The sequence below is a fragment of the Mycobacterium paraintracellulare genome, from assembly GCF_000276825.1.
Taxonomy (GTDB): domain Bacteria; phylum Actinomycetota; class Actinomycetes; order Mycobacteriales; family Mycobacteriaceae; genus Mycobacterium; species Mycobacterium intracellulare.
This window is the reverse complement of the sequence record NC_016948.1, coordinates 4,109,449-5,011,165: the sequence shown is the minus strand read 5'-3', so window position 1 is coordinate 5,011,165 and position 901,717 is coordinate 4,109,449. Positions and strand designations below refer to the sequence as shown.

Genomic DNA, 901,717 nt, shown 5'->3' with positions numbered 1-901,717 from the left:
CGCCGCGCGGGGGGCAATCTCGCCGGGGTGGCTGACGATGCGTACGAAGGACGAGGGAATACGAGCATGAGCACAGAGCGCGGACACTCCTACGCGGGCGACATCTCGCCCCTGGAGGCATGGAAACTGCTCAGCGACAATCCGAACGCCGTGCTGGTCGACGTGCGCACCGACGCCGAATGGCGATTCGTCGGGGTGCCCGATCTGTCCAGCCTCGGCCGCGAGGTGCTGTTCCTCGAGTGGAATTCCTCCGACGGCAGGCCCAACGCGAACTTCGCCGACCAGCTGCGCGAGCAGGTGGCGCCGGCCGAAACCGACGCGGATCGCCCGGTGCTGTTTTTGTGTCGCTCCGGAAACCGCTCCATCGGCGCCGCCGAGGTGGCGACCCAGCTGGGCATCACGCCGGCCTACAACATCCTGGACGGCTTCGAGGGCCAGCTGGACGCCAACGGTCATCGCGGCGAGTCGGGCTGGCGGGCGATCGGATTGCCTTGGAAGCAAGGTTGATCCGGGCATGACGCCCGCCGATCACGACTCGGTTCGCACTCCCGCACCGTTGCCCGAAGGCGTCAGCCAGGCGACCATCGGCGTGCGCGGTGGGCTGCTGCGCTCGGGGTTCGACGAGACCGCCGAGGCGCTGTACCTGACGTCGGGCTACGTCTACGAAACCGCGGCGGTCGCCGAGCAGTCGTTCACCGGCGAGGTCGACCGCTTCGTCTACTCGCGGTACGGCAACCCGACCGTGACGATGTTCGAGGAGCGGCTGCGCCTGCTCGAAGGCGCACCGGCGGCGTTTGCCACCGCGAGCGGCATGGCGGCGGTGTTCACGTCACTGGGCGCGCTGCTGGGCGCGGGGGACCGGTTGGTCGCGTCGCGCAGCCTGTTCGGCTCGTGTTTCGTGGTGTGCAACGAGATCCTGCCGCGCTGGGGTGTCGAAACCGTCTTCGTCGACGGCGACGACCTGTCCCAGTGGGAACAGGCGTTGTCGGTGCCCACCACGGCGGTGTTCTTCGAAACCCCGTCGAATCCGATGCAGTCGCTGGTGGACATCGCCGCGGTGACCGAGCTGGCCCACGCCGCGGGCGCAAAGGTGGTGCTGGACAACGTTTTCGCCACACCGCTGCTGCAGCAGGGCGTCCCGCTCGGCGTCGACGTGGTGGTGTACTCGGGCACCAAGCACATCGACGGCCAGGGCCGGGTGCTTGGCGGGGCCATCCTCGGCGACAAGGAGTACATCGACGGCCCGGTGCAGAAACTGATGCGGCACACCGGCCCGGCGATGAGCGCGTTCAACGCCTGGGTGTTGCTGAAAGGCCTTGAGACGATGGCCATCCGGGTCGAGCACAGCAATTCCTCGGCGTACCGGATCGCCGAATTCCTCGAGACCCATCCGGCGGTGAGCTGGGTGCGCTACCCCTATCTGTCCTCACACCCGCAATACGACCTGGCCAAGCGCCAGATGTCGGGCGGCGGAACGGTGATCACCTTCGCGCTCGACTGCCCGGACAGCAGGGCCAAACAGCGGGCCTTCGAGGTGCTGGACAAGTTGACGCTGATCGACATCTCCAACAACCTCGGCGACGCCAAATCCCTTGTCACACATCCCGCGACCACCACTCACCGGGCGATGGGCCCGGAGGGCCGCGCGGCGATCGGGCTCGGCGACGGCGTGGTCCGCATCTCCGTCGGCCTGGAAGGCACCGACGACCTGATCGCCGACATCGATCGGGCCCTGAGCTAGCCGGCCGCCTTCTGCTCGGCCGTCTCGGCGCGCTCGGCGGCCGCGAGCGTGCCTTCGGCGGCCTGCTGCTCCACCCAGTTCACCAGCGGCCGGGCGTAGATCATCTGGCTGGTGATGGCCATCTGGCCGCGGGTGCGGCCCAGGAACGAGATCCCCCAGGCGAACATGGCGGCCAGTCGGTTCCGGTGGCCGATGAGGTAGTACAGGTGCAGCACCAGCCACGCCAGCCAGGCGAAGAACCCGGCGAATTCCACCTTGCCGACCTGCGCGACGGCACTGTAGCGGGAGATGAGCGCCATGCTGCCCTTGTTCACGTACCGGAAGGGCTTGCGGTCGGCGGGATTGTCCTCACCCTTGAGCGCGTGCTTGATGACGGTGGCGGCGTATTTCGCGCCCTGGATCGCGCCCTGCGCCATCCCGGGCACGCCGGGCACCGACATCAGGTCGCCGACGACGAACACGTACGGGTGCCCTTTGACGGTGAGGTCGGGTTCGACGATCACCCTTCCGGCGCGGTCGGTTTCGGTTCCGTCGGACTGTTCGGCGAGCATCGCGCCCAGCGAGCTGGCCTGCACGCCGGCCGCCCACACCTTGCACGCGCATTCGATGCGGCGCTCGCCGCCGTCCTTCTCCTTGATCGTGATGCCCATGTAGTCGACCGCGGTCACCATCGCGTTGAGCTGGACCTCGACGTCCATCTTTTCCAGCCGCCGCTGGGCCTTGAGGCCCAGCTTGGTGCCCATCGGCGGCAACACCGCGGGCGCCGCGTCGAGCAGGATGACCCGGCATTCGCTGGGGGTGATCGTCCGGAACGCGCCGGCCAGGGTGCGCTCGGCCAGCTGGACGATCTCGCCGGCCAGCTCGACGCCGGTGGGCCCGGCGCCGACCACCACGAAGGTCAGGCGGCGTTTGCGCTCGGCCGGGTCGGTGGCGACCTCCGCGGCCTCGAAGGCGCCGAGGATGCGGCCGCGCAGCTCCAGGGCGTCGTCGATGCTCTTCATCCCGGGCGCGAAGGCGGCGTACTCGTCGTGGCCGAAGTAGGACTGCTGTGCGCCGGCGGCCACGATCAGGCTGTCGTAGGGCGTCACCGTCTCCATGCCCATCAGGTGCGATGTGACCGTCTTGGCGGTGAGGTCGATGGCGGAGACTTCGCCCCACAGCACCCGGACGTTGCGCTGCCGGCGCAGGATCAGTCTGGTGGTCGGCGCGATGTCGCCTTCGGACAGGATGCCTGTGGCCACCTGATACAGCAGCGGCTGGAAGAGGTGCGTTGTCGTCTTCGAGATCACGGTGACCTCGACTTCGGTGCCCTTGGGGGCGCGTTTGAGCGCCTTTGCCGCGGTCAACCCGCCAAAACCGCTTCCGATGATGACCACACGATGGCGCGACATGCCTCCACCGTACGACGCCGCACCCACGAAAGGCGAGGCCGACGTGCGCGCGGATGCGCGGCGCGTCGGAGTCACCGGGCTAGCAGAAGGAGCCGCAGAGGCCGAAAATGCGTGCGGCCAAGCCGATCTCGACGCCTCTGGGGACGCCATAACCCGAAATGGCGTGTGTGGTAACGGATCCCGGCCGGGGCCGCGGCGCGCATCAGGGCATGCTGTGGCCCCGGCCGATCACCTTGTGCTCTTCGCTACGCGAAGCGTGATGTGAGTGAACGGGCCCCAATTGAGCTCGGGGCCCGTTCGGTTACCGCTATCCGGTGCAGGTCAAACCGGGTCCACAGTCGATAACGAGCGGAATCGTGCATGCCGAGGTCATTGGCGCTGCGAAAGCCAGCACCACGGCGATGACGATTTTGCTAGTACGACGTGACATTAGAACCCCCTACGTCTGGGAGACGACATTCTAAGGCCCGATGTCGGCGAGCTTACGTTGTCAATCGCTCGCAGATAAGCGATTTCGCGAATATTTCCGACCAATTCGTCAAACGGATGACCGACGAACCCAGCTCGGATGCGACCGCCTGGCCGCGAACGGAATTCAGCAAAATCCGGTGGCTCGGTGAATGGGAATTATCCTGCGCGGGGCCTATGTCGCGGCTATATTGGATCGCTATTTACCCGCCGCTCGCCGGCGCGGCTGCGCAAATTGGATATGAATTCAAATAGGTCCCGAGCTCGCGCCGCCCGACGCGCGGCGAAACCGTCGGGATGGCAATTTGTTTCAGCGACGGGTGGGAGGGCATCGCTGCCGCTCAGAACGGCCACGCGCTGGCGTCGCTCTTGTACTTGGCGTTGAGATCGCTGCAGAAGTCGGCGGCGGTGCCCGCGAGCAGGATGTAATAGGTCTCGCCGCGGCGGCTGTCGTAGGACGTCGGCGTGGTCCAGCCGTTGTTGCACATGGCGGTTTCGCCCCCCGCGGCGGTCCTTCGCCAATTGGTCTTCACGCAGCCCACCAGGCCGTCGAGGCTCGGCGTCGCGCTCTTGGCCGCAACCAGCATCGCTCCGCCCCACTGCCCGTCGCTGCGCCGATAGGCGCGCGCCCCGAATCCCGAATTGTCGGTCTGGCACGCCAACGCCCGGCGCAGCAGCGAGAAGGGCCCCGCGAGTTGCGGGTTGGCGGCTCCCGCCGCGGACGTGATGAACTGCGCCGCGTCCGAGCCGTCGACCTCCTGCACGACGTTAGGATTGCCAAAGCTGAAGAGCTGCTGGGCGATTCCCTGCGCCGCCGCGGAGCCCCCGCCGATGATCGGCCCGCTGCCGCTGGACGCCATCGGGGGCAGCGCCGCGGCCGGATCGGCGCCCGCCACGGGCAGGCCGGCGGCGGCTCCCAGGGCCAACAAGGCGATCGTGCCGCGGACGCGGCGTGCGGTGACTCCCATGCCCCTCATTCCAGCACGTGCGCGTAGTCGACGCGGCGGTCGTCGGCGATCAATCCGCCCAGCACGTGGCCGATCTGCAACGCGATGTATTCGTCGAGGGTGTAGGTCGGCCCGAAGTGCCAGTGCTTGAGCGCCCAGCCATGGGCGAGCAGCATGATGTCGAACACGGTGAGGTCGACGTCGACCCCGCGGAAGACGCCCTGGGCGACGCCGGCCTCGATCACCGCGCGCAGCGGTGCGGCCGTGGCGATTTCGAGGTCCTTGATCTGGGTGCGGCCGGGCGCCCCGAGGGTTCGGCTCTCCCGGTAGGTCAGGACCACGCCGTCGAGGTTCTCGTCGACGATCTGGATGTAGCGTCGGACCCCCGCGGTCAGCTGGTCCACGACGTCGTCGCCGGCGGCGGCGATGACCGGCGCCAGCTGATCGCGGAACGCGTCGAGGATGCGCACGATCGTGGCGAGCAGCAGGTCTTCCTTGCCGCCGAAGTATTTGTAGAGCAGGCCGACGCTGACCTCGGCCTCGGTGGCCAGGTCCTGCATGGACATCTGGTGAAACCCGGTCCTGCCCATGACTTTGACCGCGGCATCGAGCACCTGGCGGCGCCGCGAGCTGACGCGGGCGGCGCGCACCGCCTCCTCGGCGGGAAGGGCGCTGTAGTCGGCGACGTCGGTGGCCATCGGCTGTCCCTACAGGCCCAGGTCCTTGGCGATGATCGTCTTCATGATCTCGTTGGTGCCGCCGTAGATGGTTTGGATGCGGGCGTCGACGAACGCGCGCGCCACGCTGTACTCGCGCATGTAGCCGTACCCGCCGTGCAACTGCAGGCAGCGGTCGGCGGTGCGCACCTGCAGGTCGGTGGTCCACCATTTCAGCCGGGCGGCCCGGGCGGCCGTCAGCTCGCCCTCGAGGTGCTCGGCGAGGCAGTCGTCGAGATACGTTCGCGCGACGTCGATTTCGGTGGCCAACTCGGCGAGCACGAATTGGCTGTGCTGGAAGCTGGCGATCGGTGATCCAAAGGCCGTGCGATCGCGGACGTAGTCGAGGGTTGCGGCCAGGATCGTTTCCGCGGCGGCCACCGCCCCGACACCGAGCGCGAGCCGCTCCTGGGGCAGGTTCTTCATCAACTGATAGAAGCCGCGGCCCTCTGATTCGAGCAGGTTGTCCTTCGGCACCCGCATATCGGTGAAGGTGAGCTCGCTGGTGTCCTGGGCGTGCAGGCCGATCTTCTCCAGGTTGCGGCCGCGGGAAAAGCCCGGGGTGTCGGCGTCGACCACCAGAAGCGACAGTCCCTGATGGCGATCCGGCGAGGTGCGCGCGGCGATGACGAACAGGTCCCCGACCTGACCGTTGGAGATGAACGTCTTGGCGCCGTTGACGACGTAGTCGTCGCCGTCTCGCACCGCGGTCGTGCGGATCCCGGCCAGATCGCTGCCGGTGCCGGGCTCGGTCATCCCGATGCCGAGCACGGTCTCGCCGGTGACCACGCCGGGCAGCCAGCGCTGTTGCTGCTCCGGGGTCGTCAAGTCGGTGAGATAGGGCAGCACCACGTCGTTTTGCAGCGTGAAGGCGATGGCCTCCGCGGCCGCCCCGGCCCGCTGCAACTCGTCGATCACGATCGCGTTGTAGCGGAAGTCGTCCACCCCCGGGCCGCCGAGATGCTCGGGCACCGAAAAGCCCAGCAGCCCAAGCTTGCCCGCCTCGATGAACAGCGAGCGGTCCCACTGGCCGTCGCGTTCCCAGCTCTCGTGGTTGGGCGCGACCGTCTGCCGCACGAAATCCCGTACCAGTTCCCGGAACTGGTGATGCTCGTGCGTGTAGGTCAGCCGGCTCATCAGCGGAAGGCGTCGCTGCCGGTGAACGCCTGGCCGAGGACCAGCTGATGCATCTCCGGTGTGCCCTCGTAGGTCAGCACCGATTCCAGGTTGACCATGTGCCGGATCACGGGATACTCCAGCGATATCCCGTTGCCGCCCAGTATCGTTCGGGCGGTCCGGCAGATCTCGATCGCCTCCCGGGTGTTGTTCAGCTTGCCGAAGCTCACCTGCTCGGGACGCAGGCCCACACTGTCCTTGAGGCGGCCGAGGTGCAGCGACAGCAGCTGGCCCTTGTGCAGTTCGACGGCCATGTCGACGAGTTTGGCCTGGGTCAACTGGAATCCGGCGATCGGGCGGCCGAACTGGGTGCGCTGCGTGGCGTAGTCGAGGGCCGCCTGCCAGGCCGAGCGCGCGGCTCCCATGGAGCCCCAGATGATTCCGTACCGGGCCTCGGACAGGCACGACAGCGGCCCGCGCAACCCCTGGGCCTCGGGCAGCATCGCCTCGGCGGGCAGCCGCACGTCGTCGAGCACCAGCTCGCTGGTGATCGAGGCCCGCAACGACAGCTTGTGGTGAATGGTGTTGGCGCTGAAGCCCGCCGTCTTGGTGGGCACGATGAAACCGCGGACCCCGTCGTCGGTGTTGGCCCACACGACCGCGACGTCGGCGACCGAGCCGTTGGTGATCCACAACTTGCGGCCGTTGAGCACCCAGTCCGAACCATCCCGTCGCGCACGGGTTTTCATCGCGGCGGGGTCGGATCCGACGTCGGGCTCGGTCAGCCCGAAGCAGCCGAGCAGCTCGCCGGTGGCCATGCCCGGCAACCATTCCTGCTTCTGCTCCTCGGACCCGAAATTCCAGATCGCGAACATCGCCAGCGAGCCCTGCACCGAGACCATCGACCGAATGCCGGAGTCGGCGGCCTCGAGCTCGACGCAGGCCAGCCCGTAGTGCACGGCGGAGGCCCCGCCGCAGCCGTACCCGTCCAGGTGCATGCCCAGCAGACCCAGCTGGCCGAACCCCTTGGCGAGTTCGCGGACCGGGAGGTCGCCGATCTCGAACCACTCCGCGACGTGGGGCAGGACGTGCTCGGCGCAGAATTCCCGGACGGTCTCGCGCACGGCGCGTTCGTCGTCGGACAGGGAGGCGTCCAGGCCGAGCGGGTCGTAGCGGTCGAAGGCGGGCGGCGTCTTGGTGCTCATAGGAGTCAGCCTGCCACTAGCCGGCCATCGTCAAACCGCCGCTGACGCTGATCACCTGTCCGGTGATGAACGAGGCGGCCTCCGACGCGAAGAACAACACCGGCGCGGCGACCTCGTCGGGCCGGGCCAGGCGGCGGAACGGGATCGCCTTGACCAGTGCCTCCTTCAGCTTCTCGGGCTGCGCGTGAAACAGCGGCGTGTCGGTCGGTCCGGGGCACACGCAGTTCACCGTGATCTGGTGACGCGCCATCTCGCGGGCCAGCGACTTGGTCAGGGCGATCACCCCGCCCTTGGCGCCGGCGTAGATGCTCTCGCCCGCGCTGCCCACCCGGCCGGCGTCACTGGCCAGGTTGACCACGCGCCCGCCGCCGTGCGTCTCGATCATCCCCGGCAGGAACGCCGAGCAGACGTGCACGGGCCCCAGGTAGTTGATCGCGACCACCTTCTGCGCGAATTCCGCCGTGGCGTTGAGGAATTGGTCAGTGCGGTCCCATCCGGCGGCGTTGACGACGATGTTGGGCACCCCGAGGTCGGCGTTGATGCGATCCCGCAGCGCGTTGACTTGATCCGGGTCGGCCACGTCCACCGGCAGCGCGGTGATCTTGTCGGGGTGTTCCCCGGCGGTGGCCGAGGCCGCCGCCTCGTCGAGGTCCGCGGCCACCACGTGGTCGCCGCGGGCGGCGAGTCCGAGCGCGATCGCCCTGCCGATGCCGGAACCGGCGCCGGTCACCACCGCGAGGCCATCAGGTGAATGGGTATTCATCGCCGACGAATCTAGGTTCACTGCGACCGCCGGGTCAAGGATCGAGGCCCTGCCCCGGTAGTCTCGCTGCATGCTTAGGCTCCGGTGGCTGGGCTGGCTGGCCGTGGACGTCGTCGGCGTGCTGGTGTTCTGCGCCCTGGGGCGCCGCAGTCATGACGAAGGGCTCAACCTCACCGGCATCGCCACGACGGCGTGGCCGTTTCTCAGCGGCACCGCCGTCGGTTGGCTGGCCGCACGCGGCTGGCGGCGGCCCACCGCCGTGGCGCCCACCGGGGTCGTCGTCTGGTTGTCCACCGTCGTCGTCGGCATGGTGCTGCGCAAGGCGACGTCTGCGGGCGTGGCCGCCAGTTTCGTCGTGGTGGCGACGGCGGTCACCGCGTTGTTGTTGCTGGGCTGGCGAGTGGCCGTGGGGCTTACCCTGCGGCGCCGCTCCGACGTCTGAGCGCGCGATGGCACCGACGGCCGATGTGGAGGTGACCGCGACGTTCGGGGCCGCCGCGCGGGCCGTGGCCACCGACAAGGGCCTGCTGAACGACCCGTTCGCCGAACCGTTGTTGTGCGCGGTCGGGATCGACTACCTCACCCGGGCGATCAAGGACCACGCGTTCGCGGCCGACGACGGCGACGACGCGGCGATGACGGCGCTGATGGACGCGCTGGCGGCGCACACCCGCTTCGTCGACGAATTTTTGGCCGACGCGGGCCGGGCGGGCATTCGCCAGGTGGTGATCCTGGCGTCGGGCCTGGACAGCCGGGCCTACCGGCTGTGGTGGCCGCGGGGGACGACCGTCTACGAGATCGATCGGCCGCAGGTCCTCGACTTCAAGTCCGACGTGCTTCGGGGGCTGGACGCCACTTTGGCCACCAACCGATGCGCGGTCGGCATCGACCTGCGCGACGATTGGCCGGCGGCGTTGCGGCGGGTGGGTTTTGACGCCGCCCAGCCCACGGTGTGGGTCGCCGAGCAGTTGCTCGTCGGGTATCTGCCGCCCCAGGAGCAGAGCCGGTTGCTGCGCGGCGTCACCGCGGCGAGCGCCCTCGGCAGCCGGTTGGCCGCCGATCACATGCCCACCTGGAATCCGTTGCAGCTGGGGGCCGAACGCGCCTTCGTCGACGGTTGGCGGCGGCGCGGCCTCGACGTCGATCTGGCCAGCCTGACCTATCCGGGCGAATACCACTATGTCCCTGAGTATTTGGCGGCCCACGGCTGGGAAACGCGCGGGCGTGACATCGCCGACTTGCTGCGCACCATGGGGCTGGGCAAGCGGCGGCGCACCGGGCGCGGCGACGCGGAGTTCATCCCGGAATATGTCACCGCGACACGCGTTTGAGTTTTCGATGATGCCGGAATCCATTCCGCCAGACGGCCGGTTGCGGTTCGTCTCGGCGACCCATGACGATCCGCTGGCCCAACCGCTGTTGGCCGAGTTGGCCGTCGAGTACGCGGAGCGCTACGGCGGCACGCCGAGCACGCATCTGTCCTGGCTGCCCGTGCCGGAGGCCGAGCTGGCGCCGCCGGACGGCGGGTTGTTGATCGGCGTGGTGGGCGGCGTGCCGGTGACCGGCGGCGCGTTTCGCCGCTACGACGCCCACACCGCCGAACTCAAGCGGATCTGGACCGACGCCGCCCATCGGCGCCGCGGCTATGCGCGGGCATTGCTGGCCGCGCTCGAGGCCGAGACCCTGGCGCGCGGGTACCGGCGGCTCTACCTGATCACCGGCAACCGGCAGCCCGAGGCCGAGGCGCTCTACGACGCGACGGGCTATACCCGGGTGGCGCCGGACCCGCTGCCGTCCTGGGGGCCGTTCATCCCGATCGCCTTCGAGAAGTGGCTGGCATAGCCGGCGCCGACGCCCAGACCGGGGCAATCGAGTTGACAACCGTCACAACGGATCTCAGGGCAATCAGGACCTTCACGGGCCGGTGTGGTCTCCGTGGCGATGATCTGGCCCGAGGCCATCAACCGCCGGCCAGCGAGATGGCCCGGGCCGTCGCCTCGCGGATCGGGCCGCGCCACACGTCGCCGTGCCCCGGCAGCAACACCTCGGTGTCGAGCAGGGCCAACGCGTCCAGGCTACGCAGCGAATTCTGCTGGCTGTGGCTGAACACCTCCGGCAGCAGCTGCGGCCCGTCGTGCTTGAGCAGGGGGTGGCCGGTGATCAGGGCGTCGCCGCTGACCAGGACCCCGTCGACCACGTACGAGCAGTGCCCGCTGGTGTGCCCCGGGGTGAAAACGGCCATCGGATGCCCGGGCAAGCCTGCGGCCACGTCGGCGGTCAGCGGCCGCGTCGACGGGATGCCGTCGCGGATCAGGCCGCCGCTGCGCACCACGTGCAACCCCCACGCCGCCCAGCGCGGCCGCCAAATGCGAACGGCGACATCGAAAACCGAGGCCTGCTCCAGGTATTCGCGCTTGGCGTGCCCCACCTCGTCGGCGTGGCAATACACGTCGGTGCCGTATTCGTTGGCGAACCAGATCGCCGAGCCCAGGTGGTCGATGTGGGCGTGGGTAAGCAGGATGGCACGCACGTCTCCGGCGTCGAAGCCCAGCTCGCGCAGCGACGCCAGCACGTCGGGGCGGTCCCCCGGATAGCCGGCGTCGATCAGCATCACGCCGGTGTCGTCGGCAACGATCGTCCAGTTGACGGCGTCGCCCCGGGCGAGGTGCACCGTGTCGGTGGCTTGAACAAGAGTTGGCGCCGGTCCCATGCCCGCGAGTGTAGGTCTGAGGCGCGGCGTAGCCGGGCGCGGCGGGTCGCGACCGTCAGCACAGGAGCGATCGCAAGCGCGGCGTAGCCGGGCGCGGCGGGTCGCGACCGTCAGCACAGGAGCGATCGCAAGCGCGGCGTTTCGCCGGGCGCGGCGGGTCGCGACCATCAGCACAGGAGTAGAAAGAACTCGTGGCTGAACTGAAACTCGGATACAAAGCGTCCGCCGAACAATTTGCACCGCGCGAGCTCGTCGAGCTTGCCGTCGCCGCCGAAGGTCACGGCATGGACAGCGCAACGGTCAGTGACCATTTCCAGCCGTGGCGGCACGAGGGCGGGCACGCGCCGTTCTCGCTGGCCTGGATGACCGCGGTCGGCGAACGCACGAAGCGGATCACGCTGGGCACCTCCGTGCTCACCCCGACCTTCCGCTACAACCCCGCCGTCATCGCGCAGGCCTTCGCCACCATGGCCTGCCTGTACCCGGACCGCATCTTCCTCGGGGTCGGTACCGGCGAGGCGCTGAACGAGATCGCCACGGGATACGAGGGCGACTGGCCAGAGTTCAAGGAGCGGTTCGCCAGGCTGCGCGAGTCGGTGCGGTTGATGCGCGAGCTGTGGCGCGGCGACCGCGTCGACTTCGACGGCGAGTACTACCGGCTCAAGGGCGCCTCGATCTACGACGTGCCCGAGGGCGGGGTCCCGATCTACGTCGCGGCCGGGGGCCCCGCGGTCGCCAAGTACGCGGGGCGCGCCGGCGACGGCTTCATCTGCACCTCCGGCAAGGGCGAGGAGCTCTACAAGGACAAGCTGATCCCCGCCGTCAAGGAGGGCGCCGCGATCAACGACCGCAACGTCGACGACATCGACAAGATGATCGAGATCAAGATCTCCTATGACCCCGATCCCAAACTGGCGCTGGAGAACACCCGGTTCTGGGCGCCCCTGTCGCTGACCGCCGAACAGAAGCACAGCATCGACGACCCGATCGAGATGGAGAAGGCCGCCGACGCGCTGCCGATCGAGCAGGTCGCCAAGCGCTGGATCGTGGCATCCGATCCCGACGAGGCGGTCGAAAAGGTCGGCCAGTACGTGAAGTGGGGCCTCAACCACCTGGTGTTCCACGCGCCCGGTCACGACCAGCGCCGGTTCCTGGACCTCTTCGAGAAGGACCTGGCGCCGCGGCTGCGGCGGCTGGCCTGAGGGGCGGACGAGTGGTCTCGGGCGCCGCAACGGCAATCTACATCGCCGCGCCCGAGCCGGAGACCGGAAAGTCGACGATCGCGCTGGGCCTGCTGCACCGGCTGACCGCGACGGTCGCGAAAGTCGGTGTGTTCCGGCCCATTACGCGTTCAGATGGCGGCGATCGCCAACGCGGCGAAGCCGGGCGCAGCGGGTCGCCGCAGGACCTGGAAAATCGCGACTACATCCTGGAACTGCTGCTGTCGCGCACCACGGCGGGCCTGTCGTACGAGCAATGCGTCGGCGTCACCTACCAGCAGCTGCACGCGGACGGCGACGCGGCGATCGCCGCCATCGTCGACGCCTACCACGCCGTCGCCGAGAAGTGCGACGTCGTGGTGATCGTCGGCAGCGATTATTCCGAACTCGGACAGGCGATTCGACCCGCGGAGCTTTCCACCAACGCGCGCATCGCGGTCAACCTCGGCGCGCCGCTGCTGCTGACGGTCAGCGGCAAGGGCCGCACCGCCGGTGAGGTGGCCGACGTCGTCAAGGTGTGCCTGGCCGAGCTGGACGCTCAGCACGCCCACACCGCGGCGGTGGTGGCCAACCGCTGCGAACCGGCCGAGCTGGACGCCATCCGGAAGAAGTTGGACGAGGCGCTGCGGCCATCGTCCCTGCGCAGCTACGTCCTGCCCGACGAACCGCTGTTGTCGGCGCCGACGGTGGCCGAGCTTCAGAGCGCGGTGCGCGGGACGCCGGTCAGCGGCGAAGAGTCGCTGCGCGAACGCGAGGTCACCGGTGTGATGGTGGCCGGGATGACCGCCGACCACGTCCTGGAACGGCTGCGCGACGGAATGGCGGTCATCACCCCCGGCGACCGCTCGGACGTGGTGCTCGCCGTCGCGAGCGCCCATGCCGCGGAAGGGTTTCCGTCCCTGTCGTGCATCGTCCTCAACGGCGGCTTCGAGCTGCACCCGTCCATCGCGGCCCTGGTCGCCGGGCTGCGGCTGCGGCTGCCGATCGTCGCCACCGCGCTGGGCACCTACGACACCGCCAGCGCGGCGGCCACCGCCCGGGGCAGGGTCACGGCGGCGTCGCAACGCAAGATCGACACCGCGGTCGAGCTGATGGACGGCCACGTCGACATCACCGATCTGCTGGCGCAGCTTGCCATTCCGATCCCCACCGTGACCACGCCGCAGATGTTCATCCATCAGCTGACGCTGCAGGCGCGTTCGGATCGCAGGCACATCGTGCTGCCCGAGGGCGACGACGACCGCATCCTGCGCTCGGCCGGGCGGGTGCTGCAACGCCGTGTCGCCGACCTGACCATCCTGGGCGACGAGGCCCAAATCCGCCAGCGCGCGGGCGAACTCGGGGTGGACCTGGCCGACGTAACGGTGATCGATCCGCGCGCCAGCCGGTTGCGCGACGAGTTCGCCGACCAGTATGCGCAGTTGCGCAAGGCGAAGGGGGTCACCGTCGAGCAGGCCCGCGAGATCATGCGCGACACAACGTACTTCGGCACCATGATGGTGCACAACGGGATGGTCGACGGCATGGTGTCCGGCGCCGCCCACACCACCGCGCACACCGTGCGGCCCGCGTTCGAGATCATCAAGACCGTCCCGGACGTGTCCACCGTGTCCAGCATCTTCCTGATGTGCCTACCCGATCGTGTCCTGGCCTACGGCGATTGCGCGATCATCCCCAATCCGACACCGGAGCAGCTGGCCGACATCGCAATCTCCTCGGCGCGCACCGCCGCACAATTCGGCATCGAACCGCGGGTCGCGATGCTGTCCTACTCGACCGGCGACTCCGGCTCCGGTGCCGACGTCGACAAGGTCAGAACGGCAACGCAATTGGTGCGTGAGCGCAACCCCGACCTGCCGGTGGAGGGCCCCATCCAGTACGACGCGGCGATCGAACCGTCGGTCGCGGCCACCAAGCTGCGCGACTCGCCGGTGGCCGGGCGCGCCACGGTGCTGATCTTCCCCGACCTCAACACCGGCAACAACACCTACAAGGCGGTCCAGCGCAGCGCCGGAGCCCTCGCCATCGGACCCGTGCTGCAGGGTCTGCGCAAGCCGGTGAACGACCTGTCGCGGGGCGCGCTGGTCGAGGACATCGTGAACACCGTTGCCATCACCGCGATTCAGGCACAAGGCGGCCCCGATGGGAAGTAGCAGCGCGCGCCTGGTGCTGGTGATCAACTCCGGCTCGTCGTCGGTGAAGTTTCAGCTGGTCGATCCCGATTCGGGCACGGCGCTCTCGACCGGCCTCGTGGAACGCATCGGCGAGGAGGGGTCTCCCGTCCCCGACCATGACGCCGCGCTGCGCCGCGCGTTCGACACGCTGGCCGACGACGGCATCGACCTCAAGACATGCGGCGTCGTCGCGGTCGGCCATCGAGTGGTGCACGGCGGCAACGCCTTCTACGAGCCCACCCCGCTGGACGACGCGGTGATCGCCCGGCTCGGCGAACTGTCGGACCTGGCGCCGCTGCACAACCCTCCCTCGCTCAAGGGAATCGAGGTCGCCCGGCGGCTGCTGCCCGACATTCCGCACATCGCGGTCTTCGACACCGGGTTCTTCCACGACCTGCCGCCCGCTGCCGCGACCTACGCCATCGACCGCGACCTGGCGCAGCGGCATCAGATCCGCCGGTACGGGTTTCACGGCACCTCGCACCGCTACGTCAGCGAGCAGGCCGCCGCCTTCCTGGACAGGCCGCCCGGCGACCTGAAACAGATTGTGCTGCACCTGGGTAACGGCTGCTCGGCCTCGGCGATCGCCGGCACCCGGCCGATCGACACCTCGATGGGCCTCACACCGCTGGAGGGGCTGGTGATGGGCACCCGCAGCGGGGACATCGATCCCAGCGTCGTCAGCTACCTGTCCCACACCGCCGGGATGGGCGTCGACGACGTCGAGACCATGCTCAACAAGCGATCCGGGGTGCTGGGCCTGTCCGGTGAGCGCGACTTCCGCCGGCTGCGAAGGATGATCGAATCCGGTGACGAGTCAGCGCAATTGGCCTATAGCGTGTTCACGCATCGGCTGCGCAAGTACGTCGGCGCCTACCTGGCGGTGCTGGGGCACACCGACGTCATCAGCTTTACCGCGGGGATCGGCGAGAACGACGCGGCGGTGCGCCGCGACGCGGTCGCGGGCATGGAGGAGCTGGGCATCGTGCTCGACGAGCGCCGCAACCTCGGTGGCGGCAAGGGTGCGCGGCAGATCTCCGCCGACGATTCGCCGATCGCCGTCCTGGTGATCCCGACCAACGAAGAGCTCGCCATCGCCCGCGACTGCGTAAACGTGCTGGCGGGCTCCTAGCGGGCGTCGAGTGTGCATCCTGGGCTTTGATCGTGAACCGTCGGCGGCGACACGCCGATAATCGACGCCGTAGGTTCACACCGAAAGCCCCAGGTTCACACTCGATTTCGCGAGCGCCTCGCGCACCCGGCGCAGGATGCTGGCCGGGCGATCCTCGGCGACCACCCGGACTATGGTCCAGCCCATCTCCTCGAGCATCTCCATGCGCCGGAGGTCTTTGACGAATTGGCGCCGGTCGGTGCGGTGGTGATCGCCGTCGTACTCGACAGCCACCAGCGATTCCTCCCAGCCCAGATCCAGGTAGGCGAACGGTAGGCCGTCGGCGCCCAGCACCGGGATCTGCGTCTGCGGCCGGGCCAGGCCGGCGTCGATGAGGAGCAGTCGCAGATAGCTCTCCCTGGGGGACTGAGCGCCGGGGTCGACCAGGTCGAGCGCGACCTCCAATCGCCGCACGCCGGGTGCGCGAGGATGCGCCGCCGCAACATCCAGCACGTCGTCGACCTTGAAACCCGTTGCCCGGGCGAGCGCGTCCAGCCTCACCACGGCCGAGCGCACCGCGCCGCGCCGTCCGATGTCGAAAGCGGTCCGCTCCGGAGTGGTGACGGCGAGCCCGTCGCGGATCTGGGTCTCGCCGGCGCACAGCGTTTCCCGGCGTGTCAGCACGCCGCGGGGAGGATGAGTGTTGGTGTGTATCAGCTCGACCGGGACGTTGTCGGGGATCCACTGGGCGCCATGCAGCGCGGCCGCGGCGGCTCCGCCGATGACCGCCCTCCGCCCCGACCACAGCCAGGCCGCCCGAATGCGCAATTCGAGCGGCACCTCGGCATGCGTCGGCACGTAGACGTTCGGAAACACCGCTCGGTAGGACATCCGCAGCTGGTGGCGGCTGAGACTTCCCGACGCCAACTCCTCGCTGCCGATGAACGGCACTCGTCTCATGCCGCGAACGATTGCACGTCAACCACGGTCGGCGAGTGCGTCTGTGCACAGGGCGGGCCACGCGACGGCAAGCCGCCGGACGGGCTGACGCCGGGTCCGCGAGGCCCCGGCTAAATCGACTGTGAATCACCGACTTTGAGTGTGAACTCACGGCTTTCAGTGTGAACCCACGTCGGGGTTTGTCGGCGTGTCGCCGCCCAGGGTTCACACTGAACGCCCAGGATTCACACTCGACGGCGAAGGGCCGACGCGGGAAAGGCCGACGCGGGAAAGACCGACGCGCGAAAGGCCGACGCGCGAAGGGCCGACACGGGAAAACCGCCAGGCGGCGCAAACCGGCAAACCCGCAAATACCTCAGAACGTGCTCGTGGGCCGCACCCGGTTGGCCATGTCCACCAGCTCGTAGCGATGCCGCTGCGTGGGGGCGACGCGGGCCAGATTGCGCAGCGCCGCCTCGACGCCCAGCCGCAGCCCGTGCTCGGTGAACGGAAAGCCCAGGATGTGATTCGTGCTGGCCTTGTTGTCCTCCAACCAGTCCATCGCACAGCCCAGCACCAGCGCCCGGATCTGCAACACGCGTGGTTCGGTGGGCGGCAGCGCCTCCACCCGTCGCGCCGCGTCCCGGATGTCCTCCTCGGTGATCTCGCTCTTGGACCGGCCGGACAGCAGCGTCACCGCGCTCGTCAGGCGCGCGGTGGTGAAGTGCCGGGAGGTGGCCGGCACCTCGTCCAGCGTGCGCACCGCGGCGGCCCGATCACCTTCCGCGGACAGCGATCTGGCCAACCCGAAGGCCGCCGAGATCACGCCGTCGTTGGTCTTCCACACCGTCTCGTAATGCTTGTGCTCGTCGACGTCGCCGGCGAGCTCGGCGGTGGCGGCCAGCGCCAGCTTCGGTGCGAGCTCACCCGGGAACGTGTCCAGCACCTCGGTGAAATGTGTTGTGGCCGAATCGTAATCACCGGTGAGCAGGTCGGCCACCGCCTTGTACCAGACCAGCCGCCACTGCCAACCCACCCGCTCGGCCAGGTCCTCGAGCTTGCGGGTGGCCTTGGCGACGTCGCCGAGATCCAGCAGCGCGCGCACCTCCATCAGCGGTAGCTCGACCGACTCGGACAGCTCGGCGCCGTCGGCGTCCAGCGTCCCGTGCCGGGCCGCGCGCAACGAGTCCAGCGTCTGCACCGGCTGCGACAACACCGTCGCCTGCAGCACCGACGCGGCGACGTCGGCCGGATTGACCAGCGGCACTTGCAGTGCGGTGACGATTTCGCGGGCGGTCAGCTTCTCCGAATGGACCTGCCCGTCCAGGTACACGTCGGTGTGCGCGACCAGCAGATCCACCCCGAACGTGGAGCGGCTGGGGGAGAAGATCGTCGACAGGCCGGGCCGCGGCACCCCGGTGTCGTGGGCGACCACCTCACGCAGCACGCCGATCAACTGCGCCGACATCTCCTCGGTGCTGGCGAACCGGCGACGCGGGTCGGGATCGGTGGCGCGGCGCAGCAACCGGTGGAACGAGTCGTAGGTGCTCAGCACCGGGTCGTGCTCGGGCAGGCCGTCGACGTAACGGCCGTTGCGGGTGCGCAGGTTGAGCGTGAGCGCCGCCAGCGTGCGGCCCACCGTATAGATGTCGGTGGCGACCGTCGGGCCGGTGCGCACAATCTCCGGCGCCTGGAAACCCGGTGTGCCGTAAAGGTATCCGAACGAATTGATCCGCGACACCGCGCCCAGGTCGATGAGCTTGAGCTGCTCCTCGGTGAGCATGATGTTCTCCGGCTTCAGGTCGTTGTAGACCAGGCCGATGGAGTGCAGATAGCTCAGCGCGGGCAGGATTTCCAGCAGGTAGGCGATGGCCTCGGCGACCGGAAGCTTCTCGCCCTTCCCGTGCTTGAGCGACTGCCCGCCGACGTACTCCATGACGATGTAGCCGACCGGATTGCCGTGCTGGTCCTTGTGTTCGACGAAGTTGAAGATCTGCACGATCTGCGGGTGGACCACCTCGGCCAGGAACTGCCGTTCGGCCATCGCGATCGCCTGCGCCTCCGCGTCGCCGGAGTGGACGAGACCTTTGAGCACGACCGGCCGGTCGTTGACGTTTTTGTCGACGGCCAGATACACCCAGCCCAGCCCGCCGTGCGCGATGCACCCCTTGACCTCGTACTGGCCGGCGACGATGTCGCCGGGATTGAGTTGCGGCAGAAACGAATACGGGCTGCCGCAGGCCGGGCACCAACCCTCCGACGTGCCCTTGCTCTTCTTGCTGGACCGGCCCACCGGCTTCCCGCAGTTCCAGCAGAAGCGCTTGGACTCGGGGACCACCGGGTTGGTCATCAGCGCTTCGCGGGGGTCGATGTCGCGTCCCCGCGGGATCTCGACGAGTCCACCGCCGAGCTGTCGGACCGCGGGCAGCGCCCGCGTCGCCACCGTCATGCGGTCGCCGGTGTCGGTGTCAAGGGCGCCCAGCGCGATGTGCGGAAAGTCGTCGTCGTCATCGTCGAAGTCGGGCCGAAACAGCGCCTGCGTGGCCTGCAGCCGCCCCGTCGAGGCGCCGGTCTGGACCTCCGCCGGCTGGGTGCCGGGATTCACGTCTTCCACCGCTTCCGGGCCCGATTCCGGCTTCTCGGATTGCTTGTCCGGCTCGGCCATCAGTCCAGATACCTCGGTGTGGGCGGGGCCGGCGCGGGGCCCAGCACGGTCAACCACTTGCGGTACAACGTGTTCCACGTGCCGTCGCGGCGGATCCTTTCCAGGGTCCCGTTGACGAACCGCACCAGGGGAGTGTTGTTCAGGTTGATGCCGATGCCGTAGGGCTGCGTGGCCATGTTGGGGCCGACGATGTGCAGGTAAGGGTCCTCTTCGACCAGCCCGGCCAGGATCGAGTCGTCGGTGCTCACGGCGTCGATCTCGCGCTGCTGCATCGCGACCAGGCAGTCGGCCCAGTTGACCACCGACACGATGACCGGCGGCGGGTCGATCTGCCGGATGCGGTGCAGCGAGGTGGTGCCCTTGGCCACGCACACGCGTTTGCCCGACAGGTCGCTCACCTTGACGATCGACGAGTCGCGCGGGGCGAGGATGCGCTGGTTGGCGTCGAGGTAGACGGTGGAGAAGTTCACCAGCTTGCGCCGGTCGCAGGTGATGGTCATGGTCTTGACCACGATGTCGACCTCGCCGCGTTGCAGCGCGGTGACCCGCTCGTCCGACGACAGGATCCGGTACTCGACGTGGGACGGCGCGCCGAAGATGTCGCGGGCGATCTCGCCGGCGAGGTCGACGTCGAATCCGGTGATCTCGCCGGTGATCGGGTCGCGGAAGCTGAACAGGTTGCTGCCGATGTCGAGCCCGACGATCAGCCTGCCGCGCGCGCGGATGTCGGCGACCGCGGCGTCGGCCTCGGCCTTGGTGGGGAAGGGGCGCAGGCTGGCCGTCAGGTCGCAGTCCTGATTGGGGCCGTCGGGCGGCAGCGGCGGCTGCGGCGGCAACTGTTCCATGCCGACCGGGGTGGGCGGCGGCAACGTCGGGACGCTGGCCACATGCAGCGATTCCGTGTGCCCGCAACCCGCCAGCACGCAAACCGTGGCGGCCACGGTGCACGCCCGGCGCAGCAGGGGCAGGCGGATCATTATCGATACTCTTTCAGCCGCGGCCACAGGCCCAGCGCCACCGCGATGGCCGCCCCGAGGCTGAGCACCACGCCGCCCACCTGGGCGCCGGAGAGCCCGCTGCGCGCGTTGATGACGTCGTTGCGCAGGTGGATGCGGCCCTGGTCCATGGCCTTGACCAGCTCGTCTTCCAGCTTGTCGAACGCCGGCGTGGAATCCTCCTCGCTGCTGCCCAGCGCGACCTGGGTGGCGGCGCGGTAGTTCCCCACCGAGATGTACGAGCTGATCCGGTCATTGGCCTGACGCCAGCGCAGCAGCAGCTGGTCGGCGCCCTCGAGGTCCGGTTTGTCCACGGCGTCGCTGCGGGACATGTACTGGTCGAGCTGGCGGTGCATCGAGTCGATCCGCTGATAGAACGACTGCTTGCGCTTCTCCTCGTCCCCGCGGCGGATCAGCGACAGCGTCTCGTCGGCGCGCGCCTGCTGGGCGGTGATCGCGACGTTGGTGACGGTCTTGAGGGACTCCGCGGCGGTGTCCTTCGCGCTACGACTTGCCGTCGTAGAGATGGTTAGCGCAGTCCCGACCCACACCACCATGACGAGGATAGCGAGAGCGCCCACGACCAGGCCCGGGTTGATGCGGCGCCGGGTGCGCCGGGCCAGCCAGCGATGCGAGAAGGCGCCGAAGACGACGGTGGTGCCGACGACCATGATGACCGGCGCCGGAATCTGGGTCGACGCCGTGGTTTCCACGTCCACCCGCTCCGAGGTGGCCCGGTACAGCCGCGCCGCGTCGGGCAGGATCGTCGACTGCATCAGCCCCGATGCCTCTGACAGGTACGACGAACCGACCGGGTTGCCCGCCCGGTTGTTGGTTCGGGCGATCTCGATCAGTCCGGTATAGACGGCCAGCTGGGCGTTGATCCGGCCCAGCAGCTGCACCTGCGGTTCGTCGGTGAGCCCGCTGGAGGCCCTGGTCACGGCCACGGCCGCGTCGGTGATGGCCTGTTCGTAGCGCTGCCGCACGGGCGGCGGTTCGGCTTCGGCGATGAACGCCGTGGCCGCGGCGGCGTCGGCCACCGACAGCGTGGTGTAGAGCCGCCCGGCCGCGAACGACAGCGGCTCGGTGTGGTTGAGCACCGTGGTGAGCACCTGTTGCCGGTGGTTGATGGTGGTCGAGGTGGCGAAGGCGCTGATCCCGCCGAGGGCCGCCAGCACGATGCCGATGGTCAGGATGCGGCCCGGCGTCGTGGAGATGAACCACCAGCGGGGATGGGCTGGTTCGGCCGGTGACCGCGATCCCTGCGGCTCGGTCGACGGGTGCGCCAGCTCAACCGTCACGTCTGATCAGCCCTCATCTCTTGGCCACTGGATTTCGCTGCACGGACCTCTATAAGCGAAGTCTAAGAGCATGTTCGGGTGGATGGGTGGAGGCCGACGCAATTGCCGACGCGCCGAAGACCGCCAAGAACCAAGTCTGCCTATCCTTGATCCGTGCAGGGCGACGGCGACGGTTGGGTGATCTCGGAGCGCGGCGCCCATTACTGGGGTCGGTACGGCGCCGCCGGTCTTTTGCTGCGCGCCCCGCAAGCCGACGGCACGCCCGCGGTGCTGCTGCAACATCGGGCGGTGTGGAGCCATCAGGGCGGGACCTGGGGGCTGCCGGGCGGGGCCCGGGACAGCCACGAGACGCCCGAGCAGACGGCGGTCCGCGAGGCGAACGAGGAGGCCGGGCTGCTCGTCGACCGGCTCGCCGTGCGCGCGACGCTGGTCACCGCCGAGGTCGCCGGGATCGGCGGCACGCGGTGGAGCTACACGACCGTCGTCGCCGACGCCGACGAGTTGTTGCACACCGTCCCGAACCGGGAAAGCGCGGAAATGCGGTGGGTGGCCGAGGACGAGGTGGCCGACCTGCCGCTGCATCCGGGCTTCGCGGCCAGCTGGCAACGGCTGCGCACCGCGCCGGCGCTGTTGCCGCTGGGCCACGGCGACGAACGCCGGCAGTATCTGCCCCGCACGATCGAGGTCGAGGCCGGCGTCTTCGTGTGGTGCATGCCGGGTGACGCCGACGAGGTTCCGTCGCAGCTGAGCCGACGGATCAGCTCGCTGCTGCCAGCGCCGAACTGAGCCGCCGGGCGGCCGCCCGCGGGTCGGACGCCGCGGTGATCGCTCGCACCACCACCACGCGGCGGGCGCCGGAGTCGAGCACCTCGGGCAGTCGCTGCGCGTCGATGCCGCCGATCGCGAACCACGGTTTGTCGGTCCCGAGCCCGGCGGCGGCGCGGACGAGTCCCAGGCCCGGCGCCGCGCGGTCCGGCTTGGTGGGCGTCGGCCAGCAGGGGCCGACGCAGAAGTAGTCCGCTTCGCTGACGGCCGCGGCGCCGGCCTGGTCGGCGCTGTGGCTGGAGAGCCCGAGCAGCACGTCCGGACCGACGATGTCGCGCGCGACGTCCAGCGGCAGGTCCCCCTGCCCGAGGTGCAGCACGTCGGCGCCCGCCGCGCGGGCGATGTCGGCGCGGTCGTTGACCGCGAACAGGGCGCCGTGCCGGCGGGCGGCGTCGGCCAGGATCTCGCAGGCGGCCAGTTCCTCGCGCGCCTCCAGCGGCCCGAACCGCTGCTCGCCGGCCGACCCCTTGTCGCGCAGCTGGATGATGTCCACGCCGCCGGCCAGGGCGGCGTCGGCGAACTCGGCCAGGTCGCCGCGCTCGCGGCGCGCGTCGGTGCACAGATACAGCCGCGCGGTGGCCAGGACGGAGAGTCGTCTATCCATGGGACGCTGCACACCGAGACGCTAGCGCGCTAGCGTGGAGCGCAGAGAATTACCAGACACGGGAGTCCCGGGAGCGGGGCTGAGAGTGGGCACAGCCGCGAGGACCTGCCCTTACCGTCACACCTGATCCGGATCATGCCGGCGAAGGGAGGCTCGACAATGACCGGGATGCCTTCGGGCCCACCGCTGGGGTCGCTGGCCGTCATCGGCGGCGGCGTCATCGGGCTGGCGGTGGCGCGCCGCGCCGCCCAGGCCGGCTGGTCGGTGCGGGTGCACCGCAGCGGGGAGCGGGGCGCATCCTGGGTCGCCGGCGGCATGCTGGCCCCGCACAGCGAGGGCTGGCCGGGAGAAGAGCGATTGCTGCGGCTGGGCCTGGAATCCCTGCGGTTGTGGCGCGACGGCGGTTTCCTCGACGGCCTGCCGGCCGGAGTGGTCACCGCCCGCGAGTCGCTGGTGGTGGCCGTCGACCGCGCCGACGCCGCCGACCTGCGCACCGTGGCGGACTGGCTGTCCGCTCAGGGACACCCCGTGGTCTGGGAGTCGGCCGCCCGCGACGTGGAACCCCTACTCGCGCAGGGCATCCGGCACGGCTTTCGGGCGCCCACGGAGCTGGCCGTGGACAACCGGGCGGTGCTCGACGCGCTCGAGGCGGAGTGCGAGCGTCTCGGGGTGCGGTGGGCGCCGCCGGTGCACGACCTGTCGGCGGTCGAGGCCGACGCGGTGGTGATCGCCAACGGCATCGACGCGCCGGCGTTGTGGCCCGGGCTGCCGGTGCGCCCGGTCAAGGGCGAGGTGCTGCGACTGCGGTGGCGCAAAGGCTGTATGCCGTTGCCGCGGCGGGTGATTCGCGCCCGGGTGCACGGCCGGCAGGTCTACCTGGTGCCGCGCGCGGACGGCGTGGTGGTCGGCGCGACCCAATACGAGCACGGGCGCGACACCGCCCCGGTCGTCTCGGGGGTGCGTGACCTCCTCGACGACGCCTGCGCGGTGCTGCCGGCGCTCGGTGAATACGAGCTAGCCGAGTGCGGGGCCGGGCTGCGCCCGATGACACCCGACAATCTGCCGTTGGTGCATCGCCTGGACGCGCGCACGCTGGTCGCCGCCGGCCACGGCCGGTCGGGGTTCCTGCTGGCGCCCTGGACGGCAGAACAGATCGTTTCCGAACTGGCACCGGTGGGAGCACACTAATGATCATCCTGGTGAACGAGAAAGAGGTCGACGTCGACGCGCACACCACGGTGTCGGCGCTGCTCGATTCCCTGGGCTTCCCGGACCGCGGCGTCGCCGTGGCGATGGACGACGCGGTGCTGCCGCGATCACGATGGGCGACAGAGCTTTCGGAGCTTCCCGGCGCTCCCGTGCGTCTCGAAGTGGTGACGGCGGTGCAAGGTGGCTGACTCGAAACTGACCATCGCGGACCGCAGCTTCGCCTCGCGGCTCATCATGGGGACCGGGGGAGCGAGCAACCTGGCGGTGCTGGAAGAGGCGCTCGTCGCGTCGGGCACGGAACTGACCACCGTCGCGATTCGCCGGGTCGACGCCGAGGGCGGCACCGGGTTGCTCGATCTGCTCAACCGGCTCGGAATCACGCCGCTGCCCAACACCGCGGGATGCCGCGGCGCCGCCGAGGCGGTGCTCACCGCGCAGCTGGCGCGCGAGGCGTTGAACACCAACTGGATCAAGCTCGAGGTGATCGCCGACGAGCGCACGCTGCTGCCCGACGCGGTCGAATTGGTGCGCGCGGCAGAGCAATTGGTCGACGACGGGTTCGTCGTGCTGCCCTACACCAACGATGATCCCGTGCTTGCGCGCCGGCTGGAGGACGCCGGATGCGCGGCCGTCATGCCGCTGGGATCGCCGATCGGGACCGGGCTGGGCATCACCAATCCGCACAACATCGAGATGATCGTCGCCGGGGCCCACGTCCCGGTGGTGCTCGACGCCGGCATCGGCACCGCCAGCGACGCCGCGCTGGCCATGGAATTGGGTTGCGACGCCGTGCTGTTGGCCTCCGCGGTGACCCGGGCCGCCGACCCCCCCGCGATGGCCGCCGCGATGTCGGCCGCCGTCACCGCCGGCTATCTGGCCCGGCGCGCCGGGCGGATCCCGAAGAGGTTCTGGGCGCAGGCCTCGAGCCCCCAACGATGAAACGCTATGTCGCGCTGGGCAGTTCGATGGCCGCCGGTCCCGGTATCCGGCCGCGCGCCGCGGGTGCCCCGCGCTGGTCGGGCCGATCCGCCCGCAACTATGCCCACCTGATCGCCCGGCGATACGGCTACGACCTTGTCGACGTCACCTTTTCCGGTGCGACCACCGCGAACGTGCTCGCCGAGCGTCAACGCGGCGCGCCGGCGCAAGTCGACGCCCTGGACGGTTCGGAGGGTCTGGTCACCATCACCATCGGCGGCAACGACGTCGGCTACGTACCGCTGTTGATGGCGGCCGCACTGCCGCGCCCGCTGCGGCGCGTGCCGCTGTTGGGCGACCGCATCCGCGAACTGCTCGATCCCGACGCGCGAGATCAGGCCCTCGACGCGGTGTTCGAATCGCTGTGCGCGGTGGGCCGCGCGGTGCGTCAACGATCCGCAGGGGCGCGGATCTTCTTCGTCGACTACCTGACGATGCTGCCGCCCGCGGGCACGCCTGCCCCACCGCTGTCGCCCGCGGACGCCGACCTGGGCCGGCACGTGGCCGCCACGCTGGAAAGGATGACTGCCGACGCCGCCGCGGCGGCCGGCTGCGGAATCGTCCACGCCGCCGCGGCCAGCCGCGAGCACCACGCCTGGTCGGCGGAGCCGTGGACGACGCTGCCGGCGCGCTACGGTGTTCCGCTACCGGGTCGCCCCGCACCGTTGCACCCGAATCCCGCCGGGATGTGCGCGGTAGCGGATTTGATTGCGGCTCAGCTGTAAACGTCAGCCGTTCGTGCGCCACCACTGGTAGAGCGCGTTGACGTCGGCGTTGGCCGCGGTCAGGTGACCCAGCACGTTCTTGGCGTCGGTGGTCCAGGTCAACGTCGCGTAGTTCTTGTAGGTGCCGCAGGCGATCTGGCCGCCGGTCTGGCCGTTCTGCTTCCACGTTCCCGGCGACTGCCCGGCGTCCCCGCACGCGGCCAGCGACACATCCTTGATGGTGGAACTGAAGGCAGAGCCCAGGTTCGTGCTGTTGGAGAAGAGCGCGTAGACGCCGGAGCCGGGTCCGCCGGAGTCGGGGCTCTGCCCGCAAAGCAGTTCGGCCAGTTCGCCGGTTTCGGTCAGCTCCTGCGGCTTGCAGTTGTTCAGGCCGTAGCCCTTCGACAGCGAAGCCGCCAGCGTGTTCATGTCCGTGGCGCTACCGGTGTTGGGTTCGGCGACCGCGGTGGCGCTGCCCGCGAGGACCAAACCGCCCGTGAAAGCTGCGGCCGACGCGACGCGCAGCGCGGTGATCAGATGTGACATTTTGACTCCCTGCGGTTGTGGGTGGTTGATGCAGAAACCCCTTGCCCCCCAAGAAGATTGTCAACCGTTGGCGCGCCACCACTGGTAGAGCGCGTTGACGTCGGTGTTGGACGCACGCAGGTAGCTCAGCGTGTTTTTCGCGTCCGTCGTCCAGATGATCTCGGCGGCGTTTTGGTACGTGCCGCACGCCGCCTGCCCGGCGTTGGCGGCCGAACCGTCCTTGTGCCAACTGGACGGCGACTGGTTGGCGTCCCCGCACGGCGTCAGGACGTCCTCCTTGATGGTGGCCCGAAACTCGGTGGCCAGGTTCTCGGCGGTGGTGAACAGGACGTACTTGGCCTGTGCCGGTCCTTTCGGATCGGGGCTTTGTCCGCACGTGAGTACGGCCAGTTGCCTGCCGCGGTCGATGTTCTGGGCGGTGCAGTTGTTCAAGCCGTAGCCCTTCGAGAGCGTGGCCGCGAGCGTGTTGATGTCCGACGAGTTGCCGGTGCCGGCGGGGTCGGCGGCCGCCGTGACGCCGCCCGCTAACGCGAAACCGGCCGTGAGCGCCATTGCCATCGCCGTCTTCAGCGCGTTGCTGAAATCAGACATGAATGGCTCCTTAACGGCCGTTGCTAACACGGATAGTAGGGCTATGTCGTGGTAATGCAACACGTTCCGGCGGCAATTGTCTGTGTGGGCATTAGTTCGGGGCGTCGCCCGCAAAGCCCCAGGGCAACGGACCGCAGGGGCAATTCGATGCGTCGAATATCGAATGACGTTGAGGCCGGGCGACAATCGGGTCTTCGGGCCGATGCGCCGACGCCGCCGATGCGCCGCGGCCGTCGTTGCGCGGATCGGATTTTTTCATTGCTAGTGCCGACGCCACGCCGAGCGGGTATGGTTAGCACCGCTTTACGCCAGCTAACTTCTCTGAGTGGAGAATCCATGACACAACCGCCGCCCCCGCCGCCGCCTCCCGGTTACCCGCCGCAGCAGCCGGCCGCCCAAGCGCCGAACAACTATCTGGTGTGGTCGATTCTGGTGACCCTGTTCTGCTGCCTTCCGTTCGGGATCGTGGCGATCGTCAAATCCAGCCAGGTCAACGGGTTGTGGGCGCAGGGCCGCTACGCCGAGGCGCAGGCATCGGCCGAGAGCGCCAAGAAATGGGCGATCTGGTCGGCGGCCATCGGCGTCGTCGTCGGCATCATCTACGTCATCTTGATGTCGGTCGGCGCGCTGAACACGAACACGAACGCGGCGCTCGCCGCGATGTTCTAAGCCCGGATCTCGATGTTGGTGACCCGCCGGGGGGCGGCGCACGCGGGCCTGGGTGCACCACTAGTGGTGGCCGCATCCACGACGTTGATGTGCGCCGCCATCTGGGCGGGTGACCCGACCACCCCGAACGGCCCGCTGCCGGTATGCCCCACCAAGGCGTTGTTGGGGATCGACTGTCCCGGTTGCGGCAGCCTGCGCATGCTGTATTCCCTCATGCACGGCAATGTGTTGGCGGCCGCCAGGTTCAACGCTCTGGGCCTGGCGGCGGTCGTGCTGCTGGTGTGGGCGTACCTGGCCTGGACCTACGGACACGTAGTGGGCCGGCGGGTCCGCAGTTGGCAACACCGCCGCTGGGCCGCCGCCGTGACACTGTCATTGGTGCTGGCGTGGTTCGTGGTGCGCAACATTCCCTTCGCCCCCTTCACTGCGCTGTATGTCTGATCCCGACGTGTCCTGATCCCGCCCGCTCGGACCGCGGTCTAACCTGGGCGCGATGGTGAACAAACTCGCGACGTTGCCGGCGGCGCTCGCCGTGATCGCCCTGACCGCATTCTCGACCGGTTGCTCCCACCGGTCCGGCTCGGAGCAAACGACGGGTGCGGCCGAGTTCGCGTCCGCGCTGAAGGGCAAGGTGACGACCGACGCCATGATGGCCCACCTGTCCAAGCTGCAAGACATCGCCAACGCAAACAACGGCACCAGGGCGGTGGGGACCCCCGGCTATGAAGCCAGTGTGGACTATGTGGTTAATACCTTGCGAGACAGCGGTTTTGACGTGCAGACGCCCGAGTTCTCGGCGCGAGTGTTCCATGCCGAGAAGCCGGAGCTGACCGTCGGCGGCAGGCCGGTGGAGGCGCGCGCGCTGGACTTCAGCCTGGGAACCCCCCCGGGCGGGGTGAGCGGGCCGCTGGTCGCCGCGCCGGCGAACAGCTTGGGCTGTGCGGCCGCCGACTACGGCGATCTCCCGGTGCGGGGCGCGGTGGTGCTCGTCGATCGCGGCACCTGCCCGTTCGCTCAGAAGGAAGACGCCGCGGCGCAGCGCGGGGCCGTGGCGATGATCATCGCCGACAACGTCGACGAAGAACAGATGGGCGGCACGCTCGGGCCGACCACCGAGGTGAAGATCCCGGTGCTCAGCGTGACGAAATCCACCGGGGTGCAGCTGCGCGGCCAGCCGGGGCCCACCACGATCAAGCTCGATGCCAGCGCGCAAAGCTTCAAGGCCCGCAACGTGATCGCACAGACCAAGACCGGTTCGGACGCCAACGTGGTGATGGCGGGGGCGCACCTGGACAGCGTGCCCGAGGGGCCCGGGATCAACGACAACGGATCGGGAGTGGCGGCGGTGCTGGAAACCGCTGTGCGGCTGGGCAGTTCGCCGCCGGTGCACAACAAGCTGCGATTCGGCTTCTGGGGTGCGGAGGAACTCGGGCTCATCGGGTCGCGGAACTACGTCGAGTCGCTGGACCTGGCCGCGCTCAAAAACATTGCGCTCTACCTCAACTTCGACATGCTGGCATCGCCGAACCCCGGCTATTTCACCTACGACGGGGACCAATCGCTGCCCATGGACGCCCGCGGCAAGCCGGTGGTCCCCGAAGGCTCGGCCGGCATTGAGCGCACGCTGGTCGCTTACCTGAAGTCGGCCGGCAAGACCGCGCAGGACACCTCCTTCGACGGCCGGTCCGACTACGACGGATTCACCCTGGCGGGCATCCCCGCCGGCGGCCTGTTCTCCGGCGCCGAGGGGAAGATGTCCGCGGACCAGGCCAAGCTGTGGGGCGGGACGGCCGACCAACCTTTCGACCCCAACTACCACCAAAAAGGCGACACCCTCGACCACATCGACCGCACCGCGCTGGGAATCAACGGCGGCGGGGTGGCCTACGCGCTCGGGTTCTACGCACAGGACCTCAGCGGACACAACGGGGTCCCGGCGATGGAAGACCGCGTCCGGCACGTCCTCGCCAAGTCATGAATCCCCGCTGGGGTGCAACGCTGTTGCTGATCGCGGCGCTCGTGGCCGGGTGTTCGTCGACGCGGCCCGCCCCGCACGCCGCGACACCCGACCTCGGGCACGGCCTCGCCAAAAAGATCACCGTCGAGGGCATGGTCACCCATCTGCGCGCCCTGCAGGACATCGCCAACGCCAACGGCGGCAACCGCGCGGACGGCACGCCGGGCTTCAACGCCAGCGTGGACTACGTCGCCAAAGCGCTGCGCGACAAGGGGTTTGACGTGCAGACGCCGCAGTTCGACCGGTTGTACACCGTGTCGATGGGTAAGCCGTCGCTGACCGTCGCGGGCCGCACCTATCCCGTCGACCAGGCCTCGCTGCTGGTGCAAACGCCGCCCGGCGGCCTGACGGGGCAACCGATCCGGCCGGCACAGCCATCGGGTTGCGCCGCCCACGACTACCCGGCCGCGATGCCCAAGGGCGCGATCGCCGTCGTCGACGACACCCGCTGCTCGGTCGTTGACAAGCAGAACGCCGCGCTGGCCAAGGGGGCGAGCGGGCTCATCGTGCTGAGCGCCCCCACCGGGCGAGGGGCGCCGCCCACGTTGTTCAGTCCCGGTTATTTCAAGCAGCTGACCGTGCCGGTTGCCGTCGTCAACCCGTACGGCGCCTCCGCGCTGACCGGTGTGACCGCACCGATCCGCCTGGTGCTCGACGCCGTCAACACCAAGATCACCTCCCGAAATGTCGTGGCACAGACCAAGACCGGTTCTCCGCACGACGTCGTCGTGGTGGGTGCGCAGCTCGACGGTTCACGCGCCGGACCCGGCATCAACGACGACGGCTCCGGGGTCGCCGCGGTGCTCGAGACGGCGCGTCAACTGGGACCGCTGGCCCCGGTGAACAACGCCGTGCGGTTCGTGTTCTGGGGTGCCGAAGCCGAGGGGCTGAACGGGGTCATGGATTACGTGTTCGGCATGGACCGTGATCAGCTCAACGACATCGCGCTCTATCTGAACTTCACCATGCTGGGCTCGCCCAACGCGGGTTTCTTCACCGACGACGGCGATCAATCCGGCCCGCCCGGACCCGGAGTCTTCGCCGCGGACGTCCCCGAAGGCTCGGCGGGCATCGAGCGCACGCTGGCCGGCTATCTGAACCTGGCCGGCAAGCGTCCCGCGGACATGCCGCTGAATTCCCGGGCCGACTACCACCCCTTCATGGTCGCGGGCGTGCCGATCGGCGGACTGACGACCGGTTCCTCCCAGACGAAGACCACCGTGCAGGCGCGCTTGTGGGGCGGCCAGGCCGGCGTGCCGTTCGATCCGAACTTCCAGAGCCCGCGCGACACCGTCGACAACATCAACCGGGAAGCCTTGGGGATCATGGGTTCTGGCGTCGGTTTCGCGGTCGGCAGCTACGCCGAGTCCATCGGCGGGGTCAACGGCGTGCCGTCACACGACAAGAGGCATCGCACCCGAATGCCGTAGGGGCGTTTTGTCGGACACTGCAAAATAATGCGCTGCGCCAAGCGCTATATCGCTCGCGGGAGTTTAGCAGGCGTCCGCGATCCCAGCAGCAGAATCATCGAACTCCTTTCCTGGGAACACAAGAGCTTTCACTATCAAGCCGGATCGCCCACCGAGCCCGCGCGTATCGATTAAGCTCTCGCCCTACCAGTAGCAGGCGAGGGACGAACCAGATGGAAATACTTGTCACGGGGGGCGCAGGCTTTCAGGGAAGTCATCTATGCGAGTCGCTACTGGCCGACGGGCATTGGGTCACCGTCCTGAATACGTCGTCGAAGAGCGCGAACCGAAACACCAATGACTTTCGTTCGCACCCGCGAGCGGCCTTTATCTCCGGCTCGGTGACCGACGGCGAAACTGTCCATCGCGCGGTGCGGGAGCACCACGTCGTTTTTCATCTGGCCGCCAATATCAACGTGGACCAGTCTTTGGGTGATCCAGAGAGCTTTCTCGAAACCAACGTCATGGGTACCTACCGCGTGCTCGAGGCGGTAAGGCGCTATAAGAACCGGTTGATCTACGTGTCAACCTGCGAAGTGTACGGCGACGGACACAATCTGCGGGACGGCGAGCTTCTCGACGAGACAGCTGAGCTCAAACCGAACAGCCCCTACGGCGCCTCCAAGGCGGCGGCGGATCGGTTGTGCTACTCCTACTACCGCTCCTATGGGCTTGACGTCACGATCGTTCGGCCATTCAACATCTTCGGGGTGCGCCAGAAAACCGGGCGCTTCGGTGCGCTGATTCCACGACTCGTCCGGCAGGCCATCAACGGCGAAAACCTGACGATCTTCGGCGACGGTTCGGCAACGCGCGACTACCTGTACGTCAGCGATATCGTGCGCGCATACAACCTGGTATTGGAAAACAGCGCGCTTCGTGGGCGGGCGATCAATTTCGCGAGCGGCATAAACACACGGGTGAAAGACATCGTCGAATATGTCGCCGGAAAGTTCGACGCCAAAATCGAACGTCGCGAAGCACGCGCCGGCGAAGTCGCTCGTTTCCCCGCCAACATCGACTTCGCGAAAAGCCTCGGATTCAAGCCCGAAGTCGGTATCTGGGAAGGCATCGACCGCTACATCCAATGGGCCAAGGATCAGCCACAATACTCCTACCAACAAGACGGGGTCAGCGGCGTCTTGTCGCCCCTATGAGTCCGGCGATTACCGATCTTTCAAAAAGTGCATCTTGCCCAGCACATCGCCGTTAGGCTGGTGAAAGCTTCCATCCCACAAATGGCTCGGTGTTACGTGTTCGCGGAGCAAGGACCTTGAAGTGAACAGTCCGGCTGAAGTGTCGATGCGTGGCGGCGAGTTTGATGGTGAGTTTTTGACGTCGCTGCGCCAGGAGGTCGACGCGTGGAGTGCGCATGACGCGCTGGCGCAGCTGGTTGCGATGTTCGGCGGAGTTTTCCCGCGGCACGCCAACCTGGCAGCCCGGTTGGCCGCCCTGGACGAGTTCAGTGAGGTATGGGATTACCGGGGCCGTGCGAGGGCGCGTCGGGGCGGAGAGCAGGTGCGGTGCCAAGACGCCGACGGCGGGGCGCGGTGGATGATCCCGCGCCTGGACCTGCCGGACCGGCAACTCGACACGATCACGACGCTGGCGCAACAGCTTGGCCTTACCGACGAATCACGGCGCACTGACGCAACGTTCGACTACATGCTGGTGATCGGCACCGGACGCTACTCGAACATGCTTCGGGCCCGGTGGGCGCGGAATCTGGCCGCCGAGAATCGCGTCGGTCATATCGTGCTGGCCGCCGCTTCTCGGCAGCTATTGCCGTCCGAACACGACGCGGCCGCGTCCTGCGCGCCGGGCGCGCGTACCGAATTCGAGTTGTTGGCGGCCGCTGCGACCGACGCGTTCGGGGTGGATACCCGCGAAGCGGTACGGCATGGGCGGCAGCGAGTCGGCGACCCGCATCGGGGCCAGATGGTCTGGCGCTTCAGCGAAGACAGCAACGACGTCGGGCTACCCATCACACTGCTCGAGGCGCCGTCGCCGGACCCCAACAACCGCCGCGCCACCTCCGCGGATACCTTCACCTTTACCGCGCGGAGCCTGGATATGCAGCGATCGAGTTGCCTACTGGTGACCGGTCAGCCGTTCGTCCCCTATCAGAACTTTGACGCGCTGCGAACTCTGACCCTGCCGTTCGGAATTGGCATCGAGACGGTGGGCTTCGGCATCGACCGCTACGAAGGACTGCACGACATGGACCTGCAGCATCCCGCCAAACTGCTGCAGGAGGTCCGCTCGACGATCCGGGCCGGCCGCAGCCTGCTGGAACGCGTCGAGGCCGCCCAACTCACCGCTACCCGTCGGCGGTGATTGTGCACGGTGTGGCGGGCGGGTAGTTGCCCGATACCGCGCGCAGCCGCCCCGGTGGCGGCCAGGGCCGCAGGCCCATGTTGCCCAGAAGGCGCAGCGGATTGACGTGTGCGCCCCGAACCCGCGTCTCGAAATGCAGGTAGCCGTCGGCTGATTGACCTTCCGCGCCGATGCTGCCGATTTGGGTTCCCGCATTGATTCGATCACCGACCGCGATGTGCGTGGCGTCACCTGGCCGAAACACGTAGCGGATTTCGGAGTCGCCGTCCGAGATGGTCACCGAGCAAAGGTGATCGACTTCGCCTGTGCGGCAAACAGTTCCGGATATGACTGCGTAGATCGGGCTACCGGGGTCAGCGGCGAAGTCGACCCCGGGATGGAAACCGTCCGCGCGGGGTCCGTATCCGCGCCCGATCGCGCGTGGCTCCGCCTCGATCGGCAGGCGCGCCCCCGGCTCGGTCCGGTCGAAGTCGCCACGCACCCGCCGCCGGTAGTCCGCTTTGAGGAGGTCGACCTCGTCGAGTGCGTAGCCGAACAGCAGGGATCGGTCATAGGCCACACCGAAGTTGTGCCGAAAATCGGGATCCAGCCGCATGTAGTGCCTGACGCGTGCGATCCGTTCCTCCAGCGTCGACCAGCCGTTGTGCGTCAAGCGGATTCCGTCCAGCCGCCCTATCCGGCCGTGGTCGGTGATGTTGGCCGGCCAGTGCGAATTGTGCATCAACTTGGAGCCCGCATACAGGCCCGGGTACCAACGCCAAAACGGCCCGCGCAGCGCCTCGGCGGTGCCCATCACCGGCACCATGTCCGGGTAGTCGGGATCATCCCAGCGGGAAACCATCGGACACATCAGCGCCGCCACGTCCTGCGGTGTCCGGGCAAGCACTTCACGGATGTCGACGTCGATCTGGAAAACCCAGTCGGCGTCGACCATCACCATCCAGTCCGGGCGACAGAAATCGGCCATCCGGTAGAGCAGATCCAGGCCGGTGGACTCGGGGATCAACCATGGCGTGGACGGTAGATCCGCCCGGGCGCGAACAACATTGGTGACCGCGGGATGGTTCGCGAGAATCGCGGCGGTGTCGTCGGTGCTGCGGTCGTCGATCGCGTAGATCTCGTCACTGAAGGCGGCCAGCGAGTCCAAGGTATCGGCCAAGGTTTCCCCGGCATTGTGCGCGCGCGTTACCGCCAGAATCCGCATCCTGCTGTCCTCTACATCGCGTCTATCACGCGAGAACCGAAATGTAGTAGCTGGGCTTGTCGGAAGGCGGGCGGTGATTGCCGGGCATCGCGGGCAGGCCGTGATCGGCCAGCAGCTGCGCGGCCGTGGTCCCCACCGAGCGCCAACCGTGGTTGTCGAGGTAGTCGGAAACGTCGCTGCGGGCCCCGGAATAGTTCAGCGACCAGATGTCGAGATGGAATCCATGGTCGCGCCAGCTGCGAGTCGCACCGCGGATGATCTCTTCGACCCGCTGGGAGTCCAGATCCGACGATCCCACGAACGTCTCCATGGCCATCTGGCTTTCCGACGCGCTGAGATGGGTGACGTTGTCCAGCAGGCGATCCTGGGCTTCCGGGGGCAGATAACCGAACAGTCCTTCGGCGATCCAGGCGGTCGGTTGCGCCGGGTCGAATCCGCTACGCAGCAGCGCGGCCGGCCAGTCGTGGCGCAGGTCGGCCTGCACCATCCGCAGATGTGCCGTCGGCTCGGCGCCCAGCTGTGCCAGGGTTTCGGCCTTGAATGCCAGCACATCCGGTTGATCGATCTCGTACACCGTCATCCCGGGCGGCCACGACAGTCGGTAGCCGCGCGTGTCCAGGCCGGACGCCAGGATCACCGCCTGTCGGATTCCGGTGGCAGTGGCGTCGGCGAGGAACTGATCGAAGTAGCGGGTGCGGGCCACCAACTCGGTTGTCATTCGCTGTAGACCCCACGCCGCCTCGGGATCGTCGACGTCGGACGCGCGGAGCTCTCCGGTGGCCCATCTGATGAGGAATTCGATACCCACCGCGCGGACCAACGGTTCGGCGAACGGGTCCTCGATCAACGGCTCGGCCGAATTGGTGGCTCTGGCACGGCCTGCGGCCACCAGCGTTGCGGTTGCGCCGACATGGCTGGTCAGATCCCAGCTATCGTCGTCTCTCCGCACCGCCAATCCTCCCTTTTCGCTCGCGCCGCCACCCCCGGGAATTCGTCGACCAATCCGAACCTTTTCCTCCGCCGTTCCGCACCACTCTGGCCAAAGAATCGCATACAAACGAGGTGTTGGGTGGCGCTATTCGCCCGAAACTCAATGAGCCGAGGGCGACTGGACCGATTGGCAAGGGGCGCCGCCCTGCTCGCGAACCTCCGGGATATGTGGGATCCCGGATATCGGGAGTCTGCAATCGCGCCAACGCGAACCGGCGCCAACAAACGCAGGTCGACAACCACCACATTGGCGCGCACGCAGACCGTGGATGCTGATGAGGTGCACGACGAGCTAGGCGGCCGAGTGATGTGAACGAATCCCGTTATGCCCCAGCGTGTTTGATCGACAGCACTGACCGGGCTAGTTGTTTGTCGGTGGTGGTTGGGGTTGGAAGGGGTCATACCACCACCAGTGGGCGCGTTCCCCGGTAGGACCGGGGCAGGGCGGTACCGCGGGCGGGGGCCCGGTGGGTGGGTGTGCCAGTGATCCCGGGCTGAGGATTCGGCCGGCCTCGCCGGTGATCACGAGAGCGTCTGCGGGTCCGGTGATGGTGATCAGGCCACGGTGGTGCAACCGGTGGTGATACGGGCAGACCAGCACCAGGTTGGCCAACTCGGTGGGGCCGCCGTCTTCCCAGTGCCGGATGTGGTGGGCGTGCAAACCACGGGTGGCACCACAACCGGGCACCGCGCACATGGTGTCACGGTGCTCGAGCGCGCGGCGCAGCCGCCGATTGATCACCCGCGTGGTCCGGCCGGCACCGATGACCTCGCCGTGGCGTTCGAACCAGACCTCACAGGTGGCATCACAGGTCAGGTAGCGGCGTTCGGCATCGGGCAGCAGCGGACCCAGATGCAGCGCGGCGACGCGCTGCTCGATGTCGAGGTGTGCCACCACGGTGGTGTGCTGGCCATGCGGGCGGCGGGTGGCCTCGGCGTCCCAGCCCGCCTCGACCAGGCGCATAAACGCGTCGGCGGTGGTAGGCAACGGCGGCACCTGAGCACCGGCGTGCTCGCCATTGTCGTGATCGCGCTTCCACTCGGCGATCAGCGCATCACGATGAGACGCCAACGCCGCGTGGAACTTCGCCGCGTCGTGGTGCGGAAGTCTGATCCGGTAACAGCTGCCCGCCTCGTCGGTGGTCGTGGTGATCGAACGCTCGGGCCCAGGATCGGGGCGAGGTTCGGGTTGCGGTCGCGGTTCCAGCTTGACCGCGGTACGCAACTGGTTCACCGTGGCGACCGCGGCCAGCTGCGCGTAATGCTCATCAGATCCCTCGCCTGCGTGTGCGGCGATCACCCCGACCTGATCGGCCGACAGGCGACCCTCTCGCATGCCGGCGGTGCAGCGGGGAAACTCCTCGAGCCGGGCCGCGATCGCGGCCAGCGTGTGCGCGTTGGCCGACGAACACCCCAACTTCCAGGCCACCAACGCCGGCACCGAGCGCGCCCCGGTCACACCGCACAATTGGTCGCGGTCGATCTCGGCCACGATCTCCACAATGCGCCCGTCGATCGCATTGCGCTGACCACTCAACTCCGCCAACTCCTCGAACAACACCTCAAGGCGGTCACTCGCAGTGACCACCACGGCCTCAGCGGACGCGATCGACGACATGACCACATCATCACAGCCACCACCGACAAAACCGGGCCGCCAATCCCGATACGTGAGCCAAGTCAGGCCAGAGCGCCGCTGATGAAGAGGGTGTCGTCGTCGTCTGGAGCGGGCGCATCGAGGCCGCTGCGCCGGAACAGTTCTGCCAGCGGCACACCTTCGAGCTGCCAGCCCTTGGCGCCGAGGTAGTCGAGGGCGTGGTTGCGCTGGCCGGTGTAGACCAAGGAAGCCAGGTCGATGTCGACGCCATGGTCGCGGAACGGGTTGGAGATCGTCCGCGCTCGCTCGGCGTCGAAATCCACGATGCTGGTGACGAATTCGGTGGCTACCCTGCTTCCTGACGCGCTGAGTGCCGTGATGTTGTCGAACAGCCGGTCCTGGTCTTCTGGCCTCAGATACATCAGTAACCCCTCGGCCAGCCACGCCGTCGGTGCCGCCGAGTCAAGGCCGGCGGCGCGCACCGCCGTCGGCCAATCCGCGCGCAAGTCGACGGACACGGCGCGCAGCGTCGTCAACGATCGGGCGCCGAGGCGGGCCAAGGTCGTCGCCTTGAACTCCATCACTTGTGGTTGGTCGATCTCGTACACCACCGTCCCGGTCGGCCACGGCAGACGGTAGGCCCGGGTGTCCAACCCGGACGCGAGGATCACCACCTGTCGAATCCCGCGGCCGGTGGCGTTGAGGGCGTAGTCGTCAAAGTACTTCGTGCGGACCGCGTTTCCGTCGACCATCGCCCGGGCCACGGCCGGTGAGACGTCGGCGATCGCCGACATGTCGAGCTCGCCGTCCATCATCTTGGTGAACAGATCCAATCCCACCGCACGGACCAGAGGTTCGGCGAACGGATCGTTGATCAAACCGCGCGGATCCTTGGTGGCCATCGCGCGCCCGGCCGCGACAATCGTCGCGGTGACGCCGACGCTCGACGCCAGATCCCAGCTGTCGTCGTCGGTGCGCGGCATCAGGCCACCTTAGCCGCGGCCTCGTCGTCGGCTGTCCGCGTTGGGTGGATTCATCGGTGCGGTGCTATTGGCGTCGGAACAGGCGCCCATGCAGGGTGCAGAACCAGGCGATGTTGCCGTCCGCTCCGCGGACGAAGTTGGACCGACTGCCGGTGGGTTTGCCGTCGGGTCCGATGTCGATCCCGTAATCGGGCCGGTAAAAGGCGAGCCCCAATTCGGCGGTATCCGGGCCGTCCGGGTTGGCATCAGTCAGGGTTCCGGCGAGCTGGCCGTCCCTCGCCCGGAATTCGATGACCGTATGCTCGAGACTGCCATTTTGCGAGACTTGCCCGGCGACGTACCGGCCCTCGTAGGGTGCCAGGTCGGCGGGGCCGAGGCGTTGCGGTGCGGCGGGCAGGTTGCTGATTCCTGCGAATCTTCGCAACGCCCAGTCGCGGGCGAAAAGATCGTTGATCAGATGAAATCCGCCGTCGGAGTTGGTGAGTACGGTCATGGCGAAGTCGCGATCGGGCACCATGAAGAAACCGGAACGTTGCCCCTTCCAGGTACCGCCGTGCTCGACGATGGTCACATTCTCCGCGGACGGCCGCAGCATCCAGGTCACCCCCATCCCGGTCAGCTCGACCCAAAGCGTTCCGCCCGCGCCCGGGTTCGAGCGCATTGCCTCCAGCGACCGTCGGCTCAGAATCTGCTCGCCGTTCGGCGCGCTGCCGTCGCCGAGGTGGAACCGCGCGTAGCGCAGCTGATCTCGCGCCGTGGACATCAACCCACCGGTGGGATTGCAGCTGCGTGGAAAAGCCCAAAACTCGCTTTCGACAATGGGTCTTCCGCCGACCACGGCGTGCGGCGCCGCCACATTCAGACCGATGATCTGGTCGGAGAAGTAGTGGGTGTGGGCCAGCTGCAGCGGATCAAGTACCAGCTTCTGCACGGCGGACTCGTAGGTTGTTCCCGTGACAAGCTCGATGATGCGCCCCGCCACCACGAGACCCGAATTGTTGTACGCGAACGCGGTTCCCGGAGCCGTCAGCTGCGGTAAGTGTGTCATCGCGTCGACGTAGCGCGCCACCGCGTCATCGCCACGCCCAAAGTCCTGGCCGTTGCGGCCATCCCAGCCCCCGGTGTGATTGAGCAGCTGACGGACGGTCACCGTGGCGCCGACCGACTCGTCGGTCACCGCGAAGTCGTGGATGTAGCGGCGCACGGGTGAATCCAGGTCTACCTTGCCCTGCTCGACCAGGCGCATCATCGCGGTTCCTGTGAAAGTCTTTGTGGTGGAACCGATTCGGAAGACCGTGTCGCCGTTGACGGGCAACGGATGGTCGACATTGGTGACCCCGTAGCCCTTGACGAATTCTTGGCCGTCGACCCAGATAGCAACCGCGACGCCCGGAATCGCGTAGGCGTCCATGCCGGCGTTGATCTTGGCATCGAGTTCGTCGAACGCCACGCCAAGGTCCGCGCGCTGAGCGGTTTCAACCACTGCAGCGGCGATTTCGCGCGGCGGTCGATCCGAATGGCTTTGTGGTGTCTTTGGCCTTCAGTGGCACCGTCCACATGACCGTCAATATAGCCGGGCTTACGTAACCATCGCGAGGCCTTCGACACGCCGAGCCGTCAGCCGAAGGCGACGGCGAGCCACCGCCTTTCTAGCGCAGCCGCGTCCTGCCGGGGTTTGCTGGGTCTCTCGATTTCGCCCGCCGCGGACAGTCGGCACCTCTAGAATGAGTCCCCTTGGTGCTGCCGTGTCGCCGGTCGGGATGAGGTTGGTCATGAATAGCCATGCGCTCAGGTCGGCACTGGTCTGGGCGGCGGCGGTGCTGGTGGTGGCCGGCTGCACGACATTCGTCGACGGGCGCGCGCTGTCGATGCTCAACGACCCGTTCCTGGTGGGCGGGCTGCCCGCGACCAACGGGCCCAGCGGGATCCGCTCGAACGCACCCAGCCCCACCGGCAAGGTTCTCAACACCGACAACGGACCCATCGACAGGTTGGCGTTGCTCTCGGTCAACGACATCGAGGACTACTGGCAGTCGGCGTACAGCCGATCGCTCAAGGGCACCTTCGCTCCCGTCAGCAAGATGGTGTCCTACGACTCCAACGACCCGAGCAGCCCGATCGTGTGCCACAACGACACCTACAAGCTCGTCAACGCCTTCTACACGTCGCGCTGCAACCTGATCGCCTGGGACCGCGGCGTGTTCATGCCCGTCGCGCAAAAGTACTTCGGCGACATGTCCGTCACCGGCGTGCTCGCCCACGAATTCGGGCACGCGTTGCAGCAGATGGCGAAGCTGGTGACCAGACGGGACCCGACCATCGTCCACGAACAGCAGGCCGACTGCTTCGCCGGTGTCTATCTGTTCTGGGTCGCCGACGGCAAGTCGCCGCGCTTCACGCTGAGCACCGCCGACGGCCTCGACCACGTGCTGGCCGGAATCATCACCACGCGCGACCCGGTGATGGACAGCGAGACCGAGAACGACGACGCACACGGCTCGGCCCTGGACCGGATCAGCGCCTTCCAAATGGGTTTCCTCACCGGCGCCTCGGCGTGCGCGGCGATCGACCGCAGGGAGATCGAGCAGCGCCGCGGCGATCTGCCGAACGCCCTGCGGGTCGACTTCAGCACCGGAACGCCGGAGACCGGCGAGGTCCCGATCAACCAGGACACCCTGTCGACCCTGATGGAACTGCTGGGCAAGATCTTCGCCCCGGCCAATCCGCCGGTGCTGTCCTACCAGCCCGCCAATTGCCCGGACGCCAAACCCACCCCACCGGCGTCCTACTGTCCGGGCACCAACACCATCGCGGTCGACCTGCCCAAGCTCGCCGTCATGGGCAGGGTCGCCGACGAGAGCGAACAGTCCCTGCCGCAAGGCGACGACACGGCCCTGTCCCTCGTGATGTCGAGATACGCACTGGCGGTGCAGCATGAGCGCGGCCTGCCGATGCAGAGCCCGTGGACCGCGCTGCGCACCGCATGCCTGACCGGCGTCGCGCACCGCAAGATGGCCGAACCCATCGAGCTGCCCTCGCACAACCAATTGCAGCTCACCGCCGGCGATCTCGACGAAGCGGTCGCCGGGCTACTCACCAATCACCTGGTGGCCAGCGACGCGGACGGCACCAGCGTGCCCGCCGGCTTCACCCGCATTGCCGCGTTCCGTGGTGGCGTGACCGGCAACGCGGACGCGTGTTACTCCCGTTATCCGGGATAACGAAAGACTCCGCGGATCAGCCTATTTCGGCGAGCCGGGGAATCACCTCGTCACCCAGGCGGCGGACGAACCCGACCGGGTCCGGGTTGCCCGGCAGCGGGCCGACATTGATCATGTCCACACCGAGCCTGGCGTAGCGTTCCGCGGTCTTCAGGTACTCGTCGATGTTCTCGAACGGGTCCGTCGTCGCGAGACCGCCGGACGTCTTGCGAATGTCGGCGGGGTTCCTGCCCACCGCGTCGCAGTGCCGGTGCAACACGTCGATCTTGTGCTCGAGCTCCTCGACGTCATTCGACATGCTGTTCCAGATGTCGGCATACTGCGCGACCAGGCGCAGCGTCTTCTTCTCGCCATCCCCGCCGATCAGGATCGGGGGACGCCGAATCGGTTGCGGCACACAGATCGTCTCGGCCAGCCGATAGTGCGCGCCTTCATACGGGCCGTCGTCGTCACTCCACATCTGCCGGCAGATCTGCAACGTCTCCTCGAGCATTTCGAAGCGCGCGCTCAGCGGCGGATACGGAATGCCCAGCGCGGTGTGCTCACGCTCGTACCAGGCCGCACCCAGCCCCAGCATCGATCGGCCTTGCGACAACACGTCCAGGGTGGTGACCGTTTTGGCCAACACGCCCGGGTGGCGGTAGGTCACCCCGGTGACCAGCAGGGTCAGGTCGATCGTGGCGGTCTGGGCGGCCAAGAACCCCAGCGACGTGTAGCCCTCGAGGAACGGGTCCTGGGCCGGGCCAAGCTCTTCCATTTGGAAGAAGTGATCGGCCAGGGTGAACAACGTGGCGCCGCCCTGCTCGGCGGCCTTGGCCGCGTCGGCCAGCGTCGGGCCCAGTCGCGCCGGGTCTCCGGGTAGAAAGTCGATGAAGTGCAATCCCAATTCCATTGCGATGACGCCCCTTTCTCAGTGTTCGGTCAAGCGCTCGAGTAGCGACAGCGCGTCGACGATGACGCGCCGCTCCGCCTCGGTGTAGCGCTCCTGGATGGTCCGGGCCAGCCATTCCTCCCGGGCCCGACGGTCGCTCTCGGCGCGCTTTCTCCCCGCCGGGGTCAGCGAGACCACCTGTCGCCGACCATCGTTCGGGTCCGGGGAGCGTTCGATGAGCCCCCGCTGCCCCAATCCGGCCAGGATGGTGGCCATCGACTGGGGACGCACCTGTTCCGCGCCGGCCAATGCGCTGGCCGACGACGGCCCCTCCTTCCAAAGCCGCGTGAGCACCGCCGTCTGCGACGGTGTCAAACCGTCGACCGCGATGTCCTTCAATCGGCGCCGCAGCCGGCTGAACACCACCCGGATATCGCGTGCCGCCGCTGCCGCGGAGTCGCTGATGCCATCCACGGCACCACTCTAAATTAGACAGCCAAAACTGTCCAGTTCGGACTGTCTATTCCCGGCCGAGCAGCTGTAGCGCGGCATCCACGGCCAGGGCCGGGACGTTCAGCGTCTTGGACCGCAGATCGTGTCGGGCGCTGGCGATCTCGACGACGGCGGTCGTTCCGCCGATCAGCGCGGCCGCGGTGCGCAGCTCGTCGGGCGTGCCGAAGGGATCCGAGGTTCCGTGGGTGAACACCGTCGGCACCGTGATGTCGGGCAGATGCTCGGTGCGCAGGCGCTCCGGCTTGCCCGGCGGGTGCAGCGGGTAGGAGAACAGCGTCAGCACGTCCACCGGGGCCTCGCCGGCGGCAACCACCATGGATGTCTGCCGGCCGCCGTAGGAATGCCCGCCGGCGATCAGCGGCCCGGGGGCGAGGTCGCGGCACACCGTGATCGCCTCGACGATGCCGGCGCGATCGGTGGCGGCCGACCCGGATGGCGGGCCGGTGGGGCGCCGGCGCCGGTAGGGCAGGTTATAGCGCACCGCCAGCCAGCCCCGTTGGGCCCATTCGTCGCAAACCTGTTGCAGCAGTGAAGAATCCCGGTTACCACCGGCGCCGTGGGTTAGAACCACGACCCCTTCTGGGCGACTTGCATCGTCCGGTTCGTGCGCGATGCCCGCGATCTGATCGAGGGGGCGAGCCATCATGACAGCCTAAACAACGGCGAGACGGGGCCGTGGCCGTGGCCCAGGGGATAGGAGGCACGCAGAGATTCGGTGACCCACCGCTTCCCGAAACCGACCGCTTCCGGCACGGTGAAGCCGTGCGCGAGCGCGCAAGCCGCCGCGCTGGCCAGGGTGTCCCCGCCGCCGTGGTCGTTGCCGGTCGCGATCCGCTCCGCGTCGAACTCGTGGTAGGAGGTGCCGTCATAGAGCAGGTCACAGCTGCGGTCCGACGAGCGCAGGTGGCCGCCCTTGACCAACACCCACCGCGGGCCGAGCGCATGCAGGGCCTTGGCCGCCGCCCGCTGCGACGCCGGGTCCACGACGTCGATGTCCACCAGCAGCCTTACCTCGTCAAGGTTCGGCGTCACCAGCGTGGCCAACGGAAACAATTGATTCCGAAGCGAATCCAGGGCCGCCGGCGCCATGAGCGCGTCGCCGTGCATGGAGGCCGCCACCGGGTCGACGACGAGCGGGACGGTCAGTCCGAGCCGGCGCCACGTGGTGGCGACGGTGTCGATGATGCGTGGCGACGCGAGCATCCCGGTCTTGGCGGCCTGGATGCCGATGTCGCCGACCACCGCCTCGATCTGGCCGGCGACTACGTCATCGGGAATCTCGTGAAAGCTCTTGACTCCCACGGTGTTCTGCACGGTCACCGCGGTCACGGCGACGCACCCATGCACACCCAACAGCGCCATGGTGCGCATATCGGCTTGGATGCCCGCGCCGCCCCCGGAGTCCGACCCGGCGATCGACAACACCCGCAGGGGTGTCGTGCCCGGCGCGGGCAGCGGCAGGAAACTCACTGTTCTGGATGGCGGCGACCCGCTGCGCCCGGCTGTGCCAGTTGGTGGCGACCCGCTGCGCCCGGCTGTGCCAGTTGGTGGCGACCCGCTGCGCCCGGCTGTGCCAGTTGGTGGCGACCCGCTGCGCCCGGCTTCGCCGCGCTTGCGATCGCCACAGTCGCGCTTGCGATCGCCACAGCCGCGCTTGCGGTCACCGCAGCCGCGCTTGCGGTCACTGCTGTGCCAGCGGCAGATACACCCGATTGCCGTGCTCGGCGAACTCGCGAGACTTCTCCGCCATGCCCTCGGACATGACCGCCTCGATCGCTTCCTCGCTGTCCAGGCCGTGTTCCGCCGCGTACGCCCGCACATCTGCGGTGATGCGCATCGAGCAGAACTTCGGCCCGCACATCGAGCAGAAGTGCGCGGTCTTGGCGGGTTCGGCGGGCAGCGTCTCGTCGTGGTACTCCCGCGCGGTGTCGGGATCCAGCGACAGGGCGAACTGGTCGTTCCAGCGAAATTCGAAGCGCGCCTGGCTCAATGCGTTGTCGCGCTCCTGGGCGTGCGGATGCCCCTTGGCCAGGTCGCCGGCGTGCGCGGCGATCTTGTAGGCGATCACCCCGTCCTTGACGTCCTTGCGGTCCGGCAGCCCCAGGTGCTCCTTGGGCGTCACATAGCACAGCATCGCGGTGCCGGCCTGGGCGATGATCGCCGCGCCGATCGCCGAGGTGATGTGGTCATACGCCGGGGCGATATCGGTGGCCAGCGGGCCCAGCGTGTAGAACGGGGCCTCCTCGCACCACTCCTCTTCCAGCCGCACGTTCTCGACGATCTTGTGCATCGGGACGTGGCCCGGGCCCTCGATCATGACCTGCACGCCATGGGATTTCGCGATCTTGGTCAGCTCACCGAGAGTGCGCAGCTCGGCGAACTGCGCGGCGTCGTTGGCATCGGCGATCGAGCCCGGCCGCAGCCCGTCACCGAGGGAGAAGGTGACGTCGTAGCGGGCGAAGATCTCGCAGAGTTCCTCGAAGTTGGTGTACAGGAACGACTCCCGGTGATGCGCCAGGCACCAGGCGGCCATGATCGAGCCGCCGCGCGACACGATGCCGGTGACGCGCTTGGCGGTCAGCGGCACGTAGCGCAGCAGCACACCGGCGTGCACCGTCATGTAGTCCACGCCCTGCTCGCACTGCTCGATCACGGTGTCGCGGTAGATCTCCCACGTCAGCTCGGTCGGGTCGCCCTTGACCTTTTCCAGCGCCTGGTAGATCGGCACGGTCCCGACCGGCACCGGTGAGTTGCGCATGATCCACTCGCGGGTTTCGTGGATGTTCTTGCCGGTGGACAGGTCCATGATGGTGTCCGCACCCCACCGGGTGGCCCACACCATCTTGTCGACCTCCTCGGCGATCGAGGACGTCACCGCCGAGTTGCCGATGTTCGCGTTGACCTTGGTCGCAAACGCCTTGCCGATGATCATCGGCTCGATCTCGGGGTGGTTGTGATTGGCGGGGATCACCGCGCGCCCGCGGGCGACCTCGTCGCGCACCAACTCGGCGGGCATGCCCTCGCGCGCGGCGATGAACGCCATCTCCGCGGTGATCTCGCCCGCGCGGGCGCGCTGCAACTGAGTGCCGCGGTCGCGAACCACACCCGGCCGCGCCGGCAGCCCGGCCGCCAGGTCGATCGTCGCGTCCGGATCGGTGTAGGGGCCCGAAGTGTCGTAAAGATCGAAGTGATCGCCATTGGACAGGTCGACCCGGCGGAACGGAACCCGTCCGCCGGCAACATCGCGATAGATCTTGTGGCTGCCCGCAATCGGGCCGGTGGTCACGGAGGGTGCAGCGGTTCCCGATAGGGTCTCGGTCATTTTTCATCTCCCTACGCCGGCATTACCCGGTCAGGTTCGTACGGTCGACGGCCCCGAGCCGTCCTCTCAGCGCACTCGGCATGCGCTCCCGCGTTGATGGATGGGTCCGCACGCGACGTTACCCCCACGCCGGAACACATGGCAGGGCGACGGCCCATCTTCCGGGGCGGTAGCCGAGGACGTCCCCCGAGTGGAAAGATGCAAACGTGCAAGCTGGCGACCCGTCCACGAACGGCGATGGCGCGCGGTCCCGTGGGCCGTCCGAATACCTGAACATCGGCACCTTCCGCTTCTGGTTCGGGGGACAACGCTGGGAATGGTCCGACGAGGTCGCCAGGATGCACGGCTACGAACCCAACGACGTGGAGCCGACGACCCAACTGCTGTTGTCGCACAAGCATCCCGACGACCGCGCGCACGTCCAGGAGTTGCTGGACTACGCGCTGCAGTCGGAGGGATCGTTCTCGAGCCGGCACCGATTCCTCGACACCGCGGGCACGGTGCACGACGCGATCGTCGTCGCCGACCGCATGCTGGACGAGTCGGGCGCCGTGCTGGGCACCGAGGGCTATTACATCGACCTCACCGACACCCTCGACGAGACCCGCCAGGAGGTGCTCGACGAGGCGCTGCCGGATCTGGTTGAGAGCCGCGCGGCCATCGAACAGGCCAAGGGTGTGCTGATGTCCGTCTACCGGGTCAGCGCACAACAGGCCTTCCGCGTGCTCCAGTGGCGCTCGCAGGAGACCAACGTGAAACTGCGTGCGCTGGCCAAGCAGCTGCTCGACGAAATGGCCAACCTGCCGGCGCCGTCGACGGCCGTGCAAAGCCAGTTCGACCATTTGCTGCTGACCGTGCACGAACGGATTTCGTCCGAGCCCGCCGACTAGGATCTCGACGTCGGCTGCGGCGACAGGCCCGACGCTATCGGTGGCGCTACGAGGTCAGACCTCCTCCATCGCCTCGCCGAGTTCCTCGAGAAGCTTGTTGTGGTGGTTGCTCGCCAGCAGGTGTCCGGCGGCGATCACGACGGCCACCGGCCAGTCGATGAGTTCGAACGCCGCCAGGGCGGCCAACCCCCCGAAGTAGGCCAGCTGCTCGGGCCGGGGAATCTGCACCTGGCCGATCGCCGGCAGGTTCACCACAAACGTTTCGCCCTCGCGGATCTTCTCCACCGCATCGCGCTGGGACGTCTGGCGCCGCGACTTCTTTTCCGCCATCATTTGCCTTTCGGTAATGAAGGGTTTCCCGCCTCGCTGGGTCACGCGTACAACGTCGGACCTATGTCGACGATGACAGGCACCGGGGGCGATCCGCTAGTTTCGTCGATTGCTTCGGTGCTCAGGGTGCCGTTACTGGAACTCTATGCGCTGTTGTGGCGCGCCGGGGTGGTCGAGATTCGGAACTCGGAGCGGGAGGCTCGGCGGGATCCGGCGGCGGCTCCGGGTTTGATTTGTCCCGACCCGTCAGCGCACGTGACAGCACGCCGGTCGCGACCGTCGCCGCCGCGGCGGCGCCCAGGCCCTGGGCCCAGCCGAACGGTCCGAGTGGCGTACAGCCGAGCAGCTGGCTGACGCCCGGCGTGCTGATCAGGACCCCCACCAGGCCGAGTGAACCCAGCGCGGTGAGCACCACCAGCGGGGCCTGAGACTCCACCAGCGTCTGGCCCAGTTCGGTCCCCACCAGCGCGACCAGCGCGACGGTCGAGGCGCGTTGCGGACTACTCAGCGGACCGGACAGGCCCGCCATCGCCCACGCCGCCGTCGTCGCCGCCGCCGTGGTGACGCCGCGGATGGTGACCGCCTGCCACAGCGCGGCCTGATCCGCGCCGCGCAGCCGCGGGTCGATCGGGCCGCTGGGCTTGCTGACCGCGAGCGCGGCGGCCGGCAGGGCGTCGGTCATCGTGTTGACCAGCAGCAGCTGGCGCGTGTTCAGGGGCGACGTGCCGGTGATCGCGCTGCCGATGATCGCGAAGATCACCTCGCCGGCGTTGCCGCCGAGCAGCACCGACACCGCCGACTGCACCCGCCGCCACAGCTGGTGTCCTTCCCGGATGGCCTCCATGAGCGCGTCGATCCTGCCGTCGACCAGCACCACGTCGGCCACCAGGTGCGCCGGGTCGCTGCCATGGGCGACCACACCGATGCCGACCGTGGCGGACCGGATGGCGGCGGCGTCGTTGGCGCCGTCGCCGACCATCGCCGTCCGCACGTCCGCGTTCTCCAGCGCCTGGACAACCTGGACCTTGTTCTCCGGTGTCATGCGGGCGAAGATCACCCGCTCCGCCGCGACGCGCTCCTGGTCCTTGCGCGACAAGGCCTCCCATTCGGCGCCGCTGATGACCTGATCGGCGGTCACGTTGAGCCCCAGCTCGGCGGCGATGGCTTTGGCGGTGATCGGATGGTCGCCGGTGATCAGCTTCACGCCCACCCCGAGGCCGCCGAGGTCGGCGAGCAATTTCGCGGCCTCGGCGCGCGGGGTGTCGGACAGGCCGAGGAAGCCGGTCAACGTCAGCCCGCCGGTGCAGTACTCGGCGATGTCATCGGGGTTTTCCGCGATCGCCCGGGCCTGTTGGGCGGTCAGCTCGCGGCGCGCCACCGCGATGACGCGCAGGCCGCCGGCGGCGAGTTCGGCGACCGTGCCTTCCATCGCGCCGGTGTCCCCGCTGGCGGCCAGGACCACTTCGGGCGCGCCCTTGACGGTCAGCTCGGTGCCGGTCACCGAGGCGGAGAAGGACCTGCCGGAGCGGAACGGCAGGTGCGCGGTCGGCGGTGCGGACGCCGAGCCGTCAACGGCCGAACCGGCCTCGACGATGGCGACATCGGTGGCGTGCACCTGGGTGCCGCCGTTGGTCACCGGCGCGGCGTGCACGGCGCAGCGCAGCACCTCCTCGCGCGAGTACCCGGGCGCGGGATGGACCTGCGAGACGCGCAGGCGGTTTTCGCTGAGCGTTCCGGTCTTGTCGAAGCACACCACCTCGATGCGGCCGAGCGCCTCGACCGAGCGCGGAACTCGCACCAGCGCACCGAACTTCGTGAGCCGTCGCGCCGACGACGCCTGGGCCAGCGTGGCCACCAGCGGCATTCCCTCGGGGACGGCGGCGACCGCGATGGCGATGGCGCTGCCGACCGCGTGCTGCAGGGGGAGGCGGCGCAGCAGCCCGAGCGCGCCGACCAGCGCGCCGCCGGTGATGCTCACCGGGAGCGCCTTGGTGGTCAGCTGGCCGAGCTGGTGCTGCAGACCGATGTCGGAGGACAGCTCGCCGGAGATGAGGTCGGCGGCGCGGCGCTGCTGGGTGTCGGGCCCGACCGCGGTCACCAGGGCCAGCGCGGTGCCGGCCACCACGGTGGTACCGGCGAACACCATGCAGCGACGCTCGGCGAGCGGCGCGCCGGGCGTCGCCTCGACCTGCTTCTCGACCGACAGCGATTCGCCGGTGAGCGCCGATTCGTCGACCTCGACGTCGACCTCTTCGATGACGCGGGCGTCGGCGGGCACCACCTCGTGCGTGCGCACCTCGATGACGTCGCCCGGCCGCAGCTGCGCGGCGTCGACGAGCGTGTACGTGCGCGCGCCGTCCGGGCCGACGATGACCTTCCGGGCGGGCGGAGTCTGTTGGGCCAGTAGATAACTCAACCGCTTCTCGGCGCGCAGCCGCTGCGCGGCGGCCAGGATCGAGTTGCCGGTGAGCACGGTGCCGACCAACATCGCGTCGACGGGCGAACCGAGCACGGCGCTGGCGGCCGAGCCGAGCGCCATCACCGGGGTCAGCGGGTCGGACAATTCGGCGCGCACCGCCTTGGCGAGCTGCCACACCGCCTGCGCGGGCGTCTCCGCCAGCCGCAGGGCCGCGGGGGTGCCTCGCTCCGTCGGGACGGGCGCCGCGGAATCCTGCTCGGGCAACGCCTTACGGACCTGCTCGACCGACATCGCGTGCCATTCGTGCATGGCCGCCGGGCGCGGGGTGTCCGCGCCCAGGACCCCGCGGGCGAGCAGGTACCCCGAGAGCAGACCGGCCGCCGCGCCGACGTTCACCGTTTCGGCTCCGAGGTTGCCCCGCACGCCCGGGATCATGAACAGCGACCCCATCGCGGTGGCGCCGGCCGAAATCCCGATGCCGCGCTGGGTCGCGGCGGCGGCCGCGGGCAGCGCGTGCAGCACCCGCCAGGCGGCCTGAAGATCCGGCAACAGCAGGTCGGCGTTCCACAGCGGGGCACCCACGCCGTCCTGCGGCAACACGCCGAGCGCCAAGTGCGCCGACGAAATGGCTTGTGCGGCAGTCGACGACAGCACGGCCACGGTGCGGCCGGCCTCCTGCAGGTCGTCCACCGCGGCGGCCAGCGCGTCGTCGATGGACTTGTCGGTCCCGCTCTTCAGCGGCCGGACCTCGTCGAACGCCGGCCGCAACTCGTCGAGCGACTCGTGGTCGACCGTCACCAGTTGCGCCCCGGCGCGGTTGGCCTCGCCGACGACGGCGGAGGCCAGCGGATCGTGGGCGGGCAGGAACAGCGCCTCGACCTGGGCACCGGACCGGCCGCTCGATATGCCGGACACCTTGCGCCAGCCGGCGCGCAGGCCGCTGTTCTCCAGCATGAGCTGGGCGCGATTCCAGGCCGCGGGTAGCTCGCTGTCGTCCGCGCCGCGGATGCGGGACACCCGCAACGTGTCGGTACACAACACGCGGGGGTCGATGACGATGGTGTCGACCTTGTTCAGCCGGCGCAGGCTTTCGGGCCGCAACGGCAACACCGAATGTCGCTCGGCCAGGCCGCGGCCCAGCGTCGCGGCGAACGCCTCGGGGGTGGTCCGGTTGGCCTTGGGGGTGGTCACCTGCACCGCGGTGGCGGCCATGTTCAGGTTGCGGGTGCCGGCGCCGATCGCGCCGGCGCTGAGCGCCTGAAGGAGGGCGAAGCGACCGGGCGCGCGCTCCATGCCCCTCGACGGCTGCGGCCGCGGCGAGCGGTGGGTCAGCGGTTGGTCGGCGTGGCGCGCCAGCTCGGGCTCATGCTGCTCCCAGGCTCGTGCCTCGGCGCGGCACTCGGCGACCTTCAGCGACTGCATCGTCAGCCCCAGCGACAGCGACGTCGGCGACTGCGAGAGCGTCTGGCTGGTCGCCTGCACCAGCGTCATCACCGTGTCGGTGGCGGGGCCGCCGATGCGGTCTTCGAGCCGACGGCGCAGCCAGGGCTGGTAGTCGAAGAACGTGATGCCCGCGGCGATGGTGACCGGCAGCCGGGGTAGCCGCGTGGCCCGGCCGAAGAGCGCGACGCCCAGCCCGGCCGCATTGGCGGCCACGGTGACCGCCCTGGTCGCCAGCACCAGGCCGTCGCCCGGCAGGCTCGCCGACACCGGTTGGCCGGCATCTTGCGTTGGCGGGCAACGGTTTTCGGCTTCCTCGACGACGCGGCAGAGGTCGCTCAGCGAGGTGGCCGGGTCGTCGAGGTCCACGACCACCCGGGACAGGGGACGATTCAGCTTTGCTGACGCCACGCCGGGATGGGCCAGGATCGCCTCGAGCACGGTTGAACTGAGTGGGCCGTCGGCCGCGTCCGCCAGCCCGCGCACCTCGATCCACGCGCGGCCGTTGCCACGCCAGCAATGCCGGCGCAACGTGGCGCGGGAGAGTTCGCCGGACAGCGCCTTGGCCCCCTCGCGCAGGGGGATCGTCGCGACGTCGATACCGGTTTCGATCCCGGCTCGCGCCAGCTCGGTTGTCGCCTGTAGGCCCGCAGAAATCAGTCGCGACGGCAGCGACCGTCGCAGAGACGTTGTGATACTCAAGGGTTCAGTAAGGATTCCGTGTCAGTTGGTGCTGCGCAGCGCGGCGCTGCCGGCGCGGCGGCCGGTGGCCTTCTTGGCCGGTTTACTGGCGGCCGCCCGCTTGGTGGGGGCCTTTTGCGGCGGCGATTTGCGCGTCTGGGGCTCGGGTTCGGGCTTGGTCGGCACCGTCGTCAGCTTTGCCCTGGACGGCGGGGCCGACTCCTTCTGCTGGCGGGCGATCCGCTGCAACACCAGCGCCCCGCCGCCGACCGCGAGCAGCACCGGCCACTCGATCAGGCCGATGGCGCCGAGCGCTCCCAGGCCCACCGCGGCGGCCGTCGTCGATTTGCTGCCCTTGCTGATGCCCTGCTGAATGCCGTCCGCGGCGCCCTTGATGCCGCCGACGACACCGTTCACCGCCGCTCCGCCGACCGCGCCGGCAGTGGAGGTGGTGACCGATGCCGCACGATTCAGTGTTCGCCCCACGCTGCGAACCGCTCCGTCGACGACACCCATGTTGACTCCCTGGCCCAATTTCGTATTCATGCAATTCGCGTTCGCTGTTTTCATGTATACCGTGGATCGCACAGTTGAGGGGATCTACGGAATTGCGCTGCCAGTTAGCCTACGCCGGGTCGCGGCGTCAGTCGACGCGCAGATCGACGAGCACGGGCGCGTGATCGCTGGCGGCCTTGCCTTTGCGTTCCTCGCGGTCGATCCGCGCGTCGGTCACGCGACTCGCCAATGCCGGTGAGCCCAGGATGAAGTCGATGCGCATGCCCTGCCGCTTCGGGAACCGCAGCCGGGTGTAGTCCCAGTACGTGTAGACGCCGGGCCCCGGTGCGAAAGGCCGTACCAGGTCGGTGAATTGCGCCTCGACGATCGCGTTGAACGCGCGGCGCTCCGGTGCGGAGACGTGCGTGGCGCCGGCAAAGAACTCCATGCTCCACACGTCGTCGTCCTGTGGAGCGATATTCCAGTCGCCGGCCAGCGCGATCGCGGCGCCGGGGTCGTCGCGCAACCATCCTTCCGCCGAATCACGCAGCGCGGCAAGCCAATCGAGCTTGTACGCGTAGTGCGGGTCGCCCAGCGCGCGGCCGTTGGGAACGTAGAGGCTCCACAACCGCACGCCGCCGCAGGTGGCGGCCAGCGCGCGGGCCTCCGCGACGGCGGCGACCTCCGGCTTGCCGCTCCAGGTCGGCTGGCCGTCGAATCCGATCTGCACGTCGTCGAGGCCGACGCGGGACGCGATCGCCACGCCGTTCCACTGGTTGAAACCGACATGGGCGACCTCGTAGCCGAGTTCGAAGAACGGCAGGGTCGGGAATTGGCTGTCGGAACACTTGGTCTCCTGCATGGCCAGCACGTCGACGTCCGTGCGGGCCAGCCAGTCGAGGACGCGCGGCAGCCGGGAGCGGATGGAATTGACGTTCCAGGTGGCGATCCGCATTTCAGGCGCCCTGCCGGACCGGGAAGTAGCGGCGGTGGTGGTGCAGGCGGAAGCCCAGCCACCCGGTGTCGGCCTCGGCGTCGGGGACGGCGACGTAGCCGCGCGTCGCGCCGCGACCGGCGCCCCACGCCAACAACGCTTCGCACAAGGCCGTCGCGGCCCGGTCGTCGCCGCGGATCGCCGACAGCCCGATCCAGCGCGCGCCGTCGGGGGCGTCGGTCACCGCGGCACGCGCGACCGCCGCGCCGCCCAGTGTCCCGAACATGAGCTCGCCGTTGCCCACCGCGGTGAGCACGTCGACGTCGACCTCGGGCCCGAAAATCGACAGCCAGGCATCGTCGGGGCGCGCAGAGAGACCGGCGGACGGGTCGGGTTCGCGCGCGGCCATTTCCGACACGTCGCGCACCAGCACGCTTTCGGGCTGTTCACCCGTCGAACCGGTCGGCACCGACAACAACCGATCGGGTATGGCCAGCCGCGTTGTCAGGCCGCGGCGCTCGTACCAGTCCACGATCGCCGGTACGGTACCCAGGCGAGCCGAAAGATCCAGCGGCACCGCTGAATTCGCGGGCAGCTCGGTGTCCCTGTTGTTTGGGGAGCCGGCCCGCAGCAGCCAGCCCTCAAGCCAGGCGTGTTCGACGCCGGGCCAGGCCATGGCCGCCGCGTGCTCGAGCGCGCGGATGTCGGAGGTGCGCACCGGGGCGAAGGTCAGCACCCGCAGCATCACCACATCGGCGGGCGAACATTCGACGACCGCGCCCGTTTTGGTCTGCAGCCGCACCACCGGGTCGACCGACAGCAGGTGTCCCACCGCGTCGGTCAACGGCGGTATTGATCCTTCGGCGAGCCGGTAACGAATCATCACCCGCGTTCCCAGGGCCGGCCACGAGATCATCAGTGACCGAACGGGTCCGGTCCCTCGCCGGGCATCCAGGAGAGGCCGGGGACGCCCCAGTTGTGGGATTTGACGGCGCGTTTCGCGCTGCGGGCATGCCGGCCGACGAGGCGATCCAGATACAGGAAGCCGTCGAGGTGTCCGGTCTCGTGCTGCAGCATGCGGGCGAACAGGTCGTTGCCCTCGAGGGCGACCGGGTTGCCGTCGGCGTCCAGCCCGGTGACCCGGGCCCACTTCGCCCGGCCGGTGGGGAACGACTCGCCGGGGACGGACAGGCAGCCCTCGTCGTCGTTGTCCGGGTCGGGCATGGTCTCGGGTACTTCGGAGGTCTCCAGCACCGGATTGACCACGACGCCGCGCCGGCGCTCGGTGCGCCCGCGTTCGTCGGCGCAGTCGTAGACGAAGACCCGCAAGCCGACCCCGATCTGGTTGGCCGCCAGCCCGACCCCGTGCGCGGCGTCCATGGTGTCGTACAGGTCGGCGATCAACGCCGGCAGCTCCGCGGGCAGCGAACCGTCGGCAGCGACGGGCACCGGCTTCGTCGGGGTATGCAGGACGGGATCTCCCACAATGCGGATCGGAACGACTGCCATGGTCGGCTAAGCTACCGCACGCCCGTGGGCTGCTCAGCCGCCGATCTTCGGGGTGGGCAATTGGGCCAATCGGCCGACTCGCGGGTCTGGATGACGGCTTGAGGGTTTGGGGCGTGTTTCAATATTCGCCGAAACACGCCCTTAGCTAAGTCAAGTCATTCGAGCAGTTCGGAATTCGCCGAAAGGGTCCAGGGGAAGCAATATGGACAGCGCCATGGCGCGGGCAAATCGATCGGGGGACGATTCTGAGGTCGCCGATGGCCTTACCCGCCGCGAACACGACATCCTGGCCTTCGAACGCCAGTGGTGGAAGTTCGCCGGTGTGAAGGAAGACGCAATCAAGGAGTTGTTCTCGATGTCGGCGACGCGGTACTACCAGGTGCTCAACGCGCTCGTTGACCGGCCTGAGGCGCTGGCGGCCGATCCGATGCTGGTGAAACGGTTGCGCCGGCTGCGCGCCAGCAGGCAGAAGGCACGGGCGGCGCGGCGTCTCGGCTTCGAGGTGACCTGACTCGTTACAGTAGGGCTCGATGAAAGAACGAGTTCCCGACTCCACTGGGCTGCCCCTGCGGGCCATGGTGATGGTGCTGTTGTTCCTCGGCGTCATCTTCCTGCTGCTCGGCTGGCAGGCGCTGGGCACCTCCGGAAGCTCTGACGACGATTCGGCGTCGCCGGTACCGAGCGCGACCGCCACCGCGTCGGCCACGTCGACGAGCAACAAGCCGGCCGCCACCCAGGCCGAGGTGCAGGTGTACAACATCTCCACCAAAGAGGGCGTCGCCGCGCGCACCGGAGACCAGCTGACGTCCGCCGGCTTCAAGGTCATTAAGGTCGACAACATGACCGTGCCCGACGTCTCGTCCACCACGGTCTACTACACCGACGCCGACGACGAACACGCCACCGCCGACGCGATCGGCAAGAAGCTGGGCGCCCCCGTCGAACCGCGCATTCCCGCCCTGAGCGGGGAGCCGCCAGGTGTCATCGTCCTCGTCGCCGGCTAGATAAGCGCCGGGTTTGATTGCCCGCCTCCTCAGCGAGCCGTTCCGGCTCGCATCGTCACCGGGCACGGTTCGATTGCCCGCCTCCTCAGCGAGCCGTTCCGGCTCGCATCGTCACCGGGCACGGTTCGATTGCCCGCCTCCTCAGCGAGCCGTTCCGGCTCGCATCGTCACCGGGCACGGTTCGATTGCCCGCCTCCTCAGCGAGCCGTTCCGGCTCGCATCGTCACCGGGCTAGGCTGCTGGCTATGGCTAAGCTGCCCCCCTCCCTGGTTCTGGCCGGTTGCGCCGCGCTGCTGGGCGCCTGCTCGACGCCGCAGTACGCGTCGTCCGTCCCGGGCACCACGCCCGCGATCTGGACGGGATCGCCGTCGCCATCGGGCGCCAAGGCCGCGGAGGCGGGGCCGGCGGAGGTGCCCACCGTCACCACGCACCTGAAGGCACCGGACGGCACCCAGGTCGCGATCGCCAAGTTCGAATTCAACAACGGCTACGCGACGGTCACCATCGAGACGACCGCCAACGGCGTACTCGCGCCCGGCTTTCACGGCGTCCACATCCACAAGGTGGGCAAGTGCGAGCCCAACTCGGTCGCCCCGAACGGCGGTGCGCCCGGCGACTTCCTGTCCGCCGGTGGGCACTTCCAGGTGCCCGGACACGCCACCGAACCCGCCAGCGGGGACCTGACCTCCCTGCAGGTGCGCAAGGACGGTTCCGGGACGTTGGTGACCACCACCGACGCGTTCGCCATGGAGGACCTGCTCACCGGGCAGAAGACCGCGATCATCATTCACGCCGACGCGGACAACTTCGCCAACATCCCCGCCGAGCGCTACAACCAGACCAACGGCACGCCGGGCCCCGACGAGACGACGAAGAGCACCGGTGACGCCGGCAAGCGGGTGGCATGCGGTGTCATCGGTGCCGGCTAAAAGGCGTGACGCGCGCATCGATTTCGCCCGTTCGTCACGGCCGACCATCGGGGTGGAGTGGGAGTTCGCGCTCGTCGACGCGCAGACCCGCGACCTGAGCAACGAAGCCACCGCGGTGATCGCCGAGATCGGCGAAAACCCGCGTGTGCACAAGGAATTGCTGCGCAACACCGTCGAGGTCGTCACCGGCATCTGCCAAACCGCGGGCGAAGCGATGGAGGACCTGCGGCAGACCCTGGGCCCGGCGCGGCGCATCGTGCGGGATCGGGGCATGGAGCTCTTCTGCGCCGGCGCACATCCGTTCGCGCAGTGGACCACCCAGAAGCTCACCGCCGGCGCGCGCTACGCCGAGCTGATCAAGCGCACCCAGTGGTGGGGACGGCAGATGCTGATCTGGGGTGTGCACGTGCACGTCGGGATCTCGTCGCCGAACAAAGTGATGCCGATCATGACGTCGCTGCTGAACTACTACCCGCACCTGTTGGCGCTGTCGGCGTCCTCACCGTGGTGGACCGGCGTGGACACCGGGTACGCCAGCAACCGGGCGATGATGTTTCAGCAGCTGCCCACCGCCGGGCTGCCGTTTCAGTTCCAGACCTGGTCGGAGTTCGAGGGGTTCGTCTACGACCAGAAGAAGACCGGCATCATCGACCACGTCGACGAAGTCCGTTGGGACATCAGGCCTTCCCCGCACCTGGGCACGCTCGAGATGCGGATCTGCGACGGTGTGTCCAACCTGCGGGAGCTGGGCGCGCTGGTCGCGCTCACGCATTGCCTGGTGGTCGATTTGGACCGCAGGCTCGAAGCCGACGAGTCGTTGCCCAGCATGCCGCCGTGGCACAACCAGGAGAACAAATGGCGCGCGGCGCGCTACGGCCTGGACGCGGTGATCATCCTGGACGCCGACAGCAACGAGCGATTGGTCACCGAGGATCTCGACGACGTGCTGAACCGGCTGGAGCCGGTCGCGAAAAAGTTGAACTGCGTCGACGAGCTCGCCGCGGTGGCCGAGATACCCCGGCAGGGCGCGTCCTACCAGCGCCAGCGCCGGGTGGCCGAGGAACATGACGGCGACCTGCGCGCGGTCGTCGACGCCCTGGTGTCCGAGCTGGAAATCTGATGATGGAATCCCTTGAGCTGGCGATGTTTCCGCTCGAGTCGGCGCTGCTGCCCGACCAGGACCTGCCGCTGCGGATCTTCGAGCCCCGTTACGGGGCGCTGGTGCGGCACTGCGTGGACACGGGCGACCCATTCGGGGTGGTGCTGATCTCGCGGGGGCGCGAGGTGGGCGGCGGTGAGGAGCGTTGCGACGTCGGCGTGCTGTCGCGGATCACCGAATGCGTCGACCAGGGCGCCGGCCGGTACGCGCTGCGCTGCCGGACCGGGGAACGGATCCGGGTGCGCGAATGGCTGCCCGACGATCCCTATCCGCGCGCGCGGATCACGTTATGGCCCGACGAGCCGGGACCCGAGGTCTCGCCGGCCCAGTTGCTCGACGTCGAAGACCGCGCGGTGGCCCTGTTCGAGCGGATCGCGCAGGCGCGCGGGATCACCCTGCCCGGCCGCGAGGTGCTGTTGGGTCACGACCCCCAGGCCCCGGCGGGGGAGCGCCTGTTCGCGTTGGCCTCGCGCATCCCGATCGGCACGGCCGACCGCTACACGGTGCTGGCGGCCCCGACGGCCGCCGAGCGCCTCGCCGCGCTGAGCGAAGCCGTGAACGCGGTCGCCGAGGTAGTCGAGTTTCAGCTCTCCGAATAGAACTGCGCGACAGGAGCTTACGATGAAGGTTCACCTGCAGGTGGACGGTTCACCGGCGGGTGCGGCGGCCAGCGCCGCCGACATCGCCGCCACGGGCGCGGATGGCCTGTTCACGTTCGAAGGCCAGCACGACGTCTTCTTCCCGCTGCTCCTCGCCGCCGGCACGACCGGCCTGGACCTCATGACGAACGTGGCGATCGCGCCGCCGCGCAGCCCGTTGCACCTGGCGCACTCGGCCTACGACCTGCAGTGCTACAGCGGCGGGCGGTTCCGCCTCGGCCTCGGCTCCCAGATCAAGGTGCACATCGAAAAGCGTTATGGCAGTAAATGGGACAAGCCCGCGGCCCGCATGGCCGAGGCCATCGCCGCGATCAAGGCGATCTTCGCCGCGTGGGAAAACCAGGGCCGCTTGGACTTTCGCGGCGAGTTCTACACGCACACCGTGATGGCGCCCAACTTCAACCCCGGGCCCAACCCGTTCGGGCCGCCGCCGGTGCTGCTGGGCGCGCTGGGACCGGTGATGACCCGTACCGCCGCCGAGGTCGCCGACGGATTGTTGGTGATGCCGTTCAACAGCGCCCGCCATTTCGCCGAACGCACCGTGCCCGCGATCGCCGAGGGGCTGCGCCGTTCGGGCCGGGCGTTCGGTGAGTTCACCGTCATCGCCCAGGCCATGGTTGCCGTCGGCCGCGACGAGGCGGATCTGGCGGCCGCGGTCAACGGCGTGGCGTCCCTCATCGCGTTTTACGGCTCGACGCCGGCCTACCTGCCGGTGCTGCAGGTCGAGGGCTGGGACGATGTCCAGCCCGAGCTCAACGCCCTGTCCAAGCAGGGCCGCTTCGCCGAGATGCGCCGGCTGGTCAGCGACGAGATGGTGGCCCGGATCGGGATCGTCGGAACGCCCGAGGAATGCGCGCGGCAGATCGCCGGCCGGTTCGGCGAGCACGCGGGGGAGGTGTGCTGTTACTTCCCCGGCTACACGCCGCGCGACGCCGACATCGCCGACCTGATCGGCGCCCTGCACCGGGCGCCGGCCCTGCCATGAGCGATGACCTGACGGTCGAAATCGACTCCGGCGTCGCGGTACTCACGCTCAACCGCCCCGAACAGCTCAACGCCTACACCGCCGAGATGGGCGCCCTGCTGAGCCGCGCGTACCGGGAGTGCGACGAGGACGACGACGTGCGGGCCATCGTGGTGACCGGGGCGGGACGCGCCTTTTGCGCCGGCGCCGACTTCTCCGGTGGCGCAAGCCCGTTCGATGCGCCCGCCGCCGACGGCACGTTCTCGGCGTCGCCGATCACCCCGGCGGCCTTCGAATTGCGCAAACCGGTGATCGCCGCGGTCAACGGCCACGCCATCGGAATCGGCCTCACGATCGCGTTACAGGCGGACATCCGGATCCTGGCCGAGGACGCCAAATACGGTGTGGTGCAGGTACGGCGGGGCGTGATCCCCGACTGCATGGCGCACTGGACGCTGACCCAGTTGACCACCCTGGGGGTGGCCGCCGACATCCTGCTCACCGGCCGGACGTTCGGCGGGGCCGAGGCCGTGACGCTCGGGATCGCCAATCGGGCCCTGCCCGGCGAGCGGGTCCTCGACGACGCGCTGACGGCGGCCCGCGACATCGCGGTCAACGTGGCCCCGATGTCGGTCGCGCTGTGTAAACGCCTGCTGTGGGACAGCGCGATCCATCACTACACACCGCGGCAGGTCGCCGCGCTGGAGACCCGGTTGCACGAGCGGGTGATGGGCGGCGCCGACGCCGCTGAGGGCGTCGCCGCCTTCCTGGACCGCCGCCCGCCGAATTTCACCGCGCGGCTGTCGCAAGATTGGACACCGCTTCCCGAACCGTGACCGAATCAGTGCGCGGCGCAAAGCCTTTCGGAGAGCTCCCACAGTTGCGCCGCGCGCCGCTCGTCGCGAGCGTGCGGCGCTGCCTCACCGATCCCGCAGTCCTGCAGGTAGAGGCCGCCGCGGCCGGCGAGGTCGGGGCTTACCGCGGCCCATACCTGCGTTGCCGCACCGTGTTCGGGCATGACGAAATCGAGGAAGCCGTCGGAGGGCTCGCGGCTGTTTTCGGCGACGAGGCTGCGCAGCGCGGAGAAGTCCGAGCGCGACATGTACCGCGCGAGCGCGGTCGCCACGGTGCCCGGATGCACGGCGTAGGCGCGAATTCCCGCGTCGCGCAGGCGCCGGTCGGCTTCGATCGCATGCAGGACGTTCGCCGTCTTGGAGGCGCCGTAGGCGGCGAACTTGTCGTATTCGCGACGCTCCCAGTTGGGGTCGTCGACGTCGACGTCACCCATCACGTGGCCACCGGACGACAGGATCACCACCCGGGCGGCGCCGGCGGCGGTGAGCTGGGGGATCAGCAGCCGGGTGAGCTCGAAATGCCCGAAATGGTTTGTCCCGATTTGCAGTTCGAAGCCGTCCCGGGTCCGGCCAAAGGGTGTGAACATCACGCCGGCGTTGTTCATCAACACGTCGACGACCGGCGTGATGCCGGCGACCGCGCTCGCCGCCGCGCGCACGCTGGACAGGTCGGTGAGGTCGAGCGATACCGTCGACGTCCGGGCAGCCGGAACCTCGGACGCGATCCACCGGGCCGTCTCCGCCAGCGCTTCGGGGTTGCGTGCGGCCAGGATGACGTGCGCGCCCCCGGCGGCCAGCGCCCGGGCCGACTCGCGGCCCAGTCCCGACGACGCGCCGGTGATCACACATGTCTTGCCGGACAAATCGATTCCCTCGACGATCTGAAGTGCCGTTGGATGCTCGGTCATGCGGTCCAACCTATCGACGCGGCTGGTTCGCGGCTGCGAAGTCCTTACCGCCGGTGACTGGCGGCGCGGGCTCGGGAGCCGGAGACTGGCATGACGAAAAGGAGTGCACATGTCTGACGGCCCAGATCAACCCGCCGACGCGGCCGATCCGGTTGCGCGCGCCGACACGGAATGGCGCTCGGCGCTTGCCACATTCGGGCCCCATCACGAGTCAACCTTGACCGCGCTGCTCGCGCTGGCGTCCGCGCGCTGGACCGCCGGGGACAGCCTCGGTGCCGTCCACGATGCCGGCCAGGTGCTGGCCGTCAGGCGCGAAACACTCGGAGACGAACATCCCTCCACCCTTGGCGTGGCGGGGCTGGTCGCGATTTGGCGCTACCACCGCGGCGACGAGGGCAGCGTCGATGAGCTGCGCGAGCTCGTCCCGGTGATGACCCGGGTACTCGGCGCCGAGCAAGCGGACACGTTGTGGGTCACCCACACTTTGGCCGCCGCCGAGGATGCCGGCGGTGATCCCGCCGCCCGGCTGCTGCGCTGGGTGCAGTTGTGCGGCGCCGAGACTCGGGTCTTCGGCCCCCGTAACGAATTGACCTTGGCGGCCGCCTTCGGGGTGGCACAAGCACGCCACGACCTCGGAGACCCCTTCGGCGCCAGCACCGACGCGTTGATCGTCGTCGGCTACCGCCGGCGTCTGCTCGGCGAGCATCATCCCCACACGCTGGCCGCGCAACTGTCGCGGCTGACGTGGCTGGGGGAGGCCGAGGGTATCAATGATCACACCCTCAACGAGTTCGACGAGCTGATCGTGGCCCTGCAGAACACGCTCGGCCACGACCACGAGCACACGCTGATCGCGCGCTACAACCGCGCTGTCTGGACACCGGAGACTGCCGACGAGGTCGAGCGAGTTTCCGAATGGGAGGTCCTGGCCGAGGATCTCGCGCGCGTTCTCGGCGAGCAGCATCCCGTGACGGTCGAGGCTGCCCAGAGACTCGGCGCCGCCCGCGCCGAATGGGAGGACAGCGTCAACGAGACCCGCAACATTGCTTTCGATCTCTTCGTCGACGCCGAATCCGAAGACCGCGAGATCGATGTCATGCCCGGGCGGGACTGGATGGACCCGGGCAATCTCGACGACGACGCCGTGGCCAAAGTCGCCGAAGACGCCGACGAACAACGCTCCGAGCGCGTGGATCTCATGGAACACGCGGTGGAGGTGAAAAGGGCGCTCGCCCGCTGCGCCCGCACGCTGGGCAACGATCACATCGAAACGTTGCAATGGAGGTACTACCTCGCCTGGTGGCTATGGAACGGCCACGAATTCGACCCGGCCGCGGCGCGCACCCGAAAGCTCATCGATGACGGTGGTCGTGTGCTCGGTGAAGATCACCCACTCATCGATGCGACGCGGACCCTCGACCACCACATCACCAACCGGGTCTGGGGTGGGTTGAGCCCGTTCTGGGATGGGAGCGCGCTGGTGTGAGAGCTGGAATCCGACGGTGGCCGGCTTCGGTCTCGGCCAATGACTTCAGCGTGAGCAACTGCTTGCGCATCATCAGCAGGTCCCCCAGCGCCAGGGCCTGAGCGAGGAGCCGGGGCCCGGCGAACAACACGCGCGCATGCAGCCGCGAGCCCTCCCCTTCGGGGCGGATCGCATACGTGACGGCCACACCCTTGGACCGCAACGTGATCTGCCGACCGTCGAGAAACGACCGCAAGACGAAGATGGTCATGAATCGCTGCCCGACCGCAAGTCGCGTCAGCTCGGGGTCGCGCCGGCGGGGGCTGCGGCGCCCGAGGTTATCGAGGCTGTCGTAGCTGTAAGGCGCCACGCGCAACTGGCACAGCCAACCGAACACGATCGACGGGGGCGCGGCGATGCTGATCGCGCGGTCGGCCCGGACGCCGGCCGAGGGCAGGACGCCGTCGCAGGGCAGCGGTGTCGTTCGCTCCCAGGGCCTGACCCCCCACGTCAGGCCCGGCGTCACGGAACCGGCGTACTACGTGAATGAACCCTTGCCGCAACGCGTTTCAGCGTCCACCTTACGGCGACGCGGTGCGCGCCGGTGCCGATGACGAGCGCCCGATACGCCTTCCCGTGGATGCCCGGGAACGCGGCCCAGGTCGCCGCGCGCAGCCGGGTGCGGGCGGTGCCGTCGAGTTCGTCGAGCTCGAACACCCACCGGTAGATCGCGAACCAGTGGCGGCCCTTCAGCGCGAACCGCGCCGGTGCGCGCGCTTCGTCCAGGACGAAGCCGACCGGCACCGTCGTCGCGTCATGCGGGTCGCGGCACATCACCCGCAGCAGCGCCGACCACGTGTCTGCGCGGTTCGCGTCGAGGGTTATGGCATGCTCGTCGATATAGGGTAATCGTTCCATATAGAAGGACTGTACTAGATCATGGCGCCTCCGCGGAAGCATGAAACCGATGTGATCCTCGACGCCGCCCGGGCGCTGGTGCTCGACGGCGGACCGCGCGCGGCCAGCGTCGCCGCCATCGCGAAAACCAGTGGAGCACCGGCGGGCACGCTGTATCACCGCTTCGGCAACCGCGACGGCGTCCTGACGGCGGCGTGGCTGCGGGCGCTGGAACGCTTCCAGGCGCGGGCGCTGGCAGCCGACGGGGACACGCCGGCGGACACGGCCGTGGCGATGGCGGTGGCGGCCGTCGGCTTCGCGCGCGCCCTGCCCGAGGACGCCCGGCTGTTATTGACGATCCGCCCGGGCGACCTGCTCGACGAGGAGCCCGACGCGGCATTCCGGCAGACGCTCACCGCGATGAACGCCCCGCTGACCGAGCGGATCGCGGTGTTGGCCCGGCAGCTGTACGGGAACGCCAGGCCGCGCTCCGTCGACGCCGTCGCGCGCGCGGTCGCCGACCTGCCCTACGCGGTGGTGCGCCGCCACGCCCACGACGACCCGATGCCGTCCTGGCTCGAAAAGGACGTCGCCGCCTCGGCGCTGGCCGTGCTAAACAGCTTTGGCGAACGCCCGTAGGGACTCGACCTGCGCGGGATCCAATGAGGGGCGGACGGTTTCGCGCGCCGCCGCGAGATCGGCGGCCGTCACGTCGGTGGCATCGAGGGATCGGCGCATGGCCGTGAGGGCGGCCTCCCGCAGCAGCGCCACGCAGTCGGCGGCGCTGTAGCCGTCGAGCCCGGCGGCCACCTCGTCGAGGTCGACGTCGGCACTCAGCGGAACCGATTTGCCTGCGGTGCGCAGGATGTCGCGGCGGGCGGCGGCATCGGGGGGTTCGACGAAGACCAGCCGCTCCAGCCGGCCGGGACGCAGCAGCGCCGGGTCGATGAGATCCGGGCGGTTGGTGGCGCCCAGGACGACGACGTCGCGCAGCGGATCGACGCCGTCGAGCTCGGTCAGCAGCGCGGCCACCACCCGGTCGGTGACGCCCGAGTCGAAGCTCTGCCCGCGCCGCGGCGCGAGCGCGTCGACCTCGTCGAGGAAGACCAGCGAGGGCGCCGAATCCCGGGCGCGCCGAAACAGTTCGCGCACCGCCTTTTCCGAACTGCCCACCCACTTGTCCATCAGCTCGGAGCCCTTGACCGCGTGCACGGACAGCTGCCCGGTGCTGGCCAGCGCGCGCACGACGAATGTCTTGCCGCAGCCGGGCGGGCCGTACAGCAACACGCCGCGCGGCGGGTCGACGCCCAGCCGGGCGAAGGTGTCGGGATGCTGCAGCGGCCACAACACGGCCTCGGTCAGCGCTTGGCGGGCCTCGGCCATGTCGCCGACGTCCTCGAGGGTGATGTCGCCGACGCTGACTTCTTCACTGGCCGAACGGGACAGCGGCCTGATGACGCTCAGCGCGCCGACCAGGTCCTCCTGGTTCAGCTCGGGGGGCCGGCCGTCGGCGCTGGCCCGCGACGCCGCCCGCAGCGCAGCCTCGCGCACCAGCGCGGCCAGGTCGGCGACGACGAAACCCGGTGTGCGTGAGGCGATCTCGTCGAGATCCAGCCCGCCGGCGGGGACGTTCTTGAGCAGCGACTCCAGTAGCGCTTTGCGGGTGGCGGCGTCGGGCAGCGGCAGGCCCAGCTCGCGGTCACACAGGTCGGGCGCCCGCAGGCGGGCGTCGAGCTGGTCGGGTCGCGCGGAGGTGGCGATCAGCGCGACGCCGTCGCTGGCCACCGCGGTGCGCAGCTCGCCCAGAATCAGCGAGGCCACCGGGTCGGCGGCGGCCGGCAGCAGGGCGTCGACGTCGGTGATCAGCAGCACGCCACCGCCGTCGCGCACCGTCTGCACCGCCGAGGCCACCGCCTTGAGGCGGTCTTCGGCGGCCAGCGCGCCGACCTCCGGGCCGTCCAGCGTGACCAGCCGGCGATCGCCACAGACCGCGCGGACCAGCGTCACCTTGCCCACCCCGGCCGGGCCGGACACCAGCACCCCGAGGTTGGTGCCGGCGCCCAGGGTCTTGAGCAGGTGCGGTTCGTCGAGCGCGAGCTTGAGCCATTCGACGAGCTTGGCGGCCTGCGGCTGGGTGCCCTTGAGCTCCTCGACGACCATCTCCGGCCGGGCGACCTCGACCGAGATCCGCGACGGCGTCGCGGCGCCGGACGCGACATCGCCGGTGCCCCAGGTGACCAGCGAGTTGGGCTGCACGCTGACCGGCCCCACGGGGTCGACACCGGTGACGGTCAACAGCTCCGAGGTCCAGCTGATGCCCACCGCCGTGGCCAGCGCCCGGGTGGCGGCCGAGGTGGACGTGCCGGGTCCCAGGTCGCGGGGCAGCAGCGACACGGCGTCGCCCACCATGAGCACCTTGCCGAGCAGGGCCTGGCGCAGCGTGTCCGGCGTGATCGACTGGGTGGCCAGCGTCGAGCCGGACAGCGTCACCGACCGCGCGCCGTAGACCGTGACCGCGCCGACGACCACCGCGGACCCCTCCCGCAGCCCCGCGTTCGACAGCGTCACGTCGTCGAGCAACACGGTGCCGACCGGCGTGCCCGGGCCGGCCAGGCCCGCGACCGCCGCCGTGGTCCGCGACCCGATCAGCGACACCGCGTCCCACTCCCGAATCCCCAGGGCGGCAACGGCGCTCGGATGCAATCTGATGACGCCGCGGCGGGAGTCGACGGCCGAGGTGTTCAGCCGAGCCGTCAAGGTGAGCTGACGGGACGCGGGATTGATGGCTCCGCTCCTCAGCGGCCCGGAGCGGCCCGCATCGTCGCCGGACCCGCCGGCCGTCACGGCACGCGCCTGCCCGGCTTTCGCAGGCCCAGCCGCGCGACCGATCGACGGTTGGGCTGCGCCCGGCGGATCGCGCGGCGGGTGGCGCGACGCTGCTTGGGTTCGTCGTCCCACGCCTCGGGGTGGGCGGCCAGCCAGCGCTGGTTGCGGATGGCGAACGGCACGTGGCACAGGTAGGCGATGATGATCACCCAGATCAAAACGTAGGGCGCCAGCACCGCCGCGGCCGCGCAGATCGCGAGGATCGCCAGCAGCGGGGCGGCCCAACTCGGCGGCACCGCGACCGCGTGCATCTTGCGCATCGGGATCTTGCTGACCATCAGGATCGAGGTCCCGGTGATCCAGATGCACAGGAACAGCGGCGAGGTCCACCAGCCGTCACCGAACTGCAGCTTGAGCCCGATCAGGCCGATCATCGAGATCGCCCCGGCCGGCGCGGGCATGCCGACGAAGAATTCGTGCGTGTAGGCGGGCTGGCTGCCGTCGTCCTGCAACGCGTTGAACCGCGCCAGCCGCAACACGACGCAGACGGCGTAGAGCAGGATCACCACCCAGCCCGCCGGCGAGTTGGTCAGCAGCGTCACGTAGAGCACGATCGCCGGCGTCACGCCGAAGTTCACCGCGTCGGCCAGCGAGTCGATCTCCTCGCCCATCCGCGACTGGGCGTCCAGGATGCGCGCCACCCGCCCGTCCAGACCGTCGAGGATGGCCGCCGCCGCGATCAACGCCATCGCGGCCTTGGGCTGGTGTTCGAGGGCGAACCGGATCGAGGTCAAGCCCGCGCACACCGAGAGCACCGTCATCGCGCTGGGCAGGATCTGCAGGTTGACCGCCCGGCCGCGCGGCTTGCTGATCATGGCAGCTCGGCCAGCACGGTCTCGCCGGCGATCGCGCGCTGGCCGACTTTCACCAGCGGTTCGCAGCCGGCCGGCAGGTAGGTATCGAGCCGGGAGCCGAACCGGATCAGCCCATAGGTGTCGCCGATCGACAGCTTGTCCCCGACGTGCGCGTCGCAGATGATCCGCCGCGCCAGCAGCCCCGCGACCTGCACCGCGACCACGTCGGCACCGCCCGGGGTGCTGATGACCAGGCTGGTCCGCTCGTTCTCGGTGCTGGCGGCGGCCAGGTCGGCCGACCCGAAGCGGCCCGGCCGGTGCTGCACGGCGATCACCTCGCCGCTGACCGGTGCGCGCTGCACATGGGCGTCCAGCAGCGACAGGAAGATGCTGACCCGCGGCAGCGCCGCGTCGCCCATGCTCAATTCGGCGGGCGGGGTGGCGAAGTCGATCACGCAGATCTCGCCGTCGGCGGGGGCGACGACGGCCCCGGGCCGGGTGGGCGGCACCCGTGGGGGATGCCGGAAGAACCCCGCGCAGGCCCCCGCGGCCAGCAGGCCCGCCCGTCGCACCCAGCGGTGACGGCGGCCGGCCAGGGCCAGCGCCAGCCCGGCGCCGATGAACGGCCGCCCGGCCGGGTGCACCGGCGGGACGGCGGAGCGCACCAGCTCCAGCGCGTGTTGGGGGCTGAAGCCCGGGTCCGAAGCCGTGGGGCCGATAGTGCGGGGGCGTCGTGCCACGCGGCCATCTTACGGAGCCCGCGATTGATTCGTGGACGCCCGCAGAGGGAACGTTCACCTTCGACATGCAACCGCACAGTGCTGATCGGCGGGCGACACCGGTGCGTCGGGCGAAACGCGGTGTCACGGCCGCATTCATCGCCCACGGTCTGGTGTTTTCGTCGTGGGCCGCCCACATTCCGCGGGTCAAGGACGAGCTGGGCCTCTCCGACGCGGCGTTGGGAACGGCGCTGTTCGGCGCCCCGCTGGGATCGGTGGTGGCCACGCTGGCAAGCCACTGGGCGCTGCGCCGCTGGGGCAGCCACCGCCTGATCCCGGTCATGGTCGCCGGCTATGCGGTCGCGGGGACGACGGTGGGGCTGGCCAAATCCGGGGCCGCCCTCTTCGGCGCGCTGGCGTTGTGGGGGACGTTCCAGGGCGCGCTGGACGTCGCGATGAACACCCAGGCCGCGACCGTCGAGCGGGCCGCCCGGGCGCCGATCATGGCGCGGTTCCACGGCATGTGGAGCGTCGGGACGCTGGTGGGGGCCGTCATCGGCGCGGCGTGCGTCGGCGCGGGCATCGGGCTGACCGCCCAGCTGACGGTCCTCGGGGCGGTCGTGCTGATCGTGGTGGGAACGCTCACCCGTCGCCTGATCCCCGATGCGGCAGATGACTCCGACGCGTCTTCGGGACCCACCCCCCAAGGCCGGCGGGCCTGGATGACGCCGACGGTGGCGATCCTGGCCGCGGTCTCGTTCGCGTCGTTTCTGTGCGAGGGCGCGGCCACCGACTGGTCGGCCAACTACCTGCGCAACGTCGTGGGCGCCGGCCCGAGCGTCTCGGCGTTGAGCTACGCGGCCTACACGCTGACGATGGTGATCACCCGGTTCGGAGCGCCCCGGCTGCACGCGCGGGTTCCCAGTCGCCGGCTGCTGCCGGCCCTGGCGGTGGTGGCTGTGGCGGGCATGAGCGTGACGCTGGCGACCGCCAACGCGGCCGTCGGCGTGCTCGGTTTCGCCGCACTGGGCGTCGGCGTGGCGCTGCTGGTGCCCACCGCGTTCAGCGCGGCCTACGGCGCGAGCGAAGCGGGATCGGCGATCGCCATCGTGGCGGCGACGGGCTGGCTGGGCTACCTGCTCGGCCCGCCGCTGATCGGTCACCTGTCCGGCTGGGTGGGGCTGTCGGCGGCGCTGGCCACCATCCCGGTGATGATGTCGATCGTCGGCATCGCGATCCGCTACAACCCGGCCTTCGACAAGGCCGACGAATTCCACCGGGACGTGGCCACGCCCGCGGGCTAGGTCACCAACGTCCCCGGTCAGTACAGCTAGCGCAGATCCCAGACCTGCAGCCGCGTTCCCTCGGGCACCTCGACGACGTCTTCGGGGATGTCGAGCAGCCCGTTCGCCGACGCCAGCCAGCGCAGGTGGTGCGAGGCCGGCGGCCCGTAGCTGGTGACCGAGCTCGCGTCGTCGCTGAGCACCGCGCGCCGGAACTGCCGCTTGCCCCGCGGCGAGGTCAGCGACTCGGCGAGCACGGCGGACCGGTGCGGGCGTTCGGGGTCGGGCAGGCCCATCGCCGTGCGCAGCGCCGGCCGGATGAACACCTCGAAGGACACCAGCGCGCTGACCGGGTTGCCGGGCAGCGTGACGATCGTCGCGCCCGCCACCCGGCCCACGCCCTGCGGCATCCCGGGCTGCATCGCAACCTTGACGAATTCCACGCCCTGATCGCCCTCGCGCCCGAAGGCGTCCTTGACCACCTCGTAGGCGCCGGCGCTGACACCGCCGCTGGTGATGATCAAATCGGAGTCGGCCGCGTACCGGTCGATGATCGAACTGAATTGGGCCACATCGTCTTCCGCGGTCGCGACGGCGACCAGATCGGCGCCCGCATCCCGGACCGCCCCGGCCAGCATGATCGAGTTGGACTCGTAGATCTGCCCCGGCCGCAGCGGGACGCCCGGGGTCACCAGCTCCGATCCGGTCGAGATCACCAGCACCCGCTGGCGCGGGATCACCGGCAGCTCGGCGATCCCCAGCGCGGCGGCCAAGCCGAGCACCGCCGGCGTCACGACCTGGCCGCGGCGCAACACGGTGGTGCCGGGGGCGACGTCCTCACCCGCGCGCCGGATGTGCTTGCCGGCCTCGCGGGGCTCGCGGATCGACACGACGTCCACCCCGCCGTCGGTGGCCTCGACCGGAACGATCGCCGTCGCCCCCGCCGGCAGCGGGGCGCCCGTCATGATCCGGTGCGCCGTACCGGGTTGCAGCGTCAGCTCGTCGGTGCGCCCGGCCGGAATGTCCTCGGCGACCGGCAACACCACCGGGTTTTCCGGCGTCGCGGACGCCGTGTCCTCGGCGCGCACCGCGTAGCCGTCCATCGCGGAGTTGTCGAAGACCGGCAGGGCCAGCTGTGCGATGACGTCCTCGGCCAGCACCAGGCCCTGGGCGTCGGTCAGCGCGACCGAAACCGGCGGCCGCGGACGAATCAAATCGGTGACGACGCGCTGATGTTCCGCGACTGATCGCATCGGGGCCATTATCCGCGCGTCAGACCGGGAAGCGGACGCCGGTGAGCTCTTCGGAGACGGCCCACAGCCGGCGTTGCAGTTCCGCGTCGTGGGACTGGGCGCTGGACTTGACGAGCTTCGGGTGGCCACGCTGCTCGAGGAATCCGTCCGGGCCGAAGTACTGCCCGCCCTGGACGTCCGGATCGGTGGCGGCCCGCAACGTCGGCAGCGCACCCATGGCCGCGCTCTGGAACAGCACCGGGCCCAGCGCCGCGGCGGCGGGCCGGAAGATCGCCGGCAGGTTGCGGGTCAGCTCGGTGTTGGAGCCGCCGGGGTGCGCGGCCACGGCGATCGTCTTCGCGTCGGGCGTGGCCGCCAGCCGGCGCTGCAGCTCGTAGGTGAACAGGAGGTTGGCCAGCTTGGATTGCCCGTAGGCGGCGATCCGGTCGTACCGGTGTTCCCATTGCAGGTCGTCGAAGTGGATCGCGGCGCGCAGCCGGTGGCCGAGGCTGCTGATGGTCACCACCCGCGAATCCCGCACGCGGAGCAGGTGGTCGAGCAGCAACCCGGTCAGCGCGAAGTGGCCCAGATGGTTGGTGCCGAACTGCAATTCGAATCCGTCCGCGGTGACCTGCTTGGGCGTCCACATCACCCCGGCGTTGTTGATCAGCAGGTCGATGCGCGGGTAGGCCGCGCGCAGCGCGTCGGCGGCCGACCGGACCGCGTCCAGCGAGGTCAGATCCAGCTGCTGCAGCGTGACGTCTACTTCTCGGGACCCTTGCCCCCCGGCGGCGACGATGCGCGACAGCGCCGCGTTGCCCTTCTCGAGGTTGCGCACCGCGAGCACGACGTGGGCGCCGCGGTGGGCCAGCACGGCGGCCGCCTCATACCCGATGCCGGTGTTCGCGCCGGTGATGACGACGACGCGCCCGCTCTGATCCGGGACGTCACTCTCCGACCAGGCGCGGGTTTCTTTGTCGTTGGAAGCCATGGCCCAAAACATACTCACCCCGGCCGGATGTTGCCGGGCGCGTCATCGCTCGGTTGTCATCTGCGCGCGCAGCCAGGCGATGACCCGCGGCACCACCTCGGGCGCCTTGCTCATGGCGACATGGCCGGTGCCCTCGATGAGGTGCACCTCGGTGTCGGGGCGGCCCTGGAAGACGAGCGTGTCGGACTGCGGGACGAAGTAGTCGTCGGCGCCATTGATCACCAACATTTCCGAATTGCCTTGCCGGGCAAGCAGATCCCGTCGGTTGAGTCGGCTGAGGCCGACGCTGAGCTCCTCGAGGGTGGGGGAGTGATCCCAGTGCATGGCGTTGCCCACGATGTCGCGCATGCCGTAGGGCAGCTTTGCGATGTTCTCGACGGCGAACGCGTCGACCACCGGGCCGCCGAGTTCGATTGCGGCGTCGACGATTCCGGTGAGCCCGGACATCGCGGCGAAGTTCCCGCCGAATGACGCGCCGAAGTGGGCGACCCGGCCGTCGCCCAGCGTCCGGGCGTAGCCGATGAGGCCGCGGATCACCTCGTCGGCGTGTTCATCGAGCGGGATGTCCGTCTCGCCGGTGCCGGGATGGTCGAAGGCCAGCGTGGTCACGCCCGCGCCCTGGGTGAATGCGACCCACCACGGGTGGATGTCCATCTTCCAGGTGTCCACACCGCCGCTGGCGATCAGCACCGCCCGGTCCACGTATCGGCCGTCGGCCGAATACAGGTGCACCGGCACCTCGACCGATCCGCCGCGGTACCCGACGGCGACGATGCGGCGCTCGAAGTGCACCGGAAAGCCGTTGGCCGCCAACTGAAATTGCTCGAGCTGGTGCTGCAGCGCCTTGACCCGGGCGGCGTCCGTCAGGCAGGGGAACTTGGCGCACCCATACACCAGGGACGCCATCCGGTGGTCCCCGCGCTCGGCGTAATCCCTTGCCACCCGCGACCATTCGTAGACCCAGCCGCCCGGCGCGTCGTCCCACATGTCGTCGACGGCGGAGCGGACCCGCTCGATGTCCTCGAGCGGAACGCCGAACTTCGCGAACTGGTCGGTGCGGTCGTCGAACATGGCCGCGGCATCGATGTCGTAGGTGTACATGGGACCGCTCCTCAAGATTTTCACGGACCGTTGAGACTAGTCTCACGCTACGATGAAATTAGTTTCAACGCAAGGAGAAATTCACGCTACGATGAAACTCGTGGCGAAGACGGCGACGACGCCTGGACCCCGGGACAAACGGGGGGTGCTCGCCGCGCGGATCGCCGCGGCGGCGCGCGACGAATTCGCCGTGCACGGCTGGGCCGGCACCACGATCCGGGCGGTCGCGCGGCGGGCCGACGTCGACCCGGCGCTGGTCTACCACTACTTCGGGTCGAAGGAAGGGCTGCTCGACGCCGCGACCAACCCGCCCCAGCAGTGGCTGGACCGCGTGGCCGAGGTGTGGGCCACCCCGGTCGAGCGGCTCGGCGCCGCGCTGCTGCAGCTGCTGCTGGCCAGCTGGGCCGACGACGAGATCGGGCCGACGCTGCGGGCCATCCTGCAGACCGCGGCGCACGACCCCGTCACCCGCGACAAACTCCGTCGAGTGGTCGAGGGCAGCCTGATGGGGGTCTCGGGGCTCGGCAGCGACGACCGGGACCGCTTGATCCGCAGCGGCCTCATCTCGTCACAGATGATGGGGTTCGCGCTGATGCGCTACGTGTGGAAGATCGAGCCCGTCGCCTCGATGACCGACGACGAGGCCATCGCCGCGATCGCCCCCAACCTGCAGCGCTACGTCGACGGCGACCTGGGCGGTCAGACCCAGTAGTTGTCGTGGCGGACGAACCACTCCCGGCGTTCCTCGTCGGTCATGTCGGCCAGCGCCGCGAAGCCTTCGAAGTAGGCCTCGCGGGGGGCGCCCGGCGCGAACAGCATCAGGATCGACGCCGGCTCGTCGGCCTCGTTGCGGAAGCCGTGGACGCCGCCCGGGGGGACATAGAGGAAATCGCCCTGGTGCCCGTCGGCCCACTCGGTGCCGTCGTAGAGCTTCATCGTCCCGGAGAGCACGAAGAAGGCCTCCGACATGGCCCGGTGGAAGTGAGCCGGGGGACCGCCGCCGGCCGGGGCGATGTCGACGCGATAGAGGCCGTAGTCGCCGGCGGTGTCCTGTTGGTTGGCCAGGTAGTGGTATTTGACGCCGGAGGTCTCGTAGTCCGGGGGCTGGTCGGCCCGCTTGAGCCAGGCGTTGATCTCCGGCTCTTCGGCGGTGTAGCGGGCCGGCGGGTAGGGCGGCACGACGAGGGACATGGCTCCAGTGTGCGCATAACATCGCGTGGATGGAGGCCGCGGAGGAACTGCGCGTGGAACGGCTGCTGGACGCCGAACGCAAAGCGGCGCAACTGTTCGACGAGATCGAGCGGCGGGCCATGATTCGGCCCGGGGTCGGGGAGAAGGAGCTCTCCGATGAGATCCACGATCTGGCCGGCGAAATGTTCGGCGTGACCCGGCACTGGCATCGGCGGATCGTGCGCGCCGGGGAGAACACGCTGCAACCGTTCCACGAGCGCCCGCCGGACCGGCTGATCGTCGACGACGACATCGTCTTCCTGGATCTGGGGCCGATCTTCGAGGAGTGGGAGGCCGACTTCGGCCGGACCTTCCTGTTGGGCGACGACCCACACAAGAGGGCCGTCCGCGACGCGCTGCCCCGCGTGTGGCAGGCCGGCCGCGACTACTTCGCCGGCAATCCCGACGTCACCGGCGCCGAGCTGTTCGACTTCGTCGTCGGGGCGGCCCACGCGGAGGGCTTCGCGTGGGCCAGCCGGATCGCCGGGCACCTGGTGGGGGAGTTCCCGCACAAGAAGATCGCCGGCCCCGGCATCGAGTGGTACATCATGCCCGGCTCGGACAAGCCGATGCGCCGCACCGACCCGCGCGGGCGCATCTGCCACTGGATCCTCGAGATCCATCTGGTCGACCGCCCGCGCGGCTTCGGCGGCTTCTACGAGCAGCTGCTCGACCTGCCCTGAGCCCCACTACTTCTTGCACTCGGCATAGGCGAGTGCTAAGAATGACTTGGCACTCGCGACCAGTGAGTGCTAGGTCGGGACGGTGAGACCAGGTCCAACGACAGCCCGGTCGTCCGTCGCGGGCACTGCACCCGGCCAGAACGTGTCATCCCCAATCCGGAGGAATCACTTCGCAATGGCCAAGACAATTGCGTACGACGAAGAGGCCCGTCGCGGCCTCGAGCGGGGGCTGAACGCCCTCGCCGACGCGGTAAAGGTGACGTTGGGTCCCAAGGGCCGCAACGTCGTCCTGGAGAAGAAGTGGGGCGCCCCCACGATCACCAACGATGGTGTGTCCATCGCCAAGGAGATCGAGCTGGAGGACCCTTACGAGAAGATCGGCGCCGAGCTGGTCAAGGAAGTCGCCAAGAAGACCGACGACGTTGCCGGTGACGGCACGACGACGGCCACGGTTCTGGCCCAGGCGTTGGTCCGCGAGGGCCTGCGTAACGTCGCCGCCGGCGCCAACCCGCTGGGTCTCAAGCGCGGCATCGAGAAGGCCGTCGAGAAGGTCACCGAGACCCTGCTCAAGTCGGCCAAGGAGGTCGAGACCAAGGACCAGATCGCTGCCACCGCGGCGATTTCGGCGGGCGACCAGTCGATCGGTGACCTCATCGCCGAGGCGATGGACAAGGTCGGCAACGAGGGCGTCATCACCGTCGAGGAGTCCAACACCTTCGGCCTGCAGCTCGAGCTCACCGAGGGCATGCGGTTCGACAAGGGCTACATCTCGGGCTACTTCGTCACCGACGCCGAGCGTCAGGAAGCGGTCCTCGAGGACCCCTTCATCCTGCTGGTCAGCTCCAAGGTGTCGACGGTCAAGGACCTGCTGCCGCTGCTGGAGAAGGTCATCCAGGCCGGCAAGCCGCTGCTGATCATCGCCGAGGACGTCGAGGGTGAGGCTCTGAGCACCCTGGTCGTCAACAAGATCCGCGGCACCTTCAAGTCGGTGGCCGTCAAGGCCCCCGGCTTCGGTGACCGCCGCAAGGCGATGCTGCAGGACATGGCCATCCTCACCGGTGGTCAGGTCATCAGCGAAGAGGTCGGCCTGTCGCTCGAGAGCGCCGATGTCGCCCTGCTGGGTAAGGCCCGCAAGGTCGTCGTCACCAAGGACGAGACCACCATCGTCGAGGGCGCCGGTGACTCGGACGCCATCGCCGGCCGGGTGGCCCAGATCCGCAGCGAGATCGAGAACAGCGACTCCGACTACGACCGCGAGAAGCTGCAGGAGCGCCTGGCCAAGCTGGCCGGCGGTGTTGCGGTGATCAAGGCCGGGGCCGCGACCGAGGTCGAGCTCAAGGAGCGCAAGCACCGCATCGAGGACGCGGTGCGCAACGCCAAGGCGGCCGTGGAGGAGGGCATCGTCGCCGGTGGTGGCGTGGCCCTGCTGCACGCCACCCCGTCGCTGGACGAGCTGAAGCTCACCGGTGACGAGGCGACCGGCGCCAACATCGTCCGCGTCGCGCTCGAGGCTCCGCTGAAGCAGATCGCCTTCAACGGTGGTCTGGAGCCCGGCGTGGTGGCCGAGAAGGTCCGCAACTCGCCCGCCGGTACCGGCTTGAACGCCGCCACCGGTGAGTACGAGGACCTGCTCAAGGCCGGCGTCGCCGACCCGGTGAAGGTGACCCGTTCGGCGCTGCAGAACGCCGCGTCGATCGCGGGCCTGTTCCTGACGACCGAGGCCGTCGTCGCTGACAAGCCGGAGAAGGCCGCCGCTCCCGTCGGCGACCCGACCGGTGGCATGGGCGGCATGGACTTCTAAAAAGTCGCCAACGAAAAAACCCGGCCCTCACAAGGGGCCGGGTTTTTTCGTGGCGATGGCGCCGAGCGTGAGCTCACGGCGGGCTTTTCGCGATTCTCCCGCCCTGGTTTCACGTTCGGCGGGTACGCCGCCGCGGCGCGCATCGAGTGTGAGCTCAGGGCTTTGGGTGTGAGCTCACGGCGAGCTTTTCGCGATTTTCCCGCCCTGGTTTCACTCGCGAAGCCCTGGCCTCACACTCGACGCCCAGAGTGCACACTCGAGGCGCCTGGCCGGCCTTGTACGTTTGAACGCGTGGCGCTTCCCGCTCCCTCACCCACCAGCACCGCCGTCGTGACGGGCGCGTCGTCGGGCATCGGCGCCGACATCGCCCGCGAGTTGGCCGACCGCGGCCACGGCGTGACGCTCGTCGCCCGCCGCGAAGACCGGCTGCGCGATCTGGCCGACGAACTCGCCGGCCGAGTGCGCGTCGAGGTGATCGCCTGCGACGTCGCGGATTCCGCCGCCCGCGCCGGCCTGTTCGACGAGGTCGAGCGCCGCGGCCTGACGGCCGACATCCTGGTCAACAACGCCGGCATCGGCACCATGGGCTCGGTGACGAAAATTCCCGTGGCCGACGAGATCGCGCAGGTGCGGGTCAACGTCGAGGCCGTCATCGACCTGAGCACCCGCGCGGTCCAGCGGATGGTGCCGCGCGGCCGCGGCGCGATCCTCAACGTCGGCTCAACCGCCGGCTACCAACCCTTCCCCGGGCAGGTCGGGTACGCGGCCACCAAGGCGTTCGTCAACAACTACACCCAAGGGCTGCGCGGTGAACTCGCCGGCACCGGCGTCACCGTCGTGCTGCTGTGTCCCGGCCCGGTGCGCACCGAGTTCGTGAAGAGCGCCGGCATGGACGAGCGCGACTTCGCCGACGCGTTCCCGAAGTTCATGTGGAAGCCGTCGCGTGAGGTGGCGCGCGCCGGGGTCGACGCGCTCGAGAGCGACCGCCCAACCGTGATCCCCGGCCTGCCTAGCCAGATCAGCACCCGCCTGTTCCAGTTCATGCCGCGACGAGTGCTGCTGCCGCTGTTGAAGAGTCAGCATCCGAGCCTGCGCAGGGACCGGTCAGCCGGCTGACCCCGGCCAGGGCCGCATCCAGCCCTCCACCGGAAGCGCGAGCGCGTTGCACAGCGTGCAGATCGTGCGGTACCAACCGACGGCCGTGAGCAATTCGATGCGCTGTTCGTCGTCCAGAAAGTCGCCGAGCGCTTCCCATGTCGCCTCCGACCACGAGCCGATGCGCTCGCACTCGTCGACCGCCGCGATCAGCGTCCGCTCGGCCGGGCCCCACCGCGGGTCGTCGGCCCCCGCCAACACTAGCGCGTCGCACTCGTCGTCGCTGACGCCGGCGATCGGGCCCCAGAAGGCGGCCTGCCCGCCCCACTCGTAGGCGCAGCGCAGCAGCGCGCAGATGCGAAGGATGGCGATGGTCCGCGTCCGGGGCGGCAAAAGCGCTGCGGTGTAAAGGGATTCGCCGAGTTTGCGCAGCCGGGAGGCCAGCACCGGATGGCGCTGCAGGCAACGCACCAACAGCAGCGGCTCGTAGGTGCGGTCCGGGTGGCCCCAGCTGTTGATGCCGGCGGCATCCTCTTCGCTCCACGGCGGGGCGAGGGGCGCGATGCGGCTCACGGATGAGACTGTACGGCCCTAGGCCGATGGCGGCGACCCGCTGCGCCCGGCTAGGCCGATGGCGGCGATCGCTGCTAGGCCGGCAGCGAGAACACCACACAGTCGTGCAGGCAGCCCCGGGCCGCATCGGGGGAGTCGGCGTCGCGGTGCAGCAGCGCGCGGGTGGGCGTCACCGTGAGCCGCACCGCGTCACCGGCTCCGCCTTCGGGCGACACCTCGGCCGCGCCGTCGACGATCAGCGAGTAGCCGCCCGGTTCGGCCGGGGGCCACAGCAGGGTGACGTCGCGGCGCCGGGCCAGGTTCTGCTGCGTGCGGCCGCCGATGAGACCGACCTCGAGGGTCTGTCCGCGCAACTCGGGTTCGACCGTCACGGTGTGCGAGCGGTATTCGTCGTCGACGGTGATCAGGTACGCGTACGGGTAATCGACGAGCGCGTCGGCGAGCGCCGCGAAATCGACTTTCTTCTTGCTGCGCATGATGTCCCAGGATAGGCGCGAACCGATGCGGCCCCGCGCTACTGCGGCGCCGGGGGCGTGAGGAACCCGGCGATGCGCGACGTGTAGCCGCGGGCGACGGCGCCGGAACTGGCGGGCCGCGTGACCGCGGTGGTGGTGTTGGAGAACCCGAGGTTTTGCAGTACCTCGTTCCAGGGCGGCAACTTCGCCACGGCCGCCGACGCGTCGGCGTGATACCCGAACATCGCCGCCACGTCCGAGGCCCACATCTGGTCGTAGGCCGCCTCGATGTCGGCGATCGCCGGGGTGTTCTGGCCCAGATGATTGTTGGCCGCCAACGCCCGCACCAGGGCCCGGTTGGCCGCCACCACCGCGGGCTGCACCGTGGCCGCCAGCGCCACCTCGAACGCGGTCGCGATGGCCGAGGCCTGGTGGGACACCTCTTCCGCCTGCGCGGCCGCCGCGGAAAGCCAACTCACGTATTGGCTGGCGACCGTCATCATGGCCGCCGACGACGCGCCCTGCCACGACCCGCTGGCCAGATCCGACGTCACCGAAGAAAAGGACGACGCCGACGACGCCAACTCCCCGGCGAGCCCGTCCCACGCCGCCGCGGCAGCAAGCAGCGGCCCGGGACCAGGACCGGAGAAAATTAGTGCCGAGTTGACTTCCGGCGGCAACCACGCAAAATGCGGGTTCGTCACGGGACCCAACTTAGCTGGTATATGCCACTTTTGGTGGCGTTATTGCAAGGGCGCCGGAGCGGGCTGACGGCCCCGCACCAACTTGCCCGGACGGGCGGCGGTGGGGACGCCATATTCAGCGATGATTTCCCCGGACACGATCGTGGCGACATACCCGTCCGCCGTCTGGTCCAGGCGTCGCCCGCCGGCGGGCAGGTCGTAGGTGATGACCGGCTTGTGCAGGCGCAGGGCGGCGTGGTCGATGACGTTGAGATCGGCCTTGTAGCCCACGGCGATACGGCCGCGATCGCTCAGCCCGGCGATGCGCGCCGGCACCGAGGTGAGCTCGCGAACCGCCTCGGGCACCGTGAACCGTCCGGCCTTGCGGTCCCGCGCCCAGTGCGTCAGGAAGTACGTCGAGTAGCTGGCGTCGCAGATCATGCCGTAGTGCGCGCCGCCGTCGCCGAGGCCGAGCACCACGTCGTCGCGGTGCAACAGCTCCCCGACGGTGTCCAGCGAGTTGCCCTGCAGGTTGCTGGTCGCGACCAGCAGCATGGCTTTGCCGTCGTCGTCGAGCAGCCTGTCGTAGGCCTCCTCCATCGGCTCCACGCCCTTGGCGCGGGCGCGGGCACCGATGCTGGTCGACGGGTCGGGCTCGTAGTCGGGGTCCTCGCCCAGCGGGTAGATCCAGTCCCACATCTGGGCCACGTACAGGATCGGGTGGCCCTGCCCCGGCTTGTCGGCCAGGATGCGGGCGCGGACCTCGGGCTTGCGCATCTCGGCGACCCGCTCGGCCAGCGGCAGGTGCGCGATTTCGCGGTAGCTGGGGTAGAGCACGAAGGGGTTCGCCGACAGCTGCAGCCCGATGATCAACCCGATGGGCCGCGGCAACAGCTGCGCGGTGATGTCCCCGCCCGCGGCGTTGGCCTTCTCGATCATGGTGATGGCGTCCGGCCACGACGGGTCACCCGAATTGGCGACGACGAGGGTGAAGGTCAGCGGCAGCCCGACGTCCTCGGCAACGTCGAACACCGTCTGCAGCACGGGCTGGTAGCCGCCGGCCGGGATGTCGGGGACGAACTGCAGCAGGCCGCCGCCGCCGTCCACGACGCCGCGGGCGATCTGCTCGATCTCCTCGCGGGCGGCGTCGTAACTCGGTATGGGCGAACCACTTTCGGTCTTGTGGATGGTCAACCGCGACGAGGCGAAGCCCAGCGCGCCGGCCTCGATCGCCTCCTTGGCCAACGCCCGCATCTTCGCCAGGTCGTCCTCGGTGGCCGGCTCGCGGTCGGCGCCGCGCTGCCCCATCACGTACACGCGCAGCGGCGAGTGCGGCAGGTACGCGGCCACATCGATGTCACGCTTGCCGGCATCGAGGGCGTCCATGTATTCGGGGAAGGTTTCCCACGTCCACGGCAGGCCGTCGGTCATCACGACGCCCGGGATGTCTTCGACGCCGGCCATCACGTCGACCAGGACGTCGTGGTCGGACTGGCGGCACGGCGCGAAGCCGACCCCGCAGTTGCCCATCACCACCGTCGTCACCCCGTGCGCCGACGACGGCGTCAGGCGCTCCGACCAGATGGACTGGCCGTCGTAGTGGGTGTGCAGGTCGACGAAGCCGGGCGTGACCAACAGCCCGGTGGCGTCGATCTCGCGGTTCGCCGCGGCGCCGTTCACGTCGCCGACCGCCTTGATGACGTTGTCGGCCACCGCCACGTCACCGACGTACGGCTCACCCCCCAGCCCGTCGACGATGGTGCCGTTGCGGATGATGAGGTCGTAAGTCATCCAAACAATCTACGACCGTGGCGGCGGCTCGTGCCAGGATCTTCTCCGTGATCGACCACGTGGGCATCAACTGCGCCGACTACGCAAAGTCCCAGCGGTTCTACGACGCGGTGCTGGAGACGCTGGGCTTCTCCCGGCAGCTGGATGTGGGCCCCGCCATCGGGTATGGCCGTGGGGGCAAGCCGACCTTCTGGATCTCAGGCGCGCTGGCCGGACCCAATCGCGAGGTTCACCTGGCGTTCGAGGCGCCCGACGAGGACGCCGTGCGCGCCTTCTATCGGGTGGCCGTGGAGTTGGGCGCCGAACCGCTGCACGAGCCGAGGCTCTGGCCGGAATACCACCCCGGCTACTTCGGCGCGTTCGTGCGCGACCCCGACGGCAACAACGTCGAGGCTGTCTTCCACGGCGCGCTCCCGTAGTGTCGCGAGTATGGCCCGCACCGACGATGCCGCCGTAATCCAAGACCTCCTGCGCGACGCCTTCACCCGGTTGATCGAACACGTCGACGAGATCACCGAGGGATTGACCGAGGAGGTGTCGTCCTATCGGCCGACCCCGGACGCCAACAGCATCGCGTGGCTGCTCTGGCACAGCGCGCGGGTGCAGGACCTCCAGCTGGCCGACGTGGCCGGGGTCGAGCAGGTCTGGCTGCGCGACGGGTGGGTGGACCGGTTCGGACTGGACCTGCCACAGGGCGACATGGGCTACGGGCATTCGCCCGACGACGTCGCCAAGGTGAAGGCGCCCGCGGACCTGCTGTCCGGCTACTACCACGCGGTGCACGAGCTCACCCTCGAATACCTCAGCGGGATCACCGCCGAGGAGCTAGCCCGCGTCGTGGACACCAACTGGGATCCGCCGGTGACGGCCAGCGCCCGGTTGGTCAGCATCATCGACGACTGCGCCCAGCACCTCGGGCAGGCCGCGTACGTGCGGGGGATTGCGTAGATTCGCAGGCGTGCGATTCGCGGCGAGCGTGCTGTTGTGGCTCATCACCACGCTGGCGCTGGCGGTGGCCATCCCCGCGGCGTGGACGCAGCTGCACGTCGTCGACGCCGACGGCTACGCGGCGCTGGCGCGCGGGGCGGCGGCCGACCCGGACCTGCAGTCCGCCATGGCGGCCGAACTGACCACGCGGGCAATGGCTCTCATCGCCGAACACGGCGGGGGCCGTTATCCCGTCGACAGCTCCGACGTGCACGATGCCGCCAGCGCTTTCACCGCCGGGCCAACCTTCCCGCCGCTGTTCGCCCAGGCCAACCGCGCGGCGCACGGCTGGCTGTTCGGTGACCCGGGGGGCGGCGAGAACGGCGATCAGTGGGCGGTCGACGTCGCCCCGATGCTGGGCGACGACTCGATCCGGCCGCTGCTCAGCCGTTACAACGTGACGGTTCCCGCGAAACTGGCTGTCCCGCTGACGGTTTCGATGCCACAAGCGATGCGTCAGGGGCGGCTGAGCCGGCTATCCACCTGGGGGCCGTGGGTGAGCGTGGGGGCGGCGGCGTTGTGCGGGGTCTGCGCGCTGCTCACGCTGGCCGCCGCGCGCCGGCGCGGCAAGGCGCTCAGCAGCCTGGGGGTGTCCGCCCTGCTCGTCGGCGCGGCCGGGTGGGCCGGCCTCGAGGTCGCCGGCCGCTACGTCGACAAGGCGCTCAACCGCACCACCGGCGACATCCGGCGCGTCGCCGAGGCGATGGTCGGACACGCCGAAGCCGGTCTGCACCAATGGCTCAACGTCACGCTGCTGGCCGGCGCCGCCCTGGTGGGACTCGGCGTGGTCGTCGCGATGGTCGGCAGTCTGTGGAAGAAGTCGTGAGCCGCCCCGCTACCCGAACGTGAACGAGAAGACCTGCAGGCCCTTGCTGACCCGCATGTCCAGCTGGTCGCGGTGCGCGGAGTCGTCGGCGACGATCCGGTGCAACGTGGGCGCCCCGCCGATCGGTGTGGTGGTGGTCGTGCCGTCCCGGGTCACGGTGAGCGTGCCGGTGCCGCCGATGACGGCGTAGACGTCCTTCGCGGTGTAGTTCAGCCGGACGGTGGCGTCGTCGCCCTCGGCGGTGGCGCCCTGATCGTCCAGGGTCCAGCGCCCGCGCAGGGCGAACTTGTCGTCGGCCAGGGTCGGCGGAAAGCTCAGCGTGACGGTGCCCGACGTGTAATCGCCGGTGCCGCCGTAGTTTCCGGACCTTTCGACACCGAGGTAGGTTTCGGGCGTGAGCCGGGTCTGCGGGGTGGTGTCGGCCGAACTCGTCGGCGCGGGCAGCGGCGCGCCGGGGTGGGCGTCCGCGAGCAGTTGGCGGATCAGTTTTTCGGTGCCGTCGTAGTCGCCTTCCCCGAACTTCGTGTGCCGCACTTGCCCGTTCGCGTCGATCAGGTATTCGGCCGGCCAGTACAGGTTGTGGAAGTTGTTCCACGTCGCGTAGTCGTTGTCCAGGGCGATGGGGTAGGGGATGTGCAGGTCGGCGGCGCCGCTGGCCACGTTCTCGGGGACCCGCTCGAACGCGTACTCCGGCGTATGCACCCCGATGACGACGAATCCGGCGTCGTGATACCTGTTGTACCAATCGATTACGTGCGGGATCGCGCGTTGGCAGTTGATGCACGAGTAGGCCCAGAAGTCGATCAACACGACCTTGCCGCGCACCTCGGCGGGGTCCAGCGGCTTGCCGTCCGGGGTGTTGAGCCACCCGGTGACGCCGGTCAGGGCGGGCGCGGGCCCGCACTGTTGCAGCTCGTCCGAACCGCTGGAGCAGTCGCTGAGCGCCCCCTCGACGGTGACGCTGGGCGGGCTCAGCGCCAGCCCGGTGCCGCGGTTCGGCTGCTGCGCGGGGGTGGGGTTTAGGCTGTGCCCGATGTCGTTGGCGCCCAGCTTGTTCTGCATCGCCGTCGTGTAGTCGGGGACGGCCCGCTGCAGCATCGCCGGCAGGTTGAACACCAGCGCCACGGCCAGCACGATCATCGCGATCCCGCCGGCGATCTGAATCGCACGCTGCCGTCGGCGGAACGCGGCGACGCGCTCGGCGACGCGGCGCCCGGCCAGCGCGAAGGCCAACAGCGGCACGGCATTTCCGAGGGCGAAGGTCGCGGTCAACACCAGCGCGCCCGGACCGATCGACGAGGTTCCGCCGGCGACCACGATCGCCGCGAGCACCGGACCGGCGCACGGCACGTAGAGCGCGCCCAACGTCAGACCGAGACCGAAACCGTCTGCGTTGGCGCCGATTTGGCGCTGCGGGAGGTAGGCGAACGGCCGTTCGATCAGGTGCTGCACCGGCGGGAAGATCAGCCCCAGGCCGATGAGGGTCAACACCACCAGGGCGGCCCACCGGATCGCGTCCTGCGGCAGGTGCAGCGCCGTCAGCAGCGCGGAGCCGAGCAGGGTGGCCAGGCTGAAGCTGCACACCAGCCCCGCGATCACCAGATACGGGCGGGACACCGAACTCACGCGGCGGGAGTCGGCTCGGGTACCGCCCGCACCGGACAGCAGGATCACCGGGAGCACCGGCAGGATGCACGGCGAGATGCCGGTGATCAGCCCGCCGAGAAACCCGATCAGGGCGATGGTCTGCACGCGCTATTTCCAAGGACGCGACGGGAGCATGGTTCCACCTTTACCCGTTCGCGCCGCCGACGAGAGTGACCTCGCACAAATCACGCAACGTGCGTTATACAAATCACACGACGTGCGTTACGCTCTTCCGGTGGCGCAACTGACATTCCAGCGTGCCCGCACCGAGGAAAAGAAGCGCCAACGTGCGGAGGCCCTCGTGGAAGCCGCACGCTCGCTGGCGATGGAGACGGGCGTCGCGTCGGTCACCCTGACCGCGGTGGCGAGCCGCGCCGGAATTCACTATTCGGCGGTGCGCCGCTACTTCACCTCGCACAAGGAAGTGCTGCTGCGCCTGTCCGCCGAGGGGTGGGTGCGGTGGTCGAACACCGTGTCGGACAAGCTGGCCGAGCCCGGCGCCAAATCGCCGTCGCGCATCGCCGGGACGCTGGCCGAGGCGCTGGCCGACGATCCGCTGTTCTGCGACCTGCTGGCCAACCTGCACCTGCACCTGGAGCACGAGGTGGACGCGGAGCGGGTCATCGAGGTCAGGCGCATCAGCACCGCCGCCACGCGCTCGCTCGCCGATGCCATCGAGAGGGCGCTGCCCGAGCTCGGGCGGTCGGGGTCGCTCGACATCCTGCTGGCCGCGTACTCGCTGGCGGCCACCCTGTGGCAGGTCGCGAACCCGCCGGCGGATCTCACTGACGTCTACGCCGAGGAGCCGGAAGTGGCTCCGCCGGAGTGGAATCTGGACTTCGCGACCGCGCTGACGCGCCTGCTGACTGCCACGTGCATCGGGCTCATCGCGGAAGCCGCATGAACTCAGGGAGGGAGGCCGGTAACGCTGTGGCTTGGCGATCTTCAACCGGTGAACACGGGAAGGGACTTGGAGCGCCCATGACGACGACTGAGCCAAGGACCGAGCCGCTGCAGCAGCAGGGCTCCGCCGGCGGGGAGGGCGAAAAGGCCGCTCCGCAGCGCGCCAAGAAAAAGGGGGTTTTGGGGCGTTTCTGGCTGGTGCTCACGATCGCGGCTGTCGTCGCGCTGTCGGGTTTCGTCGTGTACCGGTTGCACGGCGTCTTCGGCGTTCACCGCGGTTCGTTCGGTGGTGGCACCTCGGGAGAGGTCCTCGACGAGTTCAACGCCAAGACGATCACGCTCCAGGTCTGGGGCCCGCCGGGCAGCACGGCGACCATCAACTACCTCGACGAAAACTCCCATCCGCAGCAGGCCCTCAACGTGCCCTTGCCCTGGAGCAAAGTATTGAGTTCAACGAAGCCCGGCATCCCGGCAAACCTGGTGGCGCAAGGCGACGGCAGTTGGATCGCCTGCCAGTTCGTGGTGAACAAGCACGACGGAAGCGGTGACGTCATCAAGACGCCGAATCGCTCGGATCCCAACCAAACCGTGAACGCCTTCGTCTATTGCCTGGACAAGTCCGCATGAGCGAGCCGGGCGAGGTTCCGCCGCGCGTCGATCAGCCGCTGATCCCGCCGTTCCTGCCGCGGATGATCCACAAGCTGGCCCTGCCGATCGTCCTGGTGTGGTTGGGCATCGTGTTCGTCACCAACACCGTGGCCCCGCAGCTGGAGGTCGTCGCCAAAACCCACTCGGTGTCGATGAGTCCGACCGACGCGGCGTCCTTCCAGTCGATGATGAAGGTCGGGTCGACGTTCAAAGAGTTCAACTCCGACAACTCGGCCATGATCCTGCTGGAGGGCGACAAGCCACTCGGGGCCGAAGCGCACCGCTACTACGACGAGATCGTCAGGCGCGTCGAGCAAGACAAGAAACACGTCCAGCACGTCCAGGATTTCTGGAGCGATCCGCTCACGGCGGCGGGTTCCCAGAGCCACGACCAAAAGGCCGCGTACGTCCAGGTTTACCTCGCCGGCAACATGGGCGGCGGCCTGGCGAACGAGTCCGCCGCGGCCGTCCGCAAGATCGTGGACTCGGTACCCGCGCCGCCGGGAATCAAGGCATACGTCACCGGCGCGGGTCCGCTGTTCGCCGATCAATCCCACGCGGGTGAGAAGGGCGTAGCGAAGGTCACGCTCGTCACGTTCTTGGTGATCATCTTGATGCTGCTGTTCGTCTATCGGTCGGCGATCACCATGCTGATCATGCTCGTCATGGTGTTCATCGAACTGGCGGCGGCCCGTGGCGTCGTCGCGGTCCTGGGAAACTACGGGATCATCGGGCTTTCCACCTTCGCCAACAACATGCTGGTGCTGATGGCGATCGCTGCCGGGACCGACTACGCGATCTTCGTGGTCGGCCGCTACCACGAGGCCCGTGGTCTGGGCGAATCGCGCGAAAAAGCGTTCTACACCATGTTCCACAGCACCGCGCATGTCGTGCTCGGGTCGGGATTGACCATCGCCGGCGCGATGTACTGCCTGAGCTTCTGCCGGCTGCCGTACTTCCAGACGCTGGGCGTGCCGTGCGCGGTCGGCATGCTGGTGGCGGTTCTAGCGGCGTTGACGCTGGGCCCGGCGGTGTTGACGGTGGCGTCGTTCTTCAAGCTCATGGACCCGAAGCGCAAGCTGCAGACCCGGGGCTGGCGTCGCATGGGCACCGCGGTGGTCCGCTGGCCCGCACCCGTTCTCGCGGTGACCATCGCGGTCGCGTTGGTCGGTCTGCTCGCCCTGCCCGGTTACAAGACGGACTACGACAACCGCCACTTCCTGCCGGCGGACACCCCGGCCAATGTCGGTTATGCCGCCGCGGATCGGCACTTCGACCAGGCTCGGCTCAATCCCGAGCTGTTGATGATCGAGACCGATCACGACCTGCGTAACCCGGCCGACTTCCTGGTCTTGGACAAGGTCGCCAAGGCGGTGTTCCACATCCCGGGTATCGGCCGGGTGCAGACCATCACCCGGCCGTTGGGCACGCCGCTCGACCACAGCACCCTCGGGTTTCAGATGGGCGCGCAAGCCGCGGGGCGGATCCAGACCCAGCACTACCAAGAGGAGCAGGCGAACAATCTGCTCAAGCAGGCCGACGAGCTGCACAAGACGATGGCAACGCTGCACGAGCAGATGCAGGTGACCCAGGATCTGAGCAACACCACGCACGAAACCACCAGGCTCACCAAGGAAACCGTGCAGATCACCGAGAGGTTGCGCGACGACATCGCCAACTTCGACGACTTCCTCCGGCCGATCCGCAGCTACTTCTACTGGGAGAAGCACTGCTACGACATCCCGGCCTGCTGGGCACTCCGGTCGGTCTTCAACGCGCTCGACGGCATCGACCAGGTGGCCGAGAACATCGTGAACCTGAGCGCGAACCTGGACAAGCTGGATCGGATCCAGCCCAAGCTGGTGGCGCTGATCCCCCCGCAGATCGAGAGCCAGCAGCGCAACCTCGACACCATCATGTCGAATTACGCGATCACACAGGGACTTAACGAACAGGCGAAAGCGCAGGCCGACAACGCCACCGCGCAGGGCGATGCCTTCGACAAGGCGAAGAACGACGACACGTTCTACCTTCCGCCGGAGGCGTTCAAGAGCCCGGATTTCGCGCGGGGTCTCAAGCAGTTCATATCGCCGAACGGGCACGCCGTCCGGCTGATCATCTCCCACGAAGGCGACCCGGCGACCCCCGAAGGCATCAACCACATCGAGCCGATCAAGCAGGCCGTGCACGAGGCGATCAAGGGCACCCCCTGGGAGGGCGCCAAGGTCTACCTCGGCGGCACCGCGGCGACGTACAAGGACATGCACGACGGCTCCGACATCGACCTGATCATCGCCGGAATCGCCGCGGCCACTTTGATTTTCGTCATCATGCTGGTGATCACCCGAAGCGTCGTGGCGGCCGTCGTGATCGTCGGCACGGTGTTGCTGTCGCTGGGCGCCTCGTTCGGACTCTCCGTGCTCTTATGGCAGTACATCCTGGGTTTGAAGTTGCACTGGATGGTGCTGGCGATGGCGGTTATCCTGCTGCTGGCGGTCGGCTCGGACTACAACCTGCTGCTGATATCGCGGTTCAAAGAGGAAATCCACGCCGGGCTCAAGACCGGGACGATCCGCGCGATGGCCGGTTCGGGCTCGGTGGTCACCTCCGCCGGTCTGGTGTTCGCCGCGACGATGGCCACGTTCATGTTCAGCCCGCTGCTGGTGATGGCCCAGGTGGGTACGACGATCGCGCTGGGTCTGCTGTTCGACACCTTGATCGTGCGGTCGTTCATGACACCGTCGCTGGCCACCTTGCTCGGGCGCTGGTTCTGGTGGCCGCAGCACGTGCGGCCACGGCCGGCCAGCACCATGCTGCGACCGTACGGACCGCGTCCCGCGGTGCGCGAGCTGATCCTCAACGACGTCGAGGAGCACCCGCCGGGCGGATTGGTACAGCCGCGCTGATCCTACGAAGCGTGAGCAGCCCGCTGCGGGTGGTCAGAAGTCCCAGTCCGCGTCCTCGGTGGCCTGGTGGGAGCCGATGACATAGGAGCTGCCCGACCCGGAGAAGAAGTCATGGTTCTCGCCGGCGCCGGGATCGAGCGCCGAGAGCACCGCTGGGTTCACCCGGCAGTCCGAGGGCCCGAACATCGGCTCGTACCCGAGGTTGGCCAGGGCCCGGTTCGCGTTGAACCGCATGTAGGGCAGTACGTCGTCGGTCCAGCCCAGGCCGTCGTACAGATCGTGGGCATAATCAATCTCGTTGGTGTACAACGCATTCAGCAGCTCGTAGGTGTACTCGCGGTGGCCGGACCGCTCTGATTCCGAAAGCTCGGCGAGTCCGCACTGACACTTGTAGCCGATGTAGAAGCCGTGCACGGCTTCGTCGCGGATGATTAGCCGGATGATGTCGGCGGTGTTGGTGAGCTTGCCGCGCGAGGACCAGTACATCGGCAGGTAGAAACCGGAGTAGAACAGAAACGATTCCAGCATGACCGACGCCGCCTTGCGTTTGAGGGCGTCGTCCCCGCGGTAATAGTCGACGACGATCTGAGCCTTGCGCTGCAGGTGCGGATTGCGCTCGGACCAGTCGAAGGCGTCGTCGATCTGGCGGGTGGAGCACAGCGTCGAAAAGATCGAACTGTAGCTCTTGGCGTGGACCGATTCCATGAACGCGATGTTGGTCAGCACCGCCTCCTCGTGGGGCGTGACCGCATCGGCGATCATCGACACCGCGCCGACGGTGGCCTGCGTCGTATCGAGCAACGTGAGCCCGGTGAACACTCGCACGGTCGTCTGCTGCTCCTGCGCGGTCAGCGTCTGCCATGACGCCGAGTCGTTGGACAGCGGCACCTTCTCCGGCAGCCAGAAGTTGCCCGTCAGCCGATCCCATACCTGCGCGTCCTTGGGGTCGGGCAGGCGATTCCAGTTGACCGCCCGCATTCGATCCACCGATCGGATGCTCATCGCGCGCCGCCGATCTCGTCGCTGCTGTGTAGCCCGGACAGGTCGCCGCGGCGAGCGGCCTCGAAGCGGACGGCGACGTCGGCCCAATTCACGATGGACCACAGCCTGTCGACGTAGTCGGCCTTGACGTTGCGGTACTGCAGGTAGAACGCGTGCTCCCAGGCGTCGAACACCAGCAGCGGAGTGCTGGTGATCGCCACGCTGACGTGGTGATCGTGAATCTGGTGCACGACCAGACGACGCCCGATCGGGTCCCACGCCAGCGCACCCCACCCCGAACCCTGCACGCTGGAGGTGGCCCCGGTCATCTCGGCGCGGAACGCCTCGAATCCGCCGAAGAACTCGTCGATGGCGGCGGCCAGTTCCCCCTCGGGCCTTTCGGCGGCCTCCGGCGAGAGATTCGTCCAAAAGATCGAGTGCAAGGCATGGCCGGCGAGGTGAAACGCCAGCGTCCGCTCCAGGCCCGGCAAGTGGGCGAGGTTGCGCTCGGCACGCGCCTCGGCGAGCTGGTCGACGGTCGAGTTGGCGCCCTTGACGTAGGCGGCGTGATGCGCGTCGTGGTGCAGCTGCATGATCTCGCCGCTGATCGCGGGCTCGAGCGCACCGTAGTCATAGGTCAGGTCGGGCAGGACGTAGTGGGGCATGGCTCTCCCTCGTCGGTGTGGGCTGTCGTCCGAACATACCGCGAGATTTCGGGTAGCCAAATAATTTGTTCCGAGGTACCGTAATTCGTGTCGGTGGGTGTACCGACAGCCACGCGGCCCGCACCGGTTCTCCGGTGCGGGCCGTACCTTTCAGTGGTGAAACGGCAGCAGGGCACACCAAAAGACTCAGCGCCCAGGAGGAGATTCCTGGGCGCTGGGTGGGTGAATACCGCTTATGCCGTGAGGATTACGACCAGTTCCACACCGACATGTCGCCGGGCGGGTAGGTGTTGCAGATGTCGGTGGCCTTGGCGACCACGCCCTTGTTGTTCCAGAAGATCTTCATGTGGTTGGGCCAGGCCAACCACAGCGGATCGGCCTGTGGCGCATAGAAGTTCTCGGAGTAGTTCCGGCGGTCGGCCGGCGACAACGCATAGAACCAGTGGGCCTTGTCGATGGCGGCCTGGTTCACGTTGGGGTGGTTGTTGAAGTCGATCATGTAGCGCTGGTAGTACACCGGGCTGGTGTCCCGGGTTGCCGCCAGGATCTGCTCAGCATCACATGTGGTGTTGATCATCCGGCGGGGGATCGGGAAGTCCTCCGTGGAGTCGGCTACCGCGGTCGACGGGAAGATCGCAGCGGTAACACCCAGAGCAAGGAACACAGCGCCTGCACGCAGGCCGGTACTCAGCCGAGACATAGCAGTTACGGTAGCACTTTTTGGCCGGACGCGGATATTTCCCAGCTGACTGCCAGGGGATCTCTAGCCTGTCTCAGTATCAGTCCCGATCAGGGACGATGACGTGTGACGGGTCCGGCCGCAGCTCCGGCGGGGCCTGGCTGTAGTCCCCGAACGGGCCGTCGCGGCGCTCGACGGCGGCGCGCACGCCCTCGTCCTCCGCGATCTTGATGAAGCCCAGGGCGTCGGGCGTATTGCGCATCAGGCCGTCGAGGATGCCGCCCAGCGTCTGGGTGGAGGCCAGGCCCATGTTCTCGTAGGCCTGGTTAACGATCAGCTTTTGCGCCTGCAACTGCGACAAGGGGATCTGCGCCAGTTCGGCCGCGATCTCGGCCACCCGCGCTTCGAGGCGCTCGAAGGGCACCGCCTCGTTGATCAGCTCGATCTCCGCGGCCTGCACGCCGGTCAGGGGACGCCCGGTCAGCGAGTGCCACTTCACCTTGGCCAGGCTCAGCCGGTAGAGCCACATCCCGGTCAGGTACGCGCCCCACATCCTGCTGTAGGGGGTGCCGATCACGGCGTCCTCGCTGGCGATGACGAGATCGGCGCACAGCGCGTAGTCGCTGGCACCGCCCACGCACCAGCCGTGCACCTGGGCGATCACCGGTTTGGACGCCCGCCAGATGGCCATGAACTTTTGCGTCGGCCCGGTCTCGCGGGCGCTGACCATCGCGAAGTCCTTGCCGGGATCCCACTTTCCGTCGCTCATCATGGATTCGCCCCAGTGCTGGAAACCGCCGCCGAAGTCGTAGCCGCCGGAGAACGCCCGGCCCGCCCCGCGCAGCACGATGACCTTGACGGCCGGGTCGCGCTCGGCCAGGCCGACCGCGGCCTCGATCTCGTCGGGCATGGGCGGCACGATCGTGTTCAGCTGCTCGGGCCGGTTCAGCGTGATGGTGGCCACCGGGCCGGCCGTGCGGTAGAGCAGGGTCTGGAAGTCGCTGCTTGGCATGGCGTCCTTAAGGGTCGGGCTGCCGGTTTTCCGGTGACGAGGCGTAGATCCGCCCGGCGATCTTCAGATACGGCGTGGTGAGGTAGGCCGAGAAGGCGACGATGGCCGAAAAGATCGCCGCCACGACGACCCCGTTGGGCCACAGCTGGCCGGTCCCCACCGCGAAGCAGGCGATGCCGATGATCGCAGTCGCCCAGTAGAACCGCCGGCCCGCGCGACGGTCGTTGATGAAGCGGTACCGTGCCTGGGCCGCCGACGCCAGGATGAAGATCAGCCCGGTCGCCAACAGGGTGAGTTCGATGCGCTGCGCCGCTGACACGTCGTTGATCCTATGACTGCGTGCGCCCGCCCAGCATCTGCCATAGGAACGAGTAGGTCAGCGCCGACTTGAAGGCGACCTGCTCGTTGTCGGCCGCGCCGGCGTGGCCGCCCTCGATGTTCTCGTAGTAGAACACCGGGTGGCCGGCGGCCTCGAGGGCCGCGGTCATCTTGCGGGCGTGCCCCGGATGCACCCGGTCGTCGCGGGTGGACGTGGTCATCAGCACCGGCGGGTACCGGCGCGTCGCCGAAATGTTTTGGTAGGGCGAGTATTCGGCGATGAATTTCCAATCGTCGGGGTTGTCCGGGTCACCGTACTCGGCCACCCACGACGCGCCGGCCAGCAGCAGGTGGTAGCGCTTCATGTCCAGCAGCGGGACGCTGCACACCAGCGCGCCGAATTTCTCCGGGTACTGGGTCAGCATGATGCCCATCAGCAGGCCGCCGTTGCTGCCGCCCTGCGCGCCGAGCTGCTCGACGCGTGTGATGCCGCGGTCCACCAAATCGGTTGCCACGGCGGCGAAGTCCTCGGCGACCTTGTGCCGGCCCTCGCGTATCGCCTGGGTGTGCCACTCGGGGCCGTATTCGCCGCCGCCGCGGATGTTGGCCAACACGTACGTGCCGCCGCGGGCCAGCCACAGCCGCCCCAGCACGCCGCTGTAACCGGGCGTGTTCGACGATTCGAATCCGCCGTAGCCGTAGAGCAGGGTGGGCGCCGGTCCGTCGGACGCCGGGCCGGCGGGCCGCACCACGAAGTAGGGGATCGGCGTGCCGTCCTTCGACTTCACGAAGTTCTGTGTCACGGAGATGTTTTCGGCATCGAAGAACGCCGGGGCGGACTTGAGCTGTTCGAGGGCCCCGTCGTCGGTGCCCCGCATCAGCCGGGACGGTGTGTCGAATCCACTGGAATCCAGGAAGAACTCGTCGCCGGTGTCGTCGGCGGAGACGACGACGGTGTTGGTGGCGGCCGGGATCCCGGCCACGGGTTCGCGGCGCCAGGATGCCCGTGACGATCGCAAGCGCGGCGGAGCCGGGCGCAGCGGGTCGTCACCCGATGCCCGTGACGATCGCAAGCGCGGCGGAGCCGGGCGCAGCGGGTCGTCACCCGATGGCCGTGACGGCGTGACGATCTCGACGCGACTGGCCACGTCCACCAGCGAGACGATCACCAGCCGGTCGCGGGTCCACGCGTAGTGGTTGAGCGCCGTGTGTTCGTCGGGTTCGAAGACCACCTGCAATTGCGCTGTGCCGCCGAGGAATTCCTCGTAGTCGGCGGCCAGCAGCGACCCGGCGCCATAGGTAGTGCCGCCGAAGAACCAATCGCTGCGCAGCTCGACCAGCAGCCATTCGCGGTGCAGGCTCACGCTGGCGTCGGTGGGGGTGTCGATGCGGATGAGTTCCGGCCCGCGCAGCTCGTAGAGTTCTTCGTTCCAGAAGTCCAGCGCCCGCCCGATCAGGGTGCGCTCGTACCCGGGGATCCGGCTGGCGCTGGCCGCCACGTTCACGTCGGAACGGGCGCCCTCGAAGACGGTCTCGGCCTCGGCCAGGGGTGTGCCCCGGCGCCACCGCTTGACCACCCGCGGGTAGCCCGAATCGGTGAGCGTGTCGGGCCCGAAGTCGGTGCCGACCAGGACGGTGTCGGGGTCTTCCCAGCTGACCTGCGACTTGGCTTCCGGAAGTTCGAATCCGTCGGTGACGAATTCCCTTGTCAGCATGTCGAATTCGCGCACGATCGAGGCGTCCGAGCCGCCGCGGGAGAGGCTGACCAGCGCGCGGGTGTACTCGGGGTAGATGACGGCGGCGCCGGCCCACACCCATTTCTCGCCGTCGGCCCGGCCCAGTTCGTCGACGTCGATCAGCACGTCCCACTCGGGGGTATCGGTGCGGTAGCTGTCCAGCGTGGTGCGCCGCCACAGCCCGCGGGGGTTGGCCGCGTCACGCCAGAAGTTGTAGAGGTATTCGCCGCGGCGTACCACGTAGGGGATGCGGGCGTCGGTGTCGAGCACCTCGAGCGCCTCGGTGCGCATCCGCTCGAAATCGGTGTCGCGGAAGCGCGCCAGCGTCGGCTCGTTGCGCGCCCGCACCCAATCCAGCGCCTCGTCGCCGGTGACGTCCTCGAGCCAGAGGTAGGGGTCTTCGCTGTCCTGAGGGTCGGTGCGCGCGTGCGGCGTCGTGGAAGCGTTGGAAGCCATGGAAGCCATTGTGGCCACGGCGGTACTGTGAGGTGTATTACACAGCCGAACGAGGAGTGAGAGCAGTGACCGTTTTCGCACGTCCAGGTGCCGCCGGGGCGTTGATGTCGTATGAGTCTCGCTACGAGAACTTCATCGGGGGGCAGTGGGTTCCGCCGGCGCGGGGGCGCTACTTCGAGAACCCGACACCGGTCACCGGCCAGACGTTCTGCGAGGTGGCCCGTTCGGATGAGGCCGACGTCGACAAGGCGCTCGACGCCGCCCACGCGGCCGCGCCGGCGTGGGGTAAGACGGCGCCGGCCGAGCGCGCCGCGATCCTGAACAAGATCGCCGACCGCATCGACGAACACACCGCCGCGCTGGCGGTGGCCGAGGTCTGGGACAACGGCAAGCCGATCCGCGAGGCGCTGGCCGCCGACATCCCCTTGGCGGCCGACCACTTCCGGTACTTCGCCGCGGCGCTGCGCGCCCAGGAGGGCTCGCTGAGCCAGATCGACGACGACACCGTCGCCTACCACTTCCACGAGCCGCTCGGCGTGGTCGGGCAGATCATCCCGTGGAACTTCCCCATCCTGATGGGCGCCTGGAAGCTGGCGCCCGCGTTGGCCGCCGGCAACGCGGTGGTGCTCAAACCCGCTGAGCAGACGCCGGTTTCGGTGCTCTACCTGATGTCGCTGATCGGCGATCTGCTGCCGCCCGGGGTGATCAACGTCGTCAGTGGGTTCGGCGCCGAGGCCGGTAAGCCGCTGGCATCGAGCAACCGGATCGCCAAGATCGCGTTCACCGGCGAGACCACCACGGGGCGACTGATCATGCAGTACGCGTCGCAGAACCTGATCCCGGTCACCCTCGAACTCGGGGGCAAGAGCCCCAACATCTTCTTCTCCGATGTGATGGCCAAGGCCGACGACTATCAGGACAAGGCTCTGGAGGGCTTCACGATGTTCGCCCTCAACCAGGGCGAGGTGTGCACCTGCCCGTCGCGCAGCCTGGTCCAGGCCGACATCTACGACGAGTTCCTGGAGCTGGCCGCGATCCGCACCAAGGCGGTCCGGCAGGGCGACCCGCTGGACTCCGAGACCATGCTGGGGTCGCAGGCGTCCAACGACCAGCTGGAAAAGGTGTTGTCCTACATCGAAATCGGCAAGGACGAGGGCGCCAAGGTGATCACCGGAGGCGAACGCGCCGAGCTCGGCGGCGACCTGTCCGGCGGCTTCTACATGCAGCCCACCATCCTGGGCGGCGACAACTCGATGCGGGTCTTCCAGGAGGAGATCTTCGGGCCGGTGGTGGCGGTGACGTCGTTCTCCGATTACGACGACGCCATGTCGATCGCCAACGACACCCTCTACGGCCTGGGGGCGGGGGTGTGGAGCCGCGACGGCAACACCGCCTACCGGGCCGGGCGCGACATCCAGGCCGGCCGGGTGTGGGTGAACTGCTACCACGTCTATCCCGCCCACGCGGCGTTCGGCGGCTACAAGCAGTCCGGCATCGGCCGGGAGAACCACAAGATGATGCTGGACCACTATCAGCAGACCAAGAACATGCTGGTGTCCTACTCCGAGAAGGCGCAAGGGTTCTTCTGACGCGCCGGCGACGATGCAGAGCGAAGCGATGAGTGGAAGCGGCGCGAGGGGTCTCGCGCCCGCCGGAGTGGCCATCACCGCCCCGGCCGCCGAGGTACTGACGCGGCTGCAGGCGGCGCACGGCCCGGTGATGTTCCACCAGTCCGGCGGCTGCTGCGACGGCTCGTCGCCGATGTGCTACCCGCTCGGCGACTTCCTGGTCGGCGATCGCGACGTCCTGCTCGGCGTGCTCGACGTCGGACCCGACGGCGTGCCGGTGTGGATTTCGGGCCCGCAGTACGCGGCCCACTATCGCGACAAGCACACCCAGTTGGTGATCGACGTGGTGCCCGGCCGCGGCGGCGGGTTCAGCCTGGAGGCACCCGACGGCGTCCGGTTCCTGTCCCGCGGCCGCGTCTTCACCGCCGAAGAACAGGCGTCTTTGGCCGGCGCGCCGGTCATCACGGGCGCCGGTTACGAGCGGGGTGAACGGCCCGCGACACGCGGTCCGGTGGTGGCCGGCGCGGGCGCGCAGACATGCCCTGCGCCTCGGTGACCGCAGTACAGTCGAGAAAGTGATTCCCCTGCCCCGTCCCTGGTTACTGGCCGGCGCCATGCTGATCGGAAGCGCGGTCGGGGCCCTGGCGTGCGTGGCGTACACCGTCGTGGTCCACGCCAGCGTCCGCCCGGACATCGCGATCGCGTCGGTGGTTGGCATCCCCAGCGTCGTCGGGCTGACGATGATCCTGTTCTCCGGGCGCCGCTGGGTCACCGCGCTGGGCGCGTTCATCCTGGCGGCGGCGCCGGGCTGGTTCGGTGTGCTCGTCGCGTTGCGGGTGACCGCCGGTGCCTGACGACAAGGACGCCGCGAGCCCAGGGACCGAGGCCTTCGTGCCGGACTTCTCCGACGATGAACGCGAGACCGAGGACACCGGGACCCAGTCCTGGGTCCCCGATTTCGACGACGACTCCGACTCCGAGATCGCGGACACCGGCGAGCGGCCGGCGGCCACCGAGCCCGAACCCGGCGAGCCAGAACCGGAGGCCGCCACCGGATCCGCCGTCCCGGTGCAGTCGGTCACCGTCCCCGGTCGCTACTTCTACGTCAAGTGGTGGAAGTTGGCCCTGATGCTGCTGGGCGTGTGGGCCGCCGCGGCCGTGGTCGGGCTGGGTTTGTTCTCGTGGTGGTACGGCTCGATCGACAAGACTCCGGCGCTGTTCGCGGTGCTGGTCTACGTGGCGGTGTGCGTGGTCGGCGGCGTGATGCTCGCGATGGTGCACGGCAGGCCGCTGGTTTCCGCGCTGTCGGTGGCGCTGATGTCGGGGCCGTTCGCCGCCGTGGCCGGCGCGGCACCCCTGTACGGCTATTACTACTGCGAGCGAGTGGGCCACTGCCTGGTCGGCGTCATTCCGTATTGACCTGATTCCGAGGCGCCCCGCGAGTGTGGGGGTGAGGGACGAATTTCCGGCGTTTCCGGTACGTAGCGCCCACCCTCGGCGCGTTGGAAGCGGCGCGACTCACGGCGTTGTCCGCTGCGAGCCGGCGCCCACTAGGGTGGGCACGTGACTTCTCACTATGACGTCGTCGTCCTCGGGGCCGGCCCCGGCGGATATGTCGCGGCCATTCGCGCCGCACAACTCGGCCTTTCCACCGCGGTCGTCGAGCCGAAGTACTGGGGCGGGGTTTGCCTCAACGTCGGCTGCATTCCGTCCAAGGCGCTGCTGCGCAACGCCGAACTCGCGCACATCTTCACCAAAGAGGCTAAGACCTTTGGCATCAGCGGAGAGGCGACCTTCGACTACGGCGTCGCCTTCGACCGCAGCCGCAAGGTGGCAGAGGGCCGCGTCGCGGGCGTGCACTTCCTGATGAAGAAGAACAAGATCACCGAGATCCACGGCTACGGCCGGTTCACCGACGCGAACACCATCTCGGTCGAACTCAACGACGGCGGGACCGAGACGGTCACGTTCGACAACGCCATCATCGCCACCGGCAGCAGCACCCGGCTGGTTCCGGGCACCTCGCTGTCGGCCAACGTGGTCACCTACGAGGAACTGATCCTGTCCCGCGAGCTGCCTGAGTCGATCATCATCGCCGGTTGCGGAGCGATCGGCATGGAGTTCGGCTACGTGCTGCGCAACTACGGGGTCGACGTGACCGTCGTGGAGTTCTTGGCGCGCGCGCTGCCCAACGAGGACGCCGAGGTGTCCAAGGAGGTTGAGAGGCAGTTCAAGAAGCTGGGCGTCAAAATCCTCACCGGTACCAAGGTCGAGTCGATCTCCGACAACGGTGCCGAGGTGACTGTGGCCGTCAGCAAGGACGGCAACACCCAGGAGCTCAAGGCCGCGAAAGTGTTGCAGGCCATCGGTTTTGCGCCCAACGTCGAGGGCTACGGCCTCGAGGCCGCCGGGGTCGCGCTGACCGACCGCAAGGCCATCGGCATCACCGACTACATGCGCACCAACATCGAGCACATCTACGCCATCGGCGATGTCACCGGGAAGCTGCAGCTCGCCCACGTCGCCGAGGCCCAGGGCGTCGTGGCGGCCGAAACCATCGCCGGCGCAGAGACTTTGGCGCTCGGTGACTACCGGATGATGCCGCGCGCGACCTTCTGCCAGCCTCAGGTGGCCAGCTTCGGCCTCACCGAGGAGCAGGCCCGCGAGGAAGGCCACGACGTGGTGGTGGCGAAGTTCCCGTTCACCGCGAACGGCAAGGCCCACGGTGTCGGCGACCCGAGCGGGTTCGTCAAGCTGATCGCCGACTCGAAATACGGTGAGCTGCTGGGCGGTCACCTGGTGGGGCACGATGTCTCGGAGCTGCTTCCGGAGCTGACGCTGGCGCAGAAGTGGGATCTGACCGCCACCGAGCTGGCCCGCAACGTGCACACCCACCCGACCATGTCCGAGGCGCTGCAGGAATGCTTCCACGGGCTGACCGGACACATGATCAATTTCTGAGCCGCGCATGATTCGCACCGTCACGCCCCAGACGATCGCGGGCGCCGTCGCCGGCCTGGCGACCGGTTATGTCGTGTGGCTGCTCGGCATTTCGACCGGGGACAACGCGACGGCGGGCCAGTGGGGTCCGCTGGTCTTGCTGGCCTCGGTGGTGCTGGGAATCGGCGCCGCGATCTGGGGTGCCTGGCAGCGACGACGCGGGAAGCTGGGCTGGGCGGCGTTCGCCTTCGGCCTGCCGGTACTTCCCGTGGTCCTGACGCTGGCCATTTTGGCCGACGTCTACCTATAGCTGCTGCGGGTTGTCCAGCGGAATCTCGAGCGTCGCCATCGTCGCGGCCAGCCCATCGTATTGGCTTGCCAGCAAGCAGAATTCGATCAGCTGCCGCCGGTCCAGGTGAGTCGCCAGCTCGCGCCAGGTGGCGTCGGTGACGGTGCGGTCGTTGACGAACTCGTCGGTCGCCGCCAGCAGCGCCTGCTGACGCACAGTCAGGCGCCCCTCGACCGGGTCCAGCCGTTCCGGCCACGCGAAGATCGCGGCCTGCGCGTCGGCGTCGAGCCCGGCCTTGCGCGCCATCCGGCGATGGTGCTGCAGTTCGTATTCGCATGCCCGTAGGTGTCCGACCCGCAGGATCACCAGCTCGGTGTCGATGGTCGGCAGCTTCCCGCGCAGCAGCCGGCCCCCGTAGGCCAGCCACGTCCAAAACAGCAACTGGCGCTGGCCCAGGATGGTGAACAGGTGCATCTCCGGTGCGCGCACGGTGCGCGCGCCCAGCTTCGCGATCACCCAATTGATCGGTCCCAGTTGGCGGAATCGCCCCGGCGGGATGCGGCCGTCGGGACTCACGGTTGCGTCACCAGGTACGGGGACACCGTGCTGCGATGCTCGTCGAGATCGAGCGCGCGCCCGAGCGCCGGGAAGGCGCGCTGCGGACAGTTGTCGCGCTCACAGACCCGGCATCCCGCGCCGATCGGTGTGGAGATTTCCCCCGACAAGTCGAGTCCTTCCGAGTAGACGAGCCGGTGCGCGTGGCGAAGCTCGCACCCCAGGCCGATCGCGAAGGTCTTACCGGGCTGACCATACCGGGCCGCGCGTCGTTCCACGGTGCGGGCCACCCACATGTAGTTGCGGCCGTCGGGCATCTGCGCGATCTGGACCAGGATCTTGCCCGGGTTGGCGAAGGTTTCGTAGACGTTCCACAGCGGGCAGGTGCCTCCGCTGGAGGAGAAATGAAAACCGGTGGCGGACTGGCGTTTTGACATGTTGCCGGCGCGGTCGACCCGGACGAAGGAGAACGGCACCCCGCGCATCGACGGGCGCTGCATCGTCGAGAGCCGGTGCGCGATGGTCTCGTAGCTGATCGAGTAGAAGGAAGACAACCGTTCGACGTCGTAGCGGAAATTCTCTGCGACGTCGTGGAATTGGCGGTAGGGGAGCACGGCGGCCGCGGCGAAGTAGTTGGCCAGACCGAGCCGGGCCAGCGTATGCGACTCGTCGCTGGTGAACTTGCCCTGCGCGACCAGGTCATCGATCAGATCCCCGAACTCGAGGTAGGCCAGTTCGGCGGCCATCTTGAACACCTGCTGCCCCAGCGAGAGGTGATTGCTGATCTCCAGCGTCTTGGTGGCGGGGTCGTAGCGGTGCAGCACGGTGTCGCCGAGATCGATGCGGCGGTTGATGTGCACCCCGTGCACCTCGGTGAGCCGGCGCGTCAACTCCCGGGCCAGATCGCCGTGGTGCAACCGCATCTTGATGGTGAGCTCCTCGGCGGCGGTGTCCAGCTCGTGCAGGTAGTTCTGCCGTTGGTAGAAGTAGTCGCGCACCTCCTCGTGCGGCATGGTGATCGATCCGCTGCCGCTGCCGTCGGAGAACCGCTCCTCGGTGGCGGCCGCCAGCTGCGCGGTGGTGATCCGGTAACGGCGGTGCAGGTTGACCACCGCCCGCGCCAACCCGGGATGAGCGCTGACCATTTCGGCGACCTCGGTCGGGTCGACGTCGATGTCGAGGTCGCGGTCCAGGGTGACCTCGCGCAGCTCGGCGACCAGCCGGGTGTCGTCCTGTGAGGAGAAGAACGTGGCGTCCACCCCGAACACCTCGGTGATGCGCAGCAGCACGGCCACCGTCAGGGGGCGAACGTCGTGCTCGATCTGGTTGAGGTAGCTCGGGGAGATTTCCAGCATCTGAGCCAGCGCGGCCTGGGAAAACCCGCGCTCGTTGCGCAGCTGGCGGACCCGCGAGCCGACGAACGTCTTGGACACCTCACCGAGGTTACCGGCCTTGCGAAGCTTTGGTTCGCAGAGTTGGCAGCGGGTCTCGCGCGTCGCGATTGGTGTTCGATGGCCCTCGTTGGCATTATTCGACCGGGGCCTCGGGCCTTAACCTGGGGTAACCGCGAGGAGGAAACGGGGAGCGCACCGTGAGCCTGGATAAACAACTGATGCCGGTGCCCGACGGTCACCCGGACGTTTTCGACCGCCAGTGGCCGTTGCGGGTCGGGGATATCGACCGCACGGGCCGGCTGCGACTGGACGCCGCGTGCCGGCACATCCAGGACATCGGCCAGGACCAGCTACGCGAGATGGGTTTCGAGGAGACCCATCCGCTGTGGATCGTCCGGCGCACGATGATCGACCTGATCCGACCGGTCGAATTCAGCGACATGCTGCGGATGCGCAGATGGTGCTCGGGCACCTCCAATCGCTGGTGCGAGATGCGGGTCCGCATCGACGGCAAGCGCAAGGGCGGGCTCATCGAGTCCGAGGCCTTCTGGATCAACATCAACCGGGAGACCCAGATGCCCTCGCGCATCGCCGACGACTTCCTGGCGGGCCTGCACAAGACCACGTCGGTCGACCGGCTGCGATGGAAGTCTTATCTGAAGCCGGGCAGCCGGGACGACGCGGTCGAGATCCACGAGTTTCCCGTCCGGGTCACCGACATCGACCTGTTCGACCACATGAACAACTCCGTGTACTGGAGCGTGGTCGAGGACTACCTGGCCTCGCACACCGAGCTGATGCAGGCGCCGTTGCGCATCACGATCGAGCACGAGGCGCCGGTGGCGCTGGGGGACAAGCTGGAGATCATCTCGCACATCCACCCCGCCGGATCGACCGAGCAATTCGGTCCCGACCTGGCCGATCGCACTGTTACAACGCTCACATACGCCGTCGGCGACGAGACGAAAGCCGTCGCGTCGATCTTTGCTAGGTAACAGGACAAGCGTCCCGGTTAAATTGCCCTCTGACCTGCTGCTTTGGGGTTACTGACGGGTAGCTTCTGAAACGGTCAAGCAAGTTAGCAACTTAACAAGATTCGCAAATTTGCCCGTTCCCGTTGCTGAAATTGGCAATTGAAACGGGTGGACCGGCCCCCCTGAGCTGTGCCATCTTCGAGTTAGCACACCAGTGAAGTTGAGCCGCTAGCTACCGCCGGTGAGGCGTTCAGCAACCCAGTAGTGAAGATCGTGAAGGAGCATGCCCATGTCTGTTGTTGGCACCCCCAAGAGCGCCGAACAGATTCAGAAGGACTGGGACACCAACCCGCGGTGGAAGGACGTCACCCGCACCTACAGCGCCAAGGACGTCGTCGCCCTGCAGGGCACCGTCGTCGAGGAGGCCACCCTGGCCCGCCGCGGCGCCGAGGTGCTGTGGGAGCAGCTCCACGACCTCGAGTACATCAACGCGCTCGGCGCGCTGACCGGGAACATGGCCGTCCAGCAGGTGCGCGCCGGCCTCAAGGCCATCTACCTGTCCGGGTGGCAGGTCGCCGGGGACGCGAACCTGTCCGGGCACACCTACCCCGACCAGAGCCTCTACCCGGCCAACTCGGTGCCCCAGGTGGTCCGCCGGATCAACAACGCGCTGCTGCGCGCCGACGAGATCGCCAAGGTCGAGGGCGACACCTCGGTGAAGAACTGGCTGGCCCCCATCGTCGCCGACGGTGAGGCCGGTTTCGGTGGCGCGCTCAACGTCTACGAGCTGCAGAAGGCCATGATCGCGGCCGGTGTGGCGGGCTCGCACTGGGAGGACCAGCTGGCTTCGGAGAAGAAGTGTGGTCACCTGGGCGGCAAGGTGCTGATCCCGACCCAGCAGCACATCCGCACCCTGACCTCGGCCCGGCTGGCGGCCGACGTTTGCGACGTGCCGACCGTCGTCATCGCCCGGACCGACGCCGAGGCGGCCACCCTGATCACCTCGGACGTCGACGAGCGTGACCAGCCGTTCATCACCGGTGAGCGCACCAAGGAGGGCTTCTACCGGGTCCGCAACGGCCTGGAGCCCTGCATCGCCCGGGCCAAGGCGTACGCGCCGTACTCCGACCTGATCTGGATGGAGACCGGCACTCCGGACCTCGAGCTCGCCGCGAAGTTCGCCGAGGGCGTCAAGTCCGAGTTCCCCGACCAGATGCTGGCCTACAACTGCTCGCCGTCGTTCAACTGGAAGAAGCACCTTGACGACTCCACCATCGCGAAGTTCCAAAAGGAGCTCGGCGCAATGGGATTCAAGTTCCAGTTCATCACCCTGGCCGGCTTCCACGCCCTGAACTACTCGATGTTCGACCTGGCCTACGGCTACGCCCGCAACCAGATGAGCGCCTACGTCGAGCTGCAGGAGCGCGAGTTCGCCGCCGAGGAGCGTGGCTACACCGCCACCAAGCACCAGCGTGAGGTGGGTGCCGGTTACTTCGACCGCATCGCCACCACGGTCGACCCGAGCTCGTCGACCACCGCGCTGACCGGCTCCACCGAAGAGGGGCAGTTTCACTGAGCCCGAGCGGCGCAGGCCGCGAGGACGAAGTGCAACCGACGGCTTGAGTCACTGAGCCCGAGCGGCGCATGCCGCGAGGACGAAGTGAAACCGACGGCTTGAGTCACTGAGCCCGAGCGGCGCAGGCCGCGAGGACGAAGTGCAACCGACGGCTTGAGTCACTGAGCCCGAGCGGTGCTTGCCGCGAGCGGCGCATGCCGCAAGCGCGCCGAGCGTGCATCGGTGGCGAGAATTCGGCCGAACTTTCGCCCTGAGTACACGCTCGTCGCACCGAAAATGAGATGAAGTAGCGTAGGCCCCGCCCAGGCCAACCCTGGGCGGGGCCTATTGCGGTGCAAGACGATACGGTCACCGCAGAGAACCGGAGAGAATTGAAGTGAGTGACGCAGCGATTCAGCGAGTAGGCGTGGTCGGGGCCGGCCAGATGGGATCCGGCATCGCCGAGGTCTCGGTCCGCGCCGACGTCGACGTGACGGTGTTCGAGACCACCGAGGCCCTCATCGCGGCGGGACGCAACCGCATCGTCAAGTCGCTGGAGCGCGGCGTCAGCGCGGGCAAGGTCACCGAGCGCGAACGCGACCGCGCGCTGAGCAAGCTCACCTTCACCACGGACCTGAACGACCTCGCCGACCGCCAACTGGTCATCGAGGCGATCATCGAGGACGACGCCGTCAAGGCGCAGGTCTTCGCCGAACTCGACCGGGTGATCACCGATCCCGACGCGGTGCTGGCGTCCAACACCTCCAGCATCCCGATCATGAAGATCGCCGCGGCCACCAAGAACCCGCAACGCGTGCTGGGTCTGCACTTCTTCAACCCGGTGCCGGTGTTGCCGCTGGTCGAGTTGGTCAGCACGCTGGTCACCGACGAGGCCGCCGCCGCGCGCACCGAGGAGTTCGCGAGCGCGGTCCTGGGCAAGCAGGTAGTGCGCTGCTCGGACCGGTCCGGCTTCGTGGTGAACGCGTTGCTGGTGCCCTACCTGCTCTCGGCGATCCGCATGGTGGAGGCCGGATTTGCCACGGTCGAGGATGTGGACAAGGCTGTGGTGGCCGGGCTGTCGCACCCGATGGGCCCGCTGCGCCTGTCCGACCTGGTCGGCCTGGACACCTTGAAGTTGATCGCGGACAAGATGTTCGAGGAGTTCAAGGAGCCGCAGTACGGGCCGCCGCCGTTGCTGCTGCGCATGGTGGAGGCCGGCCGGCTCGGCAAGAAGACCGGCCAGGGCTTCTACAAGTACTGACCACTCGCGGGTGACATACCGCGGGGCGCATGACACGCTGGCCGCTATGCCGTCGGCTAGTATGCGTGCGTTTAATACGACGAAAGGTATGTACCGCGGATGACGAGGCTTGAGCCGTATTACGAGGAGTCGCAGTCCATCTACGACGTCTCGGACGAATTCTTCGCATTGTTTCTCGACCCGACGATGGCCTACACGTGCGCCTATTTCGAGCGCGACGACATGACCCTCGAAGAGGCCCAGTATGCGAAATTCGACCTGGCGCTGGGAAAGCTGAACCTCGAGCCGGGGATGACCCTGCTGGACATCGGCTGCGGCTGGGGCGGCGCGCTCAAACGGGCCGTCGAGCGCTACGACGTCAACGTCATCGGAATCACGCTGAGCCGCAACCAATTCGAGTACAGCAAGAAGATGCTGGCCGGATTGCCGACGGACCGCAACATCGAAGTGCGCCTGCAGGGCTGGGAAGAGTTCGAGGACAAGGTCGACCGGATCGTGACGATCGGCGCCTTCGAGGCCTTCAAGATGGAGCGCTATCCCGCATTTTTCGATCTCGCCTATGACATCCTTCCCGACGACGGCCGGATGCTTTTGCACACCATTTTGATGTATCAGTGGCAGGAATATCCCGCTCTCGGCGTCACATTGACGATGAGCGATATCCGGTTCGCGCGATTCATCGGCCAGGAGATTTTCCCGGGTGGCCAACTGCCGGCGCAGGAGGACATTTTCAAGTTCGGCGAGGCCGCCGGATTCTCGGTCGAGCGGGTGCAGTTGCTGCAGGAGCATTACGCGCGGACCCTCAACATCTGGGCGGCGAATCTGGAAGCCAATAAGGAAAAGGCGATCGCCGTCCAATCCCAAGAGGTCTACGACAAGTACATGCACTATCTGACCGGGTGCGAGAATTTCTTCCGCAAGGGCATCAGCAACGTGGGGCAATTCACGTTGGTCAAATAGCCCAGTCGAGTCAGCCCCGAACGGTGATCCGTTCGGGGCTGATTGTTTCCGTGGAGGGGGTTACTTCTTCTCCATCGTGAACTGGTTGACGTCGGTGTACCCATCCCGGAACAGCTCGGCGCAGCCGGTCAGGTACTTCATGTACCGGTCGTAGACCTCTTGGGACTGGATGGCGAGGGCCTCCTCGCGGTTGGCTTCGAGCGCCTCCGCCCACAGGTCCAGCGTCCTCGCGTAGTGCAGCCGCAGCGACTGGACGCGGGTGAGCTCGAAGCCCACCGTGACCCCGTACTCGCCGACGGTCTGGGGCGTCGGAAGCCAGCCACCCGGGAAGATCTCGGCCAGGATGAATTTCGAGAACTCGACGATCTCGTGGGTCAGGCTCAGGCCCTTGGCCCGGGCGTCCTTGAACGACGGCCGAACGATGGTGTGCAGCAACATGATTCCGCCGGGCGGAAGCGCGTTGTAGGCCATCTTGAAGAAGCGCCCGTAGCGCTGGCGGCCGAAGTGCTCGAACGCGCCGATCGAGACGATGCGGTCCACCGGTTCGTGGAACTTCTCCCAGCCCTCCAGCAGCACCCGGCGGGTGCGGGTGGTGTCCATCTGGTCGAAGGATTTCTGCACGTGCTCGGCCTGATTCTCCGACAGCGTCAGGCCCACGACGTTGACGTCGTAGCGCTCGATGGCTCGCCGCATGGTGGCACCCCAGCCGCAACCGATGTCCAGCAGCGTCATTCCCGGCTCGAGCTTGAGTTTCCCCAGCGCCAAATCGATCTTGGCGAGCTGCGCCTGTTCCAGGGTCATGTCGTCGCGCTCGAAGTAGGCGCAGCTGTAGGTCTGGGTGGGGTCCAGGAACAGCCGGAAGAAGTCGTCAGACAAGTCGTAATGGGCTTGCACGTTTCCGAAATGCGGCGTGAGCTGCACAGACATGTCGACACGAGCCTTTCTTTTCGCGGAGGGGCAGGGGCGCACAGCCGAACAAGAACCCCGCTATGTCCCCCGACGCTTCCTGCATGCTAATCCCTGAGGCAGGTGAAGTCGTCCTACCCAGGGGTTGCGTCCCAGCCTCACATGAGACCGACAGGATTCCAAAAGCGCCGGCCGGGCCGTCTCAGCCGGCGGCCGCGTCGTCGTCGTCCCGGGGCGGGACGATCGGCGACGGGTGCGGCTCCTCGCGGAATTTCTCCAGCGACCCGCCGACCTCGACGATCCCCTTCAGCGCGTTCCAGCTCAGCATCGTCAGGTAGTCGATCAACTCGTCGCGAGTCATCCGCGGATAGGACATCCAGGAGTGGGTGGCCAGCTGCACGCCGCCGACGATCAGGTACGCCCACGGCTCCGCGCCCCCGGTGTCCATGCCCGCCTGTTGCATGCGCCGGCGCATCAGCACCGCGAGCATGCGGGCGATGATCCGCTCGGAGTCGGCGATGACCTTGCTCTTGCTGGCGGAACTGTTGGCCATCACGAAGCGATAGGGCTCGGGTTCGTTCGCGACCGTTTCGACGTATACCCGGATGACCTCGCGGGTCAGGTCGAAGCCGTCGAGGTTAGACGTCAGCGCCGCAGCCATATTCGGGATCAGCGTGGTCTGGGTGAACCGCATCATCACGGCGGTGGTGAGGTCGTTCTTGTCGACGAAATAGCGGTAGAGCACCGTCTTCGAGACGCCGATCTCGGCGGCGATCTCATCCATGCTCAGGGCGCCGCCGAGGCGGCGAATCGCGTCGATCGTGCCGTCAACGAGTTCGTTACGACGCTCCACCTTGTGCTGATGCCAGCGCCGCTTGCGCCCATCCATTTTGACGCGCACAACCGTGATTTGTTCTGTCACTGTCGCCGAGTTCCCATTCCCTAGACGCCCTCGATACTACGGCGTGGACAGGTCGGTTTGTGGCGCTGGCCGGGCATGTAGCGGCGTTTGAGGGGCTCGGCAACCAGTGTCGTCACACCAATCGCCGGGAACATAGATGATGAAGTGGTGGCACACAGAGCCTCGGTGCGAGGCGACGCATCCGGCCCGCCGACGGCGAGGCCGAGTTCGGCGACGCCGTTGACGGCCGCGGGCCGGGGACGCACCTCGTTGGCCGAGTCCTTCGCGGGCGCCGATCGTGAGGCTGACGCGCAGCGACGGGTGGCGCTGCGCCGGATGAAGATGGTCGCGCTGAGCTTTTTGATCGGTGCCACCGGCGTGTTCCTCGCCTGCCGGTGGGCCCAGGCGCATGCCGGCGCGGGCGTCTGGGTGGGTTATGTCGGTGCCGCCGCGGAGGCCGGGATGGTGGGCGCCCTGGCGGACTGGTTCGCCGTGACCGCGCTGTTCAGGCACCCGCTGGGCATACCGATCCCGCACACCGCGATCATCAAACGCAAGAAAGACCAGCTGGGCGAGGGCCTGGGCGCGTTCGTGCGGGAGAACTTCCTGTCGCCGGAGGTCGTGGAAACCAAGCTGCGCGACGCCGAGGTGTCCGGCCGGCTCGGGAAATGGCTGTCGGAGGCCGCGCACGCCGAGCGGGTGGCGAGCGAGACGGCCACGGTGCTGCGGGTGCTCGTCGAGCTGCTGCGCGACGAGGACGTCCAGCAGGTGATCGACCGGATGATCGTGCGCCGCATCGCCGAGCCGCAATGGGGACCGCCCGTCGGCCGGGTGCTGGCGACGCTGCTGGCCGAGAACCGACAGGAGGCGCTGATCCAGTTGCTGGCCGACCGGGCCTTCCAGTGGTCGCTGAACGCCGGCGAGGTCATCCAGCGGGTGGTCGAGCGCGACTCGCCGACCTGGTCGCCGCGGTTCGTCGACCATCTGGTCGGCGATCGCATCCACCGCGAGCTGATGGACTTCACCGACAAGGTGCGCCGCAACCCCGACCACGAGCTGCGCCGGTCGGCGACCCGCTTCCTGTTCGAATTCGCCGACGACCTGCAGCACGACCCGGACACCATCGCGCGGGCCGACGCCATCAAAGAGCAGCTCATGGCGCGCGACGAGATCGCCAACGCCGCCGCGACGGCGTGGACGACGCTCAAACGCCTGGTGCTCGAGGGCGTGGACGACCCGTCCAGCACGCTGCGCACGCGGATCGCCGACACGGTCGTGCGCATCGGGGAGTCGCTGCGCGACGACGTCGACCTGCGGGACAAGGTCGACAACTGGCTCGTGCGGGCGGCCCAGCACCTGGTCTCGCAATATGGGGTGGAGATCACAGCGATCATCACCGACACCATCGAACGCTGGGATGCCGAGGAGGCCAGCCGGCGCATCGAACTCCACGTGGGCCGTGACCTGCAATTCATCAGGATCAACGGAACGGTGGTCGGCTCGTTGGCCGGCCTGGTGATCTACGCCGTCGCGCAGCTGCTTTTCTAGTAGTGCTAACAAGTGCTTGCAATAGCAAGCACTTGTTGTACCCTGGTGGCGTCAAGATCAACCGCCCGACCCAGGAGCACGCATGGCACCCGAGGAGAAGCTCTCCGCCAAGGTGTCCAACGCTGCCTCCGACATGGCCTCCGACATCGGCAGCTTCATCCGCAGCCAGCGTGAACTCGCGCAGGTTTCGGTGCGGCAACTCGCCGAGAAGTCCGGGGTCAGCAATCCATATTTGAGCCAGGTGGAGCGTGGATTGCGCAAACCCTCCGCCGACGTCTTGAACCAGATCGCGAAGGCCCTCCGGGTTTCCGCCGAGGTTCTCTATGTGCGCGCCGGGATTCTCGAGCCCACCGACAAGAGTCAGGTGCGAGACGCGATCGTCACCGACACTGCGATCACCGAGCGCCAAAAGCAGATCCTGCTCGACATCTACGCATCGTTCACCCAACAAAACGAATCCACCGATGAGGAGTGTTCGACCCAATCCGACACCGAGTGAACAGTCGCTCTCGGGTCGGTGATGTATAGACGACCGGCCGCCGGGGTTACCCCACAAAGAGGGATTTACCGATTCCAGCTCACGTGCTGGGCGAACTACCCCGGGTTCTGGCGGCCCCAGTTGCGAAGGAGACGTTTGCACCTAACTTCCCGACCAGACACCTGACAACGGAAAACACCAAATGCCAAACCACACCATGAAAGGAAAAACCATGGCGGAAAACTCGAACATCGAAGACTTGCGGGCTCCTTTGCTCGCGGCCCTGGGCGCGGCCGACCTGGCCCTGGCCACGGTTAACGACCTGATCGCCAGCCTGCGCGAGCGCGCCGAAGAGACCCGCGTCGAAACCCGCACCCGGGTGGAAGAGCGCCGCGCGCGCCTGACCAAGCTGCAGGAGGACCTGCCCGAGCAGTTCACCGAGCTGCGCGACCGGTTCACCGCCGACGAGCTGCGCAAGGCCGCCGAGGGCTACCTGGAGGCGGCGACCAGCCGGTACAACGAGCTCGTCGAGCGCGGCGAGGCGGCCCTGCAGCGGCTGCGCAGCCAGACGGCGTTCGAGGACGCCTCCGCGCGTGCGGAGGGCTACGTCGACCAGGCCGTCGAGCTGACCCAGGAGGCGCTGGGCACCGTCGCGTCGCAGACCCGCGCGGTCGGCGAGCGCGCCGCGAAGCTGGTCGGCATCGAGCTGCCCGGCAAGACCGAAGCGACCGCCAAGAAGGCCCAGAAGGCCGTCGGCAAGGCGCCCGCGAAGAAGGCGCCTGCCAAGAAGGCTCCGGCCAAGAAGGCTCCCGCCAAGAAGGCGGCGGCCAAGAAGGTCACCCAGAAGTAGTACGACGCTCACACGACGTTCGGCTCCGAGTCGCCCCCGGGTGACTCGGAGTCGACGTTTTGGAGGGTGCCCGCCTACGCTTGAGGCGTGAACCACCTCGTGGGTACCGTCATGCTGGTTTTGCAGATCGCCGTCTTGGTCACGACGATCTACGCATTCGTGCACGCCGCGCTGCAGCGACCCGACGCCTACACCGCCGCCGACAAGCTGACCAAGCCCGTGTGGTTGCTGATTCTGGCCGGGGCCGTGGCCCTGACATCCATCCTGGGCTTCGTCTTCGGGGTGCTGGGCATGGCGATCGCGGCCTGCGCGGCCGGCGTGTACCTGGTCGACGTGCGGCCCAAACTCCTGGAAATTCAGGGCAAGTCGCGCTAGCGGGATGAGGCTGCTGCTGACGGCGCCGGCCGCCGCGCTCGTCGCGCTGTGCTGCCCGCCCCCGCATGCGATCGCCGCCCCCGAACCCTTGGTCGACCACACCGAATGGGCGCAGTGGCAGGGCCGTAGCAGCCTGCGGGTCTTCCCGACGCCGGCCGGCCGGACCGCCTCCCGCACGCCCACGAGCATGGCCTGGGGCGACGAGGCCTGGTCCGAGGTGCTCGCCCTGGCGCCCGACGCCGACACCCCCGGGATGCGTGCGCAGTTCCTGTGCCACTGGCAGTTCGCCGAACTGGCGCGGCCCGGCAAGACCAGCTGGAACCTCGAGCCTTGGCGGCCGGTCGTCGACGACGCCGAAATGGTTGCCTCCGACTGCAATCCGGGCGGTGGGGAAGAATCGTTCGGATGACCGGCCACCCCACCCGGGCGGAGTTGGCGGCGTTCGTCGACCACACCCTGCTCAAACCCGAAGCCAGCGCCGCCGACGTGACCGCCCTGGTCGCCGAAGCGGCCGAACTGGGCGTGTACGCGGTCTGCGTCTCGCCCTCGATGGTTCCCGTCGCCGTGCACGCCGGCGCCGGGGTGCGGGTGGCCAGCGTCGCGGGATTCCCGTCGGGCAAGCATGTTTCGGCGGTCAAGGCGCACGAGGCCGCGCTGGCCGTGGCGTCCGGCGCCTGCGAGGTCGACATGGTCATCGACGTCGGCGCGGCGCTGGCGGGCGACGTCGATGCGGTGCGCTCCGACATTCAGGCCGTGCGCGACGCCGTCGGCGGCGCGGTGCTCAAGGTGATCGTGGAATCCTCAGCGCTGCTGGCGCTGGCCGACGAGCGCACGCTGGCGCGGGTGTGCCGCGCGGCCGAAGACGCCGGCGCCGACTTCGTCAAGACCTCGACCGGGTTTCATCCGACCGGCGGCGCGTCCGCGCGGGCCGTCGCGCTGATGGCCGAGACGGTCGGTGGCCGGCTGGGCGTGAAGGCCAGCGGCGGCATCCGCACCGCCGCGGACGCGCTCGCGATGCTGGATGCCGGCGCGACCCGGCTGGGCCTCTCGGGAACCCGGGGAGTGCTCGACGGGCTCGGCTGAAACCGCCCGAGCCCGGCCATCAGAGGTTGGCGAAGCAGGGGTTGTTGTTGTCGCCGGCGGGAATGCTGGCGTTGCGTGTCGAGAAGTGGCTGGTCACACCCTTGTCGGTGACCTGCACGCTGTCGGCGTGAATGCCCAGCGGGTAGTTCTTGGTCAGGTTCGAGGTGAAGTCGTCCAGGGTCGACTGCACGGATTCCTTGGGCATCGTGAAGCCGAGCGCGTTGAAGCTGACGATCTGCAGCTTCAGCCCGGTGCCCTCCACCACCGGCTTGGCGGTGATGTTGTCCAACATGCCCTTGAGCTCGATCGTGCCGTCGGCGGGATGCGTGGTCACGGTGTTGGTGACGAAGGGCCCCAGCACCGGGATCGCGTTCTGCACCGATTCCTTGATGCCGTCACTCGTCCAGCTGATGGTCGCGTCCAGCGAGCCGATGGTGCCCTTCGAGTTGGCCGTGTCCTTGATCCGGACGTCGTTGATGTTGAGCGAGAGCTTCATGCCCTTGGCGTCGCGGATGTTGTTGCCGGCAGTCTGCACCGAGATGTTGGTGTAGTGCTTGGTCGCCTGCTGCCACAGCATCAGGGGCGTCACCCCGAAGGACGCGGTGGCCTGGTCCTTGACCTCGCAGGCCACTGCCTCGGCGACCTTGGTGTCCGCGACGTGGCGCACGTACAGCTCGGCCCCGATGAGCCCGGCGATGATCAGCGCGAAAACGATGATGAAGATCAGCAGGACCGAGACCGGATCACGACCGAAGCGGCGCTTCTTCTTCCCCGGCGTTGCGTCATCGCCGGGCGCAGTGGCCAGCCGCTCGGTCGGGCCGGCGGGCGGGGTGGTCGGCGGCGGGTAGCCGCGCTGCTGCATGTTGGGCTGGGGCGTCCCGAACCGCTCCGTCTGGCCCGGCGGGGGACCCTGAGCGGGCGGCGGTGGCGGTGCCGGCGGGGGCACGTGACCTGGGCCGCCTGTGCTGATCCGCTCGGTTGGCCGTTCCGTGGGAGGCTGCCCGAACGGTCCCTGGTTGGAGGGACGGGCCCACTTCGACGGGTCCTGGTTCGGGGGTCCTTGTGGGTTCGTCACCGTACCGATTCTGCCCTATCCACCTGAGCAAAGGCCGAGCGGTTGCTGAGGACTGCGATGGCTTTGCGCGCCTCGGCGACCCTGTCGACGTCGACGTCGGCGACCACGAGCTGCGGCTCCGCACCGGCCGACGCGACGACCTCGCCCAGCGGCGAAACGACCAGACTGCCGCCGACCCCGGTGGGTGCGCCCGATCCGGATTCCGCCTGCGCGGCACCGGGGTCCGCCTGACCGGCGGCGGCGACGTAGCTCATCGAGTCGAGCGCGCGGGCGCGGGCCAGCAGCGTCCACTGGTCGAGTTTGCCCGGGCCCGCTCCCCAGGACGCGCACACGGCGATCACCTGGGCGCCGCGGCGGGCCAGCTCGGTGTAGAGCTCCGGGAAACGGATGTCGTAGCAAACGGTCAACCCGACGCCGACGCCGTCGACCGTGATCACCACGGGTTCGTGTCCCGGCGCGACCGTCCGCGATTCGGTGAAGCCGAACGCGTCGTAGAGGTGGATCTTGTCGTAGTGGGCGCCCGACTGATCGGGTGCCGCCGCGAGCAGCGTGTTTTTCACCCGCCCGTCGCCGGCCGGGGTGAACATGCCCGCGACGACGGTGATCTTCGATTCGGCCGCGACGCTGCGCACCCCGTCGGCCCAGGGGCCGTCGAGCGGCTGCGCGACCGGGCCGAGCGGGACGCCGAACCGGCACATGGTGGCCTCCGGGAACACCACCAGCTTCGCGCCCGCATCGGCGGCCCGGCGGCTGTATTCGCGCACCAGCTGCAAATTTGCTGCGGGATCGGTGCCGCTGAGGATCTGCGCCAGGGCGATTCGCATGAAGGCCAGCTTAGAGCGAAGTCGCGGTGAGGGCTCAGGCCGTTTTGGCGATCCACTCCGTGGTGAAGCGCTGTTCGGCGGCGATCAGCTCGGCCAGGCGCGCGCCGATGATGTTCTCCAACTTGCCGCCGATGATCGGGACGCGCACGTGGACGGTGGCCCGGAACGTCAGCCGGGAGCCCTCGGCCCGTCCGATCGGTTCCAGCACCGCGGTGCCCTCCAGGCTCACGGGCGCACCCACGATCGAGCCCACGACCGACCCCGCCGCGGCCCCATCGGTCACCGGCCCCCACGTCTCCTCGCGCCGGATGCGCAGGTCGCCGCTGTGCAACTGCGTGACCATCCCGGGCAGCTTGTCGCTGCTGATCACCTGCAGGGTGACGACCTCGACGGTGTCGTCGTCGCCGGACTGCCCGCCGACCCGCATCGACTCCAGCGTGGCGACGTCGGCCCCGGATTCGGCCAGCCTGGCTCGCCAGTAGTTCGCATCGGTGAAGGCCCGGTGCACCTCGTCAACACTGCCGTCGTAGTCGGCCGACAAGTCGAATGAACGCGGCATAGCAGGTCAGGCTACCGTTACGGGCCATGAAATCCAGCGGTGCCGGTTCGGTGTTCGCCGGTGCGTCGGTGGCCGACTCGGCGCCACTGGCGCCGCTGACGACCCTGCGGATCGGGCCGATCGCACGGCGCCTCGTCACGTGCACCAACCGCGACCAGGTCGTCGCCGCGCTGGGGCACCTGGACGCGGAATCGCGTGCGGGACAAGGCGGCCCGGTGCTGGTGTTCGCCGGCGGCTCCAACCTGGTGATCTCCGACACGTGCGCCGACCTGACCGCCGTGAAGCTGGCCAACGACGGCATCACGGTCGACGGCAACCTGATCCGCGCCCAGGCGGGCGCGGTATGGGACGACGTCGTGCTCGCCGCCATCGAGCACGGCCTCGGCGGGCTGGAATGCCTGTCCGGCATCCCCGGCTCGGCCGGGGCCACCCCGGTGCAGAACGTGGGCGCCTACGGCGCGGAGGTGTCCGACACCATCACGCGGGTAAAGGTGCTCGACCGCGGCACCGGCGAGGTGCGCTGGGTGCCGGGCGGCGAGCTGGGCTTCGGCTACCGCACCAGCGTGTTCAAACGCGGTGGCGCCGGCGGCTTCGAAATCCCTTCCGTCGTACTGGAAGTGGAGTTCGCGCTGGACGCATCGGGGCGCAGCGCGCCACTGCGCTACGCGGAGTTGGCGGCGGCGCTGAACGTCGACGTCGGGGAGCGCGCCGAGCCGCGGGCGGTCCGCGAAGCCGTGCTGGCCCTGCGGGCGCGCAAGGGCATGGTGCTCGACCCGGCCGACCACGACACCTGGAGCGTGGGCTCGTTCTTCACCAACCCGGTCGTCGCCCCCGAGGTCTACGAGCGGCTGGCGGCGACCGTCGACGGGCCCGTCCCGAACTACCCGGCGCCCGACGGCGTGAAGCTGGCCGCCGGCTGGCTGGTGGAGCGGGCCGGCTTCGCCAAGGGCTATCCGGAGCCGGGACCGGGCGGACGCGAAGCGCCCTGCCGGCTGTCCACCAAGCACGCGTTGGCGCTGACCAACCGCGGGGGCGCCCGCGCCGACGACGTGATCGCACTGGCCCGCGCCGTCCGCGACGGCGTCGCGGACGTGTTTGGTGTCACACTGATCCCCGAGCCCGTCCTGCTGGGGTGCAGGCTGTAGCCGCAAAATTTGCCGACGCGGGCCAGACCCCGATTTGTCGCGGGCGGGTCGGCGGATTTTCCCCGGTATCTTTGATTTTCGTGACCCCGTCCCGCGCCCCGCGGCCGTTCAACCGGCGCGTTGCTTTGGCGACCCTCGGGCTCGGCGTGCTCGCCCCCAATGCGCTGGCCGCATGCGGTGGCACGTCCGCGAAACAAGCCGAGAAGAAGGAGCAGCCGGCGCTGCAGCTGAAGTACCAGCCCGCCGACGCCACCCAGAACGTGGTGCCGATCGCCCCGGTCAGCGTCCAGGTGAGCGACGGGTGGTTCCAGCACGTCACGCTGTCGAATTCGTCGGGCAAGGCCGTCGCCGGAACGTTCAACCAGGACCGGACCGTCTACACGACCTCCGAACCCCTGGGCTACGACATGACCTACACGTGGAGCGGCTCGGCCGTCGGGCACGACGGCAAGGCGGTCCCGGTTGCGGGGAAGTTCACCACGGTCTCGCCCAGCAAGAAGATTGGCGGGGCGTTCCAGCTGGCCGACGGCCAGACCGTCGGCGTCGCGGCGCCGATCATCCTGCAGTTCGACGCCCCGATCACCGACAAGGCCGCCGTCGAAAAGGCGCTGACCGTCACGACGAACCCGCCCGTCGAGGGCAGCTGGGCCTGGCTGCCCGACGAGGCGCAGGGCGCCCGCGCGCACTGGCGCACCCGCGAGTACTACCCGGCGGGCACCACCGTCAGCGTCGAGGCCAAGCTGTACGGCCTGCCCTTCGGCGACAGCGCGTACGGCGCCGAGGACATCTCGCTGAACATCCAGATCGGCCGCCGGCAGGTGGTCAAGGCCGAAGTCTCGTCGCACCGCATCCAGGTGGTCCGCGACGAGGGCGTCGTCATGGACTTCCCGTGCAGCTACGGCGAGGCCGACAAAGCGCGCAACGTCACCCGCAACGGCATCCACGTGGTCAGCGAGAAGTACGCCGACTTCTACATGTCCAACCCGGCGGCCGGCTACAACCACATCCACGAACGCTGGGCGGTGCGGATCTCCAACAACGGCGAGTTCATCCACGCCAACCCGGCGAGCGCCGGCGCGCAGGGCAACACCAACGTCACCAACGGCTGCATCAACCTGTCCACGGGTGACGCCGAGCAGTACTACCAGTCGGCGATGTACGGCGACCCGGTCGAAGTGACCGGGAGCTCGATCCAGCTGTCCTACTCGGATGGCGACATCTGGGACTGGGCCGTGGACTGGGACACCTGGGTGGCGATGTCGGCGCTGCCGCCGCCCACCGCGCACCCGCCGTCGACGCAGATCCCGGTCACCGCGCCCGTCACGCCGTCCAACGCGCCGACCCTGTCGGGCACCCCGACCACGACGACGCCCGCCACCACCGGTCCGGCTACCCCCGGCGGTTAAAGCGACTGGCCGACGCCTGGTCGCGCGGCTTCATCACGATCAGGTCCAGATCGACGTGGGCGGGGCGCGAGGCGACGAATCCGATCACCTCGGCCACGTCGGCCGCCACCAACGGGGTGATGCCGGTGTAGACGGCATCCGCGCGCTGTTGGTCGCCGTCGAAGCGCACCAGCGAGAATTCCGTTTCGACGGCCCCCGGGGCGATCTCGGTCAGCCGCACCGGTTTGCCCAGTAGCTCGCCCCGCAGCGTGCGGTGCAGCGCGCCCTGGCCGTGTTTGGCCGCCGTATAGCCGGCGCCGCCGTCGTAAACCTCAAGTGCCGCAACGGAAGTGACGGTGACGATCAGCCCGTCACCGGACTCGATCAGCTTGGGCAGCAACGCGCGGGTGACCCGCAGCGTGCCGATCACGTTGGTCTCCCACATCCACCGCCAGTGGTCGAGTTCGGCATCGGCGACGGGTTCCAGTCCGCGGGCGCCGCCGGCGTTGTTGACCAGCACGTCGACGCGGCTCAGTTTGCTCGCCAGCGCGTCGACGGACGCATCGTCTGTGACATCGGCCACAATCGCGGTGCCGCCGATCTCCTCGGCCAGGTCGCGGATCCGGTCGGCGCGGCGCGCCACCGCGACGATGTGAAAGCCCTGCGCAGCCAGGGTTCGAGCGGTCGCCGCGCCGATTCCGGAGCTGGCTCCCGTGATCACCGCGACGCGTTCATTCCTGCCAGTTTCAACCATCGAAACAACCTTAGTGAACGTGCTAAATTTTCCGTGTGCTTCACAGCGCCCTGTCCGACATCACCACCGCCGCGTGTCTGTGCGCGGCGGGTGCGTGTTGTTGCTGCGCACTTTGCCGCTCCTGACCCCATGCCAGGTGTGGCCAAGATGGCCAGCAAAATTCGGACAAAAGGACGCTCGTGCCCACCAATACCCTCACCCATACCCATCTTTCGGCCGGCCGCGTCGTCGGCTATTCCGGCCAGAAGGGCCACCGCTCGGTGCGCCGGCAGATCGTGCCGCCGGCCTTGCACATCCCCGACTCCGCGGCGGCCTCCGTCTTCCGGGCCGTCCGGCTGCGCGGTCCCGTCGGCCGTGACGTCATCGCCGGCGTCACCTCGCTGAGCATCGCGACGGTCAACCGTCAGGTCATCGCCCTGCTGGAGGCGGGCCTGCTGCGCGAGCGCGCCGACCTGGCCGTCTCGGGCGCGATCGGCCGCCCGCGCGTGCCGGTCGAGGTCAACCACGAGCCGTTCGTGACGCTGGGCATCCACATCGGTGCGCGCACCACCAGCATCGTGGCCACCGACCTGTTCGGCCGCACCCTCGACACCGTCGAGACCCCGACGCCGCGCAACCCGGCCGGGCCCGCGCTGGCGTCGCTGGCCGACAGCGCCCGGCGATACCTGCGGCGTTGGCATCGGCGGCGGCCGCTGTGGGTCGGCGTCGCCATCGGTGGCACCGTCGACGGCGCCACCGGCCAGGTGGACCACCCGCGACTGGGCTGGCGGCAGGCGCCGGTCGGCCAGGTGCTGGCCGACGCGCTGGGCCTGCCGGTTTCGGTGGCCTCGCACGTCGACGCCATGGCCGGAGCCGAGCTGCTGCTGGGCATGCGCCGGTTCCTGCCCAGCTCGCCGACCAGCCTGTACGTCTACGCCCGCGAGACCGTGGGCTACGCGCTGGTGATCGGCGGGCGGGTGCACTGCCCGTCCAGCGGGCCGGGCACCATCGCGAGCCTGCCGGCCCAGTCCGAGCTGCTCGGCGGCACCGGTCAGCTGGAATCCACCGTCAGTGACGAGGCCGTGGTGGCCGTCGCCCGCCAGCAGCGCATCCTGCCGTTCGCCCCGGCGAACCGCGCCAACGGGCCCGCCACCGGCATCGCCGACCTGTTGCGGGTGGCGCGCGCCGGCAACCAGCAGGCCAAGGATCTGCTCGCCGAGCGGGGCCGGGTGCTCGGGGAGGCGGTGGCGTTGCTGCGCGACATGCTCAACCCCGACGAACTGGTCGTCGGCGGCCAGGCGTTCACCGAATACCCCGAGGCGATGGAGCAGGTGGAGGCGGCGTTCGCCGCACGCTCGGTGCTGGGGCCGCGCGACATCCGCCTCACCGCGTTCGGCAACCGGGTGCAGGAGGCCGGCGCGGGGACCGTGTCGCTGTCCGGGCTGTACGCCGACCCGCTGGGCGCGATGCGGCGGGCGGGGGCGCTCGACGCCCGGCTGCACGAGGTCACCCGGGACGAGTCGTCCGCCTGAGCCGTCCTGTAAAGATGACAGGGTGCGCCACGATGACGTTTTCCGGCTGAACGAACCGCGCCGGGTCGCAGTGTTGGCGGTCCACACCTCCCCGCTGGCCCAGCCCGGCACCGGCGACGCAGGCGGCATGAACGTCTACGTGCTGCAGACCGCGTTGCATCTGGCGCGCCGGGGCATCGAGGTGGAGATCTTCACCCGGGCGACCGCGTCCGCCGACCCGCCGGTCGCGCGGGTGGCGCCGGGAGTGCTGGTCCGCAACGTGGTGGCGGGGCCGTTCGAAGGGCTGGACAAATACGATCTGCCCACCCAGCTGTGCGCGTTCGCGGCCGGCGTATTGCGCGCCGAGGCATCCCACGAGCCCGGTTACTACGACATCGTGCACTCGCATTATTGGCTGTCCGGGCAGGTGGGGTGGCTGGCGCGTGACCGCTGGGCGGTGCCGTTGGTGCACACCGCACACACCCTCGCCGCGGTCAAGAACGCGGCGCTGGCCGAGGGGGACTCGCCCGAGCCGCCGCTGCGCACGGTGGGGGAGCAGCAGGTGGTCGACGAGGCCGACCGGCTGATCGTCAACACCGACGACGAGGCCAGGCAGCTGATCACGATTCACCACGCCGACCCGGCGCGGATCGACGTCGTCCATCCCGGCGTGGACCTCGACGTGTTCCGGCCCGGCGATCGTCGGGCCGCCCGGGCCGCGCTGGGCCTGCCACCCGACGAACCCATCGTGGCGTTCGTCGGCCGGATCCAGCCGCTGAAGGCCCCCGACATCGTGTTGCGTGCCGCGGCGAAACTGCCCGGGGTGCGGATCGTCGTGGCGGGCGGACCGTCGGGCAGCGGCCTGGCTTCCCCGGACGGATTGGCCCGCCTGGCCGACGAGCTGGGCATCACCGCGCGGGTGACTTTTTTGCCCCCGCAGTCGCGGTCGAACCTGGCCACCTTGTTCCAGGCCGCCAATGTCGTTGCGGTGCCGAGTTATTCGGAGTCCTTCGGCCTGGTCGCCCTCGAGGCGCAGGCCTGCGGCACCCCGGTGGCGGCGGCCGCGGTCGGCGGGCTGCCGGTGGCCGTGCGCGACGGGGTCACCGGCACGCTGGTCGCCGGGCACGACGTCGATCGATGGGCGGCCGCCCTGGACGGGCTGCTGCGCAGGCCGGCGCCGGCGGCCGGGGAGATGGGCCGCGCGGCCGCCGCCCACGCGGCGACCTTCTCCTGGGATCACACCACCGATGCGCTGCTGGCCAGCTATAGCCGCGCGATCCGCGAGTACACCGCCGAGCGCCGCGAGGTGGGCGCATGAGTTCCTCTACCGATGTGTCACGGGTGATCGAGGATGCCCTGCGGGCAAGCGGGCTGAACTACTCGAAACACGCTGGCGCGCATGGCGGTCCGTCGGGGTTGGTGGTGGAACTGCCCGGTGAGCGCAAGCTCAAGACCAACACCATCCTGAGCGTGGGCGAGCATTCGGTGCGGGTCGAGGCGTTCGTGTGCCGCAAGCCGGACGAGAACCACGAGGGCGTGTACCGGTTCCTGCTCAAGCGCAATCGCCGGCTCTACGGCGTGGCCTACACGCTGGACAACGTCGGCGACATCTACCTGGTGGGCCGCATGTCGCTGCCGTCGGTGGACGCCGACGAGATCGACCGGGTGCTCGGCCAGGTGCTCGAAGCGGTGGACTCGGACTTTAATACGTTGCTGGAGTTGGGTTTTCGCTCGTCGATCCAGAAAGAGTGGGAGTGGCGCGTATCGCGCGGCGAGTCGCTGAAGAACCTGCAGGCGTTCGCCCACCTGATCGACGAAGACGACGATGCAGAGCGCGAAGCGCGATGAGGAGGAGTCGAGCTTTGAGCCGCGAAGACGACGATGCAGAGCGCGAAGCGCGATGAGGAGGAGTCGAGCTTTGAGCCGCGAAGACGACGATGCGGACGACGACGACCGCTGAATGAGCGCGTGAGAGACTAACCGGCATGGGTGACTCCGCCACGCTGATCCTGCTCCGCCACGGTGAAAGCGAATGGAATTCGCTGAACCTGTTCACCGGTTGGGTGGACGTCGGGCTGACCGACAAGGGCCGCACCGAGGCGGTGCGCAGCGGCGAGCTGCTGGCCGAACACAATCTGTTGCCCGACGTCCTCTACACGTCGCTGCTGCGCCGGGCCATCTCCACCGCGCACCTGGCGCTGGACGCCGCCGACCGGCTGTGGATCCCGGTGCGGCGCACCTGGCGGCTCAACGAACGCCATTACGGGGCGCTGCAGGGCCTGGACAAGGCCGAGACCAAGGCGCGCTACGGCGACGACCAGTTCATGGCCTGGCGACGCAGCTACGACACGCCGCCCCCGCCGATCGAGAAGGGCAGCACCTACAGCCAGGACACCGATCCCCGCTACGCCGACATCGGCGGCGGGCCGCTGACCGAGTGCCTCGCCGACGTGGTCGTCCGTTTCCTGCCGTATTTCACCGACGTCATCGTCCCGGACCTGCGCAGCGGCAAGACGGTGCTGATCGTCGCGCACGGCAACTCGCTGCGGGCCCTGGTCAAGCACCTCGATCGGATGTCCGACGACGACATCGTGGGCCTGAACATCCCGACCGGCATCCCGCTGCGCTACGACCTGGACGCCGACCTGCGCCCGGTGGTGCCCGGCGGCACCTATCTGGACCCCGAGGCGGCCGCCGCCGGTGCCGCCGCGGTCGCCGGCCAGGGCCGCCGCTGACGTTTGCGCCCGGCGCAATCCGTCGCGCGAACGCCCCGTTAGCCAAACATCACGTGAACGGGAGCGGAACACCTGTGACGCAAGGTGTGACTTGTCCGATTTTGGCCTCGTTCTGCTAGGGCAGCGTTCAGGAAGATTTGTAGGATTTGCTATGTGACTGTGTTCTCGGCGCTGTTGCTGGCCGGGGTGTTGTCCGTGCTGGCGCTGGCCGCAGGAGTGGCGGTCGGGGTCCGACTGTCGCCGCGCGCGATGCAGCGCCGGCAGCGGGTGAGCACCGAATGGACCGGGATCACCGTCGGGCAGATGCTGGAATGCATCGTGGCGCTGATGCCGGTGGGCGCGGCGGTGGTGGACGTCCACCGCGACGTCGTCTACCTCAACGACCGGGCCAAGGAGCTCGGCCTGGTGCGCGATCGTCAGCTCGATGACCAGGCCTGGGAGGCGGCGCAGCAGGCGCTGACCGGTGTCGATGTCGAGTTCGACCTGCAGCCCTCGAAACGGACGGGCGCCCGGTCCGGGCTATCGGTGCACGGGCAGGCCCGGTTGCTCAGCGAAGAGGACCGCCGGTTCGCCGTGGTCTTCGCCCACGACCAGTCCGACTACGCGCGGATGGAAGCGACCCGGCGCGACTTCGTCGCCAACGTCAGCCACGAGCTCAAGACCCCGGTGGGTGCGATGGCCCTGCTCGCCGAGGCCCTGCTGGCGTCGGCCGACGACTCCGAAACCGTGCGGCGGTTCGCCGAGAAGGTGCTCGTCGAAGCCAACCGTTTGGGGGACATGGTCGCCGAGCTGATCGAGCTGTCCCGGCTGCAGGGCGCCGAACCGCTGCCCAACGTCGTCGACGTCGACGTCGATAAGGTTGTGAGCGAAGCGATTTCGCGTCACAAGGTGGCCGCCGAGAACACCAAGATTGCGGTCCGCACCGACGCCCCCAGCGGGTTGCGGGTGCTCGGCGACGAAACGCTGTTGACCACCGCGCTGGCCAACCTGGTCTCCAACGCGATCGCCTATTCGCCGCCGGGTTCGCCGGTGTCGATCAGCCGTCGCCGCCGCGGCGAGAACGTCGAGATCGCCGTCACGGATCGCGGGATCGGGATCGCCCTGGAAGACCAGGAGCGGGTCTTCGAGCGTTTCTTCCGGGGCGACAAGGCGCGTTCGCGGGCCACCGGCGGCAGCGGGCTGGGCCTGGCCATCGTCAAACACGTCGCGGCTAACCACAACGGCACCATCGGCGTGTGGAGCAAGCCGGGAACCGGATCGACATTCACGCTGTCCATTCCCGCGGCCAAGCCGTCTCCTCGAGACGAGGGCGAATCCGAGCAAGCGCAGGGTCGCGACGTGCGGCCCGACCGGTCCCAACGAGAGGAAGAACTAAGTCGATGACCCGCGCGTACGACGATGCCGAGGAGGAATCGCGCTCATGACCCGCGCGTATGACGATGCAGAGCGTAGCGATGAGGAGGAATCGCGCTGATGACCAGTGTGCTGATCGTGGAGGACGAGGAGTCGCTGGCCGATCCGCTGGCGTTCCTGCTCCGCAAGGAAGGCTTTGAGGCCACCGTGGTGACCGACGGGTCGGCGGCGCTCGCCGAGTTTGACCGCGCCGGCGCCGACATCGTCCTACTTGACCTGATGCTGCCCGGAATGTCTGGCACCGACGTCTGCAAGCAACTGCGGGCGCGTTCCAGCGTGCCGGTGATCATGGTGACCGCCCGCGATAGCGAGATCGACAAGGTCGTGGGTCTCGAGCTGGGCGCGGATGACTATGTGACCAAGCCCTATTCGGCGCGCGAGCTGATCGCGCGGATCCGGGCGGTGTTGCGCCGCGGCGGCGAGGACGACTCCGAGATCAGCGATGGCGTGCTCGAGTCGGGCCCGGTGCGGATGGACGTCGAACGCCACGTCGTGTCGGTCAACGGCGACACGATCACCTTGCCGCTCAAGGAATTCGACCTGCTCGAGTACCTGATGCGCAACAGTGGCCGGGTGCTGACCCGCGGGCAGCTGATCGACCGGGTATGGGGCGCGGACTACGTCGGCGACACCAAGACGCTCGACGTCCACGTCAAGCGCCTGCGGTCCAAGATCGAAGCCGACCCGGCCAACCCGGTGCACCTGGTGACGGTGCGGGGCCTGGGCTACAAGCTGGAGGGCTAGCGGCTACTCGGCGATGCGAGTCGCCGGGTGCACCGCGATGAGTCCTAACTTGCTGCGGCGCTTGCACATTGCGGCCAGCTCCGCGTAGGCCTTGCCGCCCAGCAGTTCGGTGAGTTCGTCGGCCAGGCTTTCCCACACCTGCTTGGCGCCGACGTGGGCGGCCGGGTCGCCGGTGCAGTACCAGTGCAGGTCGGCGCCCCCGGAACCCCAGCCGCGGCGGTCGTATTCGGTGACCCAGGTCTTGAGGATCTCGGTGCCGTCGGGCCGGGTCACCCACTCCTGGCTGCGACGGATCGGCAACTGCCAGCAGACATCCGGCTTCATGGTCAGCGGCGGCACACCGAGCTTGAGGGCCTTGCTGTGCAGCGCGCAGCCGACGCCGCCCGCGAAGCCGGGCCGGTTGAGGAAAATGCACGCGTCCTTGTGCTTGCGGGTGCGGTACTGGGGCTGGCCCTCATGCTCGTCGAGCTCCAGATATCCCTTGCGGCCCAAGCCTTTTTCGCGATACTGCCAGTCGGCGGCGGTCAGCTTTTTCACCGCGTCGTCGAGGCGGGCGCGGTCGTCGTCGTCGGACAAGAACGCGCCGTGTGAGCAACATCCGTCGTCGGGGCGGCCCTCCACCGTGCCCTGGCAGGCGGGCGTGCCGAACACACACGTCCACCGCGAGAGCAGCCAGGTCAGGTCGGCGGCGATCAGGTGCTCGGGGTTGTCGGGGTCGTAGAACTCCACCCATTCGCGGGCGAAATCCAGTTCGACCTCGTGGCCCGGCTGTCCGGGTTCTGGGTGCGAATTCGCCACGGAGTCCACGTTAGACCACATTTCGGCGCGGCCGCGCCGCTGACACTCGTGGCCCGTATGGCCGTGATCACGGTGGGTTAACCGGGTCGCGCAAAAGCCTGCCGGCGACGCCCCGTTAGGTTGTCTACGTGCGATTGGGCGTTCTCGACGTGGGCAGCAACACGGTGCATCTCCTGGTGGTCGATGCCCACCGGGGCGGTCATCCGACGCCGATGAGTTCGACGAAGGCCACCCTGCGGCTGGCCGAGGCCACCGACAGCGCCGGCAAGATCACCAAACGTGGTGCCGAGAAGCTGATCTCCACAATCGACGAATTCGCTAAGATCGCCGACAGTTCGGGCTGCGAGGAGCTGATGGCCTTCGCCACCTCGGCGGTCCGTGATGCCGGCAACTCCGACGACGTGCTAAGCCGGGTGCGCAAGGAGACCGGCGTCGAGTTGCGGGTGCTGACCGGAGTCGACGAGTCGCGGCTGACCTTTCTGGCGGTGCGCCGCTGGTACGGGTGGAGCGCGGGGCGGATCATCAACCTCGACATCGGTGGCGGCTCGCTGGAGATGTCCAGCGGCCTGGACGAGGAGCCCGAAGTCGCGATGTCGCTGCCGCTGGGCGCCGGCCGGCTGACCCGCGAGTGGTTGCCCGACGATCCGCCCGGGCGGCGCCGGGTGGCGATGCTGCGGGATTGGCTGGACGCCGAACTCGCCGAGGCCAGCGCGAAGATCCTCGACGCCGGCAGTCCCGACCTGGCGGTGGCGTCGTCGAAGACGTTCCGCTCGCTGGCGCGGCTCACCGGCGCGGCCCCGTCGGGCGCCGGACCGCGGGTCAAGAGGACGCTGACAGCAAACGGCCTCAGGCAACTCATATCTTTCATCTCTAGGATGACGACCGCTGACCGGGCGGAACTGGAAGGAGTGAGCGCCGAGCGCGCCCCGCAGATCGTGGCGGGTGCGCTGGTGGCGGAGGCGAGCATGCGAGCGCTGTCGATCGAAGTGGTGGATATTTGCCCGTGGGCATTACGGGAAGGTCTCATTCTGCGCAAACTCGACAGTGAAGCCGACGGAACCGCCCTCATGGGCCCGTCGGTGCGTAATGCTGGAGGTCAGGTAGTTGATCGGAATCAGCACCGATCGAGAGGCGACAAACCATGACCGGACCGCACTCCGAGACCGAGAGCCCGGGCACTCGGCCGATCTCGGTGGCCGAATTGCTGGCCAGAAACGGAACCATCGGTGCCCCGGCGGTCACCCGGCGGCGCCGCCGTCGCCGCGGTGACAGCGACGCGGTGACCGTCGCCGAGCTCACCGGCGAAATCCCGGTGGTCCGCGACGACGACGACGCCGAACACGGCGCTACCGACACCATCGAGGCCGTCAAACCCGCCGATTCGCCCGCCGAGGACGTCGCCGCCGAGCCGGTGACCGAAGACAAGCCCAAGACCGCCTACTGGTCCGAGCCCGAGCCGCGCTGGCCCAAGTCGCCGCCGCAGCCCAAGCGGGTGCCGGGCCTCTTGCGCAGCGCCTACCCGCGGCCCTTGGCCAACGGGACCGCCCGGCCCGAGGAGCCCTCCGGCGCCGAGGACATGAGCCCTGATCCGATGGACCATTACGCCGACATCCCCGTCGACGTGATGGATTCCGACGTGCGTGAAGCCGAACCCGCGCTGGAGGACTCCGCCTACGTGCGCTCCTACCTGCGGTCCTCGGGCTCGCTGGACGAGGATCTGGACGAGGACGGGGACGCCGCGCGCGCGGGGTCGCTCGACACCGGACTGCTCGGCCTCGAGGACGAGGACGCTCATGCGGAGGGCGCCGACGCTCACCCGGCGGAGGGCAGGCTCGACGCGCTGTGGCGCGGCGCCGTGGTTGTGCTGCAGTCGATCCTGGCGGTCGCGTTCGGCGGCGGGCTGTTCGTGGCCTTCGACCAACTGTGGCGCTGGAACAGCATCGTGGCGCTGGTGCTCTCGGTGCTGGTCATCCTCGGCCTGGTGGTCGGGGTTCGGGTGGTCCGCAAAACCGAGGACATCGCCAGCACGTTGATCGCGGTCGCGGTGGGTGCGTTGATCACCCTGGGGCCCCTGGCGCTGTCGTTGCAGTCGGGCTAGCGGCGCCCACATCCAGTGCGCCCAGCCATCAAAGTCGGCCTCTCCACGGCTTCGGTGTACCCGTTGCGGGCCGAGGCCGCCTTCGAGTACGCGGCCCGGCTCGGCTACGACGGCGTCGAGCTGATGGTCTGGGCCGAATCGGCGAGTCAGGACGTCGCGGCGGTCAAGAAGCTGTCCAGGCGCTATCGCGTGCCGGTGCTGTCGGTGCACGCGCCGTGCCTGCTGATCTCGCAACGGGTGTGGGGCCCCAACCCGATCCCCAAGCTGGACCGCAGCGTGCGCGTCGCCGAACAGCTGGGCGCGCAGACCGTCGTCGTGCATCCGCCGTTTCGCTGGCAGCGGCGTTACGCCGAGGGGTTCAGCGAGCAGGTGGCGAAGCTGGAATCGTCGAGCGACGTGATGGTCGCGGTGGAGAACATGTTCCCGTTCCGGGCGGACCGGCTCTTCGGGGCCGGCCAGTCGCTGGAACGGATGCGCCGGCGGGGCGGCGGCCCCGGCCCGGCGATTTCGGCGTTCGCGCCCTCCTACGACCCGCTCGACGGCAACCACGCGCACTACACGCTGGACCTGTCCCACACCGCGACGGCGGGAACCGACTCGCTGGACATGGCGCAGCGGATGGGTGCCGGCCTGGTCCACCTGCACCTGTGCGACGGCAATGGTCTGCCCGCCGACGAGCACCTGGTGCCCGGACGCGGCACCCAACCCACCGCCGAGGTGTGCCAGATGCTGGCCGGCGGCCAGTTCGCCGGGCACGTCATCCTGGAGGTGTCGACGTCCAGCGCGCGCTCAGCCAATGAGCGCGAAGCCATGCTCGCCGAGTCGCTGCAGTTCGCCCGCACGCATCTGCTGCGCTGATGATTCAGGAGACCCGCAAAAGTCCATGAACGCGTTATTCACCACCGCAATGTCGTTGCGGGAGGCCGGTTCCGGCGTTTACGAAGGAGAGCTCGACAAGCGCTGGACCATCGGTCCCAAGGTGCACGGCGGCGCGATGCTGGCCCTGTGCGCCAACGCCGCGCGCACCGCCTGCGGCGGACAGCCGGCCGGACCGGACCTGCAACCGGTCGCCGTGTCCGCGAGCTTCCTGTGGGCGCCCGATCCGGGGCCGGTGCAGTTGGTCACGTCGATCCGTAAGCGCGGCCGCCGGATCAGTGTCGTGGACGTCGAGCTCACCCAGGGTGACCGCACCGCGGTGCACGCCGTGGTCAACCTCGGCGAGCCCGAGCATTACCCGGTCGACGATGCGGGCCGTGAAGCGGCCCGAGGAGGAGCCGGGTCATCGAGCAGGCCGGTCGACGGCGCGGTGAAGCCGTTGCTGTCGGCCAACCCGGTGGCCGACCTGATGACGCCCGAACCACCCGACGACATCGAGCCGATCGGCCCCGGGCATCCGCTGGCCGGCCTGGTGCACCTGGGCGAGGGTTGCGACGTGCGGCCGGTGTTGTCGACGATGCAGGTCCGCGACGACGGGCGCCCGCCGGTGATCCAGATGTGGGCACGCCCCCGCGGCGTGGCCCCGGACGCGCTGTTCGCGCTCATGTGCGGCGACCTGTCGGCGCCGGTGACCTTCGCCGTGGACCGCACCGGTTGGGCACCCACCATCCAGCTCACCGCCTTCCTGCGGGGGTTGCCCGCCGACGGCTGGCTGCGCATCATCGCGACCTGCACCGAGATCGGGCACAACTGGTTCGACGAGGACCACACGGTCGTCGACAGCCTCGGGCGCCTGGTGGTGCAGGCCCGCCAGCTGGCGTTGGTCCCTGCCGCTCGCTAGCCGGCGGTGTCTGCGATGCTGTCCGGCATGGCAAGAATCGCGATCATCGGTGGCGGCAGCATCGGGGAGGCACTGCTGTCGGGTCTGCTGCGCGCGGGCCGGCAGGTCAAGGACCTGGTGGTGGTCGAGCGGGTGCCCGAGCGCGCCAAGTATCTGGCCGACACCTATTCGGTGCTGATCACCTCGGTGGCCGAGGCGGTGGAAAACGCGTCGTTCGTCGTGGTCGCGGTGAAGCCCGCCGACGTGGAGTCGGTGATGTCGGAGGTCGCCCGGGCGGCCGCCGCGGCGGAGAGCGATACCGCCGAGCAGGTCTTCGTCACGGTCGCGGCCGGCGTCACCATCGCCTACTTCGAAGCCAAACTTCCGGCCGGGACGCCGGTGGTGCGGGCAATGCCCAACACCGCGGCGCTGGTCGGCGCGGGCGTCACGGCCCTGGCCAAGGGCAGGTTCGTCACCCCGCCGCAGCTGGAGGGCGTCTCGGCCCTGTTCGATTCCGTCGGCGGGGTGCTGAGCGTCCCCGAGGGCCAAATGGACGCCGTCACCGCGCTGTCGGGCTCGGGTCCCGCGTATTTCTTCCTGATGGTCGAGGCGCTCATCGACGCCGGCGTTGCGGCGGGGCTGAGCCGCGAGGTGGCGGGCGATCTGACCGCGCAGACCATGGCAGGCGCGGCGGCGATGCTGCTGGAACGGATGGACGCCGATCGCCGGCTTTCCGAGGCCGAGGCGCCCGGGATGCGGGTGGACGCCACCGCGACGCAGCTGCGGGCGACCGTGACGTCCCCCGGCGGCACCACCGCGGCGGCCCTGCGTGAGCTGGAACGGGGAGGCCTGCGAGCGGCCGTGGATGCGGCGGTTCAGGCCGCCAAAATGCGCTCTGAGCAGCTAAGAATTACATCAGAGTAATCCAAGATTTTTGAACTGATTGTCCCCCACCAGTACCAGTAACCCCATCAGTCCCGCTATTCTCCTCTTTGTAAGCACGTGTCGGTGCCAGCGGAGGGGAAGCCGCTGGCATGCGCGTGCCTGACACGATTGGGTAGCGATGACGTCTACGAATGGGCCATCAACGCGAGATTCTGCAGGTAAGCCGCGGGACACCGGTTCCGTCGATGGCCAGCAGGGCAGGACGCAATTTCTCACCGTCGCCGAGGTGGCCGCGTTGATGCGGGTCTCCAAGATGACGGTCTACCGGTTGGTGCACAACGGCGAACTACCCGCGGTCCGGGTGGGTCGGTCCTTCCGGGTGCACGCCAAGGCCGTCCACGACATGCTGGAGACGTCCTACTTCGACGCGGGCTGACCCGAACCGGTGGCCGCTCGCGGGCGGCACCTGGCTTCGCGGCTCGGCGGCGATCACGCGACGCGGTTTGGCGTTGGGTGCGTCCGGCTGGGTAAAGTGTCCGGGTCCAATCTTTGAAGCAGGTCTCGGTCTAGATAGCGGAGTTCATGGGTTCAGTAATCAAGAAGCGGCGCAAGCGTATGTCGAAGAAGAAGCACCGCAAGCTGCTGCGTCGCACCCGGGTGCAGCGCAGAAAACTCGGCAAGTAACTCCCGCGGCGGCCTTCCTAAGGCCGCCATAAGGTCACCGTAAAAAGGCCCTAACTGGTCGCTTCGCGCCATAGTGCCGCCGTCCCGCCGACCGCTAGGCTGACCGGGTGGATGGGTCGAATGGGGAGAACACCGGGCCGGACGACACCGCCGGCAACGCGGCGCATTACCCCAAAATCGTGCTGGTCACCGGTGCCTGCCGGTTTCTGGGCGGCTACCTGACGGCTCGGCTCGCGCAGAACCCGATGATCAAAGGGGTCATCGCGGTGGACGCGATCGCCCCCAGCAAGGACATGCTGCGCCGGATGGGGCGCGCCGAGTTCGTCCGCGCCGACATCCGTAACCCCTTCATTGCCAAGGTGATTCGCAACGGCGACGTCGACACGGTGGTGCACGCGGCGGCCGCGTCGTACGCTCCGCGGTCCGGCGGCACCGCGGCGTTGAAAGAAATCAACGTGATGGGCGCGATGCAGCTGTTCGCGGCCTGTCAAAAGGCGCCCTCGGTGCGCCGCGTGGTGCTCAAGTCGACGTCGGAGGTGTACGGCTCGAGCGCCCACGATCCGGTGATGTTCACCGAGGACAGCACCAGCCGTCGTCTGTTCCGCGACGGTTTCGCCAAGGACAGCCTCGACATCGAGGCCTATGCGCGCGGATTGGGGCGGCGCCGGCCCGACATCGCCGTGACGATCTTGCGGCTGGCCAACATGATCGGCCCGGCGATGGACACCACGCTGTCGCGTTATCTCGCCGGGCCTTTGGTGCCGACGATGTTCGGCCGCGACGCCCGGCTGCAGTTGTTGCACGAGCAGGACGCCCTCGGCGCGCTGGAGCGCGCGGCCATGGCCGGCAAGGCGGGAACCTTCAACATCGGCGCCGACGGGATCATCATGCTGTCGCAGGCGATCCGTCGGGCGGGCCGAATCCCTTTGCCCGTACCGGGTTTCGGCGTCTGGGCCCTGGACTCGTTGCGCCGCGCCAATCGCTACAACGAGATCAGTCGCGATCAGTTCGATTATTTGAGTTACGGCCGCGTCATGGACACGAGCCGGATGCGCTCGGAACTCAACTACCAGCCGAAATGGACGACGGCGGAGGCCTTTGACGACTATGTTCGCGGCCGAGGCCTGACTCCCATAATCGACCCATATCGGGTACGCTCCTTGGAGAGTCGCGCCATATCTCTAGCCCAGCGCTGGGGTAGCCGAAATCCAATTCCGTGGGGTGGGGTCAGGTAGGTATCGTGGCGGGTGAAACCAGAGCGAATGTCATTCCACTGCATACGAATCGGGGCCGTGTCGCAGCGCGTCGGAGAGCCGACCAGAGGGCAGAGTCGGCCCGCCAGCACCCCTCGTTACTGACCGATCCGCGCGGCCGCGCCTCGGCGGAGCAGATCGCCGCGGTGGTTCGCGAAATCGACGAGCACCGCCGTGCCACGGGGGCATCGCCCGGCGAGGCGCCGCTGAATGAGCTGGCGCAGCGCGTCGCGTCGGTGGCCGCATTCCTCCGCCAGCGGCTGACGGGTGACTACAGCGTCGACGAGTTCGGTTTCGATCCGCACTTCAACAGCGCGATCGTCCGGCCGTTGTTGCGGGTGTTCTTCCGGTCGTGGTTCCGGGTCGAGGTGAGCGGGATCGAGAACCTGCCCGCTGACGGCGCCGCGCTGGTGGTCGCCAATCACGCCGGGGTGCTGCCGTTCGACGGGCTGATGCTGTCGGTGGCCGTGCACGACGAGCACCCCGCGCACCGCGAGCTGCGACTGCTCGCCGCCGACATGGTGTTCGACCTGCCCGTGGTGGGCGAAGCGGCCCGCAAGGCCGGCCACACCATGGCCTGCACGACGGACGCGCACCGGCTGCTCGCCGCCGGCGAGCTCACCGCCGTGTTCCCCGAGGGCTACAAGGGGCTGGGGAAGCGCTTCGAGGACCGCTACCGGCTGCAGCGGTTCGGCCGCGGCGGATTCGTCACCGCCGCGCTGCGGACCAAGGCGCCGATCATCCCCTGCTCGATCATCGGTTCCGAAGAGATCTACCCGATGCTGACCGACGTCAAGTTGCTGGCACGGCTGTTCGGGCTGCCGTACTTCCCGATCACTCCGCTGTTCCCGTTGGCCGGGCCCATGGGCCTGGTGCCGCTGCCGTCGAAATGGCACATCGCCTTCGGTGAGCCGATCTACACCGACGACTACGCGGCCTCCGACGCCGACGACCCGATGGTCACTTTTGAGCTGACCGATCAGGTGCGCGAGACGATCCAGCAGACGCTCTACCGGTTGCTGGCCGGCCGTCGCAACATCTTCTTCGGCTGAGCGGCGCGCCCAAAAGGAAACGCCACCACGGAAACCCGTGGCGGCGTTGACCTTTGAAGTAGTCGACTACTTCACCATGGTGAACTGGCAGACGTTGGTGTAGCCGTCGCGGAACAGATCCGAGCAGCCCCTCAGGTACTTCAGGTAGATGTCGTAGGTCTCCTGCCCCTTGAGGGCGATCGCCTCTTCCTTGTGCGCTTCGAGCGCATCGCCCCAGGCGGTCAGGGTCGGCACGTAGTTCTTGCCGATGAAGTGGTGTCGCTCGATCTTGAAACCCGCGTCCGTCGCGTACTTGTCAACCAGGTCGACCTGGGGCAGCTTTCCGCCGGGGTAGATCTCCTTCAGGATGAAGCTGATGAACCGCAGCAGGGTCATGTTGACCTTCAGGCCCATCGCGTTGCCCTCTTCGCGGGTGGGGACCACGATCGAGTGCAGCAGCATGCGGCCGTCGTCGGGCAGCAGGTCGTAGTACTTCTTGAAGAAGGTGGCGTAGCGCTCGTACCCGGCGTCACCGGCGCCGTCGGCGAAGTGCTCGAACGCGCCCAGCGACACGATCCGGTCGATCGGCACGTCGCCGGGGAATTCCTCCCAGCCCTGGATCCGCACCTCTTTACGGCGGGGGCTGTCCATCTTGTCGAACTCGGCCACGCAGTGGGCGTACTGGTTCTCGCTCAGCGTCAACCCGATCACGTTGACGTCGTACTCCGCCACCGCGTGCCGCATCGTCGAGCCCCAGCCGCTGCCGATGTCGAGCAGCGTCATGCCGGGCTCGAGGTTCAGTTTGTCCAGCGCGAGCTTGCGCTTGGCGTACTGCGCCTCTTCCAGCGTCTTGGTCAGATTCTGTGGGTCCGGGTTTTCGTCGAAGTAACCGCAGCTGTAGGTCATCGACGGGTCAAGCCACAGCTTGAAGAACTCGTTCGACTTGTCGTAGTGCGATCGCACCGCCTCGACCGGCGGGTGCAGCTGCGTTCCGGTTTCCCCCTGTAGTGACATTTACAACGCCCCTAACTTTCCTGCGGATATTGATGCGACCGCCGCAGCGGTTGCCTCGGTCTCGGCTTGGCTTGCGGCTTCCCCCAGCATTGTGACAACGCTGGTGACGATCGGCTTTCCATCGGCATCGGTCACTTCGCTGCGGATTTCCGCCAGCACGGTGCCGTGGGACTCGATCACCGAGTCTAGGTAGGTGTCGAAGAAAAGCCTATCGTGAGCCAGGATCGGGCGGTGGAACTTGAACTTCTGGTCACGGTGAATGACCCTGGCGATGTTGATGGGGATGCTGAACTTCGTGAAGATCTCCAACTGAACGCGGCGCCCGGCGATCGCGAGGAACGTCAACGGCGCCACCATGTCGGTATACCCGGCCCTCCGGGATTCATTCTCGTCGAAATGCGCCGGGTGGTCGTCTTTGATCGCCAGGGCGAACTCACGGATCTTTTCGCGCCCGACCTCGAAGTAGTCCGGTGCGCGGTAATGGCTGCCGATGAGTCCTTCGGCTTCTTTGGGGACTGTCATGCCGCTGTGCTCTCCGCTCGAATATGTCTGCGCGGCGCAGCCTATCAGCGTGATTGCCGTCGAGAGGCCACCGCGGCCAGCGCACCGCCGGCCGCGCCCAGCGCCAATGCCGACGGCACCCCGATCCGGGCCGCTTTGCGGGCGGTGCGGAAGTCGCGAATCTCCCATCCGCGCTCCCGTGCCAGCGCGCGCAGGCGGGCGTCGGGATTGATGGCGACCGCGGTCCCCACCAGCGACAGCATGGGCACGTCGTTGTAGCTATCGGAGTAGGCGGTGCAGCGTTTCAGGTTGAGCCCCTCGCGGATTGCCAGCGACCGCACCGCGTGCGCCTTGCCGGTGCCGTGCAGGATGTCGCCGACCAGCCTGCCGGTGAAGACGCCGTCGACCGATTCCGCGACGGTGCCCAGCGCGCCGGTCAGGCCGAGCCGTCGCGCAATGGTCGCGGCGAGCTCGTAGGGCGTGGCGGTGATCAGCCACACCTGCTGGCCGGCGTCCAGATGCATTTGAGTCAGCTCGCGAGTGCCGGGCCAGATCTTGTCGGCGATGATCTCGTCGTAGATCTCCTCGCCCAGGGCCACCAGCTGCTCGACCGACCGGCCTTCGATGAAGGCGAGCGCCTTGCGCCGGCCCGCGGCGACGTCGTTGCTGTTTTCCTTGCCGAGGACCTGAAACTTGGCCTGGGCGTAAATGAATCCGATCACATCGCGATAGGTGAAGTAGTTGCGCGTGGCCAGCCCACGACCGAAATGCACCGCCGAGGAGCCCTGCACCAAGGTGTTGTCGACGTCGAAGAAGGCGGCGGCGGTGAGGTCGACCGGGGGTTGCGGACGGTCCGGGGCGGCGGCGGCTTCCTCCTGCATGCCCTCGATCGCGCGGGCCGCGCTGGCGTCCGCGCCCAGCGACTCCAAGTCAACGTAACCGGTGTGGTCTGCGTTGACCGGGTCAGAGGAAGTCATCGCCCAACCTCCTAGATCGCTGTGGTGCCTGGTGACCCGGCGGGTGCCCGATATCCAACCCTATCGGGCAGTTGGCGTGGGGGCGGGTATGGCTGCCGGGCTGATGCCCCGGGCTGCCGAGCTGCCGGGCTGCCGGGCTGCCGAGCTGATGCCCCGGCTGCCGAGCTGCCGGGCTGCCGGGCTGATGCCTCGGGCCGCCGAGTGTGACGCTGGCGTCACGTTCGACGCCGAGTGTGACTGCAGCGTCACACTCGTGGCTGGGCAGGCCAGGTTGGTCGGGCGCGATGACCGCGTAGGGAAGCCCTACTGTCGCCAGCGCGTAACCTGCGAGGTGATGCTGTCCGGCATGTCCTCGAGCAGAGCTGCGGTTAGCTCATCGAATGACAATGCAAGAACTTCCATATTAGTTTGTTCGGCGGGCACCGCGAATCCGTATGAGCCAGGATCGTCCCTCAGCGTGTAACGCTTGAGATGTTGTGCGGTGTCTCTGTTGAGGGCAGGGATTTCGTTGGCCAATAAATCGATCACCCCTGAGTCGGCTGGCTCGACTGCTAATCGCGGGTTGAGACCCCGGTCGTCCCACCTGATAAATAGTGTCTCCAGCCTGAGATGACTGCGTAGGCTATCTCCCATTTGCAATATTATGTATTTCCCGGCGTCCACCGAGCGGGAAAACACGGCCTCTATACTTTCGGATCGCTGCGAAGCGCGTTCGTGCTTTAGGGAACGCAAGACGCAAAAGTACCCATTGGAAGTGGGAGCGATAATCCAAGCGGCCCAGTCGCCAAGCCTGGCCCATTCCGGCCATTCTCTCAGTTTTTCTCGATAATCAGAGCGGAAATATAACCGGCCAGCTTCCCAGTCGGCTTCTTCGTATGGCCCGCTGGCAGCAGAGTTAGCAAGCTTGCGCCACAGGTTGTAATAGCGGATCACCGCTGAGAAGCCACTATCGACGACTGGGCCGCCAGCATCCGTACTCATAGGTCGATATTCCTCCCTTACCTGCCCCTAAGACCGGCGCAGATAACCGCGTCTAAGCAAAGTCTCAATCAGCACTGTCTTTTTCTCGACGGTGTCAAATACTACCCACTGAGTTCCTCCGCCGGGCCAACCAAACGCTTCACCGACCTTTCCGAATCTAACTTCCCAACCCTGCGGCAATTGCTTTCCTGTACCTTGAAAAGCATGGTAGTCGCCAGATGTTCCGGGGGCCAGTCCACGGTGGGAATATGGGTCGCCGACGTTCCCCATAAAATCCCCACTCTTGGCGCTCACCTCTCCGATCCTATCTAGCCAAACATTTGGAGAGATGCTCCGTGCTGTTTCCCATTTCCCGTCCGCGAAGCCGTTAACTTTTGGCCAGTCCCATGTGCCTTCTTTGGGGTCCCAAAATCTGTCCAAGATATCCTGCGCCGTCATTCCCGAATATGGGCTATGCAAAGCGGATTTGGCGATATCCGGAGGGCATCCGTGATCTATGAGATCTTGCATGAGCTGCTCGGGCGACTGCGCGAGCGCTAATTGCGCTTGCCGCCAGGGCGGCAAGTCTGACGGGTCCGTGTGTCCGGGAAGGTCCGCGTCGGACCCGTCGTCCGACAGCGGTGTGTGGTCGTGCGGCTGATGGGACCCCGGCGGTTCGTTGCCATCGCCAGGGGGACGCGGGCCACCGCCATCGCCCGGCGGATGCGGGCCACCGCCATCGCCGGGCGGATGTGGTCCGCCACCATCCCCGGGTGGGTGGGGGCCGCCGTCACTGGGATGAGGCGGCCCGGGCGGATGGGCAGGAGGTTCTCCGCTATGTGGCACCTCGCCGAGGCCGGGAGGCGCTTCGGCGGGGAGGCCGCCCGCCGGGACAGAGGGAAGCGACGGCGGCTCCGGCATCGACGGCATCGAAGGAGCCGAGGCCGCCGGCATCGAAGCAGCGGGCGCCGAAGCGGCGGGCGCGACCGCTGCCGGCTCCGCAGGTGGGACCCGCGTGGGGGCAGGCTCGTGCGGCGGCGGGTGGGGTGGTGGTGTGCCTTCTGCGGGGGCCGATACCGGTGGCTTGCCGCCCGATTCTGGTGGGATCGCAATTGGTTTCGGCTCGCCGCTGTGAGGTGTCCCGCCGATTGGCGGCTTGGATTCGGTAGGACTGTGCGGCAGTGGACCATCAGCGGGACCTGGCGCCGGTTGGCCCGATCCTGGCGGCTTCGGAGCCGCCGGGGGTGATTCTGCCGGAGGCTTAACGGCCGGGGTTTTGGGAAGTCCGGGCTTTTTGACGTCTTTCAGCGCATCGGCGGCGGCGCGACTCACCTTTCCGAGTTTGGAAAGCGGCCCGCCGGGGATGGGTAACGTCAGCACATCAAAAGCTGTTCGTCCGAGTGCGTCAAGCGGGTCTTTACTCCACTCGTCCCAGTGGGTGACTTCTTTGCCAAGCGCCATCCATGACTCTTGCCAGCCGGGGCCACCGTCGGGTCCCAATCCCACGAGCGGCGCAGCGCCTTGGGCCATGCCAGCGAGCTCTTTGCCATAACCGATCGGATCGAGCACGGCGCGGACCTGGCTGATGCTGTACAGGCCTTTCAGAACTCCCCAGCCCTCTTTGCCCACCCCACCAAGGATCTTGCCCACTCGGTGGAGGGTTGCCTTGTTCAAGGCGACGAAGTGGTCCCACTCCTTACCCGCCCAGTGGGCCATATCTTCTGCCGCGGTGGCCGCCGCCGACATGGTGGCCTCGATCTGGCCGCCCAGCGTTTCGGCTTCCCGGGAAAAGCTGTCGACCACCGTTTTGATGTCGTCGGCGATCCTTTTGATCTCGTCTTCGTCTTCGTCGGTCAGGAGGTCCCACACTTCTTTGATCCCGGTCATCGGGTCGCAGATGCGGGACAACAAATCGAGGATCGCCGCGTGGACCTTGTCGATCTGGGCCGCGTAACTGTTGAGTTGCGCGGCAATCGTTTGGCATTGCTGCGCAACGCTGGCCGTGGCTCCAGACGCATCGGCCAACGCTTTGTTGATGGCCGCGGCCTCGGGAATCTGCTGCGCGGCAATGGCGGCCATGCTCCCGCCGCCGGCCGCGATCTCGGTCGTCATGAAGTTGACGCCCGCCGTCGTCCACGCCGCCGCGGCGGCACGCAACTTCGCCGAATCGCCAGTGGGCCAGATCATTCCGATATACGGCGCAACCCAGCTCCACCCCGCCGGGGCACCGCTGCCGGCGCCCACCGCCGACGGCGGATGCGACGGCGCGGTCAATGGCGCGGTCACTGGCGGTGTCGGCAAGCCTTCGGCGCGGCCCGTCACATCCGACATCGCCTCGGCGTGCGCATAGTTGTGTGCCGACATCCGCACGCCGTCGCCGATGCTGCAGAGTCCGTTGCGGGTACTGGTCATCGCCACGATGACCTTTGCCGCTGCGCCGTTGTACGTGCGGCCCAGCGCCGCACCGACGGGATCGTCACCGGCCATGCCCGCGCTGCCCGCGAGCGACGTGGTCAGGGCCGAGATCACCGATCCCAGCGACTCGCCGGTGGACAGTACCGTGGCGCCGGCGCGATCTAGGGCAGTCGGGTCACACGCCAGCGGCGCCATGTATTCACGACCACATACCGAGATTCGTCGACATCGCGCCGGTGTAGTTGCCGTGCGCTGTCGTGGCCACCTTCTCCAGTTGCCCCAGCGCCTCGCGCATCATCGCCTCGCCGCGCACCCAGTGCTGATGCGCCTCGGCGTGGGCCGCCGCGGCCTCACCCGTCCACGTCCCATGCAAACGCGTTACGCGAGAATCGATTTCGGCAATCATGTCTTCGGCGTAGCGCTGAAACGCCGCCATCCGCTGCACCGCGTCGGCCAACGCCTGCGGATCAACCCGAAACGCCTCAGGCATCGCGCACTGCCCGCTCGGCCTGGGCGGACGCTGCCTCGTTGCTGTGATACGCGCCGCCGGCCTCGCCGACCAGATGCGCCAGGATCGACAACCCGAGCTCGACCTCCCGGGCGCCCTTGTGCCACAGCTCCCATGCCGAGGCATAGGCACCCCCGGCCGCCCCCTGCCAACCACCCAGCATCTGACCCACCTGATCGTCGAGCTGGGACAGCTGAGCCGAAAGATGCTCGGCCGCACCGCTCAGCGAGACGGCGGCGCCCTGCATCACCACCGGATCGACCCGCACCGTGTTGTCGGCCATAGCCGGAACATAACTCCTGGTAGACGCCCCCACAAGTCGCTGATGACACACTGATTCCCATGACCCGAGCGACCGGCCGCCCGCATGTGGAGTTGTTGACCCGCGACGGGTGCACCATCTGCGAGCGCATCCACGCCCGGCTGGTCGTTTTGGCCGGTGAGCTGGGCTTCGATTTGTCGACGACCGACGTCGACGCCGCGGCCGCGGACGGCAACCCCGCGCTGCGCGCCGAGTTCGGCGACCGGCTGCCGGTGGTCCTGCTCGACGGGCGCGAACACAGCTACTGGGAGCTCGACGAGCCCCGGCTGCGCGCGGATCTCGCCCGCTGACGAGGCGGCCGGGTGGCCGTGGGGCAATTATTTGGTAGCCCAGCTGATAAACGTTTACCGTGGACAGCAGTTCAGTTACTGGAGGATGCAAGGGAGCTGGCCAGGTGATGCTGCCGTGAGCGTCTTGCTCTTCGGGGTTTCGCACCGCAGTGCGCCGGTCTCCGTCCTGGAACAACTCAGCATCGACGAGTCCGATCAAGGCAAGATCGTCGACCGGGTGCTGCAGTCGCCGCTGGTGACCGAGGCGATGGTGCTGTCGACATGCAACCGGGTCGAGGTCTACGCGGTGGTGGACGCGTTCCACGGCGGGCTCGCGGTGATCGGACAGGTGCTCTCGGAGCATTCCGGGATGTCGATGACCGACCTCACCAAATACGCCTACGTCCGGTACAGCGAGGCCGCCGTCGAGCATCTGTTCGCGGTAGCCAGCGGCCTGGATTCGGCGGTGATCGGAGAGCAGCAGGTGCTCGGTCAGGTGCGCCGCGCGTACGCCACCGCCGAGACCAATCGCACCGTCGGCCGCGTCCTGCACGAGCTGGCCCAACGCGCGCTCTCGGTCGGCAAGCGGGTGCATTCCGAGACCGCCATCGACGCCGCCGGCGCCTCCGTGGTGTCGGTTGCCCTGAACATGGCCGAACGCCGGCTGGGCGGGCTGTCGGGCCGGACCGCCGTGCTGGTCGGCGCCGGGGCGATGGGCGCCCTGGCCGCGGCGCATCTGTCTCGCGCCGGCATCGCCCAGGTTCACGTGCTCAACCGGTCGCTGTCCCGGGCGCAGCGCCTGGTCCGCAAGATCCGCGAAACCGGTGTGCGGGCCGACGCGCTGCCATTGGAGCAGCTGACCGACGTCCTGGCGGGTGCCGACGTGGTGGTGAGCTGCACCGGGGCGGTGAGCCCGGTGGTCTCGCTGGCCGACGTGCACCACGCGCTCGCGGCCGCGAACCGCTCGATCGTCGATGAGACCACCGACCCCTTGGTGATCTGCGACCTGGGCATGCCGCGCGACGTGGACCCGGCGGTGGCCGGCCTGCCCGGCGTGTGGGTCGTCGACGTGGACCGCGTGCAGCACGAGCCCTCGGCCCACGCCGCGGCCGCCGACGTCGACGCGGCCCGCACCATCGTGGCCACCGAAGTTGCCGCCTACCTGGCCGGCCAGCGGATGGCCGAGGTCACCCCGACGGTGACGGCGCTGCGCCAGCGCGCCGCCGATGTGGTCGAAGCCGAGCTGCTGCGCCTGGACAACCGGCTCCCCGGGCTCGCCAGCGCGCAGCGCGAAGAGGTCGCCCGCACCGTGCGGCGTGTAGTGGACAAGCTGCTGCACGCCCCTACTGTGCGCATCAAGCAGCTCGCCAGCGCCCCCGGCGGCGACAGCTACGCCGAGGCGTTGCGCGAGCTTTTCGAACTCGACCAGACCGCCGTCGACGCCGTGGCCGCGGGCGAATTGCCAGTCATAGCAAACGGTTTCGACGCGGGCACCCCGCAGCAACCTGCCGAGTAGCCGATTGGCGAACGTGATCCGGATAGGCACGCGGGGCAGCCTGCTGGCCACCACCCAGGCCGGCGTCGTCAGAGACGCCCTCATCGCGCTGGGTCACCCGGCAGAGCTGGTGACCATCACCACGGCCGGGGACCGGTCGTCGGGACCCATCGAATCCTTGGGGGTGGGTGTCTTCACCACCGCGCTGCGCGAGGCCATGGAAGAGGGCCGCGTGGACGCCGCGGTGCACTCCCACAAGGACCTGCCGACGGCCGACGACCCGAGGTTTGCTGTGGCCGCCATACCCGTGCGCAACGACCCGCGTGACGCGGTGGTAGCCCGGGACGGACTGGTGCTGGGGGAGTTGCCACCGGGTTCGCTGGTGGGTACCTCCTCGCCGCGGCGGGCCGCGCAGCTTAGAGCATTGGGTCTCGGTTTGGAAATCCGCCCCCTACGAGGCAACCTAGATACCAGGTTGAACAGGGTAAGCAGTGGTGATCTTGACGCGATCGTGGTGGCCCGGGCCGGCCTGGCCCGACTCGGTCGCCTCGATGACGTCACCGAGACGCTAGAGCCGGTGCAGATGTTGCCAGCACCGGCTCAGGGCGCGCTCGCCGTCGAATGCCGTGCCGGTGACACCCGGTTGGCGGCGGTGCTGGCGGAGCTGGACGACGCGGACACGCGCGCGTCGGTCACCGCGGAGCGAACTCTGTTGGCCGAACTGGAGGCCGGCTGCTCCGCACCGGTGGGCGCGATCGCTGAAGTGGTCGAGTCCATCGATGAGGAAGGCCGGATCTTTGAAGAGCTGTCGCTGCGTGGCTGCGTGGCGGCGCTGGACGGGTCCGACGTGATCCGCGCGTCGGGCATCGGCACTCCCGGTCGAGCACGAGAGCTTGGGCTTTCGGTTGCCGCGGAGCTGTTCGAACTTGGCGCCCGGGAGCTGATGCGCGGAGCGCGGCAAGACCCGACGCGAGGAAATTAAGTGCGAGTTACGTGGGAGCGACAATGACGACGCGAGGGCGTAAGCCGACACCCGGCCGCATCACGTACGTGGGCTCCGGCCCCGGTGACCCGGGACTGTTGACGACCCGGGCCGCGACGGTGCTGACGAACGCCGCTCTGGTGTTCACCGACCCTGACGTGCCCGAGCCGGTGCTGGCGCTGATCGGCAAAGACCTGCCGCCGGTTTCCGGCCCGGCCCCGGCCGACCCGGCCGCCTCCAGCGGCGACGGCGCCGACCAGGGCCAGACGCAGCCCGCGGTGATCTCCGGTGGCCCGGACATCCGCCCGGCGCTGGGTGACCCCGCCGAGGTGGCCAAGACCCTGACCCACGAGGCGCGGACGGGCGTCGACGTGGTCCGCCTGGTGGCCGGTGACCCGCTGACGGTCGACGCCGTCATCACCGAGGTCAACGCCATCGCGCGGAGCCACCTGCACATCGAGATCGTGCCGGGGCTGGCGCCCACCAACGCCGTCCCGACGTACGCGGGGCTGCCGCTGGGCTCCTCGCACACGGTGGCCGACGTGCGCGGCGACGTGGACTGGGAGGCGCTGGCCGCGGCGCCGGGACCGCTGATCCTGCAGGCCACGTCGTCGCATCTGGCCGACGCGGCGCGCACCCTGATCGAACACGAGCTCGCCGAGAACACGCCGTGCGTGGTGACCGCGCAGGGCACCACCTGCCAGCAGCGTTCCATCGAGACGACGCTGCACGGCCTGACCGACTCGGCCGTGCTGGGCGGCACCGACCCGGCGGGCCCCCTGACGGGTCCGCTGGTGGTGACCATCGGCAAGACGGTGTCGAGCCGGGCGAAGCTGAACTGGTGGGAGAGCCGCGCCCTGTACGGCTGGACCGTGCTGGTGCCCCGCACCAAGGACCAGGCCGGCGAGATGAGCGAGCGGCTGACGTCCTACGGCGCGCTGCCGATCGAGGTGCCGACCATCGCCGTCGAGCCGCCACGCAGCCCCGCGCAGATGGAACGGGCCGTCAAGGGATTGGTCGACGGCCGCTTCCAGTGGGTGGTGTTCACCTCCACCAACGCGGTGCGCGCGGTGTGGGAGAAGTTCGGCGAGTTCGGGCTGGACGCGCGCGCGTTCTCCGGGGTGAAGATCGCCTGCGTGGGCGAGTCGACCGCCGACCGGGTCCGGGCGTTCGGGATCAGCCCCGAGCTGGTGCCGGCCGGTGAGCAGTCCTCGCTGGGTCTGCTCGACGACTTCCCGCCCTACGACAGCGTTTTCGATCCGGTAAACCGGGTCTTGCTGCCGCGGGCCGACATCGCCACCGAGACGCTGGCCGAGGGCCTGCGCGAACGTGGTTGGGAGATCGAGGATGTCACCGCCTACCGGACGGTGCGGGCCGCGCCGCCGCCGGCGGAGACGCGGGAGATGATCAAGACCGGCGGGTTCGACGCGGTGTGCTTCACGTCCAGCTCGACGGTGCGCAACCTGGTCGGTATCGCCGGCAAGCCGCACGCGCGGACGATCATCGCCTGCATCGGCCCCAAGACCGCCGAGACCGCCGCCGAGTTCGGTCTGCGGGTCGATGTCCAGCCCGAGACCGCCGCGGTTGGTCCGCTGGTCGACGCTTTGGCCGAACACGCCGCGCGGTTGCGCGCCGAGGGCGCGCTGCCACCGCCGCGCAAAAAGAGCCGCAGGCGCTAGTGGCGATCGCCAGCGCGGCGGAGCCGGGCGCAGCGGGTCGCCACGATGAGCGGTAGCGCCTACCCGCGGCAGCGTCCGCGTCGGCTCCGCTCAACCCCGGCGTTGCGCCGTTTGGTCGCGCAAACGTCGCTGGAGCCAAGGCATTTGGTGCTGCCGATGTTCGTCGCCGACGGCATCGACGAGCCCCGGCCGATCGCCTCGATGCCGGGGGTGGTCCAACACACCCGCGATTCGTTGCGCGCCGCCGCCGCCAGCGCCGTCGCCGCCGGGGTGGGCGGGCTAATGCTGTTCGGTGTGCCGCGTGATGAGGACAAGGACGCGGTGGGGTCGGCCGGCACCGATCCCGACGGCATCCTCAACGTCGCCCTGCGCGACCTGGCCAAGGACCTCGGCGAGGCCACCGTGCTGATGGCCGACACCTGCCTGGACGAGTTCACCGACCACGGCCACTGCGGCGTCCTCGACGACCGCGGTCGGGTCGACAACGACGCGACCGTAGCCCGATATGTGAAACTCGCTGTGGCGCAAGCGGAATCGGGCGCGCACGTGGTAGGTCCGAGTGGGATGATGGACGGTCAGGTGGGCGCGATTCGCGACGGGCTGGACACGGCCGGCCATACCGACGTGGCGATCCTCGCCTACGCCGCCAAGTTCGCATCGGCGTTCTACGGTCCGTTCCGCGAAGCGGTCAGTTCCAGCCTCTCCGGCGACCGGCGCACCTATCAGCAGGAGGCGGGCAATTCCCGCGAGGCGCTCCGCGAGATCCAGCTCGATCTGGACGAGGGCGCCGACATTGTGATGGTGAAGCCGGCGATGGGTTATCTGGACGTGGTGTCGGCGGCGGCCTCGATTTCGCCGGTGCCGGTGGCCGCCTATCAGGTGTCGGGGGAGTACGCGATGATTTGCGCTGCGGCCGCGAACAATTGGATCGACAAGCGCGCGGCGGCCCTGGAATCATTGACGAGCATCCGGCGGGCCGGAGCCGATATCGTTCTCACCTATTGGGCCGCGGACGCGGCAGGGTGGCTTTCGTGAGACGGGGCTTGCGTTGACGTCAGAGACGACCAGAAGCGATACCCAACCGAAGCCGTTGTTCTACGAACCCGGCGCCACCTGGTGGTGGGTGGCGTGCGGCCCGGCCTCGGCGGCGGCCATGGTCCTGATCGAAATCTGGAGCGGTGCCAAGGTGTCGTTCGTGGTCCCCGCGATCTTCTTCGTCCTGGTGTCGGCGTTCGTGGGGTTGCAGGTGAAGGCGGCGCGGATCCACGTCTCGGTCGAGCTGACCGAAGACGCCCTGCGCCAAGGCACCGAGACCATCCTGGTCCGCGAGATCGTCAGGGTTTATCCCGAGCCCGAGAACCACGAAGCCTCCGGCAAGGAGCTGGCGCGCTGGCAGTCGGCGCGGGCGCTCGGCGAGTTGGTCGGGGTGCCGCGCGGACGGATCGGCATCGGCCTCAAGCTCACCAACGGCCGCACCGCCCAGGCGTGGGCGCGCCGTCATCGCCAGCTGCGGGCGGCCCTGACCCCGCTGGTCCAAGAGCGGGTGGAGCCCACCGGGACCGACGTCATCGACGGCGATCCGGACGACCCCACCGGCGATCAGGCCGGGCCCGCGCAATGATCGCCAGCTACCGGGCGCTGGTCGAGCTCGCCGTGGCGGTTGCCGCCCTGGCGGGCTCGGGATATAGCTGGACGCGCTCGCATCACACGGTGGCCGTCGCGCCCATCGCGGAGGGTCAGCCCTTTACGACGTCGGTGGTCTATGACCCGCAGCTGTTGCTTCTGACACTCGTGCTGTTGACGAGCGCCGGCGTGCTGGTGGTCGTCGGCGCGGCCAGGCTGCGGCGTGCCCGCTCCGGCGCTACGACGTCTTCCTGACCAGCGGCAACGCCATCGTGCGGCGGACCCTGATGGCGTCGGCCCGGTCGCGCAGTGCCTCCTGAACCGAGCGCATCAGCGGGAAATTGGTGTCATGACCGGTGTCCTCGAGCACCGCGATGACCGCCGAGCTGGCCACCAGCGTCCAATCCACACCGGCGGCCCGACAATCGGCATCGAACGCATACAAGAGCGAAATACCGGCCTCAGCAAATTGACCGACATCGGCGACATCGAGCACCACAGGGTTTTCGCCGAGCGTGAAACGCCGAATGTGGCGACTGACGCGGTCGACATTGGCGCCGTCGATTTCGCCGCGGATATGCACCACTGTCGCCAAGTGGCGGTAGTGCGCCCGCACCTGAGCGCCATCGCACTCAAAGACGCAGTTGTCGTGGCGACTCCCGGTGCCTGCGATCGTCATGAGGACCCCTCACTCTCCGTGTCGCTCGCGCGCGGCCTTGGGGCGCGCCTCCCCGCTCACCAAAGCTGCCTTAAACGCTAGGCCGCAAGCCTAAGGACACCGGTAGCCGCGCCTAACGCTTTGCTAAGAAGCAAAATGCGATTTCGCGGCGAGCAAACCTCCGTAATCGGCGTCGCGCATTCCGGGCGGCCCTGAAGGCCGTGTGCCACACCACAACCGTCCCCGCATGTCGGCGATTGCGCTGCTAGGCTGCCATGGCTGCCGGTTGCTAGTCGGGGGGCTTGCGAAATGGCGAGATCGCCCGCTCAGCCGATAGCAGGAGAACGGAACGGCAGGATCCAGACGGGAAGAGCAGCGTGCGGGGCGGAGAGATCCGGGGCGAAATCAAGGCCCTGACGGGACTCCGTATAGTCGCCGCGCTCTGGGTGGTGCTGTTTCACTTCCGGCCGATGCTCGGGGATGCCTCGCCCGATTTCCGCGACGCGCTGGCCCCCGTCCTCAACTGTGGCGCCCAGGGCGTCGACCTCTTTTTCATCCTCAGCGGCTTCGTGCTGACGTACAACTACCTCGACCGGATGGGCCGGTCCTGGTCGACCCGCGCCACCCTGCACTTCCTGTGGCTGCGGCTGGCCCGGGTATGGCCGGTGTACCTGGTCACATTGCACCTCGCCGCCCTGTGGGTGATCTTCACCCTGCACGTGGGCCACGTGCCGTCGCCGGACGCCGCCTCGCTCACCGCGGTCAGCTACGTGCGGCAGATCCTGTTGGTGCAGTTGTGGTTTGTGCCGTTCTTCGACGACTCGAGCTGGGACGGGCCGGCCTGGTCGATCAGCGCCGAATGGCTGGCGTACGTGCTTTTCGCCCTGCTGGTGTTGGTGTTGTTGCGGATGAAGCAGGCGACGCGGGCGCGCAGCCTCATGGTGCTGGCATTCGCGGCGTCGTTGCCGCCGGTGGTGATGCTGCTGGCCAGCGGCCACTTCTACACGCCGTGGAGCTGGCTGCCGCGGATCGTCACACAGTTCACCGCCGGGGCGCTGGCCTGTGCCGCCGTGCGCAGACTGCGGCTGACCGACCGCGGCCGCCGCGTCGCGGGGTACATCTCGCTGCTTCTGTTGGCCGCGATGGTGGGCGTCCTGTATTGGTTTGGCGCACACCCGATATCCGGGGTGGTGGAAAACGACAGCGGCGGCGTCGTCGACGTGTTGTTCGTTCCGCTGGTGATCTCGCTGGCCGTCGGCCTGGGGAGCCTGCCCAGGATGTTGTCGACGCGGGTGATGGTGTACGGCGGTCAGATCTCGTTCTGCCTGTACATGGTTCACGAGCTGGTGCACACGTCCTGGGGTTGGGCCGTGGAACAATTCGAGCTCGCAACGCAGGACAATCCGTGGAAATGGAACGTCATCGGCCTGCTCGCGATTGCCGTGGTCCTTTCGATCGCGTTGTATCACGCCGTCGAAGAGCCCGCCCGCCGCTGGATGCGCAAGATGGTCGACGTCCGGGCCGTGAACGCGAGGAGTGATCCCGGCGAGTCCACGAACGGCAAGCCGCATCCGATCGACCGTCCGCTGGAAGCGATTTCGGTCCGCGCGGTGTGATGGCTGCTTTTGCGCCCGGCCGCGAGTCACGGGCAATATTCGATGAGAACACGGCGGCACCCGACCATGCCGTTGACAGTGGAGGTATGAGTGAGTCGTCTGGCCACCTTTCTCATTGGGTTGAGTTTTCTGGGGGGCGTGGGCATCGCATACCCACCGCAGGTGCGCACTTACGCGACGTTGACGCTGGACTTCCGGCTCAATCACCTGGCGGTCATCGGGGATTCGTACACCACCGGTACCGATGAGGGCGGCCTCGGCGCGCGGTCATGGCCGTCGCGCGCGTGGCAGGCGCTCGGTGCGCGGGGCTCGCGGGTTTCGGCCGATGTGGCGGCCGAGGGCCGCGCCGGTTACGCCGCGCCCGGTGACCACGGCAGCACCTTCGAGGACCTGACCGCCAGGGCCGTCCACCCCGATGACGCGCTGGTGGTGTTCTTCGGCTCCCGCAACGACCAGGGTATCGATCCCCTGCTGTTGACCGAAAAGACCCACGCCGCTTTGGATCTGGCGCGCCGGTTTGCGCCGGCCGCGCGCTTGCTGGTGATCGGCCCGCCGTGGCCGACCGCCGATGTTCCGCCATCGATGTTCCTGATTCGCGACGTCCTGGGCGGCGCGGCGGGGGCCGCCGGGGCGACGTTCATCGACCCGATCGCCGAACACTGGTTCGTCGGCAGGCCCGACCTGATCGGCCCCGACGGCGTGCACCCGAACGACGCGGGGCACCAGTACATGGCCGACAAGATCGCGCCGCTGATCCGTACTCAGCTCTCGACGTGACGGGCCGCCTAGTCCTCCGCGTGGCGCTCGTAGTCCCACCGCTCCAGGCGATCTTGCAGGTGTAGCAGGCCGACTCCGGCGAAGGGTGCGGCGACCGCGATGCAGACCAGCAGCAGTGGAGACATGAGCTAAACCCTCCAAAAACCCTTCACTGATCTGACGTTCGTCCGCCGCGAGAAGTTCATCGCCGTTCACCCGTCCGCCACGGCGCGGTCCACCAGCACACCCATCACCGGCGCCAGCAGCCGCGCGTACTGCGTCGTCACATGGTTGTCGTCGCGGAACACCAGGGTGTTGCCGACGATCAGCGGGCAGCGGTCGGGGGCGCAGAACAGGTCGGTCAGGTCCGCGTAATGCCCGCCGTTGCCGACGGTCGCGGCGCGCTCGGCGGCGATCCCATCGTCGTTGACGGCCGCGGAACGCGTTGGCGCACAAGCGGTTGCGTCGTCGAGGTGGGCGGACAGGCAGGTCGGGGCGGGCGAGTGCGGATCGGCGGCGGGCCCCAGCACCAGGACGGTGGCGCCGGTGGCGCGCAATTGCGCCACGGTGCGTCCCAGGGTGTCGATCCACGCCGGATCGTAGGAGGTGAAGCCGAAGTCCCCGCCGTAACGCCGGCTCATGTCCAGCACGACCAGGCGCGGGTGTTCGGCGTTCATCCGGCCCATGATGTCGGCGCGCCACTGCTCGCATTCGGTGTACTCGCGGCCCAGATACGGGCTCACGATGTGCAGGTCCTGCAGCGGGCATGTCACCTTGGCCAGGGTCTCCAGCCGCCAGTGCCGCTGCTCGGCGAGCTGCTCGAACGCCGGGTTCCACATGGCGGCGTGCGAGTCGCCGATCAGGGCCACGGTGGTCGGCGAGGCGGTATCGCCGGTCGCGCATTCGCTTTGGCCGACGTCGCGCCAGGACCGCACGCAGCCGTTGACGAACACGGCGGCCTTGTCGGCCGGCGCCTTGTCCAGCGGGGGGTCGAGGTTCGACGGGACGGCGCGCAGGCCGGCCGCCCCCGCGAGCACGACGCGCGCCTGGTCGAAGGCCTGACGGACCGCCGCTTCCTGCGGGCTGACGGCGGCGACGCCGGCCGGGGGCGCCGCGACGATATTGGCCCGCGGCGCCGCGACGCCGTGGCCCACCGGCGCGGGGATCACGTTCAGCAGCAGCATGCATGCACACGCCGTGGCGGCGCTGGCCCCGCCCGCCACGGCCAGGCTGACCTTCGCCGAGCGGCGCAGGGCCGCGGCGAAGCGGCCCGGGTTTTCCACCAGATGCAGCGTGATGACGGCCAGCCCGGCGGACACGGCCGTCGCGCTCAGACGGGCCGGCAGCCCGGCGGGCTCGCCGAGCAGCGCCGGCATCAGCAGCAGCACCGGCCAGTGCCACAGGTACCAGGAGTAGGAGATGCGGCCGATGGCGCGCATCGCCGGGCGGCACAGCAGCCGGCCGGGCCCGAGCCCGCCGGTGACGGCTCCGCCGCCGACGATCAGCGCGGTGCCCAGCACGGGCAGCAGCGCCTCGACGCCGGGGTAGGGGGTGTGGGCGCCCAGCTGGGTGCAGGTCAGCAGGATCAACACCAGGCCGCCCCACCCGGCGATCGACGCGGTCAGCAGCGACAGGCGCCGCCACTGCTGGAGCGACAGGGCCACCAGGCCGCCGGCCGCCAGTTCCCAGGCCCGGCTCGGCAGCGAGAAGAACGCCCACGACGGCGACGTCCGGGTCCACAGCGCTCCCGCCGTCAACGACGCGACGGCGACCACCGCGAGGACCGCCGCGTACGGCGCCGCCCGCTTAGCGGCGCCGCGCAGGAGCGGGACGCGCTGGACCAACCACGCGATGGCGATGATCAGCACCGGCCACACGAGGTAGAACTGCTCCTCGACGCCCAGCGACCAGTAGTGCTGGAACGGCGACGGCGCGTCGGTGGTCAGGTAGTCGGTGCCGCGCAGGGCGAACCGATAGTTACCGACGTACAGCGCGCTGGCAATGCCGTCGAGGAACACGCTGCGGGCCTGTAGCGGCGGCAGCACCGCGGCGGCGGCGATGGCGGTGACGGTGCCGACGATGGCCGCGGCCGGCAGCAGCCGCCGGGCTCGCGCGCCGTAAAAGCGGCCCAGCGCAACGGTATTCGTGGCGGCCGCCTCCCGGAAGAGCAGCCCGGTGATGAGGAAGCCGGAGATGACGAAGAAGACGTCCACCCCGATGTAGCCGCCGCTGACCCCGGGGATGCCGGCGTGGTAGAGCACGACGGCGATCACCGCGACGGCGCGCAGCCCCTCGATGTCGGGCCGGAATCCCCTTCGGGTAATCCGCCGCTCCACGCGGTGTGGGCTGCCGGCGACTGATTCCTCCCGAAGTGTCATCGTTGGCTCAGGTCGCCATCCAGGCGAGTTCGCCGGGTAGTTGGCTGCGCCAGTAGGCGACGTCGTGACCGCCGAGCGAGAAGCTGCCCGCCGGCGGCGTCTTCAACTGGTAGACGAATTGCTTTGTGGCGAAATAGAAGCGGTCGAAGTTGCCGCAATCCACGCGCAGCGGAATGGAATTCAGCGCCGGCACACCCATCACGCTGTTCTGCACGAAGTCCTCGTTGCTGTCGAACGCGCCCGGGGCGCTCGTCGCGTACGACGTGTACAGGGCCGGGCTGATGGCGCAGATTCCGGCAGTCCGGGACGGGCCCAGCTTGGCGCCCAAACGAAGCGCCCCGTATCCGCCCATCGACCACCCCATGAAGCCGACCCGGGACGTGTCGAAACCCATCGTGGACAGCATGGGCAGCAGCTCGTCGAGCACCATCGCGCCCGAGTCCTCGCCGGAAGTCCTTTTGTGCCAGTAGGTGTTGCCCCCGTCGACGCCGACGACCGCGAACGGCGGCTTGCCCTCCTTGGCCAGCCGGGCCAGCCCGTCGGGCACGCCCATGTCGATCATCTGGTTGGCGTCGCCGTCCACACCGTGCAGCGCGATCACCGGACGCAGCATCTTGCTCTGGCCGGGCGGCATGGCGATCACGTAGTTGGTCTTGATGCCCCCACGGGCCGCCGACACGAACGACCCGGTCAGCCTGTTCGGCAGGGCGCTGCCCGCCGTCGGCGGCTCGAACGGGGCGGGGGCTTGCGGCAGCGTCGCGGCCTGCGACGTCTCCGCGGCCAGCAGCGAGCTGAACGCGTACACGCCGGCGGCTCCGAGGCTGGCACCGGCGCCCATCCGGAGCACCGCCCGGCGTGTGAGGTCAGGCATGATCGCAATGATGCCGCCCGCAGCGGGGATTACCCGCCGAGCCACGCCGTATTGGAAGCATTGTGTGATCTGGCGTGACCTTTCGGTCACGATGCGGTGATCTTTACGGGCGACACGGACGGCCCGGCGGGAGGGGCCTCCGTGACGGGTTGCGGCGTTGGCTCACATCGTAGCGGTGGCGACGAGTCTTGCCACCACCGGAAACATTGCGATCGTATTGCCTTCTGGCGCAGCGGCAGACCCCCGCGCCGGGAATGCAATCTCGAAGGTTTCAACCCTCGCCCGACGGCCGCGGATTGCGAAGGATGGAGCTTTCTGTGCACAGGGGCGAAAGAGGATTGTGACGTGAGTCTCGCGTTTCATTGGTTTCTGCCGACCTACGGCGATTCGCGGAATCTGGTCGCGGGCGGGCACGGCACGCCGATGTCCGGCGACCGGCCCGCCACGCTGCGGTATCTGCACCAGATCTGTACGGCCGCCGAAGACAACGGGTTCGAGGCGGTTCTCACCCCCACCGGATTGTGGTGTGAGGACGCGTGGTTGACGACGGCGATGCTGGTCGAATCGACCGCGATCCTGAAATTTCTGGTGGCGTTTCGGCCCGGGCTGCTCAGTCCCACCCTGGCGGCCCAGATGGCCGGCACCTTCCAGCGGCACTCGGCCGGACGCCTGCTGCTCAACGTCGTCACCGGTGGCGAACCGCACGAGCAGCGCGCCTACGGGGACTTCCTGGACAAGGAGGCGCGCTACGCCCGCACCGCCGAGTTCTTGCACGTGGTGCGGCAGCTGTGGACCTCGAGGGGGCCGGTGACCTTCTCCGGGGAGCACGTCCGGGTCGAAGGCGCGCAACTGAACGACCCGCCCGATCCGATACCGGCGGTGTTCTTCGGCGGGTCGTCGGCGGCCGCGGGGCCGGTGGCGGCCAAGCACTCCGACGTGTATCTCACCTGGGGCGAGCCGCTGCCCGCGGTCGCCAAGAAGTTGGACTGGGTCCGTGGGCTGGCCGTTGACGCCGGACGAATCCTGCGGTACGGCTTGCGGATTCACGTGATCAGCCGTGACACGTCCGCGCAGGCATGGGCGGAGGCCGACCGGTTGCTGGCCGCCATCGACCCCGCCGACATCGCACGGGTTCAGGACAGCCTGGCGCGCAGCGAATCCGAGGGCCAGCGCCGGATGCGGGAGCTGCACGGCGGCGACAGCAGCAAGTTGCTGATCGCGCCGAACCTGTGGGCCGGTGTGGGCCTGGTGCGTGGGGGAGCGGGCACCGCACTGGTCGGGTCGCACGCCGAGGTCGCCGAACGGCTGGCCGAATACGCCAATTTGGGGATCACCCACTTCATCTTGTCGGGATATCCGCATCTGGAGGAGGCCTACTGGTTCGGCGAGGGCGTGCTGCCGATTCTGGAGCGGATGGGCCTGTGGCGTCACCCCAACCGCCAGTCGCATCCGGCCGGGGCGACGCCCTTCGCGGTCGCGTCGGCGCACTAAGGGCCATGGCCGCCACGTTGCCCGCATCGGCACCCGCCGCCGGGCTGGCCGACGCGTATCCGGTCGCCGAGCGATCCGACCAGCGGCGTCGACGATTGCGCATCGTCGTCGCGGCGAGCCTGTTGGGGACCACGGTCGAGTGGTACGACTTCTTCCTGTACGCCACCGCGGCCGGACTGGTCTTCAACAAGGTGTTCTTTCCGAATGAAAGTTCCTTGGTGGGAACACTATTGGCCTTCGCCACGTTCGCCGTCGGGTTCGTCATGCGGCCCATCGGGGGCGTGGTGTTCGGTCACATCGGTGACCGGATCGGTCGCAAGCGCAGCCTGGCCTTGACGATGCTCATCATGGGCGGCGCGACGGCATTGATCGGGCTGTTGCCGACCGCTACGCAGATCGGGGCGTGGGCACCGGTACTGCTGCTGGTGTTGCGCGTGCTGCAGGGTTTCGCGCTCGGCGGCGAGTGGGGCGGCGCGGTGCTGTTGGCCGTCGAACACAGCCCCGACGACCGGCGCGGCCGCTATGGTGCCGTCCCACAAGTCGGGCTGGCGCTCGGACTGGCCATGGGTACGGGCATATTCGCGTTCTTGCAGATTGTGTTGGGGCCGAACCGATTCCTCGCGTACGGCTGGCGCATCGGGTTCCTGCTGAGCCTGCTGTTGGTGGTGATCGGCATCGTGGTGCGGTTGCGGGTCGACGAGACTCCCGCGTTCCGGGAGCTGCAAGACCTGCAGGCCGCGTCCACCGTGCCGCTGCGGGACATCGTTCGCGAGCCCCGCTCGCGGCGCAACACGCTGCTCGGGTTGCTGTCGCGCTGGGCGGAAGGCTCGGCCTTCAACACCTGGGGCGTGTTCGCGATCAGTTACGCGACGGGAGCGTTGGGGCTGAACCGGGTGTCGGTCCTGGTGGCCGTGACCATCGCCGCGTTGTTGATGGCTGTGCTGCTGCCGATTTCGGGACGATTGACCGAGCGCTTCGGTGCGCGACGGGTGTACCTGGTGGGCATCGCCTGCTACGGCCTGACGGCCTTCCCCGCCTTCGCCCTGTTCGGCACCAAGAAGCTGCTGTGGTTCGGCCTGGCGATGATCATCGTCTTCGGCGTCGTGCACGCGCTGTTCTACGGGGCGCAGGGCACGCTGTACTCCGCGCTGTATCCCACGAGCACCCGCTACACCGGGCTGTCGTTCGTCTACCAGGTCTCGGGAATCTACGCCTCCGGGGTCACCCCGATGATCCTGACCGCGCTGATCGCCGCCCTCGGCGGTGCGCCCTGGCTGGCCTGCGGGTATTTGGTTGCGACAGCGGTCATTAGCGTGGTCGCCACGGCGCTGATCCGCGAGCGCGACTTGTATCTTTAGGGGCGCGGACCTGGTGTCGCGGCGCTTGATGTGCTGTGGTTGATGACCAACACCGGATGCGCGCAGGGGGTGGCTGGTCATGGCTGGCACTTCGCAACTGCGCCAAGGGCTGTCGCAGCGCCAACTGAGCATGATCGCCCTTGGCGGCGTGATCGGTGCCGGCCTGTTCGTCGGATCCGGCGTGGTGATCAAGGACACCGGGCCGGCCGCATTCCTCACCTACGCCCTGTGCGGCCTGCTCGTCGTCCTGGTCATGCGGATGCTGGGCGAGATGGCGGCCGCGAACCCGTCGACGGGTTCGTTCGCCGACTACGCGGCCCGCGCCCTGGGCCGCTGGGCGGGGTTTTCGGTCGCCTGGCTGTATTGGTACTTCTGGGTGATCGTGGTGGGCTTCGAGGCGGTCGCCGGCGGTAAAGTCCTCACCTACTGGTTGCACGCGCCCCTTTGGGCGCTGTCGCTGGGTTTGATGGTGTTGATGACCGCGACCAACCTCTTCTCCGTGACGTCGTTTGGGGAGTTCGAATTCTGGTTCGCCGGAATCAAAGTCGCGGCCATCGCGATCTTCCTCGCCGTCGGCGCGGTGTACGTCCTGGGCCTGGTGCCGGGGCATCCCGGGGGCCTGGCCAACCTGCACGCACACGGCGGGTTCTTTCCCCACGGTGTGGGCGCGGTGTTCGCCGCGATCGTGGTGGTGATCTTCTCGATGGTGGGCGCCGAGATCGTCACCGTCGCCGCGGCCGAAAGCCGCGACCCCGAGCTCGCGGTCCAAAGGGCGACCAGATCGGTCGTGGTGCGCATCGGCATCTTCTTCGTCGGTTCGGTCTTCCTGCTCGTCGCGATCCTGCCGTGGGACTCGGGACAACTCGGCGGCTCGCCGTACGTGGCCGCGCTCAAGCACATGGGGTTGCCCGGAGCGGATCAGGTGATGAACGCGGTCGTGCTCACCGCGGTGCTGTCGTGTTTGAACTCCGGGCTGTACACGGCGTCGCGCATGCTGTTCGTCCTCGCCGATCGGGGCGAGGCGCCGATGCGGTTGGTCCAGCTGAGCGGCCGCGGCGTCCCCTATCTCGCGATCCTGTGTTCGTCGGCCGTCGGATTCGGGTGCGTCATCATGGCGCGGGTCGCGCCCCACACGGTATTCCTGTTCCTGCTCAACTCATCTGGCGCGGTCATCCTGTTCGTCTACTGGCTGATCGCGCTGTCGCAGATCGTCCTGCGCCGCCGCACGCCCGCGGACAAGCTGACGGTGAAGATGTGGTTCTTCCCGGTGCTGTCCATCCTCACCCTGGCCGGTATCACCGCGGTGCTGGTGCAGATGGCGTTCGATCAGCGGGCGCGCAGTCAGCTGTGGCTCGGCCTGCTGTCCTGGGCGGTGGTGATCGGGCTCTACGTCGTTGCCCGGCGGCGCGGACGCGGCGGCGTGGCTTCCCGCGACTGAGCACACACCGGCGCGCGGTCCCTCATCCCGCGTGCGCTCCGGCACGGGTGCGCAACAATCCCAGCCGCTGCAGATCGGCGACGTATTTGTCGATCAACGCCTGCGTGACGTGCGGGACATCCCGGGTGGCGCCGATCCCCGCGGATTGCACTGCCGCGCGGAACTTTTCGGCGGGCATGCCGGTGCCGTGCGTCGGCTGGCCCGGCTTGGCGTAGGCGCTCATCAGCGGCAGCAGGGAACTCTTCCGTTGGTTGTCCGGCAGCGACTTCATCGCCGCGGTGAATCTGGCCAGCCACTCGTCGTAGTCGTCGACCCGTTCGATCTCGTGCCCGTCGGCGATGAGCCAGTCCACGAACGTGTCCAACGAAACGCCGTCGTCATGGGTGTTGAGCACGTTGTAGGTGTGGTAACCCTGCCGGGTGCGCGCGCCCAACGTGGTGATGGCCTCGGCGGTGAAATCGGCTGGTAGTCCGTCGTAATGGGCGCGCTGCCGGTTGCCGGACGCGTCGAGTTGATAGAAGGATCGCGGCGCGATCCCGGTCGCCACCAGGCTCAAGATCAGCCGGGTGAACATGTCCGGCACGTTGAGCTGACCGGCGAAATCGCTGTGCGCCAGGATCATGTCGGACCGGAAGACCGCGACCGGCACGCCGCACAGGTCGTGGGCCTCGCGCAGCAGCACCTCGCCGGCCCACTTGCTGGTCGCGTACCCGCTGGCATACGACTCGTCGAGGGAGCGCGAGGGGCTGGCCGAACGCACGTCGGCGTCCTCGCCGATGAAGCTGCCATCCGGCAGCGTCGTCACGGCCACGGTGGAGATGTAGTTGATCGGCTTGAGGCGCTCACTGATCGCCAGCTTGACGATCTCGGCAGTGCCCACCACGTTCGGGCCGAACAGCTGGCTGTACGGCAGCACGTGGTTGACCAGGGCGGCCGAATGCACGACGAGGTCCACCGATCGCGCCAGGCGCTGGTAGGTGGGCGTGTCCAGCCCGAGGTTGGCGGCGCCCACGTCACCGACGAGCACCTGAAGATGTTTGTCGGCCAATTGGCGGAAACGCCGCGACAATTCGGCGTCGCCGCTGTCGATGGCCGCCTCGATGCGCTGACGCCCGGCGGTCGGGTCCGCCCCGCGGGCGAGGCAGATCACCGTGCCGCCCGTGGGGGCCAGGCGCTCCAGCCAATCCAGGCACAGAAAGCGCCCGAGGTAGCCGTTGGCCCCGGTCAGCAGCACGGTGTTGACGGCGCCGGTCGGCGCCGGCAGGTGGGGCGCGGCGGCCAACGTGTCGTCGTCGATGAACTTGGCCAGCGTCAGATCCGCGGCGCGGGCGACGGTGGCGCCCCGGCCGTGCACCGAGGCGAACGTCGGCCGCGTCGATTCCGAAGTCCGTTCGCCGTCAACGTAGTTCGCGATGGTGGAAAGCGTCGCGGTGGGGCTGACGATGGTCTGCACGGGCACGTCGATGTGGAAGATCTCCGACAGGAGCGTGGCGAAGGAGAACGCCGACAGCGAATCACCGCCCAGCTCAATGAACTTCGCGTCGCCGCGCAGCGCGGCGTCCGCCGGCAGGCCCAGGGTTGCGGCGGCCGCCCGCCGCACCGTGTCGATGGTGGGCAGCTCGCGGCTCGCGGAGCGCAGCTCGTCGAGCTGGTTGCCGTGGCTGGCCTCGATCTCGTCGTACATGGCGTCGAGGCGCTCGCCGTAGCGCGCCTTGAGGGCCGGACGCAGCAGCTTGCCCACCCCGGACAGCAGCCCGTTGTCCCGGGTGAAACGCTGCGGCTCCAGCAGGAAGTCGCGCGGGACCTCGTACGGGTGCAGGTGGGAGTCGGCGGCGATCTGCTGCAGCGACTCCGCGATCAGGGCGCGCGCGTCGCCGCCGCCGACGGCGTCGACGTTCGGCACGATCACCGCGAGCAGGAACGGTTGCTCGCTGCTGCCGTACAGGAAGATCTGGCGGATGTAGGGGCTGGTGGAGAAGGTGGCCTCCAGCTGGGAGACGGCGACGAATTCACCCTGCGAGAGTTTGATGACGTTGTTGCTGCGGTCCAGATACATCAGGTGGTCGGGCCCCAGCTCGGCCATGATGTCGCCGGTCTTGTAGAACCCCTCGTCGTCGAAGATCTGCGCCGACAGCTCCGGGTGCTTGAAGTATCCGGGAATCACGTTGCTGGCCTTCAGGTGTAGCTCGCCGCGCGGGTAGGGCTTGTCGGTGGTGAGGTAGCCCAGCTCGGGGACGTCGACGAGTTTGTAGTCGGTGACGGGCGGGCGCCTGATCCGGCCGCTGCGCATGATGCCGCCGCCGGTCTCGGTCGCGCCGTAGCCGTCGGCTACGGTGACGTCGAGCAGCGACTCCATGAAGGCGTGCATCTGCTTGGACAGCGGCGCGCTGCCGCACATCGCCGAGATGACCCGCCCGCCGATGAAGTCTTGCCGCAGTTCGGCTTTCACCGCCTCGTCGCGCTGTTCGGCGGTGAGGCCGTCGCCGGCTCGTTGGTCGAGCTCCTTGCGGTAGCGGCGAAAGAACATGTCGCACACCCGGGGGACGAGGTTCAACGCGGTGGGCCGGACCAAGCCGATGTCGTCGAACAGGGTGGACATGTCGCTCTTGGCGGCGAAGTAGCCGATGCCGCCGGAGGACAGGGTGGCGATCAGCCACTCCAGCCCGTACACGTGCGACAGCGGCATGTACTGCAGGTGGATGGCCGGGATCACCCGGCCGATGTCCACCGAGGGGCTGTGCGGGCGCTGCCAGATCCGGGTCATCATGTCGGCGGTGTACATCGCGCCCTTGGGGGTGCCGGTGCTGCCGGAGGTGTAAATCAGTGTGGCCAGCGGGTTTTCGCCCTGGCCCGGAACGTGGGCCTCCGGCGCCGGGCGCTCGCGACCGGACGCGAGCTCGGCGGCGAGCGCCACCATCTCGGCGCCGTGCCCGGCGTCGCGCAGGCGCGCGCGGGCGTCGTCGTAGCGGCCGCGCTGTTCGTCGTCGTCGCTGGTGTAATCGAACACCACCAGGCGCTGGACCGACGGTGCCTCGAGGACGACATCGACCGCGGTGCCGAGGGACTCGACGCTCACGGCCAGGATGCGCGGCGACGTCTCGGCGACGATCGGGGCGAGTTGGGCCGCCGTCGAACTGGTCTGCAGCGGCACGAACACCGCGCCCAGCCGGATGCACGCCAGGTAGTGCACGACGTAGTCGATGCTGGTGAAGCCCAGGACGCCGACGAAGTCGCCGGGGCGCAACCCGCCGGGCAGGCCGGAGCGCCACGCGGCGGCCAGCGCCGCGACCCGGTCACCCAGCTCGCGGTAGGTGATGGTCTCGAACCCCGACAGCAGGGACGTCGCCGCGCGCCCGGTCGCCGGATCGCGCGCCACCTCGCAGGCGCGCTGGCCGAGGGCGGGCCGATCGGCATAACCGCTCAGGTAGATGTCGACGACCTCGGCCAGCCGCAGTCCCGCGCGGTGCGCGGCCTCGGTCACCTCCTGCGACGGCGCGGCGGCCCGAAACTGCGGGTCGTTGGCGTACAGCTGTTCGACGCGCTCGGTCAGGCGCTGCTCGCGGCCCGAGTCGGTGACGGTGTCGGTCATCGGCGGCTTCCTCTCATCGCGGCGCGTGCCGGTGCCGTATACCCGTCCTGGCCCGTTCTAGCGGAGCCCGGTCAGCCCCACTGCCGTTCGATCGCTTTGATCAAGGCGGTCAGCGTCGCGTTCACCGGCGCCGCGACGCCGACCCGTGCGCCCTGGCGCGGCACCGCGCCGTTGATGACGTCGATCTCGCTGACGCGGCGGGCCTCGTGGTCCAGCAGCGCCGACGGTTTGGCGTCGGGCATCTGCGCGCCGAAGTCGCGCGCGTGGGCGACAGGGTCGGTGACGGCCACCGCGATGCCGGACGCGCGGGCGACGGTCCACGCCTCGGTGGCGGCGGCCCGGCTGACCGGAGCCATCTCCGGATCGTCCATCACCTGGCCGACGGTCATGCCGGTCAGCGCGCACGGCGCGCTGTAGGCGGCGTTGCAGATGAGCTTCTCCCACTGCATGGCGGCGATGTCGGTGACCGCGGCGGCGTCGAATCCGGCGTCGGTCCAGGCCCGCGCGATCGTTTCGACCGTCGCATGCGGCAGCGACGAGTGGGCGCCGAAGCGCATCGCCCGCATGGCGTTGTGATGCACATGGCCGGGGGCCACCCGCGACGCCCCGAACCCGCTGGCGATGCCGACGGCGACGCGCTCGGCGCCGACGATGCCGGCGACCGTCTCCGCCGATCCCAAACCGTTCTGGATGGTCAGCACCGGTGTGGCCGGCCCCAGCATCGGAAGGGCTTGGCGCGCACCGACTGTCACGTCGGCCGCCTTGATCGCCAGCACGATCAGATCCATCGGCTCGTCCGGCGCGGTGGTGCTGGCCCGCAGCGGCACCACCCGGTCGTAGCCCGGGCCGGTGACCCGCAGGCCGTCGCGGCTGATCCGTTCGACGCTGGGCTCGTGGCGGTCGATGGCCAGCACGTCGTTACCCGCGGTCGCCAGCCGGGCGGCGTAAATGGAACCCATTGCCCCGCAACCGATTACCGCGATCTTCATCCGCACCCTCCGGTCAGCTCCGCGATCAGTTCGGCCAGGCCGGCCTTCTCCTCGAGGCCGAACCCGGCTGCGTCCGTTGGCGCGATCCGGCCGCCCGAGACCACGCAGGCATCGGAATAGCCGCCGAACGGCGCGAACACTCCCGGGTAAGCCTCACACCCGCCCAAGCCGAGCCCGGCGGCGACGTGCAGGTTGATCAGGTGCCCGCCGTGCGGAAACGCGAACCGGCGATCGAAACCATGAGCCTCCAGGACGTCGAGCATCCGCATGTACTCGCCCAGCCCGTAGCTCAGCCCCGGATCCATTTGGAAGACATCACGATTCGGCCGCATGCCCCCGTAGCGAACCAGGTTTGTGACGTCCGGCACCGAGAACAGGTTTTCGCCGGTGGCCACCGCGCCGTCGTAGCGGTCCGTCACCGCGCGGTGCAGCGCGTAATCGAGGGGATCACCCGGCTCCTCGTACCAGCGCAGGCCGTAGGGGGCCAGCGCGTCCGCCCAGCGGGTGGCCTGTGCGCGGACGAAGCGGCCGTTCGCGTCGACCGCGACCCGTCCCGCGTCGCCGACGGCGTCGACGACGGCCTCGATCCGCGTCAGGTCCTCGCCCAGCGCGGCGCCGCCGATCTTCATCTTGACCGCGTCATAGCCGAGGTCGAGGTACCCGCGCATTTCGCGGCGCAGCTGGACGACGCCGCCCTCGGCGTAGTAGTAGCCGCCGGCGGCATACACCGGCACCGTCGGCGCGGGATCCCGCCCGGCGTGGCGGGCGATCGTCACGCACGCGGGCTCGTCGCGCAGCTTGGCGTTGAGGTCCCAGCACGCCAGTTCCAGCGCTCCCGCCGCGGCCGCCCGGTCCCCATGACCGCCGGGTTTCTCGTCGGCCAGCGCGCACGCCACGACCGCGGCCGGATCGAGGAACCCGGACGCATCCAGCAGCGCGTCGGGGGAGGCGGCCAGCACCCGCGGGATCATCCGGTCGCGCAGGATCCCGCTCTGCGCAAACCGCCCGATCGAGTTGAACGCCACGCCCGCCACGGGCCGCCCGCCCCGGATCACGTCGGCGATCACCGCGACCAATGAGACGGTGTGACCGGAGAAGTTGACCACCGCGTTGGCGGGCCCGCCGCGTCGACCGCCCTCGAGGCCGACCGCCCGCTCGACGATCGCCGCGATCCGCATCACCCGCGCGTTCAGGACGTCAGGGTGAGCAATACCGCCTGCTCGAACGGCAGCCTGGCGAAAACCCGTCGCACGCCGCGGGACACGTGCGCCGCCGCCTCGGCCTTGGAGACCACGCGCGGATCGGCGACACCCACGGTTTTGCCCCGGGTGCGTAGGCGCCCGCCGCCCGCCGCGGTCAGGTTCTTCAGCCAATCCCGGTCGGGGCCATACGTCAGCAGGATCGCCACCCCGGGTTTGCCGTCGACCTCGGTGCGAAACACGTTCACTGGTGTGCGGTACGGCTTGCCCGAGCGCCGCCCCACGTGCTCCAGGATCCCGAAGGACGGGAGCCAACCGGCCCACATCCGCTGGATCGGGTTGGTGACGTGACGGTTGAACCGGGCAAGTCCTTGGGGGAGTTGCATCCTCCCATCCAACTCGCAGGCCCCGGGCCAGGACAACCCGATCTTTGTGGGGCCACGGGTCTAATGTCGTCTCATGGGGCAGGCGGCAGGTAACGAGGCCGCCCGGCGCGCGGAGGAGCTGGTGCGCCGGGGGGAGGAACTCGCCGCGGGCAAGGCCGTCACCGTGGACGACGCGCGCCGCGCCGCCGAGCGCGCCGAGGCGTCCCACGAGCGCGACGAGGAGGCTCACCGCCGCGGAGTGCAGCGCCACTACGACGCCGCCGTCGCGCACGAGCGGGCCGCCGAAGTCCATGAGCGCGCGGTCGCCCAGCGCCTCGGCGATGTCGCCGCGCACCAGCGCGCGGCGGAAAAGGAACGCGACGCCGCGCGCCACGACTATCAAAAGGCGCAGGAAGCCGAACGGCAAGGGGCCTGACCGGCCGACCGGCCTGCCCTGCTACACCCTGTAGTTGGACGGGCCGCGAAGGCTGGGACACTAGTCGTCATGGGAAGCAGTGATCGGGCGACCGCGCACGCCACCGGAGCCCCTCGGGCCACGGCGGCCTCGGCGCGGCTGTTCGAGGACGCCTGCGCCGTCATTCCGGGCGGCGTGAACTCTCCCGTCCGAGCGTTCACCGCGGTCGGCGGGACGCCGCCGTTCATCACGCAGGCGCGCGGCTGCTGGCTGACCGACGCCGACGGCAACCGCTACGTGGACCTGGTCTGCTCGTGGGGCCCGATGATCCTGGGCCACGCCCACCCCGCCGTGGTCGACGCCGTCGCGAAGGCCGCCGCCTCGGGCCTGTCGTTCGGGGCGCCCACGCCTGCGGAGAGCGAGCTGGCCGCCGAGATGATCGGGCGGGTGGCACCGGTCGACCGGGTCCGCCTGGTCAACTCCGGCACCGAGGCCACCATGAGCGCGGTGCGGCTGGCCCGCGGCTTCACCGGCCGGGCCAAGGTCATCAAGTTCTCCGGCTGCTACCACGGCCATGTCGACGCGCTGCTCGCCGACGCGGGCTCCGGGGTGGCGACGCTGGGTCTGCCGTCCTCACCGGGCGTCACCGGGGCGACGGCGGCCGACACCATCGTGTTGCCCTACAACGACATCGAGGCCGTGCGCGAGACCTTCGCCCGGTTCGGCGACCAGATCGCCGCGGTGATCACCGAAGCCAGTCCCGGCAACATGGGGGTGGTTCCCCCCGCGCCCGGCTACAACGCGGCACTGCGGACCATCACCGCCGAACACGGCGCGCTGCTGATCATCGACGAGGTGATGACGGGCTTCCGTGTCAGCCGAAGCGGTTGGTACGGAATCGATCCCGTCGACGCCGACCTGTTCACCTTCGGCAAGGTGATGAGCGGCGGGTTGCCGGCCGCCGCCTTCGGGGGGCGGGCCGAGGTGATGGAGCGGCTGGCGCCGCTGGGCCCGGTGTATCAGGCCGGCACGCTGTCGGGAAACCCGGTCGCGATGGCCGCCGGGCTGGCGACACTGCGCAACGCCGATGCCGCCGCCTACACGAGGCTGGACACCAACGCCGACCGCCTGGCCGGGCTCTTTTCCGACGCGTTGACGAATGCCGGTGTGGCGCACCAGATTCCGCGGGCCGGCAACATGCTCAGCGTGTTCTTCTCCGACACTCCGATCACGGACTTCGGCTCCGCGCGCGCCAGCCAGACCTGGCGTTATCCACCGTTCTTTCACGCGCTGCTGGACGCGGGCGTCTACCCGCCGTGCAGCGCCTTCGAGGCGTGGTTCGTCTCGACCGCGCTCGACGACGGCGCCTTCGACCGCATCGCCGAGGCGCTGCCGGGCGCCGCGCGGGCCGCCGCCGAAGCCGAGGAGGGGAAGTCCTGATGGCCGAGCAGACCCGGGTGCACGTCGTGCGGCACGGCGAGGTGTACAACCCGAGCGGCGTCCTCTACGGGCGGCTGCCCGGGTTTCACCTGTCCGAGGCGGGCCGGGCGCAGGCGGCCGCGGTGGCCGACGCCCTCGATCACCGCGACATCGTCGCGGTGATCGCCTCGCCCCTGCAACGCGCCCAGGAAACCGCCGCGCCCATCGCCGCCAAGCACGGCCTCCCCGTCGACACCGACCCGGACCTCATCGAATCCGCCAACTTCTTCCAGGGCCGGCGCGTCAGCCCCGGCGACGGCGCCTGGCGCGACCCCAGGGTGTGGTGGCAGCTGCGCAACCCGTTCCGGCCGTCGTGGGGGGAGCCCTACACCGAGATCGCGGCCCGGATGGAGACGGCGGTGGACAAGGCCCGCGCCCGCGGCGCCGGCCACGAGGTGGTGTGCGTCAGCCACCAACTGCCGGTGTGGACGCTGCGCCTGCACCTGACCGGTCAGCGGCTGTGGCACGACCCGCGGCGGCGGCAATGCGGCCTCGCGTCGGTGACCACCCTGGTCTACGACGGCGACCGGCTGGCCGGCGTCGAGTACTCCGAGCCGGCGGCCCCTTGAACATACGAGGGCTGGCGATGACCGGGGCCGCGCTGGCGACCCTGGTTTCCGGCCTGCTCGCCGGCTGTTCCTCGGGCCACGACGCGGTCGCCCAGGGCGGCACCTTCGAGTTCGTCTCGCCCGGCGGCAAGACCGACATCTCCTACGACCCGCCGTCCAGCCGTGGCCGCCCCGGCCCCCTGGCGGGCCCCGACCTTGCCGACCCCGCGCACACGCTGTCGCTGGACGATCCGATCTTCGCCGGCCGGGTGGTGGTCATCAACATCTGGGGGCAGTGGTGCGGGCCGTGCCGCGCCGAGGTCACCCAGCTGCAGCAGGTGTATGACGCCACCCGCGGCGCCGGGGTGTCGTTTCTCGGCATCGACGTCCGCGACAACAACCGGCAGGCGGCACTGGACTTCGTCAACGACCGCCACGTCACGTTCCCGTCGATCTACGACCCGGCCATGCGCACGCTGATCGCGTTCGGCGGCAAGTACCCCACCACCGTGATCCCCTCCACGCTGGTCCTGGACCGTCAGCACCGCGTCGCGGCGGTCTTCCTGCGCGAGATGCTGGCGGGCGACCTGCAGCCGGTGGTGCAACGATTGGCCCACGAGTGACCGGTTTCACCCAGATCGCCGCCGCCGGACCGCTTTTGGTGGCGCTCGGCGCGTGCCTGTTGGCCGGGCTGGTGTCGTTCGCCTCGCCCTGCGTGGTGCCACTGGTGCCCGGCTACCTGTCGTACCTGGCCGCCGTCGTCGGCGTGGACGAACAACCGCCCCCCGGCGCCGTGAAAGCCCCGCCGGGCGCGCGCTGGCGGGTCGCGGGATCGGCGGCGCTGTTCGTCGCCGGATTCACCGCGGTGTTCATCCTGGGCACCGTCGCCGTCCTGGGCATGACGACCACGCTGATCACCAACCAGCTGTTGCTGCAGCGGGCCGGCGGCGTGCTGACCATCGTGATGGGCCTGGTGTTCGTCGGGCTCATCCCGGCCCTGCAGCGCCAGGCGCGGTTCAGCCCGCGGCAGCTGACGACGGTCGCCGGGGCGCCGCTGCTGGGCGCGGTGTTCGCGCTGGGCTGGACGCCGTGCCTGGGGCCGACGCTGGCCGGCGTGATCACCGTCGCCTCGGCCACCGACGGCGCCAGCGTGGCGCGCGGCATCGTGCTGGTGATCGCGTACTGCCTGGGGCTGGGGATCCCGTTCGTGCTGTTGGCATTCGGCTCGGCGGGCGCGGTGGCGGGCCTGGGCTGGCTGCGCCGGCACACCCGGGCCATCCAGGTGTTCGGCGGCGTGCTGCTCATCACCGTCGGCGCCCTGCTGGTCACCGGGGTGTGGAACGACTTCGTCTCCTGGCTGCGCGACGCTTTCGTGTCCGACGTGAGGCTCCCGATTTGAGGCAACTCCTCGCGTGGGGGCGCAACACGTGGCGCGCGCTGACCTCGATGGGCACCGCGCTGGTGCTGCTGTTCCTGCTCGCGCTCGGCGCCATCCCCGGCGCCCTGCTGCCGCAGCGCAACCTCAACGCCGGCAAGGTCGACGACTACCTCAAGGCCCACCCCGTGATCGGGCCCTGGCTGGACCGGCTGCAGGCGTTCAACGTGTTCTCCAGCTTCTGGTTCACCGCCATCTACGTGCTGCTGTTCGTGTCCCTGGTCGGCTGCCTCACCCCACGGATGATCGAGCACGTCCGCAGCCTGCGGTCCACCCCGGTCGCCGCCCCGCGCAACCTGGCCCGGCTGCCCAAGCACGCCAGCCACCAGATCCGGGCCGGCGCCGAGGAGCTCAACACCCTGGCCAACGCGATCACCGACCGGCTGCGCGGCTGGCGCACCGCCATCCGCCACGAAGACGGCGCGGCCTCCGACGTCGTGGAGGTATCCGCGGAAAAGGGCTACCTCCGCGAATTCGGCAACATCGTCTTCCACTTCTCGCTGCTGGGCCTGCTGGTCGCGGTGGCCGTCGGCAAGCTGTTCGGCTACGAGGGCAACGTGATCGTCATCGCCGACGGCGGCCCCGGCTTCTGTTCCGCGTCGCCGGCCGCGTTCGACTCGTTCCGGGCCGGCAACACCGTTGACGGCACCTCGTTGCACCCGCTGTGCATCCGGGTCGACGACTTCGCGGCGCACTACCTGCCGTCCGGGCAGGCCACCTCGTTCGCGGCGAACATCGCCTACCAGTCCGGCGAGGACCTGACCGCCAACACCTGGCGCCATTACCGGCTCGAGGTCAACCACCCGCTGCGGCTCGGCGGTGACCGGGTGTACCTGCAGGGGCACGGCTACGCGCCCACCTTCAGCGTCACGTTCCCGGACGGGCAGGTCCGCACGTCGACCGTGCAGTGGCGACCCGACAATCCGCAGACCCTGCTCTCCTCGGGCGTGGCCCGCATCGACCCGCCCGCCGGCACCTATCCCACCCCGGCGGAGCGCCGCGCGCACCAGATCGCGATCCAGGGCCTGCTCGCGCCGACCGAGCAGCTGGACGGCACGCTGCTGTCGTCGCGGTTCCCGGCCCTGAACGCCCCCGCGGTGGCCGTCGACATCTACCGCGGCGACACCGGCCTGGACACCGGGCGGCCCCAGTCGCTGTTCACCCTCGATCCCCGGCTGATCGAGCAGGGCCGGCTGACCAAGGAGAAGCGGGTCAACCTGCGCGCGGGCCAGGCGGTCCGGATCGACCAGGGGCCGGCCGCCGGCACCGTGATCCGCTTCGTCGGCGCCGTGCCGTTCGTCAATCTCCAGGTCTCCCACGACCCCGGCCAGACCTGGGTGCTCGTCTTCGCGATCACGATGATGGGCGGTCTGGTGGTGTCGCTGCTGGTGCGCCGCCGCCGCGTGTGGGTCCGTCTGACGCCCGACGCCGGCGGGGCACCCGGTACGGTGAACGTCGAGCTGGGCGGGCTGGCGCGCACCGACAACTCCGGGTGGGGCGACGAGTTCGAGCGATTGACCGAGCGGTTGCTGGACGGATTGGGCGGGGCCGGCCGCGCCGAGACGCCCCCCGCGTCCCAAAGGAGTTCTCAGGTGGACGTCACATGAACACGCTGCACGTCAACGTCGAGCTGGCGCGCTACTCCGACTGGGCGTTCACGTCGGCCGTCGTCGCGCTGGTCATCGCGCTGCTGCTGCTGGCCTTCGAGCTGGCGTACGCCGGCGGGCGCCGCGCGGACCAGCGCGCCCGGGTGCTGGCCGGCGCGGTGAGCGCCGACTCCGCCACCCCCGGCGTGGTCGAACAGCCGGACCAGCGCCCGCTCGACGAGCGCGTCGGGCGGGCCGGGTTGTCCGTGGTGTACCTGGGCATCGGCCTGCTGTTCGCCTGCCTGGTGCTGCGCGGCCTGGCCACGGTGCGGGTGCCGTGGGGCAACATGTACGAATTCATCAACCTGACCTGCCTGTGCGGGTTGATCGCCGGGGCCGTCGTGCTGCGCCGCCCCCAATACCGTCCGCTGTGGGTCTTTCTGCTGCTGCCGGTGCTGATCCTGCTCACGGTGTCGGGACGCTGGCTCTACACCAACGCCGCGCCCGTGATGCCCGCGTTGCAGTCCTACTGGCTGCCCATCCACGTGTCCGTCGTCAGCCTGGGATCCGGGGTGTTCCTGGTCGCCGGGATCTCCAGCATCCTGTTCCTGCTGCGCACCTCGCGGCTGGGGGATCCCGATACCGACAGCGCCGCGGCCCGGCTGGTGCGGCGCTTCCCGGACGCGGAAACCCTGGACCGCATTGCCTACCGCACGACGATCTTCGCGTTTCCGGTCTTCGGGTTCGGGGTCATCTTCGGGGCCATCTGGGCCGAAGAGGCCTGGGGCAGGTATTGGGGCTGGGACCCCAAAGAGACCGTGTCCTTCGTCGCGTGGGTGATATACGCCGCCTACCTGCACGCCAGGTCGACCGCCGGATGGCGGGACCGCAAAGCCGCGTGGATCAACGTCGCGGGCTTTGTGGCGATGGTCTTCAATTTGTTCTTCGTTAATCTGGTGACTGTCGGCCTGCATTCGTATGCGGGCGTCGGGTGAGAGCGAACAACCGCCCCGAATAACGCACACAACGGAATAGCGCACGACAAGCGCACAACAAGGGGGAATGCAGTGTCCGAGCATCCAACGGCGGGCGTGGGGGCGCCCGAACAACCGACCACGCAAATTCCCCCACAGACGTCATCGGCGCCCGCCCAGCAGGACGCGGGCGAACCGCAACCGGAGTCGGGCGGGGACGCCCCGACTCGCGCCTTCGCCGGATTCCGCACCGAGCGCCGCGTCCCCACCCCCGAACACCAGCAGGCGGCCCCGCCCACCGCGCCGCGGCCCGGCGCCATGCCGCCGTGGGACTCCACCCCGGTCACCGGCATCCCGCGCGTCGACCCGACCGCTTACGGCGCCTATTACGCCGGGCCGGACGCCCCGCCCACCCAGATGCAGGGGGCGCCGCAGCGCCCCGAGCACCTCCCGCACACGCCGTATCCGGAGCTGTCCACCGGCATGTTGCTGCGGCCGGTCCAGCCGCCGCCGTCCGACGGGTGGCGGCTGTTGCTGTACAAGATGTCCGGCGGGCTGATCAACCTGGGCGAAAGCCCCCGGGCCAGCCGCTACAACAACCTGGTCGCCCAGGTGAACCGGCCGTTGCGGGGCTCGTATCGGGTGGCGTTCCTGTCGCTGAAGGGCGGTGTCGGCAAGACGACGATCGCCGCGACGCTGGGCGCCACCTTCGCCTCCATTCGGGGCGATCGCGTGGTGGCCGTGGACGCCAACCCCGACCGCGGCACGCTGAGCCAGAAGATCCCGCTGGAGACCGCCGCGACCGTGCGTCAGCTGCTGCACGACGCCGGAACCATCGAGCGCTACAGCGACGTGCGCCGCTACACCTCGAAGGGCCCCAGCGGCCTGGAGGTGCTCGCCTCGGAGACCGACCCCGCGATCTCGGAGGCCTTCAGCGCCGAGGACTACGGGCGGATCCTGGACATCCTGGAGCGGTTCTACGGCCTGGTGCTCACCGACTGCGGACCCGGCCTGCTGCACTCGGTGATGAAGTCGGTGCTCGACAGGGCCGACGCCCTGGTCGTGGTCAGCTCGGCCTCCATCGACGGCGCGCGCAGCGCGTCGGCCACGCTGGACTGGCTGGACGCCCACGGCCACGAAGACCTGGTCCGCAATTCGATCGCGGTCATCAACGGGGTGCGCCCGCGCCCCGGCAAGGTCGACATGAACAAGGTGATCGAGCACTTCTCCCGGCGCTGCCGCGCGGTCCAGCTGGTGCCGTTCGACCCGCACCTGGAAGAGGGCGCCGAGATCGACCTGGAGCGGCTGCGGCGGCCCACCCGCGAAGCGCTCACCGAGCTGGCCGCCATCGTCGCCGACGGATTCCCCGGCGACCAGCGCAACCCGGGAGTCCTGGGCTAGCGGCGGTCGCTATCCAGCTACTAGCGCGGGTTGTTATCGCCGTGGCCCAGCCGCCGCAGGAAATCCGGATCGTCGTCGGGCCCGATGACGCGCGTCTTCGGTCGGTGGACCTGGGATCGCGCGGCACGCCAGCCGACGTAGATCAGCGTTCCCAAAATCACGACGAGCAGCAGGTAGACCACACAACACCTCCTTCGGGCGAATATACCCGCGCCGTAGGCTTTGGCTGTGTCACACGAAGGTAGCGACAACACCATCGGGGGCCCGGGAAACGGCGCGGGCGGCGAGAGCGCCGAAAACCACGTCGTCGTCCCCGTTTTGGCATACATGGCGGCGCGGTTGCTGCTGGCGGTCGTGCTCACCGCCGTGATCTATGGCGTCGCGCGGTTGGCGGGCATCACGCAGTTCCCCCTCGTGGTGGCCGCGCTGTTCGCGCTGATCATCGCGATGCCGCTGGGCATCTGGGTGTTCGGGCCGCTGCGCCGGCGCGCCACCGCGGCGCTGGCGATCGCCGGCGAACGGCGCCGACGGGAGCGCGAGCTGCTGCAGGCCCGGCTGCACGGGGACGCCCCGCCCGACGAGACGCGCGAGGACGGGTGAGGGCTCAGCCGTTGGGCAGCCGGACGACCTGGGCGGCATAGCTCAGGCCGGCGCCGTAACCGATCAGCAGGGCCAGGTCGCCGGCCTTGGCCGCCCCGGTCGCCAGCACCTCGGCCATGGCCAACGGGATGGACGCCGCCGAGGTGTTGCCGGTGTGCTCGATGTCGTTGGCGATCACCGCGTCCGGCCGCAACTCGAGGCTCTTGGCCAGAATCTCGTTGATTCGGCTGTTGGCCTGGTGCGGCACGAAGACGTCGATCTCGTCGGGCCGGATCCCCGCCGCGTCCATGGCCTGCTGGCCGACCTTGCCCATCTCGAAAGCCGCCCAGCGGAAGACCGCGCTGCCCTCGAGCCGCAGGAAGGGGCGCGGGCCGGTGGGATTCTCCAGGTAGTCGAGCCAGTCGATGTCCTGGCGGATGGCGCTGGCCTGGTTGCCGTCACTACCCCAGACGGTCGGCCCGATGCCCTGCGTGGGCGTCTCGCCCACCACCACGCCGGCCGCGCCGTCGGCGAAGATGAAGCAGTTGCTGCGGTCTTGCATGTCGATCGTGGGGGACAGCTTCTCCGAGCCCAGGACCAGCACCCTGGCGGCGGTCCCGCCGCGGATCATGTCGGCCGCGACGCCCAGCGCGTACCCGAACCCGGCGCAGCCCGCCGAGATGTCGAAGGCGGGCACGCCGGTGGCGCCCAGCGCCGCCGCGACCGCGGGGGCGCACGCGGGGGTCTGCAGGAGGTGGGTGCTGGTGGCCACGATGACGCAGTCGATGTCGGAGGCCTCGAGGGAGGCCTTGGCGATCGCCTCCCGCCCGGCCTCGGTCGCCATCGAGGCGGCGGATTCGTCGCGTGCGGCGAACCGGCGCGTCTTGATCCCGGTGCGCGAATAGATCCACTCGTCGGAGGAGTCGATGTTTTCGCAGAGCTCGTCGTTGGTCACCACGCGTTCGGGGCGGTATGACCCGACGCTGAGCAAGCCGATGTTGGTGGGCCCGCTGGTCGCGGAAATCTGCTTCATTGCGGTCCTTCGCTATCCCCGGGGCAGACGCAAAAGTACCCCACCAGCGCCGTTTTCGGGGGCCTTTGCCTCTGCTCGCACTCTAGGTACCTATCGCCAGCGCGGCCGCCACCGCGATCGCCCACACCACCATCGCCAGCCCGGTGTCGCGCAGCACCGGGATCAGCTCCGGGCCGCCGCGGCCCGATCGCACCGGGGCCATGGCGCGCAGGGCCAGCGGCGTGGCCACCAGTCCGGCGGCGCACCACGGGGTGGCCACCATGAGCGCCAGCGTCAGCACACCGGCGGTGCCCAGCAGCGCCTGATACAGGACGCGGGTGCGGGCGTCGCCCAACCGCACCGCGAGGGTGATCTTCCCCGACCGCGCGTCGGTGGGGATGTCGCGCAGGTTGTTGGCCACCAGCACCGACGACGACAGCGCCCCGACCGACACCGCCAGCAGCAGCCCCACCCAGTCCACCCGCAACGCCTGCGTGTACTGGGTGCCGAGCACGGCGACCAGCCCGAAGAACAGGAACACCGCGACCTCGCCAAAACCGGCGTAGCCGTAGGGTTTCGAGCCGCCGGTGTACAGCCACGCCCCGGCGATGCAGGCCGCGCCCACCGCGATCAGCCACGGCGCGCTGAACAGCGCCAGCACCACCCCGGCGAGCGCCCCGATCGTCAGGCTCGCGAGCGCGGCGCCCAGCACCGCCCGCGGGGCCGCCAGCCGCGAGCCGACCAGGCGCACCGGACCGGCCCGGTCGTCGTCGGTGCCGCGGATGCCGTCGGAGTAGTCGTTGGCGTAGTTGACGCCCACGGTCAGCGCGAGCGCTACGGCCAGCGCCAGCAGCGCCTTCCACCACACCGCGGATCCCAGCCAGGCCGCGGCGCCGGTGCCGGCGACGACCGGCGCCACCGCGTTGGGCAACGTCCGCGGCCGCGCACCCGAAACCCACTGCCCGAGATTGGCCACAACGTCATCCTGCCAGGATGCGGGCCGCCGCTCCCCAGGCCCCGCGATCACCGCGTGGTCATGCACCACAATGGTCGGATGCTCGGAGTCATCGGCGGCAGCGGCTTCTACACCTTCTTCGGATCCGACGCCGACGACGTCACGGTCGACACCCCCTACGGAGCGCCCAGCGCCCCGGTCACCGTGGGCGCCATCGAGGGACACGACGTCGCCTTCCTGCCCCGCCACGGCGCCAAGCACGAATTCTCCGCGCACACCGTTCCCTACCGGGCCAACATGTGGGCCCTGCGCAAACTCGGCGTGCGGCGGGTGCTCGCGCCGTGCGCGGTCGGCAGCCTCAAACCCGAACTCGGCCCGGGCTCCATCGTGGTGCCCGATCAGCTGGTCGACCGCACCCGGGGCCGCGCCGACACCTATTTCGACTCCGGCGGGATCCACGTCGACTTCGCCGATCCGTACTGCCCGACGCTGCGCGCGGCGGTCACCGACCTCCCCGGCGTGGTCGACGGCGGCACCATGGTGGTGATCCAGGGGCCGCGCTTTTCCACCCGCGCCGAAAGCCGGTGGTTCGCCTCCGCCGGGTTCTCGCTGGTGAACATGACCGGATACCCGGAGGCCGTGCTCGCTAGGGAGCTCGAAATCTGTTACGCGGCAATCGCTTTGGTGACCGACCTGGACGCCGGCGTGAGCGCCGGGGAGGGCGTGCGGACCGTCGACGTGTTCGCCGAATTCGAACGCAACATCGGGCCGTTCAAGGCGTTGGTGCGCGCGGCCATCGGCCGGGTCGCCGCCGACCGCACCTGCACCACCTGCCTGCCGCACACCGGGGTGACGCTGCCCATCGAGCTGCCATGAGGGTGTTGTTGACCGGCGCGGCCGGGTTCATCGGCGCGCGGGTGGGCGCCGCGCTGCGCGCCGCCGGCCACGACGTCGTCGCCGTCGATGTCCTGCTGCCCGCCGCGCACGGCCCGAACCCGGTGTTGCCGAAGGGATGTCAGCGCGTCGACGTGCGCGACGCCGACGCGCTGGCCCCGCTCCTGGACGGCGTGGACGCGGTGTGCCATCAGGCGGCGATGGTGGGCGCCGGCGTGGACGCCGCCGACGCGCCCGCCTACGGCGGCCACAACGACCTGGCCACCACGGTGCTGCTGGCGCAGATGTTCGCCGCCGGGGTGCGGCGCCTGGTGCTGGCGTCCTCGATGGTCGTCTACGGGCAGGGGAACTATCACTGCCGCCGGCACGGGCGCGTGGACCCGCTGCCGCGCCGGGGCGCGGACCTCGACGCCGGGGCCTTCGAGCACCGGTGCCCGGTCGGCGGGGAGGAGTTGGCGTGGTGCCTCGTCGACGAGGACGCCTGCCTGCGCCCCCGCAGCCTGTACGCGGCCAGCAAGACCGCGCAGGAGCATTACGCGCTGGCCTGGTCGGAGGCCACCGGCGGCTCGGTGGTGGCGCTGCGCTACCACAACGTCTACGGCCCCGGCATGCCGCGCGACACCCCGTATTCGGGCGTGGCGGCGATCTTCCGGTCTTCGCTGGAAAAGGGCGAGCCGCCAAGGGTTTTCGAGGACGGCGGCCAGATGCGTGACTTCGTGCACGTCGATGACGTGGCCGCCGCCAACGTCGCGGCGCTAGCGCACGACGACGGTTTTCTCGCGGCCAATGTCTGCTCGGGGCAGCCGATTTCGATCTTCGAGGTGGCCGCGGCGCTGTGCGACGCGCGGGGCGGTTCACTGTCGCCGGTGGTCACCGGTGAATATCGCAGCGGCGACGTGCGCCACATCGTCGCCGACCCGTCCCGGGCGGCCGAGGTGCTGGGGTTTAGCGCTTCGGTCTTACCGGGTGACGGGTTGCGCGAGTTCGCGTTCGCGCCCCTTCGGTAAACCCCTACGTTTGCGGCGGGCGGAAGATCTGGGGCCCCCGCACCGGTATCTGCCGCGTGCCGGAGTCGTCGCCGCGAAAGATCCGGGGCGAGCCGGCCAGCGGCGGGATCTCCGCGGTGGGCGGGTCGCTCTCCGCGCCGGGCCCCCCGGTGGGCATGCGGGTGGTGGCCGCGGCCGACGGCCCGGCGGCCTGGCCCACGCGGACCCGGGTGGTCGGCGCCGCCGCATTCGCGTCGGCCGCGCGCTTGCGGGCGGCGCGGCGAGCCAGGCGCCGCCCGTGCAGTTGCCCGGCCACGACGGCGGCCGCCAGGATGCCCAGCGCCAGCCCGCACAGCGTCACGTCGAAGGTGCTGGTGATCTGCTGGGCGAGGTCGTTGCCGTAGACAGGTTGCTGCGCGGGCGAATTGGGCGAGTCGGCGAACCGCGGCGCCAGCGCGACGCCGACGATCACGCGGGCGACGCTGAGGGCGGCGACGAGCCCGCACAGCGACGTGACCAGTCGCGCCGAGATTCCGGCCAGGCGGCGGCGCAGCCAGATCGCCAGGGCCGCGGTCACCAGGTCGAACGCGGCCAGCACCACGCTGTCGTACCCGGAGAACGGATAGTTCAAGGCGATGCCGACGACAAGGTCGGTGAGCCGCATCGCGATCGACCCCACGGCCCAGACGGCGATGAGCAGCAAGCCATTTCGGGTCGTGGACCGCCACGCGGATTCCTCCGCCGGCGACGGGTTGCGGTGACCGAACAGGGCCCGCGGCGCGAAGATGGCCGCCCCGGCCGCCCAGGCGAGGTAACCCTCGAACCCGACCCCGGCGGTCGAGGTGTTCTGGGCGATGCCGTGGAACGCATCGAGGTCGCGGCCGACGGGCAGGATCCACACCAGGATCCCCGCGGCCAATGCCGACGCACCCAGTGCGACGGTGGTCAGCCGGCTCGCCCGGGTGCGCTGCAGCAGCCACCTGGACGCGACCAGGACCGCGACCAGCGCCACCACCCCGTACACCACCGCCGTGGCGATCACCGCGATGTTCTGCTTGCCGAATTCCGCCGCGCCGTTAGTGCTTTGCAGCGCGTAGCGCACCCGCCAGTACAGGTTGAACCCGAAGCTGAGCACCGCCGCGAGCATCGACAGCGCGCCGATCATCCGGGCGGAGCGATGCCAGCCCGTGTACTCGTCGTCGGCCGGGATCGGCCCGGCCGGCACCGCCTGGGCGCTGAGCAGCGAGCCGGCGACGCCGACCCACGCCCCGGGCCCCACCCCGCCGGGCACGGTGACCGTGCCCCCGAACCGGACGGTCTCGTACGCGTCGAACGCGATGACGGCGAGCACCAGCAGCAGATAGGGGGCGTTGAGCGCCAACCGAAGCCGCGCCGCGGACGCCGGGTTGAACCGCTCGCCGCCCGACCGCCAGGAACCGGCCACCGCGACGGCGGCGACGGCGAGCACCGTCACAGCGAGCAGCACCGCGAACAGGGCCGGACTGCTGTCGGGAATCCCGACACCGAAGTACAGATTCCACGGCAAGAACACGGCGAGCACCAACAGCACCACCGCGGTCGCGTCGCTGACGATGGCCCGGCGCCGTCCCGTGCCCGCGGCAACGGGTGTCGTGCCGCCGGTGGCGTGCGGGCGGATGATGCGGGGCGCGGGCGCCTGCTGGGCCCGGGCCCCGATGGGGCCGGTTGGCGTGTCGTCGCTGCTCTGGCTCACCATGCCCCCCGGGATTCAAGGACGACTACTTTCGGCGCAGCTGCCGGTGTCCGGCGGGGGAATGCCCTGCCGAGCCACATGCACCGCTCGCTTGCGAACATATTCTCCGTTCGGCTGCCGTGGCAGTGGCTGGGACGGGCCGCTGGGCGGAGGCGATTCCGCGGCGACCGTCCTGTCCTTCGAAAAGCTGGTTACGCTGCGCTAGTGGCGAACCTTGTCGCCGAATGACTGATACTGCCGACGGTATCGCAAGTGTAATGATGCCGGGACATTGCTGGTGCGGGGTGGCCAGGGTGAAGGAGAAGCGGGATGGACGTCGTTTTGGGGGTCGCGGTCACCGGTCCCGTCGCCCGCCTGGCGCTCCTGGGGTCGGGCGCCCAGGGCACCGACGTGATCGACCAATCCGTCATCGATCTCGCCGACAACCCGCTCGGCACGCTCACCGAGACCGTGGTCGGAACCAATCGCTTGTTGGCCGACGAGAACCACCGGTTGGTCGGCACGCGCCTGTGCTGGTCCGACGAGCCACGGGCTGACGAGCTGCGGCGGGCGCTGGAGGACTCCGGCGTTCACAACGTCGCGGTGCTCTCGGAGTCGCAGGCCGTCGCCGCCCTCATGCGGGCGGCCGGGCGGCCCGGCGCCGCGCTCGTGATGGACGACGCGACGGCCACCCTGTCGGTGGTGGGCCCGGACGCCGGGGACCCCGACGCGCCGCCGACCGTGTTGGCCAGCCAGCCGCTGACCGGCGCCACGGGCCCGGACGCTACCGCCGCGTTCCAGACGATGATGGCGAACCTCGGCACGCATCCCGACGCGCCGGGGGAGGTGTATCTGCTCGGCGCCTCGCCCGACCTCAACCGGGTCGCCGACGAATTGCGCGACGCGTCCACCATGCGGGTGCAGGTCGCCGAGGACCCCACGTTTGCGCTCGCGCGCGGCGCCGCGATCGCCGCGGCGGCGGCGTCCGCGCCGGATGCGACGGCCATGGCGCCGGCCGTCGGCCTGACCGGTGACGCGACCGCGATGGCCCCCGCCGCCGGCCTCACCGGGGACGAGACGACGGTCGTGCCCGCGCCGGACGCCGAGGAGCCGCAGCTGGCGTACTCGATGGCCGACGAGGGCGGGGTCTATCCGGGCGAGATGGACGAGTACGACCCCGAATTCGACGACTACGACTACGGCCCGGAGTTCGGCGACGACGCCGAGGCCGGCGAGGACGCGCCGACGAAGCTGTCGCGGCGGTCGCTGGTGATCGGCAACGCCGTCATCGCCTTCGCGGTCATCGGATTAGCGTCGCTGGCCACCGCGATCGCGGTGGCCGTCCGCCCGACCGCCGCCCAGCAGCCGGTGGTGGGCGTGCAGAACGGCACCCCGGGCAAATTCATGCCGATCTTGCCGAGCCAGCAGCAGGCGCCGCTGCCCCCACCCCCGCCCGAGGCGCCCAACGCCGGGTTCCAGGGCGGCACCGTCCCGGCTCCCGAACACGTCGCGCCCCCGTCCGGAGGCGGCCCGCAGGTCGCTCCCGTTCCCGAGGCGCCGAGCAACCCCGGTGTCGTGCCCAACCCCGATCCGGGTTGGGCGCCGCGGCCGAATCCTATTGTGCCGGTTCCTATTCCGATTCCCATTCCGATCCCGGGGTGGCAACCGCCCTACAACCCGCCGTACAACCCGACGACGCCCTACACGCCGCCGACCATCACGACGTCCCAGCCGCCGACGACGACGTATTCGCCCCCGACGACGACGTATTCGCCGCCGACGACGACGTACTCGCCGCCGACGACGACGTATTCGCCCCCGACGACCACGTATTCGCCCCCGACGACGACGTATTCACCCCCGACGACCACGCACGCACCCCCGACGACGACGTATGCGCCGCCGAGCACCAAGGCGACCACCCAACCGCCGGTGCAGACGCACACCCAGCAGACCGCGCCGCCGACGCACTCGCAGCAGCCGCTGTTCCCGCAGGAGCCCCGCACGCACCGCGGGTTCTGACGCGTGCCCGGCGCCGACGGCCTGGTCACGGTGGTCCTGCCGTGCCTCAACGAGGAGGAGTCGCTGCCGGCCGTGCTGGCCGCCATCCCGGCCGGCTACCGGGCGCTGGTGGTCGACAACAACAGCACCGACGACACCGCCGGCGTCGCGGCGCGCCACGGCGCCCGGGTCGTCGCCGAACCACGGGCCGGGTACGGCGCCGCCGTGCACGCGGGCGTGATGGCCGCGACGACCCCGATCGTGGCGGTCATCGACGCCGACGGCTCGATAGACGGCGCCGACCTGCCGCGGCTGGTCGCCGCGCTCGAGCAGGGCGCCGACCTGGTGACCGGCCGGCGCCGGCCGGTGCCCGGCCTGCACTGGCCGTGGGTGGCCCGCATCGGGACCGTCGTCATGAGCTGGCGGCTGCGCACCCGCCACGGCCTGCCGGTGCACGACATCGCGCCCATGCGAGTGGCCCGGCGCGAGGCGCTGTTGGCGCTGGGCGTCGCCGACCGCCGATCCGGTTATCCGCTCGAGCTTTTGGTGCGCGCCGCGGCCGCCGGCTGGCGCGTCGTCGAACTCGACGTCAGCTACGGCCCGCGCACGGGCGGCAAGTCGAAGGTCAGCGGATCGCTGCGCGGCAGCATCACCGCGATCCTCGACTTCTGGAAGGTGATCTCGTGACCGCCCTGCCGGTGACGCTGCTGGTGGTCGCCAAAGCGCCCGAGCCGGGCCGGGCCAAGACGCGGCTCGCGGCGAGCGTCGGCGACCGCGTCGCCGCCGAGATCGCCGCCGCCGCACTGCTCGACACGCTGGACGCCGTGGCCGACGCGCCGGTGGCGGCGCGGGTCGTCGCCCTCACCGGGGACCTCGGCCGCGCCGCGAGCGCCGCCGATATCCGGCGGCGACTGGCGTCCTTCACCGTGATCGCCCAGCGCGGCGACGATTTCGCCGCACGCCTCGCCAACGCGCACGCCGACGCCTCGTCGGACGGGCTGCCGGTGCTGCAGATCGGGATGGACACCCCCCAGGTCACCGCCGAGCTGTTGACCGGCTGCGCGCGCCGGCTGCTCGAGGCGCCGGCCGTGCTCGGGCCGGCCCGCGACGGCGGCTGGTGGGTGCTGGGCGTGGGCGCACCGGCGATGGCCCAGTGCCTGCGCACCGTACCGATGTCGGCGCCCGACACCGGGGAACTGACGTTGAAGGCGTTGCGCGACACGGGCATCGACGTCGCGACGGTGCAGACGCTGGCCGACGTCGACGTCGTCGACGACGTCGCCGCGGTGCGCGAGGCCTGCGGGCCCGACAGCCGCTTCGCGCGGATCACCCGCGCGGCCGGCCTGTGAGCGCGGAATCGGCGGTGCGTCTGGCGCTTTGAGTGTGAATCGTTGGATTTGGGAGTGCAGCCAGGGCGGAGAAATCGCTGAAATCCCGCCGCTCGTTCACACTCAAAGCCCAGGATTCACACTCGTTGCCCTCAGCTCACACTCGTACCGGACCTACCAGTTCGTCAGGATGATCGTGTTGAGCGCAATCGCGCCGGCGGCGTTGAGCGCCAACCAGATCCGGTGCGAGCGCACCGGCAGCAGCGCGGTCGCCGCGGTGAGCCAGATGGTGAACGGCAACCAGATGCGTTCCACCTCGGCCTTGCTGAGCATGCTCAGGTCCGCGCACACGACGGCGGCCAGCACGCCCAACAACAGCAGGTGAAAACCGGAGCGGCGACGGACGGCGGCCCCGTCGAACACCCGCCCGAGCCCGGCGACGCCGCCCAGCCCGATCGCGCACACCACGCACGCCAGGTTGGCCCAGCTCCAGTACTGAAACGGCCGGTCCTTGGCGATGCCCTGCCAATAGCGTTGCTGCACAAGGTGATAGCCGTCGAACCAATAGAACCCGGCGACGGCGAAGGCCACCGCCACCCCGATCGCGGCCAGCGCCGCCGGACCGAGCGCCCGCAGGATCGCCCTCCAGTCCGCCGCGGACGCCAGCACCGCCGCCGCCGGCAGCCCCATCAGCATCAGGCCGTAGTTGCAGAACACTCCCCAGCCCAGCAGCAGCCCGGCCGCGGCGGCGGTCAGGGCGGGGAACCGGACCGGGCGGTGCACCGCCACGGCCAGCAGCGCGATGCCCCACGCGGCCACGCCGGCGAAGTATCCGTCGGCGGAGACGGCCACCCAGATCGCCGTCGGCGCCAGCGCCACGAACGGGGCTACCCGCCGCGCGGTGGACTCGTCGGCCAGCGCGCGCACGCCGACCACCACCGCGGCGGCGGCGCTCGAGCCGGCCAGCAGGCACAGCAGCCCGGCCCAGGCGCCGCCGTGCAGACCGATCCGGTCCAGCCAGACGAACGTCAGCAGCGCCCCGGGCGGATGCCCCGACACGTGGGTGGTCCACGAATGCGGTTGGTAGTCCACGATCCGGCCGGCGAACGTGCGCAGCGTGGCTGGAATGTCGGTGACGCCCGGCACCTGCGACAGGTATTCGTCCCGGGTGGTCAGCCGGCCGGCGAAGCCGCGCTGCCAGCCGTCGATCATCGCCAGCGCGAACGCCCACCCGCCGGCGACGGCCCAGCTGCCCAGCGTCAGCGCCCGCCACGAAAGTCGTTGCGCCAGAGTCGGTCCCCACGCGACGACGACGACGGCGAGGGCAATGGCCGGGCCGGTGCCCCAGCCGGCGTGGATCAGCCACTCGCCGAAGATCGGCGCCGAGCCGGCGTGGGTGGCGAACTTTTCCGCCCCGACATCCAGGCGCGGCCGGACCCCCAGGTTCATCCGCGGCAGCACGAACGCCGCCGCCACCAGCGCCGCGCCGATCGACACCGCGACGGCGTCGCGCACCGCCTGCCGTCGACCCCGCCTCACGGACGCACAGCCTATTGATCGCTCGCGCCGGCGAAGCGGCGCACCAGCGCCGCGCGGTCGACCTTGCCGATGCCGCGGCGCGGCAGCGCGTCGACGACGTGCACCTCGCGCGGCGCCGCGGTGGCGTCCAGGGCGCGCGTCACGTGCGCGCGCAGCGCCTCCACAGTCGGCGCCACGCGGCCGTCGTGCACCACGATCGCGGCGACCACCCGCTGCCCGAGGCGTTCGTCGGCCACCCCGAACACCGCGCAATCGCGGACGGCCGGGTGGCTGCACAGCGCCGCCTCGACCGGCTGCGGCAACACCGTCAGCCCGCCGGTGCTGATCGCGTCGTCGGCGCGGCCCAGGACCGTCAGCACGCCCGCGCCGTCGATGGCGCCGAGGTCGTCGGTCACGAACCAGCCGGGCTCGGCGAACGGGTCGGGGTCGATGGGGTCGCGGTAGCCCTTGGCCACCGTCGCGCCCCCGATGACGATGCGCCCGTCGGCCACCCTCAGCCGCACCCCGGCCAGCGGGACGCCGTCGTAGACGCACCCGCCGGCGGTCTCACTCATGCCGTAGGTGCGCACGACGGTGATTCCGGCCGTGGCCGCGGCGTCCAGGACCGGACGCGGCGCGGGCCCGCCGCCGAGCAGCACGGCGTCGAGTTCGGCGAGGGCGGCCGCGGCCGCCGGGTCGGCGAGCGCCTTGGCCAACTGCGCGGCGACCAGCGAGGTGTACCGCCTGCCGGGGCCCAAAGCGCCGATGGCCCTGGGCAATTCGGTTTCATCGAAGCCGCCGGTGACATCCATCTCGACCGGCGACGTGCCGGCGAGCAGGCTGCGGACCAGCACCTGCACCCCGGCGATGTGGTGTGGCGGCAGGGCGAGCAGCCAGCTGCCCGGGCCGCCCAGGCGGTCATGGGTGGCCGCGGCGCTGGCCCGCAGGGCGGCCGCTGTCAGCAGGGCGCCCTTCGGGTTGCCGGTGGTGCCCGACGTCGCCGCCACCAGGGCCACGTCGTCGTCGATGGTTTCCCCGACGCGCAGCCCCGCCCGCAGCGCCGCCGACTCGCGATCGTCGCCGACGGCTACCAGCGCCGGGTCGCGTCCCTCCAGCACGCCCGCCAGGGCGGGCAGCAGCGTCTCGGCCGCCGCGCCCGGCGGGACGTGCAGCGCGCGCAGTACGGCTATGCCGGATCCCCGGCCTGATCGGCGTCGTCGAAGGGCCAGCCCTGGGCCGCCAGCCGCACCCGTACCCGCTCGACGTCCTGCGGCGACGGCAGCTCGTCGGTGATCTGGGTGATCAGCACGCCGATGTCGACGTCGTCGAACTCGCCGCGCCGAACCAGCTCGCACGCCACGGCCTTGGCTTCGTCGTTGGACAGCCGGCGGGCCAGCAGCGCGAGCACCGGGAACGTGTCGGTGGGTGGCACGCCCTCGGGGTAGCCCGCGCGGAGCCACGAGACGATGGAATTGAGAAATCCGTTCACGCGGATACAGCTCTCCCCGGCGTCCGGTTCGCCGACTCGATGGGCATCAAACGATGCTACTTGGGTTTCGCTCCAAGCAGCGGATAGCCGGTGTGATGGGCGATGAAATCGCGGGCAATGTAGAGCAACGCCAGCGCGATCACCGCGATGACCAGCGCGTAGATGCTCCACGCCAACGCAGTCAGCATCGGGTTGCGCCGCGGGGCGGAGCCGTTGCTGGCGCCGTCCAGACTGATGTCGCCCGCCCCCGCGGACTGCAGCCGGATCCCGAGGGCGAACAGCCCCGGCAGGGCGGCGCCGGCCAGCATCGCGAAGACCAGAATCTTCAGGCTCGCCTGGTAGTTGAACCAGTCGCCGATGTGGCTCATGAGGCGTTGGCTTTCAGCGACGGGTCGTCGGAGTCGTACCGGGCGGACACGCCGCCGAGCGTGGGTCCGTCATCGCCGGGCGGCGGCTGGTCGGCGGCCTGCAGCCCGCTGGTCAGATCGCCCTTCCATTCGGCGTTGACGTTGTGGTGGTCGACCTTGACCCTGCGCGACCGGAGGTAGATGGTGGCCGAGACCGCGACCAGCAGCGCGAAACCGGTGATCGCCCCCGGGTAGCCGCCGATCAGGTGCACGATGCCGTAGGTGAAGGCGCCGACCAGCCCCGCCAGCGGGAGGGTGACCAGCCAGGCGACCCCCATGCGGCCGGCGACGCCCCAGCGGACCTCGCCGCCGGGCTTGCCCAGCCCGCTGCCCAGCACCGAACCCGTGCACACCTGGGTGGTCGACAGCGCGTAGCCGAAGTGGGCCGACAGCAGGATCACCGCGGCCGAGGAGGATTCGGCGGCCATGCCCTGCGGCGACTGGATCTCGACCAGGCCCTTGCCCAGCGTGCGGATGATGCGCCACCCGCCGAGGTAGGTGCCGGTCGCCATGGCCAGCGCGCAGCTCACGATGACCCACAGCGGCGGCATGGTGGCGGTCTTGCTGACCGAGCCGTAGGAGATGAGCGCCAGGAAGATGATGCCCATCGTCTTCTGTGCGTCGTTGGTGCCGTGGGCGAGCGAGACCAGCGACGCCGAACCGATCTGGCCGCGCCGGAAACCGGCCTCCGTGCGGGCCTTCGGCACGCCGCGGGTGATCCGGTAGACCAGCCAGGTGGCGACCGCGCCGATCGCGATGGCCAGGATCGCCGACACGACGGCCGGGATGATGGCCTTGGAGATCACGCCCTTCCAGATCACGCCGTGCGCGCCGACGGCAGCGATCGTGGCGCCGACGATGCCGCCGATCAGGGCGTGCGACGAACTCGAGGGGATGCCGAGCAGCCAGGTCAGCAGGTTCCAGACGACGCCGCCGACCAGGCCGGCGAACACCAGCTCCAGCGTCACGATGTTGGAGTCGATGAGGCCCTTGGCGATCGTGGCGGCGACGGCGGTGGACATGAACGCGCCCACCAGATTCAGTACCGCCGAGAGCAGAACCGCCGTTTTGGGCTTGAGCGCGCCACTGGCGATCGAGGTCGCCATCGCGTTGCCCGTGTCATGAAAGCCGTTGGTGAAATCGAAAGCCAGTGCCGTGATTACGACAATGATCAAGAGGAACAATTGGATGTTCACAGGGCCTGATTCTGGTGGTAGGGGCAATCCATTGTCGAATGCGGCATGACATGAAACGCGGGTGTACCTTGAGTCGTCGCCAGATGTTACCTCTCAGTTAACCGGAATTTCCCTGCCGTTCACCTCGGGTGTCGCGGCGCAACGGGTGGTCCGGGGGGATCTGGATGAAAATGAGCGTGATGCCGTCGGGGTCGAGCACGTGCATCTCGTGCAGGCCCCAGGGTTCCTGACGCGCCTCGCGGGCGATCGACACGCCGCGGCCGCGTAGCTCGGCCTGGGTCGCCTCGAGGTCGCGGACCTGCAGCCACAGCGCGCCCGGGAACGGGCCGCGGGAATGGTCCGGGGAGCCGTACCCGGCCAGCTCCAGCAGCGACTGCCCGGCGAAAAACACTGTGCCGCCGCCGTATTCACGCGCTATCGCCAGGCCGATCTCGTCGCGGTAGAAGGCCAGGGACCGCTGGTAGTCCGCGGGCCGGAGCAGCATCCGGCTGGCCAGGATCTCCATAACTCGTGTCTATCACACGGGCCCGATCGCGCCGGTCCGGTCAGCGGTCGCCCTTGCGATTGGGCTGGATGCTCTGGCGCTGCATGACGGCGTTGACCCAGCGGGGGCCAAAGGTGTCCAGCGCCTTGGCCGCGATCGCCATGCGCGGCGCGATGCGCACCGGGCGGGTGCGGGCGGCGGTGATCATCCACTCGCCGGCCTCTTCCGGCGTCAGCGCCGGCACGCCCTCGTAGGCCTTCGTGGGCGCGATCATCGGGGTGGCCACCAGGGGGTAGTACAGCGCCGTGGAGTGCACACCCCGCTCGCCCCACTCCGTTTCGATGACCCGGCTCACGGTCGACAGCGCGGCCTTCGACGCGTTGTACACCGAGAACAGCGGCGACGCCTCCGAGAGCACCCCCCACGTCGAGACGTTGATGATGTGGCCGTCGCCGCGTTCGATCATTCCCGGCGCCAGGCCGCGGATCAGCCGCAACGGCGCGTAGTAGTTGAGCACCATGGTCCGTTCGACGTCGTGCCAGCGCTCCAGCGACTCGGCCAGCGGCCGGCGGATGGACCGGCCGGCGTTGTTGATCAGGATGTCGACGCCGCCGAGCCGCTTCTCGACGTCGGCGACCAGCGCGTCGACGGCGTCCATGTCCGAGACGTCGCAGGCGATCGCCGTGGCGTCACCGCCCGCCGTGGTGATCCGCTCGGCCAGTGCGTCCAGCAGCTCCTGGCGACGGGCCACGACGACCACCGTGGCCCCCTCGCGGGCGAACTGCTCGGCGGCGGCCTCGCCGATGCCCGACGACGCCCCGGTGAGCAGGATGCGCTTGCCCGCCAGCTCGATCGGCTTGATCAGCGGCCGGTTGACCAGCACCTGCGGGGCCATCGGCGGTCGCATGGTGGCCAGCACCAGCTGGTCGGTGAACCGGCGAAGCGGACTCTTGCTCACGGGACGCGAGTCTAGGCGGGCGGGCGGGCTCAGAAGTACCGGGGAAACCGGCTCCAGTCGGGGTCGCGCTTTTCCAGGAAGGCGTCGCGGCCCTCGACGGCCTCGTCGGTCATGTAGGCCAGCCGGGTGGCCTCGCCCGCGAACAGCTGCTGGCCCACCAGGCCGTCGTCGAGCAGGTTGAACGCGAACTTCAGCATGCGTTGCGCCTGAGGGGATTTGGCGTTGATCTCGCGCGCCCATGCGATGGCTTCGGATTCCAGCTCGGCATGGTCGACGACGGCGTTGACCGCGCCCATGTGGTGCATCTGCTCGGCGGTGTAGGCCCGGCCCAGAAAGAAGATCTCGCGGGCGAACTTCTGGCCCACCTGGCGGGCCAGGTAGGCGCTGCCGTAGCCGCCGTCGAAGCTGCCGACGTCGGCGTCGGTCTGCTTGAAGCGGGCGTGCTCGCGGCTGGCCAGGGTGAGGTCGCAGACCACGTGCAGGCTGTGCCCGCCGCCGGCCGCCCACCCGTTGACCAGGCAGATGACCACCTTGGGCATGAACCGGATCAGCCGCTGCACCTCGAGGATGTGCAGCCGTCCGGCCCGGGCGGGGTCGACGGTGTCGGCGGTCTCGCCGCTGGCGTACTGGTAGCCGCTGCGCCCGCGGATGCGCTGATCGCCGCCGGAGCAGAACGCCCAGCCGCCGTCCTTGGGCGAGGGGCCGTTGCCGGTCAGCAACACCACGCCGACTCCCGCGGACATCCGGGCGTGGTCGAGCACCCGGTAGAGCTCGTCGACGGTGTGCGGCCGGAACGCGTTGCGCACCTCGGGCCGGTCGAACGCCACCCGCACCGTGGCGTCGTCGACGTGCCGGTGATAGGTGATGTCGGTCAGGTCGCCGAAGCCCTCAACGGGACGCCACTGGTCGGCATCAAACGGGTTGTCACTCAACGTCTTTGAACTCCTATGCCGGGTCCAGCCGGAATACCGGACACACGCCGGCCAGCGCCTCGAACTCTTCGGGGCGGCCGTCGGTGACCAACCCCGAGCGCTTCATGAAGCCGACCCCGGTGGGCACCTCGGTGGGAAACGCCCGCAGGAACGGGCGCGCCACGTCGGCGGGCAGCTCCACCATCCTCACCCGCTCGCGGTGCCGGCCGCGGGCCAGCGTCGCGTGCTCGGCGGCGCGGACGTTGCGGATCCAATCCGCGCCCGGAAACCCGCCCACCACATAGCGTTTGCCGTCCACCGTCATCGGTGTCACCGGCGTCGACCGTGGCGTGCCGGACTTGCGGCCCGGCACGGTCAACACCACCGGGCTTTCACCGCCGAAGCTGAGGCCCAGCCGGGAGAGCTGAATGAACACCTTGTTCGCCGGCTTCAGCCACCAGGGCGGCTTGAGCCCGTCAGCGCGTGCCATGCCTGACACACTAGTCAGCTCCGGGACGCCTCCCGGAAGGGCTCGGCGCCCTGCGCCCAGGGGTCGACGCCGGGTGTGGCGACCGCGTCGAGCCGGGCGATCGCCTCGGCGCTCAGCGTGACGTCGGCCGCGGCCATGTTCTCCTCGAGGTGGGCGATCGACCGGGTGCCCGGAATCAGCAACGTGTTCGGCGCATGCGCCAGGATCCAGGCCAACCCGACCCGGGCGCCGGAGACGCCCAGCTCGCCGGCGATGCCGGCCACCACCGGATCGTCGGCGACCTTCGGGAATCCGGGCAAGGCGGAGCCGAGCGGGAAGTACGGCACCCACGCGATGCCCTCGTCGACGCACAGCTCGAGCGCGGCTTCCTGGGAGCGGTCCAGCAGGCTGTAGGCGTTCTGCACACAGGCGATGCCGGCGGGCAGCGCCCGCCGCAGCACGTCGAGCGACACGCTGCTGAGCCCGATCGCGCCGATCTTGCCCTCGTCGCGCAGGGCGATCATCTCGGCCAGCTGGTCGTCGAGGTCGACGATCTGATCGCCCTCGGCGGCCATGCCGATGCCCGAGTCGAGCCGCCGCAGGTTCACCACCGGGACGCGGTCGAGGCCGAGCTGGCGCAGGTCGTCCTCGACGGCGGCGCGCAGCTCGGAGGGCCGTTGCGCTGGAGCCAGCGGGATGGGTTGCTCGCCGGTGTAGCGGGCGCCGACCTTGCTGACGATGACGAGGTCGTCCGGGTAGGGGGCCAGCGCCGCGCGGATCCGGCGGTTGACCTCGCCGGGACCGTAGAACGACGCGGTGTCGATGTGGTTGACGCCGAGGTCGATCGCGCGCCGCAGCACCGCCGCCGCGTCCTGCGGGGAGGTCTCGAACAGTTGCATGGCGCCGTAGCCCATGCGGGCGACGGGATGCGATCCGATGGTGCCGATGCCGCCGGGGTTGAGATCGGTCATGGTGCTCCCTTGATCGTGAGACACTGGAAAAATGCGGAGGGTCCTCCGCTTTCGTCAGCGTAGCAGAAACGGAGGTGCCTCCGCTTTGGTGGGAAGGTCGGATGCGCGCCGCAATCGCGAGCGGCTGCTGTTGGCGGCCACCGCGGCGTTCACCGAGCACGGCGCGGCGGCCTCGCTCGAGTCGATCGCCCGCGACGCGGGCGTCGGGATCGGCACGCTGTACCGCCATTTCCCCAATCGGGAGGCCCTCGTCGAGGCCATCTACCGGGCCGAGCTCGCCGAGGTGGCCGCGGCCGCCGAGCAGCTGCTCGGGCGGCATCCGCCCACGACGGCGCTGCGACGCTGGATGGACCGCTACGCGGGCTTCGTGGCCGCCAAGCGCGGCATGGCCGAGTCCCTGCAGGCGATCTTCGATTCTGGCGCAATGGAACCCAGCCAGACCCGCGACAGCATCGTCGGCGCCGTCGAGCTGCTGTTGCGGGCGGGCGCCGACGACGGCAGCCTGCGCGCCGACGTGCGCGCCGACGACGTGGTGTCCAGCCTCATCGGCATCTTTTTGGTCAGCGGTTCATCGGAGCAGACCGGCCGCATGCTCGACCTGCTGGTGGCCGGCGTCTCGGCGACCTGACCGAGCGCCCGGCCAGCCGGGCGCCGCGCCGCCAGCGCCCGGCGGGCCGGGCGCTCGGCGCAACCCGCGCAATGCTCAACCCACCGAGCGTTCGGCGCCCTCCCAGAACTGCGCGCGCACGGCCTTCTTGTCCGGCTTGCCCAGCCCGGTCAACGGCAGCGATTCGGCGATCACCACCCGCTTGGGTGACTGCACCGAGCCCTTGCGGTCCTTGACCGCGGCCTGGATCTCGGCGGTCATCTTCTCGATCGCGGCGTCGTCGCGGGGCGCGTCGGAGCGCAGCACCACCACTGCGGTGACGGCCTCGCCCCACTTCTCGTCCGGCGCGCCGACCACGCATACCTGGGCGATCGCCGGGTGCTCGGCGACGACGTCCTCGACCTCGCGGGGGAAGACGTTGAAGCCACCGGTGACGATCATGTCCTTGACCCGGTCGACGATGAAGTAGAAGCCGTCCTCGTCCTCGCGGGCCATGTCGCCGGTGTGCAACCAGCCGTCTTTGAAAGTCTTCGCCGTCTCGTCGGGCAAATTCCAGTACCCGCCGGCCAAAAGCGGTCCGCTGACACAGATTTCGCCGGGCTCGCCCTGGGGGACCGGCTTGCCGTCCTCGCCCAGCAGCGCCACCCGCGCGAACAGGGTCGGGCGCCCGCACGAGGTGAGCCGCTTCTCGTCGTGCTCGTTCTTGGCCAGGTAGGTGATGGCCATCGGCGCCTCGGACTGCCCGTAGTTCTGCGCGAAGATCTTGCCGAACCGGCGGATCGCCTCGGCCAGCCGAACCGGGTTGATCGCCGACGCGCCGTAATAGACGGTCTGCAGCGACGACAGGTCGCGGGTGTGCGAATCGGGGTGGTCCATCAGCGCGTACAGCATCGACGGCACCAGGAAGGTGGCCGTAATGCGTTTCTCCTCAATGGTTTTCAGCACATCTGCCGGGTCGAACTTGGGCAGCACGTGCATCTCGCCGCCCTTGATCAGGGTGGGCAGGAAATACGCCGCCCCCGCGTGCGAGAGCGGGGTGATCATCAAGAACCGCGGATCCTCCGGCCACTCCCACTCCGAGAGCTGGATCTGGGTCATCGACGAGATCGACTGCGCGGTGCCCATCACTCCCTTGGGCTTGCCGGTGGTGCCGCCGGTGTAGGTCAGGCCGATGACCTGATCCGGCGGCAGGTCCGCGGCGACCAGCGGCTGCGGGTCGTACTGGGCCGCCTCGGCCGCCAGGTCGACCGCGACACCGTTCAACGCCTCGGGCACCGGCCCGATGGTCAGGATCTGCTTGAGCCCCGGCACCTTCTCCAGCAGGGCCAGCGCGCGCTCGACGAACATCGGGTTGGGGTCGATGATCAGCGAGCTGATGCCGGCGTCGTTGAGCACGTACGCGTGGTCGTCCAGCGAGCCCAGCGGGTGCAGGGCGGTGCGCCGATAGCCGCGGGTCTGGCCGGCGCCGATAATCAGCAGCACCTCGGGGCGGTTGAGCGACAGCAGTCCGACCGCCACACCGGTGCCCGCGCCGAGCGCCTCGAACGCCTGGATGTACTGACTGATCCGCTCGGCCATCTGACCACCGGTCAGCGTGGTGTCGCCGAGGAACAGCACCGGCTTGTTCTTGTGGCGCTTGAGGGCGCCCACGAGCAGGTGGCCGTTGTGGGTCGGGTTGCGCAGCAGCTCGTCACTCATGTGGCAAGACTAGAACGTGTTGCAATTTGGGTCAGCCGCACCCTCGAAGACCCCACCGATCATTACCATCCCTATCCATGGGGCAGGCAGATCTCGTCGTGACCGGAACCATCCTGACCGTCGACGAGGCCCGGCCCACTGCCGAGGCGCTCGCCGTGGCCGACGGCCGGATCGTCGCCGTCGGGACTCGTGCCGAGGTCGCCGACGCGATCGGGCCCGACACCCAGACCGTCGACGTCGGTGACGGCTGCGTCATGCCGGGATTCGTTGAGGCCCATGGCCATCCGCTGATGGAGGCGGTCGCCCTGTCGGACCGCCTCGTCGACATCCGCCCGGTCACCATGCGCAGCGCCGACGACGTCGTCGCCGCGGTGCGTTCCGAGGTCGCGCGGCGCGGATCCGACGGCGCCTACCTCAACGGCTGGGATCCGCTGCTGCAGAACGGACTTCCGGAGCCGACGCTGGGCTGGCTCGACGGCATCGCGCCCGACACCCCGCTGGTGATCATGCACAATTCCGGGCACAAGGCGTACTTCAACTCGCGCGCCGCCCAGCTGCACGGCCTGAACCGCGACACCCCCGACCCCAAGGGCGCCAAGTACGGCCGCGACGCCGACGGCGAACTCGACGGCACCGCCGAGGAGACCGGGGCGGTGTTCCCGCTGCTGGGCGGGGTCATCGACTTCGCCGACTATCCGCGGATGCTGCTCGCCGAATGCGCCCGGCTCAACCGGGCCGGGCTGACCACCTGCTCGGAGATGGCCTTCGACCCCGGCTTTCGGCCGTTGGTGGAAGGGCTGCGCTCCCAGCTGACGGTCCGGCTGCGGACCTACGAGATCTCCAACCCGCAAATGTCCACCGACGCCACACCCGGGCAGGGCGACGACATCCTGCGCCAGGTCGGCATCAAGATCTGGGTCGACGGCTCGCCCTGGATCGGCAACATCGACCTCTCATTCCCGTACCTGGACACCGAGGCCACCCGCATCATCGGCGTCGCGCCCGGGTCCTGCGGCTGCGCCAACTACACGAAAGAGCAGCTGCACGAGATCGTCGGCGCCTACTTCCCGCTCGGCTGGCCGATGGCCTGCCACGTGCAGGGCGACGCGGGCGTCGACACCATCCTCGACGTCTACGAAGATGTCCTCAGGCGCCATCCGCGCGACGACCACCGGCTGCGGCTCGAACACGTCGGCGCCATCCGGCCCGAGCAGCTGCGGCGCGCCCACGACCTCGGCGTCACCTGCAGCATCTTCGTCGACCAGATCCACTACTGGGGCGACGTCATCGTCGACGGGCTGTTCGGCGAGGAGCGCGGAACCCGTTGGATGCCAGCGGGATCCGCGGTGGCCACCGGGATGCGGATCTCGCTGCACAACGATCCGCCGGTCACGCCCGAGGAGCCGCTGCGCAACATCAGCGTGGCGGTGACCCGCACGGCGCCCAGCGGCCGGGTGCTCGGACCCGAGGAGCGGCTGACGGTCGAGCAGGCGATCCGCGCCCAGACCATCGACGCCGCCTGGCAGCTGTTCTCCGACGACGTGATCGGCTCGCTGGAGGTCGGCAAGTACGCCGATCTCGTGGTGCTCTCGGCAGACCCGCGCACCGTGTCCCCCGAGCGGATCGCCGACCTCGACGTGCGGGCGACCTATCTGGCGGGCCGCCAGGTCTACAGCGCGTGACGCCGCCCCTCGAGGACCTGCTGGACCGCCTGCACGTGGTGGCGCTGCCCATGCGGGTGCGGTTCCGCGGCATCACCACCCGCGAGGTCGCGCTGATCGAGGGCCCGGCCGGCTGGGGGGAGTTCGGGGCTTTCGTCGAATACGAGCCGCCCGAGGCCGCGCACTGGCTGGCCTGCGGCATCGAGGCCGCCTACCGGCAGCCGCCGCCGGTCCGCCGGGACCGCATCCCGATCAACGCCACGGTGCCGGCCGTGCCCGCCGCCCAGGTGGGCGAGGTCCTGGCCCGCTTTCCCGGCGCGGGGACGGCCAAGGTGAAGGTCGCCGAGCCCGGCCAGACGCTGGCCGACGACGTCGCCCGGGTCAATGCGGTGCGCGACCTGGTGCCGACCGTGCGGGTGGACGCCAACGGCGGCTGGAGCGTCGAGCAGGCGGTCGAGGCGGCCGCGGCGTTGACCGCCGACGGCCCGCTGGAGTACCTCGAACAACCCTGCGCGACGGTCGGCGAACTCGCCGAGCTGCGGCACCGCGTCGACGTGCCGATCGCCGCCGACGAAAGCATCCGCAAGGCCGAGGACCCGCTGGCCGTGGTCCGCGCCGGGGCGGCCGACATCGCGGTGCTCAAAGTCGCCCCGCTGGGCGGTATTTCGGCCATGCTCGCCATTGCCGACCAGATCGACATCCCCGTCGTGGTCTCCAGCGCGCTGGACTCGGCGGTCGGGATCGGCACCGGGCTGACCGCGGCGGCGGCACTGCCGCGGCTTCGGCACGCCTGCGGGCTGGGCACCGGCGGGCTGTTCGTGGACGACGTGGCCGAGACCGCCCCGCCCGTCGACGGGCACCTGGCCGTGGGGCCGGTGACGCCGGATCCGGCGCGGCTGGCCGCGCTGGCGGCACCACCCGAGCGTCGGCAGTGGTGGATCGACCGGGTCAAGGCGTGCCATCGGTTGCTTGTACCGTCGTCCGGGTGATCAACCTGGCTTACGACGACCGCGGCTCCGGTGAGCCCGTGGTCTTTATCGCCGGCCACGGCGGCGCCGGACGGACCTGGCACCCCTATCAAGTCCCCGCGTTCCTGGCGGCCGGATACCGCGTCATCACCTTCGACAATCGCGGGATCGGCGCCACGGAGAACGCCGACGGCTTCTCGACGCAAACGATGGTCGCCGACACCGTGGCGCTGATCGAGGGGCTGAACGCCGCCCCCGCCCGCATCGTCGGAATGTCGATGGGCGCCTTCATCACCCAGGAACTCATGCTCGCCCGGCCGGATCTGGTCAGCGCGGCGGTCCTGATGGGCACCCGCGGCCGCATGGACCGTGCGCGGCAGTTCTTCCGCGACGCCGAGGCTGAGCTGGCCGACGCCGGCGTCACGCTGCCGGCCGCCTACGAGGCGAAAATCCGCCTGCTGGAAAACTTTTCCCGCAAGACGCTCAACGACGACACCGCGGTCGCCGACTGGATCGCGATGTTTTCCACCTGGCCGGTCAAGCCCACCCCGGGCATGCGCGCCCAGCTGGACGTCGCGCCCTACACCAGCCGGTTGTCGGCGTACCGCAGCATCGCGACGCCGGTGCTGGTGATCGGCTTCTCCGACGACGTCCTGACGCCGCCGTATCTGGGCCGGGAGGTCGCCGACGCGCTGCCCAACGGCCGCTACATGCAGATCCCCGACACCGGGCACCTCGGGTTCTTCGAGCGGCCCGACGCCGTCAACGCCGCCATGCTCAAGTTCTTCGCCGAGCCGCGATAGGCGCCCGGCCGAGCCGCGCTAGGTTCCCGGCCGAGCCGACGTAGGCGCCCTCGCCGAGCCGAGGTAGGCGCCGAGTGTCGACTTGTGGGGCGAAATCGCGGCGATTTGCCCCAACAACTCCACGCTCGACGTGTGCTAAGCGGGCTGTGACACCCTGTAGGAGTGAACCCCTCGACGACCCAGGCTCGCGTGGTCGTTGACGAGCTGATTCGCGGCGGCGTCCGCGACGTGGTGTTGTGCCCGGGTTCGCGGAACGCGCCGCTCGCCTTCGCGCTGCAGGACGCCGACCGGTCGGGCCGGATCCGGCTGCACGTCCGCATCGACGAACGCACCGCCGGCTACCTGGCCATCGGCCTGGCGATCGCAGCCGGCGCGCCGGTGTGCGTCGCCATGACGTCCGGCACGGCCGTGGCCAACCTGGGCCCGGCCGTGGTGGAGGCCAACTACGCGCGGGTGCCGCTGATCGTGCTGTCGGCCAACCGGCCCTACGAACTCCTGGGCACCGGGGCCAACCAGACGATGGAGCAGCTGGGCTACTTCGGCACCCAGGTCCGGGCCACCATCAGCCTGGGCCTCGCCGAGGACGCCCCCGAGCGGCTGGACGCGCACAACGCCACCTGGCGCTCGGCCACCTGCCGGGTGCTGGCGGCCGCCACCGGATCGCGCACCGCCAACGCGGGACCCGTCCAGTTCGACATCCCGCTGCGCGAACCGCTGGTGCCGGATCCCGAACCCCGCGGCGCGGTGCTCCCGCCGGGCCGCCCGGGCGGCCGGCCATGGACCTACACCCCGCCGGTCACCTTCGACCAGCCGCTGGAGATCGACCTGACGCCCGACACGGTCGTCATCGCCGGCCACGGCGCCGGCACCCATCCCGCCCTCGCCCAGCTGCCCACCGTGGCCGAACCGACCGCGCCCGCCCCCGAAAACCCGCTGCACCCCCTGGCGCTGCCGTTGCTGCGGCCCAAGCAGGTGATCATGCTCGGCCGCCCGACCCTGCACCGCCCGGTGTCGGCGCTGCTGGCCGACCCCAAGGTGCCGGTGTTCGCGCTGACCACCGGCCCCCGCTGGCCCGACGTCTCGGGAAACTCGCAGGCCACCGGCACGCGGGCGGTCACCACCGGGGCGCCGAACCCGGCGTGGCTGCACCGGTGCGCCGAGACGAACCGGCACGCGAACGACGCGGTGCGGGGCCAGCTCGCGGCGCACCCGCTGACCACCGGTTTGCACGTCGCGGCGGCGGTGGCCGACGCGCTGCGGCCCGGCGACCAGCTGGTGCTCGGGGCGTCCAACCCGGTCCGCGACGCGGCGCTGGTCGGCCTGGACACCCACGGCATCCGGGTGCGCTCCAACCGCGGGGTAGCCGGGATCGACGGCACCGTGTCCACCGCGATCGGGGCGGCACTCGCCCACGAACGCGTGGGCGACCCGGACAACCCGGCGCGGACCGTCGCGCTGATCGGCGATCTGACCTTCGTGCACGACAGCTCCGGGCTGCTGATCGGCCCCACCGAACCCACCCCGCGCCGCCTGACCATCGTGGTCTCCAACGACAACGGCGGCGGCATCTTCGAACTGCTCGAGCAGGGCGACCCCCGGTTCTCCGACGTGTCGTCGCGGATCTTCGGAACCCCGCACGACGTCGACGTGGGGGCGCTGTGCCGCGCGTATCACGTGGAGAGCCGCCAGATCGAGGTCGACGAATTGCACGCCGCCCTCGACGATCCCGGCCCCGGGATGCGGGTGCTGGAAGTCAAGGCAGATCGCTCCTCGTTGCGGCAGCTGCACGCCGCCATCAAGGCGGCGCTGTGAGGCACGCATAGATGGCGAGATCCCCAAAGGTTCTGCTGCACTTACTGATTCACGGACGCAGCGACGAACCTCCGAAAACGCCTGCCAGGGTCGCGTTGCGATGGGCCCGGATCGCGGTGCTGATCGTCGCCGGCCTGGTCACGCTGCAGTCGGTGCTGCTGGTGGCCGGCGCGTGGCGCAACGACCTTGCGATCACCCACAACATGGGCGTCGCGCAGGCGGAGGTGCTCAGCGCCGGGCCGCGCCGCTCCACCATCGAATTCGTCACCCCGGAGCGGGTCACCTACCGCCCCGAACTCGGGGTGCTCTACCCGTCCCACCTGGCCACCGGGATGCGAATCTACGTCGAGTACAACAAGAACGACCCGAACCTGGTCCGCGTGCAGCACCGCAACGCGGGGCTGGCGATCATCCCGGCGGGGTCCATCGCGGTGGTGGCCTGGCTCGGGGCGGCGGCGCTGCTGGTGGCGCTGGCGCTGCTGGACAAGTGGCTGGACCGCCGCGCCGAAACCGCCGAACCTGCAAATTTCGCGTGACGGACGCCCGTTGGCAACCTTGTCGACAGGCGGCGCTGAGACGGTGATGGGGTGCGCGTTGCCATCGTCGCGGAATCTTTCCTGCCGGAAGTCAACGGTGTCAGCAACTCGGTGATCCGGGTGCTCGAGCACCTGCGCCGCACCGGCCACGAGGCCCTCGTCATCGCCCCCGACACGCCACCCGGCGAACCGCCGGCGGAGCGCATTCACGACGGCATCCGCGTGCACCGGGTGCCCGCACGAATGTTCCCGAAGGTGACCACGCTGCCGCTCGGCGTGCCGACGCCCCGGCTGGTGAGCGTCCTGCGCGGATTCGACCCGCACGTCGTGCATTTGGCGTCGCCGGCGCTGCTGGGGTATGGCGGGGTGCGCGCGGCGCGGTGGTTGGGGGTGCCGACGGTCGCGGTGTATCAGACCGACGTCCCGGGTTTCGCGGCCAGCTACGGCATCCCGATGACGGCACGGGCCGCGTGGGCCTGGTTCCGGCACCTGCACGGCCTCGCCGACCGCACGCTGGCGCCGTCCACGGTGACGATGGAAGCGCTTGTCGCCCACCGTTTTCCACGGGTGCACCGGTGGGCGCGCGGCGTCGACGTGCTGCGGTTCGCGCCGTCGGCGCGCGACGAGGCGCTGCGGCGGAGGTGGTCACCGCACGGCAAGCCCATCGTCGGGTTCGTGGGCCGGCTCGCGCCGGAAAAACACGTCGAGCGGCTCGCCGGGCTGGCCGCCGGCGGCGCGGTGCAGCTCGTCATCGTGGGTGACGGCGTCGACCGCGACAAACTGCAATCGGCAATGCCGACAGCGGTTTTCACGGGTGCGCTCTACGGCGACGAGCTCGCCGCGGCGTACGCCAGCATGGACGTGTTCGTGCACCCCGGTGAGCACGAGACGTTTTGTCAGGTCGTGCAGGAAGCGCTGGCGTCGGGGTTGCCGGTCATAGCCCCCGACGCCGGCGGCCCACGTGACCTCGTCACCCCGTGGCGTACCGGTCTGCTGTTGGGGGTCAACGAGTTCGAGGCCCGGCTGCCCGAGGCCGTCGCGCACCTGCTCGCCGAACGGGCGCGCTACGCGCCGGCCGCACGGCGCAGCGTCGTCGGCCGCAGCTGGTCGGTGATCTGCGACGAGCTGCTCGGCCACTACGAGGCGGTGCTGTCGCCGTTCGAGCGGCGCCGGCTGTCCGCCAGGCGGTACGCGCAGGGGGAGTGACGGCGCGATCAGCCCTGCGCCAACTCGGCGACGGGCTGCCATTCCTCCCAGGTGCGGAGCCGGCTCTCGTAGTCGGCCTTGGCCGTCTCCAGCGGGGACGAGCCGAAGAACACTCGCAGCGGCGGCTTTTCGGCGTCGACCACCTTCAGTAGCGCGGCCGCCGAGGCGGACGGGTCGCCCGGGCTGGCCCACCGCCGGCTGCGTTCGGCCTCGACGGCCGCGCGGAGGTCGTCGTAGGCCGGCAGCCGCTCGGCGTGCCTGGCCGAGGCGCCGGCCCAGTCGGTGTCGAAGCCGCCCGGCTCGATCAGCGTGACGTGCACACCGAACTGGGCGACCTCCTGGGCCAGCGCCTGGGAAAAGCCTTCCAGCGCCCATTTCGACGCGTGGTAGATGCCGACCAACGGGAACGCGGTGATGCCCCCGATCGAGGACACCTGGATGATGTGGCCGCTGCCCTGCTCGCGCAGGTACGGCAGCGCGGCCTGGGTGATCCACAGTGCGCCAAACACATTGGTCTCGATCTGGTCGCGGGCGTCTCGCTCGGAGAGTTCCTCGACGAACCCGAACTGCCCGTAGCCGGCGTTGTTCACCACGATGTCGAGGCGGTCGAAGTGATCGTGCGCCCGCTTGACGGCCGCGAAGTCCGCGGCGCGGTCGGTCACGTCCAACTGGATCGGCAACAGCGCGTCGCCGTGCTTGCGCACCAGATCGTCCAGCGACGCCGTATCGCGCGCGGTGGCGGCGACCCTGTCGCCCCGCTCGAGTGCCGCGATCGCCCACGCCCGTCCGAAACCGCGCGATGTACCGGTGATGAACCACACTTTGTCAGTCACGCAGAGTTGCAACGCTGCTGTCGCCGCGGAATTCCCTGGGGGTACCGTCCGTGTGGTGAGCCGCGCCGAGTTGGACAAGGACCCCCGCGACGTCGCGTCGATGTTCGACGGCGTCGCCCGGCGCTATGACCTGACCAACACCGTGCTCTCGATGGGCCAGGACCGCCACTGGCGCAAGGCCACCCGGGCGGCGCTGGAGATCGGGCCGGGCCAGCGGGTGCTGGACCTCGCCGCGGGCACCGCGGTATCGACCGTCGAGCTGAAGAAATCCGGGGCGTGGTGTGTGGCCGCCGATTTCTCGGTGGGCATGCTGGCGGCGGGGGCGGCGCGCCACGTGCCGAAGGTTGCCGGCGACGCCACCAGGCTGCCGTTCGCCGACGACGTATTCGATGCCGTCACAATCAGTTTCGGGCTACGCAACGTCGTCGACACCCAGGCCGCGCTGCGCGAGATGGCGCGCGTCACCCGCCCGGGCGGCCGATTGGTGGTGTGCGAGTTCTCCACCCCCACCAACGGCCTGTTCGCCACCGTCTACAAGGAGTACCTGATGCGCGCGCTGCCGCGGGTGGCGCGCGCGGTGTCCAGCAACCCCGAGGCCTACGTGTACCTGGCGGAGTCGATCCGGGCGTGGCCCGATCAGGAGGGGTTGGCGCAGCAGCTCACCCAGGCCGGCTGGGTGGGAGTGCGGTGGCGCAACCTGACGGGTGGCATCGTCGCCCTACACGCCGGGCACCTGCCCCCGCGCTGAGACGGACTTAGTGGTTGCCGGCCGCTTGGACGACGTCGATGTGCTCCGGGCAGTAGTGGTCGACCGCCGCGCCCAGGAACTGCAGCGACTGGCCCTCGGTGGTGCCGCGCGGCAGGTTGCGCTGGATGAACGTCGCGGACTGGTGGGCGTCGTGGTCGACGCCGTGGTCGATCCGGTCGCAGGTGATCTTGCCCAGCCAGGCCAGTTGGTCCTGCGGCTGGTAGATGCCGAACCCGTTGACCGTGTTCTTGAACGGCGCGTCGTAGTCGCTGGGCGGCGACGGCGTCCGCGGGGTCGGGTACGGCGCCGTCGGCGGCGGGTCCGCCTGGGCGGGCGCGGAGAGCGGCGCCGGCGCGGCCAGCGCGAAAGCAGCAACAGCAGCGGCAGCGGCACCGATAGTAGCCAGCATCGTTCCCTTCATTAGCTGGACTATACACGCCCGGTTCCGGCCGCGCCGACAAACGGCGGGCGCCGATCGTGCGTCCCGGCAGGGTCGCCGCGCCCTCCGACCAGCGGCGATGCGGCCGCGGCTCAGCTGAACGGGGTGCGGCGGTCGATCAGCCGGGACAGCCGGCCACCGCCCCGCCAGGCGCGCGCGACCCAGTCCGCGTCCTCGTCGGTGACCAGGTTGGCCATCACCCGCACGGCGATGGTCATCAGCGTCGTCGAGCGCATCGCGATCGGCCCGGTCGCGGGCAGGAATCGCTGAAAGGTCAGTAGCAGCGCCAGCCGGCGCGCCACCGAGAAGCCGCGACCGTAGTGCTCCCGCAGCAGCGACGGCCACGCCTGCGACAGGTCGCGGCCGTCCAGCAACTCGGCGGCCAGCCGGCCCGTCTCCAGCCCGTAGTCGATGCCTTCGCCGTTGAGCGGGTTCACGCACGCCGCGGCGTCGCCGATCAGCATCCAGTTGGGCCCGGCGACCCCGGACACCGCGCCGCCCATCGGCAGCAGCGCCGACGACACCGCCCGGGGCGGGCCGACAAAGCCCCACTCGTCGCGGCGCAGGTCGGTGTAGTGGTCGATCAGCGGCCGCAGCGCCAGCTCGGCGGGTCGTTTCGATGTCGACAGCGCCCCGACGCCGATGTTCACCTCGCCGTTGCCGAGCGGAAAAATCCAGCCGTAGCCGGGCAGCACTGTGTCCTTGGAGCCGTCGGGTCCGCGTAGCTCGAGATGCGAGGTCAGCCAGGGGTCGTCGGCGCGCGGCGTGCTCAGGTACCCGCGGGCCGCCACGCCGTACACCGTCTCCTGGTGCCAGCGCCGGCCCAGCTTGCGCCCCAGCGACGAACGGGCGCCGTCGGCCACGATCAACTGCCGGCACCCGACTTCGGTGCCGTCGGCCAAGGTCAACGATGTCACCCGTCCCGATGAGTCATGTTGCACGCCAACGGCTTTGGTGCCCAGCAGCATCCGCGCTCCGGAATCCTCGGCGACTTTGCGGATCCGGTCGTCCAGCTCGACGCGGGCCACCGCGCTGCCGGTCGACGGGAAGGACGGGCCGGGCCAGTCCACCTCCACCTCGCCGCCGAACCCGCTCATCCGCAGCCCGCGGTGCCGGATGCGGGCGTCCAGCCAGTCCCCGAGCCCCAGGCGTTCGCACTCGGCGACCGCGCGCGGGGTCAGCCCGTCACCGCAGGCCTTGTCGCGGGGGAAGCTCGCCGAATCGATAACCAGGACCTCGCGGCCTGCGCGCGCGGCCCACGCCGCCGCCGCCGAACCGGCGGGTCCGGCGCCCACCACCACCACGTGGGCTCGGGTCGCTCCCGTGTTCATGCACACCAGTATGTTTGGTCCCGTGAATACTCCGGCGACGGTGGTGGCGGGCGTTGATCTCGGCGACGCGGCCTTCGCGGCGACGGTGCGCGACGGTGTCGGGCGGATCGAGCAGCTCATGGACACCGAACTGCGCAGCGCCGACGAGATCATGACCGAGTCGCTGACCCACCTGTTCAAGGCCGGCGGCAAGCGGTTCCGGCCGCTGTTCACCGTGCTGTCGGCGCAGCTGGGGCCCAATCCCGACGCCGCGGACGTGACGATCGCCGGCGCCGTGATCGAGCTGGTGCACCTGGCCACGCTGTATCACGACGACGTGATGGACGAGGCCGAGGTGCGCCGCGGCACGCCCACCGCCAACGTGCGCTGGGGCAACAACGTCGCGATCCTGGCTGGGGACTATCTGTTCGCCACCGCCTCGCGGCTGGTGTCCCGGCTGGGGCCCGAGGCGGTGCGGCTGATCGCCGAGACATTCGCCCAGCTGGTGACCGGGCAGATGCGCGAGACCCGCGGCCTGACGGGGGCGGCCGAGGGGGCGGACCCGATCGAGCACTACCTGAAGGTGGTCTACGAGAAGACCGCGTGCCTGATCGCCGCGGCGGGCCGCTTCGGCGCGATGTTCTCGGGCGCCGACGCCGACCAGGTGGAGCGGCTGAGCCGCCTCGGCGGCATCGTGGGCACCGCCTTCCAGATCTCCGACGACATCATCGACATCGACAGCGACTCCCGCGAGTCCGGCAAGCTGCCCGGCACCGACGTGCGCGAGGGCGTGCACACCTTGCCGATGGTCTACGCGCTGCGCGAACCCGGCCCCGACGCGGCGCGGCTGCGCGAGCTGCTGGTCGGGCCCATCGACGACGACGAGACGGTGGCCGAGGCGCTGGCGCTGCTGCGGGCGTCGGAGGGCATGGCCAAGGCCAAGCGGTCGCTGCAGGATTATGCGGCGCAGGCACACCAGGAGCTGGCGCTGCTGCCCGACGTGCCCGGCCGGCACGCGCTGCAGACGCTGGTCGACTACACCATCAGCCGGCACGGCTAGCGCGTCACGGAACTCCTTCGGCCGTCTCGGGCGTTCAATAGTCGACAATGAACGAGTGTTCCGGAGTGTGCTCCGGAATGTCCTAGGAGGACACCGATGACCTGGCATCCGCATGCCAACAGGTTCAAGACGTTTGCCCTCTTGGTCGGCATGTCCGCGTTGATCGTGTTTGTGGGCTCGTTGTTCGGCAAGACCGCGATGTTTCTCGCGGTGCTGTTCGCCATCGGCATGAACGTCTACACCTACTACAACAGCGACAAGCTGGCGCTGCGGGCGATGCATGCGCAGCCGGTTTCCGAGCTCCAGGCGCCGGCGATGTACCGGATCGTCCGGGAGCTGGCCACCGCCGCGCACCAGCCGATGCCCCGGCTGTACATCAGCGACACCAACGCGCCCAACGCGTTCGCGACCGGCCGCAATCCGCGCAACGCCGCGGTGTGTTGCACCACCGGCATTTTGGGCATCCTCACCGAACGCGAGCTGCGCGCCGTGCTGGGACACGAGCTGTCGCATGTCTACAACCGCGACATCCTGATCTCCTGCATCGCCGGTGCGATGGCGTCGGTGATCACCGCGTTGGCCAACATGGCGATGTTCGCCGGCATGTTCGGCGGCAACAGCCGCGACGGCGAGAATCCCTTTGCGCTGCTGCTGGTTTCGTTGCTCGGCCCGATCGCGGCGACGGTCGTGCGCCTCGCGGTGTCCCGGTCGCGGGAATACCAGGCGGACGAATCGGGCGCGGTGTTGACCGGGGACCCGCTGGCCCTGGCGTCGGCCCTGCGCAAGATCTCCGGTGGGGTCCAGGCGGCCCCGCTCCCGCCCGAGCCCCAGCTGGCCAGCCAGGCACACCTGATGATCGCCAGCCCATTTCGAGCCGGCGAGCGGATCGGGTCGCTCTTCTCGACGCACCCGCCGATCGAGGACCGCATCCGCCGCCTCGAGCAGATGGCCGGGCGGTAGGAAACGGCGGTAAAACGCCGCGTGCACACCGGCCGAACCGCACGTAACATCGGAGTTAGCTGTAGTCCTAGGCTTTCCATTGATGGAAGCGGTGATGGCGATGTCGCACTCTGACTCGATCGATATTCACGAAGCCGGGCTGGCGCTGAATCTGCCCGATTTGGTCTTCGAGACCCGTGCCGGTGCCGGGATGAACCAGGAACAACTGGCGCACGCACTGGGCACCACCCGCGAGGCCGTGGCCGCGTGGGAGAGCGGGGACGAGGTGCCGCGCGTCGACGTGCTGCAGCGCCTGGCGCAGGTGTGCGGCAAGCGGCTGCACATCAGGATCGACGTCGACTGAGCGCGCGGCGCGCTATAAGCGCGGGGCGCGCAATTACGCTGCGGCCCCGGGCGCCTGGGCCTCGACCAGCGGTTCGTCCGCGGCGCGGTGACCCGTCTCCATCACACCCCGGATTTCGACGGTCCCGCCTGTCGCCTCGTGCTGCCGCTGCCAGTCGGTAATCGTTTGGTGCGCAGCGTGATCGAGGTAATGGACCGAGATCGCCACCGTCACCGTCGCGCCCCGCGGAACCGACGTCAGCATCCGCGTCAGCCTCGGGAGCGCCAGGAAGGTGCAGGCCGCGCCCTCGATCGTCACCCGCCATTCGTCGCCAACCGGCTCCGCCTCGATCTTGGCCCGGATCACTCGCCATCCGGTCAGCGCGATGGCCAGTGCGAGGCCGATCAGCACGCCGTGCAGCAGATTGAGGAAGATGACGCTGACGGCGGTCACCACGTACACGGCGAGATCGCCGTGCTTCATTGCGGTTTCGATGTGCGCCGGCTTGAGCAGCTGGACGCCGATGACGATCAGCAGACCGGCCAGCGCGGCGGTGGGGATCTGCTCGACCAGTCCGGCGAACGGAATGGTGAACAGCAGGATCCAGACGCCGTGCATGATCGCCGACGCCCGGGATTTGGCGCCCGCGTTGACATTTGTGGAGCTGCGGACGATGACCCCGGTGATCGGCAGCCCGCCGACGGTCCCCGAGATGATGTTGGCGGCGCCCTGTCCCACCAGCTCCCGGTTGAAGTCGGTGCGTGGCCCGTTGTGCATCCGGTCGACCGACACCGCCGACAGCAGGCTCTCGACGCTGGCAATGAGCGCGACGGTGATCACCCCGACGGTGAACGCGCCCCAGTTGCCGTGGGGAAGGTCGGGCAGCCTCAGCGCGTCCAGCGGTGACCCCTCGAGGTCGATCCGGCGCACGTGAAATCCGAAGACGACCGAGAGCGCGGTGACCGCCACGATCGCGACCAGGGGACCCGGTACCCGGCGAGCCTTGGCGGGCACCCACCGCCAGGCGACCATGATGACGATCACCAGGACGCCCAGGATGACCCCCGGCCGGTGCGCACCGACGACCTGCCCGGGCAGGCCGATCAGGTTGTGCCAGGCGGTGCTCTTGGATTTTCCGCCCAGCAACACGTGCGCCTGCTGCAGGGCGATCGTGATGCCGATGCCGGCCAGCATGGCGTGCACGACGACCGGTGAAATCGCCAGGGCGGCGCGCGCCACGCGGCTCAGCCCCAACAGCACCTGCAGGGTCCCGGCGGCGACGGTGATCAAACACGTGATGCCCCAACCGAACTCGGAAACCAGCCCGGCGACGATGACGGTCAGCCCGGCCGCGGGGCCGCTGACTTGCAGCGGGGAGCCCCCCACGCTGCCGACGACGATGCCCCCGACGATCGCGGCGATCAGGCCGGCGAGCACCGGGGCGCCCGAGGCGATCGCGATTCCCAGCGACAGGGGGAGCGCGACCAAAAAGACCACCAGCGAGGAGGGCAGGTCGTGCCGGATGATGCCGCGCAGCCGGTCGGCGCGTGACGCGGTGGGGAGCCGATCGCCCGCCCGTTCAATGTCTTGCATCGGTCACGTCCCTCGTTGGGAGTTTGCGGGGGATGTTCCGATATCCGCCCTTCTTGCGGCCAGTTACATCTTCGTAACGGGTTGGCGTGCAGCGGATTACATCCGGACGACGAGCAGGATCGCAACCGGAAAATCACTGACTACCTGGTCTGACGGTATTTTGCTGGCAAACCGGGGTCAAGCGGACGTGAGCGGCCCATAGAGAACGCAAAGATTTGAATTTGGCCAGCCCGCGACGCCCAGGTCAGAAGCCCGCGCCGTGCACCTCGTGGCCGGGCACCTCGGCGATCAGGCCGCGGTAGGCCTCCTCGACGGACGAGCCGTGGTTGATCACGGCGTCGACCTCACGGGCGATGGGCATGGTGAGGCCGAATTCGTTGGCAAACTCCATGATCACGCTGGCGGCCTTGACCCCCTCGGCGACCTGGTTCATCGAGGCGATGATCTCGTCGATCGGTTTGCCCGCCCCCAGTTGTTCACCGACGTGACGGTTGCGGCTGCGCTGGCTGGTACACGTGACGATCAGGTCGCCCAGCCCGGCCAGCCCCGGGAAGGTGTCCGGGTCCCCACCCACCGCGACGCCCAGCTTCGTCATTTCCCGCAGCGCGCGGGCGATGACCAGCGCTCGGGTGTTTTCGCCGATGCCCAGCGAGTACCCCATGCCGACGGCGATGGCGAACACGTTCTTCAAAGCCCCGGCCATTTCGGCCCCGATGACGTCGTCGGTGGTGTACACGCGGAAGCGCCTGGTGCGGAACAGCCCGGACAGCCGCGTCGCCAGATGCTGGTCGGGCATGGCCAGCACCGCGGCGGCGGCGTAACCCTCGGCGACCTCGCGCGCGATGTTCGGACCGGCCAGGATGCCCGCGGGGTGCCCGGGCAGCACCTCCTCGACGATTTGGGACATGCGCATGTTGGTGCCCTGCTCGAGGCCCTTGACCAGGGACACCACCGGCACCCACGGCCGCAGCTCCCGGGCCAGCTCGGTGAGCACCCCGCGGAAGCCGTGCGAGGGCACGCCCATGACCACGACGTCGGCGGAGTTCGCCGCCTCGGCGAAGTCGGTGGTGGCGCGCAGGGTGTCGCTCAGCTCGACGTCGTTGCCGAGGTAGCGACTGTTGCGGTGGTTGTCGTTGATGTCGCGGGCGGTCTCCTCGGAGCGCACCCATTGCAGCGTCGGCCCGCGGCGCGCGCAGATTGAGGCCACGGTGGTGCCCCAGCTGCCGCCACCGAGGACAACGACTTTGGGTTCGCGCTTCTCAGATGCCATGGCGATCAGCGTATTGCCGACATCTGAGATTTGGGAGTAGTTCACGAACTCCCGTGCGTGGCTATCCGGCCAGCGCGGTGCGGTCGGCGGTCCGGCCGAACACCATTGCCTCCTCGATGCGGTCGAAGCGGTAGTCGATGGCGTCGGCGAGATAGTTCTGCCGCACGTTCCACGGCCGCTTGGTGCCGGACTTAGGCAGCGCGTGCACCGAGCGCAACACGTAGCCGGCGTTGATGTCCCACGACGGCTTCTCGGTCATCGGCTCGTTGCCGCGGTGCGGGGCGGCGCGCGTGTAGCCGTGAGAGGCCATGTGCTCCATGAGTTTTGCCGTCGCCCGGGCGGTGATGTCGGCCCGCAGCGTCCACGACGCGTTGGTGTAGCCCACACACCAGAACAGGTTCGGCACGTCTTCGAGCATGTGCGCCTTGTAGACGAACCGGTCGCTGGTCTTGATCTCGTTGCCGTCCAGGCTGATCGTGGCCCCGCCCAGCGCCTGCAGCTGCAGGCCGGTGGCGGTGACGATGACGTCGGCGTCGAGGTGCCCGCCGGACTTGAGTGCGATGCCGGTCGCGTCGAAATGGTCGATGTGGTCGGTGACCACGTCGGCGCGCCCGGCGCTGATGGCCTCGTACAGGTCGGCGTCGGGGATCAGGCACATCCGCTGGTCCCAGGGGTTGTACCGCGGCTTGAAGTGGGTGTCGACGTCGTATCCGGCCGGCAGGCTGTTGATCGCCTTGCGCCGCAGCAGCCACCGCACGAACCCCGGCGCCTTGCGGGACAACGCGAAGAACACCGCCTCGGTCAGGGCGCTGTACATGCGGACGACCAGATGAGCGGGCTTGCGGGGCAGCAGTTTTCGCGCGACGGCGGCGACCGTGCCGTACTTGGACGCCGAGATGAGATAGGTGGGCGAGCGCTGCAGCATGGTCACTTTCGCGGCGCGGTCCGACAGCGACGGCAGCAGCGTCACCGCGGTCGCGCCGCTGCCGATCACCACGACCTTCTTGCCGGCGTAATCCAGGTCCTCGGGCCAGTGCTGGGGGTGCACCACCGTGCCCTGGAACTCCTCGATGCCCGGGAAGTCGGGGGTGTAGCCCTCGTCGTAGTTGTAGTAGCCGCTGCCGAAGAACAGGAAGCGGCCGCGGTAGAGCCTGCGCTCCCCGCCCTGTTCGACGGTGACCGTCCAGGTGTCGGTCGCGGAGTCCCAGTCCGCCGAGCGCACGTAGCTGTCGAACCGGATGTGGCGGTCGATGCCGTACTTGCGCGCGGTGGCGGCCAGGTACTCGCGGATGTGCACGCCGTCGGCCACGCCCTCTTCGCGGGTCCACGGCTCGAACGGGAAGGACAGCGTGAAGATGCTGCTGTCGGAGCGCACCCCGGGGTAGCGGAACAGGTCCCACGTCCCGCCGATCTGCGCGCGCCGCTCCAGGACGGTGTAGGTCAGCTGGGGATTGCGTTCGGTGATCCGGTAGGCGGCGTCAATGCCGGAGATGCCGGCGCCGACGATGATGACGTCGAAGTAGTCGGCCTCGGTCGCGCCGTGGCCGGCGGCCTCCTGGGGCGTCACGGTCATCGTGAACCTCGCTCAAATTGTGGGACTCGTCACTAGCCTAGAGACCCACCGGTTGGTCGGGCTAGGAAGTCGCGAAACCGCGCGGGCCGCACCGTCGCGCTCGCGACCGGCGATCACCGGTAGTTGACGAACTGCAGCGCCACGTCCAGGTCGGCCTGCTTCAGCAGCGCTTGGACGGCCTGCAGGTCGTCGCGCTTTTTGCTGGTGACCCGGATCTCGTCGCCCTGGATCTGGGTCTTGACGGACTTGGGGCCGTCGTCGCGGATCAGCTTGGTGATCTTCTTGGCGTTCTCGCTGCTGATGCCCTGCTTGAGCGAGCCGCTGACCTTGTAGGTCTTGCCGGAGGCCTGGGGCTCGCCGGCGTCGAAGGCCTTCATGGAGATGTCCCGGCGGATCAGCTTCTCCTTGAAGACGTCGACGGCCGCCTTGACGCGTTCCTCGGTGGACGACGTCAGCTCGATAGCCTCGTCGCCCTTCCAGGCGATCGTGGTGTCGGTGCCGCGGAAGTCGAACCGCGTGGCCAGCTCCTTTGCGGCCTGGTTGAGCGCGTTGTCGACCTCCTGGCGATCCACTTTGCTGACGATGTCGAACGATGAGTCCGCCATGCATTCCGTCCCTTCATCCGGTGATAGGCGTTTGTGCTTTGTCTACTCGCTCGTTGTAACCTGTCTGGCGGCAGGTTGCCCGAGCGGCCAATGGGAGCGGACTGTAAATCCGTCGCGAAAGCTTCACAGGTTCGAATCCTGTACCTGCCACCACAGTTTTTGGTAGGCCCGCGCGCCGTCGCACACCGCGAATTTCGGTTTGCCGGGGCGCACTCGTGTGGCGCTCCGCGCGGTCGTTCCGCCCGCCGCGATTCCCGGTCGCCCGGGCGGCCGACCAGGGGCCGGCGGCGACGTTGTGCGACACGTGCGCAATTTCTACAAATTGGTTGTAAAAATTTGCGCCACGGCGGTGTGGCGGGCCCCGGGGCGAGTATCGCTGTGAGAGCGCGATTTGTAGGGGGCGACATGTCTATCAGTCCCGCCACACTCTCAATACTCCGCGAGTGCCGCACGGCACTGGCGACGGCGCGCGAATCGGCCCTCGCCGCGCAGGCCGGGCTGGCCGGCGTCCGCAAGGCCCGCGCCGCCGAGCTGGCCGAGAAGATCGCCGATGCCATCGCCTTCGCCGACCGGCTCTGCTTCGTCGTCCAATGCGACCTGCGCGCCGGGCAGTGACCTTCGAGCGTCAACGCCAAGCCAGGCACCCTCCCGGTTCGACTCCTCCAACCCATCGACCGGGAGGGTGTCTTCTGCCCAACCAGGACAGCGTGTTTCAGGCCGGATGCAGGCTGACGGGCACCCCCGAGTAGCGCACCATGCCGGTCACCACGTCGATGTCGTCCTTGTTGGTCAGGCGGTTGACGTTGGCCGCGTGGTGGCCGTGCGGGATCGACACCGCACCGCGCCGAATGGAGTCGTCGACCTTGGCGATGCCGGTCAGTTCGCCGTTCGCGCTGCGCACCGTCACCTTCTGCCCGTCGGCGACACCCGCGGCGGCGCCGTCCTCGGGGTGGATGAGAACCTCGGGGGCTTCACCGAGAAAATCCAGCTGCCCGTTGAGCTTTCGGCGCTGCCGGCGCGGCACCAGCACCAGCGGCGCGGGCGGTTTCAGGCCCGCGAGTTGGTCCACCAGCAGCGGCGGCGCCAGCCGCCAGCCGCCCATCCGCGCGACGTGCTCGTCGACCCAGGCCGCGGGCAGCTCGCGCGGGGCCTCGGCCCAACCCACCGCCGCCACCTCGTCGAATCCCGTTCGGGCGCCGGCCAACAGGACGGCGAGCACGTCGTCGTCGGTGCTGGTGTCGGGATCGCCGAGATTGCCGAGCTCGTAGCCGAGCCGGCGGCCGAGTTCGGCGAACACCCACCACATCGAGCGGCGTTCGCCGACCGGCTCGACGACGGCCGGGCTGTATTGCACGGACACATGCGAACTCAGGATGTCGTGGATGGTGATGTCGGGGCGTTCCAGCGGGTCCTTGGTGGGCAGGACGTGGGTGGCCAGCTCGGTGGTCTCGTTGTTGATGATCTCGGTGGTCGCGAACACCTCGAGGCTCTGTAGGGCCGGAATCAGCTTGCCGGTCTCGGGGAACGAGGTGACCAGGCTGCCGCCGACGTTGATCAGGGCGCGGATGTTGCCCGCGGCGATCTCGTCGGGCAGCGCCGCGCAGGGCCACTCGTTGATGAACGCCTGCGCCTCGGGGCGGCTGCGCGGTCCCGGACCGAAGGATCCCTCGATCGGCGTGACGGGCAAAAACTCGCCGAAAGTCTCGAGCTGGTAGGCGAATCCGGGGTGAAACCACGTCCCGCCGGGCCGGTTCATCGCGCCGGTGAGGATCATCAGCACCCAGGCGAGCCACTGCGTGACGTTGGCGCGCTCGGCGGTCATCGTGACGCCGGTGCCGGTTTCGACCGCGACGCACTTGGCGGCCCGCACGCCCGCAAACAACCGGGCCAGGTCGGCCTCGGCGACATCGGCCAGCTTCGCGGTGTGCTCGAGCGTGAACGGCTCGACCGCACGCGCCAGCTCGTCGATGCCCTGCACGGGAACGTCGGATTTCATTCCGTCGCGCAGGATCTCGCGCACCAGGTAGGCGAGGACGGCGTGGTCGGTGCTGGGCCGCGGCGCCAGATGGGCGGTGGCCAGCCGGGCGGTCTCGGTGCGACGGGGATCGATCACCCACACCTGCCCGCGCCGCGCGATCTCGCGCACCGTGCCGGTCGGATTGGGCATCGAGATCGCATGTCCATGCGAGACAACGGGATTGACGCCGACGAGCATCAGGAAGTCGGCGTTGTCCAGGTCGGTCCGGCCCGATAGCCCCATGAATCCGCCGACCAGATCCGAGACCAAAGGCTTGGCGGTGCCGTCGATGGTCAGGGGGCTGAACTTGGCCGGTGTGCCAATCGCGGCGTGCAGCGCCTCGGCCATGCGGAAGCCGGCGCTTTCCATGGTGGAGAAGTAGAACGCGACCGATTGCGGCCCGTGCCGGTCGATGATGTCCTTCAGCCGCGTGCCCAGGTCGTCGAGGCAGGCGTCCCATGTGGTGTCGCGCAGGCGGCCGTCCGCCCGCATCCTCGGGCGTTCGAGCCGGTCGGGGTGGTGGTGCAGTTGCGGCAGGGCGCGGCCCTTCGGGCAGGTGTAACCGCGGGAGAAGGGATGCTCCTGATCGCCGCGAACGCGGAGCACCTCGTCACCCTCGACGTCGACGAGGATGCCGCAGACGGAGGTGCAGACGCGGCAGAAGCTACGCACCGTTTGCATACTTGGGCAACGTACTCTCGCAATTCGAGAACGCCTATCGCATTTTCGAGAATGGCGGCACATTTTCGGCCAATGGCGCTCTCCGGCAAACGCCCGTGGTTAGGCGGCCCCTAGTTAGGATCCACCGGTGACCGATACGACCACCCCGCCGGTGGCGGACGAATCCGAGGACCGGCCGCAAATACCGCTGCGCACCCGTGGCCGCTGGCTGCGATGGGGGCTGCTGTCGGTGTGGGGCCCCGGCCTGGTGGTGATGCTGGCCGACACCGATGCCGGGTCGCTGATCACCGCGTCGCAGTCCGGCGCCCAGTGGGGCTACCGGATGGTGCTGCCGCAGCTGATCCTGATGCCGGTGCTCTACGTCGTGCAGGAAATGACCGTGCGGCTGGGCATCGTCACCGGGCGCGGCCACGGCTCGCTGATCCGGGAGCGGTTCGGCCGCGGCTGGGCGTGGCTGTCGGCGTTCACCCTGTTCGCCTCGGCGATCGGGGCGTTGCTCACGGAGTTCGCCGGGGTGGCCGGCGTGGGTGAACTCTTCGGCGTCTCGCGCTGGGTGAGCATTCCGGTCGCGACCGTCGCGCTGCTGGCGCTGGCCCTGACCGGTAGCTACCGGCGCGTCGAGCGCATCGGCCTGGTCGTCGGCGCCGCCGAACTGGCCTTCCTGGTGGCGATGGTCATGGCCCGGCCCGACCCCAGAGCCCTCGTGGACGGGTTGTCGTCGATGCCGCTCGGCAACTCGTCATACCTGCTACTGGTCGCGGCCAACGTCGGCGCGGTCATCATGCCGTGGATGATCTTCTACCAGCAGGGAGCGGTGGTCGATAAGCGCCTGTCGGAGAACACGATTCGCCAGGCCCGTTACGACACCGCCTTCGGCGCGGTGCTGACCCAGCTGATCATGATCGCGGTGGTGGTCACCATGGCGTCCACCATTGGGACGAGCGGCGCGCACGGCGGCGGCGCGGAACTGGAGACCGTCGGCCAGATCGCCCAGTCGCTCACGCCCTACCTCGGCCGAGTCGGCGGGACGGTGCTGTTCGGGCTCGGCATGCTGGGCGCGGCGCTGGTGGCCGCGATCGTCGCCTCGCTCGCGGGCGCGTGGGGGCTCGCGGAGGTGTTCGGCTGGAAGCACACGCTGAACGAGCGGCCCAACCGCGCCACCGCCCGGTTCTACATCACGTATTCGCTGGCGCACATCGTGGGCGCGGTGCTGGTGCTGGCCAGCGTCGACCTGGTCAATCTGGCCGTCGACGTCGAAGTCATGAACGCGTTGCTGCTGCCCATCGTGCTGGGCCTGCTGCTCGCGCTGGAAGCCAGGGCCCTGCCCGAGCAGTGGCGCATGCGCGGGCTGCACAAATACGTCACCCGCGCGCTGTGCTTCGTGACCATCGGGTTCGGCCTGTACATGGTTCCGCAGGCCCTCGGCTGGATCTGACCGCGGGCGACCGTCAGAACCAGGGCCCGGGGTAGTGGCCGTCCTGGTCTTGCACCATGACGATCTCCTTGCACTCGCCGTTGGACGACGGCGCGGTCTCGCCGCGGCACACCAGCGTCCATCCGGATATCCGCTCGAACGGGCGTGTCGACCAGCCGGACGCGACGGGATCCGTTGCAGGAAGGGCGATTACCGAGAACGTGCCGCCGCTGCCGGTGAGGTAGAGGTGGTCTTCGAAGAACGCCAGCTTCGAAATCGACATCTTCTTGGCGTCGTCGCGGCTCTTGAGCAAGTCCCACTGTTGGCTGCGCAGGTTCCACACCCCGAACCCGAACGAGGAGTTCTCCGAATTGTGCCCGTCGACAAACAGTTTCCCGTCGGACAGGGCCGCGCTCAGCCCGCCGCCGGAGATCCGGTCCGAATCGCCGATCTTGATGAGGGATTTGGCGTTGAGGTCATAGAACATCGTGGAGACGGCCGGTGGGTTGCGCGACTCCCGGTGGGTGATCTTCACAAGTTTGTCTGGGCCCTCGGCCAATTCGGCGTCCACGGATTGCGCGTCGTCGTCCTGGTAGATCGCCTCCCCGTTCGGGCGGCGCAGCTCGGCCCCCGAGGCCTTGCCGGGATCGGCGTTGCGGGGGAACGCAATGACGTCCTGCCAAACTCGGGCGGGCTGGGGATCGTCCCACATGATCGACAGGTCGGCGCCGGACAGGACCACGGTTCGGGGCGGCGACGCGGGGGCGTGCCCGTCGGTGAAGGCGTTCACCCACGCCACGCCCGAGGCGGTCGGGGCCAGTCCCCATTCCTTCGGCGCCGCCAACCTCAGGCCGGGGGTCGGCGGCTGCAGTTCTTTGGTGGCGACCTGGTGGCCCGAGGACCAGTCGTAGGAATACGCGGTGGTCCTTGAGATTTCGGGCGCCGGGGCCTGGGCGGGCTTGACGGTGGTGACCACGTAGACGACCTTGAGGTCGGCGGCGGCGCCGGTCAGCGCGCACATGGCGCCGGTGAGGTTCTCGCCGGCGGCGATCGTGGGGATGGCCGGCGCGACGTACTGTCCCGTCTTCGGGTCGAAGATCTTCGGCCGGATGTCGTCGAGTGCGGATTTGCCGGCCGAAAAGGTCTGCGGGCAGCCGAAATACGCCGTGCCGCCGTAGCTCTTCCAGTCCTTTTCCAGCGGGCCCGTGATCGGGGCGGGTCCCGCACGGGTGGTCGTTTTCGACGCCGACGTCGGCGCGGTGGGGGTCAGCGGGGGCGCCGACACGGTTTCCGAGCAGGACGACAGCGCCAGGCAGGCGACCGCGGCGGCCGCCGGTCCCCAGGTTGCGCGCATCGAAAACCCCCGTGAAGTTCGTGTAACCCCCGCAGCGTAAGGCCGCCCCGGCGCCACCGCGACTCGGCGGATTGCCAACGGCGTCGCGTTGGGTGTGAAGCCTTGGCTTTGACTGTGAAGCCACGGCGGCCGCGCTCGGGGTGGTTTCAAGGTTTGGTTGCAACAGTGGTTTGTGGCGGGTTTGACAGTAGCCGGTTGAGGACTTGGGCGGGGCTGTCCCAGCCGAAGCGTTTGCGTGGGCGTTCGTTGAGTTCAGCGGCGACTTCGGCGAGGTAGTCGGCCGAGTGCACGGATAAGTCGGTGCCTTTCGGAAAGTATTGGCGCAATAGGCCATTGGTGTTTTCGTTGCTGCCGCGCTGCCAGGGTGAGTGTGGATCGCAAAAGTAGATGTCGATACCGGCATCGATACTGATGCGGGCATGGCGCAACATTTCGTGGCCTTGGTCCCAGGTCAGCGAGCGCCGCAATGCCTGGGGCAGGGTTTTGATGGTGGCGATCATCGCATCAGCCACCGTCTCAGGGTCGCGACGGGCGGGCAGGTGCAGCAGTTGCACGAACCCGGTGGAACGTTCGACCAGGGTGCCGATCTGAGAGTGCTGATTTTTGCCCAGGATTAAGTCACCCTCCCAGTGCCCGGGCACCGCGCGGTCAGCGGCCTCAGCGGGCCGCTCACTGATGTTGACCATGCCCGGAATTCGGCCGCAGCCGCTACGGGCGCCGACTCTGGCCCGTGGCTTGCGCAATGCCCGCCCGGTCCGCAAACACTTAGTCAGCTCGCGGCGTAGCTCCCCGCGTCCTTGCACGTAGAGCGCCTTGTAGATGGTTTCGTGGGACACCTGCATCTCCGGGCGGTCGGAATACGTCGTGGCCAACATCCCGGCAATCTGCTCCGGGCTGTACTTCTTGACCAACCACGCTTGCACCTGATCACGCAACGCAGGGCAGCGACCCAGCTTGCCGATCTTGGGCCGGCGCGCTCGCTGCTCGCTGCGAAGCTGAGCAATCCGCGCCGAATAGCCCGATTTCGCATCCACGCCCGCTCGGCGGGCTCCGAAGCGGTAACGAGAACGATAACGGCCCACATACCCCCGCATCACGCCGTTGTTGGCGATCTCGCGCATGACTGTCGACGGGGCCCGGCCCAACCGGGCTGCCATCGAGCGAATCGATTCGCCCTGAGCGGTGCCGATCATGATCTGTTCACGCTCATCAGCCGACAACCGCGGCCGTTTCTGCCCCTGAGGGGCTAACCATCGCGGATTCACACCACCAAACCTGCGAAACCACTTGCCGCCGCACGTTGCCGACACGCCGACCGCAACCCCGGCATCCTCCGAGGACACCCCGGACGCGATCAACTCCCAATACCGGCGCTGCACCGACAACAACTGAGGCTGACCCGTCATCAACACCCCTAACTACGAAGTGTTGCAATCACCCCTTGAGCCCAAGCGGCGTGTCGTCGCCCTCAGCGCACAGTCAAAGCCGTGGATTCACACCCGAATCCGCGAGCTCACACCCGAATCCCTGAGCGGCGCCGGATGCCTAGCGGTCGAACTCCAGCGGCAGGCTCAGCGGGCCGCTCAGCGTTCCCATCGGCTTCCACGGAGCCGGGCCGGCGATGCGCGGATTGCGCAGGCGGGCGGTCAAGACGGTCAGCGCCTCGGCGATCTCGCGCCTGGCCAGGTTGGCGCCCAGGCAGTAATGCGCGCCGCCGCCGAACGTCAGGATCGGCGGGGCGCCCTCGCGGGTGATGTCGACGCGGTCCGGGTCGTCGTAGACGGTGGGGTCGCGGTTCGCCGCCCCGGTGTTGAGCAGGACCATCGTGCCGGCGGGAAACACGTAGCCGTCGACCTCGGCGTCCTCGGCCACCAGCCGCAGCGTCCCGCACACGATCGGCGAGTGCCGCATGGTCTCCTCGACCGCGCGCATCGCCAACTCGGGTCGCCGGCGCAGCAGCTCCCACTGTTCCGGGTGCTCGCACAGCAGGTGCACCGACGCGGCGACCTGGTTGCGGGTGGTGTCCGTCCCCGCCAGCAGCAGCCCCCCGGCCAGCATGCGCAGTTCGGCCGCGTCGAGGCGGTCGCCCTCGTCCTCGGCGCGGATCAGGTCGGACAGCAGGTCGTCGGTCAGGCTGCGGCGGCGCCCGGCGACCATCTCGTCGACATAGGCGTCGAGTTGGCGCCACGCGCGCATCACGACGGGCTCCACTTCGGTCAGGTCGGCGGTGAAGCTGAACGCCTTGAACACGTCGTCCGCCCACAGCGAGAACCGTTGCCAGTCCTCGCGGGGCGCCCCGAGCAGCGCGCAGATGATCGGCACGGGATACGGGCGCGCGATGTCGGTGACGACGTCGCAGCGCCCGGCGCCGGCGACCCGATCGACCAGTTCGTTGAGCACGCCGACCATGGTGTCGTGCAGGCGCAGGGTGGCCTTCGGCGTGAACGCCTTGGAGGTCAGGCTGCGCAGCCGGTGGTGCGCGTCGCCCTCGAGGCACAGCAGGCTGTTGACCACCTTGTCCCACAGCGGGCCCGAAGTGATGCCCTGGACAAGGAGATTCAGGCCGGGCGGGATCTGGAACCGCGTGTCCCGCAGGACGGACCGGACCATGTGGTACCCGAGCACCTCGGGGCCGTGCGGCCCCAGTGCGACGGGCGCGTGTCGTTGCGCCTCCCGCAGGCGCGGGTAGACCTCCGCGGGTGTTTCGTCGTCACGGTAGGACAGAGTGGGCAGGTCGGCGTCGAAAACGCTTGGGGGAGCGGCACCGACGGTCATGACGGTCTCCTCATCGATCCCCCACCAGCTGCGGACGACTCCCAGACAATGTATGGCCACCCCGGGGCGCTGTCAACGATATCGATCCGCGCATCGGCGAAACGCCATACACCAGCGAGAAAATGCATTGCCGCGACGCGGGGGCGACGCCGCTCAATCCTGCGCGCGCAGCCGCACCATCCGCGTCGTCGACGTCTCGTCCAGCTCGACGATGTCGGAACGCGACCGCAAAAAATCGCTGAATGACCGGAAACCCAAAGACCTTTCGCTGAACGACGGATCCATGCGCCGCATCTGCGCCTTCACCGCGGAGTTGTGCAGCCAGTCGACGTCGTCTTTCTCCAGGCCGATCTGTAGCGCGCGCGTCAGCAGCGCGGTGGCGGCGGCCTGCGCGTCGGGCGGCTCGGGCTCCTCGGCCTGTGCCGCCTTGGTGCGCCCGCCGCGCCGCTTCGGCGGGGCGGTGTCGGCCGGCCCGGGCTCGCGGTCGAGCGCGGGAACCCCCGGCAGCGCGTCGTACACGACGAACTCCTCGCACGCGGCCGCCAGCGCCCGGCTCGACGCCCCGGCCACCCCGATGCCCACCACGTACCGGCCCAGCCTCTTACAGCGCTGGGCCAGCGGGATGTAGTCGGAGTCGCCGGCCACGATCACCACGTGGGTCAGGTCGGGCAGCCGGAACATGTCCTCGACCGCGTCGACGGCCAGCCGGATGTCGGCGCCGTTCTTGCCGTAGGCCGCCGCGGGGAACAGCTGCACCAGGTCGACCGCGCGGGCCACCAGCTGCCCGCGGTATCCGGCGTTGATATCCGCCGACCAGTCCGCATAGGCGCGGGTGAGCACCAGGGTCCCGAACGACGACGCGTAGTCGAGGATGGCGCCGACGTCGACCGTCGCCTGGCCCAACCGTTCGGAATGCTGCTCGAGCCCCTTGGCCTTGTCCTTCTGAAACGAGTTTCGCCCGTGTATCTGGTCGTACCGCGAGATCACGATGTTGTCGAAGTCGAGGTAGACGGCCACGCGGGCCGCAACCGGTTCGGTCATGCCCTTGATCATTGCTCAACGGGCGGGCATTTGCCCTGCCCGCGTCGTCAGCAGGGCCAAAGCGGGTACACAGCCCGAATGAGTGACATGAAGTTTCTCGAGTTACATGGGGATCGCATCGCCTATCGCGACGAGGGTGACGGCGAAGCGTTGCTGCTGATCCACGGTATGGCGGGGAGTTCGGAGACCTGGCGATCCGTGATACCGCAGCTGTCGAAGAAGTTCCGGATCGTCGCGCCCGACCTGCTGGGCCACGGCCAGTCCGCGAAGCCCCGCACCGACTACTCGCTGGGCGCGTTTGCGGTCTGGCTTCGTGATTTCCTCGACGAACTGGGTGTCAGCCAGGCCACCGTGGTCGGTCATTCGCTCGGCGGCGGTGTCGCCATGCAGTTCGTCTATCAGCACCCCGACTACGCCAAGCGGTTGATCTTGATCAGCAGCGGCGGCCTGGGTCCCGACGTGGGATGGGTCCTGCGGCTGCTCTCGGCCCCCGGGGCGGAGCTGGTGTTGCCGATCATCGCGCCCACGCCCGTCCTGTCCGTCGGCAACAAGCTCAGGTCCTGGTTGACAAGCGCGGGCATCCAGTCGCCGCGCGGGGCCGAGCTGTGGAGCGCCTACTCGTCGTTGTCCGACGGTGAGACGCGCCAGTCGTTCCTGCGGACGCTGAGGTCGGTGGTCGACTACCGGGGCCAGGCGGTCAGCGCGCTCAACAGACTCTCGCTGCGTGAGGACTTGCCGGTCATGGCGATCTGGGGGGAACGCGACGGCATCATCCCCGTCGATCACGCGTACGCCGCGCACAAGGCTCGCACCGACGCCAGGCTCGAAATCCTGCCCGACGTCGGTCATTTCGCGCAGGTGGAGGCGCCGAACCAGGTGGTGGAGCTGATCGAGGACTTCATCGCCACGGGCGAGCGCCGCGACACACAAAGTCCGCAGCCGAGCTTGTGATCGGTGGCTAGATGCCGTAGTCGGGCAGCTCGAAGTCGTCGCGCACGTCGCGCGCGAGAAGCCGTGTCATCGGGGCGAAATTCATGGTGCGCAGCGCCAGGTCGCGGAACCACAGCCCGAATCGGGTCCGGGTGGCGAAGAACCCGATGAACCGCGCCGCGCCGGCCTGCTTGCCCTCGATGAAGGGACGCAGCCGCATCTCGTAGGCGTCGAACGCGCGGCGATGGTCGCCCCCGGCGCGCCCGAGTTCGCCGGCCAGCACGTAGGCCTCGGCGATCGCCAGGCCGGTGCCCTCACCGCCGAGCAGCGAAATGCAGCCGGCCGCATCCCCGATGAGCAGCACGCGCCCCCGCGACCAGCGGTTCATGTGGATCTGGCTGACGACGTCGAAGTAGAGGTCGTCAACGTCGTCGAGCGCGGCCAGCATGTCGTGGGCTTCCCAGCCGCAGTCGGCAAAGGTGTTGCGCAGCTGGTCTTTCGGCGGTGTGTCGGTGCCGTCGTGGTCGGCGCGGAAGATGAACAGGAACGTGGTGCGGTCGCCGCGCAGCGCGAAACGCGCCAATTGGCGGCCGGGTTCGGCATAGGTGACGTAGGCCAGCTCGTCGCGCGGCCGGTAACGGTCGACCACGCAGGCCGCCACCTTGCAGCCCAGATAGCGCTCGAATTCTCGTTCGGGCCCGAAGACCAGGCGGCGCACGTTGGAGTGCAGCCCGTCGGCGCCGATCAGCAGGTCGAAATCGCGCGCGCCGCCGCGCTCGAACCCGAGTCGGACCCCGTCGTCGCGCTCGTCGACGAACGAGATGCTGTCGCCGAAGACCGTTTCGACCTCGTCCTCGATGGTGGCGTAGATCGCCGCGGCCAGATCGCCGCGCGGCAGGCTGGTGAAGTCGGCGCCGAGCAGGCGGCGAAAGACGTCGACGTCCACGTCCGCCTTGATCTCGCCGCGAGGGCCGACCGAGCGGAGCCGTTCCATCTCGTATCCGGCGGCGCGGATCGGCCCTTCGATGCCCATCCGCTTGGCCACCTGGTAGCCCACGCCCCAGAAGTCGATCATGTAGCCGCCGGTGCGCAGGTGCGGCGCCTGCTCGATCAGCGTCGGCGTGTGGCCGGTCCGATGCAGCCAGTGGGCGAGCGCCGCCCCGGCCACGCCGGCACCGCTGATGGCGATCCTCATGAGGCGACCGGGTGGCCGCCTCGGTAATCGACGGGCCAGTGCTTGATGCCGTTGATGAACGACGACCGCAGGCGCTCCGGATTTCCCAGCGGGGCCAGGTCGGGCAGCCGGTCGGCCAGCGCGTTGAACATCACATCGATCGTCATGCGGGCCAGGTTGGCGCCGATGCAGTAGTGCGCCCCGGTGCCGCCGAAACCGAGGTGCGGGTTGGGGCTGCGCAGGATGTCGAAGGTGAACGGGTCGTCGAAGACCTCTTCGTCGAAGTTGGCCGAGCGATAGAACAGCACCACCCGCTGACCTTCTCTGATGGCCACACCGCCGAGTTCGGTGTCCTCGCGCGCGGTGCGCTGAAACGCGGTGATCGGTGTGGCCCAACGGATTATCTCGTCGGCCGCGGTCTTGGGTCGCCGCGCCTTGAACAGCTCCCACTGGACCGGATAGTCGGTGAAGGCCATCATTCCCTGCGTGATCGAGTTGCGCGTGGTCTCGTTTCCCGCGACGGCCAGCGTGACCACGAACATGCCGAACTCGGCCTCCGACAGGCGCTGGCCGTCGGCATCGGCCTGAATCAGGGTGGTGACGATATCGTCGCCAGGTTCTTCGGCCTTGCGCGCCGCCAATTGCATGGCGTACCACATCAATTCGCCGGCCGAGGTCAGCGCGTCGTTGCCGGCGAATTCCGGATCGTCGCTGCCGATCATGTTGTTGGTCCAGTCGAACAGCTTGTCGTAGTCCTCATGCGGAACCCCGAGCAGCGCGGAGATGGCCTGCAGCGGCAACTCGCAGGCCACCTGGCGGACGAAGTCGCCCGACCCCGCCGCCGCGGCCTCGGTGACGATGCACCGGGCCCGCTCGGACAGTTCGGCGCGCAGCCGCTCGACCGCGCGCGGTGTAAAGGCCCGCGACACGATCCTGCGCAACCGGCTGTGCTCGGGGTCGTCCATCATGATCATCGACGCCCGGCCCGCCTCAATCTGCCCGGCCGCCAAGTCTTCCCGGTAACGCGGCACGATCGACTTGGCGGCCGACGAGAACACGTCGCTGCGCAGCGAGACGTCGCGGATGTCGCGATGCTTGGTCACCGCCCAGTAGCCGCCGTCGCCGAACCCGCCCTTATCCGGCGCCTGCTCGTTCCACCAGACCGGTTCGGTGGCGCGCAGTTCGGCGAACTCCCGCACCGGCAGCCGGTGCGCGTAGATGTCGGGATCGGTGAAATCAAAGCCCGGCGGGAGGTTCGGTGTGGCCATGGGATTTCTCCTCGGCTGTGGCTACGGACCGCGGCGGTCAGCACGATGGTAGCCGCGGCCGCGCGCGATCGGTAGCAAAGCGCCTCAGCGTGACGCGGGCTCGGCCGTCCGCACGCGTTCGCGTCCACCGAGGTTGGTGGCGGCGGTGATGACGGCCCGCTCGATCTGGCGAAGGGCGTGCACCGCGGTGAGGTACCGCCGGGTCTCGGGCCGCGGCTCGGCGCCGTGGCCGTCGCCGTCCTGTTGTCGCGCCAGGGTTTCCGCGGCGTCGAGGTCGTCGGCCGCCGAGACCAGGGTCGGTGCGTGACCCCCCTCGATGGCCTCCTGCAACGCCTCGATGTTGCGTCGCGTCTGGGCGGCGGCCGCCGAAAACGCCTGCGCCAGTTTCGGGGCCGGCGGCGGTGACCCGACGGGGTCCCGATACTGCTCGCTGCTGCGTGCCAGGCTGCGGCCGTATTGGTCACACGCGGTGAAGATGCCCAGGGCGCGGCGGATGCTGCGCCGCCCCGCGAGTCCGGCGACGCCCGCCAACAGCGGCTTGGCGGTGACCCGGAACTGCTGCAGATCCCGATCGACCTGACGCGCCTGCTCGGACGGGCTGGCGCCGCCCTCTCCGCACATGGTGGCGGCGCACACCTCGATCAGCGCCGACAGGCTCGTCAGGAAGGTGCGGGTGTCGGCGCGGATCGCGGTTCTGGTGTTCGTCGGCAACACGACGACGGCCACCGTCGCCCCGATGACGGCGCCGATCGCGGTCTCTTCGATCCGCAGCATGAGCACGCCGAAGGAGAACTGGCCGAGCAGGCCGTACAGCAGCGCCAGCATCGTGGTGATCCAGAAGGTCATCAGGCTGTAGGTGACCGTCATGAAATAGAAGGCGCAGAACAGACACACGAAAATGCCGGCGAGAGCGCCAATTTCGTGGCCGGTCAGCAGCGTGGCCACCAGCACGCCGGCGGGCACGCCGAGCAGGGTGCCGAGCAGGCGTTGCCAGCCCTTGGTCAGGGTTTCGCCCCACGAGTTGGTGCCGGCGAAGATCACGAACGCGGCGATCACCGCCCAATACCACCGGTCCGGCGAGACCAGCTCCCCGGTGACGATGGCCAGCGAGGCGGCGATACAGACCTGGATGGCTTGCCGGGTGGTCGGCAGCAGCCCGCCGGGGCGTGCCTCGTCGGCGGCCCCCTCCGGCGCGGCGCGCTCGTCGGCCGCCGGCCGCTCGCCGCCGGTTTCGTCAAGGGGGGCGCCGGCGGCCATCCGATCGACGATCGCCCGCACGTCGGACGTCGCCCCCGCGGCGTTGATGATCGCCAGGGCGAGGCGGCGGACCGCGGTGGCGCCCGGGTCGTCCTCGGCCGCGGCTCCAGCCTCGGGCAGCTCGTCCAGCAGCCGTTGCGCGCGGGCGGCCGCCCGCCGCAGCCCCTCGGGTTCGGGCAGGCGGATCGCGCGGGCCAGCTGCGAGAGCGCGTCGACGAGCGGGACCCGCGTGCCGATCGGGATGGATTCCGGGGCCTCACCCGCCACGGCGGCGGCCCGCCGACCGGCGGTGGCGACCCATTCGATGGCCAACTCGGCGTCCAGCAGCCAGGGGGCCAGCTGTTCGGCGGTGACGCCGGGCCACAGCGCGCCGGGATCGGCTTTGTCCTCGATCTGGCTCTGCACCAGCAGGGCGGTCTCGTTGAGCCGCGTGGTGCGCGCCCGCATGCGGCGGCGCCGCCGTTCGTCGAGGCGGCCCGTCCGCACCGCTTCGGCGGTGGTGTCGATGACGATCGCCATCCGCGCCCGCAGCGCCCGGATGGTGGCGCGCAGCACCCGCTCGGGGCGGTCGGGCAGCACGTAGGCGGTCATCACGTACGTGCACACCGTGCCCACCGCGACCGCCCCGATCATCCAGGGCAGCTCCGAGACGCGGGCCCGCAGGTACAGCGTGAAGAAGTACGACATGAACGCGACCATCCCCAGCGCCCTGCCGCGCGCCCCGAAGCGGCGGATGTAGGCCGCGGTGAACACGATCAGCACGAAGACGGCATCGCTGGCCACCACGTGCGGGGCCAGCAGCGCGGCGGCGGTGATGGCCAGCGCGGCGGGAACGGGCAAGAGCGCCATGGTGATTCGTTGCTGGCGCGGGTCGGGCTCGTTGACTGACCGCGACGCGACCATGGTGATGACGACGCCCAGCAGCGCGACGGTCAGGGGTTGTCCCGTCGCCCTGGTGAGGACGAAAAGGACCAGCAGCGAAAGGCCCAGCGCGGCCGTTGTCCGAGTCGCCATCCGCAGCCGAAGCAAGCCCGGATCGGAGCCGATCACCCAGTTGCGGGCGCGTTCGTACAGGACAGTTATTCCGGTGACCGCCTCTCTATCGCGTACCCCCATGGTTACCCGAACCGGGTGCCGGCGACCAAGCTAGTCTTCGACATCGTGACTGAGCCGACGCGAGCGAAGCTGGCTGACGGCCGTGACCTGCTGTTCTTCTCGCTGCCCGGGCATCGTCCGGCGCCGGTCGAGGACCGCCGGCCCCTGCCGCCGCGTACGGCCGAACAGTCGCAGTTGCGGTTCGACCGGACGACCGGGCAGTGGGTGATCGTCGCGGCGCTGCGCCAGGACCGCACCTACAAGCCGCCGCCCGACGCGTGCCCCCTGTGCCCGGGCCCGACCGGGCTGACCAGCGAGGTGCCCGCGCCCGACTACGACGTCGTCGTGTTCGAGAACCGCTTTCCCAGCCTGTCGGGCGCCGCGACGCCGCTTCCCGATCCCGGCGACGCCGACGGCTTCGTGTCGACCCCGGCGCCCGGGCGCTGCGAGGTGATCTGCTTTTCGGCCGATCACACCGGCTCCTTCGCGGCGTTGACGCCGGCGCACGCGCGGCTGGTGGTCGATGCGTGGCGCCACCGCACGGCCGACCTGATGGCCGCGCCGGGCGTCGAGCAGGTGTTCTGCTTCGAGAACCGCGGTGAGGAGATCGGGGTCACCCTCACCCATCCGCACGGCCAGATCTACGGCTATCCCTACCTGACGCCGCGGACGGTCGCCATGCTGGAGCAGGCGCGGGCGCATCGAAACAAGCACGGCGGCAACCTGTTCGGTGATCTGCTGGCCCGCGAGGTCACCGATGGGGGCCGCATCGTCGCGCGCAACGAGGTGTTCACCGCGTTCGTGCCCTTCGCCGCGCGCTGGCCGGTCGAGATGCACATCTACCCGAACCGGTTCGTGCCCAACGTGATCGGCCTCGACGAGGACGAGCTGGACGGGTTCGTGGCCATCTACCTTGACGTGCTGCGGCGCTTCGACCGCATGTATTCCACGCCGCTGCCCTACATTTCGGCGCTGCACCAGTATTCCGGGGCCGGGGTCCAGGCGGACGGGTACTTCCACGTCGAACTGATGTCCATCCGCCGCAGCGCGACCAAGCTCAAGTACCTGGCGGCCTCCGAATCGGCGATGGACGCCTTCATCGGTGACGTCACCCCCGAAAGCGTGGCGCAGCGGTTACGGGAACTGCAGTGACGGTGCGCTACGGCGCGCCGGGACGGATCAACCTGATCGGCGAGCACACCGACTACAACCTGGGTTTCTCGCTGCCGATCGCCTTGCCGCAGCGCACGGTGGCGACGTTCAAGCCCGGCCCCGGCGACGCGATCACCGTGACCAGTGAGCGCGCGGACGCCCCGGTGCGCATTGCGCTCGGCACCGCCCCGGGGGAGGTGACCGGTTGGGCGGCCTACGTGGCCGGGGTGATCTGGGCGCTGCGCCAGGCGGATTACCCGGTGCCCGGCGGCACGATGTCGATCACCAGCGACGTGGAAATGGGCTCGGGCCTGTCCTCCTCGGCGGCCTTGGAATGCGCGGCGCTGGGGGCGATCGCCTCGGCCGCGGGCGTGCGCATCGACCGCAAGCACCAGGCCCGGCTCGCCCAGCGCGCCGAAAACGAGTACGTGGGCGCCCCAACGGGTTTGCTCGACCAGCTCGCCTCGCTGTTCGGCCGGCCGGCGACGGCGGTGCTGATCGACTTCGCCGACCTCGCCGTCTCGCCGGTGGCTTTCGACCCCGACGCCGCCGGCGTCGCCCTGCTGCTGATCGACTCCCGGGAGCGCCACAGCCATGCCGGCGGTGACTACGCGGCGCGGCGCCAGTCGTGCGAGCGCGCCGCCGCCGACCTCGGGGCGTCGTCGCTGCGCGAGGTCGGCGATCGCGGGCCCGCCGACCTGGGCGCCGTGCGGGACCCGGTCGATGCCCGTCGCGCCCGCCACGTGCTGAGCGAGAACCAGCGGGTCATCGATTGCGTTGCGGCACTGGGCGATGGGAACTACGCCGAGGCCGGGCGGATCTTCACCGCCTCGCACGCCTCCATGCGTGAGGACTTCGACATCACCACCGAACGCATCGACCTGATCGCGGCGGCAGCGGTGCGCGCGGGCGCGCTGGGGGCCCGGATGACCGGCGGCGGATTCGGTGGCTGCGTGATCGCGCTGGTGCCGATCGCGCGCGCGGGGGCGGTCGCTGAGGCGGTGCGGCGCGCCGTGGTCGACGCCGGCTTCGAACAACCCGTCGTCACCCGGACCCGGGCGGCCGCCGGCGCGGGTTCGTGCCAGTGAGCGCGCCGAAAACTTACTCGCCCGGCAATTTCTTGATTTCCGCAGTGACCACCGGTCAGAAACTGTAATCTCACGGCCATGGGGGTATCTCACTCCTGCATGTGCAGTTCCGGATTTCCCGCCCGGGGGTCGGCGATCCATTCGAGATCGCCCATGCACGCTGTTACCGGTCCGCTTGCCGTCGACGCGAAAAACCCACCGTGGCTTGGGAATTAGACCGCCAGGCCGCGGCGATCGAGCGCGGTTTGGCCGGCGCCGTTCCGCAGCGGGCCGGCTGGTTCCGCTTCTACTTCGAGGGCCACCGCTGGGTATGGTCCGACCAGGTCCAGCGCATGCACGGTTACGAGCCCGGCACCGTGACCCCCACGACCGAGCTGGTGCTGTCGCACAAACACCCGGCGGACCGGCCCCAGGTGATCGACGGGATCAACGACATGATCAGGCGCCGTCAGGCGTTCAGCGTGCGGCATCGCATTGTGGACACCCGCGGGCTCATCCACCACGTCATCGTGGTGGGCGACCGGTTCTGCGACGACAACGACGAGGTCGTCGGGACCCACGGCTTCTACATCGAAGTCACGCCGCCGCCCGCGCGCAACCGGGAGGATTCCATCAGCGCCAAGGTCGCCGAGATCGTCGGGCGCCGCGGGGTCATCGACCGCACCAAGGGGATGCTGATGCTGATCTACGGCATCGACGAAGACGCCGCCTTCACCATGCTCAAAACCCTGTCCCAATCGAAAAACACGAAGCTCGGCGTGCTCGCCCAACGCATCGCCGACGACTTCACGGCGCTGGGCAAGGAGGTCATCACGGCGCGTTCGCGCTTCGACCGGTGCCTGCGCGCCGCGCACCTGCGGGCGCCCGGCGGCCCGCCGGCTGACGGCTAACCGACCGGACTGAGCCGGACGGCCCCCAGGTGGAGCCGGTCGACCGCCTCGGCGAACTCGTCGCGGGTCGGAATGCGGTGATCGCGGAACCTCAGCCCGATCATGCGCTGCGCGCGCGCCACGCCATACGACTCGGCGGCGCGCAGCAAGAGATCGGAGACCGCGGCCCGGTCGCGGATGAGCTCGCCGCGCATCGCCGTCGTCGTGCCGTCGTACACCACATCGACGGGGCCGCCGTCGCGGAAGTTCTGCTTCCACGGCGCGCCGGTCAGCGCGTAGAGCTGACCGTCAATCAGGTGCGCGCTCAACGGAATTGAGTACGGACGCCCGGTCTTGCGCCCGGTGAAACTCAACACCATGAATTGCTTGCGCGCGGCGCCGGCAAGGGGGCTGCGCAGCAAAAGCCCCATCACCGGGTTGACGAGACGCAATAACGCCGACGGCGGATGCCCGGCATCGACCGCATATGACTGCTCTGCCATGCGTTTACCGTAGATCCCTGCGGCGCCGCACTACTTCTCAGCCGGTGATGGTGGTCTTTTCGTCGATGACCATGGCGGCGTCGATCAACGAGGCTTGATCGCTCTGAAGTCCATCGGCTTTGAGCAGGAGCACATAGACCGCCCCCTGCGCGGGGATCACCACCGTCTTCTGCGCCCTGACGCGGGTGTTGCCGGCCTTTTGGTAGGTACCGCCCAGCTGCCAGGCCTGGAAACCGCCGAGCGTGGACGCGGAACCAGCACCACCCTGGCCTTGGTATCCGGGCAGATTCTGCACCTCGCCCGGGGCGTATTGAAGGACCTTCGCCGGGTCGACGTTGCCGGTGAGCTTGGAGAACAGCGTCGCGATGGTGGGCGGATCGGAGGGATTGGCGGGCTGGCTTTGCACGATGCCGCCGTAGGAGGTGCCGGAGTCCTGGGTGAGTTGCCAGCCTGGGGGCACCGGCAGGTCGACGTTCGGACCGGGATCGCCGTGGTGGACGGGCGTCTGCGAGATGTTGTTGTCCTTGACGTAGTCGGCGATCGTGTAGTGGGCTTTCGCCGCCGGCGCCGCGCTGGTCTGCGACGAGGTCCCCGAGGAAGTGGACGTCGACGCCGACGTGGACGTAGTCGTTTTGTCAGCAGACTTGTGGTCGTGGCCGCAACCGACAAGCGCAAAACTCAGCGCCAAGGAGATGATTGCTAGAGGCAAGTGTTTCATTTATCCAGGCTTTCCCGAGAATTGGGCCGATACCAGCGCCAGCCACGCTGGATGACAGTAGCCGAAATGTGCCGCAAGTTTGCCGCTATCTTTTAGACATTTTGCTGCCTGTGCCGCGCCGGCCGCTCGTCAGTCAATTCATAGGGGAAACGCCACCGCAATGCGCCGCTGCGCGGTCGTATCGGAGTAAGAGACTTCTATGCGGTCACGAAGGGCGCTGATTGCGGTCATCGCGGCGTCGGCCGTCTTCATGACCTTCATCGCCGCCGCCCCGCCGAAGGGGTATGACGGCCCACCCGTCTTCGTGGCCAATCCGGTCGACCACGTCGCGACGCTCATCGGCACCGGCACGGGCGGCGAGACGGTCGGCGAGATCAACAACTTTCCCGGCGCCACCGTGCCGTTCGGGATGGTGCAGTACTCGCCGGACACCGTCGGCAACTACGCCGGATACAACTACGACAACCCGCGCTCGACCGGGTTCAGCATGACCCACGCGTCGGTGGGATGCGCTGCGTTCGGCGACATCTCGATGCTTCCGGCCACCGGCGGCGTCGGCCCGCAACCCTGGAACGCCTGGGAGACGATCGCCCACGACGACACCGAGCAGGGCGTGCCCGGCTACTACGCCGTGCGGTTTCCCGACACCGGCGTGAGGGCCGAACTGACCGCCACCGCGCACACGGGCGTCGGGCGATTCAGTTACCCGCGCAACGGCCGCCCCGCCCTGTTGCAGGTCCGCTCGGGCTCGTCGTTGGCGGGAAACTCCCGCGCGACCATCCAGATCGGGGAGGACAACACCACCATCACCGGCTGGGCCACCAGCGGGGGGTTCTGCGACAAGCCGAACGCCTACACGGTGTATTTCGCCATGAAATTCAGCCGGCCCTTCACCTCCTTCGGATCCTGGGACGGCGCCACGGTCTACGCCGGTGCCCGCAGCGCGAACGCGCCGTACAGCGGCGGCTACGTCGAATTCCCGGCCGGCACGACGCTCGAGGTGCGCACCGCCATCTCCTACGTCGGCATCGAGGGCGCGCGGGCCAACCTGGCGGCCGAGGACGCCGCCGGCTTCGACGACGTGCGCGCCGCCGCCTCGCGGGAATGGAACGCCGCGCTGTCCCGCATCTCGGTGGCCGGCCGGAATGTCGACGATCTGACCACCTTCTACACCTCCCTGTACCGATCCCTGTTGCACCCCAACATGTTCAACGACGCCGACGGGCGCTACGTCGGGTTCGACGGCGCTATCCACACCGTGGCCGCGGGCCACACCCAGTACGCCAATTTCTCCGACTGGGACACCTACCGGTGCCTGGCGGCGTTGCAGGCGATGCTCTTTCCGGACCGGGCCAGCGACATGGCGCAATCGCTGGTCAACGACGCCCAGCAGAGTGGTTCGTTGCCGCGCTGGGCGTTCGCCAACGCCGCGACCGGCGAGATGACCGGGGACAGCGTGGTGCCGTTCATCGTCAGCCTGAACACGTTCGGGGCCAAGGACTTCGACGTCCGTGCCGCGTTGCGCTACATGGTGGACGGGGCGACCAAGGGCGGGGCGGGGCTGGCCGGTTACGTGGAGCGGCCGGGCATCGAGACCTACCTGCGGTTCGGTTATGCGCCGTTCACCCTGGTATTCGGCCGTAACGGCTGGATCGCCGACGCCTCGATCACGTTGGAGTGGTCGGTCGACGACTTCGCCATCTCCCGATTCGCCGACTCGCTCGGGGACGCCGCGACCGCCGCCGAATTCCAGAATCGGTCGCAGTACTGGCAGAACCTGTTCAATCCCACCACCCGATCCGTGGTGCCCCGCAGCTGGAGCGGGTTCTTCCGCCCCGGCCCCGCGGTCGTGGTGTCCCCGGAGAACTTCGGCCAGGTCGGGTACGACGAGGGCAACGCCGAGCAGTACGTCTGGTCGGTGCCGCACAACGTCGCGGGCCTGGTGACCGCCCTGGGCGGCCGCGCGGCCGTGGCCGACCGGCTCGATCGGTTCACCGAGAAGCTCAACGTCGGCCCCAACCAGCCCTACCTGTGGGCGGGCAACGAGCCGAGTTTCGGTGTGCCATGGCTATACAACTACATCGGGCAACCGTGGAAGACCCAGCGCACGGTCGACCGGGTGCGTGGACTGTTCGCGCCGACCGCCGACGGGGAGCCGGGCAACGACGACCTGGGCGCGCTGGCCGCCTGGTACGTGTGGGCGGCGCTGGGCGTGTACCCGGCCACCCCGGGCACGCCGATCCTCACCGTGGGCGCGCCGCTGTTCGACCGAATCGAAATCGCGCTGCCCGCAGGCAAATTCCTCCGGATCTCCGCGCCGGGCGCGTCGGGGCCGCACCACCTCAAATACATCAGCGGCCTGAAGGTCGACGGCCGGCCCACCGAGCACACGTCACTGCCGGAGACGATCATCACCACCGGCGGCACGCTGACGTTCTCGCTCGCCGCCTATCCCGACAAGCGTTGGGGCACATCCGAAGCGGACGCGCCGCCGTCGTTCGGGGCGGGCAGCTCGGCGTTGACCGTCAACGTCGCTCAACCCGTCGTGACGATCGCGCCGGGGCGCACGGGCACGGTCACCCTCGACGCGCAACGGATGATCGACGGCCGCGACGTCCCCGACGGCTACACGGTTTCCGGCACGTCCACCGACGCCGGGATCACCGTGGCGCCCACGCCCGGCCGCTTCGGCAACGGCGGATCGGCCGCGGTTTCCGTCCCGATCACGGTGGCGCAGTCGGTGCCCGAGGACTACCATCTGGTGTACTTGACCACCACGGCCGGCGAAAGCGCCCGCAGGTCAACGGTTCTGGTGGTCACGCAGGCCGAATCCGGCAACTCCTGACCGGGATTCCTCAGATCATCTCGTTGGTGGTCAGCCAGCGCATCACCGGCCACCCGACGAACACCGGCAGCCAGCAGGTCAGCATCCGGTACAGCAGCACCGACGGCACACCGATCGCCGCCGGCACCCCGAAGGCGGCCAGGCCACCGATCAGCGCCGCCTCGACGGCACCGACGCCGCCGGGGGTCGGGGCGGCCGAGGCCAGCGTCCCACCGACCATCGTGACGACCGTGACGGCGACGAATGTCGTTCCCCCGCCGAAGGCTTCGATGCTGGCCCACAGCGCGAGCGCCGCGCCGAGGGTGGTGCCCGCGCAGCCCAGCAGGATCAGCGCCAGTCGCCGCGGCTCGCGGGCGAGCTTCACCAGGTCGCCGACCACCTCGTTCAGCTTCGGGCGCACCTCGGTGGACAGCCACCGCCGCAGCGTGGGCACGAACAAGAACGTCCCGATGATGCCCAGCGCCACACCCGCGATCAGGTACAGCAGGGTCGCGCTCGGCACGAAATGGGAGAGATTCATCGAGGCGCCGGCGGCGGCGCTGAACACGACCAGCAGCGCGATATGGGCGATCACCTGCACCGACTGCTGCAGCGCCACCGCCGCGGTCGCCCGCATGGCCGACAGGCCGCTCTTCTGCAGAAACCGCGTCGACAGCGCCAGCCCGCCGACCCCGGCGGGCGTGGTGGTCGCGGCAAAAGTGTTGGCCACCTGGGCGATTGACAGCGTCCAGAAGTTCACCATGCCGTCGGCGCAGGCCCACAGCGCCGCGGCCGCACCGACGTAGGTGAGTGCCGACACCAGCAGGCCCACCAGCGCCCACGACCAGTTCGCCGTCTTCAGCTCCGAGAAGAACGTCGGTGCCGTGCTGATGAAGGGATACGCGACATAGACCAGCGCGCCGAAGAGCACCAGCTGGATCATCTGGCTGCGGGTGAAGCGGGTGATGGTTTGCGGCTTGATCTGATCGGCGCCGGTTTGGCGCTTCACCTCCGCGCGTGCGGCGGAGATGACCGTGCCGGCGTCCGGCACCGACCGCCGAATGAACCGCGGCACAGCGACTTTGGTGAGCCGGCGGGACGCCGACAAAATGGTGTCTGCGCCGAACACCTCGATCGCGGCGCGCACCGCGGACTTCGGGTCATACAGCGCCGACGCCGTCACCAGCAGCTGCGCGATATCCGACTGCAGCTGGGCATCGGTCGCGCCGTACTCGGCGCTGCCGAAGCTGCCGAACAACACCGCGCCGTCGTCGACGGTGATGTGCTGGCTGCGCAGATCGCCGTGGGCGATCTGGCGGTCGTTGAGGATCCGCAGCGCTTCCCACAGCCGGACGACGGGCGTCGTCGCCGCGCAGCGGTCGATGGGCGTGCCCCGAGCGGGCTTGTGCGAGTGCAGCATCCATCCCCGGTCCAACGGGGCGAGGGCGACCGTCGCGGTGTTGGCCAGGCCGGCGTCACCGATGGCGATCGTCATCAACGCGCGATGCTCCACCGCGCGGCGCATCGACGTCACCAGGGGAGCGGTCTCGGTGTCGCGCAGCTTCAGCTTCCCCCACAGCTGGCGTAGCGCGCCGCCGCTGCGCTGGTGCGGGCCGTACAGCTCGACCAGCGCGGTCCGGCCGGAATCGTCGTCGCCGTCGGCCGAAAGAATGAGCGGGCCACGCCCGGCCGGCCGGACCACAGTGAGCCGCGAGACGACGAAGCCGGCTTTGGCCATCGCGCGCACCGCGGCGTCCAGCGGCACCTCGAGCGCGGGGGTGCCGACCACCAGCACCACCAGCGCGCCGACCACCCACCCGACCGCCAGCCCCACCAGCGATCGCGCCGGAACGACGGCGCTGATCACCAGGTGGATCGGGACGAAGGCCCACAGCAGCGCCCACCACCAGTGCCGCCAGCGCGCCGGCAGCCAGGGCCCCGACACCGTCAGCACCGCCGCCAGCATCCCGATCCACCGCGGGTCGTCGAGCAGCTGCGCCGGCAGCGTGCTCAGCCGGTCGTGGACGTCGAAGTGCCACCGGGGCGCCGCCAGGCCGGTGCCGCTGATCGACAAGAGCACGATCGCGCTCAGCCCCGCGGTCGCGTAAGCGCCCAGCAGTTTCCACTGCCCGGCGACGATCAGGCCGATGAGGATCATGAACGGTAGGGCCACGATCGCCAGCCCGTACGCCAGGTACACCACGTCGGATTGGGTGGGCGACAGGACGCCGACGATCTGCGAGACGGATTTCTCCAGCGCGATCCACTGCGGGCGGGTGACCACCGAACCCGTGATCACCAGCGCTAAAAAGAGCGAGGCCAGGACGAGTCGCAGGATGTCGTTGGTCCGTCGGGTCAGTGGCTGCAGCAGGCTGCCGGAAACGGGGATGTCGCGCCCGTCAACTCGCATGTATCAACGATCCTTCGGATTCGCCCCTGCCGATGGGCTCGCCGACAAGTTAACTTCAATACCCGGCTCGGGGACAGCTGCCACTCATCCGCCGCGCGTAGGGTCGGGTACGTAGCCCTGCTAGCGAAGTGGGAAGGACGTGCGCGTGGCCAGGACCGACAACGACAGCTGGGAGATCACCGAGAGCGTGGGGGCGACCGCCCTGGGCGTGGCCGCCGCCCGCGCCGCGGAGACCCGCGGCGAGAACCCGTTGATCAGCGATCCGTTCGCCCAGGTCTTCCTCGACGCCGCCGGTGACGGCGTGTGGAACTGGCATTCGGCCGGGCGATTACCTGACGCTGTCGTCGAAGCCGAACCGACGCTGCCGCTGCAGATGCAATCGATGGTCGGCTACATGGCCTCGCGCACCGCGTTTTTCGACCAGTTCTTCCTCGACGCGACGGCCGCCGGCATCCGGCAGGCGGTGATCTTGGCGGCGGGTCTGGACGCGCGGTCGTGGCGGTTGGCCTGGCCGGCGGGGACGACGGTCTACGAGCTCGACCAGCCCCGGGTGCTGGACTTCAAGGCGTCGACGCTCGCCGAGCACGGCGCGCAGCCCGCCTGTCACCGCGTCCCCGTCGCGGTGGACCTGCGCCAGGATTGGCCGGAAGCGTTGCGGCAGGCGGGTTTTGACGTCAGCGCGCCCAGCGTGTGGTCGGCCGAGGGGTTGATGCCCTATCTGCCGGCCGCGGCGCAGGAGCTGCTGTTCGAACGCATTCAGGGACTCACCGTCCCCGGCAGCCGGGTGGCCGTGGAGGCGCTGGGCCCCAAGTTCCTCGACCCCCAGCTTCGCGCGAGGCGCCGGGAGCGGATGGATCGCATCGCGGCGCTGATGGCCGAGGTCGATCCCGACCGGCAGGTGCCGAGGACCGACGAGCTGTGGTACTTCGAGGAGCGCGAGGACGTCGGCGAGTGGTTCGGCCGTCATGGCTGGGACGTGACGGTGACACCGTCCGACGAGTTGATGGCCGGCTATGGCCGAGCGGCGGCCAAGGAGGTGCGGGACTACGTGCCCGGGAACCTGTTCGTCGCGGCGCAGCGGGCGGCCGGCTAGGGTCCCGAGTCGCCTTCTCTCTTTGGCCAAGCCGTCGCGACGCCTGACGCGGACGCGTTTTCGAATACGGAAAACGCATATCGAAATTCCTTGTGTCACTGTGGTTTCAGTGGTCACAATCCGGGGTTTTTTGTCGGTGGGCCTCGATAGTTTGGCGGTGTGAGTTCCACTGGTCTGCCCGATGTCGACGCGGTGTTCGACGCGCTCGATGCCGAGGTGGACCGCGCGTGTGCGTTGGTGCTCGACGCGTTGACCGTTCAGCAGCAGCTGGCGGTGTTGGAGCGCTGTGAGAGGCTGCGCCGGCGCATCCCGGTCATTGAGCATCCGCTGCTCAATTCGCTGGCCCGCCAAGTCCCGTCCCAGGATCTGGGCGGCGGCTTGTCCCATGCTTTGACGGAATGCACCCTGATCAGCCGTCACGAAGCGTCTCGGCGTATCAAAGAGGCCGCCGATTTAGGTCAGCGCCACGGCCTGACCGGTGAACCGTTGCCGCCGGTGTTGGCGGCCACCGCGGCGGCCCAGCGCGCCGGAGACCTGGGCGCGGGTCAGGTGGCCGTGATCCGCAAGTTCTACTACCAACTACCCGGCTGGGTGAGCGCTGCGGCGCGTGAGTTCGCCGAAGCCCAACTGGCCGGGTTCGGCACCCAGTTCGGCCCCGAACACCTCAAAGAATTGGCCCGCGGGCTCACCGATGCGCTTAACCCCGATGGCACGTTCACCGACGAGGACCGGGCCCGCAGCCGCGGGGTGACCCTGGGCAACCAACAAGCCGACGGCATGTCGGAGTTGCGGGGCCTGATCACCCCCGAGCTGCGGGCCACCCTCGAAGCCGTGGAGGCCAAACTCGGTGCCCCGGGGATGTGCAACCCGCTCGATGACATTCCGTGTGTGGAGGGCACGCCTAGCCAGGCCGCCATCGACCGTGATACCCGTTCGGCTGCTCAGCGCGGCCACGATGCCCTGCTGGCCGGGCTGCGTGGGCTGTTGGCCTCTGGGGAGTTGGGTCAGCACAACGGGTTACCGGCCTCCATCATCGTCACCACCACCCTGGCCGAGTTGGAGGCCGCCGCCGGGCGAGCCCTGACCGGCGGGGGCACCATCCTGCCGATGAGTGAGGTGATCCGCCTGGCCCGCCACGCGCATCACTACTTGGCGATTTTCGATAAGGGCAAGGCCCTGGCGCTGTATCACACCAAGCGGCTGGCCTCCCCGGGGCAGCGAATCGTGTTGTACGCCAAGGACCGCGGCTGCACCGCCCCGGGCTGCACCGTGTCGGGCTATTACTGCGAAGTCCACCACGTCACCGACTACAGCAAGTGTCACAGCACCGACATCAACCAGCTGACCTTCGCCTGCGGCCCGCATCACCGCATGCTGGACCCCGGCGGCTGGACCACCCGAAAGAACACCCGCGGCGAGACCGAATGGAAACCACCACCCCACCTCGAGCGCGGCCAACCCCCCACCAACACCTACCACCACCCCGAAAAACTCCTCCACCACGAAAGCAACGACGACGAAGCCGACAATCCAGGGGCGGCATAACGGGGTTCGCGATCGCCACTAGATCCGATCGCCGCTAGGTCAGATCGCGCCGACCCGCTTCGCCCGGCTGGTTGGCTAGCGGGCTTCGGAACCCGGCTCTGGCGAACCGGTGTCCGCGTCACGGCCGGCGTGAGTGCGCCATCTCCGGTACCCGCGGTGGGCGGCGAACGCGCCGACGATGGCGCTCACGCACCACACCGCGATCGCCGCGTAGGCCAGCGGCGACGACCGGTTGCCGATCGAGGCGCCCAGTGCGGTGTAGACGAAGGCCCGCGGAACCGAACCGATGAACGCGCCAGCGGCCATCTGCCACAACGGAACTCCGAACGCCCCGAACGCGTACGAGGCCAGCGCGTCCGAGATGCCGGGAACGAAGCGCTGCCCGACCACCGCCCACAGCCCCCGGCGCCCGATCAGGGCGTCGAAGCGGTCGGCGCGCTGCGCGCCCAGCAGCGCCCGGGCGCTGTCGCGGCCCGCCCGCCGGCCGACGAAACTCGCCACGATCGCGGTGCCCACCGTCGCGCCCAGCGTCACGAACACGCCCAGTAGCGGACCGAACAACAATCCGCTGCCCGCGGCCAGAATCGAGCCCGGCACGAACAGCGCCCCGGCCACCGCCGAGACCACGACGTAGGTCAGCGGGGCCGCCGGCCCGGTGGCCGACACCACCCGCCGGATCTCCTCGATGTCGATGACGTGCGCGACGGCCACCAGATAGAACGCCACGGCCAGAAAGGCCGCGAACACGGCGAGCCGCACGACCGGGCCCCGCCGCGAGACGGGTTGGGACGCCGGGGCGGGACCGTCGCCCTCGCCCCCGCCGTCCGTCACGTTGCGGCGGCGTCGGCCCGCAGCCGTTGCCGCAATCCGGTGGCCCGCATCGCCCGGCGCTCGATCGCCGCGCGCACCGAGGCCTCGGGCCCCACCACCCGCACCCTGGTCTGCGCCCGGGTCACGGCCGTGTAGAACAGTTCCCGCGTCAGCAGTCGCGAATCCTCCGGCGGTATCAGCACGGTCACCTCGTCGGCCTGGCTGCCCTGACTCTTGTGGATGGTCATGGCGTGCATCGTCTCCACCTCGCCGAGACGGCTGGTCGCGAAGTCTAGCGGCCCGCTGGCACCGGCGATGACCGCCCGCAGGCCCTCCGCGCCGGTCACCGCCACACCGGTGTCGCCGTTGTAGAGCCGCAGGCCGTAGTCGTTGGCGGTCACCAGCAGCGGGCGCCCGGCGTACCACTGCGACCATGCCGGCTGCCCCGTCGCCTCGGCAATCCACTTCTGCACCAACGTGTTCCAGTGTGTCGCCCCATACGGGCCCTCGCGGTGCGCGCACAGCAGCCGGTGTTCGTCCAGCGTGGCCAGCGCCTCGTCGGCCGCGCCCAGCAGCGCGGCCGACCGCAGCCGCAGCGCGTGCGCGACGAGCACCTCGCGCAGCCGATCGGCCGGGCGCTGCGCATCCACCCACTCGACGTGCTCGCCCCCGGCCGCCAGCAGCTCCACCACCCGGTCCGCGTCGCCGACCCGAATCGCCTCGGCCAGCGCGCCGATCGACGTGCCGTATCGGTGCGGCGTGCGCAGGGCGGCCACCCGCACGTCGCCGCGGGCGGACAGCCCGTCCACCAGGTCGGCCAGCACGGCGCCCGCCTCCACCGAGGCCAGCTGGTCCGGGTCGCCGACCAGAATCAACCGGGAGTCCGGGCGGACCGCTTCGGCCAGCCGGGCCATCATCGTCAACGACACCATCGACGTCTCGTCCACCACGATGACGTCGTGCGGCAGCCGGTTGGCGCGATTGTGCTTGAACCGCACCGACGTATCCGGCCGGGGACCGAGCAGCCGGTGCAGCGTGGTCCCGGACAGGCCGGCCAGCCGCGCCCGGTCGGCCGCGCCGAGCCGTTGGGCCCCCGCGGCCACCGCCTCGGCCAGCCGCGCCGCCGCCTTGCCGGTCGGTGCGGCCAGCGCGATCCGCGGCGGCGGCATCCCGGCCCGCTCGGCATGCTCGAGGAGCAGGGCGAGCAGCCGCGCGATCGTGGTGGTCTTGCCGGTGCCGGGGCCACCGGTCAGCACGGTCACCGCCTGCGACACCGCGATTTCGGCGGCGGCCCGCTGCTCCTCGTACCCGGGCTCGAAAAGCCGTTCGTAACTGGACGATTCGATGCCGACCGGCGACGCCGACAAGGCCAGCAGGTCGGTGCACACCTGCTCCTCCTCGAGCCAGTACCGGTCGAAGTACAGCAGATCGCCGAAAAACCGCAGCACCGGCGGCGGCCCGAGCAACGCGCTGGCCCGCACCACCGCCAGCCAGTCGTCGGCGCCGGGCCACGGCAGGTCGGCGTCGCCGAGCAGCCCGGACGCCGCGCGGAGATCGACGCAGACCGAACCGCCCCGCAGCGCGCGCACCACCAGCGCGACCGCCAGGGCCACCCGTTCGTCGGACTCGCCGGTGAGCGCGGTAAGCCGTTGCGCCACATGCACGTCCGCCGCCTCGAAGACGCCGGCATCGCTGAACGTGCGCAGCAATCCGGTCGCGAACATCACGTCTGCCGTCATGCCGGCACCTTCCGGGCGTCGAGCAGGTCCGACAGGGCCGAGGTCAACGACGGCGGTGGCCGCCAACTGAAGACGCCGCACGGGTGCCCGTCGCGCACCGGGGTGTCCGCGCCGCACATGCCGCGCACGAACAGGTAGAGCACACCGCCGAGGTGCCGGTCCGGGTCGTAATCGCGTATCCGCCACCGCAGGAACCGGTGCAGCACCGCGCAGTACAGCAACGCCTGCAGCGGATAATCCGAGTGCAGCATCGCCTCCGCCATCCGTGGTCGGTCGTAGTCGGCGGCGGTCAGCGGCCGCTCGGGATCCCCGAGCAGGTTGGTCTTGTAGTCCACCACCACGAAGCGGTGCCCCGCGCCGTCGGGAATCCGGAGCACGGCGTCGATCGAGCCGGTGAGGTACCCGCGCAACGACTGGTCACCGAGCGCCCGGTCCGTCAGCCGGTCGGCATACGACACCAGCGGATCGTCGGGCGGCAGGTGCTCGCGCAGCAGCGGCGCCAGGTCCGCCAGGCGGGCCTCCGGCCCCACCGACGGCCGATCGCCGCCGGCCAGCGGTAGCTCGAAGTCCAGTTCCCGCAACCGATCCGAGAGCCCGATGCGGCGCAGCGTCAACCCGCCCGCCAGGGGTCCCAGCGGGGTGTCGTGCATCGGCACCATCGCCGCGGCCAGCTCCTCGGGGGTCGCGGCGACCGGCCACCACGCCGAATGCTCCCGGATGTGCTCCTCGAGCTCGGCGGCCAGATCCGCGGCGAACGGGTCGGCCGTCTCCAGCACGGCGTGGACGAGGGAGCCGAACGTCGCGCCCGCCGGAAGGTCCGCCATCGGCGAGGGCACGTCCGGCCCGGCGGCCGGGGAGGACAACGGGATATCGCCGACCTCGTCGTCGAGCCCGACGACGTCGGGCTCGCCGCTGACCCCGCTGGCCTGGGCCACCCGGATCAGGCCCGAATAGGAGGTGCGCCGCCACGTGGTGTCGATGGCGCGGTGGAAGTGGCGGCTGTCCAGGTGCCGGGGCACCGGCGCCGGCGGCAGCGACGGCGCGGGCGCCACCACCGAGTCCTCGATGACCGGCCCGCCCGCGGCCTCCCATTCGCGCAACCGGGCCAGTGCGTCATCGTCGGAGACCTTCGCGGGTTCGCATCGGTCCGGAACGACCGGGTCGCCGGGCCGGCGCCCGCGTAGCAGCCGCGACAGGCCGCCGTTGGGCTCGAAGTACGCCGGTGACCACCACGCCACCACCTGGGCCTGCGCCCGGGTCAACGCGACGTAGGTCAGCCTGCTGTCGTCGCTGGCATCCTCTTTACGGCCCAGCCGCTCAACGGTTTTGAAGTCGGGGCTGTCCTTGCCGCCGACGTGCAGGCAACGCGTGCCGTCCTCGTCGTGGAACAGCACCACGTCGCTGTCCTGGGTGTTGCGGTTGAACGCGAACGGCAGGTACACGATCGGATACTGCAGGCCCTTGCTGACGAAGACGGTCATGATCTGCACGGCGGCGGCGTCGCTGTCGAGCCGGCGGTTGCGTTCGGGGGCGCCGCCGCGCTCGTCGCGTTGCCGGCGCAGCCAGTCGCGCAGCGCCGGCAGTCCGTAATGCTCGCGGTGGGCGACCTCCTGCAGCAGCTGGGTGACGTGCGCCAGGTCGGTCATGTGCCGCTCGCCGCCCCGCCAGCCGAGCACGCGATCGCGCATCCCCAGCAGCTGGGCGGCCTCGAAGATGGCCGCGACGCCGCGTTCCCTGGCGTGACCGGCCCACTCCCGCAGCGTTTTCGCGATCCGGTCCGTCAGTGCGTCCCCGCCGGCCGCCAGCGTTTGGGCCGTCTCGCCGAAGAACATCGTCGCCGCGGCGGCGCGGACCATGCCGGGCCGGTGCGGTTGGTCGAAGGCCTCCAGCAGGCACAACCAGTCCTCGGCGGCCTCGGAGGTGAACACGTCGGTGTTGCCGGTGTAGACCGCGGGAACGCCGGCGGCGCACAGGGCCTTGAAGCAGGCGTGCGCGTCCCGGTGCCGTTCCACGATGACCGCGATGTCACGGGCCTGCAGGGGCTCGCCGTCGAACGTGGCGCCGGCGGCGAGCAGGGCGCGGATGTCGGCGGCGAGGTCGGCGCCGATGTGCTCGCGCAGTTCGTCGATGGGCAGGTTTTGAATGCCGCGGCGTCCCAGTGTTTTTCGCGACACGACGCGCAACCGGAACGGGTCGTTGCGGGGCGCGCCGGCGAGCCGGTGGCCGCGGTGATGCGCGCCGACATCGTTCACCACGATCGCGGGGTCACCGAGCTGGGCGCCGCGCAGCACCACCTGCAGCCGCGCCACGAGCGCGGAATCGCTGCGCCAGTTGATGTCCAGCGTCTTGCGCTCACCCGCCGTCTGGGCCGCCCGCAGGTAGGTCACGATGTCGCCCCCGCGAAACGCATAGATCGCCTGTTTGGGGTCGCCGATCAGGATCACCGTGGAGCGCCCGCTGAACGCGCGGTCGATGACCTGCCATTGCACCGGGTCGGTGTCCTGGAACTCGTCGACCATGACGATCGGCCAACGCTGGTGCATCCGCAGCCGGGCGGGGGAGCCGTCGGTGGCCAGCGCGTCGGCCAGTCGGGTCAGCAGGTCGTCGTAGCCGAGGACTCCCAGCCGGCGCTTGCGCGTATCAAGCTCGGCCAGAACGTCATTGGCGAACCGGAGGCAGACGGCGGCCCGCGAATCGGGGTCCGGGTCGCGCGGCCGCAGCTGGGTCGACGGGTTGTTGACCACCTCGCGGGCCAGCCGCAGCGCCTCGGAGTAGTGCAGCGCCGGGTCGTCGCGCTCCTGCCCGAAGTGCGCCAGGTAGAGGTCGTCGACGATCTCGGTCACCAGGTCGTCGAGGCTGTCGAGCAGGGTCACGCTGGCGGCGGTGTCGCCGGCCACGCCGAGCGAGCGCAGCACCAGCTGGCAGAACTGGTGGGTGGTGGCGATGGTCGCCGCGTCGAAGCCGGCCAGCGCGTCGCGGAGACGCTGTCGGCGCGCCGCGCGCTGATCGTCCGTGCCGTCCAGCAGGTACGCCACCAGCTGGTTGTCGCCGACCGTCGACGGGTCGGCGAAAGCCCTTACCGCGTCGACGATTTGGCAGCGGACACGTTCCCGCAGTTCCTGGCTGGCGGCGCGGCCGAACGTGATGAGCAGCATCTGATCGAGGCTCGCCGCGCCGTCGGCGAGATACCGCGTCACCAGGCCCGCCAACGCGAACGTCTTGCCGGTGCCCGCGCTGGCCTCCAGCACGGTGGTTGAGCGCTCGGCCGGCAACGGGCCCAACAGGTCGAAGCGCTGCATCAGATGAGCTTCCGCTCGGCGCGCAGCATCGGCAGCCACAGCCGGGCCGCATACGCGCCGAGCCGGTTGTCCTCGCCGTCGCACTCCTCGCCCGGCCGCACCGGCTGCATCAGATCGTCCAACGGCGCGCCGCGCCCCCACGCCCGCACGTGCGCCGGCGCCTGGTCCTCACCCGGGAAGCGGTCGCTGGTCTTCCACCGGCGCCGCGCCTCGGCCGCCGGGTCGTCGCCGCCGTGCCGGGCCGCCGCCCACGCGTAGGACGTCTTGATGGGCAACGGAATCGGTTCCCGCCGTCCCGCGTCGTAGATCGTCACCAGCTCGCGCAGCACCTCGACGGGATCGCCGTCCGGTGGCCCCAGCCCCTCGACCCGGATGCTTCTGCCGCGGCGCATCCGGCCGATGCACACCGCCGACCAGTCGCGGCCGGGGTCGTGAGCGGCCAACGCCAGCAACGGAATCCACGATTCGAGCAGGTGCTTGCCGTCCAGCCTCGAATAGGTCACCGACACCAGGGCGTCGTCGTAGACCGGCGACACCGTGCCGGTGAGCCGGCGACCGGCGCCCAGGTCGACGTCGACGTCATAGGCGGCGGCCGATCGGTGGTCTTGCCGATGCCGCAGCGCCTCGAGCGCCAGCGCGGCGGCCTGGTCGCGGATCTCGGTGACCTTGCGCCAGCCCAGCTGGCCGGGGGGCAGTGTGCCGCGGCGCCATTCGGCCTGCCGCGCGTCATCGGGGCTCATCCCGCGCAGGATGTCGCCCAGCATCCGGTCGCCGACGGTCCACTCCTCGAGGCCGTTGATGTCGACCGGCATGGCGTCTTGGACGCCGTCGACGTCGTAGGGCAGCGTGAATTCCAGGGCGCGGAAGAAGCCCTTCACCGGGTCTTTGAAGAAGCCGACGAGGTCGGCGAGGTTGACGTCGTCGGCCGGCGGGGGCGGCAGCGGCGCCGCAACGAATTTGGGTTGTTCGGTGTGTTCGCCGGTGGCCGCGCGCGCCGCGCGCAGCACCGTGGGGTCGAAACTGAACGGCACCTTCGGCACCAGTTCGCCGGGGATGACGTTGCGAACGTCGAACGGCTGCAACGGATGCTCGATCACGATGCGGTGGCGCACCTTCGTCGGCGTCGTCACGTCGAGGGCGTCCAGCAATTCGGCCAGCGGCACCGCGGGTGGGCGCGGCTGCCCCGAATATTCGTTGGCGCCGGTGTACGTGATCACCAGTTTCTCGGTGGCGGCGCCGATCGCGTCGAGCAGCAATTGCCGGTCCTCCGAACGGATGTCGCGTTCCCCGGTCATCGGGCGGCGGGCCAGCGCGTCGTCCCCGTCGACGACACCGAGACGCGGGAACAGCCCGTCGTCCAGGCCGACCAGGCACACCACCCGGTGGGGGACCGAGCGCATCGGGACCATGGTGCACACCGTCAGCGTGCCGGTGCGGAAGTTGGCCCGCGTGGGGCGCCCGGCGAGGTGCCGGGTCAGCAGCGCGCGGATGTCGGGCAGTCGCAGCATCGTGCCGCCCCGTGACCCGGCCTGCGCCAGGACCGCGGCGAACTCCCGTTGCACCTGACCGGTCTGCCACTCCTCGGACTCGTGCACCCGCGTCAACGAGGCGATGGCGCCGGCGAGGGTGGCCAGCCACTCGGTCAATGTCCTTGTGCCGGTGAGGGAGTCGACCACGTGGTGCAGCCGGGCGACGAATTCGGCGAACTGGCCGGCCAACGGGACCCGGTTGCTGCTCACGTCGTCGAGCGGCAGCGTCGCGTCGATCCATGCGTTCGAATCGTCGGACATCGCGACGCCGGCCAAGATCCGGTCGATGCCGAAACGCCAGGTGTTGTGCACGAAGTCGACGTGGTAGGGCCGCCGGTGCTCCTGGTCCAATCCCCACCGGATGTTGGCCTGCCGCACCCAGCGGGTGATGGCCTCCAGATCGTCGTCGGTGAACCCGAACCGGGCGCGCACCGGGGCGGCCTGTGCCAGGTTGAGCACCTCGGTGGCCGTCACCCTGCCGCCGGCGAGCCCCAGCAGTTGGGAGGCCACAGCCAGCAGCGAATTGGTCTGGACCAGTGAGCGATCCGCCAGGAGCACCCGTAGCTGGTGGGCGGGATGCGCGCCGTGCACCACGTCGCCCAGGCCGAAGTCGGCCACGATCAGCGGCGCATAGGTTTCGATGTCCGGGCACATCACCAGGATGTCGCGCGGTTCGAGCGTCGGGTCGTCGGCCAGCAGGCCGAGCAGCACCTCGCGCAGCACATCGACCTGGCGGGCCGGGCCGTGGCAGTTGTGGATCTGGACCGACCGGTCGTCGTCGGCCAGCGCGCGCCCCTGCGGCCGCACGGCGTTGGCGGCGATGTCGGACTGCACCCAGCCGAGCAGCGTGTCCGGGCGCGCCTCGCCGGGCAGGTACTCGTCGGTCTGCGCGTCCGCCGGCAGGCCGCGCTGCAGCTCGCGCAGGTCCCGCCCCAGGGTGGCGAGCAGCGGGTGGCCCACGGCGCGGTGGCTGGTGTCCTCGCGGCGGGGGATCGCCCCGCGCGTGCCGGCCAGCGCGCGCCACAGCCGGTCGCTGGGGTGCGGCAGCCACAGGTGCAGCTCGTGGTGGATGGCCAGGGCGGCCAGCAGCTCGGAGTCGGTGCGCGACAACCGGGTGTGCCCGAACAGCGACAGCCGCGCGGGCAGGTCACTGGGCGCCTCGGACAGCCGCGCGAGGGTCTTGGCGTGGCGAATGTGCGGGGGATCGGCCGCGACCCGCGACACCAGCGCCCGCCACAGCTCCGGCTGCCAGCGCAGGTCCTCATCGAGATCGCCCGGGTCGCCGCCCAGCCAGTCGATCAGCAGTTGCGGGCGCTGCCGTGCGTAGGAGGCGAACAGCCCGGCCAACCGGCGCGCCACCTCGTACCGGCGCCCCCGGCGCAGCTCGGCCTCCGCGCCGGTGTGGAAGTGACCGACATGGGTCGCCAGCGGGCGGCACCACGGTTCGTCCAGCGAGTGGTCGATCGCCTCCAGAAGGGGCCACGCCATGGCCTCCGGCGACCACGGATCGTCGTCGGCGGTGCCGGCGATCTCGGCGATCAGCGAGCCGGGGCTGCGGAACGAAACCCCGGCGCACACCCCGCCGGAAACCCCGCCGCCGCGGGCCCGACCGAGCACGTGCGACAGCCGCTGGCTCAGCCAGCGCTCCACCCCGCGCGCCGGGACCACGACGAGCTCGGGGGCGAACGGGTCGGCCGGGGGATCGGCCAGCAGAGCGCCGAGCCCGTCGGCCAACAGATCGGTGCGCTCGGCGCGGTGCAGATGAAGCGGCATTGCGCTGTCACGATAAACCCCGGCGCCCGGGGCGGGGTGCCTACTTCGCCAGGGTGAACTGGTTGACGTCGATGTAGCCGGCCCGGAACGCGTCGGCGCAGCCGGTCAGGTAGCGCATGTAGCGCTGATACACCTCTTCGGACTGGATCGCGACGGCCTCGCTGTGGTGGGCCTCCAGGGCCTCGGCCCAGTGGTCGAGGGTCCGGGCGTAGTGCAGCTGCAGCGACTGCCGGCGTTTGAGGTTGAAACCCATCTTGGACGCGTGGAACTCGACGATCTCGATGGCCGGCAACTGCCCGCCCGGGAAGATCTCCGTGGCGATGAATTCGTTGAAGCTGGTCTGCTCCTCGGTCATCGGCAGGCCCCGCTCGACGATCTGCTGCGGGGTCAGCATGGTGATCGTGTGCAGCAGCATCACCCCGTCGTCGGGCAGGAGGCGGTGTGCCATCGCGAAGAAATCGTCATAGCGGTCGTACCCGAAGTGCTCGAAGGCGCCGATGGAGACGATCCGGTCCACCGGCTCGTCGAACTCCTCCCAGCCGTGCAGCAGCACCCGCCGGCTGCGTTCGGTGTCCATCGAGTCGAAGAGCTTCTGCACGTGGGCGGCCTGGTGTGCCGACAGGGTCAATCCGATGACGTTGACGTCGTACTTCTCGATCGCGCGGCGCGCCGTGGCGCCCCAGCCGCAGCCCACGTCCAGCAGCGTCATCCCCGGCCGCAGGCCCAGCTTGCCCAGCGAGAGGTCGATCTTGCGCAGCTGGGCCTCTTCCAGCGTGATATCTCGGCCGCGGTCCCAGTACGCGCAGCTGTAGGTCATGGTGGGGTCGAGGAACAACCGGAAGAAGTCGTCCGAGAGGTCGTAGTGGGCTTGGACCTCTTCGAAGTGCGGCGTCAGGTGCTCTGCCACGGCGGCCACCCGCCTTTCTGACTTGGGGCATTCAGTTGTTCACGAGCCGCCCGCCCGGGTGGTTCACCACGTCACCACGACTTTCCCGATTTCGTCGTACGCAAACTTGGGCGGGCTTCGCCGATACTTGGGGAACAGCCGCGAGGGAGGGAACCAGATGGATGCTTGGGACGCGATCTGCGCGCGGCGCAATGTGCGCGAGTATCAGCCGCGGGCGATCTCCGACGAGGACCTCGACCGGATCGCCGAAGCCGGATGGCGTGCGCCGTCGGCCAAAAACCGTCAGCCCTGGGACTTCGTCATCGTCACCGACCGCGCCCAGCTGCAGGAGCTTTCCACGGTCTGGCGGGGCGCCGGCCATATCGCCGCGGCGCCGGCCGCGATCGCGATCGTGGCGCCGGTGCCGCCCGACGAGCGCCGGGTGGTCACCGACAACTACGACATCGGCCAGGCCACCATGGCGATGATGATCGCGGCCACCGACCTGGGAATCGGGACCGGCCACTCGTCGGTCGGGGATCAGGAGAAGGCGCGCGCCATCCTGGGTGTTCCCGACGATCACCTGGTGGCTTTCCTGCTCGGGGTGGGCTATCCCGCCGATCGCCCGCTGCGCCCGATCCGCACACCGAATCGCCGGCCGTTTTCCGAGGTGGTGCATCACGGCCGGTGGTGAGACGCGTGAAAAACCTTCGGCGACTTGCTGAGTCGTAAGCTAAGGGGCATGCATGACCACCAGGGCGATTACGGAGTCGACGGTTCGTTTCACAAGTTCTCGGCGCGAACCCAGGCGCTGGGCGTCGGCGCTCAAGTTGTCGCCCTGGCCGTCTGGGCCGCGATCAGCTGGGCGCGCGGCAAGCGGCTCCGGGCGGGGCTGGCGGCGGTGTCGAGCGCCGGCATCGCCGGCAACGCGCTCCTGTACATGTACGCGACGCGGTCCGGGAAATTCGTTGTGTGGGACCGGGTTCTGCGCGATCTGCGGCTCGCCGGCGACGAGACGGTGCTCGACCTCGGGTGCGGGCGCGGCGCGGTGCTGCTGGCCGCGGCCAAGCGGTTGCCGCGGGGCCGCGCGATCGGTGTCGACCTGTGGCAGGCCGACCAGACGGACAACTCGCGGCAGGCCACGCTGGCCAATGCGGTCGCCGAAGGCGTCGCCGACCGCGTCGAGGTGCGCACCGCCGACATGACCGCGCTGCCGCTGGCCGACGAGAGCGTCGACGTGATCGTGAGCAACCTGGCCATCCACAACATCGACGGCCACGCCGGCCGGCGGCGGGCGCTCGACGAAGCCGCGCGGGTGCTGCGGCCGGGCGGCCGGCTCGCGATCGCGGACCTCTGGGAGACGCGTCAGCACGCCGAGCGGCTGCGCGAACTGGGCTGGCGCAATGTGCGGCGGCGCAACCTCGGCTGGCGGATGTGGTACGGCGGCCCGTGGTTCTCCACGCGGCTGGTCACCGCGACCAAACCGGGCTGAGGCGCGATCGGGCCGGCGTGCATGCTGGGACCCATGACGAGAACCGAACTCACCGAACAGATCGTCGTCGCGCGCCTGGCGAAGGGGCTGACGTGGCAACAACTGGCCGACGCCATCGACAGGCCGGTGGTGTGGACGACCTCGGCGTTGCTCGGGCAGCACCCGATTCCGGTCGAGCAAGCAAAGACCCTGGCCGAGCTGCTCGGCCTCGACGAGTCGGTGGTGCCCGTGCTGGCGGCGGCGCCCATGCGGGGCGGCCTGCCCACCGCCGTACCGACCGACCCGACCGTCTACCGCTTCTACGAGGCCCTGCAGGTCTACGGCGGAGCGCTCAAGGAGCTGATCGCCGAACAGTTCGGTGACGGGATCATGAGCGCGATCAACTTCAGTGTCGACATCCAGAAGAAGCCGCACCCGTCCGGTGACCGCGTCGTGGTCACGTTCGACGGGAAATTCCTTCCCTATCAATGGGTTTCGTCGGAGCGGTAGATGGAATCCACCGCACACCAGCCGAAGCCCGTCGATCTGGTGCTCTCCGGCGGGGGCGTCAAGTTCATCGGGCTGGTGGGCGCCATCGTCGCGCTGATGGATGCCGGGTATTCGATCAAGCGGGTGTCGGGGGTCTCGGCCGGTTCGGTGGTCGCGGCGATCCTGGCGGCCGGATCCACCGATGGGCAGCTGACCGGCGCGCAGGTCAAGGAGCTCGCGTTCTCGGTCCCCCTGCGTAAGTGGCGCGACGCCGGACCCGTGCCCTACCTGGGTGCGGCCTGGGGGCTGGTCACCGATTCCAGCATGTACCGCGGCGACGTGGCCTACGACTGGATCCGCAGCGAGTTGAAGAACTTCGGGGTCACCCGCTTCGGCGATCTGCACCTCGACGACGACCGCCTGCTCGAGGGGCGGCGCGACAAGCTGGTGGTCACCGTCGCCGACCTGACCGCGGCGCAGCTGGTGCGGTTCCCGTGGGACTTTCGGCGGCTCTACGGCCTGGACCCCGACGAGCAGCCGGTGGCCGACGCGGTGCGCGCCTCGATGGCGATCCCGTTCTTCTATCGCCCGGTCAAGCTGACGGGCGCCGACGGCTCGACGTCCACCCTGGTCGACGGCGGCGTGCTGTCGAATTTCCCGATCGACACCTTCGACCGCCCCGACGGCAGGGCCCCGCGCTGGCCCACGTTCGGGATCACGGTGCTGCCGAGGCTCACCGAGGGCATCGGCGCGGTGATGCCGGCCCTGAAACCGTTGCGCTTCTTCGAACAGACGGCGTTGCTGGAAAGCCTGGTCACCACCATGCTGGCCGGCCACGACCAGACCCATCTCAGCCGGCCGTGGGTGGCGGCCCGCGCCATCGCGGTCGAGTCGACCGATGTCGGCGTGCTCGACTTCGACATCCCCAAGGGCCGCCTCGAAGAGCTGTACGAGAGCGGCTATGCGGCGGCGCAGGCGTTCCTGTCGACGTGGGATTGGCCGGCTTATCTGGACCGGTTCCGGTAAGCCGTCGCCCCGCCGGGTGAAGTGACGGCTCGTCGCGCACGTGCCAGACTGGCGGCGAGGAGGCGAGAGGAACGCGGTGGCCGCCGATGGCGGTCACCGCGTTCGCCGTTTCAGTTCATCAACACTTGCGGCGAAAGCTCTTTGAGCATCGCGTTGGCCCAGCGCATCTGGCGCAGCGTCTCGGGATGACAGCGCGAGGCCAGGCTCAGCAGTTCGGAATCCTTGGCGGCCTGCGCCCCCTGGGCCAGCAGCTCCCAGTCCAGCGACACCCCCGCGGACAGGCGGTGAATCCGGCGTAGGTCGGCGAGCAGCATCAGCCCCGGCTCCGGCCGGTGCCGCAGCAGGCCGCTGAGGCGCGATTGCAGGAAACCGGTGACCGCGCCGGTGCGGGGATCGGTGGACAGGTGCAGGCCGTAGTGGCGGCCGTGCCGCGCCAGCTCGGCGAGGTGATGGCGTGACCAGCCGGCCAGGTCCTGCGCCAGGTGGCTGACGTCCTGGTCGCTGTGGTGTCGCGCGGCGACCACGTTGAGTTCGTGGGCCAGCTTGCGTTCGGAGCGGTGCAGTTCGCGCAGCGCCATTTTGAGCTTCACGCCTGACCCCCCAAGGCTTCGGCAACCGTCGCGGGCGGGGCGGCGGCGCCGTTCCCGCCGGCTCGCCGCATCCGGCTTTTGCGCAGCCGGGCGGCGGCCGTCTTGAAGATCGGCTGCTTGGACACCGGGTCCCAATCGGTCAGCGTGAGTTCGTTGCCGGCCCGGTGATGCCCGTTGGTCCCGGCATCCCAATAGCCATAGTGGAAGGGCACGAACAACACGCCGTCGCGGATGCCGCAGACCCGCGCCGCGCACCTGATGCAGCCCCGCGGCGTGCTCACCTCGACCAGGTCGCCGTCGGCGATGCCCAGCCGGCGCGCGTCGCCGGCCGAGACCTCGACCCACACCTCGGGGGCGGCCCGCTGAAGTTGCTGTGCCCGCGCGGTTTTCGTGCGGGTATGGAAGTGGTAGACGGTGCGTCCGGTGATCAGCGCGAACGGGAAATCCGGGCTGGTCCGCTCATGGGGAGGAACGTATTGGGCCGCCTTGATGATCGCCCTGCCGTAGGGGTTCATCGAGCGGTACTCGTCGGGCTGCAGCGGGGCGCCGGTGATCATGTCTTTGCCGTAGGCCTCACAGTAGTCGGGTTCCGCCCAGAACTTCGCGTCGGCGTAGAGACGCTCGGTGCCGTCGGGATGTTCTGTGTTGCAAGGCCATTGGATGCCGCTGCCGCCGCGCAGTTTCGCATAGCTCAGACCGGTGTAGTCGCACGGCCGCCCCGCGCTGCATTTCTTCCACGCCTCGAACGCCGACTCGGCATCGGTCCAGGGTGGGAAGGGTTGGCCGTCCTTGTCGCGGAAGTCCATGCGGCGCGCGTAGTCCAGGAAGATGTCGAGGTCCGGGCGCGCGGAACCCGGTGGATCCACGGCCTTTTCGGACAGGTGCACGGTGCGGTCGGCGTTGGTGAAGGTGCCGGTCTTCTCGGCCCACGCCGCGGCGGGCAACACGACGTCGGCCAGCGCGGCGGTTTCGGTCAGGAAGATGTCCTGGACGACGAGGAACAGCCGCTCCTGGGAGAAGATGTCGCGGATGCGGGCCAGCTCCGGCAGCGACACCAGGGGATTGGTGGCGGTGACCCACAACATCCGCAGCGTCCCCTCCTCGGCGAAGCGGAACATCTGCATGGCGTGCGTCGGCGGGGCGTAGTGCGGAATCTGCAGGGGCTCGAGGTTCCACAACGCGGCCAGCTCGGCGACGTGAGAGTCGTTGGACCAGTTGCGGAAACCGGCCAGGTCCCCGTCGGCGCCGCATTCGCGGGTGTTCTCGGCCGTCGGCTGCCCGTTCATCTGCAGCACCCCGCAGCCGGGCTTACCCAGCATGCCGCGCACCAGGTGAATGTTGTTGACCTGCACGGCCGCCGCGGTGGCCTGGTGCGACTGGTAGAAGCCCTGCAGCACGGTGGACAGCAGCCGCTTAGCGGTGCCGAGCAGCCGCGCGGCGCGCCGGATGTCCTCGGCCGGCACGCCGCAGATGTCGGCGACCCGCTCGGGTCCGAACTCTTCGACCCGGCCGCGCAGCTCGTCGAAACCGACCGTGTGCGAGTCGATGTAGTCCCGGTCGATCCAGCCGTTGCCGATGATCTCGTGCAGCAGCCCGTTCATCAACGGGACGTTGGTGCCCGGCACCGGCGCCAGGTGAACGGTGGCGTGCCGGGCGACCGGCGTCAGCCGGGGGTCGACGCAGACGATCGCCGGCGGCGAGGCCCCGGCCAGCCGGTCCAGCATCCGCGCCCACAGCACCGTCTGCGTCTCGGCGACGTTGTGCCCGAACAACGCGATGACATCGGCGTGGTCGACGTCGGTGTAGGACCCCGGCTGCCCGTCGCAGCCGAACGATTCCTTCAGCGCCTCGGCCGCCGTCGCGGTGCACAGCCGGGTGTTGCCGTCGACGTGGTTGGTGCCGATCGCGCCGTGCGCGATGGCGCCCTGCGTGTAGTAGGCCTCCAGGAACAACTGTCCGGACGTGTAGAAGCCGATCGAGCTGGGGCCGTAGCCGTCGAGCAGCTGCTTGCTGCGGTCGACGATCCGCTGCATGGCGGTGTCCCAGTCGCACGGCTTCAGCTCGCCGCGCTCCCTGATCATCGGGGTGGTGAGCCGGTCGGCGGAGGCGTTGGCCTGCCAGCCGAACAGGTCCTTGGGGTCGAGGCGCCCGTGGTTGACGCGGTCGACGGCGCGCCCGCGCACGCCCACGATGCGGCCGTCCTTGACGGCGATGTCCAGACCGTCGCCGTTGGAGTGCAGCACCGCCGCCGATTGCACCCAGCGGTCCACCGACTCGGCGGTGATGCCGTCGGCGAGGTAGGTGTCGACCCGGTCCGGCCATGGGGTGCCGGGTTCGTACGGGGTGCGCGCCCCCCAGGGATCCGCGATGCGATCTGTGGCCACAGGCGTGGACTTCCCCGGCAGCGGGCCCCGAAACCACTTCAGCCAGGGGCAAATCAGCGGGCTAGAGCCCGAATTCGGCCTCGATCCCGTCGATGCCGGCGCGGATGGCGGCCAGGGCGTCGGCCCGGGCGCGCAGCTTGGTGGCGGCATGCGCGCGCTGATTGAGGCCGGCGAATTCGGCGGCGGCCTCCTGCGCGCGGTCCAGCACCATCTCGGGCAGCACGATCTCGTCGATAAAGCCTGCGGCAAGGGCGGTTTCGCCGAAGAACGTCTTGGCCAGCCCCGCGGCCTGCTGGTACCCCGACGGCGTCAGCCGCAGCTTCATGATCTCCAGCGCGGCATACGGGATGACCATGCCGATCGCGACCTCGTTGGCCTGGATGTTGTAGGCGTGGGCCGCCACCCGGTGATCGCCCGACGACAACAGGAACGCCCCCATCGCGATCGCATGGCCGGTGCACGCCATCACCACCGGCTTCGGAAACGACAGGAGCCGGTAGGCCAGCTCGAACCCGCCGCGCAACATGTCGATCGCGGGCTGCACCTCGCCGGAGGTGAGGATCTTCAGGTCGAAGCCGCCGCTGAACACCCGCTCGTTGCCGGTGATCACCAGCGCCCCGGCGTTGTCCCGCTCGGCCTGGTCGATCGCGTCGCCCAGAGCCCGCTGCATGGTCGGGCCCAGCGCGTTGACCTTGCCGTCGTCCATCCTGATGACGGCGAGGGAGTCCTTGGTGCTGTAGTGGACCGGGGCGGTCATGGGTGCTCCTGCTCCTTGCCGTCAGGCGGACTGGTTGTGGTGTTTGCCCAGATCGTCTTCGGCGTTACTCCAGCGCAGGCTCACATCGGTGGGTTCGTCGAGTTGGCGGGTGCGCCAGCGGTCTTGGGTCTCCCGAACCGCGGCGTTGATCCGTTCGATCTCGCTGCGGAAAACCTCGGGCCGGGTCTCCTTGCTGGCGTAGTGGAAATAGGTCAGCAGGCCGCGCAGCAGCTCCAGCTTTTCCTTCTCCCGCTTCGCCAGGTCGTGGGTGGTCATCAACTCGATGCGCTGCACGGGTGGCAGGGCGTCCCAGTCCAGGACGACGTCGGTGCGCAGGGGAGAACGCTCGCGCTGCCAGAATCGCCATCCGCGCGGCTGGTCGGGGCGGTCGTAATAGCTGACGGTCCCGGTGAAACGCGACTCGATGCCGCTGCCGATCTCGGCGCGGTCGAGGGCGGAGTCCCACACCAGGCGCCATTCCTGGCCGGGCGCCAGCACCGGCAGCTCCCGGGGCAGGCGCAGTTCGACGACATCGGCGTAGCCGTCGGTGGCGCTTTCGTATTCGGCCACGGTCGGCGGATTGTCGAACGAGAACTGAATGTCATAGGCCGCGGTCTGGCCGAAGTTGCGGACCACGAGTTCGATCACGTGCCAGTCGGCGGAATGCGGCTCCATGAACACCCCGACGTGCGGGCGGGTCTGCTCGGCGGCGGCGCGGCGGTTGCGGGTGATCTGGCTGTTGGTGAAGACCAGTGTGACGACGGCGAGGGCGATCGCCGCCCACGCTGCCCACGCTATCCAGGTGCTGGACCCGACGTGCGTGACCCCATGCCAGCTGTCCTGGATCCAACCCATGGAATCCACCCTCCGCTTATATCACAGGGCCGGACGCCGAAGGGGCCCATCGAGCGATCACCCACCCATCAGCATTCGCCATTGGTCAAGGTCCGCGGCCCGATACACATAGTTGGACCGCTTGACGTCCGACAGCGAGGCACTGGGCTGCGTCGAATACCAATGCCCCGGAAACACCGTCGGGTCGCCGGGCAGGGTCGCGAGCCGCTGCAGGCTGCGGTACATCTCGTCGGAGTCGCCGCCGGGGAAGTCGGTGCGCCCGCAGCCCTCCAGGAACAACGTGTCACCGGCGACGAGGCGGCCGTCGAGCAGAAAACACTGGCTGCCCGGGGTGTGACCGGGCGTGTGCAGCAACTCGATCTCGATGTCGCCGATGCTGACCTTGTCGTGGTTCTCGTGCGCGGTCAGGTCGCCGACCCCGATCCCGGTGACTCGCGAAACCCACAGCGCCTCATGGGTATTGACGTGCACCGGCACCGGCGCCCGTTCCAGCAGTTCGGCCAGGCCGGCCAGCGAGAAGCCCATCATCGATCCGCCGACGTGGTCGGGGTGGTGGTGCGTCACCAGCACCCCGGACAGGTGCATGCCGTCGGCCTCGAGGGTGTCGAGGAGATCACCGGCGGCATACGCCGGGTCGACGACCACGCAGTCCCCGGTTTGCCGGTCGCCGATCAGGTACGCGAAGTTGCGCATCTGCGTCGCGAACATGTCGCCGGCGGCGAAGTCGCGGCCGGCGAGCAGTTGACGGAAGTAGAGCCGGTCATCTGACACGTGACCAGACTAGGACCCGGATCGCGGCGGCCCGGCGGGTAGTCCGCCACCGCTTGGTTCGCGCCGCCCGGCGGCGGCGCGACACCCCTTCGGAGCACCGGGTTGGGCCCGTTGCCAGTGGGTATTGTTGGCGCATGAGGAAGAAGGTCGAAATCGAGGTCGACCTCGATTTGGTCGACGAGGCGATCCAGCGCTTCCGTGTCGCCGACGCGCGTGAGGCCGTCAATCTCGCGTTGCGCACCCTGCTTCGTGAGGGAGCTTCCGACGAAGAGGAAGACGAGTACGACGAATTCAGCGACCTCAACGCGTGGCGGCCTCGCCGTTCCCGCGAGACCGGGTGAGCCGGGCATTTCGGGTGACCACCGCGGGCCGCTGTCCATCGGTACTCGTGGTTTGGTGCCGCTGCGAGCCGGGTTGTACCCTCTTTTAGGCCCGCGCGACTGATCGCTTCGGGTGAACGGCCCCCTTAGCTCAGTCGGTAGAGCGTTTCCATGGTAAGGAAAAGGTCAACGGTTCGATTCCGTTAGGGGGCTCGGCGGACGCCGAGCAGGCGTGGCGGCCCCGACCCCAAAACGGGGTGGCCAGAGGCGATGTAGCTCAGTCGGTTAGAGCGAACGACTCATAATCGTTAGGTCGCCGGTTCGAGTCCGGCCATCGCTACAACAGAACAGCACAGATCTTTTCAAGAATCGAGAGAGAACCGTCATGGCGTCCAGTACCGACGTACGGCCGAAGATCACCTTGGCATGCGAGGTGTGCAAGCACCGCAACTACATCACCAAGAAAAACCGCCGGAACGACCCGGACCGACTGGAGCTGAAGAAGTTCTGCCCCAACTGCGGTAAGCACCAGGCGCATCGCGAGACACGCTAGCGGCGCCCCGCCAGCGTTTACTCCGATTGACTAGGTAGTTTAAGAACCGTGCCGTTAACCGAGAGCATCGTCGGGATGCACTACCGCTACCCCGATCATTACGAGGTAGAGCGGGAGAAGATCCGCGAGTACGCGGTCGCCGTCAAACACGACGACCCGGCGTATTTCGAGGAGAAGGCGGCCGCCGACCTCGGCTACTCGGGGCTGCCGGCCCCCCTGACCTTCGTCTGCGTGTTCGGCTACACGGCGCAGACGGCCTTCTTCAAGCACGCCAACGTCGCCGTCCAGGACGCCCAGATCGTGCAGGTCGACCAGGTGCTGAAGTTCTTCGCGCCGCTGGTCGCCGGGGACAAGCTCTACTGCGACGTCTACGTGGACTCGGTGCGGGTGTCGCACGGCACCCAGATCATCGTCACCAAGAACGTCATCACCAACGAGGCGGGTGACGTCGTGCAAGAGACCTATACGACCCTGGCGGGCCGTGCCGGCGAGGATGGAGAAGAGGGATTTTCTGATGCCACTGCGTGAGTTCAGCTCCGTGAAGGTGGGTGACCAGCTTCCGGAGAAGACCTACCCGTTGACCCGACAGGATCTGGTGAATTACGCGGGCGTCTCCGGCGACTTGAACCCGATCCACTGGGACGACGAGATGGCCAAGGTCGTCGGCCTGGAGACCGCGATCGCGCACGGCATGCTGACCATGGGCATCGGCGGCGGCTACGTCACCGCGTGGATCGGTGACCCCGGCGCGGTGACCGAGTACAACGTGCGGTTCACCGCCGTGGTGCCGGTGCCCAACGACGGCAAGGGCGCCGAGCTGGTCTTCAACGGCCGCGTCAAGTCCGCCGATCCCGAAACCAAGTCCGTGACCATCGCGCTCACCGCCACCACCGGCGGCAAGAAGATCTTCGGTAGGGCCATCGCGTCCGCGACCCTGGCATAGCGCATGGCGCTCAAGACAGACATCAGGGGGATGATCTGGCGCTACCCGGACTACTTCGTCGTCGGCCGTGAACAACTGCGCCAGTTCGCGCTGTCCATCAAGAACCGCCACCCGGCCCACTTCGAGGAGGACGCCGCCGCCGAACTCGGCCACGACGCGATCATCGCGCCGCTGACCTTCGGGACCATCTTCGCCAAACTGGTCCAGCTGGATTTCTTCCGGCACGTCGACATCGGCATGGAGACGCTGGTGATCGTCCAGGTCGACCAGCGGTTCGTGTTCTCCAAGCCGATCAAGGCCGGCGACAAGCTGTGGGCCCGGATGGACATCGTTTCGGTGGACGAGCGTTTCGGCGCCGACATCGTCGTCACCAAGAACATCTGCACCGACGAGAACGACGAGGTGGTCCTAGAGGCCTACACCACGCTGATGGGCCAGTACGCCGACAACTCCGCGAACCTGCGTTGGGACTCGGAGTCCGGCCAGGTCGTCAGAACGGCGTAATTAGTATCTGACTCCCGCGTCGATGTACACTCGGACCTCGGGGTTTTCCCAGCATCAGCGCGCTTTCCGTGAGTCGAGCAATCGGAAGGCGCGCGTGTCATGTAAGCCCCGGTAGGTAAGCGCAGGTTGGCCTGCCAACCGCGAAGGGGCGTAGCTCAACTGGCAGAGCAGCGGTCTCCAAAACCGCAGGTTGCAGGTTCAAGTCCTGTCGCCCCTGCTGAAGACGGACGGAGCCGGACCATGGGCATGAGCATGTGCCATGGTGGACACTGGAAGGTGCGCCGCCACCGATGGGACGGCTCTCGGGGTACTAGCAAACAAAGGAGCGTGCGGTGAGCGACGAAGGCGACGTTGCCAACGACGCCGCAAGCGACGGCACTGACACGACGGAGGGCCGCGCGAGCGGTGTCCGGACGGCGGTGGTGACGCGGCCACAACGCCCGACCGGTAAGCGGTCCCGCCAGAAGGCGGCCGACGCCGGCGAGGATGCCGACGCCGCGTCGCCGGACGAAATCGAAGCCTCCGGCAAGGACAAGGCCAAGAAGGGCGCCAAAGCCAAGAAGGCCGCCAAGCCGAAGAAATCCGCGGACAGCCGGGCCAACCCGTTCCTGTTCGTCTACAACTACCTCAAGCAGGTCGTTGCGGAGATGCGGAAGGTCATTTGGCCCAACCGCAAGCAGATGCTCACGTACACCTCCGTCGTGCTGGCCTTCCTGGCCTTCATGGTGGCGCTGGTCGGCCTGGCGGATTTCGGCCTGACCAAGCTGGTGCTGTTGGTGTTCGGCTGAGCGAGCGACGCCGCTGTGAAAAGTGACAGAGAGGACTGACACCGTGACTAGCTTCGACGGTGACCCGTCCGCGGGTGACGCGGTCGACCTGAAAGAGACCACGGAAGCTGCCGAGGTTTCTGACGACACGGCGACCTCCGAGGTTTCCGAGGCGACCACGGACGAGGCGACCACGGACGAGGCCGCCGACGCTGCCGGGGCGCCCGACGAGCCGGCCGAAGAGGTCGACCCGGCCGTCGCGCTCAAGGCGGAACTGCGCAGCAAGCCCGGCGACTGGTACGTCATCCACTCCTACGCGGGATACGAGAACAAGGTCAAAGCCAACCTCGAAACGCGGGTGCAGAACCTCGACGTCGGCGACTACATCTTCCAGGTCGAGGTGCCCACCGAAGAGGTCACCGAGATCAAGAACGGCCAGCGCAAGCAGGTCAATCGCAAGGTGCTGCCCGGCTACATCCTGGTGCGCATGGACCTGACGGACGACTCGTGGGCCGCGGTGCGCAACACCCCCGGCGTCACCGGGTTCGTCGGGGCGACCTCGCGCCCGTCGGCCCTGACGCTCGACGACGTGGTGAAGTTCCTGCTGCCGCGCGGCGCGACGAAGAAGGCCGCCAAGGGGGCGGCTACAACCGCCACCGCCGCCGAGGCCGGGGGGCTGGAACGCCCGGCCATCGAGGTCGACTACGAGGTCGGCGAATCGGTCACGGTCATGGACGGCCCGTTCGCGACGCTGCCGGCCACGATCAGCGAGGTCAACGGCGAGCAGCAGAAACTCAAGGTGCTGGTGTCGATCTTCGGCCGCGAAACCCCGGTCGAATTGACCTTCAGCCAAGTCTCCAAGCTCTAAACCGGCGGCTCCGCCGGGCACAAACCAGGAAGGAACGAACAACATCTCATGGCCCCGAAGAAGAAAGTCGTCGGGCTGATCAAGCTTCAGATCCAGGCGGGGCAGGCCAACCCGGCGCCGCCGGTCGGGCCCGCGCTCGGTCAGCACGGCGTCAACATCATGGAGTTCTGCAAGGCGTACAACGCCGCCACGGAGAACCAGCGCGGCCAGGTCATCCCGGTCGAGATCACGGTCTACGAGGACCGCAGCTTCACCTTCGCGCTCAAGACCCCGCCCGCCGCCAAGCTGCTGCTCAAGGCCGCCGGCGTCGGCAAGGGTTCGGCCGAGCCGCACAAGACCAAGGTCGCCAAGGTCAGCTGGGATCAGGTCAAGGAGATCGCCGAGACCAAGAAGGCCGACCTGAACGCCAACGACATCGACGCGGCCGCCAAGATCATCGCCGGCACCGCCCGGTCGATGGGTATCACCGTCGAGTAGTCCGAGCATGACGAAGCGGGGCGAGGAACGAGGCCCAGCGTAGGTATGGGAAGGACGAATCGACGCAAAGACACCGTCGAGTAATACCCCGCACCACCACCGTGGGAGGGCTGGCTTCGGCCCGATAACCACGACCCAACACCAGATTGGATGAATCAATGAGCAAGAACAGCAAGGCATACCGCGCCGCCGCCGAGAAGGTGGACCGCAACAGCCTGTACTCCCCGCTGGAGGCGGCCAAGCTCGCCAAGGAAACGTCGTCGAGCAAGCAGGACGCGACCGTCGAGGTGGCGATCCGGCTCGGCGTCGACCCGCGCAAGGCCGACCAGATGGTCCGCGGCACGGTGAACCTGCCGCACGGCACCGGCAAGACCGCCCGGGTGGCGGTGTTCGCGGTCGGCGACAAGGCCGAGCAGGCGCAGGCCGCCGGCGCGGACATCGTCGGCAGCGACGACCTGATCGAGAAGATCCAGGGCGGCTGGCTGGAGTTCGACGCCGCGATCGCGACCCCGGACCAGATGGCCAAGGTCGGCCGCATCGCGCGGGTGCTCGGTCCGCGCGGCCTGATGCCGAACCCGAAGACCGGCACCGTCACCCCCGACGTCGCCAAGGCCGTGGCCGACATCAAGGGCGGCAAGATCAACTTCCGCATCGACAAGCAGGCCAACCTGCACTTCGTCATCGGCAAGGCCTCCTTCGACGAGAAGTCGCTGGCCGAGAACTACGGCGCCGCGCTCGACGAGGTGCTGCGGCTCAAGCCGTCCGCGTCGAAGGGCCGCTACCTGAAGAAGATCACCGTGTCGACGACGACGGGGCCGGGCATTCCGGTCGACCCGTCGGTCACCCGCAACTTCTCCGAGGCCTGATCTCTCTCCTGGTCGAACGTCGACTTGTGGCGCGATCACCCAAGTAATCGGCGCCACAAGTCGACGTTCGGCGGGAATTACCCCCCGCACTCGGCGATGCGGCGCCGCAGGAACGCGCGTCCCGGCTCAGACCCGTTGGACTCCAACGCCGCTCGGTACCACGTCAGCGCATCGGCCGGCCGGCCCGCGCGGCGCAGCAGGTCGGCGCGCACGGTCGCGACCAGGTTCGAGCGGGCGAGCCGCGGATCGCCAGCCACATCGTCCAGGGCGGCCAGCCCGGCGTCGGGCCCGTCGCGAAAGCCGATCGCCAGCGCGCGATTGGCGGCCACCACCGGGGACCCGGTGAGCTGCCACAGCCGGTCATAGGCCGAGCAGATGGCGACCCAGTCCGTGCGTTCCCAGGACGGGGCCGTGGCGTGCAGCGCGGCGATCACCGCCTGGGGCAGGTAGGCGCCCGTCGAGCCTCGGGCGTGACGCAACCGCTCGAGCCCGCGGGCGATGCGCGCGCGGTCCCACCGGCGGCGGTCCTGGTCCTCGAGCGGCACCAGCATCCCGGACTCGTCCACCCGGGTCGCGCGTCGCGAATCGTGCAGCAGCATCAGGGCGGACAGCGCGTGCGCCTCCGGCTCGGCGGGCAGCAGCGCGCACAGCTCGCCGCCCAGCCGGATCCCCTCGTCGCACAGGTCGTCGCGGATGGCCGACGGGCCCGCCGTCGACCAGTAGCCCTCGGTGAACACCGAATAGACGCAACCCAGCACGTGCGGGGTGCGCTCGGGCAGCAGCTCGGCGGGCGGGACGCGCAGCGGGATGTTGGCGTGCCGAACCTTGTTCTTGGCGCGCGTGATTCGCTGGCCGATCGCCGCCTCGGTCTGCAGCAGCGCGCGGGCGATTTCGCCGACGGTCAGGCCCGAGACCAGCCGCAGCGTCAGCGCCAATTGCGATTGCCGGTCCAGCGCCGGGTGCGCGCAGGTGAACATCATCCGCAACTCGTCGTCGCGAACCGGGTGCGGGTCGGTGTGCTCGGTGCGCGCCCTGATGTCGTCCAACACGGCCGCCAATTCCTTTCCGGGGCGCACCGATTCGCGGCGCAAGCGATCACGGGCCCGATTACGGCCGACGGTCACCAGCCACCCGCCCGGGTTGGCGGGCAGCCCGTCGCGCGGCCAGGTGCGCAGCGCCTCGGCGCAGGCCTCCTGGACGGCGTCCTCGGCGACGGTGAGGTCACCCGACCACCGCGCGAGCGCGGCCACGGCCGGGCCCCACTCCCGGCGGAAGACGCCGTCCAGGTCGGCCATCTGGCTACAGGCCGGAGACGCCCGCCAACTGGCGCAGCTGCACGGACGAGGCGGGGATCATCGAGGCGATCTTGACCGCCTCGTCACGATCGGCGGCGCTCAACAGGTAGATGCCGGTGGCGATTTCGGCGCCCTCCACGTACGGCCCGTCGGTGATGAGGACCTCGCCGTCGCGCACCCGCACGGTCGTCGCCGTGGACCGGTCGTGCAGCGCGGCGCCGCCGATCACGTGATCGCCGGCGGCGGCGTGCAGCTCGACGTGCTTGGCCGCCACCGCCTCCCACTCCGGCGTGCCCGGTGTGTGCGCGGATTCGGCGGGCTCGAGCAGCAGCGCGAGCCAGTCGTTGCCGGTGAGCGCGCGGGACGGCTCGACGGCGTGGACCACCGGCCACAGCTCCACCGCCCCGAACTCGGCCACCGGGACGTCGCGCGCCAGCGCCAGCGCCTCGTCGAGGTTTTCGGCCTCGAACACGTAATAGCCGCAAGCCACTTCGGCGGATTCCGCGAAGGGACCGTCGGTGACCGTCGGCGCGTCCGGGCCGCCGGAAATGGCCACGGCGGACGCGGCGGGCGCCAGGGCGTCACCGGCCTTGATCGCCGGCCCGGCCTTGGCGTGAAAGTTCTCCCAGGCGGCCATCGCGGCGGCGGCATCGTCGGGCGCACGGTCCTGTTCCTTGCTGATCAACAAGGCGAAGTACTGCATGGTCGTCACCTCCGGTAGTGAGCGAAGCCGTCTGCTCCACTCTCTACCTACTCGACGAACCGCGCAGCGCCAATCCGACAGGCGCCGCAGAAATTCAGGCGGCCGCGCCCGGCTTGAGGTAGGTCACCAGGCTGACGTCGAGCATCTCCTCGGTGAAGTAGTGCTCGCAGCCGCGCAGGTACTTGATGTAGCGGTTGTAGACCTCTTCGGAGGTGACCTCGATGGCCTTGTCCCGGTTCGACTCGAGCGTGTCACCCCAGATGTGCAGGGTCTTGATGTAGTGCGGCCGCAACGAAAGCGGTTCGGGCACAACAAAACCGGCCTTCTCGCCGTGGTCGACCATCATCTGGGTGGAGGGCAGCCGGCCGCCGGGGAAGATCTCGGTCACGATGAACTTGATGAACCGCGCCGTCTCGAAGCTCAGCTTCTTGCCGCGCGCGGCCAGATCGTACGGGTGGTAGCTGACGCTGCTCTGGACGGTCATGCGGCCGTCGTCGGGCATGATGTCGTAGGTCCGCTTGAAGAAGTCGTCGTAGTTCTCGTGGCCGAAGTGCTCGAAGGCCTCGATCGACACGATGCGGTCGACGGGCTCGGAGAAGTCCTCCCAGTTCTGCAGGCGCACCTCCCGCGAGCGGTTGCTGTCGATGGAGCCGAGCAACGCTTCGGCGCGGGCGTGCTGGTTCTTGGACAGCGTCAGGCCGATGACGTTGACGTCGAACCGCTCGACGGCGCGCTTCATGGTGGTGCCCCACCCGCAGCCGATGTCGAGCAGGGTCATGCCGGGCTTGAGGTCCAGCTTGTCGAGGTTGAGGTCGATCTTCGCGTACTGGGCCTCTTCCAGGGTCATGTCGTCGCGCTCGAAGTAGGCGCAACTGTAGATCCGTGACGGGTCCTGGAACAGGCCGAAGAAATCGTCGGAGACGTCGTAATGCGCCTGGATGTCTTCCGAGCGCGTCCGCGTCTTCGTCGGGCCAGTCGGTTGCTCAGCCATTTTCGTCCTGTTCTCCTCGATGACGTTCGCTGCCTCTAGTCGCGCGCATCGAGGGGTCCGGTGTGAGCAGCAACGATACCCAACGTCGAGGCGTCGTTTCCGAAGGGTGCGAGTGCGCGTCGCGGGCCCGACCGCGCAGCCAAACTCTACTTTCCGCCGACGCTACTTGGTGAGCGTGTACTGGGCCACGTTCGAGATGCCTTTGCGGAAAAGGTTCGCGCAGCCCGTCAGGTAGCGCATGAAGCGGTCGTAGACCTCTTCGGACTGGATGGCGATCGCGCGGTCGCGGTTGGCCTCCAGGTTGGCCGCCCAGGTGTCCAGCGTCCGGGCGTAGTGCGACTGCAGGTATTGCGTCTGCTCGAGGCCGAAACCGCTGGCTCGCGAAAGGTCGACGATGTCGGCTTCGCCGCACATCTGCCCGCCGGGAAAGATCTCCTTGCCGAGGAAGTGCAGGAAGCGCAGGTCCGACATCGTGATCTTGATGCCGACTTCCTTCCAGTGCGATTGCGGGTAGGTGAAGATGCTGTGCATCAGCATCCGGCTGTCGTTGGGGAGGGTTTCATATGCCCAGTCCCAGAACGCGGGCCAGCGTTCCTTTTTGAACGCGTCGAAGGCCTCGAAGCTGATAATCCGGTCGACGTGCTCGTCGAATTCTTCCCACCCCTGCAGCCGGGCCTCGGCGCGCCGCGTCGTCGGGATCGCGGCCAGCCGCGCCTTGGTGCGCGTGTAATGGTTGCGGCTGAGCGTGATGCCGATGACATTGACGTCGTATTTCTCCAGCGCCCGGACCACGGCCCCGCCCCAGCCGCACCCGACGTCGAGCACCGTCATGCCCGGCTCGAGGTTCAGCTTGTCCAGCCCCAGGTCCAGCTTGGCCAGCTGCGCCTGTTCCAAGGTCATGTCGTCGTCTTTGAAATACGCGCAGGTGTAGACCATGTTTGGGTCGAGGAACAACGCGAAGAAGTCGTCCGAAATGTCGTAGGTAGCCTGCGACTCTTCGTAATACGGCTCCAGCTTCACCATTGCGACACCCACCCTCCTTCGACAACCGTACAACCCTGCGGCATGGACTGAAAATGCGGGGAAATGTTTCTGCGGAATGCCTTTTGGCTCAACACGCCCTGGCGAAATTGTTAGTCAGCACGCCGATCACCTGATCCCACAACTGCTGTGGCAGATCATGACCCATCCCGTCGAATAACACCAATCGGGCGCCGTCGATGGCCCGGGCCACCGCGCGGCCACCGAAGGGCCGCATCAGCTTGTCCGCCCGGCCGTGGATCACCACGGTCGGAGCGACGGTGCCGTGGTTGTAGCGCCGCAGGCTGCCGCTGCCCAGCACCGCGGCGAAGTGCCGCGCCACGCCCTGCGGGTAGTAATTGCGGTCGTACCCCTCGGCGGCCTCGGCGCGGGCCTGCTCGTCGGGCACCCGGTAGCGCGGGCTGCCGATGATCTTGCCGACCCGCACGGCGTTGTCGACGATCACCTCGCGCGGCGAGTTCGGCGGCGGCCCCTTCAACAGGGCCAGCAGCGCGCGCGGTGCCGGCGGCGGCAACAGAGCCGCGTTGTTGCTGGAGAAGATGATCGCCAGGGATTGGGTCCGCTCGCGGAATCGCGCGGCGAAGATCTGGGCGATCATGCCGCCCATCGACGCCCCGACGATGTGGGCGCGTTCGATGCCCAGATGATCGAGCACGGCCGCCGCGTCGTCAGCCATGTCCTCGAGCTTGTACACCGCCCGGCTGGGCAGACCGAGCCAGGACCGGACCAACCGCGTCGCCAGCGGCTGTCCCGAGCTGCCGTACTGGGTCTTGCTGGACAGGCCGACGTCTCGATTGTCGTACCGGATGACGCGCAGCCCTTGGTCGATCAGCTTTTGGCAGAACGCGGTTCGCCACAGCAGCAGCTGGGCCCCCAGCCCCATGATCAGCAGGACGGGCGGGTCGTCGACGTCGCCCATGTCCTCGTAGTACAGCTTCAGGTCGCCTGATATGGCGTATCCCGTGCGGACCTGCACGCCTATACCTCGACGTCCGAGGAGTGCTCGCGGCTGACTTCGACCATGAAGTTCGCGAAATACCCCGTCAGTTGCGGATCCGACATCATCTGCCACTTCGGCGCCAGCAGCTTCATGTACCGCTCGACGTAGAGGAACTGCTTGCCGATCAGCACCAGCTCGCGGGGCAGCTTGACGTCGTAGGCGTCGGCCAGCGCCGACAGCTGCCGGCCGATGTCGGCGTAGGACATGTCGCCCAGCGTCTGCATGGTCAGCGGGGTGGCGAACTTTTCCAGATCCTTGGCGGCCTGGGCCTCGGGCTTCATGGTGCCGACGGCCCCCATCAGCACCACGATCTTGCCCGCCGCGGCATGGTCCTTCTTGACCAGCAGCGCGTACACCAATTCGCGCAGCAGCCACCGGGTGCGGGGATCGATGCGGCCCATGATCCCGAAGTCGAAGAACACGATCCGGCCCTGATCGTCGACGTAAAGGTTGCCCGCGTGCAGGTCGCCGTGGAACAGCCCGTGCCGCAGCCCACCTTCGAACAGCGAGAACAGCAGCGCCTTCACCAGCTCGACGCCGTCGAACCCGGCCTTGCGGATGGCGGCGACGTCGTCGATGCGGATGCCGGACACCCGCTCCATGGTCAGCACCCGGTCGCTGGTGAAGTCCCAGTACACCTGCGGCACCCGGATGTTGCGGCCCAGCGGGGAGGCGTGCAGGTGCGAGACCCACGCCTCCATCGACTGCGCCTCCAGCCGGAAATTGAGCTCCTCGGCCAGGTTGTCGGAGAAGTCGGCCACGACGTCCTGCGCGGACAGCCGGCGGCCGAGCTTGGCCACCTCGACGGCCTGGGCGAAGCGCTTGAGGATCTGCAGGTCGGCGGCGACCCGGCGGCGAATGCCCGGCCGCTGGATCTTGACGACGACCTGCTCGCCGCTGTGCAGGGTCGCGTAGTGCACCTGGGCGATCGACGCCGACGCGAACGGTTCCTCGTCCCAGCTGGCGAACAGCTCGGACGGGTCGGCGCCGAGCTCCTCGATGAACAGCTTGTGCACCTCGCCGGGGTCGGCGGGCGGCACCCGGTCCAGCAGGCCGCGGAACTCCCGGGACAGCGATTCGCCGAACGCCCCCGGGCTCGACGCGATGATCTGCCCGAACTTGACGTACGTCGGTCCCAGGTCGGCGAAGGTCTGGGGGAGCTGCCTGATCACCTTCTGCTGCCACGGACCCCTGCCGGGCAGCTTGGTGACGATGCGAGCGGCGGAGCGGGTGACCTGCCAACCGGTCACCGCTACCCGGGCCGCTTCGACCGGCAACGGCACCCGGTCGAGCTTGGCCACCTCTCGATGCTTGGTAGAACTCATTCCAGCAGTCTGCCAAACCGGTGCTGGCAAGTCCCAATCTCTACTGGTGCCGGTGCCCGCCTCGCCACGGCTGCACCCACCCCTCGATCGCCCAGCCTTCGTGCCCGGCGATCAGCTCGTACATGGTCGCGCCGTCGATCGTCTCCCGGACGATGTCGGCGTGACCGGCGTGCCGCGCCAGCTCGTTGATCACGTGCAGGATCACCCAGCGCACCGACCACGCCCGCTGGTCCTTGGGGAACCAGGGGATGTCGCGCGGCACGGGCACCGCGGCGTCGAGGTCCGCGGTCTCGACCAGCCGCAGCGACGTCGCGTTCTGCGCCTCGAACGCCCGCAGCAGCCCGTCCAGCGTCTCGTCGGGACCCATCACATGCTGGTCGGCGAACTCCTTGCTGATCTGCTCGAACGGACGGGTGTCCTTCGGCGGCGCGTCGGGCGCGGCGGCGACGCGGGTCATCCAGCTGTGCTGCATCCCCGTGGCGTGCTTGACCAGCCCGCCGATCGACAGCGCGCTGGCCGACGGCGTGGAGCGGGCCTGTTCGTCGGTGAGGCCGTAGCTGACGGCGAAGTACGCGCTTTGGTGGAACGCCAGGAATTCGCGCAGGGCGCTGCGTTCATCGGACACCGGTGGTGCGAGGGCGGGCATTGTCAATCCATCCTGTTGTGAACGTAAAGGTCGCGCAGGCAAGCGATTTCGGCGCCATGGTGGATCGCTTCCCGATTGATGTGCAAGACCAGCGCGCTCAGCGGGTAGTCGGCGTACGGCCCTTCGGCCGCGCCGCAGCGGCGGGTCAGGTCGGCGGCGGACAGCGACCGTACACCGTTGATCCACACCGCGTACGTCTCGTCCAGTTGCCGCAGGGCGGTGGCGGCGGTGGTGGCGTAGTTCCAACTCTGGTAATCGGCGGACGGTCCACCGAAATGGTGATGGGCACGCATCGCGAACACCCCGACAATCACGTGTGCCATGCGCCACGCGATCGTGGTGAACGGTGCCGGGCTGGGCGCCGGGAACGCGAAGTCGATCGACCCGTCCGGGTGCACCGTCCAGCAGTGGGGCACCGGCTGCCAGAAGTACTCGTCGTCGGTCAGGCCGCCCAGGCGAGGGCGCAGCTGGTTGCGCCAGTGCCAGTCGAGTTGGTCGGCCAGTTGGGCGCTCAGATCTGCCATGGCACCGAGCTTTCCACCAATGCGACGGGTTCGCGGTCAGGCGACGGGTTTCTCGGTTGGCCGCGCCGCCGTAAAGTGCGGGGATGCAGCTGGTTTCGGCGGAGTCGACGGAGCTTTTCGTCGGGCCGCCGGAAGCCCCGCTGCAGCTGGCGCGCGTCACCGTCGCCGGGGTGGGCGAGCCGAGGCGGGTCCGCATCGACGGGGACGGCCTGACCGGGGAGGCGGTCGCCGATATCGGCGACGAGCTCGTCGAGGTCCCCGTCACCCTGGACCGTCCGGTGGTCGGCGAGCGACGGTCCGCGCGGGTGCGCGCCGGGCGCGCGGACCTGCCGTTCGAGTTCACGGTCGCCGAGCCCGGCTGGACCATGTTCATGGTCAGTCACTTCCACTACGACCCGGTGTGGTGGAACACCCAGGGCGCCTACACCAGCGAATGGACCGAGGATCCGCCGGGGCGGGCCCGGCAGACCAACGGCTTCGAGCTCGTGCACGCCCACCTGGAGATGGCCCGCCGCGAGCCCGAGTACAAGTTCGTGCTCGCCGAGGTGGACTACCTCAAGCCGTACTGGGACACCCGCCCCGAGGACCGCGCCGACCTGCGCCGGTTCATCGCGCAGGGCCGTGTCGAGGTGCTGGGCGGCACCTACAACGAACCGAACACCAATCTCACCAGCCCGGAAACGACCATCCGGAACCTGGTGCACGGCATGGGTTTTCAGCGCCACGTCCTGGGTGCCGACCCGGCGACCGCGTGGCAGCTGGACGTGTTCGGCCACGACCCGCAGTTCCCGGGCCTGGCCGCCGACGCCGGCCTGACGTCGAGTTCGTGGGCCCGGGGACCGCACCACCAGTGGGGCCCGATGCACAGCGACGGCGGACTGGGCGGCATGCAGTTCTGCAGCGAGTTCGAGTGGATCTCGCCGTCGGGCCGCGGCCTGCTCACCCACTACATGCCCGCGCATTACTCGGCGGGGTGGTGGATGGACTCCGCGACCACGCTGCGCGAGGCCTCCGACGCCACGTACGAGCTGTTCGATCAGCTCAAAACGGTGGCGCTGACCCGCAACGTGCTGCTGCCCGTCGGCACCGACTACACGCCGCCCAACACATGGGTCACCGCGATCCATCGCGACTGGGCCGCCCGCTACACCTGGCCGCGATTCGTGTGCGCGCTGCCGCGCGAGTTCTTCGCGGCGGTGCGCGCCGAGCTGGCGCAGCGCGGGTGTGAGCCGTCGCCGCAGACCCGGGACATGAACCCGATCTACACCGGCAAGGACGTGTCCTACATCGACACCAAACAAGCCAACCGGGCCGCCGAGAACGCCGTGCTGGCGGCCGAGCGGTTCGCGGTGTTCGCGGCCCTGGCGACCGGCGCCGACTACCCGCATGCGGCCCTGGCCAAGGCGTGGGTGCAGCTGGCCTACGGCGCGCACCACGACGCGATCACCGGGTCGGAATCCGACCAGGTCTACCTCGACCTGTTGACCGGCTGGCGCGACGCGTGTGAGCTGGGCCGCACGGCCCGGGACGCCTCGCTGGCGCTGCTGTCCGGGGCGATCGAGGGCGACGTCGTCGTGTGGAACCCCCTGGCGCACCCACGCACCGATCTCGTCACCGCGCGCATCGATCCGCCGCTGCCCGCGGGCGTGCGGGTGCTGGACGCCGACGGCGCCGAACTGCCCGCGCTGGTCGAGCACGACGGGAGCTCGGTCACCTGGCTGGCCCGCGATGTCGGGTCGCTGGGCTGGCGGGCCTACCGGCTGGCACCCGCCGACCAAGCGGCCGGCTGGGCGGCGGTGCCGGGATCGGTGATCGCCAACGAGCACTACCGGCTCGAGGTCGACAAGGCCCGCGGCGGGGCCGTCGCCTCGCTGATCGACTTGTCTGCCCAGGGGGGCCGCGAGCTGATCGCCGAGGGCCGGGTGGGCAACGAGCTCGCCGTCTACGAGGAATACCCGTCGCACCCCACGCAGGGCGAGGGACCGTGGCACCTGCTGCCCAAGGGGCCGGTGGTGTGCTCGTCGGAATCGCCGGCGCGGGTGCGGGCCTTTCGCGGACCCCTCGGTGAGCGGGTGGTGGTCCGCGGTCGGATCGGCACGCTGCTGCGCTACACCCAGACCCTGACGCTGTGGCGGGGCGTCGCGCGGGTGGACTGCCGCACCACCATCGACGACTTCACCGGCGCCGATCAGCTGGTGCGGCTGCGCTGGCCGTGCCCGGTGCCGGGCGCCATGCCGGTCAGCGAAGTCGGCGACGCCGTCGTCGGCCGCGGTTTCGCGCTGCTGCACGACGGGCCGCGCGCGGTGGACACCGCCCGGCACCTGTGGGCCCTGGACAACCCGGCGTACGGCTGGTTCGGCCTGTCCTCGGCCGCCCGGGTCCGGGTGTCGGGGGCCGGGGTGCGGGCGATCTCGGTCGCCGAGGTGGTGTCTCCGGCGGAGGCGGTGTCCGGGCCGCTGGCGCGCGCGCTGATGGTGGCGCTGGTCCGCGCCGGAGTCACGGCCACCTGCAGCGCCGCGGACAAGCCCCGCTACGGCCACCTGGAGGTGGATTCCAACCTGCCCGACGTGCGGATCGCGCTGGGCGGGCCGGACCGCAACGCCTTCACCGAGGCGGTGCTGGCCCACGCCGATGCGGTGTACGCCCGGGAACTCGACCGCCAGCTGGCGGCGACCGGCCGGGCCCGGGTCTGGGTGCCGGCCGAGACGCCGCTGGCCGCGGTGTGGGTGCCCGGCGCCGACCTGCGTGGACTGCGGGCGCTGCCGGTGCTGGTCGTCGACGGCCGCGCCGACGAGGACCTGCGCGCGGAGATCGCCGCGCTGGCCGACGATCTCGGTGACGCCGAGATCGTCGCGCAGCGGCCCGCGTCGGGAACGGAGGCGTTCGAGGACCGCACCGTCGCCCTGCTCAACCGCGGGGTGCCCAGCTTCGCCGTCGACACCGAGGGCACCCTGCACACCGCGCTGATGCGCTCGTGCACCGGCTGGCCGTCGGGCATCTGGATCGATGACCCCCGCCGCACCGCGCCGGACGGCTCCAACTTCCAGCTGCAGCACTGGACCCACGATTTCGACTACGCGTTGGTCAGCGGCGACGGCGACTGGCGGCGCGCGGACATCCCCACCCGCAGCGCGCAGTTCGCGCAGCCGCTGCTCGCCGTCGCCGGGGGCCGGCGGCCCGGTGCGCTGCCGCCGGTCGGTGCGCTGCTGCGCGTCGAGCTCGCCGACTCGGTCCACCTGGCGGCCCTCAAGGCGGCCGGCGATCCGCTGACCGCGGGCCGCGCCGCGCCGGTCGACCCGCACTCGGTCGCCCTGCGGTTGGTGGAGACGACCGGGGCGGGCGCGCGGGTGACGCTTAGCTCGGACGTCGCGGCGATCAGCGACCTGCGGGCCGCCGACCTCCTGGAGGCTCCCGAGGGGCGGCTGGATTCGGTCGACCTGCACGGCTACCAGGTGGCGACCGTGCTGGCCCGGTTCGACCTGCCCGCGACGCTCGCGGACGCCGCCGCCCTGGCGCCGAACGCCGAGGCCGCCCAGCCGCTCTACGCCCGCTATTGGCTGCACAACCGCGGGCCCGCGCCGCTCGGGGGCCTGCCCGCGGTCGCCCACCTGCACCCGTCGCAGATCAGTGCGCAGCCCGGCCGCGACGTGACGGTGCGTCTGACCGCGGCCAGCGACTGCAGCGACGCCACGCTGCGCGGCGGGGTCGTCCTCGCGTGCCCGGACGGCTGGTCGGCCACGCCCGCCGAGCTGCCCTTCACCCTGTGCAGCGGCGGCCACCTGGAGGCCGACGTGGTGGTGTCGATCCCGCCGACGGCAGAACCGGGCCTCTACCCCGTCCGGGCACGGCTGCGCCTCACCGGCGAACACATCCCCGCCCCCTGGCGGCAAGCGGTCGAGGACGTGTGCGTGGTCGCGGTGGGCGGCGCGGCGGTCGACCCGGGCGGGCTGGTCTACCTCGCCGACGGGCCGCGCGAGGTCACGCTGCGACCCGGCGAAGCGGGTGAGGTGACCGTCACCGTCGGCACCCACGCCCGGGCCGATTTGGCGCTCGAGGCGCATCTGATCAGCCCCTGGGGCACGTGGGAATGGATGGGACCCGCCGCCCTCGGCGCGGTCCTGCCCGCCGGCGGCACCGTCGGCCTCGGCTTCCGGGTGACCCCGCCGGCCTGGCTGGGACCCGGGCAATGGTGGGCGCTGGTGCGCATCGGCTGCGCCGGGCGGCTGGTCTACTCGCCCGCGGTCCGGGTGACGGTGACATGAGCGGCCACCCTGTCGCGACCGTCGCCGGCATCCCCGTGTCGTGCGCGGAGGTCGACGCGGCCGAAACGCGGCTGCGCGCGGGGCGGGGAGCGGGCGCACTGCCGGCCGCGGGCACCAGCGAGGGCCGCCAACTGCGACGCTGGCTGACCCAGCTCATCGTGACCCGGCGGGTGGTCGCCGCCGAGGCGGACGCGCGCGGGCTGGACCCGCGCGAAGCCCCGACCGAGACGGAGCTGCTGCCCGACGTGACCGCACGGCTGGAGATCGGCAGCATCGCCGCGGCCGTACTGGCCGACCCGCGCGCCCGGGCGCTGTTCGCCGACGTCACCGCCGACGTGCACGTCACCGACGACGAGGTGGCCGCCTATCACGCCCGCAACCCGCTGCGCTTCGCCGCGGCACGACCGGGTGAAAACGGCTGGCGCACAACGGCGTTGGCCGCTCCACCGCTGGCCGAGGTGCGATCGGCGATCGCCGAGCAGCTGCGCGGCGCCGCCCGGCGGCGCGCCTTCCGGCTGTGGCTGCACGCCCGCCGCGCCGAGCTGGTGCGGCTCGCGCCCGGCTACGAGCATCCCGGCGACCCCCGCCAACCCGACAACACCCACCGGCACTGAGACCATGCCAACCCTCTGCCTGGACATCGGCGGCACCAAAATCGCCGCCGCTCTGGTCGATTCGGCCGGCGCGCTGGTGCACAGCGCGATCCGCCCCACCCCGGTCACGACCGCCGCCGGCGACGTGTGGGCCGTCGTCGAGGCGATGATCGCCGACGCGGTGCGCGCGGCCGACGCCCCGATCACCGCCGTCGGCATCGCCTCGGCCGGGCCGATCGACCTGCACACCGGATCGGTCAGCCCGATCAACATCGCGGGCTGGGACCGATTCCCGCTGCGCGACAGGGTCGCCGCCGCGGTGCCCGGGGTGCCGGTGGTGCTGGGCGGCGACGGCCTGTGTATGGCGTTGGGCGAGCACTGGATCGGGGCGGGCCGCAGCGCGGGGCCGGACGCCCGGTTCCTGCTGGGCATGGTGGTCTCCACCGGGGTGGGCGGCGGTCTGGTGCTCGACGGCGTCCCCTACGCCGGGCGCACCGGCAACGCCGGCCACGTCGGGCACATCGTCGTCGAACTGGACGGGCCGCCGTGCACGTGCGGCGGCCGCGGCTGCGTGGAGACGGTGGCGTCCGGGCCGTGGATGGTGCGCTGGGCGCGCGATAACGGGTGGGCGGCGCCGCCCGGCGCGGGCGCCAGGGACCTGGCCGTCGCGGCGGCGGCCGGAGACCCGGTGGCCCGGCGGGCCTTTCACCGATCGGCCAACGCGCTCGCCGCGATGATCGCCTCGGTCGGCGCGGTCTGCGATCTGGACCTCGTCGTGATCGGGGGAGGGGTGTCCAAATCCGGGCCGCTGCTCTTCGACCCCCTGCGGGCGAAGCTGGCCGACTACGCGGGGCTGGACTTCCTGTCCGGGCTGCGGGTGGTGCCCGGCGAGCTCGGCGGTGCGGCCGGCCTGATCGGCGCGGCCCGCCTCGCTGCCCTGGGCTGACGCGCCGCACGCCGCGCCCGGCTTTCTACGCTGACTGGCATGAACCACAGCATCGACGCGCTCGCGGTCGTGATCACCGGCCTGCTGGTCGGCGTGGAGCTGGCGGTCGCGGTGTTCTTCCACCCGCTCATCGCGCGGCTGCCCGACGACGCCTTCCGTGCGGCCCGCGTCGGCGCCGCCCGATCGCTGGGCACGACGATGCCGTTCTGGTACGCGCTGAGCCTGTTGCTGTTGGTGGCGCTGGCCATCAAGGAGCGGGGCGCGACTGGCCCTACGGGGCCGCCGGCGCCCTGATGGTGTTGGTCGTGCTGCTGACGGTCACGCTGCTGGTGCCGATCAACAACCGCATCGCCAAGTGGCCGGCCGCCGGTGAGCTCTCGCGTGACCTCGCGGCCCGGTGGGATCGGCTGCACCGGCTGCGGGTGGCCCTGCTGCTGGCGGTGTTCGTCCTGCTGACCCTCGGCGTCACCCGCGCGGTCATCTGAGCCGGCGTCCGGGGTCGCCGTTTTGGCTGACCGCGCAGGCCACGCTATTGTGTTAGCCGTTCCACCGAAGACCGTCGGTCACCGAGCAATCGGTCGAAGGTCCGGGAGGTATCCCGGCGGCCCACGCAGGAGGACGAGGCATGACGCCGGCTCGCGCCGGCGTGTTTGTACGCCCCGGCCGTTTCCTGCGCCGGGGCGTTCGTCGTTTTCGGGGGAATCGAGACGACACGTCGCATGACTTCACTTCAGGAGGTAGGCATGGCCAGGGCTGACAAGGCCACCGCCGTTGCGGACATCGCCGAGCAGTTCAAGGAATCGACCGCTGCCCTGGTCACCGAGTACCGCGGCCTGACGGTCGCCAACCTGGCCGAGCTGCGGCGCTCGCTGGGCGCGTCGGCCACGTACTCGGTGGCCAAGAACACGCTGGTCAAGCGGGCCGCGTCGGAAGCCGGGGTCGACGGCCTCGACGAACTCTTCGCCGGCCCGACGGCCATCGCGTTCATCACCGGGGAGCCGGTCGACGCCGCCAAGGCCATCAAGACCTTCGCCAAGGAGCACAAGGCGCTGGTCATCAAGGGTGGCTACATGGACGGCCGCGCGCTGACGGTCGCCGAAGTCGAGCGCATCGCCGACCTCGAGTCGCGCGAGGTGCTGCTGGCCAAGCTGGCCGGCGCGATGAAGGGCAACCTCGCCAAGGCGGCCGGGCTGTTCAACGCCCCGGCGTCGCAGGTCGCCCGGCTCGCGGCCGCGTTGCAAGAGAAGAAGGCCGCAGAGGGACCGGCGGGGCCAGCAGCTTCCGAGGCCGCTGCCGAGCCCGCCGCGGAAGCCGCCCCGGAACCCGCTTCGGAAGCACCCGCCGAGCCTGCGGAAACCCCGGCCGAAGCCGAATAACAACCACCCCGGAACCTGGGAAAAACAAGGAAGGACCCACACCCATGGCAAAGATGTCTACCGACGACCTGCTCGACGCGTTCAAGGAGATGACGCTCCTGGAGCTCTCCGACTTCGTCAAGAAGTTCGAGGAGACCTTCGAGGTCACCGCGGCCGCCCCGGTCGCCGTCGCCGCGGCCGGCCCGGCCGCCGGTGGCGCGCCCGCCGAGGCCGCCGAGGAGCAGTCGGAATTCGACGTGATCCTCGAGTCCGCCGGCGACAAGAAGATCGGCGTCATCAAGGTGGTCCGCGAGATCGTCTCCGGCCTGGGCCTCAAGGAGGCCAAGGACCTGGTCGACGGCGCGCCCAAGCCGCTGCTGGAGAAGGTCGCCAAGGAGGCCGCCGACGAGGCCAAGACCAAGCTCGAGGCCGCCGGCGCCACCGTCACCGTCAAGTAAGTCACTGCGCGCAAGCCCCCGGGATCGAGGTCCCGGGGGCTTCGTGCGCTCAGCGCGCGCCCATCGCCGTCTGCAGCGACTGCGCCACCCGCTCCGGTGAATCACCAAGGGCCACAAGCAGGTTCGACGTCATCGACCCCAGCACCGGGACGACGGCCGAGCTGTCGTCGCCGTAGTAGCCGGCCAGTTCCAGCATGACGAAGCCGTGGATCAACGCCCAGAACTGGGCCGCGGTCGCCACCACGGACGCGTCGTCGACACCGTCTTTCACGGCGCCCGCGGGTTTGATGCGGCCGGCCACCGCGCACCGGTGCACCCCGCGCACCACGTGAGCGAAGCTCGGGTAGTCGCGCTCGATCTCGGCGACCGTCAGCGTCAGGACGTTGTGGGCGGGCGCGTTGATGCCGTGCGCGCTGGTGCTGCCGAACATCAGCCGATACACGTGCGGGCGCTTGATCGCGTAGCGGCGGTAGGCCGCCCCGATCATGAACAGGTCGGCGACCGGGTCGGCGGTGTGCGGCACGGTCAGCGCGGCGTCGAACTGGCGCAGGCCCTCCTCGGCCACCTCGGCGATGAGCCCCCGCATCCCGCCGAAGTGGGTGTAGACCGCCATGGTGGAGGTCCCCGCGGCGCCGGCCACCTTGCGCGTCTGCAGGGCGTCGGGGCCGTGCTCGTCGAGCAGGCCGACCGCCGCGCGCAGCATCTCCTCGCGAACGCTGCGCTGAACGTCTGAAGTCATCGTTGCCATCTTCTCATCGGGGGCGTACGGTGCCAATAACGCTGAAATAACAATGTTATAGGAGCTCAGCCATGGCGACCACGACAACCGCCAAGCCCGGCAACCCCTACCTCGAGGACTTCCTGGCGCCGGTAAGCGCGGAGGTCACCGCCACCGACCTCAAGGTCACCGGACGCATTCCCGAACACCTCGACGGGCGCTACCTGCGCAACGGGCCCAACCCCGTCGCCGAGGTGGACCCCGCCGTCTACCACTGGTTCAGCGGTGACGGCATGGTGCACGGGGTGGCGCTGCAAGGCGGGCAGGCCCGCTGGTATCGCAACCGATGGGTGCGCACCGCCCACGTCTGCACCGCACTCGGCGAGCCGGCGCCCAGCGGGCTGAACCCGCGGGCCGGCATGCTCTCCGTCGGCCCCAACACCAACGTGCTCAGCCACGCCGGCCACACGCTCGCGCTCGTCGAGGGGGGCGGGGCGAACTACCGCCTCACCGACGAGCTGGACACCGAGGGGCCCTGCGACTTCGACGGAACCCTGTTCGGGGGATACACCGCCCATCCGCACGCCGACCCGCGGACCGGCGAATTGCACGCGGTGTCCTACTCGTTCACCCGCGGGCGGACCGTGCAGTACTCGGTCATCGACACCCAGGGCCGGGCGCGGCGCACCGTCGACATCGAGGTGGGCGGGTCGCCGATGATGCACGACTTCTCGCTGACCGACAAGTACGTGGTGATCTACGACCTGCCCGTCACGTTCGACCCCGTTCAGGTGATGCCGGCGAACGTGCCCCGTTGGCTGAGCCTGCCGGCCCGCCTGGTGATGCAGTCGCTCATCGGGCGCGTGCGGCTGCCCAGCCCGATGGCGACGGCGATCAATCGCAACCAGCGGCCGACCAGCCGGATGCCGTACCGGTGGGACGACAACTACCCGGCGCGCATCGGGGTGATGCCCCGAGAGGGCGGAAATCGGGACGTGCGCTGGTTCGACATCGAGCCCTGCTACGTCTACCACCCGCTTAACGCGTACTCCGAGATGCGCGACGGCACAGAGGTTTTGGTGCTCGACGTGGTGCGCTACGCGCGGATGTTCGACCGTGACCTGCGCGGTCCCGGCGACAGCCGGCCGACGCTGGACCGCTGGACCGTCAACCTGGCCACCGGGACGGTGACCAGCGAACGCCGCGACGATCGCCCCCAAGAATTCCCGCGCATCAACGAGACCTTGCTGGGCGGGCCGCACCGGTATGGCTACACCATCGGCACCGAGGGCGGTTACCTGTCCGGCGGGCGATCCGAGATGTCGACCGCCGTGTACAAGCACGACTACGCGACCGGATCCGCCACCGCTGCCGATCTCGATGCGTGCCTTTTGCTCGGCGAGATGTCGTTTGTGCCCAATCCCGCACCGGGCGCCGAGGATGACGGCATCCTCATGGGGTTCGGCTATCACCGCGACCGCGACGAGGGCCAACTGGTCTTGCTGGACGCGCAGACGCTCGAGCACGTCGCCACCGTGCATCTGCCGCAGCGGGTGCCGATGGGATTCCACGGCAACTGGGCGCCGGCTGGCTAACACGTGCGTCAAATAAGTTGCGCCATCGGGGCTTCCGGCTGATCTCGGGACGGCCAATTTTTCCCCGCTGTGTGCCGCAACCCTGATGCCGTGTGGCAGGCGTGCGCTACAGTGACTCATGCCACACAAAAGGGCAGGTGGCAGGCATGAGTGTCGACGGAAGGATTTCCCATGGGCGTCGCAATCGAGGTGAATGGACTCACGAAGTCCTTCGGTTCCTCGAGAATCTGGGAAGACGTGACGCTGGAAATCCCCGCCGGGGAGGTCAGCGTCCTGCTGGGGCCGTCGGGTACCGGCAAATCGGTTTTCCTGAAGTCACTGATCGGTTTGTTGCGCCCCGAGCGCGGCTCGGTCGTCATCGACGGCACCGACATCCTGCAGTGCTCGGCCAAGGAGCTCTACGAGATCCGCACGCTGTTCGGCGTGATGTTCCAGGACGGCGCGCTGTTCGGGTCGATGAACCTCTTCGACAACGCTGCCTTCCCGCTGCGCGAGCACACCAAGAAGAAGGAAGGCGAGATCCGTGACATCGTCATGGAGAAGCTGACCCTGGTCGGCCTCGGCGGCGACGAGAAGAAGTTCCCCGGTGAGATCTCCGGCGGTATGCGCAAGCGCGCCAGCCTGGCCCGCGCCCTGGTGATGGACCCGCAGATCATCCTGTGCGACGAGCCCGACTCCGGTCTGGACCCGGTTCGTACCGCCTACCTGAGCCAGCTGATCCTCGACATCAACGCCCAGATCGACGCCACGGTGCTGATCGTCACGCACAACATCAACATCGCCCGCACGGTGCCGGACAACATGGGCATGCTGTTCCGCCGCAAGCTGGTCATGTTCGGCCCCCGCGAGGTGCTGCTGACCAGTGACGAGCCGGTCGTGCGGCAGTTCCTCAACGGCCGCCGCATCGGGCCGATCGGCATGTCGGAGGAAAAGGACGAAGCGACCATGGCCGAGGAGCAGGCGGCGCTGGACGCCGGACAGCATGCGGGCGGTGTAGAGGAGATCGAGGGCGTGCCGCCGCAGATCGTCGCATCGCCCGGCATGCCGGAACGCAAGGCCGTCGCCCGCCGCCAGGCGCGGGTGCGCGAGATCCTGCACACCCTGCCCAAGACCGCTCAGACCGCCATCCTCGACGACCTCGAAGGCACCCACCGGTACCGCGCACACGAGATCGGCGAATGAGGGGCGCCGGGCCGGCGGGTTCCGTGATAACTCCGCGTAACACTCCCGGCCCGCCCTCTTGACGACGGGCCCTAAACGAGCCAGTCTGTTGGGCAGCATGTACCTGAACAGTCCGAGGGAAGTCGAGATCGCCAGCCAGCGTCGATGTCCCTGGACCCCCAGGGCTGGGAAGTTGAGGAATGCGCCGTCCTGCGCTATTGTTGGACGTTGCGCTGGCTACCTCCTGCCCACCTCACCCGCCACCTGACACCGTGGTCTAAGCCTGAGCCCCCTACGTGGCTTAGTTCTTTAGTTGCGCGCGTGAGATCCGGACAGTTCGTTCGCCGGCCGAACCGACACAATTCGCGGCGAGCTGGCCGGTGGTCCCGGCCTTCGTGAGTCGCACGAGGTGCTGGAAGGATGCATCTTGGCTGATTTCCGCCAGAGCAAGACGGATCGCCCACAAAATTCCTCTAACGGAAGTTCGTCGAACGGCTCCGTGCCCGGAGCGCCCAACCGAGTTTCCTTCGCCAAGCTCCGCGAGCCCCTCGAGGTTCCGGGCCTGCTTGACGTGCAGATCGACTCCTTCGAGTGGTTGATCGGCGCGCCGCGGTGGCGCGAGGCGGCCGCCGCGCGCGGCGACGGCAAGCCGGGGGTCACCCCGGTGGGCGGCCTCGAAGAGGTGCTCTTGGAGCTCTCGCCGATCGAGGACTTCTCCGGCTCGATGTCGCTGTCGTTCTCCGACCCGCGCTTCGACGAGGTCAAGGCGCCGGTCGACGAGTGCAAAGACAAGGACATGACGTACGCGGCCCCGCTGTTCGTCACGGCCGAGTTCATCAACAACAACACCGGCGAGATCAAGAGCCAGACGGTGTTCATGGGTGACTTCCCGATGATGACCGAGAAGGGCACCTTCATCATCAACGGCACCGAGCGCGTCGTGGTCAGCCAGCTGGTCCGCTCGCCCGGTGTGTACTTCGACGAGACCATCGACAAGTCGACCGAGAAGCTGCTGCACAGCGTCAAGGTGATCCCCAGCCGGGGCGCGTGGCTGGAGTTCGACGTCGACAAGCGCGACACCGTCGGCGTGCGCATCGACCGCAAGCGCCGCCAGCCGGTCACCGTGCTGCTCAAGGCGCTGGGCTGGACCAACGAGCAGATCACCGAGCGCTTCGGCTTCTCCGAGATCATGATGTCGACGCTGGAGAAGGACAACACCGCCGGCACCGACGAGGCGCTGCTGGACATCTACCGCAAGCTGCGTCCGGGCGAGCCGCCGACCAAGGAGTCCGCGCAGACCCTGCTGGAGAACCTGTTCTTCAAGGAGAAGCGCTACGACCTGGCGCGTGTCGGCCGCTACAAGGTCAACAAGAAGCTCGGCCTGCACGCGGGCGAGCCGATCACCAGCTCGACGCTGACCGAGGAAGACGTCGTCGCCACCATCGAGTACCTGGTGCGCCTGCACGAGGGCCAGCCCACGATGACCGTCCCCGGCGGCATCGAGGTGCCGGTGGAGACCGACGACATCGACCACTTCGGCAACCGCCGCCTGCGCACCGTGGGTGAGCTGATCCAGAACCAGATCCGGGTCGGCATGTCGCGGATGGAGCGCGTCGTCCGCGAGCGGATGACCACGCAGGACGTCGAGGCCATCACGCCGCAGACCCTGATCAACATCCGGCCGGTCGTCGCCGCGATCAAGGAGTTCTTCGGCACCAGCCAGCTGAGCCAGTTCATGGACCAGAACAACCCGCTGTCCGGTCTGACCCACAAGCGCCGCCTCTCGGCGCTGGGCCCCGGCGGTCTGTCCCGTGAGCGCGCCGGCCTGGAGGTCCGTGACGTCCACCCCTCGCACTACGGCCGGATGTGCCCGATCGAGACCCCGGAGGGTCCCAACATCGGTCTGATCGGCTCGCTGTCGGTGTACGCGCGGGTGAACCCGTTCGGGTTCATCGAGACCCCGTACCGCAAGGTGGTCGACGGTGTGGTCACCGACGAGATCCACTACCTGACCGCCGACGAGGAGGACCGCCACGTCGTAGCGCAGGCCAACTCGCCGATCGACGCCAAGGGCCGGTTCGAGGAGTCGCGCGTCCTGGTCCGCCGGAAGGCGGGCGAGGTCGAGTACGTGCCCTCGTCCGAGGTGGACTACATGGACGTGTCGCCGCGCCAGATGGTGTCGGTGGCCACCGCGATGATCCCGTTCCTCGAGCACGATGACGCCAACCGTGCCCTGATGGGCGCCAACATGCAGCGCCAGGCGGTTCCGCTGGTGCGCAGCGAGGCGCCGCTGGTGGGCACCGGCATGGAGCTGCGCGCGGCGATCGACGCCGGCGACGTCGTCGTCGCGGACAAGGCCGGGGTGATCGAGGAGGTCTCCGCCGACTACATCACCGTGATGGCCGACGACGGCACCCGGCACACCTACCGGATGCGCAAGTTCGAGCGGTCCAACCACGGCACCTGCGCCAACCAGTCGCCGATCGTCGACGCGGGCGACCGCGTCGAGGCCGGCCAGGTGATCGCCGACGGTCCGTGCACCGAGAACGGCGAGATGGCGCTGGGCAAGAACCTGCTCGTGGCGATCATGCCGTGGGAGGGCCACAACTACGAGGACGCGATCATCCTGTCCAACCGTCTGGTTGAGGAGGACGTGCTCACCTCGATCCACATCGAGGAGCACGAGATCGACGCCCGCGACACCAAGCTGGGCGCCGAGGAGATCACCCGGGACATCCCGAACGTCTCCGACGAGGTGCTGGCCGACCTCGACGAGCGCGGCATCGTGCGCATCGGCGCCGAGGTCCGCGACGGCGACATCCTGGTCGGCAAGGTGACCCCGAAGGGTGAGACCGAGCTGACCCCGGAGGAGCGGTTGCTGCGGGCGATCTTCGGCGAGAAGGCCCGCGAGGTCCGCGACACCTCGCTGAAGGTGCCGCACGGTGAGTCCGGCAAGGTCATCGGCATCCGGGTGTTCTCCCGCGAGGACGACGACGAGCTGCCGGCCGGTGTCAACGAGCTGGTCCGCGTCTACGTGGCGCAAAAGCGGAAGATCTCCGACGGCGACAAGCTGGCCGGACGGCACGGCAACAAGGGTGTGATCGGCAAGATCCTGCCCCAGGAGGACATGCCGTTCCTGCCGGACGGCACTCCGGTGGACATCATCCTGAACACCCACGGGGTGCCGCGACGGATGAACATCGGCCAGATCCTGGAGACCCACCTCGGGTGGGTCGCCAAGTCCGGCTGGAACATCGAGGGCTCACCCGATTGGGCGGTGAACCTGCCCGAGGAGCTGCGGCACGCGCAGCCGGACCAGATCGTGTCGACGCCGGTGTTCGACGGCGCCAAGGAGGAGGAGCTTGCGGGCATGCTGTCCTGCACGCTGCCCAACCGCGACGGCGAGGTCATGGTGGACGGCGACGGCAAGTCGGTGCTGTTCGACGGCCGCAGCGGCGAGCCGTTCCCGTACCCGGTGACCGTCGGCTACATGTACATCATGAAGCTGCACCACCTGGTGGACGACAAGATCCACGCCCGCTCCACCGGCCCGTACTCGATGATCACCCAGCAGCCGCTGGGCGGTAAGGCGCAGTTCGGTGGCCAGCGCTTCGGTGAGATGGAGTGCTGGGCGATGCAGGCCTACGGCGCGGCGTACACGCTGCAGGAGCTGTTGACCATCAAGTCCGACGACACCGTCGGCCGGGTCAAGGTGTACGAGGCGATCGTCAAGGGCGAGAACATCCCGGAGCCGGGTATCCCCGAGTCCTTCAAGGTGTTGCTCAAGGAACTGCAGTCGCTGTGCCTCAATGTCGAGGTGCTGTCCTCGGACGGCGCGGCGATCGAGTTGCGCGAAGGCGAGGACGAGGACCTCGAACGGGCCGCGGCGAACCTGGGAATCAACTTGTCCCGCAACGAATCCGCGTCCGTTGAGGACCTCGCCTAACAAACGTTTTCAGTTACTAAACCCGCAAGGGGAAAGGGAGTTACGTGCTCGACGTCAACTTCTTCGATGAACTCCGGATCGGTCTGGCCACCGCGGAGGACATCAGGCAATGGTCTTACGGCGAGGTCAAGAAGCCGGAGACGATCAACTACCGCACGCTGAAGCCAGAGAAGGACGGCCTGTTCTGCGAGAAGATCTTCGGACCGACTCGCGACTGGGAGTGCTACTGCGGCAAGTACAAGCGCGTCCGCTTCAAGGGCATCATCTGTGAGCGCTGTGGCGTCGAGGTGACCCGCGCCAAGGTGCGTCGCGAGCGGATGGGCCACATCGAACTGGCCGCGCCCGTCACGCACATCTGGTACTTCAAGGGCGTGCCGTCGCGGCTGGGGTACCTGCTCGACCTGGCGCCGAAAGATCTCGAGAAGATCATCTACTTCGCCGCCTACGTCATCACCTCGGTCGACGAGGAGATGCGCCACAACGAGCTCTCGACGCTCGAGGCCGAAATGATGGTGGAGCGCAAGGCCATCGAGGACCAGCGCGACGCCGACCTGGAGGCCCGCGCCCAGAAGCTCGAGGCCGACCTGGCCGAGCTGGAGGCCGAGGGCGCCAAGGCCGACGCGCGCCGCAAGGTCCGCGACGGCGGCGAGCGCGAGATGCGTCAGCTGCGCGACCGGGCCCAGCGTGAGCTGGACCGGCTCGAGGAGATCTGGACGACCTTCACCAAGCTGGCTCCCAAGCAGCTGATCGTCGACGAGAACCTCTACCGCGAGCTGATCGACCGCTTCGGTGAGTACTTCACCGGCGCCATGGGCGCGGAGTCGATCCAGAAGCTGATCGAGAACTTCGACATCGACGCCGAGGCCGAGATCCTGCGCGACGTCATCCGGAACGGCAAGGGGCAGAAGAAACTTCGCGCCCTGAAGCGGCTCAAGGTGGTCGCCGCCTTCCAGCAGTCGGGCAACTCGCCGATGGGCATGGTGCTCGACGCCGTCCCGGTGATCCCGCCGGAACTGCGCCCGATGGTCCAGCTCGACGGTGGCCGGTTCGCCACCAGCGACCTCAACGACCTGTACCGCCGGGTGATCAACCGGAACAACCGCCTCAAGAGGCTGATCGACCTCGGCGCGCCCGAGATCATCGTCAACAACGAGAAGCGGATGTTGCAGGAGTCCGTGGACGCGTTGTTCGACAACGGCCGTCGCGGCCGCCCGGTCACCGGACCCGGTAACCGCCCGCTGAAGTCGCTGTCCGATCTGCTCAAGGGTAAGCAGGGCCGGTTCCGTCAGAACCTGCTCGGCAAGCGTGTCGACTACTCGGGCCGCAGCGTCATCGTGGTCGGCCCGCAGCTCAAGCTGCACCAGTGCGGTCTGCCCAAGCTGATGGCGCTGGAGCTGTTCAAGCCGTTCGTGATGAAGCGGCTGGTCGACCTCAACCACGCGCAGAACATCAAGAGCGCCAAGCGCATGGTGGAGCGCCAGCGTCCCCAGGTGTGGGATGTCCTCGAAGAGGTCATCGCCGAGCACCCGGTGCTGCTGAACCGCGCGCCCACCCTGCACCGGCTGGGTATCCAGGCCTTCGAGCCGATGCTGGTGGAAGGCAAGGCAATTCAGCTGCACCCGCTGGTGTGTGAGGCGTTCAACGCCGACTTCGACGGTGACCAGATGGCGGTGCACCTGCCGCTGTCCGCCGAGGCGCAGGCCGAGGCCCGCATCCTGATGCTGTCCTCGAACAACATCCTGTCGCCCGCGTCGGGCCGTCCGCTGGCCATGCCGCGTCTGGACATGGTGACCGGGCTGTACTACCTGACCACCGAGGTCGACGCCGCCTTGGGCGAATTCAAGCCCGCCGCCAAGGACGAGCCCGAGGTCGGGGTGTACTCCTCACCGGCCGAGGCGATCATGGCGTCCGACCGTGGCGTGCTGTCGGTGCGGGCCAAGATCAAGGTGCGGCTGACCCAGCTGCGCCCGCCCGCCGAGATCGAGGCCGAGCTGTTCGGCGCCAACGGCTGGCAGCCGGGGGACGCCTGGATGGCCGAGACCACGCTGGGCCGGGTGCTGTTCAACGAGCTGCTGCCGGTGGGCTATCCGTTCGTGAACAAGCAGATGCACAAGAAGGTGCAGGCAGCCATCATCAACGACCTGGCCGAGCGCTACCCGATGATCGTGGTCGCGCAGACCGTCGACAAGCTCAAGGACGCCGGTTTCTACTGGGCGACCCGCAGCGGTGTCACCGTGTCGATGGCCGACGTGCTCGTGCCGCCGCGCAAGAAGGAGATCCTCGACCAGTACGAGGAGCGGGCGGAAAAGGTCGAAAAGCAGTTCCAGCGTGGCGCTTTGAACCACGACGAGCGCAACGAGGCGCTGGTGGAGATCTGGAAGGAAGCCACCGACGAGGTCGGTCAGGCGCTGCGTGAGCACTACCCGGCCGACAACCCGATCATCACGATCGTCGACTCGGGTGCCACGGGTAACTTCACCCAGACCCGGACGCTGGCCGGCATGAAGGGTCTGGTGACCAACCCCAAGGGTGAGTTCATCCCGCGTCCGGTCAAGTCGTCGTTCCGCGAGGGCCTGACCGTGCTGGAGTACTTCATCAACACCCACGGCGCCCGAAAGGGCCTGGCGGACACCGCGTTGCGTACCGCCGACTCCGGGTACCTGACCCGTCGTCTGGTGGACGTGAGCCAGGACGTCATCGTCCGCGAGCACGACTGCGAGACCGAGCGGGGCATCGTCGTCGAGCTGGCCGAGCGTCAGCCCGACGGCACCCTGATCCGCGACCCGTACATCGAAACCTCGGCGTACGCACGGACTTTGGGCACCGACGCGGTCGACGAGGCCGGCAAGGTCGTCGTCGCTCGCGGCGAGGACCTGGGTGACCCGGAGATCGAGGCGCTGCTGGCGGCCGGCATCACGCAGGTCAAGGTGCGCTCGGTGCTGACGTGCACCACCGGCACCGGGGTGTGCGCGACCTGTTACGGGCGGTCCATGGCCACCGGAAAGCTGGTCGACATCGGCGAGGCCGTCGGTATCGTCGCGGCCCAGTCCATCGGTGAGCCCGGTACGCAGCTGACCATGCGGACGTTCCACCAGGGTGGTGTCGGTGAGGACATCACCGGCGGTCTGCCCCGGGTCCAGGAGCTGTTCGAGGCCCGCATCCCGCGCGGCAAGGCGCCGATCGCCGACGTCACCGGGCGGGTCCGCCTCGAGGAGGGCGAGCGCTTCTACAAGATCACCATCGTTCCCGACGACGGGAGCGAGGAGGTCGTGTACGACAAGCTCTCCAAGCGGCAGCGGCTGCGCGTGTTCAAGCACGAAGACGGTTCCGAGCGGGTGCTCTCCGACAACGACCACGTCGAGGTGGGCCAGCAGCTGATGGAAGGCTCGGCCGACCCGCACGAGGTGCTGCGCGTGCAGGGCCCCCGCGAGGTGCAGATCCACCTGGTCCGCGAGGTCCAGGAGGTCTACCGCGCGCAGGGTGTGTCGATCCACGACAAGCACATCGAGGTGATCGTTCGCCAGATGCTGCGCCGCGTCACCATCATCGACTCGGGCTCGACGGAGTTTTTGCCCGGCTCGCTGATCGACCGCGCGGAGTTCGAGGCGGAGAACCGCCGGGTGGTGGCCGAGGGCGGCGAGCCCGCCGCCGGCCGTCCGGTGCTGATGGGTATCACGAAGGCGAGCCTCGCCACCGACTCGTGGCTGAGCGCGGCGTCGTTCCAGGAGACCACGCGAGTGCTGACCGATGCGGCGATCAACTGCCGCAGCGACAAGCTCAACGGTCTGAAGGAGAACGTGATCATCGGAAAGCTGATCCCGGCCGGTACCGGCATCAACCGCTACCGCAACATCCAGGTGCAGCCGACCGAGGAGGCCCGGGCCGCCGCGTACACGATCCCGTCCTACGAGGATCAGTACTACAGCCCGGACTTCGGCCAGGCCACCGGCGCCGCGGTTCCGTTGGACGACTACGGCTACAGCGACTACCGGTAGTTTCTGCGACAACGACAAAGCCCCGGGTTTCGCCCGGGGCTTTGTCGTTGCGTGGGACGCCGAGCCGGTCGGGTGTGCGGCCAGCCGCACGTTCGGACTCGGGTGTGCGGCCAGCCGCACTCTCGCCGCCGTCAGGACCCCTCACTACACTGGCCACCGTGCTCATCGGTTCGCATGTCCACCAGGATGACCCGCTGGCCGCCGCGCAGGCCGACGGCGCCGACGTCGTCCAGTTCTTCCTCGGCAACCCGCAGAGCTGGAAGAAGCCCAAGCCGCGTGACGACGCCGAGGCGCTCAAGGCGTCGACCATCCCGCTCTACATCCACGCGCCCTACCTGATCAACGTGGCCTCGGCCAACAACCGGGTCCGCATCCCGTCGCGCAAGATCCTGCAGGACACCTGCGACGCGGCCGCGGCGATCAGCGCGACGGCGGTGATCGTGCACGGCGGCCACGCCGACGACAACGACATGGACGCCGGCTTCGAACGGTGGGTCAAGGCCCTGGACTACCTGGAAACGGACGTGCCGGTCTACCTGGAGAACACCGCCGGCGGCGACCACGCGATGGCCCGCCACTTCGACACCATCGGCCGGCTGTGGGATCACATCGGCGACAAGGGAATTGGGTTCTGCCTGGACACCTGCCACGCCTGGGCCGCCGGCGAGCAGCTGATCGACGCGGTCGACCGCATCAAGGCGCTGACCGGCCGCATCGACCTGGTGCACTGCAACGACTCGAGGGACGCGGCGGGCTCCGGCGCCGACCGGCACGCCAACTTCGGCACCGGCCAGATCGATCCCGAGCTGCTCGCCGCGGTGGTCAAGGCCGCCGACGCCCCGGTGATCTGCGAAACCGCCGACGAGGGCCGCAAGGACGACATCGCGTTCCTGCGGGAGAAAACGGGCGGCTGAGCGCGGGCCAGCGCTTACCTTTGATCCATGCTGCGCCGGCTGGCCACGATCTCGGGTGTCGTCCTGGTGCTCGCGGGCTGCTTTCCCGGAGTCGCCAACGCGCCGACGGGCTTCGTGACCGGCACCAGCGTCCACCACCTCAAGGTCGGCGATCTCGATCGCAGCTATCGGCTGTACAAGCCCGCGGGAGTGGCGGCCTCGGCCCCGCTCGTGGTCATGATGCACGGCGTGTCGGGAAGCGCCAGGGAAGCCGAAAAGGACTACCACTGGGACGGTTTGGCCGATTCGGGCAAGTTCGTCGTCGCCTACCCTGACGGCCTCGACCACGCCTGGAACGTCGACGGCCAAACCTGCTGCGGCCGGTCCGGACGAGAGGGCGTGGATGACGTCGGTTTCATCAGCGCGGCCGTCGCCGACATCGCCAAGAACGTCGGCATCGACACCGCGAAGGTCTATGCCACCGGCATGAGCAACGGCGGCATCATGTCCTACACGCTGGCCTGCACCACGGAGATCTTCGCCGCGATCGGTCCGGTCGCGGGCACCCAGCTGAACTCCTGCCGCACGCCGCATCCGATGTCGGTCATGCACATTCACGGCACCGCGGACGAGCTGGTGCCCTACGGCGGCGGACCGGGCTACAGCGTGATCAACGGCCCGCCCGTGCCGAACGTGAATGCCTTCTGGCGCAACGTCGATCAGTGCGGCGCCCCGTCGGCCACCACCGACGGCCCGATCACCACCTCGACCGCGGGATGCGCCGAGGGTCGCGGGGTCGTGCTCATCACGGTCGACCACGGCGACCACGAGTGGCCCGACTTCGCGACGCGAGAACTGTGGGACTTCTTCGCCGCGCACCCGCGCTGATCATTACAGCTCTTGTGCAACTGTCGGAAAAATGTAACATTGATCCCATGTCGGACACCCATGTCGTCACCAACCAGGTCCCGCCCCTGGAAGACCACAACCCCGCCACCTCGGCGGTGCTCATCGAGGCCCTGATTCGCGAGGGAGGGCAGTGGGGCCTGGACGAGGTGAACGAGGTCGGCGCCCTGTCGGCCAGCCGCGAGGCGCAGCGCTGGGGCGAGCTCGCCGATCGCAACCGGCCCATCCTGCACACCCACGACCGCAACGGTCACCGGATCGACGAGGTCGAATACGACCCGGCGTACCACGAGCTGATGCGCGCGGCGATCGAACACGGCATGCACGCCGCGCCCTGGGCCGACGAGCGGCCGGGTGCGCACGTCGTGCGGGCCGCCAAGACCTCGGTGTGGACGGTCGAACCGGGGCACGTCTGCCCGATTTCGATGACGTATGCCGTGGTGCCCGCGCTGCGCTACAACCCCGAGCTGGCCCAGGTCTACGAGCCGCTGCTGACCTCCCGCGAATACGACCCGGAACTCCGGCCGGCCACCGCCAAGCCCGGCATCACGGCGGGCATGTCGATGACCGAGAAGCAGGGCGGCTCCGACGTGCGCGCCGGCACCACGCAGGCCACCCCCAACGCCGACGGCACCTACAGCCTGACGGGCCACAAGTGGTTCACCTCGGCGCCGATGTGTGACATCTTCCTGGTGCTCGCGCAGGCGCCCGGAGGGTTGTCGTGCTTCATGCTGCCGCGCGTGCTGCCCGACGGCACCCGCAACCGGATGTTTTTGCAGCGTCTCAAGGACAAGCTCGGCAACCACGCCAACGCCTCGAGCGAGGTCGAGTACGACGGCGCGATCGCGTGGCTGGTGGGCGAGGAGGGCCGCGGCGTGCCGACCATCATCGAGATGGTCAACCTCACCCGGCTGGACTGCACGCTGGGCAGCGCCACCAGCATGCGCACCGGTTTGACCCGCGCGATCTACCACGCCCAGCACCGAAAGGCGTTTGGCGCCTATCTCATTGACCAGCCGCTGATGCGCAACGTGCTGGCCGATTTGGCCGTGGAGGCGGAGGCGGCCACCATGGTCGCGATGCGGATGGCCGGCGCCACCGACAAGGCGGTGCGCGGCGACGAGACCGAGGCGCTGCTGCGCCGGATCGGCCTGGCCGCCAGCAAGTACTGGGTGTGCAAGCGCTCGACCCCGCACGCCGCCGAAGCCCTGGAATGCCTGGGCGGCAACGGCTATGTGGAGGACTCCGGCATGCCGCGGCTGTACCGGGAGGCGCCGCTGATGGGCATCTGGGAGGGTTCGGGCAACGTCAGCGCGCTGGATACGTTGCGCGCCATGGCGACTCGTCCCGAATGCGTCGAGGTGCTGTTCGACGAAATCGCCGAGAGCGCGGGCCAGGACCCGCGCCTGGGCAACCATGTCGCGCGGCTGCGCGCCGACCTGGCCAACCTGGAGTCCATCGCCTACCGCGGCCGCAAGGTCGCCGAGGACATCTGCCTGGCGCTGCAGGGCTCGCTGCTGGTGCGCCACGGGCACCCCGCCGTCGCCGAGGCGTTCCTGACGACCCGGCTCGACCGCCGGTGGGGCGGCGCGTTCGGCACCATGCCCGACGGGCTCGACCTCGCGCCGATTCTCGAGCGTGCTCTAGTAAAGGGATGACTCACGCGATCAGGCCGGTCGACTTCGACAACCTGAAGACGATGACCTATGAGGTCACCGACCGGGTCGCCCGGATCACGTTCAACCGGCCGGAGAAGGGCAACGCGATCGTCGCCGACACGCCGCTGGAGCTCTCCGCGCTGGTGGAGCGCGCCGACCTCGACCCGAATGTGCACGTCATCCTGGTGTCCGGTCGCGGCGAGGGATTCTGCGCCGGATTCGACCTGAGCGCCTACGCCGACCGCACCGGGTCGGCCGGCGGCACCGGCGCGTACGCGGGCACCGTGCTGGACGGAAAGACCCAGGCGGTCAACCATCTGGCGGATCAGCCGTGGGACCCGATGATCGATTACCAGATGATGAGCCGCTTCGTGCGAGGCTTTTCCAGCCTCATGCACGCCGACAAGCCCACGGTGGTCAAGATCCACGGCTACTGCGTGGCCGGGGGCACCGACATCGCGCTGCACGCCGACCAGGTGATCGCCGCCGCCGACGCCAAGATCGGCTACCCGCCCACCCGGGTGTGGGGCGTGCCGGCGGCCGGCCTGTGGGCGCACCGGCTCGGCGACGCGCGCGCGAAAAGGCTGCTGTTCACCGGCGATTGCATCACCGGCGCGCAGGCCGCCGAGTGGGGATGGGCGGTCGAGGCGCCGGATCCGGCGGACCTCGACGAGCGCACCGAGCGGCTGGTCGAGCGGATCGCCGCGGTGCCGGTCAACCAGCTGATCATGGTCAAGCTCGCGCTGAATTCCGCCCTGCTGCAACAGGGTGTGGCCACCAGCAGGATGGTCAGCACGGTGTTCGACGGCGTCGCCCGGCACACGCCCGAGGGCCACGCGTTCGTCGCCGACGCGGTCGAGCACGGATTCCGTGAGGCGGTGCGGCATCGCGACGAACCCTTCGGCGACCACGGCCGCCGGGCGTCCGGGGTGTAGCGATGCCGGACATGACGGCGCGGTCGGTGGTGCTCAGCGTGCTGCTCGGCGCCCACCCGGCGCGCGCCCGCGCCAGCGAACTGGTCAGGCTCACTTCCGATTTCGGCATCAAGGAGTCGACGCTGCGAGTGGCGCTGACCCGGATGGTCGGCGCGGGCGACCTGGTCCGCAACGCCGACGGCTACCAGCTCTCGGACCGCCTGCTCGCCCGCCAGCGGCGCCAGGACGATGCCATCGACCCGCGCGTGCGTCCCTGGCGCGGGGAGTGGGTCACCCTGGTCGTGACCAGCGTGGGGGACGACGCACGCACCCGGGCCGCGCTGCGAACCGCCATGCACGACAAGCGTTTTGGTGAGCTGCGCGAGGGGGTGTGGATGCGCCCCGACAACATCGACGCGGAGCTGGGCCCCGACGTCACCGCCAGGGTCCGGGTGCTGCGCGCGCGCGACGGCGACCCCGCCGAGCTGGCCGCGCAGCTGTGGGACCTGCCCGCCTGGGCACGGGCCGGGCACCGGTTGCTCGACGACATGGCCGCCGCGCCGGACATTCCGGGCCGTTTCGTGGTGGCCGCCGCGACCGTCCGGCACCTGCTCACCGACCCGGTCCTGCCCGACGAACTCCTGCCGGCCGACTGGCCCGGGGCCCGGCTGCGGGCGGCCTACCATGACTTCGCCGCTGAGCTGCTGCGGCGGCGCGAACCACTATGTGCGGAGGCGAGATGAGCGATCCGGTGCGCGTCGAGCGCAACGGCCGGGTGACCACCGTGATCATCGACCGGCCGGGGGCGCGCAACGCGGTCAACGGCCCGACGGCCGCCGCGCTCTATGCGGCGTTCGAGGAGTTCGACCGCGACGACACCGCGTCGGTCGCCGTGCTGTGGGGCGACGGCGGGACATTCTGTGCCGGAGCCGATTTGAAGGCGTTCGGCACACCCGACGCCAACGCCGTGCACCGGAGTGGCCCGGGCCCGATGGGCCCGACGCGGATGGTGCTGTCCAAGCCCGTCATCGCCGCGGTCAGCGGCTACGCCGTCGCCGGCGGCCTCGAGTTGGCCATCTGGTGTGATCTGCGGGTGGTCGAGGAGGACGCCGTGTTCGGGGTGTTCTGCCGGCGCTGGGGTGTTCCCCTGATCGACGGGGGCACGGTGCGGCTGCCGCGCCTGATCGGCCACAGCCGCGCGATGGACATGATCCTCACCGGCCGCGCCGTGGCCGCCGACGAAGCCCAGGCCATCGGGCTGGCGAACCGGGTGGTCCCCAAGGGCCAATCGCGCCGGGCCGCAGAGGAATTGGCGGCACAACTGTCGGCGCTGCCGCAGCAGTGCCTGCGCTCGGACCGGCTCTCGGCGCTACACCAATGGGGGGCAACGGAATCCGAGGCGCTCGACTTCGAATTCGCCAGCATCTCCCGGGTCGCCGCCGAGGCGAACGAAGGGGCCGGGCGGTTCGCCGCCGGCGCGGGGCGTCACGGCGCGGCCGCCGATTGAGGGCGCGTTAGCCGCCGATCAAGGCCGGTGAGCCGCCGGTCAGCTGCCCTTGTTGATCGTGTTGTCCGAGCCGAGGTTATCGACCTTGGGATCGCCGTCTTTGTAGGTGATGGTGTTGTTCATCCCGAGCACGGTGATGCGCTTCTCGACCTTGTCGAGGGTGATCTTGTTGTTGGTGCCGCCGATGTTCACCGTCGAGCAGCTGCCGGTGACGGTCAGGGTGTTGTCCGAACCGGCCACGTTCAGCGACTTGCCGGTGGCGCAGTCGAGGTTGGTGGTGGTGCCCATCGACCCGTAGTTCACCGTGTTGCCGATCTCGAGGGACGCGGTGGTGCTCGCTCCGCTCGATCCCGTCGTCGGCGCGGCGCCGGCACTGGTCGTCGGGCTGCTCTTCGTCGTGGTGGTGGAGGAGGAGCCCGCCGGCGGGTTGGCCGTCGAGCTGCAGCCGGCCAGCACCAGGATCGCGGCGGCCGGTGCCAGGGCGAAGGTGTGCACACGCATCGTTGTTTGATTCCCCTCGGTATGGTGCCTCAGCCCGGCACCTGCTGGAGCCGGTTGGTCATGCCCAGTTCGCGGCCCCGGTCCCACAGGAACGGCTGACCACCCTTGTAGAGCACGGTCTGGTCGTGGCCGTACACCGTGATGTCGTGCGAAACCGAGTCGGCGATAACGACATTCGACGAACCCATCACCGTCACGGCGTAGCAGTTGCCCAGCGCGGTGACCGTCAGGAACGAGCCGTTGACCAGCAGCGTGGCGTCGTTGCAGTCGACCGTCTGCTCCATGTCCTCCCCGATGACATGGGTGTCGCCGTTCTTGGCCTGCGCCAGCCCCGGCACGGCGGCGAAACCGGCGACGACGGCGACGGCGCACGTGGCCAACGACCCGGCGACAGTTGTCCACTTCACTGCGGGCCCCCTCTTGGACGGGTCGTCTGCTCGAATGAGCCAAGCATGACATTACGTGCATTCGCCCGCCCGATGGCAGATTTTCTTTTGGTTTGCCGGGCGCTCATGCCCCTGCGGGGAGATTAATGTCTGACCGGGCGTCAACTAGAGTCATTAGTTAACCGCAACCCGTTCCCGCGATCGAAGGGCGACCGCCATGGCAGCTCAACCGGAATCGCCGTCGGCGGCCGGGCGCCAACGCGCGGGACGGCCCGGTTCGCGCCCGACCAAGCTCAGCCGGGAAGGGATCATCGACGGCGCGCTGACGTTCCTGGACCGCGAGGGCTGGGACGCCCTGACCATCAACGCGCTGGCGACGCAGTTGGGCACCAAGGGGCCGTCGCTGTACAACCACGTGGACAGCCTGGAGGACTTGCGCCGGGCGGTCCGGATCCGGGTGATCGACGACATCATCATGATGCTCAACCGGGTGGGCGAGGGCCGCGCCCGCGACGACGCGGTGCTCGTCATGGCCGGCGCGTACCGCAGCTACGCCCACCACCACCCGGGCCGCTACTCGGCCTTCACCCGGATGCCGCTGGGTGGCGAAGACGCCGAGTACGCGGCGGCGACCCGCAGCGCGGCCGCCCCGGTGATCGCCGTGCTGTCCTCCTACGGTCTAGACGGCGCCGAAGCCTTCCACGCCGCGCTGGAGTTCTGGTCCGCGATGCATGGCTTCGTGTTGCTCGAGATGACCGGCGTCATGGACGACATCGACACCGACGTGTTGTTCTCCGACATGGTGCTGCGCCTGGCGGCGGGTCTGGAACGGCGCACCGCCCACGACGGCGCCAGGGGCTAGGCCCCCTTGCGATCGCCGCTTTGACCTGCGAGACCGGCGGCGGGTATTGTGGTTCCTCGTGCCTGGCGGCTTACGGCGCCTAACCGTAAGGAAGTGAATGCCGGGCGAATTCGCGTGTCCACCATGCATCGGACTTACGTCCGGTGCGCAGCGCATGCGACACACCCGGCCGCGGGGTGAAGCGGACGGTCATAACTGCAGTACACAGACTTGAAGACGCCAGAAATATGCCGAACACGAACAGAGAAAGCCGGTAGATGCCAACCATTCAGCAGCTGGTCCGCAAGGGTCGCCGGGACAAGGTCGCCAAGGTCAAGACCGCGGCCCTCAAGGGCAGCCCGCAGCGCCGTGGCGTATGCACCCGCGTGTACACCACCACCCCGAAGAAGCCGAACTCCGCTCTTCGGAAGGTCGCCCGCGTGAAGCTGACGAGCCAGGTTGAGGTGACGGCCTACATCCCCGGCGAGGGACACAACCTGCAGGAGCACTCGATGGTGCTGGTGCGTGGTGGCCGGGTGAAGGACCTGCCCGGTGTCCGGTACAAGATCATCCGCGGTTCGCTCGACACCCAGGGCGTCAAGAACCGCAAGCAGGCTCGCAGCCGTTACGGCGCCAAGAAGGAGAAGAGCTGATGCCGCGCAAGGGGCCCGCGCCGAAGCGCCCGTTGGTCAACGACCCGGTCTACGGGTCGCAGCTGGTCACCCAGCTGGTGAACAAAGTCCTGCTGCAGGGGAAGAAATCGCTCGCCGAGCGCATTGTTTATGGTGCGCTCGAACAAGCCCGGGACAAGACGGGCACCGATCCCGTGATCACGCTCAAGCGTGCTCTCGACAACGTCAAGCCCGCCCTGGAGGTGCGCAGCCGCCGCGTCGGTGGTGCCACCTATCAGGTGCCGGTCGAGGTGCGTCCGGATCGGTCCACCACGCTGGCACTGCGCTGGCTGGTCAGCTTCTCGCGGCAACGCCGGGAGAAGACCATGGTCGAGCGCCTGGCAAACGAGATCCTGGATGCCAGCAACGGCCTGGGTGCCGCCGTCAAGCGACGCGAGGACACCCACAAGATGGCCGAGGCCAACCGCGCCTTCGCGCACTACCGCTGGTAGGTCTTTGCGGCCCGCGCGCCGGGGCGCTGGCCTGACCGCGACAGACAGCAATTAAGCAATCGAAAGAGTGGGAAGACTTCTGTGGCACAGAAGGACGTGCTGACCGACCTGACCAAGGTCCGCAACATCGGCATCATGGCGCACATCGACGCCGGCAAGACGACGACGACCGAGCGCATCCTCTACTACACCGGTATCAGCTACAAGATCGGTGAGGTGCACGACGGCGCCGCCACCATGGACTGGATGGAGCAGGAGCAGGAGCGGGGGATCACCATCACCTCCGCGGCCACCACCTGCTTCTGGAAAGACAACCAGATCAACATCATCGACACCCCCGGGCACGTCGACTTCACCGTGGAAGTCGAGCGCTCGCTGCGTGTCCTCGATGGCGCCGTCGCCGTCTTCGACGGTAAGGAGGGCGTGGAGCCGCAGTCCGAGCAGGTCTGGCGGCAGGCCGACAAGTACGACGTCCCGCGCATCTGCTTCGTCAACAAGATGGACAAGATCGGGGCCGACTTCTACTTCTCCGTGCGCACCATGGAGGAGCGCCTCGGCGCCAACGTCATCCCGATCCAGCTGCCGGTCGGCTCCGAGGGTGACTTCGAGGGCATCGTCGACCTGGTCGAGATGAACGCCAAGGTGTGGCGCGGCGAGACGAAGCTGGGCGAGACCTACGACACCATCGACATCCCGGCCGAGCTGGCCGAGAAGGCCGAGGAGTACCGCACCAAGCTGCTCGAGGCGGTCGCCGAGACCGACGAGGCGCTGCTGGAGAAGTACCTGGGCGGCGAGGAACTGTCGGTCGACGAGATCAAGGGTGCGCTGCGCAAGCTCACCATCAGCTCCGAGGCCTACCTGGTGCTGTGCGGCAGCGCGTTCAAGAACAAGGGCGTGCAGCCGATGCTGGACGCCGTGATCGACTACCTGCCCTCGCCGCTGGACGTGCCGCCGGCCGTCGGCCACGCGCCGGGCAAGGAGGACGAAGAGGTCACCCGCAAGCCGTCGACCGACGAGCCGTTCTCCGCGCTCGCGTTCAAGGTCGCGACGCACCCGTTCTTCGGCAAGCTGACCTACGTCCGGGTGTACTCCGGCAAGGTCGACTCCGGCAGCCAGGTCATCAACGCCACCAAGGGCAAGAAGGAGCGGCTGGGCAAGCTGTTCCAGATGCACTCCAACAAGGAGAACCCGGTGGAGACCGCCTCGGCGGGTCACATCTACGCGGTGATCGGGCTCAAGGACACCACCACCGGTGACACCCTGAGCGACCCGAACCAGCAGGTCGTGCTGGAGTCGATGACCTTCCCCGATCCGGTCATCGAGGTGGCCATCGAGCCCAAGACCAAGAGCGACCAGGAGAAGCTGTCGCTGTCGATCCAGAAGCTCGCCGAGGAGGACCCGACCTTCAAGGTGCACCTGGACCACGAGACCGGCCAGACGGTGATCGGCGGGATGGGCGAGCTGCACCTGGACATCCTGGTGGACCGGATGCGCCGCGAGTTCAAGGTCGAGGCCAACGTCGGCAAGCCGCAGGTGGCCTACAAGGAGACCATCCGCCGCAAGGTGGAGAACGTCGAGTTCACCCACAAGAAGCAGACGGGCGGCTCCGGCCAGTTCGCGAAGGTCATCATCAACCTCGAGCCGTTCACCGGCGAGGACGGCGCGACCTACGAGTTCGAGAACAAGGTCACCGGTGGGCGCATCCCGCGTGAGTACATCCCGTCGGTGGACGCGGGCGCGCAGGACGCCATGCAGTACGGTGTCCTGGCCGGTTACCCGCTGGTGAACATGAAGGTCACCCTGCTCGACGGGGCGTTCCACGAGGTCGACTCGTCGGAGATGGCCTTCAAGATCGCCGGTTCGCAGGTGCTGAAAAAGGCTGCGGCGCAAGCGCAGCCAGTGATCCTGGAACCGATCATGGCCGTCGAGGTCACCACGCCCGAGGACTACATGGGCGATGTGATCGGCGACCTGAACTCCCGCCGTGGCCAGATCCAGGCCATGGAGGAGCGGAGCGGTGCGCGCGTCGTGAAAGCGCATGTGCCGCTGTCGGAGATGTTCGGCTACGTCGGCGACCTGCGGTCCAAGACCCAAGGCCGGGCGAACTACTCCATGGTCTTCGACTCGTACGCCGAAGTGCCGGCGAACGTGTCAAAGGAGATCATCGCGAAGGCGACGGGCCAGTGAGCGAAGACTCACGATTCCAGAGGCGAGTAAGCGGAGCTTACGAGCAAGGAGTCGAGCCAAAAGCTCAAGTCCGCTCGGAGTAATCTTGCCGGGTCATTGGAATGCCTTGGGCGCGGCACAACTGAAAACACCAACACTGCTTTAACAAGCACCAACTAGTCCAGGAGGACACAGAAGTGGCGAAGGCGAAGTTCGAGCGGACGAAGCCGCACGTCAACATCGGGACCATTGGTCACGTTGACCACGGCAAGACCACGCTGACCGCGGCTATCACCAAGGTTCTGCACGACAAGTACCCGGACCTGAACGAGTCCCGCGCGTTCGACCAGATCGACAACGCGCCCGAGGAGCGTCAGCGCGGTATCACCATCAACATCTCCCACGTGGAGTACCAGACCGACAAGCGTCACTACGCCCACGTCGACGCCCCGGGTCACGCCGACTACATCAAGAACATGATCACCGGTGCGGCCCAGATGGACGGCGCGATCCTGGTGGTCGCCGCCACCGACGGCCCGATGCCGCAGACCCGTGAGCACGTGCTGCTCGCCCGTCAGGTCGGTGTGCCCTACATCCTGGTCGCCCTGAACAAGGCCGACATGGTCGACGACGAGGAGCTCCTCGAGCTCGTCGAGATGGAGGTCCGCGAGCTGCTGGCCGCCCAGGAGTTCGACGAGGACGCCCCGGTGGTGCGGGTCTCCGCGCTCAAGGCGCTCGAGGGCGACGCCAAGTGGGTCGAGTCCGTCGAGCAGCTGATGGAGGCCGTCGACGAGTCGATCCCGGACCCGGTCCGCGAGACGGAGAAGCCGTTCCTGATGCCGGTGGAGGACGTCTTCACCATCACCGGGCGTGGCACCGTGGTCACCGGTCGTGTCGAGCGCGGTGTGATCAACGTGAACGAGGAAGTCGAGATCGTCGGCATCCGCCCGACCAGCACCAAGACCACGGTCACCGGTGTGGAGATGTTCCGCAAGCTGCTCGACCAGGGCCAGGCCGGTGACAACGTCGGTCTGCTGCTGCGTGGTATCAAGCGTGAGGACGTCGAGCGCGGCCAGGTCGTGACCAAGCCCGGCACCACCACGCCGCACACCGAGTTCGAGGGCCAGGTCTACATCCTGTCCAAGGACGAGGGCGGCCGGCACACGCCGTTCTTCAACAACTACCGTCCGCAGTTCTACTTCCGCACCACCGACGTGACCGGTGTGGTGACGCTGCCGGAGGGCACCGAGATGGTGATGCCCGGTGACAACACCAACATCTCGGTGAAGCTGATCCAGCCCGTCGCCATGGACGACGGTCTGCGGTTCGCGATCCGCGAGGGTGGCCGCACCGTCGGCGCCGGCCGGGTCGTCAAGATCATCAAGTAGTTCGCTACTGAGTCAGGTCGAAGCCCGGATTGCCCACACGGCAATCCGGGCTTCGTCTGCTGTGCGCATCGCCTCGCCGGACCGGCGCGGAAATGATGCGGCCGCAGAGCGCCCTGCACTAGGATTTCGGCATAGTTCTCGGTGACCGTGAGGCGTGGCGGGGAGGTGCCGATGTCGTTCGTTCAAACGACTCCCGAATTCGTTGCGGCTGCCGCGACGGACCTGGCCAGGATCGGGACGACGATCACCTCCGCCAACACGGCGGCGATGGGGCCGACGTCGGCGGTGCTCGCCCCCGGCGCCGACGAGGTGTCGGCGAGCATCGCCGCCCTGTTCGACGCCCACTCCCAGGTCTATCAGGCACTCAGCGCCCAGGCGGCCGCCTTCCACAGCCAGTTCGTCCAGCTGATGAACGGCGGTGCGATGCAGTATGCCGCCGCCGAGGCGGCCAACGCGACGCCGCTGCAGACCGCGGCCGCGCCCGCATCGATGGCCGCGCAGGTACCGACGATGACGGCCGGCGCCATGAGCGCCTCCGCGCCGACCGCGCCCGCGGGGCCCCTGGCGGCGGCGGTGGCCCCGGCGGCCGCGGTGCCCGCACCGGCCGGCACGCCGGTCGCGGCGGCGCCGGTGGGGTAGGCGACGCTGGCCTCGGCCACCGCACCCGCCGGACCGGCGCGGGTGGCGACGCCGGCCTACGCACCGGCCGGGCCCGCGAGCACCGTCACGCCCGCGGCGTCGGCACCGACCGGCACGTCCGCCGCGCCGCCGGCGCAGGTGGCGCCGCAGGCCTCCCCGGCCACGACGCTGCCTGTATCGCCGCGCACCGCCCCGCACTCGCCGGCGGGGACGCAGCCCGCGGCGCCCCCGGTGCGCCGGGTGCCGATCGTCCCGCCCGAATCGCTGGCCTGATCGCGGCCGAACCGGTTTGCGCGTATCGCGTTCGCGGCGAGCCCCCGAGCGCTAATCTGACACAAATCCCCAGCAAGCCTAGGAGGGGCAAGTGTTAGCGCGCTACCTGAAGGCACAGTTAGTCGTTTTGCTGTGCGGAGGCCTCGTGGGGCCGATTTTCCTGGTCGTGTATTTCGTCATGGGGCTCGACAGCCTGCTGCAGTGGATGTTTTACGTCGGCCTGCTGATCACCGCGGCCGACGTGCTGATCGCGCTCGCGCTGGCCAACTACGGCGCCAAGACGTCGGCGAAGGTGGCCGCCCTCGAACAGAGCGGCGTGCTGGCGCTCGCGCAGATCACCGGCATCACCGAAACGGGCACGTGGGTCAACAACCAGCAGGTCGTCAAGGTGCACCTGCACATCGCGGGGCCCGGGCTGCTGCCGTTCGACAGCGAAGACCGCGTGATCGCCAGCGTCACCCGGCTGGGCAACCTCAACGCCCGCAAGGTGGTGGTCCTGGTCAACCCCACCACCAACGAATACCGGATCGACTGGGAGCGAAGCGCTTTGGTCAACGGCCTGGTGCCCGCGCAGTTCACGGTGGCCGAGGACAACCGGACCTACGACCTGAGCGGGCAGGCGGGCCCGCTGATGGAGATCCTGCAGATCCTCAAGGCCAACAACGTTCCCCTCAACCGGATGGTCGACATCCGGTCGAACCCGGCGCTGCGCGGCCAGATCCAGGCGGTGGTGCGCCGGGCCGTCGAGCAGCAGTCATCGGCCGCCCAACCGGCGCCGGGTGCCCCGCCGTCCGCGGGCGCGGCGCCGTCGGCGGTCGTCACGCCGCCCGAACCGTCGATCGCCGCGCGGCTGCAGGAGCTGAACGATCTGCACGCGAGCGGCGCGCTCACCGACCAGGAATACAACAGCCGCCGCGCTGCGATCATCGCCGAAATCTAGGGGCTCGTCCGCCCACCTGCGGGCGAATTAGAACACGTTTCAGTTCCGCTGCTAGCCTGGCTTGGTCTGTCGGCGGTCGAAGGGGTTACACGTGGCTGGATCACTGCACGGGCGGGTGGCATTCATCACCGGGGCCGCCCGCGGCCAGGGGCGATCGCACGCGGTGCGGCTGGCCGCCGAGGGCGCCGACATCATCGCGCTCGACATCTGCGCGCCGGCATCGGCCAGCGTGACCTACCCGCCCGCCACGCCCGAGGACCTCGACGAGACCGCGCGCCTGGTGGAGGGGCAGGGGCGCAAGATCCTGACCCGCGTCCTCGACGTCCGCGACGACGCCGCGCTGCGGGAGCTGGTGGCCGACGGGATGGAACAGTTCGGCCGGCTCGACATCGTGGTCGCCAACGCGGGAGTGCTGAGCTGGGGCCGCGTCTGGGAGCTCACCGACGAGCAGTGGGACGCCGTCATCGGGTTCAACCTGACCGGCACCTGGCGCACGCTGCGCGCCACCGTGCCCGCGATGATCGAGGCGGGCAACGGCGGTTCCATCGTCGTGGTCAGCTCCTCGGCGGGGCTCAAGGCGACACCGGGCAACGGCCACTACTCGGCCAGCAAGCACGGGCTCACCGCGCTCACCAATACCCTCGCGATCGAGCTCGGCGAATACGGCATCCGGGTCAACTCGATCCATCCGTACTCGGTCGAAACCCCGATGATCGAGCCCGAAGCGATGATGGAGATCTTCGGCAGGCATCCCAGCTTCGTGCACAGCTTCCCGCCAATGCCGGTGCAGCCCAACGGCTTCATGACGGCCGACGAAGTCGCCGACGTCGTGGCGTGGCTCGCCGGCGCCGGGTCCGGCACACTGACCGGCACGCAGATCCCGGTAGATAAGGGTGCCCTAAAGTACTGACCGGCCACCGTGCTAAGAACTCCACGTGAGTACTGACGCGAGCGCCACCAACGGAATCGTGATCGTCGGCGGCGGATTGGCCGCCGCCCGCACCGCCGAGCAGCTGCGGAAATCGGAGTATTCCGGGCCCATCACGCTCGTCAGCGACGAGGTCCACCTGCCGTATGACCGCCCGCCGCTGTCGAAAGAGGTGCTGCGCAAAGAGGTCGACGACACCGCGCTCAAACCGCGCGAGTGGTACGACGAGAACGACATCACCCTGCGGCTGGGATCGGCCGCGACACGCCTGGACACCGCGGCGCAGACGGTGACGCTCGACGACGGGACGACGCTTCGCTACGACGAACTCGTCATCGCCACCGGGCTGGTACCGCGACGCATCCCGTCGATCCCCGACCTCGAGGGCATCCGGGTGCTGCGCTCGTTCGACGAGTCCCTGGCGCTGCGCGAGCACGCGTCCGCGGCGCGGCGCGCCGTCGTCATCGGCGCCGGCTTCATCGGCTGCGAGGTGGCGGCCAGCCTGCGCAGCCTGGGGGTGGACGTGGTGCTGGTGGAGCCCCAGCCCACTCCGCTGGCCGCGGTGCTCGGCGAACAGATCGGTGAGCTGGTGGCCCGGCTGCACCGCGCCGAAGGCGTCGACGTCCGGCTCGGGGTCGGCGTGGCGGAGGTGCGCGGTGACACGCGCGTCGAGGCGGTGGTGTTGAGCGACGGCACCGAGTTGGCGGCCGACGTGGTGGTGGTCGGCATCGGGTCGCGCCCGGCGACCGAATGGCTCGAGGGCAGCGGAGTTGACGTCGACAACGGCGTGATCTGCGACGAGGCCGGGCGCACCAGCGCGCCGAACGTGTGGGCGCTCGGGGACGTCGCGTCGTGGCGTGACGCGACGGGACACCAAGGGCGCGTGGAACATTGGAGCAATGTCGCCGATCAGGCCCGCGCCGTGGTGCCCGCGATGCTGGGGCAGGACGTGCCCACCGCGGTGGTGGTTCCCTACTTCTGGAGCGACCAATACGACGTCAAGATCCAGTGCCTGGGTGAGCCGGAGGCCGACGACATCGTGCACGTCGTCGAGGACGACGGTCGCAAGTTCCTGGCCTACTACGAACGCGACGGCGCCCTGGCCGGCGTGGTCGGCGGCGGGATGCCCGGCAAGGTCATGAAGATGCGCGCCAAAATCGCTGCGGCCGTGCCTATTTCGGAAGTGCTGGGCTGAGCCTTCGCTAGCCGACGGCGGTCGCGTACCGGTCGCCGGCCTTCTCGGTGTTGCGGATCACCGTCGCGAGTTGCTCGGCGATGCCCGGCGCGCTGATGACCGTCGACGCGGACTTGTGGGTGTGGGGATTGCCCTGGGCGTCGGTGAGCTGCGCCCCCGCTTCCCGGGCGATGAGGGTCCCCGCCGCGGTGTCCCAGGGCTTGTTGGACATCATCACGCAGGCGTCCAGGGCGCCCTCGGCGACGAACGCGAGGTCCAGGGTCGCCGCCCCGATCATGCGGATGCGCTCGACCCGCGGCACCAGCTCGGCGGTGAGCGCCAGCCGGTGCTCGTTCAGCCTGCCGGCGTCGTGGCCGACGGCGTAGTCGCCGAGCGACACGATGGCCCCGCTGAGGCTGTCGGCGGCGCTGGCGTTGATCCGCTGGCCGCCCAGGAAAGCGCCCTTGCCCTCGATGGCGTGGTAGGTCTTGCCGAGCAGGGGAGCGTGGGTGACCGCGACCACGGTGCGCCCGGTGCGCATCAGCGCCAGTGATACGGCGCACAACGGCAGCCCGTGGACGAAGTTCGACGTTCCGTCGATGGGGTCGAGCACCCAGAGCCACTCGGAGGTTTCGATGTCCGGGTGTTGCTCGGACTCTTCGGCCAACAGTGGGATCTCGGGTGTGGTTTGGGCCAGGTAGTCGGCGATGTCACGCTGGATCGCGAGGTCGATGTCGGTGACCAGGTCACGGTCTCCCTTGTGCTGCACCGAGCTCGGCTGTGATTTCTTGAGCGTGGCGGCACCGATTTGCGTTGCTTGCCAGGCAATTTCGAAAAGCTCTTGCATTGTCTTCATGCGACAGACTTGCCTCGCTTCCAGGGGTAGCGCGTGGTCGCGTCTCTCGAGGATAGGGGACAGGTGATTTCACATCACAGTCGCATCACGGTATATCACGTTCGCATCACGACGCAGCTATGTCCGTTCCCCCGGGAGTGAAACACGCACCATTGTCGGTGTTTTCGCCGGTAGGGCGCCTGCCCCAGGGAGAATTACGCTGAAATCGGTGATGCGCCACAACGCAATTCGATGGTGCTGCACATCACATCGGTTTGAGGTTTCGTTTGTCTTCGTCGAGGGCACCGGGCGCTCGTGTTTGCGGTGTCACAAAATTGCCAAAATTCCATCGCCAATCTTATTGTGCTGGAAAGACGTAACTTCTGAGCTCGCGTTTTTTTGCTAATGCGACGTCGACCGCCTCGGTCCGGGCGCCGTCCGCCCGGCTCGGTTATTGTCTCCAAGCGAACGATGTATGGGGCCCATACGCACCAGAAGGGGTTGGCATAAGCCGCCTGGTGTGTTGTCCCTGAATCGTTTACGTCGAAGAAACCCCACACCCCAACCTGGCAGGCAGGTGATTGAAAAGTGACAGTGATTGATGAGATATACAGCGCTTCCAGCGTGATTCCGACCGTCGCTCTCAACGACGAGGCGAAGATGCCCGTACTTGGCTTGGGCGTAGCCAAATTGTCCGATGAGGAGACGGAAAGCTCGGTACTCGCGGCCCTGGAGGCTGGCTGCCGCCTCATCGACACCGCTGCCTCGTACGGAAACGAAGAAGCCGTCGGGCGGGCGATCGCCGCGTCGGGCATCCCGCGTGAGGAGTTGTTCGTCGCCACCAAGCTGGGCACCTCGAGGCAGGGCTTCCAGAGTGCCCAGGAGTCGTGCAAGGAGAGCCTGGACCGTCTTGGGCTGGATTACCTCGATCTCTACCTGATCCACTGGCCGGCGCCGAAGCTGGGCAAGTACGTGGAGAGCTTCGAGGGCATGAAGGTCGCCCGCGACGAGGGGCACGTCCGCTCGATCGGCGTCTGCAACTTCACCGAGGAACTGCTGGCGAACGTCATCGAGGAGACCGACGAGGTGCCCGCGGTGAACCAGGTCGAGCTGCACCCGCGCCTCAACCAGGCCGAGCTGCGCCAGGCGCACGCCCAGCACGACGTGACCACGCAGTCCTACAGCCCGCTGGGCGTCGGCAAGATGCTCGAGGACCCGACCGTGACGGCGATCGCCGCCGAGTACGGCCGCACGCCGGCGCAGGTGCTGGTCCGGTGGAACCTGCAGTTGGACAACGTGGTCGTCTCGCGGTCGTCCAAGCCCGAGCGCGTGGCCCAGAACCTCGACGTGTTCGACTTCACTTTGGAGCCCGAGCACATGGAGGCCATCAACGGATTGCACGACGGCACCCGGGTGCTGCACGATCCGATGACCTTCATGGGGACCTAGTACACGCAACGTCAATGCGGCCGAATTGCCGGGCATAGTCCGGCAATTCGGCCGCATGCGTTTTACCGCCAGTGCACCGGCGGGCCGTGCGGGTGGCATTCGCCCAGCACGCGCGATTGGCCGGCCGGCCAGCTGCGGGCGCACACCTCGAACCTGATCGGGGTGCCGGGCCCATCGCTCGCCGGCTCCATCGTGAGGTGGGCGAACGGTGAGCGCGCGCCGGCCCGTGCGGCCAGCGCGTCCACGTGGGCGCGCACGGCGTCGCGCTCGTCGGCCGACAGGTATTGCCAGGTGATGGAATGCCAGAGGACGGTGAGCGCGCCGTCGGCCACCCGCAGGCCGGCGACCGCGCCGGCCGCCGTCCGGCGTTCGAGCCGGGCCGGGACCCGGCGGGCCACCTCGATGGCCCCGCGCAGCCGGGCCAGCCGCGCGGCCTGGTCGGGCCAGACGTAGCTCAGCACGGTCAGCTCCCCGTCGGTGTCGCCGACGTCGATCGGCGCGATGTCGTAGCCACGCCGCTCGGCGATCCGCACGTCACGCCCGGGCGGCAGCGCGCCGCGCCACGCGTCGTCGATGGCCACCGGCGAGTCGGGCGCCCCCCACTGGCTCCCGGCGAACCGGTAAAGGTAGTGATCGGCGCGCAGGTTCAGCCCCGCGCTCGCCCCGATCTCGAAAAGCCTTATCGGCAAACCGGATTGATTGAGGTGCAGCAAACCGCCGATCAGTGCGGCCGATCGGCCCACCTCGTTGGTCTGCGGGGGTTGATCCAGCGCCGCGCGCAGCGCATCGGCGTGGCCGGCCGCGGCGTCGCGGATCTGAGGCCAGGCCGGCCCGGCGTTCCAGCTGCCGCCGGTGCTGGGGTACCAGCGGCGCAGGTGCGCCGCCCGGCCGTCGAGCACCAGCCGGTGCAGCCCGCCGAGCAGCCGAAGCGGCACCGCGTCGCGCGAGGGGGCGTGGCGGTGCCGGGACAGGATGGCCGCGAACACGCCGCCGGCTTCGACGTCGGCGGCCACCAGCTCGAACAGCTCGCCGTACATCGCGGAGCCCGACGAGGCGCAGAACCTGCCCTGGGCGCGCAGCGTGTGCGCCAGGTGCTCGACGCTCAAGTGTCCAGCTCGTTGAGCCCCGCGCCGACCACGTCGAAGGCATTGCCCAGGGCGACCGGCAGCGGGACGGACTCATCGCTGAGCCAGTGTTCGTAGGCCGACAGCGCCACCCCCAGCATCGTCCAGGCGGCGGTCTGCGGCAGCAGGTCGGTTGTCTTGCAATCGCAACGGCGGGCCACGAACCCGGCGATCACCTCGCGCCAGCCGGCGTACATCGTCATCGAATAGGCCTGCAGCTCAGCGGTTTGCAGGATCACCCGCATGCGCTGGCGGTGGCGGGCGGTCTCGGACTCGTCAAAGGTGTTGAACGCCAACAACGCCGCGCGCAGGGCATCGCCCAGGCGCACCCGGGAATCCACGTTGTCGAGCAGGTCGCGCAGGTGGGCGAGGTGAGTGTCGAAATCGCCCCACGGGATGGCGTTCTTGGACGCGTAGTAGCGAAAGAGCGTGCGGCGGGAGATGCCGGCGGCGTGGGCGACGTCGTCGACGCTCACGTCGGCGAAACCGCGGGCGGTGAACAGGTCGATGGCCACGTCGGTGATGTGGGCCGGCGTGGTCGAGCGGCGCCTGCCCACCCGCGGCTGCGGCATCTTCGGACCCCGCCCTTCCATTTCGGCACTCGATGCCATATTCTGGCGGCGAGTGTGACTCAGACCCCATCGTTGTCAAGACCCGACGAAAGGCAAGGCCCCGTGGACCACGAGACCGAAACTGACACCCAGCTCGTCACCGAGACCCTGGTCGAAGAGGTGTCCATCGACGGCATGTGCGGGGTCTACTGACCGTGCCTGCGCCCGCGCAGGCCGAAACGGCTCGCCCCGCCGGCGACACCGTGTTCGATCCTGATCGCGGCTGGCGACTGCACCCGCAGGTGGCGGTGCGGCCGGAACCGTTCGGCGCGCTGCTCTATCACTTCGGCACCCGCAAGCTGTCGTTTTTGAAGAACCGCACCATCCTCACGGTGGTGCAGTCGCTGGCCGAGCACCCCGACGTCCGCTCCGCTTGTCGCGCGGCGGGCATCGACGACGCGGGGCAGGGTCCTTACCTGCACGCGCTGGGTGTGCTCGTCGACTCCAAGATGCTGGTGCCCCGGGAGGACCATCAATGACCGCACCGACCCAAGCGGCCGTACCGCGGCTGATCGAGCAGTTCGAGCACGGGCTCGACGCGCCCATCTGCCTCACCTGGGAGCTCACCTACGCCTGCAACCTGGCCTGCGTGCACTGCCTGTCGTCGTCGGGCAAGCGGGATCCGCGCGAGCTGTCCACCCGTCAGTGCATGGACATCATCGACGAGCTGGAACGCATGCAGGTGTTCTACGTCAACATCGGTGGTGGGGAACCCACTGTGCGCCCGGACTTTTGGGAGCTCGTCGACTACGCGACCGCCCATCACGTCGGCGTCAAGTTCTCCACCAACGGCGTCCGGATCACGCCCGAGGTCGCCGCGCGGTTGGCGGCCAGCGACTACGTCGACGTCCAGATCTCGCTGGACGGCGCCACCGCCGAGGTCAATGACGCGGTGCGTGGACCCGGGTCGTTCGACATGGCGGTGCGGGCGCTGGAAAACCTGGCCGACGCCGGCTTCAAAGACGCCAAGATTTCCGTGGTCGTCACGCGGCACAACGTCGACCAGCTCGACGAATTCGCCGCGCTGGCAAGCCGTTACGGCGCCACGCTGCGGATCACCCGGCTGCGCCCGTCCGGGCGCGGCGCCGATGTCTGGGAGGAGCTGCACCCCACCGCCGACCAGCAGGTCCAGCTGTACGACTGGCTGGTCGCCAAGGGCGAGCGGGTGCTCACCGGCGACTCCTTCTTCCACCTGGCCCCGCTCGGTCAGTCCGGCGCGCTGGCCGGCCTGAACATGTGCGGCGCGGGCCGCGTCGTGTGCCTGATCGACCCCGTCGGCGACGTGTACGCCTGCCCGTTCGCCATCCATGACCGCTTCCTGGCCGGAAACGTGCTGTCGGACGGCGGCTTTGACAACGTGTGGAAGAACGCCCCGTTGTTCCGCGAGCTGCGCGAACCGCAGTCGGCGGGCGCCTGCGGCAGTTGCGGGCATTACGACAGCTGCCGGGGCGGCTGCATGGCGGCCAAGTTCTTCACCGGGCTGCCGCTGGACGGGCCGGACCCCGAATGCGTTCAGGGCCACAGCGCGTCGGCGCTGGCGCACGACCGCGAGACGCCGCGCCCCCGGGCCGACCACTCCCGCGGCAAGCGCATCCGCCAACCGGTGCCGCTCACGCTGTCGCTGCGGCCACCGACGGTCACGCCCGCGGCGCCGCCGGCGCGCCTGTGTAATGAAAGCCCGGTGTGACAATGGCCGAGAAATGGTTTGAAACCGTTGCCATCGCGCAGCAACGCGCCAAGCGCCGGCTGCCGAAATCGGCCTATTCGTCGCTGATTTCGGCCAGCGAAAAGGGAATCACGGTTTCCGACAACGTCGAAGCCTTCGGTGAGCTCGGTTTCGCCCCCCACGTCGTCGGCGCGCCGGCCAAGCGCGACATGTCGACCAGCGTTATGGGGCAGGACATTTCGATGCCCGTCCTGATCTCACCGACCGGCGTGCAGGCCGTGCACCCCGACGGCGAGGTGGCCGTCGCGCGGGCCGCCGCCGCCCGCGGCACCGCCATGGGCCTGTCCTCGTTCGCCAGCAAGCCGATCGAAGAGGTCATCGCGGCGAACCCCAAGTTGTTCTTCCAGCTGTACTGGCTGGGTGACCGCGACGCGATCGCGGCGCGGGTCGAGCGCGCCCGGGCGGCCGGCGCGGCAGGCCTGATCGTCACCACCGACTGGAGCTTCTCGCACGGCCGGGACTGGGGCAGCCCCTCGATCCCGGAGAAGATGGACCTCAAGACCATCCTGAAGATGAGCCCGGAGGTGATCACCAAGCCGCGGTGGTTTCTGCAGTGGGCGAAGACCATGCGGCCGCCGGAGCTGCGGGTGCCCAACCAGGGCCGCCGCGGCGAGCCCGGGCCCCCGTTCTTCGCGGCCTACGGCGAGTGGATGGGCACCCCGCCGCCGACCTGGGAAGACATCGCCTGGCTTCGCGAACTGTGGGGCGGGCCGTTCATGCTCAAGGGCGTGATCCGCGTCGATGACGCCAAAAGGGCTGTGGACGCGGGGGTTTCGGCGATCTCGGTGTCGAACCACGGTGGCAACAACCTGGACGGCACCCCGGCCTCGATCCGCGCCCTGCCGGCGATCGCCGCGGCCGTCGGGGATCAGGTCGAAGTGCTGCTCGACGGCGGCATCCGGCGCGGCAGCGACGTCGTGAAGGCCGTGGCGCTGGGGGCGCGCGCGGTGATGATCGGCCGGGCGTACCTGTGGGGCCTGGCCGCGGCGGGCCAACCGGGCGTGGAGAACGTCCTCGACATCTTGCGTGGCGGCATCGACTCGGCCCTGATGGGTCTGGGACATTCCTCGATCCACGACCTCGGGCCCGGCGACATCCTGGTGCCGCCCGGTTTCACCCGGGCGCTGGGCGTGCCGCCGGCCGGCGGATAACGAAAGCCGGGCTATCCAGGGCGGCTTTGTCGGAATTATTTGACGGCCACGGAAATCGTGGTACGGGCGGGGTAACCGTGACGAACGAGCCGACAATTCGAATGACCGATGAACGGCGCGGAAAAAAAGTTATTTTCAAGCTTCAACAATTGGTGCACGCCAGGTGAATTCGTCCTACCATCACCGAGTGCCCGTACTCGGCGAACTAGGAACAGCGACGTCGAGCCAGCTGTCCGGCACGGCGGCATCGGTCATGATTCCGCTGGGTTCGACCGAGCAACACGGGCCGCACCTGCCGCTGGACACCGACACCCGGATCGCGACGGCGGTCGCCCGGCGCGCTCGCGCGCGCCTCGGCGACGGGTGGCTGGTGGCGCCGGCCATCGCCTACGGCGCGAGCGGCGAGCACCAGAGCTTTGCCGGGACGATCTCGCTCGGCACCGAGGCGCTGACGCTGCTGCTGGTCGAGTACGGCAGGTCGGCGGGCACGTGGGCCCGGCGCCTGGTCTTCGTCAACGGCCACGGCGGCAACGTCGCCGCGCTGGGCGCCGCGGTGGCCAGGCTGCGCGCCGAGGGCCGCGACGCCGGGTGGTGCCCCTGTGTGGCCCCCGGCGGTGACGCCCACGCCGGGCATACCGAAACATCGGTGTTGCTGCATATCTCGCCAGCCGATGTCCGGACCGACCGGTGGCGCGCCGGCAACACCGCACCGTTGCCGGAGTTGCTCGGGCCGATGCGCCGCGGGGGAGTCGCGGCGGTCAGCCCGGTCGGCGTGCTGGGCGACCCGACCACCGCCACCGCCGCCGAGGGCGAGCGCATCGTCGCCGAGATGGTCGACGAGTGTGTCCGCCGCGTCGCCCGCTGGGGGCCCGGCCTCGACGGGATGCTGACATGACCTCCTCGGCGCCCCGGCTGCCCGACGGCTTCGCGGTCCAGGTCGACCGCCGCGTGCGGGTGCTCGGCGACGGCTCGGCGCTGCTCGGCGGTTCGCCGACCCGGCTGCTGAAGCTGGCCCCGGCGGCACAGGACATGCTCTGCGACGGCCGGCTGAAGGTGCGCGACGATCTCAGCGCCCAGCTCGCCCGCACCCTGCTGGACGCCACGGTCGCCCATCCCAGGCCCGCCGGCGGGCCGTCGCACCACGACGTGACCGTGGTAATCCCGGTGCGCAACAACCTTTCTGGCGTGCGCCGGCTGGTGAGCTCGCTGCGCGGGCTGCGCGTCGTCGTGGTCGACGACGGCTCGTTCAACGCCGTCGAGCCCGAAGACTTCGTCGGCGCGCACTGCGACATCGAGGTGTTGCGCCACCACCGCAGCAAGGGCCCGGCGGCGGCCCGCAACACCGGGCTGGCGGCCTGCCGGACGGACTTCGTGGCGTTCCTGGATTCCGACGTCGCGCCGCGCCGGGGCTGGCTGGAGGCCCTGCTCGGTCACTTCTGCGACCCCACCGTCGGCCTGGTCGCGCCGCGCATTGTCGGCCTGTCGCACAACGAGAACGTGGTGGCCCGCTACGAGGCCGTGCACTCCTCGCTCGACCTCGGTGAGCGCGAGGCCCCGGTGTTGCCCCACAGCACGGTGTCGTATGTCCCCAGCGCGGCCATCATCTGTCGCTGCTCGGCCATCCGGGAGGTTGGCGGGTTCGACGAGACATTGCAGTCCGGCGAGGACGTCGACCTGTGCTGGCGGCTGATCGAGTCGGGCGTCCGGCTGCGTTACGAGCCGATCGCGCTGGTGGCCCACGACCACCGCACCGAATTGCGGGATTGGCTCGCGCGCAAAGCGTTTTACGGCGGCTCGGCCGCCCCGCTGTCGGTGCGCCACCCGGACAAGACGGCGCCGGTGGTGATCTCCGGCTGGGCGCTGATGACCTGGACGCTGATGGCCTTCGGGTCCACGCTGTCGCGGCTGGCGTCCATCGTGCTGGCCGTCCTGACGGGGCGGCGCATCGCGCGGGCGATGCGCAGCGCGGAGACGTCGATGGCCGATGTCGCCATGATCGCGGGCCGCGGCCTGTGGTCGGCGGCGCTGCAGCTGGCGTCGGCGCTGTGCCGGCACTACTGGCCGCTGGCGCTGATGGCCGCGACCATGTCGCGGCACTTCCGGCGGGTGGTACTGGTCGCGGCCGTCATGGACGGGGTGGTCGACTGGCTGCGCCGCCGGGACGCCGTCGGCGACGACGTCGAACCGATCGGGCTGCCGACCTATCTGGTGCTCAAGCGCGTCGACGACCTGGCGTACGGCCTCGGGTTGTGGTGGGGTGTGCTACGGGAGCGCAACGTGCGCGCCCTGAAACCCCAGATCCGCAGTTAGCCGCCGCCTTGACCGCAGCCGTCTCGCACAGCGATGTGCTGATCGTCGGCGCCGGCAGTGCTGGATCGGTTGTCGCCGAACGCCTTTCCGCCGACGCGGACCGCACGGTCACCGTCCTCGAGACGGGCCCCGCCCTCGACGATCCGGGCCTGCTCGCCCAGACCGCCAACGGTCTGCAGCTGCCGATCGGCGTCGGCAGCCCCCTGGTCCGGCGCTATCAGACCCACCTCACCGACGAACCCGTCCGCCAGCACCCCCTGGTGCGGGGGGCCACGGTGGGCGGATCGGGAGCCATCAACGGCGGCTACTTCTGCCGCGGATTGCCCCGCGACTTCGACCGCATCGGCCTACCGGGCTGGGGATGGTCCGAGGTGCTGGACAGCTTCCGGGCCATCGAGACCGACCTGGACTTCGACGGTCCCGCCCACGGCGACAGCGGCCCCATCCTGGTGCGCCGCACCCACGAGATGACGGGAACCACGGAGCGTTTCATCACCGCCGCCCAGCGCGCCGGATTCGGCTGGATCGCCGACCTCAACGACGTTGCGGCTGAACCAATTTCGGGGATAGGCGCCGTCCCGCTCAACATCGTCGACGGCGTGCGCAGGGGGTCCGGCACCGCGTATCTCATCCCGGCGCTGAGCCGGCCGAACCTGCGCCTGCACGCGCGGACCCGGGCGGTGCGGCTGCGCTTCGCCGGGAGCGTCGCGGTGGGCGTGGACGCGATCGGGCCGGACGGCCACACCGTGTTCACTGCCGACCGAATCGTGTTGTGCGGCGGCGCCATTGAAACGGCGCATCTCCTCATGCTCTCGGGCATCGGCGACCCCGACGCGCTGGCGGCCGCCGGGGTGCCGGTGGTCGCGGCGCTGCCGGTGGGGGCGTCGTTCAGCGATCACGCCGAGTGGGTGCTGCCCACCGACTGGACGGTGGCCCCCGGGCGCCCGGTGCTCGAGGTGGTGCTGAGCACGGCCGACGGCCTCGAGATCAGGCCGTACACCGGTGGATTCGTGGCGATGACCGGCGACGGCACCGCCGGGCACGCCGATTGGCCGCACATCGGGGTGGCCCTCATGCAACCGCGCGCGCGGGGCCGCATCACGCTGGTCTCGCCGGATCCCGACGTGGCGCCGCGCATCGAGCACCGCTACGACAGCGAGCCCGACGACGTCGCGGACCTGCGCCGGGGCATCGACTTGGCCCACGAATTGGCCGGCAGCACAATCGGTTCCGCGACGGCGGTCTGGTCCACCTCGCAGCATCTGTGCGGCACCGCGCCGATGGGTGTCGACGGCGACCCGCGGGCCGTCGTCGACCCCCTGTGCCGGGTCTACGGCATCGACAACCTGTGGGTGATCGACGGCTCGGTCCTGCCCACGATCACCAGCCGCGGTCCGCACGCCACCATCGTGATGATCGGGCACCGGGCGTCAGAATTCGTTTCGACCCGATAGTCTCGTCTCAGACAGGAGGTGGTCGCCATTACCGCCGGGACGACCGACCCGCGCCCCGCGAGGTCGCGGGCCAGGCTGCTGGACGCCGCCGTCACGCTGCTGCGGGCCGGGGGTCCCAGCGCGGTGACGGTCGACGCGGTCACCCGCACCGCCAACGTGGCCAGGGCGACCCTGTATCGCCACTTTCCGAGCGGAAACGACTTGCTGGCAGCGGCTTTCAACAGCCTGATACCGGCGTCACCGACCCCGCCGGCCGAGGGATCGCTGCGGGACCGGCTGGTCGCGGTGGTGTTGGCCCAGGCCGAATCCGTGGCCCACGCGCCCACCCTCATGACGGCGATGTCCTGGCTGGCGCTGGGGCGTGACCTGGAGGGGCTGCCCGAACCCCGGCACAGCGCCAATGCCGACAGCGCGGCGATCACCACCCTGCGCGAGCGGATCGCTCAGCAGTACGCGGAGCCGTTCGACGTCATCTTCGACAGCCCGGAGGCCGCCGAGCTGGGCGAGGTGGACCGATCCCGGGCGATCGCCATGCTCATCGGACCCCTGGTGCTCGGCCGCCTGTCCACCCTGCCCGATTTCGACTACCGCGAATGCGCGCTGGCGGCGGTCGACGGCTTCCTCCACGTCCAGACCAATCGGGCTAACGCAGCGAATACCGAATCGGCAGGTGCTTGAGACCACCCACGAACGTGGTGGCGACGAGTTCGGGTTCCCCGGCGCACTCGACGGACTCCAGCCGGGGCAACAGTTCGGTGAAAAAGCTGTTCACCTCCATGCGGGCCAGCGCGGCCCCCAGGCAGAAGTGCACGCCGTAGCCAAAGGCCAAGTGCTTGTTGGGGTCTCGGCCGACATCGAACCGGAACGGGTCGTCGAACACGTCCTCGTCGCGGTTCGCCGACACGTAGGACAGATACACCGATTCGCCCGCGGCGATCGGCACCCCGCGAACGGCGGTGTCGGCGACCGCGGTGCGCATGAACTCTTTGACCGGCGTCACCCAGCGGATCATCTCCTCGGTCGCCAGCGGCATCAGTGCGGGGTCGGCGGTCAACCGGGCGCGCTGGTCGGGGTTTTCGATCAGCGCCTGCAGCCCGCCGGCGATGGTGGCGCTCGTGGTGTCGTGCCCGGCGGTCGCGATGATGACGTAGTAGGAGGCCGTGTCGACGTCCGACAGCGGCTCGCCGTCGACGCGCGCGTTGGCGATCGCCGACGCCAGGTCGTCGGTGGGGTGGGCCCGCCGCGCCGCGGTGAGATCGCTGAAGTAGCCGAAGAAGTCGAGCAGGATCTGCATCTGCTCCTCGGGCGTGGTGCCCCGCTTGAACTCCTCGTCGTCGCCGCCGAACAGTTCCTGGGTGAGTCTGAGCATGCGCGGGAAATCCGATTCCGGCAGGCCCAGCAGCGACAAGATCACGTACAGCGGGTAGTTCACGGCGACCTCCTGCACGAAATCGCATTCGCCGCCCGCGGCCATCATCTTGTCGACGTAGCTCTTGGCCAGCTCGTCGACCCTGACCTTCAGCGCGCGCATGGCCTTGGGGCGAAACCAGTCGGCACCGATCGCGCGCACCACCTGGTGCCGGGGGTCGTCCATGTGGATCAGGGTGCGCAGGCCCATCCCGGCGTCCAGCTGGGCGCGCGCGAAGTCGTCGGCCTCGGCGGGGGCCAGCAGCGGCCGCGGCTCGTTGAGGAACAGGTCGTTGGCCCGCTCGATCTCCATGACGTCGGCGTGCTTGGTGATCGCCCAGAACGGCCGGTACGGCGGACAGTCGACCAACGACACCGGTGCGTGCGCGCGCAGGTGCGCCAGCGCCGCATGCAGCCGCGGCTCGTCGGCGTACGCGATGGGGTCGGCGAACACCTTGACGGCCTGCGCGGTTTCCGGATCGACGGTCGGTGTGCTCATGGCACTAGTCTTGGCCTCGGCACCGGCCATCTCAAGGCCTCTGACCTGGGCGTTAGCGTCGCGTAGCGACGGCGTCCGGGCCGGGCGTGACGGATTGGGCCCGGGATCTCGCCCGAATTTTGTTCGGGCCCCGATCTAGGGCATACTGTTCAGGTTGCCTTGAGCCGGGTTTGCGCCTGGTCGGGCATACGACCAGCGTCCAAACGGGCGCGTCCGGTCCCATCCTTCGAGTGCGACGAATTTCGATCGTGAAATCGGCGCGCCGAGGCCGCGTGAGGGTGACACACCCGACCGCGGGGGCCGGTGGACCACGACAGGTAAACAGCGGCGCACTATCCGGCGCAACGCTCGATCGGCCAACATCGGCCGGCCCGATCGGCGCGCCGGTGGCACTGAGGACATGGATTATTTGAGCCCGGAAACCGGGCCTCAACAGGAGCGAGGGTAGGAGAAGCGTGGCGGGACAGAAGATCCGCATCAGGCTTAAGGCCTACGACCATGAGGCTATCGACGCGTCGGCGCGCAAGATCGTCGAGACCGTCGTCCGCACGGGTGCCAGCGTCGTAGGGCCGGTGCCGCTGCCGACCGAGAAGAATGTGTATTGCGTCATCCGCTCTCCGCACAAGTACAAGGACTCGCGGGAGCACTTCGAGATGCGCACGCACAAGCGGCTGATCGACATCCTCGACCCGACGCCGAAGACCGTTGACGCGCTGATGCGCATCGACCTTCCGGCCAGTGTCGACGTCAACATCCAGTAGGGGGTTACAGAGCAATGGCGCGTAAGGGCATTCTCGGTACCAAGCTGGGCATGACGCAGGTATTCGACGAGAACAACAGGATTGTGCCGGTGACGGTCGTCAAGGCCGGGCCGAACGTGGTGACCCGCATCCGCACGCCGGAGCAGGACGGCTACAGCGCCGTGCAGCTGGCGTACGGCGAGATCAGTCCGCGCAAGGTCAACAAGCCGGTGACCGGTCAGTACGCGGCCGCGGGCGTCAACCCGCGCCGGTTCTTGGCCGAGCTGCGGCTGGACAACCCGGACGCGGCGGCGGAATACCAGGTCGGCCAGGAGCTGACGGCCGAGATCTTCACCGACGGCAGCTACGTCGACGTCACCGGAACCTCCAAGGGGAAGGGCTTCGCGGGCACCATGAAGCGCCACGGTTTCCGTGGTCAGGGCGCCAGTCACGGTGCCCAGGCGGTGCACCGTCGCCCGGGTTCCATCGGTGGTTGCGCCACCCCCGCCCGCGTGTTCAAGGGCACGCGGATGGCGGGCCGGATGGGTAACGACCGGGTGACCGTCCAAAACCTGTTGGTGCACAAGGTCGATACCGAGAACGGCGTGCTGCTGATCAAGGGTGCGGTCCCCGGCCGCACCGGTGGACTCGTGGTGGTCCGCAGCGCGGTCAAACGAGGTGAGAAGTGATGGCAGCACAAGGTTCCAAGACGCTCAAGATCGACGTCAAGACACCGGCCGGCAAGGTCGAAGGCTCGATCGAGTTGCCGGCCGAATTGTTCGACGCCCCGGCCAATATCGCGCTGATGCACCAGGTCGTCACCGCCCAGCGGGCGGCGGCGCGCCAGGGCACGCACTCGACCAAGACGCGCGGCGACGTCAGCGGCGGTGGCCGTAAGCCCTACCGGCAGAAGGGAACCGGCCGCGCCCGGCAGGGTTCCACGCGGGCCCCGCAGTTCACCGGCGGTGGCGTCGTGCACGGCCCCAAGCCGCGTGACTACAGCCAGCGCACGCCCAAGAAGATGATCGCCGCGGCGTTGCGCGGTGCGCTGTCCGACCGGGCGCGCAACGGGCGCATCCACGCGGTCACCGAAATCGTCGCCGGCCAGACCCCGTCGACCAAGAGCGCCAGGGCGTTCCTGGGCACGCTGACCGAGCGCAAGCAGGTGCTGGTCGTGATCGGACGCAGCGACGAGGCGGGCGCCAAGAGCGTGCGCAACCTTCCCGGTGTGCACATCCTGACGCCCGGCCAGCTCAACACCTATGACGTGCTCCGCTCCGACGACGTGGTGTTCAGCGTGGAGGCCCTCAACGCCTACATCAGCGCCAACACCGGTACTCCCGAGGAGGTTTCGGCCTGATGGCGACCGTCACTGACCCCCGCGACATCATCTTGGCCCCGGTCATCTCGGAGAAGTCCTATTCGCTCCTCGATGACAACGTGTACACGTTCGTGGTGCACCCCGATTCGAACAAGACGCAGATCAAGATCGCCATCGAGAAGATCTTCTCCGTCAAGGTCGCATCGGTGAACACCGCGAACCGGCAGGGTAAGCGCAAGCGCACCAGGACCGGGTTCGGCAAGCGCAAGAGCACCAAGCGGGCCATCGTCACGCTGGCGCCGGGTAGCAAGCCGATCGATCTGTTCGGGGCACCGGCCTAGCCGCCGCGAGAGGAAGACCTGATTAGACATGGCAATTCGTAAGTACAAGCCGACGAGCCCCGGCCGTCGCGGCGCAAGCGTGTCCGATTTCTCCGAGGTCACCCGTTCCACCCCGGAGAAGTCGTTGGTTCGGCCGCTGCACGGCCACGGTGGGCGTAACGCGCACGGCCGCATCACCACCCGCCACAAGGGTGGCGGCCACAAGCGCGCCTACCGGGTGATCGACTTCCGTCGCAACGACAAGGACGGCGTCAACGCCAAGGTCGCCCACATCGAATACGACCCCAACCGGACCGCCAACATCGCGTTGCTGCACTTCCTGGACGGCGAGAAGCGCTACATCATTGCGCCGCAGGGACTTTCGCAGGGCGACGTGGTGGAAACGGGTCCGAACGCGGACATCAAGCCGGGCAACAACCTGCCGCTGCGCAACATCCCGGCCGGTACCGTGATCCACGCCGTGGAACTGCGGCCGGGCGGTGGCGCCAAGCTGGCGCGGTCGGCCGGCGCGAGCATTCAGTTGCTCGGTAAGGAGGGCACCTACGCGTCGCTGCGTATGCCCAGCGGCGAGATCCGTCGCGTCGACGTGCGTTGCCGCGCCACCGTCGGCGAGGTGGGCAACGCCGAGCAGGCGAACATCAACTGGGGGAAGGCCGGCCGCATGCGGTGGAAGGGCAAGCGCCCTTCGGTCCGTGGTGTGGTCATGAACCCGGTGGATCACCCGCACGGTGGTGGTGAGGGCAAGACCTCCGGTGGTCGCCACCCGGTGAGCCCGTGGGGCAAGCCCGAGGGCCGCACCCGCCATCCGAACAAGGCCAGCAACAAGCTCATCGTGCGACGCCGGCGTACCGGCAAGAAGCACGGTCGCTGAGGAAGCCCAGGACCAGGAGTAGTCAGCACATGCCACGCAGCCTGAAGAAGGGCCCGTTCGTCGACGGCCACCTGCTCAAAAAGGTGGACGCGCAGAACGAGAAGAACACCAAACAGGTGATCAAGACATGGTCGCGCCGTTCGACGATCATTCCTGACTTCATCGGCCACACGTTCGCGGTCCACGACGGACGCAAGCACGTCCCGGTGTTCGTCACCGAGTCGATGGTCGGCCACAAGCTTGGTGAATTCGCCCCCACCCGCACCTTCAAGGGACACATCAAGGACGACCGGAAGGCCAAACGGCGATGACCACGACTGAATTTCCCTCGGCGGTGGCCAAAGCGCGCTTCGTGCGGGTGTCGCCGAGAAAGGCGCGACGGGTGATCGACCTGGTGCGCGGCCGCTCGGTGGCCGACGCGCTCGACATCCTGCGCTGGGCGCCGCAGGCCGCCAGCGAGCCGGTGGCCAAGGTGATCGCCAGCGCCGCGGCCAACGCGCAGAACAACAACGGGCTGGACCCGTCGACCCTGGTGGTCGCCACCGTCTACGCCGACGAGGGCCCCACCGCCAAGCGCATCCGGCCGCGCGCCCAGGGCCGCGCGTTCCGGATTCGCAAGCGCACCAGCCACATCACGGTCGTGGTGGAGAGCCGCCCGGCCAAGGACCAGCGGTCGGCGAAGTCGACCCGGGCCCGCCGCGCCGAGGCGAGCAAGGCCGCCGCCAAGAAGGCCCCGGCCACCAAGGCGCCGGCCAGCAAGGCACCCGCCAAGAAGGCCGCGGCAAAAGCGCCCGCGAAGAAGGCCGCACCGAAAGCCGAAGCCAAGACGTCTGAGACTTCTGACGCGAAGGGAGGCTCAGACTAGTGGGCCAGAAGATCAATCCGCACGGCTTCCGGCTGGGCATCACGACCGACTGGAAGTCCCGCTGGTACGCCGACAAGCAGTACTCGGACTACGTCAAGGAAGACGTCGCGATCCGGCGGCTGCTGTCGACCGGCCTGGAGCGGGCCGGGATCGCCGACGTGGAGATCGAGCGCACCCGCGACCGCGTCCGGGTGGACATCCACACCGCGCGTCCGGGCATCGTCATCGGCCGCCGCGGCACCGAGGCCGACCGGATCCGCGCCGACCTGGAGAAGCTGACCGGCAAGCAGGTGCAGCTCAACATCCTCGAGGTCAGAAACCCTGAGTCCCAAGCGCAATTGGTGGCCCAGGGCGTCGCCGAGCAGCTGAGCAACCGCGTGGCGTTCCGCCGGGCGATGCGCAAGGCCATCCAGTCGGCGATGCGCCAGCCCAACGTCAAGGGCATCCGCGTGCAGTGCTCCGGCCGTCTCGGCGGCGCCGAGATGAGCCGCTCGGAGTTCTACCGCGAGGGCCGGGTGCCGCTGCACACGCTGCGCGCCGACATCGACTACGGCCTGTACGAGGCCAAGACCACCTTCGGCCGGATCGGCGTGAAGGTGTGGATCTACAAGGGCGACATCGTCGGTGGCAAGCGCGAACTGGCCGCCGCCGCTCCCGCGGGCGCCGAGCGTTCCCGCCGCGAGCGCCCGTCGGGCACCCGCCCGCGCCGCAGTGGCGCCTCAGGCACCACGGCCACCAGCACCGAGGCCGGCCGGGCCGCCAGCGTCGAAGAGGGCGCCGCGGCCGCCGCACCCGCTGCAGAACCGCAAAGCACGGAGAGCTGAATCATGTTGATTCCACGCAGAGTTAAACACCGCAAGCAGCACCACCCCCGCCAGCGCGGCATCGCCAGCGGCGGCACGGCGGTGAACTTCGGCGACTACGGCATCCAGGCCCTGGAGCACGCGTACGTCACCAACCGGCAGATCGAGTCCGCTCGTATCGCCATCAACCGGCACATCAAGCGTGGCGGCAAGGTGTGGATCAACGTGTTCCCCGACCGCCCGCTGACCAAGAAGCCCGCGGAAACCCGGATGGGTTCGGGTAAGGGTTCGCCGGAGTGGTGGGTCGTCAACGTCAAGCCGGGCCGGGTGCTGTTCGAGCTCAGCTACCCCAACGAGCAGATCGCCCGCGCGGCGCTCACCCGCGCAATCCACAAGTTGCCGATCAAGGCGCGCATCGTGACTCGAGAGGATCAGTTCTGATGGCAGTGGGAATTTCGCCGGGCGAACTGCGCGAGCTCACCGACGAGGAGCTGACCGAGCGGTTGCGCGAGTCCAAGGAAGAGCTGTTCAACCTGCGCTTCCAGATGGCGACCGGCCAGCTCACCAACAACCGCCGGCTTCGCACCGTGCGTCAGGAGATCGCGCGCGTCTACACCGTGCTGCGCGAACGAGAACTGGGCCTGGCTTCCGGGCCGGATGGTAAGGAATCGTGATGGCAGAAGCCAAGAAGGCCGCCCCCAAGAAGGCCGCCGCAGCCCAAGCCGCGTCGAAGGACAAGGGCCCCAAGCACACTCCCGCGAACCCGAAGGTGCGTGGCCGCCGCAAGATGCGCATCGGTTACGTGGTGAGCGACAAGATGCAGAAGACCATCGTGGTCGAACTGGAAGACCGCGTCCGTCACCCGCTGTACGGCAAGATCATCCGGACCACCAAGAAGGTCAAGGCGCACGACGAGAACAGCGCCGCCGGGATCGGCGACCGCGTCTCGCTGATGGAGACGCGCCCGACGTCGGCGACCAAGCGCTGGCGGCTCGTCGAGATTCTGGAAAAGGCGAAGTAAGCCCCGAGCGGCATGGAAACGCCCGAGACCCGATGGTCTCGGGCGTTTTGCTTGCCGCACGTAACGCCGCTGCGAAAAAACGCGGAAAGTTCGCGGCCACGTTACGCTCGGCGCATGTCCACTGACTCGCGAGCCTTCAACGGCAAGATCGAGCTCGATATCCGCGATTCCGAACCGGATTGGGGTCCCTACGCCGCGCCGACCGCGCCGCAGGATGCACCGAACGTCCTCTATCTGGTTTGGGATGACACCGGCATCGCGACCTGGGACTGCTTCGGCGGCCTGGTCGAGATGCCGGCCATGTCGCGCATCGCCGAACGCGGCGTCCGGCTTTCGCAGTTTCACACCACCGCGCTGTGTTCGCCGACCCGGGCGTCGCTGCTCACCGGGCGCAATGCCACGACCGTCGGCATGGCCACCATCGAGGAGTTCACCGAGGGCTTCCCCAACGCCAACGGTCGCATCCCGTTCGACACCGCCCTGCTGTCCGAGGCCCTCGCCGAGGCGGGATACAACACCTACTGCGTGGGCAAGTGGCACCTGACGCCGCTGGAGGAATCGAACCTGGCGTCGACGAAGCGGCACTGGCCGCTCTCGCGCGGCTTCGAACGGTTCTACGGGTTCCTGGGCGGGGAGACCGACCAGTGGTATCCCGACCTGGTGTACGACAACCATCCGGTCAGCCCGCCGGCCACCCCGGAGGACGGCTACCACCTGTCAAAGGACCTCGCCGACAAGACGATCGAATTCATCCGCGACGCCAAAGTGATTGCGCCGGAAAAGCCGTGGTTCTCCTACGTGTGCCCCGGCGCCGGGCACGCGCCGCATCACGTCTTCAAGCAATGGGCCGACCACTACGCCGGCCGCTTCGACATGGGCTACGAGCGCTACCGCGAGATCGTGCTGGAGCGGCAGAAGTCGATGGGCATCGTGCCGGGCGACACCGAACTGTCGCCGGTCAACCCGTACCTCGACGTGAAGGGTCCCGACGGCCAGGAGTGGCCCCTGCAGGACACGGTGCGACCCTGGGATTCCCTGAATGACGACGAGAAGAGGCTGTTTTCCCGGATGGCCGAGGTGTTCGCCGGGTTCCTGAGCTACACCGACGCCCAGATCGGCCGGATCCTGGACTATCTCGAGGAATCGGGTCAGCTCGACAACACCATCATTGTGGTGATCTCCGACAACGGCGCCAGCGGCGAGGGCGGGCCCAACGGATCGGTCAACGAGGGCAAGTTCTTCAACGGCTACATCGACACGGTCGAAGAAAGCATGAAGCTGTTCGAGCATCTCGGCGGGCCGCAGACCTACAACCACTACCCGATCGGGTGGGCGATGGCATTCAACACGCCCTACAAGCTCTACAAGCGCTACGCCTCCCACGAGGGCGGGATCGCCGACACCGCAATCATCTCCTGGCCCAACGGGATTGCCGCGCACGGCGAGGTCCGCGACAACTACGTCAACGTCTGCGACATCACGCCGACCGTCTACGACCTGCTCGGCCTGACGCCGCCGCAAACCGTCAAGGGCATCGCACAGAAACCACTGGACGGCGTGAGTTTCAAAGCGGCACTTGACGATCCGAAGGCCACCACCGGCAAAAGCGCCCAGTTCTACACCATGCTGGGTACCCGCGGGATCTGGCACGAGGGCTGGTTCGCCAACACCGTGCACGCGGCCACACCGGCCGGCTGGTCGCATTTCGACGCCGATCGCTGGGAGCTGTTCCACATCGAGGCCGACCGCAGCCAGTGCCACGACCTCGCGGCCCAAAAGCCGGAGAAACTCGAGGAACTCAAGGCGTTGTGGTTCTCGGAGGCCGCCAAATACAACGGGCTGCCCCTCTCGGATTTCAACATCCTGGAGACCCTGGGGCGCTCGCGGCCGTATCTGGTCGGCGAACGGTCCAGCTACGTCTACTATCCCGATTGCGCGGACGTGAGCATCGGCGCGGCCGCCGAGATCCGCGGCCGCTCGTTTTCGGTGCTGGCCGAGGTGACCATCGATACCACCGGCGCCGAGGGTGTGCTGTTCAAGCAGGGCGGCGCGCACGGCGGGCACGTGTTGTTCATCCAGGACGGGCGGCTGCATTACGTGTACAACTTCCTCGGCGAGCGCCAGCAGGAGGTCTCCTCGGCGCAGGCCGTGCCGTTGGGCAGGCATCTGTTCGGCGCCAGCTATTCGCGGACCGGCACGGTCGAGAACAGTCATACGCCGCTGGGTGACCTGACGCTGTTCATCGATGACGAGGTTGTCGGCACGCTCGCCGGGGTGAGCACCCACCCCGGCACCTTCGGGCTGGCGGGCGCCGGCATCACCGTCGGTCGCAACGGCGGGTCGGGTGTGTCCAGTCGCTTCAAGGCGCCGTTCGCGTTCACCGGCGGGACCATCGCCCAGGTCACCGTCGACCTGTCCGGCCGGCCCTATCGGGACGTGGAAACCGAGATCGCGCTGGCCTTTTCGCGCGACTGACGCGGCCGCGCGAGCGAGCGCCGGCGACGCCTGGATCGATCGAGCAGGGTTCGTCATACCCTGGACTGGTGCTGAGCGAACTGGTCGACCTCCCCGGCGGGTCATTCCGCATGGGCTCGACCAGCTTCTACCCGGAAGAGGCGCCGATCCATACGGTCGCCGTCGGTCCTTTTGCGGTGGAACGGCACCCGGTGACCAATGCGCAGTTCGCCGAATTCGTCGACGCCACCGGGTATCTCACGGTGGCCGAGCAACCGATCGACCCGGCGCTGTACTCCGGTGCGGATCCCGACGATCTGTGCCCGGGCGCAATGGTTTTCCGGCCGACGCCGGGGCCGGTGGACCTGCGTGACTGGCGACAGTGGTGGCAGTGGGTGCCGGGCGCGAGCTGGCGTCATCCGTTCGGGCCCGACAGCGACGTGGCCGACCGCGGCGATCACCCGGTGGTGCAGGTCGCCTACCCCGACGCGGCCGCCTACGCGCGCTGGGCGGGGCGGCGGCTGCCGACCGAGGCCGAGTGGGAGTACGCGGCCCGCGCCGGAAGCACCACGACGTACTCGTGGGGTGACGAGGTCACCAGCGATGGCCGGCTGATGGCCAACACCTGGCAGGGCAGCTTCCCCTACCGCAATGACGGGGCGCTCGGCTGGGTGGGGACCTCGCCGGTCGGCACGTTCGCGCCCAACGCGTTCGGCCTTATCGACATGATCGGCAACGTCTGGGAATGGACCGCCACCGAATTCTCGCCGCACCACCGGCTCGATTCGCCGCCCAAGGCCTGCTGCACCCCGCCGGGCCCCGCCGACCCGTCCGTCAGCCAGACGTTGAAGGGCGGCAGCCACCTGTGCGCGCCGGAGTACTGCCACCGATACCGGCCGGCGGCCCGGTCCCCGCAATCGCAGGACTCCGCGACCACCCACATCGGGTTTCGCTGCGTGGCGGATTCGCGGTCAGGCTAGGTGGGGCGGTTTGTCGGACCCCCGTGGCATAGTCGAACGTATGTTCGATGAGGTGCGGCGGCGTGCGGTGATCGCGGAGCTTGATGAGCTCGTTGAGCGTTGTCATCCGTCGTCGACGCGGGAGTCGGCGGCGTTGTTGGAGCACCTCGGGGTTGTGGCGCGGGTGGAGAATCGGGCGGCGGCGGCGCAGTTGGTGGCGATCGGGGAGTTGTTTGCCTATCGGCTCTCGCGCTGTGCGGAGAGCGAGGAGTGGGCGGTGGACACCGAGGCGGCGGTGGCCGCGGAGGTGGGCGCGCAGTTGCGGATCGGCCAGGGGTTGGCCGCGAGCCGGGTGCGCTATGCCCGCGCGATGCGCGAACGCCTGCCGAAAGTGGGGGCGGTGTTTGGCGCCGGGGATATCGATTATCGGATGTTTCAGACCATCGTGTTCCGCACCGATTTGATCGTCGATCCCGAGGTTCTGGGGGCGGTGGACGCGGTGTTGGCGGCCAATGTGGGCCGGTGGCCGTCGTTGAGTCAGGGCCGGTTGGCGGCCCAGGTCGACAAGGTCGTGGCCAAGGCTGATGTGGATGCGGTGCGGCGGCGCCAGGAGCGCGCGGCCGGCCGGCAGGTGTGGATGGCCGACATGGGCGATGGGCTGGCGCATCTGGAGGCCACCCTGTATGCCCCGGATGCCCACGCGCTGGATCGGCGCCTGGATGGGTTGGCGGCCACGGTGTGTGCGCATGACCCACGGACTCGGGAGCAGCGCCGCGCTGATGCATTGGGGGCGTTGGCCGCCGACGCCGATCGGCTGGGGTGTCGCTGCGGGCGCGCGGATTGCGCGGCCGGGGGGCGGGCCGCGGGCCCGGTGACTGTCCATGTGATCGGCGAACACGCGGTGCTGGAGGGTCGCGCATCCACCCCGGGTGCCGAGGTCGGCGCCGAGGGATTGATCCCCCCGGAGGTGCTCGCCGAGCTGGCGGCCTCGGCCACACTGGTGCCGTTGACCCATCCCGGCGACGCCGCCCCGGAGCCGGGGTATGTGCCCTCGCGGGCGCTGGCCGATTTTGTGCGGTGTCGGGATCTGACGTGTCGCTGGCCCGGCTGTGATCGCCCGGCCACCGCCTGCGATGTGGACCACACCATCCCCTACGCCGCCGGTGGCCCCACACACGCGTCGAACCTCAAGGCGCTGTGCCGTACGCATCATTTGGTGAAAACGTTTTGGGGCTGGCAGGAAAAGCAGCTGCCCGATGGCACGCTGATCTTCACCTCCCCGGCCGGGCACACCTATGTGACCACCCCGGGCAGCGCGCTGCTGTTTCCCAGCTTGTGCGCGGCCACCGGCGCGATCGCGGCCCCCGAAGCCGACCCACCCCCGAACCACTGCGCCCAGCGCACCGCGATGATGCCCCAACGCCGCCGCACCCGCACCCAAGACCGCGCCACCCGCATCGCAGCAGAACGCAAACACAACCGCGACGCCCGGCTGGCCCGGCGGGCCCCGTCGGCGACCTGCTCCTGGCCCACCGTCTACGGTCCCGACGACGATCCGCCGCCGTTCTAGGTGCGGAATTTCCTGATCTCGATGCCGTCGGAGCGGAATTTGGCTCTGAGCTGGTCGTCCCCTAGACTCTAGGGGTTGCCTTGGGCAGACCTCGGCCGGTGCGAATCGGCCCCGCGTGCCCTTCGGTGACAAAGACCGCGCACGTCAGGTTTTTGGTGGGTCATGCCCGCCGAAGGCTCACCCAGGTGGGTTCTCCTGCCGTGCACACGCAACCAGGTCAGGAGATCGAGTGATTCAGCAGGAATCGCGGCTGAAGGTCGCCGACAACACCGGCGCCAAGGAGATCTTGTGCATCCGTGTGCTCGGCGGTTCGTCGCGACGCTACGCCGGCATCGGCGATGTCATCGTCGCCACCGTCAAGGACGCCATCCCCGGCGGCAACGTCAAGCGTGGGGACGTCGTCAAGGCCGTCGTGGTGCGCACGGTCAAGGAGCGCAGGCGCCCCGACGGCAGCTACATCAAATTCGACGAGAACGCCGCGGTGATCATCAAGCCCGACAACGACCCACGCGGGACGCGCATCTTCGGGCCCGTCGGCCGCGAACTGCGCGAGAAGCGGTTCATGAAGATCATCTCGCTGGCTCCGGAGGTTTTGTAGATGAAGGTCAAAAAGGACGACACCGTCCTGGTGATCGCGGGTAAGGACAAGGGCGCCAAAGGCAAGGTGCTCAAGGTCTACCCCGAGCGCAACCGGGTGCTGGTCGAGGGCGTCAACGCCATCAAGAAGCACACCGCGATTTCGACCAACCAGCGCGGAGCCCAGTCGGGCGGAATCGTCACCCAGGAAGCCCCGATCGACGCGTCCAACGTGATGGTGGTCGACTCGGACGGCAAGCCGACCCGCGTCGGCTACCGGGTCGACGAGGAGACCGGCAAGCGCGTCCGCATCTCCAAGCGCAACGGCAAGGACATCTGACATGACCACTGCAGAAAAGGTGCAGCCGCGCCTGAAAGAGCGCTACCGCAACGAGATTCGCGATGCGTTGCACAAGGAATTCGGCTACGGCAACGTGATGCAGATCCCGACGGTGACCAAGGTCGTCGTCAACATGGGTGTCGGCGACGCCGCCCGGGACGCGAAGTTGATCAACGGCGCCGTCAGCGACCTGGCGCTGATCACCGGGCAGCGGCCCGAGATCCGTCGCGCCCGCAAATCCATCGCGCAGTTCAAACTGCGTGAGGGCATGCCGATCGGCGCGCGGGTCACCTTGCGCGGGGACCGGATGTGGGAGTTCCTCGACCGTCTCACCTCGATCGCGCTGCCCCGTATCCGCGACTTCCGCGGCCTTTCGCCCAAGCAGTTCGACGGTGTCGGCAACTACACCTTCGGGCTGGCCGAGCAGTCGGTGTTCCACGAGATCGACGTGGACAAGATCGACCGGGTCCGCGGCATGGACATCAACGTCGTCACCTCGGCGACGACTGACGAAGAAGGACGAGCGCTGCTGCGGGCCCTCGGCTTTCCCTTCAAGGAGAACTGAGTACATGGCAAAGAAGGCACTGGTCAACAAGGCCGCACGCAAGCCGAAGTTCGCGGTGCGCGGCTACACGCGCTGCAACAAGTGCGGCCGGCCGCGCGCGGTCTTCCGCAAATTCGGCCTGTGCAGGATCTGCCTGCGCGAGATGGCGCATGCGGGCGAGCTGCCCGGCGTGCAAAAGAGCAGCTGGTAAACAGCGCAAACCCCCAAACCAACCCAGAAAAGTGCGCGACAGGCCCGGACCGGGAACCACCGCGAGGAAGGTGACAGACACTGTCATGACTGCGACATCGACGATGCAGAGCGCAGCGATGAAGAGGAGTGGCGCTCGATGACTGCGACAGCGACGATGCAGAGCGCAGCGATGAAGAGGAGTGGCGCTCGATGACTGCGACAGCGACGAAGCAGAGCGCAGCGATGAAGAGGAGTGGCGCTCGATGACTATGACGGACCCGATCGCAGACTTCTTGACACGTCTGCGCAACGCCAATTCGGCGTATCACGACGAGGTGACGTTGCCGCACTCGAAGCTCAAGGCGAACATCGCCCAGATCCTCAAGAGCGAGGGCTACATCAGCGATTACCGCACCGAGGATGCTCGGGTCGGCAAGTCGCTGATCGTTCAGCTCAAGTACGGGCCGAGCCGGGAGCGCAGCATCGCCGGCTTGCGCCGCGTGTCCAAGCCCGGCCTGCGGGTGTACGCGAAATCCACCAATCTGCCGCGCGTGCTCGGCGGCCTGGGAGTGGCGATCATCTCCACCTCCTCGGGCCTGCTGACCGACCGCCAGGCAGCCCGACAGGGCGTGGGCGGCGAAGTCCTCGCGTACGTGTGGTGAGGGGGTAAAAGATGTCGCGTATTGGTAAGCAGCCGGTTCCGGTTCCCGCCGGAGTCGACGTAACGATCGACGGTCAGAAGGTCTCGGTGAAAGGCCCCAAGGGCACGCTGGATCTGACCGTGGCCGAGCCGATCACCGTGGCGCGCAACGACGATGGCGCGATCGTGGTCACCCGCCCCAACGACGAGCGGCGCAACCGCTCGCTGCACGGGCTGTCGCGCACCCTGGTGTCCAACCTGGTCACCGGCGTGACGCAGGGCTACACCACCAAGATGGAGATCTTCGGTGTCGGTTACCGCGTGCAGCTCAAGGGCTCCAACCTCGAGTTCGCGCTGGGCTACAGCCATCCCGTGGTGATCGAGGCGCCCGACGGCATCACGTTCGCCGTGCAGTCGCCGACGAAGTTCACCATCACCGGGATCGACAAGCAGAAGGTCGGCCAGATCTCGGCGAACATCCGTCGTCTGCGTCGCCCCGACCCGTACAAGGGCAAGGGCGTGCGCTACGAGGGCGAGCAGATCCGCCGCAAGGTCGGAAAGACAGGTAAGTAATCATGGCGCAATCACAAGCTGGCGCCGCCGCGCGAAAGCCGGTGGGGCAGAGCGTATCCGCGACTCGGCGCGTCTCTCGGCTGCGCCGGCACGCCCGGCTGCGCAAGAAGATCGAGGGCACGCCGCAGCGTCCGCGGCTGGTGGTCAACCGATCCGCGCGACACATTCATGTGCAACTGGTCAACGACGAGAACGGGACCACGGTGGCCGCCGCGTCGTCGATCGAGGACGACGTGCGCAGCCTGCAGGGGGACAAGAAAGCCCGCAGCGTGCGGGTGGGCCAGCTGATCGCGGAGCGCGCCAAGGCCGCCGGCATCGACAGCGTGGTCTTCGACCGCGGCGGATACACCTACGGCGGACGGATCGCGGCGCTGGCCGATGCCGCACGCGAGAACGGATTGCAATTCTGATGACTGAGAACGTGTACACGACTGGAAGGACCGCATAATGGCGGAGCAGCCCGCCGGCGGACAAGGCGCCGGCGACAGCCGTGACTCGCGCGGTGACCGCGACAGCCGCGGTCGGCGCGGCGACGGCGGTCGTGGCCGCGACCGCGACGGCGACAAGAGCAACTACCTGGAGCGGGTCGTCGCCATCAACCGCGTCTCCAAGGTGGTCAAGGGTGGTCGGCGATTCAGCTTCACCGCGCTGGTGATCGTCGGTGACGGCAACGGCATGGTCGGCGTCGGCTACGGCAAGGCCAAGGAAGTTCCCGCCGCCATCGCCAAGGGCGTCGAGGAGGCCCGCAAGGGCTTCTTCCGGGTGCCGCTGATCCGCGGGACCATCACGCACCCGGTGCAGGGTGAAGCGGCCGCCGGCGTGGTGCTGCTGCGCCCGGCCAGCCCGGGTACCGGTGTGATCGCCGGCGGCGCCGCCCGCGCGGTGCTGGAATGCGCTGGCGTGCACGACATCCTGGCCAAGTCGCTGGGCAGTGACAACGCCATCAACGTGGTGCACGCGACCGTCGCCGCGCTCAAGCTGCTGCAGCGCCCCGAGGAGGTTGCCGCCCGCCGCGGACTGCCCATCGAGGACGTTGCGCCGGCCGGAATGCTCAAGGCGCGACGGGAAAGCGACGCGCTGGCCAGTGCGGCGGCACGTGAGGCGCAGATTTCGGGGACCCAACCATGAGCAGTCAACTGAAGATCACCCAGGTGCGCAGCACCATCGGGGCCCGCTGGAAGCAGCGTGAGTCCCTGCGCACCCTCGGCCTGCGACGGATCCGCCACTCGGTGATCCGCGAGGACAACCCGCAGACCCGCGGCCTGATCGCGGTGGTCAGCCACCTGGTCGAGGTAGAGGAGGCCAAGTGACTATCAAGCTGCACGACCTGAAACCCGCCCGCGGCTCGAAGACCGCCCGCACCCGCGTCGGTCGCGGTGAAGGCTCCAAGGGCAAGACCGCCGGCCGCGGTACCAAGGGCACCAAGGCGCGCAAGAACGTGCCGGCCACCTTCGAGGGTGGTCAGATGCCGATCCACATGCGGCTGCCCAAGCTCAAGGGGTTCCGCAACCGGTTCCGCACCGAGTACGAGATCGTCAACGTCGGCGACCTCAATCGGCTTTTCCCGCAAGGCGGTTCGATCGGCGTGGACGAGCTGGTGGCCAAGGGCGCCGTTCGCAAGAACTCGCTGATCAAGGTCCTCGGCGACGGCAAGTTGACCGTCAAGGTCGAGGTGACCGCGCACAAGTTCAGCGGCAGCGCACGCGAGAAGATCACCGCCGCCGGCGGCTCGGCCACCGAGCTGTCCTAACTCAGCTGCGGAATCACTTCCGCGGCAAGGCGTTCCATCTGCTCGCGGTTCTCGCTCGCGTCGATGCCGACGGGATTCAGTAACAGCATCTGCGCCCCGGCGTCGATGACCTCGCGCAGCCCGCGGGCCACGTCGTCGGGGGTGCCGGAGACCGGCACGTCCTGCACGCCGGGCATCCGCCCGTAGATGCGATCCAGCCCGGCGAGCACGCGTTCCCGCGCCCTGGCGGCGTCGTCGTCGACCGTCAGGTAGACCCGCTTGGCGATGGTGAACCCGGCGGGGTCCTTGTGTTGCGCGTCGAGCTCACGGCGCACGACGGCGACGGCCCCGGCGAACGCCTCCGTGGTCGACGAGCCGGCGCCCAGGAACGAATCGCCGTGCCGCACGGCGCGGGCCAGGGCCTTCGGGGCGAGGCCCCCGAACCAGATCGGCGGGTGCGGTCGCTGCACCGGCTTGGGCGCGACGGGCAGGTCGTCGACCTCGCGAAAACGGCCGTGGAACGTCACCCGGGGGTCGTCGGACCAGGCGGCCTTCATCAGCTCCAGGCCCTCGGTGAAATACGAGATGAAGGTGTCCTTGTCCACGCCGAAGGCGGCGAATTTCCGCCGCCCGCCACCGGGGGCGACACCCACGTCGAGGCGGCCGTGGCTGAGCCGGTCGACGGCGGTGATCGCCGAGGCCAGCTGCAGCGGTTCGTGCAGCGACGTCACCAGCACGCCGACGCCCAGGCGCAGCCGCTCGGTGCAGGCGGCGCAATAGGCCAGCAGCTCCATCGGGGCCAGTAGCGGCGCGGGTCCGATGATCTGTTCGAGCACCCAGCCACCCTCGAACCCGAGCTCCTCGGCGCGGGTGAGAAAGGACCGCAGCCCCGCCGCGTCGAACGTCTCGTAGTCGAACTGCGGGATGGCGATGGAAAACCTCACCGGACCACCGTACGGTGGCCGGTCGGTAGTCTGCAGGCATGTTCGCTTTCCTGCCCTCGATACCCGGTTTGTCAAAAGGCGCGGACGAGGTGCGCGCGCTGGCCGACCGGGTCGACACCGCACGTCATCACGGCGTGCCCAACGGCTGCGTGCTCGAATTGGATCTGCGCTCAATGCCGCCGGAGACGTCGGGGTTCGACCCGCTGGCGATGATCACCGGTGGGAGCCGTCCGGTGTCGCTGCGCGACACGGTGTCCGCCATCTACCGGGCGGCCGAGGATCCGCGGGTCGCCGGGCTGATCGCCCGCGTGCAACTGACGGCGTCGCCGTCGGCCGCGGTGCAGGAACTGCGCGAGGCCATCGTCGCGTTCACCGCCGCCAAGCCGTCACTGGCCTGGGCCGAGACCTACCCGGGCACGTTGTCGTACTACCTGGCCTCGGCCTTCGGCGAGGTCTGGATGCAGCCGGCGGGAAGCGTCGGGCTGATCGGCTTCGCCAGCAACGCCACCTTTTTACGCGACGCGTTCGACAAGGCCGGCATCGAAGCCGAAGTCGTCGCGCGCGGCGAATACAAGTCCGCGGCAAACCGTTTCACCGAGCACGGCTTCACCGAGGCCCACCGCGAGGCCGTCACCCGGATGCTCGAGAGCATCCGGGAGCAGGTGTGGGAAGCGGTGGGGACATCACGCAAGCTCGACGCCGCCGCCCTGGACGCCCTGGCCGATCGCGCCCCGCTGTTGCGCGAGGAGGCCGTGTCCTCGGGCCTGGTCGACCGTATCGGATTCCGGGACGAAGCCTATGACCGCATCGCGGAACTGGTTGGCGTGAAAGATGTTTCGGAGGAGAATGCGCCGCCGCGGCTGTATCTGTCGCGCTACGCCGGCGCCGCACGGTCGCGGCTGATCCCGCCGGCGCCGTCGGTGCCCGGTCGCCGGCCCAAGCCGACGGTGGCCGTCATCAACGTCGACGGCACGATCGTCGACGGGCGCGGTGGACCCCAGTTCCTGCCGTTCGGCACCTCCACGGTCGGCAGCGACACCATAGCGCCGGCGCTGCGGGAGGCCGCCGCCGACGATTCGGTGTCGGCGATCGTGGTGCGCGTCAATAGCCCCGGCGGCTCGGTCACCGCGTCGGAAACCCTGTGGCGCGAGGTGAAAAAGGCCCGCAAACGGGGCAAGCCGGTGGTGGCGTCGATGGGGTCGGTCGCCGCCTCCGGCGGTTACTACATCGCCGTGGCGGCCGACGCGGTCGTCGCCAGCCCCGCGACGATCACCGGTTCGATCGGCGTGCTCACCGGCAAGCTGGTGATCCGTGATCTGCTCGGGCGGCTGGGCGTCGGCTCGGACACCGTGCGCACCAACGCCAACGCCGACGCCTGGGCGATCGACACGCCGTTCACGCCGGAGCAGCGCGCCCACCGGGAGGCCGAGGCCGACCTGCTGTACGCCGACTTCGTGGCGCGGGTGGCCGACGGGCGCAACCTGACCAAAGACGCCGTCGACCGGGTCGCGCGGGGCCGGGTCTGGACCGGCGCCGACGCGCTGGAGCGGGGCCTGGTCGACGAGCTGGGCGGGTTCCGAACCGCGCTGCGGCGCGCGAAAATCCTTGCCGGACTGGACGAGGACGCCGACGTGCGCATCGTCACCTACCCGGGCGGTTCGCTGCTGGACATGCTTCGGCCCCGGGCGTCCTCGCAGCCGGCCGCCGCGTCGCTGCCCGACGCGCTGGGGGCGCTGCTGGGCCGCACCATCGGCGGCATCGTGGACAACGTCGAACGGTCCGTCAGCGGCGCCAGCGCGCTGTGGGCGGGGCCCTGGCGGCTCTAGGGTTTAGCTAGCCGCCGAGCCTGCCGCTGATGAAGACGATCTCACCGAGCGGGTCGTCGTCCTCCGGGGCGCGCACGTCGAACCCGCCGCGCTCGAAAAGCTCGGTGCGGGTCACGCCCTCGGCGTGCCACCCGGTGCTCGACAGGTAGTCCACGACATGGTTGCGGTCGCCGGTGTAGACCAGCGACGCCATGTCGATGTCCACGCCGTGGTCCCGGAACGAACCGGACATCTCCCGCACCTTCTCGGCGTCGAAATCCACGATGCCGGGCACGAATTCGGTGGCGATGGTGCTGCCGGGCGCGCTGAGCGCGGTGATGTTGTCGAACAGCCGGTCCTGGGCGTCCGGCGGCAGGTAGATCAGCAGGCCCTCGGCCAGCCACGCCGTCGGTGCGGTCGTATCGAACCCGGCGTCCTTCAGCGCGGTCGGCCAGTCCGCCCGCAGGTCGATGCCGACGGTGCGCCGATCGGCGGTCGGCTCGGCGCCGATGCCGGCCAGCGTGCTGGTTTTGAACTCGATCACCTGGGGCTGGTCGATCTCGTAGACGACCGTGCCGTCCGGCCACGGCAACCGGTAGGCGCGCGCGTCCAGCCCGGAGGCCAGGATCACCACCTGACGCACGCCGGCGCCGACGGCGTCCATGAAATAGTCGTCGAAGTACCTGGTGCGCACCGTCATTCCGTCGATCATCGCCTGAACGCGCACCGACGAGGCGTTCTCGATCGCATCGATGTCGAGCTCGCCGTCCATCATCTTGGTGAAGAATTCCACCCCGACCGCCCGCACCAGCGGCTCGGCGAACGGATCGTTGATCAGACCCCGCGGATCCTTCGTCGCCATCGCCCGCCCCGCCGCGACCATCGTCGCGGTGGCGCCGACGCTGGACGCCAGATCCCAGTTGTCGTCGTGAGTGCGTGGCATGGGAAAAACCTTACTCGAGCGTCGCGGCGACGTAGCTCAGCTCACCGAAGGTGGCCGCCATCTCGTCCTCGGGAAACTCAAACCCGTTGCGGGCGTATAGTTCCCGGGCGGGATGCGCGCTCACCTGCCAGCCATGGCCGTTCAGGTAGTCGACGACGACGTTGCGCTCGCCCCGGTAGAACAGGTCGGCCGCATTCAGGTCGAAGCCGAAGCGCTGCCACCGCTCGGAGATGCGGCGCAGGCGCTCGTCGGAGAACGCGTCGGGGTCGGGCACGTGTTCGGTCGCCACCCGGCTGCCCGGCGCGGACAGCGCGGTGATGTTGTCGAACAGCCGGTCCTGCGCCTCGGGCGGCAGGTAGGGCAGCAGCCCCTCGGCGCTCCAGGCGGTCGGCTGGGTGACGTCAAAACCACCGTCGCGCAAGGCCGCCGGCCAGTCGTCGCGCAGGTCGATGCTGATCGTGCGGCGCTGCGCGGTGGGGGCGGCGCCGAGGCCGGCCAGCGTGTCGGTCTTGAAGGCGATGACGTCGGGCTGGTCGATCTCGTAGACCACGGTTCCCGCCGGCCACCGCAGGCGGTAGGCCCGGGTGTCCAGGCCGGAGGCCAGGATGACCGCCTGCTTGATGCCCGCGTTCGTCGCGTCCAGGAAGAAGTCGTCGAAAAACCTGGTGCGCACCGTGATCTGCTCGGCCCGCGCCCGGCGGTTGAACAGCGGGTCGTCCTCGAAGTCGATCTCGCCGTCGATGATCCGGATGAAGGGATCCAGGCCGACGGCGCGGACCAGCGGGTCGGCCAGCGGATCGTCGAGCAGCGCGTCGGGACCCTTCGACGCGACCGCGCGGGACGCGGCGACCATGGTCGCCGTCGCCCCCACGCTGTGTGCCGGCCCCCAGCTGTCGCCCTCGGCGCGCCCCTCACTCATAGGTGCCGCTCGTGTAGAGCATCTCGCCCATCCGCATGTCGTCGTCGCCGAGCGGGTCAAGCCCGTTGGCGGCGAACAGATCCCGGATGCTGGCGCTGTTCAGGCGCCACCCGTGAGCGGCCAGGTAGGGGGCGGCCTCGTTGCGGTCGCCGAAGTAGACCAGCCCCGCCATGTCGAGATCGAAGCCGTGCGCGCGCCAGCGCTCGGAGATCGCCTGCATGCGCTCCTTGAGCTTCTCGTCGTCGCCGGGTGCGGGGTTGGGCGCGCTCTCGGTGGCCAGCCGGCTGCCCGGCGCGCTGAGCTCGGTGATGGTGTCCAGCAGGCGATCCTGTGCCTCCGGCGGCAGGTAGCCGAGCAGGCCCTCGGCGCTCCACGCCGTCGGCTGGGCGGGATCGAATCCGGCGTCCTTGAGCGCTGTGGGCCAGTCGTCGCGCAGGTCGACGGCCACCACGCGCCGCTCGGCGGTGGGGGCGGCGCCCAGCTCGGCCAGCGAGCGGGTCTTGAATTCGATGACCTGCGGCTGGTCCACCTCGTAGACCACCGTCCCGGCCGGCCACGCCAACCGGTAGGCCCGCGCGTCCAGCCCGGAGGCCAGGATCACCGCCTGCTTGATGCCCGCGTTCGTGGCGTCCATGAAGAATTCGTCGAAGAACTTGGTGCGCACGGCCATGTTGTCGGCCATCCGCGACATTGCCCCGGCGGAGCTGGCGGCGCCGTCGTGGACGTCGTTCAGCTCGGCCGGGTCGAGCTCGCCGCTGGCCAGCCGGGAGAGCAGGTCGACTCCGACCGCCTTGACCAGCGGCTCGGCGAACGGGTCGTTGATCAGCGGGCTCTCGGCGCGGGTGGCCATCGCCCGGGCCGCCGCGACCATGGTGGCGGTCACGCCGACGCTGGAGGCGAGGTCCCAGGTGTCGCCCTCGTACCTGGTGGAAGTCATGGTGGTGCCCCTATCGGAGGTAGTCAATCTAATATTTAGCCGATATAACAAGCTTCCCCCACTGTACGCTTCCCGCGATTCGCGGCAACCTTTACTGATGGCGTACGAGCGGGTGCTGATCACGGGCGCTTCGTCGGGTCTGGGCGCGGCCCTGGCCCGGCGTCTGGCCGGCGGTGGCGCAGTGGTCGGGCTGGTCGCGCGCCGCCGGGATCGGCTGGCCGAGGTCCTGGCCGACTGCCGGCGTACCGCCCCGGGATCGGCGATGTGGGTCGCCGACCTGGCCGACACCTCCGCGCTGCGTGACCTGGCGGCGACCGCCTGGGACACGCTCGGGGGCATCGACGTGCTGATCAACAACGCGGCCGTCCCGAAGCGGCGCCCGGTCACCGCGCTGGATCCCGACGAGGTCGAAGAGGTCATGCGGGTCAACTTCTTCGCCCCGATGCGGCTGACGCTGGCCCTGTTGCCGCGGATGCGCGAGCGGGGATCGGGCATGATCGTCAACGTGTCCAGTGTCGGCGGCCGGCTCGGGATAATCCACGAAAGCGCCTACTGTGCAAGCAAATTCGCGCTGTGTGGCTGGAGCGAGGCGATGGCCGTGGACCTGCACGGCACACCTATCGCGGTGAAGCTGATCGAGCCCGGCCCGGTGGACACGGAGATCTGGGATCACCCGGGCAGCGAGGAACCCCTCTACCGGGGTCCCAAGGTTTCCGCCGACGAGGTGGCCGACGGCATCCTCGCCGCCCTGGGCACCGAGGGCTTCGAGCATTACGTGCCGGACATGAAACCGGTCGTCGACGCCAAGAACGCCGACCTCGACGCGTTCATCGCCGGGGCGGCGGGGCTGGCGGCGCCATGAGGGCGCTGGTCTACGGCGTGCCACCGGAGCCCTTCGAGGTGCCCGAGCGCGCCAACGCGCTCACCCAGAACCTGGCCCGCACCCCGACCGCGCTGCGCGAGGTGCCGGATCCGCAACTGCCGCAGGAGGACTGGGTGCTCACCCGGCCGCGGCTGACCGGCATCTGCGGGTCGGATTCCAAGCAGATCCTGATGGACTTCGGCGAAGGCGACGCCGACAACGCCATGTCCGCGTTCTGTTCGTTCCCGCAAGTCCTGGGCCACGAGGTGGTGGCCGACGTGGTGGCGCTGGGCCCCAGGGCGCGCGGCCTGCAGGTGGGGCAGCGGGTGGTGCTCAACCCGTGGCTGTCCTGCGGGCCGCGGGGCATCGCGCCGCCCTGCCCGGCGTGTCAGGCCGGCGACTACAGCCTGTGCTGGAGCTTCACCGACGGCGCCCTGAGCCCCGGCATCCACACCGGCGTCTCGGCCGACGTGACGGGCGGCTACGCCGAATTGATGCCCGCCCACGACAGCATGCTGTTCGCGGTTCCGGACTCGATCCCCGACGAGGCGGCCGTGTTCGCCGACCCGTTCTCGGTGTCCCTGCACGCGGTCACCCGCCACCCTCCGCCCGATACGGGCCCGGTGCTGGTGTACGGGGCCGGCTCGCTGGGTTTGTGCGCGGTCGCGATCCTGCGGGCGCTGTATCCCGACGTGGCCGTGGCCGTGATAGCCCGTTTCGGTGCCCAGGCCGAGCTGGCCCGCCGGTTCGGCGCCGCGAAAGTCCTTGCCCACGAGCCGCGTTCGGACCTCATCGAGGAGCTCGTGGCGTGGGGCGGTGGCCGGCTGCGCCGGCCGCTGCTGGGCCTGCCGATGGCCCACCCCGGCGCGGTCGACGTCGTCTACGACACCATCGGAAAGCCCGAGACCTTCGAGGTGGGCGTCCGGGTCCTGCGCTCGCGGGGCACCCTGGTGAAGGCCGGCGTGCACGCGCCCGGCCGCTGGGAGGACAGCCCGCTCTACTTCAAAGAGGTTTCCCTGGTGGGCTCCAACGCCTTCGGCGTCGAGGAGGTCGACGGGCGGCGCAAGCACGCCATCGCCCACTACCTCGACCTGGCCGGCGCCGGACGCGTCGACCTGCGTCCCATGCTCACCCATACCTTCGGGTTGGCGCGGTGGCGCGACGCTTTTTGGGAGCTCGCCGATCAGGGCGAGAGCGGCGCGGTCAAGGTGGCGATCGATCAGCGGTGACCTCGCACGTCACAGGGCCGGAATGTCCAGCCACTCACCGACTTCGAATTCGTCGCCGAGCGCGCGGATCGTCGCGCCGCCGCGGCCGGGGTAGTGCGCGGGTATCACCGTCGCTGTCGCCTGCGCGGCCTCGGTGAAGATGCGGCGGCGGGTCACTGCGGCCGCGGCGGCGTCGATGTCGAAGGCACACGCGTCGCCGGGGCGACGCACCTGCAACGGGCTGTGGGTGAGATCACCGACGAAGACCGCGGGTTGGCCCGCGTCCAGCCAGAGCACCGAGGAGCCCGGCGTGTGCCCGGGGGCGGGCCGCAGCCGCAGCGAATCGCTGACCGCGTAGTCGTCCGACCACCGGATCAGTTGCCCCGCAGCGTCGATGGGTAACACGCTGTCCGCGAACACCAGCTGGTCGCCGCGCTGCTGGGCAGCTTCGGCTTCGGTGCGCGGCGACCGCCGCGCGGCGGGCCCGTCGGGTTCGAAGTGGCGATAGTCGGCGGCGGGCAGCAGGTACCGGGCGTTGGGGAACGTCGGCACCCAGGTGCCGTTGTCCAGCATGGTGTTCCAGCCGACGTGGTCGGAGTGCATGTGGGTGTTGACCACCACGTCGACGGCGTCGCGCTCGACGCCCGCCGAACGCAGCGCGGCCAAGAACGCCGTGTTCAGGTGGTCCAAGGGCGGCATGTGCGGGCGCAGCCGATCGTTGCCGACGCCGGTGTCGACGATGACCGTCAGGCCGTCGACCTGGATGACCCAGCTCTGGATCGCGATGTGCCACTGATCGGTGTCGGGATCGAAGAAGTCGGGCACCAGCAGGTCGGCATTGTCGTGCCACCCCGACGGCGGGGTATGGGGAAAGGACTTGGCGCCCAACGAGAATCGCAGTTCGACTACCCGCGCCAGGGTGGCGCGGCCGAGCCGGAACCGCCGCATCAGGCGTTGGCCCGCAGATAACCGTAGACCGCGGCGAAGTTGTTGTTGACGTCCTCGGGGATCGGCACCGGCCCCCCGAGAGCGCGTGCGCCCCAAACGATTTGGGCGGTGCGCTCCACCAGCGCGGTGACATGCAAAACCTTGTCGGGCCGCGGTCCCGCCGCCACCAGGCCGTGGTTGGCGATCAGGGCGGCGGCGCGGCCCTCGAGCGCGGCGACCGCGTTGGTACCCACGTCGGCGGTCCCGGACGCGGCGTAATCGGTGCACCGGACGTCGCCGCCGCAATACACCGCGAACTCGTCGATGCACGCCGGGATCGGTTGGTGGGCGATGGCGAACATGGTCGCCCACACCGGATGACTGTGAATGACGCTGCCGATGTCGTCGAACGCGGCAAAGCAGGCCAAGTGCAACTGCATCTCCGAGGACGGCGACCGGCCATCGGCCGCCTGCAGCACCGAGCCGCCCGGATCGACCAGCACGAGGTCGTCGAGCTGCATGTCGCGGTAGTCGACGGAAGACGGGGTGATGACGATGTTGCCGTCGGCGCGGCGCGCCGAGATGTTGCCGGCGGTGCCCTCCACAAGGCCCCGGCGCAGCATGTCCTTGGCCGCGTCCAGCACCGCGGTCTCCGCGTTCTCGACGAATTTCATGGGCCTAGTACCTCCGGGTTGACGAGATGGGCGGGCGCGTCACCCTTCAGCAGCGCCTCGAGGTCGTCGGCCACCATCTGCGCCTGCCGGGCCTCGGTGTTCCAGGTCGCGCCGCCGATGTGCGGGGTCAACACGACGTTTGCCATCCCCACGAGCGGATGGTCGGCCGGCAGCCATTCGCCGGCGAAGTGATCCAGGCCGGCGGCGGCCACCTTGCCCGCGACCAGGGCGTCGACGAGCGCGTCGGTGTCGTGCAGCTGGGCGCGGGCGGTATTGAGGAAGACCACGCCGTCGCGCATGGCCGCGAACTGCCCGGCGCCGATCATGCCGGCCGTGTCATCGGTGACCGGCGCGTGCAGCGACACGATGTCGGCCTCGGCCAGCAGCTCGTCGAGGCTGTGGCGCGCGTCGGGGTTGTACGGGTCGTGCGCGATGACCCGCAGGCCCAACCCGGACAGCCGCCACTGGGTGGCGCGGCCGACGGCGCCCAGGCCCACCAGCCCGGCGGTGCGCCCCGCGATCTCGCCGCCGCGGAAACGCTGATAGGGGATGCTGCCGTCGCGAAAGATGTTGCCGCTGCGCACATCCGCGTCCGCGGGCAGCACGTGGCGGGTGGCGGCCAGCAGCAGCGCCACCGTCATCTCGGCGACGGCGTCGGCGTTGCGGGCCGGGGTGTTCAGCACCGGGATGCCGGCCGCGGTGGCCCCGGCGATGTCGACGTTGTTGGGGTCGCCGCGGGTGGAGGCGATCGCGCGCAACCCCTGGGCGAACACCGGGCCGCGCACCGAATCGCTTTCCACCACCACGATTTCGGCGCCCTCGCTCGCGATCCGTTCGGCCAGCTGCTCGGCGCTGTAGATGCGCAGCGGGGTCTGCTCGATCCAGGGGTCATAGATCACGTCGGCCAGTTCCCGCAGCTTGGCGAAGCCCGGGCCCCGCATCGGGGCCGTGACCAAGGCGCGCGGTTTGGACGTCACGAATGCCAATGCTGGCGTACGGTGACGCCCGTGTCACGCATAGACGTCACAATCGGCATCGACGTCGGCAGCACCGCGGTCAAGGCGATAGCCGCCGACGCCGACGGCAACGTGGCGGCGCGGGTGCGCATCCCCCACGCGCTGCGGGTCCCGGCGGCCGACCGCCTCGAGCACGACGCCGACGAGGCGTGGCGGCGGGGGCCGTCGGCGGCCCTGGCCGAACTGGCCGACCGGACCGATGTCGCGGCGGTGGCCGTCTCGGCGATGGTGCCGTCGATGACCGCCGTCGACGCGACGGGCACGCCGATCACGCCGGGGCTGCTGTACGGCGACGGCCGGGGCCGCACCCCCGGAGGGGACGCGCAGCCCCTGCCCGCGCTCGGCGAGGCGGCGGAGTTCCTGCGGTGGACGGCCGCGCAGGAGCCCGACGCCGCCGGCTACTGGCCCGCGCCGGCGGTGGCCAACCACGCGCTGGCCGGCGACGCCGTGATCGACATCGCCACCGCCGCCACGGCGTTCCCCCTGTTCGACGGGACCGGCTGGGACCCCGCCGCCTGTGCCGAGCGCGGCGCCCGCGTGGAACAGATGCCGCGGGTGGAAAGTATGGGGGCCGTCGTCGGGGAGGTGCGGGGCAGCGGCGCCGCGGTGGCCACCGGCGCGATCGACGCGCTGTGCGAACAGATCGTGGCCGGCGCCGACCGCGACGGCGACGTGCTGGTGATGTGCGGCACCACGCTGATCGTGTGGACGACCATTTCCGAGCCCCGGCAGATGCCAGGGCTGTGGACCATTCCCCACACCACGCCCGGCAAGAGTCAGATCGGCGGGGCGAGCAACGCCGGCGGGCTGTTCCTCGGCTGGGTGGATCGCGTTGTGGCGCAAGCGGATCCGACGGCCGTCGAACCCGGCCGCGTACCGGTGTGGTCGCCCTACCTGCGCGGCGAGCGCAGCCCGTTCCACGACCCGGACCGCCGCGGCCTGCTCGAGGCGCTGGATCTGACCCACGACGCCGCCGCGCTGCGGCGGGCCGCCTACGAGGCGTCGGGCTTCGTGGTGCGCCAGCTCATCGAACTGTCCGCCGCGCCGGTGTCGCGCATCGTGGCCACCGGCGGCGGCACCCGGGTCGGGCCGTGGCTGCAGGCCATCGCCGACGCCACCGGGCGCCCCGTCGAGGTGTCCGCGGTGGCGGAGGGGGCCGCGCTGGGGGCCGCCTTCCTCGCCCGCATGGCCGCCGGCCTGGAGACGACGATCGCCGACGCCGCCCGGTGGGTGCGCACCGAGCGCGTCGTCGAGCCCGATCCCGTATGGGCGGCGGCGGTCGAGGACCGCTACCACCGCTTCCTACAGATGGCAGAGCGCCGATGTGGCGCGGTGGCACCACCGCCGTTCTAGGCTGGTGCAATGACCGACCACGACCGCAAAGCCACCCGCCGGGAAATCGCCGACGCCCTGTCGAAAGCCGTGGAGCGGCGGCACGAAATCGCCGACGCCATCGTGGAATCAGAGAACAGGGCGGCCGCGGTGGAGGCGATCGTCCGGCTGCTCGACACCTCCCACCTGGCCGCCGAGGCGGTGATGGGCATGTCGTTCGATCAACTCACCATCGACTCGCGCCGCAAGATCCTCGCCGAACTCGAAGACCTCAACAAGCAGCTGAGCTTCACCCTGGGCGAGCGCCCGGCGAGCTCGGGGGAGACCCTGGAGCTGCGGCCCTTCTCCGCCGCCACCGACCGCGACATCTTCGCCGTGCGCACCGAGGAGATCGGCGCGGCCGGCGACGGCTCGGGCGGGCCGGCCGGCAGCCTGGACGACGAGATCAGCGCGGCCCTCGGGCGCGTCGACGACGAGGAGGCCGCGTGGTTCGTGGCCGTCGACTCCGGCCAGAAGGTCGGCATGGTGTTCGGCGAGCTGGTCCGCGGCGAGGTCAACGTGCGGATCTGGATTCACCCCGATTACCGCAAGCGGGGCTACGGCACCGCTGCCCTGCGCAAGTCGCGCTCGGAGATGGCGTGGTGTTTCCCCGCGGTCCCGATGGTCGTGCGCGCACCGGCGGCCAAACCCCCCGGCTGAGCGCGCGGTTATGAGCCCAATGTCGCGGTGACCGCAACGATGTTGGGGTGCTGGGCCGCCTCGTCATCGTCGGGGAATTCCAGGCCGTAGTCGCCGAACAGATCGCGCCGTGGCCGGGTGCTCACCCGCCATCCCCGGCCGGTGAGGTAGTCGACGACGTTGCTGCGCTCGCCGTCGAAGAACAGCCCGGAAAGGTCGATGTCGCAGCCGACTTTCGCCCACCTGTCGTTGAACTCCCGCGCGCGTTGCGACATCGTCGTCCCGTTGTCGGGGTGATATTCGGTGGCCAGCTTGCTGCCGGGCGCGCTGAGCGCGGTGATGTTGTCGAAGAGCCGGTCCTGCGCGTCGGGCGGCAGGTACATCAGCAGGCCCTCGGCACTCCACGCCGTCGGCCGCGTCACGTCAAAGCCGCTGCCGCGCAACGCCGCCGGCCAGTCCTCCCGCAGGTCGATGCCGACGGTCCGCCGGTCCGCGGCCGGGGAGGCGCCCAGGCTGGCCAGGGTGGCGCTCTTGAACTCGACGACCTTGGGCTGGTCGACCTCGTACACCACGCTGCCGGGCGGCCAGCCCAGCCGGTAGGCGCGGGCGTCGAGGCCGGCGGCCAGGATCACCGATTGGCGAATCCCGTCGCGGGCGGCATTGAGGAAGAAGTCGTCGAAGAAGCGGGTGCGCACCGCCATCGAATCGGTCTCCAGCGCCAGCTCCTTCGCGCCGCCTCCGGCCGCCCCGTCGCCCTCGGGCTCGGTGACCTCGCCGTCGACCAGACGGCGGAAGAAATCCAGGCCGACCGCCCGCACCAACGGCGCGGCGAACGGGTCGTTGATGATCGGATTGGCTCCCCCGCTGGCCAGCGCGCGGGCCGCGGCGACCATCGTGGCGGTGGCGCCGACGCTCGAGGCCAAGTCCCAGCTGTCTTGGTCGGTGCGTGTCATACTGCTCCCAAGTTACTTAGCAAATGCAACGAGACAGCCGCACTCTACGCCGCCGGCCTGACGGCTTCCTGTGCTTTTTCCGGGGCCCCGTCCGAGCATTTCCGGTGGCCGCGGGAAAGGCCCTGACCGGACCTGACCGGACCAGCTGTTAGTCTCGTACACGGTTCGACGCGCGACGCCGTACGTCCTGGCCTGCGGGAGTTGGGCGCGTGATGCAGGAAACCCCCGGCTGCGCAGGAGGAAGAGTTGCTTTCCGCTTTCATCTCATCGCTGCGGACAGTCGACCTGAGACGGAAGATCCTCTTCACGCTTGGCATCGTCGTCTTGTACCGGGTCGGCGCCGCGCTGCCGTCCCCGGGCGTCAACTATCCGAACGTCCAGCAGTGCATCAAAGAGGCCAGCGGCGGCGCGGCCGGACAGATCTATTCGCTGATCAACCTGTTCTCCGGCGGGGCGCTGCTCAAACTCACGGTGTTCGCGGTGGGCGTGATGCCCTACATCACCGCCAGCATCATCGTCCAGCTGCTCACGGTGGTCATCCCGCGGTTCGAGGAACTGCGCAAGGAGGGCCAGTCCGGCCAGGCCAAGATGACGCAGTACACCCGTTATCTGGCGATCGCGCTGGCGATCCTGCAGGCCACGAGCATCGTGGCGCTGGCCGCCAACGGGGGGCTGCTGCAGGGCTGCTCGCTGGACATCATCGCCGACCAGAGCATCTTGACGCTGATCGTCATCGTGTTGGTGATGACCGGCGGCGCGGCCCTGGTGATGTGGATGGGTGAGCTGATCACCGAACGCGGCATCGGCAACGGCATGTCGCTGCTGATCTTCGTCGGCATCGCGGCCCGCATCCCCGCCGAGGGCAAGACCATCCTGGACAGCCGAGGCGGCATGATCTTCACCGCCGTGCTCATCGCCGCGCTGATCATCATCGTCGGCGTGGTGTTCGTCGAGCAGGGCCAGCGGCGCATCCCGGTGCAATACGCCAAGCGCATGGTCGGCCGCCGGATGTACGGCGGCACGTCGACGTATCTGCCGCTCAAGGTCAACCAGGCCGGTGTCATCCCGGTGATCTTCGCGTCCTCGCTCATCTATATCCCGCACCTGATCACCCAGCTGATCCGCAGCGGCAGCGGCGGCGTGGGCAACAGCTGGTGGGACAAGTTCGTCGGCAGCTACCTGTCCGACCCCAGCGACCCCGTCTACATCGGCATCTATTTCGGGCTGATCATCTTCTTCACGTACTTCTACGTGTCGATCACCTTCAACCCCGATGAGCGCGCCGACGAGATGAAGAAGTTCGGCGGGTTCATCCCCGGGATCCGGCCGGGCAAGCCGACCGCCGATTACCTGCGGTTCGTGCTGAGCCGGATCACGTTGCCGGGTTCGATCTACCTCGGTGCGATCTCGGTGCTGCCCAACCTGTTCTTGCAGATCGGCAACGGCGGGGCGGTACAGAACCTGCCGTTCGGCGGCACCGCGGTGTTGATCATGATTGGCGTGGGCTTGGATACGGTCAAGCAGATCGAGAGTCAGCTCATGCAGCGCAACTATGAAGGGTTCCTCAAGTGAGAGTCGTTTTGCTGGGTCCGCCGGGGGCGGGCAAGGGGACGCAGGCGCAGAAGCTCTCCGAAAAGCTGGGGATCCCGCAAATCTCCACCGGTGAGCTGTTCCGCAGCAACATCGAGAACGGCACCAAACTGGGCCTGGAGGCCAAGCGCTACCTGGACGCCGGTGACCTGGTGCCCTCGGAGCTGACCAACCAGCTCGTCGACGACCGGTTGAGCGACCCGGACGCGGCCAACGGCTTCATCCTGGACGGGTTCCCGCGGTCGCTGCAGCAGGCCAAGGCGCTGCACGAGATGCTCGAACGCCGCGGCACCGACATCGACGCGGTGCTGGAGTTCCGGGTCTCCCAGGACGAGCTGCTGCAGCGGCTCAAGTCGCGCGGCCGCGCCGACGACACCGACGACGTCATCCTGAACCGGATGAAGGTCTACCGGGACGAGACCGCCCCGCTGCTGGACTACTACCGCGACGAACTCAAGACCGTCGACGCCATCGGCACCTTGGACGAAGTGTTCGCCCGCGCGCTGCAGGCGCTGGGCAAGTAGAAATGACCCCGCTGGCGCGGCTGCGGAGTCGCAAGGTGGTGCCGCAGCGCAGCGCCGGCGAACTCGACGCGATGGCCGCGGCGGGCGCGGTCGTGGCGGCCGCGCTGCAGGCCGTCCGGGCCGCCGCGGTGTCCGGCGTATCGACGCTGAGCCTCGACGAGATCGCCGAATCGGTGATCCGCGACGCCGGGGCGGTGCCGTCGTTCCTGGGCTATCACGGCTACCCGGCATCGATCTGCGCGTCGGTCAACGAGCGGGTGGTCCACGGAATCCCTTCGGCCGCAGAGGTTTTGGGCTCCGGTGACCTGGTATCGATCGACTGCGGCGCCGTGCTGGACGGCTGGCACGGCGACGCCGCGATCACCTTCGGGATCGGGACCCTGGATGCGGCCGACGAAGCGCTGTCCCAGGCCACCAGGGAATCGCTGGAGGCCGGGATCGCCGCGATGGTGCCCGGCAACCGGTTGACCGACGTATCGCACGCCATCGAGATGGGTACGCACGCGGCCGCGGCCCGCCACTCGCGGTCCTTCGGGATCGTCGAGGGATACGGCGGCCACGGCATCGGCCGGCAGATGCACATGGACCCGTTCCTGCCCAACGAGGGCTCGCCCGGGCGCGGGCCGCAGCTGGCCCCCGGGTCGGTGCTGGCCATCGAGCCGATGCTGACGCTGGGAACCGGCAAGACCGTGGTGCTCGACGACCAGTGGACGGTCGTCACCACCGACGGCTCGCGGGCGGCACACTGGGAGCACACCGTCGCGGTCACCGAGTCCGGACCGCGCATCCTGACCCTGGGGGCCTGAACGAGCCGCGATCGCAGGCGCGGCGAAGCCGGGCGCGGCGGATCGGGGCGGGTCGGGGCCGTTGAACGAGCCACGATCGCAAGCGCGGCGAAGCCGGGCGCGGCGGGTCGGGGCCGTTGAACCGGGCGCCTGCTCGGCTCGTTCTCCCGGCAGGAGGTGATCGAGTGGCTCGTGTGGCTGGCACTCGGAACGCGTCAGCGGCTGCCGAAGCCGCTCTGATGAAGGCGCTTTTCGACGAACACGCCGCGGTTCTGTGGCGCTACGCGTTGCGCCTGACGGGGGACACGAGCCAGTCCGAGGATGTGGTCCAGGAAACGCTGCTGCGGGCGTGGCAGCATCCCGAAGTCGTCGGGGACACCGAACGCTCGGCGCGGGCGTGGTTGTTCACCGTCGCCCGCAACATGATCATCGACGATCGGCGCAGCGCGCGATACCGCAACGTCGTCGGTTCGACCGACGTCTCGGGGGCGCCCGAACAGTCCACGCCGGACGAGGTCAACGCGGCCCTGGACCGGTTGCTGATAGCGGACGCGATGGCCCAGCTGTCCGCCGATCACCGAGCGGTGATCGAACGGTCCTACTACCGCGGTTGGACCACCACGCAGATCGCTGCAGACCTCGGCATCGCCGAGGGAACGGTGAAGTCGCGACTACACTATGCCGTACGGGCGTTGCGACTCACTCTGCAGGAACTTGGGGTTACCCGATGAGGGGCTCCGAAGGCTTGAGGGGTGAAGGACATGGATGAAATGAACACGCCGGTGGCCGATATCGGCCCTCCCGAAGACCGCTACGCGATGTGGGATGCCGCATACGTGCTGGGATCGCTGTCGGCCGCGCAACGCCGCGAATTCGAGACGCACATGGCGCGCTGCACGGCTTGCCGTGAGGCGGTCGCCGACCTCAGCGGCGTGCCGGCCCTGCTTTCGCAGCTGGACCGCGACGAGGTGGCCGCGATCGACGAGTCCGGCCCGGCGCCGGAGATGTCCGAGGAGATGCTGCCGTCGTTGCTGGCCGCGGTGCGGTGGCGCCGGCGGCGCACCCGGGTGGTGACCTGGGTGGCCTCCGCCGCGGCGGCCGCGGTGCTGGCGATCGGGGTGTTCGTCGGCCTGCAGGCCTGGTCGTCGACTCCCGCCCAGCAGGTGACCGCGTCGGCCGAGCCGATGGCGCAGGTGGGCACCTCGCTGCTGACCTCCAGCGTCCAGGTCACCGGCCAGCACTGGGGCACATCCATCGCGCTTCGGTGCGTGTGCCTGGCCCCGCTGAACGCGCACCATGACACGCTGGCGATGGTCGTGGTGGGTCGCGACGGCAGCCAAACCCGGCTGGCGACCTGGGTGGCCGTGCCCGGTCACACCGCGACACCCGTGGGCGCGATCTCGACCCCGGTCGACCAGATCGCCGCCGTGCAAGTGGTCGCCGCCGACAGCGGCAAGGTGTTGTTGCAGCGTTCGCTGTAGAGATCGGAGCCAGCGTGTTCGGGCGTCCGCTTCGGGTGCTGGTGGTGGGCGCCGGCGTGGCCGGCATCTCCGTCGCCCGCGGCTTGGTGAGGGACGGACATGACGTCACCGTCTTCGAGCGCCGGCCCGACGTGCGGGCGCCCGGCGGTGCGGTGACGATCTGGTCCAACGGTGAGACGGTGCTGAACCAGCTGGGCGTCGACATGGGCGGCGCCGGCCGCCTGCTGGCCACCGTGCGGGCCGTGACGTCCCGCGGCCGGCCGCTGGCCACGCTGGACGTCACCGCGATGGTGCGGCGGCTGGGCGCACCCGTGCGGATGGTTCCGCGCCGAGTATTGCTGGAACGCCTTCTCGACGGGTTCGACGCCGAGCGCATCCGGTGCGGTTCCCCGGTGATCGCGGTGAACCGTACGGACGTCGGTGTCTGCGTGGAGTTCGGCCACGGCACCGTGGCTGATGCGGACGTGGTGATCGGTGCCGACGGTCTGCACTCGATGGTGCGCAATTGCGTTGGCGCGCAAGCCGCCAAGCCGACCGGCTGGTGCAGTTGGCAGGGGCTTGCGACTGTCCCGGAGATCGCCGATTCCGATGCCGCGCTGATGATCATCGGTGCGCGCGGAAACCTCGGCCTGTGGCCCGCCGGCGGGTCGGAGGTGCAGTGGTGGTTCGACCTGCCGTGGTCGCATGGCTTCGTCCGACCGCAGCGTCCGATCGAGATGATCCGGTCCCACTTCGCCGGATGGTCCGACTCTGTCGACCGGGTGCTCGCGACGCTGAGCGACGACGACTTGGCCGGCTCGCCGTTCCCGCATTTTCGCCATCCGATTCCGGGCCCGGGGCACGGCCCCGTCACGTTGCTCGGCGATGCCGCGCACGCGATGCCGCCCACCCTGGCGCAGGGGACCAACCAGGCGCTGCTCGACACGATGGTTTTGTGCAAGGCGCTGAGGGATTTTCGCGGTGGGACCAACGGCGGCGCCGATGTCTCGGCCGCCCTGCGGTGGTACGAGAGGACCCGTCGACGCAAAGTCATGGCCGTGTCCTGGGTGGCGTCACTGCCGGTGTCGCACGGTGAGTTCGTGCTGCGACCGGCCGCGCTGATCTCCGACCGGCTGCAGGCCGGCGCGCTGACGACGTTTCTGCGCCTTACGAGTCACCGCCGGATGTCCGCCGAAATCAGCCGAAACTTGGGGGTAGCGGCGACGGTCCCGTCAAGCCCGTGAACAGCCCGGCCGATTCCGTAAGAGTGCGAGGCGATCTCGACGCGCCCTCGCGCTGGCTCTGGCTGGTGAAGTGGTGCGTGCTGGCCGTGCCGCACTACCCGATACTGATACTGCTCTACCTGATCTATCCGTTCTCGACCGTGGCGGCCGGAGTGGCCATCCTGTGCACCGGGCGATATCCGCGGCCGCTGTTCGCATTCAACGTCGGCGTGCTGCGCTGGTCGTGGCGGCTGATGAACTACCGCTTCCCGATGAACAGCACCGACAGGTACCCGCCTTTCACGCTGGCGTCTCGGCCCGACTACCCCGGCGATCTCGCGGTCGACTATCCCGAGCGGCTGAAAAACTGGGCGGTGCTGGTGAAGTGGCTGCTGGCCATCCCCCAGGTTCTGCTGTGCTGGTCGATGGAGGCGCCGCTGCAGGTGCTGTGTGTCATCGCCGCGCTGGCGCTGTTGTTCACCGGGACGATCCCACCGGGCGCGTTCGATCTGCTTATGGGCATGGTCCGCTGGCGATACCGGGTGGCGGTGTACGTGTCGTTGATGCGCGACGAATACCCGCCGTTCCGAATGGATTTGGGCGCACGATGACCCTGCGAAGCCTGGCGTTCCCCTACGTGTACCGATTCGGCCAGCCGCTTTTCGACCGGCTCTTTTACCACCGCTACCGACGGGCGGCGCTGAGTAACGCGACCGGCCGGCTGCTGATGCTCGGGCTGGGGCCGGGAACCGACTTGATGTTTCTGCCCGACACGGTGACGTCGGTCGCCGCCGTGGAGCCCGCGGCGCCGTTCCGGCGGATGGCCGCGAGGCTCGCCCGGCGCCGCGGCATCGCGGTCGACCTCGTCGAGGGAACGGGCGAGTCGATTCCCTTCCCGGACAACTCTTTCGAATCCGTCCACGCCGGGCTGGTGTTGTGCTCGGTCGGCGACGTGGCCGCAACCCTCGGCGAGATCCGGCGGGTGCTGGTGCCCGGCGGTAGGCTCGTGGTCCTCGAGCACGTGCGCGGTGACGGCGCGACCGGCCGGTTCCAGGATCTGATCGCCAAGCCGTGGTCGTGGCTGGCCGGTGGCTGCGAGCCGAACCGGCGCACCCTCGAGGCCATCGCCGCCGCCGGATTCGACACCGCCGCGCTGCGCAGCATCCGAACGCCGGTGCCCTTCCCGTGCAAACCCCATCTGCAGGGATTCGCCACCGTCACTCGACGCTGACCGCCTCGATGATGGACAGGCGCGCCGCGCGCCGTGCCGGTGGCACCGAGCCGAGCAGGCTGATCGCCACCGCCCCGAGCGTGAAGGCGAGCGCCAGGGGGTTCGGGTGGAAGCCGACTTCGAAATTCATGATGTCGTCGCTGATGCGGCTGAACAACCACTGGTCGGTCAGACCGAGCGCCAGCCCCAAAACGCCGCCGACGACACCGATTCCGGCCGCCTCCGCCAGCACCATCCGCAAGGTGAACCGCCGGCTGGATCCCATGGCGCGCAGCACGCCGATTTCGCGGCGGCGTTCGTTCACCGAGAGCGTCAGCGTGTTCAGTAGTGCGACCGCGGCCACCGCCACGACGATGACCCACACCGCGTTGGCGATGAACATGCTCTGACGCAGCGGGGCCTGCAGCCCCGCCAGCGCGGTGGGGCCGTCGTACACGTGGTTCGGGGCCGGCGCCGCCTCGCGGACGCCGGCCAGCAGCCGCTGCCGATTCACCCCCGGGGCCGCGGCGATTTGCAGTGTCGTCGCCGCCGGGCGATCGAACCAGGCCCGCATCTGGTCGACGTCGATTCCGACGGTACCGATCACGGTCGAGAAGAACGGCACCAGGGCCAGCACGGTCACCGACCGCGGGCCGTGCGGCGTTTGGAGCCGCAGTTGGTCGCCGGCCCGGACGCGCAGAGTGGTGCCGAGATTCCGCGTGAGCACCACACCGCGGCCGGTGAGCACCTCGGTGCGCACCCGTTCGTCCAGCGCCCGGAAGAGCGCATCGTTGCTGCCGGCGGAAAACCCGTCGAGCAGGACGCGGGTACCGCCGACCACGGCGAAACCGAACGCTCCCTCGGTCACGCGCGCCACGCCGGGAAGCGCGGCGACCTTCGCGGAAAGCCCCTGTGGCAGAGCGTCGGTGGGGTAGCTGTCGGGCGGGTCCGCGCTCACCCACACGTCGGTATCGGTGACCGGTGCGAAGATGTCCCGCGCGGACCGAATCATGTCGGCGTTCGTGCCGGTGATCACGACGGTGGTGAGTACCCCGATGAGCACGGTCATCACGGTCGCCCACACCCGGCGCGGCGCACGCTGGATCGTCGCCGCGGCCAGCGCCCCGAACGACCCGAACGTGCGCGCCATCGCCGCCGTGGCGTGGACGATGGGCGCGGTGAGCGCGAAGCCCAGGGCGATCTCGGCGCCCAGCACCGCGGCCATCGCCACGACGGCGTAGCTGCCGCGCTGGCCGGTGACGACCGGCGTCGACACCGCGAACACCGCCACCGCACCAACCCCGCCGGCGATGCGCAGCCACCGCGGCACCGTGTCGGCCGCCGAGGCCCCGACCGGCGCGAGCGCCTCGATCGGCGAGACCTTGTACACCTGCCGCGCCGCCATCGCCGAGGCCGCCACGCTGGTCAGCGCCGTCGCCGCGAGCGCCAGCGGTATCGCATAACCGGGCAGCCAATACTGCACGCGGGCTTCGAGCCCTTGCGTCATCGCCGGGGGCAAGCGCCCAATCGCGATGTGGCCCGCCACAATTCCCATGCCGGACCCGATTGCCCCGCCGATCAGGCCGAGCACCGCCGCCTCCGCCAGCATGTCGCCGACGATGCTGGCGCGCCGGCCGCCGATAGCCCGCAGCATCGAGATGACCGGCCGGCGCGCGGTGATCGCCATCGTCATCGTGGTGTAGATCAAAAACGCGCCGACCACCAACGCGACCGCGGCGCCCAGCAGGGCCATGTAGTTCATCAGCTTGACGCCGTCGCCGGCGCGGGCCGCCCGAAAGCTCGGGGCCGCGACGATCGCACGGCCGTGCACGGCGGCGGTGACCGCGGCGCGGACGGCGCCGGGGTCGGCGCCCCGCTTCGTGGTGATGAGTATCGAGTCGAGTTGACCGGTGCGGCCGGTGGCGTTCTGCGCCAAGGCAAGTGGCGCAAGCACGTAGTGCCCGCCGTTGAGGTCCTCGTATCGCTTGCCCGCGAGCACATCGGTCACCGTGACCGACGCCGAACCCAGTTGAAACGCCTGGCCTTTCGCATAGCCGACGCGGGGTCCGGCCTGAACGCCGGACGGCGTCGAGGACAGCGCCTGCACCGGCCGGGTCACCACGTCCTTGAGGGCGCCGCCCAGGGCGGCGGTGCTCGCGTCGGCGCCCAGCAGCAGCACCGGCCCCGACGGTGTGGACGCCGACGCCCGGATCATCGGTGCGGCGGTGGCTACGCCGGGAACGCCGGCCACGTCGGCCAGTATCGAGTCGGGGAATCCGCCGTCGGTGATGCCGGACACCTCGAGCGCGGCGACCCCGGCGATCCCGTCGGCCAGCCGGCCCACCGACCCGGTGATCGACCCGAAGATGCCGAAGATCGCCACCAAATACGTTGCCGAGACCGCCATTACGGCGATCGACGCAAACGTGCGGCGTCGATGCACGGCCAGCTCGCGCAGGCTGAACACGCGCAGCCTGCTCGCCGCGGCCGTGAGCTTGAGGCCGCGCCGCGCCCCGGGCCTCACCCCGCGACCGCCATCACGTCCGAACCGACGCGACCGTCCTGCAGCGTGATCACCCGGTCGGTGGCCGCGGCCGCGTCGGCGTTGTGGGTCACCATCACCACCAGCCGACCCCCACCCTCCTCGTGCGCCACCTCCGCCAACAGCGCCAAAATGGACGCGCCCGTCGCGGAGTCCAGGTTTCCGGTCGGCTCGTCGGCGAGGATCAGCGGCGGGTTCATCATCAAGGCACGCGCGACCGCGACCCGCTGCATTTGGCCGCCGGACAGTTCCGCCGGCCGGTGCTGCGCCCGGTTGCCGAGCCCGACCCGGTCCAGCAGGCGGATCGCGTCCGGCTTGGCGCTGCCCAACCGGACTCCGTCGAGCAGCTTGGGAATCGCCACGTTCTCCCAGGCCGACAGCGTCGGCAGCAGGTTGAAGAACTGAAAGATGAAACCCACCCGCCGATGGCGGAACCGCGACTGCTGTTCATCGCTAAGGCGGGCGATTTCCTCGCCATCGAAGGCGATCGACCCGGAATCGGGGGAATCCAAGGCGCCGAGCACGTGCAACAGCGTGCTCTTGCCCGCCCCGGACGGTCCGACGACCGACACGAACTGCTCGTCCGCCAGCCGCAGGCTGACGCCGTCGAGCGCCCGCACCGTTTGACCGCCGACCCGGTATTCGCGCACGACGTTGCAAAGTTCGACGGTCATTCAAACATCACGATGGCCGCCGGTGAACGGTTCATGTACTGGATCTGGACGACGATGAACCGACCGGGCCGCTACCTCGTTTCATCAGGCATGCTTGGCAGGCACCGGGTGGTCGACCATATCGTCGGGCACCTCGCGGCGATCGGAGTCGATCACATCTTCGGTGTGGACGGCGCCAACATCGAGGACGTGTACGACGCCGCGCACTTTTGCCCCGACATCGACGCGGTGCTGGCCAAGCACGAGTTCTCCGCGGCCACCATGGCCGACGGGTACAGCCGAAGCGGGGCCGGGGTGGGCGTGGTGGCCGCGACCTCGGGCGGGGGCGCGCTGAACCTCGTTGCGGGTCTGGGCGAGTCGCTGGCGAGCCGGGTTCCGGTGCTGGCGTTGGTCGGCCAGCCCGCCCGCACGATGGACGGCCGCGGCAGCTTTCAGGACACCAGCGGCGCAAACGGGTCGTTGAACGCCGAGGCATTGTTCTCGGCGGTATCGGTGTTCTGCGAGCGGCTGCTGACGCCGGCCGACATCGTCTCGCTGCTGCCCCGGGCCATCGCCGCGGCGCGCATCGGCGGACCGGCGGTGTTGTTGCTGCCCAAGGACATTCAGCAGGCCCATCTTGACGCCGGGCGTGACGACAATGACGCGGATGGCATGCGGGCCGCGATCGGCAACCCGCATCCGATCGTCGCCGAGCTGCGGCGGGTGCAGGGACGGGTCACCATCCTGGCCGGCGAGCAGGTGGCGCGCGATGACGCCCGCGCCGAACTCGAAGAGCTACGCGCGCTGCTGCACGCGCGGGTGGCGACCGTGCCGGACGCGAAGGATGTCGCGGCTGCAGACGGGGGGCCGGCCGCGTTGGGGGTGACCGGCGTCATGGGTCACCGCAACGTGGCCGAGGCGGTGGCCACCAGCGCGGTGTGCCTCATCGTCGGCACCCGGCTGGCGGTCACCGCGCGCGGCGGCCTGGACGAGGCGCTGGCGGCGGTGCGGACGGTCTCGATCGGTTCGGCGCCGCCGTATCTGCCCTGCACCCACGTGCATACCGATGATCTGCGCGGCTCGCTGCGCGCGCTGACCCATGCGGTTCGCCACCGCGGGCGGCCGGCCGGTCCGCGCATCCCCGGCGCGGGCCGGCCCGCCGAAATGACGCCCCCGCCCTTCACCGGGCCGGGCGTGCGGTACCGCGAGGCCATGGCGGTGCTGGACGATGTCGTGCCCGACGGGTCCGACATCGTGGTCGACGCCGGCAACACCGGCGCCGCGGCCATCCACTACCTCCCGGTGCGACGCGGCGGCAGGTTCGCCGTCGCGCTCGGCATGGGCGGCATGGGCTACAGCTTCGGCGCCGGGATCGGAATGACGTTGGGGCGAGCCAACACTGGCCGCCCGGCCGGCCGCACCGTGGTGATCGCCGGTGATGGCGCGTTCTTCATGCACGGCATGGAGGTGCACACGGCCGTGCAGTACCGGCTACCGATGACGTTCGTGTTGTTCAACAACAACGCGCACGCCATGTGCGTGACCCGCGAGCAGCTGTTCTACGACGACCTGTACAGCTACAACCGGTTTCGTCCCAGCCGGCTCGGCGCCGGCCTGGCGGCGATGTTCCCCGGCCTGGCGGCGGTGGACGTCAGCGACGCCGATGGATTCGCCGCGGCCATGGGCGCGGCGCTCGACATCGACGGCCCGGCGGTGGTCAGTGTCGAGTGCGCCGCCGACGAGATCCCGCCGTTCGCACCATTTCTCACCGCCGCGCCCGCTAAAGGCCGCGGGGTGGACCAGATTTCACTTGCTGAGGAGAACTTGACCAATGTCGCTGCCAGCGCTTGAGGATATCCCGGACCTCATCGACGGGGTCACCCGCATCGAAACCAGCCCCAGGGAGAAGGCCACGCCGATCATCATGGACATGATGCGGTCGGTGTACCCGCACGACCAGGTCTTCGGGCAGTACTGCACCGTCAACGACTACGTCGACTGCCCGCCCGACGAGCTCTACGAGTACATGGCCGACACCCGCAGCCTGGAGGAGTGGACGTACAGCCTGCGCGGGTTCACCCCCACCGACGAGCCCGGATTATGGCTGGCGCACGACCGGCTCGGCTCGGAAACCGAGATCTACACGCGCACCGTCGCCAACGCCCAGGCGCGGACCGTGGATTACCACTGCGCCTGGGATCAAGGCAAACATCTGTGGATGATCTACCTGATGCGTGTCGTCGACGCCCAGACCGTCCTCGACAAGCCGGGATCGGTTGTGCTGTGGACGAATTGCCACCACCCCTTCTACGACCACAACCCGTACCCGGAGACCGCTCCGGCGCAGCGGCCCGTGTGGGTCGGCGACTTCTGGGACATGTTCGCCGCCGGCCACCTGCTGGAGTTGCGCAACCTCAAGGCGATCGCCGAGTACCGCCACCGCAACGGCCTGCCCGTGACGCCGGTGTGGATGAGATGAGCAGACCATGGCTAAGCCGACCGTCAGCCTGATCGACGTTTCCACCTATCTGCCGGGGGATCCGATTCCCGCCGGCTACTACGCCCGATTCGCCGAATCCGACGACCTGCGCGACAACGTGATGTTCCGCGCTCCGAAGTTTCGCCATCACGTCGGCGCGGACGAGAGCTCGGTCGACATGATCGAGCGTGCGGCCCGGGGCCTGATCGAACGGCACGGCCACGACGTCGTCGCAGGTGCGGACGTGCTGATCACCCACACCCAGGTACCCGACATGGCGTTCTACGGCCAGGGTGGCGGCATCGCGCATCGGCTGGGCATGCGGCCGTCCTGGGTGCTCGACCTGAACAACGGCGGCTGCGCCGCATTCGTGTTGGCGCTCAACGTGGCCCGCACATTGTTGTCCGCGGGCCAGGGCCGCACCGCGCTCATCGCGATCGCACAGAACGCGGCCGGACAATTCTTCGATCAGCCGACCATCCGCCGCAAGGCGCAGTCGGCGGTGCCCGGTGACGGCGCCGCCGTGGGACTGGTCGCGCTGAGCGAACACTCGCCCATCCTGGATGTCGAGTGCCGCACCTACGGCGAGTATGCGGGCGAAATGACGCTGTCCTACGACCCGCCCCGCAAGTGGTGGCAGGCCGGCCCCGGCGAGGGCAGCATCGGTTTCACGGAGAGCAAGATCACCAAGGTGCTGGCCCGCGGCAACCGGCAGGTTCCGGAAGTGGCGCTGGCGGTCTGCGACCGAATCGGGTTGGCCGCCAAGGACATCGACCTGCTGGTCACCAACCAGCCCAACAGGGCGTTTCTGCGCAATTGGCGTGACGCGCTCGAGTTGCCCCCGCAACGTCATCGGGACACCTTTGACGAGTGCGGCAACCTGTTCGGTGCCGGGATCCCGATCAATCTGGACCGCGCGATCGCCGACGGCCAGCTGGGTGCCGGGGAAGTGGTCATGATGGCGGCCTTCGCGCATGCCGGCGACTTCGCCGGCGCCGCCGCGGTGCGCTGGGGCGGACGAGACTGATGCACGCGGTTCCGGCCCCGGTTGCCGGCCAGATCTGCGATGCGCTGCCCGACGCGGTGGATCCGTTCGCCTTGTCGCTCAACGAGAATCCGTTTCCGCCGCTACCGTCGGTGCGTTCGGCGTTGATTCGGTCCGTTTCCGCGGCGAACCGGTATCCGGAGTTCTTGCCGGAGCGGTTGCGCGGCTTGGTCGCCGGCCACATCGGTGTGCCCACCGAGCGGGTGGTGCTGGGCGCCGGGGCGACGGGCGTCGTGTTGCAGGCGCTGCAGGCGCTGACCGCGCCGGGCGACACGATCGCCATGGCGTCGCCGACGTTCGATGGCTATCCGATCGTCGCGCAACTGGCACGATTGAACTCGTCGTTCGTTCCGCTGGACGCGCACGGCCAGCACGACCTCGACGCGCTGGCCGACGCGGCCGGCGCCGCCCGCGTGGTGGTGGTGTGCCGGCCGCACAATCCGACCGGCACGCTGGAGCCCGCGGCCGCCGTTCTCCGGTTCCTGCGCCGGGTGCCGCGCGACACCGTCGTGCTGCTCGACGAGGCCTATATCGAGTTCACCGCTCCCGAGCACCGTTTCGACGTGGCGGCACTGGTCACCCGTTTTCCCAACGTCGTGGTGGTGCGGACCTTCTCCAAAGCCTACGGCCTGGCCGGGCTGCGAATCGGTTACGCGGTGGCGTCCCACCAGCTGGCGCCGACGCTGTGGACCCAGCAGCTGCCGTTCGGCATCGCGATCACGGGCCTGCTCGCGGTCGCGGCGTCGTATGCCGCGGAAGGTGAACTGCTGCGCCGGATCCGGCTGATCACCGCCGAACGCCGCTATCTCCGGATGCGCCTGAGCGCGCTGGGGATCTACACGACCGACGCGCACGCGAACTTCATGTATCTGCCGTCTCAACAGGGCTTGTCGTGGCGTGAGGCTTTCGGCGACGACGCTCCACGCGTGCGGTATTACGCGGACGGTGCCGCGCGGATCACCGTGGGCGGCCGCGCATCGACGACGGCGGTGCTGTCGGCGTTGGGAAAGGCCACGCTCGGGCTCCAAGTGCGGTAAGAAGGGGCGTGGCCGACTCACGACCGGACAAGCGTGATCCGATCGCCGCGGCGCGGGCCAACTGGGAGCGCGCCGGGTGGGGTGACGTGGCGCCGGGCATGGTCGCGGTGACGTCGGTGATGCGTGCGCACCAGATCCTGCTGGCCCGCGTGGAGACGGCGTTGCGGCCCTACGACCTCAGCTTCTCCCGGTACGAATTGCTGCGGCTGCTGGCGTTCAGCCGCTCCGGCGCGCTACCCATCACCAAGGCCTCCGACCGGCTGCAGGTTCACGTCACCAGCGTCACCCACGCGATCCGCCGGCTGGAGGCCGACAGGCTGGTGCAGCGTGTTCCGCACCCCACCGACGGGCGCACCACGCTGGTCCAGATCACCGACCTGGGCCGCTCCACGGTCGAGGACGCGACGATCACGCTCAACAAGCAGGTGTTCGCCGATCTCGGGATGTCCGACGCCGAATCGCAGGACCTCGCGTCGTCCATCGAGACGTTGCGCCGCAACGCCGGCGACTTCTGAAGCTCTTCGTCCCGCGCGCCCAACGTGGAGTTGTTGCGCCGAATCGGCTTATTTCCCGCCACAAGTCGACGTTCGGCGCGCGGTCAACGCAGCGTCTCGATGATCGCGCTGAAGTCCTTGTCACCGTGATCGGCGGCGAACTCAGCGTAGATCTCGGCGGCGTGGCGGCCCAGCGGGGCGGTCGAACCGCTCGAGGACACCGCATCCATCGCCAGTCCAAGGTCCTTGTTCATCAGCGCGGTCGCAAACCCCGGCTTGAAGTCGTTGTTGGCCGGCGACGTCGGGACCGGGCCCGGCACAGGGCAATTGGTGTGCACGGCCCAGCAGTTTCCGGTCGCCCCGGTGATCACGTCGAACAGCGACTGCGCCGACAGGCCGAGCTTTTCGGCCAGGACGAACGCCTCGCCGATCGCGATCTGCTGCACCGCCAGCACCATGTTGTTGCACACCTTGGCGGCCTGGCCCGCCCCGGCCGCGCCGCAGTGAATGATCTTGCCCGCCATGGGTTCCAGCACCGGCCGCGCGCGTTGCAGGGCGGCGTCGTCGCCACCCACCATGAATGCCAGCGTCCCGGCGACCGCGCCGTTCACCCCGCCCGAGACGGGCGCGTCCAGCTGTGCGATGCCGCGCGATTCCGCCAGCGCATGCACCTCGCGGGCGTCGTCGACCGAGATCGTGGAGCTGTCGATGAACAGAGCACCGGGCCGCGCCGCGGGCAGAATCTCCGCGTAGCAGCGCTTCACCAACTCGCCGTTGGGCAGCATGGTCATGACCACGTCCGCACCGGCCACCGCGTCGACGGCGGTGTCGAAGGCGGCGACGCCGGCCGCCGCGGCCGCGGACAGCGCCGCGGGCACCGGGTCGAATCCGCGCACCGCATGGTTGGCCGCAACGAGGTTCGTCGCCATGGGCCCGCCCATGTGGCCCAACCCCAGGAAAGCCACGGTCACGTGCTCGGTCATCTGAAGACCCTTCTATGCGGTTGCCGGAGAAGCTCTGAACCGTGCGGCTTCTGCCCGACCGATGACCACTCGCATGATTTCGTTGGTGCCTTCCAGGATCCGGTGCACCCGCAGGTCGCGCACGATCTTTTCCAGACCATACTCGCGCAGGTAGCCGTAGCCGCCGTGCAGCTGCAGGGCCTTGTCGGCGACCTCGAAGCAGGTGTCGGTGACGTAACGCTTGGCCATCGCGCACAACTCGACCTTGTCGGGGTCGTCGGTGTCCAACGCATTGGCCGCGCGCCACAACATCATGCGCGACGTCTCGAGGCCGGTCGCCATGTCGGCCAGGGCGAACCGGATGGTCGGTTCGTCGAGCAGGGACTTGCCGAACGCCTGCCGATCGCGAACGTAGGCTCCCGCCTTGTCGGCGGCGGCCTGGGCGCCACCGAGCGAGCACGCGGCGATGTTGAGCCGGCCGCCGTTGAGGCCGTTCATCGCGATGCCGAATCCGGCGCCCTCGCCGTCCGCGCCACCCAGCATCGCGTCGGCCGGCACCCGCACGCCCTCCAGGATCACCTGGGCGGTGGGCTGGGCATGCCAGCCCATCTTCTCCTCCAGCGCGCCGAAACTCAGCCCCTCACTGTCCTTTTCGACGATGAACGCCGAGATGCCGCGCGGGCCCTCGCCGCCGGTCCTGGCCATCACCACGTAGACGTCCGACGCGCCCGCGCCCGAGATGAACTGCTTGACCCCGTCGAGCACATAGTCGCCGCCCTCTTTGACCGCGCGGGTGCTCAACGCGCTGGCGTCGGAGCCGGCGCCCGGCTCGGTGAGGCAGTAGCTGGCGATGACGTCCATCGACGCCAGGCGCGGGACCCAGTCCTTGCGCTGTTCGGCGGTGCCGAACGTGTCGATCATCCACGCGCACATGTTGTGGATCGACAGGAATGCGGCGGTGGTGGGGTCGGCGATCGCCAGCTGCTCGAAGATGCGGACCCCGTCGAGCCGGCGCAGCCCGCTGCCGCCGACGTCCTCGCGGCAGTAGATCGCCGCCATGCCGAGCTCCGCCGACTCACGCAGCACGTCGGTCGGAAAGTGCTTGGCCGCATCCCATTCCAGGGCGTGCGGGGCCAGGCGCTTGGCGGCGAACGCGGCTGCCGTCTCGGTGATCACCCGTTCGTCGTCGTCAAGGGTAAACATTCGCGGCCCTAATCCATTGTGGGAATGACGAATTCGGCGCCGTCCTTGATGCCGGACGGCCACCGCGACGTCACCGTCTTGGTCTTGGTGTAGAAGAGGATTGACGACGGACCGTGCTGGTTGAGGTCGCCGAAGCCGGAGCGCTTCCAGCCGCCGAAGGTGTGGTAGGCCACCGGCACCGGGATCGGCACGTTGACACCGACCATCCCGACCTGCACGCGGGAGACGAAGTCGCGGGCGGCGTCGCCGTCGCGGGTGAAGATGGCCACGCCGTTGCCGTACTCGTGCTCGGACGGCAGACGCAGGGCCTCCTCGTAGTCGTGGGCGCGCACGATGCACAGGACGGGCCCGAAGATCTCGTCGGTGTAGATCGACATGTCCGGGGTGACGTGGTCGAACAGGGTCGGCCCGATGAAGAAGCCGCCTTCGAGGTTGGCGTCACCGAAAGTCAGGTCGTCGCTGGCGCGTTCGCGGCCGTCGATGACCAATTCGGCGCCCGCGTCGACGCCCTGGCCGATGTAGTCGCGCACCCGCGCCACGGCGGCCTCGGTCACCAGCGGACCGTAATCGGCCTTGGGGTCCAGGCTGTGGCCAACGCGCAGGTTGTTGATCCGCTCGATGAGCCGGGCGCGCAGCCGGTCCGCGGTCTGCTCACCGACCGGGACCGCGACGCTGATCGCCATGCAGCGCTCGCCCGCGCTGCCATATCCCGCGCCGATCAGCGCGTCGACGGCCTGGTCCAGGTCGGCATCGGGCATCACGATCATGTGGTTCTTGGCGCCGCCGAAGCACTGCGAACGCTTGCCGGTGGCCGCGGCCCCGGCGTAGATGTACTGGGCGATGTCGGAGCTCCCGACGAACCCGACCGCCTGGATGTCCGGGTGGTTCAGGATGGCGTCGACGGCCTCCTTGTCGCCGTGCACGACCTGGAACACGCCCGGTGGCAGGCCGGCCTCGACGAAGAGTTCGGCGAGGCGCACCGGGACCGACGGGTCGCGCTCGCTGGGCTTGAGCACGAACGCGTTGCCGCAGGCCAGCGCCGGGCCGGCCTTCCACAACGGGATCATCGCCGGGAAGTTGAACGGCGTGATGCCCGCGACCACGCCCAGCGGCTGGCGCAGCGAATAGACGTCGATGCCCGGACCGGCGCCCTCGCTGTATTCGCCCTTGAGCAGGTGCGGGATGCCGATGGCGAACTCGATGACCTCGATGCCGCGCTGGATGTCGCCCTTGGCGTCGGCCAGGGTCTTGCCGTGCTCACGCGACAGCAGCTCGGCCAGCTCGTCGTTGTGTTTGTTGACCAGCTCGATGAAACGCATCATCACCCGCGCGCGGCGTTGCGGATTCGTTGCGGCCCAACCTTTTTGGGCCTCGAGGGCCGACGCCACCGCGGCGTCGATGTCGGCCTGGCCGGCCATCGGCACCTGGGCCTGGACACTCCCGGTGCTGGGGTCGAAGACGTCGGCGGTGCGGCCGGACTGGCCGGCGGTGCGCCGACCGTCGATGAAGTGGGGAATCTGTGTGGTCATGGGGCCCTCGGATGTGGTTGACGCGCTTAAGCGGATACTTGCATATCCTAGTAACCCGGTTCGGGCCTTGGCAAGGTGGGTGGCGGGCTAGCCTGACAGCGGTATGCACACCATCGAGGCCGACTACCTGGTGGTCGGGGCGGGCGCCATGGCCATGGCGTTCATCGACGCGCTGGTCGCCGAAGCCTCAGCGGCGCAGGCCCGCGTCGTGGTGGTGGACCGCAACCACGCGCCCGGTGGGCACTGGACCATGGCCTACCCGTTCGTGCGGCTGCACCAGCCCTCGGCGTTCTACGGCGTCAACTCGCTGCCGCTGGGTGGCGACGCCATCGACCAAGTCGGTTGGAACCGGGGGCTTTACGAACTGGCCACCGCCGGCGAGATCTGCGCCTACTACGACCACATCATGCGCCGGCGGCTGCTGCCGAGCGGGCGGGTCAGCTACTTCCCGATGAGCGAATACCTCGGCGAACACCGTGGTGAAGCCCGGTTCCGCACGCTCGCCGGCGCCGACTACACCGTCCGGGTGGCGCGCCGCGTCGTCGACGCCACCTACATGCGGGTCACGGTCCCCGCGATGCGCCCGCCGCCTTATCGGGTCGCGCCCGGCATCGACTGCGTCCCGCCCGGCGACCTGCCGCGGCGCGGCGCCCACGAGCGCTACGTCATCGTCGGGGCGGGCAAGACCGGCATCGACACCTGCCTGTGGCTACTGGGCCAGGGCGTCGACCCGGATCGGCTCACCTGGATCATGCCGCGCGATTCCTGGCTGCTGGACCGCGAGACCATGCAGCCCGGCGCGTTGTTCGCCGAGAAGATCAAGGCCAGCTTCACCGCGCAACTGCGCGCCATCAACGACGCGGCGTCGGTGCGGGATCTGTTCGACCGCCTCGAAGAGGCCGGCCTGCTGCTGCGGATCGACCCGGCGATCCGTCCCGCCATGTACCGCTGCGCCACCGTCACCCGCCTCGAACTCGAGCAGCTGCGGCGGATTACCGACGTCGTGAGGATGGGGCACCTGCGGGCCATCGAGGCCGACACGATGGTCCTCGACCGGGGCGCCGTGGCGGTCAGCGGCCGCGAGCTCTATCTCGACTGCACCGCCGACGGCGCCGAAAAGCGGCTCGCCACACCGATATTCGATTCCAACCGCATCACCCTGCAGAGCGTGCGCGGCTGCCAACAGATCTTCAGCGCGGCGCTGATCGCCCACGTGGAGGCCGCGTACCGCGACGACTCGCTGAAAAACGAGCTTTGCGTGCCGCTGCCGCATCCGGACACCGACATCGACTGGCTACGGCTGGCGTGGGCCGATTACAGCAACCAGCTGCGCTGGTTCGACGACCCGGACTTGATGTCGTGGTTGTCGACGGCGCGCCTGGACCTGTTCGGTCACCTGATCGGCCACCTGCTGCCGTCCGCGTCGGCGAAGCCCCGGGTCCGCGACCGGATACTGGGCATCGCCAAGTCCGTGTTTTCCGCCACCGCCACCAAGCTCGACGAGCTGATGGCCGCCGAAGCCGCGCTCGCCGCGCGCTGACCCGTGTAACCCGAGCCGATATTGATCGGGTGAAGGAGGCATGTGGCGGCAAGAAGCGATCCCGTCGGGCCGCGACCCCTGCGCGCGGTACCCGGCGCCGGGCATGAGGCCGGCTACCCGGACTGGGAGGCCGTGTACTCCGACAACGTGGGGTGGGTGTACCGCACGCTGTTCGCGCGCGTCGGCAACCGGACCGACGCCGAAGACCTCACCGCCGAGGTGTTCCTCGCCGCGCTGCGGCCGCTGCGCCTGACCGTGAGCGTGGCCGAGGTGCGCGCCTACCTGCGGGCCACGGCCAGGACGGTGCTGGCCGCACACTGGCGCCAGACCCTGGGACGGGAGATCACCTCAATCGAGGACATCGAGCAACCGGCCGACAGCGAGGAGGCGATCAGCACCGCGCCGCAGCGGGTGGCCCGCGTCCTGGACGCCCTGCCGGATCGGTATCGCCTGATCCTGGAATCGCGCTTTCTGCGCGGCAATTCGATCAAGGAGTCGGCCGCGGAACTCGGAATCAGCGTGCCCAATGCCAAAGTGCTCCAGCACCGCGCCCTGCGGCTGGCGGCGCAGGTCAACGATGGGGGCAAGCAATGAATGCGCGGGGCTTGCGACGCTATGTCGACGATCTGTTGCGGGGGCGCCGGCCCAGGCCGTTCGCGCCCGACGACTTCGAGGCGGCGCAGCTGCGCACCGCCATCGAGCTGCGGGCCGCCCGCAGCGGGGATGACACGCCGCGCCCGGAATTCCTCGCCGATCTGCACCGTCGCATCGGCGAGCAGATGTCAGGCACGCCGCCGCGAACCCCGCCCGGGCGCACCGGCACGCGCCGCCAGGTCATCGTCGGCACGTCGGCCGCGGCGACGGCCGCGGTCGCCGCGGTTTCCCTCGATCGCGCAGTGATCTCCGGTCGCCATCGGCGACCGAGTGCCCCGGATAACGCCGCCGGGCGACTCACCCCCAACGAGGGAAGCTGGCAGCGCGTCGCCTCCAGCTCGGACGTGCCCGACGGGGCCATGCGAGCTTTCGATCTGGGTTCGGTGACCGGATTCGTCCGGCGCATCGACGGCAACGTGCACGCGATATCGGGGGTGTGCACCCATCAAGGGTGCAAGCTGTGGTTCGACGCGTCCGAAGACACCTTGCGCTGCCCCTGCCACACCACGTCGTTCTCGCCCAGCGGGCAGGTGCTCACCCACCAGTTGCCGATCGCACCAAAACCGTTGCCCGAATTGATGGTTCGTGAGGTCGACGGTGTCATCGAGGTGTTCGCCCCGGGGCGCCGCACCTGAACGGTGTAACCCGCCGCCCTATCTGTGGGCATGGATATCGCCCTGCGTCGAAGGCTTTTGGCGGCCGTGCTGGCCGCGAGCGTGATCTCATCGCCCGGCTGTGGCCGGCCGCGTCCCGTGGCGACCACCCCCGCGCCCACCACCGGGGTGTCGATCACCGCGCCAACCCCCGCAGCCGGCGCCAACCAGGTCACCATCGACGGCTTCGCTTTCGCGCCGCCGAACCTGACGGTGCCCGCCGGGACCACCGTCACCTGGACCAACCGCGACGAGGAACCCCATACGGTCGCCGCAAGTGACGGCTCATTTCACTCACCCGGCATGGGAACCGGAGCGACCTTCGCCCACACCTTCTCCGCCCCTGGGACTTTCGACTATGTCTGCTCAATTCATCCGATGATGCGCGGCACCGTGGTGGTGACGGGATGACCGGCCGCCCGGGCGACGATGCCATGACCCGGCGCCAGCTCCTCCGGCACACGGCGTGGTTCGGGGCGGCGGTCGGGTTGATCGTGGCCGGGGGCGAGGTCATCTCGCATGTCGCCGGGGAGGCGGCGGCTCAGCGCGCGCACGTCCGGCCCACCCTGCGGTTCGCCCAAATCAGCGACAGCCACCTCGGCTTCAACGGTGCGCCCAACAGGGACGTCGCGGCGACGTTCAGCGACGCGATCGACAAGGTCAACAGCCTCGGCTACACACCGGATTTCGTCATCCACACCGGCGACCTCACTCACCTTTCCAGCACCGAACAGTTCGACCAGGCGAAGCAGATGATGAGCGGTCTGAAGACGCACCACGTGTTCACCGTGCCGGGCGAGCACGACTCCGTCGACGACGCGGGACAGAAGTACCGAAACACCTTCGGCGCGGGCGCGGTTGGCGACGGCTGGTACAGCTTCGACATCGCCGGTGTGCACCTGATCGCGCTCGTCAACACGTTGAACCTGCGCAAGCTGGGCCATCTGGGGGTGGATCAGCTGGAGTTCGTCAAGAAGGACGTCGCCCATCTGCCGAGCGACACCCCGATCATCGTGTTCAGTCACATCCCCTTGTTCGCGATGTACCCCCAATGGGGCTGGGGCACCGACGACGCCGCCCAGGCGCTGAGCTACCTGCGCCGGTTCTCCTCCGTCACGTGCCTCAATGGCCATGTCCACCAGCTGTTTTCCAAAACGGAGGACAATGTGACGTTTCACAGCGGCACCGCCACCGCGTACCCGCTGCCCAGACCCGGTGACGGGCCCGCGCCCAAACCGGTGACGCTGCCGGCCGGCAAGCTGCGCGACGCATTGGGTATCCGCGAGGTCGGCTACACCACGGGAGAGTCCGCGCTGGCGCTGAAAGAGCGGGCGTTGCGGTGATCGGCGTCCTGGTGCGGCTCGGATTCGCCGCGTCGTTGGCCCTCAGCGCCGTCAGCCACGCCTACCTCTATGTCCATGGCTACCAACGCATTCCGGCCATCGGCACGGGATTCCTGGTGCAGGCCAGTGTGTCATTGGCGATCGCTCTGCTGATCGTGGCCGGCGGTCCCGCGTGGCTGCGCTGGGCCGGTGCCGCGATGGCCGCCGGATCTCTGGTCGCTTCGCGCTGTCGCGGACCGTGGGGCTTTTCGGCTTCTCCGAACGGGGCTGGGATCCGTCGCCTTATGCGGCGATCAGCGTGGCCGCCGAAGTGGTCATCCTGCTGCTGTGGTGGCGGGGTGGCCGCCTTCGGCTTTCGTGGCGTCAGACCACTTCCGTTTGAGCCGGCGCTTGAGAGCCATCGAGGGCTTTTCGATGAGGAACCAGCTCGCCGCGGCCACGGGTAGCGTCGCCGCGGCGGCGACGAGAAAGAACGCAACGGGTTGCAGACGCGCAAGCCCGCACACGGCCAAGAGTTGCTGGGTCGGGAACGCGTAGATGTAGACGCCGTAGGACAGATCCGTGCGTAGCCTCAAGCGGCTGCTCTTCAGCAAGGCTCCGGACACGATGATCGCGTAGGCCAACGGAAGGGCGGCGACCGTACGGTAATCGGGCAGCATGCTGGACGCCAGCACGATGACGACGCTCACCCCGACGAGCGGCCACCGCGCGGGGATCACCTCTCTCCATTGATAGAGGACGGCTCCGGCCGCGAACATGATCGCCGAACGCACGGCGATCTGGGGGATGGTCCATACCCCGGGGAACGTCATCGGCGGCATCGCCGTCGCCAGACCCGTAGCCACGACGAGTATTGCCGGAGAGACCCAGCGGTGATGGGCCAGGCCCGCCAAACCGACACCGGCGACGGCGAGATAGCAGATCACTTCCCAGACCAGCGACCACAGCGAACCGTTCCAGAGCCCGGAATGAGGTATCCCGCTTGGTGTTCCGCCGACATCGAGATGGACATAGGCCACCGCGCTGTTTTTCAGGACGTATTCGAGCGGCCCGCCGGAGCACACGAGCTCCCCGACCGAGCCGCCCTGGAGCGCCACGCTGAGCGGGGCGAAGGCGAACGCCGTCACGATGAGGCACGCGTAGTAGCCGGGCAGGATACGAAGGGCGCGGGCGGTCAGGTAGTCACGCACGTGCGGGTCGTCGAGCCAACTCCTGGTGATGAGGAACCCCGAGATCGCGAAGAACCCGTCCACCCCTATCGAGAACAGAAGTTGCAGCGTCGCCGCCGGTGGCATCCGGCCGGTGATGGGCCAGCAGTGCCACAGCATCACCTCGGCAGCCAGCACCAGCCGCCACGCGTTCAGCGCGTTGTTTCCCGCGTTGAAAGCTTGTCCGAGGGTCATCGGCCACCGCCCGTCGTGCACCCCCCGCTTCGCGGATATTACCGCCGTTGGAGACGACCCGGCCTAGGCGGTACCCGGGGCCTCCGTAGCCGGCCGGTCGGCCACGGCGTTGGCCGCGCTGACGGGGCCCGCCTCGTCGGAGCTGGACGGGACCGGAGCCGACCACTTGACCCGAAGCCGGCGTTTGAGGGACATCGAGGGTTTCTCGATGACGAACCAGCTGATCGCGGCGAGCGGCAGGGTGGCCGTGACCGAGGCAAGAAAGAACAGCACCGGGTGGAGGCGCGTCGCGAGTCCACAGACGGCCAGCAATTGCTGGGCCGGGAAGGCGTAAATGTAGACGCCATAGGACAAATCGGTGCGCAGCCTCAACCGTTCGCTCTTGAGCAAGGAGCCCGAGACGACGACGGCGTAGGCCAGCGGAAGCGCACCGACCACCCGGTAATCGGGCAGTAACCCGGACGCCGCCACGATCACGAGGCAGACCGCGACCAGCGACCATCGGGCGGGGATGACGTCTCGCCACTGATACATGACGGCTCCGGCCGCGAACATGATGGCCGCGCGCACCGCGAGCTGCGGAATGGTCCACACCCCGGGAAATGTCAGGGGTGGCAAGACCAACGCTCCCAGTGTTGCCACCGCCAAAACCACGGGGGATACCCAGCGACGATTGCCCAGTCCCGCCAGGCCGATAGCGGCAACGAACAAGTAGCACAGCAGTTCCCAGACCAACGACCACATCGAGCCGTTCCAGGTGTTTCCACCCGGTAGATCGTGCAGCGTTCCGTCGATCGTCGGCTGCAGGTAGGCGATCGCACTGTTTTTCAGGACGTACTCGAGCGGCGCGGTGGACCCCAGCAGCTTGGCGGCCGACCCCCCTTGAATCGCCAAGCTGAGCGGGGCGAAAACGAACGCGGTCACGATCAGACAGACGTAGAAACCGGGCAGAATGCGAAGGGCGCGGGCGGTGAGGTAGTCACGCAGGCGCGGGTCGGTGAGCCAACTCCGGGTGATCAGGAAGCCGGAGATCGCGAAAAACCCGTCCACACCCACCGAGAAGAAAAGCTGCAGAGTCGACTTGGGGGGCATGTGTCCGGTGATCGGCCACGAATGGAACAGCATCACCTCGGCCGCCAGCGCCAGCCGGAGCGCGTTGAGCGCGTTTCTTCGCGGATCGAATACCTGTCCGAGCTTCATCTGCCTCCAACCCCCGTCACGCCACGCACCATCGGCGCCATCGTATCGGCCAGAGGCCGGTGGTCGGTGACAACCGGTGAAGCCGGTCGCGCCGTCGCGTGAGTCCTTGGGCTGTGGCCACGACCGCAGCTACGCGGCGCCCGTGACCTCCGGAGGCAGCACCATCGCCGCTTCGCGGGCACCCGCCGCTTTTCGTTTGATGCGCGCCTTCAGGGACCTCGCCGGCTTTTCGACAAGGAACCAGCTCGCCGCGGCCAGCGGCAGTGTCGCCGCCGCCACGGTGAGGCAGAACACGAACGGATTGAGGCTGAGCAAGCCGAGGACCGCCAAAAGCTGCTGCATCGGGTACGCGTAGATGTACATGCCGTAGGACACGTCGGTGCGTAATCTCAAGCGTTTGTTGTGCAGCAGGGAGCCGGAGACGACCACGGCATACGCCAGGGGGACGGCGGCCACCACCCGGTAATCCGGCAGCTGGCCGGCCAGCAACACGATGACCACGCTCACCGCGACCAGCGACCACCGCGCGGGAATGACATCGCGCCATTGGTACAGCAGCGCTCCCGCCGCAAACATGATTGCGGCGCGGCACGCCAGGAAGACGATGACGATGCCCACGTTGCCGGTCGGACGATTGAACACCTCGGGGAAGGTGACCGGTGGCATCATCGAGGCCCCGATCGCCGCGACCACCAAAATGGCCGGGGAAACCCACCGGCGGTTGGCGAGTCCGGCGACGCCGATGATCGCGACGACGAGATAGCACATCACTTCCCAGAACAACGACCACAGCGACGCGTTCCAGATGCCCGCGTTGGGAATGTCGTGCGGGGTGCCGCCGACGTCGGGCTTGAGCCACATCACCGCGATGTTCTTGAGGACATATTCGAACGGGGCGAACGAGAACAGCAGCCTGGCCGCGGAGCCGCCCTGGATCGCCACGCTCAGCGGGGCGAAGACGAACGCCGTCACGATCATGCAGACGTAGAAGCCGGGCAGGATGCGAAGCGCCCGCGCGGCCAGGTACGCGCGCAGCCGCGGGTTGCTGATCCAACTCGCGGTGATGAGAAAGCCCGAGATCGCGAAGAATCCGTCGACGCCGACGCAGAGCAGCAGCTGAAGAACCGCCCGCACCGAAGGCAGATGACCCCGGACCGGGTAGGTGTGCCAGAAGATGACCTCGCCCGCGAGCGCTAACCGCCATGCGTTGAGCGCATTGCTTCGCGGATCGAACACCTGCCCGAGTTTCATCGGCGCAATCCTAGCGCCACCGAATCCTGAATTGGGCCGGTTTACGGTACTGGTCCAATTCGGCGACCGCAATGGGAACGTTAATAGATATGCGTCTAATAGGCAGCTCAGGCGGTGCAAATGATTTTGCGCGCCGCGCGCGTCAACAATGGTGCGGGATAACGCACATCGCCTCAGATGGGCATGCCGATCACCCGCGTCAATTCGTGGGCTTTGCCCGCAAACCCTCGACGAACGCGTTCGTCTCCTCCCACGTGGGGAGTAGGCCGGAGGCGCGTACGTCGTCGAGGCTGGGGGCCGCCGCGTCGCGGTCGGACAGGGTGGGCGGCGCGCCGTCCACCAGCGGCCAATCGATCCCCAGCGCCGGATCGGTTGCGCAAATGGTGTGTTCGCGTTGCGGGTTGTATTCCGCCGAGCACAAGTACATCACCGTCGAATTGTCTTGCAGCGCCAGGAAACCGTGTCCGAGGCCCTCGGAGAGGTAGATCGTCCTGTGCTCGGTGTCGTCGAGCAGCACCGAGTCCCACTGACCGAATGTCGGTGAGCCCACCCGGATGTCGACGACGACGTCGAATACCGCCCCGCGCACGCAGGTCACGTACTTGGCCTGGCTCGGCGGTACCTGGGCGAAGTGCAGGCCGCGCAGCACGCCGGCCGATGACACCGAGCAATTGGCCTGCCGAACATCCAACCGGTGACCGGCGAAGGACCTGAATCCCTTGTCGGTCAGCCATTCGAAGAAATGACCCCGCGAATCGCCATGAACGGCGGGGGTGATCTCCCAGGCGCCGGGAACTTTCAGCTCGCGAACTTCCACGTCACTGCCCACGTTCTTCGTAGCGGGCTTCGGAGGCGTCCTTCAACGGGCGCCACCATGATTCGTTCGCGCGGTACCAGTCGATGGTCTCACGCAGCCCCTCCTCGAAGTCGGTATGCTTTGGCGCCCAACACAATTCGTCGTACAGCGTCGATGGGTCGATCGCGTAGCGCAGGTCGTGGCCGGCGCGATCGGTGACATGGTCGAAGTCGTCGGGTTCGCGGCCCATCATCTGCAGCAGCGTCCGCAACACGGTCAGGTTGTCGCGCTCGCCCTCGGAGCTGATCAAATACGTCCGGCCGATCTCGCCGGATTCCAGGATGCGCCGCACCGCGCTGTTGTGGTCGTCGACGTGGATCCAGTCCCGGACGTTGGCGCCGGCGCCGTAGAGCTTGGGTCGCCGCCCGGTGAGCACGTTGGTGATCTGCCGCGGGATGAACTTCTCGACGTGCTGATACGGCCCGTAGTTGTTGGAGCAGTTCGAGATCGTCGCGCGCACCCCGTATGACCGCACCCAGGCCCGCACCAGCATGTCGGCGGCGGCCTTGGTCGCCGAATAGGGGCTGGACGGGTTGTACGGCGTCGCCTCGGTGAACCGCTGGGGGTCGTCGAGCTCCAGGTCGCCGTAGACCTCGTCGGTCGAGATGTGGTGCAGCCGCACGCCGTAACGCCGCACCGCTTCGAGGATGGTGAAGGTGCCGACCACGTTGGTGTGCAGGAACGGCTCGGGGCCCTCCAGCGCATTGTCGACGTGGCTCTCCGCGGCGAAGTGCACCACGGCGTCGGATTCGGCGACCAGCCGCGACACCAGTTCGGCATCGGTGATGTCGCCGACCACCAGCTCGATGGCGTCCTCGACGCCGGCCAGTGACTCGCGCCGGCCCGCATAGGTCAGGGCGTCGAGCACGGTCACGGAGTCCTCGGGGTGCTCGCGAACGGTGCTGTGCACGAAATTGGCGCCGATGAAACCAGCGCCGCCGGTGACCAGTAACCGCATGCCCCAAACCCTAACCGAGCCGATGGGTCAGTTTGCGGCAGTTAGCCCCAGAGCGCCGGCCAATTCGGTCAGCGCAGGTAGCAGGGTTTCTTCGGAATAGCCGCCCAGCACCTGGATGGCCACGTGGTCGGCTCCGGCGTCCAGGTGCTCGCGCAGCCGGCCCGCGATCGCCTCCGGGGTGCCGTGGGCGACCACCGCGTCGATCAGCCGGTCGCTGCCGGGCGTGCGCACATCGGCTTCGGTGAACCCCAGCCGCAGCCAATTGTTCACGTAGTTGCTCAGGCCCAGATAATGCTCGACGGTCTGGCGGCCGATCTCGCGGGCCTGTTCGGCGTCCGTGCTCAGCACCACCTTGTGCTCGGGCGCCAAATACACTGCCCCGCCGAGCAACTCGCGTGCCTTGGCCGTGTGTTCCGGGGTGGTCAGGTAGGGATGTGCGCCGGCGCTGCGTCGCGCGGCGAGCCGCAGCACCCGCGGCCCGAGCGCGGCGACCACCCGGCGGCTGGTCGGCACCAGCGCCGCGTCGAGTTCGTCGAGGTAGGAGACCAGGGCGTCGTACGGTTTGACGTACTCTCCGGTGTGCTCGGGGTGGCCGACCCCGACGCCGAGCAAAAACCTTCCCGGGTGGTGAGTTTCGATGCGGCGGAACGACTCGGCGACGGCCGCGGCGGGCGCCGACCAGATGTTGACGATTCCGGTGGCCAGCTGCAGCGACGTCGTGCGCGCCAGGGCCGGTTCGACCCAGGACAACTCGGCGTCCGGCGAGCCGCCGATCCAGGCGGCGCCGTAGCCCAGCGATTCGATCTGCGCCGCCAACTCGGGCTCGATGGATCGCGTCGGCAGCCACACGCCGAACTGGCCCAGGTCGGGCTTGAGCGAAACTCCCTCGATCATCCAGCTCCCCCTGCCGGTCGTCAGGACGGATTCAGTCCCAGTGGCCCCGCCAGTTCGGCCAGCGCCGAGACCAGGTTTTCATCCTTGGTCAGGACCTGCACCGGGACGTGGTCGGCGCCGGCCTCGAGGTGCTCGGTGAGCCGCGCCGCGATCTGGTCCACGGTGCCATAGGCCACCACCGCGTCCACCAGCCGGTCGCTGCCCGGCCGGGTGACCTCGTCCTCGCCGAAACCCAGCCGCTTCCAGTTGTTTCGGTAGTTGGCGAGATTGAAATAGACGTCGAGCGCCTTGCGGCCGACCGCCCGCGCCTTCTCGGCGTCGGTGGTCAGGATCGCCTTGTGCTCGGGGGCCAGGAACGCCGACGGGCCGATGATCTCGCGGGCCCGCGCGGTGTGTTCCGGCGTGGTCAGGTACGGGTGTGCCCCGGCGGAGCGCTCCGCGGACAGCTTGAGCACGCGCGGCCCGAGCGCGGCGACGACCCGGCGGTTGGCGGGCACCCCGTAGTCGTCGAGCTGCTTCAGGTAGTCCACCAGGGCGTCGTAGGGCTTGCGGTACTCGGTATGAGCCTCGGGATGGCCGACGCCGATGCCGAGCAGGAAGCGGCCCGGGTACGCCTTGTCGATGCGGTGGAAGGACTCGGCGACCGGCTTGGCGGCCGCGGTCCAGATGTTGACGATGCCGGTGCCCACCTGAAGCGTCGTCGTGGCTTCCAGGAGGGGTTCGACCCAGGACAGCTCGGCGGGAGGCGACCCGCCGACCCAGACGGCCCCGTAGCCCAGCGCCTCGATGTCCTTGGCCTGCTGGGGTGTGACGCCGCGTCCGAACGATCCGAACCGGCCGAGATCGGGCTTGCTTGCTGCATCGGTCATGGTCTTCCCAACCGGGCGCGGTGCGGCCCTATTCCAGTCCTATTCCGGGGTCGTGACGTTTTCTTCCGGGCCGTCGAGGTCGGGGGCGACGTCGGCGGCGGGCGGTTGCAGCGGCAGCAGCACGATGAATCGGGTGTCGCCGGGCGCCGATTCCACCCGCAGGTCCCCGCGATGCTTCTTGACCACGATGTTGAACGCCAGATCCAGGCCCAGGCCGGTACCCTCGCCGAACGGCTTGGTGGTGAAGAACGGCTCGAAGATGTGCTCCCGCACGTCCTCGAGTATGCCCGGGCCGGTGTCGCAGATCTCGACGCGGGCCATGTGCTCGCCTTCCCGGCAGGTGCGGATGGTCAGCGTGCCGCCGGTATCGCGCATCGCGGCGATCGCGTTGTCGATGATGTTGGTCCACACTTGATTGAGATCACCCGGATAGCAAGGGATTTCGGGAAGCGACTGGTCGAAGTCCTTGACCACGGCGATGGCGTGCGAGTTTTTGCCGCCGTCCTTGGTCAGCCGGTCGGCGAACATCACCAGCGTGCTGCGCAGCAGCTCGTGCACGTTGGTCACCTGGAACGGCGCGCGATCCAGCTGCGAATACTGTTTGGCGTCGGCGACCAGGGCCGAAATCCGTTTGCTCGCTTCGAGGATCTGGTTCATCAGCAGTTCGCTCTCGATGGTGTAGTTGATCCACCGGATCGCCTGCTCCGCCGATGTCGACGCGAGCTCCTCGCTGACCGCGGAAATCCGCTCCAGCCAATCGGTGTCGATGCCGCCCTCGACGAACGTCGGCGCGATGTCCCAGCCGCCGTCGATGCCGTGGGCTTCCAGCCAGTCGCCGACGGCGTCCTCGCGGTCGGCGGTCTCCAGCGCACTCAGATGCTGCGAGGCGGACTTGGCGACCTGCTCGGCGACCCTCTCCTGCAGCCGGACCAGGGCGCTGAGCGCCTCGGGGGAGACGGTGCCGTCGGCGAGCATCGCCAGCTTGTGCCGCATGCTGGCCACCCGTTCGCGCAGATCCGACGCGGCCCGCGAGATCGCCGCGGCCGGGTTGTTGAGCTGGTGGGTCAGCCCGGCCGACAGCCGGCCCAGCGCCAGCAGCTTCTCCCGGTTGTCGATGATGCGGCGGGTCCGGTCGGTGCCGACGGCGATGCCGTCGAGCAGGTGGACGGCCATCGGGAACTGGTCGCGCATGAATTGGGCGAACACCGGGGCGTCCATCACGAAGAACCGCGACGGCCGGGTCACGTGCACCGAGGCGTCGTAGCTCTTCTGCTTTCCGCCGGTGAACGCCCGCCAGGCCCCGCAGTACACGCCGCGCTGCGAGGTGCGGTTGGTCTCGATGTCCTGGCCGCCGGAGAGCTTGGACATCATCAGCTCGCCCTCGATCAGCACGTAGAAGCAGGTCGCCGGTTCGCCTTCGACGCAGATCGGGCCCGGTTCGTAGGTTTCGATGTGGCCCGCCGCGCACAGCACCGCAAGCTGCTCGTCGGTGAGCGCCTCGAACAGAAACAGGCTGCGCAGCTCGTCGGGCTCGCAGGGGACCTTGATCGATTCGGCGCCGGTCATGATTCGGCCAGGTAGCGGTGGACCAGCATCACGGCCATCGACCCTTCGCCGACGGCGGCCGCGACCCGCTTGGCCGACGTCGAGCGGACGTCGCCGGTGGCGAAGACCCCCGGCACGCTGGTTTCGAGCTGATGCGGCGGGCGGTCCAGCGTCCAGCCGCACACGTTGCGCAGGTCGGGGCCGGTCAGGATGAAACCGTGGTCGTCTCGGGCCAGCACCCCGTCCAGCCAGTCGGTGCGCGGGGCGGCCCCGATGAAGATGAACATCCGGCCGCAGGTGACGTCCTCGGTCTCGCCGGTCCGGTTGTTGACCAGGCTCAGCTGCTCGAGGTGGCCGTCGCCGGTGGCGCGCTGCACCTCGGTGCAGGTCAGCACGTTGATCTTGGGGTTGGCCTCGATCTGCTGGATCAGGTAGTAGGACATCGACGCCTCCAGGGAGGGGGCGCGCACCACGATGTTGACCGATTTGGCCGTGCGCGACAGGTACATGGCGGCCTGCCCGGCCGAGTTGGCCCCGCCGATCACGTAGACCTCTTCGTCTTCGCACTCCGCGGCGATGGAGACCGCCGCCCCGTAGTAGATGCCGCAGCCGGTCAGCTCGGCGCACCCTTCGGCGTCCAGCTGGCGGTAGGCGACGCCGGTGGCCAGGATGACCGCGTGAGCGTCGATCGAGCCGCCGTCGGCGAAGCGCACGGTGCGCTTGGACCCGTTCACCTCGAGGGCGGTCGCCTTGCGGGCGGTGATCAATTCGGCGCCGAACTTCTCGGCCTGGCGGCGGGCGCGGTCGGCCAGCTGGCCGCCCGAAACCCCGTCCGGGAAGCCCAGGTAGTTCTCGATGCGCGAGCTCTGCCCGGCCTGACCGCCCGTCGCGATGTGTTCGATGAGCACCGTGCGCAGGCCCTCGGAGGCGCCGTACACCGCGGCGGCCAGGCCCGCGGGCCCGCCGCCGACCACGATCAGGTCGTAGAACTCCTGCGACGGCGTGGTGGTCAGGCCCAGGGTCTCGGCCAGCTGCGCGTCCGTGGGTTCGACGAGGGTGTCGCCGCGCTGGGTGACCACCACCGGCAGCCGCAGTCCGTCCTCGCCCGCCGCGTTGAGCAGCCGCTCGCCGGCGGGCTCGTCGGCCATGAACCAGGTGTAGTAGAGGCCGTTGCGGGCCAGGAAGTCGCGCACCTGCCAGGACCGCGCCGACCAGCGGTGGCCGATCACCTTGGTGTGCGGGACGGGGTGCTCGGGGGCGGCCCGCCAGGCGTCCAGCAACCCGTCGATGACGGGGTAGAACTTCTCCTCGGGCGGGTCCCACGGCTTGAGCAGGTAGTGGTCCAGGTCGACGACGTTGATCGCGTCGATGGCGGCGTGCGTGTCGGCGTAGGCGGTCAGCAACACGCGGCGCGCCGCCGGATACAGGTCCATCGCCTGCTCGAGGAACTCGATGCCGCTCATCTGCGGCATCCGGTAGTCGGCGATGAGCAGCGCGACCGTCTCGCCGCGCAGTTTGAGCTCCTTGAGGGTGCCCAGCGCGTCGGGCCCCGACTCCGCGCGCACGATCCGGTGGTCCTCGCCGTAATGACGACGCAGGTCGCGCGCGACCGCCCGCGAAACCGAGGGGTCGTCGTCGACGGTGAGCATGACGGGCTTGCGCTGGCTTGAGGGGTTGGTCATCGGCGTTAAGTATGCGCTCGTCAGCGGGCGTGTGGGAGGTCGAGCGGGCGGCCCGCCTTCCGCCGACAGCGATTTTGGTGGACGCCGATGACCAGGTATCGTGGAACGACGGTGCGGCATCCGCGCCGACTTTCGGTGTGTCCAGTCCTAGGAATTTCCTGTCACCGGCTCACGTTACAAGTCGGTGCGCCATGTCGCGCCGATCTGGGCGCAGACGCGAACGAGACTAAACGATGAGGATTGTTAACTAGTTATGGCCAAGAAAGACGGCGCCATCGAGGTCGAAGGCCGCGTGGTCGAGCCGCTGCCCAATGCGATGTTCCGCATTGAGCTGGAGAACGGTCACAAGGTGCTTGCCCACATCAGTGGCAAGATGCGGCAGCACTACATCCGCATCCTGCCCGAGGACCGGGTGGTGGTGGAGTTGTCTCCCTACGACCTGTCCCGGGGCCGCATCGTGTACCGGTACAAGTAACAAGCCCGATCAGAACAACCTACGAACGACACAGAACAGGATCGAACAGCCGTGAAGGTGAACCCGAGCGTCAAGCCAATCTGTGACAAGTGCAGGGTGATCCGTCGGCACGGGCGGGTCATGGTGATCTGCTCCGATCCGCGCCACAAGCAGCGCCAAGGCTGAGCCAGGCGCCCCGCGGTACCAACACAACTGAATGCAGACCTCCCAGCACCACTGAGCGAATACGTCGCTCATCCACGCCCGGACGGAGGCCGGGCCCCGGATAGATCGGGAACGGGCTGGGATCAGACCTCCGCCGAGAAAAAGAGGAAACGCCACCTATGGCTCGACTAGTAGGCGTCGATCTGCCGCGTGACAAGCGGATGGAGATCGCGCTGACGTACATCTTCGGCGTCGGCCGGACCCGTTCGAACGAGATTCTCGAAGCGACCGGGATCGACAAGAACCTGCGCACCAGGGACCTCACCGACGACCAGCTGACCCACCTGCGCGACTACATCGAAGCCAACCTGAAGGTGGAGGGTGACCTGCGCCGCGAGGTCCAGGCCGACATCCGCCGCAAGATCGAGATCGGCTGCTACCAGGGCCTGCGGCACCGCCGCGGCCTGCCGGTGCGCGGCCAGCGGACCAAGACCAACGCGCGCACCCGCAAGGGCCCCAAGCGCACCATCGCCGGCAAGAAGAAGGCCAGGTAACCCCCCATGCCACCAGCCAAGAAGGCAGCGTCCGCCCCCAAGAAGGGGCAGAAGACCCGTCGCCGGGAAAAGAAGAACGTCCCGCACGGCGCCGCCCACATCAAGAGCACGTTCAACAACACGATCGTGACGATCACCGACCCGCAGGGCAACGTCATCGCCTGGGCGTCGTCGGGTCACGTCGGGTTCAAGGGCTCGCGGAAGTCGACGCCGTTCGCCGCGCAGCTGGCCGCCGAGAACGCGGCCCGCAAGGCGCAGGAGCACGGCGTCAAGAAGGTCGACGTGTTCGTCAAGGGACCGGGCTCGGGCCGGGAGACCGCGATCCGGTCGCTGCAGGCCGCCGGACTGGAGGTCGGCGCGATCTCCGACGTCACCCCCCAGCCGCACAACGGCGTTCGCCCCCCGAAGCGCAGAAGGGTCTAGGAGATACTCATGGCTCGTTACACCGGACCCGTCACCCGCAAGTCGCGCCGGCTGCGCACCGACCTCGTCGGTGGCGACCAGGCGTTCGAGAAGCGCCCCTACCCGCCCGGCCAGCACGGCCGCGCGCGGATCAAGGAAAGCGAATACCTGCTGCAGCTGCAGGAGAAGCAGAAGGCCCGCTTCACCTACGGCGTGATGGAAAAGCAGTTCCGCCGCTACTACGAAGAGGCCGTGCGGCAGCCCGGCAAGACGGGTGAAGAGCTGCTGCGGATCCTGGAAAGCCGGCTCGACAACGTCGTCTACCGCGCCGGACTGGCGCGCACCCGCCGGATGGCACGCCAGCTGGTCAGCCACGGACACTTCAGCGTCAACGGCGTGCACGTCAACGTCCCCAGCTACCGGGTGTCGCAGTATGACATCATCGACGTGCGGGACTCCTCGCTGAACACCGTGCCGTTCCAGATCGCGCGGGAGACGGCGGGCGACCGGCCGATCCCGAGCTGGCTGCAGGTCGTGGGGGAGCGTCAGCGCATCCTCGTCCACCAGCTGCCCGAGCGGGCACAGATCGACGTCCCACTCACCGAGCAGCTCATCGTCGAGTTCTACTCGAAGTAAGTGACTTTCGGGCCGGCCGGCCCGAAAACCCAACGGCATCAAATAGCGGGTGCCGAGAAGGAGAAGAAGAAACACCATGCTGATCTCTCAGCGACCCACACTGTCGGAGGAAGTCCTCACCGACAACCGCTCCCAGTTCGTCATCGAGCCGCTGGAGCCCGGATTCGGTTACACCCTGGGCAATTCGCTGCGCCGGACGCTGCTGTCCTCGATTCCGGGTGCGGCCGTCACCAGCATCCGCATTGACGGCGTGCTGCACGAGTTCACCACCGTGCCCGGCGTCAAGGAAGACGTCACCGCGATCATCCTGAACCTCAAGAGCCTGGTGGTGTCCTCCGAGGAGGACGAGCCCGTCACGATGTACCTGCGCAAGCAGGGTCCGGGCGAGGTCACCGCGGGCGATATCGTGCCCCCCGCCGGTGTCACGGTGCACAACCCCGACCTGCACATCGCGACGCTGAACGACAAGGGCAAGCTCGAGGTCGAGCTGGTCGTCGAGCGGGGCCGTGGCTACGTGCCGGCCGTTCAGAACCGGGCTTCAGGCGCCGAAATCGGCCGCATCCCAGTCGATTCCATCTACTCGCCGGTGCTCAAGGTCACCTACAAGGTGGACGCCACCCGTGTCGAGCAGCGCACCGACTTCGACAAGCTGATCCTCGATGTCGAGACCAAGAGTTCGATCAACCCCCGCGATGCGCTGGCGTCCGCGGGCAAGACCCTGGTCGAATTGTTCGGTCTGGCACGCGAACTCAACGTCGAGGCCGAGGGCATCGAGATCGGGCCGTCGCCGGCGGAGGCCGACCACATCGCGTCGTTCGCGCTGCCGATCGACGACCTGGACCTGACGGTGCGGTCCTACAACTGCCTCAAGCGCGAGGGCGTGCACACCGTCGGCGAGCTGGTGTCGCGCACCGAGTCCGACCTGCTGGACATCCGCAACTTCGGTCAGAAGTCCATCGACGAGGTGAAGGTCAAGCTGCACCAGCTGGGCCTGTCGCTCAAGGACAGCCCGGCGAGCTTCGACCCCTCGCAGGTCGCGGGCTACGACGTCGCCACCGGCACCTGGTCCACCGAGGCCGCCTACGACGACCAGGACTACGCGGAAACCGAACAGCTGTAGCAGTTCCGTCCCGGTCCTACCTGATACGGGGACCGGCCCCAATTAGGAGAAGTCGCAATGCCCAAGCCCACCAAGGGCCCTCGCCTCGGCGGGTCGTCATCGCACCAGAAGGCCCTTCTGGCCAACCTGGCGACGTCGCTGTTCGAGCACGGCCGTATCAAGACGACCGAGCCCAAGGCGCGTGCGCTGCGGCCGTATGCGGAAAAGCTGATCACCCACGCGAAAAAGGGTGCGCTGCACAACCGTCGAGAGGTGCTGAAGAAGATCCGCGACAAGGACGTCGTGCACACCCTGTTCGAGGAGATCGGGCCGTTCTTCGCCGACCGCAACGGCGGCTACACCCGGATCATCAAGGTCGAGCCGCGCAAGGGCGACAACGCGCCCATGGCCGTGATCGAGTTGGTGCGGGAGAAGACGGTCACCTCCGAGGCCGATCGGGCCCGCCGGGTGAAGGCGTCCAAGAAGTCTGACGCTCCTGTCGCGGCAGCGGCGGCGCCTCAGGCCGCCGTCGAGCCTGAGGAAGCCGTCGGGCCGACGGCCGAGGAAGCCACCGCCGAGGCCGGGGAGACCAAGCCCGAGACCGAGGCCTCCGACGAGCCGACCAAGGCCCAGGCCGAAGCCGAAGACAAGGCCGACAAGGCCGTGGCCGCGAGGGCCGAAGCCGAGGCCGCCGAGAAGGCGAACGACGAGGCTGACGAGAGTTAGCGAGGACGTCCGTCTGCGGCTCGATATCGCCTACGACGGAACAGGTTTCGCAGGCTGGGCAACTCAGACCGGCCAGCGTACCGTGGCCGGGGTTCTCGACGAGGCGCTGACGACCATCTTCCGCACACCCGTGCGGCTGCGGGCGGCGGGACGCACCGATGCCGGAGTCCACGCCACCGGGCAGGTGGCCCATGTCGACGTGCCCGCGGCGGCCCTGCCGAACGCGTACTCGCGTGCACCGCACGTCGGTGAGGCGGAGTTTCTGCCGTTGCTGCGCCGGCTGGGCCGGTTCCTGCCGACCGACGTCCGGGTCGTCGACATCGTCCGCGCCCCTGCGGGTTTCGACGCCCGGTTCTCGGCGCTGCGGCGTCACTACGTGTACCGGCTGTCGACGGCGCCGTGGGGTGTGGATCCGCAGCAGGTCCGCTACGTCACCGCCTGGCCGCGCCCCCTGGACGTCGAGGCCATGGCCACCGCCTCGCCGGACCTGTTGGGATTGCACGACTTCGCCGCGTTCTGCCGTCACCGCGAGAACGCCACCACCATCCGCGACCTGCAGCGGCTGGAGTGGACGCGCGAGGGTGACCTGATCACCGCGCGGGTCAGCGCCGACGCGTTCTGCTGGTCGATGGTGCGCTCCCTGGTCGGGGCGCTGCTGGCCGTCGGCGAACACCGGCGTCCCGTCTCCTGGTGCCGCGAACTGCTCAGCGCCACAGCCCGATCCAGCGACTACGCGACCGCCCCGGCGCACGGGCTGACACTGGTCGGCGTCGACTACCCGCCCGACGACCAGCTGGCCGCGCGCAACCTCATCACCAGGGACGTGCGCTCGCGCTAGACCCTCGCCGCGGCGAAACTCGCGGCTTTGTTGGTCAATCCGGGCACGTAGCTCAAATGCGACGCCCACCGCAGGCCGCCCGAACAGATCGGGTCGCCCGGGTTGCACAGGTCGATGGTCTTGCCCTCGAAATTCGGGCTCAGCGCGCTCATCAGGTTTCCCGCCCGGCCGGACGGATTCCCGAAGAGAGCGACGGCGGCGACGTGATCGGCGGCCGCCGGCGGCAACGGCCTGCGAAACCCGAAGCCGGACACCGGTGCGGCCGTGACGATGTCGATGACGGCGGCCCCCTGCGAGTAGCCACCCAGCACCAGCTTGGTGTTGGGGCAGTTCACCGCCATGCGCTGGATGTGGCTGCTCGCGTCGTTGGCGCCGTCCGCGGCGGCCAGGAAGTCCTTGTCGGCGGGATAGTTCACGCCATATGCGCCAACGCTTTTACGGGTCTGCTCGCGCAACGAGTTGACGAACGCCCCGCCCACCTTCCCGACACCGGGCGCCTCATCCGTTCCCCGGGCAAACACCACTTCAACGCCGGGGCAGGACGCCGATGCACGGGGAACCAATTGCGGGGCAACCAATAACGCTGCCCCCGCGAGCAATCCGACGCCCAGCCCTAAAGGGATAAGCCTCACACAGAGATGTTAAGCGCGCGTTGATAACCCGCCGGTAACGATTTAGACGAGAGGTGCTTGCGGTACGGACGTGACCGGCCCGGGCGCGAGCGGCGCGGGCGCCGGGGCGGTGCCGGTGCCGCCGTGGATCGAGGGGCCCGACCCGGGCGGGGTCTGCCCGTACACCGGCGTCTGCTGGCCGTACCCGGGCTGGCCCGGAACCTGCGGGCCGGCGCCGGGGAACGACGGGCCGTACCCGGGCACCGACTGGCCGGCGCCGACGAGCCGGGACGCGACGAACGCCGCGGCCTGGGTGGTGTAGACGGGGACGTAGCCCTCGGTGTGCCCACTCCACTCGTTGCCGGGGCCCGCGTGGCAGATCGGGTCGTTGGGGTTGCACAGGTCGATGGCCTTGGAGCCCAGCAGCTTGCTCTGGCTGGGCAACGTGCCGCCGGCGCGGTCGGCCACGTCGCCGAAGGTGGCGACGGCCGCGATGTTGTCGGCGTACTGCGGCGGCAGCGAGTTGCCCCAGTTGATTCCGCCGATGGGCACGCCGGCCACGATGTCCATCACCGAGGCGCCCTGCGAGTAGCCGCCCAGCACGATCTTGGTGCTCGGGCACTTCTCCACGCTTTTCTTCACGCGGTCGATGGTGTCGTTGGCGCCGTCACCGCCGTGCAGCTGCAGCTTGCTGGCGGCGTAGTTCACGCCGTAGGGCAGGATGTTCAGCCCGCCCGTCTGCTGACGCAGCGAGTCCACGAAGGCATCGCCAACCCGGCCCAGGCCGGGGGGCTCGTTGGTGCCGCGGGCGAAGATGACCTCGACGTCCGGGCAGTCATCGGCGGAGGCGACCGGCGTCGCAGCCGGTGCGGCGAGGAGGCCGGCGGCGGTCACCAGGGCCGAAGCGCCCAGGCCGACGAGGCGAGCTGCACGGTGAGTTTTCACCGGGCAATTTTACCCAATTTCGGCCGGGGCGAAACTCCTGCGACCTGTGGATAAGCGCTCCGGCGGGGCCGTTCGGCGGCCTACCGTGGGCCCAGACGGATTTCGCAGGGTGGGGGGATCAGTGCCGCGTCAGCCGACCACGTGGCTGCGCGTCAGCGCTCACCGATACCTCGTGCGCCGCACCGAATGCGCGTTGCTGGGCGAGGCGATATACCCGACCGGTCCCCGGGCGCGGATGCCGTCGGCATCGCTGGCAGCCGGCTGTGTGGTCACGGTCCTCGCACTGGCGGGCTGTGCGCTGCTGGGTTTGCTGAGCCCGCACGTCGCGTTGGATCGGGCGCAGATCGTGATGTCCCGGGACTCGGGTGCGCTGTTCGTTCGAGTGGGCGATGTCTGGCATCCGGTGCCGAACCTGGCCTCCGCGCGGCTCATCGCGGGGAGCGCCGCCGATCCGCAGCCGATCCGCGAGGCCGACCTGGAGCGCGCCAAACGCGGCCCGCTGCTGGGCATCCCGGGTGCACCGCAATTCGTCGGCAGGCCCCTGCCCGCGCAGGAACTGGCCTTCTCGATGTGCGACAGCGATGACGCCAGCAGCACGACGGTCGTCGTCGGCCCCGTCGCCGACAACGGGGTCACCCGCATGCCCCCCGGGCAGGCCGTCCTTGCCGCGGTCTCCTCGGGTTCGCCGGCCTATCTGCTCTACGACGGGCACCGGGCCATTGTGGACCTGGAAGATGCGGCCGTCGTGCGGGCGCTCCGACTCGAGGGCCACGCGCCGCGGCTCGTCTCGCAAGCGTTGCTGAACGCCATGCCCGAGGCGCCGCCGATCTCGGCGCCCCGCATCCGCGGCCTCGGGGGCGCCGCGCCCGGGCTGCCGGGGTTTCGCGTCGGCAGTGTGCTTCGCGTCACACGCGCCGACGGTGACGAGTATTACGCGGTGCTGGCCGACGGCGTGCAGCGGATCGGCCAGGTCGCCGCCGACCTGATGCGCTTTGGCAGCTCCCAGGGCACGGTCAGTCCCATCACCGTCGCGCCCGCGGCGATCCGGGCCGCGCCCGTCGTCGCCGAGCTGCCCGTGGCCGGTTTCCCCGACCGGGCGCCGACGCTGCCGGAGGCCGCCGGCACGTTATGCGCCAGCTGGGCGGGCGGGCGAGCGGGGGTGGCTTTGCTGGCGGGGGGCCGGCTGCCCGTGCCGCCCGGTCAGGCGGCGGTGACGCTGGCGCAGGCGGATGGCCGGGGCCCCGCGCTGGATGCCGCGTACGTGCCGACCGGCCGCAGCGCCTACGTGCGGGCGGGCGACAAAGCCGGCACCCGCTACCTGATCGTCGACACCGGGGTGCGATTCGCCATCCCCGACGACGACGCCGCGCACGATCTCGGCCTCTCCGAGCCGACCCCGGCGCCCTGGCCGATCCTCACGCTCTTGCCGGCGGGACCGGAGCTGAGCAGACGCGGCGCGTCAATCGCCCGGGACGCGGTCGCGGGCTCCCCGTAACCGGCTTCTGACCGCTCCGGCGGCGAGCGCGACCGTCAGCGCGACGAGGCAAACCGCGGCGCCGCGCACCGCGGTGTCCCGGGCGCGGGTATCGCGCGATCGGGTCGTCGGCGGCGACACGGCGGCCGGCGCCGCGGCAGGCGGCGGCTTGGGAGTGGTGGCGGGCGGGCCCGTCCCGGTGCTGACCGCGGCGAGCGGATCGATGGTGCCGTTGCCGACGAGCGGATCCCACCCCGCGGGCGGATGATGCGCGGTCGACTCGATGCGCTGCATCACCTGCCGCGCGGTCAGCGCCGGGAAGCGGGCCCGGATGAGAGCGGCCAGACCGCTCACCACCGGGACGGCATAACTCGTGCCCGACACCGGATCCGGCGCGAGGGAGGCCACGGCCTCGCCGGGCGCGGCGACATCGACCCAAGGTCCGGCAAGGCTGAAACCCGAGGGAGCCCCTTCGGCGTTCACCGAACCGACGGTCAGCACGTAGTCGTCGTACCACGCGGGACTGACCGCGACCGTGATGGTCTGCCAGGTGGCGTCCGGTCGCTGCGGCGGGCACTGCGCGGCGCCGCCGGTATTCCCCGCCGCCGCAACCACGACGGCATTCTTGACGTCGACGGCGTAGGCCAGCGCGGCGCCCAGCGCGCGGTCGTCGAGCGCGGCGGCCACCGGAACGCACGCCACCGAGGAAATGTTGATCACCGACGCGCCCAGATCCGCTGCGGTCCGAACGGCTTTCGCCATGGTGTCGACGTCACCCACCCCTGAGCGGGACCGGTCGGTGGCGGGCGCGAACTTCGCGCTGGACTGCCGAATGCTGATCAACGTGGCCTCCGGAGCGATCCCGCTGAAGCCGTCCGACTTGGAATCCGCCGCGGCCGCAATGATTCCCGCGACCAGCGTGCCGTGCGCGTCGCAGTCCTGCGTGCCGTCGCCGGTCGACACGTAGTCACCCCCGGGCACCACGTCGGGCAGCCGGCGGTGCCGCGAGACCCCGGTGTCGATCACCGCGATCCGTTGTCCGGCGCCGCGGGTGAGGCGCCACACCTCCGAGAGATCGAACGCCCCGGGCGGCTGGTTACGGCCCGGCCTCGAGTCGCGCGTCAGCGCCGCGCAGACCTCGCGCTGCACGGTCGGCCGCGTCGGCGCGGGCAAGGCGGGCTGGGGCAGCCACTTGTCGTCGATGCCGGGTGGCGAAACCGCCTGCGCCGGCGGCGTTCCGAACGCGGCGAGCATCGTCAGCGCCGACACCGCGAACACGCGCCCAACGTGCGAGTTCCTCACGTGAGATGCAATCCCCGGACCGCGCCGTAGAGCCCGCTGATCCAGCAGGCCAGCGGGACCAGTGCCGACCACGCCAGCCACTCGAGCACTTCGACACATCGGAGCGCGACGGGCGAGGAGGGTGTCGCGGCAAACCCGAGGTACATCGCGGCGGCGGCCAGCGCCGTCGCCGCCGCGAGGAGCGGTCCGGGCATCTGCATGCGCAGTACCGTGACGCCGAAGGTCGTTGCCGCGATGAGGGTTCCGCCGATGGCAAAGCTCAGCAGCCCGGCGCCTGCGCCGGACCTGCAGCGCAGCAGGAACAGGGCGGCGGTGACGGTCCCGAACGCCATGCAGGACAGCCGCGGTGCGCCGGCGAGCACGGTGAGAGCGGCGCCGACGCCGGCCGACGACGACAGCCCCGCGCGCAGGCTCACCAACCACCGGTCGGCGCGGATCGCTTGCGCGGGCACCCGCGAGTCACTCGGGCCGGGGACAGCGAAGTCCGCCGTCGCAAATCGGGGCGACAACCCCGCCAGCGCAATGGACATGCGCGGCGCCGCCCCGAGCAGACCGAGCGACAGGACCGCGGATGCCGACGCGATGACATGCACAGGCGCGGCGGTGATCGCGCCCACCAGCGCCGCCGCGGCGACGGCCGCCGCGAAGCACGCCGCCGCCGTCAACGCGACGACGCCGCAGCCCGACAGCCGCATCGCCAGCACGGCGGTGACGGCCGCCGCCGCCGCGGCCAGCAACACGTTGGAAACGCTTGGGCCACCGGGCACCATCACAAACCCGGCCACCGCCGCGAAGACGATGGCGATCACGCTCAGCGCCAGCCCGGCGATCGGGTCTCGGTAGGCCCGGTGCGCGACCGCGGCAAGCCCGAGCGCGACGAGGGCGGCCGATCCCAAAGCGGCGCCCGTCATCCCTTCGTCTCGAGGGTGGCTGTCGCTGAAGGTGTTTCGGACCAAAGTCAGCCCGCCAACCGCCGTCAGGACGACGGCCGCAGTCGCTCCGCAGAGCCGGGTGACCCGCCGGGTTGCGGCACCGCCACGCAACCGAGCGGGCCCCTCCAGCGTGGCCGCCACCTCCCGCGCGATGTCGACGTAACGCGGCGCGGGTAACGGCACGGAGGGTGTGCTCAGCACCAAGACCGCGCCGTCGCCGATGCGGTTCTGCGCCAACGTCGTCGACGGGTTCAGCGCGGACGCGCCGGGGATCGACACCTGGTAGCGCACCGCCTCCTGGTCGGCGGGACGGACCCCGAGGGCGTCGATGAGCGACGGAATCAACACCGCGACAGGCACTCCGGCGGGCAGCACCAGATCGGCGACGGCGGTGCCCCAATGAACGCGGACCCGGCACAGCCCGGTATCGGATGCAGCCAACGGCGGTCCCTTCGGTCGGATCCTGGCGAACATAGCCGGGTTTCGACGTCCCGGCATCCGGCTGTCCACAGGTGACTTGTCGCCGTTTTCGGTGCTCCCTACCGTCGTCGAACTGGAGGCGATGCGATGACCGAGATGTTGGTGCCCGAGGCACAACAGGCGCCAATCGTGGTCGAGGCGCCACCGGACCTGCCGCCACCGGCGGGGCCCGGCCTACTGCCCCGCCTGCTGCCGGTGGCGATCTCCGTGGTGAGCATCGGCATCATGGCCGCCGCGTTCGCGTCGGGGACCGCCATGGCCCGCACCCCCGTGTTCCTGGCCTTCCCGCTGATGATGCTGGTCTCGGCCCTGGCGTCCGGGCTGACCGGCCGGGCCCACCGGCGCGGCGATGGCATCGATGCCGACCGCGGACGGTATCTCGACTACCTGAGTCGGCTCAGTCAATCCGTATCCGAGGTCGCTATGGCGCAGCGCGCGTGCGCCATTCGGCGTCATCCCCATCCCGACACACTGTGGACGTTGATCGGCGGCGCTCGGATGTGGCAGCGCGGACCGGGCGACGCGGACTTCTGCGTCGTGCGGCTGGGCACGGGACCTCAGCCGCTCGCCCGTCGTTTGGTGGCGCCGGAGCTCGCCGCCGAGGAGCTTCGCGATCCGGTCACCGACACGGCGTTGCGCCGGTTCCTCCACGCATATTCGACAGTCGTTGCGCCGGTACCGATCGACCTGCGGGACGGATCGCTGGTGACGATCGACGGCGACGCGAGGGCCGCGCGTGGCTTGCTACGCGCGATGATCTGCCAGCTCGCCGTGCAGCATGCGCCCGATCAGGTGCGGATCGCCGCCGCGGTCAGCGAGCCGCATCGCGCCCACTGGGAATGGCTGAAATGGTTGCCGCACAACCAACATCCCGGCGATTCCGACGCGGCCGGTCCGGTGCGGATGGTCTATTCGGATGCCGCGCAGGTGCAGGGCGCGCTCGCGGGCGTTGCGGCGACCCGGGTGGTGGTGGTCGCCGAGCTGGACGAGGGTCCCACCGCGCTCGGCGGCGCCACCACCATCGCGATCGGCGGCGGCAATGACGGTGCGCCGCTGACGATCCGGCGCTCCGGCGAGGCCGCGCCGGTTTCTTGCCCCGACCGGATGGAGCCCGTCGACGCGCTGGTGTGCGCCCTCCGGCTGGCCGGTCATCGGGGGAGAGCGGGGGGCGGTGATCCCGGTTGGCCCGGATTGGTCGGTCTGCGCGACGTGCATCGTTTCGACCCGGCGACGCTATGGCGCGGCCAGGCGCGCCGCGACCGCCTGCGCGTCCCCATCGGCACCACCATGCAGGGCGCACCGCTCGAGCTGGACATCAAAGAGCCGGCCGAGGGCGGGATGGGCCCGCATGGGCTCTGCATCGGTGCAACCGGGTCGGGAAAATCGGAGCTGTTGCGGACCATCGCGCTGGGCATGATGGTCCGTAACTCCCCGCTGACGCTCAACCTGTTGCTCATCGACTTCAAGGGCGGGGCAACCTTTCTCGACTATGCGCGAGCGCCACACGTGGCCGCCGTGATCACCAACCTGGCCGACGACGCGCCGCTGGTGAGCCGCATGCGCGACGCGCTGGCCGGCGAGATGAATCGTCGCCAGCAGCTGCTGCGCACGGCGGGCTGCGTCAGCGTCGAGGCCTACGAAGGCGCGCGCCGCAGCGGCGACCCGCCTGAGCCGCTGCCGGCCCTGCCGACGCTGTTCATAATCGTCGACGAGTTCTCCGAATTGCTCAGCCAGCAACCAGATTTCGCCGACACCTTCGTGGCGATCGGTCGTCTCGGCCGATCCCTGGGCATGCACCTGCTGCTGGCCAGCCAGCGCCTCGACGAGGGACGGCTACGCGGGCTCGAGGCCCACCTGTCGTACCGCCTGTGCCTGAAGACCCTGTCCGCCGCCGAATCCCGCACGGTGCTGGGCAATCTCGATGCGTACGAGCTGCCCGCCGCGCCCGGCGCCGGCTTCCTGCGGATCGGCGGCGGCGAACCGATTCGCTTCCAGGCCGCCTCGGTTTCGGGACCGCTGCGGACGGACGCTTCCCCGGATAAGGCCCCCGCCGCGGCGCGCTCGACCCAGGCGTTCACGACCCGCGTCACCGGCGCGGTCCGTCGCACCCACCGGGCGAACATGACTTCCCCGCCGGCCATCTACCATGCGGTCCTGGACCGGCTGCGCGGCCAGGGGCCGCCCGCGCACCGGGTTTGGCTGCCCCCGCTGGGGCCGGCGCCGCAGCTGCACACCCTGCTGCACAGCGCGGAGCCCACGCCGGCCGGCCTGACCGCCGTCCCCATCGGCCTTGTCGACCGCCCCTTCGAACAGCGCCGAACGCCACTGATGATCGACCTGTCCGGGGCCGCCGGCAACGCGGCGATCGTCGGGGGGCCCCAATCCGGCAAGTCGACGGCGCTGCGCACACTCATCACCGCCCTGGCGGCCACGCACGACGCGAGCCAGGTGCAGTTCTACTGCTTGGATTTCGGTGGCGGGACGCTGTCGTCGGTGCGGTCGTTGCCGCACGTCGGTGCGGTCCCCGGCAGGGCCGAGTCCCGACTCGTCGGGCGGATCGTCGCCGAATGCGAGTCGGTCGTGCGGCGGCGTGAAGCCATATTCGGTGAGCACGCGATCGGCTCGATCGCCGACTATCGCCGGCGGGCCGCAGCCGGCGTCGCCAACGATGATCCGTTCGGCGACGTCTTCCTCGTCATCGACGGCTGGGCAACCGTGCGCCAGGAATTCGAGGCGCTGGAGGCCTCGATCACCGCCCTTGCGACCCATGGGCTTTCGTTCGGTGTGCACGTGGTGTTGTCGGCGTCGCGCTGGGCCGACGTCAGGCCGTCGCTGCGGGATCAGCTCGGCACCCGCGTCGAGTTGCGGCTCGGCGATCCCGCCGACTCCGAACTGGACCGCAAGGCCGCCGCGCACGTCCCGCACGACAGCCCGGGACGGGGGCTGTCCCGGGACGGCCTGCACATGGTGGTCGCAAGGCCCGTAGCCGAGGTGCTCGCCGGTCACTCGGTTGCGCCGCCGATACCGCTCTTGCCCGATCACGTGGACCGCGAGACCTTGGTGCGCGGGTCGGGAGCCGAGCTTCGCGCCCAAGTGCTGCTCGGCCTGCGAGAGCGCGAACTGCGCCCGGCGGCAATAGATTTCGACGGTCAGCCGCATCTGGTGATCCTCGGCGACAGCGCGTGCGGGAAGACGGCGACGCTGCGTACCTTGTGCCGTGAGCTGGTCCGGACGAAGACCGCCGCGCAAGCACAGCTGTTGATCGTCGACTTCCGGCGCACGCTGCTCGGCGTTGTCGAGTCGGAGCATCTCCGCGGGTATGCGATGTCGCCGGCCGCGTTGGCCGCGCTGCTGCCCGACGTGCTCGCCCTGCTGAGCGCACGAATGCCGCCGCCCGACGCGAGCCAGGCCGAGTTGCGCAGCCGCTCGTGGTGGTCCGGGCCGCAGATCTACGTCGTGGTCGACGACTACGACCTGGTCGCCACGCCGACGGAAAATCCGCTGGGACCGATCGCCGAATTCCTGCCCTACGCACAAGATTTGGGATTGCACCTCGTCGTCGCCCGGCGCGGCGCCGGGGCGGAGCGCGCGATGTTCGAGCCGGTGCTCGCGGGTCTGCGTGACCTCGGTTGCATGTCGCTGATGATGAGCGGATCTCCCAGCGAGGGCGCGCCGTTCGGCCGCGCTCGGCCGGCGCAATTGCCGCCGGGCCGCGGCTTGCTGACCAACCGTACCGGCGACGAAGACCTCGTCCAGGTGGCTTGGAGCCCGCCGTGAGCGAACACCGTCCGATCATCGAGGCCGGGCCGGGCACTATCCGCCGGTTATGTTGTGGCACAGGACCGATCGACGAGGGCGAGACGGCCGACGTCATCCGGTCCGCCCTGGACGCGATAGACGACCGCGTCGCGCTGGTGGGGGAGCGGCCGGTAACCGTCGACGCGTTGTGGGAGGCCGCGCTGCGGGCGGCAACCTGCGGAACCGCCGACGGCATGGTCGTCGTGCACCCGTCCTGGTGGTCCTCCTCGCGCGTGGGCGTGGTGACCGCGGCCGCCGCGAGGGTGGCCGGCGCGGTGCGGACGCGCCCGCGATCATGGCTGCTGACGCGGGCGTCTCGCGCGGAACCGACGGTGGCGGTGGAAATCGCCGAGCGGCTGGTGGCGGTCACCGCGAGCGAGATCACCGCCGTACCGCGCAACGCCGATCCGCAATCCGTCGCCGAAGCCGTCGCGGATGTCATCGCCGGCGCGGCCCCCGCGGCGGTGGTGATCGACACGCCGAGCACGGTCGCCGGGGCGTCGCCGCTGGCGGCGTCGATCATCCACGGGCTACGCGGGAGCGGGCCGTCGGCACCAAGTGTGCTGGAAATCAACCATATTCGCTTCACCCGGCTTGCGCGGGCGTCCTTCCCGGTGCGCCCGCTGCCGTCGGGGGCGCGTCCCACCGCCCGCCCGTCGCGGGTGCGGGCCCTGGGCACACTGGGGGCCGCCGCCATCGTCGTCGCCGCGGCGGCGCCGGCTGCGATGGCGCCGGACCGGCGTGGCGTAGTGCCCCCGACGCGAGTAGAGGCCACGCCCACGACGTTTTTGGTGGAAGGCCGGGTGGCGCTGTCGGTCCCGGCGACATGGCCGGCGCGACGGGTGGTCACCGGGCCGGGCTCGGCGCGGGTCCAGGTCACGTCTCCGGCCGATCCCGAGGTCGCGCTGCACATCACCCAGTCGCCGGTGGCCGGCGAGACGCTCAGCGGCACCGCCGAACGGTTGAAACGCGCGATCGACGTCGAGCCCGCCGGGCTGTTCGTCGACTTCAACCCGTCCGGTACCAGCGCGGGCCGGTCGGCGGTGACCTACCGCGAGGTGCGCCCGGGTCATGAGGTGCGCTGGACGGTGCTGCTCGACGGCCCCCTGCGGATCAGCGTCGGATGCCAGAGCAGACCCGGCGACGAGGGCGGGGTCCGCGATGCGTGCGAGCAGGCGGTCAGATCCGCCCACGCGATCGGATGACAATTCGTGGAACCGAACGACCCCCGTCACGGTCGTAATAGGTATGGCTGCACCAAACCCACTGAGCGCCGACGTCGACCTGATGCGGTCGGTGGCGGGCACCACCGACGCGCGCAACGAGGAAATCAGGGCAATGTTGCAGGCGTTCATCGGCCGGATGAGCGGCGTGCCGCCGTCGGCGTGGGGCGGGCCGGCGGCCACGCGCTTCAAAGACGTGATCGATCGCTGGAACGCCGAGTCGGTGCGGCTCTACCACGCCCTACACACCATCGCCGACACCATTCGGCAGAACGCGGCCACCCTGCAGGAGGCCGGCCAAAGCCACGCCGACCGCATCGCCGCCGCCGGCGGAAACCTGTGAGGAGGAAAGATCCCGTGGATTCGGTGTTGTCCTACAACTTCGGTGAAATCGAATACTCGGTGCGCCAGGAAATTCACTCGACATCGGCCCGCTTCAATGCCGCGCTCGACGAGCTGAGAGCACACATCGCGCCCTTGCAGCAGCTCTGGACCAGCGAAGCGGCCGCCGCCTACCAGGCCGAGCAGCTGAAATGGCACCAGTCGGCGACCGCGCTCAACGAGATGCTGGCCGCGCTCGGAAACGCGGTCCGCGACGGCGCGGACGAGGTGGCCAACGCCGACCGCCGCGCCGCCGGGGTGTGGGCGCGGTAGCGGCCGACGAGACACCCGCGGTCTGGCCGCGCGTGAGACTGTGTGGTCCTGACGGGGGAGAGCCGTCGGGGCCACACAGTCATTTTGACCTGCGGGGATGGCGGTCGGTAAGCTGCTCCGTTGGCGTGCGGTACGCCAGGGCCTCGGGTCAACGTCGGTCGCCGAGACCAAGCCCTTACCGCGGACGCCTGACCGGCACCCGGTCACACCGGGATCCACAGCCTCGGAACAGAGGCTCGCAGAGAAAGAGTGGTAAGCGCTGTGCCTACGTACACGCCAAAGGCGGGTGACACCACGAGGTCGTGGCACGTCATCGACGCCACGGACGTGGTGCTTGGCCGCCTTGCCGTCGCGGCAGCCAACCTGCTGCGCGGCAAGCACAAGCCGACGTTCACCCCCAACGTCGACGGCGGTGACTTCGTCATCGTCATCAACGCCGACAAGGTCGCCTTCAGCGGCCAGAAGCTGGACAAGAAGCTGGCGTACCGCCACTCGGGGTACCCCGGCGGTCTGAGCAGCCGCACCATCCGCGAGCTGATGGCCAAGCACCCCGACCGCGTCGTGGAGGACGCGATCGTCGGCATGCTGCCCAAGAACAAGCTCGCCCGGCAGATCGCGCGCAAGCTGCACGTCTACGCCGGCCCGACGCACCCCCACGTCGCACAGCAGCCCGTTCCGTACGAGATCAAGCAGGTGGCCCAGTGACCGAAACGACCGAGGGCCTGGAGAACCCAGAGAACCCGGACAACCCAGAGACCGCAGAGGAAACAGTGGCCGCCGCCGAGGTGACCGAAGCCCCGGTCGAGGCCTCGGAGCCCGCCGACGTCGCCGCGCCCGCCGAGCCCTACGTGTTCGAACGGCCCATCCAGACCGTCGGCCGCCGCAAGGAGGCCGTGGTGCGGGTGCGCCTGGTGCCCGGCACCGGCCAATTCAACCTGAACGGCCGCACCCTGGAGGGCTACTTCCCCAACAAGGTGCACCAGCAGCTCATCAAGGCCCCGCTCGTCACCGTGGACCGGGTGGAGAGCTTCGACGTCTACGCCCACCTGCACGGCGGCGGCCCCTCGGGGCAGGCCGGCGCGCTGCGCCTGGGCATCGCGCGGGCGCTCATCGTGGCCTCGCCGGACGACCGTCCCGCGCTGAAGAAGGCCGGGTTCCTCACCCGTGACCCGCGCGCCACCGAGCGCAAGAAGTACGGCCTGAAGAAGGCCCGCAAGGCGCCTCAGTACAGCAAGCGCTGATCAGCCGTCGCTTTCCGGCCACAACTTGGCATCGCGGTGCACAAGTTGTGGCCGGTTGCGGCGTGTCTGCGCCCACCCGCGCCTGGTTTCGGCCACAAAGGAACGGGCACGTTAGGTGCTAGCCCGACAACTGTGAGAGGTTTGTTCGCATGGGTCGACTATTCGGCACCGACGGTGTCCGTGGGGTCGCCAACCGCGAGTTGACCGCCGAGCTGGCGCTGGCGCTGGGTTCCGCGGCGGCGCGGCGTCTGGCGAGCGCGTCGGCGCCGGGCCGCCGCGTCGCGGTGATCGGCCGCGATCCGCGGGCCAGCGGCGAGATGCTGGAGGCCGCGGTGATCGCCGGGCTGACCAGCCAGGGCGTCGACGCGCTGCGGGTGGGGGTGCTGCCCACCCCCGCGGTGGCCTACCTGACCGGCGCCTACGACGCCGATTTCGGGGTGATGATCTCCGCCTCCCACAACCCGATGCCCGACAACGGCATCAAGATCTTCGGGCCCGGCGGCCGCAAGCTCGACGACGGCACCGAGGACCAGATCGAAGCCCTCGTCGGGGATCCGGGGCCGCGCCCGGTCGGAACCGGCATCGGGCGGGTCGTCGACGCCGAGGACGCGGCCGACCGCTACCTGCGTCACCTGAGCAAGGCCAGCACGCTGCGCCTCGACGGGTTGACCGTGGTGGTGGACTGCGCCCACGGCGCGGCCTCGGCGGTGGGCCCGCGCGCGTACCGCGCGGCCGGCGCGAGGGTGATCGCGATCAACGCCGAGCCCAACGGGCTCAACATCAACGACAACTGCGGCTCCACGCACCTGGATTCGCTGCGCGCGGCGGTCGTCGTGCACCGCGCCGACCTGGGCCTGGCGCACGACGGGGACGCCGACCGGTGCCTGGCCATCGACGCCGACGGCAACCTCGTCGACGGCGACCACATCATGGTGGTGCTCGCGCTGGCCATGCACGAGGCCGGCGAACTGTCCTCGCGGACGCTGGTGACCACCGTGATGAGCAACCTGGGGTTGCATCTGGCCATGCGTTCGGCCGGAATCACGGTGCGCACCACCGGCGTCGGCGATCGCTACGTCGTGGAGGAACTGCGGGCCGGCGACTACAGCCTGGGCGGCGAGCAGTCCGGGCACATCGTGATGCCCGCGCTGGGCTCGACCGGCGACGGCATCGTCACCGGGCTGCGGCTGATGAACCGGATGGCGCAGACCGGCTCGTCGCTGGCGCATTTGGCCTCGGCCATGCAGACGCTGCCGCAGGTGTTGATCAACGTCACGGTGGCCGACAAGACCACGGCCGCCGCCGCGCCGTCGGTGCAGTCCGCGGTCGGGCAGGCCGAGGCCGAGCTGGGCGACACCGGTCGAATCCTGTTGCGCCCGTCGGGAACTGAGCCCATGATCCGCGTGATGGTGGAGGCCCCCGAAAAGGAGATCGCTGCGCGGATCGCCACCCGGGTCGCCGAAGCGGTCAGCGCCGCGCACTGATCCCGCAGCGCCGGGAACCCCGACCCGCCTACCGGCGTCGGATTAGGCATGAAATTCGTTGGGGGAACACGGCCTGTCGCCGCCGCCCGCGCCCAGATCGACGCGTCGGCCACGCACCGGGTCGCTAACCAATTCGCCATGGCCGCGGAATTTCTCGACCGCGCGGTCAGCGATCACCTGGCCAGGCTGGCCTTCGGCGGGGCCTGCGCCGGGCGGGCGCACGCCGCGCGCGGCGACGCGCTTCGCGTCGAGTTGGGGCGCCTGACGCAGCAGGTGACGCAGTGGTCGCGCGCGTCCAGCGAGATCGCCGCCGCCCTGCGGTCCAGCGCGCAGCGCTACGCCGACGCCGAACTGTATGCCGCGGCGCGGATCGCGTAGCTCGTGGCCGACCGGTTGGACGTGGACGCGCGCCTCGCCGAGGGCCGGGTTGCCGTCGAGCACACCCAGACCTACGTGCAGGCGTCCCACGCGCTCGGCTACCAACATCCTGACCTGACAGCGCATCCCGCGCAGATCCGGGAATGGTATGCGAGCGAGGACGGTCTCGACCTGCGCGCGCTCGACCGTGACTGCGCGGAGCTGCGGGCCGCCGGCGTGGTGGCCGCCGAGGCGCTGCGCATGCAGCGCGCCCAGGTGGCCGAGCTGGCCGTCGCGTGGCAGGGCGCGGGCGGCGACGCCGCGGTGCAGCTGTTGCAACGGCATTGCGACAGCGCGGACGCGGTCGTCGGCGAACTGCGCGCGGCGGCCCAGCGATGCGAGTCGCTGCGCGACAACCTGTGGCACCTGGTCGATTCGAAAGTCGCGACGGCCATCGCCGTCGACGACCGCGCGCAGGCGCAGCGGCCGGCGTGGTTGGCCGCCGCCGCCGCGGTCACGGCCGGGGACCGGCGGGGCGCCGAGGATGTGGTGCGGCATCAGGTGATTCCCTACGTGGACAACGACATTCGTAACGACTGGCTGGCCGCGATGCGGTCCGCGTCGGACGGGGTCCAGACGTCCTACGCGATGGTGATCGACAGGGCCGCCGCCGCCCCGGCGGCGCGGTTCGAGTTTCCCGGTGATCTCGGGGCGGGGGCCGTTCCGGTGCAGCTCGCCCCGCCGGTGGCCGCCGCGTCCGCACCGCGGGTGGACCGACCCCGCGGCGACGGTGGCGGCCGCGGCGCCGGCGCCGGTCGCCCCCCTGCCGGCTCCGCCGGCGCCGGTCGCGGGCTGGGATAGCGGCCTCGGTGACGCGTCGGGGTGGCCCGCCGAAAGCTTGGGCGATCTGGGCGGGCTCGGCGGCGGTGGGCTCGGCGACGGCCTCGGCAGTGGTGGGCTCGGTGGGGGTGGCGGCGGTCTTCTTGGGCTCGCCGCCAGGATCGTCGACGCGATGGGCGATCTGCTCGGGTCGGCGGGCGACGGGTCGGATGGCGCGGCCGCGCTCGGCGATTCGGCGGACGGAAACGCGTTCGACGAGAACCCTTTTCACGCCGAGGATCCGACTGACGCGAAGGGCGCAGAGGACGCCGGCGACGCCGAGGACGCCGGCGACACCGCCGAGGGGAGCGGTCCAGCCGAACCTGTCGACGGGGAGGCGGGTCAGCCCGATCCCACGGAGCCCGAACAGCAAGCCCAACCGGTCGAGACCCCGCCGCCGGCGGATCCGGCGCCGGCCGAGCCGCCGGCTCCCGCGGCAGCGCCGGCCGCCGAACCCGCACCCGCCGCGGGGGAGGGGTCGACGCCGTGCGAGATTGCCGCGGACCAGCTTCCGCAGGCGGGGCAGTGACCGCTCAGGGCTGCAGTTGCAGGGCTTCCTCGACGAAACGCATGGACTCGTCGCGGTCGGTGGCCTGCGGGCTCAACAACAGCGTGGTCACGCCGGCCTCGGCGAAGGCGGCCATCCGTTCGGCCACATACCCGCGCGGCCCGATCAGCGACATGCCCCGCACCAGCTCGTCGGGCACGGCGTCGATGGCCTCCTGCTTGCGGCCGGACAGATACAGCTCCTGGATCCGGTCGGCGACCTCGCCGTACCCGTAACGCGTCGCCAGATTGTGGTAGAAATTGCGGCCTTTGGCGCCCATCCCGCCGATGTAGAGCCCGAGCTGCGGCTTGACCCAGGCCAGCCGCTCGTCGACGTTGTCCCCGATGGCCAGCGACGCGTGCACCATGACGTCGAGCGGACCCAGCGCGGGATCGCGTTTGGCGGCGCCGGCGGCCAGCGGCTCACCCCAGATCGACGCGGCCTTGTCCGGAAGATAGAAGACCGGCTGCCAGCCCTCGGCGATCTCGGCGGTGAGCTCGACATTCTTGGGACCCAGCGCGGCGATGCTGATCGGAATGCGTTCGCGCACAGGGTGATTGATGAGCTGCAGCGGCTTGCCCAGACCCGTTCCGCGGTCGGCGGGCAGCGGTAGCTGGTAGTGCTTGCCGGCGTATTGCACGCGCTCGCGGCGCCACACCTTGCGGCAGATCTCCACGATCTCGCGGGTGCGCCCGAGCGGGGCGTCGAACGGGACCCCGTGAAAGCCCTCGATCACTTGCGGTCCGGAGGTGCCGATGCCGAGGCGGAATCGCCCGTCGGACACGAAATCCAGGCCCGCGGCCGTCATCGCCAGCAGCGACGGCGTGCGGATGTAGAGGGGAAGCACCCCGGACGCCAGTTCGACCGTGTTGGTTTTGGCGGCCAGGTATCCCAGCTGGCTGATGGCGTCGAACGAATACGCCTCGGCCACCACCGCGACCTCGATGCCGGACTTTTCGAGTTCGACGACGCGGTCCACGGCTTCGTGAAAGCCGCCCGAATAGTTGAGAGCGATCCCGATTCGCATCCATGACACTTACCACGCGCCCGTGCGGGACGGGGCGCTCAGCCCGCGGAAGTGCCCGTCCAGTACTCGGCGAAGCGCCGGCCGTCGGCGGCCAGGCGCAGGATGTCGTTACCGGTGAACGAGACCGGGCCGTCCGGGCCGTGGCCGGTGCCCACCCAGCGCCCGGCCACCAGATCACCCTCGGTCAGCGGGCCGACCTCGATGCCGAAGCTCAAGTCCGAGAACATGTTTCGTGTCTGCTCGATGATCTGCGCGAGAGCGTCCGGTCCCTGTACCTCCCGGCCGGGCCAGTGACCGACGAAGTCGTCGGTGACCAGCTCGGCCGCGACCGGCCGTCCGTTCCAGAGTTCGGTGATCCAGCGGGCGTACAGCGCGTGCGCGCTCGACATCAACTCCCCCTCACTTCAGCAGGGCGACGATCTTTTCTTCCAGGGGAATCGCCTCGGCCTCGGGATCGATGGCGTCCGTCCCGGGCAGGTGCACGTCCGGGTCGGCGAAATCGCGATACTTCTTGTCGCCGCCGAGCGTGTAGAGCAGGTAACCGGTCAGCAGCGCCCGAACCGACCGCTGGGTACGCCGGTGCGGGCCGGGCAGGCCGAGCACCGTGGCCAGCCGCCGACCCTCCACCAGCCCGCCGGGCTCGGCCTTGCTGACGATGCGCAGCGTCGCCGGCTTCCACGCCTCGGCAAGCGCCAGCGCGTTGGAGTTCAACGTCGTCCGGTCGCCCGGCGCGGTGAAGATCACTCCCGGCACCTTGAGCGTCGCGGCGGGCTGCTGGGCCGGCGGGCTGGTGACGCTGGGGAAAATCGCCGCCACCGCCGCGAGCTTGGCGGGCATTCCCGCGGCGGCGAATACCGCGGCCGAGCCGCCGAAACCATGACCGACCACGCCCAGCTTGGCGGGATGCACGCTGATCTTGCCCGGCCCGAGGCGCACACCCGACACGATGTCCAGGGCGGTGCCCAGATCGAAGGCGAAGTTCAGCACCGAGGGGGCCACACCCCGCTGGGTGTCGGGAGCGCCGGCCACGATCCCCCACGACGCCAGATGCTCGAGCAGATTCGAGTACCGGGCGGCGCCGGCCAGCCACTCGTGGCCGAACGCCACGCCGGGCAGATTCAGGCCCTCCTCCGGGGTGTACACCACACCCGGCAGACCGGCAAAGGCCAGGTCACCCCGCAAAACCCGGTGCGGACCACGGCGGTGCAGAGCGGCGACGAGCTTGCGGATGCGGGCCACGCGTCGACGTTAGCGCATCGCAATCGCGCGCCGGCGCAGATGACTAGGCCGTGACCTCGATGACCCCCGCCCGCCACAGCGCCGCGTAGAGCTGGTGCAGCGTGGCGGTGAGCACGTGGGTGGTCAAGTCCATCAAGGCGTTTCCGGAGCCCGCGGACGGGTGCCGGCGTGGCCGGGCGGCGTGCCCGGGGGCCGGCGCCGAGGGGGCGGGCACCACTTCGTCGTACCGAACTGCGGTCATGATTGCCTCCTCATGGCGCACGGTTGTCGGTCGGAGCAAGTTACGCATTTCAATGCGACCCGCTGCACAATTCCCGGTGAACAACCATCGACGGCTGAATTCATGTGTCGGCGAAAACGGGAATCGAGGTAGCCAGAAACTCTGGGCAGCCTCACGCAGCTCGTCCTTTGGTCGGTGACGATCTTTGCTGACAATTTGGAATGCTAGAGGCGTTAAGCGCGGCCGCGATGACGTGAACGAAAACGTCGCGCGCACATCAGATGAAAGAACTCCCGCCGGTTATGACGGTGACATGAATGGCTGGGGACTGGGCGGATTGGTCCAGGACGTCCACCTGAGGCCGTCCCAGTCGCGGTGCCCGGGCACGCCTTCCTGCAGGTGGGCGGCCTAACCATAGCGCCGGATTGCGGGCCCGGTGTGCCGCCTGCACTACCCTGGTCAGAATGTGCGGAATTGTCGGCTATGTCGGGCAGCAGCCCGCCTGTGACGTCGTCATGGCCGCGCTGCGGCGGATGGAGTACCGCGGGTACGACTCGTCGGGCATCGCGCTGGCGAACGGCGACGGCACCCTGACGGTGAGCCGCCGCGCCGGCCGGCTGGCCAACCTGGAAGAGGCGGTCGCCCAGATGCCGCGGCACTCGCTGACCGGCACCACCGGCCTGGGCCACACCCGGTGGGCCACCCACGGGCGCCCCACCGACCGCAACGCCCACCCGCACCGCGACGCCGCCGGCAAGATCGCGGTGGTCCACAACGGCATCATCGAGAACTACGCGAACCTGCGCCACGAGCTCGAGGCCCAGGGCGTGGAGTTCGCCAGCGACACCGACACCGAGGTCGCGGTGCACCTGGTGGCGCAGGCCTACCGCCACGGCGAGACCGCCGGCGATTTCCCCGCGTCGGTCCTCGCGGTGCTGCGCCGCCTCGACGGCCACTTCACGCTGGTGTTCGCCAACGCCGACGACCCCGGCACCATCGTCGCCGCCCGCCGCTCCACCCCGCTGGTGCTCGGCATCGGCGACGGCGAGATGTTCGTCGGCTCCGACGTCGCGGCCTTCATCCCGCACACCCGCAACGCCGTCGAACTCGGCCAGGACCAGGCCGTGGTGATCACCGCGGACGGCTACCGGATCACCGACTTCGACGGCAACGACGATGTCGAATACCGCGAGTTCCATATCGATTGGGATCTGGCCGCCGCCGAAAAAGGTGGCTACGAGTACTTCATGCTCAAGGAGATCGCCGAGCAACCCGCCGCCGTCGCCGACACCCTGCTGGGCCATTTCGTCGACGGCCGGATCGTGCTCGACGAGCAGCGGCTCTCCGATCAGGAACTGCGCGAGATCGACAAGGTGTTCGTAGTGGCCTGCGGCACCGCGTACCACTCCGGGCTGCTGGCGAAGTACGCGATCGAGCACTGGACGCGGCTGCCGGTCGAGGTGGAGCTGTCCAGCGAATTCCGTTACCGGGACCCGGTTTTGGACCGCAGCACCCTGGTGGTCGCCATCTCGCAGTCCGGCGAGACCGCCGACACGCTCGAGGCCGTCCGGCACGCCAAGGAGCAGAAGGCCAAGGTGCTGGCGATCTGCAACACCAACGGCTCGCAGATCCCGCGCGAGTGCGACGCGGTGCTCTACACCCGCGCCGGCCCGGAGATCGGGGTGGCGTCGACGAAGACGTTCCTGGCGCAGATCACCGCCAACTATCTGGTCGGCCTGGCGCTGGCGCAGGCCCGGGGCACCAAGTACCCCGACGAGGTCGCGCGCGAGTACCACGAGCTGGAAGCCATGCCGGACGTCGTCGCGCGGGTCCTCGCGACGATCAAGCCGGTGGCCGCGCTGGCCTACCAATTCGCCCAGTCGCCGACGGTGCTGTTCCTGGGCCGCCACGTCGGCTACCCGGTGGCGCTGGAAGGTGCGCTCAAACTCAAGGAACTGGCCTACATGCACGCCGAGGGGTTCGCCGCCGGCGAGCTCAAGCACGGCCCCATCGCGCTGATCGAGGACGATCTGCCCGTCATCGTCGTCATGCCGTCCCCCAAGGGGTCCGCGGTGCTGCACGCCAAGCTGCTGTCCAACATCCGCGAAATCCAGGCCCGCGGGGCGATCACCATCGTGATCGCCGAGGAAGGCGACGACACCGTGCGCCCCTACGCCGACCACTTGATCGAAATCCCTTCCGTGTCAACGCTTTTGCAGCCCCTGCTGTCGACGATCCCGCTTCAGGTGTTCGCCGCGTCCGTGGCCCAGGCGCGCGGCTACGACGTGGACAAGCCGCGCAACCTGGCCAAGTCCGTCACCGTCGAGTAGGCAGCGCGCACCGCTTCGCGCGTATCGGCGACGGACCCGCGGCCGATCCATTACATTGCCCTGGGAAGCATTTCGGCCAGCTGGTCACGGCGTCCGTGCGGGAGGAAGTATGCGATCGGGCGGCATCAGATACGTCGTCGTGGGCCTCGTCGTGCTCATCGTCGCGGCATACATCGTGTCGATCATGATGTACGCCCAAGGCGATGCCGTCCGGCGTCTGGACGGTATAACCCCGGTCGTGAGCGCCGACGAGCCCTCGGCGACGATCAACGTCGAAGAGATCCAGTCGAACTACAGCGTGCTCGCCGTCAACCTCGCCTTCAATCCGGGATCGGCGTTGCTGGATCCGAAAACCCACCATCTCAAGGAGGATCTCAGCCTCCGCGTCCGATCCTCGGCGATGCCGTCGCGGCACACCTGGACCAAGGGCATGCTCCCCGGCCTGATGTCGGTCCCGCTGACCATCGCCGGGCAGATCGAACGCTGGCCGTTCGACCAATACCGCTCGGGGCTGATCGAAGTCGAGATCTTCTACGGCCCCGACACCGACCGCGCGCCCGCACACGTGCCCGTCACGTTCGTCGACCACCTCTCGGGGTGGCAGCTCACCGCGACCAGGCCCCAGGCGGACGGCCCCTACCGGCTGCAACTGCGGCGGTCGCTGAGCACCGCGGCGTTCGCCATCGTCATCCTCGGCGTGCTCATCACGATCGCCAGTCTGGCTGTGTTCGTGGCGGTTCAGACCGCGCGGGACCGGCGGCCGTTCCAGCCACCGATGACGACCTGGTACGCGGCGATGCTGTTCGCGGTGGTGCCGTTGCGAAACGCCCTGCCCGGTTCACCACCCTTCGGCAGCTGGGTCGACATCACCGTCGTGATCTGGGTCCTGGTCGCGCTGGTGGCCTCGATGGTGCTCTACATCGGCTGCTGGTGGCGACATTTGACACCGCCGGCGCCCGCCGCCGCGCCGCCGGCCGAGGTCCCCGCGCCATCGGGTAGCTGAGGGGTGGCGGCGTGTTAGCCGCCGAAGTCGTAGGGGCGCGGCGCCCCGCGTGCGAAGGTTGATGTCGTGGCGCCTGCATCGGTTCGAGCACGAGTGCGCAGCATGACGCTGGCGGTGTGGCATTTCGTCAGCACCGCGCCGCTGACCTACGGCTGGCTGTTGGTGCTGATGGTCACGACGATCATCCAGAACCATCTCACCGGCCGGCAGTTGCACTCGGTGTTGTTGCACCGCTCCACCAACATTCACGAGTTGGGCAAGGATCCACTCCACGTACTGTTTTCCAGTCTGCTGTGGATCGACGGCAAAAGCTTCGAGCCCCACCTGCTGCTGTTCACCCTGTTTCTCGCGCCGGCCGAGCATTGGCTCGGTCAGCTGCGCTGGCTCAGTGTGGGATTGAGCTCTCACATCCTGGCCACCTACATCAGCGAGGGCATCCTCTACTTCGCGATCGAGGAACGCGATGCGTCGCAACGCCTCGTGCACGCCCGCGACATCGGGGTCAGCTATTTCCTCGTCGGCGTGATGGCCGTGCTGACCTACCACATCGCCCGGCCCTGGCGCTGGGGCTATCTGGGGGTGCTGTTCGTCATCTTCGGCTTCCCGCTGATCACGATGGACCGCGTCGACCTCGACTTCACCGCGATCGGGCATTTCGCCTCGATCCTCATCGGACTGTGCTTCTACCCGATGACCCGCACCCGGTCCCGGCGCAGCCGGCAAGTGAGTCCCGCGCGACTCAAGGCCATGGCGCGCCGCAGCGTGCCCCCGAGCTGATGGCGGTCCGCGGCGAAAGATGGTGGGCGCCAAGCCCCCGCGACGGCGACACGTAATCTGGCTCTGATGCGGCATTACTACTCCGTAGACGCGATCCGCCAGGCCGAGGCGCCGCTGCTGGCCAGCCTGCCTGACGGCGCCCTGATGCGGCGCGCGGCCTACGGGCTGGCCGCCGAGATCATCGGCGAGTTGGCGGCCCGCACCGGCGGGGTGAGCGGGCGACGCGTGTGCGCCGTCGTCGGCTCCGGAGACAACGGCGGTGACGCGCTGTGGGCGGCCACCTTCGTGCGCCGTCGCGGGGCGGCCGCCGACGCGATCCTGCTCAACCCCGAGCGCACCCACCGCAAGGGGCTGGCGGCGTTCCGCAGGGCCGGCGGCAGGATCGTCGAAAGCGTCTCGCCCGCAACCGATCTCGTCATCGACGGTGTCGTGGGCATCTCCGGCTCGGGATCGTTGCGGCCCGCCGCGGCCGAGGTGTTCGCCGCGGTCGATGACGCGGGGATCCCGGTGGTTGCCGTCGACATCCCCAGTGGCATCGACGCGGCCACCGGGGCCACCAGCGGCCCCGCCGTGCGCGCCGTCCTGACCGTCACCTTCGGCGGGCTCAAACCCGTGCACGCGCTCGGCGAGTGCGGGCGGGTGCGGCTGATCGACATCGGCCTGGACCTGCCCGACACGGACGTGCTGGGCTTCGAGGCCACCGACGTGGCGGCACGCTGGCCGGTGCCGGGACCCCACGACGACAAGTACACCCAGGGTGTCACCGGCGTGATGGCCGGCTCGTCGACGTACCCGGGTGCGGCCGTGCTGTGCACCGGCGCCGCGGTCGCGGCGACGTCCGGGATGGTGCGCTACGCCGGCAGCGCGCACCGCGAGGTGCTCGCCCATTGGCCCGAGGTGATCGCCTCTCCCACCCCCGCGTCGGCCGGGCGGGTGCAGTCCTGGGTCGTCGGGCCGGGATTGGGCACCGACGACGCCGGGGCCGCGGCGCTGTGGTTCGCGCTCGACACCGAGCTGCCGGTGATCGTGGACGCCGACGGGCTGACCATCCTGGCGGCCCATCCCGAGCTGGTGGCCAAACGCGGCGCGCCGACGGTGCTGACCCCGCACGCGGGTGAATTCGCCCGCCTGGCGGGTAACCCCCCCGGTGATGACCGGGTGGGCGCGTGCCGCAAGCTGGCCGACGCGTTCGGCGCCACGGTGTTGCTCAAGGGGAACGTCACGGTCGTCGCCGATCCGGGCGGTCCGGTCTACCTCAGCCCGGCCGGGCAGTCGTGGGCGGCCACCGCGGGTTCCGGCGACGTGCTGTCCGGCATGATCGGCGCGCTGCTGGCGGCGGGCCTGCCGCCGGGGGAGGCGGCCGCGGCCGCGGCCTTCGTCCACGCGCGCGCGGCGGCGAGCTCGGCCGCCGACCCGGGCCCCGGCGACGCGCCCACCTCGGCCTCGCGCATGGTGCCACACATCCGAGCCGCCCTGGCCGCCCTGTAGACCTATCGAGAGGATTCCCCAGTGCCACAACACCCTTCGCTGCCCGCGCACTCCATCGCCCCCGCCTACACGGGCCGGCTGTTCACCGCACCGGTCCCCGCACTGCGGATGCCCGACGAATCGATGGATCCCGACGCCGCCTACCGCTTCATCCACGACGAGCTGATGCTCGACGGGAGTTCGCGGCTGAACCTGGCCACCTTCGTCACCACCTGGATGGACCCCGAGGCCGGCAAGCTGATGGCCGAGACGTTCGACAAGAACATGATCGACAAGGACGAGTACCCGGCGACCGCGGCCATCGAGCAGCGCTGCGTGTGCATGGTGGCCGACCTGTTCCACGCCGACGGCCTGAACGACGCCGACCCCTACAGCGCGTGCGGGGTGTCCACGATCGGCTCCAGCGAGGCGGTGATGCTCGGCGGGCTGGCGATGAAGTGGCGGTGGCGCGCGAAAATCGGCAAGGACTGGAAGGGCCGCACCCCGAACCTGGTGATGGGGTCCAACGTCCAGGTGGTCTGGGAGAAGTTCTGCCGCTACTTCGACGTCGAGCCCCGCTACCTGCCGATGGAGGAGGGCCGCTACGTCATCACCCCCGAACAGGTCGTCGACGCCGTCGACGAGAACACCATCGGCGTGGTGGCGATCCTGGGCACCACCTACACCGGCGAGCTGGAGCCGGTCGCCGACATCTGCGGCGCGCTGGACAAGCTGGCCGCCGGCGGCGGTGTGGACGTCCCGGTGCACGTCGACGCCGCCAGCGGCGGGTTCGTGGTGCCCTTCCTGCACCCCGAGCTCAAGTGGGATTTCCGGCTGCCCCGGGTGGTGTCGATCAACGTCAGCGGCCACAAGTACGGGCTGACCTATCCCGGCGTCGGGTTCGTGGTGTGGCGCAGCAAGGAGTACCTGCCCGACGACCTGGTGTTCCGGGTCAACTACCTCGGCGGCGACATGCCGACCTTCACGCTGAACTTCTCCCGCCCCGGTAACCAGGTGGTCGGCCAGTACTACAACTTCCTGCGGCTCGGCCGGGAGGGCTACACCAAGGTCATGCAGGCGCTGTCCGGGACGGCGCGCTGGCTCGGTGAGCAGCTGCGGGTCAGCGAGCACTGCGAGCTGGTCTCCGACGGCTCGGCGATCCCCGTGGTCGCGTTCCGGCTGTCCAAGGACCGCGGCTACACCGAGTTCGACGTCTCCCACGAGCTTCGGACCTACGGCTGGCAGGTGCCCGCCTACACCATGCCGGACAACGCCACCAACGTCTCCGTGCTGCGCATCGTGGTGCGCGAGGGCCTGTCCGCCGACCTGGCCCGGGCCCTGCACGATGACGCCGTCTCGGCGCTCAGTTCGCTGGACAAGCTCCGGCCCGGCGGCCACTACGCGGATCAGCACTTCGCGCACTGAGGTGGTGGCGCCGCGCCGTCGAGCGTGGAGTTGTTGCGCCGATCACGCCGAAATCTCGCCAACAAGTCCACGCTCGGCGGCGGGTGGCGCGGTTCTGGGACAATGGCGCCCATGACCGGGCGGGCCGCTACGCCGATATCCCTGACACCGGGCCTCCTCGCCGAGGCCCTGGTGGACCTCGGCGCCATCGCGCACAACGTGCGGCTGCTGTGCGAGCAGGCCGGCGGCGCGCAGGTGATGGCCGTCGTCAAGGCCGACGGGTACGGCCACGGAGCCGCCCAGACGGCGCGCGCCGCGCTGGCCGCGGGGGCCGCCGAGCTGGGGGTGGCCACCGTCGACGAGGCGCTGGCGCTGCGCGCCGACGGCGTCCGCGCGCCGGTGCTGGCCTGGCTGCACCCGCCCGGCTTCGACTTCGCGCCCGCGCTGCTGGCCGACGTCCAGATCGCCGTGTCGTCGGAGCGCCAGCTCGACGAGCTGCTCGACGCCGTGCGCCGCACCGGCCGGACCGCGACGGTCACCGTCAAGGTCGACACCGGGCTGAACCGCAACGGCGTGCCGCCGGAGCACTACCCGTCGATGCTTACCGCGCTGCGCCGCGCCGTCGCCGAGAACGCCATCGTGCTGCGCGGCCTGATGTCCCACATGGTGTACGCAGACCAACCCGCCAACCCGGTCAACGACCTTCAGGCCCAACGGTTTACCGAGATGCTCGCCCAGGCGCGCGATCAGGGGGTGCGGTACGAGGCCGCGCACCTGTCGAACTCGTCGGCCACGATGTCGCGGCCCGACCTCGCCTTCGACATGGTGCGCCCCGGCATCGCGGTGTACGGACTGAGCCCGGTTCCCGAGCGCGGCGACATGGGACTGATTCCGGCGATGACAGTGAAATGCCCGGTGGCACTGGTGAAGTCGATTCGTGCGGGCGAGAGCGTGTCCTACGGGCACACCTGGACCGCGCGGCGAGACACCACCCTCGCGCTGCTGCCGGTGGGCTATGCCGACGGCGTCTTCCGGTCCCTGGGCAACCGCCTGGAGGTGTTGATCAACGGCCGGCGCCGACCGGGGGTCGGGCGGATCTGCATGGACCAGTTCGTCGTCGACCTGGGACCCGGCCCCACCGATGTCGCCGAGGGCGACGAGGCGATCCTGTTCGGTCCCGGCGCGAGCGGCGAACCCACCGCGCAGGATTGGGCGGATCTGCTCGGCACCATCCACTACGAAGTGGTGACCAGCCCCCGCGGGCGGATCACCAGGACCTACCGCGAGGCGCGAACCATTGAGCCCTGACGGAACCCGCAGGCGCTATAGGGGCAGGGCATGGCTTGCGGGTGGTGCGGGGCTGACGGCCATCGCCACGATCATCGGAGCCTCGGCCCGCCGCTCGATCACCCAACGCGCCACGGTCGAAGACCCTTACGCCCACGAGGATTTCAACCGGCTCGAGGACGACCGCAGCCTGGTGGTGACCACGCCCGACGGGGTGCCGCTCGCGGTCCGCGACGCGGGCCCCGCCGACGCGCCGCTGACGCTGGTGTTCGTGCACGGATTCTGCCTGCAGATGGGGGCCTTCCACTTTCAGCGGACCCGGCTGCCCGACCAGTTGGGCCCCGACGTGCGCATGGTCTTCTACGACCAGCGTGGCCACGGCCGATCCGGCGAGGCCGAGCCCGAGACCTACACGCTGACCCAGCTCGGCAGGGACCTGCAGACCGTGCTGAACGCGGTGGTGCCGCGCGGAATGATCGTGCTGGTGGGCCACTCGATGGGCGGCATGACGGTGTTGTCGCACGCCCGCCAGTTCCCCGAACAGTACGGGCGCCGAATCGTGGGCGCCGCGCTGATTTCCTCGGCGGCCGAAGGTGTGGCGAGATCACCACTGGGCGAGATCCTGAAAAACCCTGCGCTGGAAGCGGTCCGGGTCGCCGCGCGGTCCGCGCCGAACCTGATGCACCGCGGGCGCAACGTATCCCGCTCGCTGATCGGCCCGGTGCTGCGCGCCGCGTCCTACAGCGATCTGCAGGTCAGCCGGAGCCTGGACGCGTTCTCGCAGCGGATGATGAACAGCACGCCGATACCCACCATGGTGGGGTTTCTGGACGCGTTGGAAAAGCACGACGAAACCGCCGGGCTGTGGACCCTGCTGCGGGTCCCGACCCTGATCGCCTGCGGGGACCACGACCTGCTCACCCCGGACGAGTATTCGCGAAAGATGGCCGCCAGCCTGCCGCGGTCCGAGTTGGTCATCGTCGTCGGCGCGAGTCACCTGGCGCTGCTGGACAAGCCGGAGGCGATCAACGGTGGCCTGGTGCGGCTGGTCAGGCGTGCCACCCCGACCAAGGCGGCGCTGCGGCTGCGGCGGATACGGGAAAGGCTGTGGCGTCGTGGGTAAGGGTGAGGGCACCGCGACCTGCGAGCGCGTCGAGGACACGATCGCGTTGGGGACCCGGCTCGGTGAGCAGCTGCGGGCGGGCGACGTGGTGGTGCTCTCCGGTCCGCTCGGTGCGGGAAAGACCGTGCTGGCCAAGGGGATTGCCGCGGCCATGGACGTCGACGGCCCGGTCACCTCGCCGTCCTACGTGTTGGCGCGGGTGCATCCGCCGCGACGGGAGGGCGCCCCGACGATGATTCACGTCGACATGTACCGGTTGCTCGACCACACCGACAACCAGGGCGCAGACCTGCTCGGTGAGCTCGATTCGCTGGACTTGGACAGCGATCTCGACGACGCTGTCGTCGTGGTGGAATGGGGTGAAGGTCTGGTCGAGCGCCTCGCGGAACGCCACCTCGACATCAGGCTGGAACGCCTCAGCGGGTCCGACGTGCGGATCGCGACCTGGCAGTGGGCCGACAGGCCCGAGAGGGGCCACAGGGCCGGCGGTGAGGCGCACCCATGAGCATCGTCCTTGCCCTCGACACCTCCACCCCCGCGGTGACGGCCGGCATCGTGCGGCGCGAGGACCTGTGCGCGCTGGCGCAGCGGGTCACCGTCGACGCCCGCGCCCACGCCGAACGCCTGACCCCGAATGTGCTTGCCGCCCTTGCCGATGCGGGGCTGACAATGGTCGACCTCGACGCCGTCGTGGTGGGCTGCGGCCCGGGTCCGTTCACCGGCCTGCGGGCCGGGATGGCCACCGCCGCCGCCTACGGGCATGCGCTCGGCATCCCGGTGCACGGTGTGTGCAGCCTGGACGCCATCGGCGTGCACACCACCGGGGACGCGCTCGTGGTGACCGACGCCCGACGGCGCGAGGTCTACTGGGCCCGCTACCGCGACGGCGTCCGGACCGGCGGACCGGGCGTTGATGCCCCCGCCGACGTCGACCTCGGCGGAGCGCAGGCTGTGGCCGGCTCACCCGACCACGCGGCGATGTTCGGCCTGCCGGTGTGCGGCCCCGCCCACCCGACACCGGCCGGACTCGTTGCCGCGGTGGGGGATTGGCGCGATGACCCGGCTCCGCTGGTGGCCCTGTACCTGCGTCGGCCCGACGCCAAACCCCTGGCGGCGCGGCAATGATCGCCGAGCCGGTGACCGTCGGCGCGTTGACGCGGGCCGACGCGCAGCGCTGCGCCGAGCTGGAGGCGCAGCTCTTCGACGGCGACGACCCGTGGCCGGCGGCGGCGTTCAACCGCGAATTGGCCAGTGCCCACAACCATTACGTGGGCGCGCGCGTCGGCGGAACGCTCGTCGGCTACGCCGGCATCTCGCGATTGGGCCGCACACCGCCCTACGAGCACGAGGTCCACACCATCGGCGTGGACCCCGCCTACCAGGGGCAGGGCATCGGCCGCCGGTTGCTCGACGAGCTGCTGACGTTCGCCGACGGCGGCGTCGTCTACCTGGAGGTGCGCACCGACAACGAGGCGGCCATCGCGCTGTACCGCAGTGTCGGGTTCGAGCAGATCGGCGTGCGCCGGAGCTACTACCGGGTCAGCGGCGCCGACGCCTACACCATGCGGCGGGAGGCGCTGTGACGACGATCTTGGCCATCGAAACGTCGTGCGACGAAACGGGAGTCGGCATCGCGCGGCTGGACACCGACGGCACCGTCACCCTGCTGGCCGACGAGGTGGCCTCCAGCGTCGACGAACACGTGCGGTTCGGCGGCGTGGTCCCCGAGATCGCCTCGCGCGCGCACCTGGAGGCGTTGGGGCCCGCCATGCGCCGCGCGCTGGCGGCCGCGGGCCTGGACAGGCCGGACATCGTCGCCGCCACGATCGGGCCCGGGCTGGCCGGCGCCCTGTTGGTGGGAGTTGCTGCGGCCAAAGCCTATTCGGCCGCCTGGGGGGTTCCGTTCTATGCGGTGAACCATCTGGGCGGGCACCTGGCCGCCGACGTCTACGAGCACGGGTCGCTACCCGAGTGCGTGGCGCTGCTGGTCTCGGGCGGCCACACCCACTTGCTGCATGTGCGCTCGCTCGGCGAGCCGATCGTCGAGCTGGGCAGCACCGTCGACGACGCGGCCGGCGAGGCCTACGACAAGGTGGCGCGGCTGCTGGGGCTGGGCTACCCGGGCGGCAGGGTGCTCGACGAGCTGGCCCGCACCGGCGACCGCGACGCGATCGCCTTCCCGCGCGGCATGACGGGGCCGCGCGACGACCCCTATGCGTTCAGCTTCTCCGGCCTCAAGACGGCCGTGGCCCGGCACCTGGAAAGCCACCCGGACGCGGTGAACGCCGACGTCGCGGCCGGGTTCCAGGAGGCGGTGGCCGACGTGCTGACCCGCAAGGCCGTGCGCGCCGCGACGGACCTCGGCGTCTCGACACTGCTGATCGCCGGGGGAGTGGCCGCGAATTCGCGGTTGCGGGAGCTGGCCGAGCAGCGCTGCGCGGCGGGCGGCCTGACGTTGCGCATCCCCAGGCCCCGGCTGTGCACCGACAACGGAGCGATGATCGCGTCGTTCGCCGCGCATCTGGTGGCCGCCGGGGCGCCGCCATCCCCGCTGGACGTGCCCAGCGACCCGGGCCTGCCGGTGGTGAAGGCGCAGGTCGGCTGATCGCTGAGGGCGAACGCGCGGGGAGCAGCGGGGCCCCCTTGAGTGCTAGCACTCCCGTGTATAGAGTGCTAGGTGGCAATCGGCCACGCCCTGTGTCGGCACCCGCGACGACGGCGCTCGGGCATGGACGAATGCCGAACACCTGATAATTCGGCAGGTTCCGGGCCCGCCCCGGACCGGCCACCAACTCCCGGTCCGGGCTCGTCCCGGACCCGACCCAAACACTGGAGGGCTCCAATCGTGGCGAAGGTGAACATCAAGCCACTCGAGGACAAGATTCTCGTGCAGGCCAACGAGGCCGAGACCACGACCGCGTCCGGTCTGGTCATTCCCGACACCGCCAAGGAGAAGCCGCAGGAAGGCACCGTCGTCGCAGTCGGCCCCGGCCGGTGGGACGAAGACGGCGAGAAGCGCATCCCGCTGGACGTCTCGGAAGGCGACACCGTCATCTACAGCAAGTACGGCGGCACCGAGATCAAGTACAACGGCGAGGAGTACCTGATCCTGTCGGCGCGCGACGTGCTGGCTGTCGTCTCCAAGTAAGAACCGTGTCCCGCCCCGGCGATCCCCGCGTCCGCGCGGGTGATTTCCGGGGCGGCATGCGTTAGAGCCTCAGAGCTGGGGCGTGAAGGAGCCTGATGAGCAAGATTATTGAGTACGACGAAACGGCGCGCCGCGCCATCGAGGCGGGCGTGAACACGCTCGCCGACGCGGTACGCGTGACGTTGGGCCCGCGCGGCCGGCATGTGGTGCTGGCCAAGGCATTCGGCGGGCCCGCGGTCACCAACGACGGTGTCACCGTCGCGCGGGAGATCGACCTGGAAGACCCGTTCGAGAACCTGGGCGCCCAGCTGGTGAAGTCGGTGGCGACCAAGACCAACGACGTCGCCGGCGACGGGACCACCACGGCGACTGTGCTGGCCCAGGCGCTGGTCAAGGGCGGCCTGCGCCTGGTTGCGGCCGGCGCCAACCCCATCGAACTCGGTGCGGGAATCTCCAAGGCCGCCGACGCGGTGTCCGAGGCCCTGCTGGCGTCGGCCACCCCGGTCTCCGGGAAGGAAGCGATCGCCCAGGTGGCGACCGTGTCGTCGCGCGACCAGCTCCTCGGCGAGCTCGTCGGCGAGGCGATGACCAAGGTCGGCACCGACGGCGTAGTCAGCGTCGAGGAATCCTCCACGCTGAGCACCGAGCTCGAGTTCACCGAGGGCGTCGGCTTCGACAAGGGCTTCCTGTCGGCGTATTTCGTGACCGACTTCGATGCCCAGCAGGCCGTGCTGGACGACCCCGTGATCCTGTTGCACCAGGAGAAGATCAGCTCGCTGCCCGACCTGCTGCCCATGCTGGAAAAGGTCGCCGAATCCGGCAAGCCGCTGCTGATCATCGCCGAGGACATCGAGGGCGAGCCGCTGGCGACCCTCGTGGTCAACTCGATTCGCAAGACGCTCAAGGCCGTCGCGGTCAAGGCGCCGTTCTTCGGCGACCGCCGCAAGGCGTTCCTCGAGGATCTGGCGATCGTGACGGGCGGCCAGGTGATCAACCCCGACGCCGGCCTGCTGCTGCGCGAGGTCGGCACGGACGTGCTGGGCTCGGCCCGCCGCGTGGTGGTCAGCAAGGACGACACCGTCATCGTCGACGGCGGCGGCGCCAAGGACGCGGTGGCCAACCGCATCAAGCAGCTGCGCGCCGAGATCGAGTCCACCGACTCCGACTGGGACCGCGAGAAGCTGCAGGAGCGGCTGGCCAAGCTGGCCGGCGGTGTCGCCGTGATCCAGGTGGGTGCCGCCACCGAGACCGCGCTCAAGGAACGCAAGGAGAGCGTCGAGGATGCCGTCGCGGCCGCCAAGGCCGCCGTCGAGGAGGGCATCGTCGCGGGCGGCGGCTCGGCGTTGCTGCAGACCCGCAAGGCGCTTCAACAGCTGCGCGGCTCGCTGACCGGTGATCAAGCGCTCGGCGTCGACGTCTTCTCCGAGGCGCTGGCGGCCCCGCTGTACTGGATCGCCACCAACGCCGGGCTCGACGGTGCGGTGGCGGTGCACAAGGTGACCGAGCTGCCCAACGGCCACGGGCTGAACGCGGACAAGCTCACCTACGGTGACTTGATCGCCGACGGTGTCATCGACCCGGTCAAGGTCACCCGCTCGGCGGTGCTCAACGCGGCGTCGGTGGCGCGGATGGTGCTGACCACCGAGACGGCGGTCGTCGACAAGCCGGCCGAGGAAGCCGATGACCACGGCCACGGCCACGGTCATCACCACCACTAGGCGACTAGACACGGAACACCCCCGGCGAAACCGGGGGTGCTTCGTTTTTGGAGGCAATTTCTGGCGTCGCACCTAACCGCCCAAAAGGCTGCATCGACATCGAATGTAATTCTGGTTCAGGTAAGTTGCGGCAAGTGAACTCGCAGGGGCGATTGGTGCCGCGGATCCTGCTGACTCTCGTGCTGACCTTGTCGGCCGCGGGTTGCGGCAGTGGCACATCGGATTCAAGTAAGACCACGACTGCTACGACGGCCTCGACCGCATCCGGCGCCCCCACCCAACGCATCCTTTCCGAGAAGGCGCTCACCGAGGCGCTACTTGGCGTGCAGGACCTTCCTGCCGGGTACAGCCAAGACCCTCCCTCGGACAGGTCGGTCGACAAGACATTCTGCGACTACAAGCCGGCCTTCCAAGAGAAAAGCTATGTGAAGCGGGACTTCACCAAGGGAGGTGGCCTGTCCGCTGAATTTCTCAAAGTCGGGTTGCGCCAGTACGCCGACGCCGATCAAGCTAGAGCGTCGTTCAAGTCCTTAACCGATGCCCTCGCAACCTGCACGGGCGAAACCTACAACGGTTCCAATCTCACTTACGCGCCGATGTCCGCGCCAAAGGTCGCCGCTGGCTCAGTCGGAGTCAAGATCACTGCCGATGGCGCCAGCCTGCTTTCGTTCTTCGCGGTCGATGGGCCTGTCCTCATCAATACTGGCGGTGGCGGATTAGTGAATGCCAACGCCGACGAGGTCATAAAAACCCTGGAATCCCAAGTTAAGAAGTACGAAGCATTGGCGAAGTCATAGCCAGCTTATGCTTCCGAAGCTCGATGTGCGGACCGCCGCATGACCCGGGGTAAGTCTCTCGATTCTTCCGCCCCGGCGCCCCGGGGTGTTTTCCTTCAGGGCTCGGTGCGGCCCGCGGCCAGCAAGCCGGCGGACGCGAACTTCAGGCCGGCCCGCAATTCGTCGAGCCGGATGGGATCGTCCGACTCGATGTAGCGCATGGTCGTCGCCACGGCCATGTTGAAGAACAACCACGCCAACGCGCTGGGGCTGAGCTCGTCGCGGTATTGGCTGCGGTAGTGATTCATGTGCAGCGTGGTCATCGCCAGCAGCGTGGCGTTGAGTCCCGAGACCTTGTCGAACGTGCGGACGTGGTCGGGCCGTTCGGCGAGGTAGCGGATCAGCCGACGGTTGGCGATGGTGTAGTCGATCAGGATGTCGATCGATGACTCCATCGCCGACTCCGGCCGGTCGAGGGTGATCCCCCTGAGCATGTCCTCGATTGCGGGAGCCTGCTCGGCGGCGAGCCGTTCGATCGCCGCGTTGATGATTTGTTCCTTGTCGGCGAAGTACTGATAGATCGAGCCCTTGCTGACGCCGGCCTTCTCGGCGATCAGGTTGGTGGTGATCTGCTCGGGCGCGTGCTGGCGCAGCAGCAATGTTGTCGACGACACGATTTTCGCGACCATCTCGCGAGAGCGTGCTTGCTGCGGCGCTTTTCGGCGCCTTGAGCTGGACTTTGCGGTGCCCACATGAACTCCTAACGCGACTTGAACGCGACCTTACGGTCACATTAGCGTCGGCGCCATGACCGCAAGTCCCGAAGTCGATGTCCGCCGGCACTCCGAGGACCAACAGGACGCAGAAGAGATCGAACTCGTTCCGCCGGAATCGCTGACCGCCGAGCACACCGGGCGCTGGACATTCCTCATCCTCGAGGGCGCGGCGTTCATGATGCAGGCCATGCACCCGGTCATCGCCGAAATCACCGGCCGCTACTCCGCTGCCTTCCACGGGGACCCCGGCGGCCGCGCGATCCGTTCCGTCGACTCGGTCCTGCGCTGGACCTATGGCGGCACCGAGGCCAGGGCGGAAGGTGACCGCGTCCGTGCGATGCACCAGCCGATCACCATGAAAAGCGCCGAGACCGGTAGGCAGATCAGCGCTTTGAATCCCGAGGCCTATCAGTGGGTGATCGCCACCGGCTACATCGTCAACGCACAGGCCGGGCGGTTGTTGATCGGGCGCGAGTTCACCGAGGCCGAGAAAGAGGAGCTGCTGCGCGACAACCGCCGGCTGGCCCGGCTGCTCCACGTGCCCATGCGCGGCTATCCCGAGTCGCAGCAAGAGATGGCCGACTATTTCGAAGCGATGATCGACACGCTGCGGGGCACGCCCCAGGCGCTGCAGCTGATGGAGGACATGAAAACCGGCAGGGTCGACGTGCCGCCGTCGTTGCCGAAAGCGCTGGCGCCGTTGGTGCGGGCCGCGGTGCTGCCCGCGCTCCGGCTCAACTACCTGTCCGTCGTGGGGTTGCTCGACCCGCGTCTTCGCGAAAAGCTCGGCGTCACTTGGAGTCCCAAGGAGGAACGTCAACTCATCCGCGTGTACACCGCGATCCGCACCGCCTACCGCGTGCTGCCCGACCGGCTCACCTACTTCCCGCTGGCGTATCACGCCCGCAAGCACCACCAGTGCCTGGAGAAGATGAAGCAGCGTCAAGAGAAGTCGTTCGCCTATCACCTTCGGTGACGTTTCCGGATAGGTCTGTGGCGCAACGCGTTCCACTCGACCGCACGCGTCAGAACTTGGCGCCCAATCCCGCGATCAGGTTGATGGTGACCGCCAGGACGACCGCGCCGAGCAGGTAGGACAGCAGCGCCTGGCGCAGCACCGTGGCCCTGATGGAGGTCAATCCGATCTCGGTATCTGACACCTGATAGGTCATGCCGACCGTGAAGGCGACATACGCAAAGTCGCGAAAGCGCGGCGGCTCCGGGTCGTGGAAGTTGATTCCGCCCGGTTCGTCCGAGTAATACAGCCGCGCGTAGTGCACGGTGAACAGCGTGTGCACGGCGAACCAGGACGCCGCGACGGTCAGGATGCCGACGACGGCGGCTTCCACGGCGCCGGGACCCGAACGCGACGCCGCGGCGACCACGTAACCGACCCCGCCCAGGCTCGCGACGCTCGCCGACACGATGACCGCGTCGGATGCCCACCGGGTGGGATCCTCCCGGGTCGCATATTCGCGGGTTTGATCGGCATCCATTCCGCCCAGGATGAGCCGCGTCCACACCACGTAGACACCGGCGGTGACGATCCAGCCGGCCAGCGCGAACCGCCAGCCGACCGTGTTGCCCACCCCAAGGGCGACGGCGACTCCGAGCACGGCGGCCACCGCTATCCGCGCCCCGACCGTGTCGCGAAAGAAGTCGGCGAGGGGTTTCACAATCCCGACCTAAGCACGATCCTCAGCGCCCGACGAGGACCCCGACGATGACGATGCCTACGCCCACCAAGATCGCCAGCGAGAGCGACACCAACCCGAAGCTGACAAAGCTCTCCTTCGCCGTCGAGGCCTCAAAGTCGCCCGCCGCGATGGGCGCGAATCTGCGACCGGCGCCCCACGCCGCCGCGAGCAGCGTCGTCAACCAGTTCGCGTAGGCCGCGTACACGATGAGCGCGACCGCGGCGATTCCCCACGCGTGGGGCAGGTGAATGTGCGGCCACAGCAGACCGAGCAACACGAGGAACATGCCGTTGAGCAACGCCTCCAGGTGGCTCGACAACCCCATGCGCCCGTTCTTCAGGGCGGGGACGGCCAGCCCGGTGAGCAGGCCGAGCAGAAACAGGACCAGACCCAGGGTGAACAGCGCGGTCTGCATCTCAGCACAGTAATTCGCCGTCGCGGGGCCGGCGCCGTTTTCGGGGCCTCAAGCGTCAGCGGGTGCCCGGCGGCAGGCTGGGCGGGGTCGTCACGGTCGTGGTCGGCGCGGACGTCGTGGTCGGGGTGCTGGTGACCGTGACGGTGCTCGTGCTCGTGCTCGTCGACGGCGGTGGCACGACGACTGTGCTGGTGCTGGTGCTGGTTGTGACGCTGGTGGTCGACGAGGTCGTCGTCGCCGACGCCGCCGCGATCACACCGCAGGCGATTCGTTTGTTCGACTCGGCGGTGGGGCCGCCGCCCAAGTTGTCGACGCTCTGGTGCAGGATCAGGGCGCTGCCCGAGCTGCTTCTCAGGTCCGCGGCGGTAAACGAGTTGCTGGTGGTGACCAGCTTCGCCGAGCCGTCGGAGCGCACCTGCAGCGCGGTCAGGTCTCCGCTGGCGGGGTAGCCCGTGTGATCGGCCGCCTGGTAGACGCTTCCCGCGGAGTCGAAGTCGCCCTCGCATTTGCCGACCGAATGGATTTGCAGCCCATGGAAACCGGGGCTCAGCACCTGGTTGGGGCCGGCCTCCACGGTCACCGTGGCGTAGCCGTTCGCGAATTCGAAGGTGGCGTTGGCGACCGGGATCCCGTCGGCGGTCTTGAGCTGGGTGGTCAGCCGCTCCGCGCCCGGGGCGGGGCTGGTCAGCGGCGACGTATTGGGTTGGCTGCCCTGCTGGTTCGCGCAGGCGGCCAGCGGTGCGAGGGTCGCGGTGAGCGCCGCGACCGCAAAGGATGCGCCCTTGTTCATGGGCGGTGCCTACCCAATTCGCCGATTTCAAAAACGGGCACGCCTCGCCGCAGCGCCACATCCCCGCCGGTCACAGCGAACTGAGCAGGGCCGCGCGGCCGCGGACGCGCAGCCTGTTGAGCCTCGACTGCCGTAGCCGGGCCATGCGCTCGACCATTTGATTCCCGAGACTTTCGAGCAAGTCCTCACTCAAATCTATTGGAGCCGGACACAAGTCGCGTTCCTCCTCGCTGGCGTGGGCGTCGAGGACCCGGACGAATGAGGACCATTCGTCTTGGTAATTCGGCGCGGTCGGCGCCGTCCGCAGGAGCACCGCCAGCTGATCCCACACTTGGCGGTGTTCCGCGTGGGCGATGGCGACAAGTGCGCTCGCCGCCGCTACCGCCGGATAGAACAGGTCGTCTTCGATGCGCATGTGGATGTCCAACTCGAACAGCAGCTCAGCGAGGGCGGCCTGGCGCTCGTCGGCCTCGGGCGGTATCGCGCTGATCCTCTCGCAGAGTCCGCGTAAAACTCTGTGGTGCTCGAACAGGACGTCGTAGGCATTCATCGCTTTACTCCGCGCACCTCGACGAGTCCGTCGCGGATCCGCACCGGATAGCGCGGCAGCGCCGCTGTTGCCGGTCCGCGCAACACTTCTCCCGATTCGCACGCGAACCTGGAACCGTGCCAGGGGCAAACGATTCGATCGCGGTCGATCCAGCCGTCGTTCATCGGCGCGCCCAGGTGGGGGCAGTGCTCGCCGACGGCCAGCACCCGGCCTTCGTTGCGATAGAGCACCACGCCGACGCCGGCCACCTCCACACGCCGCGGCTGGCCATCCAAGGACGCGACCGCCAGCACCGGTGTCCACCGATCTCCGCTCAGCCGGGCGCCGGAGCGGTCAACCCCGGTGCCCGATGCGAACACCAACGTGCCGCCGAGGTAGCCGGCGCCGAGGGTGAGGCCGTAGCCCAGCGCGCTCGCCGCCATCCCGCGCCGGTGCCGCCCGCCCCGGCGGTCCCACCAGGACACCGCGTACAGGCCCGTCGCTATGGCGTTGAGGGCGCCGTGGACGAGACCGATTCGACGCGATTGTTCGTGGGTGTGCTGCCAGTCCGTCAGTCCGGTGGCGGCCGCGCCGACGCTGCCGGCGAGCCCGACGCCCAGCGCAAACCTCGACGCGTCGTGCAGCTGCGCGGCGCGGCGCGGCAACACGCTGACCGCATCCATTGCGACCGTCGTCGTCAGCGCTCCCATCGGAATCGACGTCAGAGCCGGATGCAGCGGATGACCGAGCCAGGTGCCGTGCAAGAAATTGCTGATCCGATCCCGGTGCCGACCCGCCGCGGCGAACACGAAGGTCAGAGCGTGCTCGAGTCGGTAGCTCGGCCGATCCAGCCACGCTTGTCGTCCCAGTGTGGTGCGCCCATGTGCCACAGTGCATCCCCTTCGGGTGCGAGGACCGGCGCGGCGCAACGCGTCTCGACGCCGCGTCGGCTATAGACCGCGGCTGGCCCGCCGCGTCCATGTCTGGTTCACGGACTGCGGATGCGAATCGTTCATTCGACGGCCGGCCGGGCCGTGCGGCGGCGACGACATTGTCGGGGCTCGACAACGAGCCCCCTCCCCGTTGTCCGGTGGGGGCAAGCGCCACTGCGGCCGGTCACGCGACCATGGAATCAGCAAGGGACGCAGACTTCGCCCAACCCAGGGCGCGCCCAGTCGTCAGGGGCGGTGCACCGGCCCGCCCGCCCCTGGCGGCAACCCCCTCCGACACGAAAGGACGCCACGCGCCATGACCACCATCCAGCGCATCCGGATGACGCCGCAGGACTACACCCGATTGCACGACGAACTGGCCGGGCTGCGTTCGCGCCGCGGGGCCGAGGTTCCCGACGACCTCATGGACTACAACCCGAATCGCCGTGCGCGCCAGTCCGTGTGGCGCGCGCGCATCTGCGAGATCGAGGGCCTGCTGTCCCACGCGGTCGTCGTCGGCGAAGGGGCGGCCTTTGACCCCGTCGCCGAAGCGGGCATGGTGTTGACCATCCGCTACGACGACACCGGCGAGACGGAGACGCTTCTGCTCGGCCGGCCGTGCCCCGAGGCCGCCGGCATCAAGGCCTATTCGATGGCGTCCCCGCTGGGTCGCGCGATTGCCGGCGCCCGCCCCGGCGACCAGCGTTTCTACGCCATCCCGGGTGGGACGGGGCGGTCCGTGACCGTGCTAAGGGCCCTGCCGTACGAAATGCATGCGGCGAAAAGCCTTGGGCCACAGGTGGTCTTACGGTGATGCAGACTATGGAAGCAACCATGCCCGCGGAGAAGGCGAAATCGCTGTTCACCCAGCGTGATTCGGCGCACGTTCCGGACAAGCAGATCCACCGCTGGGAAGGCGAGGGCGGCGCGGAGTACCTGCCCAGGTCGCATCGACGGCCGGAATACTAGGCCCGCGCCGAAAGACGATCGGGGGTCAGGCGCTGCGCCGGATGCCGCGGCCGATGTCACCCTTGAGCAGGAGGTCGCGCTCGGATTCCGACAGGCCGCCCCACACCCCATAGGGCTCGCCGACTTCGAGGGCGTGCGAACGGCATTCCTGGATCACCGGGCATTGCCGGCACATTTCCTTGGCGCGTTGCTCGCGTTGCATGCGGGCGCGGCCGCGCTCGCCGTCGGGGTGGAAGAACATTGCTGAGTCAACGCCGCGGCACAAGCCCTGCAGTTGCCAATTCCAGATGTCGGCGTTGGGTCCAGGTAGCTGCTCCGGCTGTGGCATTGGTTCGTTCCCTCTCTGCACGGCCCGCCCACGTGCGGTCGGGTTCGCGAAAGCGATTGTGTGCAACTTAAATTAAGTGGAGTGGAGTCCCCGATGACTACCCGTCATGTGTAGACGTTAGGGGCGACGGTGAATTTCCGTCAATAGCCACTTAGCCCGGCAAAGTATGTGTCCCTTGGTGCAAAATTAACGTTGCGTTCATCTCGAATGAAATGGCGCCTCCGACGGGGTGCTACCAGGCGGTTGTCCGAAACGTGATTTCCCAGCTCAGCGCCGACCGCGCCCGCGGGCCGAATTTATCCATGGGCTATAGTGATTAACTGTTCGGTAACAGGAAGACCACAAACTGTTTACTACATCATTGTGATTGAAACTCGTCACACTTCCTTGATTGGGCGGCGGTTGGCCGACGCCGCGTTCGGAGACGGGCCCGGCGACTGGCCGCTGCCGTCGGCGACGACGCCCGCGCAACTGTGGCTGCGCGCAGTCGCCGCCGGGGGACAGGGGCGCTACGGCGCCGCGCAGCGCGACCTCGCGGCGCTGCGGCGCGCTGCGCCGGCCGGCCGGCTGGCCTCGCTGGGCATGAGCACGCAGGGATCGTTCCTGCGCCAGCTCGGTTGGCACACCGTCGCGCGCCGCTGGGACGGGCGCGCCCTGGCGCTGGCCGGCGCCGATCCCGAGGCGGGCGCCGACGCCCTGATCGGGCTGGCGGCCGACGCGCTGGGCGTGGGGCGATTCGCGGCCGCGGCGGCGCTGCTGGCGCGTGCCGACCCGCTGCTGGCATCCCCGGACCCCAAAACCCCCGTGCCCGACCGGATTCCGGTGCGCCGGCGGTGGGTGGCCGCCGAGCTCGCGATGGCCCGCGGCGAGGGTGACGTCGCCGTCCGCCATGCCGGCGAGGCGGTGGAGCTGGCGGCGGCCATGAGCGTCCCGTCGGCCCGGCACCGAGTCAAGAGCGAGGTGGTGCTGGCCGCCGCGCTGTGCAGCGCGGGAAACATCGAGCGCGCCCGTGCGGTCGCGGACGCCGCGCTGCAGACCACCGGCCGGTTAGGTCTGCTCCCGTTGCGTTGGGCGTTGGCGTGCTTGCTGATCGATATCGAAAGCGTCACGTTTTCGGCACAGCAACTGCACGAAATCCGGGATGTCTGCGCAGGCCAGGTGCGGCACGCCGGTGGAACGTGGCGTTCCGCTTGAATCGGGCCCCCGCCCGTTATTGTCATTTCGTTAGTTAGCCCAGTTGGCCCGCGATGTGTCCGGTTCGTAACGTTAGGGATATCACCGTCGATGACAATTCCAGCAGGGGAACGTCTCGATGCCGTGGTCGCCAAGGCCGTCACCGGAGACCACGGCGCGCTGAGGGAGGTGCTGGAGACCATCCGTCCGATCGTCGTGCGATATTGCCGGGCCCGTGTCGGCACGGTCGATCGGGGTGGCCTGTCAGCGGATGACGTGGCGCAGGAGGTGTGCTTGGCGACCATCACGGCGCTGCCCCGCTATCGCGATCGCGGACGCCCCTTCCTGGCTTTCCTGTATGGCATCGCGGCCCACAAGGTCGCCGACGCCCATCGGGCCGCCGGTCGTGACCTGGCCTATCCCACCGAATCGATTCCCGAACGGTGGTCGCCCGACGCGGGGCCCGAACAGCTTGCCATCGAAGCCGATTCGGTGAGCCGGATGAGCGAACTGCTCGAAATCCTGCCCGCCAAGCAGCGCGAGATCTTGATCCTGCGCGTCGTCGTCGGCCTGTCCGCCGAGGAGACCGCGGCCGCGGTCGGCAGCACCACGGGGGCGGTCCGAGTTGCCCAGCACCGCGCGTTGTCGCGGTTGAAGTCCGAGATGATTGCGGCAGGTGACTGTGCCTGAATCCCTGGATGAATTCGCCCGCACCGACCTGCTCCTCGATGCGCTGGCCCAGCGCCGGCCGGTGAGCGTCGAGGACCCCGACGTCGACGTGCTGACCACGATGCTCGAGGACTGGCGCGACAACCTGCGATGGCCGCCGGCCAGCGCGCTGGTGACGCCCGAGGAGGCCGTCAACGCGCTGCGGAAAGGACTGGTCGAGCGCCGGCGGGGCCGTCGCGGCCTGACCGCCATCGCCTCGGTCGCCGCCGCGCTGATCGCGCTCAGCGGTTTCGGCGCCATGGTGGTCGAGGCCCGTCCCGGCACCCCCCTGCACGGATTGCACGCGATGTTCTTCGACCAACCGCGGGTCCACGAAAAGCAGGAAATGCTGGCCGCCAAGGCCGACCTGGCCAAGGTGCAGGAATCGATCGACCGCGGCGAGTGGGAGCAGGCCAAGAATCAGCTGACCGACGTGAGCAGTTTGGTGCAGTCGATCGACGACCCCGTCGCCAAGCGGGAGCTGATGAATCAGCTGAAGCTGTTGAACGCCAAGGTCGAATCGCGCAACCCGAACGCGACGCTGCCCTCGTCGGCGGCTACGCCGGGTGCGCCCAATCAGTGACGGCGGTGGAAGCCGTCGGCGTCTGACGTCGCCTCGTTGAGCGAGGCGTCGGCGTAGCCCCGGCAGTAATCCCACGTGACGTAGGCGTCCGGCTCGGGGTCATAGGCGGGCTCGTGCGGGCGCACGGTGCCGTCGATCAACAGCTGCAGGAGGTTGGCCCGCAGCATGTCCCAGTCGTGGTAGTGATCCTGCTGACACTCGTCGCAGCAGACGACGAGCCCGCGAATGCCTTTGTGCGCCAGCAACGCTTCGTACACCGCCAGATCAGCGAGGTCGGCCTCGACGGCCATCCGCTCCTGCTGATCCAGGGGCTGGCCCGGCTCGACGGCTTCCAGTGCCGCCGACGGATCACAGGGGTCGTCGGCGAAAGGGTCGGGCGGCAAACCCGGTGGGAGGTGGTCGCGCACGCCCCTAGCCTACGCAGCCCGGTCGGGATAACGCCAGCAGGGAGCCACCCGCCGTTCCCGTTCCGTTCGGGGTGCGCGGCGCGCCCCGAGCAAGCGAACTCTCACGCTGTGCCCGATTGGCCGGCTTCCTCCTCGCGCCGTCCCGGCGCGCATCGTCACCCGGCGAAGGGGAGCCGATAGGATGGGTTTTCTCACGCCGCATCGTATGGAGGGCCCCACTGATGACCCGTGGCACGTCCCACCTGGAAGCCAGCTCTGACCTCGTCGGCAGTCCGTATGTGCGGGTCGGCGGCCTGGTCGACGACCCGGTGCCCACGGGGGGCGACAACCCGCACAAGATCGCGATGCTGGGGCTGACCTTCGACGACGTCCTGTTGCTGCCCGCCGCCTCCGACGTGGTCCCCGCCACCGCCGACACGTCCAGCCAGCTCACCAAGAAGATCAGGCTCAAGGTGCCGCTGGTGAGCTCGGCGATGGATACCGTCACCGAGTCGCGCATGGCGATCGCGATGGCGCGCGCCGGCGGCATGGGTGTGCTGCACCGCAACCTGCCGGTCGCCGAACAGGCCGGCCAGGTCGAGATGGTGAAGCGCTCCGAGGCGGGCATGGTCACCGATCCGGTCACCTGCCGCCCGGACAATACGCTGGCCCAGGTCGACGCGCTGTGCGCCCGGTTCCGCATCTCCGGCCTGCCGGTGGTCGACGAATCCGGCGCGCTCGTCGGCATCATCACCAACCGCGACATGCGGTTCGAGGTCGACCAGACCAAGAAGGTCGCCGAGGTGATGACCAAGGCCCCGCTGATCACCGCGCAGGAGGGGGTGTCCGCCGACGCGGCGCTGGGCCTGTTGCGGCGCCACAAGATCGAGAAGCTGCCGATCGTCGACGGCCACGGCCGGCTGACCGGGCTGATCACCGTCAAAGACTTCGTCAAGACCGAACAGCACCCGCTGGCCACCAAGGACAGCGACGGCCGGCTGCTGGTCGGCGCCGCCGTCGGTGTCGGCGGCGACGCCTGGGTGCGGGCGATGATGCTGGTCGACGCCGGGGTGGACGTGCTGATCGTGGACACCGCGCACGCGCACAACCGGCTGGTGCTCGACATGGTCGGCAAACTCAAGGCCGAGGCCGGCGACCGCGTCGAGGTGATCGGTGGCAACGTCGCCACCCGGTCGGCGGCCGCCGCGCTGGTCGCCGCCGGCGCCGACGCCGTCAAGGTGGGCGTGGGGCCGGGGTCGATCTGCACCACCCGGGTGGTCGCGGGCGTCGGCGCGCCGCAGATCACCGCGATCCTGGAGGCCGTCGCCGCCTGCGGGCCGGCCGGGGTGCCGGTGATCGCCGACGGCGGGTTGCAGTACTCCGGCGACATCGCCAAGGCGCTGGCCGCCGGGGCGTCGACGGCCATGCTGGGCTCGCTGCTGGCGGGCACCGCCGAGGCGCCCGGCGAGCTGATCTTCGTCAACGGCAAGCAGTTCAAGAGCTACCGCGGCATGGGGTCGCTGGGGGCCATGGCGGGCCGGGGCTCCGGGACCGGAAAGTCGTACTCCAAGGACCGCTACTTCGCCGACGACGCGCTCTCCGAGGACAAGCTGGTGCCCGAGGGGATCGAGGGCCGGGTGCCGTTCCGCGGCCCGCTGTCTTCGGTGATCCACCAGCTGACCGGCGGTCTGCGCGCGGCGATGGGGTACACCGGATCGTCGACCATCGAGGAACTGCAGCAGGCCCAGTTCGTCCGGATCACCGCGGCCGGGCTGCGGGAAAGCCACCCGCACGACGTCGCCATGACGGTCGAAGCCCCCAACTACTACGCGCGCTGAGGCCCAGATGGTCGAGATCGGGATGGGCCGCACCGCCCGTCGCAGCTATGAACTGAGCGAAGTCAGCATCGTCGCGTCCCGGCGCACCCGGTCGTCGCAGGACGTGTCGACCGCCTGGCAGCTCGACGCCTACCGATTCGAGATCCCGGTGCTGGCGCATCCGACCGATGCGCTGGTGTCGCCGGAGTTCGCGATCGAGCTGGGCCGCCTCGGCGGGCTGGGCGTGCTCAACGGCGAGGGGCTGATCGGCCGGCACGCCGATGTCGAGGCCAAGATCGCCCAGCTGGTCGAGGCCGCCAGCAAGGAGCCCGAACCCTCGGCGGCGATCCGGCTGCTGCAGGAATTCCATGCCGCCCCGCTGAACCCGGACCTGCTGGGCTCGGCCGTCGCCCGCATCCGGGAGGCCGGCGTCACCACCGCGGTGCGGGTCAGCCCGCAAAACGCCCAGGCGCTCACCCCGGTGTTGCTGCAGGCCGGCATCGACCTGCTGGTCATCCAGGGCACCATCGTCTCGGCCGAGAGGGTGGCCAGCGACGGCGAGCCGCTGAACCTGAAGACGTTCATCTCCGAGCTCGACGTGCCGGTGGTCGCCGGCGGCGTGCAGGACCACCGCACCGCGCTGCACCTGATGCGCACCGGTGCGGCCGGCGTCATCGTCGGCTACGGCGCCACCCGGGGCGTGACCACCAGCGACGAGGTGCTGGGCATCAGCGTGCCGATGGCCACCGCGATCGCCGACGCGGCCGCCGCGCGCCGCGAATACCTCGACGAGACCGGCGGCCGGTACGTGCACGTCCTGGCTGACGGCGACATCCACACCTCGGGCGAGCTGGCGAAGGCCATCGCCTGCGGCGCCGACGCGGTGGTGCTGGGCACCCCGCTCGCCGAGTCCGCCGAGGCGCTCGGCGAGGGGTGGTTTTGGCCGGCCGCGGCCGCGCACCCGTCGTTGCCGCGCGGGGCGCTGCTGCAGATCGCCGTCGGTGAACGCCCGCCCCTGCGGCAGGTGCTGGGCGGGCCGTCCGACGACCCGTTCGGCAGCCTCAACCTGGTCGGCGGGCTGCGCCGGTCGATGGCCAAGGCCGGCTACTGCGACCTCAAGGAATTCCAGAAGGTCGGGCTGACCGTCGGTAGCTGACTCGTCATCGGCGAGTGCCCGGCCAGGCGGGCGCGGGACGCCGACCGCGCGGCCAGCCGGGCGCCCGCGCATCGGCGGAGGCCGCTGGTTTGTTACCCGCGAGTAAGGCCATACTGGTGCGATGAAGCCGGATTACGACGTACTGATCATCGGTTCGGGTTTTGGGGGCAGCGTCAGCGCATTGCGGCTGACGGAAAAGGGCTACCGCGTCGGCGTCCTCGAGGCCGGACGCCGGTTCGCCGACGAGGATTTCGCCGAGACGTCCTGGGATCTGCGCAAGTTCCTGTGGGCGCCGAAGCTGGGTTGCTACGGCATCCAGCGCATCCACCCGCTGCGCAACGTGCTGATCCTGGCCGGCGCCGGCGTGGGCGGCGGCTCGCTGAACTACGCCAACACGCTGTATGTGCCGCCGGCGCCGTTCTTCAAAGACCAGCAGTGGTCGCACATCACCGACTGGCGCGACGAGCTGATGCCGCACTACGACCAGGCGCGACGCATGCTGGGTGTGGTGGAAAACCCGACCTTCACCGACGCCGATCGCGTCGTCAAGGAGGTCGCCGACGACATGGGCTGCGGCGACACGTTCGTGCCGACACCGGTCGGGGTGTTCTTCGGCCCCGACGGCACCAAGGCGCCGGGCAAGACCGTGCCGGACCCCTACTTCGGCGGCGCCGGACCCGAGCGCACCGGCTGCCTTGAGTGCGGCTGCTGCATGACCGGGTGCCGCTACGGCGCCAAGAACACCCTGCTGAAGAACTACCTCTATCTCGCGGAATCGGGTGGGGCGCAAGTCATTCCGATGACGACGGTGAAGCGGTTCGAGCAGCGCCCCGACGGGCTGTGGGAGGTCCGCACGGTGCGCACCGGCAGTTGGCTGCGCCGCGACCGGCGCACCTACACCGCCAAGCACCTGATCCTGGCCGCCGGGACGTGGGGCACCCAGCACCTGCTGTTCAAGATGCGCGACGAGGGCCGGCTGCCCCGGCTCTCCAACCGCCTCGGCGTGCTGACCCGCACCAACTCCGAGTCCATCGTCGGGGCCGGGCGCCTGGAGGTCTCTCCGGATCTGGACCTCACCCACGGGGTGGCGATCACGTCGTCGATCCACCCGACGCCCGACACCCACATCGAGCCGGTCCGCTACGGCAAGGGCTCCAACGCGATGGGGCTGCTGCAGACGTTGATGACCGACGGGCCGGGCCCCGAAGGCACCGACGTGCCGCGCTGGAAGCAGTTGCTGGACACCGCCCGTGAAGATCCGCGCGGAATGCTGCGGCTGCTCAACCCGCGCCAGTGGAGTGAGCGCACCATGATCGCGCTGGTGATGCAGCACCTGGACAACTCGATCACCACGTTCACCAAACGCGGCAAGCTCGGCATCCGCTGGTACACCAGCAAGCAGGGCCACGGCGAGCCGAACCCGACGTGGATCCCGGTGGGCAACGAGGTCACCCGCCGCATCGCCGCCAAGATCGACGGCGTGGCCGGCGGCACCTGGGGCGAGCTGCTCAACATCCCGCTGACCGCGCACTTCCTCGGCGGCGCGGTGATCGGCGACAACGCCGACCACGGGGTCATCGACCCCTATCACCGGGTCTACGGCTACCCGACGCTGTATGTGGTGGACGGCGCGGCGATCTCGGCGAACCTGGGCGTGAATCCGTCGCTGTCCATCACCGCCCAGGCCGAGCGGGCCGCGTCGCTGTGGCCGAACAACGGCGAAAACGACCGGCGCCCGGCGCAGGGCGAGCCGTATCGCCGGCTGGATCCGATAGCGCCGGCGCACCCGCGGGTGCCCCTCTCCGCCCCGGGCGCGCTGCGCTGGTCACCGGTCGATCCGGTCAGCTCGGTGGGCTAGCTAGCTCCCGTGACGATCGCGAGCGCGGCGTAGCCGGGCGCTGCGGGTCGTCACCATCAGCTCCCGTGACGATCGCGAGCGCGGCGTAGCCGGGCGCTGCGGGTCGTCACCATCAGCTCGCCAGCACCTCGAGCGGCGTGCCGCTGACCACCCGGCTGCGCTCGCCGTGCACGTTGACCGGCACATCGCCCATCAAGGTGATGCGGTGCATGAGCCGGGGCTGGTCGTCGTAGTCGTCGATGGCCCGGTGCTGGGTCGCGCGGTTGTCCCACATGGCGACGTCGCCCGGCGCCCAGGCCCAGCGAATGGTGTTCTCCGGCATGGTGATTCGTCGCTGGAGTAGCTCGAGCAGCACGCTCGACTCGTGGTTGTCCAGGCCCACGAAGCCGCGCACGAAATCGCCGGCCAGCAGCGCGCGTTCACCGGTCTCCGGGTGTACCCGCACCACGGGATGCTCGGTGCGGAAGTCGGGCTTCTCGAAGGCTTGCCGAAACGCCCGCTGCGCGTCGCTCATCGACATGACCGCCTCGGTGGACACGTAGTCGTAGCGGTTGGTGTGCAGCGCCCAGAGGTTTTCCACCAGGTGCTTCAGCGGCTCCGGCAGATGCTGGTAGGCCGCCACGGTGGAGGCCCACAGCGTCGAGCCGCCATAGGAGGGCAGGGTGACCGCCCGCAGGATCGAGGCCGCCGGGTAGTTGGCGGCGAACGTCACGTCGGTGTGCCAGCGGGTCGCCTTGCCGTACTCGGAGTCGATCGGCGTGATCACCGGCATGTGCTTGGCGGCCAGGGCGGACGCGGCCGGGTGGCCGATGGGGGTGCCCAGCAGGCGCGCGAAGTCGAGCTGCTGCTCGTCGTCAAGGTGGTGCTGGTGGCGAAAGAAGACGACCTTGTGCGTCAACAGCGCCCGGCGGATCGTCTCGACCGCGGCGTCGTCGAGGTGGCCGCCGAGGCTGACGCCGTCGATTCGGGCCCCGATGCGACTTCCCAGCTTGGTGACGGTGATTTGAGCAGTCATGTCGTGTTCCTCGAGTCAAAACGGGTGTAGTCAAGTGACTACGTTTGGTAGTGTAGTCAGATGACTACAACGTCCGCAAGAGGCCGCGGGAAACCCCCGACCGGGCGGGCGGAAGTGGCCGCGGCGATCCTGGAGGCCGCCACCGAGCTGTTCGCCGAGCGCGGCCCGGCGGCGACCTCCATCCGCGACATCGCCGCGCGGGCAGGCGTCAACCACGGGCTGGTGTTCCGGCACTTCGGCACCAAGGAACAACTCGTCGGCGCCGTGCTCGACCACCTGGGGGACGACCTGAGCGCCCAGCTGGAGACCGACACCCCCGCCGAGGTGGTGCAGCGCTCCCTGGACCGCCAGATGCGGGTGATGGCCCGCACCGTGCTCGACGGCTATCCGGCGGGCCAGCTGCAGAAGCGCTTCCCCAACATCGCCACCCTGCTCGACGGGGTGCGGCCGCTCTACGACGACGAGGTCAAGGCGAGGCTCGCCGTCGCCAATGCCCTTGCCCTGCAATTTGGTTGGCGGTTGTTCGCGCCGGTCCTGCGCTCGGCGACCGGGATCGAAGAGCTGACCGACGCCGAATTGCGCGCCGCGGTGGGCGCCGAAGTGGAGCGGATGCTCGGGCCCGCCGACACTCAGTGAGGCCGCGACAGCACCCGCCGGTGCATGGGCGCGCGCCCCAGCGGCTGCTGCGGCGGCGGCAGGAGCGGCTTGCGGGGACGCACGGCGACCGTCGTCGGGGATTCGGTGCTCAGCTCGAGGTCCTCGCCGGCGTGCCGGATGGTCAGCTCGCCGCCGGGCCCGTCGCGCAGCGTGTACGTGACATCGACGTGGTTGACGTCGATGGTGACCCGGAAGTCGCGCCACCGCAGCCGGAATCGCAACCGCGAAATCCCGTCCGGCAGAGCGGGATCCAATGACAGCATGCCCTCGTCGTCGCGCAGGCCGCCGAAGCCGGACACCAGCGCGGTCCAGGCGCCGGCGAGCGAGGCCATATGCAAGCCGTCACGGGTGTTGTGGTGCAGGTCGCGCAGGTCGATCAGGGCGGCCTCATACGCGTAGTCATGGGCCAGGTCCAAATGCCCGACCTCGGCGCACATCACCGCCTGGGTGCAGGCCGACAGCGACGAGTCACGCACCATGCGCGGCTCGTAATAGTCGACGTTGCGGGCCTTCTGTTCGGGCGTGAACGCGTGGCTTCGCCAATGCATCGCCAGCACCAGGTCGGCCTGCTTGATCACCTGCGCGGGGTAGAGCCGCACGTAGGCCTCGTGCAGCAGCAGCGGATAGGTGGTGTTCTTGTCGAAGTCCCATTCCGCGAAGGTGGTGAACCCCTGGCACTGCTGATGGACCTCCAGGCCGGCGTCGTAGGGAAGGTTGGCCGCGTCGGCGGCATCGCGCCAGGCGGCCGCCTCCTCGGTGGTGACCCCCAGCGCCTTGGCCGCCTCGGGATGGCGGTTACAGGCGTCGGCGGCGGTATGCAGATTGTGCGCGGCCATCAGGTTGGTGAAGGCGTTGTCGCGCACGATCGCCGTGTACTCGTCGGGGCCGGTGACACCGTCGAGGTGCCAGACCCCGTGCCGGTCGTGATGGCCCAGCGAGAGCCAGAGCCGGGCGGTCTCCACCAGCACCTGCAGGCCGCAATCGGCTTCCAGGTCGTTGTCCCCGGTGACGACGCGGTAGCGCTCGAAGGCCATTGCGATGTCGGCGTTGATGTGCCAGGCCGCCGTGCCGGCCGGCCAGTAGGCCGAGCACTCCTGCCCGCGGATGGTCCGCCAGGGGAAGGAGGCGCCCTCCAGGCCCAACTCGGCGGCCCGCTCCTTGGCCAAATCCAGGGTTGAGGCCCGCCATCGCAGCGCGTCGGCCACCGTGTGCGGCGCGGTGTAGGTCAACACCGGCAGCACGTAACCCTCGGTGTCCCAAAAGGCGTGTCCGTCATAGCCGGTTCCGGTGAGCCCCTTGGCGGCGATCGCGCGGCGTTCGGCGCGAGCGCTGGCCTGCAACAGGTGGAAAAGCCCGAAGCGCACGGCCTGCTGGGATTCGGGGTCGCCGTCGACCTCGACGTCCGCGCAATCCCAGAAGTCGTCCAGATACTCCCGCTGCGAGTCCAGCAGCCCCTGCCATCCGCTGTAGCGGCCGCCGTGCAGCGCGGCGGCGACCTGGTCGCGCAGCGCCGGACGCGAGCGCATGCTCGACCAGCCGTACGCCAGGTACTTGACGATGCGCAACTTCTGCCCCTCGCGCAGCCCACAGATCACGGTGGTCCGGGCCAGATCGGCGCGCGCATCCGTGCTGACCTCCACGCGCCCGGGAACCTCGACCTCGTGGTCCATGCCGGCGGCCATCATCAGCGCGCTGCTGCGGGTGCGGTGCATGAGAACTGCTCCGGTATCGGTGTTTTCGTGGTCGACCTCTTCGAGAGGGTTCTCCAGGATGGCCGACACCCGCGGGTCGCCGGAGGTCTGCGGCTGGTCCTCGTTGGCGACCAGTTCGGACTGCACGGTGACCCGCACGAAATCGCCGACCGCTTCCACGACGTACTCGATGGCGGCGAGACCGCGGTGGGGCAGGGAGACCAGTCGGGTGGAGACCACCTTGACCTCTTTGCCCGCGGGCGAGCGCCAGTGCGCGGTTCTCGTCAGTGTTCCGGCGCGCAGATCGAGATTGCGCACGTGGGAGATCAATTCGCCGTAGCGGACGTCGAAGGGCTCGTCCTCGACCAGCAGCCGGATGATCTTGCCGTTGGTGACGTCGATGAGCGTCTGGCCGGCTTCCGGGTAGCCGTAGCCCGCCTCGGCATACGGCAGCGGCCGGATCTCGTAGAAGGAGTTCAGGTAGGTGCCCGGCAGGCCGTACGGCTCGCCCTCGTCGAGGTTGCCGCGCAGCCCGATGTGCCCGTTGGACAAGGTGAACAGGGATTCCGACTGGGCCAGCAGGTTGAGGTCAAGCTGGGTTTCGCGAACGTGCCATGGGTCAACGGGAAACGATGCATCGGTGATCATGACTGCAGCAACTCGGCGAGGTCGCTGACCACCACGTCCGCGCCGTTGCGGCGTAAGTCCTCGGCTTGGCCCACCCTGTCGACACCTATCACGAAACCGAAGTTACCGGCCCGGCCGGCGGCCACCCCCGACAAGGCGTCTTCGAACACGGCCGCCGCCTCGGCGGGGACGTCGAGCAGTTGCGCCCCGCGCAGGTAGGAGTCGGGCGCCGGCTTGCCGGCGATGTGTTCCTGGCGCAGGGTGATGCCGTCCACCCGCTTTTGCACGAACCGGTCCAGCCCGGTGACCTCGAGGACGTCGCGGGTGTTGGCGCTCGAGGACACCACCGCGATGCCCAGGCCCGCGGCCGACGCCGCCTCGAGGTAGCGCCGCGAACCGTCGAAGACCTTGACGCCGTCCTGCTTGAGGACCTTCTGGAACATGTCGTTCTTGCGGTTGCCCAGGCCGTAGACGGTCTCGGCGTCATCGGGGTCATCGGGGCTGCCGTCGGGCAGTTCGATGCCGCGGCTTTCCAGAAACGACCGGACCCCGTCCTCGCGTTTCTTGCCGTCCACGTATTTGCGGTAGTCCGCGGCCGCGTCGAAGGGGACGAATTCGTCGCCGGTGCGCTGGGCCCGGTCGGACAGGTAGGCGTCGAACATCGCCTTCCACGCCTTGGTGTGCACACTGGCGGTGTCGGTGAGCACGCCGTCGAGGTCGAACAGGCAGGCGCGCACCTTTTCTGGCAGACCCAGCTCTGAGCTCACCGGCGGTCCTCGCTTTCTGGTCTCGGGGGCTGGTTGACCGATACCCACTCCACCATGTCCGCCATGCGTGCCGCCAGCGTTTCGGTGCCCGCGCCGCGGCGGGGCGGATGCCTGCGGGGACGGCCGGTCGCCGGTCAACGCGTTAACGCGCTGTGCCGCAGGTGATTTCGTCGACGACGGAGTCAGCCCCCGCTGCCGGGCGCCCCCTTGCCGTCGCCCGGGGGCCAGGTGCCCGGCACCATCGGCATGCGGGGTGCGTCGCCGAATTCGTCGGCCGCCAGGGTGGTCAGGCCCGCCGCGGCGACGGGTTCCTTGCGCGCCGTGCCGGCGAAGCCCAGGTTTGCGGCGCCGCCGTGCGACGCCGTCGTCTCCGGCTCGTTCCAGTCCGGATCGACGTCGACGTTCATGTCCATGAACTCGTCGCCATGGGCGCGCTGCCGCGCCCGCCGGCGCCGGCGGGTGCGCGCCGCCTCCCGCGCGGCCGCGGCCGCGACGGCCGCGGCCGAATCGGGTTCGGGCGCCTTCTTTTTCGCGCCGGCGGCGGCGCCCGCGCTCATCCCCGAACCGAAACCGATGCCGGGAGGCGCGAGGGCGTACGGGGGCACGAACGGGACGGTGCCGGCGGCCGGCGGCGCGGGCGGCGCCGGGCTGGCCACCGTGGCGGCCGAGGGCGCGGGCGCGGGCGCGGGTGCCGGCGCGGCGGCCGCGGCTGGCGCGGTGACGGGGCTCATGGCGGGCGCCGCCGGCAGGCTCGGAGGTGCGGCTGGGGCCGGGGCGGCCGGCACCGCGGCGGGCGCGGCCGGGGGGGCCGGGGCGGCCAGGCCGGCAAAGCCGGCCAGCGCCCCGAAGGGGGCCGCGGCGACGAGCATCGGCAGCAACAGCAACTGGGGCTGCGTCGGGAGCCAACTGGCGAGCTGGGCCAGGTGTGTCGGCCAGTCGAGCAGCACGAGTTGCGTGATGAACTCGAAGGCCGCCGCCGGGTTTTCCTGCAACAGGGCCCCGAACTGCTGGAAATCGGAAAACAGCTCGAGGGCCCGGACCACCCACCACATCAGGTCCCCGGGGTTGGTGTAGGCCTCGTAGGGCAGGCCGTTGAGGGTCCCCTCGACCGGATCCCAGTCGAGGCCGAACAGCCGCAGGATCTGGGCGACGAACTGGTTGAGCGGGCTGTCGAACCCGTGCTCGTGGTCGTGGTGGTCGTCGTCCTCCTCGTGGTCGTGTTGCGCGGTGGCCTCGGACTTCAGGATCGGCGGCGCCGGGTCGGTCGGCGGTACGGCCGCCACCGTCGCCGTGGAGACGGCTTCATAGGTCGCCATCGTGCCGGCGGCCTGGACCCACATCCGCGCATAGTCGGCCTCGTTGACCGCGATCGGAATGGTGTTGATCCCAAAGAAATTCGTCGCCACCAGGGCACCGTGGACGACGTGGTTGGTGGTCAGCTCCGGCAGGGTCGGCATCGCCGCCAGCGCGGCGGTGTAGGCGGTGCCCGCCGCCTCGTGCTGGGCGGCCGCCGCGGCGCTGTGCGCGCTGGCCTGTGTCAACCACGCCAGGTACGGGGCGTGCGCGGCGACGTAGGATTCGGCGCTGGGCCCCTGCCACGCCCCGGCCTGCGTCGACGTCAACAGCGCGCCGAGTTCTTCTGCGGCCGAGGCGTATTCGGCGCTCATTGAGCTCCACGCCGCCGCCGCGGCGAACAGCGACGCCGGCCCCGGTCCGCTGCTGAGCAACGCCGAGTGCACCTCGGGCGGGGACGCCATCCACACCGGCGCGGTCATCGCCGGACGCCTCGTCGGCGGTCGGCCATCGGCGGCGCGCTTGCGGCGGGCAACGTCATCACGGCAACTCCTGGGCTGGGCAGTGTGCAGATCCTCGACCAGTCAATTGAAAATGATTGTCGTTATCAATACTCGACCGCCGACCTCATGCCAAAGGCATAGAATTCGCCGCGGCGGCGCGTTACGCACCGCGTTTTCGCCGTGGGCCTCTCGGGCGGCGGCGGCGCAGGCGGCCACTAGACTCGCCTGCGTGGCCGAATCCAGGGAAACTGAGGCAACCGAGCCGGCGGGCGCGTCCGGACCGCCCGCTCGACCGGTGCTCGTCGTGGACTTCGGGGCGCAGTACGCGCAGCTGATCGCCCGCCGGGTCCGCGAGGCGCGGGTTTTCTCGGAGGTCATCCCGCACACCGCCACGGCCGAGGACATCAAGGCCAGGGACCCGCTGGCGCTGGTCCTTTCCGGCGGGCCGTCCAGTGTCTACGCCGACGGCGCCCCGCAGCTGGACCCGGCGCTGTTCGACCTCGGGGTGCCGGTGTTCGGCATCTGTTACGGGTTCCAGGCCATGGCCCAGGCGCTGGGCGGGACCGTCGCCCACACCGGCACCAGCGAATACGGCCGCACCGAACTGAAAGTCCTTGGCGGCGAACTGCATTCGGGCTTACCGAGCGTCCAGCCGGTGTGGATGAGCCACGGCGACGCGGTCACGGCCGCGCCGGACGGGTTCGAGGTGGTGGCCAGCAGCGCGGGCGCGGCGGTCGCCGGGTTCGAGAACCGGGCCCGTCGGCTGGCCGGCGTGCAGTACCACCCGGAGGTGATGCACAGCCCGCACGGGCAGCAGGTGCTCAGCCGCTTCCTGCACGACTTCGCCGGGCTCGGCGCGGACTGGACGGCCGCCAACATCGCCGAGGCGCTGGTCGAGCAGGTGCGCGCCCAGATTGGCGACGGCCATGCGATTTGCGGGCTGTCCGGCGGCGTGGATTCCGCGGTGGCCGCCGCGCTGGTACAGCGCGCCATCGGTGACCGCCTGACCTGTGTCTTCGTCGACCACGGGCTGCTGCGCGAGGGCGAGCGCGCGCAGGTGCAACGCGATTTCGTGGCCGCCACCGGCGCCAATCTGGTGACCGTCGACGCGGCCGACACCTTCCTCGACGCGCTCGCCGGCGTGACCAATCCCGAAGGCAAGCGCAAGATCATCGGCCGCCATTTCATCCGGGCGTTCGAGGGCGCGGTGCGAGACATCGTGGGGGACAACGCTTCCGACGGCTCCGGCGTCGAGTTCCTGGTCCAGGGCACGCTGTATCCCGACGTGGTGGAGTCCGGCGGCGGCAGCGGCACAGCGAACATCAAGAGCCACCACAACGTCGGCGGCCTGCCCGGCGACCTGACGTTCAAACTCGTCGAGCCGCTGCGGCTGCTGTTCAAGGACGAGGTGCGCGCGGTCGGGCGCGAGCTGGGCCTGCCGGAGGAAATCGTTGCGCGCCAACCGTTCCCGGGTCCCGGCCTGGGCATCCGGATCGTCGGCGAGGTCACCGCGGAGCGGCTGGAAACGCTGCGGCGGGCGGACTCGATCGCGCGCGAGGAGCTGACGGCCGCCGGCCTGGACACCCTGATCTGGCAGTGCCCCGTGGTGCTGCTGGGCGACGTGCGTTCGGTCGGCGTGCAGGGCGACAACCGCACCTACGGGCACCCGATCGTGTTGCGGCCGGTGACCAGTGAGGACGCCATGACCGCCGACTGGACCCGGGTCCCCTACGAGGTGCTCGAACGCATCTCGACCCGCATCACCAACGAGGTCGCCGAGGTCAACCGCGTGGTGCTGGACATCACCAGCAAGCCGCCGGGCACCATCGAATGGGAGTAGTCGCCCTCGCGTGGGTGCAGGACTTTTCGGCGTTGTTTTCGGTGGAAGTGATCACCGCTCGGCGTGCCCGCTGAGCTTCCGCCGGAAGGTCCGCCTCCTGGACAAGATGCGCGAGCGGGAGATGCGGCCGCCGAGTGATGCCGCACAACATGGGTAACAGGCGCCACAGGAGTCGCTGCGCGGGTGGACAGGCGTTGTGCCCACCTCCGAGCGACAATCTCGGGCGGGCCCGTGACCAGCGAAAACGTGTTGTCGCTCGGAGGTGGGCACACGCACTGCGCCCTCCGCCAGGGTCTGGTGTGGCCGATGGGACTTGTGAGGCGCGACGTGCGGCGACGCCGGCCCCGTGCCCGGGGCCGCGGCGGCCGGCCGGCTGGCATGGTTCAGCGTCGACGGAGTGGGCGTTGCCGCCGAAAAAATCACGCCCGAAAACACCATCAGCCACACCGGCACCGAGCGCATAAAGCAGCCCCTCACGTTGCTTGACGGTTGTCAGAGGGCCGGTGTTTACTTCGAACATACTTTCGAACGCCCGGTGAAGGAGGCTAGGTCATGACCGCGGCTTTTGCCTCCAGTCACCGCGAAGAAACCCGCGCTGAGCAGCTCGAATCGCTTCGACGGCGGATGGCGAGCATCTCCTCGAAAAAGGCCGGGCCGACCGTCCCCGACGACCTGCTGGACTCGGAGTCCCAGCTGGCGCTGCCGCAGTGGCTGGCGGACCTGCTGCCGGCGCCGCTGCCGCGGGGAACGGTGGCGGTGCTCTCGGGTGCCCGGTCGCTGTTGTTGAGCATGGTCGCCGCGGTCACGGCGGCCGGTGGCAACGCCGCGATCGTCGGCCAGCCGGACATCGGGCTGCTGGCCGCCGCGGAGATGGGGGCGGATCTGAGCCGGCTCGCGGTGATACCGGATCCCGGAACCGATCCGGTCGAGGTGGCCGCGGTGCTCGTCGACGGCATGGATCTGGTGGTCCTCGGGCTGGGCGGGCGCCGGGTGCCGCCGACGCGGGCGCGGGCGGTGGTGGCGCGGGCCCGCAGCAAGGGGTGCACTCTGCTGGTCACCGGCGGCGATTGGCAGGGCGCGCCGACGCGGCTGGCGGCCCGGGTCTGTGGCTACGAGATCACCCCGCACTGGGGAATGCCCGCCCCCGGATTCGGGCGGATCAGCGGGGTGCGGCTGCAGGTCAGCGGGATGTGTGCGGGACGACGGGTGATGGCCCAAGCGCGAGCGGGGTGAACTCCGGTGGTAACCCCTTCTGGTTCAAGGGTTTTGGCGATCTGGTGCATGGATTGGCCCGCGGTCGCGGCGGCGGCGGCCGCGGATCTGTCCGCGTCCGTGCCGGTCGCGGTCACGCTGGCCAACCGGGTGGTCGCCTGTTCGTCGGCCGCCCGCGCGGTGGGGGTGCGCCGGGGGCTGCGACGCCGGGAGGCGGCGGCCCGGTGCCCGCAGCTGCATGTCACCACCGCCGACGCGGACCGCGACGCCCGCTTCTTTGAAGCGGTGATCGCGGCGGTGGACGACCTGGTGCCCCGCGCCGAGGTGCTGCGGCCCGGGCTCCTGGTGTTGCCGGTGCGCGGGGCGGCCCGCTATTTCGGGTCCGAGGCCGTCGCCGCCGAACGGCTGATCGATGCCGTGGCCGCCGCCGGCGCCGAGTGTCAGGTCGGGATCGCCGACCAGTTGTCCACCGCGGTCTTCGCGGCGCGGGCGGGCCGCGTCGTCGAGCCGGGAGGCGACGCGAGGTTTTTGTCGGTCCTGTCCATCCGCCAACTCGCCACCGAGCCGAGCCTGTCCGGTCCGGGCCGGGAAGAGCTGACGGACCTGTTGTGGCGGATGGGGATTCGCACCATCGGGCAGTTCGCCGCGCTGTCGCGCAGCGATGTGGCCTCCCGGTTCGGCGCCGACGGGGTGACCGCGCACCGGTTGGCCCGCGGCGAGCCCGAACGGCCGCCCTCCGGGCGGGAGCCGCCGGCCGAGCTCGAGGCCGTGCTGGACTGCGATCCGCCGATCGACCGGGTCGATGCCGCGGCGTTCGCCGGGCGCTCGCTGGCCGGAACGCTGCATCAGGCGCTGATGGCCGCCGGCGTGGGATGCACCCGGCTGGCCATCCACGCCGTCACCGCCAACGGCGAAGAACGCCATCGGGTGTGGCGGTGCGCCGAGCCGTTGACCGAGGACGCCACCGCCGACCGGGTGCGCTGGCAGCTCGACGGCTGGCTGAGCAATCGCACCGCGCGCGATCCCCGGCCCACCGCCGCGGTGACGCTGTTGCGGCTGCAGGCGGTGGAGGTGGTATCCGCCGAGGCGCTGCAGTTGCCGCTCTGGGGTGGGCTGGGGGAGGAGGACAGGCTGCGGGCCCGCCGGGCGCTGGTGCGGGTGCAGGGGTTGCTCGGTCCGGAGGCGGTGCGAGTGCCGGTGCTGTCTGGGGGTCGCGGGCCGGCCGAGCGCATCACGCTGATCCCGCTGGGCGACGAGCCGGTGCCGCGGGCCGATCCCGATCTGCCGTGGCCCGGCCGGCTGCCCGCGCCGTCACCGGCGGTGTTGCTGGACGATCCGGTGGAATTGCTTGACACCCAAGGGAACCCGATACGGGTGACCAACCGCGGGCTGTTCTCCGCCGACCCCGCCCGCATGATCAGCCAGGGCCGAGACGAGCGGCTGTGCTGGTGGGCCGGCCCCTGGCCGGTCGACGAGCGGTGGTGGGACGACCGGCCCGTGGGCGGTCAGGGGGCCGGTCAAGGGTCCGGCCGCACCGCCCGCGCCCAGATCCTGCTGGAAAGCGAGCGTGCGTTGCTGTTGTGCTATCGCCAGCGGCGCTGGTACCTCGAGGGCAGCTACGAGTAGATGGGCCGCAGCGCCTCCGGCGTCAGGTCCTTGAGCGAGGGATATCCGTCGACGGCCATGATCAGGTCCGCTTCGGCCAGCAGCGAGCGCAGCACGTGCACGACGCCCTCGACGCCCCCGAGGGCCAGCCCGTAGGCGTAGGGGCGGCCGATCCCGACGGCGGTCGCCCCCAGCGCGAGGGCCTTGATGATGTCGGCCCCGCTGCGCACGCCCGAGTCGAACAGCACAGGCAGCCCGTCGGCCGCCTCGAGCACGTCGGGCAGGCAATCCAGGCAGGGCAACCCGCCGTTGGCCTGCCGGCCGCCGTGGTTGGAGCAGTAAATGCCGTCCACGCCAATGTCTTTGGCGCGGCGGACGTCGTCGGGGTGGCAGACGCCCTTGACCATCAGCGGCAGGTCGGTCTCCGCCCGCAGCCACTCCAGGTCGTCCCACCGGAACGGGCCGCCGAAAATGGGCAGCTTGCGCACCGCCGCCTCGGTGGCGTCTTCGCCCCGGCTCAAGCGGGAGCGAAAAACGGGATCGCTGGTGTAGTTGGCCAGGCACCCGCTGGGCACCTGGGGGTAGTTCCCCCCGCTGAGGTCGCGGGGCCGCCAGCCGGTGACCCAGGTGTCCAGGGTGACCGCGATGGCCTTGAAGCCGGCCGCCTCGGCGCGGTGCACCAGGCTGGCGGCCATCTTGCGGTCCGGCGGCGTGTACAGCTGGAAGAACGCCGGGCTATCGCCCAGTTCGGCGGCGATATCCTCCATCGGGTCGGAGGTGAGCGTGCCCACGAAGAACGGGACGCCGGTGCGGACGGAGGCCCGGGCGCAGAGCATGTCCCCGTGGCCCTCCGGGTCGCACACCCCGATGACGCCGATGGGCGCCATGAAGATCGGCGACGGAAACCTCATGCCGAACAGCTCGACGGACATGTCGCGCTCCTCGGGGGCGATCCCCATCCGCGGGTACAGCCCCCACCGTTTGAAGGCCGCGCAGTTGGCGCGCTGGGTGTGCTCGTCACCGGCGCCGCCCGCGACGTACTGCAGCACCTTCGGTGCCATCGCCGCCGCCGCCTTTTCCTCCAGGTCCTCGAACCTGATCGGGTACTGCGGCTGATTACCGTGCAGCGACTGGTCGTACAGCTCTTTTTGATAGTCGGCGAAGGCCATAGTCGGTCCAGTACCCCGCACCCCGTGCACCAAACCGTGTTCGAGGATGCGGTCCGACGGGTCGCAGGTGTGGCGAAAACGCGTTCGGCACTAAGCGGTTTCGATGCGCTTCGCTATGCGCGCGTCAGTAGCGTCCGAAGACGGTCGCCACGTTGTGTCCGCCGAAGCCGAACGAGTTGTTGATCGCGTACTCGTAGTTGCCGGGGCGGGGTTTGCCGGCCACCACGTCCAGGTCGATCTCGGGGTCGAGGTTTTCCAGGTTCAGCGTGGGCGGCACGACCTGGTCGCGCAGCGCGAGCACGGTCAGGATCGATTCGACGGCGCCCACGGCGCCCACGGAGTGGCCCAGGGCGGCCTTGGGGGCGTAGACGGCGGCGTTGCCGCCGTGGGGGCCCAGGGCGTTGTTGATGGCCCTGCCCTCGGCGACGTCGCCGACCGAGGTGCCGGTGGCGTGGGCGTTGACGTGGTGGATGTCGCTGGGGGAGAGCCCGGCGAGCTGGATGGCGCGGCTCATGGCGTGCCCGGCGCGTTCGCCGTTGGGGTCGGGGGCCACCATGTGGTAGCCGTCGGAGGTGATGCTGGCGCCCATGATGCGGGCCAAGATGTTGGCCCCGCGGGCCTTGGCGTGCTCCTCGGTCTCGATCACCATCAGGGCGCCGGCCTCGCCGAACACGAAGCCGGTCCGGTCGCGGTCGAACGGGCGGCACGCGCCGACGGGGTCGTCGTTCTTGGTCGACATCACGATCCGCATCTGCGCGAACGCCGCGATCGCGACCGCCTCGATCCTGACCTCCACGCCACCGCAGATCGCGATGTCGGCCTCCCCGAAGACGATGTTGCGCCACGCCTGGGCGACGCCCTCCGAACCCGATGCGCACGCCGACACCGGGGTGATGACCCCGGCCTTGGCGTGCCGCTCCAGGCCCACCGCAGCGGCTGCCCCGTTGGGCATGTACTTGGACACCGCCAGCGGGGAGACACCCTTCATCCCGCGGGCGCGCAGGTCGTCGTAGCTGAACACGATTTGCTCCGCCGAGCCCAGGCCCGTGCCGACGGACACCATCAGCCGGTTGCTGTCGACCTCGGGCGAGCCGGCGTTCTCCCAGACCCGCCGGCCCAGGACGGTCGACATCATCTGCAGGTAGCCCATCCGGTGGCGTTCGGCGCGGGTGAGTCCGCCGTCGAAATCCTCGAGTAGATGACCGCCGATGCGCACCGGCAGGTCAAACTCCTCGACGAACGAGTCCTCGAGTTTGCGGATGCCACTTTGCCTGTCCAGCAACAGCTTCCACGTGGACTCGGCGTCAGTCGCCAGTGCGGTCGTCATGGCAATGCCCGTGACGACCACGTTCGGCAGCGTTTTCCCCGTAACCAGCTCCGCCATGACTTCCGAAACCTTTCATTTGATGAGAGCTGCTAACGAATTGACGCCGAGCCCCACACATCCCACCAAATCATGCCAACACAAACTCCCATTGTCCCTGACGTCAAGGGCGTGGCGTTAATCGGCGCGTACCGCCTGCGCCTGCGCCACCAGGGCGCGGCCGCCGGGCAACGCCCGCAGAACGGCGCGGGCCAGCCGGTCGCGGCCGCGGAGAGCGCCGGTCCTGGCCTGACCGGTGCGCAAATGGCGCCACCCCAGGAACGCCCACGACGCCGCGACCACGGCGTCGGTCACCCCGCCGCGGGCCCGGCGCCGGTCGACGAGGGCCAGGCCGAGCGCGGTCGCCGAGTGCACCGTGTCGACCCAGACCCCGGCCGCCAGCTCCTCCGGGCCGGGGTCGACCCCCGACAACGCCGCCTGGACCAGATGGCGAGCGCCCAGGATCCGGGTGACGACGATCGCCTTGCGATCGACCCGTACCCCGTGGATGTGGCTCAGCACCTCGGCGGGGGCGGCCAGCAGCACGCCGCCCCACCCCGCCCGGATCAGCTCGATGGCACGAAACTTCATGGGGTATCGGCTAACCGGCGCGCGAAGGGGCCCACCCGCTCGATGAACCGATCGAAGAACCCCGCTGCGTCCACGTCAATCCCGATGAGCGCGTTGGGTTCTCGTCGACCCGACCAGTCGGTCACCGTCATGGCGCGGGTCAGGGTCCCGGTCAGCTCGATGTCCACCGTCGCCGGCCGGGTGTTGACGAGCCCCGGATCCAGCGCGACGGCGGCGGCCAACGGATCGTGCATGTGTGCTTGATACCCGTGGCCGAGGTCGTGGTAGGCCTCCAGGTAGAACCGGGTCGCGTCCTCGATCACCCTGATCAGGGGGTTGGACGCCGTGGACCGGGTTGCGCGTTCGTCGTGTTCGCTCAGCGGCGTGGTCGTCGACCCGGCGGCGGCCGCCAGCCGGGCCAGGTGCTCCGGTGTCATCGCGACCTTACGGGTCAAATCCAGCCCGCACAGGATCGGAAGCCGTTGGTGGCCAACGGTTTCCTGGCCCCAGGCCGCCAGCACCTCGGCCGCGGCCTCCGGGTCCACGCTGATGTTCCATTCCGCGACCGTGGTGGTGTTGCCCCGGTGGTCGTAGGAACCCCCCATGATCACCAGCCGGCGCAGCAGCGACGGCAGGGTGGGTTCGGCGCGCAGCGCCAGCGCCAGATTGGTCAACGGGCCGGTCGCCACGCCGATGAGCTCCCCGGGGTGGGCCTTCGCCGCCCGCACCCACGCGTCCGCGGAGTCGTAGTCGGTGAGCCCGTCCCCACCCGGTGGCAGCTCGGCGTAGCCTAATCCCCTGGGGCCGTGGACTTTTGACGGCAAACACATCGGTCCGGTCAGGGTTTGATCGGAGCCTCTCGAAACCGGTATGCCGGTGACCTCGCACAGCCGCAGCAGGCCGAGATTGTTTTCGCAGACCTGCTCCACCCCGACGTTTCCACCGGTCGAGGCGATGCCGACCACCTCGGCGTCCGGGCTGGCGAACAGGTAGATCAGCGCCAGCGCGTCATCCACGCCGGTGTCGACGTCGACGAAAACGGGAGCGTTCATTGTCTACAACATAGCCATCTCGGCTATTAGGCTGAGCTGATGCCCACAACGTCGGAGCCCCCGGAGGGCACTGAATTAACGCCGCACTTCGACGACGTGCAGGCCCACTACGACTTGTCGGACGACTTCTTCCGGCTATTCCTCGACCCGACCCAGACGTACAGCTGCGCCTACTTCGAGCGCGAGGACATGACGCTGGAGGAAGCGCAGATCGCCAAGATCGACCTCGCCCTGGGCAAACTCGGGCTGCAACCGGGCATGACGTTGCTCGACGTCGGCTGCGGCTGGGGCGCCACCATGATGCGCGCCGTGGAGAAATACGACGTCAACGTTGTCGGCCTCACCCTGAGCCGCAACCAAGCCGAGCACGTCGAGCGGCTGATCGCGCAGTCGAAGAGCCCCCGTTCCGCGCGGATCCTGCTGCAGGGCTGGGAGGAGTTCGACGAGCCGGTCGACCGGATCGTCAGCATCGGCGCCTTCGAGCACTTCGGGCACGAGCGCTACGACGCGTTCTTCACCATGGCGCATGACCTGCTGCCTGACGACGGGGTCATGCTGCTGCACACCATCACCGGTCTGCACCCGACCGAGATGGTGGAGCGCGGCATGCCCATCTCGTTCACGTTCGCCCGATTCATCAAATTCATTGTCACCGAGATCTTTCCGGGTGGGCGGTTACCGTCGATACCGATGGTGCAGGAGCGCGCCACCGCGAACGGCTTCACCGTGAGCCGCATCCAGTCGCTGCAGCCGCACTACGCGAAGACCCTCGACATCTGGGCCGCCGCGCTGCAAGCCCACAAGGAGCAGGCCATCGCGGTGCAGTCCGAGGAAGTCTACGAGCGGTACATGAAATATCTGACCGGCTGCGCCGACGCCTTTCGGGTGGGCTATGTCGACGTCAACCAGTTCACGTTGGAGAAATGATCACCAGTGCACGCCGGGCACCCGGCGCACCAGCCGCTTGACGCCCCGCGGCGTGCGCAGGCCGCCGGTGACGGCGCGGACGGGCCGGTTGGGCTTGCGGCGCACGGCCGGCGGCGGCGCTTGGGCGGCGGGTGCCAGCCCGCGCGCCGCGGCCGAGTCGGGATAGCCGAGATAGAGCTGGTGCAGGATTCGTCGAGAAGTCCTGGGGACGAAGTAATTTCCGGCCTCGGCGAGCGTGCCCAGCGGGGTGTCGATGCGCGCGGGCTTGTCCACCAGCCCGCGCACCACCATCGCGGCCGCGCGTTCGGGGCTGATCGCCCGGACCGGGTTGAGCCGGTGCGACGGCACGATCATGGGGGTGCGCACCAGCGGCATGTGGATGTTGGTGAAGGTGATGTGATCGGACAGCACCTCGGATCCGACCACGTCGGAGAACGCATCCAGCGCGGCCTTGGTCGGCAGGTAGGAGCTGTATTTGGGGTTGCGTGCCTGCACGCCGGCGCTCGACACGTTGACGACGTGGCCGAATCGCCGCTCGCGCCAATGCGGCAGCAGCGCCAGCACCATTCGCACCGCGCCGAAGTAGTTGACCGCCATCACCCGTTCGTAGTCGTGTAGCCGGTCGGTGGAGTTGACCACCGAGCGGCGGATCGAGCGGCCGGCGTTGTTCACCAGGTAATCGACGTGGTCGAAGCGCCCCAGGATGTCTTTGACGGTGTGCTCCACCGACGCGGAATCGGTGACGTCACAGGTAAAGGCATGGGCGGCACCGCCATTGGCGCGGATCTCGGCGACCAGCTCATCCAGCGCGGCGCCGTTGCGGGCCAGGGCGAACACCGTGGCGCCGCGCTCGGCGATCGCGATCGCCGACGCCCGGCCGATGCCGCTGGACGCGCCGGTGATGATGACGTGCCGGCCGTGCAACGGTCCTCGCGGATCGTCGCGGCGCGCGCGGTCCGGATCGAGGTGTTCCGCCCAGTACCGCCACAGCTTCGGTGCGTAGGAGGAGAACTCGGGAACCCGTATCCCGTAGTCCCGCAAGGCGTTTCGGGTCTTCTCGCTGACGAAGGTGGGCGGCAGGTCGACGAGGTCGAACACCTCGGCGGGGATGCCCAGCTGGGTGGCCGCCATATTGCGCAGCACCCTGGCCCGGCCGCGCACGTTGAGGACGGGGGCGGCCACCGAGCGGGGCAGCGACCCGCGCAGCGGCGGCAGCCCGGCCGCCTTGGCCACGCCGCGGTAGATGCCGCGCAGGCCGATCGTCTTCTCGGCGGTGAGGTGGAACGTCTGCCCGTCACGACCGTCGGCGTGCAGGAGCGCGACCAGCGCGTCGACGACGTAGTCGACAGGGACGATGTTGGTGCGGCCGGTGTCGGGCAGCAGGATGGGCGTCAGCGACGGCAGGACGGCCAACTTGGCCAGCACGCCGAAGAAGTAGTACGGCCCGTCCACCTTGTCCATCTCGCCGGTGCGCGAATCGCCCACGACCACCGCCGGGCGGTAGATGCGATGGCGCAGGCCGGGCGTCGAGCGCACCAGCAGTTCGGCTTCGAACTTGGTCTGGTGATAGGGCGTCGGCAGTTGCTGGCCGACGTCGAAGTCGTCCTCGGTGTATTCGCCGCGGAAGTCGCCCGCCACGGCGATCGACGAGACATGGTGCATCGTCGCGCCCAGGCGCCGCGCCAGCCCGATCACCGCGCGGGTGCCCTCGACGTTCGCGGCGCGCTGCTCGGGCTCGCCGGCGGTGATGTCGTAGATCGCCGCGCAGTGCACCACGTGGTCGATCTCGCCCAGCTCGGCGAGGACCTCGTCGCTCAGGTCCAGCTCCGGCAGCTCGGCGACCAGCGGTTTGACCCGATCGCCCCACCGCGCCGCGAGGCGTTCGAAGCGGCCCAGCGACCGCCGTCGCACCAGGACCCACACCTGCGCGTCGGGCCGGGATTCCAGAAGACGAGACACGACGCGGCGACCAATAAACCCGGTACCGCCGGTAACGACATACCGCATGAAGACATGGTGGCGTCGGCAGCCGCCCACGTCAACTGCCGATCCGCGAGGGCTGGCCGCGGGCTAGCTGTGGAAGTCGCGGATCCCGTCCCAGTCGACCAGCGTCCAGCCGGTCATCGGGTTGCCGGTGATCACCACGCGGCCAGTGTTGGGCAACGGGTGGGTGTTCATCAGGCTTTCCTTGCCGTTGCGGGTGTTCATCAGCGTCCACACCATGATCGCGTTGGCGTGCGAGAACACCACCGGGTTGCGGTGGCCGCTGTAGTAGACCTTGTTGACGGCCGCGGTGAACTGGTCGTTGAACTCTTTGCCGCTGATCGAGCCGGGGATGCTGTAGGACACATCGCCCTTGATCCAGTTCACCGGGGCCACCAGGTAGGTCGACTTCGCCATCGACTCGGGTTTGCCGTTGTACCAGCCGGCGTTGATCTCCTGGATGCCGGGCAAAATCTCGACCTGCTTGCCGAGCTCGGCGGCCAGCGGCGCGGCGGTTTGCTGCGTCCGGGTCATCGTGGAGGCGTAGACGCTGTCGTAGTCCTTGCGGCCGAGTTGGTGCGCGATCTCTTCGGCCTGCCCCTTGCCCTCCGGGGTCAGACCCGGGCCCGGCACGTCGGTGTCGATGGTGCCGGCGGCGTTGGCCTCCGACTGGGCGTGCCGGACGAACGTCACCGTGATCGACCGCGCCTGCGGCGAGCCGCCGCAGCCGGCGACGATTACCGTTGCGGTGAGGGCGGCGACCGCAACCGAGGCCTTCCGGAACAAGCTGCGCTTGGACATGGGAGATAGCCTGCCCTGCCGACGCCTTCGGTGGGAAGGGTTTGCGATGGTTACGTGCAGAAAAGCTCTCGATTTCTGGAATAGGAGACCCCATGGCGATTGACCCGAGTGCCGTCGGCGCGGTGACCGAACCCATGACCTTCGAATGGACCGACCGGGACACGCTGCTCTACGCGCTCGGTGTCGGCGCCGGCATCGACGACCTGGCGTTCACCACCGAGAACAGCCACGACATCGACCAGCAGGTGCTGCCCACCTACGCGGTGATCTGCTGCCCGGCCTTCGGCGCGGCGGGCCTGGTCGGAAAGTTCAACTGGGCCATGCTCTTACACGGATCGCAGAGCATCCGGCTGCACGCCCCGCTGCCGCCCGCGGGGAAGCTCTCGGTGGTCTCCGAGGTCGCCGACATCCAGGACAAGGGCGAGGGCAAGAACGCGATCCTCGTGCTGCGCGGCCGGGGCACCGACCCGCAATCGGGGCAGCTGATCGCCGAGACGCTCACCACCCTGGTCATCCGCGGCGAGGGCGGGTTCGGCGGGATGCCGGGTCAGCGGCCGGTCGCGCCGGAGTTCCCGGACCGCGAGCCCGACGCGCGGATCGCGCTGCCCACCCGCGAGGACCAGGCGCTGATCTACCGGCTCTCCGGCGACCGCAACCCGCTGCACAGCGACCCGTGGTTCGCCCGCGAGCTCGCCGGGTTCCCCAAGCCGATCCTGCACGGGCTGTGCACCTACGGGGTGTCGGGTCGCGCGCTGGTGGCCGAGCTCGGTGGGGGCGTCGCGGCCAACATCACCTCGATCGCCTCGCGATTCACCTCGCCGGTGTTCCCCGGCGAGACGCTGACCACGCTGATCTGGCGCACCGGGGAGGGCAAGGCGGTGTTCCGCACCGAGGCGTCCGGCGCCGAGGGTTCCGGCGTTCGCGTGGTGCTCGACGACGGCGCGGTGGAATACGCCTGACTAGGCTTCGAGCTGATCGGCCAGCCGGTCGGTGAACGCCGCGGCCCGCGCGGGGCTGTCCAGCGCGAACAGCGCCGCGGTGGCGCGGTCGCCATCGTCGCTGTGCCGCACCAGGATCGGGACCCCGTCGTCGTGCACCGCGTCGAACGCGTCCTCGTCGGTGATGTCGTCGCCGAGGTAGACCGGCGTGAGCGATCCCGACCCGGCCCGGTGTAGGTGATCGATCACCCAGCGCAGCGTTTTTCCCTTGTCCCAGTCCAGATCCGGGCGCAGCTCGATGACCTCGCGGCCGGTGGTCACCCGGAGCGCGTCGCGGCGCCCCGCCGCGCGCACCGCGGCCAGCACCTCGCCCACGCGGTCGCGTTCGGCGTTGCGGTAGTGCACGGCGACGCCGAATCGCTTGTGCTCCACCACCACTCCGGGGATTCCGCCGAGCTGGTCGCGCAGCCGGGCCGCCGCCTGCTCGAGCACCGGGATGGCCGCGGCCGCGGCGTCGTTCTGATGGTGTGTCCCGTCGGGCGCGGTCAGCTCGAAACCGTGACTGCCCGCGTACCAAATGCCAGGCACGCCAACGCGATTCGTCACATCGGCGAGATCGCGGCCCGACAGCACCGCGACCGGACAGCCGTCGGCCAGCTTCGCCAGCGCCTCGGTGGCCCCGGCGACGGGCCGCGCGGCGTCGGGGTCGTCGACGATGTCCGAGAGCGTGCCGTCGAAGTCGAAGAATACGGCCGGCCGCCGGCCGGCCAGGCCATCGGCGGCGTCGGTGAGGGCCCGCATCGCATCCGGCAGTTGCGACATCCGAAGATCCCCGGTGCGCACGCCGACCTCGCCGAGGTCGCTGACCACGGCGTCGGCCCCGGCGTCACGCAGCGCGCCGGCGCTCTTGGCCGGCCCGACGCCGATCACCGACGCGAATCCCGCGGCGCGGGCGGCCTCGACGCCGGCCGCCGCCCCGGCGACCACGACGGCGCGGCCCGGGCGCACCTTCAGGTCCGCGGCCGCCCGCGCCGGGCCGTCCGCGGGGACGACGGCGGTGCCCACCCCGACGTCGCGCAGCCGCGCGGCCAGCGTTGAGCCGAGGTCGGTTTCCAGGTCGAACAGCACCGCGTCGTGGCGGCGCGGGTCGATGATGACCGGCATGTGCCAACCCTCTCACGGCGACCTCTATCGAACATATTTTCGATAGACTGCGCGTATGGGCTGGTTCAACGGGCCGCCGAGCTGGGCGGAAATGGAGCGGGTGCTCGACAGCAAGCCACGCCGTGCCGGTGAGCCGGCGGGGCTTCCCGAGGACGCCCCCCTGTCGCGCAAGCGCGCCACGTACCGGCCGCCGGGGGACGGCCGGGCACCCCGCCCGTCCGTCGGCCGTTCCGTTCCGTATGCCGAACTGCATGCGCATTCGGCGTTCAGCTTCCTAGACGGGGCGAGCACGCCCGAGGAACTGGTCGAGGAGGCGGCCCGGCTGGGCCTGCGCGCCCTGGCGCTCACCGACCACGATGGCCTGTACGGGGCGGTGCGGTTCGCCGAGGCGGCCGCCGAGCTCGACATGCGTACCGTGTTCGGCGCCGAACTGTCGCTGGGCGGTGAGGCCCGCACCGAGCGGCCGGACCCGGCGGGCCCACACCTGCTGGTGCTGGCCCGCGGCCCCGAGGGTTACCGGCGGCTGTCGCGGCAGCTGGCCGCGGCGCACCTGGCCGGCGGCGAGAAGGGCAAGCCCCGTTACGATTTCGACGCACTGACCGAGGCCGCCGGCGGGCACTGGCACATCCTGACCGGGTGTCGCAAAGGCCATGTGCGCCAAGCGCTTTCCGACGGTGGTTCGGACGCCGCCGAGCGGGCGCTGGCCGACCTGGTGGACCGGTTCGGTGCGCAAAGGGTCAGCGTCGAGTTGACCCATCACGGGCAACCGCTCGACGACGAACGCAACGCGGTGCTGGCCGCGCTGGCCCCGCGCTTCGGGGTCGGCGTCGTCGCCACCACCGGCGCGCATTTCGCGGGGCCGTCGCGGCGCCGGCTGGCCATGGCGATGGGCGCCATCCGGGCCCGGGAGTCCCTGGATTCGGCCGCCGGGTGGCTGGCCCCGCTGGGCGGTTCGCACCTGCGCTCCGGCGCGGAGATGGCCCGGCTGTTCGCTGGGGGCCCCGACGTGGTGACCGCGGCCGCCGAACTGGGCGAGCAGTGCGCGTTCGGGCTGGCGCTCATCGCGCCCCAGCTACCGCCGTTCGACGTGCCCGACGGGCACACCGAGGACAGCTGGCTGCGGCAGCTGACCATGGCCGGCGCGCGCGACCGCTACGGTCCGAACGCACCGCGCGCCTACGCACAGATCGAGCATGAGCTCAAAGTCATTGCCCAGCTGCAATTTCCGGGCTACTTCCTGGTGGTGCACGACATCGCCCGGTTCTGCCGGGACAACAACATCCTGTGCCAGGGCAGGGGATCGGCGGCCAACTCCGCGGTCTGCTACGCCCTCGGCGTCACCGCCGTCGACCCGGTGGCCAACGAGCTGCTGTTCGAGCGCTTCCTGTCGCCGGCCCGCGACGGGCCACCCGACATCGACATGGACATCGAGTCCGACCAGCGCGAAAAGGTCATCCAGTACGTGTACGACAAATACGGCCGGGACTACGCCGCCCAGGTCGCCAACGTCATCACCTACCGGGGAAAGATCGCGGTGCGCGACATGGCCCGCGCCCTGGGCTTCTCGCAGGGCCAGCAGGACGCGTGGAGCAAGCAGATCAGCCACTGGGGCGGGCTGGCGGACTCGCCGGAGGTCGAGGACATCCCCGAGCCGGTGATCGACCTGGCGAACCAGATCCGGAACCTGCCGCGGCACATGGGCATTCACTCCGGCGGTATGGTGATCTGCGACCGCCCGATCGCCGACGTGTGCCCGGTTGAGTGGGCGCGGATGGAGAACCGCAGCGTCCTGCAATGGGACAAAGACGACTGCGCGGCAATCGGTTTGGTGAAGTTCGACCTGCTCGGGCTGGGCATGCTCTCGGCGCTGCACTACGCCATCGACCTGGTGGCCGAGCACAAGGGGATCGAGGTGGACCTGGCCCGCCTGGACCTCTCCGAGCCGGCGGTGTACGAGATGCTGGCCCGCGCCGACTCCGTCGGCGTGTTCCAGGTGGAGTCGCGCGCGCAGATGGCCACGCTGCCGCGGCTGAAGCCGCGGGTGTTCTACGACCTGGTGGTGGAGGTCGCGCTGATCCGCCCCGGCCCGATCCAGGGCGGGTCGGTGCACCCCTACATCCGGCGGCGTAACGGTGAGGACCCGGTGGTCTACGACCACCCGTCCATGGAACCGGCGCTGCGAAAGACGTTGGGGGTGCCGCTTTTTCAGGAGCAGCTGATGCAGCTCGCGGTCGACTGCGCCGGGTTTTCCGCCGCCGAGGCCGATCAGCTGCGCCGCGCCATGGGGTCCAAGCGCTCCACCGAACGCATGCGGCGGCTGCGCGGCCGGTTCTACGAGGGCATGCGCGCGCTGCACGGCGCACCCGACGAGGTGATCGACCGGACCTACGAAAAGCTGGAGGCGTTCGCCAATTTCGGTTTCCCGGAAAGCCACGCGCTGAGCTTCGCGTCGCTGGTGTTCTACTCGTCGTGGTTCAAGCTGCACCACCCGGCGGCGTTCTGCGCCGCGCTGCTGCGCGCCCAGCCGATGGGTTTCTACTCGCCGCAGTCGTTGGTGGCCGATGCGCGCCGGCACGGCGTGACCGTGCACGGCCCGGACGTCAACGCCAGCCTGGCGCACGCCACCCTGGAAAACACGGGAACCGAGGTCCGGCTCGGTCTGGGTGCGGTCCGCCATATCGGCGACGACCTGGCCGAGCAACTGGTCGAGGAGCGAAAGGCCAACGGCCCCTTCGCCTCCCTGCTGGATGTGACGTCACGGCTGCAATTGAGCGTGCCGCAGACCGAGGCGCTGGCCACCGCCGGGGCCTTTGCCTGCTTCGGCATGTCCCGGCGCGAGGGGCTGTGGGCGGCCGGGGCGGCGGCCACCCAGCGGCCGGGCCGCCTGCCCGGGGTGGGCTCGTCCTCGCACGTCCCGGCGTTGCCGGGGATGAGCGAGCTGGAACTGGCCGCCGCCGACGTGTGGGCCACCGGCATCTCCCCGGACAGCTACCCGACGCAGTTCCTGCGGGAAGACCTGGACGCGATGGGGGTGGTCCCCGCCGAGAAGCTGGGATCGGTGCCCGACGGCGACCGCGTGCTGATCGCCGGGGCGGTGACCCACCGGCAGCGCCCCGGCACGGCCCAGGGGGTGACGTTCCTGAACCTGGAGGACGAGACCGGGATGGTCAACGTGCTCTGCGCGCCGGGGGTGTGGGCGCGGCATCGCAAGCTGGCGAACTCGGCGCCGGCGCTGCTGGTGCGCGGGCAGGTCCAGAACGCCAGCGGCGCGATCACCGTCGTCGCCGAGCGGCTGGGCCGCATCACCCTGGCCGTCGGCTCCAAGTCCCGCGATTTCCGCTGACGTGCCACGCCGTTCGGCGTGAACCGGCCGGCCCGCCGCGTCGGTAGTCTCCACCCATGACCATCAACCTGTCCGTCGACGAAGTCCTCACCACCACCCGCTCGGTCCGCAAGCGCCTCGACTTCGACAAGCCGGTCAGCCGCGACGTGCTCAGGGAATGCCTCGAACTCGCGCTGCAGGCGCCCACCGGGTCCAACGCGCAGGGCTGGCAGTGGGTCTTCGTCGAGGACGCCGAGAAGAAGAAGGCGATCGCCGACGTCTACCTGGCCAACGCCCGCGGCTACCTCAGCGCTCCGGGGGCCGCGTACCCCGACGGGGACACCCGCGGCGAGCGGATGGGCGCGGTCCGCGATTCCGCCACCTACCTCGCCGAGCACATGCACGAGGCGCCGGTGCTGTTGATCCCCTGCCTCGAGGGCCGCCCGGACAAGTCGCCGTTGGGTGGGGTGTCGTTCTGGGCGTCGCTGTTCCCGGCGGTCTGGAGCTTCTGCCTGGCGCTGCGCTCGCGGGGACTGGGGTCGTGCTGGACGACGCTGCACCTGCTGCGCGACGGCGAGCAACAGGTCGCCGACATCGTGGGCATCCCGCGCGACCGTTACAGCCAGGGCGGCCTGTTCCCGATCGCCTACACCAAGGGCACCGACTTCCGCCCGGCCAAGCGGCTGCCCGCCGAGCAGGTCACGCACTGGAACAGCTGGTGACCGCGGCGTTCGCGCGGGCGACGTAGCCGGGCGCGGCGGGTCGCCACGATCAAAGAGAGCTAGGTCGGCCAGGACATCAGCGGCCACACCTCGACGACCCCGTGCGCGACGGCGCACGGGGTCTGGCTCACCCGCTCGATCGCCGCGTCGAGATTGTCGGCCTCCAAGACCGCGAACCCGGCAATCGGCAGCGCCGAATGCAGATAGGGCCCGGGCTCGATCCGCACGCCGGCGCCGTCCGGATTGCGCACCTGAACGGGGTGTCCGGCGGTCCCGATGAGGGCACCCGCGGCGCGCAGCGCGTCATCGCGCGCGTGCGCGGCCTGCCTGCACTCGTCGCTCACGCGGTGGTACCCGGCCGCGTCCCCGTAACCGATGGTGATGAAGGTAGCCATGCCGTGCTGACTTCCCGCGGGCGCGAAACTCACCGCGGCGATCACGAGCTAGGTCGCTCCCGCGTACCCGTGCTGGCGCCACGCCTCGTAGACGGCGACCGCCGCGGCGTTGGACAGGTTCAGCGAGCGCCGGCCCGCCAGCATCGGGATGCGGACCTGCCCGGTGATGTGCGGGTCGGCCAGCGTCGCCGCGTCCAGCCCGGTGGGCTCGGGGCCGAACATCAGCACGTCGCCCGCGCGGTAGCGCACCTGCGCGAACGAGGTGGGCGCGTGCGAGGTGAACGCGAAGACCCGCTCGGGCGACAGCGCGTCCCAGGCCGCCGCCAACGAGGCGTGCACGGTGACCGAGGCCAGGTCGTGGTAGTCCAGCCCCGCCCGTCGCAGCTTGGGTTCGGACAGGTCGAATCCCATCGGCTCGACCAGATGCAATTCGCAACCCGTCGCCGCCGCCGTGCGGATGGCGTTGCCCGTATTGGGGGCGATGCGCGGGGAGTAAAACATCAGCTTGAACACAACGCGATAATGGTCGCATGGTCGAGCAGAGCATTTGGATGCAGAAGGTCGCTGCCGATCCCGGGCATTCGCATTGGTACATCGAGCGGTTCCGCGCCATGGCCCGCGCGGGTGACGACCTGGCCGGCGAGGCCCGCTTCGTGGACGCCATGGCCCCCCGCGGCGCCCGCATCCTCGACGCCGGCTGCGGGCCCGGGCGGTTGGGCGGCTACCTGGCCGGCGCCGGCCACCGGGTGGTCGGCGTGGACGTCGACCCCGCGCTCATCGCCGCGGCCGAACAGGACCATCCCGGCCCGCGCTGGCTGGTCGGCGACCTCGCCGAGCTCGACCTGCCCGCGCGCGGCATCGCCGACCCGTTCGACGTCATCGTCTCCGCCGGCAACGTCATGACGTTTCTGGCCCCCAGCACCCGGGTCCGAGTGCTGAGCCGGCTGCGCGCCCACGTCGCCGGCGACGGTCGCGCGGCGATCGGCTTCGGCGCCGGGCGCGACTATGACTTCGACGTGTTTCTGAACGACGCGGTCGACGCGGGATTCGCGATCGACGTGCTGCTGTCCACCTGGGATCTGCGGCCGTTCACCGACGACTCCGACTTCCTGGTCGCAATCCTTCGGCCCGCCTAGCGTTTTCGCGGGATCGGTGTTTGCCAGGACCGACCGCGGGCGCGCGGCGCCACCTTGGAGGGACCTGTCTGCTCAGTAACGATTCTGGTGGGCTGGGCCGCGGGCTGTCATACTCGTCGGATTGCCACACTTACACGCGCGCGCCTATCTGGCGCGGGGCGGGTGGAAATAAAGCAGGAAGTTTCATGAGCCTCTCGTTTTGTTCAGCGCTCAGGGTCAGCGCGGCGGCCGGTCATGCGGCCGCGATGACGTGACCATGTTCGCCCGCCCGGCCGGCGCGGCCGAGGCGGATGCCGCCCCGCCCGCACCGGTTCCCGGCGCCGACGCGGCGGCCAAACGCCCGCCCGCCTGGTCGCTGAGCAACTGGCCGGTCGGTTGGAAGGTGCTGGCGATCGTGCTGGTGCCGCTGATCTTGGTGACGGTTTTCGGTGTGCTTCGCATCGACACCGCGATGGACAGCGCGGCGCGCCTGAAACTGGCCGCCACCCGCGCCGACGTGGTCCCGGTGATCACCAAATACATGTCGGCCCTGGACGTCGCGCTGCAGGCCGGCTCCGCCGGGCGCGACGTCGAGGGCGCCAAAAAGAACTACGAGGCCCGCAAAGGCGAACTGCAGGGCCGGCTGGCCGACACCGACGTCACCGACGATGTCCGATCGGGCGTCAACACGCTGCTCGACGCCGGCCAGATGCTGGTGAGCAAGGCGTCTGACAGCGGCCTCGGTCTGCGGGAGCGGGTGACCCTGTACGCGCCGATCCTGTTGACGGCCGAAGACGTCATCAACGCCTCGGTGCGGGTCGACGACGAGCACATCCGCGCCCAGGCGCAGGGGTTGAGCCGGGCGGTCGGCGCGCGCGGGCAGATGACGATGCAGAAGATCCTCATCACCCGCGGGGCCGAACTGCCCGAGCCGCAGCTGCGCACCTCGATGGCCACCCTGGCGGGCACCGAACCGTCGACGCTGTTCGGCATGAGCGAAGTGCTCGGGGCGGGATCGCCCGAGGCCAAGACGCTGCAACAGCAGATGGTGGCCCGGATGGCGATCATGTCCGACCCGGCCAGCGTGCTCGTCGACAACGCGGACCTGCTGCGGTCCGTCCAAGCCACCGACGACATCGCCGACCAGGTCATCAAGAACGTCACCGCCTCAGTGACCAAGGCGGTGCACGCCCAGGCCGCCGACCGGCGCAGCGCCGCGATCCTCGACACCGTGTTGGTGCTGGCGGCGATCGTCATCGCTCTGGTCGTGGTGCTGCTGGTGGCGCGCGCGTTGGTGCGGCCGCTGCGCATCCTGCGCGACGGCGCGCTCAAGGTCGCCCACACCGATCTCGAGGAGGAGGTCGCCCGGGTGAAAGCCGGTGGGGCCGAACCGATTCCGACGCCGCTGCCGGTCTACACGACCGAGGAGATCGGTCAGGTCGCCCACGCCGTCGACGAACTGCACACCCAGGCCCTGCTGCTGGCCGGCGACGAGGCGCGGTTGCGGCTGCTGGTCAACGACATGTTCGAGACCATGTCGCGGCGCAGCCGGTCGCTGGTCGACCAGCAGCTGGCGCTCATCGACCGGCTGGAGCGCAACGAGGAGAACCCCGAACGCCTCGACAGCCTGTTCCGGCTGGACCACCTGGCCGCCCGGCTGCGCCGCAACAGCGCCAACCTGCTGGTGCTGGCCGGCGCGCAGCTCGCGCGCGACCAGCGCGACCCGGTGCCGCTGGCCACGGTGATCAACGCCGCGGTATCCGAGGTCGAGGACTATCGCCGCGTCGAGATCGCCGGGCTGCCCGAGTGCGCGCTGGTGGGCGCGGCCGCGGGCGGCGCCATCCACCTGTTCGCCGAGCTGATCGACAACGCCCTGCGCTACTCGCCGCCGACGACGTCGGTGCGGGTCTCGGCGTCCCGCGGCGGTGACGGCGGGGTCGTGGTGCGGATCGCCGACTCCGGTCTGGGGATGAACGACGCCGACCGCCGCATCGCCAACATGCGCCTGCAGGCCGGCGGCGACGTCAGCCCCGACAACGCGCGCCACATGGGGCTGTTCGTGGTGGGCCGGATCGCGGGCCGGCACGGCATCCGGGTGGGGCTGCGCGGCCCCGCGGCCAACGAGACGGGTACGGGCACCACCGCCGAGATCTACCTGCCGCCGACGGTCCTCACCGGCCTGGCCGCCGCGGAATCGGCTGCGCCCCGGCACATTCGGGCGGTGTCGTCTCCGAGCGCCAAACTCGCCAGCGCGATCGCCGCGCCCCCGCCCGCCGACGACGCGCGGCGGCACGACGGCACGCGCGAGCCGGCGGCCCGCAACGCCCCGCCCGCGCCCGGGCCGTCGGTCACCCTGCTGCCGCGCCGCAACCCGGGTTCCAGCGGCATCACCGACGTCCCGACCCCGCCCGCCGAACCACCGCCCCCGCGGCGGCGCCGCGAGCTCGCGACCCCCTGGTGGGAAAACGCGCCCCAGGCCGCGCCGGCCGCCAGGCCCGAGGCCGCACCGAAGCCACCACCGCAGCCCACGCCCGCGCCGGAGCCCGCGCCCGAACCGGCGCCGGCTCCGCCGGTGCGGGCGGCATCGGACACCTCGGCCTTCTTCGCCGCCCGGCCCCGCGAACCCCGGCAAGACAAGCCCGCCGACCCGGCGACCGACGATGACGTCATCTACCGGCGGATGCTCTCGGAGATGCTGGGCGACCCGCACGACCTGGTCAACAGCCCCGACCTGGACTGGCAGTCGGTATGGGACCGCGGCTGGACCCTGGCGGCGGCCGCCGAGGACAAGCCCGTCGAGTCGCACACCACCGACCACGGCCTGCCGGTGCGCACGCCCGGCGCCCGGCTGGTGCCCGGCGGCGCCAACGCAACGGGTCTGGCCGAACGGGACGAGCCCGAGCACGGCCAGAACGGCAGATCGCACCGGGAGCCGCAGCACGCGGCCGTCACCCGCGACCCCGAGGCGGTGCGCGCCTCGTTCAGCAACCATTTCGGCGGCGTGCGCAGCGGACGCTCGCATGCCCGTGACACGGAGCAAGGACCCGACGAACAATGACCTCCCCCGACAACTCACTGGACTGGCTGGTGACCAGGTTCGCCCGCGAGGTCCCCGGCGTCGCGCACGCGCTGCTGGTGTCCGTCGACGGGCTGCCCATCGCCGCCAGCGAGCACCTGCCCAGGGAACGCGCCGACCAGCTGGCCGCCGTCGCCTCCGGGCTGGCCAGCCTGGCGACCGGCGCCGCGCAGCTGTTCGAGGGCGGGCAGGTGCTGCAGTCGGTCGTCGAGATGGCCAACGGCTACCTGCTGTTGATGCGCGTCGGGGATGGCTCGCATCTCGCGACGCTCGCCGTGACGTCGTGCGACATCGGTCAGATCGGCTACGAGATGGCCGTCCTCGTCGAACGGGTCGGGGGCGTGGTGCAGTCGACCCGCCGGTCCGCCGCCCACTCGTGAGCCGCGATGGACACCCCCGAGAGCTGGCCCGCACACCGTAAGGGGAACCTGGTCCGCCCGTACACCCTGACGTCCGGCCGGACCGACACCAACGTCGAGCTCCCCCTGGAGGCGCCGCTGCAGACTCTGCAGCCCGGCGCCCCCCACCGGTATCCGCCCAACGACGCGCGGGGCAGAATCATCCAGCTGTGCGGCCAGGGCCCGCCGAGCCCGTCGGTCGCCGAAATTTCGGCCCGGCTGGACCTGCCGCTCGGCGTCGCGCGCGTCCTCGTCGGGGATCTGGTGCTGTCCGGCTACCTTCGGGTGCACAGGACGTTGTCCGAGCGTTCGACCCGAGATGAGCGTCACGAACTCATAGGAAGGACCCTGCGTGGCTTACGCGCACTCTGAGGTGCAGCAAGATTCCGGCGCGCACGCGTCGACGAAGATCGTGATCGCCGGCGGATTCGGCGCCGGCAAGACCACCTTCGTCGGGGCGGTGTCGGAGATCATGCCGCTGCGCACCGAGGCGATGCTGACCGACGCCTCGACCGGCGTCGACGCCCTCGAGGCCACCCCGGACAAGCGGACCACCACCGTCGCGATGGACTTCGGCCGGATCACCCTGGCCGAAGACCTGGTGCTCTACCTGTTCGGCACGCCGGGGCAGCGCCGCTTCTGGTTCATGTGGGACGACCTGGTCCGCGGCGCCATCGGGGCGGTGGTGCTGGTCGACTGCCGGCGCCTGCAGGACAGCTTCGCCGCCGTGGACTTCTTCGAGCACCGCAACCTGCCGTTCCTGGTCGCGGTCAACGAGTTCGACGGGGCCCCGCGCTACCCGGTCGCCGAGGTGCGCGAAGCGCTGACCCTGCCCCCGCACATCCCGGTGATCACGGTCGACGCCCGCGATCGCCGGTCGGCGACCGACGCCTTGATCGCGGTCAGCGAATACGCCCTGGCCACCCTGACGCCCAATTGAGCGAGGAGTGGGTCGACCGCGAGTTCGACGGCCACGACTTCACCGACGAAGACCTGAGCCGCTTGCGGACCGAGCGGACCGTGTTCACCGAATGCAATTTCAGCGGCGCCAACCTGGCCGAGTCGCAGCACCGCGGCTCGGCCTTCCGCAACTGCTCGTTTCACCGGACGTCGTTGTGGCACAGCTCTTTTGCCCAATGCTCGATGCTGGGGTCGGTGTTCGTGCAGTGCCGGCTGCGGCCGATCACGTTCGACGAGGTGGATTTCACGCTCGCCGTGCTCGCCGGCATCGACCTGCGGGGCGTCGACTTCAGCGGCTGCCGGCTGCGGGAGGCCAGCCTGGTGGAGGCCGACCTGCGCAAGGCCGTGCTGCGCGGCGCGGACCTGCGTGGCGCGCGGACCGCCGGCGCCCGGCTCGACGGCGCCGATCTGCGCGGCACCACCGCCGACCCCGGGTTGTGGACGACCGCGTCGCTGGCCGGCGCCCGCGTCGACGTCGACCAGGCGGTGGCCTTCGCGCTGGCGCACGGGCTTCGACTGGATGGGGGCCCGCACGACGACGGCTGAGGTTCAGCGCGCGAGCCGGATGCGCCAGCGCACCAGCGCGCCATAGCCGACCGAGAGCGCCGCGAGCATGCCCATGTCGAGCAGCCAGGCCGCCGGCGCGTGCTGGAAATGGCTGTCCCGGGGACTTTGCGGGCCGGGCGAGACCGCCCACAGGTCGACGGTCGACCCTTGCGCGGCGTATCCCCACCGCGACGGCATCAGCCAGGACGCCTGGTCCAGAAGGATCCGGTCGGTGACCGGCACCATCCCACCGCAGAGCACCATCTGCATCATCAGCGACACCACCAGCATCGGCATCACCTGCTCGCCCGTGCGGGCGAGCGCCGAGAGCAGCAGGCCCAGCATCGCCGCGGCCACACACGTCGCCGCCACGGCGACGAACAGCTCGACGGTGGCCGCCGAGCTAGAGGGACCGAGCAGCACCGCTGGTCGCGTCGGCGGCCCCTTGCCCAGCACCACGATGGCGGTGGCGATGGCCGCCTGGGCGACGGCGAACCCGCAGAACACCGCGACCTTGGCCAGCAGGTACGCGGTGGTCGACAGGCCGACGGCCTGTTCGCGCCGGAAGATCGGCCGCTCGCCGATGAGGTCGCGGATGGTCAGCGCGGTGCCCATGAACGCGGCCGCCATGGTGAGCAGGGTCAGGATCATCCCGGCCTCGCCCGCCGACTCGCCGGCCGGGTCGGCGTAGCCGAAGCCGGCGCTGCCGGGAACGGTCAGCGACAGCGCGCCCATGACGAACGGCAGCACGGCCAGGAACACGAAATAGGCGCGGTCGGACACCACCAGCCGGACCTGTCGGCGCGCGATGGTGGAGAACTGGTGGCGCTTGCTGGTGCGTGGCGGCGCGCCGAGCTCGGCCGGCGCCTGGGTCCGCCGCGGGGGCGGCGGTCTGTTCTGGGCCAGAAAGCGGCGATTGGCCTCGTCCGGGTCGGCGCCCACCTTCGCGAAGATGTGCGCCCAGTTGGTGGTTCCCATGGCGGGACCGATCCGGGCGGGCGGACCCAGGAACGCCGTCTTGCCGCCCGGCGCCATCAGCAACACCTGGTCGCAGACGTCGAGGTAGGTCAGCGAGTGCGTCACCACCAGCACGACGCGGCCGGCGTCGGCGAGTTGCCGCAGCATCGTCATGACCTGCAGATCCAGCGCGGGGTCCAGGCCCGACGTGGGTTCGTCGAGGATCAGCAGCGACGGCCCGGTGAGCAGCTCGAGCGCCACCGACGCGCGCTTGCGCTGCCCGCCGGACAGCCTGTCGACCCGGGTGTTCGCGTGCTCGGTCAGGCCGAGCTCGTCGAGGACCTCGGCGACGACCCGGCCCCGGTCGGCTTTGCTGGTGTCCGGCGGCAGGCGCAGCTCGGCGGCGTATCCGAGGGCCTGGCTGACCGTGAGCTGCCGGTGCACGACGTCGTCTTGGGGGACCATCCCGATCCGGGTGCGCAGCGACGCGTACTCGGTGTGAATGTCGTGGCCCTCGAAGGTGACCGAGCCCGACGTCGGGGTGGCGTACCCGGCGATCAGCCGCGACAGCGTCGTCTTGCCCGCGCCGGAGCCGCCGATGAGCGCGGTCAGTGTGCCGGGGCGGGCGGTTAGCGAGATCCGTTCCAGCAGGCGCTTGTCACCGATGGCGAAGTTGACCTCGCGCACCTCGAGGCCGCCGGCGCGGGTCGCCGCCTCCTGCAGGCGAACCAGCGCGCCGCCGCGCAACACCAGGTCGACGTTGCCGATCGTCACCACGTCGCCCTCGGACAGCGCCGCCGAGGTGACCCTGACCCCGTTGACGAAGGTGCCGTTGCTGCTGTTCGCGTCGCGGATCTCGGGGCCGGCCGGTGTCGGCGTCAAGAAGGCGTGGCGGCGCGAGGCCAGCACGTCGTGGATGACGATGTCGTTGTCGAGCGCGCGGCCGATCCAGGCGGCCCGCCCGGTCACCGGCCGGCGATCGCCTTCGGGTCCCGCGACGGCGACCCGGGTGGTGGGGAACTCCCCGGCGTCGGCCGGCGGCTGCGGCGCGGTGCGCCCGGCGTCCCTGCGCCGAAAGGAGCGTGCCGGCGGGCGTCCCAGTTCGAAGGTGATCCGCGGGCCGTCGGGCTTGCCGATGTTGATGCTCTGGCCGTCGCGGATGTCGACGACCGGCACCCGCCGGCCGTCGAGGTAGACGCCGTTGAGCGTGTTGTTGTCGACCGCGAGCCACCGGCCCCGATCGAAGCGCAACAGCAGGTGCGCGCGGGCGATCAACGGGTGCGCGACCCGCAGGTCGGCGCGCAGGTCGTTGCCGACGACGACGTCGCGGCCGGCGGTGAAGCTGCCCTGCGAGTGCTCGGATCGCGCCGTCAGCAGGGGCTGGGCAGGTCGGGTCATCGCATCCCAGATTAGGGTCGCCGCCTGAGAGCCGCCTCAGCGTTTCAGCCGGATGTGCCAGCGCACGATGCCGGTGTAGGCGATCGAGAGCAGCGCGAGCATGGCCATGTCGAAGACGAAGATGTGTTTCGAGTGCTGCCAGATCGGGTCGTTGGTGGGGATCTGCTTGACCTTCACCAGCGACGGGAAGTCGATCGAGGACGCGCCCGCCGCGTAGCCCCAGCGGGCGGGCGTCAACCACGCCAGCTGTTCCAGCCCGATGCGCTGATACACCGGGATCATCCCGCTGGAGAACACCAGCTGCGACATGATCGACACCACCAGCAGCGGCATGATCTGCTCGTTGGACTGCGCCAGGGCGGACAGCAGCAGGCCGAGCATGGCCGAGGCCACACAGGTGCCCGCGACGGTGACGAACAGCGAGAAGGTGGAGTTGCCGAAGAACTGCGGGTGCGCGGTCGGCGCGCCCTTCCCCAGCCGCACGATGATGGTCGCGATCGCCGCCTGGCCCGTGGCGAAGACGCAGAACACCGCGATCTTGGCCAACAGATAGGCGGTGGTCGACAGGCCGACGGCCTGCTCCCGCTTGAAGATGGCGCGCTCGCCGATGAGATCCCGGATGGTCAGCGCGGTGCCCATGAAGACGGCGCCGATGTTGAGCAGCACCATGATGTACTGCGGCTGGGTGGGTGCGGGGCCCATCGGGTCGGCCGGCCCGAGGCCGGGGTGCGGGCCCTTAACCGTCAGCGACAACGCGCCGATGAGGAACGGCAGGATCGCCAGGAAGATCGTGTAGCCACGGTCGGACACGACGAGGCGAACCTGGCGGCGCGCGATCGTGGACAGCTGCCGCCACAGGTTGGTTTGGGGTGGTTCGCCCAGGTCCGCCGGGCTCTGCGGGGTCGGCGGCTGCGACGACTGCTGATTGCGCTCCTTGAAGCGCCGGTTGGCCTCGTCCGGGTCGGCGCCCACCTTGGCGAAGATGTCGGCCCAATTGCGGGTGCCCATGGCCGCCTCGACCTGGTCGGGTGGCCCGCAGAACGCGGTCTTGCCGCCGGGCGCGACCAGCAGGATCTGGTCGCACACGTCCAGGTAGGACACCGAGTGGGTCACCACCAGCACCACGCGGCCCGCGTCGGCGAGCTGGCGCAGCATCAGCATGACCTGGCGGTCCAGCGCCGGGTCCAGCCCGGACGTCGGCTCGTCGAGCAGCAGCAGCGACGGCTGGGTGAGCAGCTCGAGCGCGACCGAGGCGCGCTTGCGCTGGCCGCCCGAGAGCTTGTCGACCCGCGTCTCGGCGTGCTGGGTCATGTCGAGTTCCTCGAGCACCTGGGCGACGACGCGGGCGCGTTCCTCTTTGCTGGTGTCGGGCGGCAGGCGCAGTTCGGCGGCGTAGTTGAGGGCCTGGTTGACCGTGAGCTGGCGGTGCACGACGTCGTCCTGGGGGACCATCCCGATCCTGCTGCGCATGGACGCGTACTCGGTGTGGATGTTGTGGCCCTCGAAGGTCACCGTGCCCGACGTGGGGCTGGTGTAGCCGACGATCAGCCGCGACAGCGTGGTCTTCCCGGCGCCCGAACCGCCGATGATGGCCGTGAGTGTCCCGGGCCGGGCGGTCAGTGAGATGTGGTCGAGCAACTGCTTGCCGTGGTCGACGGTGTAGCAGACGGAGTTGACCTCCAGGCCGCCGGTCCGCGTCGCCGCCTCGGTGCGCCGGACCAGGCCGTCGCCCGTGAACACCAGGTCGACGTTGCCGATGGTGACCACGTCGCCCTCGGTCAACACCGCGGACCCGACCCGGACGCCGTTGACGAAGGTGCCGTTCACGCTGTGCGCGTCGCGGATCTCGGTGCCCAGCGGCGTCTGGATCAAGAACGCGTGATGGCGCGAGGCGAGCACGTCCTGGATGACGATGTCGTTGTCGGTGGCCCGCCCGATGGTTTGCGACCCGGCCGGTTTCTGGATCGCGCCGGACCGCGACGGCCGCAGCGCCTGGAACATCTTGGTCGCCAGGTTCGCCACCTCGGGCGGCTTGGCGTTGGCGGGTGCGGCCCGGGTGGGCGCGGGGATGTGCTGCGCCGGCGGGGGGCTGTGGACGGGTGCTTGCAGGGGGGAATTGTGCGGCGGGGGTGGCGCGGCGGGCGGGTAGGCGGGCGGTCGCCCACCGCCGGCGCCGTACATGGTTTGGCCCGCCGGGCCGGGCCGGGGAGCGGGCTGCGGCCGCCGCGGCGGCGCCGCCCAGTTGGGCGTGCGCCCGGCTGGAGGCGGCGGCGGCCCGGGTGGAGCGGCGACGGGCGGGCCCGGTTGCGCCGACCACGCCGCCGGCTGCGGCGGGGCCGCCACCGGGATGTTCATCGATTCGGTCTTGGGCGGGCGCCCGGCCATGCCTTGGTGGCGGCCGACGTCGAACGTCAGCAGCGGCCCGTCGGGGTTGCCGATGTTGAGGGTCTGCCCGTCGTGGATCTCGACGACGGGCACGCGCCGGCCGTTAACGAAAGTTCCGTTGAGCGAACCGTTGTCGATGGCCAGCCACTTGCCCTGGTCGAAACGCAGCAACAGGTGGGCCCGCGAAATCAGCGGATGCGTGATGCGCATGTCGGCCCGCAGATCGCGCCCGACGACCACATCGTGGCCGGCTGCGAAGGTACGTTCGGACCCTTCGTGATGGACGGTTAGCGCTGGCGGGGCTGGTGCTGACATCGCCACAACTGTAGCTTGCGGCCCTGTGGATCAGCGTGGAGCGGCCGCGGCGTCGGGCGCGCCGGTCACGACGCAGTGCGTCCGGCTGTAGATCGTCGGCATGCACTGATTGCAGTGCGTGCAGGCGGAGTGCACCCGGTGCTGGGCGTCCTCGGCGGCGATCCGGTTGATCAGGTCAGGCTCGGCGAGCAGCGCGCGGGCCATCGCGACGAACTCGAAACCCTCGGCCATCGCCAGGTCCATCGTCTCGCGGTTGGTGATGCCGCCGAGCAGGATCAACGGCATCTTCAACTCGGCGCGAAACAGCTTGGCGTCGCGCAATAAATAGGCCTCGCGGTAGGGGTATTCGCGCAGGAACTTCTTGCCCGTCATGCGCATGCCCCAGCGCAGCGGCGGCTTGAACGCGCCAGCGAACTGCTTGAGCGGCGCGTCGCCGCGGAACAGGTACATCGGATTGACCAGCGAGCTGCCCGCGGTCAGTTCGATCGCGTCGAGCCCACCGTCCTCTTCCAGCCACTTGGCGGTGGTCAGCGATTCGTCGGTGCTGATGCCGCCGCGAACGCCGTCGGCCATGTTCAGCTTGGCGGTCACCGCGATCGGCGTGCCTTCCTTTTCGACCGCGCGGCGGACGGCCATCACCATCCCGCGGGCGACCTTCGCCCGGTTCTGCAGCGATCCGCCGAATTCGTCGTCGCGGCGATTGATCAGCGGGGACAGGAACGAACTCGCCAAGTAGTTGTGGCCCAGGTGGATTTCGACGGCGTCGAAGCCCGCTTCGATGGCCAGCCGGGCGGCGTTCGCGTGGCCTTCGATGACGTCGTCGATATCCTCACGGGTGGCCTTCTTGGCGAACCGCATACCGATCGGGTTGAAGAATCGGACCGGCGCCAGCGCCTTCGCCTTGTTGGACTTGGCGTTGGCGACCGGGCCGGCGTGGCCGATCTGCGCGCTGACCGCCGCGCCCTCGGCGTGGATCGCGTCGGTGAGCCGCCGGAACCCGGGCACGGCCTCGGGCCGCATCCAGATGCCGTTGCCCTCGGTGCGACCGCCGGGGGAGACGGCGCAGTAGGCGACGGTCGTCATGCCGACCCCGCCGGCGGCCGGCAGCCGGTGGTATTCGATGAGGTCGTCGGTCACCAGCGCCTCGGGCGTGCGCGCCTCGAACGTGGCTGACTTGATGGTGCGGTTACGCAGCGTTATCGGACCGAGCTTCGCGGGGCTGAAGACGTCCGGAGGGGTAGACATACCGGGAGCCTAATGGCGATCGCGAGCGCGGCGTAGCCGGGCGCGGCGGGTCGCCATCATCGAGATCTGCCAGACTGTCAGCGTGGGAGCAATCACGCTGGACGGCAAGGCCACCCGGGACGAGATCTTCGTCGACCTCAAGCAGCGCGTGGCCGTATTGACCGCATCGGGACGCACCCCCGGTTTGGGCACCATCCTGGTGGGCGACGACCCGGGCTCCCAGGCGTACGTGCGGGGTAAACACGCCGACTGCGCCAAGGTCGGGATCACCTCGATCCGCCGCGACCTGCCCGCCGACATCAGCACCGCCACGCTCAACGAGACCATCGACGAGCTCAACGCTAACCCCGACTGCACCGGCTACATCGTGCAGTTGCCGCTGCCCAAGCACCTGGACGAGAACGCGGCGCTGGAGCGCGTCGACCCGAACAAGGACGCCGACGGGCTGCACCCGACCAATCTGGGCCGGCTGGTGCTCAACAACCCTGCCCCGCTGCCGTGCACGCCGCGCGGCATCGTGCACCTGCTGCGCCGCTACGACGTCGAGATCGCCGGGGCGCACGTGGTCGTCATCGGCCGCGGTGTGACTGTCGGTCGCCCGTTGGGGCTGCTGCTGACCCGCCGTTCGGAGAACGCGACGGTGACGTTGTGCCACACCGGAACTCGCGACCTGCAGGCGTTGACCAAACAGGCCGACATCATCGTGGCCGCCGTCGGGGTCCCGCACCTGCTGACCGCCGACATGGTGCGTCCCGGCGCCGCGGTGCTCGACGTCGGGGTGAGCCGGACCGACGACGGACTCGTCGGCGACGTGCATCCCGACGTGTGGGACGTGGCCGGGCACGTATCGCCCAACCCGGGCGGCGTGGGCCCCTTGACCCGGGCGTTCCTGCTGACCAACGTCGTCGAGCTGGCCGAACGGGAATGACCGCGCGGACCGTGCTGCGAGCCCAGTGGCCGATTCTGTTGGTGGGCTTGATCTTTGCCGCGGCACTGGTATTGGTGGGAGCCAACTTCTGGCGGCGGGGCTCGCTGTTGATCGGCATCGGTGTGGGCGTGGCCGCGCTGCTGCGATTGGTGCTATCCGAGGAGCGGGCCGGCCTATTGGTGGTGCGCGGCAAGGGAATCGACTTCATCACCACCGCGGCGGTCGGGGCGGCGATGGATTACATCGCCTGGACGATCGACCCGCTGGGCACCGTCTAGTAACTCGGCAGCGCCGGAATCTGTCCCGGCATCTGGCCGGCCATGCCCGGGATTTGGCCCGTCATTCCGGGGACCTGGCCACCCATGCCCGGGATCTGGCCCCCCATGCCCGGGATCTGGCCCCCCATTCCCGGGATCTGGCCGGGCATTCCCGGAACCTGCGGCATGGCGCCGGACAGGTTGCCGCTGGCGATGTTCGCCATCTCCTGGGGGCAGTACGTCTGGATCGCGATCGTGGTGAACATGCTCGCCATCTGCGGGGACATGCCACGGCCGGAGATGCTGGACGCTGCCCCGGCGAAGCTGCCGCCCGGCTGCGCGAGCATCGGGCAGATCGACTCGCCTACGGCCATCGCGTTTCCGGGTTCGCCGAAGTCGATGCCGGCGTGATTGAGCGCGTCGATGAAGTCGTCGCCGTTGCCCTCCGCTTCGGCCGGCGCCGCAAAGGCCGAGGCCACGGTGAGCAGGCCGGCGGCCGCGGCGAGCAGGCGAATGGTGAGGGGCTGTTGGCGCAAGACCCAGATCCATTGATGAGTTCGTGCAAGTGCCTTCACGCCAGCCTCCCCGTCCGCATGGAGTGCACCGACGGCACTCGAATCACGCCTACGAACTCTGATCTATCACTGTCACGTTTACGAAACGGTGGGGTAAAGGTTCGCACAATAAGCGTTTCGTGAGGTCGTTGTGTTCGCGATGTGGCTTATTGAGCAGCCGGAGGATCGGCCTTGTTCTCGGGATGGGATTTTTCGAAACCAATTGCGCGAGTGTGAATCTAGGGCGGCCTCAGAGCCGATTTTTGTCGGTGTGTGTCGATAGTTTGGCGGTGTGAGTTCCACTGGTCTGCCCGATGTCGACGCGGTGTTCGACGCGCTCGATGCTGAGGTGGACCGCGCGTGTGCGTTGGTGCTCGACGCGTTGACCGTGCAGCAGCAGCTGGCGGTGTTGGAGCGCTGTGAGAGGCTGCGCCGGCGCATTCCGGTCATCGAGTATCCGCTGCTCAATTCGCTGGCCCGCCAAGTCCCGTCCCAGGATCTGGGCGGCGGCTTGTCCCATGCTTTGACGGAACGCACCCTGATCAGCCGTCACGAAGCGTCTCGGCGTATCCAGGAAGCCCGCGACCTGGGACCCCGCCATGGACTGACCGGTGAACCCTTGCCGCCCGCCTTGGCCGCGACGGCCGCCGCCCAGCGCGCCGGAGACCTGGGCGCGGGTCAGGTGGCCGTGATCCGCAAGTTCTACCACCAACTTCCCGGCTGGGTGAGCGCTGCGGCCCGTGAGTTCGCCGAAGCCCAACTGGCCGGGTTCGGCACCCAGTTCGGTCCCGAACACCTCAAAGAATTGGCCCGCGGGCTCACCGATGCGCTTAACCCCGATGGCACGTTCACCGACGAGGACCGCGCCCGTAGCCGCGGGGTGACCCTGGGCAACCAACAAGCCGACGGCATGTCGGAGCTGCGGGGCCTGATCACCCCCGAACTACGCGCCACCTTCGAAGCCGTGGAAGCCAAACTCGGCGCCCCGGGCATGTGCAACCCTCTCGACGACATCCCGTGCGTGGAGGGGACGCCCAGCCAGGCCGCCATCGACGGTGATACGCGTTCGAAGGCTCAGCGCGGCCACGACGCCCTGCTGGCCGGGCTGCGTGGGCTGTTGGCCTCCGGGGAGTTGGGTCAGCACAACGGGTTACCGGCCTCGATCATCGTCACCACTACCCTGGCCGAGTTGGAGGCCGCCGCCGGGCGGGCCCTGACCGGTGGGGGCACCATCCTGCCGATGAGTGAGGTGATCCGCCTGGGCCGCCACGCGCATCACTACTTGGCGATTTTCGATAAGGGCAAGGCCCTGGCGTTGTATCACACCAAGCGGCTGGCCTCCCCGGGGCAGCGAATTGTGTTGTATGCGAAGGACCGCGGCTGCACCGCCCCGGGCTGCACCGTGTCGGGCTATTACTGCGAAGTCCACCACACCACCGACTACGCCACCTGCCACAGCACCGACATCAACGACCTCACCTTCGCCTGCGGCCCGCATCACCGCATGCTCGACCCCGGCGGCTGGACCACCCGCAAGAACGCCAAGGGCGAGACCGAATGGAAACCACCACCCCACCTCGAGCGTAATCGGCCACGCACCAACACCTTCCACCATCCGGAGAAACTACTGCGTGACGACGACGATGACGGGTGGTAACCGGGCTGGGGTACTTGAACGACGGATCAGGCTTCCGAGAAGTCGGGCACTGTGATCGCGCCGTCGTCGGCTAGCGCGAACCCGGGGTTGTGGGCGATCTCCCATGCGTGACCATCGGGATCGCGGAACGCGCCCGCATACCCGCCGTAGAACGTTTCGGCAGCGGCGCGGGTGATGGTGGCTCCGGCATCTGTTGCCGCGGCCAGGATCTCGTCCACTTCGGCGCGCGACCGCACGTTGTGAGCCAAGGCGATGCCGCCGAAACCGTCATCGCCTTGATCGGCGATGCCGAGATCGGCCGAAAGCTTCTCTCGCGCCCACAGACTCACCGCGATGCCGCCCGCCTGAAAGAAGACGGTCTCCTGCACCACTTGACCGTGCCAGCCCAGGCGCTCATAGAAGCGGCGGGCGCGGTCCAGATCGGCAACGCCCAGGGTGATGAGACTCAGTCGCTGCTCCATGCGACGAGACACTACGCGGGCGCTCAGCCGGCCAGCGTCGCCCGGGTGCACATGGTGATATAGGGCAGCGCCAGCCCGGTCGCATTCGCCAGGGCCGGATGGGTGGCCAGCAACTGGCGCACCTCGTCGAGCGTTCTGGAGCGAACCTCGGTCGGCGAGGTGATGCAGTAGCTGCGCGACGCGACGAGGTCGATCAATGCTTGCGGCGTAAGGTAACTCGTCCACTCGACCCGATGCTGCGCGAGGTCGGTGAACGGCTCGGGCAGCTGCACCTGGGTGCGGCCGCCGTCGCCGTCGCTGCCGATGATCCGGCCCAGTTCGCGCACCCAGCCGAGCCGTTCGTCGCGGGTGTTCCACACCAGGCCCAGCCGCCCGCCCGGCCGTAGCACGCGGGCCACCTCGGGTATCGCGCGCTCGGGGTCCACCCAATGCCAGGCCTGGGCCACCAGCACCACGTCAACGCTGTTGTCTTCCAACGGAATCTCTTCGGCCGTGCCCAGCAGGGCGCGGGTCTCGGGCAGCGAGGTCCGCAGCACCTCCAGCATGTCCGGGATCGGATCGACGGCCACGACGTCCAGGCCGCGCTCCACCAGCCGGGTCGTCAGCTTGCCGGTGCCCGCCCCCAGGTCGAGCACCTGGCGCGCGCCGACCGGCAACAGCCAGTCGATCGCTTCCGGGGGATAGGACGGGCGGCCACGCTCATAGGCCGCGGCCGCCGAGCCGAATGACAAGGAGCGGTCGTGCCGCGAGCGGGTCACCGTTGCGACGTGCCTTCCCTGCTGTCCGCGCCGGCCAAAACCAGTGTCTTGCGGATCAATTCGCCCACCGCGTCGGATTCCACCAGGAAGCCGTCGTGCCCGCAGAGGGAGTCGACCACCTGCAAAGCGGTGCAGCCCGGCAGGTGCTCGGCCAACTCCTCCTGCAGACGCAGCGGGTAGAGCCGGTCGGATGTGATGCCGCCCACCACCGCCGGCACCGGGCAGCCGCGCAGCGCCTTGGCCACCCCGCCGCGGCCACGGCCGACGTCGTGAGTGTTCAGCGCCTCGGTCAATACCACGTAGCTGCCCGCGTCGAAGCGCTCGAGCAGCTTGTCGCCCTGGTACTCCAGGTAGCTCTGCACCGCGTAGCGGCCGCCGGCGGCGGGATCCTCGTCGCCCTGCGCGTCATTGGCGAACCGGGTGTCCAGGTCCACCTCGCCGCGGTAGGTCAGGTGCGCGAAGCGCCGCGCGATCGCCAGCCCGGTGTCGGGCGCCAGCCCGGTGTCGTGATAGTCGCCGCCCTGCCAGTTCGGGTCGGCCTCGATCACCGCGATCTGCGTGGACTGGGTACCGATCTGATCGGCGGTGGCGCGCGCGCCCACCGCCAGCAGCAGCCCGGACCGGACCCGGTCCGGGTGACCGACCATCCACTCCAAAGCCCTTGCGCCGCCCATGGATCCACCGACCACCGCGGCGACCTCGTCGATCCCCAGCGCGGCCAGCGCGGCGATGTCGGCCTCCACCTGGTCGCGGATCGAAATCCGCGGGAACCTTGAGCCCCAAGGCTTTCCGTCCCGGGTCCGCGAGCTGGGCCCGGTGGAGCCGCGGCAACCGCCGAGCACGTTGGTGGCCACCGCGCACCACCGGTCGGTGTCGATCGGGGCTCCCGGCCCGACCATGCCGTCCCACCAGCCGCCGGTGGGATGTCCTGGTCCGGCCGGGCCGGTGACGTGCGAGTCACCGGTCAGCGCGTGCAGCACCACCACCACGTTGTCGCGCGTGGGCGACAACTCGCCCCAGCGCTGCACGGCGATGTGCACGTCGTCGATCACCGCGCCGCTTTCGGTGGTCAGCGAGCCGATGTGGACAAAGCCGATTTCGCCTTCGTCGGGCAGCGTTTGGGTGGGCGCGTCGGGGATCGTCATCGGGGCGGTCTCCTTCAGAACGCCGCCACGGCGTGCGGATCGGTGCCCGAGGCTCCGGCGGTCGCGCCGAATTTGGCCGCCGCGGCGAAGCCGAGCTCCAGGTCGGCCAGGATGTCGTCGATCCCCTCGATGCCGACCGCCAGCCGCACCAGGCCCGGGCTGACCCCGGTGCTCAGCTGCTCCTGCGGGGACAGCTGGGCGTGCGTCGTGGAGGCCGGGTGGATCACCAGGGAACGCACGTCGCCGATGTTGGCGACGTGGCTGTGCAACTTGAGCGCGTTCACGAAGGCCTTGCCGGCCTCGATGCCGCCGGCCAGCTCGAACGACAGCACCGCCCCGGTTCCCTTGGGCGCCAGCTTCTTTGCCCGCTCGTGCCAGGGCGAGCTGGGCAGTCCCGCATAGTTCACCGAGAGCACGCCGTCGTGGCCGGACAAGAACTCGGCCACGCGCTGGGCGTTGGCGACGTGACGCTCGACGCGCAGGCTCAGCGTCTCGATGCCCTGGGCGACCAGGAACGCGTTGAACGGCGCGGCGGCCGAACCGAGGTCGCGCAGCAGCTGCACGCGCGCCTTGAGCGCGTAGGCCGGCGGACCGAGCTCGGCGAACACCACCCCGTGGTAGCTCGGGTCCGGGGTGGTGAACCCCGGGAAACGGCCCTGCGTCCAGTCGAACGTGCCGCCGTCGACGACGACCCCGGCGATCGCCGAGCCGTGGCCGCCGAGGTACTTGGTGGCCGAGTGCACGACGATGTCCGCGCCGTGCTTCAGCGGCTGGATCAGGTAGGGCGTGGCGATCGTGTTGTCGACGATCAGCGGGACGCCCGTGTCGTGGGCGACCCCGCCGACACCGGGGATGTCCAGGATGTCGATCTGCGGATTGGAGATGGTCTCGGCGAAGAACGCCTTGGTGTTCGGCCGCGCCGCGGCCCGCCACGAATCCAGATCGTCGGGGTCCTCCACGAAGCTGACCTCGATGCCGAGCTTGGCCAGCGAGTAGTGAAACAGGTTGTAGGTCCCGCCGTAGAGCCTGGGGCTCGAGACGATGTGATCTCCGGCACACGCGATGTTCAAGATGGCGAACGTGGCCGCCGCCTGGCCGGAGCTCAGGAACAGCGCCGCCACACCGCCCTCGAGCGCGGCGATGCGCTGCTCGACGACGTCGGTGGTCGGGTTGCCGATCCGGGTGTAGATGTTGCCCGGCACCTCCAGCCCGAACAGGGCGGCGGCGTGCGTGGTGTCGTCGAAGACGTACGAGGTGGTCTGGTAGATCGGCAGGGCGCGGGCGTTGGTGGCCGGGTCCGGCTGCTGCCCGGCGTGCACCTGCTTGGTCTCGAACGACCAATGCGCGGTCGGATCGGTGTTCTCGCTGGTGGTGCCGTTGGAAGAAGAACTGTCGGAACTCACGTGGGTTGGCTTTCTCCTGAAATATGGGCTCGGGTCTTCAGCGGGGCCTTACGGCCGGCCGGCTAGCAGCGGCGCACGGTCGCGCACATCAGCGGCTCCACCAAGGCGAGCCGATGATCGCAAGGAGCTGGACAGAAGCACATCACGTGTCCCCTCTAGTCAGGGGTCCGTTATGGCGGACCCGCGCTTGCCGCGCAGCCTGTGGCTACTAGACCTGGTCATCACCCGGGGCACCCCACCGCGGTTGGAGGGTTGCCGGCCAGCAAGCCGGGGCTTGTCGCTGGCGCTCATGACCAATACGAAGACTATCTTACTGTGCCGACCCGCTGCCAACTGTCGCGGTGCAGACGCAGGTCGACACCTGTCCAAACACCCTTGATAACGTGGCAGTTAGATTGCTGAGCCCCCCACAGATCTGACCATAATCACGCCGGGAGAGGGACCGTGAGCGCCGAAAAGCCGACCGTCATCTACACGCTGACCGACGAGGCGCCGCTGCTGGCGACCTACGCGTTCCTGCCGATCGTGCGTGCCTTCGCCGAACCCGCGGGCATCGAGATCAAGACCAGCGACATCTCCGTGGCCGCCCGGATCCTCGCCGAGTTCCCCGAACACCTGACCGAAGAGCAGCGGGTCCCGGACAACCTCGCGGAGTTGGGCCGGCTGACCAAGCTGGCCGACACCAACATCATCAAGCTGCCCAACATCAGCGCCTCGGTGCCCCAGCTGATCGCCGCCGTCAAGGAACTGCAGGGCAAGGGATTCAAGATTCCGGACTTTCCGCAGAGCCCGAAGACCGACGAGGACAAAGAAATTCGCGACCGCTACGCCAAGTGCCTGGGCAGCGCCGTGAATCCCGTACTGCGGCAAGGCAACTCGGACCGACGCGCACCCAAGGCCGTCAAGGAGTATGCGCGCAAGCATCCGCACAGCATGGCGCCCTGGTCGCCGGCGTCGCGCACCCATGTCGCGACCATGCGCGGCGGCGACTTCTATCACGGCGAGAAGTCGATGACGCTGGACCGCGCGCGCAACGTGAAGATGGAGCTGGAGACCGAAAGCGGCGAGACGATCGTGCTCAAGCCGATGGTGTCGCTGCGCAACGCCGACGTCATCGACTCCATGTTCATGAGCAAGAAGGCCCTCGTCGAGTTCTACGAGGAGCAGATGCAGGACGCCTACGAGACCGGCGTGATGTTCTCGCTGCACGTCAAGGCGACGATGATGAAGGTCTCCCACCCCATCGTCTTCGGCCACGCCGTGAAGATCTTCTACAAGGAGGCCTTCGCCAAGCACCAGGAGCTCTTCGACGAACTCGGCGTCGACGTCAACAACGGATTGGTCGATCTGTACAGCAAGATCGAGTCGCTGCCGGCGTCGCTGCACGAGGAGATCATCCGCGACCTGCACGCCTGCCACGAGCACCGGCCCGAGCTCGCGATGGTCGATTCGGCCAAGGGCATCACCAACTTTCATTCGCCCAGCGACGTGATCGTCGACGCGTCGATGCCGGCGATGATCCGCGCAGGCGGCAAGATGTGGGGCGCCGACGGTCGGCAGAAGGACACCAAGGCCGTCAACCCCGAGTCCACCTTTTCCCGGATCTACCAAGAGATCATCAACTTCTGCAAGACCCACGGGCAGTTCGATCCGACGACGATGGGCACGGTCCCCAACGTCGGGCTGATGGCGCAGCAGGCCGAGGAGTACGGCTCGCATGACAAGACCTTCGAGATCCCCGAGGGCGGCGTCGCCAACATCGTCGACCTCGACACCGGGGAGGTCCTGCTCACCCAGAACGTGGAGGCCGGCGACATCTGGCGCATGCCCATCGTGCGGGACGAAGCGATCCGGGACTGGGTCAAGCTGGCCGTCACCCGGGCGCGCAACTCGGGCATGACCGTGGTGTTCTGGCTCGACACCGAACGCCCGCACGAGGTCGAGCTGCGCAAGAAGGTCAAGGAGTACCTCAAGGAACACGACACCGAGGGCCTGGACATCAACATCATGCCGCAGGTGTGGGCCATGAGGTACACGCTGGAGCGCGCGATGCGCGGCCAGGACACGATCGCCGCCACCGGAAACATCCTGCGCGACTACCTCACCGACCTGTTCCCGATCCTGGAGCTGGGCACCAGCGCCAAGATGCTGTCCATCGTGCCGTTGATGGCCGGCGGCGGAATGTACGAAACCGGCGCGGGCGGTTCGGCGCCCAAGCACGTCCACCAGCTCGTCGAGGAGAACCACCTGCGCTGGGACTCCCTCGGTGAATTCCTGGCTCTGGGAGCGTGTTTCGAGGACATCGGCATCAAGACCGACAACGAGCGCGCCAAGCTCTTGGGCAAGACGCTGGATGCCGCGATCGGAAAGCTGTTGGACAACAACAAGAGTCCGTCGCGCAAGACCGGTGAACTCGACAACCGCGGCAGCCAGTTCTACCTGGCGCTGTACTGGGCCCAGGAACTCGCCGCGCAAAACGACGACGAGGATTTGCGCGAGCGCTTCGCCGCGCTGGCGGACTCGTTGGCCGAGAACGAGGACACCATCGTGGGCGAACTCGCTGAGGTGCAGGGTGAGTCGGTCGACATCGGTGGGTACTACTACCCGGACAGCGAGAAGACGACGGCGGTGATGCGGCCGAGCAAGACGTTCAACGAAGTGCTGGCCGCCGCACAAGGCTGACGCCGCAGGAAAGGCACCGATGTCGAGCCCGGGTTCCAAAGAAGCCAAGATCAAGGTCAAGGGCCGCGTGGTCGAGCTCGACGGCGACGAGATGACCCGCGTCATCTGGAAGCTGATCAAGGACCAGCTGATCCTTCCGCACCTCGACATCGATCTGGACTACTACGACCTGGGCATCGAGCACCGCGACCGCACCGACGACCAGGTGACGATCGACGCGGCCTACGCCATCAAGAAGCACGGCGTGGGCGTCAAGTGCGCGACGATCACCCCCGACGAGGCTCGCGTCTCGGAGTTCAACCTCAAGAAGATGTGGCTGTCGCCGAACGGGACGATCCGGAACATCTTGGGCGGCACCATCTTCCGCGAACCGATCGTCATCTCCAACGTGCCGCGCCTGGTTCCGGGCTGGACCAAACCGATCGTCATCGGCCGCCACGCGTTCGGCGACCAGTACCGGGCGACCAACTTCAAGGTCGACAAGCCCGGCACCGTCGCCATCACGTTCACCCCGGCCGACGGCAGCGAGCCGATGGTCCACGAGATGGTGTCCCTGCCCGACGACGGCGGCGTGGTGATGGGGATGTACAACTTCAAGGACTCCGTGCGCGACTTCGCGCGCGCGTCGTTCAAGTACGGCCTGAACGCCAAGTGGCCGGTGTACCTGTCCACCAAGAACACCATCCTCAAGGCCTACGACGGCATGTTCAAAGACGAGTTCCAGCGCATCTACGACGAGGAATTCAAGGAGCAGTTCGAGGCCGAGGGCCTGACCTACGAGCACCGGCTGATCGACGACATGGTCGCCGCCTGCCTCAAGTGGGAGGGCGGCTACGTGTGGGCGTGCAAGAACTACGACGGCGACGTGCAATCCGACGCCATCGCCCAGGGCTACGGCTCGCTGGGGCTGATGACCTCGGTGCTGATGACGGCCGACGGCAAGACGGTCGAGGCCGAGGCCGCGCACGGCACCGTCACCCGGCACTTCCGCCAGTACCAGGCCGGCAAGCCGACCTCGACCAACCCGATCGCCTCGATCTTCGCCTGGACGCGGGGACTGGCGCACCGCGGCAAGCTGGACGACACCCCCGAGGTGGTCGAGTTCGCGCAGACGCTGGAAAACGTCGTCGTCTCCACCGTCGAGAGCGGGAAGATGACCAAGGACCTCGCCATCCTGATCGGGCCCGACCAGGAGTGGCAGCAGAGCGAGGAATTCCTCGACTCGATCGCGGAGAACCTGGAAAAGGAACTGGCTAGCTAGCCGGCGGCCGGTGCCGGTCGGAAAGCCGGTCCGGGCCCGCGGTGCACTCGTCGATGAAGTCGGCGATGGCCGCGGTGATCCGCTCCGGCGCCTCGAACATCGGCACGTGCCCGACGCCGTCGAGCTTGGTGATCTTCGTTCCCTCCGGCAAAAAGTCGGTGAAATGCCGGCTGAACCTGCTGGGCGGCACCACCCGGTCCTTCTCGCACAGCACCAGCTGCACGGGCACCGCGGTCTGCGCCAGCTCCAGCAGGCCGGGCTGCAGCAGCGACTTGATCAGCAGCTGGAAGTACGCCGGGCAGTGCGCGGCGTCGTCGACCACACCGCGCAGTTGCTCGTCGCTGACCCCTTCCGGGGTGGCGCTCAGCGGCAGGGTGGCCAGGCGGCGGCTCAGCGGCAGCCGCAGCGCGCGCGGGCCCAGCAGCCGGGCCAGTCCCAGGATCGGCATCCCGGCGATGAACTTGCTGATGACCTCGAATTTGACCGGGCTCCAGCGCGTCCACCCGCCCGCGGCGCCGACGCCGGTGACGCTGCGCGCCCGCCCGCGTCGCTCGAGCTCGAAGGCCACCCAGCCGCCCAGCGAGTTGCCCACCAGGTGCGCGCTCTCCCAGCCGAGCTGGTCGAGCTGGCGTTCGACGTGGTCGGCCAGCACCGACGAGCTCAGCAGCCAGGTGCCCGCGTAGGGGCCGCCGTTGTGCCCGGCCATGGTCGGGGCGAAGACCTCGTAGCGGCCGGTGTCGGCCAGCCGCGGCGCCACCGGATCCCACACCGTCTGCGACATCAAAAACCCGTGGAGCAGCACGACCGGCTCGCCGGAACCGAGATGAATCGGGGGACGGGCCGAGTGCGACGCCGAGTGAGCGGGGCTCACGAGCGAGGAGCCAAGCAGACGAGGTTGTGCATAGCCCGACATTAAAGGCGGTACCGCCGGTATCGCAAGGCGGGCCGATCGCGAGCGGCCGGCACGCCGCGCACTCGGCATCGAGGGTGAGGCTGGCCGCACACCGGGCGGGGCGGCCGCGCGTGAAAAGATCGGTGCATCATGAGCACCGCTACCGGATCCAGCCGCATTTTCTCCGGCGTGCAGCCCACGTCCGATTCGCTTCACCTGGGTAACGCGTTGGGCGCCGTCACCCACTGGGTCGAACTGCAGGACGACCATGACGCGTTCTTCTGCGTGGTCGACCTCCATGCCATCACCGTCGCCCAGGATCCCGAGGCGCTGCGGCGACGGACCCTGGTCACCGCCGCCCAATACCTGGCGCTGGGCATCGACCCGGCGCGCAGCACCGTGTTCGTGCAGAGCCACGTGCCCGCCCACTCCCAGTTGGCGTGGGTGCTGGGCTGCTTCACCGGCTTCGGGCAGGCGTCGCGGATGACGCAGTTCAAGGACAAGTCGCTGCGCCAGGGCGCCGACTCCACCACCGTGGGTTTGTTCACCTATCCGGTGCTGCAGGCCGCCGACGTGCTGGCCTACGACACCGACCTGGTGCCGGTGGGCGAAGACCAGCGCCAGCACCTCGAGCTGGCCCGCGACGTGGCGCAGCGGTTCAACGCCCGATTCCCGGACACGTTCGTGGTGCCCGACGTGCTCATCCCCAAGGCGACCGCGAAGATCTACGACCTACAAGACCCCACGTCGAAGATGAGCAAATCCGCGGCCACCGACGCCGGGCTGATCAACCTGCTCGACGATCCGGCGTTGTCGGCCAAGAAGATTCGGTCGGCGGTGACCGACAGCGAGCGCGAGATCCGCTTCGACACCGACGCCAAGCCCGGCGTGTCCAACCTGCTGACCATCCAGTCGGCGGTCAGCGGCGTCGGCGTCGACAAGCTCGTCGAGGGCTATGCCGGAAAGGGTTACGGCGATCTGAAGAAGGACACCGCCGAGGCGGTGGTCGAGTTCGTCGCCCCGATCAAGGCCCGCGTCGACGAACTGACGGCCGACTTGGCCGAATTGGAGGCCGTTTTGGCGGCCGGCGCCGAACGGGCCCAGGATGTCGCCGGGAAGACGGTCCAGCGGGTTTACGATCGGCTTGGGTTCCTTCCGCAACGGAGGTAAGACGTTTCACCATGAGCGAGCCGGCCGAGGAGGGGTTTCTTGATCGGCTGCGGTCCCGGCACGGGTGGCTCGACCATGTCATCCGCGCCTACCAGCGTTTCGACGAGCGCAACGGCGGGTTCTTCGCCGCCGGCCTCACGTATTACACGATTTTCGCGTTGTTCCCGTTGCTCATGGTCGGTTTCGCGGTGTTCGGCTTCGTGCTGGCCCGGCGGCCGCACCTGCTGAGCACGATCGACGACCACATCCGGTCCCAGGTGTCGGGCACGCTGGGTAATCAGCTGCAGGAGTTGATGAACTCGGCCATCGACGCCCGGACTTCGGTCGGTGTCATCGGTCTGGTCACCGCGGTGTGGGCGGGGCTGGGCTGGATATCGCACCTGCGGCAGGCGCTGACCGAGATGTGGTGGGACTCGCACGTGGAGTCGCCGGGCTTCGTGCGGAGCAAGTTCTCCGATCTGCTGGCGATGGTGGGGACGTTCGCGGTGATCCTGGCCACCGTCGCGCTGACCACCGTCGGCCACGCCGCGCCGATGGCCGCGTTGCTGAAATGGCTTGGCGTGCCGCAATTCGCGGTGTTCGATTGGCTGTTCTGGCTTTTCTCGATCCTGATCGCGACCTTGGTGTCGTGGCTGCTGTTCACGTGGATGATCGCGCGCCTGCCCCGGGAGAAGGTCAGCTTCGTCGATTCGATGCGGGCCGGGCTGATCGCGGCCGTCGGCTTCGAAGTGTTCAAGCAGGTGGGGTCGATCTATTTGAAGACGGTGTTGCGCAGCCCCGCGGGCGCGGCGTTCGGCCCGGTGCTGGGGTTGATGGTGTTCGCTTACATCACCGCCTATCTCGTGTTGTTCTGCACTGCGTGGGGGGCGACGGCATCCACCGACCCGCGCGACCGCCCTGTGGAGCCCCCGGCCCCGGCGATCATCGCGCCGCGGGTGCACATGGACGAAGGTCTGAGCACCCGCCAGACGCTGACCGCAATGGGGCTGGGAGCCGTTGGGGCGCTGGCACTTTCGCGGATCGCAGGGTTGGCCCGCCGTGGCCGCTAGCTGACCAACTTCAAGCCCGCGATGCAGGCCACGATGCCGCCGATCAGCAACAGCTTGGTCAACGACGCCGGTTCCTCGCCGATCAGCGCCGCGTAGCCCACCGTCAGCACGGCCCCGACGCCGACCCAGACCGCGTAACTGGTTCCGACCGGCAGCGTGCGCATCGCGGTCGCCAGCCCGGCCATCGAAAGCGCCAGTGCGACAACGAAGACCAGCGAAGGGCCGAGCCGGGAGAAGCCGTCGGACTTGTTCAGGGCGGTCGCCCACACCGCCTCCAGGACGCCCGACGCGATCAAGACGAGCCATGCCATTGCGCACCTCCACGGCGCCCGTCTTGTCGCTGGCCGGGTACGGGGCCCCTCGTCCGGTGTCAGGTGCTGACGTCTCCGATGTTAACGCTCAGAGCCAGTCGCCGCGCACCATGACGTCGCTCACCCGCAGATCACGGTCGAGCACCACAAGATTGGCGTCGTAGCCGGGCCGCAGGCTACCGACCCGTTCGAGCCCGAGCGCGCGCGCCGGGGTCGCCGACGTCACCTGAACCGCCGCGGCCAGCCCGGCGTCGCGGTTCGCGCCGAACCCGGCCACGGCGCGAAAGAGCCGATCCATGGTGGCCGTGCTGCCCGCGATCGTCGACGTCCCCTGCACCCGCGCGACGCCGGAGACCACGTCGATGCGTACCGCGCCGAGCCGATACGCGCCGTCGGCGCGGCCCGCCGCGGCGATCGCGTCGGTGATCACGGCGACGCGGTCCGCGCCGGCGGCCTCGATCACCGCGCGCGCCACGTCCGGGTGTAGGTGCACGCCGTCGGCGATGAGCTCGACGGTCACCCGTGGGTCCCGCAGCAGCGCGAGCGCCGGGCCGGGCTCCCGATGGTGCAGCGGCGGCATCGCGTTGAACAGATGCGTGCCGAGCGTGGCGCCCAGCTCGATGGCGCGGCGGGTCTGCTCGTAGGTCGCGTCGGTATGGCCCACCGCCACAACGACTCCCGCGTCCAGGAAACGCCGGATGGCGGCGTCGGCACCGGGCAGCTCCGGCGCCAGGGTGACCATCTTGATCGCGTCGCCGGCGGCGGTCAGCAGCGCGTCGATCTCGTCGGGGTCCGGGTCGCGCATCTGGGTGTGGTCGTGGGCCCCGCACCGTGCCCGGTTCAGCCAGGGGCCTTCGAGGTGGATGCCCGCGATCGTGCCACTCCTGGTGGCGTCGGTGAGCGCGCGCACCCCACTGAGCAATTCCGGGGGAGCGGCGGTCACCAGGCTGGCCAGCGTCGTGGTGGTGCCGTGACGCAGGTGGAAGGCGGCGGCCTCGCCGATGCCGTCGGCGTCGGTGTAGGAAGCGCCCCCGCCGCCGTGCACGTGCATGTCGATAAATCCCGGCACCACAGTGCAATCGGGGTAGTCGCGGTCGGGCGGGCGCGGCGGCGGCCCGGGCGCGGCGGCCGCGATCCGCCCGCCAGCGGTCTCGAGCCAGCCCGGTCGGCAGAGTCGCCCGTCCACGACCATGGTTCCCGCGGCGATCAGTCCCACCGGCCGCCATTCTCCCAGAAGTGGCGGATGTCCTCGAGCTGGCGGCCCTTGGTCTCCGGCGCATACCGATAGACGAAGACGAACGCGATCAACGCGAACGCGGCGAACGCCGCGAAAGTCCCTGCGCCGCCCAAGGAATGCAGCATGGTCAGGAAGACGGCGGCGATGATGGCGTTGGCCACCAGGTTGGAGGTCAGCATGGTGCTCGACCCGATGGAGCGCAGCCGGGACGGGAAGCTTTCGCTGGCGTACACCCAGCCCAGGGAGCCGAAACCCATGGTGTAGCCGAAGATGAACAGCAACACGCCGGCGAACCCGGCGACCGCGCCGCCGATCCCACGGCCGAACACGGCCATCAGCACGACATCGGCGCCGATCATCATCGCGGTGCCGCACAACAGGATTGGCCGCCGGCCCACCCGGTCGACCAGCAGCAGCGCCGTGCCGACGGCGGCCAATCCGGCCACCTGGACCAGCGCCGGCAGACCCAGCAGCGCGAAATTTCCGGTGAAGCCCATGGCCTCGAAGATCCGGGGGCTGTAGTAGATGATCGCGTTGATGCCCGTGATCTGGATCAGGAAGCCGAGAACGACGACGAAGACAGTCGCCCGAAGATAGGGCCTGCGAACCATTTCCGGCAGCATCTCGGAGAGCCGGCCGCCACCTTCGCTGACCGCCCGGCCGATATCGGCCAGCTCGTCGTCCACCCGCGCGTCGGGCTCCACCCGCAGCAGCGCCCGCCGGGCGTCGTCGACCCGGCCTTTGAGCACGTACCACCGGGCCGTATCGGGCATCCGAATCACCAACGGCGCCAACAGCAGTGCGGGCACGCACGCCAACCCCAGCATCCACCGCCAGCTGTGCGTGCCGGCCAGCAGGTAGCCGGTCACGTATCCGACAATGAGCCCGCTGACGATCGCCAGCTGGTAAGCCGTCAGCAGCGAGCCACGCACCGCCGTCGGCGCCGATTCCGCCACGTACACCGGGACGACCACGACCGTCACGCCGATGGTCAGCCCGACGAGCAGGCGCGCCCCCAGCAGCATCGTCAGCGACACCGAGAACGCGGCCAGCAGCGCGAAAGCCGCGTAGGCGAACAGGATCAGCACGACCGAGCGTTTGCGGCCGATCACGTTGGCCAGCACACCGGCGCCGAGCGCCCCGATGATCTGGCCGATCACCACCATCGTCGTCAGCAGTTCCTGTTGCCGCGTGGACAGCCCGAAATCCTCGGTGACGAACAACTGCGCACCGGCGATGATGGACAGGTCATAGCCATAGATGACGCCCACGCTGGCGGCGGTCAGCCCGACCAGCAGGCCGCGCCGCGATCCGGTGCCCACCGGCGCTCAGCGGTGTTGGGGTCGGCGGTTCATCGAGCGTGCGGCCATGATCAAGCTAAACACGATGATGGCGCCGATGACAGCGACGCCCACCCGGACCGGCATGGCGTCCGCCGAGCCGATGATCGCGCCGGCCGCAGCGTTATTGGCGAGCCGGTCGGCGGCGGTGTCGCTCTTGGCGGGCGCCAGCGACGGGTCGGGAGCGACCAGCGAGCCGACCTGCGTGCCCTGCGGGGTGGCGAACCCGTAGTCCAGCAGATGGGCGGCCTGTTCCCACGGCGCGATCGGTTGCCGCGTCCCGTGCAGCAGCACCGCCACCAGCCGCCGCCCGTCATGGTTGGCCGCGCCCACGAACGTCTGGCCCGCGTCGTCGGTGTAGCCGGTCTTGCCGCCCAGGGCGCCGGGATACTTGTAGAGCAGCTGGTTGTCGTTCTCCAGCTCGTAGCCGGGGTGGTCGCCGTGGCCGGGGAAGTCGAACGTCCGGGTCGCGACGATGTTGGCGAACGTGGGGTTCTGCCACGCGTAGCGATAGAACAGCCCGATGTCGTAGGCCGAGGTGCTCATGCCGGGCGCGTCCAGCCCGGACGGCGTCGCCACCCGGGTGTCCTGGCCGCCGAGCTTGGCGGCCAGCACGTTGATCTTCTCCAGCGCTTGCTGCATGCCGCCGAGCTGCATGGCCAGCGCGTGGGCGGCGTCGTTGCCGGAGTGCATCAGCAGCCCGTGCAGCAGCTGGTTGACGGTGAACACGCCGCCTTCCTGGACGCCGACCTTGGTGCCCTCGGCGGCCGCGTCGTCGGCGGTTCCGGCGACCGACTTGTTCAGGTTGAGCGTGTTGATGGCGGCCATTGCCACCAACACCTTGATGATGCTGGCCGGGCGGTGCCGGCCGTGCGGGTCTTTGGCGGCGATGACCGCGCCGCTGTCCAGGTCGGCCACCAGCCAGGCCTCGGCGGACACATCGCCCGGGAGCGGCGGCGTGTTGGGTGCGGCGACAATGCCGCAACTGGCCAGGGCGTCACCCCCCACCGGCTTGGCGGGCACCGCCAGCGGGATCGGGGGATCCCCGGCCGTGGGGACCTCCGACGAGTCCACCACCGGCGGGGTGTTCACCTTGTACGGGCAGCTCGCGGGCGCGGCGTTGGGTTCGGCGCCGGGTTCGGCCTTGGCGAGTGGCAAGGCAATCGTGGCGGGAGCCCAGGCCACGAAACCCGCTGCGACCAGGCACGACATCGAACGTAGGAAGCTCATCGTCTGTGCACATTAAGCGATCGGGGGCCCGAATTCGGGGAGCCGCGCTGTGACTGATGAGACGGAAGTTACTCAGCCGGGGCGGCGGCCCCGGGATACGCTGGGCGCGCGGTCCGCGGGAAGCGCCCGCCCGCACCGACTTCAGAGGATTCGCCATTCCCGACGACCGATTGTGGGCCAGGCTGCGGCGCCGGCGCGACGGCGCGGCCGGTGTCGTCCCGCGCGCGCTGAAGGATCTGCTCAAACAGGTGGAGAAGGCGACCCAGGTGCGGCGTTCCGGGCTCGATCAGGTGCTGGCGGAACTCACGCTGCATCGTGACGCCGCCACCGAGCCGGAGCTGCGCTCGGCGCTGGCATGGTTGTGCAATGCCGTCTCGCGGTTCGGGCGCAACCCGAGCGCCCCGCACGCCCGCGAGGTGATGCTGGCCGCCGACGCGGTCAGGCGCGCGGGCTAGTGTCTAGTGGCGATCGCAAGCGCGGCGAAGCCGGGCGCAGCGGGTCGCCACCATCCGGCTAGAGCCGCGCCGACTCCTCGTGCAGCACCTCGCGCAGGATGGCCTCGATGGTGTCGAACTCGGCCTGGCCGCTGATCAGCGGCGGCGCCAGTTGAATGACCGAATCGCCACGGTCGTCGGTGCGGCAATACAACCCGGCATCGAACAGTGCCGAGCCCACCCGCGCCAGCAGCGGCCGGCGCTCATCGTCGCTGAACGTCTGCTTGGTCGCCTTTTCCTTGACCAGTTCCACGCCGTAGAAAAACCCCTCGCCGCGAACGTCGCCGACGATCGGCAGGTCGTAGAGCTTTTCCAGGGTGGCGCGCAAGGCCGGCGCGTTGGCCCGGACGTGATCGTTGAGCCCCTCGCGCTCGAAGATGTCGAGGTTGGCCAGCCCGACGGCCGCCGAAACCGGATGGCCGCCAAAGGTATAGCCGTGCGGGAACATCGTCGCGCCGTCGTTGAACGGCTCGAACAGGCGCTCGCTGGCGATCATCGCGCCGATCGGTGAGTAGCCCGACGTCATTCCCTTGGCGCAGGTGATCATGTCGGGCACGTAGCCGAAGTCGTCACAGGCGAACATCGACCCGATGCGGCCGAACGCGCAGATCACCTCGTCGGAGACCAGCAGCACGTCGTATTCGTCGCAGATTTCCCGCACGCGCTCGAAATAGCCTGGGGGAGGCGGGATGCTGCCACCGGCGTTCTGCACCGGTTCCAGGAATACCGCCGCCACGGTGTCGGGGCCCTCGAACTCGATGGCCTCGGCGATGCGGTCCGCGGCCCACTGCCCGAAGGCTTTCGGGTCGGTGCGCAGCGGTTCCGGTGCCCGATAGAAGTTGGTGTTGGGCACCCGGAAGCCGCCGGGCGTCACCGGCTCGAAGGGCGCCTTGTACCGGGGCAGCCCGGTGATCGCCAGGGCGCCCTGGGTGGTGCCGTGGTAGGCGACCGATCGCGAAATCACCTTGTGCTTACCGGGTTTGCCGGTGAGCTTGAAGTACTGCTTGGCCAGTTTCCACGCGGTCTCGACGGCCTCGGTGCCGCCGGTGGTGAAGAAGACGCGGTTGAGGTCACCCGGGGTGTAGCCGGCGAGGCGCTCGGCGAGCTCGATCGCCGTCGGGGTGGCGTATCCCCACAGCGGAAAGAACGCCAGCGTGCCCGCCTGCCGGACGGCGGCCTCGGCGAGCTCGGCGCGGCCGTGACCGACCTGCACGGTGAACAGCCCGGATAGGCCGTCGAGGTAACTCTTGCCGCGGTCGTCGAAGATGGTGACGCCCTCACCGCGGGTGATGATCGGCGGCGTGATTCCCGGGCCGTGCCGGGAGAAGTGCAGCCACAGGTTGTCGGTCATTGGTGGTGAGCGTAGCGCCCGCTTCGGGCTCGGTTGGATTGCCCGACTCCTCACTCGCGCCGTTTCGGTGCTCGCCGTCGCCGGGCTTGGTTGGATCGCCCGGCTCCTCACTCGCGCCGTTTCGGCGCTCGCCGTCGCCGGGCTTGGTTGGATTGCCCGGCTCCTCACTCGCGCCGTTTCGGTGCTCGCCGTCGCCGGGCTTGGTTGGATTGCCCGGCTCCTCACTCGCGCCGTTTCGGCGCTCGCCGTCGCCGGGCTAGGCTCGGCGATATGACCTCAGCGCAACAGGTCAGCGAATTCGAGTCGTTGCGACCGCATCTCATGTCGGTCGCCTACCGGCTGACCGGCACGGTCGCCGACGCCGAGGACATCGTCCAAGATGCCTGGCTGCGCTGGCACCGCCAGGACCCCGACAAGGGAACGCAGATCACCGACCTGCGGGCGTGGTTGACCACGGTGGTGAGCCGGCTTGGTCTGGACAGGCTGCGCTCGGCGGCGCACCGGCGCGAGACCTACACCGGAAACTGGCTGCCCGAGCCCGTCGTCACCGGATTCGGCCCGCCTGCTTCCGAAGCCGACCCGCTGTCCGCGGTGGTGGCCGGCGAGGACGCCCGGTTCGCGGCGATGGTGGTGCTGGAGCGCCTCTCGCCTGACCAGCGGGTCGCGTTCGTCTTGCACGACGGGTTCGACGTGCCGTTCGCGGAGGTTGCGGAGGCGCTGGGTACCAGCGAGGCCGCCGCCCGGCAGCTGGCCTCGCGGGCCCGCAAGGCCGTCGCGGCCGAGCCACCGCCCGAACCCGACCCATCGCACAACGAGGTGGTGGGAAAGTTGTTGGCCGCCATGGCCGCCGGCGATCTGGAGGCCGTGGTCTCCTTGCTGCACCCGGACGTCATCTTCACCGGCGATTCAAATGGCAAGGCGCCCACGGCCGTTCACGTCATCCACGGCCCGGACAAGGTGGTCCGGTTCATGCTCGGCCTGGCAAACCGCTACGGGCCCGCCTTCTACACGTCCTATCAAGCAGGACTGGTCAACGGCGAGCTGGGCATCTACACCGCCGGCTTCCCCGCTGCCGACGGCTACCGCGAGATGTGCCCGCGGATCATGGCGATGACGGTGCGCGACGGAAAGGTTTGCGCCTTATGGGATGTCGCCAATCCCGAGAAGTTCACCGGCTCTCCGCTGCGGCGCGAGCAGCCGTAAGTCAGTCGAGTCAGGCGCAGATTGGAGAGAGCACATGGGCGGCAGCGTCACCGAAACGATGGGCAAATTGATGTTCCGCGGTATGGACATGATGCGCCACCGCAGCGCCTTCGACGTCGGCGCTGCGACCCCGCAAGGTAAGGACTTCACCGGTTTCGACAAAACGCGGCAAATCTTGTTGGTGACGTCCAAGCGTTCCGGCGAGGCGATGCCGAGCCCGATCAACCACGGTGTCGCCGACGGAAAGATCTACGTGCGAACGGATGCGTCCACCGGAAAGGTGAAGCGGATCAACAACAATCCGCGTGTCGTTGTGGTGCCCAGCAGTCTTCGCGGCAAGCCAAAAGGGCAAGCGGTCGCCGGAAAGGCCAGGATCTTGCCCGAGTCCGAACACGCCCACGCGTACAAGGTGATTGCGGCGAACTGGAGCCTGCCGATGAAGTTATTCGAGCGCGGTCTGGACAAGGGCAGCGCGGCGCTCAGTATTCCGACCACCTATATCGAGATCGAACCCGCCCAAGAGGGCTGATCAGCCCACGCTCTGGTTTGCTAGCCAACGGGCGACGACCCGCTGCGCCCGGCTACGCCGCGCTTGCGATCGTCGCTAGCCCAGGGAATCCGGCACGCGTCACCCGAATTGAAGCCTTGCTCGGTGATGCCCAGCGCGGTGTTCACCCGCGCCCGCATGTTCTCCAATCCAATTTGATAGGTCAGCTCGAACACCCCGGCATCGCCGAAGCGGGCCCGCAGGTCGTCGACCTGCTCGTCGGTGACGGTGTGCGGATCTGTGGTCATCGCGTCGGCATAGGCGATGGCGGCACGCTCGTCGTCGGTATAGGCCGGCGAGGTGGCGTAGTTGTCGATCTCCTTGAGCCGCTCCACGTCCAGGCCGTCCAGGCGCTGCAGCATCGATCCGAAGTCGACGCACCACGAGCAGCCGATCTGGCGCGCGGTCCACAACACCGCCAGCTCACGCACGCTGGCCGGCAGGGTTTTCGACGCCCGCTCGACCATCGTCTCGTGCATGGCGCTCGCGGTCATCAGCTTGCGATGATGCGCGGCCACGGCGAACGGCTCGGGAACTTGGCCGTAGCGACGCTTGGCTATCCGATACATGGCCCGGATCAGCAATCCGGCGCGCTTGGGGGGCAGGGGCTCGATGCGGGTTTTCTGTGTCATACCCCTCAGACGAGACAGCCCGGCGATGTGTGACGAGCAGACGCGGCAGGTCAGCGCGAGAACATGATCGCGCGCTTGACCTCCTGGATCGCCTTGGTGATCTGGATACCGCGCGGGCAGGCCTCGGTGCAGTTGAACGTGGTGCGGCACCGCCACACGCCGTCGACCTCGTTGAGGATGTCCAGGCGCTCGGCGGCCGCCTCGTCGCGGCTGTCGAAGATGAACCGGTGGGCGTTGACGATCGCGGCCGGGCCGTAGTAGCTGCCCTCGTGCCAGAAGATCGGGCAGCTGGTGGTGCACGCCGCGCACAGGATGCACTTGGTGGTGTCGTCGTAGCGGGCGCGGTCGGTCGGGCTCTGAATGCGTTCGCGCGTCGGCGGGTTGCCGGTGGTGATCAGGTACGGCTTGACCGCGCGGTAGGCGTCGAAGAACGGCTCCATGTCGACCACGAGGTCCTTCTCGACCGGCAGCCCGCGGATCGGCTCGACCGTGATGGTCAGCGGTTTGCCCGCCTTCTTGGGGAGCAGGTCGCGCATCAGCACCTTGCAGGCCAACCGATTGACACCGTTGATCCGCATGGCATCCGACCCGCACACCCCGTGCGCGCAGGAGCGCCGGAAGGTCAGCGTCCCGTCCAGGTAGCTCTTGATGTAGATCAGCAGGTTGAGCATCCTGTCGCTGGGCAGGCAGGGCACCCGAAAGCTTTGCCAGCCACCGGTTTCCGCGTAGGCATCGGGCTGGTCGGGGTTGAACCGGGCGATCTTGACGGTCACCATCACCGCCTCGTCGGGAACCGGCGGAAGGGGCGGTTCCAGACTTTCGGCCTGCGGCTCTGCAACGTCCGTCATCAGTACTTCCGTTCCTTGGGTTCGTAGCGCGTCTGCACCACGGGCTTGAAGTCCAGCGCGATGTCGCTCAAAAGGTCGGTGCCCTGCTTATAGGCCATGGTGTGGCGCATGTAGTTGACGTCGTCGCGGTTGGGGTAGTCCTCGCGGGCGTGCCCGCCGCGGGACTCCTTGCGGTTCAGCGCGCCGACCACGGTGACCTCGGCCAGCTCGAGCAAGAAGCCCAGCTCGATGGCCTCCAGCAGGTCGCTGTTGAATCGCTTCCCCTTGTCGTGCACGGTGATTCGCGAATAGCGCTCCTTCAGGGCGTGGATGTCGGTCAGCGCCTGCTTGAGCGTCTCCTCGGTGCGGAACACCGCGGCGTTGTTGTCCATCGACTGCTGCAACGCGTTGCGGATGTCGGCGACGCGCTCGTTGCCGTGCTCGGACAGGATGTCGCCCACCCAGCCGACGACCATCGCCGCCGGATCCGGCGGCATGTCCACGAAGTCGTGTCCCCGTGCGTAATTGGCGGCGGCGATGCCGGCCCGGCGGCCGAACACGTTGATGTCCAGCAGCGAGTTGGTGCCCAGCCGGTTGGCGCCGTGCACCGACACGCACGCGCATTCGCCCGCCGCGTACAGGCCCGGGACCGTGGAGGTGTTGTCCCGCAACACCTGTCCGGTGACGGTGGTCGGGATGCCGCCCATCACGTAGTGACACGTCGGGTACACCGGGACCAGCTCCTTGACCGGGTCCACGCCCAGATAGGTGCGGGCGAACTCGGTGATGTCGGGCAGCTTGGCCTCGAGCACGTCCTCGCCGAGGTGCCGGACGTCGATGTATACGTAGTCCTTGTGCGGGCCGGCGCCGCGGCCCTCCAGGACTTCCAAAACCATTGAGCGAGCGACGATGTCGCGCGGTGCCAGGTCGACGATCGTCGGTGCGTAGCGTTCCATGAACCGCTCACCCTCGCCGTTGAGCAGCCGGCCACCCTCGCCGCGCACGGCCTCGGAGATCAGGATGCCCAAACCGGCCAGGCCGGTGGGGTGAAATTGGTGAAACTCCATGTCCTCCAAGGGAAGTCCCTTGCGGAAGACGATGCCGATGCCGTCGCCGGTCAGCGTGTGCGCGTTGGAGGTGGTCTTGTACATGCGGCCCGAACCGCCGGTGGCGAGCACGATCGCCTTCCCGTGGAAGACGTGGATCTCGCCGGTGGCCAGCTCGTAAGCGACCACGCCGGTGGCCACCGGCCCGCTCGGCGTCTGCGTCAAAACCAGGTCCAGCGCGTAGAACTCGTTGAAGAACTGCACGTCGTGCTTTACGCAGTTCTGGTACAGCGTCTGCAGGATCATGTGGCCGGTGCGATCGGCGGCGTAACAGGACCGGCGCACCGGGGCCTTGCCGTGGTCGCGGGTGTGTCCGCCGAACCGGCGCTGGTCGATGCGGCCCTCGGGGGTGCGGTTGAACGGCATCCCCATCTTTTCCAGGTCGAGCACCGCGTCGATGGCTTCCTTGCACATGATCTCCACCGCGTCCTGGTCGGCGAGGTAGTCGCCGCCCTTGACGGTGTCGAAGGTGTGCCATTCCCAGTTGTCCTCTTCGACGTTGGCCAGCGCCGCGCACATGCCGCCCTGGGCGGCGCCGGTGTGGCTGCGGGTGGGGTAGAGCTTGGTCAGCACCGCGGTGCGCACCCGGGGACCCGCTTCCACCGCGGCGCGCATCCCTGCGCCGCCCGCGCCGACGATCACCACGTCGTACCGGTGTTGCTGGATCACGGGTCAGCCTCCCTCCGTCAGGCGTGAATGTTGGGGTCGAACGTCAGCAGCACGTAGGTGCCCAGCACCAACGTGAACCCCATCGACAGCAACAGCAGGCTGTTGAGCCAGAACCGGGTGCTGTCCTTGCGGCTGTAGTCGTCGATGATCGTGCGCAGGCCGTTGCCGCCGTGCAGCTGCGCCAGCCACAGCAGCGCGAGGTCCCAGAATTGCCAGAACGGCGACGCCCAGCGCTGCGCCACATAGTTGAAGTCGATGCGGTACACGCCGTTGTCCCACATCAGCATGATGAACAGGTGGCCGATCGCCAGCACGAACAGCGCGATGCCCGAGAACCGCATGAACAGCCAGGCGAACTTCTCGAAGTTGGGGATGCCGGCCCGGCGCCGCGGCGAGCGGGGATTGTCCAGGCTGGCGGGCCGGTCGTAGCTGCGTTGTTTGACCGGCGCCGTCTGGCCGCGGGTCAGCTGAAGGTCGGGGCTGCTCATCGGAAGTGCTCCATCATGTGGATGACGGTCACGACGCCGGCCGGGACCATCAGCAGCAGGAACACGACGCCGACGACCCAGAACATCAGGCGCTGGTAGCGCGGGCCCTCGGACCAGAAGTCGATCAGGATCACCCGGATCCCGTTCAGGCCGTGGAAGAGCACCGCGGCGATCAGGCCGTATTCCATCAGGCCGACGATGGGCATCTGATAGTCGTGGATCACCGCGTTGTAGGTCTGGGGGCTGACCCGCAGCATCGCCGCGTCCAGGACGTGCACGAACAGGAAAAAGAAGATGGTCGCGCCGCTGATGCGATGCAGCACCCACGACCACATTCCGGGATCGCCCCGGTAGAGGGTCCGCGGCGGCCTGCGTTTGCGCGAGGTCGCCGGTGCGGGTGCCGCCGGATCCGCGGTTGTCGGTTGTGTAGTCACCCCAGTCCTCACCAGCCTTCTTGCGACCTTCTTGCGACGTTGCGCGACAGTCACGCCGGGCACTTGAGCTTAGCTCGCGCACGGTGTGGCTTGCGTCAATGTCCGTCAAGCGAAATGCCGTTTTGCGGCTAGGGTGACTGTCGGAAACGGCCACCGACGAGCGGGGTTGCGCGATGCCGGAGATCGACTGGAAAACGTTGCGGGACAAGGCAATCCAGGCATCCGAAGGGGCCTATGCGCCGTACTCGCGGTTCGCAGTGGGTGCGGCTGCGCTGGTCGACGATCACCGCGTGGTCACCGGGTGCAATGTGGAGAACATCTCATATGGCCTTGGTCTCTGTGCCGAGTGCGCCGTGGTGTGCGCCCTGCATTCCACCGGCGGCGGCCGGCTGATCGCGCTGGCGTGCGTGGACCAGCGCGGATCGGTGCTCATGCCGTGCGGGCGATGCCGCCAGGTGCTGCTCGAACACGGCGGTCCCGAGTTGCTGATCGACCATCCGCGCGGGCCGCGCCGGCTCGGCGACCTGCTGCCGGATGCCTTCGGTCCCGACGACGTGGCCGCAGGTCGCCGCTGATGCCGCCCGCCTTCGACGCGCCCACGGTGATCAGGACCAAGCGCGACGGCGGCCGGTTGTCCGACGCCGCCATCGACTGGGTCGTCGACGCCTACACCGCCGGCCGGGTGGCCGAGGAGCAGATGGCGGCCCTGCTGATGGCGATCCTGTTGCGGGGCATGGATCGCGGCGAGACGGCCCGGTGGACATCGGCGATGCTGGCCTCGGGCGAGCGGCTCGACTTCAGCGACCTCGGCGTCCCCACGGTCGACAAGCACTCCACCGGCGGGGTGGGGGACAAGATCACCCTGCCCCTGGTGCCCGTCGTCGCCGCGTGCGGCGCCGCGGTGCCGCAGGCGTCGGGCCGCGGGCTCGGCCACACCGGCGGCACGCTGGACAAGCTGGAATCCATCGCCGGATTCACCGCCGCGCTGTCCAACCGGCGGGTGCGCGACCAACTGCGCGACCTCGGCGCGGCCATCTTCGCCGCCGGTGACCTGGCCCCGGCCGACGCCAAGCTGTATGCGCTGCGCGACATCACCGCCACCGTCGAGTCGCTGCCGCTGATCGCGAGCTCGGTGATGAGCAAGAAGCTGGCCGAGGGGGCCGGCGCGCTGGTGCTCGACGTGAAGGTCGGTTCCGGGGCGTTCACCGACTCGGAAGTGCAGTCCCGCGACCTGGCGAGCGCCATGGTCGCGCTGGGCGCCGCGCACGGGGTGCCCACCCGCGCGCTGCTGACGGACATGAACACCCCGCTGGGCGCGACCGTCGGCAACGCCCTCGAGGTCGCCGAGTCGCTCGAGGTGCTGGCCGGGGGCGGGCCGCCCGACGTCGTCGAGCTGACGCTGCGGCTGGCCTCCGAGATGCTCGAGCTGGCCGGGGTCGACGGCCGCGATCCCGCCGAGACGCTGCGGGATGGCACCGCGATGGACCGGTTTCGCCAGCTCGTCGCCGCCCAGGGCGGCGATTTGTCGGTGCCGCTGCCGATCGCTCGGCATGCCGAGACCGTGACGGCCGCCCGGGGCGGCACAATGGGCGATATCGACGCGATGGCAGTGGGGCTGGCGGCTTGGCGGCTCGGAGCGGGCAGATCCCGTCCGGGCGATCGCGTGCAGTTCGGCGCCGGCATCCGGCTGCACCGCCGCCCCGGCGAGCCGGTCACGGCCGGTGAGCCGCTGTTCACCCTGTACACCGACACCCCGGAGCGCTTCGGCGCGGCGCTCGCCGAGCTGGACGGCGCCTTCGGCGTCGGCGACGCCGCGCCGGCTTCGCGTCCGCTGATCATCGATCGGATCGCGCAATGACCGCGCCGCTGGGCCTCGAGCAGATCCGCAAGGCCCCCAAGGCCCTGCTGCACGACCACCTCGACGGCGGGCTGCGCCCGTCGACCGTGCTGGAGATCGCCGGGCAGACCGGCTACGACGAGCTGCCCGCCACCGACGTCGACGAGCTGGCGACGTGGTTTCGCACGCGTTCGCACAGCGGCTCGCTGGAGCGCTACCTGGAGCCGTTCTCCCACACCGTCGCGGTGATGCAGACCCCCGAGGCGCTGCACCGCGTCGCCTACGAGTGCGTCGAAGACCTGGCCGCCGACTCGGTGGTCTATGCCGAGGTGCGGTTCGCACCCGAGCTGCACATCGACCGCGGGATGTCCTTCGACGCGATCGTCGATGCCGTGCTGGCCGGATTCGCCGACGGCGAGAAGGCCTGTGCCGGCGCGGGCCGTCCGATCGTGGTGCGCCTACTGGTCACCGCGATGCGGCACGCCGCGGTGTCCCGCGAGATCGCCGAGCTGGCAATCCGGTTCCGGGACAAGGGCGTTGTCGGCTTCGACATCGCCGGCGCCGAGGCCGGCAACCCGCCGACGCGCCACCTGGACGCCTTCGAGTACATGCGAGACCACAACGCGCGCTTCACCATTCACGCCGGCGAGGCGTTCGGCCTGCCGTCCATCCACGAGGCGATTGCGTTCTGCGGCGCCGACAGGCTGGGCCACGGGGTGCGGATCGTCGACGACATCGACGTGCTGCCCGACGGACAGGTCCGGTTGGGTCAGCAGGCGGCGATCCTGCGGGACAAGCGAATTCCGCTGGAACTGTGTCCGAGCTCGAACGTGCAGACCGGCGCCGTCAAGAGCATCGCCGAGCATCCGTTCGACCTGCTGGCCCGCGCCCGGTTCCGGGTGACCGTCAACACCGACAACCGGTTGATGAGCGATACCTTCATGAGCCGCGAGATGCTCCGCCTGGTGGAGGCGTTCGGCTACGGCTGGAGCGACCTCGAACGGTTCACCATCAACGCGATGAAGTCCGCGTTCATCCCGTTCGACGAGCGGCTGGCCATCATCGACGAGGTGATCAAGCCGCGATACGCGGTGCTGATCGGCTGAGCCGCCGGTGCGACGTTCTCAGATGTGCCCGGGCATCCCCATCGACGGGTCGGCCGCCGGCATGGGTGGTGGCTCCACCATCGGCGGCGGGGCCATCGGCGGTGGTTCTACGGGGGCCGCGGCCATGGGCGCCAGCGGTTCCGGTGGCGGCGCGATGGGCGGCGGGGGTGGCGGCGGGGCGTACGGGCCACCCGCGCACACCGGGTCGCTGGGCATGCTGATGCAGCTCAAATCCGCGGGGCCGGTGGGCGCCCCGCCCATGGCGTACGGGCCGCCCTGGCACTGCGCCAGCCCCGGCATCCCCGCACATCGGGGATCCGACGGGTTGGTGGGAAGGCCGGGATCGGGATCGTCGAGCGGCGCGGCGGGTGTGCGCGCGAAGCCGGGTGCCGCGTTCGCCGGGATCGTCGCACCCGCCGTGGCCGCCCCCAAAATCGACAGGGCCACAACCGTTTTCGTCATCGTGCCGCGCAACCTCGAGGCCGTCACCCAGGTCATCGTTCCCCCCGATACATGCGGACCGGGAGCGCTGCGCCCCCGCGTTATTCGATCAGTCTGCTCCATCGCGGCCAAATCCGGTAGCCCATAACGGATCCGGGTCGACGGACAGGCCGATGGCGCGCACCGTGCCGGCCAGGTGGGTCTGCACCGCGGTCGCCGCCCGCGCGCGATCGCCGTCGCGCAGGGCTTCGGCGATACCCCGATGCTCCTCGAGAATCGTGGCCACCCGGTCGGGGTCGCGCAGCGTCGATTCGCCGATCATTCGCATCTGGCGGTCGCGCAGGGACGCGTAGAAGCCGGACAGGATGGCGTTGCCCGACTCCTGCAGCGTGATGGCGTGGAAGGCGCGGTCGGCCTCCACGAATTCTCGCCAGTTTGCAGCGGCGGCCGCGTCGCGTTGCCTGGCAAGCTCGCCGGACAGGCGCCCGAACACGGCGGCGCATGCGGCGCCGCCGCGCCCGATCACCTTGCCCGCCGCGAACTGCTCGAGCACCAGCCGCGCCTCCATCACCGCGCGCACCTCGTCGGGCGACACCGGAACCACCAGGGCCCCCCGCTGGGGATACAGGCGCAGCAGTCCCTCGGCCTCCAGCCGCAAAAACGCCTCGCGCACCGGCGTGCGCGACATCCCCAGCGCGCTGGCCACGTCGCCCTCGCTGATCAGCTCGCCGCCGGGGAACTCGCCGGTGAGCACCCGCATCTTGACGTAGTCCAGCGCGCGGTCCTTGGCCGTCCCCGTCCGCCTTTCCTTCGCCGCCACACCCGGCCCTTCTGGTAGCTAAGTCGTATCTCAACCGACCAATTGACCGTACACCGACCGCGTCTAGCTGCGACGTTTGACGCTTAGATACAAGATAAATACTATTTAGATACCAGATCCACCTGAGCGGCAAGGGAGACCGACATGCAGCAGCTAGCGACCCCGAACCTGGACCCGACGGTCCCCGCGCCGATGGTCAACGTCGCCGAGTACGCGTTCGAGGGGCGGTTCGAAGAGTGGGCCGAGCAGGCCGAATACTTCGAGTACTCCAGGGCCGCCAACCCGATCGGCTCCGGGCTGACCCCGCGGGTGCCGATCAGGCGGTTCGGTCCCGAGCTCTACCTCGACGCGCCGACCGGCGTGATCCCGCTGGACCTGTCGGCCGAGCTGGGCGGCCCCGCCGGCGCGGCGACCAGCCCCGCGCTGCTGGCCAACTTCGTGTCCATTCGCGCGAACGAGCACGTCGACACCCACCCCAACGCCACCTCGCAGCTGTATTACGTGCTCTACGGGCGGGGGTTCGCGGCGGTCAACGGCCGCCTGATCGAGTGGGAGAAGGGCGACTTCGTGACGCTGCCCGCCGGCGCGCACTCGGTGTTCTACGCCGGCGCCGACACGGCCATGTACTGGGTGCACGACGAGCCCCTGATGCGTTACCTCGGCGCCGACGCGACCCGGCCCCGCTTCCGGGCGACCAAGTTCCGCCGCGCCGACGCCGTCGCCAAGCTGACCGAGATCGCGTCGCGCCCCGGCGCCAACGAGAAGAGCCGTGTCAGCGTCCTGCTGGCCAACGCCGAGCAGGACCAGACCCTGACCATCACGCACGTGCTGTGGGCCATGTTCGGCGTGCTTCCGCCCCATCAGGTGCAGCGCCCGCACCGGCACCAGTCGGTCGCGCTGGACCTCATCCTGGACGCGCCCGCGGCCGGCTGCTACACGCTGCTGGGCACGCGTCTCGACGAGCGGGGCGACATCGTCGATCCCATCCGGGTGGACTGGCAGGCCGGTGGCGCCTTCACCACCCCGCCGGGCATATGGCACGCCCACTACAACGAGACCGACGAACCGGCCCACCTGATCCCGGTCCAGGACGCCGGGCTGCAGACCCACCTGCGCAGCCTCGACATCAAGTTCACCCAGCGCCGCGATCTCGCCGCGGGCTGAGCCGGGGCCCGATGCGGGGCCCGGATTCGACGCCTAGTGTGGCTCGACATGAAGGTGCCGCTGCTGGGCCCGGTGTCGCTGACTGGATTCCAGAACCCCTGGTTCTTCCTCGCGCTGCTGGCCGTGCTGCTGGTGATCGGCCTTTATGTCGTGCAGCAATTCGCCCGCCGTCGCCGGGTGCTGCGGTTCGCCAACATGGAGGTGCTGGAGCGCGTGGCCCCGCCGCACCCGAGCCGGTGGCGGCACGTGCCGACCATCCTGCTGGCCACGTCGCTGGTGCTGCTGACCACGGCGATGGCCGGGCCGACGTCGGATGTCCGGATCCCGCTCAACCGCGCGGTCGTGATGCTCGTCATCGACGTCTCGGAATCGATGGCCTCCAACGATGTTCCGCCCAACCGCCTGGCCGCGGCGAAGGAGGCCGGCAAGCAGTTCGCCGATCAGCTGACGCCGGCCATCAACCTGGGGCTGGTGGAATTCGCGGCCAACGCCACGCTGCTGGTGCCTCCGACGACGAACCGCGGCGCGGTGAAGTCGGGCATCGACAGTCTGCAGCCCGCCCCGAAAACCGCTACGGGAGAAGGCATTTTCACCGCGCTGCAGGCGATCGCGACGGTCGGCTCGGTGATGGGCGGCGGCGAAGGCCCGCCGCCGGCGCGGATCGTGCTGGAGTCCGACGGCGCCGAGAACGTGCCGCTGGACCCCAACGCCCCGCAGGGGGCGTTCACCGCCGCCCGGGCCGCCAAGGGCCAAGGGGTGCAGATCTCGACGATCTCGTTCGGCACCCCGTACGGGACCGTCGACTACGAGGGCGCCACCATTCCGGTCCCGGTGGACGATCAGACCCTGCAGAAGATCTGCGAGATCACCGACGGCGAGGCGTTCCACGCCGACAGCCTGGACTCGCTGAAGAACGTGTACACGACGCTGCAGCGCCAGATCGGCTACGAAACCGTCAAGGGCGACGCGAGCCTGGCGTGGATGCTGCTCGGTGCCGTCGTGATGGCCGGCGCCGTGCTGGCCGGCCTGCTGCTGAACCGCAGGCTGCCCGCCTGACCCGCCGGGCGGGCTCGGTCGGTGGACGGGCGCTAGGTCGGCAGGCGCCGGTTGATCAACAGCGCCAACGCCGTCGCGATCAGCGCCGCGAGCACCCCCAGGCGCAGCCAGCCGGAACTGCCGGGTCCCGGCACGGTGCGGTAGCCGATCTCGTTCTCGATCGCGTTGTAGCTCTTGTTGAGCTCGCCGATGTTGGTGGCGGTATAGGGCTGCCCGCCGGAGAGCCGGGCGATCGTCTTCATCTGGTCGGTCGACACCGGGACCGCGACGCGCTGCCCGTCCATCTCGATCTCGCCGCCCTTGGTGCCGAACGAGATCGTCGAGATGGGCACGCCCTCGTCCTTGGCCAGGCGGGCCGCGGTGTAGACACCGTCGTGCGGATCGCTGGGGTTGGAAGGCTTGTTCTCGCGGCCGTCGGAGAGCAGCACGATGCGGGCCGGCGGCGGATTGTCGCCCCCGGTGACCGCCGTGGCGCCGATCGCGTGCAGGGCGGTGAAGATGGCCTGGCCGGTGGCCGTGCTGTCGGCGAAGTCCAGCTTCTTGAGCGCGTCGATGGTCGCCTGGTGCTGCGGCGTGGGCGGCACCAGCAAGTAGGGCGTGCCGGCGAAGCCGACCAGCCCGAGGTTGATGCCGGGTGTCAGCTGGCTGGCGAATTGGCTGGCCGCTTGTTCGGCGGCCTTGAGCCGGTTGGGTTCGACGTCGGTCGCCCGCATTGACTGCGACATGTCGATGACGAGCATGATGACGGCGCGGTTGCGCGGGATGCGCATGTCGTGGGTGGGGGTGGCCAGCGCGATCGTCAGCAACGCCAGGCTGAGTAGCGACGCGGCGATCGGCAGGTGCCGCCACCGCGACTGCGCCACGGGGGCGTCGGTGTAGCGGTGCAGCCGTCGGTTGCGACGGGCCTGCACCACGACGTAGACGGCCAGCAAGGCCAGGGGCACCAAACCGAACAGCAACATGGCCGGGCGCTGGAACCCGTACAGCGGCAGCGGGCCGATTCCGGGAAGCGACACGTCACCAACCTAGCCCGTGAAACGCCCTACTCGCGGCGGAGCCGGCCCTCGACGAATTGCTCCAGCTTCTCCCACTCGCGCACCGCCGCGGCGTACGGCGGCGACGGCTTGGTGACCGAGCCGGGTTCGAGCACGGCGGCCACCAATTTGCCCAGCGGCCGGTTGGTTTCGAGCGCCTTGTCCACCGCGGGATCCTCGGAGTAGTCGCCGATGTCGCGGAGCACCTCGACGGCCAGTTCCAGTTGCTCCCGGTCCACGGCCTCGGGCCCGTCGGCCAGGTCGTCGGCCAGGCCGGTGAGCACGTAGATGTTGTCGTCGGTGACCTTGACCGTGAGCGACCCGTCGGTGGCGGCGGTGCGGATGTCGTCGTAGGTGCTCAGATCGGACAGGTCGTGGTCGTGCTCGTCGGCCAGGTAGCGGGCCAGCGCGCGCTCGGACGGGAACACGCTGATCCGTCCGTTGCGGCCCAGGAAGATCGGCTCGTCGTCGAGGTAGCAGCGCAGGGTGAAGAAGGTGCCCGAGCTCGTCATGATCCGGATCGGATCGATGCCGACCTGCAGCCAGAAGTCCTTGTCGCCGCCGAGCACCGCGGTGTCGCCGGCCGCCCGGGCTTCGGTGTCGTCGTCTTCGTCAACTTCGTCGTCAACGTCGTCGTCAATGTCGTCGGCCGCGGATTCCTCGACGGCGTCTTCGGTCTCGTCCTCTTCGCGCTCCTCGGCCAGTTCGTCTTCGGCCTTGGCCGACAACTTGGCGTCGACGTCGGGGGTGGTGGCGATGTCATCGATCGCGCCCAGCACGTCGTCCCAGCTGCGCCCGATGACCTCGGCGATCGCATGCCAGCGTTTGGCGCCGGCCTTGCCGGTGAAGTGCTCGACCCCGCCCGACACCGTGCCCAGGCTGGGGTTGCCGTTGAAGAACTTCGACACCGCCGCCAGCTCGCACACCGATCCGATGGACGACACGATGGCCAGCGTGCCCGCCAGCGCGGACACCGATTCCGCGGTGGGCTTCTCGGAGACCAGCTCCTCGACCGCGACCAGATCGAACTGCTTGTCCTCGGCGGGCTCGAAGTCATGCGCGTGCGCCGACGTCAGGGCCTTCCACGCCGGGTGGTCGGTCAGGTCGTTGTCGGTGTCGGACCGCACGAACGCCACCAGGTCGGCGACGGAGGAGAAGACGAACAGGTCCTCGTCCTTGCCCAGGAAGGCCTCCCACTCGTCGCCGGAGTCACGCCAGCGGGGCGCCCACACGGTGTAGCGGTCGCCGGCGGACAGGCTCAGGCGAATGGGCACGAGGTCAGCAGCCATGCGGCACAGAATAGCGACGACCGGCCAAGGCGCCGCCGGGCAGTGGTCTAGTCCCAGATGTCGGTGATGGGCGCGGCGCTGGCGGCATAGCCCGTCTTGGGTAGCCCGTACATCTGCTCCACCGTGGAAAGCACGTTGTAGTGGTTGATCTGCTCGCTGTAGTTGCCGGGGCGGACGTGCGCGCCGTAGAACACCGTGGGGATCTGGTTGTGGCTGCCGTTGTCGTCCTCGTCGAACGTCAGGATCAGCAGGCTGTTGTTGGCCACCGCCCAATTGGCGTAACCGGACAGCTGGCGATTCAGCCAGGCGTCGGCCTGCGCGATGGACCCGTCGTGCATGTTGTTGTCGTTGTTGGGGATGACGAACGACACGGTCGGCAGGCTGGCGTAGTTGCCCATCGGGAACGCGGAGAACGGCATCGAGTTCGCCGCCGGCACGTTGGTGAAGTTGGCCCATGGCACGTGCTTGCGCGCGTACTTGCCCGCGGTGCACACCGGCGAGCCGACGGTTGGCAGGCCTTCGGCGAAGCCGACGAACGTGTGGCCCGCGGCCAGCAATTCGGATCCGAGATTGGGGGCCGCGCCGGCGTTGATCGGGCACAGGTCCTTGGTCACCCCGAAGGTGTTGCCCGCGAACAGCGCCAGGTAATTCGGTTCGCTGGGGTGGGTTTCGGCGTATGACTGCGTCATGTTGGCGCCATTGGCGGCCAGGGAGGTGATGAAGGGCGCCGACTTGTTGCCGATGATGCCGTTCTCGGAACGGTTTTCCTCCACCACGATCACGATGTGCGCCGGTTGCGGAATGGCCGCTGCCGCAAGGCCTATGCGCGGGGTCAGCGGACTTGCCGCCAGTGCCACCAATGCGACCACGCCGAGCGCCGGCAGGAGGCGATGCGCCCTGCCGAGTAGGCTTCTCGGACTTCGATTTTCGCGCGACACCCCGGGAGTATACGAACGCGCGTGCGGTGTGGCTGGGACGAACGCAAGCGTGTCAGAAGGGCTTTGCCCGATCGTTATATACCCTTCATGGGATGGACGTGCGCGTGATCGACCACCCGCTGGCCGCGGCCCGGCTGACGGTGCTGCGCGACGAACGCACCGACAATGCCGGGTTTCGGGCCGCGCTGCGTGAGCTCACGCTGATGCTGGTGTACGAGGCCAGCCGGGAGGCGCCGCGAAAGTCGGTCAGGATCCGCACCCCGGTGGCCGCGACGGCTGGGACGCGACTGGTCAACCCGCCGCTGCTGGTTCCGGTGCTGCGGGCCGGGTTGGGCATGGTCGAGGCCGCCCAGGCCGCGATACCCGAGGCGGAGGTGGGTTTCGTCGGTGTCGCCCGCGACGAGGAAACCCACCTGCCGGTCCCGTATCTCGAGGCGCTGCCCGACAAACTCGCGCGCCGGCCGGTGATGGTCCTCGACCCCATGCTGGCCACCGGCGGGTCGATGGCCCACACCATCGGCCTGTTGCAGCGCCGCGGCGCCACCGACATCACCGCGCTGTGCGTGGTGGCCGCGCCGGAAGGCCTTGCGGCCGTGCAGAAAGCGGCGCCGGACGCGCGAGTGTTCACCGCCGCGGTCGACAAGGGGCTCAACAAGTCGGCCTATATCGTGCCTGGCCTCGGCGACGCGGGGGACCGCCAGTTCGGGCCGAACCTGTTCACCAGCCCCGCATCGCAGCGACCAGCTCGGCGCGCAGGGCACCGGCGCGCCGCCGCGAAGAATCCAGATCGTCGCTAGGCGCGCAGCGAATCTCCAAGTAGCACTTCAGTTTCGGCTCGGTCCCGGAGGGCCGCACCACCACCCTGACCGACGTGTGGTCGTCACCGCCGGTGAAGATCAGCGCATCGGTGACGTCGGTGAGTTCGGCGGGGAACCCGGCCAGCGTCGCCGGCGGGGTGGTCCGTAGCCGGTGCATCAGCGCGGCCGCCTCGGCGGGGTCGGCGACCCGGCGCGAGATCGCGGCGACGTCGTGCACGCCGTATCGGCGAGCCAGCTCGTCGAGCAGGTCGACGACCGAACGGCCTTGGCGCAGCAGCGTGGCCACCAGGTCGCACACCAGGACCGCGGCGCTGATGCCATCCTTGTCGCGTACGGCGTCCGGGTCGACGCAGTGCCCGATCGCTTCCTCGTAGGCGTATACCAGGGTGCCGCCGGGGACCTCGGCATCGGCGCGCGCCAGCCATTTGAAGCCGGTGAGGGTTTCGACGTGGACGGCGCCGCGGTGCGCGGCGATGGCCGACAGCATCCGCGAGGACACCAGGGTGCTGGCCACCACCGGCGTTTCGGCGCGCTGCGGCTGGGAAAGAATGTAATCTCCTAGCAGCCAACCGGTTTCGTCGCCGGACAGCATCCGCCACCCCGCTTTGTCGGGAATGCCGACGGCGCACCGGTCGGCGTCGGGATCCAGCGCGATCGCCACGTCGGCGCGCACGTCGGAGGCCAGGGCCAACAGCGCGTCGGCGGCACCCGGCTCCTCGGGGTTGGGGAAAGCGACGGTGGGGAAGTCCGGGTCCGGAGCGAATTGCGCTGCGACGGTGTGCACTTGGGCGAAGCCGGCGCGGCGCAGCGTCTCCACGGCCACCGCGCCGCCCACCCCGTGCAGGGCCGTCAGGGCGACCCGCGCCGAGCCGGCCCCGCGCCGCAGCCCGGACGCGCGCTCGACGTAGCGCTCGACCAGATCGGCCTGGCCCGGTTCGATGGGGGCCCTGCCGATCTGGTCGGCGGGCGGGGCGTCGGCCATCGCGGCCTCGATCTCGCGATCGGTGGGGGAGACGAGCTGGATGCCGCCGTCGACGTACACCTTGTAGCCGTTGTCGGCCGGCGGGTTGTGCGACGCCGTGATCTGGATCCCGGCCAGCGCGCCGGTGTGGCGCACCGCGAACGCGACCACCGGGGTCGGCACCGGACCGGGCAGCAACAGCACCGAAAACCCTTGATCGGCAAGCACTTCGGCGGCCACCGTGGCGAATACCGCCGAACCGTGCCGGGCGTCGCGCCCCACGATCACCCGCGCACCGGCCGGGGCGCGCCGCTTGAGCACCTGCGCCACCGCCCAGGTGGCGTGCGACACCACCGCGACGTTCATCGCGTCGGGCCCGCCGCGCACCGGGCCGCGCAGGCCCGCGGTGCCGAACCTCAGGGGACGGGCGAACCGTGCGGCTGATTCTTCCGCGTCGCACGCGGCGAGCTCGGCGGCCGTCCGCGGGTCGGGGTCGTGGGCGATCCACTCCTCGGGCGTCATGGCCCTAAAACCGGGGCAGCCGCTCGAGGATCAGGGCCAGGAGGGCGCCCATCCGGCTGGCGGACGCAGCCCCCGCGGAGAGCACCTCGGCGTGGCTGAGCGGCTCGCCGCCGATGCCGGCGGCCAGGTTGGTCACCAGCGACACCCCGAGCACCTCGGCGCCGGCCGCCCGCGCCGCGATGGTCTCGTGCACCGTCGACATGCCGACCAGGTCGGCGCCCAGCGTGCGCAGCATCCGGATTTCCGCGGGGGTCTCGTAGTGCGGGCCGGGCAGGCCGGCGTAGACGCCCTCGGTCAGCGTCGGGTCGGCCTGGCGGGCGAATTCGCGCAGCCGCGGGGAGTAGGCGTCGGTCAGGTCCACGAATTGCGGGCCGACCAGCGGGGAACGCGCGGTCAGGTTGAGGTGGTCGCTGATCAACACCGGTTCGCCGACGGCCATGTCCGGGCGCAGTCCGCCCGCCGCGTTGGTGAGCACGACCGCGCGCACGCCGGCCGCGCAGGCCGCCCGCACCGGGTGCACGACGTGGCACAGGTCGTGGCCCTCGTAGGCGTGGATGCGGCCGACGAGCACCAGCACGCGGTGTGCGCCGATGCGCATCGACAACAGCTCGCCGGTGTGCCCGATCGCGGTGGGCGGCCGGAAGCCGGGCAGGTCGGCCTGGGGCAGCACGGCGGTCTTCCCGATCGCCTCGGTGCCGAGCGCGGCGACCGCCGGCGACCATCCCGAGCCGAGCACGATGGCGACGTCATGCTCGTCGATTCCGGTGCGCTCGGCGATGACCGCGGCGGCGCGGCGCGCGAGGTCGCCTGGGTCGGACGAGGTTTGGGTCACAGCGGGAGCCTAGCCCGGGGACGGCGAGCGCAGGTGAGGCGCGAGTGCGGAGCCGGGCGATCGAACCTGGCCCGGCGACGGTGTCGCCGGTATGTGTCAAGATCTGGCGTATGAGTCTTCGTAGGTGGCCGGTGGTTGGCCCGGTCATTGCCATCGCCGTTGGTGTTGTGCTGTCAGTGGTTTCGGTCACAGTCGGCCCGGCGCCGTCGGCCAAGGCGGACTGTCCGAACGTCCAACTGATCTTCGCCCGAGGCACCGCCGAGCCGCCGGGCCTGGGTGTGGTGGGCGACGCGCTGTTCGCCGCCCTGCAGCCCGCGCTGGGGTCGCGCACCGTCGATTCCTATGCGGTGAATTATCCGGCCAGCTACAACTTCCTGACGACCGCCGACGCCGCCAACGACGCACGCGACCACATCGCGGAGATGGTCGACCAGTGCCCGTCCACGCGGCTGGTGCTCGGCGGTTTCTCGCAGGGCGCCGCCGCGATCTCGATGCTCGCCGGGGTGCCGCCCGTCGGCCAGCGCATCGGGAACTTCGGATCGGCGCCCCCGCTGGATCCTGCCCTGGCCAACAAGATCAGGGCCGTCGCGGTGTTCGGCAATCCCGGCAACCGCTTCGACACACCCCTGTCGTCGACGGGCGCGTTCGCCGGCCGCACCATCGACCTGTGCAGCGAAGGTGATCCCGTCTGCGTCGTCGGCGGTCGCGACCGGGATGCGCACCACGACTACTCCGCCCCGCCCTACCCGGGCCAGGCGGCGAGTTTCATCGCCGGGCTGGTGTAGCCCTCAGGGCCTCAGGGCCGTAGGCCGGTGAGTGACATACTGCGAGAGTGCCCACCGCCCCGTTAGACAGCCTGCTGGACAGCGTCGAAGCTGTCGTGCGGCGGCGCGGCGGCGACCTCGTCGAGTTGTCGCACGCCATTCACGCCGAGCCCGAGCTGGCGTTCGCCGAGCACCGCAGCTGCGCCAAGGCGCAGGCACTCGTCGCCGAGCGTGGCTTCGAGATCACCGCCGCCCCCGGCGGTCTGGACACCGCCTTCCGCGCCGACTACGGCAGCGGGCCGCTGACCGTCGGGGTGTGCGCCGAATACGACGCGCTGCCCGAGATCGGGCACGCCTGCGGCCACAACATCATCGCCGCCTCGGCGGTGGGCACCGCGCTGGCGCTGGCCGAGGTCGCCGACGAGCTGGGCGTGCGGGTGGCGCTGCTGGGGACTCCCGCCGAGGAGGCCGGCGGCGGCAAGGCGCTGTTGTTGCGGGCGGGGGTGTTCGATGACATCGCCGCGGCCGTCATGCTCCATCCCGGGCCGACGGATATCGCCGCGGCCCGCTCGCTGGCCCTGTCCGAGGCGACCATCACGTACCGCGGCACGGAATCCCACGCCGCCGTCGCGCCGCACCTCGGGATCAACGCCGCCGACGCCGTGACCGTCGCGCAGGTGGCCGTCGGGCTGCTGCGCCAGCAACTGGCGCCCGGGCAGCTGGTGCACGGGATCGTCACCGACGGCGGGCAGGCGGTCAACGTCATACCCGGGCGCGCGACGCTTCAGTACGCGATGCGCGCGGTCGAAGCCGACTCGCTCCGGGAACTCGAGGGCAGGATGTACGCCTGCTTCGCCGCGGGCGCGCTGGCCACCGGCTGCGAATACGACATCGACAACCCGGCACCCGCCTACGACGAACTCACCCCCGACCAATGGCTGGCCGACGTCTTTCGCGAGGAGATGCGACGGCTCGGCCGCGAGCCGGTGGCCCGCGAGTATGAGGCGGCGCTGCCCATGGGCAGCACCGACATGGGCAACGTGACCAAGGCGCTGCCGGGGATCCACCCGGTGATCGGGCTCGACTCCGGCGGGGCCATGGTGCACCAGCGTGGCTTCGCCGAGGCCGCCACCAACCCCAGCGCCGACCGCGCCGTGATCGAGGGCGCGATCATGCTGGCGCGCACGGTGGTCCAGCTGGCCCAGACGCCCGCCGAACGCGACCGGGTGATGGCGGCGCACGAACGCAGACGCGGCGGGGAGCGCGCATGAGACTCGCCGACGCCGCCGAATCCTGGCTGGCCTCTCATCACGCAGACCTGGTCGAATGGCGCCGGCACATCCACCGCTACCCCGAGCTGGGCCGCCAGGAGTACGCCACCACCCAGTTCGTCGCCGAGCGGCTGGCCGAAGCGGGGCTCAACCCGAAGGTGTTGCCCGGCGGCACGGGACTGGTCTGCGACATCGGCCCCGAGCACGAGCCCCGGATCGCGTTGCGGGCCGACATGGACGCCCTGCCGATGGTCGAACGCACCGGCGCCCCCTACGCGTCCACCATGCCCAACGTCGCGCACGCCTGCGGCCACGACGCGCACACCGCCATCCTGCTGGGCACGGCCCTGGTGCTGGCGTCGGTCCCCGAGCTGCCGATCGGGGTGCGGTTGCTCTTCCAGGCCGCCGAGGAACTCATGCCCGGCGGGGCGATCGACGCCATCGCGGCCGGCGCCATCAGCGGGGTGTCCCGGATCTTCGCGCTGCACTGCGATCCCCGGCTGGAGGTCGGAAAGATCGCGGTCCGGCACGGCCCCATCACCTCGGCCGCCGACCAGATCGAGATCACGCTGTACTCACCCGGCGGCCACACCTCGCGCCCCCACCTGACCGCCGACCTCGTGTACGGGCTGGGCACGCTGATCACCGGCCTGCCCGGGGTCTTGTCGCGGCGCATCGACCCGCGCAACGGCACCGTGCTGGTGTGGGGCGCGGTCAACGCCGGCGTGGCCGCCAACGCCATCCCGCAGACCGGCGTGCTGGCCGGCACCGTGCGCACCGCCAGCCGGCAGACCTGGGTGGGGCTCGAGGAGATCATCCGCGAGACCGTGGCCGGGCTGCTGGCGCCGCTGGCCATCGAGCACACGCTGCAATACCGCCGCGGCGTGCCGCCGGTGGTCAACGAGGACGTCTCGACGCGCATCCTCACCCACGCGATCGAGGCCGTCGGCCCCGACGCGCTGGCCGACACCCGCCAGTCCGGGGGCGGCGAGGACTTCTCCTGGTACCTGGAGGAGATCCCCGGCGCGATGGCGCGGCTGGGGGTGTGGCCGGGGGTGGGGCCGCAGCTGGACCTGCACCAGCCGACGTTCAATCTCGACGAGCGGGCCCTGGCGATCGGGGTGCGGGTGCTGGCCAACATCGTCGAGCAGTCGGCGGCGTTCGAGCTCTCTTAGCGGGTGCCGTCGCGGTTGGTGGCGCGCACGACGTGGCCGGCGATGTGGGCGTACGCGCGGCGCGTGACGTCGCCGGCCTGGCTCATGATGTTGTATCCGTGGTCGACGCCGGCCACCTCGTAGTACTCCGCCAACGCGCCGGCCGCGTCCAGCTTCTTTGCGTACCGGCGGGCTTCGCCGCAAAGGCGGTCGTGCTCGGCCGTCACGATCAGCGCCGGCGCGATGCCGGCGATGTGGTCGGCGTTGTTCCCCCAGGCGGGCGAGGCCAGGCGGTCGCGGCGCTGCGCCCGCTCGGGTATGTAGGCGGTGTCGAAGACCTCGCCCATCCACGGTTTCATGATCGCCCGGCGGCCGAGGGTGGACGGCTTGTCGCGGGTGGGCGTGACCAGGTCAAGCGGGGCGTAGTGCAACACCTGCAACGCGATCGGCGGGCCGCCGTTCTCCCACGCGAGCCGGGCCGCCGCGGCGGACAGGTTGCCGCCCGCGCTCTGGCCGCCGACGCACAGCCGGGCACCGTCCCAGTCGGGGTGTGGGCCGGCCGCCCAGCGCACCACGTCATAGATCTGGTGCACCGCGGCGGGAAAGCGGTGACGCGGCGCCAGCACGTAGTCGGGGTTGATCACCACCACGCCCGCGTTGGCGGCCAGATAGCGGCACCACGGGTCGTCCTGTTCGGGGTGCCCGACCACGAACCCGCCGCCGTGCACGTTGACATAGACGGGCGGGTCGGTGGTGCCGGCCGGCGGGTGATAGACGGTCGCGCGGGTGGGGCCGTGCCGGGTGGGGACGGTGATTTCGCTCGTGCGGCCCGAAACCTCGGGGTAGCGCACGGCGGCCTTGGGGGCCGGGTTGACGGCGGCGGCGAACGCCCGCGCCAGTGCGTCGGCGACCGGCGGTGCGGACAGGATTGACAGTCGAATTTCCTTCCGTGGAAGTACGCGTAGGTTTTCGGTCTGTCTGTTTACACTCCTGATCGCCCAGAGGCGAGTGATTTTTCAGGCGCTGGTGCCCGGGCCGATGTTGCGGGCCGGTCGAGTGCGCAGGCTGTGCACGTAATCGCTTGGCGCACCGGCGATTTCGGCGGCGTCCGCCATGACCCCGAGGTATCGGGCCGACGGTAGTCCGCCCTCCCACGCGTCCAGCACGTACAGCCACGCCAGGACCGGGTCGGTGGTGGTGTCCGACGAGATGCGCTCGACCCGGCAGCGGATCTTCTGGTGGACGCCGAACTCCGAGCCCTCCCAGCGGTCCAGGTTGACCTCGTCGGCCGGTGTCATGTCGTAGAGGACGACGAACACCTTGGAGTCCGGATCCTCGACCACGGTCGCCAGCGCGCCCTCCCAGCCGATGTCCTCGCCGCCGAACGTCAACCGCCACCCGTGCAGCCAGCCCGTTCCGGCCATCGGCGAATGGGGTGCGCGCTTCAGCATCTGTTCGGGGTCCATGTTCGACCCGTACGCGGCGTAGAGCGGCACGGGGAAAGCTTAGACGTCCGAGCTGGCCCGGTCTTCCCCCGAGCGTTGGGCGGCGTGCGCCCGGCTTCGTTAGGTTAGGGCTGTGGCGACGCGCATCGTGATCCTCGGTGGCGGCCCGGCCGGTTACGAAGCCGCGCTGGTGGCCGCCACTTCCCACCCCGACACGACGCACGTCACCGTCATCGAGTCCGAGGGCATCGGCGGGGCCGCCGTCCTGGACGACTGCGTGCCGTCCAAGACGTTCATCGCGTCGACCTGGCTGCGCACCGAGCTGCGCCGCGCGCCGCGGCTGGGCTTCGAGATCGACATCGACGACGCCAAGCTCTCGCTGCGGCAGATCCACTCCCGCGTCAAGCAACTCGCCACCGATCAGTCGTCCGACATCGCCGATCAGCTGCTCGGCGTGGGAGTGCACGTGGTGGCCGGCCGCGGCGAGCTGATCGACCCCACGCCCGGGCTGGCCCGCCACAACATCAAGGCAACCGCCCAGGACGGCACCACCAGCGAGTACGAGGCCGACGTGGTGCTGATCGCCACCGGCGCCAGCCCGCGGGTGCTGCCGTCGGCCCAGCCCGACGGCGAGCGCATCCTGACCTGGCGCCAGCTCTACGACCTGGAGGCGCTGCCCGAGCACCTCATCGTGGTCGGGTCGGGGGTCACCGGGGCGGAGTTCGTGCACGCCTACACCGAATTGGGTGTGCCGGTGACGGTCGTCGCCAGCCGCGACCGGGTGCTGCCGTATGAGGACGCCGACGCCGCCCGGGTGCTGGAGGCCGCGTTCTCCGAGCGCGGCGTGAAGCTGGTGAAGAACGCCCGCGCCGCGTCGGTCACCCGCACCGGGGACGGCGTGCTGGTCACCCTGGCCGACGGGCGCACCGTGGAAGGCAGCCACGCGCTGATGACCATCGGTTCGGTGCCCAACACCAGCGGCCTGGGCCTCGAACGGGTCGGCATCGAGCTGGGCCGCGGCGGCTACCTGACCGTGGACCGGGTGTCGCGGACCTCGGTGTCCGGCATCTACGCCGCCGGCGACTGCACCGGCCTGCTGCCGCTGGCCTCGGTCGCGGCCATGCAGGGCCGCATCGCGATGTATCACGCGCTGGGCGAGGGCGTCAGCCCGATCCGGTTGCGCACGGTGGCGGCGACGGTGTTCACCCGCCCCGAGATCGCCGCCGTCGGGGTGCCGCAGACCATGATCGACGACGGTTCGGTGTCGGCGCGCACGATCATGCTGCCGCTGCGCACCAACGCGCGCGCGAAGATGTCCGGGCTGCGGCAGGGGTTCGTGAAGGTGTTCTGCCGCAAGTCCACCGGCGTGGTGATCGGCGGCGTGGTGGTGGCGCCGATCGCCTCCGAGCTGATCCTGCCGATCGCCGTGGCAGTGCAGAACCGCATCACGGTCAACGAGCTGGCGCAGACGCTGGCGGTGTATCCGTCGCTGTCCGGCTCGATCACCGAGGCGGCGCGGCGGCTGATGGCGCACGACGATCTGGACTAGCGGTTAGCCTTGGTGCAGCACGCCCCTACTGATGAGTAACCCAGTGAGGAGTCCAGGTCGTGACTGATCCCATCCACGCGTCCACCCAGCGAAGCTCGCCGGTGTCCGTGCTGGGTCCGGAACAGCGGCAGGCGGCCTGGGACCGGCTGGGCGCCGAGCAGTTCGACGTGGTGGTGATCGGCGGCGGCGTGGTGGGTTCGGGCTGCGCGCTGGACGCCGCGACCCGCGGGCTCAAGGTGGCGCTGGTGGAGGCGCGCGATTTCGCCTCGGGCACCTCGAGCCGCTCGTCGAAGATGTTCCACGGCGGCCTGCGCTACCTCGAGCAACTGGAGTTCGGCCTGGTCCGCGAGGCGCTCTACGAGCGCGAGCTGTCGCTGACCACGCTGGCGCCGCACCTGGTCAAGCCGATGCCGTTCCTGTTCCCGCTGACCAACCGCGTGTGGGAACGGCCCTACGTCGCCGCCGGCATCTTTCTCTACGACCGGATGGGTGGCGCGAAATCCGTTCCGGCGCAAAAGCATTTGACCCGTGCGGGCGCGTTGCGGTTGAGCCCGGGCCTCAAGCGCAGCTCGTTGATCGGCGGAATCCGTTACTACGACGCGGTCGTCGACGACGCCCGGCACACGATGACCGTCGCGCGCACCGCAGCGCATTACGGCGCGGTGGTGCGTACCTCCACCCAGGTCGTCGCCCTGCTGCGCGAGGGCGATCGGGTGACCGGGGTGCGGGTCCGCGATTCCGAGGACGGCGCGGTCACCGAAGTCCGCGGCCACGTGGTGGTCAACGCGACCGGGGTGTGGACCGACGAGATCCAGGCATTGTCCAAGCAGCGCGGGCGATTTCAGGTGCGGGCCTCCAAGGGCGTGCACATCGTGGTGCCGCGCGACCGCATCGTTAGCGACGTCGCGATCATCCTGCGCACCGAGAAGTCGGTGATGTTCGTCATCCCGTGGGGCAGCCACTGGATCATCGGCACCACCGACACCGACTGGAATCTCGACCTGGCCCATCCCGCGGCCACCAAGGCCGACATCGACTACATCCTCACCACGGTCAACACGGTGCTGGCCATCCCGCTGACCCACGCCGACATCGACGGCGTGTACGCCGGGCTGCGGCCGCTGCTGGCCGGGGAGAGCGAGGAAACCTCGAAGCTGTCCCGCGAGCACGCCGTGGCGGTGCCCGCGCCGGGATTGGTGGCCATCGCGGGCGGCAAGTACACCACCTACCGGGTGATGGCCGCGGACGCGATTGACGCTGCGGCCCAATTCATTCCGGCGCGGGTGGCGCCGTCGATCACCGAGAAGGTCAGCCTGCTGGGCGCCGACGGCTACTTCGCGCTCATCAACCAGGCCGAGCACGTCGCCGAGCTGCAGGGGCTGCACCCCTACCGGGTGCGCCACCTGCTGGACCGCTACGGCTCGCTGATCGGTGACGTGCTGGCGTTGGCGGACGACCGCCCCGACCTGCTCGACCCGATCAAGGAGGCGCCGGGCTACCTGCGGGTCGAGGCGCTCTATGCCGTGACCGCCGAGGGGGCCTTGCATCTGGAGGACGTCCTGGCCCGCCGGATGCGCATCTCCATCGAATACTCACACCGCGGTGTCGACTGCGCCCGCGAGGTCGCGGATGTGGTTGCGCCGGTGCTGAATTGGTCCGCGGCGGACATCGACCGCGAGGTCGCCAACTACACCGCCCGGGTGGAGGCCGAGGTGCTGTCCCAGGCCCAGCCCGACGACGTGTCGGCCGACGAATTGCGGGCCAGCGCGCCCGAGGCCCGCGCCGAGATCCTCGAGCCGGTCCCGCTCAAGTGAGGCCCGCCCCGCTTCCCGTGCGTGACGGGCTCGGCCCGGCGCGGGTGCGGCTGCGGGGCGGACCGGTGCTGGCCGAGCTGAGCGCCCGGTTCGGCGCGCCGGCCCGCGCCAAGGTGCTGGCCGGGGAGGTGGTGGGCGCCGACGGCGCGGTGATCGATGCCAAGACCGTGCTGCCCGCCGGGGCGAGCGTCTACCTCTACCGCGAGCTGCCCGATGAGGTGCCGGTGCCGTTCGAGATCCCGGTGCTCTATCGCGACGACGACATCGTGGTCGTCGACAAGCCCCACTTCGTGGCCACCATGCCGCGGGGACGCCACGTCGCGCAGAGCGCGCTGGTGCGGCTGCGCCGGGAGCTGGAGCTGCCCGAGCTGAGCCCGGCGCACCGGCTGGACCGGCTGACCGCCGGGGTGCTGGTGTTCACCGCGCGCCGCGAAATGCGGGGCGCGTTCCAGACGCTGTTCTCGCGGGGCCTGGTGGACAAGACGTATCTGGCCCGCGCCGCCGTGGACCCGGCGCTGCGGTTGCCCCGCGTGGTGAAAAGCCGCATCGTCAAGCGCCGGGGTCAGCTGCAGGCGGTCTGCGAGCCGGGAGCGGCCAACGCCGAGACGCTGGTGGAGCTGGTGAGCGCGGACGGCCTCTACCGGCTGACCCCGCGCACCGGGCGTACCCACCAGTTGCGCGTGCACATGGCCTCGCTGGGGATACCGATCGAGGGGGATCCGTTGTACCCCAACGTGATTGACGTTGCGCCCGACGACTTCAGCACACCGCTGCGGTTGTTGGCACGGCGCATCGAGTTCACCGACCCGCGCTCGGGCGTGCGGCGCGAGTTCGTCAGCCGCCGTGATCCCTACGCGGACAGGGTGCGCAAGCGGTAGCGTCACAAGCAGTCGGCAACGCCGCAGGGCCCCAGGGGCGAGGTGACGGGAGGCGACCATGAAGCGCGGCATCGTGTCGGGATCGGCGGCCCTGCTGACGGCCGCCGGGCTCATAGCCTGGGCACCGCCGGTGAGCGCCGGCTGCCAGTACGGGGGAGGCGTGCTCAGCAAGTGCGACGGGCCCGTCCAGCCCGACGGCACCTGGCAACGCTGCGTGGCCGTCACCCGCCTGATTCCCAACGGCGCCAGTTCCTACCTCGTGCCCGACGGGCACTGCGACGTGATGGGTCCCGACCAGCGCCCGTCGGACCTCGCGTTCGCCGACCCCCCGTCGCACATCGACTGAGGCGGGCAACCCGCGGCGTGGACCGCCCGGGATCGGGTAGCCCGCGCGTATGGACATCGCCGTCACGTTCGTCGGCAACGCCACCACGCTGATTTCCGTCGGCGGGCTGACGCTGCTGACCGACCCGAATTTCCTGCACCGCGGGCAACGCGCCTACCTCGGCCACGGGCTGGTGTCCAAGCGCCTGAAGGAGCCGGCGTTGGGCATCGACGAACTTCCGCGCCTCGACGCCGTCGTGCTCTCCCATCTGCACGGCGACCACTGGGACAGGGTGTCGCAGCGGGGTCTCGACCACGACCTGCCCATCATCACGACGCCGCACGCCGCCAAACGCCTGCACCAGCGCGGCTTCGCGCACGCGCGCGGCCTGCAAACCTGGCAGCAGCACACGATCACCAAGGGCGACACCACCGTGACCCTCACGTCGCTGCCCGGGCGCCACGCGCCGGGGTGGAGCCGGCGCCTGCTGCCGCCGGTGATGGGCACCATGGTCGAGATCGGCTCCGCCGACGGCGCACCCCGGCGCCGGCTCTACATCTCCGGGGACACCCTGCTGATCCAGGAGCTCAACGAGATCCCGGCGCGGTTCGACCCGATCGACGTCGGCATGCTGCACCTCGGCGGCACCCGGCTGCCGGCCGGCCGGCGGCTTCCGTTCGGGCTGACCGTAACCATGGACGGTCGCCAGGGGGCCGAACTCGTCGCGATGCTGGGCCTGCCGAAGGCCATCCCGGTGCACTTCGACGACTACGCGGTGTTCGCGTCGCCGCTCTCCGACTTCACCCGGCAAATGCAGCGTCGCGGGCTGGGCGACCGGATCGTCACGGTGAACCGCGGCGACTCGGTGACCGTCTGATAGAGGGCCCCCGCTCCCGACCAGCGGCGGGGGCCAAGTCCCCGGCTCGATTAAATGGGAAGAGGAGGCCGTTGCTGGGGGTATAGGGTGTCCTAGCGGCTTGCGGTCGAACTGGGAGGTACCGACGGCAGGTAGCAGGCATCGACGTACAGAGTTTGGGGCTTTTTCGCGGCCTGGTTAACGGAAATTTGCTGAGGCGTTCTCAGCGTGGGCATTGTGAGACGAGATGGATCTACTAGCACCCCCCGAGGTCACCTCGACACTCATCCACACCGGGCCCGGAGCGGGCTCGCTGATCGAGGCCGCCGGCGCCTGGCAGCGCCTGGCCGTCGAACTGGAGAATTCCGTCTCCACCTATACCTCCACGTTGACCTCGCTCATCGAATCGTGGGACGGCCCGTCCGCGACGGCCATGCTGCAGTCCGTCCAGCCCTACCTGCTGTGGTTGCGCGAGACCGCGCAGCAGTCCGCGCAGATGGCCTCCTCGGCGGAGGCGGCGGCCTCGGCCTTCAGCGCCACTCGCGCCACGGTGGTCCACCCCTCGGTCGTCACCGCCAACCGGACGCGCCTGCGGCAGTTGCTGGCGACCAACCGGTTCGGGACCAACACCGCGGCGATCGCCGAGGCCGAAAACGAATACCAGACCATGTGGGCGAACAACGCCGCGGCGATGACCCGCTATCAGGCGACGACGTCGCAGGCGACGGGGCAGCTGTCCCGGTTCACCTCGCCGGTTCCCGACACCAATCCGGACGGGACGGCCAACCAAGAGGCGGCGGTGATGAAAGCCGCGAGTGACTCGTTCGGTCCGCAGGTCCAGGACGCGCTCGGCGACAGCGTCACCGGCTTCGACCCCAACGCCAGCTGGTTCGGCTGGGCGAGCACCTGGGGCAACCAGTTCATCTCGTCGGGTTTCCCCATCAATCTGCTCGGTGTGTGGGCGCAGTTGGCGACCGCGCAAGGCGTCGCGTCCGTCGGTGGCGACATCGGCTCGGGCCTGTCGGAGGGCCTGGGACTGACCTCGGCCACCCTGGCCAACGCGATCAAGGGCATCGGCGCGGGAGCGTCGGCGGCCCCGACCGGCGCGCTGGGCGTCGGGGTATCGCTGGGCAAGTTGACCGCGCCCCCCGCCGTGGTCGGCCTGCTGCCGGGCACGCAGACCGGGGTACAACTCGCGTCCGCGGCGTCCCCGCTGCCCGCCGCGGAATCCGGATTTCCCATGATGCCGATGATGGTGCCGCCGCCGACCGCCTCGGCGGGCACCGGCTGGCGAAAACGCAAACAGCAAAAGTACGAGGACGTTGCCGTGGGCCGGGAGGTCAAAGGCAAAGTGATGCCTCGAAACCCGTCGGCCGGATGACATTGACGGTGGCGCCGCACGACTGCGGGCGCCGATCGCATGCACCGGGTAGGCCGGGTCTGACAGGTCCCTCAGCGGCCACCAGCACCCGCGCCGACGCGCGGCGCTCGCCCCACCCACTTCTTCCCCAAGGTAAAGGTTCATGGATTTTGGGATACTGCCGCCCGAGATAATCTCGGCGCTGATCCACTCCGGACCCGGCGCTTGGTCACTTATCGAAGCCGCCGGCTTCTGGCAGGAATTGAGCGCCGAGCTGGAGCAATCGGCGAGTAGCTACACCGCGGAGCTGTCGTGGCTGTCCACGACGTGGCACGGTCCGTCGTCGATGGCGATGGCCCAGGCGCTAGAACCCTATCTCGCCTGGCTGCGCCTCACCGCGCAGCAGTGCCAGCAGACCGCGGCGTCGGTGCAAGTCGTTGCCGCGGCGTTCGAATGGACCCACTGGACGGTGGTTCATCCCTCGCTGGTGGCCGCCAACCGGGCGCGCCTGGCGATGTTGTTGGCCACCAACTTCTTCGGGGTCAATTACCCGGCCATCGCCGAAACCGAGGCCGAGTACCACACCATGTGGGTGAACAACTCCGCGGCCATGTATCGCTACGCCGCGACCTCGGCGGGCGCGGTCAAGCTGCCGCAGTTCTCGCCGCCGCCCGAGGTGGCCAACCCCTCGGGGGCCACGACACAGGCCGCCATGGTGCACGCGGCGACCACGGGCAATTCCGGGGCGCAGCTCCTGGCCGCCGACTCGATCGGCCAAGGGTCAAGCGCCGCAGACGCTTTCGACCCCAACGAGGGCTGGTTCGGGTACTGGAGCACCTGGGGGAATCAGTTCATCGCGGGCGGGGTGCCCGTCAACATCCTGGGTGTGTGGGCCCAATTGGCCACCGCCCACGCGTTTGCGTCGCTGGGCGAGGACATCGGTCCGGGGTTGGCGGACGGCGCCGCGGCGCTGGCCTCGGCGGAGACGCGGCTCGTCAGCGCGATCGGCGCCGCGGGGTCGTCACTGGCGCCCCGAGCGGCGCTGGGTGTGGGAATTTCGCTGGGCCACCTGACCATGCCGCCCGCGACGGTGGGAATGCTGGGAACCTCGCAGGCGCCGGTGCAGCTCGCCTCGGCGGTGTCGCCGCTCCCCCCGGGCGGCGCGGAGCCGCCCATGCTCCCGATGGCCCCGGTGCGCCCCGGCTCGGGTGCGAGCGGCGCTCGCCGCCGCAAGGGCCGCGACTACGACGACATCGAGTACGGCGCGGAGCTTCCGGGCACGGTGATGCACCGTCCGCCGTCGGCGGGCTGAGAAGATCGCCTGGTGCAGACCGCTCCGCAGATCCAGGGCCGCGTGTGGCGCGGCGGCAAGGCGCAGGACGACTTCGAGTTCGGCAAGATCTCGGACTACCTCGCCGAGCCCGACACCCTGGTGTGGGCCGACCTGTGCAATCCCGACCACGACACCCTGGGCGGCCTGGCCGGCGAGCTCGGCCTGAACCGTTGGGCGGTGGAAGACGCCGTGGCGGCGGCCGAACGGGTCAAAGCCACCGGCTACGAGACCCACACCTTCTTCACCGTGTACGCCGCCGAGATCGCCGGCGCCGCAACGAACGTCGTCGACGCCCCCGGTCGCACGCTGTCGATGCGCCGCATCTCGGCGTTCGTGCTGCCGCAGGGGTTGATCACCGTGCGCCTGACGCCCGACTTCGACATGGCGCTGGTGACCCGGCGGTGGGAGGAGATCGGCGGCCAGGCCTACGGCGTCGGCGCCCTGGTGCACGGCCTGCTCGACGTCGTGGTCGACAGCCATTTCGCCGCCGTCGAGGCCCTCGACGACGGCATCGAGGCCATCGAGGACGAGTTGTTCGACGGCACGTCGCGCAAGGGCGACTTTGCGCGCCGCACCTTCGGGTTGCGCCGGGACCTGGTGAACCTGCGGCGGGTGGCGTTACCGATGCGCGAGGTGGTCAATTCGATTCAGCACCACCGCATTTCGGACGGCGCCGACCGCCAGCTCGACCCGCTGTACGCCGACCTCTACGACCACGTGCTGCGGGTGTCCGAATGGACGGAGTCGCTGCGCGACATGGTCACCACGATTTTCGAGACCAACCTGTCGCTGCAGGACGCCCGGCTGAACACCGTCATGAAGAAGTTGACGGGATGGGCGGCCATCATCGCCGTGCCGACGGCGATCACCGGGTTCTACGGGCAGAACGTTCCCTACCCGGGCTTCGGTACGGCGGCCGGATTCGCCGCCAGCACCAGCGTGATAGCCGTCCTGATGGTGGTGCTGTACGTGATGTTCAAACGTCGCGACTGGCTCTAGACCGCGCTCACTGTGCGACCGGGGGTGCGGCGGAAAGACCGTGCTGGATGCCCTGGCTGATTTTGTCGCGCTGGGCGGAGCCGCCCGGTGGATCCAATTCCTTGCAGGCGCAGCTGAGATGACTGAAGGGATTAGGGTCGGTGCTGGCCGATGCTGCGGTCCAACCGGAAGCGCCAAGAACGATGGCGACACCCGCAACACCGACCAAAAGTTTCGGAATCATTTTGGCCTTGTGGTCGTCACATTAGTTTCGGATGTTCCAACTTTAGCCGCGAATTGGTCACCAGTCTGTCAACCGGCTGTAAATTTCAGGACCCGGATGCCGCCGCCGCGTACTTGGGGCAGTACGCCTTGATGCTGACGCCGACGAAGTAACCGGCGTGATAGCTGTCCAGCGAACTGCTGGACAGCACGTTGTTGGCAACCTGTTCCGGCGTTTGGCCCGAATCGAGTTCGTGGCACACGGTATGACCGGAGTTGACCACCGCCTCGGGCGACTCGAAATTGATCCCCTTGGCTTTCAGCGCGGCGAGGAACGCGTCATCGGCGGAGGTGGCGTGCGCGCTCGCCGGTGCCGTCATCGCGCTGAGTAGGCCGGCGACCGGCACGGCGCCGATAGCCAGGAGCGACCGCGCCCGGCCGGGCTTGCGGATCTGGGTGCTCGTCATCTGTGATACTCCCGTGGAACAGAAGAGCCGTAGCTTGCTGAGGGCGGGGCCAGTTCGAATGCTCGCACGCCGCGGCGTTACCCGATGGAGGATCGCCGATAATGCGGTCCGTGCCACATCAATGTTTGCTCTGTTTTCGGCGGCGCGTAACCGTTCGTTGTCCGTCGCTGCGCCGTCGGCGACCTGACAACATGCCGTACGCGCGATGGCTGTGGCTCGCTGTGGTGGCGATATGCGTGGCCGGCTGCGGGGTGCGGCACGTGTCGGCGGCAAGCGCTCGAGACGTTTCCGGTACGTTCCGATCCGGCGGCATGGACCGAACCTACATGTTGCACGTGCCGGCGGGCGACCCCATCGGCCTGGTGCTCAGTTTGCACGGCGGCGGCGGAACCGGGATCGCGCAGCGCGCGCTGACGGGGTTCAACTCCGTTGCTGACGCCCACGACCTGTTGGTCGTCTACCCCGACGGGTACGACAAGAGCTGGGCCGACGGGCGCGGCGCGTCACCCGCGGATCGCCGCCACATCGACGACGTGGCCTTCCTCGTCGGGCTGGTGGGCAAGCTGCGAAACGACTTCAACATCGCGCCCGGACACGTTTTCGTCACGGGGATGTCCAATGGCGGCTTCATGTCCAACCGGCTGGCCTGCGACCGGGCCGACGTCTTCGCCGCCGCGGCGCCGGTGGCCGGCACCCTGGGCGTGGGTGTGGCCTGCAACCCGTCGCGGCCGGTGTCGGTGTGGGAGGCGCACGGGACCGCCGACCCGCTGGTGCCGTTCAAGGGTGGCGCGGTCCGCGGCCGTGGCGGGCTCAGCCATTCCATCTCGGCGGATGCCATGGTGGCCAAGTGGCGCGCGGCGGACGGGTGCGCCGGCGAACCGTCGATGGAGCTGCTGCCCGACGTCCGCGACGGCACGGTCGTCCGCCGGTTTGTCTCCGCGGCGTGTGCGGCGTCCACCGAGGTGGTGTTCTACAAGATCGACAAGGGCGGGCACACCTGGCCGGGCGGCAAGCAATATCTGCCCGCGGCCGTCATCGGGCCCACCACGCACGCGCTCGACGGGTCGGAGGCCATCGCCCAGTTTTTCCTCGCGCACGCACGGGACTAGCGCTGACACGACGGGCACCAGTAGGCCACCCGCTCTTTCGTGTCGTCGACGTTGATGGGGGTGGCGCAGCGACGGCAGCGCTGCCCGGCGCGCCCGTATACCCAGAGCTGGCGCCCGCTGCGGGTGTCACCGGTGGTGCACCGATTCCAGCGAAAGCGGTTGAGCCACAGCATTTCTCGTGCGCGGGAGACCAGCCGGAGCGGATCGGCGATGGCGCCCACCGGCGCGGTGGGCAGATGCCCGCTGACAAAACACAATTCGTTGCAATAGACGTTGCCGATCCCGGCCAGCAGCCGCTGGTCCAAGAGCGCCTCGGCGATCGGCCGGTGCGGGTCGGCCATCAGGTTGGCCGCGGCACGCGCGGCGTCCCAATCCTCGCCCAGCAGATCGGGTCCCAGGTGCGCGACGGCCTCGCCGTCCCGGTCGCGGTCCAGGATCTCCAGCACGCCCAGGTCGACGCCGACGGCCCGGACGGTGCCGGTCTCCAACACGATGCGCGCCCGATGGTCGACCCGCACCGGGCGCTCGCCGACCCGCCAGCTGCCCTCCATCTTCAGATGCGAGTGAATACTGGCCCGTCCCACCCGGATGAACAGGTGCTTGCCGCGGCTGACGACCTCGTCCACCACCTCGCCGGTGAGGTCGACGGTGGCGAACCGCGGCACCCGAACGTCGCATCGGGTCAGCGTCGCGCCGACCAGGTGCTCGCGCAGCACGGCGGCGGTGTGCCAGACGGTGTCACCTTCGGGCATCTCAGCGCAGCCGCAGTCCGCGTGGCGTCGTGTGGAATCCGGCCTCGGTGAGGGCGCCCAGCGGGCCGGACGCCTCCGCGCGGGGCGCCAGGGCCGGCACCCCGTCGATGCGCTCCACCAGCATCCCCGCCACGCGGCGGGAGGCGACCAGGTCGGCCAGGGCCGACGCCGCCGCGTGGTGGGCCCCGGGATCGTCGGTGAATGTCAGCAGCGAGCGCCCACCGCGTTCCAGGAACCAGGCCAGCTCGCCGTCGACCAGCACGACGAGCGCGCCGGCCTTGCGGCCGGGGCGCGCGCCCTCGCCGCCGGAGGCGGGCCAGGGCAGCGCCGCGCCGTACGGGTTGGCCGGGTCCGCGGCGGCCAGCACCACCGCCCGGTACTGCGGCCGTTCCGGATCGACCCCCTCGCTGAAGTTGCGCAGCCGATCGACGGTCGACGCGACGGCGAACTGCGCCCCGCCCAGCGACTCGATGAAGTAGCCGCGCTGGCAGCGGCCCGCGTCCTCGAAGGCGCTCAGCACCTTGTACAGGGTGGCGAACCCGCCGGGGACGCCCTCGGTGGCCACCGCGCCCCGGGTCAGCACGCCGTGGCGGCCCAGCAACAGCTCGGCCTGGTAGTGGGCGCGCAGCGTGGAATCCGGCTCGGGGGCCGCCAGGATGGACCAGCGGCCGGCGACGGTGGGGTCGGCGGGCCGGGACTGCGCGTGCGCGACGCTGTACCGGCTCAGCCGGGGCGGGCGTTGCGAGCGGTGCGCGGGCGCCGAGCGCTTGCGCGCGCCGGCGCCGCCGAGGACGGCGCGCACCGGGGCGAACGTGTCGCCGGTGATCCAGCCGGCCCAGATCAGTTCCCACAGCGCGGTTTTGAGCGCGGCGTCGGGCACCCCGCTGTGCGCGAGTTGGCGGAAGAAGTAGGCGCCGCCCCCGGCGAGCGTGTCCAGGATGGCGCGGTGGGCGTCGCCGAGCTCGATGTCGGCGGGCCCGCCCAGTGTCAGCGGCGCGGATTCGCCGGCGTGCAGCGCGATCCAGCCGTCGCTACCCGAGATCGACCCGGCGCCCGACCAGGTGACCTCGCCGGTGGCCAGCAATTCGTCGAGCATCGCGGGGGAGTAGTCGCGGACCCGGGGGGCCAGCACCAGCGGCTCGATCGCCGAAGCGGGGATCCGCACGCCGGCCAGCTGATCGATCACCGACATCAGCCCGTCCAGCCCGGAATGGCCAGGGGCGCGCGGCGATTCGGCCGCCCCCACGTGATGCCAGGCGGGCAGGAAGCGCCCGTAGGCGGCGGTGCTGACCGGCTCGACCTGGGCCCGCAGCGCCGCCAGCGACCGCCGCCTCAGGATGCGCAGCACGTCGGCATCGCACCACTGCTCGGCCCCGGCGACACCGCCGGACGGCCCCGGGGTCTCGGCGACGAAGTCGCCGCGCACCAGCCTCCCGTCGGCGGCCAGCCGGCCCAGGACATCGGAGGTCACCCGCAGCCCCAGGCCGAATCGGGCCGCCACTTCGGCCGTGGTGAACGGGGTGTGGGTGCGCGCGTAGCGGCCCAGCAATTCGCCCAGGGGATCGGCGACCTCCCCGGTGAAGGCCGTCGGCACGCCCAGCGGAACCGGGATGCCGATGCCGTCGCGCAGCCGCCCGATGTCCTCGATGGCCACCCACCAGCCGCGGCCGGCGAACGACACCGTCAGCGCGCGCCGCGCCGCGCGCAGGCCCTCCAGCCAGCCCCCCACGTCGGCGCCACCCGCGCGGGCGGCCACCTCCTCCTCGGTCAGCGGGCCCAACAGCCGCAGCAGGTCGGCGACGCCCTCGGCGTCGCGCGCGGCCCGTTCCGCAGAGAGGTGCTGCAGCTGGCGGGCGGTGGCGGCGATGACCTCGGGGTCGAGCAGGTCGCGCAGTTCCACCCGGCCCAGCAGCTCGGCCAGCAGCGTGCTGTCCAGCGAGAGCGCGGCGGCGCGGCGCTCGGCCAGCGGGCTGTCGCCCTCGTACATGAACGCGCCGACGTAGCCGAACAGCAGCGAGGCCGCGAACGGCGAGGGCCGCGCCGTTTCCACCTCGACAACCCGCACCCTGCGCTGGGCGATGCCGGTCATCAGCGCCACCAGGGCGGGGACGTCGTAGACGTCCTGCAGGCATTCGCGGATGGTCTCCAACACGACGGGGAAGTCGGGGTATTTGCGGGCCACCTCGAGCAACTGGGCCGCGCGCTGGCGCTGCTGCCACAGGGGCGAGCGGCGGCCCGGGTGCCGGCGCGGCAACAACAGGGCGCGCGCCGCGCATTCGCGGAACCGCGATGCGAACAGCGCCGAGCCGCCCACCTCGTCGGTGACGATGGGGTCGATCTCGTCGGCGTCGAAGACGAAAAGGTCCGCGCCGGGCGGGGTTTCGATCCCCGTGTCCGACGCGAAATCGGACACGGTGTCGGGCAGGCGCACCACGACGCCGTCGTCGGAGGCGGTGGGCTTCTCGTCGATGCCGTAGCGTTCCCGCAGCCGCCGTCCCACCGCCAGCGCCAGCGGACCGTTCACCGGCAGCCCGTAGGGCGAGTGCAGGATCACCCGCCAGTCGCCGAGCTCGTCGCGGAACCGCTCGACGAGCAGGGTGGTGTCGGTGGGCACCACCCCGGCGGCGGTACGCTGCTCGTCGAGCAGGCGGGCCAGGTTGTCGGTGGCGTAGGCATCGAAACCCAGTCCGGCGCAGCGGGTTTCGAATTCCTCCCGGGTGAGCCCGGCCAGCTCACCGGTGAACGCGCCCAGCGCGGCGCCCAGCTCGGCCGGGCGGCCGACCCCGTCGCCGCGCCAGAACGGCAACCGGGCCGGCTGGCCGGGCGCCGGGATCACCAGCACCCGGTCGTGGGTGATCTCGGTGATGCGCCAGCTGGTGGCGCCCAGCGAGATGACGTCGCCGGGGCGGGACTCGTAGACCATTTCCTCTTCGAGTTCGCCGACCCGCGAAGGCTTTTCGGCCTCGGAGGCCAGATACACCGTGAACAGCCCCCGGTCGGGGATGGCGCCGCCGGAGGTCACCGCCAGGCGTTGCGCGCCGGGGCGCGCGGTCAGCGTGCCGGTATCGCGGTCGTAGACGAGCCGCGGACGCAGCTCGGCGAAATCGGTGGAGGGGTACTTGCCGCTCAACAAGTCCAGGGTGGCCTCGTACACGCTGCGCGGCAGCGTCGCGAACGGGGCGGCCCGGCGCACCGTGTCGAACCATTTGTCGGCGTCCAGCGGCTCGAGCGCGGCGGCCGCCACGGTCTGCTGCGCCAGGATGTCGAGCGGATTGGCCGGCACCCGCATCGTCTCGATCTGGCCGGCCAGCATGCGCTGCACGCTGACCGCACAGCCGATCAGGTCGGTGCGGTGCTTGGGGAACAGCACCCCCTGGGAGACCTCGCCGACCTGGTGCCCGGCCCGGCCGATGCGTTGCAGCCCGCTGGCCACCGACGGCGGCGCCTCCACCTGGATCACCAGATCGACGGCGCCCATGTCGATGCCGAGCTCCAGGCTGGAGGTCGCCACCACCGCCTTGAGCAGTCCGCGTTTGAGGTCCTCCTCGACCAGGGCGCGTTGTTCCTTGCTGACCGAACCGTGGTGGGCGCGCGCCAGTATCGCCTCGGCCCCGTAGGTCTGGCCGGAGCCCATGATGTGGGCCGGGGCGCCGCCCGCCACCTTCGGGTTGGCCTCCGTGGATAGCTCGACGCCGCTGCGCTCGGCATGAATCTCGTTGAGGCGGGCGGTAAGTCGTTCGGCCAGCCGACGCGAATTGGCGAACACGATCGTCGAGTTGTGCGCCTCGATCAGGTCGACCAGGCGGTTCTCCACGTCGGGCCAGATCGTGTTGTTCGCCAGGTTCGCCATGTCAGGCACCGGCACGGCCACGGTGAGCTCGACGGTCTTGGCCGACGCCGGCGCGACGATCGTGGTCGGCTGCCCCCCGGACAGGAACCGGGCGAGTTCCTCAGGTGGCCGCACCGTCGCCGACAGCCCGATCCGCTGGGCGGGTTTGTCCTCCCGCAGCGCGTCGAGGCGCTCCAGCGACACCGCCAGGTGCGCGCCGCGCTTGCCCGCGGCGATGGCGTGGATCTCGTCGACGATCACCGTCTGCACCCCGGCCAGGGTCTCGCGCGCCGCGGAGGTGAGCATCAAAAACAGCGACTCCGGTGTGGTGATCAGCACGTCGGGAGGCCGGTTGATGAGCTGGCGGCGGGTGGCGGGCGGGGTGTCGCCGGAGCGCACGCCGACGCTGATGTCCGGCGGCGGCAGGCCCCGGCGTTCGGCGATGCGGGTGAGCCCGGCCAGCGGGGTGCGCAGGTTGCGCTCGACGTCGACGGCCAGCGCCTTGAGCGGGGACACGTAGAGCACCCGGGTGCCCGGCGGGCGGCCGGCCGCGCCGGCGAGGCTGTCCAGCGCCCACAGGAACGCCGCCAGCGTCTTGCCGGACCCGGTGGGGGCGATCACCAAAGTGTGGTGACCGTCGGCGATGGCCTCCCAGGCCTCGGCCTGCGCCGTGGTCGGCGCGTCGAAGGTGCCGGTGAACCACTCTCGGGTGACGGCGCTGAACCGGCCCAGCGGGTCGGCGGGGCCGGGCGGCCCGGAATCAGCGCGAGTGCTCACCCATCCATGGTGCCAACGGGGACCGACATGCCGCGCCTAGAGCCGCGAGGTGGACATCGCCTCGCCGAGCTTCTCCGGGATCTCGGGCACCCGCGCGATCGCGTCGAGCAGCGCGTGCGCGCAGGCGTCGGCGAGCTTGTCGGCGTCGGTGGTGGGGTCGATGATCCGTTGCCGGCAGATCTCGAAGGTCAGCGCCAGCCAGCCGTGCAGGATCACCCGCAGATGCCGCTCGACGTCGGGTTCCATGCCCGTGTTCAGCTCGGTGAGCAGCTGGTTGATCCGGGACATGATGTGTTCCATCTGGCGGTTCTTGGCGTCGTCCTCGACGCCCAGCAGCACCGGGTCGGACCGGCCCAGCCCGACGTACGCCGCCCAGGCGGCCTCCGGGTTCTGCTCGTGGTAGGCCATGTAGGCCAGCACGCCGACTCGGATCTCCTCGTACATGGTCAGACCGGTGACGTCGTCCATGTTGGTGTTCTCGTACAGGCGGTCGGCCTCGTCCTTGACCACCGCTGCGAAGAACGCTCGCTTGTCGGGGAAATAGTGGTACATCAGGGCCCGCGACACCCCGGCGCGTTCCGCGATCTCATCGATGCGGACCTCGTCGTAAGGTCGCTTCCCAAAAACCTCTGCCCCTAAAGCGAGCAGCTCAGCGCGCCGATCCTCGGGGGATAGACGCCTTCGGGCTGTCGGCATGTGTCAGATAGTACTCACACGACATGAGACGACCGCCACAATGGATTCACAGGCTTCATCCGAACTCCACGCCCTGGGCCAGCGGCAACTCACCGGAATAATTGACGGTATTGGTACTTTGGCGCATGTAGGCCTTCCACGAGTCCGTGCCGGATTCCCGCCCGCCGCCGGTTTCCTTCTCGCCGCCGAACGCGCCGCCGATCTCGGCGCCCGAGGTGCCGATGTTGACATTGGCGATTCCGCAGTCGGATTCGGCCAGGAACCGTTCGGCCTCGCGCAGGTCCGTGGTGAAGATGGACGACGAAAGCCCCTGTGGCACGGCGTTATTGAGGGCGATCGCGTCGCCCAGCCGGTCGTAGGTCAGCACGTAGAGGATGGGCGCGAAGGTCTCGGTCGCCACGACGGCGGTCTGAGCGGGCATGCGCACCACGGCCGGCGCGACGTAGTAGGCGCTCGGCTGCTCGCGACCCTGCGGGTGCCTGCGGTCGCCGTCGATGACCTCGCCGCCGTCGGCGCGCGCGGATTCCAGCGCCCCCACCATGTCGCGGTAGGCGGTCTCGTGGATCAGCGGCCCGACGAGCGTGCCCGGTGCGGACGGGTCGCCGATGGGCAGTCGCCGGAAGGCGGACACGACGCGGTCCACCACCTCGTCGGCCACCGATTCGTGGACGATGAGCCGGCGCAGGCTGGTGCAGCGCTGGCCGGCGGTGCCGGCGGCGGCGAACACCACGGCGCGCACCGCGAGGTCCAGGTCGGCCGACGGGGTCACGATGGCGGCGTTGTTGCCGCCCAGCTCCAGCAGCACCCGGCCGAACCGCGCGGCGACGCGGGGGCCCACCTCGCGGCCCATCCGCACCGAACCGGTCGCGGACACCAGCGCGACCCGGGGGTCGTCGACCAGCAGCCCGCCGAGGTCGCGGTCGCCGAGCACCAGGGAGCTCACCGCGGGCGGGGCGCCGACGTCGGCCGCGGCGCGGGCGATCAGCGCCTGGGTGGCCAGCGCCGTCAACGGCGTCAGCTCCGAGGGCTTCCACACCACGGGGTCCCCGCACACCAGGGCCAGCGCGGCGTTCCACGCCCACACGGCGACCGGGAAGTTGAACGCGGTGATCACCCCGACCACGCCGAGCGGGTGCCAGGTCTCCAGCAGCCGGTGCCCGGGCCGTTCCGACGCGATGGTGCGCCCGTACAGCTGGCGCGACAGGCCGACGGCGAACTGGCAGACGTCGATCATCTCCTGCACCTCGCCGGCCGCCTCGGAGGTGATCTTGCCGACCTCGACGGTCACCAGGGTGGCCAGTTCGCGCTTGTGTTCGGTCAGCAACTCGGCCAGCCGCGCCACCAGCGCGCCGCGCACCGGCGCGGGCGTGGTTCGCCACACCGAAAACGCTTGGGCCGCTTCGGCGATCGCCCGCTCGGCGCGCTCGGGCGTGGTGGGGGCGACGGTGAAGAGCACCTCGCCGGTGATCGGCGTGCTGGCCGGCAGCCCATGAGCGTCCGGCTCGCCGAGGCTCGCGGTGACGCCGATCGCGTCGAATGCCCCCAGCACCCGGGCGCGTAACTGTTCGGTGGTCATGCGCAGGCCTCCTCGTAGAGCGCGTAGGGGTCGGCGATGTCGCGGCCGATCGCCCCGGCCAGGCACTGCGCGTCGTAGCCGGATTCGTCTGGCGCGTCGGCGGTTTCGGCGTCGCTGTCCAGGTTCGACCGGAAGATGCCCGCCGCCGACGCCGGCAGGAAGTCCTCGTAGACGATCGGCGCCGACGGGTCACCGCCGCGGTAGTAGCCCAGCCCCTCGGCGGCCATCTGCTCGTCGGTGGGCGGAAAGTGCTCCGCCCACACCGCGGCCGGGTCGGCGGCGCTCATCGCGGCGTCGTAGCGCGCGCGGCCCTTCGGGGTCAGCGCGACACCGCGGGCCTCCACCTCGCCGAAGCGCACCCGCAGCGCCCCCTCGGTGATCCGGCCGTCGGCGCCGCGGAACCGGCGGGGTTCGGCCAGGGCGCGAAAAGAGGTCTGGCGCAACAGAACCGCCGGCCCGTCGGTGCGCGGCGGCCCCTGGATGGCGTCGATCATCGTGATGCCCCGCCCGGTCATCCGCCGGTACAGATCGTCGATGTCGAGGACGCGCGGCGTCAGGTGGTTGAGGTGGGTGGAGCCGACGCCGGCGATGTCGGCGGCCACCGCGGACACCCGCGACAACTCGTCGTACCAGGACTTGTCGATGGGCTCGGCCGACAAGGCGAACGCCGCCACCGCCGCCGCGACGAACTCGTGCGCGCAGTCGCGGGCGCAGCCGCCGTCGGCGGCGATGGTGCGCGCGCCGGCGAGCAACGCGGGATCGAACAGCCGGCGGCGCGCCAGGAAGGCCTCGACGCGGCGGCGCAGGTCATGGTCGAAGAAGCGCGCGTCGCGCGTGGCCAGCATCGAGGTGAACACTCGAAAAGGGTTGAGCGACAGCTCGTTTGCATCGACGGGCCGGAAGGCGGTCGACACCACCGGGACGGGGGAGGCCGCGCAGCGCAGGTCGTAATAGCCGACCGGGAGCATGCCGAACGCGGCGAACAGGTCGGCGACCGCGGCCAATTCGGCCGGGCTGCCGACACGGATGGCGCCGTGCCGCTCGGCGGTGACGCGCCGCAGCGAGCCGAACCGTTCGGCGTCGGGCTGGCGCGCCACGACATCGGCGTTGACCTGCTCGCTCACCGCGACCAGGGTGCCGTAGGCGGGCACCTCGGCGGCGTACATCGCCGAGAGGCCCGCCGCGAACAACGCGCGAAGCTGCCACGCCGGCAGCCATTTCGCGCGGGTCACGGCGCGCCGTTCCTGCGATAGTCTCCGGCCATGAGTGAGACGCTCGACGATGTCGACCGGATCCTGGTGCGCGAACTGGTCGCCGACGGGCGCGCGACGCTGGCGGAGCTGGCGGCCAGCGCCCGGCTGTCGGTGTCGGCGGTCCAGTCGAGGGTGCGCCGCCTCGAGGCCCGCGGCGTGATCGCCGGATACTCGGCGCGCGTCGACCCGGAGGCCGTCGGGCACCTGCTGTCGGCGTTCGTGGCCATCACTCCTCTGGATCCCTCTCAACCCGATGATGCGCCCGCCCGCCTCGAGCACATCGAGGAAATCGAATCGTGTCACTCGGTGGCCGGCGAAGAAAGCTACGTCCTGCTGGTGCGCGTCGCGTCCGCCCGGGCGCTCGAGGACCTGCTGCAGCGGATCCGGACGGCCGCGAACGTCAAGACCCGCAGCACCATCATCCTGAATACTTTTTACGCGGATAGGCAGCATATTCCATAAATTATCCTGGCACAGCGCCATAATAGTGTAAAAATACGTCGTCATGCCCGTAGCATGGGCGTCATGACGGCCGCCCTGGAACGTTTCGCCCGCGCCGGTCGCCGCCCGGACGGCGACCGCGATCCCGGCCGCGTCCATGAGGTGCTGGCGCGCAGCATGCTGATCGACGGCTTCGACTTCGTCCTGGATCTGGACCGCTCGCGCGGCTCCTACCTCTATGACGCCCGCGACGGCCGGCGCTACCTCGACATGTTCTCGTTCTTCGCCTCCTCGGCTTTGGGCATGAACCACCCGGCGCTGGCCGGCGACGACGCATTCCGGGCGGAGCTCGTCGCCGCCGCGCTGAACAAGCCCAGCAATTCCGACGTGTACTCGGTGGCGATGGCCCGTTTCGTCGAGACGTTCGCCCGGGTGCTGGGCGACCCGGCGCTGCCGCACCTGTTCTTCGTCGACGGCGGGGCGCTCGCGGTGGAGAACGCGCTCAAGGTGGCGTTCGACTGGAAGAGCCGGTTCAACGAGGCGCGCGGCCTCGACCCCGCGCTGGGCACCCGGGTGCTGCACCTGCGCGGCGCCTTCCACGGCCGCAGCGGCTACACGCTGTCGCTGACCAACACCAACCCGGTCACCGTGGATCGCTTCCCCACGTTCGACTGGCCGCGCATCGACGCCCCCTATATCCGGCCGGGGGCCGACGTGGCCGCGCTCGAGGCCGCGTCGCTGGCCCAGGCCCGCGCGGCCTTCGAGGCCCACCCGCACGACATCGCCTGCTTTGTGGCCGAACCGATCCAGGGCGAAGGCGGGGACCGCCACTTCCGGCCGGAGTTCTTCGCCGCCATGCGCGAGCTGTGCGACCGGCACGATGCGCTGCTGATCTTCGACGAGGTGCAGACCGGTTGCGGCCTGACCGGAACCGCTTGGGCCTACCGGCAATTCGGCGTGCAACCCGACGTGGTCGCATTCGGCAAGAAGACCCAGGTGTGCGGCATCATGGCGGGCCGCCGCGTCGACGAGGTCGCCGACAACGTGTTCGCGGTGCCGTCCCGGCTGAACTCCACGTGGGGCGGCAACCTGGCCGACATGGTGCGCGCCCGCCGCATCCTGGAGGTGATCGAGGCCGACGAACTCTTCGATCGCGCCGCCGCCCAGGGCGCCTACCTGCTGGGCTGCCTCGAGCAACTCGCCGCCGAGTTCCCCGGCGTCGTCCTCGAGCCCCGCGGCCGCGGGCTGATGTGCGCGTTCAGCCTGCCGAGCGCCGCCGACCGCGACGAGCTGATCCGCCGGCTGTGGCGGCGCGCGGTGATCGTGCTGCCCTCGGGCCGCGACGGCGTCCGGTTCCGCCCGGCGCTGACCGTCACGCGCGCCGAGATCGACGCCGCGATGCGGGCCATTCGCGGCGCCCTGACCGACCGGCCCTGACGGCCTGACCAGAGCCCCGGGCCGTTTGCCCCGGTTTGTCCGGGGGTATTTCTTAGACCCGCCGCCGGGGGGCGTCGCCGCGAGGGTTGTAACCAAAACGACGCGGCTAGCGATGAACGTAGGCGGGCCGAATCCGGGGAGGTGAGGACGATGCAGAAAGCAGGCCAGCGACCAGGCGGTGACCGCCTGGGACAGGAAGACCGCGAGGTGCTCGCCGCCGTCCGGTTCGCCGCCGCGGCGACGGCCGCCGCCGTCGGCTTCCTGCTGATCGCCGCGGTGTGGGTGAGCACGTGTCCGGCCGGGGGCGTCGACACGGTGGCCTGCGGCCCGCCGCAGCGCACCCTGCTGGCGATCGGCGGTCCGATGATCGCGCTGGCCGGCGGGATCTGGGCGTTCGTGCGCACCTACCGCGTGTGGAAGGCCCGCGGAACCTGGTGGGGGTGGCAGGGCGCCGGGTGGTTCCTGCTGACCGTCATGGCGCTGATGGTCGCCATGGGCGTCGCCCCGATCGCCGGTCCGGTGCTGGCTCTTTAGGTTTGCCTCCCCGGGATCTAACGTTGATGGTGCGCTGAGGAGCAGGGAGCAGCCATGGGAGACACCTATCACGACCCCGTCGACCATCTCAGGACCACGCGGCCGCTCGCCGGCGAGTCGCTGATCGACGTCCTGCACTGGCCGGGGTACCTGTTGGTGGTCGCGGGGGTGATCGGCACCTGCGGGAGCCTGGCGGCCTTCGCGACCGGACACCACCATGAGGGCATGACCGCGGGCGTCACCGCCGTCGTCGCCGCGGTGCTGGGTCTGATCTGGCTGGGCTTGGAGCACCGGCGGATACGCAGGCTCGCGGATCGCTGGTACTCCGAACATCCCGAGGTGCTGCGGCAAAGGCCCGCCAGCTAGGGGGCCGTCCGCGCATGCGGCGCCCCGCTTTTCCCGGGTGACCTGCCACGACGTCGCCCGCGGTCAGATCCTGCCGGAAACCCGAATCCGAGATTACGGGCGCCGTCGGGTGGGTATCAGGTGTGCACCATGATGAGTGCCGAAACGGTTGCGTTTGCTTGGACAAAAATGGCGTCACCCCATCATGGGGGACAGAAACACGAGCACATCGACATAAATGCCCACTGCGACCACCAGCAAGACGATCAGCGTGACCCCGGCGATTACTGCGACGCGCCTAAGCCGGCGCGTCCGGTCTGTATCGGTCGCGTCAGGCCCGTCCATGGCGGGCCGGATACCCGGCGGCGATCATGACTGACCGGCTCGAACGCACGGTCCACGGCGGGCTGCGGAGCAGTAGTAGTGTCAGTCAAACCATGCCGGGAGACCATATGAACGATGCTGGATCGCACGCTAACAAGCGTCCGCGCGGCCATCGCGCCGTCGAACTTCACGTCGCAGCGCGGCTGGAGAACCTCGCGATGCTGCGCACCCTGGTCGGCGCGATCGGCACCTTCGAGGACCTGGATTTCGATGCGGTGGCGGACCTGCGACTCGCGGTCGATGAGGTGTGCACCAGGTTGATTCGCTCGGCCACTCCCGACGCGACGCTGAGCGTCGTGGTCGATCCGCAGGACGACCAATTGGTGGTGGAGGCTTCCGCGGCATGCGACACCCACGATGTGGTGTCGCCCGGCAGCTTCAGTTGGCATGTGCTGACGTCGTTGGCCGACGACGTGCAGACTTTTCACGATGGTCGCGAACCCAATGAAACCGGCAGTGTTTTCGGCATCACACTGACGGCGCGACGGGCGGCCTCCAGCAGGTGACACCGCGAGCTGCCGGCGGTTCGGTCTCGCGTCCGAACGAGTACGCCGATGTTCCGGACATGTTCCGTGAGTTGGCCTCCGTCGCGGCCGATTCCATGGAACTTCAGCGCCAACGGGACAAGATCGTCGAGCGCTGCCTTCCGCTGGCCGACCACATCGCGCGCCGCTTCGAGGGCCGCGGCGAGCCGCGCGACGACCTCGTCCAGGTGGCGCGCGTCGGGTTGGTCAACGCGGTGGTGCGTTTCGACGTCGACGCCGGCTCCGACTTCGTTTCGTTCGCGGTGCCCACGATCATGGGCGAGGTCCGCCGCCACTTCCGCGACAACAGCTGGTCGGTCAAGGTGCCACGGCGCCTCAAGGAACTGCACTTGCGGCTCGGCACCGCCACCGCCGATCTGTCCCAACGGCTGGGCCGTGCGCCCACCGCGACCGAACTCGCCGCCGAGCTCGAGATGGACCGCGAAGAGGTGGTCGAGGGCCTGGTCGCCGGCAGCTCCTACAACACCTTGTCGATCGACAGTGGGGGCGGGGGCGAGGAAGAGGAAGCTCGCGCGATCGCCGACACCCTCGGCGACGTGGACACCGGCCTGGACCGCATCGAGGACCAGGAATCGTTGCGCCCGTTGCTCGAGGCGCTGCCCGAGCGGGAACGAACGGTGTTGGTGCTGCGGTTCTTCGAGTCGATGACGCAGACGCAGATCGCCGAGCGGGTCGGCATCTCACAGATGCACGTCTCGCGCCTACTGGCGAAATCGCTAACGCGGCTGCGGGACCAATTGCAATAGCGGCCGGGGGTTTTCGCCCTCATCGACCCGCAGCGGCTCGAGCAGCGGCTCGGCCTTCGGCGTCGTCACCGGGAGCGTGCCGTCCGGATCGCAGACGCGCAGCAACCTCGACACCGCCGGGCTCGGCGCCATGGCCCACGACACCTGCGCGGCCGAGCACACCACGTTGATCCGGTGCAGGGTCGAAAAGCCCGCGGTGCCAATGAACTTCAGGCCGCGCAGGTCGAGGATCACCCGCCGGGAGCGGTTGACGCTCTGTTGGACGTACGCGGCGAGCTGATCCGCATTGGCCGCGTCGAGCTCACCGTCGACCGTGATCAGGGTGCCCGTCGGGCCCCACCGGGCGGTGAACTGCGCCGTGCGGCTTTGTTGCCACGATTGCGCCACAGACATTGCTGACTCCATCCGTGCGGAGGATTCCTGCTGTGGAATACGTCAGCCGACTGCAAAAAGTTCGCAGAAGCAGGGAGTTTCGCCTGTCCCCACGCCAACAACGTACCCCGGGCGGCGGCTGTGAACTCAACCTTGCCCGCCACCCTACTCGTGGTGGCCAGGGGCGACAACGCTCCCGGTGATCCCGGTGAAGTCCGTCGGGCCGCTACTTGATCTCGGCCAGCACCGTGCCCTGCGTGATGGCCGCACCGGGCTCGACCGCGAGCCCGGTGATGACGCCGTCCTTGTGCGCGGTGACCGGGTTCTCCATCTTCATCGCCTCGAGGACCACCACCAGGTCGCCGGCGGCAACCTCCTGGCCCTCCTCGACGGCGACCTTGACCACGGTGCCCTGCATGGGCGCGGTGACCGCGTCGCCGGAGGCGGCCGCACCGGCGTGCGCCCCCCGCTTACGGGCCTTGGGCTTCTTGCGGATGACACCCGCCTCGCCGCCGCCGGAGCCCCCGCCCGACAGCGCCAGGTCACCGGGCAGCGACACCTCGAGCCGGCGGCCGCCGACCTCCACGACGACCTTCTGGCGGGGCCGGGCGTCGGCTTCGTCGTCCAGGGGCTCGCCGGCGGTGAACGGTTCGATGGTGTTGTCCCACTCGGTCTCGATCCAGCGCGTGTGGACCGAGAAGCTCTCGCCGTCACCGATGAACGCCGGGTCACTCACGACGGCGCGGTGGAACGGGATGACCGTGGCGAGCCCCTCGACGTGGAATTCGTCCAGGGCGCGACGGGAGCGGGCCAGCGCCTCCTCGCGGGTGGCGCCGTACACGATCAGCTTGGACAGCATGGAGTCGAACTGCCCGCCGATGACCGAACCGGCCTCGACGCCCGAATCCAGCCGGACCCCGGGCCCGGTCGGGATGTCGTAGCGGGTGACCGGGCCGGGCGCCGGCAGGAAGCCTCGCCCGGCGTCCTCGCCGTTGATCCGGAACTCGATGGCGTGCCCGCGCGGGGTGGGGTCCTCGGTGAGGTCCAGCTTCTCGCCGTTGGCGATCTTGAACTGCTGCAGCACCAGGTCGATGCCGGCGGTCTCCTCGGTGACCGGGTGCTCGACCTGCAGGCGCGTGTTGACCTCCAGGAAGGAGATCAGGCCGTCCTGGCCGACCAGGTATTCGACGGTCCCGGCGCCGTAGTAGTGGGCCTCCTTGCAGATCCGCTTGGCCGACTCGTGGATCTCCTTGCGCTGCGCGTCGGTCAGGAACGGCGCGGGCGCCTCTTCCACCAGCTTCTGGAACCGGCGCTGCAGCGAGCAGTCGCGGGTGCCGGCGACGATGACGTTGCCGTGCTGGTCGGCGATCACCTGCGCCTCCACGTGGCGCGGCTTGTCCAGGTAGCGCTCGACGAAGCACTCGCCGCGGCCGAACGCCGCGACGGCCTCACGCACGGCCGACTCGTAGAGGTGCGGGATCTCCTCGATGGTGCGGGCCACCTTCATGCCGCGGCCGCCGCCGCCGAAGGCGGCCTTGATCGCGATCGGCACGCCGTACTCCTTGGCGAATGCCACCACCTCGTCGGCGTCCTTGACGGGGTCGGGGGTGCCGGGCACCAGCGGCGCCTGGGCGCGGGCGGCGATGTGGCGGGCGGTGACCTTGTCACCGAGGTCGCGGATGGACTGCGGGCTGGGGCCGATCCAGATCAGGCCCGCGTCGAGCACAGCCTGAGCGAAATCGGCGTTCTCCGAGAGGAATCCGTAGCCGGGGTGCACGGCGTTGGCGCCGGACTTGGCCGCCGCGTCGAGGAGCTTGCCGAAGTCCAGGTAGGACTCCGCGGACGTCTGACCGCCCAACGCGAACGCCTCGTCGGCCAGCCGCACGTGCGGCGCGTCGGCGTCGGGTTCGGCGTACACCGCCACGCTGGACAGGCCCGCGTCGCGGGCCGCGCGGATCACCCGGACAGCGATCTCGCCGCGGTTGGCGACGAGGACTTTGGAGATCCTCGAGCTGGCGTGACTGGCCACAGCGCCTCCTGTATGGCATCGGTCGCAGACGTATTTCTGCGGGGCTTCTCTAAGAGAATTTCTTACAACGAGTTCTCGGGAAGTCTAAGCGCCGCGCCGTTGGGCCGACGAGGCGGTCCGGGTTTATCCGGTCGACTCGCGCAGCCTGCGCTTGATGCGCGCGAGCATCGCCGACAGGCCGCGCAATCGCAGCGGGCTGATCAGCGCGGCCAACCCGAGGTCGTCGTAGAAATCCTCGGGCACCGCCAGGATTTCGGCGGCCGGCTGCTCGTCCAGGCCGGTGGCCAGGATCGACGCGAAACCCCGGGTGGTCGGCGATTCGGCGGGCGCGCTGAAGTGCAACCGCACCCGGTTCGGGTCGCTGGCGTCGACGTGCAGAAACAGCGGCGTCTGGCACTCGGGCACCGGCTCCATGGCCCGCTCTTCGAGCTCGGGCGGCAGGTCCGGCAGCTCGTCGGCGAATTCCAGCAGCAGCTTCAGCTTGTCCTGGCCCTCGACCTCGGCGAAGTCGGAGACCACCTCGGCCAGCGGCGCGGGCATGCTCATGACGAACCCATCAAACGGAGACGGGCCCCGGTGCCGGTCCCGGTTCGGGGCCCGCGACGATCGGGGTGCGCACGGTGTTGCCCCACTCGGTCCACGACCCGTCGTAGTTGCGCACGCCGGGCTTGCCCAGCAGGTGCGTCAGGACGAACCACGTGTGGCTGGACCGTTCGCCGATGCGGCAGTACACGACGGTCTTGTCGTCGGGCTCGAGGAAGCCATAGAGCTCCTCGAGTTCCTCGCGGCTGCGGAAGCGGCCGCTCTCGTCGACCGCCTTGGCCCACGGGATCGACCGGGCGGTGGGGATGTGGCCGCCGCGCAGCACGCCCTCCTCGGGGTACTCGGGCATGTGCGTGCGTTTGCCGGTGTACTCGTCGGGCGAGCGCACGTCGATCAGCGGCTGGCTGCCGAGGATCCCCAGCACGTCGTCCTTGAAGGCGCGGATGGGCTCGTCGTTGCGCGTGACGACGGGGTAGCCGGTGGACGTCTTGGTGGGGACGTCCAGCGTGGTCTCCCGGCGTTCGGCCAGCCACAGGTCGCGGCCGCCGTTGAGTAGGCGCACGTCCGGGTGGCCGAACAACGTGAACACCCACAGCGCATAGGCGGCCCACCAGTTGCTCTTGTCGCCGTAGATCACCACGGTGTCGTCGCGGGCGATGCCCTTGCGGTCCATCAACTCCGCGAACTGCGCACCGTCGATGTAGTCGCGGACCCGCGGGTCGTTGAGATCGGTGTGCCAGTCGACTTTCACCGCACCGGGGATGTGGCCCACGTCATAGAGCAGCACGTCCTCGTCGGACTCGACGATCACCAGGCCGGGGGTGCCCAGGTGGGCCGACAGCCAGTCGGCCGTGACCAGTCGCTCGGGGTGGGCGTAGTTCGACAGTGTCGGGCTTGGATCGGGGGGTAATGCCACGCTGCCGAGCCTACTCATCCCGGGATTTCGTCACCAACGTCGACTAGTTGCCGCGGTTGGAGCGGGATTCGGCCCCACAATTCGGCGCTCGGGGTCAATTGCCGGCCCACAGCGCGGCCACCGACAGCCCGGCCCGCCCCAGCAGGCGCCGCAGCAGCGGCAGGCTCACGCCGATCACGTTCGACGGGTCGCCGTCGATGCCGTCGACGAACCAGCCGCCCAGCCCGTCGAGGGTGAAGCCGCCAGCCACGTGCCACGGTTCGCCGCCGGCCACGTAGGCGCGCAGATCGGTCTCCGTCGGTTCGGCGAAATAGACTGTGGTGCAAGCGGATTCGACCTCGCAATGGGTGATCGCGCCGTCGGACATCCGCAGCAGGCAGTGCCCGGTGTGCAGCCCGCCGGAGCGCCCGCCCATGCGGCGCCACTGGCTCGCCGCGGCGTCGGCCGACCCGGGCTTGCCGCACAGCCGGCCGTCGAGGGAAAGCATCGAATCACAGCCAAGGACAACGCAATCGGCCGCGACGGCGCCGTCCAGCCCGCCGGCGACCTGTTCGGCCTTGGCCCGGGCCAGGGCGCACACCACGTCGGGCGGCTCCGCGCCGGGTCCCAGCGCGGCCGCGACCGCGTCCTCGTCGACGCCGGACACCACGACCAGCGGGTCGACGCCGGCCTGACGCAACACCTTGAGCCGGCCGGCCGAGGCCGACGCCAGCACCAGGCGGGTCAATGCCTCATGTGGGTCATTTGCTGGAACGTGAGCCGCTGGTAGTTCGACATCGCGAACCGCAGCCGGTCGACCGGCAGACCCCAGCGGGTCTCCTCGGGCTGTTCGGGCTCGGGCGCACCGCCGACGCTGCCCAGCACCGCGACCAGCGCGGCCACCTCCTCGACGGTGGGTTCGCCCTTGAGGATCTGGATGTGCGGCTCGTGCGCCTCGGGCGCGGCTTCGGTTGCCGCAGAACCGTTTTCGTCACTCACAGCGGCCGAATTGTTCGTCTCGTTCCCGTCGCTCACTCGACTCACAGCGGAATGTTCCCGTGCTTCTTGGGGGGCAGGTGGGCGATCTTGCGTTCCAGCAGGCGCAGCGCCGTGCCAATGTAGCCGCGGGTGTGCGAGGGCGGGATCACCGCGTCGACGTATCCGCGCTCGGCGGCGACGTACGGGTTGACCAGGGTGTCCTCGTACTCCTGCTGCAGCTGCAGGCGCAGCGCGTCGACGTCCTTGCCCTCCTTGGCCGCCTCGGAAAGCTGCTTGCGGTAGACGAATCCGACGGCGCCGGAGGCCCCCATCACGGCGATCTGCGCCGACGGCCAGGCGATATTGACGTCGCAGCCCATGTCCTTGGAGCCCATGACGCAGTAGGCGCCGCCGTAGGCCTTGCGGGTGATGACGGTGATCTTGGGGACGGTGGCCTCGCCGTAGGCGTACAGCAGCTTGGCGCCGCGCCGGATGATGCCGTTGTACTCCTGGCCGGTGCCCGGCAAAAAGCCCGGCACGTCGACCAGCATGATGATCGGGATGTTGAAGCAGTCGCAGGTCCGCACGAAGCGGGCCGCCTTCTCCGAGGCGTTGATGTCCAGGCAGCCGGCGAACTGCGTCGGCTGGTTGGCCACGATCCCGACCGGGCGGCCGTCGATGCGGCCGAACCCGACGACGATGTTCTGCGCGTAACCCCCCTGGACTTCCAGGAATTCGTCGTCGTCGAGGATGCGGGTGATCACCTCGTGCATGTCGTAGGGCTGGTTGGGCGAGTCCGGGATCAGCGTGTCCAGCTCGAGGTCCTCCTCGGTGAGGTTGTCCTCGATGGCGCCGGGCGGGTGCGGCTCGGCGTAGCGGGGCGGGTCGGTCGCGTTGTTGGGCGGCAGGTAGCTCAGCAGATCGCGGACCCAGTCGAAGGCGTCCTGCTCACCGGAGGCGACGTAGTGCAGCGTGCCCGACTTGGCCATGTGGGTGTGGGCGCCGCCCAGCTCCTCCATGGTGACGTCCTCGCCGGTCACGGTCTTGATGACGTCGGGCCCGGTGATGAACATCTGGCTGGTCTGGTCGACCATGACCACGAAGTCGGTCAGCGCGGGGGAGTAGACGTGCCCACCGGCGGCGGCCCCCATGATCAGCGAGATCTGCGGGATGACGCCGGAGGCCAGGATGTTGTTGCGGAAGATGCGGCTGTAGAGGCCGAGCGAGACCACGCCCTCCTGGATGCGCGCCCCCGCGCCGTCGTTGATGCCGATCAGCGGGCGCCCGGTCTTGATCGCCAGCTCCTGGACCTTGACGATCTTCTCGCCGTACACCTCGCCGAGGCTGCCGCCGAACACCGTGGCGTCCTGGCTGAAGATGCACACGTCGCGGCCGTCGATGGTGCCGTAGCCGGTGATCACGCCGTCGCCGAGCGGGCGGTTGTTCTCCAGGCCGAAGTTCTTGCTCCGGTGCCTGGCCAGCGCGTCGAGCTCGACGAACGAGTCCTCGTCGAGCAGGGCGAGGATGCGCTCGCGGGCGGTCAGCTTGCCCTTGGCGTGCACCTTCTCGACGGCCTCTTCACCCACCGGGTGCAGCGACTCCTCGCGGCGCTTGTGCAGTTCGGCCAGCTTGCCCGCGGTGGTGTGGATGTCGATGGTGTGTTCGGCAGCGGGTTCCGCGGTGTGGTCGGTAACGCTCGTCATGGGAGTCGAGCTTAGCGTGGCTGGTAGCCCGTCCCTTTCATGGGCTTTAAAGGGGTTTGAAGGGCTTTGACGGTAACCTCCGCTGATGAACGCCGATCCGGCGCGCATGTCGCAACTGGGTTCCGATTCCGCCTCTGTGCTGCGGATCATCTCCCACTTCGACCGGCTCCACGAGTCGGCGGCCGACGCCGACACCGTGGTGCGCTGCGCGGCGTTGCTGGCCGAGTGCCCGATCGGCGCGCGGTGGGCGTCGGGCACCGTGATTCGTTACGACGCGACGGGTGGCCTGGAACCGGGCGGGGATGTGCCGCCGCCGGCACCGGCGGACGAGCCGAGCGTGTGGCTGGAGCGCGACGGTCCCGCGCACGCCCTCGATCCGGTGCTGCTCGATCGGTTGGCCCACACGCTGCGCGCGGTGCCGGCGCGCGCCGGGGCGTCGGGCGAGTTGCACATCGGGGACCCGGCGCTGCTCGAAGTCGTGCTGTCCGGCAAGGAGCGCCGGGAGGACCGGGTGCGGGCGGTCCGCCTGCTCGGGCTGGACGAGAAGCGCAACATCTGCGTGCTGGCGGTGTCGGCGCACTCGCCGCCCGAGGCGCTGCGGATCATCGCCCGCCAGCTCCCGGGCTCGTCGGTGCGCTCGACCGCCATCGGAAACGCGACGGCCGTGCTGTGCCAGGGGCCCATCGACACCCGGGCGCTCTCCGACGGGCTGGAGGGCGCGATCACCACCGCGTTCCCGGGACGGCGCACCGAGGGGGCGAACCGGGGTCCCTGGGTCGGCATCGGTGCCAGCGTCGAAGCGCTGGCCGCGGCCACCTCCTGGCAGCAGGCGCTGGGCGCGCTGCGCTTCGCGTCGTCGACCGGTTACGGCAGGCGCGCCGTGGCCTACGAGCGGCTCAGCGCGCTGGAGCTGTTGGCCGACATCCCCCTGGAACGTGTGCGCCGGCAACGAGATGTGTTGCGGATCAACGAGATTGCCGCGACACCTACGGGTGCGCTCGACGTCGACACCGTGGAGGCCTTCCTCGTATTCGGGTCGCTGCGGCGCACGGCCGCCGAACTGCATCTGCATCACAGCACCGTCGCGGCGCGGCTCGCGCATGTGGGGTCGCAGATGGGGTGGGATCTCAACGATCCGATGGACCGGTTCATCGCCACGCTGGTGCTCATGATCCGGCGGATCGCGCTGTCCTCGACCGAACTCGACGAACCGGAACAGGCCTGACCGACGATCGTCGGGCGGATCGGCGAATACGGGCGACGGCTGGCGGATGACCGCGGGCCGGCGGATTCGTGATGATGACCGCATGGCGATCATCGACCCCAACCGGACCTGGGAACCGCTGGAGAGGCGGTTGGCCGAAACCACCAACGAGCGGCACCGGGCGGTGCTGAGCGTGGTGATCGAACATATGAAGGCCGAGGCCGCACCGGATTTGGAGCGGTTGATGGCGACGCTGAGCCCCGATCCCGCCTACCACTTTTGGCACGGGGCCCAGGATGTGGGCGCGAAAACCACCGACGGGGTGCGCAGCTACTACGTCGACTTCCTGGCGACCCGCACCAACATTCTCGAGTTCGAGGTGCAGCGGCTCGTCGTCGACGACGACTGCCTGGTGACCGAGGGTCTGCTCAAGCAGCTCTACCCGGCGGCGGAGCTGACGCGCATCCTCGGGATGCCGGTCGACGACCCCGACGGGGATTACCTGGTGGTGTTCCGGCAGCTGCTGCTGTGGCCAATCGACAAGAGCGGCAAGATCATTGGTGAGGACTCCTACAACCCCGGTGTGGTCAGCGTGACCAAGCTGTCCCGCGACGAGCTGCCGCAGGAGTACCTGGACCTCGTGCACGCGTCGGCCTGAGATGGCCGCCGACATCGCGACGATGCTCCTCGATCGCCTCGGTGACGAACACGTCGGGCTGCGCACCCGCGACCGCGACTGGACGTGGGACGAGGTGGTCCGCGAATCCGCCGCGCGCGCCGCGCTGGCCCGATCGATGCGCCGTGACGGCCCGTTTCACATCGGGGTGCTGCTGGACAACGTGCCCGACTTCGTCTTCTGGCTCGGCGGCGCGGCGCTGGCGGGGGCGACCGTGGTGGGCATCAACCCGACCCGCGGCGCCGCCGAGCTGGCCGAAGAGATCCGGCACACCGATTGCCAGATGATCGTCACCGACGCCGCGGGCGCGGAGCGACTGCGCGGGCTCGGCCTGGAACTGGCGGCGGACCGTTTTCTGCAGGTCGACGACCCCGGCTACCGCGAGCGCGTGGACCCCCTTCGCGGCCAACCCGACGTCGCGCCCGGGGTCGGCCCGGAGTCGTTGTTCCTGCTGCTGTTCACCTCGGGGACGACGGGCGCGTCGAAGGCGGTCAAATGCAGCCAGGGGCGGCTGGCCTTAATCGCGCACACGGCCACCGAGAAGTTCGGGCATGTCCGCGACGACGTCGACTACTGCTGCATGCCGCTGTTCCACGGCAACGCGATCATGGCGCTGTGGGCGCCGGCGCTGGCCAACGGCGACACGGTGTGCCTGACGCCGGTGTTCTCGGCGTCCCGGTTCCTGCCCGACGTGCGCTACTTCGGCGCGACGTTCTTCACCTACGTGGGCAAGGCGCTCGCCTATCTGATGGCCACACCCGAGCGGCCCGACGACGCCGACAACGCGCTGGTCCGCGGCTTCGGCACTGAGGCGTCACCGGACGACCAGGCGCAGTTCCGGCGCCGCTTCGGCGCGGAGCTGCTGGAGGGCTACGGCTCGAGCGAGGGTGGCGGCGCCGTCGCGCACGCCCCGGACGCACCGCCGGGGGCGCTGGGCCGGCCGGCCCACCCCGGTGTCGCGGTGGTCGATCCGGAGACGCTGACCGACTGCCCGCCCGCGCTCCTCGACGAGCACGGCCGGGTGCTCAACCCCGACGAGGCCGTGGGCGAAATCGTCGACAAGGCCGGCACCCGGACGTTCGAGGGCTACTACAAAAACGACGACGCCGACGCCGAGCGGATCCGCAACGGCTGGTATTGGACCGGCGACCTCGGGTACCGGGACGAGGCGGGGTTCCTGTACTTCGCCGGCCGCCGCGGCGACTGGATCCGGGTCGACGGCGAGAACACGTCCGCGCTGACCATCGAGCGCGTGCTGCGCCGGCACCCGGACGTGGTGGCGGCCGGGGTCTACGCGGTGCCCGATCCGCGCTCGGGCGATCAGGTGATGGCGGCCCTCGAGGTGGCCGATCCCGAGAGTTTCGACGCCGCCGGGTTCGCCGCCTACCTGTCCGCCCAGCAAGATTTGGGCAGCAAGGGCGCTCCCCGGTTCCTGCGGCTGTCGACGAGCCTGCCCGTCACCGGCTCCAACAAGGTGCTCAAGCGCGTGCTGCAACGACAGCGCTGGCATACCGACGAACCGGTGTATCGGTGGGCCGGGCGGGGAGCGCCCGCGTACCACCGGATGAGCGCCGACGAAAAGCGCTCGCTCGACGCGGAATTCGCGTCGCACGGCCGGCAGCGCTACCTGTGAACGCGGCGAGGTAGTCTCCGCTGATGGACGCCCGCCTCTTGGGACCCGCGGACTGGACGGCCGAATGCGACGTACTGGTCGCGGGATCGGGCGGCGGCGGCGTGACCGGCGCGTACACCGCGGCGCGCGAAGGCCTCAACGTGCTCCTGGTCGAGGCCACCGCGAAATTCGGTGGCACCACGGCGTATTCCGGCGGTGGCGGCGTGTGGTTCCCGTGCAATCCGGTGCTGCTGCGCGCCGGCACCGACGACACCATCGAGGACGCGCTCACCTACTACCGCGCCGTGGTCGGCGATCGCACCCCGCGCGAGCTGCAGGAAACCTACGTCCGCGGCGGCGCGCCGCTGATCGAGTACCTGGAGGCCGACCCGAACCTGAAGTTCGTGCCGCTGCCGTGGCCCGACTACTACGGCAAGGCGCCCAAGGCGCGCCTCGACGGCCAGCGCCACATCGCGGCCAAGCCGCTGGCGGTGGCCGCCGCCCCCGAGTTCCGCGACGCGATCCGCGGGCCGCTGGACACCGACCGGCTCGGCGCCGAACCGCCGTCGGACTACTACGTCGGGGGCCGCGCGCTGATCGCCCGCTTCCTCAAGGCCATCGGCGAGTACCCGGGCGCGTCGCTGCAGCGCGACACCGCGCTGGTCGACCTCGTGGTAGACGACGGCCGGGTCACCGGCGCGATCGTCGAGACCGGCGGGCAGCGCCGCGCCGTCCGCACCCGCCGGGGCGTGCTGCTGGCCGCCGGCGGCTTCGAGGGCAACGACGAGCTGCGGCGGAAGTACGGGGTGCCGGGCAGCGCGCGAGACACCATGGGGGGCCCGGGAAGTCGCGGTCTGGCGCTGCAGGCCGGCATCGCCGCGGGCGCGGACACCGACCTGCTGGACCAGGCCTGGTGGTCGCCGGGCATGACCCATCCCGACGGCCGGTCCGCCTTCGCGCTGTGGTTCACCGGCGGCATCTTCGTCAACCAGGACGGCGACCGGTTCGTCAACGAGTCCCGGGCCTACGACCGGGCCGGCCGCGAGATCATCGCGCAACTGCAGGACGGCTCAATCACGTTGCCGTACTGGATGATCTACGACGACTCCGAGGGCGAGGTGCCGCCGGTCAAGGCGGCCAACGTCTCCATCGTCGAGACCGAGAAGTACGTCGCCGCCGGCCTGTGGCACTCCGCGGACACCCTCGAGGAGCTGGCCGCCAAGATCGGGGTTCCGGGCGAGCGGCTCGCGGCAACGGTGGAGCGGTTCAACGGTTTTGCCGCCTCCGGCGTCGACGAGGACTTCGGCCGCGGCGACGAGGCGTTCGATCGCGCGTTCTCGGCGGGCGCCTCGCCGCTGGTGCCCATCGACTCGCCGCCCTATCACGCCGCCGCGTTCGGCATCTCGGACCTGGGCACCAAAGGCGGCCTGCGCACCGACGCCGCGGCGCGGGTGCTCGACACGTCCGGCCACCCGATTCCGGGCCTGTACGCGGCGGGCAACACGATGGCCGCGCCCAGCGGCACCGCGTATCCCGGTGGGGGCAACCCGATCGGAACCAGCATGCTGTTCAGCCACCTGGCCGTCCTGGACATGCGCGACCGTCGGTCCTGAGTTCTAGGCTGGGTCCGGTGACAGACCGAGATCAACTTCGAGCACCACTGGACGCCGCCGCGCTGCGCGCCGAGTTGATCGGCACCGGGCTGGGCTGGCGTCAGCTCGACGTCGTCGAGCAGACCGGATCCACCAACGCCGACCTGCTGGCGCGGGCGGCGTCGGGCGCCGACGTCGCCGGCGCCGTGCTGATCGCCGAGCACCAGACCGCCGGCCGCGGGCGGCACGGCCGCGGCTGGTCGGCCACCCCGCGCGCCCAGATCACCATGTCGGTCGGCGTCAGCGTCGTCGACGTCCCCAGCACCGGGTGGGGCTGGCTGCCGCTGGCCACCGGGGTGGCGGTCGTTGACACCGTCGCGCCGCTGCTGGAAGGGTCCGCGGCCCGGGTGGGGCTCAAGTGGCCCAACGACGTGCTGGCCGGGCCGGGCGATTCGCCGGGCAAGCTGGCCGGGATTCTCGCCGAGGTGGCCAAGCCGGTGGTGGTTATCGGCTTGGGGCTCAACGTGACTCAGTCCGCCGAGGAGATCGACGGCCCCGGCGCGACGTCGCTGCTCGATCTCGGCGTGGCCGAACCCGACCGCACGCGGTTGGTGTCGGACCTGCTGCGGGAGCTGGGGCGGCGGATCGTGGCCTGGCGCGCCGCGCGCGGCGCCGACTGGGCGCTGGCCGCCGACTACCGGGCGCGCAGCCTGACCCTCGGCAACCGGGTGCGCGCGCACCTGCCCGGCGGCAAGCAGATCGACGGCACCGCGACCGCCATCGACGATCAGGGCCGGTTGTGCCTGGACAGTGGCGGGCAGACCGCCGTCGTCGCGGCCGGCGATGTGGTGCATTTGCGCTAGTTAGTCGCGCCGCGCGGCTAAGGTCGGCGGGCATGGGCTATCCGGACAATGTGCTGGCCGCCGGCGAGCACGTCATCGTGCATCGGCACCCGCACTGGAAGCGGTTGATCTGGCCGGTGCTGGTTCTCATCGTGGTGACCGGGCTGGCGGCGTTCGGCTCGGGATACCTCAACTCGACGCACTGGGAGCAGCTCGCCAAGAACATCATCCACGGCGTCATCTGGGGGATCTGGCTGGTGATCGTCGGGTGGCTGACGTTGTGGCCCTTCGGAAGCTGGCTGACGACCCATTTCGTGGTGACGAACCGGCGGGTGATGTTCCGGCACGGGGTGTTGACGCGCACCGGGATCGACATCCCGCTGGCCCGGATCAACAGCGTGGAATTCCGCGACCGGATCACCGAGCGAATGTTTCGCACCGGGACGCTGATCATCGAATCGGCGTCACAGGATCCGTTGGAGTTCTACGACATTCCGCGGCTGCGCGAGGTGCACGCGCTGCTGTATCACGAAGTCTTCGACACCCTCGGTTCCGAGGAATCGCCGAGCTGACCCAGGCGGCCGGCCCGATTGCGCCAGGCGCGCAGCAGGGTGACGTTTCCGCCCTCGATCTCGTCTTCGAAGATCTCGGCAATACCGCCGGCGGTGAGGGCGGATTCCAGGGCCTTGTCGGGGGTGCGGGCAAACTGGTCCGGAAATACCCAGCGGCGGAACGCCCAGAAGCGGAACGCCATCTGCAGCAGGTTTCCGATGATGTAGGCCGAGATGAAGTCGGCGAGGTTTTCCACCGCCAGCGACACCGTCGGCACGCGCAGTTGCAGCACGTAGCTGGAGAACCACAGCGGCGCCATGGACAGCAGCACCCCCACGCCGCTGAACGCGAAGAACAGCAGGGCCTCGTGGTGGCGCTCGCGGCCGCCGCGGTTGCGGAAGCTCCATTCCCGGTTCAGCACGTAGGAGGCGATGACCGCCACGATCCCGGCGATCACCTTCGCGGTGACCGGTTTGGGTTCAAGAATTGTCAGCTTGAGCGTGTAGAAAATCGCCGAGTCGATGACGAACGTGGTGCCGCCGACAATGGCGAATTTGATCAGTTCGTGGTGGCGTAGCAAATAGGGCTGCAAAACCCTTGGCAGACGCGCGATCGTGGCTTCGGCGAAGGACACAACACGTCAGTGTACGGACGGACACAAATTCGACGCAAAATCGTACATAACAATTCAGTGTCAGCGCCGGTCACACGCCTTGGCGGCGGTGTGCGCGGCCGTGACACGATGATGGCCGTGCCGAGTACACGCCCCCCGGGCGCAGCCCCCCTCGAAACGCGCCCCCCGGCCGCCCGAGCCGTTCCCCGGGTCATCCCCGTGGTCGCGATGGTCGGAGGCGGTCAGCTCGCCCGGATGACCCACCAGGCGGCGATCGCCCTGGGGCAGACGCTGCGGGTGCTGGCCACCGACGCCGACGAATCGGCCGCGCTGGTCGCCCCCGACGTGGTGATCGGTTCGCACACCGATCTCGAGGACCTGCGCCGGGTGGCCGAGGGTGCCGACGTGCTGACGTTCGACCACGAGCACGTGCCGACCGAACTGCTGGACAAGCTCGTCGCCGAGGGCATCAACGTGGCGCCACCGCCGCAGGCGCTGGTGCACGCGCAGGACAAGCTCGTGATGCGGCGGCGGTTGGAGGCCCTCGGCGTGCCGGTGCCCCGCTACGCCGAGATCCGCAGCGTCGACGAACTCGACGAGTTCGCGCGGGGGATCGCCGGGCCCGTGGTGGTCAAGGCGATCCGCGGCGGTTACGACGGGCGTGGGGTGCGGATGGCCCGCGACCCGGTGCACGCCCGCGAGATCGCGGCCGCCTTCCTGGCCGACGGCGTGCCGGTGATGGCCGAGGAGCAGGTGAACCTGCGCCGCGAGCTCTCCGCGCTGGTGGCCCGGTCGCCGTTCGGGCAGGGGGCGGCGTGGCCGGTCGTCGAGACCGTGCAGCGCGACGGGATCTGCGTGCAGGTGATCGCCCCCGCGCCGGACCTGCCCGGCGACGTCTCCGCCGAGGCGCAGCGGCTGGCGTTGCGGCTCGCCGGCGAACTCGGGGTGGTCGGCGTGCTCGCGGTCGAGCTGTTCGAGACCGGTGACGGGTCGCTGCTCGTCAACGAGCTGGCGATGCGGCCGCACAACTCGGGGCACTGGACCATGGACGGGTCGCGCACCAGCCAGTTCGAGCAGCATCTGCGCGCGGTGCTCGACTACCCGCTCGGCGACACCGACGCGCTGGCGCCGGTGACCGTGATGGCCAACGTGCTGGGCGCCGCGACGCCCCCGCAGATGAGCGTCGACGAGCGGCTGCACCACCTGTTCGCGCGGATGCCCGACGCGCGGGTGCACCTGTACGGCAAGCAGGAGCGCCCCGGCCGCAAGGTCGGCCACATCAACTTCGTCGGCCTGGACCCGGCCCGCGAAAGCGTGGCGAAGCTGCGGGAACGCGCCCACCTGGCGGCACACTGGTTGTCACACGGGCAGTGGACGGACGGATGGGATCCACACGCCGGCGACGATGCGGAGCGCAGTCGATGAGGAGGAGCGGCGCAAATGACCATGACCATGAGTGAGCAGGAGGCTCGCGTCGGCGTGATCATGGGCAGCGACAGCGACTGGTCGGTGATGCAGGACGCCGCGGCGGCGCTGGCCGAGTTCGACGTGCCGGCCGAGGTCCGGGTCGTCTCGGCGCACCGCACCCCGCAGGTGATGTTCGACTACGCCCGCGACGCGGCCGGGCGCGGCATCGAGGTGATCATCGCCGGCGCCGGCGGGGCGGCGCACCTGCCCGGCATGGTCGCGTCCGCGACGCCGCTGCCGGTGATCGGCGTGCCGGTGCCGCTCGCGCGGCTCGACGGCCTGGACTCGTTGCTGTCGATCGTGCAGATGCCCGCCGGTGTCCCGGTGGCCACGGTCTCCATCGGCGGCGCCCGCAACGCCGGCCTGCTCGCCGTGCGCATCCTCGGATCGTCGGACCCGGCGCTGCGTGCCCGGATCGTCGACTTCCAGCAGCAGCTGGCCGAGACCGTGCGGGCCAAGGATGAGGCGCTGCAGCAGCGCCGGGGTAAAGTTACCGACTAGTAGCTTGGCGACGAGGCGCGCCGCGCCCGCGCAGGAGTCGGGCGGTTCGGCAGGGCGCCACAGGAGAGCGTAGGAGGCTCGAGATGGCTGGATGGGCCGGAAATCCCACCTTTGATCTGTTCCAGTTGCCCGAGGAACACACCGAATTGCGGGCGGCGATCCGCGCGCTGGCGGAAAAGGAAATCGCCCCGCACGCCGCCGACGTCGACGAGAACTCGCGCTTCCCGCAGGAGGCGCTGGAGGCCCTGAACGCGTCGGGCTTCAACGCCGTGCACGTGCCCGAGGAGTACGGCGGGCAGGGCGCCGACTCGGTGGCCGCGTGCATCGTCATCGAAGAGGTCGCCCGCGTCGACGCCTCGGCGTCACTGATTCCCGCGGTCAACAAGCTCGGGACGATGGGGCTGATCCTGCGCGGCTCCGACGAGCTGAAAAAGCAGGTGCTGCCCTCGATCGCGGACGGCTCGGCGATGGCGTCCTACGCGCTGTCCGAGCGCGAGGCCGGCAGCGACGCCGGATCGATGCGGACCCGGGCCAAGGCCGACGGGGACGACTGGATCCTCAACGGCGCCAAATGCTGGATCACCAACGGCGGCAAGTCCAGCTGGTACACGGTGATGGCGGTGACCGATCCGGACAAGGGCGCCAATGGGATTTCGTCGTTCATGGTGCACAAGGACGACGAGGGATTCAGCGTCGGGCCCAAGGAAAAGAAGCTGGGTATCAAGGGTTCGCCGACCACCGAGCTGTACTTCGAGAACTGCCGGATCCCCGGCGACCGGATCATCGGCGAGCCGGGCACCGGGTTCAAGACGGCGCTGGCGACGCTGGACCACACCCGGCCCACCATCGGCGCGCAGGCGGTCGGCATCGCCCAGGGCGCGCTGGACGCGGCCATCGCCTACACCAAGGACCGCAAGCAGTTCGGCCGCCCGGTCAGCGACAACCAGGGCGTGCAGTTCATGCTCGCCGACATGGCGATGAAGGTGGAGTCCGCCCGGCTGATGGTGTACCACGCCGCCGCCCGCGCCGAGCGCGGCGAATCGCACCTGGGCTTCATCTCGGCGGCGTCGAAGTGCCTGGCGTCCGACGTCGCGATGGAGGTCACCACGGACGCGGTGCAGCTCTTCGGCGGCGCCGGCTACACCGTCGATTTCCCCGTCGAGCGGATGATGCGTGACGCCAAGATCACCCAGATCTACGAGGGCACCAATCAGATTCAGCGCGTGGTGATGTCGCGGGCGCTGCTGCGCTGATTCGTTCCGCGGGTCCGTTGGGAAAACCCCGCCCGCACCGCATAGGATCTCCACGGCGCGTGAAGTCCAAGCCGACGGTCGGTAAACAGGCACCGGCAATCCCGTCCGACCACCGCCAACGAGCAAGGGTCTTATCGCGGCCAGGGGGTCTGCAAGTGCAGAACGTGACTTCCCACACCCGTCCACAGATGGCCGGGAATTGATTCCGGCACGTGCTCCGGTCACGCCGACGGCGAGTTGGCAATCCTTGTCGTTGCTCTTGGTCGAGGACGACCGCGCCGACGCGGTGCTCGTGGAAGACCTGATCTCCGACGCGGCCGCCGACATCCGGGTGGTGTGGGCCAAGTCGATGGCGGACGCCGAACGCGAGCTGGAATCCGCCCGCCCCGATTGCGTGCTGCTGGATCTGCACCTGCCCGACGCCAGCGGGATCGACGCGTTGGACCGCGTGGCCAAGCTGGACGCCACCGTGCCGATCGTCGTGCTGACCGGGCTCAACGACGAGTATTTCGGGGCGTCGGCAGTCGCCGCCGGCGCCCAGGACTACCTGGTCAAGGGCCGCGTCGAGCCGGAAATGCTGCGTCGCGCGCTGCTGTACGCGATCGAGCGCAAGCGCGCCGAGCTGATCGCCGCCGACCTGCACGCGACCCAGCTGCGGGCCCGGGAGAACGCGCTGCTGGAACGCGGACTGCTGCCCTCCCCGCTGCTGCTGGACGACCCGGGCGTCGACATCGTCGCCCGCTACCGCCCCAGCCGCGAAGGCGCTTTGCTCTGTGGCGACTTCTACGACGTCGTCCAGACGCCCGACCGGATCGTGCACGTCCTGATCGGCGACGTCGCCGGGCACGGCCCGCACGAGGCGGCCCTGGGCGCGGCGCTGCGGATCGCGTTTCGCACGCTCACCTTCGCCGGCGTGCACGGCGTCGACCTGATGCGCCAGCTCGAGCGGGTGCTGTATTCGGAACGCACCGGCACCGGCATCTTCGCGACCGTGCTCAGCCTCGAGATCTGCCCGGAGCGCCCGGAGGTCAGCGTCATCCGCGCCGGGCATCCGGGGATGTTGCTGCAGGGCGGCGGCGCGGTCCAGTGGGTGGAGCCGCCGGGCGGCCCGGCGCTGGGCCTGCGCGCCGACGGCTGGCCGCGCCACGAGCTGGAGGTGCCCGCCGGCCACGGCCTGCTGTTGCTGACCGACGGTCTCTACGAAGGCTATTCGGGGCAGGGGACCGAGCGGCTCGGCGAGGACGGCCTGCTCGAGCTTGCCCGCTCGCACGCCAACCGACCCGGCCCGGCATTCGTCGACGCCCTCATCGACGGCGCCCAGGAACTCGCCGAGCCGCGCGGCGGCCTCACCGACGACATCGCCGTGCTCCGCATCGAGAGGACCACCACGTGACGGCACCGGCTCCGCTTCGGCTCGCGCAGCTCACCGTGCGGGGGTGGCTGGCCCTCGTCCTGTGGATCATGGGTGCGACGGTGCTCCTCGGCGCGGTCGTCGGCGGGGTGCTACTGGACCGCACCGACCAGGTGTCGCGCCAGGTGGGCGAGGACATCCAGCCGGCGCGCGTCGCCGCGACCCATTTGCAGGCGGCCCTGCGGGACCAGGAAACGGGCGTGCGCGGTTACCTGATCACCGCCGACCGGCAGTTCCTCGCGCCGTATTACGACGGGCAACGCGCCGAACGGGCCGCCGCCGACGAGATTCGCCGGCTGGTCGGCGGGCGCGCGGAGCTGATCGCCGACCTGGAGGCGGTCGAAACCGCCGCCGCGGACTGGCGCACCAGCTACGCCGAACCCGTCATCGCGGCCGTGACCCCCAAGGTTCCCAGCGTCGTCAGCACCTCGATGGCCGACCTCGGCAAAGCCAAATTCGACCGTCTGCGAGTGCTTTTCGACACGCAGAACACGCACCTGGCCGACGCGGCGGCCAGCGCCGTCGACGAGCTCAACGACATCAACGGCTGGCGCGACTGGGTGCTGGGCGCGATGGTGCTGATCGTTTTGGGCGCGGCCGCGCTGTTGGGGTTGCTGAGTCGCGCGGCGATCACCCGGCCGATCGCGAGCCTGGCCGCGGCCTGCCGCCGGATCACCCAGGGCAACTTCGACGAAGTGATCTCGGCGCCCAAGCGGCCCAAGGACATTCGCAACATGGCCATCGACGTCGAGAATATGCGCAAGCGCATGGTCGAAGAGCTCGACGTGTCCCGTTCGGCCCAAACCCTGCTCGATGAGCAGACCGCCGAATTGCGCCGGTCCAACACCGAACTCGAGCAGTTCGCCTATGTCGCCTCGCACGATCTGCAGGAGCCGCTGCGCAAGGTGGCCTCCTTCTGTCAGCTGCTCGAGAAACGGTACGCCGACAAGCTCGACGAACGCGGCATCGAATACATCGGGTTCGCGGTCGACGGCGCCAAACGCATGCAGGCGCTGATCAACGACCTGCTCACCTTCTCCCGGGTCGGCCGGCTGGGCACCACGGAGACCGAGGTGCAGCTCGACGCGACGCTCGACGCCGGCCTGGCCAACCTGGCCGTCGCGATCGAGGAGACCGAAGCCCAGATCGTGCGCCCGACGGAGCCGCTGCCGGAGATCGTGGGGGATCCGACGCTGCTGACGATGCTGTGGCAGAACCTGATCGGCAACGCGATCAAGTTCCGGCACAAGGATCGCCCGCCCCGCGTCGTCATCGAATGCGCACCCGGCGAGGGCACCCACGACGGCGAATGGTTGTTCAGCGTGTCGGACAACGGCATCGGCATTCCGGAGGAATTCTCCGACAAGGTCTTCGTCATCTTCCAGCGGCTGCACGGCCGGGAGGTGTACGCGGGAACCGGCGTGGGTCTCGCGTTGGTCAAGAAGATCGTCGAGCACCACGGCGGCACCGTGCGGATCGACACGTCCTACACCGAGGGGACGCGATTCGAATTCACGTTGCCCATGCCCGGGCGCGTCGAGGAAGAGGACTCAGTCGCTTTGGAAGGAGCGCATCAGTGACACCCGAAGGAAGAGCGATCGACATCCTGCTGGTCGAAGACGACCCGGGGGACGAGCTGATCACGCGAGAAGCGTTCGAGCACAACAAACTCAAGAACCGGCTGCACGTCGCGCACGACGGGGAGGAGGGACTCAACTACCTGTACCGGCGCGGCGAGTTCGCCGACGCGCCGCGGCCCGACCTGATCCTGCTGGATTTGAACCTGCCCAAATACGACGGCCGCCAGCTTTTGGAGAAGATCAAGTCCGACCCCGAGCTGGCCCAGATCCCGGTCGTCGTGCTGACCACCTCCTCGGCCGAGGAGGACATCCTCAAGAGCTACAAGCTGCACGCCAACGCCTACGTCACCAAACCCGTCGACCTGGACCAGTTCATGAAGGCGGTCCGGCAGATCGACGAGTTCTTCGTTCAGGTGGTGCGGCTGCCGACCGCCTGAACGAGGCTGAGGCGCAACCGAATCGGGCTACCCGGATTCCGAGTGCCGCCGCGCGAACCAGGTGATCATCCGCCCGAGGATGATCAGCAGGAACACGAACACGATCAGCAGGAACGCGGCATCGTAGGACAGGTCGCGGGCCGCCTTCGACGGCAGGTTGTAGAACGTCCAGATCGGGTAGGTCAGGTAGCCCACCGGTGAGTCGGTGAGCTTGCCGGTCGGGGCCGAGTTCGACCAGCCCGCCGTGTACAGCATCGGCGCCGTCTCGCCCACCGCCAGCGCGAGCGCCACCAGCAGCCCGGTGACGATGCCGGGGATCGCCGACTTGAGCACGATCTTGCGCAGGGTCCAGCCGAGCGGCAACCCGAGCGCTTCGGCCCCCTCCCGGTAGGCCGTGGGCACCTGCGCCAGCGCGGACTCGGTGGCCTTGGCGATGTACGGAATGCTCATCGCCGAGAGCGTCAGCACCCCGGCCGCCAGGGAGAAGCCCCAGTGGAATTTCACCACCAGGGCCAGGTAGCCGACGTAGCCGAGCACGATCGACGGGATGCCGGACAGGATCTCGTAGGCGCCGCGCAGGATGGAACGCGTTCTGCCGCCGGCGAATTCGGAGAGATAGATCCCGGTCAGCACGCTGACGGTGCCCCCGACCAGCATGACGCCGACGCCGATGACCACGGTGCCGATGATGGCGTTGCGCAGCCCGCCGCCGTTGCCGCGGGTGTTCTCGGTGAGCACGCTCCATTTGAAGACCGGCAGGGCGCGCCCGACGACCTCGACCAGCATCCACAGCGTCGGCACGACCACCACCGCCAGGCAGCACACGCAGCCGATCCAGAACAGCGCGTTGACGATCTTGCGTCGGGTACCGACCATGTCAGACACCCCGTCCCACCGGCAGCGCCGTGCCCGACACCCGGCGCACCATCGTGCGGGCCGCGACGTTCGTGAGCAACGTGATCACCATCAACACCAGGGACACCTCGGCGAGGGTCTTCACGGCGAAGTCGGTGAAGTCCGTCATCGCCGAATCCAGCTGCGACACAACGGTGGCCGCGATGGTGGTCATCGTCGCGTAGATGTTGGCGGGTATCGCGCCCAACACCGCACCCGACACCATGGCGACGGCCATCGTCTCTCCCAACGCGCGGCCGAGCCCGAGCACCACCGCTCCGACGATGCCGCTCGACACCCACGGCAGGGTGACCCGCCGCGCGCACTCCCAGTCGGTCATCCCCAGCGCGACCGCGCCCTCGCGGGGCAGCACCGGCACCTGGCGGATCAGGTCGCGGGTGGTGCTGGCGATGATGGGAATGACCATCACCGCCAGCACCAGCCCGGACACCAACAGGCCCTCCCCGTTACCGGTGTTGCCGCGCAAGTAGCTGAGCACCGGCACGTCGGGCGCGTTGCGGGCGATCACCGGGGCCACGTAGTGGGCGATGAACGGCCCGAATGTCATTGCGCCCCAAAGGCCGACGATGACGCTGGGGATGCCGGCGAGCAATTCGAGCACCATCCCGATGGCCGACGCGAGACGCTTCGGCAACCGCTCCACGATCACCAGCGCCGCCCCGATCGACACCGGCACCGCGATGACCAGGGCGATCGCCGAGGTCGCCAGGGTGCCCACGATCAGCGGCAGCGCCCCATAGTAGGCGCCGACGGGATGCCGGACGCCGCGGGTGACGACGGCGTCCCCGTAGGTGTTGCCGGGGTTCCACTCGGTGGCGGTGAAAAAGTGCAGCCCGTTGACCCTGATCGCGGGCAGCGCCTCGAGAAGCAGGGTCGCGAGCACGAACACGAGCGCGAGCAGCGGAACCACCGCGCCCGCCGCACCCAGGGAACGGATGGCCAGGCCCGGGCGGCGCGCGCCGCGGATCCGCGCCCGCGCGCCGCCCATCGCGATGTCGGTCACCAAACCCCTACTGGCCGCTGATCTTGGCGATCTGGGCGTCCGACAGCTTCGCCACGTCGGCCGGCAGCGGCTGGAAGTGCACCTTGTCCAGGAACGAGGCGTTGTTGCCGTCGCTGATCGCCCAGTGCAGGAAGGCCTGCAGGGTCTGGGCGGTGGCGGCGTCCTTCTGACCGCTGTTGACGATGGCGTACTCGTAGTTGACGATCGGATAGCCGTCCGGCGCCGGGCCGTTGATCAGCGAGATCGCTTGGTTCGCCGGGGTTTTCGAGGCGAATCCGGCGGCCGCGGCCTGAATGCTCTTGGCGTCGGGCAGCAGGTACTTGTCGGAGGCGTTGGCCAGCTGCGCCTCGCCGAGCCCCTTGCCCTGCGCTTGGTCGAGGAAGCTGATGCCGATGTAGGCCACGCAGCCCGGGGTGTCCGCGCAGCCGGTCACCATGCCGCCGTTGCCGTTCTCCCCGAGCGCGCCGGGCACCGTCGGGAAGGCGACGGTGGTGCCGAAGCCGGGCGATTTGCCCCAGCCGTCGGGGTCCTGCTTGGACAGGTACTGGGTGAACAGGAAGGTGTCACCGGAGCCGTCGGAGCGGTGCAGCGGAACCACCGGTGTGGCAGGCAGATTCACGCCGGGGTTCAGCCCGGCGATCTGCGGGTCGTTCCAGGTCTTGACGGAGCCGTTGTACATGCCGGCCAGCACCTTGCCGTTGAGCTTGATGTGTTCGGTGACACCGGGCAGGTTGTAGTTGACCTGCTGCGCGGAAATGGCCAGCGCGATGTTCATCAGTCCCTTGTGCGCGGCCATGTCGCCCTCGGACAGGTAGGCGTCGGAGGCGCCGATCTCGACCGCCCCGGCCGCGGCCTGGGAGATCCCGGTCCCGGAGCCGGTGCCCTGGGTGGTGATCGTGACGTTCGAGTACTTGTCGTGATAGGCGGGGCCCCACAGGTTGAACAGCGGGTACAGCAGCGTGCTGCCCGTCTCCGACAACGTCACCGGCGATGACGCCGGCGTCGTCGCGACCGGGCCGCCGCCGCCCTGACTCGGCGCACCGGTCTGCGAGTTCGAACCACACGCAGCCGCGGCGAAAACCAGGGGCGCGGTCGCGGCCATCGCCAGCAACCTACTCATACGAACTTTCACGGCCTTCTCCCTTTCTCTTTCCTTTAGGTCCCTTGCGTCCCTTTGCTTTTCTGCGCTCATCCGCCGATCTTGGCGATCTGGGCGTCCGACAGCGTCACCACCTCGGCCGGCAGCGGCTGGAAGTGAACCTTGTCCAGAAACGACGGGCCGTTGCCCTCGGTGATCGCCCAGTGCAGGAACGCCTGCAGCGTTTGGGCGGTGGCGTCGTCGCGCTGGTCCGCGTTGACGATCGCGTACTCGTAGTTGACGATCGGGTACCCATCCGTGGCCGGGCCGTTGATCAGCGAAATCGCCTGGTTCGCCGGGGTTTTCGAGGCGACGCCGGCGGCCGCGGCCTGAATGCTCTTGGCGTTGGGCAGCAGGTATTTGCCGGAGGCGTTGCCCAGCTTGGCCTCGCCGAGGCCGTGCTGGTCGGCCTCGTCGAGCGAGCCGATGCTGGTGTAGGCCACACACCCCGGGTTCGCGGCGCAGCCGGTCACCATGGCGCCGTCGCCGTTCTCGCCCAGCGCTTCGCCCACGGCCGGGAAGGAGACGGTGGTGCCGAACCCGGGCGAGCGGCCCCAGCCGTCGGGGTCCTGCTTGGACAGGTACTGGGTGAACTGAAACGTGCTGCCGGACCCGTCGGAGCGGTGCAGCGGCACCACCGGGATCGCGGGGAGCTGCAGGCCGGGGTTGATGCCGGCGATCTGCGGGTCGTTCCAGGTTTTGATCGTGCCCCGGTACATGCCGGCCAGCACCTTGCCGTTGAGCTTGAGGTGCTGATGCACCCCGGGCAGGTTGTAGTTGACCTGCTGCGCCGAGATGGCCAGCGCGATGTTCATCAGCCCCTTGTGCGCGGCCATGTCGCCCGCGGACAGGTAGGCGTCGGAGGCGCCGATGACGACCGCCCCGGCGGCGGCCTGGGAGATCCCGGCGCCCGAGCCGCTGCCCTGGGTGGTGACGGTGACGTTCGGGTGCTTGGCGCGGTAGGCGGCGCCCCACTCGCTGAACAGCGGGTAGAGCAGCGTGCTGCCGGTCTCGGAGAGCTCGATCGTGGACGTCGCCGGGGCGGTGGCGACGCTGCCGGCGGCCGGCCCGGTGCTCGGCGCCCCCCGCGTCGCGTGCGCACCGCAAGCCGCGATCCCGAGGACCGGCGGCGCGATGGCCACCAGACCCAGCAGCGTACCCAGACGACTCTTCACGTCCCCGCTTCCTCTTCCCGGCGAGACCCTTTCCCGCTATTGGCTTTCCGCGACACCGGCCGTCTGCGAGGACCCCCGATCCGAGCCCTGTGCCGGCCGGAAAGGCGCGAAGTAGCGGACGGTCTCCTCGTGCTGCGGCGACAGGAACAACTGCTTGGTCGGCCCCTCCTCGACCAGCCTGCCCTCGAAAAAGAAGGCGGTCCGGTCGCCGGTGCGGGCGGCCTGCGCGAGATCGTGGGTGACCATGATCACGGTCAGCCGGTCGGCGAGGGAGCGGATGAGTCCCTCGATCTTCTCGGTGGTGGTCGGGTCCAGCGACGAGGTGGGCTCGTCGAGCAACAGCACGTCCGGGTTGACCGCGAGCGCGCGGGCCAGGCACAACAACTGCTGCTGGCCACCGGAGAGCCGGAACGGCGAATCCCCGAGGCGATCCTTGACCGCGTCCCAGAGGCCGACCTCGGTGAGCCGGGCCTCGGCGACAGTTTTGAATTGCTTGCGCGGCGCCATTTTGTGCGCGCGCACGCCGGCCACCACGTTGTCCATGATCGACATCGGGAACGGGTTGGGACGCTGGAACAGCATGCCCACGCTGCGGCGAAACTCCATCAGGTCGCGGTCGGCGAAGATGGTGCGCCCGCCCAACAGGACGTCACCGCTGTGCCGGAATCCGGAGACCTTGTCGTTCATCCGGTTCAGGGTGCGCAGGAAGGTGGTCTTGCCCGAGCCGGTCGGCCCCAGCAGGGTGGTGACGGAACGGGCGGGGAAGTCGAGGCTGACCTGCTCGAGGACCGTTTTGGGGCCGAACCCCAAAGTGAGGTCGACGGCCCGCATGAGCTGGCCACCATCGGCGACAGGAGCCGCAACTGCGGCCGGTAACTGTTGTTCGCGACGCATTGACAACCGATGCTACGTGTTTGCGTCCGGCACGCGGTCACCGGCCATTAACCTCTTATTCTTTGTCAAGGGTTTGTATATTCGCGATTGGTTAACTTTTGTTGACGATCGAAGGAGTTTCGTGAGGTTCGCTCGATCTGGTGTCGCCCTGAGCGTGGTGGCCGCCGTCGCCCTGGCGCTGGCGGGATGCGGCGACAACAACTCGTCGTCGGGATCGAGCGGCAAGCAGGCGTCGGTGGACTGCGGCGGTAAGAAGGTCCTCAAAGACAGCGGCTCGACCGCGCAGCAAAACGCCATCGAGCAGTTCGTCTACGCCTACGTTCGGGCCTGCCCGGGTTACACGCTCGATTACGACGCCAACGGCTCCGGCGCCGGCGTGACCGAATTCCTGAACAACCAAACGGATCTCGCCGGTTCCGATGTCCCGCTGGACCCGTCCACCGGTCAAAATGACCGGGCGGCGCAGCGGTGCGGTTCGCAGGCCTGGGATCTGCCCACGGTGTTCGGACCGATCGCGGTCACCTATCACCTGACCGGGGTGAGCGGGCTGAAACTGGACGGGCCCACCGTGGCGAAGATCTTCAACGGAACCATCACCAAGTGGGACGATCCGGCGCTGAAGGCGATCAACTCGGGCCTCAACCTTCCGTCGACGCCCATCACGGTCATCTTCCGCAGCGACAAATCCGGCACCACCGCCAACTTCCAGAAGTACCTCGACGGCGCGTCGGACGGCGCCTGGGGCAAGGGCGACAGCGAGGTGTTCAACGGCGGCGTCGGGCAGGGCGCCAGCGGGAACAACGGCACGTCCGCGCTGCTGCAGAACACCGAGGGGTCGATCACCTACAACGAGTGGTCGTTCGCGGTGGGCAAGCAGCTGAACATGGCGTCGATCATCACGTCGGCGGGCCCGGACGCGGTGCCGATCACCAAGGACACCGTCGAGAAGACGATCGCTGGGGCGACCTTCAAGGGGCAGGGCAACGACCTGGTGCTGGACACCTCGTCGTTCTACAAGCCGACACAGTCCGGCGCGTACCCGATCGTGCTGGCGACCTATGAAATCGTCTGTTCGAAGTACCCGGACGCGGCGACGGGCAAGGCGGTGAAGGCGTTCATGCAGGCCGCGATCGGGCCGGGCCAGGAGGGGCTGGACCAGTACGGTTCCATCCCGCTGCCCAGCTCGTTCACGGCGAAGCTGTCGGGTGCGGTCAATGCGATTTCGTGACATGGAGACTCGACGGTGAGCGATAGCGGACCGGCCTCGCGGGCCGGGTCCTGGTTCGGGCCCTATCGGCTGGTGCGCCTGCTGCGCCAGGGCGGCATGGGCGAGGTGTACGAGGCCGAGGACACCCGCAAGCACCGCATGGTGGCCCTGAAACTGATCTCACAACAGTTCTCCGGCAACTCGGAGTTCCGTGCGCGCCTGCAGCGCGAGGCCGATATCGCCGGACGGCTGACCGAACCGCATGTGGTGCCGATCCACGACTACGGCGAGATCGACGGGCGTTTCTATGTGGACATGCGCCTCGTCGACGGCGTCGATCTGGGCACGCTGTTGCGCCGGGACGGGCCGCTGGCCGCGCCGCGGGCGATCGCGATCATCAGCCAGGTCGCGGCCGCCCTGGACGCGGCGCACGCCATCGGGGTGACGCACCGCGACGTCACACCGGGCAACATCCTGATCACCGGCAGCGACTTCGCGTACCTGGCGGATTTCGGAATCGCCCGGGCCGCAACCGATCCGGGGTTGACCCAGTTCGGGACCGCGATCGGCACGTATTACTACATGGCGCCGGAACGCTTCACCGACGACACCGTCACCCACAGCGCCGACATCTATTCGCTCGCATGCGTTTTGAGTGAGTGCCTGACCGGCTCGCCGCCGTATCGGGCCGACACGATCGAACGGCTGGTCGCCGCGCACCTGACGAAGGCACCCCCGTCGCCCAGCCAACTGCGCCCCGGGGCGTTTCCGCCCGCCCTGGATCAGGTGATCGCCAAGGGCATGGCCAAACGTCCCGAGGAGCGCTATCGCACCGCGGGCGAATTCGCCGCCGCCGCGCATGACGCGCTGACCACGTCCGAGCAGCGCAAGGCGACCACAATCCTGCGCGAAGGGGAGGACGCGGTCCAGCGTGCGGAGGCGTCGGCCCAGCGCCCGGAGCGCGAGCCGCAGTCCTGGCCCGCCGCCGAGACCATGGCCGGTCCGGTGGCCCCGAGGCCCGGCGGCACCGGCTGGTCCGAGCGCTCCGGCCATCACCCCTCGCTGATCCGTCCCGCCCCAACGACGTTCGGCCACACCTACGGGTCCGGGCCGGACTTCAGGAGTCCCGCCGTGCCGATCGACAGCAAGCGAAAGCAGTGGATCATCGTCGGCGCCATCGCGCTCGTCGCCCTCGTCGCGTTCATCGTGGCGGTCGCCGGTTACCTGTCCACGCGGTCCTCGGGGCCGGCACAGGAGGCGTCCGGTCAAAGTGTGTTGCCCTTCAACGGGATTGACTTCCGCCTGTCCCCGGGCGGGGTGGCGCTGGACAGCGCCGGCGACGTCTACGTCACCAGCGAGGGCATGTACGGGCGCGTGGTGAAGCTGACGGCCGGTTCGAACGCCACGACGGTGCTGCCGTTCCACGGGCTCTACCAGCCGCAGGGTCTGGCCGTCGACGGCGCCGGCACGGTGTACGTCGCCGATTTCAACAACCGGGTGGTCAGCCTGGCCGCGGGCTCCAACGACCAGAAGGTGCTGCCGTTTTCCGGTCTGAGCTACCCCGAGGGCGTCGCGGTCGACAGCCAGGGCGCGGTGTACGTCGCCGACCGCGGCAACAGCAGGGTGGTGAAGCTGGCGGCGGGATCCAAGACCCAGACCGAGTTGCCGTTCAACGGACTGATGAATCCCGACGGTGTCGCCGTCGACGCCGCGGGCACCGTGTACGTCGCCGACACCGACAACAACAGGATCGTCAAGCTCGACGCCAATTCGAATACCCAGGCGGAGTTGCCATTTCAGAACGTCTCCGTGCCGTGGGGCATCGCGGTGGACAACAGCGGCACCGTCTACGTCACCGAACACGACAAGAGCGACGTGCTGAAGTTCCCGGCGGGCTCGAACACGCCGACCGTCCTGCCGTTCGACGGGCTCAACACGCCCTTGGCGGTGGCGGTCGACAAGGAACGAAGCGTCTATATCGCCGACCGCGGCAACGACCGGGTGGTCAAGCTGACGCCCTGAGGCTCACGACGCGGGTTGCGGTGCGCCCAGATACTCCTCGGTGTGCTGCCCGAGGGCCGGGGGAGGGTCGGTGGCGTCGGCGTCGAAGCTGGAATAGCGTGCCGGGGTGCGGATCACCGTGACCGCGTCCTCACCCTCACCGACCGGCAGGGCGAGCTCGTTCTCCGCGAACAGCGCGGTGCCGACCACCTGCTTCCAGGTATAGGCGTGGCAGGCCATCAGGCCGCCGTCCTGCAGCAGCCGGACCCATTCGTCGGCGGTCTTGGCGGCCAGCGCCTTCTCGAGTTCCTCGGTGAGTTCCGGATAGTTGAGCGCCCGGGCGCGCTGGTCGATGAACCGCTCGTCGTCGCGCATGTCGGGGCGGCCGATGATCTCGCACAGCTTGTCCCAGTGCTTGGGCACGTACGCGCTGATCACCAGGTATCCGTCGGCCGCCTTGAAGGCGTCCGACGGCTGGGTGGCGAACCCGACACCCTTGCGCCGCTTGGGCTTTGGCGTTGAGTCGGACGGCTTGGGTTCCGCGTTGGGCTTGTTCAGGTGGATGGTCAGCTGGCTGGCCTGCAGGCTGACCGCGACGTCGTACATGGCGACCCGCACGACGTCGGCCACGCCGTGGCGCTCGCGGTTGAGCAGCGCGGCCAGCACCGCCTGCGCCAGCACGTGTCCGCTGGCGGCGTCGACGAGCTGGAACGGGATGATCTGGGGTTTGCCGGTGGGCGTGGGCATCCCGGTGGTCATGCCGGACTCGGCGGCGACCATCAGGTCCACGCCGGGCCGGCTGCCCTCCGGGCCGTTGCCGCCGTAGGCCGAGAGGCGCGCGTAGATGAGTTTGGGGTTGCGGGATTGCAGCTCGTCGGGTCCCAGTCCCATGCGTTCCATCACCCCGGGCCGAAACCCTTCCAGCACAACGTCTGCGGTGTCGACCAGCCGCATGATCTGCTGCTTGGCCTCGTCGTCGCGCAGGTCCGCCATCACCGACTTCTTGCCGCGGTTGTGGGGGAGGAACAGGGTGGCCAGCGGCGGGCGGCCGGGCAGCACCGCGGTGATGTGGCGGGCCGCCTCGCCGACGGGCGCCTCGACCTTGATGACCTCGGCCCCCAGGTCGGCCAGCACCTGGCCGGCCATCGGCCCGGCGATGTTCTGGGTGAAGTCGAGCACCCGAAATCCGTCAAGTGGCTTGGGTGGCTTGCTGTTTGGCACTGGTGCCTGCCTTCCTCAACGCGCCGCGCTGCGCACCGCGGTGCAGTAGTAGTTCTGGGCGAAGGGCGCCTCGGGGTCGGTCGATTGCAGCGGGAGCCCGGTGTTGGCCAGCAGCTGATTCAGCGGCGTGCGCACCGGCTGCCAGCCCTTCTGCTGCAGGTAGGTCGCCACGTCGTTGCGCGGCCCGGGGAAGCCCAGGTCGCCCAGCGCGATGTCGAGGCCGCCCTGCCGCCACTTTTCGCTCGCCGCGTTCAGCGCGTCCCCGCTGGTGCCTGTGTTCGCGAACACCTCGGCAACCAACTGGCTGCCGTCGGCGGACAGGTCGGTGATGTTGTCCAGCAACCGATCCTGGGCTTCCGGCGGCAGGAAGCCGATCAGCCCCTCGGCGGCCCAGGCGGCGGGTCGCCCGGCGTCGAAGCCGGCCTGGCGCAGCGCCGACGGCCAGTCGTGGCGCAGGTCGACCGGGACGTTGCGCACCTCGGCGGTCGGCTCGGCGCCGAGGTCGGCGATGGTGGCGGCCTTGAACTCGAGCACCTGCGGCTGGTCGATCTCGAACACCGTGGTGCCCGCGGGCCAGGGCAACCGGTAGGCGCGCGCATCCAGGCCGGAGGCGAGGATGACCACCTGACCGATGCCGGCCGCGCCCGCCTCGGCGAAGAACGCGTCGATGTAGCGGGTGCGGGCGGCCATCATGTCGGTCATGCGCTGCATGCCCCACGCGGCACCGGGCTCGTCGACGTCGGCGGAGTCGAGTTCACCGGCCGCCCACCGGGTCATGAAGTCGACGCCCACCGCGCGGACCAGCGGCTCGGCGAACCGGTCGTCGATCAGGCCGTCCCGGGTGGCCCGGGCCCGTCCCGCGGCCACCATGGTGGCGGTCGCGCCCACGCTGGTCGCCAGGTCCCAGGTGTCGTCGTCGGTGCGCGCCATCGCGGAAATCCCTTCGGGTCTACTGGTTAGCCACAATAACTACCAACGCCGGGCGGCGGCCGGCGGGCCGGGCCCCGCCGTGCCGGCGGCGCGACACAGATCGATCACGGCCGGGTGTTGCGACCCCGGCCCCGCCGCGCGCTCGCTAACCTGGCCCAATGACCACATCGGCCGCCCTGACGCAGGAATGCACCGCCGCGCACGACGCCGGCTGGCGGCGCGGCGCCGCGTGGGCGCGCCGGCTGGCGTGGATCAGCCTGGCCGTGGTGCTCGTCGAGGGCGCCGTCGGGCTGTGGCAGGGGCTCTCGGTCGGCTCCATCGCCCTGACCGGCTGGGCCCTCGGCGGGGCGTCGGAGGCGCTGGCCAGCGCGATGGTGGTGTGGCGGTTCAGCGGCGCGCGCACCTTTTCCCCGAGCGCCGAGCGGCGCGCACAACGCGGCGTCGCGGTGTCGTTCTGGCTCACCGCCCCGTACATCGCCGCCGAATCCATCCGCGAGCTGGTCGGCGAACACCGCGCCGAGACGTCGATGATCGGCATCGCCCTGACCGCCCTGGCCCTGCTGCTCATGCCGGTGCTGGGCCGGGCGAACCACCGCTTGGGCGCGCGGCTGGGCTCGGGCGCCACCGAGGCCGAGGGGATTCAGAACTACCTGTGCGGCGCCCAGGCGGCCGGGGTGCTGATCGGCCTCGCGGCGACGGCGCTGTGGTCGAGCGCCTGGTGGATCGACCCCGCCGTGGGGCTCGCGATCGCCGGTGTCGCCGTGTGGCAGGGCGTGCGCGCCTGGCGCGGCGAGCAGTGCGGCTGCTGAGCCGGGTCAGTTGCCGCTGCCGTTGCGCGGCGCATCCAACCGGTATCTGATCAGCCGGGAGCTGTTGGCCACCACCGCCACCGACGACGCGTTGTGCAGGATCGCGGCCAGCACCGGGGACAGCGCGCCGCCCGCCCCGATGATCAGCCCGGCGGCGTTGACGGCGATGGACATGCCGTAGTTCTCGCGGATGACGTCGACGGCGCGGGCCCCGAGGTCCCGCACGTCGAGCAGGCGATGCAGGTCGTCGTTGGCCAGGGCCACGTCGGCGGTCTCCACGGCGACGTCGGTTCCGGCCAGCCCCATCGCGATGCCGATGTCGGCGGCCGCGAGCGCGGGCGCGTCGTTGATGCCGTCGCCGACCATCCCGACGATGAAGCCCTCGTCCTGCAGCTCGCGCACCGCCGCGAGCTTGTCCTCCGGCATCACCTCGGCGTGCCACTCGTCGATCCCGAGTTCGCGCGCCACCACCTCGGCGATGTCCGGGTGATCCCCGGTGAGCATGACCACCCGGCGAATACCGTTGGCGCGCAGCTTCTTCAGCACGTCGGCGGCCTCCGGCCGCACCTCGTCGCGCAGGCTGATCAAACCCACCAGCGTGCCGTCGACGGCCAGCAGCAGCGGCGTCTCGGCCTGGCGGCGCAGCCTGTCCACCCATTCCGACGCCTTCTTGGACACCCTGACCTTTTCGGAGCGCAGCAGCCCGGGGCTGCCCAGCAGCAGGGTCCGGCCGTCGGCCCAGGTCCGCATGCCCAGCCCGACCAGCACCTCGCACTCCTCGTGCGGCGGGATGGTGATGTGGCGTTCCTCGGTGGAGCGGATCACCGCCTCGGCCAGCGGGTGCCGCGAGTGGATCTCCGAGCTGGCCGCGTAGGCCAGCACCTGTTCGGGCTGCCAGTCCTTGTGCAGCGCAATGATGTTGGTGACCACCGGGCGTCCGACGGTGAGCGTGCCGGTCTTGTCGAACACGATCGCGTCCACCTGGCCGGCCTGCTCGAGGTGCGAACCGCCCTTGATCAGGATGCCGCGGCGCGCGCCGTTGCCGATCGCCGCGCTGATCGCCGTCGGGGTGGCCAAACCCACCGCGCACGGGCAGGCGATCAGCAGCATCGTCATCGCCCGGCGGACGTCACCGGTGATCGCCAGCGTGATGGCCGAGACGATGAACGAGGTGGGAACGAAACGGCGGGAGAAGTTTTCGCCGACGGTCTGAATCGGCGCCCGGTCGTGTTGCGCCTCTTCGACCCGGGCGATGATGCGCCCGATGGTGGTCTGGTTGCCGACCGCGCTGGCCCTCACCACCAGGCGTCCGCGCACCACCACCGAACCTGCGTGCACGTGCGCGCCGGCCACGATGCTGACCGGCAGGTTCTCCCCGGTGATCGCGGACTGGTTGACGACGGCCTCGCCGTCGACCACCTCGCCGTCGACCGGGATCGCGACGTGGTCGTGCACCACGACCTCGTCGCCGATCTGCACGGTGTCGATCGGCACCTGGACCTCGCGCGGGGTGGGGCCGTCGTCGAGCCGCAGCCACGCCGTGTCCTGGTTGCCGCGCAGCAACTCCGAGATGGCCCGACGGGTCCGTCGCAGCGTCAGATCCTGCAGGTACTCACCGATGTTGAGCAGCCATAGCACCGTCAGCGCGACCACGTTCTCCCGCAGCACCAGGCTCGCCACGGTCGCCGCGGAGACCAGCGCGTCGGTCCCGGCCTTGCCGGAGCGCAGCGAGCGCAGCGCGCCGCGCAGGAAGGGGTAGCCGGTGAAGACGGTGACACCGGTGGCGAACAGCCGGCCGCTGGGGCCGAGCAGCGGCGGCCGCGCGAACACGTAGCGGCGCATCCCGAGCAGCGCCAGCGCCGCGCCGCCGATCACCATGCGCAGCACGTCGGCGTTGCGGATCTCGGTGGAGTGCGGCGCGCGCGCCGGGATCAGTTCGGCGGCGACGTGCGCCGCGTCGCCGATGGCCGCCAGCACCGAGGAGCGGTCGCAGCGCCGCGGCGAATACCAGACGACCACCGACCCGGTGCGCGGGTAGGCGTGCACCACGCGCACGCCCTCGCACTTGGCGACGGCCTCCTCGACCGCCACGGCGCGCCGCGAATCGGCGCGCACCCAGGCGACCGCGACCCGCATACGTCCGGCGGCGTCGGAAATCACCTGCAGCGCGGGGTCTTTCGCCCGCACCTCGTCGTCAACGTCGGGGACTAGGGCGAGGTCCATAGCGGCGATCAGTGCTCGTGGTCGTGGGGTTCTGCGATCGACGGCGTGGGCGCCTCCTCGCCGATGCGCTCGCGGGCCTCGGCCATGACGTCGGCGAGGCGCAGGCGCGCCGACTCGGCGGCCTCCTCGGCCCTGCGGGTGCCGCGCAGACCGAGCTCGGCGCCCTTCACCGCGGTCTCGTGCAGCGGCGCCTTGGCCACGGCCTTGCGCACCACCTCGTAGGCCGTCACGCCGACCAGCCCGGTGACGACCGTCCCCGCCGCCTTCGCCAAGAGCCCGTACACCGCCATTGCCGCAACCTTCCTCGTCGTCCGCGTGTTCAGCCCGTGCTCGCTCGACGTTAACATCGAAATATTGCGATATCAATATGAATCGTGCCGGGGCGGGTGGCGCCGCCTCAGAGCACCCGGGTGACCTTTTCGGTCTCGATGCGGCGCGACTGCGCGTCCGGATCGGCGTTGGCCACCTGCACCAGCGAGGCGCCGACGGCCATGATCGCCAGCAGGTTGTCCACCAGCTCGGCGGGTTCGGTCCACGGCTTGCCGGACAGCACGCGGTCGCTCGACGTCAAACCCCTTGCCGCCGCGGATGTTTGACAATCCGCCAGCACGTCGTCGACCGAGCGGCCACCCAGCGCGGGCCCCGGGCGCGGTTCGGGAACGATCTGGTCGCCGTGCACCCGCACCGCGGTGGCGTAGTCGGTCACACCGATCGGCAGGTCGGGTGCCGGGCGGCCGAACGCGTCCAGCGACAGCACCGCGACCTCGCCCCCGGCCACCGCGTCGTCGGCTTCGTCAAGGCGCTCGGTGGTGCAGAGCGCCAGGTCGGCCGGCCCCGCCAGCACCGCCTCGGCGCCGATCCACCACACCCCGAACAGCACCGCGGCCGTCTGCCAGTGCGCGGGCAGCAGGATCGCGACGCGACTGGCCGGCCCGGCCCCCAGTTCGTCGCGCAACAGGTTGCCGGTCTTGGCGGCCCAGTTGGCCAGCGTCACCCCGGACAACTCGATGCGCTCGCCGGTCGCGTCGTCGTAGTAGGTGATCCGCGGGCCGACCGGGTCGGCCCGCAACATCGGATCGAGGATGGCCCCGCTCAGCGTGCTCGGTTGCTGCACGGGTCGTTAGTTTATGCACTCCGGTTTGTCGGAGCCGGCGGTCAGGATCGGCGACGGCGGGGGGACGTTGGGGTTGGTGGCCACCGCGCCGGCGGTGGACACCCGCGCGGGCATGATCGTCTCGGTGCCCGACAGGCCCGAGCCCGGGCCGCTGTAGTCGTTGGCCAGCACCACCCGCACCGCGCCCGGCGCCAGCGAGGCGTCGGCGATCACCGGCAGCCCACCCAATTCCTTGGAGACCTCCTTGGCCCCCATGTCGTCGCTCTTGGCGGCGCGGACCTGGCTGGCCTTGACGTGCCCGCCGTCGTTGTTGCCCACCGTGCCCGTGGCAAAACCCTTGGCGCTCAACACGTCTGACACGGCCGCGGCCAGCCCGTTGATGTCGGTGTCGTTGACGACGCTGGCGGTGGTCTTCGCGGGCGTGTAGGCGATCTCCTCGGTCTTGCCCTCCTCCTGCTCGTGCAGGAGTCCGTTCACCCAGTCGGCCACCTGGTGCGGGTCCACCCGCACCACGCTCTGCATGCCGTCGTCGCTCCAGCCGGCGCCGTCGAGCACCGGGATGGTGGCGAACGCGACGTTGCCGCCGGCCAGCTTCTGCATCTGCTGCACGAAATCCATCACGTCCCACCCGGCCGAGATCACCACCGAACGCTGCACGGCGGCTTCCAGGCGCCGCACCGTGGTGGGGCTGGACAGCGTCTTGCCGGAGATGACCCGGTGGGCCAGCGAGGCCATCACCACCTGCTGGCGCACCACCCGGTCCAGGTCGCCGCGCGGCAGTTCGTGGCGCTGGCGCACGAAGCTGAGGGCTTCGGGGCCGCTGAGCCGTTGCGGGCCCGCCGGGAAGTCGGCACCCGAAAGGGGCTCGAACACCGGCTCTTTGAGGCAGACGTCGACGCCGCCGAGGGCCTCGGTGATCAGCGAGAAGCCGAGCAGGCCGATCTCGGCGTAGTGGTCGACGGTGACGCCGGTCAGGTCGGCGACGGTCTTGATCAGCGCCTCGCGGCCGGCCTCGGTGCCCTGGGCGGCCGCGTCCGCCGCGGCGTCGCCGGCGCGGACCAGGCTGGCGCGCTTGGCCTCCCGGGTCTGGCCGTAGACGCCGTTGATCTTCGTCTTGCCCAGGCCGGGGGCGGCGACGTAGGAGTCGCGCGGGATCGAGATCGCGGTTGCCGACTTCCCGTTGTTGGGGATCCGGATCAGGATGATCGTGTCGGTGTTGGTGGCTTCCTCGTCGCCGGCCCGCAGCGTGTCCAGTTCCTCTTGGGACAGCGGGTTGCCGTGCGCGTCGGTGCGGCTGTCGAGGCCGACCAACAGGATGTCGATCGCGCCGTCGTCGCCGCCCTTGCCCAGCGAGGGCGCCGACATGTGAAAGATGCCGTCTTCGAAGGACCGGACATTGCTCCACGCGATCCCGGTGCCGACGACGACCGCGAGCGTCAGCACGGTGGCAATCACACGAACCACACGTTGCACAGGCATCCCACTACATTACTTGCGACACACGAGCTTCACGGGTAGCCGATCGCGGCGTGGCCCGCGCTACCCCGCGATTTCTTGGGCCCCGCGCTTTTCTGGGCTTCGCCGGGCCATGCCAAACTCGAACCATGTCAGGCAGGATCGTGATCGCCGGCGCCGGTGGGCAGCTGGGCGGCTATTTGAGCTCGCTGGCGGCGGATCAGGGCCGGGAGGTCCTGGCGCATTCGTCGTCGCAGTGGGACATCACCGACCCCGCGGCCGCCGAACGGATCGTGCAGCGCGGTGACGTGGTGATCAACTGCGCGGCCTACACAGACGTCGATGGCGCCGAGACCGACGAGGCGGGCGCCTTCGCGGTCAACGAGGCCGGTCCCGGGCACATCGCGCGGGCCTGCGCGCGGGCCGGCGCCCAGTTGATCCACGTCTCCACCGACTACGTCTTCAACGGCGATTTCGGCGGCGCCGCACCGCGGCCGTACGAGCCCAGCGATCAGACCGCGCCGCAGGGCGTGTACGCCCGCAGCAAGGCCGCGGGGGAGCAGGCCGTCCTGGCCGCGCTGCCCGAGGCGGTCGTCGTCCGCACCGCCTGGGTCTACACCGGCGGCGCCGGCAAGGACTTCGTCGCCGTCATGCGCCGGCTGGCCGCCGGGGACGGCCCGGTGGACGTGGTCGACGACCAGATCGGCTCGCCGACCTACGTCGGCGACCTGGCCGCCGCGCTGCTGCAGATCGTCGACGACCGCGTGCCCGGCCCGATCCTGCACGCCGCCAACGAGGGCGCGGTCTCGCGGTTCGAGCAGGCCCGCGCCGTCTTCGAGGAGTGCGGCGCCGACCCGGCGCGGGTGCGTCCGGTCGGCACCGACCGCTTTCCCCGGCCGGCGCCGCGACCGGCCTACTCCGCGCTGTCGGGTGGCCAGTCCGCGGCGGCCGGGCTGCGGCCGCTGCGGCCCTGGCGCCCCGCGCTTGTCGCGGCCCTGGCCGCGGCCGATCGACCGTTACCCTCTACGCGTGACTGACGTGCTGCCGGTCGTGACGGTGACCTACTCGCCGGGCCCGCATCTGGAGCGCTTCCTGGCCTCGCTGTCGCTGGCCACGGAGCGGGAGGTGTGCGTGCTGCTGGCCGACAACGGCTCCACCGACGGCACCCCGCAGGCGGCGGTCGATCGCTATCCCAACGTGCGGCTGTTTCACACCGGAGCCAACCTCGGCTACGGCACCGCGGTGAATCGCGCCGTCGCGCAGCTGGACCGCGACGACGAGTGGGTGATCGTGGCCAACCCGGACGTGCAGTGGGGACCGGGCAGCATCGACGCCCTGCTGGACGCCGCATCGCGCTGGCCGCGCGCCGGTGCGCTGGGCCCGCTGGTCCGCGATCCCGACGGCTCGGTGTATCCGTCGGCGCGGCACCTGCCCAGCCTGATCCGCGGCGGCATGCACGCGGTCGTCGGGCCGTTCTGGAAAACCAACCCGTGGTCGGCGGCGTACCGCCAGGAGCGGCTGGAGCCCAGCGAGCGCCCGGTGGGCTGGCTGTCGGGGTCGTGCCTGCTGGTGCGGCGGTCGGCGTTCGGCCAGATCGGCGGGTTCGACGAGCGCTACTTCATGTATATGGAGGACGTCGACCTCGGCGACCGGCTCGGCAAGGCGGGCTGGCTGTCCGTCTACGTGCCGTCGGCGGAAGTCCTGCACCACAAGGGCCACTCCACGGGCGGGGACCCGGCCAGCCACCTCGCCGCCCATCACAAGAGCACGTATATGTTTCTGGCCGACCGGCATGCCGGTTGGTTGCGCGCGCCGCTGCGCTGGGCGCTGCGCGCCTCGTTGGCGGTACGTTCCCGCCTGATGGTGCGCAGCGCGGTGCGCGCGTCGGGCCGGGCGAAACTGGTAGAAGGGCGACACTGAGGTGGGAACTCCGCAAGTCGACGTCGTGATCCTGGTCGGCGGCAAGGGCACCCGGCTGCGGCCGCTGACGCTGTCGGCGCCCAAGCCCATGCTGCCCACGGCCGGACTGCCGTTCCTCACCCATCTGCTGTCGCGGGTCGCCGCGGCGGGCATCGAGCACGTCATCTTGAGCACGTCGTATCGGGCCGGCGTCTTCGAGGCGGAGTTCGGTGACGGCTCAAAGCTGGGCCTGCAGATCGAATACGTCACCGAGGAGAGCCCGCTGGGCACCGGCGGCGGCATCGCCAATGTCGCCGGCCACCTGCGGCACGACACCGCCATGGTGTTCAACGGCGACGTGCTCTCCGGCGCCGATTTGGGCCAGATGCTCGACTTCCACCGCGCCCAGGAATCCGACGTCACCCTGCACCTGGTGCGGGTGGGCGACCCGCGGGCCTTCGGCTGCGTGAGCACCGAGGACGGCCGGGTCACCGCCTTCCTGGAGAAGACGCAGGATCCGCCGACCGACCAGATCAACGCCGGCTGCTACGTGTTCTCGCGCCGCGTGATCGACCGGATCCCGCGCGGCCGTGAGGTTTCGGTGGAGCGCGAGGTGTTCCCCGCGCTGCTTTCCGATCCCGGCGTCAAGGTCTGCGGCTACGTCGACGCCAGCTACTGGCGCGACATGGGCACCCCGGAAGACTTCGTCCGGGGATCGGCGGATCTGGTGCGCGGCATCGCGCCGTCTCCCGCCCTGCATGGCCACCGCGGCGAGCAGCTGGTGCACGACGGCGCGGCGGTGTCGCCGGGCGCGGTGCTGATCGGCGGGACCGTGGTGGGGCGCGGCGCCGAGATCGGGCCCGGCGTCCGGCTGGACGGCGCGGTGGTCTTCGACGGGGCCAAGGTCGAGGCGGGCAGCGTCATCGAGCGCTCGATCATCGGGTTCGGCGCGCGCATCGGCCCGCGGGCGCTGATCCGCGACGGGGTGATCGGCGACGGCGCCGACATCGGCGCGCGGTGCGAACTGCTGCGCGGCGCCCGGGTGTGGCCCGGTGTCTCGATTCCCGACGGCGGGATCCGCTACTCGTCCGACGTCTGAAGGCCGTTCCCGACGAGTGCCCGGCTAGCCGGGCACTCGGCTGCGAATGTGCGGCTAGCCGGGCGCTCGACCGAGCGCCCGCGACACCAGGTACGCCAGCGCGTGATCGGTGCCCTCCGGCAACTCGTCGGCGGGCCACCAGCGCAGGTCCTCCGACTCGTCGCTGATCGCGATCCGCGCGCCGGCCGGCGCGTGCGCCACGAACTGCAAATCCAGATGCCGGGTCGGCACGCCCAGCGAGCACACCACCGGGTGCACGTGCACGGCCGCCAATTCGGGCTCGATCCGCAGCCCGTCGACCCCGGACTCCTCGGTGGCCTCGCGCAACGCCGCGGCGACGATGTCGGCGTCGTCGTCGTCGCAATGGCCGCCCAGCTGCACCCACCGGCCCAGGCGGCGGTGCAACGTCAGCAGCACCCGGTCGCCGGCGTCATCGAGCACCAGCGCCGAGGCGGTGACATGCCCCGGCACACACTCGCGGCGGCACGCGTCGTCGCGGGCCGCGACGAACGCCAAGACGGCGTGCCGCAACGAATCCTGGCCCGCGTCGGGGGGTTCCCAGCCGGACAGGGTCGCGATCACCGACTCCCGCAGGCTCACCGGGTGCGCCGCCGTTTCCTGCGATCGGCCAGCGATGCCCACGCCCGGCGGCAGTCCGCCACCGCCTCGGCCGGCAGTCCCAGCCCGTCGATCAGCACGCGACGGTCGACGAGGTCGAGCGCCTTGTCGATCTCGCCCGCCTTCAACAGCAGGTCCACATCGACGGCGAGGTCGGGATCGGCGTGTGCCGGCGCGGGGATGGGCAGCTGCTCGGCCTCGCGGGGTTCGAGCTCCAGCACGCCCCCGCCGTAGCTGCGGCCCATGATCTCGGCGAAGGCGAACGTCACGCTGTTGTGGAACACCGCGGCCAGCGCCGCTGGGTCGGCGGGGTCCTCACCGGACAGGCGCACCCGATGCACGGTGTCGGTACTCACCGCGCCCACGCCGTTGACGGTCAGCCGCGGCGCCCGGTGAATCTGGCGCAGCAGGAACAGATCCGGCGCCCACAGCGACGGCGTCCGCCACCAGGGCGTGCGGATCGAGCACTTGTAGCCGCGGTGCACGCCGGCGGCTTCCCCGGCGAGGATGTGGGCGATCAACGCGGGATCGGCCGGCTCGCGTGGCGCGTTGAGCAGCCAGCCGCGGTGCCCGGCCGCGAGATCGCTTGCCCGGCAATCGGTGTCGTAGACCAGCCCGGACAACTGGGCGCTGCGCGAGACCAGCGGGACGCAGTGCGGCCGCAAACCCAGCTCCGCCGCCTGGGCGTCGGTCAGGGTGAAGAACGCGTTGCGCCCGGTCACGATGCCGACGTCGACCTCGGCGACGGACCCGAGCGGGAGCAGGGCGCCGGAGCCCTTGAGCGCGCGCAGCAGCCGGATCGCGGCGGGGTCCAGAAAGTACTTGGTCCACTTCTCGTTTTCGTGCAGCAGCGCGGGCGCCCAGCCGGCCTCGAGGTCCGCCCGCGCCAGCGCGTCGGCGTTTGGCAGGTGCACGGTCCGGATGCGGGCGGGGCCGGACCCGACCGTGTCCCTTATGCCGCAGAACAGCACGACCTCTTGCAGGATGCCGTCGAACACCAGGCGCTGGAAGGTCAGCAGCGTGATGTCGCGGAATCGGCTCACCAGAAAGTCGCGCAGCGGCGCGGCGTAGGAGACCTGCAGCAGCTCGGCCGGCAGCACCAGGCCCACCCGCCCGCCGTCGCGCACCAGCAGTGCGGCGGCCACGACGAACGGCACCCACGCGTTGGTCAGCCTGGTCGGGCGCAGCCCCGCGCGGCGCATCAGCTCCAGGGCCGGGTCGCGGTGCTGCGACGCCCAGTTGCCGAACCGGATGTAGGGCGGATTGCCGGCGACCCCGTCCCAGCCGCCGGCGCCGGCTTCGGCGGCGCGGGCCATCCAGGTGAACAGGCTGTCGGTGTCGACGGGCGCGAACCGGCGGGCCTTGGCCGCCTCGCGCGCGATCAGCTCGACGCCTTGGGCGCGGTCGCTGAGCGCGGCCAGCTCGCGCAGGATCGCGCCGTCACCGCAGGAGGGTTCGACGATCTTGGGGCCGGCCTCGCGAACCCAGCGGGCCAAAAAGCGCGCCACCGGCGCCGGGGTGTAGTAGCCGCCGCGGACTTTGTCGGCCGAGGCCGCCGCCTTGCCCGCGAAGTTCATGGGCTTAGTATCTCGGAAAAACGACGGCTCACTTGCGGATCAGCAGGTCCCCGGGATCCGCGGCGTCGCGCGGGCCGGCGGGCTCGGCGGCGTAGCCGATGGCGATGGCGCCCAACGGCTCCCAGTCGGCGGGCAGGTCGAGCTCGGCGCGCACCAGGTCGGCGGCGAAGATCGTCGACCCGATCCAGCAGCTGCCCAGCCCGCGCACCGCCAGCGCGACCAGCAGGGCCTGCACGGCCGCCCCGACGGCCACGGTGAACATGGTGTGCTCGGCGTCGGTGCGGGCGGCGTCCGGATAGGAGTGGGCGCCGTCGGGAACCAGGATCGGGATGACGACTTCGGGCGCGTCGTAGAGGATCTGGCCGCGCGCCACCCGGCGCTCGATGGCCTCGGCGGGCCTGCCGTCGCCGGCGAGGTCGCTGCGCCACTTGTCCTTCATGCGGTCCAGCAGCCGGGCCCGGGTGCCCGGGTGCTGCAGCCAGACGAACCGCACCGGGCGGGTGTGGTGGGGGGCCGGCGCGGTGAGGGCCTCGGCGACGGCCGCCTCCACCAGATCGGCCGGGACCGGCTCGGCGCTGAACCGGCGCACCGATCGGCGCAGCAGCTGCGCCTCGCGGCGGCCCATGTCGATCGCCTCGGCCGTGCCGAGCCAGAACAGGTCTTCGGTGCCGGGCCGCAACAAGTCCCGTGCCGTCGAGCCGTCGTCGGTCACGGACAGGCCGCGCACCACCGCCACCGGCATCGCGGTCAGTTTGCCCTTGACCAGGTCGGCGGCCGCGGCGATCTCGTCGGCGATCGCGACCTCGGTGACCAGCAACTCGTTGCCGTGCTGGTCGAGCGCCCCCGAATAGCCGTGCAGCACAGCCAGTCCCGCGGCGCCCACCGCCGCGTCGGTCTGGCCGTTGCGCCAGGCGCGGCCCATGGTGTCGGTGATGACGACGGCGACCTCGACGCCGAGCCGCTCGCGCAGCGCGGCGCGCAGCGTGGCGGCGCTGCCGTCCGGGTCGACGGGCAGCAGGGCCAACTCGTCGCGCCCGACGTTGGAGCCGTCCACGCCCGCGGCGGCCTGCACCAGCCCGATCCGGCTCTCGGTGATCAAGGTCTTGCCCTTGCGGGCCAGCACCCGAACGGCCTCGTCGTCGACCAGCTTGCGCCGCAGCCGATCGCGCTCCTCCGGGTCGCGGGGCGCCGGCACCAGCCGGCCCTCGCATTTGGACACCGCCTTGCTGGTGACCACCACGACGTCGCCGTCGCGCAGCCACGGCGCGGCCGCGGCGACGGCCGCGCCCAGATCGTCGCCCGGCCGGAATTCGGGCAGCCCGGCGACGGGCAGGATCTCGATCGCGGCGGCGGTGCCGTGCTCGCCGGGGGAGGGGGTCAAAACGCCACCCCCGCCAGCTCCAGCCCGGCGCGGACCATCTCGGCGGTCGCCTCGGGGTCGGTCATCACCAGCGGCACCGAGCGCACCGCGACGCCCTCGATGTCGGCGCCGTCGCCTTCACTCACCAGCCAGCCATCCAGGATGCCGGTGCCCCGACGCGCGCCGTAGTGGCGGCCGACGGCCTCGGCGGTGGACTCGACGCCGATCACCGACAGGCAGGCATCGGCCATGCCGCGCAACGGCTTTCCACCGATGATCGGCGAGTAGCCGACGACCGGGGCCTTCGCCGCCCGCAGCGCGCCGCGAACGCCGGGGACCGCCAGGATGGCGCCGACGCTCACCACCGGATTCGACGGGGCCAGCAGGATGACGTCCGCCTCGGCGATGGCCGCTGTGGCTTCGGTTGTGGCCGCTGCCTTTTCGGCGCCGACGAACGCGAAGCTGTGGGTGGGCACCTGGGCGCGGTAGCGCACCCACCATTCCTGGAAGTGGATGGCCCGCCGGCCGCCGTCGTCGGGATCGGTTATCACCACGTGCGTCTCGCAGCGGTCGTCGGTGACGGGCAGCAGCCGCGCGCCCGGTTGCCAGCGGTCGCACAGCGCCGTGGTGATCTGCGACAGCGGGTAGCCGGCGTTGAGCATCTGGGTGCGCACCAGGTGGGTGCCCAGGTCGCGGTCGCCGAGTCCGAACCAGTCCGGCTGCACCCCGTAGCGCGCCAATTCCTCTTTGGCGTGCCAGGTTTCGTCGCGGTGCCCCCACCCTCGCTCCGGGTCGACACCTCCACCTAAGGTGTACATGCAGGTGTCCAAATCGGGGCAGACTCGCAGTCCGTGGATCCAGGCGTCATCGCCAACGTTGACGATCGCCGTCAGCTCGTGACTGCCGGCTTTCGTGTCTGGGCGCCCTTGCGTGTGAAACTGACCCAGCCCGAACAACTGTTGAATCCCCAGCAGGAAGCGGGCGCCGCCAACCCCACCGACCAGGACGGTGACCTTCACTTGAGCCTCACACAGCACGACAGTACTGCCCGACGAGCGTGCGGTGGTGGGCCCGTCGGGCCTGCCTCAAAGTCGGGGCTCCCCACGACTTGTGGGGAAGTTGTGAGCTATGTGATCAACACGCCGACGGCCCAAAGCAACAGAAACGCCGAAATTCGATCACGAGATGGTATGGAAATGCGCCGAAGTGCTTGACCCGGCAGATCAACCCGTGTCTAATCACATCAGTGTCATTTCCCGGTTGGCCGGCCGACTCCGGTGTCGCAGACCGAGATTCGATCACTTGTTCGAATTGTCTGTACATCAGAACAGTGGGAAATCAATCACTCTTTCTCAATCAAGCTGAGGAGGCGGACGACCGTATGTCTTACGAAACTTTTCGAGGCGCAATGGCGAGCACGCCGCACACCCCGATCGACTCGGCGCCGGCCCGACCCGCCCGGCCGCATTTGACCGTGGTTCCTGATGCGCCAGGCGCATTCGAGCCCGAGCCGTTGCCGGCGCCCGTCGCCGACCAGTGGCAGGACCGGGCGCTGTGCGCCCAGACCGACCCCGAGGCCTTCTTCCCGGAAAAGGGTGGTTCCACCCGCGAGGCCAAGAAGATCTGCCTGGGTTGCGAGGTGCGCCACGAGTGCCTCGAGTACGCCCTCGAGCATGATGAGCGCTTCGGGATCTGGGGCGGTCTCTCCGAACGCGAGCGCCGCCGCCTCAAGCGCGGCATCATCTAAAAGCCGCGCACCGTCGTTATTCGTCGTCGATCGTCGGATCGATGACCGATGGCTCAACGTCGAGATAGATGGCGACCTGGGCCACCAGGATTTCGTGCAGCAAGTCGCCGAGTTCGATGGTGTCCTTCGCCCGTCGCTCAATTGGCTTGCGGAACAGGACAATTCGCGCCCGCGTGGAGTTGCCGCGGATGTCGACACCGGCCGGGATCAACCGGGCCAGGGGGATCGGCCCGTCGGCGATCACCTCGGCCGGCCACTGCACGCTGTCGGGATCCTTGGCCGCGATCCGCGGAATCTCATCGACCGCCACGTCGAGGTCGGCCAGCCGGTCGTGCCAGCTCCGCTCGATGGGCTCGTAGGCCTCCAGCACCGCCATGTCGAACCGCTCGGCGCGGCTGCGCCACCCCGGCACGCTGGGGGGCAGCAGCGCCCCGCGCATCTCGCGACCCCGGCGGAACCGTCGATGGCCGGCGGGCCGGCGCGGAGCCGATCCGTCCGAAAACCGATCTCTTTGCGGGGAGCTGCGCGAATCGCCGCGGGATTCACTCATTGGGCCGATGGTAACGGTTGGACATCGGCGGCCGTCCGGTTGCGCGTGTCCGGCGCTTCGGCGGCGTTTGCGCACGATAGCCTTTCGAGCGTGAACGTTCCCCGTCGCTGTTGCCGGCCCGGGTGCCCGCACTACGCCGTGGCGACCCTAACGTTCGTCTATTCGGACTCGACGGCAGTCGTCGGCCCGCTGGCGACCGCTCGGGAACCGCACTCCTGGGATCTGTGCGTCAACCACGCCGGCCGCATCACCGCCCCCCGCGGATGGGAGCTGGTGCGCCATGCCGGCCCCCTGCCCACCCACCCCGACGAGGACGACCTGGTCGCCCTGGCCGACGCCGTCCGCGAAGGAGGTTCGGGGGATCGCGGCGCGCCGTACGGCGGCGCCCCAACGCCCGTGAACGGCTTCGCCGACCCGCACCTCCATCACGGCGGCACCCAGGCCACCGCGCCCAGCAGCAGCGTGCTCGCCCCGCCGGAGCATCGGTCCGGAAGGCGCCGCGGGCACCTGCGTGTGTTGCCCGATCCCAGCGACTAGGCGAATCCGCCCGCACCGCGGCTCGTGTTCTCTTCGGCCCGATAGGCTGACGGCCAAGAGTTCACGTCGTCAGGAGTCCCGCATGTCTCGGCCCGCCGCGACTGTCCACCGTGTCGTCAAGGCGTACGACGTGCGTGGTCTAGTCGGCGAAGAGCTCGACCAGCCGCTGGTCACCGATTTGGGCGCAGCCTTCGCCAGACTGATGCGCGCCGAGGGCGCCCGCCAAGTCGTGATCGGCCACGACATGCGCGACAGTTCGCCCACCCTGGCCGCGGCCTTCGCCGCCGGCGTCACCGGCCAGGGCCTCGACGTGGTGCGCGTCGGTCTGGCCTCGACCGATCAGCTCTACTTCGCCTCCGGGTTGCTGGACTGCCCCGGCGCGATGTTCACCGCGAGCCATAACCCCGCCGCCTACAACGGAATCAAGCTCTGCCGGGCGGGGGCCAAACCGGTCGGCGCCGAGAGCGGATTGCGCGTCATCGCCGACGACGTCATCGCCGGCGTGCAGGGTTACGACGGCCCACCCGGCACCGTCTCCGACCGCGACGTGCTGGCCGACTACGGGCAGTACCTGCGGTCCCTGGTGGACACCTCGGGGCTGCGCCCGCTGCGCGTGGCCGTCGACGCCGGCAACGGCATGGCCGGCCTGACCACCCCCGCGGTGCTCGGCCCGATCGCCTCGATCACGTTGTTGCCGTTGTACTTCGAGCTCGACGGCTCCTTCCCCAATCACGAGGCCAACCCGCTCGAGCCCGCCAACCTGGTGGACCTGCAGACGTTCGTGCGCGAGACCGGCGCCGACATCGGGCTGGCCTTCGACGGGGACGCCGACCGCTGCTTCGTGGTCGACGAACGCGGCAACCCCGTGTCGCCGTCGACGGTGACCAGCCTGGTGGCCGCGCGCGAGCTGGGCCGCGAGATCGGCGCGACGATCATCCACAACGTGATCACCTCGCGCGCGGTGCCCGAACTGGTCAGCGAGCGCGGCGGCACACCGCTGCGCTCGCGGGTGGGCCACTCCTATATCAAGGCGCTGATGGCCGACACCGGCGCGATCTTCGGCGGCGAACATTCGGCCCACTACTACTTCCGCGACTTCTGGGGCGCCGACTCCGGGATGCTGGCCGCGCTGTACGTGCTGGCCGCGCTCGGCGAGCAGGACCGCCCGCTGTCCGAGCTGACCGCGGACTACCAGCGCTACGAATCGTCCGGCGAGATCAACTTCACCGTGGCCGACGCCGCGCAGTGCACCGAGGCGGTGCTGAGATCGTTCGGCACCCGCATCCACTCCCTCGATCACGTGGACGGCGTGACGGTCGACCTGGGCGACGGCAACTGGTTCAACCTGCGCAGCTCGAACACCGAGCCGCTGCTGCGGCTCAACGTGGAGGGCCGCACCGCCGAGGACGTCGGCGCCGTGGTCGCCCAGATCAGCGCCGAAATCGCCGCGCAGACCCCGCGCGCGGGGGCCGCCCCGTGAACGCCACCCAGGCAATCGATCTCGAAGACACCGACGGCCTGCTGACCGCCGACCGCGACGGCCTGCTGCGGGCGGCGTCGTCGGCCGGCGCGCAGGTGCGTGCGATCGCCACCGCGGTCGAGGAGGGCGCGCTGGACCCGCTGAGCGCCGAGGACCGTCCGCGCAGCGTGATCTGGGTGTCGGGCCGCGGCACCGCCGAGACCGCCGGGGCGATCCTGGCCGCGACGTTGAATTCGGTGGCGTCCCAGCCGTTCACGCTGGCCGGCGAGGCGCCCCCGTGGGTGGGGCCGCTCGACGTGCTGATCGTCGCGGGCGACGACCCCGGCGACCCCGCGCTGGTCGCCGCCGCCGCGACCGGGGTGCGCCGTGGCGCGCGGGTCGTGGTGGCCGCGCCCTACGAGGGTCCGTTGCGCGACGCCACGGCCGGGCACGCGGCGCTGCTGGCGCCCCGGCTGGGGGTTCCCGACGAATTCGGGCTGTGCCGGTATCTGGCCGCCGGGCTCGCGGTGGTGCACGCCGTCGACCCACGGCCCAGCGTGGACCTGGCGTTGCTCGCCGACGAGCTCGACGCCGAGGCGCTGCGCAACAGCGCCGCCCGCGAGCTGTTCACCAATCCGGCGAAGCTGCTGGCCGCGCGCATCGCCGACCGCCAGATCGCGCTGGCCGGCGACGGCGCCGCGACGCTGGCCCTGGCCCGGCACGGCAGCTCGGTGCTGCTGCGGATCGCGAACCAGGTCACCCCGGCCACCGGGCTGGCGGACGCGGTGGTCGCCCTGCGCGCCGCGGCCTCGTCCGGTTTCGGGGGCGCCATCGCCGATCCGGACGCCGCCCTGTTCCACGACGAGGAGATCGACGGGCCGCTGCCGCCGCGGCTGCGGGTGCTGGCGATCATCCTGGCGGCCGAGCAGACCGTGGTGGCCGCCCGGACGGCCGGGCTCGACGACGTGTACCTGCTCGCCGCCGAGGATGTGCCCGACGGTCCCGGCGGCTCGGCCGGCTCCGGTGTTTCGCCTGCGCTGGGGGGTCCCGGTCGCGTCGAGCAGCAGCTGGCAGTATTAGCCGTCCGGCTGGAGATGGCCGCGGTTTACATGCGACTGGTGCGGGGATAAATAGAACAGTGGAACTGCTTCGCGGGGCCTTGAGAACGTACGCGTGGGGTTCGCGTACCGCGATCGCCGAGTTCACCGAACGTCCGGTGCCGGCGGCGCATCCGGAGGCCGAGCTCTGGTTCGGCGCCCACCCGGGCGACCCGGCCTGGCTGGAAACCGACAACGGTGAGATCACGTTGCTCGAGGCGCTCGACGCCGACCCCGAGGGCCAGCTCGGCCCCGGGTCGCGGGCCCGCTTCGGGGACGTGCTGCCGTTCCTCGTCAAGGTGCTGGCCGCCGACGAGCCGCTGTCGCTGCAGGCGCACCCGAGCGCCGCGCAGGCGGCCGAGGGCTACCTGCGCGAGGAGCGGGTCGGCATCCCGCTGACCTCGCCGGTGCGCAACTATCGGGACACCTCGCACAAGCCGGAGCTGCTGGTGGCGCTGCACCCGTTCGAGGCGCTCGCGGGCTTCCGCCAGGTGTCGCGCACCGTCGAGCTGCTGCGGGCCCTGGCGGTCTCCGACCTCGACCCCTTCATCGATCTGCTGAACGACCAGTCCGACGCCGACGGCCTGCGCGCGCTGTTCACCACGTGGATCACCGCCCCGCAGCCCGACATCGACGTGCTGGTGCCCGCCGTGCTGGACGGCGCGATCGCGTACCTCAGTTCGGGGGCAACCGAATTCGCGGCCGAGGCCAAGACGGTGCTCGAGCTCGGCGAGCGCTATCCCGGCGACGCCGGCGTGCTGGCGGCGTTGCTGCTCAACCGCGTCAGCCTGGGCCCGGGTGAGGCCATCTTCGTGTCGGCCGGCAACCTGCACACCTACCTGCGGGGTTTCGCGGTGGAGGTGATGGCCAACTCCGACAACGTGTTACGGGGTGGGCTGACCCCCAAGCACGTCGACGTGCCCGAGCTGCTGCGGGTCCTGGACTTCGCGCCCACCACCGAGGAACAGTTGCGGCCGCACATCCGCCGCGAGGGCTTCGGGCTGATCTATGAGACGCCGACCGACGAGTTCGCCGTCGCGCTGCTGGACCTCGAAGACGAGTACGTCGGCCACGAGGTGGATGCGACGTGCAGCCACGACGGCCCGCAGATCCTGTTGTGCATCCAGGGTTCCACGACGGTGCACGGCAAGTCCGGCTCGCTGACGCTCAAGCGGGGGATGGCCGCGTGGGTGGCGGCCGACGACGCCCCGATCCGGCTGGTCGCGCACGAGCCGAGCAAGTTGTTCAGGGCGACGGTAGGGCTGTAGCGGCTAGGACTGATGGTGGCGACCCGCAGCGCCCGGCTGGTGCCGAGCGCGGCGACCCGCTTCGCCCGGCTCCGCCGCGCTTGCGGTCGCCGCGGCCGCGTTTGCGGTCGCCACGCGCCGCTGCCTGACCGCCTGACGACGCTCGCCTAACCACAGGCGCGCGTTGTGCGCGATGGCGCGGCCGATGATCCGCGGCGGCGGCACCATGTAGAGGCTGTCCAGCAGGGAGAACCGGCGCAAAAACCATTCCGCCAGAACGGGTTCGGTTTCGGCGGCGCCGAGGAATTGGTCGAACAGCGCGCCGGAGGGCCGCCACCACCAGGGAATCGGCCCCTTCGTGCCGGCGTGGTGGAAGGTGATGTCGCCGATGGCGTTCATCATCCACACCGGGAAGGTGCTCCTGGCGGTGGCGCGGTGCAGCGTCGCGGCGAGTTGATCGTCGGGGCCTTGCAGCGCGCGGCGCAGATGGCCGGCCTGCAGGGAGGTCATCGTCATGCCCTGGCCGAAGGTGGGATTGAAGCTGGCCACCGCGTCGCCGAAGGCGATGATGCCGCCGGGGAAGCGCTCCAGTTTGTCGTAGCGGCGCCACCGGCTGGCCGGGAACGCGTGGAAGGCCGGATCGCCTAGCGGCTCGGCCTGTGCCAGCGCCACGCTGAAGCGGCCCGGAAGCAGCTGCCCGGCCAGACCCAGCATTTCGGGAAACGTTCTCGGCGGTTTGACGTCGGCCACGCCGAACGTGGTCAGGACCCAGGTGCCGTCCTCGTAGCACAGCATGCCCAGCCCCAGGGACTGGTCGTGGGAGGCGCCGGCGACGACGACCTTCTCTGCGATCAGCCCGTCGGGAATGCGGAACTGCTGGGTGGCGTAGTTGATGCCGATGTCGACGGCCTGTTCGACGGGGCGCGCAAAACCCCACTGCGCCAACCACACCGGCAGCCGGGTACCCCGCCCCGCCGCGTCGACGACGAGGTCCGCGCCGACGAATTCCGGCTCCCCGCCGTCGGGATCGGCCGGATCCACCAGCGCACCGGTCACCCGTTGTCGCGCGGGGTCGAACCGCGGTTCGGCCACCGAGCGCCGCACGATGGTGACGTTGTCGAGGTCGTGAACCCGTTTGCGCAACTGCCATTCCAGGTGCGGCCGGCTCGGCACGTAGGCGGTGAATTCGTCGCGCAGGGTTTGCCCCGTGCCCAGGACGTGGCCCGCCGCGCCGAGGTGGATGCAGTCGGGCCGGTTCTTCAGCTTCGGCACGCCCGCGGCCACCATGTCGTCGAGCAGGCCGGGAAAGAGGTTCTCGAATTCGATCGCGCCGCGCGCCATCAACATGTGCAGGTGCCGGTCCTGGGGGACCGTCGCCCGGTTCGCCGGGAAGGCCGGCAACTCGTCGCGCTCGTAGACGGTGACCCGCGAATACGCGTCCGACAGCACCCGCGCGGCGCACAGCCCGGCGATGCTCCCCCCGATGACCAGCGCGTGGTCCCGCGCGTCTGCTTTGCTGTCCGGCATCTGGGGGGAGTACCCAGTACTGTGTCGGACCAATGGCTCCCAGCGTTGGGAAAGGGCGGTTGCATGGCCAATCGGTGGCGCACGAAGTCGGTGGAACAGTCGATCGCCGACACCGACGAGCCGGACACCAAGTTGCGCAAGGACCTGACCATGTGGGACCTGGTCGTCTTCGGCGTCGCGGTGGTGATCGGCGCCGGCATCTTCACGGTCACCGCGTCGACGACCGGCGACATCACCGGGCCGTCCATCTGGCTGTCGTTCGTGATCGCGGCGGGCACCTGCGCGCTCGCGGCGCTGTGTTACGCCGAGTTCGCCTCGACGCTGCCGGTGGCCGGTAGCGCCTATACGTTCTCGTATGCGACCTTCGGTGAGTTCTTGGCCTGGATCATCGGCTGGAACCTGCTGCTGGAATTGGCGATCGGCGCCGCCGTGGTGGCCAAGGGCTGGTCGAGCTACCTGGGCACCGTGTTCGGGTTCGCCGGTGGCACAGCCGAATTCGGATCGGCCCAGGTCGACTGGGGCGCGCTGGTGATCGTCGCGGGGGTGGCGACGCTGATCGCGTTGGGCACCAAGCTGTCGTCGAGGTTCTCCGCGGTGGTCACCGGCATCAAGGTGTCGGTCGTGCTGTTCGTCGTGGTGGTCGGGGTCTTCTACATCAAGCGCGCCAACTATTCGCCGTTCGTTCCCAAACCGGAGGCCAGCAGCGAGGCCAAGGGCATCGACCAATCGGTCTTGTCGTTGCTGACGGGGGCGCACAGCAGCCACTACGGCTGGTACGGCGTGTTGGCGGGGGCGTCCATCGTCTTCTTCGCGTTCATCGGATTCGACATCGTGGCCACCATGGCCGAGGAGACCAAGCATCCGCAGCGCGACGTCCCCCGCGGGATCCTGGCGTCGCTGGGCATCGTGACCCTGCTCTACGTCGCGGTCGCGGTCGTGCTGTCGGGCATGGTGTCCTACACGCAGCTCAAGACGGTCCCGGGCCGCGGGCAGGCCAACCTGGCGACCGCCTTCACCGCGAACGGCATTCACTGGGCCAGCAAGATCATCTCGATCGGCGCGCTCGCGGGACTGACCACCGTGGTGATGGTGCTGATGCTCGGCCAGTGCCGGGTGCTGTTCGCGATGGCGCGCGACGGGCTGTTGCCGCGCTCGCTGGCCAAGACCGGTTCGCGGGGCACCCCGGTGCGGATCACCGTGCTGGTCGCCCTGGTGGTGGCCGTGACCGCGTCGGTGTTCCCCATCACCAAGCTCGAGGAGATGGTCAACGTGGGCACGCTGTTCGCGTTCGTCCTGGTCTCCGCCGGCGTGATCGTGCTGCGCCGGACCCGGCCGGACTTAGAGCGCGGCTTCAAGGCGCCGTGGGTGCCGCTGCTTCCGATCGCCTCGATCGCGGCCTGCGTGTGGCTGATGCTCAACCTCACCGCGCTCACCTGGGTCCGGTTCGGGGTCTGGCTGGTGGTCGGCACGGCGATCTACGTCGGCTACGGCTACCGGCATTCGGTGCAGGGCGAGCGTGAGGCGGCTGCGCCCGAGCCCAGCGACTCGCTCGAGGCGGACCCGAACAGCCCGGTGCCGTAGCGGCTGTTGGTTTACAAAATCATGGTGTTTGTCTAGACAGGAGACGCAAACGCCGGTATTGTCCAATCTCAACGTGGTGTGACTCACAAGGAGGTTGGGCAGATGACCACACTCGAACCGCAGGTAGAACAGGCAGCCGGCGCGCCCGCGTGGCGGGACAAGAAGCGCCGACTCTGGCTGATGGGGCTGATCGCGCCGACGGCGTTGTTCGTGATGCTGCCGCTCGTCTGGGCGCTCAACCGGCTCGGCTGGCACGCCGCCGCGCAGGCGCCGCTGTGGATCGGGCCGATCCTGCTCTACGTCCTGCTGCCGATCCTGGACCTGCGCTTCGGGCCCGACGGGCAGAACCCGCCCGACGAGGTGATGGAGCGCCTCGAGAACGACAGGTACTACCGCTACTGCACCTACGCGTTCCTGCCGTTCCAGTACCTCAGCGTGGTCTTCGGCGCCTACCTGTTCACCGCGTCGAACCTGAGCTGGCTCGGCTTCGACGGGCCGCTGGGCTGGGCGGGCAAGCTCGGCGTGGCGCTGTCGGTCGGGGTGCTGGGCGGCGTCGGCATCAACACCGCCCACGAGATGGGCCACAAGAAGGATTCGCTGGAGCGCTGGCTGTCCAAGATCACGCTGGCGCAGACCTGCTACGGCCACTTCTACATCGAGCACAACCGCGGCCACCACGTGCGGGTCGCCACCCCGGAGGACCCCGCGTCGTCGCGCTTCGGGGAAACCTTCTGGGAGTTCTTGCCGCGCAGCGTCTTCGGGAGCCTGCGCTCGTCGCTGCGGCTGGAGGCCCAGCGGATTCGCCGGCTGGGCAAGAATCCCTGGAACCCCCTCACGTACCCGTCCAACGACGTGCTCAACGCCTGGGCCATGTCGGTGGTGCTGTGGGGGATCCTGATCGCGGTCTTCGGGCCGGCGCTGATCCCGTTCGTGATCGTCCAGGCGGTCTTCGGCTTCAGCCTGCTCGAGGCGGTCAACTACCTCGAGCACTACGGCCTTCTGCGGCAACAGAATTCGAGCGGCCGCTACGAGCGGTGCACCCCCGCGCACAGCTGGAACTCCGACCACGTGGTGACCAACCTGTTCCTGTATCACCTGCAGCGACACAGCGATCACCACGCCAACCCGACGCGGCGCTACCAGACGCTGCGCAGCCTGGACGGCTCGCCCAACCTGCCCAGCGGGTACGCGTCGATGATCTCGCTCACGTACTTCCCGCCCCTGTGGCGCAAGGTCATGGACCACCGGGTGCTGGCGCACTACGACGGTGACATCACCCGGGTCAACATCCAGCCGCGGCTCCGCGAGAAGCTGCTCGCGCGCTACGGGGCCCAGGAGGCCCGCGCATGACCGCCTACCGCTGCCCCGGCTGCGACTACATCTACGACGAGGCGAAAGGCGCTCCGCGGGAAGGCTTTCCGCCGGGCACGCCCTTCAGCGACATTCCCGACGACTGGTGCTGCCCCGATTGCGCGGTGCGCGAAAAGGTCGATTTCGAAACTAGCCCGATAGGAGTGAACCGATGAGCGAGGACTACAAGCTTTTCGTCTGCGTCCAATGCGGATTCGAGTACGACGAGGCCAAGGGGTGGCCGGAGGACGGCATCGCGCCCGGAACCCGGTGGGCCGACATCCCGGAGGACTGGAGCTGCCCGGATTGCGGCGCGGCCAAAACCGACTTCGAGATGGTGGAGGTCGCCCGTTCGTGATTCGTTCGGCCGCCACCGCCAGTAGCGAAAGAGCCGATTTCGGCTCGCGAGCCACTATTGTCGCGCCTGTGAAGCGGATGCCGTACGCCGAGGCGTCGCGCGCCCTGCTGCGTGATTCGGTGCTCGACGCGATGCGCGAGGAGCTGCTGACCCGGGACTGGTCGGCCATCACCCTGTCCGACGTGGCCCGCGCCGCGGGCATCAGCCGGCAGACCATCTACAACGAGTTCGGCTCGCGGCAGGGGCTGGCGCAGGGGTACGGCCTGCGCCTGGCCGACCGCCTGGTCGACGCCGTCAACGCCGCGCTGGGTGCCCACGTCGGCGACATCTATGCGGCGTTCCTGCAGGGCTTCCGCGACCTGTTCACCGAGCTGTCGGCCGATCCGCTGGTGATCTCGCTGCTGACCGGCGTCGCCAAGCCGGACCTGCTGCAGATCATCACCACCGGCAGCGCGCCCATCATCACGCGGGCCTCCGAGCGGCTGACCACTGCGCTCACGCACAGCTGGGTGGCCACCAGCGACGAGGATGCCGGTGTGCTGGCGCGCGCCATCGTGCGGCTGGCGCTGAGCTATGTGTCGATGCCGCCCGAGGCCGACCACGACGTGGCCGCCGACCTGGCGCGGCTGATGACCCCGTTCGCCGAGCGGCACGGCGTCGTCAAGGTTCCCTGAACGTTCCCTGGCCCGTGCGGCGCGCGGGCGCACGACTACAGTGGCGCAAGAACATACCTAAGCTAATTACCGCTTGGATCCGAGCGAGCCCCGAGACGGCAGGAAAAAGGAAGAGAAGCCATGACGACGACCGAAAACGCACTCACCCCCGACGTTCGAAACGGCATCGACTTCAAGGTCGCCGATTTGTCGTTGGCGGATTACGGTCGCCGGGACATCGAGCTCTCCGAGCAGGAGATGCCCGGTCTGATGTCGCTGCGCCGCGAGTACCACGACGTGCAGCCGCTCAAGGGCGCGCGCATCTCGGGTTCGCTGCACATGACCGTGCAGACCGCGGTGCTGATCGAGACCCTCGTCGCGCTGGGCGCCGAGGTGCGGTGGGCGTCCTGCAACATCTTCTCCACCCAGGACCACGCCGCCGCGGCCGTCGTCGTCGGCCCGCACGGCACCCCCGAAGAACCCAAGGGTGTGCCGGTGTACGCGTGGAAGGGCGAGACGCTCGAGGAGTACTGGTGGGCGGCCGAGCAGGTGCTGACCTGGCCCGACGAGCCGGCCAACATGATCCTGGACGACGGCGGTGACGCCACCATGCTGGTGCTGCGCGGCGCGCAGTACGAGAAGGCCGGCGTGGTGCCGCCCGACGACGAGGACGACTCGACCGAGCACCGGGTGTTCCTCAACCTGCTGCGCAAGCGCTTCGAGACCGACAAGGACAAGTGGACCCAGATCGCCGCGTCGATCAAGGGCGTCTCGGAGGAGACCACCACCGGCGTGCTGCGGCTCTACCAGTTCGCCGCCGCCGGCGACCTGGCGTTCCCGGCGATCAACGTCAACGACTCGGTCACCAAATCCAAGTTCGACAACAAGTACGGCTGCCGGCACTCGCTGATCGACGGCATCAACCGCGGCACCGACGTGCTGATCGGCGGCAAGAAGGTGCTGATCTGCGGCTACGGCGACGTCGGTAAGGGTTCGGCCGAGTCGGTGGCCGGCCAGGGCGCCCGGGTGACGGTCACCGAGATCGACCCGATCAACGCCCTGCAGGCGCTGATGGAGGGCTTCGACGTCAAGCGGGTGGAGGACGTGATCGGCGAGGCCGACATCATCATCACGACCACCGGCAACAAGGACATCATCACCCTCGAGCACATGAAGGCGATGAAGGACAAGGCCATCCTGGGCAACATCGGCCACTTCGACAACGAGATCCAGATCGCCCGGCTGGAGAAGTCCGGCGCCACCAAGACGAACATCCGCCCGCAGGTCGACCTGTGGACCTTCCCGGACACCGGCAAGTCGATCATCGTGCTCTCCGAGGGCCGGCTGCTGAACCTGGGCAACGCCACCGGCCACCCGTCGTTCGTGATGAGCAACAGCTTCTCCAACCAGGTCATCGCGCAGATCGAGCTGTGGACCAAGAACGACGAGTACGACAACGAGGTCTACCGGCTGCCCAAGCACCTCGACGAGAAGGTGGCCCGCATCCACGTCGAGGCGCTCGGTGGCAAGCTGACCAAGCTGACCAAGGAGCAGGCCGAGTACATCGGCGTCGACGTCGACGGCCCCTACAAGGCCGACCACTACCGCTACTGAGCCGGCTTTGGCCGAACGCCCGGCGAACCGGGCGTTCGGCACCGAGTGCCCGGCCAGCCGGGCACTCGGCGAGGGACTAGGCTCGCGCCGTGCTGATCGCGATCGAAGGCGTCGACGGCGCCGGCAAGCGGACGTTAACCGAAGGGTTGCTGTCCGCTTTCGAAGCGGCCGGGCGGTCGGTGGCCACGCTGGCCTTCCCGCGGTACGGGCAATCGGTGACCGCCGACATCGCGGCCGAGGCGCTGCACGGCGAGCACGGGGACCTGGCGTCCTCGGTCTACGCGATGGCGACCCTCTTCGCGCTCGACCGCGCCGCCGCGGTCCAGCAGCTCGAGCGGCTGCGCCGCGACAACGACGTGGTGATCATGGACCGTTACGTCGCCTCCAACGCCGCCTACACCGCCGCCCGCCTGCATCAGGACGCGGGCGGACCCGCGGTGGCGTGGGTGCACGGCCTCGAATACCAGCGCCTGGGTCTGCCCGCGCCCGACTGGCAGGTGCTGCTGGCGGTGCCGGCCGAACTGGCCGGGCAGCGTGCGCGCAGCCGCGCCGCATCCGATCCGGGTCGGGCGCGCGACAGCTACGAACGCGACGACGGGCTCCAGCAACGCACCGGCGACGTCTACGCGGGGCTGGCGGCCACGGGCTGGGGTGGCCCGTGGCGGGTCGTCGACAAAGACGTCGATCCGGGTGGTTTGGCCGCCAGTTTGATGGCCAGATAGCACAGATTTGTCACGATTCGGCCGTATCGGAGAAGAAACGCCCGTGTGGCGCCCGAGTTTTGTCCCGATCTGGTGACACCATGGACTCCATGAGGCAAAGGATTTTGGTCGTCGATGACGACGCTTCGCTAGCCGAGATGCTCACCATCGTGCTTCGTGGGGAGGGTTTCGACACTGCGGTCATCGGTGACGGCACCCAGGCCCTGACTGCGGTGCGCGAACTGCGCCCCGATCTGGTGTTGTTGGACCTGATGCTGCCCGGCATGAACGGCATCGACGTGTGTCGGGTGTTGCGCGCCGATTCCGGCGTGCCGATCGTGATGCTGACCGCCAAGACCGACACCGTCGACGTGGTCCTTGGCCTCGAGTCGGGCGCCGACGACTACATCATGAAGCCGTTCAAGCCCAAGGAGCTGGTGGCCCGGGTGCGGGCGCGGCTGCGGCGCAACGACGACGAGCCCGCCGAGATGCTCTCCATCGCCGACGTCGAGATCGACGTGCCCGCGCACAAGGTCACGCGCAACGGCGAGCAGATCTCGCTGACCCCGCTGGAGTTCGACTTGCTGGTGGCGTTGGCGCGCAAACCGCGGCAGGTGTTTACTCGTGATGTGCTGCTCGAACAGGTGTGGGGCTATCGTCACCCGGCGGATACCCGCCTGGTGAACGTGCACGTCCAGCGTCTGCGGGCCAAGGTCGAGAAAGACCCTGAGAACCCGACCGTGGTGTTGACCGTTCGAGGAGTTGGGTACAAGGCCGGACCTCCGTGACCGGTAGGAACACGTGATCTGGGGCTCCCGGCGACGCACACGGAGCCGCTGGGGGCGCTCCGGCCCCATGACTCGCGGCATGGGCGCAGTGAGTCGGGCCGTCGCCATCGCCTGGCGCCGCTCGCTGCAGTTGCGGGTCGTCGCGTTGACGCTTGGGCTGTCGCTGGCGGTCATCCTGGCGCTCGGCTTCGTGTTGACGTCTCAGGTCACCAACCGCGTGCTCGACGTCAAGGTCAAGGCCGCCATCGAACAGATCGAGCGGGCGCGGACCACGGTCGGTGGGATCGTGAACGGCGAGGAGGCGCGCTCGCTGGACAGCAGCCTGCAGCTGGCCCGCAACACGCTGACATCCAAGACCGACCAGGCCTCCGGCGCGGGGATGGCCGGCGCCTTCGACGCGGTGCTGATGGTGCCGGGCGACGGACCGCGCGCCGCCACCACGGCCGGCCCCGTCGACCAGGTGCCCAATTCCTTGCGCGGCTTCGTCAAGGCCGGGCAGGCGTCCTACCAGTACGCGACCGTGCACACCGACGGGTTCTCGGGCCCGGCGCTGATCGTCGGCACCCCGGCGTCCTCGCAGGTGGCCAACCTGGAGCTGTACCTGATCTTCCCGCTGAAGAACGAGCAGGCCACCATCCAGCTGGTGCGCGGCACCATGATCACCGGCGGCGCGGTGCTGCTGGTGCTGCTGGCCGGGATCGCGTTGCTGGTGTCGCGCCAGGTCGTCGTGCCGGTGCGGTCGGCGTCGCGCATCGCCGAACGGTTCGCCGAGGGGCACCTGTCCGAACGGATGCCGGTGCGCGGCGAGGACGACATGGCGCGGCTGGCGATGTCGTTCAACGACATGGCCGAAAGCCTGTCGCGACAGATCACCCAGTTGGAGGAGTTCGGTAACCTGCAGCGCCGCTTCACTTCTGACGTGAGCCACGAACTGCGCACCCCGCTGACCACGGTGCGCATGGCCGCCGACCTGATCTATGACCACAGCGCGGACCTCGACCCGACGCTGGCGCGCTCCACCGAGCTGATGGTCAGCGAGCTGGACCGGTTCGAGTCGCTGCTCAACGACCTGCTGGAGATCTCCCGGCACGACGCCGGTGTCGCCGAGCTGTCCGTCGAGGCGGTCGACCTGCGCACCACCGTGCGCAGCGCGCTGAGCAACGTGGGGCATCTGGCCGAGGACGCCGGCATCGAACTGCAGGTGGATTTGCCCACGCACGAGGTGATCGCCGAGGTCGACACCCGCCGGGTGGAGCGGATCCTGCGCAACCTGATCGCCAACGCCATCGACCACGCCGAGCACAAGCCGGTCAAGATCCGGATGGGCGCCGACGAGGACACGGTCGCGGTCACCGTCCGCGACTATGGGGTCGGGCTGCGCCCGGGCGAGGAGAAGCTGGTCTTCAGCAGGTTCTGGCGCGCGGACCCCTCGCGGGTGCGCCGGTCCGGCGGCACCGGGCTCGGCCTGGCGATCAGCATCGAGGACGCGCGGCTGCACCAGGGCCGGCTGGAGGCGTGGGGCGAACCGGGCGACGGCTCGTGCTTCCGGCTGACGCTGCCGTTGGTCCGGGGCCATAAGGTCACCACCAGCCCGCTGCCCATGAAACCGATCCCGCAGCCTTCTCAGCCGGGTGGTCAATCCGCCCCGCAGTCCGGGTCCGAGCGCAAGGAACGTCCGCAGCGCCAGCGTGAGCACGCCGAGAGGACCCTGTGATGCGGCGCCTGCTGGGCCTGCTGATGCTGGCCGTCCTGCTGGCGGGTTGCGCCGGGGTGCCCAGTTCGTCGGCGCCGCAGGCGATCGGCACCGTCGAGCGGCCGGCTCCGTCGAACCTGCCCAAGCCGACCCCGGGCATGGACCCCGACGTGCTGCTGCGCGAATTCCTCAAGGCCACAGCCGATCCGGCGAACCGGCACCTGGCCGCCCGCCAGTTCCTCACTCAGTCGGCGTCCAACTCGTGGGACGACGCCGGTAGCGCGCTGCTGATCGACCACGTCGTGTTCGTCGAAACCCGTGCGGCCGAACGTGTTTCGGCAACCATGCGGGCGGACATCCTGGGCTCGCTGTCCGACATGGGGGTGTTCGAAACCGCCGAGGGCGTGCTGCCCGATCCCGGGCCGATCGAGTTGGTCAAGACCTCCGGCGGCTGGCGCATCGACCGCCTGCCGAACGGGGTTTTCCTGGACTGGCAACAGTTCCAGGCGACCTACAAACGCAATACTCTTTACTTCGCCGACCCGACCGGCAAGACCGTGGTCCCCGATCCGCGCTATGTCGCGGTGCCCGACCACGACCAGCTGGCGACCGAGCTGGTGTCGAAGGTGATCGCCGGGCCGCGGCCGGAGATGGCGCACACGGTCCGCAACCTGCTCGCCCCGCCGCTGCGGCTGCGCGGGCCGGTGACCCGGGCCGACGGCGGCAAGAACGGGATCGGGCGCGGGTATGGCGGGGCGCGCGTCGATCTGGAGAAGCTGTCCACCACCGACCCGCACAGCAGGCAATTGGTTGCGGCGCAGATCATTTGGACGCTGGCCCGCGCCGACATCCGGGGACCGTACGTGATCAACGCCGACGGCGCGCCGCTGGACGACCGATTCCGCGACGGGTGGACCACCTCCGATGTCGCGGCCACCGATCCCGGCGTGGCCGACGGCGCGGGCGCCGGGCTGCACGCCCTGGTGAACGGCTCACTGGTGTCGCTGGACGGGCAGCACACCTCGATGGTGCCGGGCGCGTTCGGTCGCATGGGGGATCAGACCGGTGCCGCGTTGTCGCGCAGCGGCCGGGAGGTGGCGTCCGTGGTGACGCTGCACCGCGGCGCCCCGGACATGGCGGCCTCCTTGTGGATCGGTGATCTGGGTCAGGAGGCGGTGCAGTCCGCCGACGGGCACAGCCTGTCGCGCCCCACCTGGTCGCTGGACGACGTGGTCTGGGTGGTGGTCGACGGCAACAACGTGCTCCGGGCGATCCAGGAGCCGGCGTCGGGGCAACCCGCGCGCATTCCGGTGGATTCGGTGGCGGTGGCCACCCGGTTCCCGGGGCCGATCACCGACCTGCAGCTGTCCCGCGACAGCACGCGGGCCGCGATGGTGATCGGCGGGCAGGTGATCCTCGCCAGCGTCGAGCAGACCCAGGCCGGCCAGTACGCGCTCACGTATCCACGCCGGCTGGGCTTCGGGTTGGGCAATTCGGTGGTGTCGCTGTCGTGGCGCACCGGCGACGACATCGTGGTGACCCGCACCGACGCCAACCATCCTGTCTCGTACGTGAACATCGACGGGGTGAACTCCGACGCGCCGGCCCGCGGCCTGCAGATGCCGGTGACCACCGTGGTGGCCAACCCGTCCACGGCCTACGTCGCGGGACCCGAAGGGGTGCTGCAGTATTCGCCGTCCGCCGACGGTCAGCAGGGCTGGTCGGATGTGCCCGGGCTGACGATTCCCGGCGCGGCGCCGGTGCTGCCGGGCTGAGTCAAACCTTTGGCGATCGGGAGCGCGGCGAAGCCGGGCGCGGCGGGTCGCCACCATCAGGCCTCGTTGCGATCTGCAAACCGGTGTCACCATCGCTCAGCATGATGGGCGCCGATGCCGGTCGTAGGCCCGCGCCGCGTTGCCAGTCGGCGATGTCGCGGGCGGTCCAGGTGCCGGATCGGCTGGTGATACCGAAGTACAGCTCGTTCAGGGCCGCCAATTGTTCGACGACGTCACCCGTCTCGGGCCGGATGGGTTCGATCACCGCGAACACCCCGCGGGGGCGCAGCGCTCGTCCCAACCGGCCGAACAAATCGGCATTCTGGGACTCATTGAAGTGATGGGCGAGATTGGACAGCAGCACCAGGTCGTAGGCATCGACGCCGAAATCGTGGGTCAGCGCGTCGGCCTCGAGGTGGGTGACGCGAGGTCCCATCTGCTCGGCGGCCAGCAACGGCGCCGCGGCCCTAACGGCATCGGGCAGGTCCAGCACCACCGCATGCAAGCGGGCATGACGCCGGCACAGGGCAACCGAGTAGTGTCCGTGCGAGCCGCCGACATCGATCATGGCGGTGGCGCCGCAGGGCACCGGAATGTGGCGCGTGACTTCCTCTGCCGTCTGGCCGGCCAGTGCGCGCATGCACCGCTGGTAGTGGCGCCACTGGTCGTCGGTCATGCGTTCGTGGATGTCAATCGACGTCCCGCTGCGCACGTAGTTTTCGATATGGCTCATCAGCTCCCATTCTTCGGAAGCGAAGAGCACGGCGTCCACCAGCGAGTGGGGACTGCCCGCAGCCAGCCAGGTACGGCTCGTTGGTGTCAACGCATACCGGTCTGCGCGGACCGAGAGGTAGCCGGACCCGGCCAGGGCCGTCAGCAGCTTCTTCGTTGCCGACGGGTCGATTCCGCACCGCTTGGCAGTTTCGTTGGCCGTTGCCGCCTGCGGCGTCAATGACTCGAATACCCCGAGCCTTGTTGCGGTGATCACCGCGTGCGCCAGCCCGAAGGCGAAGTGAATTTGCAAGAACGGCACCGGGACTCGTCCGGAGGCCAACGCCTTCCATTCTTCCGGGGTGTCGGGAATCAAACCGAGGCGCATGTTACCCAGTTGCCTTGGCTGGTAGGATATTTGGGTTGTTGCGAAATATATTTTCCGGATCGTATTTGGCCTTGATTATTGCCAGCCGCTCGTACTTTCCGCCGCGGTAAGCGTCTTTCACCCGGTCGTCATCGTCGACGGCCATGAAGTTCGAGTACAACCCACCCGTCTGCCATGGGGTCGTCTCAGCGAACGTCGCCCGTACCCAATCGATGTGACGCCGCGCATCGTCGGTGGGCTGCCACCGGCCCAGCACGTTGATGAGGTGATCGGCGTGACGGTCGGCAAAGGCGGTGTCGTCCTCACCGACGCGGTCTTGGGCGCCGTGTTGGTAACCGAATTCTATAGCTGAGAGCTGGTTGGGCAATCGTGTCGCTGACTCGACGAGACTTTCGATGCAGCCGTCGATTTCGCCGACATAGCCGCCCTTCGTGTAGTTACACGCACCAGGTCCGAGTTCACTGTCGTTCAATGACTGCAGCTCGAGATACGGCAGCTCTTGAATCGCGCCGGACACACGCGGTGCTCCGGCCCACAACTCGTGGTGGACGTCGGACGCCTCGGCGGGATCTCCGGTCCACACGCTCACGAATGCGCATACGGGCGCGCCGACCAGTTCGTCGGGTACGCCGGGCTCCGCCGCTGCGCGCCGCAGATACACCATGACCTTGAGGTCATCACCGGCGCGCCGCACCACTTGTCCATGGTGGGCGATCGCGTCCGCGGCGTGCCCGAGGCGGTAGAGGGCGATGCCGAGCGGAACCGTTCTACCCACAACCTGGGTTGCGAACTCGAACTCCGTCACTACGCCGAAGTTGGCTCCCGCACCCCGCAAACCCCAGTAAAGGTCGGGATTCTCGTCGTGGTGAGCGGTCACCACGCGTCCGTCGGCCAGCACTACTCGCGCCGACAGGAGATGGTCGCAGGTAAGGCCATACTTCCGGCTCAGCCAACCCATACCGCCCCCCAGCGCCAGCCCCGCGACACCGGTTTCGGACATCACGCCCGCGGGTGTAGCAAGGCCGAAAGGCGCTGTAGCGCGGTCCATATCGCCCAGTACGCAGCCGCCCCCGACGCGCACAAGGCCTGCGTCCGGGTCGACGGTTACCCGCCTGATTGGACTGAGATCGATCACGGCCCCGTCGTCGATCATGGAATGGCCGGCGACGCTATGCCCGCCGCCCTTGACTGTCAGCGGAATGGCGTGGTCACGGGCGAATGCAATCGCCGTGGCGACATCCGCTTCGGTGGCGCACCGAACCACTACCGCCGGGTTGCGATCGATCATGTAGTTCCAAATTCGACGGGCTCCTTGATAGTCGGGGTGCTGCGGGTGCACCGCATCGCCGACCAACCGAGTGTTCAACGCGGCGATCTGTCGGTCCGAAAAGTGCTGAGTGGGAGCGAACTTGGCGTGGTTAATAGGATCACTTCCCGGTATCGACAACGGCTCGGTAAGCACGATCCCGACAGTAGGTGGGTGTCCGCCGATCGCCGAGCCGAATAGCGCGGCGCTGTGGACGGATCGCGCAGTGTCGCTCTCGCGACATAGCGCAGCAGGCTCTGGCAAAGATAGACGTCAGATGCGAACCTGCTCAGCACCCGTCGACGCGCTCGCAACTGAAGCGGCGGTTCTCGTATTTATCGCTCTGGGCCGAAATGCTGTACGCAAGGTCGCCGAAGGCGCCTCGCCGTAGCGCGTGGCATGCGCGCTGGCGAAGCGGCCAAGGTTGGTGAAGCCCCAGCGGTAGGCAACCGAGGCCACTGTTACCGTCGACGGGTTCGACTCCAGCAGGGTCTGGTGCGCTTTGCGCAGCCGAACCTCACGTAGATATGCCATCGGTGATGTGTCCAGATGGCGTTGGAAACCTTGCTGCAGCGAACGAACACTGACATGACTACGGGCGGCGATCGAAGACAGTGTCAAGGGCAAATGTGCTTCCTCTTCGATTATCTCGATTGCGGTGCGGATAGCCTGTGGCGCAATGTATTTCGCGTCTCCGGTCAGAGCGTCACGGTGGGGGTGGTTAGCGGCGAGTAAGAAGCCGCGCACCAAGCTCTCGACGAACGGCGTTCCGACCAGTGGTTGATTGATCAGGTTGTCGGGACTGAAGAGCTGTTTCGTAAACAGCACTAGCATGCTCACCCAGCTCTGTGTCACCGCGGAGCTGAGTGGCATGACCGGCACGAAGTCGATTTGAGACGCTATCTGCTGACCCAATGCGTCGCTAAGGGCATCATCGACAATGCAACGGTCGAATCTCACAGCTGTCAGGCGGGTGCCTGCCGCCCAGTGCGCCGCGGTCTGACCCTCAGGTGCTAACACAGCGGCTGTGCCGAGCCCGGCTGTTACCGCTAAATCTCGATACACAGACACCGCGTGGCCCGACTGCGGCACAAGCACTCGATACGAGTTGCAAAGGTGCCCGCGTTCGATCGAAATATCCGAAGGGACTGCCCCGCATTCAGTTGACTCGCGGGGTGGGATTTTCAGGCCGCGGTTGCGGCTTGTGTGTGGAGCAGTTCGAACTCTATCGGGGTGAGTCTGCCGAGTGCGCGTTGCCGGCGGCGTCGGTGGTAGGTCCGCTCGATCCACGACACGATCGCCAGGCGTAGTTCGGCTCGGGTGGACCAGCGTCGCCGGTCGAGCACGTTGCGTTGCAGAAGGGCGAAGAACGACTCCATGGCAGCGTTGTCACCGCACGCGCCGACACGACCCATCGATCCGTGTAATCCGTTGTGCGACAGTGCATGGACGAACTTTCGTGAGCGAAATTGGCTACCCCTGTCCGAATGAACGATCGTCGCGGCAGGTGAACGCAACGCCACGGCGTGATCGAGGGCGGCCACTGCCAGCGAGGACTTCATCCGCGAGTCCATCGAGTAACCCACCATCCGGTTGGAATAGACGTCTTTGATCGCGCAGAGGTAGAGCTTGCCTTCATCGGTGCGGTGTTCGGTGATGTCGGCCAGCCAGACCTGGTTGGCGGCCTGGGCGCTGAACTGACGCTGCACGAGGTCGTCGTGAACTGGCGGCCCGGATCTGCGGTTCAGTCCTCGCTTCTTGGCGAAGACCGACCAGATGCGCTCCTGGGAACACAACCGTGCGACACGGTTCTCGCTGGCGAAGATACCGCGTCCGGGAAGTTCGTCGGCGATGAATCGGTAGCCGAATGCGGGGTCGTCGGCATGGATGTCGCGGGCGGCGTTGATCAGGTGCGCATCATCCCAATCTCGCTGCGATAGAGGTGCTTTGCGCCATTTGTAGAACGCCTGGGTGGAAAATCCCAGGACCCGGCAGGTCACCGTGACGGGCACGCCGTCATCGGCAAGGTCGAGGACCAGCGGGTACATCATTTTGGGTTGGCATCCCGGGACAAGTAGCCGACCGCGCGACGCATCACTTCAGCCTCCTGCTCGAGGAGCTTGATCCGCTTATGCGCCTCGCGCAGCTGCGCCGACACATCCTCAGAGACCGCCGCAGGCGACAGCCGGTTGGCACCGTCCTCGCGGTCGGCGATCTTAAGCCAGCGATGCAGGCAGGCCTCCGAAATCCCGAAGTCCTTCGCGATCTGGCGCAACGGCGCCTCACCCTTGCGGGCCACAGCGATGACATCGGCTCGGAACTCGGCGGGAAACGGTCTCGGCACGAGGTTGATCCTTCCAGCAAGGACGAATCCTCACAGGTCAGGAGTCAACCAAACCGGGGGCAGACCCAATCGCGAAAGTATGCGTTTAGAGATCTCAATACCTAGATATGTGGTGTGGCTATCGGTTATACGCCAGCCTCGCCACCCAGGCGGAAGTAAAATCGTATGCGCAACCCTGGGGTTCACAAGAAGATGTTCGTGATGATGGTGCGGCAGCACAATCGCCGCCCGTGCTTGGGCGCAGGTGAATAGATGATGCCGACTAACGCGTTCGAAATGGCTTTGGACATGACGTTTTCCGCAGCCAGCTTCAAGTCAGCGTCGCGTTGATCTGCAGCGTGCGACTCGGTCAGCGCGGCCGACTGGACGATGGGGCATTCCCACATCGCCAACGTTCTGGCGGCGTTGCATCACCACCACATCGCCGAAGACGAACTGCTGTGGCCGACGCTGCACGCCCGGGTACCGCTGCGCGCAGAAGACGTCCACCGTATGGAGACCGAGCACGCACTGATAGCGAAGTTGGCGGGCAGTGTCGAACGATGGCTGGCCCAATGGATTGCTACAGCCGATTCGACTCCGTCCCAATCGCGGGCCGCGGAGGCGTTGATCTCTGAGATGACGTCGCTCGCAGATCTGGTCGGTGACCATCTCAATGCCGAAGAGGAACGGGTCGTTTCTCGAGGCCAGCACAACCGAAGAGCGGCGACGCTTCCTGGCCGGCATGCCGCCGCCGCAGAGGTTGCTGGTGAGGTTGTGCGTACGACACGTTACGGCCCGCTATCGCGCCCGAGTTGAAAGCAGAACAAAGCCCGGCGACGCGGGACCAGCCGAGTCGCCGCTCTCCTACGCGGCGATCACCGCGTCGTCCGGCTCGCGAAGGTATCCGCGCTGAATCGCGAAATTCGCCAGCAACTTTCGCAGGTTCTGACGCCCCCGGTGGATGCGAGACATGACCGACCCCAGCGGCATGTCGAGCACGGCCGCGATCTCCTTGTACCGCAGCCCTTCGACGTCGGCGTAGTACAGAGCCATCCGTTGCCCCTCGGGAAGTTTCTGTAGCGCCTCGCGAACCTCGTCGTCGCCGAGCAATTCGAGCGCTTCGCATTCCGCCGACAATTGACCGGTGTGCGAGTACCGCGTCCGGACCGAGACGGAGACATCGCCGATTTCGCCGGACAACCACTCGTTCGGGCGTCGGGATGCGGTGCGGTGGTTGTTGATCCAGGTGTTGTTCATGATCGTGAACAGCCATGCGCGGATGTTGGTGCCGGCCTTGAATGAGGGGAATCCCGCGTAGGCCCTGAGCATGGTTTCCTGGACGAGATCTTCCGCGTCCGCATGCGTCCGGGTATACCGGCGCGCCGCGCGATACAGCTGATCGAGCAGCGGCAGTGCCTCGTGCTCGAACCGCGCAACGAGATCGTCGACACCCCGGGGGTCCGGATGCGTTGCGGAGGACGGCATGATCGTCACCTCGTGATCGTCGGGTGTGGGCAGGTACTTCCATCAGACCTCGCCAAAGCCATCTTGTCCAATGAACGGTTGTGATCTGTTCTATCTCTAGATGAGATGACTGGTTGCCACGCAATCAAAGCCGCTGGTCCGGTGTTCCATCGGTCGACGGACTGCACGTGAAACGGGACACACAAAGGCGTGTGGTGTCACAACAAGCCGAGCCACGGTGTCCTAAGGCATAGAGACCCACAGAAACCCACGAGGAGGTTCGGTCATGAAAAACAAAACCACGCAACCACTTTCGTTCCGCAAGCACCGGGTGGTCGTGATCGGCGGCGGCTATTCGGGCGCCTTGGCCGCCAATCGGTTGCAACAGCGCCCCGATGTCGACATCACGGTCGTCAACGCCCGGCCGATCTTCGTCGAGCGCATCCGACTGCATGAGATGGTTGCCGGCAGTGGCGAGGCCACGAGGGATCTGGCGGCCATGCTCGGCAAGACCGTGCGATTGATCGTCGGCACGGTGGAGCGCATCGATTTCTGCCACCGCCGCGTGGAGTTGGCGTCGGGCGAAACGCTGCCCTACGACTACCTGATCTATGCCGTCGGCAGCACCGGCGCGGTACCGGCCTCGGTGCCGGGGGCGCATGAATTCGCCTACCCCATCGCCGAACTCGAACAGGCCGAGCGGGTGCGCGCGGTCCTCGCCGGCTTACCGGCGGACGCTTCGATCTGCGTCGTCGGCGGCGGATTGACGGGGATAGAGGCGGCCTCCGAACTCGCCGAACAACGACCCACGGTCCACGTGACGCTGTTGTGCGGCGGGACCTTGGCCCCATCCATCGGCGAGAAGGCCCGCCGTTCCGTGCGGCGACAACTCACCCGTCTTGGCGTCGAGGTGCTCGACGACGCCGTGGTCGCGGAAGTCGACGCCGGCTATGTGCGCTTGACCGACGGGCGTGAGCTGCCCAGCGCGCTGACGGTGTGGACCGCCGGCTTCGGGGTGCCCGAGCTGGCCGCCCGCAGCGGACTGAGCACCGACGGACTGGGCCGCCTGGTCACGGACGAAACCCTCACCAGCATCGACGATCCCCGCATCGTCGCGGCGGGAGACGCTGCGGCACCGAGTAATCAACCGCTGCGGATGGGTTGCCAGGCGGCGCTTCCGCTCGGCGCGACGGCGGCGAATACGGTGCTCGACCGCATCGAGGGCAAACAGCCCGGCGTCATCAACCAGGCGTTCGTCGGGCAGAACATCAGCATCGGGCGCCGGCACGGGACGATTCAGTTGTCCTACCGCGACGACACGCCCCGACGAATCTATCTGGTGGGCAAGCTGGCGGCCTCGGTGAAGGAATTCGTCTGCCGCAGCACCGTCAAGGTGATCACCAAGGAAGCCCGCAAGCCCGGCGCCTTCCGCTGGCCTTCCGGGGACCGGGACGCGAGGGCGCCTCAGGTCGTCCGGCAAGCCGCGCCCACGGCGTGAGGCGACGGTGGCGTGCGCCGGCCGAGATCGCGCGCACGCCACCGTTCACCTATACGCGCGCCCAGGCGCCGATCAGCGCCGGCGTGATCGTGATGGCTTGCGCGGCGGCCGCTTGATCGAGCAACCGCTGCGCAAGCGTGTCCAGATCGGCCAGCTCCTCCGAGACCAGGCCCGCGCGTTCGGCCACGGGCAGCATCGAACGCCACGTCTCGGCCAGCTGAATCGCGACGTCGGTGTCGCCGCCCACCGCGCCCAGCCGCACCCGTGGCGCTCCCAGGCCGGCGCGGCGAAACACCGCGTCCAGCTTGACGCCGAAGGTTGTGTCACAGCCCGCGTACCGAAAGGCCTGGACGACACTGTCCACCAGCGAACGCCACAGCGGCAGGTCCGGCAGGCTGCCCGCCACCGCCGAGTTCATTTCGCAGAAGGCGATGACGCCGCCGGGGCGCACCATCGTGGCGAGCCGGCGCAGCGCTTCGACCGGATCGGGAAGATACATCAGGATCATTCGTCCGATCACCGCGTCGACGGGCTCGTCGAGGAAGACATCGGCGATCGCGGTCGCTTCGAATCCGACATTGTTCAGACCGTGCTCGCGGGCCCGGGCGCGGGCGAACTCGATGATGTCCGAGGAGGCATCCACGCCGAGCACCCGTCCCGTCGGCCCCACCAGGCGCGAGGCGATGAACGACACATCGCCGGGGCCGCAACCGATGTCGAGCACCCGCATCCCGGGTCGCAGGCCCGCCAGCTGCAGCACGTAGGTGGTGTAGTCGTCATACAGCCTGCCCTGCAACAGGAGCCGCCGGACTTCGCGATCGACGTGACCCAGCACGTAGCTGCCGTCATCCGGCCCTTGAAAGCTTGGTGCGTTGCTCATAGACGATTCCGAGTCACTTTCTGCGTCGTAGTTGTGGCGCGGGTTCTTCCCGACCTACCTCCCCATAACCCCGGCAACCCTGATTTGAATCCGCTTGCCGACGACTGGTCGGATACTTTACGGTCCGTTAAATGAAGGTCGAAACACGCAAGTTCTACGAGGAACTGGGCTACCCCGAACAGTGGCTCGGAGAGGCCGAGCGGTATCGGGCGGAAGACGCCTATGTGATGTTCGATCCGGACTGGGCCGAACCGCTTCCGCCCATACCGGAGGAGACCGTCGATGTCATCGTGCGGGCGAACGCCGGGCAACGGCCCGACGCGCCGGCGATCGTCTACCTCGGTCACACCATCACCTACGGCGAGTTGCACGCCCTCGTCGGTCGCGCGGCCGCCGTGCTGCAGAGCAACGGGGTGCGTCGCGGGGACGTGGTGGCGGTGATGGTGCCCACCTCGGCGATGCACTGGATAGTCTTCTTCGCTCTCGCGCGGCTCGGCGCCGTGCATTGCGGCGTCAACGTCATGTACCGCGCCGACGAGCTTCGGTTCGTGCTCGACGACGCCGAGCCACGGGTCATCGTCTGCCTCGACAAGCTGCTGCCCGTCGTCGAGCGGGCAACGGTTGGTGCCGCGCGCACGAGCGTGTTCACGGTGTCGATCGCCGATCTGGCCGATCGGGGCTTCGCCCCCTATCCCAGCCTGGACGCATGGTGGCCCTCGTCGGACGAGCCTGAAACCTCCTCGGCGCCAAATCTTCTCGACCAGATGATGAAGACCCGCCCGCGGATGCATCCCGCTGAGGTCGGCGACGTGCGCGTGGAGGTCGGCCAGATCGTCTACACGGCGGGCACCACCGGTCACCCGAAAGGGGTGCTGCAGAGTCACTACAACCTGATTCACAACGCCATCACCCACACCGCGGCCATGCCGGGCGTGAGCACTCCGGTCACCGTGTCCATCCTGCCGCTGTTTCACACCGGTGGCTTCTTCGTGTACTCGCTGCCGACGTTCGTTCGCGGCGGCACGGTCATCCCGCGTCCGTTGTTCGAGCCTGGCGACTTCATGGGGTGCGTCCAGCAGCACGCCGCCAACGTGCTCTTCGGTCCGCCCACGCTGTACGCGGCCCTGGTGCAGCGCGGTGTGGAGCGCGCCGCCCTGCGGGGGGTGCGAATCTGCGCAACGGGCGCGGCGCCCATCCCCGCCGACTTGCCGCGGCGGTGGAAGGCGATGACCGGACTCGACCTGCACGGCGGATGGGGGATGAGCGAACTCAACAGCCTGGGGACGTTCAACGCCCTGCCCGGCAAACCGACCCCGGATACGCTCGGAGTGCCCGTCGTCGGGGAGGTCCGGGTGACCGTCGACGGGCGCGTCGCCGCACGGGGGACCAACGGCGACATCGAGTTTCGCGGCCCGCAGGTGTCGCGGGGCTATCTCGGCCGGCCCGAGGACACCCTGGAGAGCTTCGGCGCCGACGGGTGGCTGCGCACCGGTGACATCGGCTACATCGACCACGCCGACGCCCTGCACTACGTCGACCGCAAAAAGGACCTTCTGGTGATTTCGGGTTACAACGTCTCTCCGGCGGAGATCGAGGCGACATTGCTGCGGCATCCCCGGATCGCCGAGGCCGCCGTCGTGGGCGAGAGCGATCCCTATCGCGGTGAGATTCCCGTCGCGTTCGTCGTCGGCGACGTCACGCCCGCCGATGTCGACGCCCACTGCCGCGCGCACCTGGCGGCGATCAAGGTGCCCCGCCGCGTCGAGATCGTGGCGTCGCTGCCGAAGAACTCGATGGGGAAGACTCTCAAACGTGAACTGCCGACACGACGGACGGGGGAGTGATGCCGAACGCGAACGAGCTGTCGGTGGCGGCGCGCCGACGCCGCGAGCGCGAACGCAACGCGCGACGGGACAGCATCCTGGCGGCCGCCCAAGAGACCTTCAGCACCCGCGGGTTCGCCGGTTCCACGATGGAGGAAGTGGCGCTGCGCGCCGAGATCACCAAACCGACGCTCTACGGTTACTTCCGCACCAAAGACGAACTGCTGCTCACGCTGATGCTTCCGGTCTTCGCCGACATCGGCTCGCAGCTGCAGGCGCTGCAGCGCGACCTCGAGGCCGGCGCGATCGGCAGCTGCCCGCAGCTGATCGGCCACTTCCTCGACGCCGTCCTCACGCCGTACCGCTCCGACCCCGAGCGCTTCCGGCTCACCCAGCTGCTCCACCAGACACGGCTGGTCGAGACGCTGGACCCGGACACCCTTGCGGCGCTTGACACCCAGGGCCGAAAGGACTTCACCCTGGCGCGCTCGATCCTTCGGACCGCCGTGCAACTCAAACTGATTCGCGACGTGCCCGTGGCCCCGCTGGCCGATGTCATCTGGGGCATCGTGGTCGGCACCATCCAGGTCGAGGACATCAAGAACCGCACGGGCGGCCACGCCCAACACACCGCGACCCTGCAGCTCGCCGCCGACCTGCTCGCCGCCGCGCTCGATCCGGCGACCGAGCCGGGAGATCCGCGTTGAGCGAGGACCTCGCGGACAAGGTCGCCATCGTCACCGGGGCCGCCCGCGGGATCGGCGCCGCGATCGCCCGGCGCCTGTCGGTGGCGGGCACCATCGTCGTCATGACCGACCTCGACCGCGCCGAATTGCGTTCGGCGGCAGCGCAACTTGCGGGCCCGTCAACCGCCGTGGCCATCGATCTCACCGCCGCCGGCGCGCCCGACGCCGTGGTCGACGCCGCGGTGCGGGCCCACGGCCGGTTGGACATCGTGGTCAACAACGCCGGATATACCTGGGACGGCCCGATACACACCATGTCGGACGAGCAGTTCCAGGCCATGCTCGACATCCATACCGTCGCGCCATTCCGGCTGCTGCGCGCAGCGGCACAGCCGATGCGCACCGCGGCCAAGGAAGAGCTTGCGGCCAAGAGGCTTTCGCATCGCAAGGTGGTCAACGTGGTCTCGCTGGCCGGACTGATGGGGCAGGGCGGCCAGGTCAACTACTCGGCCGCCAAGGGCGCGACCATCGCCATGACCAAGGCGCTCGCCAAGGAGTGGGGGCACCTCGGCATCAACGTCAACGCCGTGGCCCCCGGCTTCATCGAAACCCGGCTGACCGCAGCCACCGATGCCGGCAACCGCATCGAGGTGGCCGGCCGCGCACACCACCTCGGCATCTCCGCGGCGGTGCGCCAAAGCGCGTTGGCCACCAATCGTTGGGGCGCGTCGGATCGCCGGCCGAGATCGCCGAGGCCGTCGCGTGGCTGGCCTCGCCCGCTTCGGATTACGTCCAGGGCCACGTGCTGACCGTCAGCGGTGGCCAGATCGGGGGCATGACATGGTGACTGAATCCAACGTCGTGAAATACGAGGAGCGAGGGCGCGTCGCAGTCGTCACGCTCAATAGGCCGGAGCAACGCAACGCGTTCGACCGCGAACTCTCCGCCGCCACGCTGGCCGCCTGGGACCGCATCAAGGCGGACCCCGACATCCGTGTCGCCATCGTCACCGGCGCGGGTCCGGCGTTTTCGGGCGGCGCGGACTTGAAAAAACTCATCCCGCACATCCGCGCCGCCAGCGACGAGGACAACCGCCGCCGGGCCTGGGAAGGGCCGGGGTGGGCGGGAATCTCGGGTGGCTACACGATCAACACCCCGATCATCGCCGCCATCAACGGCGACTGCATCGCCGGGGGGCACGAGCTGGCGGAGTTCTGCGATATCCGAATCACCGTGCCGCATGCCCGTTTCGGGCATCAGGAGATCAAATGGGGTCTGATGCCCGGTGACGGGGGGTGTTCGCGATTGCCGCGCATCATCGGGCTGGGCCGGGCGATGGAGCTGATCTTGACGGGACGGATTTACGACGCCGAGGAAGCGCTCCGAATCGGGTTCGTCACCAAGATCGTCGACCCGCAGGAGCTCATGCCCGAGGCGCTCGCCCTGGCCGAGACGATCGCCTCCAACGGTCCGTTGGCGGTGCGCGCCGCCAAGCAGACGATTCTTCGGGGCATCGGCCGGCCGTTGAACGACAACATCCCGTTCGAGACGGAAACCTTCAGCTACCTGTGCAAGTCCGACGACTGGACCCGGGGCCAACGCGCGTTCCTCGCGGGCGAGACACCCGACTTTCAGGGACGGTAGACGCGCCGCGGTCAACGGTCCTGTGCGGCGGCGTTGCCGTGCACCCGCTTGGCGTGGGAGGCGAACGCCCGCTTGCCCAGGCGCGGTATCAGGATTCGCCCGGCAAGCGGTGCATCGTCGAGCGCTCCCTTGACGACGTCGGGGTCGCCCTCATGCATCATCAGACCGAAACACAGCAGCAGGTCCTTGGCCGAGAAGGAGTGCATGCCGTGCTTTGCCATCTGCTTCCACTCCTGCGCCGTGACACAGCGTTTGGCGAGCGGAAGGACCTGCTCTTCCTCCATCACGGTGTGCTCGACGAGCACGGTGAACAGATGGTCGAACACATCGGCAAGGTTGGCTCCCCGCCGCGCGGTCGCTCGCCAGATCGGCATCAGTTCGGCCGCCCGCGCCAGAGCGGCGTCGATGGCCGCGTGTTGCTCCACCATCGCGGCCACCACAACGGTGGCCTGTGTCCCCGCCCGTTCGCGCAATATCGGCCACAGAACGGCGTCTTCGGCCTCGTGGTGCACGTGAAGCAGGCGGCACAGCAGGTCGGCGTGCGCGGCGACGGCCGCCGCGCGTCTGGTGTCGCCCCGGGCGACACCTCGGAATAGTCCTGGCATGAGGCGGAATTCGCGCCGAAGCGTGTCGTGCATCAGGTACATGTCACGCACGTCGGCCATCGCGGGGGCCGCGGGGAAGGGTTCGTGCCTCCTACCGAGTTGAGCCATAGCCGGAAACTCTCCTTGCGTTGCGGGGATACAAATGCTCGTCGTTGGGTATGCGCATCATTTCGCGCGCGCCTCGATCACGCTGTGTCCCAGCGGGTTACGATGGATCGCGGTGCGCCGCAGGCCCGCGCCCTGCAGCAATGCGTCGAACTCGTCCAGCGTGCGTTCCCGACCGTCCTGGCACGACGTCAGCATGTTGAGGTCCATCAACGCGGCGAAACCCGGGTCATCGGGATCGCCCATGATCCATTCGACGATGACGACCCGGCCGCCGGGTTCCATCGCCTCGCGGCACCGATCGAGGATGGTGACACAGTGTTCGTCATCCCAGTCGTGCAGGATCATCTTGAGCAGATACAGGTCTCCGGGCGGCACCGCCACGAAGAAGTCGCCGCCGACGGCGTCAAGCCGCTGGGCCTGACCGCTCGCCGCGATCGACTGGGCGACCTTCTCGGCAACATTGGGTCGGTCGAAGATCACGCCGCGCAGTTGGGGATTGCGCCCCTGCAGCTGCCGCAGCAGGCTGCCGGTGGCGCCACCGACGTCGATCGCGCACCGGACGTCGGTCGTGTCGAGCCGGTCGGCGACGTCGCCCGCCCAGTGCACCGTCAGCGCCGCCATGAGATCGGAGAACTCGCGCCCCTGCTCCGGGTTTTCTTCCAGGAAGGTGAACAGGTCTGTGCCCAGTGCGGTGGTCGCCGGTTGGATACCCGTTCGGATCGCGTCCGCCAGTAGCCGCACCGACAGCGTGTGCCATGGGGCGGTGAATCCCATGATGATCGGATGAAGCGATCGTGGCGCACCGCTCTGCATCGCCTCGAGCAGCGGCGTGCTCTCGAACAGTCCCTGTCCGGTCGACCTGAGCATGCCGATGGCCACGCCCGCCCGCATCAGGCGGTAGGTGCGGTCGGGCAGGCTGCCCTCGCGCGCGGCCACCTCCGCGGCGGTCAGGGGACCGTCGGCGAGGTGATCGGCCACCGAGAGCGTGGCCAACGCGCGCAGGATCTGGCTGCGCCAGTGGCCGTAGACGATGTCGAGCACCCGTGCCTCGATGTCCGCCTGGTCGAGTTGTGTCGATTCCCCCTGTGGCACTTGCTGTCTCCTCGAGTCGTGTCCGGTGCATGGTCAGTTGCCTACACCGAACACCGCCCGGGAAGAATTAATTGCACACCGTCCCGCGGGCGTGGATGTCGCCAGCGGGGCGCGAAAGATGCTGCTGGATAAGGCTATTTGTCCTTGGACCTGCGTCGCGGCCGCGGCGCCGCCGCGAGTAGCATCTCGGCGAGCTTGGCGGCGGCCGGCGCGATCTGCGCTTGCCCGCCCGTGGCGAGGAAGATCGGCCACACGATCTCGGGCTGCAACGGGACCGCGCGCAGGTCCGGAAAGCGGCCGGCGTCGCTGGCGGGCATGAATATGGTGCCCAGTCCGTGCTGCACCAAGCCGGCCGCCATCCAGTAGTTGACCGCCGCTTCATAGGGTGTGCGCGGCGTGACGCCGGCGGCCCTGAATGCGTTCTCGACGACGCGGCGCAAGCCGAATTCGGCGGGGAAGCCGATCAGGTCCTCGTGCGCGAGTTCGGCGATGGCGATGTGCTTGCGTTGCGCCAGCCGATGGTCGGGCCGACAGACGAAGAGCATCGGCTCCTCGCAGAGGAGCCGCATCTCGACGCCCGCCGGGAACCGATCGGGTGCCGACACGAACGCCAGGTCGAGCGAACCGTCGGCAATGGCCGAGACGTGCGGCATCGAGCCAGTCGGGCTCAGCCGCAGGATGATTCGGACGAACGGGTACGTGCGGTGAAAGTCCCCCAGGATCTTCGGGACATCCAGCGGGCCGAAGGATATGAGCGATCCGATCTCGACGGTTCCCGACAGCTCGCCGCGGTAGTCGTCGATCGAATCCTTGGCCAGCCGGGCGGTATGGATGACGCGGCGCGCATGCTCTCGAAACAGCTCGCCCGCCGGGGTCATCTTGATCTGCTGCTTGGATCGGTCGAACAGTTCGACGCCGAGTTCCTTTTCCAGCTTGCTCACCGAGGTGGACAGGGCGGACTGAACGACGTGGACTCGTTGCGCCGCACGTGAAAAGTTCATTTCGCTCGCGACCGCGATGAAGTACTCGAGTTGGCGCAGTTCCATCCCCGACATGTTATCTCTTTGCGAGAAGGAACATATCGAAACCGATCATTGGACTTGATGGCCCCGAGCTGCTGTCCTAAAGGGGGCCGAACCACGCCCCGCGTATTTCGTTGCACAGCTATCGAATTCGAGCGGGCGGACCGAACGAGTCCGGCTCGGCCGAGGAGGATGCAATGTCGATCGATGACGTCGGGGCGCCGCTGGACGCGCTGACCGTGATTCAGTGCGTCGCCCCGCCCTTCCTGCCCGCCAACGCGGAGGTCATGACGGTGACGGTCGACTACCCGCCCGGCTGCCCCGGCATCGCCCCGCACCGCCACGGCGGGCCGGTCTTCGGTTTCGTGCTCGAGGGCGAAATGCTTTTCGAGCTGGAGGGCGAGGCCCCGCGAGTGATCAAGGCCGGTGAGGCGTTCTGGGAGCTCGGGGGAGACGTCATCCACTACTCCGACGCCAACAACCGCGCCGACGCGCCGCTGCGCTTCCTGGCGACGATGATGTGTGCGCCCGGTCAACCGATGTTGACCTTTGTCGACGACGACGAACTCGAGCGGCGCTGCGACCGCAGGGTCAAGGCGCGCCGGGAGTGATGCCCCGGCCGCGGCATCGGCCGGCGATGTCGGCCCCGCCCGCCACACTGGCGGCGTGCTCGATCTCATCCTGCCGGCCGAATGCGGCGGCTGCGGCGCGCCGTCGTCCCGGTGGTGCGAAGCCTGCGCCACGGAGCTGGCCGTCAGGCCGGACGAGCCGCACGTGGTGAACCCGCGCATCGACGCGGGCGTCCCGGTGTTCGCGCTCGGCCGCTACGCCAACGCCCGCCGGCAGGCGATCCTGGCGCTCAAGGAACACGGCCGCGCCGATCTCGTCGCGCCGCTGGCGCGCGCACTGGCGCTCGGGGTGCACCGGCTGCTGTCGTGGGGGATCCTCGACACCCCGCTCACGATCGTGCCGGCACCGACCCGGCGTTCGGCCGCGCGCCGGCGCGGCGGTGACCCCGTTCTCCGGTTGGCCCGCGCCGCGGTGGCGCAGCACCCGGAGATCGCCGTGGCCCAGGCACTGCGGATCAAGGCCTTGACCCGCGACTCGGTGGGGCTGGGCACCGCCGCGCGGGAACGCAACATCACCGGCCGGGTCGTGCTGTGCGGCCGGCCGCCTGCCGCCGACGTCATGGTCGTCGACGACATCGTCACCACCGGGGCGACGGCGCGCGAGTCGGTGCGCGTCCTTCAGGCCGCGGGGGTCCGGGTCGTCGCGGTGCTGACGATCGCCGCCGCGTGAGGCGGTGAACCGGCCAAGAGGTTGTGAAGAACTCGCAACAGCTCTGCGAAATTAGTGGCATGGGTAGGCGAACACGAGCTAACGTCGGAATCAACATTCATTGACTCACTTGGTCGGGATATTCCCAGGTTGAGCCCCACTTGCGGGAAGGGGTGAGTAATCGACACCTTGCACCGGCGGGCAGCCTGCGGCGGTAGCCAGTCTCGAACCGCTCTCACCTCGTCGGCGCATCAAGCCAGCCGGGCACGCAACGCGCGTGCGACGTGTAAAGAGAAATGAGTTGTCACGTATGTCAAGGCTATCCGTGGATTCCGGTCAGATTCTGGACCAACCTCCCTCCGCCCCCGATGGGCAAGCCCAACCGACAACCACCGCCGACGTTGTGTTCAAAGGCCGCAACGTAGAAATCCCCGATCATTACCGCCTGTACGTCTCCCAAAAACTCGCCCGCCTCGAGCGGTTCGATCGCTCCATCTACCTCTTCGATGTCGAGCTCAAACACGCTCCCAACCGGCGGCAGCGCAAATCCTGTCAACGCGTGGAGATCACCGCCCGTGGCCGGGGCCCGGTGAGCCGGGCGGAGGCCTGCGCCAACAGCTTCTACGCCGCGTTCGAGTCCGCGGTGGACAAGCTGGAGAGCCGGCTGCGCCGCGTCAAGGACCGCCGCAAGGTCCACTACGGCGACAAGACGCCGGTCTCGCTGGCCGCCGCCACCGCGGTGCCGCCCCCCGAACCGGCGCGCGGCGCGCCCGAGGCGCCCGTCGACCACGGCGCATCGAATGACGGCGTGGACCAGGACCACGAACCCGGACGGATCGTGCGGACCAAGGAGCACCCGGCCACGCCGATGACGGTCGACGACGCGCTCTACGAGATGGAGCTCGTCGGGCACGACTTCTTCTTGTTCCACGACAAGCACACCGAGCGGCCGTGCGTGGTCTACCGGCGGCACGCCTACGACTACGGCCTGATCCGACTGGGCTGATCCCGTCACCCTGCCGAACGTCGACTTATTGCGAGATTTCAAGCAAATTGGCGCAAGAAGTCGACGTTCGGCGCCCAAAGAGCGACGTCACCTAGGATGGGTGTCGCCAAAGACTCCGATCCGGCCCGGTGACGATGCAGAGCGCGTAGCGCGATGAGGAGGAGCCGGGCGATCAAACCGTAGAGGACATAGCTGTGCTGTCGAAGTTGCTGCGCCTTGGCGAAGGTCGCATGCTCAAGCGTCTCAGGCGGGTGGCTGACTACGTCAACACCTTGTCCGACGAGATCGAGAAGCTCACCGACGCCGAGTTGCGGGCCAAGACCGACGAGTTCAAGAAGCGGCACGCCGACGGCGAGAGCCTCGACGACCTGCTGCCCGAGGCCTTCGCCGTCGCCCGCGAGGCGGCCTGGCGGGTGCTCGACCAGCGCCCCTTCGACGTGCAGGTGATGGGCGCGGCCGCGCTGCACTTCGGCAACGTCGCCGAGATGAAGACCGGTGAGGGCAAGACCCTGACCTCCGTGCTGCCGGCCTACCTCAACGGCATCGGCGGCAAGGGCGTGCACGTCGTCACCGTGAACGACTACCTGGCCAAACGTGACAGCGAGTGGATGGGCCGCGTGCACCGCTTCCTCGGGCTGGACGTCGGCGTGATCCTCGCCCAGATGACGCCCGACGAGCGGCGGGTGGCCTACAACGCCGACATCACCTACGGCACCAACAACGAATTCGGGTTCGACTACCTGCGCGACAACATGGCGCATTCGCTCGACGACCTGGTCCAGCGCGGACACAACTTCGCCATCGTCGACGAGGTCGACTCCATCCTGATCGACGAGGCGCGCACCCCGCTGATCATCTCCGGCCCCGCCGACGGCGCCTCCAACTGGTACCTCGAGTTCGCCCGGCTCGCTCCGCTGATGCAAAAGGACACCCACTACGAGGTGGACCTGCGCAAGCGCACCGTCGGCGTGCACGAGCTCGGCGTGGAGTTCGTCGAGGACCAGCTCGGCATCGACAACCTCTACGAGGCCGCGAACTCGCCGCTGGTCAGCTACCTCAACAACGCGTTGAAGGCCAAGGAGCTGTTCAACCGCGACAAGGACTACATCGTGCGCGACGGCGAGGTGCTCATCGTCGACGAGTTCACCGGCCGCGTGCTCTACGGCCGTCGCTACAACGAGGGCATGCACCAGGCCATCGAGGCCAAGGAGCACGTCGAGATCAAGGCCGAGAACCAGACGCTGGCCACCATCACCCTGCAGAACTACTTCCGGCTCTACGACAAGCTCGCCGGCATGACCGGTACCGCCCAGACCGAGGCGGCCGAGCTGCACGAGATCTACAAGCTCGGCGTGGTGCCCATCCCCACCAACAAGCCGATGATCCGCGCCGACCAGTCCGACCTGATCTACAAGACCGAGGAGGCCAAGTACATCGCGGTCGTCGACGACGTCGTCGAGCGCTTCGAAAAGGGCCAGCCGGTGCTGATCGGTACCACCAGCGTCGAGCGTTCCGAGTACCTGTCGCGGCAGTTCCAGAAGCGCCGCGTCCCGCACAACGTGCTCAACGCGAAGTTCCACGAGCAGGAGGCGACCATCATCGCGGTCGCCGGCCGCCGCGGCGGCGTCACCGTGGCCACCAACATGGCCGGTCGAGGCACCGACATCGTGCTGGGCGGCAACGTCGACTTCCTCACCGACCAGCGGCTGCGTGAGCGCGGCCTCGACCCGGTGGAGACGCCGGACGAGTACGAAGCGGCGTGGCACGAGGAATTGCCGAAGGTCAAGGAGGAGGCCTCCAAGGAGGCCGAAGAGGTGATCGAGGCCGGCGGCCTGTACGTGCTGGGCACCGAACGGCACGAGTCGCGGCGCATCGACAACCAGCTGCGCGGCCGCTCCGGCCGGCAGGGTGACCCGGGCGAGTCGCGCTTCTACCTGTCCCTGGGCGACGAGCTCATGCGCCGCTTCAACGGCGCCGCGCTCGAGGCGATGCTCAACCGGCTGAACCTGCCCGACGACGTGCCCATCGAGGCCAAGATGGTCACCCGCGCGATCAAGAGCGCCCAGACCCAGGTGGAGCAGCAGAACTTCGAGGTCCGCAAAAACGTCCTCAAGTACGACGAGGTGATGAACCAGCAGCGCAAGGTGATCTACGCCGAGCGCCGCCGCATCCTGGAGGGCGAGAACCTCAAGGAGCAGGCGCTGGACATGGTCCGCGACGTGGTCACCGCCTACGTCAACGGCGCGACGGCCGACGGCTACGCGGAGGACTGGGACCTGGAATCCCTGTGGACGGCCCTGAAGACGCTGTATCCGGTGGGCATCGACCATGCGCCGCTGACCCACCACGACGCCGACTCCGAGCGCGACGACCTCACCCGCGAGGAGCTGCTCGAGGCGTTGCTGAAAGACGCCGAAAACGCCTATGCTGCAAGGGAAGCCGAGCTCGAGGAGATCGCGGGCGAGGGCGCGATGCGTCAGCTGGAGCGCAACGTGCTGCTCAACGTCATCGACCGCAAGTGGCGCGAGCACCTCTACGAGATGGACTACCTCAAGGAGGGCATCGGGCTGCGCGCGATGGCCCAGCGCGACCCGCTGGTCGAATACCAGCGCGAGGGCTACGACATGTTCATGGCCATGCTCGAGGGCATGAAAGAGGAGTCGGTCGGCTTCCTGTTCAACGTGACCGTCGAGGCGGTGCCCACCCCGCAGGTCGCCCCGGTCCAGGCGCCCGAAGGGCTCGAGGAATTCGCCACCGCCGCAGCCGCCCAGCAGGGCGGTACCACGACCGCCGTGCGCGAAGAGGCCCCAAGTACGCTGCGCGCCAAGGGGATTGACAACCAGGCGCCGGCGCTCACCTATTCTGGCCCCTCGGAGGACGGCTCGGCGCAGGTGCAGCGCAACGGCGGTGACGCCAAGACACCGGCGGGGGTTCCCGCCGGGGCCAGCCGCCGCGAGCGGCGAGCGGCGGCGCGCCAACAGGGCCGCGGCGCCAAGCCACCCAAATCGGTGAAGCGGCGCTAGCGGGGCGCATTCGCCTTTCCGGCTTTCCGCCCGCCGCCCGACTGTCCGGGCGCTCGCGGCCCAACGCCCGACTGGCCGGGCGCTCGCGAACCGGGCGCGCCGAATTTGAGGCATCCGCCCCATGCGCCGGGGCGGTGGCCGCGCGGACCATCCAGGGATGACCACAGCACGCACCCCCCTCGACGCCGCCACCGCCGTCCTGCACCACCCCGTCCTGCCCGCCGGAGATGACGAACGATTCGTCGGATTCGGCGTGCTGGGGCTCCCCTTCGCCAGCGGGCACTACCTGGCGCTGCGGCAGTTCCCGGCGACGTCGTTCTCGCCCGGCTATCGCTCGGTGTGGCACCGCGACCCCCACGGCGCCTGGACCTTCTACGCGACCACGCCGGGCCCGCAGAGCTGCGCCCGCTTCTTCAGCGCGGCGACCAGCCGCGACGCGGTCCAGTGCGACATCGACGTCGCGTGGGTCACCCCGTGGTCGTTGTTCGTCGCCATCCCGGGGCTGCTGGCCTGGCAGATCGACCTGCACGCCACGTGGTCGACGCGACTGATGAGCGCGGTGGGCGCGCGACTGCCCGCCTGGGCGTGGACCAACCGGGCGGCCCTGGCCGTCCTCGGCCGCATCGCCGGGCCGACGCTGCGGGCCGGCCGGATCCGGCTCGCCGGAACCGCGCCCAACGGCCAGCGATTCATGATCGCACCCGCACAGGTGTGGGCGGTGGGACACTCGCGCGCGGTCTTGCGCGAGGTGGACCTCGGGCCGGTGGGGCCGCTGCGCCCGCAGGCGCGACTGGCCGGCTTCCGGCCGCCGCAACGCGGCGTGTTCGCGGTGGGCTCCGGGCATTTCGACAGCTTCGACGCCGCCCGGCACGAGGCCGTGCGGCGCACCGCCGCAATCGGGTGACCCCGCGGCCGCCGGCTGGGCACAATGAGGCTCATGCCAGAGTCCGAACTACCGACGCGGGCGGAGCTGCTCGCGGCGTTGTCGGTGGCGATCGATCTCGGCCTCGGCCAACCCGCCGAGCACATGCTGCGCGCGGCGCTCATCGCGACCCGGCTCGCCGACCGGCTCGGGCTGTGTGCCGACGAGCGCGACTGCGCCTACTACACCACGCTGATCATGTGGGTCGGCTGCCACGCGGACTCCCACGAATACGCGCGCTGGTTCGGCGACGACATCGCCGTCCGCCACGATTCTTATCTGGTCGACTGGTCCGGGATCCCGTACCTGCGCTTCCTGGCGAGCAACGTCGGCCGCGGCCAGCCCCTCGCGCATCGAATGGCCGTGCTGGCAACGCTTTTCGCCAACGCGCGCGGTCACATCTCCCGGCTGATCCACTCGCACTGCGCGTCGGCGGCGCTGCTGGCCGACCGGATCGGGTTGAGTCCCGACGTGCAGGCCGCGCTCGCGTTCGCCTTCGAGCGCTACGACGGCGGCGGGCTGCCCGCGGGAGCGCGGGGGGAGACCATCCCCATCCAGATGCGCATCGCGCAGCTCGCCGACATGGTCGAGGTTCATCACCGCACGTACGGCGTCGCCGGCGCCGTGGCCATGGTGAGCAGCCGGCGCGGCGGGCAGTTCGATCCCCGGGTCGCCGACGCGTTCCTGCGCGACGCCGACGCGATCCTGGCCGGACCGCCCGCAGGCGATGCGTGGGCGGCGGCGCTGGGTGAGGCGCCCGATCGCCATCAGCGGCTTGACGATGCGGCGCTGGACGCGTTGCTCGTCGCGCTGGGCGACTTCGTCGACCTGAAATGCCCGTTCACTCTTGGGCATTCGCGCGCGGTGGCCCGGCTCGCGGGCGACGCCGCGCTGGCCGCCGGAATGGACACGGACGCGGTGGCGCTGACCCGGCGCGCGGGCCACGTCCATGACCTCGGCCGCATCGGGGTGTCGAATCACATCTGGTCGCGGCAAGGCCCGTTGAGCGCATCGGAATTCGAGCGGGTACGGCTGCACCCGTATCTGACGGTGCGCATCCTCAACCAGGTCCCCGGCCTGGGCCGGCTGGCCGAGGTCGCCGGCAATCACCACGAATGCCTCGACGGCTCGGGATATCCGCGTGGGCTGGCCGGGCCCGCGCTGCACATGCCGGATCGCATCCTGGCCGCCGCCGTCTGTTACCAGTCCGCCCGCGAGCCGAGGCCGTACCGGGAGCCGATGTCGGCCGGCGCGGCGGCCCGCCGGCTGCGCGGGCGTGCGCAGGCCGGGGAACTCGACGCGGTCGCGGTCGAAGCGGTGTTGCACGCGGCCGGACAACCCGCGCAACGACCGAACCTGCGGCCGGACCGGCTGACCCCCAGGGAGGTCGAGGTGCTGTGCCTGGTCGCCCGCGGCGCGTCCAACAAGGAGATCGCGGCGTCGCTGGTGATCAGCGAGAAAACGGCCCGCAATCACGTCGAGCGGACGTACGCCAAGATCGGCGTTTCGAACCGCATCGGCGCCAGCATGTACGCGCTGCGGCACGGCCTGGTGAACCCGGTGCCCAGCTAACCCGACGGGCGTCTGGAAACGTGCCGTACGCGGCCGAAAATGAGGCATCCGCCCCATGTTCAAACGCGCCGGCGAGGCGCACAATCAGCGAATGAAGCGATTCTTGATTGTCGGTTACGGCGCCGCCGCTTACCTGCTCTTTCTTGCCGCATTTCTGTACCTCGTGGCGTTCTTGGGAAACTTCTGGGTGCCGCGAACCGTCGATCACGGCCTGCCGGCGCCGATCGGTGAGGCGGTGCTGATCAACATCGGGCTGCTTGCCGTGTTCGCCGTCCAGCACAGCGTCATGGCGCGGCCGTCGTTCAAGGCGTGGTGGACGCGGATCGTGCCATCGCCGATCGAGCGCAGCACCTACGTGGTGCTGTCCAGCGCCGTGCTGGTGCTGCTCTACTGGCAATGGCGGACGATGCCGGCCGTCGTCTGGGACGTGCGGCCACCGGCCGGGCGCCTGGCGCTGTGGACGTTGTTCTGGCTCGGCTGGGCCATCGCGCTGGCCGCGACGTTCATGGTCAGCCACTTCGACCTGTTCGGCCTGCGCCAGGTGTATCTGGCGTGGCGCGGAAAACCCTACACGCACATAGGTTTTCACGCCCGGATGCTGTACCGGTTGGTGCGCCACCCGCTCATGCTCGGCTTCGTGATCGTCTTCTGGGCGGTGCCCACGATGACGGCCGGACACCTGCTGTTCTCGGTCGCCATGACGGGCTACATCCTGGTCGCCACCCACCTGGAGGAGCACGACCTGGTGGAGGCGCTGGGTGAGCAGTATCGCGACTACCGTCGCCGGGTGCCGATGTTGCTGCCGCTGGGACACCGCCCGCGGCGCGACCCGGCCCAACCGGCGGAGCTGCATTAGCTTTCGGGCGAGCGGTTCACCGCGGACGGCCGCTCGCTGCGAGGTGACCGGTGCGGTCACCCGATGTGTAGGGCCACGACCATCCACCGGGCGCCGCTCGCCGCGCCCACCTGCTCCACCCGGCAGGCGATGGCGTGGACTCGGTTCCCGCGGCTGTAGGAGCCGAAGACCTCGGCGGCCGCGTCCGGGTCCCGGTGGCCCGCCGGCTGCAGTCGCATGCGCCGCAACACGGCGGCACCCGCGTGGCCGGGCGCCCGCCCGGCCACCGAACGCCCCACCGCGACAACCGAATCCACCAGGCTGGGCGACAGCAACGGATGCAGCTGGGCGGCCGGGCGGCGCCGGTCGATGACCTCCAGCACGCGCCGCAGCGCCGCGTCGGCGAAGGTCGCCGCCTGGCGCATCCGCGCGGACATGACCGGCGCCGGCGCTCTGCTGAGTTGCCCGGTGTAGGACCGGGGCGTGGCGTGGCCGCCGCGGCGGCGTAGCGGTGTGCGCGAGGACGGCCGGCACGACGGGACGGTGCGCGGCACATCCCGGGTTTCCGGTTCGTAGTCGACGACCGGCATGACGGTGAAAGCGCCGGATGGATTCGCAACGGGGCTAGTGTTCAACGCGCACTCTCCAACTTCTCGGCCGGACCGGAAGCCTGCTGGAGAGGGGCAGACAGTCGTCATCATGGCATAAGTCGCAATCGCGCGTCCCCATGCCGACGTGCGCCGCGGGCTGGACGATTACCGTTGGCCAGACATCGTTTGAGGCGACAGGGCGATGAATCGACGAGGAGGACTGCGCCGTATGGTGACCCGGTTGTCCCCGCCGGACGCGTCGTTCTATCGGCTGGAAAACACCGCCACCCCCATGTACGTCGGATCGCTGGCCATCCTGCGCCGTCCGCGGGCCGGGCTGAGTTATGAGACGCTGCTGGCCACCGTCGAGCAGCGGCTGCCCCAGATCCCGCGCTACCGGCAGAAGGTCCGCGAGGTGCCGGTCGGCACGGCCCGGCCGGTGTGGATCGACGACGCCGACTTCGACATCACTTATCACGTGCGGCGCTCGGCGCTGCCCTCGCCGGGCAGCGACGGTCAACTGCACGAACTGATCGCGCGGCTGGCCGCGCGGCCGCTGGACAAGTCGCGGCCGCTCTGGGAGATGTACCTGGTCGAGGGCCTGTCCAAGAACCGGCTCGCCCTCTACACCAAATCGCATCAAGCCCTGATCAACGGGATGGCGGCGCTGGAGATCAACCACGTCATCAGCGACCGGACGAGGCGCCCGCCCCCGGCCCCCGAAGACATCTGGATCCCGGAACGCGACCCGGGCAACACCCGGCTGGTGCTGGGTGCGATCGGTGAGTGGCTGACCGGTCCGAGCGCGCAGCTGCAGGCCGTCGGGTCCGCGATCGGCGGCCTGGTGACCAACTACGGCGAGCTCGTCGGCGCCGGGCGCCGGGCTTTCGATTTCGTGCGCAACCTGGCCCGGGGCGACGCGCCCAGCAGCCCGCTCAACGCCACCGTTTCGCGTCATCGCCGGTTCACCGTCGCCACCGGCAGCCTCGAGGACTACCGCGCCGTGCGCGCCCGCTATGACTGCGACGTCAACGACGTGGTGCTCGCGGTGATCGCCGGCGCGCTGGGCAACTGGCTGATGTCGCGTGGGGTGGCGGTGTCGCCGACGGCGACGGTGCGGGCGATGGCGCCGCTGTCGGTGTACGACGACGGCGACCTCGACGCGAGCGGCCCCGGCCAGGCGATCAGCCAGGTCATGCCGTTCCTCGTCGACCTGCCGGTGGGGGAGCCCAACGCCGTGGTGCGGCTCTCGCAGATCGCGCACGCCACCGAGTCCAACCCGACGGCCGCCCAGCTGGTGGACGCCAGGACCATCGTCACGCTGTCGGGGTTCGCCCCGCCCACGCTGCACGCCATGGGAATCCGCGTCGCGACCAGTTTCCCGAGCTTCTCCAAGCGCACGTTCAACCTCCTGATCACCAACGCGCCGGGGGCCCAGTCGCAGATGTACGTCGCCGGCACCAAGTTGCTGGAGACCTACACGGTGCCGCCGCTGCTGCAGAACCAGGCGCTGGCGATCGGGGTGACGTCGTACAACGGCATGCTCTATTACGGCATCAATGCCGACCGCGAGGCCATGAGCGACGTCGACCTGCTGCCGGGACTGCTGAGCCAGGCGCTCGAGGAGCTGCTGGAGGCTTCCCGGTCCTAGCCGGCGGTGAAAACCCCTGCGTGCGGCTATCCTTCGTTGCTGTGAAACCAGCCGCGCCCGAGATCTCCGACGCCTCCACGCCGATCTAGCCAACATGACCGTCGTCTACATCCCCGCCACGCTGGCCATGCTGCAGCAGCTCGTCGCCGACGGCTCGCTGCGTCCGGTCAGCGGCACGGCGTTCGCCCTGACGCCAAAGTTGCGCGAGGCCTACGCCGCGGGCGACGACGACGAGCTCGCCGACGTGGCGCTGCGTGAGGCGGCGCTGGCCTCTCTGCGCCTGCTGGCGGGCGAAGCGCCCTCGGATTCCCGGCCGCCGCGCCGCGCGGTGCTGGCCGCCGACGTCGACTTCGACGCATCCGGGGTCACCTACCGTCCCGACCTCGACGACGCCGTCGTCAGGCTGCCCGGCGCGGTCCCGATCGAGGACGTCATCGCCGCGTACGTCGACAACGCGGGTGCCGAGGAGGCGGTGGCCAGGGCCATCGAGGCCGTCGACGCCGCGGACCTGGGCGACGAGGACGCCGAGCTGATCGTCGGCGACGCGCAAGACCACGACTTGGCCTGGTACGCCAACCAGGAGCTGCCGTTTTTGCTGGAGCTGATGTGACGCTGTGAGGCATTCCCGCCCCGGGCGCTAGCTACGACACCGTAGGTTACGGTACCGTAGGTTTCGTGAAGCACACAGAATCGATCACAATGTGAGCGTAAGTAAAGCGCCACGTCGTGAGCAGGAGCTTCCTCTGGGCAAACGGAACCCATCGATCGCGGGCAACGTCGTCGACACCAAGCGGCCCGTGGTCGCCGGTGCCGACCGGCATCCCGGCTGGCACGCCCTGCGCAAGCTCGCCGCGCGCATCACGACGCCGCTGCTGCCCGACGACTATCTGCACCTGGCCAATCCGCTCTGGTCGGCGCGCGAACTGCGAGGACGCGTCGTGCAGGTGCGTCGCGAGACGGAGGACTCCGCGACCCTGGTCATCAAGCCGGGTTGGGGCTTCAACTTCGACTACCAGCCGGGCCAGTACATCGGCATCGGACTGCTGATGGACGGGCGCTGGCGCTGGCGGTCGTATTCACTGACCTCGACCCCGGCGGCGACGCCCGCGCGCTCCGGTTCGGCGCGCACCGTGACCATCACCGTCAAGGCGATGCCGGAGGGTTTCCTCTCGTCGCACCTGGTGGCCGGCGTGGAACCGGGCACTGTCGTCCGGCTGGCCGCGCCGCAGGGCAACTTCGTCCTGCCCGACCCCGCGCCCGCCTCGATCCTGTTCCTCACCGCCGGCTCCGGGATCACGCCGGTGATGTCGATGTTGCGAACCCTGGTGCGCCGCAACCAAATCGGTGACATCGCCCACCTGCATTCGGCCCCCACGGAATCGCACGTGATGTTTCGCGGCGAGCTGGCCGCGCTGCAGGCCGACCACCCGGGCTATCGGTTGCAGCTGCGCGAGACGCGCACTCAGGGCCGGCTCGACCTGTCCGCGCTGGACGCCGACGTGCCGGACTGGCGCGAGCGCCAAACCTGGGCCTGCGGGCCGGAGGGCCTGCTCACCGCGGCCGAGCGCGTGTGGTCGGCCGCGGGCATCGCCGAGCGTTTGCATCTCGAGCGCTTCGCGGTGTCCAAGGCCGCGCCCGCCGGTGCGGGCGGGACGGTCACCTTCGCGCAAAGCGGACGCACCGTCGCCGCCGACGCCGCGACGTCGTTGATGGATGCGGGGGAGAGCGTCGGCGTGCAGATGCCGTTCGGGTGCCGCATGGGTATTTGCCAGTCCTGCGTGGTCGGCCTGGTGGAGGGCCACGTCCGCGACCTGCGGACCGGCCAGGAGCACGACCCGGGGACCCGGGTGCAGACCTGCGTGTCGGCCGCGTCCGGCGATTGCGTGCTCGACATTTAAAGGCTACTCACAGGTAACCTACGGATTCGTAGGTTACGATAGCGTAGGTCTAGTACCGAACAAACGACCGCAGGGAGATGACGACGATGGCGATCAGTGACGTCGACGTATTCGCCCATCTGACGGACGCCGATATCGAAAACCTGGCCGTTGAGCTCGATGCCATCCGCCAGGACGTGGAAGACTCGCGCGGCGAGCGGGACGCTCGCTACATCCGCCGCACCATCGCGGCCCAGCGCGCGCTCGAGGTGACCGGCCGGCTGCTGCTGGCCGCCAGCTCGCGGCGCTCGGCCTGGTGGGCGGGGACGGTGACGCTGGGCGTGGCCAAGATCGTCGAGAACATGGAGATCGGCCACAACGTCATGCACGGGCAGTGGGACTGGATGAACGACCCCGAGATTCACTCCTCGACGTGGGAGTGGGACATGAGCGGGTCGTCCAAGCACTGGCGCTACACCCACAACTTCGTGCACCACAAGTACACCAACATCCTCGGGATGGACGACGACGTCGGCTACGGCCTGCTGCGCGTCACCCGCGACCAGCGCTGGAAGCGCTTCAACATCTTCAACCTGGTGTACAACACTCTGCTGGCCCTCCTCTTCGAGTGGGGCGTCGGCCTGCAGCACGTGGAGCTCGGCAAGATCGCCAAGCGACGCATGGACAACGACGAAGCCCGGGAGCGGGTCGACGAGTTCCTGGCCAAGGCCGGGCGGCAGGTGTTCAAGGACTACGTGGCGTTCCCCGCGCTGACCTCGTTGTCACCCGGAGCCACCTACATGTCCACGCTGAAGGCCAACGCGCTTGCCAACGTGATTCGAAACGTGTGGGCCAACGCGGTGATCTTCTGCGGCCATTTCCCCGACGGCGCAGAGAAATTCACCAAGACCGACATGATCGGCGAGACCAAGGGGCAGTGGTACCTGCGCCAGATGCTGGGCAGCGCCAACTTCGAGGCGGGCCCCGCCCTGCGCTTCATGAGCGGCAACCTGTGCCACCAGATCGAGCACCACCTGTACCCGGACCTGCCGAGCAACCGGCTGCACGAGATCTCGGTGCGGGTGCGCCAGGTCTGCGACAAGTACGACTTGCCTTACACCACAGGGTCTTTCCTGTTCCAGTACGCGAAGACGTGGCGCACGCTGGCCAAGCTGTCGCTGCCGAACAAGTACTTGCGCGACGACGCCGACAACGCCCCGGAGACCCGCAGCGAGCGGATGTTCGACGAACTCGAGCCGGGTTTCTTGGGTACCGACCCGGCCACCGGCCGCCGCCGCGGTTTGAAGTCCGCGATCGCCGCCGTGCGCGGTTGGCGGCGCGGGAAGCGCGCGGCCGTCGCGCGCAGTGTCGACGACGGCCTCGCCGCCTAGGGCGCTTGCTACCTAGAGGTTCTCGCCGAACGTGTTCTGGCGGCGAATATTTCGCTGGCTTTTCGCCCTGAGTGCACGCTCGCCGCGGGCGTCGTCAGGGGTGCGCGACGAGGTAGGTCTCGTTGCCCAGGTCGGCGGTGAGTTCGTCGACGTCGAAGGGCCGGTCGAGCCGCGCGGCCAACGCCTCCTTGTCGACGAGCAGGCCGATCTCCGCGGTCTGGCGCGCGAAAAGCCGACCGATGAACGGGTAGATGCGGCGCATGATCGCCCGCTCGGCCGACGTGCAGCGTGACGCGCAGTAGCCGACGTGGCCGATTTCGTCGGTGAGGATCTCGCTGTAGAGCAATTCGATTCGCTGGGCGACGTCCGGTTCGTCGGCGAAGAGCCTTCCGCCCACCCGGCGCAGTTCGTCAAACATGATGCAGCCGGCCATCTCTGCGGCCCCGACGAACAGGAAGCCGAGCCGTTCGGGCAGGAATACGCTCGTCTTGACGAACTGGCGCATCACGAAAGGCGGGGGCACAACCTGGAAGGTGAGATCGAAGACGTCCAGCGCGTAGGCGAGCAGCCGCGTGTGGTAGTGCTCCTCGAGTTCGAGGTAGACGTTCTCGGGCGGCAGGCTCTCGTCGCTGTTACGCCCATAGGTTTCGCCGAGTCCCACGCCGAACCGCTCGGCCTGATTCAGCTTGGCGGTCGCCAGCAGGAACAGCATTTTCGGGTCCAGGCCGGGTTCGGGTCGCCGGCGGCGCAGGTTGCGCAGGAACGTCTGTCGGTCGGCGGGATGGGCCGACCGGACGGGGTTGGCTTCGAGTTCGCCGAAGAACCGCTCTCGGTTCGCCAGCCGCCTGTTGAGCAGGTCGGCCTCGCCGTCGCGGCGGGCCAGGAAGTCCCGGTAGCCCTCGATGCCCGTGCGATTCATCGTTTCTCCATTCCCTTGACAATCGTTGCCACGTAACGGCCCAACAGCGCTTCGTCGTGCGCTCCGGTGGACAGCAGCGCGAAAAGCCCGGTGAGGAAGAACGTTCCGAGTTCCGCCGCGTCGGCGTCGGCGGGCACCTGTCCCTCGTCTTGGGCCCGGCCGATCACGCCCACCAGGAACTGGGCGAGGGGATGCTGCGTCAGTTCGTCTTCGACCGGACGGGTCGAGGAGAAATGCAACCCGAGCATGTCGCGGAAAACGGCGTCGCCCAGCCGGCGTTCGGCACGCAGAACGTGCTGTACAACTTGTGACAGCACGGAGGCCAGATCGCCCTTGGCATCGCCGAGTTCGCTGATGATCCGGGTCTCCTCGTTGCGCTCCACCTCGATAAGGACGTGCTCCTTGGTGGGGAAGTGGAAGTAGAACGTCCCCCTCACCACGCCCGCCGCGGCGGCGATGGCGCTGACGTCGGCGGCGGCAAACCCGCGTTGCGAGATCTCGGACAACGCCGCGTCGAACAGGCGCGCCCGCGTCTCGAGCCGCCGGGCCTCCCGGACGCTCGCGGCTGCAGAGTTGGCCGGGGATGCTGCGCGTGCCGACGCCATGCAGGCACGGTACGCCAATCGCTGACGCCCGTCAATGACGGGCGTCAGCGAATTTGGTCGTCAGGAGCCGCCGGTCACCTTTTCGGCCAGTGCCGCCAGCTTGGCGTCGAGTTGCTCGGCGGCGCTGAGCAACTCGGGATTGGGCTCGACGACCATCAGCGACGACGGCTTGACATAGGTCACGCTGCTGCCATCGTCGCCCTCGTCGGCGACCAACAGCTCGACCGGGGCGAACAATCCGGCCTTGACGTCGTGGCGCAGCATGGTGATGGCGATCAGCGGGTTGCCGAGGATGACGCGCAACGCCTTGCGGTCGATGCCGGCCTTGGTGATCCAGGCGCCGTGGTCGACCGTGCCGAATAACATGAATCCACTTGGGCCGGCGTGGTTTTGGATTCGACCCTCGTATTCCTGCCAGTCGCCGGTCGTCGTCGTAATGTCGTCGATCGGCACCGGGCTTTCTCCGATGTCGGCGAGCAGCGCGCCGACCAGCGCGTCATAGCTCTTGGCGCTGTCGTAGCGCACCCGAATGCCCTCGAACTTGGTTTCAGACGCAGACACTTTCGACCTCCTCTGGTCCGATGCTCTCGTGTACCTGGGTACGTGGGGTGCGATCGATGAGCAGGCTGAGCGTTTCGGGCCGGCTGTAGTGGCCGCCGGCATCCATCAGCGCCTTCCGCGTGTTGATCAACGACAAGTCGAGGTCAGCGATGACGTCGCCCTCGCCCGTGCGCAGCGGCTCACCCACGTATTCGCCCTGGGGCGTGATGATCGCGGTGAAGTGGCCGCCCGAGATAGGTCCGATCGGACAGTCGGTGTCGGCCATGATCTGCGCCTGCTGATCCGCTTCGAGCCACGCGGTCGCGTTGACGACGAAGGCGCCCGACTCGAGCGCGTGATTGCGCACGCTGATCTCCATCTGCCGCGCGAACAGGTCGCCGCCGAAAGATCCGGGGAACATGCTCGAGTGGATCTGCTCGTCGTCGGCGATCAAGGCGTAGCGGGCCAATGCATTGAAGTGTTCGTAGCACGCCAACTGTCCGACGCGCCCGACTGCGCTGTCGACCGCGCGCAGCCCACTACCGTCGCCCTGGCCCCAGACCATCCGTTCGTGGTAGGTCGGCATGATCTTGCGGCGGCGCTGCAGCAGGGTGCCGTCGGCGTCGAACAACAACTGCGTGTTGTACAGCGAAGCACCGTCGCGCTCGTTGACACCGATCGATACGACCATGCCTGCCGCACGGGCGGCCTCGGCGATCGCGTCGACCGCCGGCGACGGGATCGCCACGGCCTGGTCGAGGAGCCGCAGGTGCTCCGGTCGCATCTCGAAGGGGCGCTGGACGAACGAGAAGTACGGGTAGTAGGGAATCACCGTTTCCGGGAATGTCGCGAACTGCACGTCGCGGCGTGCCAGCTGCGCGATCTTGCCGACCACCTTTTCCACGGTGCCCTCGCGACTGTAAAGGACGGGGCTGAGCTGCACTGCGGCGGCGCGGATTACGTCCATCGCCCCGTCTCCTAGCCCAGTCGCTCGATGATGGTGGCGTTGGCCATGCCGCCGCCCTCGCACATCGTCTGCAGCCCATACCGGCCACCGCGCTGCTCCAAAGCGTTCACCAGCGTCGTCATGATGCGAGCGCCGCTGGCGCCCAACGGATGACCAATCGCGATCGCTCCGCCGTTGACGTTGGTCTTGGCCAGATCGGCTCCGGTGTCGTGCGCCCAGGCCAGCACCACGGGCGCGAACGCCTCGTTCACCTCGAACAGGTCGATGTCGGCCAGCGTGAGCCCGGCTTTCGACAACACCTTCTCGGTGGCGGGAATGACGCCGGTCAGCATGTAGAGCGGGTCGGAGCCCACCACGGTGGTGGTGTGGATCCGGGCCAGCGGGCGCAGGCCCAGTTTCTGGGCGACCTCGCTGCTGGTGATCATGACCGCGGCGCTGCCGTCGGACAGCGGCGACGAGTTGCCCGGGGTGATCTCCCAATTGATCTGCGGGAAACGGGCTTTGGCCGCCTCGCTGTAGAACGCCGGCTGCAATCCGGATAGGGTCTGCACCGTCGTACCGGGGCGGATGATCTCGTCGGTGGCGAGCCCGGCAATCGGGATGAGCTCGTTGTCGAATAGCCCGTCCTTGGTGGCGCGGGCCGCCTTCTCGTGGCTGCCCGCGGAGAACTCGTCGAGTTCGGTGCGCGAAAAGCCCCACTTCGCGGCGATCAGTTCGGCGCTGATGCCTTGGGGCACCAGGCCCTCGGGATAGCGCGCGTCCATCCCCTCGCCGAACGGGTTGCTGCCCGGTGACACCTGGCTGCCCATCGGGACGCGCCCCATCGATTCCACGCCGGCGGCGATCACCAGGTCGTAGGCGCCGGCGATCACACCCTGTGCCGCGAAGCTGATGGCCTGCTGGCTGCTACCGCACTGGCGGTCGATGGTGACACCGGGCACCGTCTCCGGGAATCCCGCGCCCAGCAGGGCATTGCGGGCGATGTTGACGGCCTGGTCACCGACCTGGGTGACGGCGCCGGCGATGACATCGTCGACCTGTGCCGGATCGACACCGGTGCGCGTCACCAGCTCGCGCAGGCTGTGCGCGAGCAGGTCGGCGGGCAGCACATCGTGCAGCGCGCCACTGGCCTTGCCCTTGCCGATGGGCGTGCGCACTGCTCCGACGATGACGGCGTCGCGACCCTGGTTCATGGCTCCTCCTCGAGTCCATCTGGGTATATCAAGCTATACTCAGATAAACACCTCGGTATGCTGAAAGCAACCCAGCTGGGGAGGTGATTTAGATGACACTGCTGCAGGGGCCGCTGGCCGACCGCGACGCCTGGTCGGCGGTGGGCGAGTGCGCGATCGAAAAGACGATGGGGGTCGTCGGTACCAAATCCGCGATGCTGATCATGCGCGAGGCGTACTACGGCACCACTCGTTTCGACGACTTCGCCCGCCGGGTGGGCATCACCAAGGCCGCCACCTCGGCGCGGCTGGCCGAGCTCGTCGAGCTCGGACTGCTACGGCGCCAGCCCTATCGGGAGCCCGGCCAGCGCAGCCGCGACGAGTATGTGCTCACCCAGGCGGGCATCGATTTCATGCCGGTGGTGTGGGCGATGTTCGAGTGGGGGAGGCATCATCTGCCGGGGCGTCACCGGCTGCGGCTGACACACGTGGGCTGCGGTGCCGAGGTCAGCGTCGAAATCCGGTGCGCCGAGGGACATTTGGTGCCGCCGGATGAGCTCGGCATGCGGCTGGCTAAGAAGCCTGGTTGAGTGCGGCCAGCAGTCGGCGGGCGGCCGCGACGCGGCGGGCGGCGGGCCCGGTCAGTGTGTCCAGCGCGCACTCGGGGTCGGCCGGCGGGCCCATGTGCCCGCAGCCGCGCGGACAGTCCTCGATGGCGTCCGCCAAATCCGAGAACGCCATCATGACGTCGTCGGGCTGGATATGGGCCAGCCCGAAGGAGCGGATGCCCGGCGTGTCGATCACCCAGCCCGACGTCGCCAGTGGGAGCGCGACCGATTGCGTGGAGGTGTGCCGCCCCCGGCCGATGTCGGTCACGTCGCCGACGGCGCGGTCCGCGTCGGGCACCAGCCGGTTCACCAACGTTGACTTGCCGACGCCGGAATGCCCGAGCAGCACGGTGATCTTGCCGGCGAGCAAATCCGCCACGGCGAGCAGGGGATCGTCGCGGCCCGCGACGACCACCGTCAGATCCAGGTCGACGAACTGCTCCGCGAACGGCTCCGGCGGGGCGAGGTCGGTCTTGGTCAGGCACAGGATCGGGGTGAGTCCGCCGGCATAGGCGGCGATCAGCGTCCGGTCCACCAGCCCGGTGCGGGGAGGCGGGTCGGCGAGCGCCACCACGATCAGTAGCTGGTCGGCGTTGGCGACGACCACCCGTTCGGTCGGATCGGTGTCATCGGCGGTGCGCCGCAACACAGTTCGGCGCTCACCGCGGCGCACGATGCGGGCCAGCGTGTCCGTCCGCCCGGACAGATCGCCGACCACATCGACCTCGTCGCCGACGACGATCGGCGTGCGGCCCAGTTCCCGGGCCCGCATGGCGGTGACCCGACGGTCGACGTCGCCGCCCAGCACGCACCCCCAGCGGCCGCGGTCGACACTGACCACCATGGCGGCCTGGGCGTCGGCGTGCTCGGGACGCGTCTTCGTCCGCGGCCGCGAACCCCGGCCGGAGCGGATCTTGACGTCGGACTCGTCGTAGTCGCCGGGCTTCACATGCCGCGGTCTTCCTGTGCGGTCAGCATGTCGGCCCACAGCCGCGGAAAGTCGGGCAGCGTCTTGGTGGTGGCGCCGATGTCGTCGACCTCGACGCCGGCTACCCGAAGCCCGACGATTGCGCCCGCCATCGCCATCCGGTGGTCGGCGTACGCGCGCCAGACGCCCGGCCGCAGCGGTGTCGCGGTGATCACCAGGCCGTCGGGCGTTTCGGTGCAATCGCCGCCCAGGCGGTTGATTTCGGCGCTCAGCGCGGCGAGCCGATCGGTCTCGTGGCCGCGCAGGTGGGCGATGCCGGACAGGCGCGACACCGAGCCCGGGGCCGCCAGCGCCGCCAGGGCGGCCACCGACGGGGTCAGCTCGCCGACCGCGCGCAGGTCGACGTCAAAACCGCCGTAGTCCCCGGAGCCGCGCGCCTCCAGGTGCGAATCATGTTGGGTGACAACAGCATTCAACTTGCCCAACACGGCCAGGATGTGCTCGGCGGGTTGCACGCTGTTCGCCGGCCAGCCTGTGATGCGCACCGCGCCGCCGGTGACGACGGCCGCCGCCAGGAACGGGACGGCGTTCGTCAGGTCCGGCTCGACCACCCAGTGCCGGGCCGCGACCGGCCCGGGTCGCACCCGCCAGCGGTTGGGGACGGAGTCGTCGACGTCGACGCCGGCCTGGCGCAGCATCGTCACCGTCATCGCGATGTGCGGCGCCGACGGCAACGCCGAACCGGTGTGCCGCACCGTCAGCCCCTCGGCGAAAGAGGCCGCGCACAACAGCAACCCGGAGACGAACTGTGACGAGGCCGAGGCGTCGATCTCGACGGTGCCCCCGGGGACCGCGCCGGTGCCCAGGACCCGAAACGGCAGACCCGAGCCATCGATCCGCACGCCCAACCCGCGCAGCGCGTCGAGTAGCGGCGCGATGGGCCGCGCCCTGGCCTGCTCGTCGCCGTCGAACTCGACGATCGATTCGGCGAGCGCCGCCAGCGGCGGGACGAACCGCAGCACCGTGCCCGCCAGGCCGCAATCGACCTGTGCCATCGGTTCCGGCACCACGCGGCCGCTGACCGTCAACTCCGTCCCGTCGCCGTCGACGCGCAGGCCCAGCGTGCGCAGCGCGCCGATCATCAAGTCGGTGTCCCGGCTGCGCAGTGCCCCGCTGATGGTCGGGGTGCCCTGGCCCTGCGCCGCCGCCAGCGCCGCCAGCACCAGGGTCCGGTTGGTCTGCGATTTCGAACCGGGAACGGTCACGGTCGCGTGCACCGGTTGCGGTGCCCGGGGGGCCGTCCACGTAGTCACCGGTCCATCATCGCCTGTCACCGGTTGTTGCCACCAATAGGAGTTCGCGACTTCTGCCACCCACAGGAGTTCGGTGGCTTCTGCCACCCATAGGAGTTCCGTGGCTTCTGCCACCCATAGGAGTCCCGTGGCTTCTGCCACCATGGAGGTATGTGCGGACGGTTTGCGGTCACGACCGACCCGGCCCTGTTGGCCCAGAAGATCAAGGCGATCGACGAGACCACCGGCGCCGACGCCGATTCGAGCGCGCCCAACTACAACGTGGCTCCGACCTCGACCATCGCGACCGTCGTCAGCCGGCATTCCGAACCCGAGGACGAGCCGACGCGGCGGGTGCGGCTGATGCGCTGGGGCTTGGTGCCGCCGTGGGCCAAGGCGGGCGCCGACGGCGCGCCCGAAACCAAGGGTCCGATGCTGATCAACGCCCGCGCCGACAAGGTCACCAGCTCGCCGGCCTTCCGGACCAGCGCCAAGTCCAAGCGTTGCCTGATCCCGATGGACGGCTACTACGAATGGCGGGTCAATTCCGACGCCGCGGCCGGCAAGAAGTCTCGCAAGACACCGTTTTTCATGTACCGGGAGGACGGCGAGCCGCTGTTCATGGCGGGCCTGTGGTCGGTATGGAAGCCGGCCAAGGACGCGTCGCCCCTGCTGAGCTGCACAATCATCACCACCGACGCGCCCGGGGAGCTCGCGCAGATCCACGATCGGATGCCGTTGGTGATGCCCGAACGCGATTGGGACCGATGGCTCGACCCCGACGCCCCGATCGACGAAAAACTGCTGGCCCGCACGCCCGACGTGCGCGCCATCCGCACGCGTGAGGTGTCGACGCTGGTCAACAACGTGCGCAACAACGGCCCGCAGCTACTCGAGCCGGCCGAGCCGGAGCCCGAGCAGATGAAAATCCTGTAGCGCTCGGCTGGCCGCTATTACTGCGCTCGGGACCGCGTGGACGTCTGAATAACCGATTTGCCTAAGGGCAGGCGCGATTTCGCGTCGTCTTTTGCGCTTCCGTAGTTCTTCGCCGGCCGCCAGCAGCGCGATGGCCGGGTTGTCGGATCACGCACAGCTTCTTCGTCGTATGGATAGACAGCCGAAACGCCCGGAACCACGACGAATCAGGAGAACACAATGAACATCACGAAACTCAACGACAGCGCACGCCAACTCATCGGTTCCGACCCGGCCACGCTTGTCACGATCAATCGCGACGGAAGCCCGCAAGTCAGCCTGGTCTGGGTGACGGTGCAGAGTACAGCCGACGGCGGTGACCATCGCGTCCACCGACCGCAGCGGGCCGCAGACGCCCTATCTGTTGATCAGGGGCACGGCGCGCGTCGAGGAGGGCGGTGCTCCCGAACTACTCGACAAGATCGCCACGACTATCTTTGGCCCCGGCACGGGGTTCCCCCCGCCTGACGCACCCCCCGGATACCTGACTCACATCACGATCGAGAAAGTCGGCGGCGTGGGCCCATGGGCGGCATGAACGTCAAGTTCACATAGGTTCGTCATCCTCGCAAATGGGGACGTGTTGAGCTATACCGCCTCATCGTCGCCTCCGTCGCGCAGCAGCTTTTCCGGGTGGTGGAAGGTGTAGGTGCAGGCTTGACGACGAAACGCTCCTCGGCGAGTCGTTGTTCGCGTTCGGAGCGTCGCCGAATGACACGTGCACCCGAGGGGCGCAACGCCTGACGGCCGGATCAGTTGCTGAGCACCGACTTCCAGTTGCCGTTGACGTTACGGTCCGCAACGCACCAGAAGTTGTTCCAGCTTCCCGGCGCCGTGGCCTTCACGCCTGGGCCCGCGTTCTGGCACGCCTCGCGCGTCGGGTAATTGCCCTCCGTCTGAATCGTGTCGGCGTCGCTGACGCCCACGCCAATCGTCAACGGCCCAGCCATGGCCAGCAGACCCGCCGCGGCGCCTAACCCCGCTGCGCCGCGAGCGCCACGGCGGTGGCCACCGCCTCCAGCAGGTGGGTGAGTTGCTCGGCGGCGCCGACGGTGCGGTCGCCGGCGGCCAGCCGGGTGAAGATGCCGGCGATGAAGGTCGTGACGGCGGTGGTCTGCGCGGCCAGCAGTTCGGGGTCGCGGGTGTCCGGCTGCAGATGGGCGATGGCGTCGCGGGCCATCGCGTTGATCCGGGCGACGAACACCTGCGCCGTCTCGGCCAGATCGGGATCGCGCGCGGCGCCCAGCAGCAACTCGTGGCGCGCCCGGTTCAGCATCAGCCCGGTCCCGTCGGCCTGCATCATGGTCAGCCGGGCCAGGTGCGCGAACGGCGAGACCGGGTCGACCGGCTCATCGATCACCGACTGCAAATTTGCGACGTCGATCTCGGCCACCCGCTTGCCGACGCCGCGCAGCAGGGCCGTGCGGGTGCGGTAGTAGTACGACGTGGTGCCCTCGGGGACGCCGGCGCAGCGGTCGACCTGCCCATGGGTGAGTCCACGCGATCCGTGCTCGGCCAGCACCCGGATCGCCGCGTCGCACAGGTCGCGGCGGCGTTCATCGCCGTCGCGCTTGCGGGATCTCGTACTGGCGGCCATGGGTCACCGAAGGACGGTGCCGCCGTCGATGTTGACGACCTGACCGTTGATCCACTCGCCCTCCCTGGACAGCAGGAAGGCGACCAGCGCGGCGATGTCGCCGGGCTCGCCGACGCGCGGTCCGCGAATGCGCTTGAGCGCGCCGGCCTCCAGGTCCGGCCACTGCGGCACCGAGCGGATGGTCTCGGTCGCGGTGAAGCCGGGCGCGACCGCGTTGCACCGGATGTTGTCCTTCCCCCACCGCGACGCGACGTGGCGAGTGAGCGCGCCGATGCCTGCCTTCGCGGTGGCATAGGCCGGGCGCGCGGGCTCTCCTTGGAACGCCGCCGCCGACGACATGTTGACGATGGCCCCGCCGCCGCGGTCCAGCATTCTCGGGATGGCGTATTTCATCGCGGCCACATACCCGCGCAGGTTCACCGCCATCACCCGATCCCAGACGTCGAAATCGATGTCCACCACGTCGGTGTCGGCCCGGATGATGCTCATGTCGGCGCCCACGTTGAACAGCAGGTCCACGCCGCCGAAAGTCGTTGCGGCGGTGTCGATCAGCGCCGCGACCGACGCGGGATCCGCCAGGTCGAAGGCCACGTGCGTCGCCGCGCCGCCGGTCGCGGCGATGCGTTCGGCCGTCCGCCGCGCGCAATCGTCGGCGACGTCGCCGACGATTACCCGGCAGCCTTCGCCGGCGAGACGGGCGGCCGTCGCCGCGCCGATGCCGGTGGCGCCGCCGACCACGACCGCCACCTTGTCGATCAGACCCTGCAATCCCATGGATATTGACTTTACCTCTAGAACTGTAGAGGATCGCCAGTCATGGCTGGGATTCATCGGGAGCGGCCCGGGGCCGGCGACCTGTCGGCGGCGACGGACACGCCCGCGCTGGCCCTCGGCGACGGCGTGTGGATGTCGCCGGGCGTCTCCAACGCCTACGCGGTGGCCACCGACGAGGGGCGGGTCATCGTCAACAGCGGGCTGGTCTTCGAGGGGCCGCTGCACCGCAAGGCTTTTGCCAAGGTGCCGGGCCCGACACGGGCCATCATCGTCACCCAGGGGCACGCCGACCATTGGGGCGGGGTGAAGGCGCTGCGCGACGAGGGCACCAACGTCGTGATGCACCGCAACTACCGGTACTGGCGCGACGACAACACACTGCTCATGGGCTACCGGGTGCCCAAGACGTCGTTCGCCTTCCAGAAGTTCTCCGACGCCGTGCTCGAGCACTTCAAGACCCTCGACCCCGCGACCATCGACTTCTCGTTCCCCGAGCCGACGACGACCTTCGACCAGCGCCACAACATCACCGTCGGAGGGCGTACCTTCGAGCTGGCGTGGACGCCGGGCGGCGAGACCACCGACGCACTGGTGGTGTGGCTGCCGCAGGAGCGAATCCTGTTCACCGGCAACCTGTTCGGCCCGCTGTTCGGGCATGTCCCGAATCTGATGACCATCCGCGGCGACCGCTATCGCGATCCCATTCTCTACATCGAGTCGTTGAACACCGTGCTCGACTACGGACCGCAGCGGCTGATCACCGGCCACTTCGACCCGATCGAGGGCGCCGACCGCATCGCGGAGGAAGTCAGCGCGATGCGTGACGCCATGCAGGCCGTGCACGACCGCACCGCCGAACTGATGAATTCCGGCGCCGACGTCCATACCGCGATGCGCGAGGTCACCGTGCCCGAGCACCTCGACATCGGTGAAGGGTACGGCAAGACCTCGTGGAATGTGCGCGCCATCTGGGAGATGTACACCGGGTGGTTCCGGCATCGCTCCACCACCGAACTGTATGGGATCGCACCGGATTCCGTTGCGGCCGATGTGGTGAGCGCCGCCGGGGCCGACGCGCTCGTGGACGCGGCCCGCGCGCACCTGGCGGTCGGGCGGCCGGTGCAGGCCATCCACCTCACCGACCTGATCCTGGCCGCCCAGCCGTTGCACGCGGCGGCACGTGCCGTCGCCGCCGAAGCCCACGAGGCACTGTTGGCCGACGCCGACAACTTCTGGGAAAAAGCGTGGCTCACCAAATCCATCAACGAACTGAGGTCACCCGAATGAACACCGTCAACTTCGATTTCACCGGCGCCACCGTGCTGGTGACCGGCGGCACCAGCGGCATCGGCAACGCCATCGCCGCCGCATTCGCCGGGGCGGGCGCGGCCGTCACCGTCACCGGCACCCGCGGGTCCGCCACGGACTATTCCGAGACGGATCTGAGCGCCTACACCTACCGCCAATGCCAGATACAGGACCCGAAATTGGTTGACGCCCTGGCGGATTCGCTGGGTGAACTGGACATCTTAATCAACAACGCCGGCGGCCCCTACCCGGCGGGTGACGAATACGACCCGGACGGATACGTCGCGTCGGTGACGCAGAACATGTTCGGCCCGATGCGGCTGACCATGCGCTGCCATGACCTGCTCAAGTCCAGCCAGGCTCCCGGCGGGGCGAGCGTCGTCAGCGTCGTGTCGATGTCCGCGTTCCGCTCCGCCGTGTTCGTCCCCGGCTACGCCTCGTCGAAGATGGGCCTGCTCGCCCTCACGATGAACCTGTCGCGGCGGTGGGCCAACGACGGGATCCGGGTCAACGCCATCGCACCCGGCCTCATCGACACCCGAATGACCCACCCGGCCATGGGCATTCCCGAGGTGATGGACGTCGAGATCGGCTTCCACACGCCCCTGGGCAGGCCCGGCACGCCCCAGGACTGCGCCGGCGCGACGCTGTTCCTGTGTACCGACGCCGCCTCGTACATCACCGGCACCACCATCGCCGTCGACGGCGGATACCTGACGGTCTGAAACGATGAGCGACAACAACTTCGACAACGTCTCGACCACCGACGACGTCTTCAAGCTGGCCGCACAGCGCACCGGCCTCACCGAAATCGATTCCGATTCTTGGCGAGACGGCCTGGCCATCATGCTCGACGAGCTCAACAGTTCGGCCGCGTTCACCCCCTTCGGCCGCGAACGGGTCCTCACCGACGCCACCGACGCGCTCGGGCGGCGCATGCAGGTCCACGCCTACATCCAGGAGCACCCCGAAGTCCTCGACGCGCCCGTCGAGCGACCGCTGATCGTGCTGGGCATGCCCCGCACTGGAACCACGGTCATCAGTTACCTGCTCGACCAGGATCCGGCCCGGCGCTCGCTGCTGCACTGGCAGTGCGTGCACCCGATCCCGCCGGCCACCACCGAGGCGCTGCGCACCGACGCGCGCTGCCTGGCCCTGCTGGAGGAACAGCGCAAGATTTTGGACATGGTCACGCAGGCCAAAGTGCCGCTGCCGCACTGGGAAGACGCCGATGGGCCCACCGAGGACATGTTCATCCACAATCAGGATTTCAAGGGGCTGTCCTGGGACTCGTTCCTGTCGACCTCGCGCTACGCCGAATGGCTGTTCCACGAGGCCGACATGACCAGCACGTACGAATATCAGAAGCGTTACCTGCAGGTGTTGCAGTCCACCGCGCCCGGCAACTGGAGCCTCAAGATGCCGTCGCATTCGGTGCACATCGAGGCGCTGCTCAAGGTGTTCCCCGACGCCCGGCTGATCTGGGCGCACCGGGACCCCTACAGGGCGACGGGGTCGCTGTGCAACCTGTGGAAGCTGCCCAAGGGGATGGTGCTGCATCCCGATGCCATCGACCTGAATGCCATGGGGCGCAACGCCATGGCGCAGATGCGCTACCACGTCCAGCGGCCGCTGCGCGCCCGCGATCGCATCGGCGACGAGCGCTTCTTCCATATGTACTACCACGAGATGATGCGTGACCCGATGGACGTCATGCGGCGCATCTACGAATGGGCCGACGAGCCGCTGACCGCAGAAACCGAAGCGCGGATGCGCAATTGGCTCGCCGGGCACCCCCAGGACCGGTTCGCGCTCAATGCCTACACCCTCGACCAGTATGGCCTGACCGTCGAAGCGCTCGAACCGATCTTCGCCGAATATCTCGATACGTTCGACATCGAACTGGAAGGCACAGCATGAACCCGGCGGACTGCTATCACACCGGGCTGGTGGTTGACGATATGGCCGCCGCCGCCGAACGGCTCACCAGGGTGATGGGGTACCGGTGGACCAAACCGGTCGATGCCGCGTTGAGCGTGGCCACCGCGGACGGCGACATCGAGGTGCCGTTCCGCTTTGTGTACTCGGTGGACGCACCGCACCTGGAAGTGATTCAGGCGGTGCCCGGCACGATCTGGACCCCGCCGCCCAGGGGCGGCGCCCACCACCTCGGCTACTGGGTCGACGACATGGCCGGTGCCGCAGCGCAACTCGAACGCAGCGGGTACCGGCTGGAGGCGCGACCCAGCGGCGAGACGCTGTCGATGTTCGCCTACTACGTCGACCCGGCTGGAGTCCGCATCGAGATCGTGGACCGGGCACTGTTTCCCGACTGGCCGGGGTTTCTGCAATCCATGGCGGCTTGACCGTAAGACCGAGGAGTCACCGATGAAGATGTCAATGGTCACCGGCCCGGGCAAGGCCGAGGTGCTCGACGCCGAGCGTCCCACGGTGGGCCCCAACGACGTACTGGTCCGGATGCGCGCCTGCGGCATCTGCGGCTCGGACGCCTTCTACATCACCATCGGCGGGCTGCCCCCGCGCCAGGGACACACGCCGCTCGGACACGAGCCCGCCGGGGAGATCGCCGAGGTCGGCGCGAAGGTGAGCGGCCTGGCCGTCGGCGACCACGTCGTCATCAACCCGATGGCCGCCCCGAGCGGCATCATCGGCAACGGCGGGCCCAGCGGCGCGCTCGCCGACTACCTGCTCATCGAAAACGCCGTACGCGGAACGAGTCTCGAGGTCATCCCCGACCACGTCCCGTGGGAGGTCGCGGCGCTCAACGAGCCGATGGCCGTCGCGCGCCACGGCGCCAACCGGTGCCGACCCAAGCCGACGGACAAGGTCGCCGTGTTCGGCGCCGGACCGATCGGCCTGGGCGCCACGCTGGCCTTCAAATCCCTTGGCGTGAGCCACGTCGTCGTCGTGGACCTGCTCCCCGGCCGGCTGGACAAGGCGCTGCAGATCGGCGCCGACGCCGTCATCAACTCCGCCGACGAGGACGTGGTGGCGCGGCTGATCGAACTGCACGGCGCGGGCGATTCCATGTACCCCGGGAAGGCCGGCACGAACATCTATCTCGACGCGGCCGGTGTGCCCGCCGTCGTCAACACCGCGCTCGCCGCGGCGCAAAAGGGCGCCACCGTCGGCATCGTCGGCGTCCACAAGGAGCCGGTGCCCGTCGACCTCATCAACCTGATGAGCAACGAGATCACCCTGCTCGGGAGCATGGGCTACCCCGACGAAATCTTCGAGGTGACCAAGGATCTCGTCGCGAACTGGGAGAAGTACGCGCTGATCGTCAGCCACACCATCCCGTTCGGCAGCGTCGGTGATGCGCTCGAGCTCGCCCAGACTCCGGGCGCCGCGGACAAGGTCGTCGTCACGTTCGGCTGATGTCGGCGGTGATCGCGCCGGTGAGGCGGATCAGGTCCCGGGGCGCGACCGCGACGTCGTAATGCCGCTTGCCGGCGCTGCACAGGATCCGATCCCAGCGCAGCGCGGAGCCGTCCAGGACCGTGCGGAGCCGCTTGCGCTGACCGAACGGCGAAATGCCGCCCACCACATAGCCGGTGGCCCGCTCGGCGGCGGCCGGCTCGGCCATGACGGCCTTGGGCACACCCAGCGCCGCGGCGACCGCCTTCAGCGACAACCGCCACGGCACCGGCACGATCGCGACGGCCAGCTCACCCGGCAGGGCGACGATCAGGGTCTTGAAGACCTGTTCGGGCGCGACGTCGGACGACTCGGACAGGTCGGTGACCGCGTCGAAGTGCAGAACCTGGTGCGGCACACCGGCTTTCATCAACGCGGCGATGCCCGGAGTGGCCGCGCCGCCCACCGGCTACCTCCGCTGGTCGTGACCCGCGGCGCCCGGCTGCGCCGCGCTTGCGATCACGACTAAGGCCCCGAGTACCCCGGCGGGTTGACGCCGTCGACCCAGAAGTCCACGCCCAGCTTCGAACCGGGCACACAGTCGTATGTCGAGAGGTCCTTGACGCCGGATTCCACCAGCACGTCCTCGCACAGCAGCATGTTGCCGGTGTACTCCCTGGACGGCTTGTTGAGGACGACGTAGGCGGCGTCCGAGTACACCTCGGGCTTGCGGGCCCGGCCCATCGCCTCGTCGCCGCCGAGCAGGTTCTGCACCGCGGCCGTCGCCACCAGCGTGCGCGGCCACAGCGTGTTCGACGCGATGCCCTCGTCCCGCATTTCTTCGGCGATGCCCAGCGCGCACAGCGTCATCCCGAACTTGGCCATCATGTACGCCGTCGGCTTCAACCACTCGCGGCCCAGCAGCACCGGCGGCGACAGCGTCAGGATGTGCGGGTTCTCGCGGCCCTTCAGATGCGGGATGCATGCCTGCGACACCGCGTACGTGCCCCGCACCTGGATGCCGTTCATCAGGTCGAACCGCTTCATGGGCACCTCGGTGACCGAACCCAGGTTGATCGCCGACGCGTTGTTGACGCAGATGTCGATGCCGCCGAACTGCTCGACGGTCTTGGCCACGGCCGCCTCGACCGAATCGGGATCGCGGACGTCCCCGACGATCGGCAGGGCCTGCCCGCCCGCCTCTTCGAGCTCCTTCGCCGCGGTGAACACCGTTCCCGGCAGCTTCGGGTGCGGCTCGGCGGTCTTGGCGATCAGGGCGATGTTGGCACCGTCCTGCGCGGCGCGCTTGGCGATCGCCAGGCCGATGCCGCGGCTGGCGCCGGAGATGAACATGGTCTTGCCATTCAGGGACATGGCGTCACACTAACGCCACGCCCGAATCGGTCCGATCGGGGTCTACGCCGGGGAGCGGGCACCGATATCGCGGGCCGAATTCCGCCCGGAAATAGTCGGATCGCGCGCGCGGTTGATCCAATTGGTTTTCGATGCGGTGGGTCACACCCGGGCAAAAGCTGTCGGGGTGAGCCTTTAGATTGGGAGGAGCAGCGTGGTGTCAACGGCGACGAGCCTGTTAGGCGAGGAGCAGTTGGCTGGCGTCCTTGCGAGTCCGGTGGCACTTTCGGTGCTTTCCGGTAGCACCGCAGCAGAAGGGACCGGGTTAATCGATATGGCCGATTCTCTAGATGGCCGCGATAGCGCGGCGGGGCCGTCCATCACCGAACCCGCGGCGCCCGAAGAGACGGACGCGGAACTGACGGCGCGGTTCGAGCGCGACGCGATTCCCCTGCTGGACCAGCTTTATGGCGGTGCACTGCGCATGACGCGGAATCCCGCCGACGCCGAGGATTTGCTGCAAGAGACGATGGTGAAGGCCTACGCGGGCTTCCGCTCGTTTCGCGCCGGGACCAATCTCAAGGCGTGGCTGTACCGGATCCTGACCAACACCTACATCAACAGCTACCGCAAGAAGCAGCGCCAGCCCGCGGAGTACCCGACCGAGGAAATCACCGACTGGCAGCTGGCCGCCAATGCCGAGCATTCCTCCACCGGGCTGCGTTCGGCCGAGGTGGAGGCGCTGGAGTCGCTGCCGGACTCCGAGATCAAAGACGCGCTGCAGGCCTTGCCGGAGGAATTCCGGATGGCGGTCTATTACGCCGACGTCGAGGGATTTCCGTATAAGGAAATCGCGGAAATCATGGACACGCCCATCGGAACGGTAATGTCACGGCTGCACCGCGGTCGACGGCAACTGCGCGGCCTGTTGGCCGACGTTGCCAAGGAGCGGGGCTTCAACCGCGGTCAGCAGGCGCACGAGGAGGTGTCGTCATGAGCGAGTTCGCCGGCCAGGGCGGTGCTTCGGCGGATGCCTGCCCCAACGACGAGTCCCACGGCAGCGTCGGCTGCGCGGAGGTCATCCGCCAGGTATGGCTGCTGCTCGACGGTGAATGCGGCCCGGATACCCGCGAACAACTGCGCAGGCATCTCGAGGCGTGCCCCGGCTGCTTCAAGCACTACGGGCTCGAAGAGCGGATCAAGGCGTTGATCGCCACCAAGTGCAAAGGTGAGAGGGCCCCGGAGGGCCTGCGCGAGCGGCTACGGCTCGAGATTCGGCGCACCACCATCATCCGGGGTACGCAGTAGCGTCCTCAGGAATTGGGCCGCTTGCCGTGGTTGGCCTTGCTGTGCTTGCGGTCGCGCTTCTTACGGCCTCGTTTGGCCATGGGTCGAACCTCCGTTGATTGCTGTCAAACCAGGCGCCTGGCGCCGGTTGGCTTGTCGTCCAGTCTCTCATGAGACGCGCCGCGCACTGTCTTCGCCCTGGTGCGGCCCGCGGGAGGGGCCGGGCGCCGTCGTCGCGGTGGGGCCTGTGGTTCGATGTAGGCGACCTGATAGAACGTTGATGGACCAACCAGCGATGGACCAACAACCAGCGATGACCAGCGGCCAGCCTGCGCAGAGGCCGAAACGAGTGGGGTGAAGATGGCCGAGGATGTGCGCGCCGAGATCGTGGCCAGCGTGCTCGAAGTCGTTGTCAACGAGGGTGATCAGATCGGCAAAGGCGACATCGTGGTGCTGCTGGAGTCGATGAAGATGGAGATTCCCGTCCTTGCGGAGGTCGGCGGCACCGTCAGCAAGGTGAGCGTGTCGGTGGGCGACGTCATTCAGGCGGGCGACCTCATCGCGGTGATCAGCTAGCCGGTCGGGCCCTTCGACCAGCCGCCGGGGAACGACCCGGGGAGTAAGCGATGTCAACTCTCGGTGATCTGCTCGCCGAACACACCATGCTGCCGGGCAACGCGGTCGACCATCTGCATGCGGTGGTAGGGGAGTGGCAGCTGCTGGCCGACCTGTCGTTCGCCGACTACCTGATGTGGGTGCGTCGCGACGACGGCGTGCTGGTGTGCGTGGCGCAATGCCGCCCCAATACCGCGCCCACGGTGCTACAGACCGATGCGGTGGGCACCGCCATCGCCTCCGAGCGGCTGTCCCTCGTCGCCGACACCTTCGCGTCGGGCACCGCCAAGAGGGATGACGTTGCGGGTCAAGAGAATTCGTGGTTGCCGGGCACGCACGTCGAGGCGTCCCCGGTGCGCTACGGCGGCCAGGTGGTCGCCGTGCTCACGCATCATCAGACCGCGGTGGCCGCCGACCGCGCGTCCGGCCAGTTGGAGATCGCCTACCGGCAGTGCGCCGGCGACCTCGTCCACATGCTCGCCGAGGGCACCTTTCCCGACGCGGGGGACGTCGTGATGTCGCGCTCCACCCCCCGGGTCGGCGACGGCTTCATCCGCCTCGACGTCAAGGGCGTCGTCGACTACGCCAGTCCCAACGCGCTGTCGGCCTACCACCGCATGGGCCTGACCGCCGACCTGGAGGGACACAACCTCATCGAGGTCACGCGCCCGCTGATCTCGGATCCGTTCGAGGCGCAGGAAGTGGCCGAGCATGTGCGGGATCTGGTGGCCGGCGGGCGCAGCATGCGCATGGAGGTCGACGCCGGGGGAGCCACCGTGCTGCTGCGCACGCTGCCGCTGGTGGTCGACGGCGCCAGCGCCGGCGCGGCGGTGCTGATCCGCGACGTCACCGAGGTCAAGCGCCGCGACCGGGCCCTGATCTCCAAGGACGCCACCATTCGCGAAATCCACCACCGGGTGAAGAACAACCTGCAGACCGTCGCGGCGCTGCTGCGCCTGCAGGCCCGCCGCACGGCCAACGCGGAGGGGCGGGAGGCGCTCATCGAGTCGGTGCGCCGGGTGTCGTCGATCGCGTTGGTGCACGACGCGCTGTCGATGTCGGTGGACGAGCAGGTCAACCTCGACGAGGTCATCGACCGAATCCTGCCGATCATGAACGACGTGGCCTCGGTGGACCGGCCGATCCGCATCAACCGGGTCGGCGATCTGGGCGTGCTGGACTCGGACCGCGCGACGGCGCTGATTATGGTGATCACCGAGCTGGTGCAAAACGCGATCGAGCACGCCTTCGACCCGGCGGTCGAGGAAGGGTCGGTGACGATTCGGGCCGAGCGCTCCGCGCGCTGGCTGGATGTTGTCGTGCATGACGACGGCCGGGGGCTGCCTGACGGCTTCAGCCTCGAGACCTCCGACAGCCTCGGGCTGCAGATCGTGCGGACGCTGGTGTCGGCGGAACTCGACGGCACCCTGGGGATGACCCAGGCCCCGGCCCGCGGCACCGACGTGGTGCTGCGCGTCCCGATCGGTCGGCGGACCCGAATGCTGCTGTAGGCACACGCAAGAGTGCGGCCCCGACAATCGTCGAGGCCGCACCGTTTTGCGTTATCTGGGTTAAACCCCGCTGCGGGCTTTCGTCCGGGCGTTGCGACGCTTCAGCGCACGCCGCTCGTCTTCGCTCATGCCGCCCCAGACGCCCGAGTCCTGGCCCGTGTTCAGGGCCCAGCCGAGGCACTCTGTCGTCACCGGGCACCGATTACAGACCAGTTTCGCGTCAGCGATCTGCGCGAGCGCCGGACCACTGTTCCCCACCGGGAAGAACAGCTCCGGGTCTTCGTCGCGACAGACCGCCTTGTGGCGCCAATCCATACGTCTTTACTCCTTACTGAGTGCGCAGCAAGGCGCACGGCTATTTTCTTCGGCTGTTAAACGCGTGCAGAAGAAAAGGGGCCGCACCCCTACGTAATTTCTGCATGCAACCTTTTGATCGTTTCACAGGCTCAACAGATGTCAATAGTGTGAGTTCGCTCGTGGGCTATCTCACTTTGATCATCTCGTAGTCAAGCCCTTACTCCGTTGTACTACACTGACGGGCCTCTCCCCGTCCGTGTTTGTGTCGCGTGCGCCACAGGCCACGCGTTGCCGCAGGTCAGCGTCGTTTTTGCTGAGGAGGGGCGGCCACCGCAAGCGCGTCGGGCACCGACTTGAACGTCATGGTTTCGCGCACGCCGAGGTAATCCCCGTCGAACTGGCAGGCGACGGGGCCCCCGGTCGAGGTAACTCGCACGCACGGCAGGTCGTCCTCGGTGACGAGGTGCTTGAAGTTGAACGCGGGCCGTTTTGCGAACATCTGCCGGACGATCCGCAGCGTCGGGATCGTCTTCAGGTTGGTCGGCGCGAACACCCCGAGTCCCGACTCGAAGCTGCAGCCGGGGTTGGTCCACACCGGCCGCTCGTTGGCGAACGTCCACGGGCTGGAGTTGGAAACGAACGCGAAGCTCACCCCGGTGATGGGTTCGCGGCCGGGAAGTTCGAGCGTCAGCATCGGCTCGCGGCGGGTGTAGGCCCACACGGCCGGCACCGATGCGCGGATGTAGCGCCACGCGGTGACCTTGCCGCCTTTGCTGCGTTCGGCCTCGACCGCGGCCACCACCTCGGCGTCGACGCCCATGCCGGTGTTGAACACGGCCCACCGCTCGCCGCAGTCGATCAGGCCGATCCGGCGCCATGTGCCGCGCCGCTGGTAGTCGTCGAGCAACTGGATGAGCTGGTTGGTGGCCGCGACCGGATCCGCAGAGATGCCCAGCGATCGCGCCAGCACGTTCGCCGAACCGCCGGGCACCACGGCCACCGCGGGCACCGGGCCGCTCGGAAGCGTGCCGGGACGGCCGAGCAGACCGTTGACCACCCCGCTCACCGTGCCATCGCCGCCGTGCACGACCACGAGGTCGACGCCGTCGGCGACGGCCTTCTGCGCGAGCTCGGTGCCGTGCCCGCGGTGGTTGGTGTGTTCGACGCTGAGCTGTAGCCGGCTCTTGAGGGCGTGGGCCAGCAGATCGCGACCGGCCGGTGTGGTGGAAGTGGCTGTGGGGTTGACGATCAGCACGGCCCGCATGAAGCACGAGCTTAGGCGGTGCGACGATGCGCGCCGCAGCGCGGCGTGAGTAGGAGCGCCGCAATCGGGTTAGGCGGTGCGACGATGCACGCCGCAGCGCGGCGTGAGGAGGAGCGCCGCCGCCCTGACTACGCTGGCGCTGTGACGCCGCCATCCGCCCCGACCGCCGTCCGCCGCGCCGGCGTCGTCGTCGCCGTGCAGGGGATGGCCGCGCTGATCGTGGCCGTGGTCCTGGTGGTGCGCGGGATCGCCGGGGCCGACCAGCACGTGGCCAACGGTCTGGCCACCGCCGGCTGGTTCGTCCTCGTCGGCGCCGGGGTGATCGCCGCGGGCCGCGCGCTGATGCTGGGCAAGCGCTGGGGCCGCGGCCTGGCCGTGATCACCCAGCTGCTCCTGCTGCCGGTGGCCTGGTACCTCGCGGTCGGATCACACCAGCCCGGCTACGGGATCCCGGCGGGGCTTGTCGCGCTGGTCGTGTTGGGGTTGCTGTTCAGCCCGGCCGCGGTGCGCTGGGCCGCCGGCGGTCAGGGCGACTCCGCCAGCCCCGCCAACCGCGACCCCGACAGCCGGTAGGTGGTCCATTCGTTCTGCGGTTCCCCGCCGATCCCGTCGTAGAGCGTGATGGCGTCGGTGTTCCAGTTCAGCACCGCCCAGGACAACCGGGTGTAGCCCCGCTGCACGCATTCGTTGGCCAGCGCCGCCAGCAGCGCCCGGGCCAGCCCGCGGCGGCGAAATCCCGGGCGCACGAACAGATCTTCCAGATAGATGCCCGCCACGCCGTCCCAGGTGGAGAAGTTGACGAACCACAGCGCCATCGCCGCGACCTCGCCGTCCACCTCCGCCACGTGTCCGTACACCGTCGGGCGGTCGCCGAAAAGCGCTGCGGATATTTGTGTTTCGGTGACCGTGCACTGATCGGCGGCGTGCTCGAATTCGGCCAGCGCGTGGATCATTTCGGTGATGGCGGCGACGTCGTGGGGCGCGGCGCGACGGATGTCTGTGGTCATCGTTGGACTTCTAGTGCGTTGAGTATCGTGGCGAATTTGGTTGTGGTCTCGGCGACTTCGTCGTCGGGATCGGACTCGGCGACGATACCACCGCCGGCGCGAGCGAGCGCGCTGCGCCGGTCCGCCGACAGCTGCGCGCAGCGCAGCGACACCACCCAGCGGCCGTCGCCGGCGGCGTCGCACCAGCCGACCGCCCCCGCATAAAACCCGCGGTCGCCCTCCAGCTCGGCGATCAGCTGGACCGCCGCGTCGGTCGGGACGCCTCCGACAGCCGGGGTGGGGTGTAGCGCTAGCGCCAAATCGATTGCGCTCGTTGAGGTATCGCGAAGCCGTCCGCTGATCGGTGTGCACAGGTGCCAGACCGCGGCGGTGCGGCTCAGTTGCGGCTCGGCGGCGATCGACAGGTCGTCGCACAACGGCTGCAGGGCCGCCCGGATGGTCTCGATCACCAGCTGATGCTCGTGCCGGTTCTTGGCCGAGGCGGCCAGCGCGGCGCCGTTGGCGGCGTCGGCATCCGGGTCGGCGGCCCGCGGGGCCGACCCCGCGAACGGCCGGCACTCGACGCGGTCGCCGCTGCGCGCCACCAGGAGTTCGGGGCTGGCGCCCACCAAGGCCACGCCCGCGTAGCCGTCGCCGGCGGCGCTCAGATCGACGAGGTAGCCGTAGGCCGCCGGGTCCGCGGCCACGAGCCGGCGCAGGACGGCCCGCGCATCCATGGGGGCATCGGCCACCAGCTCCAAGGCGCGCGCCAAGACCACCTTGTGCAGCGGGTTGTCGGCTGCGGCGAGCTGATCGCGGGCGCGGCGGACCCGGTCGCGGTAGTCACCCGGCGGCGGAAGCGCCGCGGCCACCCGCACCGGCGGCAGCGGGCCCGTCGGCCAGTCCGGGAGCCCGTGGGTGACGTCGACGGCGCGCGGCGTCAGCAACGCGGCCGGGCTGCTGAGGTCAAAAGGCAACGCGCCCAACACAATCGGCGCCTGATTCGACCGCAGCGCCGCCTGCGCCGCGCCCACGTCGCAGTAGCGCCGCGACACGCCGTCGGCGATCAGGGTTCGGGTCGGCCCGCACAGCGCGAACGGTGGTTCGCGGTTCACTGGCCGGTCAACCCGAGCGCCCGCAGCTGTCGCACCCCGTGCTCGAACCCGCAGACCGCGACCGACGCGGTGATCATGCCGAAGCGACTGCCCTCGACCAGCGGCAGTTCGACCCAGCGGGTGATCACCGCGCGCGAGAAGTGGCCGTGGCTGACGAAGACCACGTCGCGCGACTCCATGTGCCGCAGCGCCGTCGTGACCGCCGCGTCGGCGCGCTCGCTGACCTGCGCGACGCTCTCGCCGCCCGGACATCCGTGCGTCCACACCAGCCAGTCGGGCACCGACTCCCGGATCTGTTCGGTGGTCAGGCCCTCATAAGAGCCGTAGTCCCACTCGGCGAGCTGTTCGGTCGCGTCGTCGACGGACAACCCGGCCAGCTCGGCGGTGACCAGCGAGCGTCGCCGTGGGCTGCTGATCACCAGTGGGTCAACAAGTTTGAGCTCGCCCAGCACCCCGGCGGCCAGCTGGGCCTGTTCACGGCCGGCGTCGGTCAGCTCGACCTCGGTGCGGCCGGTGTGCTGGCCAGACTTCGACCACTCGGTCTCGCCGTGGCGCAGCAGCACCAAACGGTGATCATGCAAGCCCATAGAGAATGATTCTGCCGGACGACATGCGGTGGCTGCCGGGCCCGAGCGCATGGTGGACGAACATGCCAGGATGGCACTGTGAGCGCGCGGCGATGCGGAGGGGCGGGCGGCCAGTGAGTAGGACCCGGGTATTGGCGGTGGCCAACCAGAAGGGTGGCGTCGCCAAGACGACCACCGTTGCCTCGCTGGGGGCGGCGATGGTGGAGGAGAAGAAGCGGGTCCTGCTGGTCGACCTCGACCCGCAGGGCTGCCTGACCTTCTCGCTGGGCCAAGACCCGGACAAACTCCCGGTCTCCGTGCACGAGGTATTGCTCGGTGAGGTCGAGCCCAACGCCGCGCTGGTTGAGACGGCCGAGGGAATGACGCTGCTACCGGCCAACATTGACCTGGCGGGCGCCGAGGCGATGCTGCTGATGCGGGCGGGGCGCGAATACGCGCTCAAGCGAGCGCTGGCCAAACTCGCAGACCGGTTCGACGTGGTGATCATCGACTGTCCGCCGTCGCTGGGTGTGCTGACCCTCAACGGGCTGACGGCCGCCGACGAGGTCATCGTGCCGCTGCAGTGCGAGACGCTCGCGCATCGCGGTGTGGGCCAATTCCTGCGGACGGTCGCCGATGTCCAGCAGATCACCAATCCGGAGCTGCGCCTGCTCGGCGCGTTGCCGACGCTGTACGACTCGCGCACCACCCACACCCGCGACGTGCTGCTCGATGTCGCCGACCGCTATAGCCTGCCGGTGCTGGCCCCGCCGATTCCGCGCACGGTGCGTTTCGCTGAGGCCAGCGCCTCGGGTTCGTCGGTGATGGCGGGCCGCAAGAACAAGGGCGCGTCGGCGTACGGCGAGTTGGCGACGGCGCTGCTCAGGCATTGGAAGAACGGCAAGCCGCTGCCGACGTTCGCGGTCGAGGTCTAGCGGCGATCGCCCGCCCGGCGCTCAGCGCCGAGCCGCAATCTTGAGTGTGAACTGACGGCTTTGAGTGTGAACTGGCGGCGCGCCCGATCGGCGTGTCGCCGCCGCAGATTCACACCGAAAGCCAACGATTCACACTCGACGGGCCCTAGGCTGCCCGACGGGCTAACTCGGGCGACGGCCGTCGCGGCCCGATGGGCTAAGACGCCCGGGCGGCCGTCGCCGCCCCGAACGCTCAGCCCAGGGCGACCACGGTGTCGCCGCGCTGCTCGAACACCCGCGACCCCGACACGGCCGGGACCACCGCCCTCCCGGGTGGCGGGGGATTGGCCGCACGGTCGACCGGAATGTAGCGTTCGCCGGTCCCGCTGACCGGGTCGTAGACGCCGATCGCGCCGGTGACGGGCACCAGCAGCCGGCCCGCCATCATTACCCCCGGCCCCAGCGGCGCCGTCTTGTCACCCGCGGCGATGGTGTAGCGCAGCGCCAGGGTGTTCACGTCGAAAACCATCAGCGAATCGCCGGTCCACCAGGTCATCAGGCTGCCGGCGTGCGAGACCGCCGCCGAGCGCGACGGCGGCTTGGGCAGCAGGGTGCTCGCCACGGTGGCGCCGGTTTCGTCGATCACGTCCACCCGGGGCTGGGGCGCCGGCAGGTACACCGCGGTGGTGGTGTCCCGGACTGCCAGCACCCGGGCACCCGAATCGGGCGCGATCCCCGGCTCGGCCACGACGTGTTGCTGGGGTTCGTCGTCGTCCTTGCCCGGCCGGAGCAGCACCAGGCGCAGGTCGGCCTGATTCGCGCAGCTCTCCAGCACCGAGACCGCGGACGAGCTGGCCGCGGCCGAGATCAGCCTGCAGCCGGAGTGCAGCCCTCGCGACGACGGCTTCACCCGGGCGTCGGTCTCGCCGTAGGCCACCATCCGGACCATGTCCGAGCGCCACAGCTCCAGGCGGGTGTCACCGACCGACAAGACGGTCATGCCGTCGGAGGAGAGCCGCACCCGCGGGTCGGCGTAGCCACTGCGGGCGGGGCCGCGGTGACCGGTGGAGCCGTCCAGGGTGCTCACCTGCCCGCAGCCGCGGTCGTCGCGGTAGACCCCGACGGCGTAGCGGTACAGCCACGAGACTCCGCAGAGGCTGGTGTCGCGGGCGTAGCTCCAGCGGGACTGGCCCGTGCCGGCGTCGCGCCCGTCGATCCGCACGCCCGCACCGGTGACGACCACCCCGCCCACCACCACCGGCTCGGTGGTGGCCGGACTGGAGGCGGTCCACAGTTGTTTCAGGCCGGCGGGAACCTGCCGGGCCGGGCTCGGGTTGGGCGCCGGGACGGCGGCCGGGCGGCTGCTGGTGGCCCGCGCGTCGCTGGTCCACCAGATGAGGGCCGCCGTCACCGCGACGACGACCGCGATGGTCGCGGCGGCCAGGATGTCGCGCTTGGTCCGGCGCTCGGGTCTGACCATGCGTGGCGCGGGGAATTAGTTGTTTTGCGCGGTGGGGGCCGCCGCGGCGGCTTCCGCCGGCTTGCGGCGCCGACGGCGGCGACGGCTGGAGCCGGCGTTTCCCGGCGGGGAGCCGGCCGGCGTTTCCGCGGCGGCATCACCGTTGCTGCTCGCGGCGCCGTTGCCCGACGGGTGCGCGCTGACCGGCTGGCCGCCGCGGGTGCGCCGCCGCGTCCCGGACCGCCGCGCGGTCTTCTCCGATTTCTGTCCCGGCTTCTGGGTGGCGCGCTCACCGGTGCGGCGCGCGCCCTGCGCCTTGCGGGCCGCACCGACGGTGCCTCCGGCATCGGCGGGGATGCTCAGCTCGTCGTACAGGTGCGGCGAGCTGGAGTAGGTCTCGGCGGGTTCGGGGTTGTCCAGCCCCAACGCCTTATCGATCAGCGCCCAGCGGGTGAGCTCGTCCCAGTCCACCAGGGTGACGGCGACGCCGGTCTTGCCGGCGCGGCCGGTGCGCCCGATGCGGTGCACGTACGCCTGCTCGTCCTCGGGGATCTGGTAGTTGATGACGTGGGTGACGTCATCGATATCGATGCCGCGCGCGGCCACGTCGGTGGCCACCAGCACGTCGATGTCGCCGGTCCGGAAAGCCTTGAGCGCCTTCTCGCGTGCCACCTGTCCGAGGTCGCCGTGGACGGCGCCCACCGCGAAACCGCGCTCGGCCAACTCGTCGGCGACCTTCTGGGCGGTGCGCTTGGTGCGGGTGAAGATCATCGTGGCGCCGCGGCCCTCGGCCTGCAGGATCCGGCTGACCAGCTCCACCTTGTCCAGGGCGTGCGCCCGGTAGGCGTACTGGACGGTGGTGTCGTGGGTGGCCGCCGAGTGCGGCGCTTCGGCCCGGATGTGGGTGGGCTGGTTCATGAAGGTGCGGGCCAGCGTGATGATCGGGTCCGGCATGGTCGCCGAGAACAGCATCGACTGCCGGTCGACGGGGATCTGCCGCAGGATGCGCTCGATGTCGGGCAAAAAGCCGAGGTCGAGCATCTCGTCGGCCTCGTCGAGCACCAGCACCGAGAGCCCACCGAGCTGCAGGTGGCCCTGCTGGCTCAGGTCGAGCAGCCGGCCCGGGGTGCCCACCACGACGTCGGCGCCGGCGCGCAGCGCCTCGATCTGCGCCTCGTAGGGGCGGCCGCCGTAAATGGGGACGACGGAGAGCCGGCGGCCTTCGTCGGCGGTCAAATGCTTGGCCGCCAGCGCCAGGTCATCGGTCACCTGCAGGCAGAGCTCGCGGGTGGGCACCACGATCAGCGCGCGGGGTGTTCCGTTGAGCGGCCGCGCGGCGGTGCCTGAGGTGATGCGCTGCAGCAGCGGCACCCCGAAGGCGAAGGTCTTGCCCATGCCGGTGCGGGCCTGCCCGATCAGGTCGTCGCCGGCGAGCGCGAGCGGCAGGGTCAGTTCCTGGATGGCGAAAGGGCTTTCGATCCCCTTTTCGGCGAGTGCGCGCACGATTTCGTCGCGGACACCGAGTTGAGCAAAGGTCAGTTCAGTTGTGCTGGTCAGTGTGGTCATGCGTGGGTAGGTAGCCTCTCGAAGACGTATCGGATTGTGTCGGGTGTTTCTCTGTCGCGGTCACGCGCGCACGAGTTCCGACTCCGAATACGTCGCCGAGTCGCGGGCTCCGGCTCAGTCTGGGGGTCCCAGCCCGGGCGGGCCTGCTGTGCACGCACATTTCGCCGATAGCGGCGTGGGAAGAACATTTGGCACAAATAACACCGCCATCTACCTACATGATAGCTGGTCGAGCTCCGGCACCCGTTTCGCGCCAACTCCGCCGACTACAGTGTTGCCATGACCCGGCCCTCTTACCAGCTCTCTTCCACCGACCAAGTGGAGGAGTCGGCTGCCCCGCGATTGTCGGCCGATCACCCCGGGGTCAACGAGTTGTTCGCGGTCTTGGCCTACGGCGAGATCGCCGCGTTCTACCGGCTCACCGACGAGGCGCGGATGGCCCCTGACCTGCGCGGACGGATCTCGATGGCGAGCATGGCCGCCGCGGAGATGCAGCACTACGAGCAGCTGCGCGACGCGCTGGAAAGCCGCGGCGTCGACGTCGTGTCGGCGATGTCGAAGTACGTGTCGGCGCTGGAGAACTACCACCGCCTGACGATGCCCAGCACGTGGCTGGAAGCCTTGGTGAAGACGTATGTCGGTGACGCCCTGGCCGCCGATTTGTACCTGGAGATCGCCGACGGGCTGCCCGACGAGGTTGCCGACGTGGTGCGGGGGGCGCTGGCCGAGACCGGGCACTCGCAGTTCGTGGTCGCCGAGGTGCGCGCCGCCGTCACGTCCAGCGGCAAGCAACGCAGCCGGCTCGCGCTGTGGTCCCGTCGGCTGTTCGGCGAGGCGATCACCCAGGCCCAGTACCTGCTGGCCGACCACGACGAGCTCGTCGACCTGGTGATGTCGGGCGCCGGCGGGCTGGGCCAGCTCAACGCGTTCTTCGATCGGTTGCAGCAGACGCACGACCGCCGCATGCACGAGTTGGGCCTGAGCTGACGGCCGTCAAACTCAGCGCGAGCAGGTCGCCATGTTCGACGGGCTGCCCGACGCCATGATCCGCTGACCGGCGGCGTTGAAGACCGAGCAGCTGAGCTGGCCGTAGAAGCTGGTCGCGACCACGGATTCGGTCTGCACGCCGGGATTGAGGACCACCACCTTCGACCACGGCAGCGAGACGTTGAACTCGCTCTGCGGGACGCCCCGCGCGTCGGTGTAGACCACGTTCACCAGGTCCAGCAGCTGCTTGGTCCCGCTCACGCTGTAGACGACGGTGCGCGGGTTCAGCGCGGCCGTCGGCGGCGCGGGCGCGAGAGGCGGTGCGGCCGTGGGGGTTTGGGCCGCCGGGGTGCTGGGCGCGGCGCTCGGTGTGGTGACGGTCGTCACGGTCTCCGGCGGCAGCTGGGCCACGCGCGAGGGGCTCGGTGGCGCGGACGCCTTGGTGGTCGCGGGTGCCGAGGTCACCGGGTGGGGGGCCGGCGCTCCCAGCGTGGCCTTGGTTGACGCGCTGTCGCCGCTGTTGATGATGACGGCGGTGGCGATGGCGCCGACGGCCACCACCGCGCCGAGGATCGCCGTCGCGGGTCGCCAGCGTGAATCGGCCGGCCAGCCCGTCCAGTTGTAGTCGGCGTTCAGGTAGGGGTCGGTGTCGCAGTCGTCAGCGTCGTCGTCCGGGTAGCTCCGGATCCGGTCGTCGAGGTGCGGCAATGTGGTACCCATGGGGCCGAAGTTAGCCATGCGAAAGCGCGGATCGGGTATCGCGCGGGTGTGTGAGACAACCTGCAAGCGAATCGTTATCGGCGCGCGACCGAAGTTTCGCTGACCGCGAAGTGTGGGGACGCGACGAGGTGGGGGTCGGCCGCGTCAACTAGCCTGCTGCTGACGGGGCTGGGACTTCGCCGCCCGCGCACGACTTCAATGCCTACGGAAGGGGTGACCGTGGAGGTCAAGATCGGGATCACGGATAGTCCGCGCGAGTTGGTCCTTGCCAGCGACCAGACGCCCGCCGAAGTCGAAGACCTGGTCAGCGCCGCGCTCGGCGAGGGGTCGGGGCTGCTGCGACTGAGCGACGAGCGGGGCCGTCGCTTCCTGATCCACACCAGCAAGATCGCCTACGTCGAGATCGGCGTCGCCGACGCGCGGCGGGTCGGCTTCGGGATCGGTGCCGAAATCGAAGCCGGCAAACATGCCGGCAAGGGACGCTAGGAGCGGGTCAGCGGCACGTGTGACAGTCCGCCCCAGGCGAACTGGACGGTGCCCTCGACGGCGTCCGCCTTCGAAATCGGGCGATCGGAGTCGAGCCAGTACCTGGCGCAGTCGACGCTGATGCCGACCAGCCCGACGGCGATCATCCGCGCGCGGTGCGGGTCCAGCCCGGAATCCTCGCTGATCAACGCGAACACCGCGTCGATGCAGGATTCGGTGGCCACGCGCACCTGGGCGGCCACCTCGGGCTCGGTGACGTAGTCGTTTTCGAAGATCAGCCGGTAGCCCTGGCTGTCGTGCTCGATGAAATCGAAGAACGCCTGCACCGCGGCGTGCAACCGCCGGCGGTTGTCCTTGGTGGTGCTCAACGCCTGCTGGACGCCGGAGACCAGGTTTTCCACGTGCCGCGCCAGCACGGCGAGGTACAGCTCGAGCTTGCTCGTAAAGTGTTGGTACAGAACGGGTTTGCTAACCCCGGCGCGATCGGCGATCTCGTCCATGCCGGCCGCGTGGTAGCCGCGGTCGACGAAGACGTCGCTGGCGACGATGAGCAACTGGCCGCGGCGCTCATCGCGGGGCAGCCGGTTGCCCCGCCGGTTGGGGGCCGCGGCGCCGTCCGCCGGCCTGCCGCGGTCAGCCGATCTGACGGCACGCCGTGCCGGCATCTTGGCGAGTTCGCTCATCGAGTCCTCATCTGATTGTCGACGGCCGGCCGTCGGTCCACCGGGGCTAGCCGCTCGCAGCTCGTTGAAAAGACCTTACTACCCGCGGGGTTGGAGCTCCCGCCGTCGGCGTCGTCGTACCTGGCAGAAGCGGTGTCGGGCGCCGGATTCGGGCGCGCCACGGTCGGCGTGGGTGGTCCGCTGTGTAATCCTGGGAAAATGACGTCGCAGCGACCCCCGCGCAGCAGCGGTCGCGTGCCGGTGCTGCGCGACGAGTGGCGCGAGCCGCTGCGGGCGCTGCGTGACCCCCTGGCCGCCCCGGAAGCCGGGCGGGCGCGGGCCGACCGTGAGCGGCAGCGGCAGTGGCGCAAACAAACGTGGCTCGGGCGGTTCGTCTCCACCTACGGCTGGCGCGCGTACGCGCTGCCGGTCCTGGCGGTGCTGACGGCCGTGGTCATGTACCAGACGGTGACCGGCGCCGGCGCGTCGAAGCCCACGAACAGCCAGCCCATCGAGAGTCCGCCCGCGATCGGCGCGGTGGGCACCACGATCATCGACGCGCCGCCGCGTGGGCTCGCCGCGTTCGACGCCAACCTGCCGGCCGGGACGTTGCCCGACGGCGGCCCCTTCACCGAAGCCGGCGACAAGACGTGGCACGCGGTGCCGGGCGCGACGCCCCAGTTCGGCCAGGGCACCGCCAAGGTGTTCCGGTACACCGTCGAGGTGGAGAACGGCATCGACCCGACGATGTTCGGCGACGACGAAGCGTTCGCGCAGATGGTCGACCAGACGTTGGCCAATCCGAAGGGCTGGACGCACAACCCGCAGTTCGCTTTCATCCGGATCGACGGCGCCAGTGGGGCAAAGCCCGACTTTCGGATCTCGCTGGTGTCGCCGGTGACGGTGCGGGAGGGGTGCGGCTACGAATTCCGGCTGGAGACGTCCTGCTACAACCCGGTTTTCGGCGCCAACCGCGAGGCGCGGGTTTTCATCAACGAGGCGCGCTGGGTGCGCGGCGCCGTGCCGTTCGAAGGGGACATCGGTTCGTACCGGCAATACGTGATCAACCACGAGGTCGGCCACGCCATCGGATACCTGCACCACGAGGCCTGCGAACAGCAGGGCGCCCTGGCGCCGGTGATGATGCAGCAGACGTTCTCCACGTCCAACAACGACGCCGCGCAGTTCGACCCCGACACCGTCAAGGCCGACGGGAAAACCTGCCGCTTCAACCCCTGGCCGTACCCGATCGCCTAGCGGCCGAGTGCCTTCGTTGCCGTCGCCCCGGCGGGCTGCTGTGATGGATTCATAAGCAGAACCACGAAGCTGACCGAGGAGATGTTGTCCGTGTCGTCGTTGCCGCCGCTGGTGGCACCCGCAGACCACCTGACCGGCGACGAGGTGGCCCGCTACAGCCGTCACCTGATCATTCCCGGCCTGGGGGTCGACGGGCAGAAGCGACTCAAGAACGCCCGGGTGCTGGTGATCGGCGCCGGTGGCCTGGGGGCGCCGACCTTGCTGTACCTTGCCGCGGCCGGCGTGGGCACGATCGGCATCGTCGAATTCGACGTCGTCGAGGAATCGAACCTGCACCGCCAGATCATTCACGGCGTGGCCGACGTCGGGCGTCCCAAGGCCGTGTCGGCGCGGGAGTCGATGCTCGCGATCAACCCGCTGGTGGACGTGCGCCTGCACGAGGTGCGCCTGGACTCCACCAACGCCGTCGAGTTGTTCAGTTGCTACGACCTGATCGTGGACGGCACCGACAACTTCGCGACCCGGTACCTGATCAACGACGCGGCGGTGCTGGCGAAAAAGCCGTACGTGTGGGGCTCGATCTACCAATTCGAGGGCCAGATCTCGGTGTGCTGGGAGGACGCGCCGGACGGACGCGGCCTCAACTACCGCGACCTGTACCCGGAGCCGCCGCCGCCCGGCACCGTTCCGTCGTGCGCCGAAGGCGGCGTGCTGGGCATCGTCTGCGCATCCATCGCCTCGGTGATGAGCACCGAAGTGATCAAACTCATCACCGGCATCGGCGATTCGTTGCTGGGCCGGTTGATGATCTACGACGCGCTGCAGATGACCTACCGCACGATCGCGATTCGCCGGGACCCGTCCGACGCGTCGAGGCCGAAGATCACCGAGCTCGTCGACTATGAGCAGCTGTGCGGCGCGACCGCCGACACCCCGGCCGGCGACGCGACGGCCATCACCCCGCGGGAGCTGCGCGAGCTGCTGGATTCCGGCAAGGAGCTGGCCCTGATCGACGTCCGCGAGCCCGTGGAGTTCGACATCGTGCACATCGAGGGCGCGCAGCTGGTCCCGCAGTCGTCGATCAACTCGGGTGAGGGTCTGGCAAAGCTGCCGCGGGACCGCATGCCGGTGCTGTATTGCAAAACGGGCGTGCGCTCGGCGCAGGCGCTGGCGGTGCTGAAGCAGGCGGGGTTCGCCGATGCGGTGCACCTGGAGGGCGGAATTGTGGCCTGGGCGCAGCAGATGCAACCCGACATGATCCTGTACTGAGCTTCGCCGCTGTTGGACTCGTTTAGAGTACCGGTGTGACAGTCGAGCCACCGCCGGACCATGTGCTGTCGGCGTTCGGTTTGGCCGGCGTCAAACCCATCTATCTGGGCGCCAGCTGGGAGGGCGGCTGGCGGTGCGGCGAGGTCGTCCTGTCGCTGGTGGCCGACAACGCCCGCGCGGCGTGGTCCGCCCGGGTCCGCGAGACGTTGTTCGTCGACGGCGTCCGGCTGGCCCGCCCGGTCCGGTCCACCGACGGGCGCTACGTCGTTTCCGGGTGGCGGGCGGACACCTTCGTCGCGGGGACGCCGGAGCCTCGCCACGACGAGGTCGTCTCGGCGGCGGTGCGCCTGCACGAGGCGACGGGCAAACTGGAACGCCCCCGCTTTTTGACCCAGGGCCCCGCGGCGCCCTGGGGGGACGTCGACATTTTCATCGCCGCCGACCGCGCGGCGTGGGAGGAACGGCCCCTGGCCTCGGTGCCGCCCGGCGCGCGGGTGGCCCCGGCCACCGCGGACGCCGAGCGCTCGGTGGAGTTGCTCAACCAGCTCGCCACGTTGCGCAAGCCGACCAAGAGTCCGAACCAGCTGGTCCACGGGGACCTTTACGGCACAGTGCTTTTCGTGGGCACCGCGGCGCCGGGCATCACCGACATCACCCCGTACTGGCGGCCCGCGTCGTGGGCGGCGGGCGTGGCCGTCATCGACGCGTTGTCCTGGGGTGAGGCCGACGACGGACTCATCGAGCGCTGGAACGCCCTACCGGAATGGCCGCAGATGTTGTTGCGGGCGTTGATGTTTCGCCTGGCGGTCCATGCGCTGCACCCGCGGTCCACCGCCGAGGCGTTCCCCGGTCTGGCCCGCACCGCGGCGCTGGTCCGGTTGGTGCTCTAGGTTAGTTGCGTGGCGACCCGCTGCGCCCGGCTTCGGCCTGTAGTGGCGACCCGCTGCGCCCGGCTGCACCGCGCTTGCGATCGCCACGGCCGCGCTGGCGATCGCCACTAGGCCCCGTCCGGGAATTCGTAGCGAACCTCGCCCAGCGCGATCCGGCCGTCGCGGGCAAGCACGCCTTCGGCGCGCAGCAGCTCCAGCTGCCGGGTGGTCAGGTGGCGCGCCGGGCGCCCGGAGGCGGTGATGACGCGGTGCCACGGCAGGTCCGAGGAGTCGGTCCGCATGATCCAGCCGACGATCCGCGGGCTGGAAAGCCCTGCGACCGAGGCGATGTCGCCGTAGGTGGCCACCCTGCCGGACGGGATGGCGGCGACCAGCGCCCGCACCCGCTCGACCTGATCGTCGGTCACCGGCGCCACGGTCAGCGGGCTTCCAGTAGCTCGCGGGCCAGCGCGGCGACGTCGTCGGGCTTGGCGTAGGGCACCATGTGGTTGCAGTCGAAATCCAGCAGCCGGAAACGCGATCCCAGCCGCTGCGCAAGGCCCGCGATGAGTTCGTCGGTGACATACGGCGGCGATGTTCGCTTGGCGCGCACCAGGATCGTCGGCGTTTGCGCCTGCGGCAGCACCGCGTCGCGGGCGAGCTCGCTCCAGTACGCCATCATCGCCGGCAGGCTGATGCGCCAGCCGTAGCGGCCGTTGGGGAGGGCGACCAGATGCTCGTCGAGCTCGGCCTCGAGCAGCGCGGGCTCGACGTCCGACCACGAGCCGTGCACCTTTTCCAGGCGCGCTTCCTCGGCGTCGGGATAGTCGGGCGAGGACAACATGGCCTCGGCGATTTCGCGCATCCACGCGCCGTCCAACCCGATCGCCGGATCGAGCAGCAGCAGCCCCGAAACCTGGCTCGGCCGGGCCGCGGCCAGGTGCATGGCGAGCCCTGCGCCGAACGAGTGGCCGACCACCACCACCGGCGTGCCGGGCTGCGCGTCGAGCAGCGCGGACAGCGCCGAGACGTTGGCGTCGATGGTCCACGGCGCCGCCCACGAGGACCGGCCGTGGCCGAGCAGATCCGGTGCGGCCAGGCCGATCTCGGGCAGCAGGCCGGACAGGTGTTGCCACCGCTGCCCGTGCCCGGTCAGCCCGTGCAGCGCGAGGATCCGCGCCGGACCGGACGGACCGTAGCGGTGGACGTACAACTTCGCGGTCACCCGTCGATGGTGCCAGCCGCCGTCACCGGGCGTCGCGGGCGGTCCTCAGCGATCGTCGTCCCGATCGTCGTCCGCGGACACGACGTAGGCCTGCTCGATCACGTCGGCTTCGTTGGCCTCGCGGTCCCGGGCGCTCACGTAATCGGTGTCCAGGCCGGCGTCGTCGTCGGAATCGGCGGGCCGCAGTTGCTCCACCGCGTCGCCCTCGGGCGCCTCGTCGATGGGAAAGCCGTGCTCGTCCGTCATGGTCGTCAACCCCTCCTTCTGCAGCCTTGAGACCATTCTTCGCGCTGCTGCGACTTCCAGGGTAAGAGCTCGCGTCGGCGCTGGCCGGGTCCACTTGTCACACCCTGGTGATTGCATGCAGCCATGGCACACACCTGGGAGGCCGACGCGAGCGCTGTGCTGGCGCCCGGCGCGCGCGGGATCGTTCGCGTGCTCGGCGGGCCCGGAACCGGAAAGAGCAGCCTGCTGATCGACGCCGCGGTCGCCCGGATCGACGCCGGGATCGACCCGGAATCGGTTCTGCTGCTGACCGGTTCGGGCCGGCTCGGGATGGCCGAGCGCAGCGCGTTGACGACGGCGTTGCTGCGCTCCCGACCGGGCCGGGTCGCCGTCAGCGAACCGCTGGTGCGGACCGTGCACGGGTATGCCTACGCGGTCTTGCGGCGCGCCGCCGAACGGGCCGGCGATGCGCCCCCGCGGCTGGTCACCAGCGCCGAGCAGGACGCCATCATCCGGGAGCTGCTGGCCGGAGACCTCGACGACGGCCCCCGCGCGACGTCCGCGTGGCCGGCGCAGCTGCGGCCGGCGCTGAGCACCGCGGGGTTCGCCACGGAACTGCGAAACCTGTTGGCCCGCTGCGCCGAACGCGGTATCGACCCAGGGGAACTGGAGCGGCTCGGCCGTCGTTGCCGCCGGCCGGAATGGATCGCCGCGGGGCAATTCGCACGCCAGTACGAGCAGGTGATGTTGCTGCGCGCGGCGGTCGGCACGGCCGCGCCGGAGGCGACGACACCCGCGCTGGGCGCCGCCGAATTGGTGGGCGCGGCGCTGGAGGCGTTCGCCGTCGACCCCGAGCTGCTGGCGGCCGAACGCGGCCGGATCCGGGTCCTGCTGGTCGACGACGTCCAACAGCTCGACCCTCAGGCGGCCCGCCTGGTGCGGGTGCTCGCGGCGGGCGCCGAGCTGGCGCTGATCGCCGGGGACCCCAATCAGGCGGTGTTCGGCTTCCGGGGCGGCGAACCGGCCGGGCTGCTCGACGGCGACGGCCCGGCGGTGACGTTGACGACGTCGCATCGCTGCGCGCCCGCCGTGGCCCGCGCCGTCAGCGGCATCGCCGCCCGGTTGCCCGGCGGCGGCGCCGGCCGCCGGATCGACGGCGCCGGGGCGGGGGAGGGATCGGTCACGGTGCGCCTCGCCGCCTCGGCGCACGCCGAGGCGGCGGCGATCGCCGACGCGCTGCGGCGGGCGCACCTGGTCGACGGCGTGCCCTGGTCGCAGATGGCGGTCATCGTCCGGTCGGTACCGCGGGCCGGCGCGCGGTTGCCGCGCGCGCTCGCCGCCGCCGGGGTGCCGGTGGCCGCGGCCGCCGCCACCGGGCCGCTGGCCGAGGAGCCGGCGGTGCGCGCGCTGCTGACCGTGCTGCTGGCCGCCGCCGACGGGCTGGACGGGCAGCAGGCGCTGGCGTTGCTGACCGGCCCCATCGGCCGCGTCGACCCGGTTTCGCTGCGGCAACTGCGCCGAACCCTGCAGCGCGCCAACCCCGATCGCCCGCCGGGCGACTTCGCCGAGCTGTTGGTCGAGACGCTGTCGGGCGCCGTGCCGCCGGGTCCACAGTTCCGTTCGTTGCGCAAGGTCCGCGCGGTGCTGGATGCTGCCGCGCGGTGCCACGAAGCCGGTGAGGACCCGCGCTACACCCTGTGGGCCGCCTGGGACCGGTCCGGGCTGCAGCGCCGCTGGCTGTCGGTCAGCGAGCGCGGCGGCCCCGCCGCGGCCCAGGCCACCCGGGATCTCGAGTCGGTCACCGCGTTGTTCGACATCACCGACGACTACGTGTCGCGCACTTCCGGCGCGTCGTTGCGCGGCCTGGTCGAGCACGTCGCCGCGCTGCACCTGCCGAACGCCAACCCCGAGCCGGCCGCCACGGCGGGGCAGGTCAGGGTGCTCAGCGCGCACGCCGCGCTGGGACACGAATGGGATTTCGTGGTCATCGCCGGATTGCAGGATGGTTTGTGGCCCAACACCGTTCCGCGGGGCGGTGTGCTGGGCACCCAGCGGCTGCTCGACGAGCTGGACGGGGTCACCGCGGACGCCTCGATGCGCGCACCCCTGGTGGCCGAGGAGCGGCGGTTGCTGGTGGCGGCGATGGGCCGTGCCCGCCGGCGGCTGTTGGTGACGGCGGTCGACAGCGACACCGGTGGGGCGGACCACGCGGCCGCGCTGCCGTCGCCGTTCTTCTTCGACATCGCGCAATGGGCCGACGAAGACGTGGAAACGACTGCGCTGCAACCTGTTTCGGCGCCCCGGGTGCTGTCGGCGGCTGCGCTGGTGGGCCGGCTGCGGGGCGTGGTCTGCGCCCCCGACGGGGCGGTGGACGAGCTCGCCCGCGACTGCGCGGCAACGCAATTGGCCCGCCTGGCCAAAGCCGGGGTGCCCGGCGCCGACCCGGCCGGCTGGCACGGCCTGACCCCGGTCAGCACCGGTGAGCCGCTGCGGGGTGGCGGCGACGTCGTGACGCTGACCCCGTCGACCCTGCAGACACTGACCGACTGCCCGCTGCGCTGGCTCGCCGAACGCCACGGCGGGACCAATCCGCGCGACCTGCGCTCCACCATCGGTTCGGTAGTGCACGCGCTGATCGCCGAACCGCATCGAAGCGAATCCGAACTGCTGGCCGAGCTGGAGCGCGCCTGGCAGCACCTACCCTTTGCGGCGCAATGGCATTCGGACAACGAGCTGGCCCGTCACCGCGCGATGCTCGAGGCGTTCGTCGAGTGGCGAAGCCAGAGCCGCGGCGCGCTCACCGAGGTCGGCGTCGAGGTCGAGATCGACGGAACCCTTCAAACCGGTGACGGGGAACAGGTTCGGCTGCGCGGCCGCGTCGACCGGCTGGAGCGCGACGCCGCCGGCCGGCTGGTGATCGTCGACGTCAAGACCGGCAAGTCCCCGGTCAGCAAGGACGACGCCCAACAACACGCCCAACTGGCGATGTATCAGCTGGCGGTATCCGAAGGCCTGGTGGCCCCCGGAGGCGACACCGTGGAACCCGGTGGGGCGCGGCTGGTTTACGTCGGCAAGGCCGGGGCGGCCGGGGCCGTCGAACGCGAACAGGACCCGCTCACCGCGGACGCCGGCGACGAATGGCGACAGGTCATCCGGCGTGCCGCCGCCGCCACGGCCGGCCCGCAGTTCGTGGCGCGGCGCAACGACGGTTGCACGCACTGCCCCATCCGGCCGTGCTGCCCGGCGCACACCGACGGGGCGGCCCGATGAACGCCCGCTACAACCCGAGCGAATTGGCTTGCGCGCTCGGCCTTTTCCCGCCGACCGAGGAGCAGTCCGCGGTCATCGCCGCGCCGCCGGGCCCGCTGGTCGTCATCGCGGGGGCCGGAGCCGGTAAGACCGAGACCATGGCCGCACGGGTGGTGTGGCTGATCGCCAACGGCTACGCCGAACCCGCCCAGGTGCTGGGACTGACGTTCACCCGCAAGGCCGCCGGCCAGCTGCTGCGCCGCGTCCGGTCCCGGCTGGCCCGGTTGGCCGGCGTCGGCCTGGGCCCGGTCGGCGATGCCGTCGCCGAGCCCGAGGGCGCCCCGGTGATCAGCACCTACCACGCGTTCGCGGGTTCGTTGCTGCGCGACTACGGGCTGCTGCTGCCCGTCGAGCCCGACACCCGGTTGCTCAGCGAAACCGAGCTGTGGCAGCTGGCTTTCGACGTGGTCAACGGCTACCGCGGCGAGCTGCACACCGACAAGACCCCGGCCGCCGTCACCTCGATGGTGTTGCGCCTGTGGGGACAGTTGGCCGAACACCTCGTCGACACCGGACAGCTGCGCGATACCCACGTCGAGCTAGAGCGGCTCGTCCATGGCCTGCCCGCGGGGCCCTATCAGCGGGAGCGCGGTCCCAGCCAATGGTTACTGCGCCTGCTGGGCACCCAGACCGAGCGCGCGGAGTTGGTGCCTCTGCTGGACGCGCTCGACGAGCGCATGCGCGCCGAGAAAGTGATGGATTTCGGCATGCAGATGGCCTCGGCCGCGCGGTTGGCGGCGGGCTTCCCCCAGGTCGGTGAGGACCTGCGCGCCCGCTACCGGGTGGTGCTGCTCGACGAGTATCAGGACACCGGCCACGCCCAGCGCATCGCGCTGTCGGCCCTGTTCGGTGGCGGGGTCGACGACGGGCTGGCGCTGACGGCCGTGGGCGACCCCATCCAGTCCATCTACGGCTGGCGCGGGGCCTCGGCGACCAACCTGCCCCGGTTCACCACCGACTTTCCCCGCTCCGACGGCACACCCGCGCCCGCCCTGGAATTGCGGACCAGCTGGCGCAATCCGCCGCGGACCCTGCGGGTCGCCAACGCCGTATCCGCCGAGGCGCGGCGGCGATCGGTGGCCGTGCACGCGCTGCGCCCTCGCCCGGACGCCCCGCCCGGCACGGTCCGCTGCGCCCTGCTGCCCGACGTGGTGGCCGAGCGCGAGTGGATCGCCGACCAACTCGACGCCCACTACCGGCGGGCCCGGGCCGACGGCGTGAGCCCGCCGACGGCCGCGGTGCTGGTGCGCCGCAACGCCGACGCCGCGCCGATCGCCGACGCGTTGCGGGCGCGCGGCATTCCCGTCGAGGTGGTCGGGCTGGCCGGGCTGCTGTCGGTGCCCGAGGTCGCCGAGGTGGTGGCCATGCTGCGGCTGGTCGCCGACCCGACGGCCGGCGCGGCGGCGATGCGGGTGCTCACCGGCGCGCGCTGGCGCCTCGGCGCCCGCGACATCGCCGCGCTGTGGCAGCGTGCGCGCGCGCTCGGCGGGACCGCGGGGGACCCCGCGCCGCCCTCGCCCGAGGCGATTGCGCGCGCCGCCGACCCCTCGCACGTCGACGCCGACACCGTCTGCCTGGCCGACGCGATCGCCGACCCGGGTCCGGCCGGCTCGTATTCGGCGGCGGGGTATCAGCGGATCACCGCCTTGGGCGCCGAGCTGAGCGCCCTGCGCGCCCACCTCGGCCATCCCCTTGCCGACCTGGTGGCCGAGGTGCGCCGCGTGCTGGGCGTCGACTGCGAGGTCCGGGCCGCGGCGGGGGTGGCGGCGGGTTGGGCCGGCACCGAGCACCTGGACGCGTTCGCCGACGTCGTCGCCGGTTACGCCGAGCGCGCCGACGGCGCGGCCACGCGGCTGGACGCGTCCGCAACCGCCTCGGTGGGCGGGCTGCTGGGGTTTCTGGATGCCGCCGAGGCGGTCGAGAACGGTTTGGCGCCGGCACCTTTGGCGGTCGCGCGCGACCGCGTCCAGGTGCTCACCGTGCATTCGGCGAAGGGACTCGAATGGGAGGTGGTGGCGGTCGCGCACCTCTCGGGTGGGACGTTCCCGTCGACCGCGTCCAGGAGCACCTGGCTCACCGACGCCGCGGAGCTGCCCCCGCTGCTTCGCGGCGACCGCGCCGCCGCCGGGGCGCTGGGCATCCCGGTGCTCGACACCTCGGACGTCACCAACCGAAAACAACTGTCGGACAAGATCTCCGAGCATCTCCGCCAGCTCGATCAGCGGCGCGTGGACGAGGAGCGCCGATTGTTGTATGTCGCGATCACCCGGGCCGAGGACACCCTGCTGGTGTCCGGGCACCACTGGGGCGCCACCGGGGTCAAGCCGCGCGGCCCGTCGGATTTCCTGGTGGAGATCAAGGACGTCATCGACCGTGCGGCCGCGGCGGGCGACCCCTGCGGAACCGTGGAGCACTGGGCGCCGTCGCCCGCCGACGGCGAGCGAAACCCGCTTCGCGACAACGTTATCGAAGCGGTGTGGCCGGCAGACCCGCTGGCCGTGCGGCGCGAGGAGGTCGAGCGCGGTGCGACGCTGGTGAGGCGGGCGCTCGCCGCCGGGCCCGGTCGGCCGTGCGCCGATGTCGACGGCTGGGCCGCCGACGTCGATGCGTTGCTGGCCGAACGGGCGCGGTTGATCGAGCCACCGGTCCGGGAACTGCCCGGCCAGCTGTCGGTCAGCTCCCTGGTCGGCCTGGCGCGCGACCCGGCGGGCACCGCGCAGCGGTTGAGGCATCGGCTACCGTCGCGGCCGGATCCGCATGCGTTGCTGGGCAATGCGTTTCACTCCTGGGTCCAGAAGTTCTACGGCGCAGAATGCCTGTTCGATCTCGGCGATCTGCCGGGTGCGGCGGACTCCGACGTCGGCGACAGCGCCGAATTGGCCGCGCTGCAGGCCGCATTCACCGAATCTCCTTGGGCCGCAAGGACTCCCGTCGCCGTCGAGGTGCCGTTCGAGATGCCGATCGGTGAGACCCTGGTCCGCGGGCGCATCGACGCGGTGTTCGCCGATCCCGACGGCGGCGCGACCGTCGTGGACTGGAAAACGGGCGAACCGCCGCACGGCGCGGAGGCGCTGCGCCAGGCCGCCGTCCAGCTCGCGGTGTACCGGATGGCCTGGGCGGCGCTGGCCGGGGTCGCGGAATCGTCGGTGCGCACCGCCTTCTACTACGTGCGCGCCGGTACCACCGTGGTCCCCGGCGAACTGCCGAGCGCCGCCGAGCTGGCCGGGTTGCTGATCGATCCGGACGGTACGCGGTGTGACCCGCGCCGCCCGAGTATCGGGGAGGCGGTGCCCGTGGTTACATAAGACGCGTGCGTGTCTCGTGCGCGGAAATCAAACCGATGACGGGCCGCCGTGGGCAACGGTAGGTCCCGAAAGCTGAGCGGTCTGGACGAAACGCTGACCGCCCAGCGCGGTCACCAGCTGATCGGCGTGGTGCGCATCCCCGAAGAGCACGCCAGCCCCATTCGGGTCATCACCCGCCGCCTGGCCATCGCCCTGGTGGTGCTGTTCGGCGCGGCCGTCATCGTCTACCTGGACCGCGACGGGTTCCGCGATGTGCGCAACGAGCCGCTGACATTTTTGGACTGCCTGTATTTCTCGGCGGTTTCGCTGTCGACCACCGGCTATGGCGACATCACGCCGTACACCGAAACCGCGCGCCTGGTGCACACCCTGATCTTCACCGCGCTGCGGATCGCGTTCCTGGCCGTGCTGGTCGGCACCACGCTCGAAGTGCTTTCCGAGCGGTCTCGCCAAGGGTGGAAGATTCAGCGTTGGAGGAGCAGAGTGCGCAATCACACCATCGTGATCGGTTATGGCACCAAGGGCAAAACGGCGGTGGCCGCGATCCTCGGCGACGAAACCATCCAGGCGGAGGTGGTCGTCGTCGACACCGATCGCAGCACGCTCGAGCACGCCGAGAGCGCGGGCCTGGTCACCGTCCACGGTGACGCCACCAAGGCCGATGTGTTGCGGCTGGCCGGGGCCCAGCACGCCGCGTCCATCATCGTCGCCACCAGCCGCGACGACACCGCGGTGCTGGCGACGCTGACCGCGCGCGAGATCGCGCCCAACGCCAAGATCGTCGCCTCGATCCGGGAGGCCGAGAACCAGCACCTGCTGCAGCAGTCGGGGGCGGACTCGGTCGTGGTCTCGTCGGCGACCGCGGGCCGGCTCCTCGGGCTTGCCACCACGACGCCCAGCGTCGTGGAGATGATCGAGGACCTGCTGACGCCCGACGCCGGGCTCGCCATCGCCGAGCGTGAGGTCGAGCAGAGCGAAGTGGGCGGCTCGCCGCGGCATTTGCGCGACATCGTGCTCGGTGTGGTGCGCGACGGGCACCTGTGGCGCATCGACGCCCCGGAGGTGGACGCCGTCGAGGCCAACGACCGCCTGCTCTACATCCGAAGCGTGGGGCATTGATGGCGATCGCGGATTTTCAGCTGCGCAGCGTCCCGTTGCTGTCGCGCGTCGGAGCCGACCGAGCCGATCAGCTGCGCACCGACGTCGAGGCGGCCACCGCGGGCTGGGCCGAGGCGGCGCTGCTGCGGGTGGACTCGCGCAATCAGGTGCTGGTTTCCGACGGCCGGGTGGTGCTGGGTGCCGCCGCCGAACTCGGCGACAAGCCGCCGTCGGAGGCGGTGTTTCTGGGGCGCCTCGAGGGTGGCCGCCACGTGTGGGCGATCCGCGGCGCGCTGCAGGCCCCGGAGGACCCCGACGCGCGCACCGAGGTGGTGAACTTGCGCAGCCTCGGCCCGATCTTCGACGACACCAGCGGCCAGCTGATGTCATCGGCTGTCGCACTGTTGAATTGGCATGAGAAGTCTCGATTCAGCTCGGTGGACGGTTCACCCACACGTCCGGCCCGGGCGGGTTGGTCACGCGTGAACCCGGTCACCGGGCACGAGGAGTTCCCGCGCATCGACCCGGCGGTGATTTGTCTGGTGCACGACGGCGGCGACCGCGCGGTGCTGGCGCGCCAGGCGGTGTGGCCGGAGCGGATGTTCTCGCTGTTGGCCGGATTCGTCGAGGCCGGTGAGTCTTTCGAGGGGTGTGTGGCTCGGGAGATCCGTGAGGAGATCGGGCTGACCGTGCGTGACGTGCGCTATTTGGGCAGTCAGCCGTGGCCGTTCCCGCGCTCGCTGATGGTCGGCTTCCACGCCGTCGGCGACCCGGCGCAGGACTTTTCGTTCAACGACGGCGAGATCGCCGAGGCGGCGTGGTTCACGCGCGACGAGGTGCGCGAGGCGCTGGCGGCCGGGGACTGGTCGAGTTCCTCGGAGTCGAAACTCCTGCTGCCCGGGTCGATTTCGATCGCGCGGGTGATCATCGAATCCTGGGCCGCGATCGACTGACTGGGCCTGCTCAGCTACCGGTCTCGGCCAGCTTCGCCTTCACCTGGGCCGCGCTCGGGTTGGTCAGCGTCGACCCGTCGGCGAACTTCACCGTCGGGACCGTCCTGTTGCCGCCGTTGACCGAGCTGACGAAGTCAGCGGCCGCCGCGTCGTGCTCGATGTCGACCGCCTCATACGGTATTCCGTTGGACTTGAGCACCGTCATGAGCCGATGGCAGTAGCCACACCAGGAGGTCGTGTAGACGGTGAGCGGGGCAGTGGTCATAGCCCGATAACGTAGCCCGGCGACGATGCATTCCGCGCAGCGGGATGCGGAGGAGTGGGCGCTCGGGGGTAGCCCGGCGACGATGCATTCCGCGCAGCGGTATGCGAAGGAGTGGGACGCGACGCGCCGTGGCGACACGCCAGGCCATCCGATTCGGGCGTGGCGATGCCTCAGCTCGCACGGCGACTTGTCAGTATGGGAAGCCACTATGGACGCCATGCCGACGGTCGCCGATCCACTGACAGCCGGGCTGGACGACGAGCAGCGCGAGGCCGTGCTGGCTCCGCGCGGCCCGGTCTGCGTGCTGGCCGGCGCCGGAACGGGCAAGACCCGCACCATCACTCACCGGATCGCCCAGCTGGTCGCCGGCGGTCATGTCGCCGCCGGCCAGGTGCTGGCGGTCACGTTCACCCAGCGGGCGGCGGGGGAGATGCGCTCCCGGTTGCGGGCGATCGACGCCGCGGCGGGCACGGGGCCGGCCGTCGGCGCGGTCTCGGCCCTGACCTTTCACGCCGCCGCCCACCGGCAGCTGCGGTACTTCTGGCCGCGGGTGGTCGGTGACACCGGGTGGCAGCTGCTGGACAGCAAGTTCGCGGTGGTGGCCCGGGCGGCCAGCCGCACCCGGCTCAACGCCAGCACCGACGACGTGCGCGACCTGGCCGGCGAGATCGAGTGGGCCAAGGCGTCGCTGATCGGCCCCGAGGAATACCCCGCCGCGGTGGCCGCCGCCGGGCGGGACATCCCACTGGACGCCGCCCAGATCGCCGGCGTCTACGCCGCCTACGAGGCCCTCAAAGCGCGCGGCGAACACGTCACCCTGCTCGATTTCGACGACCTGCTGCTGCACACCGCGGCCGCGATCGAAAACGACCCGGCGGTGGCCGAGGAGTTCCGCGACCGCTACCGCTGCTTCGTGGTCGACGAATACCAGGACGTCACGCCGTTGCAGCAGCGGGTGCTGACCGCCTGGTTGGGCGACCGCGACGACCTGACGGTGGTGGGCGACGCCAACCAGACCATCTACTCGTTCACCGGGGCCTCGCCGCGGTTCCTGCTCGACTTCTCCCGCCGCTTCCCCGACGCCACCGTCGTGCGCCTCGAGCGCGACTACCGGTCCACCCCCCAGGTGGTCTCGCTGGCCAACCAGGTGATCGCCGCGGCCCGCGGGCGGGTCGCCGGCAGCAAGCTGCACCTGGTGGGCCAGCGCCCGCCGGGTCCCGCGCCGACGTTCCACGAGCATCCCGACGAGCCGGCCGAGGCCGCCGCGGTCGCGGCGTCGATCGCGCGGCTCATCGAATCCGGCACCCCGCCGTCCGAGATCGCCGTGCTGTACCGGGTCAACGCGCAGTCGGAGATCTACGAGGAGGCGCTGACCGAGGCGGGCATCGCCTACCAGGTCCGCGGCGGCGAGGGATTCTTCAATCGCCAGGAGATCAAACAGGCCCTGCTGGCGCTGCATCGGGCCGCCGAGCGCGGTGCGGAGGGTCCCCTGCCCGACGTCGTCCGCGCGGTGCTGGAACCGCTGGGCCTAACGGCCCAGGAGCCGGTCGGTACCCGCGCCCGCGAGCGCTGGGAGGCCCTGAGCGCGCTGGCCGAACTGGTGGACGACGAAGTCGCCCAACGCCCGCAGCTGGACTTCCCGGGGCTGCTGGCCGAGCTTCGGATGCGCGCCGACGCCCGGCACCCACCGGTGGTGCAGGGCGTCGCGCTGGCATCGCTGCACGCCGCCAAGGGGCTCGAGTGGGACGCGGTGTTCTTGGTCGGGTTGGCCGACGGCACGCTTCCCATCTCACACGCGCTGGCCCACGGCGCCGAGAGCGAGGCGGTCGAGGAGGAGCGCCGCCTGCTTTACGTCGGAATCACCAGGGCCCGAACGCATTTGGCGCTCAGCTGGGCGCTGGCCCGCAGCCCGGGCGGGCGCCAGGGCCGCAAGCCGTCGCGGTTCCTTAACGGCATCGCACCCCAGGCACGGGCCGAGCCGGGGCCGAACAAGTCTCGGCGCAACCGGGCCACCGCGACCCGCTGCCGGATCTGCAATAACAACCTCACGACCCCGGCGGCCGTCATGCTGCGCCGCTGCGAGACCTGCGCGGCCGACATCGACGAGGACCTGCTGCTCCGGCTCAAGGCGTGGCGGCTGGACGTCGCCAAGGAACAGAAGGTGCCCGCCTACGTCGTCTTCACCGACAACACGCTGATCGCCATCGCCGAGCTGCGGCCCGACGACGACGAGGCGCTGATCGCGATTCCCGGCATCGGCGCGCGCAAGCTGGAACAGTACGGCCCCGACGTGCTGGAGCTGGTTCGCGGTCGCTGACCGGCAAACGCGCAGGTCAGAAAATCGGTTGTGACGACGACGGTGACCGTTTACCCTCGATACCGCGACTCGGCACTACGGACGAAGGAGGGTGGCCGCGATGCTCAGCGACGCGTTCGGTGTAGGCGTGGCCCGCGCGGAGCTGTCCGCGGGTACCTCCCATGCCGCACCCGCCGCCGTGTCGGCGGCCGCGCGTAAGCATCGCGCCGCCGCCGCGACCGACGCGTCCGTAGGAGTCGGGGGCCCACCGAAGGCAACGTAAGCAGCAGCCCCGGTTTTCACCCAGATGGCCACGGACCCGAAGTCAAGGATCCGTGGCCATAGTTATCGGTCGGCAACGAAGCGACCTGGTCCGGATCACCGCTCAAGGACAGCAACCCAGACCAGGAAGTAGGTGGTAGGACATGTCGGCACGGATAGCCCCCAGGCCGGACCTGCCGTGTCACGCCGGCGATCCCGATCTCTGGTTCGCCGAAGCGCCGGCCGATCTCGAACGCGCCAAGTCGCTGTGCGTCGACTGCCCGGTGCGCCGCCAGTGCCTGGCGGCCGCGCTGGAACGGGCCGAGCCCTGGGGCGTGTGGGGCGGCGAGATCTTCGACCGCGGTTCGGTGTTGAGCTTCAAACGACCCCGCGGCCGCCCCCGCAAGGCGGCCTAGCGCGCGAGACTAGACGACCGCGTTGTCGGGTTCGGCGAACCCGGGCACCAGCTCTTCGGACAGCGCCTTGATCGGCACGTGGGCGTCCAGCTGACACAGGATCGCGGCCACCGACATGATCACCCGCATCGGGATCACCAGCTTGGGCGGCAGGTCCATCTGCCGGGCCGTGCGGATCTGCGACACGGACCGGTCGATCTCGATGGCCGACATCTTCTGCAGCCACTTGCGGGTGTAGTGGAAGACCTCGACCTCGACCGGTTCGACGTACTGGCGCAGCATGTCGTCGATGTCGCGCACCGACACCTGCTGGCCCTTCTGGATGAACCCGGCCTTCTCCATCGTCGGCAACAGCAGGTCGTAGTTCTTGTCGCGGGCCAGCCGGATGCTCATCCCGAGCTCGATCGGCAGGCCGCCGGGCAGCGGCGCGACGGCGCCGAAGTCGATGACGCCCATGCGGCCGTCGTCGAGCAGCATGAAATTGCCCGGGTGGGCGTCGCCGTGCAGCATCTCCAGCCGGCGCGGCGCGTCGAACGTGAGCTCGAGCAGGCGGGTGCCGACCAGATCGCGCTGCTCGGTGGTGCCGTGGCGGATGATCTCGGCCATCGGGATGCCCTGCATCCACTCCTGGATCACCACTTTCGGTGCGCTGGCCACGATGCGCGGCACCGCGAAGTGCGGGTGGTCGTGATACGCCTTGGCGAACGCGCGCTGGTTCTCGGCCTCGAGCCGGTAGTCCAGTTCCATCTCGGTGCGCTCGATCAACTCGTCGACCACGCCCTGGATGTCGGCGCCCGGCGCGAGCTGCTTGAACACCCCGACCAGCCGCTGCATGGTCTTGAGGTCGGCCCGCAGCGCCTCGTCGGCCCCGGGGTACTGGATCTTGACCGCCACCTCGCGGCCGTCGGACCACACGCCCTTGTGCACCTGGCCGATACTCGCCGAGGCCACCGGGGTGTCGTCGAACGAACTGAACCGCTCGCGCCACTTGGTGCCCAGTTGGGCGTCGAGCACCCGGTGCACCTTGGCCGCCGGCAGCGGCGGGGCGTCCTTTTGCAGCTTGGTCAACGCTTCGCGGTAGGGCTCGCCGAACTCCTCGGGAATCGCGGCCTCGAGCACCGACAGGGCCTGGCCCACCTTCATCGCGCCGCCCTTGAGCTCACCCAGGACGGTGAACAACTGGTGGGCGGCCTTTTCCAGAAGCTCGGCCTGGACCTCGTCCCTGGACTTGCCGGTCAGCCGCTTACCGAATCCGAGCGCTGCCCGACCGGCGAATCCGACCGGAATGCTGGCCAGCTTGGCGTTACGCGCAGCCCGGCCCCGTTTGATGTCTGCCACGTAACCATCATCCATGATGGCCCACGCGATGTGGAGAGAAGCCGACAACGCTTGTTGTCAACTCGCGTCGCCGCAGGTCAGCGCACGGGACCGCCCTCAGCAGGCGCACAACGGGTGCTTGACCCACTGCCGCGCGACGATCGCGCCGGCGTGCAGATCGAATTCCAGCGTCGCGTTCAGCGTCTGGGGCGGTTCGGGCTCGGACGCCGCGCCCTGGCCGCGCACGGCCGCGATCACCCGGTTCACCTGAGACAGCGCCAGCGCCGCGGTCGCCAGCACGGTGGCCCGGTCGGCGACGCCGACGGTTTCCCGCAGCTGCGCACAGATCGCCGGCCACGCCGCGTCGCGGTCGCTGCGGTGCAGGTCCGCGCAGCCCAGGCAGCTCGTCACCCCGGGGATCACCAGCGGACCCACCAGCCCGATGCCGTCGCGCACCCGCACCAACAGATGCGCGACGCCCTGGTCGTGCAGATCGCGCACCATGCGCGGGTCGGCGACGAGGTAGTCCGACAACACCACCAGGTCGACGTCGCCGGCCGACACCGCCGCGTGCGGTTGGCTGCTGTGCGCGATCCGGGCGCCCGAGCAGCGCAACGATTCCACGAGCAACTCCGAGAGCGGCCCGCGGCCGTGCACCCGCACCGACGGCGCCCGGCCGCGCGGTCGCCCGCATTCGGTCGCCACCCCGGCCCGAACCAGTTGCGCCACCAGGCTTCTCAGGCCCTCGGTGTCGGTCAGGCCACGGTCAAGCGCCCGTCGCTGCAACTCCGGCAGCGGGGTCGGCGACGACATGGTCCGCAACAGCGTGGCCAGCTCGGCGGCGGCCAAACCGCCCGGAGGACGTACCAGCACCGCGCGACGGGGATCCCAGCCGACCTGCACCGCGCCGTCGGGGCGCAGCAGCACCGGCATCGCCGGGTCCAGCGCGTAGGTGGACAGCGCGGCCTGGCACTGCTGAGTCACCGCGCCACTGTGTCACGGCGGGGGCGACGGCCCGTTCAGTTGTCCACAGGGCCGTCGGAGTCGGGGTCCTCGCGTTCGAGTTTGGCGATCGCCTCGTCGATGCCGCTGGTGTCACCACCGATGACACGGTCGATGAAACCGGCGGGCTCATCGAGGTCCTCGGCGTTGGGCAGTAGGTCGGGGTGCTGCCAGATGCCGTCGCGCGTGTCGACCCCGGCGGCCTGCGTCAGGCGCTCCCAGAACGCGGCCGCTTCACGCATCTTCCGCGGCCGCAGCTCCAGCCCGACCAGCGTCGCGAAGGTCTGCTCGGCCGGGCCGCCGCTGGCCCGGCGCCGGCGCAGCGTCTCGCCGAGCGCGCCCGCGCCGGGAATCCGGTCGCCCAGCGCGGCGGCCACCACCACCTGCACCCACCCTTCGATCAGGGCGAGCAACGTCTCGAGGCGCTCGAGCGCCTGCGTCTGCGCGGGCGTGGCCTTGGGCTCGAATACGCCTTGCCCCAACAGGTTTTCGATCGCCGCCGGATCCGACAGCGACGCCGGATTGAAGTCGCGGGCCAGCTCCTCGATTCCCGACATGTCGATCTGCATGCCCATCGCGTAGGCCTCGACCGCTCCCAGCAATTGGCTCGACAGCCACGGGACGTGGCTGAACAGCCGGTGGTGGGCGGCCTCGCGCGCGGCCAAAAAGGTCAGGATCTCGCTGCGCGGACGCTCGAGCCCGGTGGTGAACGACTCGACGGCGTCGGGCATGATCGCCGCAATTCCCTTGGGCCCCAACGGTAAACCGATATCGGTCGACGTCAGCACCTCCCGGGACAACCGGCCCAGCGCCTGCCCGAGCTGCGAGCCGAACGCCATGCCGCCCATCTGCGACATCATCTGCAGTAGCGGGCCGGCCATGCTCTTGGCTTCCTCGGGGAGCGACGCCGCCCACACCGTCGAGATCTGTTGGGCCATCGGGTCACACAGCCGCTTCCACGTCGCCAACGTGTTGTCGACCCAGTCGGCGGGAGTCCAACCCACCGCCTTGGCGGTGCCCGCGGGCAGCGCCGTCGCCCCGTCCAGCCAGGTTTCGGCGAGGTGCACCGCGTCGGCGATCGCCGAATTCGTCGTATCCGGCACCGGCGCCACGAAGCCGATCGAGTTCGAGGCGACGCGCCGCGCCAATTCGTAATTGACCGGCCCCGAAGCCGTTCCGCCGGGTCCGACGGTGCCGGCGCTGCTGAACATCTGACCCAGCTGGGTGAAGATCTGGCCCAGGTCACCCATGCCGAAATCACCGCTCATTCCGAACGCGGCGAACGGGTCGGAGGGGTTCGACCCCGAATCGGGATCTTTCTTCCCGTGTTTGTCGGGGTCCTCCCCGGGGGAGAAGCCGAACGGCAGGTCAGCCATGACCCCAACGGTACTCACCGTGGGATCGGAAGGCGCGCGACGGCGGGTCAGCTTGTAGCTGAACCTCGTACGGGGGGCCTTGCAGCCGAATGACCGGCGACGCGCTCCGTCTAGTGTATTCGGCGTGAACAGGCGCATCCTGACCCTGATGGTCGCGCTGGTGCCGATCGTGGTGTTCGGTGTGTTGCTGGCGGTGGTGACGGTGCCGTTCGTGTCGCTGGGTCCCGGCCCCACCTTCGACACGCTCGGCGAGGTCGACGGCAAGCAGGTGGTGGCGATCCAGGGCACCCTGACGCATCCGACCACCGGTCACCTGAACATGACGACCGTCTCGCAGCGCGACGATCTGACGCTGGGCGAGGCGCTGACGCTCTGGCTTTCGGACACCGAACAGCTGGTGCCGCGCGACATCATCTATCCGCCCGGCAAGTCGCGGGAGGAAGTGGACAAGGCCAACAGCGCCGACTTCAAGCAATCCGAGGACAGCGCCGAATACGCGGCATTGGGCTATCTGAAGTACCCGTCGGCGGTCACGGTGGCGAAGGTCCCCGAACCCGGTCCCTCGGCGGGCAAGCTGAAGGCCGGCGACGCCATCGACGCGGTCAACGGCACCCCGGTCGCGACCGTCGACGCCTTCACCGGGCTGCTGAAGAACACCAAACCCGGTCAGACCGTGACGATCGACTACCGCCGCAAGAACGAACCCGCCGGTGTGGCGCAGATCACGCTGGGCTCCAACAAGGACCGCGACTACGGCTACCTGGGCGTCGCGGTGCTCGACGCGCCGTGGGCGCCGTTCGTCGTGGACTTCAATCTCGCCAACATCGGCGGCCCGTCCGCCGGACTGATGTTCAGCCTGGCCGTGGTCGACAAGCTGACCACCGGTGGCCTGGCGGGGTCGAATTTCATCGCGGGAACCGGGACCATCACCGCCGACGGCAAGGTCGGCCAGATCGGCGGCATCACCCACAAGATGGTCGCCGCGCACGCGGCCGGGGCGACGGTGTTCCTGGTGCCGGCGAAGAACTGCTACGAGGCCAGTTCGGACAATCCGTCCGGCCTGCGGCTGGTCAAGGTCGAGACGCTCAGCCAGGCGGTAGATGCGCTGCACGCGATCACGTCCGGTGGGCAGCCGCCGAGTTGCTAGGCAAGCGCGGGATCGCCGGTTGTGCAGTGCGTAGAGTTGTCACCGTCTAGCAATCGATCAGGGAGCGTAGCCAGTGGGGATGCGGCCCACCGCAAGAATGCCGAAGCTGACTCGGCGTAGCCGGATTCTGATCCTGATCGCACTGGGTGTGATCGCTCTGCTGCTCGCGGGCCCGCGGCTGATCGACGCCTACGTCGACTGGCTGTGGTTCGGCGAGCTCGGCTACCGCTCGGTGTTTTCCACCGTGCTCGTCACCCGATTCGTGGTCTTTCTGATCGCGGGCCTGCTGGTGGGCGGCATCGTGTTCGCCGGGCTCGCGGTGGCCTACCGCACCCGGCCGGTGTTCGTACCGAGCAACGACAACGATCCCGTGGCGCGCTACCGCGCCCTGGTCCTTTCCCGGCTGCGGCTGGTAAGCGCCGGCGTCCCGGTGGCGATCGGCCTGCTGGCCGGCATCATCGCCCAAAGCTATTGGGTGCGGATCCAGTTGTTCCTGCACGGCGGCGACTTCGGCATCAAAGACCCGCAGTTCGGCAAGGACCTCGGCTTCTACGCGTTCGAGTTGCCGTTCTACCGGCTGCTGCTCAGCTACCTGTTCGTGGCGGTGTTCCTGGCGTTCGTGGCCAACCTGTTGGCCCACTACATCTTTGGCGGCATTCGGCTTTCCGGACGCACCGGCGCGCTGAGCCGGTCGGCGCGGATCCAGCTGGTCACCCTGGTCGGTCTGTTGGTGTTGCTCAAGGCGGTCGCCTACTGGCTGGACCGCTACGAGCTGCTGTCGCACACCCGCGGCGGCAAGCCCTTCACCGGCGCCGGCTACACCGACATCAACGCCGTGCTGCCGGCGAAGCTGATCCTCATGGCGATCGCGCTCATCTGCGCGGGCGCGGTGTTCTCCGCGGTCGTCCTGCGGGACTTGAGGATTCCCGCGATCGGCCTGGTCCTGTTGCTGCTGTCGTCGTTGATCGTGGGTGCTGGCTGGCCCTTGATCGTCGAGCAGATCAGCGTCAAACCCAATGCCGCGCAAAAGGAAAGCGAATACATCAGCCGCAGCATCGCCGCGACACGGCAAGCCTACGGCCTGACCGCCGACGTGGTCACCTACCGCAACTACACCGGCGACGCGCAGGCCACCGCCCAGCAGGTCGCCGACGACCGCGCCACCACCTCCAACATCCGGCTGCTCGACCCGACGATCGTCAGCCCGGCGTTCACCCAGTTCCAGCAGGGCAAGAACTTCTACTACTTCCCCGACCAGCTCTCCATCGACCGCTACCTGGACCGCAACGGGTCGCTGCGGGACTACGTCGTGGCGGCCCGCGAACTCAACCCCGACCGCCTCATCGACAACCAGCGCGACTGGATCAACCGGCACTCGGTCTACACCCACGGCAACGGGTTCATCGCGTCACCGGCCAACACGGTGCGCGGAATCGCCAACGACCCCAACCAAAACGGCGGCTACCCCGAATTCCTGGTCAACGTCGTCGGCGCCAACGGCAACGTGGTGTCCGACGGTCCCGCGCCGCTCGACCAGCCGCGCGTCTACTACGGGCCGGTCATCTCCAACACGGCCGCGGACTACGCGATCGTCGGGCGCAACGGCGCCGACCGCGAATACGACTACGAGACCAGCAACGAAACCAAGAACTACACCTACACCGGACTCGGCGGCGTACCCCTCGGCGACTGGCTGTCGCGCAGCGTGTTCGCCGCCAAGTTCGCCGAGCGGAACTTCTTGTTCTCCAACGTGATCGGCTCGAACAGCAAGATCCTGTTCAACCGTGACCCGGCGCGTCGGGTGGAGGCGGTGGCGCCGTGGCTGACCACCGACAGCGCCGTCTACCCGGCGATCGTCAACAAGCGACTGGTGTGGATCATCGACGGCTACACCACACTGGACAACTACCCGTATTCCGAACTCACGTCGCTGGAGTCGGCGACCGCGGACTCCAACGAGGTGGCGTTCAACAGGCTCGCACCCGACAAGCGGGTCTCCTACATCCGCAACTCGGTGAAGGCGACCGTCGACGCCTACGACGGCACCGTCAGCCTGTATCAGCAAGACGAGCAGGATCCGGTGCTCAAGGCGTGGATGCGGGTGTTCCCCGGAACCGTCAAGCCCAAGAGCGACATCACCCCCGAGCTGGCCGAGCACCTGCGCTATCCCGAGGACCTGTTCAAGGTGCAGCGGATGCTGCTGGCGAAGTATCACGTCAACGACCCGGTGACGTTCTTCTCCACGTCGGACTTCTGGGACGTGCCGCTGGACCCGAACCCGACCGCCAGCAGCTATCAGCCGCCGTATTACATCGTCGCGAAAAACATTGCGAAGAACGACAATTCGTCGTCGTATCAGTTGACCAGCGCGATGAACAGGTTCAAGCGCGACTATCTCGCCGCCTACATCAGCGCCAGCTCCGACCCGGCGACGTACGGGCGGATCACCGTGCTGACCATCCCGGGCCAGGTCAACGGGCCCAAGCTGGCCAACAACGCGATCACCACCGACCCGGCGGTGTCCCAGGACCTTGGGGTGATCGGGCGCGACAACCAGAACCGGATCCGGTGGGGCAACCTGCTCACGTTGCCCGTGGGGCAGGGCGGGCTGCTCTACGTCGAACCCGTGTACGCCTCCCCGGGGGCCAGCGACGCCGCGTCGTCCTACCCGCGGCTGATCCGGGTGGCGATGATGTACAACGACAAGATCGGGTACGGCCCGACCGTGCGCGACGCGCTCACCGGGCTGTTCGGCCCCGGCGCGGGGGCGGCGGCGACGGGCATTCAGCCCACCGAGGCGGGGACCCCGGCGAATCCGCCGCCCAGCGCGCCGGCGCCCGCCGCGACGCCGGGATCGCCGCCGCCCGCGGCCGTCCCGCCGGCGCCGGACGGGTCGGTGGCGCTGTCACCGGCCAAAGCGGCTGTGCTGCAAGAGATCCAGGCTGCGATCGGCGCGGCCAAGGACGCGCAGAAGAAGGGCGATTTCGCCGGTTACGGCGCGGCGCTGCAGCGATTGGACGACGCGATCACCAAGTACAACAACACCAAATAGCGTTCAGGCGTAGGCGGTTCGGAACCTGTCCCGATAGGCCTTCGGGCTGATGCCCAGGTGATTGACGAACGCGCGTCGCAGCGTCTCGATGCTGCCGAAGCCGGCCATGCCCGCGGTCTCGGTGACCGATCGGCCGGCCTCGAGCGCGTTACGGGCGAAGTCGACGCGAACCAGTTCGACGTAGCGCGCCGGTGTCATCCCCAGCTCGGATTGAAAGAGCCGGGTCAGCTGGCGGGTGCTCAACGATGCCAGGGCCGCAAGCTTTTTCACGCTGTAGTCGGCGCCGGGGTCCGCCGCGACCGCCTCGGTGACCGCGCGCAGCGGCGACTGCGGCGGGGGATCGGCCTCGACCAGCACCGAGAACTGTGATTGGCCGCCGGCCCGTTTCAGATAGACGACCAGCCACCGGGCGACGTCGCGCACCAGTTCGGTCCCGTGATCCATTTCGACCAGTGCCAGCGCCAGGTCGATACCCGAGGAAATCCCCGCCGAGGTGAACACGTCGCCGTCGCGCACGAAGATCGCGTCGGGCTCGACGGTGACGTCCCGGAAGGCGCGGGCCAACAACCGGGCGTCGTGCCAGTGCGTGGTGGCGCGCCGGCCGTCGAGCAGGCCGGCCTGCGCGAGGATGAACGACCCCGTGCAGATGGACGCCATCCGCCCGGTCCGCGCGGCGACCGACCTGACGGCCTCGACCAGCGCCGGATCGATCGGTCGCCCGGGCAGGTGGTCGCTGCCGGCCACCAGGACGATATCGGCGGAGTCGATGGCCGACAGGCAATCGGTGACCCCCAACCGGGTCCCGATCGAGCTCGTCACGTCGCGGCCGTCCACCGACGCGATCTTGAGCCGGTAGTCGGCGCCGAAGCGGTTGGCCTCGACGAAGACCTCACCCGCCCCCGCGACGTCGAGCAGCGTCACCCCGTCGAAGACGACGATGACCACCACCCGCGAATGCTTTCCCTCGTGCGCCACGTCAGCCATTGTGTCGCTTTTTGAGGAGTTGACGGCTCAAACGAGCGGCGTCGGATCGACCGGACCGTCGCACACTGGGCACAACCGTCGCCGCAGAAGGAGACACGACCATGACCACCAGCTCGATCGACGCCATCGCCGGCATCCACGTGCCCGACACCGCGCTGGCGCGCGAGGTCACCGAATTCATTCGCGACACCGAAGACGAGTTGCTGTTCAACCATTCCCGGCGGGTGTTCTTCTTCGGCGCCCTGCAGGGCCTGCGCCGCGGGATCCACCCCAACCTGGAACTGCTCTACGCCGCCGCGATGTTTCACGACGTCGGCCTGACCGACCACTACCGCAACTCAACCGTCCGCTTCGAGGTCGACGGCGCCAACGCGGCGCGGGACTTCCTGATGGACGCCGGCGCCGACAAGGCCGACGCCGACACCGTGTGGCTCGGCATCGCCCTGCACACGACGCCCGGCGTGCCCGAGTTCCTGGCGCCCGAAGTCGCGCTGCTGCAGGCCGGTGTGGAGGTCGACGTGGTCGGCGTCGGGCGCGAGCAGCTGGCTCCCGAGGCGCTCGCCGCGGTGACCGCCGCCCACCCGCGCCCCGATTTCAAGAACCGCATCCTGGCGGCGTTCAACGACGGCATGAAGCACCGCCCGCACACCACGGCCGGCACCATGAACGCCGACGTCCTGGCGCACTTCGATCCCAAGTTCGAGCGCGTCGACTTCGTCGACAAGATCCTGCACAACAGCTGGCCAGAATAGCCCGGAAGGGAGTAGACAGATGGACATCCACGAGGCGCTGTACACCACCAGGATGATGCGGCGGCTGCGGCCGGATCCGGTTCCGCTGGACACGCAGGCCCGCATCCTCGACGCGGCCATTCGCGCCCCCAACGGGGCCAACACCCAACGCTGGCACTTTGTCGCCGTCGACGATCCGGCGCTCATCGGTGAGTTCGCCCAACTGTTCCGGCGGGCCCGCGCCCTCGAATACGAGAAGTTCGGGGCGGGGACGGGACCGATGGTGGCGCCCGCGCCCGGTGCCGACGCGGCCGCCCACGCCGAGACGATGCGCCGAATCAAGGGGTCGGGGGACTACCTGGCCGACCATTTCGAAGAGATTCCCTTGCTGCTCTTCGTCTTCGCGATCGACGACCTCGGTGGAGCCAACATCTTCCCGGCGATCTGGAGCGTGCTGCTGGCCGCCCGCGCCGAGGGCGTCGGCGGCGTCATGACCATGGTGCTCCGCAACTTCGAGGACAGGGTCAACGAGTTACTGGGCGTCCCCGTCGAGGAGGGCTGGACGATGTCGGCCATGCTGGCCCTCGGCTACCCGCGGGGCAAATGGGGTGTCGCGGCCAATCGGCATCCCGTGCACGAGGTTTCATCCCGAAACGGCTGGAACACGCCGTTCGGTGTCGAAGTGCCGCAACCGCTTTGGCCGCCGCAGGACACGGCGAGCCTGCCCGCGGCAGGATGAATCGGCCGTGCGGGCCAACGCGGCGTCCGGGAAGTCCAGAGGGACGAGAACTAGCCATCGGCGGATGCGATCACCCGATAGGCTAGTCAAGCTTTCCATATGGGTCGCGACGTCATCGTGGTCACCGGTGCATCAAGCGGGTTCGGCCGCCTCAGCGCGGAAGCGCTGGCGTTAGCCGGCCACAGGGTTTATGCGTCGATGCGGGACACGGACGGCCGCAACGCGTCTCAGGTTGAGGCGATCGGCTACTTCGCGAAGGACAATGGCGTCGAGCTGCGGGCTGTGGAAATGGACGTGCAGTCGCAGACTTCGGTGGATGCCGCGATTGAAAGGATCTTCGAGGCCAACGGGCGGATCGACGTGGTGGTTCACAACGCGGGACAGATGGTGTTCGGCCCGGCCGAGGCGTTTCAACCGCAACAGTTGGCAGAGCTCTATGACGTGAACGTGCTGAGCACGCAGCGCGTCAACCGCGTGATCCTGCCGCACATGCGACGGCAACGGCAAGGCCTCCTGGTGTGGGTATCGAGCAGCAGTGCGGCCGGCGGCACGCCACCCTATCTCGCCCCCTACTTTGCGGCGAAGGCCGCGATGGATGCGTTGGCCGTGGCTTACGCCCGGGAGCTCGCGCGGTGGGGCATCGAGACGACCATCATCGTTCCCGGCGCGTTCACCAGCGGCACCAACCACTTCGCACGTGCCGGCTCACCCGCTGATGAGGCGGTGGTCGACGAGTATGAGGGCGGACCGTACGCGGGGTTCGCCGCCCGCATTCGTGAGGCCGTTGCAGCGATCGTGCCTCCGGATGCCGATGCATCCACAGTGGCCGAAGCCGTCGTCAACGTGGTGCAAGAACCCTTTGGGCAGCGTCCTTTTCGGGTCCATATCGACCCTGCCGATGATGGCGCGGAGGTCGGCTTCGCCGTGCTCGACAGGCTCAGGGCCGAGATGCTCCACCGCATCGGGATGCACGACCTGTTGCAGCCGGCCCGGTTGTTTCAGTCGTAGGAGGTGCGGAAACGATCCCGATAGGCGCTGGGGGTGATGCCCAGGCGGCTGAGAAAAACCCGCCTGAGTGTTTCTGTGCTCCCAAAGCCCGCTACCCGTGCGGTCTCGGCAACGGTCCGGCCGGCTTCGAGTGCGGCACGAGCGAAATCGACGCGAACCAACTCGACATAACGTGCCGGCGTCAAACCCAACTCGGACTGAAACAGTCTGGACAATTGGCGCGTACTCAAAGATGCCTGAGCCGCAAGCTTTTTCACGCTGTGGTCGGCACCTGGATCCGCGTTGACGGCATCGGTAACCGCCCTGAGTGGAGAATCCGGCGGAGGGTCGGCCTCCACCATGACGGAGAATTGCGATTGTCCGCCAGCGCGTTTGAGATATACCACCAACGACCGGGCGACCTTACGGACCAACTCGGCTCCATAATCCGCCTCCACCAACGTCAACGCGAGATCAATGCCCGACGACACTCCCGCCGAGGTGAATACATCTCCGTCGCGGACAAAGATCGCATCCGGTTCGACGCTCACCTCGGGGAAGATGCGGGCCAACCGCCCGGTATGCCGCCAGTGCGTGGTCGCCCGCTTGCCGTTGAGCAGGCCCGCCTGCGCCAGGATGAACGAACCCGTGCAAACGGATGCCAAGCGCCGGGTCCGGCCCGGGACGGTCTTGAGTGCTTCGATGAGAGCGGGATCGATCGGCCGCCCGATCAGCGTGTCACCGCCCGCGACCATGACGGTGTCGACGGATTCGAGGGCCGAGAGGGGACACGTCACAGCGAATCGGGTGCCGATCGACGTGGTCACATCGCGTCCGTCTACCGATGCGATTTCGAGCGAATAGCGTGCGCCGAACCGATTGGCTTCGGCGAACACCTCGGCGGGACCCGCAACGTCCAACAGTTTCACGCCGTCGAAGACGACGATCACCACCACACGAGTTGTTGCGTTGGCCTCCGCCATACGCCCATCGTGTCGCGCCGGCGACGACGAGTACAAGCCGGAGGATGTCACAACGTGTGGATCGGCGACACGAACGGCGATCACCTGAGAAACGCTGCCGGATAAGTGGCGGCGTGCGCGACGCTGGACTCACACTGCGACAAAGAAATTCACCGGGCGCGGAACCTGGGGGCTCAAGCTCTTGTCAGCGCGTGACATCATCGTGAACGACGCCTGGCGCCCGAACAGCATCCTTTGGCCAGCGGGTGGCTGACCACGCGACTATTCTCGACACCGTGGACCCGGTGTCGCCGCCACGGAATGGTGGTGGCCTGATAGGCCGGCACGCGGAATGTGTTGCGCTGGAACAGCTTCTCACCCGCGTACGCGCCGGTGAGAGTCGTGTTCTGGTACTTCATGGAGAGCCGGGTGTCGGCAAGACGGCCTTGCTGGACTACGTCGGTGAACGGGCCGCCGGCTGTCGCGTCATCCGTGCCAGCGGGGTCGAGTCGGAGATGGAGCTGGCCTACGCCGCGGTGCACCAGTTGTGCGCGGCGATGCTCGATCGTCTCGACTATCTGCCGGTGCCGCAACGCGACGCTTTGAGCACGGCATTGGGTCAAACGATAGGTCCCGCACCGGACCGCCTTCTCGTCGGGTTGGCGGTGTTGAACATGTTCTCCAGCATGGCTGAGGTCGAGCCGCTCGTTTGTTTGGTCGACGATCTGCAGTGGCTCGACCAGGCCTCGTCGCAGACGCTCGTATTTGTCGCCCGGCGGTTGGCCGCTGAATCTGTGGGTTTGGTCCTCACGACGCGGGTTGTGAACCCCGAGCTGAAAAAGCTCCCGACGCTGGAGGTCAACGGGCTCACGGAAACGGACGCGCGAGCTTTATTGGAGACGGTTTTGGCCACGCCGCTGGATGCGCGGGTGCGCGACCAGATCATCGCCGAGACTCGCGGCAATCCACTGGCGCTGCTCGAATTGCCCCGTAGTCTCGCGGGGCGAGAACTGGCCGGCGGGTTCGGGTTACCAGGGGCGCCGCGGCTGTCAGCGGCGATGGAGCAAAGTTTCCGCCGCGGGGTGGAGGCCTTGCCCGATCAGAGCCGTCGATTGTTGGTGTTGGCGGCGGCGGAGCCGCTCGGCGACCCGGGGCTGCTGTGGCGCGCCGCCGCACGTTTGGAGATCCGTGCGCAGGCCGCCACCCCGGCGATCGAGGCGGGCTTGGCGGAATTCGGTGCGCGGGTGCGTTTCCGCCATCCGCTGGCACGCTCAGCCGCCTACCGGGCGGCCCCGTTGCACATCAGACAGCAGGTACACGCCGCGCTGGCCGAGGTGACCGACCCGGACTCCGATCCTGACCGGCGCGCATGGCATCGCGCACATGCTGCGCCAGGTCCGGACGAGGACGTCGCCGCCGAGTTGGAGCGTTCGGCAGGGCGGGCGCGGGCCCGTGGCGGCATGGCGGCCGCGGCCGCCTTTCACGAGCGGGCGACGATGTTGACCCTCGATCCGGCCCTTCGCGTCGAGCGCGCTCTGGTTGCCGCGGCATCGAAAGCCGACGCCGGCGCGTTCGACTCGACGCTGGATCTGCTTGCCATGGCCGAGCGCGGACCGCTCAGCGAACTGCAGCATGCTCGGGCGGACCTCATTCGTGCCCAGTTGGCATACGCCACGAACCGGGGCGGCGATGCTCCGCTCCTGCTGCTTCGGGCGGCGCGGCGCCTCGAGCCGATTGACGCCAGACTGGCCCGGGAGACGTACCTCGACGCGATTTCCGCCGCTGAGTTCGCAGGCCGTCTCGCCAGTCCGGGGGGTCACGTACTCGAGGTAGCAAGGGCTGCGACCGCGGCCCCCCGATCGGCGGAGCTGCCACGCGCTCCCGATCTCGTGCTTAACGGGCTGGCGGCGAATTTCATCGAGGGGTATTCGGCCGCGGTGCCATACCTGCGTGCGGCGCTGGACGCCACGGGAACCGGTATGTCGGTTGATGACGAGCTTCGCTGGATGTGGCTGACTAGCCAAGCGGCACTGCACCTTTGGGATGACGCACACTGGGACAGGCTCTCGCAACGTTACCTCACGTTGGCACGTAAGACGGGCGCGATGAACGCGCTTCCGCTCGCCCTGAGCACACGGGCGATGTTGCTGACGTTCGTTGGCGATCTGACGGCTGTGAGCGTGCTGGTCGAAGAGCAGCACACGGTGACAGAGGCCACGGGAAGCAACCTCGCGCCGTACGCCGCCATGACCCTGGCCTCGATCCGCGGCCATCAAGCAGACGCGGAGGCGCTCATCTCGCGGACCGTTGCAGAAGCCCCTCAACGGGGAGAAGGCATCTCGATCGCCGTGGCCGAGTGGACGAAAGCCCTGCTTCATAACGGCCTCGGCAACTACGCGGAAGCACTGGCGGCCGCCCGCCGCGGGCTCGAGCAACAGGAGTATCCCAGCCTTCGTTACCCGGGGGTGGCCAACTGGGCCGCGGCAGAGTTTGTCGAGGCCGCCGTGCGAAGCGGAATGCGCGAAGAGGCAACCCAAGCGATGGAGTGGATCACCGAGATGACCAGCGCTTCCCGCACCGGATGGGCGCTCGGTGTGGAGACGCGCTGCCGTGCGCTGCTGGCCGACGGTGAGGCCGCCGAGCTGCTGTACCGAGAGTCGATCGCACACTACGGGCACAGTCGTGTCCGTGCCGAGCTCGCCCGCACGCATCTGCTCTACGGTGAATGGCTGCGGCGGGGGCGCCGGCGCACGGAGGCGCGGACGCAGCTGCGTATCGCGCACGAAATGCTCGACGCGATGGGGATGGAGGCATTCGCTGAACGGGCCCGACGTGAGCTGCAGGCCACCGGTGAGACCGCACGAAAGCGCACTGCCGGTGTCGACGGTGAAAAGCTGACGGCGCAGGAAACTCAGGTCGCGCGGCTGGCTCGGGACGGCTTGTCGAATCCGGAGATCGGCGCCCGGTTGTTCATCAGCCCCAGAACCGTCCAGTACCACCTTCGCAAGGTGTTCACCAAGCTCGATATCAGCTCGCGCAGTCAACTTGACCGGGTCTTGCCGACAGATCGTCCAGGTTCAGGGTGACAAACAGATGCCCAAGCGCCGGCGTCAGAGTCCGTGCGCCGTTTTGAGGATGTCGCTGGCGCGCTCACCGATGACGACACAGGGCGCCATGGTGTTGCCGGTGGTGATCCGAGGCATGATTGAGGCGTCTGCAATCCGAAGCCCTTCTATGCCATGAACTTTGAGGTTCGAGTCGACCACAGACATGCTGTCGCGTCCCATCTTCGCCGTGCAGCTTTGGTGGAAATAGCATTCGGCCCCATAGCGGATGAACTGTTCGAGCTCGGCACGTGTGAGATCGCCCGGCATGACCTCGCGCTTGTTGAAACGCCGAAGTACTGTCGAGTTGCCGATCTCACGGGCGAGATCCACGCAGGCGATGGCGGCCGCGAGGTCGTCGTGGTGTGCCAGCATGTTGTCTTCGACCGACACCGGGTCGCATGGCCTTGCTCCGGTAATCCGGACTCGGCCAGAGCTTTTCGGGCGCAGCACCCCGGCGCACGCCGTCCACCCGTGCTCGGGCAGGCCATAAGCGGCAGCGTTCGCGCTGCTGGACAACGGAACTTCGCCGAAGCAGATCTGCAGGTCGGGTGCCTCCAGGTTCTGGTCGCTCTTCCAGAACACCCCGGCGCCCCCGGCGTTGTTCCGTGGCTCGAGTGGCTCGCGGAATTCCCACACGCAGTCGATCCGTGGATGGCTCTGATAGTTTCTGCCGACGCCCGGAAGATGCGCCACGACGGGAATTCCGAAGCGCCGCAGCTCGTCAGCGTCGCCGATACCGGAGTGCATGAGGACTTTTGGCGTGTTGATGGCCCCAAGCGAGACAACTACCTCGTGTGCCGCGACGACCTGGTGCGTCCGATCGTTGTGCGAGAACTCGACCGCCGTAGCCCGGTTTCGGCCGACGACCAACCGAGTCACCGTCGCACCGGTGAGGACTGTCATGTTCGGGCGGTGCAGGTGCGGATGAACGTAGGAGCGATACACGGACTGCCGCAGCCCGTTTCGCAATGTCACGTCCAAGAGCGCTGCGCCGCCGCCGCGGTCCATCATGGCGCCGTTGTTGCTCGGATAGCTCGGGATCCCCAGCGAGCGAGCAGCCTCGACGATGGCCGGAGCGATCGGATTGGGGTCGGGCGGGGACGTCACGGACATGGGGCCCCCGGTGCCGCGGGCGGAGACTGCCGGCCCGTGCCAATCCTCAATGCGACGGTAGATGTCAAGCACCGATTCATAGCCCCAGGCTTCGTCACCCGCCTGGGTTGCGAAGTAGTCCCAGTCGCTTCGATGTCCCCGAGCCCACACCATCACGTTGATGCTCGACCCCCCGCCGAGCACCTTCCCCATCGACAGCAGCACCGATCTGCCCTTGAGATGGGCGCTCGGCTGCGAGACGAAACACCAGTCACGCTCGCTACCCAAGTTCAGCGGCCACTGCGTGGGATCGTGGACTGCCGAAACATCATCGGTTTCACCGGCCTCGAGCAAAAGCACCGTAACGTCCGGATTCTCCGAAAGCCGACCGGCGACGACCGATCCAGAAGACCCTGACCCACAGATCACGAAGTCGTAGCGCGCGGCAACCTCGGGTGCCGGCATTGGTGTCGAAGTCATCTGACGCGGGCTTCGACGACGCTGAAATCCGTTGTAGTGTCGGCTTTCCGGACCATCCGGAACCCGGTTTGGCCGAGCAGCCGCTGATGCCCGTTCACAGGGCGTCCACGCGCGTCGTCGTGGCGTCGAGCGAAAATGCCCTTGTTTGAAGTGCTCACGCAATCTCCCCGATTTGATCGATGTGGAATGGAATCCTTGGCTCTCAACACCGGGAGTCGGGATTCACCTGCCGCAACCGATTGCCCAGGATTGGTTCGTCGCTACCGGGCCACAGTGGTCGCGGCACGTCGGTGCCGAAAGAAGCGCCCCAACGGTTACGAGATGAGACTTCGTGCACCGGGCGGCGATTGGCGGCAACGTCCCACCTGCCGAGTGGATACCCGAACGCCACCATGGCCGACATCGTCCACCCCTGCTCGATCGGCACCCCCAAGAGCTCATTCACCGCATCTGGGAAATAGCGAAGCAAAGTTGTCATGGCACCGCCGACGCCTTCGGCGCGGGCGGCCAGCAGCGCGCTCCAGATGGCGGGAAAGATGTTGGCACCGCCGTGGTCGTCGATCGCGAAAACAAAGAGCAATAGCGGTGTCTCGTCGAAATGATCGGCCAGGTAGTCGCCCGAGCGGATGACGCGACGCAGCGTGTCGGCGTGCGCGGTGGGATCCAGGCCGGGCGCGGGCGCGGCCATTGTCCCTGTCCTGAATTCTTCGTGCTCTTTCTCGCGGCCGCGGCGGTACAACTCACCCAGCGAGCGCTTGAGCGCGGGATCGTCGACCGCGAGGAAATGCCAGCGCTGGGTGTTGCCGCCGTTGGGCGCACGGATCGCCGCATCAAGTATGCGGGCCTGCGTGCCCAGGGGTATCGGGTCCGGCCGCATGCGGCGCATCGTTCTGGTCGTGTAGAGCGCTTCATAGATGTCCATTGACCTGTTCCTCTTTGCAGGGCTGGGCGCTGACGTGCGTTTTGTCCTTGGTCGCCCGCCTCGACTTCGTCATGACACGCAACACCATCGAGGGGCGCAGCAGGCGCGACGGACGGTCGACCATGCCAATCAGCCGCATGAATTGCTGGACGACGACGGGGTCGGTTTCCGCGGCTGCCATAACCCGACGGAGGTACGCGTTTGTTATTCGCATGGACAAAGGCCGCGGCCCCTGGATTTGAGGAAGCGTTAGGTCTGCCCCGACGGCGGCCTGCCAAGCGGTCCGGATCTCCCTGGCGGCCGCTCGGAAATACCGCCGCTGAAGGTCGCGGTCGCCGCGCTCAAGGCACGTGCGCAGGATGAGCGCCTCGACAGCGGCGATCGACATTCCTTGCCCGTAAACTGGATTGAAGCTGCACATGGCGTCGCCGATGACGATCAAACCCTGAGGCATCGCCGTCAACTTGTCGTATCGGCGCCACCGATTCGCTGGAAAGCGATGCTGACGCAGCGGTCCGAGTGGTTCGGCGCGACGCACGGCTTCAACGACATGCGCGGGCGCGACTTCTGCCAAGCGGGCCAGCAGCGAGTCGTGGTCGGAGGGCGGCTGGCCTCCCGCCATCATCTGCATTCCAACCATGTAGGTGTCGTTTTCGCCGGCGAACATTGCGAATCCCGTTGGCCGGCCGGGCAATGCGCCACTGACAGCCATGTATTCGCGCAACGTTCCAGGTGGCACGTGCAACAACGTGCTCGCGTAGGCGGCATGCACCATCAGCTCATCTTCGTGGGGGCGACGGTAGCCGAGATCGTCGAGGAATACCGGGGTCCGCGAACCGCGTCCTGTGGCGTCGACCACCAGATCGGCGGCCAAGATTCTTTCCGCACCTGAGTCACGCTGTGCGGTCACGACACCCGTAATCCGGTTACGGGCCGGAGTCGAAGTCAGTCTCACCGCATCGTGGCCAACGAGGAACTCGATATTGGGAATGTGGCGTGCTCTGCGTCCGATGCACCACTCGAGTAGGGGCCTATTGACGTAGTACTTGATCACCGTCTCGGGATCCGGGATGGTGCCGGATTGCAGAAATTTGTGCCCAGCGAACGACATCCAGATTCGCGATAGGTCACCGTCCTTCCACACTCGCGCTCCCATCGCCACCAACTCATCGAGGAGCCCGGGGAACAGCTCCTCCATGGTCTGCGTGGCGCGAACTTGGGGAATGTGCGGACTGGGGCCATGGGGCACTCCGCGGCGGGCCACTGGGCGTTCGGGCAGAACGTCTCGTTCCACCACGGTCACCGTGGTGTAGTAGTCAGCCAGAACACGGGCGGCCATCAGGCCGGCGATGCTTCCCCCCAGAACGACTGCGGTTTCGCCGAATTCAGGCACACTGAGTCTCCTTCTGATCCGTTTTTGTCGGCGGACGACGCGCGAGGACTAACAGCTGATTGCGAAGGCGGCCATCATCAGCAAGACCGTGGCGAGGCCGTGCAGGACAAGTTGTCGTAAAACGACATCCCGGCCAAGCGAGTCGTCCAATTCGGTCGACCGCGAATAATCCGGGATCACAAAGCGATAGCGCTCTGAGCCGAATCTCGTTCTCGTGCTTCGGTGTGTGTTCATGCCCATCTTCATCGACTGAGGCGGTCAGCCGAGCCCGCCGGGCCGAAGTCGTATTGAACGCAATGTGTGGGAGGCTTGACGAACATGGGAAGCTCGCCGAATGTTGCCGCCCACAACATGGCGCTTGCGAACACCAGCGATAGCGCGACAAAGCTGTGAAAGCATGCTTGCCCTGCAATGCTCGTCACGGACGGCAGGGGCAGGGGGCGGTGCTCCGGAAATCGAGCGTTCGGTCTCGCTTGAGACTTGGCCGATTTCTCCGCCGTGACCGTGGATGCCGCTTGGGCATCCAACCGATTGACATCCATCGTGTTCCTCCGCGTGTAAAACGAAACGTTCGGACGTGTCTACCGCGACAGGTGGGTGACTGGCGTGTCTGCGGCGCGTACCTTGTGCACGAGACACGCACCGATTTCGGGAATGTCGTGCGTAGCCGGACGATGTCGCTATCTGTGGGAAACGTGTCCCATCATCGGTGGCTGAAGGCCCGACACCGAGTCGAGACTTGTCTGTGTGATCTCGGATGACCGCGACCGGTCCGCGCGCGGCGTCCACACGGCGCCTGGGCAGGGCGTCCAAGCATGACTGGGCCCGCATTCGTCACGCCCGAAGATGTTTCTGAGTGCCTGGGCTTCAAGCCCGGACAACGCATCACAGGCTCCGGCGGTGTTCTTACCGCAGCGATCTGGCGGTTCGAAAACAAATCGGCATACGAATTGGTGGGTCCGGCCGTCGACACCACGGACCTTATCGCCATGCCCCTGAGCGGACATCACCACCACACGTACTTTGGTGACGGGCGCCGCAAATGGGGCCGCGAACATCCGGCTTTCCACATGAACGTTGTGGTCGCCGGCGAACAGCCAAGAGGAGTATTCAGCGCTGAGCGGCCATTTAGTTATCTGCATGTGTATGTGCCGCACGCGATGGTGGAAATGCTCGCGGTGGAAAGCGGCGCCGTCAAGGTGGCTCGGTCGGTCACGTTGATCGATCCAATGTGTTCCCGGGACCCCTTGGCAGAGAGCATATGCCGGCAGATTGTTCGCGAAATGACTCACCGGGACGGGTGTTCCCGGATGATGATTGACTCTCTCGGTCAACAACTCGTTGTTCGACTTATACGCCAGCACTCGAGTGTGTCGGGATCCCCGTCCTTAGCGAAGAAAAGCGGTCCAGGCTATCGGGATTGGCGCCTGCGGCGCGCAATCGACTACCTAGAGGCGCACCTCTCGGATGATGTCGGCCTGAACGAACTGGCGGCGGTGGTGGGCTTGTCGACGACACGCCTTTCAGGACTGTTCCTGGAGGGCACCGGAGAGCCGCCGCACCGGTGGCTGATGAATCGTCGGTTCATGCACGCCTGTGAGCTGCTGGGCAACCCGTCACTGAGCATCACCGATATCGCCCACCAATGCGGGTTCGCGAGTTCTCAGCATTTGGCGGCGGTGATGCGCCGGAGGCTCGCGACGACGCCGACCGCCTACCGCCGGGACTTGCTCGCGTGACGCGTGGGATTTCGACATGCCGGAGGCTGGCGACAGTGCGTGCGTCGAGCGCAATCACCGCGCGCGGCGTGTGCACAACGGCAGCGATTTGCACGGGACTTTCTCGCTTCGGCTGAACAAGGCGGCGCAGCAGAGCGCCCAGGCGTTTGTACGGCCATGGCGCTAATTGTGGGAAAGATGTCCCGTCTGATAAGTGGGCACAACCTTTCGGCAACGCATAGTGAACCGAAGGGTTCCGGAGCATGGGCCGTCGGACCCCTTATGGCGTGAAGATCGACGACCCCGCATGACTAGCCACCGGCGGATGCGACGGCCGTTCGGTTCGCCGCAGACTTGGATCCACGACGGAAGGATTGCCGTGGGTACCGCCACCCGGCCCCCATCTGAAGGGAAGCATGATGACGATCTCACTGTCCGCCAACCGGCGTAACGCCGCCGACGTACGGCCCTTTCGGGCCGCGGCGAGCCTGTTCGAAGACCTGCAGAGGGTCCTGGTCGACCTGATCGAACTGCACCTGCAAGGCAAACAGGCGCACTGGAACCTCGTCGGCACGAACTTCCGCGACCTGCACCTGCAACTTGACGCCATCGTGGACACCGCCCGCGAGGCCAGCGACACAATCGCCGAACGACTGCGCGCGTTGGACGCGGTCCCGGACGGCCGCTCGGACACGGTGGTGGCGACGACGACGGTTCCGGCTATCCCCCCGGGTCTGATCGGCGCCGCCGAAGCCGTTGACCTGATCACCACCCGCATCTACGCCGTCGTCGGCACCATCCGCGCCGTGCACGACGACGTCGACGCTGCTGACCCCGCGACCGCCGACCTATTGCACGCCATCATCGATGACCTCGAGAAAGAGGCGTGGCTGCTGAAGTCGGAAAACGTTACGCCGTAGCTGTTCTCGAGCGGCGATCCGTGAAAGGAGGAGGTCATGAGATTGGTGATTGCCATGACCGGAGCGACCGGTGCCGCTCTGGGCATCCGCCTACTGGAAACCCTCGGGCACTTGGGTGTCGAGACGCACCTGGTGTTGAGTGACTGGGCGCGGGCGACGATCAAGCTCGAGACCGATACCAGCGTCGAGGCGGTTCGGGCGTTGGCCTCACACGCGTACAGCGCACGCGACCTCGCCGCCGGCATCTCCAGTGGATCGTTCCGCACCGACGGCATGGTGGTCTGCCCGTGCAGCATGAAGACGTTGAGCGCCATCCGAATCGGCTTCAGCGACAACCTGATCACGCGCGCCGCCGACGTGACGCTCAAGGAACGACGCAGGCTGGTCCTGGTCGCGCGCGAGGCCCCGTTGAGTGAGATCCACTTGGAGAACATGCACTACCTGGCGCGAGCCGGAGCCGTGATCTTCCCACCGACGGTGGCGTACTACGCGCGGCCCACCTCGGTCGACGAAGTGACCGATTATGTGGTCGGCCGGGTCCTTGATCAGCTCGGCATCGAACACAGTCTGATCAAGCGCTGGAAGGACGATCAGCAACACCCAAACGGCGACTCAGCTCTAACGGAGGCCGACCGGTGGGCCACCCGGATCGAGCAGGAGTTGCGCCAGCCGCTGTGCGCCCCGATCGAGTGAGGAGACCGAAATGACCACGGGCACAAGCCTGCCGGAAACGACGAGTATCACCCAACCGGACGGGGCCGGTGCGGGACCCGACCTGCGTAGCTGGCTGGCAACACTGGAAGCGGCGGACCAGTTGCGTCGGGTCAGGGCCGCTGTCGACTGGGACCAGGAAATCGGTGCGATCACCCGCGCCAACCTGTCTCTGGGCGGCCCGGCTCTGCTGTTCGAAAACATTGTCGGCCATGAGAACACCAGGTGCACAAAGCTGTTGACGTCGGCACTGGGCAGCCGGCGCCAGGTCCAACTGAACCGTCCCGCGTTTGATGCGCACCTCTCTTCTTGGGAAGGTGCATGTCGTGGCGAGCAAGTACGACCCGGAGACCCGGGCCAGGGCTGTGCGTTTGGTGCTGGATCATCGTGATGACTATCCAAGCGAGTGGGCGGCGATCACTGCGGTGTCTCAGCGGCTGGGGATGACCGCCGAGACGCTGCGAAGTTGGATCCGTCGGCATCAGGTCGACGAGGGTGAGCGCGACGGTGTGTCCAGTGACGCTGCGGCGCAGATCCGCGCGCTCAAGCGCCGTAACGCCGAGCTGGAGCAGACCATCGAAATCCTCAAAGCGGCAACGAGTTTCTTCGTGCGGGAGAGCGACCCGCGCAACCGCCGCTGACAGCCACGGTCTGCGAGTTCATCGCCGAGAACAGGGACCGTTTCGGGGTCGCTCCGATCTGCCGCGTGCTCTCCGAGCACGGGATGCCGATCGCCCCGAGAACGTTTCACGCCTGGGCTACGCGGGCGCCCTCGAAACGGGCCCTGTGGGATGCCACGATCACGCAGATCCTGGCCGGCTGCTACGAGCCCGACGAGCAGGGCCGCCGCAAACCGGAGTCGCTGTACGGGTCGCTGAAGATGTGGGCCCATCTGCAGCGCGAGGGCATCCCGGTGGCCAAGTCCACGGTGGAACGGCTGATGCGTAAAAACGGCTGGCAGGGCGTGCGACGCTGCAAGAAGGTGCGCACCACGATCCCGGACCCGGCCGCGGTGCGGCCACCGGATCTGGTGGACCGCCAGTTCGCCGTGCCCGCTCCCAACCTGCTGCTCGTGGCTGACTTCACCTACGTGAAGTTGGTGACCGGGATCTTCGTCTATGTCGCGTTTGTCATCGACGCTTATGCCGGAGCCATCTTGGGGTGGGAGGCGTCGGCCTCCAAGCACACCCGCTTCGTCGAATCAGCCATCCGTCAGGCCGCCGCACTACGCCGCCGCCAGGGGCATCCGATCGACGGTGCGATCCACCACAGCGATGCCGGGTCGCAATATACGAGCGTGAGATTCGGTGAGACACTGAGTCTTTCGGGGATCCGACCGTCGGTCGGTAGTGTCGGTGACGCCTACGATAACGCGTTGGCCGAGACCACGATCGGGCTCTACAAAAACGAGTGCGTCCGAGCCGACTCCCCGTTCCGCCGCGGCAAGCTCAACACCGTGGGCGACGTCGAGTACATCACCGCCGACTACGTCGCCTGGTACAACCAGCAGCGCCTCATGCACCGCCTCGGACGCATCCCACCCGCCGAAGCCGAGACCCGCTACTATTCCCAACTCGTGACCGACCAATCGGCCGGCTCACAGAACCCCGAGGGTGCATGAAACTCGGGATGGTTCAAACTGATGCTCGGGCTGCCAGAAGGCACCAGCGATTCGGCCATCGTTCGTCACTTGCGAGAGGCGTTCAAAAAGCCCATCCCACCACGCGTTGTCGACTCGGGCCCGGTCAAAGAGAACATCGTCGAAGGCGACGACATCAATTTGTGGGAGCTCCCCGTCCCGAAGTGGCACGGTGAGGACGGCGGCCGCTACATCGACACCTTCTGCGGCGTCGTCACCGAAGACAAGGTAACCGGACGCGACAACATTGGTCTCTACCGCGGCCAGATCGTCGACCGCGACAAGATCGCCAAATTGTTGGTGCCCAGCCAGGGCTGGGGCGGCCATATGGAGGAATACAAGCCAGAGCCGATGCCGGTTGCGGTTGTCTATGGGTGGCACGACGTGCTGCCGTTCTGCGCCGGCAGCCCCTTTCCCAAGAACGTCTGTGAGTGGGACATGATGGGGGCGCTGCTCGGCCGACCCGTTGACCTGGTGCCCTGCGAATCTGTGCCGTTGCACGTGCCGGCGACCGCGGAGATCGTCGTCGAGGGCTTCATCGATCCCGACCCCTCGACGTTCGTCGTAGAGGGTCCGTTCGCCGAGTATCCGGGCTTCATCGGCGGCGCGGCACCGGCGCCGGTCCTGCGGGTCACCCGCATCACCCACCGCAACGACCCGGTGCTTCGCGGCACCCTCGAGGGCATCCGGCCGGGGATGTTCAACGAGGACAGCATCACCAACTTCGCACGGTCGGCGATCACCTGGAACGTGCTCGACGATCTTGGCATCGGCGGCATCACCGACCTCTGGATGACCGAGGTGACCAACGGCCAGAACACACTGGTGCAGATCCAGAAGCGGTACCGCGGCCACGCGCAACAGATCGCCGCGGCGCTCTGGGGCACCGGGGGATCGGTGTGGTTCCACAAAAACGTGATGGTCGTCGAGGAGGACATCGACATCCACGATCCGGTCGCGCTGGATTGGGCCATGTCCTATCGGGTCAACGCGGGGCTCGGCGACATCGCTTTCTTTGGACCGGGTTTGGGCTCCTCGCTCGATCCGTCGACCCCGCCGGAGAAGAACGACACCAACAAGTACGGGGCCGGCCAGTGGACGCGGGTGCTCATCGACGCCACCCGTAGCTGGGAGATCGAGCCTCGCGCGGAATGGGGCGGGCGCCGCTTCCCGCCGACCGATCGGTTATCGCCCGAGCTGGAATCCATAATTGCCGGCCGGTGGGAAGAGTACGGGATCGGCATCCCGTACCTCGACGACGAAGGACGCGAAATGCTGACGCTGCAAAAACTCAGCAAGCGAATGCCGGAGGTGTAGAGAGGCGATGACGGATGTTGCGGTAAGCGTCGCGTTACCACCGTCGATCGAGTCGGCTCAGCACATTGCCTCAGCGGAGAAACTTGGCTATCGGCGCGCCTACTGTTACGACAGTCCGTTCGGTGGTGATGACGTCTGGCTGGCCTTGCACCGCGCCGCCGAGCGGACGACGACGATTGAGCTGGGTCCCGCGGTACTGATTCCGACACAGCGTCATCCGTTGGTCAACGCCGCAGAGACCGTCTCACTGCACCGAGTGGCACCCGGACGCATTCTGACGTCGTTCGGCACAGGATTCTCCAGCCGCGCGGCCATCGGCCAGCCCCCGATCGCATGGTCGTACATGGAGGCCTATATCCGTGCCTACCAGGCGCTGTTGGCCGGCGAGGTGGTCGACTGGGAAGGTGCGGCCATAAAATTGATGCTCAGCTCATCGCAATCGGAGGTGCTGCCTCTGCGAATCCCGTTGCTGCTGGCGGCAACCGGTCCCAAGGGTGCAGGCGTCGCCAAGCGGGTCGGCGCCGACGGGATCATCTCGATGTTCAATGTCGTGCCCGGACAGCGTGATTTTGCGCGCACAGTGGTAGCGACAATGGGCACCGTACTCGACGAAGGGGAGAGCCTGGCAGACGAACGGGTCCGCTCGGCGGTGGGTGCCCCCTGGGCGGCGGCATATCATTTCGTCTACACCACGCAGGGTGCCGACGCGTTGCGCGAGATGCCGGGTGGCGCAGCGTGGTTGGACGTGATCGAGCGGATCCCGCAACGCCTGCGCCACTTACACATTCACCAGGGGACCATGGTCGAGATGAACACGGCCGACATGGCGGCCTGGCATGCCGGAGGCTACGCCTCGGTTCCGTCGGTCACCCTGAGCGGATCGGCCGACGCGGTCGGGAGGGCCGTCGCGGCGATGGCGGAGGCCGGTGCCACCGAGGTCATGATCGAGCCCTCGGGACCCGACATCCCATGCGAACTCGAAAGATTCATGGCGGCCGTGCGTGGTTAGCACGGCCGGTTCGGTCGCCCCGATGGGGTCGCTGATCTGCTCGCCTTCCTTGGCGGCATAGCGCCGGCCAAATCCCTACTCGTTCGAAAGGACTCCCACGAAATGCCCGTCTACCAGTGTTACAGTCCGCCAGGACTGCTGAGCGAGTCGGCGAAGGCTCGAATCGCCGACGAGATCACCACCATTCACACCAGCGCCACCGGAGCACCGGAATTATTCGTCAACGTTCTTTTCCACGAGATCCCGGTGGGTGACTGCTTCGTTGGCCGCAAACAGGCGAGCCACTCCTACCTGTTCGGCGCCATCCGCCACGGGCGCGATGCCGCGACCCGCCAAACGATGCTGCGCGAATTCTCGCGGATGTGGAGTCGTGCCACCGGCCAGTCTGAAGCCGAATTTCTCGTCGCGTTGACCGAAGTCGACCCGGCAAATGCAATGGAGGCTGGATTGGTTTTGCCTGAGCCTGGTCGCGAACAGGAGTGGTTCGACGAGAACCGGGTCAGACTGACGCAAATGGGGATGGCGCTCTGACGCGCCCGGCGCAGTCCTGTCAGCGAACGCCGGGCCGCTCACCCCGCTGAGCGCGCGATTTGGTCGCCGTGACACCGGTTCGGTAACCTGGCATTCACCAACGCGGGGTGGAGCAGCTCGGTAGCTCGCTGGGCTCATAACCCAGAGGTCGCAGGTTCGAATCCTGTCCCCGCTACCAGGTAAAACGGCCCCCGGAGATTGCTCCGGGGGCCGTTTTCACGCCCGGCGGGGGCGTTGGCGCGAACGTTCGCAAAGCGAATGATCAGTCGGGAACGTGTTCGCCAAGCACGCGATGGCATATCTTTACCTCCGTCCGTCGCATCGGTACCGCGAGTTGTCGGAGGAGATCCCACATGCGCAGCATCCAGGTGGCAGCGTCCGCCACGGCCCTCGTTCTCTTCGGCTCGGCGGGCGTCGCCGCCGCCGCGCCGCCGAAGGACTACTGCGCCGAACTCAAGGGTGCCAACACCGGCCAGGCATGCAAGATCCAGATGGCCGACCCCGGCTACAACGTCGACATCAGCTTCCCGGTCAACTACCCCGACGAGAAGTCGGTGGCGGACTTCATCACCAAGGAGCGCGACGATTTCCTCAACGCCGCCAAATCGTCCGCACCCCGCGACCAGCCCTACCAACTGACCATTTCGTCGACGAATTACGGGTCGGCGATACCACCGCGCGGCACCGAGGCCGTGGTGTTCAAGGTCGTCGAGAACACCGGCGCCCCCAAGACGACGTTCAAGTCGTTCAACTGGGACCAGACCTATCGCAAGGCGATCGTGTGGACCGCCGCCTCAGACGACAAGAACAACACGCCCTTGTGGCGCGTCGACGACCCGCTGCAGACCGTCGCGCCGATCGTGCAGAGCGAGCTGCAGAAGCAGGCCGCGCCGCCCGCGAACCCGGCGCAGACCCCGCCGGGGAACCAGCCGCAGACCACACCTCCCGCGAACCAGACGCCGACGCCCCCGCCGGTGGCCATCGCGCCGGCCGCCGCCTACGACCCCGCCAACTACCAGAATTTCGCGGTCACCAACGACGGTGTGATCTTCTTTTTCGACCAAGGTCGCATGGTGCCCGACGCCACTCAGGTGTTGGTGCCGCGCTCCGCGATCGACCCGATGCTCGCCTAGCGAGCGCCGACCTACCGCGGCAGCACGGCCTCGATGGCGCTGATGACCTCGGGGGCGTCGGGCTCGGTGCGGGGCCGGAAGCGCTGCACCACCGCACCGTCGGGTGCGAGGAGGAACTTCTCGAAGTTCCACTGGATGTCTCCCGCCTGGCCATCGGCGTCGGCGGCTTTCGTCAACTCGGCGTACAGCGGGTGGCGGCCGTCGCCGTTGACGTCGGTCTTCGCCAACAACGGGAACGTCACCCCGTAGGTCGTCGAGCAGAACTCCTGGATCTCGTCGGCCGTGCCGGGTTCCTGTCCCATGAACTGGTTACAGGGGACGCCGACGACGGTCAGGCCGCGGTCGCGGTAGTCCTTGGCCAGCTTCTCCAGGGCCGTGTACTGCGGAGTGAGCCCGCATTTGGAGGCCACGTTGACGACGAGCGTTGCGCCGTCGGACAATTCGGCCAGCGTGGTGGGCCGGCCGTCGAGGGTGTTCAGGGCGATGTCTTTGAGGGTCACGCCGACGACGCTAACGCAGATCAGAGCCAACCGGTACGGGCGGCGGCAACCGGCTCGGCGGGTTCGGGGGCCAGCTCCCCGTCCCGCACACCGTCGAGCAACCGCTTCACCGCGGCGACGATCTCCGGCGCCGCGGCGGCGAGCCCTTCCTTGTCGGCCTCGCTGACCGCGTCGGCGTCGACGCCGGCCCGGGTCAGCACGGCGGACGGGTCGGCCAGCTGCTCGGCCAGCCACGACACCGGGTCCGCTGAGAGCTCCGGGACGAAGTGCCGGCGTCCGGGTTCCCAGCCGTCGAAACGCGGGTGGTGATGGGCCCGGTCCAGCGTCCCCGGTGGGCTTTCCGTCGATCCGAAAAGGTCCACCCGCCACACCGGGCGGGTGAAGGCGATCGGGACACCGGCATAGATCGAGCCCTGGGGCTCGGCCCGGTCGACGAGGCGCAGTTCCAGTCTGACGCCCCGCTCCGGGGTTTCCTGACCTTCGAGCGGGGACGGGTCGACGAAATACATGTCGCCGACGACCACACCCAGGGATTCGAATCCGAACGCTGCGAGCATTGCGCACCTCTCCTTACCGCTACCCGAGCGTAGACCCGCACGCGGACGGGTGCGCCGCCACCGAAGAGGGGACGCGCCAGCGCGTCTCGTAAAGTTGAGCGCTGGAACAGGCGCCAACACGAATTTTGTTAATGGCGGTTCGCATAAGTGCGGGCGCCGCGGTAGATTTTAATGATCTTTCTATCAAGGGCTCCTGGTATCGGCTCTGACCCGGGGGAGAACGTAAGGGGCGGCGACGGTGGTATCGAGACAGCAGAGTCCCGGTTCACCTGTGCAGATCAACTCGCAGCGGACCCCGCCCTATAAGTGGATCGCGGTCGCCACGCTGCTCGTGCTCGCGGTGATCTTCACCTTGGTGTACATCCAGTTCCGGGGCGGCTTCACGCCGAAGACCGAGTTGACGATGCTGGCGTCGCGGGCTGGGTTGGTGATGGATCCGGGGTCGAAGGTGACCTATAACGGGGTGGAGATCGGGCGGGTCGGCAAGATCGCGGAGACGGTGCGTGATGGCAAGCCGGCGGCGAAGTTCACGCTGGAGGTCTATCCGCGGTATTTGGCGTTGATCCCGTCGAATGTGAATGCCGATATCAAGGCGACGACGGTGTTCGGTGGCAAGTATGTGTCGTTGACGACGCCGGCGCACCCGTCGCCGCAGAAGATCTCGGCGCACACCGTGCTGGATGCGCGTTCGGTGACCACCGAGATCAACACGCTGTTTCAGACGATCACCTCGATCGCGCAGAAGGTCGATCCGGTCAAGTTGAATCTGACGTTGAGCGCGGCGGCGCAGTCGTTGGCCGGGTTGGGGGAGAAGTTCGGGCAGTCGGTGGTGAATGCGAACGCGGTTTTGGATGAGGTGAATCCGCGGATGCCGCAGGCGCGCAAGGACATTCAGCGGCTGGCGGCGCTGGGGGACACCTATGCGGACGCCTCGCCGGATCTGTTCGACTTCTTGAACAACGCGGTGGTCACCTCGCGCACGATCAACGCGCAGCAAAAGGATTTGGATCAGGCGTTGTTGTCGGCGGCCGGGTTCGGCAACACCGGGGCCGACTTGTTCACCAAGGGCGGCCCGTATCTGGCGCGCGGGGCCGCCGATCTGGTGCCCACGGCCCAGCTGCTCGACACCTACAGCCCCGAGATCTATTGCCTGATGCGCAGCGAAGTCGATGCGCTGGGCCCCACGGGCGCGGCCGAAGGCGGCTTCAACGGTTACTCGCTGAACATGGACACCGAGGTGCTCTCCGGGCTCGGACTGATCGCGAACCCGGTGTCCGCGGTGCCCGTCATCGCGTCGCTGGTGGGCGGCATCGCCGGGGTGGTCGGCGGGGCGCCCAACCCCTACATCTGGCCCGAGAACCTGCCACGCGTGAACGCCCGCGGCGGCCCCGGCGGCGCCCCGGGTTGCTGGCAGAAGATCAGCCGCGACCTGTGGCCCGCACCCGAGTTGGTCATGGACACCGGCAACAGCATCGCGCCCTACAACCACCTGGACACCGGATCGCCGTACGCGATCGAGTACGTCTGGGGCCGCCAGGTCGGCGACAACACCATCAACCCGTAGCAGCCGAAAAGCTTGCTAGAGGCGGTGATTCGCGTCCCGCTCCGGCCCGCTCACGCTTGGGTGGCGGCGGTCGGCCGCTCATTGGATTTCACGTCGCGCCCCGCGCCGGCCGACACCGTGGCCGCCTCACCGCGCGCCAGGCCCACCGTCGCGACGATCACCACCACCGCCGTCACCGCCAGGACAAACCACTCCCAGCCGCCGGCCGCAAGCGTCTCGCCGAGCACGACGATTCCGAGGATCCCGCCCACCACGGGCTTCGCCACGATGATCGTCGGCAGCGACGCGGTGAGCGCGCCGGCCCGATACGCCGATTGGTGATAGATCATCCCGGCCACCCCGCAGCCCACCAGGGCATAGAGCTCGAAGGATTGCCACACCTGGCCCGGATGGCGCTCGAGGATGTCGACAACGCCCTTCATCAGGACCGCGAACACCGCCAGCAGCGAGCCGGCCACCGCCGCAAGCAGCAGCGCCGCGACGGGACGATCCACCCAGATGCGGGCGCCCAACAAGCCCAGCAGCAACAGCGGGCCGATCACCGCGGCCACCACGAGCCACGTCTGCAGCGGCGCCCGCTGCTGACCGCCGGTCGGGTCTCCGATCGCGATGAGCACCGCCAGCGCGACCGCCAGCAGCAGCGCCCAGGTCCACTCCCGGCGCGTGATCGGGTGATGGCTCATCCGCGCGTAAATCGGCAGCGCGAACAGCAGCGCCGTCACCTGCAGCGACATCACCAGCAACACCGAGCCCTTGTCGAGGGCGGCGGCCAGCAGCACGTAACTGCCGATGTCGCCCAAACCGCCCAGCCACCACCGGGTGTCGCGCAGCAACATGCCGAACAACGTCAGGTGGCCCACCCGCCTGTCGGTGACCTCCTGCGCGGACCGCTGACGCACGACGTTGCCGATCGCGGATGCCAGCGCGGCACACAGGGCGAGAATGGCCGCCAGATGCACGTCGGACATGGCATAACCTCCTCACCCAGCTGGCTTGTGCTCGAACTACTAATTTAATCGCGGCCCCGACCGGCGCGCCTCGCGGTTGCCGGGCCGCACAGACGCGGCCCGCTCAGAGCGGGAATGCGGTTCCGGTGAGCCGCTCGGACAGTTCCCAGAGCGCGGCGCCGGTGCCCGCGCGCTTGGCCGGCCAGTTGCGCCACGTCGGTTGGGTGCGACCGTACAGCCCGAACCGCGGGCCGACGAAAGTGTTGCCCGGCAAATCCTGCGACACCGCGTACAACGTCTGGCGGGCGCCGAAATCCGCGTCGGTCGACACGATGCGGTCGACCGCCAGGACCGCCGCGTCGCCCAGTTTGCGGCCGGAGTTGCCCTGCAGGTTCGTGTGCGACCAGCCCGGGTGGGCGGCCAGGGCGCGCAGCGACGCGCCGACGCCGTCCAAACGCCGCTGCAGCTCGCTGGTGAACAGCAGATTGGCCAGCTTCGACTGGCTGTAGGACAGCCAGGCCGAATAGGGCCGCGACTGAAAGTTCAAGTCCTTGAGGCTGATATAGCCGAAGTGGTGCATCAGCGAGGACACCGTCACCACGCGGTCGGTCAGCTTGGGCAACAGCAGGTTGGTCAAGGCGAAGTGGCCGAGGTGGTTGGTGCCGATCTGACCCTCGAAGCCGTCGACGGTCACCGCGTGTTTGGTGGCCATGATGCCGGCGTTGTTGACCAGGACGTCGACGGTGTCGATGCCCTCGGCGAAGCGCCGCACCGACGACAGGTCCTGCAGATCGAGCTGGCGCACCTCGGCCCGACCGGGGCCGGCCATGCGGGCGGCGGCGGCGTGCCCCTTGTCGGTGTTGCGGACGGCCAGGATGACGTGGCCACCGACCCGGACCAACTCGCGGGCGGTGATCTCACCCAGCCCGGCGTTGGCGCCGGTGATGATGATGGTCCGTCCGGCGAACGAGGGCAGCCGGGCTGCGGTCCAATCGGCCATGGCAGACACCCTAACGACGCGCCTGCCGAGCGCGGCGCTGGGCCGAGCGGCCGCGCGGTGGCGGTGAGGACGCATTGCTCGTCCGGCGGCGCTCGCAGGTATCGTGCCTGGGATGACCAGCGACATCCCACCGGCGCGGGTAGCACGACAGCGGTGTTTTGTCAGGTACGCGTGGGGGACCGCCGGATGTTTCTAGGCGTCATCGTCAATCCGAAAGCGCGGAAGAATCGTGCCGCGCCCCGCGAGCGCATCGACGAACTGCGTCGCCTCGTCGGTCCCTGGGGCGAGGTGCATGAGACCGCATCAATCGACGATCTCCGCGACACCATCGCGCAGATCGGTCCCCGGGTCACCCACCTGGTGGGCGACGGTGGCGACGGCGCGCTGCACTGGTTGATCAACGAAACCGAGCGATGCATCGGCGACCCGGAAAGTTGGCCGGCGTTCGTCCCGTCCAACGGGGGCAGCGTGAACGCGGTGGCCCGCAAGGCCCGGGTCCGCGGCCGGCCGGAGACGATCATCCGCGCATTGGTCGCCGCCGCCGAGGCCGATCAGCCTCCGCCCGAGATGTGGCTCGACACGCTGGTGCTCGACGGCGAAACCGCCGACGGCGCGGCGTTTCATCGGCTCTGCTTCGGGCTGGCCGCGGGCGGGGTCGGGAACCGCTTCTACGACCGGTATTACGACGCCCCCGATCACGGTCGGCTCGCCGTCGCGCGGGTGATCGCCCGCAGCTTCGGCGACTACATCACGTCCAAGATCGCCCCGAGTCGGGTCAAGACGCCGAACTACGCCTCGATCCTGTTCACCCCCACGAGCGCTCACGTGGTCATCGACGGCGAGGAGGTCCCGTCGCGCACGCACAGCCTGCTGCACGCCGGCGCGATCGATCTGCGCATCGGCGGTCCGCTGCGGTTGTTCCCCAAGGCTTCCGAGCCGGGTGCGCTGCACTTTCAGGCCGGATACCTGCGGCCGTCGCGGATCGTGGCGCAGCTTCCCACGGCGCTGACCAACGGCATGCTCCGCGGCAAGGGGCTGCGCGATGTCAACGGCCACGAGATGATCATCGAGGCCGAGGACGAGCCGCTGTCACCCATCATCGACGGGGAGCGCTTCCTGGGCATCGTGAAGCTCGTGGCCCGGGCGGGACCGCGGATCCGCATCGCGCAGGTCGCCCCGTCCACCATCGCCCGCGCGCACAGCGCGCCCGCGCCGTGACGCCTGTCACTTTCTAGTTCCGCAATCCACTTCCGGCGCCTGGGCACAAAAAGCCGGCAAAATCGGAATCTGGAAATCTTTTCTGGCTCAGCGATTTGACCATAAGGCGACGCGGGTGGCAGGGTTATTATTGCGGGCGCCGCGGGACATATGAATTGCGTGGATTAGTACATCCGTACGTCAGTATCTGAGGAGCAACGCCGAGCATAATCCCTGCTCACTAGCCACTGAGATACTGAAGTCCGTATCGACACAGATCAGGATTTATGCAATTAAATTCGCCGCTTAAGTCGAAGCTGTGAATGTGTTGTGCATAGCCCATTAATGCTGCTGGATGTTTTGCTCTTCACCGGGCGTCAGGGTTACATTGGTTTTATATTCATGACGGAAGTCGTTCCCGGGCTCAGTCCAAACCTGGAAGGGGGGTCGCTCCAAAGATGGAGACGCTGATCGATTACCTGCACAAGTGGGAAGCGCTGAAGCCGGACCAGACTCTCTTCCGCTTCGTCGACGTCGACGGGCGCGAACTCGAGCACTACACCTATCAGAGCTTCGCCGACCGCACCCGCGAGCTGGCCGCCTACCTGTCCAAAGAGGCCGGCCTCAAAGCGGGCGAGCGCGCGTTGCTCGTCTACCCCCCCGGCCTGGAGATGATCGCGGCGCTGTATGCCTGCGCCCGAATCGGGGTGATCGCCGTCCCCGTCAGCCCACCGCTGCCGATGTCGTTCGAGTCCGGACTGGCCAAGCTCAGTTTCATCGCGCGGGATTGCGGCGCCAAGGCCGTGCTGTCGACGAAGCAGTTCGAGTACGACTTCCGGCTGCTGCTCGGCCAGCGCCACGGTGGGCAGGCGTGGTCCGACGCCGCCCTGCCGGAGCTGCCCTGGTTCGCCACCGACGGCGCCCAGGAATTCGGCGGCGCCCCGGTGGCGGACACGCCGGGGGACGTGCTCTTCCTGCAATACACCTCGGGCTCGACGAACGACCCCAAGGGCGTCATCGTCAGCCACGCCAACGTGATTGCCAACGGGTCCGCCTTCACCGGCGACGTGGTCCTGGCCTCGTGGCTTCCGCAGCATCACGACATGGGCCTGATTTCGGCCTACATGTTCATTCTGCTGCTGGGCGGGTCCACCCATGCGATGTCGCCGCTGGACTTCCTCGCGCGGCCCTCGTCCTGGCTTCGGCTGATCAGCGACGTGCGCGCCACGCACACGCCGGGACCGAACTTCGCGCTCGAATACTGCCTGCGTGAAGACAAGCTGCCCGCGTCCGAGCTGGCCGGTGTCGACCTGAGCAGCCTCGAGTGCATCGTCGTGGGGGCAGAACCGTTGCGGGCCAACACCTTCGACCAATTCCGGAAGCGGTTCGGCGACTACGGCCTGCGGCCCGAGGCGCTGACCGGCGCCTACGGCATGGCCGAGTCCACCCTGATCGTCTCGATCCGGGGGCGCCAGACCATCACGGTGAACAAGCGCGGGCTGGAAAAGAATGTCGCGCGGGTCGAAAAGGCGTTGCCGGAGAACAGCAACCAGGTCCCGTTGGTCAGTTGCGGCAAGCCCATCGACGAAACCCTGGTTCGCATCGTCGATCCCGAATCGCGAACGGCGCTGGGCGAGGGCCGGGTCGGCGAAGTCTGGCTGGACGGGCCCTCCAAGGGCGGCGGCTACTGGAACCGCCCGGAGCTCACCACGGAGATGTTCGGGGCCCGCATCGCCGGCGATGACCACCACACCTATCTGCGGACCGGCGATCTCGGCTTCCTCTACGAGGGTGAGCTGTTCGTCTGCGGCCGCAGCAAGGACCTGATCATCGTGCGCGGCGTCAACTGCTACCCCTCCGACGTCGAAGCCGTCGTCGAACGCTCCGCCGGCCAGGTCCGCAGCGGGTGCGTCGCCGCGCTGTCGGTCGAGCGCGACGAGCAGGAGGCGCTGGTCGTGGTCGCCGAGGTGCGAGACGAGCACAACCTGCCCGACGCGAAGGCCCTGGCCCGCGCGATCCGGCGGCACTGCCACATCGATCCGCACACCATCGTGTTCGCGCCGCCACGCAGCATCCCCAAGACGACCTCGGGCAAGATCCGGCGCGCGCGGACCCGCCAGCTGTGGCTGGACGGCACGCTGCCCGCGTTCACGAGTTGGGTCAACCCGGCGGCCACCCGGGGCCGCGACGCCGTGGAGGTCGGTGCGGGCCCGCTGGAGCGCTTCCGCAATCTCATCGAGAGCTACGACCTCACCGGCGACGAGGACTGCTCGTTCGCCGACCTCGGCATCGATTCGCTGGCGCTGGCCGAACTCCGCACCGACCTGCAGGCCGTGCTCGAGGAGCACGGCGCGGGCGAGCTCGCCGACGAGGTCAACACGCGCCTGCTGCAGCGGCTGACGGTGGCCGAATTCTTCGGGCTGATGCGCCAATTCGGCGAGGGATCCGGCCAGCCGCTGGACGCCCTGCGCCGGGCGCTGGATCAGATCTCGGCCGACTACGAGGCCTACGAGACCGCGCAGATGCGCGCCGACGCCGCCCTGCCGCTGCCCGAGCTCGCGCCCGCGCGAGCGGGTGCGCCCACCGACATCCTGCTGACCGGCGCGACCGGGTTTTTGGGGCCGTTCCTGGTGGGCAGCCTGCTCAGCCGGACGTCGTACAACGTGCACGCGCTGGTGCGGGCCACCGACGCCGCGCACGGTTTGGACCGTATCGTCGCGTCGCTGCGCCGCGCCCAGCTCTGGACGCCGGCGCTCGAGGCGGAGGTCCGGGCGCGGGTGCGGGTGATCTGTGGCGATCTCGCCGAGCCCGCGCTGGGCATCGGGGAGGCGGCCTTCCAGCAACTCGCCGAGGACGTCGACGCCGTCGTGCACAACGGCGCGCTGGTCAACTACGTGCGGACCTACGACGCCCTGCGGCCCGCGAACGTGGAGGGCACCCGCGAGCTGTTGCGACTGGCGATGACCGCCCACCGCAAGACCTTCCACCTGGTCTCGAGCACGTTCATCTACGGCTGGAGCACCGAACCGGTGGTCGGGGAGTGGGACGCGAACGAGAAGATGGCCGGGCTGGACTTCGGCTACTCGCAAACCAAGTGGGTCGGCGAGCAGCTGGCGCTGGCCGCGCAGCGGAAGGGCCTCGACGTCCGCATCTACCGGCCGTCGCTGATCTCTCCGACCCGGGCGGGCTTCGGCAGCCAGGACGACATCCTGGTGCGCCTCACGGCATTCATGATCGAGCACGGTCTGGCCGTCAACGCGCTCAACCAGATCAGCCTGCTGCCGGCGGACCTCATCGCGGATCACATCGTCGCGCTGATGGACCTCCCCGACGAGTCGGGCAGTGTCTTCAACTTGACGGCCGACGACTACTACAACCTGACCGACATCACCCGGATCTTGACCGAGCGCTACGGGTACCGCTTTGAGTACCACGACATCGAATCGTTCGCCGAGCAGCTGGACCGTCAGTGCACGCCGAACGACCAGATGTATCCGCTGGTCGACTTCCTCACCCGGTCGGCGGGCAAGATCGCGGCGATGCGCGACAAGCGCTACGACAACACCCAGTACCGTCACCGGCGGGGGCTGGCCACGGTCCGCCTGCGCGAGCCGGCGCTCACCGAGACGGTCGATCACCTCGTCCGGTTCTTGCGCAGCGAGCGTCTGATCACTGAAGTAGAGGACGAGACCCAACGCAGCGCCTAGCACGAAAAGGGGATGGCAACGATGTTCACCGTCGATGACATGGCAGCGGGCCCGCATGACGCCTCGCTCGATCACGAGCGCATCGTCCTGCAGGCGCGTGACGTCGACTTCGACTGGTCGACGCTGCCGTTCTACTACGTGCCGAACGAGCCCTTCACCACCCACTTCTGCAACGTGCTGCACCTGCTGTTGCCGGCGGGTGAGGAGTTCATCGTCGACGCGTTCAAGGACACCCTGCCGCTGATCAAAGACGATCAATTGCGGCGCGATGTGCAGGGATTCGTCAGCCAGGAGGCCATGCACTCCCAGGCGCACGCGGGGGTGCTCGGGCACTTCGCGGCCAACGACATCGACGTCACGCCGTTCACCGACCAGATGCGCTGGCTGTTCACCCAACTCATCGGTGACCGGCCGCACTGGAGCCGGCGCCGCCGGCAGAGCTGGTTGCTCGAACGGGTGTCGATGGTGGCGGCGCTCGAGCACTACACCGCGATCCTGGGCGAATGGATTCTGGACACCCCGCAGCACGACGCCCTGGGCACCGATCCGGTGATGCTGGACTTGCTGCGCTGGCACGGCGCCGAGGAGGTCGAGCACAAGGCCGTCGCGTTCGACACCATGAAGCACCTGCGCGCCGGGTATTGGCGGCAGGTGCGCACCCAGCTGCTCGTGACGCCCGCGTTGCTGTGGCTGTTCATCCGTGGCGTGCGGTTCATGTATTCGGTCGACCCGTACCTGCCACCGGGGACCAAACCGCGCTGGCGCGACTACTTCCGCGCGGCCCGAAGGGGCTTGGTGCCCGGGCCATTCCAGTTCCTGCGGGTCATCGGCGCCTACTACACGCCGAGTTTCCATCCGTCCCAGCTGGGCGGGGTGGGTCGCGCGGTCGACTATTTGGCCCGCTCACCCGCCGCCCGCGCGTCGCACTGAACACGGGAGCGTTCGGGATGACTCAGTCCAGCACAGTGATCGCCTCCGACGGGGTTTCGCTGGCCGTCCACGCCTACACGGAGATCGACCCACGGCGGCCCACCGTTCTGGCGATCCACGGCTACCCGGACAACCACCACGTGTGGGACGGTGTCGCAGGCGAACTCGCCGGCCGGTTCAACGTCGTGGCGTATGACGTGCGCGGGTCTGGCGACTCCTCCAAACCGGCACGGCGAACGGATTATGTTCTGCCGCAGCTGGTTTCCGATGTCGGCGCGGTGATCGACAGCCTCGGGGTTGGCCAGGTCCACCTGTTGGCCCACGACTGGGGTTCGATCCAGGGCTGGGCGGCGGTCACCGACGATACGGTGATGGCCAAGGTCGCCTCGTTCACGTCGATCTCCGGGCCGCACCTGAACTATGCCGGCAGGTTCCTACGGTCCCCGCGCACACCGCGCGCCGTCTTCGACGTCGTCAAGCAGGCCCTCGCGTCGTCGTACATCTGGTTCTTCCTGTGCCCGGTTGTGCCGGAGCTGGCAATCCGCTCGCGCGCCACGGGGAAAGTCTTTGCCGCGGTGGAACGTATCGGCCGCAGCCGCGGCAGCGACCGGCAGCGGGCGGCGGCGACCCGGTCGATCGACGACTACCTCAACGGCCTCAACCTGTACCGGGCGAACATGCCGGCGCCGTTCTTCGTGCCCGTGAAGCAGTTGCCGCAGACACGGGTGCCGGTGCAGGTGCTCGTCGCCCGGCGGGATTATTTCGTATCGCCCGCCCTGCAACGGTTTACCGGCTCCATTCCGGACGGCGGCAGGATCGTCCCGATCGAGGGTGGCCATTGGGTGGTCACCTCGCATCCCGACGTCATCGCCGGATTCACCGGCGAGTGGGTCAACCTGACGTCGGAGCCCGCGGGCCGTCACGGCATGGGGCAGGCGTGAGGATGGCTGTGACACGGGCTATTTGGGACAGCATTCCGGCCGACCTCTACGGCCGGCGCAAACGCGACCGGATGTACACCGCGTTGTACGGCGTCGGCACGCTGTTCGGCGGCATGGCGTCGGCGTCGCGGTGGACGCCTTCACGGGTCCAGCCCGTGCGGCGGACCACGACCGCGGTGATCACCAAACGTGAGGAGCCGGCCCCCGACGTGGTCGCGTTGACGCTGGCCGACCCGGACGGCGGATTGCTGGCATCCTGGACGCCCGGCGCGCACATCGATGTCCGGCTCCCGTCGGGACGCCGCCGGCAGTACTCGCTGTGTGGTGCGCCCGGGCGGCGCACCGACTATCGCATCGCCGTGCGCCGCATTCCCGACGGCGGCGGTGGTTCGATCGAAATGCACGACACCTTGCACGTAGGGGACTCGATCGAGTTCGAAGGCCCCCGCAACGCGTTTTATCTCGTCACCGACGAGCACGAGGTGTTGTTCGTGATCGGCGGCATCGGGGTCACGCCCATTCTGCCCATGATCCAGACCGCGCAGCAGCACGGAATCGATTGGCGCGCCGTGTATGCCGGGCGCAGCCGCGATTACATGCCGCTGCTCGACGAAGTGGTGGCGGTCGCGCCGGACCGCGTCACAGTCTGGGCCGACGACGAGCGCGGCCGGATCCCCACCGCGGCGGACCTGCTCGCCGACGCCGGCCCAACCACCGCCGTCTACGTGTGTGGCCCGACCGCGCTGCTCGAATCGGTGCGCATCGCGCGCGACGAACACGCGAACGCGCCGTTGCACTACGAACGTTTCGGACCGCCGCCGGTGATCGACGGCGTCCCGTTCGAACTGGAACTCGCGCGTTCGCAGCGGGTGCTCACCGTGCCGTCTAACCGGTCGGCGCTGGACGTGATGCTCGACCGCGACTCGACGACGGCCTACTCCTGCCAGCAGGGCTTCTGCGGCACCTGCAAGGTGAAAGTCCTTGCCGGACAGGTTGATCGACGGGGGAGCGCCGCCGAGGGCGACGACGAGATGCTGGTCTGCGTGTCCCGGGCCAAAAACGGGCGCGTGGTCATCGACGCCTGAGCGTTTCGAATCGCCTACATGGGGCCGGGAAGCTCTCCCAGGCTGGAAAGTTCGGCATGCACGGGTCCGATGGCGGCCTGGTATTGCTCGTCGGTGATGGTCTTGGCGTAGTAGCGGCTCATGCGGAGCTGGTATTGCTGGTCCCGGAGTTGGCGGATCCGATCGAGCCTGGCGGCGTCCGCCGCGCCGAATTTGAGCTGCTCGACGCTGATGTGGCCGGCCATGACCTGTTCGATGGGCGAGAGCCGGTAGCCGCAATGGGCGAGCAGCTCCAAGTAGACCTTGTGGGATGGCTGCTCTCCTGCCCGCCACGTGCCGCGCTGGGTTCCCCATTCGAAGGCGGCCAGCACCATCGCGAGCGTTACGACGAGGGGGTGCGCGTCGGCGTTGGCCGCTGCCGCCAAGTCCTCATCGCGGGAGGCGTCGACGCCGAGAAGCTCTGCGGCTATTGACATGCTGGCCGGGCAGTGCAATTCGGTCAGGTAGTGGAAGTTGCGGGCGATGAAGATGTCGATCCATGGCGGCGGCGCCGCAAGGAGATTGGCCCGAACCCAGTCGCGGCGCGCCCCGGCGACGCTCCGCGCGAGTCGGTCCAGCTCGCGCATCAGCACCCAGTCGCGTTTGGCGTCGGCGGCGGCCTCGGATTCCAGCTTGGTGGGCCGGCATCCGGTGAACGTGGAACTTCCCTCAACCTCGTCGAGGCTTAAGGGTCGCGCTTGATCGAAGGTCAAGTACGACGCATAGACGTCGAGTTCCGACGATCCGGTCCATCGCGCCAAATCGCCCAACGTTCTCTCGCCGGGCGACAACCTGCAGATGTGGTCTCGCTGTCTAAGGTCGTCACGGGTGTAGATCAGGCCGATTTCCCAATGCTGCCGCTCGTGACGAGTTCCGACGTACACGTACCATCCGGCCGGCCCGGCGACTCCCGGTAAGAAGTGCGAAGAAATCTCGACCAGCAGGTCATCGATGGTGGCCGAGGCGGGATAGACCCAGAACTCGCGATGGGAGTCGACGTCGTCGCCCATGGCGACCGAGTCGCGGTCGACGGTCACCTTCACCGTGTCAGACATGTGCAGCCCTACCTACCTTGACCCTGGGGCTACAAAGTATCGGAACGCGTTGGCGTTCGGTATTCGATTGCGCGCCGCTGCGTCATGCTTGAGCGATGCCGAAGAAACCGCTACGCCCGCCGGCGCCGCCGGAATCCGGTCCAAACGGTCCGCTGCTGGGGACGTGGCAAGCGGCCGGGCTGAGCATGGCCGTGATCGCGTCCGCGGCGGCGGATGGGCTGGGCGCGCTGCTCGGGGCGGTGACCGTGATTCCGGTGATCTATGCCTTGACGCGGCTGCGCGCCTACGCCCCGCACGCGCGCAGTACCGCCGAGTTGATCGGCGCCACGCTGGGACCCCGGGCGGGTTTCGCGGCGGGCGCCATTCAGCTGCTTGCCTATCTCGCGTTGGCGGCCAGGTTCGCGGTCGCGCTCGGAGCGGTCGTGCTGGTGGACTTTTCCTCCGGTGACGACCCCGCCAAGGTTGTTCTGTCGCTGCCGGCTTGCGCACTGGTGGCCGCGCTCGCCGTCGGTGCCGTCGTCTGCTGGGTGACGACTCGGGTCGTCGCCTCGGTGGTGACGCTGCTCGTGGTCGCGGGTTTGCTCGTCTACGTCTACCTTGCGCTGGCGGTCACCGCCCGCGTCGCCGCGGGCAGTGACGCGGTCGTCATCGGAACGGCCGCAACGCCGAGCCAGCTGTCCGGCCAGCTCGTCGGCTTCGGTCTGGGGATGGTGGGCGTCGAACTCGTCACGGCCCGCGCCGCGCGCATCGCCAGGCCGGGCCGATCGATGTCGCTGGCGGTCGCGGTGGTGATCGGCGCGGCGGTCATCTTGTGGGTGGGCGACCACCAGGGCGTCGCGGGGCCGTGGCGGTGGAACGCCAAGTTTCTGACCGAGGCTGTTCCGGAGTTCTACGCCGACGCAGGCTGGACGTGGATGGCCGTCGCGGGCGTCGCGTTGACGGCGGCGGCCGCGTTGGCTTCGGGGTGGGCGGCGGTGCGCGTCGCCGCCGGGCTGGCGGCCGCTCGTGAGGCAACGCCGAATACCGGCCCGCGAGTGGCGGTAGTAGGGCTTGTCGCGGCGATGGCGGCCACCGTTTCGGCGCACGGGATGCGCGGGATCGCCACGGTCGTTTTCGGCGCGGCGGCCCTGTTGCTCATCTTGTTGTATGTGTTTGCCACAGAGGCAAATTCACGCATTCCCGGTGACAGCCTCGTGGCGTGGTGGGTGCGGCTGATCGTGCCCGCCCTCGCCGTGGTGTTGGTGGTCAAACCGGTCGTGGATGCCCACTTCGCCGTGGTGGAGGTGGCGACGGTGATCGCCACGATGCTCGGGGCGTGCGCCGCGAGTGTTGCGGCGTCGCTGTCGAGGGCACCCCGAGTCGTCGCCAAATCTGAGTAGTCTTACGGATCCCCGCCACGGGTGTGCCGTCGCAGGCTTATTGGCATGACCGTTCTGAACCATCCCGAGTTTCATGCACCCTCGGGGTTCTGTGAGCCGGCCGATTGGTCGGTCACGAGTTGGGAATAGTAGCGGGTCTCGGCTTCGGCGGGTGGGATGCGTCCGAGGCGGTGCATGAGGCGCTGCTGGTTGTACCAGGCGACGTAGTCGGCGGTGATGTACTCGACGTCGCCCACGGTGTTGAGCTTGCCGCGGCGGAACGGGGAGTCGGCTCGGACGCACTCGTTTTTGTAGAGCCCGATCGTGGTCTCGGCCAACGCGTTATCGTAGGCGTCACCGACACTACCGACCGACGGTCGGATCCCCGAAAGACTCAGTGTCTCACCGAATCTCACGCTCGTATATTGCGACCCGGCATCGCTGTGGTGGATCGCACCGTCGATCGGATGCCCCTGGCGGCGGCGTAGTGCGGCGGCCTGACGGATGGCTGATTCGACGAAGCGGGTGTGCTTGGAGGCCGACGCCTCCCACCCCAAGATGGCTCCGGCATAAGCGTCGATGACAAACGCGACATAGACGAAGATCCCGGTCACCAACTTCACGTAGGTGAAGTCAGCCACGAGCAGCAGGTTGGGAGCGGGCACGGCGAACTGGCGGTCCACCAGATCCGGTGGCCGCACCGCGGCCGGGTCCGGGATCGTGGTGCGCACCTTCTTGCAGCGTCGCACGCCCTGCCAGCCGTTTTTACGCATCAGCCGTTCCACCGTGGACTTGGCCACCGGGATGCCCTCGCGCTGCAGATGGGCCCACATCTTCAGCGACCCGTACAGCGACTCCGGTTTGCGGCGGCCCTGCTCGTCGGGCTCGTAGCAGCCGGCCAGGATCTGCGTGATCGTGGCATCCCACAGGGCCCGTTTCGAGGGCGCCCGCGTAGCCCAGGCGTGAAACGTTCTCGGGGCGATCGGCATCCCGTGCTCGGAGAGCACGCGGCAGATCGGAGCGACCCCGAAACGGTCCCTGTTCTCGGCGATGAACTCGCAGACCGTGGCTGTCAGCGGCGGTTGCGCGGGTCGCTCTCCCGCACGAAGAAACTCGTTGCCGCTTTGAGGATTTCGATGGTCTGCTCCAGCTCGGCGTTACGGCGCTTGAGCGCGCGGATCTGCGCCGCAGCGTCACTGGACACACCGTCGCGCTCACCCTCGTCGACCTGATGCCGACGGATCCAACTTCGCAGCGTCTCGGCGGTCATCCCCAGCCGCTGAGACACCGCAGTGATCGCCGCCCACTCGCTTGGATAGTCATCACGATGATCCAGCACCAAACGCACAGCCCTGGCCCGGGTCTCCGGGTCGTACTTGCTCGCCACGACATGCACCTTCCCAAGAAGAGAGGTGCGCATCAAACGCGGGACGGTTCATTCCCAACAGCATGTCAAAAACCACCGCCGCCTTCTTCGTTCAGGCCGCCGTCGCCTTCGCGATCAGCTTTCTCACCGCGCTGGCCGGGATTTACTTTCTTCCCCTTGACGCGTGGCAACGCCTGTTCCTCGGCATCACCTTCCTCTTCTTGGTGTCGAGCGCGTTCACGCTGGCCAAGGTCATTCGCGACCAGCAGGAAGCCGCAACCGTGCGGGTCCGACTCGACGAAGCCCGCATCGAGAGGCTGCTGGCCGACTACGACCCACTCAACACCGCGAGCTGAGTAGTACTACTCAGCCCCAACGCGTAGAACCGCTCAGGCTCACAGCCGCGCGGTCGGCAATGCTTCTCTCATCGCACGACTTCGGCCCCGCCGCAACGCTTTCATCCCGATTCGCAGAAGGACACCCATGTCAACTCTCGCCAGATTTCCCGACGTCGCCGAGGTGGCCGCGCGCACGCCGGCCGACCGTGATCGCGTCCTGGACGTCATACGCATCACCTCCTTGATCGGTGTGGTGCTCGGCCATACCGTGATGGCCATCAGCGTTATCGAAAACCATGTCCTGATCTGGGACAACCTGCTCACCACCTCGATGCTGTTCCAGGCGGCGACCTGGCTGCTTCAGATCATGCCGCTGTTCTTCTTCGCCGGCGCCGCGGCCTGCCTGTCCTCCTGGTCCCCGGGCACCAACTGGGGAGACTGGCTGATGAAACGCTGCACCAGGCTGTTCCGGCCGGTGTTCTACTACCTGGCATTCTGGGCGGTCGCGCTGACCGTGCTGTATCGGGCTCTGCCCCAACACATTTACGAGCCGATTGCCGGCGTCAGCACGCAGCTGCTGTGGTTCCTGGGCGCCTACGTCCTGGTGCTGGCCGCCATGCCGATGCTGTATCGCATCACCACGGCGCGGCGCCTCGCCGCGGGGGTGGCAGCGGTCTACGGGGCGATCGCGCTGATCGACGTCATAAGGCTGCATTCGCCGGGGATGATGCCGCTGGGCTACCTCAACTTGTGCGTCTGGCTCATTCCGGCCATGTTCGGCGTCGCCTACCGCCGCCGGCTGCTCGACGGCCGCGCCGCGCTAACCGTGGCCGGCGTCTTCTTCGCCGTGGACATCGCACTGGTGCGCTGGGGGCCGTACCAGATCAGCATGGTCGGCACCGGGGATCACCATCTTTCCAACACCAGCCCGCCGTCGTTGCTCTTGGCCGGGCACGCAATCATCTTGAGCGCCTTGGCCATCGCGGGCGCACCGGCGATCGCGCGCTGGGCGCAGCGACCGCGGGTGTGGTGGTGGACCGCGATCGGCAACTCCGGAGCGATGACCCTCTACCTGTGGCACATGCCGGTGCTGCTGGGCGTGCACCTGCTCTTCGATTACCTTGGCTCCCCGCGGTTTCCGGGCCAGCCGGATTTCCTCGCCGTCAGCGTCGCGCAGGTGCTCATCGTGGTCCTCGCCGTGGCCGTGCTGTTCGTCGCGTTGCGGCCGCTCGAAAACAACCCGCTGGCCGGCTGGGACGGCGCCGGGACCGTCACCTCGCGCGGGCGGGGCGCGGTCGTCGGCGCGCTGCTGTGCGTGGCCGGTGTCGCGATCCTGGCCGCGATCAGGTGGGGCCTCAAGGACGACGGGCTGGTGTGCATGGCCGTGGTCGTGGCCGCACTCGTCGCCGCGCGGGCGGTGGCCCACGAGACCGGCGGGGGCACCCCGCTAACAGCGGGTCACGGTTCGGAGTCCAGGCCATGCTCGATCACGTAGCGCGCCAATTCCACCCGGTTCGCGACCTGAAGCTTACGGAATGTCGCCTGCACATGGTTTTCGACCGTGCGGTGGCTCAACGACAGCTTCACGGCGATCTGCTTGGCGGACAGCCCTTTTGCGACGTACCGCAACACCTCTGTCTCGCGTTCGGTCAGGCTGGGACGGGCGGGGCCGTCGTCCTTGCTCTGCGCGATGCGCCGGTATTCACCCAGCACCAGTCCGGCCAGCCCCGGGGTGAACACGGCCCGGCCCGCGGCCGTCGCCGTCACAGCCTGTGCCAGTTCGGATTTCGAGGCGCTCTTGACCAGGTATCCCGTCGCACCGGCTTTGACGGCTTCCAAGACGTCCTCACGTTCGTCGGAGGCCGACAGCACCAGCACCCGCGTCGACGGCGACGCCGCGAGCACCGCCGCGGTGGCCTGTGCGCCGTTCCCGTCGGGCAGCTGCATATCCATCACCACCACGTCGGGTTTGACCACGGCCGCCCGCCGCCCCGCGGCGGCCACCCCGTCGGCCGTGGCCACCACGGTGAATCCGCCCTCGGCCAGGTCGCGCGCGACCGCATCACGCCAGATCGGATGGTCGTCGACCACCATCACCGTCGCCGGCGCCGCATCCTCAGCCACGACGTCCCTCCCCGCGGGGCACGCACAACTCCCACTCGGTGCCCTCGCCGGGGCCGCTGCGCAGTTGCGCGGTGCCGCCGAGCGACGCCAGCCGCCCGACGATCGATTGGGAGACGCCCAGGCGTCCCTGACGCGCCGCCTCCTCGAGTCGACCGGCCGCAATGCCCACGCCGTCGTCGCGGACACTGACCACGACGGAATCGCCGAGGTCCTCCACGAGTACGTACGCGCGTGCCTCCGGTCCCGCATGGGCACCGACGTTGTCCAGGGCATTGCCCACCGCGGCGTCGAGCTCCGTCCCTATCCCGCGTCCCAACAACACCGGAGTCGCCGGCAGGCTGATCGACACCCGGTCGGACGCCCGGCATCGCAGCAGCGTGCGCAGATCCATCGTGGCGCCGTCGGCATCGGGATCGATATCGGCGCATGCCGCCCATCGACGCAGCGCTCGTTCTTGCTCGCTCGCCAGGTCGGCGAGTTCCGCTGTGGCGCCGCCGATTTCATGGCCCTTCTTGGCGACCAGCGCCAGCACCTGGATGGCGCCGTCGTGCACCTCGCGGGACAGCCGCTCGCGTTCCTGCACCGCGGCGCTCAACTGGGCGGCCCGTTGCAGTTCGGCGTGCGCGCGGCGCGCGGTCTGCGCGGCCATGCCGATCGCCATGCCGATGGCCAGCTCGATGATGACGGTGGCGTTGTGCCCCAGGTTGAGGGCGAGGTAGTCCTTGACGGCGAAATTGGTGGCCATCACCGCCAGGCCCGTCAGCATCCCGCCACCGGGGCCGAACTGGATCGCGGCGGAAATCGTGGGATTGCTCGCCCACAACGTCGTCGGCCAGGTCTGGTTCTCGGCCGCCCAGTGCGGCGTCGCGACGACGGTGTTCGACCACATGAGCAACACCGCGATCGCGATCTCGGCCAGCACCCAGGACGGTCGTCGCCCGAACCCCCGCAGGTAGGCGACGGCGCACGCCGCGCTCCAGCCGATCAGCACAGTGAACAGGACCCAACCGAGCGCGGGCCGGCGCAGATCGGGATTGATCGCGATTTGAAACCCGGCGGCATACACGCAACTCAGCAACCGAAAAACCTGCGCCGCGCGCCACAGCGGCGTCGTGGGATCGGGGCCGTGATTCGCCATCGTGGTCAGCATAAATGCGGACGGTCCCCAGCGGGTCGCCCACGCCGAAAAGACGTGGGCTGCAGTGCCTTACCCGCGGTCGTCGGCGGGACGGACGCGCTGGTGCGCCGTCAGGAGCAAATGGTCGAATTCCGACTGGGTATTGAGCGGCAAGCCCGCGCCGCGGAAGTCCTCGGCGATCTGCTCGGCGAGCGTGCGCAGCTTGACATTCGCCTCCTGCGAGAGCCATCGGAGCAACTCGAAGGCCGCGCTGTCGCTGAGGCCGTAGATCAGCATCAGCATGCCCTTGGCGCGTTCGATGCCCGCCCGATTCTCGCTGATCTGAGCGAGTTTTGCGCTGACCGCGTCCTCGTGCACCTGCCCGTTCGATGCGGAGACGTCGATGTAGAACCCGTGCGTCCCGATCACGTCGCCGTCGTCGTTGTAGAGCCGATCGCCGACCACGACGACGTGGCGTACGTTTCCGCCGGTGTCGATGATCCGGTGCCGGGTGCTGAACGCCTGGCGGGTGTTCACGATCTGATCGATGGTGGCCGCGACCTGCCCGCGGTCATCGGGGTGTTTGTGCGAGAGCACCAAATCGGTGGTGGGCACGACGGTGCCCGGCTCGTAGCCGTGCATCCGCTGCACCTGTTCCGACCATTCCCACCGCTGATCGGTGAAGTGGAACCGAAACCAGCCCGCGGGTTGCGCGTTGCCGCCGGACAACGCCTGCTCGACGCTGGCCGTTTCGCCGTTGAGTTCCCATGTCGATTCCACCGTGGCTCCTCGCTCACTGCCGTGGCGGGCGGCGGCCGCGAGGCCGGCACGCGAGCGCGTGCGCCTGCGGCCGCCGCCCGGTCCGTCGCCCGGTCAGGCGTTGATGACCTCGCGCTGGGTGGCGCCCTCTGCGACGGCGCGGTGCCCGTCGCCGCGGCCGACGGCGATCTTGCGGGGCTTGGCCTTCTCGGCCACGGGGATGTGCAGACTCAGGACACCTTCGGAATAGGAGGCCTGGATCTTGTCGGTGTCGAGGTTTTCGCCGAGCACCAGCTGGCGGCTGAACACGCCGCGCGGGCGCTCGGTGGCCAGCATCTCGCGGTTGGGGTCGAGGGCCGGGCGTTCGGCGCGCACGGTCACGACATTGCGCTCGATGTCGATGTCCAGCGAGTCGGCATCGATGCCGGGCAGGTCGAACTCAACGACGAACTCCTCGCCCTGGCGCCAGGCGTCCATCGGCATCACTGCAGGCCGGGCGGCCGTGCCGAGGACCTGGTGGGCAAAGCGGTCGAGCTCACGGAAGGGATCTGAACGCATCAGCATGGTTGTCACCTCTCACTCCGATCTACGCGGTGGTCCGACAAATTTCCTGTGTCTGACGACATAGATTCGGTATAGCATTGTCGACATATTCATGCAAGTGTGCTAAACAGATTTTTTGAATGAATCAGCTGAGGGGATGTGCGATGGTCGAACATCGCGGCGAGGCCGGGGCTCCGGCGTCCGGCCACGGCGTGTACGGAATCTCGGTGGCCGCCGAACTGTCCGGGATTCCGGTGCAATCGTTGCGGCTCTACGAACGCTACGGGCTGCTCACGCCCGCGAGAAGTCAAGGGGGAACGCGCCGTTACAGCGCCGACGACCTCGCGCGGCTCCGCCGCATCAGCGGTCTGGTCGAGGCCGGCGTCAACCTGGCCGGCATCGCTCGCATCCTCGAACTCGAAGACGACAACGAGACGTTGGCGGCCGCCAACACCGACCTGCGGTCCACCAACCGCACGTTGCGAGAAGCGGCGAAGGCGGCCAAGCCCGCCGAGTCCCGGGACCGGGAGGGCACGCGGCGGTGAGCTGATCGCCGATTGCGCCGGGCGGCGCCGGGTACTCGACCCCCTATGCCTTCAAGGAGAAGCGATGGGTGAGTTGACGGAAACCGGCGCCCAGGTGGTGGACGGTGCACGCAAGGAGGCGGACGCCTACCGCGGCGACAATCCCCGCCCGCTGGGGGGCTACCTGGCGGTGTTGGTGGTCTACGGCCTCGTCGTGACGGCGGCGGTAATCGCCGCGGTGGTCAGCGGGCGCACGTTGCCGTCGCGCTGGCGGATTCAGGACCTGATCATCCTCACGCTGGGCACCCACAAGCTCTCGCGAACGTTGACCAAAGACGCGGTGACCAGCCCGCTGCGCGCCCCGTTCACGCATTACGCGGGCACCGGCGGCCCGGCCGAGGTCCAGGAAGAGGTCCGCGAGCACAGCGAGCTTCGGCACAGCCTGGGCGAGTTGCTGACCTGCCCGTTCTGCCTGGACATGTGGGTCGCCACCGGATTCGCCATCGGTCTGGTGTTCGTACCCCGGTTCACCCGGCTGATCGCGGGCGTCTTCAGCGCGTTGGCCGGGGCGGATTTCCTTCAGCTCGCCTACGCGATGGCCCAGCAGTCCGCCGAAGGCTGACGATCAGCTGGTCTTGGGCATCGGGATGCCCTCGCTGGCGGTGAATTGCGCGTCGTCCTCGGAGGACAACCCGATGGAGACGACGGAGCGGTTGAACAGCACGTCGGTCAGGTAGGCCAGCGAGACCGCCCATCGGTTGACGCCGCGCGGAATCGCGTACAGGTGGTAGGACCTCGTCACGAGTTTGGCCGGCAGCCCGGACAAGTGGATGTTCAGCGGGTTGGCCACCGCGTAGCGGGGCCCCAGATCGACCACCAGACCCAGGTTGCGGTGCTTGTATTGCTTGGGGCTGCCGTAACCGAGGCTGGCGGCGACGTTGCGGGCCAGCACCTTGCCCTGCCGGGTGGCGTGCTGGGCGGTCGGCGGCGTGATCTGGCCGGGCTGGGTGAGGTCGGGAACCGCGGCCGCATCGCCGGCGGCGAACACCTCCGGGTGACCGGGCACCTGCAGATCGGGCCGCACCGTGATCCGGCCTTTCTCGGTCGGCAGCCCCAGGTCTTGGATCAGCGGGGCGCCGGTCACCCCCGTCACCCAGGCGATCGTGTGCGTGTCGATGCGCGAATCGTCGCTCAGCACAACGTGATCGGCGTGCGCTTGCTTGAGCGTGACGCCGAGCCGGACGTCGATACCGCGCTTGCGCAACACCTTCATCGCGGCCTCGCCGAGCTTCTTGCCCACCTCTGGCATCACCTGCTCCGCCAGGTCCAGGAGCAGGAATCGCACTTCGGCGGGGTTGAAGCCCATCTGTTTGGCCGCCGCGTCGGCCAGCGCCCGCAGCTGCGCCACCAACTCGGTGCCCGAGTAGGACGCGCCGACCACTACCACGGTGCGCCGGGCGGCGGCCACCTGCGGATCGTCCTCGATGTTGGCCAGCTCCAGCTGCTCGACGAAGTGGTCGCGCAGGTAGAGCGCCTCGGCGGTGGTCTTCAACCCGCGCGCATGCCTCGCGAGGCCCGGGACGTCGAACAACCGCGTCACCGACCCCGGCGTGAGCACCAGCCGGTCCCAGGACATGGAATGGCTGCGTTCCTCGGGATCGCAATACGTCAGCGTCTGTTGCGCGAAGTCCACCCCGTCGACGCGGCCGCGCACCGCGTGCACGCCCCGCAACGAATTAGCCAGTGGGACAGCGACAAACCGGGCGTCGACCACCCCGCCCGCCACGTCGGGCAGCAACGGTGTGTACAGCATGTAGTCGACCGGAGAAATAATCGTGATGTCCACGGGCGCGTGCCGCCGGCGCAGAATCCGGGCCAGACGGCGGGCGCAGGTGAATCCGGTGAAGCCGCTTCCCACGATCACAATGGAGGTCACCGACCCGAGTGTAGGCGGACTTCGGTGGTGAGGAGTGTCCCGCGCCGCCCCGGGACCGACGACGGCTTGAAAACGACTGTTCGACAAGGGAATCCAAGGGGACAGGCCGGGCAAAACGGCCCAGGGCGTCCTCCCGCTCGGATGCCGCCGCCTACGCTGTTGTCCTGGCGTTTCGTTATCGTGCCTTGCGCTTCGTTGTATGGCTCATAGACTTCTGGTGAGCGTTGGTATGCGCGACTTTGCGATGCCATCGCGACGCCTATCAGGAAGGGCTCTGCGGGCCACGAACGGTTCCGGGGGTGATGTGATGCGAGACGGCAGCGCCACGATTGCCAATCATTTGGTGGAGCTGGTGGCCAATCTGGAGCGTGAACATAGCGGCACCGCGGCCGGCCTGCACGAACTGCTCGACGACGGGGTTCAGCACGTCACCGGCGCCCAGTACGCGGGGATCACCCTGGCCGAGAAGGGCGCTTCGGTCAGCAGTGTGGCCGCCACGCATCGCTACCCGACGGTGCTGGACGCCATCCAGGACACCTCCGGCGAGGGGCCTTGCCTGGCCGCGGCCTGGGAGCACCACATCATGCACATCGCGGACCTGAGCTCCGAACGGCGCTGGCTGCGCTACCGCCGCATGGCGCTCGAGCAGACCCCGATCCGCTCCATCCTGTCGTTCGAGTTGTTCATCGACGGCGGCAGCATGGCGGCGCTGAATTTCTATGCCGACCACCGCACGCGTTCAGCGAGGAGTCGGTGGAGATCGGCACGGTGTTCGCCACACACATTGCCCTCGGGTGGTCGATGATGCGCCGCAACGATCAATTCCGCAGCGCCCTGGCCTCGCGCGACATCATCGGGCAGGCGAAGGGGGTCATCATGGAGCGCTTCGGTATCGACGCCGTTGAGGCGTTCCAGTTGCTCACCCGGGTCTCGCAACAATCCAACATCAAGCTGATCGAGATCGCGCGGGCGCTGATCGAGAGCGAGCATCCGCTCAAGCACCGCGCGCACTGACCACGACGGGCGCCGGCGCCGTCGTTTCGTCGGGTGGCAGACGGGTATGCGCCCTTTCCATGAAGGCTGTCACGTGGCACGGCAAGCGCGATGTCAGGGTGGAGTCGGTGCCCGACCCGAAGATCGAGCAGCCCACCGATGCCATCGTCGAGGTGACATCGACCAACATCTGCGGGTCGGACCTGCACCTCTACGAGATCCTCGGGGCCTTCATGAAGCCGGGGGACATCCTCGGCCACGAACCGATGGGCATCGTGCGGGAGGTCGGCACTCAGACGGGCGACCTTCGGGTGGGGGACCGGGTCGTCATCCCCTTCCAAATCTCTTGCGGCAGTTGCTACATGTGCGGCCAGCAGCTCTACACCCAGTGCGAGACCACCCAGGTGCGCGACCAGGGCATGGGGGCAGCGCTGTTCGGCTATTCGGAGCTCTACGGCGAGGTCCCCGGCGGGCAAGCGGAGCTGCTGCGCGTCCCCCAGGCCCAGTTCACCCACATCAAAGTCCCTGTGGGACCGCCCGATTCGCGGTTCGTCTACCTGTCCGACGTGCTTCCCACCGCGTGGCAGGCGGTGGCTTACGCCGACATCCCGGAGGGCGGCACGGTCACCGTGCTCGGATTGGGCCCCATCGGGGACATGGCGGCCCGCATCGCCGATCACCTGGGTTACCGCGTCATCGCCGTCGACCTGGTCCCGGAGCGGCTGGGCCGCGCGGCGCAACGCGGCATTCACACCATCGATGTGGGCCGGCTCGACTCCTCGCTCGGTGACGCGATCCGTGACCTGACCGACGGGCGTGGATCCGACTCCGTGATCGAAGCGGTGGGCATGGAGGCGCACGGCTCGCCGACGGCCAAATTGGCGCAGCAGGCCACCGGGCTGTTGCCGGACGCGCTGGCCAAGCGGCTCATGCAAACCGCCGGCGTGGACCGGCTGTCCGCCCTGTACTCGGCCATCGACATCGTGCGGCGCGGCGGAACGATCTCGCTGATCGGCGTGTACGGCGGCATGGCGGACCCGCTGCCGATGCTCACCCTGTTCGACAAGCAGGTCACCCTGCGGATGGGGCAGGCCAACGTCAAGCGCTGGGTCGACGACATCATGCCGCTGCTGACCGACGACGACCCGCTCGGCGTCGACACCTTCGCCACCCACGTGCTTCCGCTCGATGAGGCGCCGCACGCGTACGAGATCTTCCAGAAGAAGCAGGACGGAGCGGTGAAGGTCATCCTCAATCCGTGATCGGCTATGCCACAAGGCTTTCCGTGTAGTGACGCCGCCCCGTCGAGCGGCCCGGGAGTTTGACCGGCGCTTTCGCCGGGTATTGAATGCGCCATGACTCCAGCAGAGGCCGCAGACGCCGGCGCCCCCACACCCACCGGCGAGGTGTGGCCCGGCAGGGCCTACCCCCTGGGCGCGACCTACGACGGCGCGGGCACCAATTTCGCGCTGTTCAGCGAGGTGGCCGAGCGGGTGGAGCTGTGCCTGTTCGACGCCGAGGGCACCGAGAGCCGCATCACCCTGCCCGAGGTCGACGGCTTCATCTGGCACGCCTACATCCCCAACATCGAACCCGGCCAGCGCTACGGCTACCGCGTGCACGGTCCGTACGACCCGCAGGCGGGGCACCGCTGCAACCCGAACAAGCTGCTGGTGGATCCGTACTCCAAGGCCATCGACGGCTCGTTCGAGTGGAATCAATCGCTCTTCAGCTATAACTTCGGCGACCCCGACAGCCGCAACGACGACGACTCGGCGGCCAGCATGCCCAAGTCGGTCGTGATCAGCCCCTACTTCGATTGGGGAAACGACCGCCCACCGGACCGCCACTACGCCGACACCGTCATCTACGAGGCACACGTCAAGGGCCTGACCCAGACCCACCCGGACATCCCCGAACAGCTGCGCGGCACCTACGCCGCGGTGGCCCACCCGGTGATCATCGACCACCTCAAGGATCTCGGCATCACGGCCATCGAATTGATGCCGGTGCACCACTTCGCCAACGACTCCACGCTGGTCGACAAGGGCCTGTCCAACTACTGGGGCTACAACACGATCGGTTTCTTCGCGCCCGACTTCAAGTACTCCAGCGCGACCACACCGGGCGGCCAGGTGCAGGAGTTCAAGGCCATGGTGCGCTCGCTGCATGAAGCCGGCATCGAGGTCATCCTCGACGTGGTCTACAACCACACGGCCGAGGGAAACCACCTGGGGCCGACGTTGTCGATGCGCGGCATCGACAACGCCGCCTACTACCGGCTGGTCGACGACGACAAGCAGTACTACATGGACTACACCGGCACGGGTAACAGCCTCAACGTCGGGCATCCGCACGCGCTGCAGCTCATCATGGATTCCCTGCGCTACTGGGTGACCGAGATGCACGTCGACGGCTTCCGCTTCGACCTGGCCTCGACGTTGGCCCGCGAGTTCTACGACGTCGACCGGCTGTCGACGTTTTTCGAACTCGTGCAACAGGATCCGACCGTCAGCCAGGTCAAGCTGATCGCCGAACCGTGGGACGTCGGGCCGGGCGGCTATCAGGTGGGCAACTTCCCGCCGCAGTGGACGGAATGGAACGGCAAGTACCGCGACACCGTCCGCGACTTCTGGCGCGGCGAGCCCGCCACCCTCGACGAATTCGCCTACCGGCTGTCCGGTTCCGCAGACCTCTACGAGCACACCGCGCGGCGACCGGTGGCGTCGATCAACTTCGTCATCGCCCACGACGGGTTCACGCTGCGGGACCTGGTGTCCTACAACGAGAAGCACAACGAGGCCAACGGCGAGGACAACAACGACGGCGAAAGCCACAACCGGTCCTGGAACTGCGGCGCCGAAGGCCCCACCGACGACGAGGCCGTCAAGGCGCTACGCGCCCGGCAGCAGCGCAACTTCCTGACCACCCTGCTGTTGTCGCAGGGCGTTCCGATGATCTGCCACGGCGACGAACTCGGCCGCACCCAGAACGGCAACAACAACGGCTACTGCCAGGACAACGAGCTCACCTGGATCGACTGGGCCAACGCCGACGCGGGCCTGCTGGAGTTCACCCGCACGGTGTCGGCGCTGCGTGCCGAGCATCCGGTGTTCCGGCGGCGCCGGTTCTTTTCCGGAAAGCCGGTGGGCCGCCGCGGCCAGGGCGGGCTGCCCGACATCGCCTGGTTCACTCCCGACGGCACGGAGATGAGCGACGAGGACTGGGGCGCGGGCTTCGCCAAGTCCGTCGCGGTGTTCCTCAACGGCCACGGCATCCCCGGCCGCGACGAGCGGGGCCAACGGGTGCTGGACGATTCGTTCCTGCTGTGCTTCAACGCCCACCACGAACCGATCGAATTCACCCTTCCGCCAAAGGAATTCGGTGCCGCCTGGCAGGTCGTGGTGTACACCGGGCCCGACGAGACCACCCCCGCCGACGAGGTGCCCGGCGGAGGCACCCTCAACGTGGAGGCCCACACCGCCGTGGTGCTGCAGGGACTCCCGTCGAGCTAGTCCCCGACGACCGCCCCGTTCCCCGGATCGGGTGAATCGCTCTCGCCGACAAGCCACATCGGCTAATTTTTTCGGCGGCGGCATTGATGCTGCGCGCCGAGCGCCGGGAACGAGAGGGACAGCCGATGGACAGGCCCGGTCCTGACGCGCGACTGGAATCGGCGATGAACACCTCTGGGCGGGCCGCCGCGCTGTTGGTGCTCGTGGTCGCAGCGCTGACGTGGGTGGGCTGGACGGCCGGCATCGAGCGCTTGACGCGGATCTATCCGACCTGGCCGCAGATGATGCCGTGGACCGCGCTGTGGCTGGCCGCGCTGGGCGCGGCGATCCTGCTGCAATGGGGGAGTCCCTCGCGCGAGCGCCGATGGGCCGGACGGTGTTTGGCCGCGGCCGCGGCCGCCTTCGCCGTCCTCGTGCTCGCGGAGTACGCGAGCCTCGGCTCGTTCACGGTGGACAGGATCTGGTTCGGTGAGGCCGTCGGCATGCGCGAGTGGTCGTGGCCGGGGCGCCCGAGCGTTCAGACCGCGTTGTCGGCCCTGCCGTTGGCGACCGCCGTCGCGCTGATCCGGGTGGATCGGTGCACCCGCGCGGTCTGGCCGCTGTGCCTGGCGGCGAGCGCTGCCATCCCGTTCGTCACGGCCGGGGCCTACCTGTTCGACGCGCTGGCGCTGGTGGGGGTCTCGCCGTCAAAGGGCCAGGCGTTCCTGACGGCGGCGGTCCTGTTGCTGCTCGTCGCGGCCACGTCGCTGGCGCGCGTTGACCGGTTTCCGCTCGCGTGGCTGCTCGCGCGGCCCGACCGGTCCTCGCTGGTCCGGTTGCTCGCGATCCTGGCCGGCTTTCCGCTCGTCGTGGCCGTGGTGAGGCCGATCTTTTTGGAGCTCGGCCCGGACGCCAACGCGCAGTGGACCTTCTCGATCCTGTTGGGAACCGCGGTCGTCGGCGCGGTGACCTTCTACTTCAGCCAGCGCGAGCAGCACCTGCTGATCGCCAAGGAGCTGGCCAGCAAGCAACGCGCCGAGGCCGAGACGCGATATCGCATCCTCGCGGACAACGCCGTCGACATCATCGTGCACTTTCGCGGCGGCGGGGTCGCGTGGATCTCCCCGTCGGTGGAACCCGCGCTGGGCGGCCCGCTGTCGAGGTGGACGGGCCCGGATTTCGCCCGCCGCATCCACCCCGAGGACCGCGACAAACTCCAAACCGCCCTGCGCCGCATCGCGGGGGGCGAACAGGTGCTCCAACGTTTCCGGGTGTGTTCCCTCGACGGCGAATACCACTGGGTCGACGGTCACGGGAAGCCCTACACCGATGCCCAGGGCAACACCGATGGGCTGATCGCGGCGTTGCGGGTGGTCGACGATCAGGTCGAGGCGGAACAACAGTTGGAACGGTTGGCACGGTTCGACACCCTCACCGGCCTGGTGAACCGGGCCGAGGCCATGGCCCGCCTGGACGCCGCGCTGCGGCAACCGCGCCCCCCCGAAACGCATGTGGGCGTGCTGTTCTGCGACGTCGACCACTTCAAGGCGATCAACGACCGGTGGGGACACGGGACGGGCGACGTCGTGCTGGCGACCGTCGCGGCGCGGATCCGGGCGAGCGTCCGCCGCGAGGACACCGTGGGGCGCACGGGCGGGGACGAAATGCTGATCCTGTTGCCCGGCGTCCGCAGCGCCGACGAGCTCGCTCAGATCGCCGAGAAGATTCGCCGGCGCGTCGCCGAACCCATCCACGTTTCCGGCAACACGATAGGCGCGACCTTGAGCATCGGTGCCACGCTCGCCCTTCCCGCCGAGTCCGTCGACGCGGTCACCGCGCGCGCGGATGAGGCCATGTACCGGGCCAAGTCGGGCGACCGGAACGCCGTCGTGGCGACTTAAGTAGCGAGTGATCGCCAACGGACGAGTCGCATCCGGTAGGTTTCTGGCGACAGCGTCTTGCGTTACAAGAGAGGGCGAATATGTCAAGGACAGTGGTGGTCGGCGCCTCGAGTGGGCTGGGGCGTTGCATCGGGGTCGGTCTCGCGCAGCGCGGCGATCAGGTCGCGTTGCTTGCCCGGCGTCTGCAGCGCATCGAGGCCGCGGCCAAGGAGGCCGGCCCGAACGCGACCGCCATCGAATGCGACGTCACCGACGAGGCGTCCTGCCGGGCGGCGATCGGTCGGGCCGTCGACGCCCTCGGCGGGATCGACAACCTCGTCTACACACCCGCCGTCGGGCCGCTCGTGCGCATGGTGGACACCGACGCCGACACGTGGCGGCGCATCTTCGACACCAATGTGATCGGCGCATCGTTGGTGACGGCCGCGGCGATGCCGCACTTGACGGCGTCGGCCGGCAAGGCGGTGTACCTGTCCTCCGATGCGGGTACCTTCGGACCGCCGTGGCCGGGCCTGGGCGCGTACGGCGTCAGCAAGGCCGCCCTGGAACGGCTCGTGGAGGCGTGGCGGGCCGAACACTCCGACGTCGGCTTCACCAACCTGATCGTCGGGGAGTGCGCGGGCGGCGAGGGCGACGCGGCAACCGGAATGAACGCCGACTGGGATATGGATCTCGCCATGAAGGCGGTTCCGCTGTGGTCGTCGCGCGGCTGCATGCCCGGCAAATTGATGCCGGTCGACGACCTGATCGACGTCGTGCACACCATCCTGCGGACCAACGCCTCGACGTCGATGCCGCTCGTGGTCGCGCGCGGCGCGCCGGCCAGCCCGGCCGCGTTCGCCGAGGCCAACCAGTCCTAGCGCCGGCTGAGTTTCTCGCGCGCGAGGTCGGTGAGGAAGCGCGCCGCCGACGTCGGCCGGAACGCCAGCGCCGCCTCGGTGAGCGCGTCACGGGATTCGGTCGGCAGCTCGATGTCGGCGGCTGCGACGTTGAACTCGAGCTGCTCGACGCTGGACGCGCCGGGGATGGCCACCACGCCCGGGTGGCTGATCAGCCAGGCCAGCGCCACCTGTGCCGGCTTGGCGCCGAGTTGCGTTGCGACGTCGCGCAACAACTGCAGCAGCGGCTCGACGCGGCGCAGGTTCTCGGTGCCGAACAACGAGTTCATCGCGCGAACGCCGCCGGGGCGGTTGGCGACGCCGTACTTGCCGCCCAGCAGCCCCTGCTCCAGCGGGCTGTAGGCGATCACGATGCGGTTCTCCCGTTCGGCGAACGGCACCAGGTTCTTGAGTGCCTTCGGATAGGCGAGCGAGAAATGCACCTGGTTGCTGATCACCGGCCGGCCCAGCGCGGTATCGGCCTTCTGCCATCGCTGCAGCGAATAGTTCGAGACGCCCGCCGCGCCGATCGTCCCGCGGTCCAGCAGGTCCCGCATCCCCGGCATGATCACCGAGTCCGGCACCACCGGGTTGGGCTGGTGGATCTGGTACAGCGGGATGCGGTCCAGTCCCAGCCGCCGGGCGCTGGCTCGCGCGCGTTGCCTGACGACGGCGGGGAAGGGAGCGACCGGCATGATCTTGCTGGCCACCGCCACCTCGGCGCGTTCGTCGCCGAGCGCCTCGCCCAGAATCCGCTCGCTCTTGCCCAACCCGTAGACCTCGGCGGTGTCGAACAGCGTCACCCCCAGGGCTCGGGCGCGCCGCACGATGTCGCCCGCGGCGCCGGCGGCGTAGCTGTCGCCGTAACCCCATTCGCGCGAGCCGAACTGCCAGGTGCCCAAGCCAATCCGGCTGACCCGTCCGACCCCGTCGACGTCGACGTATTTCATCCGGTCAGCCTAGTGGTGATCGCAAGCGCAGCGGAGCGGGGCGCGGCGGGTCGCCACGCGTGAGCCGGTGGCGATCGCAAGCGCGGCGGAGCCGGGCGCGGCGGGTCGCCACGCGTGAGCCACTGACCTTGCCTGCCGCTCAGCCCGGGATCTTGCCGAGGATGTAGTTGGCGATGGTGACCGCGGCCAGCCGCGGGCGCTCGCTGTCCGTGGTGCCGCTGGCCGACACGTTCAGGTCGAGGACGACGTTGGCCTTGGCCGCGACCGCTCGCGCCGAGCGCACCTGTATTCCCTTGGGCGTCAAGTCCAATGTGGTGATGCCGTTGCCGGCGTCGGCGGGAGCGCTCACCGCCATCTTGATCGGCTGCCCACCCGAAGCCGTCACGGTGACGGTCGAGCCGCCGCACTGGCGCCATCCGGACAGCAGCGTGTCCAGTTGGGACTGCGCCCCGGCCGGATCGCGGAACGCCGCCACGCCCTGGATGACTTGGATCGACTTGAACATGCTGCGCGTGTCGGTGAATTCGCCGGCGTGATACCCGGTGAAGGAGCCCGGGGTGTAGGCGTCCGGGCTGCCCGCGGCGATGCTTCCCCAGCATTCCGGGCGGTCGATGCTGCCGTCCTGCGCCGAGCGGCCGGGGCTGTTCCACGTCGGACCGACCTCGAGGTTCGCGTCGGAGGTGATGTTCCGCAGCGCGTCCAATCCGGGCAGCAGCGTGGTGATCGTGTCCGGTGGGACGGTCGGGGGCGGCGGTCCGGCCGACGTGGTCGAGTCGTGGGCCGTCCGGTGCGACGACGTGGACCCGCCCAGCGTCGCCCATCCGGCCAGCGCGACGACCGCCAACAGAATGAACACGTACGACAGCGTCACCCCGACCAGGGCGCGGTCGCGGCCGAGTTCGCCGGTGCGCCGGATCCGCGCCAACCCGAGGTGCCCCAGAACCGCTCCGGCGGGCGCGAAGACGAACGCGAACACCAGTGACAGCGTCGCGAGGGTGTTGACGGCCGGGCGGTACGGCGGGGGTGCGGGCGGCGGCGGGATCCCGGGCGGTTCCGCCGGCGGCTCGATCGGCTCCATCGGCTCGATCGGGGGGACCCGGCCGAGCGGGTCGTAACTCAGCGGGTTCTGCCAATACGGGTCCTGGGGGTTGGTCACGCCGTGCCTCCTTCGCGGCCGAACCTGCCGAAATGTAGCCCACGACCAGGGACACATACCCCACCCGGGCGCGGCCACACCCGTTTGATGGCCGATTTCGCCGGGTAGCCGCTTCGGTGAGCGCGCAACAGCCCTGCGCGTCGAACCAAGGGAGATGGGAGGGACACCATGGCACGCGCCATCACGTCGCCCACCGACGTGGTCGACTATCTCGTCAGTCAGCACGAGCAGATCAAGGCGATGTTCGCCGACACCCTGGCGGCGTCCGGAGAAGCACGGGAGAAGGCCTTCGTCGAGCTTCGGCGGCTGCTCGCCGTGCACGAGACCGCGGAGGAGGAAATCGTTCACCCGCGGGCCAAGCGCAAGATCGCCAATGGCACCACCGTGGTCGACAAGCGGCTGCACGAAGAGCACGAGGCCAAGACCGTGCTGCAGCGGCTGGAAAAGCTCGACGTCGACAGCGAGGAATTCACCCGCGAGTTGACCAAGCTGCGCGACGCGGTGATCGACCACGCCGAGCACGAGGAGCACGACGAATTCGCCAAGCTGGGTGAGGAATTGAGCGCCGACGAGCTGGAACGGATGGGCCGCGCCGCGCAGCTCGCCGAAGCCATCGCGCCCACCCGGCCCCACGCCGGTGTGGAATCACAGGTGGCCAACCTGGCCGCGGGCCCGTTCGCCGCGATGCTCGACCGTGCCCGCGACGCCATCGTGGGCAAGGGCTGACGAGCCACCCGAGGCTGGGTACCCCCGCTCGGTGGGGGAGCGGGGGTACCCACGCCGCCACATTCTCATGACAGCCACCGCGAAGGCCCCCGGCGCCGACCGCTATCTCCCCGAGGAGCGGGACATCGACGCGCTGCGCAGCGCGGCCGAAACATGCCACGGCTGTGCGCTTTTCGAAGATGCCACCCAAACCGTGTTCGGCAACGGGCATCCCGGGGCGCCGATCATGTTGGTGGGCGAGCAGCCCGGTGACCAGGAGGACCGCGCCGGTGAGCCGTTCGTCGGGCCGGCGGGCCGACTGCTCGCCCGGGCGCTCGAAGACGCCGGCATCGACCCGGTGCTGACCTATCAGACCAACGCCGTCAAGCATTTCAAGTTCACCCGCAAGGGCGGCAAACGGCGCATCCACCAAAAGCCCGGCCGCACCGAGGTCGTCGCCTGCCGGCCCTGGCTGATCGCCGAGATCGAGGCCGTGCAGCCCGAGGTCATCGTGTGCCTGGGGGCAACGGCCGCACAATCGTTGCTGGGCACCACCTTTCGGGTTTCCGAGCAGCGGGGCCGGGAGCTGAAGCTCCCGGCGTCCGTCGACATCGCAAGGACGCCCGAGCCCATCGTGGTGGCGACCGTGCACCCGTCGTCGGTGTTGCGCGACCGCAGCGAGCGCCGCGACGAGGTCTACCAGTCGTTCGTCGACGACCTGCGCATCGCCCGCTCCGGGCTGGCGTAGCCGCTCGGCTGACCCGGTCGGGTCAGCTTTTCTTGTGCGGCATGAACTCCTGCATCTTGGTTTTCAGGCCAACCTTGACGAAGCCCACGCGGTCCTCGTCACCGGACAACACCGCGGTGGTGGCCGACTTGAACTGCTCCCAGGTGGCGTGCGGCGGGATGGGCGGCATGTCGGGATCGGTGAAGACGTCCAGCACGGTGGGGCGGTCGGCCGACAAGGCATTGCGCCACGCGTCGGACAATTCGTCCGGATCCTTGATCGCCATGGCGTTCAGGCCCAGGCTGGCCGCGAACGCGGCGAAGTCGACGTCGGGAAGGTTTTGGGACTCCGCGAATTTCGGGGCGCCGGCCATCGCACGCATCTCCCAGGTCACCTGGTTTAGGTCGTTGTTGTGCAGGATCGCGATGATCAGGCGGGGGTCTTTCCACTCGCTCCAGTAGCGCTTGATCGTGATCAGCTCGGCCATGCCGTTCATCTGCATGGCGCCGTCGCCCGCGAACACGATGACCGGCCGGTCCGGGTGGCCGAATTTCGCGCCGATGCCGTAGGGAACCCCGGGGCCCATCGTCGCCAGCGTCCCCGACAGCGAGCCGCGCATGTTGCCGCGGAAGCGCAGGTTGCGCGCGTACCAGTTGGCCGACGAGCCGGAATCGGCTGTGACGATGGCGTTCTCGGGCAGCTGCGGGGACAGCTCGGAGAACAGCCGCATGGGGTTGATCGGGTCGGCGCTGACCATGGCTTCCTTGTCCATCGTCTCCCACCAGCGCGCCACGTTCTTCTCGACGCCTTCGCGCCACGACCGGTCCTCCTTGCGGCGCAGGTGCGGAATCAGGGCGCGCAGTGCAGATTTCGCGTCGGCGACCAGGTTGACCTCGTACGGGTAGCGCATCCCGATCATTCGCCCGTCGATGTCGATCTGCACCGCCCGGCACTGGTCGAACTGCGGCAAGAACTGCGTGTAGGGGAAACTGGATCCGACGGTGAGCAGCGTGTCGCAGCCCATCATCAGCTCGTAGCTCGGCCGCGTTCCCAGCAGCCCGATCGATCCTGTGACCCAAGGCAATTCGTCCGAAAGGACGTCCTTGCCCAACAGCGCCTTGGCCGCGCCGGCGCCGAGCAGGTCGGCGACCTCGGCCAGCTCTTCGTGGGCCCCGCGCGCCCCGGTGCCCACCAGCATGGCGACCTTCTTGCCGGCGTTGAGGACGTCGGCGGCGCGCGCGATGGCGGCGTCGTCGGGGGCGATGTCCGGGTACTCGATGCCCAGGCTGGAGGGCACCATCTTGAACGCGTGCTCGGGCGGCGAGTACGGCAGCTCCTGGACGTCGCTGGGGATGATCAACGCCGTCGGCGCCCGCTGGGTCATCGCGATGCGGATCGCGCGGTCCAGCACGTTGGGCAATTGCTCGGGGACGGTGACCATTTGGACGTAGTCGCTGGCGACGTCCTTGAACAGGTTCAGCAGGTCGACCTCCTGCTGGTAGTTGCCGCCCATGGCGCTGCGGTTGGTTTGACCGACGATCGCCACCACCGGGACATGGTCGAGTTTGGCGTCGTAGAGGCCGTTGAGCAGGTGGACCGCGCCGGGGCCCGATGTCGCCGCGCAGACGCCCACTCGGCCGGTGAACTTCGCGTAGCCGACCGCCTCGAAGGCGCTCATCTCCTCGTGGCGCGACTGAATGAACTGGGGCTTGTTGTCCGCCCGGCCCCACGCGGCGAGCAGGCCGTTGATGCCGTCGCCCGGGTAGCCGAACACGTGCTCGACGCCCCACGCCCGCAACCGTTCCAGCAGGTAGTCGGAGACCTCTTGTTTGGACATGTTGTTCCCTCCTGGGCAGACGGTTCTTCAGTGCTGGCGGGTGGGCGTGTGTGGCTGTTGGTTGAACCACCTGCAGGCAGGCGTGACTACGGCAGGCGGCCGCGCATGGGCGGCTTTGGCACTTCCCACAGGTGCCGGGTTACCCGCAAAGAGGGTTGTTATTCCCCTTCACGGTCCGGCCGGCGGACTCACAGCGAGTTAACAGCTGACGGTGGGGAATCGTTCATGCCGTCTTGCGCAGGCCGGACGATCCGTTGGCGCTGTCGGCCTTGGCCACGCGCCGGATCAGCATTCGGGTGGCCTTGTCCAGAATCTCCTGCGCCAGGTCGGGCGATTTGGCGCGCTCGGCGCGGCGCGCCGCCGCGGCGATGGTCAGACCCTGCTCATAGCCGGTGACGACGCGGGGATCCACGTAGGAACCGCGCGCCACCGCGGGCGTGTTGCCCAGCTCCTCGGCGACCTCTTTCATCACGGCGGCCTCGACGCGCTTGGCCACCCGGCCCGATACCGCCGGGTCGGCGTCGGCGAAGGCCGCGGCCGCCAGCACCGTCCCGTGCCACGTTCGCAGGTCCTTGACGGTGTAGTCGTCGCCGGCCAGCTCCTTGAATCGGGCGTTGAGGTCATCGGCGCGCACATCGATCCACCCGGAAGAGTTGCGGCACACCAGCAATCGCTCGGTGCGGTCGGGCCTGCGCATCAGCGCACGCACCGCGCGGACCACGTCGGGGTCCTCGATTTCCACGGTGCGCCGAACCCCGCTCTTGGCCGGAAAGTCGAATTCGACGGCGTCACGCCGGACAACCACATGCTCACATAGCAGGGTGGACAACCCGTAGGACTCGTGCTCCTCGGCGTATTGCTCGCCGCCGGCGCGGAAGTAACCGCGGTCGAGCAGCCGCAGCGCGAGCGCCAGCACGCGCTTGCGGGTCAAGCCGTGGCGCGCAAGGTCTTTGGCGATCTCGGCGCGGCACGCGGGAAGCCGCGTCGAAAGTTCCAGCACCCGGTCGAACTTCTCCTCGGCGCGTTCGGCCTGCCACGCGGAGTGGTAGAGGTACTGCCGGCGCCCGGCGGCGTCGACGCCGACGGCCTGGATGTGGCCGTTCGGATGCGGCGAGATCCACACCTTCTTCCACGCCGGCGGGATGACCAGATCCTTGATGCGCTGCAGGGTTTCCGGATCGGAAACCGGCTTGCCGCCCGGCTCGTAGTAGGAGAAGCTCTTTCCGCGACGCTTGCGCGCGATTCCCGGCTTGCTCAGCACGCTGCGACGCAGTCGCATCATCGGCCCTCCACTCCCGTTCGCCGCCCGCACCGATATTCGCCAGAAGTACCCGCCCGCAAAGCCGTTCACACGGGTCCTCGGGCTCAACGCGGAAACGACCCGCCACATCGTCGTGGCGGGTCGTCTCGTGGGCTGGATCAGCCGGCCATGAACTCGTGGTAGGCCGACTCCAGGTAGGGCGGCAGGGCGGTGACATTGCACTGCCGTTCGGTCTCGCCGATCGGCGCCAGGATGCCGCGCAGGTCGTAGTACTCCTGCGGGTGCCCGGTGAAGTAGCTGCGCAGGCTCGATGCGGCCTCGGGGCGCGGCTGGCCATAGGCGGCCGTCACCACCTGGTTGGCCCCCGGGTGCGCAGCCAGATACTGCTCGGCGGATCCTTGCACCGAGGAGACGGTGGAGTTCACACCGGCGGGGCTGCAGTCGGGTGCCGCGGCAGCCGACGGCGCGCCGACGATGCCCATGGCCATCCCCCCGAGCAGGCAGCCGGCGCTGACTCCGGCCACTCGGCGGCGCGCGACAATACTGCTGATTTTCATGATGTTTGTTGTCCTTCGAAACGAAATGGATTTCTTTCGACTGAGGCTCCCGATCCTCGAAATCCAAAGTAGCGGAGGCAAACAGTGGCGATGTTCGCTGACGACGAACGATCGGGCGCGCTTGGGCCGTTGAGGGCGCTCGCGGCCGTCTTTGCTAAGCGAACCGTGAAGCGGTCCGCAAATTTCTAAGAGAACGCACCCGTTCTTAACCAATCGTGATGTCGATCGTGACGCAATCGTTATTCGGGGTGCGGCCCACCGTGGACGGTTGATCATGCCGTGCGACGGGTATCCCGGACCGTCCCCGCGATACGAGGGCGAAAGGTAGGCATCGGGGTGGGCATTGCGGCGCGTGCGCAGCGGGTGGTGGCGCTGACGGCGTGGGCTTTTGCGGTGTGGATCCTGCTGACCTGGACCCCGACAGTGGAAAACCTGCTGGTCGGCCTGGTGGTCGCGGTGGGGTGCGGGTTCGCTTTCGCTCCGCTGGGCCCGGTCGCCGGGCCGTGGTCGGCGTTGGCGCCGCGCCGCCTTGCCGCATTGGTGGCGCTCGCGGCCGCCTGTGCGGCGCGCATCGTGGCCGCCAACCTGTCGCTGTCGCGCCGCATCTTGTCGCCGTCGCGGCCGCTGTGCTCGGGCATGATCATCGCGCCGACCCAGGCGCGCTCCGACGGGGAACTCGCCGCGACGGGCCTGCTGACGTCCCTGGTCGTGGACAACCAGTTCGTCGACCTCGATCGCGGCCGGCACCTGTTGCAGTATCACGCGATGGCCGTGCCGCGCGGCCCGGCGCGGGAATCGGTGAACGGGCCGCTGGAGAGCCGAGTGATCGCGGTGAGCCGGTCTCGGGGCGGGACAAGCGGATGAGCGGCGTGCTTTCGGGGGTCTGCATCGCGCAGCTGCTGGTGGCGTGCGTCCTGCTGATTCGGCTGGCGCGGGGGCCGTCGGTGTCGGATCGCGTGGTCGCGCTGAACACCATCTCCACGCAGTGCGCGCTGGTGGTGTTGTTCTACGCCGCCGTGGCCGACCGCGCGATTTATCTGGACGTGGCGCTGTGGCTGGCCTCGTTCAGTTACCTCGGCGCGCTGGTGTGGGCGCGGTACCTGGAGCGGGGTCTGCTGTGAGCTCCGTCGTCACCGACGCACTAGTGATCGTCTTATGCGTTGTGGGAGTGTTCTTTTCGCTGAGCGGGGCGATCGGCATCCTGCGCATGCCCGACGTCTACACGCGAATCCAGTGTTCCTCCAAGACAATCACCGCCGGCGCGTTACCGCTGTTGGCCGGTCTGGCGGTGGCCAAAGGGCCTTTCACCGAGTACGGCTCGAGGGCGCTGCTGGTCGCCGTGTTGCTCCTGCTGGTCAATCCGATCGCCGCGCACGCGCTGGCGCGGGCGGCGTACAAGACCGGGGTGCCGATGTGGCACGGCGCGGTCATCGACCAGCCCGAGGGGCCCGGAGCGGGCCGGTGACATCGCTGTGGGCGGTCGACTACCTGTGCCTGGCGCTGGTCGTCGGCTGCGCGGTGCTGGTGGTGTTCCTGCGCAGCATCACCGGTTCGGTGATGGCCCTGTCGGCGATGGGCACCGTGCTGGGCGCGCTGTTCGTGGTCATGGCCGCGCCGGACGTCGCGCTCGCCACGGTCGCGGTCGGCGCGATCGCCCAGCCGGTCCTGTACCTGATCGCCATCGGGAAGATTCGCACCGACGTTTTCGACCGGGGTGAGCTGGGCGAGGCCCTCGACGATGGTGGTGCCCGCGATGACTGATCGACGACCCCCGCGCGAGGCCGGGTGGCATCGCGCGTGGCTGGGCGGGCTGCTGGTCGGCGGTTTCGCCGCCGTGGTGGCCGTCGGCTTCACGGCCTTGCCCGACGGTTCAAACGCGTTGCCGGACATCGCAAGACACGCGATGGCGATCGCGCTGCCGCGGTGGGGGACCACCGAGGCGGTCAGCGAAGTGGTCTACGGCAGCCGGGCCTTCGACACGTTCGGCGAGACGTTCTTGTTGCTGGCCGCCGTCGTCGCGGTGCTGCTGCTCTCGCGGGGCCGCGAACCGCGATCGGAGTTCGTCGGCGAAGCCAGCGCCGGGCGCGCCGAGCAGGAGAAGGCCGACCCCGACGAAGGCCCCGACCGGCGGGAGTCACAGGCGCGTGCGGCGGAAGACCAAGAGCGCCGGGACGAGCCGGAGCCCGCCCCCGAGCACGCCGACGACGACGCGCTGGGCGCGCCCGCCCCGGAGCGGGCGGTCGCGATGACGGTGGTGGTGCGAGTGGGCGCGCGCGTCGCCGCGGTCATCCTGGCGGTCGCCGGGGTCTACCTGGCCGCGTGGGGCTACACGCCCGGCGGCGGTTTTCCCGCCGGGGTGGTGCTGGCGGGCTGCGTCGTCCTGCTCTATACGGCGCTCGGGCACCGCGCGGTGCGCGCCGCGGTGCGCCCGGCGACGCTGGAGGTCGCCGAAATGGCCGGCGCCGCAGCCATTGTCGGGGTTGGCCTGGTGGGCATGTGGCTGACCGGTTCATTCCTGGACAATTGGCTTCCGCTGGCGCCCCAACAGACGATCCGCGCCGGTGGCACGCTGCAGGTGATCTCGACCGCCGAGTTGGTGGAGGTGGCCACCGGCATCACGATCGCGGTGTTCGCGTTGCTGGGCATGGGACATGACTGGACACCCGACGAGCACGAATCATGATCGTCGCCAACTACGTCGCCGCCGGGGTGTTGTTCTGCCTCGGTTTGTTCGCGGTGACGTCGCGCCGCAACCTGATCAAAATCGTCCTCGGCCTGTCACTGATGGAGTCCTCGACCTATCTGCTGCTGGTGTCGATGGCCTATCGCAACGACTCGACCGCGCCGGTGCTCGCCGGGCTGCCGGGCGGGCGCACTCAAAAAGACCTGGTTGCCGGGAATGTGGCAGATCCGGTGCTGCAGAACTTCTGCATCACCGCGGTGGTCATCGGGGTGGCCATCACCGCGGTGTTCTTGACGGTGGTGGTCCGGGTGGCCCAGCACTACCGCAGCGTCGACGCGGCGGACCTGACCGAGCTGCGGGGCTGAGCCGGTGCCGACGCCCGCGCAGCTGCTCCCGTTGCCAGTGGTGCTCCCGCTGATCGGCGCGGTGCTGGCCCCGCTGGCCGCCCGGCGGGCGCCGCGGGCGCCGCTGTGGGTGGCGGTGACCGCGTTGAGCGCATCGCTGGCGGTGCTGCTGGGCGTCGCCGCGCGCGTGTTCGCCGGTACCGGTCATCTGTTGACGCACTTCCTGTCCAACGAACACCCGGTGCGGGGCGCGTCGCTCGGAATCGCCTTGGTGGCAGACCCTTTCGGGCTCACCTTCGCCACGCTGGCCGCCGGGGTGGGCATCGTGTTGGTGGTCAGCGCGCTTTCCGAACTCGGAGACCTCGGCCGCCGAGAGCTGGGTGGCCTGGCCTGCCTGGTGCAGCTGCTGTTGGCCGCGCTGATCGGGGCCGCGCTCACCGCCGACACGGTCAATCTGTTCGTCTGGTTCGAGGTGGCCGCGCTGGCCAGCTACGGCCTGACCGGTTTCTTTCTGGAACGCCCCATCGCGGTGGAGGCCGCCTTCAAAAACCTGGTCCTCACCAGCATCGCCGGCTTCTCGGTTTTCATCGGCAGCGCGATGCTCTACTCGGCGACCGGGGCGCTGAACTTCGGGCAACTGCACGGCGCCGTCGCCACCGGTGCCACCAGGGCGACGCTGCTCGCGGTCGCGTTTCTGGTGGCGGGCTTCGCGACCAAGGCCGGCCTGGTGCCGTTCCATGCCTGGCTGCCCGACACTCACACCCCCGTCCCGGGCGCCGTGTCGGCGCTGTTCTCGGCGCTGATGGTCGACCTCGGGGTGGTGGCGCTGGCCCGCCTCAGGCTGCAGGTATTCGTGAACCTGCCGTCGCTGCCGGCGCTGCTGACCGGACTCGGCCTGGCCTCGGCGCTGGTCGGCGCGGCGATGGCGTTGCTGCAAGACGACCTCAAGCGATTGCTGGCCTGGGACACCGTCGCCCAAACCGGAGTCCTGACAACGGGATTCGCGAGCAGGACCGCGGACGGCGTCGCGGGTGCGGTCTATCACCTTGTCAACCACGGACTGTTCAAGGCGCTGCTATTCCTGTGCGCCGGCGCGGTGGTGCACGCCACCGGGCTGACCAAGCTCTCCGAGATGGGCGGGCTGGCGCGTCGGCGTCCGCTGCTGACCGCGGCGTTCACGGTCGGGGTGTTGTCGATCGCCGGCCTGCCGCCGCTGAACGGCTATGCCTCACTTGGCTTGATACACAAGGGTTTGTCCGACCGGCCCGCCGTGCTGGGCTGTGCGCTGCTGGCGCAGGTCCTGACCGTCGCCGCCCTGGGGCGCGCCGCATACCTGGGCTTCTACCGCCGCCGGAACCGGGCATACGCCCATTTGGAGCCGATCCGGCCGGGCATGAAGGCCAGCCTGATCATGTTGAGCGCGTGCTGCCTGGGCTTCGGCGTGCTGGCCGGCCCGTTCGTCGCGCACGTCGCCGGCCCTGCTACCGCCGGGCTGCTCGACCCGGCCGGATATGCGGCGGGCGCCCTGGGGTCGGCGGTCACGCTGCCGAACCCCGGCGTGGGATTTGGCTATTTCGAACCCAAGACGTTGGGAACCATCGCCATCGAGCTGATCCTCGGGGTGGCGCTGCTGGTGCTGGCGCTGCGGCGCGACGGCGTTGCGCGATCGCTGGGGTGGCTGCGGCGCGTCCACACCGGGAGCATCAACGACTACGCCGCGTTCGTCACCGGCGGGATGATCGTCGTCAGTTGTGCGCTGCTGCTGTGAGCTAAGCCCCGCCGGGTTTTTCGCCGTCGGCCGCATGGTGCCCGTCGGTGCTCGGCGCCAATGTCCGCAGCCACGTGTCGACGTCGGGACCGACGACCACCGCGTGCCCGGACGCCAACAGCGCCCCGTTGGCGAGCGCGGCCACCGCGGGCCGCACGGTCCGCACCTGCCGGCCATCGCCTTGCTGGGCAAGCAGTTTCGATGTCAGTTCGGGCAGGCGAATGGGGTGCGGGCCGGTGATGGTGCGCGGGGTGTGCGACTGTCCCAGCGCCGCCTCGACGAGCACGTCGGCGACGGTGTCGGCGGCGATCGGCTGAATCAGCCAGTCCTCGACGATCACCTCGTCACCGTCGCAGCTCACCGCATCGCAGTGGGTGGCGCATTCATACCACTGGGTGGACTTCACGATCGTGGTCGGCACCGGGCCGTCGAGCACGATGTTCTTCGCCGCCCGTTTGCCTTCGTAGTAGGGGATGCCGTCGAATTCCGGGTCGTCGATGCCCGCGATCGTCGGCACCACCAGGCGGTGCACCTCCTGGATGGCACAGGCGCCCACGATGTTGTGCGAGGCGGTGGCCAGAGATTGACCGATGTCGGACGGCTCGGGCGGCACCGGATCGGACACGTCGATCGCGACGTCCACCCCCTGGAGCGCCTCGCACAGGTCCAACCCGCTGAACACATCGACGCCCTGCTCGCGTGAGATCTCGACCACCGCGACGTCGCGCGACCTCAGCCGGGCGACAACGCGGGACCCGGCCGTGCCGGTGGCCCCTATCACGGCGATGGTGGTCACCGCCTTCACCCCCCTTCGCGCCGCCGGCTAGTACTACTACCCGGTAAAAGCCCGTTCAAACCGACCGATCGACGCTCCGATACGTGGGGCGTGGATGCGACGGCGGGGCGTTTGGCGAGGCGTGCGGCGGGAACGCCCTAGGTGCCATCGAGCGCAAGCTCACTCACCACCGAGAGGGAGGTCGACCCATGGGGGACCAGAAGAGCGGGCCGCAGGAAGCGGTGCAGGGCGCCGTCGAGGGCGTGAAGGGCAAGGCCAAGGAGGTCGGCGGGGCCGTGCTCGGCCGTGACGACCTTGCCGACGAGGGCCGGGCCCAGCAAGACAAAGCCGACGCCCAACGCGACGCGGGCAAGAAGGAAGCCGAAGCCGAGTCGGCGCGGGCCGGCGCGGACGCGGCCGAAGAGCGCCAGAAGAAAAACCAGTAAGCCGCTTGCTCGAGGGGTCGTGTCCGGGCCCGGTTTCAAACCGCCGCGCCCGGTTATCCCTGCCGTGTCCCGCTGGAGCGGGCGGGCGGTGGATGAGCGAGGTGGAACATGAACCTTCAAGCTCGGGTGTCCAGGGTTGTCGCGTTTCTGCGTGCGGGCTGCCCGCCGCTCGCGCCGGCCACGGGGTACGCACCGCTGCTGGCGTTGTTGCCGCGACGGGTGGCCGACGACGAGGTCATGGCCATCGCCCGCAAACTTGTTGCGCCCCAGCGTCACCCGGTCGACAGCGCCGACGTCGGAGTGGAGATCATCAGGGTCACCGGCGAGGCGCCGTCGACGTACGACATCGAGCGTGTCCTGGGTGCCATGAAATCGGCCGGCGATCGCCCGTGCTGACGCCGCGGGCTCAGACTCGCTGGAGGTCGACCACCAGCGGTCGGTGATCGGAAATCGGCATGGGGCTGGCGTCGACCGCTCCGCCGCACAGCCGGGGATCGTCGGTCAAGATGTGATCGAGCTGGCGGTTGGGGTTATCGGCGGGAAACGTTTCGGCGGTGGCCAAGGCCCGCATACCCGACCAGCGGCCAACGGTTTTCGGCGTCATGTTCAGGTCGCCGGTCAGCAGCCGTGGACCGGGGAAGCCGCGCAGGTCATGAATCACCCGCAGCAGCTGGCGCCTGTTCCAGCCCGGAACGAAGGACAAATGCGTGTTGGCCACCGTCAGCCCGCCCATCGGGGTGCGCAGCTGCGCGATGACCGCCGCCCGCGGCTCCTCGTCGACGATCATCACCCGGTTGGGGCCGGGCAGGTACATCGGAAACCGCATCGGGATGCGGGGCAGTCGCAACACCTGCCAACTGGCCACGGGGTATCGGGACAGCAGGGCGATTCCGTACGCGGCTGTCCCGGGTTGTTCCCGGCCGGTGGCGGCCATCCAGGTCGCGCCCGGGGTACCGGAAATCGCCGCCACGAACCGGTGCTCGACCGCGCCCATGGCCTCGGCCGCCGCGGCGGTCAGGTCGGCCCGCTCGGAGCGTGGCTGATCGCAGTCGACCTCCTGCAGGCTGAGCACGTCCGGATCGAGACGGCGCACGCAATCACGCAGGCGCGCAACGTCGACACCGTCCCCGATCGTGCGGCCGTGCAGGATGTTGAAGGTCGCCACGCGCATAGGTTTTCACCTACCCACTTTGCCGCCTGGGCACTCACCGCGGCATTTCGTCGCGGGTCGGCGCGGGGGTCACCGGAATACGAGTTCCCCCATCGCGGCGCCCACCGCGAGCAGCCGCGCAAGCACGAAACCCGGCAAGGTGGGCGAGGATTCCCCGCCGGCGGGCTCGAGTTGGCTCCGATAGCATTGCGCCGCGCGGCGTTTGCGGCACATCGCCCAACTCGGTGACGGCACCGAATAGGCCCGGTCCCACGGCACCGCAGGGTCGGCGACGCGCGCCCAATGCCACATCAGCACCGGATATTCCAGCAGTGTCGTGCCGGTGCGGGCGCACGCCGCGGAGGCAGCGCGCCCGGCGGCTTCGTGATCGGGATGCCCGTCGCCCCGCCACGTCGCCGCGCACCAGGTCGCCGGGCCGCCACCGTCGAGGATCTCCGCCAGCGTGTCGGCCAGCGTGTCCTCGTGATCGGTCAGCTCACCGTCGGGAAAACCCAGCGAGATCGGGCTGGGGACATTCAAAAGGCTGGCCGCCCGGCCCAATTCGTATCTGCGGATGGTTGCCATACGAAGTCGGTCCGTGACCGACACATCGGGCTGGGCAGCCCCGCCGTCGCTGACCGAGACCACCTGAACGTCAACCCCCAGCGCGGTCAGCTGCGTGGCCATCGCGCCCAGGCCGAGGGTTTCGTCGTCGGGATGCGGGGCTACGACGATCAGCCGTCGGCACTCCGCCAGATCCAGTGTCGGCAGGGGACTTTCGGCAAAAGCGGCCAGCCACAACGGCACCGGTGTGCCGCCGTGGGTCAGCGGATCGGCCGCGAACGCGCAGTTGCCCGCCGGCACGGTTTTCACGGCGCCCTCATCGCCTGTCTGCCCGCCAGCTGCCCGAGTTCGGCCAGGTCCCGCTCCGCATGGCTCTGCCGGATGTAGATGCTCAGGTCGGCGACCCGTTGAGCGTGCCGTCCGTCCTGGCACAGCGGGCCGGGGCCCAGGGCCCGCCCGGTGCGCGTAATCGCTTCGTCGACAGCGTGTTCCACGACCGTGCGGACGCGGCGGGCCAGCAGTTGCGCGGTTCCGGATCGGTCGAACGGATCCGCGTCGACCTGCGCCGCGGCCTCGGCCAGCATCGCGTCACTGGCGGCCAGCGCGGCGTCCACCGCGCCCAGGTGCGCCAGCGAGTACGCGTCGGCGGATCGGCTTGCGGCGCAGCGGTATAGCGGGTCGGCGACCCTGCGTGCACCGCCGAGCCAACAGGCGGCGACACCGATTGCGCCGTGCCAGAAGCCCGGTCGATTCAGGTAGGCCCCGGGGTCACCCACGGCGACGGCCTGGGCGTTGGTGAACTGGACCGGCCTGGTGTCGCTGCCGGCCATCCCCGCGTTCCACCAGGTGCTGGGCAGGGCCTTGACGGCGGGGTCGGTCACGGTCACCGCGAACAGGCCTTGGGTCCCGTCCTCGAGCCGCGCCGTCACCAGCGCATGCGTGCAGAACCCGGCGCCCGCGCACCAGACCCTGGTGCCGTTCAGGGTGAACGCGCCGTCGGTGTCGGTTGCCGTCAACGCCGTGTCCGGCGCTTCGGCGGCCCACACGCCCCACAGCTGACCGGGGTCGGGGGGCTTGCCGCCCAACTCGTGCAGGATCGCGACCGCATCCACGTGCGACTCGGCGATCCTGGCCGCGACGATGTTGTCCTCGGCCAGCCGCGCCAGCCGCTGCCAGCGTTCGGCCGTGCGTCCCGACGCGGGCAGGGGAAGCTCGAGCCGTCCGGACTCGAGCCAGTGCTCGACCAGCCCCGCCGTCACGCCGGGCCGCCCACCGGGAGCGTTCCCCCTCGCCTGATGGGGTCGGGGGAGGGGGCCGAAATCACGACGGCCGCAGCATCGTATGAACGTGGCACCGCGGTTGACATAACGGACGATTTCCCCGTTGCGCGCAAGTTAAACGGCCTTACGACCGCCCGTCGTCAGGTTGCCGGTCCGGCCCGCGGGGTATCACCTAATGCACCATGGAACCCCTCGACGCACATGCCGACGCAACCAGCTGCGCCTCGCGGTTGCGGGAGGCGCTGAGAGGCGCCGCCTCGGCGCTCAAGGAACATGGGCCGCGCTTCGCCCTGGCCGGCAGCTATGCGTTATGGGCTTACGGCGCACCGGAACCCAGCCACGACGTGGACCTCGTGGTGGCCGAGGCCGACGTGGAGACGGCGGTGGCCACCCTGACCAATGCGGGCTTCGCCATCGAACGTCCCCCGGAGGATTGGTTGTTCAAGGCCCGCACCGGCGACACGCTCGTCGACGTCCTGCATCGCATCAACGGCGTGCCCGTCGACGCCGCGACGCTGGATCAGGCCGAACAGCAGGAGGTCCTGGCGATCGGCATGCCGGTGCTGCCCCCGACCATGGTGCTCGTCCAGCAGTTGCGCTCCCTGGGGGAGCATCACTGCGACTTCGGCCGGTTGTTGCCGGCCGTGCGCGCGGTGCGTGAACGCCTGGACTGGCAGCGCATCGAGGCGGAGACCGCCGAAAACGATTACGCGGTCGCCTTCTTGGTGCTGGCCGACCGGCTCGGCCTGTCGCGTCAGTGATTACGCAGCTTGGCCACCAGCTTGTCCTTGGTCAGGCTCGAATAGCCTGACATGCCAAGCTCTTTGGCCCGCTTCTTCAGTTCCGGAACGGTCCAGTCCTGGTAAGACCCGGACTTGCCGCCCTTGCGGCCCACCGAGGACTTGCCCCGGCCGGCGGCCGCATTCGAAATCCGCGCGGCCTTCTCCTTGGAGTCGCCCTTCTTGCGCAGATCCTGGTACAGCTTCTCGTTCTTGATCGACGAACGCGGCATGATCCATCCTCCTGTCCACGATGAGACACCTTTTCAGTTATGCCCGCCCCGGCCGCGGGGAAAACACCGGCGCTAGGCCGGAACCGGGTCGGTGCGCCGTTGCCAGCAACGGTGTTGAGCGAGCGCGCCGGCGAATTCCTCGACGAAGCGATCGGGCAACTCGTCGGCGGCGGCCTTGGTGGTGATGACGGACTGGTCGTTGAGCACGTCGGTGTCCTCGGCGAGGCGGTTGGTGATACCGGCGGTGCGCAGCAGGTCGACGCCGGCGCCGTACGCCCCGATGGGCTTGAGGTGCTTGTAGGCCTCGGTCACGAAGTGCACCGCATACCCGTCGTTGGACAGCGTCGCGATCGACCGCGGCCCGCACGCCACCACGACTGCGTCGTAGAGCACCGACGCCATCGTCGTGAAGGACCGGTCGACGGGCAGTTCGCCGCCGGATCCGCCCTCCAGTGTGCCGCCGGCCACCGGCGCCAACACCTCGACCACGGCCCCGCGCTGTCCCATCAGCTCGATAAAGCGCTGTGTCCCCACAACATCGACGCCGTTGGCGGCCAGCACGGCGACCTTGCGCGATTCGATGGTGTCGCCGGCATCGGTGACCTGTGACAGCGCCGGTGAGGCGGTCACCGTGTCGACCTGCTCCTCGGGCGGCGCGGGAAGCCCCAGCTTCGCGGCCACCTGGGCGGCCAATTCGCCGTCGACCCGCGCGAGCTGTGCCACCACCGCCGAACGGATCTCGGGCGTCTCCACCTTGCCGAGCTCGAAAGCGAACGCGGCGACGATGTGTTCGGCCTCCACGCGCGTCATGCTCATCCAGAACATCCGCGCCTGGCTGTAGTGATTCTCGAAGGACTCGGCCCGCTTACGCATGGTCTGCCCGTCGAGCCGCTGGGTGTAGTGCCGGAACACGTTCTCGTCGGCCAGCGCTGGGCAGCCGCCGCCGATGGTGTTCTTGTAGTAGCTGGAGCGGCCCTGCGGAATCGCGTGCTGTCCGTAGCCGTCGTGCTGGTTGGTCCGGACCTCGGCCACCGGCCGATTGATCGGCAGCTGGGCGAAGTTGGGGCCGCCCAGCCGGATCAGTTGGGTGTCCAGGTAGGAGAAGTTGCGGAATTGCAGCAGCGGATCATTGGTGAAGTCGATGCCGGGCACCACGTTCGCCGTGTGGAACGCGACCTGCTCGGTCTCGGCGAAGAAGTTGTCCGGGTTGCGGTTCAACACCATCTTGCCAACCGGGCGCACCGGAACCTGTTCCTCGGGAATGATTTTCGTCGCGTCGAGAAGATCGAAATCGAAGCTGAACTCGTCCTCCTCGGGAACGAGCTGGACGCCGAGCTCCCACTCCGGGTACTGGCCCGACTCGATGGCCTCCCACAGGTCGCGGCGGTTGTAATCGGGGTCTTTGCCGGCGATCTTTTGGCATTCGTCCCAGATCAGTGAGTGCACGCCGAGCCGCGGCTTCCAGTGGAATTTCACGAAAGTGCCCTCGCCGCGGTCGTTTACCAACCGGAAGGTGTGCACGCCGAAGCCCTGCATCATCCGGTAGCTACGCGGCAATGCCCGGTCCGACATCAGCCACATGATGGTGTGCAGCGTCTCGGGCTGCAGCGCCACGAAGTCCCAGAGCGTGTCGTGGGCCGACTGCGCCTGCGGAATCTCGTTGTGCGGCTCCGGTTTCACCGCGTGCACGAAATCGGGGAACTTGATGCCGTCCTGGATGAAGAACACCGGGAAGTTGTTGCCCACCAGGTCGTAATTGCCTTGTTCGGTGTAGAACTTGGTGGCGAAGCCGCGCACGTCGCGCACGGTGTCGGCCGAACCCCGCGAGCCGGCCACCGTGGAGAATCGCACGAACACCGGGGTCTGCAAGCCTGGAGTGGTCAAGAATCTCGCCGCGGTGTATTGCGACAACGAGTCGTCGTACGGTTCGAAATAGCCGTAGGCGCCGGCGCCCCGCGCGTGCACCACGCGCTCCGGGATGCGCTCGTGGTCGAAGTGGGTGATCTTCTCCCGGGCGTGAAAGTCCTCCAGCAGCGTCGGTCCCCGCTCACCGACCGACAGCGAATCGTCGGTGTGGTCGACGCGCACGCCCTGCTGGGTCGTCAGGTATCCCGTGTCGCGGCGGAACCGTGCGGATTCCAGGTCGCGCTGCTTGGGATTCTGGTCGGTGGCCATGGCCTCCCTCTCTGCCTGATGTGGAATCGGGACTGATTTGCTGTGATGGGCCGCTCAACGGTGTGGGGTACCACAGCGAAACCGGTGTAAAACGGCCCGAATCCGGCCCTGTCCATCGCGTCGACGGTTGCCTACCATCGATCGGGGTAGACGGAAGTGGTGATTGTGGCGGCGGACGGTGGCGACCTCGAGGGCGACCTCCAGGGCCTCCGATCGCCACCTGCTCGTCTCCGACCATCACGTCCTGCTGTCCCAGGGGCCCACCGAGAACGGGCATCGGCCGGCTATCAATGCGTTGTTCCGATCGGTCGCCGTAGCATTCGGGCCCCGCGCGATCGGCGTGCTGCTGTCCGGCGTGCTCGACGACTCCGTGCTGGGAATGGGAGCCATCCGTGCCCGAGGCGGCACCGCCATCGGCCAGTCACCCGAGGACGCATTGTTCCCCGCGATGCCCGTCAACGCCGCCGAGGCCGGCGTGGTGGATCGGCAGGCCGACGCGGCCGACATCGGAGCCGTCCTCAAAGAGCTGTCGCACCGAGAGATAGAGGGTTTTGCCATGGAGTGCGACGCCGCGATGGAGCTCGAGAACCGCATCGCCATGAGGTCGCGGTTCGCGACCGACTTCGACACGGAAAAACTGGGGTCGCCGTCCGGCTACACCTGCCCCGATTGCAACGGTTCGCTGGTTTCCATCAGTGAGGGCAACTTCCGCTGCCAGGTCGGCCACGCCTGGACGGCCGAAGCCTTGCTCGGCGCGCGGGACAACGAGCTCGAGGGGGCGCTGTGGATCGCGGTGCGCAGCCTGCGGGAAAAGGCCCGGCTCGCAAGGGACATGGCCGACAGGGCCGGGCCGGGACTGCTCGTCCGCCGCTACGCGGCGATCGCCGAGGAAACCGAACGCGCGCTGCACGTGCTCAGCGACCGGCTGTCCGGCGCCGCCCGACAGCCGGGTGACGCCGGATGACCGGTCGCAGCCCCGCTCCGCGGATCGCGCTGGAACCCGTTGAGGATGCCGCCATCCTGACGGTGCAGGGAGTGCTGGACAGCTCCACCTATCGAACGATCCGCGACGCCGTGATCAAGGCCGCGATCGCCGCGCCGCGCGCGGTGATCGTCGACATCAACGGGCTGCATGCGCCGTCAGCCTCGGCGTGGACGGTGTTCACCAGCGCTCGCTGGCACGTCAGCGTGTGGCCGGACGTCCCGATCCTGCTGGTGTGCGAACAACCGGTGGTGCGCCGCGCGATCACCAGGGCCGGGGTCACCCGATATGTGCCGATGCATCCGGATCGCAAGCTCGCGCTGGAGGCGGTGCACGGGCAGTCGGTCAAGGTCCGGCGGCGGGCCCGCACCGAGCTGTCGCGATCCAGCGCCAGCATCGATCTCGCCCGCACCGTGGTTGCCGATTGGCTTACCAACTGGGACATTCGCGAGGTGATCGCGGTCGCGGCCACCGTGGCCACCGTCTTCGTCGAAAACGTCCTCGACCACACCGAGAGCGTTCCGGTGCTGATCGTCGAGAGCTACCAAGACATCGTCTCCGTAGCGGTCGAGGACAACAGCCCGCAGTTGCCGGCCCGGCACGAAGATGCCGACCGCGGCGCCCACATCGTCTCGGGTCTGGCGATCGTGTCCGCCGTGTCTCGGCGGTGGGGGGCCACCCCCACGCTGTCGGGCAAGACGGTCTGGGCATTGGTCGGTCGGGAAAACCGCCTCTGATTTCGCGAGTAGTGTTCAAGTCCTTCGTCGAACCGTTGTCGGACGGGACTTGCATTGGAATCCGCCACTGACGAGGCTTTCGAGGCCCTGTTGCGCTATATGCGCGATTCGCGGGGCTTCGACTTCACGGGCTACAAGCGCACCTCACTGATGCGCCGCGTCCGTCGCCGGATGGACCAGGCGGGTTACACCTCGTTCGAGGAATACCTTGACTTTCTGCAGGCCAGCTCGGACGAATTCACCGCGCTCTTCAACACCATCCTGATCAACGTCACGTCGTTCTTCCGCGACGCGGAGGCCTGGGACTACGTGGGCGCCGAGGTCATCCCGCGGCTGCTGGCCGAGCGGGGACCCGACGACCCGATCCGGGTGTGGAGCGCCGGATGCGCGTCGGGCCAGGAGGCCTACACGCTGGCCATGATGCTGGCCGAGGCGCTGGGAGCCGAGGAGTTTCGCCAGCGGGTCAAAATCTATGCCACGGATGTCGACGAAGATGCACTCGGCGAGGAGCGCGGGGCGTCCTACGACGCCAAGGCGGTCGAGTCCGTGCCGCCGGAAATGCTCGGGCGCTACTTCGAGCAGGTCAACGGCCGCTACGTCTTTCGCAAAGACCTGCGCCGGGCGGTGATCTTCGGCCGCAATGACCTGGTCACGGATGCGCCGATATCACGGGTCGACCCTCTGGTGTGCCGCAACGCGTTGATGTATCTCAACGCGGAGACGCAGCGAATGTGTTGGGGCGTCTACACTTTGCGCTCATGCCCCAGGGCACGCTGTTTCTCGGGCACGCCGAGATGCTCCTCAGTCATGGTGACCGATTCACGCCGGTGAGCCTGAACCACCGAATCTTCCGCAAGGCGGCCGGGACCCATGTCGGCGCGGATCGCTACGAGCCGGGCGGGGCGTTCTACGAACGTCACGCGGAGCTACCGGGCCTGGCGACCGTGCGCGACCTGGCCTTCCGCGCCAGCCCGGTGGCCCAGATCGTGGTGACCGGCGAGGACACCGTCGCCATGATCAACCAGCAGGCCGAAACCCTGTTCGGCCTCTCGGCGCGCGACATCGGCCGGCTGCTGCGTGATCTCGAGGTCTCCTATCGTCCGGTGGAGCTACGCGCCTACGTGGAGCAGGCCAAGGTGGAGCGCCGTCCCGCGCGGATCCAGGACGTCAAATGGCAGCGGCCGGGCACCGAGACGGTGTGGTTCGAGATCCACGTGAATCCGCTCGTCGACGCCGAGAACGGTCTGCTCGGCGTGTCGATCGTCTTCTTCGACGTCACGAGGAACTGCAATCCACGGTCGAGGAACTCGAGACCACCAACGAGGAACTGCAGTCCACCAACGAAGAACTCGAGACGATGAACGAGGAGCTGCAGTCCACCAACGACGAACTGCAAACCATCAACGACATGCTGCGCGAACGCAGCCTGGAACTGGACGAGGCGAAGAGCTTCCAGGATTCCCTGGTCGACTCGATCCAGAGCGGCATGGTGGTGGTGGACCGCGAAATGAAGATCGTTCTGTGGAACCGCGGCTGCGAAGACCTGTGGGGGCTCCGCGCCGACGAGACGCTCGGGTCGCGGCTGACCGCCCTCGACATCGGCCTGCCGCTCGACGGCGTGCTGCCGTTGATCGGGAACGCCTTCGTCGACCCCGACACCTCCGGGGAAGTCGTGGTGGACGCGGTCAACCGGCGCGGGCGCCCCGCTCGGGTGCGGGTCACCTGCACGCCGTTTCGTTCGAACATCGGCACGGTCGGCGGCGCCCTGCTGCTGATGGAGGTTCTGGGCTAGCAGTCCACGCCAGCACACGTGTGGTCCATCAACCGAATTCCCGGCCACCAAACGAAGCGGTGATCTTGTTCGTTTCGCGGACGCCCCAGGGTGGTATGCCCAGGTGATGTCGGGGTGGATGGATGACGTGCGCGGAGGGAACCGCGAGTGAAGATCGCAATCGTCAGCGGCGATGACGTGGTCGGGGAGGACCCCGAGCAGCTGGGCGCCGCGCTGACCACCCAGGGGCACGATGCGGTGGTCTGCCTGCGGCAAAACGGCCGGCGGCGTGCCAGGGCCGGTGCCTGCCGCAGCGTGTCGGTTCCCGTCGGTCCGCGCGCCGCGGCCTCCGCCACCGACGTGCTGCCCTACGTCGGGGACTGGGCGGCCAGACTCGAGCGGGTCTGGTCGAAGGAACAACCCGACGTCGTGCACGCGTACGGGTGGCTGGGCGGGTTGGCCGCCCAGCTGGCCGCACGACGTCAGCGTGTCCCGGTAGTGCAGACGTTCTTGGGCCTCGCCACGGCATCAGGCGCCCACGCGGGGAATGGGAGCGAACGCCGGCGCATCGAGCCGTTGCTGGCGCGCGGCGCCGCCTGGGCGACCGGCGAGAGCAGCGCCGACGTCGACCTCCTGGCCCAACTGCGCCGCAGCCGGGCGCGGGTGTCCGCGTTGACCTGCGGGGTGGATTCCGAGCGATACACCCCGGCCGGTCCCGCAATTGCCCGTGACGGGCTGCAGCGTGTTCTCTGCATAGCGCCGAACCCCCTGCAGCATAACGGTTTTGACATTGCGATCAGCGCGCTGTACCGCGTCCCCGGAGCGGAGTTGGTCATTGCGGAAACCGAGGCGACCAACCCCGCGCACGACGACGCGCGGGCCCAGCTGCAGTATCTCGCCAAGGAATTCGGGGTTGCCGACCGCGTCCGCTTCGCGGGCACGATCCCCGGCAACGAAATGCCGATGTGGGTCCGGTCCGCCGATGTCATGGTGTGCACCCCTCGCGAACCGTTGCGCCCCTCGACCGCGTTGCAGGCCATGGCCAGTGGCGTGGTGGTGGTCGCCGCGACGGTGGGCGCCCTCGCCGACGTCGTCCTCGACGACATCACCGGCGTCATACTGCCCCCGGAGAATCCCGTCGGCCTGGCAGCCGCGCTGAGACGGCTTCTCGCCCAGCGCTTTCAGTGCGAAAGCATGGGCGCGGCCGGACGCAGCCGCGCACAGTCACGCTTCGCATGGGAGCGAATCGCGCTCGACGCGCTGAATGTCTACCAGAGCCTGGGCGCGCAGGGCCGGGCATCCACAGATCTGTCCTCGACGGCGGCACGGTGATGCAATGACGAGGCTGCCCCCGGTCTTTCCTCCGAGCCGGCCATGACCACCGCGACCCGCGCGACCGCCAGTTTGCCCTCTGGGGGGCTCCTGGGTTCCGCGGGCGAGGAGACCCGGGCCGAGTACCGCCCCGCACGTCCCGAGCTCGGAGGTGAGCACGAGCACGGGGTTCAGCCAGTCGCGGTGGAATACAAGCAGTTTCGCGGCATCGATGCGCGGGCTGCGCGCCGGCTTTTCGCCGCCGCCTATCGGCCGGGCTGGCGGCTCTCCGGCTTCACCGGACACTGCGCGGTGTCGCATCGGCGCCGGGACACCGGATCGATGACGGTGGACGAGGTGGCGATCCAGGGTCGATTGACGCTCGAGATCCCGGCGGGCGACACCGTTGTCGTCATACAGCCGCGCGCGGGATCGTTGAGCGTCGCGGGCGGCCCCTCGGCGACCGCGGACTTCCCCATCCTCGTCGCGCACGGCATGTCGTGTGTATTGCACTGCAACGGGGCACGTTTCGATGTGGTTGTCCTCGCGGCGGAGGTGCTGCACGCGGTCGCCGCCGAATGGCACACGGCGCTGTCGCAACGGACCCAGTTCTTGAAGTGGCGACCACGTTCGCGTGCCGCCGTGCGGGCCTGGCATCGCGCGCTCGACTACGTGTTGACGACGTTGGCGTGTGCCGACACCGCCCAGCAACCGATGATCGCCGCGGGCATGGCCAACCTGTTGGCCGGCGCGCTGCTCGAGTGTTATCCATCCAATCTGACCGAGCAGGATCCGGGCGGCGACGGCACGCTGCCCGAAACGCTCAAGGAGGCGGTGTCTTTCATCCACCGTCACACCACCGAGGACATCGGCATCAACGATGTCGCGGCCGCGGTGCATCTGACCCCCCGGGCGGTCCAGTACCTGTTCCGCCGCCAACTCGACACCACACCCACCGAGTACATGCGCCGTGTCCGGCTGCGCCGCGCCCATCTAGAGCTGATCGCGGCGTCGGCGGGCACCTCGACCGTCACCGAAATCGCCCAGCGGTGGGGGTTCGCGCACACCGGGCGGTTCGCGGTGCTGTACCGGCAGACCTACGGGCAAAGCCCCCACACCACGCTGCGCCAGCAGACCCCGGCGTGACGGCCGCGCGATCAACCGCTCACCCGGTGCAGCAGTTGCTTCGCGGCATAGCGCCCACCGACCACCGCGCCGGTCGCGGTGGCCGGAGCCGGGCGGATCCACGTCCGTACGTCGGTCAGCGCGATGTGGTACCCGAAGAGCCGGATTTCCCAAACCCATACCGAATGTCGGGATAAAATCGTCTCATCCTTAGCTGCGGCGACGGGGCCGTGTTCGAGGGGGGAGCGGCGCATGAGTGCTCGACGGGCGGTACGCGCCTTTGACCCGTTCCCCGAACGGCTGCCACCGAGCGAGACCCTGCCGGTCCGCGCGGCCGACGGCACCTGGCTGCACGCGGAGGTGTTCGGGCCTGCTGACGGTTATCCGATCGTCTTGACGCACGGCATCACGTGCGCGATCCGCGCGTGGGCCTACCAGATCGTCGACCTGGCCGGCGACTACCGGGTGATCGCGTTCGACCATCGCGGGCACGGCCGCAGCGGCGTACCGCGGGCCAAGGCGTACAGCCTCAAACACCTTGCGTCCGATCTGGATTCGGTGCTAGACGCGACGCTGGCGCCGCATGAACGGGCGGTGGTGGCCGGCCACTCGATGGGCGGCATCACGATCGCCGCGTGGTCGGAGCGCTACCGGCACAAGGTTCCGCGGCGCGCCGACGCCGTCGCGCTGATCAACACCACGAGCGGCGACCTGATTCGCAACGTGCAACTTCTCGCGGTGCCCCACGGGTTGTCGCCGGCGCGGGTGCTCGCCGGGCAGGCCCTCATCGGCGTCTTTGGTGGGTTTCCCGTCCCGGGTGCGGCCCGCATCCCGAGCCGTTATGTGGTCGCGATGCTGGCGACCGGGCGCGACGCCGACCCGAGCATCGCCCGCCTCGTCTACGAGCTCTTCGAGAACACGTCGCCGCGGGGCCGGGCCGGCTGCGCGCGGGCGCTGGTCACGTCGATGGGGTCCCGCTATCTCGACCTGAGCGGGCTGACGGTGCCGACGCTGGTCATCGGCAGCGAACGCGACCGGCTGACACCGATCAGCCAGTCCCGCCGGATCGCACGCGACGTGCCCAATCTGATCGGTCTGGTGGAGCTGCCCGGTGGGCACTGCTCGATGCTCGAGCACCCGCGCGAGGTGAGCCGCCAGCTGCGCACGCTGGCCGAAGCGGCGATCCACCAATCGGCGACCAGCCGGATCAGCTCATAGCAGCGCGGTGATCTCGGCGGCCGCACGCTGGCCGGACCTGATCGCCCCGTCGAGGAACCCGGTCCATTCGTCGGCGGTCTCGGTGCCCGCCCAGTGGATCGGGCCGACCGGTTCGCGCAGCCACCGCCCGAACCGCGTCCACGACCCCGGCGGCACCGCCGCGGTCGGGCCGCCCGGCGCGAATTCCTCTGCGCCCCAACGATGATCGACGTAGTCGAGCGGTTTGAGTGCGTCGTCACCGAAAAGCGTTGCAAAGCAACGTAACACGTCGCGACGGCGCTGGTCGCCGGGCAGTGAGTCGAAGGCGCGGGCGTCGACGAAACCCATGAGGATGCCCGGACCGTCCGGGTGCGGGCTGACGTCGAACGTGATGAAAACGGGGCCCCGGTCGGACAGCGCCTGCCCGGAAAAGCCGTTGGCCCGCCAAAACGGCGTGGAATAGGCCGCGTACGCCTTGCTGAGCCGGCCCTGCGGCCAATGCCGGGCGAGCTGCTCGTACTCGGCGGGCAACGGGGGAGTGAACTCGATCGAGGCGCGATGGGCCGGCGGGATCGCGACGATGACGAAGCCGGCCTCGGTCTCGCCGACATCGGTCGTCACGGTCACGCCCGCACCGTGGCGTTCGATGCGCCGCACCGGTGCGCCCAGCACCACCCGCGTGTCCAGTTCGGCGGCCGCGGCTTCGGCGATCTGTTGCGTGCCGCCGGGAAAGCGGTCCTGTTGGGCGCCGTCCTCGACGTCGAGCAGTCGGTCCAGGCCGCCGGCCGCGTGCGCGTAGCGGGCGGCGTGCAGCATCGACACGTCGTCGGGCTCGCACCCCCAGGTCACCCGCGCCACGATCGCCAGCAGGTCGCGCGACGAGGCGGTTGCCCGCACCGAGCGCAGCCAGCCGCCGAGCGACAGGCCGTCGAGTTCGCGCGCCCGGCGGGCGTCCCACGGGGCCGCCAGCGGGACGCCGCGGGCGATCCGGTCGAACTGCCAGCGCAGCCGGCCGATGTCCAGCAGCCCGGTCAGGGACAGCTTGGGAATGGTGCCGCGATACGCGTGCGTCCAGTCGCGCCAGTGGATCAGGTTCTTGCCGTCGTGGTGCGTGGGCGTGGTGGGAACGTCGAGTTCGGCCGCCATCGCCAGCACGGCGTCTTGGGTCGGCCCGACGAAAGTGCCGCCCAGATCGGCCGGCAATCCGGCGACGCTGCCGGTCAGCGACCGCCCACCGACCCGGTCGCGGCCCTCGAAGACCACCACGTCGTGGCCCTGCCGGTTCAGCTCGCGCGCGGCGGCCAGCCCGGCAAAGCCCGCTCCGACCACGACGACGTCGACGATCCGGGGCGGCTGTGACACGCGGTCTAGTGAACCGCATTTCTGCGAGTTGCAGGGCGAAATCGTGAAGCGCGGACCGGTTACGGCGCGACCGTCAGCCAGTCCTTGAATCCCGACGGGTCGTGGCGGCCCAGCGCGCCGTGCTCGTAGAGGCCCCAGCCCTCCACCGGTGGCTTGTCGCCGTCGCGGCACAGCGCCCGGCCGACATGGTCGATCACGCCGAACCCCGCGCGCGCGACGATCGCCGGGTCCGTCATGTCGTAGGTCAGCCGCTCGGCGAACTTCTCGCCCTTCCACATGCCGTGTATCCAGTCGGAATCGCCGCCGTAGCCGCCGCCGACGTGAATGGGGACCGGCAGCTTGGACTCCACGTCGAAGTGGACCTCGGTGCCGTCGGGGGAGGTGGCCTCGATGGTCGCGCCGGTCGGGATGCGGGTGCCCGAGCGGTAGTGGATCTTGACCCGCGGCCAGCCGAGCTGCTCGACGCGGCCGTCGCGCCAGATCCGGGTGCAGTCGTTGAGCGAACGGAACCCGTTGGGCTCCTCCTGAATGATCAGGACGATCGCGAAATCGTCGAAGGCCATGGGCACATAGAGCCACCACATGCCCTCGAACGGCGGGTCGGCGGGCCGTCCGGCGGGCTCGGCCTCGCCGATCGGGCGGATGCCCCAGGACCGGTCGCGGCTGCCCAGCCAGGTGTTGGGGTCGACGGTGATTTCCTCCCCGTCGACGACGATGTGGCCGCTCCAGCTGCCGAGTTGCGCGAAACGCTGGGCGTCCAGCGTCACCCGGTTGCCCGAACGCAGGATGTGCGGCTGCTCCTGGACGACGTCGAACAACCCCTTCCAGGTGAGATCGGCTGCGATGCCTTCCGTTTCGTCGAGCACGATGCGCAGCCGGTGCAGCGGTTCGATGACCTCGATCCGATAACCGTTGACGTGCTGGTTGAGGCGGTCCTGATCGATGGCGTCCGAAACGTGCACGGCGGTCTGCGTGTCCCCGCGCCTGACGAGCAGGAACGCGTCCTTGACCCCGAGGTTGGGGTAGTAGCCGATGCCGCTGATGACGAAGATGTTCCCGGTGCGGTCGTGGGCGTTGAAGTAGGAGCGGTCGTAGAAGTTGCGGTCCGAGGAGCCCGGCCACGCGATCGGCTGGGGGATCTGGTGTACCGGGTATTCGTCGAGCGGTCCGAGCATTACTGGTCCTCTCCGATCAAACGTCGCATCAATCCGGCGTGGTAGAACAGCGATTCGACATCGTCGGGCTTTTCGGTCTCGCCGAAGTGCACGCGCCGCGCGCCGGTGCGCATGAACACGCACGCCCACATGACGCCCGAGTACACGTAAAACCAGTGCAGGTCGCCGACTTCGACGCCGGCCAGGCGCGCGTAGGTCGCGCGCACGTCGTCCTCGCGCATCACCTCCGGCAACCCCGGCAGCGTCGCCAGGCCGGCGAGTTCTTGAAAGACCATGTGCGCGAATATCATCCACGCCACATCCAGCTCGCGCGGCCCCAGCGTCACCATTTCCCAGTCCAGCACCGCCACCGGCGCGAAGTCTTTGTACAACACGTTGCCGACGCGCGCGTCGCCCCACAGCAGCACCGGCTCGGCGGCGGCCGTTTCGGTCGGCCAGTTGGCCTCCAGCCAATCGAAGGTGCGTTCCAAAAGCGGCGATCGCCCGATGTCGGGCACGGCGAAGTCATACCAGGACCGCACCCAATTGAAGTGCTTGCGCAGCGCGGTGTCCCCGATTTGTCCCTCGGTGAGGAAGCCAAAGGTGTTCCGCGCGTCGGGAATCGAGTGCAGCGAAGCCAAGACGCCGACGGTGGCGTCTTGCAGTTCGCGTTGCCGCTCGGCGGGCGCGTCGGCGAACCAGTTGCCGCCGAACGTGTAGGGCATGACGTCGGGCGGCACCTCCCCGTCGACGTAGTCCATCACGAAGAACGGTGTGCCCAGGATGTCACCGGTGTTCTCCAGCCACCGCACCCGGGGCACGGGCACGTCGGTGAGTTCGCCGACCTTGCGGATGACGTCGAATTGGTGGTCGAGCCGGTAGGTCGGGAAGACCTGCACGTCCTCGGCGGTGGGCGCCACCCGCGCCACCAGCTTTTGCTCGGTCGGTTGCCCGTCCTGCTGCCAGCGGACGGTCAAGATGATCGTCTCCGACGACATGCCCGTCGAATCCACGCCGCTTTCGACGGTCACCTCGGGTTTTGCGCCGTCGGGCAGTACGGTGGAGAGCCAGCGCGACATCACCGTCGGCAACGTGGTGACGTCGCGGCTGGAGCGCTGCAGCCGGTCGACGTTGTCGACTGCCGGTTCAGTGGCCACGGGGAGTGCCTCCATCCTTTGAGACTTTTTCGCGGCAATTACGATACGGTAGGTAGCGTTATGAAAGCAGACCCGTCCGGCCTTGACAAGGCCCCCGGCGCCGGCCGCCCGCGCGATCCGCGTATCGACTCGGCCATCCTATCGGCGACCGCGGAACTGCTTGTCCAAACGGGCTATTCAAACATCAGTCTGGCCGCGGTGGCCGAGCGCGCCGGCACCACGAAGTCGGCGCTGTACCGGCGGTGGTCCAGCAAGGCCGAGCTGGTGCATGAGGCGGCCTTCCCCGTGGCCCCCACCGCGCTGGAGGCGCCGGCCGGGGATATCGCCGCCGATACGCGGATGATGATCGAGGCCGCCCGCGACGTGTTCACCACCCCGGTGGTGCGCGCCGCGCTGCCCGGCCTGGTGGCCGACATGACGGCCGATCCCGCGCTCAACGCGCGGGTGATGTCGCGATTCGTGGACTTGTTCGCCGCGGTGCGGGTGCGGCTGCGCGAGGCCGTCGACCGGGGCGAAGCCCATCCCGACGTGGATCCGGATCGCTTGATCGAGTTGATTGGGGGAGCGACGATGCTGCGGATGCTGCTGCGCCCGGAGGAAGAGCTCGACGACGCATGGGTGGAGCAGACCACGGCCATCGTCGTGCACGGCGTGCGGCGATGACGGGCCGGCTCGCCGGGCGCGCCGCGATCGTCACCGGTGCCAGCCGCGGCCTCGGTCGAGCGATCGCGTTGGCGCTGGCCGCCGAGGGCGCGGCGGTGGCGGTCGGCGGGCGCACCGAAGAGGTCTGGGATGACCGGCTGCCGGGAACGATCGGTGAGACGGTCGCCGACATCGAGGCCGCGGGCGGACGCGCCGTCGCGGTGCGCGCCGATCTGACCGACCGCGACGAGATCGCCCGACTGGTGGACTCGGCGCGAGATGCGTTGGGCCCGATCGCGATTCTGGTCAACAATGCGGCCTTCACCGCGCCCGGCCGCCCGCCGGCGCCCGGCGGCGAACCGCGCCCCAAGCCCGCCAAACCGCCGAGCGGCGCCGCCAAGCCCGGCTGGCCGGGGTTCGTCAGTACGCCCTTGCACGCGTATCGCCGGCATTTCGACATCGCGGTGTTCGCGGCTTACCAGCTGATGCAGTTGGTGTGCCCCGACATGATCGAGGCGGGCGGCGGGTCGATCATCAACATCACCTCGGTCGCGTCGCGACTGCCCGGTGATGGCCCGTACGCCGACCGCAGCGGCGGTGTGCTGCCCGGGTACGGTGGGTCCAAGGCGGCGCTCGAGCATCTAACCCAATGCGCGGCATTCGATCTCACCGACCACAACATCGCGGTCAACGCGCTGTCGCCGTCCAAGCCCATCCTCACACCGGGGCTTTCCTACTACGCGCGCAACTTCGACGACACCGCGTCCGCGGATGAATTCGCCCGCGCGGCAGTGGAGTTGGCGCTCGTCGACCCCGGCAAGGTCACCGGACGCACCATCGGGCACCTACAAGTGCTCGACGGCAGTTTCCGGCCGTTCGCGCTGGACTGAGCCGGGGCGGTCGATCGCACTCCGGCGAAGCCCGGACCACGCCACCGACGCTATCGAACGCCAGTCCTGGCCCTAGGGCCGCCTGACGTGCAAGTATGAGCAAAGCCAGTGCCGCAACGGCGGCAGGCAACCGGTTGAGTGGTGTGCCCATGCCTGGTATGAATAAGCCGACAGGGCGGGTCGTGGCCCTGATCGTTCTCCTACTCGTGGTCGCGGCCGCCCTGCGCGGGTATTTCCCGGCTCAGCAGCATGCGACCCGCAGCGAGTCGGGGGGCCGGGCGGCCATGGTGTTCGTGGTCGCCATCCTGGCGGCGACGCTGGCCTTGGTCGCGATCGCGGTCGTCGCGCGGTTGCGAGACCCCCGTGCGCCCGCGCCGTCCGCCGGGGCGCTGTCCGACATGCTGGGCACCGGGAGGGGCCGACCGAGCTGGCGGGTGTTGCTGATCGGCCTCGCGGTGATCGTCGCGTGGCTGCTGATCGTGATGCTGCTGAGCAGGCTCCTGGCGCCCCACGGCATCGGCCCGGCTCCCTCCCCATCCGAGACCGGCGGCCAGCCGCCGTCGGGGCATGGCGGCTCGCCGCCACCACCGCAGCAGCAGCACCGGCCGCGCGACGGTTCCCAGAGCATGCTCGGCGTGCTGCTCGCCAGCACGGCCGCGATGTTGTTCGTGATCGTCGCCGGAACGGTCGCCACGGCGAGGCGACGGCGGCACCCGATCGCACTCCGCATCGCCGACGAGCCGGCCGAATCCCCGGCGGCCGCGGCGCCGCCGCGGTCACTGGCGCGGGCCGCCGAGCGTGGGCTGGCGGAGATGACGGACCTCAGCCGCGAGCCGCGCGAGGCGATCATCGCCTGCTACGCCGCGATGGAACGCGAACTCGCGCATGTTCCCGGGGCCGTCCCCCAGGACTTCGATACCCCGTCCGAGGTGTTGGCCCGTGCGGTCGAACGCCATGCCCTGCATGCCGATAACGCCGTACAACTGGTGAACCTGTTCACCGAGGCGCGGTTCAGTCCGCACGTGATGAACGAGGGACACCGCGACGTGGCGGTGCGCGTGCTTCGATTGGTCCTCGACGAACTCCGATCGCTGAGCGTCGCATGAAAAAGACCGCGACCCTAGGAGTTTGCCTCATCATCGCCATCGAACTGCTGACGCTGACGCAGCATGACCGCCGACTCGTGTTGGCGGCCTCCGGTATCGGGCTGGCCGTGGTACTGCTCGGCCTGCGGCGCACGCTGGGACGCGCGCCCGAGGCCGGCACCGAGCCCGAGGCCGACGACCTCGGGGATTCGTTGCGCCGCTGGCTTTCCACCACCGAGACGACCATCCGCCGGTCGGAGGCCACCCGGGCCGACTGGGACCGGCATCTGCGCCCGATGCTGGCCCGACGGTACGAAATCGCCACGGGCCAACGGCAAGCCAAAGATCCGGCCGCCTTCCACGCGACCGGCCGAATGCTCTTCGGTGTCGAGCTGTGGGACTGGGTCAACCCCAACAACGTCATCCGCAACGGTGACCGCCAGCCGGGGCCGGGCCGGGCGGCGCTGGAAGAGATTCTGCGAAAGTTGGAGCAGGTATGACAGGGGGCGCGATCCAGAAATGACGCTGCCGGCAGCAACCACGACCGCACACTGCGAGGCGATCCTCGACGAAATAGAACGAGTGGTGGTGGGCAAGCGCGCCGCGCTCAAGCTCATCCTGACCGCCGTTCTCGCGCGCGGTCACATCCTCATCGAGGACCTGCCGGGCCTGGGCAAGACGCTGATCGCGAGATCCTTTGCGGCCGCGCTGGGGCTGCAATTCACCCGTGTGCAGTTCACCCCCGACCTGCTGCCGGCGGACCTGCTCGGGTCGACGATCTACGACATGCAGTCGGGGCGCTTCGCGTTCCGGCCCGGACCGATCTTCACCAACCTGTTGCTCGCCGACGAGATCAATCGCACGCCACCGAAAACCCAGGCGGCGCTGCTGGAGGCGATGGCCGAACGACAGGTCAGCATCGACGGCGAAACACACCAGCTGTCACGGCCTTTCATCGTGCTGGCCACCGACAACCCGATCGAGTACGAGGGCACGTATCCGCTGCCCGAGGCGCAGCTCGACCGATTCGCGATCCGGCTGGAACTGCGGTATCTCTCCGAACGCGACGAGACCTCGATGCTGCGGCGGCGCCTCGAACGCGGATCGGCCGAGCCGACGGTCAATCAGGTCGTGGACGCGCACGACCTGCTGGCGATGCGGGAATCGGTCGAGCAGGTGACCGTGCACGAAGACGTCCTGCACTACGTGGTCTCGCTGGCCAACGCGACGCGGCACCACCCGCAGGTCGCGGTCGGGGCCAGCCCGCGCGCCGAACTCGATCTGGTCCAGCTCGCCCGCGCCCGCGCGCTGCTGCTCGGCCGCGACTACGTGATCCCCGAGGACGTCAAGGCGCTCGCCACCGCGGCGCTCGCGCACCGCATCACCTTGCGCCCGGAGATGTGGGTGCGAAAGATCCAGGGCGCCGACGTCATCGGGGAGCTGCTGCACCGGCTGCCGGTGCCGCGCACCGGCGCGAGCCCGGGGGACACCGGATGAGTCCGGCGTGACGCAGGGCCGCGAGATCGAGTTTCGCTGGCGCGCATCGGGATTGACGCGCGCGGTTGCCACCTGCGCGGGGTTCGCGATGGCCGCGGCCGTCATCGGCGCCCGGTGGCAGCTGATCGCGTTCGCGGCGCCGCTGCTCGGCGTGCTGTGTTCGATCAGCTGGCAGCGGCGGGTGCCGGAAATTCGCGTGCACGGCGAGCCCGACGCCCAGCGATGCTTCGAAAGCGAGCAGGCGCACCTGCGGGTGTGGATCAGCGGGGAAGAACAAGGGTTGTCGGCCGCCCGGCTCACGGTCCCGGACGTGGAGGGGATGGAGCTCGAGATCGCCGATGCCGATGCGGGCCGGGCGAAGACGGTGGCGGCCACGGCGCAGCGCTGGGGACGGTACCGGATCGCGGCCCGCGTCGAGGTGATCGCACGCGGTGGGCTGCTCACCGGCACCGGCGTTGTCGACGCCGCCGAGGTCATCGTGTTTCCGCTGACGCCGCCGCAGGCCACGCCCATCCCGCAGATCGAGTTGCTCGACCGGCTGGGCGCCCACCTGACCCGGCACGTCGGCCCCGGGGTGGAATACGCCGACATTCGTCCCTACGTGCCGGGAGACCAACTGCGCGCGGTGAATTGGCCGGTGAGCGCGCGCCGCGGCCAGCTGCACGTCACGGAGCGGTTGACCGACCGCGCGGCGGACGTGGTCGTGCTGATCGACGGGTATCGGCAGCCGGCGGGTCCGGCGACCGCAGCCACCGAACGGGTCGTCCGGGGCGCGGCGCAAGTGGTGCAAACCGCCCTGCGGCACGGTGATCGGGCCGGGATCGTCGCGCTCGGGGGCAACCGTCCGCGCTGGCTCGGCGCCGACATCGGGCAGCGCCAGTTCTATCGGGTGCTCGACACCGTGCTCGGTGCCGGTGACCGATTCGAGCGCACCACGGGCACGCTGGCGCCGCGCGCGGCGGTGCCTGCCGGGGCGATCGTCATCGCGTTCTCCACGCTGCTCGACACCGAATTCGCTCTCGCCCTCATCGATCTGCGGAGGCGGGGCCATGTCGTGTTGGCCGTGGACATCCTCGACAGTTCGCCATTCGAAGACGATCAGGATCCGTTGGTCGATCGGATGTGGGCGCTGCAGCGCTCCTCGATGTATCGCGACATGGCCACCGTCGGCGTGGACATCGTGTCGTGGCGGGGCGACAGCGGTCTCGAGCAGTCGATGGGTGTGCTGCCCGATCGCCGCCGCCGGGTGCGCGGGAGGCTGCGTGGATAGCGGTGGTGCGGGCGCGCTGGGTCGGCTGGGCTCGCCCGCGTTCGCGACCGGGTTCGGTCTGCTCATGGTGGGATCGGCGGCCGGGGGCTCGCACGGTTTCGCCGTGGCCGCGTGGGTGGCGGCCCTGGTTTCGGTGGGCGCGGGGACGGTATTCCGGTTCGCCGCAACGGTTGCCGTGCTGCTGGCGGTCGTGACGGTCACGCTGTCCGATCCGCCGGTCGTGTTCGTCGCGCTGTCCGGATTGTGCGCGGCCGCCTACCTGGTGTGCCGCCATGCGACCGGCGCGGCCGCCCCGGTTGTGCTGAGCAGCTGGCCGACGGCCGTTGCCGCGGTGGGGTTTACGTTCGCCGGGTTGGTCGCAACGTCGTTCCCGTTGCAGTTGCCGTGGTTGCCGTTGGCCGCCCCGCTGGGTGCGCTGGTGATCTACCTGCTGGCGATCCGGCCGTTCTTGGCCTGAGCGCCGACGTCGATCACCGTCAGTGCAGCAGGTGCGCGGCGTGATCGGCCAGGTCGAGCAGCGGCTGCGGGAAGATGCCCAACACCACGGTGACCGCGGCGCAGACCGCGATCGCGGCCTTGCTCAGGATGCCCGGCGCCACCACGTGCGGGGTGTCCTCGGTGGCCTCGGTGAAGAACATCGACACGATCACCCGCACGTAGAAGTAGGCGGCGACACCGCTGGCGACCACACCGACGATCACCAGGGGCGCGGCGCCCCCCTGGGCGGCGGCCTTGAACACGGCGAGCTTGCTGACGAATCCACTGGTCAGCGGGATGCCGGCGAACGCCAACAAGAACATCGAAAACATCACGCCCACAATGGGGGAGCGCTGTCCCAGCCCCGCCCAGTGCGACAGCGCGGCATCCTCGACACCGTCGTCGTCGCGAATCAGGCCCACGATGGCGAACGCGCCCACGGTGCTGAAGCTGTAGGCGAGCAAATAGAACAACGTGGAGGAAAGCCCGGTGTGGTTGTCGGCGATGACGCCGGTGAGGATGAATCCGACGTGGGCGACCGAGGAGTAGGCCAGCATCCGCTTGACGTCGGTCTGGTTCACCGCGGTGATGGTCCCCACCACCATGGTCAGGATGGAAATCGTCCACAGCACCGGCCGCCACTGGTCATGCAGCGGCGGCAGCGCCACGTAGATCACCCGAAGCAGCGCGCCGAACGCCGCCACCTTGGTGGCCGCCGCCATGAATCCCGTGATCGGGGTGGGGGCGCCCTGGTACACGTCCGGAATCCACGAGTGGAACGGAACGGCGCCGACCTTGAACAGCAGGCCGACCGACAGCAGTGCGACACCGACCAGCGCCAGCGAGCTGTCGCCGCGTGTGGTCAGCGCATCGCGGATACCGGTCAGCAGCAGCGTGCCGGTCGCGCCGTAGAGCAGCGCCACACCGTAGAGGAAGAAGGCCGACGAAAACGCGCCCAGCAGAAAGTATTTCATGGCCGCTTCCTGCGACAGCAGGCGACGGTGGCGGGCCAGGCCGCACATCAGGTACAGCGGCAAGGACAACACTTCCAGCGCGACGAACATCGTCAGTAGGTCGTTGGACGCCGGAAAGACCATCATGCCGCCGACCGACAGCATCGCCAGCGGGAAGAGCTCCGTCTGGGCGGCTCCGGCCCGCTCGGCCTCCCGCTCCGCGTCACTGTCGGGCACCGCCGACGCCTGCGGGGTGAACGAGTCCAGGCCTCCCGTGCCGCCGGCGCCCGTTGCGACGGAAACCTTGCTCTCCGTTTTGGTTTGGGTCCGTTCGGCGATGAAGATGACGGCCATCACCGCGACCAGCAGCACGGTGCCCTGCAGGTACAGCGTCGGACGGTCGATGGCCATGGCGCCCAGGACCGCGGCCCGCCCCGAGCTCTTGATCGAGCGGCTCACGGCGACGACGGCGACGAACGCCGCGATCAAGCCGCCGAGGGCCAGCGTCACCTGGCCGGCGTAGCGGATGCGCCTGGGCAGGAACGCTTCGGCGAGGACCCCCACCACGGCGATGCCGAACACGATGAGGGTCGGGGACAGCAGGAAGTACTGGATGCTGGGGGTGGGGAGGGTCATCGCGGTCCTTCAGCGGTCCGGGCTTGGGCCGGCCTGGGATTGCCCACCGGCACCGTTGGTTTGGGGTCGTGCTGGCCGATGGTGGTCATGGTGTTCTCGACGGCCGGATTGATGATGTCGAGGACGGGCTTGGGATAGATCCCGAGCACGAGCAGCAGCGCGATCAACGGTGCGACGACGATCAATTCGCGCGCCCTCAGGTCGCCGATCTTCTCGTTGCCGGTGGCCACCGGCCCGGTCATCACGCGCTGGTAGAGCCACAGCATGTACACGGCCGACAGCACCAGCGCGGTGACGCCGAATCCGGCGGCCAGCCAGTACCGGTTGAAAGTTCCCAGCAGGACCAGGAATTCGCTGATGAACGGGGCCAGGCCGGGCAATGACAGGGTGGCCATGGCGGAGACCAGGAAGGTGCCCGCCAAGATGGGCGCCACCTTCTGCACGCCGCCGTAGTCGGCGATCGCCCGGCTGCCGTGCCGCGAGATCAGGAAGCCGGCGATCAGGAACACCGCCGCCGTGGACAGCCCGTGATTGAGCATGTACAGCGTCGACCCGCTCTGGCCCTGGCTGGTCATCACGAAGATGCCGAGGATGATGAACCCGAAGTGCGAGATCGACGTGTAGGCGATCAGGCGCATGATGTCGGTCTGGCCGATGGCGACGATCGCCCCGTAGACCACCCCGATGACCGCCAGCACGACGATCAGCGGGCGGAAATACGTTGAGGCATCGGGGAACAGCTGCAGGCAGTAGCGCAGCATGCCGAAGGTGCCGACCTTGTCCATCACGGCCATCATCAGCACCGCGGTGGCCGGGGTGGCCTCGACCGCGGCGTCGGGCAGCCAGCGGTGGAACGGCCACAGCGGGGCCTTGATCGCGAACGCGAACATGAAGCCCAGGAAGAGCGCCTTGAACACCGCGGAATCCGCCCCGTAGCGCCCGGAGGCGACGCCGGCGACGATCTCACGGAAGTCGAACGTGCCCGACCCGTGCTGCGAGGTCACCACATACAGCCCGATCACCGCGGCCAGCATGATCAGCCCGCCGAACAGGTTGTACAGCAAGAACTTCACGGCCGCACGTGAGCGGCCCGACCCCCCGCCGAAGCCGCCGATCAGGAAGTACATCGGGATGAGCATGGCTTCGAAGAACACGTAGAACAGCAGCACGTCCAACGCGATCACCGAGATCAGCACCATGGATTCGATGGCCAGCGTCAGCGCGACGTAGGCGTGCACGCCGCGCGTGCGCTGGCCCCCGTCGTTCCAGCCGGCGATCTGCAGCACCGGGATCAGCACCGCGGTCAGCAGCACCAGCACCACCGCGATGCCGTCGACGCCCAGGGTGTAGCCGGCCCCGAAAGCCGGGATCCACTGGTGCTTTTCGACGAACTGATACGGGGCGCCGCCGGTCTTGAACCCGAGGGTGACGACGATCGCGACCGCCAGGGTCGCGACGCCGAACACCAGGCCCGTCCACTTGGCGAGCTGCCGCAGCCCGGGTGGCATCAGGATGATCAGCACCGCTCCGGCCAGCGGCACCAGCCACAGCACGCTGAGCCATGGAACCGAGGTCATCGGGTTCACCACAGTTTCACCGCCAGGATCAGCGCGACCACCAGCACCGCGCCCGTCAGCATCGACAGTGCGTAGTTGCGGGCGAAGCCGGTTTGCAGGCCCCGCAGCCGATTCGACGCCTGGCTCACGAGCGCCGCCAGCGCGTTGACCGAGCCGTCGACGCCCGCGTTGTCGACTTCGACAAGCGCGTGGGTCAGTTGCGCACCGGGGCGCATGAACACCTCCTCGTTGAGGGCATCGCCGTAGAAGTCCTTGCGGACGGCCGACGTCAGGGGCGAGACCGACAGGGGGGCCACCCGGGGGATGTCCGCGGTGGCGTAAAGCCGGTAGGCGACGGCGATCCCGATGGCGACCACACCCAGTGCCAGCGCGCTGCTCACCCAGACCGGGAACGCGTGGGTGACTTCTTCGTGTTTCCCGACGACCGGTTCGAGCCAGCGCGCCAAGGTGCCACCGACCGCGAGCAGGCCGCCGGAGAACACCGAGCCGATCGCCAGCAGGATCATGGGCCACGTCATCAGGCCGGGCGCCTCGTGCGGGTGGGCGCCGGGCGCCCAGCGCTTTTTACCGAAAAAGGTCATCAGCATGACGCGGGTCATGTAGAACGCGGTGACGCCCGCGCCCAGCAGCGCCGCCGCGCCCAGCACGTAACCCCGGACGCCGCCGGCGGCCAGCGCCGCCTCGATGATGGCGTCCTTGGAGAAGTAGCCCGCGAAGGGCGGCACACCGATGATCGCCAGGTATCCCAGGCCGAACGTGGCGAACGTGATCGGCAGCGCGGCGCGCAGGCCGCCGTAGCGGCGCATGTCCTGCTCTTCGTCCATCGCGTGGATCACCGCGCCGGATCCCAGGAACAGCCCGGCCTTGAAGAAGCCGTGGGTGAGCAGATGCATGATCGCGAACGCGTAGCCGGCCGGACCCAGGCCCGCGGCCAGCACCATGTAACCGATCTGGCTCATCGTCGAGGCCGCCAGCGCCCGCTTGATGTCGTCCTTGGCGCAGCCGATGAACGCCCCGAGCAGCAACGTGACCGCACCCACGACGACCACCGCCAGTTGCGCGTCGGGCGAGAGGTTGTACAGCGGGTTGGACCGCACGATCAGATACACCCCGGCGGTCACCATGGTGGCGGCGTGGATCAACGCGGACACCGGGGTGGGGCCCTCCATGGCGTCACCCAGCCAGGCCTGCAGCGGCACCTGCGCGGATTTGGCGCAGGCGCCCAGCAGCAGCAACAGTCCCATCGCGGTCAGCGCGCCCCGCCCTGCGGCCGGCGCCCCGGCGAACACCCCGGCGTACGACAGCGTGCCGAAAGTGCTGAACATCAAGAACATTCCGAGCGCCAGCCCGGCGTCGCCGACCCGGTTCATCACAAAAGCCTTCTTGGCGGCGGTGGCGGCGGTCGGCTTGTGGTACCAGAACCCGATCAGCAGGTAGGACGCCAGGCCCACCCCTTCCCAGCCGACGTAGAGCACCACGTAGTTGTCGGCGACCACGAGCAGCAGCATCGAGGCGAGGAACAGGTTGAGGTAGCCGAAAAACCGCCGGCGGTCGGGGTCTTCGGCCATGTAGGCGACCGAATAGATGTGGATCAGTGAGCCGACCCCGGAGATCAGCAACACGAAACACACCGACAGCTGGTCGATCTGGAGCCCGAGGTCGACCTGGAGCTGGCCGACCGGGATCCAGCTGAACACCTTTTGGTGGATGACGCGGTCGTCGGCGGGGCGGCCGAGCAACTCGCCCAGCAGGCTCAGGCCCAGGGCGAATGCCGCCAGCGCGGTGGCGCAGCCCAGCCAATGCCCCCAGCGGTCGGTGCGCCGCCCGCCGAACAGCAGGATGGTGGCACCCGCCAACGGCAGCGCGACCAGCAGCCAGCTGTATTGAGTCCCAATAAGATTCGTCACGTGGCGCTCTTCAGCCTTTGAGTAGGTTCGCGTCGTCGACGGACGCCGATTTGCGGGCACGGAAAATGGTCATGATGATGGCCAGGCCGATGACCACCTCGCAGGCGGCCACCACCATCGTGAAGAACGCGATCATCTGTCCGTCCAGGTGGCCGTGCATCCGCGCGAACGTGACGAACGCGAGGTTGACGGCGTTGAGCATGAGCTCGACGCACATGAACATCACGATGGCGTTGCGGCGCAGCAACACACCGGCGGCCCCGATGGTGAACAGCAGCGCCGAAAGGTACAGGTAATTAGCGGGATTCACGACGGACCGCCTTGTGACAGACCCGAGCTTGCCTCGGGGGACGGGGTCTTCTTGCCGTCGGCGCCGCGGCTTTGCAGCATCGGCGACACCGACAGCTTCGAGTACGAGCCGTCCGGCAGCAGCGCGGCCACGTCGACGGCGTTGTGGCGGGCGTACACGCCGGGGCCGGGCAGCGGGGTGGGGTGCCCGCCGGGCCGGAATCGTTCCTGGGAGAGCTCGCGTTGCGTCTTGCGGCGTTCGAAACGCTCGCGATGCGCCAGCACCATGGCCCCGACGGCCGCGGTGATCAGCAATGCGCTGGTGAGTTCGAATGCCCACAGGTAGCGCGAAAAGATCAGCGCCGCCAGCCCTTCCACGTTCCCGGCGGCGTTCGCGGTGGTCAGCCCGGCGAAGCCGCCCGCGGCCACGTCGCCGATGGCGGCGATGAGCAGGATGCCGAATCCGACACCGGCGGCCACCGCGGCGACGCGCTGGCCCCGCAGCGTCTCCCGCAGCGATTCGGCGGAGTCCACGCCGATGAGCATGAGCACGAACAGGAACAGCATCATCACCGCGCCGGTGTAGACGACGACCTGAACGACGCCCAAGAACAACGCGTCCTGGATCATGTAGAACACCGCCAGGATGATCATCGTCATGGCCAAAAACATCGCCGAGTAGACGGCGTTGACCGCCAACACCACCCCGAGCGCACCGATCACCGCCAGCGCCCCCAGCACCCAGAACGTCACCGCTTCGCCGGTGGAGGTTCGAGCGATGGTGTCGTGGGCGAAACTGGAGGCCATCACGGACGTGACGGCGTGGCCCGCGAAACCGGTCACCGGGAGTCTCCGGCGTGCTGGTTGTCCCGCAGCCCGTGTGCGGTCACGTTGCCCAGGTAGTAGTCCTTGTCGGTGGCGCCCTCGGCCCTGGGATGCGGCGGCGCGAGCATGTCTTGCAGCAGCGGGGCCAGCAGCCGGTCCTTCTCGTAGATGAGGTCGGCGCGATTGTCGTCGGCCATCTCGTAGTCGTTGGTCATCGTCAGCGCCCGGGTCGGGCAGGCTTCGATGCACAGGCCGCAGCCGATGCAGCGCAGATAGTTGATCTGATACACCCGGCCGTAGCGTTCCCCGGGGGAGTACCTGAGTTCCTCGGTGTTGTCGGCGCCCTCGACGTAGATCGCGTCGGCCGGGCACGCCCACGCGCACAGTTCGCAGCCGATGCACTTCTCCAGGCCGTCGGGGTAGCGGTTCAGCTGGTGACGCCCGTGATAGCGGGGCATGACCGGGCCCGGCTTTTCCGGATACTCCTCGGTCACGCGCTTTTTGAACATCGATCCCAGCGTCACGCCGAATCCGGCCACGGCGTCCAAGAATTTAGCCACGTGCTTCCTCCTTGCTCGCCGCCGCCAGCGACTTCATCTCTTTCGCCGGCAGCGGCGGTGTCGGGAATACCGGTGTGGAGATCGATGCGGCCGGCAGCTTCTTCGCCTGACGCCGCAGCTGGCGCTCCAGCGCGCGAATCCCCGGCGCGCTGAACGGTTTTCGCAGCAACATCACCAGGACCGTGGCGAACACGATGCTGCTCACCACGAGTACCGGGGTCCAGTGCTGATACCCCTGGTTGCGCAGTGTGCGGACCACCGCCGCGATCAGCACCCAGACCAGCGAGGCCGGGATCAAAAGCTTCCAGCCCAGGCCCATGAACTGGTCGTAGCGCAGCCGGGGCAGCGAGGCCCGCAGCCAGAAGTAGATGAACAAGAAGGTCCACATCTTGGCGGTGAACCACAGCACCGGCCACCACCCGGTGTTGGCGCCGGCCCACATGTTCAGCGGCCACGGCGCATGCCAGCCGCCGAAGAACAAGGCCGTGGCGAGCGAGGACACCGTCATCATGTTGACGTACTCGGCCAGCATGAACATCGCGAACTTCAGCGACGAGTACTCGGTGTGGAATCCCGCGACCAGTTCACCCTCGGCCTCGGGCAAATCGAAGGGCGCCCGGTTGGTTTCGCCGACCATCGAGATCAGGTAGATCACGAACGACGGCAGCAGCAGGAACACGTACCAGACCCGGTCCTGTGCGGCGACGATCTGTGACGTCGACATGGAGCCGGCGTAGAGGAACACCGCCGCGAACGACAGTCCCATCGCCACCTCGTAGGAGATGACCTGGGCGGTGGAGCGCACCCCGCCCAGCAGTGGATAGGTGGACCCGGATGCCCAGCCGCCCAACACGATTCCGTACACCCCGATGGCCGACAGCCCCAGAATGAACAGCACCGCGACGGGGAGGTCGGTCAGTTGCAGCGGCGTCCGGTGGCCGAACACCGACACCACCGGGCCGAACGGGATGAACGCGAAGGCGGTGAACGCCGGGATCGTGGAGATGACCGGCGCCGCGAAGTAGACGAACTTGTCGACACCACCGGGCGTGATCGTTTCCTTGAGCGCCAACTTGATTCCGTCGGCCAGGCTCTGCAGGACGCCCCAGGGTCCCGCCCGGTTCGGTCCGGGCCTGCGCTGCATCCAGCCGAGGATCTTGCGTTCGAGCAGGATCGCGACGAGCACGTTGAGCATGAGGAACACGAAGATGGCCAGGGCCTTGCCGAGCACCAGCCACCAGGTGTCGTGCCCGAAGACCGTCAAGCCGGTGGTCATGTGCGCCGCTCCTCCTCATCGCTTCGCTCTGCATCGTCGCCGGCGCGAGTCATTTGCCCACTCCGATTTTCACTGTGCTGCCGGGGGTTGCCCCGAGCTGGCGGTACACCGCCGACGCCGACGAGTTGAGTGGGAGCCACGCCACCCGGTCGGGCATGTCGGTGACGAGCAGCGGCAGGCTGATGGACCCGCGTGACGTGCTGACGGTCACCGCGTCGCCCTCGGCGGCGCCGATCTCGGCGGCCGTGTCGGCGGACAGCCGCACGACGGATTTGCGGGCCGTTCCCGCCAGATGTGGCTCACCGTCCTGCATTCGGGCGTTGTCCAGCAACATCCGCCAGCCGGCCAGCACCGCCTCGCCAGCGCCGACCTCGGGTGGCTGCGGCGCCGCGACGTCCGGGCTCGCGGGGCGCTTGCCGTCCCAGTGCCGCAGCGCGGCCAGTTCTTCGCGGGCCGCGTCGACGGTGGACATGCCCAGGTAGACGCCCATCTCGTCGGCCAGCGCGTCGAGCACCTGGTGGTCGGACTGGGTGGCGTCCTGGGTGTTGCGCAGCGCGGCGTCGAAGGGCCGGAAGCGGCCCTCCCAGTTGATGAACGCGCCGGCCTTCTGTGTCGTCGACGCGACCGGGAACACCACGTCGGCGCGCCGCGTGACGGCGCTGTCCCGCATCTCGAGGCTGACCACGAAGCCGGCGCCGTCCAGCGCCGCCAGCACCGCTTCGGGGTCGGCGAAGTCGTCGGGCTCGACGCCACCCACCAGCAGCGCGCCCAGCGTCCCGTCGGTGGCGGCGGCCAGGATGCCGTCGGCGTCACGCCCACGGCCGGAGGGCAATTCGGACACGTTCCAGGCCCGCGCCACCTGCGCCCGGGCGGTCTCGTCGTCCACCGGACGGCCGCCGGGCAGCAGCCCGGGCAGCGCACCGGCCTCCAGCGCGCCCCGCTCGCCGGCGCGCCGCGGCACCCAGGCCAGGCGGGCGCCGGTGGTATCGGCGAGCCGCGCCGCAGCGGACAATCCGCCCGGCACGGTGGCCAAGCGTTCGCCGACCATGATGACCGCGCCGGGGGTGGACAGCAGGTCACCCACCTCGCCGGTGGCCAACCCGTCCAGCGCCGCGGCTTCGGCGCCGGGCACGGTCTTGATCAGCCGGCCGGACATCTTGTCCAGCGCCCGGGTGGCGAACGGCGCCACCGCGTAGACGGGCAACCCGCGTTTGCGGGCCGCCTTGCGCAGCCGCAGGAACACGATCGGCGACTCGTCCTCGGGCTCGAACCCGGCCAGCACGACCACCGGCGCCGACTCCAGATCGGCGTAGCTGACGGTCATCGGCCTGCCGGCGATGCGGGCCGCCAGGAAGTCGGCCTCCTCGGCCGAACTCGGCCGGGCGCGGAAGTCGATGTCGTTGCTGTCCAGCACGATTCGCGCGAACTTGGAGTAGGCGTAGGCGTCCTCCAGGGTCGCGCGGCCGCCGACCAGCACCCCCGTGCGCCCGCGCGCCGCCTCGAGGCCCTGCGTCGCGACGGCGATCGCGTGTGACCACGAGGTCGGCTGCAGCGAGCCGTCGGCGTCGCGAACCAGGGGAGTGGTGATCACGTCGGGCTGGGTCGCGTAAGTGAACGCCCACCGGCCCTTGTCGCAGTTCCACTCCTCGTTGACTTCCGGGTCGTCGCCGGCCAGCCGGCGCAGCACCTTGCCGCGGCGGTGGTCGGTGCGCTGTGCGCATCCGGAGGCACAGTGTTCGCAGACGCTCGGGCTGGAGACGAGATCGAACGGACGGGCCCGGAAGCGGTAGGCGGTCCCGGTCAGAGCGCCCACCGGGCAGATCTGCACCGTGTTGCCCGAGAAGTAGGAGTCGAACGGCTCGTTGGCGTAGATGCCGACCTGCTGCAGGGCGCCCCGCTCCTGCATGTCGATGAACGGGTCGCCGGCGATCTGTTCGGAGAACCGCGTGCAGCGCGCGCACAGGATGCAGCGCTCGCGGTCGAGCAGCACCTGCGAGGAGATGTTGATCGGCTTGGCGAAGGTGCGCTTCTCGTCGGTGAAGCGAGAATCGGCCCGCCCGTTGGACATTGCCTGGTTCTGCAGCGGGCATTCGCCGCCCTTGTCGCACATGGGGCAGTCGAGCGGATGGTTGATCAGCAGCAGCTCCATCACGCCGTGCTGCGCCTTGTCGGCGGCCTCGGAGGTGAGCTGGGTGCGCACGACCATGTCGTCGGTGGCCACGGTGGTGCATGAGGCCATCGGCTTGCGCTGGCCCTCGACCTCGACCAGGCACTGGCGGCACGCGCCGACCGGCTCCAGCAGCGGGTGGTCGCAGAACCGCGGGATCTGGATGCCCATCAGCTCGGCGGCCCGGATCACCAGAGTTCCCTTGGGAACGCTGATTTCGATGCCGTCGATGGTCAGCGTCACCATCTCCGGTGGACGCACCTCGTCGCCGGTCTCGGTTTTGGCAAGGCTCGTCATCAGCTCGTCATGCCTTTCCGTTCGGTATCAGCATGGAGTCTCGTGGGTCGAACGGGCATCCGCCGCCCTCGACATGGGCGACGTACTCGTCGCGGAAGTACTGGATCGACGACATGACGGGGCTGGCGGCGCCATCGCCCAAGGCGCAGAACGCTTTACCCAAGATGGAGTCGGAGATGTCCAGCAGCTTGTCGAGGTCCTCGTGCGTGCCCGTGCCGGCCTCCAGCCGCTCGTAGATCTTGTCCAGCCAGAAGGTGCCCTCGCGGCACGGCGTGCATTTGCCGCACGATTCGTGCTTGTAGAAGTACGTCCAGCGCTGCACCGCACGCACCACGCAGGTGGTTTCGTCGAAGATCTCCAGCGCCTTGGTGCCCAGCATCGAGCCGGCGCCGCCCACGCCCTCGTAGTCCAGCGGGACGTCGAGATGCTCGTCGGTCAGCAGCGGGGTCGACGAGCCGCCGGGCGTCCAGAACTTCAGCCGGTGACCGGCCCGCACCCCGCCGGCGTAGGCGAGCAACTCCCGCAACGTGATTCCCAGCGGGGCCTCGTACTGCCCGGGGCGGGTGACGTGCCCGGACAGCGAATAGAGCGTGAAGCCCGGGGATTTTTCGCTTCCCATCGAGCGGAACCAGTCCACGCCGTTGCCGATGATCGACGGCACGCTCGCGATGGTCTCGACGTTGTTGATCACCGTGGGGCAGCCGTACAGGCCGGCCACCGCGGGGAACGGCGGGCGTAGCCGCGGCTGGCCGCGTCGGCCTTCCAGCGAATCCAGCAGCGCGGTCTCCTCGCCGCAGATGTAAGCGCCGGCGCCCGCGTGCACGACCAGCTCCAGATCGAATCCCGAGCCGTTGATGTCGCGGCCTAGGTACCCGGCGGCGTACGCCTCGGCCACCGCGTTCTGCAGGCGGCGCAGCACCGGCAGCACCTCGCCGCGCACATAGATGAACGCGTGGTTGGCCCGGATCGCGTAGGCGGCGATGATGACGCCCTCGACGAGGACGTGCGGTGTCGCCAGCATCAGCGGGATGTCTTTGCAGGTACCGGGTTCCGACTCGTCGGCGTTGACCACCAGGTAGTGCGGTTTGGCGGCCGCGCCGGTGTCGCCCTGCGGGATGAACGACCACTTGGTCCCGGTCGAGAAGCCCGCGCCGCCGCGCCCGCGCAGCCCGGAATCCTTCACCACCCCGATCACCGCGTCCGGCTCCATCGCCAGCGCCTTCTTCATCGCCTCGTAGCCACCGTGCCGGCGGTAGGTCTCAAGCGTCCAGGACTCGGGGTCGTCCCAGAAGCGGCTGAGCACCGGAGTGAGCGGCGTGGCGCCGGACGTCTCGGAAGTGGTTGTCATGGCTGGCCTTCCGGCGCGCCGGGCGCCTGCATGCCGTGTTCCTTGGCTACCTTCAGGCCGGCTAGGGTCGCCGCACCGGCGCCTCCCTGCCCCTGGTCGGGCCGCTCGTCGGGCAGGCCGGCCAGGATGCGCGACGTCTCCCGGAAGGCGCACAGCGGCGCGCCGCGGGTCGGGGCCTTGGGCTCACCGGAACGCAGCGAGTCGACGAGTTCGCGTGCCGATTCGCAAGTCTGGTTGTCGAAGAACTCCCAGTTGACCATCACCACGGGCGCGTAGTCGCAGGCGGCGTTGCATTCGATGTGTTGCAGGGTGACCGATCCGTCGGCGGTCGTCTCGTCGTTGCCGATGCCCAAATGTTCTTTCAGGGCATCGAAAATGGCGTCGCCGCCCATGACGGCGCACAGCGTGTTGGTGCAGACGCCTACCAGGTAGTCGCCGGTGGGGCCGCGGCGATACATGGTGTAAAAGCTCGCCACGGCGGACACCTCGGCTCCGCTGAGTCCCAGCTGCTCACCGCAGAACTCCAGGCCCGCCGGCGTCAGGTAGGAATCCTGCGCCTGCACCAGGTGCAGCAACGGCAGCAGCGCCGAGCGCTTCTCGGGGTAGCGGCCCATGATCTCCTTGGCGTCGACCTCCAGCCGGGCCCGCACCTCGGGCGGATACGACGTGGGCGCGCCCTCGACGACGAACGCGTTGGGCTCGTCCGGCGGCGGGCCGAGCCGCAGGAAGACCGGCTGTCCCTGCGGGCCGGTCACCGGTCCACCCCGCCCATGACCGGGTCGATGCTGGCGACCGAGGTGATCAGGTCGGCGACCAACCCGCCCTCGCACATCGCGGCGACCGACTGCAGGTTGGTGAACGAGGGGTCTCGGTAATGCACTCGGTAGGGCCGGGTGCCGCCGTCGCTGACCATGTGCACGCCGAGCTCCCCGCGCGGCGACTCGACCGCGGTGTACACCTGGCCGGGCGGAACCCTGATGCCCTCGGTGACCAATTTGAAGTGGTGGATCAAGGCCTCCATCGAACCGCCCATGATCTTGGCGATGTGCTCCGGCGAGTTGCCCATGCCGTCCGGCCCCACCTTCAGGTCGGCCGGCCAGGCGATCTTGCGATCCTCGACCATGGTCGGGCCGGGCTTCAACTTGTCCAGACACTGCTCGACGATCTTGATCGACTCCCACATCTCGTTGACACGAATCATGTAGCGCCCGTAAGCATCACACGTGTCTTCGGTGATTACGTCGAATTCGTAGTTTTCATATCCGCAGTACGGTTCGCTCTTGCGCAGATCGTGCGGCAGCCCGGTGGCACGCAGGATCGGCCCGGTGATGCCCAGCGCCATGCACCCGGTCAGGTCCAGGTAGCCGACGTCCTGGGTGCGGGCCTTCCAGATCGCGTTCTCGTTGAGCAGACCGCTCATCTCGCGCAGCACTTCCCGCAGCGGTTCGAGGGCCTCGGCGATCTCGGTCTGCGCGTTCGGTGGCAGGTCCTGGGCCACGCCGCCGGGCCGGATGTAGTTGCTGTTCATCCGCAAGCCGGTGATCGATTCGAACAGGGTCAGCACGATCTCGCGGCCCCGGAAACCGACGAACATCGGGGTCATGGCGCCCAGTTCCATGCCGCCGGTGGCCAAGGCCACCAGGTGCGACGAAATCCGGTTGAGCTCCATCATCAACACCCGGATGACGTCGACGCGCTCGGGTATCTGGTCGGTGATGCCGAGTAGCTTCTCCACGCCCAGGCAGTAGGCGGTCTCGTTGAAAAACGGTGCGAGGTAATCCATCCGGGTCACGAAGGTGACGCCCTGGGTCCAGTAGCGGTATTCGAGGTTCTTTTCGATGCCGGTGTGCAGGTACCCGATCCCGCAGCGGGCGTCGGTGACCGTCTCGCCCTCGATTTCCAGGATCAGCCGCAGCACCCCGTGCGTGGACGGGTGCTGGGGCCCCATGTTGACCACGATGCGTTCGCCGGGATCGGCGTTGCGGGCGGCTTCGACGACCTTGTCCCAGTCCTGGCCGCCGGCGACCACGAGGGTCTCGCCGGCGCCGTCGTGCGTCGATTCGGTGGTGGTGCTCATCAGTTGTACGCTCTCCGCTCGTCGGGCGGGGGGATCTGTGCGCCTTTGTATTCGACGGGAATTCCGCCGAGGGGGTAGTCCTTGCGCTGCGGATGTCCGTGCCAGTCGTCGGGCATTTCGATGCGGGTCAGCGACGGGTGACCGTCGAAGATGATGCCGAAGAAGTCGTAGGTCTCACGCTCGTGCCAGTCGGTGGTCGGATAGATGCCGAACAGCGACGGGATGTGCGGATCATCGTCGGGCGCAGACACTTCCAGGCGGACGCGGCGGTTGTGCGTGATCGATTGCAGCGGATAAACCGCGTGCAGTTCGCGGCCGGCCTCGTGCGGGTAGTGCACCCCGCTGACGCCCAGGCACATTTCGAAGCGCAGTTGCGGTTCGTCGCGAAGGCGCTGGGCGACCTGCGGCAGCGCCTCCCGGCGCACATGCAAGGTGAGCTCGTTGCGGTACACCACCACTTTTTCGATCGCGTCCGTGAATTCGACGCCGCCCTTTTTCAGGGCCTCGGCCAGTCCGTCGACGAGCTCGTCGAAGTAGCCGCCGTAGGGCCGCGGGCTGCTGCCCGGAAGCAGGACTTCGCGCACCAGCCGGCCGTAGCCGGACGTGTCACCCGAGCCTTGGACGCCGAACATGCCGCGGCGCACGTCGATGACTTCTTCGTCGGCGCGGCCGATCGCCTCGTGTGGATCCTGATTCGGCGAACTCATCGCAGCAGTCCGCGCATCTCGATGGTGGGCCGGGCCGACAGCGCCGCCTGCTCGGCCTCGGCGATGGCGTCTTCCCGGTTGACGCCCAGCGGCATCTCCTGAATCTTCTCGTGCAGCTTCAGGATTGCGTACAGCAGCATCTCCGGCCGCGGCGGGCATCCGGGCAGGTAGATGTCCACCGGGACCACGTGATCCACGCCCTGGACGATCGCGTAGTTGTTGAACATTCCGCCCGACGACGCGCACACGCCCATGGCGAGCACCCATTTCGGCTCGGCCATCTGGTCGTAGATCTGCCGCAATACCGGTGCCATCTTCTGGCTGACCCGGCCGGCGACGATCATCAGATCGGCCTGCCGGGGGGTGGCCGAGAAGCGTTCCATGCCGAACCGAGCGATGTCGAATCTTGGCCCGGCGGTTGCCATCATCTCGATGGCGCAGCAGGCCAACCCGAATGTCGCCGGCCACAGCGAGTTCTTGCGGACATAGCCCGCCACCTTCTCGACCGTGGACAGCAGAATCCCGCCGGGCAGCTGTTCCTCAAGACCCACGTCTTACCTCAATCCCACGTCAGGCCGCCGCGGCGCCACACGTACGCGTAGGCCACGAAGACCGTGAGCATGAACACGACCATTTCGACCAGAGCAAACGTGCCCAACGCGTCATAGCTGACCGCCCACGGATACAGGAACACGATTTCGATGTCGAAGACGATGAACAGCATCGCGGTCAGGTAGTACTTCACCGGAAACCGCTGTCCTGCCGTCGCATGCGGCCCGCTCACCGAGGTCTCGGTGGGCTCGATCCCACACTCGTAGGCCGCCATCTTCGACTTGTTGAACCGTGACGGGCCCGCCAGGCTCGCGATCACCACCGAGCCCACGGCAAAGGCCGCGGCGATCGCACCGAGCACCAGGATGGGTATGTAGACGTTCAATTCGCTCCATGATCCGTCGTACGAGCCGCCTGCAGCGGCCAGGCGGTAACCGGGCTGCTGTGACGAACTGGGTCTGAAGCCCGTCACAGTGATCTTCAACATAGCGTCGCGGCGCGCGGTGCGCTTGCCCGGGGTGGGCGTTTTGCACTATTGGGGGGCCGCGCGCGTGCTGTGCTGCGCGAACTCGGACCGGCGCCGGTGGTCAGAACCGCCGCAGGCGGTCAGCGGAAGGCAAAAGCCGCGGCATGGCCGCGGCGAGGAGAAGGTCAGCGAACCGGGGTTCGCAGCAAATTGAGGACCGTGCGGCCCAGCAGGATGGGGTCGATGGGATGTGGCACCGCACCCTCGGCGCGCGACCAGGATGCCAGCCACGCGTCGTCGGGACGCCCGGTGAGCACCACCAGCGGTGGGCAGGTCTCGAGTTCGTCTTTGAGCTGTTTCGCGATTCCCATGCCGCCCGTCGGGGTGGCCTCGCCGTCCAGGATGGCCAGGTCGATGCCGCCCTCGTCCATCGTCCGCACCACCATCGGACCGGTCGCCACCTCGACATAGCTCAACTCGGGCAAATCCGGGTGCAGCTGCTTGCCGAGCGCGCGCATCACCCGTTCGCGGGTTTGGGCGTTGCTGCTGTAGACGAGGATCCGCAGGGCGACGCTGGATTGGGGGAGGCTGTCGGACACGGTGCAGATGCTACTGGGGTCGCTGCGGGCTTATCGCCGGTGCCCGCAGAAATCTCATCGCGATTCGCGCACGAAGATCGCTTCCGCCGCCGCGGTCACCGTCGGGCCGATCATGCCGAGCCGGTTCCAACCCAGGTCGAACCGGGCACGATCGAGCGTGGTCTCGCCGGCGACGCGGACCGAGCCGTCGTCGAGTTCGGAGATCGTGACGGGCAGCGGCAGCTCCGCGGTGATGCCCTTGATGGTGAAGTTGGCCCGAACGTCGGCGGCCTTGCCCGTCGTGGGGCGCAGCGCGGTGACGACGACGCCGATCTCGGGAAAGCGGTCCACGTCGAAGAAGTCCGCCGAGCGCAGGTGTTTGTCGCGGCGGCCGATCCCGGTGTCCAGCGAGGCGGCCCGGATGTCGACGCGCCCGAAAACCGCTCCCTTGCCGGTCAGTTGGCCGTCGCCGGTGAAGTCGGTGAAGCGGCCCTTGACGTTGACGAGCCCCCACATGTTGCGGACCTTGAACGTGATGGCCGAGCGATCCAAGACCAGGTTCCACCCGCCGGCGAGGTCGGGATCGTGAAGCAGTGTCTCCAAAGTCGTCATCGTCACCCCCATGTCTGGTGGCGAATCTAGTCTCAATCCAGCAACGGCGCGATCCCGGCGGGGTCGAAATATTCGTCGATGCGCTCGATCCGGCCGTCGGTGCCCACCCGGATCACGATGCACACGCGCAGCGAGATCGATTGCCCCGCATGCCCGGTCGCGTGCAGGACGTGCTGCTGGACGAAGCCCTGAGCGGACCCGTCGTCGAAGAGCTGCCGGTCGAGAATTTCGTAGCGGCGCTGCGTGGTCGCGCCGATGAACCACTCGATGACCCGCATCGCGCGGGCCTTGTCGTCCGTTTTGAGGGGGTCGTGGCGCGAGCCGACGCGCCATACCGCGATGTCGTCGCTCCACATCGCGCCGACCGCCGCGACATCGCCTCGCTCGATCGCCGTGAACAGGCGGTCGGCGGCCTCGATGACCGTTTCTGCGCGGGACGCGGGCATGGCGGTGGCTCCTATTCGCTGTCGTATCCGGGGTGGGCGACGGCGAGCCGGCGCCGTACCAGGGTGCGCAGGCAGGCCGTGACGTCGGCCGCCCGGTCGTCCATCTCGCCGGACCGGATCGCGGCGGCCAGCTGGTCCTCGTCGGCGACACCCAGGCCGGCCAGCGCCGCACGGGATTCGGCCCCGCTGTCGTCGAGTAGTTCGCGCTCGACGATGCGCAGGGCGTTGGCCGCCACCCTGGCGTGAAAGTTGACCTGGCCGTCGGTCGCGGCCCGGACGTCGGTCTCCAGGAATTCGGCCACCGCGGCCACGAGTTCGGCCGCCTGCGGGCGGCCGTACGCACCGCTCACGGGGCCGCCCGGCCCCGATTGCCCGCCTCCTCCTCGCGCCGCCGCGCGGCGCCCATCGTCGGCGGGCGCGAGCAGGTTGAGCAGGTCCCACTCGGTCTCGCAGACGCGGCGCCCGATGGTGGCCAGCTCGACCGAGCGGTGCTGACCGCTCAGATGCCGTTCCGCCTGGAATCGGCAGATGACACCCCAGCGCAGCGTGGCCAGCACCAGCCACCAGTGAAACGCCACCCGGTCGACGGTAGTCGCGCCGGCCTGCTCGTAGGCCCGCAGGAAGCTCTCGATGCTGCCGAGGCCGCCGGCGCCCAGGCTGGCCGGGGCGCCGAATCGCCAGGCCCTAATGCAGAACCACGCCAGGTCTTCGTACGCCTGGCCGACGTGCACCAGTTCCCAATCCAGCACGGCGGCAAGGTCGGATCCGTCGACGATGAGGTTGCCCATCCGGAAGTCGCCGTGCACCAGCACCGCCGGCGTCGGGTCGGGCCGGTTTGCGGCCAGCCAGCGAAACCCCCATTCGAAGGTGGCGGTGGTGTCGCCCATGTCGTCAAGGCGCCGGCGCCATTCGTCGAGCTGGTCCTCGTGGGCCAGGCCCGGGCCGTGTGGGTCGGCGCGGTGAATGGCGGCCGCCGCCTGCGCGCACTGCTGCAGCAATCGGGCGCGGCCGGCGTGCCCGTCACCGGAGTCGAGCCGGCGTTGGATGCGCCGCACGATGGTCTCGCCCTTGATCTCATCGCAGATCAGAAACGGATTACCCAGTGCCGCAGGCGAATCGTCGGCGATCAGGACGTGGGGGACCGGAGCTCCGGCGGCCGCGGCGGCGGCCTGGGACCGGGCCTCGAGTTCCATGCCGGCATGCACGTCGTCGGGCGGACCGGTGCGCAGGATCAGCGAGCGGCGTTGCGCGCCGGTCACGGCCTCGAACGCCCAGGTGGTTCTGCTGGCGCCGCCGGTTAGCGCGCGCAGGTTCTCGACCGCCGTGTCGGTGCCGATGGCCGACGTGAGCACGGCGGCGAGTTTGGCGGTCAGCTCGGCCGACTCGTCATCGTGCATCATTTTCGGCCGAAGTTGAACAGCCGCTGCGCCACCCGGCGAATCTGGATCTCTTCGGCGCCCTCGGTGATCCGGTAACGACGGTGGTGTCGGTAGATGTGCTCGAACGGCTCGTGCCGGCTGTACCCGAGGCCGCCGAAGATCTGCATGGCGCGATCGGCGGCGTCGCAGACCAGGCGATTGGCGCGGTAATTCGCCATCGACACCTTGTCGGAGACCTCCATGTGGTGGTCGCGGTCCAGATGCCAGGCGGCGTATTGGACCAGCAGGCGCACCATCTGTGCTTCGGTCTGCAACTCGGCCAGCGGCCACTGCACCGCCTGGTTGACCGACAGCGGCTTGCCGAACACAGTTCGGCCGCCGGCGTATTCGGCGGCGCGGTCGATGCAGTATTGCGCGGCGCCCAGGCTGCTGGCCGCCTGCCGAATCCTGTTCTCGTGCAGGAAGGTTTGCGCCACCTCCAGGCCGCGATCCACCTCGCCGAGCACCGCGTCCGCGGGCACCCGAACGTCGGTCAGCTCGACCTCGCCGTGGTCGGTGGGCATGTTGAACGTCCACCAGTAGTACGGAACGTCGAACCCCGGCGTATCGGTCGGCACCAGAAACGCGGTGATTCCGCGTGCGCCGCCGGGCTCCCCGGAGGTGCGGGCGAAGACCAGGTCGTGGGTGGCGCGGTGCACGCCGGTGTTGAACCGCTTGGAGCCGTTGATCACCCAGGTGTCGCCGTCACGTTCGGCGTGTGTTTCCAGCCAGGTGGCATCCGAGCCGTGCTTGGGCTCGGTCAGTCCGAACGCCATCGAACGTTCCCCGGTGATCAGCGCTTCCGACCACACCCGGCGTTGCTCGTCGGTGCCGAAGCGCTCCATCATGATCACCTGCGGGAAGTTCCCGACGATCGACGACTCGTTCTGCAGGTCGTTGTGCAGGCCAAGTCCCTTGCGCGCCAGGTGTTCCCGGATGACGGCCATGTCGACGTTGCTGCCGTCGCGGCCGCCGAGCGAGGCCGGCAGGCCGTAGCGCAGCCAGCCCGCCTTGTCGGCGCGCCTGCGCATCTCGGCGAGCAGGTCCTCCCACTCGCGGGTGGGAATGCCGTCGTTGTCCCAATCGGTGCGCGCGTGCTCGCGGCGCTGGTCGAAATACTGGATGTTCTCGCGTTCCAGCGGTTTGATCTCGGTCTCGATGAACTCGTCCATCTCGGCGAGCACACCCGGAAGGTGCTCGGGCAGCGTGAAATCCATGGTTTTCTCCTTATGCGCCGTACAGGGTTCTCTTCCAGATCGTCGACAGCGTGGCGATGGCGTCCTTGTCGCTGATCTTGATGCCCAGGTTGGAGGGACCGACGAACACGGTGGTGAAGTTCTCGAACAGCAGCGCGATGGCCGCCGCGGTGTGTTCGGGGTTCAATTCGGCGCCGTAGCCCTGCTCCTGGGCGCGGCGCACCGAGGCCGCCACGAGATCGATGCCCAATCGCCGGAATTCGTTCTGCACGGCGGCGAACCGGCGCTGGGTGGCGGCCAGCTGGGCCACCGCGATCATGATCCCGATGTTCTGCTTGAACATGTTCCAGTAGCCGGTGACCACCGAGGTGAAAAAGGCGTCGTCGTCGGGGGCGTCGGGCAGGTGAACGCTGGCCCCCGACGGGGTCACCACCTCGTGCAGGAACGATTTCGCCAGCGCCGCCAGCAGGTCTTCCTTGTCGGTGAAGTAGCGGTAGAACACCGCCGGCGATTTCCCGGCGGCCGACGTGATGTCGGCCACCGTGGTGCCGTGAAAGCCCCGTTCGGCGAACAGTTTACGGGCGGCCTGCTCGATGGCCTGCCTGGTTTGGCGGCCTTTGGCGGTCAGCTCGCGGGTTGCCTCCGGGGCGGACATCAATTCTGTATCCGGTCGCCGGCGCGCAGCAGGGAGCTCGGTAAATCGTGGCCCACCAACGACTTCGCCACGGCGGCCGCGGCGATGGCGGCTTGCAGGTCGACGTCGACGTCGACACCGCTGTCGCGCAGCAGATACACCAGGTCCTCGGTGGCGATGTTGCCCGTGGCGCCGGGGGCGAACGGGCAGCCGCCCAGCCCGCCGACCGAGGCGTCCAGCCGGGTCACCCCGGCGGTGACCGCGGCGTAGGCGCTGGCCAGTCCGGAGCCGCGGGTGTTGTGGAAGTGGCCGCCCAGCGGCATGTCCCCGATGACCGGACGCAGTTGCGCGATCAGCGAACTCACGCGGCCCGGGGTGGTGGTGCCGATGGTGTCGGCGATCGACAGCCGGTCGGCGCCGCGCTCGCGTGCGGCCGCGGCGATGTCGAGCACCCGCTGCGGCGGGGTGGGGCCTTCGAACGGCGAATCCCACGCCGTGGCGATGACGACCTCGACGGTAACAGGGACGCCGGTGGGGCCGTCGTGCGCGATCGCGACGATCTCGTCGATTTGGTTGGTCGCCTCCGCGCTAGTGCGCCCGACGTTGGCCTTGCTGAAGGTGTCGTCGGCGGCCACCACGTACTCGATGGAGCGTAGCCCCGCGGCGACGGCCCGCCTGGCCCCGTTGGGGCTGGCGACCAGGGCGGAGAATTCGATGTCGGGGTAGTCGTGCAGGTGGGCGGCGAGCTCGGCGGCGTCGGCCATCGACGGCACCTTCGTCGGGGAGACGAACGCGGTGGCCTCCACCTCGCGGACGCCGGTGGCCGCCACCGCGGCCAGCAGTTCGAGCTTGGCCGACAACGGGATTGGCGCCTCGATCTGCAGGCCATCGCGCAGGGCCACTTCTCGAATCTGGACATGCTGGGTGGTCATAGCACCTCCTGGGCCCGCAGCTCCTCGAGTTCCGCGGCGGTCTTGCCCAGCAACCCGACGTAGACGTCGTCGTTGTGTTCGCCCGGACGCGCCGGGCCGGCGTTGCGCAGCCGGCCCGGAGATTCCGAGAGCACCGGAACGATGCCGGGTCCGAGCACATTGCGCTGCAACCGCTCGTCGTAGTGCTCGACCAGCATGTCGCGGGCCCGCAGCTGCGGGTCGTTGACGACCTCGGCGACCGTGTTGATGGGACCCGCGATCACCCCTGCGGCGGAAAGGGTTTCGATGATCTCGCCCGGCTGGCGTTCGGCCGCCCAGCAGCCGATGATGTTGTCGAGCTCGTCCTGGTTGCGGCCGCGCGCGACGTGCGTGGCGAACCGGTCGTCGGTGGCCAGCTCCGGGCGCCCCATGGCCTTGCACAGCCGGGCGAAGACGGTGTCCTGGTTGGCGGCGATCACCACCCACGAGCCGTCGGCGCTGCGGTAGATGTTGGACGGGGCGATGCCCTCGAGCCGGGTGCCCGACGGTCCGCGCACCACGCCGCCGACGTCGTAGTCGGGGATCGTGGATTCCTGAACGGCCAAACAGGATTCGGTGAGCGCGACGTCGACCACCTGGCCGCGCCCGGTCACGCTGCGGCGGTACAGCGCGGCCAGCGCTCCCTGGGCGCCGAACATGCCCGCGAGGCTGTCGCCGAGCGAGAGCGCCAGCCGGGGCGGTGGGCCGCCCGGGAAACCGTTGAGGTGTCGCAGTCCGCTCGCCGCCTCGGCGACCGACGCGTAACCGGCCTTGGACGCGTCGGGTCCGGTCTGTCCGTAACCGGAGACGCGCACCAGGATGATGCCGGGGTTGCGCTCGGACAGCACGTCGTAGCCCAGGTTCCACTTCTCCAGGGTGCCCGGGCGGAAGTTCTCCACCACGATGTCGGATTTCTCGACGAGCTCGCAGAACAGTTCGCGGCCCTGGGCGTGGCGCAGGTCGAGGGTGATGGCTCGTTTGTTGCGCGCGTGCACCGTCCAGAAGACGTGCTGCCCGTCGACTTCGGCCTGGCCCCAGGTGCGCAACGGGTCCGGGGCCTTGGGAAGTTCCACCTTGATGACGTCGGCGCCCATGTCGCCCAGCAGCCGCCCGGCGAACGGGCCGGCGATCAGGGTGCCCAGTTCGAGCACCCGGACGCCGTCCAGCGGACCTGTGGGAATCACTCGGCGCTCGCGAAGTCGTGCCGGACGAGCCAGTCCGTGACGATGGTGACCGCCGTGCGCAGCGCGTCACGCTGGTCGGGTCCCGCGTAATAGTGTGTGGCGCCGGGGATTTCGTGTATCTCCTTGTCCGGGTGCCCGATCGCTTCGAAAAGCCGGCGGGTGTGGCTGGGTGTGCACGCGTCGTCGGCCAGGTTACCGATCACCAGCGCCGGGATCGCGATATCGGGCCCGCAGGACACCGCGTCGCCGCGGGCGTCGTCGTAACTCCACTGCGAGAGCCAGCCGCGCAACGTGGAGAACCGGGCCAACCCGACGGGGCTCATGTTCACCACTTGAGGATCCCCCAGGTAGCACGTCCCCGGGGCGCGTTCGTTGGGATCGACGGTCGGGTCCAGCCATCGCGGGTCGGCCATGGTGCCGTGCACGACGAACCCGAACTCGTCGTCCGGCCGGCCGGCGGCCCTCAGCTCGGCCAACTTGTCTTTGACCCACGCGGTGATGCGGCGGTTGCGGTCGATCTGCGCCTGCCGGTACCGGGCCAGGAATTCTTGGCTGTAAGGCGGCTGGTTGGGGTTGTCGGGGTTGTACAGGTCAAGCTCGGGATCGCGCTTGGTCGGGTCGGATTCGTCGAGGATCGATGCGTCCAGCCACTCGGTCAGCGTGCCGTGACGGCTGATGTGCGCGGCCAGCAGCATGATGCCGTCGGCGGCGGGCAGGTCGAGTTTGGTCAGGTCCGGGCCGTCACCGGTCGGGCTGGAGGTGATCGTCGGATTCTGCGCCTGCTGCTGGTAGAACACCGACAGCGAACCGCCGCCACTCCATCCGGCCAGCACCACCTTGGAGTACCCCAGCCGTTTCTTGGCGTCCTTGATGCACTCGCCGAGGTCCTCGACCACCTTCTCCATCAGCAGCGCCGAGTCGGTGCCGCGGAAGCGGCTGTTGCAGTAGATGACGTGATGACCGGCGCGGGCCAGGGCATTGATCATCGGCAGGTAGGCGCCACCGCCGATCGGGTGCATGAACACCAGCACGGTGTCCGACGGATTGTCCCTGGGCTTGAGCAGGTAGCTTTCCAGCACGGTGATCTCGGCCAGGCCGCCGTAGACGTCCCGGACACCGGAATTGTTCTGGAAGGCAACGAGATAGGGGATGCGATCGTACTCGTGCTTCTTGGGTTTCACGGCGTGCGTCATTAGCGCCGCTCCTCCTCATCGCGGGTCATCAATGTTGTCCTAGGTCGTGGGCGAGTATTTCCGCCGACGGGGTCAGCCGGCGGCGGGTGTCGATGGCGATCACCTGCCAGTCGACGCGGGAGTATTCGTCGAACTTGCGGCGCGCCCGTTCGCGCGCCTTTTCGGGTGCGCCGTGGTGAACCCCTTGCGGCGCATGCGAAATCAAACCTGGCGGCATCGGGATGCCGTAGAGCGAGCCGCCGTGGAAGAAGGCGATCTCGTCGTAGTCGACGTTGCGGTGATACCACGGTGTGCGCTCGGTGCCCGGGACGCCCTCGGCGGGCTTGGGCAGGAAGTTCATCACGTAGACGCCGGTGGCCTGCATGAACAGGTGCACGGTCGGCGGCAGGTGGACGCTGTCGGAGGTGACCACGTTGTAGTCTGCGATGTTGAACGTGAACGCGAAGTTATCGCCGCGCCAGCCCTCGACGTCGAGCGGATTGTGTTGGTAGAACAGCGTTGTCGGTCCGCCCTCGTGGATCAGCCGGACCTCGTACTCGCCGCCGGACGCGTCGTCGTCGGCGGGGACCGGCTCGGGGATGACGACCTGCGACGGGTCGAAGGGGAAGTGGCGGCCGAGCGCGCCGGGGGGCGGTATCCGAAACTCGTCGCGGGCCTCGATCATCAGCATCGTCGTCGCGGTATCGGGCAGCTGGCGCCAGGTGCACGCCTTCGGGATGTACAGCCAATCGCCCTCCCGATAGCGCAGCGGCCCGAACTCCGTCTCGGCCAGACCGGTGCCTTGGTGGACGAAGCACAGCAGGTCGCCGTCGACGTGACGAGCGAAGAACGGCATCGGCTCATGGCGACGGCTCAACAGAATTCGGCAGTCGTCGTTGCTGAACATCAGCAGCGGCCCGCCACCCGCGTCGGTGGCGTCGCCGGGCTTGAGCTCGCTGGACAGCACGTCGAGGGGGCGCAGCGGGCCGACCGACCGGTAGGCGGTGGGATCGTTGCGCCGGTAGAGGTTGGCGGTGCGACCGGTGAACCCGCCGCGGCCCAGCTCGTCGTCCTTGAGCCCGTCAAGATCCGCATGAAGCCGGCGTGGCGTCTTCCCTTTCCGCAGGTGCACAAAGGATTCCATGGACGGCTCCTCCGATGGGCCAAGCTCGGCGGTCACAAAACTGAAAGTGACATTACTTTTTGTTTTGGTCGGACACAAGGGCCGCAAGAGCGCCAGGCCGTCGTCGTCTCGCGTCAGTCACAGTCGCCACAGGCGTCTCCGGCAGGCCGGACCCGCTCGGTGCCCACCTCCCAGCGACAACTCCGATGGCAACGCGCCCGCTCGCTGGGAGGCGGCCAACAAATACGTCCGTCAACCCCGGACGCGCAGCACGACCTTGCCCTTGGCGGTGCGGTTTTCGAGTGAGGCGACGGCGGCCGCGGCCTCGTCCAGCGGGTAGGTGGCCGGCTCGGGCGGAGCCAGCTCCCCGGAGGTGAGCAGACGTTCGAGGCCGGCCCATTGCTCGGCCAGCGCGCCCGGATGCGTGCCCGCCCACGCGCCCCAGCCCACGCCGACGACGTCAATGTTGTTGAGCAGCAATCGGTTTACCTTGACGGTGGGGATCTCACCGCCGGTGAATCCGACGACCAGCAGTCGTCCGCCGGGGGCGAGCGAGCGCAGGGAATCGGTGAACCGGTCGCCGCCGACCGGGTCGACGACGATGTCGACGCCACGGCCGTGGGTCAGCTCCTTGACCGCGTCCTTGAACCCGTCAGCCAGCACCACGTCCGTCGCGCCGGCGGCCGTGGCGATGTCGGCCTTGTCCTGCGTGCTGACGACGGCGATGGTGCGCGAGGCGCCCAGCGCCGGCGCCAACCGCAGCGCCGAGGTGCCGATGCCGCCGGCCGCGCCGTGGACCAGCACCGTCTCGCCGCGCTGCAACCGGCCCCGCACGGTGAGCGCGAAGTACACCGTCAGGTCGTTGAACAGCAGGCCGGCGCCGGCCTCGAAGCTCACGTTGTCGGGCAGCTTGAACACCCGGTCCGGGGCCAAGATTGCGACCTCGGCCATGCCGCCGGACAGCATCGTGAGGCCGACGACCCGGTCGCCGGGACCCACGTGCGCGCCCTCGGGCGCCGACCGGACCACGCCGGCGATTTCGGCGCCCAGCACAAAGGGCAATTGCGGGCGGTACTGGTACAGGCCGCGGGTGAGCAGGGCGTCCGGGAACGCCACCCCGGCGGCGTGCACGTCGACGACGACCCCGTCACCAGTCGGTTCGTCGATGTCGGCCAACTCGACCGAGTCTGGACCATCGAGCCGAGTCACCCGTACCGCGCGCATGCCAGCAGAGCCTACTGCCGCCTCAAAAACCGCCCGCGACCCGCACCACGGCCCGGCCGGAGAACTTGCCGGCGCGCACCTGATCGATCACGCCGACGACGTCCTTCACGTCGACGTCGCTGACCAGCGAGTCCAAGTGACGCGGCCGCAACGAATCACCCAGCCGGGCCCACAGCGCGCGCCGCGGCCCGATCGGCATCAGCACCGAGTCCATGCCCAGCAGCGCCACACCGCGCAGGATGAACGGCATGACCGTGGTGTGCAGGGCGGGACCGCCGGTGAGACCGCTGGCCGCCACCGCGCCGCCGTAGTCGATGGTGCTGAGCACGTCGGCGAGCGTCGCCCCGCCCACGCAATCCACCCCGCCCGCCCAGCGGGCCTTGCCGAGCGGTCGCGGTTTGGCGTCGGGATCGGCGGGCAGGCGACCGATAACCTCCGCGGCACCAAGGGTTTTCAGCCGCTCGGCGGCGTCGGCCTTGCCGGTCGAGGCGACGACCCGGTACCCGGCGGCCGCCAGCAGGTCCACGCTGACCGAGCCGACTCCGCCGGTCGCGCCGGTGACGACGATGTCGCCGGCGTCGGGTGCGATGCCCCAGTCGATCAGCGCCTGCACGCTCATCGCCGCGGTGAAGCCCGCGGTTCCGATCGCCGCGCCCTCGTGGGGGCTCAACGCGCCGAGCGCCACCACCTGGTCGGCCGGCAACCGCGCGTATTCGGCGTAGCCGCCGTGGTGGCCGGTGCCGATCGCATAGCCGTGGGCCAGCACCGCGTCGCCGACGGCGAAGTCCGGTGAGGTGGACTCCACGACCTCGCCGGTCAGGTCGATGCCGGGCACCACCGGATAGTTGCGCACCACGCCGCCGCCGGGCGTCAGCGCCAGCGCGTCTTTGTAGTTGACGCTCGAATACAGGACCCGGATCGTCACGTCCCCGGGCGGTAGGTCGTCGGGACGAAGCGTCTCGACCGACGCGGTTATCCGGTCACCATCTTGGCGCGCGACGAGCGCGTGAAACGTGTCCATGCTTCGACGCTAACCTCACCGTATGGATCCCTTTCCACTCGGTGGGTTTTCGGTCAACCGCGTGGGCTTCGGCGCCATGCAACTGCCCGGTCCGAACGCGTTCGGCCCGCCGCGCGACCGCGACGAGGCGTTGGCCGTACTGCGGCGCGCGGTCGAACTCGGCGTCGACCACATCGACACCGCCCAGATCTATGGGCCCGACGTTGCCAACGAGTTGATCCGCGAGGCGCTGCATCCCTATCCGCCAAACCTGGCGCTGGTCAGCAAGGTCGGCGGGCGCCGCGACGGCGACGGGGCCTGGCTGCCGGCCGGCGAGCCGGCCGAGCTGCGCCGCGACATCGAGACGAACCTGCGCACTCTCGGCGTCGAGCGGCTCGCCGTGGTCAACCTGCGGGTGTTCGACAGCTCGGCTCCCGATCAGCTGTTCGACGACCAGCTCTCGGCCATGATCTCCGCGCGCGACGCCGGGCTGATCGGCGCAATCGGACTGAGCAACGTCAGCCGCGAGCAGCTGGCCCATGCGTGCGAGCGCACCGAAATCGCCTGTGTGCAAAACGCATTCAATCTCATTCACCGCGAGTCGGCCGCGGTGCTCGGCGAGTGCACGACGCGGGGGATTGCGTTCGTCCCCTTCTTCCCGCTGGGCGCGGCGTTCATGCGTCCCAACCCCGTGCTCGGCCATCAGCTGGTCCAGGGGATCGCGCAGCGCCTCGGCCGCACCCCGGCCCAGGTCGCGCTGGCGTGGACGCTCGGCGTGGCGCCCAACGTGCTGCTGATCCCCGGCACCTCGTCGCTGCGGCACCTGGAGGAGAACGTCGACGTCGCCTCGATCGAACTGGACGACGACGACCGCGAGCGGCTGAACGCGGTCGCTACCTGAGCTCGGCCGAGGACAGGCCCAGCAGTCGGCGCGCGACGACCAGCTGCTGGATCTGTTGGGTGCCCTCGAAGATGTCCAGGATCTTCGAGTCGCGCGCCCACTTCTCCAGCAGGGTCTGTTCGGAATACCCTGCGGTGCCGGCCAATTCGACGGACTTGAGGGTGACGTCGGTGACCATCCGGCCGGCCTTGGCCTTGCTCATCGACGCCTCTTTGGAGTTGGGGATCTTGTTGTCGGCCTGCCAGGCCGCCCGCAACGAGAGCAGGTAGCTGGCCTCCCAGTCGGCTTCCATTCGCAAGAACTCGGCGGCCGCCGCGCTCTGAACGTGCGCCGGTCGGTCGTAAGAGATCTCCACGCCGGCCTCGGTCAGGATCTTGCGGATCTCCTCGAGCGCCGCGCGCCCCACGCCGACGGCCATGGCGGCGACGATGGGCCGGGTGTTGTCGAAGGTCTCCATGACACCGGAAAAGCCCTTGCCGACCTCGATTTCGGGGTTGCCGAGCAGGTTTTCCTTCGGGATGCGGACATTGTCGAACCGGATGGCGGCGGTATCGGAACCCTTGATGCCCAGCTTGTGCTCGAGCCGCTCGACCGTGACCCCGGGGTGCTCGCGCGGCACGACGAACGACTTGATCGCCGCGCGGCCCTGCGACTTGTCCAGGGTGGCCCACACCACGATGTGCGTGGCGCGCGACCCGGCGGTGACGAAGATCTTCTCGCCGTTGATCACGTACTCGTCGCCGTCCAGGGTGGCGGTCGTCGCGACCGCCGCCGAGTCCGACCCGAAGCCGGGTTCGGTGATCGCCATCGCCGCCCACACCTTGCCGAGGCGTTGTAGCTGCTCGTCGTTCGCGACGGCGGAGATGGCGGCGTTGCCCAGCCCCTGGTAGGGGACCGACAGCATCATCGCGAGGTCGCCCCAGCTGGCTTCCAGCGTCTGGAGCAGCGCGGCCATGTTGGCGCCGTTGTGGTTTTTGTCGCGCTCTTCGTCCTCGCCGCCGAGCGCGTTCGCTCCGGCGAATTCGAATGACTCCGAAGCGCCTTCGAAGAGGCTGAACAGGGTGTCGAGCTCGACCGGGTACGCGTGCTCCTTGAGGTCGTACTTGCGGGCGATCGGCCGCATCAACTCAGCGGCGCCCTGATGCGTCTTGGTCGTGACCGCTTGCATCTTGCGGGGCAGTTCCAGATTGATTGCCATGATTGAACTTTCAGCTCGAATGAGTTAACGACTTAGATGACGACGACACCCTCGGCGACGCCGATGGCCCGCAGGTCGCGGTACCACCGCTCGACTGGGTGCTCCTTGGTGTAGCCGTGGCCGCCGAGCAGCTGAACGCCGTCCAGTCCGATCTGCATGCCCTTGTCGGCGCCGAGCCGCTTGGCCAGCGCCGCTTCGCGGATGAAGGGCAGGCCCTGCTCGGCACGCGCCGCGCCGCGCCAGGTGATCAGCCGCAGCCCGTCCAATTCGATGGCGATGTTGGCGCACATGAAGGCCACCGCCTGGCGGTGGGCGATCGGCTCACCGAAGGCCTCGCGTTCCTTCACGTAGGGGACGACGTAGTCGAGCACCGCGTGCGACGTGCCGACCGTCAGCGCCGCCCAGCCCAGCCGGGACAGCGCGATGGCCTCGGAGTAATCCTGATCCGAGGCGTCGTCCTCGCCGAGGCGCGCGCCCAGCGGCACCGACACCCCGGAGAGCTCGACGTGGCCCAGGGCCGCCGCGCGCAGCCCCATGCTCGGATCGGCCTTTACCGTCAGGCCTTTCGCCGACGACTCGACGATGAACAAGGCCGGCTTGCCGTCGAGTTGGGCGCCGACGATGAAAAGCTCGGCGTCGGCCGCGGCCGGCACCAATGACTTCACGCCGTCGAGGCGGTAGCCACTCGGGGTGCGCACCGCGGTCGTCTTGAGCCGGGTGGGGTCGAAGAGCGGTTGCGGCTCGGCGATGGCCACGCAGGCCTGCGGCACGTTCTCGCCGGCGAATTCCGGTAGGTAGGTCGCCTGCTGATCGGCGCTGCCCCAATGGGTCAGCGCGGAGGCGACGCCGCCCGGGGCGAGCAGCGGCAACGCCAAGCCCATGTCGCCGTAGGCGAGTGCCTCGGCGACCAGCACGTTGGTCACGCTGGAGCGGTGCGCGGCGATGCCGTCGAAATCCTCGGGAATGTTGATCGCCGTGATGCCCAGCTCGGCGGCCTTGGCGATCAGGTCTTGCGGGTAGGTGGCCGCCTCGTCGGCGTCGTGCGCCGCGGGGCGCAGCACTTCCTCGGCGAATTCGTCGAGGGTCTCGACGATCATCTTCTGCTCGTCGTCGGGCGTCAGGTCGAAATAGTCCTTGCCGCTGGACTTGAGCCGGGTCGGCCCGGTGCGCAGATTCTGGACCCGCTTGAACTGCCGAGAAGTCGTGGCGGCCGTAGAGAAAATCGTCTTGGTGCCGTAGCGCAGGGCGCGGTTGAGCGGGTCGCGCAGCTGGTATTTGTCCAGGAACTCCTGGCCGACGAGCGGGGTGATGAGCGCGATGGCGATGTCGACGCCGGTGCGTTTGTGCGGTTGCAGCCCGACCGCGGACTTATGGTCGCGCCGTTTGACGCGCGAGCGGGCGGTTGTTTTTGGTGAACCGGTATCGGTCATGGGTCAGCGGCCTCAGGTTGATGGGCAAGCGGATACAGCCGATCTTACTCCGGAGTAAGATCACAGAGAACACTTGTTAACTAATTCACAGTGAGGCTGCCGAGCACCTGCCCCTGCAGCAGGCCGTTGGTGGCCACGGCGCTGCCATGATGCGGTCCCGCGGTGCCGTCGAGCGCCGTCAGCGTCCCGCCCGCTTCGCGCACCAGGATGTCCAGCGCGGCCAGATCCCATACCGACACTTCCGGCTCGGCGGCGATGTCGACCGCCCCCTCGGCCACCAGGCAATAGGACAGGAAGTCGCCGAACGCGCGCACCCGCCACACGGCATCGGTCAGCGCGATGAAGCGGTCCCGCACGCCCAGCTGCGCCCACCCGGAAAGACTGGAGAACGACAGACTGGCCGAATTCAGTTGCGCCACTGAGGAAACCGATATCCGGCGGGGTGGTGTGCCGTTGAAGGCGACGAACGCGCCGTGGCCGTCCGCGGCCCACCACCGGCGCTGCAACGCCGGGGCGCTCACCACGCCGACGACGGGGACGCCGTCGTGCAGCAACGCGATCAAGCTGGCCCAGACCGGCACCCCGCGGACGAAGTTCTTGGTCCCGTCGATCGGGTCGATGATCCACTGCCGCCCGGTGAAGGTCGTGTCTCCGCCGAATTCTTCGCCGACGATGCTGTCCTTCGGGCGTTCGCGCGCGAGCGCCTCCCGCAGCTCGGTTTCGACCGCGCGGTCGGCATCGGTCACCGGCGTCAGATCCGGTTTGGTGTCAACGCGCAGGTCCAGCGAACCGAATCGGGAGGACGTCAACGAGTCTGCGCGGTCGGCAAGCGTCAGTGCCAGCGCCAGATCCTCGGTGCGACTCATGACGCAGTCTTATCACGGCCCTACGATGGCGGGGTGTGGGAATTCGGACTGCTGATCCTCCTGATCGCGGTGCTGGCGGTATTCCTGGTCCAGCGGTTCGTCCCGCGCGGTCCCCGCGGTGAGCTGCTGAGTGGCACGCTGCTGGTGACCGGGGTCAGCCCGCGTCCCGATGCCACCGGCGAGCAATTCGTCACCATCGCCGGAGTGATCAACGGCCCCTCGGTCAACGAACATGCGGTGTATCAGCGCATGGCCGTCGACGTGGATCAGTGGCCGACCATCGGTCAACTGTTCCCGGTGCTGTATTCGCCCAAGAATCCGGACAACTGGAGAATCGCCCCGCCGACTCCGCCCGCACCGCAGGAGCCGCAGTCCTAGGGCGCGTCAGCCGGCCGCGGGCGGGCGCGTCATGACCGTGATGCGAACGCCGTAGCGGGGCACCACAAGCGGTGCCCGCCGAACCGTCCCTCCGGGTATGCCGGGGACGCCGGCGGCGGCGGGCCCGGTGCGGGCGAGCGCCTCGGTCGCCGGCAGCCCGGACAACCCGCCGCCGGGCAACGCCGGGACGGGGTCACCCGCCGCGGCGGCCCAACCCGCGGGCACCGACATCGGGCCGATTCGGCCGGCGCGGGCCAGCACCGCATTGACGTTCCCCAGACCGGACGCGGCGCCGCTCAGCGCGGGCGCCTTCGGGAGCGCGGCCGGGACCGCCGCGAGGTTCGGCAAAATGCCCAAGTTCTTGTCCGCCTGGATGATTCCCGCGTTGAACCCCTCCGCCGTGAAGATTGATCGGAACGCGACCTGGGCGCCCTGGATGGTGTCCAGGATTCGCGCGAATCCGTCCCTTCTGGAAAACGCGAACAGCTGCGAACCCGGGCCCGCATTCGAGTTCGCGGCATTGGCGGTAGCTTGCGTAACGGCGTCCTGCTGCGCTGTCACCCCATCCTGAGTGGTCGCTTCGCGCGGGGCAGAGAACGGCGAAAACTGCACCGTTGCAGCAGAACTGGCGGAATAGCTGTACATCGCGGAGGCGTCCTGGGCCCAGTATTCGGCGTACTGGGCCTCGTTCGCCGCGATCGCGGCGGTGTTCTGCCCGAAGAAGTTCGTTGCCACCAGCGTCGCCAATTGGGTGCGGTTGGCCGCGACCGCGGGCGGGGGCACGGTCATGGCGCGCCCCAGCTCGTAGGCTGCCGCCGCCGCCCGAGCTTGGATGCCCGTCTGCTGTGCGCGCTCGGCCGTCGCGTGCAGCCATCCCACGTAAGGGGCGGCGCTGGCCGCCATCGCCTGGGAGGCGGGCCCGTACCAGGACAGGCCCGTCAGGCCGGACAGCACCGATTCGTACACGGCGGCCGTGATGCTCAACTCGGCCGCCAGTGAGTCCCAGCTTCCCGCGGCGGCCAACAACGACCCCGAGCCGGGGCCCGCGTACATGCGGCCAGAGTTCACCTCTGGAGGTAGAAACCCGAAATCCATTGTCTTACAGCGCTATCAGCTGCGTACAGCGGCCCTGTTGGCGGTGCGTCACCCGGCGGCCGGAGGGCGTGGCATCACCGTGAGCCGCACGCCGTAGCGGGGCGGGACACCCGCTCCGACGGATCGCGAGGCGCCGCCGCCCGGCATGCCGGGGTAGCCGGGGTAACCGGACGCTACCGGCTCCTCGGTTCCCGGCAGCGTGGTGAAACCGGCCGGCTCCAACGGCGAGATATGGGTGCTCGTGGGCGCGGCCCAGCTTGCGGGCACGGACATCGGCCCGATCGATCCGGCGTGCGAGAGGGTTGCGGTGACGTTGCCCAGGCCTGCGCCGAGACCCCCGCCGAGACTCGTTGTGGTGCTGCTGAGTGCGGGCGCCGCGAGAGCAGGGGCGGCGGCCAAGGGCTTAGCGAGAATACCCAAATTGTTCTCGGCCCCGATGATGCCGGATACGAACTGCTCCATGTTGTAGGGAGCGCTGAAGCCGACGCCGGTGCCCTGAATGGCGTCGAGGGCCGCAAAGAAGGGTTTGCCGCCGGCCGCCGCTGTCGTATCCGACAAGTCATAGATGTCGCCGTAGTAGTTGTAGGTGTCGCCCGTTTGCTGCGTGGATAACGGTGAATAACTCTGCGTGACGGCCTTGTTGGCGGCGGCGTTGCTGTTGGCCGCGGTCACGGCGGCCTTCTGGGCGCTCACCCCGGACTCGTTGGTGGAGTTGGTCGCGGGCGCAAACCGCGGCAACTGGGTCGCGGCCGCCGAGGACACGGAGTAGGCGGACATGGCGGCGGCGTCCTGGGCCCAATAGTCGGCGTACTGCGCCTCGGTGTCCGCGATGGCCGCGGTGTTCTGGCCGACGATGTTCGACGCCACCAGCGCCGCCAGCAGGGTGCGGTTGGCGGTGATCACGGGCGGGGGCACCGTCATCGCATACGCCTGCTCATAGGCCGCCGCGGCCGTCCGGGCCTGCATGGCCGTCTGCCTGGTCTGCTCGGCGGTCACCTGCAGCCACTCGGCGTAGCGGATGGCGGCGAACGCCATCGCCTGCGCTGCGGGACCGCGCCATTGCAGGTCCAGGCCCGAGAGCGCCGATTCGTAGCCCTCGGCGGCCGAACTCAGCTCGGCCGACAGCGCGTCCCAGCTTCCCGCCGCGGCCAACAGCGAGCCCATGCCGGGGCCCGTATACATCCGGGCGGAGTTGATTTCTGGTGGAACAAAAGCCCAATCCATTGTGGATACATCCCCTCGAAGTGCGGTCTGCGGACAGACGCCACTGGCGCCGGCGCTTGCCGCAACGGCGTTGATCAAAGTTGGTGGGGCCGATCCCAGGCCGGCATGACAAGCCGGCAAAGCTCACCCCCGCGTCGGGGGACGGGACGGCCGGGCGCGATCGCTCCGCGCCTGCCTAGCGGGCAGCGCGGTACTTATCGAGTTGGCGGACCGTGCGCACAGGGCATCGCGGGAGACCTTCGGTTTTTGGGCCCTTCAAAGGTCGCAGGTGCGGCCGACGTGTGCGGGGTTTTGTGTATTTCACGGCGCCGACCAGGCAGAATTAAGACTACGTTTGCCCATCGTTCATCTTCTGTTCACCGAAGCGGCCTCTAGATCTACGCGTGTCGAATATTGAAAGTAATTGACGCGCTTGATATTTGGGCTAACCCCGGCGTCGGCCCGCCGTCAACCGCGATGGTTGAAGCTGTCGACCACACCCCGTAGCATCTCGGGATTTCGGAGGAACGGCGTGATGATGTCGACCGGCAACGGGAAGACGACGGTCGAGTTCTGATCGGCTCCCAGCTCCAGCAGCGTCTGCAGGTAACGCAACTGCAGTGAGGCCGGGCTCTTCGACAGGGTCTCGGCGGCCTCGCGCAGCTCCTCCGAGGCCTGCAACTCGCCGCGGGCGTTGATGACCTTGGCGCGGCGCTCGCGTTCGGCCTCGGCCTCACGCGCCATCGCTCGCTGCATCGACTCGGGGATCTCGACGTCTTTGATCTCCACGACACGGACCTGGACGCCCCAGGGTTCGGTCTGCTTCTCGATGATCGTGCGCAGGTCGCTGTTGAGGTCCTCGCGGTGCGCGAGCAGCGTGTCCAGGTCCGCCCGGCCCAGCAGCGAACGCAGGGTGGTCTGGGCGATCTGCGAGGTCGCGACCGCGTAATTCTCCACCGCCAGAATCGCTTTCAGCGCATCGGTCACCTGGAACATCACGACGGCGTTGACGCGGGCCGGCACGTTGTCGCGGGTGATCACCTCCTGCGGCGGAATGGTCAGCGTGACCAGGCGCTGGTCGACGCGAATCATCTTGTCCAGAAGCGGAATGAGGAGCCGCAGCCCCGGGGCGTACAGCGGACGTACATGCCCCATCCGGAACACCACCCCGCGTTCGTACTCGCGCAGCACCACCAGCGACCACGTCGCGAGCACCACAAGCACAACGATTCCGGCGGCGATGAGGCCGATCACCAGCGTGGTCATGTCGTGTTGTCCTCCTTGGGCTTCCAGCCGCCCCAGCGCGTGGAGTAGCGGTCGATCGCCGCCGCCACCTGATCCTCGATCGCGGTGCGGTGCGGCAGGTGTTCAGGCGCGTTCGACGGAGTGTTCCACAGGTGGCGGACGAGCGGCGCTCCGAGCAGTGCGACCAGCAGCACGGTCGCCATCAGGACCAGCGCGTCCGCGGCCGAGTGGTTGGCGATCAAGGTGGCCAGCGGCAACACGATGCCCAATGCCGCCACGCAGCAGGCGATTCCGCGGTGAAACCGGCCGGCGTCCGAATGCGGCCACGGGTCGATCTCGCGGCTGATCTCGCGACCGTGCTCCGATGTGGTGCAGTCGGATTTGACGGGGCAGCTGTTGCAGACCACCGGCAGCGCGCGGTACCGCATGACCCGGTGCTTGGGATCGAACGACGTCGGCCACAGCCAGTGGTCCTGCGGACATATCCAGGCGTCATGGTCGGGCCGGTAGGTGAATTGGCCTGTGCGCCAGCGCGCCGCGTGCGCCGACGCCCGTCGGGCCATGACGTCGAAACTCCACCCGACGGCCAGCAGGGCCAGGGAGTACCCCGCGATCAACCACACCGAGGTCGCCGGCGCGGTCACCGTCAATCCTTCGCCGGCACCGCGGCGCCGGCCTCCGGCTCGACCGCGGCCTGGGTGTACAGCGGACTTTCGGGCAGCTCCTGCGCCGTCGTGCCCGACCGGAAATTGCGCAGCGCGATCCAGGCGATCCAGACGAACGGCAGCACGCCGCCGACGATCAGGATGACGTCTCCGGGTAGCCGCAGCCATTCGAGTACCGCGTTGCCCGGCTTGGTGATGTAGCCCAGCGACCGCGCCTCGAAATAGCCGTCGTTGACCGAATGGTAGAGCTGCAGCACGCCCAGCGGCAGCAGGGTGGCGAACACCATCCACGCCAGCCCGATGTTCATGCACCAGAACGAGATCCGCGCCAGCTTCTCCGGCCACTTGTCGGCCGGGATCACGTACCGGAAGGCGAACATGGCCAGGCCGACGGCGAGCATGCCGTAAACACCCATCATCGCCGCGTGCCCGTGGTTGGCCGTCAGGGCGGTGCCGATCTGGTAGTAGGACACGATGGGCAGGTTGATCAGGAACCCGAAGATGCCCGCCCCCAAGAAGTTCCAGAATCCGACCGCGACCAGGAACATCACCGCCCAGCGATGCGGGAAGGGATTGGCGTCGCCGGATTGCTGGCGCGCGCCGAGTTGCAGGAACGCCCACGCCTCGACGGTCAGGAAGGTCAGCGGTATGACTTCGGCGGCGGAGAAGAACGCCCCCAGCGCCATGTGCTCCACCGGCGTGCCGGAGAAGTACAGGTGATGCATGGTGCCGATGACGCCGCCGGCCGAGTACAGGATGACGTCGAGGAAGATCACGCCGAGTGCGATCCGCTCGCGCACCACACCGAGCAGAACGAACATGTAGGCCACCATCACGGTGGTGAACAACTCCAGGAAGTCCTCCACCCACAGGTGCACGACCCAGAACCTCCAGAAGTCCGCGACGGTGTAGTGGGCGTCGCTGCCGGCCAACAGGCCGACGGCGTAGAAGGCCGGGATGGCCAGCCCGGAGAAGAAGAACAGCCAGGGCATGTTCATCTTCGACTCGGTCTTGAGCCTGCCGCGGATGCCGCGCCAGATGATGGCGATCCACAAGAACATGCCGACGATCAGCAGGACCTGCCACAGCCGCGGCAGGTCGAGGTACTCCCACTGCTGGGAGAACAGCCCGCCCGCGGGGATCACGCCATAGATGGACAGCGCTTCACAGATCAGCGAGCCGAACACCACCACGGCGACCGCCCCGAGCAACACGTAGGCGAGCAACGCCTGACGCCTGGGTTCGCGACGCGCGATGAACGGCACCAAGAAGATGCCACCGGCCAAAAACGCCGCCGCCGTCCAGAACAGCGAGAGCTGCAGGTGCCAGGTGCGGGCGAGGTTGTACGGCAGCACGCGGGCCAGGTCCAAGCCGAAGAAGTTCGACAGGTCGGCCCGGTAGTGCTCAGCGGCCGCGCCCAGCAGCGTCTGCGCCAGGAACAGCACCGAGACGATGGCGAAGAACCAGATGCAGGCTCGTTGCGCGGGCGTCAGGCTCACCTCGCCGGGTTGGCGGAAGGACAGGGTGGACGACTCGGCGCTGTGCCAGCCGACCTTCTGGCTCCAGCGGCCGTAGACCGCGAACATGATGCCGATGCCGCCCAGCAGGGCGATCAGCGACAGCGCCGACCAGACGATCACCGGAGCGGTGGGGCCGTTGTCGACTCGCGGCTCGGCGGGCCAGTTGTTGGTGTAGGTGTACCGGTGCCCGGGGCGTTCGGCCGCCGCCGCCCATGCCGTCCAGGCGAAGAACCCGGTCAGTTCACGGATTTGCGCCCGGTCGGTGATCATGTGGGGCAGCAGACCGTATTTCGTCGAATTCTCCCCGAAGTAGGCCGCGTACCGGTTCTGGATGTGGTCGAACGCCGCGGCCTGCCGATCGGTGAACACCAACGTCTTGGTCGCCGGGTTGTAGCGGTTGGTGCGGAATTCGGTGACCACCCGATCGCGCGGCTCGCTGACACCCTGCGCCCTCAGCTGATCGGCGACGTCCTGCGTTGCCGCGCGCAGGTATTCGGCGGTGTAGTCGGGTCCCAGGTAGGCGCCATGACCGAGCACCGAGCCGTATTCCATCAGGCCGCGCGCCTGGTAGAGCTCCTGTCCGCGGGTGATGTCCTCGCCGGTGAACAGCAGCTGACCGGATTCGCTGACGACCTTGTCCGGCATCGGCATCGACGCCGAATAGGTGCGGTAGGCCAGAATGCCCATCACCAGGAAGCCGAAGATCATGACGAGGGCGACACCCTGGACCCAGCCTTTGCCGACCAGCGGCTGTGACGATGACTGTTGGGCGGAGGTCGGTTGAGCGGTCATGCGCGAGGTCTCCCGTCTAGGTGGTGGCTGTGGTGCCGCTGTCTCGCATGTCAAACAAACCCGGTTTTCGTCCGCACCCAGTATTCGGTTGCCGGCATCGCGATGGCAACAGTGAATTCGCAGCGTTTCGCGGCCAGTCGGTTCCAATGGCGCCAAATTCGAGACCGATCTCCTTGGGGGAGAGCGCTTTACGGCCAATAGCCTGAGAACGCACCGCTCAACGAAGGAAGTCGCGATGAGCAAAATGTATTCGGCTCCGGCGATTGTCGTGGGAATCGACGGATTACCCGACTCGCCGTCGCGCGCGCCGCGCTTGCCGACGCCCATCGGCCGTCGACGCGGCCGGCGAACCGCGCAAGGTGGAAGCGGACATCCTCTGGGGCAAAACGGTTTTCAAGCTGATCGGTTGCGTTCTCGTTGGTCCGCGCGGCCCTATTCCCGGTCGCCGTGATCCATCGGTCGACCAGCCGAAGGCTCGCGCAGGTCGGCACCGTCGTCGCCGAGGTGGACAACGGCACGGTGCTGCGGCACGCTTTCGAGGAAGCGAGGCTGCGCGGAGCCACACTGCGAGCGGTGTCGATCTCGCGCGATGCTGCGCTCGGAAACTTCACGGCGCCCGCGCAATTGGATCGCCGACTCGCACGGTGGATGCGGTTGTATCCCGACGCGCACGCGGAGCAGGCACTCCGTGCTCGCGATCCGCTGTGGCAACCTATGAATCGGGCTCCGGGCCGAACCGGAAATGACGACCGGTGACCTCGGTCGGGGTGATCCGCACATAGTGCGGCTTGCGCATGGCGGTCCACGGCAGTAACTGCGCGCGGTCTGCGTGTGCAATGTCCGCGTCGGTTTTCAGCAGCCGGGCGCGACCGCGGACGATGACGCTCCAGCCTTCGACGAGGTTGTGGTCGTCCACCTCGAAGACCACCGCGTGGTTCGCCACGGCCGAGAACAGTTTGGTGCCCTCGGCGGTGCGGAACAGCACGGTGCGGTCCTGCGCCACGAAGTTGACCGGAAAGATCTCGGGCTCACCGGCGAAGTTGGTGACCAGCCGGCCCAGCGTGACACTGCCCAACCGATTCCAGTTCTCGTCCTCGGTGAGTACGCTCACCGGTTCGTCGCTACGCACGACCCCAACGCTACGGAGAATCGCCGGCGTTGAGTAGGGCCGGCGATCTAGCCGTGGCTGACCCGAAGCAACTTGGCCAAGCTCGGCAGCTTGACCCGGGGGCGCCCGTGCGGCTCGCCGGCCGCCCGCTCGTGGGCGTCGATGAGCTCCCAATGCGCCGAGGTGACCAGTTTGGGCTGGCGCGAGGCCAGCCATTCGGCCAGCTGATCGGCGTGGTCGTCCGGGAAATCCGCCAGGCCGCCACCATCGGGGCGGGCGGCGCTGGCCAGGTCGGCGAGCAGCGTGTCCACGGTGTCCTGGGAGTCCTTCTTGTTGGTGCCGATGACGCCGGTCGGCCCGCGCTTGATCCACCCGACCACGTATTCGTTGCGGCTCCCGTCGACCCGGCCCCCACTATTGGGGATCGTCGCGGTCTTCTCGTCGAACGGTAGCCCCGGCGTGGGCACGCCGCGGTAACCGACCGAGCGCACCACCAGCTGCACCGGCAGCTCCTCGCGCTCGCCGGTGTCGTTGGCGGAGACCCGCCCGTTGGCGTCGGTGACGAGCTCGTTGCGGCCGAGCACAATCCGCTCCACCCGGCCCTCGCCCTTGATCTCGATCGGCGAGGTCATGAAGCGCAACACGATCCGGCGATGCCCCGGGCGCGGGGAGCGCTTCGCGTAATCACGCAGCACGTTGATGTTCTGCTTGGCCGTCTTGCCGGCCGCGGCGGCGTCCTCGTCGCTCACGCCCTCGAGCTGCGCCGGGTCGACGATCACGTCGACGTTCTCCAGATCGCCCAGCTCGCGAAGTTCGAGCGTGGTGAACGCGGTCTGCAGGGGCCCGCGCCGGCCGATGACCACCACTTCGTCGACCCCGCACGGCCGCAACGACTCCAGCGCGTGGTCGGCGATGTCGGTCTGGCCCAGCACGTCGGGATCGGTGACCAGGATGCGCGCGACGTCGAGGGCGACGTTGCCGTTGCCGACGACCACGGCGCGCGCGCCCGACAGGTCGGGCGTGGCCTCCTCGAAGTTGGGATGCGCGTTGTACCAGCCCACGAAATCGACGGCGGCGATGCTGCCCGGCAACTCCTCGCCGGGGATGTTCAGCGCGCGGTCGGACTGGGCACCGACGGCATAGATGACGGCGTCGTAACGCTCGGCGAGCTCACTGGCTTGCACGTGCTCGCCGACCGAGACGTTGCCGAAGAAACGGAACCGCGGATCTTGGGCCGTCTTCTCGAATTGCTTGCTGATCGACTTGATCTTCGGATGATCGGGCGCGACGCCGGAGCGCACCAGCCCCCACGGGGTGGGGAGCATCTCCAGCATGTCAACGGCGACATCGATGTCCTGCGACGCGTCGGCCGCCTTCAGCAAGGAGGACGCGGCGAAGAACCCCGACGGTCCGGAGCCGACGATTGCAACGTGGTACGGGCGCATTCTCGACCTTCTATTCGGGCCACGTCAGCGCCGGGGGCTTCCAAAATAGGCCGGCGCGCAACGCGGGGCGCACATGATCGTGCCTCGACTCTAAACGCATGACCGCTGGTCGTGACCTCAGCACTCGCCGGTGGCCGGGCAGGCTGGCGGCCCCCGGTAACGTTGTCGGCTGTGGAACCCGACCGTCAAGCCGACATCGCCGCCCTCGACTCCACCCTGACCACGGTGGAGCGGGTGCTCGATGTGGACGGTCTGCGCGCCCGCATCGAGAAGCTCGAACGCGAGGCTTCCGATCCTCAGTTGTGGGACGACCAGACCCGCGCCCAGCGGGTGACCAGCGAGTTGTCCCACGCCCAGGGCGAGCTGCGCCGGATCGAGGAGCTGCGGGGGCGTCTGGACGACCTGCCGGTGCTGTACGAGCTGGCGGCCGAGGAGGGCGAGGGCGCGGCAGAGGCGCTGGCCGAGGCGGACGCCGAGTTGAAGGCGCTGCAGGCCGAGATCGAGGCCACCGAGGTGCGCACCCTGCTCTCGGGCGAGTACGACGAGCGCGAGGCGCTGGTCACGATCCGTTCCGGCGCCGGTGGGGTGGACGCCGCCGACTGGGCCGAGATGCTGATGCGGATGTATATCCGGTGGGCCGAGCAGCACAAGTATCCCGTCGAGCTGTTCGACACCTCCTACGCCGAAGAGGCCGGCATCAAGAGCGCGACGTTCGCCGTGCACGCCCCGTTCGCCTACGGCACGTTGTCGGTGGAGCAGGGCACCCATCGGCTGGTGCGAATCAGCCCGTTCGACAACCAGAGCCGGCGTCAGACCTCGTTCGCCGAAGTCGAGGTGCTGCCTGTGGTGGAGACCACCGATCACATCGACATTCCGGAAGGCGATGTGCGCGTTGACGTTTACCGTTCGAGCGGCCCGGGCGGCCAATCCGTGAACACCACCGACTCCGCGGTACGTTTAACCCACGTCCCAACGGGTATCGTCGTCACTTGCCAGAACGAAAAATCGCAATTGCAGAACAAGATCTCGGCGATGCGAGTGCTTCAGGCAAAGTTGTTGGAGCGCAAGCGATCCGAAGAACGCGCGGAGCTGGACGCGTTAAAAGGCGAAGGCGGCAGTTCGTGGGGCAACCAGATGCGCTCCTACGTGCTGCACCCCTATCAGATGGTCAAGGACCTGCGGACCGAATACGAGGTCGGCAATCCGGCGGCCGTCCTGGATGGAGACATCGACGGATTCCTGGAAGCGGGAATCCGTTGGCGCAACCGAAAAGATGACGAATAACACAAGCATTCTTGCGGCCTCGATGACGCACCGTTGGCACGACTTCTGGCGGGGCGAGATCGGTGAGTGGATCATCACCAGGGGTCTGCGGATCGCCATGGTGCTGATCGCGGCGGTGCTGGCGGCGAGGTTCGTCAACTGGGTGGCACAGCAGGTGACCCGGCAGCTCAACCTCGGCTTCGCCGAAAGCGACGCGCTGGTGCGCTCGGAAGCCTCCAAGCACCGCCAGGCCGTGGCCTCGGTGATCTCCTGGGTATCGGTCGTCATCATCGGCATCTGGGTCATGCTGCAGATCGCCGACGTGCTGCAGTTCTCGGTGGGGGGTCTGGTCGCCCCGGCCACCGTGGTCGGCGCCGCCCTGGGTTTCGGCGCCCAGCAGTTGGTGAGAGACCTGCTGTCCGGCTTTTTCATCCTGGTGGAGCGGCAGTACGGCTTCGGGGATCTGGTCACCCTCACCGTCGTTGCGGCCACGGAAGCCAGCGGCACCGTCGAGAACGTGACGTTGCGGGTGACCCGGCTGCGCTCGCCGGACGGCGAGGTGCTGACCATCCCGAACGGGCAGATCGTCAAGGTGGTCAACCTGTCCAAGGATTGGGCGCGCGCGGTGGTGGACATTCCGGTGTCGACCAGCGCCGACCTGAACCGGGTCAACGAGGTCCTGCACCAGGAATGCGACCGCGCGATGGACAACCCCGTGCTGGGGGCATTGCTGCTGGATGCGCCCACCGTGATGGGGGTGGAGAGCATCGAAGTGGACACCGTCACCTTGCGAATGGTGGCCCGCACCCTGCCCGGTAAGCAGTTCGAGGTCGGCCGGCAGCTGCGTGTCCTGGTCATCCGCGCGCTGGCCCGCGTCGGGATCGTGACGGCGGCGGACGCGCGGGTGGAGCTGGTCGACGACGCGTCCGTCCCGGCCGCCGAACGGCAAACCGATAATGACGTCCAAGGTGCGGGGCAAAAGCGGTGAAATTCACCCTGAACATCCTCGAGAAGCGCGGCGACGACACGGATGCCGAACATCGCTGGCCGAATTACGTCTTCGGCGGGCGGATGCGCACGTCGACCCTGGTGCTGATCATCGCCTTTTTCCTGGTGTGGTGGACCTACGACACCTACCGCCCGGCGCCGGCGCCAAAGCCCCCGGCCCAGCAAGTGGTGCCGCCGGGGTTCGTGCCCGATCCCAACTACACGTGGGTGCCGCGCAGCCGCGTGCAGCAGCCGCCGGCGACCGTCACCTATACGCCGACCCCGACGACCACGCCGCCGCCTCCACCGCCGCCACCCCCGGTGACCACGACCACCACCACTACGCCGCCGTTCCAGATGCCGCAGCTGCCGTGCATCCTCCCGGCGCCGTTCTGCCCGCCGAGCACGAGCCCGCCCACGCCGACGCCCGAGCAACCGCAGCCGGGCCCCGGTCCGACCCCCACGACGTCGCCCCCGGCCCGTTGACTTCGCCTGCCAGCGAAAATCACCGCTACACTGGCGTGCCGTGATGATCACCCTGGACCACGTCAGCAAGAAGTACAAAAGCGCGGCCCGTCCCGCATTGGAGGACGTCAACGTCAAGATCGACAAGGGTGAATTCGTCTTCCTGATCGGCCCGTCGGGTTCGGGCAAGTCGACGTTCATGCGGCTGCTGCTCGGCGAGGAGAGCCCGACCTCCGGCGACATCCGAGTGTCGAAGTTCCACGTCAACAAGCTGCGCGGTCGTCACGTACCGAAGCTGCGTCAGGTGATCGGAACGGTCTTTCAGGACTTTCGCCTGCTGCAGCAGAAGACCGTGTACGAGAACGTCGCCTTCGCGCTGGAAGTGATCGGCAAGCGCAGTGACGCGATCAACCGCGTGGTGCCCGACGTGCTGGAAACCGTCGGCCTGTCGGGGAAGGCAAACCGGCTGCCCCACGAGCTGTCCGGCGGCGAGCAGCAACGCGTGGCGATCGCGCGGGCCTACGTCAACCGGCCGCTGGTGCTGCTGGCGGACGAGCCGACGGGCAACCTCGACCCAGATACCAGTAAGGACATCATGGATTTGTTGGAGCGGATCAACCGCACCGGGACGACGGTGTTGATGGCGACACACGACCATCACATCGTCGACTCGATGCGCCAGCGCGTCGTCGAGCTGTCGTTGGGCAGGCTGGTGCGCGACGAGCAGCGTGGCGTCTACGGGATGGACCGCTAAGTGCGCTTCGGCTTCCTGCTCAACGAGGTCCTGACCGGCCTTCGCCGCAACGTCACGATGACGGCCGCGATGATCCTGACGACTGCCATCTCGATCGGGCTGTTCGGCGGCGGCCTGCTGGTGGTACGGCTGGCCGACAACTCCCGGGAGATCTATCTCGACCGCGTCGAGACGCAAGTCTTCCTCACCGACGACATCTCCGCCAACGACGCGACGTGCGCGTCCGCTCCGTGTAAGGCGCTGCGCGACAAGGTCGATGCGCGACAGGACGTCAAGTCGGTGCGGTTCGTCAACCGGCAGGACGCCTACAACGACGCCATCAAGAAGTTCCCGGAGTTCAAGGACGTCGCGGGCAAGGACTCGTTCCCCGCGTCGTTCATCGTCAAACTCAACAACCCCGAACAGCACGCGGAATTCGACGCCGCGGTGCAGGGGCAGCCGGGGGTGCGCAGCATCCTCAACGAGAAGGACCTGATCGACCGGCTGTTCGCGGTGCTCGACGGGTTGCGGGATGCCGCGTTCGCCGTCGCGCTGGTGCAGGCGGTCGGGGCGATCCTGTTGATCGCCAACATGGTGCAGGTCGCGGCCTACACGCGACGCACGGAGATCGGGATCATGCGGCTGGTGGGCGCCAGCCGGTGGTACACCCAGCTGCCCTTCCTGGTGGAGGCGATGCTGGCCGCGTCCATCGGTGTCGCCATCGCGGTCATCGGCCTGATGTTGGTGCGGGCCTTGTTCCTGGACAACGCGCTGAGCCAGTTCTACCAAGCTCACCTGATCGCCAAGGTCGACTACGCCGACATCCTCTATATCTCGCCGTGGCTGTTTCTGCTCGGCGTGTCGATGGCGGCCCTGACGGCGTACGCGACCTTGCGCCTCTATATCCGGCGGTAGCTGTGGCCAAGGGATCCGGCCGGGCCAAGGCGGCGGGCGGCAAAGGCGGCAGCAAACAAGTTGTGGCCACCAATCGCAAAGCGCGGCATAACTATTCGATCATCGAATCGTTCGAGGCCGGGGTCGCGCTGCAAGGCACCGAGGTCAAAAGCCTGCGCGAGGGCCAAGCTTCGTTAGCTGACGCCTTCGCAACGATCGACGACGGCGAAGTGTGGTTGCGCAACTTGTACATTGCGGAGTACCAGCACGGTAGCTGGACCAATCATGACCCCCGGCGCAACCGAAAGTTGTTGTTACATCGGCAACAAATCGACAGGCTGGTCGGCAAGATTCGAGATGGTAACCTCGCCTTGATGCCGCTGTCTCTGTATTTCTCCGAGGGCAAGGTCAAGGTCGAACTGGCCCTTGCGCGCGGCAAAAGGGCTTACGACAAACGCCAGGACATGGCCCAGCGCGACGCACAGCGCGAAGTGGTCCGTGAACTAGGGCGCCGAGCGAAGGGCATGACCTGATCGGCGCCGCGTACGCCCAGCTGTCAGCCGTTACGTACGGTGTCAGCGATTTTGTGGGCGGTGTCGCAGCTCGGCGGGTGGCCGCGCTGCGCGTCATGCTGGTCGCCTATCCGATCGAGACAGTCCTACTCGGTGTGATGGCCATCTTCGTCGGTGGCCCTATTCATGTCGGGGCCGTTCTGTGGGGGACCCTCTACGGAATCGGCATGGCGTTCGGCATGTGGGCGTTCTTCGCGGCGCTGGGTTCGGGACCGATCTCCGTCGTCTCACCGCTGGCGGCCGTGCTGAACGCCGCGGTACCCGTCGCAGTGGGTATGGCTCTGGGGGAGCGGCCGGGGCAGGCGGCCCTGGTGGGTGTCGTGCTGGCCCTGGGGGCGGTGATGCTGGTCAGCCGCGAGGCCCCCGTCGAGGGGACCCCATATCGGTTCACCCCAAAAGTGGCCTGGCTCACGGTCGTTGCGGGCTCGGCGATGGGACTGAACCTGGTGTTTCTGCACCAGGCACCCCACGTCTGCAAGCTCTGGCCGCTGGTGTTCGCCCGGGTGGCGGCCAGCCTGGTGATCTTCGCGATGGCCGCAACCAGCCAGAACCTGAAGATGCCGCGCGGCAAGCCGTTGCGGTTGGCGGTCGCCGTCGCCGTCCTAGACATCTTCGCCAACATCACCATGCTGGCGGCCCTGCACACCTGGCTGCTGTCGTTGGCCAGCATCCTGATCTCGCTGTATCCGGCGGCGACGGTCGTCCTGGCGATGGTCGTGCTGCGGGAGCGGGTGACCCGCTGGCAGGGGATCGGCATGGTGCTCGCGATGGGGTCCGTGGCGATGATCGCGTCGGCCTGACCGGCCTACGATCCTGACCATGGCCGATCGCCCCGTCACCAAACTCGACAAGTCCACCGTGCTCACCGGTCTGTTCGCCGTTTGGGACGACCTCGACGCGCTGTTGGCGGGCCTGTCCGAGGCGCAATGGCGGGCGGCGAGTCCGCTGCCGGGCTGGGACGTCAAGGCCTTGGTGTCGCACATGATCGGCACCGAGTCCTTCCTCGCCGGCATCGCCGCGCCCCAGCCCGACATCGATGTCTCCGTGCTGGAGCACGTGCGCAACGACATCGGAGCGATGAACGAGTGTTGGGTTCGCCATCTGGGCACCCACGCGGATGCCGATGTGCTGGAAAGCTTCCGGGCGATCACCGACGACCGGCGCGCGGCCCTGACGTCCCTGTCCGACGAGGAGTGGAACGCGGTGACGGCGACCCCCACGGGCCCGGACACCTACGGCCGGTTCATGCGGATCCGGGTGTTCGATTGCTGGATGCACGAGCAAGACATCCGCGTCGCATTGGAGCGGCCGCCCTCCGACGACGAGCTCGCCGGCCCGGCGGCCTCGCTTGCCGTCGACGAGATCGCCGCCACGATGGGCTATGTGGTGGGCAGGCTGGCCAAGGCCCCCGAGGGTTCGCGCGTCCAATTCGAGCTCACCGGCCCGCTGGCCCGCACCATCCGGGTCAGGGTCGACGGTCGGGCCGCCGTCGTCGACAGCTTCGCGGGACAAGAGCCGACGGCGACGATCCGGCTGGACGGGCTGCAGTTCACCAGGCTCGCCGGCGGCCGGCCGATGTGCCCCGCGCGCGCCCAGGACGTCGAACTCGGTGGCGACAAAGACGTGGCCGGCCAGATCGTCGAGCACCTCAACTTCGTGATCTGACCGCTCTTCGTCGCCTTTCGCGACGAACGTCGGATTGATGCGTTGATATGGGGGTTTTTCGCGCAACGAGTCGACGCTCGTGGCCGAGCGGGGAAGATAATCCCATTGCCGCTGGTTGATAGGCGGGTACCATTGATATTCCTGCCGAAAGTCGGCGGGATGCGAGGGGCTGAAAGGTTTCGACTTCGCGCATCGAATCAAGGGAAGCGTGCCGGTGCAGGCAACCGACCACCGTAAGCGTCGTTGCAAACAGATAAGCGCCGATTCACATCAGCGCGACTACGCTCTCGCTGCCTAAGCGACAGCTAGTCCGTCAGACCGGGAACGCCCTCGACCCGGAGCCTGGCGTCAGCTAGAGGGATCCACCGATGAGTCCGGTCGCGGGACTTATCGGGACACCAACAGCGACTGGGATCGTCGTCTCGGCTTGTTCGCGTGACCGGGAGATCCGAGTAGAGGCATAGCGAACTGCGCACGGAGAAGTCTTGAGGGAATGCCGTAGGACCCGGGTTCGATTCCCGGCAGCTCCACAGAGAATGTGCTGGTCAGAGCAACCAAGCTCTGGCCAGTTTTCTTTCTGATCAATTCGGCCTCGGTGGTAGGGCCGGTTGCGCTGGAGGCGCAGAATTGCCAATCATCGAAGCATTTCCGAAGTGGGGCGCTCATCGCCGGGCGGACCTAGGCATGCTTCCCGCCTGTAGTCGGGGTAAGCGGGCGCGGTCGACCTCATCACGCGCGCTTAGCGCTTGCGGCGAACAACGATGCCGTTGAGCAGGTTTTCCAGAGCCGCGAGCGAATCTCTACTCTCGCGCATCGGGTCCGCTGAGCGGGCAACCGTCATCGCGGCTTCACACATCGCGCCATGAACGAGGTGCGCCAAAGGCTCCACCCGCTGGCGCCCGAGGTGGCCGTCGGCGATCGCTTGGGAAAGACCCTGCCGGAGCAGGGAAGTGACATGCTCGTCTTCGAGCTTGCGCATCGTCTCCCAACCGAGGACTGCGGGAGCATCGATCAGCGTGATGCGCTGCACCCCTGGATCCAGCACCGCGTCGAAGAACGCTCGGCAGCCACTCAGGACATTCTGCCAGCTGCTGTTGCCGCGTCGGGCAGCGCGCAGCACAGCCTGGCCGATCGCAACCTGCTCGGCTTCATAAACCGCGGCGAACAACGCGCGTTTGCCCGGGAAGTGATGGTAGAGCGCGCCCTTGGTCATGCCGGCACCTTCGACGATGCCATCGACGGAGGTGGCGTCGAAGCCGTCCTCGGCGAATGCGCGGCGCGCCACCGACACGATCTGCTCGATGGTGACGCGCGTGCGCTCTGCTTGGGTACGCGGGCCGGTCACGGGTCTCAGCATACGCGATACATACCCAGGGTACATACTTGTGGTACATACTGTCAGTATGTATATACTGCCGGTATGCAAATCCAACGGCATGTCTGTCCGCTCTGCGAGGCCGGTTGCGGTTTGGAGAGCAGCGTGGATGCGGGCGAGGTCAGCTCCATCCGTGGCAATCGCAACCACGTATCGAGCCGCGGACATGTCTGCCCGAAAGCCTTCGGGCTCAAAGAGCTTCATGAAGATCCCGACCGGTTACGTGCACCGCATCTCCGCAGCGCCGACGGTCGGCTTCAGCCCGCGTCCTGGGAGGAGGCGTTCGCGGTCGTCGATCGACGACTCACCGCGGTCATTGACCAGCACGGCGCGGATGCCGTGGCCTTGTACCTCGGCAACCCGGTGGCACACGACTTTGCCACGACGCTCTATGGCAGCGCCGCGATGCGGGCGCTCGGCTCACGCAACATCTACACCGCGAACACCGTCGACGCGATGCCGAAATTTGTTGCCTGCCAACTCATGTTCGGCGGGATGTACACAGTGCCGCTGCCCGACGTCGACCGCTGCTCATATCTATTGATCTTGGGCGCTAACCCGATGGTGTCCAACGGGAGCCTGCTCACCGCTCCGGGTATGCGGGGACGGCTACGTGCGCTGCGGCGCCGCGGGGGGCGGTTGGTCGTGGTCGACCCCAGCCGGAGTCGAACTGCCCAAGAGGCCGACGAGCACTACCGGATCCGGCCGGGCACCGATGCACTGCTCCTGCTGTCGTTGGTGCATGTTCTGTTCAGTGAGGATCGCATCGATCTTGGCCGGCTGGGCCCGCACACTCGCGGCGTCGAAACCGTTGAGCAGGTCGCACGCGAGTTTTCTCCGGAGACCGTTGCTCCGCACTGCGAAATCCCGGCCGAGGAGATTCGCCGGCTCGCGCGTGATCTGGCCACCGCGCCGGCTGCGGCCGTGTACGGCCGCACCGGCACTTGCACTCAGCGCTTCGGGACCGTGTCGAGCTGGCTGATCGACGTCCTCAATGTCCTGACCGGCAACCTCGATCGGCCCGGCGGTGCCATGTTCGCCCGCCCTGCGGCCGATCTGCGACTGGTCACGGCGGGGCGGACGGGCACCGCGATCGGGCGGTGGCGCAGCCGGGTGCGTGGCGCCCCCGAGACTCTCGGAGAGCTGCCGCTGGCCTGCCTTGCCGAGGAGATCGACACGCCTGGAGCAGGGCAGGTGAAGGCGCTGATCACCGTAGCCGGAAATCCGGCGCGCTCAGCTCCGAACAGCTCGCGCCTCTCGGCTGCGTTCGAGCAGCTCGAACTCATGGTCAGCCTGGATCTGTACCGCAATGAAACGACACGGCATGCGCACGTACTGTTGCCGGCGCTCTCGCCGCTGACCAAGCCCCACTATGACTTGTTCTTCGGCCATTTTGCGATCCGCAACACTGCCACCTACTCACCGCCGGTGCTGCCCGCGCAGCCCGGCGACAAAGCGGACTGGCAGATCTTGCTGCGCTTGATCGGAATCCTGGCACGACAAGGCGCCACGGCCGACCTGAAGGCCATCGACGACATGGTCGCCGAATCGCTGGCGAAGGCTGTCGGCGGCGATGCGCATGGACAGCTTCGCGGCCCCGAGCGTCTTCTTGACTTGTTGTTACGCGCAGGACCCTACGGCGACGCCGATGGGCCGCTCACCCTGGCCCGGTTGCGCGAGTATCCCAACGGGATGGATTTCGGCCCACTGAGCCCACAGCTGCCCGGGATACTCAACACACCGTCGGGGCAGATCGAGCTCGCCCCACCACCGTTGGTGGACGATGTTGCCCAATTGCGCGCCAGCTTCCTCCGGCCCCGTAAACACAGCATGGTGTTGGTCGGGCGGCGTCACCTGCGGTCGAACAACTCCTGGATGCACAACTTGCCCACGCTGGCCAAAGGACCAGACCGGTGCACATTGCAAATTCACCCCACCGACGTCGCACGTCTCCAGCTCGGCAAGCACGCCCGGGTGAAGTCGCGCGCCGGCGTAATCGACGCTCCGGTGGAGGTGACCGACGCAGTGACCCCCGGCGTGGTCTCACTACCGCATGGTTGGGGACACGACGAACCAGGAACGGCTGCCGCTATCGCGGCACAACGGCCGGGAGTCAACAGCAACCTCTTGGCCGACGGCATAGAACTCGATCCACTATCCGGCACCGCGGTGCTCAATGGCATCCCGGTAGAGATCACTGCAACCCCCACACCAACGCTCGACGCCACGCAGGAGAACTCCCATGTCCACTGAGGCTGTGCTGCGCGAGGCACTGCGCAACTACGCCGAGGCTAAGAACCGACACGACGTCGAAGCGATCGTGGCCGCATACGCACCCGACGGCAGCTACCAAGACTCTGGGGTTCGCCAGCCGGTCACCGGCCACGCGCAATTGCGCAAGTTCTACGCGGCCTTCTTCCAATCAGTGCCTGATTACCAGGGCCACTTCGATGGGACGGCATTCGGCGACGACACGGCCGTGGTGTGGGGGCGCATGACCGGGACGGTGGGGAACAATCTCCTCGGCCTGACCACTGATCCCGGCAGCCGCATCGATGTCCCCGTCACGTTCGTGTGCACCTTCCGCGGCGGACAGCTCACCAGCGACTGCGGCTACTTCGATACCAGGATCCTTCATCACCAAGTTGGTTTCGCCGGGCCGGCTGCTGCGCTGGAGCCGCCGGTGTCAACGGTCGCATCCTTCGTCGCGGGTTGGGCCCGATTCTGGGCTGCGCCCACCGACACCACCCGCGTTCACGGCCTCGTCACCGACGATGTTGCGCTGCACTGGCCGGGAATTGCCGAACCATTGCGCGGACGCAATGCCTATGTCGCCCAACTGGCCGCCGCGGTCAAGCACGTTCCGGACCTGACGTTATCGGTCGCCGACTACGCGCACCGCGGCAACGTCCTCCTGATCGCGTGGGAAGGCCGTGGAACGGTGGATGGTTCGGTACGGCGCTGGTGCGGTGCCGACCGGTTCCGGCTTCGAGACGGCCAAAGCGCCGAGACGACGGTCGTATTCGATACGAGGGGCATGACGCCCAGCCGCAAGCGGCACCTAATTCCGGCCAAACCATAACTGAGGAGGCAGTTTTCGTGCGCGCAATCATCCAACATGAGTGGGACGGCCCCGCCTCCCTGCGGTTAGCGGAGGCCCCCGAACCGCAGCCGGCCCCGACCGAGGTGAAAGTCCGCGTTCACGCCGCTGGTGTTAACCCAGTGGACTACTACACAAGTGGAGGTCGGGCATATAACCGGGTGCTCAATCTGCCGTTCATTCACGGCTGGGACGTCGCAGGGGTAATCGAGGAGGTCGGCTACGGCGTCAACCGATTCAATGTCGGCGATCGGGTTTTCGGAATGCCGTGGTTCCCGCGCCAAGCGGGCGGATACGCCGAGTTCGTCACCGGGCCGTCACGGCACTTCGCGGCTATGCCCGCCGGGTTGGACTTCACCGAAGCAGCCGCCCTGCCGCTCGCGGGGCTCACCGCATGGCAGATGCTTGTCGACGTCGCCCACGTTGCGCCCGGCCAGCGCGTGCTGATAGCTGGCGCCGCTGGGGGAGTCGGGCATTTGGCGGTCCAGATCGCCAAGGCGCACGGCGCTTACGTCATTGGGACCGCCCGCGCCGCCAAACACCGCTTCCTTGCCGAGCTGGGTGTTGACCAGGCGTTGGATTACACCGTAACGCCGGTCCACGAGGTAGTCGGTGATGTTGACGTGGTGATCCAGATGTTCGGTGGTGATGCTGGTGTCGAGGCATTGGGATGTCTTCGTCCCGGGGGGATTCTGGTCAGCGCTCAAGCCGCCTGGACGCCAGGCCTGCACGAGCGTGCGAAAGAGCTCGGAGTTCACGCCTACGACTACCTGGTCGAGCCCGACGCGGCCGGCCTCCGGGGCATCGCGCAGCTCGTCGAATGCGGAAAATTGCGGGTGCATATCGCCGAGCGGCTCCCGCTAGCCGACGCGGCGCGTGCCCTGACCATCAGCAGCCAGGGCCGCACCAGCGGCAAGATCATTCTCACCGTGGTGTGAACGAACCGGACGTGGGCCCCATGACTTCTCTTGCATCTCACCGGCAACTGCACGATCCAGGTGGGAAAGGCGCATTGCGTGTCGGGATCGTGGCGCTGCTTGCCGCTGACCAATGGCCGGGTACCGAACCTGACCAACTCGCCCGCATGGTGCGCACCATCGAGGATCTCGGCTTCGACTCGCTATGGGCCAACGACTCACTGATTGGCCCACGTATCGAAGCGTTGACATTTCTCGCGGCTGCCGCTTCGGTGACTGAGCGGGTGACACTTGGCACCGCTGCGCTTCTTCCTGCGTTGCGCAGACCTGTACAAGCCGCGCAAGCGCTAGCCTCCATCGATCGATTGGCGCAGGGCCGCCTCGTCGTAGCTGTCGGTGCCGGCTTTCCGGGGATATCGGAGACCGAATACGCGGTGTCGGAAGTGTCATGGCGACGGCGCTCCAGGCGGCTCGACGAGACTGTTGCGCTCTGGCGACAGCTATGGGCCGGGGCAGGGCCGAGCGCGTTTCACGGCGATACGATCGCCCTGAGTGACATTCCTTCTGGGATAAGGCCGTTCAACCCTGCCGGGCCGCCGGTCTGGCTTGCCGGCGACACGCCGCGCGCCCGCGCTCGCGCGGGGGCGGCATATGACGGTTGGCTGCCCTACCCGCCGACGCCGTCGGGTTTCGCGACGGGTCTAGGTGACGTTCGCGCCGCAGCCAAGCTGGCTGGGCGGCCGACTGACGCCGTCACCCCAGCCCTTTTTGTGACGGTCCTTGTAACGGACTCGCCAGATGGCGGTCGATCCGAACTTGATCGGTTCACCACCGCAACGTATGGATTTCCGCTTGCGGCCGTCGAGAGTCTCCAGGCCTTCGCCGCCGGGTCCGCTGAGGCGGTTGCGGCCAAGCTGGCGAACTACATCGATGCCGGAGTGCGCCACTTGGTCTGCCGTATCGGGGTGCTCACGCAGGATGGGTTCCGGGTGCAGCTCGAACGACTTCGAGATGTGAAGGATCGCTTGGAGGAGGCGTCCCGTGCTTACCCGTGAGCGCACGACGGTCGGCCTGCTCCGCGAGTACCAGAACTTCTCGGATTTGTTGGCCAGGCTCGATATGTCGATGTGGACCCGAGCCACCCGCTGCGCCGGTTGGCAGGTGCGCGACGTCGCCGCCCATGTTGTGGGTCAGGCGATCGACACCGTCACGGGCGCAAGCGGTACGCGAAGCGCCGATGAACAGGCGGCGTCGCTGCGCGCCCAACCGCCCAACGACCTTGCCGCCCAGATGCGGCAGATCGGAGAGTCGACGGCAGGGCTGTTGACCGCGTTCGGCGACGACATGTGGGTCCGACCCAGTCCAGCACCGCGTTTCACTGTTGGCCGGGCAATACATGCTCTATTGATGGACGCGTACGTGCACGCCGACGACATCCGCGACGCCATCAATCAGCCATCAGATCTACGCGAAGGACTTTATGACAGCCTTGATTTCGTCCTCGACATCCTAAGCCGCGATCCCATCATCGCAGCCGACTCGCACGTAGTCCGCCTGCTTGCGATACCGGCCGCGGCATTCCCGAAGGAAAGCGGAATCGACGCCCACAAATTCCTTCTCGCTGCTACAGGGCGACGCGACCCACGGATGCTGGGTCTTCCCGAAACAGTGAATATCTTTCGCGCGTGACTGGAGCGTGCCCGCAGCTCAGTAACGGGCTTTTCCGAAATGGCGTGCAGCCCTGGGTGAGTAGTCCTGACGAGCCGCGCTTAGGCCGTCCGCGGTCTGCGAGGTTCGGCTAGTCGTCTGCAGGTTGATTCCTGCGAGCATCCCAAATTCTTTGTGTGTGCTCACCGATCGATCGGTGATGGATTTCCTGAAAGTTCCGTCCACCGCGCCGGAATGTGGCAATGACCGCGGACGGCACCTCCTGCTCAGGCGTCGGTGCCGACAGCCACTCGCACGGTCTTACGTGCACCAAATCCACTGCGGCGGCCGCTTCGCCGGCGTCATAGAAGTACGGCCCGCAGATGCGGCCCAACCAGAACCACCCGTCGGTGTCGCGGCTCCACACAAACGAGCCGTCATCGAGGTCGGCGAATCGGCCGACCCGACGGACAAGCCGTTCCTGTTCGCCCGAGCGATCCACGTATTGCCCGAAGCCGCACAGGCCGAGCCGTCGAGCGCGGTCGATGGCAGCTTGCGGCTCGACGGCATCGTTGCGGGAACGCATCGGCGCGCGGTGGACGGCGACCATGACAAACATCGTGCCCTGATTACCGCCGGCAACCCCCAGGCGTGCGCCGATCGCCAAGCGCCGATGCTCGATGCGCTAGGACCGAAGTGGCTGCATCGGGGCGAACCCAGATGTGGCGGCGCTTACGGCGCCGTTAGCTCTTCCAGACGACCTTGTCGATGCCGGCGGCATCCCGGTAGACAACGCTGTCCGGCGCCGTGCCGCCTCGAACGTCGAAGTAGAGCCGCCCGGTCGCCTGGGCGCCCGGCGCGATCGGCTGGTTCGGCAGGCCGTCTACTTCATGCCCTTTCATGACCGCGTAGGTCGAGCTGTTGACGGCACGCGCGTTGAAGTCGGCAATGACCGGAGTCGCATTACCGCGCACACCTGTGGCCGTGACGTCGGAGTACCAGATGCCATCGTTGTGGCCGCTGGGCTGCAAGTTGTTCACGGTGTAGTTGATGGCTTCTGCGCCGTTTGCGCTTGGAATCTCTGCGGATTGGCCAAACGCTACGACTTGCGGATCCGCCAGCGCCGGCGACGCCATCAGAATTCCCGCCGTCGCGATGCCGGCGGCGGCCGCCGTCGTCTTCATGGCAACCTTGGAGAGCATCATGGCAAAACCCCTTCCCTAGGTCCCTGCGGTCAAGAAGCGCTAGCCGCTTGCTCGACATACCGGGAGGTATCCAGACTCGCCGGTTTCAAACCTGCTCGGGCGAGGTCAGAGGGTGAATCGTTCTAGCCTTTCGGACTCAGGACGACCACCGGGATGGGTCGTGACGTCCGCTTCTGATACTCCACGTAGCGGTTTTGGTTGTTGTTGTTGACGATCTGCCATAGCCGCGGGTAGTCGGGGTCATCGGGCAGCACCGGTCGCGCGGTGACGGCGAAACGCCGTGGTCCGACGTTGATCTCGACGTCGGGGTTGGCTTTCAGGTTGTGGTACCAGCCGGGGGCTTCGGGGGCGCCGCCCTTGGAGGCGACGACCAGATACTTGTCACCGTCGCGGGCATAGGTCAGCGACGTCGTGCGTCGTTTACCGGTCTTCGCGCCGACGGTATGCAGCAGCAGGCTCGGTATCCACAGCGCGCGGTGACCGATCCAGCCATTCGTCTTCTGATACACCGTGTCGTGCACTCGCAGCAGCTGCGGAAGCACCTTTTCCTCCACGAAACTCATAGCTGTCAGTTTCGCTCGGCGGCGCCGGTATTTGCCAGGGGGTTCCTCGAAGCGGGAGGCAATTCGGACGTATATCCGCACATGGCCGCGGAGATAGCTATAGTCACCTCGGACTGAAGGGGCGGTTGGGGTCAAGGGGGGTCAGACGGTAATTGGCGCAGATACTGACATAGCTGCCCCGTCGCGATTTCGCATGTATCTACCATTCTCGAGAGTTGCCCTTCACCCAGTTGGTGACGATGGCAGACGTTGAGAGCGTCAGCCCCGTCACGCAAGCGCGGGGCCTGCGTCCGCCGAAGCCGGCATTTCGCCAAGACCTCGAAGGCCTGCGTGCCGTCGCGGTGTTGGCCGTCGTGCTCTTTCATGCCGGCGTGCCCGGTGTGGGCGGTGGGTTCACCGGCGTCGACGTGTTCTTCGTCATCTCGGGATTCCTCATCACCGGAATGCTTTACCGCGAGGTAAGCACTGCAGGCACCGTCCGGCTGGGCCGCTTCTACGGGGCGCGAGCCCGCCGGCTGCTGCCGGCATCGGCTGCGGTGGGCGTTGTCACCGCGATCGCCTCGGCGATCCTGTTGCCCCCGTTGCAAGCCGAGGGCGTCATCGGTGACGGCATCGCCAGCGCGCTGTACATCGGCAACTACTGGTTCGTCTTCCACGGCATCGACTACCAACTTGCCTACACGCCGCCGTCGCCGTTCCAGCACTACTGGTCCCTGGGCGTCGAGGAGCAGTTCTACCTGGTGTGGCCGGCCGTCATCATCGGTACGGCCTGGGCCACCCGGCGGCGGCGTCGGCGCGCCGCGGGCGTGTCGTCCGAGCGTCCTTATCTCCTGGTCCTTGCGCTGGTCGCGGTCCTGTCGTTTGCCGCGTCACTGCTGGCCACCCCGATCGTGCCTTCCGTCGCGTTCTTTTCACTGCCCACCCGGGCGTGGGAGTTGGCCGTGGGCGGCCTGGTGGCCCTGACGACCACCCAGTGGCGCCGGCTGGCGGCGCTGCCCGCCGCGATCGCGGGATGGGCGGGCCTGGCACTGATCCTGCTGGGTTGCACGGTCTTGAGCGTGATGACGCCCTACCCGGGCACGGCCGCCCTGCTGCCCGTGCTCGGCACCGCACTCGTGATCGGCGCGGGCTGTGTCCACCCCACCCGAGGGTGCGGGCACCTTTTGGCGTGGTCGCCGATCGGAGCCATCGGCCGAATTTCGTATTCGTGGTATCTCTGGCACTGGCCCGTGTTGTTGCTCGCGCCGCCGTTGCTGGGCCATCCGCTGGGACTGGTGGGCAGGCTGGCGACGGTCGCGATATCCGGCGGTCTGGCCGTGCTCACCCTGCGCTTCATCGAAAACCCGCTCCGCTTCGCCCCTTTCGTGCGCCGGTCCGCGTTCCGCAGCCTGTTGCTCGGTGGCGGTGCGACCGCGGTGGCGGTATGCGTGGGCGCGGCGTTGTTGGTGGCGATCCCCGCCCCCGTCGGTCACGGTGCCCCGGCGGCGGCGCTGAAAGTCACCGGGCCGATACCACCGGCGGGTGACAGCCTCGACGCGTACGACGCGGCGGTGCAGTACGCGTTTGCGCAAGTGCAGACGATGGTCGCGGTATCCGCCGATCTCAAGGCAGTCCCGTCGAATCTCGACCCATCGATCGGCGCTGCTTCAGCCGAAAACCCGATCGCCTACTTCAAGGGCTGCTTGCGCAATTTTTTGGAGGCCGATCAGCCCGAGTGCATCAGCGGCGACAGGGCGTCAAAGACCGGCGTCGCCCTGGTCGGTGACTCGACCGCAGCGATGTGGATCCCTGCATTCCAGCAGGTCACCGGGCGGCGGCACTGGCGGCTGGAGGCCCTGACCAAAGGCGGCTGCCCGATGCTGGACCTGCCCATCATCAACCCGTTCCTGCGCCGGGAATTCACCGAGTGCGACAAGTGGCGCGATCTGGTCGTCGCCCGCCTGCGCAACCAGCATCCACAGTTGGTCGTGTTGAGCCTGTGGCGCAAATACGGTGACCGTTACGACTTTCCGGCCGGTGTCACGTCATACGACTCGGCCTGGCTCGGCAGCCTGACCCGACTCGTCCAGCAGCTGCGCGGTACCGGTGCCAAGGTGCTGGTGCTCGGGCCGGCCCCGGATCCGCACGCATTGGTGCCGACCTGCCTGTCCGGTCACCTCGATGACGCGACGGCCTGCGCGCCGCCGAGATCGACGGCGGTGAACGATCCGGGCATCGCCGCCGAGGCGGCGGCCACCAAAGCCGGCGGCGGACAGTACGCCGACCTCACCGAGCTGTTCTGCACCTTGGACCGGTGCCCGGTCATCGTCGGCAACACCGTGGTGTTCCACGACGCCAACCATCTGACGTTCGAATACGCCCGGGAACTGGCGCCGGTGATGGGCGCGCTGGCCGATCGCGCGCTGCTCCCCGGCTGAGCTTTGCGACGATCCTCACCGGAACCGTTCAGCCGGTGCGCTCATGTTCGCTACCCTTAACTCGATCATCAGTTGCCTGGGAAGTTGAGGCCACGAAATGGCTGAAAGACCCAAGGCTCGCCCCCGGGCGCCGGGACCGAGCGACATCGTCGCGGAGTTGGCTGCCGCCGGATTCGACAACGCGCGCCAGATCGCTCGAGGCGCCGCCGGCGTGGTGTATCGCTGTCGCGAGACTGCGCTCGGTCGCAACGTCGCCATCAAGGTGTTGCCGACCTTCGGCGACGACGAGAGTCGCGAACGATTTCTCCGCGAGGGCTACGCCATGGGCGGCCTGTCGGGCCATCCGAACATCGTCAACATTCTGCGCGTCGGCGTCACCGCGGGCGGCCGGCCTTATATCGTGATGTCGTACTGCGCCGCCGGTTCCCTGGGCCTGCGGGTGCAGCGAGAGGGGCCGATCGCCTGGCCCGAAGCGATGCGGATCGGTGTGAAATTGTGCGGGGCGCTCGAAACCGCTCACCTGACAGGAACTTTGCACCGCGATATCAAGCCCGCGAACGTTCTCGTCAACGACTACGGCGAACCGCAGCTCACCGATTTCGGGACGGCGCACGTCGCTGGAGGCTATGAAACGGCGTCCGGGTTGTTTTCCGGCACAGTCGATTTCCTCGCGCCCGAGGTCATGACCGGCGATCCGGCGACGGTCGAGACCGATGTTTACTCGCTCGGTGCCACGCTCTATGCGCTCATCGCCGGCAACGCCGCATACGAGCGCCGCAGCGGCGAAGACCTCCTCGCGCAGTACACCCGGATCAAAAGCACGCGGGTCCCGGACCTGCGCCCCAATGGGATCCCCGACGCGGTCTGTTCGGCGATCGAAAAAGCGATGCGGTTCGATCCCGCCGAACGGCCGGCGTCAGCGGCGGAGTTCGGCCGCGAATTGCAGGAGAGCCTGCGCCGCAACGGATTAAAGCCCGATTCCATGGCGATTACCGCCGCGGGTGCGGGTTCGGGGCGCATCGCGCGGCCGGTGCCGAGACCGCCGAGGATCGCCAAACCGGGCCCACGGATCGCCGGCCCGGAAAGTGCCACCTCGCTGATGAATGCGCTGGGAGATCGCACCACCTCGACGCCACCGCATCCGCCGTCACGGCCGCCCGGTCGCCCGCAGCCGGGCCGCGCACCCGCTGTCTCGCGCGGCCCAAACACGTCCGAGCCCACCCAGATGATCCCCGAACAGACAAGTGTCACCGACGCGATCGCGCCGACGAGTTCTGCCGACCGTGTTCCGGATACGCCGCGCGGATTGGCGACCGGCGCGGTGGCGTGGCCGAAACCGTCGAAAGCGAAGCGAAGCCGCGCCACCGCGGCGCTGATCGCCGTCGCGATCGTGGTGGCCGTGTTGGTGCTGGGCAGCGGCGTCTACGTGCTGCTGACGCACGGCAAGCGGCACCCCCAGGCCGCCGCGAGCCCGCCGAGCCAGGCGTCGGTGAAGTGGCAGCCGATCACGAACGCGCGCATCGCACGCGACGCGGCGGCAACCACCCAGGCCGACGGCACGATCTGGATATTCGGCGGAATCGGCAGCAACCACGCCGTCGTCGCAAACCACGAGGGGTATGACCCCGTCATCGACAGCTGGAAGAGCGGCGACGATCTCCCGGTCCCGGTTCAACAGGCCATGGCCGTGACGTGGCAGGGAAACCCGATCGTGCTCGGCGGCTGGCGCGCCGCGGGCGCGCAAAAGGTTGCCAGCGACCAGGTTTGGCGCGTGGTCAACAGTCACTGGGTGGAGCTGCCCCACCTGTTGCAGCCCCGCGCGGCAGCGGCGGCGGCCGTGGTGGGTGACCGCATCATCGTCACCGGCGGCGTCGACGCCAACGGAGCGCTGCTGAACTCCACCGAGATCTTCGACGGCAACGCCTGGACCCTCGGCACCCCCATCCCGACCCCGCGACAGATGCTGGCCGCGGCCTCGGACGGGAAACTGGTGTACACGGTCGGCGGGACCAACGGGAACGCCGACCTGGTAGCGGTCGAGGCGTACGACCCGGCCGCGAAAACCTGGACGAAATTGCCCGACCTTCCCCAGCCTCGCAGTGACCTTGGCGTGGCGATCGCGGACCGGCGCCTGGTCGCCGCCGGGGGTCAGTCGGCGGGGCAAGTCCTCAAGAGCGTGGCGGTGTTCGATCTGTCGACGAAGACGTGGGATGGCTTGCCGGACATGGGGACTGCGCGCCACGGCATGGCGGTCGATGCGGTGGGGAAGTCCATCTACGCCGTCGGGGGGTCGACGGCCGTCGGTGACGACCAGGTGACCGCGACGGCCGAGGCGTTACAGCTGCCGCCACGCCTGGCCCAGCCGGCCGCGCAGTGGCGTTCGCTACCGGACGCGCCCACACCCCGGCTGATGACGGCGTGGACCGTGCTGGGCGACAAGATCTGGATCATGGGCGGACTGCGCGACGGAGTCGCACTTCAGACGGTCGAGAGTTACGACCCGCGCACCGGCGCCTGGCAAGCCCAACCCCCGCTGCCCGTCCCGCTCCACCACGCCGCCGCGGCCACGTATCGCAACGAGGTGGTGGTCCTCGGCGGCGCCAGCGGCGACCTCACGCAGGCGTCCACCAAGGTGTTCGCGTTGCGCGGCGGCAATTGGGTGGAGCTGGCCGGCCTCAGCCACGCGCGGGCGGCACCGGCGGCCGCGGTGGTCGGTGACAAGCTCGTCGTCGCCGGCGGACAGAACGCCAAGCAGCTCGTCGGCCAGACCGAGGTCTTCGACGGCAGCTCGTGGCGCGACGCGGCCAACATGCCCACCCCGCGCGAACACTTGGCCGCGGCGTCCGACGGCACCTACATGTACGCGGTCGGCGGGAGGTTCCTGTCCGCCGACAAGAATTCCGCGGCGTTCGAACGGTTCGATCCCCAAGCAGGGACCTGGACCAAGTTGGTCGACATGCCAACTCCGCGTGGAAGTTACGGCGCCGCGTTCATCGATGGCCGAATCGTGGCGGTCGGTGGTGAGGAACCAACCCAGGTGTTGGGAGTCGCAGAAATGTACGACATCGCAAATGCGAAGTGGTCCACGCTGCCCCCGCTGCCGACGCCGCGTCACGCTGAGGCGGTCGCGGCGGTGGGCAACACCGTGTACTGCATTGGCGGTGCAAACCGGCCCACCCATGAGGGCCCCGTCGCGACGGTCGAGGCTTTGGACTTCGTCTAGCGACGGATCAATGGCGCTTGAGCCGGCTGCGCCACCCCACGATTCCCGCGTACACGACCGTCAGCAACACCAGCATGCCGACGTCGAACAGCCATGTCCCCGCCGTGTGTTTAAAGTGGCGGTCTTTCGGGGCGAGCGGCCCGGGCTCGATCGTCCACAAGTCGACCGTCGAAGCCTGCGCCGCATACCCCCAACGGGAGGGGACCGCCCAGGACATCTGATCCAGCCCGATCCGGTCGGTGACCGGGACCATCCCACCGCAGAGCACCAGCTGCAACATGAGCGACACCACCAGGAGCGGCATGATCTGCTCGTTCGAGCGCGCCAGCGAGGACAGGACCAGGCCGATCATCGCCGCGGCCACGCACATGGCGGCGGTGGCGACGTACAGCTCGAGTGTGGCGCTGCCAAGGAGCAGGGCCGGCCGGGTCGGCGCGCCTTTCCCCAGAATGGTGATGGTGGTCGCGATCGTCGACTGGACGATGGCGAACACAAAGAAGACCGCCATCTTCGCGAGCAGATAGGCCTTGGTCGACAGGCCGACCGCCTGTTCGCGGCGAAAGATCGGGCGCTCGCCGATAAGATCGCGGATCGTCAGCGCGGTGCCCATGAAGACGGCGGCCATGGTCAGCAACATCAACACCGATCCGGGCTCGTCGGACCCGTCGCCGTTCGGATCGGCCACGCGGAATCCCGTCGAGCCGGGAACGGTCAGCGCCAGCGCGCCCATCACGAACGGCAGCAGCGCCAGGAAGATGAAGTAGGCGCGATCGGCGACGATCAGCCGGACCTGGCGGCGGGCGATCGTCGAGAATTGACGCCAGGTGCTGGAGCGCGCCGGAGCGCCGAGATCGGCCGGCTTGTCCGCGTCGGATACAGGAGGCGGCGGTTTGGCTTGGGCCAGGAATCGACGGTTGGCTTCGTCGGGGTCCGCGCCCACCATTCCAAAGATCTTGGCCCAGTTGGTGGTTCCCATGGTCGCTTCGATGTCGCCGGGTGGACCGCAGTAGGCGGTCTTGCCGCCCGGCGCCATCAGCAACACCTGGTCGCACAGATCGAGGTAGCTCAGCGAGTGCGTCACCACCAGCACGACGCGGCCGGCGTCGGCCAGCTGCCGAAGCATCGTCATGACCTGCAGGTCCAATGCGGGGTCCAGGCCCGACGTGGGCTCGTCGAGGATCAGCAGCGACGGCCCGGTGAGCAGTTCCAGGGCCACCGAGGCGCGCTTGCGCTGCCCGCCGGACAGCTTGTCGACTCGCGTGTCGGCGTGCTTGGTCAAGCCGAGTTCCTCGATGACCTGCGCGACGACCTGTGCGCGGTCGGACTTGCTGGTGTCGGTCGGCAGCCGCAACTCGGCCGCGTAGTTCAGCGCCTGGGTCACCGTGAGCTGGCGGTGCACGACGTCGTCTTGGGGCACCATCCCGATCCGGCTGCGCAACGACGCGAACTGGGCGTGGATGTCGTGGCCCTCGAACGTGATCGAGCCCGAGGTCGGACAAGTGGCGCCGGCGATCAGCCGGGACAACGTGCTCTTGCCCGCTCCCGACCCACCGATGAGCGCGGTCAGCGTCCCGGGCCGCGCCGTCAGGGACACCTTTTGGATCAGCCGCTTGTTGTCGACGTGAAAGTCGACCTCCCGCACTTCCAGCCCGCCGGTGCGGGTGGCCGCTTCGGCGCGGCGCAGCAGGATTTCACCGTTGAAAACCAGGTCGACGTTGCCGATCGTGACCACGTCACCCTCGGTGAGCGGTGCCGACAAGATGCGGGTGCCGTTGACGAAAGTCCCGTTGATGCTTTGCGCGTCGTGGATCTCCATGCCGGTGGGGCCCGGCACCAAGTAGGCATGATGGCGCGACGCCAAGACGTCCGAGATGACGATGTCGCTGTCTTCCGCGCGGCCGATGACCGCCGCCCCCGCGGGGGGCGCCCCGAGCCTCGAACGTGACCGCTGCACGGCGCGCCGCAGGTTGGCGCTGTCGAAGCCCGAGGCTTCAAGGGTCTGTGCCCCGATCTCGGTGAGCGGCTGGAGCCCCGCCGGCTGCGGCGCCGGGTGGGGAGCGCGCGGGGGCTGGCCGGCGGGCGGGTAGCGCGGCGGGGCGGGTTGCGGTCGCGCGATGCGGGGCGGCGGGACGCCGGGCCGCCGTGGCGGTTCCGGACGGGCGGTCTTCGGGGCGCCCGGCGGCGCGATCACCGGCACCGCCTCCAGGGTGGGCGGTAGTTGGCCCACCGCCCCGTCGTGCCGGCCGATCCCAAAGCTCAGACGCGGCCCGTCGGGCCGGGCGAGGTTGAGGCTCTGGCGATCGTGGATGTCGACGGCCCGTACCCGGTGACCATTGACGAAAATGCCGGAGGGCGAACCGTTGTCGATCGCGATCCATTTGGCCCCGTCGAAGCGCAGCAGGAGGTGGGCGCGGGCGATCAGCGGATGGGCGACGCGCATGTCGGCGCGGAGGTCACTTCCGACCACGATGTCGTGGCCCGGCGCGAAACTGCGCTGTGACCACTCCGATTGAACCGTCAGCACGGGCGGTGCAGGCCTACTCATCACCTAAGTATTGGACTCGCCGCCAGCAAACGCTCACTTTTTCGCTTTATAGGTGCAGACGGCCGGTTTTGCCGCCTCAGCTTCGCGCGGTGTTCTCGGTGATGATGTCGCACGCCGTCTCGTAGAACGCGCTGATCAACGTGGAGAACGAGAGCTGGAAGGGATGGATCATGTAGACGTCAAGCTGCTCGAGGCGCCATTCGGGCAGCACCGGCACGATGCTGCCGTCCCGCAACTCGGAGGTGACGATGATCTGGCTCGGCATCGCACCGACACCGAGCCCGTTCAGGATGTACTGCTTGCACACCTGAAAATTGTTGGCTCGCGCCCGAACCGTCGGCGAGAGCTCATGGCGCCGCTTGTTCTTGGCGACGGTGAGCCTGCGCGGTCCCTCGCTGACTCCGCAGTCGATGAACGGCACGGTATCCAATTGGGTGGGAGCGGTGATGGGTTCGGGTAGTTCCCGTATGAACTCCGGTGATGCACAAAGGAACAGTTCGAGGCTGAAGACCTTGCGCGCGATCAGCGTCGAGTCCTGCAGCGGCCCCGTGCCGAAAACCACGTCGAACCCGTCGTGGACGGGATGAACGACGTTGTCCACCAAGCGGATATCCAGCCGCGACTGGGGATATTGCTTCAGGAATTTGGCGCCGACTCGCGATGCGTAGTCGATGCCGACAAAGACCGGGATGGCAACGCGCAATTCACCCTGCGGCTCGAGCTTGCTACCTTCCACCAGCGCCCGCACCCCGTTGGCCTCGGCCAAGATGTTCACGCCGTGGCTGTAGATCTTCTCGCCAAGGTCGGTGACGGTGAGCTGGTGCGTGTTCTTGCGCAGCAGCTTGATCCCGAGGTCCGCCTCGAGCTTGCTGAGCTTACGGCTGACGGTGGACTTGGGCATGCCCAGCAGCGCGGCCGCCTTCGACAGGCTGCGGCACTCGACCACCTTGCCGAATACGAGCAAGGCATCGAGGTCGAACGGCAGGTTCTGCTCCACGTGGTGTTCCAAAATTGCAACAGGGTGTTGCAATTGAAGGCCTATTTGCGCATTTGGTCAAGTGCTACCTTCGGCCGAGAGACGGAGGAGGGCCCGATGAGTCAGGACGTCTTGGTGACGAAGCCGTCGAGCGGGCACTGGACGGACGCCTATCCCGAATTGGGCCGTGGCCCAGTGTCACTCGAGGACTGCGTCTCAACCGAGTTCTACGAGAAGGAACGCGAGCACGTTTTCAAGAAGACCTGGCTCTACGTCGGACGGGTTGAGCGGGTGCCGAAGTCGGGAAGCTACTTCACCCGCGAGCTGAGATTCCTCGACACGTCGATCATCATCGTTCGCGGCAAGGACGACGTGATCCGCGCTTTCCACAACATCTGTCCGCACCGCGGCAACAAGATGCTGTGGGAAGACGACCCGTTCGAAGAGGTGCAAGGTCGCGCCCCGGTGCTGTACTGCCGATTCCACGGCTGGCGCTACAAGTTGGACGGTTCGCTGCACGCGGCCACCCGCAAGGATCTGCTGCTCGACTTCGACGCCGAGAGCTGCCGGGTGCCGGCGATCCAATGCGAGGTGTGGGAGGGGTTCATCTTCGTCAACCTCGACCCGCACAACACCGAGCCGCTGCGGTCCTACCTCGGCGAGCTGGCCCACGGCATCGAAGGCTATCCGTTTGCGGGGCCACACAAGGTGTATCGGTTCAAAGTCGAATTGCAGTGCAACTGGAAGATTTTCGTCGACGGATTCGCCGAAAGTTACCACGGGCCGTATCTGCACGCGTCCTCGTTCGGCGCCCTCACCGCGGAGGCGCGAGACGCCTTCGACCAGCCGAACCCGTTCACCGACGCGCTGGCCTACCGGCTCAAGGGTCCGCACCGGATGTTTTCCTTCGCCGGCGAGCCGTCGCAGAAGACGCCGTACTCCAAGCCCATTGAATGCGTGATGGAGGCGAGCGCGGCCGGGCCGTGGAACAAGCGGACCGATCGCGGCCCGATGCCGCCCGGGCTCAATCCGACTCGTTCGGAAAAGTACGGCTTCGATTCGTTCCAGTTCTTCCCCAACTTCGTGCTGATCTTCGGTTCGTCCGGTTTCAGTACGCACACGCACTGGCCGACGGGCCCGCACTCGCACATCTTCGAAGTCGAGATGTTCTACCAGCCGCCCAAGACGCACAAAGAACGGCTGGGCCAAGAGCTCACCGTTACCTTCCTCAACGACATCATCCTGGAAGACGCGAGCCCGTCGGAAGGGTTGCAGGCGATGCTGAACAGCGGTGCGCTCACGCATTTCACGATGAATGACGAGGAGATCCTGCTGCGTCACCTGCACAAGGTGGTGGGCGATTATGTGGCGGCCGGCGAGAAGGCGAAGGCCGGCCGATGAACGCCCTTTTGCCGCACGAGTTCTCGCAACTCGAGCACCTGGTGCCCGAATGGGCCATCGAGGATGGGCATGAGCGCTACGTGAAGCGTGTGAACAGCTCCATGGCCGAGATACAGGCGTTCTACGACGAGGTTTTTCCGCACGCCGAGGACGCGGTCGCCTACATCGACAAGTTCGACTATGCCGAGCCGCTGCCCGAGGACGTCGCGAACCTGCGCAATCTGCTGTACTCGCTGATCACGGTCTCGTTGGCGGTGGAGCTGTGGAGGCAGCCGCGGGTAAAGCATTCGGCGAAGACCATTCTCACGAGATTGAGCTGACGCATGGGACTGTCCACCACACGACTCGACGTCATCGACTGCACACCGTTGATCGGCAGCGAGATCAAGACCGATCTCGACACGCTGCTCAGTGGTCGCGAAGCCGAGGCGATCCGCGCGATCCTCGAGCAGCGCGGGGTGGTCTTCTTTCGCGGACTGCAGATCAGCGACGAGCAGCAGGTCACGATCGCGAAAACCCTTGGCAGCATTGTGCAGAACGAGGGTGAGGGCGGGATCTACAAGATCTCGCTCGACACGAACGTCAATCAGCGCGCCGAGTACCTGAAAGGCTCGCTGTTCTGGCATTTCGACGGTTCGCTGCAGCCCTATCCGAATCTGGCCACGCTGTTGCGCGCCATGAAACTGTCCGACTCCGGCGGTCAGACCGAGTTCTGCAACACCTACGCGGCCTACGAGGAGTTGCCGGAGGCCGACAAGGAGACGATCGCCGGCCTTCGGGTGGTGCATAGCGCGGAGCGCTCGCAGTACTACGTGCGACCCGAGATGAGCTACGAGGAGATCGCGTTCTGGCAGAAATCGCCTACGAAATCCTGCCCCATGGTGTGGACTCACCGATCGGGGCGTAAGTCGTTGCTGCTCGGTGCGACGGCGGATTACGTGATCGACCTGCCGGTGGAAGAAAGCCGCGCATTGCTTGCGCGCCTTCGTGACTGGGCGACCCAGCCGCGCTACGTCTACCGCCACGAGTGGCAGCTGGGCGACCTGCTCATGTGGGACAACACCGGGACCATGCACCGGGCGCTGCCGTATGCCGCTGACAGCGGTCGGCTCATGCACCGCACGGTCCTTGCCGGTGAAGAGCCGCTGGATTGAAACTCGGCATCGCTACACCCGTCGTCACGAACGTCGCCGGCGCGGCGTTGACGTGGGAGAAGACGGCCACCATCGAAGACATCGGTCGCGTCGCCGAAACGGCGGACGGCCTTGGCTATCACCACCTCACCTGCAGCGAGCACATCGGCATACCGTCGACCGAGGCCGCCCGCCGCGGCTCCCGATACTGGGACCCGCTGGCCACGCTCGGCTACGTGTCGGCGCGCACCAGCCGGATTCGGCTCGTCACGATGACCCTGGTGCTTGGCTATCACCACCCGCTCGCGATCGTAAAGCGTTATGGCACATTGGATCACGTCAGCGGCGGCCGGGTGATCCTGGGCGTCGGCGTCGGGAGCCTCAGGGAGGAATTCGACCTGCTGGGCGCGCCGTTCGACGACCGCGGTGCTCGTGCCGACGACGCCCTGAAGGCGCTGCGGGCGGCGTTGCCCACCAACGAGCCGGTGTATGACGGCGAGTACTACTCGTTCGGTGGGCTCACCATCGATCCCTGTGCGCTGCAGCCACATATGCCGATCTGGGTCGGCGGGCGCACCAAGCGGTCGTTGCGCCGTGCGCTCACGCTCGCCGACGGCTGGTGTCCGTACTACGTGTCCATTGCCACCGCCGCCGAGTGGCTGCGGGCGCGAGAGCTGCCGGACGGCTTCGAGGTCGTCTTGCCCGCGGACCAGCCACTGGACCCGGTGGGTGAGCCGGCGAAAACCGAAGACGCGTTGCACACCATCGCCGCCGCCGGGACCACCACGTTGTCGGCCAGGTTCATCCACCATTCGCTCGAGCACTACCTCGAACAGATTCACGCGCTGGCAGAGTTGCACGACAAAACGTTCTGACCGGGCAGCATCAGAACGGCCGCACCGCAGATCGCGGGAGTCTAATCTCCTCGCATGGACCGCATCTGGCAGTGGGCGTGGGATCGGTACGGGGCGAGGTACACCTGAGCGGGCGGCGTGATCGCATTCGTCATCTCGGTGCCGATCTACCTCACCCTTGTCTCGTATCCGATCGTCGTGTTCGAAAAGTCCGATCGCTACGTTGCAGCGGCGGCAGCCGTGTGGGACGCCGCTGTCTGGGCTGCCGCGTTGTCGGTCGTCGTCGGTGTGATCGCCGGAGCGAGTTGGTTGCGGCTACTCCAATACGGGAGCGTGGCTGCGACCTTGCATTGGCGGTCCAGTTGGTCGCGCTTCACAACAGCGTCGAGGCGGCATGGCGGCCCGCCGTCAACGTAGCCGCGCGCGTCGAGCAGCTAACCAGGACGACGGGCGACGCGATCCTGCTCACCCAGTCGTGCGTCGATGCGCCGGCTTCTCGACCTGTCGGCCTCGTCGATCGGGGGCCCCACACCCTCAAGGGCAAATCCGCAGCGGTGCAGGTCTTCACTCTGGAAAAAAAGAAGCTGGTCAGCGCCTTGACCCGCAAGAGGTGAAGTGCGCGGTCCTACGCAGCAAATTAAGATTCGGAGCGCAATCCCGGCGAGCCGTAGGAGACATTCGTGGCAGATGGATTGAAGGTCGATCCCGCCGCACTGCACGTCGGCAGCAACGACATGTTCAACGCGATCGGCGAGGCCGCGTTGGATTTCTTCAGCCATGAGGACGGCCTTGCGGCGGCCGCGCCCGGCTGGATCGGATCCTCGGAGCTGGCGCTGGGTGAGCTCGCGGCGCGCTGGCAGGCCCGCCACGACCACCACCAGCTGCAGGTGGACGGCCTGGGGTCGCACGTCGCCGAGGCGATGCTCGGCTACCTCACCAACGAGGACGAGTCGGCGCGAGCTTTTCGGTCGGTGCGGGAGTAGGGGCCACGAGTGGGGCAACTGACCCCCAATGACGTCAAGCGTTGGGATCTCGGCGCGATCCAGAAGGTGTTCGAGACCGCGAACGGACGCGCCAACACCTTGCAGGCGTTGGGGGAGAACCTCCAGCAGGTGCATAACGTTCTCAGCGGCTGGCAGGGGGAAGCCGGAGAGGCGTTTCGTGCTGACCTCGGTAAGGCTCGGCGTGACATCGAGGCCGACGGTCAGGAGTCCCGGCAGGTAGCCGCGGCGGTGGCACGCGCCGAGGGGGATGTGCGCGCATGCAAGCGCGAACTCGAGGACATCGAGCGGGCGCTGAGGCCAATGGCTGGACCATCACGCCGGACTGGCGAATTGACGTGGGCGACACGTGGATTGGGCGCGATCCCATAGAGTTCGCCGCGCAACAACAGCTGCTGCAGGATCAGCTCATAGCGTTGAACGTGCACGCCCACAGCGCCGATCACGAGCTTGCCACCGCCGTCCGCTTTGCCGTGGGCGAAGTCCCGCTGGATACCGGCGGTCATGCACCAAGTGGTGGCGCACCGCCGCAAGGTCCGCCCAATCCGGCAGCAGAGCGCAAGCCACGGACGTGGCAAGACATGTTGTTGTCCGATGGCCCGGCAGACGCTGGGCCGGACGGCGCCTCGCCGAAGGGCCCGTCTGTTCGCGCGGGCGCCGTTGGCAAGCCCCTGTCGCTGCAAGACATGCTGTTGCCGGCTGGACCTGCCGGACCCGGGCGCGGCGGTGTCCCGCCGCCGCGGCTGAACCCAGCAGATGTCGAGAGCTTCAAGGCGATGGCGCGCCAGACCATGATTCGCGACGGTGTGCCGCCGAATCAGATCGAGGCGCGGCTGAATGACGTTGTGAGCCAGACACAGCAGTGGATCGACAACGGGATGCCCAACTACGTTCCACCCGAGCCGAAGGCCCCGCCGCCACCGGGATTCTCCGAAGGCTTTAGTGACCGTTGGTTCGCTACCGAGCAGGGGATCAAAAACCTTTTCGGGCAGGGAGGCCCCGGAGCTCCAAGTGTGCTCAAGTCATGGGAGCAGATGCTCAAAGGCACCGCCGAGACGGCCCTGAACCCCGTGGGCACCGGACTCACGGAAATCAAGAGCGCAATAGACTCCCCAAGTCTCGCCTACTATTTGGGCGGCGAGACCTCCGACGCCGCCACCACGCTGCCCACGATGCTCTTCGGTGGCGAAGGAGCGATGGTTAGAGCGGGGCTCCCGGCTGAAGTCGTCACCGAAGGCGGTGCGCCATTGGCGGTTGTGCGGGGATGGAATCCCACGGGCGGGATGGCGTGGGACGATTTTGCGTCCCAGTTCGGCACCCCGGCATCGCGGAGCTACCCGTTGAACGATGGCTTCCCGTTAGGGTATGAACCCCAGCCCGCGCGCCTGCCTGAGGGTGCCATCATCGACCGGTTCGGATCCGAACACGGCCGCTACCTTGCGCCGGATGGCACCCCGTTCGCCGACCGCGCCTTGGCGCCAGAATCTGTGGGGGGCGCCTACAACCGATACATGGTGACGGGACAACCGCTGCCGCCGGGCTGGCAAGTCGTGGAAGGTCCTGTGCAACCGTATTATGGCCAGACGCCGTCGCCCGGCAGCCTTCAATACATGATCTTGGGTCCGGATGGCGTGGAACCATCGGTTTGGAAATTAGTCAGGTTAGGCATATTGGATGAATATGGACCGCGCCTTGGACGATAAATCTGCGGCACTTCAAAGTGAAATCGATCGTTTGTCGGAAAGGCTCGGCGTGCGTCCCATGCCGGTTGGCTTCCGGACGACCGATGGTTTGAACATTTTCGTTGCCGAGGACGGTTCCTACCACTACACCTTCTACGAGCGCGGAAAACTCGGCTTCGACCGGGCGGGCAGCCTCGATGACCTTCTCTACTGGTACATGCAAGGCGTGGTTACGAGCCAAGCGGCTAAACGAGTCGGAGACAGGGCACAACGCTTCAAATACGAGTACCAGGTGCTATGCCAGTTCAATACTGATTGGGCTATCAGAAATATTCGGGAAACTGCGGCATTGTTTCGCCGGTACGGCCAGCCAGAGGACATCGCCCTACTCCCTGACATCGGCGAACCGTTATGACGCCAGTAGGCCCCGCCTAGCTGTTGGTCCAGCGGTCGAAAGCAGCCTCCATGTCGGGACAGAATGTCCCGACGGCAGCGCCCATGATCTGACCCGCTTGCGCGGATGCGTAGCCGTTGCTCGCCACCGTCGGGTAGATGGTGTCGAAGTCGGTGCCGCCACGCGCTTGCTGGCAGACGTTGTTCCCGATGTCGACAATCCTGCCCGGATTGTCGTACGGCACATGCAACACGTTCAGTGTGTGCAGATAAGCGCCGACGGAGATGGGATCGGGGTCGGCGTGGGCTGTGGGCGCGAGCCACACCAGCCCGGTCAGCGATGCGGCAATCAGTGCCGACGGAGACAAGGCCTTGCCGTGGCCGATGCCGGCCGACACTCTCGGGTCCATGGACAGGGAGCGTAAATGCTGCGAAGCGCAGTTTTATGTGTTTTCGGCGATCCACGTAGTGGTGAAGCGCAGCATCTCGGGGATTCCCTCCGCCAAACCTGCCCCGATGGACTTTTCGAGTTTGCCGCCCACCAAAGGGATTTTGACGTTCACCTGAAGGGCGGCGCGCAGTTGCGAACCGCTGTCATCCGTCGGCGCCAGCCACGTATCCGCATGGCCTGATCCCAATCCGCCCGAAGCGGACACGGTGACCCGCCCACGCACCTGGCGATCGCTGTCCGGACGCCACGTCTCGGTCTGCACGATCTTCACCTCGCCGGTAACGAATTTGGCGACCAGCCCGGGCAGGAGCTGACGACCGAGGCGTTGAGTCGTGCGCACCGTCACCGTGCCGTCGGCGTCGGCCACCAGTGAATCCAAGGTGGTGTCGGCGGCGCCGGCCGCGATGCGGGCCAGCCAATAGTCCTCTCGGCCGAACGCGGCGTGAATCTGCTCAACGCTGGCGGGCGACTCGGTCAGGACGTCGAATGATCGCGACATATCGGACCATTCTTGCAGAGGCGGATCGTCCGAGGCGGTGAAGCCGCCCCGCATCTATGCGTCGGGACCAGATCCCAACAGCCGCAACGGATGCAAGCCATCGACGTTGCCGACGAACGGCGGGTGGATGCTGTAGCCGAGCATGCGGCGGATGTCGTCGGAGACCGTGCGCGCGATGTCGCGCGACACCGACAACGTATAGGCCTCCATCGGCCGCAGCCACGGCTCACAGTATTGAGCGGTGATGGCCAGCCGCTCGTGGGCGGTGTTGTTGGCACCCCCGCCATGCCAGAGGGTGCCGACGAAGAAGACGCAGGAGCCGGCGGGCATGACCACCGGCAACGCCTCGTCGTCGGAGTCCGGCCGGCGCTTGCCCCACCGGTGGCTCCCCGGGTACAGGACCGTGGCGCCGTTGTCGGCGGTGAAGTCGTCGATCGCCCAGATCGTGGCGGCCGCCAGCGGCGCGCGAGGGCGTGGAATCGGGTAAAAGCCGTCGTCATGGTGTGCCAGCTGTGCGGCCTCGCCGGGCTGAATGTTGATGGCCTGCAACGCCGAAAGCAGATAGTTGGGCATCAGCAACCGGTCGAGAGCGGCGAGCACCCGGGGATGGTCGACAAGCCGATCGCACGCCCGTGTCCTGCTCAGCACGCTGTAGATCCGCTGCGTACGCCGGCCCTCGAACGAGTTGCGTCCGGTATGCCCGAGCCACGGCCGCACGGTCTGGCGAATGTGCGCGCATTCTTCGGCGCTCAGCAGGTTCTCCCAGATGACGTAGCCGTCGCGGTCCAGGGCCGCCATGTCGGCTTCGGCGATCGCGCTGTCGATCGAACTTCCGCCCGTCGGCGTCCTCTTGTACCGCTGCGCCAGGTCGCCCCGAAGGTCCTCCAACGTGGTGACGGATTCGTCGTCGATGCTCATGGGTGCTCGTCCTTAGTCCACTGGCACTTCTGCCCAGACTAGGCCGAGTCCGGTTCGACTCACACCCCAATCGCCGGCGCGTTAACCCCGGAGGCCGGTGATGAAGCGTTGCACGCTTCGGCTCAGCGACCGCGGCACATGGTCGGGGTCCATCAGCTCGTTCTCGGCCAGCGGGCCCGCCTCATCGGCCACGGTGCGCTCGGTGAAGGGCTGCAACGTCTTGCCGTCGCCTCGAAGCGCCTCGACGGCCTTGTGCACCGACCGGTGTTCGGCGATCGCTCTGTTGAGCTCGCCAGGCGACACCCCTAAGTGCTCGGCCACCAAACCGTTTCGCACGGAGGCGATTTCACGGCGCACGTCATCGTCGGAACTTGCCGGCGGCGCCTCGATGGCCACATCGCATTCGCTGTCGAATCCCAATGACCGGTTGTTGAAATTCGACGACCCGATCCGCAGCAGCCGATCGTCGACCACCAGCACCTTGGAGTGGATGTAGATCGGCGCGCCGCGGTCGGTCACCGGCCAGTAGATGCCCAACCGGTCATGCTCGTCGGCCCCCCACAGCTGGTGAAGCAGGAGGTGGCGTGCGCTGTCCATCGTTCCCCGTTCGAGCGGGTTATTGCCTTTGCGCGCAAGAACGATGACGATCTCGGGGCCGTCGGCTTCCCGCAGCCGCGCCGCCAGGGCGTCGGCGATGGTGCGCGACGCCAGGTATTGGTTCTCCACGTAGATGGTGTCGCGGGCCGCCGCTATGGCGGCAAGGTTGAGCGCCTCGACCTCGCGGACCTCGGGGCGATCGTCCAGTTCGGGCAGGGTGAGAGCGATCCCGATGTCCACGTTGCGCAGCGTCGGTTCCAGCTTGCCGGGCCACGCGCTGTGCCGTGCCTCCACGGGCGCCAACGCTTGTTTCGTCGCCGTCTGCCACCGCGCCAACGCTTGCTCGCCAAGAGCCCGCGCCGCCGCACCGTCGACCGCCGCCGCGACGTCGTGCCGTGGCCCGTAGCTGCGGCGTGCCGTGCGGCGGTGGCGGTTGACATGCTCGTGGGCGCGGGTGTCCCAGCGGTCAAGGGTGAGGTCAATGCCGCCGCAGAAGGCCACCGCGTCGTCGACGACGACGATCTTCTGATGATGCACCGAGCCGAGCGGATGGGCGCCGTCGATGGCGAAATGCATTCGCTTACTGCTGATCTGGTTCACCAGCGATACCGGGGCAAGCCCATACCAGAGGCCATCGAAGGCCGGGAGCAGACGCAAATTGGACTTCAGCAGGTAGATGTCCAGACCCGGCCGCTTCCACAGCATCCAATAAAGGAAGGTGCCCAGCTGGTTCGGGCCGGGCAGCGTCTTGCGGCCGCGCTCGAACGTCACTCGGGAGTCGAAATCCCAGCCGATCAGCATGATTCGGCGGCGGGCGCGCAGCATCGCCGCCTTGACGTGTTTGAAGTAGTCCGCCGCATCGACGATGGGGGCGAACTTGTCGGCACGCGCCGTACGCCAGCACGTCTGGCCGGGACTCAGCAGTCGATCGTCGTGCACCGCTGGGGCTCTCAACAGGGTTGATGGGTCAGCGCGGACATAGCCACTGTGTACCACACCCAGGCCCTTCGCCCAGGTGGCCAAGGGCTGCCGGCGCCAGGACCGCGGCTCTGTACCAAGATGAAAGCCATGCGCATCCCTGTAGTGCTTGCGGGCTTCGTCGTCTTCATCGGTGTGGCCACGCCTGCGCACGCCGATCCGGCCGGCAATTCGGCCGCGGATGTGAGCTTCCTGACCGCGCTCAACAAGGCCGGCATCACCTATGAGAGCCCCGCCACCGCGGTCGGGGTCGGCAAAAGGGCGTGCGAGCTGATGGACCAAGGCCATCCCCAGGTCGACGTCATCCACAACGTGTCGTCGAGCAATCCGGGGTTCACCGTGGACGGCGCCGCGCAGTTCACCATGATCGCCGCGAGCGCTTACTGCCCCCAGCACCTAGGGCAGCCGGTTACACCGACTGGAAGCTGAGCTCCACCTCGGAGCGGGTGCGGACCTGATCGGTGCCGGGCACGTAGATCGGCACGGTGTGGGGAACGGTGGTGCCTCCTTTGACCCGGGCCTGGGCCTGCCGAAACTCCGGTGTCGGGCCCGCCGCGGCGTTGATCCCGTTGATGATCGACCACACCGCGGTACGACGGGCGGTGCGTTCGATGATGTTGGGGTCACGGTGCTGCAGCAGCTGCTTGGCCCATTTCGGCATCGTGTCGCGAATGGCCCAATCGACGGCCGCCTGCGGCATGGGGACGTTGGGGCCGGTGCCCATCGCTTTCCCATGAGTCACAGCCAATTTCGGCAAGTACGACTCCAGGCACTCGAGCGTCTCGGCCTTGGTGGTCGGCAGATCGGTACCGCCCAGGGCGTGTCCGACCCGGACGAACTCGCCGTAATAGCGGTCGAGGTTCTTGCCGCGCAACGGCATTGGGTGATAAAGCTCGTGCGCGGTGGCCAGCCCCCAGACGACCGTCGCGTAGTTCCATCGCAGCCACTCGGGATCGTCGGCGTCGTAGCGGGCTCCGTCGGGACGGGTGCCCTTGATGGTGTGATGCATCGCGCGCACGGACGTCGCCAGGCGCTCGGCGGTTTCCGTCGACCCGTACGCCGTGCCGATGAAGAAGGCGACCGAGTGGCCCAGCCGCGTCGCGGCGCCCTCGGGGTCGATCTGCGGCACGCGCGATATCGGGTTTCCGTTGCTGTCGCGCTTGATCAGGCGCGAATGGTGCATGCCCATCCAGTAGATCGACGGGTCCAGGGATTCCATGAAGGCGGCGCAATACAGGCCGAAGATCAAGGCGGGCAGGTGCGAATGCACGCGCCACACGGCGCTGTCGGGACCGAACCAGCCCGGATCGCCGACGGGCGCGGCGAATTCCATGCCGCGGAAGAAGCGCCGCCGCATGGTGTCGTCCAACCGCTTGTTGATCATCTGCCCGACTATCTGGTGTGGCAGGAACACGAATCACTCCCTCGGGACTTCTGGTCACGACTGTAACCAGAATATGTTTTGGTTACGGGTGTGACAAGACCCGCGCCGTGTCGACCTACGCTGTAGGGATGTCGAGTCCCACCCGGTGGGCCGGTGTACCGCTCAAGGACCGCCGCGCCGAGCGTCGTGCGCTGCTCGTCGAGGCCGCGTATCGCCTGTTCGGCAGCGGGGGCGAGGCCGCCGTCTCGGTGCGCTCGGTCTGCCGGGAGTGCGGGTTGAATACCCGGTATTTCTACGAGAGCTTCGGCGACACCGACGATCTGCTCGGCGCGGTGTACGACCGGGTGAGTGAGCAGCTCGCCGAGGTGATCGCGGCCGCTATCGAGGAGGCGGGGGATTCGCTGGGCGCGCGCACCCGCGCCGGCATCGCGGCCGTGCTGGGCTTCTCCTCGGCCGATCCGCGGCGCGGCCGCGTGTTGTTCACCGATGCGCGCACCAACCCGGTGCTGGCCGCTCGCCGCCGCGCCACCCAGGACATGTTGCGCCAGGGGGTACTGACCGAGGGCTGGCGTCTCAACCCGGGTTCCGATCCGGTGGCCGCCGAGGTCGCCGCGGCGATGTACACCGGCGCGATGGCCGAGCTTGCCCAGCAGTGGCTCGCCGGTCATTTGGGCAATGATCTCGACGCGGTCGTCGATTACGCTTTGAAGCTGGTGTTGCGGTAGCGGGGAGTGCGGTGATGGGCCAAATCGAACATGCGATGGACCCGGTACGGCGCGTCCTCGGGCGCAAGGTCAGCATCGGCGGGCTGATCGAGCTGGCCGTGTGGCTCGCGATTCCCTACCTCTGTATCGGTTTCGCGTGGACCGTTTTTCACCCCGAGCAGACCCAGCGAATTCACGCAAGGATAGAAGTGGTGTCACCCGCCGCCGCCGACGCCTTCGCCTTCGGTGTGGCCACGGTGCTGTGGCCGGCCGCGCTGCAGATCGCCGACGCATGCCCGGCGCCATGACCGGCATTCGGAGCGAATGCGTGCGCGAGACGGGCTTTTGCTCCTAGGCTCAGGGACCATGTCAATCGACCGGTTCGGCCTCTCCGCGGGCACCATTCGGCTCGCCTCTGGCGTTTCGTTTCTCGTTGACCCCCTGCGCGCAAACAAATTGTGGGGCGACCCCGAGGAGCCGACGCCGACGGCGCAACTGTTGTTGCGATCGATGGGTTATCGCGACGCGCTGATCGGTGCACTGCTGGCCGGCGCGGCGCTGCGCGGCAAGAACACCCGCGGCTGGTTCCTGGCCTCCGCCGGAGCCGACGTGGCCGACCTGGTCGGCGGGTTGAGCGTGCACAGCGAGTTGAAGCCCTCGCAGCAACTGATCGGCCTGGGCGGCGCCGTCGTCGGGATCGTCACTGGGCTGTGGGGCGCGGTACGTCCGGCCAGGCGGACGGGCGAAGCGCCAGAGCCTGCCTGAGCGCTGACAGCCGAGCGGAGATGCTGTTGACTGAGCGGCATGGGTTTCGGTGTGCTGACATTTGTTACCGACGAGGGCATCGCTCCGGCGGACTTGGGTAAGGCGCTCGAGCAGCGCGGTTTTGAATCGCTCTTTCTCGCCGAGCACTCGCACATTCCGGTCGACGCGAAAACTCCGTACCCCAGCGGGGGACCGATTCCGCGAAAGTACTACCGCACACTCGATCCGTTTGTCGCGCTGACGGCGGCGGCGGCCGTCACCGAGAGGCTCCTCGTGGGCACCGGCATCGCGTTGGTGCCGCAGCGCGATCCGATCCACGTCGCCAAGGAGGTTGCGTCGCTGGACCTGGTGTCGCAGGGTCGATTCCGCTTCGGCGTGGGCGTGGGGTGGCTGCGCGAAGAGATCGCCAACCACGGCGTCGATCCCGCGGTCCGGGGACGCGTGGTCGACGAGCGCCTCGACGCGATGATCCAGATCTGGACGAGCGAAAAGGCCGAATTTCATGGTGAATTCGTGGACTTCGACCCCATCTACAGCTGGCCCAAGCCCGTGCAGCAACCGTATCCGCCGCTGTATCTGGGCTGTGGACCCGCGGGCTTCAAACGCATCGCCCGGCTCAACGCGGGCTGGCTCTCGATGACAGGCTCGGCGGGAGAGCTAGCACCGCAGCTGGACCAACTGCGCGAGCTGGTCGGCCGGGACGTGCCGGTGATCCACTTCCACGGCGGGGAGGCCACGGCGGCTGAGCTCGAGGGCTACCGAGATCTGGGATTGCAACACCTCTTGGTGAACCTGCCGACGGAACCGCGGGATCAGACGCTGCAACGCCTCGATGAGTTGCAGGACGAGTTCGCTAAGCTAGCGTAAGGCTAAGTGCCGCAGAAGGTTTGGTACTTCCCGAAGTCCTCGGGGGCGGGACTGGCGTAGCGCTCCCAACCGGGCCGTTCCACGTACGGCTCGGTCACCGCCGCCAGGAGCCGCTCGACGGGCGCGAGATCGCCGTCCGTCGCCGCGGTGAGGGCCTCCTCGACCAGATGGTTGCGCGGGATATAGATCGGGTTGGTGCGATCCATCGCGTCGGCGTCGGGGCGCAATGCTTGCCAGCGCGCCAACCACGCGTCAAAGCCGGCCAGGTCCATGAACAGTCCGCGCGCGGGCTCCGCGTCGCCTCGCGCCACATGGCTGAGCTGTCGGAAGAACGACGTGTAGTCGACGTGGTTCTGTTTGAGCAGAAGGAGTAGCTCCTCGACCAAGGCCGTGGCGAATTCGGCGTCGACGCCGGCGGAGAGGCCGAGTTTGGCCCGCATGCCCGAGGTCCACACCGCGTCGTAGCGGGCTTGGAACACCCCGAACGACTGCTCCGCCAGTGCGATGGACTCCTCGCTGCTGTCCGACAGCAACGGAAGGAGTGTCTCGGCGAAGCGCGCGAGGTTCCAACCGGCGATGACCGGCTGGTTGCCGTAGGCGTAGCGGCCCCAGAAATCGATCGAACTGTAGACCGTGTCCGGGTCGTAGGCGTCCATGAACGCGCAGGGACCATAGTCGATCGTTTCCCCGGAGATCGTCATGTTGTCGGTGTTCATCACCCCGTGAACGAACCCGACCAACATCCACTGGGCGATCAGCGCGGCCTGGACCGCGACGACCGCTTCGAACAATGCGAGATAAGGGCGTTCGGCCTCGGCCGCGGCGGGATGGTGGCGGGCGATTGCATGGTCGGTGAGGCGGCGCAGCAGGTCCTTGTTGCCGGTGGCCGCGGCGTATTGGAAGCTGCCCACCCGCAGGTGGCTGCTGGCCACCCGGGTCAGCACGGCGCCCGGCAGTGTGGTCTCGCGATACACCGGGCGGCCGGTGCCGACCACGGCCAACGACCGTGTCGTCGGAACGCCCAACGCGTGCATCGCCTCGCTGACGATGTATTCGCGCAGCATCGGTCCGACGGCCGCCAGGCCGTCCCCGCCCCGGGCGAACGGTGTGGCTCCGGAGCCTTTCAGGTGGATGTCGCGCAGCCGCCCGTCGGTGTCGACGAGCTCGCCGAGGAGCAGCGCGCGCCCGTCGCCCAATCGAGGGACGAAGCCGCCGAATTGATGCCCCGCATAGGCCTGGGCGACGGGGGCGGCCCCGCTGGGCACCAGGTTGCCCGTCAGGAAGCGCAGCCCGTCGTCGCCGCGCAGCCAGGCTGCGTCGAGCCCGAGGCTCTCGGCGAGCCGGTCGTTGAGCACGAGCAACCGCAACCCGGGAAATGTCTCGGCTTGCCAGCGGACCGCCATTTCCGGCAATTCGCGGAAGAACCGGTCTTGCAGGGCAACGGTGGTGTCCGGGGCAACGCTCATTTGATCGAGCCTACGGAAACTCAGCCGACGGCATGTCCGATGAGGTCGCGGGCGCGATCGAGCATGGAGGCAAACGGGCCGAGTGCAAAGTTCAGCTTTGCCGACTCGACGCCTGGGTGGGGGTGGGTCGGCGCGATGGCTTCGGCGGCGCGCACCGCCGTGCCCATCCGCTTGAGATCGTCGTCGTCGAGCTGGCGTGTGAGGACCGGGAATTCCTCGGTCTCCTCCTGCTTGGCGTGCTCGAGCACGGCCTCGCGCAGTTTGGTGAGTTCGTCGATGAACCGCTGCGAGGTGACGTCGAGCTGCTCGATCTGCGACAGCAGCTCCTTGGCCCCATGCTCTTCATTCAGGCGGGCGTCGACGATGGCGTCGCCGTCGTCGGCCTCCTTGCGTGCGCGCGGGTGCACGATCATTTCCTCGGCGGTTTCATGGACCGCCAGCAGTTGGCGCAGCGCCGCGAACGGCTCTTCCCGCGCTTTGGGATCCGTAGCGTGCAGCACCTGGTCAAACATGTCCTCGATGAGGTTGTGCTGTGCTTTCAGGAACGCGACGACCTCGTCGGGTGACTGGATAATCATGTCGGCCATCGCCGATACCTCCAGTGATCGGGAGTTGTGAAACGCACGCTGGGCTGTGTGCGGCTTGGCGAGGTATACCCGCTGCAGAAACGGCCAAACGGCGCCCCGCGGTGCGGGACGCCGTTCGGCAGGGCTAACTGAAACCGGGATACGTTGGGAAACAATATATTTCGTCGCCAAACCCGGTGCCCACAGGTCGGCGAAGGGGCTAGACGCCGCGGTCGCGAGGGGTGGTCGGTGCGACGCCGGGCCGCGCGGCGGCGTCCTTGCGGCGCATCAGCCCGGCAAGCCCGCCCAAGCCGAGGAGGCCGAGAAGGCCCCACAGTCCGCTGTTGTCGCTGTGCTGACTATTGTCGTTGTCCGCCAACGTCGTTGTGGTCGGCGACGGCGCCGGGGCGCTCGGAACGGCGGCATTGGCGACACCTGCTCCACCGAACAACAGCGCCCCGGTGGTTGAAACGATTGCAATGGCCCTACGCATGTTTACTCCTAATGGGTTTTCTCGGTCGCGGCCAGACGGCTGATCGAGAGGCATTTGGGGACCAGGGTGCTCTAGTCTCCGCAGGAAACGGCGTCGGCCGGCGGCCGCGACGTCCAGGAAGGTGGCTACCCCGGGCGGCCACGGCGAAACTCGGCGGCGGGTGCGTTTCGTTTGCTGGCCCGTCCGGCGATTCGCCGCTCCGCTCAGGAACTCCGCGGGCGGCGCGGCCGAGGCGTCAGCACGTCCGCGGGGGATTGCCCGACCAGTTGTTCGGGACATCGCTACGGTTAAGGGGCACACGCCCGCCGTTCGAAACCACGAGAAGACGACAGATCAGCGAAATGTACGAACAGGTCAACAGCAGCGCCGCCGCACCCGAAGACATCGGCTCTCGCATCGACCCGGTACTGGCCCGAAGCTGGCTACTGGTCAACGGCACGCATCCCGACCGGTTCCAGTCCGCGGTGGACTCGCGCGCCGACATCGTCGTTTTCGACATCGAGGACGCGGTCGCGCCCAAGGACAAGCACGTCGCGCGCGACAACGTGGTGAGTTGGCTGGGCGCCGGCAACGTGGACTGGGTCCGCATCAACGGCTTCGGCACCCCCTGGTGGGCGGACGACCTGGCCGCCCTGGCCGCTACCCCGGTCGGCGGGGTGATGCTGGCGATGGTCGAATCGGTCGACCACGTCACCGAGACCGCGAAGCGGCTGCCCGACGTGCCGATCGTGGCCCTGGTCGAAACGGCCCGAGGCCTCGAGCGCATCACCGAGATCGCCGCGACCAAGGGAACCTTCCGGCTGGCGTTCGGTATCGGGGACTTCCGCCGCGACACCGGCTTCGGGGACGACCCGGCGACGCTGGCCTACACGCGATCTCGCTTCACCATCGCCTCCAAGGCCGCCGACCTGCCCAGCGCGATCGACGGCCCGACCATCGGCTCCAATCCGCTGAAACTGATCGAGGCCACGGCGGTCTCCACCCAGTTCGGGATGACCGGCAAGATCTGCCTGACACCCGACCAGTGCGCCGTCGTCAATGAGGGTCTGTCGCCGTCGCAGGACGAAATTTCTTGGGCGAAAGAGTTTTTCGCCGAGTTCGAACGTGACGGGGGAGAGATCCGCAACGGCTCCGATCTGCCCCGCATCGCTCGGGCGACCAAGATCCTCGAGCTGGCTCGCGCGTACGGTATCGAGGCGTTGGACATCGACGAGGAAGAGCGCGATCACTCACCCGCGCCGTCGGACACCTATCACTACTGAGTGTCAGGCCGCATGTCGCGCGAGCGCGACGCCGACGCGGACTTCGAGCTTGCTCATCGTGATGGTGGGGCCGCGCGGCGGCGCCGTCGAACAGTAGGTTGTGCCCGTGGGCGTCGTGAAAAGCGCCGTATGGGTGTGGTTTTCGTCGACGCTCGTGCTCACCCGCCACCCCGCATTTTCCTTGACGTAGTTGCAGTGTTCGCACAATCCGAGGCCGTTGTCCGCGGTGGTCGGGCCGCCGTCGGCCCACGGCTGCGCGTGGTCGCGGTGCCTGATCGGCGCGTCGCAGTAGGGAGTGCGGCAGTGTTGATCGCGGAGCCCGATGAACGCGGCCAGGCCCTGCGGGAAGAGTCGCGCTCGTGACTCCATGGCCACCAGCGCCCCGGATTGGGGATGCGTGTAGAGCCTGCGCAGGGTCGCTCGCGAACGTCGATCGGCGGCGGCCTCGGCGACCATGCTGCGCGCGACCGACGCGGGGATGGGGCCGTAGCCGGCGACGTCAGCCGGCGCATCGTCACCGCCGAGCAGCGTCTCGTCGGTCAGCGCGAGGTTGACCGCGACCGGGGTGGGGACCGTTGCGCTGCGGCCGGTGACCCTTTCCACCAGGGTGTCGGCCATCACCTGCCCGCGCGTTCGCCCGTCGCCGCAGGTGTCTGCCTCGCGGCGCAGCGTGGCATACACCGAAACCCCCTGAGCCACCGGCAATAACGCGGTGACATAGCTCATGGTGTCGGGCGCCGGGCGGATGGTGACGGTGCGGTCTTCCTCGGCCTTGGCCGCCCGCTCGACGATGGCGTGCGGATCGAGCCGGTAGGCGATCGCCTTCGCGGCCGCGGCCACTCGCGCGTCGCCCATGCCGCTCAGGCTCGACGGGTCGGCACACATCTCCGCGTCCAAGGCGCGACGGTCCTCGACGTCCAGGCATGCGCTCTCGCGCACGATCAGCGTCGCCCGCCACTCCGACAGGGCCCCGCATTCCAGGGCGGCCAGCGTATGCGGCATCTCGTGCACCAGGGCTTTGGCGAAACCGAGATGCCGGCCGCCCCGCGCGGGGGAGTCCCGTCGCGCCAGGGCAACCTCGCTTGCCACGCCGCGTCCGCGGCGCGCGGCGGGCACCCCGGTGGCCGCTTCGGTGGCTCGACGCGCCGCGTCCAGGGCGGCCGCCGCCCGGGCCTGGCCGGCGGCCGCCGCGGACTTGAGCATTTCCAGCTCGGCGATACGCTCTACCAGCGACGATTCGTCGGCTGCCGGATCGACGGCCGTCAATTCCTCGAACATACTTTCGATAGTAATTGTGCCCACTGACAAGCGGGCCCGTGGCTACTCTGGGCATGTGAGCCCCAGAGGGCGGATCCGAGTCGTGCGGGTCTACGACGACGTCAGCGCTGACGAGGGCCAGCGCGTGCTGGTCGATCGGGTCTGGCCGCGCGGCATGCGCAAAGACGACCCGCGGGTGGGCATCTGGTGCAAGGAGGTCGCACCCTCGAAGGACCTCCGCGAGTGGTACCAACACCGGGCCGAACGATTCGACGAGTTCACCTCGCGTTACGAGGCGGAACTGCGCGACAGCGCCGCGCTGGCGGAGTTGCGCAAGCTTGCCAAGCGGGTTCCGGTCACGTTGGTCACGGCCACCCGCGAGGTGGACATCAGCCAGGCGGTCGTCCTGGCGAAGCTCCTCGGAGCCCACTGACATGAGCGACGCGGAACGCGTCCTCCCCCGGGAATTGACTGATCTTCCCGAGGAGATCCGCAGCGTCCCGCCGCCGCCGATCCCGGACCTGCCCGAGCCGTACGGTTTGCGTCTTGCCGAGCCGGACGCCGACGCCGAGATGATCGCCGAGTGGATGGGCCGCCCGCACCTGGTCGAAGCCTGGGAGTCCCACTGGCCGGTGGCGCGGTGGCATCGATACCTGCGGGCGCAGCTCGACGGGGGCTTTTCTCGTCCGTTCCTGGCGCTGCACGACGGGGTGGACCGCGCCTATATAGAGATGTACAGGGCAGCAAAGGATTCCATCGCCACCCGCTACGACCACGATCCCTACGATCTGGGCTTGCACGTCGCGGTCGCCGATTTGGATTACATCCAGCGTGGACACGTCGGTTACCTGCTGCCGCACTTGGTGGGCAGCATCTTCACGCTCGATCCCCGGTGTCGCCGAATCATGTTCGACCCCGACCACCGCAATGCGTTGGCGCGCAAGTTCTGTGAGCGCGGCGGCTGCGCATTCCTCGGCGAACACGACATGGCGAATCGGCGCATGGCCCTGTACGTGCTGCCCCGCACCCCCGACGACGTCCCGCGCGCCTGACTCAGAACAGCTCGGCGAGGCGCTGCCCGATGAACGCCGCCGCTACGCCCAACACCACGCTGACGACGACGTTGGCGAGCGAGGAGCGCAGCTGGCGCTCCTCGCCGAGTCGCTGCGTTTCCAGCATCCAGGTCGAAAACGTGGTGTAGGCGCCGACGAACGCCGTGCCGGCCAGCAGGGCGGCCTCCTTGTTGAGCGCCAAACCCCCGAGAAATCCGAGAAGCGCTGCGCCACTGATGTTTACGACGAGCGTGCCGAACGGGAACGGCCGGGACACCCGGCGCGCGACCGCACGGTCGATCACAAAGCGCAGCACCGATCCGACGCCGCCGATGAACGCGACGCCCAGCCACACCACGGCAGTCGTCGCGGTGGTCATCGGCGCACCCGCACCCGGCGCACCAACTTGGTGGCCAGGTGCACCGCCAGCAGCCCGAGCACGATGCTGGCGACGGTGTAGCCGACGGCCAGCCCCCAATGACCGTGCTCGATCATCCTCACCGTCTCGACCTGCATCGTGGAGAAAGTCGTTAAACCGCCGCACAATCCGGTGCCCAGCAGCGGGCGCCGATAGCTCGACGTCGGCAACCGCTCCAGCAGCCGGGTGGTGAAGTAGCCCACCAGAAACGCCCCGACGATGTTGACCGTGAACGTCGGCCACGGCCAGCTCTCTGGGTGGCCACCGGCGAGGTCGCTCAGGGCGGCCCGGGCCAGGGAACCCAGCGCCCCACCGGCAAACACCGCGGCCAATTCGCGATAGTCCCGTTGCGCCACTGGCGTCGATTCCCTTCGTTTGCCGGTGCGCTACGCAGCGTATGGCGGGAGTCCAGACCGGCGCAGGCCGGGGGCGGCGGGAGACGGGCAGAATTGGTAACCATGGTGGCCAACCCTCGCGCCGGTCAGCCGGCCCAACCCGAAGACCTTGTCGATCTGCCCCACCTGCTGACGGCCTATTACTCGATTCAGCCCGATCCCGGCGACGTCGCCCAGCAGGTGGCATTCGGCACGTCGGGCCACCGCGGGTCGGCGCTCAATGGGGCGTTCAACGAGGCGCACATCCTGGCGATCACCCAGGCCATCGTCGAGTACCGCACCGCCCACGGCATTACAGGCCCGTTGTTCATCGGCCGGGACACGCACGGCCTCTCCGAGCCGGCCTGGGTCTCCGCGCTGGAGGTGCTGGCCGCCAACGACGTCGTCGCCATGATCGATTCCCGCGACCGGTACACGCCGACCCCGGCGGTCAGCCACGCCATCCTCACTTACAACCGCGGTCGCACCGACGCGCCGGCCGACGGGATCGTCGTGACGCCGTCGCACAACCCGCCCTCGGACGGAGGCTTCAAATACAACCCGCCCAACGGTGGCCCGGCCGACACCGACGCCACCAACGCAATCGCCAAGCGCGCCAACGAGATTCTGCGCGACGGCTCGGGCGTCAAGCGCATCCCGCTGGCCCGCGCGCTACAGACCGCGCAGCGCCACGACTACCTCGGTAACTATGTCGACGACCTGCCCAACGTGGTCGACATCGATGCCATCCGCGCGGCCGGGGTGCGGATCGGCGCCGACCCGCTGGGCGGGGCGAGCGTGGACTACTGGGGCGAGATCGCCACCCGTCACCGCCTGGATCTGACCGTGGTCAATCCGCTGGTCGACGCGACATGGCGGTTTATGACGCTCGACCACGACGGCAAGATCCGGATGGACTGCAGCTCACCGGACGCGATGGCGGGACTCATCCGCGGGATGTCCGACAACCCCGGCCGCTACCAGATCGCCACGGGCAACGATGCCGACTCGGACCGCCACGGCATCGTCACGCCCGACGCGGGGCTGCTCAACCCGAACCACTACCTGGCGGTGGCCATCGAATACCTGTACACGCAGCGGCCGTCGTGGCCGGGCGGCATCGCGGTCGGCAAGACCGCGGTCAGTTCGTCGATGATCGACCGGGTGGTCGCCGGCATCGGCCGCAAGCTCATCGAGGTGCCGGTCGGCTTCAAGTGGTTCGTCGACGGCCTGATCGAGGGCGGCATCGGCTTCGGCGGCGAGGAATCGGCCGGTGCGTCGTTCCTGCGGCGCGACGGGTCCGTGTGGACCACCGACAAGGACGGCATCATCCTGGCCCTCCTGGCCTCGGAAATGCTGGCCGTCACGGGGACGAGTCCCTCCCAGCGCTATCAACAGTTGACCGCCGAATACGGCACGCCGTTCTACGCGCGGGTCGACGCGCCCGCCGACCGCGACCAAAAGGCCCGGCTCGCCAAGCTGTCCGCCGACGAGGTGACCGCGACGGAACTGGCGGGGGAGCCCATCACCGCCAAGCTGACCGCGGCACCCGGGAATGGGGCCGCATTGGGCGGATTGAAGGTGACGACAGCCAACGCGTGGTTTGCCGCGCGACCGTCGGGAACCGAAGACGTGTACAAGATTTATGCGGAATCTTTCAACGGAGAAGAGCATTTAGCCGAGGTGCAAGAAACTGCGCGCGAGGTAGTTAATAAAGTCATTGGGTGACCCTTTCCCTCCGCCTTACCCGTCCGGGGGGACGCGCGTCGCGTTCGACCCGTCTGCCGCGCGAAGTTTGGATCCTTAGCTGGGCAAATATCATGGTCGCGCTTGGTTACGGAGTCATTTCACCGGCGCTGCCGTCTTTCGCCCGCAGTTTCGGCGTCAGCATCAAGGCGGTGACTTTCTTAGTCACCGTCTTTTCGTTGGCCCGCCTGTGTTTTGCGCCGGTCAGCGGGCAGCTGGTCCAGCGGTTGGGGGAGCGGCGGATCTACATCGGCGGGATGGTGATCGTCGCGGTCTCCACCGGCGCGTGTGCGTTTTCCCAGGCTTACTGGCAATTGATGGCTTTCCGCGTCATCAGCGGAATCGGATCGACAATGTTTTATGTTTCGGCGCTGGGACTGATGATCCATATCAGCCCGCCCGACGCCCGCGGACGGGTCGCGGGCCTTTTCACCACGTCGTTCATGGTCGGGGCCGTGGGCGGCCCGGCCGTCGGCGCCCTGGCGGCCGGTTGGGGGCTCACCGCGCCGTTCATCGTGTACGGCGTCGCTTTGCTCGGTGTGGCGGTGGTGCTGTTTTTCGGCTTGCGGAATTCGGCCCTGGCGGCCCCGGGGCCGCCGACGCGGTCGACGGTGACGATGCGAGAGGCGTTGCGCGTGCGCGCCTATTGGTCCTCGCTCGGGGCCAATTTCGCGACCGGTTGGTCGGCGTTCGGCCTTCGTGTCGCCCTGGTCCCCTTGTTCATCACCGACGTCATGGGCCGCGGCGTCGGCGTCATCGGCATTGCGCTCGCGGCATTCGCCGGGGGCAACGCGCTGGCCATGATCCCCAGTGGCTACCTGTCCGACCGGATGGGACGGCGCACGTTGATGATCGTGGGCCTGGCGTTGTCCGGCGCGGCTACCATCTTCTTGGGCGCGGCGTCGTCATTGCCGAGGTTTCTGGTCGCCGCGGTGGTGGTGGGGGCGGTGACGGGCATCTACATGTCGCCGATGCAGGCCGCCGTCGCCGACATCCTGGGCAGTGAGGCGCGCGCGGGCAGTCCGGTGGCGGCCGTGCAGATGATGTCCGACCTGGGCGCGATCGTCGGATCCATGACGCTCGGTTGGGTCGCCGAGCGGCTGAGCTACGGCTGGGGTTTCATCATCAGCGGCATCGTTTTGCTGATCGCCGCGGTGGGCTGGGTGGTGGCGCCGGAGACCCGGACGGTGCCCGTTCCGGAGCCCGACCCCTTGCCGTCTCCGCACACGCTGAATCTTCCTGAGCAGCAACTTTGAAGGACGGTTACCGGTGGTGTAGCTTCGATGAGCACGACTTGGGGCTATGGCGCAGCTGGTAGCGCACCACACTGGCAGTGTGGGGGTCAGGGGTTCGAGTCCCCTTAGCTCCACCGAAATAACTGGGCGCATCGCGCCAATCGACGTCGCGGATTTAGCAGAATGCGGCGGTCATGAAACTCCCGCCGGCCACGAGCGCGATGACGAGCGCGGCGGTCTCGTGTCCCGTCGACGCCGCGGCGACGACGCCGGCGACCGCGCTGATGAATATCGTGACGGCCAGAAACGCCATGAACAGCCGGTGCGAATTGACCGCTGCGCCGGAACGAGGCGTGACCATGGCCTTGTTCGTACGATTCACGCCCACCATGAAATCTCCTTGGTTGTGACGCCCGCAACATATAACGCGCAGATGTGGCCTGCATCACACATCACTAGGCGCGCCGTGGTATCAGTCCGGTATCATTCGGCTATGGGAATGACTCTTCGGCCCAGTGAACAGCAGGCGGAAGCGCTGCGCAGGCAGGCCAGTGCGGAAGGCCGATCGATGCAGGCCGTCGCGCTGTCGGCCATCGACGAGTACATCGCCCGGCGGGCGCACAAGGCCAAGGTCGCCGATGCGCTGCAGCGCGTGCTTCGCGAGGAGGCAGGTGTTCTGGAGCGCCTCAAGGACGCATGACGGACTATCTGGACCTCGAGGATCTTCTGGAAATTGCCCGAAAAGCCGTCGGAGTGGACGTCATTGTCCGGGATTACGGCTTGCTTGAATCCGCTCTGGCGCGTCCTCGAGCCTCCATCTTCGGCCAGGACGCCTACCCGGATCCCCACGTCAAGGCCGCCGCACTGCTGCATTCGCTGACACGGAATCACGCGCTGGTGGACGGGAACAAGCGACTCGGGTGGGCGGCCTGCCGGACGTTCCTGGCAATCAACGCCCAGTGGATCAGTGCGCCCGAGGACGATCGCTTCGATTTGGTGATCCGGGTGGCCACCGGTGCGATGGCCGGTCTCGACGACATTGCGGCACAACTGCGCGGCTGGAGCCACCCGTGACCGCTGCGAACCACGCCGGCTTCGGGCAACGCCGTTATGCGGCGCGATCCGCCAATTAGGTTTTCGTCCTGGGTCGCATTAATCTAGCCCGCGGTTCGATTGCGACTCAGGAAAGCAGCCATGCCTGTTCAGCCCACGTTGCTGCGCCGACAAGCGTCGCGCGGCGTTCGTCGACAGCGGGTCGTCCCCCGCGTGAAGTGTCCGATGGTCGGTCAGTGCTTCGACATCGAAGTCACCCGCGACGCCGACGGATGGGCGATCACCGTCCCCGAGATCGGCAGGTCCACCCGCACGACAAGTCGGGCCGCTGTGGAACTGGCCGCGCGCGAATGCATCGCAACCTGGACCGGCATCCCGATCGGTTATGTCGCCGTCTACGTCGTGAGCGAAATCGCCTAACGGTCGAGGGCGCGTTGTTGTCGGGCGGCCTGCAGGATCGAGCCGGCGGTGACGAACGCGGGTTTGTCGCGATCCTTGGCCTCGACGGGCAGTCCGGCCGCGCGGCGCAGCACCATCAGTGCAAGCCCGCTGTATGTCGCATAAGGAACGATCAAAAGGTTCACCCGCTCCTCGCCGCCGATGAACGTCATCACGTGCTGGCGCTTGTGTTCCCATCCGTGCCAGTTGAAATCGGGCGGTCGTTGTAGTGCCGGCCAGTTGACGTTGACAGAGCAGATGTCGCCGAGCAGGGGTGTCAGCGCCGCGACAAGGCCGGGTAATTCGTTGGTGATGCGGTCCGCGCGTGGCCACCACGCTCCGTCGATGTCGCCGCCTAACTGGCGGGCTACCGAGACCCGGACGGGGACGGCCGTGCGTCGGCTCGCCGTGCGATACACAGATTGTTCCTAAGTTCGGCATCGCTCGTCCGCGGTCGCGTGGCGAGTGGAGGAATCGCATTGCCTTTGGGTGTTCACTGCGCCCATTGCGGTGGAACACCGCGGACAACGAAACGGCTCACCTACGACGCTACCCCACCACCGAGATTTGCTCGCTATAGGAGCGCGCTCATGTGACCAGGGGCAGCGCGTAACCGCGACGCAGCTTGCCGGACGGCGTCTTGGGAATCGCCCCCGGGGCCAGCACCACCACACTGCGTGGCCGCGCCGCGACTTCGGTGACGACTTCATGAGCGACCTCATGCTTGATGCGCCGCACCTGCGCGGGATCGTCGACGTCGTTCGACTCCACCGCAACGGCAAACGATTCCCGCGAACGGCCGGCATCGAGCCGCACGGCGGCCACACACCCTGCGCGCACCCCGACGACGCGCCCGGCAGCACGTTCGACATCAGCGGGGTAGATGTTGCGTCCGGCCATGATGATGACGTCTTTGGCCCGACCGCACACGACCACGTGGCCCTGCTCGGTGAGATAACCCAGATCGCCGGTGTTCAACCACCCCTGGTCGTCTTGAGCGGCCATGAAACCGGCCGTCGTGAGATACCCGGACGTGACCGGATCTCCCCGCAACTCGATGACTCCCACACCGCGGGGCGCCTGAACGGCGCCGTCCTCATCGACGACGCGTGCCTGTATACCCTTCAGCAGCGGCCCCAGCGATGCGAGTCGACGAGTGCGGCCGGCGGCGGTGGGCACTGCGCGGCGCAGCACCGCCAGCATATCGCCGTCCACCTCATCAACGACGAGTCCACGGCCACACTCCGAAAATGACACCGCCACAGTCGTTTCGGCCATTCCATAAGCGGGCAAGATCGCTTCTGGACGCAGTCCGAACGGCACGCCGGCCAAACACAGTTCCTCCACGTCGGCCGGTTCGACCTGCTCGGAACCTGATAATGCCCACCGCAACGACGACAGATCAAAATCACCGGGCTTTGCGTGCCGCCGTAACCGCTTGGCGAGCATCGCGTAGGCGAAATTCGGTGCCGCGGTCATGGTCGCTCGGTACTTGTCGATCAACTTGGGCCACAACAAGATATCGGACAAGAAGTCGAGTGGCGTGATCTTGACCAACTCGGCACCGAATAGCATTGGCACCGTTAAGAATCCGGTCATTCCCATGTCGTGGAATAGCGGTAACCAGCTCACGATCACGTCGGTGTCCAAGTCGTACTGGGCACCGACGAACATCGCCTCGGCGTTGGCGAACACGTTCGCATGGGTGATCATCACTGCTTTAGGGCAATCCGTCGAGCCAGACGTCAACTGCAGAAGCGCCAGATCGTTCTCATCGCTGTCGACGACGGTGGTCGGTGCGGCGCTCAATAGCTCGGCCATCGTCACCACCGCGACATCGTGCTCGGCTAACACGTCCACCGCGGCCATGAACGGCTCCGACACGATCACGACGGTTGCCTCGATCATCGTGATGACCGCCAAGGTGTCGCGCACCCACGCCTGCAGATCGGTGCGTGGCGTCGGTTGATGCAGCATCGTCAAACACGCGCCGCGCAGCCAGACCCCCTGCGCGATCGGCGCGACTTCCGCCGGAGCGCCGGCCAGCACACCGACCCGATCGCCCGCGCCGACCCGGAGGGCGGCCAGTCCGCCGGCTACCCGTCGGGCGCTCTGATGTACTTCGGCCCAGCTAGACCGAACCGGCGAACCAGGTTCGCCGGTCACCAGGCCATGGGTACTCGACTCCGCAGCGCAGAGCATCGCGTCAACGAATCTGCTCACCGCCACCTCCCCTGTGTCAGGCCAGCTACAGGCCTGTTTTGGTCATCTCGGGACGTATGAGGTGCCGAGGACATGCTACTGACCTCAGGCGCGTCTCCCCGGAGGGCGCGCCGCTTGTCCGGGTCAGGCTGACGGCGCGGCAAGCTGATCCGTCCGCGAGAAACGCCGAACTACGGATAGGCTGTTGGGAACAAGGGAGGATGGACGTCATGTCCACACAGAATTGGTGCGACGCACCCGAGATTCACCCGTCGCAGATCCGGGTCGGCGACGTCATCGGCACGCGCCGCCCCACGGAACTGCGCCTGACCGTCAAGATGATCAGTGGTCCGCAGAGCGGTCCGCGGCAATGGACATTCTTCAGCCGCGACGACAACGGCCAACAGCGCACCAGCACGTTCGGCGAGGACGACGTGGTTCGCAGATACGCCAAAGCGGCATGACGATGCCGTAGATTCGTGCCAAACGCCAAGGGCGCCAACGGATCTAGGATTCCGCGGCGATGGCGATCGACTTCGTTTCCAGGTAACCGTCGAGGCCTTCGGGCCCGAGTTCGCGGCCGTAGCCGCTGGCCTTGACGCCCCCGAAGGGCGCGAACGGATCCATCGTGTAGCCCTGGTTGACGCCGACGGTCCCGGTGTGGATGCGGGTGGCCATCGCCAGCGCACGGTCGCTGTCGTTGCTCCACACCGAGCCGGCCAGGCCGTAATCGGAATCGTTGGCGATCGCCAGCGCCTCCTCGTCATCGCGGTAGGGGATGACGGTGATGACGGGCCCAAAGATCTCCTCCCGGGCGATGCGCATCGAATTGTCGGCCGCCGCGAACAGGGTGGGCCGGACATACCAGCCGCGGTCGAGTCCGTCGGGCATGTCGGTGCCGCCGATGACGACGCGCGCCCCCTCGTTCTGGCCGATCTCGATGTAGTCGCGAACGCGTCGCTGCTGGCGCCGGGACACTAACGGACCGAGCTGGGTGTCGGGATCGTTGGGATCGCCGACGCGAAGGCCGGCCATCTCGGCGGCGAGCGCGTCGACGTACTCGTCGTGGCGCCCCTGCGGCACCAGGACCCGGGTGAGCGCATTGCAGATCTGGCCGCTGTTGGACAGGCTCGCGGATCGCACCCCGGCGGCCACCTTGTCCGGCGATGCGTCGTCGAGAACCAGGGCGGCGGACTTGCCGCCGAGTTCCAGGCTGACTTTGGTGAGGTTGACCGCACACGATGCGGCCACCGCCCGCCCCGCCGCGGTGGAGCCGGTGAACGACACCTTGTCGACGCCCGGGTGGGCGACGAGGTAGGCGCCCAGCGCACCGTCGCCCGGCAGGATGCTGACCACGCCCGGCGGCAGGCCGGCTTCGGCGATCATCTCGCCTAAAAGCAGCGCGTCCAACGGGCTTTCGGGGGCGGGTTTGAGCACGACGGCGCAGCCGGCCAACAGCGCGGGCACCAGTTTGGTGACGATGAGGAACTGGGGCATGTTCCAGGGCACGATCGCCGCGACGACGCCGACGGGTTCCTTGCGGACGTGCACGTCGCTTCCGAAGAACCCGGGCCTGGTCTCCTGCCACGGGTGCCGTTCGGCCAGGTCGCAGAACGCGCGCATCATGAATGCCGGCAGGCCGACCTGGGCCCGCTGGGCGAAGCTGATCGGGGCGCCGATCTCGGCCGTGATCGTGGTGGCCATCTCCGCGCGGCGTCCGTCGTAGATGTCGGCCAGGCGCCGGATCGCGGCGACCCGTTCCGCCGGCTCGCTGCGGCCCCAGGGCCCGAAGGCCGCGCGCGCCGCCGCCACCGCCGCGTCGACGTCGTCGGATCCCGCCGCATTGACCTCGGCGATCGGTTCCTCGGTGTGCGGAGAGATGACGTGCAAGACGCCGGCCTGCGGCCGCGCCCCATCGCTTCCGGCGATCTGCACTGCGGGGTGATGGTCCATCCGCGCCTCCCGGGGCCAGTATCAACTACTTGCTATTGGTGACACGAGGATATACCGTCGGCCGTGACGGAGCCCTCAGGGATCGGTGAAACCGGTGCGCGGGTGGTTGTTTTCGCGCAGGCATTGCTGCAGTTTCGCTGAGATTGGACTGCTAAGGAGCGATCATGGCTCGATTTCCTAAACCGCCGGAGGGGAGCTGGACCCAGCATTACCCGGAATTGGGCACCGAGCCGGTGTCCTACCGGGACTCGATCAGCCCCGAGATCTATGAGTTGGAACGTGACGCCATCTTCAAGCGTGCCTGGCTCAATGTCGGTCGTGTTGAACAGCTTCCGCGCAAAGGCAGTTACCTCACCCGCGAGCTGAAGGTTGTCAACACCTCAATCATCTTGGTGCGCACCACGTCTGGCGACATCAAGGCTTATCACAACGTGTGCCGGCATCGCGGCAACAAGCTGGTGTGGAACGACATGCCGCAGGAAGAAACAGCCGGGGTGTGCCGGCAGTTCACCTGCAAGTACCACGGCTGGCGCTACGACCTGGACGGCAACCTCACCTTCGTGCAGCAGGAGGAGGAGTTCTTCGACCTCGACAAGGGCCGCTACGGGCTGGTGCCGGTGCACTGCGACGTGTGGGAAGGGTTCATCTTCGTCAACTTCGCCAAGAAGCCCGAGCAGTCGCTGCGAGAGTTCCTCGGACCCATGATCACCGGGCTGGAAGGTTATCCCTTCGACAAGATGGTCTCGCGCTGGTGCTATCGCTCCGAGGTCAAGGCGAACTGGAAGCTCTACATGGACGCGTTCCAGGAGTTCTATCACGCGCCCGTGTTGCACGCGAACCAGTCACCGACCGCGTACTCGAAGGCGGCCGCCGAGGCGGGTTTTGAGGCCCCGCACTACCGGCTGGACGGGCCGCACCGGCTGGTCAGCACCTCGGGGGTGCGCGCCTGGGAAATGGCCGACGAGATGCGCAAGCCGATGGAGGACGTCTGCCAGAGCGGGCTGTTCGGGCCATGGGACAAGCCCGATCTGGGCCCGATGCCCGAGGGGCTCAACCCGGCGAAATGTGATCCGTGGGGGCTGGATTCGTTCCAGCTGTTCCCCAACTTCGTCATCCTGTTCTGGGGCCAGGGCTGGTATCTGACCTACCACTACTGGCCGACGTCCTATAACAGTCACCTCTTCGAGGGCACGCTGTACTTCCCGGCGCCGCGCACCCCGCGTGAGCGCGTCGCTCAGGAACTGGCGGCGGTGTCGTTCAAGGAATACGGGCTGCAGGACGCCAACACGCTGGAGGCGACCCAGACGATGCTCGAATCCCAGGTGATCGACGAGTTCTTGCTGTGCGACCAGGAGGTCCTGATCCGTCACCTCCACAAGGAGACCGCCGCCTGGATCGATGACTATCGCCGGACGACGAGCGCGGGGGTGTGAACGAGATGCCGATGCTGCCCGCCGAGTTCGCCGACCTCGAACCGTTCGCCGACTGGTGCCTGGCGAGCGAACCCGAACGTTACGCCAAGAGGCTGGCCAGTTCCATGGTCGAAATGAAGGCCTTCTACGACGCGATCACCCCGCGGGCCGAGGAGGCATTGTCGTTCTGCGACAAGTTTTCTCTCGACGACCTGCCGGACGACGTTCTGAATCTGATGCACCTGCTCTACTCCATGATCATGGTGTCGTTCCCGGTGGAGTGCTGGAAGCAACCCCGCGTCCCCGACTCGGGTGCTTCGACCCTGGACTGCGTGTCCGAGCCGGTTCCATGACCGAGGCGATCGTCCTGCGGGCGGCGCGGTGGGCCGACGTCGTCACGGGCCGGATCCACGCTCCGGCGGTGATCGTGGTCGACGGCGAACGCATCTCCGCGATCAATCCCGAAGGGCCGCTGCCGGACTCGGCCACCATCGTCGATCTCGGCGACGTGACGCTGCTGCCGGGCCTGATGGACATGGAGCTCAACCTGCTCATCGGCGGACCCGGCGGGCCGGAGGGCCTGCCGTCGCCCATGCATGGCGTGCAGGACGACCCCGCCTATCGCACGTTGCGCGGGGCGGTCAACGCGCGCACCACCCTGGAGGCCGGGTTCACCACGGTGCGCAATCTCGGGCTGATGGTCAAGACCGGCGGGTATCTGCTCGACGTGGCGCTGCAGCGCGCAATCGACCAGGGGTGGCACGTCGGGCCTCGCATCTATCCCGCCGGCCATGCCGTCACCCCGTACGGCGGGCACCTGGACCCGACGGTCTTTCAGCGGTTGGCGCCCGGGGTCATGCCGCTATCGGTGGCCGAGGGCATCGCCAACGGCGTACCCGACGTGATCGCCTGCGTGCGTTACCAAATCCGGCACGGCGCCAAGCTGATCAAGGTGTCGGCCTCGGGCGGGGTGATGTCGCACAGCACCGCGCCCGGCGCGCAGCAGTACTCCGACGCCGAGTTCGCCGCGATCGCCGACGAAGCCCACCGGGCTGGAGTCCGCGTGGCCGCGCACGCCGTCGGGGACACCGCGGTCCAGGCCTGCATCCGCGCGGGCATCGACTGCATCGAACACGGCTTTTTGGCCAGTGACGAAACGATCCAGATGATGGTCGACCACGGCACCTTCCTGGTCTCGACCACCTACCTGACGGAGGCCATGGCCATCGACCGCATCGCGCCGGAGCTGCGCAAGAAGGCGCTGGAGGTGTTTCCGCGCGCAAAGGCCATGCTGCCCAAGGCGATCGATGCGGGCGTCCGGATTGCGTGCGGCACCGACGCGCCGGCCATCCCGCACGGCCAAAACGCCAAAGAACTGGGTGCGCTGGTGCAGCGGGGCATGACTCCCGCGCAGGCAATCCGGGCGGCCACGGTGGTGGCCGCCGAGCTGATCGACGCTGACGACGAGTTGGGCAGGCTGGCGCCCGGCTATCTCGCGGACATCATCGCTGTGCCGGGAGACCCGTTCGACGACATCGCCAAGACGCTCGAAGTCCGTTTTGTCATGAAGAACGGACAGATCTACAAAAGCCCCGCGGCCTGACGGAGGCAGGTATGGAACTCACCGACAACATCCTGTGGCTGCTCAAGCAGGCCTTCTATTACTCCCTGACCACCATCAACGAGGCGATGCGCGAACACGGCGTGAGCACCGCCCAGATCGGTGTGCTGCGCCAATTGGCCAACGAACCCGGGTTGTCCGGCGCCGAATTGGCGCGGCGGCTGCTGATCAGCCCGCAAGGCGTCCAGCTCGCGCTCACCGCGTTGGAACGCCGTGCCCTGGTGGAAAGGAAGCAGGACCCCCAGCACGCGCGCATCCTGCGGGCCTACCTGACCGGCGAGGGCCGCAAAGTCGCCGAAACGGTGGTCAGTGACGCGATCGCCGCACACCAGGAGGTGTTCGGCGTGCTGACCGAGGAAGAGCAGCGGACCCTGCGCGAATTGCTGGGCCGCGTGGTCGAAAAGGGCACCGGCCATGAGCTGTTCGACGATCACGTCGACGGATGACGTGACCAATATCTAGTACTTGAGACTAATCGCAAGTAGTTGATACTCTGACGGAGATGGGCGATCACCACAGCACAGCCAACGCCGGTCCGGCGACCGTGACCGGCGGCGCAGCGGGCGCTGTCGACATGGCCGATGCCCCGGAAGGCTTTGTGCCGCTTCGGGTCAAGCACGTGATACCCGAAACCCGCGACGCCGTGTCGATCGTTCTCGATGTTCCCCGGGGCAGCGCGGCACGGTTCGGCTACCAAGCCGGGCAATTCCTGACGCTGCTGGTCCGCGTCGACGGGCGCGAGTACCGGCGCTGCTACTCGATGTCGTCATCCCCCGCGGTCGGTGAAGACCTGCGCATCACGGTCAAACGCGACCGCGGCGGCGCGGTGTCCAACTGGCTCAACGACACCGCCGCACCCGGCGACCTGCTCTACGCCCTTCCACCGCAGGGACGCTTCGTCTTGAACGACACCGGCCGGGACCTGGTCGCGTTCGCCGGCGGAAGCGGCATCACGCCGGTGTTTTCGCTGTTGCGCACCGCGCTGGTGTCCGGCACGCGCGGCGCGCGGTTGTTCTACGCCAACCGAAACCGGGACGCGGTGATCTTCGACGAGGCCCTCAAAACGCTGGAAAAGCGCCACGCGGACCGTTTCGTCCTGCACCACCATCTCGACGACCAACGCGGCTTCGCCACCCAGGCGGACATCGCCGCGTTCGTCGAGAACACCGACGGCGCCGACTTCTACGTCTGCGGGCCGAACGAGTTCATGGACACGGTGCGAACCGCCCTGGGCGCGGCGGGCGTGCCCACCGGCCGCCTGCACATCGAGCATTTCGACGTGACCGACGTGGCCGCGGCGGCGCCGCCGGAGACCGACGCGGTCACCGACGAGGTCACCATCGTGCTGGACGGATCGACGACCACCGCGCCGTACTACGCGGGCAACACGCTGTTGCAGACAGCCCGTATGGCGGGGCTGCGGGCGCCGTCCTCGTGCGAAATCGGTTCGTGTGGAACGTGTATGGGGCGCCTGACGCAGGGTAGCGCCCGGATGATCAACAACGATGCGCTCGACCAGGATGAGGTCGACGACGGCTGGGTGCTGACGTGTCAGGCCGTGCCGACCAGTCCCACGGTGCGGGTGGTCTACGAATGAGCGATAGGGCGGCGGATGCGATGACCAGGGTGGCGGTGGTGACCGGCGGCGCCTCAGGCATGGGCGAGGCGACGTGTCACGAATTGGGCCGGCGCGGCCTCAAGGTGGCCGTCCTCGATGTCAACGAGCATGCGGCGCAACGCGTCACCGACGGCCTGCGCGCCGAAGGCGCGACCGCGCTCGCAGTGGGCGCCGACGTCACCGATCGGTCCGCCGTCGAGCAGGCGTTCGCGAAGGTGCGCAGCGAACTGGGACCGGTGACGGTCCTGGTGACCAGCGCCGGGATGTTCGGGTTTTCGCCCTTCTTGGACATCACCGCCGCATCCTGGTCGCGGATCATCGATGTCAACCTGACCGGCACGTTTCATTGCTGCCAGGTCGCGCTCCCGGACATGGTGGAGGCGAACTGGGGGAGAATCGTGATGATCTCGTCGTCGAGCGCCCAGCGCGGATCCCCGTTCGCCGCCCACTACGCGGCGTCCAAAGGCGCGGTGATCACGTTGACCAAGTCGCTGGCCCGCGAATACGCGGCGAACGGGATCACCGTCAACAACATCCCGCCCTCGGGCATCGAGACCCCGATGCAGCACCAGGGCCAGGCCGCCGGGTACCTGCCCTCCAACGAGCAGATCGCCAGCAATATCCCGGTGGGCTACCTGGGCACCGGGGCCGACATCGCGGCCGCGGTGGGCTTTTTGTGTTCGGAAGAAGCGAGGTACATCACCGGTCAGGTCTTGGGCGTCAACGGCGGATCGGTGATGTGATAGTGAGGATGCGATGACGAGATCAGGCCGGCCGCCGGAAGGCTCCTGGACCGAGCACTACCCCGAATTGGGCACGGGCCCCGTCTCTTTCAGGGATTCCACGTCCCGCGAGTTCTACGAACTCGAGCGGGAGGCGATCTTCAAGCGCGCGTGGCTCAACGTCGCCCGGGTGGAGGAATTGCCCCGCGTCGGCAGCTACCTGACCAAAGAGATCGAAGTCGTCGGGGCGTCGGTGATCGTGGTCAAGGGCAAAGACGAGCGAATCCGCGCCTTCTACAACGTGTGCCGGCATCGCGGAAACAAGTTGGTGTGGAACGACTATCCCGGCGAGGAGACCCGCGGCACCTGCCGGCAGTTCACCTGCAAGTACCACGGCTGGCGCTACGACCTGCAGGGCGCGCTGAAGTTCGTGCAGCAGGAATCGGAGTTCTTCGACCTCGATCCCGCGAAGTATGGGCTGCGTCCGGTGCACTGCGACGTGTGGAACGGCTTCGTCTTCATCAACTTCGACACCGAGCCGCGCCAGAGCCTGCGCGAGTTCCTCGGCCCGATGATCACCGGGCTGGACGACTATCCGTTCGGGAAGCTGACCGAACGCTACGACTGGGTGGCCCACAACAACAGCAACTGGAAGATCTTCGCCGACGCCTTCCAGGAGTACTACCACGTGCCGTCGCTGCACTCGCAGCAGGTGCCGGCGGAGGTGCGCGACCCCAACGCCGGATTCACCTGCGGGCACTTCCAACTCGACGGCCCGCACCGGCTGGTCTCCACCGCCGGGCGGCGCCGCTGGCTGTTGCCGCCGGAATACATGTACCCGATCGAGCGCGCCACCCGCAGCGGGCTGGTGGGGCCGTGGCAGACCCCGGACATCGGCGAGCTGCCGGCCGGGCTCAACCCTGGTGGGATCGAGCCCTGGGGGATCAGCAATTTCCAGATCTTCCCGAACATCGAGATTTTGATCTACGGCGGATGGTATCTGCTGTACCGGTACTGGCCCACCTCGCACAACACGCACCGGTTCGAGGCGTACACCTACTTCCACCCGGCGAGCACCGTGCGCGAGCGCATCGAGCACGAGGTCGCCGCGGTGGTGCTCAAAGAGTTTGCGCTACAAGACGCCGGAATGCTCGGCGGGACCCAGGCGGCGCTGGAATACGGCATCGTCGACGACTTTCCCCTCAACGACCAAGAGATCTTGGTACGCCACCTGCACAAGGTCGTCGTCGATTGGGTCGAAGCCTATCGCCGCGAACAGGATCCGGTGGGGGTGTGACCATGCATCCCATGTTGCCCAGCGCATTCGCCGAGCTGGAGGACTACGCCCAAACCTGGTGCCTGGCAACCGAAACCGAGCGCTGGAACGCCCGGGTCGGCGCGTCGATGCCGCAGCTACTCGACTTCTACAACGCGTTTTTTCCGCGCCTCGAAGAGGCCATCGACTACTGCGACAAGTTTCCGCTCGACAACCTGCCCGACGATGCGCTCAACCTGTTGCACATGATCTATTCGCTGGTCATGGTCGCCATGGCGGTGGAGATCATGCATCAACCGGCCCCGGTCGACGCCGCCGACGCGGTCATGACCCGGACCGGCTGGCCGGTGCCCTGATTCATCCCTCTCCGGAAAGGAGCGACCATGGGTCTGCTCACCATCACCAAACTCACCGAGTCCGTCGGCGCCGAGGTCGCGGGCCTGGGGCCCACCGAGCTGGCCGACGACTCGGTCGGCGCGGCGGTGTTGGATGCGTTGGAAGACAACGGCGTTCTGGTCTTCCGCGGCCTGCACCTCGATCCTGTGGCCCAGGTCGGCTTCTGCCGCCTCCTCGGCGAGGTCGATCACTCCTCGGACGGCCATCACCCGGTGGCCGGGATCTACCCGATCACGCTGGACAAGTCCAAGAACGCCTCGGCCGCCTACCTGAAGGCCACCTTCGACTGGCACATCGATGGCTGCACGCCGCTGGGCGACGAATGCCCCCAGAAGGCCACGGTGCTCTCGGCGGTGCGGGTGGCCGAATGGGGCGGGGAAACCGAGTTCGCCAACAGCTACGCCGCCTACGACGACCTGACCGATGAGGAGAAGCAGCGGTTCGGCACGTTGCGCGTGGTGCACTCGCTGGAAGCGTCCCAGCGCCGCGTGTATCCCGATCCCTCCCCGGAACAGGTGCAGCGCTGGCGATCTCGGCGCACGCATGAGCATCCCCTGGTGTGGACGCACCGCAGCGGCCGCAAATCACTCGTGCTGGGCGCCTCCGCGGACTACGTCGTCGGCATGGAGCTCGACGAGGGCCGCGCCCTTTTGGACGAGCTCCTGGCGCGCGCGACGACGCCCGAGAAGGTCTACAGCCACAGCTGGTCGGTCGGGGACACCGTCATCTGGGACAACCGCGGGGTGCTGCACCGTGCGGCCCCGTACGACCCGGACTCCCAACGCGAAATGCTGCGCACCACCGTGCTCGGCGACGAGCCGATCGAATGACCACGGACGGTCGTCACCCGCTGCGCCTGACGCCGCTGCCCGCCGGGGAATGGGACGAGCGCGCCCGGGAATCGCTGGCATCCCTGATCCCCACCGAGCGGGCGAATCCCGTTGGCGCGGGCAATGTTTTGTCCACCCTGGTCCGCCATCCCGACCTGACCGCGGCCTACCTGCCGTTCAACGCGTACCTGCTGACCCGATCGACGCTGTCGCCGCGGGTGCGAGAAGTCGCGCTGCTTCGCGTGGTGCACCGGAGCAAGTGCGGCTATCTGTGGTCGCACCACCTCCCCATCGCCGCGCGAGCGGGGCTGTCCGAATCCGAGATCGACGACATTGGGACCGGCCGCTGCGCCGATGAGACCGACCGGGCCGTGATCGCCGCCGTCGACGATCTCACGGCCGACAGCACGGTCGCCGAGACGACCTGGGATGACCTGTGCCGCTTGTTCACCGAGCAGCAATGCATGGATCTGATCTTCACCATCGGTGGCTACCTGCTGCTGGCCTTGGCCGTCAACACTTTCGGCGTCCAAGACGAGGCGCACCACTGAGATCAGATTTTCAGGTAACCCTTGTCGGCGGGGATCTGCGCGGCGGTGACGAGCGAGGACGCGTCGCTGGCGAGCCACAGCACGATGTCGGAGACCAGGTCCGGGTCGGCGAGTGAATCGGTGGGCAGCGCGCCGGGGGAGAAGCTGTGAATGTAGGTCTGGTGGTCGGCGAAGAGCTGCCACATCGAGGGGTCGTTGCCCATCGGGGTGTCGGTGCCATACGGGTGCACCGAGTTCACCCGGATGCCGTGCTCGCCGAGCTCGACCGCCAGGGAGTTGGTCATGCCGACCACACCGAACTTGCTGGCGCAGTAGTGACCACACCCCGGTACGGCCTTCACGCCCGCGGCCGAGCTGATGGTGATGATCGAGCCCCCATTGCCGGCCTGAATCATCGCGGGCACAGTGGCTTTGATGGTGTTCCACACACCGGTCAGGTTGACGTCGAGGACGTCCTGCCATTGCTGCGCCGAGATCTCCCAGAGTCGGCCCCAGTTCAGCACGCCGGCGTTGGCGACGACGATGTCGAGGCGGCCGAATTGGGTGATCGCCTCGTCGACCACCCGCTGTTGCCCCGCGGCGTCCCGGACATCGACTTGGTCGGCCAGCATCTTGCGGCCTTCGCTTTCCACCAGGCGCGTCGTCTCGGCAAGGTCCTCGGGTGTCGAGGCCGGATAGCCATTGTGCGCCGCGACCGGGGCGCACGCGTCGATGGCGACGATGTCGGCGCCGGCCCGCGCCAACCGGACGCAATGGGAGCGGCCCTGCCCACGCGCGGCGCCGGTGACGAAGGCGACTCGACCGGCCAGGGGAGTGTCGTTGGCGCTCATGCGATTTGGGCCTTCCGTGTCGGGGTGGCGGTGGGATTGCGGGATCAGCGCTGGGGCAGCGGGCGGGAACGCACCAGCGTCGGCCACCAGAACCACGGCCCGAGGATGCGCAGGATGCACGGCACGACGAACGAACGCACGATCAGGGTGTCGAGCAGCAGGCCGATGCACACGGTGGAACCCACCTGACCGATGGTCCGCAGATCGCTGGTGAGCATGGCCAGCATGGTGAACGCGAACACCAGGCCCGCGGATGTGACCACGCCCCCGGTGCTGCCGAGCGCGCGGATGAGACCGGTGTGGATGCCGCCGTGCAACTCCTCTTTGACCCTGTTGATCAGCAGCAGGTTGTAGTCCGACCCGACGGCCACCAGGATGATGAACGTCAGCGGCAGGACCAGCCAGTGCAAATGCAGGCCCACGAGGTGCTGCCAGAAAAGTATGGACAGGCCGAACGCGCCGGCGTAGGAGAAGGCCACCGTTCCGGGAATCACCAACGCCGCCACCAGACTTCGCGTGATGAACATCATGATCAAGAAAATCAGCACAAACGCCGCGATCGCCGCGATCAGCAGGTCCGACATCGCGTATTGCTTGATGTCCTTGTCGTTGGACCCCGAACCGCCGATGTAGACCCGGGCGCCGGCGAGAGAGGTCTCCTTGAGGATCGTCTTGATCGCGTCGGGGAACTGTTCGACGTGCTCCACCCCTTCGGGTCCCATCGCGTCGCCCTCGTGGGTGACGATGAAGCGGGCCGCCTTGCCGTCGGGCGACATCATCAACTTCATGCCCGTCTTGACGTCCTCGTTGTCGAAACCCTCGTGCGGGATGTAGAAGTAGTCGTCGCTGCGGGACCTGTCGAAGTCGTTGCCCACGTTGATCAGGTCGTCGAACGTCTGGTCGGTCTGGATGGACTGTAGATCCGCCGACCCGTAACTGTTGACCAACTTCAACTGCAGCGCCTCGGTGTCGTCGGCGGTGGCTTTCAGTTGGGCGATGATCTGCGGGAACGCCTTGTCCACCTCCGTGAGCGAGATCCTGGCGTGGTTGATGTCCTCGGCCAGGTGGTCGATGTGGTCGATGGTGTCCCACAAGGATCGGAACGCCCAGCAGATGGGGATGTCGAAACAGTGCTTCTCCCAATAGAAGTAGCTCTTGATCGGGCGGAAGAAGTCGTCGAGATTCGAGACTTCCTCGTTCATCTCTTCGCTGACCCGTTGCAGGTCCTCCACGGTGAGCACCGTCTGGTGCAATTCGTCGGACACCTTTTGGAAAAAGCCGATCTCCTTTCGCAACACCGCGACGGAGTGCGCCTGGATCTCGGCCTGCGCGTCGGTGTTGGAGTTCTGCTCCCTGTTGAACGGGAGTTGTTGGCCGTTGCCGCTGCCCTGCGTGGTGAACAGGTACGGGATGCTGGCGTGCTCGAGCGCCCGGCCCAGGGGCCTGGTCATGCCCTGCACCATCGCCACGCCGTGCAACCGGATCAGGGCCTTGGCGACCCGGTCCAGCGAGATGAAGTCGGCCGAATTGCGCATGTCGTGGTCGGTTTCGACCATCAGCATCTCGGAGAACAGCTTGCTCTTGGGAAAGTGCCGATCCGCCGCCTGGAAACCCAGGTTGGCGGGCGCGCCGGCCGGCTGGTACTGCCGGTCGTCGTAGTTCTGCCGGTAGGTGGGGACGAAGATCGCCCCGATCATGACGACCGCGGAGCTGGCCGCCAGGATGGGCACCGGCCAGCGCACCACGCTCGCCCCGATGCGCCGGTACAACAGTCCCTTGGTGCTGGTTCTCGGGTCGAACATCCCGAACAGGCTGCCGACGGTCAACACCGCCGGGCCCAGCGTCATCGCCGCGGCGATGGTGAACAGCATCGTGATCGCGACGGCCGGCCCCATGGTGTGGAAGTAGTTCAGGCGCGCAAACGTCAAGCAGTAGCACGCGCCGGCGATCGTCAGGCCGGACCCGATGATGATGGGTGCGACGCCCTTGTAGGCGATGTAGAAACTGTCCTCCCGGCTTTCGCCGGCCTGCCGCGCCTCGTGGTATCGGCCCATCAGGAATATGCCGTAATCCGTCCCCGCGCCCAGGGTCAGCGCGATGACGATGTTCACCGCGAACGACGACAGTTCGATGTACCCGTAATGCCCCAGGGTCGAGACGACGCCCTTGGCGACGAGCATCTCGATGAGGACGCCGAGCAAGGGCACCAACAGGGTTGAGGGCGTGCGGTACACGAGCAGCAGCATCACGACGATGAGGATGATCGTGACGATGGTGACGTTGTTCAGGCTGGCGTTGGCGATGGCGAGGGTGTCGGAGGCCAGCGGGGCCGCGCCGCTGACATAGACCTTGAGCCCGGGTGGCGGGGTGTCCTTCCTGATGATGTCGCGGACGGCGTCCACCGACTGGTTCGCCTGAATCTGGCCGATATCGCCGGCGAGACGCAGCAGCACGTAGGTGCACTTGCCGTCGACGCTTTGCGCCCCCGCCGCCGTGAAAGGCTTGCCCCACAAATCCATCACGTATTGCACGTGTTTGGTGTCGTTTTGGAGGCGGCGCATCAGGTCGTCGTAGTACCGGTGATCCTGGTCTCCCAGTTGCCGGTTCGCCTCGAAGACCACCATGGTCAGGTTGGTCGAGTTCGATTCCTGAAACTTTTCGCCGATGTGCAACAGCGCCCGCTGGGAGGGGGCGTAGTGCGGGACCATGGGCCCGGCGAGTTCCTCTGCGACCCGTTCCACTTGGGGCATAAAGGTATTCGTCGTGACCGCGAGCAGGCCCCAGAAGAAGATGATCGGTATCGCGAAAGCGCGGACCATCCTGGGGATGAACGGGCGCTTGACCCCGGGCTCATCGGAGCGATGCTCGCTCATGCCGATTTCACCCTGCACTGGACGTCGGCGTCCTGATGGTCATCCGACTGTTCGTCGCGGACTACGCCATTGACCAGCATCCGGCAGCCGACCTGGCCGCCATGAACGTGCACCGAAATGCTGCCGGACGCCACCGTGAGTGTGGTGGTCTCCGTGTGGGTCCACGGCAGGGTCGTGAAATCAACCTGATGCGGGTGGCCCTCGATGTCGATGTAGACGAGCTTGCCGCCCTGCCCGGGGGAGCCGAACACCTCATAGGTGATCCGTTTGGGGTTGAACTGCTCGGGGGCCTGCGGACCGTTGACGGTGACGACCGGCTCCGGCTCGGAGAACTGGTGCACCTTGTACATGCACAGCAGGCCCACACCGACCGCGACGACGGCGACCAACGGCATCCAGATTCGCGCCAGGACAGTCCGCCCGACTGAACGAGGGCCCACTCGATCACCTCTGAAGAATCCGTTTTGCACATCGTGTTCTGCCGCGGCCCCGGCCTCGGAGCCCATACGGATAGTAGACGGTCATGTACTCAACGGACAGAGTCAAGGCAGTTTCTGCAGCCGGCGCTTCAGACTCGCGCTGCGGCGCAGCTGAATGGCCAGGTTCGTCGAGGTCAGCATGGGGATCACGCCGAGGAACGTGCGCTCGGAAGGCGTCGCTCCATGCAGGTGGTACAGGCTGCCGAAGACGAAAAAACAGCTCAACATGAACAGGGCGCCGGGGATGCACAGGGCCATCACCGACCGACGATCGGCGACGACCTGCCTGGCGTAGTCCACCTCGTCCTGCGACATCGGTTCGCGTTTGCGCACCTTGTGCAAAACCGCTTTAGCGCTGCCGATTTCCTCGCTGATCGGCAGGGTCGGCCGGCGCTCCAGGCGATTGACGTAGAAGCCGGCGACGGCCGCCAATAGCACTGCCAGCGCGAGGCTGATCGCGGTCAGAAGGCCATACAGACTCGCACTCATTCTCAGTCCCTGCTCTCCGCCGACGCACGAGGCGAAAACTTTCCGGAGAACGCTACCCCAATCGTCGCGGCGCGACGTCAGGGCTTTCCGGAGTCCCGGTCCTTGAGCACATCGCGGATGACCATCCCCAGCAGGAACAGCAGGGCGAGCGGAACGAGCAGCTTGAACACCGTCGACGCGTGGCTGTACAGCAAGCCGTAGGCGATCGTTCCGATCAGCACCATGGCGAGCAGGATGCCGCGATTGATCTTGTTCGTACTCATCGGGAAGACCTCACTTGTCGATTGGCTTGCGGTGCTTGCGATTTCGGCGCACGACGATCCAGAGCAGCGCGCCCATCGCCAGGGCGATGCCGGAAATGACCAGCGTCACCTTCAGCCAGGCCCAGTCGTCGTGCTTCTCGTGGGCGACCGCAGAGGTGGCCACCGGCGCGTTGGCGGGGACGTCGAGGGCGGCCAGCCTGCTGACGAACGCACTGGTGGTCGCGTACGGGTCGGGTCCGTGCTCGGTGGCCGACTGATTCATCAATTCATCGACGCGGTCCGCAATGACTTTGGGCACCTTGTAGGCACGGACGTGGTAGCCGTGCGAGTCGATGACGACGATGACGCCGCTGAACTTCGGCTCCCGCGCCGACATCGCGCCGTGGATGGCATCCGCCGTGGTCACACCGCTGTTGCCGGGCGCCACCGCTGCCACCCAGACCGGTGGCTGGGGGCTCCACGTCCACGGACCGGCGAGGATCTGCCGATTCAGTTCGCCGACATTGCGCAGCGGCGGCCTGGCCCCGGGGTCGGTCACCACATGCGTCTCGGCGTTGAAGTGGGCCACCAGCTCGTCGGTGTAGGCGTCGGCCGAGGCGCGCGGAGCGAGCAGCAATGCCAGCGCCATGGTCAACGCAACGAGGGCGAGGCCACGGAATCGAAAGGTCACTTTTCTCCTGCCACGAGTCGTTGCGTCGATCCTGGCTGCTGCCCTCAGTGGGCGCCACTCAAATTGAGCGTGACGACACCCGCGATGATCAGGCCGACGCCGACGACCTTGGTCAACGATATCGACGAGCCCAGGAACAGCACGGCGATCAACACGATGAGGGCCGTGCCGATGGCCGACCACAACGCGTAGGCGACGTCGGTCTGCATGCCGCGCGAAATCGAGACCGCCAGCAACGCGAACGAGATGGCGTAACCGATCAGGCAAACCACGGTCGGCCAGAGTCGAGAGAAACCTTCGGTGCTCTTGAGCAGGCTGGTCGCCACCACTTCCGCGAAGATCGCGCCGAGCAGGTACAGGTAGGTCAACATGCCCGACAACGCTAGCCGCGGGTACGGCGAACCTGACACACTGATCACCCTGGCGCGGCGTCCGTTCGGAAAGGAGTTGCGTGCGATGGCGTTTCCCGCTCACGTGTTGAGCCTCGACGTCAGCGGCGCGATCGGCGAGCGGGCATCGCTGGCGGCGACCTATTACCCGGCGCGCGCGGGCAACGCCGCGGCCGCCGTCCTCGTCTGCCTGCCGGGCGGCACCTACAGCCGCGAGTACTGGGACCTCGAGATTCCCGGCCACGACGGGTACAGCTTCGCCGAATTCGCCACCGGCGACGGCTACGCGGTCGTGACGATCGATCCGTTGGGCACCGGCGAAAGCTCGCAACCGGCCCGCGACTTCGACTTCGCCGACATCGCCGCCACGCTGGCCTGCGCCGTGGCGGCTCTGCCGGACACCATCGGCGTCCACGCGCCGCCGGTGGCCGTGGCGCATTCGCTGGGCGGCTACCTTGCCCTCACCCAGCAAGCGCTGTTCCCCAGTTACTCCGGCATGGCGCTCCTCGGGTGCACCAATCGGCACGTCGCGCCGCTGAACCTCGATGCGGCGCTCATCGCTCGCGCCGGATCCCCGCAGGGGCGCGCCGAGCTCGCCCAGGAAATCCTTTCGGCCTTGCCGCAGCCGTATTTCGAGGGCCCGCGCGAGCATCTGCAGAGCTGGTTTCACCTCGCCGACGTTCCCGCGGCCGTCGTCGCCGCCGACTCCGTAACCGCCAAGTCGGTGGTGCCGCGGGTGTTCGGCACGGCGATGATCCCCGGCATCGTGGCCGACCATGCGGCGCGCATCGACGTCCCGGTGCTGGTCGGTTTCGGCGCCGTCGACGTCTCACCGGATCCCCGCGCCGAGGCGGCGCTGTACCGGAGTTGCCCCGACATCACCACGGTGGTGTTGGCCGACAGCGCGCACTGCCACAACATGGCGTCGAGCCGGCACCGGCTGTGGCGGCGACTGCTGGACTGGACCGCGACCGTAACGTGTGGATCGTGACGAAGGGTCTCGACCGCCGCCTGGCCCGCCACGCCCCGGCCGTGTTGTCCGCGTTTCGCCTCGTCTACGGCCTGCTCTTCGCCGCGTACGGGTCGAGGAGCCTGTTCGATTGGCCCGTCCGCTCGCCCGTTGTCGTCGCGTTCGGATCCTGGCCCGGCTGGTATGCCGGCCTGATCGAGATCGTCGCCGGCCTGCTCGTCGCCGCCGGGTTGTTCACGCGCACCGCCGCATTCATCGCGTCGGGCGAGATGGCGGTCGCCTACTTCTGGATGCATCAGCCCATGGCCCTCTGGCCCGTCGCCGACCCGCCCGGGGGCAACGGCGGCGCGCTGTCCATCCTCTTCTGCTTCGCGTTCTTCCTGCTGGTCTTCATCGGCGGCGGCCCCTACTCGCTCGGCGCGGCGCGCGGCAGGAGGCTTCCCCTCAACCGGCGATAATGGCATTCTCTGATGCGGAGAAGCCATTTCCGATGACGGCGGTTCCGGAGGAGGACGACCAATGAGCGTGCAGCAGTGCGACGGGATGGTGGCTCTCGTGACCGGGAGCAGCCGGGGCCTGGGCAAGGCGATTGCCGCGCGCCTGGCCGAGAGCGGAGCCACCGTGGCGCTGACCGCCCGCACGATGGATCCCGATCCCAAGTACCAGGGCTCGCTGAGCCAGACGCGCGACGAGATCGTCGCCGCCGGCGGGAAAGCCATTGCGGTCCAAGCGGATCTGTCCCAAGCCGAAGACCGCGAACGGCTCTTCGCCGAGGTGACCGGCGCCGTCGGCGCACCGGACATCCTGGTGAACAACGCCGCCGTCACCTTCCTGCGGCCCCTGGACGGGTTCCCCGAGCGGCGCGCTCGGCTGATGATCGAGATGCACGTCCTCGGCCCGCTGCACCTGTGCCAGCTGGCGATCCCCGCGATGCGCGAGCGCGGGCGCGGCTGGATCCTGAACCTCACCTCGGTGGGCGGCGACCTGCCACCCGGCCCGCCCTTCTCCGAGTTCGACCGGACCGCGGGCTTCGGCATCTACGGGACCGCCAAGGCCGCGCTCAATCGGTTGACGAAAAGCCTTGCGGCAGAACTGTACGACGACGGCATCGCCGTGAACGCCGCCGCACCGTCCAACCCCGTCGCCACGCCCGGCGCCGGCACCCTCGACCTGGCCAAGACCGACACCGAAGACATCGCCCTGATCACCGAAACCGCGTTCCGGTTGTGCACGGGCGATCCCAAGTCGTTGACCGGGCGCATCGCCCACACCCAGCCGTTCCTCGCCGAGGTCGGCTGGACCGCACCGGCGGGCTGATGGCCGAGCTCGACCTGGGCGAACTGCGCGCGCGCCTCGCCGATGCGGGGGTCACGGACGTCGCTCCACTATCCGGGGGCGCCTCCAGCCTGACCTTCGGGGGTGACCTGGGTGGCCGGCGTGTGGTGATCAAGGTCGCTCCACCGGGCGTCGAACCGGTCGCTCATCGCGACGTGCTGCGCCAGGCACGTATCCTCAAAGCCCTTGCCGCGACCAGTGTTCCGGTTCCCGATGTGCTGCGGGAGGACTTGGGACGTCCCCCGGACACACCGCCGCTGTATGTCATGTCCCGGGTCGACGGCGACTGTGTCGAACCGCTCTTCGACGGATGCGCGCCCGTTGCGGACGTGACCGACCGGTACCGGAACGCGTGCCGGGCCATGGCCGCGCTGCACCGGCTTTCGCCGACGGAGCTCGGGCTGGGCGATGAACCCGTCGTCGACCCGGTCGCCGAAGTCCACCGCTGGTCCGACACGCTGAACACCGTCGATCCGGCGCTGGCGCCCGGCTGGCCGAACGTCCGCGACACCCTATTGGCCTGCGCGCCAAGCGCGATGGCGCCGGGCGTGGTGCACGGTGACTTTCGGCTGGGCAACCTGCTCGCCTCCGGGGCGCGGATCAACGCGGTGATCGATTGGGAGATCTGGTCGATCGGCGATCCGCGCATCGATGTGGGCTGGTTCCTGATCAACTGCGACCCGGACACCTACCGCAGGGTTCCGGCGCCGGACGCGATGGCACCGCCGACCGCCGAACTCGCCGAGCTCTATCGGTGCGAGTTGGGTTGCGAGGCAACCGATTTGGGCTGGTTCACCGCGTTGGCGTGCTACAAATCGGTGGCGACGTGGTCGCTGATCGTCAAGCACAACCGCCGAAGGCGATCGCCGCGGGCCGAATTGGAAGCGATGGCAGCCAGTCTGCCGCGGTTACTGGGGCGCGCCCTGTCGATGCTGGACTGACGGTACTCAGCCGCAGTGGGCCCCGAGATTTTGACAAACCATTCCGACACCGCCGCCGGTGGTCGACAGTTCGTTTTCATCATCGTCGATCGGATTCGTCATCGTGGTCGGGAACTGTATCGGCCATTCGTCGATCGCCGGGATGTCGGGCTGCTGGCCGGCGTCCGGATTCGCAAGGGCCGTCCCGGTGCCACCGGTCAGCGCCGCGAGGACCGTCGAACCCGCGACCAGTAGGCAAGCGCACCTGCGAGAAATCATCGCCACCCTCTCCGTGATCCGCCGGATACTGGAGATTGTCGAAACGCTACTGCCGATTCTACATTGCATAACAGTCACGAACGAACAACAAATGTGGATTGCCGGCCAGCAAATTTCGCGCACCAAATGCGACCCTGCGTACGGTTTCGCCCGTGAGGCCGGTAGCCATCGTCGTCCGTCGTGCCATGGCTATCGCCGTGTGCCTCGCGATGTCGGTGATCGCGGCGCCCTCGGCCGACTCCGAACCCCAGCTCGGTCCCGCCCCGCCCGATGCGGCGCCACCGGCCGGCGCGGCGGTGCCCTCGAATCCCCCCGCGATCCTGAACACCCCCGACGGCTGGACGCTGGGATTGGGCGCCAAGGACGAGATGCAGGTTCCGGTAGCGCCGCTGACCACCGCGATCTCGTCGCGCGAATACATGTCCAGCGGCATCTTCGTCGGCTCGCTCCGCGGACCCGAAGAGGCCCACGGCGTCCTGGAAGTCGGCTACCAGATCGGCTGTGGGATCGACATGAGCACCTCCAACGGTGTGATCATGGAGGGCGGCGCCGGGATCATCCCCGGCGTCAGCCCGACGTTCGACGCCACCGGCACGCTGCCGCCCCTGCTGCCGTTCGTGTCGGCACCCATCAACGGCGTGATGAGCGTGGGACTCAAGCCGGGCCTGGTGATCGTGGTGCCGGTGATCAAGAAGCAGTTCAAGGGCGCGAATCCCTGGGTGATGATCAGCAACTTTCACGTCAAGATCGACGGCTGCGTGGGCCAGTCGTTCATCCGCTCCTATGCGGTGCTGACCCGCCAGACCGACCTATCCGACGTGGTGCTGTCCTACGTGGGCGTCACGAAAGCGGTTTAGCCGCGGGGGATGCCCGCCAGCTTGTCGGCGAACTTTTCCTCCGCCGCCGCGCGCAGCCGCAGCAAATGCTCGGAGGGGAACAGGTCGGGTGCGGGCTCGCGGTCTTTCAGCAACAGCCGCGCCAGCGTCACCTTGTGCACCTCGGTCGGGCCGTCGGCCAGCCCGAGCACGAACGACTCCACCAGGTACTGCACGAAGGGCATCTCGTGGGTGGTGCCCAGCGACCCGTGCAGCTGAAGCGCCCGCGAGGAGACGTCGTGCAGCACCTTCTGCATCATCGCCTTGACCGCCGAGATGTCGGCCCGCACGGCGTGGTAGTCGTTGAATTGGTCGATCTTCCAAGCGGTTTGCAGGGTCAGCAGCCGGAAGGCCTCGATCTCCATCCATGAGTCGGCGACCATCTGCTGCACGAGTTGTTTGTTGGCCAGGACCTCGCCCTGGGTGTAGCGCGATGCCGCCCGCTCGCAGATCATGTCGAAGATCCGGCGGACCAGCCCCACCGTGCGCATCGCGTGGTGAATGCGCCCACCGCCCAGCCGGGTCTGCGCGACGACGAACGCCCCGCCGCGCGGCCCAAGCATGTGATCGGCCGGCACGCGGACGTTTTCGTAGCGGACATAGCCCTCGCGCCCGCCGCCTGTGGGCTGGTAGCCCAGTCCCACGTCGCGCAGCACGTTGATGCCGGGGGTGTCGCCGGGAACGACGAACATCGAGTAGCGCTGGTACGGCGGCGCGTCGGGGTCGGTCATCGCCATCACGATGAGGAAGGACGCCATGGAGGCGAACGACGAGAACCACTTCTCCCCGTTGATGACCCAGTGATCGCCGTCTTGCACCGCGGTGGTGCGAAACACCTTCGGGTCGGCGCCGCCCTGCGGCTCGGTCATCGAGAAGCAGGAGATGATGCGGTTGTCCAGCAGCGGCTCGAGGTAGCGCGCCTTGAGCTCGGGTGTGCCGTAGTGCGCCAGGATCTCGCTGTTGCCGGAGTCGGGCGCCTGTGATCCGAAGACGATCGGAGCGCACTCCGAGCGACCGAGAATCTCGTTGAGCAGCGCCAGCTTCACCTGCCCGTAGCCCGGGCCGCCCAGGTGCGGGCCGAGGTGCGTGGCCCACAGCCCGCGCTCCTTGACGATCTCCTGCAGCGGCGGGATCAGCGCCTGGCGCACGGGGTCGCCCAGGTCGTGAGACTCCTTGACGATCAGGTCGATCGGCTCACATTCCTCGCGGACGAAGCCTTCGACCCATTCCAGTTGCTCGGCCCATTCCGGGTCGGTGGAAAAGTCCCACGACATTCAGCGTCTCCTCTTGCTCTGTGCCACCACGCCGGAGTCGACGAGTTCGGCGATGGTTTGCGCGTCCAATCCCGCCTCGCGCAGCAGCGCTTGCGTGTGGTCGCCCGGCAGCGCGGGGGCCGACGGCGTAGCCGGTCGCGTGCGGGAGAAGCGCGGCGCCGGCGCGGGCTGGGTGATGCCGTCGAGTTCGACGAAGGTCCGCCGCGCGACGTGGTGCGGATGCCGCGGCGCCTCGGTCAGCGAAAGCACCGGTGTGGCACAGCATCCCGGCGTGTCGAGGATGCGTTCCCATTCATCGCGGGGCTTCTCGGCGAAACGGGCGGCCAGGGCGGCGCGGTGCGCGGCCCACGCGGCCGGGGCGTCGTCGTCCTGGGGCACGGTGACGCCGAGGCGATCGCACAGTTCGGCGTAGAACTTCGACTCCATGGCGCCGACGGCGACGTGACCACCGTCGGCCGTGGCGTAGACGCCGTAGAAGTGCGCGCCGCCGTCGAGCAGATTGGCTTCGCGTTCGTCGCGCCAGGTGCCGGCCGGCAGCATCCCGAAGTAGGGCGCCAACAGCGTCGCCACGCCGTCGACCATCGCGACGTCGAGCACCTGACCCACCCCGGACTCGCGCGCCTCGAGGATCGCGCTGAGCAGGCCGACCGCCAAAAGCATTCCGCCGCCGCCGTAGTCGCCGATCAGATTCAGCGGCGGCACCGGGGATTCGGCGGTGCCGATGGCGTGCAACGCGCCCGTGAGGGCCAGGTAGTTGATGTCGTGACCGGCGTGACCGGCCAGCGGCCCGTCCTGCCCGTACCCGGTCATGCGGGCGTAGACCAGGCGCGGGTTGCGCTCGGTCAGCGCGTCCGGCCCGATGCCCAGCCGTTCGGCCACCCCCGGGCGGTACACGTCGACGAAGGCGTCGGCGCCGGCGGCCAGCCGGTGCACCAGGTCCCGCCCACGGGGGTCTTTCACGTCGGCGGCCAGCGAGCGCTGGCCGCGCCGGACCGTGTAGTCGATCGGCAATGGCGCGTCGACCCCCGCGACGGCGTCGATGCGCACGATGTCGGCGCCCAAGTCGCCCAACAACATTCCGCAAAACGGCGCGGGCCCCAGCCCGCCCATCATGACGATGCGGACGCCGCGCAGGGGTCCGGTCATGAAGACCACTTCTTGCAGCGTTCGGCCGCCTCGTCCGTCGCGTGCGTGATCACCTGGTTGCGGTTCTCCAGTTCCAGCGCCGACTCGAAGCTCGCGGCGTCGGTGTTGACCTGCAGGGCGCGCTTGGTCAGTTGCGCTCCGAGCGGGGCATGGCCCGCGATCAACGTGGCCAACTCCACCGCTCGGCCGGCCAACCCATCCGCCGCGACGACTTCGCTGACCAGCCCGCGCCGATCGGCTTCGGTCGCCGACACCGTGCGGCCGGTGAGCATCCAATCGGCGGCCACGCTGGTGCCGACGATGCGCGGCAGGTGATAGCTCATGCCCATCTCGGCGCCGGAGAGCCCCAGCAGGATGGCGGCGTTGCCGAAAGTGGCGGCGGCCGAGCAGATTCGGATGTCCGCGGCCAGGCACAGCGCGAGGCCCGCGCCGACACAGGGGCCGTTGACGGCGGCGATGACGGGCTGCGGCAGGGCGCGCACCGCTTCGGCGAGGGCGGCCATCCTCTCCTGGAAGCGCATCCGCTCCAGCGCCGGCGCGCTGGCTTCGAGCATCGACGGCCCGAAGTCGCGCACGTCGATGCCCGCGCAAAACCCGCGTCCGGCGCCGGTCAGCACCACGGCGCGCACCGTGGCGTCGACGGCCAAATCGCCGAGCAGGCCGCGCAATTCGGTTTGCATCGTCTCGTTGATGGCGTTGAGGCGCTGCGGGCGATTCAGACGCAGGACGGCGACACCGTCACCGGGCCGGTCGAGCTCCAGCGTGGTCGGCACCCTCACACCCGCTCGATGATCGTCGCCGTGCCCATCCCGCCGCCCGTGCACATGGTCACCAGTCCCGTTGTCAGGTCACGACGTTCGAGTTCGTCGAGAACGGTGCCGATCAGCATGGCGCCGGTGGCGCCGATCGGGTGCCCGAGGGCGATCGCGCCGCCGTTGACGTTGACCACGTCGGGATCGATGTCCAGATCGCGCATCGTCTTGAGCGGGACCGCGGCGAAGGCCTCGTTGATCTCCCACAGATCGATGTCGGCCACCGTCATGCCGGCGCGTTCCAGGCACCGCTGCGCCGCGGGGCCGGGCGCGGTGAGCATGATGATCGGTTCGCTGCCGATGGCCGCGGTCGCCCGGATCTGCGCCCGCGGGGTCACGCGGTGGGTGTGCATCCAGTTGGAGGAGGCGAGCAGCACGGCGGCGGCGCCGTCGACCACGCCGGACGAGTTGCCCGCGTGGTGCACGTGATCGATGCGGTCGACGCCGGGATAGCGCTCGAGGCAAATCTCGTCGAACGTGCGTTGCTCGCCGTCGGCGCGCGCGGCCCCCATCGCCTCGAAGGCCGGTGTGAGGCGTGACAGCGTCTCAGTGGTGGTGCCCGGGCGCGGATGCTCGTCGTGTTCCAAGCGGCCGGCGGGTGCGGCCACGTCGACCAGGGAACGATCGAAGCGCCGCTCCTCGATGGCCACGGCGGCGCGGCTCTGGCTCTGCGCGGCGTAGGCGTCGACGACCTCGCGGCCGAATCCCTCCAGTGTCGCGATCAGATCTGCCGAAATGCCTTGTGGCACAGTCGGGTACACTGCGCGAAGATCGGGATTGTTGCCGTCGATCGTCGGGACCCCGGCCGTTACCCCCCACCGCGACATCGACTCGACACCGCCGGCGATCGCCAAATCCTCACTGCCGGCGGCGATGCCCGCCGCCGCAACGGTGACGGCCTGCTGGCCCGAGCCGCAGAACCGGCTCAACGTCATCCCCGGCACGGTCTCCGGCCACCCCGCCAACAGAACGGACATTCGGGCGATGTCGTCGCCGTGGTCCCCGCTGAGGATGCCGTTGCCGGCGATCACGTCATCGACGTCGACCGGATCGAAGTCGGTCCGCTCGGCCAGCGCGGTGAGGCAGCGCGCGAGCAAGGCCTGCGGGTGCACCGCGTGCAGTCCGCCGTCGGGGCGGCCTCGCCCGCGCGGCGTGCGTACCGCGTCGAGAATCCAGGCGTCGATGGCGGACTCCGATCGTCGTGGTGGGCTCAGGTCACCAGCGATCGTAAATCGTCTCTCGGCCGCGGAGAACCACCTTCTCCGAATTGGCGATGCGATTCTCGCGGGACGCGGGGCTGTGCGGGCGGTGCGTGCGGGGGCCAGCGCCGCCTGTGGCGCCGGCGGGCCGCTGCGGGGGCCCCAGTCACATCTGCCACACCGGCCCGGCGGGGGGCGCAAGCTGTTTGCCCGCCTCCTAGCGACAACGTCGTGCGGGGGCCCGGCGGGGTGCCGTCGTGCGGGGGCCCGGCGCGGTGCCGTCGTGCGGGGGGCCCGGCGCGGTGCCGTTGTCGCTGGGAGGTGGGCATTCGCTACTGCCCTTCCGGGACGCGACCAATGAGGCCGATGTTGCGTGCCGCGCGGTTGGGCGCAAACACGCTGCGCCGCAGCCCCGTTCACGCCACCCCCATCGGCCGCGCATAACCGGGCGCTGAGCGGGTAGCCGGGCGCCATGACCAAGATCGGATACTTTCTCACCTGCGAGCAATTCGGCCCCAAGGAGCTCATCGACCAGGCCAAGCGCGCCGAGGACGCCGGCTTCGACGCGCTGTGGATCTCCGACCACTACCACCCCTGGAACGACGAGCAGGGCCAAAGCCCGTTCGTGTGGGGAGTGATCGGTGCCCTCTCGGAGGCGACGTCGCTGCCCGTCAGCACCGCGGTGACCTGCCCGACCATCCGGATCCATCCGGCGGTCATCGCGCAGGCGTCGGCGACAGCGGCGGTGCAACTCGACGGGCGCTTCGTGCTGGGGGTGGGCAGCGGCGAGGCGCTCAACGAGCACATTCTCGGCGACCCATGGCCGTCCGCCGGTGTGCGCCTCGAAATGCTGGAGGAGGCGGTCGAGGTCATCCGCAAGCTGCACCAGGGTGGCGAGGTGAGCCACCACGGAAAGCATTACGAGGTGCAGGAAGCGCGGGTCTACACGCGGCCGGAGCAGCCGGTGCCGATCTACGTGTCCGCGTTCGGACCCCAGGCCGTGGAGGTGGCCGCCCGCATCGGCGACGGGTACAGCATCGCCATGCCCGACGGCGATCTGGTCAAGCAATTCCGCGAGGCCGGCGGCGGCGACAAACCGGTACAGGCGGGAACCAAGGTCTGCTGGGATCGAGACGCCGACGCCGCGCTCAAGACGGCGCATCGGTTGTGGGCCAATGAGGGGTTGCCCGGCCAGACCTCCCAGATCCTGCCGCGGCCCAAGGATTTCGCCGCACTCATGTCGCTGGTGCCACCGGAGACCGTCGCCGAGAGCGTCGCCTGCGGCTCGGACCCCGAGAAGCACGTCGCGCAGGTGCGCCAGTACATCGACGCCGACATCGACGAGATCTACGTGCAGCAGATCGGTCCCGACATGGACGGTTTCTTCGCGGCGTGGCGCCAAGCCGTGTTGCCCGAGTTGCGCGGCGAAACCCGCTGAACCTCAGCCGAACGGCGGGCCGTCGAACCGATCCCGGGTGACGAACTCCGCGACCGGCCGGCGGCGCAGTTTGCTCAGCTGCCGCACCGGTTTGCCGAGCGGCACCACCGCGGCGACCGCATGCCGATCGGGGATGCCCAGCAGCCCGCGGACGTCCCCTTCGGCGGCGATGGCCATCGTCGTGATGGTGCCGCCGTAGCCCTCGCTGCGCGCGGCGAGCAGGATGTTCCAAATCAGCGGATAGACCGACGCCCCGCCGGCGATGCCGACGCGGTCCAGATGCTGATCGAGGGCGGCGACGACGGTCAGATCCACCGAAACCACCAGAACCACAGGCGCTTTCGCGATCGGCGCGACGAACGTGTCGGGGATCTCCGTCTCCTCGATGGCCTTCTGCGGGACCGCGCTGGGATGGATCGAATTCCAGGGGTTTTCACCCGCCTGCAGCTGCGCGAAGTACCGGCGCGCGGCGGGCATCCCGAGTTCGGCCAGCCTGCGCCGCACCGCCGCGTCGCGCACCACGGTGACGTGGGCGCCCTGCCGGTTGCCGCCGCTGGGCGCGAAGCGAGCGTTGTCGAAGATGCGCCCCAGCACCTCGTCGGGCAGCGGATCATCGGTGAATTCCCTTGCGGCGAACGCCGTTCGCATCACGTCGTAGAGCTGCGTGCCGGGGTGGCTCATCAACTCGCCGACCCGCACCGCTCCAGGCGGAAGGTGCGCTCGAACCCGGCCGGGTGCGTCGTCAGGGTCACTTCCACCGCCCCGCTGGGCGCGATGACGTAACGCTCCTCGACATCGGGGCCGTCCCGCCCCTCCGCCCAGCGGCCGACCGGCTGACGCCCGAGGTCGTCCCGGTCGCGCAGGGCAGGGTCGAACGGAAACAGCACCGGGTCGTACGGCGTGACGTCGCCGTCCGGCCGCCCGTTGACCAGGCGGCTGCACTCCACGAACCGGAAGTGCCCGATGTTGTGCGCCGCCCGATATCTGCGCTTCACCACCAGCGGGGATCGGCCGTCGTCGGGAAGCGAGACGTCCTTGCACACGATCGGGTCGAACACGACCCCGGCGCCGGCCTCCGCCTCCCGGAAGACGCCGAAGTTTCTCGAAAAGCGTTCGGACAGCGCGAAACCCGATTCCTTGTCGAGGAAGACGGCAAGGCCGATGGCCGTGGCGGCGAAGGGGTGCGGCGAGCGCTTGACCCGCTTGTCGCCGAAGGTGCTGCGCAGCATCCGGGACACCAGCGGGAAACCGCCCGCGCCCCCGACGACGTAGATGCCCGCCACCTCCGAGAGGTCCACGTCCTTGCGGCCGCGCGCCGGGTCGCGCAGGACCCGGTCGAGCAGCTCCATCGTGCGGTCGACCAGCGGCGCACACACCGCGTAGACGTCGTCGATGGGGCAGGAGAACGGGGGACGATCGACGGGGGAGAGGTCGACCAGGAAGCGTCGCGTCTGCGGCCCGACCGCCTCCTTGCGGGTGGCGCATTCCTCGGCGAGCAGGTCGCGCGTGGCGGCGTCGACGACGGGCCGGCCGGCGCCGGCCAGCACCAGCTCGACGATGGCCTCGTCGAAGTCGTCACCGCCCAGCCGCTGGATGCCCTCGCTGACGACGACCTCGTTCGCGTGCCCGGTCATCTTCAGCAGTGAGGCGTCGAACGTGCCGCCGCCCAGGTCGTAGATGAGGACGTGTTCGCGTTTGGTGGTGATGGTGGAGCGGTACCGGTGGGCGTATTCCAGGCTGGCCGCCGACGGCTCGTTGAGCAGGGCGACGACGCGGAATCCCGCGGCCACGTAGGCGTCCAGCGTGAGGAGGCGCTGGGCGCTCGAGGCGTTGGCCGGCACGCTGATCGCGGCTTCGATCGGTTCGCCGGAGGCCAGGTCGGCGTTGGAGTGACGCTGCAGGTCGGTTTTGAGCTGCGCCAGGAACCCGGTGAGCAGATCGGCCAGGCGGTAGTCACGCCCGGCCAGGTTGACCTGGGTCTGCGGGCCGGCGTCGTTGAGCAGACGCTTGAACGAGCGCAGCACCGACCACCCCGGATCGTGCCGGACGGCCGCGGCGTCGGCGCCGAAGCGCAACTCGCCGGCGGCATTGGCGGCGATGATCGACGGCCACGCGTCGACGCCGTCGAAGGAGACGACGGGATAGTTGCCTCGATCGACGGCCGCGGCGACGGTGTGGGTGGTGCCAAAGTCGATGCCGACTCTCATCGCGCAAGTTTAGGACCGCGCCTCGGGCTTGGGCACAACCTTTTCGTTCGGCGCGTCCGGTCGCCTGTAAGAAAGGCCTCGCCTAGTACAGCGCGCGCACGGCGTCGATGGTGTCGGCCTCGGCGGGGCCCTTGTCGTCGCGATACCGCACCACGCGGGCGAACCGCAGCGCCAGCCCGCCGGGGTAGCGCGACGATTTCTGCACGCCGTCCAGGGCCACCTCGACCACCTGCTCGGGTCTTACGTGCACGACGTAGCCGTCCGTCCCGCCGATCGCCAGGTCGGTGAACCGGGCGGTCTGCCAGTCCAGCATGGCGTCGGTCATGCCCTTGAAAGTCTTTCCCACCATGACGAATTCGCCGCTGTCCGGGTCGCGGGCGCCCAGATGGATGTTGGAAAGCTTGCCGCGGCGGCGCCCCGACCCCCATTCCACGGCCAGCACCACCAGGTCCAGGGTGTGCACCGGCTTGACCTTCAGCCAGCCCGCCCCGCGGCGGCCGGCCTGATACTGCGCGTCCGGCGCCTTGGCCATCACACCCTCGTGGCCGACGGCCAGCGTCGCGTCCAGGAAGGCGCCGGCCTCCACGGGGTCGGAGGTGAGCAGCCGATCGACCCGCTGCGCGGGCGGCACCAACGCGTCCAGGGCGGCCAGCCGGTCGGTGGTCGGCGCGTCGAGCAGGTCGACGCCGTCGCGGTGCAGGATGTCGAAGAAGAACACCGAAAGTGGTTGCGCGGCAACGGCCGCGGCGACATCGACCGAGCGGCCGAACCGGGAGGCGGTGACCTGGAAGCGCTGCGGCCGGTTGTCGGGCCGCAGCGCGATCGCCTCGCCGTCGGCGATCAGGTCGTTCACCGGCAGCGCCAGCGTCGCCTCCACCACCTCGGGCACCCGGGCGGTGACATCGTCGAGGCTTCGGGTGTAGACGGTGACCTGGTCGCCGGAGCGGTGGATCTGCACTCGCGCCCCGTCCAGCTTGGCCTCGAAAATCGCCCGCCCGCCGTGGCGTTCGATCGCGTCGGCCACACTGGGCGCCGTCTGCGCCAGCATCGGGCCGACCGGGCGGCCGACGCGCAGGGTGAAGGCCTGCAGGGCGGCGGGTTCGCCGGACAGGGCCGCCGCCGCGACCGCGGGCAGGTCCCCGCCCAGCATCGCGGCCCGCTGCACAGCGGCCGCCGGGATCCCGGCGGCCTTGGCCACGGCGTCGGCCATGATTCCGGCCAGCGCGCCCTGGCGCAGTTCGCCGCCGAGCAGTCGCAGCAGGAACGTCTGCTCGGCTTCGGTGGCGGCGGCGAACAGGGTGGTAAGGAGCGCGGCGCGGCGCGCCTGTGCGCCTTTGCCGGACACGGCGCCGATCTCGGAGAAGGTGGCGTCGACGGCGCCCACGGTCAGCGTGGCGTGGGAGGCCGGCGGCGGGCGCGAGCGCAACGCCGCCCAGCCGACCCCGATCTGGCGCTGGCGCAACTCGCCGGACAGCCAGGACACGACGATCATGACGAGGGCGGGATCGGGTGCGGCCCGCGCCAGTAGGTCGGCGATGTGGGCGACTTTTCTCAGCCGCGACGACGTGCTTCCGACGTCGGTGGACGCCTTTGCCACGTCGAGGAGGAGCACGGTTGCCAGCTTGGCATGGCTCGGTGACAAGCGTCCGGAGCGGACACGCTAGCGTGCCTACGTAACGTTACAGATTGCTTCGATTCTGACAAGCAACAAATGGGAGGTCCGGATGGAGATCAAAGGAAAGAAGGTCGTCGTCATCGGCGGCGCCTCGGGGATGGGTCGCGCCAGCGCCGAGCTGCTGCACGATCGCGGCGCGGACGTCGCGGTGCTCGACCGCGAAGGCTCCGACGGTAAGACGGTGGCCGAAGGCATCGGCGGTACCTTCTATCCCGTCGACGTCACCGACTTCACCGGCACCGAGGAGACACTGCAGGCCGCGGTCGACAAGCTCGGCGGGCTGCACGTCGTGATCACCACCGCCGGTGGCGGGATCGCCAAGCGGACCCTGACCAAGTCCGGGCCGCACGACCTCGAATCCTTCCAGTCGGTGATCGACCTCAATCTCATCGCCACCTTCAACATCAGCCGGCTCGCCGCCGCGCACATGGCGAAGAACGAGCCCGAAGACCCCGACACCGGCGAGCGCGGCGTCATCATCAACACCGCGTCGATCGCGGCCTTCGAGGGCCAGATCGGGCAGGTCGCCTACACCGCCGCCAAGGCGGGCATCGCCGGTATGTGCCTGACCATGGCGCGTGACCTGGGCTCGGTGGGCATCAGGGTGCTGGGGATCGCCCCGAGCCTCTTCGCGACGGGCCTCACCCAGGGCATTCCCGACGAATTCGCGGCGGCGCTGACCAAAGACGCGGCCTTCCCCAAGCGGCTGGGCCGTCCCGAGGAGTACGCCAAGCTGGTGGCCGCCATCGTGGACAACCCGATGCTCAACGGCCAATGCCTGCGCCTGGACGCCGGGCAGCGGTTCGCGCCCAAGTAGGCGCCGCCCGTTGGGGCCCTCCCCGCATTAAGTACACTCTTTAGCCAGCCGCCCCGCTTCCCCTCGAAGCGGGGCAGGCACCCAGCAATCACACCCGGCTGGCATGCGGCGCGCGAGGAGGGCCCCTCATGGGAATCGCATTAACCGACGACCATCGTGAACTCGCCGAGGTGGCTCGCGGGTTCCTGACCGCGCAAAAGGCGCGCTGGGCGGCGCGATCGCTGCTCGATGCCGCCGACGAGCCCCGGCCCGGATTCTGGCAGAACCTGGTCGAGTTGGGCTGGCTCGGCCTGCACGTCGACGAAGAGTACGGCGGCTCCGGCTTCGGGCTGCCCGAACTGGTGGTGGTGATCGAAGAGCTCGGCCGCGCGGTGGCGCCGGGGCCCTTCGTGCCGACGGTGATCGCGTCGGCGGTGATCGCCAAAGACGGTGCGGCCGAACAGAAGTCGCGGATGCTGCCCGGCCTGATCGACGGAACGGTCACCGCGGGCGTCGGATTCGACGGCCAGGTGCAGGTCGCCAACGGCGTCGCGAACGGCGAGGCCGGAATCGTGTTGGGCGCCGGCCTTGCCGAGCTGCTGCTGATCGCCGCCGGCGACGACGTGCTCGTGCTCGAGTGCGACCGCGCCGGCGTTTCGGTCGAGGTGCCGGAAAACTTCGATCCGACACGGCGATCCGGCCGGGTGCGCCTGCAGGACGTGCGGGTGTTCGACGACGACATCCTGGCGGGGGCGCGGCAGTCGGCGCTGGCCCGGGCGCGCACCCTGCTGGCCGCCGAGGCGGTCGGCGGGGCGTCGGACTGCGTCGAGGCGGCCGTCGACTACGCCAAGGTGCGCCAGCAGTTCGGGCGCACCATCGCCACCTTCCAAGCGGTCAAGCATCACTGCGCGAACATGCTGGTGGGCGCGGAGTCCGGGATCGCCGCCGTCTGGGACGCCGCCCGCGCGGCGGGCGAGGACGCCTCGGAGGACGAGGCGCAATTCCGCCTGATCGCCGCGACGGCCGCGGCGCTGGCGTTCCCGGCCTACGTCCGCAACGCCGAACTCAACATCCAGGTGCATGGCGGCATCGGCTTCACTTGGGAACACGACGCGCACCTGCACCTGCGGCGTGCCGTGGTGACCACGGCGCTGTTCGGTGGTGACGCCCCGGCCGCCGACGTCTTCGAGCGCACCGCCGCCGGCGCCGTCCGCGAAAACAGCCTCGACCTGCCGCCCGAGGCCGAAGAACTCCGCGCCGGCGTCCGCGCCGACGTCGCCGAGATCGCCGCACTGGACAAGGACGCCCAGCGCGACAAGCTGATCGAGACGGGCTACGTGATGCCCCATTGGCCCAAGCCGTGGGGACGCGCGGCCGACGCCGTCGAGCAGCTGGTCATCGAGGAGGAGTTCCGCGCGGCCGGTATCAAGCGGCCCGACTACGGGATCACCGGGTGGGTGATCCTGACCCTCATCCAGCACGGAACGCCTTGGCAGATCGAACGATTCGTGGAGAAGGCGCTGCGCAAGGACGAGATCTGGTGCCAGCTGTTCTCCGAACCCGACGCCGGCTCGGACGCCGCGTCCATCAAGACGCGGGCCACCCGCGTCGACGGTGGCTGGAAGATCAACGGCCAGAAGGTGTGGACCAGCGGGGCGCACTACTGCGCGCGTGGGCTGGCCACCGTGCGCACCGACCCCGACGCCCCCAAGCACGCCGGCATCACCACGGTGATCGTCGACATGAAAGCGCCCGAGGTCGAGGTGCGGCCCCTGCGGCAGATCACCGGCGGCTCGGACTTCAACGAGGTCTTCTTCAACGACCTGTTCGTGCCCGACGAGGACGTCGTCGGGGAGCCCAACTCCGGCTGGACGGTCGCCCGCGCCACGCTGGGCAACGAGCGGGTCAGCATCGGGGGCAGCGGGTCGTTCTACGAGGGCCTGGCCTCGCAACTGGTGCAGCTGACCCAGGAACGCCCGGATCGGTTGGCGGGCGGGCACGTTCGGGTCGGGAACTATCTGGCCGGGGAGACCGCACTGCGCCTGCTGAACCTGCGGCGCGCCGCGCGCAGCGTCGAAGGCGCGGGCCCGGGCCCCGAGGGCAACGTGACCAAGCTGAAGCTGGCCGAGCACATGGTGGAAGGCGCCGCGATCATGGCGGCGCTGCTGGGTCCCGAGGTCGCGCTGCTCGACGGCGCCGGCGCCCTGGCCGGCCGGCTGATGATGGGAGCGCGCGGCATGGCGATCGCCGGCGGCACCTCCGAGGTGACCCGCAATCAGATCGCCGAGCGAATCCTCGGCATGCCGCGCGACCCGCTGATCAACTGATTCCGCGGCTCACGCCGGCGCGAACTGCGGCGCACCGGCGGCGCCCCGCTCCGGGCGGAGCGTGACCGGCATCCCGCAGGTCACCGAATCGGGTTCGCAGTCAACGATATTGGCCGCCACCCGCAGGCCACGCTGCTCGGCGAGTTCGACGATGGCGATGACGTAGGGGGTGGGGATCTCCGGGTTGTACGGGTGGTGGTTGACCGTGTAGGTGAACACCGTGCCGCGCCCCGACACCTCGCGCGCCACCAGCGAGCCCCCGCACTCGCGGCATTCGCCGCTCGCCGGATGCACCCAGCGCGCGCAGCCGTCGCAGTACTCGATGAGCAGCGCCCCGTCTGACACGACGAATACAGTACACTCAATTGATTCGACGCGGCGACGGTGTGGTCTGACGGGCGGTGTACATGACGCATTTCGAAAAAGACGCGATCTTGTCCGGCATCGGGATCTCGCGGATCGGCCGTCGCACCGGCATTCCGGGCCTGGAGCTGACGATGGAGGCGGTGCGCGGGGCCATCGAGGACGCCGGATTGGCCGCGACCGACATCGACGGGATCGCCACGCTCGGCGACACACCCGCCGAAGACGTCAACGCGCAACTGCGCATCGACGCCGCGGACTGCGGATCCGGGTTCGGCACCGGCGGCCTGCTGTCGCCGGTGATGTCGGCCTGCCGCGCGGTCGCCGAACGCCGAGCCCGGCACGTGGTGGTGTACCGGACGATCCAGATGCTCGGCGGCACCGTCCCGGTCAAGCAGGAAGAGAACGCTCCCGCCCCTCCCTTGGCGCGGATGTTCGAGACACCCGAGGGCGAGCCGAAGCCCGCCGTCGGGGCGATGGACGACGTCAACGATCTGGTTGCGGCGCAGGCCTATTCGGCCGCCAACTGGCTGGCGCTGAACTGCCGTCGCCACATGGAGCTGTACGGGACCACCAAAGAGCAGTTGGGGTGGATAGCGCTCAACGGCAGGCGCAACGCGGCGCTGAATCCCCGTGCGGTGTACCGGGATCCGATGACGATGGCCGACTACCTGGGGGCGCGGCCGGTCTCCACCCCGCTGGGACTGCTGGACTGCGACGTCCCGATCGACGGCTCGATCGCGGTGGTGGTGTCCCACGCGGAGTACGCCGCCGACTGTCCGCATCGCGCGGTGCGGGTGGAGGCGATCGGCGGATCCGACGGCGCCGGTGGCTGGTTTCACCGCGACGACTACCCGAAGATGGCGATGTCGGACGCCACGGCGCAGATGTGGTCGCGGACGCAGCTGCGGCCCGCCGATCTCGACATCGCCCAGTTGTACGACGGATTCACCTATCTCACGCTGGCGTGGCTGGAAGCCCTCGGTGTGTGTGGGGACGGCGAGGCCGGGCCCTTCGTCGAAGGCGGCGCGCGGATCGCCCGCGACGGCCTGCTGCCGCTGAACACCTACGGCGGCCAACTCTCGGCGGGGCGCATGCACGGCTACTGGGCGTTGCACGAGGGGTGCCTGCAACTGCGCGGCGACGCGGGGGAGCGGCAGGTCGCCCGCCGCCCGGAGGTCGGCGTCGTTTCCGTCGGCGGTGGGCCCGTCGCGGGGTGCATGCTGCTCACCTGTTGAGCGTGTGATTGAGCTCAGATGAGTGAGGACCTGAAGGCCGGCCACGCGGACAAACTGGCGTCGATCCTCGCCCGCGACATCGAGGCGGACATCGTCCGCCGCGGCTGGGCCGTCGGCGAATCGCTGGGATCCGAACTCGCCCTGCAACAACGCTTCGGCGTGAGCCGATCGGTGCTGCGCGAGGCCGTTCGCCTGGTCGAGCACCACCAGGTCGCAAGGATGCGGCGCGGCCCCAACGGCGGGCTGTACATTTGTGAGCCCGACGCCGGGCCCGCCACCCGCGCCGTCGTCATCTATCTCGAATATCTGGGCACGACGCTGGGCGATCTGCTCAACGCGCGTCTGGTGCTCGAGCCGTTGGCGGCCTCGCTCGCCGCCGAGCGCATCGACGAAGCCGGCATCGCGCGGCTGCGGGCCGTTTTAGACGCCGAGGAAAAGTGGCAGCCGGGCTTGCCGGCGCCGCGCGACGAGTTCCACATCGCGCTGGCCGAGCAATCGAAAAATCCCGTGCTGCAACTGTTTATCGACGTCCTGATGCGGCTCACCACGCGCTACGCGCTGGCGTCGCGAACGGACTCGGCGACCGAGGCCATCGAGGCCGTCGAACACCTGCACGCCCACCACTCCAAGATCGTCGCCGCCGTCACGGCCGGTGATTCCGCGCGCGCCAAGACGCTGTCCGAGCGACACGTCGAGGCGGTGACGGGCTGGCTGCAACGGCACCATCCCGGCGACAGGGTCCGCGGGCGCACGCGGCGGCGGCGTCTCGATTCCGAGATGCCCCGCGGCAAGCTGGCCGAGATGCTGGCCGTCACCATCGGCGACGACATCGCCGCCAGCGGCTGGCACGTCGGGTCGGTCTTCGGCACCGAGGCGGCCCTGCTGGCGCGCTACCGGGTGAGCCGCGCGGTGTTCCGCGAGGCGGTGCGCCTGCTCGAATACCACTCGATCGCCCACATGCGCCGCGGACCCGGCGGCGGACTCGTCATCGCCGAACCCGCTGCCCAGGCCAGCATCGACACGATCGCGTTGTACCTGCAGTACCGCGACCCGAGCCGCGAAGACCTACGGTGCGTCCGCGACGCCATCGAGATCGACAACGTCGCCAAGGTCGTCAAGCGGCTCGACGAGCCCGAGGTGGCGGCATTCCTCGTTGCGCATCGGTCACGGCTGCCGGACGCCGCGCAGCCGACGCCCGACGACGTCCGGCGGGCGATCGCGGAGGAATTCAATTTCCACGTCGGGTTGGCGCAGCTGGCCGGCAACGCGCTGCTCGACCTGTTCCTCCGGATCATCGTCGAGTTGTTCCGCCGGCATTGGTCGAGCACCGGGCAGGCGCTGCCCACCTGGTCGGACGTGCTGGCCGTGCACCACGCTCACTTGCGCATTGTCGAGGCGGTGGAGGCCGCCGACGAGAGCGTCGCCTGCTATCGCCTCCGCCGTCACCTCGATGCCGCCGCCTCCTGGTGGCTGTGATCGCGCCGCCCGATGTCGCCCCCCCGGGTGTGCGCGCAAATGTGATCTGTTGCGCGGCATAGCGAAGGCCCGTCTTGGGTACTGGAAGGGGGGATGGGCGACAGCCGATCCAGCAGGGGGTTGGCGCAAGTGATCGAAAGCGAGAGCGCTGAAGTGACGGCGGATACCGAAACCAGACAATACGGTTTCGTCCACTCCGCACTGATTTATCACTCTCAGCAGGAGTTTTTGGACTTGGTGGGCCGCTTCGTCGGCGACGGTTTGGCGTCAGGCGAGGCGGTGCTGCTCGCCGTGCCTCCCGAGACCCTGGCCCTGCTGCAGGGCGAGTTGTACGACGGCGAGGCGTTGCCGGTCGACGTGTACATGACCGACGTCACCGAGGCCGCCCGGAACCCGAGCCGGTTCATGGCGATGGAGGGCGCGTTCATCGACGAGCACCCGGATCGGCGGGTGCGGATCGTCAGCCAGCTCGCGTGGCCGGGCCGCACCGAGGAGGAGTTCGTCGCCTGCATCGAGCACGAAGCGCTGGTCAACACGGCGATGGACGCATACCCGGCGACAAGCCTGTGCCTCTACGACGCGAGCGCGATCGGCGACGAAGTCCTGATGGATGCCCGAGCGACGCACCCGTTGTTGTGGAAAAGCGGTGCGCTGCACCGCAGCCCGGACTACGCGCCGAACGAAGTGCTGCAGCGTTGCAACCAGCCGTTGGCCGCGAATCCCGGCGCCGTCACCTACATGGTGAGGAAGTCAGCGGATCTTCGGCCCGCCCGCTCGTTCGCCGTCGACTATGCGGGGTGGATGGGGCTTTCCCAGGAGTGCATCGAGGATCTGCAGCTGGTCGCCACCGAGTTGGCCACCAATAGCCTGATGTACACCGGGGGCGCCTGCCGGTTGGCGTTCTGGAAAGACGACGGATATCTGGTGTGCGAGGCCCGCGACACCGGACAGCTCGACGATCCGCTGGTGGGCCGCCTCGACCCGGGTCCGTGCGGCCCCGCCAGCCGCGGCCTGTACTTGGTCAACGCCATTTCGGATTTGGTGCGCACGCATACCGCCAGGACGGGAACGACAATTCAGGCGTACCTGCGGTTTGAGCCCGCACCCGAGCCGGCTGGGTAACAAACGACCCGCCGGCAAGGGGATCCGGCGGGTCGTTTGTGGTGAACGGCTAGGGGAGCAACCCGCCTACAATTCCGCCGACGTCGCCGATCACGCCACCCACCACACCGCCGACGGTGCCACCAAGGGTGCCGCCGCTGGCGGGTGCGTCGGCCGGGGTCATCGTGCATCCCGTGGGCAGCAGCAATACCGCGGCAAGCCCCGTAGCCGCCGCGGCAGTTTTAAAGGCTTTCGTCTTCAATGAGGTCATAATCGTCCCTTTCAGATGCGTTAAGGACTTATGGACACCTGTTACGTCTCACCAGTGTTAAGTGAGAAGTGGCTGGATATGTCACGAGCAGGCTGAATCGCCCGCTGCGCAATGGCATTGGAAACATGTTTCGACCGAGGCGGCGCTCGTGCGACATCGTTAGATGATGACGGCGTCGGGTGCCGACTGCGATCGATCAAGCGTCATAGGTTGTCTCCGCTGAGGACGACGTCCGCTCGGTCCTCCCCAGCGGGCTACCCATCGTGACCCTTTAGAGCAAGCAGCCAACGACTCCATCGCAGCCAGTCGTGCTGGTGGTCGGCGCGCATCCCGTCAGTCCAAGCAAAGCTGCGGCCAGCCCGACGGCCGCGGCGACAGCTTTGAGGGTGTTCCGAGTGGGCGTTGACTTCATGATCGTGCCTTTCAGGTGAGGGGATAGTTCAACAGCCGTCTAATTGACTGTTACCCGGCTTCTTACCCCCTGTCAACCCCGCCCAAACCAAACTATTCGTATTATTTCCTATATTTTTTTGTACGGTCGTATGGGGGTTGAAGGCGCGGAGCGAAGGGGGCTAATGTCAACGCTCATGCGTCTTCTCGCGCGTTTCGTAGTAGCTAGCACCCGCAGCGGGGTCTGATTCTGACCGACCCCCCGCTGTGGGTCGGAAGCTACTGCCGTCGGTCGCACCAGCTGACTAGAGAAGACCGGCACCATGACTTTTCCCGAGCGCAACCCGCTCCAACATCTCGACGCCGCCACCGTGTGGTTTGGCGATCGTTTCGGCGTCTCGTTGCCCCGCGGGCTGCGGGAGCAGGCCGACGCCATGTCCTGGGAGACCTTCCTCGCGACCTACGGGCGCAGCACGGGACCCCTGCGGCTAGGCCAATGGGAGTGCACGGGCGCGGTGCGACCCGGCCCGCAGGCCCGCAACTTCCAGGCCGTGATCGCCCTGAGCGACCGCATCGGCACCGCGACCGTGGCCGCCAGCGGCCCGATCGCGGCCCTGACCGCGATGCTGCATCAGCGCGGGATCACCGTCGAAATCGTGAACTTCCATCAGATGCAGTCGCCCACCGGCACAGCCACTTTCATCCGCGGCAGCGACGGTGCCCGCGCCGAGTGGGCGATGGGCCTCTCGGACGATCCGACGCAGTCGGCGCTGCGCGCGGTCATCGCCTGCGCCAACCGGTTGCTCGCGGTCGACTGATGCCGCGCACCCCGTGCAACCAACTAGGGGAGTTTCATTTGCGCTAGCGCCGGTGGTAGCGCAAATGAAACTCGGGCTCTACCGCGCCGGCGGAGACGGTGACACGCCGTCGCGGAAGTTCAGAGCGGGCGCAGCACGATCGGCATGCCGTCCATCGGAATCGGCATGCCGCCGTAATCCCAGCGCGGCTGATAGCCCGGCCGGGCCAACTCGATGCGGTAGCGGCGCAGCAGCCGGTGCACCACGGTCTTGACCTCCAGCTGACCGAACACCATGCCGATGCACTTGTGCGCGCCGCCGCCGAAGGGTGCGAAGGCGTAGCGGTGATTCTTGTGCTCCGAGCGCGGTTCGGCGAACCGCTCGGGGTCGAATTTGTCTGGCTCCGTCCACAATTCGGGCAGTCGGTGGTTCATGCCGGGCCAGATGGTGATGTTGGTGCCGGCCGGGATGTAATGGCCCAGCAGCTCGGTGTCGCGCACCGCCATCCGCATGTTGAACGGCAACGGCGTCACCATCCGCAGCGATTCGTTCATGATCAGTTCGAGCGTTTCCAGCTTCTCCAGCGACTCGATGTCCAGCGGACCGTCGCCGAGCCTGGCCGACTCCTCGCGCGCCCGCTCCTGCCATTCCGGGTTGGCGGCCATGTTGTAGACCATCGTGGTGGTCGTCGACGTGGAGGTGTCGTGGGCGGCCATCATCAAGAAGATCATGTGGTTGACGATGTCTTCGTCGGTGAAGCTGTTGC

The 901,717-nt window shown here is 68.7% G+C and carries 871 protein-coding genes, 6 tRNA genes, 1 other RNA gene, 17 pseudogenes and 4 riboswitches (1 of these 899 cut by a window edge); of the genes and pseudogenes, 507 read left to right on the top strand and 388 right to left on the bottom strand.

Going from position 1 to position 901,717, the window contains the following annotated elements; translation table 11 throughout:
• Positions 1 to 66: 66 nt before the first annotated feature.
• Both OCQ_RS23325 and OCQ_RS23320 read left to right on the top strand, forming a co-directional pair.
• Positions 67 to 507, top strand: a complete 441-nt coding sequence (locus OCQ_RS23325) for a rhodanese-like domain-containing protein (protein ID WP_008261475.1) — start codon at positions 67 to 69, stop codon at positions 505 to 507.
• 7 nt (positions 508 to 514) lie between these two features.
• Positions 515 to 1,741 (top strand): O-succinylhomoserine sulfhydrylase, encoded by a 1,227-nt coding sequence (locus OCQ_RS23320; protein ID WP_009952489.1) that lies wholly within the window; start codon positions 515 to 517, stop codon positions 1,739 to 1,741.
• Here the strand turns inward: OCQ_RS23320 and OCQ_RS23315 are convergent.
• The 6 genes from OCQ_RS23315 to OCQ_RS23290 all read right to left on the bottom strand — a co-directional run bounded on the left by OCQ_RS23315 (position 1,738) and on the right by OCQ_RS23290 (position 8,347).
• Positions 1,738 to 3,132: an NAD(P)/FAD-dependent oxidoreductase gene (locus OCQ_RS23315; RefSeq protein WP_009952488.1), complete on the bottom strand. Its 1,395-nt coding sequence runs from the start codon at positions 3,130 to 3,132 to the stop codon at positions 1,738 to 1,740. The genes OCQ_RS23320 and OCQ_RS23315 overlap by 4 nt on opposite strands.
• 809 nt (positions 3,133 to 3,941) lie before the next feature.
• Positions 3,942 to 4,568, bottom strand: coding sequence for a hypothetical protein (locus OCQ_RS23310; RefSeq protein WP_014385920.1), 627 nt, complete (start codon positions 4,566 to 4,568; stop codon positions 3,942 to 3,944).
• Between the two features lie 5 nt (positions 4,569 to 4,573).
• Positions 4,574 to 5,245: a TetR/AcrR family transcriptional regulator gene (locus OCQ_RS23305; protein WP_014385919.1), complete on the bottom strand. Its 672-nt coding sequence runs from the start codon at positions 5,243 to 5,245 to the stop codon at positions 4,574 to 4,576.
• 9 nt (positions 5,246 to 5,254) lie between these two features.
• Positions 5,255 to 6,400 (bottom strand): acyl-CoA dehydrogenase family protein, encoded by a 1,146-nt coding sequence (locus tag OCQ_RS23300; RefSeq protein ID WP_014385918.1) that lies wholly within the window; start codon positions 6,398 to 6,400, stop codon positions 5,255 to 5,257.
• Entirely contained in the window at positions 6,400 to 7,584 is a 1,185-nt protein-coding gene (locus OCQ_RS23295; protein WP_014385917.1) for an acyl-CoA dehydrogenase, read from the bottom strand. Before OCQ_RS23295 ends, OCQ_RS23300 begins: the two co-directional genes overlap by 1 nt.
• A gap of 16 nt (positions 7,585 to 7,600) precedes the next feature.
• Positions 7,601 to 8,347, bottom strand: coding sequence for an SDR family NAD(P)-dependent oxidoreductase (locus OCQ_RS23290; RefSeq protein ID WP_041785258.1), 747 nt, complete (start codon positions 8,345 to 8,347; stop codon positions 7,601 to 7,603).
• A gap of 70 nt (positions 8,348 to 8,417) precedes the next feature.
• Between OCQ_RS23290 and OCQ_RS23285 the strand changes: the two genes are divergently transcribed.
• From OCQ_RS23285 to OCQ_RS23275, 3 genes are read left to right on the top strand one after another with little or no spacing between them, the layout of a single operon-like run.
• Complete coding sequence (locus tag OCQ_RS23285; protein WP_041785255.1) at positions 8,418 to 8,789, top strand: DUF3054 domain-containing protein; 372 nt, start codon at positions 8,418 to 8,420, stop codon at positions 8,787 to 8,789.
• Positions 8,790 to 8,796: 7 nt separating this feature from the next.
• Positions 8,797 to 9,678, top strand: a complete 882-nt coding sequence (locus tag OCQ_RS23280) for a class I SAM-dependent methyltransferase (RefSeq protein WP_014383400.1) — start codon at positions 8,797 to 8,799, stop codon at positions 9,676 to 9,678.
• 7 nt (positions 9,679 to 9,685) lie between these two features.
• Positions 9,686 to 10,189 (top strand): GNAT family N-acetyltransferase, encoded by a 504-nt coding sequence (locus OCQ_RS23275; protein WP_008261457.1) that lies wholly within the window; start codon positions 9,686 to 9,688, stop codon positions 10,187 to 10,189.
• Between the two features lie 118 nt (positions 10,190 to 10,307).
• Here OCQ_RS23275 and OCQ_RS23270 read toward each other — a convergent pair whose 3' ends face one another.
• Positions 10,308 to 11,057, bottom strand: coding sequence for an MBL fold metallo-hydrolase (locus tag OCQ_RS23270; protein WP_041785254.1), 750 nt, complete (start codon positions 11,055 to 11,057; stop codon positions 10,308 to 10,310).
• Positions 11,058 to 11,248: 191 nt separating this feature from the next.
• Here OCQ_RS23270 and fgd point away from each other — a divergent pair, with 191 nt between their 5' ends.
• Genes fgd through OCQ_RS23255 form a run of 3 tightly spaced genes read left to right on the top strand, consistent with a single transcriptional unit; the run spans position 11,249 to position 15,583 of the window.
• Positions 11,249 to 12,259 carry a glucose-6-phosphate dehydrogenase (coenzyme-F420) gene (gene fgd, locus OCQ_RS23265; RefSeq protein ID WP_008261452.1) on the top strand — a complete coding sequence of 337 codons (1,011 nt, stop codon included), beginning with the start codon at positions 11,249 to 11,251 and terminating at the stop codon, positions 12,257 to 12,259.
• Positions 12,260 to 12,270: 11 nt separating this feature from the next.
• Entirely contained in the window at positions 12,271 to 14,430 is a 2,160-nt protein-coding gene (pta, locus tag OCQ_RS23260) for a phosphate acetyltransferase (RefSeq protein WP_009952471.1), read from the top strand.
• Positions 14,420 to 15,583, top strand: coding sequence for an acetate kinase (locus tag OCQ_RS23255; protein ID WP_014383396.1), 1,164 nt, complete (start codon positions 14,420 to 14,422; stop codon positions 15,581 to 15,583). Before pta ends, OCQ_RS23255 begins: the two co-directional genes overlap by 11 nt.
• A gap of 75 nt (positions 15,584 to 15,658) precedes the next feature.
• Here OCQ_RS23255 and OCQ_RS23250 read toward each other — a convergent pair whose 3' ends face one another.
• The 4 genes from OCQ_RS23250 to glnX all read right to left on the bottom strand — a co-directional run bounded on the left by OCQ_RS23250 (position 15,659) and on the right by glnX (position 21,462).
• Entirely contained in the window at positions 15,659 to 16,522 is an 864-nt protein-coding gene (locus OCQ_RS23250; RefSeq protein WP_036389707.1) for an endonuclease domain-containing protein, read from the bottom strand.
• 355 nt (positions 16,523 to 16,877) lie between these two features.
• Complete coding sequence (locus OCQ_RS23245) at positions 16,878 to 19,166, bottom strand: serine/threonine-protein kinase PknG (RefSeq protein ID WP_014383395.1); 2,289 nt, start codon at positions 19,164 to 19,166, stop codon at positions 16,878 to 16,880.
• Positions 19,166 to 20,143 carry a glutamate ABC transporter substrate-binding protein gene (locus OCQ_RS23240; RefSeq protein WP_009952605.1) on the bottom strand — a complete coding sequence of 326 codons (978 nt, stop codon included), beginning with the start codon at positions 20,141 to 20,143 and terminating at the stop codon, positions 19,166 to 19,168. Before OCQ_RS23240 ends, OCQ_RS23245 begins: the two co-directional genes overlap by 1 nt.
• Positions 20,143 to 21,462, bottom strand: coding sequence for a protein kinase G-activating protein GlnX (gene glnX / locus OCQ_RS23235; RefSeq protein WP_008261439.1), 1,320 nt, complete (start codon positions 21,460 to 21,462; stop codon positions 20,143 to 20,145). Before glnX ends, OCQ_RS23240 begins: the two co-directional genes overlap by 1 nt.
• A 153-nt stretch (positions 21,463 to 21,615) precedes the next feature.
• Here glnX and OCQ_RS23230 point away from each other — a divergent pair, with 153 nt between their 5' ends.
• The gene (locus OCQ_RS23230) at positions 21,616 to 22,248 is read left to right on the top strand and encodes an NUDIX hydrolase (RefSeq protein WP_009952604.1); all 633 of its coding nucleotides are present in this window, start codon (positions 21,616 to 21,618) and stop codon (positions 22,246 to 22,248) included.
• Here OCQ_RS23230 and thiE read toward each other — a convergent pair.
• Positions 22,220 to 22,891, bottom strand: a complete 672-nt coding sequence (thiE, locus tag OCQ_RS23225) for a thiamine phosphate synthase (RefSeq protein ID WP_009952603.1) — start codon at positions 22,889 to 22,891, stop codon at positions 22,220 to 22,222. The two genes, OCQ_RS23230 and thiE, sit on opposite strands and share 29 nt — an antisense overlap.
• Positions 22,892 to 22,939: 48 nt before the next feature.
• Positions 22,940 to 23,058: riboswitch (TPP riboswitch) on the top strand.
• Position 23,059: 1 nt separating this feature from the next.
• On the opposite strand from thiE, the gene thiO reads away from it, so the two are divergent.
• The 4 genes from thiO to OCQ_RS23205 are packed head-to-tail and all read left to right on the top strand — an operon-like array spanning position 23,060 to position 25,803.
• Positions 23,060 to 24,079: a glycine oxidase ThiO gene (gene thiO, locus OCQ_RS23220; RefSeq protein ID WP_026071161.1), complete on the top strand. Its 1,020-nt coding sequence runs from the start codon at positions 23,060 to 23,062 to the stop codon at positions 24,077 to 24,079.
• The gene (gene thiS, locus OCQ_RS23215; RefSeq protein ID WP_008261432.1) at positions 24,079 to 24,288 is read left to right on the top strand and encodes a sulfur carrier protein ThiS; all 210 of its coding nucleotides are present in this window, start codon (positions 24,079 to 24,081) and stop codon (positions 24,286 to 24,288) included. Before thiO ends, thiS begins: the two co-directional genes overlap by 1 nt.
• Positions 24,281 to 25,039 (top strand): thiazole synthase, encoded by a 759-nt coding sequence (thiG, locus tag OCQ_RS23210; RefSeq protein WP_014385911.1) that lies wholly within the window; start codon positions 24,281 to 24,283, stop codon positions 25,037 to 25,039. Before thiS ends, thiG begins: the two co-directional genes overlap by 8 nt.
• Positions 25,036 to 25,803, top strand: a complete 768-nt coding sequence (locus OCQ_RS23205; protein WP_014385910.1) for an SGNH/GDSL hydrolase family protein — start codon at positions 25,036 to 25,038, stop codon at positions 25,801 to 25,803. Before thiG ends, OCQ_RS23205 begins: the two co-directional genes overlap by 4 nt.
• A gap of 3 nt (positions 25,804 to 25,806) precedes the next feature.
• On the opposite strand, the gene OCQ_RS23200 is transcribed toward OCQ_RS23205, so the two are convergent.
• Positions 25,807 to 26,328, bottom strand: a complete 522-nt coding sequence (locus OCQ_RS23200) for a hypothetical protein (RefSeq protein ID WP_014381282.1) — start codon at positions 26,326 to 26,328, stop codon at positions 25,807 to 25,809.
• Between the two features lie 60 nt (positions 26,329 to 26,388).
• A complete protein-coding gene (locus tag OCQ_RS23195) occupies positions 26,389 to 26,919 on the bottom strand; it encodes a hypothetical protein (RefSeq protein ID WP_014385909.1) in 531 nt (176 codons plus the stop codon).
• Between the two features lie 336 nt (positions 26,920 to 27,255).
• On the opposite strand from OCQ_RS23195, the gene OCQ_RS23190 reads away from it, so the two are divergent.
• The 6 genes from OCQ_RS23190 (at position 27,256) to OCQ_RS23165 (ending at position 33,411) form a co-directional block, all read left to right on the top strand.
• Complete coding sequence (locus tag OCQ_RS23190) at positions 27,256 to 27,588, top strand: CD225/dispanin family protein (RefSeq protein WP_008261422.1); 333 nt, start codon at positions 27,256 to 27,258, stop codon at positions 27,586 to 27,588.
• A gap of 15 nt (positions 27,589 to 27,603) precedes the next feature.
• On the top strand, positions 27,604 to 28,029 hold the full coding sequence (locus tag OCQ_RS23185; RefSeq protein WP_026071162.1) for a DUF2752 domain-containing protein: 426 nt from the start codon (positions 27,604 to 27,606) through the stop codon (positions 28,027 to 28,029).
• Between the two features lie 52 nt (positions 28,030 to 28,081).
• Positions 28,082 to 29,566, top strand: a complete 1,485-nt coding sequence (locus OCQ_RS23180) for a M28 family metallopeptidase (RefSeq protein WP_009952594.1) — start codon at positions 28,082 to 28,084, stop codon at positions 29,564 to 29,566.
• Positions 29,563 to 31,035: a M28 family peptidase gene (locus OCQ_RS23175; RefSeq protein ID WP_014383388.1), complete on the top strand. Its 1,473-nt coding sequence runs from the start codon at positions 29,563 to 29,565 to the stop codon at positions 31,033 to 31,035. Before OCQ_RS23180 ends, OCQ_RS23175 begins: the two co-directional genes overlap by 4 nt.
• A 212-nt stretch (positions 31,036 to 31,247) precedes the next feature.
• Entirely contained in the window at positions 31,248 to 32,231 is a 984-nt protein-coding gene (locus OCQ_RS23170; RefSeq protein WP_008261409.1) for an NAD-dependent epimerase/dehydratase family protein, read from the top strand.
• A gap of 145 nt (positions 32,232 to 32,376) precedes the next feature.
• A complete protein-coding gene (locus tag OCQ_RS23165; protein ID WP_232065641.1) occupies positions 32,377 to 33,411 on the top strand; it encodes a hypothetical protein in 1,035 nt (344 codons plus the stop codon).
• Here OCQ_RS23165 and OCQ_RS23160 read toward each other — a convergent pair.
• From OCQ_RS23160 to OCQ_RS23140, 5 genes are all read right to left on the bottom strand, one after another.
• Positions 33,395 to 34,615 (bottom strand): peptidoglycan DD-metalloendopeptidase family protein, encoded by a 1,221-nt coding sequence (locus OCQ_RS23160; RefSeq protein ID WP_014385905.1) that lies wholly within the window; start codon positions 34,613 to 34,615, stop codon positions 33,395 to 33,397. The two genes, OCQ_RS23165 and OCQ_RS23160, sit on opposite strands and share 17 nt — an antisense overlap.
• 25 nt (positions 34,616 to 34,640) lie before the next feature.
• The gene (locus OCQ_RS23155; RefSeq protein WP_041785251.1) at positions 34,641 to 35,564 is read right to left on the bottom strand and encodes a class I SAM-dependent methyltransferase; all 924 of its coding nucleotides are present in this window, start codon (positions 35,562 to 35,564) and stop codon (positions 34,641 to 34,643) included.
• A 402-nt stretch (positions 35,565 to 35,966) separates the two neighbouring features.
• Positions 35,967 to 37,223, bottom strand: coding sequence for an HNH endonuclease signature motif containing protein (locus tag OCQ_RS23150; RefSeq protein ID WP_041785817.1), 1,257 nt, complete (start codon positions 37,221 to 37,223; stop codon positions 35,967 to 35,969).
• Positions 37,224 to 37,285: 62 nt separating this feature from the next.
• A complete protein-coding gene (locus tag OCQ_RS23145; RefSeq protein WP_008261399.1) occupies positions 37,286 to 38,185 on the bottom strand; it encodes a class I SAM-dependent methyltransferase in 900 nt (299 codons plus the stop codon).
• Positions 38,186 to 38,249: 64 nt separating this feature from the next.
• Positions 38,250 to 39,680, bottom strand: coding sequence for a serine hydrolase domain-containing protein (locus OCQ_RS23140; protein ID WP_232065640.1), 1,431 nt, complete (start codon positions 39,678 to 39,680; stop codon positions 38,250 to 38,252).
• A gap of 277 nt (positions 39,681 to 39,957) precedes the next feature.
• Here OCQ_RS23140 and OCQ_RS23135 point away from each other — a divergent pair, with 277 nt between their 5' ends.
• Entirely contained in the window at positions 39,958 to 41,406 is a 1,449-nt protein-coding gene (locus tag OCQ_RS23135) for a neutral zinc metallopeptidase (RefSeq protein WP_041785814.1), read from the top strand.
• Between the two features lie 16 nt (positions 41,407 to 41,422).
• Here OCQ_RS23135 and OCQ_RS23130 read toward each other — a convergent pair whose 3' ends face one another.
• The 5 genes from OCQ_RS23130 to thiC form a co-directional block, all read right to left on the bottom strand.
• Positions 41,423 to 42,298: an LLM class F420-dependent oxidoreductase gene (locus OCQ_RS23130; RefSeq protein ID WP_014385899.1), complete on the bottom strand. Its 876-nt coding sequence runs from the start codon at positions 42,296 to 42,298 to the stop codon at positions 41,423 to 41,425.
• An 18-nt stretch (positions 42,299 to 42,316) separates the two neighbouring features.
• A complete protein-coding gene (locus OCQ_RS23125) occupies positions 42,317 to 42,751 on the bottom strand; it encodes a MarR family winged helix-turn-helix transcriptional regulator (RefSeq protein WP_008261391.1) in 435 nt (144 codons plus the stop codon).
• A gap of 46 nt (positions 42,752 to 42,797) precedes the next feature.
• Positions 42,798 to 43,433: an alpha/beta hydrolase family protein gene (locus tag OCQ_RS23120; protein WP_041785248.1), complete on the bottom strand. Its 636-nt coding sequence runs from the start codon at positions 43,431 to 43,433 to the stop codon at positions 42,798 to 42,800.
• Complete coding sequence (thiD, locus tag OCQ_RS23115; protein ID WP_014385897.1) at positions 43,433 to 44,260, bottom strand: bifunctional hydroxymethylpyrimidine kinase/phosphomethylpyrimidine kinase; 828 nt, start codon at positions 44,258 to 44,260, stop codon at positions 43,433 to 43,435. The genes OCQ_RS23120 and thiD overlap by 1 nt, the downstream gene beginning before the upstream one ends.
• A gap of 211 nt (positions 44,261 to 44,471) precedes the next feature.
• Positions 44,472 to 46,112 carry a phosphomethylpyrimidine synthase ThiC gene (gene thiC / locus OCQ_RS23110; protein ID WP_008261381.1) on the bottom strand — a complete coding sequence of 547 codons (1,641 nt, stop codon included), beginning with the start codon at positions 46,110 to 46,112 and terminating at the stop codon, positions 44,472 to 44,474.
• Positions 46,104 to 46,214: riboswitch (TPP riboswitch) on the bottom strand. (Overlaps the previous gene by 9 nt.)
• Before the next feature lie 104 nt (positions 46,215 to 46,318).
• Between thiC and OCQ_RS23105 the strand changes: the two genes are divergently transcribed.
• Entirely contained in the window at positions 46,319 to 47,002 is a 684-nt protein-coding gene (locus tag OCQ_RS23105) for a PAS and ANTAR domain-containing protein (protein ID WP_014385896.1), read from the top strand.
• A gap of 54 nt (positions 47,003 to 47,056) precedes the next feature.
• Here OCQ_RS23105 and OCQ_RS23100 read toward each other — a convergent pair whose 3' ends face one another.
• Positions 47,057 to 47,332, bottom strand: coding sequence for a hypothetical protein (locus OCQ_RS23100; protein WP_008261377.1), 276 nt, complete (start codon positions 47,330 to 47,332; stop codon positions 47,057 to 47,059).
• Positions 47,333 to 47,395: 63 nt separating this feature from the next.
• On the opposite strand from OCQ_RS23100, the pseudogene OCQ_RS27375 reads away from it, so the two are divergent.
• A pseudogene (locus tag OCQ_RS27375) lies at positions 47,396 to 47,473 on the top strand (hypothetical protein); the annotation flags it as partial.
• Here OCQ_RS27375 and OCQ_RS23095 read toward each other — a convergent pair.
• From OCQ_RS23095 to OCQ_RS23075, 5 genes are all read right to left on the bottom strand, one after another.
• Entirely contained in the window at positions 47,454 to 51,893 is a 4,440-nt protein-coding gene (locus tag OCQ_RS23095) for a cation-translocating P-type ATPase (protein WP_014385895.1), read from the bottom strand. The pseudogene OCQ_RS27375 and the gene OCQ_RS23095 overlap by 20 nt on opposite strands.
• 21 nt (positions 51,894 to 51,914) lie before the next feature.
• Positions 51,915 to 52,388, bottom strand: a complete 474-nt coding sequence (locus tag OCQ_RS23090) for a hypothetical protein (RefSeq protein WP_008261371.1) — start codon at positions 52,386 to 52,388, stop codon at positions 51,915 to 51,917.
• A 127-nt stretch (positions 52,389 to 52,515) separates the two neighbouring features.
• Complete coding sequence (locus tag OCQ_RS23085) at positions 52,516 to 53,322, bottom strand: exodeoxyribonuclease III (RefSeq protein WP_009952573.1); 807 nt, start codon at positions 53,320 to 53,322, stop codon at positions 52,516 to 52,518.
• Position 53,323: 1 nt separating this feature from the next.
• Positions 53,324 to 54,217, bottom strand: a complete 894-nt coding sequence (locus OCQ_RS23080) for an N-acetylglutamate synthase, CG3035 family (protein ID WP_014385894.1) — start codon at positions 54,215 to 54,217, stop codon at positions 53,324 to 53,326.
• Complete coding sequence (locus tag OCQ_RS23075; RefSeq protein WP_009952571.1) at positions 54,217 to 54,810, bottom strand: peptide deformylase; 594 nt, start codon at positions 54,808 to 54,810, stop codon at positions 54,217 to 54,219. The genes OCQ_RS23080 and OCQ_RS23075 overlap by 1 nt, the downstream gene beginning before the upstream one ends.
• 202 nt (positions 54,811 to 55,012) lie before the next feature.
• On the opposite strand from OCQ_RS23075, the gene OCQ_RS23070 reads away from it, so the two are divergent.
• The 7 genes from OCQ_RS23070 (at position 55,013) to OCQ_RS23040 (ending at position 60,361) form a co-directional block, all read left to right on the top strand.
• Complete coding sequence (locus tag OCQ_RS23070) at positions 55,013 to 55,321, top strand: DUF3263 domain-containing protein (RefSeq protein WP_008261362.1); 309 nt, start codon at positions 55,013 to 55,015, stop codon at positions 55,319 to 55,321.
• 19 nt (positions 55,322 to 55,340) lie between these two features.
• On the top strand, positions 55,341 to 55,814 hold the full coding sequence (locus OCQ_RS23065) for a LytR C-terminal domain-containing protein (RefSeq protein ID WP_043955429.1): 474 nt from the start codon (positions 55,341 to 55,343) through the stop codon (positions 55,812 to 55,814).
• A 245-nt stretch (positions 55,815 to 56,059) separates the two neighbouring features.
• Positions 56,060 to 56,743 (top strand): superoxide dismutase[Cu-Zn], encoded by a 684-nt coding sequence (sodC, locus tag OCQ_RS23060; protein ID WP_009952568.1) that lies wholly within the window; start codon positions 56,060 to 56,062, stop codon positions 56,741 to 56,743.
• The gene (locus tag OCQ_RS23055) at positions 56,733 to 57,863 is read left to right on the top strand and encodes a glutamate--cysteine ligase (RefSeq protein ID WP_008261359.1); all 1,131 of its coding nucleotides are present in this window, start codon (positions 56,733 to 56,735) and stop codon (positions 57,861 to 57,863) included. Before sodC ends, OCQ_RS23055 begins: the two co-directional genes overlap by 11 nt.
• Positions 57,863 to 58,501, top strand: a complete 639-nt coding sequence (locus OCQ_RS23050) for an LON peptidase substrate-binding domain-containing protein (protein ID WP_009952566.1) — start codon at positions 57,863 to 57,865, stop codon at positions 58,499 to 58,501. Before OCQ_RS23055 ends, OCQ_RS23050 begins: the two co-directional genes overlap by 1 nt.
• 22 nt (positions 58,502 to 58,523) lie before the next feature.
• Positions 58,524 to 59,546, top strand: a complete 1,023-nt coding sequence (locus OCQ_RS23045) for a TIGR03617 family F420-dependent LLM class oxidoreductase (protein WP_008261357.1) — start codon at positions 58,524 to 58,526, stop codon at positions 59,544 to 59,546.
• On the top strand, positions 59,543 to 60,361 hold the full coding sequence (locus OCQ_RS23040; RefSeq protein ID WP_014385892.1) for an enoyl-CoA hydratase-related protein: 819 nt from the start codon (positions 59,543 to 59,545) through the stop codon (positions 60,359 to 60,361). The genes OCQ_RS23045 and OCQ_RS23040 overlap by 4 nt, the downstream gene beginning before the upstream one ends.
• A 5-nt stretch (positions 60,362 to 60,366) precedes the next feature.
• Here OCQ_RS23040 and OCQ_RS23035 read toward each other — a convergent pair whose 3' ends face one another.
• Complete coding sequence (locus OCQ_RS23035) at positions 60,367 to 61,287, bottom strand: SDR family NAD(P)-dependent oxidoreductase (RefSeq protein WP_014943007.1); 921 nt, start codon at positions 61,285 to 61,287, stop codon at positions 60,367 to 60,369.
• Between the two features lie 109 nt (positions 61,288 to 61,396).
• On the opposite strand from OCQ_RS23035, the gene OCQ_RS23030 reads away from it, so the two are divergent.
• Positions 61,397 to 62,773, top strand: coding sequence for a tetratricopeptide repeat protein (locus OCQ_RS23030; protein ID WP_225337356.1), 1,377 nt, complete (start codon positions 61,397 to 61,399; stop codon positions 62,771 to 62,773).
• On the opposite strand, the gene OCQ_RS23025 is transcribed toward OCQ_RS23030, so the two are convergent.
• On the bottom strand, positions 62,715 to 63,278 hold the full coding sequence (locus tag OCQ_RS23025; protein ID WP_036454036.1) for a hypothetical protein: 564 nt from the start codon (positions 63,276 to 63,278) through the stop codon (positions 62,715 to 62,717). The genes OCQ_RS23030 and OCQ_RS23025 overlap by 59 nt on opposite strands.
• Complete coding sequence (locus tag OCQ_RS23020; protein WP_014381261.1) at positions 63,275 to 63,670, bottom strand: hypothetical protein; 396 nt, start codon at positions 63,668 to 63,670, stop codon at positions 63,275 to 63,277. Before OCQ_RS23020 ends, OCQ_RS23025 begins: the two co-directional genes overlap by 4 nt.
• A 21-nt stretch (positions 63,671 to 63,691) precedes the next feature.
• Here OCQ_RS23020 and OCQ_RS23015 point away from each other — a divergent pair, with 21 nt between their 5' ends.
• Positions 63,692 to 64,288 carry a TetR/AcrR family transcriptional regulator gene (locus OCQ_RS23015; protein WP_009952557.1) on the top strand — a complete coding sequence of 199 codons (597 nt, stop codon included), beginning with the start codon at positions 63,692 to 63,694 and terminating at the stop codon, positions 64,286 to 64,288.
• Here OCQ_RS23015 and OCQ_RS23010 read toward each other — a convergent pair.
• From OCQ_RS23010 to OCQ_RS23000, 3 genes are read right to left on the bottom strand one after another with little or no spacing between them, the layout of a single operon-like run.
• Positions 64,262 to 66,433, bottom strand: coding sequence for an AAA family ATPase (locus OCQ_RS23010; RefSeq protein ID WP_036455285.1), 2,172 nt, complete (start codon positions 66,431 to 66,433; stop codon positions 64,262 to 64,264). The two genes, OCQ_RS23015 and OCQ_RS23010, sit on opposite strands and share 27 nt — an antisense overlap.
• 56 nt (positions 66,434 to 66,489) lie before the next feature.
• Positions 66,490 to 67,350, bottom strand: a complete 861-nt coding sequence (gene pssA / locus OCQ_RS23005; RefSeq protein ID WP_008261338.1) for a CDP-diacylglycerol--serine O-phosphatidyltransferase — start codon at positions 67,348 to 67,350, stop codon at positions 66,490 to 66,492.
• On the bottom strand, positions 67,347 to 68,069 hold the full coding sequence (locus tag OCQ_RS23000; RefSeq protein WP_179945046.1) for a phosphatidylserine decarboxylase: 723 nt from the start codon (positions 68,067 to 68,069) through the stop codon (positions 67,347 to 67,349). The genes pssA and OCQ_RS23000 overlap by 4 nt, the downstream gene beginning before the upstream one ends.
• Positions 68,070 to 68,134: 65 nt before the next feature.
• Here OCQ_RS23000 and OCQ_RS22995 point away from each other — a divergent pair, with 65 nt between their 5' ends.
• On the top strand, positions 68,135 to 69,352 hold the full coding sequence (locus OCQ_RS22995) for an MFS transporter (protein WP_051019754.1): 1,218 nt from the start codon (positions 68,135 to 68,137) through the stop codon (positions 69,350 to 69,352).
• A gap of 26 nt (positions 69,353 to 69,378) precedes the next feature.
• On the opposite strand, the gene moeA is transcribed toward OCQ_RS22995, so the two are convergent.
• Genes moeA through OCQ_RS22980 form a run of 3 tightly spaced genes read right to left on the bottom strand, consistent with a single transcriptional unit; the run spans position 69,379 to position 72,655 of the window.
• Positions 69,379 to 70,584, bottom strand: a complete 1,206-nt coding sequence (gene moeA / locus OCQ_RS22990; RefSeq protein ID WP_009953499.1) for a molybdopterin molybdotransferase MoeA — start codon at positions 70,582 to 70,584, stop codon at positions 69,379 to 69,381.
• 19 nt (positions 70,585 to 70,603) lie between these two features.
• Positions 70,604 to 71,554, bottom strand: coding sequence for an SDR family NAD(P)-dependent oxidoreductase (locus OCQ_RS22985; RefSeq protein ID WP_014385888.1), 951 nt, complete (start codon positions 71,552 to 71,554; stop codon positions 70,604 to 70,606).
• A gap of 42 nt (positions 71,555 to 71,596) precedes the next feature.
• Entirely contained in the window at positions 71,597 to 72,655 is a 1,059-nt protein-coding gene (locus tag OCQ_RS22980; RefSeq protein ID WP_014385887.1) for an alpha/beta fold hydrolase, read from the bottom strand.
• A gap of 91 nt (positions 72,656 to 72,746) precedes the next feature.
• Here OCQ_RS22980 and OCQ_RS22975 point away from each other — a divergent pair, with 91 nt between their 5' ends.
• Positions 72,747 to 73,367, top strand: coding sequence for a TetR/AcrR family transcriptional regulator (locus tag OCQ_RS22975; RefSeq protein ID WP_014385886.1), 621 nt, complete (start codon positions 72,747 to 72,749; stop codon positions 73,365 to 73,367).
• Here the strand turns inward: OCQ_RS22975 and OCQ_RS22970 are convergent.
• Entirely contained in the window at positions 73,355 to 73,846 is a 492-nt protein-coding gene (locus OCQ_RS22970; protein WP_014385885.1) for a cupin domain-containing protein, read from the bottom strand. The genes OCQ_RS22975 and OCQ_RS22970 overlap by 13 nt on opposite strands.
• Positions 73,847 to 73,875: 29 nt before the next feature.
• Between OCQ_RS22970 and OCQ_RS22965 the strand changes: the two genes are divergently transcribed.
• The 3 genes from OCQ_RS22965 to OCQ_RS22955 all read left to right on the top strand — a co-directional run bounded on the left by OCQ_RS22965 (position 73,876) and on the right by OCQ_RS22955 (position 77,485).
• Positions 73,876 to 74,568, top strand: a complete 693-nt coding sequence (locus tag OCQ_RS22965; RefSeq protein WP_014385884.1) for a M24 family metallopeptidase — start codon at positions 73,876 to 73,878, stop codon at positions 74,566 to 74,568.
• A gap of 175 nt (positions 74,569 to 74,743) precedes the next feature.
• On the top strand, positions 74,744 to 76,369 hold the full coding sequence (gene groL / locus OCQ_RS22960; RefSeq protein ID WP_008261313.1) for a chaperonin GroEL: 1,626 nt from the start codon (positions 74,744 to 74,746) through the stop codon (positions 76,367 to 76,369).
• A gap of 291 nt (positions 76,370 to 76,660) precedes the next feature.
• Positions 76,661 to 77,485, top strand: a complete 825-nt coding sequence (locus OCQ_RS22955; RefSeq protein WP_014385883.1) for an SDR family NAD(P)-dependent oxidoreductase — start codon at positions 76,661 to 76,663, stop codon at positions 77,483 to 77,485.
• Here OCQ_RS22955 and OCQ_RS22950 read toward each other — a convergent pair.
• The 4 genes and pseudogenes from OCQ_RS22950 to OCQ_RS22935 form a co-directional block, all read right to left on the bottom strand.
• Positions 77,474 to 78,037, bottom strand: coding sequence for a carboxymuconolactone decarboxylase family protein (locus OCQ_RS22950; RefSeq protein WP_014385882.1), 564 nt, complete (start codon positions 78,035 to 78,037; stop codon positions 77,474 to 77,476). The two genes, OCQ_RS22955 and OCQ_RS22950, sit on opposite strands and share 12 nt — an antisense overlap.
• A gap of 74 nt (positions 78,038 to 78,111) precedes the next feature.
• Positions 78,112 to 78,513, bottom strand: coding sequence for a hypothetical protein (locus OCQ_RS22945; protein WP_008261307.1), 402 nt, complete (start codon positions 78,511 to 78,513; stop codon positions 78,112 to 78,114).
• A 62-nt stretch (positions 78,514 to 78,575) separates the two neighbouring features.
• Positions 78,576 to 79,196: pseudogene (locus tag OCQ_RS22940) on the bottom strand (PPE family protein); the annotation flags it as partial.
• A gap of 39 nt (positions 79,197 to 79,235) precedes the next feature.
• Positions 79,236 to 80,966, bottom strand: a complete 1,731-nt coding sequence (locus OCQ_RS22935) for an N-acyl-D-amino-acid deacylase family protein (protein WP_008261303.1) — start codon at positions 80,964 to 80,966, stop codon at positions 79,236 to 79,238.
• A gap of 47 nt (positions 80,967 to 81,013) precedes the next feature.
• Here OCQ_RS22935 and OCQ_RS22930 point away from each other — a divergent pair, with 47 nt between their 5' ends.
• The 3 genes from OCQ_RS22930 to OCQ_RS22920 are packed head-to-tail and all read left to right on the top strand — an operon-like array spanning position 81,014 to position 82,779.
• Positions 81,014 to 81,385, top strand: a complete 372-nt coding sequence (locus OCQ_RS22930) for a VOC family protein (protein ID WP_008261301.1) — start codon at positions 81,014 to 81,016, stop codon at positions 81,383 to 81,385.
• A gap of 10 nt (positions 81,386 to 81,395) precedes the next feature.
• Positions 81,396 to 81,914, top strand: a complete 519-nt coding sequence (locus OCQ_RS22925; protein WP_008261300.1) for a mycothiol transferase — start codon at positions 81,396 to 81,398, stop codon at positions 81,912 to 81,914.
• A gap of 10 nt (positions 81,915 to 81,924) precedes the next feature.
• Complete coding sequence (locus tag OCQ_RS22920) at positions 81,925 to 82,779, top strand: hypothetical protein (RefSeq protein WP_014385881.1); 855 nt, start codon at positions 81,925 to 81,927, stop codon at positions 82,777 to 82,779.
• A gap of 9 nt (positions 82,780 to 82,788) precedes the next feature.
• Here OCQ_RS22920 and OCQ_RS22915 read toward each other — a convergent pair whose 3' ends face one another.
• A complete protein-coding gene (locus tag OCQ_RS22915) occupies positions 82,789 to 84,531 on the bottom strand; it encodes a cytochrome c biogenesis protein DipZ (protein WP_008261296.1) in 1,743 nt (580 codons plus the stop codon).
• 112 nt (positions 84,532 to 84,643) lie between these two features.
• Here OCQ_RS22915 and OCQ_RS22910 point away from each other — a divergent pair, with 112 nt between their 5' ends.
• From OCQ_RS22910 to OCQ_RS22900, 3 genes are all read left to right on the top strand, one after another.
• Positions 84,644 to 85,330, top strand: a complete 687-nt coding sequence (locus tag OCQ_RS22910; protein WP_085976859.1) for a TetR family transcriptional regulator — start codon at positions 84,644 to 84,646, stop codon at positions 85,328 to 85,330.
• Positions 85,331 to 85,407: 77 nt separating this feature from the next.
• Complete coding sequence (locus OCQ_RS22905; RefSeq protein WP_008261293.1) at positions 85,408 to 85,956, top strand: MmpS family transport accessory protein; 549 nt, start codon at positions 85,408 to 85,410, stop codon at positions 85,954 to 85,956.
• Entirely contained in the window at positions 85,953 to 88,883 is a 2,931-nt protein-coding gene (locus OCQ_RS22900) for an MMPL/RND family transporter (RefSeq protein WP_009953516.1), read from the top strand. Before OCQ_RS22905 ends, OCQ_RS22900 begins: the two co-directional genes overlap by 4 nt.
• Before the next feature lie 33 nt (positions 88,884 to 88,916).
• On the opposite strand, the gene nrdF is transcribed toward OCQ_RS22900, so the two are convergent.
• The 6 genes from nrdF to OCQ_RS22870 form a co-directional block, all read right to left on the bottom strand.
• Positions 88,917 to 89,885 (bottom strand): class 1b ribonucleoside-diphosphate reductase subunit beta, encoded by a 969-nt coding sequence (gene nrdF, locus OCQ_RS22895; RefSeq protein WP_008261290.1) that lies wholly within the window; start codon positions 89,883 to 89,885, stop codon positions 88,917 to 88,919.
• Entirely contained in the window at positions 89,882 to 90,529 is a 648-nt protein-coding gene (locus OCQ_RS22890; protein WP_008261287.1) for a superoxide dismutase, read from the bottom strand. Before OCQ_RS22890 ends, nrdF begins: the two co-directional genes overlap by 4 nt.
• Before the next feature lie 247 nt (positions 90,530 to 90,776).
• Complete coding sequence (locus OCQ_RS22885; protein ID WP_008261284.1) at positions 90,777 to 91,229, bottom strand: DUF5078 domain-containing protein; 453 nt, start codon at positions 91,227 to 91,229, stop codon at positions 90,777 to 90,779.
• A gap of 79 nt (positions 91,230 to 91,308) precedes the next feature.
• Complete coding sequence (locus tag OCQ_RS22880; protein WP_008261283.1) at positions 91,309 to 92,220, bottom strand: crotonase/enoyl-CoA hydratase family protein; 912 nt, start codon at positions 92,218 to 92,220, stop codon at positions 91,309 to 91,311.
• Positions 92,221 to 92,227: 7 nt separating this feature from the next.
• Positions 92,228 to 92,539 carry a hypothetical protein gene (locus OCQ_RS22875; RefSeq protein WP_008261279.1) on the bottom strand — a complete coding sequence of 104 codons (312 nt, stop codon included), beginning with the start codon at positions 92,537 to 92,539 and terminating at the stop codon, positions 92,228 to 92,230.
• Positions 92,540 to 92,549: 10 nt separating this feature from the next.
• Positions 92,550 to 94,730 (bottom strand): prolyl oligopeptidase family serine peptidase, encoded by a 2,181-nt coding sequence (locus OCQ_RS22870; RefSeq protein ID WP_008261277.1) that lies wholly within the window; start codon positions 94,728 to 94,730, stop codon positions 92,550 to 92,552.
• A gap of 65 nt (positions 94,731 to 94,795) precedes the next feature.
• Between OCQ_RS22870 and exaC the strand changes: the two genes are divergently transcribed.
• The 6 genes from exaC (at position 94,796) to OCQ_RS22840 (ending at position 99,548) form a co-directional block, all read left to right on the top strand.
• A complete protein-coding gene (gene exaC / locus OCQ_RS22865; protein ID WP_008261276.1) occupies positions 94,796 to 96,319 on the top strand; it encodes an acetaldehyde dehydrogenase ExaC in 1,524 nt (507 codons plus the stop codon).
• 28 nt (positions 96,320 to 96,347) lie between these two features.
• Positions 96,348 to 96,854 carry a DUF779 domain-containing protein gene (locus OCQ_RS22860; RefSeq protein WP_050782791.1) on the top strand — a complete coding sequence of 169 codons (507 nt, stop codon included), beginning with the start codon at positions 96,348 to 96,350 and terminating at the stop codon, positions 96,852 to 96,854.
• A gap of 19 nt (positions 96,855 to 96,873) precedes the next feature.
• Positions 96,874 to 97,152, top strand: coding sequence for a putative holin (locus tag OCQ_RS22855; RefSeq protein ID WP_026071173.1), 279 nt, complete (start codon positions 96,874 to 96,876; stop codon positions 97,150 to 97,152).
• Positions 97,145 to 97,717 carry a hypothetical protein gene (locus OCQ_RS22850; protein ID WP_008261270.1) on the top strand — a complete coding sequence of 191 codons (573 nt, stop codon included), beginning with the start codon at positions 97,145 to 97,147 and terminating at the stop codon, positions 97,715 to 97,717. Before OCQ_RS22855 ends, OCQ_RS22850 begins: the two co-directional genes overlap by 8 nt.
• Positions 97,718 to 97,861: 144 nt before the next feature.
• Complete coding sequence (lpdA, locus tag OCQ_RS22845; protein WP_014383364.1) at positions 97,862 to 99,259, top strand: dihydrolipoyl dehydrogenase; 1,398 nt, start codon at positions 97,862 to 97,864, stop codon at positions 99,257 to 99,259.
• Between the two features lie 7 nt (positions 99,260 to 99,266).
• Positions 99,267 to 99,548: a hypothetical protein gene (locus OCQ_RS22840; RefSeq protein ID WP_008261268.1), complete on the top strand. Its 282-nt coding sequence runs from the start codon at positions 99,267 to 99,269 to the stop codon at positions 99,546 to 99,548.
• On the opposite strand, the gene OCQ_RS22835 is transcribed toward OCQ_RS22840, so the two are convergent.
• Positions 99,543 to 100,103 (bottom strand): carboxymuconolactone decarboxylase family protein, encoded by a 561-nt coding sequence (locus tag OCQ_RS22835; protein ID WP_008261267.1) that lies wholly within the window; start codon positions 100,101 to 100,103, stop codon positions 99,543 to 99,545. The genes OCQ_RS22840 and OCQ_RS22835 overlap by 6 nt on opposite strands.
• Positions 100,100 to 101,515 carry an acetate metabolism transcriptional regulator RamB gene (ramB, locus tag OCQ_RS22830; protein WP_008261266.1) on the bottom strand — a complete coding sequence of 472 codons (1,416 nt, stop codon included), beginning with the start codon at positions 101,513 to 101,515 and terminating at the stop codon, positions 100,100 to 100,102. The genes OCQ_RS22835 and ramB overlap by 4 nt, the downstream gene beginning before the upstream one ends.
• A gap of 158 nt (positions 101,516 to 101,673) precedes the next feature.
• On the opposite strand from ramB, the gene OCQ_RS22825 reads away from it, so the two are divergent.
• The 4 genes from OCQ_RS22825 to OCQ_RS22810 all read left to right on the top strand — a co-directional run bounded on the left by OCQ_RS22825 (position 101,674) and on the right by OCQ_RS22810 (position 106,226).
• Positions 101,674 to 102,471: an acyl-[acyl-carrier-protein] thioesterase gene (locus OCQ_RS22825; protein WP_008261265.1), complete on the top strand. Its 798-nt coding sequence runs from the start codon at positions 101,674 to 101,676 to the stop codon at positions 102,469 to 102,471.
• Positions 102,472 to 102,739: 268 nt separating this feature from the next.
• Positions 102,740 to 104,026 (top strand): isocitrate lyase, encoded by a 1,287-nt coding sequence (gene aceA, locus OCQ_RS22820; protein ID WP_008261263.1) that lies wholly within the window; start codon positions 102,740 to 102,742, stop codon positions 104,024 to 104,026.
• A gap of 376 nt (positions 104,027 to 104,402) precedes the next feature.
• The gene (locus OCQ_RS22815) at positions 104,403 to 105,266 is read left to right on the top strand and encodes a 3-hydroxybutyryl-CoA dehydrogenase (RefSeq protein ID WP_014381237.1); all 864 of its coding nucleotides are present in this window, start codon (positions 104,403 to 104,405) and stop codon (positions 105,264 to 105,266) included.
• Between the two features lie 99 nt (positions 105,267 to 105,365).
• Positions 105,366 to 106,226, top strand: coding sequence for a cyclopropane mycolic acid synthase family methyltransferase (locus tag OCQ_RS22810; RefSeq protein WP_008261260.1), 861 nt, complete (start codon positions 105,366 to 105,368; stop codon positions 106,224 to 106,226).
• 60 nt (positions 106,227 to 106,286) lie between these two features.
• On the opposite strand, the gene pcaA is transcribed toward OCQ_RS22810, so the two are convergent.
• Entirely contained in the window at positions 106,287 to 107,153 is an 867-nt protein-coding gene (gene pcaA, locus OCQ_RS22805; protein WP_008261257.1) for a cyclopropane mycolic acid synthase PcaA, read from the bottom strand.
• Between the two features lie 181 nt (positions 107,154 to 107,334).
• Complete coding sequence (locus OCQ_RS22800; RefSeq protein ID WP_026071174.1) at positions 107,335 to 108,021, bottom strand: TetR/AcrR family transcriptional regulator; 687 nt, start codon at positions 108,019 to 108,021, stop codon at positions 107,335 to 107,337.
• Between the two features lie 177 nt (positions 108,022 to 108,198).
• Between OCQ_RS22800 and OCQ_RS22795 the strand changes: the two genes are divergently transcribed.
• The 6 genes and pseudogenes from OCQ_RS22795 (at position 108,199) to deoC (ending at position 112,367) form a co-directional block, all read left to right on the top strand.
• Entirely contained in the window at positions 108,199 to 109,581 is a 1,383-nt protein-coding gene (locus OCQ_RS22795; RefSeq protein ID WP_085976460.1) for a DUF445 domain-containing protein, read from the top strand.
• Between the two features lie 82 nt (positions 109,582 to 109,663).
• Positions 109,664 to 110,102: pseudogene (locus tag OCQ_RS22790) on the top strand (helix-turn-helix domain-containing protein).
• A gap of 189 nt (positions 110,103 to 110,291) precedes the next feature.
• Positions 110,292 to 110,909, top strand: a complete 618-nt coding sequence (hbhA, locus tag OCQ_RS22785) for a heparin-binding hemagglutinin HbhA (RefSeq protein ID WP_008261246.1) — start codon at positions 110,292 to 110,294, stop codon at positions 110,907 to 110,909.
• A gap of 87 nt (positions 110,910 to 110,996) precedes the next feature.
• Positions 110,997 to 111,284, top strand: a complete 288-nt coding sequence (locus tag OCQ_RS22780; protein ID WP_014385875.1) for a DUF2516 family protein — start codon at positions 110,997 to 110,999, stop codon at positions 111,282 to 111,284.
• 4 nt (positions 111,285 to 111,288) lie between these two features.
• Positions 111,289 to 111,693: a DUF2599 domain-containing protein gene (locus OCQ_RS22775; protein WP_008261232.1), complete on the top strand. Its 405-nt coding sequence runs from the start codon at positions 111,289 to 111,291 to the stop codon at positions 111,691 to 111,693.
• The gene (deoC, locus tag OCQ_RS22770) at positions 111,690 to 112,367 is read left to right on the top strand and encodes a deoxyribose-phosphate aldolase (RefSeq protein WP_008261230.1); all 678 of its coding nucleotides are present in this window, start codon (positions 111,690 to 111,692) and stop codon (positions 112,365 to 112,367) included. Before OCQ_RS22775 ends, deoC begins: the two co-directional genes overlap by 4 nt.
• Positions 112,368 to 112,386: 19 nt before the next feature.
• On the opposite strand, the gene OCQ_RS22765 is transcribed toward deoC, so the two are convergent.
• From OCQ_RS22765 to OCQ_RS22755, 3 genes are read right to left on the bottom strand one after another with little or no spacing between them, the layout of a single operon-like run.
• Positions 112,387 to 113,442, bottom strand: coding sequence for an LmeA family phospholipid-binding protein (locus OCQ_RS22765; RefSeq protein WP_036429532.1), 1,056 nt, complete (start codon positions 113,440 to 113,442; stop codon positions 112,387 to 112,389).
• Positions 113,439 to 114,266 carry a carbon-nitrogen hydrolase family protein gene (locus OCQ_RS22760; protein ID WP_008261221.1) on the bottom strand — a complete coding sequence of 276 codons (828 nt, stop codon included), beginning with the start codon at positions 114,264 to 114,266 and terminating at the stop codon, positions 113,439 to 113,441. The genes OCQ_RS22765 and OCQ_RS22760 overlap by 4 nt, the downstream gene beginning before the upstream one ends.
• Before the next feature lie 34 nt (positions 114,267 to 114,300).
• Entirely contained in the window at positions 114,301 to 114,825 is a 525-nt protein-coding gene (locus tag OCQ_RS22755) for a DUF2505 domain-containing protein (protein WP_014385873.1), read from the bottom strand.
• Positions 114,826 to 114,851: 26 nt separating this feature from the next.
• Between OCQ_RS22755 and OCQ_RS22750 the strand changes: the two genes are divergently transcribed.
• Entirely contained in the window at positions 114,852 to 115,970 is a 1,119-nt protein-coding gene (locus tag OCQ_RS22750) for a UDP-N-acetylmuramate dehydrogenase (protein ID WP_014385872.1), read from the top strand.
• A 32-nt stretch (positions 115,971 to 116,002) separates the two neighbouring features.
• Positions 116,003 to 117,376 (top strand): L,D-transpeptidase, encoded by a 1,374-nt coding sequence (locus OCQ_RS22745; RefSeq protein ID WP_170320630.1) that lies wholly within the window; start codon positions 116,003 to 116,005, stop codon positions 117,374 to 117,376.
• On the opposite strand, the gene OCQ_RS22740 is transcribed toward OCQ_RS22745, so the two are convergent.
• Positions 117,360 to 118,109 carry an SDR family oxidoreductase gene (locus OCQ_RS22740; RefSeq protein WP_008261213.1) on the bottom strand — a complete coding sequence of 250 codons (750 nt, stop codon included), beginning with the start codon at positions 118,107 to 118,109 and terminating at the stop codon, positions 117,360 to 117,362. The genes OCQ_RS22745 and OCQ_RS22740 overlap by 17 nt on opposite strands.
• A gap of 260 nt (positions 118,110 to 118,369) precedes the next feature.
• Between OCQ_RS22740 and OCQ_RS22735 the strand changes: the two genes are divergently transcribed.
• The 6 genes and pseudogenes from OCQ_RS22735 (at position 118,370) to regX (ending at position 124,491) form a co-directional block, all read left to right on the top strand.
• Positions 118,370 to 119,620 (top strand): ROK family transcriptional regulator, encoded by a 1,251-nt coding sequence (locus OCQ_RS22735; protein WP_196771132.1) that lies wholly within the window; start codon positions 118,370 to 118,372, stop codon positions 119,618 to 119,620.
• A gap of 22 nt (positions 119,621 to 119,642) precedes the next feature.
• On the top strand, positions 119,643 to 120,917 hold the full coding sequence (gene mshA / locus OCQ_RS22730; RefSeq protein ID WP_008261209.1) for a D-inositol-3-phosphate glycosyltransferase: 1,275 nt from the start codon (positions 119,643 to 119,645) through the stop codon (positions 120,915 to 120,917).
• Positions 120,914 to 121,454: pseudogene (locus OCQ_RS22725) on the top strand (YbjN domain-containing protein); the annotation flags it as partial. The gene mshA and the pseudogene OCQ_RS22725, both read left to right, overlap by 4 nt.
• A gap of 130 nt (positions 121,455 to 121,584) precedes the next feature.
• Positions 121,585 to 122,334: a phosphoglyceromutase gene (locus tag OCQ_RS22720; protein WP_008261207.1), complete on the top strand. Its 750-nt coding sequence runs from the start codon at positions 121,585 to 121,587 to the stop codon at positions 122,332 to 122,334.
• A gap of 153 nt (positions 122,335 to 122,487) precedes the next feature.
• Positions 122,488 to 123,717: a sensor histidine kinase gene (locus OCQ_RS22715; RefSeq protein ID WP_008261206.1), complete on the top strand. Its 1,230-nt coding sequence runs from the start codon at positions 122,488 to 122,490 to the stop codon at positions 123,715 to 123,717.
• A gap of 90 nt (positions 123,718 to 123,807) precedes the next feature.
• Entirely contained in the window at positions 123,808 to 124,491 is a 684-nt protein-coding gene (gene regX, locus OCQ_RS22710; RefSeq protein ID WP_008261205.1) for a two-component sensory transduction protein RegX, read from the top strand.
• Between the two features lie 3 nt (positions 124,492 to 124,494).
• Here regX and OCQ_RS22705 read toward each other — a convergent pair whose 3' ends face one another.
• A complete protein-coding gene (locus OCQ_RS22705) occupies positions 124,495 to 125,298 on the bottom strand; it encodes a hypothetical protein (RefSeq protein ID WP_008261204.1) in 804 nt (267 codons plus the stop codon).
• A 119-nt stretch (positions 125,299 to 125,417) separates the two neighbouring features.
• On the opposite strand from OCQ_RS22705, the gene OCQ_RS22700 reads away from it, so the two are divergent.
• From OCQ_RS22700 to OCQ_RS22665, 9 genes are all read left to right on the top strand, one after another.
• On the top strand, positions 125,418 to 126,434 hold the full coding sequence (locus tag OCQ_RS22700; protein WP_008261202.1) for a Ppx/GppA phosphatase family protein: 1,017 nt from the start codon (positions 125,418 to 125,420) through the stop codon (positions 126,432 to 126,434).
• Positions 126,431 to 127,387 carry a hypothetical protein gene (locus OCQ_RS22695; RefSeq protein WP_014385870.1) on the top strand — a complete coding sequence of 319 codons (957 nt, stop codon included), beginning with the start codon at positions 126,431 to 126,433 and terminating at the stop codon, positions 127,385 to 127,387. The genes OCQ_RS22700 and OCQ_RS22695 overlap by 4 nt, the downstream gene beginning before the upstream one ends.
• A gap of 15 nt (positions 127,388 to 127,402) precedes the next feature.
• On the top strand, positions 127,403 to 128,245 hold the full coding sequence (locus tag OCQ_RS22690; protein ID WP_008261198.1) for a sugar phosphate isomerase/epimerase family protein: 843 nt from the start codon (positions 127,403 to 127,405) through the stop codon (positions 128,243 to 128,245).
• A gap of 25 nt (positions 128,246 to 128,270) precedes the next feature.
• A complete protein-coding gene (locus OCQ_RS22685; protein WP_014385868.1) occupies positions 128,271 to 129,164 on the top strand; it encodes a thioesterase family protein in 894 nt (297 codons plus the stop codon).
• Between the two features lie 27 nt (positions 129,165 to 129,191).
• Entirely contained in the window at positions 129,192 to 130,067 is an 876-nt protein-coding gene (proC, locus tag OCQ_RS22680) for a pyrroline-5-carboxylate reductase (RefSeq protein ID WP_176476855.1), read from the top strand.
• 139 nt (positions 130,068 to 130,206) lie between these two features.
• Positions 130,207 to 130,464 (top strand): cell division/environmental response transcriptional regulator, encoded by a 258-nt coding sequence (locus OCQ_RS22675; RefSeq protein WP_026071177.1) that lies wholly within the window; start codon positions 130,207 to 130,209, stop codon positions 130,462 to 130,464.
• A gap of 146 nt (positions 130,465 to 130,610) precedes the next feature.
• Positions 130,611 to 130,712: a 30S ribosomal protein bS22 gene (locus OCQ_RS26320; protein ID WP_003402602.1), complete on the top strand. Its 102-nt coding sequence runs from the start codon at positions 130,611 to 130,613 to the stop codon at positions 130,710 to 130,712.
• A gap of 107 nt (positions 130,713 to 130,819) precedes the next feature.
• Positions 130,820 to 131,947: an SDR family oxidoreductase gene (locus OCQ_RS22670; RefSeq protein ID WP_014385867.1), complete on the top strand. Its 1,128-nt coding sequence runs from the start codon at positions 130,820 to 130,822 to the stop codon at positions 131,945 to 131,947.
• Positions 131,929 to 133,017, top strand: coding sequence for a lysophospholipid acyltransferase family protein (locus OCQ_RS22665; protein ID WP_172417540.1), 1,089 nt, complete (start codon positions 131,929 to 131,931; stop codon positions 133,015 to 133,017). Before OCQ_RS22670 ends, OCQ_RS22665 begins: the two co-directional genes overlap by 19 nt.
• Before the next feature lie 66 nt (positions 133,018 to 133,083).
• Here the strand turns inward: OCQ_RS22665 and OCQ_RS22660 are convergent, their stop codons facing one another.
• The 7 genes from OCQ_RS22660 to OCQ_RS22625 form a co-directional block, all read right to left on the bottom strand.
• Positions 133,084 to 134,010, bottom strand: a complete 927-nt coding sequence (locus tag OCQ_RS22660) for a cyclopropane mycolic acid synthase family methyltransferase (protein WP_008261174.1) — start codon at positions 134,008 to 134,010, stop codon at positions 133,084 to 133,086.
• Positions 134,011 to 134,532, bottom strand: coding sequence for an FAS1-like dehydratase domain-containing protein (locus tag OCQ_RS22655; protein WP_009955042.1), 522 nt, complete (start codon positions 134,530 to 134,532; stop codon positions 134,011 to 134,013). It lies immediately after the preceding gene.
• Between the two features lie 44 nt (positions 134,533 to 134,576).
• The gene (locus tag OCQ_RS22650) at positions 134,577 to 135,488 is read right to left on the bottom strand and encodes an HAD family hydrolase (protein ID WP_008261172.1); all 912 of its coding nucleotides are present in this window, start codon (positions 135,486 to 135,488) and stop codon (positions 134,577 to 134,579) included.
• 303 nt (positions 135,489 to 135,791) lie between these two features.
• A complete protein-coding gene (locus tag OCQ_RS27160) occupies positions 135,792 to 136,469 on the bottom strand; it encodes a hypothetical protein (RefSeq protein WP_232065623.1) in 678 nt (225 codons plus the stop codon).
• A 27-nt stretch (positions 136,470 to 136,496) separates the two neighbouring features.
• Positions 136,497 to 139,058, bottom strand: a complete 2,562-nt coding sequence (locus OCQ_RS26310; RefSeq protein WP_014385866.1) for a TNT domain-containing protein — start codon at positions 139,056 to 139,058, stop codon at positions 136,497 to 136,499.
• Positions 139,059 to 139,062: 4 nt separating this feature from the next.
• Positions 139,063 to 139,353 carry a WXG100 family type VII secretion target gene (locus OCQ_RS22630; protein WP_014383353.1) on the bottom strand — a complete coding sequence of 97 codons (291 nt, stop codon included), beginning with the start codon at positions 139,351 to 139,353 and terminating at the stop codon, positions 139,063 to 139,065.
• On the bottom strand, positions 139,346 to 139,654 hold the full coding sequence (locus tag OCQ_RS22625; protein WP_014381220.1) for a WXG100 family type VII secretion target: 309 nt from the start codon (positions 139,652 to 139,654) through the stop codon (positions 139,346 to 139,348). Before OCQ_RS22625 ends, OCQ_RS22630 begins: the two co-directional genes overlap by 8 nt.
• 59 nt (positions 139,655 to 139,713) lie before the next feature.
• On the opposite strand from OCQ_RS22625, the gene OCQ_RS22620 reads away from it, so the two are divergent.
• The 7 genes from OCQ_RS22620 to OCQ_RS22590 all read left to right on the top strand — a co-directional run bounded on the left by OCQ_RS22620 (position 139,714) and on the right by OCQ_RS22590 (position 145,996).
• Positions 139,714 to 139,983 carry a glutaredoxin family protein gene (locus tag OCQ_RS22620; protein ID WP_008261160.1) on the top strand — a complete coding sequence of 90 codons (270 nt, stop codon included), beginning with the start codon at positions 139,714 to 139,716 and terminating at the stop codon, positions 139,981 to 139,983.
• Positions 139,984 to 140,098: 115 nt separating this feature from the next.
• Entirely contained in the window at positions 140,099 to 141,478 is a 1,380-nt protein-coding gene (locus tag OCQ_RS22615; RefSeq protein ID WP_008261158.1) for a glutamyl-tRNA reductase, read from the top strand.
• Between the two features lie 13 nt (positions 141,479 to 141,491).
• Complete coding sequence (gene hemC, locus OCQ_RS22610; protein WP_008261156.1) at positions 141,492 to 142,439, top strand: hydroxymethylbilane synthase; 948 nt, start codon at positions 141,492 to 141,494, stop codon at positions 142,437 to 142,439.
• A 23-nt stretch (positions 142,440 to 142,462) separates the two neighbouring features.
• Positions 142,463 to 144,118 carry a bifunctional uroporphyrinogen-III C-methyltransferase/uroporphyrinogen-III synthase gene (locus OCQ_RS22605; RefSeq protein ID WP_008261154.1) on the top strand — a complete coding sequence of 552 codons (1,656 nt, stop codon included), beginning with the start codon at positions 142,463 to 142,465 and terminating at the stop codon, positions 144,116 to 144,118.
• A gap of 45 nt (positions 144,119 to 144,163) precedes the next feature.
• Positions 144,164 to 145,153, top strand: a complete 990-nt coding sequence (gene hemB / locus OCQ_RS22600) for a porphobilinogen synthase (RefSeq protein WP_080588043.1) — start codon at positions 144,164 to 144,166, stop codon at positions 145,151 to 145,153.
• Positions 145,154 to 145,208: 55 nt separating this feature from the next.
• On the top strand, positions 145,209 to 145,739 hold the full coding sequence (locus tag OCQ_RS22595) for a DUF3093 family protein (RefSeq protein ID WP_014381216.1): 531 nt from the start codon (positions 145,209 to 145,211) through the stop codon (positions 145,737 to 145,739).
• Positions 145,736 to 145,996, top strand: coding sequence for a hypothetical protein (locus OCQ_RS22590; RefSeq protein WP_008261140.1), 261 nt, complete (start codon positions 145,736 to 145,738; stop codon positions 145,994 to 145,996). Before OCQ_RS22595 ends, OCQ_RS22590 begins: the two co-directional genes overlap by 4 nt.
• Here the strand turns inward: OCQ_RS22590 and OCQ_RS22585 are convergent.
• Positions 145,980 to 146,420 (bottom strand): STAS domain-containing protein, encoded by a 441-nt coding sequence (locus OCQ_RS22585; RefSeq protein ID WP_008261138.1) that lies wholly within the window; start codon positions 146,418 to 146,420, stop codon positions 145,980 to 145,982. The genes OCQ_RS22590 and OCQ_RS22585 overlap by 17 nt on opposite strands.
• Positions 146,421 to 146,776: 356 nt before the next feature.
• Here OCQ_RS22585 and OCQ_RS22580 point away from each other — a divergent pair, with 356 nt between their 5' ends.
• Both OCQ_RS22580 and OCQ_RS22575 read left to right on the top strand, forming a co-directional pair.
• The gene (locus tag OCQ_RS22580; RefSeq protein ID WP_014381214.1) at positions 146,777 to 148,015 is read left to right on the top strand and encodes an acyltransferase family protein; all 1,239 of its coding nucleotides are present in this window, start codon (positions 146,777 to 146,779) and stop codon (positions 148,013 to 148,015) included.
• Positions 148,016 to 148,105: 90 nt separating this feature from the next.
• Positions 148,106 to 148,792 carry an Rv0518 family GDSL lipase gene (locus OCQ_RS22575; RefSeq protein ID WP_026071180.1) on the top strand — a complete coding sequence of 229 codons (687 nt, stop codon included), beginning with the start codon at positions 148,106 to 148,108 and terminating at the stop codon, positions 148,790 to 148,792.
• 191 nt (positions 148,793 to 148,983) lie between these two features.
• On the opposite strand, the gene OCQ_RS22570 is transcribed toward OCQ_RS22575, so the two are convergent.
• Entirely contained in the window at positions 148,984 to 151,107 is a 2,124-nt protein-coding gene (locus OCQ_RS22570; protein ID WP_014385863.1) for an acyltransferase family protein, read from the bottom strand.
• A gap of 49 nt (positions 151,108 to 151,156) precedes the next feature.
• Positions 151,157 to 152,020 (bottom strand): alpha/beta hydrolase, encoded by an 864-nt coding sequence (locus OCQ_RS22565; protein ID WP_179300164.1) that lies wholly within the window; start codon positions 152,018 to 152,020, stop codon positions 151,157 to 151,159.
• 345 nt (positions 152,021 to 152,365) lie between these two features.
• Between OCQ_RS22565 and OCQ_RS22560 the strand changes: the two genes are divergently transcribed.
• The 3 genes from OCQ_RS22560 (at position 152,366) to OCQ_RS22550 (ending at position 156,307) form a co-directional block, all read left to right on the top strand.
• Entirely contained in the window at positions 152,366 to 153,511 is a 1,146-nt protein-coding gene (locus OCQ_RS22560) for an LLM class flavin-dependent oxidoreductase (RefSeq protein ID WP_014385861.1), read from the top strand.
• A 5-nt stretch (positions 153,512 to 153,516) separates the two neighbouring features.
• Complete coding sequence (locus OCQ_RS22555) at positions 153,517 to 154,869, top strand: MFS transporter (RefSeq protein WP_014385860.1); 1,353 nt, start codon at positions 153,517 to 153,519, stop codon at positions 154,867 to 154,869.
• 79 nt (positions 154,870 to 154,948) lie between these two features.
• Positions 154,949 to 156,307: an amino acid permease gene (locus tag OCQ_RS22550; protein ID WP_014385859.1), complete on the top strand. Its 1,359-nt coding sequence runs from the start codon at positions 154,949 to 154,951 to the stop codon at positions 156,305 to 156,307.
• Positions 156,308 to 156,329: 22 nt separating this feature from the next.
• Here the strand turns inward: OCQ_RS22550 and car are convergent, their stop codons facing one another.
• From car to OCQ_RS22530, 4 genes are all read right to left on the bottom strand, one after another.
• On the bottom strand, positions 156,330 to 159,896 hold the full coding sequence (gene car / locus OCQ_RS22545; RefSeq protein ID WP_014385858.1) for a carboxylic acid reductase: 3,567 nt from the start codon (positions 159,894 to 159,896) through the stop codon (positions 156,330 to 156,332).
• Positions 159,897 to 159,967: 71 nt separating this feature from the next.
• A complete protein-coding gene (locus tag OCQ_RS22540) occupies positions 159,968 to 160,885 on the bottom strand; it encodes a ketopantoate reductase family protein (RefSeq protein ID WP_008261107.1) in 918 nt (305 codons plus the stop codon).
• A complete protein-coding gene (locus OCQ_RS22535) occupies positions 160,882 to 162,063 on the bottom strand; it encodes an enolase C-terminal domain-like protein (protein WP_041785232.1) in 1,182 nt (393 codons plus the stop codon). Before OCQ_RS22535 ends, OCQ_RS22540 begins: the two co-directional genes overlap by 4 nt.
• Positions 162,064 to 162,074: 11 nt before the next feature.
• The gene (locus OCQ_RS22530; RefSeq protein ID WP_008261103.1) at positions 162,075 to 162,470 is read right to left on the bottom strand and encodes a nitroreductase family deazaflavin-dependent oxidoreductase; all 396 of its coding nucleotides are present in this window, start codon (positions 162,468 to 162,470) and stop codon (positions 162,075 to 162,077) included.
• Positions 162,471 to 162,543: 73 nt separating this feature from the next.
• On the opposite strand from OCQ_RS22530, the gene OCQ_RS22525 reads away from it, so the two are divergent.
• The 8 genes from OCQ_RS22525 to OCQ_RS22490 all read left to right on the top strand — a co-directional run bounded on the left by OCQ_RS22525 (position 162,544) and on the right by OCQ_RS22490 (position 170,287).
• Positions 162,544 to 162,885: a hypothetical protein gene (locus tag OCQ_RS22525; RefSeq protein WP_008261101.1), complete on the top strand. Its 342-nt coding sequence runs from the start codon at positions 162,544 to 162,546 to the stop codon at positions 162,883 to 162,885.
• A 69-nt stretch (positions 162,886 to 162,954) separates the two neighbouring features.
• A complete protein-coding gene (gene hemL / locus OCQ_RS22520; protein ID WP_014385856.1) occupies positions 162,955 to 164,304 on the top strand; it encodes a glutamate-1-semialdehyde 2,1-aminomutase in 1,350 nt (449 codons plus the stop codon).
• A complete protein-coding gene (locus OCQ_RS22515; RefSeq protein WP_008261096.1) occupies positions 164,304 to 164,912 on the top strand; it encodes a histidine phosphatase family protein in 609 nt (202 codons plus the stop codon). Before hemL ends, OCQ_RS22515 begins: the two co-directional genes overlap by 1 nt.
• 17 nt (positions 164,913 to 164,929) lie before the next feature.
• A complete protein-coding gene (locus OCQ_RS22510) occupies positions 164,930 to 165,514 on the top strand; it encodes a TlpA disulfide reductase family protein (protein ID WP_009952542.1) in 585 nt (194 codons plus the stop codon).
• Complete coding sequence (locus tag OCQ_RS22505) at positions 165,511 to 166,290, top strand: cytochrome c biogenesis CcdA family protein (protein ID WP_014385855.1); 780 nt, start codon at positions 165,511 to 165,513, stop codon at positions 166,288 to 166,290. Before OCQ_RS22510 ends, OCQ_RS22505 begins: the two co-directional genes overlap by 4 nt.
• Before the next feature lie 47 nt (positions 166,291 to 166,337).
• The gene (gene resB, locus OCQ_RS22500; RefSeq protein ID WP_008261091.1) at positions 166,338 to 167,933 is read left to right on the top strand and encodes a cytochrome c biogenesis protein ResB; all 1,596 of its coding nucleotides are present in this window, start codon (positions 166,338 to 166,340) and stop codon (positions 167,931 to 167,933) included.
• Complete coding sequence (gene ccsB, locus OCQ_RS22495; RefSeq protein ID WP_014385854.1) at positions 167,930 to 168,907, top strand: c-type cytochrome biogenesis protein CcsB; 978 nt, start codon at positions 167,930 to 167,932, stop codon at positions 168,905 to 168,907. The genes resB and ccsB overlap by 4 nt, the downstream gene beginning before the upstream one ends.
• 72 nt (positions 168,908 to 168,979) lie before the next feature.
• Positions 168,980 to 170,287, top strand: a complete 1,308-nt coding sequence (locus OCQ_RS22490) for a MinD/ParA family ATP-binding protein (RefSeq protein ID WP_008261087.1) — start codon at positions 168,980 to 168,982, stop codon at positions 170,285 to 170,287.
• 20 nt (positions 170,288 to 170,307) lie between these two features.
• On the opposite strand, the gene OCQ_RS26670 is transcribed toward OCQ_RS22490, so the two are convergent.
• Positions 170,308 to 170,469, bottom strand: coding sequence for a hypothetical protein (locus OCQ_RS26670; protein ID WP_008261085.1), 162 nt, complete (start codon positions 170,467 to 170,469; stop codon positions 170,308 to 170,310).
• Positions 170,470 to 170,515: 46 nt separating this feature from the next.
• Between OCQ_RS26670 and OCQ_RS22485 the strand changes: the two genes are divergently transcribed.
• A complete protein-coding gene (locus tag OCQ_RS22485) occupies positions 170,516 to 170,887 on the top strand; it encodes a DUF4229 domain-containing protein (protein WP_008261083.1) in 372 nt (123 codons plus the stop codon).
• A 4-nt stretch (positions 170,888 to 170,891) separates the two neighbouring features.
• Here OCQ_RS22485 and OCQ_RS22480 read toward each other — a convergent pair whose 3' ends face one another.
• Positions 170,892 to 171,899 carry a beta-ketoacyl-ACP synthase III gene (locus OCQ_RS22480; protein WP_008261082.1) on the bottom strand — a complete coding sequence of 336 codons (1,008 nt, stop codon included), beginning with the start codon at positions 171,897 to 171,899 and terminating at the stop codon, positions 170,892 to 170,894.
• A gap of 82 nt (positions 171,900 to 171,981) precedes the next feature.
• A complete protein-coding gene (locus OCQ_RS22475; RefSeq protein WP_008261080.1) occupies positions 171,982 to 172,854 on the bottom strand; it encodes a 1,4-dihydroxy-2-naphthoate polyprenyltransferase in 873 nt (290 codons plus the stop codon).
• A gap of 78 nt (positions 172,855 to 172,932) precedes the next feature.
• Between OCQ_RS22475 and OCQ_RS22470 the strand changes: the two genes are divergently transcribed.
• Both OCQ_RS22470 and OCQ_RS22465 read left to right on the top strand, forming a co-directional pair.
• Positions 172,933 to 173,709 (top strand): S-methyl-5'-thioadenosine phosphorylase, encoded by a 777-nt coding sequence (locus OCQ_RS22470; RefSeq protein WP_014385852.1) that lies wholly within the window; start codon positions 172,933 to 172,935, stop codon positions 173,707 to 173,709.
• Positions 173,706 to 174,734 (top strand): NAD-dependent epimerase/dehydratase family protein, encoded by a 1,029-nt coding sequence (locus OCQ_RS22465; protein WP_014385851.1) that lies wholly within the window; start codon positions 173,706 to 173,708, stop codon positions 174,732 to 174,734. Before OCQ_RS22470 ends, OCQ_RS22465 begins: the two co-directional genes overlap by 4 nt.
• 4 nt (positions 174,735 to 174,738) lie before the next feature.
• Here OCQ_RS22465 and OCQ_RS22460 read toward each other — a convergent pair whose 3' ends face one another.
• Positions 174,739 to 176,448: a DUF7937 domain-containing protein gene (locus OCQ_RS22460; protein ID WP_008261074.1), complete on the bottom strand. Its 1,710-nt coding sequence runs from the start codon at positions 176,446 to 176,448 to the stop codon at positions 174,739 to 174,741.
• A 306-nt stretch (positions 176,449 to 176,754) separates the two neighbouring features.
• On the opposite strand from OCQ_RS22460, the gene OCQ_RS22455 reads away from it, so the two are divergent.
• From OCQ_RS22455 to OCQ_RS22445, 3 genes are read left to right on the top strand one after another with little or no spacing between them, the layout of a single operon-like run.
• Positions 176,755 to 178,446, top strand: coding sequence for a hypothetical protein (locus OCQ_RS22455; protein WP_014385849.1), 1,692 nt, complete (start codon positions 176,755 to 176,757; stop codon positions 178,444 to 178,446).
• 3 nt (positions 178,447 to 178,449) lie between these two features.
• Positions 178,450 to 179,112, top strand: a complete 663-nt coding sequence (locus OCQ_RS22450) for a glycosyltransferase family 2 protein (protein WP_014385848.1) — start codon at positions 178,450 to 178,452, stop codon at positions 179,110 to 179,112.
• Positions 179,109 to 179,774, top strand: coding sequence for a TIGR04282 family arsenosugar biosynthesis glycosyltransferase (locus OCQ_RS22445; RefSeq protein ID WP_008261071.1), 666 nt, complete (start codon positions 179,109 to 179,111; stop codon positions 179,772 to 179,774). Before OCQ_RS22450 ends, OCQ_RS22445 begins: the two co-directional genes overlap by 4 nt.
• 153 nt (positions 179,775 to 179,927) lie before the next feature.
• On the opposite strand, the gene OCQ_RS22440 is transcribed toward OCQ_RS22445, so the two are convergent.
• The 10 genes from OCQ_RS22440 to OCQ_RS22395 all read right to left on the bottom strand — a co-directional run bounded on the left by OCQ_RS22440 (position 179,928) and on the right by OCQ_RS22395 (position 188,156).
• Entirely contained in the window at positions 179,928 to 181,268 is a 1,341-nt protein-coding gene (locus tag OCQ_RS22440) for a hypothetical protein (RefSeq protein ID WP_008261061.1), read from the bottom strand.
• Positions 181,269 to 181,303: 35 nt separating this feature from the next.
• Positions 181,304 to 182,389, bottom strand: a complete 1,086-nt coding sequence (gene menE, locus OCQ_RS22435; protein WP_008261059.1) for an o-succinylbenzoate--CoA ligase — start codon at positions 182,387 to 182,389, stop codon at positions 181,304 to 181,306.
• A 68-nt stretch (positions 182,390 to 182,457) separates the two neighbouring features.
• On the bottom strand, positions 182,458 to 182,760 hold the full coding sequence (locus OCQ_RS22430; protein ID WP_008261050.1) for a DUF3349 domain-containing protein: 303 nt from the start codon (positions 182,758 to 182,760) through the stop codon (positions 182,458 to 182,460).
• 56 nt (positions 182,761 to 182,816) lie between these two features.
• Positions 182,817 to 183,128 carry a hypothetical protein gene (locus OCQ_RS22425; RefSeq protein ID WP_008261049.1) on the bottom strand — a complete coding sequence of 104 codons (312 nt, stop codon included), beginning with the start codon at positions 183,126 to 183,128 and terminating at the stop codon, positions 182,817 to 182,819.
• A complete protein-coding gene (locus tag OCQ_RS22420) occupies positions 183,125 to 184,363 on the bottom strand; it encodes an inorganic phosphate transporter (protein ID WP_008261048.1) in 1,239 nt (412 codons plus the stop codon). Before OCQ_RS22420 ends, OCQ_RS22425 begins: the two co-directional genes overlap by 4 nt.
• 97 nt (positions 184,364 to 184,460) lie before the next feature.
• Positions 184,461 to 184,868 carry a VOC family protein gene (locus OCQ_RS22415; protein ID WP_008261047.1) on the bottom strand — a complete coding sequence of 136 codons (408 nt, stop codon included), beginning with the start codon at positions 184,866 to 184,868 and terminating at the stop codon, positions 184,461 to 184,463.
• A 40-nt stretch (positions 184,869 to 184,908) separates the two neighbouring features.
• Positions 184,909 to 185,805, bottom strand: coding sequence for an SDR family oxidoreductase (locus OCQ_RS22410; RefSeq protein ID WP_008261046.1), 897 nt, complete (start codon positions 185,803 to 185,805; stop codon positions 184,909 to 184,911).
• Between the two features lie 29 nt (positions 185,806 to 185,834).
• Positions 185,835 to 186,737 carry a 1,4-dihydroxy-2-naphthoyl-CoA synthase gene (locus OCQ_RS22405; protein ID WP_008261045.1) on the bottom strand — a complete coding sequence of 301 codons (903 nt, stop codon included), beginning with the start codon at positions 186,735 to 186,737 and terminating at the stop codon, positions 185,835 to 185,837.
• A 13-nt stretch (positions 186,738 to 186,750) separates the two neighbouring features.
• Complete coding sequence (locus tag OCQ_RS22400) at positions 186,751 to 187,206, bottom strand: nitroreductase family deazaflavin-dependent oxidoreductase (protein ID WP_008261044.1); 456 nt, start codon at positions 187,204 to 187,206, stop codon at positions 186,751 to 186,753.
• 14 nt (positions 187,207 to 187,220) lie between these two features.
• On the bottom strand, positions 187,221 to 188,156 hold the full coding sequence (locus OCQ_RS22395) for an aldo/keto reductase (RefSeq protein WP_008261042.1): 936 nt from the start codon (positions 188,154 to 188,156) through the stop codon (positions 187,221 to 187,223).
• A gap of 85 nt (positions 188,157 to 188,241) precedes the next feature.
• On the opposite strand from OCQ_RS22395, the gene OCQ_RS22390 reads away from it, so the two are divergent.
• The gene (locus OCQ_RS22390; protein ID WP_038537675.1) at positions 188,242 to 188,784 is read left to right on the top strand and encodes a TetR/AcrR family transcriptional regulator; all 543 of its coding nucleotides are present in this window, start codon (positions 188,242 to 188,244) and stop codon (positions 188,782 to 188,784) included.
• A 75-nt stretch (positions 188,785 to 188,859) separates the two neighbouring features.
• Here OCQ_RS22390 and fadD8 read toward each other — a convergent pair whose 3' ends face one another.
• A complete protein-coding gene (gene fadD8 / locus OCQ_RS22385; RefSeq protein ID WP_014385846.1) occupies positions 188,860 to 190,461 on the bottom strand; it encodes a fatty-acid--CoA ligase FadD8 in 1,602 nt (533 codons plus the stop codon).
• A gap of 77 nt (positions 190,462 to 190,538) precedes the next feature.
• On the opposite strand from fadD8, the gene OCQ_RS22380 reads away from it, so the two are divergent.
• The 6 genes from OCQ_RS22380 to OCQ_RS22355 all read left to right on the top strand — a co-directional run bounded on the left by OCQ_RS22380 (position 190,539) and on the right by OCQ_RS22355 (position 197,447).
• On the top strand, positions 190,539 to 192,143 hold the full coding sequence (locus OCQ_RS22380) for an amidohydrolase (RefSeq protein WP_014385845.1): 1,605 nt from the start codon (positions 190,539 to 190,541) through the stop codon (positions 192,141 to 192,143).
• Positions 192,144 to 192,193: 50 nt separating this feature from the next.
• Entirely contained in the window at positions 192,194 to 193,111 is a 918-nt protein-coding gene (locus tag OCQ_RS22375; protein ID WP_373306604.1) for an o-succinylbenzoate synthase, read from the top strand.
• The gene (locus OCQ_RS22370) at positions 193,108 to 193,893 is read left to right on the top strand and encodes an alpha/beta fold hydrolase (protein ID WP_009951861.1); all 786 of its coding nucleotides are present in this window, start codon (positions 193,108 to 193,110) and stop codon (positions 193,891 to 193,893) included. The genes OCQ_RS22375 and OCQ_RS22370 overlap by 4 nt, the downstream gene beginning before the upstream one ends.
• 162 nt (positions 193,894 to 194,055) lie before the next feature.
• The gene (gene menD / locus OCQ_RS22365) at positions 194,056 to 195,705 is read left to right on the top strand and encodes a 2-succinyl-5-enolpyruvyl-6-hydroxy-3-cyclohexene-1-carboxylic-acid synthase (RefSeq protein ID WP_041785228.1); all 1,650 of its coding nucleotides are present in this window, start codon (positions 194,056 to 194,058) and stop codon (positions 195,703 to 195,705) included.
• Between the two features lie 11 nt (positions 195,706 to 195,716).
• Positions 195,717 to 196,241 (top strand): DUF3592 domain-containing protein, encoded by a 525-nt coding sequence (locus OCQ_RS22360; RefSeq protein WP_036459733.1) that lies wholly within the window; start codon positions 195,717 to 195,719, stop codon positions 196,239 to 196,241.
• Positions 196,242 to 196,292: 51 nt separating this feature from the next.
• Entirely contained in the window at positions 196,293 to 197,447 is a 1,155-nt protein-coding gene (locus OCQ_RS22355) for a glycosyltransferase family 4 protein (protein WP_014385842.1), read from the top strand.
• 8 nt (positions 197,448 to 197,455) lie between these two features.
• Here OCQ_RS22355 and OCQ_RS22350 read toward each other — a convergent pair whose 3' ends face one another.
• A complete protein-coding gene (locus OCQ_RS22350) occupies positions 197,456 to 198,280 on the bottom strand; it encodes an SDR family oxidoreductase (RefSeq protein WP_014712416.1) in 825 nt (274 codons plus the stop codon).
• A gap of 55 nt (positions 198,281 to 198,335) precedes the next feature.
• Between OCQ_RS22350 and OCQ_RS22345 the strand changes: the two genes are divergently transcribed.
• Positions 198,336 to 199,028: a demethylmenaquinone methyltransferase gene (locus OCQ_RS22345; RefSeq protein ID WP_014712415.1), complete on the top strand. Its 693-nt coding sequence runs from the start codon at positions 198,336 to 198,338 to the stop codon at positions 199,026 to 199,028.
• A gap of 7 nt (positions 199,029 to 199,035) precedes the next feature.
• Here the strand turns inward: OCQ_RS22345 and OCQ_RS22340 are convergent, their stop codons facing one another.
• Together OCQ_RS22340 and menJ are read right to left on the bottom strand one after the other, a co-directional pair.
• On the bottom strand, positions 199,036 to 199,449 hold the full coding sequence (locus OCQ_RS22340) for a DUF732 domain-containing protein (RefSeq protein ID WP_008261015.1): 414 nt from the start codon (positions 199,447 to 199,449) through the stop codon (positions 199,036 to 199,038).
• A gap of 110 nt (positions 199,450 to 199,559) precedes the next feature.
• Entirely contained in the window at positions 199,560 to 200,798 is a 1,239-nt protein-coding gene (menJ, locus tag OCQ_RS22335) for a menaquinone reductase (RefSeq protein ID WP_036459730.1), read from the bottom strand.
• A gap of 22 nt (positions 200,799 to 200,820) precedes the next feature.
• Between menJ and grcC1 the strand changes: the two genes are divergently transcribed.
• The 3 genes from grcC1 (at position 200,821) to OCQ_RS22320 (ending at position 203,140) form a co-directional block, all read left to right on the top strand.
• A complete protein-coding gene (gene grcC1, locus OCQ_RS22330; protein WP_008261013.1) occupies positions 200,821 to 201,837 on the top strand; it encodes a nonaprenyl/(2E,6E)-farnesyl/geranylgeranyl diphosphat synthase in 1,017 nt (338 codons plus the stop codon).
• Between the two features lie 96 nt (positions 201,838 to 201,933).
• Positions 201,934 to 202,797: a zinc metalloprotease HtpX gene (gene htpX / locus OCQ_RS22325; protein ID WP_008261012.1), complete on the top strand. Its 864-nt coding sequence runs from the start codon at positions 201,934 to 201,936 to the stop codon at positions 202,795 to 202,797.
• 82 nt (positions 202,798 to 202,879) lie between these two features.
• Complete coding sequence (locus tag OCQ_RS22320; RefSeq protein ID WP_008261010.1) at positions 202,880 to 203,140, top strand: helix-turn-helix transcriptional regulator; 261 nt, start codon at positions 202,880 to 202,882, stop codon at positions 203,138 to 203,140.
• A 33-nt stretch (positions 203,141 to 203,173) separates the two neighbouring features.
• Here the strand turns inward: OCQ_RS22320 and OCQ_RS22315 are convergent, their stop codons facing one another.
• The 4 genes from OCQ_RS22315 to OCQ_RS22300 form a co-directional block, all read right to left on the bottom strand.
• Positions 203,174 to 204,712 carry a SulP family inorganic anion transporter gene (locus OCQ_RS22315; protein WP_008261008.1) on the bottom strand — a complete coding sequence of 513 codons (1,539 nt, stop codon included), beginning with the start codon at positions 204,710 to 204,712 and terminating at the stop codon, positions 203,174 to 203,176.
• A 244-nt stretch (positions 204,713 to 204,956) separates the two neighbouring features.
• Positions 204,957 to 205,982, bottom strand: a complete 1,026-nt coding sequence (locus tag OCQ_RS22310) for an NAD(P)H-dependent glycerol-3-phosphate dehydrogenase (protein WP_008261006.1) — start codon at positions 205,980 to 205,982, stop codon at positions 204,957 to 204,959.
• A 61-nt stretch (positions 205,983 to 206,043) separates the two neighbouring features.
• The gene (locus tag OCQ_RS22305) at positions 206,044 to 207,555 is read right to left on the bottom strand and encodes a flavin-containing monooxygenase (protein ID WP_009951851.1); all 1,512 of its coding nucleotides are present in this window, start codon (positions 207,553 to 207,555) and stop codon (positions 206,044 to 206,046) included.
• Positions 207,556 to 207,668: 113 nt separating this feature from the next.
• The gene (locus OCQ_RS22300) at positions 207,669 to 208,160 is read right to left on the bottom strand and encodes a YajQ family cyclic di-GMP-binding protein (RefSeq protein ID WP_008261003.1); all 492 of its coding nucleotides are present in this window, start codon (positions 208,158 to 208,160) and stop codon (positions 207,669 to 207,671) included.
• Positions 208,161 to 208,229: 69 nt separating this feature from the next.
• Here OCQ_RS22300 and OCQ_RS22295 point away from each other — a divergent pair.
• Positions 208,230 to 208,313 (top strand) — tRNA-Tyr (locus OCQ_RS22295).
• Positions 208,314 to 208,565: 252 nt separating this feature from the next.
• On the top strand, positions 208,566 to 208,775 hold the full coding sequence (locus OCQ_RS22290) for a hypothetical protein (protein ID WP_009951849.1): 210 nt from the start codon (positions 208,566 to 208,568) through the stop codon (positions 208,773 to 208,775).
• A gap of 97 nt (positions 208,776 to 208,872) precedes the next feature.
• Here the strand turns inward: OCQ_RS22290 and OCQ_RS22285 are convergent, their stop codons facing one another.
• On the bottom strand, positions 208,873 to 210,858 hold the full coding sequence (locus OCQ_RS22285; RefSeq protein WP_009951848.1) for a molybdopterin-containing oxidoreductase family protein: 1,986 nt from the start codon (positions 210,856 to 210,858) through the stop codon (positions 208,873 to 208,875).
• Positions 210,859 to 210,985: 127 nt separating this feature from the next.
• On the opposite strand from OCQ_RS22285, the gene OCQ_RS22280 reads away from it, so the two are divergent.
• Entirely contained in the window at positions 210,986 to 212,293 is a 1,308-nt protein-coding gene (locus tag OCQ_RS22280) for an NRAMP family divalent metal transporter (RefSeq protein WP_008260998.1), read from the top strand.
• A 13-nt stretch (positions 212,294 to 212,306) separates the two neighbouring features.
• Here the strand turns inward: OCQ_RS22280 and OCQ_RS22275 are convergent, their stop codons facing one another.
• The 4 genes from OCQ_RS22275 to OCQ_RS22260 form a co-directional block, all read right to left on the bottom strand.
• Positions 212,307 to 213,626 carry a hypothetical protein gene (locus OCQ_RS22275; protein ID WP_014383327.1) on the bottom strand — a complete coding sequence of 440 codons (1,320 nt, stop codon included), beginning with the start codon at positions 213,624 to 213,626 and terminating at the stop codon, positions 212,307 to 212,309.
• Between the two features lie 146 nt (positions 213,627 to 213,772).
• Complete coding sequence (locus OCQ_RS22270) at positions 213,773 to 215,032, bottom strand: IS30 family transposase (protein ID WP_167324038.1); 1,260 nt, start codon at positions 215,030 to 215,032, stop codon at positions 213,773 to 213,775.
• 139 nt (positions 215,033 to 215,171) lie between these two features.
• Positions 215,172 to 216,401, bottom strand: coding sequence for a cytochrome P450 (locus tag OCQ_RS22265; protein WP_008260994.1), 1,230 nt, complete (start codon positions 216,399 to 216,401; stop codon positions 215,172 to 215,174).
• 153 nt (positions 216,402 to 216,554) lie between these two features.
• A complete protein-coding gene (locus OCQ_RS22260) occupies positions 216,555 to 217,454 on the bottom strand; it encodes an NYN domain-containing protein (protein ID WP_014385837.1) in 900 nt (299 codons plus the stop codon).
• Between the two features lie 66 nt (positions 217,455 to 217,520).
• Between OCQ_RS22260 and OCQ_RS22255 the strand changes: the two genes are divergently transcribed.
• Positions 217,521 to 218,393: an alpha/beta fold hydrolase gene (locus OCQ_RS22255; RefSeq protein ID WP_014385836.1), complete on the top strand. Its 873-nt coding sequence runs from the start codon at positions 217,521 to 217,523 to the stop codon at positions 218,391 to 218,393.
• A gap of 7 nt (positions 218,394 to 218,400) precedes the next feature.
• Here the strand turns inward: OCQ_RS22255 and OCQ_RS22250 are convergent, their stop codons facing one another.
• The 3 genes from OCQ_RS22250 to OCQ_RS22240 form a co-directional block, all read right to left on the bottom strand.
• Positions 218,401 to 219,567 carry an FAD-binding domain gene (locus OCQ_RS22250; protein WP_008260989.1) on the bottom strand — a complete coding sequence of 389 codons (1,167 nt, stop codon included), beginning with the start codon at positions 219,565 to 219,567 and terminating at the stop codon, positions 218,401 to 218,403.
• Positions 219,564 to 220,814, bottom strand: coding sequence for a cytochrome P450 (locus tag OCQ_RS22245; protein WP_014381171.1), 1,251 nt, complete (start codon positions 220,812 to 220,814; stop codon positions 219,564 to 219,566). Before OCQ_RS22245 ends, OCQ_RS22250 begins: the two co-directional genes overlap by 4 nt.
• An 84-nt stretch (positions 220,815 to 220,898) precedes the next feature.
• Entirely contained in the window at positions 220,899 to 223,121 is a 2,223-nt protein-coding gene (locus OCQ_RS22240; RefSeq protein WP_008260987.1) for an FUSC family protein, read from the bottom strand.
• Positions 223,122 to 223,202: 81 nt separating this feature from the next.
• On the opposite strand from OCQ_RS22240, the gene galT reads away from it, so the two are divergent.
• The 3 genes from galT (at position 223,203) to OCQ_RS22225 (ending at position 226,296) form a co-directional block, all read left to right on the top strand.
• Positions 223,203 to 224,318, top strand: coding sequence for a galactose-1-phosphate uridylyltransferase (gene galT, locus OCQ_RS22235; RefSeq protein ID WP_014385835.1), 1,116 nt, complete (start codon positions 223,203 to 223,205; stop codon positions 224,316 to 224,318).
• Positions 224,315 to 225,406, top strand: a complete 1,092-nt coding sequence (locus tag OCQ_RS22230; RefSeq protein WP_014385834.1) for a galactokinase — start codon at positions 224,315 to 224,317, stop codon at positions 225,404 to 225,406. Before galT ends, OCQ_RS22230 begins: the two co-directional genes overlap by 4 nt.
• Before the next feature lie 200 nt (positions 225,407 to 225,606).
• The gene (locus tag OCQ_RS22225; protein ID WP_014385833.1) at positions 225,607 to 226,296 is read left to right on the top strand and encodes a PAS and ANTAR domain-containing protein; all 690 of its coding nucleotides are present in this window, start codon (positions 225,607 to 225,609) and stop codon (positions 226,294 to 226,296) included.
• Here OCQ_RS22225 and OCQ_RS22220 read toward each other — a convergent pair.
• The gene (locus OCQ_RS22220) at positions 226,293 to 226,778 is read right to left on the bottom strand and encodes a hypothetical protein (protein ID WP_014385832.1); all 486 of its coding nucleotides are present in this window, start codon (positions 226,776 to 226,778) and stop codon (positions 226,293 to 226,295) included. The two genes, OCQ_RS22225 and OCQ_RS22220, sit on opposite strands and share 4 nt — an antisense overlap.
• 37 nt (positions 226,779 to 226,815) lie before the next feature.
• A complete protein-coding gene (locus tag OCQ_RS22215; RefSeq protein WP_041785223.1) occupies positions 226,816 to 227,496 on the bottom strand; it encodes an LpqN/LpqT family lipoprotein in 681 nt (226 codons plus the stop codon).
• 199 nt (positions 227,497 to 227,695) lie between these two features.
• Between OCQ_RS22215 and OCQ_RS22210 the strand changes: the two genes are divergently transcribed.
• Positions 227,696 to 230,341: a GH92 family glycosyl hydrolase gene (locus tag OCQ_RS22210; protein WP_014385830.1), complete on the top strand. Its 2,646-nt coding sequence runs from the start codon at positions 227,696 to 227,698 to the stop codon at positions 230,339 to 230,341.
• Positions 230,342 to 230,351: 10 nt separating this feature from the next.
• Here the strand turns inward: OCQ_RS22210 and OCQ_RS22205 are convergent, their stop codons facing one another.
• Positions 230,352 to 232,730 (bottom strand): lysylphosphatidylglycerol synthase transmembrane domain-containing protein, encoded by a 2,379-nt coding sequence (locus OCQ_RS22205; RefSeq protein ID WP_014383323.1) that lies wholly within the window; start codon positions 232,728 to 232,730, stop codon positions 230,352 to 230,354.
• Between the two features lie 145 nt (positions 232,731 to 232,875).
• On the opposite strand from OCQ_RS22205, the gene OCQ_RS22200 reads away from it, so the two are divergent.
• Positions 232,876 to 233,823 (top strand): class I SAM-dependent methyltransferase, encoded by a 948-nt coding sequence (locus tag OCQ_RS22200; RefSeq protein ID WP_014385829.1) that lies wholly within the window; start codon positions 232,876 to 232,878, stop codon positions 233,821 to 233,823.
• 159 nt (positions 233,824 to 233,982) lie between these two features.
• Complete coding sequence (locus tag OCQ_RS22195) at positions 233,983 to 235,368, top strand: HNH endonuclease signature motif containing protein (protein ID WP_008260978.1); 1,386 nt, start codon at positions 233,983 to 233,985, stop codon at positions 235,366 to 235,368.
• Between the two features lie 75 nt (positions 235,369 to 235,443).
• On the opposite strand, the gene OCQ_RS22190 is transcribed toward OCQ_RS22195, so the two are convergent.
• Genes OCQ_RS22190 through OCQ_RS22170 form a run of 5 tightly spaced genes read right to left on the bottom strand, consistent with a single transcriptional unit; the run spans position 235,444 to position 245,425 of the window.
• On the bottom strand, positions 235,444 to 236,199 hold the full coding sequence (locus tag OCQ_RS22190) for a TVP38/TMEM64 family protein (RefSeq protein WP_009957870.1): 756 nt from the start codon (positions 236,197 to 236,199) through the stop codon (positions 235,444 to 235,446).
• The gene (recD, locus tag OCQ_RS22185; RefSeq protein ID WP_014385828.1) at positions 236,196 to 237,917 is read right to left on the bottom strand and encodes an exodeoxyribonuclease V subunit alpha; all 1,722 of its coding nucleotides are present in this window, start codon (positions 237,915 to 237,917) and stop codon (positions 236,196 to 236,198) included. The genes OCQ_RS22190 and recD overlap by 4 nt, the downstream gene beginning before the upstream one ends.
• Positions 237,914 to 241,216 carry an exodeoxyribonuclease V subunit beta gene (gene recB / locus OCQ_RS22180; RefSeq protein WP_014385827.1) on the bottom strand — a complete coding sequence of 1,101 codons (3,303 nt, stop codon included), beginning with the start codon at positions 241,214 to 241,216 and terminating at the stop codon, positions 237,914 to 237,916. Before recB ends, recD begins: the two co-directional genes overlap by 4 nt.
• Entirely contained in the window at positions 241,216 to 244,518 is a 3,303-nt protein-coding gene (gene recC / locus OCQ_RS22175) for an exodeoxyribonuclease V subunit gamma (RefSeq protein ID WP_014385826.1), read from the bottom strand. The genes recB and recC overlap by 1 nt, the downstream gene beginning before the upstream one ends.
• 40 nt (positions 244,519 to 244,558) lie before the next feature.
• Positions 244,559 to 245,425 (bottom strand): cyclopropane mycolic acid synthase family methyltransferase, encoded by an 867-nt coding sequence (locus tag OCQ_RS22170; protein WP_008260968.1) that lies wholly within the window; start codon positions 245,423 to 245,425, stop codon positions 244,559 to 244,561.
• Between the two features lie 157 nt (positions 245,426 to 245,582).
• Here OCQ_RS22170 and OCQ_RS22165 point away from each other — a divergent pair, with 157 nt between their 5' ends.
• Genes OCQ_RS22165 through OCQ_RS22150 form a run of 4 tightly spaced genes read left to right on the top strand, consistent with a single transcriptional unit; the run spans position 245,583 to position 248,390 of the window.
• Positions 245,583 to 246,098 carry a nitroreductase family protein gene (locus tag OCQ_RS22165; RefSeq protein ID WP_008260966.1) on the top strand — a complete coding sequence of 172 codons (516 nt, stop codon included), beginning with the start codon at positions 245,583 to 245,585 and terminating at the stop codon, positions 246,096 to 246,098.
• Positions 246,099 to 246,146: 48 nt separating this feature from the next.
• Positions 246,147 to 246,896 (top strand): class I SAM-dependent methyltransferase, encoded by a 750-nt coding sequence (locus OCQ_RS22160; protein WP_008260964.1) that lies wholly within the window; start codon positions 246,147 to 246,149, stop codon positions 246,894 to 246,896.
• A 33-nt stretch (positions 246,897 to 246,929) separates the two neighbouring features.
• On the top strand, positions 246,930 to 247,385 hold the full coding sequence (gene cynS / locus OCQ_RS22155; RefSeq protein ID WP_008260963.1) for a cyanase: 456 nt from the start codon (positions 246,930 to 246,932) through the stop codon (positions 247,383 to 247,385).
• Entirely contained in the window at positions 247,386 to 248,390 is a 1,005-nt protein-coding gene (locus tag OCQ_RS22150) for a patatin-like phospholipase family protein (protein WP_008260961.1), read from the top strand. It begins immediately after the preceding gene.
• Positions 248,391 to 248,500: 110 nt separating this feature from the next.
• Here OCQ_RS22150 and OCQ_RS22145 read toward each other — a convergent pair whose 3' ends face one another.
• The 5 genes and pseudogenes from OCQ_RS22145 to OCQ_RS22125 all read right to left on the bottom strand — a co-directional run bounded on the left by OCQ_RS22145 (position 248,501) and on the right by OCQ_RS22125 (position 253,747).
• On the bottom strand, positions 248,501 to 248,980 hold the full coding sequence (locus tag OCQ_RS22145) for a hypothetical protein (protein WP_008260959.1): 480 nt from the start codon (positions 248,978 to 248,980) through the stop codon (positions 248,501 to 248,503).
• Entirely contained in the window at positions 248,977 to 251,364 is a 2,388-nt protein-coding gene (locus OCQ_RS22140) for a molybdopterin oxidoreductase family protein (RefSeq protein WP_014385824.1), read from the bottom strand. Before OCQ_RS22140 ends, OCQ_RS22145 begins: the two co-directional genes overlap by 4 nt.
• A gap of 61 nt (positions 251,365 to 251,425) precedes the next feature.
• Positions 251,426 to 252,121, bottom strand: coding sequence for a crotonase/enoyl-CoA hydratase family protein (locus OCQ_RS22135; protein ID WP_008260954.1), 696 nt, complete (start codon positions 252,119 to 252,121; stop codon positions 251,426 to 251,428).
• 13 nt (positions 252,122 to 252,134) lie between these two features.
• Positions 252,135 to 252,976 (bottom strand): annotated as a pseudogene (locus tag OCQ_RS22130) (hypothetical protein); the annotation flags it as partial.
• Between the two features lie 57 nt (positions 252,977 to 253,033).
• Positions 253,034 to 253,747, bottom strand: coding sequence for an MBL fold metallo-hydrolase (locus OCQ_RS22125; protein ID WP_014385823.1), 714 nt, complete (start codon positions 253,745 to 253,747; stop codon positions 253,034 to 253,036).
• A 134-nt stretch (positions 253,748 to 253,881) separates the two neighbouring features.
• Between OCQ_RS22125 and OCQ_RS22120 the strand changes: the two genes are divergently transcribed.
• The 12 genes from OCQ_RS22120 (at position 253,882) to rplA (ending at position 259,045) form a co-directional block, all read left to right on the top strand.
• On the top strand, positions 253,882 to 254,088 hold the full coding sequence (locus OCQ_RS22120) for a type II toxin-antitoxin system VapB family antitoxin (RefSeq protein WP_009957392.1): 207 nt from the start codon (positions 253,882 to 253,884) through the stop codon (positions 254,086 to 254,088).
• A 119-nt stretch (positions 254,089 to 254,207) separates the two neighbouring features.
• Positions 254,208 to 254,280: transfer RNA gene (locus OCQ_RS22115), tRNA-Thr, on the top strand.
• Between the two features lie 53 nt (positions 254,281 to 254,333).
• Positions 254,334 to 254,407 (top strand) — tRNA-Met (locus tag OCQ_RS22110).
• Between the two features lie 45 nt (positions 254,408 to 254,452).
• Entirely contained in the window at positions 254,453 to 254,620 is a 168-nt protein-coding gene (rpmG, locus tag OCQ_RS22105) for a 50S ribosomal protein L33 (protein ID WP_003898538.1), read from the top strand.
• A gap of 75 nt (positions 254,621 to 254,695) precedes the next feature.
• Positions 254,696 to 255,148: a (3R)-hydroxyacyl-ACP dehydratase subunit HadA gene (hadA, locus tag OCQ_RS22100; protein WP_014383315.1), complete on the top strand. Its 453-nt coding sequence runs from the start codon at positions 254,696 to 254,698 to the stop codon at positions 255,146 to 255,148.
• A complete protein-coding gene (hadB, locus tag OCQ_RS22095; protein ID WP_009957386.1) occupies positions 255,135 to 255,563 on the top strand; it encodes a (3R)-hydroxyacyl-ACP dehydratase subunit HadB in 429 nt (142 codons plus the stop codon). The genes hadA and hadB overlap by 14 nt, the downstream gene beginning before the upstream one ends.
• 3 nt (positions 255,564 to 255,566) lie before the next feature.
• A complete protein-coding gene (gene hadC, locus OCQ_RS22090) occupies positions 255,567 to 256,067 on the top strand; it encodes a (3R)-hydroxyacyl-ACP dehydratase subunit HadC (protein ID WP_009957384.1) in 501 nt (166 codons plus the stop codon).
• 144 nt (positions 256,068 to 256,211) lie between these two features.
• Positions 256,212 to 256,284 (top strand) — tRNA-Trp (locus OCQ_RS22085).
• A gap of 115 nt (positions 256,285 to 256,399) precedes the next feature.
• On the top strand, positions 256,400 to 256,855 hold the full coding sequence (secE, locus tag OCQ_RS22080) for a preprotein translocase subunit SecE (RefSeq protein ID WP_014381148.1): 456 nt from the start codon (positions 256,400 to 256,402) through the stop codon (positions 256,853 to 256,855).
• A 43-nt stretch (positions 256,856 to 256,898) separates the two neighbouring features.
• Entirely contained in the window at positions 256,899 to 257,702 is an 804-nt protein-coding gene (gene nusG, locus OCQ_RS22075) for a transcription termination/antitermination protein NusG (RefSeq protein ID WP_009957382.1), read from the top strand.
• A 48-nt stretch (positions 257,703 to 257,750) separates the two neighbouring features.
• Positions 257,751 to 258,179 (top strand): 50S ribosomal protein L11, encoded by a 429-nt coding sequence (rplK, locus tag OCQ_RS22070; protein WP_007767860.1) that lies wholly within the window; start codon positions 257,751 to 257,753, stop codon positions 258,177 to 258,179.
• A 158-nt stretch (positions 258,180 to 258,337) separates the two neighbouring features.
• Positions 258,338 to 259,045 (top strand): 50S ribosomal protein L1, encoded by a 708-nt coding sequence (rplA, locus tag OCQ_RS22065; protein WP_008260906.1) that lies wholly within the window; start codon positions 258,338 to 258,340, stop codon positions 259,043 to 259,045.
• Between the two features lie 77 nt (positions 259,046 to 259,122).
• Here rplA and OCQ_RS22060 read toward each other — a convergent pair whose 3' ends face one another.
• The 8 genes from OCQ_RS22060 to OCQ_RS22025 all read right to left on the bottom strand — a co-directional run bounded on the left by OCQ_RS22060 (position 259,123) and on the right by OCQ_RS22025 (position 266,570).
• A complete protein-coding gene (locus OCQ_RS22060) occupies positions 259,123 to 260,340 on the bottom strand; it encodes an RNA polymerase sigma factor (protein WP_014385822.1) in 1,218 nt (405 codons plus the stop codon).
• Positions 260,341 to 260,344: 4 nt separating this feature from the next.
• Positions 260,345 to 261,043, bottom strand: a complete 699-nt coding sequence (locus tag OCQ_RS22055; protein WP_008260902.1) for a YciI family protein — start codon at positions 261,041 to 261,043, stop codon at positions 260,345 to 260,347.
• 94 nt (positions 261,044 to 261,137) lie between these two features.
• Positions 261,138 to 262,034: a hydroxymycolate synthase MmaA4 gene (gene mmaA4, locus OCQ_RS22050; RefSeq protein WP_008260901.1), complete on the bottom strand. Its 897-nt coding sequence runs from the start codon at positions 262,032 to 262,034 to the stop codon at positions 261,138 to 261,140.
• A 162-nt stretch (positions 262,035 to 262,196) separates the two neighbouring features.
• The gene (locus OCQ_RS22045; protein WP_008260900.1) at positions 262,197 to 263,057 is read right to left on the bottom strand and encodes a cyclopropane mycolic acid synthase family methyltransferase; all 861 of its coding nucleotides are present in this window, start codon (positions 263,055 to 263,057) and stop codon (positions 262,197 to 262,199) included.
• Between the two features lie 88 nt (positions 263,058 to 263,145).
• A complete protein-coding gene (locus OCQ_RS22040; protein WP_263646913.1) occupies positions 263,146 to 263,994 on the bottom strand; it encodes an alpha/beta fold hydrolase in 849 nt (282 codons plus the stop codon).
• A 59-nt stretch (positions 263,995 to 264,053) separates the two neighbouring features.
• Complete coding sequence (locus OCQ_RS22035; protein ID WP_020823622.1) at positions 264,054 to 265,400, bottom strand: ABC1 kinase family protein; 1,347 nt, start codon at positions 265,398 to 265,400, stop codon at positions 264,054 to 264,056.
• A gap of 40 nt (positions 265,401 to 265,440) precedes the next feature.
• A complete protein-coding gene (locus OCQ_RS22030) occupies positions 265,441 to 266,025 on the bottom strand; it encodes a DinB family protein (protein WP_014381146.1) in 585 nt (194 codons plus the stop codon).
• A 23-nt stretch (positions 266,026 to 266,048) separates the two neighbouring features.
• Complete coding sequence (locus tag OCQ_RS22025) at positions 266,049 to 266,570, bottom strand: DinB family protein (RefSeq protein ID WP_008260895.1); 522 nt, start codon at positions 266,568 to 266,570, stop codon at positions 266,049 to 266,051.
• 83 nt (positions 266,571 to 266,653) lie between these two features.
• On the opposite strand from OCQ_RS22025, the gene OCQ_RS22020 reads away from it, so the two are divergent.
• The 6 genes and pseudogenes from OCQ_RS22020 (at position 266,654) to rplL (ending at position 274,184) form a co-directional block, all read left to right on the top strand.
• Entirely contained in the window at positions 266,654 to 270,832 is a 4,179-nt protein-coding gene (locus OCQ_RS22020) for a glycoside hydrolase family 38 N-terminal domain-containing protein (RefSeq protein WP_014385821.1), read from the top strand.
• Positions 270,829 to 271,446 carry a DUF7158 domain-containing protein gene (locus OCQ_RS22015; protein WP_008260892.1) on the top strand — a complete coding sequence of 206 codons (618 nt, stop codon included), beginning with the start codon at positions 270,829 to 270,831 and terminating at the stop codon, positions 271,444 to 271,446. The genes OCQ_RS22020 and OCQ_RS22015 overlap by 4 nt, the downstream gene beginning before the upstream one ends.
• 4 nt (positions 271,447 to 271,450) lie before the next feature.
• The gene (locus tag OCQ_RS22010) at positions 271,451 to 272,371 is read left to right on the top strand and encodes an ROK family protein (protein WP_014381144.1); all 921 of its coding nucleotides are present in this window, start codon (positions 271,451 to 271,453) and stop codon (positions 272,369 to 272,371) included.
• A 39-nt stretch (positions 272,372 to 272,410) separates the two neighbouring features.
• Positions 272,411 to 272,856 (top strand): annotated as a pseudogene (locus OCQ_RS22005) (anthrone oxygenase family protein).
• 258 nt (positions 272,857 to 273,114) lie between these two features.
• Positions 273,115 to 273,747, top strand: a complete 633-nt coding sequence (gene rplJ, locus OCQ_RS22000) for a 50S ribosomal protein L10 (protein ID WP_014381143.1) — start codon at positions 273,115 to 273,117, stop codon at positions 273,745 to 273,747.
• Positions 273,748 to 273,791: 44 nt separating this feature from the next.
• A complete protein-coding gene (rplL, locus tag OCQ_RS21995; protein ID WP_008260886.1) occupies positions 273,792 to 274,184 on the top strand; it encodes a 50S ribosomal protein L7/L12 in 393 nt (130 codons plus the stop codon).
• A 49-nt stretch (positions 274,185 to 274,233) separates the two neighbouring features.
• On the opposite strand, the gene OCQ_RS21990 is transcribed toward rplL, so the two are convergent.
• A complete protein-coding gene (locus OCQ_RS21990; protein ID WP_014383309.1) occupies positions 274,234 to 274,923 on the bottom strand; it encodes a TetR/AcrR family transcriptional regulator in 690 nt (229 codons plus the stop codon).
• A gap of 71 nt (positions 274,924 to 274,994) precedes the next feature.
• On the opposite strand from OCQ_RS21990, the gene OCQ_RS21985 reads away from it, so the two are divergent.
• From OCQ_RS21985 to OCQ_RS21940, 10 genes are all read left to right on the top strand, one after another.
• Positions 274,995 to 276,497, top strand: a complete 1,503-nt coding sequence (locus tag OCQ_RS21985) for a carotenoid oxygenase family protein (RefSeq protein WP_014381141.1) — start codon at positions 274,995 to 274,997, stop codon at positions 276,495 to 276,497.
• 171 nt (positions 276,498 to 276,668) lie between these two features.
• On the top strand, positions 276,669 to 277,679 hold the full coding sequence (locus OCQ_RS21980) for an ABC transporter ATP-binding protein (protein ID WP_008260873.1): 1,011 nt from the start codon (positions 276,669 to 276,671) through the stop codon (positions 277,677 to 277,679).
• Between the two features lie 406 nt (positions 277,680 to 278,085).
• Positions 278,086 to 281,604, top strand: a complete 3,519-nt coding sequence (gene rpoB / locus OCQ_RS21975) for a DNA-directed RNA polymerase subunit beta (protein ID WP_085977595.1) — start codon at positions 278,086 to 278,088, stop codon at positions 281,602 to 281,604.
• Positions 281,605 to 281,648: 44 nt separating this feature from the next.
• The gene (locus OCQ_RS21970) at positions 281,649 to 285,599 is read left to right on the top strand and encodes a DNA-directed RNA polymerase subunit beta' (RefSeq protein ID WP_009957074.1); all 3,951 of its coding nucleotides are present in this window, start codon (positions 281,649 to 281,651) and stop codon (positions 285,597 to 285,599) included.
• Positions 285,600 to 285,757: 158 nt separating this feature from the next.
• Positions 285,758 to 286,513, top strand: a complete 756-nt coding sequence (locus OCQ_RS21965) for a deoxyribonuclease IV (protein WP_008260869.1) — start codon at positions 285,758 to 285,760, stop codon at positions 286,511 to 286,513.
• A 27-nt stretch (positions 286,514 to 286,540) separates the two neighbouring features.
• Positions 286,541 to 287,380, top strand: coding sequence for an extracellular catalytic domain type 1 short-chain-length polyhydroxyalkanoate depolymerase (locus OCQ_RS21960; protein ID WP_008260865.1), 840 nt, complete (start codon positions 286,541 to 286,543; stop codon positions 287,378 to 287,380).
• A 47-nt stretch (positions 287,381 to 287,427) separates the two neighbouring features.
• Positions 287,428 to 289,056, top strand: coding sequence for an acyl-CoA dehydrogenase family protein (locus tag OCQ_RS21955; protein ID WP_008260863.1), 1,629 nt, complete (start codon positions 287,428 to 287,430; stop codon positions 289,054 to 289,056).
• Complete coding sequence (locus tag OCQ_RS21950) at positions 289,053 to 289,991, top strand: crotonase/enoyl-CoA hydratase family protein (RefSeq protein ID WP_008260861.1); 939 nt, start codon at positions 289,053 to 289,055, stop codon at positions 289,989 to 289,991. Before OCQ_RS21955 ends, OCQ_RS21950 begins: the two co-directional genes overlap by 4 nt.
• 2 nt (positions 289,992 to 289,993) lie before the next feature.
• The gene (locus OCQ_RS21945) at positions 289,994 to 290,713 is read left to right on the top strand and encodes a PaaX family transcriptional regulator C-terminal domain-containing protein (protein WP_014385817.1); all 720 of its coding nucleotides are present in this window, start codon (positions 289,994 to 289,996) and stop codon (positions 290,711 to 290,713) included.
• On the top strand, positions 290,710 to 291,477 hold the full coding sequence (locus OCQ_RS21940; protein WP_014385816.1) for a crotonase/enoyl-CoA hydratase family protein: 768 nt from the start codon (positions 290,710 to 290,712) through the stop codon (positions 291,475 to 291,477). Before OCQ_RS21945 ends, OCQ_RS21940 begins: the two co-directional genes overlap by 4 nt.
• Positions 291,478 to 291,516: 39 nt before the next feature.
• On the opposite strand, the gene OCQ_RS21935 is transcribed toward OCQ_RS21940, so the two are convergent.
• Complete coding sequence (locus OCQ_RS21935; protein WP_044059221.1) at positions 291,517 to 291,978, bottom strand: DUF3060 domain-containing protein; 462 nt, start codon at positions 291,976 to 291,978, stop codon at positions 291,517 to 291,519.
• 29 nt (positions 291,979 to 292,007) lie between these two features.
• Complete coding sequence (locus tag OCQ_RS21930; protein WP_014381131.1) at positions 292,008 to 292,385, bottom strand: DUF3060 domain-containing protein; 378 nt, start codon at positions 292,383 to 292,385, stop codon at positions 292,008 to 292,010.
• Between the two features lie 196 nt (positions 292,386 to 292,581).
• Between OCQ_RS21930 and OCQ_RS21925 the strand changes: the two genes are divergently transcribed.
• From OCQ_RS21925 to OCQ_RS21885, 10 genes are all read left to right on the top strand, one after another.
• Positions 292,582 to 293,226 carry a TetR/AcrR family transcriptional regulator gene (locus OCQ_RS21925; RefSeq protein WP_008260853.1) on the top strand — a complete coding sequence of 215 codons (645 nt, stop codon included), beginning with the start codon at positions 292,582 to 292,584 and terminating at the stop codon, positions 293,224 to 293,226.
• Positions 293,227 to 293,483: 257 nt separating this feature from the next.
• On the top strand, positions 293,484 to 293,858 hold the full coding sequence (rpsL, locus tag OCQ_RS21920) for a 30S ribosomal protein S12 (RefSeq protein WP_007767794.1): 375 nt from the start codon (positions 293,484 to 293,486) through the stop codon (positions 293,856 to 293,858).
• Entirely contained in the window at positions 293,858 to 294,328 is a 471-nt protein-coding gene (gene rpsG / locus OCQ_RS21915) for a 30S ribosomal protein S7 (protein WP_008260850.1), read from the top strand. Before rpsL ends, rpsG begins: the two co-directional genes overlap by 1 nt.
• An 81-nt stretch (positions 294,329 to 294,409) precedes the next feature.
• Complete coding sequence (fusA, locus tag OCQ_RS21910; RefSeq protein ID WP_008260848.1) at positions 294,410 to 296,515, top strand: elongation factor G; 2,106 nt, start codon at positions 294,410 to 294,412, stop codon at positions 296,513 to 296,515.
• A 176-nt stretch (positions 296,516 to 296,691) separates the two neighbouring features.
• Positions 296,692 to 297,882, top strand: a complete 1,191-nt coding sequence (gene tuf, locus OCQ_RS21905) for an elongation factor Tu (RefSeq protein WP_008260847.1) — start codon at positions 296,692 to 296,694, stop codon at positions 297,880 to 297,882.
• Between the two features lie 171 nt (positions 297,883 to 298,053).
• A complete protein-coding gene (locus OCQ_RS27370; protein WP_407937422.1) occupies positions 298,054 to 298,521 on the top strand; it encodes a PE family protein in 468 nt (155 codons plus the stop codon).
• Between the two features lie 42 nt (positions 298,522 to 298,563).
• Positions 298,564 to 298,794, top strand: coding sequence for a hypothetical protein (locus OCQ_RS27150; RefSeq protein ID WP_237718798.1), 231 nt, complete (start codon positions 298,564 to 298,566; stop codon positions 298,792 to 298,794).
• Between the two features lie 91 nt (positions 298,795 to 298,885).
• The gene (locus tag OCQ_RS21895; RefSeq protein ID WP_041785217.1) at positions 298,886 to 299,734 is read left to right on the top strand and encodes an SHOCT domain-containing protein; all 849 of its coding nucleotides are present in this window, start codon (positions 298,886 to 298,888) and stop codon (positions 299,732 to 299,734) included.
• A 91-nt stretch (positions 299,735 to 299,825) separates the two neighbouring features.
• Positions 299,826 to 300,644, top strand: coding sequence for a mycofactocin-coupled SDR family oxidoreductase (locus tag OCQ_RS21890; RefSeq protein ID WP_014385810.1), 819 nt, complete (start codon positions 299,826 to 299,828; stop codon positions 300,642 to 300,644).
• A gap of 25 nt (positions 300,645 to 300,669) precedes the next feature.
• On the top strand, positions 300,670 to 301,857 hold the full coding sequence (locus tag OCQ_RS21885; RefSeq protein ID WP_014385809.1) for an NAD(P)/FAD-dependent oxidoreductase: 1,188 nt from the start codon (positions 300,670 to 300,672) through the stop codon (positions 301,855 to 301,857).
• 7 nt (positions 301,858 to 301,864) lie between these two features.
• Here the strand turns inward: OCQ_RS21885 and OCQ_RS21880 are convergent, their stop codons facing one another.
• Positions 301,865 to 302,692: an inositol monophosphatase family protein gene (locus OCQ_RS21880; protein WP_014385808.1), complete on the bottom strand. Its 828-nt coding sequence runs from the start codon at positions 302,690 to 302,692 to the stop codon at positions 301,865 to 301,867.
• 567 nt (positions 302,693 to 303,259) lie between these two features.
• On the opposite strand from OCQ_RS21880, the gene OCQ_RS21875 reads away from it, so the two are divergent.
• On the top strand, positions 303,260 to 304,120 hold the full coding sequence (locus tag OCQ_RS21875; RefSeq protein WP_014381127.1) for an aldo/keto reductase: 861 nt from the start codon (positions 303,260 to 303,262) through the stop codon (positions 304,118 to 304,120).
• A 62-nt stretch (positions 304,121 to 304,182) separates the two neighbouring features.
• Here OCQ_RS21875 and OCQ_RS21870 read toward each other — a convergent pair whose 3' ends face one another.
• Together OCQ_RS21870 and mftR are read right to left on the bottom strand one after the other, a co-directional pair.
• Entirely contained in the window at positions 304,183 to 305,226 is a 1,044-nt protein-coding gene (locus tag OCQ_RS21870) for a DUF2332 domain-containing protein (RefSeq protein ID WP_014385807.1), read from the bottom strand.
• Complete coding sequence (gene mftR / locus OCQ_RS21865) at positions 305,223 to 305,816, bottom strand: mycofactocin system transcriptional regulator (protein WP_009957101.1); 594 nt, start codon at positions 305,814 to 305,816, stop codon at positions 305,223 to 305,225. The genes OCQ_RS21870 and mftR overlap by 4 nt, the downstream gene beginning before the upstream one ends.
• A 102-nt stretch (positions 305,817 to 305,918) precedes the next feature.
• On the opposite strand from mftR, the gene mftA reads away from it, so the two are divergent.
• The 8 genes from mftA to OCQ_RS21825 all read left to right on the top strand — a co-directional run bounded on the left by mftA (position 305,919) and on the right by OCQ_RS21825 (position 313,174).
• A complete protein-coding gene (gene mftA / locus OCQ_RS21860; protein ID WP_007773607.1) occupies positions 305,919 to 306,008 on the top strand; it encodes a mycofactocin precursor MftA in 90 nt (29 codons plus the stop codon).
• Positions 305,993 to 306,334: a mycofactocin biosynthesis chaperone MftB gene (gene mftB, locus OCQ_RS21855; RefSeq protein WP_009957100.1), complete on the top strand. Its 342-nt coding sequence runs from the start codon at positions 305,993 to 305,995 to the stop codon at positions 306,332 to 306,334. The genes mftA and mftB overlap by 16 nt, the downstream gene beginning before the upstream one ends.
• Complete coding sequence (gene mftC, locus OCQ_RS21850) at positions 306,331 to 307,542, top strand: mycofactocin radical SAM maturase (RefSeq protein WP_009957098.1); 1,212 nt, start codon at positions 306,331 to 306,333, stop codon at positions 307,540 to 307,542. The genes mftB and mftC overlap by 4 nt, the downstream gene beginning before the upstream one ends.
• 2 nt (positions 307,543 to 307,544) lie before the next feature.
• The gene (gene mftD, locus OCQ_RS21845; protein WP_009957097.1) at positions 307,545 to 308,732 is read left to right on the top strand and encodes a pre-mycofactocin synthase MftD; all 1,188 of its coding nucleotides are present in this window, start codon (positions 307,545 to 307,547) and stop codon (positions 308,730 to 308,732) included.
• Between the two features lie 163 nt (positions 308,733 to 308,895).
• Entirely contained in the window at positions 308,896 to 309,627 is a 732-nt protein-coding gene (mftE, locus tag OCQ_RS21840; RefSeq protein ID WP_014385806.1) for a mycofactocin biosynthesis peptidyl-dipeptidase MftE, read from the top strand.
• Positions 309,624 to 311,042 (top strand): mycofactocin biosynthesis glycosyltransferase MftF, encoded by a 1,419-nt coding sequence (gene mftF, locus OCQ_RS21835; RefSeq protein ID WP_014385805.1) that lies wholly within the window; start codon positions 309,624 to 309,626, stop codon positions 311,040 to 311,042. The genes mftE and mftF overlap by 4 nt, the downstream gene beginning before the upstream one ends.
• 8 nt (positions 311,043 to 311,050) lie before the next feature.
• A complete protein-coding gene (gene mftG / locus OCQ_RS21830) occupies positions 311,051 to 312,496 on the top strand; it encodes a mycofactocin dehydrogenase MftG (RefSeq protein WP_014385804.1) in 1,446 nt (481 codons plus the stop codon).
• Positions 312,497 to 312,619: 123 nt separating this feature from the next.
• Positions 312,620 to 313,174: a TetR/AcrR family transcriptional regulator gene (locus OCQ_RS21825; RefSeq protein ID WP_026071194.1), complete on the top strand. Its 555-nt coding sequence runs from the start codon at positions 312,620 to 312,622 to the stop codon at positions 313,172 to 313,174.
• Here the strand turns inward: OCQ_RS21825 and OCQ_RS21820 are convergent.
• Both OCQ_RS21820 and OCQ_RS27365 read right to left on the bottom strand, forming a co-directional pair.
• Positions 313,140 to 314,402 (bottom strand): cytochrome P450, encoded by a 1,263-nt coding sequence (locus tag OCQ_RS21820; RefSeq protein WP_008260825.1) that lies wholly within the window; start codon positions 314,400 to 314,402, stop codon positions 313,140 to 313,142. The genes OCQ_RS21825 and OCQ_RS21820 overlap by 35 nt on opposite strands.
• A 138-nt stretch (positions 314,403 to 314,540) precedes the next feature.
• Positions 314,541 to 314,747: pseudogene (locus OCQ_RS27365) on the bottom strand (hypothetical protein); the annotation flags it as partial.
• Positions 314,748 to 314,857: 110 nt separating this feature from the next.
• Here OCQ_RS27365 and rpsJ point away from each other — a divergent pair.
• From rpsJ to rplO, 24 genes are all read left to right on the top strand, one after another.
• A complete protein-coding gene (gene rpsJ / locus OCQ_RS21815; RefSeq protein WP_003873519.1) occupies positions 314,858 to 315,163 on the top strand; it encodes a 30S ribosomal protein S10 in 306 nt (101 codons plus the stop codon).
• A gap of 14 nt (positions 315,164 to 315,177) precedes the next feature.
• Complete coding sequence (gene rplC, locus OCQ_RS21810; protein WP_008260820.1) at positions 315,178 to 315,831, top strand: 50S ribosomal protein L3; 654 nt, start codon at positions 315,178 to 315,180, stop codon at positions 315,829 to 315,831.
• Positions 315,831 to 316,502 carry a 50S ribosomal protein L4 gene (gene rplD / locus OCQ_RS21805; protein WP_009957092.1) on the top strand — a complete coding sequence of 224 codons (672 nt, stop codon included), beginning with the start codon at positions 315,831 to 315,833 and terminating at the stop codon, positions 316,500 to 316,502. Before rplC ends, rplD begins: the two co-directional genes overlap by 1 nt.
• Positions 316,502 to 316,804, top strand: coding sequence for a 50S ribosomal protein L23 (gene rplW, locus OCQ_RS21800; protein WP_003873516.1), 303 nt, complete (start codon positions 316,502 to 316,504; stop codon positions 316,802 to 316,804). The genes rplD and rplW overlap by 1 nt, the downstream gene beginning before the upstream one ends.
• A gap of 28 nt (positions 316,805 to 316,832) precedes the next feature.
• Positions 316,833 to 317,675 carry a 50S ribosomal protein L2 gene (gene rplB, locus OCQ_RS21795; RefSeq protein ID WP_008260807.1) on the top strand — a complete coding sequence of 281 codons (843 nt, stop codon included), beginning with the start codon at positions 316,833 to 316,835 and terminating at the stop codon, positions 317,673 to 317,675.
• Positions 317,676 to 317,704: 29 nt separating this feature from the next.
• Entirely contained in the window at positions 317,705 to 317,986 is a 282-nt protein-coding gene (gene rpsS, locus OCQ_RS21790) for a 30S ribosomal protein S19 (RefSeq protein WP_009957090.1), read from the top strand.
• Positions 317,983 to 318,540 carry a 50S ribosomal protein L22 gene (gene rplV / locus OCQ_RS21785; protein WP_009957089.1) on the top strand — a complete coding sequence of 186 codons (558 nt, stop codon included), beginning with the start codon at positions 317,983 to 317,985 and terminating at the stop codon, positions 318,538 to 318,540. Before rpsS ends, rplV begins: the two co-directional genes overlap by 4 nt.
• Positions 318,540 to 319,364 (top strand): 30S ribosomal protein S3, encoded by an 825-nt coding sequence (rpsC, locus tag OCQ_RS21780; protein ID WP_014381118.1) that lies wholly within the window; start codon positions 318,540 to 318,542, stop codon positions 319,362 to 319,364. Before rplV ends, rpsC begins: the two co-directional genes overlap by 1 nt.
• Positions 319,365 to 319,367: 3 nt before the next feature.
• The gene (rplP, locus tag OCQ_RS21775) at positions 319,368 to 319,784 is read left to right on the top strand and encodes a 50S ribosomal protein L16 (RefSeq protein WP_008260803.1); all 417 of its coding nucleotides are present in this window, start codon (positions 319,368 to 319,370) and stop codon (positions 319,782 to 319,784) included.
• A complete protein-coding gene (gene rpmC / locus OCQ_RS21770; protein ID WP_008260802.1) occupies positions 319,784 to 320,017 on the top strand; it encodes a 50S ribosomal protein L29 in 234 nt (77 codons plus the stop codon). Before rplP ends, rpmC begins: the two co-directional genes overlap by 1 nt.
• Entirely contained in the window at positions 320,017 to 320,364 is a 348-nt protein-coding gene (gene rpsQ / locus OCQ_RS21765) for a 30S ribosomal protein S17 (protein WP_008260801.1), read from the top strand. The genes rpmC and rpsQ overlap by 1 nt, the downstream gene beginning before the upstream one ends.
• A 114-nt stretch (positions 320,365 to 320,478) precedes the next feature.
• The gene (locus tag OCQ_RS21760) at positions 320,479 to 322,839 is read left to right on the top strand and encodes an arylsulfatase (RefSeq protein ID WP_014381116.1); all 2,361 of its coding nucleotides are present in this window, start codon (positions 320,479 to 320,481) and stop codon (positions 322,837 to 322,839) included.
• Between the two features lie 68 nt (positions 322,840 to 322,907).
• Complete coding sequence (locus tag OCQ_RS21755) at positions 322,908 to 323,798, top strand: formylglycine-generating enzyme family protein (protein WP_014381115.1); 891 nt, start codon at positions 322,908 to 322,910, stop codon at positions 323,796 to 323,798.
• Positions 323,799 to 323,838: 40 nt separating this feature from the next.
• Positions 323,839 to 325,347 (top strand): HNH endonuclease signature motif containing protein, encoded by a 1,509-nt coding sequence (locus OCQ_RS21750; protein WP_014385799.1) that lies wholly within the window; start codon positions 323,839 to 323,841, stop codon positions 325,345 to 325,347.
• A gap of 229 nt (positions 325,348 to 325,576) precedes the next feature.
• Positions 325,577 to 325,945, top strand: a complete 369-nt coding sequence (gene rplN, locus OCQ_RS21745; protein WP_003403649.1) for a 50S ribosomal protein L14 — start codon at positions 325,577 to 325,579, stop codon at positions 325,943 to 325,945.
• Positions 325,946 to 326,263: a 50S ribosomal protein L24 gene (gene rplX / locus OCQ_RS21740; RefSeq protein ID WP_008260626.1), complete on the top strand. Its 318-nt coding sequence runs from the start codon at positions 325,946 to 325,948 to the stop codon at positions 326,261 to 326,263.
• A 1-nt stretch (position 326,264) separates the two neighbouring features.
• Positions 326,265 to 326,828 (top strand): 50S ribosomal protein L5, encoded by a 564-nt coding sequence (gene rplE, locus OCQ_RS21735; protein ID WP_008260625.1) that lies wholly within the window; start codon positions 326,265 to 326,267, stop codon positions 326,826 to 326,828.
• A 4-nt stretch (positions 326,829 to 326,832) separates the two neighbouring features.
• Complete coding sequence (locus tag OCQ_RS21730; protein ID WP_003873499.1) at positions 326,833 to 327,018, top strand: type Z 30S ribosomal protein S14; 186 nt, start codon at positions 326,833 to 326,835, stop codon at positions 327,016 to 327,018.
• 244 nt (positions 327,019 to 327,262) lie between these two features.
• Positions 327,263 to 327,661 carry a 30S ribosomal protein S8 gene (rpsH, locus tag OCQ_RS21725; protein WP_008260619.1) on the top strand — a complete coding sequence of 133 codons (399 nt, stop codon included), beginning with the start codon at positions 327,263 to 327,265 and terminating at the stop codon, positions 327,659 to 327,661.
• An 11-nt stretch (positions 327,662 to 327,672) separates the two neighbouring features.
• A complete protein-coding gene (gene rplF, locus OCQ_RS21720) occupies positions 327,673 to 328,212 on the top strand; it encodes a 50S ribosomal protein L6 (RefSeq protein ID WP_008260611.1) in 540 nt (179 codons plus the stop codon).
• Positions 328,213 to 328,253: 41 nt separating this feature from the next.
• Positions 328,254 to 328,622, top strand: a complete 369-nt coding sequence (rplR, locus tag OCQ_RS21715) for a 50S ribosomal protein L18 (RefSeq protein ID WP_008260609.1) — start codon at positions 328,254 to 328,256, stop codon at positions 328,620 to 328,622.
• 37 nt (positions 328,623 to 328,659) lie between these two features.
• On the top strand, positions 328,660 to 329,340 hold the full coding sequence (gene rpsE / locus OCQ_RS21710) for a 30S ribosomal protein S5 (RefSeq protein WP_008260606.1): 681 nt from the start codon (positions 328,660 to 328,662) through the stop codon (positions 329,338 to 329,340).
• The gene (gene rpmD / locus OCQ_RS21705; protein ID WP_009951873.1) at positions 329,337 to 329,522 is read left to right on the top strand and encodes a 50S ribosomal protein L30; all 186 of its coding nucleotides are present in this window, start codon (positions 329,337 to 329,339) and stop codon (positions 329,520 to 329,522) included. The genes rpsE and rpmD overlap by 4 nt, the downstream gene beginning before the upstream one ends.
• Positions 329,519 to 329,962, top strand: a complete 444-nt coding sequence (rplO, locus tag OCQ_RS21700; protein WP_008260595.1) for a 50S ribosomal protein L15 — start codon at positions 329,519 to 329,521, stop codon at positions 329,960 to 329,962. The genes rpmD and rplO overlap by 4 nt, the downstream gene beginning before the upstream one ends.
• On the opposite strand, the gene OCQ_RS21695 is transcribed toward rplO, so the two are convergent.
• Positions 329,959 to 330,885: an LLM class flavin-dependent oxidoreductase gene (locus OCQ_RS21695; protein WP_014381111.1), complete on the bottom strand. Its 927-nt coding sequence runs from the start codon at positions 330,883 to 330,885 to the stop codon at positions 329,959 to 329,961. The two genes, rplO and OCQ_RS21695, sit on opposite strands and share 4 nt — an antisense overlap.
• Positions 330,886 to 330,923: 38 nt before the next feature.
• Between OCQ_RS21695 and sppA the strand changes: the two genes are divergently transcribed.
• Positions 330,924 to 332,711, top strand: coding sequence for a signal peptide peptidase SppA (gene sppA, locus OCQ_RS21690; protein ID WP_009951876.1), 1,788 nt, complete (start codon positions 330,924 to 330,926; stop codon positions 332,709 to 332,711).
• A gap of 7 nt (positions 332,712 to 332,718) precedes the next feature.
• Here the strand turns inward: sppA and OCQ_RS21685 are convergent, their stop codons facing one another.
• The 3 genes from OCQ_RS21685 to OCQ_RS21675 are packed head-to-tail and all read right to left on the bottom strand — an operon-like array spanning position 332,719 to position 335,489.
• On the bottom strand, positions 332,719 to 333,633 hold the full coding sequence (locus OCQ_RS21685; RefSeq protein WP_009951877.1) for a class I SAM-dependent methyltransferase: 915 nt from the start codon (positions 333,631 to 333,633) through the stop codon (positions 332,719 to 332,721).
• A 10-nt stretch (positions 333,634 to 333,643) separates the two neighbouring features.
• A complete protein-coding gene (locus tag OCQ_RS21680; RefSeq protein WP_029383862.1) occupies positions 333,644 to 334,552 on the bottom strand; it encodes a class I SAM-dependent methyltransferase in 909 nt (302 codons plus the stop codon).
• Positions 334,545 to 335,489 carry a class I SAM-dependent methyltransferase gene (locus OCQ_RS21675; RefSeq protein WP_014385798.1) on the bottom strand — a complete coding sequence of 315 codons (945 nt, stop codon included), beginning with the start codon at positions 335,487 to 335,489 and terminating at the stop codon, positions 334,545 to 334,547. Before OCQ_RS21675 ends, OCQ_RS21680 begins: the two co-directional genes overlap by 8 nt.
• Before the next feature lie 97 nt (positions 335,490 to 335,586).
• On the opposite strand from OCQ_RS21675, the gene OCQ_RS21670 reads away from it, so the two are divergent.
• Both OCQ_RS21670 and OCQ_RS21665 read left to right on the top strand, forming a co-directional pair.
• Positions 335,587 to 336,351 carry an SDR family NAD(P)-dependent oxidoreductase gene (locus OCQ_RS21670; protein ID WP_014381107.1) on the top strand — a complete coding sequence of 255 codons (765 nt, stop codon included), beginning with the start codon at positions 335,587 to 335,589 and terminating at the stop codon, positions 336,349 to 336,351.
• Complete coding sequence (locus tag OCQ_RS21665; protein ID WP_014385797.1) at positions 336,348 to 337,580, top strand: zinc-dependent alcohol dehydrogenase; 1,233 nt, start codon at positions 336,348 to 336,350, stop codon at positions 337,578 to 337,580. Before OCQ_RS21670 ends, OCQ_RS21665 begins: the two co-directional genes overlap by 4 nt.
• Positions 337,581 to 337,589: 9 nt before the next feature.
• Here OCQ_RS21665 and OCQ_RS21660 read toward each other — a convergent pair whose 3' ends face one another.
• From OCQ_RS21660 to OCQ_RS21650, 3 genes are read right to left on the bottom strand one after another with little or no spacing between them, the layout of a single operon-like run.
• Positions 337,590 to 338,507 (bottom strand): MBL fold metallo-hydrolase, encoded by a 918-nt coding sequence (locus OCQ_RS21660; protein ID WP_014381105.1) that lies wholly within the window; start codon positions 338,505 to 338,507, stop codon positions 337,590 to 337,592.
• A complete protein-coding gene (locus OCQ_RS21655) occupies positions 338,507 to 339,160 on the bottom strand; it encodes an L-fuculose-phosphate aldolase (RefSeq protein WP_014385796.1) in 654 nt (217 codons plus the stop codon). The genes OCQ_RS21660 and OCQ_RS21655 overlap by 1 nt, the downstream gene beginning before the upstream one ends.
• Entirely contained in the window at positions 339,157 to 340,137 is a 981-nt protein-coding gene (locus OCQ_RS21650; RefSeq protein ID WP_041785209.1) for an NAD(P)-dependent oxidoreductase, read from the bottom strand. The genes OCQ_RS21655 and OCQ_RS21650 overlap by 4 nt, the downstream gene beginning before the upstream one ends.
• A gap of 30 nt (positions 340,138 to 340,167) precedes the next feature.
• Here OCQ_RS21650 and OCQ_RS21645 point away from each other — a divergent pair, with 30 nt between their 5' ends.
• Together OCQ_RS21645 and OCQ_RS21640 are read left to right on the top strand one after the other, a co-directional pair.
• On the top strand, positions 340,168 to 341,529 hold the full coding sequence (locus OCQ_RS21645; RefSeq protein WP_014385794.1) for a xylulokinase: 1,362 nt from the start codon (positions 340,168 to 340,170) through the stop codon (positions 341,527 to 341,529).
• A 9-nt stretch (positions 341,530 to 341,538) separates the two neighbouring features.
• Positions 341,539 to 342,207: a GNAT family N-acetyltransferase gene (locus tag OCQ_RS21640; protein WP_008260545.1), complete on the top strand. Its 669-nt coding sequence runs from the start codon at positions 341,539 to 341,541 to the stop codon at positions 342,205 to 342,207.
• Positions 342,208 to 342,215: 8 nt separating this feature from the next.
• On the opposite strand, the gene OCQ_RS21635 is transcribed toward OCQ_RS21640, so the two are convergent.
• Positions 342,216 to 343,139 (bottom strand): class I SAM-dependent methyltransferase, encoded by a 924-nt coding sequence (locus OCQ_RS21635; RefSeq protein ID WP_014385793.1) that lies wholly within the window; start codon positions 343,137 to 343,139, stop codon positions 342,216 to 342,218.
• A 246-nt stretch (positions 343,140 to 343,385) separates the two neighbouring features.
• Here OCQ_RS21635 and secY point away from each other — a divergent pair, with 246 nt between their 5' ends.
• The 8 genes from secY to OCQ_RS21595 all read left to right on the top strand — a co-directional run bounded on the left by secY (position 343,386) and on the right by OCQ_RS21595 (position 349,952).
• Positions 343,386 to 344,711 carry a preprotein translocase subunit SecY gene (gene secY / locus OCQ_RS21630; protein ID WP_008260543.1) on the top strand — a complete coding sequence of 442 codons (1,326 nt, stop codon included), beginning with the start codon at positions 343,386 to 343,388 and terminating at the stop codon, positions 344,709 to 344,711.
• A complete protein-coding gene (locus tag OCQ_RS21625) occupies positions 344,708 to 345,253 on the top strand; it encodes an adenylate kinase (RefSeq protein WP_009956578.1) in 546 nt (181 codons plus the stop codon). The genes secY and OCQ_RS21625 overlap by 4 nt, the downstream gene beginning before the upstream one ends.
• Positions 345,254 to 345,255: 2 nt before the next feature.
• Complete coding sequence (map, locus tag OCQ_RS21620; protein WP_009956580.1) at positions 345,256 to 346,059, top strand: type I methionyl aminopeptidase; 804 nt, start codon at positions 345,256 to 345,258, stop codon at positions 346,057 to 346,059.
• Between the two features lie 218 nt (positions 346,060 to 346,277).
• Positions 346,278 to 346,769, top strand: a complete 492-nt coding sequence (locus tag OCQ_RS21615) for a sigma-70 family RNA polymerase sigma factor (protein WP_009956581.1) — start codon at positions 346,278 to 346,280, stop codon at positions 346,767 to 346,769.
• A gap of 30 nt (positions 346,770 to 346,799) precedes the next feature.
• Positions 346,800 to 347,519 (top strand): anti-sigma factor family protein, encoded by a 720-nt coding sequence (locus tag OCQ_RS21610; protein WP_036389836.1) that lies wholly within the window; start codon positions 346,800 to 346,802, stop codon positions 347,517 to 347,519.
• Between the two features lie 14 nt (positions 347,520 to 347,533).
• Complete coding sequence (locus OCQ_RS21605) at positions 347,534 to 348,742, top strand: FAD-dependent oxidoreductase (RefSeq protein ID WP_014385792.1); 1,209 nt, start codon at positions 347,534 to 347,536, stop codon at positions 348,740 to 348,742.
• Positions 348,743 to 348,765: 23 nt separating this feature from the next.
• Positions 348,766 to 349,332, top strand: a complete 567-nt coding sequence (locus tag OCQ_RS21600) for a DUF4389 domain-containing protein (RefSeq protein WP_014385791.1) — start codon at positions 348,766 to 348,768, stop codon at positions 349,330 to 349,332.
• The gene (locus tag OCQ_RS21595; RefSeq protein WP_014385790.1) at positions 349,329 to 349,952 is read left to right on the top strand and encodes a class I SAM-dependent methyltransferase; all 624 of its coding nucleotides are present in this window, start codon (positions 349,329 to 349,331) and stop codon (positions 349,950 to 349,952) included. The genes OCQ_RS21600 and OCQ_RS21595 overlap by 4 nt, the downstream gene beginning before the upstream one ends.
• On the opposite strand, the gene OCQ_RS21590 is transcribed toward OCQ_RS21595, so the two are convergent.
• Together OCQ_RS21590 and OCQ_RS21585 are read right to left on the bottom strand one after the other, a co-directional pair.
• Entirely contained in the window at positions 349,939 to 352,455 is a 2,517-nt protein-coding gene (locus tag OCQ_RS21590; RefSeq protein ID WP_014385789.1) for an ABC transporter permease, read from the bottom strand. The genes OCQ_RS21595 and OCQ_RS21590 overlap by 14 nt on opposite strands.
• Positions 352,452 to 353,147 carry an ABC transporter ATP-binding protein gene (locus OCQ_RS21585; protein ID WP_009956588.1) on the bottom strand — a complete coding sequence of 232 codons (696 nt, stop codon included), beginning with the start codon at positions 353,145 to 353,147 and terminating at the stop codon, positions 352,452 to 352,454. Before OCQ_RS21585 ends, OCQ_RS21590 begins: the two co-directional genes overlap by 4 nt.
• Before the next feature lie 54 nt (positions 353,148 to 353,201).
• Between OCQ_RS21585 and OCQ_RS21580 the strand changes: the two genes are divergently transcribed.
• From OCQ_RS21580 to OCQ_RS21560, 5 genes are read left to right on the top strand one after another with little or no spacing between them, the layout of a single operon-like run.
• A complete protein-coding gene (locus OCQ_RS21580) occupies positions 353,202 to 354,977 on the top strand; it encodes a thiamine pyrophosphate-binding protein (protein WP_043955847.1) in 1,776 nt (591 codons plus the stop codon).
• Positions 354,958 to 355,605, top strand: a complete 648-nt coding sequence (locus tag OCQ_RS21575) for a hypothetical protein (protein ID WP_008260527.1) — start codon at positions 354,958 to 354,960, stop codon at positions 355,603 to 355,605. Before OCQ_RS21580 ends, OCQ_RS21575 begins: the two co-directional genes overlap by 20 nt.
• 7 nt (positions 355,606 to 355,612) lie before the next feature.
• Positions 355,613 to 356,632: a 3-oxoacyl-ACP synthase III family protein gene (locus OCQ_RS21570; protein WP_009956589.1), complete on the top strand. Its 1,020-nt coding sequence runs from the start codon at positions 355,613 to 355,615 to the stop codon at positions 356,630 to 356,632.
• The gene (locus OCQ_RS21565) at positions 356,632 to 357,687 is read left to right on the top strand and encodes a pyridoxal phosphate-dependent aminotransferase (protein WP_009956590.1); all 1,056 of its coding nucleotides are present in this window, start codon (positions 356,632 to 356,634) and stop codon (positions 357,685 to 357,687) included. Before OCQ_RS21570 ends, OCQ_RS21565 begins: the two co-directional genes overlap by 1 nt.
• A gap of 8 nt (positions 357,688 to 357,695) precedes the next feature.
• A complete protein-coding gene (locus OCQ_RS21560) occupies positions 357,696 to 358,202 on the top strand; it encodes a MarR family transcriptional regulator (protein ID WP_014385788.1) in 507 nt (168 codons plus the stop codon).
• 83 nt (positions 358,203 to 358,285) lie between these two features.
• Here OCQ_RS21560 and mmsB read toward each other — a convergent pair whose 3' ends face one another.
• From mmsB to OCQ_RS21545, 3 genes are read right to left on the bottom strand one after another with little or no spacing between them, the layout of a single operon-like run.
• Positions 358,286 to 359,164 (bottom strand): 3-hydroxyisobutyrate dehydrogenase, encoded by an 879-nt coding sequence (mmsB, locus tag OCQ_RS21555; RefSeq protein ID WP_009956591.1) that lies wholly within the window; start codon positions 359,162 to 359,164, stop codon positions 358,286 to 358,288.
• A gap of 12 nt (positions 359,165 to 359,176) precedes the next feature.
• The gene (locus tag OCQ_RS21550; protein WP_014385787.1) at positions 359,177 to 360,346 is read right to left on the bottom strand and encodes an acyl-CoA dehydrogenase family protein; all 1,170 of its coding nucleotides are present in this window, start codon (positions 360,344 to 360,346) and stop codon (positions 359,177 to 359,179) included.
• An 8-nt stretch (positions 360,347 to 360,354) separates the two neighbouring features.
• Positions 360,355 to 361,875: a CoA-acylating methylmalonate-semialdehyde dehydrogenase gene (locus OCQ_RS21545; protein ID WP_014381093.1), complete on the bottom strand. Its 1,521-nt coding sequence runs from the start codon at positions 361,873 to 361,875 to the stop codon at positions 360,355 to 360,357.
• Between the two features lie 103 nt (positions 361,876 to 361,978).
• Here OCQ_RS21545 and OCQ_RS21540 point away from each other — a divergent pair, with 103 nt between their 5' ends.
• The 6 genes and pseudogenes from OCQ_RS21540 to OCQ_RS27145 all read left to right on the top strand — a co-directional run bounded on the left by OCQ_RS21540 (position 361,979) and on the right by OCQ_RS27145 (position 366,447).
• A complete protein-coding gene (locus OCQ_RS21540; RefSeq protein ID WP_014385786.1) occupies positions 361,979 to 363,415 on the top strand; it encodes a hypothetical protein in 1,437 nt (478 codons plus the stop codon).
• 42 nt (positions 363,416 to 363,457) lie between these two features.
• Positions 363,458 to 364,009 carry an RNA polymerase sigma factor gene (locus OCQ_RS21535; protein ID WP_014385785.1) on the top strand — a complete coding sequence of 184 codons (552 nt, stop codon included), beginning with the start codon at positions 363,458 to 363,460 and terminating at the stop codon, positions 364,007 to 364,009.
• Positions 364,006 to 364,704 carry a Rieske (2Fe-2S) protein gene (locus OCQ_RS21530; RefSeq protein WP_014385784.1) on the top strand — a complete coding sequence of 233 codons (699 nt, stop codon included), beginning with the start codon at positions 364,006 to 364,008 and terminating at the stop codon, positions 364,702 to 364,704. Before OCQ_RS21535 ends, OCQ_RS21530 begins: the two co-directional genes overlap by 4 nt.
• A 30-nt stretch (positions 364,705 to 364,734) precedes the next feature.
• A complete protein-coding gene (locus OCQ_RS21525; protein ID WP_041785204.1) occupies positions 364,735 to 365,133 on the top strand; it encodes a cupredoxin domain-containing protein in 399 nt (132 codons plus the stop codon).
• Entirely contained in the window at positions 365,130 to 366,065 is a 936-nt protein-coding gene (locus tag OCQ_RS21520; protein ID WP_014385782.1) for a metallophosphoesterase family protein, read from the top strand. The genes OCQ_RS21525 and OCQ_RS21520 overlap by 4 nt, the downstream gene beginning before the upstream one ends.
• Positions 366,062 to 366,447: pseudogene (locus OCQ_RS27145) on the top strand (hypothetical protein). The gene OCQ_RS21520 and the pseudogene OCQ_RS27145 overlap by 4 nt, the downstream one beginning before the upstream one ends.
• Here the strand turns inward: OCQ_RS27145 and OCQ_RS21515 are convergent.
• The 9 genes from OCQ_RS21515 to OCQ_RS21475 all read right to left on the bottom strand — a co-directional run bounded on the left by OCQ_RS21515 (position 366,380) and on the right by OCQ_RS21475 (position 376,723).
• Positions 366,380 to 367,468: an acyltransferase family protein gene (locus OCQ_RS21515; RefSeq protein ID WP_041785798.1), complete on the bottom strand. Its 1,089-nt coding sequence runs from the start codon at positions 367,466 to 367,468 to the stop codon at positions 366,380 to 366,382. The pseudogene OCQ_RS27145 and the gene OCQ_RS21515 overlap by 68 nt on opposite strands.
• Before the next feature lie 63 nt (positions 367,469 to 367,531).
• The gene (locus OCQ_RS21510; protein ID WP_014385780.1) at positions 367,532 to 368,668 is read right to left on the bottom strand and encodes an acyltransferase family protein; all 1,137 of its coding nucleotides are present in this window, start codon (positions 368,666 to 368,668) and stop codon (positions 367,532 to 367,534) included.
• A gap of 129 nt (positions 368,669 to 368,797) precedes the next feature.
• Positions 368,798 to 369,919: an acyltransferase family protein gene (locus tag OCQ_RS21505; protein ID WP_014385779.1), complete on the bottom strand. Its 1,122-nt coding sequence runs from the start codon at positions 369,917 to 369,919 to the stop codon at positions 368,798 to 368,800.
• Positions 369,920 to 370,118: 199 nt separating this feature from the next.
• Positions 370,119 to 370,736 carry a dTDP-4-dehydrorhamnose 3,5-epimerase gene (gene rfbC / locus OCQ_RS21500; protein ID WP_036459800.1) on the bottom strand — a complete coding sequence of 206 codons (618 nt, stop codon included), beginning with the start codon at positions 370,734 to 370,736 and terminating at the stop codon, positions 370,119 to 370,121.
• Position 370,737: 1 nt separating this feature from the next.
• Complete coding sequence (gene rfbB / locus OCQ_RS21495; protein ID WP_014381085.1) at positions 370,738 to 371,733, bottom strand: dTDP-glucose 4,6-dehydratase; 996 nt, start codon at positions 371,731 to 371,733, stop codon at positions 370,738 to 370,740.
• A 27-nt stretch (positions 371,734 to 371,760) separates the two neighbouring features.
• Positions 371,761 to 372,627, bottom strand: a complete 867-nt coding sequence (locus OCQ_RS21490) for an LLM class F420-dependent oxidoreductase (protein WP_014385778.1) — start codon at positions 372,625 to 372,627, stop codon at positions 371,761 to 371,763.
• 20 nt (positions 372,628 to 372,647) lie between these two features.
• The gene (locus OCQ_RS21485; protein WP_014381083.1) at positions 372,648 to 373,496 is read right to left on the bottom strand and encodes an LLM class F420-dependent oxidoreductase; all 849 of its coding nucleotides are present in this window, start codon (positions 373,494 to 373,496) and stop codon (positions 372,648 to 372,650) included.
• A 39-nt stretch (positions 373,497 to 373,535) separates the two neighbouring features.
• A complete protein-coding gene (locus OCQ_RS21480) occupies positions 373,536 to 375,062 on the bottom strand; it encodes an ATP-binding protein (RefSeq protein ID WP_014385777.1) in 1,527 nt (508 codons plus the stop codon).
• On the bottom strand, positions 375,059 to 376,723 hold the full coding sequence (locus OCQ_RS21475; protein ID WP_014385776.1) for an FAD-dependent oxidoreductase: 1,665 nt from the start codon (positions 376,721 to 376,723) through the stop codon (positions 375,059 to 375,061). Before OCQ_RS21475 ends, OCQ_RS21480 begins: the two co-directional genes overlap by 4 nt.
• A 253-nt stretch (positions 376,724 to 376,976) precedes the next feature.
• On the opposite strand from OCQ_RS21475, the gene infA reads away from it, so the two are divergent.
• The 8 genes from infA to truA all read left to right on the top strand — a co-directional run bounded on the left by infA (position 376,977) and on the right by truA (position 381,597).
• Complete coding sequence (gene infA, locus OCQ_RS21470) at positions 376,977 to 377,198, top strand: translation initiation factor IF-1 (protein WP_003418601.1); 222 nt, start codon at positions 376,977 to 376,979, stop codon at positions 377,196 to 377,198.
• A 51-nt stretch (positions 377,199 to 377,249) separates the two neighbouring features.
• Complete coding sequence (rpmJ, locus tag OCQ_RS26295; protein ID WP_003879483.1) at positions 377,250 to 377,363, top strand: 50S ribosomal protein L36; 114 nt, start codon at positions 377,250 to 377,252, stop codon at positions 377,361 to 377,363.
• Positions 377,364 to 377,521: 158 nt separating this feature from the next.
• Entirely contained in the window at positions 377,522 to 377,896 is a 375-nt protein-coding gene (gene rpsM, locus OCQ_RS21465; protein ID WP_008260257.1) for a 30S ribosomal protein S13, read from the top strand.
• 6 nt (positions 377,897 to 377,902) lie between these two features.
• Complete coding sequence (gene rpsK, locus OCQ_RS21460; protein WP_008260256.1) at positions 377,903 to 378,319, top strand: 30S ribosomal protein S11; 417 nt, start codon at positions 377,903 to 377,905, stop codon at positions 378,317 to 378,319.
• Between the two features lie 9 nt (positions 378,320 to 378,328).
• Positions 378,329 to 378,934 carry a 30S ribosomal protein S4 gene (gene rpsD / locus OCQ_RS21455; RefSeq protein WP_009952905.1) on the top strand — a complete coding sequence of 202 codons (606 nt, stop codon included), beginning with the start codon at positions 378,329 to 378,331 and terminating at the stop codon, positions 378,932 to 378,934.
• Between the two features lie 76 nt (positions 378,935 to 379,010).
• Positions 379,011 to 380,054: a DNA-directed RNA polymerase subunit alpha gene (locus tag OCQ_RS21450; protein WP_008260253.1), complete on the top strand. Its 1,044-nt coding sequence runs from the start codon at positions 379,011 to 379,013 to the stop codon at positions 380,052 to 380,054.
• A gap of 57 nt (positions 380,055 to 380,111) precedes the next feature.
• A complete protein-coding gene (gene rplQ, locus OCQ_RS21445) occupies positions 380,112 to 380,759 on the top strand; it encodes a 50S ribosomal protein L17 (RefSeq protein ID WP_014385775.1) in 648 nt (215 codons plus the stop codon).
• Complete coding sequence (truA, locus tag OCQ_RS21440; protein WP_080588042.1) at positions 380,746 to 381,597, top strand: tRNA pseudouridine(38-40) synthase TruA; 852 nt, start codon at positions 380,746 to 380,748, stop codon at positions 381,595 to 381,597. Before rplQ ends, truA begins: the two co-directional genes overlap by 14 nt.
• Here truA and OCQ_RS21435 read toward each other — a convergent pair.
• A complete protein-coding gene (locus OCQ_RS21435) occupies positions 381,594 to 382,229 on the bottom strand; it encodes a cutinase family protein (RefSeq protein WP_026071200.1) in 636 nt (211 codons plus the stop codon). The two genes, truA and OCQ_RS21435, sit on opposite strands and share 4 nt — an antisense overlap.
• 42 nt (positions 382,230 to 382,271) lie before the next feature.
• Positions 382,272 to 383,153 carry a cutinase family protein gene (locus OCQ_RS21430; RefSeq protein WP_014385773.1) on the bottom strand — a complete coding sequence of 294 codons (882 nt, stop codon included), beginning with the start codon at positions 383,151 to 383,153 and terminating at the stop codon, positions 382,272 to 382,274.
• A gap of 121 nt (positions 383,154 to 383,274) precedes the next feature.
• Between OCQ_RS21430 and eccB the strand changes: the two genes are divergently transcribed.
• On the top strand, positions 383,275 to 384,648 hold the full coding sequence (gene eccB / locus OCQ_RS21425) for a type VII secretion protein EccB (protein WP_014385772.1): 1,374 nt from the start codon (positions 383,275 to 383,277) through the stop codon (positions 384,646 to 384,648).
• Here eccB and mycP read toward each other — a convergent pair.
• Positions 384,613 to 385,929, bottom strand: a complete 1,317-nt coding sequence (gene mycP / locus OCQ_RS21420; protein ID WP_407558108.1) for a type VII secretion-associated serine protease mycosin — start codon at positions 385,927 to 385,929, stop codon at positions 384,613 to 384,615. The genes eccB and mycP overlap by 36 nt on opposite strands.
• Positions 385,926 to 387,335: a type VII secretion integral membrane protein EccD gene (gene eccD / locus OCQ_RS21415; RefSeq protein ID WP_014385770.1), complete on the bottom strand. Its 1,410-nt coding sequence runs from the start codon at positions 387,333 to 387,335 to the stop codon at positions 385,926 to 385,928. The genes mycP and eccD overlap by 4 nt, the downstream gene beginning before the upstream one ends.
• A gap of 93 nt (positions 387,336 to 387,428) precedes the next feature.
• On the opposite strand from eccD, the gene eccCb reads away from it, so the two are divergent.
• From eccCb to OCQ_RS27285, 9 genes and pseudogenes are all read left to right on the top strand, one after another.
• Complete coding sequence (eccCb, locus tag OCQ_RS21410) at positions 387,429 to 391,118, top strand: type VII secretion protein EccCb (RefSeq protein ID WP_014385769.1); 3,690 nt, start codon at positions 387,429 to 387,431, stop codon at positions 391,116 to 391,118.
• On the top strand, positions 391,115 to 392,344 hold the full coding sequence (locus tag OCQ_RS21405) for a type VII secretion-associated protein (RefSeq protein ID WP_014385768.1): 1,230 nt from the start codon (positions 391,115 to 391,117) through the stop codon (positions 392,342 to 392,344). Before eccCb ends, OCQ_RS21405 begins: the two co-directional genes overlap by 4 nt.
• A 43-nt stretch (positions 392,345 to 392,387) precedes the next feature.
• Entirely contained in the window at positions 392,388 to 392,705 is a 318-nt protein-coding gene (locus OCQ_RS21400; protein WP_014383255.1) for a WXG100 family type VII secretion target, read from the top strand.
• Between the two features lie 14 nt (positions 392,706 to 392,719).
• Positions 392,720 to 393,016 (top strand): WXG100 family type VII secretion target, encoded by a 297-nt coding sequence (locus OCQ_RS21395; protein WP_008260232.1) that lies wholly within the window; start codon positions 392,720 to 392,722, stop codon positions 393,014 to 393,016.
• A 261-nt stretch (positions 393,017 to 393,277) separates the two neighbouring features.
• Positions 393,278 to 393,721 carry a 50S ribosomal protein L13 gene (rplM, locus tag OCQ_RS21390; RefSeq protein WP_008260230.1) on the top strand — a complete coding sequence of 148 codons (444 nt, stop codon included), beginning with the start codon at positions 393,278 to 393,280 and terminating at the stop codon, positions 393,719 to 393,721.
• Positions 393,722 to 393,801: 80 nt separating this feature from the next.
• Positions 393,802 to 394,257, top strand: a complete 456-nt coding sequence (gene rpsI, locus OCQ_RS21385) for a 30S ribosomal protein S9 (protein WP_026071202.1) — start codon at positions 393,802 to 393,804, stop codon at positions 394,255 to 394,257.
• A gap of 149 nt (positions 394,258 to 394,406) precedes the next feature.
• Entirely contained in the window at positions 394,407 to 395,741 is a 1,335-nt protein-coding gene (glmM, locus tag OCQ_RS21380) for a phosphoglucosamine mutase (protein WP_014385767.1), read from the top strand.
• Positions 395,742 to 395,789: 48 nt separating this feature from the next.
• Entirely contained in the window at positions 395,790 to 396,119 is a 330-nt protein-coding gene (locus tag OCQ_RS21375; protein WP_014385766.1) for a hypothetical protein, read from the top strand.
• Between the two features lie 3 nt (positions 396,120 to 396,122).
• A pseudogene (locus OCQ_RS27285) lies at positions 396,123 to 397,506 on the top strand (hypothetical protein).
• 4 nt (positions 397,507 to 397,510) lie between these two features.
• Here OCQ_RS27285 and OCQ_RS21360 read toward each other — a convergent pair.
• From OCQ_RS21360 to OCQ_RS21345, 4 genes are read right to left on the bottom strand one after another with little or no spacing between them, the layout of a single operon-like run.
• Positions 397,511 to 398,551 carry an LLM class F420-dependent oxidoreductase gene (locus OCQ_RS21360; protein WP_008260216.1) on the bottom strand — a complete coding sequence of 347 codons (1,041 nt, stop codon included), beginning with the start codon at positions 398,549 to 398,551 and terminating at the stop codon, positions 397,511 to 397,513.
• Between the two features lie 38 nt (positions 398,552 to 398,589).
• Positions 398,590 to 398,940 carry an ester cyclase gene (locus OCQ_RS21355; RefSeq protein WP_014385763.1) on the bottom strand — a complete coding sequence of 117 codons (351 nt, stop codon included), beginning with the start codon at positions 398,938 to 398,940 and terminating at the stop codon, positions 398,590 to 398,592.
• 10 nt (positions 398,941 to 398,950) lie between these two features.
• Positions 398,951 to 399,790 carry a dienelactone hydrolase family protein gene (locus tag OCQ_RS21350; protein WP_008260214.1) on the bottom strand — a complete coding sequence of 280 codons (840 nt, stop codon included), beginning with the start codon at positions 399,788 to 399,790 and terminating at the stop codon, positions 398,951 to 398,953.
• Between the two features lie 43 nt (positions 399,791 to 399,833).
• Positions 399,834 to 400,031: an Rv1535 family protein gene (locus OCQ_RS21345; protein WP_008260212.1), complete on the bottom strand. Its 198-nt coding sequence runs from the start codon at positions 400,029 to 400,031 to the stop codon at positions 399,834 to 399,836.
• Positions 400,032 to 400,474: 443 nt separating this feature from the next.
• On the opposite strand from OCQ_RS21345, the gene glmS reads away from it, so the two are divergent.
• The 14 genes from glmS (at position 400,475) to OCQ_RS21275 (ending at position 415,064) form a co-directional block, all read left to right on the top strand.
• Complete coding sequence (gene glmS, locus OCQ_RS21340) at positions 400,475 to 402,340, top strand: glutamine--fructose-6-phosphate transaminase (isomerizing) (RefSeq protein WP_008260209.1); 1,866 nt, start codon at positions 400,475 to 400,477, stop codon at positions 402,338 to 402,340.
• 109 nt (positions 402,341 to 402,449) lie between these two features.
• Positions 402,450 to 403,343 carry a DUF4436 domain-containing protein gene (locus tag OCQ_RS21335; RefSeq protein WP_008260207.1) on the top strand — a complete coding sequence of 298 codons (894 nt, stop codon included), beginning with the start codon at positions 402,450 to 402,452 and terminating at the stop codon, positions 403,341 to 403,343.
• A gap of 66 nt (positions 403,344 to 403,409) precedes the next feature.
• Positions 403,410 to 404,120 (top strand): rhomboid-like protein, encoded by a 711-nt coding sequence (locus OCQ_RS21330; protein WP_139826587.1) that lies wholly within the window; start codon positions 403,410 to 403,412, stop codon positions 404,118 to 404,120.
• A 66-nt stretch (positions 404,121 to 404,186) separates the two neighbouring features.
• Positions 404,187 to 405,608 (top strand): NAD(P)H-hydrate dehydratase, encoded by a 1,422-nt coding sequence (locus OCQ_RS21325; protein WP_014385760.1) that lies wholly within the window; start codon positions 404,187 to 404,189, stop codon positions 405,606 to 405,608.
• A gap of 21 nt (positions 405,609 to 405,629) precedes the next feature.
• Positions 405,630 to 407,012, top strand: a complete 1,383-nt coding sequence (locus OCQ_RS21320; protein WP_008260200.1) for a glutamate decarboxylase — start codon at positions 405,630 to 405,632, stop codon at positions 407,010 to 407,012.
• A 111-nt stretch (positions 407,013 to 407,123) separates the two neighbouring features.
• On the top strand, positions 407,124 to 408,299 hold the full coding sequence (alr, locus tag OCQ_RS21315; protein ID WP_041785794.1) for an alanine racemase: 1,176 nt from the start codon (positions 407,124 to 407,126) through the stop codon (positions 408,297 to 408,299).
• Between the two features lie 52 nt (positions 408,300 to 408,351).
• Positions 408,352 to 409,401 carry an alpha/beta fold hydrolase gene (locus tag OCQ_RS21310; protein ID WP_179293521.1) on the top strand — a complete coding sequence of 350 codons (1,050 nt, stop codon included), beginning with the start codon at positions 408,352 to 408,354 and terminating at the stop codon, positions 409,399 to 409,401.
• Complete coding sequence (tsaE, locus tag OCQ_RS21305) at positions 409,394 to 409,906, top strand: tRNA (adenosine(37)-N6)-threonylcarbamoyltransferase complex ATPase subunit type 1 TsaE (RefSeq protein ID WP_014385758.1); 513 nt, start codon at positions 409,394 to 409,396, stop codon at positions 409,904 to 409,906. Before OCQ_RS21310 ends, tsaE begins: the two co-directional genes overlap by 8 nt.
• Positions 409,903 to 410,526 (top strand): tRNA (adenosine(37)-N6)-threonylcarbamoyltransferase complex dimerization subunit type 1 TsaB, encoded by a 624-nt coding sequence (tsaB, locus tag OCQ_RS21300; protein WP_014385757.1) that lies wholly within the window; start codon positions 409,903 to 409,905, stop codon positions 410,524 to 410,526. Before tsaE ends, tsaB begins: the two co-directional genes overlap by 4 nt.
• The gene (rimI, locus tag OCQ_RS21295) at positions 410,523 to 410,984 is read left to right on the top strand and encodes a ribosomal protein S18-alanine N-acetyltransferase (RefSeq protein ID WP_014381061.1); all 462 of its coding nucleotides are present in this window, start codon (positions 410,523 to 410,525) and stop codon (positions 410,982 to 410,984) included. The genes tsaB and rimI overlap by 4 nt, the downstream gene beginning before the upstream one ends.
• Entirely contained in the window at positions 410,981 to 412,006 is a 1,026-nt protein-coding gene (tsaD, locus tag OCQ_RS21290) for a tRNA (adenosine(37)-N6)-threonylcarbamoyltransferase complex transferase subunit TsaD (protein ID WP_014381060.1), read from the top strand. Before rimI ends, tsaD begins: the two co-directional genes overlap by 4 nt.
• 240 nt (positions 412,007 to 412,246) lie before the next feature.
• Complete coding sequence (groES, locus tag OCQ_RS21285) at positions 412,247 to 412,549, top strand: co-chaperone GroES (RefSeq protein ID WP_007167930.1); 303 nt, start codon at positions 412,247 to 412,249, stop codon at positions 412,547 to 412,549.
• A gap of 95 nt (positions 412,550 to 412,644) precedes the next feature.
• Positions 412,645 to 414,267 (top strand): chaperonin GroEL, encoded by a 1,623-nt coding sequence (gene groL / locus OCQ_RS21280; RefSeq protein ID WP_008260188.1) that lies wholly within the window; start codon positions 412,645 to 412,647, stop codon positions 414,265 to 414,267.
• A 134-nt stretch (positions 414,268 to 414,401) separates the two neighbouring features.
• Complete coding sequence (locus OCQ_RS21275) at positions 414,402 to 415,064, top strand: hypothetical protein (protein WP_008260187.1); 663 nt, start codon at positions 414,402 to 414,404, stop codon at positions 415,062 to 415,064.
• A 95-nt stretch (positions 415,065 to 415,159) separates the two neighbouring features.
• On the opposite strand, the gene OCQ_RS21270 is transcribed toward OCQ_RS21275, so the two are convergent.
• The gene (locus OCQ_RS21270) at positions 415,160 to 415,732 is read right to left on the bottom strand and encodes a TetR/AcrR family transcriptional regulator (RefSeq protein ID WP_014385756.1); all 573 of its coding nucleotides are present in this window, start codon (positions 415,730 to 415,732) and stop codon (positions 415,160 to 415,162) included.
• Positions 415,733 to 415,850: 118 nt separating this feature from the next.
• Between OCQ_RS21270 and OCQ_RS21265 the strand changes: the two genes are divergently transcribed.
• Positions 415,851 to 416,795: an oxygenase MpaB family protein gene (locus OCQ_RS21265; protein WP_008260185.1), complete on the top strand. Its 945-nt coding sequence runs from the start codon at positions 415,851 to 415,853 to the stop codon at positions 416,793 to 416,795.
• Between the two features lie 49 nt (positions 416,796 to 416,844).
• Here the strand turns inward: OCQ_RS21265 and OCQ_RS21260 are convergent, their stop codons facing one another.
• The 5 genes from OCQ_RS21260 to OCQ_RS21240 form a co-directional block, all read right to left on the bottom strand.
• Complete coding sequence (locus tag OCQ_RS21260; RefSeq protein WP_008260184.1) at positions 416,845 to 417,495, bottom strand: DUF1345 domain-containing protein; 651 nt, start codon at positions 417,493 to 417,495, stop codon at positions 416,845 to 416,847.
• 22 nt (positions 417,496 to 417,517) lie between these two features.
• Complete coding sequence (locus OCQ_RS21255) at positions 417,518 to 417,931, bottom strand: hypothetical protein (RefSeq protein ID WP_009957480.1); 414 nt, start codon at positions 417,929 to 417,931, stop codon at positions 417,518 to 417,520.
• Positions 417,932 to 417,986: 55 nt separating this feature from the next.
• Positions 417,987 to 418,721 (bottom strand): superoxide dismutase family protein, encoded by a 735-nt coding sequence (locus OCQ_RS21250; RefSeq protein ID WP_014383246.1) that lies wholly within the window; start codon positions 418,719 to 418,721, stop codon positions 417,987 to 417,989.
• A 70-nt stretch (positions 418,722 to 418,791) separates the two neighbouring features.
• The gene (locus OCQ_RS21245) at positions 418,792 to 419,271 is read right to left on the bottom strand and encodes a hemerythrin domain-containing protein (RefSeq protein ID WP_014381056.1); all 480 of its coding nucleotides are present in this window, start codon (positions 419,269 to 419,271) and stop codon (positions 418,792 to 418,794) included.
• A complete protein-coding gene (locus OCQ_RS21240; protein WP_041785200.1) occupies positions 419,268 to 420,140 on the bottom strand; it encodes a Rieske 2Fe-2S domain-containing protein in 873 nt (290 codons plus the stop codon). The genes OCQ_RS21245 and OCQ_RS21240 overlap by 4 nt, the downstream gene beginning before the upstream one ends.
• Positions 420,141 to 420,498: 358 nt before the next feature.
• On the opposite strand from OCQ_RS21240, the gene OCQ_RS21235 reads away from it, so the two are divergent.
• Both OCQ_RS21235 and OCQ_RS26830 read left to right on the top strand, forming a co-directional pair.
• Positions 420,499 to 420,996, top strand: a complete 498-nt coding sequence (locus OCQ_RS21235) for a GreA/GreB family elongation factor (RefSeq protein WP_008260175.1) — start codon at positions 420,499 to 420,501, stop codon at positions 420,994 to 420,996.
• Positions 420,997 to 421,004: 8 nt separating this feature from the next.
• Complete coding sequence (locus OCQ_RS26830) at positions 421,005 to 421,151, top strand: hypothetical protein (protein ID WP_009952494.1); 147 nt, start codon at positions 421,005 to 421,007, stop codon at positions 421,149 to 421,151.
• Positions 421,152 to 421,176: 25 nt separating this feature from the next.
• On the opposite strand, the gene OCQ_RS21230 is transcribed toward OCQ_RS26830, so the two are convergent.
• Positions 421,177 to 421,479, bottom strand: a complete 303-nt coding sequence (locus tag OCQ_RS21230; protein ID WP_009952496.1) for a WhiB family transcriptional regulator — start codon at positions 421,477 to 421,479, stop codon at positions 421,177 to 421,179.
• A gap of 402 nt (positions 421,480 to 421,881) precedes the next feature.
• Here OCQ_RS21230 and OCQ_RS21225 point away from each other — a divergent pair, with 402 nt between their 5' ends.
• The 3 genes from OCQ_RS21225 (at position 421,882) to OCQ_RS21215 (ending at position 423,943) form a co-directional block, all read left to right on the top strand.
• Positions 421,882 to 422,673, top strand: a complete 792-nt coding sequence (locus OCQ_RS21225; RefSeq protein ID WP_014385753.1) for a hypothetical protein — start codon at positions 421,882 to 421,884, stop codon at positions 422,671 to 422,673.
• A gap of 90 nt (positions 422,674 to 422,763) precedes the next feature.
• Positions 422,764 to 423,342, top strand: coding sequence for a sigma-70 family RNA polymerase sigma factor (locus OCQ_RS21220; RefSeq protein ID WP_014381051.1), 579 nt, complete (start codon positions 422,764 to 422,766; stop codon positions 423,340 to 423,342).
• A complete protein-coding gene (locus OCQ_RS21215) occupies positions 423,329 to 423,943 on the top strand; it encodes an anti-sigma-D factor RsdA (protein ID WP_232065622.1) in 615 nt (204 codons plus the stop codon). Before OCQ_RS21220 ends, OCQ_RS21215 begins: the two co-directional genes overlap by 14 nt.
• Here OCQ_RS21215 and OCQ_RS21210 read toward each other — a convergent pair.
• On the bottom strand, positions 423,937 to 424,350 hold the full coding sequence (locus OCQ_RS21210) for a DUF5319 domain-containing protein (protein WP_007773416.1): 414 nt from the start codon (positions 424,348 to 424,350) through the stop codon (positions 423,937 to 423,939). The genes OCQ_RS21215 and OCQ_RS21210 overlap by 7 nt on opposite strands.
• Positions 424,351 to 424,571: 221 nt before the next feature.
• Here OCQ_RS21210 and guaB point away from each other — a divergent pair, with 221 nt between their 5' ends.
• The 3 genes from guaB to OCQ_RS21195 all read left to right on the top strand — a co-directional run bounded on the left by guaB (position 424,572) and on the right by OCQ_RS21195 (position 429,160).
• The gene (gene guaB, locus OCQ_RS21205; RefSeq protein ID WP_014942860.1) at positions 424,572 to 426,167 is read left to right on the top strand and encodes an IMP dehydrogenase; all 1,596 of its coding nucleotides are present in this window, start codon (positions 424,572 to 424,574) and stop codon (positions 426,165 to 426,167) included.
• Positions 426,168 to 426,174: 7 nt separating this feature from the next.
• Positions 426,175 to 427,302, top strand: coding sequence for a GuaB3 family IMP dehydrogenase-related protein (locus OCQ_RS21200; protein ID WP_008260152.1), 1,128 nt, complete (start codon positions 426,175 to 426,177; stop codon positions 427,300 to 427,302).
• Positions 427,303 to 427,423: 121 nt separating this feature from the next.
• A complete protein-coding gene (locus OCQ_RS21195; protein ID WP_014385751.1) occupies positions 427,424 to 429,160 on the top strand; it encodes a GMC oxidoreductase in 1,737 nt (578 codons plus the stop codon).
• A 112-nt stretch (positions 429,161 to 429,272) separates the two neighbouring features.
• Here the strand turns inward: OCQ_RS21195 and OCQ_RS21190 are convergent, their stop codons facing one another.
• The gene (locus OCQ_RS21190; protein ID WP_014381049.1) at positions 429,273 to 430,175 is read right to left on the bottom strand and encodes a TauD/TfdA dioxygenase family protein; all 903 of its coding nucleotides are present in this window, start codon (positions 430,173 to 430,175) and stop codon (positions 429,273 to 429,275) included.
• 60 nt (positions 430,176 to 430,235) lie between these two features.
• On the opposite strand from OCQ_RS21190, the gene OCQ_RS21185 reads away from it, so the two are divergent.
• Positions 430,236 to 430,811, top strand: a complete 576-nt coding sequence (locus OCQ_RS21185; RefSeq protein WP_009954986.1) for a TetR/AcrR family transcriptional regulator — start codon at positions 430,236 to 430,238, stop codon at positions 430,809 to 430,811.
• On the opposite strand, the gene OCQ_RS21180 is transcribed toward OCQ_RS21185, so the two are convergent.
• From OCQ_RS21180 to OCQ_RS21170, 3 genes are all read right to left on the bottom strand, one after another.
• Positions 430,805 to 433,171 (bottom strand): glycoside hydrolase family 65 protein, encoded by a 2,367-nt coding sequence (locus OCQ_RS21180; protein ID WP_014385749.1) that lies wholly within the window; start codon positions 433,169 to 433,171, stop codon positions 430,805 to 430,807. The genes OCQ_RS21185 and OCQ_RS21180 overlap by 7 nt on opposite strands.
• The gene (locus OCQ_RS21175; protein ID WP_371286284.1) at positions 433,168 to 433,965 is read right to left on the bottom strand and encodes a beta-phosphoglucomutase family hydrolase; all 798 of its coding nucleotides are present in this window, start codon (positions 433,963 to 433,965) and stop codon (positions 433,168 to 433,170) included. Before OCQ_RS21175 ends, OCQ_RS21180 begins: the two co-directional genes overlap by 4 nt.
• Before the next feature lie 134 nt (positions 433,966 to 434,099).
• A complete protein-coding gene (locus OCQ_RS21170; protein ID WP_014385747.1) occupies positions 434,100 to 435,692 on the bottom strand; it encodes a PPE family protein in 1,593 nt (530 codons plus the stop codon).
• Between the two features lie 250 nt (positions 435,693 to 435,942).
• On the opposite strand from OCQ_RS21170, the gene guaA reads away from it, so the two are divergent.
• From guaA to OCQ_RS21155, 3 genes are all read left to right on the top strand, one after another.
• Positions 435,943 to 437,553: a glutamine-hydrolyzing GMP synthase gene (gene guaA, locus OCQ_RS21165; protein ID WP_179960092.1), complete on the top strand. Its 1,611-nt coding sequence runs from the start codon at positions 435,943 to 435,945 to the stop codon at positions 437,551 to 437,553.
• A 552-nt stretch (positions 437,554 to 438,105) separates the two neighbouring features.
• Positions 438,106 to 438,786, top strand: coding sequence for a hypothetical protein (locus OCQ_RS21160; RefSeq protein ID WP_041785194.1), 681 nt, complete (start codon positions 438,106 to 438,108; stop codon positions 438,784 to 438,786).
• Positions 438,787 to 438,834: 48 nt separating this feature from the next.
• A complete protein-coding gene (locus OCQ_RS21155) occupies positions 438,835 to 440,391 on the top strand; it encodes a DNA polymerase Y family protein (protein WP_014383238.1) in 1,557 nt (518 codons plus the stop codon).
• Here OCQ_RS21155 and OCQ_RS21150 read toward each other — a convergent pair.
• From OCQ_RS21150 to OCQ_RS21135, 4 genes are all read right to left on the bottom strand, one after another.
• Positions 440,382 to 441,539 carry an alpha-hydroxy-acid oxidizing protein gene (locus OCQ_RS21150; RefSeq protein WP_009957341.1) on the bottom strand — a complete coding sequence of 386 codons (1,158 nt, stop codon included), beginning with the start codon at positions 441,537 to 441,539 and terminating at the stop codon, positions 440,382 to 440,384. The two genes, OCQ_RS21155 and OCQ_RS21150, sit on opposite strands and share 10 nt — an antisense overlap.
• Positions 441,540 to 441,663: 124 nt before the next feature.
• A complete protein-coding gene (gene kasB / locus OCQ_RS21145) occupies positions 441,664 to 442,923 on the bottom strand; it encodes a 3-oxoacyl-ACP synthase KasB (RefSeq protein ID WP_014381042.1) in 1,260 nt (419 codons plus the stop codon).
• A gap of 117 nt (positions 442,924 to 443,040) precedes the next feature.
• Complete coding sequence (locus tag OCQ_RS21140) at positions 443,041 to 443,493, bottom strand: hypothetical protein (RefSeq protein ID WP_009957770.1); 453 nt, start codon at positions 443,491 to 443,493, stop codon at positions 443,041 to 443,043.
• Positions 443,490 to 444,524 (bottom strand): nucleoside hydrolase, encoded by a 1,035-nt coding sequence (locus OCQ_RS21135; protein ID WP_014385744.1) that lies wholly within the window; start codon positions 444,522 to 444,524, stop codon positions 443,490 to 443,492. The genes OCQ_RS21140 and OCQ_RS21135 overlap by 4 nt, the downstream gene beginning before the upstream one ends.
• 39 nt (positions 444,525 to 444,563) lie before the next feature.
• Between OCQ_RS21135 and cmaA1 the strand changes: the two genes are divergently transcribed.
• A complete protein-coding gene (gene cmaA1 / locus OCQ_RS21130; RefSeq protein ID WP_014381039.1) occupies positions 444,564 to 445,451 on the top strand; it encodes a cyclopropane mycolic acid synthase CmaA1 in 888 nt (295 codons plus the stop codon).
• Here cmaA1 and OCQ_RS21125 read toward each other — a convergent pair whose 3' ends face one another.
• Positions 445,452 to 447,458 (bottom strand): SDR family oxidoreductase, encoded by a 2,007-nt coding sequence (locus tag OCQ_RS21125; protein WP_038537445.1) that lies wholly within the window; start codon positions 447,456 to 447,458, stop codon positions 445,452 to 445,454.
• A gap of 63 nt (positions 447,459 to 447,521) precedes the next feature.
• A complete protein-coding gene (locus OCQ_RS21120) occupies positions 447,522 to 448,235 on the bottom strand; it encodes a histidine phosphatase family protein (protein WP_014385742.1) in 714 nt (237 codons plus the stop codon).
• Positions 448,236 to 448,327: 92 nt separating this feature from the next.
• Here OCQ_RS21120 and OCQ_RS21115 point away from each other — a divergent pair, with 92 nt between their 5' ends.
• Complete coding sequence (locus tag OCQ_RS21115; protein WP_014381037.1) at positions 448,328 to 449,194, top strand: MaoC family dehydratase; 867 nt, start codon at positions 448,328 to 448,330, stop codon at positions 449,192 to 449,194.
• Here OCQ_RS21115 and otsB read toward each other — a convergent pair whose 3' ends face one another.
• Positions 449,195 to 450,337 carry a trehalose-phosphatase gene (otsB, locus tag OCQ_RS21110; RefSeq protein ID WP_014385741.1) on the bottom strand — a complete coding sequence of 381 codons (1,143 nt, stop codon included), beginning with the start codon at positions 450,335 to 450,337 and terminating at the stop codon, positions 449,195 to 449,197.
• 55 nt (positions 450,338 to 450,392) lie between these two features.
• Here otsB and OCQ_RS21105 point away from each other — a divergent pair, with 55 nt between their 5' ends.
• Both OCQ_RS21105 and OCQ_RS21100 read left to right on the top strand, forming a co-directional pair.
• Positions 450,393 to 453,680, top strand: coding sequence for an error-prone DNA polymerase (locus OCQ_RS21105; protein ID WP_014385740.1), 3,288 nt, complete (start codon positions 450,393 to 450,395; stop codon positions 453,678 to 453,680).
• A gap of 56 nt (positions 453,681 to 453,736) precedes the next feature.
• Positions 453,737 to 454,381: a nitroreductase family protein gene (locus tag OCQ_RS21100; RefSeq protein WP_014385739.1), complete on the top strand. Its 645-nt coding sequence runs from the start codon at positions 453,737 to 453,739 to the stop codon at positions 454,379 to 454,381.
• Between the two features lie 59 nt (positions 454,382 to 454,440).
• Here the strand turns inward: OCQ_RS21100 and OCQ_RS21095 are convergent, their stop codons facing one another.
• Together OCQ_RS21095 and OCQ_RS21090 are read right to left on the bottom strand one after the other, a co-directional pair.
• Positions 454,441 to 454,776: a YciI family protein gene (locus tag OCQ_RS21095; RefSeq protein ID WP_179300680.1), complete on the bottom strand. Its 336-nt coding sequence runs from the start codon at positions 454,774 to 454,776 to the stop codon at positions 454,441 to 454,443.
• 48 nt (positions 454,777 to 454,824) lie between these two features.
• Entirely contained in the window at positions 454,825 to 455,289 is a 465-nt protein-coding gene (locus OCQ_RS21090) for a tRNA (cytidine(34)-2'-O)-methyltransferase (protein ID WP_009956981.1), read from the bottom strand.
• A 17-nt stretch (positions 455,290 to 455,306) separates the two neighbouring features.
• Here OCQ_RS21090 and OCQ_RS21085 point away from each other — a divergent pair, with 17 nt between their 5' ends.
• The 6 genes from OCQ_RS21085 to OCQ_RS21060 all read left to right on the top strand — a co-directional run bounded on the left by OCQ_RS21085 (position 455,307) and on the right by OCQ_RS21060 (position 460,871).
• Positions 455,307 to 455,912: a class I SAM-dependent methyltransferase gene (locus tag OCQ_RS21085; RefSeq protein WP_008260070.1), complete on the top strand. Its 606-nt coding sequence runs from the start codon at positions 455,307 to 455,309 to the stop codon at positions 455,910 to 455,912.
• Between the two features lie 250 nt (positions 455,913 to 456,162).
• The gene (locus OCQ_RS21080) at positions 456,163 to 458,949 is read left to right on the top strand and encodes a sensor histidine kinase (protein ID WP_014385738.1); all 2,787 of its coding nucleotides are present in this window, start codon (positions 456,163 to 456,165) and stop codon (positions 458,947 to 458,949) included.
• On the top strand, positions 458,946 to 459,347 hold the full coding sequence (locus OCQ_RS21075; protein WP_009956847.1) for a serine protease inhibitor: 402 nt from the start codon (positions 458,946 to 458,948) through the stop codon (positions 459,345 to 459,347). Before OCQ_RS21080 ends, OCQ_RS21075 begins: the two co-directional genes overlap by 4 nt.
• Positions 459,348 to 459,353: 6 nt before the next feature.
• Positions 459,354 to 459,737, top strand: coding sequence for a DUF742 domain-containing protein (locus OCQ_RS21070; protein ID WP_009956846.1), 384 nt, complete (start codon positions 459,354 to 459,356; stop codon positions 459,735 to 459,737).
• On the top strand, positions 459,718 to 460,305 hold the full coding sequence (locus tag OCQ_RS21065) for a GTP-binding protein (RefSeq protein ID WP_008260062.1): 588 nt from the start codon (positions 459,718 to 459,720) through the stop codon (positions 460,303 to 460,305). Before OCQ_RS21070 ends, OCQ_RS21065 begins: the two co-directional genes overlap by 20 nt.
• Positions 460,302 to 460,871 carry a pentapeptide repeat-containing protein gene (locus OCQ_RS21060; RefSeq protein WP_014385737.1) on the top strand — a complete coding sequence of 190 codons (570 nt, stop codon included), beginning with the start codon at positions 460,302 to 460,304 and terminating at the stop codon, positions 460,869 to 460,871. The genes OCQ_RS21065 and OCQ_RS21060 overlap by 4 nt, the downstream gene beginning before the upstream one ends.
• Positions 460,872 to 460,874: 3 nt before the next feature.
• Here the strand turns inward: OCQ_RS21060 and OCQ_RS21055 are convergent, their stop codons facing one another.
• Genes OCQ_RS21055 through OCQ_RS21045 form a run of 3 tightly spaced genes read right to left on the bottom strand, consistent with a single transcriptional unit; the run spans position 460,875 to position 467,171 of the window.
• The gene (locus tag OCQ_RS21055) at positions 460,875 to 463,226 is read right to left on the bottom strand and encodes an ATP-binding cassette domain-containing protein (protein ID WP_014385736.1); all 2,352 of its coding nucleotides are present in this window, start codon (positions 463,224 to 463,226) and stop codon (positions 460,875 to 460,877) included.
• 36 nt (positions 463,227 to 463,262) lie between these two features.
• Positions 463,263 to 465,926, bottom strand: a complete 2,664-nt coding sequence (locus tag OCQ_RS21050) for an FHA domain-containing protein (RefSeq protein WP_041785791.1) — start codon at positions 465,924 to 465,926, stop codon at positions 463,263 to 463,265.
• Between the two features lie 30 nt (positions 465,927 to 465,956).
• The gene (locus OCQ_RS21045; RefSeq protein ID WP_014385734.1) at positions 465,957 to 467,171 is read right to left on the bottom strand and encodes an NADH:flavin oxidoreductase; all 1,215 of its coding nucleotides are present in this window, start codon (positions 467,169 to 467,171) and stop codon (positions 465,957 to 465,959) included.
• Positions 467,172 to 467,253: 82 nt separating this feature from the next.
• On the opposite strand from OCQ_RS21045, the gene OCQ_RS21040 reads away from it, so the two are divergent.
• Positions 467,254 to 468,099 carry a bifunctional methylenetetrahydrofolate dehydrogenase/methenyltetrahydrofolate cyclohydrolase gene (locus OCQ_RS21040; RefSeq protein WP_014385733.1) on the top strand — a complete coding sequence of 282 codons (846 nt, stop codon included), beginning with the start codon at positions 467,254 to 467,256 and terminating at the stop codon, positions 468,097 to 468,099.
• On the top strand, positions 468,096 to 468,377 hold the full coding sequence (locus OCQ_RS21035) for a DUF3017 domain-containing protein (RefSeq protein ID WP_008260053.1): 282 nt from the start codon (positions 468,096 to 468,098) through the stop codon (positions 468,375 to 468,377). The genes OCQ_RS21040 and OCQ_RS21035 overlap by 4 nt, the downstream gene beginning before the upstream one ends.
• Here the strand turns inward: OCQ_RS21035 and OCQ_RS21030 are convergent.
• The gene (locus OCQ_RS21030) at positions 468,374 to 468,931 is read right to left on the bottom strand and encodes a DUF732 domain-containing protein (RefSeq protein ID WP_014942848.1); all 558 of its coding nucleotides are present in this window, start codon (positions 468,929 to 468,931) and stop codon (positions 468,374 to 468,376) included. The genes OCQ_RS21035 and OCQ_RS21030 overlap by 4 nt on opposite strands.
• 271 nt (positions 468,932 to 469,202) lie before the next feature.
• On the opposite strand from OCQ_RS21030, the gene OCQ_RS21025 reads away from it, so the two are divergent.
• Complete coding sequence (locus OCQ_RS21025) at positions 469,203 to 470,567, top strand: HNH endonuclease signature motif containing protein (RefSeq protein ID WP_014385731.1); 1,365 nt, start codon at positions 469,203 to 469,205, stop codon at positions 470,565 to 470,567.
• 26 nt (positions 470,568 to 470,593) lie between these two features.
• On the opposite strand, the gene OCQ_RS21020 is transcribed toward OCQ_RS21025, so the two are convergent.
• From OCQ_RS21020 to OCQ_RS21005, 4 genes are read right to left on the bottom strand one after another with little or no spacing between them, the layout of a single operon-like run.
• Entirely contained in the window at positions 470,594 to 471,028 is a 435-nt protein-coding gene (locus OCQ_RS21020) for a VOC family protein (RefSeq protein ID WP_014385730.1), read from the bottom strand.
• Between the two features lie 23 nt (positions 471,029 to 471,051).
• Positions 471,052 to 471,786: a class I SAM-dependent methyltransferase gene (locus OCQ_RS21015; protein ID WP_009954115.1), complete on the bottom strand. Its 735-nt coding sequence runs from the start codon at positions 471,784 to 471,786 to the stop codon at positions 471,052 to 471,054.
• A complete protein-coding gene (gene metX, locus OCQ_RS21010) occupies positions 471,783 to 472,931 on the bottom strand; it encodes a homoserine O-acetyltransferase MetX (RefSeq protein ID WP_009954114.1) in 1,149 nt (382 codons plus the stop codon). Before metX ends, OCQ_RS21015 begins: the two co-directional genes overlap by 4 nt.
• Before the next feature lie 14 nt (positions 472,932 to 472,945).
• Positions 472,946 to 474,334 (bottom strand): bifunctional o-acetylhomoserine/o-acetylserine sulfhydrylase, encoded by a 1,389-nt coding sequence (locus OCQ_RS21005; protein WP_014385729.1) that lies wholly within the window; start codon positions 474,332 to 474,334, stop codon positions 472,946 to 472,948.
• 178 nt (positions 474,335 to 474,512) lie between these two features.
• Positions 474,513 to 474,629, bottom strand: a riboswitch (SAM riboswitch).
• 149 nt (positions 474,630 to 474,778) lie between these two features.
• Here OCQ_RS21005 and OCQ_RS21000 point away from each other — a divergent pair.
• Both OCQ_RS21000 and OCQ_RS20995 read left to right on the top strand, forming a co-directional pair.
• Complete coding sequence (locus OCQ_RS21000; protein ID WP_009954111.1) at positions 474,779 to 477,016, top strand: NADP-dependent isocitrate dehydrogenase; 2,238 nt, start codon at positions 474,779 to 474,781, stop codon at positions 477,014 to 477,016.
• Between the two features lie 19 nt (positions 477,017 to 477,035).
• Positions 477,036 to 478,277: an NADP-dependent isocitrate dehydrogenase gene (locus OCQ_RS20995; RefSeq protein WP_009954109.1), complete on the top strand. Its 1,242-nt coding sequence runs from the start codon at positions 477,036 to 477,038 to the stop codon at positions 478,275 to 478,277.
• Here the strand turns inward: OCQ_RS20995 and OCQ_RS20990 are convergent.
• Positions 478,270 to 479,079, bottom strand: a complete 810-nt coding sequence (locus tag OCQ_RS20990) for an alpha/beta fold hydrolase (protein WP_014383222.1) — start codon at positions 479,077 to 479,079, stop codon at positions 478,270 to 478,272. The two genes, OCQ_RS20995 and OCQ_RS20990, sit on opposite strands and share 8 nt — an antisense overlap.
• A gap of 240 nt (positions 479,080 to 479,319) precedes the next feature.
• On the opposite strand from OCQ_RS20990, the gene trpS reads away from it, so the two are divergent.
• Complete coding sequence (gene trpS / locus OCQ_RS20985) at positions 479,320 to 480,339, top strand: tryptophan--tRNA ligase (protein ID WP_014381028.1); 1,020 nt, start codon at positions 479,320 to 479,322, stop codon at positions 480,337 to 480,339.
• An 11-nt stretch (positions 480,340 to 480,350) separates the two neighbouring features.
• Positions 480,351 to 481,388, top strand: coding sequence for an inner membrane protein YhjD (gene yhjD / locus OCQ_RS20980; protein WP_009954105.1), 1,038 nt, complete (start codon positions 480,351 to 480,353; stop codon positions 481,386 to 481,388).
• Here the strand turns inward: yhjD and OCQ_RS20975 are convergent.
• From OCQ_RS20975 to OCQ_RS20960, 4 genes are all read right to left on the bottom strand, one after another.
• On the bottom strand, positions 481,385 to 481,699 hold the full coding sequence (locus OCQ_RS20975) for a DMT family transporter (protein WP_008260036.1): 315 nt from the start codon (positions 481,697 to 481,699) through the stop codon (positions 481,385 to 481,387). The genes yhjD and OCQ_RS20975 overlap by 4 nt on opposite strands.
• 13 nt (positions 481,700 to 481,712) lie before the next feature.
• Positions 481,713 to 481,775: riboswitch (guanidine-III (ykkC-III) riboswitch) on the bottom strand.
• Between the two features lie 12 nt (positions 481,776 to 481,787).
• A complete protein-coding gene (nagA, locus tag OCQ_RS20970) occupies positions 481,788 to 482,891 on the bottom strand; it encodes an N-acetylglucosamine-6-phosphate deacetylase (RefSeq protein WP_373307967.1) in 1,104 nt (367 codons plus the stop codon).
• 14 nt (positions 482,892 to 482,905) lie between these two features.
• The gene (locus tag OCQ_RS20965) at positions 482,906 to 484,258 is read right to left on the bottom strand and encodes a sugar porter family MFS transporter (RefSeq protein WP_009954102.1); all 1,353 of its coding nucleotides are present in this window, start codon (positions 484,256 to 484,258) and stop codon (positions 482,906 to 482,908) included.
• A 6-nt stretch (positions 484,259 to 484,264) separates the two neighbouring features.
• Entirely contained in the window at positions 484,265 to 485,506 is a 1,242-nt protein-coding gene (locus OCQ_RS20960; protein ID WP_014385727.1) for a D-alanyl-D-alanine carboxypeptidase family protein, read from the bottom strand.
• A 170-nt stretch (positions 485,507 to 485,676) separates the two neighbouring features.
• On the opposite strand from OCQ_RS20960, the gene OCQ_RS20955 reads away from it, so the two are divergent.
• Positions 485,677 to 485,961 carry a hypothetical protein gene (locus OCQ_RS20955; protein WP_014385726.1) on the top strand — a complete coding sequence of 95 codons (285 nt, stop codon included), beginning with the start codon at positions 485,677 to 485,679 and terminating at the stop codon, positions 485,959 to 485,961.
• A gap of 58 nt (positions 485,962 to 486,019) precedes the next feature.
• On the opposite strand, the gene OCQ_RS20950 is transcribed toward OCQ_RS20955, so the two are convergent.
• Positions 486,020 to 487,351: an aspartate aminotransferase family protein gene (locus OCQ_RS20950; protein ID WP_014385725.1), complete on the bottom strand. Its 1,332-nt coding sequence runs from the start codon at positions 487,349 to 487,351 to the stop codon at positions 486,020 to 486,022.
• A gap of 270 nt (positions 487,352 to 487,621) precedes the next feature.
• Between OCQ_RS20950 and OCQ_RS20940 the strand changes: the two genes are divergently transcribed.
• Entirely contained in the window at positions 487,622 to 488,554 is a 933-nt protein-coding gene (locus tag OCQ_RS20940; RefSeq protein WP_008260015.1) for a sigma-70 family RNA polymerase sigma factor, read from the top strand.
• Between the two features lie 34 nt (positions 488,555 to 488,588).
• Entirely contained in the window at positions 488,589 to 489,083 is a 495-nt protein-coding gene (locus OCQ_RS20935; RefSeq protein WP_014385724.1) for a PPOX class F420-dependent oxidoreductase, read from the top strand.
• A 20-nt stretch (positions 489,084 to 489,103) separates the two neighbouring features.
• Here OCQ_RS20935 and OCQ_RS20930 read toward each other — a convergent pair.
• From OCQ_RS20930 to sdhC, 5 genes and pseudogenes are all read right to left on the bottom strand, one after another.
• Positions 489,104 to 489,772: pseudogene (locus OCQ_RS20930) on the bottom strand (carboxymuconolactone decarboxylase family protein); the annotation flags it as partial.
• Positions 489,773 to 489,783: 11 nt separating this feature from the next.
• Positions 489,784 to 490,581: a succinate dehydrogenase iron-sulfur subunit gene (locus OCQ_RS20925; protein ID WP_009954091.1), complete on the bottom strand. Its 798-nt coding sequence runs from the start codon at positions 490,579 to 490,581 to the stop codon at positions 489,784 to 489,786.
• On the bottom strand, positions 490,581 to 492,335 hold the full coding sequence (gene sdhA, locus OCQ_RS20920) for a succinate dehydrogenase flavoprotein subunit (RefSeq protein WP_008260011.1): 1,755 nt from the start codon (positions 492,333 to 492,335) through the stop codon (positions 490,581 to 490,583). The genes OCQ_RS20925 and sdhA overlap by 1 nt, the downstream gene beginning before the upstream one ends.
• A 17-nt stretch (positions 492,336 to 492,352) precedes the next feature.
• Positions 492,353 to 492,823, bottom strand: coding sequence for a succinate dehydrogenase hydrophobic membrane anchor subunit (locus tag OCQ_RS20915; RefSeq protein WP_009954090.1), 471 nt, complete (start codon positions 492,821 to 492,823; stop codon positions 492,353 to 492,355).
• A complete protein-coding gene (sdhC, locus tag OCQ_RS20910) occupies positions 492,820 to 493,158 on the bottom strand; it encodes a succinate dehydrogenase, cytochrome b556 subunit (RefSeq protein ID WP_014385723.1) in 339 nt (112 codons plus the stop codon). The genes OCQ_RS20915 and sdhC overlap by 4 nt, the downstream gene beginning before the upstream one ends.
• Positions 493,159 to 493,430: 272 nt before the next feature.
• Between sdhC and OCQ_RS20905 the strand changes: the two genes are divergently transcribed.
• Genes OCQ_RS20905 through OCQ_RS20895 form a run of 3 tightly spaced genes read left to right on the top strand, consistent with a single transcriptional unit; the run spans position 493,431 to position 496,200 of the window.
• Positions 493,431 to 493,832 carry a cytidine deaminase gene (locus OCQ_RS20905; protein ID WP_014385722.1) on the top strand — a complete coding sequence of 134 codons (402 nt, stop codon included), beginning with the start codon at positions 493,431 to 493,433 and terminating at the stop codon, positions 493,830 to 493,832.
• Positions 493,832 to 495,115 carry a thymidine phosphorylase gene (locus tag OCQ_RS20900; protein WP_014385721.1) on the top strand — a complete coding sequence of 428 codons (1,284 nt, stop codon included), beginning with the start codon at positions 493,832 to 493,834 and terminating at the stop codon, positions 495,113 to 495,115. The genes OCQ_RS20905 and OCQ_RS20900 overlap by 1 nt, the downstream gene beginning before the upstream one ends.
• Complete coding sequence (locus OCQ_RS20895) at positions 495,112 to 496,200, top strand: adenosine deaminase (protein ID WP_008260006.1); 1,089 nt, start codon at positions 495,112 to 495,114, stop codon at positions 496,198 to 496,200. Before OCQ_RS20900 ends, OCQ_RS20895 begins: the two co-directional genes overlap by 4 nt.
• An 18-nt stretch (positions 496,201 to 496,218) precedes the next feature.
• Here OCQ_RS20895 and OCQ_RS26930 read toward each other — a convergent pair whose 3' ends face one another.
• Positions 496,219 to 496,662: a hypothetical protein gene (locus OCQ_RS26930; protein WP_029384552.1), complete on the bottom strand. Its 444-nt coding sequence runs from the start codon at positions 496,660 to 496,662 to the stop codon at positions 496,219 to 496,221.
• Between the two features lie 88 nt (positions 496,663 to 496,750).
• The gene (locus OCQ_RS20885) at positions 496,751 to 497,461 is read right to left on the bottom strand and encodes a GntR family transcriptional regulator (protein ID WP_014385719.1); all 711 of its coding nucleotides are present in this window, start codon (positions 497,459 to 497,461) and stop codon (positions 496,751 to 496,753) included.
• A 144-nt stretch (positions 497,462 to 497,605) separates the two neighbouring features.
• On the opposite strand from OCQ_RS20885, the gene OCQ_RS20880 reads away from it, so the two are divergent.
• Both OCQ_RS20880 and OCQ_RS20875 read left to right on the top strand, forming a co-directional pair.
• Positions 497,606 to 498,625, top strand: coding sequence for a cupin (locus OCQ_RS20880; RefSeq protein ID WP_014385718.1), 1,020 nt, complete (start codon positions 497,606 to 497,608; stop codon positions 498,623 to 498,625).
• 48 nt (positions 498,626 to 498,673) lie between these two features.
• Positions 498,674 to 499,681 carry a VWA domain-containing protein gene (locus tag OCQ_RS20875; RefSeq protein ID WP_008259993.1) on the top strand — a complete coding sequence of 336 codons (1,008 nt, stop codon included), beginning with the start codon at positions 498,674 to 498,676 and terminating at the stop codon, positions 499,679 to 499,681.
• 32 nt (positions 499,682 to 499,713) lie between these two features.
• Here the strand turns inward: OCQ_RS20875 and OCQ_RS20870 are convergent, their stop codons facing one another.
• The 3 genes from OCQ_RS20870 to OCQ_RS20860 are packed head-to-tail and all read right to left on the bottom strand — an operon-like array spanning position 499,714 to position 502,942.
• Positions 499,714 to 500,697 (bottom strand): VWA domain-containing protein, encoded by a 984-nt coding sequence (locus OCQ_RS20870; protein ID WP_009954080.1) that lies wholly within the window; start codon positions 500,695 to 500,697, stop codon positions 499,714 to 499,716.
• A gap of 26 nt (positions 500,698 to 500,723) precedes the next feature.
• Positions 500,724 to 502,004 (bottom strand): protein export chaperone SatS, encoded by a 1,281-nt coding sequence (satS, locus tag OCQ_RS20865; RefSeq protein WP_041785186.1) that lies wholly within the window; start codon positions 502,002 to 502,004, stop codon positions 500,724 to 500,726.
• Between the two features lie 47 nt (positions 502,005 to 502,051).
• Complete coding sequence (locus OCQ_RS20860; protein ID WP_029384548.1) at positions 502,052 to 502,942, bottom strand: alkaline phosphatase family protein; 891 nt, start codon at positions 502,940 to 502,942, stop codon at positions 502,052 to 502,054.
• Between the two features lie 92 nt (positions 502,943 to 503,034).
• Here OCQ_RS20860 and upp point away from each other — a divergent pair, with 92 nt between their 5' ends.
• Positions 503,035 to 503,739 carry a uracil phosphoribosyltransferase gene (gene upp / locus OCQ_RS20855; RefSeq protein WP_020188467.1) on the top strand — a complete coding sequence of 235 codons (705 nt, stop codon included), beginning with the start codon at positions 503,035 to 503,037 and terminating at the stop codon, positions 503,737 to 503,739.
• On the opposite strand, the gene OCQ_RS20850 is transcribed toward upp, so the two are convergent.
• Together OCQ_RS20850 and OCQ_RS20845 are read right to left on the bottom strand one after the other, a co-directional pair.
• Positions 503,660 to 505,243 carry a phospho-sugar mutase gene (locus tag OCQ_RS20850; protein WP_014385716.1) on the bottom strand — a complete coding sequence of 528 codons (1,584 nt, stop codon included), beginning with the start codon at positions 505,241 to 505,243 and terminating at the stop codon, positions 503,660 to 503,662. The genes upp and OCQ_RS20850 overlap by 80 nt on opposite strands.
• A gap of 4 nt (positions 505,244 to 505,247) precedes the next feature.
• Complete coding sequence (locus tag OCQ_RS20845; protein ID WP_014385715.1) at positions 505,248 to 506,075, bottom strand: purine-nucleoside phosphorylase; 828 nt, start codon at positions 506,073 to 506,075, stop codon at positions 505,248 to 505,250.
• 170 nt (positions 506,076 to 506,245) lie between these two features.
• Here OCQ_RS20845 and OCQ_RS20840 point away from each other — a divergent pair, with 170 nt between their 5' ends.
• From OCQ_RS20840 to OCQ_RS20830, 3 genes are read left to right on the top strand one after another with little or no spacing between them, the layout of a single operon-like run.
• Positions 506,246 to 506,860, top strand: coding sequence for a cutinase family protein (locus OCQ_RS20840; protein WP_179300689.1), 615 nt, complete (start codon positions 506,246 to 506,248; stop codon positions 506,858 to 506,860).
• A gap of 47 nt (positions 506,861 to 506,907) precedes the next feature.
• A complete protein-coding gene (locus OCQ_RS20835) occupies positions 506,908 to 508,110 on the top strand; it encodes a M20 family metallopeptidase (protein ID WP_014385713.1) in 1,203 nt (400 codons plus the stop codon).
• Positions 508,107 to 509,285: a M20 family metallopeptidase gene (locus OCQ_RS20830; RefSeq protein ID WP_014385712.1), complete on the top strand. Its 1,179-nt coding sequence runs from the start codon at positions 508,107 to 508,109 to the stop codon at positions 509,283 to 509,285. The genes OCQ_RS20835 and OCQ_RS20830 overlap by 4 nt, the downstream gene beginning before the upstream one ends.
• Here OCQ_RS20830 and OCQ_RS20825 read toward each other — a convergent pair.
• Together OCQ_RS20825 and OCQ_RS20820 are read right to left on the bottom strand one after the other, a co-directional pair.
• Positions 509,282 to 510,115 (bottom strand): alpha/beta hydrolase, encoded by an 834-nt coding sequence (locus OCQ_RS20825; RefSeq protein WP_014385711.1) that lies wholly within the window; start codon positions 510,113 to 510,115, stop codon positions 509,282 to 509,284. The two genes, OCQ_RS20830 and OCQ_RS20825, sit on opposite strands and share 4 nt — an antisense overlap.
• 165 nt (positions 510,116 to 510,280) lie before the next feature.
• Complete coding sequence (locus OCQ_RS20820) at positions 510,281 to 510,760, bottom strand: gamma-glutamylcyclotransferase (protein WP_008259963.1); 480 nt, start codon at positions 510,758 to 510,760, stop codon at positions 510,281 to 510,283.
• 82 nt (positions 510,761 to 510,842) lie between these two features.
• Here OCQ_RS20820 and OCQ_RS20815 point away from each other — a divergent pair, with 82 nt between their 5' ends.
• The 8 genes from OCQ_RS20815 to OCQ_RS20780 all read left to right on the top strand — a co-directional run bounded on the left by OCQ_RS20815 (position 510,843) and on the right by OCQ_RS20780 (position 519,823).
• Entirely contained in the window at positions 510,843 to 512,258 is a 1,416-nt protein-coding gene (locus tag OCQ_RS20815; RefSeq protein WP_014385710.1) for an NAD(P)H-quinone dehydrogenase, read from the top strand.
• A gap of 59 nt (positions 512,259 to 512,317) precedes the next feature.
• A complete protein-coding gene (locus OCQ_RS20810) occupies positions 512,318 to 514,072 on the top strand; it encodes a glycerol-3-phosphate dehydrogenase/oxidase (RefSeq protein WP_041785183.1) in 1,755 nt (584 codons plus the stop codon).
• Entirely contained in the window at positions 514,069 to 514,950 is an 882-nt protein-coding gene (locus OCQ_RS20805) for a pseudouridine synthase (RefSeq protein WP_026071217.1), read from the top strand. The genes OCQ_RS20810 and OCQ_RS20805 overlap by 4 nt, the downstream gene beginning before the upstream one ends.
• A 58-nt stretch (positions 514,951 to 515,008) precedes the next feature.
• Positions 515,009 to 515,296: a CDGP domain-containing protein gene (locus OCQ_RS20800; protein ID WP_009954619.1), complete on the top strand. Its 288-nt coding sequence runs from the start codon at positions 515,009 to 515,011 to the stop codon at positions 515,294 to 515,296.
• A 49-nt stretch (positions 515,297 to 515,345) separates the two neighbouring features.
• Complete coding sequence (locus OCQ_RS20795) at positions 515,346 to 516,152, top strand: MBL fold metallo-hydrolase (protein ID WP_014385708.1); 807 nt, start codon at positions 515,346 to 515,348, stop codon at positions 516,150 to 516,152.
• A gap of 226 nt (positions 516,153 to 516,378) precedes the next feature.
• Positions 516,379 to 517,512 carry a PPE family protein gene (locus OCQ_RS20790; RefSeq protein ID WP_014385707.1) on the top strand — a complete coding sequence of 378 codons (1,134 nt, stop codon included), beginning with the start codon at positions 516,379 to 516,381 and terminating at the stop codon, positions 517,510 to 517,512.
• Between the two features lie 142 nt (positions 517,513 to 517,654).
• The gene (locus OCQ_RS20785; protein ID WP_014385706.1) at positions 517,655 to 518,803 is read left to right on the top strand and encodes a PPE family protein; all 1,149 of its coding nucleotides are present in this window, start codon (positions 517,655 to 517,657) and stop codon (positions 518,801 to 518,803) included.
• 12 nt (positions 518,804 to 518,815) lie between these two features.
• Complete coding sequence (locus OCQ_RS20780; protein ID WP_014385705.1) at positions 518,816 to 519,823, top strand: magnesium transporter CorA family protein; 1,008 nt, start codon at positions 518,816 to 518,818, stop codon at positions 519,821 to 519,823.
• A 7-nt stretch (positions 519,824 to 519,830) separates the two neighbouring features.
• On the opposite strand, the gene OCQ_RS26275 is transcribed toward OCQ_RS20780, so the two are convergent.
• Positions 519,831 to 520,046 carry a hypothetical protein gene (locus OCQ_RS26275; RefSeq protein WP_014385704.1) on the bottom strand — a complete coding sequence of 72 codons (216 nt, stop codon included), beginning with the start codon at positions 520,044 to 520,046 and terminating at the stop codon, positions 519,831 to 519,833.
• An 85-nt stretch (positions 520,047 to 520,131) separates the two neighbouring features.
• Complete coding sequence (locus tag OCQ_RS20775; protein WP_009954626.1) at positions 520,132 to 520,491, bottom strand: DUF732 domain-containing protein; 360 nt, start codon at positions 520,489 to 520,491, stop codon at positions 520,132 to 520,134.
• Positions 520,492 to 520,682: 191 nt separating this feature from the next.
• On the opposite strand from OCQ_RS20775, the gene OCQ_RS20770 reads away from it, so the two are divergent.
• Positions 520,683 to 521,600, top strand: coding sequence for an extracellular catalytic domain type 1 short-chain-length polyhydroxyalkanoate depolymerase (locus tag OCQ_RS20770; protein WP_014383210.1), 918 nt, complete (start codon positions 520,683 to 520,685; stop codon positions 521,598 to 521,600).
• On the opposite strand, the gene nei2 is transcribed toward OCQ_RS20770, so the two are convergent.
• Genes nei2 through hglS form a run of 5 tightly spaced genes read right to left on the bottom strand, consistent with a single transcriptional unit; the run spans position 521,597 to position 530,462 of the window.
• Positions 521,597 to 522,352 carry an endonuclease VIII Nei2 gene (gene nei2, locus OCQ_RS20765; RefSeq protein ID WP_009954628.1) on the bottom strand — a complete coding sequence of 252 codons (756 nt, stop codon included), beginning with the start codon at positions 522,350 to 522,352 and terminating at the stop codon, positions 521,597 to 521,599. The two genes, OCQ_RS20770 and nei2, sit on opposite strands and share 4 nt — an antisense overlap.
• A 1-nt stretch (position 522,353) precedes the next feature.
• Positions 522,354 to 526,958, bottom strand: a complete 4,605-nt coding sequence (locus OCQ_RS20760) for an ATP-dependent helicase (protein ID WP_014385702.1) — start codon at positions 526,956 to 526,958, stop codon at positions 522,354 to 522,356.
• A 36-nt stretch (positions 526,959 to 526,994) separates the two neighbouring features.
• Positions 526,995 to 527,654 (bottom strand): TetR/AcrR family transcriptional regulator, encoded by a 660-nt coding sequence (locus tag OCQ_RS20755; RefSeq protein ID WP_009953255.1) that lies wholly within the window; start codon positions 527,652 to 527,654, stop codon positions 526,995 to 526,997.
• 55 nt (positions 527,655 to 527,709) lie between these two features.
• Complete coding sequence (amaB, locus tag OCQ_RS20750) at positions 527,710 to 529,230, bottom strand: L-piperidine-6-carboxylate dehydrogenase (protein ID WP_009953254.1); 1,521 nt, start codon at positions 529,228 to 529,230, stop codon at positions 527,710 to 527,712.
• Complete coding sequence (gene hglS, locus OCQ_RS20745) at positions 529,227 to 530,462, bottom strand: 2-oxoadipate dioxygenase/decarboxylase (RefSeq protein ID WP_014385700.1); 1,236 nt, start codon at positions 530,460 to 530,462, stop codon at positions 529,227 to 529,229. Before hglS ends, amaB begins: the two co-directional genes overlap by 4 nt.
• 30 nt (positions 530,463 to 530,492) lie before the next feature.
• Here hglS and OCQ_RS20740 point away from each other — a divergent pair, with 30 nt between their 5' ends.
• The 6 genes from OCQ_RS20740 (at position 530,493) to OCQ_RS20715 (ending at position 534,915) form a co-directional block, all read left to right on the top strand.
• Complete coding sequence (locus OCQ_RS20740; protein ID WP_008259938.1) at positions 530,493 to 530,945, top strand: Lrp/AsnC family transcriptional regulator; 453 nt, start codon at positions 530,493 to 530,495, stop codon at positions 530,943 to 530,945.
• A 63-nt stretch (positions 530,946 to 531,008) separates the two neighbouring features.
• Positions 531,009 to 532,361: an L-lysine 6-transaminase gene (gene lat, locus OCQ_RS20735; protein WP_041785784.1), complete on the top strand. Its 1,353-nt coding sequence runs from the start codon at positions 531,009 to 531,011 to the stop codon at positions 532,359 to 532,361.
• Between the two features lie 150 nt (positions 532,362 to 532,511).
• Positions 532,512 to 532,895, top strand: a complete 384-nt coding sequence (locus OCQ_RS20730; RefSeq protein ID WP_014385698.1) for a hypothetical protein — start codon at positions 532,512 to 532,514, stop codon at positions 532,893 to 532,895.
• Between the two features lie 54 nt (positions 532,896 to 532,949).
• Positions 532,950 to 533,261 (top strand): protein UsfY, encoded by a 312-nt coding sequence (usfY, locus tag OCQ_RS20725; protein WP_008259932.1) that lies wholly within the window; start codon positions 532,950 to 532,952, stop codon positions 533,259 to 533,261.
• 431 nt (positions 533,262 to 533,692) lie between these two features.
• Positions 533,693 to 534,130 (top strand): ATP-binding protein, encoded by a 438-nt coding sequence (locus OCQ_RS20720; RefSeq protein WP_008259930.1) that lies wholly within the window; start codon positions 533,693 to 533,695, stop codon positions 534,128 to 534,130.
• Positions 534,127 to 534,915, top strand: coding sequence for an RNA polymerase sigma factor SigF (locus OCQ_RS20715; RefSeq protein WP_008259929.1), 789 nt, complete (start codon positions 534,127 to 534,129; stop codon positions 534,913 to 534,915). Before OCQ_RS20720 ends, OCQ_RS20715 begins: the two co-directional genes overlap by 4 nt.
• On the opposite strand, the gene OCQ_RS20710 is transcribed toward OCQ_RS20715, so the two are convergent.
• The 7 genes from OCQ_RS20710 to OCQ_RS20680 all read right to left on the bottom strand — a co-directional run bounded on the left by OCQ_RS20710 (position 534,886) and on the right by OCQ_RS20680 (position 541,435).
• Positions 534,886 to 535,320, bottom strand: coding sequence for an STAS domain-containing protein (locus tag OCQ_RS20710; protein ID WP_029384334.1), 435 nt, complete (start codon positions 535,318 to 535,320; stop codon positions 534,886 to 534,888). The two genes, OCQ_RS20715 and OCQ_RS20710, sit on opposite strands and share 30 nt — an antisense overlap.
• A gap of 193 nt (positions 535,321 to 535,513) precedes the next feature.
• Positions 535,514 to 537,316: an acetyl/propionyl/methylcrotonyl-CoA carboxylase subunit alpha gene (locus OCQ_RS20705; protein ID WP_009953248.1), complete on the bottom strand. Its 1,803-nt coding sequence runs from the start codon at positions 537,314 to 537,316 to the stop codon at positions 535,514 to 535,516.
• Positions 537,317 to 537,439: 123 nt separating this feature from the next.
• Entirely contained in the window at positions 537,440 to 537,862 is a 423-nt protein-coding gene (locus OCQ_RS20700) for a SufE family protein (RefSeq protein ID WP_009953247.1), read from the bottom strand.
• 10 nt (positions 537,863 to 537,872) lie between these two features.
• Positions 537,873 to 538,775, bottom strand: a complete 903-nt coding sequence (locus OCQ_RS20695; RefSeq protein ID WP_014380993.1) for a sulfurtransferase — start codon at positions 538,773 to 538,775, stop codon at positions 537,873 to 537,875.
• A gap of 94 nt (positions 538,776 to 538,869) precedes the next feature.
• Positions 538,870 to 539,502, bottom strand: coding sequence for a Maf family protein (locus OCQ_RS20690; RefSeq protein WP_014380992.1), 633 nt, complete (start codon positions 539,500 to 539,502; stop codon positions 538,870 to 538,872).
• Positions 539,499 to 539,789, bottom strand: coding sequence for an acyl-CoA carboxylase subunit epsilon (locus OCQ_RS20685; RefSeq protein ID WP_014380991.1), 291 nt, complete (start codon positions 539,787 to 539,789; stop codon positions 539,499 to 539,501). Before OCQ_RS20685 ends, OCQ_RS20690 begins: the two co-directional genes overlap by 4 nt.
• A 5-nt stretch (positions 539,790 to 539,794) precedes the next feature.
• Complete coding sequence (locus OCQ_RS20680) at positions 539,795 to 541,435, bottom strand: acyl-CoA carboxylase subunit beta (RefSeq protein ID WP_008259921.1); 1,641 nt, start codon at positions 541,433 to 541,435, stop codon at positions 539,795 to 539,797.
• Between the two features lie 85 nt (positions 541,436 to 541,520).
• Between OCQ_RS20680 and OCQ_RS20675 the strand changes: the two genes are divergently transcribed.
• From OCQ_RS20675 to OCQ_RS20650, 6 genes are all read left to right on the top strand, one after another.
• The gene (locus OCQ_RS20675; protein WP_014383201.1) at positions 541,521 to 542,660 is read left to right on the top strand and encodes a PucR family transcriptional regulator; all 1,140 of its coding nucleotides are present in this window, start codon (positions 541,521 to 541,523) and stop codon (positions 542,658 to 542,660) included.
• An 82-nt stretch (positions 542,661 to 542,742) separates the two neighbouring features.
• Complete coding sequence (locus OCQ_RS20670) at positions 542,743 to 543,297, top strand: nuclear transport factor 2 family protein (protein WP_456152493.1); 555 nt, start codon at positions 542,743 to 542,745, stop codon at positions 543,295 to 543,297.
• Between the two features lies 1 nt (position 543,298).
• Entirely contained in the window at positions 543,299 to 544,948 is a 1,650-nt protein-coding gene (locus tag OCQ_RS20665) for an AMP-binding protein (RefSeq protein WP_014385697.1), read from the top strand.
• 23 nt (positions 544,949 to 544,971) lie between these two features.
• Positions 544,972 to 546,540, top strand: coding sequence for an FAD-binding protein (locus tag OCQ_RS20660; RefSeq protein WP_014385696.1), 1,569 nt, complete (start codon positions 544,972 to 544,974; stop codon positions 546,538 to 546,540).
• 17 nt (positions 546,541 to 546,557) lie between these two features.
• The gene (locus OCQ_RS20655; RefSeq protein ID WP_014385695.1) at positions 546,558 to 547,382 is read left to right on the top strand and encodes a biotin--[acetyl-CoA-carboxylase] ligase; all 825 of its coding nucleotides are present in this window, start codon (positions 546,558 to 546,560) and stop codon (positions 547,380 to 547,382) included.
• Between the two features lie 32 nt (positions 547,383 to 547,414).
• Positions 547,415 to 547,933, top strand: a complete 519-nt coding sequence (locus OCQ_RS20650; RefSeq protein WP_008259908.1) for a PH domain-containing protein — start codon at positions 547,415 to 547,417, stop codon at positions 547,931 to 547,933.
• On the opposite strand, the gene OCQ_RS20645 is transcribed toward OCQ_RS20650, so the two are convergent.
• Complete coding sequence (locus OCQ_RS20645; RefSeq protein WP_008259906.1) at positions 547,888 to 548,547, bottom strand: GtrA family protein; 660 nt, start codon at positions 548,545 to 548,547, stop codon at positions 547,888 to 547,890. The genes OCQ_RS20650 and OCQ_RS20645 overlap by 46 nt on opposite strands.
• A gap of 108 nt (positions 548,548 to 548,655) precedes the next feature.
• Between OCQ_RS20645 and OCQ_RS20640 the strand changes: the two genes are divergently transcribed.
• The 6 genes from OCQ_RS20640 (at position 548,656) to OCQ_RS20615 (ending at position 555,175) form a co-directional block, all read left to right on the top strand.
• Positions 548,656 to 549,951, top strand: a complete 1,296-nt coding sequence (locus tag OCQ_RS20640) for a 5-(carboxyamino)imidazole ribonucleotide synthase (RefSeq protein WP_083863051.1) — start codon at positions 548,656 to 548,658, stop codon at positions 549,949 to 549,951.
• 27 nt (positions 549,952 to 549,978) lie between these two features.
• Positions 549,979 to 550,494: a 5-(carboxyamino)imidazole ribonucleotide mutase gene (gene purE, locus OCQ_RS20635; protein ID WP_026071222.1), complete on the top strand. Its 516-nt coding sequence runs from the start codon at positions 549,979 to 549,981 to the stop codon at positions 550,492 to 550,494.
• Between the two features lie 83 nt (positions 550,495 to 550,577).
• On the top strand, positions 550,578 to 551,747 hold the full coding sequence (locus OCQ_RS20630; RefSeq protein ID WP_009953234.1) for an acyl-CoA dehydrogenase: 1,170 nt from the start codon (positions 550,578 to 550,580) through the stop codon (positions 551,745 to 551,747).
• A gap of 247 nt (positions 551,748 to 551,994) precedes the next feature.
• Positions 551,995 to 553,140 (top strand): PP2C family protein-serine/threonine phosphatase, encoded by a 1,146-nt coding sequence (locus OCQ_RS20625; protein WP_014380982.1) that lies wholly within the window; start codon positions 551,995 to 551,997, stop codon positions 553,138 to 553,140.
• Positions 553,137 to 554,738, top strand: coding sequence for a sensor histidine kinase (locus tag OCQ_RS20620; protein ID WP_014385693.1), 1,602 nt, complete (start codon positions 553,137 to 553,139; stop codon positions 554,736 to 554,738). The genes OCQ_RS20625 and OCQ_RS20620 overlap by 4 nt, the downstream gene beginning before the upstream one ends.
• Positions 554,735 to 555,175 (top strand): response regulator, encoded by a 441-nt coding sequence (locus OCQ_RS20615; RefSeq protein ID WP_009953231.1) that lies wholly within the window; start codon positions 554,735 to 554,737, stop codon positions 555,173 to 555,175. Before OCQ_RS20620 ends, OCQ_RS20615 begins: the two co-directional genes overlap by 4 nt.
• Positions 555,176 to 555,202: 27 nt before the next feature.
• Here OCQ_RS20615 and pstA read toward each other — a convergent pair whose 3' ends face one another.
• The 5 genes from pstA to OCQ_RS20590 all read right to left on the bottom strand — a co-directional run bounded on the left by pstA (position 555,203) and on the right by OCQ_RS20590 (position 560,237).
• Positions 555,203 to 556,051 (bottom strand): phosphate ABC transporter permease PstA, encoded by an 849-nt coding sequence (gene pstA / locus OCQ_RS20610; protein ID WP_014385692.1) that lies wholly within the window; start codon positions 556,049 to 556,051, stop codon positions 555,203 to 555,205.
• Between the two features lies 1 nt (position 556,052).
• On the bottom strand, positions 556,053 to 557,078 hold the full coding sequence (pstC, locus tag OCQ_RS20605) for a phosphate ABC transporter permease subunit PstC (RefSeq protein ID WP_051019803.1): 1,026 nt from the start codon (positions 557,076 to 557,078) through the stop codon (positions 556,053 to 556,055).
• Between the two features lie 22 nt (positions 557,079 to 557,100).
• A complete protein-coding gene (pstS, locus tag OCQ_RS20600; protein ID WP_373306388.1) occupies positions 557,101 to 558,213 on the bottom strand; it encodes a phosphate ABC transporter substrate-binding protein PstS in 1,113 nt (370 codons plus the stop codon).
• 68 nt (positions 558,214 to 558,281) lie between these two features.
• Entirely contained in the window at positions 558,282 to 559,406 is a 1,125-nt protein-coding gene (gene pstS, locus OCQ_RS20595) for a phosphate ABC transporter substrate-binding protein PstS (RefSeq protein WP_014385689.1), read from the bottom strand.
• 36 nt (positions 559,407 to 559,442) lie between these two features.
• A complete protein-coding gene (locus OCQ_RS20590) occupies positions 559,443 to 560,237 on the bottom strand; it encodes an ATP-binding cassette domain-containing protein (protein ID WP_009953225.1) in 795 nt (264 codons plus the stop codon).
• 184 nt (positions 560,238 to 560,421) lie between these two features.
• Between OCQ_RS20590 and pstS (OCQ_RS20585) the strand changes: the two genes are divergently transcribed.
• Together pstS (OCQ_RS20585) and OCQ_RS20580 are read left to right on the top strand one after the other, a co-directional pair.
• Complete coding sequence (gene pstS, locus OCQ_RS20585; protein WP_041785177.1) at positions 560,422 to 561,528, top strand: phosphate ABC transporter substrate-binding protein PstS; 1,107 nt, start codon at positions 560,422 to 560,424, stop codon at positions 561,526 to 561,528.
• Between the two features lie 15 nt (positions 561,529 to 561,543).
• Positions 561,544 to 563,529 carry a serine/threonine-protein kinase PknD gene (locus OCQ_RS20580; RefSeq protein WP_014385687.1) on the top strand — a complete coding sequence of 662 codons (1,986 nt, stop codon included), beginning with the start codon at positions 561,544 to 561,546 and terminating at the stop codon, positions 563,527 to 563,529.
• A gap of 3 nt (positions 563,530 to 563,532) precedes the next feature.
• Here OCQ_RS20580 and OCQ_RS20575 read toward each other — a convergent pair whose 3' ends face one another.
• Both OCQ_RS20575 and OCQ_RS20570 read right to left on the bottom strand, forming a co-directional pair.
• Entirely contained in the window at positions 563,533 to 564,729 is a 1,197-nt protein-coding gene (locus OCQ_RS20575; RefSeq protein WP_014942813.1) for a CaiB/BaiF CoA transferase family protein, read from the bottom strand.
• 15 nt (positions 564,730 to 564,744) lie between these two features.
• On the bottom strand, positions 564,745 to 565,659 hold the full coding sequence (locus tag OCQ_RS20570; protein WP_014385685.1) for a class I SAM-dependent methyltransferase: 915 nt from the start codon (positions 565,657 to 565,659) through the stop codon (positions 564,745 to 564,747).
• Positions 565,660 to 565,817: 158 nt separating this feature from the next.
• On the opposite strand from OCQ_RS20570, the gene OCQ_RS20565 reads away from it, so the two are divergent.
• Positions 565,818 to 566,468: a cation transporter gene (locus tag OCQ_RS20565; protein WP_014385684.1), complete on the top strand. Its 651-nt coding sequence runs from the start codon at positions 565,818 to 565,820 to the stop codon at positions 566,466 to 566,468.
• A gap of 6 nt (positions 566,469 to 566,474) precedes the next feature.
• Here the strand turns inward: OCQ_RS20565 and ctpC are convergent, their stop codons facing one another.
• The 4 genes from ctpC to OCQ_RS20545 form a co-directional block, all read right to left on the bottom strand.
• Positions 566,475 to 568,691, bottom strand: coding sequence for a manganese-exporting P-type ATPase CtpC (gene ctpC / locus OCQ_RS20560; protein ID WP_014383193.1), 2,217 nt, complete (start codon positions 568,689 to 568,691; stop codon positions 566,475 to 566,477).
• An 8-nt stretch (positions 568,692 to 568,699) separates the two neighbouring features.
• On the bottom strand, positions 568,700 to 568,981 hold the full coding sequence (locus OCQ_RS20555) for a DUF1490 family protein (protein ID WP_008259830.1): 282 nt from the start codon (positions 568,979 to 568,981) through the stop codon (positions 568,700 to 568,702).
• A gap of 107 nt (positions 568,982 to 569,088) precedes the next feature.
• Positions 569,089 to 569,805 (bottom strand): TIGR03089 family protein, encoded by a 717-nt coding sequence (locus OCQ_RS20550; RefSeq protein ID WP_014385683.1) that lies wholly within the window; start codon positions 569,803 to 569,805, stop codon positions 569,089 to 569,091.
• Between the two features lie 6 nt (positions 569,806 to 569,811).
• A complete protein-coding gene (locus OCQ_RS20545) occupies positions 569,812 to 571,284 on the bottom strand; it encodes an LCP family protein (RefSeq protein WP_036389908.1) in 1,473 nt (490 codons plus the stop codon).
• 125 nt (positions 571,285 to 571,409) lie between these two features.
• Between OCQ_RS20545 and rfbD the strand changes: the two genes are divergently transcribed.
• Genes rfbD through manB form a run of 3 tightly spaced genes read left to right on the top strand, consistent with a single transcriptional unit; the run spans position 571,410 to position 574,258 of the window.
• Complete coding sequence (gene rfbD, locus OCQ_RS20540) at positions 571,410 to 572,297, top strand: dTDP-4-dehydrorhamnose reductase (RefSeq protein ID WP_014385682.1); 888 nt, start codon at positions 571,410 to 571,412, stop codon at positions 572,295 to 572,297.
• Positions 572,290 to 573,180, top strand: a complete 891-nt coding sequence (locus OCQ_RS20535; protein WP_008259824.1) for a glycosyltransferase family 2 protein — start codon at positions 572,290 to 572,292, stop codon at positions 573,178 to 573,180. The genes rfbD and OCQ_RS20535 overlap by 8 nt, the downstream gene beginning before the upstream one ends.
• Position 573,181: 1 nt before the next feature.
• The gene (gene manB / locus OCQ_RS20530; protein WP_008259820.1) at positions 573,182 to 574,258 is read left to right on the top strand and encodes a mannose-1-phosphate guanylyltransferase; all 1,077 of its coding nucleotides are present in this window, start codon (positions 573,182 to 573,184) and stop codon (positions 574,256 to 574,258) included.
• A 54-nt stretch (positions 574,259 to 574,312) separates the two neighbouring features.
• On the opposite strand, the gene OCQ_RS20525 is transcribed toward manB, so the two are convergent.
• Genes OCQ_RS20525 through cofD form a run of 4 tightly spaced genes read right to left on the bottom strand, consistent with a single transcriptional unit; the run spans position 574,313 to position 578,832 of the window.
• Entirely contained in the window at positions 574,313 to 574,858 is a 546-nt protein-coding gene (locus OCQ_RS20525) for an NUDIX hydrolase (RefSeq protein ID WP_014385681.1), read from the bottom strand.
• Complete coding sequence (locus tag OCQ_RS20520) at positions 574,855 to 576,453, bottom strand: Eco57I restriction-modification methylase domain-containing protein (RefSeq protein ID WP_014385680.1); 1,599 nt, start codon at positions 576,451 to 576,453, stop codon at positions 574,855 to 574,857. Before OCQ_RS20520 ends, OCQ_RS20525 begins: the two co-directional genes overlap by 4 nt.
• 28 nt (positions 576,454 to 576,481) lie before the next feature.
• A complete protein-coding gene (locus OCQ_RS20515; RefSeq protein ID WP_014385679.1) occupies positions 576,482 to 577,834 on the bottom strand; it encodes a coenzyme F420-0:L-glutamate ligase in 1,353 nt (450 codons plus the stop codon).
• Positions 577,831 to 578,832: a 2-phospho-L-lactate transferase gene (gene cofD / locus OCQ_RS20510; protein ID WP_014385678.1), complete on the bottom strand. Its 1,002-nt coding sequence runs from the start codon at positions 578,830 to 578,832 to the stop codon at positions 577,831 to 577,833. The genes OCQ_RS20515 and cofD overlap by 4 nt, the downstream gene beginning before the upstream one ends.
• A 389-nt stretch (positions 578,833 to 579,221) precedes the next feature.
• Between cofD and OCQ_RS20505 the strand changes: the two genes are divergently transcribed.
• Positions 579,222 to 579,560 carry a WhiB family transcriptional regulator gene (locus OCQ_RS20505; protein ID WP_014380966.1) on the top strand — a complete coding sequence of 113 codons (339 nt, stop codon included), beginning with the start codon at positions 579,222 to 579,224 and terminating at the stop codon, positions 579,558 to 579,560.
• Positions 579,561 to 579,576: 16 nt separating this feature from the next.
• Here OCQ_RS20505 and OCQ_RS20500 read toward each other — a convergent pair whose 3' ends face one another.
• Positions 579,577 to 579,999 carry a metallopeptidase family protein gene (locus OCQ_RS20500; protein ID WP_009955382.1) on the bottom strand — a complete coding sequence of 141 codons (423 nt, stop codon included), beginning with the start codon at positions 579,997 to 579,999 and terminating at the stop codon, positions 579,577 to 579,579.
• Between the two features lie 201 nt (positions 580,000 to 580,200).
• On the opposite strand from OCQ_RS20500, the gene OCQ_RS20495 reads away from it, so the two are divergent.
• The 4 genes from OCQ_RS20495 (at position 580,201) to manA (ending at position 584,471) form a co-directional block, all read left to right on the top strand.
• Positions 580,201 to 580,647 (top strand): DUF3499 domain-containing protein, encoded by a 447-nt coding sequence (locus OCQ_RS20495; protein WP_193375011.1) that lies wholly within the window; start codon positions 580,201 to 580,203, stop codon positions 580,645 to 580,647.
• Between the two features lie 82 nt (positions 580,648 to 580,729).
• On the top strand, positions 580,730 to 582,127 hold the full coding sequence (locus tag OCQ_RS20490; RefSeq protein ID WP_014712268.1) for a phosphomannomutase/phosphoglucomutase: 1,398 nt from the start codon (positions 580,730 to 580,732) through the stop codon (positions 582,125 to 582,127).
• A complete protein-coding gene (locus tag OCQ_RS20485; protein WP_014383187.1) occupies positions 582,124 to 583,236 on the top strand; it encodes a hypothetical protein in 1,113 nt (370 codons plus the stop codon). The genes OCQ_RS20490 and OCQ_RS20485 overlap by 4 nt, the downstream gene beginning before the upstream one ends.
• 8 nt (positions 583,237 to 583,244) lie before the next feature.
• Positions 583,245 to 584,471, top strand: a complete 1,227-nt coding sequence (gene manA, locus OCQ_RS20480) for a mannose-6-phosphate isomerase, class I (RefSeq protein WP_008259799.1) — start codon at positions 583,245 to 583,247, stop codon at positions 584,469 to 584,471.
• Between the two features lie 3 nt (positions 584,472 to 584,474).
• Here the strand turns inward: manA and OCQ_RS20475 are convergent, their stop codons facing one another.
• Positions 584,475 to 585,941 carry an FAD-dependent oxidoreductase gene (locus OCQ_RS20475; protein ID WP_231504902.1) on the bottom strand — a complete coding sequence of 489 codons (1,467 nt, stop codon included), beginning with the start codon at positions 585,939 to 585,941 and terminating at the stop codon, positions 584,475 to 584,477.
• Positions 585,942 to 586,040: 99 nt separating this feature from the next.
• Here OCQ_RS20475 and OCQ_RS20470 point away from each other — a divergent pair, with 99 nt between their 5' ends.
• From OCQ_RS20470 to lpqB, 10 genes are all read left to right on the top strand, one after another.
• Complete coding sequence (locus OCQ_RS20470) at positions 586,041 to 587,558, top strand: APC family permease (protein ID WP_014385676.1); 1,518 nt, start codon at positions 586,041 to 586,043, stop codon at positions 587,556 to 587,558.
• Positions 587,559 to 587,660: 102 nt separating this feature from the next.
• The gene (locus OCQ_RS20465; protein WP_008259796.1) at positions 587,661 to 588,908 is read left to right on the top strand and encodes an alkane 1-monooxygenase; all 1,248 of its coding nucleotides are present in this window, start codon (positions 587,661 to 587,663) and stop codon (positions 588,906 to 588,908) included.
• A complete protein-coding gene (locus OCQ_RS20460; RefSeq protein ID WP_008259795.1) occupies positions 588,905 to 589,084 on the top strand; it encodes a rubredoxin in 180 nt (59 codons plus the stop codon). The genes OCQ_RS20465 and OCQ_RS20460 overlap by 4 nt, the downstream gene beginning before the upstream one ends.
• Complete coding sequence (locus tag OCQ_RS20455; protein ID WP_014385674.1) at positions 589,081 to 589,266, top strand: rubredoxin; 186 nt, start codon at positions 589,081 to 589,083, stop codon at positions 589,264 to 589,266. Before OCQ_RS20460 ends, OCQ_RS20455 begins: the two co-directional genes overlap by 4 nt.
• A gap of 77 nt (positions 589,267 to 589,343) precedes the next feature.
• Complete coding sequence (gene alkX / locus OCQ_RS20450; RefSeq protein ID WP_009957362.1) at positions 589,344 to 589,940, top strand: TetR family transcriptional regulator AlkX; 597 nt, start codon at positions 589,344 to 589,346, stop codon at positions 589,938 to 589,940.
• 120 nt (positions 589,941 to 590,060) lie between these two features.
• Positions 590,061 to 591,533 carry an adenosylhomocysteinase gene (ahcY, locus tag OCQ_RS20445; protein WP_014385673.1) on the top strand — a complete coding sequence of 491 codons (1,473 nt, stop codon included), beginning with the start codon at positions 590,061 to 590,063 and terminating at the stop codon, positions 591,531 to 591,533.
• 89 nt (positions 591,534 to 591,622) lie between these two features.
• Positions 591,623 to 592,255, top strand: coding sequence for a dTMP kinase (locus OCQ_RS20440; RefSeq protein WP_014385672.1), 633 nt, complete (start codon positions 591,623 to 591,625; stop codon positions 592,253 to 592,255).
• 80 nt (positions 592,256 to 592,335) lie between these two features.
• Positions 592,336 to 593,022: a two-component system response regulator MtrA gene (gene mtrA, locus OCQ_RS20435; protein ID WP_007168097.1), complete on the top strand. Its 687-nt coding sequence runs from the start codon at positions 592,336 to 592,338 to the stop codon at positions 593,020 to 593,022.
• Between the two features lie 13 nt (positions 593,023 to 593,035).
• A complete protein-coding gene (gene mtrB, locus OCQ_RS20430) occupies positions 593,036 to 594,736 on the top strand; it encodes an MtrAB system histidine kinase MtrB (protein WP_009957360.1) in 1,701 nt (566 codons plus the stop codon).
• A complete protein-coding gene (gene lpqB / locus OCQ_RS20425) occupies positions 594,736 to 596,490 on the top strand; it encodes an MtrAB system accessory lipoprotein LpqB (RefSeq protein WP_014383182.1) in 1,755 nt (584 codons plus the stop codon). The genes mtrB and lpqB overlap by 1 nt, the downstream gene beginning before the upstream one ends.
• Position 596,491: 1 nt before the next feature.
• Here lpqB and OCQ_RS20420 read toward each other — a convergent pair whose 3' ends face one another.
• The 4 genes from OCQ_RS20420 to OCQ_RS20405 all read right to left on the bottom strand — a co-directional run bounded on the left by OCQ_RS20420 (position 596,492) and on the right by OCQ_RS20405 (position 601,239).
• A complete protein-coding gene (locus OCQ_RS20420; RefSeq protein WP_014385670.1) occupies positions 596,492 to 597,589 on the bottom strand; it encodes a class I SAM-dependent methyltransferase in 1,098 nt (365 codons plus the stop codon).
• Position 597,590: 1 nt separating this feature from the next.
• Entirely contained in the window at positions 597,591 to 599,051 is a 1,461-nt protein-coding gene (locus tag OCQ_RS20415) for an FAD-binding oxidoreductase (protein ID WP_014385669.1), read from the bottom strand.
• Between the two features lie 117 nt (positions 599,052 to 599,168).
• Positions 599,169 to 599,987 (bottom strand): helix-turn-helix transcriptional regulator, encoded by an 819-nt coding sequence (locus tag OCQ_RS26665; RefSeq protein WP_232065621.1) that lies wholly within the window; start codon positions 599,985 to 599,987, stop codon positions 599,169 to 599,171.
• A gap of 92 nt (positions 599,988 to 600,079) precedes the next feature.
• Positions 600,080 to 601,239 (bottom strand): IS3 family transposase gene (locus OCQ_RS20405; protein WP_158023545.1). Its coding sequence is split into 2 segments (ribosomal slippage): positions 600,080 to 600,948 and positions 600,948 to 601,239, totalling 1,161 coding nucleotides; the frame shifts between segments, so codons are not numbered across the junction.
• A 369-nt stretch (positions 601,240 to 601,608) separates the two neighbouring features.
• Between OCQ_RS20405 and OCQ_RS26260 the strand changes: the two genes are divergently transcribed.
• On the top strand, positions 601,609 to 602,037 hold the full coding sequence (locus tag OCQ_RS26260; RefSeq protein WP_014385665.1) for a hemerythrin domain-containing protein: 429 nt from the start codon (positions 601,609 to 601,611) through the stop codon (positions 602,035 to 602,037).
• 48 nt (positions 602,038 to 602,085) lie between these two features.
• Here OCQ_RS26260 and OCQ_RS20390 read toward each other — a convergent pair whose 3' ends face one another.
• On the bottom strand, positions 602,086 to 602,706 hold the full coding sequence (locus OCQ_RS20390) for a sigma-70 family RNA polymerase sigma factor (RefSeq protein ID WP_051019801.1): 621 nt from the start codon (positions 602,704 to 602,706) through the stop codon (positions 602,086 to 602,088).
• Positions 602,707 to 602,971: 265 nt separating this feature from the next.
• Here OCQ_RS20390 and OCQ_RS20385 point away from each other — a divergent pair, with 265 nt between their 5' ends.
• On the top strand, positions 602,972 to 604,183 hold the full coding sequence (locus tag OCQ_RS20385; protein WP_014385663.1) for an NAD(P)/FAD-dependent oxidoreductase: 1,212 nt from the start codon (positions 602,972 to 602,974) through the stop codon (positions 604,181 to 604,183).
• Between the two features lie 49 nt (positions 604,184 to 604,232).
• Here the strand turns inward: OCQ_RS20385 and OCQ_RS20380 are convergent, their stop codons facing one another.
• A complete protein-coding gene (locus OCQ_RS20380; protein WP_014385662.1) occupies positions 604,233 to 605,063 on the bottom strand; it encodes a class I SAM-dependent methyltransferase in 831 nt (276 codons plus the stop codon).
• Positions 605,064 to 605,194: 131 nt separating this feature from the next.
• On the opposite strand from OCQ_RS20380, the gene OCQ_RS20375 reads away from it, so the two are divergent.
• From OCQ_RS20375 to OCQ_RS20360, 5 genes and pseudogenes are all read left to right on the top strand, one after another.
• Complete coding sequence (locus tag OCQ_RS20375; RefSeq protein ID WP_014385661.1) at positions 605,195 to 606,907, top strand: class I adenylate-forming enzyme family protein; 1,713 nt, start codon at positions 605,195 to 605,197, stop codon at positions 606,905 to 606,907.
• On the top strand, positions 606,907 to 607,593 hold the full coding sequence (locus OCQ_RS27140; protein ID WP_051019749.1) for a TetR/AcrR family transcriptional regulator: 687 nt from the start codon (positions 606,907 to 606,909) through the stop codon (positions 607,591 to 607,593). Before OCQ_RS20375 ends, OCQ_RS27140 begins: the two co-directional genes overlap by 1 nt.
• Positions 607,590 to 608,177, top strand: a pseudogene (locus OCQ_RS20365) (SDR family NAD(P)-dependent oxidoreductase); the annotation flags it as partial. The gene OCQ_RS27140 and the pseudogene OCQ_RS20365, both read left to right, overlap by 4 nt.
• On the top strand, positions 608,129 to 608,419 hold the full coding sequence (locus OCQ_RS27280; RefSeq protein WP_330981671.1) for an SDR family oxidoreductase: 291 nt from the start codon (positions 608,129 to 608,131) through the stop codon (positions 608,417 to 608,419). The pseudogene OCQ_RS20365 and the gene OCQ_RS27280, both read left to right, overlap by 49 nt.
• The gene (locus OCQ_RS20360) at positions 608,413 to 609,216 is read left to right on the top strand and encodes an enoyl-CoA hydratase/isomerase family protein (RefSeq protein ID WP_014385658.1); all 804 of its coding nucleotides are present in this window, start codon (positions 608,413 to 608,415) and stop codon (positions 609,214 to 609,216) included. Before OCQ_RS27280 ends, OCQ_RS20360 begins: the two co-directional genes overlap by 7 nt.
• 11 nt (positions 609,217 to 609,227) lie before the next feature.
• Here the strand turns inward: OCQ_RS20360 and OCQ_RS20355 are convergent, their stop codons facing one another.
• The 3 genes from OCQ_RS20355 to OCQ_RS20345 all read right to left on the bottom strand — a co-directional run bounded on the left by OCQ_RS20355 (position 609,228) and on the right by OCQ_RS20345 (position 612,067).
• Positions 609,228 to 609,929, bottom strand: coding sequence for a hemerythrin domain-containing protein (locus OCQ_RS20355; RefSeq protein WP_197748740.1), 702 nt, complete (start codon positions 609,927 to 609,929; stop codon positions 609,228 to 609,230).
• Positions 609,930 to 609,986: 57 nt separating this feature from the next.
• On the bottom strand, positions 609,987 to 611,021 hold the full coding sequence (locus OCQ_RS20350; RefSeq protein ID WP_014385656.1) for a methyltransferase: 1,035 nt from the start codon (positions 611,019 to 611,021) through the stop codon (positions 609,987 to 609,989).
• Positions 611,022 to 611,155: 134 nt separating this feature from the next.
• Positions 611,156 to 612,067, bottom strand: a complete 912-nt coding sequence (locus tag OCQ_RS20345) for a LysR family transcriptional regulator (protein ID WP_014385655.1) — start codon at positions 612,065 to 612,067, stop codon at positions 611,156 to 611,158.
• 173 nt (positions 612,068 to 612,240) lie between these two features.
• On the opposite strand from OCQ_RS20345, the gene OCQ_RS20340 reads away from it, so the two are divergent.
• The 7 genes from OCQ_RS20340 (at position 612,241) to mddA (ending at position 620,700) form a co-directional block, all read left to right on the top strand.
• Complete coding sequence (locus OCQ_RS20340) at positions 612,241 to 612,654, top strand: cupin domain-containing protein (RefSeq protein ID WP_014385654.1); 414 nt, start codon at positions 612,241 to 612,243, stop codon at positions 612,652 to 612,654.
• 55 nt (positions 612,655 to 612,709) lie between these two features.
• Positions 612,710 to 613,342 (top strand): ComF family protein, encoded by a 633-nt coding sequence (locus OCQ_RS20335; protein ID WP_014385653.1) that lies wholly within the window; start codon positions 612,710 to 612,712, stop codon positions 613,340 to 613,342.
• Positions 613,343 to 613,646: 304 nt separating this feature from the next.
• Entirely contained in the window at positions 613,647 to 614,327 is a 681-nt protein-coding gene (hpf, locus tag OCQ_RS20330; protein ID WP_014942806.1) for a ribosome hibernation-promoting factor, HPF/YfiA family, read from the top strand.
• A 194-nt stretch (positions 614,328 to 614,521) separates the two neighbouring features.
• Positions 614,522 to 617,350 carry a preprotein translocase subunit SecA gene (secA, locus tag OCQ_RS20325; RefSeq protein WP_014385652.1) on the top strand — a complete coding sequence of 943 codons (2,829 nt, stop codon included), beginning with the start codon at positions 614,522 to 614,524 and terminating at the stop codon, positions 617,348 to 617,350.
• 157 nt (positions 617,351 to 617,507) lie between these two features.
• Positions 617,508 to 618,254, top strand: coding sequence for a hypothetical protein (locus tag OCQ_RS20320; RefSeq protein WP_009957355.1), 747 nt, complete (start codon positions 617,508 to 617,510; stop codon positions 618,252 to 618,254).
• 33 nt (positions 618,255 to 618,287) lie between these two features.
• Entirely contained in the window at positions 618,288 to 619,844 is a 1,557-nt protein-coding gene (locus tag OCQ_RS20315) for an HD domain-containing phosphohydrolase (RefSeq protein ID WP_014385651.1), read from the top strand.
• 91 nt (positions 619,845 to 619,935) lie between these two features.
• Positions 619,936 to 620,700, top strand: a complete 765-nt coding sequence (gene mddA / locus OCQ_RS20310; RefSeq protein ID WP_179960089.1) for a methanethiol S-methyltransferase — start codon at positions 619,936 to 619,938, stop codon at positions 620,698 to 620,700.
• A 56-nt stretch (positions 620,701 to 620,756) separates the two neighbouring features.
• Here mddA and OCQ_RS20305 read toward each other — a convergent pair whose 3' ends face one another.
• On the bottom strand, positions 620,757 to 621,269 hold the full coding sequence (locus tag OCQ_RS20305; RefSeq protein WP_014380951.1) for an Rv3235 family protein: 513 nt from the start codon (positions 621,267 to 621,269) through the stop codon (positions 620,757 to 620,759).
• A gap of 229 nt (positions 621,270 to 621,498) precedes the next feature.
• Between OCQ_RS20305 and OCQ_RS20300 the strand changes: the two genes are divergently transcribed.
• The 4 genes from OCQ_RS20300 to OCQ_RS20285 all read left to right on the top strand — a co-directional run bounded on the left by OCQ_RS20300 (position 621,499) and on the right by OCQ_RS20285 (position 626,188).
• A complete protein-coding gene (locus tag OCQ_RS20300) occupies positions 621,499 to 622,920 on the top strand; it encodes a WS/DGAT/MGAT family O-acyltransferase (protein ID WP_008259749.1) in 1,422 nt (473 codons plus the stop codon).
• A 94-nt stretch (positions 622,921 to 623,014) separates the two neighbouring features.
• Positions 623,015 to 623,530: a DUF6912 family protein gene (locus OCQ_RS20295; protein WP_009957351.1), complete on the top strand. Its 516-nt coding sequence runs from the start codon at positions 623,015 to 623,017 to the stop codon at positions 623,528 to 623,530.
• A 133-nt stretch (positions 623,531 to 623,663) separates the two neighbouring features.
• Positions 623,664 to 624,818: a ferredoxin reductase gene (locus tag OCQ_RS20290; RefSeq protein ID WP_026071229.1), complete on the top strand. Its 1,155-nt coding sequence runs from the start codon at positions 623,664 to 623,666 to the stop codon at positions 624,816 to 624,818.
• 86 nt (positions 624,819 to 624,904) lie between these two features.
• Complete coding sequence (locus OCQ_RS20285) at positions 624,905 to 626,188, top strand: fatty acid desaturase family protein (RefSeq protein ID WP_009952833.1); 1,284 nt, start codon at positions 624,905 to 624,907, stop codon at positions 626,186 to 626,188.
• A 94-nt stretch (positions 626,189 to 626,282) separates the two neighbouring features.
• Here OCQ_RS20285 and OCQ_RS20280 read toward each other — a convergent pair whose 3' ends face one another.
• Genes OCQ_RS20280 through OCQ_RS20260 form a run of 5 tightly spaced genes read right to left on the bottom strand, consistent with a single transcriptional unit; the run spans position 626,283 to position 630,412 of the window.
• Entirely contained in the window at positions 626,283 to 627,107 is an 825-nt protein-coding gene (locus OCQ_RS20280) for a hypothetical protein (protein WP_014380948.1), read from the bottom strand.
• Positions 627,104 to 627,712 (bottom strand): TetR/AcrR family transcriptional regulator, encoded by a 609-nt coding sequence (locus tag OCQ_RS20275; RefSeq protein WP_014383178.1) that lies wholly within the window; start codon positions 627,710 to 627,712, stop codon positions 627,104 to 627,106. The genes OCQ_RS20280 and OCQ_RS20275 overlap by 4 nt, the downstream gene beginning before the upstream one ends.
• A 60-nt stretch (positions 627,713 to 627,772) precedes the next feature.
• Positions 627,773 to 628,273: a DUF302 domain-containing protein gene (locus OCQ_RS20270; protein WP_014385650.1), complete on the bottom strand. Its 501-nt coding sequence runs from the start codon at positions 628,271 to 628,273 to the stop codon at positions 627,773 to 627,775.
• Entirely contained in the window at positions 628,260 to 629,219 is a 960-nt protein-coding gene (locus OCQ_RS20265) for a carbon-nitrogen hydrolase family protein (RefSeq protein ID WP_008259741.1), read from the bottom strand. The genes OCQ_RS20270 and OCQ_RS20265 overlap by 14 nt, the downstream gene beginning before the upstream one ends.
• Before the next feature lie 11 nt (positions 629,220 to 629,230).
• Positions 629,231 to 630,412, bottom strand: coding sequence for a thiolase family protein (locus OCQ_RS20260; protein WP_009952826.1), 1,182 nt, complete (start codon positions 630,410 to 630,412; stop codon positions 629,231 to 629,233).
• A gap of 92 nt (positions 630,413 to 630,504) precedes the next feature.
• On the opposite strand from OCQ_RS20260, the gene OCQ_RS20255 reads away from it, so the two are divergent.
• Complete coding sequence (locus OCQ_RS20255) at positions 630,505 to 630,981, top strand: winged helix-turn-helix transcriptional regulator (RefSeq protein ID WP_009952825.1); 477 nt, start codon at positions 630,505 to 630,507, stop codon at positions 630,979 to 630,981.
• Here OCQ_RS20255 and rsgA read toward each other — a convergent pair.
• Together rsgA and aroA are read right to left on the bottom strand one after the other, a co-directional pair.
• Positions 630,965 to 631,948, bottom strand: coding sequence for a ribosome small subunit-dependent GTPase A (gene rsgA / locus OCQ_RS20250; RefSeq protein ID WP_014385648.1), 984 nt, complete (start codon positions 631,946 to 631,948; stop codon positions 630,965 to 630,967). The genes OCQ_RS20255 and rsgA overlap by 17 nt on opposite strands.
• On the bottom strand, positions 631,945 to 633,240 hold the full coding sequence (gene aroA, locus OCQ_RS20245) for a 3-phosphoshikimate 1-carboxyvinyltransferase (RefSeq protein ID WP_029384202.1): 1,296 nt from the start codon (positions 633,238 to 633,240) through the stop codon (positions 631,945 to 631,947). The genes rsgA and aroA overlap by 4 nt, the downstream gene beginning before the upstream one ends.
• A 150-nt stretch (positions 633,241 to 633,390) precedes the next feature.
• On the opposite strand from aroA, the gene OCQ_RS20240 reads away from it, so the two are divergent.
• On the top strand, positions 633,391 to 634,155 hold the full coding sequence (locus OCQ_RS20240; protein ID WP_009952821.1) for an SOS response-associated peptidase: 765 nt from the start codon (positions 633,391 to 633,393) through the stop codon (positions 634,153 to 634,155).
• Between the two features lie 219 nt (positions 634,156 to 634,374).
• Positions 634,375 to 634,732, top strand: a pseudogene (locus OCQ_RS27135) (PPOX class F420-dependent enzyme).
• A 214-nt stretch (positions 634,733 to 634,946) separates the two neighbouring features.
• Here the strand turns inward: OCQ_RS27135 and OCQ_RS20230 are convergent.
• The 3 genes from OCQ_RS20230 to OCQ_RS20220 are packed head-to-tail and all read right to left on the bottom strand — an operon-like array spanning position 634,947 to position 636,565.
• On the bottom strand, positions 634,947 to 635,144 hold the full coding sequence (locus OCQ_RS20230; protein WP_050782782.1) for a hypothetical protein: 198 nt from the start codon (positions 635,142 to 635,144) through the stop codon (positions 634,947 to 634,949).
• Positions 635,145 to 635,167: 23 nt separating this feature from the next.
• Positions 635,168 to 635,791, bottom strand: coding sequence for a TetR/AcrR family transcriptional regulator (locus OCQ_RS20225; protein ID WP_009952817.1), 624 nt, complete (start codon positions 635,789 to 635,791; stop codon positions 635,168 to 635,170).
• 3 nt (positions 635,792 to 635,794) lie between these two features.
• Positions 635,795 to 636,565, bottom strand: a complete 771-nt coding sequence (locus OCQ_RS20220; protein ID WP_009952815.1) for an SDR family NAD(P)-dependent oxidoreductase — start codon at positions 636,563 to 636,565, stop codon at positions 635,795 to 635,797.
• 42 nt (positions 636,566 to 636,607) lie between these two features.
• Here OCQ_RS20220 and OCQ_RS20215 point away from each other — a divergent pair, with 42 nt between their 5' ends.
• The 5 genes from OCQ_RS20215 to OCQ_RS20195 are packed head-to-tail and all read left to right on the top strand — an operon-like array spanning position 636,608 to position 641,272.
• Positions 636,608 to 637,852, top strand: coding sequence for an alkyl sulfatase dimerization domain-containing protein (locus OCQ_RS20215; RefSeq protein ID WP_014385646.1), 1,245 nt, complete (start codon positions 636,608 to 636,610; stop codon positions 637,850 to 637,852).
• Entirely contained in the window at positions 637,849 to 638,598 is a 750-nt protein-coding gene (locus tag OCQ_RS20210; protein ID WP_014385645.1) for an SDR family NAD(P)-dependent oxidoreductase, read from the top strand. Before OCQ_RS20215 ends, OCQ_RS20210 begins: the two co-directional genes overlap by 4 nt.
• Positions 638,599 to 638,602: 4 nt before the next feature.
• Positions 638,603 to 639,793 carry a sulfotransferase family protein gene (locus OCQ_RS20205; RefSeq protein WP_014385644.1) on the top strand — a complete coding sequence of 397 codons (1,191 nt, stop codon included), beginning with the start codon at positions 638,603 to 638,605 and terminating at the stop codon, positions 639,791 to 639,793.
• Positions 639,790 to 640,239, top strand: a complete 450-nt coding sequence (locus OCQ_RS20200) for a VOC family protein (RefSeq protein WP_014380933.1) — start codon at positions 639,790 to 639,792, stop codon at positions 640,237 to 640,239. The genes OCQ_RS20205 and OCQ_RS20200 overlap by 4 nt, the downstream gene beginning before the upstream one ends.
• A 22-nt stretch (positions 640,240 to 640,261) precedes the next feature.
• Positions 640,262 to 641,272: a zinc-dependent alcohol dehydrogenase gene (locus OCQ_RS20195; RefSeq protein ID WP_009952809.1), complete on the top strand. Its 1,011-nt coding sequence runs from the start codon at positions 640,262 to 640,264 to the stop codon at positions 641,270 to 641,272.
• Here the strand turns inward: OCQ_RS20195 and OCQ_RS20190 are convergent.
• Positions 641,259 to 641,717 carry an aminoacyl-tRNA deacylase gene (locus OCQ_RS20190; protein WP_014385643.1) on the bottom strand — a complete coding sequence of 153 codons (459 nt, stop codon included), beginning with the start codon at positions 641,715 to 641,717 and terminating at the stop codon, positions 641,259 to 641,261. The two genes, OCQ_RS20195 and OCQ_RS20190, sit on opposite strands and share 14 nt — an antisense overlap.
• Before the next feature lie 59 nt (positions 641,718 to 641,776).
• A complete protein-coding gene (locus OCQ_RS20185; RefSeq protein ID WP_008259702.1) occupies positions 641,777 to 642,625 on the bottom strand; it encodes an SDR family oxidoreductase in 849 nt (282 codons plus the stop codon).
• A gap of 313 nt (positions 642,626 to 642,938) precedes the next feature.
• Between OCQ_RS20185 and OCQ_RS20180 the strand changes: the two genes are divergently transcribed.
• Together OCQ_RS20180 and rsrA are read left to right on the top strand one after the other, a co-directional pair.
• A complete protein-coding gene (locus OCQ_RS20180) occupies positions 642,939 to 643,601 on the top strand; it encodes a sigma-70 family RNA polymerase sigma factor (RefSeq protein WP_008259701.1) in 663 nt (220 codons plus the stop codon).
• Complete coding sequence (gene rsrA, locus OCQ_RS20175) at positions 643,598 to 643,912, top strand: mycothiol system anti-sigma-R factor (RefSeq protein WP_008259700.1); 315 nt, start codon at positions 643,598 to 643,600, stop codon at positions 643,910 to 643,912. Before OCQ_RS20180 ends, rsrA begins: the two co-directional genes overlap by 4 nt.
• A 5-nt stretch (positions 643,913 to 643,917) precedes the next feature.
• Here rsrA and OCQ_RS27360 read toward each other — a convergent pair whose 3' ends face one another.
• Positions 643,918 to 643,992 carry a 50S ribosomal protein bL37 gene (locus tag OCQ_RS27360; protein WP_085976515.1) on the bottom strand — a complete coding sequence of 25 codons (75 nt, stop codon included), beginning with the start codon at positions 643,990 to 643,992 and terminating at the stop codon, positions 643,918 to 643,920.
• Positions 643,993 to 644,251: 259 nt separating this feature from the next.
• Here OCQ_RS27360 and OCQ_RS20170 point away from each other — a divergent pair, with 259 nt between their 5' ends.
• Both OCQ_RS20170 and OCQ_RS20165 read left to right on the top strand, forming a co-directional pair.
• Positions 644,252 to 644,467, top strand: a complete 216-nt coding sequence (locus OCQ_RS20170) for a biotin/lipoyl-binding carrier protein (RefSeq protein ID WP_007773063.1) — start codon at positions 644,252 to 644,254, stop codon at positions 644,465 to 644,467.
• Between the two features lie 50 nt (positions 644,468 to 644,517).
• The gene (locus OCQ_RS20165) at positions 644,518 to 646,017 is read left to right on the top strand and encodes a sensor histidine kinase (protein ID WP_014385642.1); all 1,500 of its coding nucleotides are present in this window, start codon (positions 644,518 to 644,520) and stop codon (positions 646,015 to 646,017) included.
• A gap of 60 nt (positions 646,018 to 646,077) precedes the next feature.
• On the opposite strand, the gene whiB1 is transcribed toward OCQ_RS20165, so the two are convergent.
• On the bottom strand, positions 646,078 to 646,332 hold the full coding sequence (gene whiB1 / locus OCQ_RS20160) for a transcriptional regulator WhiB1 (protein WP_003874607.1): 255 nt from the start codon (positions 646,330 to 646,332) through the stop codon (positions 646,078 to 646,080).
• 280 nt (positions 646,333 to 646,612) lie between these two features.
• Positions 646,613 to 647,578, bottom strand: a complete 966-nt coding sequence (locus OCQ_RS20155) for a diacylglycerol/lipid kinase family protein (protein WP_009952805.1) — start codon at positions 647,576 to 647,578, stop codon at positions 646,613 to 646,615.
• A 141-nt stretch (positions 647,579 to 647,719) separates the two neighbouring features.
• On the opposite strand from OCQ_RS20155, the gene OCQ_RS20150 reads away from it, so the two are divergent.
• Positions 647,720 to 648,151 (top strand): hypothetical protein, encoded by a 432-nt coding sequence (locus OCQ_RS20150; protein WP_014380927.1) that lies wholly within the window; start codon positions 647,720 to 647,722, stop codon positions 648,149 to 648,151.
• On the opposite strand, the gene OCQ_RS20145 is transcribed toward OCQ_RS20150, so the two are convergent.
• The 3 genes from OCQ_RS20145 to OCQ_RS20135 are packed head-to-tail and all read right to left on the bottom strand — an operon-like array spanning position 648,103 to position 650,266.
• The gene (locus OCQ_RS20145; protein WP_009952801.1) at positions 648,103 to 648,585 is read right to left on the bottom strand and encodes a GNAT family N-acetyltransferase; all 483 of its coding nucleotides are present in this window, start codon (positions 648,583 to 648,585) and stop codon (positions 648,103 to 648,105) included. The two genes, OCQ_RS20150 and OCQ_RS20145, sit on opposite strands and share 49 nt — an antisense overlap.
• Positions 648,582 to 649,679: an isochorismate synthase gene (locus tag OCQ_RS20140; protein ID WP_014385641.1), complete on the bottom strand. Its 1,098-nt coding sequence runs from the start codon at positions 649,677 to 649,679 to the stop codon at positions 648,582 to 648,584. Before OCQ_RS20140 ends, OCQ_RS20145 begins: the two co-directional genes overlap by 4 nt.
• Positions 649,676 to 650,266, bottom strand: coding sequence for an acid phosphatase (locus tag OCQ_RS20135; protein WP_009956178.1), 591 nt, complete (start codon positions 650,264 to 650,266; stop codon positions 649,676 to 649,678). Before OCQ_RS20135 ends, OCQ_RS20140 begins: the two co-directional genes overlap by 4 nt.
• Positions 650,267 to 650,379: 113 nt before the next feature.
• On the opposite strand from OCQ_RS20135, the gene OCQ_RS20130 reads away from it, so the two are divergent.
• Positions 650,380 to 651,180 carry a ParA family protein gene (locus OCQ_RS20130; protein ID WP_009956179.1) on the top strand — a complete coding sequence of 267 codons (801 nt, stop codon included), beginning with the start codon at positions 650,380 to 650,382 and terminating at the stop codon, positions 651,178 to 651,180.
• Positions 651,181 to 651,412: 232 nt separating this feature from the next.
• On the opposite strand, the gene OCQ_RS20125 is transcribed toward OCQ_RS20130, so the two are convergent.
• Complete coding sequence (locus tag OCQ_RS20125) at positions 651,413 to 652,639, bottom strand: Rv3212 family protein (protein WP_009956180.1); 1,227 nt, start codon at positions 652,637 to 652,639, stop codon at positions 651,413 to 651,415.
• A gap of 15 nt (positions 652,640 to 652,654) precedes the next feature.
• On the bottom strand, positions 652,655 to 654,184 hold the full coding sequence (locus OCQ_RS20120) for a DEAD/DEAH box helicase (RefSeq protein WP_014380922.1): 1,530 nt from the start codon (positions 654,182 to 654,184) through the stop codon (positions 652,655 to 652,657).
• A 279-nt stretch (positions 654,185 to 654,463) separates the two neighbouring features.
• On the opposite strand from OCQ_RS20120, the gene OCQ_RS20115 reads away from it, so the two are divergent.
• A complete protein-coding gene (locus OCQ_RS20115) occupies positions 654,464 to 655,171 on the top strand; it encodes a ferritin-like fold-containing protein (RefSeq protein WP_041785170.1) in 708 nt (235 codons plus the stop codon).
• Positions 655,172 to 655,183: 12 nt separating this feature from the next.
• Here the strand turns inward: OCQ_RS20115 and OCQ_RS20110 are convergent, their stop codons facing one another.
• Positions 655,184 to 655,891, bottom strand: coding sequence for an MmpS family transport accessory protein (locus OCQ_RS20110; RefSeq protein WP_014712237.1), 708 nt, complete (start codon positions 655,889 to 655,891; stop codon positions 655,184 to 655,186).
• Between the two features lie 219 nt (positions 655,892 to 656,110).
• Between OCQ_RS20110 and OCQ_RS20105 the strand changes: the two genes are divergently transcribed.
• Positions 656,111 to 656,377 carry a DUF3107 domain-containing protein gene (locus tag OCQ_RS20105; protein WP_036389938.1) on the top strand — a complete coding sequence of 89 codons (267 nt, stop codon included), beginning with the start codon at positions 656,111 to 656,113 and terminating at the stop codon, positions 656,375 to 656,377.
• Here OCQ_RS20105 and OCQ_RS20100 read toward each other — a convergent pair.
• Positions 656,374 to 657,060 (bottom strand): TetR/AcrR family transcriptional regulator, encoded by a 687-nt coding sequence (locus tag OCQ_RS20100; protein WP_008259670.1) that lies wholly within the window; start codon positions 657,058 to 657,060, stop codon positions 656,374 to 656,376. The genes OCQ_RS20105 and OCQ_RS20100 overlap by 4 nt on opposite strands.
• 198 nt (positions 657,061 to 657,258) lie before the next feature.
• Between OCQ_RS20100 and OCQ_RS20095 the strand changes: the two genes are divergently transcribed.
• From OCQ_RS20095 to OCQ_RS20085, 3 genes are all read left to right on the top strand, one after another.
• The gene (locus OCQ_RS20095; RefSeq protein WP_014712236.1) at positions 657,259 to 658,296 is read left to right on the top strand and encodes a DUF3152 domain-containing protein; all 1,038 of its coding nucleotides are present in this window, start codon (positions 657,259 to 657,261) and stop codon (positions 658,294 to 658,296) included.
• A gap of 81 nt (positions 658,297 to 658,377) precedes the next feature.
• Entirely contained in the window at positions 658,378 to 659,565 is a 1,188-nt protein-coding gene (gene moeZ / locus OCQ_RS20090; RefSeq protein ID WP_014380918.1) for an adenylyltransferase/sulfurtransferase MoeZ, read from the top strand.
• 35 nt (positions 659,566 to 659,600) lie between these two features.
• The gene (locus OCQ_RS20085) at positions 659,601 to 660,455 is read left to right on the top strand and encodes a TIGR02569 family protein (protein WP_041785168.1); all 855 of its coding nucleotides are present in this window, start codon (positions 659,601 to 659,603) and stop codon (positions 660,453 to 660,455) included.
• Positions 660,456 to 660,562: 107 nt separating this feature from the next.
• Here the strand turns inward: OCQ_RS20085 and OCQ_RS20080 are convergent, their stop codons facing one another.
• The 3 genes from OCQ_RS20080 to OCQ_RS20070 are packed head-to-tail and all read right to left on the bottom strand — an operon-like array spanning position 660,563 to position 661,905.
• Positions 660,563 to 660,871, bottom strand: coding sequence for an MGMT family protein (locus OCQ_RS20080; RefSeq protein WP_009955653.1), 309 nt, complete (start codon positions 660,869 to 660,871; stop codon positions 660,563 to 660,565).
• Positions 660,872 to 660,873: 2 nt separating this feature from the next.
• Positions 660,874 to 661,659: an alpha/beta fold hydrolase gene (locus tag OCQ_RS20075; protein WP_014385638.1), complete on the bottom strand. Its 786-nt coding sequence runs from the start codon at positions 661,657 to 661,659 to the stop codon at positions 660,874 to 660,876.
• Between the two features lie 45 nt (positions 661,660 to 661,704).
• Positions 661,705 to 661,905: a hypothetical protein gene (locus OCQ_RS20070; RefSeq protein WP_041785165.1), complete on the bottom strand. Its 201-nt coding sequence runs from the start codon at positions 661,903 to 661,905 to the stop codon at positions 661,705 to 661,707.
• Positions 661,906 to 662,028: 123 nt separating this feature from the next.
• On the opposite strand from OCQ_RS20070, the gene OCQ_RS20065 reads away from it, so the two are divergent.
• From OCQ_RS20065 to nudC, 4 genes are read left to right on the top strand one after another with little or no spacing between them, the layout of a single operon-like run.
• Positions 662,029 to 665,154: an ATP-dependent helicase gene (locus tag OCQ_RS20065; RefSeq protein ID WP_014385636.1), complete on the top strand. Its 3,126-nt coding sequence runs from the start codon at positions 662,029 to 662,031 to the stop codon at positions 665,152 to 665,154.
• Complete coding sequence (locus OCQ_RS20060) at positions 665,151 to 668,498, top strand: ATP-dependent helicase (RefSeq protein WP_014385635.1); 3,348 nt, start codon at positions 665,151 to 665,153, stop codon at positions 668,496 to 668,498. The genes OCQ_RS20065 and OCQ_RS20060 overlap by 4 nt, the downstream gene beginning before the upstream one ends.
• 48 nt (positions 668,499 to 668,546) lie before the next feature.
• Positions 668,547 to 669,617, top strand: a complete 1,071-nt coding sequence (locus OCQ_RS20055; RefSeq protein WP_008259653.1) for a potassium channel family protein — start codon at positions 668,547 to 668,549, stop codon at positions 669,615 to 669,617.
• Positions 669,617 to 670,549, top strand: coding sequence for an NAD(+) diphosphatase (nudC, locus tag OCQ_RS20050; RefSeq protein ID WP_008259652.1), 933 nt, complete (start codon positions 669,617 to 669,619; stop codon positions 670,547 to 670,549). The genes OCQ_RS20055 and nudC overlap by 1 nt, the downstream gene beginning before the upstream one ends.
• Positions 670,550 to 670,559: 10 nt before the next feature.
• On the opposite strand, the gene mrx1 is transcribed toward nudC, so the two are convergent.
• Complete coding sequence (gene mrx1 / locus OCQ_RS20045) at positions 670,560 to 670,814, bottom strand: mycoredoxin Mrx1 (protein WP_008259646.1); 255 nt, start codon at positions 670,812 to 670,814, stop codon at positions 670,560 to 670,562.
• 217 nt (positions 670,815 to 671,031) lie between these two features.
• Here mrx1 and OCQ_RS20040 point away from each other — a divergent pair, with 217 nt between their 5' ends.
• A complete protein-coding gene (locus OCQ_RS20040; protein WP_162130201.1) occupies positions 671,032 to 673,131 on the top strand; it encodes an ATP-dependent DNA helicase UvrD2 in 2,100 nt (699 codons plus the stop codon).
• Positions 673,132 to 673,535: 404 nt separating this feature from the next.
• Positions 673,536 to 673,787 (top strand): WhiB family transcriptional regulator, encoded by a 252-nt coding sequence (locus OCQ_RS20035; protein ID WP_008259632.1) that lies wholly within the window; start codon positions 673,536 to 673,538, stop codon positions 673,785 to 673,787.
• 9 nt (positions 673,788 to 673,796) lie between these two features.
• Here the strand turns inward: OCQ_RS20035 and OCQ_RS20030 are convergent, their stop codons facing one another.
• The 3 genes from OCQ_RS20030 to OCQ_RS20020 all read right to left on the bottom strand — a co-directional run bounded on the left by OCQ_RS20030 (position 673,797) and on the right by OCQ_RS20020 (position 677,500).
• Positions 673,797 to 675,140 carry a macrolide-binding ATPase MABP-1 gene (locus OCQ_RS20030; protein ID WP_008259631.1) on the bottom strand — a complete coding sequence of 448 codons (1,344 nt, stop codon included), beginning with the start codon at positions 675,138 to 675,140 and terminating at the stop codon, positions 673,797 to 673,799.
• A gap of 81 nt (positions 675,141 to 675,221) precedes the next feature.
• Positions 675,222 to 676,037 carry a cyclodehydratase gene (locus OCQ_RS20025; RefSeq protein WP_179300182.1) on the bottom strand — a complete coding sequence of 272 codons (816 nt, stop codon included), beginning with the start codon at positions 676,035 to 676,037 and terminating at the stop codon, positions 675,222 to 675,224.
• An 86-nt stretch (positions 676,038 to 676,123) separates the two neighbouring features.
• A complete protein-coding gene (locus OCQ_RS20020; protein WP_162130200.1) occupies positions 676,124 to 677,500 on the bottom strand; it encodes a zinc-dependent metalloprotease in 1,377 nt (458 codons plus the stop codon).
• A 106-nt stretch (positions 677,501 to 677,606) separates the two neighbouring features.
• Here OCQ_RS20020 and OCQ_RS20015 point away from each other — a divergent pair, with 106 nt between their 5' ends.
• Complete coding sequence (locus OCQ_RS20015; protein ID WP_009955776.1) at positions 677,607 to 678,629, top strand: YlbL family protein; 1,023 nt, start codon at positions 677,607 to 677,609, stop codon at positions 678,627 to 678,629.
• 73 nt (positions 678,630 to 678,702) lie between these two features.
• On the top strand, positions 678,703 to 681,681 hold the full coding sequence (locus OCQ_RS20010; protein ID WP_026071234.1) for a UPF0182 family protein: 2,979 nt from the start codon (positions 678,703 to 678,705) through the stop codon (positions 681,679 to 681,681).
• 3 nt (positions 681,682 to 681,684) lie between these two features.
• Here OCQ_RS20010 and OCQ_RS20005 read toward each other — a convergent pair whose 3' ends face one another.
• The gene (locus tag OCQ_RS20005) at positions 681,685 to 682,665 is read right to left on the bottom strand and encodes a GlxA family transcriptional regulator (RefSeq protein ID WP_014385633.1); all 981 of its coding nucleotides are present in this window, start codon (positions 682,663 to 682,665) and stop codon (positions 681,685 to 681,687) included.
• Between the two features lie 101 nt (positions 682,666 to 682,766).
• Here OCQ_RS20005 and OCQ_RS20000 point away from each other — a divergent pair, with 101 nt between their 5' ends.
• The 3 genes from OCQ_RS20000 (at position 682,767) to OCQ_RS19990 (ending at position 685,143) form a co-directional block, all read left to right on the top strand.
• Positions 682,767 to 683,417: an HD domain-containing protein gene (locus OCQ_RS20000; RefSeq protein WP_009956598.1), complete on the top strand. Its 651-nt coding sequence runs from the start codon at positions 682,767 to 682,769 to the stop codon at positions 683,415 to 683,417.
• A 19-nt stretch (positions 683,418 to 683,436) separates the two neighbouring features.
• Entirely contained in the window at positions 683,437 to 684,135 is a 699-nt protein-coding gene (locus OCQ_RS19995) for a nitroreductase family protein (RefSeq protein ID WP_014380908.1), read from the top strand.
• A 99-nt stretch (positions 684,136 to 684,234) separates the two neighbouring features.
• The gene (locus OCQ_RS19990; RefSeq protein ID WP_014385632.1) at positions 684,235 to 685,143 is read left to right on the top strand and encodes an SDR family oxidoreductase; all 909 of its coding nucleotides are present in this window, start codon (positions 684,235 to 684,237) and stop codon (positions 685,141 to 685,143) included.
• On the opposite strand, the gene OCQ_RS19985 is transcribed toward OCQ_RS19990, so the two are convergent.
• Complete coding sequence (locus OCQ_RS19985) at positions 685,134 to 686,105, bottom strand: GlxA family transcriptional regulator (RefSeq protein WP_009956601.1); 972 nt, start codon at positions 686,103 to 686,105, stop codon at positions 685,134 to 685,136. The two genes, OCQ_RS19990 and OCQ_RS19985, sit on opposite strands and share 10 nt — an antisense overlap.
• Before the next feature lie 275 nt (positions 686,106 to 686,380).
• On the opposite strand from OCQ_RS19985, the gene OCQ_RS19980 reads away from it, so the two are divergent.
• Positions 686,381 to 689,170 carry a helix-turn-helix transcriptional regulator gene (locus tag OCQ_RS19980; RefSeq protein WP_080588077.1) on the top strand — a complete coding sequence of 930 codons (2,790 nt, stop codon included), beginning with the start codon at positions 686,381 to 686,383 and terminating at the stop codon, positions 689,168 to 689,170.
• A gap of 24 nt (positions 689,171 to 689,194) precedes the next feature.
• Here the strand turns inward: OCQ_RS19980 and OCQ_RS19975 are convergent, their stop codons facing one another.
• From OCQ_RS19975 to OCQ_RS19965, 3 genes are all read right to left on the bottom strand, one after another.
• Complete coding sequence (locus OCQ_RS19975) at positions 689,195 to 690,748, bottom strand: GMC family oxidoreductase (RefSeq protein WP_014385628.1); 1,554 nt, start codon at positions 690,746 to 690,748, stop codon at positions 689,195 to 689,197.
• A 217-nt stretch (positions 690,749 to 690,965) separates the two neighbouring features.
• Positions 690,966 to 691,685 carry a nitroreductase family protein gene (locus OCQ_RS19970; RefSeq protein ID WP_014712220.1) on the bottom strand — a complete coding sequence of 240 codons (720 nt, stop codon included), beginning with the start codon at positions 691,683 to 691,685 and terminating at the stop codon, positions 690,966 to 690,968.
• On the bottom strand, positions 691,672 to 693,078 hold the full coding sequence (locus OCQ_RS19965; protein ID WP_014380901.1) for an FAD-dependent oxidoreductase: 1,407 nt from the start codon (positions 693,076 to 693,078) through the stop codon (positions 691,672 to 691,674). Before OCQ_RS19965 ends, OCQ_RS19970 begins: the two co-directional genes overlap by 14 nt.
• Positions 693,079 to 693,893: 815 nt before the next feature.
• On the opposite strand from OCQ_RS19965, the gene OCQ_RS19955 reads away from it, so the two are divergent.
• The 10 genes from OCQ_RS19955 to OCQ_RS19910 all read left to right on the top strand — a co-directional run bounded on the left by OCQ_RS19955 (position 693,894) and on the right by OCQ_RS19910 (position 702,056).
• Entirely contained in the window at positions 693,894 to 694,817 is a 924-nt protein-coding gene (locus tag OCQ_RS19955) for a helix-turn-helix domain-containing protein (RefSeq protein WP_014385625.1), read from the top strand.
• A gap of 395 nt (positions 694,818 to 695,212) precedes the next feature.
• A complete protein-coding gene (locus OCQ_RS19950; protein WP_014380898.1) occupies positions 695,213 to 695,716 on the top strand; it encodes a Dps family protein in 504 nt (167 codons plus the stop codon).
• Between the two features lie 36 nt (positions 695,717 to 695,752).
• Complete coding sequence (locus OCQ_RS19945; protein WP_014385624.1) at positions 695,753 to 696,409, top strand: UbiX family flavin prenyltransferase; 657 nt, start codon at positions 695,753 to 695,755, stop codon at positions 696,407 to 696,409.
• Positions 696,410 to 696,419: 10 nt separating this feature from the next.
• Positions 696,420 to 696,818, top strand: a complete 399-nt coding sequence (locus OCQ_RS26255) for a UbiD family decarboxylase domain-containing protein (protein WP_080588039.1) — start codon at positions 696,420 to 696,422, stop codon at positions 696,816 to 696,818.
• Positions 696,754 to 698,048 (top strand): IS3 family transposase gene (locus OCQ_RS19935; protein WP_139826619.1). Its coding sequence is split into 2 segments (ribosomal slippage): positions 696,754 to 697,027 and positions 697,027 to 698,048, totalling 1,296 coding nucleotides; the frame shifts between segments, so codons are not numbered across the junction. The genes OCQ_RS26255 and OCQ_RS19935 overlap by 65 nt, the downstream gene beginning before the upstream one ends.
• A gap of 21 nt (positions 698,049 to 698,069) precedes the next feature.
• A complete protein-coding gene (locus OCQ_RS19930) occupies positions 698,070 to 699,383 on the top strand; it encodes a UbiD family decarboxylase (RefSeq protein ID WP_014385623.1) in 1,314 nt (437 codons plus the stop codon).
• A 7-nt stretch (positions 699,384 to 699,390) separates the two neighbouring features.
• Positions 699,391 to 700,392 carry an LLM class flavin-dependent oxidoreductase gene (locus OCQ_RS19925; protein ID WP_014385622.1) on the top strand — a complete coding sequence of 334 codons (1,002 nt, stop codon included), beginning with the start codon at positions 699,391 to 699,393 and terminating at the stop codon, positions 700,390 to 700,392.
• 102 nt (positions 700,393 to 700,494) lie between these two features.
• Positions 700,495 to 700,923 (top strand): tautomerase family protein, encoded by a 429-nt coding sequence (locus tag OCQ_RS19920; RefSeq protein ID WP_014383140.1) that lies wholly within the window; start codon positions 700,495 to 700,497, stop codon positions 700,921 to 700,923.
• Between the two features lie 101 nt (positions 700,924 to 701,024).
• A tRNA-Met gene (locus tag OCQ_RS19915) sits at positions 701,025 to 701,101 on the top strand.
• Between the two features lie 175 nt (positions 701,102 to 701,276).
• A complete protein-coding gene (locus tag OCQ_RS19910; protein ID WP_009956618.1) occupies positions 701,277 to 702,056 on the top strand; it encodes an RsiV family protein in 780 nt (259 codons plus the stop codon).
• An 11-nt stretch (positions 702,057 to 702,067) separates the two neighbouring features.
• On the opposite strand, the gene OCQ_RS19905 is transcribed toward OCQ_RS19910, so the two are convergent.
• Together OCQ_RS19905 and OCQ_RS19900 are read right to left on the bottom strand one after the other, a co-directional pair.
• Positions 702,068 to 702,556, bottom strand: coding sequence for a glutathione peroxidase (locus tag OCQ_RS19905; protein ID WP_008259599.1), 489 nt, complete (start codon positions 702,554 to 702,556; stop codon positions 702,068 to 702,070).
• A 20-nt stretch (positions 702,557 to 702,576) separates the two neighbouring features.
• Positions 702,577 to 703,113, bottom strand: a complete 537-nt coding sequence (locus tag OCQ_RS19900; protein WP_014385621.1) for a hypothetical protein — start codon at positions 703,111 to 703,113, stop codon at positions 702,577 to 702,579.
• A 271-nt stretch (positions 703,114 to 703,384) separates the two neighbouring features.
• Between OCQ_RS19900 and OCQ_RS19895 the strand changes: the two genes are divergently transcribed.
• Positions 703,385 to 704,677, top strand: a complete 1,293-nt coding sequence (locus OCQ_RS19895) for an MCE family protein (protein ID WP_014385620.1) — start codon at positions 703,385 to 703,387, stop codon at positions 704,675 to 704,677.
• Positions 704,678 to 704,727: 50 nt separating this feature from the next.
• Here OCQ_RS19895 and OCQ_RS19890 read toward each other — a convergent pair whose 3' ends face one another.
• Both OCQ_RS19890 and OCQ_RS19885 read right to left on the bottom strand, forming a co-directional pair.
• The gene (locus OCQ_RS19890; RefSeq protein WP_009952918.1) at positions 704,728 to 705,645 is read right to left on the bottom strand and encodes a DMT family transporter; all 918 of its coding nucleotides are present in this window, start codon (positions 705,643 to 705,645) and stop codon (positions 704,728 to 704,730) included.
• Positions 705,646 to 705,748: 103 nt separating this feature from the next.
• Positions 705,749 to 706,624: an SDR family NAD(P)-dependent oxidoreductase gene (locus tag OCQ_RS19885; RefSeq protein WP_014385619.1), complete on the bottom strand. Its 876-nt coding sequence runs from the start codon at positions 706,622 to 706,624 to the stop codon at positions 705,749 to 705,751.
• Positions 706,625 to 706,810: 186 nt separating this feature from the next.
• On the opposite strand from OCQ_RS19885, the gene OCQ_RS19880 reads away from it, so the two are divergent.
• The 5 genes from OCQ_RS19880 (at position 706,811) to OCQ_RS19860 (ending at position 714,484) form a co-directional block, all read left to right on the top strand.
• Entirely contained in the window at positions 706,811 to 707,842 is a 1,032-nt protein-coding gene (locus tag OCQ_RS19880; RefSeq protein ID WP_014380891.1) for a diacylglycerol/lipid kinase family protein, read from the top strand.
• Between the two features lie 437 nt (positions 707,843 to 708,279).
• Positions 708,280 to 711,528 carry a thioester reductase domain-containing protein gene (locus OCQ_RS19875; RefSeq protein ID WP_014385618.1) on the top strand — a complete coding sequence of 1,083 codons (3,249 nt, stop codon included), beginning with the start codon at positions 708,280 to 708,282 and terminating at the stop codon, positions 711,526 to 711,528.
• 21 nt (positions 711,529 to 711,549) lie between these two features.
• Entirely contained in the window at positions 711,550 to 712,458 is a 909-nt protein-coding gene (locus OCQ_RS19870; protein ID WP_008259582.1) for a metal-dependent hydrolase, read from the top strand.
• A gap of 17 nt (positions 712,459 to 712,475) precedes the next feature.
• On the top strand, positions 712,476 to 713,399 hold the full coding sequence (locus OCQ_RS19865; RefSeq protein ID WP_036453707.1) for an alpha/beta fold hydrolase: 924 nt from the start codon (positions 712,476 to 712,478) through the stop codon (positions 713,397 to 713,399).
• Positions 713,400 to 713,401: 2 nt separating this feature from the next.
• Positions 713,402 to 714,484 (top strand): PDR/VanB family oxidoreductase, encoded by a 1,083-nt coding sequence (locus OCQ_RS19860; RefSeq protein ID WP_014385616.1) that lies wholly within the window; start codon positions 713,402 to 713,404, stop codon positions 714,482 to 714,484.
• Positions 714,485 to 714,498: 14 nt separating this feature from the next.
• Here OCQ_RS19860 and OCQ_RS19855 read toward each other — a convergent pair whose 3' ends face one another.
• On the bottom strand, positions 714,499 to 715,557 hold the full coding sequence (locus OCQ_RS19855) for a hypothetical protein (RefSeq protein WP_014385615.1): 1,059 nt from the start codon (positions 715,555 to 715,557) through the stop codon (positions 714,499 to 714,501).
• A 95-nt stretch (positions 715,558 to 715,652) separates the two neighbouring features.
• Here OCQ_RS19855 and OCQ_RS19850 point away from each other — a divergent pair, with 95 nt between their 5' ends.
• The gene (locus tag OCQ_RS19850) at positions 715,653 to 716,936 is read left to right on the top strand and encodes a hypothetical protein (RefSeq protein WP_014385614.1); all 1,284 of its coding nucleotides are present in this window, start codon (positions 715,653 to 715,655) and stop codon (positions 716,934 to 716,936) included.
• Between the two features lie 71 nt (positions 716,937 to 717,007).
• Here OCQ_RS19850 and OCQ_RS19845 read toward each other — a convergent pair.
• A protein-coding gene (locus tag OCQ_RS19845) for an IS3 family transposase (RefSeq protein ID WP_139826619.1) occupies positions 717,008 to 718,302 on the bottom strand; the annotation gives its coding sequence in 2 pieces (ribosomal slippage) (positions 717,008 to 718,029 and positions 718,029 to 718,302; 1,296 coding nt in all).
• A gap of 62 nt (positions 718,303 to 718,364) precedes the next feature.
• Here OCQ_RS19845 and OCQ_RS19835 point away from each other — a divergent pair.
• Positions 718,365 to 718,637, top strand: coding sequence for a YiaA/YiaB family inner membrane protein (locus OCQ_RS19835; RefSeq protein ID WP_014385613.1), 273 nt, complete (start codon positions 718,365 to 718,367; stop codon positions 718,635 to 718,637).
• A 127-nt stretch (positions 718,638 to 718,764) separates the two neighbouring features.
• Complete coding sequence (locus OCQ_RS19830; protein WP_014385612.1) at positions 718,765 to 720,114, top strand: acyltransferase family protein; 1,350 nt, start codon at positions 718,765 to 718,767, stop codon at positions 720,112 to 720,114.
• Here the strand turns inward: OCQ_RS19830 and OCQ_RS19825 are convergent.
• The 4 genes from OCQ_RS19825 to OCQ_RS19810 form a co-directional block, all read right to left on the bottom strand.
• Positions 720,078 to 720,743 (bottom strand): response regulator, encoded by a 666-nt coding sequence (locus OCQ_RS19825; RefSeq protein ID WP_014385611.1) that lies wholly within the window; start codon positions 720,741 to 720,743, stop codon positions 720,078 to 720,080. The two genes, OCQ_RS19830 and OCQ_RS19825, sit on opposite strands and share 37 nt — an antisense overlap.
• Positions 720,736 to 721,893, bottom strand: coding sequence for a MacS family sensor histidine kinase (macS, locus tag OCQ_RS19820; protein WP_014385610.1), 1,158 nt, complete (start codon positions 721,891 to 721,893; stop codon positions 720,736 to 720,738). The genes OCQ_RS19825 and macS overlap by 8 nt, the downstream gene beginning before the upstream one ends.
• Positions 721,894 to 721,950: 57 nt before the next feature.
• Positions 721,951 to 722,640 carry a PAS and ANTAR domain-containing protein gene (locus OCQ_RS19815; RefSeq protein WP_014380876.1) on the bottom strand — a complete coding sequence of 230 codons (690 nt, stop codon included), beginning with the start codon at positions 722,638 to 722,640 and terminating at the stop codon, positions 721,951 to 721,953.
• Between the two features lie 93 nt (positions 722,641 to 722,733).
• Positions 722,734 to 723,183 (bottom strand): Hsp20/alpha crystallin family protein, encoded by a 450-nt coding sequence (locus OCQ_RS19810; RefSeq protein ID WP_014380875.1) that lies wholly within the window; start codon positions 723,181 to 723,183, stop codon positions 722,734 to 722,736.
• A gap of 143 nt (positions 723,184 to 723,326) precedes the next feature.
• Here OCQ_RS19810 and OCQ_RS19805 point away from each other — a divergent pair, with 143 nt between their 5' ends.
• Both OCQ_RS19805 and OCQ_RS19800 read left to right on the top strand, forming a co-directional pair.
• On the top strand, positions 723,327 to 723,707 hold the full coding sequence (locus OCQ_RS19805; protein ID WP_014385609.1) for a MerR family transcriptional regulator: 381 nt from the start codon (positions 723,327 to 723,329) through the stop codon (positions 723,705 to 723,707).
• Between the two features lie 64 nt (positions 723,708 to 723,771).
• Positions 723,772 to 724,308, top strand: coding sequence for a DUF1360 domain-containing protein (locus OCQ_RS19800; RefSeq protein WP_009954052.1), 537 nt, complete (start codon positions 723,772 to 723,774; stop codon positions 724,306 to 724,308).
• 3 nt (positions 724,309 to 724,311) lie between these two features.
• On the opposite strand, the gene OCQ_RS19795 is transcribed toward OCQ_RS19800, so the two are convergent.
• The gene (locus tag OCQ_RS19795) at positions 724,312 to 725,622 is read right to left on the bottom strand and encodes an NAD(P)/FAD-dependent oxidoreductase (RefSeq protein WP_041785162.1); all 1,311 of its coding nucleotides are present in this window, start codon (positions 725,620 to 725,622) and stop codon (positions 724,312 to 724,314) included.
• Positions 725,623 to 725,929: 307 nt separating this feature from the next.
• On the opposite strand from OCQ_RS19795, the pseudogene OCQ_RS19790 reads away from it, so the two are divergent.
• From OCQ_RS19790 to OCQ_RS19770, 5 genes and pseudogenes are all read left to right on the top strand, one after another.
• A pseudogene (locus OCQ_RS19790) lies at positions 725,930 to 726,636 on the top strand (GAF and ANTAR domain-containing protein).
• A gap of 59 nt (positions 726,637 to 726,695) precedes the next feature.
• Positions 726,696 to 727,877, top strand: a complete 1,182-nt coding sequence (locus OCQ_RS19785) for a zinc-dependent alcohol dehydrogenase (protein WP_009954047.1) — start codon at positions 726,696 to 726,698, stop codon at positions 727,875 to 727,877.
• A 93-nt stretch (positions 727,878 to 727,970) separates the two neighbouring features.
• The gene (glgX, locus tag OCQ_RS19780) at positions 727,971 to 730,130 is read left to right on the top strand and encodes a glycogen debranching protein GlgX (protein WP_009954046.1); all 2,160 of its coding nucleotides are present in this window, start codon (positions 727,971 to 727,973) and stop codon (positions 730,128 to 730,130) included.
• Between the two features lie 86 nt (positions 730,131 to 730,216).
• Positions 730,217 to 732,010, top strand: a complete 1,794-nt coding sequence (locus OCQ_RS19775) for a sensor domain-containing diguanylate cyclase (RefSeq protein ID WP_014385604.1) — start codon at positions 730,217 to 730,219, stop codon at positions 732,008 to 732,010.
• 92 nt (positions 732,011 to 732,102) lie between these two features.
• Positions 732,103 to 732,870: an SDR family oxidoreductase gene (locus OCQ_RS19770; RefSeq protein WP_008259541.1), complete on the top strand. Its 768-nt coding sequence runs from the start codon at positions 732,103 to 732,105 to the stop codon at positions 732,868 to 732,870.
• On the opposite strand, the gene OCQ_RS19765 is transcribed toward OCQ_RS19770, so the two are convergent.
• Together OCQ_RS19765 and OCQ_RS19760 are read right to left on the bottom strand one after the other, a co-directional pair.
• Entirely contained in the window at positions 732,867 to 733,838 is a 972-nt protein-coding gene (locus OCQ_RS19765) for an aldo/keto reductase (protein WP_014385603.1), read from the bottom strand. The genes OCQ_RS19770 and OCQ_RS19765 overlap by 4 nt on opposite strands.
• 139 nt (positions 733,839 to 733,977) lie before the next feature.
• Positions 733,978 to 734,994 (bottom strand): sensor domain-containing protein, encoded by a 1,017-nt coding sequence (locus OCQ_RS19760; RefSeq protein ID WP_014385602.1) that lies wholly within the window; start codon positions 734,992 to 734,994, stop codon positions 733,978 to 733,980.
• A 168-nt stretch (positions 734,995 to 735,162) separates the two neighbouring features.
• Here OCQ_RS19760 and OCQ_RS19755 point away from each other — a divergent pair, with 168 nt between their 5' ends.
• On the top strand, positions 735,163 to 735,720 hold the full coding sequence (locus OCQ_RS19755) for a hemerythrin domain-containing protein (protein ID WP_014385601.1): 558 nt from the start codon (positions 735,163 to 735,165) through the stop codon (positions 735,718 to 735,720).
• 67 nt (positions 735,721 to 735,787) lie between these two features.
• Positions 735,788 to 736,447, top strand: a complete 660-nt coding sequence (locus tag OCQ_RS19750) for a UdgX family uracil-DNA binding protein (protein WP_014385600.1) — start codon at positions 735,788 to 735,790, stop codon at positions 736,445 to 736,447.
• Positions 736,448 to 736,469: 22 nt separating this feature from the next.
• Here the strand turns inward: OCQ_RS19750 and OCQ_RS19745 are convergent, their stop codons facing one another.
• From OCQ_RS19745 to OCQ_RS19735, 3 genes are all read right to left on the bottom strand, one after another.
• Complete coding sequence (locus OCQ_RS19745; RefSeq protein WP_009956826.1) at positions 736,470 to 738,263, bottom strand: thiamine pyrophosphate-requiring protein; 1,794 nt, start codon at positions 738,261 to 738,263, stop codon at positions 736,470 to 736,472.
• Between the two features lie 223 nt (positions 738,264 to 738,486).
• On the bottom strand, positions 738,487 to 739,542 hold the full coding sequence (locus tag OCQ_RS19740; RefSeq protein ID WP_041785763.1) for a DNA topoisomerase IB: 1,056 nt from the start codon (positions 739,540 to 739,542) through the stop codon (positions 738,487 to 738,489).
• 140 nt (positions 739,543 to 739,682) lie between these two features.
• Positions 739,683 to 740,081 (bottom strand): heme-binding protein, encoded by a 399-nt coding sequence (locus OCQ_RS19735; protein ID WP_008259529.1) that lies wholly within the window; start codon positions 740,079 to 740,081, stop codon positions 739,683 to 739,685.
• Between the two features lie 336 nt (positions 740,082 to 740,417).
• Between OCQ_RS19735 and OCQ_RS19730 the strand changes: the two genes are divergently transcribed.
• Genes OCQ_RS19730 through OCQ_RS19700 form a run of 7 tightly spaced genes read left to right on the top strand, consistent with a single transcriptional unit; the run spans position 740,418 to position 744,876 of the window.
• A complete protein-coding gene (locus OCQ_RS19730; protein WP_014385598.1) occupies positions 740,418 to 740,945 on the top strand; it encodes a Na+/H+ antiporter subunit E in 528 nt (175 codons plus the stop codon).
• Positions 740,942 to 741,202 (top strand): monovalent cation/H+ antiporter complex subunit F, encoded by a 261-nt coding sequence (locus OCQ_RS19725; protein WP_014383120.1) that lies wholly within the window; start codon positions 740,942 to 740,944, stop codon positions 741,200 to 741,202. The genes OCQ_RS19730 and OCQ_RS19725 overlap by 4 nt, the downstream gene beginning before the upstream one ends.
• Before the next feature lie 47 nt (positions 741,203 to 741,249).
• Positions 741,250 to 741,546: a monovalent cation/H(+) antiporter subunit G gene (gene mnhG, locus OCQ_RS19720; RefSeq protein WP_009956831.1), complete on the top strand. Its 297-nt coding sequence runs from the start codon at positions 741,250 to 741,252 to the stop codon at positions 741,544 to 741,546.
• Positions 741,543 to 741,842 carry a Na(+)/H(+) antiporter subunit B gene (locus OCQ_RS19715; RefSeq protein ID WP_014383119.1) on the top strand — a complete coding sequence of 100 codons (300 nt, stop codon included), beginning with the start codon at positions 741,543 to 741,545 and terminating at the stop codon, positions 741,840 to 741,842. The genes mnhG and OCQ_RS19715 overlap by 4 nt, the downstream gene beginning before the upstream one ends.
• Complete coding sequence (locus OCQ_RS19710) at positions 741,820 to 742,764, top strand: MnhB domain-containing protein (protein WP_014385597.1); 945 nt, start codon at positions 741,820 to 741,822, stop codon at positions 742,762 to 742,764. Before OCQ_RS19715 ends, OCQ_RS19710 begins: the two co-directional genes overlap by 23 nt.
• Entirely contained in the window at positions 742,761 to 743,129 is a 369-nt protein-coding gene (locus OCQ_RS19705; protein ID WP_014380866.1) for a sodium:proton antiporter, read from the top strand. The genes OCQ_RS19710 and OCQ_RS19705 overlap by 4 nt, the downstream gene beginning before the upstream one ends.
• Positions 743,130 to 743,133: 4 nt before the next feature.
• Positions 743,134 to 744,876 (top strand): complex I subunit 5 family protein, encoded by a 1,743-nt coding sequence (locus tag OCQ_RS19700; RefSeq protein ID WP_041785160.1) that lies wholly within the window; start codon positions 743,134 to 743,136, stop codon positions 744,874 to 744,876.
• 1 nt (position 744,877) lies between these two features.
• Here OCQ_RS19700 and OCQ_RS19695 read toward each other — a convergent pair whose 3' ends face one another.
• A complete protein-coding gene (locus OCQ_RS19695; RefSeq protein ID WP_009957448.1) occupies positions 744,878 to 745,681 on the bottom strand; it encodes an SDR family oxidoreductase in 804 nt (267 codons plus the stop codon).
• 179 nt (positions 745,682 to 745,860) lie between these two features.
• Between OCQ_RS19695 and mbp1 the strand changes: the two genes are divergently transcribed.
• Both mbp1 and OCQ_RS19685 read left to right on the top strand, forming a co-directional pair.
• Positions 745,861 to 746,097 (top strand): microaggregate-binding protein 1, encoded by a 237-nt coding sequence (mbp1, locus tag OCQ_RS19690; RefSeq protein ID WP_008259513.1) that lies wholly within the window; start codon positions 745,861 to 745,863, stop codon positions 746,095 to 746,097.
• 108 nt (positions 746,098 to 746,205) lie between these two features.
• The gene (locus tag OCQ_RS19685; protein ID WP_041785158.1) at positions 746,206 to 746,493 is read left to right on the top strand and encodes a DUF3349 domain-containing protein; all 288 of its coding nucleotides are present in this window, start codon (positions 746,206 to 746,208) and stop codon (positions 746,491 to 746,493) included.
• Positions 746,494 to 746,503: 10 nt separating this feature from the next.
• Here the strand turns inward: OCQ_RS19685 and OCQ_RS19680 are convergent, their stop codons facing one another.
• The 3 genes from OCQ_RS19680 to OCQ_RS19670 form a co-directional block, all read right to left on the bottom strand.
• Positions 746,504 to 747,268: an endonuclease/exonuclease/phosphatase family protein gene (locus tag OCQ_RS19680; RefSeq protein WP_014385594.1), complete on the bottom strand. Its 765-nt coding sequence runs from the start codon at positions 747,266 to 747,268 to the stop codon at positions 746,504 to 746,506.
• A 69-nt stretch (positions 747,269 to 747,337) separates the two neighbouring features.
• Entirely contained in the window at positions 747,338 to 748,120 is a 783-nt protein-coding gene (locus tag OCQ_RS19675) for a PIG-L deacetylase family protein (RefSeq protein ID WP_014385593.1), read from the bottom strand.
• Complete coding sequence (locus tag OCQ_RS19670) at positions 748,117 to 749,070, bottom strand: acyl-CoA dehydrogenase family protein (RefSeq protein WP_014380864.1); 954 nt, start codon at positions 749,068 to 749,070, stop codon at positions 748,117 to 748,119. The genes OCQ_RS19675 and OCQ_RS19670 overlap by 4 nt, the downstream gene beginning before the upstream one ends.
• A gap of 203 nt (positions 749,071 to 749,273) precedes the next feature.
• On the opposite strand from OCQ_RS19670, the gene OCQ_RS19665 reads away from it, so the two are divergent.
• Positions 749,274 to 749,852, top strand: coding sequence for a nucleotidyltransferase family protein (locus OCQ_RS19665; protein WP_009957454.1), 579 nt, complete (start codon positions 749,274 to 749,276; stop codon positions 749,850 to 749,852).
• Here the strand turns inward: OCQ_RS19665 and OCQ_RS19660 are convergent.
• Together OCQ_RS19660 and OCQ_RS19655 are read right to left on the bottom strand one after the other, a co-directional pair.
• Positions 749,846 to 750,103: a DUF7218 family protein gene (locus tag OCQ_RS19660; RefSeq protein ID WP_008259505.1), complete on the bottom strand. Its 258-nt coding sequence runs from the start codon at positions 750,101 to 750,103 to the stop codon at positions 749,846 to 749,848. The genes OCQ_RS19665 and OCQ_RS19660 overlap by 7 nt on opposite strands.
• A gap of 72 nt (positions 750,104 to 750,175) precedes the next feature.
• Positions 750,176 to 752,278 (bottom strand): catalase, encoded by a 2,103-nt coding sequence (locus OCQ_RS19655; RefSeq protein WP_014385592.1) that lies wholly within the window; start codon positions 752,276 to 752,278, stop codon positions 750,176 to 750,178.
• Between the two features lie 211 nt (positions 752,279 to 752,489).
• Here OCQ_RS19655 and OCQ_RS19650 point away from each other — a divergent pair.
• The 6 genes and pseudogenes from OCQ_RS19650 to OCQ_RS19625 form a co-directional block, all read left to right on the top strand.
• Positions 752,490 to 753,242: pseudogene (locus OCQ_RS19650) on the top strand (chemotaxis protein CheB); the annotation flags it as partial.
• Positions 753,239 to 753,997, top strand: a complete 759-nt coding sequence (locus OCQ_RS19645) for an STAS domain-containing protein (RefSeq protein WP_014385590.1) — start codon at positions 753,239 to 753,241, stop codon at positions 753,995 to 753,997. The pseudogene OCQ_RS19650 and the gene OCQ_RS19645, both read left to right, overlap by 4 nt.
• Positions 753,998 to 754,096: 99 nt before the next feature.
• Positions 754,097 to 755,789: pseudogene (locus tag OCQ_RS19640) on the top strand (CheR family methyltransferase).
• A gap of 147 nt (positions 755,790 to 755,936) precedes the next feature.
• Positions 755,937 to 757,100 (top strand): glycosyltransferase, encoded by a 1,164-nt coding sequence (locus tag OCQ_RS19635; RefSeq protein ID WP_014385586.1) that lies wholly within the window; start codon positions 755,937 to 755,939, stop codon positions 757,098 to 757,100.
• Between the two features lie 42 nt (positions 757,101 to 757,142).
• Positions 757,143 to 758,225, top strand: coding sequence for a helix-turn-helix domain-containing protein (locus OCQ_RS19630; RefSeq protein ID WP_014712180.1), 1,083 nt, complete (start codon positions 757,143 to 757,145; stop codon positions 758,223 to 758,225).
• A 231-nt stretch (positions 758,226 to 758,456) separates the two neighbouring features.
• Positions 758,457 to 759,422, top strand: a complete 966-nt coding sequence (locus tag OCQ_RS19625) for an alpha/beta fold hydrolase (RefSeq protein ID WP_014380859.1) — start codon at positions 758,457 to 758,459, stop codon at positions 759,420 to 759,422.
• Here the strand turns inward: OCQ_RS19625 and OCQ_RS19620 are convergent.
• The 3 genes from OCQ_RS19620 to OCQ_RS19610 are packed head-to-tail and all read right to left on the bottom strand — an operon-like array spanning position 759,417 to position 763,074.
• Positions 759,417 to 760,763 carry a flavin monoamine oxidase family protein gene (locus OCQ_RS19620; protein WP_014385583.1) on the bottom strand — a complete coding sequence of 449 codons (1,347 nt, stop codon included), beginning with the start codon at positions 760,761 to 760,763 and terminating at the stop codon, positions 759,417 to 759,419. The genes OCQ_RS19625 and OCQ_RS19620 overlap by 6 nt on opposite strands.
• A gap of 59 nt (positions 760,764 to 760,822) precedes the next feature.
• Positions 760,823 to 761,938 (bottom strand): hypothetical protein, encoded by a 1,116-nt coding sequence (locus tag OCQ_RS19615; protein ID WP_014385582.1) that lies wholly within the window; start codon positions 761,936 to 761,938, stop codon positions 760,823 to 760,825.
• A complete protein-coding gene (locus tag OCQ_RS19610; RefSeq protein ID WP_014385581.1) occupies positions 761,938 to 763,074 on the bottom strand; it encodes a phosphotransferase family protein in 1,137 nt (378 codons plus the stop codon). Before OCQ_RS19610 ends, OCQ_RS19615 begins: the two co-directional genes overlap by 1 nt.
• Before the next feature lie 60 nt (positions 763,075 to 763,134).
• Between OCQ_RS19610 and OCQ_RS19605 the strand changes: the two genes are divergently transcribed.
• The 7 genes from OCQ_RS19605 to OCQ_RS19575 all read left to right on the top strand — a co-directional run bounded on the left by OCQ_RS19605 (position 763,135) and on the right by OCQ_RS19575 (position 768,915).
• Complete coding sequence (locus OCQ_RS19605; RefSeq protein WP_008259472.1) at positions 763,135 to 763,737, top strand: TetR/AcrR family transcriptional regulator; 603 nt, start codon at positions 763,135 to 763,137, stop codon at positions 763,735 to 763,737.
• On the top strand, positions 763,734 to 764,606 hold the full coding sequence (locus OCQ_RS19600; protein ID WP_014385580.1) for an SDR family NAD(P)-dependent oxidoreductase: 873 nt from the start codon (positions 763,734 to 763,736) through the stop codon (positions 764,604 to 764,606). Before OCQ_RS19605 ends, OCQ_RS19600 begins: the two co-directional genes overlap by 4 nt.
• A gap of 158 nt (positions 764,607 to 764,764) precedes the next feature.
• The gene (locus OCQ_RS19595; protein WP_041785156.1) at positions 764,765 to 765,712 is read left to right on the top strand and encodes a DUF4129 domain-containing protein; all 948 of its coding nucleotides are present in this window, start codon (positions 764,765 to 764,767) and stop codon (positions 765,710 to 765,712) included.
• Positions 765,709 to 766,191, top strand: a complete 483-nt coding sequence (locus OCQ_RS19590; protein ID WP_014383104.1) for a hypothetical protein — start codon at positions 765,709 to 765,711, stop codon at positions 766,189 to 766,191. The genes OCQ_RS19595 and OCQ_RS19590 overlap by 4 nt, the downstream gene beginning before the upstream one ends.
• Before the next feature lie 19 nt (positions 766,192 to 766,210).
• Positions 766,211 to 767,188 (top strand): AAA family ATPase, encoded by a 978-nt coding sequence (locus tag OCQ_RS19585; protein WP_014385578.1) that lies wholly within the window; start codon positions 766,211 to 766,213, stop codon positions 767,186 to 767,188.
• 7 nt (positions 767,189 to 767,195) lie between these two features.
• Positions 767,196 to 768,458 carry a DUF58 domain-containing protein gene (locus tag OCQ_RS19580; protein ID WP_014385577.1) on the top strand — a complete coding sequence of 421 codons (1,263 nt, stop codon included), beginning with the start codon at positions 767,196 to 767,198 and terminating at the stop codon, positions 768,456 to 768,458.
• Positions 768,451 to 768,915 (top strand): hypothetical protein, encoded by a 465-nt coding sequence (locus OCQ_RS19575; protein WP_014385576.1) that lies wholly within the window; start codon positions 768,451 to 768,453, stop codon positions 768,913 to 768,915. Before OCQ_RS19580 ends, OCQ_RS19575 begins: the two co-directional genes overlap by 8 nt.
• A gap of 19 nt (positions 768,916 to 768,934) precedes the next feature.
• Here OCQ_RS19575 and nuoN read toward each other — a convergent pair whose 3' ends face one another.
• From nuoN to OCQ_RS19445, 26 genes are all read right to left on the bottom strand, one after another.
• Positions 768,935 to 770,524: an NADH-quinone oxidoreductase subunit NuoN gene (gene nuoN / locus OCQ_RS19570; protein WP_014385575.1), complete on the bottom strand. Its 1,590-nt coding sequence runs from the start codon at positions 770,522 to 770,524 to the stop codon at positions 768,935 to 768,937.
• Positions 770,521 to 772,101 carry an NADH-quinone oxidoreductase subunit M gene (locus tag OCQ_RS19565; protein WP_014712170.1) on the bottom strand — a complete coding sequence of 527 codons (1,581 nt, stop codon included), beginning with the start codon at positions 772,099 to 772,101 and terminating at the stop codon, positions 770,521 to 770,523. The genes nuoN and OCQ_RS19565 overlap by 4 nt, the downstream gene beginning before the upstream one ends.
• Positions 772,102 to 772,106: 5 nt before the next feature.
• Positions 772,107 to 774,008: an NADH-quinone oxidoreductase subunit L gene (nuoL, locus tag OCQ_RS19560; RefSeq protein ID WP_014383100.1), complete on the bottom strand. Its 1,902-nt coding sequence runs from the start codon at positions 774,006 to 774,008 to the stop codon at positions 772,107 to 772,109.
• Positions 774,009 to 774,018: 10 nt separating this feature from the next.
• Positions 774,019 to 774,318: an NADH-quinone oxidoreductase subunit NuoK gene (gene nuoK, locus OCQ_RS19555; RefSeq protein WP_008259456.1), complete on the bottom strand. Its 300-nt coding sequence runs from the start codon at positions 774,316 to 774,318 to the stop codon at positions 774,019 to 774,021.
• Positions 774,315 to 775,103: an NADH-quinone oxidoreductase subunit J gene (locus OCQ_RS19550; protein ID WP_051019796.1), complete on the bottom strand. Its 789-nt coding sequence runs from the start codon at positions 775,101 to 775,103 to the stop codon at positions 774,315 to 774,317. The genes nuoK and OCQ_RS19550 overlap by 4 nt, the downstream gene beginning before the upstream one ends.
• Positions 775,104 to 775,135: 32 nt before the next feature.
• The gene (gene nuoI / locus OCQ_RS19545; protein ID WP_230487587.1) at positions 775,136 to 775,630 is read right to left on the bottom strand and encodes an NADH-quinone oxidoreductase subunit NuoI; all 495 of its coding nucleotides are present in this window, start codon (positions 775,628 to 775,630) and stop codon (positions 775,136 to 775,138) included.
• A gap of 43 nt (positions 775,631 to 775,673) precedes the next feature.
• Positions 775,674 to 776,945, bottom strand: a complete 1,272-nt coding sequence (gene nuoH / locus OCQ_RS19540; protein ID WP_009952978.1) for an NADH-quinone oxidoreductase subunit NuoH — start codon at positions 776,943 to 776,945, stop codon at positions 775,674 to 775,676.
• A 61-nt stretch (positions 776,946 to 777,006) separates the two neighbouring features.
• The gene (locus OCQ_RS19535) at positions 777,007 to 779,421 is read right to left on the bottom strand and encodes an NADH-quinone oxidoreductase subunit G (protein WP_014385573.1); all 2,415 of its coding nucleotides are present in this window, start codon (positions 779,419 to 779,421) and stop codon (positions 777,007 to 777,009) included.
• 7 nt (positions 779,422 to 779,428) lie between these two features.
• Complete coding sequence (gene nuoF / locus OCQ_RS19530) at positions 779,429 to 780,769, bottom strand: NADH-quinone oxidoreductase subunit NuoF (protein WP_009955121.1); 1,341 nt, start codon at positions 780,767 to 780,769, stop codon at positions 779,429 to 779,431.
• Positions 780,766 to 781,524, bottom strand: coding sequence for an NADH-quinone oxidoreductase subunit NuoE (gene nuoE, locus OCQ_RS19525; protein ID WP_009955120.1), 759 nt, complete (start codon positions 781,522 to 781,524; stop codon positions 780,766 to 780,768). Before nuoE ends, nuoF begins: the two co-directional genes overlap by 4 nt.
• On the bottom strand, positions 781,521 to 782,846 hold the full coding sequence (gene nuoD / locus OCQ_RS19520; protein ID WP_008259439.1) for an NADH dehydrogenase (quinone) subunit D: 1,326 nt from the start codon (positions 782,844 to 782,846) through the stop codon (positions 781,521 to 781,523). Before nuoD ends, nuoE begins: the two co-directional genes overlap by 4 nt.
• Positions 782,846 to 783,553: an NADH-quinone oxidoreductase subunit C gene (locus OCQ_RS19515; RefSeq protein WP_009955118.1), complete on the bottom strand. Its 708-nt coding sequence runs from the start codon at positions 783,551 to 783,553 to the stop codon at positions 782,846 to 782,848. The genes nuoD and OCQ_RS19515 overlap by 1 nt, the downstream gene beginning before the upstream one ends.
• Complete coding sequence (locus OCQ_RS19510) at positions 783,550 to 784,104, bottom strand: NuoB/complex I 20 kDa subunit family protein (protein WP_008259437.1); 555 nt, start codon at positions 784,102 to 784,104, stop codon at positions 783,550 to 783,552. Before OCQ_RS19510 ends, OCQ_RS19515 begins: the two co-directional genes overlap by 4 nt.
• A gap of 8 nt (positions 784,105 to 784,112) precedes the next feature.
• Entirely contained in the window at positions 784,113 to 784,490 is a 378-nt protein-coding gene (locus OCQ_RS19505) for an NADH-quinone oxidoreductase subunit A (RefSeq protein ID WP_008259436.1), read from the bottom strand.
• A gap of 266 nt (positions 784,491 to 784,756) precedes the next feature.
• Entirely contained in the window at positions 784,757 to 785,170 is a 414-nt protein-coding gene (locus OCQ_RS19500; protein WP_008259435.1) for an Rv3143 family two-component system response regulator, read from the bottom strand.
• 54 nt (positions 785,171 to 785,224) lie between these two features.
• Positions 785,225 to 785,761 carry a YceI family protein gene (locus OCQ_RS19495; RefSeq protein ID WP_179960088.1) on the bottom strand — a complete coding sequence of 179 codons (537 nt, stop codon included), beginning with the start codon at positions 785,759 to 785,761 and terminating at the stop codon, positions 785,225 to 785,227.
• Positions 785,762 to 785,793: 32 nt separating this feature from the next.
• Complete coding sequence (locus OCQ_RS19490) at positions 785,794 to 786,207, bottom strand: nuclear transport factor 2 family protein (RefSeq protein WP_009955114.1); 414 nt, start codon at positions 786,205 to 786,207, stop codon at positions 785,794 to 785,796.
• Positions 786,208 to 786,218: 11 nt separating this feature from the next.
• Positions 786,219 to 787,607: a phosphotransferase family protein gene (locus OCQ_RS19485; protein ID WP_014385571.1), complete on the bottom strand. Its 1,389-nt coding sequence runs from the start codon at positions 787,605 to 787,607 to the stop codon at positions 786,219 to 786,221.
• Positions 787,604 to 788,842 carry an acyl-CoA dehydrogenase family protein gene (locus OCQ_RS19480; RefSeq protein ID WP_009955110.1) on the bottom strand — a complete coding sequence of 413 codons (1,239 nt, stop codon included), beginning with the start codon at positions 788,840 to 788,842 and terminating at the stop codon, positions 787,604 to 787,606. The genes OCQ_RS19485 and OCQ_RS19480 overlap by 4 nt, the downstream gene beginning before the upstream one ends.
• A gap of 10 nt (positions 788,843 to 788,852) precedes the next feature.
• Positions 788,853 to 789,476: a TetR/AcrR family transcriptional regulator gene (locus OCQ_RS19475; protein WP_009955109.1), complete on the bottom strand. Its 624-nt coding sequence runs from the start codon at positions 789,474 to 789,476 to the stop codon at positions 788,853 to 788,855.
• Positions 789,476 to 790,387, bottom strand: coding sequence for a hydroxymethylglutaryl-CoA lyase (locus OCQ_RS19470; RefSeq protein WP_014383092.1), 912 nt, complete (start codon positions 790,385 to 790,387; stop codon positions 789,476 to 789,478). The genes OCQ_RS19475 and OCQ_RS19470 overlap by 1 nt, the downstream gene beginning before the upstream one ends.
• Entirely contained in the window at positions 790,384 to 791,589 is a 1,206-nt protein-coding gene (locus tag OCQ_RS19465; RefSeq protein WP_014385570.1) for a CaiB/BaiF CoA transferase family protein, read from the bottom strand. Before OCQ_RS19465 ends, OCQ_RS19470 begins: the two co-directional genes overlap by 4 nt.
• Entirely contained in the window at positions 791,586 to 792,782 is a 1,197-nt protein-coding gene (locus tag OCQ_RS19460; protein WP_009955106.1) for an alpha/beta hydrolase family protein, read from the bottom strand. Before OCQ_RS19460 ends, OCQ_RS19465 begins: the two co-directional genes overlap by 4 nt.
• A 28-nt stretch (positions 792,783 to 792,810) precedes the next feature.
• Entirely contained in the window at positions 792,811 to 793,905 is a 1,095-nt protein-coding gene (locus tag OCQ_RS19455) for a homogentisate 1,2-dioxygenase (protein ID WP_009955104.1), read from the bottom strand.
• Positions 793,906 to 794,136: 231 nt separating this feature from the next.
• Positions 794,137 to 795,108: an NADPH:quinone oxidoreductase family protein gene (locus OCQ_RS19450; protein ID WP_014383089.1), complete on the bottom strand. Its 972-nt coding sequence runs from the start codon at positions 795,106 to 795,108 to the stop codon at positions 794,137 to 794,139.
• A gap of 22 nt (positions 795,109 to 795,130) precedes the next feature.
• Positions 795,131 to 796,129, bottom strand: coding sequence for an acrylyl-CoA reductase family protein (locus tag OCQ_RS19445; RefSeq protein WP_009955102.1), 999 nt, complete (start codon positions 796,127 to 796,129; stop codon positions 795,131 to 795,133).
• 22 nt (positions 796,130 to 796,151) lie between these two features.
• On the opposite strand from OCQ_RS19445, the gene OCQ_RS19440 reads away from it, so the two are divergent.
• Positions 796,152 to 797,009 (top strand): oxidoreductase, encoded by an 858-nt coding sequence (locus OCQ_RS19440; RefSeq protein ID WP_009955101.1) that lies wholly within the window; start codon positions 796,152 to 796,154, stop codon positions 797,007 to 797,009.
• Here the strand turns inward: OCQ_RS19440 and OCQ_RS19435 are convergent.
• The 3 genes from OCQ_RS19435 to hisN form a co-directional block, all read right to left on the bottom strand.
• Positions 797,002 to 798,207, bottom strand: a complete 1,206-nt coding sequence (locus OCQ_RS19435; protein ID WP_008259399.1) for an acyl-CoA dehydrogenase family protein — start codon at positions 798,205 to 798,207, stop codon at positions 797,002 to 797,004. The two genes, OCQ_RS19440 and OCQ_RS19435, sit on opposite strands and share 8 nt — an antisense overlap.
• Positions 798,208 to 798,239: 32 nt before the next feature.
• The gene (locus OCQ_RS19430) at positions 798,240 to 799,637 is read right to left on the bottom strand and encodes an acyl-CoA dehydrogenase family protein (RefSeq protein WP_008259397.1); all 1,398 of its coding nucleotides are present in this window, start codon (positions 799,635 to 799,637) and stop codon (positions 798,240 to 798,242) included.
• A gap of 80 nt (positions 799,638 to 799,717) precedes the next feature.
• Positions 799,718 to 800,503, bottom strand: a complete 786-nt coding sequence (hisN, locus tag OCQ_RS19425; protein WP_014380847.1) for a histidinol-phosphatase — start codon at positions 800,501 to 800,503, stop codon at positions 799,718 to 799,720.
• Between the two features lie 33 nt (positions 800,504 to 800,536).
• Here hisN and OCQ_RS19420 point away from each other — a divergent pair, with 33 nt between their 5' ends.
• Positions 800,537 to 800,881 (top strand): hypothetical protein, encoded by a 345-nt coding sequence (locus tag OCQ_RS19420; RefSeq protein WP_009955097.1) that lies wholly within the window; start codon positions 800,537 to 800,539, stop codon positions 800,879 to 800,881.
• 6 nt (positions 800,882 to 800,887) lie between these two features.
• On the opposite strand, the gene OCQ_RS19415 is transcribed toward OCQ_RS19420, so the two are convergent.
• The 7 genes from OCQ_RS19415 to OCQ_RS19385 form a co-directional block, all read right to left on the bottom strand.
• A complete protein-coding gene (locus OCQ_RS19415; protein ID WP_014385567.1) occupies positions 800,888 to 801,976 on the bottom strand; it encodes a PPE family protein in 1,089 nt (362 codons plus the stop codon).
• 48 nt (positions 801,977 to 802,024) lie between these two features.
• Positions 802,025 to 803,200: a PPE family protein gene (locus OCQ_RS19410; protein ID WP_014380845.1), complete on the bottom strand. Its 1,176-nt coding sequence runs from the start codon at positions 803,198 to 803,200 to the stop codon at positions 802,025 to 802,027.
• A 447-nt stretch (positions 803,201 to 803,647) separates the two neighbouring features.
• Positions 803,648 to 804,445, bottom strand: coding sequence for a slipin family protein (locus OCQ_RS19405; RefSeq protein WP_014385565.1), 798 nt, complete (start codon positions 804,443 to 804,445; stop codon positions 803,648 to 803,650).
• Positions 804,442 to 805,068: a hypothetical protein gene (locus tag OCQ_RS19400; protein ID WP_014712156.1), complete on the bottom strand. Its 627-nt coding sequence runs from the start codon at positions 805,066 to 805,068 to the stop codon at positions 804,442 to 804,444. The genes OCQ_RS19405 and OCQ_RS19400 overlap by 4 nt, the downstream gene beginning before the upstream one ends.
• A 2-nt stretch (positions 805,069 to 805,070) precedes the next feature.
• Entirely contained in the window at positions 805,071 to 807,401 is a 2,331-nt protein-coding gene (locus OCQ_RS19395) for a nitric-oxide reductase large subunit (RefSeq protein WP_009954273.1), read from the bottom strand.
• Positions 807,402 to 808,113: 712 nt separating this feature from the next.
• Positions 808,114 to 808,530, bottom strand: coding sequence for a pyridoxamine 5'-phosphate oxidase family protein (locus OCQ_RS19390; protein ID WP_009954272.1), 417 nt, complete (start codon positions 808,528 to 808,530; stop codon positions 808,114 to 808,116).
• Positions 808,531 to 808,577: 47 nt separating this feature from the next.
• Positions 808,578 to 809,954: an FAD-dependent oxidoreductase gene (locus tag OCQ_RS19385; RefSeq protein WP_009954271.1), complete on the bottom strand. Its 1,377-nt coding sequence runs from the start codon at positions 809,952 to 809,954 to the stop codon at positions 808,578 to 808,580.
• 171 nt (positions 809,955 to 810,125) lie between these two features.
• Between OCQ_RS19385 and prfB the strand changes: the two genes are divergently transcribed.
• The 9 genes from prfB (at position 810,126) to ssrA (ending at position 817,066) form a co-directional block, all read left to right on the top strand.
• Positions 810,126 to 811,238, top strand: a complete 1,113-nt coding sequence (gene prfB, locus OCQ_RS19380) for a peptide chain release factor 2 (RefSeq protein WP_009954269.1) — start codon at positions 810,126 to 810,128, stop codon at positions 811,236 to 811,238.
• On the top strand, positions 811,228 to 812,205 hold the full coding sequence (locus tag OCQ_RS19375; protein ID WP_026071243.1) for a mechanosensitive ion channel family protein: 978 nt from the start codon (positions 811,228 to 811,230) through the stop codon (positions 812,203 to 812,205). Before prfB ends, OCQ_RS19375 begins: the two co-directional genes overlap by 11 nt.
• Positions 812,202 to 812,690: a hypothetical protein gene (locus OCQ_RS19370; protein ID WP_014380843.1), complete on the top strand. Its 489-nt coding sequence runs from the start codon at positions 812,202 to 812,204 to the stop codon at positions 812,688 to 812,690. Before OCQ_RS19375 ends, OCQ_RS19370 begins: the two co-directional genes overlap by 4 nt.
• A gap of 43 nt (positions 812,691 to 812,733) precedes the next feature.
• The gene (gene ftsE / locus OCQ_RS19365) at positions 812,734 to 813,423 is read left to right on the top strand and encodes a cell division ATP-binding protein FtsE (RefSeq protein WP_020415574.1); all 690 of its coding nucleotides are present in this window, start codon (positions 812,734 to 812,736) and stop codon (positions 813,421 to 813,423) included.
• Positions 813,424 to 814,317 (top strand): permease-like cell division protein FtsX, encoded by an 894-nt coding sequence (ftsX, locus tag OCQ_RS19360; RefSeq protein WP_014385564.1) that lies wholly within the window; start codon positions 813,424 to 813,426, stop codon positions 814,315 to 814,317.
• Between the two features lie 2 nt (positions 814,318 to 814,319).
• The gene (gene smpB, locus OCQ_RS19355) at positions 814,320 to 814,829 is read left to right on the top strand and encodes an SsrA-binding protein SmpB (protein ID WP_009954261.1); all 510 of its coding nucleotides are present in this window, start codon (positions 814,320 to 814,322) and stop codon (positions 814,827 to 814,829) included.
• 95 nt (positions 814,830 to 814,924) lie between these two features.
• A complete protein-coding gene (locus OCQ_RS19350) occupies positions 814,925 to 815,668 on the top strand; it encodes an EamA family transporter (protein ID WP_434089309.1) in 744 nt (247 codons plus the stop codon).
• A gap of 19 nt (positions 815,669 to 815,687) precedes the next feature.
• Positions 815,688 to 816,533, top strand: coding sequence for a maleylpyruvate isomerase family mycothiol-dependent enzyme (locus OCQ_RS19345; protein WP_014380840.1), 846 nt, complete (start codon positions 815,688 to 815,690; stop codon positions 816,531 to 816,533).
• Positions 816,534 to 816,698: 165 nt separating this feature from the next.
• Positions 816,699 to 817,066, top strand: a transfer-messenger RNA (tmRNA) gene (ssrA, locus tag OCQ_RS26230).
• 206 nt (positions 817,067 to 817,272) lie between these two features.
• Here ssrA and OCQ_RS19340 read toward each other — a convergent pair.
• Positions 817,273 to 817,878: a TetR/AcrR family transcriptional regulator gene (locus OCQ_RS19340; RefSeq protein ID WP_014385562.1), complete on the bottom strand. Its 606-nt coding sequence runs from the start codon at positions 817,876 to 817,878 to the stop codon at positions 817,273 to 817,275.
• 75 nt (positions 817,879 to 817,953) lie between these two features.
• Here OCQ_RS19340 and OCQ_RS19335 point away from each other — a divergent pair, with 75 nt between their 5' ends.
• Genes OCQ_RS19335 through OCQ_RS19315 form a run of 5 tightly spaced genes read left to right on the top strand, consistent with a single transcriptional unit; the run spans position 817,954 to position 823,614 of the window.
• On the top strand, positions 817,954 to 820,161 hold the full coding sequence (locus OCQ_RS19335) for a molybdopterin-dependent oxidoreductase (RefSeq protein ID WP_080588038.1): 2,208 nt from the start codon (positions 817,954 to 817,956) through the stop codon (positions 820,159 to 820,161).
• A gap of 4 nt (positions 820,162 to 820,165) precedes the next feature.
• Positions 820,166 to 820,990 carry a nuclear transport factor 2 family protein gene (locus OCQ_RS19330; RefSeq protein WP_014385560.1) on the top strand — a complete coding sequence of 275 codons (825 nt, stop codon included), beginning with the start codon at positions 820,166 to 820,168 and terminating at the stop codon, positions 820,988 to 820,990.
• A 17-nt stretch (positions 820,991 to 821,007) separates the two neighbouring features.
• Positions 821,008 to 821,946 carry an NADP-dependent oxidoreductase gene (locus tag OCQ_RS19325; protein WP_041785151.1) on the top strand — a complete coding sequence of 313 codons (939 nt, stop codon included), beginning with the start codon at positions 821,008 to 821,010 and terminating at the stop codon, positions 821,944 to 821,946.
• Between the two features lie 20 nt (positions 821,947 to 821,966).
• Positions 821,967 to 822,980, top strand: coding sequence for an LLM class flavin-dependent oxidoreductase (locus OCQ_RS19320; protein WP_232065618.1), 1,014 nt, complete (start codon positions 821,967 to 821,969; stop codon positions 822,978 to 822,980).
• Positions 822,967 to 823,614: a maleylpyruvate isomerase family mycothiol-dependent enzyme gene (locus OCQ_RS19315; protein WP_014385557.1), complete on the top strand. Its 648-nt coding sequence runs from the start codon at positions 822,967 to 822,969 to the stop codon at positions 823,612 to 823,614. Before OCQ_RS19320 ends, OCQ_RS19315 begins: the two co-directional genes overlap by 14 nt.
• Positions 823,615 to 823,723: 109 nt before the next feature.
• Here OCQ_RS19315 and OCQ_RS19310 read toward each other — a convergent pair whose 3' ends face one another.
• The 3 genes from OCQ_RS19310 to OCQ_RS19300 all read right to left on the bottom strand — a co-directional run bounded on the left by OCQ_RS19310 (position 823,724) and on the right by OCQ_RS19300 (position 825,340).
• The gene (locus OCQ_RS19310; protein ID WP_080588074.1) at positions 823,724 to 824,182 is read right to left on the bottom strand and encodes a GAF domain-containing protein; all 459 of its coding nucleotides are present in this window, start codon (positions 824,180 to 824,182) and stop codon (positions 823,724 to 823,726) included.
• A gap of 133 nt (positions 824,183 to 824,315) precedes the next feature.
• Positions 824,316 to 824,777, bottom strand: coding sequence for a DUF1942 domain-containing protein (locus OCQ_RS19305; RefSeq protein WP_014385555.1), 462 nt, complete (start codon positions 824,775 to 824,777; stop codon positions 824,316 to 824,318).
• Positions 824,778 to 824,899: 122 nt separating this feature from the next.
• Positions 824,900 to 825,340, bottom strand: a complete 441-nt coding sequence (locus OCQ_RS19300) for a nitroreductase family deazaflavin-dependent oxidoreductase (protein ID WP_009954255.1) — start codon at positions 825,338 to 825,340, stop codon at positions 824,900 to 824,902.
• A gap of 215 nt (positions 825,341 to 825,555) precedes the next feature.
• On the opposite strand from OCQ_RS19300, the gene OCQ_RS19295 reads away from it, so the two are divergent.
• Both OCQ_RS19295 and OCQ_RS19290 read left to right on the top strand, forming a co-directional pair.
• Positions 825,556 to 827,757 (top strand): acyltransferase family protein, encoded by a 2,202-nt coding sequence (locus OCQ_RS19295; RefSeq protein WP_014385554.1) that lies wholly within the window; start codon positions 825,556 to 825,558, stop codon positions 827,755 to 827,757.
• A gap of 97 nt (positions 827,758 to 827,854) precedes the next feature.
• On the top strand, positions 827,855 to 830,980 hold the full coding sequence (locus OCQ_RS19290; RefSeq protein ID WP_014385553.1) for a Kelch repeat-containing protein: 3,126 nt from the start codon (positions 827,855 to 827,857) through the stop codon (positions 830,978 to 830,980).
• 7 nt (positions 830,981 to 830,987) lie between these two features.
• Here the strand turns inward: OCQ_RS19290 and OCQ_RS19285 are convergent, their stop codons facing one another.
• Positions 830,988 to 833,525: an ATP-binding cassette domain-containing protein gene (locus tag OCQ_RS19285; protein ID WP_036389977.1), complete on the bottom strand. Its 2,538-nt coding sequence runs from the start codon at positions 833,523 to 833,525 to the stop codon at positions 830,988 to 830,990.
• A 76-nt stretch (positions 833,526 to 833,601) separates the two neighbouring features.
• Positions 833,602 to 834,522, bottom strand: coding sequence for a LysR family transcriptional regulator (locus OCQ_RS19280; protein WP_014380835.1), 921 nt, complete (start codon positions 834,520 to 834,522; stop codon positions 833,602 to 833,604).
• 96 nt (positions 834,523 to 834,618) lie between these two features.
• Here OCQ_RS19280 and OCQ_RS19275 point away from each other — a divergent pair, with 96 nt between their 5' ends.
• The 9 genes and pseudogenes from OCQ_RS19275 to OCQ_RS19240 all read left to right on the top strand — a co-directional run bounded on the left by OCQ_RS19275 (position 834,619) and on the right by OCQ_RS19240 (position 840,987).
• Complete coding sequence (locus tag OCQ_RS19275; RefSeq protein WP_014385552.1) at positions 834,619 to 835,902, top strand: aromatic ring-hydroxylating oxygenase subunit alpha; 1,284 nt, start codon at positions 834,619 to 834,621, stop codon at positions 835,900 to 835,902.
• Positions 835,899 to 836,222, top strand: a complete 324-nt coding sequence (locus OCQ_RS19270) for a hypothetical protein (protein WP_014380833.1) — start codon at positions 835,899 to 835,901, stop codon at positions 836,220 to 836,222. Before OCQ_RS19275 ends, OCQ_RS19270 begins: the two co-directional genes overlap by 4 nt.
• Positions 836,223 to 836,225: 3 nt before the next feature.
• The gene (locus tag OCQ_RS19265; protein ID WP_014380832.1) at positions 836,226 to 837,056 is read left to right on the top strand and encodes a TauD/TfdA dioxygenase family protein; all 831 of its coding nucleotides are present in this window, start codon (positions 836,226 to 836,228) and stop codon (positions 837,054 to 837,056) included.
• A complete protein-coding gene (locus tag OCQ_RS19260) occupies positions 837,053 to 837,910 on the top strand; it encodes a TIGR03619 family F420-dependent LLM class oxidoreductase (RefSeq protein ID WP_014385551.1) in 858 nt (285 codons plus the stop codon). The genes OCQ_RS19265 and OCQ_RS19260 overlap by 4 nt, the downstream gene beginning before the upstream one ends.
• Positions 837,911 to 838,293: 383 nt before the next feature.
• Positions 838,294 to 838,489, top strand: a pseudogene (locus OCQ_RS26920) (adenylate/guanylate cyclase domain-containing protein); the annotation flags it as partial.
• A gap of 80 nt (positions 838,490 to 838,569) precedes the next feature.
• A complete protein-coding gene (locus tag OCQ_RS19250) occupies positions 838,570 to 838,872 on the top strand; it encodes an RNA 2'-phosphotransferase (protein ID WP_225326442.1) in 303 nt (100 codons plus the stop codon).
• A 9-nt stretch (positions 838,873 to 838,881) separates the two neighbouring features.
• The gene (locus tag OCQ_RS26655; RefSeq protein ID WP_014385549.1) at positions 838,882 to 839,262 is read left to right on the top strand and encodes a hypothetical protein; all 381 of its coding nucleotides are present in this window, start codon (positions 838,882 to 838,884) and stop codon (positions 839,260 to 839,262) included.
• Positions 839,263 to 839,786: 524 nt separating this feature from the next.
• Positions 839,787 to 840,593 (top strand): annotated as a pseudogene (locus OCQ_RS27355) (TNT domain-containing protein); the annotation flags it as partial.
• Between the two features lie 58 nt (positions 840,594 to 840,651).
• Positions 840,652 to 840,987 (top strand): hypothetical protein, encoded by a 336-nt coding sequence (locus tag OCQ_RS19240; protein ID WP_041785145.1) that lies wholly within the window; start codon positions 840,652 to 840,654, stop codon positions 840,985 to 840,987.
• Between the two features lie 16 nt (positions 840,988 to 841,003).
• On the opposite strand, the gene OCQ_RS19235 is transcribed toward OCQ_RS19240, so the two are convergent.
• The 4 genes from OCQ_RS19235 to OCQ_RS19220 form a co-directional block, all read right to left on the bottom strand.
• Positions 841,004 to 841,363, bottom strand: coding sequence for a DUF732 domain-containing protein (locus tag OCQ_RS19235; protein ID WP_014385547.1), 360 nt, complete (start codon positions 841,361 to 841,363; stop codon positions 841,004 to 841,006).
• Between the two features lie 45 nt (positions 841,364 to 841,408).
• Positions 841,409 to 841,915, bottom strand: coding sequence for a DUF2505 domain-containing protein (locus OCQ_RS19230; protein ID WP_014385546.1), 507 nt, complete (start codon positions 841,913 to 841,915; stop codon positions 841,409 to 841,411).
• Positions 841,916 to 841,969: 54 nt separating this feature from the next.
• A complete protein-coding gene (locus OCQ_RS19225; RefSeq protein WP_008259328.1) occupies positions 841,970 to 842,833 on the bottom strand; it encodes a phytanoyl-CoA dioxygenase family protein in 864 nt (287 codons plus the stop codon).
• Positions 842,834 to 842,914: 81 nt separating this feature from the next.
• Positions 842,915 to 844,369 carry a phospholipase D-like domain-containing protein gene (locus OCQ_RS19220; RefSeq protein WP_009955139.1) on the bottom strand — a complete coding sequence of 485 codons (1,455 nt, stop codon included), beginning with the start codon at positions 844,367 to 844,369 and terminating at the stop codon, positions 842,915 to 842,917.
• A gap of 129 nt (positions 844,370 to 844,498) precedes the next feature.
• On the opposite strand from OCQ_RS19220, the gene OCQ_RS19215 reads away from it, so the two are divergent.
• Positions 844,499 to 844,837: a DUF732 domain-containing protein gene (locus tag OCQ_RS19215; RefSeq protein WP_014942721.1), complete on the top strand. Its 339-nt coding sequence runs from the start codon at positions 844,499 to 844,501 to the stop codon at positions 844,835 to 844,837.
• On the opposite strand, the gene OCQ_RS19210 is transcribed toward OCQ_RS19215, so the two are convergent.
• On the bottom strand, positions 844,818 to 845,822 hold the full coding sequence (locus OCQ_RS19210; RefSeq protein WP_014380821.1) for an oxygenase MpaB family protein: 1,005 nt from the start codon (positions 845,820 to 845,822) through the stop codon (positions 844,818 to 844,820). The genes OCQ_RS19215 and OCQ_RS19210 overlap by 20 nt on opposite strands.
• A gap of 98 nt (positions 845,823 to 845,920) precedes the next feature.
• On the opposite strand from OCQ_RS19210, the gene OCQ_RS19205 reads away from it, so the two are divergent.
• From OCQ_RS19205 to OCQ_RS19190, 4 genes are read left to right on the top strand one after another with little or no spacing between them, the layout of a single operon-like run.
• The gene (locus OCQ_RS19205) at positions 845,921 to 846,517 is read left to right on the top strand and encodes a TetR/AcrR family transcriptional regulator (RefSeq protein WP_009955143.1); all 597 of its coding nucleotides are present in this window, start codon (positions 845,921 to 845,923) and stop codon (positions 846,515 to 846,517) included.
• A gap of 14 nt (positions 846,518 to 846,531) precedes the next feature.
• Entirely contained in the window at positions 846,532 to 846,804 is a 273-nt protein-coding gene (locus OCQ_RS19200; RefSeq protein ID WP_008259319.1) for a hypothetical protein, read from the top strand.
• Between the two features lie 58 nt (positions 846,805 to 846,862).
• Positions 846,863 to 847,261 carry a DUF4267 domain-containing protein gene (locus OCQ_RS19195; RefSeq protein ID WP_009955144.1) on the top strand — a complete coding sequence of 133 codons (399 nt, stop codon included), beginning with the start codon at positions 846,863 to 846,865 and terminating at the stop codon, positions 847,259 to 847,261.
• A gap of 39 nt (positions 847,262 to 847,300) precedes the next feature.
• Positions 847,301 to 848,128 carry an LLM class F420-dependent oxidoreductase gene (locus OCQ_RS19190; protein ID WP_014385545.1) on the top strand — a complete coding sequence of 276 codons (828 nt, stop codon included), beginning with the start codon at positions 847,301 to 847,303 and terminating at the stop codon, positions 848,126 to 848,128.
• A 2-nt stretch (positions 848,129 to 848,130) separates the two neighbouring features.
• Here OCQ_RS19190 and OCQ_RS19185 read toward each other — a convergent pair whose 3' ends face one another.
• The 3 genes from OCQ_RS19185 to OCQ_RS19175 form a co-directional block, all read right to left on the bottom strand.
• Positions 848,131 to 849,594 (bottom strand): protein adenylyltransferase SelO, encoded by a 1,464-nt coding sequence (locus OCQ_RS19185; protein ID WP_014385544.1) that lies wholly within the window; start codon positions 849,592 to 849,594, stop codon positions 848,131 to 848,133.
• A gap of 20 nt (positions 849,595 to 849,614) precedes the next feature.
• The gene (locus OCQ_RS19180) at positions 849,615 to 850,181 is read right to left on the bottom strand and encodes a hemerythrin domain-containing protein (RefSeq protein ID WP_008259311.1); all 567 of its coding nucleotides are present in this window, start codon (positions 850,179 to 850,181) and stop codon (positions 849,615 to 849,617) included.
• A 199-nt stretch (positions 850,182 to 850,380) separates the two neighbouring features.
• Positions 850,381 to 850,653 carry a WGxxGxxG family protein gene (locus tag OCQ_RS19175; protein ID WP_014380816.1) on the bottom strand — a complete coding sequence of 91 codons (273 nt, stop codon included), beginning with the start codon at positions 850,651 to 850,653 and terminating at the stop codon, positions 850,381 to 850,383.
• Positions 850,654 to 850,994: 341 nt separating this feature from the next.
• On the opposite strand from OCQ_RS19175, the gene OCQ_RS19170 reads away from it, so the two are divergent.
• Positions 850,995 to 851,915, top strand: coding sequence for an HpcH/HpaI aldolase/citrate lyase family protein (locus tag OCQ_RS19170; protein ID WP_041785142.1), 921 nt, complete (start codon positions 850,995 to 850,997; stop codon positions 851,913 to 851,915).
• A gap of 3 nt (positions 851,916 to 851,918) precedes the next feature.
• Here the strand turns inward: OCQ_RS19170 and OCQ_RS19165 are convergent, their stop codons facing one another.
• Positions 851,919 to 853,193 (bottom strand): HNH endonuclease, encoded by a 1,275-nt coding sequence (locus tag OCQ_RS19165; RefSeq protein ID WP_014385542.1) that lies wholly within the window; start codon positions 853,191 to 853,193, stop codon positions 851,919 to 851,921.
• A gap of 55 nt (positions 853,194 to 853,248) precedes the next feature.
• Between OCQ_RS19165 and OCQ_RS19160 the strand changes: the two genes are divergently transcribed.
• The gene (locus tag OCQ_RS19160; protein ID WP_041297978.1) at positions 853,249 to 853,605 is read left to right on the top strand and encodes a DUF488 domain-containing protein; all 357 of its coding nucleotides are present in this window, start codon (positions 853,249 to 853,251) and stop codon (positions 853,603 to 853,605) included.
• 1 nt (position 853,606) lies between these two features.
• Complete coding sequence (locus OCQ_RS19155; protein WP_014385540.1) at positions 853,607 to 854,224, top strand: GNAT family N-acetyltransferase; 618 nt, start codon at positions 853,607 to 853,609, stop codon at positions 854,222 to 854,224.
• Position 854,225: 1 nt separating this feature from the next.
• On the opposite strand, the gene crcB (OCQ_RS19150) is transcribed toward OCQ_RS19155, so the two are convergent.
• The gene (gene crcB, locus OCQ_RS19150) at positions 854,226 to 854,603 is read right to left on the bottom strand and encodes a fluoride efflux transporter CrcB (RefSeq protein ID WP_014385539.1); all 378 of its coding nucleotides are present in this window, start codon (positions 854,601 to 854,603) and stop codon (positions 854,226 to 854,228) included.
• Complete coding sequence (crcB, locus tag OCQ_RS19145) at positions 854,600 to 854,998, bottom strand: fluoride efflux transporter CrcB (RefSeq protein ID WP_008259297.1); 399 nt, start codon at positions 854,996 to 854,998, stop codon at positions 854,600 to 854,602. The genes crcB (OCQ_RS19150) and crcB (OCQ_RS19145) overlap by 4 nt, the downstream gene beginning before the upstream one ends.
• 102 nt (positions 854,999 to 855,100) lie before the next feature.
• Between crcB (OCQ_RS19145) and pgm the strand changes: the two genes are divergently transcribed.
• The 3 genes from pgm to OCQ_RS19130 all read left to right on the top strand — a co-directional run bounded on the left by pgm (position 855,101) and on the right by OCQ_RS19130 (position 858,131).
• The gene (gene pgm, locus OCQ_RS19140) at positions 855,101 to 856,744 is read left to right on the top strand and encodes a phosphoglucomutase (alpha-D-glucose-1,6-bisphosphate-dependent) (protein WP_014385538.1); all 1,644 of its coding nucleotides are present in this window, start codon (positions 855,101 to 855,103) and stop codon (positions 856,742 to 856,744) included.
• Positions 856,745 to 856,836: 92 nt separating this feature from the next.
• Positions 856,837 to 858,018 (top strand): MFS transporter, encoded by a 1,182-nt coding sequence (locus tag OCQ_RS19135; RefSeq protein ID WP_014385537.1) that lies wholly within the window; start codon positions 856,837 to 856,839, stop codon positions 858,016 to 858,018.
• 40 nt (positions 858,019 to 858,058) lie between these two features.
• Positions 858,059 to 858,131: transfer RNA gene (locus tag OCQ_RS19130), tRNA-Ala, on the top strand.
• Positions 858,132 to 858,172: 41 nt separating this feature from the next.
• Here the strand turns inward: OCQ_RS19130 and OCQ_RS19125 are convergent.
• Entirely contained in the window at positions 858,173 to 858,388 is a 216-nt protein-coding gene (locus tag OCQ_RS19125) for a hypothetical protein (protein ID WP_009954684.1), read from the bottom strand.
• A gap of 102 nt (positions 858,389 to 858,490) precedes the next feature.
• On the opposite strand from OCQ_RS19125, the gene OCQ_RS19120 reads away from it, so the two are divergent.
• From OCQ_RS19120 to OCQ_RS19110, 3 genes are all read left to right on the top strand, one after another.
• Positions 858,491 to 858,697 (top strand): hypothetical protein, encoded by a 207-nt coding sequence (locus tag OCQ_RS19120; protein ID WP_026071253.1) that lies wholly within the window; start codon positions 858,491 to 858,493, stop codon positions 858,695 to 858,697.
• On the top strand, positions 858,694 to 859,071 hold the full coding sequence (locus tag OCQ_RS19115; protein WP_009954685.1) for a type II toxin-antitoxin system death-on-curing family toxin: 378 nt from the start codon (positions 858,694 to 858,696) through the stop codon (positions 859,069 to 859,071). Before OCQ_RS19120 ends, OCQ_RS19115 begins: the two co-directional genes overlap by 4 nt.
• Positions 859,072 to 859,275: 204 nt before the next feature.
• Positions 859,276 to 859,470 carry a hypothetical protein gene (locus OCQ_RS19110; RefSeq protein ID WP_014380809.1) on the top strand — a complete coding sequence of 65 codons (195 nt, stop codon included), beginning with the start codon at positions 859,276 to 859,278 and terminating at the stop codon, positions 859,468 to 859,470.
• On the opposite strand, the gene OCQ_RS19105 is transcribed toward OCQ_RS19110, so the two are convergent.
• Both OCQ_RS19105 and OCQ_RS19100 read right to left on the bottom strand, forming a co-directional pair.
• Positions 859,467 to 859,907, bottom strand: a complete 441-nt coding sequence (locus OCQ_RS19105; RefSeq protein WP_009954687.1) for a DUF5994 family protein — start codon at positions 859,905 to 859,907, stop codon at positions 859,467 to 859,469. The two genes, OCQ_RS19110 and OCQ_RS19105, sit on opposite strands and share 4 nt — an antisense overlap.
• A gap of 169 nt (positions 859,908 to 860,076) precedes the next feature.
• Positions 860,077 to 861,711, bottom strand: coding sequence for a fatty acyl-AMP ligase (locus OCQ_RS19100; RefSeq protein WP_041785756.1), 1,635 nt, complete (start codon positions 861,709 to 861,711; stop codon positions 860,077 to 860,079).
• Between the two features lie 209 nt (positions 861,712 to 861,920).
• On the opposite strand from OCQ_RS19100, the gene OCQ_RS19095 reads away from it, so the two are divergent.
• Entirely contained in the window at positions 861,921 to 862,154 is a 234-nt protein-coding gene (locus tag OCQ_RS19095) for a hypothetical protein (protein WP_026071254.1), read from the top strand.
• A 43-nt stretch (positions 862,155 to 862,197) separates the two neighbouring features.
• Here OCQ_RS19095 and OCQ_RS19090 read toward each other — a convergent pair whose 3' ends face one another.
• On the bottom strand, positions 862,198 to 863,643 hold the full coding sequence (locus tag OCQ_RS19090) for an aldehyde dehydrogenase (RefSeq protein WP_014385535.1): 1,446 nt from the start codon (positions 863,641 to 863,643) through the stop codon (positions 862,198 to 862,200).
• Positions 863,644 to 863,807: 164 nt separating this feature from the next.
• Between OCQ_RS19090 and OCQ_RS19085 the strand changes: the two genes are divergently transcribed.
• From OCQ_RS19085 to OCQ_RS19040, 10 genes are read left to right on the top strand one after another with little or no spacing between them, the layout of a single operon-like run.
• Entirely contained in the window at positions 863,808 to 865,076 is a 1,269-nt protein-coding gene (locus OCQ_RS19085; protein WP_014942713.1) for an aromatic ring-hydroxylating oxygenase subunit alpha, read from the top strand.
• Entirely contained in the window at positions 865,073 to 865,408 is a 336-nt protein-coding gene (locus OCQ_RS19080) for a hypothetical protein (RefSeq protein WP_008259272.1), read from the top strand. The genes OCQ_RS19085 and OCQ_RS19080 overlap by 4 nt, the downstream gene beginning before the upstream one ends.
• Entirely contained in the window at positions 865,405 to 866,658 is a 1,254-nt protein-coding gene (locus tag OCQ_RS19075) for a metal-dependent hydrolase family protein (RefSeq protein ID WP_014385533.1), read from the top strand. The genes OCQ_RS19080 and OCQ_RS19075 overlap by 4 nt, the downstream gene beginning before the upstream one ends.
• Positions 866,659 to 866,669: 11 nt before the next feature.
• Entirely contained in the window at positions 866,670 to 867,122 is a 453-nt protein-coding gene (locus OCQ_RS19070; RefSeq protein ID WP_008259268.1) for a MarR family winged helix-turn-helix transcriptional regulator, read from the top strand.
• A gap of 56 nt (positions 867,123 to 867,178) precedes the next feature.
• A complete protein-coding gene (locus OCQ_RS19065) occupies positions 867,179 to 868,273 on the top strand; it encodes a ferredoxin--NADP reductase (RefSeq protein ID WP_014385532.1) in 1,095 nt (364 codons plus the stop codon).
• A 20-nt stretch (positions 868,274 to 868,293) separates the two neighbouring features.
• Entirely contained in the window at positions 868,294 to 869,037 is a 744-nt protein-coding gene (locus OCQ_RS19060; protein WP_014383055.1) for an SDR family NAD(P)-dependent oxidoreductase, read from the top strand.
• A 13-nt stretch (positions 869,038 to 869,050) separates the two neighbouring features.
• A complete protein-coding gene (locus OCQ_RS19055) occupies positions 869,051 to 870,313 on the top strand; it encodes an aromatic ring-hydroxylating oxygenase subunit alpha (RefSeq protein WP_009954698.1) in 1,263 nt (420 codons plus the stop codon).
• Entirely contained in the window at positions 870,310 to 870,648 is a 339-nt protein-coding gene (locus tag OCQ_RS19050) for a hypothetical protein (RefSeq protein WP_009954699.1), read from the top strand. The genes OCQ_RS19055 and OCQ_RS19050 overlap by 4 nt, the downstream gene beginning before the upstream one ends.
• Positions 870,649 to 870,675: 27 nt before the next feature.
• A complete protein-coding gene (locus OCQ_RS19045) occupies positions 870,676 to 871,518 on the top strand; it encodes a TauD/TfdA dioxygenase family protein (RefSeq protein WP_009954700.1) in 843 nt (280 codons plus the stop codon).
• The gene (locus OCQ_RS19040) at positions 871,515 to 872,069 is read left to right on the top strand and encodes a carboxymuconolactone decarboxylase family protein (protein ID WP_014385530.1); all 555 of its coding nucleotides are present in this window, start codon (positions 871,515 to 871,517) and stop codon (positions 872,067 to 872,069) included. The genes OCQ_RS19045 and OCQ_RS19040 overlap by 4 nt, the downstream gene beginning before the upstream one ends.
• Before the next feature lie 2 nt (positions 872,070 to 872,071).
• On the opposite strand, the gene OCQ_RS19035 is transcribed toward OCQ_RS19040, so the two are convergent.
• The 7 genes from OCQ_RS19035 to OCQ_RS19005 form a co-directional block, all read right to left on the bottom strand.
• Positions 872,072 to 872,899, bottom strand: a complete 828-nt coding sequence (locus OCQ_RS19035) for a mycofactocin-coupled SDR family oxidoreductase (RefSeq protein ID WP_014385529.1) — start codon at positions 872,897 to 872,899, stop codon at positions 872,072 to 872,074.
• Positions 872,900 to 872,943: 44 nt separating this feature from the next.
• Positions 872,944 to 875,772: an MMPL/RND family transporter gene (locus OCQ_RS19030; RefSeq protein WP_014385528.1), complete on the bottom strand. Its 2,829-nt coding sequence runs from the start codon at positions 875,770 to 875,772 to the stop codon at positions 872,944 to 872,946.
• Positions 875,769 to 876,167 carry an MmpS family transport accessory protein gene (locus OCQ_RS19025; RefSeq protein WP_014385527.1) on the bottom strand — a complete coding sequence of 133 codons (399 nt, stop codon included), beginning with the start codon at positions 876,165 to 876,167 and terminating at the stop codon, positions 875,769 to 875,771. The genes OCQ_RS19030 and OCQ_RS19025 overlap by 4 nt, the downstream gene beginning before the upstream one ends.
• A 147-nt stretch (positions 876,168 to 876,314) precedes the next feature.
• The gene (locus tag OCQ_RS19020) at positions 876,315 to 876,740 is read right to left on the bottom strand and encodes a hypothetical protein (RefSeq protein WP_009954706.1); all 426 of its coding nucleotides are present in this window, start codon (positions 876,738 to 876,740) and stop codon (positions 876,315 to 876,317) included.
• Between the two features lie 77 nt (positions 876,741 to 876,817).
• Complete coding sequence (locus tag OCQ_RS19015; protein ID WP_009954707.1) at positions 876,818 to 877,003, bottom strand: hypothetical protein; 186 nt, start codon at positions 877,001 to 877,003, stop codon at positions 876,818 to 876,820.
• A gap of 10 nt (positions 877,004 to 877,013) precedes the next feature.
• Positions 877,014 to 877,673: a hypothetical protein gene (locus OCQ_RS19010; RefSeq protein ID WP_014385526.1), complete on the bottom strand. Its 660-nt coding sequence runs from the start codon at positions 877,671 to 877,673 to the stop codon at positions 877,014 to 877,016.
• A 44-nt stretch (positions 877,674 to 877,717) separates the two neighbouring features.
• On the bottom strand, positions 877,718 to 878,041 hold the full coding sequence (locus OCQ_RS19005; RefSeq protein WP_008259239.1) for a DMT family transporter: 324 nt from the start codon (positions 878,039 to 878,041) through the stop codon (positions 877,718 to 877,720).
• A gap of 1 nt (position 878,042) precedes the next feature.
• Between OCQ_RS19005 and OCQ_RS19000 the strand changes: the two genes are divergently transcribed.
• The 4 genes from OCQ_RS19000 (at position 878,043) to OCQ_RS18985 (ending at position 881,308) form a co-directional block, all read left to right on the top strand.
• Positions 878,043 to 879,053, top strand: a complete 1,011-nt coding sequence (locus OCQ_RS19000) for an alpha/beta fold hydrolase (protein ID WP_009954709.1) — start codon at positions 878,043 to 878,045, stop codon at positions 879,051 to 879,053.
• Positions 879,050 to 879,490, top strand: coding sequence for a DoxX family protein (locus OCQ_RS18995; protein ID WP_014385525.1), 441 nt, complete (start codon positions 879,050 to 879,052; stop codon positions 879,488 to 879,490). Before OCQ_RS19000 ends, OCQ_RS18995 begins: the two co-directional genes overlap by 4 nt.
• A gap of 61 nt (positions 879,491 to 879,551) precedes the next feature.
• On the top strand, positions 879,552 to 880,349 hold the full coding sequence (locus OCQ_RS18990) for an SDR family NAD(P)-dependent oxidoreductase (protein WP_014385524.1): 798 nt from the start codon (positions 879,552 to 879,554) through the stop codon (positions 880,347 to 880,349).
• Positions 880,349 to 881,308 (top strand): phosphotransferase family protein, encoded by a 960-nt coding sequence (locus OCQ_RS18985; protein ID WP_014385523.1) that lies wholly within the window; start codon positions 880,349 to 880,351, stop codon positions 881,306 to 881,308. The genes OCQ_RS18990 and OCQ_RS18985 overlap by 1 nt, the downstream gene beginning before the upstream one ends.
• A 6-nt stretch (positions 881,309 to 881,314) precedes the next feature.
• Here OCQ_RS18985 and OCQ_RS18980 read toward each other — a convergent pair whose 3' ends face one another.
• Positions 881,315 to 881,644, bottom strand: a complete 330-nt coding sequence (locus OCQ_RS18980) for a hypothetical protein (RefSeq protein WP_225331023.1) — start codon at positions 881,642 to 881,644, stop codon at positions 881,315 to 881,317.
• Positions 881,645 to 881,751: 107 nt separating this feature from the next.
• Between OCQ_RS18980 and OCQ_RS18975 the strand changes: the two genes are divergently transcribed.
• Positions 881,752 to 882,423 (top strand): MspA family porin, encoded by a 672-nt coding sequence (locus OCQ_RS18975; RefSeq protein WP_008259228.1) that lies wholly within the window; start codon positions 881,752 to 881,754, stop codon positions 882,421 to 882,423.
• Here the strand turns inward: OCQ_RS18975 and OCQ_RS18970 are convergent.
• The 4 genes from OCQ_RS18970 to OCQ_RS18955 are packed head-to-tail and all read right to left on the bottom strand — an operon-like array spanning position 882,420 to position 886,845.
• On the bottom strand, positions 882,420 to 883,715 hold the full coding sequence (locus tag OCQ_RS18970) for an acyl-CoA dehydrogenase family protein (RefSeq protein ID WP_014383041.1): 1,296 nt from the start codon (positions 883,713 to 883,715) through the stop codon (positions 882,420 to 882,422). The two genes, OCQ_RS18975 and OCQ_RS18970, sit on opposite strands and share 4 nt — an antisense overlap.
• Complete coding sequence (locus tag OCQ_RS18965) at positions 883,716 to 884,861, bottom strand: CaiB/BaiF CoA transferase family protein (RefSeq protein WP_014383040.1); 1,146 nt, start codon at positions 884,859 to 884,861, stop codon at positions 883,716 to 883,718.
• On the bottom strand, positions 884,858 to 885,640 hold the full coding sequence (locus OCQ_RS18960) for an enoyl-CoA hydratase/isomerase family protein (RefSeq protein ID WP_008259218.1): 783 nt from the start codon (positions 885,638 to 885,640) through the stop codon (positions 884,858 to 884,860). The genes OCQ_RS18965 and OCQ_RS18960 overlap by 4 nt, the downstream gene beginning before the upstream one ends.
• Positions 885,637 to 886,845: an acetyl-CoA C-acetyltransferase gene (locus OCQ_RS18955; protein WP_225336798.1), complete on the bottom strand. Its 1,209-nt coding sequence runs from the start codon at positions 886,843 to 886,845 to the stop codon at positions 885,637 to 885,639. The genes OCQ_RS18960 and OCQ_RS18955 overlap by 4 nt, the downstream gene beginning before the upstream one ends.
• A gap of 499 nt (positions 886,846 to 887,344) precedes the next feature.
• Here OCQ_RS18955 and OCQ_RS18950 point away from each other — a divergent pair, with 499 nt between their 5' ends.
• A complete protein-coding gene (locus tag OCQ_RS18950; protein WP_009954719.1) occupies positions 887,345 to 888,310 on the top strand; it encodes an LLM class F420-dependent oxidoreductase in 966 nt (321 codons plus the stop codon).
• A 3-nt stretch (positions 888,311 to 888,313) separates the two neighbouring features.
• Here OCQ_RS18950 and OCQ_RS18945 read toward each other — a convergent pair whose 3' ends face one another.
• The 3 genes from OCQ_RS18945 to OCQ_RS18935 all read right to left on the bottom strand — a co-directional run bounded on the left by OCQ_RS18945 (position 888,314) and on the right by OCQ_RS18935 (position 892,129).
• A complete protein-coding gene (locus OCQ_RS18945) occupies positions 888,314 to 888,991 on the bottom strand; it encodes a nitroreductase family protein (RefSeq protein WP_029384716.1) in 678 nt (225 codons plus the stop codon).
• Positions 888,991 to 890,517, bottom strand: a complete 1,527-nt coding sequence (locus OCQ_RS18940; protein ID WP_014385521.1) for an Hsp70 family protein — start codon at positions 890,515 to 890,517, stop codon at positions 888,991 to 888,993. Before OCQ_RS18940 ends, OCQ_RS18945 begins: the two co-directional genes overlap by 1 nt.
• Before the next feature lie 82 nt (positions 890,518 to 890,599).
• A complete protein-coding gene (locus OCQ_RS18935; RefSeq protein WP_008259207.1) occupies positions 890,600 to 892,129 on the bottom strand; it encodes an ATP-dependent DNA ligase in 1,530 nt (509 codons plus the stop codon).
• A 112-nt stretch (positions 892,130 to 892,241) separates the two neighbouring features.
• On the opposite strand from OCQ_RS18935, the gene OCQ_RS18930 reads away from it, so the two are divergent.
• Both OCQ_RS18930 and OCQ_RS18925 read left to right on the top strand, forming a co-directional pair.
• Positions 892,242 to 893,009 carry an SDR family NAD(P)-dependent oxidoreductase gene (locus OCQ_RS18930; RefSeq protein ID WP_008259206.1) on the top strand — a complete coding sequence of 256 codons (768 nt, stop codon included), beginning with the start codon at positions 892,242 to 892,244 and terminating at the stop codon, positions 893,007 to 893,009.
• Between the two features lie 128 nt (positions 893,010 to 893,137).
• Positions 893,138 to 895,315 (top strand): acyl-CoA dehydrogenase, encoded by a 2,178-nt coding sequence (locus tag OCQ_RS18925; RefSeq protein WP_008259205.1) that lies wholly within the window; start codon positions 893,138 to 893,140, stop codon positions 895,313 to 895,315.
• 9 nt (positions 895,316 to 895,324) lie between these two features.
• Here the strand turns inward: OCQ_RS18925 and OCQ_RS18920 are convergent, their stop codons facing one another.
• Entirely contained in the window at positions 895,325 to 895,660 is a 336-nt protein-coding gene (locus OCQ_RS18920) for a Zn-ribbon domain-containing OB-fold protein (protein WP_008259204.1), read from the bottom strand.
• A gap of 62 nt (positions 895,661 to 895,722) precedes the next feature.
• Here OCQ_RS18920 and OCQ_RS18915 point away from each other — a divergent pair, with 62 nt between their 5' ends.
• The 3 genes from OCQ_RS18915 (at position 895,723) to OCQ_RS18905 (ending at position 899,514) form a co-directional block, all read left to right on the top strand.
• Positions 895,723 to 896,916 carry a thiolase family protein gene (locus OCQ_RS18915; RefSeq protein ID WP_008259203.1) on the top strand — a complete coding sequence of 398 codons (1,194 nt, stop codon included), beginning with the start codon at positions 895,723 to 895,725 and terminating at the stop codon, positions 896,914 to 896,916.
• Positions 896,917 to 896,934: 18 nt separating this feature from the next.
• Positions 896,935 to 898,392, top strand: coding sequence for a FadR/GntR family transcriptional regulator (locus OCQ_RS18910; RefSeq protein ID WP_008259202.1), 1,458 nt, complete (start codon positions 896,935 to 896,937; stop codon positions 898,390 to 898,392).
• Between the two features lie 129 nt (positions 898,393 to 898,521).
• Positions 898,522 to 899,514 (top strand): sensor histidine kinase, encoded by a 993-nt coding sequence (locus tag OCQ_RS18905; RefSeq protein WP_014385519.1) that lies wholly within the window; start codon positions 898,522 to 898,524, stop codon positions 899,512 to 899,514.
• Positions 899,515 to 899,563: 49 nt separating this feature from the next.
• On the opposite strand, the gene OCQ_RS18900 is transcribed toward OCQ_RS18905, so the two are convergent.
• Positions 899,564 to 899,764 carry a hypothetical protein gene (locus OCQ_RS18900; RefSeq protein ID WP_008259198.1) on the bottom strand — a complete coding sequence of 67 codons (201 nt, stop codon included), beginning with the start codon at positions 899,762 to 899,764 and terminating at the stop codon, positions 899,564 to 899,566.
• A 713-nt stretch (positions 899,765 to 900,477) separates the two neighbouring features.
• On the opposite strand from OCQ_RS18900, the gene OCQ_RS18895 reads away from it, so the two are divergent.
• A complete protein-coding gene (locus OCQ_RS18895; RefSeq protein ID WP_008259194.1) occupies positions 900,478 to 900,972 on the top strand; it encodes a 2-isopropylmalate synthase in 495 nt (164 codons plus the stop codon).
• 119 nt (positions 900,973 to 901,091) lie between these two features.
• On the opposite strand, the gene OCQ_RS18890 is transcribed toward OCQ_RS18895, so the two are convergent.
• Positions 901,092 to 901,717: the 3' portion of a cytochrome P450 gene (locus tag OCQ_RS18890; protein ID WP_008259190.1), read on the bottom strand. Its footprint extends 850 nt past the window's final position; the window shows 626 of its 1,476 coding nt (coding positions 851-1,476); its start codon lies beyond the right edge, outside the window; it ends in the stop codon at positions 901,092 to 901,094.

Excerpts from the sequence above, each read along its gene's own strand:
- OCQ_RS23325 (WP_008261475.1), top strand. The coding sequence starts at position 67 with ATGAGCACAGAGCGCGGACACTCCTACGCGGGCGACATCTCGCCCCTG.
- OCQ_RS23320 (WP_009952489.1), top strand. The coding sequence starts at position 515 with ATGACGCCCGCCGATCACGACTCGGTTCGCACTCCCGCACCGTTGCCC.
- OCQ_RS23315 (WP_009952488.1), bottom strand. The coding sequence starts at position 3,132 with ATGTCGCGCCATCGTGTGGTCATCATCGGAAGCGGTTTTGGCGGGTTG.
- OCQ_RS23310 (WP_014385920.1), bottom strand. The coding sequence starts at position 4,568 with ATGGGAGTCACCGCACGCCGCGTCCGCGGCACGATCGCCTTGTTGGCC.
- OCQ_RS23305 (WP_014385919.1), bottom strand. The coding sequence starts at position 5,245 with ATGGCCACCGACGTCGCCGACTACAGCGCCCTTCCCGCCGAGGAGGCG.
- OCQ_RS23300 (WP_014385918.1), bottom strand. The coding sequence starts at position 6,400 with ATGAGCCGGCTGACCTACACGCACGAGCATCACCAGTTCCGGGAACTG.
- OCQ_RS23295 (WP_014385917.1), bottom strand. The coding sequence starts at position 7,584 with ATGAGCACCAAGACGCCGCCCGCCTTCGACCGCTACGACCCGCTCGGC.
- OCQ_RS23290 (WP_041785258.1), bottom strand. The coding sequence starts at position 8,347 with ATGAATACCCATTCACCTGATGGCCTCGCGGTGGTGACCGGCGCCGGT.
- OCQ_RS23285 (WP_041785255.1), top strand. The coding sequence starts at position 8,418 with ATGCTTAGGCTCCGGTGGCTGGGCTGGCTGGCCGTGGACGTCGTCGGC.
- OCQ_RS23280 (WP_014383400.1), top strand. The coding sequence starts at position 8,797 with ATGGCACCGACGGCCGATGTGGAGGTGACCGCGACGTTCGGGGCCGCC.
- OCQ_RS23275 (WP_008261457.1), top strand. The coding sequence starts at position 9,686 with ATGATGCCGGAATCCATTCCGCCAGACGGCCGGTTGCGGTTCGTCTCG.
- OCQ_RS23270 (WP_041785254.1), bottom strand. The coding sequence starts at position 11,057 with ATGGGACCGGCGCCAACTCTTGTTCAAGCCACCGACACGGTGCACCTC.
- OCQ_RS23255 (WP_014383396.1), top strand. The coding sequence starts at position 14,420 with ATGGGAAGTAGCAGCGCGCGCCTGGTGCTGGTGATCAACTCCGGCTCG.
- OCQ_RS23250 (WP_036389707.1), bottom strand. The coding sequence starts at position 16,522 with ATGAGACGAGTGCCGTTCATCGGCAGCGAGGAGTTGGCGTCGGGAAGT.
- OCQ_RS23245 (WP_014383395.1), bottom strand. The coding sequence starts at position 19,166 with ATGGCCGAGCCGGACAAGCAATCCGAGAAGCCGGAATCGGGCCCGGAA.
- OCQ_RS23240 (WP_009952605.1), bottom strand. The coding sequence starts at position 20,143 with ATGATCCGCCTGCCCCTGCTGCGCCGGGCGTGCACCGTGGCCGCCACG.
- thiE (WP_009952603.1), bottom strand. The coding sequence starts at position 22,891 with ATGGATAGACGACTCTCCGTCCTGGCCACCGCGCGGCTGTATCTGTGC.
- thiO (WP_026071161.1), top strand. The coding sequence starts at position 23,060 with ATGCCTTCGGGCCCACCGCTGGGGTCGCTGGCCGTCATCGGCGGCGGC.
- thiS (WP_008261432.1), top strand. The coding sequence starts at position 24,079 with ATGATCATCCTGGTGAACGAGAAAGAGGTCGACGTCGACGCGCACACC.
- OCQ_RS23205 (WP_014385910.1), top strand. The coding sequence starts at position 25,036 with ATGAAACGCTATGTCGCGCTGGGCAGTTCGATGGCCGCCGGTCCCGGT.
- OCQ_RS23200 (WP_014381282.1), bottom strand. The coding sequence starts at position 26,328 with ATGTCACATCTGATCACCGCGCTGCGCGTCGCGTCGGCCGCAGCTTTC.
- OCQ_RS23195 (WP_014385909.1), bottom strand. The coding sequence starts at position 26,919 with ATGTCTGATTTCAGCAACGCGCTGAAGACGGCGATGGCAATGGCGCTC.
- OCQ_RS23190 (WP_008261422.1), top strand. The coding sequence starts at position 27,256 with ATGACACAACCGCCGCCCCCGCCGCCGCCTCCCGGTTACCCGCCGCAG.
- OCQ_RS23180 (WP_009952594.1), top strand. The coding sequence starts at position 28,082 with ATGGTGAACAAACTCGCGACGTTGCCGGCGGCGCTCGCCGTGATCGCC.
- OCQ_RS23175 (WP_014383388.1), top strand. The coding sequence starts at position 29,563 with ATGAATCCCCGCTGGGGTGCAACGCTGTTGCTGATCGCGGCGCTCGTG.
- OCQ_RS23170 (WP_008261409.1), top strand. The coding sequence starts at position 31,248 with ATGGAAATACTTGTCACGGGGGGCGCAGGCTTTCAGGGAAGTCATCTA.
- OCQ_RS23165 (WP_232065641.1), top strand. The coding sequence starts at position 32,377 with ATGCGTGGCGGCGAGTTTGATGGTGAGTTTTTGACGTCGCTGCGCCAG.
- OCQ_RS23160 (WP_014385905.1), bottom strand. The coding sequence starts at position 34,615 with ATGCGGATTCTGGCGGTAACGCGCGCGCACAATGCCGGGGAAACCTTG.
- OCQ_RS23150 (WP_041785817.1), bottom strand. The coding sequence starts at position 37,223 with ATGTCGTCGATCGCGTCCGCTGAGGCCGTGGTGGTCACTGCGAGTGAC.
- OCQ_RS23145 (WP_008261399.1), bottom strand. The coding sequence starts at position 38,185 with ATGCCGCGCACCGACGACGACAGCTGGGATCTGGCGTCGAGCGTCGGC.
- OCQ_RS23135 (WP_041785814.1), top strand. The coding sequence starts at position 39,958 with ATGAATAGCCATGCGCTCAGGTCGGCACTGGTCTGGGCGGCGGCGGTG.
- OCQ_RS23130 (WP_014385899.1), bottom strand. The coding sequence starts at position 42,298 with ATGGAATTGGGATTGCACTTCATCGACTTTCTACCCGGAGACCCGGCG.
- OCQ_RS23120 (WP_041785248.1), bottom strand. The coding sequence starts at position 43,433 with ATGGCTCGCCCCCTCGATCAGATCGCGGGCATCGCGCACGAACCGGAC.
- thiC (WP_008261381.1), bottom strand. The coding sequence starts at position 46,112 with ATGACCGAGACCCTATCGGGAACCGCTGCACCCTCCGTGACCACCGGC.
- OCQ_RS23100 (WP_008261377.1), bottom strand. The coding sequence starts at position 47,332 with ATGGCGGAAAAGAAGTCGCGGCGCCAGACGTCCCAGCGCGATGCGGTG.
- OCQ_RS23090 (WP_008261371.1), bottom strand. The coding sequence starts at position 52,388 with ATGGGTGTCGTCGACGGAGCGGTTCGCAGCGTGGGGCGAACACTGAAT.
- OCQ_RS23085 (WP_009952573.1), bottom strand. The coding sequence starts at position 53,322 with ATGCGGATCGCCACCTGGAACGTCAATTCCATCCGCTCCCGGCTGCCG.
- OCQ_RS23080 (WP_014385894.1), bottom strand. The coding sequence starts at position 54,217 with ATGATCTCGTGGCCGGCCCTGGGAACGCGGGTGATGATTCGTTACCGG.
- OCQ_RS23075 (WP_009952571.1), bottom strand. The coding sequence starts at position 54,810 with ATGGCAGTCGTTCCGATCCGCATTGTGGGAGATCCCGTCCTGCATACC.
- OCQ_RS23070 (WP_008261362.1), top strand. The coding sequence starts at position 55,013 with ATGGACAGCGCCATGGCGCGGGCAAATCGATCGGGGGACGATTCTGAG.
- OCQ_RS23065 (WP_043955429.1), top strand. The coding sequence starts at position 55,341 with ATGAAAGAACGAGTTCCCGACTCCACTGGGCTGCCCCTGCGGGCCATG.
- sodC (WP_009952568.1), top strand. The coding sequence starts at position 56,060 with ATGGCTAAGCTGCCCCCCTCCCTGGTTCTGGCCGGTTGCGCCGCGCTG.
- OCQ_RS23050 (WP_009952566.1), top strand. The coding sequence starts at position 57,863 with ATGATGGAATCCCTTGAGCTGGCGATGTTTCCGCTCGAGTCGGCGCTG.
- OCQ_RS23045 (WP_008261357.1), top strand. The coding sequence starts at position 58,524 with ATGAAGGTTCACCTGCAGGTGGACGGTTCACCGGCGGGTGCGGCGGCC.
- OCQ_RS23040 (WP_014385892.1), top strand. The coding sequence starts at position 59,543 with ATGAGCGATGACCTGACGGTCGAAATCGACTCCGGCGTCGCGGTACTC.
- OCQ_RS23035 (WP_014943007.1), bottom strand. The coding sequence starts at position 61,287 with ATGACCGAGCATCCAACGGCACTTCAGATCGTCGAGGGAATCGATTTG.
- OCQ_RS23030 (WP_225337356.1), top strand. The coding sequence starts at position 61,397 with ATGTCTGACGGCCCAGATCAACCCGCCGACGCGGCCGATCCGGTTGCG.
- OCQ_RS23020 (WP_014381261.1), bottom strand. The coding sequence starts at position 63,670 with ATGGAACGATTACCCTATATCGACGAGCATGCCATAACCCTCGACGCG.
- OCQ_RS23015 (WP_009952557.1), top strand. The coding sequence starts at position 63,692 with ATGGCGCCTCCGCGGAAGCATGAAACCGATGTGATCCTCGACGCCGCC.
- pssA (WP_008261338.1), bottom strand. The coding sequence starts at position 67,350 with ATGATCAGCAAGCCGCGCGGCCGGGCGGTCAACCTGCAGATCCTGCCC.
- OCQ_RS22995 (WP_051019754.1), top strand. The coding sequence starts at position 68,135 with ATGCAACCGCACAGTGCTGATCGGCGGGCGACACCGGTGCGTCGGGCG.
- moeA (WP_009953499.1), bottom strand. The coding sequence starts at position 70,584 with ATGCGATCAGTCGCGGAACATCAGCGCGTCGTCACCGATTTGATTCGT.
- OCQ_RS22985 (WP_014385888.1), bottom strand. The coding sequence starts at position 71,554 with ATGGCTTCCAACGACAAAGAAACCCGCGCCTGGTCGGAGAGTGACGTC.
- OCQ_RS22980 (WP_014385887.1), bottom strand. The coding sequence starts at position 72,655 with ATGTACACCTACGACATCGATGCCGCGGCCATGTTCGACGACCGCACC.
- OCQ_RS22975 (WP_014385886.1), top strand. The coding sequence starts at position 72,747 with ATGAAACTCGTGGCGAAGACGGCGACGACGCCTGGACCCCGGGACAAA.
- OCQ_RS22970 (WP_014385885.1), bottom strand. The coding sequence starts at position 73,846 with ATGTCCCTCGTCGTGCCGCCCTACCCGCCGGCCCGCTACACCGCCGAA.
- OCQ_RS22965 (WP_014385884.1), top strand. The coding sequence starts at position 73,876 with ATGGAGGCCGCGGAGGAACTGCGCGTGGAACGGCTGCTGGACGCCGAA.
- groL (WP_008261313.1), top strand. The coding sequence starts at position 74,744 with ATGGCCAAGACAATTGCGTACGACGAAGAGGCCCGTCGCGGCCTCGAG.
- OCQ_RS22945 (WP_008261307.1), bottom strand. The coding sequence starts at position 78,513 with ATGCGCAGCAAGAAGAAAGTCGATTTCGCGGCGCTCGCCGACGCGCTC.
- OCQ_RS22935 (WP_008261303.1), bottom strand. The coding sequence starts at position 80,966 with ATGACTTACGACCTCATCATCCGCAACGGCACCATCGTCGACGGGCTG.
- OCQ_RS22925 (WP_008261300.1), top strand. The coding sequence starts at position 81,396 with ATGGCCCGCACCGACGATGCCGCCGTAATCCAAGACCTCCTGCGCGAC.
- OCQ_RS22905 (WP_008261293.1), top strand. The coding sequence starts at position 85,408 with ATGACGACGACTGAGCCAAGGACCGAGCCGCTGCAGCAGCAGGGCTCC.
- OCQ_RS22900 (WP_009953516.1), top strand. The coding sequence starts at position 85,953 with ATGAGCGAGCCGGGCGAGGTTCCGCCGCGCGTCGATCAGCCGCTGATC.
- nrdF (WP_008261290.1), bottom strand. The coding sequence starts at position 89,885 with ATGAGCATCCGATCGGTGGATCGAATGCGGGCGGTCAACTGGAATCGC.
- OCQ_RS22890 (WP_008261287.1), bottom strand. The coding sequence starts at position 90,529 with ATGCCCCACTACGTCCTGCCCGACCTGACCTATGACTACGGTGCGCTC.
- OCQ_RS22885 (WP_008261284.1), bottom strand. The coding sequence starts at position 91,229 with ATGTCTCGGCTGAGTACCGGCCTGCGTGCAGGCGCTGTGTTCCTTGCT.
- OCQ_RS22880 (WP_008261283.1), bottom strand. The coding sequence starts at position 92,220 with ATGCCAAGCAGCGACTTCCAGACCCTGCTCTACCGCACGGCCGGCCCG.
- OCQ_RS22870 (WP_008261277.1), bottom strand. The coding sequence starts at position 94,730 with ATGGCTTCCAACGCTTCCACGACGCCGCACGCGCGCACCGACCCTCAG.
- OCQ_RS22860 (WP_050782791.1), top strand. The coding sequence starts at position 96,348 with ATGAGTGGAAGCGGCGCGAGGGGTCTCGCGCCCGCCGGAGTGGCCATC.
- OCQ_RS22840 (WP_008261268.1), top strand. The coding sequence starts at position 99,267 with ATGATTCGCACCGTCACGCCCCAGACGATCGCGGGCGCCGTCGCCGGC.
- aceA (WP_008261263.1), top strand. The coding sequence starts at position 102,740 with ATGTCTGTTGTTGGCACCCCCAAGAGCGCCGAACAGATTCAGAAGGAC.
- OCQ_RS22810 (WP_008261260.1), top strand. The coding sequence starts at position 105,366 with ATGACGAGGCTTGAGCCGTATTACGAGGAGTCGCAGTCCATCTACGAC.
- pcaA (WP_008261257.1), bottom strand. The coding sequence starts at position 107,153 with ATGTCTGTGCAGCTCACGCCGCATTTCGGAAACGTGCAAGCCCATTAC.
- OCQ_RS22800 (WP_026071174.1), bottom strand. The coding sequence starts at position 108,021 with ATGGATGGGCGCAAGCGGCGCTGGCATCAGCACAAGGTGGAGCGTCGT.
- hbhA (WP_008261246.1), top strand. The coding sequence starts at position 110,292 with ATGGCGGAAAACTCGAACATCGAAGACTTGCGGGCTCCTTTGCTCGCG.
- OCQ_RS22775 (WP_008261232.1), top strand. The coding sequence starts at position 111,289 with ATGAGGCTGCTGCTGACGGCGCCGGCCGCCGCGCTCGTCGCGCTGTGC.
- deoC (WP_008261230.1), top strand. The coding sequence starts at position 111,690 with ATGACCGGCCACCCCACCCGGGCGGAGTTGGCGGCGTTCGTCGACCAC.
- OCQ_RS22760 (WP_008261221.1), bottom strand. The coding sequence starts at position 114,266 with ATGCGAATCGCCCTGGCGCAGATCCTCAGCGGCACCGATCCCGCAGCA.
- OCQ_RS22755 (WP_014385873.1), bottom strand. The coding sequence starts at position 114,825 with ATGCCGCGTTCATTCGACTTGTCGGCCGACTACGACGGCAGTGTTGAC.
- OCQ_RS22750 (WP_014385872.1), top strand. The coding sequence starts at position 114,852 with ATGAAATCCAGCGGTGCCGGTTCGGTGTTCGCCGGTGCGTCGGTGGCC.
- OCQ_RS22740 (WP_008261213.1), bottom strand. The coding sequence starts at position 118,109 with ATGGTTGAAACTGGCAGGAATGAACGCGTCGCGGTGATCACGGGAGCC.
- OCQ_RS22720 (WP_008261207.1), top strand. The coding sequence starts at position 121,585 with ATGGGTGACTCCGCCACGCTGATCCTGCTCCGCCACGGTGAAAGCGAA.
- regX (WP_008261205.1), top strand. The coding sequence starts at position 123,808 with ATGACCAGTGTGCTGATCGTGGAGGACGAGGAGTCGCTGGCCGATCCG.
- OCQ_RS22695 (WP_014385870.1), top strand. The coding sequence starts at position 126,431 with ATGACCGGACCGCACTCCGAGACCGAGAGCCCGGGCACTCGGCCGATC.
- OCQ_RS22685 (WP_014385868.1), top strand. The coding sequence starts at position 128,271 with ATGAACGCGTTATTCACCACCGCAATGTCGTTGCGGGAGGCCGGTTCC.
- proC (WP_176476855.1), top strand. The coding sequence starts at position 129,192 with ATGGCAAGAATCGCGATCATCGGTGGCGGCAGCATCGGGGAGGCACTG.
- OCQ_RS22675 (WP_026071177.1), top strand. The coding sequence starts at position 130,207 with ATGACGTCTACGAATGGGCCATCAACGCGAGATTCTGCAGGTAAGCCG.
- OCQ_RS26320 (WP_003402602.1), top strand. The coding sequence starts at position 130,611 with ATGGGTTCAGTAATCAAGAAGCGGCGCAAGCGTATGTCGAAGAAGAAG.
- OCQ_RS22660 (WP_008261174.1), bottom strand. The coding sequence starts at position 134,010 with ATGTCACTACAGGGGGAAACCGGAACGCAGCTGCACCCGCCGGTCGAG.
- OCQ_RS22655 (WP_009955042.1), bottom strand. The coding sequence starts at position 134,532 with ATGACAGTCCCCAAAGAAGCCGAAGGACTCATCGGCAGCCATTACCGC.
- OCQ_RS22650 (WP_008261172.1), bottom strand. The coding sequence starts at position 135,488 with ATGACTTCCTCTGACCCGGTCAACGCAGACCACACCGGTTACGTTGAC.
- OCQ_RS27160 (WP_232065623.1), bottom strand. The coding sequence starts at position 136,469 with ATGAGTACGGATGCTGGCGGCCCAGTCGTCGATAGTGGCTTCTCAGCG.
- OCQ_RS26310 (WP_014385866.1), bottom strand. The coding sequence starts at position 139,058 with ATGGCGCCGCTGGCGTGTGACCCGACTGCCCTAGATCGCGCCGGCGCC.
- OCQ_RS22630 (WP_014383353.1), bottom strand. The coding sequence starts at position 139,353 with ATGCCTGAGGCGTTTCGGGTTGATCCGCAGGCGTTGGCCGACGCGGTG.
- OCQ_RS22625 (WP_014381220.1), bottom strand. The coding sequence starts at position 139,654 with ATGGCCGACAACACGGTGCGGGTCGATCCGGTGGTGATGCAGGGCGCC.
- OCQ_RS22620 (WP_008261160.1), top strand. The coding sequence starts at position 139,714 with ATGACCCGAGCGACCGGCCGCCCGCATGTGGAGTTGTTGACCCGCGAC.
- OCQ_RS22605 (WP_008261154.1), top strand. The coding sequence starts at position 142,463 with ATGACGACGCGAGGGCGTAAGCCGACACCCGGCCGCATCACGTACGTG.
- hemB (WP_080588043.1), top strand. The coding sequence starts at position 144,164 with ATGAGCGGTAGCGCCTACCCGCGGCAGCGTCCGCGTCGGCTCCGCTCA.
- OCQ_RS22590 (WP_008261140.1), top strand. The coding sequence starts at position 145,736 with ATGATCGCCAGCTACCGGGCGCTGGTCGAGCTCGCCGTGGCGGTTGCC.
- OCQ_RS22585 (WP_008261138.1), bottom strand. The coding sequence starts at position 146,420 with ATGACGATCGCAGGCACCGGGAGTCGCCACGACAACTGCGTCTTTGAG.
- OCQ_RS22565 (WP_179300164.1), bottom strand. The coding sequence starts at position 152,020 with ATGCCTGACCTCACACGCCGGGCGGTGCTCCGGATGGGCGCCGGTGCC.
- OCQ_RS22555 (WP_014385860.1), top strand. The coding sequence starts at position 153,517 with ATGGCCGCCACGTTGCCCGCATCGGCACCCGCCGCCGGGCTGGCCGAC.
- OCQ_RS22550 (WP_014385859.1), top strand. The coding sequence starts at position 154,949 with ATGGCTGGCACTTCGCAACTGCGCCAAGGGCTGTCGCAGCGCCAACTG.
- car (WP_014385858.1), bottom strand. The coding sequence starts at position 159,896 with ATGACCGACACCGTCACCGACTCGGGCCGCGAGCAGCGCCTGACCGAG.
- OCQ_RS22540 (WP_008261107.1), bottom strand. The coding sequence starts at position 160,885 with ATGAAGATCGCGGTAATCGGTTGCGGGGCAATGGGTTCCATTTACGCC.
- OCQ_RS22535 (WP_041785232.1), bottom strand. The coding sequence starts at position 162,063 with ATGCGGATCGCGGCGATCGTCGAGCGGGCGGTCGGCCTCGAGGGCGGT.
- OCQ_RS22530 (WP_008261103.1), bottom strand. The coding sequence starts at position 162,470 with ATGCAACTCCCCCAAGGACTTGCCCGGTTCAACCGTCACGTCACCAAC.
- OCQ_RS22525 (WP_008261101.1), top strand. The coding sequence starts at position 162,544 with ATGGGGCAGGCGGCAGGTAACGAGGCCGCCCGGCGCGCGGAGGAGCTG.
- hemL (WP_014385856.1), top strand. The coding sequence starts at position 162,955 with ATGGGAAGCAGTGATCGGGCGACCGCGCACGCCACCGGAGCCCCTCGG.
- OCQ_RS22515 (WP_008261096.1), top strand. The coding sequence starts at position 164,304 with ATGGCCGAGCAGACCCGGGTGCACGTCGTGCGGCACGGCGAGGTGTAC.
- OCQ_RS22510 (WP_009952542.1), top strand. The coding sequence starts at position 164,930 with ATGACCGGGGCCGCGCTGGCGACCCTGGTTTCCGGCCTGCTCGCCGGC.
- resB (WP_008261091.1), top strand. The coding sequence starts at position 166,338 with ATGGGCACCGCGCTGGTGCTGCTGTTCCTGCTCGCGCTCGGCGCCATC.
- ccsB (WP_014385854.1), top strand. The coding sequence starts at position 167,930 with ATGAACACGCTGCACGTCAACGTCGAGCTGGCGCGCTACTCCGACTGG.
- OCQ_RS22480 (WP_008261082.1), bottom strand. The coding sequence starts at position 171,899 with ATGAAGCAGATTTCCGCGACCAGCGGGCCCACCAACATCGGCTTGCTC.
- OCQ_RS22470 (WP_014385852.1), top strand. The coding sequence starts at position 172,933 with ATGCTCGGAGTCATCGGCGGCAGCGGCTTCTACACCTTCTTCGGATCC.
- OCQ_RS22465 (WP_014385851.1), top strand. The coding sequence starts at position 173,706 with ATGAGGGTGTTGTTGACCGGCGCGGCCGGGTTCATCGGCGCGCGGGTG.
- OCQ_RS22460 (WP_008261074.1), bottom strand. The coding sequence starts at position 176,448 with ATGGTGAGCCAGAGCAGCGACGACACGCCAACCGGCCCCATCGGGGCC.
- OCQ_RS22455 (WP_014385849.1), top strand. The coding sequence starts at position 176,755 with ATGGACGTCGTTTTGGGGGTCGCGGTCACCGGTCCCGTCGCCCGCCTG.
- OCQ_RS22425 (WP_008261049.1), bottom strand. The coding sequence starts at position 183,128 with ATGAGCCACATCGGCGACTGGTTCAACTACCAGGCGAGCCTGAAGATT.
- OCQ_RS22415 (WP_008261047.1), bottom strand. The coding sequence starts at position 184,868 with ATGGAGATCCTGGCCAGCCGGATGCTGCTCCGGCCCGCGGACTACCAG.
- OCQ_RS22400 (WP_008261044.1), bottom strand. The coding sequence starts at position 187,206 with ATGGCACGCGCTGACGGGCTCAAGCCGCCCTGGTGGCTGAAGCCGGCG.
- OCQ_RS22395 (WP_008261042.1), bottom strand. The coding sequence starts at position 188,156 with ATGACCGATCTCAACCCCGGCGGCATCGGCACCATCGGATCGCATCCC.
- fadD8 (WP_014385846.1), bottom strand. The coding sequence starts at position 190,461 with ATGAGTGACGAGCTGCTGCGCAACCCGACCCACAACGGCCACCTGCTC.
- OCQ_RS22380 (WP_014385845.1), top strand. The coding sequence starts at position 190,539 with ATGGGGCAGGCAGATCTCGTCGTGACCGGAACCATCCTGACCGTCGAC.
- OCQ_RS22375 (WP_373306604.1), top strand. The coding sequence starts at position 192,194 with ATGCGGGTGCGGTTCCGCGGCATCACCACCCGCGAGGTCGCGCTGATC.
- OCQ_RS22360 (WP_036459733.1), top strand. The coding sequence starts at position 195,717 with ATGGCGAGATCCCCAAAGGTTCTGCTGCACTTACTGATTCACGGACGC.
- OCQ_RS22340 (WP_008261015.1), bottom strand. The coding sequence starts at position 199,449 with ATGAAGGGAACGATGCTGGCTACTATCGGTGCCGCTGCCGCTGCTGTT.
- menJ (WP_036459730.1), bottom strand. The coding sequence starts at position 200,798 with ATGAACACGGGAGCGACCCGAGCCCACGTGGTGGTGGTGGGCGCCGGA.
- htpX (WP_008261012.1), top strand. The coding sequence starts at position 201,934 with ATGACCTGGCATCCGCATGCCAACAGGTTCAAGACGTTTGCCCTCTTG.
- OCQ_RS22320 (WP_008261010.1), top strand. The coding sequence starts at position 202,880 with ATGGAAGCGGTGATGGCGATGTCGCACTCTGACTCGATCGATATTCAC.
- OCQ_RS22315 (WP_008261008.1), bottom strand. The coding sequence starts at position 204,712 with ATGCAAGACATTGAACGGGCGGGCGATCGGCTCCCCACCGCGTCACGC.
- OCQ_RS22310 (WP_008261006.1), bottom strand. The coding sequence starts at position 205,982 with ATGGCATCTGAGAAGCGCGAACCCAAAGTCGTTGTCCTCGGTGGCGGC.
- OCQ_RS22305 (WP_009951851.1), bottom strand. The coding sequence starts at position 207,555 with ATGACCGTGACGCCCCAGGAGGCCGCCGGCCACGGCGCGACCGAGGCC.
- OCQ_RS22300 (WP_008261003.1), bottom strand. The coding sequence starts at position 208,160 with ATGGCGGACTCATCGTTCGACATCGTCAGCAAAGTGGATCGCCAGGAG.
- OCQ_RS22290 (WP_009951849.1), top strand. The coding sequence starts at position 208,566 with ATGTCTATCAGTCCCGCCACACTCTCAATACTCCGCGAGTGCCGCACG.
- OCQ_RS22285 (WP_009951848.1), bottom strand. The coding sequence starts at position 210,858 with ATGCAAACGGTGCGTAGCTTCTGCCGCGTCTGCACCTCCGTCTGCGGC.
- OCQ_RS22275 (WP_014383327.1), bottom strand. The coding sequence starts at position 213,626 with ATGCGCGCAACCTGGGGACCGGCGGCCGCCGCGGTCGCCTGCCTGGCG.
- OCQ_RS22270 (WP_167324038.1), bottom strand. The coding sequence starts at position 215,032 with ATGACGGGTCAGCCTCAGTTGTTGTCGGTGCAGCGCCGGTATTGGGAG.
- OCQ_RS22265 (WP_008260994.1), bottom strand. The coding sequence starts at position 216,401 with ATGACCGTCGGTGCCGCTCCCCCAAGCGTTTTCGACGCCGACCTGCCC.
- OCQ_RS22260 (WP_014385837.1), bottom strand. The coding sequence starts at position 217,454 with ATGATCAAGGGCATGACCGAACCGGTTGCGGCCCGCGTGGCCGTCTAC.
- OCQ_RS22255 (WP_014385836.1), top strand. The coding sequence starts at position 217,521 with ATGAGTGACATGAAGTTTCTCGAGTTACATGGGGATCGCATCGCCTAT.
- OCQ_RS22250 (WP_008260989.1), bottom strand. The coding sequence starts at position 219,567 with ATGAGGATCGCCATCAGCGGTGCCGGCGTGGCCGGGGCGGCGCTCGCC.
- OCQ_RS22245 (WP_014381171.1), bottom strand. The coding sequence starts at position 220,814 with ATGGCCACACCGAACCTCCCGCCGGGCTTTGATTTCACCGATCCCGAC.
- OCQ_RS22220 (WP_014385832.1), bottom strand. The coding sequence starts at position 226,778 with ATGGCAGAGCAGTCATATGCGGTCGATGCCGGGCATCCGCCGTCGGCG.
- OCQ_RS22215 (WP_041785223.1), bottom strand. The coding sequence starts at position 227,496 with ATGAAACACTTGCCTCTAGCAATCATCTCCTTGGCGCTGAGTTTTGCG.
- OCQ_RS22210 (WP_014385830.1), top strand. The coding sequence starts at position 227,696 with ATGCGGTCACGAAGGGCGCTGATTGCGGTCATCGCGGCGTCGGCCGTC.
- OCQ_RS22205 (WP_014383323.1), bottom strand. The coding sequence starts at position 232,730 with ATGCGAGTTGACGGGCGCGACATCCCCGTTTCCGGCAGCCTGCTGCAG.
- recD (WP_014385828.1), bottom strand. The coding sequence starts at position 237,917 with ATGACGGCAGACGTGATGTTCGCGACCGGATTGCTGCGCACGTTCAGC.
- recB (WP_014385827.1), bottom strand. The coding sequence starts at position 241,216 with ATGCAGCGCTTCGACCTGTTGGGCCCGTTGCCGGCCGAGCGCTCAACC.
- recC (WP_014385826.1), bottom strand. The coding sequence starts at position 244,518 with ATGCCGCTTCATCTGCACCGCGCCGAGCGCACCGATCTGTTGGCCGAC.
- OCQ_RS22165 (WP_008260966.1), top strand. The coding sequence starts at position 245,583 with ATGGATGCTTGGGACGCGATCTGCGCGCGGCGCAATGTGCGCGAGTAT.
- OCQ_RS22160 (WP_008260964.1), top strand. The coding sequence starts at position 246,147 with ATGCATGACCACCAGGGCGATTACGGAGTCGACGGTTCGTTTCACAAG.
- cynS (WP_008260963.1), top strand. The coding sequence starts at position 246,930 with ATGACGAGAACCGAACTCACCGAACAGATCGTCGTCGCGCGCCTGGCG.
- OCQ_RS22150 (WP_008260961.1), top strand. The coding sequence starts at position 247,386 with ATGGAATCCACCGCACACCAGCCGAAGCCCGTCGATCTGGTGCTCTCC.
- OCQ_RS22135 (WP_008260954.1), bottom strand. The coding sequence starts at position 252,121 with ATGACCGCCCCGGTCCACTACAGCACCAAGGACTCCCTCGCCGTCATC.
- OCQ_RS22120 (WP_009957392.1), top strand. The coding sequence starts at position 253,882 with ATGAGGAAGAAGGTCGAAATCGAGGTCGACCTCGATTTGGTCGACGAG.
- rpmG (WP_003898538.1), top strand. The coding sequence starts at position 254,453 with ATGGCGTCCAGTACCGACGTACGGCCGAAGATCACCTTGGCATGCGAG.
- hadA (WP_014383315.1), top strand. The coding sequence starts at position 254,696 with ATGCACTACCGCTACCCCGATCATTACGAGGTAGAGCGGGAGAAGATC.
- hadB (WP_009957386.1), top strand. The coding sequence starts at position 255,135 with ATGCCACTGCGTGAGTTCAGCTCCGTGAAGGTGGGTGACCAGCTTCCG.
- hadC (WP_009957384.1), top strand. The coding sequence starts at position 255,567 with ATGGCGCTCAAGACAGACATCAGGGGGATGATCTGGCGCTACCCGGAC.
- rplK (WP_007767860.1), top strand. The coding sequence starts at position 257,751 with ATGGCCCCGAAGAAGAAAGTCGTCGGGCTGATCAAGCTTCAGATCCAG.
- rplA (WP_008260906.1), top strand. The coding sequence starts at position 258,338 with ATGAGCAAGAACAGCAAGGCATACCGCGCCGCCGCCGAGAAGGTGGAC.
- OCQ_RS22060 (WP_014385822.1), bottom strand. The coding sequence starts at position 260,340 with ATGGCCGACCTGGACGGCGTCTTCCGCCGGGAGTGGGGCCCGGCCGTG.
- OCQ_RS22055 (WP_008260902.1), bottom strand. The coding sequence starts at position 261,043 with ATGCAGTACTTCGCCTTGTTGATCAGCAAGGAACAGGACCGTGCGCCC.
- mmaA4 (WP_008260901.1), bottom strand. The coding sequence starts at position 262,034 with ATGGCTGAGCAACCGACTGGCCCGACGAAGACGCGGACGCGCTCGGAA.
- OCQ_RS22045 (WP_008260900.1), bottom strand. The coding sequence starts at position 263,057 with ATGGTGAAGCTGGAGCCGTATTACGAAGAGTCGCAGGCTACCTACGAC.
- OCQ_RS22040 (WP_263646913.1), bottom strand. The coding sequence starts at position 263,994 with ATGGGCGACGTCGACGACCCGCCCGTCCTGCTGATCATGGGGCTGGGG.
- OCQ_RS22035 (WP_020823622.1), bottom strand. The coding sequence starts at position 265,400 with ATGAGTTCTACCAAGCATCGAGAGGTGGCCAAGCTCGACCGGGTGCCG.
- OCQ_RS22025 (WP_008260895.1), bottom strand. The coding sequence starts at position 266,570 with ATGGCAGATCTGAGCGCCCAACTGGCCGACCAACTCGACTGGCACTGG.
- OCQ_RS22020 (WP_014385821.1), top strand. The coding sequence starts at position 266,654 with ATGCAGCTGGTTTCGGCGGAGTCGACGGAGCTTTTCGTCGGGCCGCCG.
- OCQ_RS22015 (WP_008260892.1), top strand. The coding sequence starts at position 270,829 with ATGAGCGGCCACCCTGTCGCGACCGTCGCCGGCATCCCCGTGTCGTGC.
- OCQ_RS22010 (WP_014381144.1), top strand. The coding sequence starts at position 271,451 with ATGCCAACCCTCTGCCTGGACATCGGCGGCACCAAAATCGCCGCCGCT.
- rplJ (WP_014381143.1), top strand. The coding sequence starts at position 273,115 with ATGGCCAGGGCTGACAAGGCCACCGCCGTTGCGGACATCGCCGAGCAG.
- rplL (WP_008260886.1), top strand. The coding sequence starts at position 273,792 with ATGGCAAAGATGTCTACCGACGACCTGCTCGACGCGTTCAAGGAGATG.
- OCQ_RS21990 (WP_014383309.1), bottom strand. The coding sequence starts at position 274,923 with ATGACTTCAGACGTTCAGCGCAGCGTTCGCGAGGAGATGCTGCGCGCG.
- OCQ_RS21985 (WP_014381141.1), top strand. The coding sequence starts at position 274,995 with ATGGCGACCACGACAACCGCCAAGCCCGGCAACCCCTACCTCGAGGAC.
- OCQ_RS21980 (WP_008260873.1), top strand. The coding sequence starts at position 276,669 with ATGGGCGTCGCAATCGAGGTGAATGGACTCACGAAGTCCTTCGGTTCC.
- OCQ_RS21960 (WP_008260865.1), top strand. The coding sequence starts at position 286,541 with ATGCTGCGCCGGCTGGCCACGATCTCGGGTGTCGTCCTGGTGCTCGCG.
- OCQ_RS21955 (WP_008260863.1), top strand. The coding sequence starts at position 287,428 with ATGTCGGACACCCATGTCGTCACCAACCAGGTCCCGCCCCTGGAAGAC.
- OCQ_RS21950 (WP_008260861.1), top strand. The coding sequence starts at position 289,053 with ATGACTCACGCGATCAGGCCGGTCGACTTCGACAACCTGAAGACGATG.
- OCQ_RS21945 (WP_014385817.1), top strand. The coding sequence starts at position 289,994 with ATGCCGGACATGACGGCGCGGTCGGTGGTGCTCAGCGTGCTGCTCGGC.
- OCQ_RS21940 (WP_014385816.1), top strand. The coding sequence starts at position 290,710 with ATGAGCGATCCGGTGCGCGTCGAGCGCAACGGCCGGGTGACCACCGTG.
- OCQ_RS21935 (WP_044059221.1), bottom strand. The coding sequence starts at position 291,978 with ATGCGTGTGCACACCTTCGCCCTGGCACCGGCCGCCGCGATCCTGGTG.
- OCQ_RS21925 (WP_008260853.1), top strand. The coding sequence starts at position 292,582 with ATGGCAGCTCAACCGGAATCGCCGTCGGCGGCCGGGCGCCAACGCGCG.
- rpsL (WP_007767794.1), top strand. The coding sequence starts at position 293,484 with ATGCCAACCATTCAGCAGCTGGTCCGCAAGGGTCGCCGGGACAAGGTC.
- rpsG (WP_008260850.1), top strand. The coding sequence starts at position 293,858 with ATGCCGCGCAAGGGGCCCGCGCCGAAGCGCCCGTTGGTCAACGACCCG.
- OCQ_RS27370 (WP_407937422.1), top strand. The coding sequence starts at position 298,054 with ATGTCGTTCGTTCAAACGACTCCCGAATTCGTTGCGGCTGCCGCGACG.
- OCQ_RS21880 (WP_014385808.1), bottom strand. The coding sequence starts at position 302,692 with ATGAAGACAATGCAAGAGCTTTTCGAAATTGCCTGGCAAGCAACGCAA.
- mftR (WP_009957101.1), bottom strand. The coding sequence starts at position 305,816 with ATGCCGCAGCCGCGGGTGGGCAGGCGCCGCTCGACCACGCCGGCCCAC.
- mftC (WP_009957098.1), top strand. The coding sequence starts at position 306,331 with ATGACCGCACCGACCCAAGCGGCCGTACCGCGGCTGATCGAGCAGTTC.
- mftD (WP_009957097.1), top strand. The coding sequence starts at position 307,545 with ATGGCCGAGAAATGGTTTGAAACCGTTGCCATCGCGCAGCAACGCGCC.
- mftF (WP_014385805.1), top strand. The coding sequence starts at position 309,624 with ATGACCTCCTCGGCGCCCCGGCTGCCCGACGGCTTCGCGGTCCAGGTC.
- OCQ_RS21820 (WP_008260825.1), bottom strand. The coding sequence starts at position 314,402 with ATGAGCACACCGACCGTCGATCCGGAAACCGCGCAGGCCGTCAAGGTG.
- rplC (WP_008260820.1), top strand. The coding sequence starts at position 315,178 with ATGGCGCGTAAGGGCATTCTCGGTACCAAGCTGGGCATGACGCAGGTA.
- rplD (WP_009957092.1), top strand. The coding sequence starts at position 315,831 with ATGGCAGCACAAGGTTCCAAGACGCTCAAGATCGACGTCAAGACACCG.
- rplW (WP_003873516.1), top strand. The coding sequence starts at position 316,502 with ATGGCGACCGTCACTGACCCCCGCGACATCATCTTGGCCCCGGTCATC.
- rplB (WP_008260807.1), top strand. The coding sequence starts at position 316,833 with ATGGCAATTCGTAAGTACAAGCCGACGAGCCCCGGCCGTCGCGGCGCA.
- rpsS (WP_009957090.1), top strand. The coding sequence starts at position 317,705 with ATGCCACGCAGCCTGAAGAAGGGCCCGTTCGTCGACGGCCACCTGCTC.
- rplV (WP_009957089.1), top strand. The coding sequence starts at position 317,983 with ATGACCACGACTGAATTTCCCTCGGCGGTGGCCAAAGCGCGCTTCGTG.
- rplP (WP_008260803.1), top strand. The coding sequence starts at position 319,368 with ATGTTGATTCCACGCAGAGTTAAACACCGCAAGCAGCACCACCCCCGC.
- rpmC (WP_008260802.1), top strand. The coding sequence starts at position 319,784 with ATGGCAGTGGGAATTTCGCCGGGCGAACTGCGCGAGCTCACCGACGAG.
- rpsQ (WP_008260801.1), top strand. The coding sequence starts at position 320,017 with ATGGCAGAAGCCAAGAAGGCCGCCCCCAAGAAGGCCGCCGCAGCCCAA.
- OCQ_RS21760 (WP_014381116.1), top strand. The coding sequence starts at position 320,479 with ATGTCCACTGACTCGCGAGCCTTCAACGGCAAGATCGAGCTCGATATC.
- OCQ_RS21750 (WP_014385799.1), top strand. The coding sequence starts at position 323,839 with ATGTTCGATGAGGTGCGGCGGCGTGCGGTGATCGCGGAGCTTGATGAG.
- rplX (WP_008260626.1), top strand. The coding sequence starts at position 325,946 with ATGAAGGTCAAAAAGGACGACACCGTCCTGGTGATCGCGGGTAAGGAC.
- rplE (WP_008260625.1), top strand. The coding sequence starts at position 326,265 with ATGACCACTGCAGAAAAGGTGCAGCCGCGCCTGAAAGAGCGCTACCGC.
- OCQ_RS21730 (WP_003873499.1), top strand. The coding sequence starts at position 326,833 with ATGGCAAAGAAGGCACTGGTCAACAAGGCCGCACGCAAGCCGAAGTTC.
- rpsH (WP_008260619.1), top strand. The coding sequence starts at position 327,263 with ATGACTATGACGGACCCGATCGCAGACTTCTTGACACGTCTGCGCAAC.
- rplF (WP_008260611.1), top strand. The coding sequence starts at position 327,673 with ATGTCGCGTATTGGTAAGCAGCCGGTTCCGGTTCCCGCCGGAGTCGAC.
- rpsE (WP_008260606.1), top strand. The coding sequence starts at position 328,660 with ATGGCGGAGCAGCCCGCCGGCGGACAAGGCGCCGGCGACAGCCGTGAC.
- rpmD (WP_009951873.1), top strand. The coding sequence starts at position 329,337 with ATGAGCAGTCAACTGAAGATCACCCAGGTGCGCAGCACCATCGGGGCC.
- sppA (WP_009951876.1), top strand. The coding sequence starts at position 330,924 with ATGTTCGCTTTCCTGCCCTCGATACCCGGTTTGTCAAAAGGCGCGGAC.
- OCQ_RS21685 (WP_009951877.1), bottom strand. The coding sequence starts at position 333,633 with ATGCCACGCACTCACGACGACAACTGGGATCTGGCGTCCAGCGTCGGC.
- OCQ_RS21680 (WP_029383862.1), bottom strand. The coding sequence starts at position 334,552 with ATGAGTGAGGGGCGCGCCGAGGGCGACAGCTGGGGGCCGGCACACAGC.
- OCQ_RS21675 (WP_014385798.1), bottom strand. The coding sequence starts at position 335,489 with ATGACTTCCACCAGGTACGAGGGCGACACCTGGGACCTCGCCTCCAGC.
- OCQ_RS21670 (WP_014381107.1), top strand. The coding sequence starts at position 335,587 with ATGGCGTACGAGCGGGTGCTGATCACGGGCGCTTCGTCGGGTCTGGGC.
- OCQ_RS21665 (WP_014385797.1), top strand. The coding sequence starts at position 336,348 with ATGAGGGCGCTGGTCTACGGCGTGCCACCGGAGCCCTTCGAGGTGCCC.
- OCQ_RS21660 (WP_014381105.1), bottom strand. The coding sequence starts at position 338,507 with ATGCGGCGGTTCCGGCTCGGCCGCGCCACCCTGGCGCGGGTAGTCGAA.
- OCQ_RS21655 (WP_014385796.1), bottom strand. The coding sequence starts at position 339,160 with ATGAAATTCGTCGAGAACGCGGAGACCGCGGTGCTGGACGCGGCCAAG.
- OCQ_RS21640 (WP_008260545.1), top strand. The coding sequence starts at position 341,539 with ATGACCGACCACGACCGCAAAGCCACCCGCCGGGAAATCGCCGACGCC.
- OCQ_RS21635 (WP_014385793.1), bottom strand. The coding sequence starts at position 343,139 with ATGACACGCACCGACCAAGACAGCTGGGACTTGGCCTCGAGCGTCGGC.
- map (WP_009956580.1), top strand. The coding sequence starts at position 345,256 with ATGACCCCGCTGGCGCGGCTGCGGAGTCGCAAGGTGGTGCCGCAGCGC.
- OCQ_RS21615 (WP_009956581.1), top strand. The coding sequence starts at position 346,278 with ATGAAGGCGCTTTTCGACGAACACGCCGCGGTTCTGTGGCGCTACGCG.
- OCQ_RS21610 (WP_036389836.1), top strand. The coding sequence starts at position 346,800 with ATGGATGAAATGAACACGCCGGTGGCCGATATCGGCCCTCCCGAAGAC.
- OCQ_RS21595 (WP_014385790.1), top strand. The coding sequence starts at position 349,329 with ATGACCCTGCGAAGCCTGGCGTTCCCCTACGTGTACCGATTCGGCCAG.
- OCQ_RS21585 (WP_009956588.1), bottom strand. The coding sequence starts at position 353,147 with ATGACCGTCGAACTTTGCAACGTCGTGCGCGAATACCGGGTCGGCGGT.
- OCQ_RS21580 (WP_043955847.1), top strand. The coding sequence starts at position 353,202 with ATGAACCGACCGGGCCGCTACCTCGTTTCATCAGGCATGCTTGGCAGG.
- OCQ_RS21575 (WP_008260527.1), top strand. The coding sequence starts at position 354,958 with ATGTCGCTGCCAGCGCTTGAGGATATCCCGGACCTCATCGACGGGGTC.
- OCQ_RS21570 (WP_009956589.1), top strand. The coding sequence starts at position 355,613 with ATGGCTAAGCCGACCGTCAGCCTGATCGACGTTTCCACCTATCTGCCG.
- OCQ_RS21565 (WP_009956590.1), top strand. The coding sequence starts at position 356,632 with ATGCACGCGGTTCCGGCCCCGGTTGCCGGCCAGATCTGCGATGCGCTG.
- mmsB (WP_009956591.1), bottom strand. The coding sequence starts at position 359,164 with ATGACCGAGCACGTGACCGTGGCTTTCCTGGGGTTGGGCCACATGGGC.
- OCQ_RS21550 (WP_014385787.1), bottom strand. The coding sequence starts at position 360,346 with ATGTTTACCCTTGACGACGACGAACGGGTGATCACCGAGACGGCAGCC.
- OCQ_RS21545 (WP_014381093.1), bottom strand. The coding sequence starts at position 361,875 with ATGACCACACAGATTCCCCACTTCATCGACGGTCGGCGCACCGCCGGC.
- OCQ_RS21540 (WP_014385786.1), top strand. The coding sequence starts at position 361,979 with ATGCACACCATCGAGGCCGACTACCTGGTGGTCGGGGCGGGCGCCATG.
- OCQ_RS21530 (WP_014385784.1), top strand. The coding sequence starts at position 364,006 with ATGAATGCGCGGGGCTTGCGACGCTATGTCGACGATCTGTTGCGGGGG.
- OCQ_RS21525 (WP_041785204.1), top strand. The coding sequence starts at position 364,735 with ATGGATATCGCCCTGCGTCGAAGGCTTTTGGCGGCCGTGCTGGCCGCG.
- OCQ_RS21520 (WP_014385782.1), top strand. The coding sequence starts at position 365,130 with ATGACCGGCCGCCCGGGCGACGATGCCATGACCCGGCGCCAGCTCCTC.
- OCQ_RS21515 (WP_041785798.1), bottom strand. The coding sequence starts at position 367,468 with ATGACCCTCGGACAAGCTTTCAACGCGGGAAACAACGCGCTGAACGCG.
- OCQ_RS21510 (WP_014385780.1), bottom strand. The coding sequence starts at position 368,668 with ATGAAGCTCGGACAGGTATTCGATCCGCGAAGAAACGCGCTCAACGCG.
- OCQ_RS21505 (WP_014385779.1), bottom strand. The coding sequence starts at position 369,919 with ATGAAACTCGGGCAGGTGTTCGATCCGCGAAGCAATGCGCTCAACGCA.
- rfbB (WP_014381085.1), bottom strand. The coding sequence starts at position 371,733 with ATGCGGTTACTGGTCACCGGCGGCGCTGGTTTCATCGGCGCCAATTTC.
- OCQ_RS21490 (WP_014385778.1), bottom strand. The coding sequence starts at position 372,627 with ATGATCGAGGGAGTTTCGCTCAAGCCCGACCTGGGCCAGTTCGGCGTG.
- OCQ_RS21485 (WP_014381083.1), bottom strand. The coding sequence starts at position 373,496 with ATGACCGATGCAGCAAGCAAGCCCGATCTCGGCCGGTTCGGATCGTTC.
- OCQ_RS21480 (WP_014385777.1), bottom strand. The coding sequence starts at position 375,062 with ATGACCGGCGCCGAATCGATCAAGGTCCCCTGCGAGCCCGACGAGCTG.
- OCQ_RS21475 (WP_014385776.1), bottom strand. The coding sequence starts at position 376,723 with ATGACCAACCCCTCAAGCCAGCGCAAGCCCGTCATGCTCACCGTCGAC.
- infA (WP_003418601.1), top strand. The coding sequence starts at position 376,977 with ATGGCCAAGAAAGACGGCGCCATCGAGGTCGAAGGCCGCGTGGTCGAG.
- rpsM (WP_008260257.1), top strand. The coding sequence starts at position 377,522 with ATGGCTCGACTAGTAGGCGTCGATCTGCCGCGTGACAAGCGGATGGAG.
- rpsK (WP_008260256.1), top strand. The coding sequence starts at position 377,903 with ATGCCACCAGCCAAGAAGGCAGCGTCCGCCCCCAAGAAGGGGCAGAAG.
- rpsD (WP_009952905.1), top strand. The coding sequence starts at position 378,329 with ATGGCTCGTTACACCGGACCCGTCACCCGCAAGTCGCGCCGGCTGCGC.
- OCQ_RS21450 (WP_008260253.1), top strand. The coding sequence starts at position 379,011 with ATGCTGATCTCTCAGCGACCCACACTGTCGGAGGAAGTCCTCACCGAC.
- rplQ (WP_014385775.1), top strand. The coding sequence starts at position 380,112 with ATGCCCAAGCCCACCAAGGGCCCTCGCCTCGGCGGGTCGTCATCGCAC.
- eccD (WP_014385770.1), bottom strand. The coding sequence starts at position 387,335 with ATGTTCGCCAGGATCCGACCGAAGGGACCGCCGTTGGCTGCATCCGAT.
- eccCb (WP_014385769.1), top strand. The coding sequence starts at position 387,429 with ATGACCGAGATGTTGGTGCCCGAGGCACAACAGGCGCCAATCGTGGTC.
- OCQ_RS21400 (WP_014383255.1), top strand. The coding sequence starts at position 392,388 with ATGGCTGCACCAAACCCACTGAGCGCCGACGTCGACCTGATGCGGTCG.
- glmM (WP_014385767.1), top strand. The coding sequence starts at position 394,407 with ATGGGTCGACTATTCGGCACCGACGGTGTCCGTGGGGTCGCCAACCGC.
- OCQ_RS21375 (WP_014385766.1), top strand. The coding sequence starts at position 395,790 with ATGAAATTCGTTGGGGGAACACGGCCTGTCGCCGCCGCCCGCGCCCAG.
- OCQ_RS21360 (WP_008260216.1), bottom strand. The coding sequence starts at position 398,551 with ATGCGAATCGGGATCGCTCTCAACTATTCGGGCGGCTTTCACGAAGCC.
- OCQ_RS21355 (WP_014385763.1), bottom strand. The coding sequence starts at position 398,940 with ATGTCGAGCGCGCACGCGCTGTACGCCCGCTGGATCACCGAACTCTGG.
- OCQ_RS21345 (WP_008260212.1), bottom strand. The coding sequence starts at position 400,031 with ATGACCGCAGTTCGGTACGACGAAGTGGTGCCCGCCCCCTCGGCGCCG.
- glmS (WP_008260209.1), top strand. The coding sequence starts at position 400,475 with ATGTGCGGAATTGTCGGCTATGTCGGGCAGCAGCCCGCCTGTGACGTC.
- OCQ_RS21335 (WP_008260207.1), top strand. The coding sequence starts at position 402,450 with ATGCGATCGGGCGGCATCAGATACGTCGTCGTGGGCCTCGTCGTGCTC.
- OCQ_RS21325 (WP_014385760.1), top strand. The coding sequence starts at position 404,187 with ATGCGGCATTACTACTCCGTAGACGCGATCCGCCAGGCCGAGGCGCCG.
- alr (WP_041785794.1), top strand. The coding sequence starts at position 407,124 with ATGACCGGGCGGGCCGCTACGCCGATATCCCTGACACCGGGCCTCCTC.
- tsaB (WP_014385757.1), top strand. The coding sequence starts at position 409,903 with ATGAGCATCGTCCTTGCCCTCGACACCTCCACCCCCGCGGTGACGGCC.
- rimI (WP_014381061.1), top strand. The coding sequence starts at position 410,523 with ATGATCGCCGAGCCGGTGACCGTCGGCGCGTTGACGCGGGCCGACGCG.
- groL (WP_008260188.1), top strand. The coding sequence starts at position 412,645 with ATGAGCAAGATTATTGAGTACGACGAAACGGCGCGCCGCGCCATCGAG.
- OCQ_RS21270 (WP_014385756.1), bottom strand. The coding sequence starts at position 415,732 with ATGGTCGCGAAAATCGTGTCGTCGACAACATTGCTGCTGCGCCAGCAC.
- OCQ_RS21265 (WP_008260185.1), top strand. The coding sequence starts at position 415,851 with ATGACCGCAAGTCCCGAAGTCGATGTCCGCCGGCACTCCGAGGACCAA.
- OCQ_RS21255 (WP_009957480.1), bottom strand. The coding sequence starts at position 417,931 with ATGCAGACCGCGCTGTTCACCCTGGGTCTGGTCCTGTTTCTGCTCGGC.
- OCQ_RS21250 (WP_014383246.1), bottom strand. The coding sequence starts at position 418,721 with ATGAACAAGGGCGCATCCTTTGCGGTCGCGGCGCTCACCGCGACCCTC.
- OCQ_RS21245 (WP_014381056.1), bottom strand. The coding sequence starts at position 419,271 with ATGAATGCCTACGACGTCCTGTTCGAGCACCACAGAGTTTTACGCGGA.
- OCQ_RS21235 (WP_008260175.1), top strand. The coding sequence starts at position 420,499 with ATGACCACCATCCAGCGCATCCGGATGACGCCGCAGGACTACACCCGA.
- OCQ_RS26830 (WP_009952494.1), top strand. The coding sequence starts at position 421,005 with ATGGAAGCAACCATGCCCGCGGAGAAGGCGAAATCGCTGTTCACCCAG.
- OCQ_RS21230 (WP_009952496.1), bottom strand. The coding sequence starts at position 421,479 with ATGCCACAGCCGGAGCAGCTACCTGGACCCAACGCCGACATCTGGAAT.
- OCQ_RS21220 (WP_014381051.1), top strand. The coding sequence starts at position 422,764 with ATGACAATTCCAGCAGGGGAACGTCTCGATGCCGTGGTCGCCAAGGCC.
- guaB (WP_014942860.1), top strand. The coding sequence starts at position 424,572 with ATGACCCGTGGCACGTCCCACCTGGAAGCCAGCTCTGACCTCGTCGGC.
- OCQ_RS21200 (WP_008260152.1), top strand. The coding sequence starts at position 426,175 with ATGGTCGAGATCGGGATGGGCCGCACCGCCCGTCGCAGCTATGAACTG.
- OCQ_RS21195 (WP_014385751.1), top strand. The coding sequence starts at position 427,424 with ATGAAGCCGGATTACGACGTACTGATCATCGGTTCGGGTTTTGGGGGC.
- OCQ_RS21190 (WP_014381049.1), bottom strand. The coding sequence starts at position 430,175 with ATGACTGCTCAAATCACCGTCACCAAGCTGGGAAGTCGCATCGGGGCC.
- OCQ_RS21185 (WP_009954986.1), top strand. The coding sequence starts at position 430,236 with ATGACTACAACGTCCGCAAGAGGCCGCGGGAAACCCCCGACCGGGCGG.
- OCQ_RS21180 (WP_014385749.1), bottom strand. The coding sequence starts at position 433,171 with ATGATCACCGATGCATCGTTTCCCGTTGACCCATGGCACGTTCGCGAA.
- OCQ_RS21170 (WP_014385747.1), bottom strand. The coding sequence starts at position 435,692 with ATGACCGCGCCGGTGTGGATGGCGTCCCCGCCCGAGGTGCACTCGGCG.
- OCQ_RS21160 (WP_041785194.1), top strand. The coding sequence starts at position 438,106 with ATGACCGCGGCTTTTGCCTCCAGTCACCGCGAAGAAACCCGCGCTGAG.
- OCQ_RS21155 (WP_014383238.1), top strand. The coding sequence starts at position 438,835 with ATGGATTGGCCCGCGGTCGCGGCGGCGGCGGCCGCGGATCTGTCCGCG.
- OCQ_RS21150 (WP_009957341.1), bottom strand. The coding sequence starts at position 441,539 with ATGGCCTTCGCCGACTATCAAAAAGAGCTGTACGACCAGTCGCTGCAC.
- kasB (WP_014381042.1), bottom strand. The coding sequence starts at position 442,923 with ATGGCGGAGCTGGTTACGGGGAAAACGCTGCCGAACGTGGTCGTCACG.
- OCQ_RS21140 (WP_009957770.1), bottom strand. The coding sequence starts at position 443,493 with ATGAAGTTTCGTGCCATCGAGCTGATCCGGGCGGGGTGGGGCGGCGTG.
- OCQ_RS21135 (WP_014385744.1), bottom strand. The coding sequence starts at position 444,524 with ATGAACGCTCCCGTTTTCGTCGACGTCGACACCGGCGTGGATGACGCG.
- cmaA1 (WP_014381039.1), top strand. The coding sequence starts at position 444,564 with ATGCCCACAACGTCGGAGCCCCCGGAGGGCACTGAATTAACGCCGCAC.
- OCQ_RS21125 (WP_038537445.1), bottom strand. The coding sequence starts at position 447,458 with ATGCGGTATGTCGTTACCGGCGGTACCGGGTTTATTGGTCGCCGCGTC.
- OCQ_RS21120 (WP_014385742.1), bottom strand. The coding sequence starts at position 448,235 with ATGTCCAAGCGCAGCTTGTTCCGGAAGGCCTCGGTTGCGGTCGCCGCC.
- OCQ_RS21115 (WP_014381037.1), top strand. The coding sequence starts at position 448,328 with ATGGCGATTGACCCGAGTGCCGTCGGCGCGGTGACCGAACCCATGACC.
- otsB (WP_014385741.1), bottom strand. The coding sequence starts at position 450,337 with ATGCCGGTCATCATCGACCCGCGCCGCCACGACGCGGTGCTGTTCGAC.
- OCQ_RS21105 (WP_014385740.1), top strand. The coding sequence starts at position 450,393 with ATGGGCTGGTTCAACGGGCCGCCGAGCTGGGCGGAAATGGAGCGGGTG.
- OCQ_RS21100 (WP_014385739.1), top strand. The coding sequence starts at position 453,737 with ATGACCATCAACCTGTCCGTCGACGAAGTCCTCACCACCACCCGCTCG.
- OCQ_RS21095 (WP_179300680.1), bottom strand. The coding sequence starts at position 454,776 with ATGGCTACCTTCATCACCATCGGTTACGGGGACGCGGCCGGGTACCAC.
- OCQ_RS21085 (WP_008260070.1), top strand. The coding sequence starts at position 455,307 with ATGGTCGAGCAGAGCATTTGGATGCAGAAGGTCGCTGCCGATCCCGGG.
- OCQ_RS21075 (WP_009956847.1), top strand. The coding sequence starts at position 458,946 with ATGACCTCCCCCGACAACTCACTGGACTGGCTGGTGACCAGGTTCGCC.
- OCQ_RS21070 (WP_009956846.1), top strand. The coding sequence starts at position 459,354 with ATGGACACCCCCGAGAGCTGGCCCGCACACCGTAAGGGGAACCTGGTC.
- OCQ_RS21055 (WP_014385736.1), bottom strand. The coding sequence starts at position 463,226 with ATGACCCGACCTGCCCAGCCCCTGCTGACGGCGCGATCCGAGCACTCG.
- OCQ_RS21050 (WP_041785791.1), bottom strand. The coding sequence starts at position 465,926 with ATGTCAGCACCAGCCCCGCCAGCGCTAACCGTCCATCACGAAGGGTCC.
- OCQ_RS21045 (WP_014385734.1), bottom strand. The coding sequence starts at position 467,171 with ATGTCTACCCCTCCGGACGTCTTCAGCCCCGCGAAGCTCGGTCCGATA.
- OCQ_RS21035 (WP_008260053.1), top strand. The coding sequence starts at position 468,096 with ATGACCGCGCGGACCGTGCTGCGAGCCCAGTGGCCGATTCTGTTGGTG.
- OCQ_RS21020 (WP_014385730.1), bottom strand. The coding sequence starts at position 471,028 with ATGGAGCAGCGACTGAGTCTCATCACCCTGGGCGTTGCCGATCTGGAC.
- metX (WP_009954114.1), bottom strand. The coding sequence starts at position 472,931 with ATGACGATCCCCGACGCGCCCACCCAAACGCTGCCCGACGAAGGCGAA.
- OCQ_RS20995 (WP_009954109.1), top strand. The coding sequence starts at position 477,036 with ATGTCGAGCCCGGGTTCCAAAGAAGCCAAGATCAAGGTCAAGGGCCGC.
- trpS (WP_014381028.1), top strand. The coding sequence starts at position 479,320 with ATGAGCACCGCTACCGGATCCAGCCGCATTTTCTCCGGCGTGCAGCCC.
- yhjD (WP_009954105.1), top strand. The coding sequence starts at position 480,351 with ATGAGCGAGCCGGCCGAGGAGGGGTTTCTTGATCGGCTGCGGTCCCGG.
- OCQ_RS20975 (WP_008260036.1), bottom strand. The coding sequence starts at position 481,699 with ATGGCATGGCTCGTCTTGATCGCGTCGGGCGTCCTGGAGGCGGTGTGG.
- nagA (WP_373307967.1), bottom strand. The coding sequence starts at position 482,891 with ATGGTCGTGGACGGGCGACTCTGCCGACCGGGCTGGCTCGAGACCGCT.
- OCQ_RS20960 (WP_014385727.1), bottom strand. The coding sequence starts at position 485,506 with ATGAGCTTCCTACGTTCGATGTCGTGCCTGGTCGCAGCGGGTTTCGTG.
- OCQ_RS20950 (WP_014385725.1), bottom strand. The coding sequence starts at position 487,351 with ATGACCGACAACCTGTGGCTGCACTTCTCCCGGCACGGCCCGGGAATC.
- OCQ_RS20940 (WP_008260015.1), top strand. The coding sequence starts at position 487,622 with ATGACCTCAGCGCAACAGGTCAGCGAATTCGAGTCGTTGCGACCGCAT.
- OCQ_RS20935 (WP_014385724.1), top strand. The coding sequence starts at position 488,589 with ATGGGCGGCAGCGTCACCGAAACGATGGGCAAATTGATGTTCCGCGGT.
- OCQ_RS20925 (WP_009954091.1), bottom strand. The coding sequence starts at position 490,581 with ATGACGGACGTTGCAGAGCCGCAGGCCGAAAGTCTGGAACCGCCCCTT.
- OCQ_RS20915 (WP_009954090.1), bottom strand. The coding sequence starts at position 492,823 with ATGAGCAGCCCCGACCTTCAGCTGACCCGCGGCCAGACGGCGCCGGTC.
- sdhC (WP_014385723.1), bottom strand. The coding sequence starts at position 493,158 with ATGTGGTCGTGGGTGCTGCATCGCATCAGCGGCGCGACCATCTTCTTT.
- OCQ_RS20905 (WP_014385722.1), top strand. The coding sequence starts at position 493,431 with ATGCCGGAGATCGACTGGAAAACGTTGCGGGACAAGGCAATCCAGGCA.
- OCQ_RS20900 (WP_014385721.1), top strand. The coding sequence starts at position 493,832 with ATGCCGCCCGCCTTCGACGCGCCCACGGTGATCAGGACCAAGCGCGAC.
- OCQ_RS20895 (WP_008260006.1), top strand. The coding sequence starts at position 495,112 with ATGACCGCGCCGCTGGGCCTCGAGCAGATCCGCAAGGCCCCCAAGGCC.
- OCQ_RS26930 (WP_029384552.1), bottom strand. The coding sequence starts at position 496,662 with ATGACGAAAACGGTTGTGGCCCTGTCGATTTTGGGGGCGGCCACGGCG.
- OCQ_RS20880 (WP_014385718.1), top strand. The coding sequence starts at position 497,606 with ATGCAGCAGCTAGCGACCCCGAACCTGGACCCGACGGTCCCCGCGCCG.
- OCQ_RS20875 (WP_008259993.1), top strand. The coding sequence starts at position 498,674 with ATGAAGGTGCCGCTGCTGGGCCCGGTGTCGCTGACTGGATTCCAGAAC.
- satS (WP_041785186.1), bottom strand. The coding sequence starts at position 502,004 with ATGGCTGCTGACCTCGTGCCCATTCGCCTGAGCCTGTCCGCCGGCGAC.
- upp (WP_020188467.1), top strand. The coding sequence starts at position 503,035 with ATGGACGTGCGCGTGATCGACCACCCGCTGGCCGCGGCCCGGCTGACG.
- OCQ_RS20850 (WP_014385716.1), bottom strand. The coding sequence starts at position 505,243 with ATGACGCCCGAGGAGTGGATCGCCCACGACCCCGACCCGCGGACGGCC.
- OCQ_RS20830 (WP_014385712.1), top strand. The coding sequence starts at position 508,107 with ATGAGACTCGCCGACGCCGCCGAATCCTGGCTGGCCTCTCATCACGCA.
- OCQ_RS20800 (WP_009954619.1), top strand. The coding sequence starts at position 515,009 with ATGAAGCGCGGCATCGTGTCGGGATCGGCGGCCCTGCTGACGGCCGCC.
- OCQ_RS20795 (WP_014385708.1), top strand. The coding sequence starts at position 515,346 with ATGGACATCGCCGTCACGTTCGTCGGCAACGCCACCACGCTGATTTCC.
- OCQ_RS20790 (WP_014385707.1), top strand. The coding sequence starts at position 516,379 with ATGGATCTACTAGCACCCCCCGAGGTCACCTCGACACTCATCCACACC.
- OCQ_RS20785 (WP_014385706.1), top strand. The coding sequence starts at position 517,655 with ATGGATTTTGGGATACTGCCGCCCGAGATAATCTCGGCGCTGATCCAC.
- OCQ_RS26275 (WP_014385704.1), bottom strand. The coding sequence starts at position 520,046 with ATGATTCCGAAACTTTTGGTCGGTGTTGCGGGTGTCGCCATCGTTCTT.
- OCQ_RS20775 (WP_009954626.1), bottom strand. The coding sequence starts at position 520,491 with ATGACGAGCACCCAGATCCGCAAGCCCGGCCGGGCGCGGTCGCTCCTG.
- OCQ_RS20770 (WP_014383210.1), top strand. The coding sequence starts at position 520,683 with ATGCCGTACGCGCGATGGCTGTGGCTCGCTGTGGTGGCGATATGCGTG.
- nei2 (WP_009954628.1), bottom strand. The coding sequence starts at position 522,352 with ATGCCCGAAGGTGACACCGTCTGGCACACCGCCGCCGTGCTGCGCGAG.
- OCQ_RS20755 (WP_009953255.1), bottom strand. The coding sequence starts at position 527,654 with ATGCCGACAGCCCGAAGGCGTCTATCCCCCGAGGATCGGCGCGCTGAG.
- amaB (WP_009953254.1), bottom strand. The coding sequence starts at position 529,230 with ATGACCACCGAACAGTTACGCGCCCGGGTGCTGGGGGCATTCGACGCG.
- OCQ_RS20740 (WP_008259938.1), top strand. The coding sequence starts at position 530,493 with ATGAGTGAGACGCTCGACGATGTCGACCGGATCCTGGTGCGCGAACTG.
- lat (WP_041785784.1), top strand. The coding sequence starts at position 531,009 with ATGACGGCCGCCCTGGAACGTTTCGCCCGCGCCGGTCGCCGCCCGGAC.
- OCQ_RS20730 (WP_014385698.1), top strand. The coding sequence starts at position 532,512 with ATGCAGAAAGCAGGCCAGCGACCAGGCGGTGACCGCCTGGGACAGGAA.
- usfY (WP_008259932.1), top strand. The coding sequence starts at position 532,950 with ATGGGAGACACCTATCACGACCCCGTCGACCATCTCAGGACCACGCGG.
- OCQ_RS20720 (WP_008259930.1), top strand. The coding sequence starts at position 533,693 with ATGAACGATGCTGGATCGCACGCTAACAAGCGTCCGCGCGGCCATCGC.
- OCQ_RS20710 (WP_029384334.1), bottom strand. The coding sequence starts at position 535,320 with ATGGAGTCAGCAATGTCTGTGGCGCAATCGTGGCAACAAAGCCGCACG.
- OCQ_RS20700 (WP_009953247.1), bottom strand. The coding sequence starts at position 537,862 with ATGAGCATGCCCGCGCCGCTGGCCGAGGTGGTCTCCGACTTCGCCGAG.
- OCQ_RS20680 (WP_008259921.1), bottom strand. The coding sequence starts at position 541,435 with ATGACGAGCGTTACCGACCACACCGCGGAACCCGCTGCCGAACACACC.
- OCQ_RS20675 (WP_014383201.1), top strand. The coding sequence starts at position 541,521 with ATGAACGCCGATCCGGCGCGCATGTCGCAACTGGGTTCCGATTCCGCC.
- OCQ_RS20670 (WP_456152493.1), top strand. The coding sequence starts at position 542,743 with ATGGCGATCATCGACCCCAACCGGACCTGGGAACCGCTGGAGAGGCGG.
- OCQ_RS20665 (WP_014385697.1), top strand. The coding sequence starts at position 543,299 with ATGGCCGCCGACATCGCGACGATGCTCCTCGATCGCCTCGGTGACGAA.
- OCQ_RS20660 (WP_014385696.1), top strand. The coding sequence starts at position 544,972 with ATGGACGCCCGCCTCTTGGGACCCGCGGACTGGACGGCCGAATGCGAC.
- OCQ_RS20650 (WP_008259908.1), top strand. The coding sequence starts at position 547,415 with ATGGGCTATCCGGACAATGTGCTGGCCGCCGGCGAGCACGTCATCGTG.
- OCQ_RS20640 (WP_083863051.1), top strand. The coding sequence starts at position 548,656 with ATGATGGCCGTGCCGAGTACACGCCCCCCGGGCGCAGCCCCCCTCGAA.
- purE (WP_026071222.1), top strand. The coding sequence starts at position 549,979 with ATGAGTGAGCAGGAGGCTCGCGTCGGCGTGATCATGGGCAGCGACAGC.
- OCQ_RS20630 (WP_009953234.1), top strand. The coding sequence starts at position 550,578 with ATGGCTGGATGGGCCGGAAATCCCACCTTTGATCTGTTCCAGTTGCCC.
- pstA (WP_014385692.1), bottom strand. The coding sequence starts at position 556,051 with ATGGTCGGTACCCGACGCAAGATCGTCAACGCGCTGTTCTGGATCGGC.
- pstC (WP_051019803.1), bottom strand. The coding sequence starts at position 557,078 with ATGGGCGGCGCGCGGGCGCGGATCCGCGGCGCGCGCCGCCCGGGCCTG.
- pstS (WP_373306388.1), bottom strand. The coding sequence starts at position 558,213 with ATGAGTAGGTTGCTGGCGATGGCCGCGACCGCGCCCCTGGTTTTCGCC.
- OCQ_RS20590 (WP_009953225.1), bottom strand. The coding sequence starts at position 560,237 with ATGCGGGCCGTCGACCTCACTTTGGGGTTCGGCCCCAAAACGGTCCTC.
- OCQ_RS20570 (WP_014385685.1), bottom strand. The coding sequence starts at position 565,659 with ATGGCGCGCACCGACGACGACACCTGGGACCTGGCGACCAGCGTGGGC.
- OCQ_RS20565 (WP_014385684.1), top strand. The coding sequence starts at position 565,818 with ATGACCACATCGGCCGCCCTGACGCAGGAATGCACCGCCGCGCACGAC.
- ctpC (WP_014383193.1), bottom strand. The coding sequence starts at position 568,691 with ATGGACCTCGCCCTAGTCCCCGACGTTGACGACGAGGTGCGGGCGAAA.
- OCQ_RS20555 (WP_008259830.1), bottom strand. The coding sequence starts at position 568,981 with ATGGCGGTGTACGGGCTCTTGGCGAAGGCGGCGGGGACGGTCGTCACC.
- OCQ_RS20545 (WP_036389908.1), bottom strand. The coding sequence starts at position 571,284 with ATGCCTGTGCAACGTGTGGTTCGTGTGATTGCCACCGTGCTGACGCTC.
- rfbD (WP_014385682.1), top strand. The coding sequence starts at position 571,410 with ATGTCAGGCAGGATCGTGATCGCCGGCGCCGGTGGGCAGCTGGGCGGC.
- OCQ_RS20520 (WP_014385680.1), bottom strand. The coding sequence starts at position 576,453 with ATGAACTTCGCGGGCAAGGCGGCGGCCTCGGCCGACAAAGTCCGCGGC.
- OCQ_RS20505 (WP_014380966.1), top strand. The coding sequence starts at position 579,222 with ATGGCGAGCACGCCGCACACCCCGATCGACTCGGCGCCGGCCCGACCC.
- OCQ_RS20500 (WP_009955382.1), bottom strand. The coding sequence starts at position 579,999 with ATGCGCGGGGCGCTGCTGCCCCCCAGCGTGCCGGGGTGGCGCAGCCGC.
- OCQ_RS20490 (WP_014712268.1), top strand. The coding sequence starts at position 580,730 with ATGTCTCGGCCCGCCGCGACTGTCCACCGTGTCGTCAAGGCGTACGAC.
- OCQ_RS20470 (WP_014385676.1), top strand. The coding sequence starts at position 586,041 with ATGGCCAATCGGTGGCGCACGAAGTCGGTGGAACAGTCGATCGCCGAC.
- OCQ_RS20465 (WP_008259796.1), top strand. The coding sequence starts at position 587,661 with ATGACCACACTCGAACCGCAGGTAGAACAGGCAGCCGGCGCGCCCGCG.
- OCQ_RS20460 (WP_008259795.1), top strand. The coding sequence starts at position 588,905 with ATGACCGCCTACCGCTGCCCCGGCTGCGACTACATCTACGACGAGGCG.
- OCQ_RS20455 (WP_014385674.1), top strand. The coding sequence starts at position 589,081 with ATGAGCGAGGACTACAAGCTTTTCGTCTGCGTCCAATGCGGATTCGAG.
- alkX (WP_009957362.1), top strand. The coding sequence starts at position 589,344 with ATGCCGTACGCCGAGGCGTCGCGCGCCCTGCTGCGTGATTCGGTGCTC.
- ahcY (WP_014385673.1), top strand. The coding sequence starts at position 590,061 with ATGACGACGACCGAAAACGCACTCACCCCCGACGTTCGAAACGGCATC.
- mtrA (WP_007168097.1), top strand. The coding sequence starts at position 592,336 with ATGGACTCCATGAGGCAAAGGATTTTGGTCGTCGATGACGACGCTTCG.
- lpqB (WP_014383182.1), top strand. The coding sequence starts at position 594,736 with ATGCGGCGCCTGCTGGGCCTGCTGATGCTGGCCGTCCTGCTGGCGGGT.
- OCQ_RS20420 (WP_014385670.1), bottom strand. The coding sequence starts at position 597,589 with ATGCGCCTCGGTTTGATTCCCGACACCCCGGAAGAATGGAAGGCGTTG.
- OCQ_RS26260 (WP_014385665.1), top strand. The coding sequence starts at position 601,609 with ATGGGGCATTCCCACATCGCCAACGTTCTGGCGGCGTTGCATCACCAC.
- OCQ_RS20390 (WP_051019801.1), bottom strand. The coding sequence starts at position 602,706 with ATGCCGTCCTCCGCAACGCATCCGGACCCCCGGGGTGTCGACGATCTC.
- OCQ_RS20385 (WP_014385663.1), top strand. The coding sequence starts at position 602,972 with ATGAAAAACAAAACCACGCAACCACTTTCGTTCCGCAAGCACCGGGTG.
- OCQ_RS20380 (WP_014385662.1), bottom strand. The coding sequence starts at position 605,063 with ATGAGCAACGCACCAAGCTTTCAAGGGCCGGATGACGGCAGCTACGTG.
- OCQ_RS20375 (WP_014385661.1), top strand. The coding sequence starts at position 605,195 with ATGAAGGTCGAAACACGCAAGTTCTACGAGGAACTGGGCTACCCCGAA.
- OCQ_RS27140 (WP_051019749.1), top strand. The coding sequence starts at position 606,907 with ATGCCGAACGCGAACGAGCTGTCGGTGGCGGCGCGCCGACGCCGCGAG.
- OCQ_RS20360 (WP_014385658.1), top strand. The coding sequence starts at position 608,413 with ATGGTGACTGAATCCAACGTCGTGAAATACGAGGAGCGAGGGCGCGTC.
- OCQ_RS20355 (WP_197748740.1), bottom strand. The coding sequence starts at position 609,929 with ATGGCTCAACTCGGTAGGAGGCACGAACCCTTCCCCGCGGCCCCCGCG.
- OCQ_RS20345 (WP_014385655.1), bottom strand. The coding sequence starts at position 612,067 with ATGGAACTGCGCCAACTCGAGTACTTCATCGCGGTCGCGAGCGAAATG.
- OCQ_RS20340 (WP_014385654.1), top strand. The coding sequence starts at position 612,241 with ATGTCGATCGATGACGTCGGGGCGCCGCTGGACGCGCTGACCGTGATT.
- OCQ_RS20320 (WP_009957355.1), top strand. The coding sequence starts at position 617,508 with ATGACCACAGCACGCACCCCCCTCGACGCCGCCACCGCCGTCCTGCAC.
- OCQ_RS20315 (WP_014385651.1), top strand. The coding sequence starts at position 618,288 with ATGCCAGAGTCCGAACTACCGACGCGGGCGGAGCTGCTCGCGGCGTTG.
- mddA (WP_179960089.1), top strand. The coding sequence starts at position 619,936 with ATGAAGCGATTCTTGATTGTCGGTTACGGCGCCGCCGCTTACCTGCTC.
- OCQ_RS20305 (WP_014380951.1), bottom strand. The coding sequence starts at position 621,269 with ATGCCGGTCGTCGACTACGAACCGGAAACCCGGGATGTGCCGCGCACC.
- OCQ_RS20300 (WP_008259749.1), top strand. The coding sequence starts at position 621,499 with ATGGTGACCCGGTTGTCCCCGCCGGACGCGTCGTTCTATCGGCTGGAA.
- OCQ_RS20295 (WP_009957351.1), top strand. The coding sequence starts at position 623,015 with ATGACCGTCGTCTACATCCCCGCCACGCTGGCCATGCTGCAGCAGCTC.
- OCQ_RS20285 (WP_009952833.1), top strand. The coding sequence starts at position 624,905 with ATGGCGATCAGTGACGTCGACGTATTCGCCCATCTGACGGACGCCGAT.
- OCQ_RS20280 (WP_014380948.1), bottom strand. The coding sequence starts at position 627,107 with ATGAATCGCACGGGCATCGAGGGCTACCGGGACTTCCTGGCCCGCCGC.
- OCQ_RS20275 (WP_014383178.1), bottom strand. The coding sequence starts at position 627,712 with ATGGCGTCGGCACGCGCAGCATCCCCGGCCAACTCTGCAGCCGCGAGC.
- OCQ_RS20265 (WP_008259741.1), bottom strand. The coding sequence starts at position 629,219 with ATGGACGTAATCCGCGCCGCCGCAGTGCAGCTCAGCCCCGTCCTTTAC.
- OCQ_RS20260 (WP_009952826.1), bottom strand. The coding sequence starts at position 630,412 with ATGAACCAGGGTCGCGACGCCGTCATCGTCGGAGCAGTGCGCACGCCC.
- OCQ_RS20255 (WP_009952825.1), top strand. The coding sequence starts at position 630,505 with ATGACACTGCTGCAGGGGCCGCTGGCCGACCGCGACGCCTGGTCGGCG.
- OCQ_RS20240 (WP_009952821.1), top strand. The coding sequence starts at position 633,391 with ATGTGCGGACGGTTTGCGGTCACGACCGACCCGGCCCTGTTGGCCCAG.
- OCQ_RS20230 (WP_050782782.1), bottom strand. The coding sequence starts at position 635,144 with ATGGCTGGGCCGTTGACGATTGGCGTGGGCGTCAGCGACGCCGACACG.
- OCQ_RS20225 (WP_009952817.1), bottom strand. The coding sequence starts at position 635,791 with ATGGCCGCCAGTACGAGATCCCGCAAGCGCGACGGCGATGAACGCCGC.
- OCQ_RS20220 (WP_009952815.1), bottom strand. The coding sequence starts at position 636,565 with ATGGGATTGCAGGGTCTGATCGACAAGGTGGCGGTCGTGGTCGGCGGC.
- OCQ_RS20215 (WP_014385646.1), top strand. The coding sequence starts at position 636,608 with ATGGCTGGGATTCATCGGGAGCGGCCCGGGGCCGGCGACCTGTCGGCG.
- OCQ_RS20210 (WP_014385645.1), top strand. The coding sequence starts at position 637,849 with ATGAACACCGTCAACTTCGATTTCACCGGCGCCACCGTGCTGGTGACC.
- OCQ_RS20205 (WP_014385644.1), top strand. The coding sequence starts at position 638,603 with ATGAGCGACAACAACTTCGACAACGTCTCGACCACCGACGACGTCTTC.
- OCQ_RS20200 (WP_014380933.1), top strand. The coding sequence starts at position 639,790 with ATGAACCCGGCGGACTGCTATCACACCGGGCTGGTGGTTGACGATATG.
- OCQ_RS20195 (WP_009952809.1), top strand. The coding sequence starts at position 640,262 with ATGAAGATGTCAATGGTCACCGGCCCGGGCAAGGCCGAGGTGCTCGAC.
- OCQ_RS20185 (WP_008259702.1), bottom strand. The coding sequence starts at position 642,625 with ATGTCCCTGAATGGCAAGACCATGTTCATCTCCGGCGCCAGCCGCGGC.
- OCQ_RS20180 (WP_008259701.1), top strand. The coding sequence starts at position 642,939 with ATGGCCGATTCTCTAGATGGCCGCGATAGCGCGGCGGGGCCGTCCATC.
- rsrA (WP_008259700.1), top strand. The coding sequence starts at position 643,598 with ATGAGCGAGTTCGCCGGCCAGGGCGGTGCTTCGGCGGATGCCTGCCCC.
- OCQ_RS20170 (WP_007773063.1), top strand. The coding sequence starts at position 644,252 with ATGGCCGAGGATGTGCGCGCCGAGATCGTGGCCAGCGTGCTCGAAGTC.
- OCQ_RS20165 (WP_014385642.1), top strand. The coding sequence starts at position 644,518 with ATGTCAACTCTCGGTGATCTGCTCGCCGAACACACCATGCTGCCGGGC.
- whiB1 (WP_003874607.1), bottom strand. The coding sequence starts at position 646,332 with ATGGATTGGCGCCACAAGGCGGTCTGTCGCGACGAAGACCCGGAGCTG.
- OCQ_RS20155 (WP_009952805.1), bottom strand. The coding sequence starts at position 647,578 with ATGCGGGCCGTGCTGATCGTCAACCCCACAGCCACTTCCACCACACCG.
- OCQ_RS20145 (WP_009952801.1), bottom strand. The coding sequence starts at position 648,585 with ATGACCACAGACATCCGTCGCGCCGCGCCCCACGACGTCGCCGCCATC.
- OCQ_RS20135 (WP_009956178.1), bottom strand. The coding sequence starts at position 650,266 with ATGGGCTTGCATGATCACCGTTTGGTGCTGCTGCGCCACGGCGAGACC.
- OCQ_RS20125 (WP_009956180.1), bottom strand. The coding sequence starts at position 652,639 with ATGGTCAGACCCGAGCGCCGGACCAAGCGCGACATCCTGGCCGCCGCG.
- OCQ_RS20120 (WP_014380922.1), bottom strand. The coding sequence starts at position 654,184 with ATGACCACACTGACCAGCACAACTGAACTGACCTTTGCTCAACTCGGT.
- OCQ_RS20115 (WP_041785170.1), top strand. The coding sequence starts at position 654,464 with ATGACCCGGCCCTCTTACCAGCTCTCTTCCACCGACCAAGTGGAGGAG.
- OCQ_RS20110 (WP_014712237.1), bottom strand. The coding sequence starts at position 655,891 with ATGGGTACCACATTGCCGCACCTCGACGACCGGATCCGGAGCTACCCG.
- OCQ_RS20100 (WP_008259670.1), bottom strand. The coding sequence starts at position 657,060 with ATGAGCGAACTCGCCAAGATGCCGGCACGGCGTGCCGTCAGATCGGCT.
- OCQ_RS20095 (WP_014712236.1), top strand. The coding sequence starts at position 657,259 with ATGACGTCGCAGCGACCCCCGCGCAGCAGCGGTCGCGTGCCGGTGCTG.
- moeZ (WP_014380918.1), top strand. The coding sequence starts at position 658,378 with ATGTTGTCCGTGTCGTCGTTGCCGCCGCTGGTGGCACCCGCAGACCAC.
- OCQ_RS20070 (WP_041785165.1), bottom strand. The coding sequence starts at position 661,905 with ATGACGGACGAGCACGGCTTTCCCATCGACGAGGCGCCCGAGGGCGAC.
- OCQ_RS20065 (WP_014385636.1), top strand. The coding sequence starts at position 662,029 with ATGGCACACACCTGGGAGGCCGACGCGAGCGCTGTGCTGGCGCCCGGC.
- OCQ_RS20060 (WP_014385635.1), top strand. The coding sequence starts at position 665,151 with ATGAACGCCCGCTACAACCCGAGCGAATTGGCTTGCGCGCTCGGCCTT.
- nudC (WP_008259652.1), top strand. The coding sequence starts at position 669,617 with ATGGCGATCGCGGATTTTCAGCTGCGCAGCGTCCCGTTGCTGTCGCGC.
- mrx1 (WP_008259646.1), bottom strand. The coding sequence starts at position 670,814 with ATGACCACTGCCCCGCTCACCGTCTACACGACCTCCTGGTGTGGCTAC.
- OCQ_RS20040 (WP_162130201.1), top strand. The coding sequence starts at position 671,032 with ATGCCGACGGTCGCCGATCCACTGACAGCCGGGCTGGACGACGAGCAG.
- OCQ_RS20035 (WP_008259632.1), top strand. The coding sequence starts at position 673,536 with ATGTCGGCACGGATAGCCCCCAGGCCGGACCTGCCGTGTCACGCCGGC.
- OCQ_RS20030 (WP_008259631.1), bottom strand. The coding sequence starts at position 675,140 with ATGGATGATGGTTACGTGGCAGACATCAAACGGGGCCGGGCTGCGCGT.
- OCQ_RS20025 (WP_179300182.1), bottom strand. The coding sequence starts at position 676,037 with ATGCCGGTGCTGCTGCGCCCCGACGGCGCGGTGCAGGTCGGCTGGGAT.
- OCQ_RS20005 (WP_014385633.1), bottom strand. The coding sequence starts at position 682,665 with ATGGCTGACGTGGCGCACGAGGGAAAGCATTCGCGGGTGGTGGTCATC.
- OCQ_RS20000 (WP_009956598.1), top strand. The coding sequence starts at position 682,767 with ATGACCACCAGCTCGATCGACGCCATCGCCGGCATCCACGTGCCCGAC.
- OCQ_RS19995 (WP_014380908.1), top strand. The coding sequence starts at position 683,437 with ATGGACATCCACGAGGCGCTGTACACCACCAGGATGATGCGGCGGCTG.
- OCQ_RS19990 (WP_014385632.1), top strand. The coding sequence starts at position 684,235 with ATGGGTCGCGACGTCATCGTGGTCACCGGTGCATCAAGCGGGTTCGGC.
- OCQ_RS19985 (WP_009956601.1), bottom strand. The coding sequence starts at position 686,105 with ATGGCGGAGGCCAACGCAACAACTCGTGTGGTGGTGATCGTCGTCTTC.
- OCQ_RS19975 (WP_014385628.1), bottom strand. The coding sequence starts at position 690,748 with ATGCCGGCACCCGAGGTTGCCGCGCGCTACGACTTCGTGATCTGTGGG.
- OCQ_RS19970 (WP_014712220.1), bottom strand. The coding sequence starts at position 691,685 with ATGGACATCTATGAAGCGCTCTACACGACCAGAACGATGCGCCGCATG.
- OCQ_RS19955 (WP_014385625.1), top strand. The coding sequence starts at position 693,894 with ATGACTGGGCCCGCATTCGTCACGCCCGAAGATGTTTCTGAGTGCCTG.
- OCQ_RS19950 (WP_014380898.1), top strand. The coding sequence starts at position 695,213 with ATGATGACGATCTCACTGTCCGCCAACCGGCGTAACGCCGCCGACGTA.
- OCQ_RS19945 (WP_014385624.1), top strand. The coding sequence starts at position 695,753 with ATGAGATTGGTGATTGCCATGACCGGAGCGACCGGTGCCGCTCTGGGC.
- OCQ_RS26255 (WP_080588039.1), top strand. The coding sequence starts at position 696,420 with ATGACCACGGGCACAAGCCTGCCGGAAACGACGAGTATCACCCAACCG.
- OCQ_RS19930 (WP_014385623.1), top strand. The coding sequence starts at position 698,070 with ATGCTCGGGCTGCCAGAAGGCACCAGCGATTCGGCCATCGTTCGTCAC.
- OCQ_RS19925 (WP_014385622.1), top strand. The coding sequence starts at position 699,391 with ATGACGGATGTTGCGGTAAGCGTCGCGTTACCACCGTCGATCGAGTCG.
- OCQ_RS19920 (WP_014383140.1), top strand. The coding sequence starts at position 700,495 with ATGCCCGTCTACCAGTGTTACAGTCCGCCAGGACTGCTGAGCGAGTCG.
- OCQ_RS19910 (WP_009956618.1), top strand. The coding sequence starts at position 701,277 with ATGCGCAGCATCCAGGTGGCAGCGTCCGCCACGGCCCTCGTTCTCTTC.
- OCQ_RS19900 (WP_014385621.1), bottom strand. The coding sequence starts at position 703,113 with ATGCTCGCAGCGTTCGGATTCGAATCCCTGGGTGTGGTCGTCGGCGAC.
- OCQ_RS19890 (WP_009952918.1), bottom strand. The coding sequence starts at position 705,645 with ATGTCCGACGTGCATCTGGCGGCCATTCTCGCCCTGTGTGCCGCGCTG.
- OCQ_RS19885 (WP_014385619.1), bottom strand. The coding sequence starts at position 706,624 with ATGGCCGATTGGACCGCAGCCCGGCTGCCCTCGTTCGCCGGACGGACC.
- OCQ_RS19880 (WP_014380891.1), top strand. The coding sequence starts at position 706,811 with ATGTTTCTAGGCGTCATCGTCAATCCGAAAGCGCGGAAGAATCGTGCC.
- OCQ_RS19875 (WP_014385618.1), top strand. The coding sequence starts at position 708,280 with ATGGAGACGCTGATCGATTACCTGCACAAGTGGGAAGCGCTGAAGCCG.
- OCQ_RS19870 (WP_008259582.1), top strand. The coding sequence starts at position 711,550 with ATGTTCACCGTCGATGACATGGCAGCGGGCCCGCATGACGCCTCGCTC.
- OCQ_RS19865 (WP_036453707.1), top strand. The coding sequence starts at position 712,476 with ATGACTCAGTCCAGCACAGTGATCGCCTCCGACGGGGTTTCGCTGGCC.
- OCQ_RS19860 (WP_014385616.1), top strand. The coding sequence starts at position 713,402 with ATGGCTGTGACACGGGCTATTTGGGACAGCATTCCGGCCGACCTCTAC.
- OCQ_RS19855 (WP_014385615.1), bottom strand. The coding sequence starts at position 715,557 with ATGTCTGACACGGTGAAGGTGACCGTCGACCGCGACTCGGTCGCCATG.
- OCQ_RS19850 (WP_014385614.1), top strand. The coding sequence starts at position 715,653 with ATGCCGAAGAAACCGCTACGCCCGCCGGCGCCGCCGGAATCCGGTCCA.
- OCQ_RS19835 (WP_014385613.1), top strand. The coding sequence starts at position 718,365 with ATGTCAAAAACCACCGCCGCCTTCTTCGTTCAGGCCGCCGTCGCCTTC.
- OCQ_RS19830 (WP_014385612.1), top strand. The coding sequence starts at position 718,765 with ATGTCAACTCTCGCCAGATTTCCCGACGTCGCCGAGGTGGCCGCGCGC.
- macS (WP_014385610.1), bottom strand. The coding sequence starts at position 721,893 with ATGCTGACCACGATGGCGAATCACGGCCCCGATCCCACGACGCCGCTG.
- OCQ_RS19810 (WP_014380875.1), bottom strand. The coding sequence starts at position 723,183 with ATGCTGATGCGTTCAGATCCCTTCCGTGAGCTCGACCGCTTTGCCCAC.
- OCQ_RS19805 (WP_014385609.1), top strand. The coding sequence starts at position 723,327 with ATGGTCGAACATCGCGGCGAGGCCGGGGCTCCGGCGTCCGGCCACGGC.
- OCQ_RS19800 (WP_009954052.1), top strand. The coding sequence starts at position 723,772 with ATGGGTGAGTTGACGGAAACCGGCGCCCAGGTGGTGGACGGTGCACGC.
- OCQ_RS19785 (WP_009954047.1), top strand. The coding sequence starts at position 726,696 with ATGAAGGCTGTCACGTGGCACGGCAAGCGCGATGTCAGGGTGGAGTCG.
- glgX (WP_009954046.1), top strand. The coding sequence starts at position 727,971 with ATGACTCCAGCAGAGGCCGCAGACGCCGGCGCCCCCACACCCACCGGC.
- OCQ_RS19775 (WP_014385604.1), top strand. The coding sequence starts at position 730,217 with ATGCTGCGCGCCGAGCGCCGGGAACGAGAGGGACAGCCGATGGACAGG.
- OCQ_RS19765 (WP_014385603.1), bottom strand. The coding sequence starts at position 733,838 with ATGAAATACGTCGACGTCGACGGGGTCGGACGGGTCAGCCGGATTGGC.
- OCQ_RS19755 (WP_014385601.1), top strand. The coding sequence starts at position 735,163 with ATGGCACGCGCCATCACGTCGCCCACCGACGTGGTCGACTATCTCGTC.
- OCQ_RS19750 (WP_014385600.1), top strand. The coding sequence starts at position 735,788 with ATGACAGCCACCGCGAAGGCCCCCGGCGCCGACCGCTATCTCCCCGAG.
- OCQ_RS19745 (WP_009956826.1), bottom strand. The coding sequence starts at position 738,263 with ATGTCCAAACAAGAGGTCTCCGACTACCTGCTGGAACGGTTGCGGGCG.
- OCQ_RS19740 (WP_041785763.1), bottom strand. The coding sequence starts at position 739,542 with ATGCGACTGCGTCGCAGCGTGCTGAGCAAGCCGGGAATCGCGCGCAAG.
- OCQ_RS19735 (WP_008259529.1), bottom strand. The coding sequence starts at position 740,081 with ATGAAAATCAGCAGTATTGTCGCGCGCCGCCGAGTGGCCGGAGTCAGC.
- OCQ_RS19725 (WP_014383120.1), top strand. The coding sequence starts at position 740,942 with ATGAGCGGCGTGCTTTCGGGGGTCTGCATCGCGCAGCTGCTGGTGGCG.
- OCQ_RS19710 (WP_014385597.1), top strand. The coding sequence starts at position 741,820 with ATGGTGGTGCCCGCGATGACTGATCGACGACCCCCGCGCGAGGCCGGG.
- OCQ_RS19705 (WP_014380866.1), top strand. The coding sequence starts at position 742,761 with ATGATCGTCGCCAACTACGTCGCCGCCGGGGTGTTGTTCTGCCTCGGT.
- mbp1 (WP_008259513.1), top strand. The coding sequence starts at position 745,861 with ATGGGGGACCAGAAGAGCGGGCCGCAGGAAGCGGTGCAGGGCGCCGTC.
- OCQ_RS19685 (WP_041785158.1), top strand. The coding sequence starts at position 746,206 with ATGAACCTTCAAGCTCGGGTGTCCAGGGTTGTCGCGTTTCTGCGTGCG.
- OCQ_RS19680 (WP_014385594.1), bottom strand. The coding sequence starts at position 747,268 with ATGCGCGTGGCGACCTTCAACATCCTGCACGGCCGCACGATCGGGGAC.
- OCQ_RS19665 (WP_009957454.1), top strand. The coding sequence starts at position 749,274 with ATGGAACCCCTCGACGCACATGCCGACGCAACCAGCTGCGCCTCGCGG.
- OCQ_RS19660 (WP_008259505.1), bottom strand. The coding sequence starts at position 750,103 with ATGCCGCGTTCGTCGATCAAGAACGAGAAGCTGTACCAGGATCTGCGC.
- OCQ_RS19655 (WP_014385592.1), bottom strand. The coding sequence starts at position 752,278 with ATGGCCACCGACCAGAATCCCAAGCAGCGCGACCTGGAATCCGCACGG.
- OCQ_RS19645 (WP_014385590.1), top strand. The coding sequence starts at position 753,239 with ATGACCGGTCGCAGCCCCGCTCCGCGGATCGCGCTGGAACCCGTTGAG.
- OCQ_RS19630 (WP_014712180.1), top strand. The coding sequence starts at position 757,143 with ATGACCACCGCGACCCGCGCGACCGCCAGTTTGCCCTCTGGGGGGCTC.
- OCQ_RS19625 (WP_014380859.1), top strand. The coding sequence starts at position 758,457 with ATGAGTGCTCGACGGGCGGTACGCGCCTTTGACCCGTTCCCCGAACGG.
- OCQ_RS19615 (WP_014385582.1), bottom strand. The coding sequence starts at position 761,938 with ATGCTCGGACCGCTCGACGAATACCCGGTACACCAGATCCCCCAGCCG.
- OCQ_RS19605 (WP_008259472.1), top strand. The coding sequence starts at position 763,135 with ATGAAAGCAGACCCGTCCGGCCTTGACAAGGCCCCCGGCGCCGGCCGC.
- OCQ_RS19600 (WP_014385580.1), top strand. The coding sequence starts at position 763,734 with ATGACGGGCCGGCTCGCCGGGCGCGCCGCGATCGTCACCGGTGCCAGC.
- OCQ_RS19595 (WP_041785156.1), top strand. The coding sequence starts at position 764,765 with ATGAATAAGCCGACAGGGCGGGTCGTGGCCCTGATCGTTCTCCTACTC.
- OCQ_RS19590 (WP_014383104.1), top strand. The coding sequence starts at position 765,709 with ATGAAAAAGACCGCGACCCTAGGAGTTTGCCTCATCATCGCCATCGAA.
- OCQ_RS19585 (WP_014385578.1), top strand. The coding sequence starts at position 766,211 with ATGACGCTGCCGGCAGCAACCACGACCGCACACTGCGAGGCGATCCTC.
- nuoN (WP_014385575.1), bottom strand. The coding sequence starts at position 770,524 with ATGACCCTCCCCACCCCCAGCATCCAGTACTTCCTGCTGTCCCCGACC.
- OCQ_RS19565 (WP_014712170.1), bottom strand. The coding sequence starts at position 772,101 with ATGACCTCGGTTCCATGGCTCAGCGTGCTGTGGCTGGTGCCGCTGGCC.
- OCQ_RS19550 (WP_051019796.1), bottom strand. The coding sequence starts at position 775,103 with ATGGCCTCCAGTTTCGCCCACGACACCATCGCTCGAACCTCCACCGGC.
- nuoI (WP_230487587.1), bottom strand. The coding sequence starts at position 775,630 with ATGTTCAAAAAGCGCGTGACCGAGGAGTATCCGGAAAAGCCGGGCCCG.
- OCQ_RS19535 (WP_014385573.1), bottom strand. The coding sequence starts at position 779,421 with ATGACGAGCCTTGCCAAAACCGAGACCGGCGACGAGGTGCGTCCACCG.
- nuoF (WP_009955121.1), bottom strand. The coding sequence starts at position 780,769 with ATGACAACCACTTCCGAGACGTCCGGCGCCACGCCGCTCACTCCGGTG.
- nuoD (WP_008259439.1), bottom strand. The coding sequence starts at position 782,846 with ATGAGCACCACCACCGAATCGACGCACGACGGCGCCGGCGAGACCCTC.
- OCQ_RS19515 (WP_009955118.1), bottom strand. The coding sequence starts at position 783,553 with ATGAGTTCGCCGAATCAGGATCCACACGAGGCGATCGGCCGCGCCGAC.
- OCQ_RS19495 (WP_179960088.1), bottom strand. The coding sequence starts at position 785,761 with ATGACGACTTTGGAGACACTGCTTCACGATCCCGACCTCGCCGGCGGG.
- OCQ_RS19490 (WP_009955114.1), bottom strand. The coding sequence starts at position 786,207 with ATGCCCGCGTCCCGCGCAGAAACGGTCATCGAGGCCGCCGACCGCCTG.
- OCQ_RS19485 (WP_014385571.1), bottom strand. The coding sequence starts at position 787,607 with ATGATGCACGATGACGAGTCGGCCGAGCTGACCGCCAAACTCGCCGCC.
- OCQ_RS19480 (WP_009955110.1), bottom strand. The coding sequence starts at position 788,842 with ATGGATTTCACGCTGCCCGAGCACCTTCCGGGTGTGCTCGCCGAGATG.
- OCQ_RS19475 (WP_009955109.1), bottom strand. The coding sequence starts at position 789,476 with ATGTCCGCCCCGGAGGCAACCCGCGAGCTGACCGCCAAAGGCCGCCAA.
- OCQ_RS19470 (WP_014383092.1), bottom strand. The coding sequence starts at position 790,387 with ATGACCACCCAGCATGTCCAGATTCGAGAAGTGGCCCTGCGCGATGGC.
- OCQ_RS19460 (WP_009955106.1), bottom strand. The coding sequence starts at position 792,782 with ATGACGCACGCCGTGAAACCCAAGAAGCACGAGTACGATCGCATCCCC.
- OCQ_RS19455 (WP_009955104.1), bottom strand. The coding sequence starts at position 793,905 with ATGGAATCCTTTGTGCACCTGCGGAAAGGGAAGACGCCACGCCGGCTT.
- OCQ_RS19450 (WP_014383089.1), bottom strand. The coding sequence starts at position 795,108 with ATGCGCGCGGTACGGGTGACTCGGCTCGATGGTCCAGACTCGGTCGAG.
- OCQ_RS19445 (WP_009955102.1), bottom strand. The coding sequence starts at position 796,129 with ATGGACACGTTTCACGCGCTCGTCGCGCGCCAAGATGGTGACCGGATA.
- OCQ_RS19440 (WP_009955101.1), top strand. The coding sequence starts at position 796,152 with ATGGATCCCTTTCCACTCGGTGGGTTTTCGGTCAACCGCGTGGGCTTC.
- OCQ_RS19435 (WP_008259399.1), bottom strand. The coding sequence starts at position 798,207 with ATGGCAATCAATCTGGAACTGCCCCGCAAGATGCAAGCGGTCACGACC.
- OCQ_RS19430 (WP_008259397.1), bottom strand. The coding sequence starts at position 799,637 with ATGACCGATACCGGTTCACCAAAAACAACCGCCCGCTCGCGCGTCAAA.
- hisN (WP_014380847.1), bottom strand. The coding sequence starts at position 800,503 with ATGAGTCGCACCGAGGATCTGGCGCTGGCACTGACGCTTGCCGACCGC.
- OCQ_RS19415 (WP_014385567.1), bottom strand. The coding sequence starts at position 801,976 with ATGGATTTCGGGTTTCTACCTCCAGAGGTGAACTCTGGCCGCATGTAC.
- OCQ_RS19410 (WP_014380845.1), bottom strand. The coding sequence starts at position 803,200 with ATGGATTGGGCTTTTGTTCCACCAGAAATCAACTCCGCCCGGATGTAT.
- OCQ_RS19405 (WP_014385565.1), bottom strand. The coding sequence starts at position 804,445 with ATGACCACGCTGGTGATCGGCCTCATCGCCGCCGGAATCGTTGTGCTT.
- OCQ_RS19395 (WP_009954273.1), bottom strand. The coding sequence starts at position 807,401 with ATGACCGCTCAACCGACCTCCGCCCAACAGTCATCGTCACAGCCGCTG.
- OCQ_RS19385 (WP_009954271.1), bottom strand. The coding sequence starts at position 809,954 with ATGCGCCCGTACCACGTTGCAATCGTCGGCTCCGGACCGTCGGGGTTC.
- OCQ_RS19375 (WP_026071243.1), top strand. The coding sequence starts at position 811,228 with ATGACGAATAACACAAGCATTCTTGCGGCCTCGATGACGCACCGTTGG.
- ftsE (WP_020415574.1), top strand. The coding sequence starts at position 812,734 with ATGATCACCCTGGACCACGTCAGCAAGAAGTACAAAAGCGCGGCCCGT.
- OCQ_RS19350 (WP_434089309.1), top strand. The coding sequence starts at position 814,925 with ATGCTGGTCGCCTATCCGATCGAGACAGTCCTACTCGGTGTGATGGCC.
- OCQ_RS19345 (WP_014380840.1), top strand. The coding sequence starts at position 815,688 with ATGGCCGATCGCCCCGTCACCAAACTCGACAAGTCCACCGTGCTCACC.
- OCQ_RS19335 (WP_080588038.1), top strand. The coding sequence starts at position 817,954 with ATGCAAATCCAACGGCATGTCTGTCCGCTCTGCGAGGCCGGTTGCGGT.
- OCQ_RS19320 (WP_232065618.1), top strand. The coding sequence starts at position 821,967 with ATGACTTCTCTTGCATCTCACCGGCAACTGCACGATCCAGGTGGGAAA.
- OCQ_RS19310 (WP_080588074.1), bottom strand. The coding sequence starts at position 824,182 with ATGGTCGCCGTCCACCGCGCGCCGATGCGTTCCCGCAACGATGCCGTC.
- OCQ_RS19305 (WP_014385555.1), bottom strand. The coding sequence starts at position 824,777 with ATGATGCTCTCCAAGGTTGCCATGAAGACGACGGCGGCCGCCGCCGGC.
- OCQ_RS19300 (WP_009954255.1), bottom strand. The coding sequence starts at position 825,340 with ATGAGTTTCGTGGAGGAAAAGGTGCTTCCGCAGCTGCTGCGAGTGCAC.
- OCQ_RS19290 (WP_014385553.1), top strand. The coding sequence starts at position 827,855 with ATGGCTGAAAGACCCAAGGCTCGCCCCCGGGCGCCGGGACCGAGCGAC.
- OCQ_RS19285 (WP_036389977.1), bottom strand. The coding sequence starts at position 833,525 with ATGAGTAGGCCTGCACCGCCCGTGCTGACGGTTCAATCGGAGTGGTCA.
- OCQ_RS19275 (WP_014385552.1), top strand. The coding sequence starts at position 834,619 with ATGAGTCAGGACGTCTTGGTGACGAAGCCGTCGAGCGGGCACTGGACG.
- OCQ_RS19270 (WP_014380833.1), top strand. The coding sequence starts at position 835,899 with ATGAACGCCCTTTTGCCGCACGAGTTCTCGCAACTCGAGCACCTGGTG.
- OCQ_RS19265 (WP_014380832.1), top strand. The coding sequence starts at position 836,226 with ATGGGACTGTCCACCACACGACTCGACGTCATCGACTGCACACCGTTG.
- OCQ_RS19240 (WP_041785145.1), top strand. The coding sequence starts at position 840,652 with ATGCCGGTTGGCTTCCGGACGACCGATGGTTTGAACATTTTCGTTGCC.
- OCQ_RS19230 (WP_014385546.1), bottom strand. The coding sequence starts at position 841,915 with ATGTCGCGATCATTCGACGTCCTGACCGAGTCGCCCGCCAGCGTTGAG.
- OCQ_RS19225 (WP_008259328.1), bottom strand. The coding sequence starts at position 842,833 with ATGAGCATCGACGACGAATCCGTCACCACGTTGGAGGACCTTCGGGGC.
- OCQ_RS19215 (WP_014942721.1), top strand. The coding sequence starts at position 844,499 with ATGCGCATCCCTGTAGTGCTTGCGGGCTTCGTCGTCTTCATCGGTGTG.
- OCQ_RS19205 (WP_009955143.1), top strand. The coding sequence starts at position 845,921 with ATGTCGAGTCCCACCCGGTGGGCCGGTGTACCGCTCAAGGACCGCCGC.
- OCQ_RS19200 (WP_008259319.1), top strand. The coding sequence starts at position 846,532 with ATGGGCCAAATCGAACATGCGATGGACCCGGTACGGCGCGTCCTCGGG.
- OCQ_RS19195 (WP_009955144.1), top strand. The coding sequence starts at position 846,863 with ATGTCAATCGACCGGTTCGGCCTCTCCGCGGGCACCATTCGGCTCGCC.
- OCQ_RS19190 (WP_014385545.1), top strand. The coding sequence starts at position 847,301 with ATGGGTTTCGGTGTGCTGACATTTGTTACCGACGAGGGCATCGCTCCG.
- OCQ_RS19185 (WP_014385544.1), bottom strand. The coding sequence starts at position 849,594 with ATGAGCGTTGCCCCGGACACCACCGTTGCCCTGCAAGACCGGTTCTTC.
- OCQ_RS19180 (WP_008259311.1), bottom strand. The coding sequence starts at position 850,181 with ATGGCCGACATGATTATCCAGTCACCCGACGAGGTCGTCGCGTTCCTG.
- OCQ_RS19175 (WP_014380816.1), bottom strand. The coding sequence starts at position 850,653 with ATGCGTAGGGCCATTGCAATCGTTTCAACCACCGGGGCGCTGTTGTTC.
- OCQ_RS19170 (WP_041785142.1), top strand. The coding sequence starts at position 850,995 with ATGTACGAACAGGTCAACAGCAGCGCCGCCGCACCCGAAGACATCGGC.
- OCQ_RS19165 (WP_014385542.1), bottom strand. The coding sequence starts at position 853,193 with ATGTTCGAGGAATTGACGGCCGTCGATCCGGCAGCCGACGAATCGTCG.
- OCQ_RS19155 (WP_014385540.1), top strand. The coding sequence starts at position 853,607 with ATGAGCGACGCGGAACGCGTCCTCCCCCGGGAATTGACTGATCTTCCC.
- crcB (WP_014385539.1), bottom strand. The coding sequence starts at position 854,603 with ATGACCACCGCGACGACTGCCGTGGTGTGGCTGGGCGTCGCGTTCATC.
- pgm (WP_014385538.1), top strand. The coding sequence starts at position 855,101 with ATGGTGGCCAACCCTCGCGCCGGTCAGCCGGCCCAACCCGAAGACCTT.
- OCQ_RS19135 (WP_014385537.1), top strand. The coding sequence starts at position 856,837 with ATGGTCGCGCTTGGTTACGGAGTCATTTCACCGGCGCTGCCGTCTTTC.
- OCQ_RS19125 (WP_009954684.1), bottom strand. The coding sequence starts at position 858,388 with ATGGTGGGCGTGAATCGTACGAACAAGGCCATGGTCACGCCTCGTTCC.
- OCQ_RS19120 (WP_026071253.1), top strand. The coding sequence starts at position 858,491 with ATGGGAATGACTCTTCGGCCCAGTGAACAGCAGGCGGAAGCGCTGCGC.
- OCQ_RS19115 (WP_009954685.1), top strand. The coding sequence starts at position 858,694 with ATGACGGACTATCTGGACCTCGAGGATCTTCTGGAAATTGCCCGAAAA.
- OCQ_RS19110 (WP_014380809.1), top strand. The coding sequence starts at position 859,276 with ATGGTCGGTCAGTGCTTCGACATCGAAGTCACCCGCGACGCCGACGGA.
- OCQ_RS19095 (WP_026071254.1), top strand. The coding sequence starts at position 861,921 with ATGTCCACACAGAATTGGTGCGACGCACCCGAGATTCACCCGTCGCAG.
- OCQ_RS19090 (WP_014385535.1), bottom strand. The coding sequence starts at position 863,643 with ATGGACCATCACCCCGCAGTGCAGATCGCCGGAAGCGATGGGGCGCGG.
- OCQ_RS19085 (WP_014942713.1), top strand. The coding sequence starts at position 863,808 with ATGGCTCGATTTCCTAAACCGCCGGAGGGGAGCTGGACCCAGCATTAC.
- OCQ_RS19075 (WP_014385533.1), top strand. The coding sequence starts at position 865,405 with ATGACCGAGGCGATCGTCCTGCGGGCGGCGCGGTGGGCCGACGTCGTC.
- OCQ_RS19070 (WP_008259268.1), top strand. The coding sequence starts at position 866,670 with ATGGAACTCACCGACAACATCCTGTGGCTGCTCAAGCAGGCCTTCTAT.
- OCQ_RS19065 (WP_014385532.1), top strand. The coding sequence starts at position 867,179 with ATGGGCGATCACCACAGCACAGCCAACGCCGGTCCGGCGACCGTGACC.
- OCQ_RS19060 (WP_014383055.1), top strand. The coding sequence starts at position 868,294 with ATGACCAGGGTGGCGGTGGTGACCGGCGGCGCCTCAGGCATGGGCGAG.
- OCQ_RS19055 (WP_009954698.1), top strand. The coding sequence starts at position 869,051 with ATGACGAGATCAGGCCGGCCGCCGGAAGGCTCCTGGACCGAGCACTAC.
- OCQ_RS19045 (WP_009954700.1), top strand. The coding sequence starts at position 870,676 with ATGGGTCTGCTCACCATCACCAAACTCACCGAGTCCGTCGGCGCCGAG.
- OCQ_RS19040 (WP_014385530.1), top strand. The coding sequence starts at position 871,515 with ATGACCACGGACGGTCGTCACCCGCTGCGCCTGACGCCGCTGCCCGCC.
- OCQ_RS19035 (WP_014385529.1), bottom strand. The coding sequence starts at position 872,899 with ATGAGCGCCAACGACACTCCCCTGGCCGGTCGAGTCGCCTTCGTCACC.
- OCQ_RS19030 (WP_014385528.1), bottom strand. The coding sequence starts at position 875,772 with ATGAGCGAGCATCGCTCCGATGAGCCCGGGGTCAAGCGCCCGTTCATC.
- OCQ_RS19025 (WP_014385527.1), bottom strand. The coding sequence starts at position 876,167 with ATGCCGTTGGTCGCCGTCGTCGCGGTCGGTGTGGGCCTGCTGTGCATG.
- OCQ_RS19020 (WP_009954706.1), bottom strand. The coding sequence starts at position 876,740 with ATGAGTGCGAGTCTGTATGGCCTTCTGACCGCGATCAGCCTCGCGCTG.
- OCQ_RS19015 (WP_009954707.1), bottom strand. The coding sequence starts at position 877,003 with ATGAGTACGAACAAGATCAATCGCGGCATCCTGCTCGCCATGGTGCTG.
- OCQ_RS19000 (WP_009954709.1), top strand. The coding sequence starts at position 878,043 with ATGCCCGACAACGCTAGCCGCGGGTACGGCGAACCTGACACACTGATC.
- OCQ_RS18990 (WP_014385524.1), top strand. The coding sequence starts at position 879,552 with ATGAGCGTGCAGCAGTGCGACGGGATGGTGGCTCTCGTGACCGGGAGC.
- OCQ_RS18985 (WP_014385523.1), top strand. The coding sequence starts at position 880,349 with ATGGCCGAGCTCGACCTGGGCGAACTGCGCGCGCGCCTCGCCGATGCG.
- OCQ_RS18975 (WP_008259228.1), top strand. The coding sequence starts at position 881,752 with ATGGCTATCGCCGTGTGCCTCGCGATGTCGGTGATCGCGGCGCCCTCG.
- OCQ_RS18970 (WP_014383041.1), bottom strand. The coding sequence starts at position 883,715 with ATGTCGTGGGACTTTTCCACCGACCCGGAATGGGCCGAGCAACTGGAA.
- OCQ_RS18965 (WP_014383040.1), bottom strand. The coding sequence starts at position 884,861 with ATGACCGGACCCCTGCGCGGCGTCCGCATCGTCATGATGGGCGGGCTG.
- OCQ_RS18950 (WP_009954719.1), top strand. The coding sequence starts at position 887,345 with ATGACCAAGATCGGATACTTTCTCACCTGCGAGCAATTCGGCCCCAAG.
- OCQ_RS18945 (WP_029384716.1), bottom strand. The coding sequence starts at position 888,991 with ATGAGCCACCCCGGCACGCAGCTCTACGACGTGATGCGAACGGCGTTC.
- OCQ_RS18940 (WP_014385521.1), bottom strand. The coding sequence starts at position 890,517 with ATGAGAGTCGGCATCGACTTTGGCACCACCCACACCGTCGCCGCGGCC.
- OCQ_RS18930 (WP_008259206.1), top strand. The coding sequence starts at position 892,242 with ATGGAGATCAAAGGAAAGAAGGTCGTCGTCATCGGCGGCGCCTCGGGG.
- OCQ_RS18925 (WP_008259205.1), top strand. The coding sequence starts at position 893,138 with ATGGGAATCGCATTAACCGACGACCATCGTGAACTCGCCGAGGTGGCT.
- OCQ_RS18915 (WP_008259203.1), top strand. The coding sequence starts at position 895,723 with ATGACGCATTTCGAAAAAGACGCGATCTTGTCCGGCATCGGGATCTCG.
- OCQ_RS18910 (WP_008259202.1), top strand. The coding sequence starts at position 896,935 with ATGAGTGAGGACCTGAAGGCCGGCCACGCGGACAAACTGGCGTCGATC.
- OCQ_RS18900 (WP_008259198.1), bottom strand. The coding sequence starts at position 899,764 with ATGACCTCATTGAAGACGAAAGCCTTTAAAACTGCCGCGGCGGCTACG.
- OCQ_RS18895 (WP_008259194.1), top strand. The coding sequence starts at position 900,478 with ATGACTTTTCCCGAGCGCAACCCGCTCCAACATCTCGACGCCGCCACC.